The organism is Bacillus sp. FSL W8-0116 (genome assembly GCF_038003825.1).
Taxonomy (GTDB): domain Bacteria; phylum Bacillota; class Bacilli; order Bacillales; family DSM-4216; genus Bacillus_O; species Bacillus_O smithii.
In genome coordinates this window covers 2129387-3052132 of sequence record NZ_JBBOPY010000001.1, presented here as the reverse complement: position 1 = coordinate 3052132, position 922746 = coordinate 2129387, and the positions used below count along the sequence as shown (strand labels likewise).

814 protein-coding genes, 34 tRNA genes, 9 rRNA genes, 1 other RNA gene, 31 pseudogenes, 3 CRISPR repeat arrays, 8 riboswitches and 8 other annotated features (1 of these 908 running past the window's edge) are annotated in these 922746 nt (G+C 41.4%); of the genes and pseudogenes, 223 read left to right on the top strand and 666 right to left on the bottom strand.

Translation table 11 applies throughout. The features are described from left to right. The 8 genes from N1I86_RS14570 to N1I86_RS14535 form a co-directional block, all read right to left on the bottom strand. Positions 1-1182, bottom strand: the 5' portion of a protein-coding gene (locus N1I86_RS14570; RefSeq protein ID WP_341096900.1) for a cytochrome c biogenesis protein ResB. Its footprint begins 447 nt before the window's first position; the window shows 1182 of its 1629 coding nt (coding positions 1-1182); its start codon is at positions 1180-1182; its stop codon lies beyond the left edge, outside the window. A gap of 18 nt (positions 1183-1200) precedes the next feature. After that, complete coding sequence (gene resA, locus N1I86_RS14565) at positions 1201-1734, bottom strand: thiol-disulfide oxidoreductase ResA (RefSeq protein ID WP_003355205.1); 534 nt, start codon at positions 1732-1734, stop codon at positions 1201-1203. Positions 1735-2007: 273 nt separating this feature from the next. Next, a complete protein-coding gene (locus tag N1I86_RS14560; protein ID WP_327802851.1) occupies positions 2008-2733 on the bottom strand; it encodes a pseudouridine synthase in 726 nt (241 codons plus the stop codon). A 629-nt stretch (positions 2734-3362) separates the two neighbouring features. After that, complete coding sequence (locus N1I86_RS14555) at positions 3363-3896, bottom strand: spore maturation protein (RefSeq protein ID WP_341096897.1); 534 nt, start codon at positions 3894-3896, stop codon at positions 3363-3365. 1 nt (position 3897) lies between these two features. Next, complete coding sequence (locus tag N1I86_RS14550; RefSeq protein ID WP_003355209.1) at positions 3898-4488, bottom strand: nucleoside recognition domain-containing protein; 591 nt, start codon at positions 4486-4488, stop codon at positions 3898-3900. Beyond that, the gene (locus N1I86_RS14545; RefSeq protein WP_341096894.1) at positions 4481-5623 is read right to left on the bottom strand and encodes a D-alanyl-D-alanine carboxypeptidase family protein; all 1143 of its coding nucleotides are present in this window, start codon (positions 5621-5623) and stop codon (positions 4481-4483) included. Before N1I86_RS14545 ends, N1I86_RS14550 begins: the two co-directional genes overlap by 8 nt. A 276-nt stretch (positions 5624-5899) precedes the next feature. Next, on the bottom strand, positions 5900-6490 hold the full coding sequence (gene scpB, locus N1I86_RS14540) for an SMC-Scp complex subunit ScpB (protein ID WP_327802853.1): 591 nt from the start codon (positions 6488-6490) through the stop codon (positions 5900-5902). Between the two features lie 3 nt (positions 6491-6493). Continuing rightward, positions 6494-7285, bottom strand: coding sequence for a segregation/condensation protein A (locus tag N1I86_RS14535; RefSeq protein WP_003355212.1), 792 nt, complete (start codon positions 7283-7285; stop codon positions 6494-6496). 144 nt (positions 7286-7429) lie between these two features. Between N1I86_RS14535 and N1I86_RS14530 the strand changes: the two genes are divergently transcribed. Further along, on the top strand, positions 7430-7972 hold the full coding sequence (locus N1I86_RS14530; protein ID WP_270583123.1) for a DUF309 domain-containing protein: 543 nt from the start codon (positions 7430-7432) through the stop codon (positions 7970-7972). 120 nt (positions 7973-8092) lie between these two features. On the opposite strand, the gene N1I86_RS14525 is transcribed toward N1I86_RS14530, so the two are convergent. From N1I86_RS14525 to N1I86_RS14450, 16 genes are all read right to left on the bottom strand, one after another. Further along, on the bottom strand, positions 8093-8461 hold the full coding sequence (locus N1I86_RS14525; protein WP_048623612.1) for a GNAT family N-acetyltransferase: 369 nt from the start codon (positions 8459-8461) through the stop codon (positions 8093-8095). Between the two features lie 201 nt (positions 8462-8662). Next, on the bottom strand, positions 8663-9985 hold the full coding sequence (gene lysA, locus N1I86_RS14520) for a diaminopimelate decarboxylase (RefSeq protein ID WP_270583124.1): 1323 nt from the start codon (positions 9983-9985) through the stop codon (positions 8663-8665). Positions 9986-10243: 258 nt separating this feature from the next. Further along, a complete protein-coding gene (locus N1I86_RS14515; RefSeq protein ID WP_003355217.1) occupies positions 10244-11731 on the bottom strand; it encodes a spore germination protein in 1488 nt (495 codons plus the stop codon). 51 nt (positions 11732-11782) lie between these two features. After that, a complete protein-coding gene (locus N1I86_RS14510) occupies positions 11783-12202 on the bottom strand; it encodes a stage V sporulation protein AB (RefSeq protein WP_003355218.1) in 420 nt (139 codons plus the stop codon). Next, positions 12195-12815, bottom strand: coding sequence for a stage V sporulation protein AA (locus N1I86_RS14505; protein WP_040341908.1), 621 nt, complete (start codon positions 12813-12815; stop codon positions 12195-12197). The genes N1I86_RS14510 and N1I86_RS14505 overlap by 8 nt, the downstream gene beginning before the upstream one ends. 186 nt (positions 12816-13001) lie before the next feature. Next, positions 13002-13766, bottom strand: coding sequence for an RNA polymerase sporulation sigma factor SigF (gene sigF / locus N1I86_RS14500; RefSeq protein ID WP_003355220.1), 765 nt, complete (start codon positions 13764-13766; stop codon positions 13002-13004). 12 nt (positions 13767-13778) lie between these two features. Then, on the bottom strand, positions 13779-14219 hold the full coding sequence (spoIIAB, locus tag N1I86_RS14495; protein ID WP_341096891.1) for an anti-sigma F factor: 441 nt from the start codon (positions 14217-14219) through the stop codon (positions 13779-13781). A gap of 1 nt (position 14220) precedes the next feature. Continuing rightward, complete coding sequence (gene spoIIAA / locus N1I86_RS14490; protein WP_003355223.1) at positions 14221-14571, bottom strand: anti-sigma F factor antagonist; 351 nt, start codon at positions 14569-14571, stop codon at positions 14221-14223. Positions 14572-14711: 140 nt separating this feature from the next. Next, on the bottom strand, positions 14712-15893 hold the full coding sequence (locus tag N1I86_RS14485) for a D-alanyl-D-alanine carboxypeptidase family protein (protein ID WP_003355224.1): 1182 nt from the start codon (positions 15891-15893) through the stop codon (positions 14712-14714). 180 nt (positions 15894-16073) lie between these two features. Beyond that, positions 16074-17378 carry a pyrimidine-nucleoside phosphorylase gene (locus N1I86_RS14480; RefSeq protein ID WP_003355225.1) on the bottom strand — a complete coding sequence of 435 codons (1305 nt, stop codon included), beginning with the start codon at positions 17376-17378 and terminating at the stop codon, positions 16074-16076. Between the two features lie 133 nt (positions 17379-17511). Next, a complete protein-coding gene (deoB, locus tag N1I86_RS14475) occupies positions 17512-18717 on the bottom strand; it encodes a phosphopentomutase (RefSeq protein WP_050807392.1) in 1206 nt (401 codons plus the stop codon). A 233-nt stretch (positions 18718-18950) separates the two neighbouring features. Continuing rightward, positions 18951-19844, bottom strand: coding sequence for a site-specific tyrosine recombinase XerD (xerD, locus tag N1I86_RS14470; RefSeq protein ID WP_003355227.1), 894 nt, complete (start codon positions 19842-19844; stop codon positions 18951-18953). Positions 19845-19850: 6 nt separating this feature from the next. Next, positions 19851-20069: a YqzK family protein gene (locus tag N1I86_RS14465; protein ID WP_003355229.1), complete on the bottom strand. Its 219-nt coding sequence runs from the start codon at positions 20067-20069 to the stop codon at positions 19851-19853. 142 nt (positions 20070-20211) lie between these two features. Beyond that, a complete protein-coding gene (gene fur / locus N1I86_RS14460; RefSeq protein ID WP_003355230.1) occupies positions 20212-20688 on the bottom strand; it encodes a ferric iron uptake transcriptional regulator in 477 nt (158 codons plus the stop codon). A 111-nt stretch (positions 20689-20799) separates the two neighbouring features. Next, on the bottom strand, positions 20800-21435 hold the full coding sequence (spoIIM, locus tag N1I86_RS14455) for a stage II sporulation protein M (protein ID WP_003355231.1): 636 nt from the start codon (positions 21433-21435) through the stop codon (positions 20800-20802). 210 nt (positions 21436-21645) lie between these two features. Next, the gene (locus N1I86_RS14450; RefSeq protein WP_003355232.1) at positions 21646-22197 is read right to left on the bottom strand and encodes an NUDIX hydrolase; all 552 of its coding nucleotides are present in this window, start codon (positions 22195-22197) and stop codon (positions 21646-21648) included. Between the two features lie 242 nt (positions 22198-22439). Here N1I86_RS14450 and mciZ point away from each other — a divergent pair, with 242 nt between their 5' ends. Further along, a complete protein-coding gene (gene mciZ / locus N1I86_RS14445; RefSeq protein ID WP_003355233.1) occupies positions 22440-22565 on the top strand; it encodes a Z-ring formation inhibitor MciZ in 126 nt (41 codons plus the stop codon). A gap of 64 nt (positions 22566-22629) precedes the next feature. Further along, a complete protein-coding gene (locus tag N1I86_RS14440; RefSeq protein ID WP_341096888.1) occupies positions 22630-23541 on the top strand; it encodes an aldo/keto reductase in 912 nt (303 codons plus the stop codon). 179 nt (positions 23542-23720) lie between these two features. Here the strand turns inward: N1I86_RS14440 and N1I86_RS14435 are convergent, their stop codons facing one another. Then, positions 23721-23960 (bottom strand): YqkE family protein, encoded by a 240-nt coding sequence (locus N1I86_RS14435; RefSeq protein ID WP_003355235.1) that lies wholly within the window; start codon positions 23958-23960, stop codon positions 23721-23723. 161 nt (positions 23961-24121) lie between these two features. Here N1I86_RS14435 and N1I86_RS14430 point away from each other — a divergent pair, with 161 nt between their 5' ends. Continuing rightward, a complete protein-coding gene (locus tag N1I86_RS14430) occupies positions 24122-25036 on the top strand; it encodes an alpha/beta hydrolase (protein WP_270583132.1) in 915 nt (304 codons plus the stop codon). A 35-nt stretch (positions 25037-25071) separates the two neighbouring features. Here the strand turns inward: N1I86_RS14430 and N1I86_RS14425 are convergent, their stop codons facing one another. From N1I86_RS14425 to N1I86_RS14415, 3 genes are all read right to left on the bottom strand, one after another. Beyond that, positions 25072-25401 (bottom strand): iron-sulfur cluster biosynthesis family protein, encoded by a 330-nt coding sequence (locus N1I86_RS14425; RefSeq protein WP_003355237.1) that lies wholly within the window; start codon positions 25399-25401, stop codon positions 25072-25074. A gap of 147 nt (positions 25402-25548) precedes the next feature. Continuing rightward, positions 25549-25872, bottom strand: coding sequence for a YolD-like family protein (locus tag N1I86_RS14420; protein ID WP_341096884.1), 324 nt, complete (start codon positions 25870-25872; stop codon positions 25549-25551). Positions 25873-25887: 15 nt separating this feature from the next. Then, positions 25888-27144 (bottom strand): Y-family DNA polymerase, encoded by a 1257-nt coding sequence (locus N1I86_RS14415; RefSeq protein ID WP_327802861.1) that lies wholly within the window; start codon positions 27142-27144, stop codon positions 25888-25890. A 183-nt stretch (positions 27145-27327) separates the two neighbouring features. Between N1I86_RS14415 and N1I86_RS14410 the strand changes: the two genes are divergently transcribed. Further along, positions 27328-27504: a YqzH family protein gene (locus N1I86_RS14410; protein WP_003355241.1), complete on the top strand. Its 177-nt coding sequence runs from the start codon at positions 27328-27330 to the stop codon at positions 27502-27504. A gap of 100 nt (positions 27505-27604) precedes the next feature. Here the strand turns inward: N1I86_RS14410 and N1I86_RS14405 are convergent, their stop codons facing one another. Further along, entirely contained in the window at positions 27605-28399 is a 795-nt protein-coding gene (locus tag N1I86_RS14405) for an SDR family NAD(P)-dependent oxidoreductase (protein WP_003355242.1), read from the bottom strand. Between the two features lie 258 nt (positions 28400-28657). Then, positions 28658-28870, top strand: a binding site (T-box leader). 62 nt (positions 28871-28932) lie between these two features. On the opposite strand from N1I86_RS14405, the gene proC reads away from it, so the two are divergent. Then, positions 28933-29802, top strand: coding sequence for a pyrroline-5-carboxylate reductase (gene proC / locus N1I86_RS14400; protein WP_341096883.1), 870 nt, complete (start codon positions 28933-28935; stop codon positions 29800-29802). Between the two features lie 186 nt (positions 29803-29988). Further along, entirely contained in the window at positions 29989-31005 is a 1017-nt protein-coding gene (gene namA, locus N1I86_RS14395; protein ID WP_341096881.1) for an NADPH dehydrogenase NamA, read from the top strand. Between the two features lie 198 nt (positions 31006-31203). Here namA and N1I86_RS14390 read toward each other — a convergent pair whose 3' ends face one another. The 3 genes from N1I86_RS14390 to rnz form a co-directional block, all read right to left on the bottom strand. Continuing rightward, positions 31204-32535: an IS4 family transposase gene (locus tag N1I86_RS14390; protein WP_003354357.1), complete on the bottom strand. Its 1332-nt coding sequence runs from the start codon at positions 32533-32535 to the stop codon at positions 31204-31206. Between the two features lie 153 nt (positions 32536-32688). Further along, the gene (gene ltrA, locus N1I86_RS14385) at positions 32689-33951 is read right to left on the bottom strand and encodes a group II intron reverse transcriptase/maturase (protein ID WP_341096878.1); all 1263 of its coding nucleotides are present in this window, start codon (positions 33949-33951) and stop codon (positions 32689-32691) included. A 569-nt stretch (positions 33952-34520) separates the two neighbouring features. After that, the gene (rnz, locus tag N1I86_RS14380) at positions 34521-35459 is read right to left on the bottom strand and encodes a ribonuclease Z (RefSeq protein ID WP_040341756.1); all 939 of its coding nucleotides are present in this window, start codon (positions 35457-35459) and stop codon (positions 34521-34523) included. A gap of 331 nt (positions 35460-35790) precedes the next feature. Here rnz and zwf point away from each other — a divergent pair, with 331 nt between their 5' ends. From zwf to pdxK, 4 genes are all read left to right on the top strand, one after another. Then, positions 35791-37293: a glucose-6-phosphate dehydrogenase gene (gene zwf, locus N1I86_RS14375; protein WP_003355246.1), complete on the top strand. Its 1503-nt coding sequence runs from the start codon at positions 35791-35793 to the stop codon at positions 37291-37293. 183 nt (positions 37294-37476) lie between these two features. Further along, positions 37477-38094 carry a cyclase family protein gene (locus tag N1I86_RS14370; protein ID WP_003355248.1) on the top strand — a complete coding sequence of 206 codons (618 nt, stop codon included), beginning with the start codon at positions 37477-37479 and terminating at the stop codon, positions 38092-38094. Between the two features lie 310 nt (positions 38095-38404). Continuing rightward, complete coding sequence (locus N1I86_RS14365) at positions 38405-38833, top strand: YueI family protein (protein WP_340395935.1); 429 nt, start codon at positions 38405-38407, stop codon at positions 38831-38833. 163 nt (positions 38834-38996) lie between these two features. Continuing rightward, positions 38997-39818 (top strand): pyridoxine/pyridoxal/pyridoxamine kinase, encoded by an 822-nt coding sequence (gene pdxK, locus N1I86_RS14360; RefSeq protein WP_003355250.1) that lies wholly within the window; start codon positions 38997-38999, stop codon positions 39816-39818. A 281-nt stretch (positions 39819-40099) separates the two neighbouring features. Here pdxK and N1I86_RS14355 read toward each other — a convergent pair whose 3' ends face one another. The 3 genes and pseudogenes from N1I86_RS14355 to N1I86_RS14345 form a co-directional block, all read right to left on the bottom strand. Continuing rightward, a complete protein-coding gene (locus tag N1I86_RS14355; protein ID WP_341096875.1) occupies positions 40100-40969 on the bottom strand; it encodes a Cof-type HAD-IIB family hydrolase in 870 nt (289 codons plus the stop codon). Between the two features lie 401 nt (positions 40970-41370). Next, the gene (locus N1I86_RS14350; protein ID WP_341096873.1) at positions 41371-42444 is read right to left on the bottom strand and encodes a DUF871 domain-containing protein; all 1074 of its coding nucleotides are present in this window, start codon (positions 42442-42444) and stop codon (positions 41371-41373) included. 150 nt (positions 42445-42594) lie between these two features. After that, positions 42595-43635, bottom strand: a pseudogene (locus tag N1I86_RS14345) (PTS transporter subunit EIIC); the annotation flags it as partial. A 95-nt stretch (positions 43636-43730) separates the two neighbouring features. On the opposite strand from N1I86_RS14345, the gene N1I86_RS14340 reads away from it, so the two are divergent. Continuing rightward, positions 43731-44774, top strand: coding sequence for an IS30 family transposase (locus N1I86_RS14340; RefSeq protein ID WP_048622401.1), 1044 nt, complete (start codon positions 43731-43733; stop codon positions 44772-44774). A 186-nt stretch (positions 44775-44960) separates the two neighbouring features. Here the strand turns inward: N1I86_RS14340 and N1I86_RS14335 are convergent, their stop codons facing one another. From N1I86_RS14335 to N1I86_RS14290, 10 genes and pseudogenes are all read right to left on the bottom strand, one after another. After that, on the bottom strand, positions 44961-45254 hold the full coding sequence (locus N1I86_RS14335) for a hypothetical protein (RefSeq protein ID WP_341096871.1): 294 nt from the start codon (positions 45252-45254) through the stop codon (positions 44961-44963). Position 45255: 1 nt separating this feature from the next. Then, positions 45256-45354 carry a PTS transporter subunit EIIB gene (locus N1I86_RS14330; RefSeq protein ID WP_341096868.1) on the bottom strand — a complete coding sequence of 33 codons (99 nt, stop codon included), beginning with the start codon at positions 45352-45354 and terminating at the stop codon, positions 45256-45258. Between the two features lie 20 nt (positions 45355-45374). After that, the gene (gene murQ, locus N1I86_RS14325) at positions 45375-46259 is read right to left on the bottom strand and encodes an N-acetylmuramic acid 6-phosphate etherase (protein WP_003355254.1); all 885 of its coding nucleotides are present in this window, start codon (positions 46257-46259) and stop codon (positions 45375-45377) included. A 152-nt stretch (positions 46260-46411) separates the two neighbouring features. Beyond that, positions 46412-47260, bottom strand: coding sequence for a MurR/RpiR family transcriptional regulator (locus N1I86_RS14320; protein WP_003355255.1), 849 nt, complete (start codon positions 47258-47260; stop codon positions 46412-46414). Positions 47261-47294: 34 nt separating this feature from the next. After that, positions 47295-47426, bottom strand: a complete 132-nt coding sequence (locus N1I86_RS14315; protein ID WP_003355257.1) for a hypothetical protein — start codon at positions 47424-47426, stop codon at positions 47295-47297. Then, a pseudogene (locus N1I86_RS14310) lies at positions 47427-47804 on the bottom strand (ATP-binding cassette domain-containing protein); the annotation flags it as partial. 803 nt (positions 47805-48607) lie between these two features. Further along, positions 48608-48991, bottom strand: coding sequence for a hypothetical protein (locus N1I86_RS14305; protein WP_341096865.1), 384 nt, complete (start codon positions 48989-48991; stop codon positions 48608-48610). 81 nt (positions 48992-49072) lie between these two features. After that, the gene (locus tag N1I86_RS14300; RefSeq protein ID WP_341096863.1) at positions 49073-50254 is read right to left on the bottom strand and encodes an IS701 family transposase; all 1182 of its coding nucleotides are present in this window, start codon (positions 50252-50254) and stop codon (positions 49073-49075) included. A gap of 204 nt (positions 50255-50458) precedes the next feature. After that, on the bottom strand, positions 50459-51124 hold the full coding sequence (locus tag N1I86_RS14295; protein WP_341096859.1) for an ATP-binding cassette domain-containing protein: 666 nt from the start codon (positions 51122-51124) through the stop codon (positions 50459-50461). A 103-nt stretch (positions 51125-51227) separates the two neighbouring features. Next, the gene (locus N1I86_RS14290) at positions 51228-51665 is read right to left on the bottom strand and encodes a hypothetical protein (protein ID WP_341096857.1); all 438 of its coding nucleotides are present in this window, start codon (positions 51663-51665) and stop codon (positions 51228-51230) included. Positions 51666-51794: 129 nt separating this feature from the next. Here N1I86_RS14290 and tnpA (N1I86_RS14285) point away from each other — a divergent pair, with 129 nt between their 5' ends. The 3 genes from tnpA (N1I86_RS14285) (at position 51795) to tnpC (N1I86_RS14275) (ending at position 54104) form a co-directional block, all read left to right on the top strand. Then, positions 51795-52115: an IS66 family insertion sequence element accessory protein TnpA gene (tnpA, locus tag N1I86_RS14285; RefSeq protein ID WP_003352856.1), complete on the top strand. Its 321-nt coding sequence runs from the start codon at positions 51795-51797 to the stop codon at positions 52113-52115. Next, a complete protein-coding gene (tnpB, locus tag N1I86_RS14280; RefSeq protein ID WP_003352857.1) occupies positions 52109-52465 on the top strand; it encodes an IS66 family insertion sequence element accessory protein TnpB in 357 nt (118 codons plus the stop codon). The genes tnpA (N1I86_RS14285) and tnpB (N1I86_RS14280) overlap by 7 nt, the downstream gene beginning before the upstream one ends. A 61-nt stretch (positions 52466-52526) precedes the next feature. Next, entirely contained in the window at positions 52527-54104 is a 1578-nt protein-coding gene (tnpC, locus tag N1I86_RS14275) for an IS66 family transposase (RefSeq protein WP_341095296.1), read from the top strand. Between the two features lie 186 nt (positions 54105-54290). Here the strand turns inward: tnpC (N1I86_RS14275) and N1I86_RS14270 are convergent, their stop codons facing one another. Then, positions 54291-55457, bottom strand: a complete 1167-nt coding sequence (locus N1I86_RS14270; RefSeq protein ID WP_341095220.1) for an IS256 family transposase — start codon at positions 55455-55457, stop codon at positions 54291-54293. Between the two features lie 363 nt (positions 55458-55820). Between N1I86_RS14270 and N1I86_RS14265 the strand changes: the two genes are divergently transcribed. The 3 genes from N1I86_RS14265 (at position 55821) to N1I86_RS14255 (ending at position 57768) form a co-directional block, all read left to right on the top strand. Then, positions 55821-55949, top strand: a complete 129-nt coding sequence (locus N1I86_RS14265; protein WP_341096854.1) for a hypothetical protein — start codon at positions 55821-55823, stop codon at positions 55947-55949. Positions 55950-55991: 42 nt separating this feature from the next. Further along, positions 55992-56375, top strand: coding sequence for a hypothetical protein (locus tag N1I86_RS14260; protein WP_341096852.1), 384 nt, complete (start codon positions 55992-55994; stop codon positions 56373-56375). Between the two features lie 577 nt (positions 56376-56952). Further along, positions 56953-57768, top strand: coding sequence for a hypothetical protein (locus N1I86_RS14255; protein ID WP_341096848.1), 816 nt, complete (start codon positions 56953-56955; stop codon positions 57766-57768). A gap of 14 nt (positions 57769-57782) precedes the next feature. Here the strand turns inward: N1I86_RS14255 and N1I86_RS14250 are convergent. Next, positions 57783-58828, bottom strand: a protein-coding gene (locus tag N1I86_RS14250; RefSeq protein WP_076611651.1) for an IS630-like element ISBs2 family transposase whose coding sequence is annotated in 2 segments (ribosomal slippage) — positions 57783-58322 and positions 58325-58828 — 1044 coding nt in all. Because the reading frame shifts where the segments join, the coding sequence is not laid out codon by codon here. 183 nt (positions 58829-59011) lie between these two features. On the opposite strand from N1I86_RS14250, the gene N1I86_RS14245 reads away from it, so the two are divergent. Together N1I86_RS14245 and N1I86_RS14240 are read left to right on the top strand one after the other, a co-directional pair. Further along, complete coding sequence (locus N1I86_RS14245; RefSeq protein WP_341096846.1) at positions 59012-60223, top strand: sensor histidine kinase; 1212 nt, start codon at positions 59012-59014, stop codon at positions 60221-60223. Beyond that, positions 60150-60749, top strand: coding sequence for a response regulator transcription factor (locus N1I86_RS14240; protein ID WP_341096844.1), 600 nt, complete (start codon positions 60150-60152; stop codon positions 60747-60749). The genes N1I86_RS14245 and N1I86_RS14240 overlap by 74 nt, the downstream gene beginning before the upstream one ends. 477 nt (positions 60750-61226) lie before the next feature. On the opposite strand, the gene gndA is transcribed toward N1I86_RS14240, so the two are convergent. Both gndA and N1I86_RS14230 read right to left on the bottom strand, forming a co-directional pair. After that, positions 61227-62639: an NADP-dependent phosphogluconate dehydrogenase gene (gene gndA / locus N1I86_RS14235; protein ID WP_341097373.1), complete on the bottom strand. Its 1413-nt coding sequence runs from the start codon at positions 62637-62639 to the stop codon at positions 61227-61229. Positions 62640-62881: 242 nt separating this feature from the next. Further along, entirely contained in the window at positions 62882-64072 is a 1191-nt protein-coding gene (locus N1I86_RS14230; protein ID WP_003355260.1) for a DNA polymerase IV, read from the bottom strand. A gap of 413 nt (positions 64073-64485) precedes the next feature. Between N1I86_RS14230 and N1I86_RS14225 the strand changes: the two genes are divergently transcribed. After that, a complete protein-coding gene (locus N1I86_RS14225; RefSeq protein ID WP_341096842.1) occupies positions 64486-65673 on the top strand; it encodes a CaiB/BaiF CoA transferase family protein in 1188 nt (395 codons plus the stop codon). Between the two features lie 15 nt (positions 65674-65688). Next, positions 65689-66897 carry an acyl-CoA dehydrogenase family protein gene (locus N1I86_RS14220; RefSeq protein WP_341096840.1) on the top strand — a complete coding sequence of 403 codons (1209 nt, stop codon included), beginning with the start codon at positions 65689-65691 and terminating at the stop codon, positions 66895-66897. Positions 66898-67170: 273 nt separating this feature from the next. Here N1I86_RS14220 and N1I86_RS14215 read toward each other — a convergent pair whose 3' ends face one another. From N1I86_RS14215 to N1I86_RS14205, 3 genes are all read right to left on the bottom strand, one after another. Next, positions 67171-67641 carry a chemotaxis protein CheW gene (locus N1I86_RS14215; RefSeq protein WP_341096839.1) on the bottom strand — a complete coding sequence of 157 codons (471 nt, stop codon included), beginning with the start codon at positions 67639-67641 and terminating at the stop codon, positions 67171-67173. Between the two features lie 63 nt (positions 67642-67704). After that, a complete protein-coding gene (locus N1I86_RS14210; protein ID WP_341096838.1) occupies positions 67705-68829 on the bottom strand; it encodes a tripeptidase T in 1125 nt (374 codons plus the stop codon). A gap of 435 nt (positions 68830-69264) precedes the next feature. Continuing rightward, on the bottom strand, positions 69265-70308 hold the full coding sequence (locus tag N1I86_RS14205; RefSeq protein ID WP_048622401.1) for an IS30 family transposase: 1044 nt from the start codon (positions 70306-70308) through the stop codon (positions 69265-69267). Positions 70309-70532: 224 nt separating this feature from the next. Between N1I86_RS14205 and prli42 the strand changes: the two genes are divergently transcribed. Beyond that, on the top strand, positions 70533-70628 hold the full coding sequence (gene prli42, locus N1I86_RS14200; protein ID WP_003355267.1) for a stressosome-associated protein Prli42: 96 nt from the start codon (positions 70533-70535) through the stop codon (positions 70626-70628). A gap of 56 nt (positions 70629-70684) precedes the next feature. On the opposite strand, the gene N1I86_RS14195 is transcribed toward prli42, so the two are convergent. From N1I86_RS14195 to N1I86_RS14185, 3 genes are all read right to left on the bottom strand, one after another. After that, positions 70685-71185: a L,D-transpeptidase gene (locus N1I86_RS14195; RefSeq protein ID WP_371836614.1), complete on the bottom strand. Its 501-nt coding sequence runs from the start codon at positions 71183-71185 to the stop codon at positions 70685-70687. A 129-nt stretch (positions 71186-71314) separates the two neighbouring features. Continuing rightward, positions 71315-72307, bottom strand: a complete 993-nt coding sequence (locus N1I86_RS14190; RefSeq protein ID WP_341097371.1) for an aromatic acid exporter family protein — start codon at positions 72305-72307, stop codon at positions 71315-71317. Between the two features lie 289 nt (positions 72308-72596). Beyond that, entirely contained in the window at positions 72597-73034 is a 438-nt protein-coding gene (locus tag N1I86_RS14185) for a BrxA/BrxB family bacilliredoxin (RefSeq protein WP_341096836.1), read from the bottom strand. Positions 73035-73627: 593 nt separating this feature from the next. Here N1I86_RS14185 and N1I86_RS14180 point away from each other — a divergent pair. Continuing rightward, a complete protein-coding gene (locus tag N1I86_RS14180; protein WP_341096834.1) occupies positions 73628-74488 on the top strand; it encodes a DUF1002 domain-containing protein in 861 nt (286 codons plus the stop codon). 155 nt (positions 74489-74643) lie between these two features. Here N1I86_RS14180 and N1I86_RS14175 read toward each other — a convergent pair whose 3' ends face one another. The 6 genes and pseudogenes from N1I86_RS14175 to N1I86_RS14150 all read right to left on the bottom strand — a co-directional run. After that, positions 74644-75927 (bottom strand): dihydrolipoamide acetyltransferase family protein, encoded by a 1284-nt coding sequence (locus N1I86_RS14175; RefSeq protein WP_003355272.1) that lies wholly within the window; start codon positions 75925-75927, stop codon positions 74644-74646. Between the two features lie 133 nt (positions 75928-76060). Continuing rightward, positions 76061-77044: an alpha-ketoacid dehydrogenase subunit beta gene (locus N1I86_RS14170; RefSeq protein ID WP_003355273.1), complete on the bottom strand. Its 984-nt coding sequence runs from the start codon at positions 77042-77044 to the stop codon at positions 76061-76063. A gap of 12 nt (positions 77045-77056) precedes the next feature. Then, entirely contained in the window at positions 77057-78055 is a 999-nt protein-coding gene (locus N1I86_RS14165; RefSeq protein WP_003355275.1) for a thiamine pyrophosphate-dependent dehydrogenase E1 component subunit alpha, read from the bottom strand. A gap of 26 nt (positions 78056-78081) precedes the next feature. Further along, on the bottom strand, positions 78082-79506 hold the full coding sequence (gene lpdA, locus N1I86_RS14160; protein WP_003355277.1) for a dihydrolipoyl dehydrogenase: 1425 nt from the start codon (positions 79504-79506) through the stop codon (positions 78082-78084). A 125-nt stretch (positions 79507-79631) separates the two neighbouring features. Next, positions 79632-80729 carry a branched-chain amino acid dehydrogenase gene (bcd, locus tag N1I86_RS14155; protein WP_341096831.1) on the bottom strand — a complete coding sequence of 366 codons (1098 nt, stop codon included), beginning with the start codon at positions 80727-80729 and terminating at the stop codon, positions 79632-79634. A gap of 387 nt (positions 80730-81116) precedes the next feature. Continuing rightward, a pseudogene (locus N1I86_RS14150) lies at positions 81117-81239 on the bottom strand (helix-turn-helix domain-containing protein); the annotation flags it as partial. Positions 81240-81430: 191 nt separating this feature from the next. On the opposite strand from N1I86_RS14150, the gene N1I86_RS14145 reads away from it, so the two are divergent. After that, positions 81431-82798, top strand: coding sequence for an ISLre2 family transposase (locus N1I86_RS14145; RefSeq protein WP_341096828.1), 1368 nt, complete (start codon positions 81431-81433; stop codon positions 82796-82798). A gap of 106 nt (positions 82799-82904) precedes the next feature. Here N1I86_RS14145 and N1I86_RS14140 read toward each other — a convergent pair whose 3' ends face one another. Then, positions 82905-84848 (bottom strand): sigma 54-interacting transcriptional regulator, encoded by a 1944-nt coding sequence (locus tag N1I86_RS14140; protein WP_445662282.1) that lies wholly within the window; start codon positions 84846-84848, stop codon positions 82905-82907. Positions 84849-85008: 160 nt separating this feature from the next. On the opposite strand from N1I86_RS14140, the gene N1I86_RS14135 reads away from it, so the two are divergent. Beyond that, complete coding sequence (locus N1I86_RS14135) at positions 85009-85245, top strand: DUF2627 domain-containing protein (RefSeq protein ID WP_003355280.1); 237 nt, start codon at positions 85009-85011, stop codon at positions 85243-85245. 183 nt (positions 85246-85428) lie between these two features. On the opposite strand, the gene N1I86_RS14130 is transcribed toward N1I86_RS14135, so the two are convergent. From N1I86_RS14130 to N1I86_RS14000, 27 genes are all read right to left on the bottom strand, one after another. Next, positions 85429-86172 carry a glycerophosphodiester phosphodiesterase gene (locus N1I86_RS14130; RefSeq protein WP_003355281.1) on the bottom strand — a complete coding sequence of 248 codons (744 nt, stop codon included), beginning with the start codon at positions 86170-86172 and terminating at the stop codon, positions 85429-85431. 177 nt (positions 86173-86349) lie between these two features. Then, a complete protein-coding gene (gene spo0A / locus N1I86_RS14125) occupies positions 86350-87138 on the bottom strand; it encodes a sporulation transcription factor Spo0A (RefSeq protein WP_003355282.1) in 789 nt (262 codons plus the stop codon). Positions 87139-87316: 178 nt separating this feature from the next. After that, entirely contained in the window at positions 87317-88606 is a 1290-nt protein-coding gene (gene spoIVB / locus N1I86_RS14120) for a SpoIVB peptidase (protein WP_341096823.1), read from the bottom strand. A 108-nt stretch (positions 88607-88714) separates the two neighbouring features. Then, complete coding sequence (gene recN / locus N1I86_RS14115) at positions 88715-90406, bottom strand: DNA repair protein RecN (RefSeq protein WP_341096821.1); 1692 nt, start codon at positions 90404-90406, stop codon at positions 88715-88717. A gap of 22 nt (positions 90407-90428) precedes the next feature. Beyond that, positions 90429-90878 (bottom strand): transcriptional regulator AhrC/ArgR, encoded by a 450-nt coding sequence (ahrC, locus tag N1I86_RS14110; protein ID WP_341096820.1) that lies wholly within the window; start codon positions 90876-90878, stop codon positions 90429-90431. 284 nt (positions 90879-91162) lie between these two features. After that, positions 91163-92011: a TlyA family RNA methyltransferase gene (locus tag N1I86_RS14105; protein WP_003355287.1), complete on the bottom strand. Its 849-nt coding sequence runs from the start codon at positions 92009-92011 to the stop codon at positions 91163-91165. A 2-nt stretch (positions 92012-92013) separates the two neighbouring features. Continuing rightward, entirely contained in the window at positions 92014-93906 is a 1893-nt protein-coding gene (gene dxs / locus N1I86_RS14100; protein WP_341097370.1) for a 1-deoxy-D-xylulose-5-phosphate synthase, read from the bottom strand. Positions 93907-94484: 578 nt separating this feature from the next. Further along, a complete protein-coding gene (locus N1I86_RS14095; RefSeq protein WP_341096818.1) occupies positions 94485-95372 on the bottom strand; it encodes a polyprenyl synthetase family protein in 888 nt (295 codons plus the stop codon). 3 nt (positions 95373-95375) lie between these two features. Further along, on the bottom strand, positions 95376-95606 hold the full coding sequence (gene xseB, locus N1I86_RS14090; RefSeq protein ID WP_003355290.1) for an exodeoxyribonuclease VII small subunit: 231 nt from the start codon (positions 95604-95606) through the stop codon (positions 95376-95378). Next, positions 95596-96951, bottom strand: coding sequence for an exodeoxyribonuclease VII large subunit (xseA, locus tag N1I86_RS14085; protein WP_341096817.1), 1356 nt, complete (start codon positions 96949-96951; stop codon positions 95596-95598). The genes xseB and xseA overlap by 11 nt, the downstream gene beginning before the upstream one ends. 115 nt (positions 96952-97066) lie before the next feature. Beyond that, positions 97067-97933 (bottom strand): bifunctional methylenetetrahydrofolate dehydrogenase/methenyltetrahydrofolate cyclohydrolase FolD, encoded by an 867-nt coding sequence (folD, locus tag N1I86_RS14080; protein ID WP_341096816.1) that lies wholly within the window; start codon positions 97931-97933, stop codon positions 97067-97069. A 13-nt stretch (positions 97934-97946) separates the two neighbouring features. Continuing rightward, entirely contained in the window at positions 97947-98342 is a 396-nt protein-coding gene (nusB, locus tag N1I86_RS14075; RefSeq protein WP_003355294.1) for a transcription antitermination factor NusB, read from the bottom strand. Positions 98343-98563: 221 nt separating this feature from the next. Next, positions 98564-98974 (bottom strand): Asp23/Gls24 family envelope stress response protein, encoded by a 411-nt coding sequence (locus N1I86_RS14070; protein WP_003355295.1) that lies wholly within the window; start codon positions 98972-98974, stop codon positions 98564-98566. A gap of 20 nt (positions 98975-98994) precedes the next feature. Further along, on the bottom strand, positions 98995-100347 hold the full coding sequence (gene accC, locus N1I86_RS14065) for an acetyl-CoA carboxylase biotin carboxylase subunit (RefSeq protein WP_003355296.1): 1353 nt from the start codon (positions 100345-100347) through the stop codon (positions 98995-98997). A 12-nt stretch (positions 100348-100359) separates the two neighbouring features. Further along, positions 100360-100869 (bottom strand): acetyl-CoA carboxylase biotin carboxyl carrier protein, encoded by a 510-nt coding sequence (accB, locus tag N1I86_RS14060; RefSeq protein ID WP_340395950.1) that lies wholly within the window; start codon positions 100867-100869, stop codon positions 100360-100362. Between the two features lie 495 nt (positions 100870-101364). Beyond that, positions 101365-101925 (bottom strand): SpoIIIAH-like family protein, encoded by a 561-nt coding sequence (locus tag N1I86_RS14055; protein WP_048623662.1) that lies wholly within the window; start codon positions 101923-101925, stop codon positions 101365-101367. Between the two features lie 17 nt (positions 101926-101942). Then, positions 101943-102587, bottom strand: a complete 645-nt coding sequence (spoIIIAG, locus tag N1I86_RS14050) for a stage III sporulation protein AG (protein ID WP_003355299.1) — start codon at positions 102585-102587, stop codon at positions 101943-101945. Then, the gene (spoIIIAF, locus tag N1I86_RS14045; RefSeq protein WP_341096813.1) at positions 102571-103188 is read right to left on the bottom strand and encodes a stage III sporulation protein AF; all 618 of its coding nucleotides are present in this window, start codon (positions 103186-103188) and stop codon (positions 102571-102573) included. Before spoIIIAF ends, spoIIIAG begins: the two co-directional genes overlap by 17 nt. Before the next feature lie 9 nt (positions 103189-103197). Beyond that, a complete protein-coding gene (spoIIIAE, locus tag N1I86_RS14040; protein ID WP_341096811.1) occupies positions 103198-104391 on the bottom strand; it encodes a stage III sporulation protein AE in 1194 nt (397 codons plus the stop codon). Between the two features lie 132 nt (positions 104392-104523). Further along, the gene (spoIIIAD, locus tag N1I86_RS14035) at positions 104524-104907 is read right to left on the bottom strand and encodes a stage III sporulation protein AD (RefSeq protein WP_040341766.1); all 384 of its coding nucleotides are present in this window, start codon (positions 104905-104907) and stop codon (positions 104524-104526) included. A gap of 26 nt (positions 104908-104933) precedes the next feature. After that, complete coding sequence (spoIIIAC, locus tag N1I86_RS14030; protein WP_003355303.1) at positions 104934-105137, bottom strand: stage III sporulation protein AC; 204 nt, start codon at positions 105135-105137, stop codon at positions 104934-104936. Positions 105138-105155: 18 nt separating this feature from the next. Further along, complete coding sequence (gene spoIIIAB, locus N1I86_RS14025; protein WP_003355305.1) at positions 105156-105668, bottom strand: stage III sporulation protein SpoIIIAB; 513 nt, start codon at positions 105666-105668, stop codon at positions 105156-105158. After that, positions 105665-106594: a stage III sporulation protein AA gene (gene spoIIIAA, locus N1I86_RS14020; RefSeq protein ID WP_341096810.1), complete on the bottom strand. Its 930-nt coding sequence runs from the start codon at positions 106592-106594 to the stop codon at positions 105665-105667. The genes spoIIIAB and spoIIIAA overlap by 4 nt, the downstream gene beginning before the upstream one ends. 163 nt (positions 106595-106757) lie before the next feature. Next, positions 106758-107315, bottom strand: coding sequence for an elongation factor P (gene efp, locus N1I86_RS14015; RefSeq protein ID WP_003355307.1), 558 nt, complete (start codon positions 107313-107315; stop codon positions 106758-106760). Between the two features lie 20 nt (positions 107316-107335). Continuing rightward, positions 107336-108397: a M24 family metallopeptidase gene (locus N1I86_RS14010; RefSeq protein WP_327803935.1), complete on the bottom strand. Its 1062-nt coding sequence runs from the start codon at positions 108395-108397 to the stop codon at positions 107336-107338. Then, a complete protein-coding gene (gene aroQ / locus N1I86_RS14005) occupies positions 108397-108843 on the bottom strand; it encodes a type II 3-dehydroquinate dehydratase (RefSeq protein WP_003355309.1) in 447 nt (148 codons plus the stop codon). The genes N1I86_RS14010 and aroQ overlap by 1 nt, the downstream gene beginning before the upstream one ends. Before the next feature lie 141 nt (positions 108844-108984). Next, positions 108985-109560, bottom strand: a complete 576-nt coding sequence (locus N1I86_RS14000) for a YqhR family membrane protein (RefSeq protein WP_003355310.1) — start codon at positions 109558-109560, stop codon at positions 108985-108987. A 357-nt stretch (positions 109561-109917) separates the two neighbouring features. Between N1I86_RS14000 and N1I86_RS13995 the strand changes: the two genes are divergently transcribed. Both N1I86_RS13995 and N1I86_RS13990 read left to right on the top strand, forming a co-directional pair. Then, positions 109918-110814: a DUF1385 domain-containing protein gene (locus tag N1I86_RS13995; protein ID WP_341097367.1), complete on the top strand. Its 897-nt coding sequence runs from the start codon at positions 109918-109920 to the stop codon at positions 110812-110814. Positions 110815-110872: 58 nt separating this feature from the next. Further along, positions 110873-111211, top strand: a complete 339-nt coding sequence (locus tag N1I86_RS13990; RefSeq protein ID WP_003355312.1) for an SA1362 family protein — start codon at positions 110873-110875, stop codon at positions 111209-111211. 17 nt (positions 111212-111228) lie between these two features. Here N1I86_RS13990 and N1I86_RS13985 read toward each other — a convergent pair whose 3' ends face one another. The 3 genes from N1I86_RS13985 to N1I86_RS13975 all read right to left on the bottom strand — a co-directional run bounded on the left by N1I86_RS13985 (position 111229) and on the right by N1I86_RS13975 (position 116006). Then, positions 111229-112107: a patatin-like phospholipase family protein gene (locus N1I86_RS13985; RefSeq protein WP_003355314.1), complete on the bottom strand. Its 879-nt coding sequence runs from the start codon at positions 112105-112107 to the stop codon at positions 111229-111231. A 150-nt stretch (positions 112108-112257) separates the two neighbouring features. After that, entirely contained in the window at positions 112258-114822 is a 2565-nt protein-coding gene (locus N1I86_RS13980) for a vitamin B12-dependent ribonucleotide reductase (protein WP_003355315.1), read from the bottom strand. Positions 114823-115166: 344 nt separating this feature from the next. Then, a complete protein-coding gene (locus N1I86_RS13975) occupies positions 115167-116006 on the bottom strand; it encodes a lipoate--protein ligase family protein (protein ID WP_341096805.1) in 840 nt (279 codons plus the stop codon). 156 nt (positions 116007-116162) lie between these two features. Here N1I86_RS13975 and N1I86_RS13970 point away from each other — a divergent pair. Further along, positions 116163-117208, top strand: a protein-coding gene (locus N1I86_RS13970) for an IS630-like element ISBs2 family transposase (RefSeq protein ID WP_076611651.1) whose coding sequence is annotated in 2 segments (ribosomal slippage) — positions 116163-116666 and positions 116669-117208 — 1044 coding nt in all. Because the reading frame shifts where the segments join, the coding sequence is not laid out codon by codon here. A gap of 104 nt (positions 117209-117312) precedes the next feature. Continuing rightward, positions 117313-117696 carry a rhodanese-like domain-containing protein gene (locus N1I86_RS13965; RefSeq protein WP_390895380.1) on the top strand — a complete coding sequence of 128 codons (384 nt, stop codon included), beginning with the start codon at positions 117313-117315 and terminating at the stop codon, positions 117694-117696. A gap of 259 nt (positions 117697-117955) precedes the next feature. Here the strand turns inward: N1I86_RS13965 and gcvPB are convergent, their stop codons facing one another. Genes gcvPB through gcvT form a run of 3 tightly spaced genes read right to left on the bottom strand, consistent with a single transcriptional unit; the run spans position 117956 to position 121874 of the window. Beyond that, positions 117956-119416 (bottom strand): aminomethyl-transferring glycine dehydrogenase subunit GcvPB, encoded by a 1461-nt coding sequence (gcvPB, locus tag N1I86_RS13960; RefSeq protein WP_003355318.1) that lies wholly within the window; start codon positions 119414-119416, stop codon positions 117956-117958. Then, positions 119416-120756, bottom strand: a complete 1341-nt coding sequence (gcvPA, locus tag N1I86_RS13955; RefSeq protein ID WP_003355319.1) for an aminomethyl-transferring glycine dehydrogenase subunit GcvPA — start codon at positions 120754-120756, stop codon at positions 119416-119418. Before gcvPA ends, gcvPB begins: the two co-directional genes overlap by 1 nt. A 20-nt stretch (positions 120757-120776) precedes the next feature. After that, positions 120777-121874, bottom strand: a complete 1098-nt coding sequence (gcvT, locus tag N1I86_RS13950) for a glycine cleavage system aminomethyltransferase GcvT (protein ID WP_003355320.1) — start codon at positions 121872-121874, stop codon at positions 120777-120779. 63 nt (positions 121875-121937) lie between these two features. Next, a riboswitch (glycine riboswitch) is annotated at positions 121938-122010 on the bottom strand. 3 nt (positions 122011-122013) lie between these two features. Then, positions 122014-122102: riboswitch (glycine riboswitch) on the bottom strand. Between the two features lie 172 nt (positions 122103-122274). Here gcvT and N1I86_RS13945 point away from each other — a divergent pair. Beyond that, on the top strand, positions 122275-123975 hold the full coding sequence (locus N1I86_RS13945) for a DEAD/DEAH box helicase (protein WP_341096801.1): 1701 nt from the start codon (positions 122275-122277) through the stop codon (positions 123973-123975). Beyond that, positions 123944-124729: a YqhG family protein gene (locus N1I86_RS13940; protein WP_341096798.1), complete on the top strand. Its 786-nt coding sequence runs from the start codon at positions 123944-123946 to the stop codon at positions 124727-124729. The genes N1I86_RS13945 and N1I86_RS13940 overlap by 32 nt, the downstream gene beginning before the upstream one ends. Before the next feature lie 66 nt (positions 124730-124795). Here the strand turns inward: N1I86_RS13940 and N1I86_RS16790 are convergent, their stop codons facing one another. The 10 genes from N1I86_RS16790 to N1I86_RS13895 all read right to left on the bottom strand — a co-directional run bounded on the left by N1I86_RS16790 (position 124796) and on the right by N1I86_RS13895 (position 131223). Beyond that, entirely contained in the window at positions 124796-124972 is a 177-nt protein-coding gene (locus N1I86_RS16790; protein WP_082142312.1) for a YqzE family protein, read from the bottom strand. Between the two features lie 46 nt (positions 124973-125018). Then, positions 125019-125519 (bottom strand): shikimate kinase, encoded by a 501-nt coding sequence (locus N1I86_RS13935; protein WP_341096796.1) that lies wholly within the window; start codon positions 125517-125519, stop codon positions 125019-125021. 14 nt (positions 125520-125533) lie between these two features. After that, on the bottom strand, positions 125534-125902 hold the full coding sequence (comGG, locus tag N1I86_RS13930; protein ID WP_341096794.1) for a competence type IV pilus minor pilin ComGG: 369 nt from the start codon (positions 125900-125902) through the stop codon (positions 125534-125536). Further along, a complete protein-coding gene (comGF, locus tag N1I86_RS13925) occupies positions 125895-126323 on the bottom strand; it encodes a competence type IV pilus minor pilin ComGF (protein ID WP_341096793.1) in 429 nt (142 codons plus the stop codon). Before comGF ends, comGG begins: the two co-directional genes overlap by 8 nt. Positions 126324-126333: 10 nt before the next feature. Then, positions 126334-126648, bottom strand: coding sequence for a prepilin-type N-terminal cleavage/methylation domain-containing protein (locus N1I86_RS13920; protein WP_003355328.1), 315 nt, complete (start codon positions 126646-126648; stop codon positions 126334-126336). Between the two features lie 40 nt (positions 126649-126688). After that, entirely contained in the window at positions 126689-127126 is a 438-nt protein-coding gene (gene comGD, locus N1I86_RS13915; RefSeq protein ID WP_341096791.1) for a competence type IV pilus minor pilin ComGD, read from the bottom strand. A 2-nt stretch (positions 127127-127128) separates the two neighbouring features. Next, complete coding sequence (comGC, locus tag N1I86_RS13910) at positions 127129-127443, bottom strand: competence type IV pilus major pilin ComGC (protein ID WP_003355330.1); 315 nt, start codon at positions 127441-127443, stop codon at positions 127129-127131. 18 nt (positions 127444-127461) lie between these two features. Further along, positions 127462-128514 carry a competence type IV pilus assembly protein ComGB gene (comGB, locus tag N1I86_RS13905; RefSeq protein WP_341096789.1) on the bottom strand — a complete coding sequence of 351 codons (1053 nt, stop codon included), beginning with the start codon at positions 128512-128514 and terminating at the stop codon, positions 127462-127464. Continuing rightward, positions 128462-129541, bottom strand: coding sequence for a competence type IV pilus ATPase ComGA (gene comGA / locus N1I86_RS13900; RefSeq protein ID WP_341097365.1), 1080 nt, complete (start codon positions 129539-129541; stop codon positions 128462-128464). The genes comGB and comGA overlap by 53 nt, the downstream gene beginning before the upstream one ends. Positions 129542-129648: 107 nt before the next feature. Beyond that, complete coding sequence (locus tag N1I86_RS13895) at positions 129649-131223, bottom strand: bifunctional metallophosphatase/5'-nucleotidase (protein ID WP_341096787.1); 1575 nt, start codon at positions 131221-131223, stop codon at positions 129649-129651. Between the two features lie 438 nt (positions 131224-131661). On the opposite strand from N1I86_RS13895, the gene N1I86_RS13890 reads away from it, so the two are divergent. Both N1I86_RS13890 and N1I86_RS13885 read left to right on the top strand, forming a co-directional pair. After that, positions 131662-131907, top strand: coding sequence for a hypothetical protein (locus tag N1I86_RS13890; protein WP_003355334.1), 246 nt, complete (start codon positions 131662-131664; stop codon positions 131905-131907). 154 nt (positions 131908-132061) lie between these two features. Beyond that, on the top strand, positions 132062-132304 hold the full coding sequence (locus tag N1I86_RS13885; RefSeq protein ID WP_003355335.1) for a DUF2626 domain-containing protein: 243 nt from the start codon (positions 132062-132064) through the stop codon (positions 132302-132304). Positions 132305-132456: 152 nt separating this feature from the next. On the opposite strand, the gene N1I86_RS13880 is transcribed toward N1I86_RS13885, so the two are convergent. After that, positions 132457-133677 carry a nitrate/nitrite transporter gene (locus N1I86_RS13880; protein ID WP_341096783.1) on the bottom strand — a complete coding sequence of 407 codons (1221 nt, stop codon included), beginning with the start codon at positions 133675-133677 and terminating at the stop codon, positions 132457-132459. A 68-nt stretch (positions 133678-133745) separates the two neighbouring features. Further along, complete coding sequence (gene nasC / locus N1I86_RS13875; protein WP_341096781.1) at positions 133746-135887, bottom strand: assimilatory nitrate reductase catalytic subunit NasC; 2142 nt, start codon at positions 135885-135887, stop codon at positions 133746-133748. 127 nt (positions 135888-136014) lie between these two features. Here nasC and N1I86_RS13870 point away from each other — a divergent pair, with 127 nt between their 5' ends. After that, positions 136015-137184: an IS256 family transposase gene (locus tag N1I86_RS13870; RefSeq protein ID WP_341095507.1), complete on the top strand. Its 1170-nt coding sequence runs from the start codon at positions 136015-136017 to the stop codon at positions 137182-137184. Positions 137185-137294: 110 nt separating this feature from the next. On the opposite strand, the gene nirD is transcribed toward N1I86_RS13870, so the two are convergent. From nirD to N1I86_RS13855, 3 genes are all read right to left on the bottom strand, one after another. Then, positions 137295-137651, bottom strand: coding sequence for a nitrite reductase small subunit NirD (nirD, locus tag N1I86_RS13865; RefSeq protein WP_341096779.1), 357 nt, complete (start codon positions 137649-137651; stop codon positions 137295-137297). 14 nt (positions 137652-137665) lie between these two features. Further along, the gene (gene nirB / locus N1I86_RS13860; protein WP_341096777.1) at positions 137666-140092 is read right to left on the bottom strand and encodes a nitrite reductase large subunit NirB; all 2427 of its coding nucleotides are present in this window, start codon (positions 140090-140092) and stop codon (positions 137666-137668) included. Positions 140093-140599: 507 nt separating this feature from the next. After that, positions 140600-141235 (bottom strand): MBL fold metallo-hydrolase, encoded by a 636-nt coding sequence (locus N1I86_RS13855; RefSeq protein WP_327796980.1) that lies wholly within the window; start codon positions 141233-141235, stop codon positions 140600-140602. 186 nt (positions 141236-141421) lie between these two features. On the opposite strand from N1I86_RS13855, the gene N1I86_RS13850 reads away from it, so the two are divergent. Then, on the top strand, positions 141422-141592 hold the full coding sequence (locus N1I86_RS13850) for a DUF2759 domain-containing protein (RefSeq protein ID WP_048623684.1): 171 nt from the start codon (positions 141422-141424) through the stop codon (positions 141590-141592). A gap of 131 nt (positions 141593-141723) precedes the next feature. Here the strand turns inward: N1I86_RS13850 and N1I86_RS13845 are convergent, their stop codons facing one another. The 4 genes from N1I86_RS13845 to N1I86_RS13830 form a co-directional block, all read right to left on the bottom strand. After that, positions 141724-142911 carry a M14 family metallopeptidase gene (locus N1I86_RS13845; RefSeq protein ID WP_003355343.1) on the bottom strand — a complete coding sequence of 396 codons (1188 nt, stop codon included), beginning with the start codon at positions 142909-142911 and terminating at the stop codon, positions 141724-141726. A 290-nt stretch (positions 142912-143201) separates the two neighbouring features. Beyond that, entirely contained in the window at positions 143202-145058 is a 1857-nt protein-coding gene (locus tag N1I86_RS13840) for an LTA synthase family protein (RefSeq protein ID WP_341096774.1), read from the bottom strand. A 147-nt stretch (positions 145059-145205) separates the two neighbouring features. Beyond that, positions 145206-146192 (bottom strand): ROK family glucokinase, encoded by a 987-nt coding sequence (locus tag N1I86_RS13835; protein ID WP_341096773.1) that lies wholly within the window; start codon positions 146190-146192, stop codon positions 145206-145208. Next, the gene (locus N1I86_RS13830; protein ID WP_048623687.1) at positions 146189-146404 is read right to left on the bottom strand and encodes a YqgQ family protein; all 216 of its coding nucleotides are present in this window, start codon (positions 146402-146404) and stop codon (positions 146189-146191) included. The genes N1I86_RS13835 and N1I86_RS13830 overlap by 4 nt, the downstream gene beginning before the upstream one ends. Before the next feature lie 225 nt (positions 146405-146629). On the opposite strand from N1I86_RS13830, the gene N1I86_RS13825 reads away from it, so the two are divergent. After that, positions 146630-147508 carry an IS982-like element ISGsp1 family transposase gene (locus N1I86_RS13825; protein WP_004439648.1) on the top strand — a complete coding sequence of 293 codons (879 nt, stop codon included), beginning with the start codon at positions 146630-146632 and terminating at the stop codon, positions 147506-147508. Between the two features lie 198 nt (positions 147509-147706). After that, positions 147707-148579: a hypothetical protein gene (locus N1I86_RS13820; RefSeq protein WP_003355348.1), complete on the top strand. Its 873-nt coding sequence runs from the start codon at positions 147707-147709 to the stop codon at positions 148577-148579. A 60-nt stretch (positions 148580-148639) separates the two neighbouring features. On the opposite strand, the gene N1I86_RS13815 is transcribed toward N1I86_RS13820, so the two are convergent. The 8 genes from N1I86_RS13815 to N1I86_RS13780 all read right to left on the bottom strand — a co-directional run bounded on the left by N1I86_RS13815 (position 148640) and on the right by N1I86_RS13780 (position 154597). Then, positions 148640-149833 (bottom strand): rhomboid family intramembrane serine protease, encoded by a 1194-nt coding sequence (locus N1I86_RS13815; protein ID WP_341096770.1) that lies wholly within the window; start codon positions 149831-149833, stop codon positions 148640-148642. Positions 149834-149942: 109 nt separating this feature from the next. Then, positions 149943-150137, bottom strand: a complete 195-nt coding sequence (locus N1I86_RS13810) for a hypothetical protein (protein ID WP_003355350.1) — start codon at positions 150135-150137, stop codon at positions 149943-149945. A 219-nt stretch (positions 150138-150356) separates the two neighbouring features. Then, positions 150357-151136, bottom strand: a complete 780-nt coding sequence (locus N1I86_RS13805) for a DUF92 domain-containing protein (RefSeq protein ID WP_341096768.1) — start codon at positions 151134-151136, stop codon at positions 150357-150359. Beyond that, the gene (locus N1I86_RS13800; protein WP_081473110.1) at positions 151123-151692 is read right to left on the bottom strand and encodes a 5-formyltetrahydrofolate cyclo-ligase; all 570 of its coding nucleotides are present in this window, start codon (positions 151690-151692) and stop codon (positions 151123-151125) included. Before N1I86_RS13800 ends, N1I86_RS13805 begins: the two co-directional genes overlap by 14 nt. Before the next feature lie 122 nt (positions 151693-151814). Further along, positions 151815-151964 (bottom strand): 50S ribosomal protein L33, encoded by a 150-nt coding sequence (rpmG, locus tag N1I86_RS13795; RefSeq protein WP_003355353.1) that lies wholly within the window; start codon positions 151962-151964, stop codon positions 151815-151817. A 49-nt stretch (positions 151965-152013) separates the two neighbouring features. Then, complete coding sequence (locus N1I86_RS13790) at positions 152014-152610, bottom strand: hypothetical protein (protein WP_003355354.1); 597 nt, start codon at positions 152608-152610, stop codon at positions 152014-152016. A 57-nt stretch (positions 152611-152667) separates the two neighbouring features. Beyond that, entirely contained in the window at positions 152668-153816 is a 1149-nt protein-coding gene (locus N1I86_RS13785; RefSeq protein ID WP_341097363.1) for a glycosyltransferase family 4 protein, read from the bottom strand. A gap of 322 nt (positions 153817-154138) precedes the next feature. Beyond that, entirely contained in the window at positions 154139-154597 is a 459-nt protein-coding gene (locus N1I86_RS13780) for a DUF4912 domain-containing protein (protein WP_003355358.1), read from the bottom strand. Positions 154598-155033: 436 nt separating this feature from the next. On the opposite strand from N1I86_RS13780, the gene N1I86_RS13775 reads away from it, so the two are divergent. Further along, positions 155034-155408 carry a helix-turn-helix domain-containing protein gene (locus N1I86_RS13775; RefSeq protein WP_003355360.1) on the top strand — a complete coding sequence of 125 codons (375 nt, stop codon included), beginning with the start codon at positions 155034-155036 and terminating at the stop codon, positions 155406-155408. Between the two features lie 91 nt (positions 155409-155499). Beyond that, positions 155500-155988 carry an endolytic transglycosylase MltG gene (locus N1I86_RS13770; RefSeq protein ID WP_341096766.1) on the top strand — a complete coding sequence of 163 codons (489 nt, stop codon included), beginning with the start codon at positions 155500-155502 and terminating at the stop codon, positions 155986-155988. 801 nt (positions 155989-156789) lie between these two features. Here the strand turns inward: N1I86_RS13770 and N1I86_RS13765 are convergent. From N1I86_RS13765 to N1I86_RS13745, 5 genes are all read right to left on the bottom strand, one after another. Further along, positions 156790-158940: a peptidoglycan D,D-transpeptidase FtsI family protein gene (locus tag N1I86_RS13765; RefSeq protein WP_341097362.1), complete on the bottom strand. Its 2151-nt coding sequence runs from the start codon at positions 158938-158940 to the stop codon at positions 156790-156792. A gap of 353 nt (positions 158941-159293) precedes the next feature. Beyond that, on the bottom strand, positions 159294-160508 hold the full coding sequence (locus tag N1I86_RS13760; RefSeq protein WP_003355364.1) for an MFS transporter: 1215 nt from the start codon (positions 160506-160508) through the stop codon (positions 159294-159296). Positions 160509-160603: 95 nt separating this feature from the next. Continuing rightward, complete coding sequence (sodA, locus tag N1I86_RS13755) at positions 160604-161212, bottom strand: superoxide dismutase SodA (RefSeq protein ID WP_003355365.1); 609 nt, start codon at positions 161210-161212, stop codon at positions 160604-160606. Between the two features lie 345 nt (positions 161213-161557). Continuing rightward, positions 161558-161631: transfer RNA gene (locus N1I86_RS13750), tRNA-Ile, on the bottom strand. A gap of 52 nt (positions 161632-161683) precedes the next feature. Next, positions 161684-162166 carry a DUF456 domain-containing protein gene (locus N1I86_RS13745; protein ID WP_341096763.1) on the bottom strand — a complete coding sequence of 161 codons (483 nt, stop codon included), beginning with the start codon at positions 162164-162166 and terminating at the stop codon, positions 161684-161686. Between the two features lie 282 nt (positions 162167-162448). Here N1I86_RS13745 and N1I86_RS13740 point away from each other — a divergent pair, with 282 nt between their 5' ends. Next, on the top strand, positions 162449-162772 hold the full coding sequence (locus tag N1I86_RS13740) for a hypothetical protein (RefSeq protein ID WP_327796970.1): 324 nt from the start codon (positions 162449-162451) through the stop codon (positions 162770-162772). Positions 162773-162877: 105 nt separating this feature from the next. Continuing rightward, positions 162878-163972, top strand: a complete 1095-nt coding sequence (gene ispG, locus N1I86_RS13735; protein ID WP_390895381.1) for a flavodoxin-dependent (E)-4-hydroxy-3-methylbut-2-enyl-diphosphate synthase — start codon at positions 162878-162880, stop codon at positions 163970-163972. A 42-nt stretch (positions 163973-164014) separates the two neighbouring features. Here ispG and N1I86_RS13730 read toward each other — a convergent pair whose 3' ends face one another. Continuing rightward, the gene (locus N1I86_RS13730) at positions 164015-164401 is read right to left on the bottom strand and encodes a DUF4190 domain-containing protein (RefSeq protein WP_003355370.1); all 387 of its coding nucleotides are present in this window, start codon (positions 164399-164401) and stop codon (positions 164015-164017) included. A gap of 252 nt (positions 164402-164653) precedes the next feature. On the opposite strand from N1I86_RS13730, the gene N1I86_RS13725 reads away from it, so the two are divergent. Then, complete coding sequence (locus N1I86_RS13725; RefSeq protein ID WP_003355371.1) at positions 164654-165217, top strand: 5' nucleotidase, NT5C type; 564 nt, start codon at positions 164654-164656, stop codon at positions 165215-165217. A 54-nt stretch (positions 165218-165271) separates the two neighbouring features. On the opposite strand, the gene N1I86_RS13720 is transcribed toward N1I86_RS13725, so the two are convergent. Then, a complete protein-coding gene (locus N1I86_RS13720; RefSeq protein WP_003355372.1) occupies positions 165272-165694 on the bottom strand; it encodes a Fur family transcriptional regulator in 423 nt (140 codons plus the stop codon). Between the two features lie 310 nt (positions 165695-166004). Here N1I86_RS13720 and N1I86_RS13715 point away from each other — a divergent pair, with 310 nt between their 5' ends. Further along, the gene (locus N1I86_RS13715) at positions 166005-166265 is read left to right on the top strand and encodes a DUF2624 domain-containing protein (protein WP_003355373.1); all 261 of its coding nucleotides are present in this window, start codon (positions 166005-166007) and stop codon (positions 166263-166265) included. Between the two features lie 112 nt (positions 166266-166377). Here N1I86_RS13715 and N1I86_RS13710 read toward each other — a convergent pair whose 3' ends face one another. Next, positions 166378-167271, bottom strand: coding sequence for a deoxyribonuclease IV (locus N1I86_RS13710; protein WP_003355374.1), 894 nt, complete (start codon positions 167269-167271; stop codon positions 166378-166380). 86 nt (positions 167272-167357) lie between these two features. After that, on the bottom strand, positions 167358-168668 hold the full coding sequence (locus N1I86_RS13705; RefSeq protein WP_270584034.1) for a DEAD/DEAH box helicase: 1311 nt from the start codon (positions 168666-168668) through the stop codon (positions 167358-167360). A gap of 408 nt (positions 168669-169076) precedes the next feature. On the opposite strand from N1I86_RS13705, the gene vrrA reads away from it, so the two are divergent. Together vrrA and N1I86_RS13695 are read left to right on the top strand one after the other, a co-directional pair. Beyond that, the gene (vrrA, locus tag N1I86_RS13700) at positions 169077-169694 is read left to right on the top strand and encodes a VrrA/YqfQ family protein (protein WP_341096756.1); all 618 of its coding nucleotides are present in this window, start codon (positions 169077-169079) and stop codon (positions 169692-169694) included. Positions 169695-169818: 124 nt separating this feature from the next. Next, positions 169819-170778: a 4-hydroxy-3-methylbut-2-enyl diphosphate reductase gene (locus N1I86_RS13695; protein WP_003355377.1), complete on the top strand. Its 960-nt coding sequence runs from the start codon at positions 169819-169821 to the stop codon at positions 170776-170778. Between the two features lie 75 nt (positions 170779-170853). Here N1I86_RS13695 and N1I86_RS13690 read toward each other — a convergent pair whose 3' ends face one another. The 25 genes from N1I86_RS13690 to rpsU all read right to left on the bottom strand — a co-directional run bounded on the left by N1I86_RS13690 (position 170854) and on the right by rpsU (position 194754). Beyond that, positions 170854-171972: a Nif3-like dinuclear metal center hexameric protein gene (locus tag N1I86_RS13690; RefSeq protein ID WP_327796967.1), complete on the bottom strand. Its 1119-nt coding sequence runs from the start codon at positions 171970-171972 to the stop codon at positions 170854-170856. Continuing rightward, entirely contained in the window at positions 171969-172676 is a 708-nt protein-coding gene (locus N1I86_RS13685; protein WP_341096752.1) for a tRNA (adenine(22)-N(1))-methyltransferase, read from the bottom strand. Before N1I86_RS13685 ends, N1I86_RS13690 begins: the two co-directional genes overlap by 4 nt. Positions 172677-172776: 100 nt before the next feature. Then, complete coding sequence (cccA, locus tag N1I86_RS13680; RefSeq protein ID WP_048623700.1) at positions 172777-173145, bottom strand: cytochrome c550; 369 nt, start codon at positions 173143-173145, stop codon at positions 172777-172779. 190 nt (positions 173146-173335) lie between these two features. Next, complete coding sequence (locus N1I86_RS13675) at positions 173336-173869, bottom strand: hypothetical protein (RefSeq protein WP_270584040.1); 534 nt, start codon at positions 173867-173869, stop codon at positions 173336-173338. A 127-nt stretch (positions 173870-173996) separates the two neighbouring features. Beyond that, entirely contained in the window at positions 173997-175130 is a 1134-nt protein-coding gene (gene rpoD / locus N1I86_RS13670) for an RNA polymerase sigma factor RpoD (protein ID WP_003355382.1), read from the bottom strand. Then, on the bottom strand, positions 175123-176976 hold the full coding sequence (gene dnaG / locus N1I86_RS13665; protein ID WP_341096749.1) for a DNA primase: 1854 nt from the start codon (positions 176974-176976) through the stop codon (positions 175123-175125). The genes rpoD and dnaG overlap by 8 nt, the downstream gene beginning before the upstream one ends. A 40-nt stretch (positions 176977-177016) precedes the next feature. Next, positions 177017-177481: a DUF188 domain-containing protein gene (locus N1I86_RS13660; RefSeq protein ID WP_147542817.1), complete on the bottom strand. Its 465-nt coding sequence runs from the start codon at positions 177479-177481 to the stop codon at positions 177017-177019. 462 nt (positions 177482-177943) lie between these two features. Then, the gene (locus tag N1I86_RS13655; RefSeq protein ID WP_341096746.1) at positions 177944-178747 is read right to left on the bottom strand and encodes a pyruvate, water dikinase regulatory protein; all 804 of its coding nucleotides are present in this window, start codon (positions 178745-178747) and stop codon (positions 177944-177946) included. A gap of 31 nt (positions 178748-178778) precedes the next feature. Then, positions 178779-179411, bottom strand: coding sequence for a helix-turn-helix transcriptional regulator (locus N1I86_RS13650; RefSeq protein WP_169799141.1), 633 nt, complete (start codon positions 179409-179411; stop codon positions 178779-178781). A gap of 178 nt (positions 179412-179589) precedes the next feature. Next, complete coding sequence (glyS, locus tag N1I86_RS13645; protein WP_003355387.1) at positions 179590-181662, bottom strand: glycine--tRNA ligase subunit beta; 2073 nt, start codon at positions 181660-181662, stop codon at positions 179590-179592. Continuing rightward, positions 181655-182545 (bottom strand): glycine--tRNA ligase subunit alpha, encoded by an 891-nt coding sequence (glyQ, locus tag N1I86_RS13640; protein ID WP_003355389.1) that lies wholly within the window; start codon positions 182543-182545, stop codon positions 181655-181657. Before glyQ ends, glyS begins: the two co-directional genes overlap by 8 nt. Before the next feature lie 393 nt (positions 182546-182938). After that, a complete protein-coding gene (gene recO / locus N1I86_RS13635) occupies positions 182939-183715 on the bottom strand; it encodes a DNA repair protein RecO (RefSeq protein ID WP_341096743.1) in 777 nt (258 codons plus the stop codon). A 37-nt stretch (positions 183716-183752) separates the two neighbouring features. Next, entirely contained in the window at positions 183753-183896 is a 144-nt protein-coding gene (locus N1I86_RS13630) for a YqzL family protein (RefSeq protein ID WP_003355391.1), read from the bottom strand. Between the two features lie 118 nt (positions 183897-184014). Continuing rightward, positions 184015-184929: a GTPase Era gene (gene era, locus N1I86_RS13625; RefSeq protein ID WP_003355392.1), complete on the bottom strand. Its 915-nt coding sequence runs from the start codon at positions 184927-184929 to the stop codon at positions 184015-184017. Between the two features lie 444 nt (positions 184930-185373). Next, positions 185374-185772, bottom strand: coding sequence for a diacylglycerol kinase family protein (locus N1I86_RS13620; protein WP_003355393.1), 399 nt, complete (start codon positions 185770-185772; stop codon positions 185374-185376). Then, positions 185750-186220, bottom strand: coding sequence for an rRNA maturation RNase YbeY (gene ybeY, locus N1I86_RS13615; protein ID WP_341029990.1), 471 nt, complete (start codon positions 186218-186220; stop codon positions 185750-185752). Before ybeY ends, N1I86_RS13620 begins: the two co-directional genes overlap by 23 nt. Continuing rightward, positions 186217-188343: an HD family phosphohydrolase gene (locus N1I86_RS13610; RefSeq protein WP_341096741.1), complete on the bottom strand. Its 2127-nt coding sequence runs from the start codon at positions 188341-188343 to the stop codon at positions 186217-186219. The genes ybeY and N1I86_RS13610 overlap by 4 nt, the downstream gene beginning before the upstream one ends. 877 nt (positions 188344-189220) lie before the next feature. Further along, a complete protein-coding gene (locus N1I86_RS13605) occupies positions 189221-190183 on the bottom strand; it encodes a PhoH family protein (protein WP_003355397.1) in 963 nt (320 codons plus the stop codon). After that, positions 190134-191378: a sporulation protein YqfD gene (gene yqfD / locus N1I86_RS13600; RefSeq protein ID WP_341096738.1), complete on the bottom strand. Its 1245-nt coding sequence runs from the start codon at positions 191376-191378 to the stop codon at positions 190134-190136. The genes N1I86_RS13605 and yqfD overlap by 50 nt, the downstream gene beginning before the upstream one ends. Positions 191379-191388: 10 nt before the next feature. Beyond that, entirely contained in the window at positions 191389-191673 is a 285-nt protein-coding gene (gene yqfC / locus N1I86_RS13595; protein ID WP_003355399.1) for a sporulation protein YqfC, read from the bottom strand. Positions 191674-191743: 70 nt separating this feature from the next. Beyond that, on the bottom strand, positions 191744-192097 hold the full coding sequence (locus N1I86_RS13590; protein ID WP_003355400.1) for a hypothetical protein: 354 nt from the start codon (positions 192095-192097) through the stop codon (positions 191744-191746). A gap of 20 nt (positions 192098-192117) precedes the next feature. Further along, positions 192118-193116, bottom strand: coding sequence for a flotillin-like protein FloA (gene floA, locus N1I86_RS13585; protein ID WP_003355402.1), 999 nt, complete (start codon positions 193114-193116; stop codon positions 192118-192120). An 18-nt stretch (positions 193117-193134) separates the two neighbouring features. Next, complete coding sequence (locus N1I86_RS13580; RefSeq protein WP_003355403.1) at positions 193135-193809, bottom strand: NfeD family protein; 675 nt, start codon at positions 193807-193809, stop codon at positions 193135-193137. Between the two features lie 309 nt (positions 193810-194118). After that, positions 194119-194565 carry a GatB/YqeY domain-containing protein gene (locus N1I86_RS13575; RefSeq protein WP_341096734.1) on the bottom strand — a complete coding sequence of 149 codons (447 nt, stop codon included), beginning with the start codon at positions 194563-194565 and terminating at the stop codon, positions 194119-194121. A gap of 15 nt (positions 194566-194580) precedes the next feature. After that, complete coding sequence (gene rpsU, locus N1I86_RS13570) at positions 194581-194754, bottom strand: 30S ribosomal protein S21 (protein ID WP_003355405.1); 174 nt, start codon at positions 194752-194754, stop codon at positions 194581-194583. Positions 194755-195134: 380 nt separating this feature from the next. On the opposite strand from rpsU, the gene N1I86_RS13565 reads away from it, so the two are divergent. Next, positions 195135-196103 carry a DMT family transporter gene (locus N1I86_RS13565; RefSeq protein WP_048623714.1) on the top strand — a complete coding sequence of 323 codons (969 nt, stop codon included), beginning with the start codon at positions 195135-195137 and terminating at the stop codon, positions 196101-196103. 68 nt (positions 196104-196171) lie between these two features. Here the strand turns inward: N1I86_RS13565 and mtaB are convergent, their stop codons facing one another. The 11 genes from mtaB to gpr all read right to left on the bottom strand — a co-directional run bounded on the left by mtaB (position 196172) and on the right by gpr (position 210202). After that, complete coding sequence (gene mtaB, locus N1I86_RS13560; protein WP_003355410.1) at positions 196172-197530, bottom strand: tRNA (N(6)-L-threonylcarbamoyladenosine(37)-C(2))-methylthiotransferase MtaB; 1359 nt, start codon at positions 197528-197530, stop codon at positions 196172-196174. Positions 197531-197535: 5 nt separating this feature from the next. Further along, complete coding sequence (locus N1I86_RS13555) at positions 197536-198294, bottom strand: 16S rRNA (uracil(1498)-N(3))-methyltransferase (protein ID WP_270583171.1); 759 nt, start codon at positions 198292-198294, stop codon at positions 197536-197538. A gap of 18 nt (positions 198295-198312) precedes the next feature. Beyond that, the gene (gene prmA / locus N1I86_RS13550) at positions 198313-199251 is read right to left on the bottom strand and encodes a 50S ribosomal protein L11 methyltransferase (protein ID WP_003355413.1); all 939 of its coding nucleotides are present in this window, start codon (positions 199249-199251) and stop codon (positions 198313-198315) included. Between the two features lie 23 nt (positions 199252-199274). Further along, on the bottom strand, positions 199275-200405 hold the full coding sequence (gene dnaJ / locus N1I86_RS13545) for a molecular chaperone DnaJ (RefSeq protein ID WP_003355414.1): 1131 nt from the start codon (positions 200403-200405) through the stop codon (positions 199275-199277). A gap of 170 nt (positions 200406-200575) precedes the next feature. After that, positions 200576-202402, bottom strand: a complete 1827-nt coding sequence (gene dnaK, locus N1I86_RS13540; RefSeq protein WP_341096731.1) for a molecular chaperone DnaK — start codon at positions 202400-202402, stop codon at positions 200576-200578. Positions 202403-202441: 39 nt separating this feature from the next. Beyond that, entirely contained in the window at positions 202442-203056 is a 615-nt protein-coding gene (gene grpE / locus N1I86_RS13535) for a nucleotide exchange factor GrpE (RefSeq protein ID WP_040341957.1), read from the bottom strand. Positions 203057-203192: 136 nt separating this feature from the next. Next, entirely contained in the window at positions 203193-204221 is a 1029-nt protein-coding gene (gene hrcA / locus N1I86_RS13530; RefSeq protein ID WP_003355417.1) for a heat-inducible transcriptional repressor HrcA, read from the bottom strand. 86 nt (positions 204222-204307) lie between these two features. After that, a complete protein-coding gene (hemW, locus tag N1I86_RS13525) occupies positions 204308-205444 on the bottom strand; it encodes a radical SAM family heme chaperone HemW (RefSeq protein WP_003355418.1) in 1137 nt (378 codons plus the stop codon). A 178-nt stretch (positions 205445-205622) separates the two neighbouring features. Beyond that, positions 205623-207449 carry a translation elongation factor 4 gene (gene lepA, locus N1I86_RS13520; RefSeq protein ID WP_003355420.1) on the bottom strand — a complete coding sequence of 609 codons (1827 nt, stop codon included), beginning with the start codon at positions 207447-207449 and terminating at the stop codon, positions 205623-205625. 324 nt (positions 207450-207773) lie between these two features. Next, positions 207774-208964 carry a stage II sporulation protein P gene (gene spoIIP, locus N1I86_RS13515; RefSeq protein ID WP_003355421.1) on the bottom strand — a complete coding sequence of 397 codons (1191 nt, stop codon included), beginning with the start codon at positions 208962-208964 and terminating at the stop codon, positions 207774-207776. A gap of 128 nt (positions 208965-209092) precedes the next feature. Next, a complete protein-coding gene (gene gpr, locus N1I86_RS13510; protein ID WP_040341962.1) occupies positions 209093-210202 on the bottom strand; it encodes a GPR endopeptidase in 1110 nt (369 codons plus the stop codon). Between the two features lie 252 nt (positions 210203-210454). On the opposite strand from gpr, the gene rpsT reads away from it, so the two are divergent. Beyond that, the gene (gene rpsT / locus N1I86_RS13505; RefSeq protein ID WP_003355423.1) at positions 210455-210715 is read left to right on the top strand and encodes a 30S ribosomal protein S20; all 261 of its coding nucleotides are present in this window, start codon (positions 210455-210457) and stop codon (positions 210713-210715) included. Positions 210716-210862: 147 nt separating this feature from the next. Here rpsT and holA read toward each other — a convergent pair whose 3' ends face one another. Beyond that, positions 210863-211885 carry a DNA polymerase III subunit delta gene (gene holA, locus N1I86_RS13500; protein WP_341096726.1) on the bottom strand — a complete coding sequence of 341 codons (1023 nt, stop codon included), beginning with the start codon at positions 211883-211885 and terminating at the stop codon, positions 210863-210865. Positions 211886-212188: 303 nt separating this feature from the next. Between holA and N1I86_RS13495 the strand changes: the two genes are divergently transcribed. Then, entirely contained in the window at positions 212189-212320 is a 132-nt protein-coding gene (locus N1I86_RS13495) for a YqzM family protein (RefSeq protein WP_003355426.1), read from the top strand. 55 nt (positions 212321-212375) lie between these two features. On the opposite strand, the gene N1I86_RS13490 is transcribed toward N1I86_RS13495, so the two are convergent. The 3 genes from N1I86_RS13490 to N1I86_RS13480 form a co-directional block, all read right to left on the bottom strand. Next, a complete protein-coding gene (locus N1I86_RS13490; RefSeq protein WP_341096724.1) occupies positions 212376-214673 on the bottom strand; it encodes a DNA internalization-related competence protein ComEC/Rec2 in 2298 nt (765 codons plus the stop codon). A 17-nt stretch (positions 214674-214690) separates the two neighbouring features. Further along, the gene (locus tag N1I86_RS13485) at positions 214691-215221 is read right to left on the bottom strand and encodes a ComE operon protein 2 (protein WP_040341964.1); all 531 of its coding nucleotides are present in this window, start codon (positions 215219-215221) and stop codon (positions 214691-214693) included. 127 nt (positions 215222-215348) lie between these two features. Further along, positions 215349-215996 (bottom strand): helix-hairpin-helix domain-containing protein, encoded by a 648-nt coding sequence (locus tag N1I86_RS13480; protein WP_327804012.1) that lies wholly within the window; start codon positions 215994-215996, stop codon positions 215349-215351. A gap of 83 nt (positions 215997-216079) precedes the next feature. Between N1I86_RS13480 and comER the strand changes: the two genes are divergently transcribed. Beyond that, a complete protein-coding gene (comER, locus tag N1I86_RS13475; RefSeq protein WP_327796949.1) occupies positions 216080-216901 on the top strand; it encodes a late competence protein ComER in 822 nt (273 codons plus the stop codon). A gap of 119 nt (positions 216902-217020) precedes the next feature. Here comER and N1I86_RS13470 read toward each other — a convergent pair whose 3' ends face one another. From N1I86_RS13470 to N1I86_RS13430, 9 genes are all read right to left on the bottom strand, one after another. Next, positions 217021-217773 (bottom strand): class I SAM-dependent DNA methyltransferase, encoded by a 753-nt coding sequence (locus tag N1I86_RS13470; protein ID WP_341096722.1) that lies wholly within the window; start codon positions 217771-217773, stop codon positions 217021-217023. After that, a complete protein-coding gene (gene rsfS, locus N1I86_RS13465) occupies positions 217770-218126 on the bottom strand; it encodes a ribosome silencing factor (protein WP_003355432.1) in 357 nt (118 codons plus the stop codon). The genes N1I86_RS13470 and rsfS overlap by 4 nt, the downstream gene beginning before the upstream one ends. Then, positions 218119-218694 carry a bis(5'-nucleosyl)-tetraphosphatase (symmetrical) YqeK gene (yqeK, locus tag N1I86_RS13460; protein ID WP_003355433.1) on the bottom strand — a complete coding sequence of 192 codons (576 nt, stop codon included), beginning with the start codon at positions 218692-218694 and terminating at the stop codon, positions 218119-218121. The genes rsfS and yqeK overlap by 8 nt, the downstream gene beginning before the upstream one ends. Beyond that, positions 218684-219256 carry a nicotinate-nucleotide adenylyltransferase gene (locus N1I86_RS13455; RefSeq protein WP_003355434.1) on the bottom strand — a complete coding sequence of 191 codons (573 nt, stop codon included), beginning with the start codon at positions 219254-219256 and terminating at the stop codon, positions 218684-218686. The genes yqeK and N1I86_RS13455 overlap by 11 nt, the downstream gene beginning before the upstream one ends. Then, positions 219253-219546 (bottom strand): ribosome assembly RNA-binding protein YhbY, encoded by a 294-nt coding sequence (gene yhbY / locus N1I86_RS13450; RefSeq protein ID WP_003355436.1) that lies wholly within the window; start codon positions 219544-219546, stop codon positions 219253-219255. The genes N1I86_RS13455 and yhbY overlap by 4 nt, the downstream gene beginning before the upstream one ends. Next, positions 219533-220381, bottom strand: coding sequence for a shikimate dehydrogenase (aroE, locus tag N1I86_RS13445; protein WP_003355437.1), 849 nt, complete (start codon positions 220379-220381; stop codon positions 219533-219535). The genes yhbY and aroE overlap by 14 nt, the downstream gene beginning before the upstream one ends. An 11-nt stretch (positions 220382-220392) precedes the next feature. After that, positions 220393-221499 (bottom strand): ribosome biogenesis GTPase YqeH, encoded by a 1107-nt coding sequence (gene yqeH / locus N1I86_RS13440; RefSeq protein ID WP_003355438.1) that lies wholly within the window; start codon positions 221497-221499, stop codon positions 220393-220395. After that, entirely contained in the window at positions 221496-222017 is a 522-nt protein-coding gene (locus N1I86_RS13435) for a YqeG family HAD IIIA-type phosphatase (protein WP_003355439.1), read from the bottom strand. The genes yqeH and N1I86_RS13435 overlap by 4 nt, the downstream gene beginning before the upstream one ends. A 146-nt stretch (positions 222018-222163) precedes the next feature. After that, entirely contained in the window at positions 222164-222559 is a 396-nt protein-coding gene (locus N1I86_RS13430; RefSeq protein WP_003355440.1) for a hypothetical protein, read from the bottom strand. A 195-nt stretch (positions 222560-222754) separates the two neighbouring features. On the opposite strand from N1I86_RS13430, the gene N1I86_RS13425 reads away from it, so the two are divergent. Next, on the top strand, positions 222755-222880 hold the full coding sequence (locus tag N1I86_RS13425; protein ID WP_003355441.1) for a sporulation histidine kinase inhibitor Sda: 126 nt from the start codon (positions 222755-222757) through the stop codon (positions 222878-222880). A 656-nt stretch (positions 222881-223536) separates the two neighbouring features. Next, positions 223537-224250: an RNA polymerase sporulation sigma factor SigK gene (gene sigK, locus N1I86_RS13420; protein ID WP_003355443.1), complete on the top strand. Its 714-nt coding sequence runs from the start codon at positions 223537-223539 to the stop codon at positions 224248-224250. Between the two features lie 322 nt (positions 224251-224572). On the opposite strand, the gene N1I86_RS13415 is transcribed toward sigK, so the two are convergent. The 23 genes from N1I86_RS13415 to N1I86_RS13305 form a co-directional block, all read right to left on the bottom strand. After that, complete coding sequence (locus tag N1I86_RS13415) at positions 224573-224767, bottom strand: YrhC family protein (protein ID WP_327823964.1); 195 nt, start codon at positions 224765-224767, stop codon at positions 224573-224575. A gap of 259 nt (positions 224768-225026) precedes the next feature. Then, complete coding sequence (mtnN, locus tag N1I86_RS13410) at positions 225027-225722, bottom strand: 5'-methylthioadenosine/S-adenosylhomocysteine nucleosidase (protein ID WP_048623728.1); 696 nt, start codon at positions 225720-225722, stop codon at positions 225027-225029. 26 nt (positions 225723-225748) lie between these two features. After that, positions 225749-226378: a YrrS family protein gene (locus N1I86_RS13405; RefSeq protein ID WP_003355446.1), complete on the bottom strand. Its 630-nt coding sequence runs from the start codon at positions 226376-226378 to the stop codon at positions 225749-225751. A 399-nt stretch (positions 226379-226777) separates the two neighbouring features. Beyond that, complete coding sequence (greA, locus tag N1I86_RS13400) at positions 226778-227254, bottom strand: transcription elongation factor GreA (protein WP_003355448.1); 477 nt, start codon at positions 227252-227254, stop codon at positions 226778-226780. A gap of 101 nt (positions 227255-227355) precedes the next feature. After that, positions 227356-227991: a uridine kinase gene (udk, locus tag N1I86_RS13395; protein WP_270583165.1), complete on the bottom strand. Its 636-nt coding sequence runs from the start codon at positions 227989-227991 to the stop codon at positions 227356-227358. Between the two features lie 4 nt (positions 227992-227995). Then, positions 227996-229273, bottom strand: a complete 1278-nt coding sequence (locus N1I86_RS13390; RefSeq protein ID WP_003355450.1) for a peptidase U32 family protein — start codon at positions 229271-229273, stop codon at positions 227996-227998. 99 nt (positions 229274-229372) lie between these two features. Then, positions 229373-230305, bottom strand: coding sequence for a peptidase U32 family protein (locus tag N1I86_RS13385; RefSeq protein ID WP_341096716.1), 933 nt, complete (start codon positions 230303-230305; stop codon positions 229373-229375). After that, a complete protein-coding gene (locus tag N1I86_RS13380; RefSeq protein ID WP_270583164.1) occupies positions 230295-230948 on the bottom strand; it encodes an O-methyltransferase in 654 nt (217 codons plus the stop codon). The genes N1I86_RS13385 and N1I86_RS13380 overlap by 11 nt, the downstream gene beginning before the upstream one ends. Positions 230949-231154: 206 nt before the next feature. Continuing rightward, positions 231155-232264 (bottom strand): endolytic transglycosylase MltG, encoded by a 1110-nt coding sequence (mltG, locus tag N1I86_RS13375; protein ID WP_270583163.1) that lies wholly within the window; start codon positions 232262-232264, stop codon positions 231155-231157. Between the two features lie 122 nt (positions 232265-232386). Continuing rightward, on the bottom strand, positions 232387-232695 hold the full coding sequence (locus N1I86_RS13370; protein ID WP_003355456.1) for a DUF1292 domain-containing protein: 309 nt from the start codon (positions 232693-232695) through the stop codon (positions 232387-232389). A 49-nt stretch (positions 232696-232744) separates the two neighbouring features. Further along, positions 232745-233161 (bottom strand): Holliday junction resolvase RuvX, encoded by a 417-nt coding sequence (gene ruvX / locus N1I86_RS13365; RefSeq protein WP_003355457.1) that lies wholly within the window; start codon positions 233159-233161, stop codon positions 232745-232747. A 4-nt stretch (positions 233162-233165) separates the two neighbouring features. Beyond that, positions 233166-233429 carry an IreB family regulatory phosphoprotein gene (locus N1I86_RS13360; RefSeq protein WP_003355459.1) on the bottom strand — a complete coding sequence of 88 codons (264 nt, stop codon included), beginning with the start codon at positions 233427-233429 and terminating at the stop codon, positions 233166-233168. A gap of 62 nt (positions 233430-233491) precedes the next feature. Then, positions 233492-236134 carry an alanine--tRNA ligase gene (gene alaS / locus N1I86_RS13355; RefSeq protein WP_341096714.1) on the bottom strand — a complete coding sequence of 881 codons (2643 nt, stop codon included), beginning with the start codon at positions 236132-236134 and terminating at the stop codon, positions 233492-233494. Positions 236135-236644: 510 nt separating this feature from the next. Further along, a complete protein-coding gene (locus tag N1I86_RS13350; RefSeq protein ID WP_341096712.1) occupies positions 236645-237715 on the bottom strand; it encodes an AI-2E family transporter in 1071 nt (356 codons plus the stop codon). A gap of 218 nt (positions 237716-237933) precedes the next feature. Beyond that, positions 237934-238065: a YrzQ family protein gene (locus tag N1I86_RS13345; protein ID WP_003355462.1), complete on the bottom strand. Its 132-nt coding sequence runs from the start codon at positions 238063-238065 to the stop codon at positions 237934-237936. A 15-nt stretch (positions 238066-238080) separates the two neighbouring features. Beyond that, the gene (locus tag N1I86_RS13340; protein WP_003355463.1) at positions 238081-238269 is read right to left on the bottom strand and encodes a hypothetical protein; all 189 of its coding nucleotides are present in this window, start codon (positions 238267-238269) and stop codon (positions 238081-238083) included. Continuing rightward, positions 238241-238753, bottom strand: coding sequence for a PRC-barrel domain-containing protein (locus tag N1I86_RS13335; protein WP_003355464.1), 513 nt, complete (start codon positions 238751-238753; stop codon positions 238241-238243). The genes N1I86_RS13340 and N1I86_RS13335 overlap by 29 nt, the downstream gene beginning before the upstream one ends. Positions 238754-238794: 41 nt before the next feature. Beyond that, on the bottom strand, positions 238795-241197 hold the full coding sequence (gene recD2, locus N1I86_RS13330) for an SF1B family DNA helicase RecD2 (protein WP_003355465.1): 2403 nt from the start codon (positions 241195-241197) through the stop codon (positions 238795-238797). A 156-nt stretch (positions 241198-241353) separates the two neighbouring features. Continuing rightward, positions 241354-242007 carry a tetratricopeptide repeat protein gene (locus N1I86_RS13325; protein ID WP_003355467.1) on the bottom strand — a complete coding sequence of 218 codons (654 nt, stop codon included), beginning with the start codon at positions 242005-242007 and terminating at the stop codon, positions 241354-241356. Between the two features lie 219 nt (positions 242008-242226). Continuing rightward, positions 242227-243342, bottom strand: a complete 1116-nt coding sequence (gene mnmA, locus N1I86_RS13320; RefSeq protein WP_327796934.1) for a tRNA 2-thiouridine(34) synthase MnmA — start codon at positions 243340-243342, stop codon at positions 242227-242229. A gap of 18 nt (positions 243343-243360) precedes the next feature. Beyond that, a complete protein-coding gene (locus N1I86_RS13315) occupies positions 243361-244506 on the bottom strand; it encodes a cysteine desulfurase family protein (protein ID WP_003355469.1) in 1146 nt (381 codons plus the stop codon). A 16-nt stretch (positions 244507-244522) separates the two neighbouring features. Further along, positions 244523-244942, bottom strand: a complete 420-nt coding sequence (gene cymR, locus N1I86_RS13310) for a cysteine metabolism transcriptional regulator CymR (RefSeq protein ID WP_003355470.1) — start codon at positions 244940-244942, stop codon at positions 244523-244525. Then, the gene (locus N1I86_RS13305; protein WP_003355471.1) at positions 244926-245600 is read right to left on the bottom strand and encodes a YczE/YyaS/YitT family protein; all 675 of its coding nucleotides are present in this window, start codon (positions 245598-245600) and stop codon (positions 244926-244928) included. The genes cymR and N1I86_RS13305 overlap by 17 nt, the downstream gene beginning before the upstream one ends. A 189-nt stretch (positions 245601-245789) precedes the next feature. Here N1I86_RS13305 and N1I86_RS13300 point away from each other — a divergent pair, with 189 nt between their 5' ends. The 3 genes from N1I86_RS13300 to N1I86_RS13290 all read left to right on the top strand — a co-directional run bounded on the left by N1I86_RS13300 (position 245790) and on the right by N1I86_RS13290 (position 251014). Continuing rightward, the gene (locus tag N1I86_RS13300) at positions 245790-247073 is read left to right on the top strand and encodes a replication-associated recombination protein A (RefSeq protein WP_341096708.1); all 1284 of its coding nucleotides are present in this window, start codon (positions 245790-245792) and stop codon (positions 247071-247073) included. Between the two features lie 309 nt (positions 247074-247382). Beyond that, positions 247383-248639 carry a cation:dicarboxylate symporter family transporter gene (locus N1I86_RS13295; protein ID WP_003355473.1) on the top strand — a complete coding sequence of 419 codons (1257 nt, stop codon included), beginning with the start codon at positions 247383-247385 and terminating at the stop codon, positions 248637-248639. 1178 nt (positions 248640-249817) lie between these two features. After that, complete coding sequence (locus N1I86_RS13290; protein ID WP_048623741.1) at positions 249818-251014, top strand: MFS transporter; 1197 nt, start codon at positions 249818-249820, stop codon at positions 251012-251014. Between the two features lie 251 nt (positions 251015-251265). On the opposite strand, the gene N1I86_RS13285 is transcribed toward N1I86_RS13290, so the two are convergent. The 5 genes from N1I86_RS13285 to N1I86_RS13265 all read right to left on the bottom strand — a co-directional run bounded on the left by N1I86_RS13285 (position 251266) and on the right by N1I86_RS13265 (position 256217). Beyond that, a complete protein-coding gene (locus tag N1I86_RS13285) occupies positions 251266-252030 on the bottom strand; it encodes a tRNA threonylcarbamoyladenosine dehydratase (protein WP_003355475.1) in 765 nt (254 codons plus the stop codon). Between the two features lie 238 nt (positions 252031-252268). Continuing rightward, positions 252269-252464, bottom strand: a non-coding RNA gene (gene ssrS / locus N1I86_RS13280) — 6S RNA. A 62-nt stretch (positions 252465-252526) separates the two neighbouring features. Continuing rightward, a complete protein-coding gene (aspS, locus tag N1I86_RS13275) occupies positions 252527-254302 on the bottom strand; it encodes an aspartate--tRNA ligase (RefSeq protein WP_003355476.1) in 1776 nt (591 codons plus the stop codon). Positions 254303-254406: 104 nt separating this feature from the next. Further along, a complete protein-coding gene (gene hisS / locus N1I86_RS13270; RefSeq protein WP_341097357.1) occupies positions 254407-255672 on the bottom strand; it encodes a histidine--tRNA ligase in 1266 nt (421 codons plus the stop codon). 97 nt (positions 255673-255769) lie between these two features. Further along, positions 255770-255988: a binding site (T-box leader), on the bottom strand. Between the two features lie 55 nt (positions 255989-256043). Further along, positions 256044-256217 (bottom strand): hypothetical protein, encoded by a 174-nt coding sequence (locus tag N1I86_RS13265; protein WP_040341976.1) that lies wholly within the window; start codon positions 256215-256217, stop codon positions 256044-256046. Between the two features lie 173 nt (positions 256218-256390). On the opposite strand from N1I86_RS13265, the gene N1I86_RS13260 reads away from it, so the two are divergent. Next, positions 256391-257647, top strand: coding sequence for an N-acetylmuramoyl-L-alanine amidase (locus N1I86_RS13260; protein WP_341096701.1), 1257 nt, complete (start codon positions 256391-256393; stop codon positions 257645-257647). 35 nt (positions 257648-257682) lie between these two features. Here the strand turns inward: N1I86_RS13260 and dtd are convergent, their stop codons facing one another. The 6 genes from dtd to N1I86_RS13230 form a co-directional block, all read right to left on the bottom strand. Further along, positions 257683-258123 carry a D-aminoacyl-tRNA deacylase gene (gene dtd / locus N1I86_RS13255; protein WP_003355480.1) on the bottom strand — a complete coding sequence of 147 codons (441 nt, stop codon included), beginning with the start codon at positions 258121-258123 and terminating at the stop codon, positions 257683-257685. 11 nt (positions 258124-258134) lie between these two features. Continuing rightward, entirely contained in the window at positions 258135-260327 is a 2193-nt protein-coding gene (locus N1I86_RS13250) for a RelA/SpoT family protein (protein ID WP_270584286.1), read from the bottom strand. Between the two features lie 463 nt (positions 260328-260790). Further along, a complete protein-coding gene (locus N1I86_RS13245; protein WP_003355482.1) occupies positions 260791-261306 on the bottom strand; it encodes an adenine phosphoribosyltransferase in 516 nt (171 codons plus the stop codon). After that, entirely contained in the window at positions 261297-263666 is a 2370-nt protein-coding gene (gene recJ / locus N1I86_RS13240; protein ID WP_341096699.1) for a single-stranded-DNA-specific exonuclease RecJ, read from the bottom strand. The genes N1I86_RS13245 and recJ overlap by 10 nt, the downstream gene beginning before the upstream one ends. Positions 263667-263803: 137 nt before the next feature. Continuing rightward, positions 263804-266068 carry a protein translocase subunit SecDF gene (secDF, locus tag N1I86_RS13235; protein ID WP_341096697.1) on the bottom strand — a complete coding sequence of 755 codons (2265 nt, stop codon included), beginning with the start codon at positions 266066-266068 and terminating at the stop codon, positions 263804-263806. A 117-nt stretch (positions 266069-266185) separates the two neighbouring features. Further along, on the bottom strand, positions 266186-266503 hold the full coding sequence (locus N1I86_RS13230) for a post-transcriptional regulator (protein WP_341096696.1): 318 nt from the start codon (positions 266501-266503) through the stop codon (positions 266186-266188). A gap of 109 nt (positions 266504-266612) precedes the next feature. On the opposite strand from N1I86_RS13230, the gene spoVB reads away from it, so the two are divergent. Together spoVB and N1I86_RS13220 are read left to right on the top strand one after the other, a co-directional pair. Continuing rightward, positions 266613-268157 (top strand): stage V sporulation protein B, encoded by a 1545-nt coding sequence (gene spoVB / locus N1I86_RS13225; protein WP_341096694.1) that lies wholly within the window; start codon positions 266613-266615, stop codon positions 268155-268157. A 457-nt stretch (positions 268158-268614) separates the two neighbouring features. Next, positions 268615-268998 carry a TIGR04086 family membrane protein gene (locus N1I86_RS13220; RefSeq protein ID WP_048623749.1) on the top strand — a complete coding sequence of 128 codons (384 nt, stop codon included), beginning with the start codon at positions 268615-268617 and terminating at the stop codon, positions 268996-268998. An 81-nt stretch (positions 268999-269079) separates the two neighbouring features. On the opposite strand, the gene yajC is transcribed toward N1I86_RS13220, so the two are convergent. The 7 genes from yajC to N1I86_RS13185 form a co-directional block, all read right to left on the bottom strand. Beyond that, a complete protein-coding gene (gene yajC, locus N1I86_RS13215; protein ID WP_341096691.1) occupies positions 269080-269370 on the bottom strand; it encodes a preprotein translocase subunit YajC in 291 nt (96 codons plus the stop codon). A 64-nt stretch (positions 269371-269434) separates the two neighbouring features. Then, positions 269435-270574 (bottom strand): tRNA guanosine(34) transglycosylase Tgt, encoded by a 1140-nt coding sequence (gene tgt, locus N1I86_RS13210; RefSeq protein WP_341096690.1) that lies wholly within the window; start codon positions 270572-270574, stop codon positions 269435-269437. A 48-nt stretch (positions 270575-270622) separates the two neighbouring features. Further along, positions 270623-271651, bottom strand: coding sequence for a tRNA preQ1(34) S-adenosylmethionine ribosyltransferase-isomerase QueA (gene queA, locus N1I86_RS13205; protein WP_270583112.1), 1029 nt, complete (start codon positions 271649-271651; stop codon positions 270623-270625). Between the two features lie 172 nt (positions 271652-271823). Next, positions 271824-272036, bottom strand: coding sequence for a DUF2905 domain-containing protein (locus N1I86_RS13200; RefSeq protein WP_341096688.1), 213 nt, complete (start codon positions 272034-272036; stop codon positions 271824-271826). Beyond that, the gene (gene ruvB / locus N1I86_RS13195) at positions 272033-273034 is read right to left on the bottom strand and encodes a Holliday junction branch migration DNA helicase RuvB (RefSeq protein ID WP_270583111.1); all 1002 of its coding nucleotides are present in this window, start codon (positions 273032-273034) and stop codon (positions 272033-272035) included. The genes N1I86_RS13200 and ruvB overlap by 4 nt, the downstream gene beginning before the upstream one ends. Before the next feature lie 147 nt (positions 273035-273181). Then, positions 273182-273793, bottom strand: a complete 612-nt coding sequence (ruvA, locus tag N1I86_RS13190) for a Holliday junction branch migration protein RuvA (RefSeq protein WP_341096684.1) — start codon at positions 273791-273793, stop codon at positions 273182-273184. A 420-nt stretch (positions 273794-274213) separates the two neighbouring features. Continuing rightward, positions 274214-275602 (bottom strand): MFS transporter, encoded by a 1389-nt coding sequence (locus N1I86_RS13185; protein WP_174521033.1) that lies wholly within the window; start codon positions 275600-275602, stop codon positions 274214-274216. 424 nt (positions 275603-276026) lie between these two features. Here N1I86_RS13185 and N1I86_RS13180 point away from each other — a divergent pair, with 424 nt between their 5' ends. After that, positions 276027-277274, top strand: coding sequence for an MGDG synthase family glycosyltransferase (locus N1I86_RS13180; protein ID WP_003355497.1), 1248 nt, complete (start codon positions 276027-276029; stop codon positions 277272-277274). 384 nt (positions 277275-277658) lie between these two features. Here the strand turns inward: N1I86_RS13180 and N1I86_RS13175 are convergent, their stop codons facing one another. After that, the gene (locus N1I86_RS13175) at positions 277659-278231 is read right to left on the bottom strand and encodes a BofC C-terminal domain-containing protein (protein WP_341096681.1); all 573 of its coding nucleotides are present in this window, start codon (positions 278229-278231) and stop codon (positions 277659-277661) included. A 277-nt stretch (positions 278232-278508) separates the two neighbouring features. Between N1I86_RS13175 and mprF the strand changes: the two genes are divergently transcribed. Then, a complete protein-coding gene (gene mprF / locus N1I86_RS13170) occupies positions 278509-281073 on the top strand; it encodes a bifunctional lysylphosphatidylglycerol flippase/synthetase MprF (protein WP_341096679.1) in 2565 nt (854 codons plus the stop codon). Between the two features lie 144 nt (positions 281074-281217). Here mprF and N1I86_RS13165 read toward each other — a convergent pair whose 3' ends face one another. The 7 genes from N1I86_RS13165 to nadB all read right to left on the bottom strand — a co-directional run bounded on the left by N1I86_RS13165 (position 281218) and on the right by nadB (position 289118). Continuing rightward, positions 281218-281946, bottom strand: a complete 729-nt coding sequence (locus N1I86_RS13165; protein ID WP_048623754.1) for a YebC/PmpR family DNA-binding transcriptional regulator — start codon at positions 281944-281946, stop codon at positions 281218-281220. Positions 281947-282360: 414 nt separating this feature from the next. Beyond that, positions 282361-283092, bottom strand: a complete 732-nt coding sequence (locus N1I86_RS13160; protein WP_341096675.1) for a YhcN/YlaJ family sporulation lipoprotein — start codon at positions 283090-283092, stop codon at positions 282361-282363. Between the two features lie 107 nt (positions 283093-283199). Then, positions 283200-284165 carry a hypothetical protein gene (locus N1I86_RS13155; protein ID WP_341096673.1) on the bottom strand — a complete coding sequence of 322 codons (966 nt, stop codon included), beginning with the start codon at positions 284163-284165 and terminating at the stop codon, positions 283200-283202. Then, positions 284149-285447, bottom strand: a complete 1299-nt coding sequence (safA, locus tag N1I86_RS13150; RefSeq protein ID WP_341096670.1) for a SafA/ExsA family spore coat assembly protein — start codon at positions 285445-285447, stop codon at positions 284149-284151. The genes N1I86_RS13155 and safA overlap by 17 nt, the downstream gene beginning before the upstream one ends. Positions 285448-285589: 142 nt before the next feature. Then, entirely contained in the window at positions 285590-286693 is a 1104-nt protein-coding gene (gene nadA, locus N1I86_RS13145) for a quinolinate synthase NadA (protein WP_341096668.1), read from the bottom strand. A gap of 15 nt (positions 286694-286708) precedes the next feature. Then, positions 286709-287554 carry a carboxylating nicotinate-nucleotide diphosphorylase gene (gene nadC, locus N1I86_RS13140; RefSeq protein ID WP_341096666.1) on the bottom strand — a complete coding sequence of 282 codons (846 nt, stop codon included), beginning with the start codon at positions 287552-287554 and terminating at the stop codon, positions 286709-286711. Further along, positions 287523-289118, bottom strand: coding sequence for an L-aspartate oxidase (nadB, locus tag N1I86_RS13135; RefSeq protein WP_341096664.1), 1596 nt, complete (start codon positions 289116-289118; stop codon positions 287523-287525). Before nadB ends, nadC begins: the two co-directional genes overlap by 32 nt. A 179-nt stretch (positions 289119-289297) precedes the next feature. On the opposite strand from nadB, the gene N1I86_RS13130 reads away from it, so the two are divergent. Then, the gene (locus N1I86_RS13130) at positions 289298-290461 is read left to right on the top strand and encodes an IscS subfamily cysteine desulfurase (protein ID WP_341096661.1); all 1164 of its coding nucleotides are present in this window, start codon (positions 289298-289300) and stop codon (positions 290459-290461) included. 27 nt (positions 290462-290488) lie between these two features. Beyond that, a complete protein-coding gene (locus tag N1I86_RS13125) occupies positions 290489-291028 on the top strand; it encodes a transcription repressor NadR (protein WP_003355510.1) in 540 nt (179 codons plus the stop codon). Positions 291029-291149: 121 nt separating this feature from the next. Here N1I86_RS13125 and pheA read toward each other — a convergent pair whose 3' ends face one another. The 20 genes from pheA to N1I86_RS13025 all read right to left on the bottom strand — a co-directional run bounded on the left by pheA (position 291150) and on the right by N1I86_RS13025 (position 313032). Beyond that, complete coding sequence (gene pheA, locus N1I86_RS13120; protein ID WP_003355511.1) at positions 291150-291995, bottom strand: prephenate dehydratase; 846 nt, start codon at positions 291993-291995, stop codon at positions 291150-291152. Between the two features lie 250 nt (positions 291996-292245). Beyond that, positions 292246-292701, bottom strand: coding sequence for an ACT domain-containing protein (locus N1I86_RS13115; protein ID WP_040341819.1), 456 nt, complete (start codon positions 292699-292701; stop codon positions 292246-292248). A 104-nt stretch (positions 292702-292805) separates the two neighbouring features. Continuing rightward, entirely contained in the window at positions 292806-294095 is a 1290-nt protein-coding gene (obgE, locus tag N1I86_RS13110; RefSeq protein WP_341096659.1) for a GTPase ObgE, read from the bottom strand. Positions 294096-294409: 314 nt separating this feature from the next. Continuing rightward, entirely contained in the window at positions 294410-294961 is a 552-nt protein-coding gene (locus N1I86_RS13105) for a Spo0B C-terminal domain-containing protein (protein WP_270583097.1), read from the bottom strand. 238 nt (positions 294962-295199) lie between these two features. Next, the gene (rpmA, locus tag N1I86_RS13100; protein ID WP_003355517.1) at positions 295200-295490 is read right to left on the bottom strand and encodes a 50S ribosomal protein L27; all 291 of its coding nucleotides are present in this window, start codon (positions 295488-295490) and stop codon (positions 295200-295202) included. Continuing rightward, positions 295483-295839 (bottom strand): ribosomal-processing cysteine protease Prp, encoded by a 357-nt coding sequence (locus N1I86_RS13095; protein WP_341096657.1) that lies wholly within the window; start codon positions 295837-295839, stop codon positions 295483-295485. The genes rpmA and N1I86_RS13095 overlap by 8 nt, the downstream gene beginning before the upstream one ends. A gap of 11 nt (positions 295840-295850) precedes the next feature. After that, positions 295851-296159, bottom strand: coding sequence for a 50S ribosomal protein L21 (gene rplU, locus N1I86_RS13090; protein WP_341096655.1), 309 nt, complete (start codon positions 296157-296159; stop codon positions 295851-295853). Positions 296160-296172: 13 nt separating this feature from the next. Beyond that, positions 296173-296251: a sequence feature (ribosomal protein L21 leader region), on the bottom strand. A gap of 47 nt (positions 296252-296298) precedes the next feature. Further along, the gene (locus N1I86_RS13085) at positions 296299-297762 is read right to left on the bottom strand and encodes an Rne/Rng family ribonuclease (protein WP_048623765.1); all 1464 of its coding nucleotides are present in this window, start codon (positions 297760-297762) and stop codon (positions 296299-296301) included. A gap of 256 nt (positions 297763-298018) precedes the next feature. Next, positions 298019-298885, bottom strand: a complete 867-nt coding sequence (locus N1I86_RS13080) for a M50 family metallopeptidase (protein WP_341096653.1) — start codon at positions 298883-298885, stop codon at positions 298019-298021. Continuing rightward, positions 298878-299648, bottom strand: coding sequence for a M23 family metallopeptidase (locus N1I86_RS13075; protein ID WP_003355522.1), 771 nt, complete (start codon positions 299646-299648; stop codon positions 298878-298880). Before N1I86_RS13075 ends, N1I86_RS13080 begins: the two co-directional genes overlap by 8 nt. Positions 299649-299819: 171 nt before the next feature. Next, positions 299820-300629, bottom strand: a complete 810-nt coding sequence (gene minD / locus N1I86_RS13070; protein ID WP_003355523.1) for a septum site-determining protein MinD — start codon at positions 300627-300629, stop codon at positions 299820-299822. A gap of 1 nt (position 300630) precedes the next feature. Then, on the bottom strand, positions 300631-301308 hold the full coding sequence (gene minC / locus N1I86_RS13065) for a septum site-determining protein MinC (RefSeq protein WP_003355524.1): 678 nt from the start codon (positions 301306-301308) through the stop codon (positions 300631-300633). Positions 301309-301506: 198 nt separating this feature from the next. Further along, positions 301507-302025 carry a rod shape-determining protein MreD gene (mreD, locus tag N1I86_RS13060; protein ID WP_003355526.1) on the bottom strand — a complete coding sequence of 173 codons (519 nt, stop codon included), beginning with the start codon at positions 302023-302025 and terminating at the stop codon, positions 301507-301509. Next, entirely contained in the window at positions 302022-302924 is a 903-nt protein-coding gene (mreC, locus tag N1I86_RS13055) for a rod shape-determining protein MreC (protein ID WP_341096651.1), read from the bottom strand. The genes mreD and mreC overlap by 4 nt, the downstream gene beginning before the upstream one ends. A gap of 209 nt (positions 302925-303133) precedes the next feature. Next, positions 303134-304147, bottom strand: coding sequence for a rod shape-determining protein (locus N1I86_RS13050; protein ID WP_003355528.1), 1014 nt, complete (start codon positions 304145-304147; stop codon positions 303134-303136). 380 nt (positions 304148-304527) lie between these two features. Continuing rightward, positions 304528-305217, bottom strand: a complete 690-nt coding sequence (gene radC / locus N1I86_RS13045) for a RadC family protein (protein WP_341096648.1) — start codon at positions 305215-305217, stop codon at positions 304528-304530. 378 nt (positions 305218-305595) lie between these two features. Next, the gene (locus N1I86_RS13040) at positions 305596-306168 is read right to left on the bottom strand and encodes a Maf family protein (RefSeq protein ID WP_341096646.1); all 573 of its coding nucleotides are present in this window, start codon (positions 306166-306168) and stop codon (positions 305596-305598) included. A 787-nt stretch (positions 306169-306955) separates the two neighbouring features. Then, positions 306956-307957 carry an SPOR domain-containing protein gene (locus N1I86_RS13035; RefSeq protein WP_341096644.1) on the bottom strand — a complete coding sequence of 334 codons (1002 nt, stop codon included), beginning with the start codon at positions 307955-307957 and terminating at the stop codon, positions 306956-306958. A gap of 992 nt (positions 307958-308949) precedes the next feature. Beyond that, positions 308950-310242: a bifunctional folylpolyglutamate synthase/dihydrofolate synthase gene (locus N1I86_RS13030; RefSeq protein WP_003355533.1), complete on the bottom strand. Its 1293-nt coding sequence runs from the start codon at positions 310240-310242 to the stop codon at positions 308950-308952. 165 nt (positions 310243-310407) lie between these two features. Then, positions 310408-313032, bottom strand: a complete 2625-nt coding sequence (locus N1I86_RS13025; protein ID WP_445662281.1) for a valine--tRNA ligase — start codon at positions 313030-313032, stop codon at positions 310408-310410. A 64-nt stretch (positions 313033-313096) separates the two neighbouring features. Beyond that, positions 313097-313317, bottom strand: a binding site (T-box leader). Positions 313318-313603: 286 nt separating this feature from the next. Between N1I86_RS13025 and N1I86_RS13020 the strand changes: the two are divergent. From N1I86_RS13020 to N1I86_RS13000, 5 genes and pseudogenes are all read left to right on the top strand, one after another. After that, positions 313604-314806: pseudogene (locus tag N1I86_RS13020) on the top strand (transposase). A 302-nt stretch (positions 314807-315108) separates the two neighbouring features. After that, positions 315109-316035 (top strand): annotated as a pseudogene (locus N1I86_RS13015) (cation:dicarboxylate symporter family transporter); the annotation flags it as partial. A gap of 70 nt (positions 316036-316105) precedes the next feature. Continuing rightward, positions 316106-317151 (top strand): IS630-like element ISBs2 family transposase gene (locus tag N1I86_RS13010; protein ID WP_076611651.1). Its coding sequence is split into 2 segments (ribosomal slippage): positions 316106-316609 and positions 316612-317151, totalling 1044 coding nucleotides; the frame shifts between segments, so codons are not numbered across the junction. Between the two features lie 16 nt (positions 317152-317167). Continuing rightward, positions 317168-317542 (top strand): annotated as a pseudogene (locus N1I86_RS13005) (cation:dicarboxylate symporter family transporter); the annotation flags it as partial. 175 nt (positions 317543-317717) lie between these two features. Continuing rightward, the gene (locus N1I86_RS13000) at positions 317718-317909 is read left to right on the top strand and encodes a hypothetical protein (protein ID WP_040341825.1); all 192 of its coding nucleotides are present in this window, start codon (positions 317718-317720) and stop codon (positions 317907-317909) included. A 153-nt stretch (positions 317910-318062) separates the two neighbouring features. Here the strand turns inward: N1I86_RS13000 and ysxE are convergent, their stop codons facing one another. The 9 genes from ysxE to hemA form a co-directional block, all read right to left on the bottom strand. After that, the gene (ysxE, locus tag N1I86_RS12995; protein WP_341096639.1) at positions 318063-319079 is read right to left on the bottom strand and encodes a spore coat protein YsxE; all 1017 of its coding nucleotides are present in this window, start codon (positions 319077-319079) and stop codon (positions 318063-318065) included. A 49-nt stretch (positions 319080-319128) separates the two neighbouring features. After that, positions 319129-320295 (bottom strand): stage VI sporulation protein D, encoded by a 1167-nt coding sequence (gene spoVID / locus N1I86_RS12990; RefSeq protein WP_341030044.1) that lies wholly within the window; start codon positions 320293-320295, stop codon positions 319129-319131. A 227-nt stretch (positions 320296-320522) separates the two neighbouring features. After that, positions 320523-320840, bottom strand: coding sequence for a helix-turn-helix domain-containing protein (locus N1I86_RS12985; protein ID WP_341097356.1), 318 nt, complete (start codon positions 320838-320840; stop codon positions 320523-320525). 259 nt (positions 320841-321099) lie between these two features. Next, entirely contained in the window at positions 321100-322389 is a 1290-nt protein-coding gene (hemL, locus tag N1I86_RS12980) for a glutamate-1-semialdehyde 2,1-aminomutase (RefSeq protein WP_341096637.1), read from the bottom strand. A 21-nt stretch (positions 322390-322410) separates the two neighbouring features. Continuing rightward, positions 322411-323397, bottom strand: coding sequence for a porphobilinogen synthase (hemB, locus tag N1I86_RS12975; protein ID WP_003355541.1), 987 nt, complete (start codon positions 323395-323397; stop codon positions 322411-322413). A 1-nt stretch (position 323398) separates the two neighbouring features. Then, positions 323399-324190, bottom strand: a complete 792-nt coding sequence (locus N1I86_RS12970; RefSeq protein WP_341096635.1) for a uroporphyrinogen-III synthase — start codon at positions 324188-324190, stop codon at positions 323399-323401. Positions 324191-324195: 5 nt separating this feature from the next. Next, positions 324196-325116 (bottom strand): hydroxymethylbilane synthase, encoded by a 921-nt coding sequence (gene hemC, locus N1I86_RS12965; RefSeq protein WP_270583088.1) that lies wholly within the window; start codon positions 325114-325116, stop codon positions 324196-324198. Between the two features lie 15 nt (positions 325117-325131). Beyond that, positions 325132-325968 carry a cytochrome c biogenesis protein CcsA gene (gene ccsA / locus N1I86_RS12960; protein ID WP_003355544.1) on the bottom strand — a complete coding sequence of 279 codons (837 nt, stop codon included), beginning with the start codon at positions 325966-325968 and terminating at the stop codon, positions 325132-325134. Between the two features lie 11 nt (positions 325969-325979). Beyond that, entirely contained in the window at positions 325980-327320 is a 1341-nt protein-coding gene (hemA, locus tag N1I86_RS12955) for a glutamyl-tRNA reductase (RefSeq protein ID WP_048623781.1), read from the bottom strand. Positions 327321-327567: 247 nt separating this feature from the next. On the opposite strand from hemA, the gene N1I86_RS12950 reads away from it, so the two are divergent. Continuing rightward, positions 327568-328053: a LiaI-LiaF-like domain-containing protein gene (locus N1I86_RS12950; RefSeq protein WP_003355546.1), complete on the top strand. Its 486-nt coding sequence runs from the start codon at positions 327568-327570 to the stop codon at positions 328051-328053. 97 nt (positions 328054-328150) lie between these two features. Here the strand turns inward: N1I86_RS12950 and yihA are convergent, their stop codons facing one another. The 6 genes from yihA to N1I86_RS12920 form a co-directional block, all read right to left on the bottom strand. Next, complete coding sequence (yihA, locus tag N1I86_RS12945; protein ID WP_003355547.1) at positions 328151-328735, bottom strand: ribosome biogenesis GTP-binding protein YihA/YsxC; 585 nt, start codon at positions 328733-328735, stop codon at positions 328151-328153. Further along, complete coding sequence (lon, locus tag N1I86_RS12940) at positions 328732-331056, bottom strand: endopeptidase La (RefSeq protein ID WP_003355549.1); 2325 nt, start codon at positions 331054-331056, stop codon at positions 328732-328734. The genes yihA and lon overlap by 4 nt, the downstream gene beginning before the upstream one ends. Before the next feature lie 345 nt (positions 331057-331401). Next, complete coding sequence (gene lonB / locus N1I86_RS12935) at positions 331402-333063, bottom strand: ATP-dependent protease LonB (protein WP_003355550.1); 1662 nt, start codon at positions 333061-333063, stop codon at positions 331402-331404. A gap of 215 nt (positions 333064-333278) precedes the next feature. Continuing rightward, positions 333279-334550, bottom strand: coding sequence for an ATP-dependent protease ATP-binding subunit ClpX (clpX, locus tag N1I86_RS12930; protein WP_003355551.1), 1272 nt, complete (start codon positions 334548-334550; stop codon positions 333279-333281). A gap of 262 nt (positions 334551-334812) precedes the next feature. Continuing rightward, the gene (tig, locus tag N1I86_RS12925; RefSeq protein WP_341096631.1) at positions 334813-336099 is read right to left on the bottom strand and encodes a trigger factor; all 1287 of its coding nucleotides are present in this window, start codon (positions 336097-336099) and stop codon (positions 334813-334815) included. A 154-nt stretch (positions 336100-336253) separates the two neighbouring features. After that, entirely contained in the window at positions 336254-337279 is a 1026-nt protein-coding gene (locus tag N1I86_RS12920; protein ID WP_003355553.1) for a tetratricopeptide repeat protein, read from the bottom strand. A gap of 545 nt (positions 337280-337824) precedes the next feature. Between N1I86_RS12920 and N1I86_RS12915 the strand changes: the two genes are divergently transcribed. After that, positions 337825-338460: a manganese efflux pump MntP gene (locus tag N1I86_RS12915; protein ID WP_341096629.1), complete on the top strand. Its 636-nt coding sequence runs from the start codon at positions 337825-337827 to the stop codon at positions 338458-338460. Between the two features lie 235 nt (positions 338461-338695). On the opposite strand, the gene N1I86_RS12910 is transcribed toward N1I86_RS12915, so the two are convergent. From N1I86_RS12910 to racE, 6 genes are all read right to left on the bottom strand, one after another. After that, positions 338696-338769, bottom strand: a tRNA-Arg gene (locus tag N1I86_RS12910). Between the two features lie 213 nt (positions 338770-338982). Next, entirely contained in the window at positions 338983-339471 is a 489-nt protein-coding gene (locus tag N1I86_RS12905) for a metallophosphoesterase (RefSeq protein WP_048623786.1), read from the bottom strand. Further along, positions 339468-340076 carry an XTP/dITP diphosphatase gene (locus tag N1I86_RS12900; RefSeq protein WP_341097353.1) on the bottom strand — a complete coding sequence of 203 codons (609 nt, stop codon included), beginning with the start codon at positions 340074-340076 and terminating at the stop codon, positions 339468-339470. Before N1I86_RS12900 ends, N1I86_RS12905 begins: the two co-directional genes overlap by 4 nt. Next, positions 340076-340846, bottom strand: coding sequence for a ribonuclease PH (rph, locus tag N1I86_RS12895; RefSeq protein ID WP_040341994.1), 771 nt, complete (start codon positions 340844-340846; stop codon positions 340076-340078). Before rph ends, N1I86_RS12900 begins: the two co-directional genes overlap by 1 nt. Positions 340847-341042: 196 nt before the next feature. Further along, positions 341043-342110 carry a GerMN domain-containing protein gene (locus N1I86_RS12890; protein ID WP_341096626.1) on the bottom strand — a complete coding sequence of 356 codons (1068 nt, stop codon included), beginning with the start codon at positions 342108-342110 and terminating at the stop codon, positions 341043-341045. 84 nt (positions 342111-342194) lie between these two features. Continuing rightward, positions 342195-343010, bottom strand: a complete 816-nt coding sequence (gene racE / locus N1I86_RS12885; RefSeq protein WP_040341997.1) for a glutamate racemase — start codon at positions 343008-343010, stop codon at positions 342195-342197. Positions 343011-344193: 1183 nt separating this feature from the next. On the opposite strand from racE, the gene ltrA (N1I86_RS12880) reads away from it, so the two are divergent. Next, the gene (ltrA, locus tag N1I86_RS12880; RefSeq protein ID WP_341095173.1) at positions 344194-345456 is read left to right on the top strand and encodes a group II intron reverse transcriptase/maturase; all 1263 of its coding nucleotides are present in this window, start codon (positions 344194-344196) and stop codon (positions 345454-345456) included. A gap of 209 nt (positions 345457-345665) precedes the next feature. Here ltrA (N1I86_RS12880) and N1I86_RS12875 read toward each other — a convergent pair whose 3' ends face one another. From N1I86_RS12875 to N1I86_RS12840, 8 genes are all read right to left on the bottom strand, one after another. Then, entirely contained in the window at positions 345666-346997 is a 1332-nt protein-coding gene (locus N1I86_RS12875; RefSeq protein WP_003354357.1) for an IS4 family transposase, read from the bottom strand. Positions 346998-347161: 164 nt separating this feature from the next. After that, positions 347162-347830 carry a hypothetical protein gene (locus N1I86_RS12870; RefSeq protein WP_341096622.1) on the bottom strand — a complete coding sequence of 223 codons (669 nt, stop codon included), beginning with the start codon at positions 347828-347830 and terminating at the stop codon, positions 347162-347164. After that, complete coding sequence (locus N1I86_RS12865; protein WP_341096620.1) at positions 347799-348161, bottom strand: PadR family transcriptional regulator; 363 nt, start codon at positions 348159-348161, stop codon at positions 347799-347801. The genes N1I86_RS12870 and N1I86_RS12865 overlap by 32 nt, the downstream gene beginning before the upstream one ends. 370 nt (positions 348162-348531) lie before the next feature. Beyond that, complete coding sequence (locus N1I86_RS12860) at positions 348532-349602, bottom strand: hypothetical protein (protein ID WP_341096619.1); 1071 nt, start codon at positions 349600-349602, stop codon at positions 348532-348534. Between the two features lie 1519 nt (positions 349603-351121). Further along, a complete protein-coding gene (locus N1I86_RS12855) occupies positions 351122-351346 on the bottom strand; it encodes a helix-turn-helix domain-containing protein (RefSeq protein ID WP_003355567.1) in 225 nt (74 codons plus the stop codon). Between the two features lie 523 nt (positions 351347-351869). Continuing rightward, positions 351870-352634, bottom strand: coding sequence for a succinate dehydrogenase iron-sulfur subunit (sdhB, locus tag N1I86_RS12850; protein WP_003355568.1), 765 nt, complete (start codon positions 352632-352634; stop codon positions 351870-351872). Between the two features lie 26 nt (positions 352635-352660). Further along, positions 352661-354412 carry a succinate dehydrogenase flavoprotein subunit gene (gene sdhA / locus N1I86_RS12845; RefSeq protein ID WP_003355569.1) on the bottom strand — a complete coding sequence of 584 codons (1752 nt, stop codon included), beginning with the start codon at positions 354410-354412 and terminating at the stop codon, positions 352661-352663. Between the two features lie 51 nt (positions 354413-354463). Further along, positions 354464-355072 carry a succinate dehydrogenase cytochrome b558 subunit gene (locus N1I86_RS12840; RefSeq protein ID WP_003355571.1) on the bottom strand — a complete coding sequence of 203 codons (609 nt, stop codon included), beginning with the start codon at positions 355070-355072 and terminating at the stop codon, positions 354464-354466. Positions 355073-355412: 340 nt separating this feature from the next. Between N1I86_RS12840 and N1I86_RS12835 the strand changes: the two genes are divergently transcribed. Next, on the top strand, positions 355413-355838 hold the full coding sequence (locus N1I86_RS12835; RefSeq protein WP_003355572.1) for a YslB family protein: 426 nt from the start codon (positions 355413-355415) through the stop codon (positions 355836-355838). A 151-nt stretch (positions 355839-355989) separates the two neighbouring features. Here N1I86_RS12835 and N1I86_RS12830 read toward each other — a convergent pair whose 3' ends face one another. The 13 genes from N1I86_RS12830 to zapA form a co-directional block, all read right to left on the bottom strand. Further along, positions 355990-357225 carry an aspartate kinase gene (locus N1I86_RS12830; RefSeq protein ID WP_003355573.1) on the bottom strand — a complete coding sequence of 412 codons (1236 nt, stop codon included), beginning with the start codon at positions 357223-357225 and terminating at the stop codon, positions 355990-355992. Positions 357226-357326: 101 nt separating this feature from the next. Continuing rightward, positions 357327-357506: riboswitch (Lysine riboswitch) on the bottom strand. 69 nt (positions 357507-357575) lie between these two features. Continuing rightward, complete coding sequence (uvrC, locus tag N1I86_RS12825; protein ID WP_327805422.1) at positions 357576-359345, bottom strand: excinuclease ABC subunit UvrC; 1770 nt, start codon at positions 359343-359345, stop codon at positions 357576-357578. A gap of 133 nt (positions 359346-359478) precedes the next feature. Beyond that, positions 359479-359649, bottom strand: a complete 171-nt coding sequence (locus tag N1I86_RS12820; RefSeq protein ID WP_270583740.1) for a hypothetical protein — start codon at positions 359647-359649, stop codon at positions 359479-359481. 297 nt (positions 359650-359946) lie between these two features. Further along, on the bottom strand, positions 359947-360261 hold the full coding sequence (trxA, locus tag N1I86_RS12815) for a thioredoxin (RefSeq protein WP_003355576.1): 315 nt from the start codon (positions 360259-360261) through the stop codon (positions 359947-359949). Between the two features lie 213 nt (positions 360262-360474). After that, a complete protein-coding gene (locus N1I86_RS12810) occupies positions 360475-361455 on the bottom strand; it encodes an electron transfer flavoprotein subunit alpha/FixB family protein (protein ID WP_048623794.1) in 981 nt (326 codons plus the stop codon). A gap of 32 nt (positions 361456-361487) precedes the next feature. After that, positions 361488-362261: an electron transfer flavoprotein subunit beta/FixA family protein gene (locus N1I86_RS12805; RefSeq protein WP_048623795.1), complete on the bottom strand. Its 774-nt coding sequence runs from the start codon at positions 362259-362261 to the stop codon at positions 361488-361490. A 68-nt stretch (positions 362262-362329) separates the two neighbouring features. Further along, the gene (locus N1I86_RS12800; RefSeq protein WP_003355580.1) at positions 362330-363103 is read right to left on the bottom strand and encodes an enoyl-CoA hydratase; all 774 of its coding nucleotides are present in this window, start codon (positions 363101-363103) and stop codon (positions 362330-362332) included. A 30-nt stretch (positions 363104-363133) separates the two neighbouring features. Further along, a complete protein-coding gene (locus tag N1I86_RS12795) occupies positions 363134-363721 on the bottom strand; it encodes a TetR/AcrR family transcriptional regulator (RefSeq protein ID WP_341096617.1) in 588 nt (195 codons plus the stop codon). Between the two features lie 113 nt (positions 363722-363834). After that, entirely contained in the window at positions 363835-365532 is a 1698-nt protein-coding gene (locus N1I86_RS12790; RefSeq protein WP_341096616.1) for a long-chain-fatty-acid--CoA ligase, read from the bottom strand. A gap of 287 nt (positions 365533-365819) precedes the next feature. Further along, a complete protein-coding gene (locus tag N1I86_RS12785) occupies positions 365820-368174 on the bottom strand; it encodes an endonuclease MutS2 (protein WP_341096614.1) in 2355 nt (784 codons plus the stop codon). A 112-nt stretch (positions 368175-368286) separates the two neighbouring features. Then, positions 368287-370002 carry a DNA polymerase/3'-5' exonuclease PolX gene (polX, locus tag N1I86_RS12780; protein ID WP_270583734.1) on the bottom strand — a complete coding sequence of 572 codons (1716 nt, stop codon included), beginning with the start codon at positions 370000-370002 and terminating at the stop codon, positions 368287-368289. A 151-nt stretch (positions 370003-370153) separates the two neighbouring features. Further along, positions 370154-370705 (bottom strand): CvpA family protein, encoded by a 552-nt coding sequence (locus N1I86_RS12775; protein ID WP_341096611.1) that lies wholly within the window; start codon positions 370703-370705, stop codon positions 370154-370156. Then, positions 370698-370970: a cell division protein ZapA gene (zapA, locus tag N1I86_RS12770; protein ID WP_003355586.1), complete on the bottom strand. Its 273-nt coding sequence runs from the start codon at positions 370968-370970 to the stop codon at positions 370698-370700. Before zapA ends, N1I86_RS12775 begins: the two co-directional genes overlap by 8 nt. Positions 370971-371054: 84 nt before the next feature. Between zapA and rnhC the strand changes: the two genes are divergently transcribed. Next, positions 371055-371978, top strand: coding sequence for a ribonuclease HIII (gene rnhC, locus N1I86_RS12765; protein ID WP_341096609.1), 924 nt, complete (start codon positions 371055-371057; stop codon positions 371976-371978). 852 nt (positions 371979-372830) lie between these two features. Here the strand turns inward: rnhC and pheT are convergent. The 3 genes from pheT to N1I86_RS12750 form a co-directional block, all read right to left on the bottom strand. Further along, on the bottom strand, positions 372831-375245 hold the full coding sequence (pheT, locus tag N1I86_RS12760) for a phenylalanine--tRNA ligase subunit beta (protein WP_341096607.1): 2415 nt from the start codon (positions 375243-375245) through the stop codon (positions 372831-372833). A 99-nt stretch (positions 375246-375344) separates the two neighbouring features. Beyond that, positions 375345-376385, bottom strand: a complete 1041-nt coding sequence (gene pheS, locus N1I86_RS12755) for a phenylalanine--tRNA ligase subunit alpha (protein WP_003355591.1) — start codon at positions 376383-376385, stop codon at positions 375345-375347. 53 nt (positions 376386-376438) lie between these two features. Next, positions 376439-376679 (bottom strand) — a binding site (T-box leader). 133 nt (positions 376680-376812) lie between these two features. After that, entirely contained in the window at positions 376813-377583 is a 771-nt protein-coding gene (locus tag N1I86_RS12750; RefSeq protein WP_341096606.1) for a TrmH family RNA methyltransferase, read from the bottom strand. Between the two features lie 260 nt (positions 377584-377843). Here N1I86_RS12750 and sspI point away from each other — a divergent pair, with 260 nt between their 5' ends. Then, complete coding sequence (gene sspI, locus N1I86_RS12745) at positions 377844-378050, top strand: small acid-soluble spore protein SspI (RefSeq protein WP_003355593.1); 207 nt, start codon at positions 377844-377846, stop codon at positions 378048-378050. 262 nt (positions 378051-378312) lie between these two features. Here sspI and N1I86_RS12740 read toward each other — a convergent pair whose 3' ends face one another. The 21 genes from N1I86_RS12740 to N1I86_RS12640 all read right to left on the bottom strand — a co-directional run bounded on the left by N1I86_RS12740 (position 378313) and on the right by N1I86_RS12640 (position 401618). Beyond that, positions 378313-379398 (bottom strand): M42 family metallopeptidase, encoded by a 1086-nt coding sequence (locus N1I86_RS12740; protein WP_003355594.1) that lies wholly within the window; start codon positions 379396-379398, stop codon positions 378313-378315. Between the two features lie 74 nt (positions 379399-379472). Continuing rightward, a complete protein-coding gene (locus tag N1I86_RS12735; RefSeq protein ID WP_003355595.1) occupies positions 379473-379964 on the bottom strand; it encodes a dUTP diphosphatase in 492 nt (163 codons plus the stop codon). 853 nt (positions 379965-380817) lie between these two features. Next, complete coding sequence (rplT, locus tag N1I86_RS12730; protein WP_003355596.1) at positions 380818-381177, bottom strand: 50S ribosomal protein L20; 360 nt, start codon at positions 381175-381177, stop codon at positions 380818-380820. 31 nt (positions 381178-381208) lie between these two features. Beyond that, a complete protein-coding gene (gene rpmI, locus N1I86_RS12725; protein WP_003355597.1) occupies positions 381209-381409 on the bottom strand; it encodes a 50S ribosomal protein L35 in 201 nt (66 codons plus the stop codon). Between the two features lie 23 nt (positions 381410-381432). Further along, on the bottom strand, positions 381433-381951 hold the full coding sequence (gene infC / locus N1I86_RS12720; RefSeq protein ID WP_169799153.1) for a translation initiation factor IF-3: 519 nt from the start codon (positions 381949-381951) through the stop codon (positions 381433-381435). Positions 381952-382024: 73 nt separating this feature from the next. Next, positions 382025-382164: a sequence feature (ribosomal protein L20 leader region), on the bottom strand. A 195-nt stretch (positions 382165-382359) separates the two neighbouring features. Next, a complete protein-coding gene (gene thrS, locus N1I86_RS12715; RefSeq protein ID WP_341096605.1) occupies positions 382360-384303 on the bottom strand; it encodes a threonine--tRNA ligase in 1944 nt (647 codons plus the stop codon). A 542-nt stretch (positions 384304-384845) separates the two neighbouring features. Continuing rightward, complete coding sequence (locus N1I86_RS12710; RefSeq protein ID WP_327824341.1) at positions 384846-385706, bottom strand: putative sporulation protein YtxC; 861 nt, start codon at positions 385704-385706, stop codon at positions 384846-384848. A gap of 298 nt (positions 385707-386004) precedes the next feature. After that, positions 386005-386937: a primosomal protein DnaI gene (gene dnaI, locus N1I86_RS12705; RefSeq protein ID WP_003355602.1), complete on the bottom strand. Its 933-nt coding sequence runs from the start codon at positions 386935-386937 to the stop codon at positions 386005-386007. After that, positions 386934-388343, bottom strand: a complete 1410-nt coding sequence (locus N1I86_RS12700) for a replication initiation and membrane attachment family protein (RefSeq protein WP_048623809.1) — start codon at positions 388341-388343, stop codon at positions 386934-386936. Before N1I86_RS12700 ends, dnaI begins: the two co-directional genes overlap by 4 nt. Positions 388344-388486: 143 nt before the next feature. Next, the gene (nrdR, locus tag N1I86_RS12695) at positions 388487-388945 is read right to left on the bottom strand and encodes a transcriptional regulator NrdR (RefSeq protein WP_003355604.1); all 459 of its coding nucleotides are present in this window, start codon (positions 388943-388945) and stop codon (positions 388487-388489) included. Between the two features lie 149 nt (positions 388946-389094). After that, complete coding sequence (gene speD / locus N1I86_RS12690; RefSeq protein ID WP_003355605.1) at positions 389095-389475, bottom strand: adenosylmethionine decarboxylase; 381 nt, start codon at positions 389473-389475, stop codon at positions 389095-389097. Positions 389476-389983: 508 nt separating this feature from the next. Further along, on the bottom strand, positions 389984-391015 hold the full coding sequence (locus tag N1I86_RS12685; RefSeq protein ID WP_040342004.1) for a glyceraldehyde-3-phosphate dehydrogenase: 1032 nt from the start codon (positions 391013-391015) through the stop codon (positions 389984-389986). A 185-nt stretch (positions 391016-391200) separates the two neighbouring features. Beyond that, complete coding sequence (coaE, locus tag N1I86_RS12680; RefSeq protein WP_003355608.1) at positions 391201-391803, bottom strand: dephospho-CoA kinase; 603 nt, start codon at positions 391801-391803, stop codon at positions 391201-391203. 53 nt (positions 391804-391856) lie between these two features. Beyond that, complete coding sequence (gene ytaF, locus N1I86_RS12675) at positions 391857-392561, bottom strand: sporulation membrane protein YtaF (protein ID WP_327805446.1); 705 nt, start codon at positions 392559-392561, stop codon at positions 391857-391859. 23 nt (positions 392562-392584) lie between these two features. After that, the gene (gene mutM / locus N1I86_RS12670; RefSeq protein ID WP_341096604.1) at positions 392585-393403 is read right to left on the bottom strand and encodes a DNA-formamidopyrimidine glycosylase; all 819 of its coding nucleotides are present in this window, start codon (positions 393401-393403) and stop codon (positions 392585-392587) included. Positions 393404-393424: 21 nt separating this feature from the next. Continuing rightward, entirely contained in the window at positions 393425-396055 is a 2631-nt protein-coding gene (polA, locus tag N1I86_RS12665; RefSeq protein ID WP_341096603.1) for a DNA polymerase I, read from the bottom strand. A gap of 327 nt (positions 396056-396382) precedes the next feature. Next, a complete protein-coding gene (locus N1I86_RS12660) occupies positions 396383-397099 on the bottom strand; it encodes a response regulator transcription factor (RefSeq protein ID WP_445662280.1) in 717 nt (238 codons plus the stop codon). Between the two features lie 192 nt (positions 397100-397291). Continuing rightward, positions 397292-398230, bottom strand: coding sequence for a malate dehydrogenase (gene mdh / locus N1I86_RS12655; protein WP_341096599.1), 939 nt, complete (start codon positions 398228-398230; stop codon positions 397292-397294). An 85-nt stretch (positions 398231-398315) separates the two neighbouring features. Continuing rightward, positions 398316-399587, bottom strand: coding sequence for an NADP-dependent isocitrate dehydrogenase (gene icd / locus N1I86_RS12650; RefSeq protein ID WP_003355614.1), 1272 nt, complete (start codon positions 399585-399587; stop codon positions 398316-398318). Between the two features lie 182 nt (positions 399588-399769). Beyond that, positions 399770-400885 carry a citrate synthase gene (citZ, locus tag N1I86_RS12645; protein ID WP_341096597.1) on the bottom strand — a complete coding sequence of 372 codons (1116 nt, stop codon included), beginning with the start codon at positions 400883-400885 and terminating at the stop codon, positions 399770-399772. Between the two features lie 271 nt (positions 400886-401156). Further along, positions 401157-401618 carry a DUF441 domain-containing protein gene (locus tag N1I86_RS12640; protein ID WP_341096594.1) on the bottom strand — a complete coding sequence of 154 codons (462 nt, stop codon included), beginning with the start codon at positions 401616-401618 and terminating at the stop codon, positions 401157-401159. Positions 401619-401870: 252 nt separating this feature from the next. Between N1I86_RS12640 and ytvI the strand changes: the two genes are divergently transcribed. Next, positions 401871-403004: a sporulation integral membrane protein YtvI gene (ytvI, locus tag N1I86_RS12635; RefSeq protein WP_341096592.1), complete on the top strand. Its 1134-nt coding sequence runs from the start codon at positions 401871-401873 to the stop codon at positions 403002-403004. Between the two features lie 269 nt (positions 403005-403273). Here ytvI and pyk read toward each other — a convergent pair whose 3' ends face one another. The 7 genes from pyk to dnaE all read right to left on the bottom strand — a co-directional run bounded on the left by pyk (position 403274) and on the right by dnaE (position 414086). Beyond that, positions 403274-405034: a pyruvate kinase gene (pyk, locus tag N1I86_RS12630; protein ID WP_003355619.1), complete on the bottom strand. Its 1761-nt coding sequence runs from the start codon at positions 405032-405034 to the stop codon at positions 403274-403276. 24 nt (positions 405035-405058) lie between these two features. After that, entirely contained in the window at positions 405059-406018 is a 960-nt protein-coding gene (pfkA, locus tag N1I86_RS12625; RefSeq protein ID WP_048623819.1) for a 6-phosphofructokinase, read from the bottom strand. A gap of 495 nt (positions 406019-406513) precedes the next feature. Continuing rightward, the gene (accA, locus tag N1I86_RS12620) at positions 406514-407494 is read right to left on the bottom strand and encodes an acetyl-CoA carboxylase carboxyl transferase subunit alpha (protein WP_341096589.1); all 981 of its coding nucleotides are present in this window, start codon (positions 407492-407494) and stop codon (positions 406514-406516) included. Further along, positions 407488-408357, bottom strand: a complete 870-nt coding sequence (gene accD / locus N1I86_RS12615) for an acetyl-CoA carboxylase, carboxyltransferase subunit beta (RefSeq protein ID WP_003355622.1) — start codon at positions 408355-408357, stop codon at positions 407488-407490. The genes accA and accD overlap by 7 nt, the downstream gene beginning before the upstream one ends. Before the next feature lie 83 nt (positions 408358-408440). Continuing rightward, positions 408441-409085: a FadR/GntR family transcriptional regulator gene (locus N1I86_RS12610; protein ID WP_003355623.1), complete on the bottom strand. Its 645-nt coding sequence runs from the start codon at positions 409083-409085 to the stop codon at positions 408441-408443. Then, positions 409082-410320, bottom strand: coding sequence for an NAD(P)-dependent malic enzyme (locus N1I86_RS12605; protein ID WP_048623820.1), 1239 nt, complete (start codon positions 410318-410320; stop codon positions 409082-409084). The genes N1I86_RS12610 and N1I86_RS12605 overlap by 4 nt, the downstream gene beginning before the upstream one ends. A gap of 349 nt (positions 410321-410669) precedes the next feature. Beyond that, entirely contained in the window at positions 410670-414086 is a 3417-nt protein-coding gene (dnaE, locus tag N1I86_RS12600; protein WP_341097351.1) for a DNA polymerase III subunit alpha, read from the bottom strand. Positions 414087-414256: 170 nt separating this feature from the next. On the opposite strand from dnaE, the gene N1I86_RS12595 reads away from it, so the two are divergent. Both N1I86_RS12595 and ytrI read left to right on the top strand, forming a co-directional pair. Then, positions 414257-414586 (top strand): YtrH family sporulation protein, encoded by a 330-nt coding sequence (locus N1I86_RS12595; protein WP_003355629.1) that lies wholly within the window; start codon positions 414257-414259, stop codon positions 414584-414586. 3 nt (positions 414587-414589) lie between these two features. Then, on the top strand, positions 414590-415096 hold the full coding sequence (gene ytrI / locus N1I86_RS12590) for a sporulation membrane protein YtrI (RefSeq protein WP_003355630.1): 507 nt from the start codon (positions 414590-414592) through the stop codon (positions 415094-415096). Positions 415097-415127: 31 nt separating this feature from the next. Here the strand turns inward: ytrI and N1I86_RS12585 are convergent, their stop codons facing one another. Then, entirely contained in the window at positions 415128-416063 is a 936-nt protein-coding gene (locus N1I86_RS12585; protein ID WP_048624511.1) for a DHH family phosphoesterase, read from the bottom strand. A 92-nt stretch (positions 416064-416155) separates the two neighbouring features. On the opposite strand from N1I86_RS12585, the gene N1I86_RS12580 reads away from it, so the two are divergent. After that, complete coding sequence (locus N1I86_RS12580) at positions 416156-416464, top strand: YtpI family protein (protein WP_003355632.1); 309 nt, start codon at positions 416156-416158, stop codon at positions 416462-416464. Positions 416465-416502: 38 nt separating this feature from the next. Here N1I86_RS12580 and N1I86_RS12575 read toward each other — a convergent pair whose 3' ends face one another. Both N1I86_RS12575 and N1I86_RS12570 read right to left on the bottom strand, forming a co-directional pair. Further along, positions 416503-417819, bottom strand: a complete 1317-nt coding sequence (locus N1I86_RS12575; protein ID WP_040341853.1) for a DRTGG domain-containing protein — start codon at positions 417817-417819, stop codon at positions 416503-416505. Between the two features lie 158 nt (positions 417820-417977). Continuing rightward, positions 417978-418658 (bottom strand): metal-dependent hydrolase, encoded by a 681-nt coding sequence (locus N1I86_RS12570; RefSeq protein ID WP_003355634.1) that lies wholly within the window; start codon positions 418656-418658, stop codon positions 417978-417980. Between the two features lie 226 nt (positions 418659-418884). On the opposite strand from N1I86_RS12570, the gene N1I86_RS12565 reads away from it, so the two are divergent. Next, on the top strand, positions 418885-419982 hold the full coding sequence (locus tag N1I86_RS12565) for a M24 family metallopeptidase (protein ID WP_341096587.1): 1098 nt from the start codon (positions 418885-418887) through the stop codon (positions 419980-419982). A gap of 1060 nt (positions 419983-421042) precedes the next feature. Beyond that, positions 421043-421489: a universal stress protein gene (locus N1I86_RS12560; RefSeq protein ID WP_003355638.1), complete on the top strand. Its 447-nt coding sequence runs from the start codon at positions 421043-421045 to the stop codon at positions 421487-421489. Positions 421490-421602: 113 nt separating this feature from the next. Here N1I86_RS12560 and argH read toward each other — a convergent pair whose 3' ends face one another. Both argH and N1I86_RS12550 read right to left on the bottom strand, forming a co-directional pair. Then, a complete protein-coding gene (gene argH, locus N1I86_RS12555) occupies positions 421603-423018 on the bottom strand; it encodes an argininosuccinate lyase (protein WP_341096586.1) in 1416 nt (471 codons plus the stop codon). Next, on the bottom strand, positions 423015-424226 hold the full coding sequence (locus N1I86_RS12550; RefSeq protein WP_341096585.1) for an argininosuccinate synthase: 1212 nt from the start codon (positions 424224-424226) through the stop codon (positions 423015-423017). The genes argH and N1I86_RS12550 overlap by 4 nt, the downstream gene beginning before the upstream one ends. A 237-nt stretch (positions 424227-424463) precedes the next feature. On the opposite strand from N1I86_RS12550, the gene N1I86_RS12545 reads away from it, so the two are divergent. Continuing rightward, entirely contained in the window at positions 424464-425507 is a 1044-nt protein-coding gene (locus N1I86_RS12545; protein ID WP_048622401.1) for an IS30 family transposase, read from the top strand. A 774-nt stretch (positions 425508-426281) separates the two neighbouring features. On the opposite strand, the gene N1I86_RS12540 is transcribed toward N1I86_RS12545, so the two are convergent. The 10 genes from N1I86_RS12540 to N1I86_RS12495 form a co-directional block, all read right to left on the bottom strand. Beyond that, positions 426282-426788: a MogA/MoaB family molybdenum cofactor biosynthesis protein gene (locus N1I86_RS12540; RefSeq protein ID WP_003355641.1), complete on the bottom strand. Its 507-nt coding sequence runs from the start codon at positions 426786-426788 to the stop codon at positions 426282-426284. Next, positions 426785-427630 carry an EcsC family protein gene (locus tag N1I86_RS12535; RefSeq protein WP_341097349.1) on the bottom strand — a complete coding sequence of 282 codons (846 nt, stop codon included), beginning with the start codon at positions 427628-427630 and terminating at the stop codon, positions 426785-426787. The genes N1I86_RS12540 and N1I86_RS12535 overlap by 4 nt, the downstream gene beginning before the upstream one ends. Before the next feature lie 369 nt (positions 427631-427999). Beyond that, positions 428000-428980 (bottom strand): class I SAM-dependent methyltransferase, encoded by a 981-nt coding sequence (locus tag N1I86_RS12530; RefSeq protein WP_341097347.1) that lies wholly within the window; start codon positions 428978-428980, stop codon positions 428000-428002. Positions 428981-429282: 302 nt separating this feature from the next. Beyond that, positions 429283-429783, bottom strand: coding sequence for a thiol peroxidase (tpx, locus tag N1I86_RS12525; protein WP_048623825.1), 501 nt, complete (start codon positions 429781-429783; stop codon positions 429283-429285). Between the two features lie 197 nt (positions 429784-429980). Next, complete coding sequence (gene ytfJ / locus N1I86_RS12520) at positions 429981-430463, bottom strand: GerW family sporulation protein (RefSeq protein ID WP_003355647.1); 483 nt, start codon at positions 430461-430463, stop codon at positions 429981-429983. 17 nt (positions 430464-430480) lie between these two features. Next, positions 430481-431176 carry a DUF2953 domain-containing protein gene (locus N1I86_RS12515; RefSeq protein WP_003355648.1) on the bottom strand — a complete coding sequence of 232 codons (696 nt, stop codon included), beginning with the start codon at positions 431174-431176 and terminating at the stop codon, positions 430481-430483. 59 nt (positions 431177-431235) lie between these two features. After that, entirely contained in the window at positions 431236-431781 is a 546-nt protein-coding gene (locus tag N1I86_RS12510) for an RDD family protein (protein ID WP_003355649.1), read from the bottom strand. Then, complete coding sequence (sppA, locus tag N1I86_RS12505) at positions 431778-432794, bottom strand: signal peptide peptidase SppA (RefSeq protein WP_341096580.1); 1017 nt, start codon at positions 432792-432794, stop codon at positions 431778-431780. Before sppA ends, N1I86_RS12510 begins: the two co-directional genes overlap by 4 nt. Before the next feature lie 533 nt (positions 432795-433327). Beyond that, on the bottom strand, positions 433328-434701 hold the full coding sequence (locus tag N1I86_RS12500; RefSeq protein ID WP_339195758.1) for an IS1380-like element ISGsp2 family transposase: 1374 nt from the start codon (positions 434699-434701) through the stop codon (positions 433328-433330). A 118-nt stretch (positions 434702-434819) separates the two neighbouring features. Further along, entirely contained in the window at positions 434820-436187 is a 1368-nt protein-coding gene (locus N1I86_RS12495) for an ISLre2 family transposase (protein WP_003355652.1), read from the bottom strand. Between the two features lie 246 nt (positions 436188-436433). Between N1I86_RS12495 and N1I86_RS12490 the strand changes: the two genes are divergently transcribed. After that, the gene (locus tag N1I86_RS12490) at positions 436434-437630 is read left to right on the top strand and encodes an MFS transporter (RefSeq protein WP_341096578.1); all 1197 of its coding nucleotides are present in this window, start codon (positions 436434-436436) and stop codon (positions 437628-437630) included. A 374-nt stretch (positions 437631-438004) separates the two neighbouring features. After that, positions 438005-439050 (top strand): IS630-like element ISBs2 family transposase gene (locus tag N1I86_RS12485; protein ID WP_076611651.1). Its coding sequence is split into 2 segments (ribosomal slippage): positions 438005-438508 and positions 438511-439050, totalling 1044 coding nucleotides; the frame shifts between segments, so codons are not numbered across the junction. A 14-nt stretch (positions 439051-439064) separates the two neighbouring features. Here N1I86_RS12485 and N1I86_RS12480 read toward each other — a convergent pair. From N1I86_RS12480 to N1I86_RS12445, 8 genes and pseudogenes are all read right to left on the bottom strand, one after another. Then, on the bottom strand, positions 439065-440714 hold the full coding sequence (locus tag N1I86_RS12480) for an IS1182 family transposase (RefSeq protein ID WP_341096575.1): 1650 nt from the start codon (positions 440712-440714) through the stop codon (positions 439065-439067). Between the two features lie 161 nt (positions 440715-440875). Further along, positions 440876-441751 (bottom strand): EamA family transporter RarD, encoded by an 876-nt coding sequence (gene rarD / locus N1I86_RS12475; RefSeq protein ID WP_341096574.1) that lies wholly within the window; start codon positions 441749-441751, stop codon positions 440876-440878. A 152-nt stretch (positions 441752-441903) separates the two neighbouring features. Beyond that, complete coding sequence (locus tag N1I86_RS12470) at positions 441904-443235, bottom strand: IS4 family transposase (RefSeq protein WP_003354357.1); 1332 nt, start codon at positions 443233-443235, stop codon at positions 441904-441906. A gap of 288 nt (positions 443236-443523) precedes the next feature. Next, positions 443524-444105, bottom strand: a complete 582-nt coding sequence (locus N1I86_RS12465) for an amidohydrolase family protein (RefSeq protein ID WP_341097345.1) — start codon at positions 444103-444105, stop codon at positions 443524-443526. Positions 444106-444286: 181 nt separating this feature from the next. Then, the gene (locus N1I86_RS12460; RefSeq protein ID WP_003353565.1) at positions 444287-445465 is read right to left on the bottom strand and encodes an RNA-guided endonuclease InsQ/TnpB family protein; all 1179 of its coding nucleotides are present in this window, start codon (positions 445463-445465) and stop codon (positions 444287-444289) included. Beyond that, positions 445428-446078: an IS607 family transposase gene (locus tag N1I86_RS12455; protein WP_003353566.1), complete on the bottom strand. Its 651-nt coding sequence runs from the start codon at positions 446076-446078 to the stop codon at positions 445428-445430. The genes N1I86_RS12460 and N1I86_RS12455 overlap by 38 nt, the downstream gene beginning before the upstream one ends. Before the next feature lie 77 nt (positions 446079-446155). Further along, positions 446156-446965 (bottom strand): amidohydrolase, encoded by an 810-nt coding sequence (locus tag N1I86_RS12450; RefSeq protein ID WP_341096572.1) that lies wholly within the window; start codon positions 446963-446965, stop codon positions 446156-446158. A gap of 66 nt (positions 446966-447031) precedes the next feature. Continuing rightward, positions 447032-447691: pseudogene (locus N1I86_RS12445) on the bottom strand (AMP-binding enzyme); the annotation flags it as partial. A 97-nt stretch (positions 447692-447788) separates the two neighbouring features. Here N1I86_RS12445 and N1I86_RS12440 point away from each other — a divergent pair. Beyond that, complete coding sequence (locus N1I86_RS12440) at positions 447789-449162, top strand: IS1380 family transposase (protein WP_341097263.1); 1374 nt, start codon at positions 447789-447791, stop codon at positions 449160-449162. Between the two features lie 208 nt (positions 449163-449370). Here the strand turns inward: N1I86_RS12440 and N1I86_RS12435 are convergent. The 5 genes and pseudogenes from N1I86_RS12435 to ezrA all read right to left on the bottom strand — a co-directional run. After that, positions 449371-450300: pseudogene (locus N1I86_RS12435) on the bottom strand (AMP-binding protein); the annotation flags it as partial. 1034 nt (positions 450301-451334) lie between these two features. After that, positions 451335-451538: an alpha/beta-type small acid-soluble spore protein gene (locus tag N1I86_RS12430; RefSeq protein WP_003355662.1), complete on the bottom strand. Its 204-nt coding sequence runs from the start codon at positions 451536-451538 to the stop codon at positions 451335-451337. Positions 451539-451612: 74 nt separating this feature from the next. Then, the gene (thiI, locus tag N1I86_RS12425; protein ID WP_003355663.1) at positions 451613-452815 is read right to left on the bottom strand and encodes a tRNA uracil 4-sulfurtransferase ThiI; all 1203 of its coding nucleotides are present in this window, start codon (positions 452813-452815) and stop codon (positions 451613-451615) included. 2 nt (positions 452816-452817) lie between these two features. Then, positions 452818-453960: a cysteine desulfurase family protein gene (locus N1I86_RS12420; RefSeq protein WP_003355664.1), complete on the bottom strand. Its 1143-nt coding sequence runs from the start codon at positions 453958-453960 to the stop codon at positions 452818-452820. A 212-nt stretch (positions 453961-454172) separates the two neighbouring features. Continuing rightward, on the bottom strand, positions 454173-455870 hold the full coding sequence (ezrA, locus tag N1I86_RS12415) for a septation ring formation regulator EzrA (RefSeq protein ID WP_341096568.1): 1698 nt from the start codon (positions 455868-455870) through the stop codon (positions 454173-454175). A gap of 652 nt (positions 455871-456522) precedes the next feature. On the opposite strand from ezrA, the gene hisJ reads away from it, so the two are divergent. Continuing rightward, positions 456523-457350 (top strand): histidinol-phosphatase HisJ, encoded by an 828-nt coding sequence (hisJ, locus tag N1I86_RS12410; RefSeq protein ID WP_003355666.1) that lies wholly within the window; start codon positions 456523-456525, stop codon positions 457348-457350. Here hisJ and refZ read toward each other — a convergent pair. After that, positions 457343-457990, bottom strand: coding sequence for a forespore capture DNA-binding protein RefZ (refZ, locus tag N1I86_RS12405; RefSeq protein WP_003355667.1), 648 nt, complete (start codon positions 457988-457990; stop codon positions 457343-457345). The genes hisJ and refZ overlap by 8 nt on opposite strands. Before the next feature lie 312 nt (positions 457991-458302). Here refZ and N1I86_RS12400 point away from each other — a divergent pair, with 312 nt between their 5' ends. After that, positions 458303-458788, top strand: a complete 486-nt coding sequence (locus N1I86_RS12400) for a GAF domain-containing protein (protein ID WP_003355668.1) — start codon at positions 458303-458305, stop codon at positions 458786-458788. 72 nt (positions 458789-458860) lie between these two features. On the opposite strand, the gene N1I86_RS12395 is transcribed toward N1I86_RS12400, so the two are convergent. Further along, positions 458861-460531 carry a sensor domain-containing diguanylate cyclase gene (locus N1I86_RS12395; protein WP_341096564.1) on the bottom strand — a complete coding sequence of 557 codons (1671 nt, stop codon included), beginning with the start codon at positions 460529-460531 and terminating at the stop codon, positions 458861-458863. Positions 460532-460660: 129 nt separating this feature from the next. On the opposite strand from N1I86_RS12395, the gene N1I86_RS12390 reads away from it, so the two are divergent. Further along, a protein-coding gene (locus tag N1I86_RS12390; protein ID WP_076611651.1) for an IS630-like element ISBs2 family transposase occupies positions 460661-461706 on the top strand; the annotation gives its coding sequence in 2 pieces (ribosomal slippage) (positions 460661-461164 and positions 461167-461706; 1044 coding nt in all). 1109 nt (positions 461707-462815) lie between these two features. Beyond that, the gene (rpsD, locus tag N1I86_RS12385) at positions 462816-463418 is read left to right on the top strand and encodes a 30S ribosomal protein S4 (protein ID WP_003355671.1); all 603 of its coding nucleotides are present in this window, start codon (positions 462816-462818) and stop codon (positions 463416-463418) included. A gap of 176 nt (positions 463419-463594) precedes the next feature. Here rpsD and tyrS read toward each other — a convergent pair whose 3' ends face one another. Further along, positions 463595-464851 (bottom strand): tyrosine--tRNA ligase, encoded by a 1257-nt coding sequence (gene tyrS, locus N1I86_RS12380; protein ID WP_341096562.1) that lies wholly within the window; start codon positions 464849-464851, stop codon positions 463595-463597. A gap of 59 nt (positions 464852-464910) precedes the next feature. Continuing rightward, positions 464911-465121: a binding site (T-box leader), on the bottom strand. A 301-nt stretch (positions 465122-465422) separates the two neighbouring features. Continuing rightward, entirely contained in the window at positions 465423-467141 is a 1719-nt protein-coding gene (acsA, locus tag N1I86_RS12375; RefSeq protein WP_341096560.1) for an acetate--CoA ligase, read from the bottom strand. A 258-nt stretch (positions 467142-467399) separates the two neighbouring features. Between acsA and N1I86_RS12370 the strand changes: the two genes are divergently transcribed. The 3 genes from N1I86_RS12370 to N1I86_RS12360 are packed head-to-tail and all read left to right on the top strand — an operon-like array spanning position 467400 to position 469867. Then, complete coding sequence (locus tag N1I86_RS12370) at positions 467400-468032, top strand: GNAT family N-acetyltransferase (RefSeq protein WP_003355674.1); 633 nt, start codon at positions 467400-467402, stop codon at positions 468030-468032. A 33-nt stretch (positions 468033-468065) separates the two neighbouring features. Next, complete coding sequence (locus N1I86_RS12365; RefSeq protein ID WP_341097343.1) at positions 468066-468713, top strand: acetoin utilization AcuB family protein; 648 nt, start codon at positions 468066-468068, stop codon at positions 468711-468713. Beyond that, the gene (locus N1I86_RS12360) at positions 468710-469867 is read left to right on the top strand and encodes an acetoin utilization protein AcuC (protein WP_040342026.1); all 1158 of its coding nucleotides are present in this window, start codon (positions 468710-468712) and stop codon (positions 469865-469867) included. The genes N1I86_RS12365 and N1I86_RS12360 overlap by 4 nt, the downstream gene beginning before the upstream one ends. A 268-nt stretch (positions 469868-470135) precedes the next feature. Here N1I86_RS12360 and ccpA read toward each other — a convergent pair whose 3' ends face one another. The 13 genes and pseudogenes from ccpA to N1I86_RS12295 all read right to left on the bottom strand — a co-directional run bounded on the left by ccpA (position 470136) and on the right by N1I86_RS12295 (position 484551). Continuing rightward, positions 470136-471134 (bottom strand): catabolite control protein A, encoded by a 999-nt coding sequence (ccpA, locus tag N1I86_RS12355; RefSeq protein ID WP_003355677.1) that lies wholly within the window; start codon positions 471132-471134, stop codon positions 470136-470138. Between the two features lie 445 nt (positions 471135-471579). After that, positions 471580-472656: a bifunctional 3-deoxy-7-phosphoheptulonate synthase/chorismate mutase gene (locus N1I86_RS12350; protein WP_003355680.1), complete on the bottom strand. Its 1077-nt coding sequence runs from the start codon at positions 472654-472656 to the stop codon at positions 471580-471582. A 410-nt stretch (positions 472657-473066) separates the two neighbouring features. After that, positions 473067-473381: a bacillithiol system redox-active protein YtxJ gene (gene ytxJ, locus N1I86_RS12345; RefSeq protein ID WP_003355682.1), complete on the bottom strand. Its 315-nt coding sequence runs from the start codon at positions 473379-473381 to the stop codon at positions 473067-473069. Positions 473382-473553: 172 nt separating this feature from the next. Beyond that, entirely contained in the window at positions 473554-474033 is a 480-nt protein-coding gene (locus N1I86_RS12340; RefSeq protein WP_003355683.1) for a YtxH domain-containing protein, read from the bottom strand. A 43-nt stretch (positions 474034-474076) separates the two neighbouring features. Continuing rightward, the gene (locus N1I86_RS12335; RefSeq protein ID WP_003355684.1) at positions 474077-474559 is read right to left on the bottom strand and encodes a DUF948 domain-containing protein; all 483 of its coding nucleotides are present in this window, start codon (positions 474557-474559) and stop codon (positions 474077-474079) included. Positions 474560-475321: 762 nt separating this feature from the next. Then, positions 475322-476113 (bottom strand): annotated as a pseudogene (gene fadH, locus N1I86_RS12330) (2,4-dienoyl-CoA reductase). 206 nt (positions 476114-476319) lie between these two features. Continuing rightward, positions 476320-477633 carry a UDP-N-acetylmuramate--L-alanine ligase gene (gene murC, locus N1I86_RS12325; RefSeq protein ID WP_341096553.1) on the bottom strand — a complete coding sequence of 438 codons (1314 nt, stop codon included), beginning with the start codon at positions 477631-477633 and terminating at the stop codon, positions 476320-476322. 260 nt (positions 477634-477893) lie between these two features. Continuing rightward, positions 477894-480353, bottom strand: coding sequence for a DNA translocase FtsK (locus tag N1I86_RS12320; RefSeq protein WP_341096552.1), 2460 nt, complete (start codon positions 480351-480353; stop codon positions 477894-477896). Positions 480354-480765: 412 nt separating this feature from the next. Then, a complete protein-coding gene (ytpR, locus tag N1I86_RS12315) occupies positions 480766-481371 on the bottom strand; it encodes a YtpR family tRNA-binding protein (protein ID WP_003355688.1) in 606 nt (201 codons plus the stop codon). 17 nt (positions 481372-481388) lie between these two features. Then, positions 481389-482183, bottom strand: coding sequence for a DUF1444 domain-containing protein (locus N1I86_RS12310; protein ID WP_003355689.1), 795 nt, complete (start codon positions 482181-482183; stop codon positions 481389-481391). Positions 482184-482209: 26 nt separating this feature from the next. Then, a complete protein-coding gene (locus N1I86_RS12305; RefSeq protein ID WP_003355690.1) occupies positions 482210-482527 on the bottom strand; it encodes a thioredoxin family protein in 318 nt (105 codons plus the stop codon). A 314-nt stretch (positions 482528-482841) separates the two neighbouring features. Beyond that, on the bottom strand, positions 482842-483363 hold the full coding sequence (locus N1I86_RS12300) for a DUF84 family protein (RefSeq protein WP_003355692.1): 522 nt from the start codon (positions 483361-483363) through the stop codon (positions 482842-482844). Between the two features lie 120 nt (positions 483364-483483). Further along, on the bottom strand, positions 483484-484551 hold the full coding sequence (locus N1I86_RS12295) for a M42 family metallopeptidase (protein WP_048623850.1): 1068 nt from the start codon (positions 484549-484551) through the stop codon (positions 483484-483486). 155 nt (positions 484552-484706) lie between these two features. On the opposite strand from N1I86_RS12295, the gene N1I86_RS12290 reads away from it, so the two are divergent. Then, on the top strand, positions 484707-485021 hold the full coding sequence (locus tag N1I86_RS12290; RefSeq protein WP_040342037.1) for a PepSY domain-containing protein: 315 nt from the start codon (positions 484707-484709) through the stop codon (positions 485019-485021). A gap of 143 nt (positions 485022-485164) precedes the next feature. Here N1I86_RS12290 and trmB read toward each other — a convergent pair whose 3' ends face one another. Then, positions 485165-485836: a tRNA (guanosine(46)-N7)-methyltransferase TrmB gene (gene trmB / locus N1I86_RS12285; RefSeq protein ID WP_003355695.1), complete on the bottom strand. Its 672-nt coding sequence runs from the start codon at positions 485834-485836 to the stop codon at positions 485165-485167. A gap of 111 nt (positions 485837-485947) precedes the next feature. On the opposite strand from trmB, the gene N1I86_RS12280 reads away from it, so the two are divergent. Beyond that, the gene (locus tag N1I86_RS12280) at positions 485948-486226 is read left to right on the top strand and encodes a YtzH-like family protein (protein ID WP_003355696.1); all 279 of its coding nucleotides are present in this window, start codon (positions 485948-485950) and stop codon (positions 486224-486226) included. Positions 486227-486231: 5 nt separating this feature from the next. On the opposite strand, the gene N1I86_RS12275 is transcribed toward N1I86_RS12280, so the two are convergent. The 6 genes from N1I86_RS12275 to thpR all read right to left on the bottom strand — a co-directional run bounded on the left by N1I86_RS12275 (position 486232) and on the right by thpR (position 493224). Next, complete coding sequence (locus N1I86_RS12275) at positions 486232-487005, bottom strand: phosphotransferase family protein (protein WP_040342038.1); 774 nt, start codon at positions 487003-487005, stop codon at positions 486232-486234. 602 nt (positions 487006-487607) lie between these two features. Next, a complete protein-coding gene (pulA, locus tag N1I86_RS12270) occupies positions 487608-488873 on the bottom strand; it encodes a type I pullulanase (RefSeq protein WP_341096546.1) in 1266 nt (421 codons plus the stop codon). A gap of 145 nt (positions 488874-489018) precedes the next feature. Continuing rightward, positions 489019-490350, bottom strand: a complete 1332-nt coding sequence (locus tag N1I86_RS12265) for an IS4 family transposase (protein WP_341094487.1) — start codon at positions 490348-490350, stop codon at positions 489019-489021. 69 nt (positions 490351-490419) lie between these two features. After that, complete coding sequence (locus N1I86_RS12260; protein WP_341096544.1) at positions 490420-491334, bottom strand: hypothetical protein; 915 nt, start codon at positions 491332-491334, stop codon at positions 490420-490422. A gap of 314 nt (positions 491335-491648) precedes the next feature. Then, positions 491649-492644: a hypothetical protein gene (locus N1I86_RS12255; RefSeq protein ID WP_003355699.1), complete on the bottom strand. Its 996-nt coding sequence runs from the start codon at positions 492642-492644 to the stop codon at positions 491649-491651. Then, positions 492628-493224, bottom strand: coding sequence for an RNA 2',3'-cyclic phosphodiesterase (thpR, locus tag N1I86_RS12250; protein WP_003355700.1), 597 nt, complete (start codon positions 493222-493224; stop codon positions 492628-492630). Before thpR ends, N1I86_RS12255 begins: the two co-directional genes overlap by 17 nt. Positions 493225-493402: 178 nt before the next feature. Here thpR and cysK point away from each other — a divergent pair, with 178 nt between their 5' ends. Next, positions 493403-494332, top strand: coding sequence for a cysteine synthase A (gene cysK / locus N1I86_RS12245; RefSeq protein ID WP_341096538.1), 930 nt, complete (start codon positions 493403-493405; stop codon positions 494330-494332). A gap of 230 nt (positions 494333-494562) precedes the next feature. Here the strand turns inward: cysK and dat are convergent, their stop codons facing one another. Then, positions 494563-495423, bottom strand: coding sequence for a D-amino-acid transaminase (dat, locus tag N1I86_RS12240; protein ID WP_341096536.1), 861 nt, complete (start codon positions 495421-495423; stop codon positions 494563-494565). A gap of 69 nt (positions 495424-495492) precedes the next feature. Then, on the bottom strand, positions 495493-496908 hold the full coding sequence (gene pepV, locus N1I86_RS12235; protein WP_341096534.1) for a dipeptidase PepV: 1416 nt from the start codon (positions 496906-496908) through the stop codon (positions 495493-495495). A 324-nt stretch (positions 496909-497232) separates the two neighbouring features. Between pepV and N1I86_RS12230 the strand changes: the two genes are divergently transcribed. Next, on the top strand, positions 497233-497451 hold the full coding sequence (locus N1I86_RS12230) for a DeoR family transcriptional regulator (RefSeq protein ID WP_003355705.1): 219 nt from the start codon (positions 497233-497235) through the stop codon (positions 497449-497451). Between the two features lie 50 nt (positions 497452-497501). Here N1I86_RS12230 and N1I86_RS12225 read toward each other — a convergent pair whose 3' ends face one another. Beyond that, entirely contained in the window at positions 497502-498239 is a 738-nt protein-coding gene (locus N1I86_RS12225; protein ID WP_270583282.1) for a pseudouridine synthase, read from the bottom strand. A gap of 52 nt (positions 498240-498291) precedes the next feature. Continuing rightward, positions 498292-499917 (bottom strand): putative polysaccharide biosynthesis protein, encoded by a 1626-nt coding sequence (locus N1I86_RS12220; RefSeq protein WP_003355708.1) that lies wholly within the window; start codon positions 499915-499917, stop codon positions 498292-498294. Positions 499918-500046: 129 nt separating this feature from the next. Here N1I86_RS12220 and N1I86_RS12215 point away from each other — a divergent pair, with 129 nt between their 5' ends. Beyond that, positions 500047-501312, top strand: coding sequence for a BaiN/RdsA family NAD(P)/FAD-dependent oxidoreductase (locus N1I86_RS12215; protein WP_341096532.1), 1266 nt, complete (start codon positions 500047-500049; stop codon positions 501310-501312). A gap of 109 nt (positions 501313-501421) precedes the next feature. On the opposite strand, the gene N1I86_RS12210 is transcribed toward N1I86_RS12215, so the two are convergent. Then, positions 501422-501613, bottom strand: a complete 192-nt coding sequence (locus tag N1I86_RS12210; protein ID WP_040341861.1) for a sporulation protein Cse60 — start codon at positions 501611-501613, stop codon at positions 501422-501424. 505 nt (positions 501614-502118) lie between these two features. Here N1I86_RS12210 and N1I86_RS12205 point away from each other — a divergent pair. The 3 genes from N1I86_RS12205 to N1I86_RS12195 all read left to right on the top strand — a co-directional run bounded on the left by N1I86_RS12205 (position 502119) and on the right by N1I86_RS12195 (position 506012). Further along, positions 502119-502715: a chromate transporter gene (locus tag N1I86_RS12205; RefSeq protein ID WP_003355714.1), complete on the top strand. Its 597-nt coding sequence runs from the start codon at positions 502119-502121 to the stop codon at positions 502713-502715. Further along, on the top strand, positions 502712-503254 hold the full coding sequence (locus N1I86_RS12200; protein ID WP_003355715.1) for a chromate transporter: 543 nt from the start codon (positions 502712-502714) through the stop codon (positions 503252-503254). Before N1I86_RS12205 ends, N1I86_RS12200 begins: the two co-directional genes overlap by 4 nt. Positions 503255-503816: 562 nt before the next feature. After that, a complete protein-coding gene (locus N1I86_RS12195) occupies positions 503817-506012 on the top strand; it encodes a methyl-accepting chemotaxis protein (protein ID WP_341096530.1) in 2196 nt (731 codons plus the stop codon). A gap of 696 nt (positions 506013-506708) precedes the next feature. On the opposite strand, the gene N1I86_RS12190 is transcribed toward N1I86_RS12195, so the two are convergent. The 4 genes from N1I86_RS12190 to leuS all read right to left on the bottom strand — a co-directional run bounded on the left by N1I86_RS12190 (position 506709) and on the right by leuS (position 513354). Continuing rightward, a complete protein-coding gene (locus N1I86_RS12190) occupies positions 506709-508136 on the bottom strand; it encodes an NAD-dependent succinate-semialdehyde dehydrogenase (protein WP_003355717.1) in 1428 nt (475 codons plus the stop codon). 748 nt (positions 508137-508884) lie between these two features. Continuing rightward, entirely contained in the window at positions 508885-510168 is a 1284-nt protein-coding gene (locus tag N1I86_RS12185; RefSeq protein ID WP_270584767.1) for an IS110 family transposase, read from the bottom strand. A gap of 303 nt (positions 510169-510471) precedes the next feature. Next, on the bottom strand, positions 510472-510786 hold the full coding sequence (locus N1I86_RS12180) for a rhodanese-like domain-containing protein (RefSeq protein WP_003355718.1): 315 nt from the start codon (positions 510784-510786) through the stop codon (positions 510472-510474). 156 nt (positions 510787-510942) lie between these two features. Continuing rightward, on the bottom strand, positions 510943-513354 hold the full coding sequence (gene leuS / locus N1I86_RS12175; protein ID WP_270584611.1) for a leucine--tRNA ligase: 2412 nt from the start codon (positions 513352-513354) through the stop codon (positions 510943-510945). Between the two features lie 78 nt (positions 513355-513432). Further along, positions 513433-513650 (bottom strand) — a binding site (T-box leader). 298 nt (positions 513651-513948) lie between these two features. Between leuS and N1I86_RS12170 the strand changes: the two genes are divergently transcribed. After that, positions 513949-515322, top strand: a complete 1374-nt coding sequence (locus N1I86_RS12170) for an IS1380-like element ISGsp2 family transposase (RefSeq protein ID WP_339195758.1) — start codon at positions 513949-513951, stop codon at positions 515320-515322. Between the two features lie 296 nt (positions 515323-515618). Here the strand turns inward: N1I86_RS12170 and N1I86_RS12165 are convergent, their stop codons facing one another. From N1I86_RS12165 to N1I86_RS12155, 3 genes are all read right to left on the bottom strand, one after another. Beyond that, complete coding sequence (locus N1I86_RS12165) at positions 515619-516008, bottom strand: hypothetical protein (protein WP_341096526.1); 390 nt, start codon at positions 516006-516008, stop codon at positions 515619-515621. A 290-nt stretch (positions 516009-516298) separates the two neighbouring features. Further along, a complete protein-coding gene (locus N1I86_RS12160) occupies positions 516299-516451 on the bottom strand; it encodes a hypothetical protein (RefSeq protein ID WP_003353826.1) in 153 nt (50 codons plus the stop codon). Between the two features lie 12 nt (positions 516452-516463). Then, positions 516464-516733 (bottom strand): YtzC family protein, encoded by a 270-nt coding sequence (locus N1I86_RS12155; RefSeq protein WP_341096523.1) that lies wholly within the window; start codon positions 516731-516733, stop codon positions 516464-516466. Between the two features lie 242 nt (positions 516734-516975). On the opposite strand from N1I86_RS12155, the gene N1I86_RS12150 reads away from it, so the two are divergent. Both N1I86_RS12150 and N1I86_RS12145 read left to right on the top strand, forming a co-directional pair. Continuing rightward, positions 516976-517938: a TIGR01212 family radical SAM protein gene (locus N1I86_RS12150; protein ID WP_040341210.1), complete on the top strand. Its 963-nt coding sequence runs from the start codon at positions 516976-516978 to the stop codon at positions 517936-517938. A 19-nt stretch (positions 517939-517957) separates the two neighbouring features. Beyond that, complete coding sequence (locus tag N1I86_RS12145; RefSeq protein WP_003353829.1) at positions 517958-518533, top strand: tRNA (mnm(5)s(2)U34)-methyltransferase; 576 nt, start codon at positions 517958-517960, stop codon at positions 518531-518533. Between the two features lie 80 nt (positions 518534-518613). Here the strand turns inward: N1I86_RS12145 and N1I86_RS12140 are convergent, their stop codons facing one another. The 3 genes from N1I86_RS12140 to N1I86_RS12130 all read right to left on the bottom strand — a co-directional run bounded on the left by N1I86_RS12140 (position 518614) and on the right by N1I86_RS12130 (position 521692). Beyond that, positions 518614-519618, bottom strand: a complete 1005-nt coding sequence (locus tag N1I86_RS12140) for an LLM class flavin-dependent oxidoreductase (RefSeq protein ID WP_341030079.1) — start codon at positions 519616-519618, stop codon at positions 518614-518616. A 179-nt stretch (positions 519619-519797) separates the two neighbouring features. After that, positions 519798-520868: a tetraprenyl-beta-curcumene synthase family protein gene (locus N1I86_RS12135; protein WP_003353831.1), complete on the bottom strand. Its 1071-nt coding sequence runs from the start codon at positions 520866-520868 to the stop codon at positions 519798-519800. A 14-nt stretch (positions 520869-520882) separates the two neighbouring features. Beyond that, positions 520883-521692, bottom strand: coding sequence for an alpha/beta fold hydrolase (locus N1I86_RS12130; protein ID WP_003353833.1), 810 nt, complete (start codon positions 521690-521692; stop codon positions 520883-520885). A gap of 300 nt (positions 521693-521992) precedes the next feature. Here N1I86_RS12130 and N1I86_RS12125 point away from each other — a divergent pair, with 300 nt between their 5' ends. Both N1I86_RS12125 and N1I86_RS12120 read left to right on the top strand, forming a co-directional pair. Beyond that, positions 521993-522514 carry a gamma carbonic anhydrase gene (locus N1I86_RS12125; RefSeq protein ID WP_003353834.1) on the top strand — a complete coding sequence of 174 codons (522 nt, stop codon included), beginning with the start codon at positions 521993-521995 and terminating at the stop codon, positions 522512-522514. 129 nt (positions 522515-522643) lie between these two features. Next, positions 522644-523483: a C39 family peptidase gene (locus tag N1I86_RS12120; RefSeq protein ID WP_341096519.1), complete on the top strand. Its 840-nt coding sequence runs from the start codon at positions 522644-522646 to the stop codon at positions 523481-523483. A gap of 14 nt (positions 523484-523497) precedes the next feature. On the opposite strand, the gene asnB is transcribed toward N1I86_RS12120, so the two are convergent. From asnB to N1I86_RS12105, 3 genes are all read right to left on the bottom strand, one after another. Continuing rightward, positions 523498-525387, bottom strand: coding sequence for an asparagine synthase (glutamine-hydrolyzing) (gene asnB, locus N1I86_RS12115; RefSeq protein WP_048623868.1), 1890 nt, complete (start codon positions 525385-525387; stop codon positions 523498-523500). Between the two features lie 363 nt (positions 525388-525750). Then, complete coding sequence (gene metK / locus N1I86_RS12110) at positions 525751-526953, bottom strand: methionine adenosyltransferase (protein ID WP_003353837.1); 1203 nt, start codon at positions 526951-526953, stop codon at positions 525751-525753. 287 nt (positions 526954-527240) lie between these two features. Continuing rightward, a riboswitch (SAM riboswitch) is annotated at positions 527241-527422 on the bottom strand. Between the two features lie 227 nt (positions 527423-527649). Continuing rightward, positions 527650-528762, bottom strand: a complete 1113-nt coding sequence (locus N1I86_RS12105) for an RNA-guided endonuclease TnpB family protein (RefSeq protein ID WP_003353982.1) — start codon at positions 528760-528762, stop codon at positions 527650-527652. An 87-nt stretch (positions 528763-528849) separates the two neighbouring features. Between N1I86_RS12105 and N1I86_RS12100 the strand changes: the two genes are divergently transcribed. Beyond that, positions 528850-528990, top strand: a complete 141-nt coding sequence (locus N1I86_RS12100; RefSeq protein ID WP_003352379.1) for a ribbon-helix-helix protein, CopG family — start codon at positions 528850-528852, stop codon at positions 528988-528990. 321 nt (positions 528991-529311) lie between these two features. Then, positions 529312-530895, top strand: coding sequence for a phosphoenolpyruvate carboxykinase (ATP) (gene pckA, locus N1I86_RS12095; protein ID WP_341096516.1), 1584 nt, complete (start codon positions 529312-529314; stop codon positions 530893-530895). 305 nt (positions 530896-531200) lie between these two features. Here the strand turns inward: pckA and N1I86_RS12090 are convergent, their stop codons facing one another. After that, on the bottom strand, positions 531201-532313 hold the full coding sequence (locus tag N1I86_RS12090; RefSeq protein ID WP_003353982.1) for an RNA-guided endonuclease TnpB family protein: 1113 nt from the start codon (positions 532311-532313) through the stop codon (positions 531201-531203). Between the two features lie 87 nt (positions 532314-532400). Here N1I86_RS12090 and N1I86_RS12085 point away from each other — a divergent pair, with 87 nt between their 5' ends. Then, positions 532401-532541 (top strand): ribbon-helix-helix protein, CopG family, encoded by a 141-nt coding sequence (locus N1I86_RS12085; protein WP_003352379.1) that lies wholly within the window; start codon positions 532401-532403, stop codon positions 532539-532541. 313 nt (positions 532542-532854) lie between these two features. Next, the gene (locus N1I86_RS12080; RefSeq protein ID WP_004439648.1) at positions 532855-533733 is read left to right on the top strand and encodes an IS982-like element ISGsp1 family transposase; all 879 of its coding nucleotides are present in this window, start codon (positions 532855-532857) and stop codon (positions 533731-533733) included. A 634-nt stretch (positions 533734-534367) separates the two neighbouring features. Here the strand turns inward: N1I86_RS12080 and N1I86_RS12075 are convergent. Continuing rightward, positions 534368-534610, bottom strand: coding sequence for a DUF2584 domain-containing protein (locus tag N1I86_RS12075; protein WP_003352726.1), 243 nt, complete (start codon positions 534608-534610; stop codon positions 534368-534370). 45 nt (positions 534611-534655) lie between these two features. Beyond that, entirely contained in the window at positions 534656-535381 is a 726-nt protein-coding gene (locus N1I86_RS12070) for an alpha/beta hydrolase family protein (RefSeq protein WP_081473002.1), read from the bottom strand. 332 nt (positions 535382-535713) lie between these two features. Here N1I86_RS12070 and N1I86_RS12065 point away from each other — a divergent pair, with 332 nt between their 5' ends. Genes N1I86_RS12065 through N1I86_RS12055 form a run of 3 tightly spaced genes read left to right on the top strand, consistent with a single transcriptional unit; the run spans position 535714 to position 538304 of the window. After that, on the top strand, positions 535714-536724 hold the full coding sequence (locus N1I86_RS12065; protein WP_003352724.1) for an ABC transporter substrate-binding protein: 1011 nt from the start codon (positions 535714-535716) through the stop codon (positions 536722-536724). Positions 536725-536737: 13 nt separating this feature from the next. Next, positions 536738-537508: an ABC transporter ATP-binding protein gene (locus N1I86_RS12060; RefSeq protein ID WP_340397592.1), complete on the top strand. Its 771-nt coding sequence runs from the start codon at positions 536738-536740 to the stop codon at positions 537506-537508. Continuing rightward, the gene (locus tag N1I86_RS12055; protein WP_040340875.1) at positions 537501-538304 is read left to right on the top strand and encodes an ABC transporter permease; all 804 of its coding nucleotides are present in this window, start codon (positions 537501-537503) and stop codon (positions 538302-538304) included. Before N1I86_RS12060 ends, N1I86_RS12055 begins: the two co-directional genes overlap by 8 nt. On the opposite strand, the gene ytkD is transcribed toward N1I86_RS12055, so the two are convergent. The 3 genes from ytkD to N1I86_RS12040 form a co-directional block, all read right to left on the bottom strand. Next, positions 538301-538783, bottom strand: a complete 483-nt coding sequence (gene ytkD / locus N1I86_RS12050) for an RNA deprotection pyrophosphohydrolase (RefSeq protein ID WP_327803782.1) — start codon at positions 538781-538783, stop codon at positions 538301-538303. The two genes, N1I86_RS12055 and ytkD, sit on opposite strands and share 4 nt — an antisense overlap. Before the next feature lie 77 nt (positions 538784-538860). Continuing rightward, the gene (locus N1I86_RS12045; RefSeq protein ID WP_003352719.1) at positions 538861-539205 is read right to left on the bottom strand and encodes a hypothetical protein; all 345 of its coding nucleotides are present in this window, start codon (positions 539203-539205) and stop codon (positions 538861-538863) included. A 395-nt stretch (positions 539206-539600) separates the two neighbouring features. Beyond that, positions 539601-540203, bottom strand: coding sequence for a YitT family protein (locus N1I86_RS12040; protein WP_270584358.1), 603 nt, complete (start codon positions 540201-540203; stop codon positions 539601-539603). 174 nt (positions 540204-540377) lie between these two features. Here N1I86_RS12040 and N1I86_RS12035 point away from each other — a divergent pair, with 174 nt between their 5' ends. Continuing rightward, positions 540378-540623, top strand: a complete 246-nt coding sequence (locus tag N1I86_RS12035) for a DUF6154 family protein (RefSeq protein ID WP_003352715.1) — start codon at positions 540378-540380, stop codon at positions 540621-540623. Between the two features lie 115 nt (positions 540624-540738). Here the strand turns inward: N1I86_RS12035 and N1I86_RS12030 are convergent, their stop codons facing one another. Beyond that, positions 540739-541863 carry a zinc-dependent alcohol dehydrogenase family protein gene (locus N1I86_RS12030; RefSeq protein WP_003352714.1) on the bottom strand — a complete coding sequence of 375 codons (1125 nt, stop codon included), beginning with the start codon at positions 541861-541863 and terminating at the stop codon, positions 540739-540741. Between the two features lie 17 nt (positions 541864-541880). Further along, positions 541881-542729 (bottom strand): AhlS family quorum-quenching N-acyl homoserine lactonase, encoded by an 849-nt coding sequence (gene ahlS / locus N1I86_RS12025; protein ID WP_327797757.1) that lies wholly within the window; start codon positions 542727-542729, stop codon positions 541881-541883. Positions 542730-543193: 464 nt separating this feature from the next. On the opposite strand from ahlS, the gene N1I86_RS12020 reads away from it, so the two are divergent. Further along, positions 543194-544066, top strand: coding sequence for an EamA family transporter (locus N1I86_RS12020; protein WP_341096511.1), 873 nt, complete (start codon positions 543194-543196; stop codon positions 544064-544066). A gap of 234 nt (positions 544067-544300) precedes the next feature. Here the strand turns inward: N1I86_RS12020 and N1I86_RS12015 are convergent, their stop codons facing one another. Together N1I86_RS12015 and N1I86_RS12010 are read right to left on the bottom strand one after the other, a co-directional pair. Continuing rightward, positions 544301-545482 (bottom strand): IS701 family transposase, encoded by a 1182-nt coding sequence (locus N1I86_RS12015; protein ID WP_003353085.1) that lies wholly within the window; start codon positions 545480-545482, stop codon positions 544301-544303. A 1375-nt stretch (positions 545483-546857) separates the two neighbouring features. After that, positions 546858-547298, bottom strand: coding sequence for a Dps family protein (locus N1I86_RS12010; protein ID WP_003352707.1), 441 nt, complete (start codon positions 547296-547298; stop codon positions 546858-546860). Between the two features lie 126 nt (positions 547299-547424). On the opposite strand from N1I86_RS12010, the gene yidD reads away from it, so the two are divergent. Continuing rightward, a complete protein-coding gene (yidD, locus tag N1I86_RS12005; RefSeq protein WP_003352706.1) occupies positions 547425-547667 on the top strand; it encodes a membrane protein insertion efficiency factor YidD in 243 nt (80 codons plus the stop codon). 152 nt (positions 547668-547819) lie between these two features. Here yidD and N1I86_RS12000 read toward each other — a convergent pair whose 3' ends face one another. From N1I86_RS12000 to N1I86_RS11980, 5 genes are all read right to left on the bottom strand, one after another. Then, positions 547820-549325 carry an o-succinylbenzoate--CoA ligase gene (locus tag N1I86_RS12000; protein WP_003352705.1) on the bottom strand — a complete coding sequence of 502 codons (1506 nt, stop codon included), beginning with the start codon at positions 549323-549325 and terminating at the stop codon, positions 547820-547822. Between the two features lie 76 nt (positions 549326-549401). Beyond that, positions 549402-550220, bottom strand: a complete 819-nt coding sequence (gene menB / locus N1I86_RS11995) for a 1,4-dihydroxy-2-naphthoyl-CoA synthase (RefSeq protein ID WP_270583969.1) — start codon at positions 550218-550220, stop codon at positions 549402-549404. Between the two features lie 14 nt (positions 550221-550234). Then, a complete protein-coding gene (gene menH, locus N1I86_RS11990; protein WP_341096507.1) occupies positions 550235-551044 on the bottom strand; it encodes a 2-succinyl-6-hydroxy-2,4-cyclohexadiene-1-carboxylate synthase in 810 nt (269 codons plus the stop codon). Further along, positions 551041-552786 (bottom strand): 2-succinyl-5-enolpyruvyl-6-hydroxy-3-cyclohexene-1-carboxylic-acid synthase, encoded by a 1746-nt coding sequence (menD, locus tag N1I86_RS11985; RefSeq protein WP_341096504.1) that lies wholly within the window; start codon positions 552784-552786, stop codon positions 551041-551043. The genes menH and menD overlap by 4 nt, the downstream gene beginning before the upstream one ends. Beyond that, positions 552779-554191, bottom strand: a complete 1413-nt coding sequence (locus N1I86_RS11980) for an isochorismate synthase (protein ID WP_341096502.1) — start codon at positions 554189-554191, stop codon at positions 552779-552781. Before N1I86_RS11980 ends, menD begins: the two co-directional genes overlap by 8 nt. Positions 554192-554594: 403 nt before the next feature. Between N1I86_RS11980 and N1I86_RS11975 the strand changes: the two genes are divergently transcribed. Beyond that, positions 554595-555518, top strand: coding sequence for a 1,4-dihydroxy-2-naphthoate polyprenyltransferase (locus N1I86_RS11975; RefSeq protein ID WP_341096500.1), 924 nt, complete (start codon positions 554595-554597; stop codon positions 555516-555518). Between the two features lie 242 nt (positions 555519-555760). On the opposite strand, the gene N1I86_RS11970 is transcribed toward N1I86_RS11975, so the two are convergent. The 28 genes from N1I86_RS11970 to N1I86_RS11835 all read right to left on the bottom strand — a co-directional run bounded on the left by N1I86_RS11970 (position 555761) and on the right by N1I86_RS11835 (position 570987). Continuing rightward, entirely contained in the window at positions 555761-558166 is a 2406-nt protein-coding gene (locus tag N1I86_RS11970) for a glycogen/starch/alpha-glucan phosphorylase (RefSeq protein WP_341096497.1), read from the bottom strand. Beyond that, on the bottom strand, positions 558153-559604 hold the full coding sequence (gene glgA, locus N1I86_RS11965; RefSeq protein WP_341096494.1) for a glycogen synthase GlgA: 1452 nt from the start codon (positions 559602-559604) through the stop codon (positions 558153-558155). Before glgA ends, N1I86_RS11970 begins: the two co-directional genes overlap by 14 nt. After that, positions 559601-560629 carry a sugar phosphate nucleotidyltransferase gene (locus tag N1I86_RS11960; protein ID WP_341096493.1) on the bottom strand — a complete coding sequence of 343 codons (1029 nt, stop codon included), beginning with the start codon at positions 560627-560629 and terminating at the stop codon, positions 559601-559603. Before N1I86_RS11960 ends, glgA begins: the two co-directional genes overlap by 4 nt. 44 nt (positions 560630-560673) lie before the next feature. Further along, positions 560674-561747: a glucose-1-phosphate adenylyltransferase gene (locus N1I86_RS11955; RefSeq protein ID WP_003352695.1), complete on the bottom strand. Its 1074-nt coding sequence runs from the start codon at positions 561745-561747 to the stop codon at positions 560674-560676. Beyond that, the gene (glgB, locus tag N1I86_RS11950; RefSeq protein WP_003352694.1) at positions 561689-563689 is read right to left on the bottom strand and encodes a 1,4-alpha-glucan branching protein GlgB; all 2001 of its coding nucleotides are present in this window, start codon (positions 563687-563689) and stop codon (positions 561689-561691) included. Before glgB ends, N1I86_RS11955 begins: the two co-directional genes overlap by 59 nt. Positions 563690-564038: 349 nt before the next feature. Further along, a tRNA-Glu gene (locus N1I86_RS11945) sits at positions 564039-564110 on the bottom strand. Between the two features lie 13 nt (positions 564111-564123). Next, a tRNA-Ser gene (locus tag N1I86_RS11940) sits at positions 564124-564216 on the bottom strand. An 11-nt stretch (positions 564217-564227) separates the two neighbouring features. Then, positions 564228-564302: transfer RNA gene (locus tag N1I86_RS11935), tRNA-Asn, on the bottom strand. A 6-nt stretch (positions 564303-564308) separates the two neighbouring features. Beyond that, positions 564309-564382: transfer RNA gene (locus N1I86_RS11930), tRNA-Ile, on the bottom strand. A 13-nt stretch (positions 564383-564395) separates the two neighbouring features. Then, positions 564396-564469: transfer RNA gene (locus tag N1I86_RS11925), tRNA-Gly, on the bottom strand. A gap of 11 nt (positions 564470-564480) precedes the next feature. Continuing rightward, a tRNA-His gene (locus N1I86_RS11920) sits at positions 564481-564556 on the bottom strand. 33 nt (positions 564557-564589) lie between these two features. Further along, a tRNA-Phe gene (locus N1I86_RS11915) sits at positions 564590-564665 on the bottom strand. Positions 564666-564696: 31 nt separating this feature from the next. Continuing rightward, positions 564697-564770, bottom strand: a tRNA-Met gene (locus N1I86_RS11910). A 20-nt stretch (positions 564771-564790) separates the two neighbouring features. Next, positions 564791-564883 (bottom strand) — tRNA-Ser (locus tag N1I86_RS11905). Positions 564884-564892: 9 nt separating this feature from the next. Further along, a tRNA-Ile gene (locus tag N1I86_RS11900) sits at positions 564893-564969 on the bottom strand. Between the two features lie 6 nt (positions 564970-564975). Beyond that, positions 564976-565049: transfer RNA gene (locus N1I86_RS11895), tRNA-Met, on the bottom strand. 22 nt (positions 565050-565071) lie between these two features. Then, a tRNA-Ala gene (locus N1I86_RS11890) sits at positions 565072-565147 on the bottom strand. A 16-nt stretch (positions 565148-565163) separates the two neighbouring features. Further along, positions 565164-565237: transfer RNA gene (locus N1I86_RS11885), tRNA-Pro, on the bottom strand. 2 nt (positions 565238-565239) lie between these two features. Beyond that, positions 565240-565316: transfer RNA gene (locus N1I86_RS11880), tRNA-Arg, on the bottom strand. 7 nt (positions 565317-565323) lie between these two features. Then, positions 565324-565409, bottom strand: a tRNA-Leu gene (locus N1I86_RS11875). A 7-nt stretch (positions 565410-565416) separates the two neighbouring features. Continuing rightward, positions 565417-565491 (bottom strand) — tRNA-Gly (locus tag N1I86_RS11870). A 9-nt stretch (positions 565492-565500) separates the two neighbouring features. Further along, positions 565501-565582: transfer RNA gene (locus N1I86_RS11865), tRNA-Leu, on the bottom strand. A 6-nt stretch (positions 565583-565588) separates the two neighbouring features. After that, positions 565589-565661, bottom strand: a tRNA-Lys gene (locus tag N1I86_RS11860). A gap of 129 nt (positions 565662-565790) precedes the next feature. Continuing rightward, a tRNA-Thr gene (locus N1I86_RS11855) sits at positions 565791-565866 on the bottom strand. A 10-nt stretch (positions 565867-565876) separates the two neighbouring features. Then, positions 565877-565952 (bottom strand) — tRNA-Val (locus N1I86_RS11850). Positions 565953-565958: 6 nt separating this feature from the next. After that, a 5S ribosomal RNA gene (rrf, locus tag N1I86_RS11845) occupies positions 565959-566074 on the bottom strand. Between the two features lie 165 nt (positions 566075-566239). Beyond that, a 23S ribosomal RNA gene (locus tag N1I86_RS11840) occupies positions 566240-569172 on the bottom strand. Positions 569173-569432: 260 nt separating this feature from the next. Then, positions 569433-570987: ribosomal RNA gene (locus tag N1I86_RS11835) — 16S ribosomal RNA — on the bottom strand. Together the 16S, 23S and 5S rRNA genes with 20 tRNA genes alongside form the textbook arrangement of a ribosomal RNA operon. 850 nt (positions 570988-571837) lie before the next feature. Between N1I86_RS11835 and N1I86_RS11830 the strand changes: the two genes are divergently transcribed. The 3 genes from N1I86_RS11830 to N1I86_RS11820 all read left to right on the top strand — a co-directional run bounded on the left by N1I86_RS11830 (position 571838) and on the right by N1I86_RS11820 (position 574268). Continuing rightward, a complete protein-coding gene (locus N1I86_RS11830; RefSeq protein WP_040341395.1) occupies positions 571838-572524 on the top strand; it encodes an MgtC/SapB family protein in 687 nt (228 codons plus the stop codon). 149 nt (positions 572525-572673) lie between these two features. Further along, positions 572674-572746 (top strand) — tRNA-Ala (locus N1I86_RS11825). 535 nt (positions 572747-573281) lie between these two features. Beyond that, a complete protein-coding gene (locus N1I86_RS11820) occupies positions 573282-574268 on the top strand; it encodes a potassium channel family protein (RefSeq protein WP_341096490.1) in 987 nt (328 codons plus the stop codon). Here the strand turns inward: N1I86_RS11820 and N1I86_RS11815 are convergent. The 3 genes from N1I86_RS11815 to N1I86_RS11805 form a co-directional block, all read right to left on the bottom strand. Then, entirely contained in the window at positions 574265-574669 is a 405-nt protein-coding gene (locus tag N1I86_RS11815; protein ID WP_341096488.1) for a YugN-like family protein, read from the bottom strand. The genes N1I86_RS11820 and N1I86_RS11815 overlap by 4 nt on opposite strands. 484 nt (positions 574670-575153) lie before the next feature. Continuing rightward, complete coding sequence (locus N1I86_RS11810; RefSeq protein WP_341096486.1) at positions 575154-576344, bottom strand: MFS transporter; 1191 nt, start codon at positions 576342-576344, stop codon at positions 575154-575156. A gap of 303 nt (positions 576345-576647) precedes the next feature. Continuing rightward, positions 576648-578747, bottom strand: a complete 2100-nt coding sequence (locus tag N1I86_RS11805) for a glycosyltransferase family 39 protein (RefSeq protein WP_445662266.1) — start codon at positions 578745-578747, stop codon at positions 576648-576650. A 947-nt stretch (positions 578748-579694) separates the two neighbouring features. Here N1I86_RS11805 and N1I86_RS11800 point away from each other — a divergent pair. Further along, positions 579695-580864: an IS256 family transposase gene (locus N1I86_RS11800; RefSeq protein ID WP_341095899.1), complete on the top strand. Its 1170-nt coding sequence runs from the start codon at positions 579695-579697 to the stop codon at positions 580862-580864. An 805-nt stretch (positions 580865-581669) separates the two neighbouring features. Here the strand turns inward: N1I86_RS11800 and N1I86_RS11795 are convergent. Both N1I86_RS11795 and N1I86_RS11790 read right to left on the bottom strand, forming a co-directional pair. Then, positions 581670-583019, bottom strand: coding sequence for a glucose-6-phosphate isomerase (locus tag N1I86_RS11795; RefSeq protein WP_003354294.1), 1350 nt, complete (start codon positions 583017-583019; stop codon positions 581670-581672). 212 nt (positions 583020-583231) lie between these two features. Then, positions 583232-584395 carry an iron-containing alcohol dehydrogenase gene (locus tag N1I86_RS11790; RefSeq protein WP_003354295.1) on the bottom strand — a complete coding sequence of 388 codons (1164 nt, stop codon included), beginning with the start codon at positions 584393-584395 and terminating at the stop codon, positions 583232-583234. Between the two features lie 184 nt (positions 584396-584579). On the opposite strand from N1I86_RS11790, the gene N1I86_RS11785 reads away from it, so the two are divergent. Then, complete coding sequence (locus tag N1I86_RS11785; RefSeq protein ID WP_003354296.1) at positions 584580-584813, top strand: DUF378 domain-containing protein; 234 nt, start codon at positions 584580-584582, stop codon at positions 584811-584813. A gap of 269 nt (positions 584814-585082) precedes the next feature. Here N1I86_RS11785 and N1I86_RS11780 read toward each other — a convergent pair whose 3' ends face one another. From N1I86_RS11780 to N1I86_RS11760, 5 genes are all read right to left on the bottom strand, one after another. Beyond that, a complete protein-coding gene (locus N1I86_RS11780) occupies positions 585083-586327 on the bottom strand; it encodes a Glu/Leu/Phe/Val family dehydrogenase (RefSeq protein WP_003354297.1) in 1245 nt (414 codons plus the stop codon). A 304-nt stretch (positions 586328-586631) separates the two neighbouring features. Next, positions 586632-588176 carry an L-glutamate gamma-semialdehyde dehydrogenase gene (pruA, locus tag N1I86_RS11775; protein ID WP_003354298.1) on the bottom strand — a complete coding sequence of 515 codons (1545 nt, stop codon included), beginning with the start codon at positions 588174-588176 and terminating at the stop codon, positions 586632-586634. Positions 588177-588348: 172 nt separating this feature from the next. Then, positions 588349-588732, bottom strand: coding sequence for a S1 domain-containing post-transcriptional regulator GSP13 (gene yugI / locus N1I86_RS11770; protein WP_003354299.1), 384 nt, complete (start codon positions 588730-588732; stop codon positions 588349-588351). Between the two features lie 381 nt (positions 588733-589113). Next, a complete protein-coding gene (locus N1I86_RS11765; RefSeq protein WP_003354300.1) occupies positions 589114-590280 on the bottom strand; it encodes an aminotransferase in 1167 nt (388 codons plus the stop codon). Further along, positions 590277-590777 carry an Lrp/AsnC family transcriptional regulator gene (locus N1I86_RS11760; RefSeq protein ID WP_341096481.1) on the bottom strand — a complete coding sequence of 167 codons (501 nt, stop codon included), beginning with the start codon at positions 590775-590777 and terminating at the stop codon, positions 590277-590279. The genes N1I86_RS11765 and N1I86_RS11760 overlap by 4 nt, the downstream gene beginning before the upstream one ends. A 128-nt stretch (positions 590778-590905) precedes the next feature. On the opposite strand from N1I86_RS11760, the gene N1I86_RS11755 reads away from it, so the two are divergent. Continuing rightward, positions 590906-591763 carry an alpha/beta fold hydrolase gene (locus N1I86_RS11755; protein ID WP_003354303.1) on the top strand — a complete coding sequence of 286 codons (858 nt, stop codon included), beginning with the start codon at positions 590906-590908 and terminating at the stop codon, positions 591761-591763. Here the strand turns inward: N1I86_RS11755 and N1I86_RS11750 are convergent. Further along, positions 591723-591998: a DUF1871 family protein gene (locus tag N1I86_RS11750; RefSeq protein ID WP_341096476.1), complete on the bottom strand. Its 276-nt coding sequence runs from the start codon at positions 591996-591998 to the stop codon at positions 591723-591725. The genes N1I86_RS11755 and N1I86_RS11750 overlap by 41 nt on opposite strands. A gap of 82 nt (positions 591999-592080) precedes the next feature. On the opposite strand from N1I86_RS11750, the gene N1I86_RS11745 reads away from it, so the two are divergent. Continuing rightward, positions 592081-593253, top strand: a complete 1173-nt coding sequence (locus N1I86_RS11745; protein WP_341096474.1) for a MalY/PatB family protein — start codon at positions 592081-592083, stop codon at positions 593251-593253. Between the two features lie 104 nt (positions 593254-593357). On the opposite strand, the gene N1I86_RS11740 is transcribed toward N1I86_RS11745, so the two are convergent. After that, the gene (locus tag N1I86_RS11740) at positions 593358-593561 is read right to left on the bottom strand and encodes a hypothetical protein (RefSeq protein WP_003354307.1); all 204 of its coding nucleotides are present in this window, start codon (positions 593559-593561) and stop codon (positions 593358-593360) included. Positions 593562-593780: 219 nt separating this feature from the next. Further along, a complete protein-coding gene (locus N1I86_RS11735; protein ID WP_341096472.1) occupies positions 593781-594371 on the bottom strand; it encodes a peptidylprolyl isomerase in 591 nt (196 codons plus the stop codon). 162 nt (positions 594372-594533) lie between these two features. On the opposite strand from N1I86_RS11735, the gene N1I86_RS11730 reads away from it, so the two are divergent. Beyond that, complete coding sequence (locus N1I86_RS11730) at positions 594534-594932, top strand: kinase-associated lipoprotein B (protein WP_341096470.1); 399 nt, start codon at positions 594534-594536, stop codon at positions 594930-594932. Between the two features lie 63 nt (positions 594933-594995). On the opposite strand, the gene N1I86_RS11725 is transcribed toward N1I86_RS11730, so the two are convergent. The 8 genes from N1I86_RS11725 to N1I86_RS11690 all read right to left on the bottom strand — a co-directional run bounded on the left by N1I86_RS11725 (position 594996) and on the right by N1I86_RS11690 (position 603244). Further along, complete coding sequence (locus N1I86_RS11725; protein WP_341096469.1) at positions 594996-595943, bottom strand: hypothetical protein; 948 nt, start codon at positions 595941-595943, stop codon at positions 594996-594998. Between the two features lie 2 nt (positions 595944-595945). Continuing rightward, positions 595946-596578 carry a hypothetical protein gene (locus N1I86_RS11720; RefSeq protein ID WP_048623903.1) on the bottom strand — a complete coding sequence of 211 codons (633 nt, stop codon included), beginning with the start codon at positions 596576-596578 and terminating at the stop codon, positions 595946-595948. Positions 596579-596596: 18 nt separating this feature from the next. Then, positions 596597-597583, bottom strand: a complete 987-nt coding sequence (gene pilM, locus N1I86_RS11715; protein WP_341096468.1) for a type IV pilus biogenesis protein PilM — start codon at positions 597581-597583, stop codon at positions 596597-596599. Between the two features lie 12 nt (positions 597584-597595). Next, complete coding sequence (locus N1I86_RS11710; RefSeq protein WP_341096466.1) at positions 597596-598354, bottom strand: prepilin peptidase; 759 nt, start codon at positions 598352-598354, stop codon at positions 597596-597598. A 235-nt stretch (positions 598355-598589) separates the two neighbouring features. Beyond that, positions 598590-599030 (bottom strand): competence type IV pilus major pilin ComGC, encoded by a 441-nt coding sequence (locus N1I86_RS11705; protein WP_341096464.1) that lies wholly within the window; start codon positions 599028-599030, stop codon positions 598590-598592. Between the two features lie 119 nt (positions 599031-599149). Further along, positions 599150-599232: riboswitch (cyclic di-GMP riboswitch) on the bottom strand. A 104-nt stretch (positions 599233-599336) separates the two neighbouring features. After that, positions 599337-600542: a type II secretion system F family protein gene (locus tag N1I86_RS11700; protein WP_341096462.1), complete on the bottom strand. Its 1206-nt coding sequence runs from the start codon at positions 600540-600542 to the stop codon at positions 599337-599339. Next, positions 600542-601582, bottom strand: a complete 1041-nt coding sequence (locus tag N1I86_RS11695; RefSeq protein ID WP_341096459.1) for a type IV pilus twitching motility protein PilT — start codon at positions 601580-601582, stop codon at positions 600542-600544. Before N1I86_RS11695 ends, N1I86_RS11700 begins: the two co-directional genes overlap by 1 nt. Positions 601583-601615: 33 nt before the next feature. Beyond that, positions 601616-603244 (bottom strand): GspE/PulE family protein, encoded by a 1629-nt coding sequence (locus N1I86_RS11690; RefSeq protein WP_341096457.1) that lies wholly within the window; start codon positions 603242-603244, stop codon positions 601616-601618. Positions 603245-603344: 100 nt separating this feature from the next. Here N1I86_RS11690 and N1I86_RS11685 point away from each other — a divergent pair, with 100 nt between their 5' ends. Genes N1I86_RS11685 through N1I86_RS11675 form a run of 3 tightly spaced genes read left to right on the top strand, consistent with a single transcriptional unit; the run spans position 603345 to position 605419 of the window. Next, positions 603345-603758 carry a type IV pilus modification PilV family protein gene (locus tag N1I86_RS11685; protein ID WP_341096455.1) on the top strand — a complete coding sequence of 138 codons (414 nt, stop codon included), beginning with the start codon at positions 603345-603347 and terminating at the stop codon, positions 603756-603758. Then, positions 603755-604201 (top strand): PilW family protein, encoded by a 447-nt coding sequence (locus tag N1I86_RS11680; protein WP_341096453.1) that lies wholly within the window; start codon positions 603755-603757, stop codon positions 604199-604201. Before N1I86_RS11685 ends, N1I86_RS11680 begins: the two co-directional genes overlap by 4 nt. A gap of 12 nt (positions 604202-604213) precedes the next feature. Further along, positions 604214-605419 (top strand): hypothetical protein, encoded by a 1206-nt coding sequence (locus tag N1I86_RS11675; protein WP_341096451.1) that lies wholly within the window; start codon positions 604214-604216, stop codon positions 605417-605419. A 59-nt stretch (positions 605420-605478) separates the two neighbouring features. Here N1I86_RS11675 and N1I86_RS11670 read toward each other — a convergent pair whose 3' ends face one another. From N1I86_RS11670 to N1I86_RS11660, 3 genes are all read right to left on the bottom strand, one after another. Beyond that, on the bottom strand, positions 605479-606852 hold the full coding sequence (locus N1I86_RS11670) for a hypothetical protein (protein ID WP_341096449.1): 1374 nt from the start codon (positions 606850-606852) through the stop codon (positions 605479-605481). Next, on the bottom strand, positions 606849-607442 hold the full coding sequence (locus tag N1I86_RS11665) for a hypothetical protein (protein ID WP_341096447.1): 594 nt from the start codon (positions 607440-607442) through the stop codon (positions 606849-606851). The genes N1I86_RS11670 and N1I86_RS11665 overlap by 4 nt, the downstream gene beginning before the upstream one ends. A gap of 296 nt (positions 607443-607738) precedes the next feature. Continuing rightward, entirely contained in the window at positions 607739-608617 is an 879-nt protein-coding gene (locus tag N1I86_RS11660) for an IS982-like element ISGsp1 family transposase (protein WP_004439648.1), read from the bottom strand. A gap of 445 nt (positions 608618-609062) precedes the next feature. On the opposite strand from N1I86_RS11660, the pseudogene N1I86_RS11650 reads away from it, so the two are divergent. Next, a pseudogene (locus N1I86_RS11650) lies at positions 609063-610909 on the top strand (transglycosylase domain-containing protein). A 117-nt stretch (positions 610910-611026) separates the two neighbouring features. Here the strand turns inward: N1I86_RS11650 and N1I86_RS11645 are convergent. From N1I86_RS11645 to N1I86_RS11635, 3 genes and pseudogenes are all read right to left on the bottom strand, one after another. Next, on the bottom strand, positions 611027-611587 hold the full coding sequence (locus tag N1I86_RS11645; RefSeq protein ID WP_003354329.1) for a YufK family protein: 561 nt from the start codon (positions 611585-611587) through the stop codon (positions 611027-611029). A gap of 245 nt (positions 611588-611832) precedes the next feature. Continuing rightward, entirely contained in the window at positions 611833-612222 is a 390-nt protein-coding gene (locus tag N1I86_RS11640; protein WP_003354330.1) for a hotdog fold thioesterase, read from the bottom strand. A 255-nt stretch (positions 612223-612477) separates the two neighbouring features. Then, positions 612478-613563 (bottom strand): annotated as a pseudogene (locus tag N1I86_RS11635) (RNA-guided endonuclease InsQ/TnpB family protein); the annotation flags it as partial. A gap of 116 nt (positions 613564-613679) precedes the next feature. Here N1I86_RS11635 and N1I86_RS11630 point away from each other — a divergent pair. Then, positions 613680-614558, top strand: a complete 879-nt coding sequence (locus tag N1I86_RS11630; RefSeq protein ID WP_004439648.1) for an IS982-like element ISGsp1 family transposase — start codon at positions 613680-613682, stop codon at positions 614556-614558. Positions 614559-614630: 72 nt separating this feature from the next. On the opposite strand, the gene N1I86_RS11625 is transcribed toward N1I86_RS11630, so the two are convergent. Continuing rightward, entirely contained in the window at positions 614631-615281 is a 651-nt protein-coding gene (locus N1I86_RS11625) for an IS607 family transposase (protein WP_003353566.1), read from the bottom strand. Positions 615282-615537: 256 nt separating this feature from the next. On the opposite strand from N1I86_RS11625, the gene N1I86_RS11620 reads away from it, so the two are divergent. Then, positions 615538-615768 carry a hypothetical protein gene (locus tag N1I86_RS11620; protein ID WP_341096438.1) on the top strand — a complete coding sequence of 77 codons (231 nt, stop codon included), beginning with the start codon at positions 615538-615540 and terminating at the stop codon, positions 615766-615768. A 154-nt stretch (positions 615769-615922) separates the two neighbouring features. Here N1I86_RS11620 and N1I86_RS11615 read toward each other — a convergent pair whose 3' ends face one another. The 3 genes from N1I86_RS11615 to N1I86_RS11605 form a co-directional block, all read right to left on the bottom strand. Continuing rightward, positions 615923-616072, bottom strand: a complete 150-nt coding sequence (locus N1I86_RS11615) for a hypothetical protein (protein WP_003353567.1) — start codon at positions 616070-616072, stop codon at positions 615923-615925. Between the two features lie 119 nt (positions 616073-616191). Beyond that, the gene (locus N1I86_RS11610; protein WP_341096436.1) at positions 616192-617691 is read right to left on the bottom strand and encodes a leucyl aminopeptidase; all 1500 of its coding nucleotides are present in this window, start codon (positions 617689-617691) and stop codon (positions 616192-616194) included. A 196-nt stretch (positions 617692-617887) separates the two neighbouring features. Beyond that, a complete protein-coding gene (locus N1I86_RS11605) occupies positions 617888-618586 on the bottom strand; it encodes a 3D domain-containing protein (protein WP_003353569.1) in 699 nt (232 codons plus the stop codon). Positions 618587-618886: 300 nt separating this feature from the next. Between N1I86_RS11605 and N1I86_RS11600 the strand changes: the two genes are divergently transcribed. Next, a complete protein-coding gene (locus N1I86_RS11600) occupies positions 618887-619339 on the top strand; it encodes an OsmC family protein (RefSeq protein WP_270584447.1) in 453 nt (150 codons plus the stop codon). An 82-nt stretch (positions 619340-619421) separates the two neighbouring features. On the opposite strand, the gene N1I86_RS11595 is transcribed toward N1I86_RS11600, so the two are convergent. Beyond that, on the bottom strand, positions 619422-619739 hold the full coding sequence (locus N1I86_RS11595) for a YuiB family protein (RefSeq protein WP_341096434.1): 318 nt from the start codon (positions 619737-619739) through the stop codon (positions 619422-619424). A gap of 451 nt (positions 619740-620190) precedes the next feature. On the opposite strand from N1I86_RS11595, the pseudogene N1I86_RS11590 reads away from it, so the two are divergent. Continuing rightward, positions 620191-620607, top strand: a pseudogene (locus N1I86_RS11590) (IS110 family transposase); the annotation flags it as partial. A 127-nt stretch (positions 620608-620734) separates the two neighbouring features. Here the strand turns inward: N1I86_RS11590 and N1I86_RS11585 are convergent. Beyond that, complete coding sequence (locus tag N1I86_RS11585) at positions 620735-621958, bottom strand: NAD(P)/FAD-dependent oxidoreductase (RefSeq protein WP_341096432.1); 1224 nt, start codon at positions 621956-621958, stop codon at positions 620735-620737. A gap of 424 nt (positions 621959-622382) precedes the next feature. Between N1I86_RS11585 and N1I86_RS11580 the strand changes: the two genes are divergently transcribed. Beyond that, positions 622383-623354 carry an NAD(P)/FAD-dependent oxidoreductase gene (locus N1I86_RS11580; RefSeq protein ID WP_412677369.1) on the top strand — a complete coding sequence of 324 codons (972 nt, stop codon included), beginning with the start codon at positions 622383-622385 and terminating at the stop codon, positions 623352-623354. Positions 623355-623361: 7 nt separating this feature from the next. On the opposite strand, the gene N1I86_RS11575 is transcribed toward N1I86_RS11580, so the two are convergent. The 3 genes from N1I86_RS11575 to erpA all read right to left on the bottom strand — a co-directional run bounded on the left by N1I86_RS11575 (position 623362) and on the right by erpA (position 625742). Beyond that, a complete protein-coding gene (locus N1I86_RS11575) occupies positions 623362-623523 on the bottom strand; it encodes a hypothetical protein (protein WP_341096430.1) in 162 nt (53 codons plus the stop codon). A 158-nt stretch (positions 623524-623681) separates the two neighbouring features. After that, positions 623682-625007 (bottom strand): L-dopachrome tautomerase-related protein, encoded by a 1326-nt coding sequence (locus tag N1I86_RS11570; protein ID WP_341096428.1) that lies wholly within the window; start codon positions 625005-625007, stop codon positions 623682-623684. Between the two features lie 372 nt (positions 625008-625379). Then, complete coding sequence (gene erpA, locus N1I86_RS11565; protein ID WP_003352460.1) at positions 625380-625742, bottom strand: iron-sulfur cluster insertion protein ErpA; 363 nt, start codon at positions 625740-625742, stop codon at positions 625380-625382. Positions 625743-626080: 338 nt separating this feature from the next. Between erpA and N1I86_RS11560 the strand changes: the two genes are divergently transcribed. Continuing rightward, positions 626081-626764 carry a DUF2225 domain-containing protein gene (locus N1I86_RS11560; RefSeq protein ID WP_341096426.1) on the top strand — a complete coding sequence of 228 codons (684 nt, stop codon included), beginning with the start codon at positions 626081-626083 and terminating at the stop codon, positions 626762-626764. A gap of 132 nt (positions 626765-626896) precedes the next feature. On the opposite strand, the gene N1I86_RS11555 is transcribed toward N1I86_RS11560, so the two are convergent. Further along, a complete protein-coding gene (locus N1I86_RS11555; RefSeq protein ID WP_003352462.1) occupies positions 626897-627133 on the bottom strand; it encodes a YuzB family protein in 237 nt (78 codons plus the stop codon). Between the two features lie 223 nt (positions 627134-627356). Between N1I86_RS11555 and N1I86_RS11550 the strand changes: the two genes are divergently transcribed. Then, the gene (locus N1I86_RS11550; RefSeq protein ID WP_341096424.1) at positions 627357-628421 is read left to right on the top strand and encodes an NAD(P)/FAD-dependent oxidoreductase; all 1065 of its coding nucleotides are present in this window, start codon (positions 627357-627359) and stop codon (positions 628419-628421) included. A gap of 182 nt (positions 628422-628603) precedes the next feature. Here N1I86_RS11550 and N1I86_RS11545 read toward each other — a convergent pair. Then, positions 628604-628927: pseudogene (locus tag N1I86_RS11545) on the bottom strand (YuzD family protein). Between the two features lie 133 nt (positions 628928-629060). Here N1I86_RS11545 and N1I86_RS11540 point away from each other — a divergent pair. Further along, entirely contained in the window at positions 629061-629297 is a 237-nt protein-coding gene (locus N1I86_RS11540; RefSeq protein WP_003352465.1) for a NifU family protein, read from the top strand. Between the two features lie 252 nt (positions 629298-629549). Here the strand turns inward: N1I86_RS11540 and yutH are convergent, their stop codons facing one another. Then, a complete protein-coding gene (yutH, locus tag N1I86_RS11535; RefSeq protein ID WP_048623922.1) occupies positions 629550-630557 on the bottom strand; it encodes a spore coat putative kinase YutH in 1008 nt (335 codons plus the stop codon). Between the two features lie 369 nt (positions 630558-630926). Here yutH and N1I86_RS11530 point away from each other — a divergent pair, with 369 nt between their 5' ends. Further along, a complete protein-coding gene (locus tag N1I86_RS11530; protein ID WP_040340817.1) occupies positions 630927-631442 on the top strand; it encodes a phosphatidylglycerophosphatase A family protein in 516 nt (171 codons plus the stop codon). 74 nt (positions 631443-631516) lie between these two features. Here the strand turns inward: N1I86_RS11530 and N1I86_RS11525 are convergent, their stop codons facing one another. Continuing rightward, positions 631517-632281 (bottom strand): TIGR01457 family HAD-type hydrolase, encoded by a 765-nt coding sequence (locus N1I86_RS11525; protein WP_040340840.1) that lies wholly within the window; start codon positions 632279-632281, stop codon positions 631517-631519. A gap of 63 nt (positions 632282-632344) precedes the next feature. Continuing rightward, a complete protein-coding gene (gene hepT / locus N1I86_RS11520; RefSeq protein ID WP_003352469.1) occupies positions 632345-632785 on the bottom strand; it encodes a type VII toxin-antitoxin system HepT family RNase toxin in 441 nt (146 codons plus the stop codon). Positions 632786-632890: 105 nt separating this feature from the next. On the opposite strand from hepT, the gene N1I86_RS11515 reads away from it, so the two are divergent. Together N1I86_RS11515 and N1I86_RS11510 are read left to right on the top strand one after the other, a co-directional pair. Further along, positions 632891-633154 (top strand): DUF3055 domain-containing protein, encoded by a 264-nt coding sequence (locus tag N1I86_RS11515; RefSeq protein WP_003352470.1) that lies wholly within the window; start codon positions 632891-632893, stop codon positions 633152-633154. Positions 633155-633214: 60 nt separating this feature from the next. After that, positions 633215-633550 (top strand): cytosolic protein, encoded by a 336-nt coding sequence (locus N1I86_RS11510; protein ID WP_341096422.1) that lies wholly within the window; start codon positions 633215-633217, stop codon positions 633548-633550. Positions 633551-633953: 403 nt separating this feature from the next. Here N1I86_RS11510 and N1I86_RS11505 read toward each other — a convergent pair whose 3' ends face one another. Beyond that, positions 633954-634229: a YutD family protein gene (locus tag N1I86_RS11505; RefSeq protein WP_003352472.1), complete on the bottom strand. Its 276-nt coding sequence runs from the start codon at positions 634227-634229 to the stop codon at positions 633954-633956. Between the two features lie 137 nt (positions 634230-634366). Here N1I86_RS11505 and N1I86_RS11500 point away from each other — a divergent pair, with 137 nt between their 5' ends. Then, positions 634367-635053, top strand: a complete 687-nt coding sequence (locus N1I86_RS11500; protein ID WP_341096420.1) for a YhcN/YlaJ family sporulation lipoprotein — start codon at positions 634367-634369, stop codon at positions 635051-635053. A gap of 277 nt (positions 635054-635330) precedes the next feature. On the opposite strand, the gene lipA is transcribed toward N1I86_RS11500, so the two are convergent. After that, entirely contained in the window at positions 635331-636281 is a 951-nt protein-coding gene (gene lipA, locus N1I86_RS11495) for a lipoyl synthase (RefSeq protein ID WP_390895361.1), read from the bottom strand. Between the two features lie 186 nt (positions 636282-636467). Here lipA and N1I86_RS11490 point away from each other — a divergent pair, with 186 nt between their 5' ends. Next, on the top strand, positions 636468-637460 hold the full coding sequence (locus N1I86_RS11490; RefSeq protein ID WP_341097336.1) for a M23 family metallopeptidase: 993 nt from the start codon (positions 636468-636470) through the stop codon (positions 637458-637460). A gap of 115 nt (positions 637461-637575) precedes the next feature. Here N1I86_RS11490 and yunB read toward each other — a convergent pair whose 3' ends face one another. The 23 genes from yunB to N1I86_RS11370 all read right to left on the bottom strand — a co-directional run bounded on the left by yunB (position 637576) and on the right by N1I86_RS11370 (position 661156). Then, complete coding sequence (gene yunB / locus N1I86_RS11485) at positions 637576-638289, bottom strand: sporulation protein YunB (RefSeq protein WP_341096419.1); 714 nt, start codon at positions 638287-638289, stop codon at positions 637576-637578. Between the two features lie 337 nt (positions 638290-638626). Beyond that, a complete protein-coding gene (locus N1I86_RS11480; RefSeq protein WP_341096417.1) occupies positions 638627-639997 on the bottom strand; it encodes a bifunctional metallophosphatase/5'-nucleotidase in 1371 nt (456 codons plus the stop codon). Positions 639998-640328: 331 nt separating this feature from the next. Next, positions 640329-641174: a DUF72 domain-containing protein gene (locus N1I86_RS11475; protein ID WP_341096414.1), complete on the bottom strand. Its 846-nt coding sequence runs from the start codon at positions 641172-641174 to the stop codon at positions 640329-640331. Between the two features lie 479 nt (positions 641175-641653). Continuing rightward, a complete protein-coding gene (locus N1I86_RS11470; RefSeq protein ID WP_341096413.1) occupies positions 641654-641950 on the bottom strand; it encodes an EamA family transporter in 297 nt (98 codons plus the stop codon). Beyond that, on the bottom strand, positions 641950-642258 hold the full coding sequence (locus N1I86_RS11465; RefSeq protein ID WP_341096411.1) for a fatty acid desaturase: 309 nt from the start codon (positions 642256-642258) through the stop codon (positions 641950-641952). The genes N1I86_RS11470 and N1I86_RS11465 overlap by 1 nt, the downstream gene beginning before the upstream one ends. Before the next feature lie 805 nt (positions 642259-643063). After that, on the bottom strand, positions 643064-644461 hold the full coding sequence (gene sufB / locus N1I86_RS11455) for a Fe-S cluster assembly protein SufB (RefSeq protein ID WP_003352483.1): 1398 nt from the start codon (positions 644459-644461) through the stop codon (positions 643064-643066). Positions 644462-644577: 116 nt separating this feature from the next. Then, positions 644578-645018 (bottom strand): Fe-S cluster assembly sulfur transfer protein SufU, encoded by a 441-nt coding sequence (gene sufU / locus N1I86_RS11450; protein ID WP_003352484.1) that lies wholly within the window; start codon positions 645016-645018, stop codon positions 644578-644580. Next, on the bottom strand, positions 645008-646237 hold the full coding sequence (locus N1I86_RS11445) for a cysteine desulfurase (protein WP_341096409.1): 1230 nt from the start codon (positions 646235-646237) through the stop codon (positions 645008-645010). The genes sufU and N1I86_RS11445 overlap by 11 nt, the downstream gene beginning before the upstream one ends. 1 nt (position 646238) lies before the next feature. Then, the gene (gene sufD / locus N1I86_RS11440; protein ID WP_048623933.1) at positions 646239-647543 is read right to left on the bottom strand and encodes a Fe-S cluster assembly protein SufD; all 1305 of its coding nucleotides are present in this window, start codon (positions 647541-647543) and stop codon (positions 646239-646241) included. Between the two features lie 17 nt (positions 647544-647560). After that, entirely contained in the window at positions 647561-648346 is a 786-nt protein-coding gene (gene sufC, locus N1I86_RS11435) for a Fe-S cluster assembly ATPase SufC (protein WP_003352487.1), read from the bottom strand. 247 nt (positions 648347-648593) lie between these two features. Beyond that, positions 648594-648776 (bottom strand): hypothetical protein, encoded by a 183-nt coding sequence (locus N1I86_RS11430; protein WP_040340819.1) that lies wholly within the window; start codon positions 648774-648776, stop codon positions 648594-648596. 309 nt (positions 648777-649085) lie between these two features. Continuing rightward, positions 649086-649922 carry a MetQ/NlpA family ABC transporter substrate-binding protein gene (locus N1I86_RS11425; RefSeq protein ID WP_341096404.1) on the bottom strand — a complete coding sequence of 279 codons (837 nt, stop codon included), beginning with the start codon at positions 649920-649922 and terminating at the stop codon, positions 649086-649088. 14 nt (positions 649923-649936) lie between these two features. Then, a complete protein-coding gene (locus N1I86_RS11420; protein WP_003352491.1) occupies positions 649937-650605 on the bottom strand; it encodes a methionine ABC transporter permease in 669 nt (222 codons plus the stop codon). Beyond that, the gene (locus N1I86_RS11415; RefSeq protein ID WP_341097334.1) at positions 650598-651623 is read right to left on the bottom strand and encodes a methionine ABC transporter ATP-binding protein; all 1026 of its coding nucleotides are present in this window, start codon (positions 651621-651623) and stop codon (positions 650598-650600) included. Before N1I86_RS11415 ends, N1I86_RS11420 begins: the two co-directional genes overlap by 8 nt. Before the next feature lie 92 nt (positions 651624-651715). Next, positions 651716-651825, bottom strand: a riboswitch (SAM riboswitch). Positions 651826-651920: 95 nt separating this feature from the next. Beyond that, positions 651921-652280: a hypothetical protein gene (locus tag N1I86_RS11410; RefSeq protein ID WP_003352493.1), complete on the bottom strand. Its 360-nt coding sequence runs from the start codon at positions 652278-652280 to the stop codon at positions 651921-651923. A gap of 324 nt (positions 652281-652604) precedes the next feature. Next, on the bottom strand, positions 652605-652928 hold the full coding sequence (locus N1I86_RS11405; RefSeq protein WP_048623936.1) for a thioredoxin domain-containing protein: 324 nt from the start codon (positions 652926-652928) through the stop codon (positions 652605-652607). After that, on the bottom strand, positions 652912-653277 hold the full coding sequence (locus tag N1I86_RS11400; RefSeq protein WP_003352495.1) for a toprim domain-containing protein: 366 nt from the start codon (positions 653275-653277) through the stop codon (positions 652912-652914). Before N1I86_RS11400 ends, N1I86_RS11405 begins: the two co-directional genes overlap by 17 nt. 122 nt (positions 653278-653399) lie before the next feature. Further along, positions 653400-653783, bottom strand: coding sequence for a glycine cleavage system protein GcvH (gene gcvH / locus N1I86_RS11395; RefSeq protein WP_003352496.1), 384 nt, complete (start codon positions 653781-653783; stop codon positions 653400-653402). A gap of 74 nt (positions 653784-653857) precedes the next feature. Further along, on the bottom strand, positions 653858-654220 hold the full coding sequence (locus tag N1I86_RS11390; RefSeq protein ID WP_341096401.1) for an arsenate reductase family protein: 363 nt from the start codon (positions 654218-654220) through the stop codon (positions 653858-653860). A 150-nt stretch (positions 654221-654370) separates the two neighbouring features. Continuing rightward, on the bottom strand, positions 654371-656158 hold the full coding sequence (locus N1I86_RS11385; protein WP_341096399.1) for an acyl-CoA dehydrogenase family protein: 1788 nt from the start codon (positions 656156-656158) through the stop codon (positions 654371-654373). A 108-nt stretch (positions 656159-656266) separates the two neighbouring features. Beyond that, entirely contained in the window at positions 656267-657445 is a 1179-nt protein-coding gene (locus tag N1I86_RS11380) for an acetyl-CoA C-acetyltransferase (RefSeq protein ID WP_003352500.1), read from the bottom strand. Between the two features lie 76 nt (positions 657446-657521). Next, a complete protein-coding gene (locus tag N1I86_RS11375) occupies positions 657522-659906 on the bottom strand; it encodes a 3-hydroxyacyl-CoA dehydrogenase/enoyl-CoA hydratase family protein (RefSeq protein ID WP_341096396.1) in 2385 nt (794 codons plus the stop codon). A gap of 332 nt (positions 659907-660238) precedes the next feature. Further along, positions 660239-661156 carry a proline dehydrogenase gene (locus N1I86_RS11370; protein WP_341096394.1) on the bottom strand — a complete coding sequence of 306 codons (918 nt, stop codon included), beginning with the start codon at positions 661154-661156 and terminating at the stop codon, positions 660239-660241. A 195-nt stretch (positions 661157-661351) separates the two neighbouring features. Here N1I86_RS11370 and N1I86_RS11365 point away from each other — a divergent pair, with 195 nt between their 5' ends. Both N1I86_RS11365 and N1I86_RS11360 read left to right on the top strand, forming a co-directional pair. Beyond that, entirely contained in the window at positions 661352-661606 is a 255-nt protein-coding gene (locus N1I86_RS11365; RefSeq protein WP_003352503.1) for a hypothetical protein, read from the top strand. A gap of 17 nt (positions 661607-661623) precedes the next feature. After that, the gene (locus tag N1I86_RS11360) at positions 661624-661968 is read left to right on the top strand and encodes a spore coat protein (RefSeq protein ID WP_147542741.1); all 345 of its coding nucleotides are present in this window, start codon (positions 661624-661626) and stop codon (positions 661966-661968) included. A gap of 78 nt (positions 661969-662046) precedes the next feature. Here the strand turns inward: N1I86_RS11360 and N1I86_RS11355 are convergent, their stop codons facing one another. From N1I86_RS11355 to N1I86_RS11335, 5 genes are all read right to left on the bottom strand, one after another. Further along, a complete protein-coding gene (locus N1I86_RS11355; protein WP_341096392.1) occupies positions 662047-662766 on the bottom strand; it encodes a LutC/YkgG family protein in 720 nt (239 codons plus the stop codon). Continuing rightward, complete coding sequence (locus N1I86_RS11350) at positions 662763-664187, bottom strand: LutB/LldF family L-lactate oxidation iron-sulfur protein (RefSeq protein ID WP_341096390.1); 1425 nt, start codon at positions 664185-664187, stop codon at positions 662763-662765. The genes N1I86_RS11355 and N1I86_RS11350 overlap by 4 nt, the downstream gene beginning before the upstream one ends. 20 nt (positions 664188-664207) lie before the next feature. After that, entirely contained in the window at positions 664208-664927 is a 720-nt protein-coding gene (locus N1I86_RS11345; protein WP_003352507.1) for a (Fe-S)-binding protein, read from the bottom strand. Between the two features lie 144 nt (positions 664928-665071). Next, complete coding sequence (locus tag N1I86_RS11340; RefSeq protein WP_004439648.1) at positions 665072-665950, bottom strand: IS982-like element ISGsp1 family transposase; 879 nt, start codon at positions 665948-665950, stop codon at positions 665072-665074. A gap of 378 nt (positions 665951-666328) precedes the next feature. Next, positions 666329-667063: a FadR/GntR family transcriptional regulator gene (locus N1I86_RS11335; RefSeq protein WP_048623943.1), complete on the bottom strand. Its 735-nt coding sequence runs from the start codon at positions 667061-667063 to the stop codon at positions 666329-666331. 133 nt (positions 667064-667196) lie between these two features. Here N1I86_RS11335 and N1I86_RS11330 point away from each other — a divergent pair, with 133 nt between their 5' ends. Next, a complete protein-coding gene (locus tag N1I86_RS11330) occupies positions 667197-668414 on the top strand; it encodes an MFS transporter (protein WP_341096388.1) in 1218 nt (405 codons plus the stop codon). A gap of 61 nt (positions 668415-668475) precedes the next feature. Here the strand turns inward: N1I86_RS11330 and rodA are convergent, their stop codons facing one another. The 13 genes and pseudogenes from rodA to N1I86_RS11265 form a co-directional block, all read right to left on the bottom strand. After that, positions 668476-669645: a rod shape-determining protein RodA gene (gene rodA, locus N1I86_RS11325; protein WP_341096384.1), complete on the bottom strand. Its 1170-nt coding sequence runs from the start codon at positions 669643-669645 to the stop codon at positions 668476-668478. Between the two features lie 1404 nt (positions 669646-671049). Continuing rightward, on the bottom strand, positions 671050-671676 hold the full coding sequence (locus N1I86_RS11320) for a nitroreductase family protein (RefSeq protein ID WP_003352513.1): 627 nt from the start codon (positions 671674-671676) through the stop codon (positions 671050-671052). Positions 671677-671902: 226 nt separating this feature from the next. Further along, positions 671903-672526, bottom strand: coding sequence for a sterol desaturase family protein (locus N1I86_RS11315; RefSeq protein ID WP_341096383.1), 624 nt, complete (start codon positions 672524-672526; stop codon positions 671903-671905). Positions 672527-672742: 216 nt separating this feature from the next. After that, positions 672743-673207, bottom strand: a complete 465-nt coding sequence (locus N1I86_RS11310; protein WP_341096382.1) for a hypothetical protein — start codon at positions 673205-673207, stop codon at positions 672743-672745. Positions 673208-673611: 404 nt separating this feature from the next. Continuing rightward, positions 673612-675153: an acyl-CoA carboxylase subunit beta gene (locus N1I86_RS11305; protein ID WP_003352517.1), complete on the bottom strand. Its 1542-nt coding sequence runs from the start codon at positions 675151-675153 to the stop codon at positions 673612-673614. 14 nt (positions 675154-675167) lie between these two features. Further along, positions 675168-675944: an enoyl-CoA hydratase gene (locus tag N1I86_RS11300; RefSeq protein ID WP_003352518.1), complete on the bottom strand. Its 777-nt coding sequence runs from the start codon at positions 675942-675944 to the stop codon at positions 675168-675170. A gap of 7 nt (positions 675945-675951) precedes the next feature. Next, positions 675952-676866 (bottom strand): hydroxymethylglutaryl-CoA lyase, encoded by a 915-nt coding sequence (locus tag N1I86_RS11295; protein WP_003352519.1) that lies wholly within the window; start codon positions 676864-676866, stop codon positions 675952-675954. Positions 676867-676873: 7 nt separating this feature from the next. Beyond that, positions 676874-677086, bottom strand: a complete 213-nt coding sequence (locus tag N1I86_RS11290; protein WP_341096381.1) for an acetyl-CoA carboxylase biotin carboxyl carrier protein subunit — start codon at positions 677084-677086, stop codon at positions 676874-676876. A gap of 218 nt (positions 677087-677304) precedes the next feature. Continuing rightward, entirely contained in the window at positions 677305-678672 is a 1368-nt protein-coding gene (locus N1I86_RS11285; protein WP_341096380.1) for an acetyl-CoA carboxylase biotin carboxylase subunit, read from the bottom strand. Between the two features lies 1 nt (position 678673). Beyond that, a pseudogene (locus tag N1I86_RS11280) lies at positions 678674-680331 on the bottom strand (AMP-binding protein). Between the two features lie 21 nt (positions 680332-680352). Next, positions 680353-681495 (bottom strand): acyl-CoA dehydrogenase, encoded by a 1143-nt coding sequence (locus N1I86_RS11275; RefSeq protein ID WP_341096379.1) that lies wholly within the window; start codon positions 681493-681495, stop codon positions 680353-680355. 99 nt (positions 681496-681594) lie between these two features. Beyond that, a complete protein-coding gene (locus N1I86_RS11270; RefSeq protein WP_003352525.1) occupies positions 681595-682233 on the bottom strand; it encodes a TetR/AcrR family transcriptional regulator in 639 nt (212 codons plus the stop codon). Between the two features lie 152 nt (positions 682234-682385). Further along, positions 682386-683264 carry a CvfB family protein gene (locus tag N1I86_RS11265; protein ID WP_327805501.1) on the bottom strand — a complete coding sequence of 293 codons (879 nt, stop codon included), beginning with the start codon at positions 683262-683264 and terminating at the stop codon, positions 682386-682388. Between the two features lie 354 nt (positions 683265-683618). Here N1I86_RS11265 and N1I86_RS11260 point away from each other — a divergent pair, with 354 nt between their 5' ends. Then, positions 683619-685034, top strand: coding sequence for a LysM peptidoglycan-binding domain-containing protein (locus N1I86_RS11260; RefSeq protein ID WP_003352531.1), 1416 nt, complete (start codon positions 683619-683621; stop codon positions 685032-685034). 199 nt (positions 685035-685233) lie between these two features. Continuing rightward, positions 685234-686279, top strand: a protein-coding gene (locus N1I86_RS11255; protein ID WP_076611651.1) for an IS630-like element ISBs2 family transposase whose coding sequence is annotated in 2 segments (ribosomal slippage) — positions 685234-685737 and positions 685740-686279 — 1044 coding nt in all. Because the reading frame shifts where the segments join, the coding sequence is not laid out codon by codon here. Positions 686280-686293: 14 nt separating this feature from the next. Here N1I86_RS11255 and N1I86_RS11250 read toward each other — a convergent pair. The 9 genes from N1I86_RS11250 to N1I86_RS11210 form a co-directional block, all read right to left on the bottom strand. Next, positions 686294-687037, bottom strand: a complete 744-nt coding sequence (locus N1I86_RS11250; RefSeq protein WP_341096364.1) for a BglG family transcription antiterminator — start codon at positions 687035-687037, stop codon at positions 686294-686296. 209 nt (positions 687038-687246) lie between these two features. Further along, complete coding sequence (locus tag N1I86_RS11245) at positions 687247-688065, bottom strand: ABC transporter substrate-binding protein (RefSeq protein WP_040340821.1); 819 nt, start codon at positions 688063-688065, stop codon at positions 687247-687249. Positions 688066-688217: 152 nt separating this feature from the next. Then, positions 688218-689240, bottom strand: coding sequence for an AI-2E family transporter (locus tag N1I86_RS11240; RefSeq protein WP_003352547.1), 1023 nt, complete (start codon positions 689238-689240; stop codon positions 688218-688220). Positions 689241-689716: 476 nt separating this feature from the next. Continuing rightward, positions 689717-691090, bottom strand: a complete 1374-nt coding sequence (locus N1I86_RS11235) for an IS1380-like element ISGsp2 family transposase (protein ID WP_044899598.1) — start codon at positions 691088-691090, stop codon at positions 689717-689719. Positions 691091-691410: 320 nt separating this feature from the next. Further along, complete coding sequence (locus tag N1I86_RS11230; protein WP_327797077.1) at positions 691411-692229, bottom strand: alpha/beta hydrolase family protein; 819 nt, start codon at positions 692227-692229, stop codon at positions 691411-691413. Between the two features lie 804 nt (positions 692230-693033). Beyond that, positions 693034-693579, bottom strand: a complete 546-nt coding sequence (lepB, locus tag N1I86_RS11225) for a signal peptidase I (RefSeq protein ID WP_341096362.1) — start codon at positions 693577-693579, stop codon at positions 693034-693036. 165 nt (positions 693580-693744) lie between these two features. Continuing rightward, positions 693745-694467 carry an amino acid ABC transporter ATP-binding protein gene (locus N1I86_RS11220; RefSeq protein ID WP_048623966.1) on the bottom strand — a complete coding sequence of 241 codons (723 nt, stop codon included), beginning with the start codon at positions 694465-694467 and terminating at the stop codon, positions 693745-693747. Next, positions 694464-695120 (bottom strand): amino acid ABC transporter permease, encoded by a 657-nt coding sequence (locus N1I86_RS11215; protein ID WP_341096361.1) that lies wholly within the window; start codon positions 695118-695120, stop codon positions 694464-694466. Before N1I86_RS11215 ends, N1I86_RS11220 begins: the two co-directional genes overlap by 4 nt. Before the next feature lie 101 nt (positions 695121-695221). Beyond that, a complete protein-coding gene (locus N1I86_RS11210) occupies positions 695222-696037 on the bottom strand; it encodes a basic amino acid ABC transporter substrate-binding protein (RefSeq protein WP_341096360.1) in 816 nt (271 codons plus the stop codon). A 507-nt stretch (positions 696038-696544) separates the two neighbouring features. On the opposite strand from N1I86_RS11210, the gene N1I86_RS11205 reads away from it, so the two are divergent. Next, positions 696545-697423 carry an IS982 family transposase gene (locus N1I86_RS11205; protein ID WP_341096359.1) on the top strand — a complete coding sequence of 293 codons (879 nt, stop codon included), beginning with the start codon at positions 696545-696547 and terminating at the stop codon, positions 697421-697423. Between the two features lie 75 nt (positions 697424-697498). Here the strand turns inward: N1I86_RS11205 and ggt are convergent, their stop codons facing one another. The 3 genes from ggt to N1I86_RS11190 all read right to left on the bottom strand — a co-directional run bounded on the left by ggt (position 697499) and on the right by N1I86_RS11190 (position 700309). Then, a complete protein-coding gene (gene ggt, locus N1I86_RS11200) occupies positions 697499-699079 on the bottom strand; it encodes a gamma-glutamyltransferase (protein ID WP_341096358.1) in 1581 nt (526 codons plus the stop codon). Continuing rightward, complete coding sequence (locus N1I86_RS11195) at positions 699076-699612, bottom strand: MFS transporter (protein WP_341096357.1); 537 nt, start codon at positions 699610-699612, stop codon at positions 699076-699078. The genes ggt and N1I86_RS11195 overlap by 4 nt, the downstream gene beginning before the upstream one ends. A gap of 79 nt (positions 699613-699691) precedes the next feature. Continuing rightward, the gene (locus N1I86_RS11190; RefSeq protein WP_341096356.1) at positions 699692-700309 is read right to left on the bottom strand and encodes an MFS transporter; all 618 of its coding nucleotides are present in this window, start codon (positions 700307-700309) and stop codon (positions 699692-699694) included. 220 nt (positions 700310-700529) lie between these two features. Between N1I86_RS11190 and N1I86_RS11185 the strand changes: the two genes are divergently transcribed. The 4 genes and pseudogenes from N1I86_RS11185 (at position 700530) to ade (ending at position 704157) form a co-directional block, all read left to right on the top strand. Then, positions 700530-701006, top strand: a complete 477-nt coding sequence (locus N1I86_RS11185; protein ID WP_003352556.1) for an Lrp/AsnC family transcriptional regulator — start codon at positions 700530-700532, stop codon at positions 701004-701006. Between the two features lie 18 nt (positions 701007-701024). Beyond that, a pseudogene (locus N1I86_RS11180) lies at positions 701025-701599 on the top strand (chromate transporter). Further along, entirely contained in the window at positions 701596-702135 is a 540-nt protein-coding gene (locus N1I86_RS11175) for a chromate transporter (protein ID WP_341096345.1), read from the top strand. Before N1I86_RS11180 ends, N1I86_RS11175 begins: the two are co-directional and overlap by 4 nt. Positions 702136-702263: 128 nt before the next feature. Continuing rightward, a riboswitch (purine riboswitch) is annotated at positions 702264-702365 on the top strand. A 49-nt stretch (positions 702366-702414) separates the two neighbouring features. Beyond that, a complete protein-coding gene (ade, locus tag N1I86_RS11170; RefSeq protein ID WP_341096342.1) occupies positions 702415-704157 on the top strand; it encodes an adenine deaminase in 1743 nt (580 codons plus the stop codon). 271 nt (positions 704158-704428) lie between these two features. Here ade and N1I86_RS11165 read toward each other — a convergent pair whose 3' ends face one another. From N1I86_RS11165 to N1I86_RS11155, 3 genes and pseudogenes are all read right to left on the bottom strand, one after another. Continuing rightward, positions 704429-704614: a helix-turn-helix domain-containing protein gene (locus tag N1I86_RS11165; RefSeq protein WP_157727937.1), complete on the bottom strand. Its 186-nt coding sequence runs from the start codon at positions 704612-704614 to the stop codon at positions 704429-704431. Positions 704615-704851: 237 nt separating this feature from the next. Next, positions 704852-705052, bottom strand: a pseudogene (locus N1I86_RS11160) (ISLre2 family transposase); the annotation flags it as partial. Between the two features lie 280 nt (positions 705053-705332). Further along, positions 705333-706583 carry an IS4 family transposase gene (locus N1I86_RS11155; RefSeq protein WP_094244900.1) on the bottom strand — a complete coding sequence of 417 codons (1251 nt, stop codon included), beginning with the start codon at positions 706581-706583 and terminating at the stop codon, positions 705333-705335. Between the two features lie 161 nt (positions 706584-706744). Here N1I86_RS11155 and N1I86_RS11150 point away from each other — a divergent pair. The 4 genes and pseudogenes from N1I86_RS11150 to N1I86_RS11135 all read left to right on the top strand — a co-directional run bounded on the left by N1I86_RS11150 (position 706745) and on the right by N1I86_RS11135 (position 710479). Continuing rightward, a protein-coding gene (locus N1I86_RS11150) for an IS630-like element ISBs2 family transposase (RefSeq protein WP_076611651.1) occupies positions 706745-707790 on the top strand; the annotation gives its coding sequence in 2 pieces (ribosomal slippage) (positions 706745-707248 and positions 707251-707790; 1044 coding nt in all). Between the two features lie 121 nt (positions 707791-707911). After that, the gene (locus N1I86_RS11145) at positions 707912-708955 is read left to right on the top strand and encodes an IS30 family transposase (RefSeq protein WP_048622401.1); all 1044 of its coding nucleotides are present in this window, start codon (positions 707912-707914) and stop codon (positions 708953-708955) included. Between the two features lie 282 nt (positions 708956-709237). After that, positions 709238-709702, top strand: a pseudogene (locus tag N1I86_RS11140) (transposase); the annotation flags it as partial. Between the two features lie 249 nt (positions 709703-709951). Then, positions 709952-710479, top strand: a complete 528-nt coding sequence (locus tag N1I86_RS11135; RefSeq protein ID WP_341096340.1) for a sigma-70 family RNA polymerase sigma factor — start codon at positions 709952-709954, stop codon at positions 710477-710479. A 142-nt stretch (positions 710480-710621) separates the two neighbouring features. On the opposite strand, the gene N1I86_RS11130 is transcribed toward N1I86_RS11135, so the two are convergent. Beyond that, positions 710622-711035: a FixH family protein gene (locus tag N1I86_RS11130; RefSeq protein WP_328203997.1), complete on the bottom strand. Its 414-nt coding sequence runs from the start codon at positions 711033-711035 to the stop codon at positions 710622-710624. A 483-nt stretch (positions 711036-711518) separates the two neighbouring features. Next, positions 711519-712071: direct repeats of the CRISPR family, unit length 29 nt; unit sequence CTTTATATCCCACTACGTTCAGATAAAAC. 102 nt (positions 712072-712173) lie between these two features. Between N1I86_RS11130 and tnpA (N1I86_RS11125) the strand changes: the two genes are divergently transcribed. From tnpA (N1I86_RS11125) to tnpC (N1I86_RS11115), 3 genes are all read left to right on the top strand, one after another. After that, a complete protein-coding gene (gene tnpA, locus N1I86_RS11125) occupies positions 712174-712494 on the top strand; it encodes an IS66 family insertion sequence element accessory protein TnpA (protein WP_003352856.1) in 321 nt (106 codons plus the stop codon). Beyond that, positions 712488-712844 (top strand): IS66 family insertion sequence element accessory protein TnpB, encoded by a 357-nt coding sequence (gene tnpB, locus N1I86_RS11120; protein WP_003352857.1) that lies wholly within the window; start codon positions 712488-712490, stop codon positions 712842-712844. The genes tnpA (N1I86_RS11125) and tnpB (N1I86_RS11120) overlap by 7 nt, the downstream gene beginning before the upstream one ends. A 61-nt stretch (positions 712845-712905) precedes the next feature. After that, positions 712906-714483, top strand: coding sequence for an IS66 family transposase (gene tnpC, locus N1I86_RS11115; RefSeq protein ID WP_341095296.1), 1578 nt, complete (start codon positions 712906-712908; stop codon positions 714481-714483). A gap of 73 nt (positions 714484-714556) precedes the next feature. After that, positions 714557-715705: direct repeats of the CRISPR family, unit length 29 nt; unit sequence CTTTATATCCCACTACGTTCAGATAAAAC. Positions 715706-715762: 57 nt separating this feature from the next. Here tnpC (N1I86_RS11115) and tnpC (N1I86_RS11110) read toward each other — a convergent pair. The 11 genes and pseudogenes from tnpC (N1I86_RS11110) to cas6 form a co-directional block, all read right to left on the bottom strand. Continuing rightward, positions 715763-717340, bottom strand: a complete 1578-nt coding sequence (gene tnpC / locus N1I86_RS11110; RefSeq protein WP_341095296.1) for an IS66 family transposase — start codon at positions 717338-717340, stop codon at positions 715763-715765. A gap of 61 nt (positions 717341-717401) precedes the next feature. Further along, positions 717402-717758 (bottom strand): IS66 family insertion sequence element accessory protein TnpB, encoded by a 357-nt coding sequence (tnpB, locus tag N1I86_RS11105; RefSeq protein ID WP_003352857.1) that lies wholly within the window; start codon positions 717756-717758, stop codon positions 717402-717404. Further along, a complete protein-coding gene (gene tnpA, locus N1I86_RS11100) occupies positions 717752-718072 on the bottom strand; it encodes an IS66 family insertion sequence element accessory protein TnpA (protein WP_003352856.1) in 321 nt (106 codons plus the stop codon). Before tnpA (N1I86_RS11100) ends, tnpB (N1I86_RS11105) begins: the two co-directional genes overlap by 7 nt. A gap of 120 nt (positions 718073-718192) precedes the next feature. Then, positions 718193-719649: direct repeats of the CRISPR family, unit length 29 nt; unit sequence CTTTATATCCCACTACGTTCAGATAAAAC. 312 nt (positions 719650-719961) lie between these two features. After that, positions 719962-720225 carry a CRISPR-associated endonuclease Cas2 gene (gene cas2 / locus N1I86_RS11095; RefSeq protein WP_003352573.1) on the bottom strand — a complete coding sequence of 88 codons (264 nt, stop codon included), beginning with the start codon at positions 720223-720225 and terminating at the stop codon, positions 719962-719964. A gap of 2 nt (positions 720226-720227) precedes the next feature. Further along, positions 720228-721186, bottom strand: a pseudogene (cas1b, locus tag N1I86_RS11090) (type I-B CRISPR-associated endonuclease Cas1b). Further along, positions 721179-721700 (bottom strand): CRISPR-associated protein Cas4, encoded by a 522-nt coding sequence (cas4, locus tag N1I86_RS11085; protein WP_341096338.1) that lies wholly within the window; start codon positions 721698-721700, stop codon positions 721179-721181. The pseudogene cas1b and the gene cas4 overlap by 8 nt, the downstream one beginning before the upstream one ends. A 19-nt stretch (positions 721701-721719) precedes the next feature. After that, a complete protein-coding gene (gene cas3 / locus N1I86_RS11080; RefSeq protein ID WP_341096336.1) occupies positions 721720-723945 on the bottom strand; it encodes a CRISPR-associated helicase Cas3' in 2226 nt (741 codons plus the stop codon). A 59-nt stretch (positions 723946-724004) separates the two neighbouring features. Beyond that, a complete protein-coding gene (gene cas5b, locus N1I86_RS11075; RefSeq protein ID WP_003352579.1) occupies positions 724005-724697 on the bottom strand; it encodes a type I-B CRISPR-associated protein Cas5b in 693 nt (230 codons plus the stop codon). Beyond that, a complete protein-coding gene (gene cas7i / locus N1I86_RS11070) occupies positions 724697-725590 on the bottom strand; it encodes a type I-B CRISPR-associated protein Cas7/Cst2/DevR (protein WP_341096331.1) in 894 nt (297 codons plus the stop codon). The genes cas5b and cas7i overlap by 1 nt, the downstream gene beginning before the upstream one ends. Continuing rightward, a complete protein-coding gene (locus tag N1I86_RS11065) occupies positions 725583-727379 on the bottom strand; it encodes a hypothetical protein (RefSeq protein ID WP_341096328.1) in 1797 nt (598 codons plus the stop codon). Before N1I86_RS11065 ends, cas7i begins: the two co-directional genes overlap by 8 nt. Before the next feature lie 2 nt (positions 727380-727381). After that, the gene (gene cas6 / locus N1I86_RS11060; RefSeq protein ID WP_341096327.1) at positions 727382-728098 is read right to left on the bottom strand and encodes a CRISPR-associated endoribonuclease Cas6; all 717 of its coding nucleotides are present in this window, start codon (positions 728096-728098) and stop codon (positions 727382-727384) included. A gap of 770 nt (positions 728099-728868) precedes the next feature. Here cas6 and N1I86_RS11055 point away from each other — a divergent pair. Further along, on the top strand, positions 728869-730050 hold the full coding sequence (locus tag N1I86_RS11055; RefSeq protein WP_341094502.1) for an IS701 family transposase: 1182 nt from the start codon (positions 728869-728871) through the stop codon (positions 730048-730050). A 565-nt stretch (positions 730051-730615) separates the two neighbouring features. On the opposite strand, the gene N1I86_RS11050 is transcribed toward N1I86_RS11055, so the two are convergent. The 10 genes from N1I86_RS11050 to N1I86_RS11005 all read right to left on the bottom strand — a co-directional run bounded on the left by N1I86_RS11050 (position 730616) and on the right by N1I86_RS11005 (position 745979). Continuing rightward, complete coding sequence (locus N1I86_RS11050; RefSeq protein ID WP_341096325.1) at positions 730616-731992, bottom strand: putrescine aminotransferase; 1377 nt, start codon at positions 731990-731992, stop codon at positions 730616-730618. 30 nt (positions 731993-732022) lie between these two features. Next, complete coding sequence (locus N1I86_RS11045) at positions 732023-733495, bottom strand: aldehyde dehydrogenase family protein (protein WP_341096323.1); 1473 nt, start codon at positions 733493-733495, stop codon at positions 732023-732025. A 191-nt stretch (positions 733496-733686) separates the two neighbouring features. Further along, positions 733687-735033 carry an APC family permease gene (locus tag N1I86_RS11040; protein WP_048623978.1) on the bottom strand — a complete coding sequence of 449 codons (1347 nt, stop codon included), beginning with the start codon at positions 735031-735033 and terminating at the stop codon, positions 733687-733689. A 405-nt stretch (positions 735034-735438) separates the two neighbouring features. Beyond that, positions 735439-736383: an agmatinase gene (gene speB, locus N1I86_RS11035; RefSeq protein ID WP_341096321.1), complete on the bottom strand. Its 945-nt coding sequence runs from the start codon at positions 736381-736383 to the stop codon at positions 735439-735441. Positions 736384-736721: 338 nt separating this feature from the next. Beyond that, positions 736722-738860, bottom strand: coding sequence for a sigma 54-interacting transcriptional regulator (locus N1I86_RS11030; protein ID WP_341096319.1), 2139 nt, complete (start codon positions 738858-738860; stop codon positions 736722-736724). 269 nt (positions 738861-739129) lie between these two features. Then, complete coding sequence (locus N1I86_RS11025) at positions 739130-740284, bottom strand: IS256 family transposase (protein ID WP_341096317.1); 1155 nt, start codon at positions 740282-740284, stop codon at positions 739130-739132. 847 nt (positions 740285-741131) lie between these two features. Beyond that, positions 741132-741365, bottom strand: a complete 234-nt coding sequence (locus N1I86_RS11020; RefSeq protein WP_445662265.1) for an aldo/keto reductase — start codon at positions 741363-741365, stop codon at positions 741132-741134. 84 nt (positions 741366-741449) lie between these two features. Continuing rightward, positions 741450-741896 carry an aminoacyl-tRNA deacylase gene (locus tag N1I86_RS11015; protein ID WP_327797096.1) on the bottom strand — a complete coding sequence of 149 codons (447 nt, stop codon included), beginning with the start codon at positions 741894-741896 and terminating at the stop codon, positions 741450-741452. A gap of 135 nt (positions 741897-742031) precedes the next feature. Continuing rightward, entirely contained in the window at positions 742032-742910 is an 879-nt protein-coding gene (locus N1I86_RS11010) for an IS982-like element ISGsp1 family transposase (protein ID WP_004439648.1), read from the bottom strand. A gap of 693 nt (positions 742911-743603) precedes the next feature. Beyond that, entirely contained in the window at positions 743604-745979 is a 2376-nt protein-coding gene (locus N1I86_RS11005; RefSeq protein ID WP_341096314.1) for a glycoside hydrolase family 31 protein, read from the bottom strand. Positions 745980-746203: 224 nt separating this feature from the next. Between N1I86_RS11005 and N1I86_RS11000 the strand changes: the two genes are divergently transcribed. The 3 genes from N1I86_RS11000 to N1I86_RS10990 all read left to right on the top strand — a co-directional run bounded on the left by N1I86_RS11000 (position 746204) and on the right by N1I86_RS10990 (position 747595). After that, positions 746204-746650: a C40 family peptidase gene (locus N1I86_RS11000; protein WP_341096312.1), complete on the top strand. Its 447-nt coding sequence runs from the start codon at positions 746204-746206 to the stop codon at positions 746648-746650. A 261-nt stretch (positions 746651-746911) separates the two neighbouring features. Then, the gene (locus tag N1I86_RS10995) at positions 746912-747079 is read left to right on the top strand and encodes a hypothetical protein (protein WP_341096310.1); all 168 of its coding nucleotides are present in this window, start codon (positions 746912-746914) and stop codon (positions 747077-747079) included. Positions 747080-747490: 411 nt separating this feature from the next. Beyond that, positions 747491-747595: a YjcZ family sporulation protein gene (locus N1I86_RS10990; RefSeq protein ID WP_082142338.1), complete on the top strand. Its 105-nt coding sequence runs from the start codon at positions 747491-747493 to the stop codon at positions 747593-747595. 40 nt (positions 747596-747635) lie between these two features. On the opposite strand, the gene N1I86_RS10985 is transcribed toward N1I86_RS10990, so the two are convergent. The 5 genes from N1I86_RS10985 to N1I86_RS10965 form a co-directional block, all read right to left on the bottom strand. Continuing rightward, positions 747636-748295 (bottom strand): uracil-DNA glycosylase, encoded by a 660-nt coding sequence (locus N1I86_RS10985; RefSeq protein ID WP_341096308.1) that lies wholly within the window; start codon positions 748293-748295, stop codon positions 747636-747638. Between the two features lie 444 nt (positions 748296-748739). Beyond that, positions 748740-749024: a DUF5316 family protein gene (locus N1I86_RS10980; RefSeq protein WP_341096306.1), complete on the bottom strand. Its 285-nt coding sequence runs from the start codon at positions 749022-749024 to the stop codon at positions 748740-748742. Positions 749025-749171: 147 nt separating this feature from the next. Then, a 5S ribosomal RNA gene (rrf, locus tag N1I86_RS10975) occupies positions 749172-749287 on the bottom strand. A 165-nt stretch (positions 749288-749452) separates the two neighbouring features. Further along, positions 749453-752385 (bottom strand): 23S ribosomal RNA (locus N1I86_RS10970). A gap of 259 nt (positions 752386-752644) precedes the next feature. Then, positions 752645-754199, bottom strand: a 16S ribosomal RNA gene (locus N1I86_RS10965). A gap of 791 nt (positions 754200-754990) precedes the next feature. On the opposite strand from N1I86_RS10965, the gene N1I86_RS10960 reads away from it, so the two are divergent. Then, the gene (locus N1I86_RS10960; RefSeq protein WP_341096304.1) at positions 754991-756244 is read left to right on the top strand and encodes a methyl-accepting chemotaxis protein; all 1254 of its coding nucleotides are present in this window, start codon (positions 754991-754993) and stop codon (positions 756242-756244) included. A gap of 531 nt (positions 756245-756775) precedes the next feature. On the opposite strand, the gene N1I86_RS10955 is transcribed toward N1I86_RS10960, so the two are convergent. Next, positions 756776-757420: a spore coat protein gene (locus N1I86_RS10955; protein ID WP_341096303.1), complete on the bottom strand. Its 645-nt coding sequence runs from the start codon at positions 757418-757420 to the stop codon at positions 756776-756778. A gap of 417 nt (positions 757421-757837) precedes the next feature. Next, positions 757838-759121, bottom strand: coding sequence for an IS110 family transposase (locus tag N1I86_RS10950; RefSeq protein ID WP_270584767.1), 1284 nt, complete (start codon positions 759119-759121; stop codon positions 757838-757840). Positions 759122-759555: 434 nt separating this feature from the next. Here N1I86_RS10950 and N1I86_RS10945 point away from each other — a divergent pair, with 434 nt between their 5' ends. Further along, entirely contained in the window at positions 759556-760944 is a 1389-nt protein-coding gene (locus N1I86_RS10945) for a hypothetical protein (RefSeq protein WP_341096301.1), read from the top strand. Positions 760945-761363: 419 nt separating this feature from the next. Here the strand turns inward: N1I86_RS10945 and N1I86_RS10940 are convergent, their stop codons facing one another. Beyond that, entirely contained in the window at positions 761364-762002 is a 639-nt protein-coding gene (locus tag N1I86_RS10940) for a class D sortase (protein WP_003352599.1), read from the bottom strand. Beyond that, a complete protein-coding gene (locus N1I86_RS10935; RefSeq protein WP_048623998.1) occupies positions 761999-763021 on the bottom strand; it encodes a processed acidic surface protein in 1023 nt (340 codons plus the stop codon). Before N1I86_RS10935 ends, N1I86_RS10940 begins: the two co-directional genes overlap by 4 nt. Before the next feature lie 524 nt (positions 763022-763545). Between N1I86_RS10935 and N1I86_RS10930 the strand changes: the two genes are divergently transcribed. The 5 genes from N1I86_RS10930 (at position 763546) to N1I86_RS10910 (ending at position 767640) form a co-directional block, all read left to right on the top strand. Beyond that, positions 763546-764091 (top strand): RNA polymerase sigma factor, encoded by a 546-nt coding sequence (locus N1I86_RS10930; RefSeq protein ID WP_048623999.1) that lies wholly within the window; start codon positions 763546-763548, stop codon positions 764089-764091. Next, positions 764084-764590 (top strand): anti-sigma factor family protein, encoded by a 507-nt coding sequence (locus N1I86_RS10925; protein ID WP_341096298.1) that lies wholly within the window; start codon positions 764084-764086, stop codon positions 764588-764590. The genes N1I86_RS10930 and N1I86_RS10925 overlap by 8 nt, the downstream gene beginning before the upstream one ends. Before the next feature lie 13 nt (positions 764591-764603). Further along, positions 764604-765455 (top strand): hypothetical protein, encoded by an 852-nt coding sequence (locus N1I86_RS10920; protein WP_341096296.1) that lies wholly within the window; start codon positions 764604-764606, stop codon positions 765453-765455. A 113-nt stretch (positions 765456-765568) separates the two neighbouring features. After that, positions 765569-766807, top strand: coding sequence for an MGDG synthase family glycosyltransferase (locus tag N1I86_RS10915; protein ID WP_341096295.1), 1239 nt, complete (start codon positions 765569-765571; stop codon positions 766805-766807). Positions 766808-766893: 86 nt separating this feature from the next. Continuing rightward, positions 766894-767640 (top strand): polysaccharide deacetylase family protein, encoded by a 747-nt coding sequence (locus N1I86_RS10910; RefSeq protein ID WP_050807324.1) that lies wholly within the window; start codon positions 766894-766896, stop codon positions 767638-767640. Positions 767641-767682: 42 nt separating this feature from the next. Here the strand turns inward: N1I86_RS10910 and N1I86_RS10905 are convergent, their stop codons facing one another. From N1I86_RS10905 to N1I86_RS10895, 3 genes are all read right to left on the bottom strand, one after another. Beyond that, positions 767683-768990 carry a VTT domain-containing protein gene (locus N1I86_RS10905; RefSeq protein ID WP_341096291.1) on the bottom strand — a complete coding sequence of 436 codons (1308 nt, stop codon included), beginning with the start codon at positions 768988-768990 and terminating at the stop codon, positions 767683-767685. A gap of 198 nt (positions 768991-769188) precedes the next feature. Then, entirely contained in the window at positions 769189-769776 is a 588-nt protein-coding gene (locus N1I86_RS10900; protein ID WP_341097328.1) for a DNA-3-methyladenine glycosylase, read from the bottom strand. A gap of 347 nt (positions 769777-770123) precedes the next feature. Then, positions 770124-770348 carry an AbrB/MazE/SpoVT family DNA-binding domain-containing protein gene (locus N1I86_RS10895; protein WP_328202796.1) on the bottom strand — a complete coding sequence of 75 codons (225 nt, stop codon included), beginning with the start codon at positions 770346-770348 and terminating at the stop codon, positions 770124-770126. Between the two features lie 547 nt (positions 770349-770895). Between N1I86_RS10895 and N1I86_RS10890 the strand changes: the two genes are divergently transcribed. Further along, positions 770896-771054 carry a hypothetical protein gene (locus tag N1I86_RS10890; protein ID WP_003352615.1) on the top strand — a complete coding sequence of 53 codons (159 nt, stop codon included), beginning with the start codon at positions 770896-770898 and terminating at the stop codon, positions 771052-771054. Positions 771055-771064: 10 nt separating this feature from the next. Continuing rightward, entirely contained in the window at positions 771065-771367 is a 303-nt protein-coding gene (locus N1I86_RS10885; protein WP_341096289.1) for a hypothetical protein, read from the top strand. Positions 771368-771394: 27 nt separating this feature from the next. On the opposite strand, the gene N1I86_RS10880 is transcribed toward N1I86_RS10885, so the two are convergent. The 4 genes from N1I86_RS10880 to efeO form a co-directional block, all read right to left on the bottom strand. Beyond that, positions 771395-771467, bottom strand: a tRNA-Lys gene (locus tag N1I86_RS10880). A gap of 170 nt (positions 771468-771637) precedes the next feature. Then, entirely contained in the window at positions 771638-773389 is a 1752-nt protein-coding gene (locus N1I86_RS10875; protein WP_341096288.1) for an FTR1 family protein, read from the bottom strand. Positions 773390-773419: 30 nt separating this feature from the next. Further along, positions 773420-774727 (bottom strand): iron uptake transporter deferrochelatase/peroxidase subunit, encoded by a 1308-nt coding sequence (gene efeB / locus N1I86_RS10870; protein WP_327796509.1) that lies wholly within the window; start codon positions 774725-774727, stop codon positions 773420-773422. Next, entirely contained in the window at positions 774727-775581 is an 855-nt protein-coding gene (gene efeO, locus N1I86_RS10865; RefSeq protein ID WP_341096286.1) for an iron uptake system protein EfeO, read from the bottom strand. Before efeO ends, efeB begins: the two co-directional genes overlap by 1 nt. Positions 775582-775810: 229 nt before the next feature. Between efeO and N1I86_RS10860 the strand changes: the two genes are divergently transcribed. After that, positions 775811-776398: a nitroreductase family protein gene (locus tag N1I86_RS10860; RefSeq protein ID WP_003352623.1), complete on the top strand. Its 588-nt coding sequence runs from the start codon at positions 775811-775813 to the stop codon at positions 776396-776398. Between the two features lie 752 nt (positions 776399-777150). On the opposite strand, the gene N1I86_RS10855 is transcribed toward N1I86_RS10860, so the two are convergent. From N1I86_RS10855 to N1I86_RS10845, 3 genes and pseudogenes are all read right to left on the bottom strand, one after another. Further along, positions 777151-777870, bottom strand: a complete 720-nt coding sequence (locus N1I86_RS10855) for a YebC/PmpR family DNA-binding transcriptional regulator (RefSeq protein ID WP_048624009.1) — start codon at positions 777868-777870, stop codon at positions 777151-777153. A 467-nt stretch (positions 777871-778337) separates the two neighbouring features. Further along, positions 778338-778976: pseudogene (locus N1I86_RS10850) on the bottom strand (RNA-guided endonuclease InsQ/TnpB family protein); the annotation flags it as partial. A gap of 20 nt (positions 778977-778996) precedes the next feature. Next, positions 778997-780042, bottom strand: a protein-coding gene (locus tag N1I86_RS10845) for an IS630-like element ISBs2 family transposase (RefSeq protein WP_076611651.1) whose coding sequence is annotated in 2 segments (ribosomal slippage) — positions 778997-779536 and positions 779539-780042 — 1044 coding nt in all. Because the reading frame shifts where the segments join, the coding sequence is not laid out codon by codon here. 43 nt (positions 780043-780085) lie between these two features. Between N1I86_RS10845 and N1I86_RS10840 the strand changes: the two genes are divergently transcribed. After that, a complete protein-coding gene (locus N1I86_RS10840) occupies positions 780086-780496 on the top strand; it encodes a MarR family winged helix-turn-helix transcriptional regulator (protein WP_341096283.1) in 411 nt (136 codons plus the stop codon). Positions 780497-780548: 52 nt separating this feature from the next. On the opposite strand, the gene N1I86_RS10835 is transcribed toward N1I86_RS10840, so the two are convergent. Then, positions 780549-781652 carry an ABC transporter ATP-binding protein gene (locus N1I86_RS10835; protein ID WP_341096281.1) on the bottom strand — a complete coding sequence of 368 codons (1104 nt, stop codon included), beginning with the start codon at positions 781650-781652 and terminating at the stop codon, positions 780549-780551. A gap of 113 nt (positions 781653-781765) precedes the next feature. Here N1I86_RS10835 and N1I86_RS10830 point away from each other — a divergent pair, with 113 nt between their 5' ends. From N1I86_RS10830 to N1I86_RS10815, 4 genes and pseudogenes are all read left to right on the top strand, one after another. Further along, on the top strand, positions 781766-782020 hold the full coding sequence (locus N1I86_RS10830; protein WP_341096279.1) for an alpha/beta-type small acid-soluble spore protein: 255 nt from the start codon (positions 781766-781768) through the stop codon (positions 782018-782020). Positions 782021-782163: 143 nt separating this feature from the next. Beyond that, on the top strand, positions 782164-782940 hold the full coding sequence (locus tag N1I86_RS10825; RefSeq protein ID WP_341096277.1) for an arginase family protein: 777 nt from the start codon (positions 782164-782166) through the stop codon (positions 782938-782940). Positions 782941-783243: 303 nt separating this feature from the next. Next, on the top strand, positions 783244-783924 hold the full coding sequence (locus N1I86_RS10820) for a 3-oxoacyl-ACP reductase (protein ID WP_341096275.1): 681 nt from the start codon (positions 783244-783246) through the stop codon (positions 783922-783924). A gap of 321 nt (positions 783925-784245) precedes the next feature. Next, positions 784246-785214 (top strand): annotated as a pseudogene (locus N1I86_RS10815) (bile acid:sodium symporter family protein). 276 nt (positions 785215-785490) lie between these two features. Here the strand turns inward: N1I86_RS10815 and N1I86_RS10810 are convergent. The 4 genes and pseudogenes from N1I86_RS10810 to N1I86_RS16780 all read right to left on the bottom strand — a co-directional run. Beyond that, positions 785491-785739: a hypothetical protein gene (locus N1I86_RS10810; RefSeq protein ID WP_328202833.1), complete on the bottom strand. Its 249-nt coding sequence runs from the start codon at positions 785737-785739 to the stop codon at positions 785491-785493. A 2026-nt stretch (positions 785740-787765) separates the two neighbouring features. After that, positions 787766-788050 (bottom strand): hypothetical protein, encoded by a 285-nt coding sequence (locus N1I86_RS10805; protein WP_341096272.1) that lies wholly within the window; start codon positions 788048-788050, stop codon positions 787766-787768. Between the two features lie 252 nt (positions 788051-788302). Then, positions 788303-788605 (bottom strand): annotated as a pseudogene (locus tag N1I86_RS16785) (flagellin); the annotation flags it as partial. Positions 788606-789247: 642 nt separating this feature from the next. Continuing rightward, positions 789248-789607: pseudogene (locus N1I86_RS16780) on the bottom strand (flagellin N-terminal helical domain-containing protein); the annotation flags it as partial. A gap of 179 nt (positions 789608-789786) precedes the next feature. Here N1I86_RS16780 and N1I86_RS10795 point away from each other — a divergent pair. Further along, positions 789787-789975, top strand: a complete 189-nt coding sequence (locus N1I86_RS10795; protein ID WP_341096267.1) for a YjfB family protein — start codon at positions 789787-789789, stop codon at positions 789973-789975. Between the two features lie 177 nt (positions 789976-790152). Then, positions 790153-791610, top strand: coding sequence for an MFS transporter (locus N1I86_RS10790; protein WP_341096266.1), 1458 nt, complete (start codon positions 790153-790155; stop codon positions 791608-791610). 142 nt (positions 791611-791752) lie between these two features. Here the strand turns inward: N1I86_RS10790 and N1I86_RS10785 are convergent, their stop codons facing one another. Both N1I86_RS10785 and N1I86_RS10780 read right to left on the bottom strand, forming a co-directional pair. Then, a complete protein-coding gene (locus N1I86_RS10785) occupies positions 791753-792097 on the bottom strand; it encodes a hypothetical protein (protein WP_341096264.1) in 345 nt (114 codons plus the stop codon). A 78-nt stretch (positions 792098-792175) separates the two neighbouring features. After that, on the bottom strand, positions 792176-792571 hold the full coding sequence (locus N1I86_RS10780; RefSeq protein ID WP_341096262.1) for a hypothetical protein: 396 nt from the start codon (positions 792569-792571) through the stop codon (positions 792176-792178). A gap of 593 nt (positions 792572-793164) precedes the next feature. Here N1I86_RS10780 and N1I86_RS10775 point away from each other — a divergent pair. From N1I86_RS10775 to N1I86_RS10750, 6 genes are all read left to right on the top strand, one after another. Continuing rightward, complete coding sequence (locus N1I86_RS10775) at positions 793165-793479, top strand: DUF948 domain-containing protein (RefSeq protein WP_341096260.1); 315 nt, start codon at positions 793165-793167, stop codon at positions 793477-793479. Positions 793480-793707: 228 nt separating this feature from the next. Beyond that, complete coding sequence (locus N1I86_RS10770; protein WP_341096259.1) at positions 793708-795102, top strand: amino acid permease; 1395 nt, start codon at positions 793708-793710, stop codon at positions 795100-795102. Positions 795103-795546: 444 nt separating this feature from the next. Continuing rightward, positions 795547-795696: riboswitch (cyclic di-AMP (ydaO/yuaA leader) on the top strand. 118 nt (positions 795697-795814) lie between these two features. Then, entirely contained in the window at positions 795815-797638 is a 1824-nt protein-coding gene (locus N1I86_RS10765) for an APC family permease (protein WP_003352659.1), read from the top strand. Between the two features lie 297 nt (positions 797639-797935). Next, positions 797936-798340, top strand: coding sequence for an anti-sigma regulatory factor (locus tag N1I86_RS10760; protein WP_003352660.1), 405 nt, complete (start codon positions 797936-797938; stop codon positions 798338-798340). Next, on the top strand, positions 798315-799511 hold the full coding sequence (locus N1I86_RS10755; protein ID WP_341096256.1) for a HAMP domain-containing sensor histidine kinase: 1197 nt from the start codon (positions 798315-798317) through the stop codon (positions 799509-799511). Before N1I86_RS10760 ends, N1I86_RS10755 begins: the two co-directional genes overlap by 26 nt. Positions 799512-799566: 55 nt before the next feature. Further along, positions 799567-800223 (top strand): STAS domain-containing protein, encoded by a 657-nt coding sequence (locus N1I86_RS10750; RefSeq protein WP_341096254.1) that lies wholly within the window; start codon positions 799567-799569, stop codon positions 800221-800223. Positions 800224-800303: 80 nt separating this feature from the next. Here the strand turns inward: N1I86_RS10750 and N1I86_RS10745 are convergent, their stop codons facing one another. From N1I86_RS10745 to N1I86_RS10735, 3 genes are all read right to left on the bottom strand, one after another. Continuing rightward, positions 800304-801722, bottom strand: a complete 1419-nt coding sequence (locus N1I86_RS10745; RefSeq protein WP_328201215.1) for an amino acid permease — start codon at positions 801720-801722, stop codon at positions 800304-800306. 487 nt (positions 801723-802209) lie between these two features. Beyond that, positions 802210-803388 carry an RNA-guided endonuclease InsQ/TnpB family protein gene (locus N1I86_RS10740; RefSeq protein ID WP_003353565.1) on the bottom strand — a complete coding sequence of 393 codons (1179 nt, stop codon included), beginning with the start codon at positions 803386-803388 and terminating at the stop codon, positions 802210-802212. Then, a complete protein-coding gene (locus tag N1I86_RS10735) occupies positions 803351-804001 on the bottom strand; it encodes an IS607 family transposase (protein ID WP_341095540.1) in 651 nt (216 codons plus the stop codon). Before N1I86_RS10735 ends, N1I86_RS10740 begins: the two co-directional genes overlap by 38 nt. 386 nt (positions 804002-804387) lie before the next feature. Here N1I86_RS10735 and N1I86_RS10730 point away from each other — a divergent pair, with 386 nt between their 5' ends. The 3 genes from N1I86_RS10730 (at position 804388) to N1I86_RS10720 (ending at position 807426) form a co-directional block, all read left to right on the top strand. Continuing rightward, positions 804388-805266 carry an IS982-like element ISGsp1 family transposase gene (locus tag N1I86_RS10730; protein ID WP_004439648.1) on the top strand — a complete coding sequence of 293 codons (879 nt, stop codon included), beginning with the start codon at positions 804388-804390 and terminating at the stop codon, positions 805264-805266. A gap of 135 nt (positions 805267-805401) precedes the next feature. Beyond that, positions 805402-806040, top strand: a complete 639-nt coding sequence (locus tag N1I86_RS10725; protein WP_341096251.1) for a YigZ family protein — start codon at positions 805402-805404, stop codon at positions 806038-806040. Between the two features lie 408 nt (positions 806041-806448). After that, positions 806449-807426, top strand: a complete 978-nt coding sequence (locus N1I86_RS10720; RefSeq protein WP_341096249.1) for an LCP family protein — start codon at positions 806449-806451, stop codon at positions 807424-807426. A gap of 460 nt (positions 807427-807886) precedes the next feature. Here the strand turns inward: N1I86_RS10720 and N1I86_RS10715 are convergent, their stop codons facing one another. Continuing rightward, entirely contained in the window at positions 807887-808930 is a 1044-nt protein-coding gene (locus N1I86_RS10715; RefSeq protein WP_004439633.1) for a glycosyltransferase family 4 protein, read from the bottom strand. A gap of 351 nt (positions 808931-809281) precedes the next feature. Between N1I86_RS10715 and secA2 the strand changes: the two genes are divergently transcribed. The 3 genes from secA2 to tagU all read left to right on the top strand — a co-directional run bounded on the left by secA2 (position 809282) and on the right by tagU (position 814470). Beyond that, positions 809282-811633 carry an accessory Sec system translocase SecA2 gene (gene secA2, locus N1I86_RS10710; RefSeq protein WP_340396758.1) on the top strand — a complete coding sequence of 784 codons (2352 nt, stop codon included), beginning with the start codon at positions 809282-809284 and terminating at the stop codon, positions 811631-811633. Between the two features lie 6 nt (positions 811634-811639). Beyond that, entirely contained in the window at positions 811640-812542 is a 903-nt protein-coding gene (locus N1I86_RS10705; protein WP_270583246.1) for an accessory Sec system S-layer assembly protein, read from the top strand. Positions 812543-813531: 989 nt separating this feature from the next. After that, positions 813532-814470 carry a polyisoprenyl-teichoic acid--peptidoglycan teichoic acid transferase TagU gene (gene tagU, locus N1I86_RS10700; protein ID WP_048622545.1) on the top strand — a complete coding sequence of 313 codons (939 nt, stop codon included), beginning with the start codon at positions 813532-813534 and terminating at the stop codon, positions 814468-814470. Positions 814471-814768: 298 nt separating this feature from the next. Here tagU and N1I86_RS10695 read toward each other — a convergent pair whose 3' ends face one another. The 4 genes from N1I86_RS10695 to N1I86_RS10680 all read right to left on the bottom strand — a co-directional run bounded on the left by N1I86_RS10695 (position 814769) and on the right by N1I86_RS10680 (position 820324). Continuing rightward, positions 814769-815794, bottom strand: coding sequence for a C40 family peptidase (locus tag N1I86_RS10695; RefSeq protein ID WP_341096246.1), 1026 nt, complete (start codon positions 815792-815794; stop codon positions 814769-814771). 286 nt (positions 815795-816080) lie between these two features. Then, positions 816081-817126 (bottom strand): IS630-like element ISBs2 family transposase gene (locus tag N1I86_RS10690; RefSeq protein ID WP_076611651.1). Its coding sequence is split into 2 segments (ribosomal slippage): positions 816081-816620 and positions 816623-817126, totalling 1044 coding nucleotides; the frame shifts between segments, so codons are not numbered across the junction. 341 nt (positions 817127-817467) lie between these two features. After that, a complete protein-coding gene (locus N1I86_RS10685) occupies positions 817468-819456 on the bottom strand; it encodes a penicillin-binding transpeptidase domain-containing protein (RefSeq protein ID WP_341096245.1) in 1989 nt (662 codons plus the stop codon). 370 nt (positions 819457-819826) lie between these two features. Continuing rightward, entirely contained in the window at positions 819827-820324 is a 498-nt protein-coding gene (locus N1I86_RS10680; protein ID WP_004439609.1) for a hypothetical protein, read from the bottom strand. Positions 820325-820545: 221 nt separating this feature from the next. Here N1I86_RS10680 and N1I86_RS10675 point away from each other — a divergent pair, with 221 nt between their 5' ends. Beyond that, a complete protein-coding gene (locus N1I86_RS10675; protein WP_004439606.1) occupies positions 820546-820956 on the top strand; it encodes a helix-turn-helix domain-containing protein in 411 nt (136 codons plus the stop codon). 123 nt (positions 820957-821079) lie between these two features. Continuing rightward, on the top strand, positions 821080-822234 hold the full coding sequence (locus N1I86_RS10670; RefSeq protein WP_004439603.1) for an MFS transporter: 1155 nt from the start codon (positions 821080-821082) through the stop codon (positions 822232-822234). 417 nt (positions 822235-822651) lie between these two features. Here the strand turns inward: N1I86_RS10670 and N1I86_RS10665 are convergent, their stop codons facing one another. The 3 genes and pseudogenes from N1I86_RS10665 to N1I86_RS10655 all read right to left on the bottom strand — a co-directional run bounded on the left by N1I86_RS10665 (position 822652) and on the right by N1I86_RS10655 (position 826461). Further along, positions 822652-823596, bottom strand: coding sequence for a LysM peptidoglycan-binding domain-containing protein (locus tag N1I86_RS10665; RefSeq protein WP_341096240.1), 945 nt, complete (start codon positions 823594-823596; stop codon positions 822652-822654). Positions 823597-823901: 305 nt separating this feature from the next. Continuing rightward, a pseudogene (gene ltrA / locus N1I86_RS10660) lies at positions 823902-825165 on the bottom strand (group II intron reverse transcriptase/maturase). A gap of 732 nt (positions 825166-825897) precedes the next feature. Beyond that, positions 825898-826461: a 3D domain-containing protein gene (locus tag N1I86_RS10655; RefSeq protein ID WP_270584538.1), complete on the bottom strand. Its 564-nt coding sequence runs from the start codon at positions 826459-826461 to the stop codon at positions 825898-825900. Positions 826462-826713: 252 nt separating this feature from the next. Between N1I86_RS10655 and N1I86_RS10650 the strand changes: the two genes are divergently transcribed. The 5 genes from N1I86_RS10650 to N1I86_RS10630 all read left to right on the top strand — a co-directional run bounded on the left by N1I86_RS10650 (position 826714) and on the right by N1I86_RS10630 (position 833101). Continuing rightward, positions 826714-827373, top strand: a complete 660-nt coding sequence (locus N1I86_RS10650) for a hypothetical protein (RefSeq protein WP_004439591.1) — start codon at positions 826714-826716, stop codon at positions 827371-827373. A 17-nt stretch (positions 827374-827390) separates the two neighbouring features. Continuing rightward, on the top strand, positions 827391-828596 hold the full coding sequence (locus N1I86_RS10645) for an efflux RND transporter periplasmic adaptor subunit (protein WP_270584537.1): 1206 nt from the start codon (positions 827391-827393) through the stop codon (positions 828594-828596). A gap of 225 nt (positions 828597-828821) precedes the next feature. After that, complete coding sequence (locus tag N1I86_RS10640; protein ID WP_341096234.1) at positions 828822-830708, top strand: OPT family oligopeptide transporter; 1887 nt, start codon at positions 828822-828824, stop codon at positions 830706-830708. Positions 830709-830734: 26 nt separating this feature from the next. After that, positions 830735-831040: a PqqD family peptide modification chaperone gene (locus tag N1I86_RS10635; protein WP_234395479.1), complete on the top strand. Its 306-nt coding sequence runs from the start codon at positions 830735-830737 to the stop codon at positions 831038-831040. Positions 831041-831961: 921 nt separating this feature from the next. Next, positions 831962-833101: an IS110 family transposase gene (locus N1I86_RS10630; RefSeq protein ID WP_341097190.1), complete on the top strand. Its 1140-nt coding sequence runs from the start codon at positions 831962-831964 to the stop codon at positions 833099-833101. 330 nt (positions 833102-833431) lie between these two features. Here the strand turns inward: N1I86_RS10630 and N1I86_RS10625 are convergent, their stop codons facing one another. The 5 genes from N1I86_RS10625 to N1I86_RS10605 all read right to left on the bottom strand — a co-directional run bounded on the left by N1I86_RS10625 (position 833432) and on the right by N1I86_RS10605 (position 839813). Then, complete coding sequence (locus tag N1I86_RS10625; RefSeq protein ID WP_341096230.1) at positions 833432-834607, bottom strand: phosphoglycerate dehydrogenase; 1176 nt, start codon at positions 834605-834607, stop codon at positions 833432-833434. Next, positions 834594-835703 (bottom strand): 3-phosphoserine/phosphohydroxythreonine transaminase, encoded by a 1110-nt coding sequence (gene serC / locus N1I86_RS10620; protein ID WP_004439567.1) that lies wholly within the window; start codon positions 835701-835703, stop codon positions 834594-834596. Before serC ends, N1I86_RS10625 begins: the two co-directional genes overlap by 14 nt. 427 nt (positions 835704-836130) lie before the next feature. Then, on the bottom strand, positions 836131-836268 hold the full coding sequence (locus N1I86_RS10615; protein ID WP_004439564.1) for a hypothetical protein: 138 nt from the start codon (positions 836266-836268) through the stop codon (positions 836131-836133). Positions 836269-836732: 464 nt separating this feature from the next. Continuing rightward, on the bottom strand, positions 836733-838142 hold the full coding sequence (locus tag N1I86_RS10610) for a putative bifunctional diguanylate cyclase/phosphodiesterase (protein ID WP_341096228.1): 1410 nt from the start codon (positions 838140-838142) through the stop codon (positions 836733-836735). A 1092-nt stretch (positions 838143-839234) separates the two neighbouring features. After that, complete coding sequence (locus tag N1I86_RS10605; protein WP_341096226.1) at positions 839235-839813, bottom strand: hypothetical protein; 579 nt, start codon at positions 839811-839813, stop codon at positions 839235-839237. Positions 839814-840031: 218 nt separating this feature from the next. Here N1I86_RS10605 and uraA point away from each other — a divergent pair, with 218 nt between their 5' ends. Continuing rightward, positions 840032-841300: a uracil permease gene (gene uraA / locus N1I86_RS10600; protein ID WP_004439556.1), complete on the top strand. Its 1269-nt coding sequence runs from the start codon at positions 840032-840034 to the stop codon at positions 841298-841300. A 598-nt stretch (positions 841301-841898) separates the two neighbouring features. Then, positions 841899-842060 (top strand): hypothetical protein, encoded by a 162-nt coding sequence (locus N1I86_RS10595; RefSeq protein ID WP_155814572.1) that lies wholly within the window; start codon positions 841899-841901, stop codon positions 842058-842060. Positions 842061-842233: 173 nt separating this feature from the next. Here N1I86_RS10595 and N1I86_RS10590 read toward each other — a convergent pair whose 3' ends face one another. Beyond that, the gene (locus N1I86_RS10590) at positions 842234-842989 is read right to left on the bottom strand and encodes a sulfite exporter TauE/SafE family protein (RefSeq protein WP_004439552.1); all 756 of its coding nucleotides are present in this window, start codon (positions 842987-842989) and stop codon (positions 842234-842236) included. A gap of 285 nt (positions 842990-843274) precedes the next feature. Between N1I86_RS10590 and N1I86_RS10585 the strand changes: the two genes are divergently transcribed. Continuing rightward, positions 843275-844552, top strand: a complete 1278-nt coding sequence (locus tag N1I86_RS10585; protein WP_341096224.1) for a D-alanyl-D-alanine carboxypeptidase family protein — start codon at positions 843275-843277, stop codon at positions 844550-844552. Here N1I86_RS10585 and N1I86_RS10580 read toward each other — a convergent pair. Beyond that, complete coding sequence (locus tag N1I86_RS10580; RefSeq protein ID WP_003353982.1) at positions 844521-845633, bottom strand: RNA-guided endonuclease TnpB family protein; 1113 nt, start codon at positions 845631-845633, stop codon at positions 844521-844523. The two genes, N1I86_RS10585 and N1I86_RS10580, sit on opposite strands and share 32 nt — an antisense overlap. Positions 845634-845720: 87 nt before the next feature. On the opposite strand from N1I86_RS10580, the gene N1I86_RS10575 reads away from it, so the two are divergent. After that, complete coding sequence (locus N1I86_RS10575) at positions 845721-845861, top strand: ribbon-helix-helix protein, CopG family (protein WP_003352379.1); 141 nt, start codon at positions 845721-845723, stop codon at positions 845859-845861. A gap of 74 nt (positions 845862-845935) precedes the next feature. Then, a complete protein-coding gene (locus N1I86_RS10570) occupies positions 845936-846130 on the top strand; it encodes a hypothetical protein (protein ID WP_003353099.1) in 195 nt (64 codons plus the stop codon). A gap of 832 nt (positions 846131-846962) precedes the next feature. Here N1I86_RS10570 and N1I86_RS10565 read toward each other — a convergent pair. The 9 genes from N1I86_RS10565 to N1I86_RS10525 all read right to left on the bottom strand — a co-directional run bounded on the left by N1I86_RS10565 (position 846963) and on the right by N1I86_RS10525 (position 855801). Next, positions 846963-847050, bottom strand: a tRNA-Ser gene (locus N1I86_RS10565). 225 nt (positions 847051-847275) lie between these two features. Further along, a complete protein-coding gene (locus tag N1I86_RS10560) occupies positions 847276-848949 on the bottom strand; it encodes a glycerol-3-phosphate dehydrogenase/oxidase (RefSeq protein ID WP_341096220.1) in 1674 nt (557 codons plus the stop codon). Between the two features lie 143 nt (positions 848950-849092). Beyond that, positions 849093-850586 carry a glycerol kinase GlpK gene (gene glpK / locus N1I86_RS10555; protein WP_341096218.1) on the bottom strand — a complete coding sequence of 498 codons (1494 nt, stop codon included), beginning with the start codon at positions 850584-850586 and terminating at the stop codon, positions 849093-849095. Then, entirely contained in the window at positions 850586-851416 is an 831-nt protein-coding gene (locus N1I86_RS10550; RefSeq protein ID WP_341096216.1) for an MIP/aquaporin family protein, read from the bottom strand. Before N1I86_RS10550 ends, glpK begins: the two co-directional genes overlap by 1 nt. Positions 851417-851653: 237 nt before the next feature. Further along, a complete protein-coding gene (locus tag N1I86_RS10545; protein WP_003353108.1) occupies positions 851654-852208 on the bottom strand; it encodes a glycerol-3-phosphate responsive antiterminator in 555 nt (184 codons plus the stop codon). 139 nt (positions 852209-852347) lie between these two features. Next, positions 852348-853067, bottom strand: coding sequence for an ABC transporter ATP-binding protein (locus N1I86_RS10540; RefSeq protein ID WP_341096213.1), 720 nt, complete (start codon positions 853065-853067; stop codon positions 852348-852350). After that, positions 853067-853879 carry an ABC transporter permease gene (locus N1I86_RS10535; RefSeq protein WP_341096211.1) on the bottom strand — a complete coding sequence of 271 codons (813 nt, stop codon included), beginning with the start codon at positions 853877-853879 and terminating at the stop codon, positions 853067-853069. Before N1I86_RS10535 ends, N1I86_RS10540 begins: the two co-directional genes overlap by 1 nt. Positions 853880-854041: 162 nt before the next feature. Further along, positions 854042-854524: a nitrous oxide reductase accessory protein NosL gene (locus N1I86_RS10530; RefSeq protein WP_445662264.1), complete on the bottom strand. Its 483-nt coding sequence runs from the start codon at positions 854522-854524 to the stop codon at positions 854042-854044. After that, positions 854521-855801, bottom strand: a complete 1281-nt coding sequence (locus N1I86_RS10525; protein WP_341096208.1) for a right-handed parallel beta-helix repeat-containing protein — start codon at positions 855799-855801, stop codon at positions 854521-854523. Before N1I86_RS10525 ends, N1I86_RS10530 begins: the two co-directional genes overlap by 4 nt. An 871-nt stretch (positions 855802-856672) precedes the next feature. Between N1I86_RS10525 and N1I86_RS10520 the strand changes: the two genes are divergently transcribed. Further along, positions 856673-857503, top strand: coding sequence for a formate/nitrite transporter family protein (locus tag N1I86_RS10520; RefSeq protein WP_341096206.1), 831 nt, complete (start codon positions 856673-856675; stop codon positions 857501-857503). A 712-nt stretch (positions 857504-858215) separates the two neighbouring features. Here the strand turns inward: N1I86_RS10520 and N1I86_RS10515 are convergent. Continuing rightward, a complete protein-coding gene (locus N1I86_RS10515; protein ID WP_004439648.1) occupies positions 858216-859094 on the bottom strand; it encodes an IS982-like element ISGsp1 family transposase in 879 nt (292 codons plus the stop codon). A gap of 35 nt (positions 859095-859129) precedes the next feature. Continuing rightward, the gene (locus N1I86_RS10510) at positions 859130-859345 is read right to left on the bottom strand and encodes a hypothetical protein (protein ID WP_341096202.1); all 216 of its coding nucleotides are present in this window, start codon (positions 859343-859345) and stop codon (positions 859130-859132) included. 302 nt (positions 859346-859647) lie between these two features. Here N1I86_RS10510 and N1I86_RS10505 point away from each other — a divergent pair, with 302 nt between their 5' ends. After that, positions 859648-859818: a hypothetical protein gene (locus tag N1I86_RS10505; protein WP_341096200.1), complete on the top strand. Its 171-nt coding sequence runs from the start codon at positions 859648-859650 to the stop codon at positions 859816-859818. On the opposite strand, the gene N1I86_RS16775 is transcribed toward N1I86_RS10505, so the two are convergent. Further along, positions 859743-859904, bottom strand: coding sequence for a YolD-like family protein (locus tag N1I86_RS16775; protein WP_445662279.1), 162 nt, complete (start codon positions 859902-859904; stop codon positions 859743-859745). The two genes, N1I86_RS10505 and N1I86_RS16775, sit on opposite strands and share 76 nt — an antisense overlap. A 208-nt stretch (positions 859905-860112) precedes the next feature. Between N1I86_RS16775 and N1I86_RS10500 the strand changes: the two genes are divergently transcribed. Further along, positions 860113-861158, top strand: a protein-coding gene (locus N1I86_RS10500; protein WP_076611651.1) for an IS630-like element ISBs2 family transposase whose coding sequence is annotated in 2 segments (ribosomal slippage) — positions 860113-860616 and positions 860619-861158 — 1044 coding nt in all. Because the reading frame shifts where the segments join, the coding sequence is not laid out codon by codon here. Between the two features lie 435 nt (positions 861159-861593). Here N1I86_RS10500 and N1I86_RS10495 read toward each other — a convergent pair. Next, positions 861594-862487: a S8 family peptidase gene (locus N1I86_RS10495; protein ID WP_341096198.1), complete on the bottom strand. Its 894-nt coding sequence runs from the start codon at positions 862485-862487 to the stop codon at positions 861594-861596. Between the two features lie 167 nt (positions 862488-862654). Next, complete coding sequence (locus tag N1I86_RS10490) at positions 862655-863203, bottom strand: hypothetical protein (RefSeq protein WP_244878030.1); 549 nt, start codon at positions 863201-863203, stop codon at positions 862655-862657. Between the two features lie 87 nt (positions 863204-863290). Here N1I86_RS10490 and N1I86_RS10485 point away from each other — a divergent pair, with 87 nt between their 5' ends. Beyond that, the gene (locus N1I86_RS10485) at positions 863291-863794 is read left to right on the top strand and encodes a hypothetical protein (protein WP_048622509.1); all 504 of its coding nucleotides are present in this window, start codon (positions 863291-863293) and stop codon (positions 863792-863794) included. Between the two features lie 221 nt (positions 863795-864015). Here the strand turns inward: N1I86_RS10485 and N1I86_RS10480 are convergent, their stop codons facing one another. Continuing rightward, positions 864016-865059, bottom strand: coding sequence for an IS30 family transposase (locus tag N1I86_RS10480; RefSeq protein WP_048622401.1), 1044 nt, complete (start codon positions 865057-865059; stop codon positions 864016-864018). Between the two features lie 607 nt (positions 865060-865666). Further along, a pseudogene (locus N1I86_RS10475) lies at positions 865667-865988 on the bottom strand (PBSX family phage terminase large subunit); the annotation flags it as partial. Positions 865989-866055: 67 nt separating this feature from the next. Here N1I86_RS10475 and N1I86_RS10470 point away from each other — a divergent pair. Continuing rightward, a protein-coding gene (locus N1I86_RS10470) for an IS630-like element ISBs2 family transposase (RefSeq protein ID WP_076611651.1) occupies positions 866056-867101 on the top strand; the annotation gives its coding sequence in 2 pieces (ribosomal slippage) (positions 866056-866559 and positions 866562-867101; 1044 coding nt in all). Positions 867102-867116: 15 nt separating this feature from the next. On the opposite strand, the pseudogene N1I86_RS16770 reads toward N1I86_RS10470, so the two are convergent. Continuing rightward, positions 867117-867238: pseudogene (locus N1I86_RS16770) on the bottom strand (PBSX family phage terminase large subunit); the annotation flags it as partial. Between the two features lie 63 nt (positions 867239-867301). Here N1I86_RS16770 and N1I86_RS10465 point away from each other — a divergent pair. Then, positions 867302-867529: pseudogene (locus tag N1I86_RS10465) on the top strand (tyrosine-type recombinase/integrase); the annotation flags it as partial. 118 nt (positions 867530-867647) lie between these two features. Here N1I86_RS10465 and N1I86_RS10460 read toward each other — a convergent pair. Continuing rightward, a tRNA-Thr gene (locus tag N1I86_RS10460) sits at positions 867648-867720 on the bottom strand. A gap of 318 nt (positions 867721-868038) precedes the next feature. Between N1I86_RS10460 and N1I86_RS10455 the strand changes: the two are divergent. Further along, positions 868039-868587: pseudogene (locus tag N1I86_RS10455) on the top strand (transglutaminase-like domain-containing protein); the annotation flags it as partial. Between the two features lie 155 nt (positions 868588-868742). On the opposite strand, the gene N1I86_RS10450 reads toward N1I86_RS10455, so the two are convergent. The 10 genes from N1I86_RS10450 to N1I86_RS10405 all read right to left on the bottom strand — a co-directional run bounded on the left by N1I86_RS10450 (position 868743) and on the right by N1I86_RS10405 (position 875877). Further along, a complete protein-coding gene (locus tag N1I86_RS10450) occupies positions 868743-869912 on the bottom strand; it encodes an IS256 family transposase (RefSeq protein ID WP_341096195.1) in 1170 nt (389 codons plus the stop codon). 93 nt (positions 869913-870005) lie between these two features. After that, positions 870006-870971, bottom strand: a complete 966-nt coding sequence (locus N1I86_RS10445) for a hypothetical protein (protein WP_341096193.1) — start codon at positions 870969-870971, stop codon at positions 870006-870008. Between the two features lie 562 nt (positions 870972-871533). Next, the gene (locus N1I86_RS10440) at positions 871534-871725 is read right to left on the bottom strand and encodes a hypothetical protein (protein ID WP_341096191.1); all 192 of its coding nucleotides are present in this window, start codon (positions 871723-871725) and stop codon (positions 871534-871536) included. A gap of 26 nt (positions 871726-871751) precedes the next feature. Continuing rightward, the gene (locus N1I86_RS10435) at positions 871752-872165 is read right to left on the bottom strand and encodes a hypothetical protein (RefSeq protein ID WP_341096189.1); all 414 of its coding nucleotides are present in this window, start codon (positions 872163-872165) and stop codon (positions 871752-871754) included. A gap of 58 nt (positions 872166-872223) precedes the next feature. After that, on the bottom strand, positions 872224-872499 hold the full coding sequence (locus N1I86_RS10430) for a hypothetical protein (RefSeq protein WP_341096187.1): 276 nt from the start codon (positions 872497-872499) through the stop codon (positions 872224-872226). A gap of 68 nt (positions 872500-872567) precedes the next feature. After that, complete coding sequence (locus N1I86_RS10425) at positions 872568-872882, bottom strand: hypothetical protein (RefSeq protein ID WP_341096185.1); 315 nt, start codon at positions 872880-872882, stop codon at positions 872568-872570. A gap of 28 nt (positions 872883-872910) precedes the next feature. Beyond that, a complete protein-coding gene (locus N1I86_RS10420) occupies positions 872911-873729 on the bottom strand; it encodes a recombinase family protein (protein ID WP_341096183.1) in 819 nt (272 codons plus the stop codon). Between the two features lie 551 nt (positions 873730-874280). Then, positions 874281-874454, bottom strand: a complete 174-nt coding sequence (locus tag N1I86_RS10415; protein WP_341096181.1) for a hypothetical protein — start codon at positions 874452-874454, stop codon at positions 874281-874283. A gap of 826 nt (positions 874455-875280) precedes the next feature. Further along, a complete protein-coding gene (locus tag N1I86_RS10410; protein WP_099686787.1) occupies positions 875281-875484 on the bottom strand; it encodes a hypothetical protein in 204 nt (67 codons plus the stop codon). A gap of 24 nt (positions 875485-875508) precedes the next feature. After that, on the bottom strand, positions 875509-875877 hold the full coding sequence (locus N1I86_RS10405; RefSeq protein ID WP_234449446.1) for a hypothetical protein: 369 nt from the start codon (positions 875875-875877) through the stop codon (positions 875509-875511). An 853-nt stretch (positions 875878-876730) separates the two neighbouring features. On the opposite strand from N1I86_RS10405, the gene N1I86_RS10400 reads away from it, so the two are divergent. After that, positions 876731-877776, top strand: a protein-coding gene (locus N1I86_RS10400; protein ID WP_076611651.1) for an IS630-like element ISBs2 family transposase whose coding sequence is annotated in 2 segments (ribosomal slippage) — positions 876731-877234 and positions 877237-877776 — 1044 coding nt in all. Because the reading frame shifts where the segments join, the coding sequence is not laid out codon by codon here. Between the two features lie 505 nt (positions 877777-878281). Here the strand turns inward: N1I86_RS10400 and N1I86_RS10395 are convergent. Continuing rightward, the gene (locus N1I86_RS10395) at positions 878282-878458 is read right to left on the bottom strand and encodes an antitoxin VbhA family protein (RefSeq protein ID WP_328202414.1); all 177 of its coding nucleotides are present in this window, start codon (positions 878456-878458) and stop codon (positions 878282-878284) included. A 65-nt stretch (positions 878459-878523) separates the two neighbouring features. Between N1I86_RS10395 and N1I86_RS10390 the strand changes: the two are divergent. Beyond that, positions 878524-878664: pseudogene (locus tag N1I86_RS10390) on the top strand (site-specific integrase); the annotation flags it as partial. A 137-nt stretch (positions 878665-878801) separates the two neighbouring features. Here N1I86_RS10390 and N1I86_RS10385 read toward each other — a convergent pair. After that, positions 878802-879197, bottom strand: a pseudogene (locus N1I86_RS10385) (tyrosine-type recombinase/integrase); the annotation flags it as partial. A 532-nt stretch (positions 879198-879729) separates the two neighbouring features. On the opposite strand from N1I86_RS10385, the gene N1I86_RS10380 reads away from it, so the two are divergent. Together N1I86_RS10380 and N1I86_RS10375 are read left to right on the top strand one after the other, a co-directional pair. Beyond that, complete coding sequence (locus N1I86_RS10380) at positions 879730-880269, top strand: hypothetical protein (protein ID WP_341096172.1); 540 nt, start codon at positions 879730-879732, stop codon at positions 880267-880269. Beyond that, positions 880266-880610 (top strand): hypothetical protein, encoded by a 345-nt coding sequence (locus tag N1I86_RS10375; protein ID WP_341096170.1) that lies wholly within the window; start codon positions 880266-880268, stop codon positions 880608-880610. Before N1I86_RS10380 ends, N1I86_RS10375 begins: the two co-directional genes overlap by 4 nt. Before the next feature lie 833 nt (positions 880611-881443). Here the strand turns inward: N1I86_RS10375 and N1I86_RS10370 are convergent. Together N1I86_RS10370 and N1I86_RS10365 are read right to left on the bottom strand one after the other, a co-directional pair. Continuing rightward, a complete protein-coding gene (locus tag N1I86_RS10370) occupies positions 881444-881998 on the bottom strand; it encodes a hypothetical protein (protein ID WP_341096168.1) in 555 nt (184 codons plus the stop codon). Between the two features lie 22 nt (positions 881999-882020). Continuing rightward, complete coding sequence (locus N1I86_RS10365) at positions 882021-882569, bottom strand: hypothetical protein (protein WP_341096166.1); 549 nt, start codon at positions 882567-882569, stop codon at positions 882021-882023. 101 nt (positions 882570-882670) lie between these two features. On the opposite strand from N1I86_RS10365, the gene N1I86_RS10360 reads away from it, so the two are divergent. Beyond that, complete coding sequence (locus N1I86_RS10360) at positions 882671-882850, top strand: hypothetical protein (RefSeq protein ID WP_341096164.1); 180 nt, start codon at positions 882671-882673, stop codon at positions 882848-882850. 11 nt (positions 882851-882861) lie between these two features. Here the strand turns inward: N1I86_RS10360 and N1I86_RS10355 are convergent. The 3 genes and pseudogenes from N1I86_RS10355 to N1I86_RS10345 form a co-directional block, all read right to left on the bottom strand. Next, positions 882862-882981: pseudogene (locus tag N1I86_RS10355) on the bottom strand (protein rep); the annotation flags it as partial. Between the two features lie 169 nt (positions 882982-883150). Next, positions 883151-883777, bottom strand: a complete 627-nt coding sequence (locus N1I86_RS10350; protein WP_341096162.1) for a hypothetical protein — start codon at positions 883775-883777, stop codon at positions 883151-883153. A gap of 75 nt (positions 883778-883852) precedes the next feature. Beyond that, positions 883853-884110 (bottom strand): hypothetical protein, encoded by a 258-nt coding sequence (locus tag N1I86_RS10345; RefSeq protein ID WP_341096160.1) that lies wholly within the window; start codon positions 884108-884110, stop codon positions 883853-883855. A 205-nt stretch (positions 884111-884315) separates the two neighbouring features. Between N1I86_RS10345 and N1I86_RS16765 the strand changes: the two genes are divergently transcribed. After that, positions 884316-884702, top strand: a complete 387-nt coding sequence (locus tag N1I86_RS16765; RefSeq protein WP_445662263.1) for a type II toxin-antitoxin system PemK/MazF family toxin — start codon at positions 884316-884318, stop codon at positions 884700-884702. Between the two features lie 471 nt (positions 884703-885173). Here N1I86_RS16765 and N1I86_RS10335 read toward each other — a convergent pair whose 3' ends face one another. The 3 genes from N1I86_RS10335 to N1I86_RS10325 form a co-directional block, all read right to left on the bottom strand. Next, the gene (locus N1I86_RS10335; RefSeq protein WP_341096155.1) at positions 885174-885632 is read right to left on the bottom strand and encodes a hypothetical protein; all 459 of its coding nucleotides are present in this window, start codon (positions 885630-885632) and stop codon (positions 885174-885176) included. Positions 885633-885986: 354 nt separating this feature from the next. Beyond that, complete coding sequence (locus tag N1I86_RS10330) at positions 885987-887156, bottom strand: IS256 family transposase (RefSeq protein ID WP_341095899.1); 1170 nt, start codon at positions 887154-887156, stop codon at positions 885987-885989. Between the two features lie 304 nt (positions 887157-887460). Beyond that, a complete protein-coding gene (locus tag N1I86_RS10325; protein ID WP_003353149.1) occupies positions 887461-888450 on the bottom strand; it encodes an NADPH:quinone oxidoreductase family protein in 990 nt (329 codons plus the stop codon). Positions 888451-888866: 416 nt separating this feature from the next. On the opposite strand from N1I86_RS10325, the gene N1I86_RS10320 reads away from it, so the two are divergent. Further along, complete coding sequence (locus tag N1I86_RS10320; RefSeq protein ID WP_341096153.1) at positions 888867-889769, top strand: aldo/keto reductase; 903 nt, start codon at positions 888867-888869, stop codon at positions 889767-889769. Between the two features lie 109 nt (positions 889770-889878). On the opposite strand, the gene N1I86_RS10315 is transcribed toward N1I86_RS10320, so the two are convergent. From N1I86_RS10315 to gnd, 4 genes are all read right to left on the bottom strand, one after another. Then, entirely contained in the window at positions 889879-891027 is a 1149-nt protein-coding gene (locus tag N1I86_RS10315) for a thiolase family protein (RefSeq protein WP_341096150.1), read from the bottom strand. Next, positions 891012-892478: an AMP-binding protein gene (locus N1I86_RS10310; RefSeq protein ID WP_341096148.1), complete on the bottom strand. Its 1467-nt coding sequence runs from the start codon at positions 892476-892478 to the stop codon at positions 891012-891014. Before N1I86_RS10310 ends, N1I86_RS10315 begins: the two co-directional genes overlap by 16 nt. Before the next feature lie 7 nt (positions 892479-892485). Next, positions 892486-893040 carry a biotin transporter BioY gene (locus N1I86_RS10305; RefSeq protein ID WP_003353153.1) on the bottom strand — a complete coding sequence of 185 codons (555 nt, stop codon included), beginning with the start codon at positions 893038-893040 and terminating at the stop codon, positions 892486-892488. 332 nt (positions 893041-893372) lie between these two features. After that, complete coding sequence (gene gnd, locus N1I86_RS10300; RefSeq protein ID WP_003353154.1) at positions 893373-894266, bottom strand: phosphogluconate dehydrogenase (NAD(+)-dependent, decarboxylating); 894 nt, start codon at positions 894264-894266, stop codon at positions 893373-893375. A gap of 416 nt (positions 894267-894682) precedes the next feature. On the opposite strand from gnd, the gene N1I86_RS10295 reads away from it, so the two are divergent. Further along, positions 894683-895531 (top strand): MurR/RpiR family transcriptional regulator, encoded by an 849-nt coding sequence (locus tag N1I86_RS10295; RefSeq protein WP_003353155.1) that lies wholly within the window; start codon positions 894683-894685, stop codon positions 895529-895531. A 67-nt stretch (positions 895532-895598) separates the two neighbouring features. Here N1I86_RS10295 and N1I86_RS10290 read toward each other — a convergent pair whose 3' ends face one another. Then, positions 895599-896255: a DUF975 family protein gene (locus tag N1I86_RS10290; RefSeq protein ID WP_003353156.1), complete on the bottom strand. Its 657-nt coding sequence runs from the start codon at positions 896253-896255 to the stop codon at positions 895599-895601. A 290-nt stretch (positions 896256-896545) separates the two neighbouring features. On the opposite strand from N1I86_RS10290, the gene N1I86_RS10285 reads away from it, so the two are divergent. After that, complete coding sequence (locus N1I86_RS10285; protein ID WP_003353157.1) at positions 896546-897082, top strand: YceI family protein; 537 nt, start codon at positions 896546-896548, stop codon at positions 897080-897082. A 218-nt stretch (positions 897083-897300) separates the two neighbouring features. On the opposite strand, the gene N1I86_RS10280 is transcribed toward N1I86_RS10285, so the two are convergent. Further along, on the bottom strand, positions 897301-898059 hold the full coding sequence (locus N1I86_RS10280; RefSeq protein WP_341097323.1) for a lipid II flippase Amj family protein: 759 nt from the start codon (positions 898057-898059) through the stop codon (positions 897301-897303). Positions 898060-898147: 88 nt separating this feature from the next. Here N1I86_RS10280 and N1I86_RS10275 point away from each other — a divergent pair. Further along, a protein-coding gene (locus tag N1I86_RS10275; RefSeq protein ID WP_076611651.1) for an IS630-like element ISBs2 family transposase occupies positions 898148-899193 on the top strand; the annotation gives its coding sequence in 2 pieces (ribosomal slippage) (positions 898148-898651 and positions 898654-899193; 1044 coding nt in all). Between the two features lie 1013 nt (positions 899194-900206). On the opposite strand, the gene N1I86_RS10270 is transcribed toward N1I86_RS10275, so the two are convergent. From N1I86_RS10270 to N1I86_RS10240, 7 genes are all read right to left on the bottom strand, one after another. Continuing rightward, a complete protein-coding gene (locus N1I86_RS10270) occupies positions 900207-900914 on the bottom strand; it encodes an ABC transporter ATP-binding protein (RefSeq protein WP_003353163.1) in 708 nt (235 codons plus the stop codon). Beyond that, a complete protein-coding gene (locus N1I86_RS10265; RefSeq protein WP_048622497.1) occupies positions 900915-901694 on the bottom strand; it encodes an ABC transporter ATP-binding protein in 780 nt (259 codons plus the stop codon). It lies immediately after the preceding gene. Next, positions 901669-902640: a branched-chain amino acid ABC transporter permease gene (locus N1I86_RS10260; protein ID WP_341096143.1), complete on the bottom strand. Its 972-nt coding sequence runs from the start codon at positions 902638-902640 to the stop codon at positions 901669-901671. Before N1I86_RS10260 ends, N1I86_RS10265 begins: the two co-directional genes overlap by 26 nt. A 9-nt stretch (positions 902641-902649) precedes the next feature. Further along, positions 902650-903528, bottom strand: coding sequence for a branched-chain amino acid ABC transporter permease (locus N1I86_RS10255; protein WP_048622495.1), 879 nt, complete (start codon positions 903526-903528; stop codon positions 902650-902652). Positions 903529-903751: 223 nt separating this feature from the next. After that, positions 903752-904921 carry an IS256 family transposase gene (locus tag N1I86_RS10250; RefSeq protein WP_341095507.1) on the bottom strand — a complete coding sequence of 390 codons (1170 nt, stop codon included), beginning with the start codon at positions 904919-904921 and terminating at the stop codon, positions 903752-903754. A gap of 131 nt (positions 904922-905052) precedes the next feature. Then, on the bottom strand, positions 905053-906228 hold the full coding sequence (locus N1I86_RS10245) for an ABC transporter substrate-binding protein (protein ID WP_341096141.1): 1176 nt from the start codon (positions 906226-906228) through the stop codon (positions 905053-905055). Between the two features lie 877 nt (positions 906229-907105). Further along, a complete protein-coding gene (locus N1I86_RS10240) occupies positions 907106-907900 on the bottom strand; it encodes an HAD family hydrolase (RefSeq protein WP_341096139.1) in 795 nt (264 codons plus the stop codon). Positions 907901-908193: 293 nt separating this feature from the next. Here N1I86_RS10240 and N1I86_RS10235 point away from each other — a divergent pair, with 293 nt between their 5' ends. The 3 genes from N1I86_RS10235 to N1I86_RS16760 all read left to right on the top strand — a co-directional run bounded on the left by N1I86_RS10235 (position 908194) and on the right by N1I86_RS16760 (position 909889). After that, positions 908194-909375, top strand: coding sequence for an IS701 family transposase (locus N1I86_RS10235; protein ID WP_003353085.1), 1182 nt, complete (start codon positions 908194-908196; stop codon positions 909373-909375). Positions 909376-909644: 269 nt separating this feature from the next. Beyond that, complete coding sequence (locus N1I86_RS10230; RefSeq protein WP_341027862.1) at positions 909645-909845, top strand: hypothetical protein; 201 nt, start codon at positions 909645-909647, stop codon at positions 909843-909845. Continuing rightward, a complete protein-coding gene (locus tag N1I86_RS16760) occupies positions 909806-909889 on the top strand; it encodes a barstar family protein (protein ID WP_081473021.1) in 84 nt (27 codons plus the stop codon). The genes N1I86_RS10230 and N1I86_RS16760 overlap by 40 nt, the downstream gene beginning before the upstream one ends. Positions 909890-910219: 330 nt before the next feature. On the opposite strand, the gene rrf (N1I86_RS10225) is transcribed toward N1I86_RS16760, so the two are convergent. From rrf (N1I86_RS10225) to N1I86_RS10215, 3 genes are all read right to left on the bottom strand, one after another. After that, positions 910220-910335: ribosomal RNA gene (gene rrf / locus N1I86_RS10225) — 5S ribosomal RNA — on the bottom strand. 76 nt (positions 910336-910411) lie between these two features. Continuing rightward, a 23S ribosomal RNA gene (locus N1I86_RS10220) occupies positions 910412-913344 on the bottom strand. Between the two features lie 259 nt (positions 913345-913603). Then, positions 913604-915158 (bottom strand): 16S ribosomal RNA (locus N1I86_RS10215). A 285-nt stretch (positions 915159-915443) separates the two neighbouring features. On the opposite strand from N1I86_RS10215, the gene N1I86_RS10210 reads away from it, so the two are divergent. After that, positions 915444-916487 carry an IS30 family transposase gene (locus N1I86_RS10210; RefSeq protein WP_048622401.1) on the top strand — a complete coding sequence of 348 codons (1044 nt, stop codon included), beginning with the start codon at positions 915444-915446 and terminating at the stop codon, positions 916485-916487. A 347-nt stretch (positions 916488-916834) separates the two neighbouring features. Here N1I86_RS10210 and N1I86_RS10205 read toward each other — a convergent pair. The 12 genes and pseudogenes from N1I86_RS10205 to N1I86_RS10150 all read right to left on the bottom strand — a co-directional run. Continuing rightward, positions 916835-916910: transfer RNA gene (locus N1I86_RS10205), tRNA-Asp, on the bottom strand. A 91-nt stretch (positions 916911-917001) separates the two neighbouring features. Further along, positions 917002-917078: transfer RNA gene (locus N1I86_RS10200), tRNA-Arg, on the bottom strand. Between the two features lie 76 nt (positions 917079-917154). After that, positions 917155-917226 (bottom strand) — tRNA-Gly (locus N1I86_RS10195). A 68-nt stretch (positions 917227-917294) separates the two neighbouring features. After that, positions 917295-917370: transfer RNA gene (locus N1I86_RS10190), tRNA-Val, on the bottom strand. 8 nt (positions 917371-917378) lie between these two features. Then, a tRNA-Glu gene (locus N1I86_RS10185) sits at positions 917379-917450 on the bottom strand. Positions 917451-917461: 11 nt separating this feature from the next. Beyond that, a tRNA-Ser gene (locus tag N1I86_RS10180) sits at positions 917462-917553 on the bottom strand. Positions 917554-917641: 88 nt separating this feature from the next. Continuing rightward, positions 917642-917715 (bottom strand) — tRNA-Ile (locus tag N1I86_RS10175). 11 nt (positions 917716-917726) lie between these two features. Then, a tRNA-Gly gene (locus tag N1I86_RS10170) sits at positions 917727-917800 on the bottom strand. A 380-nt stretch (positions 917801-918180) separates the two neighbouring features. Further along, entirely contained in the window at positions 918181-918975 is a 795-nt protein-coding gene (locus N1I86_RS10165) for a DUF817 domain-containing protein (RefSeq protein WP_341096137.1), read from the bottom strand. Positions 918976-919082: 107 nt separating this feature from the next. Beyond that, positions 919083-919304: a helix-turn-helix domain-containing protein gene (locus N1I86_RS10160; protein WP_003354823.1), complete on the bottom strand. Its 222-nt coding sequence runs from the start codon at positions 919302-919304 to the stop codon at positions 919083-919085. A gap of 10 nt (positions 919305-919314) precedes the next feature. Continuing rightward, entirely contained in the window at positions 919315-919797 is a 483-nt protein-coding gene (locus tag N1I86_RS10155) for a DUF2975 domain-containing protein (protein WP_048622490.1), read from the bottom strand. Between the two features lie 686 nt (positions 919798-920483). Continuing rightward, positions 920484-921392: pseudogene (locus tag N1I86_RS10150) on the bottom strand ((Fe-S)-binding protein); the annotation flags it as partial. 107 nt (positions 921393-921499) lie between these two features. Between N1I86_RS10150 and N1I86_RS10145 the strand changes: the two are divergent. Next, the gene (locus tag N1I86_RS10145; protein WP_341094381.1) at positions 921500-922669 is read left to right on the top strand and encodes an IS256 family transposase; all 1170 of its coding nucleotides are present in this window, start codon (positions 921500-921502) and stop codon (positions 922667-922669) included. The last annotated feature ends 77 nt before the right edge of the window (positions 922670-922746 follow it).

Sequence of the window (922746 nt, the reverse complement as noted above, 5' to 3'; positions counted from 1 at the left end):
AAAATCAGGATAATAACCCATTAATTTTACTTTATAGCCATGTCCTAACGAATACGTTTCTTTAGGTTGAAAAAGATCCACTTTTACCGTTCCGAACTCTTTGCCTGTTTTTTTGTCCGTTAAAGTGAACACCATCGCTTTTGGTTCGCCCAGTTTAAAGGAAGATTGGTAAATCGCGTAATGATCCAATTTGATTGGATGGTTGACACGGATGGCTCCTTCCTTTATCTTTTTTAATTTCGGTGGCGCTCCCGGCAGCCCTTGATTTTCATTTTTATAAAGAACTACATTGGATTGATAGTTTTTAGCGATGTTTCCAACGCGATCAATTGCTTGGTTAAAAACTTCCGGATCTTTCTTTTTGCTGTATTCCTGCAAAATAAATTTTTTATTTTGAACATAATATTTTCCGTTTGTCCCCGGAACCTCCAAGGTTTCCCCTTCCCTTATCCAAAGAAGCTTGTCTACATACATGCCGTCAACCGAACGCAACATAGCTCCAAATAAGAAAATGATCAAACCGATATGATTCACATAAGGTCCCCAGCGGGAAAAGCGTCCTTTTTCCGCCAACAGGGCTTCATCATCCATTCGGATACGGTAATGTTTTTTTTCCAGCTTTTTCTTGATTTTTTCGATGTCTTCATGAAAGTGATGGGCGGAACTTTGAGCAAACAAACGTTGCTTCTTCATAAAGGACTCATGTCGAACCACCCTTTGATTTCTTAAAGCGCGGTACAACGGGATGACCCTGTCAAGACTACAGATGACAAGTGAAACTCCGATTAAAGCAATGAGCGTTATATACCAGACAGAGTTGTAAAGATCGTAAAAACCAAGCTTATAATAAATTTCCCCCAACGTTCCATAGACTTGTTTGTAATAATCTCCCGGGTCCACATTTTGAGGAATATACATTTTTTGAGGAAAAATCGTCCCGATGGCACTGGCAATCAACGTGACAATAATGAGGATAACTCCTACTTTAACAGAAGAAAAAAAGTTCCATATTTTATCAATGATCGTTTTATGATAAGTTTGGGAACGTCGAGCGCTTCCTTCGTAGCGCATATTATAAAGTTTGCTTTGTTTCGCTTCTTCCGTAAGTGCTCTCCCGCACGCTTCACAAAGAATAGTGCCATGAGGATTTACGTGGCCGCATTCACATTTCACCTTTTCCATAGTATTTCTCCTCTAACATTATGGTTTAATTTCCGCCAATTTTTCTCGCACTTGTTCCTCATTTTGAAGCCCGCCGATGATGACTTCTTTCACTCTTCCTTTTGAATCAATCAGAAAAGTAGTCGGCAAAGGATCGACTCCGTACGCTCTCAGCACCTCCTTATTGCCATCAATCATGATTGGAAATGTGAGATGGTATTGTTCGGCAAATTTTTTTACTACTAAATCAGGTTCACCGACATTGACAGCGAGGATTTCTACTCCTTTGCTTTTATACTCCTTTCCTACTTTTTCCAAATCCGGCATTTCTTTTTTGCATGGCTCGCACCATGTCCCCCAAAAATTAAGAAAAACTCCTTTTCCTTTGTAATCAGAAAGCTTATGTTCTTTCCCATGCAAATCTTTCAAGACAAAATCAGGGGCTTGATCCCCCTTTTGAACGGACCCTTTCTCATCTCTTGTTAAATTGGCATAAAGTGTATAGCCAACTGCAGCGGCTAAGATGAGGAGAATGATCGTCCGTACCAAAAGGCGTCTTTTCTTTTTATCCACATCAGCACCTCCATCTGATGAAACGATTTCTTCTTCATAGAAGAAAATGCTTCCGTCACATCGTTCATTCAGTATGTACAACAAAGGAAGCGGCCGTTGTCAAAGCAGTGCCTTAAGGCAGTCCGGCCGGATGCGCCGTATTTTTTGAATAATGGTAAAAGTTTGATCTTTTTCAAAAATGAGACAATCATAGAATTTACATTCATTATACCATTTATTCCTTTATTGAATAGGAGAATGAAGCTTCGCGAATTTTATATTTTGAAAACCTCTTCATTCTCCTCTCAGCGCCAGTTCTCTCAGCTGCTTCACTTCATGAGGAGATAATTCACGAAACTCTCCGGCATTTAAACCTTGCAGCGTCAAAAAAGCAAAACGTTCTCTTCTTAATTTCAATACAGGATAGCCAATTTTTTCAAACATTCGTCTAACTTGCCTATTTCTTCCCTCATGAATCGTGATTTCAACAATGGCGGTATTCTTTTTGCGGTCGCCACTTAAGAATTTGACTTTAGCGGGTGCCGTCATCCCGTCTTCCAATTCCACCCCTTTTTCCAACTGCTTTAAGGCTGGACGAGGAGGAATGCCTTTCAGTTTGGCAATATAAGTCTTTTCAATTTTATAGCGAGGATGCATGAGCAGATTGGCGAATTCTCCGTCATTCGTCAACAGCAACAAACCTGAAGTATCATAATCAAGACGTCCAATTGGATAAATTCTCTTGTCCACATGAGGAAAGAAATCGATCACCGTTTTCCGTCCTTTATCATCTCGAACCGAAGAAATCACACCTCTAGGTTTGTACAGCAGAAAATACACTTTTTCTTCCCTTTCAACAGGAATGCCTTCTACTTCAATCTTATCGCTGTCTGAAACTTTCGTACCAAGTTCCGTAACTACTTCTCCATTTACTTTTACTTTTCCTTCTACTATCAGCTGCTCGGCTTTTCTTCTTGAAGCAATTCCTGCCTGAGCAATCACCTTTTGCAATCTTTCCATTTCCATCACCTCTACTGATTTCCTTAGTTGACATTCCTTACTGCATTATCACATATCGTTCTAAAAAAGCAAAGATGAATGTCATGAACGCAAAACGGGACGCTGTCTAACTGTTTTTCGTCGATCTTTCGATGGACGGGTCATGCATTGAAATTTCAGTGGCAACATAAAAAAACGGGACTGCCCCAATAGTCAGTAAAATGACTAAGAGGTGCCCCCTTTTTTCATGTGAAGCTTTCTATCAAACATATTTGTGAACGAGAAAATCACTCGCTTTTCGTGTCTTGATCCGTGACACGCCTCGCACGTCCCTCGCTGCTAGGGATCTCGCCCGCTTCGCAATCATCACAGTAAAATGTTATCCGAGACAAATAAAAAAATCGCCATTTCCATGTATGCGGATGAAAGAAGTTCATATGAAAAACGGCAGCTGATACCAGGTTGCAATGTTTAGATCGGACCTTGAAACCCGTTCCTTAAAGATCAACGGACACCGGTTGCTTCACCTCGCATTTGGAAAAACGGAAATCGTCCTGTCCGCCTAAGCCAAATCCAGATATTAGCGGATGCGGGTTACGGAGAAAAACCAACTATTTATACACTTTTCGAAAAATCATATAAACCGGAGATCAGGAACCAAAAACGAGAGTCACCACGATGACAGCAACTATAAATCCCGCCAAATCTGCCAAAAGTCCGACTTTTAAGGCATCCCCCATTTTTTTTACCCCAACGGCTCCAAAATAAACAGTCAAAACGTACATCGTTGTATCCGTGCTTCCTTGAATTACCGAAGCCAATCGGCCAATATACGAATCAGGGCCGTGAGTCGAAATCAAATCGGTCATCATTCCAAGCGCCGCATTGCCGGAAATTGGTCTAATTAAGGCAAGAGGAATGATTTCAGGTGGAATCCCTGCTTTTAACAATAAGGGTTTTATGCAGCCAACCAAAGATTCCAGAGCGCCGGATGCCCGAAAAATGCCTATCGACACCATCATCCCCACTAAATAAGGAATAATGGAAAAAGCCATTTGAATCCCTTCTTTCCCACCTTCCACGAACGTTTCATACGTCGGTACTTTTTTCATTGTTCCGTACAGTAATATAAAACCTATAATAAAAGGAATGAGCCATAAGGATATGGCGGATATCCACTGCATATTATTTCACTCCGTTTTTCCTTCGATAATAAAAATACCGGTCAATTAAAATGCCAAAAATAGCGGAAAATACAGTGGAAACCAATGTTGGACCAACAATTTCAGTCGGCGAGGAAGAATGGTAAGTGATACGGACCGCGATTACCGTCGTAGGAATCAAGGTAATGCTCGATGTATTAATAGCCAAAAATGTAATCATCGAGCGGCTGGCTGTCTCCTTTCCGCCATTCAACTTTTTCAACTGCTCCATCGCTTTTATTCCAAGGGGTGTTGCTGCATTCCCAAGTCCGAATAAATTGGCCATCATATTGGATACAATATATCCTAATGCAGGATGGTCGGGAGGCACTTCGGGAAAAAGCCGCCTCACGAGCGGGCGAAAGGCTTTGGACATTTTATCAAGCAAACCGGATTCTTGGGCGATTCTCATCATGCCGAGCCAAAATACTAATACACTGATCAATCCAATGCACAACGTGACTGCTTGGCCGGCTGTTTCGAAGATGGCTTCATTCACTTTATCCATATTTCCATTCACCATCGCAAATAGCAAGCCAACGATCGTCATTCCCACCCATATATAGTTAACCATTTGTTTTCACACCCATCTGCATCGCAAACAAGTCTTTCCAGTACTGTATCCAACCTTTTTTCTCTGTTTTAACAGGTTCAAAATAAATCGGAATGGACCGAACTTGACGATGATCAAAATAGACAACAGCTCGACCTACTAATGAAGGCACATTTCGGCCTTTCTTCCAAGCCTTTTTAGGCTTTAGCAATTCATAATTTACTTCTACTTTTTTTTCTTCTTTTTTGGTGAGAGGCAGTACCACTTCTTTCTTTGTGTAAACTCGTCCTTTATAAAAAGAATTTTTTACTTCGTCAATTTTTCCTTTTGGCAAAACTACTTTTGGATCGTAACGATCAAATGCATAGTCAAACATTTTTATATGATCATCCCAATCATTTGGATCATCCAAAGTGACGGCAATTAAATCAAAGTCTCCTTTTTGGGCAGTAGATACAAGCGTCCTTTTCGCTTTTTTGGTATATCCTGTTTTTCCACCCGTACTATATGGATATTTTTCCGTCAACAGTTTGTTTTTATTTTTCCAGACCCTGTCCCAATCCCCCCTGGGGTCAGGCACTTTGTACACTTTTGTACCTGCAATTTTCCGATAGGTTTTATTTTGCATTGCATATTTCGTTAACAGCGCCATATCGTAAGCCGTAGAAAAATGATCATCCGAATCATCAAGACCGTGTGGATTCGAAAAATGAGTGTTTTTCATGCCGATCTCTTTCGCTTTTTGATTCATGAGAAAAACGAATCCTTCTACGCTTCCCCCCACGTGTTCCGCAATCGCAACAGCTGCGTCATTTCCTGATCTAAGCATTAATCCATAAACAAGGTCTTTCAGTTTTATTTTTTCTCCTGGTTGTAAATATAGGGAAGAGCCTTCTGTATGAACGGCACGCTCAGACACTTTGACTGTATCATTTAATTTTCCGGATTCAATTGCCACGATGGCCGTCATGATTTTCGTAATACTGGCAATCCGCTTAATCTCGTGGGGGTCTTTCTCATATAATATACGGCCGCTGTTTTGATCCATCAAAACGGCGCTTTTAGCGCTGATCGATAGTTTCGCCTCTACCGGCTTGGACCATAAAGGAACAAGCAGCAAAAGGGAGAAACATATGTAAACCATACTCCTTTTCATTTCCGCCCTCTCCTTCTGTTGTTTGTACAAGTCTATGCAGAAGAAATCGGCATATGATGAAAAGTTGTCGCATTCTTCATTGCACACACGGGAAAAAATCGAGTAGAGAGAGGGAATTCCGGCAGCTGTTTTTTCATTGGAATCATTTACGGCAATGTTTCTATATTCTTTCACTCCTCATAAACAAATAAAAAAGGCAAAAGTGATTTCATTTTAAAATCACTTTTGCCCTTGCAAAAAATGTTTTGATTTTCAATTTACTATATCGTAAAGGAATTATTCTTCAATTTGTAATGTTTCCTGGAATTTTTCAAAAAATAAATCCGCATCCTGCTGATATTCCTCTTCCTCAGGCTGACGGAGCGGTGGCAATTCGTTTAAATCTTTCAGTCCGAAGTAGTCGAGAAACTCATTCGTAGTGCCGTACAAAATCGGTCTTCCCGGGCTTTCTTTTCTTCCGACTTCTTTTATCAATCCTTTCGATATGAGCGTCTGAATAGGACGCTCCGTTTGGACGCCGCGAATCTCCTCAATCTCTACTTTCGTTATGGGTTGTTTATAAGCGACGATGGCCAGCGTTTCCAGCGCCGCTTGCGACAATGACTGAGGCCGCGCCGTTTCAACCATCTTTTTTAAATAAGGAGCATTTTCTTTTTTAGTAGCAAGCTGGAACGTATGGGCCCACTCGATGATCTGTAATCCTCGTTGTTCATTGTTTTCATATTCTTGCTTTAGATCATTGACAATGTCCATGGCTTCGTATTCTTCAATTTCCAATACATCCGCGATTTGCTTTAACGTCAATCCTTCGTCTCCGGCAGCAAAAAGCAAACTCTCTAAGATGCTTTTCCAATGAATCAATTCCAATCGTTATGCTCCTCCTTTCACTGCCAAGAAAATTTCCGAAAAATTTTCATCCTGTTCCGCCACTATTTGGTTTCTTTTCATCAACTCCAAGATAGCCAAAAACGTCACGACGATCACTTCTTTGCCGGTATCAGAGAATAATTCGGAAAATTTTTGCCGTTTTCCGGTTGAGCGCAGCGTCTTTAAAATTTCATCCATTTTTTCTTCAATCGGAATTTCTTCTCTGGCAATTTTGGCCGAAAGTGGCCGTTTCAGTTTTTTCCTCCGCAGCATTTTGTGATAAGCGGCGATCATATCATATACGGTGACCTGTAAATCTTTCAGCGGAGCCTCCTCTTTGGCATAGGACGATAAGTCTGCCGGAGGTTTCGTGAAGATTTGTCCTCTTTCTGCTTCCTTTTCTTTTAACAGCTTGGCTGCCTCTTTAAATTGTTTATATTCTATCAACTTTGTCACTAGTTCTTCTCGAGGATCTTCCGGTTCCCAATCCTCAATGTCTTCGACGATTTCTTCTTCTTGCTTTGGAAGCAGCATTTTACTCTTTATCGCTAACAGCGTTGCCGCCATGACTAAATATTCGCTGGCTACATCGAGCTCGAGCTCTTTCATCGTATGAATATACAGCATATATTGCTCTGTAATTTCCGCCATTGGAATGTCATAAATATCGATTTCCAGATGCTGGATTAAATGAAGAAGCAAATCTAAAGGCCCTTCAAACCCTTCAACTTTTACATTAATCTGCATATTATCACCAATTCTAAAAAGCAGAAGATATTTCTTCTTTAAGATCATGAGATTGGTACATGCTCCATACCAACATTAATAGTATAGTGGATCCCCTGCTTGTTCTCCAAGTTTTATTTTCATTATACTTTTTCCATCATTCATGTTAAGCTATATTTGAATTGCGAAAAATCAATCTGAGGTGTACCCGAATTGACCTATCCCGTTTCTTACTTATTGTATTTAGCCCATTTTCATCTGGATCATGATTACTTTGAATGTCATGAAATATTAGAAGAATATTGGAAAAATGAAACACAACAAAAACGCGACTCCGTTTGGGTCTTGCTGATTCAAATTGCCGTTTCCTGCTATCACCATCGCCGTGGAAATTTCAAGGGGGCCGGTAAATTGCTGTCGAAGGTCCAAACACAGCTGAAAAAAAATCGAAAAGAACTCTTTCAGCTCGGAATCGATCCGGACCGTCTTTCACATTTACTTTTATCCCGTTATCAAGACATTCTGAATCAGAAAGAGTTTCGGCCGTTTGCTCTCCCATTGAACAATCCCAACGTGAAAAATCAGTATATGCAATTAGCCCGACAATTTTCTATTTCCAACTGGAGTGACATCCGCAATAGAAAGTACATTGTCAACCGACATTCGCTGCGCGATCGTTCCAGTATCATTGAGAACCGTCTGAAGTCACTGGAAAAGCGGCATAATTCCGGTGCCGCCGCATGGAAAAAATGCTGAACTTCGTTCAAGATCTTTTTTAATCTTTTCAAACTTCTTAAAAATCCGCCATAACGATTTCGGGCGGCAGGCGTAAAAAAAGAGTGCCCAATCTTTGGAACACTCTTTTACCACATTTGATTAAGCATCATCTTCATTTAACTCGCAATTATCGAAGAACGCAGCTGTATACTCGTTTGGTTTCAGCTGCTTATCACTGTGAAGTTCTTTGAGAGCTTTCAGCATCGCTTTTCCGATTCCTTCTTGACGATAGGAAGGATTGACACAAATATGTTGAATTTCAGCAATATTTCCTTCTTTTAGTTGAATTCCAACGACTCCGACAATATCTTCTTTATCTTCTTTTTTCCATAAATACAGCTGCCATTGATCATCAGTTTCGTATGTTTTCATGGTTTGCTGTAGCTTTTTAACGTCCTTTTCATTAGGCATGAACGATAACAAGCCCATTGCAATTTTTTCAAAAGACTTTTTATAACGAATAAGCATTCTTAATCCCTCTTAAGTTCGTGTATTTCCGCTACACTCTTTCCATTCATCCAATGACATAGCTGTAACTATATTACTAAAATTTATCGAAGGAATCAACTTATGGTTGCGAAATGGAAATATATGCCTGAACGAATCCGTCGTCTAGCCAAAATAGGCGTAAGATGCTTCTTCCCGTTCTCCACCTCTTCTATCCTTTCATTACGCGTTTTCAACGGAGACCGTAAGCGGTAAGTCCAATTTCACCAAATCCTCATAGCTTTCCCTTTTGATCACAAGACGCGCTTCGCCGTTTTCGACAAATATCACAGCCGGCCGTGGAATTCGATTATAATTATTGGCCATGGAATAACCATATGCTCCCGTACAAAAAACGGCTAAAATGTCTTTATGGTTCGGTTTTGGAACAGGCAAGTCCCATATCAGCATGTCGCCAGACTCGCAGCATTTTCCCGCAACGGATACCGTTTCTTCTACAGGATCATTCATCCGATTGGCAATGACAGCCTCATATTTGGCATCGTAAAGAGCCGGCCGAATATTATCTGACATTCCCCCATCAATGGCCATATATTTCCTCACTTCAGGAATATCCTTCATTGAACCGATTGTATACAATGTCATTCCGGCATCTCCCACAAGAGAACGCCCCGGCTCAATCCAAATTTCCGGCATTGTTAAATGAAGGAGCTCCGTTTGCTGTTTCACTTCATGGATAATTTCTTCCACATAGCGGGACGGTTCAAGCGGATCATCCTCGCTCGTATATCTTATGCCGAACCCACCGCCTAAATTAAGAACTTCAGGCTGAAACTGATACTTTTCTTTCCATTCCGCCATCTTGGTCAACAATTTTTTGGCCGCCAGCTTAAACCCAGTCGTTTCGAAAATTTGAGAACCGATGTGGCAATGAAGACCAAGAACATTTAAATAAGGTGAGCGAAGGGCCATTTTCAGCGCATCCTCGCTTTGTCCGCTGTTTAAATCAAACCCAAATTTGGAATCTTCCTGCCCTGTTAAAATATAGTCATGAGTATGAGCTTCCACTCCAGGCGTCACGCGCAGCAAAACATTTACTTGTTTGTCTTTCTTTTTGCATAATTGCTGCAAGAGTTCAAGTTCATAAAAATTATCAACGACAATGCACCCGATCTCGTAATCAAGCGCCATTTCCAACTCTTCTTCGCTTTTGTTATTGCCATGAAAATGAATTTTTTCACGTGGAAAATCTGCCTTAATAGCCGTGTACAGCTCACCGGCAGAAACAACGTCAAGCGATAGTCCTTCCTGATCTGCCAACTGAAGCATGGCTATGGAAGAAAATGCCTTGCTGGCGTACGCAACCTGAGCCTTAACCCCCAACCGTTCAAATGTATTTTTAAATCCGCGCGCCCTGTTTCGGATCATGGCAACATCATATACATACAGCGGTGTACCGTATGTTTTCGCCAATTCTACCACATCTGCGCCGCCAAATACTAAATGCCCTTTCTCATTAATGGCAGCTGAAGCATGTTCTACCATTTTTATCCCTCATTCCGTCATCCGATTTCTGATATAATCACCGCAAGATTCTGATAAATCTATTGATGAAAACAATCGACAGCCGAACACTGTCGATTGATCTCGTTTCATAAAAAAGATAAATGTAATATAACATATATTTGAAATCAGCTCAACTTCAAGATTACCACTTTGTTCCTCTGTCCTATTTATTACTTGTTTTCAGCCTATTCAAAACAGAGTAAATCAATATGGCAGGGAAGTTTTAACTGATTTCGATCATGATGATTTGGTCGGCTGTTTGTATCGATCTTGCGGGTGAACAATGCTCGGACGAATTTTTTCTCCCGGAACCGGACGTCTTACCAACACATTTAACAACGCTTTTGGATTAAAAGGGATAAACGGCCATAAATAAGGTGTATTTAATGAACGAATACTGGCCAGATAGATGAGAAAAACGGTGCTACCGATGACAAATCCCGGAACTTTAAAAAGGACTACCATAATGAGAAGAAACATTCTTGCCAACGTATTGGCAATGCTTAATTCATAGCTGGGAGTCGTAAAGGTCCCGATGGCTGCGACGGATACATATAAAATGACTTCCGGAACAAATAGTCCAACTTCCACTGCAATTTCACCGATCATCACGGCTGCAATCAGCCCCATAGCCGTTGATAACGGCGTCGGTGTATGAATGGCCGCTATTCTGAATAATTCGATTCCCATGTCTGCTAAAAAGAGCTGAACCACTACAGGAATATGCGACTTTTTGTGGGGGCCTATATAATCGATTTGATCCGGAAGCAAGGATGGATCTTTCACACATAAATACCAAAGAGGCAACAGAAAGATGGAAATAAAAATGCCGATAAAGCGCGTCCATCGTACAAATGTCCCTACGGCTGCTGCCTCCCGGTATTCCTCGGCATGCTGGACATGATGGAAAAACGTTGCAGGAGTTAAAATAACGCTTGGCGATGTATCCACAATAATCATCACATGCCCTTCCAATAAATGGGCGGAAGCGATATCGGCTCTTTCTGTATAACGAACGAGTGGATATGGGGTATAGCCTTGCTTCAGCAAAAATTCTTCTACTATTTTATCGGCCATGGGCAAGCCGTCGATATTAATGTTTTCAAGCTCTTGCCTGATCACGTTGACTAAGTCGGGATTAGCCACATCTTTAATATATCCAATGGCTACATCCGTTTTGGAACGCTCCCCTATTTTCAATAACTCGAACCGCAATCGTTCATCACGGATTCTCCTTCTTGTTAATGCCGTATTCATAATGATATTTTCCACATAGCCATCACGGGAGCCTCGCACAACTTTTTCGGTGTCCGGCTCTTCCGGCTGTCTGCCTGGATAATGCCGAACATCGACAATAAAGGCCTCTTCTTCCCCTTCCACTAAAATGGCTACAAGCCCGGATAGTACTTGATCCACCATTTCATCAATCGTTTTCACTTTCTGAACCGATTGATTGACAATTCGGTTTTCCACGATTTCTTTTACTCGAATGGTATTTCTTTCTGTATCGTTGAGACGAGTCAAAAACATCAAAATACCTGTAATAAAGGAAGTATCGCATAGACCGTTCACATAATATAGATGAACGTTTTTTCTGATGATTTTTAGTTTCCGAACACCGAGATCAAAGCTAGTGCCCAATCCCACCCTTTCTTTCATCATTTCTTCAAGATGAGAAAGGTCTTTAGGAATGGTGGTTTTCGTATTGAGATCTTGCTTTCCCATTGTTAAACGCTCCCTTCCAATGTATCAACAAAACAAACATATTTTTTATCGCTATAGCCGGGCAAAATACATCCAATGAAACAGCGATCCGGCCACTTTTCCTATCACGATCGCCATTAATAGCCATACGATTTGATCATCAACGCCTATTCTTTTCGCTAAAATCGGCAACACGTTCGTGACTTCTGTCAGCGCAGCCGCAAGCATTCCAATAAAAATCCCGTACATAAGCCCAATTGGAATCAAAAACGCCGGAAAAAAAGAATATGTCACTTTCCATAAACTGATCAAACATCCGAACAATGCTCCAAGCACGATCGCCCATTCATAATAGCTAATCTTGTTGACGGTTTTCGTCAGCTGAGTAAGACGCGGCACAATTCCCAGCACACTTAGAAAAGCGACGAATCCTCCTCCGACAGATAAGCCACCAGCAAGCCCGACAAAGGCTGCTATCGCCTCTTTAATCATCTTTCAGTTCCTTCATGCTTTCTTTGTTTTCATGTACAATCATGTATTGGTCTAAATCTTGCTGGTAATTGAACATTTCGACTTCCAAAGGGCTCGGTTCTTCGTTAATCCGTTTTTGAAAGACATGATTGAAGAATAAAATCATTCCCACACCTAAACCAAGCGAGTACGGAATTTGGAAAATCAGCGGATTTTGATCCTCTTTTCCCGTGATAATTCGATACAGCTCCCTATGAACTTTTCCCATGCTCACATCTTCATGAAAGTTCATAATGGTAAAAGCCGCTCCGATAAATAACAGCAGCCAGACGCTGATAAACAAGAGCGGGGAAGCTTTCTTTTTCTTATAAATCACTTCTACAATCGTCTGAGCCGGCCCGATGGTCTGAACATCTGCCTGTGGAAATACTTTCAAAACTTGATCAATTACCTTGATGACATCGATAATAATAAAATTTTTATCCTCTTTTCTAATCTGATAAATGGGCAAGTTTTGCAAAGTGTTCAAATACGGTTCTGGAGCAATAATTTGAGCAAGATCTTTTAATAATAGTTTTTGCAACTCGGGACATTGTAGCTTGTTTCTCATCCGAATGTAGATTGTTTTTTCCATAGTTTTACCACTTCCTGAGCGATCAGTTTGTTTCTGTTCATAGTATGGGCCGTTTTGGTTATTTTTTTCAATCCAATAACTGTCAGTCATCCTAAACATATGGTATCCATCCATTGGCAAAAGCCCATGGAATTTGATGCAAGATAGGAAATCAACCATTTTGAACAAAAAAAAGCACATGAATCGTTATGATTGATTCATGTGCGTTCTCATTTGAATTAAAATCTTTTTCTCAAGCCTTGACACTTGCACTTGAGATATTCCCAGCCTTTCAGCCACTTCAGATTGCGTCTGATCTTTATAATAGCGCAAATAGACAATCAGCCTTTCCCGTTCATCCAATTCACGGATCGCCTCTTTTAGCGCCATTTTATCAAACCATTGCTCATCATTTTGATCGGCGATTTGATCCAGCAAGGTAATAGGATCACCGTCATTTTCATACACTGTTTCATGAATAGAGGTAGGCATTTTGCTAGCTTCTTGCGCCATAATGATTTCTTCCGGCGAAAGATCTAAATGCGCTGCCAATTCGTTGATTGTAGGAGCCCGCCCCAAACGTTTCGTTAATTCATCCTTTGCTTTGCGTACTCTGTTTCCCATTTCTTTCAAGGAACGGCTCACTTTTACTGTACCGTCATCTCTTATAAACCTTTGTATTTCCCCGATGATCATGGGGACCGCATAAGTCGAAAACTTCACATCGTATGTCAAATCAAATTTATCTACAGATTTTAATAATCCGATACAGCCAATTTGAAACAAATCATCCGGTTCATATCCCCTGTTTAAAAAACGCTGTACAACAGACCAGACTAGCCGCATATTTTTTTGGACAAGGAGCTCTCTTGCCTCTTGATTGCCTTGCTGGCTCTTTTGGATCAAATCTTTCACTTCATGATCTTTTAAGATGGATGGTTTACCTTTATCCTTTTTCAATTCCACGTCCATAGGCACGACTCCTTAGTTACACAATGCTTTACTGTTGGCGATGTGTTTGGTCAATCGAATCGTGGTGCCTTTTCCAGGTTGTGAGATCACTTCGACTTCATCCATAAAATTTTCCATAATCGTAAAGCCCATGCCTGAGCGTTCCAATTCAGGCTTTGTTGTAAACAAAGGTTGGCGAGCTTCTTCGATATTGGCTATCCCAATCCCTTCGTCCCGTATGACCATGTCGACGACGCCATCTTCAATGGCGACAGAAATATAGATGATTCCTGCAGGATTGTTTTCATATCCATGAATGATGGCATTCGTCACAGCTTCTGACACGACCGTTTTGATTTCCGTCAATTCATCCATCGTCGGATCCAGCTGTGCAATAAAAGCAGCCACCGTCACTCGAGCAAATGATTCATTTTCGCTAATAGCACTAAATCGCAAACTCATTTCATTTCGCATTCTACGCTACCCCCAATCTTACCAAAGCGCCTGTCTCTGATTGTTCCAATCGAATGATTTTGAACAGTCCCGACATTTCAAACAGCCGCTTGACAGATGGAGATATGGCGCAAACGACCATCTCACCATGTTTTTGCTGAATTTGCTTATATCTGCCTAGTATGACACCGAGTCCGGAGCTGTCCATAAAGGACAAATGCTCCAAATTCAAAACGATATGACGAATATCGTATGCTTCGATGGTTTCTGACGCCTGTTTTCTCAATGATTCAGCCGTGTGATGGTCCAATTCGCCACTTAATCGAATGCAGAGCACATCCGTTTTCACTTCCATATCAATCGCAAGACTCACAGCGTTTTCCTCCTTTAATCCTTTGCTAGTGAGTCAATTCGACTTATGAATCATGGAATCCTTCTCCATGACAAAAATAGTATCTATTCGCCAGAACCAGTGGATTTTATACAAAAACCTCCATCTTCTAAATCAGAGTTTTATTCCTCCGCCTTTGTAAATAAGTTAAACGCTTTCTTGTAATATTGCCACCAGCCGGCTTTTGCTACATTCTCTTCGCTGATCAACGGCGTTTTAGACAAAATTTTTCCATCTTTTTTCAAAACGAGTTCACCAATTTTGTCGCCTTTATGAACAGGTGCCTTTATATCTTTTTTCAGGTGTATATCCCTCTGCAGCTTATTCAACGCCTCGCCTTTTTTAATAAGAACCGAGACGCTTTCAGCCGTTTTGGCATCAATTTTGGATTTTTTACCTTTGGAAATTTTGACTTGCCCCAACGTTTCTCCCTGTCCGTAAATCGGGGAAGTTTCATAGCGCGCAAAAGCATAATCCAGCATTTTGGAAATTTGTGTATTTCTTGACTTTGGAGTAGGTGCTCCAAATACGACTGCGATGACGCGCATATTATTTTTTTTCGCTGTAGCAGTTAAACAATATTTCGCATCGTTCGTAAAACCGGTTTTCAAACCATCTACTCCCGGATAATGTTTGACTAGCTTATTCGTATTGACGAGCCAAAATTTTTTATCGGTGTTTTCACGGAGATAGGATTCATAAAGCCCCGTATATTTTGTAATTTGTGGGTACTTTAACAGCTCTTTTGCCATCAAAGCCATATCGTAAGCAGAACTGTAATGGCCTTTTGCCGGAAGCCCAGTCGGATTTTGAAACTTGGTATCTTTCAATCCCAACTCCTTGGCTTTTTTGTTCATCATTTTCACAAATTCTTCTTCGCTCCCCGCAATATGCTCTGCCATTGCAATAGAGGCATCATTTGCAGATCCCACCGCGATGGCCTTTAGCATTTCTTTCACCGTCATCTCTTCACCAGGCTCCAAGAAGACTTGTGACCCCCCCATGGAAGCCGCTTTTTCGCTTGCTCTTACTTTATCATTCCAATGAAGGCGCCCTTCTTGTATAGCTTCCATAATGAGAATCATCGTCATAATTTTGGTCATAGATGCCGGAGGAAGCCGTTCATGGCTGTTTTTGTCATAAAGAACCGCTCCTGTATCTCTTTCAATTAAAACAGCGGATTTCGCTTCATCAGCAAGTTCCGATTTTGATCCATCCTTTTGCTTTTCTTCTGCAAAAGCAAGTGATGACATAGATGATATCCATAGGAACAAAGCCGCGAAGACGATCAAGAATCGTTTCATTTTTCTACCCTCCATTTGTTTTGTAAGCTATCTAAACCCATCTTTTCCAGTTTCATAAAATTTATGCAAAGTTTTCCTGAAATAAATAAAAAGAAAAGACCGACCTCTCCGCATCCCAGACAGATCTGTCTATTGAGGAATTGGGAGAAGCCAGCCTCATAAAAGCGATGCTAGCCGTTTTTATTTTGAAATGACTTCGTATATTAACGTCGGTGCCGTCACTTTTTCTTTGGAAATCTTGATGCTTTCATATAACTTTTCTTTTACATCTTCAACATCTTCGCGATTGCTGTATATGGTGACGATCGATTCGCCTTTTTTGACTTCGTCGCCGATTTTTTTCTTCAGTACAAGACCCACTGCCAGATCGATTGTCGATTCTTTTGTGGCTCTTCCTGCCCCCAGCCACATTGCTGCCGTTCCAATGCTGTCCGCTTCCATCTCTGCTATATAACCGTCTTCCTTAGCAGGCAAGTCGATTTGGTACTTTGCCTGCGGCAGTTTATTCGGTTGATCCACTACAGAAGCATCGCCTCCTTGGGCAGCCAAGAAAGTTCTGAACGTTTGCAATGCTGATCCATTTTGAATGGACGTAAGCAGTTTCTCACGCGCTTCTTCCAGCGTATTTGCTTGTTCTGCCAGCAAGACCATGTAACTGCCTAAAGTTAAACAAAGTTCGGTTAAATCTTTCGGTCCTTCCCCTTTTAATGTATCCATCGCCTCTTTTACTTCCAATGCGTTGCCGATCGCATAGCCAAGGGGCTGACTCATATCCGAAATGATGGCCATCGTCTTACGTCCAACTTGATTGCCGATGCGAACCATCGCTTCCGCAAGCTGACGCGCCTCTTCCCTTGTTTTCATAAAGGCACCCGCCCCGGTTTTGACATCCAGTACAATGGCATCGGCACCTGCGGCGATTTTTTTGCTCATAATGGAACTGGCTATCAGCGGGATACTGTCTACCGTAGCCGTTACATCTCGGAGAGCATATAATTTTTTATCTGCAGGCGTTAAGTTCCCGCTTTGCCCAATAACAGCCAATTTATTTCGGTTTACGAGTTCTATAAATTCTTGATTGTCAATTTCTACGTGAAAACCTGGTACAGACTCTAGTTTATCAATGGTGCCGCCGGTGTGGCCCAAACCGCGCCCGCTCATTTTAGCAACCGGTACGCCAACCGAAGCCACAAGCGGTCCAAGTACAAGCGTCGTCGTATCGCCCACTCCTCCAGTAGAGTGTTTATCGACCTTGATTCCGTGAATCGCCGATAAATCGATTTGATCACCGGAACGCACCATCGCCATCGTCAAATCTGCACGCTCTCTTTCTGTCATTCCCTGAAAAAATATGGCCATTAACAACGAGCTTACTTGATAATCCGGAATTTCTCCTTTTGTGTAGCCGTTAATAAAAAATTGAATTTCTTCTGTAGAAAGCTCATTTCCGTTTCTCTTTTTTTCAATAATATCTACCATTCTCATCTGTTCTCACCGCTTTTGAACGATTTCAATGTTATTTTATACTTCGTTCCATCCATCGCTTTTTCATGCTTTTCCTGATGAAATTGCCGTACAATACCCTTTCATGAGGGCAGAACCATTTGATCCTGTTCATTCATTTTAAATAGGGTAAAAAGCTTTCCCCATGCTCCGGCATACGGACTTGGAAATTATCCGCCACAGTTGCCCCGACGTCTGCGAACGTTTTTCTGATCGGCAGCTCGTTTCCTCCATGAAAACGTTTGGAGTAAACGAGCAATGGCACAAATTCGCGTGTATGATCCGTTCCGTGGTGAATTGGATCATTGCCGTGGTCCGCCGTGATAATCAACAAGTCTTCATCCGTCATTTTGTCGAATACTTCAGGCAATCTGGCATCAAATTCTTCAAGTGCTTTCCCGTATCCGATCGGATCCCTGCGATGACCGTATAAAGCATCAAAGTCTACCAAGTTGATAAAACTCAAACCGGTAAAATCTTGATCAAAGACCGAAATGAATTTATCCATTCCATCCATATTGGATTTGGTCCGAATGGCTTCGGTCACCCCTTCGCCATTATAAATATCAGAAATTTTCCCAATCGCGATGACATCGAAGCCGCTGTCTTTCAATTCATTCATAACAGTACGGCCAAATGGCTTTAACGCATAGTCATGGCGATTGGACGTTCTAGTAAAATGGCCCGGTTCACCGATGAATGGGCGTGCAATCACCCGTCCCACTTTATATTTTTCATCTAACGTCAACTCTCGGGCAATTTCGCAAATTTTATATAACTCATCCAACGGTACAATCTCTTCATGGGCGGCAATTTGTAAAACCGGATCTGCAGACGTATAAACAATCAAAGCCCCGGTTTCCATATGTTCTTTTCCCAGTTCTTCTATAATGGCCGTACCGCTAGCCGGTTTGTTTCCAATCACTTTCCGACCTGTTTTTTCTTCCAATTGGCGAATTAATTCCTCGGGAAATCCATTCGGAAATACCTTAAAAGGCTTGTCAACTCGGAGCCCCATGATTTCCCAATGCCCTGTCATCGTATCTTTTCCTTTTGATGCTTCTTGCATCTTTGTATAATAAGCCAGCGGTTTTTCTGCTATTGGAATTCCTTTTAACGGTCTTATATTACTTAAGCCCAACTTCGCCATATTCGGCATGTTCAAGCCATTCATACGCTCTGCGATGTGTCCAAGCGTATCTGCGCCTTTATCGTTAAATTTTTCAGCATCGGGAGCTTCCCCTATTCCTACAGAATCCATCACGATTAAATGAACACGTTTATATGTACCTTTTTCCACCTGTACAACCTCCTTATCCATCGATGTCATGACTTGATCGCAAACCGGTCGATCAGGTTTCCACCCGCTTTAATCAATCGATTTCGGATCAAGAGCCCCCTTTTTAAAACGATTTCATTTCTTTATCCAGCAGTTTCTTCCTCATTTTCATAAAGACCGGCTTCCTCGGTTTCTCTTCATTGCCACCAAGTCTACTTACATTTTAACCTATGCCCGTTTTCAAAAACAACTTGTAATGGAGGTTGACCGGTTATTTACGCTCTCGGATGGAATTTGGAATACACTTCCCGCAAACGCGTTTTGGTGACATGGGTATAGATTTGAGTAGTGGAAATATCCGCATGCCCCAGCATTTCCTGTACAGCTCTTAAATCGGCTCCGTTTTCCAGCAAATGAGTGGCAAAAGAGTGCCTTAGCGTATGGGGGGTTAATTCTTTTTCAATATTCGCTTTTTTGGCCAGACCTTTTAATATTTTCCAAAACCCTTGCCTTGTCAGCCTGTTTCCATGATGATTCAAAAATAAGGCATCTGTCCGATATTTTTTTGATTGCATATTTGGACGGCCGTATTGCAAATATTGATCCAGTACATGAAGAGCCGTTTTTCCGACCGGAATAATTCTTTCTTTATTTCCCTTTCCGATGCAGCGCAAAAATCCCATTGTGAGATGAAGGTCGTCTAAATTCAAGTTTACCAGCTCGCTCACGCGTATCCCGGTAGCATAAAGCAGCTCCAGCATGGCCGCGTCTCTCAATCCCGAGGGCTTAGATCTATCCGGAGCCTCTAGAAGCGCCTCCACTTCTGACAATGTCAGCACTTTCGGCAGGGAACGTTCAAGATGAGGGGATTCTATATGAACAGAAGGATCTTGATCCGCCATTTTTTCTCTTAACAAAAATTGGTGAAAGGAGCGAAGAGAAGCAACATGCCTTGCCAATGTTTTGGCGGATTTCCCTTCTTTTCTCAAGTGGTTAAGAAATTGAATGATATGAATTCTAGTGATCTGATTCACATCGGTGATTTGCTCCACCGTTTGCAAGTAATGCAAATAGCTTTTCAAATCCCGTTCATAAGAAACGATTGTGTTTTTGGCCAATCCTTTTTCCACAATTAAAAAGTGAAGAAAATCTTGTAAATAGTCATTCACAGCCCATTACTCCCCATCATGATAAAAAAGTAGCAATCGATCTTGCCAATGAACATGATTGTCTTCCACGGATTGAAAAACTTTGACCGCGGAACCTTTTGGCTTTTCGTATCGATGATTCGTTTGATACTCTTGACTTATCCATATAATACCATAGTAAAAGAAAATCGTGCATCCTGTAAAAAGTAGAAACACTTTAATTGTCTGCCAAATCGTTCGAAACATTCACATGCCTCCCGGACCATAGCTTGTCTCGCCAAAAAACAAATCGTTTTTATTACAGGCTATGACGATTTTATGGAGGTTTATACATCATTCTTGAAATTTTATGGAGAAAATAAAAAAACCTTCCAAATAATGAAGGTTTTTAGTTGGCATGCTGTTTTTCACGATTTTCTTTTTCCGCTTTTTCTTGGCAACGATGGCAAATGCCGTGAAAAGTAAGCCTATGGTCTTTAATCTTAAATTTCCAGCGTTTTTCAACGATCGCTTCTACTTCTTCCAGTAAATCTTCTTGGATTTCATCCACTGCTCCACATTCAATACAGACAAGGTGATGATGGAAATGGGCTGCCCCTTCTTGCCGAAGATCGTATCGGGAGACGCCATCGCCAAAATTGATTTTGTCTACCACTTTTAATTCCGTTAAAAGTTCCAGCGTTCGGTAAACAGTCGCAAGCCCTATTTCTGGTGATTTCTCTTTCACTAGGAGGTAAACATCTTCAGCGCTTAAATGGTCGGCTTCATTTTCCAATAGCACCCGAACCGTCGCTTCCCGCTGAGGTGTTAGTTTATAACTTGCGGAATGTAATTGTTTTTTGATTCGTTCAATTCGGCTTTCCATTTATGTTTTCCCTCCCTAGCCGATGTCCTTCTTATTATAACAAAAAGGGAGGAATAAGCAAAATAAAATCATTTTCATTTGATAGCAAAAGATATTCTTTTTTAAGAATCATTATTTTAATACCATTTTCATTAAGCTAGGCGATAAGTAAGCTTCGATGCTTGCCGCGATGGTCACGATCCCAACCGCAATGATAAAATAGATCACATATCGCGAAAACATCGGCAAAATAGGAAAATGCCCTGACTGATGGACGAAGATTTTTTTGATCAATTGCAAAGAAAACGCGACAGCTGATGCCGCTATTAAAATAAAAGCGGGTATGATAAACAAATTTTGAGGAAGCACCGCCGCAATACTAACTAAGAATCCCTTCCAGCCCATCTGATTCACTAAGAAACCGACGGAAAAGCCGACGACAATTCCTTTCATAAACAAGAATATAAAAATCAACGGCAAGCCGATAATGGAAATGCCAAGCACCCATATAAGCCCTAAATATTTTAAATTATGCCAAAAACTTTGCTGAAAAAGGTCTTCGCTCGCAGCGATATTTCCTTTGGAAACTTGTCCAAAAAACCGCTGCAAATAATAAAACAAATCTTCTTTTTGGACGTACGAAAGGCTGTTGACAATCACCGCGCCAAATACGATCCCCATCAGAAAAAGCGTCATGATAAACAAATAAATTGAGGAATTGGCTTGTACATGTTGAACGATAGAATGGGACGTGGTCTTTTTCTGCATATGTTTTCCTCCTAAATTTAGTTACTACACTGTATGCTGTCCCATTCTGTTTTATACCCAAAAAGCGTCCTGAGTCATCAGAAGCTAAAAAACGTCCGACAACGTCCATATCTTTAAGAAAAAGTTTAAAAAGAAGCTCACCTAACTTTCGGCCAGCTTCTCGATGGTGTTTGCTTTTTTATTATTTCTTATGGAAGATTCGCGATAGGTTCAGAGACGATTGCCTTTTTTTAATTTCAAATACTGTATCGCATAAACCGTTTTCGCATCTGCTATTTTGTTTTCTTTTATATATTGTTCTGCTTCCTCCAAAGTCATTTCCATCAATTCCACAAATTCATCTTCATCAGCGGCTTTGGCATTCTCTTTTTTGCTTAATCCTTCTGCCAAATACAGATGAACGATTTCATTTGCAAATCCCGGTGACGTGTAGAATGAAATAATATGGGTTAATTTTTCGCATACATAGCCGGTCTCTTCTTCCAATTCTCGGTGAGCAGTTTGTTCCGGGTCTTCCCCCGGTTCCAGTTTTCCCGCCGGAATTTCCACGAGCGTCCGTTCCAACGGCTTTCGGTATTGTTCCACCATCACAATCTTTCCATCTTTTGTAATAGGAAGGATGGCTACGGCTCCGGGATGCTTGACAATTTCCCGCTTCGATCGTTTTCCATCCGGCAGTTCCACTTCGTCTACTTGAACTTTAATAATCTTTCCTTCAAAAATGGGTTCCGTTGACAATGTTTTTTCTTCCAAACGCGACATTTTCACCACTCCTCTTTTCATGGACCCCTTTGTTCTATTCTGCTTTTCCCATCATAAAGTGTACCATAAAGCGATTACCGATCTGTGGTGTTTTCTTGATATCGGCTAAAAATCGGAAACTTTCCAAAATGACATCACTATGGAAACAAACACATTTCTCTAAATAAACAAAAACGGTGTGGAGGATTTGGCTGCTGCTGTTCCACATTTTGCGGAAATAAGCGGTACCGGGAGGATAGAAAATGAGAGTGTACATAGGAGAAGAAAGACTCATACTGACAGGAAAAGCGCGGGAAATTTGCTTTATGCTAAAACAATACGCCAAACATCATATATGGGTAACAGAATTGCTGAAAAAGCGACTCTAAAAAGAACATTGTCTTCTCTTTTCTCGATTCGATATTATAAAAGAAAAAGGTGGTGTTATATACCATGGAAAAAAGACAGCTGGGCCGTTCCGCTCTTATGGTCAGCAAATTAGGGCTGGGATGCATGTCTTTAGGCACCGATGCAAAACAAGCAAGAACGATTATAGAAGCAGCTCTTGATGAAGGAGTCAATTATTTTGACACGGCCGATTTATATGATTACGGCGAAAACGAAAAAATAGTCGGACAAACGTTAAAAAGTGTGCGAGATCAAGTGATCATCGCAACAAAAGTGGGAAACCGCTGGAATGATAAAAAAGACGGCTGGCATTGGGACCCTAGCAAATCTTATATCAAAGAAGCAGTGAAAGACAGCCTTCGCCGTTTAGGCACCGATTATATCGACCTTTATCAATTGCACGGAGGAACGATCGACGATCCGATAGAAGAGACCATTGAAGCTTTTGAGGAGCTGAAAGCAGAAGGAATCATCCGGTATTACGGCCTTTCCTCCATCCGTCCGAATGTGATTCGCGCATACGCCAAACACTCTGACATTGTCAGCGTCATGATGCAATACAATCTTTTAGACCGGAGACCGGAAGAAGAAGCTCTTCCGCTTCTGCACGAACATCAAATCAGCGTCGTCACGCGCGGCCCTGTTGCCAAAGGACTGCTGAGCACACGCTGGCGCGAAAAAGCAGATGACTCCGGATACTTAAATTATTCCTATCCGGAATTGAAAAACCTCCTATCGTCAATCGAAGACTATTTTCAAAACACTCGGACTCTAACGGAGGTTGCTCTTCAATTCAACTTATCCCATCCCGCAGTGGCTGCTGTCGTTGTCGGAGCCAGCTCTGTTGAACAACTGAAAGAAAATGTTCGGGCTGTTAATCGTCCGCCGCTTTCTGAAGAAGAATACTCTTTCTTAAAGAAGATGACCAAAACTGACCTGTACGAACAGCACCGCTAAACCTCAAGGGGAGGCGTGGAAGATTTTTGCGCGGCCTCTCTTTAATCCCTTTCAATATCCTGATTTGATTCATGTTATGTACTTTTCAGCAAGAAAGGAAGCAACGGCCAATCTCGCAGATTCCCGCTTCCTTTCCGTTGAGGAATGATCGGCCTGCCAGCCGTGTGCAGGCAGGAATTTTATTTAAAATTCTTCCAATCTAATCGGCTTTCATTCAGCAATTCTTCAAAACTTTTATTTTTTTCTCTTCTTTTTCTTTCTTCGCGCTTTTTTTCTGCTTCTGCTTTTTTCTTCATTTCTTCCTGCTTTTCAAGTTCTTTTTGCGTCATCTTTAGCTGCTTTAATATTTCTTCATTGAGAGCGTCTTTTAATGTTAGCTGGGATTCTTGATCGACTTTCTTTTCCTTTGCCTTTCTCATGACGAACTTCCTTTCTTCTGTTCTTTCTTTCATCATACCGAATTCGGCTTTCAAACAAAAGATTTTCACTTTGCTATATCGATTTTCTTTCCCCGACAGCATCACTTCCGGCAGTGCAGGGAATCTGCTATACTTAGTTCAACCTTAGGGAGGGATGAAAAATGAAGAAATGGAAATCGGGATTAACTGCTTGTTTGGCTGCGGCTGCAGGTGTTGGATATTATTTTTCCAATCGCCTTTTATACATAAAGAAAAAGGATGATCCGTTCATTTTAAAACGGGAAATGGATGCAAAACAGTTTCACCCTGAGGAATTTAACCGGCTGCCAAAAGAAGAGTTTTGGATTTCGTCGCCATTTGGTTATTCGTTAAAAGCAGTCTTGATCCGCCCGTATCCTCATAAAAAATTTATGATCTTTTGCCACGGTGTGACAGAAAATAAAATCAGTTCAATCAAATATTTGAATTTATTTTTAAAACTGGGTTTCAACGGCGTGATTTACGACCACCGCCGCCATGGAGAATCGGGCGGCAAAACGACTAGCTATGGATTTTATGAAAAGCATGATTTAAAAGCCGTAGTAGACGAGCTGATCAAACGGGAAGGCGACGGCGTCTTTTTCGGGATCCACGGCGAATCGATGGGCGCCGCGACCGCGCTTTTATACGCAGGCGAGATTGAAGACCGCGCCGATTTTTATATCGCTGACTGCCCTTTCTCTGATTTTCGCAAACAAATCGCCCGCCAAATGAAACAAGAATTAGGATTTGCCCCTAAGCCGCTTGTTCAACTTGCGGAATGGTCGGTATTATGGCGGGATGGTTTTTCTTTAAAATCGATTTCTCCCCTTGCCGCGGTCAGTGCTATTCACCATCCGGTTTTATTTATCCATAGCGAAGAAGACGATTATATTCTTCCGGATATGTCAAAAGAATTATATGAACGGAAAAAAGGGCCTAAAAAATTGTATTTGGCTAAAAAAGGAGCCCACGCCCGTTCCTATCTCGAAAATCCGGAAGAATATGAAAATGTGGTTCGGGAGTTTTTGCACGATACTGTCGGCCTCCCGCTTTAACTCTTTCATCTTGACTGCAAGGCCCTCTTTTCCCGTTAATCTCGACCTGTCTTATCCACTAACGTCATCCAACCATTTAAAATCTCGTTCGCACTTTTTAATTGAAATGTGCCGTTTGGATTCCAATCAAGCGTTAAGCAATCATCAAAAAAGAGTTTTTTGGATTTTTCCACTAAAATAGGATATTTATTGGTTTCGACTACTTCATCTTCTTGATTCTTGGAATCGACCAGCCATAAAACGGGCACACCGTCGACAGAGCAGCCGCATCCTTCTGTGTCATAATGCAATTTGATGTAACTGGATGGTGTTTTCATTTTTTGTTTTAAAGCTTCTGCAGCTTTTTCCGTTATGGTGATGTTCATCGTTTTTTCCCCTTTCTTTCAAGTGGAGGCGTGCTCCCGTTTCGGATCCATTCAACCTCCGCTTTCAACTCATTTGCAAAATGATCTTTCACGAAAATCCATAACCGTTTTCTGCTGAAAGAGCATTTGGATGGAGGACTTCTCTTATCAGTATATATCAATAATCGTATTGAGTGGGATAGAGTGAACTTTTCCGGTGTGATCTGCCAAATGAAGGGTTTGTTCCTGTTCGTTGCAGGAATGGATTATACCGGTTATTTGTTGATAGCGGCGGTGGAAGTAATAGGTGATCGTAACAGTATGATGAAATTCCATCGCTTCAAGCAGCGCCTCGTTTAAAAATTCAAGCTGCTGCTCATCCAGTTCTTTCTGCGGTTCCGCTTGATCTTCTTTTACCCATTGGCGCAGCATTCCCACATGTTCAGGAAGCATCATGGATGTCCATTTTATATTTCCTCTGTCCTTGATCATGACAACCCCTTCTTTCTATATTTTGTGTCCGCCCATTAATCGAGCGCGCCTTCTTGATGTTCCTGCTTCGGTATAAGAAACGGCCCTAAGCAAAATATGGGATCCGTATTTCCGACGCAAGCGGTCGACGACATAGCCCAGCTGTTTTTGTCGCCAACGATTTGGTTCAAATAAACTTAATTGTAATTCGCCGTCATCGGACAAATGAGAGAGTGAAACAGAAATTTGCCTTACGGTCTGGCCGTTGTAATGTTCGCGGAATAATGCCAAGCACGTTTCGTACAGTTCCATTGTGGAATTCGTCGGCTCTTCCCTCGTCCGGGAACGGGCAAAGCCTCCTCCGTTTTCTTTATGGCTAAACCCAATGCTAAGACTGATCGTTTTTCCGACTTTTTTATGTTCCCTTGCTCTTCTGGCTACTTCTTCACACATCTCCAACAATACGTGTTGAATGTCTTCTTCTCTTGTATAATCTTTCAGCAAAATTTGACTGTTTCCGAAACTTTTCTGATTTTCAGAAACAAGAGCGCCAATATGGGACAAATCAATTCCCCAAGCATGGTAGTAAAGCTGAACTCCCATGATGCCAAATTTGGCTTTCAGTACATCTAATGGGTAGTTCGCCAGCTGTCCGACCGTAAAGATGCCCATGCGATTGAGCGTTTTCTCCAGTCGTTTTCCGATTCCCCACATACTGCTCAAAGGAGAAACCGGCCACAATTTTTCGGGAACATCCTCATATGTCCATCTGGCAATTCCCGTTTTTTTCGCTTCCAAATCCAAAGCCAGCTTTGACAAAAGCATATTGGAGCCGATTCCAATCGCAGCAGGCAATTGAAACTCCCTTTCAAGATCATCCTTTATTTTTCTGGCGATCGTCTCGCTGTCTCCCCACAAATGAAAAGCTCCATCCACTTTTACAAAACTTTCGTCCACGCTATACGTTTGAATCGATTCTTTCGGAACGTATCGATTAAAGACTTTCGTAATTTCCGTTGAAATGCGTAAATACGTTTCCATATTCGGCTCAACCAGCACAATCCTCGGATCATCCGGAATTTCAAACAACCTGGAACCGGTGCGGATGCCAAATTCTTTTTTCAGTTTTGGAGAAGCGGCCAGAACGAGGCTTCCCTTCCTTTCTTTATCGCTAATGACCGCCAAGTAGCACTCCAGCGGATTCAAGCCGTGCATGACAGCCGCACAGCTGGCATAGAAGCTTTTAATATCGATACAAAGAATATTTTCCTTTGGAAGCGCCAAATCATTCACTCGCTTTTGCCACCCCTTTGTTAGCGAACGTTTGTTCTAATATATTCTTTATTCTAGGGGAATATACGTTCTGCATCAATTTATTTTCAATGGAAAACCACTTAATAATTGCCAAAATCGGTTTATAATAATCAAAGGGATTGATCTCCGCCGGATACGGGGATTAAGGCAGGTGATAGATAGATGGAAAAGATGATTATCCTTATGATTCAAAAAAAACTGCAGCAATATAAAAGTCCGGAATTGACCGATAAGGAACTGAAAGATCTTGCAAAAGAAGTGATGATCAGGCAGAAATCCGAGAAAGGAGAACTGCATGAAATCACGGAAGATGTGGTTTACGAATATATAACCAAGTAAAAGCGATCCTCCCCTAATTCAAGAGGCTTTCAACCGCAATCCGCTTCTAATATTTTCAAAAAGAAAAAGGCAGCCCTTTCTAGAGCAGCCTTTGAAGAAACTATTTTTTAAAAAATGCGTTTTTGCCAACCTTTTCTACAAGCCGAGGAAACAGCGTATAAAAAACGCTTCCGGCGTTCATCCATCTTGGAAGATTAATTTCGCGGGTATTCGTGAGCATGGCAGCCACCACTTTTTCGGCCACTTTTTCCGGCTTCAACATAAAGCGTTGGATATTTTGCACATAAGTGCCGGAACGATCAGCAATTTCAAAAAAGTTGGTCGCAATCGGCCCGGGGTTAACCGTTGTCACAAAGACGCCGTATGTAGAAAGCTCCATTCGCAAACTGTTGGAAAACCCTAGAACGGCATGTTTTGTCGCCGCGTAAATGCTCGATTTGGGCGTTGCGATTTTCCCGGCCTGAGAGGCGATATTGACAATGTGGCCGGAACGATTTTTTTGCATATGCTCAATCACCATCTGTGTACAGGAAATTAATCCGAGCACATTGACGGCAAACATCCTTTCGATGTCTCCCCATTTGGCAAGATGGGCTTCTTCAAAAATCCCGAAACCAGCATTATTGACTAAAACATCTATCTTTCCGGCCTCTGCAAAAATAGCCGAAAAAACCGCTTCAACATTTTCCCGTTCAGAGACGTCCAAAGAATGGATCCACACTTTATTGGAATAGCGGGATTCAAGAAAAGACTTCAGTTCCTCCAGCTTTTCTACCCGACGAGCAAGCAGCACAAGATTAGCCCCGCTTTCTGCCGCTTTGATCGCCATCTGTTCGCCGATCCCGCTTGAAGCGCCGGTTATCACCACGTTTTTTCCGTGAATCCGCGGATTCATAAAATACTTCACCTCCATAAGGAAATATGGCAGGATTGCTACCCATCATCATACCATTTTTCCGCTCAATAAAACACAAAATGTTTAGAATGTCTAAGGGCGTTGGAAACAACTTTTCATACATAATCATTGGCTGGGAACCGTGGCAAAAGTGCTGTTTTCTTCATTCAAAAGCGCTTCTAATCGTCAGTTTTTTCCGAAAATAACCCTTGACAATGAGGTCTTTTTTTTGCATAATTTTGTAATAATCGTGTGAAGCAAAAAGCAATGAATAAGGCCAGTAAATAGAAAATGATGTAAGAGAGTGAAGCTCCTGGGCTGCGAAGCTTCATCATCCTCTTTTCTATTGAACCTACCTTATGAGCTGTCAAGATACTTGACCGTTTATCCCGCGTTAACGGAAACGAGCGTGCAAATGATTCCATTTGCAAATAAAGGTGGTACCACGGAAGATTCCCTTTCGTCCTTTTAAAGGATGAAAGGTTTTTTTATTTGAAATAGAAAAAGGCAAAAAATATTCCCATCATCTGCTCTTGACTAAAAACGTTCTAAAGGAGGAAAACAACATGAAAGTCGTCTTTATCGGCGCCGGTTCTATGGCAGAAGCCATCATTGCCGGCGGACTCAGCCAAAAGGCACTGACAAAAGAAGAAGTAATTGTGACAAATCGATCCAACCAAAAACGTTTGCAAGAATTAGAGGAAAAGTACGGCATTTCCTCTTGTGGCCGGGACCGCCTTGACGAAGCTTTACGGGAAGCCGATGTCGTCATCTTGGCTATGAAACCAAAAGACGCCAAAGAGGCGCTGGAAGCGATCAAGCCTCACGTTCCTTCCACTGTACTTGTTATTTCCGTGCTTGCCGGTGTATCCATCTCTTTTATTGAGGAAACGTTGGAAATTCCTTGCGCCGTCGTCCGCGCAATGCCTAATACTTCAGCCGCAATCGGGCAATCAGCAACTGGAATCGTATTGAACCGCCATGTAACGGAGCAGCAGCAAAAATACACCTTGAATCTTTTCTCAGCCATTGGCTTAACGGCCATCGTAGAAGAAGATCAGATTGATGCCGTAACCGGTTTATCAGGAAGCGGCCCTGCTTATATTTATTATCTGGTAGAAGCGATGGAAAAAGCAGCCGCTGAAATCGGCTTGGATGAAGATACCGCCAAACCGTTGATCATCCAAACTTTATTAGGAGCAGCGAAAATGCTTTCGACAACCGGACAAAAAGCAGAAGATTTGCGCAAAGCAGTGACCAGTCCCGGCGGCACCACTGAAGCCGGCCTGCGCGTCTTAGAAGAAAGACAAATGAGAGAAGCTGTGATCGATTGCATCAAAGCCGCGACTGCTCAATCCAAAAAACTGGGACTTCCTTTTCTAAAACAAATATCCAACCGGTAAAGTCACTGCTGCCTTTCATTCTTGCAATACTGAGGATGTTTTCTCTTAAAGGGCTGATCCGTCAAAAAAGGATTACGCCCTTTTCTTTTAGGCTTATTGGATTATGTCGATCGGGAAAATCAGATTATTTATAATCAATGAAAAAAATTGTTATAATGAAAAGTGCGTCAAAAAGGAGGAGATAAAATGGCGGTAAAACTTTTTGAACCGTATACGGTGAAAAATGTAACCTTCAAAAACCGGATTGTCATGTCACCGATGTGCATGTATTCGGCTGAAAATCAACAAGGTTTTTTGGAAGACTGGCATTATGTCCATTACACAACTCGGGCAGTCGGCCAAGTCGGATTAATCATAGTAGAATCGACTGCCGTGTTGCCGGAAGGAAGAATTTCTCCTAAAGATTTGGGCATATGGAGCGACGACCATATTGAAGGCTTTGCCAAACTTGTTTCCATGGTCCAAAAACATGGAGCCAAAATCGGCATTCAATTAGGGCACGCGGGCAGAAAAGCCGATTTGGAAGGCGATATTTATGGGCCGTCAGCGATTGCCTTTAACGAAACATCCAAAACGCCGAAAGAAATGACAAAAGAAGATATACAAAAAACGATTCGCGCCTTTCAAGAAGGAGCAAGACGGGCCAAAGAAGCCGGTTTTGACGTAATTGAAATCCATGCGGCGCACGGATACTTAATCAACCAATTTCTTTCCCCGCTGTCCAACAAGCGGACGGACGAATATGGTGGTTCAGCGGAAAACCGCTTGCGTTTTCTAATAGAAACGATCAAAGCGGTGAAAGAAGTCTGGGATGGTCCTTTGTTTGTAAGGGTATCGGCTAACGACTACCACGAAAAAGGATTAACCCCTGACGACTACGTGGAAATTGCTAAACAATTAAAAGAACAAGGCGTGGACTTAATCGATGTCAGCTCTGGAGCAGTCGTTCCGGCCAAAATCCATGCTTATCCGGGCTATCAAGTGCCATTTGCGGAAAAAATTAAACACGGAGCCGGAATACCGGTTGGAACAGTAGGCTTGATTACTTCCAGCATTCAAGCCGAAGAAATCTTGCAAAATGATCGCGCCGATCTCGTTTTCCTCGCACGCGAATTGCTTCGCGAGCCTTATTGGCCACGCAAAGCCGCAAAAGAATTAAATGCTGCAATCGAAACACCGGTTCAATACAGCCGAGGCTGGTAAAAAGATCTCATCCTCTTTTATCCAATCGAGTAGGAGGGGGTGATTAACCCCATACCCGTCAAGTTAGCGGTATAAAATTTTTTAGGATGATACGCATGTTCGAAAAATCAATCAAAGGATGAAGAGAAAACCAAATGCTGGGCATGCCAAATAACCCTCAAGAAGAGGGTTATTTGGCATTTATATCCATGACCCACACTACCATATCCCCAATTTCTTTAAAAGATCCGATACCGTTTCCTCTCCTTTCCTTCGGTCTTTCCTCGCGTGTTTCCTTAACAGAGACAGGAGAGATGGAAGGGCGGTTTCCATCGCTTGGGGATGCAAAAGAAACCGATGCCAATACGATTGGAGGATATTAAGCGCTTTCCATTCACTGATCTCGATTCCCTCCCGTTGATGCCAATACCTTCGGGCTTGGAACAGAAGAGTCTGCGTGACTAAAATGGCAATCAATGTCCCATATAAGTGGCATTCGAATCGTTCCTTCTTCATCTTTTTGACACGGTCAAGATCAAATAAGGATTTCCAGCCCTTAAATAACAGCTCCACTTGCCAGCGCAGCGAATACAGCTCATAAACTTGTTGCGCATCAAACGATTCTTGTGGTAAATTGGTCAGTAAGATGTGATATTTCTTTTGTTCAAGGGTTTGGCGTGACAGCGCCTTCCCTTTCTTTTTTTCCTTTTTCCGCACGTACGCCAGCCGTTTTTCCCATTCTTCCGCCGTGAGACGGCGAAAAATCAGACGCGGAACATACAGGCGTTGGTGTCCGATATACACGTGTTCCACTTCCACGGCTTCCCCCTCGCCCAATCGATTTCCTATCGATTCCCAATCCCATTCGTGCCACTCCCCGTCCTGCTTGATATAGACTTTGATATCGGAACGCAACCGGGTAATATAATAAGCACCTCGAGCATCAATCTCCGCCAGCGTGGCGAGTGAAAAAAACCCCAGATCCCGAATGCAAAGGTCATTCGGTAAAATCGTGTGCTGGGTATGATAAGCAAAACGGGCATCGGAATCATTGGCCTGTTGGACGCACAGCTGAAGACAGGTTCCCGATAACAGCTCATACTCAAATTGGATTTTGGCGCCAGATGAAACCGAACCTTGATAGTCCTCACCATAGTCGGTCGGAAGTAAAAAACTGGTAGAGTCTAAGATCCGCAGACGGGTGAAACAAGCGCGATACGTTTCGGTGATGGAAGAGAGTGCCGGACGTTGATGCATCAGGAGAGTAAAAAAGACCTCTTTTAAAAACGCCACGGCACGAGGCGTAAACCGCTGATTCAGTCCTTCATTCGAGAGAGAGCAATCATGCCAGAGCGCCAAATCGGCACACAACCGCTGAAGCGACTGACAGGCGAGCGATCCGTCTCCCCAAGCACATAGCGTCAGAAAGGCTTCCGCTGTTAATGAACGCTGCCGCTGAATGAATCCGACTTTCCGTGCCAGACGAGTCAGTTCTTCATAGGAGAAGAGTTGACGAATCGTTTTTATCCATGCCTTCATCTTTTTTGCCATCAAAAAATAATCCTTTCCAACGATGATTTTCGTTAGAAAGGATACCATGTTTTTGGCGCTGAAAAAAGATCAAATTCTTAACTTGATGGCTATGGTGATTAACCCCCGTCCTCTCACACCACCGTACGTACGGTTCCGTATACGGCGGTTCAATCAAGATAAATGACGCAAGAATTCATAACGTTTCTGTAGACTTTTAAGCCCTTGGTTACTCCAATAGGAGTTTCCAAGGCTTCTGTGTAATATGGGACTTTTTGAGATTCGCCAATAACCTTTACGACTGTTCCCCCATTCATAAGCTTTCCATTCAGGAACTCCTAGTTTTATGAGGTTGCGTATCCTGGTCTTTGAGGTCTTCCAGTTTTTCCATAAACACATCCGGAGTCTTCGTCGAATCCAGCCATCCAAATCTTCAAAGATACTCTTTGTGTCTGCTAATGCAAAATATCCACACCATCCAAGTAGATATTGGTTAAGTTTCTTAATCCAATATTCCATTGGGTATGGTATTTTTCTTGACGTGATTTCTCGCACCTTTTTCTTCATTCGTTTTAGACTTTGCTTGGCAATCCGAACTTTTGGCTCTTTTGAAGGTGTAAAACTAAATCCTAGAAACTTTCGTTTCCATGGTCGGTCAACCGCAGATTTCTTCTCGTTGACTTTTAGACGAAGTTTTCCCTCAATAAATCGTTTGACACTAGCCATGGTTCTTTCACCAGCCCGTTTTGACTTCACGTAAATATTACAGTCATCGGCATAACGAACAAATTTATGCCCTCTTTTCTCTAATTCTTTGTCTAGTTCATCTAGTACAATATTCGAAAGTAAAGGGCTTAGGGGGCCACCTTGCGGCGTCCCTTCTTCTGTCCTAGATACCACACCATTAATCATGACACCAGCTTGTAGATATTTGCGGATTAGCTTCAATAGTGGCTTTTCTTTAATAGTCTTGGCTAATGTACTCATCAGCCTGTCATGATTCACTCGATCGAAGAACTTTTCTAAATCCATGTCTACTACCCATCTATAACCATCTCTGATATAGCCTTTTGCTTTCCTAACTGCGTCATGAGCACTTCGATTTGAACGAAACCCATAACTATGTTCGGAGAACATAGGGTCATATATCCTCGATAATACTTGGGCAATTGCTTGTTGAATCAAACGGTCTGTTACGGTTGGAATACCTAGTAACCGAACACCGCCATCAGGTTTCGGGATTTCGACTCTTCGAACAGGCATTGGTTCATAGGTACCCTTGAGAATTGCTTCTTTAATGGATATCCAGTTTTCGACTATGTGCTGACGTAGGTTTTGTACGGGCATCATATCTACTCCATGGCTACCTTTGTTCTTTTCTACTCTTTGTAAAGCTAAAAGCATATTCTCCCGTGACAGGATTTGATTCAAAAGCATTGTTATTCTTCCTTCCGTGAATAGCTTATCTTCTTATGCCAGTGGTCACTCCACCCTCCAAGAGGTCCCCCACGGGATTCACCGTTTCCTTCCTCAAGTGAGGTACTACGTTTTCTGTGTTCAACATGACACACTGAATGCAAAGGGCTATTCTCTCTTAATTGTTCAGTCCTTCCGAATTGTTCTAGACCAATTCGTACTATGACCTCTGCTGACTTCTGATGGCTCAGCTACTTATCACTAAGTAGGTTATGAAGGCTACTTCACGTATCCATCAGACCTCCCCGGGTAAGAGTGTAATCTTTCCTTCCATCCATCTGCTTCATTTACTCTGTATCACCTTCGGCAGAAAGGGCTTTGTTTTGTTGTGCAAACTCACCCAGTGATACCTAGCCTCCTATGAAGTTCGTGTTCCTCAGATCGGAAGTTTGCCGCCCGCTTCCTTCAGATTCCGCGTCACCACGGACACCCTTGCGTTAAGCTAACTGCTACTTCTGCCTTCGCAGCTCGGGACTTTCACCCTATAGATTACACCCATGCCGGGCGCACACAAAAAAGGAAGGCCAACATTAGCCTTCCTTTTTTGTGATGTCTTCGATTTTGACTTCCATAAAATCATGAACCAATACAGTCGGCTGAAAAATCGATTCCGCTTCTTTCTGCAAGTGATCCCATTCCTCCACAGGATAACGGGAGCTGACATGATTTAAGCACAACGCTTTTGCATTCGCTTTTTTAGCAATTTCAGCTGCTTGAGCCGTGGTCGAATGAAAATATTCATACGCCATCTCTGCACTTTCAGCGGAAAATGTGCCTTCATGAACAAGCATATCCGCATCCTTAGCCAGATCTACAGCAGCTTGGCAAGGACGGGTATCGCCAAGAATGGCGACGACCTTTCCTTTCTTGGAAGGTCCGACAAATTCTTTTCCGTCGATGACGCGGCCGTCTTCGAGCACAACTGTTTCGCCATTTTTTATTTTTTTATAAAGAGGCCCCGGCATAATTCCCATTTCTTTTAATTTATCTACAAGCAAAACACCGGGTTTATCCTTTTCTGTAATCCGATACCCGTACGATGGAATCCCGTGTTCCAAAAGCCGTGTTTCCACGATCATTTGCTCATCTTCAAAAACAATTCCCTCTTCAATTTCTTCAATGATGAGCGGATAGCGCAGCCTCGTTTCGCTGACCTCCAAGCTGACGCGCAAGAAATCGGCAATACCCTTAGGTCCGTATACCGTCAAAGGAGTCTCCCCTGCCTGAAACGAACGGCTTCCCAAAAGCCCCGGAAGACCGAAAATATGATCACCGTGCAAGTGGGTAATAAAAATTTTTTCAATTTTTCTCGGTTTTAACGATGTGCGAAGAATCTGATGCTGTGTTCCTTCTCCACAATCGAACAACCACACCGTTCCTCGTTCAGCGAGGAGTTTTAAAGCCAAGGCACTGACGTTTCTTGCTTTGGCCGGTACACCCGCTCCTGTTCCTAAAAACAACAATTCCAAACAACTCACACCCTTTTAACAAACTACCTGTTTTCCGTTCTTCCATTCTGTCATAAATGCACGTCTTTTTCCAACAAAACATGAATTTTGCCATCTAAAACAACGTCATCCATCTCCTTTTTCACGGCAATCCTTGCGCATAATAGTTGCCTAAAGGCGTCAGAACGTCTAAAATTAAATACCTGTATAGGATAAAATGTTCATGCTTTGGAAATAGAAAAGAGGTGTTTGGTTTTAGCCTGTTTGGCGAAAACTAACAGTGCATAGAACATCCTTTAAACAGCAGCAAACTTTTGTTACATAAAAGATGTAAAAAGTGAGGTCATATACAGTGAAACAATCAGAATCTCCAGCAACTTTAATTATGATTTTCGGTGCAACAGGGGATTTAGCGAAGAGAAAGCTGTTTCCTTCTCTTTACCATCTATTTCGAAAAAAGAAATTATCAGAGCGATTTGCCGTCATTGGCGTAGCCAGAAGAGAATGGTCAAAAGAAACCTTCCAATCCCATGTAAAAGACTCCGTTATTGCTTCAATCGGAAAAGTGGACAATATCGATGAGTTTATTTCCCATTTTTATTATCAGCCTCATGATGTGTCAGACTCAGAGTCGTATGTTGCTTTGAAAAAGTTGGCACAAACATTGGATGAACAATACAACCTTGAAGGGAACCGGATCTTTTATCTGGCAATGGCTCCGGAATTTTTTGGAACGATCGCCGAACATTTGAAAAAAGACGGATTGACAGACACAAATGGATTCACCCGTCTCGTCATCGAAAAACCTTTTGGCCATGATTTAGAATCAGCCATCGAATTGAATAAACGAATTCGAACGGCCTTTTCCGAATCTGAGATCTATCGGATTGACCACTATTTAGGAAAAGTCATGGTGCAAAATATCGAAGCGATCCGCTTTGCTAATGCCCTTTTTGAACCATTATGGAACAACCGCTACATTTCAAACATCCAAGTGACTTCCAGCGAAACGCTGGGAGTAGAAGAACGGGGACGGTATTACGAAAACAGCGGTGCACTGCGCGATATGTTCCAAAACCATATGCTGCAAATGGTGGCACTGCTTGCCATGGAACCACCGATTAAATTGACAACAGATGAAATCCGCAGCGAAAAAGTAAAAGTTTTGCGCGCGCTTCGTCCAATAAAAGGAGATCAAGTGCACGAGTACTTCGTCCGCGGCCAATACGGAAAAGGAGTCATTAACGGCAAAGAAGTGGTCGCTTATCGGGAAGAACCGAACGTCGATCCTCATTCCAATACTGAAACGTTTGTAGCCGGGAAAGTCATGATAGACAATTTCCGCTGGGCCGGCGTACCTTTTTACATTCGAACAGGTAAAAGGATGGCTACGAAATCAACGAAAATTGTCGTCCAATTTAAAGATGTCCCGATGAATCTTTATTACAAAATGGATCAACCGTTATCCCCTAATCTGCTTGTGATCCATATTCAGCCTGAGGAAGGAATCACCCTTCATTTAAACACAAAACAAAGCGGTCAAAGTACAGGCATGATTCCAATCAAACTAAGCTTTGGAAATAACAGTTTTGACGCCATCAACACGCCTGAAGCCTACGAAAAGCTTTTATACGATGCCATTCGGGGAGATGCGACCAACTTTACCCACTGGGATGAAGTTTCCCTCTCATGGCGTTTTGTCGATGAAATTTCTGAAGTATGGGCCAACACTTCCGCCCATTTCCCTAATTATGAAGCCGGTTCTATGGGACCGAAAGAAGCTGACCACCTGCTTGAAAAAGACGGATTCTTCTGGTGGCCTATTGATCGGCTTGATGTAGACAATTGTCAATAAAAATCCAATCATCAGCGGTCATATTCTCTCCGCTGATGATTGCCGCCATGCCTATCATTGGATACACGTACTGCCACCGTTCACTGCCATCCAATACTTAGGCATTTTACGTCAAAGACTCTTTCAAGCGGGAATCCGAACGACTTAAGCCGAACCGTGCAAAAGGAAAAGGAGGTTACAAAATTGAAAATTATTGACATAACTGCTCCAATTTATGAAGGAATGCCGGTTTATAAAAATAAGCCGGAAAAACAGCCATCGATTACTACTCAAACAAATGGCCATGTAACGGAGTCACGAATTTGCATGGACGTACATACCGGTACACATGTCGATGCTCCGCTCCATATGATGAACGACGGAAAAACGATTGAAACGATCTCGATCGAAAAACTTGTTCGTCCTTGCAAAGTGATCGATTTGACACATGTCCATGAAAAAATTACGAAATCCGATGTAGAAAATGTGGATATTCAAAAAGACGACTTTATTTTATTGAAAACGAAAAACTCGTTTGATAAAGAATTTAATTTTGATTTCATTTATCTTGCTGAAGATGCAGCCCGCTACTTGGCGGAAATCGGAATCGCCGGAGTCGGCATCGATTCCTTAGGCATAGAACGTGCTCAGCCGGAGCACCCCACTCATCGTGCTCTGATGGACAAAGACATCGTGGTCATCGAAGGACTTCAATTGGCGGACGTGGAAGAAGGATCCTATTTTATGATTGCGGCTCCTTTAAATATTCAAGGAACGGATGCCTCTCCAGCCCGAGTTCTTTTGCTGGATAATTGGAAATAAAGAAATGAGATGAAAAAGAGCAGCTTGTGCGCTTCACAGGCTGTTCTTTTTTTGGTAATCATGTTTCGTCATCCCCATTTCGCCTGGAACTTCCTGCCTATCTATCCGTTTAGATTCATCGAGGTTTTGCCTTCATCGTTGCCAAATTTCTTTTATTGATGAAAATGGACTCTTTTCATGATCCATTATCTTTAGGAAAAAACGGACATTTTGACCGATATTTGAACCTTTTTCAGCCATCCCGAATAGGTGTAACTAAACCAGCCAACATAATATAGGCTTGAAAATATTAGTTTAGGAGGCGGTTCCGGTGGTTGGAAAAAAGATCGATGACGTGTTAAAAGAAGGATTATACGGAAAAAAAGAATTGAAACCTGAAGAGCGAAAACGATTTTTAGGAACGTTTCGAGAACGCGTGGAAGGTGCCTTGACGATTAGCCAAGTACAAGAGCCGGACATCTATCCGGAAGTGAAAGAATGGATCCGAAAACCCGGCGTCCGCCTGCTTTTAAACGGAAAAATAGACTATTCTCATATTAGCAAATATATCAGACTGGCCAACGACCAAAACATTTCTTATACCATCATCCAAAATCATGTGGCGGAAACAGATATCGGCCTGGTAGTCGCTCATAAACACGCGGTCGACAAAGAGATGATTTGGGCATCCAAAAAGAAGCCAGCCTCTACAGAACAAAAAAAGAAAAAGAATGGATTATTTTCTAAAATCTTTAAATAAAAATGATTCAATAATGAAATCCTGCTTAACATTGGAGATTCTTTTTTCCTATATGCCTTCATAAACAAAAAAGTATCTCATATTTGTCTTTTCTAATCGAAAAATATATTCTAAAGATAGACTAGTCCTATTCATAATCGTTGCTATGAAGGAGATGTGGGTTATGAGTTTAAAGAAAACCTTTACGCTTGCTGGTTCGGATTCCAGTGGTGGAGCCGGTCTTCAAGCTGATTTGAAAACATTCCAAGAGCTGGGCGTCTATGGAATGACAGCCATTACTTCCATTGTTGCCATGGATCCAAAAAACAACTGGCATCATAACGTTTTTCCGGTGGATGTAAAAACGGTTGAACCGCAATTAGAAACCATTCTTTCCGTCGGGATTGACGCCATGAAAACGGGTATGCTCGGATCTGTCGACATTATTGAACTCGCCGCCCGTAAAATTGATGAATATCATTTAGATAAAGTCGTGATTGATCCGGTGATGGTATGTAAAGGAGAAGATGAAGTTCTTCAACCTGAAAATACAGACGCGATGCGCGAATTATTGCTGCCGCGTGCAACGATTGTCACTCCAAACCTTTTTGAAGCATGGCAATTAGCACAAACCGGCCCTATTAAAACGATTGAGGATATGAAAAAAGCGGCTGTGAAAATCCATGAATTAGGGGCCAAAAATGTCGTGATCAAAGGCGGAAAACAGCTGCAGCACGAAAAAGCCGTTGACTTATTCTACGATGGTCAAAACTTCCGTGTATTTGAATCGGAAAAAATTGATACTACTTATAATCACGGTGCAGGCTGTACTTTTGCCGCCGCCATCACAGCTCAACTAGCAAAAGGCAGCTCAGTGGAAGAAGCCGTCCGTTTTGCAAAAGATTTTGTTCATGCAGCAATTGAACACGGCTTTAAATTGAATCAGTATGTTGGCCCGGTTATGCACGGTGCTTATACCCGATTTGTTTCTAAAGCAACCGTATGAAATGCTAAACCAGCACATAGAAATGCATGATGAAAAAGGCATGTTATAACCCTGCATGCCTTTTTTTCATTTCCTAGGATGTTTGTTTTTATCTTTGATTTTAGCCGCTGGATGATGTCAGCAATCAGGTAGGTGTGCATTGAATAATCGGATCAACAAACGGCTACATAAAAATGTTTTCAGCCATAAGATTGGAAATACAATCACGCCAATACAAAGGATCAGCCATCTTCCATAAAGCCTCTTTTTCCATGGATGAAAGATATCTGGTCCATTCTTGGTTATTTACAGATTTCTAAAATCTTATGTATCGCTTTGGCTACGCCATCTTCATCGTTTTTACTTGTCTCATACGGACAAAGATTTTTCACTGCTTGTACCGCGTTTCCCATCGCAATCGGAAAACCGACTCTTTCTAACATCGAAAGGTCATTCAAATTATCTCCCACCGCCATCGTATGTTGTAAAGAAATTCCTTTTTCTTTCACAAAGCGTTCCAAGGCAATACCTTTTTGTGCAGAGATATGGTTGATTTCAATGTTGCGAAACCCTGACGACGTCACGTGAATATCGTTCAATTCATACTCCAGCTTACGGCTGAGTTCTTCAAACAGCGACTCTTTTTTATCGAATGCCAATATTTTAAAAAAACGAATGGAAGGATCATTGAAAATTTCTTTTGAGTCGTATACGTTTTGGATATGTCGAATATCACCACGATTTTTAAGATGTTTACGAATTTCTTCTTCTGAAACTTCGGGATTAGCCGATTGGAAAATATCCACCAACATTTCGATGCTTGTTTCATAGTTCTCTGTAAAAATGCCTTTATTGGTAAAAAATTCATAATAAAGCCCGAATTTTTCAAGATAATCCGCCACTTGAGAGGCAGTTTTGGCGCTAATGACAGATCTATGAGTAATTTCACCTGCTTCATTTCTTACTTCCGCACCGTTTAACCCAATCACTGTACAACGGATCCCTGCTTCGTCTAAAACCTCTTTTGCTTCTTGATAAGAACGCCCCGTTGCAATCACAAATTCGACTCCTTGCTCTTGAGCTAATTGAATCGCGTCACGATTTGCCGGACTAATTTGTTGTTTGGAGTTTAATAAGGTCCCGTCCATATCAGATGCAATGCATCGAATCATGAGGTCCACACCTTTCTTCACCTATATTCGTTTTTTTCACACTGTGCCTCCATCTTCTTTTTTCCTTTGTTCATGAATTTCCTTTCTAATTTTTTCTTACCAGCAGCTCCCAATGCATAAAAAAATGTTTAAATAAACGGGAACCATTCAATTAACATTTCTTCATCATATGTACTCGATTTTTCTTTCCGATATGCCTTTCGAATCGGCCATTTTTTGAATCACCTTCTTGGACGATGAAAAGAATTTAACGCTGTTGTAAGGGGGCGATTGAGTGATTCGAGGTTCAAATCAAGCGATCAATTGGTTTCCTTGCACTTTCTATATTAAAAAAGAATTATTAAGGGCCTTTTACGAAATTATAAAATACTTATAAATTTCATTCACGCAAAAAAAATTGTCTATTCGATGTCCATCCATTTGATCTTAAACTTTGTTCCGCCTTTTATAAATGGCAAAAGGGGCAAATCCTCATCGATGACCTTTCCGATTACATTTACTTTCTCATCTGCCGTCAAATCGTGTTTTACGATTTGAATCTCTCCTCGATAACGTCCATACAGAAGATTATCTACTGTAATGGACCCTTTTTTTCGCTCGATTGTATGGATAGGCTCCAATAATGGTTTACCAACTAACCCATTTTCGCGTGATTCTTGAGAACGGATCACATCTCTTGCTGCATCTACTCGATTCGTTTGCACTACAGAAATGTCTTTTTGAAGAATATCACTTTGAACAAAGGGTTTCGCTCGCAGCAAAAAAATATTTTGATTGAATGTAGAAAACTGTTCCAATGCTTTCTCGCTGATCCGAACATCACCGATCAAGATTTTATCAACGCTCTCATTTATTTTTAAATCGAGAAACGCTAAAAAAGGTGAAGAATAGCGATGATCTTCCAATGTCGGCAATCCTGAATACAAAGGGCCTCTCTTTTCCTCATCTCCGGGAATAAAGGCTGCAACAAGAATTCCTTCCTTTTGCAGCCAGTCATTTTGCAGTGAAAAATCCTTTCTATCCAATCCCGTTTCAGGTCGAGGATAATAATTATGCCATGCTTCCGTATTTTCAATGCATAGCCCTAACGACTTTAAGCGTATCATCCCCTCCTTTGTTAACGTGCTTGCATTTAAAGCAATCTTCATTTTACGAGATAATTCAACGATGATCTCTTCACTGATTCCGTAATCGATGCGCAAACCCGTTAATCCCCAAGACGTAAGCCTGTCTATTGATTCCCATGTGCAGCCTAAACGCTTGAGCGATTTCGGAGATATATCCACCGTTAATTCCATCCCATATTTTTTAGCCAATTCCCCCAGCTCTTTTAAACGTTTTACAGAAAGATCCGGATTTTCTTCAGGAATCTGCAAAGAAGTAAAGATCGAAGTAAAGCCCGCTGATTTCATTTTGGCAATATATCCTTCATGACGAGAGATTGAATCTGATAAGTAAATCGATATTCCACGCATCACTATTGCTCCTTTTCAAATCTTATTAATAAAAAAGAAAAGTGTCAGACATCGATCTATATAGGTTGCCATTCTTATAGAAAAATCCTATATACAAGATGGATTGACTGTCAGACACTTCTCTCTCCATTAAACAAAAATATATTTCTATTATTTTATGTTTTCCGACATTTCTTCTTTATAACCAAATAGGTAAGTGAAAATAAAGCCACATGCATAAGCGATCACAATGCCTATTAGATAATAAAAATATTTATTATCAACAATAAGTGGTGTAAGGGACAAACCTGATACTCCTATAGCAGAAGCAGCTGTTTTCATAAAAGCTTGAAAGGCCCCGCCAACCGCTGCCCCTAAACAAGCTGTAACAAACGGTCTTCCCAACGGCAAAGTAACTCCATACAATAACGGTTCCCCTATTCCAAGAAAGCCTGCAGGTAATCCCCCTTTAATAATACTTCTTAATTTTTTATTTTTAGTTTTGACAAATATGGCAATCGCAGCACCAACTTGACCGGCGCCTGCCATTGCTAAAACAGGCAATAACGGCGTGCTCCCTGTAGCATGAATTAATTCAAGATGAATAGGCGTTAATCCTTGATGCAATCCAAGCATGACAAGCGGCAAGAAGAATCCGGCTAATATCGCACCCGCTATAACGCCACCGACATCTAAAATGGCTTTGATTCCGGTCGTAATGCCATCGGCCACGACTCCTGCAACAGGTTGTATCGCATAAAGACTTAAAATACTAACGATCAATACCGTAATCAGCGGAGTAAAAATAATATCAATTGAATTCGGCATGATCTTTCTGATTTGTTTTTCTACAACCGTCATCAACCAAGCAGCAAAAATGACTCCGAATAAACCGCCTCGCCCAGGGATAAGAGCATCTCCATAAATATGAATTTCAGCAAGACCCGGATTAAACAACAGCATGCCGGCAATGGCTCCAAGAACCGGAGTGCCATTAAACTCCTTTGCTGTATTCCAACCTACTAAAACAGCTAAATACGTAAAAATACAACTACCAACTAGCAATAAAATTTGCATCCAAGTCGTCTTGTCATCTACACCAACATTTTTTGCAAAGTTCGCTGCTCCATTGATAATCCCTGAAGCTACAAGACCAGGGATTAAAGGTATAAAAATATTCCCTATTTTCCTCAAGAAATTTTGGCTAGTTGTATAATCAAATGCAACAAGCATAAAAAATGAAAAACCATAGATAAACCACGTATGATTAAGTCGACTAAAACAATATCGATACGGAGGATTTATCTATGGCAATTACTAATTCTACCATAGGAGCTCGGCATTTCAAACACTTAACGGCTTATGACCGTGGGAAAATTGCGGCCTTACACGCTGCTGGTAAGACTCAACAGGAGATTGCAGATTATGTTGGTTGTCACAAAAGCACCATCTCCCGTGAGTTAAGAAGAGGTACAGTGCCACAAAGAAAAAGCAACGGGAAAATTGTTCATGTCTATTTTCCAGACACAGGTCAACTTCTCTATGAGAGAAACAGGAAAGCCTGTGGCCGCAAGCTAAAACTAGACGATGCCATCGAGTTTATTAAGTATGCCGAAACTCAGATCCTTGATAAGAAATGGTCTCCTGATGCGGTATGTGGGAGAGCCAAACGTGATGGGAAATTCAAAGACAAAATGGTTTGCACCAAGACCCTTTATAACTATATTGATCTAGGACTTATAGGCGTTAAAAACATTGACCTACCTATGAAAATTACCCTGAACACCAAGAAAAAACGTAACCGGAAGAATAAGAAGATCTTAGGACGCAGTATCGATGAGCGACCAATTGAAGTCAATGAACGCCAAGAGTTTGGTCACTGGGAAATTGATACGGTTATAGGCAAGAAGACTAAAGATCAGGCCTTATTGACTCTTACTGAGCGCAAAACCCGTAAAGAAATAATTTTGAGAGTGACAGCCAAGGATAGTCTATCCGTTTCAGAAGTCATATCTCAGTTGAAAGTGTCTTATGGTAATCGGTTCTCTAAAGTGTTTAAAACCATTACGGCTGATAACGGTTCTGAATTTGCTGACCTCGGCCTTAGTGTTGAAAAAGATCTAACAGAGGTTTATTTTACACACCCTTACACATCCTGTGAACGAGGAACCAACGAGCGTCATAATGGCCTTATTAGGCGCTTCATACCAAAGGGGAGACCCATTTCCTCTGTGGCAGACGAAACCATTACCTATGTTGAAAATTGGTGTAACCATCTTCCAAGGAAGATCCTCAATTATCGTACACCTGAGGAGTGTTTCCAAATAGAGTTAGCTGGCTTAGCTTCTTAACCTTAAGCCAGCTAACCCAAAGGGTTGGTTTTTAGCAACTTGACAAAGAGCCTCTGCGGGCATGGCTACCAGCCATGAAGCCAGGTATACGGTACTGGCTGGGCCAACCAGGCTACCATGCCCACCACTCCACGTCAAGTCGCGCAGAGTGTCCCGATTCTACTTAATCATGGGTTATCTGGTCTTTCAATACTTGTTGCATTTAATATTGCAATTTAAGCTCAAGAAATTTTTAAAAGGCGTCTGATTTTTCGATTTTATATTGGCTTTTTTAAGTGCCGCTCTTTCCTCAAAAGTCAATTCATCTGGCTCCGCCGTTTCTTCCCCTATTTTAATCCCTGTCGAACGGCTAATGGCATCGGCTACTTTATTAACGGTTCCCGGACCTACAATAATTTGTAAAGTGCCGTCATCCACGACCCCCATGACACCTTCTATTTGCCGTAATGCCTCTATATCCGCTTTTTCTTCGTTTTTCAATTCAAGACGTACTCGTCATACAGTGTGCCAATTTGCGGATATTCTCTTTACCGCCCGTGTATTGGAGAATCTTCTTTGCAATCTGTTCTTCTTTTGTCATACTTCTCCCTCCAAGCCGATCTAAAGTGCTTTGCGAATAAACCCTTTTGCCTTCTCCAGTTTTTTTATGGCTTCCTCATATGAACATTTAAGTAAAATCATAATAATGGCTGCTTTTACATGATGATTGGCTTTTTCAAAATATTGGCTGGCTGTTTCATAATCAACATCCGTCGCTTCCATAATGATTCGCTTTGATCTTTCTACTAGCTTCTGATTCGTCGGTTGTACGTCTACCATTAAATTTTGATAGGTTTTCCCTATTCCGATCATGGAAGCTGTTGAAATCATATTCAGTACGAGCTTTTGCGCGGTTCCTGCTTTTAGTCTTGTAGAACCCGTTAACACCTCCGGTCCTGTTTCGACTTCAATAGCCACATCAGCCAACTGACTAATCTCTGCCTGTTTATTGCAGCTAATGCTCACCGTATTCGCTTTTTGTTCTTTTGCATATGACAGCGCTCCTTTTACATAGGGCGTTCTTCCACTCGCAGCTAATCCGATGACCGTATCGTTTTCATTTAAGAAAATCGATTTCAAATCATCTTTTCCTAAAGATTCGTTATCCTCAGCTCCTTCCACCGCTTTAGTAAGCGCTTCCAAACCTCCTGCTAAAATACCTGTTACCATGTTTTTAGGTGCACTAAATGTAGGCATACACTCTACTGCATCGAGAACCCCTAATCTGCCGCTTGTACCAGCCCCTACATAAATAAGTCGGCCTCCATTTTGAAAAGATCGGATCACCAACTGAACAGCTTTTTCAATCAAAGGAATTTGCGTTGCAACTGCTTGCGGAACCGTTTGGTCTTCTCGGTTCATCACCTCCAATATTTCTCTTGTTGACATTAAATCTAAGTCCATCGTGCTGGCATTTCTTTGTTCTGTTGTCAATTTTTCAAGCATCTAATCATCCTTTTTAAAACTTATTTTTTGATTTAATTGTATATGACTGAAACAAAATGTCAATAATTTGATTTTTATTTTTGAAATTTTGTTTCATTTGTCAGAAATTAAAAAACATCCTTCGTTTCCAAGGATGTTTTTTGGATTCAAAGTTATCTACGCAATTTCACTGCTTCATTTCTTGCCTCATAGTATCGATCCACTACTTTCTCTCCAATTCGATTAAACACACTGACATACAGGGCATCCACAATATCAAGTTGTGCCATCCTTGAAGAAATGGTTCCTATCCGAAAATCTTGTTCGACAACCGGTGTACAAAGCCGAATATCTGCTTTCTTATAAAGAGGAGATTTATCCATATTGGTTATAGCGATCACTGTTGCGCCTTTTTTTTTGGCAAATTGAGCTAATTCAAGGACATCCTTCGTTTTCCCCGACATACTGATCGCCACAAAAACATCCCGTTCATCTAAATAAGGAATAAGAGAAAGCAAGTAGTGAAAATCATGAGCCATGATCGATTGAAATCCCAGTTTTGTAAATTTGTACTGAGCATCAAAAGCAGCCGTTGCTGAGCCGCCGACACCGTAAAAAACGAGTTTTCTTGCCTTTTGTATCACATCTACTGCTTTGTCTAATTCTCTCCGATCCAACGATGTCAGTACGGATTCAATCGCTAACTTGTTCACATACGTCACTTTTTGAAATAAATCATAAGGTAAATCTTTTTTCTGTAAAATGGAGAAATCAGAAATATTCGTTTCAGATAATGTTAAATGTTTGACTAGCTCCATCTTAAACGTTTTAAAACTCGTCATACCAATGGATTTGCAAAACCTCACTACACTTGATTCACTGACTCCCGTTTTCTCCGATAAATCTTTCGTCGTCATATGCGGAACCAATTCAGGATGCTCTAAAATATATTCACCTATTTTCCGCTCTGCATCCGTAAGTTTATGCCATTCTTTCTTAATTCTCTCGAGTAACGAATTCACATGATTTCCCCCATTATGCAGCTACTTTGTTTCACTATAAAATGAAATTGGAAAAGGAGTCAACTAATAAAGGAATCGCAAGTATCGTTTCTACCTCATCCGCTTGTTGACCTCTTTCACCACAAATATTTTCCTCATAGAACACTGCGGTCTGAAAAAATATCATTTATGATTTCTCCGAGCTAGTCTGTAGTTGTTGTTCGGCAAGTTCTCTGTAGAGCGGATGGGTTTGCAGCAATTCTCTATGTGTGCCGATCCCGGTGATAACCCCTTTCTCTAATACAACCATTTGGTCTGCGTCGATAACCGTTGAGAGACGATGAGCAATAACAATGGTTGTTCTTCCCTCCATCAGCCGCTGCAAGGCCTTTTGAACAAGAACTTCCGATGAACTGTCTAAGTTTGAGGTCGCTTCATCCAGAAGAAGGATTTTAGGATTGCGTATAAGAGCGCGGGCAATGGCGATTCTCTGCCGCTGTCCACCTGATAATTTGATTCCCCGTTCCCCCACTTCAGTCCAATATCCTTTTGGAAGCCGATCGATAATGTTCTTTTTTTGCTTTTTTCGATCACATCTAAACCCTTGCCGAGTATGAAGACACCACCACATTCAGTATAGAGCCAAGAATACTTAAATCATAATCAATCCCCATCTAGAAACCTAGGTGGGGATTATTTGACGCTTACTGTTATAGAGGCTCTCTTTTATTTCTTGCAGGAAGGAACCTAACAATTCGATATAATACCGACATGTATGATTATTACACAATGATGCCACATCGATTTTTGTGTATGGCCAGATTCATAGGCAAACAGCTTTGTTTGTAGGCTATGGTGCAGAAAGACTCAGACAGCCAATCACTATGAATTACAGGTCGAGTAACATATATTAAACAACAAATTTACTTTGTTTTTTAGCGATAAGGTAGGAGATTATTGAACTTAGAATAAGAAATACAATTAAAGAGATTAGCGCCAAGTGGGTGGGCATTTGAATCGGTTCAAACAGCTTAAAACTACTATGGAAATCAAATACTTCGTGACCCAAGATTGAAACCATGTTTCTTAAGTCAAATTTAGTTAGTACTGGTACTATGAAGTTATAGACTAAGAAAATTATTGTTGGAGCGATAAATCCTTTAAACAATATGCCTAGATAGAACCCTAGTGTTGAGAAGAAAAAGCAAATAAATAAGCTTAATAAAACCTGTAATACAACATTGTTATCCTCTGGCAAGCTACTTAATTGAAATTCTTCTACAGGAATTTTCTGTGAAATATGATTGTATAGAATAGTACCTACAATATAGTTTAGAATTAAAACAACAGCAATAATACACGTTGAGATCATATAAATAGATAGCTGTTTTGATAAGAGAATTTGATTCCAGTTTTTTTTACAGCTTTTACTTTTATGGTTTTATACTTGGTATCATAAGTTGCGATATAAATACCATAAACGGTAAAGATAAATGGGAAGAACAAAAATGTTAACCACTCTAATGTATGAGTAACAATTCGTTCTGGTTGCATGTTATTGAGAGATAAAGCTACATTATCATAATCAAATCGTAGGATGTTAGAGACAACTTCAGCTTTTCCTTCATTACCTGTTTCAGATTTCTCAATATCAACAGGAGTATTTAATGCTTCATTTATATCAATCCCTAATTCTTTATATTCTTTAATAGTACGCAAGAATAAATCATAATTTTCTTTTGTATTGGACATTTGAATAAATAAATTAAATACTGTAGTTGAGCAATTTTAATTACAATAATTACCATGTAAAAGAGACAAACAGGGTACCCCTTATGCCACGTGGAGCTGTTTTTTCACGGCATCAATGGGAATATTTTGTTTCGCTGCACGGTAAATGAACTCCACGAGGCTATGTCCTTTTCTCTTGCGCAGAAGATCGAGCCCATCAGAAAAATCGCTGTTCGACTCGAACATGCTGTACACGTAAGCAAGCTGCACCAAGATCCAGTAGCGTTTCACCGCCCGACGTCCGCGAACGCGGTATCCATCGAGTTTCAGCTGGTCTTTCGCTTGACGGAAAAAACATTCGATCGACCAACGCTGGGCATAGTAGCGCAAGATCTCTTCATCGCTTAGATCCCGGTCGGTGCTCAAGACGCAGTGAAGATGTTCCGATGTCATCGGCTGATCGGCTTTCCAAGCGAGCAGCACCACGGCATCATCGAGACCTTTGAGAGAGCCTTCGTAGCGATAAACCCGATAACGCTCTTCTCCCACCGTGACGAGGTGAGTGTCTTTCGGTTCGATGTAGCGGGCAAACTCCCTCACCTGAACCGCAATGCCTTTTGGATAAAGAAGCCGATTGGCCTTGAGCATTGCGATTACGTGGAATCCCTTTTTCAGACAAGCTTCCACGAGCGTTTGCGATGGATACCAAGAGTCCATCAGCACATAAACAGGACGGTGTACATCCAAAGAAGAAAGCATCTCGATCGCGAGTTCCCCCTTGCTTTTCCCAGCCGCCTTGTCGTAGAGGCGGAACGCAAAGGGAAAAGCCTGGGTCATCGTATGAACCATGAGCCAAACGAGAGAATGTCCCCAGATCGACTTTTTCTCTGTGTGAGAATAGTGCCAATCACACCCTTGAATGGCGTGCGTTGCCTGTGACGAAGGCTTGGTTTTTTGGCAAATCGTATCATCGATCGAAACAAAAAGGGGTTGATTCTCCTGTTTGGCGATGCGTTCGACACGACGAAGCATCCACTGTTGAAGTTTGCGAAGCAGCGTCTCTTCATCCCAAGGGCTTTTCGTGAAAAAATGGCTGAGTGTCGTGCGGTGGTTCGGATGAAAGCTCCAATGATGAAGATCGGTCAATGTTCCCGCAAATCCTTTGGTGGTCAGCGCATCCACGATATGAACGAGATGCTTCATGACAGGTTTTGAAAAATAAAGTGCCAACCCCAACATCGTGAAAAACTTGTGGATTCCTTGATGATGTGCTAATCTATTCATGAGACATGAACCTCCTTGTGAATAGTTTTGGTGACACATCTATTCTAATCAAGGAATCGGGTTCATGTCTCTTTTTTTGTTTGGTTGTAAATTTATGTTAGCGAATTTGCTCATCTACAGTTAAATAAAGAAAATGATAAGATTGCCAAAAATAAAATCAAAATTATATACGAGAAGTATTGATATTTTAACTCGATATTTAGACTATTTAATATACTTTTTATATGCTTCAACCAGATCACCCCCACTTTCTTTAAAATTATTTAATTTTGTTAATTTTGATTGTTTTAGTATAAATAACTCATCGATAATAGGAGCATAGAAATCGAATTGGTGACCTGTCGTTATAATTGTCATGTTCTTTGACCATTCTTTAAGGGTTGTTTTTAGAAACTGCATTGAATCATAATCTAATCCATTCGAAACTTCATCCATTAGAAGGTATTTTGGTTGAGAGAGAGTAGCTATAATTAAACTAAGCTTTTTTCTTTGGCCGTACGAATACTTCTTCACCTTGTTTTTTAAAATATCATGACTTAAGTATGCATTGGCTACTTCTCTAATTTGCTCTTTTTGAATGCGATTTGTTAGCAGTAGTTCAATATTTTTGTAACCATTTAGATTGAGATAAAATGGAGAATCATCATAAACAACATGAATATCATTACGGACTTCGTCAATAGTTTTTCCATCATAAAGAATTTTACCGCTATACTCTTCTAGCTCTAATAAGCATTTTAACAAAGTGGTCTTGCCTGCTCCATTTTCTCCCATAATAAAGGCAATTTTATTTGGGGGTATTTGTACATTTATCTTATCTAAAACAGTTTTGTTTCGATAAGTCTTAGTCAAGTTAATAATATCTATCATAACTTTTCTCCTTTCTTCAAATAGTCAAATTGCGTGTTAATATATGTATAACCATCGGTCATCTTAAATAGACGACCGATGGATTTCTTGATTAAATCAATGATTAGTTAACAGAGTACGACCCGTTTCCACGTACCGAGATGTAATCGGTATAATCCTTCGAATAAAGAGTAACGTCTCCCCAAGGTGTTACTGTTCCTGCAGAGATTGTCTTTTTCGCACGGTATTTATGAAGCGGGGAAGAAGAGTAATACTTTGTAATTCCTTTCACTCTTACTAAGTTAGGGAAAATCCAGCCGGAGTCTTGCCATCCTGAGCTAGAGGAAATACTTGATCCATTGTAGAACCATTCTACATAGTCTTTAGACCAAGCTAATACGCTACCACGTGAATAAGTTATACGTTTAGAATATTTTGTTGCCATTGTTTGAAATTCACCTTTTTTAGAAGGTGCAGTACTAACTTCAACTCTTCCTTGATCGGCAGCCTCTAGTACTTTTGCTTTGTCTACAGTTAAATCAGTACTTGTAGCTGCTGACACCCCTGTAATTGAACTAACAGAGACAACTATGGATAACGTTAAAGCGTAAGCGTCAAATCTTGGACACCTTCTTGATGTGCTAATTTCATGAGATAATCTCCTCAAGATGAAATTGAAGGAGGTTTTTTTATGCCTAAGAATCCTGAATTACGAAAGGTTTGGGAACAACGAATCGCTGACTATCGTAAAAGCGGTCAAACTCAAGTAAACTGGTGCAAGGAAAATCAATGGAGTATTCACCAGTTTAAATACTGGTTAAGAAAAATTGAAAATCCAATAAAAAATCAAGGAAAGTCTACAAAATGGGCATCCGTTACCCTAGAAGATCATTCACAAACAGTTGAAAATTCATTACGGATTGAAATTAGTGGGATTTCAATTGAAGTAAAACCTGGTTTCGATCCGGCCTTTCTTTCAGAAGTGGTTAGGACGTTGAAATCAACATGTTAGTTGGTACAAGAGCTGAACGAGTTTACTTGGCAAAAGGAAGTACTGATTTGAGAAAATCCATTGATGGATTAGCTGCTTTGGTGAAAGAGGGATTTGATTTAGATCCCTTTTCATCAAGCTATTTTGTGTTCTGTAATCGAAAGCGAGATAAATTAAAAATTCTTCACTGGGACTATAATGGTTTTTGGCTTTATTATCGTCGATTGGAAAAAGGAAAATTTCAATGGCCAAATGAAAATGACACTGGAACGATACAAATTAGTTATCGGCAATTACGCTGGTTATTGGATGGTCTTGCAATGGAGCAAAAGAAAGCACACCCAGAAGTAAAGGCTAGAACAGTTATATGAATTTTTTACTTTTAACAAAAACCTTGGAGGAAAATAGCTAAAACCGTCGAATTATTACTACATGATGAAAAATTTAAAGAATCCTACCCAAAACCCATTTGAATTAATTGAAAAACTTCAACAGCAAATCGTTGAATTGACGGCGAAATTACGATGGTATGAAGAACAGTATCGTCTTAGTCAAAAACGAAAATTTGGCTCTTCAAGCGAAAAAACAAATCCTAATCAATTAGAACTACCTTTATTCAATGAAGCAGAGGTAGAGTCTAATGTAAAAGCCGAAGAGCCAACTGTTGAAACAATTACATATCGTCGTAAAAAGAAACGTGGTCAACGTCAAGCTACGTTTGAAAACCTGCCTATGGAAACGATTGAATATCGTTTACCCGAAGAAGAGCAGGTCTGTTCGTGTTGCGGTGAAAAAACACACGAAATGAGCACAGAAGTACGACAAGAATTAGTGATTATTCCGGCTCAAGTCAAAGTTTTAAAACACGTTCGATATGTCTATGGATGCCGTCATTGTGAGCGTAATGAAATAGAGACACCAATCGTTACAGCACCTGCCCCAAAATCTGTGTATCCAAAAAGTTTAGCTTCACCGTCAAGCATGGCATATATTATGAATCAAAAATATGTAGAGGGGCTACCTCTATATCGCCAAGAACAACAGTTCAAACGATTAGGTGTGATCTTATCCAGGCAAACCATGGCCAATTGGATGCTTTATGGTGCCGAAAAATGGCTTGCGCCAATTTATCAACGAATGAAAGAGCATCTCCTCTCTAAAGACATTCTACATGCGGATGAAACAACTGTTCAGGTTTTACATGAACCTGGAAGGTCAAGTACATCGAAATCTTACATGTGGCTTTATCGGACTGGAAGAGAGGATCCACCACTTGTCCTTTATGACTATCAGGAAACTAGAGCAGGAGAACATGCCAAAGAATTCCTAAAAGGGTTTAAAGGATACCTGCATGTCGATGGATATGCAGGATACCATAAGGTATCCGGCGTAACATTAGTTGGATGTTGGGCTCATGCCCGCAGAAAGTTCGATGAGGCTTTAAACGTACTTCCTGAATCCAAACGTCATTCAGCAGTCACAGCTCGGGAAGGACTCAATTTCTGTAATCAGCTATTTGCCATCGAGCGTGATTTGAAAGAATGTACACCAGAAGAACGATATAAAAAACGACTTAAACACAGCCAACCATTGTTGGAGGCTTTTTCAGCATGGCTAAAAACAGAGAAAAGCAATGTTTTACCAAAGAGTCTATTAGGTCAAGCCATTACATACTGCCTCAACCAATGGGAAAAACTCGTGGCATTTTTAGAGGATGGACGTTTAGAAATCGATAATAATCGAAGTGAACGATCCATTAAACCATTTGTGATCGGTAGGAAGAACTGGATTTTTAGCAATACTCCGAAAGGAGCTAAGGCCAGCTCAATCATTTACAGTATTGTGGAGACAGCAAAAGAGAATAAATTAAATCCATTTTATTATCTTCGCTACTTATTTGAAAAGCTTCCCAATATGGATATAAGCAATATGGATGAGCTTGATCAACTACTTCCTTGGTCCAAAACAATTCCTTTGAATTGTCGGGTTTTTAATAACTTATCACAATAATAGTATTTAATCCCTATCATTAAAAGGGTACCGTCAAGAATTTTGTGTTATGTAAGATAGATAGGGTATCTCTGAAATGGATTTGGAATGGATAGGGGTTCGATTTCCTCCACACAGGAGACTGAATATTCAGTCTCCTGTGTGGAAAGGGAGAATCCCTTTATTTTGTTCGTTTACAATATTTGGTTAGTTATAACGTTTTTCAAACATTTGTTGAAGGGTTTCATAGGCTTCAGCAAATCCTCGTAATTTTCGTCCTGCCCATTTCTCATTAAAATCTTGGATGGTCAAATACACGACTTTTTCAGCGGCTTCTAAACTACTCAAACTGTTCATCGGCTTTAGACGTTTCCGAATCTCTTTGATCGTTCGTTCAATGGCATTGGTCGTGTAAATCACACTTCGAATACTGCTTGGATAATCCATAAATGTAAGGAGGACATCCAACTCATTGGCCCAAGATTGAACTTCTCTCGGATACTTGTTCGACCATTTCGACTCAAACTGTTGAAACATCTGTAACGCAATCTCCTTATTCGGTGCGCGATAAATCAGTTTGAGATCCTCTGCCACTTCAAATTGATCTTTTTTCCGAACACGATTTAGGGTGTTGCGGACTTTGTGAACGACACAGCGCTGCACATCGGCTTTCGGATACACCGCCTTAAAGGCTTCCTCCAGCCCCGGTAGTCCATCGAATACGCCCAGAAGCACTTCCTTGACGCCTCTTTTGTAGAGCTGTTGGAGAATCTCCCGCCATCCATAGGCGCTTTCTTGTCCTCCCACGAAGAAATCCAGAATTTCTCGATACCCTTCTTCATTCACTCCTAACACCACATAAATGACTTCTTTCTCTACCGTATCGCGGCGAAGTTTCACGTACAAGCCGTCCAAATATAAGACAGAATAACGTTTGGATAGTGGACGATGGTGCCATTTCTCGATGTCTTCCTTCACTACATCGGTCATACGGCTGATCGTTGCAGGAGAATAGGCATTGCCTAAAATTCGTTCAATAAACTTGCCAATTTCACGCGTACTCATGCCACTTTGATACATCCTGATGATGGCTTCCTCGAGCCAGCCCGTATGGCGTTGGTAAGGGGCAAACAGCTGCGTTTGAAATTCCCCGTTTCGGTCTCTTGGAACAGAAAGTCCTTCGATACGACCATACTGCGTGTCTAGGTTTCGATGGTAATAGCCGTTTCTTCTATTCGACGTTCCCTCTTGTTCCATTTCGAGGAAAGTCTGGATTTCTTCCTTCATGATCAGCTCTAATTTTTCCTTTACAAACTCACGAATAACGTTTTCCAGTTGATTCATCCAATCTATATTCGATATACTTTTAGACATAGGTAGGGTACTCCTTTCTCTAAGATTTTTGCCAAATCAGAGAATACCCTACCTTTTTCTTTTGGTCTAACTAAATGCTTGACACAAAATTTTATACATCATCATTAAAAGGTGGGGATTATTTTACGCTTACGTTAAAGCAGTAACTAATTTTTTCATACTCTTTTCCTCCTATTTATCCAAATTTATTCAATATGAAGTCGATCGACTTTCAAACTGAATATATCAAAAATCTACTAAAAAAAAAAATCCGTATTTTCCGCAAATTTGATTGTGGAAAATACCAATTTTTCAGAAAATGATGGCAGAAGTTGTAATATAGTGTAAAATTTTATTGAGAAATATGGGATGGAGGCAGGTATCATGAATCAAAATTTATGGAATATTTTTCAGGTTATACTAGGAAAAGAGTCCCTTGGAACGGCGGAACTTGCGTTAGCAAGGAAGAGTTTAAGTACAGAAGTCTTCTCAGCATTGGTAGAGTATCTGTAAGATGGATTGAAGTCGAAAGGAAATCCGTGTGTGTAAGGTGAAATGAATATTGTCAGAAGAAGCGCAATAAAGACTTTTTTTCAAAATCACTTGTCCACTAATTGCATGTTAGAACAAGAGATCATTCAATATATTTTCCATATGCTGCTCCGCAAAGGAAAAATATTTAATAATGATGAAACTTATTATTCATGGGGAGAGTTTTATGCATACGTATCCTCATTCCATTTTGATAAGGATACGTGCACACAATCTGTTATTACTCACGCTGCTGCTATTGAACTTCTTGTTTTAGCGACAGACATTTTTGATGACATTTCCGATCATGATCAAAGTGATGAGATCATAAGCCATTTTATCTATAGGCGAAACGGTCACCATTGCCAATACGCTTATGATGGAAGCATTTCGACTCATTCTTCATAATTCTAAGTCAGATGTGTATGAAAAATTCGCTATGATCATCCATGAGTTAGTTGCAAAACGCTTGTATGGACAGTGGAGAGATTTAAATTTTGTCATTTCTGAACATGTTCTGACAGAAGAAGAGTATTTTTCATCTCATCAAACAAAAGGCTGCGTCCTTAGTAAAACTAGTTTGTGAACTCAGCGATATACAAAACCAAAACATATGGGGGCCCATTGCAACGAACATCGGCATTGCCGGCAACTGAAAAATGATGCAAAAGATATTCTTTCCGATCATAAGAGTGATTTAATAAACAAAAAGGCCACTCTTCCAGTCATTAAATCTATTGAGTTTAGTCTCAAAAAGATAATGGGTGGCTGCTAAAGAAACTTCATCAACTGAAAGCAAATGATCGTAACTCACTATTAATGAAGGAGATTAAAAACTATATACGTAAAATCGGAGCAATCGACTACTGTTTCATTCTCTCAAAAGTCTATATGAATAAAGCGTTGGATCAGATTGCTGCCTATTATCCTGAAAAACAAATTCAAGTAAATCGTTTAAAAAATTATCTAGAAAGCTAGGGATTATATGAACAAAAAAATTTTTCCTTTTTTCATGCTGCTCATTTCCGTCTTCATTATTTGTTATACTCTATTAAAAATGTACAATGAACATTTTTCTTTTCAGCATTATTTCACGATGTTCATTGGAATAATATTTTTGTTCATTGGCATCTATAGCTATCTGCAAAAACCAAACTCGATCGTTGTTCAACATTTTTTTACGTTAATGTTTATCATCGGACTAGCTATTGCTCTGTCAACACCTTCCAGTTGGAATATAAAACCGGCAAAAGAATTGGAAGTGATCACCGCTTCGTTTGCTCCTTACGTCCTTATGAAATTTTTTGAGCATTTTCCTTCATCTACAAAACCAACATTTTTTCGCCAAGTTCGTATGATCATATTATTTATTGCCATTTTCGCAACGCTCATTTATTTCTTAATAGGTATTAGTCACCATGTCATCGTCAGCACGATCGTTCGACCATGCATTGTCGCGAACATGGTTCTATCGTTACTAACTTGTATTGTCCTATTTTATTTACATCTTCAATCCAATTCCGATAAAATAAAAAATCAAATGTATCTTATAATCGCTGGCCTGATTCTATCGTTTGCTCCTGTTATCATTCTTAGCTTAATTCCAGATGTATTTTTTTCTTTTTCGGGTGTTCCTTTTCATTATAGTCTTAGCAGCATCATCGTCTTTCCTATGACACTGTCATATCTATTAACAAAGCAAGAAGTCGTTGATTTTCGAGAAATCTTCCGAAAAATTAGTTTCCAATTATTGGCGGTGATTTTAAGTTTAGTTGTATTTAACCTATTATTATCTATATAAGTTGAATTAAAGATTTACAACTGAACACACAAACGATCGATCGTTTGTTCTGGTTTCTGGTTGATTCGCTGAATAAAGGCTTGGACATTCTTTCTAATTTCTTGCACACTCGAATAGAACACGTTGTAAATCACGTCTGATTTCAGCCATTTCCATAGCCCTTCAATCAAGTTCAATTGCGGACTGTATGGTGGCAAAAAGACGAGCTCTAACCGATCTTCGTGTTCTTTTAAAAATGGCTGAATGAGTTTGGCATGGTGAATTCGAGCGTTATCTAAAATCATCACTATTTTGCCTGTGGGATAGCGTTCTAACACAAGTTGAAGAAATCGAAGAAATGTTTCCGCGTCATAGCATTCTTCTTCGATGCAAAACACTTCCCCTGTTTCGTAGTTCAACGTGCCAATCAGCTTCAGCCCTTGATGTTTTCCAAACGTCGGAATGATTCGTTGTTTTCCTTTGACAAACCATGTTTTTTGAATCGCTTGGTAATCACGAATCATCGACTCATCTTGAAAGAGGACATGGGCGATGTTCCCATCTACCAGTTTTTTTTTACTTCAGGGAAGGTGATTTCGACGAATTCTTTTTGTTTCTCTTCATCGGCATTGGCTAGTGTATAGGTCGGTTTCGTATAGCTTAGCCCTAACCGATGCAGAATGTCACTTGTTCCGCGAAGCGTGTATGTTGGCCCCCACTTTTGTTGAATGAGTTCAGCGATTATCGCAAGCGTCCAATTATATTTTGCTTCGAATCCCACATCTACGGGGAGCTGATGTTCAATGATCAAAGCCAGCTCTTTTTCCTGCTCAGGGGTCAATCGACGTGGGGCGCCAGGTGAGTATTTCATCTCCAGTCCATCAAGACCGCGCTGGGCGTAGGCATGAATATAGTTATAAATAGTTTTCTTGGATCGACCAATAATCGTTGCGATTTCTCCTTTGGTATATCCCTGCAAATGAAGATAAATCGCTTGGTAGCGTTCATATGCTCGTTTACTTTTTGCTTCTTTCATGGCAGTGGACAACTTTTCGATCTCGTCTTTGTGATTTGGCATCATATTTTCTCTCCGTTCCCCTATTTTCTCTTTGTATTTATTCGCCGTGGAACGGGAGAAAACCTTTATTTCAATTTATATATGTTTTACAATATCAACTTAAAATCAGCTATTTTAATGAACACCCTACTAGTATACACCTTTGTTGTTTATGACCTGATCCACAAAGAGTTAGAACCTTTAAAAATGAAAAAATGGGATCTTAAGAATCAAGAAATACAAAAAGAAAAACTGTTCATCCTTCAACAATTGCTAAACGGGAAGCATTTGGAATATTGCGCAAAGCTCATTTCTGCTCTAATACACAAAACAATCGATATTAGCGGAGTATGCATGATATGGAAAAACGATAACATCCCTATAGTGCTTCATAAAACAGGAGTTTTTCTCCAATTCAACGATACGGAACTACTCACTTACATCCATCAAAGTTGTCATCCTGAAAAAATGAATATCAATGAAAAAAAATTCTTTTTCTATCCTATGAATATGGAGGGTGTAACAAGCGGATGGATCATCATAGGAGAAAAAACAAACGCAACGGTTTTTGAAAAAGAAGAAATAAAACTCATAGAAAAAATTCGAACCGACGCGACAGAATTATTTGCCAGCTCGAAATCGTTACAGCTAATCGAAAAACAGCTAAAGGAAATAATGAAAGAATCCCTCACTTACGAACTATTTCATTTGCTCCTAATTAATGAACAAGAAGAGGAAAAGAAGAAGCTATCTCTTTTTCTCCACGATGAGGTGCTGCAGCATTTAATCCTACTTTTCAATAAACTTGAATTACTAAGCAAAAATAAAGAAATAAAGAAAGAAGCTTTCAAAGACATTAAAGAGTCGCTTCGGAGCTGTATTTTTGAGATAAGAGAAATGTGCCAAGAGTTGTATCCGGTTATCGTAGAAGATTTAGGATTGAAGCAAAGTCTCTATTCATTAAAAAGAAAATGCCAAACGAACTATAATGTGATTATTGAAATTGATTATATTACGAATCTGAAAGTCATTCCTACCTTTCTCTCTATTCAAGTATTTCGAATGATCAAAGAATTGATTTACAACGCTATAAAGCATTCTTCATCAAAAAAGATTTTCGTTTCCGTCGAAGAAACGAACAATTTCCTAAACATAAAAGTAAAAGATCATGGTATTGGGTTCAAAGTACCGAATCGTATATCAGAGTTATCACAAAACAATCATTTAGGATTGATTACAATTCAAAAACGAGTCAATCAGTTAAAAGGCACATTTGACATACAATCTGAACAAGCATTTGGAACATGCGTTTCAATTACTCTGCCAATTAATGAGGATGGGACAAATGAAAGTGAAAGTATTATTAGTAGACGACCATTTATTAGTGATGCTCGGGATTCAACAATTGTTAGAAAATGAAACTGATTTAGAGGTTGTAAATACGATTTGTCATCTCACCGACTTAGAGAAGGAAATAATCGAGCACAACCCTGATATCATTGTCATGGATATAAGAATGAAAAACGATAACGGAATTGAATGGACGAAAAAAATTACTGAAAAATATCCAACATGTAAAGTTGTTATTTTATCAGGGTATGACTATGACGAATACATTCACGCTGCTTACGAAGCTGGAGCTTATGCGTTTGTTACAAAAGAAAAATCCGTCTTTGAATTGGCCAATGCGATTAGGCAAAGCCATTTAGGAATCAAATCTTTTCCGATTGACCGATTATCCAATTATAACACTCCTCTCACAAAAATAGAATTAAAAATTCTCCAAATCATTTCCGAGGATAGGACAAACGCAGAAATTAGCGAACTGTTAGCTATCAGCAGAAGAACAGTCGAACACCACGTATCTTCCATTCTTCGAAAACTTGATGTCGACTCGCGGGTAGGAGCGGTCGTCAAAGCGATAAAACTTGGGCTATTGGAATAACCGATAGAAATTTCGACATCTGAATAAAGAAACGGCACGGGAAAATTCAAACGGTCCAGCAAATATCCGAGGAAAGTCCGATAGATGGAATGGGTTGTTTATCTTCCTTACCTTTATGGATTTTTCAAAACAGGATTTGAAGTATATTTTTACAGCCAACCCCATCAAAAAATAGATGATGAAAGAAACCAATCCCTCATCTCTTCTAAATCCATATAAGATTCTTATTTTTGACGGAACTGATCACCGTCACCAATCTTGTTTCAGTTCGACGAATCTTCCGTTTATACGGGCTTTACTAGCGGTAACACAGCGATAAAACAAACTCAAACATTGAAAAGCAACCGTAAACGTAGTTCGTCTTCACTAGGAATCTCTTATATTTTGAAGAGAATAAAAAATCCCCTCATAGCAAACAGATTTTTCTGCTATGAGGGGACTCTCTTCATATATGAAAACAAAGTTTCTTTTTCAAAATTACTTGCTTATCCATTCTGTATGGAAAATGCCTTCTTTGTCCACTCTTTCATAAGTGTGAGCGCCGAAGTAGTCTCTTTGCGCCTGAATTAAGTTGGCAGGCAATGTTTCTGTCCGATAGCTGTCATAGTAAGACAAAGCAGCAGAAAAAGCAGGAACAGGGATTCCTTGAAGGACAGCCAACGAAACGACTTCACGCAAAGAAGACTGATATTTTTCGACGATCTCTTTGAAATAAGGATCTAATAGCAAATTCGTTAAGTTTGGATCTCGATCATATGCTTCTTTAATTTTTTGCAAAAATTGCGCGCGAATGATGCAGCCGCCACGGAAAATCATGGCGATGTCACCGTAGCGAAGGTTCCAATTGTATTCTTCCGAAGCTGCTCTCATTTGTGCAAATCCTTGGGCGTAAGAACAGATTTTGCTCATATAAAGCGCTCTGCGGATCGATTCGATCAGTTTGCTGCGATCCCCTTCGAATCCTTTTGTTTCCGGCCCTTTTAAAAGCTTGCTTGCTTTTACTCTTTCCTCTTTCAACGCAGAAATAAAGCGGGCAAAAACCGACTCGGTAATAAGCGGGAGCGGAATTCCCAAGTCGAGCGCGCTCTGACTGGTCCATTTTCCTGTTCCTTTTTGACCCGCTTTGTCCAAAATCACATCTACCAGCGGTTTTCCGGTTTCTTCATCTTTTTTCGTAAAAATGTCAGCAGTAATTTCAATCAAATAGCTGTCCAGCTCACCTTTATTCCATTCGGCAAAAACTTGATGCAGTTCATCAGCATTTAAACCAAGCAAATTCTTCAGTAAAAAGTATGCTTCTGAAATCAGCTGCATATCGCCGTATTCGATGCCATTATGAACCATTTTCACATAATGGCCGGCACCGTCTGGACCAATATATGTACAACATGGATCGCCATTCACTTTAGCCGAAATATCCTTTAAAATGGGCGAAACAAGATCATATGCTTCTTTTTGTCCACCGGGCATAATGGAAGGACCGGTCAATGCTCCTTCTTCTCCTCCGGATACCCCAGTGCCGATAAAATGAATGCCTAATTCACTCAACTCTTTATTGCGGCGCTGTGTATCTTTGAAGAAAGTGTTTCCTCCATCAATCAAAATATCGCCCGGTTCGAGATGCGGTTTTAATTGTTCAATCGTTGCATCCGTCGGAGCTCCAGCTTTGACCATCAACAAAATTTTCCGCGGTTTTTCCAAGGAATCAATAAATTCTTCAATACTATATGTTCCGACAATATTTTTTCCTTTTGCTTCTTCTAATAAGGCATCTGTTTTTTCTCTTGAACGATTATAAACCGAAACAGAGTACCCTTTGCTTTCAATATTGAGTGCTAAATTTTTCCCCATAACAGCTAATCCGATTACACCAATTTGTTGTTTTGCCATCATTTCTTACGCCCCTTCTGCACTATATTTAAAGCTGTTATCGCTATTTTACTGTATCAATTTTCGACGTAGGTTGCAAATGATTGAATCAGACCATTGTCTTTCCTATATAACGGAAAAACGTTCAAATAGAGACCATGATTTCTGCTGACAATATTTCCCGATGGTGAAAGAATCGCCTTTCTCACTATTCATTCCAAATCGGGATGTTTTAAAAAAGAAAAACGCCACTTTTTCATTTGTTAAGAACGCGGGAACCCTTTTTGAATGATTTGGCTGCCAAATTTTTCTTTCAGTTTTTCCATCGTTTCCAACAGAGGCTCTATTTTGGCTTCTTTTTGGTACGTAAATAAATCCAGCTGCTTGTAAGCCTCTTCTTTTTCCACTAAATCTTGTGCTGTGATGCCAAGCAAACGAACAGGGGTGCCATTCCAATGTTCTAAAACCAACGCCCGAGAAATCCGCTGAATGTCTCCCACTGAATCCGTCGGACTGTCCAATTTCTTGCTTCTCGTGATCGTATGTCTGTTTCGAAAGCGAATCATAACCGAAAGATGGGTCGTGAGCAGTCCCCGCTCCTTAAGACGAGATGAGACTTTTTCAGCCAGCTTGTGAGTCACCTCGGACAATTCCTCTTCACTTTCCGCATCTTGAGGCAAAGTCATTGAATTTCCAATGCTTTTGCGCTCATTCACTGACTCCGGATCCACTTTTCGATCATCTCGACCATTTGCCCGCTCGCGAAGACGCACCCCGATGATGCCTAGAAGAGATCTCAGCTGGATATCGTTCGCTTTTGCCAAATCGCCAATCGTCTGAATGCCAATCGTTCGTAATTTCGCAGCCGTCTTCTCCCCCACTCCGTGCATCTCCTCAACAGGAAGCGGCCATAATCGAACAGGCACATCTCTTTTGCGCAATATTGTGATGCCCATCGGCTTTTTCATATTGGAAGCCATTTTCGCTAAAAATTTATTGGGAGCAATCCCTATGCTGGAAGGCAAGTCCAATTCGTTTTGAAGTCTTTTTTGGATGTCTTCGGCGATTTCAATCGGCGTTCCCCATTCATAGCTTTCTGTAATATCCATATACCCTTCATCGATGGAAACAGGCTCTACCAGATGAGTGTATTCACGCAAAATGTTAAATATCGCCTGAGATAAGGTCCGATACCGATCAAAATTCGGCGGTTTCACAATCAGTTCCGGGCAGCGTTTTTTCGCTTCCCATATTGGCATAGTCGTTTTTACTCCGAACTTTCTAGCTTCATAGCTGCATGTGACGACAATCCCTTTTCGTTGCTTAGGATCACCTGCAATCGCTAATGGTTTACCCTTTAAGGATGGATCGTAGGCCATTTCAACCGAAGCATAGAAGCTATTCATATCGACATGTAAAATCACTCGACCGTTTTTAGGGTAATACCGCTTCACCTCCGTCCACCTCCATTCATTCTGTAATTTATTATACCAATTGTCAGCTTGAAGAAAACAATGGAGCGCTCCTCCGATGAATGAAAGCAACTAAAAGATTTCCTTCCTTCTCCTGCTTACCATCAAGGGATTTTCCTTTCCTTTTCAACATATCCCCTACTATTTTTTTACTATTCAGAATAATATAAAGTAGAAAAGTACAAAAAAGAACGGGATAATCGTTTACCGCCTATACTTGTTCATCTCAGCTTACCGCCATGGTATGGCAGTTTGAAGCAAAAAACTTTTCATTTTTTCAACCTTGATTGTCCGTACGATCCAGGCACATAAGAGCCCGTTTCTTTCGCTCCGCAGTTTATTAGCCGGAAAGAAGCCGGCTTTTTCATTTATAACGTATGAAAGGAGTGATAACGATGGTTGGCGCGTTAGACGGTGTAAAAGTTCTCGACTTGACAAGAGTGCTTGCAGGACCATTATGTACAATGATTTTAGGCGATTTAGGCGCGGAAGTGATTAAAATAGAAGCCCCCGGCGGAAGCGATGAAACAAGAAAATGGGGGCCTCCGTTTCAAAACGGTGTAAGCGCATACTATTTATGCGCCAATCGAAATAAAAAAAGCCTAACTGTCAATTTAAAAGATCCAAGAGGAAAAAAGATCATTTATCAACTAGTGGAAAAAAGCGATGTTGTCATTCATAACTTTAAAACAGGCACAATGGACCGGCTCGGTTTGGGATATGAGGAGTTGTCCCGATGCAATCCGAAACTTATCTACTGCTCCATTACCGGATTTGGCGAGACAGGTCCTTATAAAGATCTGCCAGGATATGATTTTATCATTCAAGGAATGAGTGGGCTTATGTCAATTACCGGTGACGAACATACGCCTCCCTTCAAAACCGGAGTAGCCATTACGGATATTTTAACCGGGCTGTACGCCTGTATTGGCATTCAAGCAGCATTGTTAGAAAAGGACCGTTCAGGTAGGGGGCAAAAGATCGATCTTTCTTTATATGACTGTGCTGTCAGCTCACTAGTCAACGTTGCCAGCAATTATCTCATGACTAAAAAGGTGCCGCCCAAAATGGGAAACCGCCATCCTAATATCGTACCTTATCAAACATTTCGCACAGCTGATGGAGAAATGGTCATTGCGGTAGGGAACGATCGGCAGTTTCAAGATTTATGCAGCGTGTTGGAAATGCGGGAACTTCCCAGCGATCCGCGTTTTTCCACCAACCCGGAGCGGGTGAAGCACCGAACAGAGCTTATCCCAATTTTAGAGAAACGGTTTCAAATGAAATCAACCGCCTACTGGATGGAAGCTTGTCAACTGAAAAAAATACCGTGCGGACCTATTCAAAAATTGGATGAAATGGTTTGTGACCCTCAGCTGACAGTACGAGAAATGTTTCTTTCCATGAAACATCCAACAGCAGGGACTATTCAAGTCGTTGGCAGTCCTTTAAAACTTTCGAAAACACCCGTAAAACAAAATCAATATCCTCCTTTGCCCGGGGAACACAACGAACTCATTTTGAGCCATTTAGGCTATTCTGATGCAGAGATTGAAGATTTGAAAACGAATCAAATTATTTAAAGGAGCGATGAGCCCATGAACTTTGAATTTTCGGAAGAGCAACAACTATTAAGAAAAACCGTGCGCCAGTTCGTGGATAAAGAGATCATGCCGTATATCGGCGAATGGGATGCAAACCATCATTTTGAAACAAACATCATTAAAAAATTGGCTGAACTCGGCTTGATGGGTGTCTGTATTCCCGAACAGTATGGTGGAAGCGGAATGGATTACAACTCGCTTGCGATTGCGTGCGAAGAACTAGAAAGAGGAGATACAGCATTTCGGACAGCTGTGTCGGTCCATACCGGACTGAATAGCCTGACTCTTCTTCAATGGGGCAACGAATATCAAAAACAAACTTATCTTGTTCCTCAAGCGAAAGGAGAAAAAATCGGCGCCTTTGGATTAACTGAGCCAGGGGCAGGATCTGATGTAGCCGCTTTAGGCACGACAGCGACTCGAGACGGCGACGACTATATTTTAAACGGACAAAAAACTTGGATTTCCTTGTGCGACGTGGCGGATCATTTTCTTGTATTCGCCTATACGGACAAAAGCAAAAAACATAAAGGGATTTCCGCCTTTATTGTTGAACGGACCATGCCCGGATTTTCTTCCAAAGCGATTAAAGGAAAATTGGGAATTCGAGCCGGAAATACGGGAGAACTGTTTTTTGACAACATCCGGGTTCCAAAAGAAAACTTGCTTGGCGAAGAAGGTGAAGGATTTAAAATCGCTATGTCGGCTCTTGACAACGGTCGATTTACTGTCGCAGCCGGAGCCTGCGGCCTCATCATGGCCTGCCTGGAAGCAAGCGTCAAATATTGCCACGAACGCAAGACATTTGGAAAAGAAATCGGCCGCCATCAGCTCGTTCAACAAATGATCGCCAATATGGAAGCAGGACTGCAAATAAGTCGGCTTCTTGTCTATCGAGCCGGCGAATTGAAAAACAAAGGCCGACGCAATACACGCGAAACCTCCTTAGCCAAATGGCAAGCCTGTGATTTTGCCAACAAAGCGGCGGATGACGCGGTGCAAATTCATGGCGCATACGGATATTCCAATGAATATCCCGTGGAACGATATTTAAGAAATTCCAAAGCACCGGTTATTTACGAAGGAACGAGGGAGATTCATACGATCATGCAAGCAGAATACGCTCTCGGCTACCGACAGGATAAACCGCTCCATAAAATGCTCCCCGCATGGCCGTTCACAGAGGATTCCGTTTCAAGCTGAATGAATAAAGATTCACCTATTCTTTCAAGAGCTTGTAAAGCCATGCATTTACTCGCCTATCGCGATAAACAAAATGGAAATCGTAGCTTCGCAACCAAATTTTATGAGCCAATCCTAAGAAGGGAACTTTTAGCTCCCTTCTTCTATCAAATGACAAAATAAACAGCTATTCCTTATATTCAATTTTTTCTGTTATAACAAGTGGCCTGCAGGAATCTGCTATATTATGATCAGCGATAAAACGGTTGGATATAACAACAGGAAATTCAACCGTCAGGCATTTTGCATCGTTTTCATATATTCTTGTATGTCTTGAATGCCTTCTAGCGATTCCACCAGAATTTTAGGATCAATGATGGTCACTAAGCGTTTCTCCATGTTTGCCACTGCTGAAAAATAACGGGTTCCCTCGTAAGCCATTAGGCCGATCTGTTTTTGGAGTTCAATCGGAATGTCAATGATTTCTTTCGCCTCTTTTACTAATATTCCGAAAAGGAATGATTCTACTTGAAGAACAATCAGACGGCTTTCAGACAAATTTTCGATAAATTGAGAATATAGAACTTGCTCAAAATCAATGACCGGAATCAATTCACCACGATTTTTGACAATTCCCCTTAAATAAGCAGGCAAATGAGGAATGGGATTAATATGATCCAATTTTTCAATCGAAACGACATATTGAATCGGAACGGCATATTCTTCCTTGCCTGATTGAAAAACAACCATTTTTGTTTCTTCCATTTCTTATGCCCCCTTTTGAAAACGGTCGAAAAGAGAGCCGGAGAGCTCTCTTTTCAAAAGAAATTACGATGGATTCGCTACTTCTTCCACAATAGCCACTGTCATTTCTGCCAATTTCACTAGTTCTTCAATAGGCATTTTTTCATTCACTGTATGAATATCCTCATATCCTACAGCTAAATTGACAGTAGGAATCCCTAATCCGGCAATCACGTTCGCGTCGCTTCCGCCGCCGCTTTGCAGCAATTCAGAAGGTCGGCCCACTTTCGCCGCTGCTTTTTTCGCAATTTCCACCACTTTATCTCCTTCGCCAAATTTAAAACCAGGGTACATAACCTGCACATCAATTTCTGCCCGTCCTCCCATTTCTTGGGCGGCACTTTCAAAAGCTTCTTTCATTTTGGCTACTTGTTGTTCCATTTTTTCAGGAACTAACGATCTTGCTTCCGCCAAAATATCGACACGGTCACATACGATATTCGTTGCTTGCCCGCCTTCAAATCGGCCGATATTGGCAGTGGTTTCTTCGTCGATTCGTCCTAACGGCATTCTTGCGATAGCTTTTGAGGCGATCGTGATGGCGGAAACCCCTTTCTCAGGAGCCACACCTGCATGAGCCGTTTTTCCAAGAATCACCGCTTTGATTTTTGCTTGTGTTGGAGCTGCTACGACAATATTTCCCACTTTCCCATCGCTGTCGAGAGCATACCCATATCTCGCTTTAATAAGCGATGGATCAAGCTCTTTGGCTCCCACTAAGCCGGATTCTTCCCCCACTGTTATGATAAATTGAATCGTCCCATGAGAAATGTTCTGTTCTTTGATCATTCTGATTGCTTCAAACATGACCGCCAATCCGGCTTTATCATCAGCACCTAAAATCGTCGTTCCGTCCGTGACGACGTAACCGTCTTTAATGGAAGGTTTCACCCCTTTTCCGGGAACGACGGTATCCATATGTGAAGTAAAATAAATAGGATCCACGCCTTCTTTATTTCCCGGTAAAGTACAAATCAAGTTTCCGGCGCCATGCCCTGTTTTTTCTTTCGCATTATCTTCATAGACATCCAAGCCTAATTCTGTAAATTTTTGTTTTAAAACTTTAGAAATCTCGCTTTCGTTTTTGGTTTCCGAGTCAATTTGTACAAGTTCCAAAAATTCATTGACTAATCTTTCTTTATTCACCATAGCAAAAATTACCTCCAATTTATGTACTCACTATTCAGTATACTCCTTTGAAAAAAAGTCTACAAACGAAAGGTAGATTCTGAGTCATATGGCTTTATTTTTCGAATAATATCAATTTTCTTGAATTTTTAGGGTATGGCGGCATAAAAAGTCAATGGCAAAAGGGGCGACAACGTTCAAGTATTTTTTCATTCCAATATTCGATATAATTTTTACTTAAATTGCAATATTAAATGCAACAAGTATTGAAAGACCAGATAACCCATGATTAAGTAGAATCGGGACACTCTGCGCGACTTGACGTGGAGTGGTGGGCATGGTAGCCTGGTTGGCCCAGCCAGTACCGTATACCTGGCTTCATGGCTGGTAGCCATGCCCGCAGAGGCTCTTTGTCAAGTTGCTAAAAACCAACCCTTTGGGTTAGCTGGCTTAAGGTTAAGAAGCTAAGCCAGCTAACTCTATTTGGAAACACTCCTCAGGTGTACGATAATTGAGGATCTTCCTTGGAAGATGGTTACACCAATTTTCAACATAGGTAATGGTTTCGTCTGCCACAGAGGAAATGGGTCTCCCCTTTGGTATGAAGCGCCTAATAAGGCCATTATGACGCTCGTTGGTTCCTCGTTCACAGGATGTGTAAGGGTGTGTAAAATAAACCTCTGTTAGATCTTTTTCAACACTAAGGCCGAGGTCAGCAAATTCAGAACCGTTATCAGCCGTAATGGTTTTAAACACTTTAGAGAACCGATTACCATAAGACACTTTCAACTGAGATATGACTTCTGAAACGGATAGACTATCCTTGGCTGTCACTCTCAAAATTATTTCTTTACGGGTTTTGCGCTCAGTAAGAGTCAATAAGGCCTGATCTTTAGTCTTCTTGCCTATAACCGTATCAATTTCCCAGTGACCAAACTCTTGGCGTTCATTGACTTCAATTGGTCGCTCATCGATACTGCGTCCTAAGATCTTCTTATTCTTCCGGTTACGTTTTTTCTTGGTGTTCAGGGTAATTTTCATAGGTAGGTCAATGTTTTTAACGCCTATAAGTCCTAGATCAATATAGTTATAAAGGGTCTTGGTGCAAACCATTTTGTCTTTGAATTTCCCATCACGTTTGGCTCTCCCACATACCGCATCAGGAGACCATTTCTTATCAAGGATCTGAGTTTCGGCATACTTAATAAACTCGATGGCATCGTCTAGTTTTAGCTTGCGGCCACAGGCTTTCCTGTTTCTCTCATAGAGAAGTTGACCTGTGTCTGGAAAATAGACATGAACAATTTTCCCGTTGCTTTTTCTTTGTGGCACTGTACCTCTTCTTAACTCACGGGAGATGGTGCTTTTGTGACAACCAACATAATCTGCAATCTCCTGTTGAGTCTTACCAGCAGCGTGTAAGGCCGCAATTTTCCCACGGTCATAAGCCGTTAAGTGTTTGAAATGCCGAGCTCCTATGGTAGAATTAGTAATTGCCATAGATAAATCCTCCGTATCGATATTGTTTTAGTCGACTTAATCATACGTGGTTTATCTATGGTTTTTCATTTTTTATGCTTGTTGCATTTGATTATACAACTAGCCGATATAATTTTTAAAAACTCTTTTTTCAAAAAATCTTACCCATCCCTCTATAGGATCATGTTGATGACAACTGGAAAAATCGATAATATAAAGACAGCGGAATTGAAGGAGAGGAGATCATGAGAAATAAGAAATTCCAAAAAGTCGTTGTCTATATCATGTTATTGGCAATGATTGCCACAACGGTCCTCGCCGGGCTTACAATGTTTTTGTAAAAACGAAAAAAAGCAATCAGCTGGAAAGCCGATTGCTTTTCATTTTGGTTATTTTCCTAATGAATGGCACCGTACTGCCTGGCTATCTGGTCTAACGATTGTGTGGATGTGACCACCTTGATTTTCGTTCCAATGGGAACATTTTCATACAATCTTTCAATCGCCTGATTGTTCATACGAATGCAGCCGTTGGAAATATAGTGCCCGATGGAAGATGGATTATTAGTTCCGTGGACACCATAGATCCGGCCGCCGGTATTTTTGGCATTAAATCCGATCCACCTCGTTCCAAGCGGGTTATTTGGATGCCCGCCGGGAATATTTTTCTTCCGATAGAAAGGATTTTTCGCTTTGACCGTTACAGTGAACAGCCCTTCCGGTGTCAGTTCATTCGTTTTTCCAGTGGCCACTTTTTCCCTCATTTGCAGCTTGCCATGGTTATAAAATGCTAATTCATTTGTTTTTTTATTGATGACAATAAGAGGAGAGCCTTGTGCAAAGGTCGAATTCGGAAACAAAAAAGCGAATATGAATAGAATTAACCAAAGTTTTTTCAACTTGATCACCACTTTTCTTTCCCGCTTCACCGACCGTTAGATGCTTGAATGGAAAAACAGTCGGAAAACGGAAAATCAAATGTTGTTAAAACACCCCAGCGCAATCTTTGCTTGCCGGGATGGGTTTATTTAAGAGTATGTTGCGGATTTTTGGCTGTTTTTATTCGCCTTTCGTTTTAAACCCTTAAACGAACTTTTGATGATCAAGTATTGTTCCATTTCTCGGACAAATTGAAAAAGAGCCGCTCTTGTTTCAAATTCCTCCCTTGTTTTAGGCAACTCCATTCTTTCAAATTCCACCTTCAAATCGTATAGTTTTTTCAAATAAAAATGAGCTGTATTTCCAGGATGAATATTGTCTTTTAACTCTTCCAAAAAATCGGCAACCATGTGGGATTGTTTTGTTTGGTAGGAGACAAACGTTAAAATCGGCAACAATCGTTCGAGTATTTCAAATTGTTTTTCACGAATGACAAAATAGTGATAAAATAAGTTTTCTTCTCTTGTTGGATGATTTTCTGCATCTTTTAAAGCGAGTGATTTTGCTTCTTTCAACAGACGCGCCGTTTCCGTTATTTCTTTTCCATCCCAATCATTTTTATGACTGCGTAAATACGAAATCACTTCCTCAAAAATCCTCCGGAAGTTCTTTTCAATTTCTTCCTGGTAGCGATACAACGTTTCATCTGCACTGGGCATATAAAGGTTCATCAATAAAGCAATGCCGATGCCGACAACAATGAGGCACAGCTCATTCAACAACAAAGAAAGGGTGACATGACCGGCTGAATAAATGTGAAGAATAATGACACTGCTTGTAACAATGCCTTCTGTTACTTTTAACTTTACGGTTGTTGGAATAAAAAACAATAGCATGAGACCAATCACAACTGGATGAAAAGCAATTCCTTCAAAGAAACAAGCAGAAAAAATCATCGCCAGCACACAAGCGAAAAAACGCGTCCATGCTGCCTCAAATGATTTCACTTTCGTATTTTTGATACATAATATTGTAATGATCCCGGCAGAGACAAAATTATGCAAGTGAAGCCATTGCGAAATCATGATCGCCAATGTTGTACCTACCGCTGTTTTGATCGTTCGATAACCGATTCGAAACATATCCATAACCTCAAATCCATTATTTTCTCCTCTAGTATGCTCAACCCTTTCTTTGTTTTCAAGCAAGATCACACTTTGGACCGGATAATCAATAAAAAAGCTGGATCACAAGGAGCCTCAAAAGCCTTTTCAAATGCAGAATAAAAAAATCTCCCATTTGAAAGGGCTGACCTTGTTGAGCCAGCATGAAAGTGGATCTATCGGACATGGATTTTTCTGTTCCATCCTTGGCACGTTTTTCGTTTAAACGTTGTGATCGCAGAACGAAATCGCTGCCATCTTACAGTTCTTACACTTCGTCGCAATATTGATCAAAAGCCGCTTGCAATTTTTGAACAACTTCCAAAGGCTCATGTCCTTCAATCTCATGTCGTTCAATCATGGCAACCAGTTTCCCATCTTTTAAAAGTGCAAAAGATGGAGAAGAAGGTGGATAGCCGGTAAAATAACTGCGAGCTTTCGCTGTTGCTTCTTTATCCTGTCCGGCAAAAACTGTAACAAGCTGATCCGGACGTTTATCGTAGTGGATCGCATAAGCGGCAGCAGGACGTGCAATTCCCCCGGCACAGCCGCAAACCGAATTCACCATCACAAGAGTCGTGCCTTTTTTCTGCAACGCTTCATCCACTTCTTCCGGAGTTCTAAGTTCTCTATAACCAGCGTCGACAATTTCTTTACGAGACTGATTCACGACATCATTCATAAAAATGTTAAAATTCATGCTCATGGAACGTTCCTCCTTTCCGTATCATGTACCTATCATAAAGGAATTTACCTTTATTTTCAAATTTTTTATGGTATGATAAAAGGTTTATCCATCAAAAATTAGGGTAAAATCATGGTACAACGAGATCCATACCCTAAACTCCCTATCATCAGGGCGTCGATCTACGGCGCTCCTTTTTTAGCCGGCAAAGTTTTTTCTGATCTTCATTGGGCCAATGTGTAAGTCTTTGGCATCTTCTTTTCGAAAAAAGACGATCGTTTTTCCATTCATGAATATACGCATACAAATACCTGCTTATTTCATTATAGAAATCATTTCCTGCAAAGGACGAAAGTAACAACTTGAAATACGGATCACAGAAAAAGTTGTAGAACCATTTGTATTTCGATTAAAATAAAGAATTAGAAAAGTCCTTTTCCCTCGCTGATCCGATTAAAAGCGAAAGGTGAGAGAAAGGACGATGCCGGCGGAATGCGGGTTGATCAAATCTGTCAAAATCAACCTTCCGCCATGAACATTCAGCGACTGCTTTAGCGTAGCTGAAGTCTCATTGTATTCCAAAACGAAAGGTAAATTGTACAGGAGAGGATTTTATGAAAAAATTATTTTTGTTGCTTGCCATCTTTACATTGGGTTTCACCATGTCTGTGCAGGCTGACAGCATTACGGGCGAAACAACCGTTACTCTCGGAGCGGATTTAACCCCTCAGCAAAAAGAACAAGTTTTAAATGAAATGGGCGTTTCCGGTGATGTCAATACGATCACGGTTACGAACGCCGAAGAACATAAATATTTGGGAAACTATATTCCCAATTCGCAAATTGGTACGAAAGCCATTTCTTCCAGCAAAATTACCACTAAAGAAAGTGGATATGGCCTGAAAGTGCAAACCAATCATATCACGTGGGTATCGAAAGAAATGTACATGAACGCGTTGACAACGGCCGGTGTAAAAGATGCCGATATTTATATCACGGCACCTTTTGACGTATCCGGAACGGCTGCGCTTACCGGAATCATTAAAGCTTATGAATCCACAACGGGCAAACAAATTCCGGAAGCACAAAAGCAAGTGGCCAACCAAGAAATGGTGACAACCGCCAAACTGGCCGATGATATCGGGAAAAACGATGCCACACAATTAATCGAAAAAATCAAAGAAGAAATCGCTAAACAACATCCTCAAACAAAAGAAGATATTCAAGTGATCGTCAATAACGTTGCCAATGAATTAAATATTTCCTTGACACCGGATCAAAAGGATCAGCTTGTCTCTTTGTTTGACAAAATGAAAAACTTAAACATCAACTGGAATGCAGTCAATTCTCAAATTGAAAAAGCAAAAGAGAAATGGAATGAATTTAAAAATTCGGACGAAGGAAAAAACTTCCTCCAATCGATCATCGACTTTTTGCAATCGATCGTTAACTCCATTACAAGCCTTTTTAAATAATCTCTAAAAAGGCCGACCCATTATGAAAGGGCTGATTCCTCCTTATCGTGGATAGGAGGAACCAGCCCTGTTTTTTGAGTCTGGCCTTTTACTTGATAGAAATCATTTTTTGATTAAAATCTTGAAAGATAAAGGTATTTGATTCGAGATAATGATCAATGAATCTGTGTATTCTCTTTCGAAATATTTTCGAGAATTTGTTTCACCCTTTGCAAAAAACGCCCGGCAATAAGCCCATCCAGTATTCGATGATCGATAGAGAGGCAAAGATTGACCATATCGCGAACCGCAATCATTCCGTTATCCATTACCATGAGTCTCTTGACGATCGATTCCACCTGCAAAATGGCGGCTTGCGGATAATTGATAATTCCCATGGATTGCACAGAACCAAAGGAACCTGTGTTATTAACGGTAAACGTGCCCCCTTCCACATCTTCTTGCTTTAAGCTGCCGTTACGGGCCTTCACGGCCAATTCATGAATCTCCCTTGCGATGCCCTTGATCGTTTTTTCATCTGCATGCTTTATGACAGGTACATACAGCGCATCATCCGTCGCTACAGCGATCGAAATGTTAATATCTTTTTTCTGAATGATTTTATCCCCTGCCCATATCGAATTCATTTGCGGATATTCTTTCAAGGCTTGAGCTGTTGCTTTTACAAAAAAGGCAAAATACGTTAAATTAAAACCTTCCCTCTCTTTAAATTCTTCTTTAATGGAATCGCGGTACTGAACAAGATTGGTAACGTCGACTTCCATCATGGTCCAAGCATGAGGGATTTCTTGTTTGCTTCGAACCATATGTTGGGCAATGGCTTTGCGCACTCCTGTCACCGCTATTTCCAAATCACCGTGAGCACCGGACAAATGCAAGTGCTTTTTCATGTCGTTCTTTTCAGGATCATTCAATGGTCGTTCTTCCACAGCATCCGAATGAACAGTTGCAGGTAGTTCCCCAGAAGTTTTCGAATGATGATGCGATTCAATCCATTTCCATACATCTTTTCTGGTAATACGCCCCCCTTTTCCGGTGCCTTGAACTTTTGACAAATCAATCCCATACTCTTGTGAAAGCTTTAATACAGCCGGAGAGAAACGGGTCTTTGCCTCCGAAACCACCGCCTTTTGTTTCATTGTCATTCCGGCTGCCGGCACTTCTTGCTCTGTTGTTTCTTTCTGTGTCGAACCTTCTTCTCCTGTCTCAATGACACAGATCACTTTCCCCACTTCGAGCGTTTCACCTTCATCGGCAGCAAGTTCAACGACTGTGCCGGTAAAAGAAGAAGGGACTTCAGCGTTTACTTTATCGGTTAAAACTTCCGCAATCGGATCGTATTTTTTGACATGATCACCCGGTTTTACTAGCCACCGGCTAATGGTTCCTTCCGTCACACTTTCGCCTAGCTTCGGCATCGTCATTTTTTCCCGTGCCATCGTAACCACTCCTTGTATCTTCATTGCTCCTTAAACCATGCGACTCACTCAAAATAGACGTGTAATAGACTCCAAAAAGAGAAGATTTGCATTATGTCGGCACTTCCGAAAAAGGGTTCTAAAGAAAGTGCGGTTAAAACTCAGCTAAATCTCTTATGGCGTTTTCCACTTTTTCAGGAGTTACCATAAAGAATTTTTCCATGGTAGGGGCATAAGGCATTGCCGGAATATCAGGTCCTGCGAGCCGCTTAATAGGAGCGTCAAGATCAAATAAACAATGCTCTGCAATGATGGCCGATACTTCACTCATGATGCTTCCTTCTTTCGTATCTTCTGTAACAAGCAGCACTTTTCCTGTTTTTTTGGCTGCTTCTATAATCGCTTCTTTATCAAGAGGATAAACAGTTCGTAAATCCAATATATACGTTTCGATTCCATCCTTCGCGAGTCTTTCTGCGGCCTGAAGAGCGAAATGAACACATAAACCGTACGTTATAACGGTCACATCATCTCCTTCTCGTTTTACATCCGCTTTTCCGATTGGAAGCACATAATCCTCTTCAGGCACTTCTCCTTTGATCAGCCGATAGGCCCGCTTATGTTCAAAAAATAAAACGGGATCATCGTCGCGAACAGCCGCTTTCAACAGACCTTTCACATCATAAGGAGTGGAAGGCATCACAATTTTTAAACCCGGCTGGTTGGCAAAAACGGCTTCCATCGATTGAGAATGGTAAAGAGCGCCATGAACTCCTCCACCGTATGGAGCTCTTATCACAAGCGGACAATTCCAATCATTGTTCGAGCGATAGCGAATCTTAGCCGCTTCCGAAATAATTTGGTTGACAGCGGGCAAAATAAAATCAGCAAATTGCATTTCGGCAATGGGCCGCATCCCATAAAGGGCCGCTCCAATTCCTACACCGGCTATCGCCGATTCAGCCAACGGGGTATCGATTACTCGTTCTCCCCCAAATTGTTCAAATAATCCTTGGGTCGCTTTGAATACTCCGCCCTTTTTGCCGACATCTTCTCCAAGCACGAATACACGAGGATCTCGTTCCATCTCCTCGCGTATCGCCATGGTCACAGCCTCAATATAGGAAATGACAGGCATGTTGAATCCCCCTTACAATGATTCCTTATAGACATATTTCAGTGCGTCTTCCGGCAAAGCATATGGTGCTTGCTCCGCATACTCCGTTGCTTCATTCACGATCTCCATTACTTCGTTATGGATTTCCTTTTCAAGCTGGTCATCCATGACACCTGCTTCTTTTAAATAAGCGCCAAAAACGATAATCGGATCTTTTGTTTTCGCTTCCGCCACCTCATCCGGAGAACGATAGCTGCGGTCATCGTCATCTGAAGAATGCGGCGTCAACCGATAGGTCAATGCTTCAATTAAGGTCGGACCTTCTCCTTTGCGGGCACGGTCCGCAGCTTCTTTTACCACCTTGTAAACTTCGAGCGGATCCATGCCGTTCACCGTATAGCCCGGCATTCCATAACCAACGGCTCGATCGGACACTCTTTCGCAGGCAAGCTGTTTTTCTAGCGGAACAGAAATCGCATATTGATTATTTTCGCACATAAAAATAACAGGAAGCTTATGAACGCCCGCAAAATTAGCCGCTTCATGAAAGTCGCCTTGATTGGATGAACCTTCGCCGAACGTTGCTAACGCCACTAAATCTTTTTTCTCCATTTTTCCCGCCAGTGCAATGCCCACTGCATGAGGCACTTGCGTGGTGACCGGAGAGGATCCGGTGACAATGTGCAGCTTCTTTTGGCTGAAATGCCCCGGCATTTGTCGGCCCCCTGAATTTGGATCTTCCGCTTTCGCAAAACCCGAAAGCATTAAATCTTTCGCCGTCATTCCAAAGGACAGTACAATCCCTACACCTCTGTAATAAGGGAGTACATAATCTTTTTTTGCATCAAGCGCAAAGGCTGCTCCCACTTGGGCTGCTTCATGTCCTTGGCAAGAAACGACAAACGGAATCTTTCCTGAACGATTCAGAAGCCACATACGTTCATCTATCTTACGAGCCATAAGCATCGTTTTATACATCTCTAAAACTCTATCGTCGCTGAGGCCCAATTCCTTATGTCGGTTTTGAACCATTTGAAACCCTCCATTCCTTCTCTTCATCACAGATGTATCGCCTTTCCATCAACGGAAAAGGCCGCCTCTCCCAACGCTTCACTCAAAGTCGGATGTGGATGAATGGCATGAGCCACTTCCCAAGAAGCAGCATCTAAAAAGCGCGCCAATCCGGCTTCGGATATCATATCGGTCACATGCGGTCCAATCATATGAACTCCTAATACGTCATCCGTGTCCCGATCGACAATCAACTTGACAAATCCATCGGACTGTCCGTAAACAAGCGCTTTTCCAACAGCTCGGAACGGAAATTTTCCAATTTTCAAATTCAGTCCTTTTTCCTTTGCTTCTTGTTCCGTCCAGCCAACACTGGCGATTTCAGGGGATGAATAAATGCATTTCGGAACAAGCGAATAGTCAAGCGGTTCAGGATTCAAGCCTGCAATATGCTCGACTGCAATCATTCCTTCACGGGAAGCCACGTGAGCCAATTGCAATCCTCCAATGACGTCCCCAATCGCATAAATATGGCGTTCTTTTGTTTGAAAATAATCGTTGACTTGAATGACTCCCTGATTCACTTGAATATCGGTGTTTTCCAAACCGATATCTTCAATGTTCGCTTGACGACCAACGCAAACCAGAATTTTTTCAGCTGAATACGCCAGTCGTTCCCCGTTTACTTCTACTTGGACCGTAGCCGTTGTCTTTTCTTTTTGAACCGTATCCGTGAGAATTTTGGCATTTGTTACAATTCGGATTCCTTTTTTCTTCAGCCTTATTTCCAATTCTCTTGAAATATCGTGATCTTCAGATGGAAGAAGACGGTTGGCATATTCGATGATCGTGACATCCGATCCAAAGTCCTTTAGCATCGAGGCCCATTCTATCCCGATCGCCCCTCCACCAACAATCAAAACGGAGGACGGAACATTGGATAACTCCAATGCTTCGTTGGAAGACAAAATAAAGTCCCCATCGATTTCCAAACCATTCAACGTCTTTGGCCGTGAACCAGTAGCGATGATGACATGTTTAGGAATCAAAATCTCGTTTTCATTCCCATCGTTCATTTCAACGGAAATCGTCCCGGCAACCGGAGCAAAAATGGAAGGGCCTAAAATCCGTCCGACCCCATGATACAGATCAATTTTTCCTTTTTTCATTAACTGTTGAACACCACGATGCAGCTGATCCACAATCCGTTGCTTTCGTATTTGTACTTTTTGAAAATCGAGTTTAATTTCTTTGGCAATTATGCCATATTCTTCACCGTTTTTTGTTTGCGCAAAAACTTCCGCGCTTCTCAAAAGGGATTTGCTTGGAATACATCCTTTGTGAAGGCAAGTGCCTCCAAGTTTTTCTTTTTCGACAACCGCGGTCTTCAATCCAAGTTGGGAAGCCCGTATGGCTGCTACGTATCCACCCGTCCCTCCTCCTAAAATCACGATGTCATATTCTTTTGCCATCAGGAAATCCTCCTTATCAAAACCAAATTGGCCGCTGATTCACGTTTTATCGAAAGGATCGATTTTTTCCGCTATGGAATATGGTTGTTAAAAATTCTGCCCATATGGCTGCCTTTTTAAATCTCTTAGCGACGGCGATTGAGTATATGTTTGCTGTTGGTTAAAAATTGGCTCCGAGAATGGCGGATTTTTTCAATTCTTTCTTCTGCCATACGGTCGGCCGCTATATAAGTCGGAATCCCGTCTCTTTTAGAAATTTCGAATACCTTTTCTATGTTTTGATAAATTTGTTCTACTTTTTTTAATGCGCGTTCGCGGTTGTAGCCGTAAAGTTCATCGGCAACATTGATTACTCCACCGGCATTAATCACATAATCCGGAGCATAAACAATGCCCATTTCATATAACATATCCCCGTGTTTCGCCTCTTTTAGTTGATTATTGGCAGAACCAGCGATGACTTTCGCTTTCAATTGCGGAATGGTTTCATCGTTCAGAATGGCACCAAGGGCGCAAGGCGAAAAGATGTCCGCTTCTACAGAATAGATGTCATTCGGATCAACCGCTTCCGCCCCAAACTCTTGAACAATGCGTTGAACCGGTTCTTTATGAATATCCGTTACAATCAAACGCGCCCGTTCTTCATGGAGATATTTGCATAAATGATAAGCAACATTTCCTGCCCCTTGCACCGCTATGGTTAATCCCTCTAATGAGTCTGATCCAAATGCTTCTTTTGCCGCTGCCTTCATTCCGACATAACAGCCGTACGCTGTAACGGGAGAGGGGTTTCCTGAAGACCCGAAAGCAGGTGAAATGCCGGTGACAAAATCGGTCTCTTCGTAAATGATATCCATATCCGCTACCGTTGTGCCGACATCTTCCGCGGTAATGTAACGCCCGTTTAAACCTTGAATAAATCGTCCGAGCGCTCGAAACATTTCTTCATTTTTATCTTTATGAGGATCGCCAATAATGACGGTTTTTCCTCCGCCCAAATTCAATCCTGCTGCCGCATTTTTATACGTCATGCCTCTCGCCAATCGAAGGGCGTCTTCGATTGCCGCTTCTTCCGATTCATAAGTCCACATTCTCGTTCCGCCGAGGGCAGGTCCCAACGTCGTGTCATGTATGGCAATAATAGCTTTTAGACCTGAATTTTGATCTTGGCAAAACAATAGCTGCTCGTAATCGTATTTTTCCATATAGCGAAATATTTCCATTCTCTATTCCTCCCTCATGATGCTGAATCCATTATAAGCTAAAGGACAAAAACATACTACTTGTCGTCTTTGTCGTCCCTACATGGGAATGCAGGATTTCCTGACTATCATTCCATTGCTCGTATGCGCATAAACAATAGTGATCGAGAATAAGATCCGACAAAGGATATCGTACGAATCACCGAAATCGTAGCATCGCTCATGGTTAATTCCATTTTTTACTGTCTGAATGAGCGCAAAAAAGAAAGACGATTCCTGCTCTATTTTCTAACTTTCTTCATTCATTGTCATGCAAAATGGATGCCAATAAGAAAAAATCGTTTTTCCAGTCGTCCTTTCCCCTTGATTTTGCCGTTTCTTGCAAAAGTGTCATCATTTGCATGCAAATTATTGCAGTTTGTACTTTGCCATTTTGTAATATAAATTACGAATGGAAATTCCTAACCTTTTCGCAGCTTCGGTTTTGTTTCCTCCCGTCTGAATAAGCGTTTCTTGAATAATGTTTTTTTGTGTGAGTAAAATGTTTGTGGGAGAAATTCTTAGAATTCCCCGATAAGGGGTTGGGAACGTATGTTCTCAACCCCCTCATCGGGGCCACCAAGCAAAGCGCGGTAGGATCCCAAGCAGGAAACATGAAAAAAGGACTCTCTCCCTGGTAAGATGATCATTGTTCACACTATCAAACAGGAGGAGAGAGTCCCATGAATATTCAACAACATCTTACCACAAATTCGTTGACATGGAAAGAGATCGAACTTGATTTGTTTCGAGCCTTGCAAAACGCCTTCGCCGAGCTGTTTACGGCTCTGTTGGAGGACATCGACCGACAATTGGCGGAAACCCGGGACAAGCGCCGGTACCACTTGAAAGACAAACGACGCACCACGATTCAAACCTTGTTTGGCGAAGTTACCTTTGAGCGAAACTACTATTTAGACCGAGAACAAAACCGTTACACGTTTTTGCTTGATTCCTTTTTAGCGTTTGATGGATCGCAGTCAATCAGCCCTTGTCTAGAAGAAACGGCGATGGGATTGGCTGTGGAGTGCTCTTCCTATCGCAAAGCGGCTCGTACGCTTGCCCAGATGGTCGGGTATCCGGTGATGAGCCATGAGGCGATCCGCCAGTTGGTGCTCGAAGCTGAAGCTCCGCTGCACTGCCCGGTCAACCAGCGATATGGACGGGTGCTGTTTGTGGAGGCCGATGGACTGTTTGTTTCTCGCCAAGGGAAGGGAAAACGGGCCAAGGAAGACAAGATCCTAACCGTTCACGAAGGGTGGAAGCGCAACGGCTCACGGATCGAATTTGTCAATCAGCGCCATTACGTCCATGAGGGCAAGGGGGAGGTGTGGGAAGGCTTCGAGGAATTTTTGATAAATGAATATGCCTATGATCCGTGTCGGGATCTTCTTGTCATCAACGGGGACGGCGCTCCATGGATTACCGCGTGCCGGGAGTATTTCAAAGGACGGGTCTGCTTCCAATTGGATCGATTCCACGTGGCGCGTGAGTTGCGCCAATGCCTCTCGGGCCATCCACGGTGGCAGGCGATTCGGCAAAAGCTGGCGAAGCAGGATGAAGAGAAGCTGCTTGTGGAACTGAACAGCGCCCTCGGCACGCTGGGGGACGAAGCGAAAGAACAACAGCTGGCTGCCTTGATCCACCGGATCGAATCGATGCCGGGATGCATCCGTGATTACCGGGAATGGCTGAAGGAGCAAGGAGTGGACACAACGGGCATGTATCCGATGGGGAGGGCTGAAAGCGTGATGAGCCAGCTGGCGTATCGGGTGAAATACCGCCGCAGTTGGACAGACAAGGGACTCAGGGCGTTTTTCAAGGCAATGATTGCCCGGATGGATGGGATTCGTCTTTTCGGACATCGTTTAGGAGAAGAATCGTCGCATCCGGCGGAGGAAACGGCATCTACCAAACAGACGATCGTGAACAAGGCGAAACAACGCATCCGCCGTCTTCTTCCAGAGGTAACGCGGAATAACGTGCCATATTTACAGCAATCGTCCGGGACTCCGATCTATCATGCCCTGTCTGAATTCAAGGGATGGTAAAAAAAGGTATACATATTCGTCTGTCATGGCAAGGGATGAGAGTCCGAAAGCGCTTACGGATGAAATTCAAAAAAATGGTTCGCTAACCTATGACTTACATCTATTTTCAGCGAACCAAAAAAATTCCCACAAAGTCTTGACTGACTCTGTTTTTTTCATATTCATCCATCAAAGAAGATAGTGTTGTCCCTTCTTTTAAGCCATGAATCGGGGATTCAAGAGGATATTCTTTTGGCTGGGATTGCAAAAAGAATAAATGATCGACATCCATCATCGTCTCATGATAATTCATAAAAATCACAGCTCTTCCCAATACGTTTTCTAGTTCTCTTACATTCCCTGGCCAGTCATAATCCATTAACTTTTTCATTGCTTCCGAGGAAATTCTTTCCACATTTCGTCCGTAATCTTGGTTGATTTTTGCCAGCAAGTATCGGCAAAGCAATGGAATATCCGTCTTCCTTCGGCGCAAAGGAGGGATTTGAATGGGCATTCGATTTAAACGATAATATAAATCTTCCCTGAATGTTCCTTCCGCAATGCCTTTTTCTAAAGAAACGTTTGTCGCGGCAATCACCCGAACATTAATATGAATAGGTTTTGTGCCGCCTACACGAACAATTTCTTGTTCTTGAAGAACTCTCAATAATTTGGCTTGTGTATTCGGGCTTAATTCTCCAACTTCATCCAGAAAAATGCTGCCGTTATTTGCTTCTTCAAACAGTCCAATCTTGCCCCCTCTTTTCGCACCGGAAAAAGCCCCTTCTTCGTAGCCAAATAATTCACTTTCCAACAACGTATCCGATATCGCAGCGCAATTCACGCGGACAAATTTATTGTAGCGGCGATCACTGGCATTATGTATGGCGTGGGCAAACAATTCCTTTCCTGTGCCCGACTCCCCTCTTAATAGTACGGTAGCAGGGGTATTCGCACCTAGCTTGGCTTGTTCAATCGCGTATTTGATTTCTTCTGATTCACCCACTATGTCTTCAAACGTATATTTCGCTTCCAACGTACGAATAATTTGTCTAGCCCGATTCAATTCTTGAGTCAACGCCTGTATTTCTGAAACATCATGGATCACACCGACGCTTCCTTTCAGGGTGCCATTGACAATAATAGGCGCTACATTCACCACCACTTCTTTCCGTTTCGGACCAACCTTCATTTTCACTCCTCGAACCGGTTTTCGTTTCTCCAATACCTCCATATGGACGCTTTCCCCTTCGGATATGTCCGCATTGGCTGGTTTTCCGATCACCTGTTCTTCCGTTAAACCCGTGATTCTTGTATAGGCAGGATTGATTAAAATGCCTCTTCCTTTTTCATCCACTACGGAAATGGCATCGTCGCTTGAATGGATAATCGCTTCGAGCATGGTTTGAACTTCTTTTAAATTGGTGATCTCTTCGGCGAGGTTCAGTACTTCCGTAATATCCCGAAAGACGGCAAACGCTCCCATGATATTTTGATTTTCGTCCATCATCGGTATTCGCGTCGTAATAATTTTCAAGCCGTTCGCCAATACTTGTTCTTGATTGACTTCCGCTTTTTTTGTCCTTAATATACGAGGAAGCCGGCTTGTGGGGATGATTTGCCGTACGGGAGTGCCTATCGCTTGTTCTTTTTTGATTCCGATGATTCGTTCCGCGCTTTTGTTATAGAGAATAATTTTTTCGCGAAGATCAATTCCGACCATTCCTTCATCTGTGGAATCAAAAATGACATTATGCTTATTTTGTTCATTTTTCAGCTGGAGAATGAGCGATTCTTTTTCTTGCAACAGACGAGCCATCATATGGGCGATATTGCCGGGAATCAAGACCGTTTGCTTTCCGCACACTTCTTTCATCTCTTGAAATACCTTTTCATCCCCTGTCACTTCGACAGTCATTCCGATTTCATCTGTTAAAAGCGGCTTCCAATCGGATTCTGTCCGTATCCCCATCTTTCTGGCCAATTTCATACCCGGAGCATTCTCATGGATATCGACAATGGCCGCTATTTGAAACAGCGCTGTTTCCTGAAGAAATTTTAAGATCGTCATTCCGCCTCTTCCTGCACCGACAATTAACACCTTTTGCAATGTTGCTTCACCACGCTTTGAGAGGTTTTTTCATCTTTTACATTTTAATGGAAAATATCCGCTTGACAATTTCGAAAAGTTGGATACTATTTGGTCATACGGACAAAAAGGGGAGAAAGTCATGGCTCGTATTTTTGCGCTATTAATATTGGTCATTCCCGCGCTTCTTGCGGGTCTGGGAATAAAGTGGATGAGAGATACGGTATTCGGTATTCTACACCCGCCCTTTCTTTCTTTATGGCTGCAATTTCTTATCGGCTTTTTACTGTTTGGAGCCGGGCTTTCGTTTGTAGGGGGTTTTGTTTTTTACCGCGACCGTAAAAGAAACAAAGTACAAAAACGATTCCAAAAAAGATAAAAAGAATGGATTCATGAATGACCATCATACTCTTCGTGTTCGCAAAATGGATTTTGCTTGAAAAGATTGTCCACAAACAAGATTATCGGCTTCAAGGGAATGTTTCCCTCGAAGCCGTTTCATTTAACTGATCTAATCCATTTCCATTGAGTAAAACAAAATATCCACATTGTCGTTCCTTTTTTATGATGAAAACGATTGGCCATCACTTTGCCGCAGCCGGAGTGCTTTCTTCGGTTCGTCCGTGATAATGGCGTCACACCCCATCGCAAAAAGGCGTTTCATGTCTTTCTCACGGTTAACGGTATAAGGACGTACTTTAATTCCATTTTGACGGGACATTTGAACGATTTCTTCCGTTAATGTCTGATAATGGGGATGAATGGCTCTTGCATGTAATCCTTTCGCATAGACCCACGGTAAATATATCCCGTAGGAATACAAAAGGGCCGTTTCCACATCGGGCGCCAGCCGATAACAATGAACGATCGAGTAATGATTAAAAGAAGAAAGAATCACTCGTTTTTCAAATCCATAGCGGCGAATGAATGCAATGACTTTTTCCTCTAAATGGAATTGCTGAAATTCGTGGCTTTTTATTTCTACATTGCAAATCAAATGATTTCCGGCCAACCAGTCAAACACTTCTTTTAACGTTGGAATTCGCACTTTTTCATTCTGTTTTTTAAAAATATAGTGTGCGTTCAATTGCTGCAGTTCGCTCAACGTGTAATCTTTTACATACCCTTTTCCATTGGTGGTACGATCCACCTTTTCATCATGAATAACCACTACTTCGCCGTCTTTTGTCAATTGCACATCTAATTCGATTCCATCAGCACCGCATTTTTCGGCTTCTTGAAAAGCCGACATTGTATTTTCCGGCTCAATGCTGGAAAACCCTCTATGGGCAAATATGAGAGTCACGAACCACTCATCCCCTTTATCCATTTTTCCTTTGAAACAAAAAAGAACATTCTTTCAGAGGCTTACCATTTGACCAAAAAAGAATGTTCATACATAAAAATGAAAGAAGTCTTTAACCGCCGCGTAAAAATGGATCAGACGTTGCCACGATCGTTAAAATGATCGTCCAAACGATATTTAAGAAGCTTTATGCTCAAGTCTCAGCTTATCAGCTACCATCGCGATAAACTCACTGTTCGTAGGTTTTGCTTTCGACATGCTCACCGTATAACCAAATAAAGAAGAAATGGATTCAATATTTCCGCGGCTCCAAGCAACTTCGATGGCATGACGGATCGCCCGCTCCACTCGGCTTGCGGTCGTATTGTATTTCTTAGCGATATCCGGATACAGGATTTTGGTAATGGATCCCAGCAGTTCAATGTCGTTGTACACCATTGCGATAGCTTCGCGCAAATATAAATAGCCTTTAATATGAGCCGGCACACCAATTTCATGAATAATGCTCGTAATGCTTGCATCTAAATTTTTCGGCTTTTGCTCGGAGGCCATTCGGGAAAAATGAGTGGATTTTTTTAGAATCGATGGTGCTGATCCGCTTACTTGACGAATATGGCTGATCAAATTTTCCATATCAAAAGGCTTTAAAATAAAATAAGAAGCTCCTAATTCAACAGCTTTTTTCGTCACATCTTCTTGTCCAAAAGCTGTTAGCATAATGACATTCGGCGTTTTCTCCAAAGGATTCTCTCTGATACTTTCCAGTACAGCCAATCCATCAAAATGAGGCATGATAATATCCAATATTAACACATCGGGAGCCGTTCTTGGGAGCATTTCCAAGCAATCATGTCCATTGTAAGCAACCCCCGCTACTTCCATATCTTCTTGAGAAGAAATAGCGTCTACCAACAAATTCACCAATTCGCGATTATCGTCAACAACAGCCACTTTTATTTTTTTCACTACAGGTTTCCTCCTCAATCCTGATTTCTCTCTTTTATATTTCTCATTATATTCATTCTCTGAATTATTTTTTCGACAAATCCAAAAAAAATCCTTTAAGTTTTCAAATTTTTAATGAAGATTTTAGCAGTTTTCGTTTTCGGAAAGAAAAAACCAGGTGGATTGCTCCATCTGGTTTTTAACTTGCTGCTTTTTTATTTTTATTTCCGTAAATATCGATCCCCGCTTCATGCAACATCCATTCAATGTGAACGCCATAGCCGGAAGTTGGATCGTTGACAAAAACATGGGTTACGGCACCCACGATTTTTCCATCTTGTATAATGGGGCTCCCGCTCATCCCTTGAACAATTCCACCTGTTTTATCGAGTAGTCTCGGGTCGGTTATTTTGATCACCATTCCTTTGGTAGCGGGATATTTTTGCGGAATCGTGCTGACAATTTCAATATCGTAAGATTCGACTTTTTCACCATTTAAAACCGTCAATATTTTAGCCGGTCCTTCTTTTACTTGATAAGATAAAGCCACTGGCATCGGCTTGTTTAATACTCCATTCGAGATATTTTGATTTAATTTGCCGAAAATGCCAAACGAGCTGTTTTTGCGAATATCACCGATCGTTTGGCGATCTTCTGAAAACTGGGCTAACTTTTCTCCAGGATCGCCATGACGTCCTTTTTCAATAGAAGTCACGGTCGATCGTACAATATTGCCATCATGAACAAGGATCGGTTTTTTTGTATCCATATCGGAAATGACATGACCCAAAGCGCCATATTTTTTTGTTTTTGGATCATAAAAGGTCATCGTACCGATTCCTGCTGCTGAATCTCGGATATAAAGCCCCAGTTTGTAGGTATTTTCGTTTTTGTCTTTTAGTGGAAGAAGTTTTGTTTTGATTTTTTGGTTATCTCTTATCACTATGACTTCCAGCGGCTTTTTTTCAATGCCGGCATGCTTTATTAATCGAGAAATATCGCTTAATTTTTCTACGGGGTGACCATTGATTTCCGTTATAATGTCACCGACTCGAATGCCGGCTTCCTCACCAGGTGATTTTTTCCCAGATGCAGAATCTACCAAGTGATGACCTACGACGAGGACGCCTAGCGAATTTAATTTTACCCCTATCGATTGGCCGCCGGGTATGATTTTAATGTTTTTGACTACTCGTATATCCACTTTTTTCATTGGAAATCCTGCATATTCCAGCAATACTTCTTCTTTTCCTATATCCTTTCCTTTTATAGAAAACGCACTTTTTCGATTATGAACATCAACATGGTCCTTTGAAGAAGCAAATGCACTCACTGCTTGAGATTTGCCGAAAGAAATTTGTTCTCCTTCTGGCAAAGATATCGATTTTGGTATGGACATGTATTTTTCAACAGGCTGACACACCAAAGCCATGATCAAAGAAACAAGGAGAATTCCACCAATTATTTTCCTTAGACGATCCAAACTCATCTTTTCACTCTCCTCGCTTCTTATTAGGCTACACTTTTAATTTGACCTTTCCGGAATGGATTTATAACTGTGTAAACAGCAAAAAGCTATCCAATTTAGGATAGCTTTTCAAACTTGTTTAATGGATTTGGCCAAGTCAAGCAGTTCCTTTGCATGCTGCTTCGTCAAAGTGGTCATTTCTACTCCCGAAATCATCCGGCCGATCTCTTTTACTTTTTCTTCATATTCCAACGGTTTGACAGACGTTCTAGTCCGTCCTTCGTCGGTCTCTTTGGAAATATATAAATGAGTGTCCGCCATGGCCGCGACCTGCGGCAGATGAGAAATGCACAGAACTTGGGATTGAACAGATACTTGATAAATTTTTTCGCCAATCGCCTGTGCGACGCGGCCGCTAACCCCTGTATCCACTTCATCAAATATGATGGAAGTAACCCCTTGGTGGCTGGAGAAAATCGTTTTCAACGCCAGCATAATCCGCGACAATTCTCCTCCAGAAGCCACTTTTGCTAAAGGTTTCAAGGGTTCGCCCGGATTGGTAGAAATATAAAATTCCACTTGATCGATCCCGTCTTTATGGAATGTGTCTTCTTCCACAGGTAGGAATCGAATTTCAAATACAGTCTTGTCCATATAAAGCTGTTTTAATTCGTGGTGAATCGCTTCAGTCAGTGTTTCTGCCCATTTTTTGCGCAAATTGCTCAAATTTTTCGCTTCCAATAACAGATCTTGTTTGATGGACGCTAATTTTTTTTCCAAATCCTCGAGCCTGGTTTCTTTATGGGTTAAAGTTTCGATCTCTTCTTCTATTTTGGCCCCGTACTCCAAAATCTCTTCAATGCTTTGTCCGTATTTTCTTTTCAGAAGATTGATTTCATTCAATCGGGCTTCAATTTCATTTAATCTGTTAGGATCAAATTCGATCGTATCCATTTCTCCGCTGATTTGCCTTGCAGCGTCTTCCAGCATATAATAAGCATTTGACACATTTTTATAAACGGGTTCGTATTCACTATCCAGTTCAGCAGCTGTCTCTAAATAGCTCATGACAAGGCTGACCCAATCGAGTCCTTTTCCTTCCCCTTGCAGGCCATCGTAGCTTGTCGTAATGGCTTCATATAACTTTTCATAATTGGAAAGTTTTCGTTTTTCATTCAGCAGCTTTTCATCTTCATTCAGCTGCAAGTCAGCGCTTTGAATTTCATTCAGTTGGAATTGAATGAGATCGAGTCGATGAGCCATCTCTTGTTCATTCTCGCTTAATTGGCTAATTCTTTGTTTCGTTTTTACGTATTGCTCATACAGCTCTTGATAGCTCATCTTGGCTTTCTCCAATTCTTTGCCTGCAAATTCGTCCAGCAATTGCAAATGGAGAGCGGGATTTAACAGTTCTTGATGCTCATGCTGACCATGAATATCGACGAGGGAGGCGCCAATCTCCCTCAAAATGGATATCGTGACCAGCTTCCCATTAATTCGGCAGACACTTTTTCCAGAAGTCGAAATCTCACGGCGAAGGACAATCATTCCATCTTCAATGTCGATTCCCAATTCCTCTGCTTTTTGATAACAAGGATGATTGGGATTATCCAGCAAAAACAACCCTTCAATTTCTGCCTTTTTTTCTCCGTGCCGGACAAATTCAGCAGAACCTCTTCCGCCTATCAACAGCGAGATGGCATCAATAATAATCGATTTACCGGCCCCGGTTTCACCGGTTAAAACCGTCAATCCTTTATCGAGGGAGAGGGAAAGTTCATCGATAATGGCAAAATTGTGGATGGATAGTTCTTGCAGCAATTACATCCCTCCAAACCTGTTATTACAACATTTCCAGAAATCGTTTTTTCAACAACTCTGTATGTTCCGGTTCTCTGCAAATAATTAAGCAAGTGTCGTCGCCGCAGATGGTTCCCATAATTTCTTCCCAATCTAAATTATCAAGCAGAGCTCCTACAGCATGAGCATTGCCGGGGAGCGTTTTCAACACCACAAAATGCCCTGCGGAATCAATGCTGACAAAAGCGTCAAGCAAAGCTCTTTTCAATTTTTGCAACGGATTAAAACGCTGATCAGCCGGAAGACTGTATTTGTATCTGCCATCCGGCAATGGCACTTTGACAAGGTGCAATTCTTTTATATCTCTGGAAACAGTCGCCTGTGTAACATTAAATCCTGCTTTTCGCAAATATTCAACAAGCTCGTCTTGAGTCTCAATATCATGATGTGCAATAAATTCGCGAATTTTAATATGGCGTTGTCCTTTATTCATGTATAACACCCCATAAACTTTGTATAAACATGCTTGTTTATACATTTATCATATATTAAATAAACGAGGAAGTATAGTCATAGTTCTTCGCCCGGGCATCCGGATCTGCCGCGTTCTTTTCTAAAGGCCGATGCCGAGAATCTGTATTGTAGTATCTCCTATTGTGTAAAACAAATATGCGAAAACAAAAAGAAAAACGGCCTACCATTAAAGAGCCGCCATTACACTGAAAAGGAGACCCGGCCGCCTCCCGGAAGCAAGGCAATTCCGTCCGTCTCCTGTTTTTAAGATGGATCTTTCGATTTTTTGAACTGCTCGTGAGCTTCTTTTACGATCGATTCAATCGAAAAAGGATATTTTTGATCCTCTTGCTCGATCGATCGGCTCTCTCCCGGCCAAAAAAGATGGAGCAAAAATTCAATATTTCCGTCTCCTCCTGTAATGGGAGAGTACGATAAATTTTTGACTATATATCCTTCTTTGGCAGCAAAATCGATTGTTTGTTCGATTACTTCTTGATGAACGCGAGGATCACGAACGATTCCTTTTTTTCCTACTTGTTCCCTTCCCGCTTCAAACTGCGGTTTAATTAAGGCAATGCAATCACTGGAAGGCACCAGCACTTTTTTCAACACCGGAAAAATCAATCGCAATGAGATAAATGAAACATCAATGGTAGCAAAATTAGGCAAGCCTTTTGTAAAATTTTCCGGCTGTACATAGCGAAAATTAGTACGTTCCATGACCACTACGCGTTCATCTTTTCTCAATTTCCATGCTAATTGATTATATCCGACGTCCAATGCATACGACATTTTTGCTCCGTTTTGAAGAGCACAATCCGTAAATCCTCCGGTAGAAGCCCCGATATCCAATAAAATTTTTCCTTTTATATCCACATCAAATTCTTTTAATGCTTTTTCTAGCTTTAAACCTCCACGGCTAACATATGGCAACGGATTTCCCTTTATTTCTAAAGGAATGTCCTCCGGAACCTTGTCTCCCGGTTTTTCAAGCCTAGTCTCGTTGGAGAAAACGGTTCCCGCCATGATTGCTCTTTTTGCTTTTTCTCTTGTCTCTATTAATCCTCTTTCCACAAGTAGCACATCTAGTCGCTGTTTTTTTACTTTCATAATCAAGCCCTTTTCTTTTTTTCTGGAATGATGGAATGAAGAATCTTCACTGCATGTTCAAAAGTAAGATCCATTTCTTCCAGCAACTTGTTGACACTGCCATGTTCAATAAAACGGTCCGGTATTCCCATGCGTTCAATGACGGTATGGTGGAAACCACGGTCGTGGGCAAATTCCATCACCGCGCTTCCAAATCCCCCTTGAAGAACCGCTTCTTCGATCGTGAGAATAGGGATGTTTTCCTTTAAAATCGAGAGCAGCATCTCTTCATCAAGCGGCTTAATAAAGCGGGCATTGATCACTTTGACAGACTGCCCCTGCTTCTCCAATTCTTTCGCTGCCTCCAATGCCATAGGAATGGTCGTGCCAAAAGTAAGAATAGCCGCATCTTTGCCCTCTTTCAACACTTCCCATGTTCCAATCGGAATGGCTGTAAATTCCTCGTCCATTGGTACGCCTAGCCCGTTTCCGCGGGGGAATCTCATCGCAATGGGCCCATCATCATATTGCAACGCGGTATACACCATGTTTTGGCCTTCATTTTCGTCCTTTGGCATCATTAAAACAAGATTAGGCAAGCTCCTTAAAAAGGCAATATCAAAGACTCCTTGATGCGTTTCCCCGTCTGCACCCACAAGTCCGGCGCGGTCAATACCAATGAACACATTCAAATTAGGACGGCATATATCATGAACTACCTGGTCATATGCTCTTTGCAAAAAGGTGGAATATATAGCTAAATAAGGTTTCATGCCTTGTGTAGCTAAACCGGCGGCCATAGTGGCTGCATGCTGCTCTGCAATTCCAACATCAAACATCCGATCCGGAAATTCTTCGGCAAACCCAAGCAATTTCGATCCGACCGGCATTGCCGGAGTAATCGCCACAATTCGTTTGTCCGTTCTGGCCAATTTTCGGACGGTTTCACTGATCACTGCACTCCAAGCCGGAGGAGCATCTACCGGTTTGATGATATCCCCTGTTTCAATCTTATATGTTCCGGTTCCATGCCATGTTCCTTTTCTGTCCGACTCGGCAGGCTGGTACCCTTTCCCTTTTTTCGTAATGACGTGAAGAAGCACAGGTCCCTTTGTTTTTTTGGCATACTGAATATTTTCAATCAATTCATGAAAATCGTGGCCGTTAATCGGACCAAAATATTTGAACCCGAGTTCTTCAAAAAAAACGCCATTGACAACCAAATATTTCAAGCTGTCTTTTAACCTCTCAGCCGTTTGGGCAATCTTTCCCCCTACAGCCGGGATTTTTTTCAATAATTGTTCTAATTCGTCCTTCACTCGATTATATTTCCCCGCTGTTCGCAATCTGCCCAACATACTGTGAAGAGCGCCTACATTTGGAGCGATCGACATTTCATTGTCATTTAAGACGACGATCATGTCTTTTTTTTCGTGACCAATATGATTCAGCGCCTCTAATGCCATTCCTCCTGTTAACGCTCCGTCTCCAATAACGGGTACAATGTAAGACGATTCATTTTTTAAATCTCTGGCAATGGCCATTCCCATCGCTGCAGATAACGAAGTGGAACTATGGCCCGTTTCCCAAACATCATGTTCACTTTCAGAATGCTTTGGAAAACCAGAGAGGCCTTTATATTGGCGAAGCGTATCAAATTGATCAGCGCGCCCCGTCAAAATTTTATGGACATAAGACTGGTGGCCGACGTCCCATAGAATTTTGTCCTGTGGACTTTGAAAACAACGATGGAGCGCAATGGTTAACTCCACTACCCCAAGATTGGGTCCGATATGCCCGCCTGTTTTAGAAAGTTTTTCGATTAGAAATTGACGTATATCAGCACTTAATGCTTCTAATTCTTGTATGCTTAAATTTCGTAAAAAAGAAGGGTCTTTTATTGATAATAGATCCAATAGGATCACTCGCTTTCATTCTGTTCAGATTTCAATGATTCTGCTTAACAAGATTAAGACCGCTTCCCAAACATTGGAAGAAGCCATTTGTTTAGGAGCATCTGCCTCAAAAACTCAATGCAATAATCTCAATACATCGAACGGAAAGCACAAGAACGGTGGAAAAAAACGCTCACACCTTTATGACAGCAGCTCTTTTCTTCGACCGCTTAAACGCCCGCATCATCCCGATATTCAAATCGGGCATTTCAGCTGCCGTCTTTTCCTAAAGCCTCCGTCCGCAAAGCCTTATCCGCTTTTTTCGTGTATGAGAGATTTCATTTTTCGGCAGTGCCTTTATTGATATGACTGGAACCTGAGCTGTCGAACAGCATCTCGATAATGCTAATGTCACTTTGTATTTGATCATATCACAAAACGAATGACCCCACAAACCATTTTGAGAGATAGTGCACTCCTTTATCCGGAGACTCGAATCTCCATTGAAAAACAATGTAGACTAACCGGATATACCCGATTGGTTCGACTCATCATCAGAGAAGGATGCAAACACTCCCGATGATGGAAATTTCACGTCATTAGCTGTCCCTGGTGGCAATCATTAGGGCAATATCTTTTAAAAGAGCTGTCTCAATGTCTAAACGGTTCAACTCTTCTATCGCTTGATGGACATGTTCTTTTAATTTTTCTCTCGCCCCTCTAACGGTTAATAAAGCCGGATACGTATTTTTGTGATTCGCTATATCACTTCCGACTCTTTTTCCGAGTTTTTCTTCTGAGCCGACTATGTCCAATATATCATCTTGAATTTGAAACGCAATTCCGATGTGGTAGGCATATTTTTCGAAAACAGCCAATTCCGCTTCCGTTGCCCCGCCGATCAAAGCCCCGGCTCTTACGCTAAAGGCAATCAATCGCCCGGTTTTATTTCTATGAACGGCTTCTAGTTCCTCTAAAGTGAGAGCTTTTTTTTCACCTTCCATATCTGCGACTTGTCCCGCTACCATTCCTTCTGGTCCGGCCGCTTTAGCTAATTGCTCTATGATAGCCACTTTTTCTTTTTCTGACAAGTCAGGTGATTGAGCGATAATTTGAAAAGCGTACGTTAAGAGCGCATCTCCTGCCAAAATAGCGTTTGCCTCTCCGTAAACTTTATGGTTCGTCGGTTTTCCCCGGCGCAAATCGTCATCATCCATACTTGGCAAGTCGTCATGGATTAAAGAATAAGTATGAATCATTTCGAGAGCGGCTGCTGCATCCATTCCCCTTTCAGGGTCTTTCCCAAAACTGTTAATAGCAGCAAATAAAAGAACCGGACGTATTCTTTTTCCGCCCGCCTGTAAAGAATAATCCATCGCTTCTTTTAAAACGGGAGGAGAGTCCAAAGAGGAAATATAAAATCTTAATTTCTGTTCTATTTTTTGTTTGTATTCTTTCATAAAATCGGCCAACGTAGATTGGGACAATGTCTACTCCTCCTCTTGAATGCGAAATTCTCTTTCGCCTTCTTCAGTCATGAGCTTTGCTACCTGTTCTTCCGCATCTTGCAATTTATCATGGCAAAGCTTAGAAAGTTCCATACCTTTTTTATAGATTGAAATCGCTTCTTCCAATGGAACATTTCCTTCTTCCAGCTTTCTCACAATGTCCTCCAATTGTTCCATCGCTTGTTCAAATGATAGTTCCTGCTCAATTGCCATTATGATCCCTCCTTACTTCCGTTACTCGGCAATCCAATTGACCGTCTGAAAGACGGATTTGAATATTGTCTCCTCGATCCACTTGTTCGGTGCTTTTGATGACCGTTTGATCTTCCGAAAACACAACGCCATAACCTCTTTCCATAATTTTCATAGGATTGAGGGTGCTAAAAACCGATAAAGTATTTCCCAGCTTTTTCTTATGCTCATTCAAATAGCGAACCATTTGTTTGTGAAGCTCAAGCTGCTGATGTTCTACATTTTCTGAAGCTAGTTGAATTCGTTTTCCCGGATGATGTTTGAATAGTTGTTTGCTCAAATAAGAATAATAATCTTGCAAACGATGAAACTGAAATCTCTGTTCCCTTATTAATTTTTCCGTCAGCCTGTCCACTTTCTCCATTTTCTGAACGTATATCGATGCCGGATTGCGCAAAACATAGGAATCCTTCAGCGCTTCATAACGTTTTCGTTCTCTATTTACCTTTTCTGAAACGGCCCGAATCAAGCGCATTTTTTTCGTCAACACTTTCTCCAATACGTCCTCTATTTGCGGTACGGCCAATTCAGCGGCTCCCGTTGGCGTCGGCGCTCTCATATCGGCAACGAAATCCGCGATGGTGAAATCCGTTTCATGTCCGACGGCGGATATAACCGGGATACGGGAATGGTGAATGGCTCTGGCCACCACTTCTTCATTGAATGCCCATAACTCCTCGATCGATCCACCGCCACGGCCAACGATCAGAACATCAATCTCTTCATTGCGATTCGCTTCAGCAATGGCTTTCGCCACAGAACTAGCGGCATTTTCTCCTTGAACAAGCGCCGGATAAACATATACTTTAGTGATGGGAAATCGTCTTTTAATGGTCGTTATAATATCACGAATGGCGGCTCCCGTCGGAGAAGTAACGACTCCAACAGCCGCAGGAAATGACGGGATTTTTTTCTTTATTTCCTGACGAAAGAGGCCTTCTTTTTCCAATTTTTCTTTCAATTGTTCAAAGGCCAGAAACAATTCGCCAATCCCGTCCGGCTGCATTTCCTTGACATAAATTTGATACTGGCCGCTCGCTTCATATACCGTGATTTCCCCTTTAACTAACACTTGCATGCCATTTTCAGGTTGAAATTTTAATCGTCTATTCATCGTGGAAAACATCACGGCCAAAATTCTCGCCTGGTCGTCCTTTAACGTAAAATACATATGTCCGCTCGTATGCTGTTTGAAATTGGAAATTTCACCTTTTACCATGACGTTTCGAAGGTACGGATCCGCATCGAATTTTCTTTTGAGATATTTCGTTAATGCCTTCACCGTTAAATACGCTGGCTGATTCATAAAAAATCACCTTTTCGTCTTTTTCCCGGCTACGGCTGCCGGAATGTCATAAGAAAAGCTGCATTCCACGCCAATCGCTGGAAGGCAGCCTTCTTTTTTATTATTGTACTATGAATCAATTGGAAATGCGATCTTTTACCATTCTTTTGGCTGATTGAACCGTATTGTAAAGCAACATCGTAATCGTCATCGGTCCAACTCCACCAGGCACAGGAGTAATGAAGCTTGCTTTTTCTCGAACGGATTCAAAGTCAACGTCCCCGCAAAGCTTTCCGTTTTCGTCGCGGTTCATACCGACATCAACGATGACAGCCCCTTCTTTCACATCTTCTGCTTTTAAAAATTTCGCTTTTCCAACTGCCGCTATGATGATATCGGCTTGTTTCGTATGATACGAAAGATCTTCTGTTTTAGAATGACAATAAGTGACAGTCGCATTACGCTGAAGTAATAAAAGTCCGGCAGGCTTTCCAACAATGTTGCTCCGCCCAATGACAACTGCCCGTTTTCCTTGCAAATCGATCTGTTCCCTTTCCAGCAGTTTCATAATGCCATATGGGGTACACGGCAAAAACCCTTCTTTTCTTATTACCATTTTCCCAACGTTCACCGGATGAAACCCATCGACATCTTTTTCTGGAGAAATCGTGTCAATGACTTTTGATTCGGAAATGTGACCAGGAAGCGGCAGCTGAACAAGAATGCCATGAATTCGCTTATCCTCATTCAATTCGCGGATTTTATCGAGCAGCTCGGCTTCCGAAATGGCAGCAGGGTATTTATAAATTTCCGAATGAATGCCTACTTCCTTACAGCCTTTTTCTTTATTCCTTACATACGTATGGGATGCGGGATCATCTCCGACCAGTATCACGGCAAGACCCGGAACAACACCTTGCGCTTTTACTTCATCCACTTCTTTTTTTATTTCTTCACGAATTTCCTTTGCCGCCGCTTTCCCATCAATTAGTTTGCCTGCCAATGCTTTTCGCCTCCTATTTATTCTCTAGCGACTTTTTAATTCTTGATAAAACACCGTTAATAAATTTTCCTGAACGTTCGTCTCCAAATCGTTTGCCGATTTCTACTGCCTCATTGATTGCCACATTGGCGGGAACATCTTCCCGATATTTCATTTCGTAGACAGCCAATCTTAAAATATTGCGGTCGACTTTTGCCAAGCGGTCAAATGACCAATTTTCCAAATGCTGTTTAATGCAGTCATCTATTTCATCCAGATGTTCATATGTACCGAGTACACATTGATGCACATAACTGTCGTCCACTTCTTCAGGGACTACATTTCGGATAGCTTCCGCTGGATTTGCACCGCTTACATCGATCTGATATAACGCTTGCAGACTTTTTTCGCGCGCTTCTCTTCTGTTCATTCGTGTTCTCCTTCTTTTTATGTATTTCTTGCTGGTATTATATCAAGACAATCAAAAATGAGAAAAGAAGTTCCGATCAATTAAGCAACCATTTGCATAACGGCACGTACAAAAAGAGGCCGACCCAAAAAGACCCGCCCCTCCTTATCATTCAGGAGTTGTTGTCTTTATCCAGACAAAGATGAGGAGGGACATGATCCTCGGCATGGGGTCAGCTATTTTTACACTTCTTGTTCAATTTCGCCGTCATTCGTTTTCGTTTCAAATTGTACTCCTACAATATGGACATTTACTTCATCAGCCTCAAGCGATGTCATATTGAGCAGCGCCTGGCGAATACTGTCTTGAACTTTTTGAGCTACAGACGGGATGGAGATGCCAAAATGGACGACACAATAGACGTCCACCTTCATGCTTTCGTCTGTCAACTCTACTTTTACACCTTTCCCATGATTTTTCCGTCCTAAACGTTCCGCTACACCCGACGCAAAACTTCCGCGCATTTGAGCAACGCCCTCTACTTCAGAAGCGGCAATTCCGGCAATCACTTCAATGACTTCAGGCGCAATCTCTATTTTCCCCAGCTCATTTTCATCATTGTTCATTTCCAACAGTTGGTTATTTTCAACCATTTTCTGCACCTCCGGGCATATTATGTGTTCATCACATCATACATCTCAAGAAACTTTGTATTAAAGTCTCCTTCCACGAACTTTTCATGCGCTAATAATTTCAAATGAAACGGAATGGTTGTATGAACACCATCAATGACAAACTCGCTTAAAGCACGTTTCATCCGGGCGATCGCTTCTTCACGAGTATCGCCGTAAGCAATTAATTTGGCGATCATAGAATCGTAATAAGGAGGAATCATATAGCCTGGATACGCAGCGGAATCCACACGAACTCCAAGCCCTCCCGGCGGCAAATACATTTGGATTCTGCCCGGGGAAGGCATGAAATTTTTCTCAGGATTCTCTGCATTGATACGGCATTCAATCGCCCATCCATGAAAAGTCACGTCTTCTTGTTTAAGGGAAAGTTGTTCTCCAGAAGCGATACGAATTTGTTCTTTCACAAGATCAACGCCAGTAACCAGTTCTGTTACAGGATGCTCCACTTGAATCCGGGTATTCATTTCCATGAAATAAAATTGGCGATTACGATAATCATAAATAAATTCTATCGTACCGGCTCCTGTATAATCAACCGCCTTTGCCGCTTTCACGGCTGCTTCTCCCATTTCTTTTCGAATTTCACCGTCTAAAGCAGGCGATGGAGATTCTTCCAACAATTTTTGCAGACGTCTTTGAATCGAACAATCCCGTTCACCTAAATGAATGACGTTGCCGTATTGATCTGCCAAAATTTGGATTTCTACATGTCGGAAATCTTCAATGTATTTTTCGATGTATACACCGGGGTTGCCAAAAGCAGTAGCCGCTTCTTGTTGAGTAATATTGATTCCTTTTTCCAAATCCTGTGGATTTCTGGCGACGCGAATGCCTTTTCCGCCACCGCCTGCAGTTGCTTTTATAATCACAGGATAGCCAATTTCCTCAGCCAGTGATAGGGCTTCATCGATGTTTTTGATAATCCCATGAGATCCCGGAACGATTGGAACACCGGCTTTTTTCATCGTTTCTCTCGCTACATCTTTCGTTCCCATTTTAGAAATGGCTTCCGGTGAAGGCCCAACAAACGTGATATTGCATTCACGGCATAATTCTGCGAAATCGGCGTTTTCCGACAAAAATCCATATCCAGGGTGAATCGCATCACAGTTAGTCAAGGTGGCTACGCTGATGATATTCGTCATGTTCAAATAGCTTTCTTTTGATGTCTTCGGACCAACGCAATAAGCTTCATCCGCAAGCTGGACATGGAGCGCTTCTTTATCTGCTTCCGAATAAATGGCGACAGTCTCTATACCTAATTCCCGACAAGCACGAATAATTCGGACCGCTATTTCCCCACGGTTCGCAACCAGTAGTTTTTTTATCATGCCGATCTCTCCTTATTCTGTTTTCACTAGAAACAACGGTTGCCCATATTCCACCAATTGTCCGTCTTTTACTAGCACTTCCACAATTTCTCCGTCTACTTCTGCCTCTATTTCATTAAATAACTTCATTGCTTCTATAATGCAAACCACTGTATTTTTCTGTACTTTTGATCCTACTTTTACGTAAGGATCAGCGTCTGGAGACGGAGATTGATAAAACGTTCCGACCATTGGAGATGTAATTTTATGTAATGCTGAGTCCGTATTGGATGTTTCTGTTTTCTCTTGTGCCGTCTCTGTCGAAGCTTTTTCCAAAGCCGCCTGTTCTTTTGGCGCCGCTACTTGGCCGGCAACAGGCTGCAGAGATGCTGCAGGTTGAACAGAAACAGGCTCTTGCTGTACATATGTAACACCGGCACGCTTTTTCATTTGGATTTTAGCGCCGTCTTCTTCGTATACAAACTCGTCAATGCTTGATTGATCGACAAGCTTAATTAGCTCCCTAATTTCTTGGACTTTCATTTTTAGCACCCTTTCTTAAATAATGACTAAATAATAAGCCTAATTAATAACATCATACGATAAGAATTTGTGAAAAGACAAGAACAGCTTTATTCATGTTTCCATGAATATTCCTATTTTAGCCGTTTTCCATGCAATAATAAAGATCTGGATTCTTTTTCTTCCTCTCGGACTTTTTCAGTTTTCGCCAAAACAAATGACAATCCTGCTTTTCGAAAAAGAAAAAATTCATATACTTTTTTTCGTAAGACGATCAAGTCCCACTCTTTGAAAACCAAATACGTTAAAAATCATTCAGCCCACAAATAAAACCTTGTCTCAAAATGAATGACAAGGCTCCATTCCTAACACGGAATATTCAGAAAACATTTGTTGTTTGAATCCCTTTTGACTTCAATGAGATTTCTTCTTCATTCCTCGCTTTGAGGACTTTTTCATACAATATCACTGATTTATCGTCCGCCGTTTTCCATTCCTATAGACTGTTCTTATATGCTATTTAGAAGGCTGGAATTCCACGGCAATTGGCAAATATTGATTATCCATTTCTTTTTCAACAAGGTGAATGATCTCGTTCGCATCTTTAGCGGAATGTTCATTCGATTTTACTGTAATTAATATTTGCTTTCCGTCATCGCGAACCAGCGCATCTTTATATCCTTTCGATTTGATCAGCGTTTCAAGAACATTTTCTTTTGTTGCCATTTCCGTCAGCTTTTCCATCTCGTCATAAGCCTTGTTTTTTTCTTCAGGAGACAAATCAGAGGAAGCTAATTTGTTGGTCAGCTCTTCCCGCAATTTGCTGCGTTCATCTTGAATTTCCAGACGCAGAGCTTCGAAAGCTTCATCCCCCGCAGATTTCGTAATGACTTCCACATTATGGTTTTTGGCCGATTTATCTTTTGCCGATTCATCCGCTGCTGGATTGGTTTGTTTTTGTTCTGCCAATTCGCCGCCGTTTTTCGGCTGTTCGGGAGAAGTAATGTAATATACCGATAGCACCACAACTAGGCTAAGCATGGTTAATAGCCATACAGTCTGTTTTTTTAAAAGCATTTTTCAGAATCCTCCTTCTATTTTTTAGGCATTACGGCCACTCTGTAGCTAGGAACATCCAATACCCTCGTAACCGCTTCAATAATCCATTTTTTGACTTCAATGTTTTCTGCTCCTTCCGCTACAACTAGAACCCCGCGTATTTTCGGTTTCATCGTTTCTACGACGAGCGGTTCATCCGTTTCACCTTTTTGGACCATCACCACGTTTTCTTCTTTTGTTTCATCTTGAATGGTTCTTTTCCCTCCTTGTTTATCCTTTTCTTCCGTTGTTTGCTTTTGGGTTTTCGTGTTTTTTTCCAATACTTTTTTTTCTGTTGCTTCTACATTTACGACAACCGTGACATTATTGACGCCCAGCATTTCATCAAGTGCTTCTTTTAGTTGATTTTCATACTGAGTTTCGTAATCTTGGATGTTTTTCGGCTTTGTTTTCTTATCTGTCGCAAAGGTTTCCACATCTTTTTGCGAAGGGGGCTGCACAGTTGTCGTAACTGCCTGATTTTTCTTGTTCCACATATCACTTGCGGCCATCAAGGCGGCTCCAATAACGGCGGCGACCACCAAAAACAGTAATTTGTTCTTTTTCTTATCGTTCTTCCCATCGCCTAGTTTTAGCGGGAGCCATTTTTTATCAGAACTGTTTTTAGAATCCATGCCCATCCGTCCCCTCTTCATCCAGTACCACGATTTTTTCCGGATCCTCTCCCCACTGTTTGGCTAAAAAAGCAGCGATTTTTTTCTCTTCTTCATGCGGCTTTGAACTTCGAGAATCGTGAATGTCGATATTGACCTCTTGAACAGATTCTGTCATTCCGTCTTTTGCGTCTTTTAAAACCACCTTGATTTTATTTATATCCTCCTGCTTATACCCATGTTGATCTTTCATTTCCACTTGAATATCCACAATTTCTTTTTTGTACTTCTTCATCAGCTCCTTTTCCACCGAATGTTTTAATTGGACAGCCATCTGTTTTAAAATATATTCACGCTGAGACGCTTGTATTTCATTTTTCTTTTGATTCAATTGATTTTCTGTTTCCCAGGTTTCTCCGCCGCTCGTTTTGATCGCCGAAACGATTTCTTGCTGGAATTGGCCGGAAAACACCGAGAGCAGCGGCGTTAACAGGACAACGATTAAAATAAGTCCAACGATGATTTTCAAATATTTTTGATAAGTCGAAGAGGGAAGCAGCATTTCGATGGTGACAGCAAATAATAGCAAAAGAATGATGTTGGCAATCCATTTCGAAAAAAAATCCATGTCAACCTCCTAGCGCATCATCATCGTGATATTTCCGGCTGTCACAATTATCGTAATACAGAGAAAAAACATGATGGAAACAATCGCCAAAGCGGCAAAGACATAAAGAATGCTTTTGCTCATAATATCTAAGCAAGTTATGACGGGGCCTGCTCCAATCGGCTGCAGAACAGCGGCGGCCACCTTATAGATCAAGGCGATGAGCAAAATTTTTACTGCTGGAAAAGCGGCAATAATGAGTATGATCGCCATACCGGCTATACCGACCGTATTTTTTAACAACACGGATGCGCTGATGACGGTATCGGCCGTTTCTGTGAGCATCCGTCCGATAACAGGGACAAAATTACCTGTTACAAATTTCGCGGTCCTCACAGCCAGGCCATCCGTCACAGCGGTGGCGGTCCCTTGAACGGAAACGACTCCCAGAAAAACGGCCATCAAAATCCCTAAAAGACCGATGCTCCAATTTCTTAATAAGGAGGCAAGCTGAGTGGCTTTATACTCTTTAGAAAACAAACTGACCATGCTGACTACGACAGATAGAAAAAGCAGGGGAAACACAATGTTTTGAATAAACAGCCCGCTCGTATTCATTAAAAAGATCATAACGGGATGGAAAAAGGCAGCGGAAACAGCTCCCCCCGATGCAGCAATAAGCGCAAGAAGCAAAGGAATAAAAGCCAATGAAAAATGAGTCATCCGTTCAATCGATTCTTTTGAATATTGAATGGCAATGTGAAAACTATTCAATGCAATGACAATCAGCACCATAAAAACAACGGCATACGCCACTTTACTGACGGTCCCCTGCTCAAAAGCATTTTGAAGCGATTGCAGAAGGGCGCATAAAACAGTGAGCACAATCAACGATCCCAAAAGTTTTCCACTCTTTAACACTTCTTGAATAGAAAATTTGACTATGGCTGAAAACCATGCTTGGATGGAAAACTGCTTTTCGCCTTTTAAATAATCCATAAGGGATCCTGTTTGAGATTCAGGAAGATATCCGCCATATTCATTGACTACTTCTTTCCAATATTGCATCAGCTCATCTACCCCTAGGTTTTCCAGCTGGGTTTGCACCATTTCCTTTTGGGAAGGGTGTTCATGAGAATCCGAAGAACCTTCCGCATGGACAACAGTTCCAGAAAAGGCAAAAGAATAGAGAGCGAAGACGAAAAGCATTGAATAGACACGCAATCTTTTTCACCATCCTAAAAGGGCTCTGTCCTACTTTCCTCGACCGGAACAAAAGTCCCAGATAACGCATTCAGGTTAAAAGTCGGATGACGTTTTTCCTCTTGAGTAATGGTCGACGATGAATATTGATTTTTATTTTGCCGGAATTAAAGAAATAATCGTCTCGAGCAGGACTGATAAAATAGGAACAGCCATGGCCAATATCAAGATTTTTCCTGCTAATTCCACCTTTGATGCCAGAGACGAAAGTCCCGCATCCTTTGATATTTGAGAAGCCAGTTCGGCAATATAGGCGATCCCGATGATTTTCAAAATCGTCTCCACATACACCATGTTGATGTCTGTTTTGGAAGCAATTTCACGAATCATTTGAATAATGGATTGAATTTGATCGATTAAAAACAAAAAAATTCCAACACTGACAAATAGAACAAGCAATACAGCAAAATTGGGCTTTTGTTCTTTTAAGAGGAGAGTTAAAAATACTGTAATAAGCGCGATCCCCACAATTTTGATTATGTCAATCTTCCTCTCCCCCTTTTCTACTGAAACAAAAATACAGATTTGATTTTTTCAAACAAGTCCCCAACGATGGTGGCAACAACAAACAAAATATAGATAAATCCAAATAATGTAACCCACTGGGCATACTCTTTTTTTCCTACTTGGTCCAAAATCGTATGCAAGAAGGCGACAACGAGTCCGACACCGGCGATTTTAAAAATAATATCCACATCTATCCCCATGTACGATTCCCCCTGGTTTTAGAAAAGCAAAAGGACCAAAAGCAGCCCTACTAATATGCTTAAACTTTTGTACATTTTTTCGTATTTTTTTTGATTTTCCCGCGCTTCTTCCTCTTCTCTTTGCAAATGGGCAAGGGTCAGAAGAATGTGCTTCTGCTGGGTCAGAAGGTCATGTTTGCCTAACGATCCGCCAAATTGTTCTATAATTTCATATTCCGGCCGCTTAAAGGCTGCCTTATTTCTGATAAAATGGAGACTGTTTTTCCATGCTTCATCGACTGAAATTTCTGTCGATAAAATCGTTTCTGCAAAAGTAAGGAACAACTGGGAGACAGGGAATCCGAACTGATGACCGATTTTTCTCGCTGCTTCATGCAAAGGGGTATGCCCGTACATAATTTCCGCCTCCAACGACTGCAGCGCCGCGATCATCATTTTCAATTGCTTCGTCCGATCGGCTAATTGTTTTGCTTGTTCGAATCCGAACCAGCAAGCGGACCCCAGAATCAAGATGGCACCAATCCATTTCATCCTTTTTCCACCCTCATTTGGCGGGACAGCCGTTGCCCTTTTTCTCCTCTAATGACGGAAATAGTACCGGGACCTTTTTCTCGTGTCAGTTCCACATACCTTTCGATTAATTGCCGATTGACAATATCAGCAAGAAGAGGGCGTTTTTGAATCTCTTCAAGAGAATCTCCGTGTGTCGTCATGACAAGCTTTACCCCTGCATTGACCGCTTCCAGCACAGCCATTCGATCCTCTTCCCGCCCGATTTCATCTACTACTAAAACATCCGGACTCATCGAACGAATCATCATCATCATGCCTTCCGCTTTTGGACATGCATCCAACACATCCACTCTTGGTCCAAAGGAAAGCTGAGGAATCCCAAACATACAGCCGGCGATTTCGGAACGTTCATCGACAATTCCTACTTTTAAGGATGGAATATTCAATTGGTCACAACCGGTCGAAACGACTCTGGCGATATCACGGAGAAGAGTCGTTTTTCCTGTCTGGGGAGCCCCGATAATCATCGTATGTTTCCATCCTTTTTCAAATAAAAAAGGGATAAGAGGACGTGAAATCCCTATGATCTCCCGGGCAATTCTTATATTAAAAGAGGACAAATGGCGCAATCCCTTGACTTGTCCATTTTCAAGGATGACTTTTCCCGCCAGCCCCACTCGATGCCCTCCTTCGATGGTAATGTACCCCCGTTTCAATTCTTCTTCCAGCGTATAAAAAGAATGGTGGCTTATTTTACTCATAAACGTTTCCCCGTCCTCTTTCGTGACAACATGAGAAAGAAACAGGGGGCGTCCCATGACAGCGATCTCAAGCGGACGACCAATTCTCATACGGATCTCTTCCACTTTCATCCAATAATTGTCGGGCAGTCGCTTCATTTCATCCGCAATTGTCTTTGGCAAATAATCAAAAATTTCTTCCACATTCATTCCTCCTAGTACAAGCCCCCTCTACTACAAATATATTTTCGATCGAAGGAAGTATGACTTCATTTCGCCCAAATCCAAAAGCAGGAAAAAAAGAAGCCAGATCAAAACCCATAAAAGGATCTTGATCTGGCTTCCTTCAACTTAAAATGTAGTATGATTACGCTCTTGAAACGTATGAGCCGTCTGATGTGTTAATAACGAGTTTGTCGCCTTCATTTACAAAGAACGGAACTTGTACGACAAGCCCTGTTTCAAGCGTTGCTGGTTTTGTACCGCCTGATGCTGTATCTCCTTTAACTCCTGGTTCCGTTTCCACGACCGTCAATTCCACTGTATTCGGAAGTTCCACACCGATTGTTTCTCCTTGATACATCATAATGAAAACTTCCATATTTTCTTTTAAGAATTTTAATTCGTACTCGATTTGGGAGCTGCTTAATTCGATTTGTTCGTATGTTTCATTATCCATGAAAACGTGTTGATCGCCGTTTGCATACAAGTATTGCATTTTTCGATTATCAATTTGTGCTCTTTCTACTTTTTCGCCGGCGCGAAACGTTTTTTCTTGAATGGCGCCTGTGCGCAAGTTGCGCAGCTTCGAACGAACGAATGCCGCTCCTTTACCCGGTTTCACGTGCTGGAAATCCAGTACGCGCCAAATTTCTCCATCAACTTCAATCGTCAAACCTGTTCGAAAATCATTTACTGAAATCATGTATGGCTTCCTCCTGTAATTTACAAAATAATCAATTCTTTTGTTGAATGCGTGATCGTTTCATTGCCGCTGCTTGTGATAATCGTATCGTCTTCAATGCGTACTCCGCCAAGGCCGGGAACATAGATCCCCGGTTCAACCGTTACAACCATTCCCGGCTGCAGCACAATATCCGAACGCATAGACAATAAAGGCTTTTCATGAACTTCCAATCCAATTCCATGACCAAGAGAATGGCCAAATCGATCGCCGAAACCTTTTTCTGCTATGTAGTTTCTTGCAATCGCGTCTGCTTCTTTCCCGGTCATTCCCGGTTTTATTTTTTCCACCGCCAACAATTGAGCCTCGAGAACAATTTGATAAATGTTTTTCAAATCGTCGGAAGGCTCTCCAACGGCAACCGTGCGAGTGATATCGGACACATATCCTTTGTAAAGGGCTCCATAGTCAAGAGTGACTAAGTCCCCTTTTTCGATGATTTTATCGCTGGCCACTCCGTGTGGCAAAGCGGATCTTTTTCCTGAAGCAACGATCGTATCAAACGAAGAAGAAGTTGCCCCGCACTTTCTCATAAAGAACTCGAGTTCATTGGCGACTTCAAGCTCAGTGATTCCCGGTTTGATAAAGTCCAAAATATGTTTAAACGCAGCATCGGCAATATCGGCAGCTTCCTTTAATATCTTAATCTCTGATTCGCTCTTAATCAAGCGCAAGTTTTCGATGATATCACCGACAGGAACTAGCTCGCCTTTAAAAGCTTTCTGATAGTCTTGATAATTGGAAAAGGTTAAGTGATCTTTTTCAAAGCCTAATTTTTGAATGCCTAGCTTTTCAGCCTGTTTCGCCACTTCTTCATGAATGGGAACGGCATGTTGGACAATTTCATATCCTTTTGCCTGATTCCCTGCTTGTTCCACGTAGCGAAAATCGGTAATAAATAAAGCTTTTTCCTCAGAAATAAGCGCTACTCCGCTCGTTCCGGTGAAATTTGTCATATAGCGTCGATTAAAGGGGCTTGTCACTAGCATCCCATCAATACCGGCTTGAGCAAATTGTTCACGAAGTCTTTTGATTTTTTCCATTAAGATTCTCTCCCCTGTATGTACTGAATAATGGCTTGAAGCGCCAACTCATAACCCAGTGCCCCCAATCCGACAATTTGACCAATGGCTTCGGGAGCGATGACAGAATGGTGTCGAAAGGATTCACGTCGATGTATGTTTGACAAATGAACTTCTATCACCGGGACTTGAACGGAAGCTATTGCATCTCTTAGCGCATAGCTGTAATGCGTAAAAGCCCCTGGATTGAAAATGACGCCTTCTATCCCTTCGTCTTCTGCTTGATGAATGCGGTCAATCAGGGCCCCTTCATAGTTAGATTGGAAACAAACCACCTCTGCTCCAAACTCTTTTCCTTTTTCCCGAACTCTTTTCTCGATGGAATCCAATGTTTCGGTTCCATAAATCGCCGGTTCTCGTTTTCCTAAACGATTTAAGTTCGGGCCGTTTAATAAAAGTATATGCACAGCGACCACCTTATTGAAAAAGATTTCTTTAAAACATTTTATCACAAATATCCCATATCTTTCATTAGCCTTCTCGGAAAGACCGTACTTTTCCGTTGGGGGAGAGCGTATAATAAACAGGAAGCTTTTAACTATGACCTATTATTGATTTTCTTGTTTTTGAAGCTTTTTATAATATTGACCATATACTTCTCCATATTGATAAGAAATGGAAAATCCGACAAATAAGCCATAAAGCGAATAGAGACAAAGACTTGTCACATAAGTATGAAAAGAAATGTGTTTCCAATGTTTTATGCCGGGAAAAATTGGGTTGAAAATAAATATGACAACCAAAAACAAGGCAATCCCATACCCTACTCCCATCCACATAGATTTTACTTTTTTGAAACAAAGATAGTAGATAAAGGCCGCAAGGATCGAAACGATTCCATAAGCGAACAATGTCATGAAAAAACCAATCCATGTTTCCCGCCATTTCCCTACAGTAAACGGTTCCAGCAAAACGTTCGGTTCAATCGTGGTAAAATGAAACCAGTAGGCAAAATAAGCCACAAAACTCCATAACAATCCTCCAAAAAAGCCTGTAACGGCCACATATGCAAACATTGACATCGTTTGCTGACTGTGTTCTGATTGATTCTTTCCGTTTTCATTTCCGTCCATGTTGCCCACCTCCATCTGACGGTTCTTGACGTGAACATATCGCTTCATCATAAAGATTCTCTCCTGACTTGCATCTGACATATTCCCTTTGATATTTTGTGAAAAATGACCAAAATGAATTCGCTAACCTATCTGTAAGTCGTTGGAAGGATTATTTATCATCGTGAAGTTCCTAAACACGCATGATTCAAGACCAAAGCTATTTCCTCCTTCACCACGAAGCCTCTTCTATTGAAGTCCTCTTTTAATATGCCCTATCTAAAAAAACTTTTTCGTCCTTTCGTGCAGACCTTTCCTTATTCAGAAAAGAAAGTTAAAATAGGGATAATAAAAGTTTACGATGAGCGAGGGATTCCATTGAAACAAACAAAGCCTTTATATGGAGGCCAAGCCGTAATCGAAGGAGTGATGTTTGGGGGTAGACACTTTACGGTCACCGCTGTCAGGAAAAAAGACGGTGAAATGGAGTTTTACCGCCTTTCTCGAGAACAAAAACCGATCTTTCAAAAAATCAAACACATCCCATTGCTGCGGGGGATTGCGGCCATCATCATCGCAACCACCACCGGCTCAAAACATCTTCAATTTTCTTCCGATCTGTATGAATCCAATTGGGAAAAAGACATGGATGATGAAGCTCCAAAAAAAGAAACAAAAAAATGGACGATGGCCTTAAATGCAGCGATCGTCGGTATTCTGTCTTTTCTGTTTGCCAAATTTGTCTTCACCCTTGTGCCCGTGTTTTTGGCAGAATTCACCCGTCCCATTTTTCCCGGAGATTTGACTCAAATTTTCATAGAAGGTATGTTTAAACTTCTACTGCTTCTAGCATATATTCATTTTATTTCGTTGACTCCCCTTGTAAAAAAAGTGTTGCAATATCACGGAGCAGAGCATAAAGTGATCAATGCCTTTGAAAATGGTCTCGATTTAACCGTTGAAAATGTTCAATCTCAGTCGCGCTTGCATTATCGCTGCGGCAGCAGTTTTCTTCTTTTTACCGTCATTGTCGGAATATTTGTATATATGTTTGTTCCGGTTCACCCTCTTTGGCTGAGAGTAGTAAACCGGATTGCTCTGATACCTGTTGTGCTGAGTCTGTCTTTTGAAATGCTACAGATCACCAACAAACTGCGAACAGTGCCGATATTAAAATATTTAGGCTATTCTGGCTTATGGCTTCAATTGCTGACGACAAAAGAACCGAGTGATGATCAAGTAGAAGTGGCCATCGCTTCCTTTAACGAACTACTCCGTTTGGAAATGATGGAAGAAAAAAGATTAAAAGAACAGAAAATTGTCTAAACTATTAATAGATCATCCATCGACAATGAATTTCATGCCTGGCAGGGAGGTGGGTTTCTTGAAGATTCGCACTTTCGTTTTCTTTTTAATCACGGGTCTTGCCGCCATCGGGTTATTGTCTTTCTTTGCAGGCTCTCCTAATGCACTGGGAAAGCGAATCCTGTTTTTAATCTTTGTTGCAAGTATTCTGTATATTGTCTACAGAATGGGAATCAAAAAGCCGGTACGCAAAGACCAGCAAGCATTTTTAAGAGCAGCTAAAAAATCCAAGAAAAGAATCAGGAAACGTCAATCATCCCGACTTTCTACCCAAAAAAGAAAACCGATTAGCAGAAGAAACGACGTCCATCTGACCGTCATCGAAGGAAAAAAAGGGAAAAAGAAAAAACGAGCTTAACCCTTGGCTCGCTTCCATTAACCATAGCTCCAGTTTTTTAAAAACCGCCGAGTTTGTTCGCGTCCTAATTCCACAAGGACGCGTTTTTCATTATCATTTAATTCAAACTCCGTCAAACTAATTCCATTCGTTTTAATAAATACAATATTTTTCTCCAGTTTACGGGATATATAACGGGCATCGTGAGCATCTTTCATCGTTTTAAAAAGGGCGCTAAACAACTCAATGGCATTATGAATGTTTTTTTCCTGAATATCGGAATCTCGCGGAACCAGCTTAATGCCGATCACCGGACGTTTTCTACCCTCCTGGCCGAAAATCCACATGGGAAAGTTGCTCAAAATGCCACCATCCGCGATCAACGCTGTTCCCTTAGCTGTTTTAAGCTTTGCCGGCTGAAAAAAATAAGGGAGCGAACAGCTCATGCGAATCGCTCGAGCGACGGAAAAATTCTCAGGCGAAATGCCGTAGGGCTGAAGATCATCCGGCAAAACGATTAACTGGCCGTTTGTCAAATCGGAAGCGACGACTCTCAGTGTCTCGGGAGGTAAATCAGCAAATGTCCGAACACCTTTTTGCGCCAATTTTTCGCTTAACCATGCTTCTAATGAATCTCCTTTATAAATTCCTAATTTCCAATAGACTTTTAGCCAATTTAAAAATGCCGGAAAGTATCGTGGAGAATCGTCCAACAAATCCTTCAAGTCCACTTCATCTATTAATTGGTAAATTTCGCTGCTTCTATAACCGGCCGCTATAAAACCGGCAATGATCGAACCGGCGCTTGTACCCGCAAGCCTGATAAATTGATATCCTTTCTCTTCCAGTTCTTGATAAGCGCCAATTAACGCAAAACCTCTTATTCCCCCTCCGGAAAAAACCCCATCGATTTTCATACGGCCCCTCCTTCGATGCAAACTTTCTTTTATATGTTTAAGAATGAGGCACGACAATTAGAACTTCCGGATACAAAAAACGAGGCTGACTCTAAATGCGAATCAGCCTCTTAGAAAGAGATTTCTCTGAAAAACAGCAGAAATTTTATTTTATAGTCCACATTTTAATTGTGCACCGCAGTTTGTACAAGTATTGCAGCCGCCGATTTCTTCAATCGTCCCTTTGCGGCAGATAGGGCATGTATCGCCGACTTCGTTGCCTATTTTCACAGATGTTGAACGAACATCTTGAATCGTATCTAGTATGACGACATGTTGTTCCGATTTTTCCGCATCATTCACAATCGGCTCTTCCTCTGGATGGTTTTCTTCTGCTTTTAACGTTAATACTTGTGAATCACGGCTTCCGTCAACATAAACGGTTCCGCCTTTTGCCCCGCCTTTATAGAGACGCTCGTACACTTTCTGCACTTGTTCAACCGTATAACCGCGAGGAGCGTTGACCGTTTTGGAAATCGAGCTGTCTACCCAGCGTTGAATCACACATTGTACATCGGCATGAGCTTCCGGAGATAGATCCATCGCCGTTACAAACCAGTGCGGCAGATGATCCGGATCAGCTTCTGGATGTTGATCCAAATATTCTTGTACGATATCCGCTTTTACCTCGATAAATTTTCCTAACCGGCCGCTGCGGTAGTAAGTAAAGGAGAAATACGGTTCCAATCCCGTGGATACGCCCACCATCGTTCCTGTGGATCCAGTCGGCGCCACCGTTAATAAATGAGAATTGCGAATTCCGTATTTCAAAATATCTTGACGGATATCTTCCGGCATTTTTTTCATATAACCGGATTGAATAAAGGACTCGCGAAGCTTATTCGTTTCTTCTTCCGTTTCTCCGACCAAATATGGGAAGCTTCCTTTTTCTTTCGCCAATTCAATCGATGTTCTGTAAGCCGTCGTTGCAATCGTTTCAAATACCCGGTCAACCAGCTTGTTGCCTTCTTCCGAACCGTACTCTTTCTCGCAGTAGATCAGCAAATCCGCCAGGCCCATCACGCCTAAACCGATACGACGTTCGCCGAGGGCTTGTTTTCGGTTCTCTTCCAGGAAGTAAGGAGTGGCATCGATGACATTGTCTTGCATGCGAACGCCCACTTCCACCGTCTGTTTTAATTTTTCAAAATCAACCGTCTTGTTTTCTTTATCCACCATTTCGGCAAGGTTGACTGCTGCCAAGTTGCACACAGAATACGGAGCCAGCGGCTGTTCACCACACGGATTGGTTGCCACTATTTTTTGTCCGTAGCTTACCGCGTTCGTCATTTCATTAGCATTGTCAATAAAGAAAATGCCCGGCTCTGCAGAGTATGTAGCACAAATGTTGATTAAGTTCCATAATTCACGTGCACGAATTTTACGGTATGTTTTCACTTTGTGGCCCATTTTCTCCCATTCGCGCACATCTCCGACTTTGTGCCATTCGTTATTGTAAATTTCCATTTCTTTTTCATCGTAAGATTCCACAGCCGGAAAACGGAGTTCATATTCTTCATCTTTTTCGACTGCTTCCATAAATTCCTTCGTTAAGCAGACCGAAATATTCGCTCCCGTCAAAAAGTCCGGATTATGGACAGAATATACTCCACCAGTACGAAGCTTTTCTTCGGCTTCTTGAATAATTTTTTCGCCAAAACCGCCTTGTCCCGGAATGTTTTTATAATTGAGAATCCCTTGATACATCGCTTTTTCCAGTTCAGTAAGCGGTGTGAATTTCAGTTTGTCGCTCGCAGCCTTTTTAATTTGTTCGTCGTTTGAATTTTCAATTAAGAAACGCAAAATACGCGGATTTTGCATTTTGGATATAATAAATTCCACAATATCAGGATGCCAGTCTGCCAGCATAATCATTTGAGCTCCACGTCTTGAACCGCCTTGTTCCACCAGGTGGGTTAATTTAGCAATATCATCCAGCCAAGAAACGGATCCTGATGATTTTCCATTTACCCCTCTTGCCAATGCATGACGAGGACGAAGCGTTGATCCGTTCGTTCCGACCCCACCGCCTCGCGACATAATTTCCATTACTTGTTTGCGATGTTCGGAGATGCCTTCACGGGAGTCCTTTACAAACGGCATCACATAGCAGTTGAAATAAGTAACATCCTTTCCGGATCCCGCTCCGTACAGCACACGTCCAGCCGGAACAAAATTCAAACTGACGAGCTCGCGATAAAATTTTTCAAACCATTCTTTTCTTTTTTCTTCCGTTTTTTCAACGGAGGCTAGGCCTGTTGCGTTTCTCTTTGCGATTTGTTCATAATAGACTTCCAGAGGTTTTTCAATGACGTTGAGCGGCCGACGAACGATACCTGTTTCCAATTCTTTCGGATCGTCAATGGCACTTCGGTATTCCTCTTCAATCCATACATCTGCCTTTTTGACTTCCCAATCAATCCCGACGATATACCCTAATCCGCGGGCCGGAAATTTTGGATCCTCTTTCACCGTTAAAACGACAAAATCCCCTTCTGCCAAAGTAATTTTCTCTGTATCTTTAAACGAATATCGATCGATCATCACCAGCCGGGATACACCTTTAAAGGTGATTTTCATGTCATCCGTAATGGGATGAACTTGAGGGAAAAGCTGTATATCCTTGTTTAACCGTTCCTTGTTAATCGTCATGTTTTTATTCAACGCAACAGACATATCGACAACTCCTTTTCTAGCTTTAAACGTTTCTTCATTTGGACAAACCCAAGCCATATATTATACTCACAAAAACGAACCGCACAATATATTGTGCCATTATCCCTTTCACTATTACTATATATTGATTTATATTCGCTTTTTTGTCAAGCGAAAAAAAAAGATGGTTTCATTGGGAGAATAGAGATATTTAGGGGAAAACGACCATAATTGCCGAAAAATGATCATTTCTGAAACTTGCAGAATGGAAGGCAACATGTATCACCACTGCCCTCCAGCAAAAAGAAGGCACGGCAACGAAAAAAGAGAAAAAGCGGATGCGGTCTCCGCTTTCTCCCCAGTAGCTAACGTCTGAAATTCCATTCATCCGATTCGTATTTTTCTTTGGCTAATTTTTCCACAAACGCCTTTTCCTGTTCGGACAGCTCGTATGGTTCCAATTGGATATTTAAGCCATCTTCAAATCCTTTTTTAAAAGCTTCCTTTGCCATTTCAATGGTAACAGGATTTGCACTGATTTCATTAATGGCCACCGCTTTGTTTTTGAACGATTTCATCATCCGTTCTTTTACTCTTTCACTCGGATAGCGAAACAAACTGAAAAGTTTCTCTTCGTCCAAATCAAGCAAAATGGAACCGTGCTGCAGAATGACTCCTTTTTGCCTTGTTTGAGCACTTCCTGCCACTTTCCGTCCTTCCACTACTAGTTCATACCAACTTGGGGCATCAAAACAAACAGAAGAACGCGGATCCTTTAATTTGTTTTTTTCTTCTTCCGTATGGGGGATGGCAAAATAAGCGTCTAAACCAAGGTATTGGAACCCTTTAAGGATTCCTTCGGAAATCACCCTGTAAGCTTCCGTTACGGTTTTCGGCATGCGCGGATGCTCTTCCGTTACAATGACACTGTATGTAAGTTCATGTTCATGCAAAACGCCTCTTCCGCCTGTGGGGCGACGTACAAATCCTAAGCCGTGTTTTTTAACAGCTTCCAGATCGATTTCTTTTTCCGCTTTTTGGAAATAACCGATCGATAATGTCGGTGGATTCCAGCCGTAAAAGCGGATCACAGGAGGAATGTCTCCTTTGCTGTGCCAATCCAAAAGAGCTTCATCAAGGGCCATATTGAAAGAAGGCGAACATTTACCGGAATCAATAAATTTCCACACTTCTTTTTTTTCCATTCCATTCACCCTCTTTAACTTGAAAATTTCCTTCTCTAGTCTATCAAACGATCCGGGAAAACACAAAGAAAGAATTCTGTATAAATTAAAATAAAGGTTTTCTCCCGTTCCACGGCGAATAAATACAAAGAGAAAATAGGGGAACGGAGAGAAAATATGATGCCAAATCACAAAGACGAGATCGAAAAGTTGTCCACTGCCATGAAAGAAGCAAAAAGTAAACGAGCATATGAACGCTACCAAGCGATTTATCTTCATTTGCAGGGATATACCAAAGGAGAAATCGCAACGATTATTGGTCGATCCAAGAAAACTATTTATAACTATATTCATGCCTACGCCCAGCGCGGTCTTGATGGACTGGAGATGAAATACTCACCTGGCGCCCCACGTCGATTGACCCCTGAGCAGGAAAAAGAGCTGGCTTTGATCATTGAACATCAGCTCCCCGTAGATGTGGGATTCGAAGCAAAATATAATTGGACGCTTGCGATAATCGCTGAACTCATTCAACAAAAGTGGGGGCCAACATACACGCTTCGCGGAACAAGTGACATTCTGCATCGGTTAGGGCTAAGCTATACGAAACCGACCTATACACTAGCCAATGCCGATGAAGAGAAACAAAAAGAATTCGTCGAAATCACCTTCCCTGAAGTAAAAAAAAACTGGTAGATGGGAACATCGCCCATGTCCTCTTTCAAGATGAGTCGATGATTCGTGATTACCAAGCGATTCAAAAAACATGGTTTGTCAAAGGAAAACAACGAATCATTCCGACGTTTGGAAAACATCAAGGGCTGAAGCTGATTGGCACGTTGAACTACGAAACAGGGGAAGTGTTTTGCATCGAAGAAGAATGCTATGACGCGGAAACATTTCTTCGATTTCTTCAACTTGTGTTAGAACGCTATCCCACAGGCAAAATAGTGATGATTTTAGATAACGCTCGAATTCACCATGCCAAACTCATTCAGCCATTTTTAAAAGAACACGAAGATCGGTTAGAGCTCGTCTTTTTGCCACCATACAGTCCGCAATTGAACTTGATTGAAGGGCTATGGAAATGGCTGAAATCAGACGTGATTTACAACGTGTTCTATTCGAGTGTGCAAGAAATTAGAAAGAATGTCCAAGCCTTTATTCAGCGAATCAACCAGAAACCAGAACAAACGATCGATCGTTTGTGTGTTCAGTTGTAAATCTTTAATTCAACTTATATGCATAAAAAATCATAGAAAAGATTTTGATTAAAAGAACAGTGATGACTATAATAAATATTAGTGCATCTTAAGGGAAAGGAGCTATAAACTTGCTGTATACGCTAGCCACGATTATCGTAGTTGTTCTTATTTATTTTCTCTTCGTGTATTTTACACAAAAAAGAGTTGTCAAAACATTAAAAGAAGATGAATTTAAAGCCGGCTACAGAAAAGCGCAACTGATCGACGTCAGGGAACCGAATGAATTTGAAGCCGGTCACATCCTGGGAGCCCGCAACATTCCTCTCACACAAATCAAAATGAGAATGAAGGAAATCCGTCCGGACAAACCGGTGTATCTTTATTGTCAAAGCGGTTTAAGAAGCGGACGAGCTGCACAATATTTATACCGGCACGGTTACCGTCAGCTTTATCAGTTAGAAGGCGGCTTCAAAAAATGGACGGGGAAAATCAAAACCGGAAAATAACGAAATTTCGTCATTTTAAACGAACATCATGAAATGACTGGACGGGAAAAGGGAGTTCGCAGCAAATAGGCCGAATATTCCTTTTTCTTGAACCAGTCTCTTTTTTTCTGCAAACGATCGGACTTATTTATGTTCAACCATTTGGTCGTTTTCCATGGTTTCGTTCTTTTTTCTGTCCATTCGTCGCTTGTAGGCCGTCTTCCTGATTTCCATCCTTCCTTGATAAGGAAGGATGGAAATGCGAAAACTCCATCAACCGTTATGATCGTTTAAATCGCAAAATCGGCTTTCGGGCAGCGGCCGTTTCATCCAAGCGGCGGATCACAGTGGTATGAGGAGCTTCTTGGACGATTTCCGGCTGTTCTTCCGCTTCTTTCGCAATTTGAATCATCGCTTCAATAAAAGAGTCCAGCGTTTCCTTCGATTCCGTTTCCGTCGGTTCGATCATCAGACATTCTTCCACATTGAGCGGAAAATAAATGGTCGGGGGATGAAAGCCAAAATCCAGCAGCCGTTTCGCAATGTCCAATGTCCGAACGCCCAATTTTTTCTGGCGTTTTCCGCTTAGCACAAATTCATGTTTACAATGCCGGTCATATGGCAGTTCGTAATATGGAGCCAGCTTTCTCATCATATAGTTGGCATTAATGACGGCATTTTCGCTGACCGCTTTTAAACCGTCCGGCCCCATGGAACGAATATACGTATAAGCGCGAACAAGAATACCGAAATTGCCGTAATACGGTTTCACTCTGCCGATAGAATGTGGGCGGTCCTCATCCCAAACAAAGATCCCATCTTTTTTTGTTAATACGGGCTTCGGCAAATAAGGGATTAATTCCTTTTTCACACCGACAGGTCCAGAACCGGGGCCGCCTCCCCCATGCGGTCCTGTGAAAGTTTTGTGAAGATTCAAATGGACTACATCAAAGCCCATATCACCCGGACGCGCCTTTGAAAGAACGGCATTTAAATTAGCGCCGTCATAATAAAGCTTTCCTCCGACTTGATGGATGATTTCAGCGATTTCAAGAATATTCTCCTCAAAGAGCCCTAACGTATTCGGATTCGTCAGCATTAAGGCCGCTGTATCTTCCCCCGCTACTCTCCGTAGATCTTCCAAATCGACAAGACCTTGTTCGTTCGATTTTACCGTAATGGTATCAAATCCGGCAATGGTCGCCGATGCGGGATTGGTACCGTGAGCGGAATCAGGGATGATCACTTTCGTCCGTTTGTCATCGCCTCGCGCTTCGTGATAGGCGCGAATCATCATAAGACCTGTCCATTCGCCGTGTGCTCCGGCAGCCGGCTGCAAAGTCACTTCATCCATTCCTGTTATTTCTTTTAAATGTTCCTGGAGATCGTACATCAACTCCAGTGAACCTTGAACGGTTTCTTCGTCCTGCAGCGGATGAATATGACGAAAGCCTTCCAAACGGGCGACATCTTCATTTATTTTGGGATTATATTTCATCGTACAGGAACCGAGCGGATAAAACCCGGAATCAACACCGTGGTTCCGTTTGGAAAGAGCCGTGTAGTGACGCATAATTTCCAACTCAGATACTTCCGGCAAATCCGGCTCTTCCTGTCTTATATATTGCGTTGGAAGAATATCCGCCACGTCAACCTTAGGGACATCCAGCTCCGGCAAACTGTATCCGATGCGGCCAGACTTGGAAATTTCAAAAATAAGAGGCTGATCCGTTTTGTTCATCATAATCCCCCCAATTCTTTGACCAATAAATCAATTTCTTCTTTTGTGCGAAGTTCCGTTACCGCAATCAGCATATGATTTTGAAGCATTGGATCCATTTTTCCTAAATCGTACCCGCCGATTATCTTTTTTTGAAAAAGCCGCTTATTTACGTCCTTCACCGGTTTATTTAAACGAATGACAAATTCATTGAAAGAGGGTCCGTCAAAAGCGACGATGGCGCCATTTTTCTGAAGCTGTTTTTTCGCATAATAAGCTTTTTGCACGTTTTGTTCCGCCATTTCTCTTAATCCTTTTTTGCCAAGAGCCGTCATCGCTACGCTAGCTGCTAAAGCGTTTAAAGCTTGGTTGGAACAAATATTGGATGTCGCTTTATCGCGGCGGATATGCTGTTCCCGTGCTTGGAGAGTTAATACAAATCCTCTTTTGCCATCTTCATCTACCGTTTGCCCCACTAACCTTCCGGGGATTTTTCGCATCAATTTTTCTGTGACGGCAAAATAGCCGCAATGCGGTCCCCCAAATGCTGCAGGAATTCCGAAGGGCTGGCAGTCGCCGACCACAATGTCTGCTCCGAATTTTCCAGGTGGTTCTAAAACCCCAAGAGCAAGCGGATTGGCGGAAACAACAAACATCGCCTTTTCGGAATGAGCGATATCCGCCAGTTCAGCGAGCGGTTCGACTCTGCCCAAAAAATTCGGATACTGAACAATGACCGCCGCAGTATTCGAATCGATTTGATTGGCTAACTCTAGTACGTCCGTCGTACCTTGAGTCGCCGCGATTTCCACCACTTCAAGCCGGCGTCCTTTCGCATACGTTTTCAGAACTTCTTTTGATTCCGAATGAACGGCGGAAGAAATCAGTACTTTATTGCGTCTCGTTTGGGCAGCGGAAAGCAGCGCCGCCTCAGCAAGAGCCGTCGCCCCGTCATACATCGAAGAGTTGGCTACATCCATTCCTGTTAATTCACAGATCATTGTTTGAAATTCGAATATGGCCTGCAATTCCCCTTGAGAAATTTCCGGCTGATAAGGTGTATAGGCGGTATAAAATTCAGAGCGTGAAAGAACATGATCGACAATCGCGGGAATGTAATGATCGTACACACCCGCTCCTAAGAAGGATATATACTCTTTTGTGTTCGCATTTCTACGGGAAAGCTGGGTCAATTCCTTTTTCAACGTCGATTCCGGTGACGCTTTTTTTATATTGTACTCTCCTTGGAATCGCACTTTTTCCGGTATATCACGAAAAAGTTCCTCCACCGACTCCACACCAATGGCTTTCAGCATTTCTTGTTGATCCGTTTCTGTCATAGGCAAATAACGATGCTTCATTCCATTCTCCTCCCCCTTCTCTATTTCGAACGCTTATAAAAAGGTGTCTCAACTACCTTGGCCGCCAGCTTTTGTTGGCGAATTTCCACTTGAACCTCGCTGCCAAGATAGGCAAATTCACTCTTTAGAAGAGCAAGCCCGATATTTTTCTTTAATGTCGGCGATTGCGTGCCGGATGTGATATATCCTATTGGCTGATCATCCGAAAAAACAGGATATCCATTTCGAGGGATTCCTCTATCGATCATTTCCAAACCGACTATTTTTCGTTGTGTCCCTCTTTCTTTTTGAATGTTTAACGCTTCTTTTCCGATAAACTCGTCTTTATGGAGTTTTACAACAAACCCGATGCCGGCCTCAATCGGAGTGATATCAGCCGACAGCTCCTGACCATACAACGGCAAGCAAGCTTCAAATCGGAGCGTATCTCTTGCGCCTAATCCACAAGGAAGCACCTTTTCTTCTTTTCCTGCCTCTAAAAGATGATTCCAAATATCAGGGGAATCGCTGGCGCGGCAATAAATTTCAAACCCGTCTTCTCCCGTATATCCTGTCCGGGAAACCAGCGCCTTTGAACCTTGGATATCCACATTCGTTTGAAACGTAAAAGCTTTTAGCTTAGAAAGATCGATATCCACTAATTTTTGTAAAACTTTTTCCGCCAACGGTCCTTGAATCGCCAGCTGTCCCCAATGCTCCGATTCATTTTCGACCATTACGTCTCCTTCCAGATGGCCCTTCAGCCATTGAAAATCACTTTCCGTATTGGCAGCATTGACAACCAGCAAATATTCTTTTTCATCCAGCTTGTAAATCAGAAGATCATCTACTGTCCCGCCGTTCTCGTAACACATGGCTGTATACATGGCCCTGCCTGATTTTAAACGGGAAACATCGTTCGTTACCATTTTTTGAAGAAACTTTTCGCTGTCATCCCCTTTTACGACAATTTCCCCCATATGGGATACATCGAATAATCCGGCTCTTTCCCTTACCGCACTATGTTCTTCCTTTATACTTGTAAACTGCACAGGCATCTCCCATCCGCCAAAATCAATCGTTTTAGCCCCATATTCTTTGTACAAGTGGAAAAGGGCCGTCCTTTTTAAACGTTCCATATCTCTCCCCCTATTTCATAGATAGTAACAGAAAAAGACAGAGAACTCCCGTTTAGTTGAGTTCTCTGTCCTTAAACCTGAAAGTTTCCAAAAATGTTGTCTTCTTTGGTGGCTCCAAATGGAACACTCTCCAGAGGTGCGTCCAACAGGAGTTCTTTTGCCTGAGAGATTCGCACTTTTGCTTGCTCCTTCGGCGCTGCATAAAGCAGTCTCTCCCCCTGTTTTCATTCGCCGATATTTAATTGAAATTTGGGCATACTAGGAAAATCAAAACAGAAATGATCCCTAGCACACTTGTCGGACTAGTTTTGGAATAAAAAACTTTCAAAACTTTCTTTGGTTTTATCCTACCATTAAGGAGGCCATTCCAGCAATCTTTTTTTGAAAGGAGATGACTTATATGGAATTAAAAATTCTATTTGATGAACGATGGTCGCAAGAATTCGCATCCAAACTCGAACAGGACGGTCCATGGGGACATTGGGATTTATTTCAATTAGCCGTTGAAATGGAAAAAGATATGATTATTCCTGATTTTACAGGCTTGGTCGCTCCTAAATTTTTGCCTCATCTTACCCCTCTTCCTCATCAACTTGAGGCAGCGCAACAAGTAATTGAAGAAATGAACGGAAAAGCTATATTGGCAGATGAAGTGGGTCTGGGGAAAACGATTGAGGCCGGTCTGGTTTTAAAAGAGTATATGATTCGAGGTCTCGCCAAAAAAGTGCTTATTCTCGTTCCCGCTTCACTCGTATCGCAGTGGACACATGAATTGAACACCAAATTTCTGATTCCGGCCGTTGCTCAAAAAAAAAGTTATGTATGGGAACAGTGCGATGTCGTTGTGACCTCCATTGATACGGCCAAACGCGATCCGCATCGATCGATCATTTACGAACAAAACTATGATTTCGTCATTATCGATGAAGCCCATAAACTTAAAAATCCCAAGACCAAAAACTATGAATTTGTACAAAACTTAAAGAAAAAATTTTGCCTGCTGCTAACGGCAACCCCCGTTCAAAATCGAATCGATGAACTCTTTCATCTCGTATCTTTGTTGAAACCGGGACATTTAGGGAATGAAAGCGTCTTTTTCGAGCGCTTTAAAAAAGATAAACGTTCTGTACAGAACAGCGTGCATTTACGAGAATTGGTGAAAAAGGTCATGATCCGAAACAGAAGAAAAGATACAGGGATAGAATGGACAAAACGTAAGGTGCAAACGATCTTGATTGAGTTTTCTGATTCAGAAAGAAAGCTGTACGATCAGCTGTCCACCATAAAAGAAGAATACGACCACTTTGTGCAAAGCGCCATTTCCATATTGACGCTTCAAAGAGAAGCTTGCAGCAGCAGAGAAGCGGTCTTTTTCACAATCAAAAACATGCTGGAGAAAAATGAAGGCCTCTCTCCTTATTTCGCAGAAAAAATGAATGAGCTGCTTCAAGCTGTCAACGAAGTCCAATCGAATGCCAAAGCAGAGAAAGCACTTGAACTCATACAAAACATCAATGACAAAGTCATTATTTTTACGGAATACAGAGCCACTCAAATGTATCTTCAATGGTTTTTAAAACAGCACGGTATCACCTCTGTTCCTTTCCGGGGCGGGTTTAAAAGGGGCAAAAAAGATTGGATGAAAGAATTATTTCAAAACCACGCTCAAGTATTGATCGCCACGGAAGCAGGCGGGGAAGGAATCAACTTGCAATTTTGCCATCACATTATAAATTTTGATTTGCCATGGAATCCGATGCGTTTGGAACAGCGGATCGGCCGGGTTCATCGGCTGGGACAGACCAAAGATGTCCATATTTATAATTTTGCCATTAAAGGAACGGTCGAAGAGCATATTTTAAAATTGCTATACGAAAAAATTCGTTTGTTTGAACAAGTTGTCGGTGAGTTAGATGAAATTTTGACTCATTTTGAAGCGGGAAATCTAGAAGAATTATTCGCTGACATCTTCCTCCATTCCAAATCCGAAGGGGAAATGAAAATAAAAATGGACAATTTATCATCTATGATTCAATGGGCCCAAACGATGGGAAAAGAGGAGTGGAAGCATGGAAAACAAGCAAATTCATCAATATCTTGAACGTTTTTTCACAGCAAATAAATGCCCGATATTAGAAAACAAAAAAGGATTCCTCCATGTTCAATTAACGAAAGAAATGGATAAAGAATTAATGAATCGGCCTTTTTATTGGCATTATATTGAAAAAACCGGCGGTGCCCCTAATCCAATGAAATTGGCGCTTATTACGGATCAAAACGAAGCGCCGAATGAAAAGGGAGAAATCATTCATTACGGTTCCCCCCGACTGCATCAAATTTTTCAATGTACGAAAAAATTAGCTGGATTTATTCGCTTATATGAACAATCTGAAGAGAAACCAAACGGCCATATTCCCCTTCATCCATGGGTTTGCTTAAATGTAAAAATTTCTTATCAGGCAGACCGAAAAAAGGAGATCTTTGGATCGTACGGAATCAATTTAATTTATGGCCAAATACAAGAACATTTTTTCGACTATGTCAAAACATTGTCCATGACACCGAAAATCCCGGATTTCTCATTCACCCTAACCCCTATGATCAGTCCTGTGAGCGGAATCCATCGGATTAGAAGATTTATTGAGCAAAAAATATCGACAGAGAGCCATGAATGGGCTGCTCGAGCTATTGAGAGATGGGAAGAGGATTTAGCGCTGCTCGATCATTTTTATGAAGAAACAGAAGAAAAACCGGATGCTTATCAGATTGAAAAAGAAGCGCTTCGCGAACAATACGAACCGCGCATTAACATTGATATCATTAACGGAGGAATATTTTATTTAAGGCAGCGCTGACAGGTTGTTTCTTGTAAAGAAAAACAATCAAGCCGGTCCCCTTACCGGAAACCAGCTTTCATTTTTCTATTTCCTTTTTAATATAGAAAGGAGTTCGTATGGAATCTGCCCAAACCATCGGTATAGAAACGGAGGGCGATATTGCTTTTTGGTTCGGCGCCGTTCAGTTCTTTTTGATGGAGGCTGGTTCAAGTAAGCAACGAAAGTTTTGACGATATCTTTCACCAAATCATTCGCCGTCATTCAAAACACCTGCCTTTTCCCTTTTGGCTTCATTTTGCCCAATACATCAACCATTTAAACGACGGATAATTTCATCGACCGTTTCTTCCACCGTTTTATCGGTGGTATCAATCGTTATCGTCGCGCTCTCCAGATAGAGAGGCAGGCGTTTTTTGTACAATGACTCCACTTCATCTTTTTTTCGATGATAAACTAGAGGACGTGTATGATCTCCTTCCAGCCTTTCCCACAAAGAAGAAAAATCGCATTGAAGAAAAATGACATCACCGGTTTTTTTCATCCATTCCCGGTTTTCATTCGTTAAAATAATGCCGCCCCCTGTCGTTATAATGCCGCTTTTCTCTGTTATTTCTTTGAGCAGAGCGGTTTCCATTTTTCGAAACTCTTGTTCTCCGTATAATTCAAATATTTGGGATATACTTTTACCGTATTTTCTTTCTATCATTTGGTCCGTATCGTAAACGGGCTTGTTAAGGCGAGCACCTAATGCTTGGCCGATGGTTGTTTTCCCTGCTCCCATAAACCCGATGAGAAATACCGGTTTCATCTTTATCTTCCCCTTTAATTCAACGCTTTCTCTATTTTTCCGTTATTTTTATTATATAGGAAGCTGGATGTAAAACTAGCCCCATTTCCTTTGATCGTGGTCAATTGCAAAATCACATATTGCGGATCCTCGTACGGCTTAGTCGTATATTCGACTTTCCCTGCAGAATATGGATACGTCTTTGGACCGCTCTCGATATCCGGGGCGTTGGCTAAAATTTTCTTTAAAGCAAGTGTTTCCATCACCTTTGTCTCATAATAATTGCCCAATTCCTTCGATGTTTGATAGCGGGACAAATAAATACCGGTGTCCCATACAACGGCTGCCTGTAAGATGATGAAAAACACAAGCACATACGGATAAACAGCTCCTTTTTCATTCATCATTCTCCTCCCCTTTTTTTACAGCGAGCGCCGATAGCGGGAAAAATCGCGCCTCTCTCCTCTCGCCATCCGTAAATTGAACGTCGAGTCTCAGACACCCTTCTTTCCAATAAAAACGAGCATTATCCACATTTTGAAGCATCACTTCATGTCCCGTTTGATTCACTCTTCTTCGCAAAACCGTTTGATATTTTTCAATCAATACCGTCCCTTCGGCGTTTGAAAAGGTCAGTCGCGATTCATCTGGTTTCCATTGAGAAGAGGATTGCAATTCTCGACGCAATTGAATAAGGAAAAGATCCCATTCTTCTTTATTTCCTTGTTGAATCGTTCGGTCAAACTCATACAAAGATTGATAAAAAAAAGGAAACAGCGAGGCAACCCCTAAAAAGACAGTAAAAGCAAGTAATGTTTCAATCATGGTAAAACCGTTACTGTTCTTCCAGACACCTTTTCGTTTCGCTCGTTTGTACACAAGCAAATTGTTTACTTTTTTCGTTTTCTCCCCAATAGAGCTGATAATCGGTATTCCCCTCCTTTCTTTGGGCATTCCCGTTCTTTTGGACGAAATGTTCCTGCAACTCTTCGTACAAAAGCCGCATCCCTGTCCCTTCTTTCGAACCATTTTCCAGCTTGATTGCCATGTGAAACATCAGTGGAAACAACCATTGTGCCAATAATACGACGATGGTTAAAGACAATAAACTTTCTAACAAAGTAAAACCTTTTTCATTCTTCGATACCATGCTTTCTCCTTTTTCAATCCCATATCTTTATTTTGAATGTTTATATCGACTCTTCCTTTACATTGATTCTTCCTTTTCCTATATAGAAGGTGAACTGAATGATTTGATGGTCAAATTTAATCGCAATGGTGCCAAACTGATTTGTATTTCCGGTGGGAAGAAACGTAATACTGTCCATCCCGCCCCTTAAAAACTCAAATCCTTCCGGAACTTTTCGGGTAAACAATATTTCTTGCGAAGAGAGAGACGCAACGTATTTTTCCGAGGAATAAAAACGTAAAAATACAGATTTTTGGTGAGACAATGCGTACATCTGCGCTCTTTCCATATCCGCTCGCAGCTGAGTGATAAACATTTGTTTGTCTAAGTGTTTCTGCATCTTTGGATACGGAATCACTGTGATCAACAGCATAGCGGAAATCATCATCAAAACGAGCAAGGCTTCCAACAACGTATATCCGCGCGAATTCCACTTCAAACCTAACTTCCTCTCTTTACAATCACTTCGCCATTAGAACCGATGTCTATCTTATCTCCATTCGGACAAGAAGTTTCTCCTTGCCGTAAATAGCCTCCGCTTACTAAATCATCCACGGATGATGGCAATGTTTGATGATCCATCCGATACGATTGAACTTGTCCTTCAACCATGTGCTGAAACGCCTCACAGCCTTTGTTATGAATGCTGCTGCTTTGCTTGACCACATTTGGAATCGTGATAAACAGCAAGATCGAAATGATCAGCAAAACGATCATCATCTCGATCAGTGTAAAGCCATCTTGTTTTTTGAACATTGTTTCTCCTCCTTGTCTTTATATGGACTCAATCATTTGAAAAACGGGAAGCATCACAGAAAGATAAATCGAAATGACAGACAGTCCGACAATGATAAAAATGGCAGGCTGCAAAATCGCTAAGGCTTTCCGAATCTTTTTTTCCAGTTGTTGTTCGCAAAAATGACTGAAATACTTTAATTCTTGCTCCAAATGACCACATTTTTCCCCGTGCCGGATCATGGCTGCCAGATGAGAATCAAAGAAAGGAAGATCTTTCACCACATCCGCAAAGGAGCTGCCTTGCTTCAGCTCTTGATTAATTTCATTTGCAATATAGGCAAAAAAAGGATAAACCGTCTGTTTATGAAAAATTTGGAGAATCTCATTAACAGCAAAACCGGTGGAAAGCAATTGGGAAAATTCTTTGGAAAATATTTGAGTGAAATAAAGGGTAAAATAATCGCGGACAAATGGGAGTTTTAATAGAAGTTTTCCTTTTCTCCCCGGGGATTGTTTAGAATAATAAGCTAGAAACAGGAAAACGGCTGTCACTCCAACAATGGTTATAAAAAATATGAGTGAAGGAGCGGTTTGAAGAAATAGCATAAAAAAGCGGGCGCTTCCGCTTGCGGTGAAACCAATGGAGGAATAAAGAACTTTAAACCGCGGCAAAATCCATTGATCCAAAAAGAAGAGTATGATCAAGAGAAGGAAAAGGAGAAAAGCCGGGTACTGAAGCAATTTCAACATCTTTTCCTTCGTTTTGTTTCCTTTTCTCAGTTGGTTTCCGGCATATAGTAAAGTATCCGCAAGCTTTCCATGCCTTTCAGCAAAATACACCTGCAAACAAACCATAGAAGAAAACTCTAATTGCTGAAGGATTTGTGAAAGCGGGGCTCCGTTCTTCAACTGCGAAGTTGCCATTTGCAGAGTGCTCTGATCGCGCTTATACAGATTCATAAACAGAAATTCCAACGAATCTCCAATGTTGAATCCTTCATTCAACATTTCTCCAAGCCTGTAGATAAAATCACCTTCATATCTTTTTCGGTGTTTCCTCTTCCAAAACCCAGCGATCCAATTCATCATTCGCAAGAAATCCAAGACCAATCCCCTTTCGTATGAGTTGTTTCAGCGTTGGATAAGTGTATCGTCCTTCCTTTCCAATGGCTTCCTTTAAAACTTCTTGCAGTACTGCACCGCTGATGATTTCATAAATGGTCGCGCGCTTTTGACGAAACTGACTAGGACAATAGGGAGAACAAGATTCCCCGCATAAAGGGCATAAAAGCCGTACAAGCCTTTGAGCCGAAACCGCCACAAGCGTCTGTTGAATATCATGCCATTCAATTCCAAATTCAAGCAACCGATAAATAGCTCCTTTGGCATCCTTTGTATGCATCGTGGTCAAAACTAAATGACCGGTTAACGCCGCTCTCATAGTGATGCGGGCGGTTTCTTCATCACGTATTTCTCCGACAATGACAATATCGGGATCATGGCGGAGAATAGCCTTAAGCCCCGCTGAATAGGTCAGACCCGCTTTCTCGTTCACTTGAAGTTGGAGCCAGCCGTCATTCTGGCGCTCCACAGGGTCCTCCAACGTAATCACTTTCTGATTAAAATGACGAGTACTATGGGAAACAAGAGAATAGAGTGTAGTGGTTTTGCCGCTGCCGGTTGGACCGGTGAAAATCATTAGACCGTGGGAATAACGGAGAAGAGCTAAAAGCTTTTTTACGGAGTTTGGAAAGAGAGACAGACGATAAACATCCATGAAGGATTTTTGCGGTGAAAGCCGAATGGCCAAACTTTCTCTCTGAAGCACGCTCGGAAGAGTGGAAACGCGGAGAGCGATTTTTCCTTTCTTCGTTTCTAATAGAAGGGACCCGCTCTGAGGCTTTCTTTTTTCGCTGATATCCATCGAGGCCATATATTTGAATTGGGAAATCAGCCGTTCTCCTTCCTTGACTGTCAGCTTCAGAAAAGGCGTCAACAATCCGTGAGTGCGTAATTGAACTTGATATCCATGTGTTTTGGGCTCAAAATGAATATCTGTCGCAAACAAGGAAAGCGCGTCTTCCACTAGTTGTTCCACATTTCTTTCATAGGACAAAAACGTTCGCACCACCTTTCTTATCCCGCTTTCCTTTTTTCTATTCGACTATTTCCGCAAAAATCCTTCAAAAATATTTAAAATTTTTCGATGTTTTTTGTCCATCACTAATAAACCACTTTCCAGTTTTCATCGACGACTGCCTCAATGACTTTGTGTTTTAAAAAATAATTGGCAATTAACTCGGGGACATCGATCGGAATCTCCTTCACAACGGGCTGGTTTTTATACATCCAATAGTCACCGCCTCCGCCAGCGCGATAATGATTCATCACGACATCTACTTGTTGGTCTGCACGAAGCGGCTGACCCTTATAATTCAAGTGGGTCACACGTTGTCCGACAGGTTTGCGAACATCAATGATATACTCGATGCCTTCCCACATATCGTAGTTATAATGCTGAGGCTTGGGCGTCGTAAATTCATCGCTTACCCGTATCGAACCGTCGGCAAGCTGTTCAAAATAACTCGCTGATTTTTCCAACGCGTCTTTTATGACCTTACCCTTCACCCGCAATACAACCAATGTGTTCGGATAAATGTAGTTGGCGACCACACTGCGCATCGTCACAATGGATGAGAATCCCGGAGATTGATTATCAAACAAAGCCGTGTTGGAGATATCTACGCCGGCGGCATCCATTTGAACATGATTAATAAATTCAATGAGAGGGTGATCTTTTAATCGAATTTCCATTGGATCAGAAACGGTCATATCCCCTTGAATATACCCAATCGGTTGATCAAGCCATTTTTGAACAGCTTGTTCATAGGGTTCTGCCAATCTTATCACTTCTTGATCTGGCTCCACCCCGTTCACGGAAAGAAGTTCTGAATGTTTGCCTTTTATGCGGCATCCATCGTCTGTCTTCTCCATTTCCACCGTTACTTTTCCAAGAGCAATCCCATTACATCCCGGTTGAAGAATCGTTACGCCATTAATGTTTTTTCCAGCGAGCTTGCGATGCTGATGACCCGTGAGAAGCACATCGATGCCCGGAACTTCCATACATATTTGATACGCTTGATTTTCGCCGGTAAACGTTTCGGTTGCCTCACCTGTGTCAAGATCACGTTCAAATCCGCCATGATAAGCCACCACGACAAGATCAGCCTTTTCCTGTTCTTTCAAAAAGCGGACCCACTTCTTGGCCGTCTCTGCCGCATCATCAAAGCGAAGCCCCTTGATATGTTCTTTCTTTTCCCAGTTAGGTATGTATGGTGTCGTTACTCCTAGAATGCCTATTCGAATTCCTTGAGAAACGGTTTTTATGATATAAGGTTTGCCGAAATAAGGTTTTTCAGTTTCTTTGTCTATGATATTTGCAGAAAGCCATGGATAGGCAGATTCATCTACAGCCTTGTTCAAAAATTCCAATCCGTAATTGAACTCATGATTGCCGATGACTCCGGCATCATACTCTAATTGATTTAAAATTTTGATCATTGGGTTAGGTTCATGACTTTGAAAACGTGCATGATGGTAAGTCAGAGGGGTTCCTTGAATGACGTCTCCGCCATCGATTAACACAGCATCAGGATTTTTTCCCCTTTCTTTTTTTATCAGGGCAGCCACTTTCGCCAACCCTTTCTCTGCCATTTCGTTAGTCCCGTAGTTGATCGGCAATATGTTTCCATGTAGATCGCTTGTTTCCAATATGACTATCTCCACTGTTTGCATATTAAAACCCTTTCTCTTATAGTCAGAAATTTCATTTTCTTCAGTATATCAAACCTTTTTTCACAGTGGGAATATCTTCATGACAATTTAAGCACAGTTTGAAAAGATTCAGTGGTATGACCTGACATTGTCAGAAAGAAAACAAATTTTTCTTCATATGTATTCCCATATTGGATACATGCCTATCCAAGATACAAACTTTGATATTGCTCGATGATACAACGAAAAATTTGCAACGCAATATAAAAATCAAATGAGTTTAAGAGGGCACACACTTTAGCGATCTTTTCCTGTCCAGCGACAACACGTGTCATCTCAGTCGATATTTATAAAAGAAAAAGACGAATGTAAAAAGATGTCGAATGTATTTCCAACATCTTTTTTATTTCGTAAAATAACATAACATTATATTTTGCATCAAAGGGGGGAAGGATATTTTTGTATAAAAACTTTTCAATAGGTCTTTGGATCATTGCTTTTTTAATGATCATTTTTTCTGAAAATCCAAATGGATATCTTTTTATTACTTTATGGCTAATAGGTGCTTTTATAGGGTACGTCGGAAAGCGTAAGGATAAAAAAAGCCTTGTATTGAACCATATCGCCATGTGGGGCAACTTATTGACTGTGATCATTTATATTTTATGGGTAATTGTTGTTGGTGTTATTTGGAATTCTCCGTAATGCCAGTTAAAGAAAACAATGGCACTCATGTATGAAAAGAATAATGTAACCCCACGAAATTTGACATATTTGGTAATGAAAGCGTTATTTACATTTGGATGCCCTTTCCATTATAATGTTTTTAATAATGAGAGGGCCAAAGGAGGGATGCATTGTGGATCGAATGTTTCGTGTACTTGGTTTTTGGACCGCCATCTTTACAATCATGTTTTATTTGGGAGACATGAAAATCACCGCGCTCATTTTCTTGGCACAGACAGGTTTTTTTTATCTATTGGGCTATTTGAAACTGTCAGAACGTATGTATATGTATGTCTTTGGAGCTTATTTGACGATTTTCTTTGCAGGCTTCACGTATTGGACGAACTTCATGATGCCATTAGGCGGCGGACAGTAATACACGCACCATACGATCAAGACATGGCTACGCTATCCTAAGCTTTCGACCGGTCTAACATTTAATTCTGCACTCCTTAGATACACACCTTAAAAACAACGAAAAGCTCTCGCTGCCTTTGAGGCAGCAAGAGCTTTCAATCGAAGAAACAACTATTTGGGAATGGTGGCTGTTTTGATTTGTTCATCATTTTGGCGGCGATTACGTGCACTTTCTTTTTGGAGTTTTGCAACTAAATAAACGGCTGTTAAAATCGTTGCGGAAATGAGCCAAAATCCGTACGTATAAGAGTTGGTCCATTGTTTAAACATCCCTAGAATATTAGGCAAGAAGAATCCCCCTAATCCACCAGCCGCACCAACGATTCCTGTCACTAATCCCACTTCTTTCATAAAATACTCGGAAATCGCTTGAAAGACGGCTCCATTGGCTGCGCCTAAAAATAGGAATGTCAAAAGCAATAAAGGAAGCGAAACAGACAGCGGGGGAAGAATACCGACCAAAAAGAGGGCAGCGAAAGTCCCGATGAATAACCAAAAAATCAATGAAAGCCCGCTATACCTGTCTCCTAAATATCCGCCAATCGGCCGAGCGCAACTCCCAGCTAACACGATGAACGTGACAAAATCACCTGCTGTTACTTTATCCACTCCGTATTGATCCAAGAAAAATATAGATAAATAACTAGTCAATCCAACAAATCCACCAAAAGAAAGGCTGTAAAAAAAACTGAATAGCCATGTTTCCTTCCTTTTGAACACGCGTTGATACTCAACGATTTTGGTTGGCCTGACAGCCGTTGGGCAGTCCTTCGCAAACAAACAGAAAATGACCAATACGATGAAAAGCGGGATAAGGGCCAAACCAAAGACTGCATTCCAACCATACGCTTCTGCCAATCTTGGACCAAATAAAGTCGCCAACACCGTACCGCTATTTCCTGCTCCAGCAATGCCCATGGCTAGCCCCCTATATTCCTTTGGATACCATCGGCTTGCTAACGGAAGGGCAACCGCAAAACTTGCGCCGGCAATCCCTAATAAAAAACCTAATGCATAAATTTCATTCAAGCCATCTGCCAGTAACCACCCCCAAAACAAGGGAACCATCGTTAAAATCATTCCGATGATACCTATTTTCTTTCCTCCCCAACGGTCAGCCAGAAGCCCCATCGGAATACGGAGCAAAGCGCCGCCCAACACGGGTATGGCGACCATCATACCCTTTTCAGCGGAAGTCAACCCCAAGTGTTCTGCTATAAATGTGCCTGTAGACCCTAAGATCACCCAAATCATAAAACTAATGTCAAAGTACAAAAATGACGAAACTAACGTAGGTACATGACCAATTTTAAAAAAATGTTTGACGGTCATTTTCGTTCCCCCTTTGAAAACCTTTTTCCCAACCCGTAAAATGCCACCATTCTTGCCATTAGACCTTTTTATACACTTTTTTCCAAATTTACCATTGGGCGAATCTTGACAGCACAAACTTTAAAACCGGGCATTTTGCAAACAGGATCAAGATCATCCGTTGTAATTTGATTAATATTTTGCTTTCGGCCCCAATGAATAGGCACAAATACTGTATCTTCGCGAATTTTTAAGGAATATTTGCTGCGCGCTACAGCCGAGCCCCTTGCTGATTCTATTTTTACTAAAACATTCGGTTCAATTTTATATTTTTTTGCTGTCTTTGGATGTATTTCAATAAATGATTCCGTATAGCGGGCTGCCAAAGCCGGACTTCTCCGTGTCTGCACCCCCGTTAAATAATGCGGAAGCACTCTTCCGGTTGTTAAATAGAGCGGGTAGTTTTCAGATATGGATTCCTTTGGATATTTGTTTTCGATAGCCATCAGTCTTGCTTTTCCATCCGGATGGGCGAATGCTTGTTCAAACAGTCTTCCCGTTCCTGGATGACCGATGGAAGGACAAGGCCAGTATACTCTTTCTCTCCGGAGGCGGTCATACGTAATTCCGTAATAATCGGCTTTTCCTCCTTTACTCGCCAGCCGCAGCTCTTCAAAAATTTCTTCCGGTGAAGAAAAGGAAAAATAGGTTCCTTTCCCTAAGACTTTGGCTATTTCACAAAGAATTTGCCAATCATGTTTGACTTCATTGGGAAGTTCTTTTTTTGCTGGCCGCCATGTAACTCTCCCTTCAAAATTGGTCATCGTCCCCTCGTCTTCCAAATAGCCAGAAGATGGCAACACTAAATCAGCCAACTGCGCTGTCTCTGATAGAAAGGTGTCTACCACAATAAGACATTGTAAGGATTTCAATGCTTTCTCAACGAATAAGGCGTTGGGATTAGACATGACAGGATTTGAACCCATCACAAATAGTCCCAAAATTTCTTTTTTGGCTATTTTTTGCATCATCTCGAAGGCGGATACCCCTTTTCCCGGCAAATCCTTTTCATCTATTCCCCATACTTTCGCTATATATTTTCGATGTTCAGGATGAACAATCGAACGATATCCGGGAAGTTGATCTGCTTTTTGCCCATGTTCCCGTCCTCCTTGGCCATTTGCTTGTCCGGTAATGGCTCCAAATCCACATCCAAATTTGCCAATTTTTCCAGTCACCAGGACGAGATTAATAAAATTTCTTACAGTCAAATATCCGTTTGTTTGCTGTTCAACTCCTCGAGCGGTAAAAATCATTCCTGTTGGCGCTGTCGCATATTGTCTAGCTGCCAATCGTATCTTTTCTGCCGGAATATCTGTTAACGCCTCGATTTCCTCCAATTGAATATGGTTCATATGGGCTTTCAGTTCTGCAAATCCTTCCGTTTTCTGATCGACAAAAACTTGATCCACATATCCTTCCTCAAAAATGACTTTTAAAAATCCGTTTGCTAATGCTGCATCTGTTCCTGGTTTCACTTTTAGGTGCAAATCGGCCAACTTACTCGTGGCTGTTTCCCTCGGATCAATCACTATGATAAAAGCTCCGTTTTGTTTCGCTTGATGAAAATACGGCCAGATGGTCGGCTGACACTCGGCTATATTGGTTCCCGCCAAAATGATGCAGCTAGTATAGGGGATTTCCGTGATCTTGTTTGTAAGTCCACGATCCATTCCAAACGCATCATTCATGGCGGACGCTGCTGCGGACATGCAAAAGCGACCGTTGTAATCAATGTATTTTGTCTTTAAGGCCACACGGGCGAATTTACCGAGCAAATAAGCTTCCTCATTGGTCAGTGATCCGCTCCCGTAAACTCCAATAGAGTCACAGCCATTCCCTTTCTGAATATTGAAAAAATTTTCTTTAATGAACTCCAACGCTTCTTTCCAACTGACACGGACAAATTTTCCATCCGCTTTTAAAAGCGGATACTGCAGACGCTCCGGATGGTAAGCATGCTGATGCGCATTTAACCCTTTGATACAAAGACGTCCATTGGAGGTCGAGTTTTGGGTCGGCGCCACTTTATACGTTTTTCTTTCGCCTTCGGTCTTCTCCAAAATCTGCATTGTACATTGAACGCTGCAAAACGGGCACTGTGAATGCAACAAATTGGCTGAAGAATCCTGTTCTTCAAAACGCAAACCATTTCCTAATACTTTCGTCATTGAGACTCACCTAATTCGTCGATGATGTATAAAAGTTTGTGTAAAGCATTTTGCTAGAACAAAAGAAAAAAGGTAGGGTATTCTCTGATTGGACGAAAAACATTCCAGAGAAAGGAGAACCCTACCTATGTCTAAAAGAAGTATACCGAATGTCGACTGGGCAAATCAACTGGAAAGTGTCATTCGTCAGTTTGTAAAGGAAAAATTAGAACTGATCATGCGGGAAGAAATCAAGAATTTCCTCGAAATAGAGCAGGCCGGAACATCGAATATGAGAAACGGCTACTATCAACGAAATCTAGATACGCAATATGGCCGGATTGAAGGTCTTTTGGTCCCTAGAGACCGAAACGGAGAATTTCAAACCCAATTGTTCGCTCCTTACCAACGCCATACGGGCTGGCTCGAGGAAGCCATCATCAAGATGTATCAAAGTGGTATGAGTACGCGTGAAATTGGCAAGTTTATTGAACGAATTTTAGGCAAGGCCTATTCTCCTTCAACGATCAGTCGTATGACCGATATCGTGAAAGAAGACATTGAGAAATGGCACAAACGTCCCCTGCACAAACGTTATTCTGTCTTATATTTAGACGGCTTGTATGTAAAACTTCGTCGCGATACCGTGGAGAAAGAAGTGGTTTATGTGGTGTTAGGGGTGAACGAAGAAGGATATCGCGAAATTCTTGATTTCTTTGTGGGAGGACAAGAAAGCGCCTATGTATGGCAGGAAATTCTTCAACACCTCTACCAAAGAGGCGTACAGGAAGTGCTTCTGGGCGTATTTGATGGCCTTCCGGGGCTAGAGGAAGCCTTTAAGGCTGTTTATCCGAAAGCCGATGTGCAGCGCTGTGTCGTTCACAAAGTCCGCAACACCCTAAATCGTGTTCGGAAAAAAGACCAATTCGAAGTGGCCGAGGATCTCAAGCTGATTTATCGTGCGCCGAATAAGGAGATGGCGTTACAAATGTTTCAACAGTTTGAGTCGAAATGGTCCAGCAAATATCCAAGAGAAGTTCAATCTTGGGCCAATGAGTTGGATGTCCTCCTTACATTTATGGATTATCCAAGCAGTATTCGAAGTGTGATTTACACGACCAATGCCATTGAACGAACGATCAAAGAGATTCGGAAACGTCTAAAGCCGATGAACAGTTTGAGTAGTTTAGAAGCCGCTGAAAAAATCGTGTATTTGACGATTCAAGATTTTAACGAGAAATGGGCAGGAAGAAAGTTACGAGGATTTGCCGAAGCGCATGAAGCTCTTCAACGAATGTTTGAAGAACGTTATTGTTAACCAAATATTGTAAATAAACAAAATAAGGGGATTCTCCCTTTCCACACAAGAGACTGAATATTCAGTCTCTTGTGTGGAGAAAATCAGTCCCCTATCAATTCAAATCCATTTCAGAGAAACCCTACCCCATTTACATTACACAAAATTCTTGACGGTACCAATTCGTCAAACTGTATATATATCGTTCCGTTTTCGATCTCGACTGGAAACGTTTTGACACATCCTTGATCAGGAGCTTGCACAATTCCATCCTTGACGGATATTTTCCAATCATGGTAAGGACAATAGACAAATTCTTCACAAAGTATGCCTTGTGAGAGATCCCCACCTTTATGCGGACAACGATTCTCTATCGCATATACACGGCCATCTGTTGTACGGAACAACGCGATCTTCGTATTTTGAATGGCAACGGTCTTTCCCAGTCTCTCCGGAACATGGCGAACAGATCCTATTTTAATTCGCATATTTTCATCTCCTCCTAATGATTTGCCGGAATTTTGGTCGTTATGTTTCCAAATAATTGACTCTGTATTCCTTTATTCTCCACAATTTCTTTCCACGGATCTGTCGTTGCAGCTAATGTCTCCTCAAGGCGCTGAAGCAGTTGTTTTCGAAAATCAACATCAAAGATCGCTTCACGAATTTTCTCAATCCCTAGACGTTCAACCCATTTAGATGTTCTTTCTAAATAACGAGCGGTCTCACGATAATATTGAAGAATGGCACTTGACATTTCGATCACTTCTTCCTCGGTTTCCACCGTACAAAACAAATCACCCGATCGCAAATGAGTTCCGCCGTTTCCACCTACGTAAATTTCCCAGCCGCCATCAACGCCGACTATGCCGATATCTTTTATACCGGATTCCGCACAATTGCGCGGACAAGCCGACACAGACATTTTTACTTTATGAGGAGTCGAGAGGCGCTCGAGTTTCTTTTCTAATCGGATCCCGAGCTGGATGGAATCTTGAGTTCCAAAACGGCAAAATTGTTTGCCGACACATGTTTTTACTGTGCGGAGCGCTTTTGCATACGCGTATCCAGATGGCATATCCAGCTCTTCCCATATTTTAGGCAGATTTTCTTTTTCAATCCCCAATAAATCAATTCGTTGCCCCCCTGTTAATTTGATCAAGGGAACATTGTATTTTTCCGCCACATCCGCTATTTTCCTTAATTGTTCCGCCGTCGTTACACCCCCATAAATTCTCGGAACCACTGAATAAGTACCATCCGCTTGAATGTTCGCATGCAAACGCTCATTTACGAAGCGTGAATCCTTTTCGTCGTAGTGTACGGTAGGATAAAGCATTCCTAAATAATAGTTCAAGGCCGGACGGCATTTGGAGCAGCCTTCTTTATTTTTCCATCCCAATTCATCCATAACTTCCTTAACGCTTCTTAGCTGCTTTCTTTTGATTTCAGCGATCACTTCATCACGGCTTAATGTTGTACATCCACAAACCGTTTCTTTCAACGTGCTTTTATCGAATTTTTCTCCCAGCGTATATTCTAAAAGTTCTTCTACCAAGCCTTTGCAGCCGCCGCACGAACGAGAAGCATTTGTACAATTCTTTACTTGTTCAACTGTCGTTAAGCCCTGCTCCACAATCGCTTTGCAAATCGTTCCTTTTGACACCCCATTGCAGCCGCAAACAATCTCATCATCCCTCATAACCGAGGCGGTGTTTTCATTGAGAGCTCCTGATTCAGAAGACCATAGCGATAATTGAAACGTTTCCGGAACCGTCTCCTCTTTTCTAATCCATTCCATCAGTTTTCGGCTTTCATTCGTGTCACCGACTAATATAGCTCCTACTATTCTCTTGTCGCGAATAACTACTTTTTTGTAAATTCCTCGATACTCATCATATATTTTCATTGACTTGGTATTGTCAGAATCGGCAATGATCCCTGCGGAAAATACATCAACTCCTGAAACTTTCAATTGAGTCGATAAGACGGATCCATTGTATCCTTTCCCTTTTTGATGACAAATTGTCTCAGCCAAAACTTTTCCTTGTTCATAAAGAGGCGCCACCAAACCGTAAACAACACCGCGGTGCTCAGCGCATTCTCCTACCGCATAAATATTAGGAATATTGGTTCGCAAGTAATCGTCGACTAGAATGCCGCGGTTGACATGCAAACCGCATTTTTTAGCCAATTCTATATTAGGCTGAATTCCAACTGCCATGACCACCAAATCTGTCTCTAATTCCATTCCATCGCTGAAGCGGATTCCGTTCACCCTCTCCAAACCCATAATTTCAACCGTATTTTTTTCTAAAAGGAAATTCATCCCTTGATCCTCTAATTGCTGCTGCAGCAATCGGGATGCAGCCGGGTCCAACTGGCGATCCATTAGGTGTTTTCCAATATGAACAACATCCACCTTCATCCCTAAATTCAGCAAACCTCTAGCGGCTTCTAATCCAAGCAATCCTCCACCGATCACAACGGCCCTTTTATAGCTTTTCGCACTTTCGATCATCTTTTCACAATCTTGAATATCGCGGAACCCCATCACCCCCTCTTTTTCTGCTCCAGGTATAGGAAGAATAATAGGTTTTGAACCTGTCGCAATAATCAATTGATCATACTCCGTTTCTCTTCCTTTGTTTGTCATGACAATATGCCGATCCGGATCTATCGCTGTGACTTCTTCTCCTGAATTCAAACAAATTTGGTGCTTCTCATACCAATCCCAATCGTTAAGGGTAATATCGTCTAAACTTGTTTTCCCTTGCAGCACGGATGACAATAATATTCGATTATAATTCGGATAAGGTTCCTTTCCAAATATCGTAATATCAAATGCGTTTTCATCAATCTTTAAAATTTCCTCTATACAGCGAACACCGGCCATACCATTTCCGATTAATACCAATTTTTTCTTCATAAAACGCCCCCCAATTTCGACAAGATGACTTTTTCCATGTCCAAAAAAACAAAAACATCGAAGAAGAACGCTCTTCCAAACGATCCATTTTCAACGACAGTTCACCTATATAACATATATTTGTTATATTTATTATAAATAATATTCATAAAATTATCAATATTGTGTTAATAAAAATAACACAGAAAAGAATAAGATCTTCTTTTTCATAAATGTATGTAAGATATAATAACACAAAATGAACCAATGGAAGCCATTCAACGGTGTAAGACATCAATCAAAATGGGGGCAATTGAAAATCTAAATCGAGTTCTAACATACTGCCGCTGGAACGGATCCTCTTTTAAACTATTGACACAATAAAAATCTTGATTTATCGTAAAAAGAAATCCCCTCCCATTGCGAAAAGAACATCCCACAAAAACCCTTCTCGGACCTGAGAAGGGTTTTTCGCTTTTATTGAATATTTGTTCGTTCAACTGGCATCATAGTAAGTGACTGATGGGATCAAAATCCATTTAAAAAAGGATTCATATCCATTTCGTTTTCGATGGAGGTTTCCGGACCGTGTCCAGGTAATACAACGGTTTCTTCAGGAAGAGTGAGGAGACGTTCATGAATGCTTTTCAAAAGATCTTCATGGTTTCCGCCGGGGAGGTCTGTCCGACCAATACTGCCATTGAACAGCGTATCTCCACAAAAAACAGCTTCCAATTCCTGCGAATAATAAGATAGGCTTCCCGGTGAGTGGCCGGGGGTTTCCAAAAGCTGAAAATGAAAAGATCCAAGCGTCAGTTCTTTTTCCACCGTTAAAATCACATCAGCCGGCTTTACTCGAACGGCTTTATCTCTTAAAAAAAGCTGAGAGCCGTTCAATGTCGGATCCAAAAGCCATTTAGCTTCATTCTCATGGACATATACAGGAATCCGATACGTTTCTCTTACTTGATCAACCGCGCCAATATGATCAAAATGAGCATGCGTCAATAATATTGCCAGCGGCTTCAACTCGTGTTGATCAATCCACCGGCACAGCTTATCCCCTTCATCGCCGGGATCGAAAATGATACAATCTTTGTCATCGTTCCATAAAATATAGCAATTCGTTTGCAGAGGTCCAAGCGGCATTCTGCTCCATTTCATTCGTTTCTCCTCCTTTTCGCTTTTCCATTAGTAATCGTATCACAAATAAAGAGAGTCATCCCTGTGACAAAACATTTTATTTCAACTCGACAAAGAGATGAAAACACTATAAAATGATGGTAAAATACAATTTGCTTCCTGGTTTTGAAAGATATACCATATATAAACAGGAAAGGAGATTCAATCATGGGTCTGGTCATTATCTTCTCTCTTATTACCTTGCTTGCGTTATTCGGAACTGTGAGCGCTCTCAAAAACAAAAACATTCTGGGAATTGTGTTTGGGCTGGCGACTTTAGGCGTATTTGGCTGGTTTACGGTTATGACGGTTCTTCACAGCGGTTATCCCGGGGTATAAAAGTGGACCTCGCTGTTGTTAAGCGAGGTTTTTTGTTCTTTTTCTTTTTTACTTTCTCCGGATACAAGCGACAGATAATCAAAACGCCTGTTCAAAATGATGCAATCGATGCACTGTCCCATAATCTCCTATCATCCAAGCAGTGCACACAACAATATTCCTGATACGTCTCGATAAATTTCCTTCCATTGCGAAAGAGGCAACGGGTTCAAACCTTTACCCAGTTCGATCGTAAATCCTGATTTTCCAAATTCTTGAATAAACCAATCTTTAAATCCGGCATGACTATCCACGTACCTCACCGACTTATAGCCGCTCATTCTGGAAAACCATTTGGCCAAAACTTCCGCTTCTTTCGGTTCTTTTCCTTCATACCCCCAATAAATCTCTTTGCCTTGAGTATGCAAAGCAATCACTCTGTCAAACTTTTCATTTTTCGCCAGTTCAGCCATCGCTGCAGCTTCCGGTTCTGTCAATGGCTGTTTTCCGGGATAGTCCCGCGGCGCAGGAGATTTTGGCTTTTTGCGTTTTTTTTCAATCTCCCAATTTGCCGGAAACTGATTGTTCAAATCCACCCCTTGAATATTCGCTTTCCATTTCGAAAATTCCTTGCTCCCCCCATTCCATTTCATCAATTGTTCACGCTTGGATTCCGGGGGCCCATTTAATACTAAATCGACGCCATCCGGGTTCACCATCGGTACAACGGACAATGTAATATGCGGGTAGAGAGAATAAGCTTGAATTCCGTGGAAAAAACAGTGGTTGGTCAAAGACAACAAGAAATGTTTGAAAAAAGTGATCAACACAACCGTTGTGATCCATTCATTCGCGTGAAAAGAACCGTTCATATGAATTTTTTTATTTCCTTTTCCAATCTTTAGTTCCCATATCGGTTTTTGATCCACGCTTTCTCCGATTTTTTGAACACGAACAAACGGATAAATAGCCGCAATCCTGTTGATTTCCTCTTCTAATCGTTTGGAGTCATACGGTTGATCCAAGGATGTTTCCAAGTTTAGCACTCGTTTCGGCAAGAAAATTTCATTTCCCGGAAGTAAATGCTGGGGGTCCATGTCGGGGTTGACTGTTTGCAAAGCAGTAGGAGACAAACATCTTTCGATTGCCATTTTCCAAAATGTATCTCCTTTTTTCATACGATAACGTTTTGCCACAAACCCCGGAATCTTTACTTTTTCCCCGATTTTCAAGCATTGAGGGTCCATACCGGGATTGGAATCAGCGATCAGCTGTTCAGGAATGCTGAATAATCGGCTGTAGCGGAAAAACGTATCCCCTTTTCGCACCGTTATATCCATAATGGCATTCTCCCTTCGAATCGCCTCTTATCACATGTATGAACCGCTTCATTTGGTTATGCCGGAAAGAAAAAAGATCGGCTTTTGGGGCTAACGGCTGTTCTTTGTCGGGAAAAAATCATCTTTTTTATAAATACGTGTGCAAATTTCAAGACATCGAATGAAAGAAGAAGGATATGGCAAAAATTCGTTGAAAAAGTCAAACAGAGATTTGATGGAAAATGAAAAAAGCTACTGAACTGGATAACCAATCGTATGGCTCATGTTTTCAATCGGGCCAATTTTGATTTCTATTTGTCCTTATAAAAACGCAGCAAATCGCCATAAATAATCCGATCGGAATAACTTAACTCCGTTTGTGCTGTTTTGCTGAATCGACTACAAACTTGGCGGTCCAATAATTTGCCGCTTTCTTGCTCGTAGCATTGATTTCGAGTATAGACATAATGATCGGTCACCAAGCTCCCATCCCTAAAAGCAACGAAATCCGGGTGATCGCGCGACAAAAGATCATGACCGAATTGAATGTCGTGTTTTGTTTCGATCCCAAGCAAATGTAAAATGGTCGGGCGCAAATCGATTTGACCCGCCACTTCATGAATGGTCATTCCTTTTTTCATTCCTGGGATATGGATAATGCATGGCACTTTTTGCAGTTTAACCGCTTCTAATGGAGTAATTTCCCTCCCTAAATATTGGCTCATCGCCTCATTGTGGTTTTGAGAAATTCCGTAGTGGTCCCCGTACAGAACAATGATCGAACGATCGTACAAACCGTTCTTTTTCAATTTTTCCAAAAAACGTTCCACCGCTTCATCCGTATATCGAGCCGTAACAAAATAGCGGTTGACGATCCCATCATTAGATGTGAATTCACTAATCTTCTGATCTTCAGGACTGTAATAAAACGGATGGTGGTTCGTTAACGTAATCAACTTTGCATAAAAAGGGTTGGGTAATTCTTCCAAAAACTTCGCGGACTGATCAAAAAAAGGAATGTCTTTCAACCCCCAATTGATGACATTTTCCGGCGTTATATGGTAATCGTCGGCACTGTAAAAACGATCATATCCAAGCGCCGGATACATGATATCCCGATTCCAGAAAGATTTATTATTGGCATGCATGGCAGCTGTATAATATCCTGAATTTTTCAACTTTTTCGCCATTGAGTAGTATGTATTCCCTGAATTCGTAAAGAAGACAGCTCCTCTGCCTAAAGGGTACAATGAATTTTCCAGCAAAAATTCAGAATCAGATGTTTTCCCTTGACCCGTTTGATGATAAAAGTTGTCAAAATACAGACTATTTTTGATCAAGCGATTTAAAAACGGAGTAATCTCCTGTCCGTTGACTTTATGGTTTATGACAAAGTTTTGCATCGATTCCATGGAAATGACGATGACGTTTTTTCCTTGTGCAATGCCGAACCATTTGTCACTTGGCTTGGCATAATTCGCATGGATATAATTTTCAATATCAGACAATTCACTGCTGTCTGCTAACGCGCGTTGGGCAGAAGATTTTGACTGAAGCAAAATATCATAAATGTCGTAATAGTAAATTCCGATGTTTTTTACAAGCGCTTCTCGATCAAATGTTCTCGTCAACAGCTGCGGCCTTTCCGTCTCTGCCAAGCCTAAATTTAGACACAACAGAGACGCCGCTACATAAAAATAGGCACGGCGCGAGATAGTAGAAAACGGTTGAAAAGAGATAAAGGAAGGCTTCCTTTTTACGATGAGAAACAGCAAAAGAACGTCTGTAAAAAAGAAGAAGTCGTACCATTGAAATTCTTCCCATGCGCTATTGCCTAAATCTCCAAAATTATTGGTTTGAAATAACAACGGCAATGTAAGGTAATCGTTAAAAAAGCGATAAAAGACAACGTTTGCATATAAGAGCAAAGACAAAATCAAACTGATCGCCACGACATAAGTCATTTGATTTTCGGTTTTTTTCCAAAATTGCCCCAACCCTAAAACAAACAAAAGAAAGCTAAGGGGATTCATCCATAAAATCCAGTTTTGCAGAGTATTTTCTGTATCAATATGAAAATTTGCCAGATAAACGATAAACGTCTTTATCCATAAGAGCAAAACGGCCGCCCATGTCAGCGGAAGCTTCCTTTCGACCAGCCATTTCATGTTCTTCACCCCTTGCTTGATCAAAAGCCAAAAATGCGATACAACTCTACCAACAGCGGAACATCCCTCAACAGATAGAGCAAGATATTCAAGTTTTCTTCAAAATGATTTTTCCATCCGCTGACCGGAAAGACCGTTTCACAGTGCCTATTGTTCACGGCTGAATTCTTTCTTCACAAGCCAGCCTGCCCCGATTACACCGGCGCTATTCCCAAGTGATGCACGTTCAATCTTTGTGGATTCGCCGACAGGCGGGAATGCATACTGTTTAAAATATTTTCGGACAGGGTCCAAAAGAGTGCTTCCGGCATTGGATACACCACCGCCTACCACAATATAGTCCGGATTTAAACTATTGCCTATATTGGCGAGTGCAAAGCCCAAATAGAAGGCAACTCGATCCACGATACGTTTTGCCAAATCATCGCCGCCATCAGCCGCTTCAAATACATCTTTTGCACTTATATCTTGATTGGCATTAAATTTTTCTTTTAAAATGGAACCGCTATCCACTCGCTCTAGCTCCACTTTGGCTAATCGAACGATGCCTGTCGCTGAAGCCACGGTTTCCAAGCATCCTTTTTTTCCGCAATTGCATGAAAATCCGTCTTCGATTTCCACGACGATATGACCAATTTCTCCGGCGGCACCTTTTGCTCCCCGAACAATATCTCCATTGGCAATGACTCCACCGCCAACCCCTGTGCCTAGAGTGACACAAACAAGATTTGCAGCTCCGTTGCCTGCTCCTTTCCACATTTCCCCCAGAGCAGCACAGTTGGCATCATTTTCAACCACAACAGGCAAACCCGTTTCTTTTTCCAATTCTTGTTTTAGCGGATAATCGTCTTCCCAACCCAGGTTGACGGTTTTATAAATTCGTCCGGTAGAATAATCAATCGGACCGGGTGCGCCGAGTCCAATCCCTAAGAGCCTGTCTTTCGTTTCCTTTTTAGCCTGAAGTGTTTCAAAAATCGATTTCGCGATATCCGGAACAATGTTTCGACCTTTAGACGATCGATCCGTTGGGATTGACCAATGATCTAAAATCTCCCCATCCATATTCAAAAAAGCCAGTTTAACCGATGTTCCTCCTAAGTCAACGGCTGCAATCCATTTTTCTTTCGCCATCATCCGCCTAAACCCTCTCTTTTCTCTTTTTCTTTTTGAATTTCATGACGAAGCAGCAAAATGGCGGATTGAAAGTCTTTTGTATCCACTAGCTGCGATTTATACAGTTCCTTTAACTCCATTTCCATCAATTCCAAATCCGCCAGTCTGTCCCCGATATATATAATGGTGCCAAATTGTTTTAAAAGCTGTTGAACATCATAAATCGTTTTCAAAATTCCCCACCAGCTTTCCTTACGACAACTTTATTCCAAGAATAGTATAGGGGACGATTCCAAAAAGAACAAGAAAAACCGTACAGGGACGACTGTAACCGAAGGAAAACATTAGTATCAACCCGTGGTGCTAGATAAAACTCAGACAAGCATAAAAATAGCCCTTGCTGGCGGATCTCCAGTAGAATGAAAGTGTCACCCAACATTCGAAAGGAGAGATCCCCCATGCAAGAGCACTTTCATTTTACTACAGATCCAGCCAAACTTCAAAAACAATATGCCGCTATTTTCTGTTTTGTTTCTGCCCAACTGTCGTTGATTCAAATGTATCTTCATCGCCGCAACCGTCACTTGGTCAAGCAAGAAGACGAAGTGGTCATGGCGGTTCACCTTTTGGGGAAGCTGCTGGGCTTTTCTTCCGAACGAGCCTGGCATCGTTTTGTCACGGGAAATTTGTTCACAAACGGCTCGTTTCTTGAACGCTCCCGATACAACCGCCGCTGCCGGGCGCTTGGTTTCGCCATCAAATGGATCCGTCATGAGCTGGCGAAACGTGGCCAACACCATGCTTATGCGGTCGTCGACAGCTTGCCTCTTCCGTTGTGCCATCCCGCAAGAATGCAGCGCGTCAAGCGGTTTCGAGGGATCGCGGATATGGGGTATTGTGCTTCCAAAAAGCAATGGTACTACGGTTTCAAGCTGCATCTTCAAGTGACCAATCAAGGGCTGGCCATGGGCTATGTCGTGACGGAAGCGTCCTGCCACGACGTCAAAGCCGCTGAAACGGTGATGACTCAAATCCCTCATCCCTACAACTTTGGGGACAAAGGGTACATCAGCCACGCTCTTCGAGAAAAGCTGTACGAAGAACACCAAGCCGCGTTCTGGACACCGTCTCGACACAATCAAAAGCACGGCCCATCCAAGGCATGGGAAGAATGGATCAGGAAAAAACGCAAAGTCATCGAGACGGTGTTTTCGATTCTCGTAGACCAATACCGGATCACCGACATTCGAGCGAATTCCATGGCCGGGTTTGAAGTGGCACTCGATGGCATCTTGTTGGCTTATTCCTTGGTCACACTAGGGCTGGTTGAGCGCTGACACTCAACTAGCACCACGGGTTAGTATCAGTTTTTCCCAAATTTCCATCTGCCATGTACCAATCATACCCTCCACGACCTAAATAATGATTGGAACAACCGTTGTTTATGTGCGAGACTCGTAAATATGAAAAGAGAGACATAAAAAAGAAGAATGATCATACATTGTAATGGACAAACAGGAAAGAAGGTATCCGAAGTGATAAAAAAAAGAACATATCTGGGATTGGCCGCCATCCTATGTTCTGTCATTATTTTTTTCATCATTCGCAACATGAATCAAACAGAAGAAAGCATTATGTATTTTCCTCTCCATCCCACTGCAGATTTTCCTTCTGCCTATACGAAGCTTCAATTCAAAACAGGACATGCCAATCAAGCTTACAAAGTTTCCTGGGAAATTCAGTCCTTTCTTTCCCAAAAGGCCTATTTGCGTCAAGATATCAGCCTATTATTTGTTAACGGACGATTGCGCGGAACTTTAAACAAATGGAAAGAACAAACGCAAAAAATCACGGTCCGCGATGATTACATCGGAAACGGATCCGCCTTCCTACAAGCTATTTCTTTTCACTATGCTGAACTGCATCAGAACCAGAGTGAGATCAAAAGCGCCCAAGAAATGTCTTCGGATCAATTGTTTGTCATTGATGCCGCCAAAACCCCGTTACTTTCTTTTCGGACGCCTGGAAACCCAATCGAAATCAAATGGTCCAAAACTTTAACCGAACATACCAATAAACAATTGGAGAAGATCGCCTCCAGAGCCTATCAAAAATACCATCTACAGCCGAATGCTTTTATCCAAATTCCGTTAACGGACTTAGCCGCCTACAGTCATATGAAACTTCCTAACTTGTCTTTGCCTCAATCGAAGACGATTATCGGCCGTTTATGGGAAGGGCTTTACAAAAATTATTTTCTTGGAATAAAAAAAGAAAATGGCACTATCGAGGATCCTATCGATAGCACCATTCCGCTTATTCTTCTCTCTAAAACAGGAAATGTCCTTTACGTCGTTTTTGAAACGAAAGATGGAGAGATCGTCGCATTAAAACAAATCATCCCTTAATCTTTTATAGTTCCTTTGCCTATCGCTGATATTGGGTTTAACCGGCATGATAAACCAAATTTAAGCTATCCGAAAAAATCCACCATGATATCCTGTCCATAAAAGAAAAACGGTCAGCAGGAAAGAAAGGAGGAAAAACGTCGCCTGAAGGCTCCAGTTGCGTTGACTCGGAACATAGGAAACACCGGCAGCTAAAAATCCGCCGATTAATCCGCCAATATGTCCCGAATTATCTATTCCGGGCACAGTAAACCCGAAAATTAAATTGATGATTATGACCACAATCACGTTCATCCCTATTGTCCGAAAAAACAAACTGCGGTTTACAAATCCGAAAAATAAAAGAGCTCCGAAACAACCAAATATAGCACCGCTCGCCCCTGCGGACAGATTGGGAGTAAAGACAAAACTGGCAACCGAACCGAGAAAACCGGAAAACAAATAAATCCATAAAAACCGCCATCTTCCGAATATTTTCTCGACCATGGTTCCAAGATAGTACAATGCCATCGTATTCATCAGCAAATGTAGAACGCCGATATGAAGAAAAATCGGGGTAAAAAAGCGCCACCACTCCCCATCGAGAATAAGCGGGTTGAACTTAGCGCCAAATCGAATCAACGTATCCGTATTCGTACTCCCGCCGTTTATCTCCAGCAAGAGAAACACGGCGACTTGAACAGCGATAAAAAGGTAGGTGAAAAAAGGGTTGCCATACTCAAGTAAATTTCGATCCTTTTCTTCTTTTTGAACAGCTCCAGTCAAAACAAGCTGTTCAAGGGATTGAACTTCGCTTTCCTCATAAGCATCACGAAAATGCCAGTGTCGAGCTCCATTTTGAAACAGCGTATTCAACTGATCAAATGCTTCTTCTTCATGACCTTGAGCGAACAATATTGGGGTGACGTTTGTTTGAGAAGTCTCGAGCGGAGTATAAGGTGCTTTCAGCAAATGTTCATAATCATCGACCGGTGGGTATTTGGATACATACATACTGACAACATTGAGCCTTCTTCTCATGAAACGCTTGCGGATCTTCTCCCCGTTTGCTGCCGTCAGCTGAATGTCCCTTTGCAGCCAATTGCTCCAGTCAAGTTCATGGCGAAGCAACCGGACAACTGGAGCTCGTTTTATTGCCGTATTTTCCAACCACAACTCCCGGCGGTCATCGGATATTGCCATGAGCCGATAATCTTGTTCCATCAACAAAAAATAAGCAAGGCGCCAAAAAATATAGTCTTCGCGAAAACTCATGAAATCACATTCCTTTGAGCCACTGCGCAAAAAGAGCGCATCTATTATGACTCTACTATAGCGAAGTCACAATCCAATTGTAAAGAATTTTGAAGGATCCATTTTCCATTCATTTATAGCTCGTAACAGGAGTCAGTACACGCATGATTCTGTTTTGGACGCCTGGAATGCGCATGAATAGTTGGACGGCAACCCTTCTAAGAATCATGCTTCCCAGCGCAAGATTGACCAGCCGATAACGGTAGCGGTATATAACAACGGCCAGTACTCCGAAGCCGATCCATTTTGTCCAGTTTGTTCTCATATTCATCCCTCCTAGGATTAATTTGCGATACATTGGTCGCAATTATTCCGATTGAAGGAATGATTTCCTCATATAAAGAAAAACAAATTGGCCGGCGCCATTTCGTGAGCTTATGAATGGAGCAAATTTCAAAAGCCGGTAACAACTTTTCTTCAGCACGCGCTCATTCAAGATTTCAAGGGATAAAATCTCTTAGTGGCAAAGACAAAAAGGAATCATTTAGATCATCATCCATGCCAACAAGCCGCCCAATAAGCTTGAAAGAAAGTTGACGGTTTCATTGTTAAACACAGGATGCCCTTTCTTAAGGATGGTGTTCTTCCCGCAATGAAAACGTTTTTTAGTATGAACCCCGCAATTCGGACATTCATATTCGCTCTGGAAATAAGCACCCAAAAACGTATCGATTACATTTCCGAAAAAGCCTGCTGCGGCGAAACCGATCACGCTTAAAAGGGAGGGCAAATATAGTAAGTATGCAATGACAGCAATCCACGCCGCGCCACCGACAGCCCCCGCTGTTCCCACTAAAGACACCGCACCAGACACACCTTTTTCGACTTGTTTCCATGTTTTTACGGAAATCGGTTTCTTTTTACCGACAATCCCGATTTCTGAAGCCCATGTATCAGCATTGGCCGCAGCAATGGCAGCGATAAAGGCCCAAAGCCATTGTATGTCTCTTTCGAAATGGTAAATGATTAGAAAAAGGACAGCCGGTCCCCCGTTAGCCAATACTTGCTGCCAATCTCGCCTGGATCCTTTCGCCAAACGTTCTTCCGATGGCTCTTTCACTTTCGATTTCCACTTAGACAAGAGGATTGAAGAGAAAAAGAAAGCACCCAGCACGACGAGCCCTTTCCAATCGGCAGCCCAATAAATCGTCAAACCCGTAATAATGGCCGCGATACCACCTGAAACAGATAAGGCATTTCCATAAACGCCCGCCAAACTAACGAGAACAATCACAGTCATCACGAAACAATCAAATGCTGTCACATTCAATGATCCTTTCTTCCGTGATGATTTTTTGAACAGGAATGTCATGAGATTCCACAGGCAGCTGCGAAACGATTTGACTAGAGAAGGCCAGCGACGCCGTTTGCTTTTTATATAGTTTTAAAAATCGATCATAGTAGCCGCCGCCGAAGCCTAATCGATAGCCATTATTCATAAAAGCAAGGCCCGGTACAAGGAGAAGATCGATATCTGCCGGATCCATTTTTTCCGTTCGTTCCGGATTCGGTTCAAATAACCCGTAATAAACAGTTTCCAACTCCAGAAAAGAAGTTAATGTATGAAACTGGAGCCTTTTTTCATCGGGAAGACATTTAGGAACGGCCACTGTCTTTTTTTGATTCCATGCTTCACGGATCACCTGCCATGTATCCACTTCCGGAGCGATGGAAACCGTTACACCGACGACAGCAGCCTCCTGCCACTCTTTTGTTGAAAACAATGACTTAGAAATACGATAAGAATATTGCTCATATTCTTGTTTAGAAAGAGATGACAACGTATTTTTCATCTTCTTTCTCCATTCCTTCTTGTCCAAAACATCCTCCTCCTTTTAACCGTCTTCGTTCTTCTAATACCTGTCTCTATTAATTATATTAAAAAAACGGAAACAGCCGCAGTCGACATGCACAAAAAAAACAGCAGGGAACAGCCTGCTGTTTACTTTGTTTCGCGGTGCAAAGTAACGCGTTTTTCTCTTGGGCAATATTTTTTAAGCTCAAGACGATCAGCATTGTTACGCTTATTTTTCGTAGAAATATAATTACGATCACCGCATTCCGTACATGCTAAAGTGATGTTTACGCGCATTTTTTTCCCTCCAAACCTCAAAGCAAGTCTCGTTTTCCATACGACTTTTCTATAATATCATCTTTTTTTTCGAAATGCTAGTCTGTTTTTCCCGCAGATCCTTCTTGGAATATTGATTTTCCTCATATTCCTGTTCAAACAGCAAGATGGTTCCTCTGCCCGATTCTCCTTCACAAAGGTGAAAGCGAAAGGACAAGATGACAGCATGCCGCCCGAAAACAAATGGATGATAATGAACGGTTCCGTATGGAAGCTCTTCAAACCACTTCATAAATGTTTTTCGTTCATTGACCGGGTAAACGCTTTTCAGCACCGTTCCATTCGTTGCTTCGGCCGATAACATACATCTCTTTTTCTGTTCAAAACTCCAAACCGTTCCGTCTATGGGCGAAAGATAGCCGATTGTTTGGGATTTTTCAGCCATTGGCGACGTCGCCAATACAAAGATGATTTGAATCTCATTATTTTTCGGAGATTTGCTTTCTATGCGAAAATCAAGCTTTTTTCCGTCATAACCGTTATTTTCTTCGATTTCAAAGAAAATGTCGTTATCTATGTTCGAAAATTTCCGACTATTCACCAAACAATAGCAATGAAAATGAGTGCTACCCATGTCATTTTTTACGAGTCGCTGCTTTTTTTTCATCTCTTCACACCCTATTCTTTATTGTTTTATAAAACGGTCCCCTCGTCTTCGATTCTATTAAACGATCCATATGGACTCATATAGCTTTTTCGTTTTCTTTGCGGCTTCTTCCCAGCTGTATAAGTGTTTTGCCGTATGATAGCCTTGCCGCGCCAGTTTATCTATCATACTTGGATGATTCAATACAGAGACGATTTCTTTCGTTAAACTTTCGGGATTTCCTGCTTCGAAAAGAATCCCGGAATGCTGGTGCTTGATAAACGTCTCGAGTCCTCCGGTGTTGGCGGACACGACCAATTTCTTGGCGGCCATTGCTTCCAAGGCAGCGATGCCAAACGGTTCATAAAGGCTGGGAAAAATCGTAAGCGTACAATGGTTTAATAACGCAATGCGCTCTTCTTCCGTTACATATCCGACAAAATAAACGTTATCTTCCAAACCGCGTTCTTTTACCTGTTGGCGAAATCGTTCCAACAATGGTCCCTTTCCGGCAATGATAAAACAAAGATCAGCCGAGTTCATCATCATCGGCGCCGCTTCGATGATAGTCTGAAATCCTTTTTCCCATACCATTCTTCCAATTGAAAAGAAATACGTCTTGTCTTTCAGCCATTGAAAGCGTCCACTCAAACACGAAGAGGACCATTCTTTATCTTTTTCTGTATCGATGCCGTTGGCAATAACGGATAACGGCGGGTGGTGAGTCAAGATTTGTTGAACTTCTTTTTTCATTGGTGCGCTGCAGACAATCAAGCGGTCGCTCTGCAACATCAATTCGCATTCCTTTTCATGAATGATTCGCTGTATATCGGACATCCTGTTTCCGCTTCGACCATATTCAGTGGAATGAACCGTTGTGATAAGAGGAAGACCAAAAATTCGTTTGCACGAAAGCGCTGCGCCTGCTACCAGCCAATCATGGGCATGGATGAGATGTATTTCATGATGGGCGAGAATGTCTCCTGCCTTGCGAATCATACAACTATTTAAATCGGCGACCCACTTCAGAAATTGGGGTTCATTTGGATGAAGGGGACCTGATCGGTAAATATGGATGCCGTTTTTTCGTTCATATACGGGCATTCCCTCGCTTTCAGCAGTGATGAGATGAATCTCAACACCTTCGTCTGAAAGCGCCGATGACAACCCCTCCACATGTCTCGCAAGCCCTCCTGCCAAATGCGGAGGAAACTCCCATGAAAACATCAAAACAGCAAGTCGGCAAGAGTTGGTCACAGCTGCAAAACTCCCGGCAAGAAAATGGGCGAAACATTTTTCCAAAAATAACAAAGGACAAAGATTAGAAATTCATTCCCTTCCCGTTTTTCCCTTCTCATCATAAATTCGTATCTCCTTCATATACTTTCGTGAAAGCTTTTGTTTTCCGGATGTCGATTCTTCTGCTCTGTTTATTTCGAGGACCATTTTTCCGATGAATCGGGAAGATTAAGGAGGTTATTCGCAGAGCCCTTTTTTGTATTGCAATAAAAGCTTCCCTTATTTTGTCAATAAAGCAAAAGCACCTCCATTATTCATAATAAGAATAGGTGCTTATATGTCCGCGCCATTTAGGTCGTTGTCTATCCTCGCTGATCACCCCATCTGAAAGTTTTTCAGCCCCTGTTTCGGCACTAGGACAATGAATTTCATTAGAACGAAGAAGAGGAAAAAATTCATGGGTAATGGTCCAAAACCCCAATTCAAAAATGTAAGAATGTCCTGATTGCAATCCTTTTATGATCCAATAATGATGATCTTTCGCTATTTTAAATGTTTGGGCACTACAAGCATTATTGCCATCGAAACAAATACCCGTTATGTCATACAGCCGCAAATCCCAAATATGTTCGTTAGCTGGTTTTTGATAAAATTCCATCACGGCCGCAACAAATCGCTCATCTATGATCCATGAGCATAGCGCTTTTTGAAACGGAAGAAGAGCCGCCGATAATTCATTCACAAATGGCTTCCAAGTTGTTTGCACCATTTCATCTGCCCTCTCTTGCTTCTTTTTGGTCCTCCGTTGCCATTTCTCGCATTCAGTATATTTTTCGTTATCTTCATGGTATCACCCCTGCCGCTTTTCCACAATAAACGCATTTTGTCAAAATTTGCCGCACCGCTTGTTATCCATTCTGATCGACTGATTTTTTCAAAATAAATTAAGAAAACTCTTTTCTCTGCATAGACCCACCACTTATGGATCATGACGATTCTTTGCACAGGCCCCTTTGCTCTCATCTACCATTCCCTATCGACTCTTTCCCTTTATACACAGATTAAGAGTCCACCAATGTGTTTTCAGGCACCTTTTTTAAATTTCCCTTCGTTTATTAGATACTCTTATTCTACAATGATGTATGGAAGAATTTTGCGGAATATGCTATAACTAACAGTATCTATATCGATTTGGGGTGAAAAGTATGTATGGGTTTATCTTGGGATTATTAGCCGCATCGCTCCTTTTATTCATTCTATCTTTTTTCATGAAAAGTCGTTTCAAAACGATGGAACAGCAGCTAGAAGAAATATCGCTTCAATTCCTTCAAGAAAATTACCAGGTGAAAAAGAAGCTGAAAGTTTTGGAAGAGGAACTTTTAATGGGAGATCCCTATTCCGAAGAGAAAAATTCCCGTCAAAAAGTGAACGAAATCATTCGCAATCAAGTGATATCCTTATATTTCCAAGGAAAGAGCATGGATCAAATCGCCAAACAATCTTCCCTTTCTCTCAGCCAAGTCAAACAAATTTTAAAACCTTATCAAAGCAATGAATATAAGAAGGACATGATTTTTTGATGACGGGATGCAAAGAATCCGGATGATTGGAAACGGATTCTGAAAATAAAAAATCGAAAACCCGCAAGACAATAAAAAGCGAGGAATGGAAATGAGCAGAGAAACAGTACGTGCATTCGCTTTTGGATTGCTTTCAGCAGCATTGGCCTTATTTTTATTTGTACAGTTTTTCCATCAACCTGAAGCCAGTATGAGCACTCAAGAGATGATACACGCATTGAAAAAACAGGGGTACACGGTTTCTTCCCCGAAAGAGTCAAGTAATCAGCCGATAAATCGAAAATCATATAGCTCGAAGCGCGAAAAACTGCAGGTGGATACATCTCGCAAGACGAAGAATGAGTCATCTAAAGAAACGACCAATGCCAATCGTTCGTTCCGGTTAACGATATCGCCTGGAACGACGCCAGATCAAATCGCCCAACGTTTGGAACAAGAAAAAATCATCAATAGCGCCAGTCAATTTAGTGAGTACATGAACCAAAACGGCTTTTCCAAAAAACTGCAAATCGGTACGTATTCATTAAACTCGCAAATGACGATGAAGGATATTGCCAACACCATTACAAAGTCAAAATAATCGATTTTAGCCATCCAGTGTTTTTCCGATTTCGATATGATAGACCATATTGTACATAAGAGAAGCTAAGAAAAGAACTTCTCTCACGCAATCCCATTATGGTTTTGATAATCGAGTAGGAGGGAGCGATTAACTCCCGTCCTCTCACACCACCGTACGTACGGTTCCGTATACGGCGGTTCAATTAAGATCATTGACGCAAGTCTTTATAACTTCCGTGAATAGCTGTTCTCTTTATGCCAGTGGTCACTCCACCCTCCAAGAGGTCTCCCACGGGATTCACCGCTTCCTCCCTCAAGTGAGGTACTACGTTTTCTGTGTTCATCATGACTCACTGAATACCAAGGGCTATTCTCTCTTCATTGTTCGGTCCTTCTTAGTTGTTCTAGACCAACTAATACTATGACCTCTGCTGACTTCTGACGGTTCAGCTACTTATCACTAAGTAGGTTATGAAGAGTACTTCACATATCCGCCAGACCTCCCCGGGTAAGTACATGCACTTTCACACCATCTATCCGCCTCATTTACTCGATATGACCTTCGACAGAAAGAGCTTTGTTTTGTTATGCAAACTCACTCCATCATACCTAGCCTTATATGAGGTTCGTGTTCCTCGGTCCGGTGTTTTGCCTCCAGCTTCCTTCAGATTCCGCGTCACCACGGACACCCTTGCTCTTGGCTAACCTCTACTTCTGTCTTCGGGGTTCGGGACTTACACCCTATAGTTCATGTACATGCCGGGCGCACATAAAAAGGCCGAGACGAACATCTCAACTGTTCGTTTCGGCCCTTTTTCGATTATCCTTGGCTATTATCTGAATCGGAGCTTTTGCTCTTCGACTTATCGTTGGATTGGTTGTCCTGTTTTGGCATTTCGTCCACGACGACGTCGGATGTTTGTTTTTGTGCACGTTCTTTCTTTAGTTCGAAATATTTGTCCAAAATTCGACGACCAATACGATAGTTGATTTGCGAGCTTCCGTTTCCTTCATAGACCCACGGCACAACGACGGCAAACGCAACTTCCGGATTGTCATAAGGAGCATAACCAACAAGCGTCAAATTCCAAACCATCGGCAGCTGTTGACCTCTTTTCAAAAATTCTTCGCTTTTTGGTCCGTCATATACCCCTTCTGCCGTCCCTGTTTTCCCGGCCGGTTTGTAAGGCGCATCATAAAAAGCGCTGTAAGCCGTTCCCTGCGGATCCTGCATGACTTCTCTAAAGCCCTCTTGTACATGTTGAATCCAAGAGGCTTTAGCATCGATTCTGTTCAGCACCTTTGGTTCAACCGTTGTGATGACCGGACCAATCTTTTTGGAATCTGATACTGGTTCGCGAATTTCTTTTACGATGTGCGGCTCCATTCGATAGCCGCCGTTGGCAATGGTTGAAACATATTGTGCCATTTGCAGAGGCGTATACGTATCAAATTGCCCGATCGCAAGGTCCAAAAGCAAACCAGGACGACCTGGATCGATCTTTCCTTTATAGCCGACTTGTTCATTCGGCAAATCGATACCCGTAGGCACACCTAAGCCAAATTGAGCGTAATGGCTTCTCATGACATTAAAAGCATTCATATCAATCTGAAGGCTTTGATTCGGACGATAGGTTCCTTTTCCGATGGCAATGGCCGTTTTAAACATATAAACGTTTGAAGACCGCTTAAGAGCATATAAATCATTAATGGACATGGCGCCGGTGCGGTTAAACCATGAGCTCTTAGGGGGGGTTCCTCTAAATTTTAAAGGTTCATCCACGAGATATTGTCCCGGATGAATCGCACCAGTCATATACCCTGTTAATAATGTGGCCCCTTTGACAGCTGACCCCATAGCATAGGAAGTCGTCATATTGCCAAGGGAAAAATCCACAAGTTCAGGTTTACCGGTTTTTTTGTCGATTTCGTATTTTTTTCCGGCCATGGCCAAAATTTCACCGGTATGCGGATCCATCATAGTGACAAAAGCTCGATCCAAATACCGTCTTCCCGGAATTTCTCTTGACAGTTCTTGGGAAATGATCTCATCCACCGCTTTTTGCAAATCCATATCGATTGTCAGAACAAGATCATCTCCCCGCTTCCCTTTGCTGACAACTTGGGAGTCAAGGATGTTGCCGTCTTTGTCTGTTATATTTTTAATTTTTGTTTTTTGTCCGCGCAAAACGTCTTCATACTGATATTCTATGTAGCTTTTGCCAACACGGTCATTACGGCTGTAATCTTTTGATAAATAATAATCAAGCATATCTTGAGGAAGCCCCTCATTAGAAGACGAAATTTTCCCTAGCACCGACTTTAACGTTTCCCCGTAAGCGTAGGAACGGTCCCAGTCAACGGTTGTATCCACACCAGGAAGAGAATCGAGATTCTCGTTAACCAAAGCATATTCCTTCGGTGTCACTCCGTTGTTTTTCACAATCTGCGGCGTCATCGCATATCCAGAATTAAATTTACTATAAATCGCCAATACCTCTAAGTCATGTTTTGTCAAGGAAGCTAAATCCTTTTTGGTGACTCTCTTCAGCTGCAATTGATATAATTGATCGTCAGACAATTGATTGTCTTTATATTTTTTCCATTCTTCTTTCGTAATCTTCTGTTTCGCCTCTTTCGGATGAGTCATGATCCAATAATCTTTTTTATCTCTTTCGGTGACTTTATCCGTATCCATGTGAATCAAAGTAGCCAATTTTTTGGCCGTTTTCAGCATTTCTTTAGGACCGGCGTTTTTCGATCTTGTATACGTAATGGCGTATTTGGAGCGGTTTTCCACCACCGGTTGACCATTTCGATCATAGATGATGCCGCGAGGGACGCTTGTATTGGCCGTCACATTCTCCGTGCGTTCAATCTTCCTTTCGTAGTCCTCCCCTTGAACGATTTGTACAACCCCTAACCTAAAAATTAAAATAGAAAACAACACAAAGACAATAAAAAACAACATGTTCACCCGAAACGGTACATGCGTTCTTTTTGCTCTCTTTGCTTTTTTCAATGGGAACAATCCTCTCTTTACAATAACTCTTTTCTCTTTATCATTTTAAACAAAACCAAGCCATTTTTCTATAAAAAAAAGCATGTAAAATGATAGATGATTTTCTTTTAAAACATGGAAAAATCGAATATTAAAACGGAATACGCCCATTTTGGTGAGTACATCTACATCTATTTATATTATGTATGGTGTATTATAAATCAAGATATCGTAATTGGATCAGATCCCTCCTTTTCATGGACTTATTTATTGTATTTTCCATGATGAAAATGGAAGGATCCGTCCTTAAGTACGAGCACTGACTATTCGATGCGAATGTTTCGAATACAAAAATAAATCAGCGTATGACCAGCTCCAACGATTAACAACAAGATCGGAATGCTTTTTTGTTCAGGAAAAAAATGAATGGCGAATATAAAGCATAAAACCGAAAAAATACGGCCGGCATTGTTAAACAATTCTCTCACCACAATATACTCGACCCGCATTTCACTTGCTTTCCAAGAACGGCCGATCACATCATAAGTAATCGAAATATACGGAACAAGTAGAAAGGGATACGCGATGGCAATCATGCTTGCATAAATCAAAAGTTTCGGGAACGTGGGATGAAACACAATCAAAAAAAGGGACAAGTATAGGACCACACCTGCAGCCAGTATCACTGGCTTCCGAAATTCCTGTTTGATCAGACGCGAAGCTAAAGAATAACCAATAAAAGAAATTCCTGAGTTCACCAACCCATAGGTACCTAACGAAAATTCACTTCCCGTCGAAATAAAGACGAAAACGGAAATAACAAATACGAACACGCCTTCCCGCAAACCTTGGAAAAAATGAGCAATCGTAATTCGGTTCCAATTCTGATTCGTTTTCCTCTCCTTCCATATCCTTTTCAAAAAATATTGACCATGCGCCGGCCTTCTTTTCAGCATAAGACTTAAAAGAACAGCGATCGTAAATAAACCGAGCGACACGGCAAAGATAATGGAATACCCGACAAACGACTCAAACCGTGAAATAACGGATCCGGCTAAAACGGGACCGACCATCCCCCCGGCTGAACTTAACGTTCCGAGAAATCCGTTAAAAAAATCACGGGTTTCTGGTTCCGTAATCTCAAACGTTAAGACATTGTACGCCAGCCAATAAAAACCATATCCCACTCCCAGCAAAGCGCCGAGAATAGCTAAAAATTCATGGGCCCGTTCGCCAAAAAAAAGGACAGATAAATAAAAAAGGGCCAAGAAACTGACTCCCATACGCAAAACCATGATTCGATCGACTTTTTTGGCCCATTTCCCGGCGAGAATAAACGTTAATGGCTGAAAGATGACCACCATTAAATTATAAATCGCCAAATCCATAAACTTTCCGGACTGTTTCCATAAATAAATGTTTACAAATGTGTTGGAAAGCGCCACGCTTAAAGAATAGCATCCGCCGATCGTTAATAAAATCAGCAATTCTTTTGTTAATTCTACATCTCCAAACCATTTTTTGTATTGTTTGTTCATAAAAAACTCCCCTTTGTCTCTCTCCTATCTTTTGAAACAAAGGGGGCTCTTATACAAGAAAAGGCGAATCCCTTTGAAAGGATTCGCCTTTGTCATTATTTTGCAGCGCTGTAGCGTTTTGCTACTTCATCCCAATTGACTACATTCCAGAATGCTTGGATATAGTCTGGACGACGGTTTTGATAATTCAAATAATAAGCATGTTCCCAAACGTCTAATCCTAAAATAGGAGTTTTACCTTCCATTAATGGAGAATCTTGGTTTGGTGTGCTCGTTACTTCTAATTCACCGTTGTTCACTACGAGCCAAGCCCAGCCGGAACCAAAACGGTTTGCTGCTGCAGCAGAAAATTCTTCTTTAAATTTCTCAAAGCTTCCAAATTTTTGGTTGATAGCATCTGCCAATTCGCCTGAAGGAGCACCGCCGCCGTTTGGAGAAAGAATCGTCCAGAAAAGAGAATGGTTAGCATGTCCACCGCCGTTATTGCGAACAGCCGTACGTACATTTTCTGGAACGGCATCTAGGTTAGAAATCACTTCTTCAACAGATTTGCTGAGAAGTTCATCATTTCCTTTCAACGCATCGTTTAATTTTGTCACGTAAGTGTTATGGTGTTTCGTATGATGAATTTCCATTGTTTTCGCGTCAATGTGTGGTTCTAAAGCGTCATAAGCATAAGGCAATTTTGGAAGTTCAAAAGCCATGATTAATTCCTCCCTATGTAATCCATTTTTAAATTTTGAAACATGTGATTCAACCGTTTCCAATTATTACATTACCAAAGATAGTGTGGACTTTCAATTTTTTTGCTTTTGTTTGCATAAAATTTGTGTTGGCCATTACCCATAAAAATATGACAAGCACTTGCCAAAATGGAATGTACCCGCCCCCTATTTGTCCTTTTTCCTTTTCATCTAAAGCTGGATTGTTTTGTTGAAATTCTTTCTTCGCGAAAGGGCCAATGATAGGATTCCCAATACTCGCCTGAATTAAAACTGCGATTTTTTTGACAAAAAAACCGCAACGAACTTGCGGCTAAACAAAGTCTATGGACCCTGCAGGACTCGAACCTGCGACCGGACGGTTATGAGCCGTCTGCTCTAACCAGCTGAGCTAAGGGTCCTCCTCATTTCACTCCACAATATAACACCCTGATGATCGATCTGTCAATGACATCAATGAATCTGCCAGAAGAAATACACGATCATGGCGATCTGAATGATACCTTTTGTCAATACGGACGCAAAAAAGGCCACAACAGAACCAAGAGCAATTCTCACCGCTTGAGAAAAAGAAGTCCGATGAAATACCCATTCTCCAATCAACGCGCCAAGAAACGGTCCGATCACGATACCGAAAACCGGAATGACAAAAGGCCCGAGAATAAGCCCAATTGTGCTTCCCCAAATTCCTGCTTTGGAACCGCCAACCTTTTGGACCCCGAAGTAATTGACCATATAATCTGAAAGAAACAGCAAAACGACCAAAATCCCTTGAACCGTCCAAAATACCCAGCTAAACGGTTCAAATGAAAAAAACAGTCCATACAGCAAGAAAGCGCCCATCAAAAATAGCACTCCTGGTACGACCGGATAAATGAGTCCGATAAAGGCAATGATGATGCAAATCCATATAAGGATCCAAAAAAGAATCGACAAAAAAGTCTCCTCCCTTTTTTTGCTTTCGACCATTCTCATTTGAGGTCTTTACAGAAAGTTTTATGCCCCCAATAAAACATACATGAGAGAAAGATCATCATGCTTTATTTATTGTAGCGGAAAACGACGATACTTCAAAACCTTTTCACCGATCAACAAAAAAAACACGCACATTTTAAAGAGAAAACATAAAGAAAATATTCGTGGTTTCAGAAAAACATTCTTTCTATCCCTTCATAAAAAGAACAAAGCGGTCATAAGGTATACTACGGAGGGACAAATATGAAAAGATTAGGAATGTTACTCGCTCTTGTTGTCGTCATTATAGCCATAGGATATGATCTAAAAATTGGAACTCTTCCGTCAAACCAACCAAAAACCAGCCCATTTTCATTATCAGCACCTGCCGCCCATTCATCCATTCCTTATAAGGAAATCAAAATCCACTCGGGAGATACGGTTCTGTCGGTCGCTGAACGAATTCAACAGGGAACTTTGCCGGTATCGATTGACGAAGTCATCCATGACTTCGAAACATTAAACAACGGTCTGAAACCGGAGGACATTATGGTTGGAAGAACGTATAAATTCCCCGTATATGAGTGAACTTAAGTTTATTTATTGCTATTTCAACAAAGACTGGTACAATTATTTAATGAAAAGAGCTTATTAATTTAATGATATCAAAAGGAGAGAATCCACTTGGGTGAAATTATACATCGTTCAAAAACGCGGCCGGTAAAAGTGGGAAATTTAACGATTGGCGGTAGCAATGAATTGATTATTCAAAGCATGACCACCACGAAAACGCATGATGTAGAAGCGACAGTACGGCAAATTCATCAATTGGAAGAAGCCGGCTGCCAAATTGTTCGTGTTGCATGTCCGGATGAACGAGCAGCAAATGCGATCCCCGAGATAAAGAAAAGAATCCATATCCCATTAGTAGCGGATATTCATTTTGACTATAGATTAGCTTTAAAAGCCATTGAAGGCGGAGCAGACAAGATTCGGATTAATCCCGGCAATATCGGGAAACGGGAAAAAGTAGAAGCGGTTGTCAAAGCAGCCAAAGAAAGAGGGATCCCGATCCGAATCGGCGTCAACGCAGGAAGTCTTGAGAAAAAAATTCTTGAAAAGTACGGATATCCGACCGCTGATGGAATGGTGGAAAGTGCACTGCACCATATTCGCATTTTAGAAGACCTCGACTTTCACGATATCATCGTGTCTTTAAAAGCTTCTGATGTCAATTTAGCGATCGAAGCATATGAAAAGGCTGCAAGAACTTTTGATTATCCGCTTCACCTAGGAATTACGGAATCCGGAACACTTTTTGCCGGCACCGTCAAAAGCGCAGCTGGATTAGGAGCCATTCTTAGCAAAGGCATCGGAAACACCTTGCGTGTTTCTTTAAGCGCCGATCCTGTTGAAGAAGTAAAGGTTGCCCGGGAATTATTAAAAGTATTTGGTCTTTCTTCCAATGCGGCGACATTAATTTCCTGCCCGACATGCGGCCGAATTGAAATTGATTTAATCAGCATTGCAAACGAAATCGAGGAATATATCCAAAAAATTAAAGCCCCGATTAAAGTGGCCGTTCTTGGATGCGCCGTCAATGGTCCTGGTGAAGCAAGAGAAGCAGATATAGGCATCGCGGGAGCACGCGGTGAAGGACTGCTGTTCCGAAAAGGAAAAATCGTGCGAAAAGTACCTGAAGAAACAATGGTTGAAGAGTTGAAAAAAGAAATCGATGCCATTGCAGAAGAATATTATCAAAAACAAAAGCAAGAACAAAATGCATAAAAAGAGGCCGGCTTAAGCCAGCCTCTTTTTTTCTGTAAAATGCTAAAAGAACGGAAGGACAAAAAGTCCCATCACGACTGCAACAGCTCCAATGCCGATCGCCCATATTCCAAGCGACTCCGCCCCTCTTCTTCTGGCCATGAAACCGACGATGATGCCGGCAACGCCAAATAAAATAGGCATGGTAAACAGAGAAATAATGGAAAGCACCAGCGCGGCGATGCCGATATAACTTCCGGAGTTTTCCTCATCGCCATCCCGTTCACGTTCACGAACTGTATGATCCTCTCGATCATCTATTACAGGTGCGGCAATTTCTGCAGCCGTTTCCTCTTTATGATCCGTGTTTTTATATTCGTTTTCTTCTGTACCTTGTTTTTCTTCGTCCAATGCAATCCCCCGCTTTTCATACGGAATATGGATGCTCATTTGAGGTTCCATGTTACAGGAACATTTATAATATTACCGAACAGGCATCTCATTACTTCCGTGAATGGTTGGTGCTTTTGGTAAAAAACTTGAAGGAAAGACATTTTAATCAACATCACCTTTCCTGCCCATTCGGTTTGAAAAACCTTTTGTATCTTATAAAAATAAAGTATGATACACTTTTATTTGCAACGGATTACCGTGAAAGCGACCAACAGAAAAAAGCAGGATGAATCAAAGGAGCAGAGAGAAATGAAACAAAAACGGTTTGGCATAGATATCGATGGTACAGTAACATCCCCTGACAGTTTAATTCCTTTTATCAACCAAGACTTCCAATTAAACATCACTTTAAAAGATATTACAAAATATGATTTAACAGAAGCATTAAATATCCCGGAAGACATTTTTAACAAATGGTACACGGAAAAGGAACCGCTCATATATAAACTTTCCCCGATTGCAGAAGGAGCAAAAGAAGTATTAACAGAATGGAAAAAACGTTTTCAGCTGTTCTTTATCAGCGCAAGAGGCGATCATGTGTTCGATATTACAAAAAAATGGTTTGAAGAGAACGACATCCTCTATGATCACATTGAATTGATCGGAACTCACCACAAAATTGAAGCCGCCAAAAAACATGAAGTGGATATATTTTTTGAGGATAAGCATGACAATGCTGTTTCAATCCATAAAGAATTGGATATTCCAGTTATTTTGTTCAATACCCCTTACAACCAGGAGCCAGTCCCTAAAGGAGTGATGCGGGTCGACTCATGGAAAGAAGCAAATGATATTGTAAAACGATTATTTTAACAGTGAGTACGTACAAACCCATCAAAAAAACGGCGAAGAATAAGGGGAAAATCCTTATTTTTCGCCGTTTCTGCATTCTGGACATGTTCCATACACTTCAAATTTATGATCTGCGATTTCATATCCGTCCAAATTTTCTTGAATCGAATTCATCGGGCAAATATGAATTTCCTTTGTTTTTCCGCAAGATAGACAAATAAAATGGTGATGATGCTCCATGGCAGAACAAGAAAACCGAAACAATTTTTCTCCGTTTAGTTCCGTATCTTCTAATATTCCGATTTTGACAAATAAAGCCAAGTTCCGGTAAATCGTGTCAAAGCTGACGCCCGGATAACGTCCTTTCATCATCTCCAGCACTTCTTTGGCCGATAAATACTTATCGTGCTTGGCAAATAATGCAAGCAAATCCTCCCTTTTATCCGTATGTTTAAATCCTTTTTCTTTCAAAATCGAAATGGCTTCTGCTACTTCCATACATTGCACCCCCACTGTGTCATTTTCCGTATGCTGCCGAGCTCATGGACAAAATAAATAACCGTTCTAATACCAGAAAAAACTATGAATATTTTCAAACCTATATGCTTAACGAATTTTATTTGATTTTAATCATCGCTTTCAGGGCGATTTTATTCTCATTTTTCAGAATGATTCCGATTTATAGATAAGTGAAGTATACATGAAAAACGCCAATAAGTAAACGAAAATGAAAATTCTCCGTTCCATTCCCTTTTTATAGACACAATTTTCAAGTTGACGCATATAGTGAATCAGGGAGTGATGGGCGTTGAAATTTATTCAAACGATGATCAATCATAAAATCAGCACCATGACGGGAACAGAACTTTATAAATGGGGAAAACAGTTCAAAATTTCGATCACGAAAGAACAAGCAGATGCGATTGCGGCGCATTTGCGCGGAAAAAAAATCGACTTGTTTGATGATAAGCAGCGGACTCAGCTAATCAAGGAAATCGCTAAAATCATCGGACCGAAAAAAGCAAAAGAAATCAATGAGCTGTTTATATTGTTTATGAACTCAGAATGACGGTGATGAAAACAGCAAAGATAAAGGCGAAAAACTCCTGGCCCTTTTCCTTGCCTTTATATTCCCCGCTTGCGGCTTATCGAAAAGGGCTTTGGAGTTCTCTGTTCTCTAATCAGCTTTCTGCAATTTTTTGCAGAAGATTCTCATCGAACTTTTGGCTACGGATCATTTCGATTTCAAATTTATACGGTGGTTTTTTGTTTTTCTTATCTTCCCCTACATACGGCGTTTCCAAAATTTTTGGCACATCTTCTAATTGTGGATGATAAATTATATAATGAAGAGCTTTGAAGCCTATATGACCAAAGCCAATATTTTCATGGCGGTCTTTACGGGACCCTCTTTCATTTTTGCTGTCGTTCACATGCAGCACCTTTAAACGATCAATGCCGATGATTCGGTCAAATTCCTCAAGCACTCCATCGAAATCTTCGACAATCGGATATCCTGCATCGTGTGTATGACACGTATCAAAGCATACGGAAAGCTTGTCATTATGAACCACACCATCGATGATCATCGCCAATTCTTCAAATGTCCTTCCGCATTCCGAACCTTTTCCAGCCATCGTCTCCAACGCAATTTGTACATTTTGCTCACGAGTCAATACTTCGTTTAGGCCTTCAATAATTTTTTTAATGCCGACTTCCGGTCCTTCTCCGACATGGGCGCCGGGATGGAGAACAATTTGTTTAGCTCCGATCGCTTCTGTTCTTTCAATTTCGCTGCGCAAAAAATCAACACCTAATTGAAACGTATCCGGGTTTTTGGCATTACCGATATTAATAATATAAGGTGCATGGACGATGATTTCCGTAATTCCATGTTCCTCCATATGCTTGCGGCCCGCTTCTATATTTAAATCTTCTATTTTCTTGCGTCTCGTATTTTGCGGTGCACCGGTATAAATCATAAACGTGTTCGCCCCATAGGAAACAGCTTCCTCGCTCGCCGCTAGAAGCATTTTTTTCCCGCTCATTGAAACATGAGACCCTATTTTCAACATCCGTTTCAGCTCCCTTTTCCTTATCCTTTAAATGCAGCGGTTCACCAATGGTGTTGCTGCTTTCGTGTCTGTATCAAACAAAAGGTTTATTTCTTTTTCGCTTTCAATCGTTTTTCTCTTCGCTTTAATTTTTCTATTTCCTGTCTGATTTTTTTCTTATAACCCGGCTTCACTTTTTTAGGCTTGCGTACGAGGGCTTTCGCTTTTAATTCTGTTTCATCTGCCATCTTCTCCCGGTTTTTCCTTCTGTTCCGATCCGGAATTTCTATAATGGCGTCCTTTTGAATATCACGATGCAAGAAGCGAATTCCTCTTTTCTCCAAACGATTTAAAATATCTTCATCGCTCGGGGTATAAATTGAAGCACATATTCCTGAAAAGCCCGCCCGACCGGTCCGTCCTGAACGGTGAATATAAAAATCGAGATCTTGCGGCAATTCGTAATTTATTACATGGCTGACTCCCTCAATATCAATACCCCTAGCCGCCAAATCTGTGGCCACTATATATTGAAACTCAAGGGCGCGGATTTGTTTCATCATTTTCTTTCTTTCGCGGGGAGTTAAATCGCCATGAATTCTTCCCGTTTTTAATCCTTTTGCTGCTAACGCATCTGCCACTTCATCTGCCATTTGTTTCGTATTGGTAAAAACCAAAGCCAGATAGGGGTTAAAGGCAATCAGCAGCTGATAAAGCAAGTCGATTTTTTCCCGACTTTTCAGAGGGACTAGAATATGTTCGATTGTCTCTGCCGACGCTTTTTTAGGCTGTACTTGAACGTATTCCGGGTTTTCCATATATTTTTTTATAAAAGGCTTTAATTTTTCCGGAATGGTTGCAGAAAAAACAAGCATTTGCAAATCTTTGTCCATTCGGCTGGCAATTTGGTCCACTTCCACTATAAACCCCATGTCCAACATTAAATCCGCTTCATCCACCACAAGAATTTGAGCTTTATAAACGGATAAAGCCTGCTCTGTAATCAAATCACGAATCCTTCCAGGTGTACCAACCACAAGATGCGGCTGTTTTTTTAACTTTTCCATATCTTTTTGTTTATCCGTTCCGCCTATTAGGCAACGGGCGGTGATCGTCTTCTCAGAAAACTTCGTAATCGATACTATCTCTTGGTGAATTTGACTGGCCAATTCTCTCGTCGGAGCCGTTATGACAGCTTGCACCTCTTGTTTTTCTGGATCAATTTTTTCCAAAATCGGCAGCAAATAGGAGTGCGTTTTCCCCGTCCCCGTTTGCGACTGGCCGACCGCACTCTCCCCTTTCAAGATCAAAGGGATCATTTTTTCCTGTATTTCTGTAGGTTGATAAAATCCTAATTCTTCAATTGCTTTATTAAGAAAAGGCTGAAATCCAAATTTCTTAAATTGATGGTTGATCATTTAAGCCACTCCTTGAAGGTCATTTCCATTGCCACATTATATAATAATCAATCCAATAAATCATCTTTTCTTTCTATTTTTCGGATTATAAACTCCTCATTTTTCTCTCCGCCCTCATCTTTTCTGTATGATTGAGTCAAAATTCGATTTTCATCGCTTCTTCTTTAACCAAAAACCTTTTCCCGCTTTTCAGCCTGTTTATGTGCCTTCGCTTTTTTTCTTTTATCAAGAGGTTGATGCCAAGAGTTCATACTTCATTTCTTTTACCAATCCGTTTTCGCCGTAACTGTTTGAGAAATGTCAACTTGTTCTTCATTGGAAAAGAGCTCGCTGACAAGATGTTTCACTTTATATCTTCCTTGCATATTCTATAAAAGAGTGTAATCGTATCAGAAAGGAGGAACGTACATGCCCCCTAGACAAATGCCCCCTGTACAAAGAGGTTTCAATCTTTTTCGCGGACCGCAGCCAACGCAGCCTTTTCAATCTTTTTCACCTTTTGCCAGATCTCCTGTGAGCAGACCTGCCCGCGGCGGGGGATTATTGTCGCGACTTTTGAATCGATCGGGACGAATGGGCAACACCGCTTTTCCCGGGATGACCGGTTTCGAACGCCCCGCTTCCTTGATCGGCCAGTCCCCTGTCCAAAATCTTGCTTCCCCCGGAACACTGAATAAATTTTTAGCAAATACTCAGCAAGTTTTAAATACTGCTCAGCAAATCGGGCCTATGATCCAGCAATACGGGCCTATGGTGAGAAATTTGCCGGCTATGTGGAGGCTTTACAAAGGATTTAAAAATGCTACCGCCGAAGAAGATGCAGACGCAGACGCAGATACAGAATCCGATTCACCGGATGAAGACAGTCATGAAGAGGAAGAAAACACCGAAAAAAAGGACAGCGCAAAAAAAGCATCCAGCTCTTCTCATCAGACAAAAATATCACGCATCCAAAAAAGCAAAAAAGCATCGTCCGCCAAAGCGGAGAAAAGAAGCGGCGAATCCGTTCCTAAACTCTATATTTAACAAGGCTATTCTTATTTTACAATAACGGACCCAAACAATCTTTCTTTGTCTTCTTTTGTATCCTCCTATATAATAAAAATCGTAAGGACCCGAATTCTATTATTGTACAGGGGGATTTTAGCGCATGGAAGTCATTAAAATATCACCTCGCGGTTATTGCTACGGCGTTGTAGATGCCATGGTCATCGCCCGCAATGCCGCTTTAGATAAAACCCTTCCCCGCCCCATTCATATTTTAGGCATGATTGTTCATAATCAGCATGTCACAGAGGCGTTTGAAAAAGAAGGGATCATTACATTAGACGGAAAAAACCGCAAAGAAATTTTGAAAAAAGTCGATAAAGGAACGGTTATTTTTACCGCCCATGGCGTCTCGCCGGAAGTCAGAAAGCTGGCCAAAGAAAAAGGACTGGTGACAATTGACGCTACCTGTCCGGATGTCACAAAGACCCATGAATTAATCCGCGAAAAAAAAGAACAAGGATATGATGTCATCTATATCGGCAAAAAAGGGCATCCCGAGCCGGAAGGAGCAGTTGGGGTGGCGCCCGACATTGTACATTTGGTGGAAACTCCGGAAGATGTTGAGAATTTGTCCATCCAAAATGATAAAGTGATCGTGACCAACCAAACGACCATGAGCCAATGGGATGTCGCTCACATTATGGACAAAGTGAAAGAAAAATATCCACAAGCGGAAACTCATAAAGAAATATGCCTTGCCACTCAAGTGCGCCAAGAAGCGGTTGCTGAACAAGCAAAAGAAGCGGATGTCTTGATTGTGGTTGGAGATCCTAAGAGCAACAATTCCAACCGTCTAGCCCAAGTGTCTGAAGAAATTGCAGGAACAAAAGCTTACCGCGTTTCCGATATTACCGAGATTGAAATCGATTGGATTAAAGACGTGAAAAAAGTGGCTGTTACCGCAGGAGCTTCCACACCGACGCCGATCGTAAGGGAAGTGATTGAATTTTTGGAAGCCTTTGATCCAAATGACGAAACGACTTGGGTCCGCGAAAAGAAAGTTCCGCTTGAAAAGATCTTGCCTAAAATTAAACATCCAAAAAAACCGGCAAAAGGCTGATCCACAGCCTTTGCCGGTTTTTTATTCCCCACAAAATGAGGCATCGTCAACAGTAGAGATCAAATCATAAGCAAATTATAAAAACCGAAACGGATCCGTATTGACTTTTGAAGGAATAAACTCTACGTCCGCCCCTTTTTCGTCCGAAATGGCGGATAATATTTTGGCCACCCCTGTTTTCATTACTTTTTCCACATTATGTCCCGGGTCGACTATATTTAAACCAGCCATCATGGCATCATGGGCGGTATGATAATACATGTCTCCCGTCACATATACATCGGCGCCTTTAAACACAGCCGATTGATAATATTTATTGCCGTCGCCGCCAAGAACAGCCACTTTTCTCACTCTGCTCTTTAAATCTCCTACGACTCTCACACCTTCTACTTCCAACTGGGATTTCACAAAACGGGCAAATTCTTCGAGCGTCATTTCTTGCTTTAGTTTGCCAATTCTCCCCAGCCCAAGAATTTCTCCTTTATTTTCCAGAGGGTAAAGATCATACGCCACTTCTTCATATGGATGTGCTTTCAGCATCGCTGTCAAAATCTTTTTCTCCAACCGTTTTGGATAAATCGTTTCAATTCTTACTTCCTGTACTTCTTCCAGTTTTCCTCTTTCGCCAATATAGGGATTAGCATGACTCCCTGGAAGAAATCTTCCTGTTCCCGTTACCGAAAAAGAACAATGACTGTACTCGCCAATAAAACCGGCACCGGCATCTCCTATTGCTTTTCGGACTTCTTCTGCATGGTCGACAGGTACATAAACAGCTAGTTTATTCAATTGCTCTTCGATGGTCGGGACGAGCACTTCCGTGTCTTCCAGCTGCAAACATTCAGCCAATAAATCATTGACGCCACCGGGAGCAATGTCAAGATTGGTATGAGCGGCATAGACGGCAATGTCGTTTTTGATTAATTTTTCCATTATTCTTCCACTCGGTTCGTCCGTCCGTATCGCTTTTAATGGACGGAAAATGGGCGGATGATGAGCAATAATTAATTGAACGTTTTGCTCAATGGCTTCATCGACTACTTCCTCTAACACATCCAGAGCAATCAGCACCCGTTTCACTGGCTGATTCAGTCTTCCCACTTGTAAACCAATTTTATCGCCTTCCATCGCGTAAGATTTAGGAGCAAAGCGTTCAAACCACTGGATCACTTCATGTCCATTGACTGTTTTCATAATCCCAGCGCCTCCTTTACCAAATTCCTTTTTTTCATGAGTTCGGTACGTTTTTCCACTGTCTTATCCGCTGATTCTGCTTTATTTAATTGGTTAAGAATATTTCCCCACTTTTCATATTCATGCTTCCATTTTTGATAAAAAGCGTCGTTTTTCTTTTTTAATAAGATCGGTCCCATTAAAATGCCGGCTTCCAACTGATCATAAGGGCGATACGGGTCCCCTTTTTCGGCGACGATAATTTCATATATTTTTGCATCTTCTTCCAGAATTTGTTCGTCGACGATTTCCCAGCCGTTTTTTAAAAGCCATTCTCGAACTTGTCCAGATCCGACGTTCGGCTGAAGAATAAGCCGGCTTACTCCCGGGAGCTTTTCTTTTCCCGCTTCTAAAATGGAGGCGATTAAACTGCCACCCATTCCGGCAATGACGATGCAATCAACTTCTCCTTTTGCTATTACTTCCAGTCCGTCTCCTTTACGGACGTCAATTAAATGTTCCAGTTCGGACGATTGCACTTGCTTCTTCGCCGATTGAAAAGGACCTTCTGCAATCTCCCCGGCGACAGCCGCTTTTGCCAATCCTTTCTTTACAGCGTAGCAAGGCAAATAAGCGTGGTCAGGGCCGATATCAGCCACTGTTGAATGTTTCGGTATGTATTCTGCCACAGTTTCCAGACGTTTCGATAATTGATGGATATTCATGTTTTCACCACTTAACCATTTTTCTTTCCTCATCTATTTTAAACGGAATGCTGCCACAAAAAAAGCTCTTTGCGTCGATCAGCAAAGAACTTTGATACCATTATTTTAATTTCATCAGCCAGTCTGCCATTTGGTCAGCATGGTCAGCGGACACAAGTCCTGAAGGCATAGCGCCTTTTCCGTTCTGAATGATGTTTTTGATTTGATCTTTGGATAATTTCTTGCCAACCCCTTTTAAGGATGGCCCTACGCCGCCTTCATAATTTTGCCCGTGGCAGCCCGCACATGTTTGTTTAAAGAAACCTTCGGGGTCAAAAGTCTCAGCTGTCTGTTCCGTTTTTTCGCCGCCGCCCTTTTTTTCTTTGGCAGCCTGTTCGCTGTCATTTAGACCTTTTAATGATAAGAAAAACACCAGGCCGATTCCAAATACCATAATCAGCAAAAACGGAATAATTGGATTTCGATTCATGCTATTCCCTCCTTTATGTATGCGATTTCAATCTTCACAGTACAAACACCTTCTATTTTACTTCAAAAACCGGATGAGGAAAAGTCCTTGATTGTTAATTTTTTCCCGTTTTTCCGTTTTCAGAAAAAAGAATTCGACTTATATTTTATCATTTCTCGTCAACAAATATTCATCCGAAGCCTCCCTCTCCTCAAGAATGAAACAGGATGAAAACAAAGGTTATGAATATTCCCGCAATCCCCGAAACAGTAAAATATAGTAATTTTTTGGTTTTTCCAACCGCTATCCATAAAAGGCAATTCATCAAAATAATCAAATACAGGCTGATAGAATTTCCCGACAAAAACTTATCATGGATTTTGATTGTGAAAAATAAAAAAATGAGCGCTGCAGATAGAAATATGAACTGCACAAAAAATCCTTTTCGTCCATAGTAGATACCCGCTCCTATCAATAAAACGACAAAAATTGTCAAAATCGCCATTTGCATTATGAAAGGCATTTCAGTAAAATAAAGGACAAATAATGAAATTGGAAGGAACAGCAACAATATGGCTTGCAGAATTCGATATGATCGATGGAACCGTGGCAAATGAGCGGCTGAGTTTAGTTCTTCTCCTTCACTGTATAGTGTTAGTAAATAATCGCAATATTTTTCAGGCAGCATCTTATTTTGCTTCCAAAATAAGATTTCTTTGATAATGATTTGCTTTCGCTTATCCATGTTCAACCCACTTCCCATTGCAATTATAGGCACTGATTTTCAATGCCGTTCAGATTCACAATGATTCGTTTTCTTCGACAAAAAAAAGTTTACTTCAAAAGAAGTAAACTTTAAAGGCAAAATGAAATTATTCTAAAAAGTCTTTTAATCTTTTGCTGCGGCTTGGATGGCGAAGTTTGCGCAATGCTTTCGCTTCAATTTGGCGAATACGTTCTCTGGTAACGCCAAACACTTTCCCGACTTCTTCCAAAGTACGAGTTCTGCCGTCATCCAGACCAAAGCGCAGGCGCAAGACATTTTCTTCACGGTCCGTTAAAGTATCGAGAACATCTTCAAGCTGTTCTTTCAATAACTCATAAGCTGCGTGCTCCGACGGTGAAGTGGCTTCATGATCTTCGATGAAATCGCCTAAATGAGAATCGTCTTCTTCCCCGATCGGTGTTTCAAGCGAAACTGGCTCTTGGGCAATTTTTAAGATTTCTCGTACCTTTTCAGGAGATAAATCCATTTCTTCTCCGATTTCTTCCGGAGTCGGTTCGCGGCCTAAATCTTGAAGCAATTGCCGCTGAACTCGAATCAGCTTGTTGATCGTTTCAACCATATGAACCGGAATCCGAATGGTTCTTGCTTGGTCTGCAATGGCGCGAGTAATCGCTTGACGAATCCACCATGTTGCATAGGTGCTGAATTTGTATCCTTTTCGGTAATCAAATTTTTCAACGGCTTTAATCAGCCCCATGTTACCTTCTTGGATTAAGTCAAGGAACAGCATGCCTCTCCCAACATACCGCTTCGCAATGCTTACAACAAGACGCAAATTCGCTTCTGCCAAACGGCGTTTTGCTTCTTCATCCCCTTGTTCAATACGTTTTGCCAGCTCAATTTCTTCTTCAGCGGAGAGAAGATCAACACGCCCAATTTCTTTTAAATACATACGAACAGGGTCATTAATTTTAACTCCAGGCGGAACACTTAAATCGTTTAAATCAAATTCTTCTTCCTCTTCTTTTGAGAGCTCATGAATATCAGGATCCTCTTCATGATCGCTATCTTCATTGACGATTTCTATTCCCTGTTCGTTCAAGTATTCATAAAAATCATCCATTTGTTCGGAATCAAGATCAAAATTCGATAGTTTATCGGCTATATAATCGTATGAAAGCTCACCGCGTTTCTTTCCTTTTTCCACTATTTGATTTTTTACTTTATCTAGTGTTAATTCAGGCTCAACTTCTTTGGAACGTGTTGACTTTTCAGCCATTAGTTTCCCTCCTTCCAACATCCTTGAAACTGCCTTTCCTTTTCAACATCTTTCTTAATTGCATAACTTCCATGGCTATGGCTGCCGCTTTTTTATAATCATGTTGTTGTTCTGCTCTTTTGCTTTCTTCCATCTTCGCCTTTATTTTTAACATTTTTTGGTGATTTAACACTTCATTTATATAATCATTTATTTCTTCATCCGAGACATCCATGTTGACATTCATCATTTCTATTTCCGTCACCGTTTTTCTTAAATTCGGATCCGGCAGAAAATTGATGAAAGCACTGGCATCAGGGTGCTTTCCCTCTTCGTAATAACCTAATAAATAAGTGAAAATTGCTTGATGCTCATCCAGATTGAAAGTCTCCCCTGCCAGTTTTTCGTGGATTTGATACGCTAATTCAGGATCTTGCAGCATATAAGCAATCAAGCGGCGTTCTGCCGTTATATAGGCAGGGTATATTTTTCCGGTTGAAGGCTTTTCGGAAATTCTCCCTGCCCAATTCGGTCGCGATGGCGGCAAATTCCGTTTTTCTGCATAATATATTTGACGCTGCTGCCATTTTAACGCGTCCAATGAGATCGAAAATTCTTCCGCCAGCTGTCTCATATAATAATCGCGCTCCACCGCCTTTGAAAGCTTTGTAATTTCTTTCAATATTTCATCGATATACTGAAGTTTCTCATCTTCTTTTTGAAGATTTTTACCCCTTTTATAATACTGCATTTTAAAAGCCATATACGTCATGCTGGCCTCTATAACATCCAGACGGAATTTGTCTCCGCCGTATGTTTGAATGTAATCGTCGGGGTCCAAGTCGTCGGGAATGACGGAAACTTTCACACGGCAGCCAGCCTCTTCAAGAAGATTCCCGGCCCGAAATGCTGCTTCAACTCCGGCAGAGTCTCCATCATAACATATTAACACTTCATCGGTTAGACGGCGAATAATATGCACATGATCTTCCGTCAAAGATGTGCCCATCGTTGAAACACCGTTGTCAATCCCGGCTCGGTCCGCTGCTATACAGTCCGCAAATCCTTCAAATAGAATCAACTGGCGTTTTTTTCGAATCGAGTTTCTTGAGCGGTTCAAGTTGTAAAGGAGTCGGCTCTTATGAAATATGGGAGTTTCCGGACTGTTCAAATATTTCGGCTGCAGATCCCTCAAACTTCTTCCGGAAAACGCCACGACCCTTCCTTTCGAATCATGCAAAGGGAACATAATTCGATCGCGAAATCGGTCATAGTAGTCTCCTTTTCCTTCGTGGCGGATAACAAGCCCCGCTTTTTCCATCAATGAAATCGGAAACCCTCTTCTTTTTAAAAAAAGCGTAGCGACGTTCCACCCCGTTGGAGACCAGCCAATTTGGAATTTTTCTATTTGATCTTTTGTGAAGCCTCTCGAGAATAAATATTCCAGTGCATTTTGGCCTTCTTTTGTATTTATCAGCAAATGATGGTAGAATTTAGCTAGAAGCTCATGAGCAGACATCATGAGTTCATGGTCCTTCGGCAACGCTTGAACGGGTTCGGCTGTTATGTCCACATTCAGCTTGATCCCGGCTCTTTCCGCTAATTGGACAGCCGCTTCTTGAAAAGAAATATTTTCGATTTCCATCAGAAAGGTAAAAACATTTCCCCCTGCTCCACAGCCGAAGCAGTGATAAATCTGTTTATCAGGGGAAACCGAAAAAGATGGGGTTTTTTCGCCATGAAACGGACAAAGACCAAAATAATTTTTCCCTTGTTTGCTTAATTGAACATAGTCATGAATAACATCGACAATATTCACCGAATGTTTAATTCTGTCAAGCGTTTCCTCAGGGATTTTTCCTGCCATAAAAGATCACCAGCTTATTACATTCGCGAAAGTGTCGAATTTATCCTTCATACTTCGACAAAAATCTCCGTACTTTTTTTAAAAATTGCTTCCTGTCAGCGTCTGTAAAAGGCCTTGCCCCTTTTTCAAAACGTCCTGACCGGCGTGCCTTTGCCTGGAGATGCCGTATGTCCAAAATGTAAGCCATCTCACTCTCGCTGTATTGATTCCCCCGCGGCGAAAAAGCATACCCTCCTTTTGAGGTGGCCAAACTTGCTAATCCAATATCTTGTGTAATCAACAGATCTCCTTTTTGCAAATGGTTGACTATGAACAGATCCACAGCTTGAAAATGGGAGTCGACATATTTCCATATGCCTCCAATTTCTTCAGACGGCTGGTGTTTGTACGATGCCACAAAGAACACATTCAAATCATATTCATTTGCCAACGAAATAATTTCCTTTTTTACAGGGCAGGAATCTGCATCGACAAAAATATTCATCGTTCTTTTCTTCTTTGTCATAAATTAATTATTCTACACCATATGGTGGATTCCTTCTTTTTCACAGCAAGTTTCCTGTCAAAAAGAAGTGTAGCCAGGTTTGTCGAATTTTCTCACGGCTTTCTCGCCAGCATTCATCAAGTGACGATTCACTCTTATTCTCCACCGTTCCGACCTATGACGATTAATGAATCATCATCCTTTTCTCTTTCTTTCTCTGGTGTAGGTTTACGGGCTGTTCAAACAGATAGCAATTTGGCCGCTGGGTATCCATTGCCCCGGTCTTTGACATATCACCATAAATAGTTTATTCGTAATGAGGCCAGTCTAAACCTTGAATAGATATTTTTATCACAATTTTTTATTATAATACAAACTTTTTTATTTGGCTATTTTTTATTTCATTTAGCAAGACATTAGAAGGATCGTCAAAGCTAATTCTTTTTCAAAAGGAAAGAAGCACACAATCATGTGATTATGCGCTTATTTTTTTCGAATTTTTTCTATGATAATATTGGCCGTTTCTTCCACCGCTTTATTCGTTACATCTATGACTTCACAACCAATTTTTTTGACGATGGAATCAAAATACTCTAATTCTTTATTGATTCTGTCCAACTGTGCATAGCTGGCTTGATCATCCAACCCTAAAGTAATCAGCCGTTCCCTCCGAATTTGATTCAATTTTTGCGGTCCAATTTTTAAACCAAAGCATTTTTCTTTCGGTACTTTGAACAGCTCTTCAGGCGGATCCACTTCTGGTACAATCGGAACATTGGCTACTTTATAACGTTTGTGCGCCAAATATTGGGACAGAGGAGTTTTGGAAGTTCTGGAAACACCGACCAACACTATATCAGCTTTCATTAATCCTCGTGGATCTCGTCCATCGTCATATTTGACAGCAAACTCGATTGCTTCCACCTTTTTAAAATATTCATCGTCCAGTCGGCGGACAAGTCCCGGTTCGTACAGCGGCTTTTTCTGAAACATATTCTCCAACTCATCAATGATGGGACCTATAACATCAAAGGATTGTATGTTTTCCTTCTTGGCTCGCTCCTGCAAATATCGGCGCATTTCAGGCTTTACTAACGTATAGACAATCATTCCGTTATCCATTTTGGCTAAAGAAATAACTTCCTCAATATGAGAAATTTCCTCTACGTATGGAAAGCGTTTGAGGACCATATATGAACCGTCAAACTGGCTGAGGGCAGCTTTTGTGACCAGTTCCGCGGTCTCGCCAACAGAGTCGGAAACAACGTAGATAATTGGATCACTCATTCATCATCACTGTCCTCTCTCTTTCTCGGCATTAATCTTCATTCGCTAAAGCGACAAACGCTTTCGCAATATTCGTTTTTGTGATTCGACCAATCACCTCGAAGCCCGTTCCTTTTTCTTTTACTACAGGCATTGCGTCAATCTGTTTTTCGATTAAATTTTGGGCGACATCGATCAAAAGATCATCTTTATAGCACATCGTAATATTGGGCATTCTCGTCATGATAATGTTTACCGGTAGGCTATTGAGATCTTGTTTCCCTATACTTGCTCTCAATAAATCTTTTCGCGAAAGCACCCCTACCAACAAAGAATCGTCATCCACTACAAATAAAGTGCCGACATCCTCTAAAAACATCGTGCAAATGGCGTCATAAACCGATACGTTTTTATGCACAACGACGGGTATCGATTGATAGTCTTTTACATAAATTTTTTTTAAATTTTCCGTCAGCAGCTGCGCGCCCGTTTTTCCAGTATAAAAATATCCTACCCGAGGTCTTGCGTCAAGGAAGCCGGCCATTGTTAATATAGCTAAATCCGGACGCAATGTCGCCCGGGTTAAATTTAATTTTTCAGCGATATGTTCTCCTGTAATAGGTCCATTATTTTTCACGATTTGCAATATTTGTTCCTGACGCTTTGTAAGTTCTATGATCCTCACCACCCAACACAATTAAAAGTGTTATACTCATACAAAAATATTATATACTATTTGAAATAAACGAGGAAGAGCCCGCCTTCGTTCGACAGGCTCTCACATCTTGATATAATATGGGTCGGAACAGTCAAACTTACGCAAAAACAACTTACAACGGAAACCATCTTTTCCATCTGAAAGTTCATTTTATCACTAACAAATTCACGTTGGCAAACTCTAGAATGTAGCGGGAAAGCTCCTTCATTTGCGCCAACCGATTGTTTCTGATCTCTTCATCGTCGGTCATGACCATAGTTTCATCAAAATAGCGTTCAATCGCAGGACGCAAACTTTCAAGCAGTTGGAAACGCTCTTCAGCAGAAATATCTTGTTTCCATTCTTTTTTCAAGTTCACATAACGTTCATATAGTTCTTTTTCACTTTCGTTCGCAAATAGATTTTCACGAATTTCTTTGTCCTCAGTTGCTTTTTTCGTAATATTAAGGACTCGGCTTAGTGCTTCCGCCACTTCCTTGAATGAAGGTTGACCGATTCGTTTCATCAGAACTTCCGCTTTTGCTTCCACCTCTGCCAAAGAATGAATGGAAACATCTAACAAAGCCTCAATAACGTCATAGCGCACTTCTTTTTCTTCTAAAATGTGCTTCATTCGTTGTTTAAAGAAGTCCAATACAGCCGTATAGATTTCTGCTGTTTCCTTTTGGCCAATTCCAGCGCTTAACACGATATCAATGCTGTCCTTTAACAAAGCTTCCAGCGAAAGATTCCATTTATGCTTCAACATGGTCTGTACAATGCCAGTCGCCTGTCTTCTAAGAGCATATGGGTCTTGAGAGCCGGTTGGGATAATGTCCACAGCAAAACAAGAGATAATCGTATCTAATTTGTCGGCCACGCCTACGATGGCGCCTACAAGTGAATTCGCAGGTTCATCTTCCGAATTCCGTGGTTGGTAATGTTCATTAATCGCTCTTGCCACTTCAGGATTTTCTCCTTGAAGAAGCGCATATTTTTCTCCCATGATCCCTTGCAATTCCGGAAACTCGTATACCATATGCGTGACTAAATCAAACTTGCATATTTCAGCAGCACGGTCTGCTTTCTGCGCTGTTTCTTCTTCTACACGCAGTCTCTCTGCAAGATAAGACGACAATTTTCGTATCCTGGCTACTTTTTCTGCCAATGTCCCAATTTTCTCGTGATATACGATGGACGAAAGTTTTTCCAGCGCTTCAGAAATTATCAGCTTTTGATCTTCTTTATAGAAGAAATCAGCATCAGCTAAACGCGCTTTCAACACTTTTTCGTTCCCTTTAGCCACCGTTTCAAGAGACCGATCGTTTCCGTTTCGGACCGTCACAAAATGAGGAAGAAGCTTTCCGTCGGCAGTTTTTACAGGAAAATAGCGCTGATGCTCCTTCATGGAAGTAATTAACACTTCCTCTGGCAGATTTAAAAATTCTTCCTGAAAAGAGCCGAATAAAGCGGTAGGGTATTCCACAATGTTATTTATTTCTTCCAATAATTCTTCGTCAATCGGGATGACCCAGCCATGCTTTTCTTCTAAATTCTTCAACTGGCTGCGGATTAACTGTTTTCTCTCATCGGGGTTCGGAATGACATATTCCGCTTTTAGCTTCGTTTCATATTCAGCAGGAGAATCCAATTGAATTTTCCCGCCAAGAAAACGGTGTCCATAACTGAATCGATTCGTTTCTACATCCGTAATCGCAAATGGAATCACTTCGCTTCCAAATAAGACAACGAGCCATTTGATAGGACGTACATACCGCAAATCGTAATCGGCCCAGCGCATATATTTCCCAAAGCTCATACCCTCAATCAACTCTTTTAATTTGGGAAGCAATTGAACCGTTGGCTGGCCTTTCAAAAATTTCTTCACAAAAGCGTATTCAATCCCTTTGACCTCTTTGAAATAAATGTCGTCAACAGTAGCTGAATGGCTTTTTGAAAACCCGATTGCTGCTTTTGTCCATTCACCCGCTTCATTTAACGCCGCTTTTTTAGCTGGGCCTCGAGCTTCTTCATGAACATCTGCCTGGGATTCCGCCACATCTTTCACAAGAACAGCTAATCGGCGAGGAGTGGAAAATAGGGAAACCGTTCCATAATCAATGTTTTCTTTTTGAAAAAATTCCTCTACTTTTTTTCCAAGCTGATTCATGGACTCGGTCACAAAACGGGCCGGCATCTCTTCCAATCCAATCTCAAGCAAAAGGTCCCTTTTAGTCATGCGCTTTCTCCCCTTTCCCTTTTAAAATAGGAAATCCCAATTTTTCTCTTTCTTCGTAGAATGTTTTGGCTACTTGCCTTGCCAAATTTCTCATCCGAGCGATATAAGCCGTTCGTTCAGTCACTGAAATGGAGCCCCGCGCATCGAGAATATTAAATACGTGGGAGCATTTTAAAATGTAGTCATAGGCAGGATGAACCAATCCTTCCTCCATTTGGCGCTTCGCTTCTTTTTCATACGTATTAAACAAGTTAAACAACATGTCAGGATCCGATGTTTCAAATGTATATTTGGAGTGTTCATATTCAGGCTGATAGAAAATATCCTTTACAGTAAATCCATTTGTCCACTCCAAATCAAAAACATTTTCCTTTTCTTGTATGTAGGAAGCCAATCGTTCAATTCCATACGTAATTTCCACGGACACAGGCTTGCATTCCAGTCCGCCTACTTGTTGAAAATAAGTAAATTGCGTGATTTCCATCCCGTCTAGCCATACTTCCCAACCGAGGCCTGCACAGCCGAGAGACGGGTTTTCCCAGTTATCTTCTACAAAGCGAATATCATGATCAAGCGGATCAATTCCAAGAGCACGCAAAGAATCCAAATAGATTTCTTGAATATTGGATGGCGAAGGTTTCATAATCACTTGAAATTGATGGTGCTGGTACAGTCGATTGGGGTTTTCCCCATAACGGCCATCTGCCGGCCGTCGGCTTGGTTCCACATAAGCAACATTCCAAGGTTCCGGTCCAATTGCCCGTAAAAACGTATACGGGCTCATCGTCCCTGCCCCTTTTTCTACATCATAAGCCTGCATGAGAATGCAGCCATGATCCGACCAATGCTTCTGCAACGTAAGAATCATTTCTTGTATATTCATTTCGTACACCTCCATATGATCCAATTGCTAAAAAAACAAGTCTTGCTAAAGACATTCTTCGTTTTTCCACGCATGGAGTCCAAAACAAAAACTCCCGCCACTATGCAGTAAATCTGCATAGGGACGAGAGTTACACCCGCGGTTCCACCCTATTTGCCTCCGCTTTCTTAGCGTCTGGCCACTTTTAAAAATATTTGCTCCGGACTGCCGTTCCCTGATGCCCTATGTCCGGCTTCCACCATCCCGGATTCGCTGAGATAGAACGTAATCAGGTACTCCTTTCCTTCTTCGCAAAATATGAAATTTACATTTCAACTAACCGTGGACTCTAATAATACCCCAGATTGAATAGCTATTCCTCATATTCAAAAATAATCGATCCCACCACGTTTGTCAATCTCCTTCTTTCGAAGATGGACCAAGCATGCTTTGCATTTTTTCGATCTCCTCGAGAAATTTTCGAGATTTCAAAAACAAACCCGAATATTCGTCATAATACATGGAAAGGACAGTACGCAGTTCTTTTTTTGTTTGAGGTTTCACTGATATACTTCCAAGACGCCGAAGATCAATATAATAAAAAAGGCGCAGCAATTTTACAGTGGCTTGAGAAACGGGAAGCAAATAAGGATCTAATTCAAAACAGCGATGACAAAGAAGACCGTTTTCTCTAATCGAGAAGGCAAAACGCCCTTCTTTGCTGCCGCAGTTCACACATTGATTCAACTCCGGACGAAGGCCGATCACCTGCAGCATTTTCATTTCAAAAATATTGGTCAATATAGCTGCATCATAGCCTTCATCTATGTAATCCAATGTTTGGTAAAAAAGCTCATACAAATACGGGTTGACTTTACTTTCTTCTGTTCCTTTATCCAGCAGTTCAGCCAAATACGAAGAATAAGCAGTTTTAAACAAGTCTTCCCTTATTTCTTTGAAAGAATGAATAGATTCTCCTTGTTGCAGAGTTCCTAATCCTCTTGATTGCTGAAACAAAAACTGCCCGCAAAAGAGCAGCTGGGTAATGGCGGAGAGGCGGCTATTCGGTTTTCTAGCCCCTCTCGCCATTAAAGCCATTTTTCCAAATTCTCTTGTAAACAATGTGATGATTTTATTTGATTCGCCATACGGAGTCGATCGTATGACAATTCCTTCACACTTTTGAAACACGTTGAAGGCCATCCTTTCATTGCACCAACGGGCCTTTTCAAGACAAAGGAAATTCGGCTTCTGCTAGTTCTTCCTCTTCTTCCAAGCGAGCAGATTGGCTTTCTTTTTCCAACTCTTTGTACAAGAGATACGTATCAATATTACCCGTTTTCGAAAACAGCTTCCAGGTAAAATCCAACATCATAACCCCGCCTTTCTTTGATTGAAACTAGCAAAAATGTTGTGATAATATTTTCCCCCGCCTATACCCGATTTATTAGGTGCAATTTTTTCAAGTACCTTGACAAAAACTCAAGATCTTAATATTCGTCTTCTCGAAAACCATATTCACGTAGAGCAGATATTTTATCACGCCAATCTTTTTGAACCTTTACCCATAATTCTAAAAAGACCTTGGAACCGAGAAGATTTTCAATGTCCATTCGAGCTCGTTTTCCTACTTCCTTCAGCATTCTCCCTTGTTTACCGATAATAATGCCTTTTTGGGAATCTCGTTCTACGATAATCGTGGCCATGATATGCACAAGATCCTTCTCTTCCTCGCGTTCCATTTTGTCAATCAGAACCGCAATCGAATGCGGAACCTCTTCTCTTGTCAAATGCAGAACTTTTTCCCGGATCAATTCCGAGACGATAAAACGTTCCGGATGGTCAGTCACTTGATCCGCCGGATAATATTGAGGACCTTCCGGCAAATATTCTTTAATGGCCGAAAGCAAGCGATCAACATTATTTCCATTAAGCGCGGAAATCGGAAATATTTCCTGGAAAGGATAAAGTTCTTTGTACTGTTCAATCATAGGAAAAAGCTCATCAGGATGTATTTGATCAATTTTATTTAATACTAAAAAAACGGGTGTTTGGATATCTTTGAGCATTTCGATGATATATTGTTCTCCCCGGCCGAGCCCTTCCGTCACATTCACCATAAATAAAATCAAATCTACTTCCTTAAGGGCGTTTACAGCCGTTTTTACCATAAAGTCGCCAAGTTTGTGCTTTGGCTTATGGATGCCGGGAGTGTCGATAAAAATCATTTGGGCATCGTCCGTTGTATAAACTCCCTGAATTCGGTTTCTTGTTGTTTGCGGTTTATCGCTCATAATAGCAATTTTTTGACCGATCACCCTGTTCAGAAAGGTTGATTTACCGACATTCGGTCTACCAATAATGGAAATAAATCCTGATTTATAATCTGCATTAATTGTCGCCATAGTTTTCGAACATCCTCCACTGTTGTAAGATTCTTAGTATGATGATTTTGAGCAAATCCTTTGTGAAACCAAAGACTTTCATTTGTAAGCGCTTTAAAAAGCCAAATCCCCAACTGAATTGAATCACTATCTATATTTTACACCATTTTTTTCTCCATATGGAGAGAGAGAAGTGAAAATTTCAGAAAAATTCGTCATTATTGCCTCGTTGATTCAAAAAACCATTTAATTCCACAAGGCTGTTTTTCATTGGCTTACGCTCTCATTTTAACCGACAAATGGCATGATTTCAAATTGGGTAAGTTAAAACTTGGTGTTTTCTCCCCATAACCATCATTTTCAACCAAATGCGTCGTATTTCATGGGAATTCCGTTTCGCTTCCTCGGAACTCCCCACAAATCGCATGATTTGAAAAAGAGCCGCCTTTAGGGCGACTCTTCCATTCATACAAAAAGTCGAAACCATTTCGGTAAAAAGATGATCATGCCGATCACAACAGCAAAAATAGCGTAGACGAGCACCGCCCCCGCCGCTAAATCTTTTGCCTCTTTTGCCAGCGGATGGTAGTCTTGTGTCGCTAAATCCACTATTTTTTCTATGGCGGTATTCACCATTTCCAGCGCGAACATTCCTGCGAATAAAAGTAAGAGGATCATCCACTCCCATTTTGAGAGTTGAAAAGCGAAACCGGCCGCCGTAGTTAAGAATGCCGCCATAACGTGAATTTTAAAGTTCGCTTCTTTCCATGCCGTACCTATTCCGCCAAAAGCGAACGAAAAGGACCGTTTTAATCGATGGACGCTGAAAACGTTCCGATCTTTATCTTTTGAGTCCATATTCATTTAAAATTTCCCTTTGCCGTGAAAACATGATTTTTTCTTCTTCCTCTGTCATGTGGTCATATCCGAGAAGATGAAGAAATCCATGCACCGCTAAAAATCCGAGTTCACGCTGAAAAGAATGGCCATAATCATGAGCCTGTTCACGTGCTTTAGGAACAGAGATAATAATATCCCCTAAAACTCTAGGCATATCTTCACCAATGATTTCCACTTCCTCCTCGTCAGTCTCTTCAAGAGCAAAGGAAATCACATCTGTCGGTTGATCTTTATGGCGATAATCCCTGTTAATTTCTTGGATGCGCTGATTATCGACAAAGGTTACAGACACTTCGCTTTCCTCCTGAATCCCTTCTTTTTCAGACGCAAATTGCAGCAGTTGCTCCACTAATTCCAAATCTTCTTGCTTTAATTCATTCGTTTCATCGATTAAATCAATCATTAAACTCATGTTGCTTCCTCCGTCTGTTTTTTCATTTCCGGATATTCGATCCGCGAGTGAAAAATACCATTTAATGCATCACAAATCGTTTGTTTGACAATTTCCAGTTCTTTTAAAGTAATATCACATTCACTAAACTGCCCGTCCCGCAAACGGTCTTGAATAATATTATGGACGAGGCTTTTTATTTGTTCAACAGTTGGCTGTTTCATCGATCGGACAGCCGCTTCCACACTATCGGCAATGCTGACGATGGCAATTTCTTTTGTCTGCGGCTTAGGACCCGGATATCGAAAATCTTCTTCATTCACTTCGTGGTTTTTTTCAATCGCTTTATAATAAAAATATTTTACCAAAGTGGTCCCATGATGCTGCTCAGCAAAATCCACAATTTCCTTCGGCAGCTTTTCTTTTCGCAGCATAGCCGCTCCGTCCACCACATGATCGATGATCATTTGTTTACTGACCTCAGGAGACAGATGTTGATGGGGATTTTCATGATCCATTTGGTTTTCAATAAAAAATTTTGGTCTTTTTGTTTTGCCGATATCATGGTAATAACATCCCACCCTTGCAAGCAACCCATTCGCCCCGATCGCTTCACATGCCGCTTCTGAAAGGTTGGCCACCATGATGCTATGGTGGTAAGTACCCGGCGTTTCCATTAAAATCTTTTTCAATAAAGGATGGTTCGGATTCGATAATTCAATCAGCTTCATCGTCGACAAAACGCCAAATCCATTTTCAATCATCGGCAATAAGCCTAGCGTCAGCACGGCAGACGCTATCCCGGATATAAAAGCAAACAAGGCAAAAAACAAATATTCCTTTCCAGAATACGATCCATTGCCGATTAATTTCAAAAATAAGATGACGAGCACATTGACAATGGACACATAAACTCCCGCCTGTAAAATATTCAAGCGGCGGCGATGCTTCAATAAAAACAAACTTCCCGTTAAACCGCTGAATAATAGATAAATAGCCATTTCGACATGAATGGTTTCACTCGTTCCATTATGAAACATAATGCTCCCGCAAGCCGCCAAAAGAATGGCGACGATTGCTGCTGTCCGCTCATTGATTAAAATGGTAATGAGCATGGAAGAAAGCGCTCCCGGATACAAGAAGCTCAACTGAGCATAGTCGTTATTTCCAATCCAGGCAATGATTTTCATTAACAAAAAAGAAAAAGTAAAAATCATGCCCACTAAAAGCAGATAGCTCTTTTTCTTTTCTGAAGGCAAAGAAGCGGTATGAAAAGAATAAATGAGCAAAAAAACGACAACCAAAACAAAAATAAGGAGTCCAAAAACAGGTTTATAAGAACGTTGGTGATTGATAAGACCCAGCAGTTTTAATTGCCGATAAATGTCCCTGTCAATTAAGTGACCTTCTTGGACGATAACTTGTCCTTGTAAAATCCTTACCGGTTCCACTTCTTCTTGGGCCTGTTCTTTCCGCTCGGAGGTCAACCGGCTGTCATACTCTTCAGTTGGCACGATGGCATAACGTCCAATTTCAACCGCAGCCCGTTTTAAATCTGGGGCCAATGGATTTTTTTCAATCGCTTGTTCGACTTGGTTTTGAAAATCAGTCAAATGTTCCTTGCGAATCCGCTGCTGCAACGTAAACTCCACATTGTCCACAATCGCATTCCGTGTTTTTTCTAGTTCTTCTTGATCGGCGGACAACAGCGTTAAAAAAACATCATCGCTAATCGATTTCGTCACATCTTCTGTCACATTTTTCGTCAGTTTATCTTTCAGTTCGGCTAATGGCGCCCGTTCTTCCTTTTGACTTTCTTTTTTTACTTCTTGTATAAAATCAAATATGGAATTCACGAGAGAAACCCGATTGAGAGCAGTATCTTGATTATAGACATAGGCATCTTCCACTTCTTCAGCTGCCTTTTTTCGTTCCTCTTCCGTTTTTTCTTTATCAACGATCGTTTTCGGTGAACGGATTGTTTTATCCGCAACGGAAAACAATTCTACATCATACGTTTCGGGTTTTACATTCATATAAAGGACGACAAACAAAATAATTGTGAGGAGTGTATACATGAGCGCAGCCAACATCGAATAGCTGACAGCAGAGCGTATACGGGTTATCCACTTTTGTACAATCATCGTACATATCCCCCGATCAAGCATCAGGATCTTTTACGGACATCGTGTGATGACTCCTTTAAACGGCGATATCCGACACGTCCATCCACTACTCACCTGATATCAGTAGAATCCAACAATGAAAGCGATGATAGCTTTGTATCAATGAATTTTTAAAAAACCGTCATTCATCTGAAGCAAGGAAACGTTAACAGACGGAACATGGATCGAGTAGGAGGGAGCGATTAACTCCCGTCCTCTCACACCACCGTACGTACGGTTCCGTATACGGCGGTTCAATTAAGATCATTGACGCAAGTCTTTATAACTTCCGTGAATAGCTGTTCTCTTTATGCCAGTGGTCACTCCACCCTCCAAGAGGTCTCCCACGGGATTCACCGCTTCCTCCCTCAAGTGAGGTACTACGTTTTCTGTGTTCATCATGACTCACTGAATACCAAGGGCTATTCTCTCTTAATTGTTCGGTCCTTCTTAGTTGTTCTAGACCAACTAATACTATGACCTCTGCTGACTTCTGACGGTTCAGCTACTTATCACTAAGTTGGTTATGAAGAGTACTTCACCTATCCGCCAGACCTCCCCGGGTAAGTACATGCACTTTCACACCATCTATCCGCCTCATTTACTCGATATGACCTTCGACAGAAAGAGCTTTGTTTTGTTATGCAAACTCACTCAATCATACCTAGCCTTATATGAGGTTCGTGTTCCTCGGTCCGGTGTTTTGCCTCCAGCTTCCTTCAGATTCCGCGTCACCACGGACACCCTTGCTCTTGGCTAACCTCTACTTCTGTCTTCGGGGTTCGGGACTTACACCCTATAGTTCATGTACATGCCGGGCGCACATAAAGAATAAGCCCGGGTGTCGCCACCGGACTTATTCATCGAAACGATCATAGGCCTCAATAATTTTAGAAACTAATGGATGCCTTACAACATCCGTTTGTTCTAAGTATATAAAACCAATCCCCGGTACATCCCGCAAAATATGTTCAGCACTAATAAGTCCGGAATGGACCCCTTTCGGGAGATCTATCTGAGTTCTGTCGCCAGTGATGACCATTTTCGATCCGAATCCAAGCCGGGTCAAAAACATTTTCATTTGGGCACGAGTGGTATTTTGAGCCTCATCCAATATAATAAAAGCATCATCCAATGTTCGGCCCCGCATATAGGCAAGCGGAGCAATTTCAATCGTTCCTCTCTCAATCAAGCGCTGCGTATGTTCAACGCCTAATACATCATGAAGCGCATCGTAGAGAGGCCGCAGATAGGGATCTACTTTTTCTTTTAAATCCCCGGGCAAGAATCCTAGGCTTTCCCCTGCTTCAACGGCAGGTCTTGTTAAAATGATGCGTTTTACGAATCCATTTTTGAGTGCATGCACCGCCATCACGACCGCTAAAAACGTTTTCCCCGTTCCCGCAGGTCCTATCCCAAATACAAGGTCATGTTGTCGAATGGCTGAAACATAATGCTGCTGGCCAATTGTCTTGACGCGAATGGATTTTCCTTTCGCATTTTTCGCAATTTCTTTGTCATACAATCCATCGAAGTAATCGATTGTCCCTTGTTTCGCCATTTGTACAGCGTACACAACATCTCTTTGGCTGATGTGGATCCCTTTCCTCATCACATTCAACAGCTGTTTTAAAATGTTGTGTACAATCTCGACTTCTTGTTCTTTCCCTGAAATAAGAATCGTTTCACCTCTTGTAATGAGAGAAACTTGAAATTCTTCTTCCAGCGTTTTTAAATTGCTGTCTGATATGCCGAACAAAGCTACTGCCTCATTCGGATCTTCCAGGATGATTTCCAGATTTTTGGTTTTTTCTGTCATTCGCTTTATCTCCTTGAATGATTGGTTGTCCTTTTGCAATATCTTCAATCACTTGGAAATATACTGTTATCCTAACTTTACCATTCTCTATTCTTCGATGCAAAATTTTTTCGCCCGTAATTTGTGCATCCGACTGAAGATGCTTTCTCAAATCCTTTCTTGCTAATTGATTCGCCTCTTGAACCGCCTGATTCACCGTATATCGGCGTTCCACGATTTTATATTCACGTTTGATCGACTGGCCCCATTCAACTGGAAGTTCCCAACGGAAAAACTTGATAGGATGGCTGCTTTCTTCCAAGGCCGTCAATTTAAATGTTTCCTTCTTCCACCATCCCCAGACAGGAATAGAAAACTTTCCTATTTTCAAAAAATAGCTTCTATTTTCCTTGCCGGTAAAAACTTGAAACGTCGTCTCAAGCGGCAGTTCAACGGATGATTTGTACCACGTTTCTCCCCAAACCTTTCCCTTGGAAGCCACGCTTTTTAGATGTTCTTCGTTGCCAACCCAACCGGAAACAAGCAATTGCCCTTTTTGAACAAACTGATTTCGCTTCACTACAGGCTGTCCTTTCTCAACAAACATTTTAACAATGACAGCTTTCTTTTTCGCTACTAAATTTTGCGGTCCTGTTGTCTTTTTTTCCTTTGGCTCGGTTTTTTCGACTACTTGAAAATGATAGGTTGTCCCGTTTAAATGTACACCAACCCATGTAATTCCTTCCACCCGACTTGTTAACTGACGTTGAATCGAATCGACGTCATCTATGAAAAATTGCAGTTTTCCTTTTTGAATGCCCATGCTTTTTAATTCTTTCCGAATGGCATGTTCCATTTCCGGACTGGCACCCGATATTTCGATCCCCCATACCATATTGGAAAGCACCACCAATATAATGAGAAACGAGAGCACCCCCGCCAACAAGCCGCTGTTTTTCATAAGCTTCTTTCCTATAAACGGACCGCCGCTTCCTTCGAGAAACGTGATTTTTCCTTCGAAATGACGGGCAATTTTACGAAATTCGGAAAGATCCTCCAATTGAATATAGAATATCACCGATTTCGTCCCGGTTTTTTTGGCATTCCAGACAGAAAGGTTGGACCTTACCAAATGATTAAGGAATCGTTCCGTCCCTTGGCCCTCCGCTTTGACCAATACTTTTCCTTTCAAAAACATCGTCCACTGGTTTTTCATCACTATCCCCCTACTGTTCCAAATACAAAACTTGGTCCACTCTACCTTCCAGCAAAATTTCTTCCGGCAAAATGGTTTTAATGACAAACGAACTTCCTTTTATTAATAACTGTCCTTGTTTCAGCAACAGCCTAACTTCTTTATCAGAAAAAGATAGCAACCCCCGATGGTTTTCCACGTATATATGGATTTGTCCGATCATCGTAATTCTTGGAAGGTCCATCATGACATCTTCAGGTAGGTCAAGTGTTTTAGCAAACCAGTTTTTTACTTGTTGCCGCCACTTTTTTGCCATAAAAAAAGAACCTCCTCTCATTTCATATGTATGAAATAAAAGGAAGTTTCAGCACTTCTTTTGATCCTGCCTAGGAAAAATAATTCCTTTTCGCTCTTGGAGGACCAAGAACTTCAGCTAAAATGATCCCCTTAACCAATTCCTTTTCTTGAATGGTCATGGCAGACTGTTCTTCCGCAGCCTCTTTGATTTCAAACGCTGCCCGGGCTTGATGATCTTCTCGTTCATTTCGTTTTGAATGTCGAATGAAATTCGGTTCAAGATCCTTCGTAGCCTTTGCCGACAAAGGATGCGTTTTTTCCGCCGTTCTTTCCTTTTTAATGCGATTGATGGAACGTTTTTGCTGGGGTTTCGCTTTTCTCATGAACATGTTATATAGATAGCTTCCAACAATGATAATCAAAAGTCCGATCATGGTTTCCATCGCGATTCTCCTTTCATCTTCTACCCTTTTCGTGTATCATTCTCTTTTGAATCCCCAGTCAGTTTGCCGATCGATTCTCTCATCCCTGTATCAGCCACGATATTGCGAAGATTGAAATAATCCAAAACGCCTAGATTTCCTTTTCTAAGAGCCTCTGCAGTAGCCAACGGCACTTCTGCTTCTGCCTCTACAACTTTCGCTCTCATTTCTTGAACTTTAGCTTTCATTTCTTGTTCGGTCGCCACAGCAATGGCACGACGTTCCTCCGCTTTAGCCTGAGCAATTTGTTTATCTGCTTCCGCCTGTTCTGTTTGCAGTTCGGCCCCTATATTTTTTCCAACGTCCACATCGGCAATATCGATCGAAAGAATTTCAAATGCAGTTCCAGAATCAAGCCCCTTCGCAAGTACTGTCTGCGAAATCATATCCGGGTTTTCTAATATTTTTTTATGGTCATCAGCTGAACCGATCGTCGAAACAATTCCTTCCCCGACACGGGCAATAACCGTTTCTTCCCCCGCTCCCCCGACAAGGCGGTCAATATTGGCTCTTACCGTAATTCGAGCTTTCGCTTTGACTTCTATCCCGTTCATCGCTACACCAGCAATAAAAGGAGTTTCAATGACTTTTGGATTGACGCTCATTTGCACTGCCTGCAAGACGTCACGGCCGGCAAGATCAATCGCAGCGGCGCGTTCGAAGGAAAGTTCGATATTCGCCCGGTGCGCTGCGATCAAAGCGTTGACGACACGATCGACATTCCCGCCTGCTAAATAATGGCTTTCCAACTGGTTGGTTGTTACGTTTAAGCCGGCTTTCGACGCTTTAATTAACGGATTGATGACACGGCTTGGAATCACCCTTCTAAGCCTCATCCCAATCAATGTGAAAATGCTGACTCTGACTCCGGCCGCCAATGCCGAAATCCAAAGCATAACCGGAACAATGGTCAAAAGTATGGCTAATAAAATAAGTCCAATCACAATCAGGATAAGAACAAACATCATTCCTGGATCCATTCCTATTCCTCCTGCCTTTTATTGTTTTACTTCTCTTACAATAATACGAACGCCTTCCACTTTTACTACCTGAATTTTTTTATCTTTCGCAATATAATTTCCTTCCGTAATCGCATCGATTCGTTCCTCATCTATCAGAATAGTCCCGGATGGACGAAGAGGAGTAACCGAAACACCTGTTTTTCCGATCAAATCATATCGATTCACATGGGAAACATAGCCTTTTTCTGAATCTGTGGAATCGGTCAGGACCATCCTTTGAAAAAGCTTCATTTTTTGGTGAAACACTCTTCTCATGACGATCATCCCCGTCACGGCAACCCCGATGGCGATCAACAGTGAAATCCCCATCCATAATCGATTATCTCCAACCGTCAAAATGCTTACGATCATGGCGGAAAGCCCTAATATTCCGGCTATTCCGCCCGGTAAAAATAATTCAGCGGTTAAAAGAACAACACCCACTAAAAAGAATGCAACGGCTTCATACCCGGCCGTACCAGCAGTAATATGTGCCCAGAAAAAAAACGCAAGAGCCAATATACCTATAATTCCGACAATTCCAAATCTAGGAGTAAAAAGTTCCATGACGAATGCCAAACTGGCAATGCTCAATAAAATGGTCACCATGGCTGGATGGGTCAGAATACGGCTCCACTTCACTGCAAAGCTTTCATGAACTTCATTTGTCATTCCTTTCTCCTTTTCAAACGCCAAAACACTCTTCTCTCCGGGAAACGATTTCCCTTGCTGAAGAGTGGATTCCGATTGATTGGCACACACTTCTACAGGCAGCAACAGTAAACAAAGTACGAATAAAAATGATATTCTCGCGATCGCTTACACCTCCACCATTCCCGTTATCTTATTTACGCCTAATACCGAAAAAAGTTTCGAATGATTTTTCATTTATATATGAAAATAGATCAGAAAAAGGAGGTTAAACGCTCAAAATTCGCCCACAAAAAAAGAGAGGCGATCGTCTTCGCCTCTCTTTTTTATTTACGATAAATGTTTCTGAACTAGCTTATTGACAAGAGAGCCATCTGCCTTCCCCTTTACTTTTGGCATTATGGCGCTCATTACTTTTCCAAAATCAGCTTTTGAAGAAGCATTCACTTCAGCAATTGTTTCCGTAACAATTTGCTCAAGTTCATCTTCTGTTAATGGTTTAGGCATATATTCACTCACGTAAGTCAGTTCAGTTTGAATTTTCTCAACAAGATCTTCACGACCTGCATTCTGAAATTCTTGGAGGGAGTCTTTCCGTTGTTTTACTTCGCGAGAAAGGACTGTCAACTCTTCGTCTTCTGCCAACTCACTTTTTCCAAGCTTGATCGCTTCGTTTTGAAGAGCAGCTTTCAGCATGCGAATGACAGAAAGCTTTTCTTTTTCCCTATTCTTCATCGCTTGTTTCATGTCGTGATTTAAACGTTCGAGAAGACTCAATGACTACACCCTCTCTTAATACTTGCGTTTTCTGGCCGCTTCAGACTTTTTCTTGCGTCTTACGCTTGGCTTTTCATAAAATTCGCGTTTTCTGTACTCTTGTAAAGTACCTGTTTTAGATACTTGACGTTTAAAACGACGAAGAGCATCTTCAAGCGATTCATTTTTGCGAACAATCGTTTTTGACATCTCTCTTCCCCTCCCTCCGAACACAGTACGATTACATATTGGTTTATGACCATAACATGTACTATGACATTATAATATATGCTTGTCTTTAGGTCAACAATTCTCTCCTCATGAGGAAATGGATGCCTTAGACAAAATGTTTCTACAGCCACCACTCCATGGCTGGAGAAACAGAATTGAATGATTCCAATCTCTTTTTTCTAAAAAATTGGTTACATAGACAAACTGCACGGAGTAAAATAATCTTCGAGTAGTTTGTTGCGTTCAATTTATCCAAATGGTTCAAAATGGATCAAATTTAGACCATAAGTTTTTTCAGCGGATAAAACCGAAACATTTTATAAGAATATTCACTCTTTTCCGAAAGGAGGACGATGGGTATGCGTCCGATTCTGTTAGGGGTTTTAGCCGCTTTCTTTTTTGCGTTTACATTCCTATTCAATCGGATGATGGATTTAGAAGGCGGAAGCTGGATATGGAGCGCTTCTTTGCGCTATTTTTTTATGGTTCCTCCCATGATGGTGATCGTTGCTTTCCGCAAGGGTCTTAAAACTCTTTGGCAAGAAATGAAAAAAAAGCCTTATGAATGGCTGTTATGGAGTACGGTTGGCTTTGGCCTATTTTATGCGCCTTTGTGTTTTGCCGCTGCCTATGGTCCTGGTTGGCTGATTGCCGCTACTTGGCAAATAACCATCATTTCGGGTTCACTTCTTGCACCGTTTTTTTACGAAACCGTCCAAACCGCACGAGGCCCCCTCAAGCTGCGAGGACACATTCCCACCCGTGGTCTGGCCATGTCTAGCTTCATTCTGTTAGGGGTGGCTTTTATACAATTCGAACACGCTGCTCGAATTTCAGCTGCCGACGCTGTGCTGTGCATCTTCCCCGTTATGTTGGCTTCCTTTGCTTATCCGCTCGGGAATCGGAAAATGATGGCGGCCGTTTCTCATCGCTTAGACGCTTATCAACGTGTACTTGGCATGACGATCGCAAGCCTTCCTTTTTGGATCGTCCTTTCGTTGTACGGAGCAGCTGTGATCGGACCCCCCAGCCTCGGACAGATCATTCAAACTGGTTGGGTGGCTATATTTTCCGGAGTGATCGCAACCGTTATGTTTTTTGCGGCTACTGATATGGTAAAAGGAAACATGCAAAAATTGTGCGCTGTGGAAGCAACCCAGTCATCGGAAGTGTTGTTCGCCATAATCGGTGAAATGATCGTATTATCCGCTCCTCTTCCTTCTCCCCTGTCTTGGCTGGGAATCAGTTTTGTCGTTATCGGCATGCTTTTGCACAGTTTCTTGTCGCGTCCCAAAAAAGAACAGAACAATGAGACGATCCATGTATAACAAAGGCAGGATACGACGGAACTTGTATAAAAGCAAAAGAGAATGCCTCTAGTGCATTCTCCTTTCTTTTACGCTAAACGCGCAGCTTTTCCAGCGGGAACATCGTCATCAAGGACGCGGACAAACTGTGCTTCGTTGTATGGATAGCCGGCTTTTGTAATCTTCACTTTGACAAGCTTTCCTACCATGTCTTCTGAAGCAGGGAACACTACCTTTAAGTAATTATCGGTATATCCTTCGTACAGCCCGCTTTCTGGGTCTTCTTTATAACGTTCTTCCGGTATCACTTCCAGCACTTCCCCTTCGAACTGAGAAGCGTACTCTTTTGCCAATTGATCGGAAAGCGTAATGAGACGGTGAACCCGTTCATTTTTGACTTCTTCGTCAATTTGATTTTCCATTCTGGCTGCCGGTGTTCCCGTTCTTTTAGAATACGGGAATACGTGGAGCTCTGCGAATTTATGTTCTTTTACAAAGTTATAGGTTTCCATAAATTCTTCTTCTGTTTCTCCCGGAAAGCCCACAATCACATCGGACGTGACAGCTAATCCCGGAAGCGCTTCGCGCAGTCGATTTAACCGTTCCGCAAAAAACTCCATCGTATATTTGCGGCGCATTCTTTTCAACACAGTGTTAGAACCCGATTGCAACGGAATATGTAAGTGACGAACGACGATGTTGGAGCGGTCGATTACATCAATTACTTCATCCGTGAGCTGGCTCGCTTCAATAGAAGAAATACGAAGGCGCTTCAGCCCATGAACTTGTTCTTCTATGTCTCTTAATAGCATAGCCAGATTGTAATCTTTCATATCAGTCCCATATCCGCCTGTATGAATTCCGGTAAGAACAATTTCTTTGTAGCCGGCATCGACAAGCTGTTGCGCTTGGCGAATGACTTCTTTCGGATCGCGTGAACGCATAAGTCCCCTAGCCCATGGAATAATGCAGAATGTGCAAAAATTATTGCAGCCTTCTTGAATTTTTAAAGAAGCTCTTGTGCGATCCGTAAAGGCCGGAACGTCCATTTCTTCAAACACTCGGTTTTTCATAATGTTTTTGACAGCGTTGATTGGCTGCCGTTCCTTTTGATACTTCTCAACAAAATCAAGAATTTTCGTCCGATCTTGAGTGCCGATGACAATATCGACTCCCGGAATTTCCAAAACTTCCGCAGGCGATGTTTGCGCATAGCAACCCGTGACACAAATAACAGCGTCAGGATTTTTTCGAACAGCACGCCGGATGACTTGACGGCTTTTTTTATCGCCTGTATTGGTCACCGTGCAAGTATTAATCACATAAATATCCGAAATAGAATCAAAATCAACCCGTTCATAGCCTGCACCTTTAAACAGCTGCCAAATGGCCTCTGTTTCATAGTGGTTTACTTTACATCCTAATGTATGGAATGCCACTGTCGGCATGTAAATCACCTCATTAATTCAAAATGATAGGAAATCGCGGATAAAGCATAAAGAGGAGCCGTTTCCGTCCGTAATATTCTTGGCCCTAAGCCGCACGGAATAAACCCTTTTTCAGACAATAAGGAAGCTTCTTCTTGGGAAAAGCCTCCTTCCGGCCCAAATGCGATCAACAGGGTGTCTTTTTGCTTTACATTTTTCAACGTTTCATAAAATTGCCGATGCTCTCCTTCTTTTGCCGCTTCTTCATAGGCAAATAATTTCCAAGTATAGCGGTCAGCCATTTCACATAACTTTTCAATCGAAACGGGCTCGTATATTTCCGGAATGACGGTTCGCTGAGATTGTTCCGCCGCTTCTTTCGCAATTTTTTCCCAGCGGACTACTTTTTTGTGCATCTTCTTTTCATCCCATTTTACGATGGAGCGCTCTGCCATAAAAGGCAAAAAAGAAGAAGCTCCAAGTTCCGTTCCTTTTTGAATGATCAGCTCTAGTTTATCTCCTTTTGGCAATCCGCTGGCCACCGTCACTTGGATCGGCAACTCCTTTTCATCACGGATCCATTTTACTACCGTGGCCCGGGCACAGTCGCTAGAAATTTCGTCCAAAATCGCCAACGCCGTTTGGTTTTGGCGATCAGAAAAAACAGCATAAAAATGGTCTCCGGCTTTCATTCTCATAACCCGCGACAAATGATGAAAATCTTCGCCTTTTATTCTAAATGACTGATCATCCTTTATTGGTTCGTGAATAAAGTAGCGCTGCACGCTGTCACCATCCAATCTCTACATTCGTTTGGCGATGATCGCCACCCAGTCTTCCATCAACATTGTTTCTTCTATCTTAAATCCGCATTTTGTAAGGACCTCTATCACTTCTTGACGTTTTTTCTGAATAATGCCGGAAGTAATAAAATATCCCCCTGGTTTGACAACCTTTGCAGCATCCTCCGCAAATCTTACAATCACTTCCGCCAATATGTTGGCTACGACAACGTCAGCTTGTTCGGAGACCCCATCCAATAAATTATTTTGCTGCACTGTTACGACGTCTTGGACTTTATTTAATTTCGTATTTAACCTTGCGGCCCGAACGGCCACCTCATCTAAATCGAAGGCCATCACTTTTTCGGCTCCCAATAAGGCAGCACCGATGCTCAATACCCCGGAACCAGTACCGACATCGATCACTCTATCCCCCGGTTTGACGATCTTCTCCAACGCCTGCAAGCACATAACCGTCGTTGGATGGGTGCCGGTTCCAAACGCCATTCCCGGATCTAATTCAATGATCAGTTCATCGGTCGAAACAGGCTTGTATTCCTCCCATGTCGGTACAATCGTGAATTTCTCGGATACTTTGACAGGATTGTAATATTTTTTCCAAGCCGTCGCCCATTCTTCTTCATGCACTTCGCTGATCGTAACCTTATTTTCTCCGATATCAATGTCGAATAAGACAAGATTGTTGATTGCTTGCTTGATCTCTTCTACCGTTTCGCCAAGGAAACTGTTAATGGGAAGATAGGCTTTAATAATAACCCCTTCTTCAGGATAATCATCAGGATTTAGTTGATAAATTTCCCCGAATTGATCTTCCCTTTCTTTCGTCAACTCATAAGGATCTTCAATCACAACACCGCTTGCCCCAGCTTCGTGCAAAATGTTTGAAATAGGTTCAATTGCTTCGTTTGTTGTATGGATACTGATTTCCGACCATTTCATGTTTTGCTTTGCTCCGTTTCTTATTAATCGCGTTTAATTGCCCTTTTCACCTTATCAAACAATGATTCGTGTTGTTCATCTGGAATGGAACCGCCAATCTCCGCAAATTCACGCAATAATTGTTTTTGTTTTTCGGTGAGCTTCGTTGGCGTTACGACTTTCACAATGATATGCTGGTCTCCGACTCCATAGCCGTGCACATTCGGAGCCCCTTTTCCGCGCAGGCGGAATTTTGTTCCTGTTTGTGTACCGGCAGGAATTTTCAATTTCACCTTGCCATGAAGGGTAGGGACTTCTATCTCGTCTCCCAATGCCGCTTGGGCGAAGGTAAGTGGCATTTCACAATAAATATCGTCTCCGTCCCGCTCGAAAAACTCATGAGGCTTTACATGGAATACAATGTACAAATCTCCAGGAGGACCCCCGTTAACCCCAGGTTCTCCTTGACCGGCCACACGCAGTTGTTGTCCATCGTCGATTCCAGCCGGTATTTTAATATGAATGCGACGTCTTTTTCTCACTTTACCGGTTCCGCCGCAAGTCGAACATTTTTCTCGAATGATTTGACCAGTGCCATCACAATGCGTACATACCCGTCGGTTGACAATGCGTCCAAATGGCGTATTTTGCTCCGTGCTGATTTGCCCGGTTCCGTGGCAATGTGGACAAGTTTCCGGTTTCGTTCCCGGCTTTGCTCCGGAACCGCCGCAAGTATCGCATGTTTCTTCCTTTGGAATTTGAATATCGGTTTCTTTTCCAAAAACGGCCTCTTCAAACGAAATGCTCATGGAATATTGCAGATCGGCTCCTGCTCTTGGAGCATTCGGATTTCTTCTTCTTGAACCGCCCCCGCCAAAAAATGTATTGAAAATGTCTTCAAAGCCGCCAAAACCATCAAAACCGCTGAATCCTCCGCCAAAGCCTTGATTTTGACTTGGATCCTCATGTCCAAATTGGTCATAGCGGGCGCGTTTTTGATCATCGCTTAAAACTTCATATGCCTCTTTCACTTCTTTAAACTTTTCTTCGGCGCCAGGTTCTTTATTGATATCCGGGTGGTATTTCTTTGAAAGTTTTCGATATGCTCTTTTAATTTCATCTTTTGAAGCGTTTTTACTCACGCCTAAAACTTCATAATAATCTCTTTTACTCATACCTAGAACACTCCCGCATCTCACATAAAGAATATTTTATCATTGAATCCAGCCGTTATGCAATGAAATCGTTAGCTGCGGTGAAAGGAAATGTTTGATGCCAATGAAGAAAAAAGCCAAAGCCATGAAGAACACCTGACTTTGACTTTTTTCTTTTCCTCAAACGGCCATTATTTCTTGTCGTCGTTCATTTCTTCGAATTCCGCATCCACTACATTGTCATCTTTTTTCTTGCTGTCATTTCCTTGTTGAGATTGTGCTTGTTGGGCTGCATTTTCATAAAGTTTGATGGAGAGGTTTTGAACGATTTCTTGAAGAGCCTCTTTCTTTTGGCGAATTTCTTCCAAATTATTTTTTTCAATGGCGGCTTTCAAGGCATCTCTAGCTTCTTCCGCTTTTTTCACTTCGCCGGCATCCACTTTTCCTTCCAGCTCTTTCAAAGTCTTGTCAACCGTAAAGACGAGCTGGTCAGCTTCGTTGCGAAGTTCTGCTTCTTCTTTGCGTTTTCTATCAGCTTCCGCATTTTCCTCTGCTTCTTTGATCATGCGTTGAATTTCTTCTTCGGACAATCCAGAGGACGATTTAATCGTAATTTTTTGCTCTTTTCCAGTTCCTAAATCTTTCGCACTAACGTTAACGATACCGTTTTTGTCGATATCGAAAGTCACTTCAATTTGCGGTACTCCTCTTGGAGCAGGTGGAATATCCGTTAATTGGAAACGGCCAAGTGTTTTGTTATCCGCTGCCATCGGGCGTTCTCCTTGAAGAACGTGAATATCCACAGCCGTTTGGTTATCAGCTGCAGTGGAGAAAATTTGCGACTTCGATGTCGGAATCGTGGTATTGCGTTCGATCAATTTCGTGAACACGCCGCCCATCGTTTCAATTCCGAGTGAAAGCGGAGTAACGTCCAGCAATACAACGTCTCTCACATCGCCTGTCAAAACTCCTCCTTGAATAGCAGCACCCATGGCCACTACTTCATCCGGATTGACCCCTTTATGCGGTTCTTTTCCAATTTCTTTGCGAATGGCTTCTTGAACCGCCGGTATACGAGTAGATCCCCCGACAAGTATAACTTTGTCGATATCAGCAGGAGTTAAACCGGCATCTTGAAGTGCTTGACGCGTCGGTCCCATTGTACGTTCTACCAGGTGCGCAGAGAGTTCGTCAAATTTAGCACGCGTCAAGGTCATTTCCAAATGAAGAGGTCCTGATTCTCCTGCTGTAATGAACGGCAAAGAGATTTGTGTCGTCGTTACACCAGAAAGATCTTTTTTCGCTTTTTCGGCAGCATCTTTTAAACGTTGCATAGCCATTTTGTCTTTTGACAAATCAATTCCGTTTTCTTTTTTGAATTCTTCCACTAAGTAGTCAATAATCACTTGGTCAAAATCATCGCCGCCAAGATGGTTATCTCCGGCAGTAGCGCGCACTTCAAACACGCCGTCGCCCAATTCAAGAATGGAGACGTCAAACGTTCCTCCACCAAGGTCGTATACTAAAATTGTTTGATCATCTTCCATTTTGTCTAATCCATAAGCAAGAGCAGCCGCAGTTGGTTCGTTGATGATCCGTTCGACTTCCAAACCGGCAATTTTACCGGCATCTTTTGTGGCTTGACGTTGTGCGTCATTAAAATAAGCAGGTACAGTAATAACCGCTTTTTCTACTTTTTCTCCCAAATAGTCTTCTGCATAGGATTTTAAGTATTGTAAAATCATTGCAGAAATTTCTTGTGGAGTATATTGTTTCCCTTCAATTTCCACTTTATAGTCCGTTCCCATATGACGTTTAATGGAAATAATGGTATTCGGGTTGGTAATGGCTTGACGTTTTGCCACTTCCCCTACTTGTCTTTCCCCATTTTTAAAGGCTACAACCGAAGGAGTTGTACGGTTTCCTTCCGGATTGGGAATTACTTTCGGTTCACCGCCTTCAAGAACGGCAACACAAGAGTTTGTAGTTCCTAAATCAATCCCAATGATCTTGCTCATGTCTCATACCTCCTAACTTGTTATGTAAAACTTTCCGTCCTATTGATTTACTTTCACCATCGCAGGACGTATCACACGGTCTTTTAATTTATAGCCTTTTTGAAGTTCTTCCACTACGATGTTAGGACCAACCGTTTCATCGTTAGCCACCATGACGGCTTGATGAATATTTGGATCAAACTCTTTTCCAGCCGCTTCAATTTCTTCAAGTCCTTCTTTTTTTAAGGCTTCCAAAACACCATTGTAAACCATCTTCATTCCTTGAAGAAGAGATTTGGCTTGTTCATCAGAGACCGTTACTTGCAATGCTCGTTCAAAATTGTCCAGAACGGGAAGAAGGTCAGAGATTAAGCTTTGGGCTCGATATTTTTCGCTGGCTTGCTTTTCGATATTCACACGCCGGCGATAATTTTCAAAGTCCGCCAACAATCGCAAATAACGATTCTCTGCTTCCTCCAGTTTAGTCTCCAATTCTTTAATTTTTTGTTTTTGCTTTTCGATATCTGTTTGATTTTCTTCTTGAACATTATCCCCATTTTCTGGAGATTCTTCCGATTGTTCAGCTACTTGTTCAGAAAGTTCCGGTTTATTCTCAGTTTCAGACTGAAGTTCTTCGTTTTCTTTCTCTTTTAATTCTTGCTCTGTCTTATCCATCGATTGTTTTTTTTCTTCTGTCAATGGATTCACCTCCTTAAAATGGCGGAAAGTGGAAAGACAAAGAAAAAGAGAGCAGCCAGCCTAAAAGCCGGTTACCGCCCGCTATCAACACTCCTCAATATTTCCACCATGTTTAATTTTGATACAATTTTGTCAATACATTACTCAAACTATCGCTAAAAAACTGGAGCAGACTGATGACTCTTGAATACTCCATACGAGTCGGACCTAAAACGGCAATGGTTCCCACATGTTTATCTCCTATAGAATAGGAAGCCGTGATGAGACTGCAATCTTTCATGGCCAAATTTTTGTTTTCTCTTCCAATTTTCACTTGAATGCCAATTGGAATTTGGTTCAACAAACGGGCAATGCCTTTCTCTTGTTCAATCATATCCAGTAATAACCGAATTTTCTCGATATCATGAAATTCAGGCTGATTCAACATATTGGTCTTCCCGCCGAAAAATAATTTTTCATCGGCTGGAAGTTCTACCGCCCTCACCAGCGAGCGAAGAATATCGTCATAATTAGATATATGCTGGCGAAGCAGCGTTGCCACTTCTTTATATATGTGATCCTGCAAATTGTCAAGCGGAACGCCAAATAATCGTTCATTTAAAATATTGACCATTTTTTCTATATCGCCTGAACTGATCGTTTTCGGGAGAGTAAAGGTCCGATTTTCCACATGTCCGGTATCCGTCACAATGATGGCAACCGCCGTTTCCTTATTTAAAGGGACAATTTGGATTCTTTTTAATTTGTTCTCTTTTAATCTTGGCCCCAGCGCAATCGCTGTATAATTGGTCAGCTCTGATAAAATTTTCGCCGACTTTTGTACGATCCTCTCCATTTCATAAATCCTTTCAGCGAAGATGGAGCGAATCGTCATAATATCTTGTTTATTGAGTTTCTCCGGATGAAGGAGATGATCAACGTAGTAGCGATACCCTTTTTCAGACGGAATTCTCCCTGATGAAGTATGCGTTTTTTCAAGAAATCCCAATTCTTCCAAATCAGCCATTTCATTGCGAATGGTGGCCGAACTAAAATGGATTTCGCTTTTTTTGGATAAACTGCGCGAGCCGACAGGTTGTGCAGATCGAATAAAGTCATCAATAATTGCTTGCAGAATCAGCAATTGGCGATCTGTTAACACCTTACATCACCTCTGTTAGCACTCTCTTCTATCGAGTGCTAAATCTATTAAATAACTTATCAAAAGGGGACTCCTCTGTCAATCATTTAACTAATGCCAAGAAAAGCTTGGAACACTTCATTTCCCAAAAACCTTCCTTTTTTCGTGAGACGGATAAAATCTCCTTGTACTTCCACTAGTCCTTTGTTTTCCATTTCTTTCGCAGGAGATGAGAAAATCTCCATAAGCTCTATCCCAAATTTATGCTGAAAGCGAGTCATTGACACTCCTTCTGTTTTTCGCAATCCTAAAAACATTTCTTCTTCCATCTTTTCTTCTTGGCTGAGACTGATTTCTTCCATAACAGGAAACTGGCCGTTTTCCACCTGCCCCATATATTTTTTCAGCGGCCCGTAATTAGCTCGTCTCTTCCCATTCACATACGAATGTGCCCCAGCGCCAAACCCATAATATTCGCCATTATTCCAGTAAACAAGATTATGCTTGCTTTCATAGCCCTTTTTAGCAAAATTGCTGATTTCGTATTGATGAATTCCATGCCGTTCCATTTCATCCATCAGCAGATCATACATTTCCGCTTCCAAATCCTCGGATGAAAGCGGCAGTCTCCCTTTTTTCATTAAATTGTAATAAACCGTTTTCGGTTCAATGATTAAAGAATACGCTGAATAATGAGGAAGATCGAGTTGAAGCGCTTTTTCCAGCGACAACTGAAAATCCTCTTTCTTTTGTCCGGGAAGGGCATACATTAGATCAATACTGATATTTTCAAATCCTGCTTTGATTGCCATATCCACTGTTTTCACGACGTCTTTACCCGTATGAGTCCGGCCGATTCTTTTCAGCAATTCATCATCAAATGATTGAACTCCTAAACTCAGTCGGTTTACGCCATAATGGTGTAGAATGGCCAATTTTTCTTTTGTTAAGTCATCCGGATTGGCTTCAAAGGTAAATTCTCCTTTTTGGAAAGGAAGAATGTCGCGGATCGTTTTGCAAAGTTCTTCCAGCTGGTCAGCTTCCAGCGCGGTGGGAGTCCCCCCTCCGACAAAGATCGTTTTCAGCTCTCGGGTGGGAAATGCTTCAAGAGTGATCCTCATCTCTTCTTTTAACGCTTTCAAATAGCGTTTAACCGGCTGGCCTTTCAAAAAGAACTTATTAAAATCGCAATAATAACAAATTTGTTTACAAAACGGTATATGGATATAGGCAGACTCGATCATGAAGTCTTCACCCCTTTCCTATTAAAAAGATCCTTATACACAGTCAGCAAAGTCCTTTACACGAAGTTGATCTATAAATGGGTCCAAGGAAAAAAACGAGAAAGGGAAAGCGGAACTTCGCCTTCCCATTCGATCGTTCGTTTTCTATTTACAAAGAAACTTGATGATACAGTCGTTGTCATTTAGAGTCATCCATTTTTAGTACTGCCATGAAGGCTTCTTGCGGTACTTCAACGGACCCTACTTGCTTCATCCGTTTCTTTCCTTCTTTTTGTTTTTCCAGCAGTTTTCGTTTCCGGGAAACGTCTCCTCCGTAACACTTCGACAATACATTTTTCCGCATTGCTTTGATCGTGGATCTGGCAATAATTTTGCTCCCGATCGCGGCTTGCACCGGAACTTCAAATTGTTGTCTAGGGATTAAGTCTTTCAGCTTTTCTACAATCACTTTTCCTCTCTCATAAGCAAAATCGCGATGGACAATAAAGCTTAAGGCATCGACTTTCTCCCCATTCAGCAAAATATCCATTTTCACTAATTTCGACGGTTTGTATCCAATAAGTTCATAATCAAAAGAAGCGTACCCTTTTGTACTGGACTTTAGCTGATCAAAAAAGTCATACACAATTTCAGAAAGCGGAATTTCATATATAACATTGACGCGAGTGTCATCAAGATATTGCATATCGATAAACTGACCACGCTTTGCTTGCGCCAATTCCATGACAGCACCGACATAATCATTTGGGACCATCATGCTGGCTCGAACATAAGGTTCTTCGATCCGATCGATCTTCTGAGGATCCGGCATATTGGTCGGATTATCTACTTGAACTTCTTTCCCATCCGTCGTATGAACTTTATAAATAACGCTTGGCGCCGTCGTAATTAAATCAATTTTAAATTCACGCTCAATCCGCTCTTGAATAATCTCCATATGCAAAAGTCCTAAGAAACCGCAGCGGAAACCGAAACCGAGCGCTTGTGACGTTTCCGGTTCAAATTGCAAAGCAGAATCGTTCAATTGTAATTTTTCAAGCGCTTCGCGAAGATCATTAAATTTAGCAGAGTCGATAGGGTACATTCCGCAATAAACCATCGGATTTAATTTCCGGTAGCCGGGAAGCGGTTCAGAAGCCGGGTTGACTGCCGAAGTAATGGTATCGCCGACTCTTGTATCACCGACATTTTTGATGGAGGCCGTTAAATAGCCGACATCTCCAACCATTAATTCATCCCGAGTGACAGGCTTAGGAGTTAAAACGCCCACTTCCGTAACCTCAAACTCTTTTCCCGTTGCCATCATTTTAATTTTGTCCCCGACTTTGACCGATCCATCCACTACACGAATATAGGCGATAACCCCTTTATACGGATCATATAAAGAATCGAAAATGAGCGCTTTCAAAGGGGCGTCAGGATCCCCTTCCGGAGGCGGAACCATTTCCACAATCTGCTCCAGTATCTCGTCGATTCCGATACCTGCTTTCGCTGATGCCAGCACGGCTTCCGAAGCATCTAATCCAATGACGTCCTCGATTTCTTGGCGCACTCTTTCCGGATCAGCGGCCGGCAAATCAATTTTATTGATGACTGGGATAATTTCCAAATCATTATCAATGGCTAAATAGACATTGGCAAGCGTCTGAGCTTCAATGCCTTGGGCAGCATCCACGACGAGAATGGCTCCTTCGCAAGCTGCCAAGCTTCTCGAAACTTCATACGTAAAATCGACATGCCCAGGCGTGTCGATTAAATGAAAGATATAGTCTTCTCCGTCTTTCGCTTTATACTTCAATTGAACAGCATTCAGCTTGATCGTAATGCCGCGTTCTCTTTCTAAATCCATCGTATCCAGCAGCTGATCTTTCATCTCCCGTTCCGATAGGGCGTTTGTTTTTTCAAGAATGCGATCAGCAAGCGTGGATTTCCCATGATCAATATGGGCGATAATGGAAAAATTGCGAATATGCTTCTGTCTGTTCAGTTTTTCTTCCCGCTTCATACTCATTCACTCCTGTTTATCGGCACACGTACACTATTGTCGATTATAGCAGTCAGATTGCCAATATTCAATGAAAACCTTTCTTATCAAAAACGGTCTTCTTCTCTTCCACAATCCGTACACATATTTGGCTGTTCAATCGGATTTATCCGATTTTAGCTGATGTGGCTAGTTCGGATCACTCATGTGTTTCGAGATATTCACGGCGGTTATCCCTCTCTTAGTGGAAGAAGTATCTTTTTTCCTGCTTGAAAGAACGTTTTTACATAAAGAAGAGGGCGTCATAGCACCCTCTTCTTTTAAAAGCAGTGGATCATATGAATTCTACTGTTTTGAACGCTGAGTTTCGCCGGACTGATTCACTTTTTCTGCTTGCCAATAATAATCGCTGAAGGCATCGGCAAAGGCTTCACATGCTCTAGTGATTTCATCCATTGTATTATCCACTCCTCCCACCTCGATTAAAAATGCTTTGTCCGACAAATCTTGGTTGAATTTTCCGTTTGTGTTTTTGCCTTGCTTGACGATAACCCCTCTTGATAACCCAGGATATTTTTTTTCTAATCGTTTATGAAGCTCCGTGGCAAGGGCAGCATTTTTTTCATAATTCGGATGTTCAGCTCCGATAATAAAAGCGATTTTCGCATAGCTCTTTCCATGAATTCGAGTGGTGGTTGCATTTTTCCGCTGAGAATCACGGTGAATATCGATAAAATACTGTAAATCTCGATGACGTTTCATGGCCGAAGCGACAACTTGCCTTGATTCTTGGTAAGCCAATCCGTAGTCCCATCCACGTTTATTGAGTAAATCGACGATATCCGTCTTATCCACATAAGTGCCAATTCCCTTCTCTTCAAGCTTGCTTTTTAAAATTTCTCCCACTTTTGTGACATTTAGTTTTGAATTTTGCGCAGCATCCGGATCATTCACCCCGTTCAAATATGGCAAGTATGATTCATGGGTGTGGGTAAAATAAAGATATACGGTTTGTTTTTCGTTAGTCGACAGAGGAGGATTCTGTTTCTTTTCGGTCTCGAGATCCTTCGTGTTTTTCAAAGGCGCCTCCTTCTCTTTGCTTAATACTTCTTTTGGCGGTTCCGACTCAATCGGAAGGTTCGTATAGTTTGTCCCCTTTCCGGCTACGAGGATATAACCATCATAAATGGAAAATCCGGGGATTTCCCTGCCTAATAAACTTCGCTGATCTTTCATTTTAATATTCGTCGCAAATTGAAATAATACTTCATTCAGCGAAGGAACGCGGATATCTTTTGGTTCCTCTTTTAAAAACAACTTATTCTCCATCGTAAATAGATGATATAGGACCGCTCCCGATATATTTTTTGTCGCCTTATTCACAGAATTGGAGGATAGCCGATATTCATTTTGAAACGTTGTTAAAATCCCCACCAAAGAAAAAACGGATAAAAGAGCGGCAAAAAAAGTAAAAGCTGCTTTTACGATAGTCGCAATGTCGATAGACAGGATATAGTGGGAGTTTGTTTTTTTCATCGTTCCACCCTTTCGTTTCAGTCTAGTAATATATCTATGACTTTCATAGAAAAGGTAGAACTTCTCTTTCCCGTTTTGGCAAAATCGTGATGCTATCGATGATTTTGCCCCAAAAAAAGCAGCCGGTTTCAGCGAGTGTAGAAACCGGCGTTATGCTGTCCAATAGCACTATGAAGAGCAGCGTTCAGACCATTAGCAATAATATTGGCAGTATCCTGAATAAACACGTCCACTTCTTTTGGCGTCACCATTAAATTGTGGCCAAGTGGAGCCAGAACTTCATGAATGAGCTTTCTTTTTTCTTCTTCACTTAAAGTGCCAATCAGCCCTAAAAACATTTTTCGCGGTTCCTCATCGGGAAGATCTTCCTCTGTTAATTTTTTCTTCTTCCCGAACAGAAAGCCGGCAGATGCAAGTGCTTTAGAAGGCCGGTCTCCTTCTTTCATTTCTCGTCCGAAATGCTTAAGCATAAAATCAATCGTTTCGCTCGTAATCGACACTGCATCCAAAACAGTCGGCACTCCAATGGCAATAACCGGCACTCCTAAGGTTTGCTTGCTCAATTCTTTCCGTTTGTTTCCGACACCTGAACCGGGTTGGATGCCTGTATCCGATATTTGAATAGTAGCGTTAACACGTTCAATAGATCTTGAGGCCAGAGCATCAATCGCAATAATAAAATCAGGTTTTGATTTTTCAACCACTCCGTAAATAATGTCGCTCGTCTCAAGCCCCGTCAGACCCATGACTCCTGGAGCAAGAGCACTCACTTCCCGATACCCTTCTTCTACCGCTTCAGGCTGGAATTGAAATAAGTGCCTTGTCACTAGCACATTCTCACAAACGATCGGTCCTAACGAGTCGGGGGTGACATTCCAATTTCCAAGGCCGACTATTAAACAGCTGGCATCTTTAGAAATATGATTTTTTTGCAAAAACTGCGAGAATTCGTTGGCAAAAACGGCGGTTACTTCTTTTTGCAGTTCCGTGTTTTGCTCCCGAATTCCTTGAGCTTCAATCGTTAAATAATGACCGGCTTTCTTCCCGATTTTTTTCTCGCCTTCCTCTGTAATTTCCACATAGGAAATGTGGACGCCATTTTTGTCCCGCTCTTGAACAATGACTCCCTTAAGTTCTGATTTTTCTTTATCCTTCTCCTCAATCATTTCTTTCGCTTCTATCGCCAAATCCGTTCGAACGGCATATACGCTATAATCGATGTTTTTTTCTTTTTCCACTATGATCAGCCCTTTCCGAAACCACCTGTTTTGATTATTTTTCCCATTAGACAAAGCTTCATTCCTTCGATATTACAAACGAACAGATGTTTTCCGTTATTGGCAAATCGGCTTGGCTTAAAGTTCGCTTTATCAATTCCAGTATTGCAATATCGGCATTCGTTTGATAGAATAACTTTTGTTCTTATTGTTTAAGAAAAGTGAAAGTCGAGTATCTATAAAAATCTCGATCGCTCACAGGAGGTGACAGAGATGCCAAATATTAAGTCTGCAATTAAACGTGTAAAAACAAATGAAGAACACAGAGCGAGAAACGCACAATTTAAATCTTCTATGCGTACAGCGATCAAAAAATTCGAAGCAGCGGCTGTAAACAATGCCGATAATGCTCAAGAACTTCTCCAAAATGCGGTGAAGCTCGTCGACAAAGCAGCGGCTAAAGGCATTATTCATAAAAATACGGCAAGCCGTACTAAATCCCGCTTAATGAAAAAATTATCTGTCAACGCATAAATAAAAAAGGATGTCAAACGGACATCCTTTTTTATTTTGCACTTTTTATCCATGAAGGTGACTTAATTTCCCCCACAGACAAAATTCCAGTTTTTCAAACCCCGACAAAAGATAGTCGATGGTCCATTCTCGACAGAGGAACACTGCTTATTTTTGATTCCTTCCAAAAAATTTTAATAAAAATAGCTCAATGACCATCTTTTTATCCATCACGCTTGTTTTCATCGCATAGTCGCATTCTGCCAGCAGATGGATGATCCGCGCCAAATCTTCTTCTGTAAATTTCTGTGCCTTTTCAAGAGCCAGCTTTACACGAAAAGGATGCACCTTCAAAATGGCAGCTATTTTTTGCTGTCCATAACCCTTCCTTGCCAGCTCTTTTACTTGGTAAATAAGCCGAAATTGGCTTGCAATGATAGATAATAATTTGATGGGTTCTTCATTTTGTTTTAACAAATCATAATAAATTTCAAATGCTTCTTCGATCTTGCCGTTCACTATTTTATCCACTAAAGAAAAAACATTTTGTTCGAGCGATTTTGCCGTTAACCGTTCCACCATTCCTGCATCGATAACACTTGTTTCTGTGGCATACATGGCAAGTTTGTCAATCTCGCTGGCCAAAATCATTAAATTCATTCCTGCAAGAGTCATCAGTTGTTGGACAGCAGCATCATCCATTTCTTTGTTTTTGGCTTTTGCGCGTTCTTTTATCCAGATCATGGTTTCTTTCTCATTCAGTTTTTTCGCCTCAAACGTTTCAGCCTTTTCCTTTAATCGCTTTGTGATTTTTTTACGTTCATCCAATTTTTCATAAGGCGCGGCAAAAACGACGATGGAATAAGGCGCCGGTTTTTCAATGTAATCCAACAGCCTTTTTAGGTTATGCTCCACTTTTTCTTTCGACTTCTCCGCCTTTAAAAAAACGGGATTATGTAGCACCACTAAACGCCTTTCCCCTAAAAACGGAAGCGTTTCGGCGTCTTCAATCGCCAACTCGACCGGTGTTTCTTCCAAATCGTACGAGGAAAAATTAAAATCCATTTCTTTTTCGTTTAACGCATATTGAAGCAACTTTTGCTTTAATTCACTCATAAAAAACGTTTCTGGTCCATATACTAAGTAAAGCGGAGAAAATTGTCTTTTCTCAATTTTTTCCCATACATTCATCAGCGTCTATACTCTCCAATTGCTTTTTTATTCATCCATTACAGATCTATCATAAAAAAGCAATTCCTTTTTGACAAGAGGAACATCTTTTACCCGTTGATGCACCCCTTGCCAAATCTATATAAACGCTGGCAAAAAAGTCCCGGGAACTTTTGTTGGCCAGCGGTAAACCTCGCTGTTTATATTGTCGCCATACAAGATCAAAATATAGGTGTCAACTCTTGTCATAGAAGGAAATTGTTCGAGGAGCTATAGATTTTTTTGTATAGATCGAATATACTGAAAAAAATAGGAGGGGATAGGATGAACGAATTCGAAAAAGATGTCCAGTCAAAGCGCAATGACGCCGTAGATTCTGGTGTAGGTTTTGGGGTTTCGTTTCTTTTCTTCACCATTATCTTTCTGATAGGAGTAACGATTAAAGCGATTGGGTAAGTGGATGAAAAGTTCGTCATAAAGGGACGAACTTCTTTTTTTGAACTACTATATGCTATGGAAAATGAGTCTGGAACGTTCCTTTTTCCTTGTAAAATTTGTAGGTGATCTGCCCATTGAGATCTGTGCGAAACACATTGATATGTTGCTCCTCCAACAAACGGATCACCTCCGGATGAGGATGTCCGTAACGATTTTTCACTCCGACTGAAATCACTGCGATTTTCGGGTTCACAGCCTCTAGAAATTTTGGGGATGTAGATGTCTTGCTCCCATGATGCCCGACCTTTAATATATCCGCTTTTAAATTCCATTGCTGGACAAGCTCAGCCTCCCCCTCCTTCTCCAAATCTCCTGTAAACAGCCATCTTAATCCGCCTATCTTGGCATACAGCACTAGAGAATCATTATTTCCTTCATAAAATGAATCGTCAGGAGAAAGAAACAAAAAGGCAAAGTTGCCTGTGTTCCATCCTTGCCCCTCTATCCCTTCAGTAACTTTGATTTGTTTTTGGAAAGCAAGCCGAATTATTCTTTTCATGATGGCGTCTTTTTCAGATCCCGGAGTAATGATGATTTCCCGGATATGGACAGCAGGAATGATTTCTGTCGCCGCTCCGACATGGTCATAATCGCCGTGAGTCAAAATCAGTTTATCAATTTCCGTAATTCCTTTGCTTTTCAAATAAGGTACTAAAATATCCCTCCCAACGGAAAATTCCCTGCTTTTTTCTTGCCATTTGTCTCTTTGAAAGGGAAGATGTCCGCCAGTATCGATTAAATAGTTGCCTTTATGAAACGGGAGATGGATGAAAATAGAGTCCCCCTGACCGACATCGATAAAAGTAACTTCTCCATAAGGGCTCATACGCAAGCACATAAGATGGACGACCAATACTGCAGCTAATAAAAGACTTGCCTTTATCATGGAATGATATTTTTCCCACAAAAAAAAGAAGAAGAAAACAGCCCCCATGTACAAAAAAAGAAAGAACTCATTAGGCTTTCCAGTGACAATAGTGGCAAATGGCAGGTTTCCGCAATCTTCAGCAAACTGATTGATTTTGCCGAACAACCATGAAAATGTTTGGACGGGTGGCGGCAATCCTCCAGCAACTTTGAGAAACAAAAAACTGAAAAGAGAAAGCGGCATCATCAAAAAAGAATAAAATGGAACAAAGAATAAATTGGCCGCAAGGGATATAATGGAAATTTCATAGAAATGATAAAGTAGAAGCGGAATACTGGACGCTTGGGAGATCAACGTAATGGCAAATGACTTTCCCAAAGCACTTTTCAATCGGGAAATCAACGGGGAGGAAAGCAAAAGAGAAACGCTCACCATATAGCTCAGCTGTAAACCGATGTGGTACAGCAAAAAAGGATCGTATAAGATGACCAACATAAAACTGGCTCCGATGGCATCTAATGAAGTCCATCCCCTTTTGGTTAGAGAGGCAAGGAGGAGAAAACTCGTCATCAGTACAGATCTTACAACAGGAGGAGATCCTCCGGTCATCACCGCATAAAGAGGCAATAAAAACAGCAGAATCCACGCTGAGGTTTCTCTTGTCACCCCTAGTCGGATCAAAAGATAAAAAAAGGCGCCTGCTATCAATTGGACATGGAGACCGGAAACGGCAAGCAAATGAATAATCCCCAATTTTTGATAAGCTGTTATCAATTCTTCATCTGCTTTGCTTTGATCACCAAATAGAAGGGCTGCCGCTACAGCTTTCATTTCTTGCGGAAATTGATCCATGACTAATTGGATGCCCTGTGCACGCACCTTTTGAAGTCGATCCAAAAACGTCGGTTTTGTGTAGTAGCAATCGTCTAAACGAATGTTGCCGATCGGTTCGATGATCCAATAAATTTGATGATCCGATAAATAGGTTTTATAATCAAAGCTGTTCTCGTTTCTGCTTGTGGATGGCTCCAGTAATTTTCCGGAAAACGAACAAACGAGGGGAGAAACCAATTTTTGCTGGAGAAGCTGTTTTTCTTCTGGAGAATGAAGAGTGTATCGCAATTCGAGCTTTTCTCCATCTTGAGAAATAACACGGGCCTTCAGCTGATCGCCGTCGAAGGTCATATCTTGTAGAAAAGAAACCGTCCAATTCGATTCCGTACCAACATATAAACTATGATGATGACTTGAGCGAATGAAGGTGGCCAAATAAAAAAACACAGACACCGCTAACAGGGAAATGACTACTGTTTTAGGAAGCTTGAATAAAAGAAACAAGCAAATCATCAAAAGAAAAAGACGGACGCTGCCTAAAGAACGAGGCAGTGCCCAAATGCTGCCGAAAAGAGAAAAAACAGCGAAATAGAGAATGTTTCCTTTCATTCCCCACCCCCAATATATTAGCCAAATAAGTCCGTGACCTGCGCTTTTAACTGTTGCAAAGTTTCAGCATCTTCTCCGGATAATTCCAATTTGTCCATCAATGTTTGTACAAGTTTTTTCTTTTCCTCGTTTTTGCGATCAATGATCGGCCATTCAAAGGGAATGTGTTCTACTTTTACCCCCGCTTTTTCAAATAATTCAAGGCTGAAAGGATGGTTGTGATAGCCATTCGCATAATATACGGAGGAAATTCCCGCTTGAATAATGGATTTTGTACACTGCACGCACGGAAAATGAGTGACGTAAATTTCCGCATTTTTCGTTGGCACTCCAAATTTGGCGCATTGCAAAATAGCATTCATTTCAGCGTGAATCGTCCGGATGCAATGTCCTTCTTCCATATAGCAACCGACATCCACACAATGTTCCCCACCAGCAATGGATCCATTGTATCCACCCGCAATAATTCTTTTTTCCCGAACAATAGTAGCTCCAACCGCCAATCTCGTACATGTACTTCTTAGTGACAATAAATGGCTTTGAGCCATAAAATATTGATGCCAAGTGATTCTTGTGCTCACAGCGATGCTCTCCTTTAAATCGACATATTTTTCTGAAGCGTTGCTTTTCTTTCTAGTTTATAGGCAACGAAAAGTTGACGTCAATAATACCGCCTTATTTCACTGTTACTTTATCTTTTAATTTTTCAAAAGTTTTGTCTCCGATTCCAGAAATGTTTTTTAAATCTTCGACCTTTTGAAAGGCTCCGTTTGTTTCCCTATACTCAATAATAGATTGTGCTCTTGTTTCACCGATGCCGGGTAAATTTTGCAATTCCTCCGCCGTTGCCGTATTAATATTCACAAGCTGCTCTCCTTGGCCATTTCCACTAATAACGGGATTAGCGGAAGGAATACTTTGAGAAAGCGTTGTCGATTCTTTTTCCCCGACTTTCGGGATGTACACAACCATTTCATCTTGTAGTTTCTGTGCTAAATTTACTTTTGTTTGATCGGCTTCTTTCCGAAAGCCCCCTGCTTTTTGAACGATATCATAAATCCTGTCATTGGTCGTTGCTTCATAAATTCCCGGTCTCATGACTGCTCCTTTTACATCAATCACCACCGATTGTGGTTTTGCCGCTCCCTCTTCTTTCTCCTCTACAGCTTTTTCAGTCATATTCTCTTTTGTTTCTTCCTTTGGCATCACAATAGACGGTTGGTCCGTTTTCTCCTTATGGCCGGTTTGGTAAAAAAATAAGAGAAGAATCCCAATAGAGGCCGCAATCAAGGCGGGGATACGATATCGCTGCAGCAGTTCCATTTTTGTTCCTCTTCACCTCAAGTCATATTATTTTTTTCAACGCATACATTGTAGGAGAAATGTCATTTAAGGAGGGGCCTCATTTGAAGACAGGAATTATCGGTACGGGAAATATGGGAACCATTCTAGTCGAATCGTTCATCGAATCAAAAGCCCTAGTCCCTTCGGATGTATATATACACAATCGCACTCCTGAGAAATCACTTAAACTTAAATCCCAATACCCTGGATTAAACGTAGCGGCTAATAACCGTGAAGTCATTGAAAAAAGCGACATCATTTTTCTATGTGTCAAACCAAAAGAAATCTATTCGCTTATTGCCGAACACCAGTCGGTTTTTTTAAAAGAAAAATGCGTCGTTTCGATCACTAGCCCCATTACCACGGCCCAATTGGAGTCGCTTCTGCCCTGTTCGTGTATAAGAGCGATCCCCAGCATCACGAACCGGGCTTTGGCAGGTGCTGTATTAGTAACATTTGGAGAAAATTGCCAAGAGGAGTGGAAAAATCAATTTTTACACTTAATTAAGGCCATTTCTCATCCGGTTGAAATAGATGATCGTTGGACAAGGGCCGCTTCGGATATCGTCAGCTGCGGGCCGGCTTTTTTCAGTTATATGACCCGCAAGTTTATTCAAGCTGCGGTGAACGAAACGGGCATCAGTCAAAAAACAGCGGAAAATCTTGCTTCTGAAATGCTAATCGGAATGGGAGAACTATTGAAAAAGAAGATTTATACACTGCAAAGCTTGGAAGAAAAAGTTTGTGTCAAAGGCGGTATAACCGGAGAAGGCATTGCTATTTTGGAGCAAGAAATCGGAGATATGTTTGAGAAGCTGTTTGCCAAAACTCACGCGAAATTTGCAGAAGATATTGCGGAGATCAATCAGCAGTTCGGAGCTTAATATAATGAATTCTTCTTCTACAGATCAATATCCTTCCGCTTTCAAAAATTTTTTTAAAAAAGGGGCGCACTCTTTTTTGAGTGACTGCCCCTTTTCCATATAGTTGGTTGGCCTATTGTTTACGAACTTAGCTTTTTACATACGAAAAAAATTCGTTCTGATTGTTCTAGTGGCGGATCATCCGTAAAATCCGCACTAATTTGAAGCACTTGAAAACCGCATTGTTCCAGCCATTTTTGATATTCCGCAATCGGGAAAGTACGCTGAACATGAAATTCGTCAAAACGCTCATATAAGCCGTTTTCTTGCTGCCGCACGAAAAAAGTTAGTTCGTGTTCGACGCTGTTCTCCTGCTCACCGGGAAAACAATTCCAAATATAGGATGCATCCTCATCATTAAAAGCATACGTATGATGAAGAAAAACATGGTTCATCTTATATAAGGAATGGACGTCAAACATAAAAAGCCCTTCGTCTTCCAAATGTTGATATATTCTTTCAAACGTACGGAGGACATCTTCCTCTTTTAATAAGTAGTTCAGTGAATCACAGAACATCACTATTCCGTCAAACCGCCCTAACCCTTCTAATTCTCGCATATCTTGCTGAAACAGCGAAACATGAAAGCCGTGCTCGCTTATTTTTTGTTGAGCAACGATCAGCATGGTCTCAGACAAGTCAACGCCTGTTGTTTTCCAGCCTTTTTCTGCTAGCCTTACCGTTAACTCTCCTGTGCCGCATGCCAAGTCCAGTATACGAGCCCCTCCGTTCCCATGTTTTTTCATATGCCTGTCCAAAAATGCAATCCAGGCATCATAAGGAGCATCTTCCATCAAATCGTCGTATATAAGAGCAAAACGTTCGTACGTCATTTTAGAATCTCACTTTGAACGTCAACCGTCGGCGCATCTCCCCACAAACGCTCTAGGTTGTAGTAACTTCGCTCATCGCGGTGGAAAACATGGACAACGACGTCGCCAAGATCAAGAAGAATCCAACGTGCTTCATCGAACCCTTCCATTCTCTTGACAAACAAGCCTTTTTCTTCTACTTTTTCTTTTATTTCTCTGGCAATGGCCTGAACTTGCTTATCTGAGCCGCCATGGCAAATGACAAAATAATCAGCGATAAGGGAAATCCCCTTCATATTTAAAACGACGATATTTTCGGCTTTTTTATCATCCGCTGCCTTAACGGCGGTAAACAAGAGATCATGACTACTCATTTACTTCCCTCCACTTTTTCACTAGGTGATTGTACGTATCAACCGTATCAGGAAAAACAGGTTGGTTTTTTTTCAAAAGAAACACGATGGTATTTTTTAATGCCTGAATAAGGGCTTCATCTAAGTTTCGTTCCGCCATTTCCCGTACTTCATCCACCCCCGGAAACTGTCTGCCCGGTTCGATGTAGTCAGCTAAATAAATGACTTTATCAAGCACCGTCATATCCGGTCTGCCAGACGTATGGTAGCGAATGGCATCCAAAACTTCTTCGTCTTCAATGCCTGCTTCTGTTTTCACTAAGTACGCTCCGACCGGTGCATGCCATAATTCAGCATTAAATTGCAGAAGCTTAGGGTCCATTGCTTGTTCAATGATAATTTGTTTCATTTCTTCTTTAGGCCGGAATTTAGCATAATCGTGAAAAATAGCCGCCAATTCCGCTTTCTTCTCATCCGCTCCGTATTTCGCAGCCAGCTTGATGGCTGTCTCCATGACGCCCAATGTGTGCTGGAAGCGATGTTCCGTCAATTGTTCTTTCACAATCTTTAACGCTTTCTCACGTTTCATACAATCGATTCTCCTTTATATAGGCAATCACACTATCCGGCAATAAATATTTCACTGTTTCGTTCTTGGCTATTTTTTTTCGAATCAACGAAGATGACAGCTGAATTTCAGGAACGTCCACGATTAGAACAGGATAAGGAGTATCCACGCTGTAGTTGGGGCGCTTAACGCCAACAAATTGGACCAACTTGCACAACTCTTCAATGCGATACCATTTAGGCAAATATTCAATCATATCTCCGCCGATGATAAAGTAAAATTCCGTATCAGGCTCTCTTTCTTTCAATAGAACCATCGTATCGTACGTGTACGATTTTCCCATCCTCAAAAGTTCAATTTCTTCAATGGTGAATTTTGGATGATCGGCAATCGCCAACGACACCATGGCCAGTCGATCTTCCACACTTACGCTGTCCATTTTTTGTTTGTGCGGCGGCTCATAATTCGGCATAAATCGAACTTCATTCAGACCAAGTGCACAAAGCACTTCATTCGCAATAATCAAATGACCGATATGGGGAGGATTAAAAGTACCGCCCAGTATGCCTACTCTTTTCTTCATTTTGGCAGAACGATCTGTTTGTTATTAGAGGATTCTTTGTACAAAATAATGGTATTACCGATCAATTGCACGAGTTCTGCGTTTGTCCCCTTCACCAACTGTTCGGCCACTTCCGATTTATCCTCTTCGCAGTTTTGCAAGACGCTCACTTTTAATAGTTCACGCGCCTCCAACGCATCATTGATCTGTTTCACCATATTTTCATTCACGCCGCCTTTTCCCACTTGAAAAATCGGATTCAAATGATGAGCCTGCGATCGCAAAAAACGTTTTTGTTTACCTGTTAACATGATACCCTCCTAGTTGTTCGAGCACAATTTTCTCCATTCTGTTTGCATCAGGAGACACACCCGTCCATTTTTCAAAGGCGGACACACCTTGATAGACAAACATTTTGATTCCATTTTGGGTGATAGCCCCCTGTTTTTTGGCTTCCGCCAGAAATTTTGTTTCAAGTGGATTATAAATAATGTCCGATACAAATGTTCCTTTCTTTAACAAAGAAAGCGACAACGGCATTTCATCTGTTTTTGGACTCATCCCGATCGATGTCGTTTGAATGACAATCGAATAGTTTCCCATTCTTTGCTCAGCTTCGGAAATCGAAAGAACGTTTGTTTTTGTTTCAAACGGGCACTGTTCAGCAAGACGAGCCGCTTTTTCCATCGTTCTATTCGCAATATCAATCAATCGTACATGTTCAGATGCCAGTGTATAATAGATGGCTCTCGCTGCTCCCCCGGCACCGATGATTAAAATATGATCAAGATGAAGATCTCTGCCCAGTGTTTCTTTCAATCCTCTGACAAATCCATCGCCATCTGTATTATAACCGATCCAGCGATCGTTTTTGCGAACAACAGTATTCACAGCTCCAATCGCTTCCGCCAGAGGATCAAGCTCATCCAATAGCGGAATAATCGCCGTTTTATGCGGAATTGTTACGTTGAATCCTTCCACACCAATGGCTTTCATGCCTTCCACAGCCTTTTTCAGATCATTTGGCTTGACATGGAAAGGATGATAATAAGCCGGTATTCCCAACCTGCTAAAAGCATCGTTATGCATGGCCGGCGACATCGAATGAGCGATAGGATCGCCGATCACTCCATACAGTTTCATCATTTTCCCCACCATTATATTAAAGATTTTCGAATCAATACACTGACTCCTTTTGGCACGTAAGCCGCTACCACTGCACCCGGTTCATGAACCGTTACCCAACCAAGTCCTGAAAAGACAATGTCCGTTTTGGCATCTGTTATTTTGAATTCGTGGCGGATAAGCGGCGGAAAATCATCCAGCTGTTCTTCCCTTGGAGGAACGAGCATTTCACCGACATGCTTTTCATATAACGAGTCGGCTTTTTCCAATTTTGTACGATGAATTTGCAGTTCGTTCGGCATGTAGCAAACAAGCGAGCGACGACCGCCCTTCAGATAATCAAGACGGGACAAACCCCCGAAAAACAACGTTTGTTTTTCATTCAGCTGATATACTTTCGGTTTAATTTCTTTTTTGGGCATGATGATTTTCAAATCACGTTTATCTACGAAATGCGCCATTTGATGGTGGTTTATAATCCCCGGCGTGTCAATTAAAGCACTTCCGTCCTCCAACGGAATTTCGATCTTATCGAGTGTGGTCCCGGGAAAATGGGATGTGGTGATCAGTTCGCCCGACTCACCGCTTTCTTTCAAAATACGGTTGATAAAAGTGGATTTTCCTACGTTGGTGCATCCCACCACGTACACATCTTTTCCCGCGCGGTAGTGTTCGATCATTTCCATTGCTTCCCTTATAAAATGTCCTTTAGAGGCGCTCACCAAAATAACATCAATAGGTCTGAGCCCCAGTTTCTCCGCTTCTTTTTTCATCCAGTTTATTAATCGTTCCCGTTTCAACGATTTCGGAAGCAAATCCTCTTTATTTCCGATCAGCAAAACAGGATTATTTCCGACAAAACGAGGCAGACCAGGCAGCCAACTTCCATTGAAATCAAAGATGTCCACAATTTTTACAATGAGACTCTTAGTCTCGCCAAGCGTATGTAAAATTTTCAAAAAATCATCATCCGTCAACGAAACATCTTGAATTTCATTATAATGTTTCAAGCGAAAGCATCGTTGGCATACCACTTGTTCTTTTTGCAATGCAGAAGGTGGCGTATAGCCTACTTTTTCCGGATCTTCTGTCTGTATTTTCACTCCGCATCCTGTACAATAAATTTCTTGTTCGCTCACCTTTCATCCTCCCATTGTATTAACCCTTTCTTTTTACACACATTCATAATTCTTCTTTCAATCGTTCTATTGATTCTCGTCCAAAATCCGTCTGTTTGAGCAACCGGCACGACTAAAATGGTATAAAATCCGCCGCGGTTTCCGCCTAAAATGTCTGTCAGAAGCTGGTCTCCAATCACAACGGTTTCCTCTTTGCTTATATTCATCCTTTTCAGCGCTTTGCGAAAAGCCTTGCCCATCGGCTTTCTTGCTTTATGAATAAAAGGTATATTCAACGGTTCAGCGAATGCTTTTACACGATCTTCATTATTATTCGAAACGATGGTCACTTGAATACCGTGTTTTTTCATTCTATTAAACCACTCTTCAAGCTCAGGAGTCGCGCTCGGTCGATTCCATTCTACCAACGTATTGTCCAGATCGGTAATAATCCCCTTTATGCCTCTTTTTTTCAAGGTAGCTGGATCAATGTCGAAAATGCTTTTGACTTGTTCATTCGGCAAAAATGCTTTAATCAATTAAGTTCACCTCAATTATGATGTAGATGTCGATATTATCATACATAAATTTCTTCATAGTTTCAAAATAAATTCGTATCTATTATCTGTGCCAACTCGGTCGGAGCTGTCCCAAAAGGCAGTAAAATGACCTGGGGACCCCTTTTTTATCGAGAATTGTTGATGATCGCAAAATTCACTTGCTTTCTGCGGGCGATCCGCGAGCTTTCCCGCAGGAGTCTCGCCCACTTCGCAATCATCACTGTAAAATTTAACTTAGACAATGCAAAAATCGTCTTTTTCATTATCATGTAAGCGCCAAGCCGACACTCCGCCTGCTTCCAAAAAAGAAGGTCCGAAGATAGAGTTTTAAAATGCCAACCGACCATTGAAACTTGATTCTTTATAAGGAAGATCGAATTTTGCCGAACGGCTTGCTTTTTCCATTTCATACATGATTGAAGATGAAAAGAGACTTTGATTTTCAATAAAATATGACCGTTTCGTCGGAAAAACTTTTCGACAAATTCCCTGCATCCCCCATTGTGGATAACTTTATTCACATTTTCCTTCCAGTAAAATAACCCATTATTTCTTTTATGAACAGGTTAACCACAGCTTATCCACTTATCGATGTGGACAATAGAACGCTTGTTCTATTTAGAAAAATCTGCTAAAGTAAAGATACAACTTGAATAACCTACCATGATATGCAGAACGGTTCACAAGTAGAACGTTTCATTGGAGGTGAAAGATGTATGAGACTATTATCAGATGAGCTTTTAATTGAAACCTATTATAAGGCAATTGAACTCAAGTTAAGTCCTGAATTTATTCGCCTCATTGAAACAGAAATGGATCGTCGAGCTTTGAATCGAACGTAAAGGTTTCCTCTTAATCCCATTCTTTTTTCTGCCCGTGCCAAAACACCGGGCTTTTTTTTTGTTTCTAAAACTCTAATCAAAAATGGCCATTTATGAGCTGAATCATGAATAACACCTTGCCGAAAGGTAATGAATAAAATAAGCAGAAAAAGAAGAAAGAAGGTCTCAAAAGATGAAGGTGATTCAAATTTGCCAAACGTGCAACGGAAAAGGAACCATTCCGAAATTCTATATTTTCAAAGCACATTGTCCAGATTGTGGAGGGAAAGGAAGAATGCCGTGCACCAGTCATGAACAGCGCAAACAGCATCTGCCGCCGCTCTCATGATTTCCTCTTCCTTAAAGGTGCTATTTCTCCCTCTCGTCTTAACATAATGGCTATCGCTTTCATTGAACGCGTAAGGTCTCGAAAAAAAATGTCTGTGACCAATCAAGTGCACTTTCGCTAACGTTTTCCGAAAAAGAATATTTTATCCGATTGTTTAGACTTCGACGATTTTTCCACCGTAAGAAACGAATGCACCATCCCGGATGGATGAACATCCAATCTGCTGAGAAATTTCATTAAATCGGATGGAGAAAAAACAGGACGTGCAATGATGTTCCCCCATGTGCATATGAATAGAGAATAGGCACACCTTTTGAGGGGGGATGTTATGTTTGGAGTATTTTCAGCCTTTTCGTATTTTTTTAAAGAACTTCTCTTTCTCGTCTCCTATGTAAAAAACAACGCGTTTCCCCAGCCTCTGTCCCCAAATGAAGAAAAAATCTATTTAAAACGGATGGCAGAAGGCGACGAAGAAGCACGAAATTTATTAATCGAGCACAATTTGCGCCTTGTCGCCCACATTGTCAAGAAGTTCGAAAATACAGGAGAAGACCCGGAAGATTTGATTTCTATCGGGACCATAGGGCTCATTAAAGCAATTGAAAGTTATTCAGAAGGAAAAGGAACAAAGCTGGCCACATATGCAGCCCGCTGTATAGAAAATGAGATTTTAATGCATTTAAGAGCATTAAAAAAGACGAAAAAAGACGTTTCTCTTCACGATCCAATCGGGCAAGATAAAGAAGGAAACGAAATATCGCTCATTGACATTTTAAAATCCGAATCTGAAGATGTGATTGATACAATTCAATTAAACATGGAACTGGAAAAAGTAATGAAATATTTACGGGTACTTGATGAAAGAGAAAAAGAAGTGATCATCGGCAGGTTTGGATTGAATATGCAGGAAGAAAAAACACAACGGGAAATTGCCAAAGAACTCGGCATTTCACGCAGCTATGTTTCTCGAATTGAAAAGCGCGCACTTATGAAAATGTTTCATGAGTTTTATCGAGAAGAAAAAGAAAAAGATGGAGCCTGACTAAGGTAAAAAGGAAGAGCCAGGACACCTTAAAGGTATCTCGGCTCTTCCTTTTTAGGCACTATTCGGCTCCAACCTCGAGCGCAATCACGATACCGATAGTCGTCGCAAGAAGCAATCCAAGAATCATTAATGCCATCGAACCACCCCTTCTTACATCTTACACTAAGAGTGCCACAAATATCATATCATTTTTTGTAAAAAGATGGATGGTATTACATATATTGAAAATAGGGAAAATACCAGCACAATATCCGTTCTCTTCCAATTTCTTCAGTCATCTTCTTCGTACTCAGTCAATTGAACATGATATTTCTGAGCTTTATAGAAAAAAAAGAGCAGACCCTATGATCAAAACCATTGTACCTGCCATCAGCATATTGGTCTGGATCTCTGTTTTCCCTTCAACCGGCAAAACCACACCTAAATAAAGAAAAACACTTAGCGCCGTCAAAGTACATCCAAACCTTTTGAAATCTACTATTTTCTCTTTTATTTTTTTGCATTGATTTTCCATTCGACCTATACCTCCATACTAAAGCTTGAACGTACAATCGTTATTCTTGGTTGTCTTCACTTCCATAAAAAACATGAACCAAAAACAGCTTTAAGGCACATTCGAGAAATAGCGGGGCAGCCGGATTCGTGTCTTTGAAGGCCGTTCTAAAAGATGGGTTCAAACCCTTTCTTCTACTTTAGCACAGAGGAAGTGATCATGAATTAGTAACTTAAATACAGGTCTGGAAAATCATCTTAAAAATAATGATAGTAGCAATCTATTTTAAAGATTCTACCATTTTAACCACTAGTTCAGCGGAATTTCGAGCCGCTTTTTCTAAATACTGATCAAAACTGATATTCGACTCCTTGCCGGCAATATCGGAAAGAGAACGAATGATGACAAAAGGTGTACCAAATTGATAGCATACTTGTGCAATAGCTGCAGCTTCCATTTCAACTGCCTGCAAATCATTCCATTTATGACGGATCGATTCGACGCGATCCGGATCGCTCATAAAAGAATCTCCCGTCGTGATCAGCCCTTTGACAACTTGAACCCCAGTCAATGTTTCTGCAGATCGAGCTGCCGTTTCAATTAAACGTTTATCCGCCAAATACGCGGCAGGCATCTGCGGCACCTGTCCATATTCATATCCAAATACGGTGGCATCAACATCATGATGGCGTACTTCTGTTGAGATCACAATATCTCCTACTTGCAATTCAGGGTTCAATCCTCCTGCCGAACCGGTATTAATCACCACATCCGGCTGATAGTGATAAAGCAACACAGCTGTTGACATAGCGGCGTTCACTTTTCCGATGCCCGATTTAAGCAAGACGACATCTGCCCCTTTTAGCTTGCCGGATGTATATTCGCTGTTCGCTATTTTGTCAGTACTGCTAGATTCGATTTGATTGCGTAAAATCGCCACTTCTTCTTCCATGGCGCCAATGATTGCGATTTTCACCCTTTTTCCTCCTATTCCAACTTGGGTTAGCCTTTATCGTTATGCATCAATTTTTCCACCTGAACAGGCTTCCATCCTTTCCCATCTACCCATTCTATATATACCCGATACGCATCATCTTTACGGCCTTTCGGAGAAACCGTTCCAATGGCCTTATCAGGTCCTTGGCCGCTTATAAACCATACAGTCATGCTGTCTTCGGGAATGCCGGTAGCATAAGAAAGCGCCTTCACCTTTTCTTTCCAGTCGACGGAATTCGTATCAAAAGAAGACACATGTTCTCCGCTTTGCTGAGTGGCGACCGGCTCCCAGTTGGGATCCTTGATCGTCTCCTCGACATTGGGACCGCCGCCTTGTTCAACAATCACTTTTTCTTTTTTCTCTTCCTTTTTCTTCTCTTTTTTCTCCTTCTTCGTATGCTTTTCCTGTTTAGATTCCTGCTTGTCCTTATTATTCACGCTCGCTGTTTCATGCTGGGAAGTTTTCGGCTCATCGCTTGTTTTTTTCGATGTTTCATCATCATTTCCGCCGGAAAAAATAGAAAAAGCTACTAGAATAATTAAAATAATAACCACAACAATCGCCGTATTTAAAATGCGATTCGTTTTCTTTCGTTTCAATCGCTTCTCTGAACGAGACGGATATTGATCATTCATGGAAAAACCTTCTCCTCTCTTAGGGGATTATTCATCATTCTATCATGTTTGCTGATAAAGTGAAACTTCCTCTAGGGCCAACTACCCCTTCCCATTCTTGATCTCCATTGGTACACACTGACGGATGTGCAAGAAACCATCCCTTGCAACATGATGAAATGTACCATATATCCCGTCCGTTGAAAAGTGACTTTCTATTCGTTTTTAACCAAATTCGAAGTCGCTCTTGTACATTATTCTACTATGATGATCCAATTTTTAAAAAAGATTATGTAAATAGCCGAGATCTTCCATATTGTTTTATGAGCCGAAACGCAAAAAGCAACAAAACAAGGGAGAATTCAACTTGAGCTTCATGCATAAAAGGCTGAACGCTTTCGCATTCAGCCCTCCTTTTTCTTATTTTACTGCAACAATTCTTACAGACATTTCCCCGCCCGGTGTTTGCACGGTCACTTCATCGCCTACTTTGCAGCCCAATAAGCTTTTCGCTATAGGTGAATCATTGGAAATTCTGCCTTCAAAAGGATCAGCTTCTGCACTTCCTACAATGGTATAGCTTTCTTCTTCTCCTTCTGGAAGTTCCACAAAGGTAACCGTTTTTCCAAGCGTTACTGTATCCGGATTGTATTCATCATCTTCAATAATTTTCGCATTGCGGATCATCGTTTCAATCGTGTTAATCCGTCCTTCAACAAATGCTTGCTCTTCCTTTGCAGAATCATACTCTGAGTTTTCGGAAAGGTCACCAAAACTGCGGGCAATTTTAATTCTTTCAACTACCTCTTTCCGTTTCACCGTTTTTAAGTATTCAAGTTCTTGTTCCAGTTTTAATTTTCCTTCCCGTGTCATTGGATATTCTTTCTCCGTAGACATGTCCCTTCACTCCTTTTTAAGCTGTCCATCTCTAATTGAAAAAACAACTAGCAATGTTTCGCTTTTCTATTCATATCTATTGTATTTTTTTAAACATGTTATTACAAAATTGATTTTTGTTCAAGAATCGTTTGAATTTTAGTAACCATTAAATCGATGGCTACATGGTTCTGACCGCCCTCCGGAATAATAATATCCGCATACCGTTTCGTTGGTTCGATAAATTGATTATGCATTGGACGAACCACTTGAATATATTGTTCGACTACGGATTCTAAAGTTCGACCGCGCTCTTTTATGTCTCGTGTCAAGCGTCTTATGAAGCGCAAGTCTGGATCGGTATCCACAAAGAGCTTAATATCCATTAAATTGCGAAGCCTTTCATCTTCCAGTACTAATATGCCTTCTAATATAATGACATTTTTCGGTTCTACATGGATCGTTTCGTTAGATCGAGTATGGATGGTATAATCGTAAACCGGTTTCTCGATCGGTTCATAATTAAGCAATTTTTTTAAGTGCTCAATCAATAGGTCATTGTCAAAAGCCAAAGGGTGGTCGTAATTCGTTTTTAATCGTTCTTCAAAAGGCACATCGCTTTGGTCTTTATAATAGGAATCTTGCTCCAATACCAAAATGGAGTGTCCTTTAAAATTATTATATATTGCTTTTGTAACGCTCGTTTTTCCGGAGCCGGAACCGCCGGAAACCCCGATGATCACTGGCTTTTTATCCATCTAGCTATTTTGTCTCCTTTCGCATCATGTTGTATGGATAAAGCGGGCGATCCACCTTAAATCGTACAATCTGCAAAGGATGGCGCGCAGCGTCGATTTCGTTTCCTTCCTCATCCCAAATCGTTCCAATGGTTTGGGTGAAATTTTCGATTTCAGGGCCGAAAAATTCCACTTCGTCTCCCGGACGGAAATGGTTGCGTTGCTGCAATGTCACCATTTGGGTATCCGGATTGTAAGCCAATACCAGCCCCGCGAAATCGAAAGCTGTTTTTTTGCTGTGTGTGCCAAATAATTGTTCTTCATAACCCGGTACTCCCCCTTCAAAAAAGGCAGGAGCCGTTTCACGATTGGCACATTTTTCAAGTTCATCCAGCCATTCTTGTTTCATCGTAAAATGATCCGGGTCCGCGCAGTAAGAATCAATCACTTGCCGATATACACTGACAACAGTCGCAATATAATGAATGGACTTCATTCGGCCTTCTATTTTCAAACTATCAATCCCGAGTTCAATCATTTTCGGAATCGATTCGACTAATTTCAAATCTTTGGCACTCATCGCAAACGGAGCATCTTTTTCAGTAAATAAAGGCTTTTCCTTGTCTCCGTTTAATTGATAGAGGTCGTAATCCCAACGGCAGGACTGGCAGCATCCTCCACGGTTGGAATCGCGTGCTGTCATATAATTACTTAAAACGCATCTTCCTGAATAAGCGATGCACATAGCGCCATGGATGAACGCTTCAATTTCAATATCGACTTTTTGTTTGATTTCTTTAATTTCCTCCGCGCTTGTTTCACGCGCAAGCACAACACGCTCGAGTCCTTGCTCCTTCCAAAATTGGGCAGCTTTCCAATTCGTTAAAGACTGCTGCGTGCTCAAATGTCGTTCCAGTTTAGGAGCAACGCGTCCAGCCGCGTCAATGATTAACGGATCAGCGACGATAATTCCAGCTACCCCTGCATCTTCCAAAGCTTTTAAATACTCTTCTAGTCCGTCCATATTTTCGTTATGAGCATAAATATTGGTTGTGACATAAATTTTAGCGCCGTATTTCTTCGCAAATTCCACCCCTTCTTTTATTTCTTCAAGGGTAAAGTTATCGGCATTGGAGCGCAATCCATATTCCTGCCCTCCGAGAAAGACAGCATCGGCGCCGTAATGGACAGCAATTTTCAACTTTTCCAAATTGCCGGCAGGCGCCAGCAACTCTGGTTTTTTGACGATCACTCGTTTTCCGTCAACAATTTGTGAAATGTTATCTTTCAATATCGTAGACATTCCGATGCCTCCTTTTAAAATATAGACAAAGACTTAAACATCCGCTCCACTCAATCTCCATTGGGCTGTATTCAACTTGGCATTCCCTACAATCCCTAATTAATAAACCGTTTCCTTAAAGAAAAAGCCCGTATCCAATGGACGATGCTTCGGCTGGATGGCCACTATTTGTTCATATAACTGATCTTTCACTTCTTCATAGGCATCCGGATCTTCTGCACATAAATCGATTGCTTTGCGATACAGTTTTGTCACCTCGATGATATAGTCCGGTTCTTTTAGTACGCCGTCGATTTTGAAGCTATCGATTCCTGCTTCTACCATTTCGGTGAGTTCATCGATCATGCAAACATCGTTTGGACTCATAATATGAGTACCGTTTTCATCTTCAAAAATCGGGTATTTATTGTCCCGTTCTTTATCATAAAGGTACATATTTTTGTCTTGGTTTTTATTCTTTATTTCCAACATTTTTCCTTGATATTCAAAGTAATTCTCAAGCAAAGCACGCTTCGATTGGAACATGCAAGTCATACCATGTATTTGAACTTCGATCTCCACTTCGGCATGTTCTTTTGTTTCAATGACGGCATCCATGCTTAATTCACGAGCCAAAACGGCACGCTTTGATCCAAGGCGCCCCCAGTAATTGCAAGTATACCAATTGGTTCCCGTAGTCTCCGTACTCCAATGCAATTTCATATTTGGTGCTATTTCCCGGATTGTCATCAACACCGCAGGATCGCCAAAAACGATCGCATCGCATTTTACGTCCTTTAAAAACAGAATATAATCTTTTAATTCTTCGACTTTTTCATTATGAAAGATGGCATTCATTGCCACATATACTTTTTTCCCTCGCGAATGTGCAAGTTCAACTGCTTTTTTCACGTCATCGCGAGAAAATTCGCCGGCCAGTCTGAGCCCATATCGCTGCTCCCCTATCATAAATGCATCTGCTCCAGCATCGCACAAAGGCAAAATATCTTGAACACTGGTAGGAGTAACGAGTAACTCTGGTTTATTTACCATCTTTTTCACCTCGATAAATACTGATTGCCAGCCCGTCGCCAACAGGAATGATCATCGTCGAAAAGGACGAATGATTCACCAACCATTGATTATATTGACGGATTTTGGATGCTAATTGGCGAATTCGCTTCTTTGCTATATCCGTTTCAGCTACATGTCCTTTAAAGAGCACATTATCAGTATACACAACACCGTTTTCCGCTAAATACGGTGTGTACATTTCAAAGAACTTTTGATACTGACCTTTTGCTGCATCGATAAAAATGGCATCATAAGGCCCCATCTCGCCTGCTTCCGCTGCCACTTCCAATGCATCGCCCAAAATCACGGAAATGCGGTTCTCTAAACCTGCCCGACGAATAAATTGAATCGCTTGATTGTAGCGGCTTTCATCACGTTCAATCGTGACAATTTCAGACCCGCTGATGGCTTGTGCGATTCGAATCGCTGAATATCCAATCGCCGTGCCGATTTCGAGAATTTTTTTAGGCTTTTGGATTCTCATAAATTGCAGCATCGTTTCGATGCCGGCCGATTCCATAATAGGAACATGTTCTTCTTTCGCCAATTGTTCCATCTCCTGAATGAAAAGCGTTTTTTCAGGAAGGAGCGACTGCCAGTATTGTGCTATCTTTTCTTCCATCTTTCTTCCCCATTCCTGCTAAATGAATTGAAAAGAAGCGAAAATCGATTGACAAGAAAAAGCAGAAAGCCCGAAAGCTTTCCACTCGTCTTTCATTTCGTCTTCTAAAAAGCCTTTTCCCCCGACCGTTGATGCCGAGGAGTACAATTGGCGGAAGTTTAACTTTGTCTAGTTTACCATACTTTTATCATAAATGCTAATAGCTCTTATTTCTTTTCAGCATCGTAGTAATTGGTAATAAATTTTTGTTTTAATCGATTGTGTTCTTCCAACGTTTTAGCATAATAAACATCCCCGCTAGGCGCCGCAAGAAAATACAGGTAATCCGTTTGTTCCGGATTTAAAGCTGCTTCTAAAGAAGATATTCCGGAATTTGAGATGGGACCAGGGGGCAATCCTTTATATTTATACGTATTGTATGGCGAATTCACTTTTAAGTCTTTATATACGACACGACTTTTATGCTTGTTGAGTGCATAAAGCACAGTCGGATCTGTTTGCAGCGGCATTTTTTTGGCCAGCCGGTTATAGAAAACGCTGGAGATTTTACGTCTATCCGCTTTCTTTGTCGCTTCTTCTTCAATAAGAGAAGCCATTGTAAGCAATTGATGAGGGGTCAAATGTTTGACCTTCATGGCTTTTTGATATTGAGATAGGACGCGATCTGTTTTGGCGATCATATCTTCAATGATCGTATCCAGCGGAGTTTTCGGATCATAATAAGCGTAAACAGCCGGGTACAGATACCCTTCTAATGGATATTTTACTTTTGGATTCAAAATTTCCTTTGTCAGCAAATCCGGATATTTTTTGATCAATTGCTGAATAAAAGCACGGTCGTTTAAACGATTCCAGACGGTATTGTAATCATAAGGCGAATGTTTGCTAATCGTTTTGGCAATCTCGCGCAATTGACGTCCCTCTGGTATCGTGAATACGATTTTGGCAAATTCATAAGAATTTCCCTTCTGCAAATCACGTATGATATCATCAAGAGACATGGAGGGCGCAAAATAATAGGTTCCAGCTTGGAATCCTGTTTTTCCCTTCCATTGTATGTAATATTTAAAGGCTTGTTGATTGCGGATAATACCTTTTTTTTCTAGGATTTCTCCGATTTTTGCGGCGCTTGACCCTTGGGGGATGGTCACTTTGACCGGTGTGCGATTTCCCTTATCTACTGGCTGCAGCGACTGGTAGATATAAAAAAAGACCACTGCTGCCAAGGCAACAATGACAGCAAATAGTGATAAAAAAAAGTTTCTTTTTCTTTTTTTTCTTCTATAGTCAGTTAAATCCCAATGAAACTTCGACATTCTCTTTCCCCTTCCGACATAAAACGGGATCAATCGATCATTTTTTCCATCCATCATTATACTACAGAACGTGGAAAAGGGCCGTTCTAAATTTTAGAACGGCCTGAAAAATTCTCCAATGATTATTTTTCGTGTTCGTGTTCATGATTATGTTCGTGCTCTTCTTCTTGATCGAGAAACGTATTCAGCATTTCTTCAATAAGATCCCATTCTTCTTCGGTTTCTACCGGTTCGAGATCACCGGAATTTCCTTCACTGGGATGAAAAGAAGCGGCAAAAATTTCAATTTCTTCATCATCGGTTGTTTCCGCCGGATAATAGAGCACATAAGATTTGTCAAATTGCTCGGAATCAAATGTAAAAAGCACTTCACATAAAATCTCATTTCCTTCTTCATCTACCACAGTAATATGTTGATCTCCGTGTTCCATCTTTTCACCTCATTATTTATTGAACGGCAGCCGCATTGTTTTCCAACAGTTATTTCAAACTATCCAAATAACCTTGTAGAATCATGACAGCAGCCATTTTGTCAATGACTTTTTTTCTTTTTTTGCGGCTCACGTCCGCCTCTAACAGAACTCTTTCGGCAGCCATCGTACTCAGCCTTTCATCCCAGAGCACAACGGGAAGAGAAAACTCTTTTTCTAGTTTTTTCGCATACGCTTGAGAAGCTTCTCCTCTCGGGCCGATCGTGTTATTCATGTTTTTGGGCAACCCGACCACAATCTTATCGACTTGATAATCTTCGATTAGTTCTTTTAAACGGTCGAAACCTAAATCGCCTTTCTCTTCATCCACCTTGATGGTTTCAATCCCTTGGGCTGTCCAGCCTAATTCGTCGCTTATCGCAACGCCGACTGTTTTGGAGCCCACGTCTAACCCCATAGTTCTCATATGATTATTCCTCTCGCTGCTTCAAATACGTCTTCACCAATTCTTCAATAATTTCGTCCCGTTCCAATTTTCGAATCAAGTTCCTGGCATCTTTATGCCGGGGAATATAAGCTGGGTCTCCTGAAAGCAAATAGCCAACAATTTGATTAATGGGATTGTATCCCTTTTCTTGAAGAGCGTCATAAACTTGGAAAAGAATTTCTTTCACGTCATGATCAAAAGGCTCATCTGAAAAATGGAATTTCATTGTCTGATCAAAAGAGCTCATTCCCTCGCACCTCGTTTCGGCTTCACGCCTTCAGTCCATTTACCCATATTGTACACTATCTTTTATTCAATGGAAACGGATTTCACCCACTCTTCGACAAAAGCGAGCGCTTCTTCCGTTTTTTCCGGATGTTTCCCGCCGGCCTGAGCCATATCCGGGCGGCCTCCTCCGCCCCCGCCGCAAACAGCGGCCACTTCTTTTACAAGTTTTCCTGCATGGAATCCTTTCGCCACAAGGTCTTTCGTCACGCCAGCGATAAAATTCACTTTTTCTTTTTGAACGGAACCTAAAACGATGATTCCTGACGGCAATTTTTGCTTTAATTCATCTGCCATGCTTCGCAATTGATTCATATCCGACGCATCGACTTTCGCCGACAGCACATTGATTCCATCAACTTGTTTCACTTGATTGATAAGACTGCCCGCTTCTATATTGGACAATTTTGCAGCAAGTGATTCATTTTCACGCTGCAATTCTTTCATTTCTGCTTGAATACTGTCAATTTTCGTCAAAATGTCTTTTGGATGCGTCTTTAATTTTTCAGACGCTTCTTTTAATAACGCCACTTGGCTGTTTAACAGCTGGTATGCTCCTTCACCTGTGACAGCTTCAATCCGGCGGGTTCCAGCGCCGATCCCCGTCTCGGAAACAATTTTAAACAACCCGATAACTGACGTGTTCGGCACATGGCAGCCACCGCACAGCTCCAAGCTGTAATCTCCGATGGAGACAACGCGGACAATATCGCCGTACTTTTCGCCGAATAAAGCCATCGCACCTTGTGCTTTTGCTTCCTCCAGTCCTTTATATTCAATTCCGACCGGAAGGCTTTTCCAAATTTTTTCGTTCACAATCGCTTCAACTTTTTCCAATTCTTCTGGACTCACTTGACCGAAATGGGAGAAGTCAAAACGCAGCCGTTCAGGTTCTACCAGCGAACCTGCTTGGTTAACGTGATTTCCAAGTACATCTTTCAACGCCTGATGCAAAAGGTGAGTAGCTGTATGGTTTCGAGTCACGTTTGCACGGGCCGTTTTATCAACTTGCGCGTGAACCAATTGTCCTTGTTCGAGAATCCCTTCATCAATGACGGCGTTATGAAGGTGCTGTCCATTTGGCGCTTTTTGTACATCTTGAATGGTGACCTTCACATGATCAGCTACAAGTACTCCTTTATCTGCGATTTGACCGCCGCTTTCTGCATAAAAAGGAGTCCGATTGAGGATGAATTGGACGGTGTCGCCTGCACTGGCTTTTGAAACTATTTCTCCGTTTTTCAAAATCACTTCTACCACTGCGTCTGTTTCCAGCTGATCATATCCGATAAATTCGCTTTTCGTTGTAATGGATTGCAGAAGAACGTTCTGAGTTTGCATGGAATCGACGTCTTGACGTGCTGAACGGGCTCGTTCCCGCTGACGTTCCATTTCTTTTTCAAATCCTTCATAGTCGATTTTCAAGCCTTCTTCTTCTGCATACTCTTCCGTTAACTCCACCGGGAATCCGTACGTATCATATAGGCGGAAGACATCTTCGCCGCTAATCGTTTTGTGATTTTGTACTTTTGCCTTACGGATCACCGATTCGAGAATAGAAAGACCTTCATGCAGTGTTTCATGGAATCGTTCTTCTTCATTTTTCACGACTTTTTGAATAAAGGCAGCTTTATCGTTTACTTCCGGATAGTAGTCAATCATAATGTTTCCCACAACTGGGACAAGTTCATACATGAAAGGACGATTTATATGGATCTTTTTCGCATAGCGGACAGCTCTGCGCAGCAATCGTCTAAGAACATAGCCTCTTCCTTCGTTGGAAGGCAATGCACCGTCTCCAATGGCAAAAGTGACCGTACGAATATGATCGGCAATCACTTTAAATGCAACATCTTTTTCCGGATCTTTTCCGTAAGTTTCTCCTGAAATTTTTTCAGTAGCTCTTATAATAGGCAAAAACAAATCGGTATCGAAGTTCGTTTCCGCTTCTTGAACAACGGAAGCCATTCGCTCAAGACCCATACCGGTATCAATATTTTTCTTTGGAAGCGGTGTATAAGTGCCATCCGGATTATGATTGAATTGGGAAAATACTAAATTCCATATTTCCAGGTAGCGGTCGTTTTCACCGCCAGGATACAGTTCAGGATCATTAGGGTCGTCTCCATATTGCGGACCGCGGTCATAAAAAATTTCCGAGTTGGGACCGCTTGGCCCTTCGCCTATATCCCAGAAGTTGCCTTCCAAACGAATAATCCTCTCCTCAGGAATCCCAATTTTCTTGTTCCAAATTTCATAGGCTTCCTGATCTTCGGGATGGATGGTAACGGAAAGCTTTTCTTTCTCGAAACCCATCCATTTTGGATCGGTCAAAAATTCCCATGCCCATGCAATGGCTTCTTCTTTGAAATAATCTCCAATAGAAAAGTTTCCAAGCATTTCGAAAAACGTATGGTGGCGAGCCGTTTTCCCCACATTTTCAATGTCATTAGTGCGAATAGATTTTTGAGCATTTGTAATTCGCGGATTTTCCGGTACCACCCTGCCATCGAAATATTTTTTTAAAGTGGCCACACCGCTGTTGATCCACAACAAAGATGGATCATTATTTGGAATGAGTGATGCGCTCGGTTCAATTTGATGGCCTTTTTCTTTAAAAAAGTCCAAAAACATTTGGCGTATTTGGGCGCCAGTTAATTTTTTCATGATATAACCTCCTACATAAACAATTCTGTATGTACAATGAAAAACTAGAGTTATGGATAAAATCGTTTTGCAAGCAAAACGCATGAAAAGAGTCCGGCTAACTGACCAATTGTGGCGCTCTAAAATAAAAAAAGCCCTCCTTCCCGGACAGGGACGAAGGGCTCTTCGCGGTACCACCCTGATTATGGATCCATCGATTCACACAATCCATCTCTTTGGCGCCTTAACGCGGCGTACTACGGCAGTTTTTGCCTGCACTCCGGATTAGCCTTCTGTTATCCTTCATCTGGAATTTCTTTCAGCCCGGGGAAATTCCTCTCTTCCGTGTAATCACATTACACTCAGATGGTCTATAACATACTCGATCCTTCTTTGTTTTATACCCATTTGAAATTGTTTTTAAAGGAAATGGCCTTATCGATCAATCTTGTTAATTCGTTAATTTGTTCATACAATTTGGATTCACTTGTCTATGTCGCATTATAGAAAGTTATTCAATATTTGTCAATGTTATTTATGGGGCTTCCATAAATGCGTTTTTGCATGCACCATTGCCACTTTTACAACGGCCAGAAACGGCACGGCGAAAATTAATCCGGCAATTCCTCCGACTTCTCCGCCGATGATAAGGGCAGCCATGATAAATAAAGGGTGCATGTTTAAGCTTTTGCCGACAATAAACGGGGACAATACATTTCCTTCTAAAAACTGCAGAACCAAAATGATGATGATCACGTAGACGGCCATTTTATTTGAAATGACCACCGCAATGATAACGGCCGGCACCGCACCGATAATAGGCCCAAAATAAGGAATGATGTCGGTAACAGCTATAATGATTCCAAGCAATACAGGATATTTCATATGAATCATCCAAAAAAGGAAAGCAGCAACCGTTCCGAGCAGCACACAGACTAGAATCTGTCCTCTTATATACCCACCAAGCGATTCATCCAAATCTTTCAGAAAATAAAGCCCTTTTCTCCGCCACTTTTTCGGCGTTAAATACCAAATCACCTTTTTAACATCATGAAAATCTTTTAACAAATAAAAAGAAACAAAGGGAACAACGGCAAACAGCAAAAGAAAATTCAGCATTTTCGTCAACCAACCGATAAACAAAGCCAAAAGATTGGTAAGCCAAGTTTCAAAAGCATGAATTCTCGCTTGAATCTGATCTTGAAGGCCATCCGGCCAAGTGGAAGTTTTTCTTTCGAGGTGAAACATCCAATGTTGATATTGAGATACTAACACGGGAGCGTTCTCAGACAACTCGTTCAGCTGCTCGATAATGACAGGAATACCTTTGTAAATGGAATAACCCACTCCCCCGAAAAAGAGGAGATAAATCAGGAAAATAGACAGTCCGCGAGGCAGGCCCGCTTGATAAAGTTTCTCCACCCACGGATGAAGCAAATAGGTAATAAAAGCCCCTAAGAAAAATGGAAAAAGCCCGGTGAAGATGACTTTTAAAAAAGGCAGCCATACCGGTTTTAAGAGAACAAGCAAATAAAGTGTCACAAAGACCAATAATAAAAAACCCAATTGGTACATCCATTTTATGTATCTTTTAGGATCCATCATCTCATCCCCAACATAGCAAACCATCTACTATTAGGTTGCGAGTGGGATGCTGACTTTATTCGAAGAATCTTTTTCCTAAATCATCCAGCCTGCTGTACTTTTCAACCAAGATTGGTTGGTTTCAAATCGTGACTTGAAGTTTTGAGGGCTTCAGACTGAATGTTCAAGGAAGATGGAAAGAGAAAGAGATGCAGCGGACTGCATCTCTTTTCTCGCTAAAATAATTTTCTCACCTGTTTTCTGAGTTTCCGTATTTGCCGTTGATTAAGCATGGAGGAACGGCCGGCCCAAGCAGAAGCAGCCACACCGGCTCCAAATCCCAGCAATGAAATCATGGCTTTGTTCATGAAACAAACACTCCTTCAGCTTAGTCGTCGTTGTTTCTCATCGAACAAATCGTCTAAAGAAGTTAAAGAACCATCTTCCTCCACTTGATGAGTGTAAATCATTTGATTGGATACGGTTAACTCAATAAAACAATTCCAGCAATAGTACTGGTTGATCCCTATTTTGCCGATATCTTTACTCTGGCAATTTGGACAAATAAGCATGAAAGCCACCTCGCACACGTTCTGGCGTGACGATAACGGCATCTTTTCCGATCGCAGGGGGTGTATTCGTGCGGATAATTTTGCTGCCTTCCAATAGATCCGAAAAGAAACCATCCGTCAACTCATACCCTACGATCATGCCCAAATTTTCCAGAAAATATACATCTTTCAACCGGCCAAGGATTTCTCCATTTTTATCAAAAAAAGGCGTTCCTTCGATCGATTGTTTATGAAAAAACGTAAAAATTTTATCTGAACAAAATGGAATCAACCGTTCCTTTTTCGTCATGATGCAGTCGACCCCAAAGCATTCTACCGAATCAATCGGCAGCTGCTTTTTCACAGAAAAAAGGGAGACCGTCTTAACTAACAGCGACTTTACCTCGCCTTTTTCCGATATACAAAGATCGCAAACCTCCCCAAGGCGGCTGCCTGTACAGACATCGAAAACAGGCAGCCTGTTTAAGGAAGAAAATGTTCGCAAAAAGTGTCCCACCTTTCCCGAACTATTTATTATTGTGGGACTTACTCCATAAAATCATAAGGGGTAACGTTTTCCATTCCTATCATAGGATTGATTTGCATCCACTCTTCTTCACTCACCGGATAGGAAATGGAATTTTCCTCCTTGCTGTCAGCATCTTTATTAGCCAACGCTTCTGACAGTTTTTGGCGAAGAGTTGTTTTTCTCAACAAACTATCGTTACGTTCAACGCCCCAACGAAATGCTTCTTCTTCGCCGCATAAAATTAAAAATTTTTTGCTTCTCGTCACGGCAGTATATAATAAATTTTTTCGCAGCATGCGATAATAGCTTTTCACAACAGGCAAAATCACGATAGGAAATTCGCTTCCTTGTGATTTGTGGATGGAACAGCAATAAGCATGAGTGATCTGATTCAATTCTTGGCGTGTATAGGTGACTTCATTTCCTTCAAAAGAAACAAGGACCATGTCTTGTTTTTCCGTGTTTTCTTTCGCGTAAAAAATGGAAATGACCTCACCGATATCGCCGTTAAATACATTTTTTTCCGGTTTGTTGACAAGCTGAAGCACTTTATCTCCAATACGGTAGACTGTATCCCCGAAAGCCAATTCTTTTCGAGATTGATCATGATTTGGATTTAAAATTTCCTGCAGCATTTTATTTAAACGGTCAATCCCGGCAGGCCCTTTATACATCGGAGCCAAAACTTGAATATCTTTTGCCGTAAATCCTTTGTTGCGAGCATTTTCCACCACTTGCTCAACAACGCTGGCAATTTGTTGTGTGGAACATTTAATAAACGAGCGATCTTTTTTTTGAACAGCTAGGTCAGCAGGCAGTTTTCCCTTTTTGATTTCATGAGCTAATTCAATGATGGAAGATCCGTTTTCTTGCCGATAAATATCCGTAAGCTGTACAGTCGGTATCGTTTTCGAGTCCAGCAAGTCTTTTAACACTTGTCCCGGGCCGACAGATGGCAGCTGATCTTCGTCCCCTACCAGCACGACTTGAACTTCCTCCGGCAGCGCATTAAAAAATTGATAAGCCAGCCATGTATCCACCATGGACATTTCATCAATGATCACTAATTTTCCGTTAATGGTCCGGTCTTGTTCAAAATCGATTCCGGCTTGTCCGTTCCAGCCAAGCAATCGGTGGATCGTTGCTGCCGGCAGGCCCGTTGATTCCGCCATCCTTTTTGCAGCTCTTCCCGTAGGCGCTCCTAAGACGATTGGAAAAGGGTCGTCTTTACTATAATCTTTCGGATCCAAAGATAGACCGTGCAGCTCTGCGTATAATTCGACAATTCCTTTGATTACTGTGGTTTTTCCCGTTCCGGGGCCGCCCGTCAGCAGTAGCATCGGCGATAATAAAGCCGTTTGGATCGCTTTTTTCTGAGAGGAAGCATACTGTACGCCAATTCTTTCTTCTAATTTTCCCAAGGCTAATAAAAATTCTGATTCAGGAAATTGTTCCTCGTATTGATCTTGGGCTAAGATTCGCTGAATATTGGAAACAATCCCTTTTTCAGCGAAATAGAGAGACGGAATATAAATTCTGTCCTCTTCTTCAATCAGCTTCTTCTCTTTTTTCAATTGATGAAGCTGTTCGGATATGTCAGTCTCAGCGATTGGAGTGCTGCTGTTTTTATCCAAGAGAGCTTTTCCTTTTGAAAGCAAGTCCTTTTGATCCAAATAGACATGACCTTCTTGCAGACATTCCGATTCCAGCGTATACAAACAGGCTGCTTTCAAACGTTCTGGGTGTGTCTCATCCATTCCAAGCTGTTTTCCTAATTCATCAGCGCGCGAAAATCCGATCCCTTCCACGTCCTCCACAAGCTGATAAGGATTTTTTTGGATAATATCCAACGTTTGTTCTTTATAGGTCTGGTAAATTTTCATGGACATTTGCGGACCGAATCCGTATTGATTTAAGGCGACCATGATTTGTTCGAGCCCTTCATTTTCCTTTAAAACATCGTAAAGAGCTTTCGCTTTTTCTGAGGATAGATTCGGAACACCATCAAGCACGGAAGGGGATTTCAATATTTTGGAAATGGCATCTTCGCCTAAGTGATCGACAATTCTTTCCGCCGTTTTTCGCCCGATTCCCTTGAACAATTCGCTCGATAAATATTTGATCACTCCTTGCCTTGTCTGAGGAACTTCTTTTTGAAAATGTTTGCATTGAAATTGAATTCCAAATTTTGGATGCTCTTGAAAAAAGCCATAAAAGGTGTATGTTTCATGTTCGTGTACTTGCGGAAAATAACCAGTAATGACCGCTTCTTTTTCTTCATATTGGTCATTTGTTTCTTCCACTTTTACCCTTATGACGGTATAAAGATTTTGTTCATTGCGAAAGATGGTCGCGATATGGCGGCCTTTCACATATGTTTCCTGTTCTGCAAACAGGCCGATATTGTGCTGCCCTTCCATCATTGAACCTCCTTGCTTCGGCTCCAAATCCCACAGCTCATGTTTGATGATTCCCTTCATCTCGAAATTGGAAAGAAAACGGGAAACTCTCCTTAAAGGACGATTCGTTCCACCAACCAGCGATCGGAAAAAGTTTCACAGAAGATGAAAATTTCATTAGATTTTTTCCAGCATCTTTAAACCGTAGCCGGCAAGAAGATGATCTTCTTGCAGTTCAAGCGCTTTTTGAAACATTTTTTTAGCTTGCTCCCGGTCCTCTCGATAACCGGCATAAGCAACTCCTAAATTATAATAAGCGTCGGCATGATTAGGATTGAGCTGAATGACTTTTTCAAACTGTCGAATCGCTTCTTCATAAACGTTTAGCTTTGCCAAAGAAAGTCCGTATTGAAAAAGAGCTTCGCTGTCGTTCGGATTCAATTCAACTGCCCGTTGTAGATAAGGCAAAGCGAGTTTGTTTTGTTCCAGTTGGACAAAACACATCCCGGCCATAAAATAGCTGTCTTCATCTTGCATTCCTTTTTGAATCGCTTTTTCAAAACAGCCGACCGCATCCTCAAAACGATTTTCATTATAATAAAGGCTGCCGAGTGCATAATAAGCAGCGGCCGCATTGCCGTCCACCTCAATGGCTTTTTGAAAAAAATTTTCCGCTTTGCTCATCTCGCCCACAGAAACTAGAACGTTTCCAAAATTAATATAGGCAGCGGGATCTTGCGGATTCTCTTCGATATGTTCTGTAAACATCTTCAATGCTTCTTCGACTTTTCCAGCTTGCAAATATTCAATTCCTTTTGCATTTTTGTCCATCATGACACCTCTGATTTGTTCTAATAGGAAGTATATCATATTTGGAGATCCCATTTTCATTTACAAAAAGAAAGGGTTAGACCTTCCGACACAATATATAATAAGTTTATATATCGTGCAGCCCGATTAGGTCAAACCCTGATAAATCGACTGATTCTAGATGATCACTTGAAAACGGCGGTAAATCTTTGGTTTATTTTGAAGCGATTTGGATTCCTATTACCCGACATACGACAAACGATTGCCGTTTTTAAACACTTGGTCAATGGTTCCGCCGCCCAAACATTCCTCACCGTTGTAAAAAACAACCGCTTGTCCCGGGGTCACAGCTCGTACGGGTTCGTCAAACACGACGCTGGCGCGACCGTTCGAAAGCAATTGGACTGTTACCTTCGTATCTGGTTGACGATAGCGGAATTTAGCCGTACAGGTAAATTGCTGCGGTTTTTCGCGATCCGATACCCAGCCGACGTTTGTCGCAATAATCGAATCTGAGTATAGGGCATCATTGTGGAAGCCTTGTCCTACATATAGAACATTGCGTTTCACATCTTTTCCTACGACAAACCACGGTTCACCTGAACCACCAATTCCAAGGCCATGGCGTTGTCCGATGGTATAATACATTAATCCATCATGTTCTCCCATCACTTTTCCATCCAGCGTTTCCATTTTACCGGGCTGAGCGGGCAAATACTGGCTTAAAAACTCTTTAAAATTCCGCTCCCCAATAAAGCAGATTCCGGTGCTGTCTTTTTTCTTCGCTGTAGCAAGCCCTGCTTCCTGTGCGATTTCCCTTACTTGCTTTTTCTCTAAATGTCCGATGGGAAACATTACCTTTTCGAGCTGGAATTGCTGCAATTGATTGAGGAAATACGTTTGATCTTTATTCGAATCTTTTCCTCGCAAAAGTTTTACTTCTCCGCCCCGTTCTTCAACTTGAGCGTAATGTCCGGTGGCCACATAGTCCGCACCAAGATTCATGGCATGATCCAAAAAGGCCTTAAATTTAATTTCTTTATTGCACATGACATCCGGATTAGGAGTGCGGCCCGCCTTGTATTCATCCAAAAAATACGTAAAAACTTTATCCCAATATTGTTTTTCAAAATTTACCGCATAATAAGGAATGCCGATTTGGTTGCAAACGCGAACGACATCATTATAGTCCTCCGTGGCTGTACAAACGCCATTTTCATCTGTGTCATCCCAATTCTTCATAAAAATGCCAATTACATCATACCCTTGCTCCTTTAGCAAAAGAGCGGCTACAGATGAATCTACTCCGCCGGACATGCCGACGACGACACGGGTATCTTTCGGTGATTTTTTCATTCTGCTTGTCCACTTCCCTCACTGCTTTGTCAATCGTTTTACTATCTTTGAAATAATAGCCGCCGCTTGAAGAATTTGATCTTCTGTATTATTAATGCCGAAGCTAAATCGGATGGAGTTGGTCAAACGGTCAGATTGGCTTCCGAACATAGCTCGGAGAACATGAGAAGGATCCACAGACCCAGCTGTGCATGCAGATCCACTGGAAGCTGCTATCCCTTCTAAATCCAAGTTCACAAGCATCGCTTCCACATTCGTGCCAGGAAAACTCAAGTTTACTACATGCGGAAGAGACTGTTCAAGCGTTCCGTTGATTGAAAACTCGACTCCTTCTTTTTTCAGCGTTTCGATGAGCAATTGCTTCAATTTATGGTAAAAAGCATATTTTTCCGGCTTTGTCTTTTGGGAAATTTCCACGGCTTTAGCAAAAGCAGCAATCGATGCGACATTTTCCGTTCCTGCCCGCCGTTTTCTTTCCTGTTCCCCACCGTGAACCGTTGGAATTAAGCGAACACCGTCCCTAACATACAGGAATCCTACTCCTTTCGGTCCATTAATTTTATGACTGGAGACAGACAATAAATCGATATGAAGGTCTTGCACATCGATGTCTGCCAATCCGTATGCTTGAACTGCATCCGTATGAAAAACAGCTTGATGATTCGTTAACAACTCTCCAACTTCCCGGATCGGCTGCAGCGTGCCAACTTCATTGTTGGCGAACATGATCGAAACAAGGATCGTATCGTCCCGCAAAGCCTTCTTCAACTCTTCCACAGAAATACGGCCGGTTTCATCCACCGGTAAATAAGTAACTTCAAATCCTTCTTTCTCCAAAAATTCACATGTATGCAAAACAGCATGATGTTCAACGGCTGTCGTGATGATATGTTTGCCTTTATCCGCCATGCCTCTGGCCACACCAATTAACGCCAGATTATCCGCTTCAGTCCCACCGCTTGTAAAAATAATTTCATCAAAGTTGGCATGAATGCTTTTCGCGATGAATTCCCTAGCTTGATCCACTACTTGACGAGCGTCGCGGCCAAAGTAATGGATGCTGGACGGGTTTCCATAATGATTTTGCATGGTTTCGGTTAAGACTTGGATCACTTTCGGGTGAACAGGACTTGTTGCTGCATGATCCAGATAAATGCGTTCCATTTTGAGAAATTCCTCCTTAAATGTAAAACATATAGGCATCCGATTCGCCTCGATCGGTATAATTCGCTAAGTCCTCCAATGTTGTGCTCTCAAGAACGTCCTTCACAGCATCTCGAATGCGCATCCATAACTCTCGTTTTGGAGGATCTTCATCTTCGATTCCTTCCACCGGGCTAATCGGACCTTCCAATACACGGATAATATCACCGGCTGTAATTTTGGAAGGGTCTCTGGCAAGTACATAACCTCCGTATGCTCCGCGGATGCTTTTGACCAAACCGGCATTTCTTAGTGGAGCGACTAGCTGCTCTAAGTAATGCTCAGATAAGTCATGCGTCTTTGCAATGGAGCGCAAGGGGGTCGGTCCCTCTCCGTATTTCTTGGCTAACTCAATCATAATCGTCAAGCCGTATCGGCCTTTAGTGGAAATTTTCATATTTTGCACCTCTATTCAATTCATTTTTTGATTTTTGCATTTTATGGATAAAGTAATCAGTGATTTTTTGACATTGTGGAAGTGTTATGCCTACAATCGTACCCATGAACAGACTAAATAAAATGGTTCCGACATGTACAGGTCCTCCCAAAAGAAAGCCCATTATGAGAACGATTACTTCCATTCCCCTTCGAACGTGGGAAACTTTCCATCCCGTTTTCGAAGTAACGGCAATCATTAAACTATCTCGAGGTCCGGCTCCAATTTGGGCAGAAATGTAAATACCCATTCCGTATCCATTGATGATGATGCCGAGCAGAAACATGCACAGCTTTCCTAAAAAACTATGGGGTGTTACGATAAAAGGCAGACTTAAATACATATCCATGAATATGCCGACAAGAAGCATATTTAAATAAGCGCCAAATTGAGGCCACTCTTTCATCAGTAAAGCAGATAAAGCTAAAACAGCCAACCCTACAAGTATTGACCAAGTCCCAACCGTTAACCCTAGTTTATAATATAATCCTACATGCATCGTGTCCCAAGGTGTTGCTCCGAGATCCGATCGAATCATGAACACAAGGCCGAGAGACATGACAAGCAAACCAGCCATAAAAACGACTAATCGAAAGATGATATTCCCCTTTGTTTTCACATAAACACCCCTTTAGATCCCCCGCGTAGAACAAATAAAGATTAGCTTTTGTCATTATAGCATACAATCTGAGCGAATACAGTTGAACTTGCCTTTTCCTATGGTAAGTTATTGTCAAAGATGTTTAAAAGACAAAAGACATTTTAAAAACGGGAAACCGATATAACTATAGATCTGGAGAGATGAAGTATGAGTACAAAACCGTTAGCATTTCGAATGAGACCGAGAACTATTGATGAAATTGCCGGACAAGAACACTTAGTCGGAGAAGGAAAAATCATTAGAAGAATGGTCGAAGCAAAACAGCTTTCATCTATGATTCTTTACGGGCCGCCCGGAATAGGCAAAACTTCCATTGCTTCCGCGATTGCCGGCAGTACTCAATATGCTTTTCGACAACTGAATGCAGTCACAAATAATAAGAAAGATATGGAAATTGTCGCTGAGGAAGCGAAAATGTCCGGAAAAGTGATTCTGCTTTTAGACGAAGTACATCGTCTGGATAAAGGGAAGCAAGACTTTCTTCTTCCTTATCTTGAAAATGGCAGCATTACATTAATCGGAGCTACAACCAACAATCCATACTTTTCGATTAATCCGGCTATTCGCAGCCGCTGTCAAATATTCGAATTAAAGCCGTTAACCTCGGATCAGATTCTCTCATTGTTGAAAAGAGCTCTTCATGATGAAAAACGAGGACTCGGAAAATGGAACATTCAAATCGACGAAGACGCGTTGCTCCATTTCGCGCATGGATCAAACGGAGATGCCCGCAGTTCTTTAAACGCGCTCGAATTGGCTGTCTTATCTACAAAAGAGGATGAAACCGGTACGATCCACATTAATCTTGAAATAGCAGAGGAATGTCTGCAAAAGAAAAGTTTTGTTCATGATAAAGATGGAGATGCCCATTACGACGTGCTCAGCGCTTTCCAAAAGTCCATTCGAGGAAGCGACGTAAATGCCGCACTTCATTACTTAGGAAGGCTGATTGAAGCTGGCGACCTTCCCAGCATTTCAAGAAGGCTTCTTGTCATCGCTTACGAAGATATCGGCCTTGCCAATCCTCAAGCTGGAGTTCGAACATTGGCCGCCGTCCAAACAGCAGAGAAAATAGGCTTTCCGGAGGCGAGAATTCCGTTGGCAGCAGCCGTTATCGAACTTTGTTTGTCTCCAAAATCCAATTCTGCCATCATGGCCATTGATTCGGCTTTAGCGGACATTCGAAAAGGGAAAAGCGGAGATGTTCCAGACCATTTAAAAGATGCCCATTACAAGGGAGCCAAAGCGTTAGGAAGAGGAATCAGTTATAAATATCCGCACGACTATGAAAGCGGCTGGGTAAAACAACAATACTTGCCAGACACATTAAAAGATGCCGTCTATTATCACCCAAAAACAACCGGGAAATTCGAAAAGGCACTGGCATCCGTTTACGAAAATATTTCCAAACTTCAAAACGATCATTCTTAAAACCAAATAAAACGATGTCAGGATCACTCGAACGGCAGATTCCCCTTATATTCATGATTGACATAAAGGTACGGCTTGTCATACCGCTATTTTTCAAACGCAACTGACGAGGAGCAATTTGCCGGTGATGATCTCTTCATCACCAATTTTTATTAAATGGAGCGATTTCTAAAAATAAAAAATAAAAAGAAAATAAAAAGTAGACTATTTTCTTTACAAAAATCTTGACTCTTTTCAAAAAAATAAATTAAAATGATATTCGTCGCATTTTATGTTATTTTGTCGAATAGAGAGAAAGGAGTGGTTTTTTTGAAAAAAATTGGGTTAGCTTGGCAAATATTTATTGGGCTAATCTTAGGAATTATCGTCGGGGTTATTTTTTATGGCAATTCCTCCGTTCAAGGATTCCTACAACCTATCGGCGATATATTCATAAGACTCATTAAAATGATTGTAATCCCGATTGTTGTTTCCAGCCTCATCGTCGGAGTTGCTGGTATTGGCGACATCAAACAATTGGGAAAATTAGGCGGTATTACACTGCTTTACTTTGAAATCATTACCACCATCGCAATCATTTTAGGGCTGTTGGTAGGTAATGTCGTGAAACCAGGTGTTGGCGTAGACATACACTCTCTTCATAAAGGTGATATCTCAAGTTACTTAAGCACCACAGAACAAGCAACCTCTCACTCATTTGCAGATACCATTGTCAACATCGTCCCTGACAATTTATTTAAAGCATTGGCGAACGGCGATATGTTAGCCATTATCTTTTTCTCCGTTATGTTCGGGCTCGGAGTTGCCGCGATCGGAGAAAAAGGAAAACCTGTACTGAAATTTTTCCAAGCAACTGCCGATGCCATGTTTAATGTGACAAACATGGTCATGAGGTTTGCACCGTTTGGCGTTTTTGCCCTTATCGGCATTACCGTATCGAAGTTTGGAGTAAGTTCTTTAATTCCGCTAAGTAAACTTGTATTAACAGTTTACGGAACCATGATTTTATTTATTCTGGTCGTTTTAGGATTAGTTGCCAAACTATTTGGCATTAATATCTTTCATATCTTTAAAATCCTAAAAAACGAGTTAATCCTTGCTTATTCCACTTCCAGTTCAGAAACCGTTCTGCCAAAATTAATGGAGAAAATGGAACGATTCGGATGTGCAAAAGGGATTACCACTTTTGTCATTCCTACCGGTTATTCCTTCAACTTGGACGGCTCCACTCTTTATCAATCAATAGCCGCCATTTTTATCGCCCAGATGTACGGCATTCATCTTTCAATTGCTGAACAAATTTCCCTAGTGTTAGTTCTTATGGTCACTTCCAAAGGAATTGCGGGGGTTCCTGGTGTTTCATTCGTTGTGTTGCTTGCGACACTGAGCACCACCCATTTACCAGTGGAAGGATTGGCTTTTATAGCTGGAATTGATCGAATTATGGACATGGCACGTACAGTTGTCAATGTTATCGGAAATTCACTTGCTTCTATTATCGTTTCCAAATTGGTTGGACAATACGATGCTGAAAAAGGAAAAGAATATTTGAAAGAAGTCTCGTAAAAGAAATCGAGTAGGAGGGAGCGATTAACTCCCGTCCTCTCACACCACCGTACGTACGGTTCCGTATACGGCGGTTCAATTAAGATCATTGACGCAAGTCTTTATAACTTCCGTGAATAGCTGTTCTCTTTATGCCAGTGGTCACTCCACCCTCCAAGAGGTCTCCCACGGGATTCACCGCTTCCTCCCTCAAGTGAGGTACTACGTTTTCTGTGTTCATCATGACTCACTGAATACCAAGGGCTATTCTCTCTTAATTGTTCGGTCCTTCTTAGTTGTTCTAGACCAACTAATACTATGACCTCTGCTGACTTCTGACGGTTCAGCTACTTATCACTAAGTAGGTTATGAAGAGTACTTCACCTATCCGCCAGACCTCCCCGGGTAAGTACATGCACTTTCACACCATCTATCCGCCTCATTTACTCGATATGACCTTCGACAGAAAGAGCTTTGTTTTGTTATGCAAACTCACTCCATCATACCTAGCCTTATATGAGGTTCGTGTTCCTCGGTCCGGTGTTTTGCCTCCAGCTTCCTTCAGATTCCGCGTCACCACGGACACCCTTGCTCTTGGCTAACCTCTACTTCTGTCTTCGGGGTTCGGGACTTACACCCTATAGTTCATGTACATGCCGGGCGCACATAAAAAGCTTGTCCGTATTTAGTGGACAAGCTTTTTTCATCTCTTTTCAAGAAGCGTGTTGATCTGTATTTCACAGCTTTCCACTGATTCAGAAAGTTTTTCCGTTACCTCTTTTCTTCGGCATGACCCTCTAGCCCTTCATTTTGAACTGTTCGATAAAAATTCAACATTGACTTCTTAGAAAATAAGATGCATGCAACGGAATGTTCATCCGCACTTAGTCCCCTCGTACGGACAACCCAAGCAACGAATAAAATGCCTTTCGTTAATTGTTGACCACTCGTCATATTTTCCCAACCAAAATTAGAATGGTCCCAATGGCTATAATCCAAAGAACAACGTCCATATTACATACATAATGAATGATCCTATCCTTTCCTTGATCTCCTTATATTTTCTTTGACAATAAAATTGATAAATCCTTGCAGGATGATTCAAAAAATACGAAAAGGATTGTTCCAATGAGCCTTTATCTGTATAATTAGTTGTAAATACATTTGTTTACATATGTAATTACAGGAGGAAATCTTCAATGAATGACGCATTAAAACAAAACACTCGCAAGCTCCTAGGTATAGCCGGTTTCGCTTGGCTGTTTGACGCCATGGATGTCGGAATGCTGTCGTTTATCCAAGCTGCCCTGCAAAAAGATTGGAATTTGTCGGTCAAGGAAATGGGATGGATTGGAAGCGTTAACTCCATCGGTATGGCAGCAGGCGCCTTTTTATTTGGTTTGCTGGCTGACAGAATCGGAAGAAAGCCGGTCTTTCTGATCACGTTGCTTCTCTTTACGATCGGGAGCGGATTATCGGCGTTCACAAGCACTCTTGTCTTATTTCTATTCTTCCGATTTTTTATCGGAATGGGCTTAGGGGGCGAACTTCCCGTTGCATCAACACTTGTATCGGAAAGCGTACCGGCCAAAGATCGTGGCAGAATCATTGTCCTTTTGGAAAGTTTCTGGGCAGGCGGCTGGTTGCTTGCTGCTGTCGTCTCCTATTTTATTATTCCAGAATACGGTTGGAGAATGGCATTATTATTAGGAGCCATTCCGGCACTGTACGCCCTGTATTTACGCTGGAATTTACCCGATTCAGCCCGTTTTCAATCGGTAAAAACAAAACGTTCTTTCATTCTAAACATAAAAGAAGTATGGTCTCGTCCGCATATTCGAAAAACGATCATGCTATGGATCGTCTGGTTTTGCGTCGTGTTCTCTTATTACGGCATGTTCCTTTGGCTCCCAAGCATTATGGTCATGAAAGGATTCAGCCTAATTAAAAGTTTCGGCTATGTGCTGATTATGACTCTTGCACAGCTTCCCGGCTATTTCACTGCTGCCTGGCTGATTGACAGAATCGGCCGTAAATGGGTCTTAATAATCTTTTTGCTGGGTACTTCCATCAGCGCATGGCTTTTTGGAAATGCGGAAACTTTGCCGTTGTTGATTACTTATGGAATTTTACTATCTTTCTTTAACTTAGGCGCTTGGGGAGCACTTTATGCTTATTCACCGGAACAATACCCGACGGCTATCCGCGGTACAGGGGTTGGAATGGCCACTTCTTTCGGACGAATAGGAGGCATCCTCGGTCCGCTTTTGATCGGTTTTCTTGGCAGCGAGACTTCTATCTCCGCCATCTTCTCTATTTTTTGTGCGGCGATTATCATCAGCGTTGTCAGCATCGCCCTATTAGGAACGGAAACAAAAGCGAAAGATCTGGCTTAATGCCGAAAATGCAGCTGATTAGATGAGGGAAAACTTCGATCCATCAATGTACCAAAAAAAGAGCGATGATCATTGGAAAGAACATCATCGTTCTATTACGGCAGCCTAAATGATGAACGATGACGTCGTTTCTTGACACCTTTACCAGCATGTCAAACGGGCGTCATTCTCTTTGCCTTTATTTTCATGGATTACTGCTCAAAAAAGAAATGCTTGCCTTAAAAATAAAAAGCCGCCTGTACCGGCGGCTTTTACCCGTTTTGCACCCGTGCTATTTCTATTCCTTCTAGCAGCTTTCGAACCACGTATGAGGCCATAATCAGGCCGCATACAGATGGAACAAACGCATTCGAAGATGGGGGCATTTTCGCTTTTCGAATACTTGCTTCGTCGTTGCCGACCACTTTGCGGACGTCTTCGCGGATCACGATGGGGCTTTCATCGGAAAACACAACAGGGACCCCTTTTTTGATCCCCTCTTTGCGCAATCGGGTACGAACCACTTTCGCAATCGGGTCAGTGTGCGTTTGGGATATATCGGCAATCCGAAATCGGGTTGGATCCATCTTATTAGCGGCTCCCATGCTAGAAATGATGGGAATATCTCGTTTCAAACATTCTTTCATTAAATGAATCTTATAAGTAATGGTATCGGATGCGTCAATGACGAAATCAGGGCGATAGCCAAAGAATTGCTCATACGTTTCTTCCGTATAAAACATTTTTAAGGCGATGACTTCACAATCAGGATTTATATCCGCGATTCTTTCTTTCATCACATCCACCTTTGCTTTTCCGATCGTGGACAGCAAAGCGGGAATTTGCCGGTTCACATTCGTTATATCCACTACATCTTTATCCACCATTACAATACGTCCAATTCCGGAACGTGCCAACGCTTCAACAGCAAAGGAACCGACTCCTCCAACGCCTAGTACAGCAACCGTGCTGTTTGCTAATTTTTCCAGCCCTTCTTTTCCAATCGCTAATTCATTTCTCGAAAATTGGTGAAGCATATTCTCACTCCTATTATGTAATCAGCCGTTGCCTAAGCTCGACAGTTTTTCGCCAAAAACTATCTTACCGCATCTAATAGAAAGGATTCAATAGACGTTTTTATGGAGGAAGGTCGAATGACCTGCCTAATAAGAAAACCTTTTCATTCAATACGCAAAAACAACCGCTGCATGCAGCGGTTGTTCATCAAAGCAAAATGGTTTATTCGGGCTATTTAAAGTCTACGGAAACAAAAGTACGAGTCCCAATCGTGCCGTTGTCAAAGATCTATACGTTTTGAACCCGCTCTCGGCAGGTGGGTGCCCTGTTTTAAGCTTTGCAAGTCCTCCATCCAGAGAAAGAGGCATTTGCGCTACTTAAAAACTCCAGGCTCCCGTAAATCTAAGTGTTCGGTCAAAACAGAATAGGTTACTAACGTACACATCAGGACTCGTAATCGTTACTGATATATTAACATAGCCTTCTTGATTTATCAACATTCAATACACATAATCTTTACCCATTTTTTTCAACAGACAGTCTCAAATGCAACTCTTCCAGTTGGCTTTGACTAACTTCCCCCGGTGCATCCGTCAACAAGCAGCTTGCACTGGCCGTCTTCGGAAAGGCAATCGTATCGCGCAGATTAGACCGGCCAGCCAGAAGCATGACGATCCGATCCAGTCCTAATGCGATTCCTCCATGCGGCGGAGTTCCATATTCAAACGCTTCAAGCAGGAAGCCGAATTGTTCCTCTGCTTCTTCTTTTGTAAAACTTAGCGCTTTAAACATTCTCTCCTGTATATCTTTCTCAAAAATCCGCAGTGAACCTCCGCCCAGTTCATAACCGTTTAGAACGATATCATATGCTTGGGCCCGTACTTTTTCAGGCTCGCTTTCAAGGTACGGCAAATCCTCTCTGAAAGGCATCGTAAACGGATGGTGGGCAGCGTAAAATCTTCCGTCTTCTTCGTCATACTCAAGGAGCGGCCAATCGGTTACCCATAAGAAATTAAATTGATTGTCATCGATCAGACCTAGTTCTTTTCCAAGTTTAAGACGAAGAGCACCGAGAGCATCGGCCACAATTGAGTTTTTATCTGCGACGAAAAGAAGCAGATCGCCGCTCTCTGCTTCCGCCGTTTTCTTCAGCTGATCTTGTTCTTCTTCGCTGAAAAATTTGGCGATCGGTCCTTTTAATTCTCCATCTTCTACTTTTAGCCATGCGAGACCTTTAGCACCGTAACGCGCTGCAAATTCTGCCAGCTGATCGATATCTTTTCGGGAATACTGGCCTGCAGCTCCTTTGGCGTTAATTAACTTTACTTGCCCCCCTTGAGCTACGGCATTGGCAAATACTTTAAAACTTGAATTTTTAACAATTTCAGAGACATCGATCAGTTCCATGCCAAAGCGGGTATCCGGTTTGTCGGAACCATAGCGGCTCATTGCTTCTGCATAAGTCATTCGCGGAAATGGTTCGGTGATTTCCAGTCCTTTGACTTCTTTCATTAATCGTTTCAACATTCGTTCAGTCAAGTCCATAATATCTTCTTGACTTAAAAAGCTTGCTTCGATATCGATTTGAGTAAATTCCGGTTGGCGGTCAGCGCGCAAATCTTCATCTCGAAAACAGCGAGCAATTTGATAATAGCGATCAAATCCCGACACCATTAACAACTGTTTAAAAATTTGGGGAGATTGCGGAAGTGCGTAAAATTCTCCCGGATGCACTCGGCTCGGTACTAAATAATCGCGTGCTCCTTCCGGGGTGCTTTTTGTCAAAATCGGCGTTTCTACCTCGATAAATCCTTCTTCATCAAGAAAACTGCGAACCGATTTTGTAATGTTGTGACGCATTTGAAACGTTTCAAACATCGTATTTCTACGCAAATCCAAGTAACGGTATTTCAAGCGCACATCTTCCGAAACTTCGGTCCGGTCTTCAATCGTAAACGGCGGATTTTTGGCTGCGCTTAAAATCGTCACTTCATTCGCCTGAATTTCAATGGTCCCAGTTTTAATATTGGGGTTGATCGTTTCACGACTGCGCGCCACCACTCTTCCTTTTATGTCAAGAACATACTCGTTCCGAACTTTATCTGCTGTTTCATAAGCTTCTTTTGATGTTTCCGGGCTGAATACCACTTGGACAATTCCCGTCCGGTCACGCAGATCCACAAAAACCAAGCCGCCTAAATCTCTTCTTCTTTGCACCCATCCTTTTAAAACGACCTCTTCACCAATGTGCTGGTCTGTAATTTCTCCACAATAATGAGTTCTTCCAAACAATCTTTTCTCCTCCTCAATTGATAGACATAGATGAAATGGTTCATTGATCTTGGCATTTACCCCTCTGTTTTGCAGAGGGGTCGATATACAGATTGATTCGTACTTTATATTTCTTTTAATTCAGAAACAAGCCGGTCAATAGGAACTTCTCTTTGCTCACCTGTTTCCATCTGTTTTAGGACGACCACCTGTTTCTTTAATTCGTCTTCACCTAAAATCGCCGCAAAGCGAGCGCCTAACCGGTCCGCCTGTTTCAACTGAGCTTTCATTTTTCGATCTTGGTAGTCTTTATCGGCCCGAATTCCGGCATGGCGAAGCTCTTGCAACAGCTTGACGGAATAATCTTTTGCTTCCTCTCCAAGAGAAACAAGAAAACAATCGAGACCTCGTTCTACAGGCAATTCGACTTTTTCCGCTTCAAGTGCCTGCAAAAGCCGTTCGATGCTGAATGCAAAGCCAATTCCCGGCATTTCCGGACCTCCCAAGTCTTGGACAAGTCCGTTATATCGTCCGCCGCCGCATAAAGTCGTAATGGCACCGAATCCTTCAGCATTGCTCATAACTTCAAAAGCGGTGTGATGGTAGTAATCCAATCCGCGGACAAGCGTAGGATCTACAATAAATTCAATTCCAAGTTCCTTTAAATAAAATTGAACTTTATCAAAAAACTTTCTGGAAGGTTCTGTTAAATAATCCAATATCGATGGAGCCGTCTTCATCAATTCATGGTCGCGATCTTTTTTGCAGTCTAAAATCCTCAGCGGATTCTTGTCCAGCCGATTTTGACAATCAGCACAAAATTCACCGATCCGAGGCTTGAAATGCTGAATAAGAGCTTCCCGATGAGCAAGTCGACTTTCTTTATCGCCCAACGAATTTATGACAAGTTGAATATTTTTTAGACCTAACTTTTTGAAAATAGTCATGACAATTGAAATGACTTCAGCGTCTATAGCCGGATCCTCGCTTCCAATCGCTTCAACCCCAAACTGGACAAATTGGCGAAAACGTCCGGCCTGAGGACGTTCGTAGCGAAACATCGGCCCTGTGTAAAACAGCTTAACAGGCTGATTAGGATCTCCGTACATTTTATTTTCCACATAAGAACGGACGACAGAAGCGGTTCCTTCCGGTCTAAGCGTAAGACTGCGTCCGCCCCTGTCTTCAAACGTGTACATTTCTTTTTGCACAATATCCGTTGTATCTCCGACCCCCCGCTGAAAAAGCTCAGTGTGTTCAAAAATCGGAGTACGAATTTCAGAATAATTATAGATCCGACAAACCTCTTTGGCCGTTTGCTCAATCCACTGCCATTTTTCTACAGTTCCCGGAAGGATATCCTGAGTGCCTCTTGGAATTTGTATCATGATTACTCCTCCTTCGTACCTAACCACTATGTACATGAATTCTTACGGATGAACCCATCGGCTAATAAAAAACTCTCGCCCCTTGCTTGCGCTTGCCAAAACAAGGGACGAGAGTAGATTCCCGTGGTACCACCCTAATTGGAGCGAAAATTGCTCCCACTTTGTCCGTTAACGCCATCTGCGTTCCCTCCTACTAAAAGTTCAGAGGGAAACCTAAGGAGTGTTTTTCGTTAAACAGCCATGCAGAAACGCTTTCAGCCCAAGGCATTTCCTCTCTTTGCATGCGTTTTTAACTACTCTTCTCCCTCATTGGTTTTATCTATATGTGTTTGATAGAATTCGCACATGCCAATGTCCTTAGTATAAGGAATTTCTCAAGAACGTTCAAGCCTCTTTTTTATCCGCTTGATTTCGTTCAGAGAGACACCGAATTCAGAAGCAAGCTCCCATAAATTCGCTTCTTCTCTATCTATTCGATCATGGAAACGGATGCCAAATAAAGGCTTGTTTTCACTTGAGACCATTGTTTGTTTATCGTTTGCCCGCATGATGATACCTGCCTTTCGTAAAATCTGATCCATCCGCAAAGAGATTGTTTCTATTATTTCCTTTTTCCTAATTTTTCATAAAAAAACAGGATTTTTTTTGAAAAAGAAGAATTGAAACAGTGAGTTCCTTTCAAAAGACGGATCAGAATCAAAACAGACATGGATGGTGAGTGATGGGTACGCGTTTTTTGACGTTGTTTCTTTTGTCGCTTTTGATTGTTTTGCTTCAGACTAGCTTGGCTTACGCAAACAGCATCACCGTAAACACCGATGTCGTCAATGTTCGGGAAGGCCCCGGCTATTCTTTTGGAATCATCGGCAACGTGAAAAACAACGAAACCTATTCTGTGCTGGAATCACAAAACGGCTGGTACAAAATTGAATTAAAGAATGGAACAAAAGGATGGATCGCCGGCTACTTAACTACGTTGGATCAAAAACAGAGCGATTTCAGCCGACAAGGGATCATCATAGCAGACCACGTCAATGTTCGAAACATTCCTTCAGAGCAAGGAGATATTGTCGGAAAGTTGAATAGCGGAGATTCAGTGAAGGCCGAACAAACGAAAAATGAATGGGTGCAAATCGAATACCAAAACCAAACAGCTTGGGTAAATCAACAATTTATTCGCCTCAATGATCAAAAAGAAAACGTTTTGAACAATAGGATGGCCGTCGTTCTTTACAACAATACCAATATTCGAACTGAACCATCTACCGATTCCGCTGTTACGGCAAAAGCAAATGCGGGTGATCGTTATCCGATCAACAAAGAGGTTGGAAATTGGTATGAAATTGATTTATCGAAAGGGCAGACAGGGTATATAGCCAGCTGGGTAGTCGCTGTTCATCAAGCCAATGTTTCTTCCCAATCAGCACTGGATCTAAGCGTTCTAAAAGGAAAAACCATCGTCCTTGATCCGGGGCATGGAGGAAAAGACCGAGGAACAAAAGGAGCAAGCGGCACTATGGAAAAAATTTTAACGTTGGAAACAGCAGAACGTTTATACGAAAAATTGGAACGGGCTGGGGCGCATGTTTTTTTAACAAGAGAGGATGATTCCTATATTCCGCTGGCTTCGAGAGTGGCCATGTCCCAAATTTTAGGAGCCGATGCCTTCATAAGCATCCACTTTGACAGCAACCACAATCAAAATATTCGGGGCTTTACCACTTATTACTATCATCCTTATCAACAGAGGCTGGCTCAAGCGGTGGAAATGCAAGTAAAAAAAGCAAGTCCGCTTTTTTCTCTCGGCGTTAAAAAAGGCGATTTTTACGTACTAAGAGAAAACAGTCAACCTTCTGTTTTGCTTGAACTTGGTTTTTTAAGCAATCCACAGGAAGAGCAAACCGTTATCACCCTTCCCTATCAAGAGCAGGCAACAACCGGCATTTACAACGGTCTCATTTCTTATTTTTCACAATAAAAAGGCGGCCAGTCGGCCATCCTCTTAAAATCACGTTATTTACTTTCCAATATTAAGGTGACCGGCCCATCGTTGACTAATTTGACGTCCATCATCGCTCCAAATCGGCCGGTTTCCACGTGCACGCCTTTTTCGCGCAATAATTCATTAAAACGATCATATAAAGGCTCTGCATGGCTCGGTTTAGCGGCGTTCATAAAATTGGGACGCCGTCCTTTTCTCGTATCGCCATATAAAGTAAATTGCGATATGGAAAGAATTTCTCCATTTACATCAAGGATAGATAAGTTCATTTTTCCCTTATCGTCTTCGAATACTCTTAGCCCGGCAATTTTTTCCGCTAAATAAGCGGCGTCTTCTTCTGTATCTTCATGAGTGATTCCAACTAGAAGGACAAAACCGGATGAAATTTGTCCGACCGTTTTTCCGTCCACTTCGACGGAAGCTTCTTTGCTTCTTTGCAGTACGACTCTCATTTTCCACACCCTTAATTCATAATTCTTCTTACCGCATAAATGTCTGGTATTTGCTTAATTCGTTCCACCACTTTATGCAAGTGGCTGACGTTGCGTATGAAAATCGACATGTGTATTCTAGCTACTTTATTGCGATCGGATCGGCCGGTAACCGCTGAAATATTGGTTTTTGTTTCATTGACCACTTGGAGAACTTCATTTAATAAACCGCGGCGGTCATAACCCGATATTTCGATTTCTACGTTGTATTCTTTATGATTTTCCGGATTGCTTTCCCATTCGACCGGAATTAAACGATCTTTCGTCTCTTCAGTATGGATATTAGGACAATCCGCACGATGAACGGAAATACCGCGTCCTTTCGTAATATAGCCGACGATGTCATCTCCAGGAACCGGATTGCAGCATCTTGAAAGGCGGAGCAGCAAATTATCGATTCCTTTTACTCGAACACCGACATTCGTTTTACTAGTAGTCGGGAATGTTTTCAGCTCTTTGATCGCCGATTCTTGAACACTGATTTCTTCATCTCTCTGTTTTCTCAATTTTTCCGTCAATCTGTTGGCGATTTGGGCAGCGGTAATGCCATTATAGCCGACAGCTGCGTACATATCTTCTTCCGATGAGAAATTGAATTTTTCAGCTACTTTTTTAATATTTTCCGGCGTCATTACTTCTTTTAAATCAAAATCCATATTGCGGATTTCTTTTTCTACAAGCTCCCGACCTTTTTCAATGTTTTCTTCTTTCCGTTGTTTCTTGTAAAACTGTTTAATTTTATTTTTCGCTTGGGACGTTTGGGCCAATTTAATCCAGTCTTGACTTGGACCGTAAGAATGCTTGGACGTCAATATTTCCACGATGTCCCCAGTTTTCAGCTTGTAATCAAGAGTCACCATTTTTCCATTGACTTTTGCACCGATCGTTTTGTTGCCGATTTCCGAGTGGATTCGATAGGCAAAATCGATCGGAACAGAGCCGGACGGAAGCTCGATGACATCTCCTTTTGGAGTAAATACAAATACCATATCGGAAAATAAGTCAATTTTCAGAGATTCCATAAATTCTTCCGCATTGGCCGATTCTTTTTGAAACTCAAGAATTTCACGGAACCAAGAAAGTTTCTTTTCAAAAGAAGAGTTTTCATCAAGCGTTTTTCCTTCTTTATATGCCCAGTGGGCAGCAACCCCATATTCAGCGATGCGATGCATATCAAAAGTCCTGATTTGAACTTCCAAAGGATCGCCTTTCGGACCGATGACAGTCGTATGCAGCGATTGGTACATATTAGGCTTCGGCATAGCAATATAATCTTTGAAACGCCCCGGCATCGGTTTCCAGCATGTATGAATAATTCCAAGCACCGCGTAACAATCTTTAATGCTGTTGACTAAAATTCTTACAGCCAATAAGTCGTATATTTCATTGAATTGTTTGTTTTTTATGACCATTTTCCGGTAAATGCTGTAAATATGTTTAGGGCGGCCTGATATTTCCGCTTCAATCGAGACTTCTTTCAGCCGCTCCCTCACTTCTTCAACGACCTCTTCCAAGTATTCTTCGCGCTCAGCCCGCTTTCTCTTCATCAGATTGACAATTCGATAATATTGCTGCGGGTTTAAATAGCGAAGTGCGGTATCTTCCAACTCCCACTTGATTTTAGAAATTCCCAGCCGGTGAGCAAGCGGGGCGAAAATTTCCAGCGTTTCATTGGCGATTCTGCGTTGTTTTTCAGCCGGCAAATGTTTCAACGTACGCATATTATGCAGACGATCAGCAAGCTTAATCAAAATCACTCGAATATCTTGAGCCATAGCCAAAAACATTTTCCGGTGATTTTCCGCTTGCTGTTCTTCATGAGACTTATATTTAATCTTGCCAAGCTTCGTGACTCCATCCACAAGCATGGCAATTTCTTCATTAAATTCCCTCTTTAAATCGTCGAGGGTCATTTCCGTATCTTCCACGACATCATGCAAAAAACCCGCTGCCACTGTTGCAGGATCCATTTCCAAATCCGCTAAAATGCCTGCAACCTGCACCGGATGCATAATATAAGGTTCCCCGGATTTCCGGTATTGATGTTTGTGTGCTTCTTCTGCCACACGATAGGCCTTATATACTAAAGCTACATGCTCTTCATTTAAATATTGTTTCACCCGATCGATTACTTGTTCGGCGGTTAATACCTGATCTTTCGCCATATAAATACTCACCTTTGTAATTTTAAAAATATTTGGGTATTGAGTTTTAAAAATAACTTTATTTTTCTATTATCTTTAAAAAAAGAATAGATGTAAAGTCATCTATTCAAATTTATTGAAAAGAATGTTGAATTTTGTCGATTAATCTTTATTACAGCCCTTTTCGCCATTATCTCCTGCCAATCTGAGCCGCCATTTTCTCTGCCTTGCCCGCTGGACAATGAAAAGGATTCATCTTTCGTTATCGTTCGACCTTTTTAAGAAGACCAAAAAGCCCTTATAAAAAGGGCTTTTCATCCATTTTTTCGTCTTCGGCTAGTAACATTATTGTACCGCTTAAAACAAAATTGTCCAAGCGTTTTCCATCAAAAATGAGCGTTTCTCTACATTTGATCGAGTCGCATCAGCAAAAACACTCGAAAAAAGAGTGCCATACCTTAAAACTCTCATAAAAGAGAGTCGTTTATTCGTATTTCATTAACGCCAGAATATCGTACCCGTCCAGCTTCTTGCGTCCTTCCAGATAGGCCAATTCGATTAAAAAGGCAATGCCAACAACGATACCGCCGAGTTGTTCCACCAGTTTAATCGTTGCTTCGATTGTTCCTCCGGTTGCCAATAAGTCATCGATAATCAATACTCTTTGCCCCGGTTTAATGGCATCTTTATGGATGGTTAACACATCTTTTCCATATTCAAGGCCATATTCCACTTTTACCGTTTCTCGAGGAAGCTTACCTTCTTTTCTTACAGGCGCAAATCCAACTCCAAGAGCATAAGCAACAGGACAGCCTACAATGAACCCACGCGCTTCAGGTCCTACGACTATATCTACTTTTTTCTTTTCTGCATAGGCTACGATTTGATCAGTCGCAAATTTAAACGCTTCGCCATTATCCATGAGCGGCGTGATATCTTTAAATTGCACTCCAGGCTGAGGCCAGTCAGGCACGACAGCAATATACTTTTTCAAATCCATGTTTTAGTTTCCTCCTCATGATTTTGAGACAAATAAAAATATTGATTAAACCAATCTCTCAATTGTTCGTAGTTTGAATATAACAGTTCGTTCTCGATTTGATATTGCTCCTGTTTTTCGCGGTAAGCTTTGGATTCACTTAAATCTCGCTTAGCCGGCGCTTCATTTAATGAAATAAGGCCATCTTCTATTGTAACAAATCCGAGTTCTAAAAACACTCTGGACATGAACTCAATCGTTTCTTTCGACCATCCCCGGTATTTAGCCAAATCGCCGCTGTATCGTTTTAAATCAAAAGTTTTCTGTTTGAGAAGAAAAGCATAATACCATTTAAAATGCTCCCTTGTGGGCACTGTACTGAAATAATGCTGCTTTTCTTGATAAAAATGGGCATAAATTCTGTTCGGACTCTTATGAGAAAGCAAGATTTCCATATATTCTTTTTTTGGAGGCAAATCCATAAAAACGATATTTCGGCCGGAAATATCGAGATTAGCGGCTGTTTCCAAATTAGAAACGACGACAAGATCTTTTTCAAGAGGTTGAAGTCGAAGTCGGGCTATCGTGTCTTCATGAAAGACAATCAAAATCCTGTCATCCGGAACAAGATCCATCCACTTATCGAGTTGCCGCATTCCCCTGACATCGAACAACTGCCATTCTTTTACTTGAATATCCTGCAGGACGATCTGCGGCTTTTTGATATGATTCCATTCGTTGATGCCAAGTTCTCCGATAACCGAAACCTTCGATTGAGGAGCTATGTGATCAGCCATTTCTCCCATGCCGAAACCGATAGCGTCCAAAGAGGCGTCACCACTGGCGAGCTGCATTTTCAAATGAGATTGATCTGCACCGATTTTCCGCATGTTGCGAAAAGCCAGATCCCCCAGTAAAAACGTTGGCTTCGGATTTTCCGTACCAAAAGGGGCAAGCAGCTGAAGTTCTTCAATCATTGACAGCTCGGCATCCTCCAGGTTTATGGCCATATCCACTTCCGTTTGTGGTATAAAATCTTCCTCATTCAGCTGTTCTCGAGCCAATTCGATCATTCGGCTGCGCAATCGATCTACGTCTTCGATTTTCATCGTCATTCCTGCTGCCATCGTATGCCCGCCAAAATGGGGCAATAGATCGCGGCACTCCGATAAGCTATCAAACAAATTAAATCCTTGAATGCTGCGGGCAGATCCTTTTGCAAGCCCGCTTTCCCGATCAAAGCTTAAAATAATAACGGGTCGATAGTATTTTTCAACAAGCCGAGAAGCAGCTATCCCGATAACGCCGGGATTCCAACCTTCTTTCCCAATCACAAGGACGGGATTCCGGTCTGGCGGATAGGAAGTTTCAACGATTTCCACTGCTTCTTTCGTCATCTCATTTACCATTTGCTGCCGATCTGCATTCATCCGATTAATCTCTTCCGCAATGGAAAGAGCCGTTTCTTGATCTTCCGCAAGAAGCAAGTCAACGGCGGGATACGCAGAATCCAATCTTCCGGCGGCATTCAGTCTAGGGGCTATCATATAACCAATAGTATCTTCATTGATCTCTTCTAAGGATACGCCGTTTAATCGACAAATCGCTTGAATGCCCAAACGACTTGTCTGCTGCAGTTTTTTTAAGCCTGCTTTTACAAGAGAACGGTTTTCTCCCAAAAGCGGCACTAAATCAGCAACTGTCCCGATGGCGGCTAAATCTAATAGATTCTCCGGCAGCTCGCCATATAAAGCGTGTGCCGTCTTGAATGCCACTCCTACACCTGCCAAATAAGGAAACGGATAATTTCCTTCCGGATGCTTGGGATGAATAACGGCAAATGCTTCGGGAATGACAGGACCAGGTTCATGATGGTCCGTTATAATGACATCCATTCCCAATTCCTTTGCCAGAGCCACTTCTTTCACAGCCGCTATCCCCGTATCTACGGTAATGATCAAATGAATATCGCGCGATTTTGCCAATCGAAAAGCATTTTCATTAGGTCCGTATCCTTCGGTAAATCGATTCGGTATGTAATAATCAACATTCGCTCCTAAATCTTGTAGAGCGGTAACCATAACCGATGTACTTGTCACACCATCGGCGTCATAATCTCCATATACCAAAATGTTTTCTTCGTTTTTAATGGCCTCTTTTATGCGACGAACTGCCTTATCCATATCTTTTAAGAGAAATGGATCGTGAAAGCTTTCTCCTTTATCAAATAAAAAACACCGTGCCGATTCTACCTCGGTAATACCACGGTTCACTAACAGTTCGGCCAAAAGAGGGCTGATATCCAGTTCATTTGACAATGTTCGAACAGTCTCATCCGAGAGATGTTTCCGAACAATCCATCGGGTTTTTGGTTTTAACATACGTTCACCCCTCAACTCATCCTATTATACAAAACTCATATTCTGCTTTCAATGACGGATTCACCCCCCACAGTTCGATGCCATGAAAAAAGCCGCAGGATGATCCTGCAGCTTTTAAAAGATGTTATTTATTTCATTTATACTTGCGGTTCGTCGCTCCATTTGCGTTTTTCTTTATACGTTTTTAAGGAACCTTTCTTCTTCAATTCTCTTTTTTTCATCACCAACCATAATTGAGCGGCAATAAACAAGGAAGAGTAGGTTCCGAAAATCAATCCGATGAAAAGAGCAATGGAGAAATTGCGAATCGATTCGCTTCCGAAAAGAAGCAGCGCCACAACAGTAATCAACACGGTTAAAACCGTATTCACCGAACGGGTCAACGTTTGCCGCAAGCTGCGGTTTACAATATCAGCCAATTCATCATACGATTTAATGCGGCGGCGTTTTTTCAGATTTTCCCTAATCCGGTCAAACGTGACGATCGTATCATTTAAGGAATAACCGACGATTGTCAACACGGCGGCGACAAATGTAAGATCTACTTCCAGTCTCGTTAAACTAAAGACGGATACAATCACAAATACGTCATGCAGCAAGGCCGCAATGGAAGAAATCCCCATGTAAATTTCGAAGCGAAATGCAAGATAGATAACGATCCCTATGGAAGCGATGATCAAAGCGTAAATCGCATTTTTCACCAGCTCTTTTCCGACAATAGGAGATACGCTGCTCACATTCGGCTCGTTTCCAAACTTCTTGTGGAAATGTTCTTTTACTTGGGCAATTTCTTTTTTGGTCAACGCTTCTTTAAATCTTGCTGTCCCGATATTTTTCTTATCGCCGGATATCAAAATTCGATCTGCTTTCAGATGGACAGCCTTCAGCTCATTCGCTACTTTTTCCTCCGTCAATGGCTGATTCGCCATAATTTCCAATCTCGTTCCACTCGTAAAATCAATACCCAAGTTCAACCTGTAGATTCCCAACACGATCATACCGGCAATGATCAAAATCAATGAAAAAGCAAAAAACTTACGGTGATGCTTGACAAAATCAAAACGGTCAAATTTCGTACTCAAATCTAATGTATCTACGTTTTCTTTTATATCGTGGATATCTTTTTTGCGAACTCCAAACCATCCTGGACGGTTTTTGACCAGTCCGCTTTGAACAATTAATCCAAGCAAAACTCTCGATAACCAGACAGCGGTGATAAAGCTGACGATGATGCTGACAATTAAACTGGTCGCAAAACCTTTGACAGAGCTTGTCCCGAAGAAAAAGAGAACGGCAGCCGCCAAAAGAGTCGTAATATTGGCGTCAATTATGGTCAATAAAGAGTTTTTATTACCGGCTTGAAAGGCAGACCGAATGCTTTTTCCAACCCTTATCTCTTCCTTCACCCGTTCAGCCGAGATGATGTTGGCATCGACCGCCATTCCAACCCCAAGGATCAGAGCCGCTATTCCCGGAAGGGTCAACACGGCGTGCATCCAATCGAATATCAAAAGTACTAAATAAATATAGATGGAAAGGGCAATCACAGCGATGATACCTGGCAACCGATAGTAAAAAATCATAAATAAGTAAACGACTGCAATCCCGATGATTCCGGCAAGAACGGTATCATGCAACGCTTGTTCACCGAATTGGGCGCCGACCGATGTCGAGTAAACTTCCTTCAGCTTCACCGGCAATGCGCCTGCATTTAACAAAGAAGCAAGGTTTTGGGCTTCTTTAGTGGTGAAGTTGCCCTCGATCGTCACTTGATCCGTGTCTAACACTTCGTTTACGTTAGGCGCGGATATAAATTTCGGATGTTTTTTCTGAATTTCTTTTTTAAAGGAATCTTTTCCTTCTTCAAAATCAAGCCAAATGACAAGCTGGTTATTGGGAGCCATGCTAACAATTTTTTGAGTGACCTTTTTAAATTTATTCCGGTCCTTTAATTTAAGCACAACATTCGGCTTGCCATCCTGCGAAAATGATTGCTTCGCTCCTCCGGAGACAAGATCCGAACCATCAAGCATCACATGGTCATTGACATCGCGAAACGTCAAGTTGGCTTGAGTCGATAGCATTTCACGAGCCTGATTTTGATCCTCCACCCCTGCCAGCTGGACGCGGATGCGATGACCATTCTCAATCTGAATACTTGGTTCGCTTACCCCGAGAACATTAATCCGCTTATCAAGGGCTTCGGCTGTATCCGCTACTACTTTATCCGTAATTTTTTGTCCTTTTTTCGCTGGTTCGACTTTATACAGAACTTCAAAACCGCCCTGCAAATCAAGGCCCAGCCTGATATGATTCAAAATATTTTTAGTTGTTGCCCCCGCCAAGCTTCCGATTAGAATCACAATCAAAAAAAAGGCAACAATACGGCTCCGCTTTACCATTCCAATTAAAGCCTCCTTAAATATGTACTGCGAAGATACAAAAAAATTCTGGCGAATAAGGCACCAGAATCGCTCAACGTATTTATTATGAAGCAGAAAAAAGAAGCTGTCAATTTATCATCGTTCTTTTTGTGGATGAAAAAGGTATTGGATTTCTTCTCGATTTTGATCTGTCAACAAAGGAGAGGTACGATACGCTTCCACCGTTGCATAATTCATAAAATCTCCAGGTTTCAGTGCAATAATATCGCTTACTAATTGATAGATCCGCACATCTTGTTGGGCATTCTTCCATTTTTTCTTGATGAAATAATTCCATAATGAATCCAGTTGAACCGAATCATAGCCTAATAGCCGAAATTCTTCCACCTTGCTGACAAGAGCTGGTGTTAATCGATGATAAAACCGCTGATATGGGTGATGATTTTTTTTCATGTTCATCCCGCCTTTTCCGATAAATGAACATCTTGTCATGCTTTGTCCATTTGTTTGCATATATATCATTGTAAAAGATAACGGTACAGTTGAGAAGGCAGGGAGGAAAATGTCGAAGTTTCTTAGAGGAACACTCATATTATTAATAGCGACCTTTGTAACCAGAATTTTAGGGTTCATCAATAGAATTGTGATCGCTCGGTCCATCGGCGAAGAGGGAGTCGGATTATACATGATGGCCTACCCGACTTTTATACTAGCTGTTACATTGACGCAAATGGGGCTTCCTGTGGCTATCTCCAAGAGTGTGGCGGAAGCTGAAGCAAGAGGCGATTTTCGAAGAATTAAGAAAATTCTTGTCGTCTCACTTGGAGTCACGATTTCTCTTTCGCTCATCTTTACACCGGGATTGCTGTTATGTGCGCCTTTTATCTCCAAAACTTTGTTTACAGATGAACGGACTTTCTATCCGCTTCTGGCCATCGCTCCCGTTATCCCTGTCGTTGCCGTCTCCTCGGTATTAAGGGGCTATTTTCAAGGTAGGCAAAATATGAAACCATCCGCAATATCACAAGTATTGGAGCAGGCGATTAGGATCGCTCTCATCGCCGTTATGACAAAAGCCTTCCTACCATACGGCGTTGAGTTTGCGGCCGCAGGAGCGATGATCGCCTCCGTGCTCGGCGAACTTGGATCCCTGTTATATCTGTTTACCATGTTTAAAATGAAAAAGAGATTCCGCGTGCGAAACCACTTTTTGAAAACCATTTTTTCAGGGGGAGATGTTTTTAAAGAATTAATGGTTGTGGGAATACCGACGATGGGCAGTAGACTGATCGGCTCCTTGTCGTGGTTTTTAGAACCGATTGTCGTTTCCCGCAGTCTGGCCATCGCTGGAATCGCCTCCGGTGTGGCCACGCAGCAATACGGGATGTTAACGGGCTTTGCGTTGCCGCTATTACTGCTGCCTTCTTTTATTACCACTTCTTTATCTACTTCATTAGTACCGGCGATCAGCGAGGCCAATGCCCATAAAAACTATCGGCTTTTGGAATACCAAGTTCAAGAAGCTTTGCGATTTTGTCTAGTCACCGGAGGACTGGCTGTCATTATTCTTTATTTGTATGCCGAACCATTGATGCAGCTAATGTATGGATCAAATAAAGGGGCAGTGTTTATTCAATTGATGGCTCCTTTCTTTCTTTTCCAGTATTATCAAGGACCTCTTCAGGCGGTTCTGCAGGCGCTGAATCTTGCGGATGCAGCGATGATCAACAGCTTTATCGGCTCTTTTGTAAAATTGGCCGTTATTTTCGTACTCGCCTCCCAGCCTTCATTCGGCATTTACGGAGCGGCACTTGGGATTGTGACGGGAACCATGTTAGTGACGTTGCTTCATCTAATGACAGCCGTTAAAAAATTATCTTTAACGATTTATGTAAGAGATTATCTTCATTTTATATTTGTCGTCGTGGTTGTCATTATATTCTCCAAACTGACAGATCAATATGTACTCACCACGGAAAGTCCATTCATTCGTTTTTTGGCGGGAGCCACTTTCACTTCCGTCCTTTACATCATCATTTCCGGTGCAGCTGGCCTTATTAAAAAAAGAGATTTGCTGAAAATTCCCATTATAAAAAAATGGATATAATTTCACTCAAACTGGCTTTCATGCAAAAAATGATGAACGAAGCAAGGTTCCATTCGGTTCACTTAAAAAGAGGGAAATCAGTCCTTTTCAACCTTGCTCTTCCTTCTTCATAAAGGCCATGCTTAAGCAAAAACCGCAAATTGTCCGCCTAACGATGAAAACAAAAGCCGTTTGACTCATTTTTTTCGTTCTCGTCCATTGATTAAGATCGTTGACTCTCTTCATCGGTTCTTAGCGGAGAGGATTTCTTATCAAAATAAAATGGATTATCCAGGAATTCACCAAACTCTCTCTTCTTGTCGCTCACCTTTTTTAGTATGTGTGAACAATGGTCAAAGAATGACGGAATAACTCGGGAGCCTAGCTTCCATTAACTTTTGCTTCTAACCTGACAATGAAGCGCATATGCTTGTACTGGGAAAAATTGAAATTTTCAGGCGGGAGGAGAAGCCATTTTATGCAAAGGCAAATTAGTGCAGTGTTATACGGAGTCATCGCGATCCTGATCATGGCCATAGCCAGCAGCCTTATTTTTGCTACGATTTTACGGTTATCGCAATTAACGGAACATTCCATTCAATTATTGGTCACCATTATATCTTTTTTCAGTTTATTTATCGGGGGGTACATCACAGGGGGAAAAGGAAAAGAAAAAGGACTGCTTCTCGGAGCATTTACAGGAATCATTTATAGTTCCATTATTTTTCTATATCAGTTTCTCGGATACGACTCCATCTTTTCTTTAAAGCAACTCATCTTTCATCTTTGCTATATCGCCACCGCCATGCTCGGAAGCGTCTTGGGCGTTAATCTTTCCGGCGGGAAAACGAAAGAGTCTTAGCAAGTTTCTGGTCTCTGTTTTGCTCTTTAATCTATCCATAAAAAAGAAGCAATTCGAATGACCAAATTGCTTCTTTTTTTATTACGAGTTTGAGTTCGTCGATGAACTTTTGGCTTTTTCAATCACATCACGGACCGCTGACCGGTCGTATGTCAAACGGCTGCCATCTCCGCATCGAATGACAATCGTATTTTCATCCAGCGAATCGACGATGCCATGAAGACCGCCAATCGTAACGATCTTATCTCCTTTTTCCAAGCTGTTCTGCATATTCATGACTTGCTTTTGCCGTTTTTGCTGAGGACGGATAACCAAGAAGTAAAACAGAACGAACATGATTATTAAAGGCAAAAATGTTCCTAAACTACCCAATCCATTCACCCCTTTCTAAGTACAATAAACAATCAAAGCTTGAGGTTCAAGCTTACGTTCCTTTTTAAAAGTTTTTGGCATCAGGACGATTAAAACCGTACTGTTCAAAAAACTCTTCTCTAAAATCACCAAGCCGGTCTTCCCGGATAGCTTGTCTGATTTTCCCCATTAATTTTAACAGAAAATAAAGATTGTGGTAAGTCGTCAACCTAATTCCCAATGTTTCATTCGTATGAATTAAATGACGGATATACGCCCTCGAATAGTTTCTGCACGTATAGCAATCACATTTTTCATCAATCGGTCGAAAATCGCGAGCGTATTTTGCATTTTTCACCACAAGCCGACCTTGGCTCGTCATCAGCGTACCGTTTCTGGCAATTCGCGTTGGAAGTACACAATCGAACATATCAATTCCCCGAATGGCGCCGTCAATTAAAGAATCCGGCGACCCTACTCCCATTAAATAGCGCGGTTTATCAGCCGGCAAAAGCGGCGTCGTGAATTCCAGCATTTCATTCATGACCTCTTTCGGTTCTCCCACCGACAGTCCACCGATCGCATAGCCCGGAAAATCAAGAGACACTAAATCATTGGCACTTTGCCGACGAAGTTCTTTATACTCTCCCCCTTGCACAATCCCAAACAACCCTTGGTCTTCCGGTCTTTTATGAGCTTTCAGGCAGCGCTCAGCCCATCGCGAAGTCCTTTCTATCGACTTTTTCATATAATCGAACTCAGCCGGATAAGGAGGGCATTCATCAAATGCCATCATAATGTCTGATCCAAGAGCGTTTTGAATTTCCATCGCTTTTTCAGGAGATAAAAACAGTTTTTCCCCATTTAAATGATTGCGGAAATACACGCCTTCTTCCTCAATGCGACGAAGTTTGCTCAAGCTGAATACTTGAAAACCGCCAGAATCGGTTAAAATCGCTCCATCCCAATTCATAAAGGAATGAAGGCCGCCCGCTTCTTGGATAATATCATGGCCGGGCCTTAACCAAAGATGATACGTATTGCTTAAAATAATCTTAGCCCCCATCTCTTTTAATTCTTCCGGGGACATGGTTTTCACTGTCGCTAACGTTCCAACGGGCATAAACATGGGCGTTTCAAAACTTCCATGCGGCGTCGTCACTCTACCAAGCCTTGCACCCGTCTGCTTACAAGTTTTCAATAATTCATACTTGATGGCTGGCAATGTTCCATGCTCCTTCCTCTTTTGATGCTAACTTTTTGCCAAATCAATTTATTTAATAAACATCGCGTCTCCAAAACTAAAGAAACGATATTTTTCCCGCACGGCGGTTTCATAGGCATTCAGGATGTTTTCTCTCCCTGCCAAGGCGCTCACAAGCATAATCAGCGTCGATTTAGGAAGATGGAAATTCGTAATCAACCCGTCGATCGCGCGAAATTGAAATCCCGGATAAATAAAAATATCCGTCCAGCCGCTAGCGGGAACAATTTTTCCGTCGTGATCCCTGGCAATTGTTTCGAGCGTTCTAGTTGAAGTAGTTCCAACACTATAAATTTTTCCGCCTTCTCTACGAACTTTTTCAATTAAATCCGCCGTTTCTTTAGACACTTGATAGAACTCGGCATGCATATCATGATCTTCCACCCTATCTACCGACACAGGACGGAACGTTCCAAGTCCTACATGCAGAGTAAGAAAAGCTAGATGAACTCCTGCAGATTCAATCTCCTTAAGAAGTTCCTCCGTAAAATGAAGTCCAGCTGTCGGTGCGGCAGCCGACCCGCGTTCTTTTGCGTACACGGTTTGATAACGGTCTTGATCTTCAAGCTTTTCTTTTATATAAGGGGGCAACGGCATTTCTCCAAGCTGATCAAGAATTTCGTAAAAAATGCCGTCATAATGAAATTCGATCACTCTGCCGCCATGATCGAGCTCCCCAACGCACTCCGCTGTCAATTGACCATCTCCGAAAATGATTTGGCTTCCTTCTTTTAACCTTTTGGCCGGCTTCGCCAACGTTTCCCAGCGATCTCCCTCCAATTGTTTTAAAAGCAGAATTTCTATATGAGCACCCGTATCCTTCTTTACTCCATACAATCGAGCCGGAAGAACTTTTGAATCATTCAATACTAAACAATCACCGGGATTCAGATGGTGCAATAAATTTTTGAAAATATCATGCTTGATTTCACCCGTTTCCTTATCCAACACCATCAGCCGGCTTTCTGAACGATTTTTTAAAGGAGTTTGGGCTATTAATTCTTCTGGTAATTCAAAGTCAAAATCTTCTACATTCATTCGATGTCACCTTTTCAATTCAATCTTTTCTAAGCAGAAAAATTCTTGTTTCTAAACGTTTCCCATCCTATATGCAGGATTGAAGAACATCTTTTGCCAAATTGAGGCAGTCCGCCTGCGATTGGCAAAATGATTGAGTATTCCTAACGACCATAAGCTTTGAATGAAGATGCTACGGCCGGTTAAAACGCGACAAAAAATAGAAGATCGCGGACAACAGGACGCTTAACAGTATGGACGTAGCAATGGGAAAATAGAAGGTCATATTCCCTTTTTTTATGAGAATATCTCCCGGCAGTCTCCCAATTTTGATAAACTGCATGAGAAAACCGACCAAAAAGACAATGCCTCCAACAATCATCAATGTTTTTCCTAAATCGCTCATTCTTTAGGAACCTCCATTTGAAAGTGATGATAAACAAGTTCCGTAACCATTCTTCCCCTAGGCGTCCGTTGTAAAAAACCTATTTGCAGTAAATACGGCTCATATACATCTTCTATTGTACCCGGTTCTTCGCCGATGCTTGCCGCAATTGTATCCAAACCGACAGGGCCGCCGCGAAATTTTTCAATGATGGTTAAAAGCAGCTTATGGTCAATGTGATCCAGCCCCATTTGATCCACCTGCAGCAACTCAAGCGCCTCAGCGGCAATATCGTACGTAATCAATCCATTTCCGCGAACTTGTGCATAGTCGCGAACTCGCTTTAGCAGGCGATTCGCTATTCGCGGCGTCCCCCGCGAGCGTCTGGCGATTTCCATCGCCCCTCTCTCTTCAATTTCCGTATGGAAAATATCGGCGGTCCGCAAAACGATTTCTTTCAACTGCTCTTGATTATAATATTCAAGCCGGCTTAAGACCCCAAATCGATCCCGCAAAGGAGCTGAAAGCGATCCAGCTCTCGTCGTCGCTCCGATAAGCGTAAAAGGAGGTACATCAAGCCGGACAGAACGAGAACTTGAACCTTTGCCGATGACGATATCTAAGCAAAAATCTTCCATGGCAGGATAAAGCACCTCTTCAATGGCCCTTGGAAGACGATGAATTTCATCAATAAACAAAACATCTCCGGGCTCAAGCGATGTCAAAATAGCCGCCAAATCACCCGGACGCTCAATCGCCGGTCCTGAAGTCGACCGCAGACGGACACCCATTTCATTAGCGATTACTTGAGCCAGCGTAGTTTTTCCCAATCCCGGCGGGCCATACAAAAGCACATGATCCAAAGTTTCCTGTCTCATTCGAGCGGCTTCAATAAAAATTTCCAAATTTCTCTTTACTTTGTCTTGACCAATATACTGCTTCAGCGTTTGCGGGCGCAGACTCGGTTCCATTGCAGCTTCTTGCCAATCTGCTTCACCCGACACAATCCTTTCCTCCACCGTTCATCTCCTCCCTCCTTATATCCCATATTAACGGGCAATACGTCCCTTCCCCTTCCTTGGGACTGCAGCACAGAAGACACCCTTTTTAAGGGAAGGCTTCCCCATATGCCCGATTGCTTCCATCCCACGGCTGGAAGTGTCACTCTATATTTTCAACAGTACTTGTAAAGCTTTCTTTATATATTCATCCGTTGAAAGGGCTTTTCCTTTCAACACATGAGCCGCTTTTTGAATTTCGTTGCGGGAATACCCAAGCGCCTCCAACGCAAGAGCGGCTTCCTCCCATTCAGGAGAAAATTCAGCAGGAGATTCAGGTGATGAGGAGGAAAATAAATTAGGAAAGTAATCGGGAACGACATCTTGGAATTTGCCTTTTAAGTCTAAAATCATTTGTCTTGCCGTTTTCTTGCCAACGCCAGGAAATTTCGTCAAAAATTTTTCATCCTCGTTTTCAATGGCGGCGATCACTTGTTGAGGGGCTCCCGAAGCCAAAATGGCCAAAGCTCCTTTTGGACCGATACCTGAGACATTTAATAATTTTTGAAATAACTTTTTTTCTTCGACTGACTCAAAACCGTACAAAGCAAGCAAATCTTCCCGTACATGCATGTGTATGTACACTTTTTTCTCGCGTCCCAGCTCTTTTGAAAACACAAATGGATTCGGCATCATGATTTGATAGCCTATTCCTTGATGATTGACGACGATATATTCAGGACTTACATATTCAATAACACCTTTAATATATTCAAACAAACCAACTCTCTCCTTTTATGCTAACCATGATTGTACCACATCTTGATTTGTGAAGCGAAAAAAAAAACGGGAGAGAATGAATGGGACTGTCAGGAACAAAAAAGAAAAGAAGCGCAGCATTCGCTCCTATCCTTCTATGTTGTCAAAACGGCCGAAACAAGGCCGTGCAACTTTTATAACAGCCGTTGCGGCAACTAATCGGCAATGATGGAAGCCGAAGTAGATTTCATCCTTCATCTCCTTTAAAAAAACATCTGTTCTTATTCTAACAGAAAAATAGAAAACAAAAAACAGACCAATCGAAAACGAAACCAAGAAACCGACGGAATTTATTTTTTTAAAAGAAAAGCGGCGATCCTGCTTTCGCCATACGGAACCCTTATCTTTCCGTATCATTTGCCGACTTTAGACAATGCAGCGCTACGATCTTTCTTTCAAGATTTTTTTCACTCGTTTGATGTCAGATACATTTTGATTGGCCATTAAAATATAACTGAATGCAGACGGAACAAGGAACAGCTGCAGCAGTGACAACGTGATCATATAGCTATATGGTTCATGATAAGAAGTGGAAACGATGCCAAGCACAATTCCAACTCCTACGTTACCGACAGTTCTGCCTAAACTATTGAAAAGATTAGCGACGCTAAATGCTGTTCCCCTGTGCTCAGGAAGATTCACATCTGTTATCAGCGCCAGCCAGTTTGGCGTGTTGGCAGATTGAGCAGCAGATGCCAAAAGCGATAAAGCAAACAATAAAGCAATCCATGGATTTGTGAATATTTGTGTGATTAAACCGCCTAAAACCGATAAAGCATTATGATCATTCGGCAATGACAGATGATCCAACGGAATGAAAAACATGAGTATATAAAGAGGCATCGTCAGAAATACGAAAACAGCCGTTAATAAAGCTCTTCCTTTAAACGTTTTCTTTTGCAACTGATCACCAAGATGGCCGAAATAAGCGGAAGTCATCCCGCCGATTTGAAAAATCGCATAAAGATAACCTGATGCAATCATGGCTGTTTCCAAACTGTACCCTTGCTGCTGAATTTTATAAATATATAAAGTCGGAATCCAAATGAGGCTACCCGTTGCAATATTCATAAAAAATGCCTGCAAAAACAAAAACACGTTGCTGCCTTTTAGAAGAATAGCGGGAAGATGCTTGGCCTCTATTATGTAGTTGTAAGATTGTCCATTTCTCATCAAATCTTTCAACTCAGGATCTGACTGGCCTCTGGACGGTTCTTCTACAAAAACGTAAAGAATAATGAGAAAAAAACCGATCAACCCAACGATTTCAAAAGGCCATCTCCAACTCGTATTAATGGCCGTTAAAGAAGCCATCAGAGACCCTAAAATACCGCCTAAGCCTTGTGCCATGCCCCAAAGGCTTAACACCATCCCCCGCTTTTGATAGGGGATATAATCCGTTAAAACACTGAAACCAATAGAAGCAATACAGCCTAAACCGATTCCTGTTATGATTTGAAACAGTAAAAGCTGCCCGTAACTTTGGCTAAAGGCCGTTAAAAATACAGATATGACCCAAATAAAGGTCCCAATCATAATCAGTCTCTTACGTTTATATTTTCCGGAAAGATACCCCCAATAAACGGAGGAAACCGCTGTAACTAAAATGTTAACAGCTGAAACAACTCCTAATTTCGCAACTTCCACATGTAAATCTTTTGCTATATAGCGAAACAGCGGAGGAAATAATCCAATGATGATATTGTCAAATGCCGCAAGGGCAATAAAAACAAAGATCGTATAGATGATTCTCCATTTCGTACGTTTCAAATATAATGAAAGCTCCTTTGTCTAAAAATTTGATGATATGGTTTGCTTTAAGATCGTCAACACGAATTGGATTTCTATAATACAAGATTTCTTATGCAGCAAGATGCGGCAGCTGTTGTCAACATGCATTTCCTTTCAGATTCGTCCAGCCAATGGAAGTGCAGTTTGCAAAAAAACTTCTTTGGCATTTCATCAATATGATATTATATCTACAGATCATTTCAAACAAAAGATCATGACTAAGGTTCATCCTGCTTTTTTATTGGTTAAACAGGGATGAATGCAAGACAGCCGTCTATTTTTTCTTTACATACTATTTGGAGCAAGAACATATTTCTATTTTGGAAGTCTTTTTTAGTGAAAACACAGAAAGAACTCCATTTTTATTTTTGAGTAGTACAATACTACCTTCAGGAATTCAAAAGTGTTTTCTTTTTTTTGCTTGATCAAAATGGAAGAAAATTTTAGTATTCTCCCTATCATTTATTGGTATGATTATATTATACAATGTGAAGAAAGGCTTGGTAAAATGGGCGTAAAAGTGCTGATCATTTCCTCTGATCATACAGGTCATGGGCATAAAAGCATTACAGAATCTTTATGCGAAAAAATTGGAAGGGACCATGACATCAACATACACGTTGTGGATGGCTTTTCGCTTGGCGGACAAACTCTGCTGTCGATCGGCAAACTATATGGACCGATCACGAGAAAAGCCGAAAATTTATGGAAGATGGTATATAACATATCAGCTGATAACCCAACGTTAATCAACTATTTTATAGAAGGATTAATCAAAAATAACTTTCTGCATTTGTTGGATGAAGTAAAACCCGATTTGATTTTGTCGGTGCACCCTAATTTTAACGGCTCGATTTTAAATATTTTAGAGAAACAAAATATTAAAATCCCATTCATTACACTGATAGCTGATCTTGTCAACATTAGCCCGTTATGGGCAGATATTCGAGCTGATTATATCATCAGCCCGACCGTGGAAGCGGCGGATAAGTGTATGGAATACGGCATTCCAGCGGAGAATATAAAAATTTTAGGATTTCCGGTTCGTTCCAGGTTTTTCAGAAACAACACCAATAGAAAGGTCCGTTATCAAAAAGGCGCCCCTTTAAAATGCTTGATTATGAGCGGCGGCGAAGGTGTAGGCAATATGAAGAAGATTGCGGAAATTTTGCTCGATCATTTTGATTGCACCGTCAAAATTGTGGCAGGGAGAAATGCGAAGCTGAAAGCAAAGTTAGAGCAATCCCTTTTTCCACAATATGGAGATAAAGTAGAGATTTACGGTTTCACGAAAAATATCCATGAACTGATGTTTGCCTCTGATATCGTCTTTACAAGAGGGAGTCCGAACGTCATGTTTGAAGCCATTGCTTCCAATACACCGATGATTATAACCGGTGCGTTGCCCGGCCAAGAAGAGGACAACCCCTACTTTGCCGAAAAATCAAATTTGGGAGTAGTGTGCAATAAGACGGACGATATCAAACAGACAATGACCGAATTGCTTAAAAATAATGGAGAAAAACTCAATCATATTATCGATAGTCAAAGAAAATTCATCAATCCGCATGCAGCAGAAGATATATTACAATTTGTTTTAGAAGTGAAAGATCAGCAAATGGAAGTTGCAGCCGGTCTTTCTTTTAAATAAACTTCAACCGGACATCGGTCTAACGGATCGCTAGTTGAAAGAACGATCTTTTTAGGGGACCGCTGTCACCTGCCTACCAATATATTTGACAAACAAATCACTACGAGAAACGAATCCTTGTTATATCGGGTTCGTTTCTAATCTTTTTCAGAAAGTCATTTGAATCTGAATAGTCCAATTCCCTTTGACAGCAAGATGACGATATCTTCAGCACTCTCCTTTTCACGGCTTTTTTGCCGCGAGCTCTATATAAGTAAAAATAAAAAGGCCTTTTCTCGGTGTTAAGTCGAGGAAAGGTCGTTTATTTTCTTGAAAACGACTGTGATTGAATACTGTATCCAAAAGCTTGGATTGAAGTGAACAAAGGTCAAAATTATCCTGCTTTTATTTTTCGATGGAGTACGGCTTAAACGTTTCAATCACTTTCGTATATTTTTCTTTTGTCTTAATGGGAATTCCGTGTTGTAATTCTTTTTGAACGCCGCTTTCAAGTTTATGGACATCAATTTGAAAAAAAGATTGAATGATTTGGGCGTTTTTTCCTTCCGGTTTTCCCTTGAAAATGGATAAAACCCCTTTGTCCGTAATGCCAAAATATCCGTTAGCTTTTAATAAAGGAGATATATCGTTTATTTTTTTTTGAAACACAGCTTCTGTATCATCCATTTCTACTAATTTCCAGTTTTTATAACGTTCAAGTATATCCCCAATGGAAATGAACGGCTCTGTCCGGATTTCTTCGCTGACCTCTCCATCCAAATAAATTCTGTCTAAAATCACGGTCATCGTTTTTTCAGAAACATTGGGCGACACGACAACTGCAGTACTTATTGGCTTTTCTTCACTCTCGGCCGATTTTTTGCTCGTATCCGTTTTGGCTTCATCGTGGAAAATCGTAAGGAAGAACGCTCCTGCTACCAATAACAGCATAAAACTGATTCTTGTAAACAGCGTCATGTAAACACCACCTAAATGTAATGAACTCTTGTTGATAGTTTGTTCCAAAAAGGAGAAATATAATCATAATCGAAAGAGCAAATATAGTCCTTTCAACGGACGACTATCCCTTGTTTTCTCTCATTTTGCCAAGGATACGACCTCTTGACAGCGGAAGAAAAAAATTCTATCTTTGGCTTACTTATTATAGAATGAAGGAAGGAAAAAGCGTCCGTCGCCGCTGACGCAGCGAAACGAACTGACGGACGGACTATGCGGAGCAAAGGAGAAGATCATATTGCAACAATTCCTTACATTCAAAAGGCTACGCAGTTCAGCAAAATTTTTCTTTTCATTAGCCATCATTGTATTTGTCTTTTTTCAAGGAAAAAGAGAACTTTCCAACATCTCCATTAGCGATTCCATCCGCTTATTAAAAAGTCTTTCATCCTACCAAGTGACGGTAGTTGTATTATTAGGCTTGCTCGCGGTCAGTACGATGTTTCTTTATGATTTCTTTCTTCTTCGTTTTTTGAACTTGAATATTCGTACGGGAAAAATATTCCGCATCTCTTGGATTGCCAATACGCTTAACGGAATTTTGGGCTTTGGCGGCATCATCGGCGCGGGATTAAGAATGATGTTGTATAAGCAGCATACGAAAGAAGAATCTAAGCTGTTGAGGGGAATTGCTTGGATGGCGACAGGCACCCTTGCCGGCTTGTCGTTTTATTGTCTATTCGTGCTCTTGAACTTTTTTCATGCCAAACCTCTGCTTGCCAGCAAAAAGTGGCTCGACATCGTAGTAGTCGTCATCGCGCTCTATTTGCCCGCCTTTTTTCTTCTGTCTCGCATCAAAGGGAAAGACGCTACTTCTTTCACTTTATCGGTACAATATATGGTCGCTTCTATTATCGAATGGCTGTCAGCGGCCATTGTCGCCTTTTTTTCGTTGCGGGTTTTGGGGATCCATGTACCGTTTGGAACAGCTTGCGGCATTTTCTTCACTTCAGCTGCTGCCGGATTAATCAGTATGATTCCCGGAGGCTTAGGCGCTTTTGATGTTATTTATTTAATCGGTTTTCAAGAATTGGGCTATCAAGAAGAAACGATTGTATCCGCTCTGTTATTGTATCGTACTGTTTATTACTTTTTGCCTTTTCTTCTAGGGCTTATCTTTACCATTTACGAATTCAGCGGCAACGTATTGAAAAAGCCGGAAATGAAACCGATTCTTGGACCGGCGATTGATACTTCGAGCGTCGTCTTGTCCTTGCAAAAAAGCTGGGTGCAAAAAATTCCGTATTTGTCTTTTTCCATTTTGGTGTTTTTGAGCGGAGTCTACTTATTTTTATATGGAATTGAGCCTTATCATTTTGATCATTCAATCGCCGGCAAAGATTATACTCGTTATATCAAATTATTGTTTGACGCCTTTCTGGTCGCTCTTTCCATCACTTTGATATTAAGTGTCAAAGGGGTTTATTTAGGGACGAAGAGAGCTCGCCACTTTGTTTTCAACAGCTTTGTTCTGGCGCTTCTTTTTGTTCTCTTAACAGCGGGAACCGTTTTAGAGGTTATTTGGCTGATTGGCATGATCTTGCTTTTTGGCTACTCGAAGAAAAAGTTCGACCGCATCCGCCGTCCTGTAACGGGGGTCCGGAAACTGGTTCTTGTCGGCTTGTTTATGTTGTTTTATTGGATCTACTTTATTACGTTAAACAGTCTTCCTGATTATGCATATGAACTAGGAATGACCGTACAAAAAAATGATGTCGAATTGACATTTGGAATGAGCACCGCTATCTTCCTCATTCTGAATATCATTTTTTATTACACTTTTGAATCCAAGCACAACGAAAAATTCGAAATGGAAGTTTCCGATGAGAAGCTTTTGGAATTGCTTCATCATTATGGGGGAAATTATTTAAGCCATTTGGCGTTTTTAGGGGACAAATCCTTTTTCTTGTCCAAAGATGGAAATGCCTTTATTCAATTTTCGATCATTCGCGATAAAGTAGTGGTGCTTGGCGATCCGGTGGGAAACGAAGACTCGTTTTATTCATTGTTGAATGATCTTTATAAAAAAGCGGATCGTTTCGGTTATCATATCATTTTTTATCAAGTCCAATCTAAATACATGCCGATGTACCATGACTTTGGCAACTCTTTCTTTAAACTGGGAGAGGAAGCGATCGTCGATTTAACTTCATTTTCCTTGAGAGGAAAGCGAAAGGCAGGACTTCGATCCACCAAAAACAGATTAAAAAGAGAAAATATACGCTTTCGGATGGTGGAACCACCATTTACAGACGAATTTTTCCATAATATTGAAGAAGTCTCTAATCAATGGCTCGGTAAGAAAAAAGAAAAAGGATTTTCTTTAGGTTATTTTGATCGAGACTATCTCTCGCTTGCCCCCGTCGCGGTATTGGAAACGGAAGAAGGAAAGATCTTGGCCTTTGCCAGCTTAATGCCGACTTACCAGAAAGGAATTATTTCCATCGACTTAATGCGATATGTACCCGATGCTCCTCCCGGCATTATGGACGGTCTATTGATTGCCATGATTGAATGGGCACAAGAACACGGCTATACCACATTCAACTTAGGTATGACGCCGCTTTCCAATGTCGGCCAAACCGAAACTGCTTTTTGGCCGGAACGGATTGCTTCCCATATGTTTCATCATATTCAATATATTTACCATTTCGCCGGACTGCGAAAATTCAAAGAAAAATATGATCCAAACTGGGAGCCAAGATATATGGCTTACCGAAAATACCGTTTCTTGCCTTTCTCGATGATCGATGTCGCAAGACTCATCAATCGCGGGAAACCGAAACCATCATCTTCTAAATGATACAGCAAAAAAGGACATGCCGGCATTCTACGTGTTTATCGCAGATTGCCAACATGTCCTTTTTTTATCATGAACGCTCACGTAAAAAGCTTTTATATAAAATCGAAAAACGAGGCCTTGCTCCAAATGGATGGATGAAACTTATTAAGCTTCTTGATAGTTATGATAAATTTCTTGCACATCATCGTTGTCTTCGAGCATGTCGAGCAATTTTTCCATTTTGGCTGATTGCTCATCATCAAGCACCGTATAAGTTTGCGGAACCATCGTGATTTCAGCGGTTGCAAAAGTAAATCCCGCTTTTTCCAAGTTTTCTTTCACTTCCATAAAGTTCTCCGGATCCGTATAAATTTCAAAAGCTTCCTCGCTCGTTTCCATTTCTTCCGCTCCGGCTTCAATAGCTTGCAGAAGCATATCATCTTCGTCGAGATTCAAATCTTCTCTTTCAATGACCAAATAGCCTTTGCGGTCAAACAAATAGGAAACACAGCCTGTTTCCCCAAGATTTCCTCCATTTTTCGAAAAAGCCATCCGCACATTTGATGCCGTGCGGTTTTTGTTGTCAGTCAAGCACGTGACCATGATGGCAACACCGCCGGGGCCATATCCTTCATACACAATTTCCTCGTAATTTTCTCCATTTTGATTGCCGCGAGCTTTTTCAATGGCTCGTTTTATATTGTCATTTGGCATGTTTGCCGCTTTCGCCTTTTCAACGACAAGCCGTAAAGCAGGGTTAGCGTCAGGATCAGGAAGCCCTCTTTTAGCGGCTACGTAGATTTCTTTCGCCAGCTTTTGAAACACTTTCCCTTTTTTCGCATCCTGCGCATTTTTTCTCCGTTGGATATTTTTCCATTTAGAATGACCTGCCATCCTAAATACCCCTCTCAAATCTGTTTTTCCGACAATAATATAGCACATTTTATTTCCTTTTGGTAAGTTCCTGGGGATTACGCACCGTTCAGGCGAACACGAGCTCCCTATCAGACCAATTGTTCTTCCTCTTCCTCGCTTTTACTGTTTATTCCTCCCAACGCCGAATGATAATGGATGTGCCGGTCGCCTCTTTGATTTCTACGGAATAATAGAAAAAGCGCTGTTTGGCATTAACTAAGTGAAATTGTAGATGACCGCGGTGGGCGAGAATCAGTGGAAAAAGCGGACCAGGCGAGGCTCGAGAGAGGGAAGGCACATTGAAAGCGAGTGAATTTCACGATAGAAAGCTTTACTTAAAAAAAGGGGCACCCCTGTGTCATTTTACTGACTTTCGGGATATCCCTTTTTTCTTTATCTTTCCTGATGGCGTAAAGTTCGCACCATTTCTTTTAAATCAAGCTCTATTTGATCTTTTGGTCCGCCATCTCTTAGTTCATTATCAATATTGCGAACGCGGCCGAAATTGCCTATACCCGTAACAACAGTGCATCGGCGCCCGTTTACATACGGTTGGACTGCTTTTTTGACGCTTGATTTGACTTTTTCTTTATCCGATCCGTTTTCGGTTATGACCGCAATGATCACATCTTTGTTATAAACGATGGCTCTTGCATCTTGAACATGATTGACTTTTGCCGCTTCAGCCGCCAGTCTCTCTGCCAGTTTCCCTTCATAGGCTTGATAATATGAATTTTTGGTCTGAGGCAATTGAGTTTGCAAATGTCCATGATAGTTTGCATCTTTACGACTGAATTGATTATCTCTGGCCCAAAAGTTTTTATCATCTTTCGCAAGCGGAACGGTCGGGTTGGGAGGATTTCCGTTTTCATCACGCACTTGCAAATATCTTCTTTTATGTTCACGAATGGCCTGACCTTCTCTGCCGACAGAGTGGTCATACAGTTCTGTCATCGGGCCATCATGCCGGTCATTCGTATCGCCGCCATGCCCTTCGTTGGAAAAAACACCCTTTGGATGATAATTGGGCCGGTCGCCTCCATAAGCGTCTTCTCCTCCTGAACAAGCGGCAAGACTCAAAACCATCACTCCCGAAACGAGAGATTGGTAAATTTTTTTCACCATTATCCCCTCTTTTGCCACATAGTGAGCTCGACAATCAGCTCATTTTATAGTGTGCGGGGCTTTAAAAAAACTATACGGTAAAGGGAATGGATTCGAAAAACGATACGTCATTTGAACATTTTAGCGAATATTTTGTTAAAAAAGGCCGTTCGTTCGTCCATTTCCTTGACGGTTATTTGATATAAATACGGTAAATGACCGTTTCGAGGACGTTTGAAAAAACGGTTCCATTCTCTAAAGATATCGCTTGGAAACAGCAAATGAGCAAGAAAAAATGGATCATCTTGATATTTGTCCAAAAAGGGGTGTTTCCAAAGAAGGGATTCATCCCAATGAAGAATGGGCAAAACTCTCATGGCAAATTGAATGTAATCATATGTTTTCGGAGCAATGGCAATCAGGTCGAAATCCGTAATAAACAAGCGATTAGAGCGATCTTTGATAAAATTATGATGGGCGACGTCTCCGTGAATGATCGCCATTTCATCTTGTATCGTGAATTTCGATATTGCCTCTATCGCTCGTTCCCCCATCCATAAATACTTTTTGATCGCGTTCAAAGATAAATACCATTCCAGTTTCTTTCTATTGGCCTCAAATTCATAGTGCCTCTCTTTCCATTTTTTTGTTTGATCAAACTGCGAAATAACAGACAAAAAAGAGGAATAAAATGTCTCTGTGCAAGCGTGGAATTCATTTAAAACAGAAAGAGCTTGAATTCTTTCTTCTTCTCTTTTATAGGAAAAAGGGGGAATGGATGATTCGATCCATCGGAAAACGCCATAAAATCGTTTTTGAAAGGAGATGACTTCTTCCGTTTGCATAGGATGAGGCTCTGCTGTTTTTAAAAAATGAACGCTATGAAGCGAACGAATAAGTGCTTGTTGTTGTTTCCATTTTGTTTCTGAAGAAAATTCCTTCAGAAACCATGGTCCTGACGGCAAAAAAATTTTCCATTTTCCTTCTTTTATAGGCGTATAGGACAGCACGGGTTCTTTCAACACATTTTGAACAGATAAAAGGAGACGATGACTAAAATCGTCCCCACTACATACATCATTGATCATCATCATGACTCTCATCATCCGTTCTAGAGGTCCTAAAATCCGAATTTTGATCAGACGCCGGCGGATATCCCTGTTCCCCGTAAGGAGCCGCCGGTCCTGAACTGGGCTGGCCATAAAAACCGTATGGTGCCTGCGGATACAGGGGCTGATAAGGCGCCGGCTGAACCGGCATGAAAGTCCCTCCTGGATAAGACGGGATTTGTTGTCCGCTTTGATCTTGGCAATGGCAATCATTTGACCATTTACCCTCCGTCGGTCCTGCCTGTTGATAAGGCATTGGTTGATTTGTCATTGGTTGGTTTGGCATCTGATTTGGCATCGGTTGGTTTGGCATCTGATTTGGCATCGGTTGGTTTGGCATCTGATTTGGCATCGGTTGATTTGGCATCGGCGGATAGACTGCACCAGGATAAGAAGCACCATAATAAAGATCATATCCAGTTCCCGGTGCCACTGGGGAAATCGGAACATAATTCGGCTGGTTCCCGTAAGCACCCGGAGGATACATTCCTGGAGCCTGACTTTCCGTAAAAGGCAGCAGCGCTGAGGAGGACTCTTCCATTGGTTCATTCATCCCCGCTCCGGGAAGTCCGTACGGATAGGAAGGCTGGTGAAAAACCGGATTCGCGGCAGGCTGCACAACCGGGACGGGATGCGACCACTGCGTTTGATACGGATAAACCGGGACGGGAGCGGGATAACAATTCGTATAGTATGGACTTACATATGGAAAGTTCCCGGCACATTCAAATTGGGCGATTTGATGATGATGAGACGATGATTCCTTTTCTTCCGTGAATTCCACTGACTCCTCCAGTCCGGGAAATATATTGGGCGGCACCTTATGAATTTCTTTTTGCGTTTGTTGACTAATTTGTTTGTTCATTTGCTCCATTGTCACGTCAAAATGCTGATTGATTTCTATATCCGGAACGATTGGCTGCGGCATTATGGGGGCGACATGTTTGGGCTTTTCTTTCGGGACTTCTTTTTTGGTGACTTGGCTGGGCGTTTCTGCGGTTGGAATAGTAGGAGGTTTCGATTCTTTAAATGGATGTTCGTATTTTTTTATTTCTTTTCCATGATGTCCATGGTGGCCATGATGATGGCTGGGCCCTTTTTTTACGTTTCCCCCTGTTCCGGGTATTTTAATTTTCATGCCAGGCATAATCATTTCCGGATTGGAGAGCTGAGAATTTATCTTTTTTAATTCTTCAAAAGACACGCCGTATTTTTTTGCGATCGTCCACAGCGTATCACCTTTTTGCACTATATGGATCTTCAACATTTTTCCCTCCTTAGGTGTAAGTCCATATATTGTATGCCTCAGATCCCAAAATGCGATTGAACTTACACAAAAATTTATGTTTTTTTCCCAAAAAATATGCCTTTCCTGCTCGGAAAGACATGATAGGCGGCTATTTTTGGAATCATGCAAGTGCAAGCATTCGTTCAAGCGCAAGTTTGGCTTCGACCGCTACTTGTTCAGGCACTTTGATGAAATTGACGGAATCTCCTTTGTAAATGGATTCCAATGACCAAAGCAAATGGGGAAGATCAATACGGTTCATCGTCATACACGGACAAAAATTCGGGTTAAGGGAAATAATATGTTTATCCGGATGTTGTTTGATCAGACGACTGACGAGATTCATTTCTGTTCCAATCGCCCAAGATGTTCCCGGCGCCGCTTTTTCAATTGTTTGGATAATGTAGTTCGTGGAACCACTGCTATCCGAAGCCTCCACGACTTCCCGACGACATTCCGGATGTACGATAATATTGATGTTCGGATATTTATTCCGTACTTCCCGGACATTATGGATAGTAAAATTTTCATGTACAGAACAATGCCCTTTCCATAAAATCACTTTAATCTCATTCACATCCCCATCGTAGATCAATTCGTCTTTCAACGGGTCCCAAAGAGCCATTTGTTGAAGATCGACACCTAAATCATAAGCGGTATTTCGTCCAAGATGTTGGTCCGGGAGAAACAGAATTCGTTCTTTTTGCGAGAATCCCCATTTCAATATTTTATGGGCATTGGAAGAAGTAACCGTGGCTCCGCCGTTTCTGCCAACAAATGCTTTGATCTCCGCCGTGGAATTCACATATGTTAATGGCAAAACGGTGTCGCCAAACCAATTCGCCAGCTTGTTCCATGCCCTCTCTGTTTGATGGATATCCGCCATATCCGCCATCGAGCAGCCGGCTTTCCTATCGGGCAATATCACTTTTTGATCAGGCGCGGTCAAAATATCAGCCGTCTCCGCCATAAAATGAACACCGCAAAAGACGATGTATTCCGCCTTTTTATTATCAGCGGAAATCCTCGCAAGCTTAAAAGAATCTCCAACGGCATCCGCAAATTGAATCACTTCATCCCTTTGATAATGATGCCCGGGAATAAACAATCGTTCTCCTAAACGAGTTTTCAATTCTCGGACTCTTTCTTCCATCTCTTGAATGGTCATCTTGTTATAATGCTCCGGAATCACCGTTGTTTGTTGAAGTGCCTGCAACAAATTCATCATCCAATCCCCCTTTTAAGATATAAAATTTGGCTGCACCTTTGCGCTGATATCGAGCACTTGGTAAGAGTGGGTCAAAAAGCCAAGCGAAATCCATTGTACACCCGTTTTGGCATACGCTCTCAAATTCGACAAAGTAATGCCTCCTGAAGCTTCTGTACGAATATGATTCGGCACATAAATGATCCAATCGCGTATTTGTTCCGGAGTGCAATTATCAAACATAATAACATCGGCACCGGCTTCTACCGCTTCCAGCAGCTGTTCTTTCGTTTCAATTTCCACTTCTACTTTCGTCGTGTGCCCAGCAAACTGTTTTGCCCTTTTCACCGCAGACAAAATACTCCCTGCAAATGCAATATGATTGTCTTTTAACATAATGGCATCAAAAAGTCCTTTGCGATGGTTATAGCCCCCGCCTACTCGAACGGCATATTTTTCAAGCATCCTTAGACCGGGAGTTGTTTTTCTTGTATCGCAAATATTCGCCCCCGTCCCTTTAACGATTTCAACTGCCTTAGCCGTTACTGTGGCAATCCCGGACATCCTTTGAATCAAATTTAAGATCACCCTTTCGCCTTGGAGAAGGCCGCGCATCGCACCCTTGATTTCAGCTATGAGTTCTCCTTTTTCCACAACATCGCCATCTTTCCGATATACGGTTACCTCCGAAGTGGGATCGATCAGACGAAAACCTGTCTTAATGACATCACTGCCACAAAAAACGCCGTCCGCCTTTGACAAAAAGTAAAAAGAGCCGCGATCATCAGCCGTAAAAATGGCTTCTGCACTTATATCCCCGTCCCCAATATCTTCGATAAAAAAATCTTTAAGCATGGATTCCAGTTTGATGCGATTCATAAGACTCTCTCCTCCATGTTATTTTCGTTTGTTCATGGATAATGCGCCGATCTTTCCAAAAAAGGTCTTCATTTGGAAAATCGCTTCGTATGTGGGCACCGCGACTCTCTTTCCGAATCAATGCCGACTTCGTCATGATAAAACTATTGATAAACATAAAAATCGTTTGAATTTGTTCGATTGATAGCCTTTCCAAAGATTGTTCCATCAAAGATTCCAACAACTGAACCGGCAGCCAATTCAATTGTCTGTTAAGTCCGGCTTCATCTCGGATGACGCCTACATTTTCGATCATGTTCCATTTCAACTGTTCTGAATCGAGATTTGGCATTTCGTCTTCTTTCGCTTTCAACGGATAGTCATAAAGAACGGATCGTATCAACGAAACGTGAGATTCATGGTTGATAAACTCAGCTGTTCTTTTCCCAAACACAAGCCCTTCTAAAAGAGAATTACTAGCCAGCCTATTGGCTCCATGGACCCCGCTGGATGCTGTTTCCCCGATCGCATATAATCCATTGACCGAAGTTCGTCCAAAGGAATCGATGACGATTCCGCCCATTAAAAAGTGGCTTCCGGGCACTACCGGGATTTTTCCTTCCTTAAGATCCACACCCTGCTCGCGGCATAATTGAGAAATGCTCGGGAACTTTTCTTCAAAATGAGATATTCCGCTTATATCTAAAAAAACGTCCTGCTGTTCTGCTCTTCTTTTGTAAATCTCATAGGCGACAATATGTCTCGGAGCCAAATCTTTTTGCGGATGAACTCCTTCCATGATCCGCCTTCCTTTACTGTCCAGTAAAATAGCTCCGGCTCCTCTTACCGCTTCTGAAATTAAACATTTTGTTTCTCCATCTACGTATAACAATGTTGGGTGGAACTGAACAAATTCCATATCAGCCACTGCCGCTCCAGCTCGGTAAGCCATCGCCACTCCATCTCCAATCATTCGCGGATGATTGGATGTATACGGATAAAGTGCGCCTGCTCCCCCAGTTGCCAGAACAATATGACGGCCAAAATAGCGATGAACAGAACCGTCAACTGATTTTGCCGCTACGCCGATACATCGGCTTCGATCATTTGTAAGCAGTAGTTCAAAAACCAGCTCATTCTCCACTATTTCAACATTTGGCGGTAACCGATCCAATAAAAATTCAATTAAATAACGACCTGTTGCATCCCCGCCGCAATGAACAATTCGGCGGCGACTATGGGCTCCTTCAAGTCCTAATGCCACCTCTCCCGTTTCATTCCGGTCGACAGGAAGACCGCTTTTGATTAACTCTTTCACCACTTCAGAACCTTCCCGCACGAGACCATCCACTACTTTAGTAGATTGGTGGTACCTTCCGGCAACTAACGTATCCTGAACATGCAAATCCAATCGATCCGTCTCGGAAACAACCGCAGCAATCCCTCCCTGTGCCTTGTAAGAGTTGCTGTCTCGGATTTTGCTTTTTGTCATGATCACTACATGAAATTGCGGATGAAGATAGCGAGCAAGCTGAAGAGCCGCCACCCCTCCCCCGATAATCACTACATCCGCTTCTTTCTCCATTCTTTATCTCTCCTTTTTGTCTCTACGCGCCTGTAACATTTTCCTCTATATACTCCCCCGAAGATTTTTGTTTGAATTTTTACAGATGTCTTGACACATATATTTACACAAAATTAAACTATTGACAAGCATTTTTTGAAATCGATCGTTTTTTGACAGAATCGAAAGGAGTGGGAAAAATGAAATATTTTGACTGTGCGGCCACTGTTCCAATGGACGAAGAAGCTCTTTCTGCCTATGTAGAAATCAGCAAAATGTATTTTGGAAACAGCGAAAGCCTCCATAACATCGGGATCAGCGCCCGGGACGTGTTGGAGAACGGCCGCTCCATTCTTGCCGAACAAATGGGTGTAGAACCTAAAGGACTTTTTTTTACTTCAGGAGGAACAGAAAGCAATTTGCTTGCCATCATATCACTAGCCAGAAAAGCGCGGGAAATCGGCAAAGGAAACCATATCATCACGGCAGAAAGTGAACATGCTTCTGTCCTTTCCGCCGTTCACTTTTTGGAAAAAGAGGGATTTCAAATAACCAAACTGAAAATGGAAAAAAACGGTCAAATATCGACTGAACAAGTCCTTAAAAATCTTCGTCCTGACACGATATTGATTTCCATCCAACACGTGAATCAAGAAATCGGAACACTTCAACCTATACAGGAAATCAGCAGGATTATCGATCGAAAAAAAGTGTTATTTCACACAGATTGCGTCCAATCTTTTGGAAAAGTCGATATACAAGAAATCATTCCTTATGTGGACAGTATCTCCGTCGCTTCTCACAAAATCGGCGGACCGAAAGGAGTCGGAGCCGTCTATATTCGCCCAGACTGCTCCTATGAACCGGTCTTTCCGCTTCTTTCGCAAGAAGACGGATTCCGTGGCGGAACGATCAACGTACCCGGAATTGCCGCCTTCGCGGTAGCTGCTGCCAAAACAGATCCTCCATCTTACTGGAAAGAATGCTCAAGAAAGCGTAAACTTTTTCGTTCAGCCTTGCCAGACTTCCCATACACCATTTATGAGGCGGAACAAAGCGTCCAGCTTCCATCCATTATCGGAATGACCATGGACGGAATAGAAGGACAGCTTGTCATGCTCGAATGCAACCGGCTTGGCTTTGCCATTTCCACCGGCAGTGCGTGTTCAGAAGGAAAAGGAGAAGGAGCCAAAACGATTACCGCCATGAGAGAACCTGATGCTTCTGCTAAACAGTTTTTCCGAATATCCTTCAGCGATCAAACGCCTGATTTTGATATCATAGAGCTGGCAAAAACACTTTATGAAATCTCTCGCCGGTTTTCTCCGGGTTCGCTAGCTCAAAGAACTATGATACAATCGTAGTAGAAAAAAGTAATTGGAGGGATTTTGTTGTCTTCCGGCAGAAAAATTTTAGGGGAAGAGCGAAGAACGCTTATTTTGCAGTATTTGAAACAATCGTCTGATCCGATCACTGGAAGCGAACTAGCGAAAAAAACCAACGTTAGCCGTCAAGTGATTGTTAACGATATTACTATTTTAAAAGCAAGAAATGAACCGATTATTGCCACAAGCCAGGGATATCTGTATTTACCTCAGTCAGGCAATGATGGCATTTTTGAGCGGACGATCGCCTGTTATCATACTCCGGATGAAGCGGAAGCGGAGCTTAATTTGCTTGTGGACCACGGCCTTACCGTAAAAGATGTGAAAATTGAACACCCTGTATACGGTGATTTAACTGCGTCCATAATGGTATCCAATCGCAAAGAGGTCGAACAGTTTATGGCCAGAATTCGCGAAACGAACGCTGCCTTTTTGTCGGAGTTGACCGATGGTGTCCATCTCCATACTGTCAGTGCCAAGGATTCCCGCACACTTGACGCAGCGGAAAAAGCCCTGAAAAAAGCAGGATTTCTCTTAGACGAATAGTTTGACGCCTCGGAGCACCCGCAAAGGTTTTATTGAATTTCCTGGCTTAATCGCTATTTTCATTTCATTTATGAAAAAAGGGCATCAAAAGCCTTTTTGGCTGGATGCCCGTTTTCCATATTTAAATTTGATACGATAAATAGCTTCCAAGAACTTTGACTGTACAACCTAGCGCTTCCATCTCAGCAAAGGCGTTGGGAAGCAAAATGTCGTCCATCCTTTGATTAATATCGATAATGAAAAAATAGTTTCCCAGTCCGGTCTTGACCGGCCTGGATTCAATCTTGCTCAAGTTGATTTTTCGCCAAGCAAGCGCTGATAACACTTGATGAAGCGCCCCCGCTTGATCCGATGGCAATGTGACCATAATCGTCGTCTTCTCCACACCAGACTCATAAGGTAATTCCAGCTTTTGTTCTTCTTTGGACAGCACAATAAATTTGGTATGGTTGAAATCATAATCGTGAATATTTTCCTTCACGATGGTTAAGCCGTATTTTTCGGCGGATAATGAATTCCCAATCGCAGCGGTGAGCTCTTCCGGATGTTCACTTACGTAACGTGCAGCGGCAGCGGTCGATGCTGCTTCTTCACATGGCACTTTCTCAAAATATGTATGTAAAAACTTATAGCATTGGGCAATGGCATGAGGATGAGACATCACTTTTTCGATGTTCTTCCAACGCTCTGCATTTTGAGGATGCATTAATAAATGCTGCCGAATGGGGGCAATCAACTCTGCAATAATTTTTAAATCGACTTCCTGGGTTAAATAATCAATGGTTAAATTCACGGTTCCTTCCAATGTATTCTCCAGCGGTACTACTGCCAAATCCGCTTTTCCTTCCATAACCTCATCCATACACTCCGGAATGGTCATGCATGCTTTTTTTTCCGCTTTTGGAAAAGCAGAACAAACGGCTAAATCGGTAAATGTCGCCGCAGGTCCTAAATAAGATATCTTCATTTGATTTCTCTCTCCCTCTGTCAAGAAAATTATGAAAAATGGAGTGACACTCCCATCGGTGTTTCACGGATGATTAATGGAGCTATTTAGGCATCAGAGGCAACTGCCCCTCCATGCGGGAACACGAATGGTTAGTGGAACCAATCGGGCATTTAGAGGCAGTTAGACCTTTTCCCCTTCTCTTTTTTCTCCTGCACATCTCCTAAAAAGGGCTTACTGTCCCTTAATGTGGGAAAAATATACCTAATTTTTATGCACCCGAACCTAGCACTTCCACTTTTTCGACAAATTCCAGTTTTTTTAGCTTGGTAAGCAAGTCATCCAAGTCCGTTGACATATTGGTCACGTCAAGCGAAAGAGTGACATTCGCCCGGCCTTGAATGGGAATCGTCTGGTGGATGGTCAGCACATTGCAATGGAAACGAGCCGCTACCTCGAGCAATTGTGACAGCGTCCCTGAACGATCCTCCAAATAAAAAAACAACGTAATGATCTTCTCTTTTACAACCGTATGGAAAGGGAATACGGTATCCCTGTATTTATAAAAGGCGCTCCGGCTTAAATCAACTTTGTTTACAGCATCTTGGACCGAATCGGCTTTTCCGCGTTCCAAAAGTTCTTTCACTTCCAACGTTTTTTTCATGGCTTCCGGCAGGACATCCTCACGAACTAAGTAAAATTTTTGATTCAGATCCTTTTTTCGCAATGCATTTTCCCCCAATTGCGATAAAATAAAACTTTTGGCAGTGCTAGTGGAAAAGAATCTTCGGCCGAACATAGCTTAACGAATAGTCCGGCCCGACTCCATCATTATTCGATAAATTCAAATTCGTAATCCAATAAACGGACAGTATCCCCGTCTTTCGCTCCTTTTGCTCTGAGAGCCTCATCGACTCCGAGGCTTCTCATTTGTCTAGCAAAGCGTCGGATGGATTCATCACGGGTAAAGTCTGTCATTTTAAACAGCTTTTCAATTTTTGCCCCACTCAGAACAAAGGCGCCATCAGGATCTCTTGTAATGGTAAACTCCTCTTCAGGCCGTTCGTATTTATACACGACTCGGTGAACGCCTTGTTTTTCTTCGGCATCATGAAGAGGAAATTCAGGTGTTTCTTCCAGCTTATCCGCAATCGCAAACAATAGCTCCCGTATTCCTTCTCTCGTTGCAGCTGAAATAGGAAAAACAGGATAGTCTTCTTGAAGTTTTTCTTTAAACCGTTTTAAATTTTCATGTGCTTCTGGAATATCCATTTTATTAGCCACAATAATTTGTGGTCTTTCAGTTAACCGTAAGTTATATTCTTTTAGCTCATTGTTGATCGTTACATAATCCTCATATGGATCTCGACCTTCTGACGCCGACATATCGATCACATGGACAATCACACGCGTTCGCTCAATATGACGCAAAAATTGGTGTCCTAATCCGACCCCTTGATGGGCGCCTTCAATCAGCCCGGGCAAGTCAGCCATCACAAAACTGCGGCCGTCTTCTGTTTCTACCACGCCAAGGTTAGGAACGATCGTCGTAAAGTGGTAGTCGGCAATTTTAGGCCTTGCGCGTGACACTACAGATAGCAGCGTAGATTTTCCTACACTTGGAAAACCGACAAGACCAACATCGGCAAGGAGCTTTAATTCAAGAACGACATATCGTTCTTCTCCCGGTTCGCCTTTCTCGCAAATTTCCGGAGCCGGATTTGCGGGAGTGGCAAAACGGGTATTTCCTCTTCCTCCTCTTCCTCCTTTAGCTACCACTACACGCTGGCCGTGTTCCGTTAAATCGGCAATGACTTCTTTTGTATCATCATCGATCACAACCGTTCCCGGCGGTACTTTGACCACCATATCCTCCGCATTTTTTCCATGCTGATTTTTACTCATTCCGTTTTCTCCGCGCGGTGCTTTAAAATGGCGCTGATAGCGGAAATCCATCAACGTTCTCAGTCCTTCGTCGACTTCCAACACAACATCGGCTCCTTTGCCGCCGTCTCCCCCGGCAGGGCCGCCTTTAGGCACATATTTTTCACGTCGGAACGCTACCATGCCATTTCCGCCGTCTCCGCCTTTAACATAGATTTTGACTTGATCGACAAACATAGAAAACCTCCATTTACTTCCAATAAAGTCTATTGAAGATCGTTTTATCCTAAATGGTACCATACAAGTTTTTTATCTTATACGAGTGTAAAGATCGCTTATCAAAAAAACGAAGAATAGATGGTCTTCTTTGACAAAGTTTATCTTTATTAAAAGGTTGCCGCTCTTTTTTTGAAGAGCGCTGCAAATTTTTTTAACACGAGGAGAGCTGGGGACTGCTCACCTAAGCATCCAGAATCCATTTATTTCTTCATCATCATTGGACTTCTTTCAAAAACAGAATAGTCATGTCCTGTGCCAGCCACACTTGATGATTATCTTTCCATAGGGGAAAAACAAACTTGAAATTGCAAGTTCTCATCTGTTGATTCGATGAATTCCACCTCTGTTTCGAAAAGCGATTTGACGGATTGTTCAATCCATCTTTCCAGTTCATGGCTGTCTTTTATTATCCCACTTAAGTCAAAAAAGAAACAATGCGCCTTACCTCTTTCTTGAATAGAAAGAAATAAATGATTCTCTCCTCTAGGATCCACCCTCTTTTCGATTTCTTGGCACAAAGAGCACATCCATTTTGTTATGAGCTGATCGTTTAACGAAACGTTGCGATAATCATCCAAAATCTCGTATTCTAGCGTCAGTTGTCGAGACCGCCAATTGTAAGTCATGATCCATTCAGCCAAACATGGCAAATTTAAATTGGTCAGCCTTGTTTCCTGACGGCTATTTAAAATAATTTCGTCAATGACACGTTTTGCATTTTCTGTATGTCCTAAATCAAGATTGCCCTTGATTAACTGGATGCGATTCATCCAATCATGCCGCACGTATTTTAAAACTTCCAGCAGCGTCCAGTCATTATTCATTCTTTTACTCCTATTTTGTCATATAGTAACCATCCCACACTCAATGGTTTTCCCATTCTTCTTCATTATGAAGTATAACAGAAAAGATTGAAATGAGATACAGAGGATTGCTTATTAAAAAGCAGCTGCATGCAACCAATGAGCGACCAAACGCTTTTTACCGCTTCCGATGTTCCTTAAAACAAAAAAAGAGGGCGCCCAAAAGTTTCCCTTTGGGCACCCCTAACAAGAAAAAGGATTATGCTTCTTTCGCAACAGGATAAACGCTAACTTTCTTTTTGTCACGACCGAATCGTTCAAAACGAACAACGCCGTCAATTTTAGCATATAGCGTGTCGTCTCCGCCACGGCCAACATTTTCGCCAGGATAGACTTTCGTACCGCGTTGGCGATAAAGAATAGAACCGCCTGTTACAAATTGTCCATCCGCACGTTTAGCGCCCAAGCGTTTTGCGATAGAGTCGCGGCCGTTTTTAGTAGACCCAACCCCTTTTTTCGATGCAAAAAACTGAAGATCTAATTTAAGCATTCTTTCCACCTCCTACAGTTTTAAATACGATCTTGATAAAATCTCCGTACTGCTGTTCAATCGTTTGCAAGGACACCACCATGGCTTCCAAAAGAAGCTGAACTTTTTCCAATTCTTTTCCCGTCGCCGTTTCAGGGATAACGCAACGGAGGAAACCTCCGCCGCCTTTTTGTTCAATCTCCGGTTCCACATTTGTCAACACCATGATGGAATTAATGGACCCGAATGACACAGCTGATGCCCCAGCGCAAACGATATCTTGGCCATATTCAGCAAAATCGGCGTGTCCGTCCATTGTAAATGAACGAATTTTGCCGGAACGATCTTTTTCGATCACGACATTTATCATCTTATATCGCCTTACACGTTGATTTTTTCAATCACGACTTTTGTGTAAGGTTGACGATGACCTTGTTTGCGGCGATAATTTTTCTTTGGTTTATATTTAAAAACAACGATTTTTTTGCCGCGGCCATGTTTTTCCACTTTGCCAGTGACCGTTGCACCTTCTACAAGTGGAGTACCTACTTTTACATCTTCGCCGCCTACGAATAAAACTTTGTCAAAAGTCACAGTTTCTCCTTCAGCAGCATCCACTTTTTCGATATAAACAGTTTGACCTTCTTCCACTTTCAACTGTTTTCCGCCAGTTTCAATAATAGCGTACATTTACTGCACCTCCTTAATAACTAAGACTCGCCAATGGCAGGTGTTTCGCAAAGCGAAAACTTAAAACCTGTTATGAGCGGTTGTAGCACGGGTGCTACAATAATAACATTGAGATTTTACCATCTTTTATAAAAGAGTGTCAACCTTTTTTCGGTCTTTCTCCTAGCAATTTCATTTCTTCCTCTGTTCCCAGTCGGCTGATTTCTCCAAAAGGATGTGGCCGATTGACAATCCTATAGAATATTTTTTTCTTTAGAAGATTCTCTAAATGAAAATGATCGCCATTTTGTTCGCCGGCAAATGCTTTTTTGACATCCTCCGTTACATCAAGCAAAACAGCTTCTTGATCCTGTCTCGCATATTCGAAAAGAGCTCTCTCCATTTGAAAAGCAGTCGTTGCTGCGCTTAAAACTCTTCCTTTCCCCATACAAACAGGGCAAGGCTCCGTCAACGTTTCCAGCAGGGAGTTTTTCGTTTTCTTTCTTGTCAGCTGGAGTAATCCGAGAGAAGTAAATTCGTACACGTTCACGCTTTTCGGATCCTTTGCTGTTTCTTCCTCCAGCACTGCCCGGATTTGTTCTCTATCTTTGTCCGAGTCCATATTAATAAAATCGATTAAAATGATGCCGCTTATATCACGCAATCGAATCTGCCTTGGAATTTCCCTTGCTGCTTCGATATTTGAGAGAAAAGCAGTATGACGAAAATCGCTTTTCCCCGTATATTTCCCCGAATTTACATCAATAACTGTCATCGCTTCCGTTTTTTCAATAATGACATATCCGCCGCTTGGAAGCCAGACAATTTGTTTTAATGCCTTTTGTATCTCCGCATCAAGGTCAAAAGTGGAAAAAAGATCTTGCGGATGATGATGAAGCTCACAACGCCAATGTTGACTGGAGAAACGGGCATCGCTAGTAATCAACTTTTGAAAAGCAGGATCGTCCACAATCAGCGACCCGCTCTTTAATCTGATCATTTGAGCGATCGCTTCTTCCTTAAACGGATCTCTTTGAAATAATAAAGAAGGGGCTTTTTTATTCGGTATTTGGGACAATACCTTTCTATGCATTTCCCGCAACGCCACCCATTCCTTTTCAATTTCTGTTTTTTCACCAGCGGCAACAGAAGTTCTTAAAATGACGCCTTCCTGCTCTTTTTTCATTTGTTGTGCCCATTGTTTCCAGTTTTCTCGTTCTTCTTGACCCATTTTTCTTGAAACGGCGATATGATTTCCTGCCGGTATATAGACTAAATACATCCCGGGCCATTCTATGAGGGCCGTCAACTCAGGACCTTTATGATCAGTGGCGTCTTTTTTTACTTGAACCGCTATCTTTTCCCCTTCGAACACTAATTGTGAAATCGGCAATTGGCGGGAATCAGGAATTTGATCTTTAGGCAAATAACCGTTTTTTCCGATTCCGATATCGACAAAACAAGCGTTCATGCCCGGCTCAATTTTTTGGATAACCCCATAATAAATATTTCCGACAATGGATTGATGCGAAGGCTGAAAAATATGAAATTGATCCGCTTTTCCGTCGCGGAGAACTGCCATGCGCTTTTCCCGGCCTTTTGCACTTACGATAATTTGATTCATCATTCCACCCTTTTCAACATATCCACATTAAAACAAAAAAACTTTTTGTCGCTGGAAGATAAAAAAATAGGTGCAAATGTCTCAAATCTATCTGTAAGAAACATTCCACCTTCCTTGATATCTCAGCAAAAATCTGAACATAACCGATTGGTCACATCCATATTCGATCCATGTACGTCTGTCAAAAAAAGATTTATCATGTAAATGGAAAAACAGCACCTCGTCCACTATACTTTACTCATTTCGTCAGCACCCGTCAATAATAATAAAGAAGGTCGCCAATTTTCACCGTTGTTTGTTTTTCAGAAAAATAGGCGTGTAACACTTCATTTTCATCTAATTTTCCTTTTTCTTCTCCATTTTCCATCACAATGATCGGATGTTTGACTCCCCGTTGAAACTGCATTAATACAGTCGATAAAGCCGTATCGCTCGATACAGTGATCGGTTTAAGCTGATGTATCCCCCTTCGATTTCCGTAATAACGTTCAAGCAAAAAGCGCATCATCACATAATGACGTTGTTTCCATTCTTGCCAAAGCGAAACATATAAGAATGAGAGAACAATCCAAAGATGGAGTTGAAACGGAGCCCATATCAAAACCATTGCATGCAGGCAAACGAGCAAAAAAAAGGAACCAACGACTGTCCACTGCATAGCGCTCAAAAAAGTTTTGACTCTTGACAGTATGAGCAAGATTAATTTTCCGCCATCCAGCGGCCAAATCGGCAATAAATTAAAACAAAGAATCATCCAATTGTACATAAGAAAATCATCATAAAATACTTTCGGAACTATATGAAAAGAATACAACAGTGCGGCTAATCCCATCATCCATACATGTTGAATCGGACCAGCGATGACGACCAGCAATTCTTCATGCAAAGGTCGATTTCCGTGTTCATCCATTTCCGCCACTCCGCCGAACGGGAGCAACGATACTTTTCTGATTCTCCACGAAAAAAACAGGGCTGTGAAAAGGTGCCCCATTTCATGGATGGCAATAATACATAACACCATGATTAAATCGAAAAAGTATCCAGTGGCAACGCTAATTCCGATCACCAGCCAAAGAAGAGGATGAATATGAATTTTTGAAAAAAAAGTGACGGCTTTATTCAAATTTGATCACCTTGTTTGGATCGATGTAATGATCGTCTTGTTTGATTGCAAAATAAAATTCACCAGAAGTTCCGTCTGCCCGGTCTTTCGCCTTTCCGATTGCTTCCCCCGCTTGAACGCGTTGATAGGGCTCCACAGAAATGGATTGCAATTGCCCATACCAAGATTCGGATTGATCAGGATGCTGAATGACTACTGTATTCCCCGTTTCGGCTTCTTTCCCGGCAAAGATGACAAGCCCACCTTTCATCGCATCTACTACTTCCCCTTTTCCTGTCTTCACCATGACTCCTTTTCCATTCGCTTGAAATGTTTCCACCACTTTTCCGGACGCCGGAACGGCCAAATCCTTTTTTGGTTTGTCCACTGTGACTGTTTTTTCTTTCTGCGGCCATATGGCCAAGGGCTTCCCAAACTGTTTTTCATACCAGTTGGCAATGGAGGCAAACTGAATGTCCGTTTCCATTGCTTGGCGTATCCACTTTTGACTGTCGACCATCACAGGTGATTGGCTTTTAAATACAATCGCGGTCCCCAAAACAAGCGCTCCCGAAGCCAATATTTTAAAGAGAAACCATTCCTTTTTCACGAAAGGCCTGTACTCATCATTTGGAGCTTCGTAATCAATGGCTTGGTGATCAAATTCCATTTCTTCTCCAAATGCCATATTGATAGGCTGAAAGGCGCGCTGATTGGCTTGACGTCGTTTTTCCCTGTTTCGTTTCGCAATTCTTTTCTTAATTTCCTTTTTTCGATCCTTCATCTCTCATCCCTCTTTGCTCCGTTTATGTTCCATCTTATGACTTGTCCAGAGAGAGTATGACTATTGCCCATCATTTCAAAGAAAGGAGAGACAAAAAAAAATCGGCCTCTTCTTTGGTCAGAATATCCCAAAGCAAAGCCGAATCGTTTCCTGAAAATGTTCTTTCAAAATTTATTTGCTCCGAATGCCAAAAAACTTTTTAATTCGCGAAAAAACTCCTTCTTTTTCTGTTTCAAGCGGTTGAAGAGGGATGGATTCACCGAGGATTCGCCGGGCAATATTCCGAAAAGCAATAGACGCCCGATTATTCGGATCATGTGCAATCGGTTCCCCTGCATTCGAAGATTTAATCACTTCATCGTCATCTACCACGATTCCGAGCAAATCAATGGACAAATGGGTTGTAATTTCATCGACATCCAACATTTCACCATTTTCCACCATATGGCTGCGAATGCGATTGATCACAAGCTTAGGTGGCTCAATATGACTTTCTTTTTCCAAAAGACCAATGATCCGATCAGCATCCCGTACCGCCGATTTTTCGGGAGTGGTAACCACTATGGCCTTATCCGCTCCTGCCACTGCATTTCGATAGCCTTGCTCAATGCCTGCAGGACAATCGATTAAGATATAATCAAAATCCTGTTTCAATTCTTCAACCAGCTTTTTTATTTGTTCCGGAGAAACAGCCGACTTGTCGCTCGTTTGCGCAGCTGGAAGCAGAAAAAGCAGATCATTAAACCGCTTGTCTTTCACGAGAGCCTGATGAATTTTACAACGCCCTTCTGCAACATCCACCAAATCGTAAATAATTCTATTTTCCAATCCCAATACCACGTCTAAATTTCGTAGTCCAATATCCGTATCTACTAAACATACTTTTTTATCTAATAGAGCAAGAGCTGTCCCTAAATTGGCAGAAGTGGTTGTTTTTCCGACTCCGCCTTTTCCAGATGTTATGACGATCGCCTCACCCACTTTATTGTCCCCCTTTAAATCTCGTAATATTTGGTCTAAGATGTTTTAAAACTTGCAAACGATCGACGACAATTTGGTTGGATTCATTTATGTAGGCACACTCCATTTCATGACTCTCATCTTCGCTATATTCATCAGGAGCTCTATTTAAACAGTTGCTAATCCTTAACTGTGTTGGAACCATTTTTGAAGCGACAATAACCGCTTCATCATTGCCATAGCATCCGGCGTGAGCAATCCCTTTTAAGGATCCCATAATAAAAATATTGCCGCCCGCCATCACCATACCGCCAGGATTGACGTCTCCAACCAACAGCAAATCACCCGGAACTTCGATCACTTGACCTGAACGAACAATGCTGGCGATGGTGATAATTTCGCTTTCTTGTTTCCATCGCATAGCCTCCTCTATTGAGACTACATTCATGGAAACATCTTCTACAATTAAATTCTTTTTTGAACCGATCAACTCTTTAATTTGATTAATTTGTTGGTCTGTCAAATAACGATTGCCTGTTTGGATTTTCACGGAGATAAGCGGTGAATCGTCGTCTTGATGATCCAACAATATTTTTTCCTGCAATTCTTCAAGCAGTTCTTCATAGGAACAACGATCATTTAAATGAAGGGTCAATCCGTCCTTTGTTCCTTTCATCACAACATTTTGGCTTTTCTTCATGGCGCACTATTCACCTCTGTCGTCCAATAATTCGACATCCATTCGGTGTTTTCCTTTTTTATAGTCATGTTCCGATTATGTGAATTCCATATAAAAGAGAACGATTCGTTTCGCATTCTTTGTTGCGTTGGTTCCAACGTGCTTTTTGATACAGGGCTTTACTATATCGTCCATTCCCACTAAAAATGAAACATTGCTTTACGCATCCAAAATCTCTCGCCTCAAACGAGTGAACACATTTTTTAACAGTCCTCCGAATACTAGATAAAAAGCAAGATTCAGAATAAGAGTCGCCCATAGCCGATCAGACAAAAATTGTCCAAATGTAAGATCCGTGCGCTGGATTAATAAATTTAAAGCATAAAGTATGGATTCTAAAACGGAAAGATCGATCACCACAACCAAAGCAACGATCAAAAAATCACTTTGCAAGACCTTCATCAATTTGGATGTAATATAAACAATAAACGGGAAAACAAACATATAGACACCTAACATTTCGGTATAGAACACATCAAATAGCAGACCAAATATAAATCCATATTTTATGGCTGTGGATCGATTGTAAAAAATCGTCATTAAAATAAGAGCCACCGCAAAAAAACGGGGAGCTAATATCCACCTGCCATCCAGCACAGATTCCGGGGTCCAGTTAAAAAACACATTTTCACTCAGGAAACATGCAACCATAATAAGAGGAAGAAGAAACTGTTTCACATTTCCCCCTCCCCATCAACTGTGCTTTGCTGCTGTTGTGAATTATCTGAAGCCATACTCGCGGTTCTCATTTTCCGTTTGACAACCATCACGTGTTCAAGATCATACATATCTGCCGCCGGTTTGATATAAGCTGTTTGCGTCAGACCGAATTGGTCCGGCACCAATTTTTTCACTTTGCCAATTAAAAGCCCTTTCGGGAAAACACCGCCAAGTCCAGAAGTGATGACGCTATCTCCTTTTTTAATTTTCACATTGAACGGGATATCCTTTAACAGCAAATATCCTTTATCTTGATCGTAACCTTCAATGAGGCCGTAAACGTTTTTCTTCGATTGAATCACCGCTGAAATTCTGTTTTTTGGATCTTGCGCACTCAACAATTCAACCGAAGCCGTAAACTTTGCCGCACTTTTTACTTTGCCGATCAATCCATTCGCCGTTTGAACCGCCATACCGGGTTTTACCCCTGCCGCTTTTCCTTTATCGATCGTGACAAGATCAAACCACCGGTCCGGATTACGCGCAATGACCGTTGCTTGTATAACGCTATAATCTGACAGGCTTTCTTGTTTTTTCAAGACTGCCCGCAACTCTTGATTATCTTTTTTCAATCGGTTAACTTCACTTTCAATTTGCCCCAATTGTGCTAAATGGGCTTTTAACTTTTCATTCTCTTGATATGTATTTTTTAAATTCTGAATATCTTCAAAAAAATTCGTTATAGCGCCAGCAGGCTTTGAAACAACGGATTGTCCTAAACCAACAATATCTTTTACAAATTGTTCCGGCCAAGAGATATTTGCTTTATTGCGCAGGGAATATCCGATCAATGCCACGAGAACGATAATGCTGACAAGAAGAACTATAAGACGTTTATTCGAAAAAAACTGTGGCATGAAGTACACCTCTATTTTATCCTTTTTTCATCAACGGATGAAATCAAAAGTCATCAGCAGATAGGCTTCCCAATCGGCAAAAAAACAGGGGCAGCTGGTTTCAAGAATGAGAAAACTTTTTTATTTACTGTGCGCCAGCCGCCTCTTTTGCCGCTTGCCGCCCCATTTTCACGGGCGGAAGGGAATCCTATTTGCGATAAAAATCAATCTTATCTTGCTTTATTTTTGAACATATGAATATGATCGAGCGCTTTACCCGTTCCAACGGCTACACAATCAAGAGGATTTTCGGCAATGATCACAGGCATATTCGTTTCTTGGCTAATCACTTTGTCTAAATTGCGAAGCAGAGCTCCTCCCCCAGTCAATACAATTCCTCTATCCATAATATCAGCAGCCAGTTCCGGAGGAGTCTTTTCCAACGTGCTTTTCACGGTATCCACAATAGCATAGACGGTATCTTTTAAGGCAGTGGCAATTTCCTTCGCGGAAATTTCAATCGTTTTTGGCAATCCTGTTAACAGGTCTCGGCCGCGAATATCCATTTTTTCGACTTCCGCTTCACCATCTGCCGATCCGATTTCCATTTTAACAATTTCCGCTGTTCTATCTCCAATTAATAAATTATACTGCTTACGAATGTACGCAATGATCGCTTCATCCATTTCATCACCTGCCACTCTTAATGACTGGCTCGTCACGATGCCGCCCAAGGAAATAATCGCTACTTCAGTCGTTCCTCCGCCAATATCCACAACCATGCTTCCCGTCGGCTCCCATACCGGCAAATTAGCGCCTATAGCCGCTGCAAACGGTTCTTCAATGGTATAGGCATCCCTTGCACCCGCTTGACGAGTGGCATCGATCACGGCTCTTTCTTCCACTGCCGTAATCCCCGAAGGAACGCATACCATCACATATGGTTTTCGCGTAAAAAAGCCTTTATTCTTAGTTGCTTGAGAAATGTAATACTTCATCATGGTAGCTGTCGTTTCGTAATCCGCGATGACTCCGTCTTTCATCGGACGAGTAGCCACCACATTTCCAGGAGTCCGTCCGATCATATTTTTAGCATCATTTCCCACTGCCACAATTTGTTTTGTATCTGTCTGAATGGCGACCACGGAAGGCTCCCGTACGACAATTCCTTTTCCTTTTGCATAAACAAGTGTATTGGCCGTTCCCAAATCGATTCCTAAGTCTCTTGCTCCAATTCCAAACATTGTTGTATCTCCCTTTCTAACTGATACGAAATAGCAATTGAAAATGTGATCTCTGCAAAAGCCATCCATTAGGTAAGCACGTTTTTTTGCTGCCTAATAGGATTTCCCGCTTTAAAAAAGACTGTTAAAGAAGCGAACCAGTTCGAATGCTTGAATTGCCTTTTTGTGGTTCTCATTCCAACTGATGCCCCTTTAGTGCCACAACTTGATAAACTGTCGTTTCTCCCACAGCGGCAATGTGAGCAGAAAAAACCAAGGCAAGGCTTTCAAAACGCGCCTAACCCTCTAGATTCTGATGGCCCTATTCTCCATTGGAATTCGAAAAAACTTGTAAAAATCATAAATCATATTATAGCGTAACCCCCAGAAAAATCATAGCATTATAAGTAGCCTTTTTCTTTTAAACTAATGTATTTTTGGTCGCCGATAATGAGATGATCGAGAACTTCAATTCCGATGATTTTTCCACACTCAGCTAAACGTTTGGTCACCTCAATATCTTCTCGGCTAGGCGTCGGATCACCGGATGGGTGGTTGTGAAAGCAAATAATGGAGGCAGCGGAGCGGCGAAGCGCTTCTTTAAACACTTCCCTAGGATGAACAATTGAAGCATTCAAACTACCGATAAAAATGGTTTGTTTGTGGAGAACTTGATTTTTGGTGTTAAGGAAGAGGCACACGAAATGTTCTTGTGTTAAAAACCGCATTTCTTGCATGACATAATTTGCACCGTCTTCGGGAGAGCGGATAACATACCGTTTGTCTAATGAAAGACTGTGGATACGTCTGCCCAGTTCCAGCGCCGCCATGATTTGAACAGCTTTCGCCCGACCAATTCCTTTAATAGAGGTAATTTCTTCTAAAGTAGCATCTTTTAACATTCGTAATCCTTCGAACTGATTTAATAGCCGATTTGCCAGCTGCAAGACGGACTCTTCTTTTGTCCCCGACTGAAGAAGAATGGCGATCAATTCATGGTTGGACAAGCTGTGCGCTCCTTTTAATATCAGTCGTTCCCGCGGCCGATCTTCACGTGGAACGTTATGGATCCTAAGCGATTCTTTTGACAAATTTGATCCTCCTTGTATCAATATTGGTTTATCATCTGTTCTCCGCTCACTCATGAAAACGGAGTCAAAAAAGGAATTGTGCTTTGGTTCGCCGGACTTTTCTATTTGTAAAATGAGGAGGAAAGAATAGAACGGTATCGTGATCATTCCCGTTATATCAGAGGTTCTAATAAAGGGATTCCAATACGATGCCTTCATTTCCTTGGTAAAAGATCGGGCAAGCCATGACAAGGAAAATTTCAGGGGTGTCTTTTCTTTTTGGAAGATTCGCATAGAAATAAACTTGCGTGTAATAGCGGTTCCTGACAAGCCAATCCGTTTTTACAACAGCTCCAATGCCACTTTCTTAGATGAAAGGCTCTGTCTTCCTCTTTCATCTCATGAAACAAATGGCCGATATCCCATTTCTTTTAATGTCCAGAATACCCTTGCTATTGGCAGTCCTACCACCGAAAAAAAGTCGCCATGAATTTCTTTGACGAATATTGACCCCAGACCTTGGATTCCGTATGCACCCGCTTTATCAAACGATTCCCCGCTGTTGAGATAGTCATCTATTACATCATCAGGCAATGTCCAAAAGGTAACATCCGTCCGTTCATAGAAAACGCGTTGCTCCCCATGTACAATGGCTGTTCCGGTATAAACGGAGTGGGTTTGTCCAGACAGCATCTTCAACATGTTCTTAGCTTCCTCACGGCTTTTCGGTTTTCCTAAAATTTGATTGTGAATAGACACCATTGTATCAGCCCCAATAACAAAAGCTTCCGGTGCATGAGATGCCACTGCTTTTGCTTTTTGGAGGGCAAGAGACATTACCGCTTCATCAGGGGGAGCTTCTGGTGAGATCTTCTCTTCTACATGGCTGATTTCAACTGTAAAGGGGATATTCAGTCTTTGAAGAAGTGCTTTTCTGCGTGGAGAACTAGAAGCCAAAATCAATTTTTGCATACCTTCACGTTCCTTTCATGTCAGGGAGATACACGTCTATTTTACCAATATTCACCTTATAGTACAAATCCTTCAATCCTTTCACCATTCATCTTTTACTTTAAATTTTGACGATTTAAGTAGGACCAATCCTTTGTTTTTTGTAAACATAGGAAACTGTTTTGTCATTCTTTCATTTAAAAAATTTACAGGGTATAAAAACAAAAAATTCAGACAATTCTAAGAGGGTTCGGGTGTAGTTAGTTTGTCAACTCCTTAAATTCTACTTTGTTCATCCTTCACTCAGTCCGATTTACCGTTGACAAACAGCAAGCAAAAGTTTTCTTTACCTGTAAAACTAAGGTCGTGATAATAAGTATTAAAGCAAAAATTTAGGGATTCCTTTATTTTAGGAATCCCTAGAAAAAAACAATGCTAGTTATGTTTTAAATTCTTTTTGCCACTAAGTAATTGAGTAAACTTGACTACCCCAAACATTGCCATTGCAAAAAACAATACTGATACTACGCTTGAAACGATCATTCCAGTACCTCCCTTATTTTATGGAAGTACAACGTTTTCCTTTAATTGTTGCTCTTAACCAGCCGTTTCAACCACCAAAATCCCTAATTGGAGTCCCGACGTAAAATACAATGTTCCTTGTTTAGAGTTATCTACTTTTAGTTTACTTGATTTTACTCACCGTTTAAGCGACAGAACAACAAAAACCAGATCCTTATCGAAGCGAATTCAATACTGCATCCAACTGACTTTCCGTTTTGACGGACGCCCTGCAAAGAATCAAAAACTACTTTGCAGAGGAATAGGCGCCGATAAATTTCAACAGTTGTTCTTGGGCATCAATGCCTTTTTGTCGATCCGCTTGCTTGCTCAAATGAACGATATCCTTTCCAGCCTCTAATAGTGATTTTTGCATGGTTTTTAAAGCAGTTGTTTTAGGAGTTTGTTTTTCTACTTTTTGCAAATTAGATTGAATGATGTCTCGATTGGCTAAATCGGCTCCTTTGTTCAGAACAATATTGGCACTCTCCGCCGAAAGCAGCTGAAACAAAGAAACGTATTGCTCCACCAGGCCAGTGTCGCTTTTAGCAGCTTGGATCTTTCTTTCCGGTATCGTAAAAGTTTTCGCATAAACATCCACTTTTTTTTCTTTCCAAAGACTGCCTAACTTCTTTGCATCTTCAATCGATCCAGCCGTACCCAATAGAAGAACGTATTGTCCATCCTGCATGAACGTTTCGGCAGGGACCCCTTTATCTTTCACTTTTTTCAGCACCTCTTGCGCTGCTTCTTCTTTGCTGAAAATACCTCCCTGAACAATCGACGCCGAAAGTTCTGGAAGTACAAGCGTTTCCTCCTTATTGCTTTTTGCCGGCACAGTTCCTTGCTGGGAAGAGCGGACCTGCTTAACCGGTGTTCCCGCATCCGCATTCGTGACAACTTTAACAATCACAAAGCCAAGCATGATGCCGACAATCATAGCGCTGACTATGGATAACGCAAGCGATGCAGCCTGTTTTCCTCCCACTGATCTTTTTCCGCTTTTTTTCTTTCCTTTAGAGGTTGAAACATATTCTATTTTATGAAAGCCTTGATCCTCTTCCATTTTTTGAACTTCTTCTTCTGGAAGGACCCACGCAAAAGATTCATTTTCTTCGCCACTGTTTTTTTCAATCGCCGCAGCAGTCTCCTTTTGACTGGTATTCCAACGATGAGTGATTGAGTTCTTCTTTTCCGATTCTTTCCCATCTAGTACAATTTTGATCGTGCGATTTTTTTGCTCGTCCAATTTGCCTGCCCTCCCCGTGCATTCTTATTGCCTTATCCTAGCACACTCAATCAAAAAAAGAACAAGAGTTTTGTCGTCTTTTAAAGGCAGTTTGTCGTCAAATTTTTTCACTGCTTTTCTATTTTCGCAAGGCATGCATGAGAAAACGGTCGTAAATTTTCTAAAATATTCGCTTGCCCACTCGAAATGTCCCTTATTTTCCGCCAAAAATGTTAAGATCACGAATCATTCTCTCAAGATCATTACAAAACTTTATTTCAATAGCAAGCAAAAATTTTTTCTTATGTATAGTTGATGAAGTCTCTAAGTTATGGCATCGCCATTGACTTATAAACGTTATTTTGAAGGGTAGTTGTTGCATCACGGGAAGGCCGCATATGTAGATTCCCTTGCTATCATCAAAATGGATTTATTGACTCGTTATGACGACAAATCTTTAATCAAGAAAATACGTGTCGAATGGTAGAATAATCGTTGGATAAAAAAGCTATCAAAAAATAGTTTCTCCTTCGCCCGGACAGTCGATTTTTATATGAGAATAACAATTTTGATTCAACAACAAGAAAACTATTTCGAGCAAAAAAAGAAGACCCGCTACGAGTCTTCCTGATCGTTTTTCCTGCAAAGGGCAGTAAGACCTCTTCTCAATAAAGCTAACTGTCCCTGATGCCGATTGGTTCCACTAACCATTCATGTTCCATGAATGGAAGTGTCACTTTATCCCGCATGAAGGGGCAGTAAGATCCTTCCTCTCCAGAACATATAGGACTAATAGAGCTCCAATTGGAGGACAACTGTCCCTGATGCCGATTGGTTTCACTAACCATTCGTGTTCCACGAATGGAAGTGTCACCTTATCCCGCATGAAGGGGCAGTAAGATCCTTCCTCTCCAGAACATATAGGACTAATAGAGCTCCAATTGGAGGACAACTGCCCCTAATGCCCGATTGGTTCCACTAACCATTCATGTTCCATGAATGGAAGTGTCACTTTATTTGTTTTTTTGGAATGCTTTTTTCACTTCTGAAAGAAAATACAGCGAGCCTGTAATCATGAGTATTTCGTTTTCTTGAAGAGAGGCTGTTTTTTCCTTCAAGAAAGACGGCCACCCTTCTCCAATATACGTTCCGTTGCAGTCCGAAAATTCTTCTTGTCCGGCTGCTTTTGGAAAATCAAATGTGGCAAAAACAAGTTCATCCGCGATTTCTTCAAGCGATCGCACCATGTCGTCTATTTTTTTCGTTTTCAGCGCCGCAAAAAGAATCGTGCGTTTATATTCCGAATAACGCTGCTTTATCGTTTCGGTAAGTGCCTTGATCCCATCAGGATTATGAGCGCCGTCCATCATGACTAAAGGCTTCTCGGACAAAACTTCCATTCTTCCTGGCCAAAACGCATTTTTTAATCCGTCGCGAATATGCTCCTCTTCAATTAAGAAAGAAAAGAACGTTTTCAAGTAGGAAGCCGCCATTAATGCAAGAGCAGCATTTTCGACTTGATGGACTCCTTTTAATCCGACAATTAAATCTTCCCAGCTTCCTAAAACGGATGAGAGGTTGATCTTTTCACCCTCCGGAACAGAAGCAACATGTTCGACCGAGAACTCTTTCCCCAATCGATAAAGGCTGGAACGGCCTTTTTTGCTTTTATTTTGAATGACAGCAAGAGCATCCTCTTGATGAACCGCCGTGATCACAGGGATTCCGTTTTTAATGATTCCTGCCTTTTCAAATGCAATTTTTTCAACAGTATCCCCCAAATACTCCATATGGTCCATTCCAATATTCGTAATCACCGTCAATATCGGAATAATCACGTTGGTGGAATCAAATCGTCCTCCCATTCCCACCTCAAAAATGACTAAAGGAACCGGGCGGATTTTGGCAAAATAATAGATAGCCATCGCCGTAATGACTTCAAATTCTGATGGACCACCCCATTCTGTATTTTCCAGTTCTTCCGCCAATGGTTTAATCACATTGGTCAGCTGGACAATCTCTTCATTGCTAATGGGTTTACCGTTCACGCTGATTCGTTCGTTAAATTGTTCGATATATGGGGAAGTAAAAGTTCCGACATGATAGCCCGCTTCTTGCAGAATGGAGCGGATCATTTCAACCGTTGACCCTTTGCCATTTGTCCCTCCGACATGTACGGCTTTCAAGCGGCGCTCCGGATGATCAAGCTTCTCCATCATCCATTCCATTCTCTTTAAACCCGGTTTGATTCCAAGCTTCAATCTTCCATGAATCCATTCTAACGCTTCTTCGTATGTATGAATCATTTTTCAATCCCCCCTTTATTACAATACTACTTGAGAAAAACGATTTCAAAAAAGAATACAAAAAAAGACTGGAAGCAAGGAGGAATACTTGCTTTGCAGAAGCAAATCCATCCCTCCTCATTTTCCAGTCCTTTTTCTTTTACGGAAAGCACATTCTGCTGGCTATTATAAATTTTGTAATTCGTTAATTCTTTCTTCGACAGCTTTTCGTTTTTCGAGATAGTCTTTTTCTTTTTGACGCTCTTCCTCAACCACTTTTTGAGGCGCCTTTTTCACGAAGTTTTCATTGCTGAGTTTTTTCTGTACTCTTTCCACTTCTTTATTCCATTTTTCCCATTCTTTTTTCAATCGGGCAATCTCTTCTTCTAAGTTGATTAAGCCTTCAAGCGGCAAGAAAATTTCCGCTCCCGTTACAACCGCCGTCATCGCTTTTTCCGGAGCCTCTATGTCCGTTGCAATCGTCAACGTTTCTGGATTGCAGAAGCGTTCAAGATACACACGGTTTCTTTCCAGAACAGACAAAATATGTTCATCTTTTGCTTGTACCACCATTTTAATCGGCTTGCTAAGAGGCGTATTCACTTCCGCGCGGATATTGCGGACAGAACGAATGATTTCCACTAGAAGCTTCATTTCATCAGCGGCTTCTGGATCAGAAAGTTCAGGACGAACCACCGGCCAGCTCGCAACGGTAATCGATTCTCCTTTATGCGGAAGATTTTGCCATATTTCCTCGGTAATAAACGGCATGAACGGATGCAGCAACCGCATCGTTTGATCCAATACGTACGCCAAAACGGAACGAGTCGTTTTCTTGGACGCTTCATCATCGCCATAAAGAGGCAATTTGGCCATTTCGATATACCAGTCGCAGAAGTCATCCCAAATAAAATTATATAATACTCGGCCGACTTCCCCGAATTCATAGCGTTCAGCAAGATTTGTCACAAGCTCGATGGTTTCATTCAAGCGGGTTAAAATCCATTTGTCCGCCACTGATTTCTCTCCGGTTAAATCAATTTCTTCATACGTGAGCCCGTTCATATTCATCATGGCAAATCGGGAAGCGTTCCAAATTTTATTGGCAAAATTCCAGACAGACTCAATTTTTTCAATACTGAAACGCAAATCTTGTCCCGGAGAACTTCCCGTTGCAAGGAAATAGCGGAGTGAATCAGCTCCGTATTGATCGATGACATCCATCGGGTCTACCCCGTTTCCAAGTGATTTGCTCATTTTTCGACCTTCCGCATCACGGACAAGTCCATGAATAAGAACGTCCTTAAACGGCCGTTTTCCAGTGAATTCCAAACCTTGGAAAATCATTCTTGAGACCCAGAAGAAAATGATATCATATCCAGTGACAAGAGCATCAGTCGGATAATAGCGTTTGTAATCCGATGCTTCTGTATCCGGCCAACCCATAGTGGAAAATGGCCAAAGCGCCGAGCTGAACCATGTATCAAGAACGTCCGGATCCTGCTCCCAATTCTCAATATCTTTAGGCGGTTCCATATCAACGTAAATTTCACCGGTTTCTTTATGATACCAAGCTGGAATTCGATGACCCCACCATAGCTGACGGGAAATGCACCAATCGCGGATGTTTTCCATCCAATGCAAATACGTTTTTTCAAATCGTTCGGGTACAAAGTGAACTTTGTCTTTTCCTTTTTGCCATTCAATAGCCGCTTTGGCCAACGGTTCCATTTTCACGAACCATTGTGTTGATAAAAATGGTTCAACAACCGCACCGCTTCGTTCAGAATGCCCAACTGAATGCATGTGTTCTTCAATTTTGAAAAGAACACCTTGTTCCTTTAGATCTTTAACAATCTGCTTACGGCATTCAAAACGGTCCATTCCTTGATATTGAAGGGCATTCTCATTCATGGTGCCGTCTTCGTTCATGACTAATATCCGTTCCAAATTATGGCGGTTGCCCACTTCAAAGTCATTCGGATCGTGCGCCGGCGTAATTTTTACGGCTCCGGAGCCAAATTCCATATCGACATATTCATCGCCGATAATCGGGATTTCCCGGCCAACGATCGGCAAAATCACCGTTTTGCCAATAAGATGCTTATACCGTTCATCATTCGGATGAACAGCTACCGCCGTATCACCCAGCATCGTTTCCGGACGGGTAGTCGCCACTTCAATATAGCCAGAACCGTCTTTGAGCGGATATTTCATATGGTAGAAAGCGCCTTTTACTTCTTTATAGACGACTTCAATATCGGACAAAGCTGTTTTCGTCACAGGGTCCCAGTTGATGATGTACTCCCCGCGATAAATGAGACCTTTGCGGTAAAGAGAAACGAACACTTTTCTAACCGCTTTTGAAAGTCCTTCATCGAGAGTAAAACGTTCACGGCTATAGTCCAGGCCAAGACCGAGTTTAGCCCATTGTTTACGAATAAAATCGGCATACTCTTTTTTCCATTTCCAAACTTCCTCTAAAAACTTTTCCCGACCTAGATCGTAGCGGGACTTTCCTTCTTCCCGAAGTTTTTGCTCCACTTTTGCCTGCGTAGCAATTCCTGCATGGTCCATGCCCGGAAGCCAAAGGACATCGTAACCTTGCATGCGTTTCATACGCGTTAAAATGTCTTGCAAAGTAGTATCCCAAGCATGCCCCAAATGAAGCTTTCCGGTCACATTGGGCGGCGGGATCACAATCGTATAAGGTTGTTTTTCTGGATCATCTTTTGCTTCAAAAAATTTACCGTTTACCCACCATTCGTATCTTCCCGCTTCTACAGCGCGCGGGTCATACTTTGGCGGCATCTTCACATCGTGATTCTCCACATCGTTTCCTCCTTTTCAATTCAAAATAAAAAACTCCTATCGCCAAAAGGACGAAAGGAGTTGTCTTCGTGGTACCACCTTTTTTCCGGATCGAAATCCGGCACTCTTTCGGATAACGGGTTTTCCCGGCTTCGGCTACTAAATCGTTTCACAGAAGCAGCTCAAGGGCGACCTTCCGATGAATCCGCTCAGGAATCTTTCAGCCATGGATTCCCTCTCTAAAAGAGCGGTGATCACCGTACTCCTCCCTTTCCAAGCCATTAATCGATACTATATTATCATTCAGCTTTTATCTTTTTTCGTTGTCGTAAATAGCAGCATCCTTCTGTTTCAACCATTATATTAGCGAATTTGCTACCAGTTCGTCAATGATTATCGCCATTTTTCCTATTTTTTAGACAATGCTGTTGTCTTTTTCGATATGAGCATTTTGCATATTTTTTGACCCAAGAGCCATAAGGATTTCAAAGACACAAAAAAGGACTTCACCCCTAAAATGTAGAATTTTTGAAGTGACGAAAGCACAAAAATTCAAAAGGAGGAAGTCACTTTGTATATTCTACAAGAAAGCCTATTTTCCTTTGAAGAACTGCAAAAATTAGAGTCAAAAGAGAAATTACCTATCTTTTTTAGCTCGCTTGATTTACGCCCTTATGCTAAACAGTTGAGAAGTTCTTCACCCCGAGGGGCTGACGGTCATTCCAGAGAAGGGATTCTAAGGGCTCTCATCGCTGCCCCACTCGAAGGCATCGACACCTTTACCGCCCTTCATCATCGATTGGATAAAGACCTTCGTTTCCGTTATCAATGCGGTTTATCGATTGATCGCCCCGCACCGTCTATCTCCACTCTCAGCCGGGTTTTTGCGGCACTTACCAAAAAAAAGCTGGCTGAAAAGATCTTCCTTGACTTGGTACAGTTAGCTCAGGAGGAAGGAATAATTGACGGCAGCCACCAGGCCATCGACAGTGCCGCCATTGATGCCTATGAAAAGAAACAGCCCAAAAAGCGTAGTGAACAAACGGGTAATGCCAATTGGGGCGCAAAATATGATTCCTTCGGCAATAAAATTACCTGGTTTGGCTATAAGATGCATCTTTCAGTCGATACCGCAAGCGAACTGCCAATGGCCATAAAAGTAACCCCTGCCCATGTGAACGATGGAGAAGTCGCACCAGAATGAATAGAGCAAGTGGCAGAGCGTACCAAATCCAAAATTGAATTTCTGATCATGGATGGCGGATATGACCAACTAAAAAACTATGAATCAGCCAAAAACATTGGAGCGCAAGCCATTATCCCGCTCAATTTGCGCAACGAAAAAGAGCCTCCTGAAGGGATTTCTTCCAATGGAACTCCGCGTTGTTCCATGGGTTATGAAATGACTTATTGGGGAGCTGATAAGGACCAGCTCAAGTTCAGATGTCCTCACGCAACCGGCAAAGTGGATTGCCCATTAGGAATGGCAGCCTGTTCATCTTCCAACTATGGAATGGTGGTAAAAGTCGACATCAAAAAGGATGTGCGCCGATATTCCAATCCGCACCGTGATACAAAACGTTGGAAAGAGCTTTACAACGAGAGGACAAGTGTAGAACGCTGTAATTCAAGAATGAAAAGCTACCTTACGGCGAACTCCCTACATGTATGGGGAATTGAAAAAGTAAAGACCCATATTTACCTGAACGCTATTGTATTACTTGTTTCAGCGCTAGCGATGGCAAAGGAAAATAAAGGGAAGAAAGCCGCTTAAAAAAATTCAATGTGAAAAATTCTGTAGGTATGCCCGAAAACAAGATTATTGTAATATTTTGTAAAATAACATGCTGGTAGCTATTTGTCGAGTGCTTTATTTTTTATACTTTTATCCAAAAAATCTAATTTTGCAAAATGCTCATATAAAAATTAAAACGGAAGTTGAGAAGTTTAAACTATTTTTCGAATATTTCGTTTCGATAAAAATTTGCAAAAAATATTATTATATAGTAATGACGAATGTTCAAACCTGTTATATAATAGATTTTGAAAGCGATCACGAAAAGGGGGAACACTAAAGTGAGGATCAACTTCAATAATTTAACCGTAAGGGTTATTATTGGAATTTTATTAGGAATCATTGTCGGTATCCTATTTCCAGAATTTGCATCAAAGCTAAAAATTTTAGCTGATTGGTTCATTAAATTAATTAAAATGTTGATAGCGCCTATTATCTTCTTGACCGTTGTCACAGGAATCGGCGGCATGGGAGATATGAAAAAAGTCGGACGGATCGGCGGAAAGGCCCTTATTTATTTTGAAGTCGTCAGCACTATAGCATTAGCGATCGGCATGATCGTCGTCAATATCGTCCAACCAGGCAAAGGCTTTGATTTATCCGGTGCTAAACACGAAGATATTTCCCAGTATGTATCACAAGCAAAAGAATCAGGGCACGGTTTTATTGATTTTATTTCCAGCATCATTCCGGACAGCGTTGTAGGAGCGTTGGCTAAAGGCGATTTACTTCCTATTTTATTTTTTGCTGTCTTATTTGGACTCGCAGCAGCGTCCTTGGGAGAAAAAGCATCACCTGTCATCAAATTGTTTGAACAATTAACAGATATTTTCTTTAAAATTGTCAATATGATTATGAAATTTTCTCCGATTGCGGCATTTGGAGCCATGGCCTACACCATCGGACAATTCGGAGTCGGATCCCTTGTCAACCTCGGAAAACTGATGGGTTCCATCTACTTAACTATGTTCCTATTTGTTTTTATTATTCTCGGATTGATAGCCAAATTGTTTAAATTTAATATTTTGAAATTTATCGCTTATATTAAAGAAGAACTGCTGCTCGTTTTAGGTACGTCTTCTTCTGAATCCGCTTTACCGACTTTAATGAAAAAATTGGAAAACTTCGGCTGTTCTAAATCCGTTGTGGGTCTTGTCGTTCCAACCGGCTACTCCTTTAATTTGGATGGAACAGCCATCTATATAAATTAAAATAAAGGTTTTCTCCCGTTCCACGGCGAATAAATACAAAGAGAAAATAGGGGAACGGAGAGAAAATATGATGCCAAATCACAAAGACGAGATCGAAAAGTTGTCCACTGCCATGAAAGAAGCAAAAAGTAAACGAGCATATGAACGCTACCAAGCGATTTATCTTCATTTGCAGGGATATACCAAAGGAGAAATCGCAACGATTATTGGTCGATCCAAGAAAACTATTTATAACTATATTCATGCCTACGCCCAGCGCGGTCTTGATGGACTGGAGATGAAATACTCACCTGGCGCCCCACGTCGATTGACCCCTGAGCAGGAAAAAGAGCTGGCTTTGATCATTGAACATCAGCTCCCCGTAGATGTGGGATTCGAAGCAAAATATAATTGGACGCTTGCGATAATCGCTGAACTCATTCAACAAAAGTGGGGGCCAACATACACGCTTCGCGGAACAAGTGACATTCTGCATCGGTTAGGGCTAAGCTATACGAAACCGACCTATACACTAGCCAATGCCGATGAAGAGAAACAAAAAGAATTCGTCGAAATCACCTTCCCTGAAGTAAAAAAAAACTGGTAGATGGGAACATCGCCCATGTCCTCTTTCAAGATGAGTCGATGATTCGTGATTACCAAGCGATTCAAAAAACATGGTTTGTCAAAGGAAAACAACGAATCATTCCGACGTTTGGAAAACATCAAGGGCTGAAGCTGATTGGCACGTTGAACTACGAAACAGGGGAAGTGTTTTGCATCGAAGAAGAATGCTATGACGCGGAAACATTTCTTCGATTTCTTCAACTTGTGTTAGAACGCTATCCCACAGGCAAAATAGTGATGATTTTAGATAACGCTCGAATTCACCATGCCAAACTCATTCAGCCATTTTTAAAAGAACACGAAGATCGGTTAGAGCTCGTCTTTTTGCCACCATACAGTCCGCAATTGAACTTGATTGAAGGGCTATGGAAATGGCTGAAATCAGACGTGATTTACAACGTGTTCTATTCGAGTGTGCAAGAAATTAGAAAGAATGTCCAAGCCTTTATTCAGCGAATCAACCAGAAACCAGAACAAACGATCGATCGTTTGTGTGTTCAGTTGTAAATCTTTAATTCAACTTATATATCTATCGATGGCTGCGATGTTTATTGCCCAGGCTTACGGGGTTCATTTAACCGTCGGACATCAAATTATGCTGCTTGCTCTTTTGATGTTGACCTCAAAAGGAGCGGCTGGTGTGACCGGTTCAGGCTTTATTACGCTCGCAGCGACGCTTTCAGCTTTTCCGATGATACCCGTTGAAGGAATCGCATTGTTAATCGGCGTCGATCGATTTATGTCAGAAGCGCGCGCCATTACAAATATCATTGGAAATGCAGTTGCAACGGTTGTCATATCCAAAACAGAAAAAGAATTTGATCGCTTCTCCACTCATCCTGTAGTAAGTACGGAAAAACATTGGGGGACGAATTCAGAACAGTCTATAACCAAATAAAACAAAAAGCTGGCATAAAAGTTCAATCTTTCTGCAACAGGGAGCATATCGGTTCTAACAAGAATCATAAGTGCTCGTAGAAAGAGTGTTGAACTTTAAGCCGGCTTTTTTTGTTTCCTCACCAATTATCCCGATTGACATAGGATATAGTACACTACTCAGGAAGGTGTCCAGTATGCGAAAAAAGTATAATCCTCTCCTCTTGCCGCCATGGCTCCAAGTCGTAAGAGCAGTTGCTCGGCAATTAATCATTCCCTTTACCATTTTCCAAGCGATTCGGACGATTTTTTTGCCGACCACTTTTGATGTTATTTTACTCTCAATATTTGTCCTTCTTGCCATTGCCTTATATTGGGAATGGATTTAGAGTCTTCATTTCTAAAAGAAGGCTGCTATGCCCATTCCAACGAAAAGCGGGGAGCCGTTGTTAAAGACTTCCATCCTCACATGAAACAAAACGAAAAAAGTTCCTTCCAAACAACCGCAGCAAAGCTCACCGTTTCATGCCACTTTACATTTTTTATGAAGAATTGCCTCCCTGTTTTTCTTTTTTTGCTTGTTCATTCTCCAATATCCGCATGACGATATATTCTACATTTCGAAGCTGCCAATAGTCATGTTGAAGAGTGCGGACAAACTGTTTTTCATCCTTATTCACATCGGTTTCCGAATACTTTTCCAGAGTCGATAAAATTTGTCCGGGATAAGATAAATAACTAAGAAATAACGACATTTCATCTTCTTTCAACGGAAAATAGGCAAAATAAGTCATAATCCATTCCAAACATTCGTCGTGCTTTGTTGGATATGTTTTTAGGGTCCGGGATAAGAACGGAAGAAGATCCCGAATCGGAAGGGCCGTTTGTGAACGTTCAAAGTTGGAGAAATAACCTAGTCCGTCTTCATTATAAAGAAAATGTTCCGGCGACAGTTTTCCGTGTATGATCACCGTACGCACCGTTTTATTTTCTTTTGACGCTTCATACCACTCTTCCAACTTTTCTTTTGAGAATTGAAGAGCTTGCAAAATTTGAATATAGTACAAACTGGATAACAGTTGAAAAGGCGACATATAAATTTCTTGTTCACAGCTTGTGATCCATTGTTCTAAAAATTCTTCCTGTTTCTCCCACTCTGCTTTCATTCTATCAAAGTGCTGCTTTCTTTCCTCCTGATCCACCGGTATTTCCCGTGTGGACAAAGTGTGGAGTCTTGCGAGCTCACGGAACATTTGCTGATGGCGTTGGCTTCTCCCTTCCTTTTCATTGCCGGTTAGCCAGGGCATTAAATAATAAAGATGATGGCCATGAAGAACCCCGTAGCGTCCATCCAATGTCGGATAAACCGGAACGAGGCGATGATAGCCTTTTTGAAACAGAAGTTGAAGCGAGCGGATAAATTCCATCCCCTCGTTTGCTGGAATTCTTTTGACGGCGAACACTCCTTTATCGGTATGGACCTTCGCCACTTTCCCAAAAAGCTCATAGAAGGTCAGAGATAATCCATAGTTTTGAAGTATCGCTTGCATATCCTCCATACCTTCACCTGCTTTAAAAGAAGCGAGCAGGAATGAACCTGCTCGACGTCTAATGTTTTGCCGTTTTGGATTCCGGAATATACAGAACTTGACCACCGGAGACACTTTGTGTCGTTTCTAACTGATTTTCCTTTATAATTTGTTGAACGCTTACTTCATACCGCTCCGCAATTTGGTCAATCGTTTCACCATTTTGGACAATGCAAACTTTTAATTTTGCAGGCTTCTCTTCATCCTTCCTGGCAAAAAATTCTTTGAGCGATATGGATTCATAATGCTTTTTCTTTTTGAAAATCTTTTGTTTAGGCTTTTCCTCTTCTTGTTCTTTCGAATCCTCTTCTTCCGTCGATTCGTTTTCCTCCGCTTCACTTTGATGAGACGTTTCACCTTTGTGTTCGGCTGCATTTTCAATGAATATGTTTTCTTCTTCCGAATCAAAAAATGCTGGTTCTTTTTCGAAATACCCTTCCTTTCGATCAGCTTGCTCTTTACGTGGCGCCTCTCCTGATTGATTTTTCAGTTCTTTCCATTCTTCCTCTTCCGAAAACCTTTCTCCTATAGAAGCTTCTTCTTCCTCCTCTGGAAAGTTTTCTGTTTTTTCCTTTCTTTTTGCTTCAGCATAAAACGTTCCTTCTTCTTCCTCTAGTTCTGCATCTTGTTCCGAAAAAAGCGGGTAAATTCTTTCCTGTTCGTTCTTTTCCTCTTCTAATATTTCTTGATGCCGTTCTCGAGGAAACACCTCCACTTCTTCTATTTCTTCTTCCAATGAGAACGTCTCGTTATCCGTCTGTCTTGCGGCTGTACCGTCAATCGTTAAATCCACTGTCAGCTTTAAGCAAGATTTTTCCGGTATTTCATAATCGAACGTTTCAATGCTTACTTCAATATCTTCCAATGAATGCACCCTGCTTTTTGGAATCGATATATCAATGGGGAAGCCGTGGAAAAACTCCATCCCTCCTTCGTCGTCCACCCTCACTTCTTGAACATACTTCCCATTGGTTAACTGATCTTCCTCTTCGATTGCTTCTTCTACGGAAAGATATTCACCCGACAGCCTTAACTGCCCTCGAATGACAACGAAATGTTCTTGTTCTTCAACTACAATCTCGGGATCCAAAGAAATGGATATCAATTCCTCTACTTCCTGTCCCTTTCGAAACCAAAGCGTTTCTTCCAAAGAAAAGCGCAAACTTGATTGATCATTCTGTACCAAACGGATTCCTCCTTTCCAAGTTCAAACTGTTTTATAAAAGAACTTACTATCAGCAAAAATCCGGTATCCTTTGATTCTGCTCAAGTACGTCATCGAAGTTTTCCATCCAGTAGCCGATTTTTCATCAGCCCTAAAACAAAGACCCGCTGCTCTCAAGATTCGCTTTATTTTCAATCTATGCTCAAGTTTTCTGGAATATGTTTATTTGCGTAATAATTGATTCTTTATCAAAGAAGGAAATAAACTGCCCCAAACCTCCTTTGAAAAGCTCGTAACTTTTTTAGAAATTCATTCTCCATTTTTAAGATTCTATTTTCTTCTTCTACGGAAATAGGTTTGGTTCTGGGTCTGCCTTTCAGAGGTGATCGTGATATTCCACGACGTTCTTTAAGACCCTCTACACCAAATTCCCTATAATTTTTCACCCAACGACGTATATAGGAGTGATCGAATAAACCAAGTTCCTTAGCAATAGCTGTGTATGCCATTTCACCTTCCAAATACTTATTTACAGCGAATAGTTTGAACTCAACTGAATAATTTATGAATTTTTATCCCTTTTTAGCCAAAATAAATCCCTCCTATGCAAACAGTATAGGTTTTTTTCCAACTGTCTACACAAGAGGGATAATATCAGAATGATATCATCTCGTCGGGTTTTCTTGTTTTTAAAAGGGGGCTTTTAGGCCACCCCATAATAATTTTTATTTGAAACAATCTTAACTTGCATCCTTTAACGAGCATTTGAACCATTTTGCGGTTCATTTAGCAAAGCTTGATTGTCGCTCTCTCTGCTCAAGCGCTTTATCCTCTAATCTTTTTGAACGCTTTTTCAGCAGCAGCAATCGTTTTTTCAATGTCTTCGTCCGTATGGGCAGCCGATAGGAAAATTCCTTCAAATTGAGAAGGAGGCAGAAAGATCCCTTCATTGGCCATTTCCCGATAGTAGCTGGCGAACAGCTCTAAATCAGATGTTCTCGCTGTTTCATAGTTGATCACCTTTTCGTTCGTAAAGAACAAACCAATCATCGAACCGGCACGATTGATAGTATGCGGGATTTCGTATTTTTCAGCCGCTGCGTGAATGCCTTCTTCCAGCCGGTCTGCTTTACGGACAAATTCTTTGTAAAGATCAGGAGTAAGCTGACGAAGGGTTTCATATCCTGCTGTCATCGCAAGAGGATTTCCGGAAAGTGTTCCGGCTTGGTAAATCGGGCCGCTCGGTGCTACTTTCTCCATGATGTCCGCTCGTCCACCGAAAGCGCCAACAGGCAGTCCGCCTCCAATGACTTTTCCTAAACAAGTGAGATCCGGTGTTATTCCGAAATATCCTTGAGCACAATGGTAATCGACCCGGAAACCTGTCATCACTTCATCAAAAATCAAAAGCGATCCGTATTCCTTCGTCACTTTCCGCAGCCCTTCCAAAAATCCTGGAACCGGCGGAACAACGCCCATGTTCCCTGCCACCGGTTCCACGATCACGCAAGCGATGTCTTCACCGTATTTTTCAAAAGCTTGCTTAACAGCTTCCAGATCGTTATACGGGACAGCAATCGTATTTTCAGCTATTCCTTTAGGCACTCCCGGACTGTCAGGAAGCCCGAGAGTAGCCACTCCTGAACCCGCTTTGATCAGCAAAGAATCGCCGTGTCCATGGTACGATCCTTCAAATTTTACAATTTTATTTCGTCCCGTATATCCCCTTGCCAGCCGCAGCGCGCTCATCGTGGCTTCCGTACCGGAAGACACCATCCGAACGATCTCTATAGATGGAACTCGTTCTTGAACGAGTTCTGCCAATTTATTTTCCATAATCGTAGGCGCACCAAAGCTCGTTCCATTTTCGGCCGTTTTCTTAATGGCTTCAATCACTTGATCGTTTGCATGTCCTAAAATAAGCGGACCCCAAGAAAGAACATAATCAATATATTCATTTCCATCAATGTCATAGATTTTGGAGCCTTTTCCCCGCTCCATGAAGATCGGATCCATATTAACCGATCTAAAAGCACGGACCGGACTGTTGACTCCACCGGGCATGAGTTTAACGGCATCTTTATAAGCTTGTTTGGACTTTTCGTAAGAACGCATGTTTATCCCCCATTTTCTTAATTACAAAACAGAATCTTCTTGAAGGTAACGGCAGACATCTTTTGCAAAATAAGTAATGATGAGATCGGCACCTGCACGTTTCATGCTCGTTAATTTTTCCATTACAATGGCTTTTTCATCGATCCATCCGTTTTGTGCGGCCGCTTTGACCATCGAATACTCACCGCTGACATTATAAGCGACAATCGGCACATTAAAGCTGTTACGGACGTCTCTAACAATATCCAAATAAGACATCGCAGGCTTTACAATTAAAAAGTCTGCGCCTTCTTCAATATCTGACTCCGCTTCCCGAAGCGCTTCACGACGATTGGCCGGATCCATTTGATAAGTTTTGCGGTCGCCAAACTGCGGAGTAGAATCGGCAGCATCGCGAAAAGGTCCGTAGAAACTGGAGGAATATTTCACCGCATAAGACATAATCGGCACATATTCAAATCCTGATTCATCCAGACCTTTGCGGATAGCCGCCACAAATCCATCCATCATATTGGAAGGAGCGATAATGTCCGCCCCTGCTTTTGCTTGGCTTATGGCTGTTTTGGCCAATAAATCAAGAGACGGATCATTTAATATTTGACTGCCTTCTACAACGCCGCAATGGCCGTGGCTTGTGTATTCGCATAAACAAGTGTCCGCCACTACGACGATGTCCGGGTAATGGCTTTTAATATAGCGAATCGCTTCCTGAACGATGCCATGGTCATGGTAGGCCCCTGATCCCACTTCGTCTTTTTCTTTCGGTACACCAAAAACGATCACCGATTTAATCCCTAATTCCACAATTTCATCCATTTCTTCTTTTAGACGATCGATGGAATATTGGTAAACACCCGGCATCGATTTCACTTCGTTTTTTATATTGACTCCTTCAACCGCAAAGATTGGATAAATTAAGTCTTCTTTTCGAACGAAATTTTCACGCACTAAAGCACGCATATTCGACGATTGACGAAGACGGCGATGACGTTTAAATTGCAGTTCCATATTATGTTTCCTCCTTTTGGTAAAAAGCGCAAATTTCTGCCAGCAAGGCATCCATCGTATACTCACCTGGACAAATATGCACAGGAAGACGGTATTGCCTAAGCTCTTTACTGGTGACCGGACCAATGCTGGCAAACAAAATCCGTGTTAAGTGTCGTTTTAATTGATGCTCTTCTACTACTCTCATAAAATGGCGAACGGTCGATGGACTTGTAAAACATGCAACATCCAAAATATCGTGATTCAACAATGAAACGAGCTTCTCTTCCGATTCTTTTGGGAAAATCGTTTCATAGACTATCCATTCTTCCGCAGACGCACCAGTTGACCGCAACGCTCTTGCGATAGATTCTTTGGATAAATTTCCTTTTGGTATGAGCGCGCGTTCCGCACGAAAACGTCCGTTTTGAATGCAGCGGACAAACTCATCTGCCGTATACCGGTCGGGAACAAAATCCGCATGAAAGCCATGTTTATTTAAAGCTTGTTCTGTTTTTGCCCCTACCACGGCAAATTTGGCTAATAGGCTTTTTTGCGGGTTAACGTCTCTTTCCGACAGAATTTGAAAAAAGAAATCCACACCGTTTTTGCTTGTGAAAATCACCCAGTCAAACATCTCGAGCCTTTGCAAAAATTCTTCTTCCCTTTGATCGTGAACAGGTTGAAACGCGATTAACGGTACAACATGGGGAGTACCGCCAAGCTGTTCAATTTCGGCAGCAAAACCAGTTGCTTGCTTTTGGCCGCGGGTAATCAAAATTTGCTTTCCGGCTAATGGAAGACTCCCTCCCATAAAGCTCACTCCCTAGCAAGCTGATCAATCAGCTGTTTGGCTCCCATTCGAATCATGCGACGAGCGACTTCTTCCCCCACTTGTTCGGGATTTCCTCCTACCGCCATTTCTTTGTAAACGGTTTTCCCATCTGGTGAGGCAACAAGTGCAGTCAATACTACTTCTTCTCCTTTTACATGAGCGTAGCCGGCAATCGGCACTTGGCATCCGCCGTCCATTTTTTGAAGAAAAGCTCGTTCAGCAGCGACTGATTGTGCGGTATCTATGCTGTTTAATCCTTGGAGAAGGGACAAAAGCTCTTCATCGTCTTTCCGGCATTCAACGGCTAGCGCCCCTTGTCCAACAGCCGGGAGGCAAATATCCGGATCTAAAAATTGTGTCACGACATCTTTTGTCCAGCCCATGCGCGACAAGCCGGCAGCGGCCAAAACAATCGCATCATAGTCGTCGGTTTCCAGTTTTTTCAGACGTGTGTCAATATTTCCGCGGATCCATTGAATTTTCACATCCGGTCTGTGCGCCAAGATTTGAGCTCCGCGCCGCAAACTGCTTGTCCCAATTTTCGCCCCAGCCGGCAATTGGTCCAGCGTGAGCCCGTCTTTAGAAATCAAGACATCACGGTGATCTTCCCGTTCAGGAATACAGCCGATCGTAAGCCCTTCCGGCAAATATGCAGGCATATCTTTCATGCTATGTACGGCCATGTCAATTTCTTTGTTCAGCATGGCCTGCTCGATCTCTTTGACAAACAATCCTTTCCCGCCCACTTTGGATAAGGTAACGTCAAGAATCTTATCGCCTTTTGTCACGATCTCTTTTATTTCGAATTCATAGGAAGGATTTAGCCTTTTTAATTGTTGAATGACCCATTTGGTTTGTGTCAGCGCCAATTTGCTTCTACGCGACCCTACGATAATTTTTCTCATAACGGCCTCCTTCAATCACATATACCAAAAATGAAATGCCGATAAGCGGCTGACTAAAAAGAAGTTGATAAGTACAATGAGAAACGCAGCTGTATTGAATAAAGCGAGCGCTTTTCCCTGCTTGTTTTTCCGAACTTTAAAGTAAAGGAACATGCTGTAAACAATCAATAAAATAAAAGAACTGATAATTTTTGGATCATACCATTCCACATTAGGGAGTTTTGTGAATTTCCATTGCAGCCCTAAAATCAACGACAATAGAAGCATTGGCACGCCAATTGCATTTAATATATAGGACAGCTGCTCAAGCTTCGTCAAATCGCCAATCCGCCACAACCACTGACTCCACTTTTTTTCTTTCAAAAGCCGATACTCCAGCAAATATAACAACGAAAAAATAAAGGACAGCGAAAAAGCCCCGTAAGAAAGCAGCGCCATTATAATATGAATCAGCAAAAGCTCAGAGACTAATCTTTCTGCCATAGCGTCCGATTGCATTTGCATAGGCGCAAATGTATGAATCGCCATAATGGCAAATCCAAGTATATTGGTAAAAAACACCAAAAAATCCATTCGTAAAAACCGATTGATCAATAATGAAAATGTGATCAACACCCATGCATAAAAATAAAGCCCTTCAAAAATGGTCAGGACCGGAAACCTTCCTGTCTTGAACATATAAAGAAACAAAAAAATTGTTTGAAGCACCCAAACAATCGCTAAAGTCCAGAAGGCGAACGAATTCGCCTTCCGATTTCGATGAAGAAAATCAATGAAGTAGAGCAAAATACTGACCGCATACAGTAGAATCATCAGTTCATGCAATCTTGTCATACCGTGTACAAAAGCCATAAATGAACCCCTTACACTTGATAAGAAGAAGCCACGATGGCCCCTGTTTTTACGTCTTCCGCTTTCTGCTGATTTTCTGCTATCACTTGTTCCTCAATATTAAAGATTTTTGTAAAAAACTCCAATTTCTCTTTAGCGCCCTTTTGTCCTGCCAATTCTTTCGCTTGCAGGATTGGATCTTTTAACAACTGGTTAATAATGCTTTTTGTATGTTTATTAATAATCTTCCGTTCACGGTCGGTCAAATCGGGTAGCTTTCTATCCAAGCTTTTCATCGTTTCTGCTTGTATGGCAAGCGCCTTTTTCCGAAGCGCCGCAATAACAGGCACCACACCAAGCATATTCAGCCACTCATGAAATTCCGAAATTTCTTCTTCTATCATGATCATGATTTTTTCAGCTGCTTTTTTCCGCTCTGCCATATTCGCTTCTACAATGCCTTCCAAATCATCAATATCATACAAAAAGACATTTTCAAGCTCATGAATTTCCGGATCGATATCCCGCGGAACCGCTATATCGACCATGAAGAGAGGCCGTCCTTTTCTCAAATTAACGACTCCGGACATCATATCCTTCGAAATAACAAAGTCATTTGATCCGGTTGAACTGATGAGGATATCCGCTTCTAAAAGAGCACATTGCAATTCCCGCAGTTCTTTCGCCGTCCCCGAAAATCGCTCCGCTAACGAGGCAGCTTTTTCGAACGTACGGTTGATGACCGTTACTTTCGTTGCTCCGCTTCCTTGCAGATTTTTAAGGGCCAATTCCCCCATCTTTCCCGCACCGAGAATTAATACATGTTTGCCGTTTAAGTTTCCAAATATTTTTTTCGCCAGTTCCACGGCGGCATAACTGACGGAAACGGCATTCGCTCCAATTTCTGTTTTAGAATGAGCTTTTTTAGCCAATGTAACCGCTTGTTTAAATAATTGATTAAAAATCGTTCCAGTCGCTTCAGAACGCTGCGCTTGCAGAAAACTATCGCGTACCTGTCCGAGAATCTGCGTTTCCCCGACAATCATAGAATCTAAACCGCACGTTACTTTAAAAAGATGTTCAACCGCGTCCGCTTCTTCATAAACAAAGAGAAACGGCGCGAATTCATCCATTTCGATATGAAACCATTCGGAAAGGAATTCCTTTATATAATAGCGTCCAGTATGAATTTGATCTACGACCGCATAAATCTCCGTCCGGTTGCAAGTAGAAAGAATGACGCTTTCCAGAATGCTTTTTTTGTTTTTCAGCGTGCGAAGCGCTTCATCCAGATCATTTGCGTCAAAAGTAAGCCGTTCTCTTATTTCGACTGGGGCCGTTTTATAGTGAAGTCCTGCTACTATGATATGCATGGCCGACAGTGACACCCCCAAAAATCAATACTATTTTTATTATACCATGTTCAAAAATTACTGAATCAAAAAATTATGAACATATGGTAACATAGATATTAGTTTTACCCTTAAAATGGCTAAATGGAATGACATCCATTTTTATAATAATTATCATATTATATTTATTTTTAATTCCAAGTTTACAATACCAAACTATCCCGAAAGAATCAAATCATTGACCTTTTCGAAAGGAATGGATTTACGAATGAAACAACAGCGTTTTTTCCCAGGGATCATTTTAATGGGATTTGGAGCTTATTTTTATCTGCAAAAATCCAATATCCTATTATTTGATGGCTTTTTTACTTGGCCGACCATTCTCTTAATTGTTGGATTGGCTTTTCTTTTTCAAGCTTATGGCGGACAAGACTATCAGTTTATTCTGCCTGGCGTTATTTTGACAGGTTTTGGCATCCATTTTCATCTTGTTCGTCAGTTTCCAAATTGGCCTGATCAGATCGGAATTTTTGTTTTGATCATCGCCATCGGTTTCTTTCTTCAATCTCAAAAAACAAAAGAGGGCTTCCTATACAGTATGTTATTTTTCATTCTTGCCCTGTTGTCGCTCTTTTATCAAAATGTCATTGCTTGGCTTGGATTGCTGAGGAGCGGGCAAGAAGATTTATGGCATTTTTGGCCAATACTGCTCATTCTAGTAGGAGCTTACTTATTATTTGTAAAACGAAAATAAGGAGGCAATGCATGCCTCCTTATTGACATTTTGAAACCTTTAAACAGAAACAGTAGCAATGCTAAAATCGCAAGACGCCGCTCATAACGACTCCGAATTAACGCAAATAGGCTTCAAGAAGATTCCAAGTCTTATCTTTTCCTTCTCCGGTCTCCGAAGAAAAAATGATGATTTCATCAGCCGGATCGAATTTCAATGTCTGTTTGACCTGCTTCACATGTTTCTGCCATTTTCCTCTTGGAATTTTGTCCGCCTTTGTGGCAATGACCATGCATGGGATATCATAGTATTTTAAAAAATCGTACATCATGACATCATCATTTGTCGGTGGGTGGCGCAAATCCACTAAAAGCAACACCAATTTCAATTGTTTTCTCGTCGTCAAATAAGTTTCAATCATTTGCCCCCATGCTTCTCTCTCTTTTTTGGAAACCCTTGCATATCCGTAGCCCGGAACATCCACAAAATAAAGCTTGTTTTCGATTCGATAAAAATTAAGCGTTTGTGTTTTTCCCGGATTGGATGATGTTCTGGCTAAACTTTTGCGATTGACCATTTTGTTAATAAAAGAGGATTTCCCCACATTTGAACGACCCGCAAGCGCAAATTCCGGAAGATCCTCTTTCGGATATTGTTCGGGCTTGACAGCACTGATCACTAATTCGGCTTCATGAACGTTCATTGGTTATCACCCGCCAACGCCGTTTTTAGCACTTCATCCATTTGAGAAACAAGCACAAAATGCAAATCTTTCCGAATGCTTGTCGGAATATCATCCAAATCTTTTTCGTTTTCTTGAGGAACGATAATCGTTTTTAATCCCGCTCTATGAGCTCCCAACGATTTTTCTTTCAGTCCGCCAATCGGGAGTACTCTGCCACGAAGCGTTATTTCTCCCGTCATTCCCACTTCTTTATGAACGGGGCGATTCGTCAATGCAGAAACAAGAGCAGTTGCCATCGTAATTCCTGCCGAAGGTCCGTCTTTTGGAACGGCGCCTTCCGGTACGTGTATGTGAATATCATATTTTTCATGGAAATCTTCTTCAATGCCCAGTTCTTTCGCATTGGAGCGGACATAGCTAAAAGCAGCTTGGGCCGACTCTTTCATCACATCTCCTAGTTTTCCTGTTAAAACTAGCTTTCCTTTTCCCGGCGCCAAAGAAACCTCGATTTGCAGTGTATCGCCACCAACAGGGGTGTAGGCTAGTCCGTTGGCTACGCCAATCTGATCCACTTTTTCCGCTGATCCATAACGGAATATCTTTTTCCCTAAAAATTCTTCCAGATTATTTTCTGTCACGATCACACGCCTTTTCTCTCCGGCTACAATCATTTTTGCCGTTTTCCGGCATATGGCCGCCAACTGACGTTCAAGTCCGCGAACACCCGCTTCTCTTGTATAATAGCGAACGATGTCTTGAATGGCATCGTTTCGAATTTGCAGCTGTCCCTTCTTCAATCCGTTTTCTTTCAATTGTTTAGGAAGAAGATGGTCTTTTGCAATATGAATCTTTTCCAATTCCGTATAACCAGGAATGCTGATAATTTCCATACGGTCTCTCAATGGTCCTGGAATCGTTGATAAATCATTCGCTGTCGCAATAAACATGACGTTCGACAAATCATATGGTTCTTCAATAAAATGATCGCTGAATGCATGATTTTGTTCCGGATCGAGTACTTCGAGCATGGCCGCGGATGGATCGCCGCGAAAATCGCTCGACATCTTGTCAATTTCATCCAGCAGAAATACCGGATTGATTGTCCCCGCTTTTTGCATCCCTCTTATAATTCGTCCCGGCATGGCCCCCACATAAGTTCGGCGATGCCCGCGAATTTCAGATTCATCCCGTACACCGCCTAAGGAGACGCGGACAAATTTACGATTAAGCGACTCTGCGATGGAACGAGCGAGACTTGTTTTTCCTACACCCGGCGGTCCTACAAGGCATAATATCGGCCCCTTAACGGATCGCGTCAGTTTTCGGACAGCTAAGTATTCTAAAACCCGTTCTTTTACTTTTTCTAAGCCGTAATGATCCCTGTTTAATATACGTTCGGCCTTTTTTATGTTTAAGTCATCTTTGGTTGCTTTGGACCAAGGAATCGTAATCAGCCATTCTAGATAATTTCTGATCACTGCGCTTTCCGCCGAACTGGTCGGAATGCTTTCATAGCGGCCGAGTTCTTTCATGGCTGTTTCTTTTACATGTTCAGGCATTCCGGCATCTTCAATTCGTTTCGTAAGCTCTTCGACTTCTCCGGTTTTCCCTTCTTTGTCGCCCAACTCTTTTTGAATAGCTTTCATTTGTTCCCGCAAATAATATTCTTTTTGGGTGCGTTCCATAGATTGCTTTACGCGCTGTCCGATTTTTTTCTCAAGATTTAATATTTCTTTTTCGTTATGGAGAATGTCGATTAATTTTTGCAGCCGTTCCTTGATCGCCACTGTTTCCAATATTTCTTGTTTTTGATGGATTTTAATCGGCAAATGGGAAGCGATTATATCAGCAAGCCTTCCCGGTTCTTCAATGTCCGAAACGGTCGTGAACGTTTCAGCGGTAATTTTTTTCGACATCTTTATGTACTGTTCAAAAGTATCCAGCAGCGTTCGCATCAAAGCTTGTGTTTCGATATCTTTCATTTTTTCTTCTTCAAAGGTTTCAACGACGACGTGAAAATACTTTTCTTCATGATAAAACTCTTTAATTCTGCCCCGTCGAAGACCTTCCACAAGCACGCGGATCGTTCCGTTCGGAAGCTTTAACATTTGCTTGACTTTTGTCAACGTTCCTATCCTATATAAGTCCTCTTCAGAGGGATTATCTATGTTCATATCTTTTTGGGTCGTTAAAAAAATCAAATGATTATCCATCAAGGCACGCTCCAGCGCTTCAATCGAACGCTCGCGGCCAACATCCAAATGCAAAACCATTGTAGGATAAACCAATAATCCTCTTAACGGAAGGAGGGGGATGGAATAGACCGTTTGTTCACTCATATTGGCACCTCCGTAATCTCTATGTTACTTTCGTATGATCTTTGTACAATTCTAACTTATTTATAAACACCTGTCCATTTGGAATTCTTCTAATCAAATGCAGCTGAATCAGAAAAATCCAATGGAACCCTTTGGAGGTCTTGAAACTGAATGATGCTTTTCTATGATCGCTTGCCGAAAACGGATGTTTCTTTCTTCATGCAAGCAGACTTCCCCGCTCCATTTATAGAAATTCAAACAAAAAGAACACAGATCCTGCCATTACATCATCACATAGTACGGATATTCGATTGTATTCCAAAAGCTAAGCCGTTTTCAGAAGGCCATACGAACGACCTAACAAATTCAGAGCATTTCCTGGTTATTATGCCAATGCGTAATCGTTCCTTCTGCATCTGCTTTCTTTTCAATCGCCTGTTCAATGACTTCGCGAATATGTTCCACAGGAATAATCGTAATACCATCGAATTCTTTGATGATTTCCTGCATGTTCGCTTTCGGAATAAGCACTTTCTCGACACCCGCCAGTTTGGCAGCCCTTATTTTCGGCATAACGCCTCCAATTGGCTTTACTGTCCCGTGGACGCTGATCTCTCCAGTCATAGCAATCTTATGAGAAACGGGCATCTTGTAAATAGCGGAATAAACACCGGTGGCTATGGCAATTCCTGCGGACGGTCCATCCACCGGAATTCCGCCTGGAAAATTCACATGAATGTCATATTGATGGCAAGGCACACCCATTGATCGTAAAACCGTGAGTACAGTTTCAATCGAGCCTCTTGCCATGCTTTTTCGCCGTATGGATTTTCCTTGGCCGCCTATACTTTCTTCTTCGACAATGCCAGTAATCGTCAGCGTCCCTTTTTTGTCTGCCGGGATGACAGCCACTTCAATTTCCAACAAAGCTCCGCTGTTCGATCCCATTACAGCCAAACCATTCACAATGCCGACTGCAGAATGATCTTTAATTTTCTGTTCATAACGGGGCGTCATTTGGCTAGACTGCACGATCCATTGGATATCCTTATCCTTAATGGCTCTCCTGCCTTCCGTTATCGCCAAGCCGGCTGCAATTTGAACAATGTTAACGGCTTCACGGCCGTTTCGTGCATAAGAGCTCAAAATTTTCAATCCACTGTCGCTCATGCTCATTTTGACCTTTTCTGCAGCTTTTTTGGCTACTTGGATGATCTCATCTTGTTCTAATCCTCGAAAAAACACTTCCATACAGCGAGAACGAATCGCCGGCGGTATTTCCTCAGGCGTTCTGGTTGTCGCTCCGATTAATCGAAAGTCCGCAGGCAAGCCATTTTTAAAAATATCATGGATATGGGCAGGAATTTGTGTATTCTCTTCATTATAATAGGCGCTTTCCAAAAAAACTTTCCTGTCCTCCAACACTTTTAACAATTTATTCATTTGAATAGGATGCAACTCACCGATTTCATCTATAAAAAGGACGCCGCCGTGAGCGTTGGTTACAGCTCCTTGTTTCGGTTGGGGAATGCCTGCTTGTCCCATGGCTCCGGCTCCTTGATAAATGGGATCATGCACAGACCCTATAAGCGGATCAGCTATTCCCCGTTCATCAAACCGGGCAGTAGTCGCATCCATCTCCACAAATACGGCCGTTGGAGAAAATGGCGTTTTCGGATTTTTTTTCGCTTCTTCCAACACCAAACGGGCCGCCGCTGTTTTTCCGACCCCGGGAGGACCATAAATAATGACATGTTGAGGATTGGGACCGCATATCGCTGCCTTTAAAGCTTTTATACCATCTTCTTGTCCGATGATATCAGAAAAAGAAGTAGGCCTGACTCTTTCCGACAAAGGCTCCGTTAAGGAAATCGACCGCATTTTCCGAAGCTGTTCCATTTCCTTTCTTGATTCACGGTCAATGGATATTTTTTGGGTGCGTTGATTTTTCAACAAATTCCAAAAATACAGCCCTATGACGACACCAAAAAACATTTGAATCATTAATGCAATACCTGTCCAATTCATACTATATCCCCCTCCTGATTAACCATCGATATACGGCTAGTATCTCCTGGACACGAGGGGAATAAACATAAATCAAAAGCGCCTGGCGCCGACCATTTTCACCGTTTTCACGGTTCAATCGTCGAACAGATAACAGGTTTGATCAAGTGAAGCGGGGAAGCTTATCTTTTTCTCATAAATAGAGGAAAAAGGAGCCGAACATATCGGCTCCTTCGTCATGCAGACGTTTTTCGTTCTTCTGTTTCTTGAATAATTCTTCCGTCCGTCCCGATTAACTTTGGCATGCTGTTATTTAAAACGGTATCTTTTGTTATGATACACTTTGAAATATCTTCTCTTGAAGGCAAATCGAACATTACATCCAGCATAATGCTTTCGATGATGGAACGCAATCCACGTGCACCCGTTTTTCTTTCGATTGCTTTTTTTGCGATTTCAACAAGTGCTTCTTGTTCAAATTCTAATTCAACATGATCAAGTTCCATCATTTTTTGATATTGTTTGACGAGCGCATTTTTCGGCTTCGTCAAAATTTGAATTAACGCTTCTTCGTCAAGAGGTTCCAGACTTGCGATAACCGGTAAACGGCCGATGAATTCAGGAATTAATCCGAACTTCAGCAAATCTTCCGGAACCACTTTGGAAAGCAGATCTTTTTCTTCGATTTCTCCTTTCGTCGGATCCGATCCGAAACCGATCACTTTTTGACCGAGACGGCGTTTGATAATTTGTTCAATGCCGTCAAAGGCCCCGCCGCAAATAAACAAAATATTGGTCGTATCAATTTGGATAAATTCTTGATGAGGATGTTTTCTTCCTCCTTGAGGCGGAACACTTGCCACTGTTCCTTCCAAAATCTTTAATAAAGCCTGTTGAACTCCTTCACCGGAAACATCCCTGGTGATGGACGGATTTTCCGATTTTCTGGCGACTTTATCGATCTCATCAATATAAATAATTCCTTTTTCCGCTTTTTCTACATCATAGTCGGCGGCTTGAATCAGTTTCAAAAGAATATTTTCTACATCTTCTCCGACATACCCTGCTTCCGTAAGAGAAGTCGCATCGGCAATCGCAAAAGGAACATTTAAGATGCGCGCTAATGTTTGCGCTAACAAAGTCTTGCCGCTCCCAGTAGGACCGATTAAACAAATATTACTCTTTGCCAGTTCTACATCGTCGACTTTACTGTTGGAGTTGATCCGCTTATAGTGGTTATAGACAGCAACAGCCAAAGATTTCTTCGCTTGGTCTTGCCCAATGACGTATTCATCGAGAATTTCACGGATTTCACGCGGCTTCGGCACATCCTTAAACTCTACTTCTTCCTCGGTTCCCAATTCTTCTTCCACAATTTCCGTACACAATTCGATGCATTCATCACATATATAAACACCCGGTCCGGCGACCAGCTTACGGACCTGGTCTTGTGTTTTGCCACAGAAAGAACATTTCAATTGTCCTTTCTCATCACTGAATTTAAACAATTTACTTCACCCCTCAATTCTTCTTAAACCAATTATTGCCGAGTCTTCGCTTTGCCACGTTCCGTTGTTTCAAAGCCCTCAAAGAGTTATGTACAGCATTTTAACACATTTTACACAAGACACGAAATAAAAAGCTTAGTGTTATATATAATGTGCAATATGCCGAGCTCATTACCAAAATATTTTAAAAATATTTTATGTATTGGTGTATAAAACAAGGCACGTATAACCCGCGCCTTGTTTTTATACCGTTTTACTACTATTATGCAACAACTTTTGCATTTTCTACAAGAAATTCAACTGCTTTATTGATTCTTAAATCTGCTTTTAAATTTTCCAGATCGCCGAGTGCTTTCTTAATGTCTTCTACTGATAGGTTAAATTGATCAGCCATTCTTTGCAATTCTTTTTCTACATCTTCTTCGCTGGCTTCGATATTTTCTGCTTTCGCAATGGCTTCAAGCGTCAAGCTTGTCCGAACACGAGTTTCAGCATTTTCTTTCATTTGATTGCGAAGATCTTCTTCCGTTTGACCGGAGAATTGATAATACAATTCAAGGTTCATTCCTTGAGCGGAAAGTTTTTGAGAAAACTCTTGCATCATCCGGTCAATTTCATTTTCGATCATGACTTCAGGAATATCGATTTCTGCATTGGCTGTTGCTTTTTCAACCACTGCATCTTGCAATGCATGTTCCGCTTCATGTTCTTTTTGATGTTTCAAACGATCTTTTATTTTTGCTTTCAAATCTTCCAACGTTTCTACTTCTTCATCCACATCTTTTGCAAATTCATCATCAAGCTCAGGTAATACTTTCGCTTTTACTTCATGAACTTTCACTTTAAACACGGCAGGTTTTCCAGCAAGCTCTTCAGCATGGTATTCTTCAGGGAATGTGACTTCCACATCTTTTTCATCCCCTGCTTTCGTTCCGATTAATTGATCTTCAAAGCCAGGAATGAAAGAGCCGGAACCTAGTTCAAGCGAATAATTTTCCGCTTTACCGCCTTCAAACGGCTCGCCGTCAACAAACCCTTCGAAATCAATAACAACCGTATCTCCTTCTTCTGCTTTGCCGTCTTCTTTTACAACAAGTTCAGCATAGCGTTCTTGCAATGCTTTTAATTCATTTTCAACATCTTCATCTGTTACTTCTGTATCTACTTTTTCCACTTCTAAGTTTTTATACTCGCCGAGTTTTACTTCCGGTTTAACTGTAACAGTTGCTTTAAAAATTAACTCTTTTCCTTTTTCCAGTTGTTCGATGTCGATTTCCGGACGATCAACTGGTTCAATTCCGGATTCTTCCACCGCTTTTGCATAAGCTTCCGGCAAGATATAATCGAGCGCGTCTTGGTAAAGCGATTCTACTCCGAATCGTTTTTCAAACAGAGGACGCGGTATTTTTCCTTTGCGGAAACCAGGGACATTAATCGTTTTGACGACTTTTTTGAAAGCATAGTCCAATCCCTCATTCACTTTGTCGGCATCCACCGTTACAGTAAGGACACCTTGGTTTCCTTCTAGTTTTTCCCATTTCACTGACATACAATTCCCTCCACAACAAATCTATAAGTTGATAGTTGAAAAATGAATCATTTATCAATTTCGTACTTTTAGTGTACAAAAAGAAAGCCAAGCAGAAAAGTACATATTATAACCATTACATTATAACATACGAACTAAGTCTTTCAATAAAAAGCTAAGAGACGGGAGCAGAAAATTCATCTAACTCTTTCAAATAAGCCATGCATTTTTCTCGACCAGCATCGTCATGAGAGAAGAGCTGCGGACACAAAATTTCAGCTTCTTCCGCTTCCCCGTAATATTCACAGGCCAATTGGAGCGTACAGGCAGCCCAAGTGTCCACGCTGCACTCAGGTTCGAATGGATAAAGAAGAAAAAAGTGGCGATTCACCAATTCTGTTAATTGGGAAAACAATACGGGATTAGATTGAGAAACGGCTTCCCCTAATTTGGCTAAAACTTGTTTGTAATAGGACATTTGAAAAACTTCTTCCAACTGATTTGGAATCAATCTTTTTGAAAAATGAAGCTTTCGAACGGAAATTTCTTTATCCACTCCCTTCTCCCTCATTATATTGAGGAGAAGAGTTTTCAAAAATGGATGGGAATGTGCATCACCGATGATATCAATCAACTCGTCTAGATACGGAGCAATATTTCGTTGAACTAGTTCCGCCGCTTTTAACGTTTGCTGCTCAATTGATTCATCTTCGTAAAACAATTTAGGTGCACGGTCAGAATCAGACTGATAGTCGTTTTCCTCTGACGTAGAAGCCATTTTCCGGCTTATTTGCAGAAGTTTCTCAAAATGATCTTTTTTATCGGAAGGAATTTGGTTTTCCTCACAGAGAGCAGATAGCGTAATGTAAGCTCGCTGATATTCCTTCATTTGAAAGAGAATTGATATGTATAAATCCATTACATCGTAATAATCGCCGTTTCCCAATTGAAGCATTTCTTCGCACAATTCTTTCGCCTCATCATATTGACCACATTCATAAAAGGCAAGCAACAAGGCCATTTGAATCTCATCGTCACCGGGATCCTCAGAAAAATGCAAAGCCTTTATAAGAAAATCAGAAGCTTCTTCATAATTTTTTTCCTGCAAAGCTTGGATTCCCTTTTCAACCAATCTTTCCCGTGTACCAGGCAATACAACAACATTATCAAATCTTTGGAGATTTTTCTTTCTTCTGCCCATTCTTATATGAACCGCCTTTTTCAAATGGAGTTGCCATAAGTTTAGCACGGAAACGCAGAAAAAACAAAAGAAATCGTTTTCAAGATCACTATGGCAAGTTTTCCCCAGCACATTCGACTAAAGCTGACTTTATCAACAAAAACTTAATGACTTCCATGATCATCCATCCAGCATCTCGCTCTCATATTTATCATACTTTCCTTGTGAATCGGCCACTTTCTTTCGCGTTGTTCATGCCGATATGATTTTACTTTGAATGTGCCCGACCTTGTTTTTCTTAATGCCTGCCAGCTGCACTTTTCTTTCGGATATGATTTTATATAAATTCATAATATTTTATCAAAACGAAAAATGGCGTGAAGTCAACAGTGTTTGTCCAACGCCAATCAAAAGTCTAATTTTACCTATGACATTAATGACCCTCTATGTTTGTCCTATATCATTTCATCTTTTCATCATAGGATAAGACTAGCCTTTAAAACGATATGTGTTCATATGCCTATACTTACGGAGATATGACATTTCGAAAAGAGAGGGATCATAATTTGGATTGGTTCACACTTTTTATAATTATCAATCTCATTGGAATCAGTTCTAATTTGGATAACACGACTGTAGGAATAGCGTATGGTCTAAAAAAAATTCGATTTCCTTTTTGGATTAACTTCATTGTCAATTTGATTGGATTTGTCACTGCATTAGTTGGTGTATATTTAGGATCATTTATTTCTAGATATATTTCTTCGGAGGAGGCTGCGTGGGTTTCATTCAGTGTCTTATGCAGCATTGGTCTATTTATTGTTTATAGTGAATACGGTCATCAATTGATTTTCGGTAAAAAACAACATATAAAGATTCAAAATCTTGGAATCCGTCAAGGCATCTTTCTCGGATTCACTCTTTCCTTTTCAAATATTATCACTGGTTTCGGGGCGGCCATTTCCAATCATTTATTTATCTGGCCCACAGTAATCAGCATCACCATATGGGGAATTATCACGATTTGGCTTGGTAATAAAATCGGAAAGGGAACGATCTCCAAACTATTAGGTAAATACTATCTCTTGTTTCCGGGCTTCTTTTTATCTTGGTGGCATTTTATCAAATTTTGTAATCATGCCGCATCACTTCACTTCCGATTTTGCTCTAATCAATCATTCAAACACTCCAGCCGAAGTTAAATCTTTGTTTCCTTTTATTTTGGTCGCTTCTTTATTATCCGCTGTTTTCCCGGCATACAAAAAACGCCTTGCCATTGTGTGTAGCCTCCTTTAACGGCTACCGTCGAACGATACGTTACATATCGTCCAACGTTCACTAGGCAAGACGTTCATCGTCTCGGCAGCATTTAGCGTTATTTTAACGCTTATGTAAACGCCACAATACCGCGTCAATACTGCGTTTATACAATGTTAGCGTCCCAGGAGAGATTCGAACTCCCGACCGACGGCTTAGAAGGCCGCTGCTCTATCCAGCTGAGCTACTGGGACATTTTTTCAATTTCATCAAGGACATTTTTAATTATATTAACATCCAAAATAAATGTCAATCATTTTTTTGTACAAACCGAAAAAATTTTTCCCCGTTTTTATAAAAAGTTGAAAAAAGTTGAAAAAGAACATTCGATTATTTTTTCAGATAAAGAAGAACAAAAGGCAAAACCATTGCCCGTTTGTTCTTCTCTATGTATTAAATGCAGCTTGTCAATCCGTTAACAGCTGATGTTGTTCGTTATAAAAATAAACAACCGAATCGTCTCCATCCAATTCCACGATTGCATAGGTTCTTTCTTTTCTACCTCGCGGCAAGAGAATGCTCCCCGGATTCAAAAACAACGTTTCGCCTATTTTTTCCGCTACCGCTTGATGAGAATGACCGAAAAACACAAAATCAGCTTTGTTTGCTTTTGCTTTCTGTTTCAGTTTCGAGAAAGACGCTTTGACATCGTAGCGATGTCCATGTGTCATAAATATTCTCTTACCCTTTATCTCTTCCACGATATCATAAGGATAGCGATCATCCATATCGCAATTTCCTCTAACCACAATATAGCCTTTCATTACTTCACTGTCTGCCGGAAGTTCAGAATCACCACAATGAAACATGGCATCCATCTCTTGCTCGTAGCGTGCTTTTAAATCTTTTAAAATTTCCGTGTCCCCATGACTGTCACTTACAACTAGAAGCTTCATAGTACTCTTTCCCTTTCCAATTGTTCCAATATCGTTCTCATTTTTGCCAACGCTTTAGCGCGGTGGCTGATTTTGTTTTTTTCATTTGGAAGCAATTCCGCCATCGTACGCTCATAACCTTGGACAAAGAAAATAGGGTCATATCCGAACCCATTTGCCCCTTTTTTCTCAAAGGTGATGAATCCTTCACATGTCCCGTTCACTGTTATGGTTTCTCGTCCCGGAATTGCAAGAGCCAGAGCACAATAAAAACGAGCTGTCCGTTTCGAAAGAGGAACTCCTTCCAATTCCCTTAACACCTTTTGTATATTGGCTTCATCATCTTTTTCAGGACCTGCGTATCTGGCCGAATACACGCCCGGCCGGCCGTTTAACGCGTCAATCACCAAACCTGAATCATCTGCCATAACCATGGCTTTTGTCTCTTTCATGACCGATTCCGCTTTGATGATCGCATTTTCTTCAAATGTCGCACCCGTTTCCTCGATTTCCGGGAATTCAGGAAGATCAAGAAGCGTTTTTACCTGAATCTGAAACGGTTGAAACATTTGCTCAAATTCAAGTGCTTTCCCCTTATTTTTCGTGGCGATCACAACTTCTCGCATCATCGATTTGCTTCTCCACCTTTTGACATATTTCTTTCTATCTTCACTGCTATTTCGCTTAGCGCTTGCTTTTGAATGTCGATCAATTCTTGCAACCCTTTTTCTGCCAATGACAATAATTCTTGAAGCTGCGAATGGGAAAATGTGGACTCTTCTCCTGTTCCTTGAATTTCTACAAAATCTCCGGATCCAGTCATGACCACATTCATATCCACCATTGCTTCACTATCTTCTTTATAATTTAAATCTAATACTGCTCCCTCTCCATGTAAAATGCCTACGCTAGTAGCAGCCAGAAAATTGGTTACCGGAAAAGTCGACATTTCTTTTTGAATAGATAATTGATGCAACGCCATTGCCATCGCTACAAAGGCGCCGGTAATCGAAGCGGTGCGTGTTCCGCCATCTGCTTGTATGACATCGCAATCGATCCATACCGTTCTTTCGCCAATGGATTCCAAATCGACAACCGCCCGAAGAGCTCTCCCAATTAATCGTTGAATTTCCATTGTTCTTCCTGATACTTTTCCCTTGGAAGATTCTCTTATATTTCTTTGCTCAGTTGCCCGTGGCAGCATGGAATATTCCGCTGTAATCCATCCTTTACCGGACCCTCTCATAAAAGGGGGAACACGGTCTTCGATACTAGCGGTGCAAATAACCCGTGTATCTCCAACGGTGATAAGCACGGAGCCTTCCGGATGTTTTAAAAAATCCGTATCGATCTTAACCGCTCTTAATTCATTTTTTTGTCTTCCATCTACTCGCACCATAGATCCTCCTTTTAAGCTGCAGCTCCTGTCCCACGGCAAAATCCCCGCAAGGCCGAAACTTCCACCATTACCGTGAGAACGATTTTTTATTGACTCTTCAGTCGCTTCGCTTTTTCGATATGTCCAATAAAAATGAGGTGGCATTTGCCAACCTCTGTTTTGATCTATTATATAATATACCAAAAAAATTTTTTTAGAAACTACCGGTGTTGACATGCTCGGGCCTTGAAACGGTTTCGCTGATGGGTTTTCCTTTGTCGTCTACTAAGTTTGTCTTGCCATCCACTTCAACGGTTACACTTTTAATCCCTTTCTGTTCTGTCAAAGAAAGCACAAGAGGATTTAACGTATTTTTGGAGATCATTTTTTCCTCGAAACTACCTAAAATCGATTTATTAAAATTTAATGTGACTTTTCCATCCTTTACCACCGGAGCACTAATCAGTTTCACATCCGGCATAAATTCGCTTACCAGTTCAGACGAAGGGCTTGGTCCTTTGATGAGCTCATTGACGACCGCCGTAACATTATCTTTATTATTGTTGCTCACTCTTTTTGTGACGGGGACGTAATAATAATTCTCTCCGTCTTGAGCTAAATAATAAACGGTGATCGGTCTTGTATTCGTGATGTCGATCACGTTTTCAACATCCCAATTAATTCCGATGTTTCTGGATAATCCATTGGGATCAATCGCTGTCCCATCCACTGGCATTTCTTTTAATGGCTGGCCGTCCACTCTCAGTTCGACTTTTTTCACCGCGTCAAACTGCGTCAACGTCCAAGTAATAGCCTGTAAAATTTTCTTTTCGTCTTCCGCTTTGTACTCTTTAAATTCAGGAGAAAAGTCCGCGATGGCCTTTCCATCTTTAATTTGAACGCTTCGTACTTCCGTGCCGGCCGGCAGCACCGCTCTGAACCCGTTCGGAAGCATATTTGACACCGGCCCGTCGTCTACTAGATATTCAAGCGCTTCTTTGGCGATGCTTTGCGTTTTGGGAAGCGGCAGCGTCTGCGATACTACATAACCGTTTTTATCTATCAGATACAAATCTGTCATCATTACGTCTTCTTTTTTCATGTCCTGAGCAGATTGATGTTGCAATTCTTTTAAGGACCCGTCCTCTTTTAAATAAGTTACTTTTTGCGGTGGATCAATGTTCTCTTTCTTTTCATTGCTGCCGAGCAATCCGCATCCTGTCAAATAAATAGACGATAAAATGACAGCCGCCGCGACGAGAGTTTTCTTTTTGACCATCATGAAACCTCCTCACACAGTTTGTACTACATGTATACGAGCTGGTGAGGAAAATTAGACCGTTTTCCAAAAGAAATTCGCCGCAGTTTAAAAAACGAGTTCATTTTCATCTAAACGAATCGTAGAAACATCTATCGTTGGATCTTGGAGCCAATCGGAAGCGATCTTATAAAACAGCTCTTTAGATCCGGTTGTAAAGAATCGATTAGGGAGACAAGATTTCTCCATGTTTAAAAGTTCTTTATAATGCAATATGGCGCTCACTTCTCTTGCTGTTTCTTCTCCTGAACTAATCACCGCAACATTTTCGCCCATGAATGACGAAATAATGGGTTCAAGAAGCGGATAATGAGTGCAGCCTAATATCAACGTATCCAATTGTTTATCTTTGAGCGGCAGCAATGTTTCCGCTACAATTTTTTTGGCCATGGCACTATGATATTCCCCGCTTTCTACCAAAGGAACAAACTTAGGACATGCAAGCGGAAAGATCTTTACATTTTTATTGATAGAATGAAGAGCTTTTTCATACGCACGGCTTTTAATAGTGCCGAGCGTACCTAGAACCCCAATACGAAAATGTTTTGACATTTTAATAGCCGCTCTCGCTCCGGGATGAATGACTCCAATAACCGGAATGTCGAGTGCTTCTCTAATCTCGTCGAGAACAGCAGCCGTTGCTGTATTGCAAGCGATCACGAGCATCTTGATATCATAACGAAGCAAATAGCGGGTCATTTCCCAAGTAAATTGTTTGACCTCTTCCACGGGTCTAGGCCCATAAGGACATCTGGCTGTGTCACCAATATAATATATCGTTTCATGAGGGAGCTGCCTCATGATCTCAATAGCAACTGTAAGACCCCCAACTCCGGAATCTATTACACCTATTGGCCTGTTTATCAACGTATCTCGCCTCATTCTTTTGTATTTTCTGGTTGCATCTTTCTGATCATGTCATCCGTTTTAGATGATCACTCTCTAAATATGCGATAAAAACCATTGCTGCTGAAACACTTTTTTCATTTTTTCTCCCTTAAACGGCACGAACGGATCTTCCGCAATATTTTCTTATTGGCAAATTGGCAGCGCCGTTTTACAAACGTTTCGTTCGTTTTTTCAATTTCTGAAAAGAAATGCTTCAAAACTCAAAGACTATATCCTTTATCTCCATGAGCCATTGAGAATGCCTCTTTGTTCTATTTCTTTATGTATATATGAAAATTTTCATTCCTAAACCGACATTCTTTTCGCTCTAAAAGTTTCCTAGTTTATTCATTTCTTAACGAACTCTATGAGAAAAGAAGCTTCAGCAGTCTATCAAACATTTTCTCGTTTTTTACTTTGTTTTTCAAGAGTGAAGATCCGCCTATTTTTTCACGGAACAATGCGGGAATATCCTTATTTTTCAAAAAACAACAGACAAGAAACTCACTCTTATGGTTAAAAGCCATCCCGGTTTCTTTCAGATGTGTACAACTTTCTTCCTTTTTTAATCACTCATCCGTTTCTCAATCGTCGAGGGACTTCCTTTTGTGTGCGCCCGGCATGGGTGTAATCTATAGGGTGAAAGTCCCGAGCTGCGAAGGCAGAAGTAGCAGTTAGCTTAACGCAAGGGTGTCCGTGGTGACGCGGAATCTGAAGGAAGCGGGCGGCAAACTTCCGATCTGAGGAACACGAACTTCATAGGAGGCTAGGTATCACTGGGTGAGTTTGCACAACAAAACAAAGCCCTTTCTGCCGAAGGTGATACAGAGTAAATGAAGCAGATGGATGGAAGGAAAGATTACACTCTTACCCGGGGAGGTCTGATGGATACGTGAAGTAGCCTTCATAACCTACTTAGTGATAAGTAGCTGAGCCATCAGAAGTCAGCAGAGGTCATAGTACGAATTGGTCTAGAACAATTCGGAAGGACTGAACAATTAAGAGAGAATAGCCCTTTGCATTCAGTGTGTCATGTTGAACACAGAAAACGTAGTACCTCACTTGAGGAAGGAAACGGTGAATCCCGTGGGGGACCTCTTGGAGGGTGGAGTGACCACTGGCATAAGAAGATAAGCTATTCACGGAAGGAAGAATAACAATGCTTTTGAATCAAATCCTGTCACGGGAGAATATGCTTTTAGCTTTACAAAGAGTAGAAAAGAACAAAGGTAGCCATGGAGTAGATATGATGCCCGTACAAAACCTACGTCAGCACATAGTCGAAAACTGGATATCCATTAAAGAAGCAATTCTCAAGGGTACCTATGAACCAATGCCTGTTCGAAGAGTCGAAATCCCGAAACCTGATGGCGGTGTTCGGTTACTAGGTATTCCAACCGTAACAGACCGTTTGATTCAACAAGCAATGGCCCAAGTATTATCGAGGATATATGACCCTATGTTCTCCGAACATAGTTATGGGTTTCGTTCAAATCGAAGTGCTCATGACGCAGTTAGGAAAGCAAAAGGCTATATCAGAGATGGTTATAGATGGGTAGTAGACATGGATTTAGAAAAGTTCTTCGATCGAGTGAATCATGACAGGCTGATGAGTACATTAGCCAAGACTATTAAAGAAAAGCCACTATTGAAGCTAATCCGCAAATATCTACAAGCTGGTGTCATGATTAATGGTGTGGTATCTAGGACAGAAGAAGGGACGCCGCAAGGTGGCCCCCTAAGCCCTTTACTTTCGAATATTGTACTAGATGAACTAGACAAAGAATTAGAGAAAAGAGGGCATAAATTTGTTCGTTATGCCGATGACTGTAATATTTACGTGAAGTCAAAACGGGCTGGTGAAAGAACCATGGCTAGTGTCAAACGATTTATTGAGGGAAAACTTCGTCTAAAAGTCAACGAGAAGAAATCTGCGGTTGACCGACCATGGAAACGAAAGTTTCTAGGATTTAGTTTTACACCTTCAAAAGAGCCAAAAGTTCGGATTGCCAAGCAAAGTCTAAAACGAATGAAGAAAAAGGTGCGAGAAATCACGTCAAGAAAAATACCATACCCAATGGAATATTGGATTAAGAAACTTAACCAATATCTACTTGGATGGTATGGATATTTTGCATTAGCAGACACAAAGAGTATCTTTGAAGATTTGGATGGCTGGATTCGACGAAGACTCCGGATGTGTTTATGGAAAAACTGGAAGACCTCAAAGACCAGGATACGCAACCTCATAAAACTAGGAGTTCCTGAATGGAAAGCTTATGAATGGGGGAACAGTCGCAAAGGTTATTGGCGAATCTCAAAAAGTCCCATATTACACAGAACCCTTGGAAACTCCTATTGGAGTAACCAAGGGCTTAAAAGTCTACAGAAACGTTATGAATTCTTGCGTCATTTATCTTGATTGAACCGCCGTATACGGAACCGTACGTACGGTGGTGTGAGAGGACGGGGGTTAATCACCCCATACCCGTCAAGTTAGCGGTATAAAATTTTTTAGGATGATACGCATGTTCGAAAAATCAATCAAAGGATGAAGAGAAAACCAAATGCTGGGCATGCCAAATAACCCTCAAGAAGAGGGTTATTTGGCATTTATATCCATGACCCACACTACCATATCCCCAATTTCTTTAAAAGATCCGATACCGTTTCCTCTCCTTTCCTTCGGTCTTTCCTCGCGTGTTTCCTTAACAGAGACAGGAGAGATGGAAGGGCGGTTTCCATCGCTTGGGGATGCAAAAGAAACCGATGCCAATACGATTGGAGGATATTAAGCGCTTTCCATTCACTGATCTCGATTCCCTCCCGTTGATGCCAATACCTTCGGGCTTGGAACAGAAGAGTCTGCGTGACTAAAATGGCAATCAATGTCCCATATAAGTGGCATTCGAATCGTTCCTTCTTCATCTTTTTGACACGGTCAAGATCAAATAAGGATTTCCAGCCCTTAAATAACAGCTCCACTTGCCAGCGCAGCGAATACAGCTCATAAACTTGTTGCGCATCAAACGATTCTTGTGGTAAATTGGTCAGTAAGATGTGATATTTCTTTTGTTCAAGGGTTTGGCGTGACAGCGCCTTCCCTTTCTTTTTTTCCTTTTTCCGCACGTACGCCAGCCGTTTTTCCCATTCTTCCGCCGTGAGACGGCGAAAAATCAGACGCGGAACATACAGGCGTTGGTGTCCGATATACACGTGTTCCACTTCCACGGCTTCCCCCTCGCCCAATCGATTTCCTATCGATTCCCAATCCCATTCGTGCCACTCCCCGTCCTGCTTGATATAGACTTTGATATCGGAACGCAACCGGGTAATATAATAAGCACCTCGAGCATCAATCTCCGCCAGCGTGGCGAGTGAAAAAAACCCCAGATCCCGAATGCAAAGGTCATTCGGTAAAATCGTGTGCTGGGTATGATAAGCAAAACGGGCATCGGAATCATTGGCCTGTTGGACGCACAGCTGAAGACAGGTTCCCGATAACAGCTCATACTCAAATTGGATTTTGGCGCCAGATGAAACCGAACCTTGATAGTCCTCACCATAGTCGGTCGGAAGTAAAAAACTGGTAGAGTCTAAGATCCGCAGACGGGTGAAACAAGCGCGATACGTTTCGGTGATGGAAGAGAGTGCCGGACGTTGATGCATCAGGAGAGTAAAAAAGACCTCTTTTAAAAACGCCACGGCACGAGGCGTAAACCGCTGATTCAGTCCTTCATTCGAGAGAGAGCAATCATGCCAGAGCGCCAAATCGGCACACAACCGCTGAAGCGACTGACAGGCGAGCGATCCGTCTCCCCAAGCACATAGCGTCAGAAAGGCTTCCGCTGTTAATGAACGCTGCCGCTGAATGAATCCGACTTTCCGTGCCAGACGAGTCAGTTCTTCATAGGAGAAGAGTTGACGAATCGTTTTTATCCATGCCTTCATCTTTTTTGCCATCAAAAAATAATCCTTTCCAACGATGATTTTCGTTAGAAAGGATACCATGTTTTTGGCGCTGAAAAAAGATCAAATTCTTAACTTGATGGCTATGGTTAATCACCCCCTCCTACTCGATTAAAAGCGTCTTTACATGACCTTTTTGCTTATTAGAAAAACAGCTGTCAAAATATATCCACATGCTTAAACACAACTTTATGGATCATCCAAAGCAAAAGGCCGATCAGCAAACTAGCCCATGCAGGTATTGGAATGACAGGCAGAATATCTTTTAAGAAAAAATAGATGACGAGCGGTAAAAAATAGGCGATCGTAATAGGAAAAACATATCCTAATAATACGCGGACGCTAAATTTCTTAAACGTGGATTCCCTCAGAAACAATAAAATAATGTCGATGACAAGACACATAAAAATAGGTGTAAAGAAATAATCAACAGAAAACCCTTTTACCGGAGGCAGATCGGTAAATTGGTTTAACAAAGGATAAATGATCAATCGGGAAATGCCGTCTATGAAAAAAACAATATACAAGCCGATCCCAAAGATGAAGGCAAAACGACTGAACTTGAAATACGATTGTTTGCCCATTGTTTGCACGACTTCTTTGCAATAGGATTCCGGATTTTTGCCAAATACGTCTTCCGCCGACCGCCCTTCTTCTTGGGCGATCAGCAAATGGTCCAGCATTTCCAGCAGCAGTTCCTCCGTCTTTTTTTCCGGAATGGAACTGAGCCGCAAATAAACAAGCATGTTTTCATAATACTTCCTGTTTTCCTCGTTCAACTGCTTCCGTCGTTCATTATTTACTTGGATCATCTCTTCTGCTGTCATGGTTCTCACTCCTTTGATTCAAAATATGATCGACCGCAACCTTCAGGTCCATCCAATTTTCTTTAAATTCTTCCAACTGTTGTCGCCCTGAATCGGTCAACCGGTAATATTTTCGTTTTGGACCGTTCGGAGAATCTTTCAGAGTTCCAGAAATAAGATTCTCTTTTTGCATGCGCAGAAGCACCGGATAAATGCTTCCTTCACTCACAAACGTCAATCCATACTCGACCAGCTTCATGCTTAATTCATACCCATAAATTTCTTCACGGGCAATCACCGCCAAAATACATCCTTCTAAAACTCCTTTCAGCAATTGACTTTTTAATGACAAAGATCATTCACCACACATTCCTCTATCTTGCCAAAACTTAGGAAGATCAAAACCATGATCAAACACGGTATCTTGTTAAACAAGTTACTCAGCCAAAAAAAGATACTGACTTGCAAAACAAGGTAGTAACTTGAGTATACCAACACAAACGTAAGAAATCAAGATTCATTTTTATTAAATTGGAAAAATTTGTAATCACATGGTTGAATAGTCGCTTTCATATAAAAGTAATTGGTATTCCAACAGACAAACTGATTATCACATGCATATTTATTCTAAACTACTTTAAATAAAAAAAGCCGGCATCCCACTAAGATTTATTCCTTGTGGGGTACCGGCTTTTATCTTGTAGAAAGAGAAAAAAGAAAGGCTATTTTACTTGTTTTTTGACTTCCATCCAGTCTTTTCCTAATATATGGTGGTTTCCGTTTGTTAGACGAATCCATTCTTCGACAAATGGTTTGCCTTTAGCTAGTTGTTTAGCGGCATCTGCGTTATGAACAATATCTCCTTTTTGATAGGTGCCGCTTTGAGGCATGGATGATTTCACAAAATGCCTTGTGTCTCCTTCCATCCAAAAATATCGTTCATTATTGTACTGCCTGACGATCGGGATCACAGGATGGATGGGAAAGTAATCATCCGATCGAAACAGCCTGTCTTCCATATAAAAATTATCCGCTTTGATACTCGCTTTGTTTTCGATTGTAGAGGTTCCGTAAAATTTTCGTAAACGCGGGGATCCGATAACGTTATTTTTTCTTTCACGAAAACCGTCCATGACGATGTTGGCGTTATTTCCCACGGAAAGAATGGAGTAATTCGGCGCTTTCTTTTCATCGAATCGGCTGTAGACAAGAGATGTGTTTCGGATAGTGGTTTTCGAATCTCCGTCTATATAGAAAAAAGAACCATAGTTTTCACTCGGTTCGTATCCTTCAAAGTGAATGCTGTCGAGATCGATGTTGCTTCCGCTTAGAATGATCCCCTTGCCGTATAAACCATGTTCGATATTCAACTGCATAATAATCCCATCATCAAATCCTTTTAGTACCATACCGTATTTCGCTTGCAGTTTTGTTTTTTTGTTGTAGTCATTCCAATTCACCGCATATATATTCGATATGACATTTCCTGTATTTCCCCTGCTTGCCAAATACATGGCGGAGTGACGAAAACGAGTAATACGGATATCACGAATAGAGGAAGAATAGAGATGAACTTTGCTGTTTTCACGAAGATAGATGCCGCTAGTATTGCTTTCAATATACAATCGTTCCAGAACCGCTCCGTCTCGTAATCCAGTTTTTAAGTAGATTCCGGTGCCATTGGGAACTTTCTCTTTAGAAGAAGGAAGGGAAGAATGACCGATGTATAAATCAGATATGTATGGAACGCCACCTGTGATGAGCACAGGCTGAGTGGTGTCCGTTTGAACCAATTTAGATTTGCCTCTTCCCTCACCAATCAGGCGCATATTCTCTTGTTCAATCGGCCTATTTATGAGGTATGTACCCGGAGGGATTCTCGTTTCATGGCCATCCATCAATGATTGCTGAATCGCACAAAAATCAACCTCTAAATTTTTCCAATCTACATTAGGTCAAATAGTTTATATATTTTGAATGCTTCTTAAAAGATGGAGAATGGATAAAATTTCTATCTAATTACCTATGCTTTTATTACTTTTTTGGCCAGGAAAATGGAAAAAAAATACTGTTAAAAAATTGTTAAATATTTGTGTATTTTGTTGAAAATTGGTTATTTAAATGAACAACAGGTCTCAAATTTAACCAAAAAGCCTTACTTTGCAGGAGTTTCTTTCATAAGAGTTATAAATACCCATTTTCACTTTCTATAGGAATATAATGATTTCGATTTCTTATGATATTTCTCGTAATTTTTCTCTTGTTTACGAAAAAGCTTTTGACTAAAAATGAATTAACATTTTACGTTTTAATCCGATAAAACACAGATCAAATTGAAGTTTTCTGAATACCAAAGACGATCCTGTTATTTCTGCTTTTACTAATTTGTTTCCATTCATCACAATATCGGGGATTGTAAAACATAGCCAAATCTTATTGAAATTATAAAAGCAACTGCGCAAAAACAAGAGATTGCCCCAAAAAGAAATTTCACCCTTTCGAAGCAATCTCTTCATTCTATTTAGGAGACTATATATTCTTTTTAAACAAATCGAGCTGAATGGTTAGACTGATAGCCGCTTACAATTTTGCCATCCACCATCTCAAGCCACAGATCGATTGAAAACGTGATTTGAACATGTGTTTTCCGATCTACGTCACAAATTTCTCCTTCAGTTGTCCCCTTCGCTCTATCCTTTTTCCAACCATTCCTCCGTTGTAAGATGGGCTTTTCCTTCAAAAAAATGCACACCTAAACAAAAAGATAGGACTGGAAGTGTTAAAAAATTCCACATAGGCCAGTCCATTGTTCCTCTTCGAAAAAACAGCTGCCATCAGATGCACGGCAAATGAATTCTAAAAGGCTACAGCATCTGAAAGAACTGATTTACTTGAATGCTCCATTCTGTTCACCGGCTCTCAACATCTTTCTAACAAATGTTGATAAAAGGTTCATTTATATTATCCTTATCAACGAAAAGCAGCTGCAAGTCCTTTGGTGCTTGGATTAAAGCATTGATGTCTAATAAAGATCCAAGATTCATAAAAAGGTATTTGCTAATATTTGGCCTTGTTTGAAATCATTCATCCATGGTAAACTCAAAAACTTATTGAATAAAACAGCTTCAAAAACTGCGCATCCAATAATCGTTGGTTGTACAGTGTTAAAATCGTTGAGATCAAACAGATAGATGAAATCACAATGATCAACATATCTGTTAATGATCCGAAAAATCACCTATAGTCGTACGTTAACGTATTCAAGTATGGACAGACAGACAACCGGCATGCCCATTGACACGCCGGTCGCCGCTATAGTTTTAATTCACCCATACGTAGGAGTTCGACTACTGCTTGAGAACGACCTTTGACACCTAATTTTTGCATGGCATTCGAAATATGGTTCCGGACAGTTTTCTCGCTGATGAATAGTTCTTTGGCGATTTCTTTTGTTGTTTTATCTTGAACCAATAGCTCGAAAACTTCTTTTTCTCTTTTGGTCAGCAATGGTTTATGTGAAAATTCGCGATCCTTCAACTATAATTACCCTCCTTGCCTTCGCCAGCTTTAAAACAAAAGGGATGGGTCTAGCGTCGTCATGATATCATATGAAAAATCCAACATATCAGTGACTTCACAAAGGCAAGGGTTGCGAAATAGGCGAAAAATAGTTTCTTCTCCTAAGACATTCGCTTCAGTCTTTCATCATCGTTCTTTTTAAGAACAGCATGATCGATCACTGTCCGACAAAAATAATATAATCCCCCACCTGACCATTTTTCTTTCATTGTATTCTTATATGCTCATACTGCGTTTTTGTGATTCACTTCTAAAATGTGGATTCCATGTAAGGCATTGTTTAGCTCAAGTGATTAAATATGGTATAAAATCCTTTCCGAAAAATTCTCATCATCAAAAGAAAAGGGCATTCTCATCTCACCATATAAAATTCACATATGAATCTGACTAACTGTCGCTCATTAAGGCAATATGATCTATTCTGGACTTTAGGTCTGTAAAAAAAGCCTCCAACACTTGGTTGAAGGCTTTTGGAAGGATATTACACCATATAATCGCTTCCGAAGAATTTTTTAAAGGAATGGATGGTCGTTTCTCTATTTAGCGCCGCAATGGAAGTTGTAAGCGGGATGCCTTTCGGGCATGCTTGTACACAGTTTTGCGCATTTCCGCAGTTTGCAAGACCGCCATCCCCCATGATAGCATCAAGACGTTCGTCTTTGTGCATAGCACCTGTTGGATGCGCGTTGAATAACCGCACTTGAGATAGCGGGGCAGGTCCCATAAAGTTTGAATGGCTGTTTACATTTGGGCACGCCTCCAAGCATACACCGCAAGTCATACATTTGGATAGTTCATAAGCCCATTGACGTTTTTTCTCCGGCATCCGCGGACCAGGTCCTAGATCCCAAGTTCCATCAATCGGAATCCACGCTTTTACTTTTTTCAACGAATCAAACATACGGCTGCGATCGATTTGCAAATCGCGAATAACCGGAAATGTTTTCATCGGCGCAAGACGAACGGGTTGTTCCAATTTGTCGATCAAAGCAGCACATGCTTGACGCGGTTTTCCATTGATCACCATCGAACAAGCTCCGCATACTTCTTCCAGACAGTTCATATCCCAAGCAACCGGAGTTGTTTTTTCCCCTTTAGCATTGACCGGATTGCGGCGAATTTCCATCAAGCAGGAAATTACATTCAAATTGGGACGGTAAGGGATTTCAAACTCTTCTTCATAAGGGGCTGAGTCCGGATTGTCTTGACGAGTTACAATTAAGCGGATCGTTTTCTTTTCACTCATCACTATGTCGCCTCTTTCTCAATAGATTAGTGTTTTTTCGTGTAGTCGCGAACACGCGGTTTAATCAAAGAAATGTCTACATCTTCATAGTGGAAAGCTGGAGCACTGTCTTCTCCTGTAAATTTCGCCATTGTTGTTTTCAGCCATTCCTCGTCGTTACGATCAGGGAATTCTGGTTTATAATGAGCACCGCGGCTTTCATTGCGGTTATATGCTCCAATCGTAATCACTCGTGCAAGATGAAGCATGTTCTTCAATTGGCGCGTAAAGCTGGCCCCTTGGTTGCTCCACTTAGCTGTATCGTTAATGTTAATGTTTTTCCAACGTTCCATCAGTTCGACAATTTTTTCATCCGTTTTGAGCAATTTATCGTTGTAACGAACAACTGTAACGTTTGCCGTCATCCATTCACCGAGTTCTTTATGGAGAACGTAAGCATTTTCCGTTCCGTCCATCTTCATAATTTGATTCCATTTTTCTTCTTCTTGTTTTCTGTAGCGGTCAAATACAGTAGAAGAAATAGCATCAGAGCTTTTTTCCAATCCGTTGATGTATTTTACGGCATTTGGTCCGGCCACCATTCCACCGTAAATGGCGGATAGTAAAGAATTGGCTCCTAAGCGGTTCGCTCCGTGTTGTGAGTAATCGCATTCTCCTGCTGCAAATACCCCCGGAATATTCGTTTGTTGTTCATAGTCCACCCATAGTCCACCCATTGAATAGTGAACGGCCGGGAATACTTTCATTGGAACTTTATGTGGATCTTCTCCCATGAATTTTTCGTAGATTTCGATAATACCACCCAGTTTTACATCCAGTTCATGCGGGTCTTTGTGGGAAAGATCGAGGTATACCATGTTTTCCCCATTGATTCCTAGTTTCAAATCAACACAGACGTGGAAAATTTCACGTGTCGCTATATCACGCGGAACAAGGTTTCCATAAGCCGGATATTTTTCTTCAAGGAAATACCACGGTTTTCCATCTTTATATGTCCATACACGTCCGCCTTCACCACGAGCCGATTCGCTCATTAGACGAAGTTTATCATCGCCCGGTATGGCGGTCGGGTGGATTTGTATAAATTCACCGTTCGCATAATATGCGCCTTGTTGATAAACGATTGATGCAGCAGAACCAGTGTTGATCATGGAGTTCGTCGATTTCCCAAAAATAATTCCCGGTCCCCCGGAAGCCATAATAACGGCATCAGCAGGGAATGATTGAATTTCCATCGTCGTCAAGTTTTGTGCAACGATGCCTCGGCAAATTCCTTCATCATCCAAGACAAGGCCAAGAAATTCCCATCCTTCATATTTCGTTACCAATCCCGCCACTTCATGTCGACGAACTTGTTCATCAAGAGCGTATAATAGTTGTTGTCCCGTTGTAGCACCGGCATAAGCTGTGCGGTGATGTTGAGTTCCTCCGAAACGGCGGAAATCAAGCAATCCTTCCGGTGTCCGGTTAAACATAACGCCCATGCGGTCAAACAGCGAGATAATTCCAGGCGCCGCTTCACACATTGCTTTTACAGGAGGCTGATTGGCTAAAAAGTCTCCTCCGTAAATCGTGTCATCAAAATGAATCCATGGCGAATCTCCTTCACCTTTTGTATTGACAGCTCCGTTAATGCCACCTTGAGCACAAACAGAGTGAGAACGCTTTACCGGAACTAATGAAAATATATCCACCGGAGTTCCTAACTCCGCTATTTTCACTGTTGCCATTAAGCCGGCTAAGCCGCCTCCAACTACGATGATCTTTCCTTTACTCATGGACACTCACTCCTTTTTTACCTAATGATGTACATCATCCATCTGCCTATCTCATACAAAAGCGAACAAAGCAGAAAGGCCGACATACGAAAGCAATACGAATACCAACAGTGAAACATACGTGAAAACGCGTTGAGAACGAGGCGTCACAATGATTCCCCAACTTACGCAGAAAGACCATAAGCCGTTCGAAAAATGGAAAATGGCCGATACAACCCCTACTATGTAAAAAGCTAGCATATATGGATTTGATAGAATATTAGCTACCATATCATAGTTAACTTCTTCCCCCATGGCTGCTTGAACGCGTGTTTCCCAAACGTGCCATACAACAAAGATGAGCGTGAAAATTCCTGTTAAACGCTGCAAGAAAAACATCCAATTTCGGAAATAACCGAAATTTCCCAAATTATTTTTCGCCGTAAACGCAATATATAAGCCGTAAATTGCGTGATATAAGAGCGGCAAAAAGATTAACACGATCTCTAATAAATAAAGCAACGGCAAGCTTTCCATAAACTTCGCCGCACGGTTAAAAGATTCCGCTCCCCTAGTGGCAAAATGGTTCACAATCAAGTGTTCAGTCAGGAATAATCCTATCGGAATTACACCTAGTAAAGAATGAAGCCTTCGATTAAAAAATTCACGATTTCCTGCCATACGGTACCCCCCTTGGTTATGAGCCGCCAATCAACATTTCTACAAAAAGAAATGTTTTCTGGCAACTGCCATCATTTTGTAACAATTATTTGACAAGTTCATTGTAACCCCATCACTGGAAAGCGTCAAGAAAACGTCTACATATTTTTCTATATTAATAAAATGACCAATTATAAAAAAAGTCGATCAATTCAACAGAATGTATTTTAGCAGAATATAAATATTTTTCAGCTTAGAGACAAATATTCCACACCTATAAAAAATCGATCGTGGAATGAAAAAAAGTTTTTTCATCTCCATCAGTCTTGTATATAATGGATACAGAAAGTAGGGATTTCAAATGGAGAATCATAAAGACATTATTCCACAAGAGCCGCAATCTGTTTCGATGTTCGCCTATGAGCTGTACCGGGATATTTTGTTACCGGAAATATTCGGCAAAGACACGGCGGACATTTTCTATTGGGCAGGAAAACAGCTTGCAAGAAAATTTCCTCTTCTATCTATAGATGAAATCTGCTCTTTTTTTGAAGAAGCTTGCTGGGGAACGCTCCAGGTGATAAAAGAAGAAAAAAAAGAGTTGCTGTTTGAATTATCAGGTCCTATTGTATTACGAAAATTTGACATATATTCTGAACCATTTTTTTCGTTGGAAGCAGGTTTTTTAGCGGAACAAATTCAAACGCAGAAAAACGTGACTGCCGAAGCGATAGAAGAGGTACATAAACGTTCCAAAAAAGTCCGTCTTCTCGTGAAATGGGAATAACGGCATCTTTTCTCGTCTATTTGCATTAAAATGGTTGTCTTAGAAACTATGGTTTCGAGAATCTGCTTTCCCCAGCTTCTTTCTTTTTTCTACATAAGCCAAAAAGACGGATGGGCAATAAAACATCCGTCTTTTAATCATTTGACAACGATCAGATCGTCGCTTTTGTTTTTTGTTGAGCCAGCCCAAAACCATCATGAAGGACTTGAGCGGCTTTTTCCATATCTTTTTGATCTATGACTGTAGACACCTTAATCTCCGAAGTGCTGACCATTTTGACAGAGATATGGTTTTCAGCCAAAATGGCAAACATTTCAGCGGCAACTCCTGGGTTGGAAATCATTCCGGATCCTACAATCGATACTTTTGCCAGTCCTTCCTCATATGTAATCGAATCAAATCCAAGCTTTTCTTTATTTCGTTCCAATACATGGATGGTGTCATGCAAATCATCCGTTTTGATAGAGAACGACACACTGCCAGTTTGATCATGGATGCGGCTTTGAATAATAATATCGACGTTGATGCCATGATCCGCCAGAACGCCGAAAATGGAGGATAAGCTGTTGATTTCATCCTTTAAGCCTTCTACGGTAATTCTCGTAATGTCATCTTCAAATGCTACGCCTCTTACCACCAAATTCTGTTCCATCGATATTTCCTCCTCAATGATCGTTCCATTTTCCCTTTCCATGCTCGATCTTACAACAAGCGGGATGCTGTAATTTTTTGCAAATTCAACCGCGCGTGGATGCAAAACACCTGCTCCTAAATTGGCTAACTCCAACATTTCATCATAAGAAATGGAAGAAAGTTTTCTCGCCCCTTTGATATATCTTGGATCTGAGGTGAACACGCCAGTCACATCGGTATAAATGTCGCAGCGTTCCGCTTTCAACGCCGCCGCCAGCGCCACCGCCGTTGTATCCGATCCTCCTCGCCCGAGAGTCGTAATTTCACCGTCTTCTGTGACGCCTTGAAAACCGGCTACGACCACTATCTTTCCTTCTTCAAGCAAACTACTCAGCTTTTTTGTTTCAATATTGAGTATACGCGCATTCCCGTGAAGTTTTTCCGTCTGAATGCCGGCTTGCCATCCAGTGAATGAAATGGCCTCAAACCCTTTTTTGATCAAAGCGGTTGTCAAGAGCGAAATCGTCACCTGTTCTCCAGTCGACAGCAACATATCCATTTCCCTTTTGGGAGGATGATCATCGATGGCCTTAGCGAGTTGGACAAGCTGGTCGGTCGTTTTCCCCATTGCGGAAACGACGACCACCACATCATTTCCTCTCTTTTTTTCTTCGATTACACGATTGGCCACATTGAAAATTCTGTCTATATCACCGACAGATGTTCCTCCAAATTTTTGAACAATAAGTCCCAACAAAGATCCCCTGCCTTTTCATTGATTCACTTCTAAAACGCAAACAGGCAATGAGAACCAAATCTCATTGCCTGTGAAGATGTAATAAGAAAATACATCAAGCGTGAGATAGCTCTCCAAGACGATTCCATCTTGACAGTTCTGCATTTCTTAAACACAGAACCAGCAGAAAAAGGAATGAGCCTTTCACTGCTTCGGCGGCCGTCCCCTTTCCAAACTTTTCATGGAAGCTCATTCTTCTCCAAGCTTGTACTCTTGAACTCCGCGCCTCTATCATCACTTTTACGTATGAAAGTGATTTTATTTAATTTTAGGACATTATAGCATAATGGGATTTTTATGACAACGCGCTATTTCAACTTTTCCTTAATGTTGCGGGCGATCTTTTCGGGAATACCTATTTTCGTAAACTCTTCTAATTCTGCTTCTTTCATTCTTTTTAATGATCCGAAATGTTTTAGCAGAAGTTTTTTCCTTTTCGGTCCGACTCCCTCAATATCATCAAGTGCGGATCGAAAAGCGGTTTTTCCCCTCAGCTGCCGATGAAAGGTAATGGCAAAACGATGCACTTCATCCTGAATTCTTTGCAGCAAATAAAACTCTTGACTGTTCCGCTTTAATGGGACAATCTGCAGAGGATCGCCAAATAATAACTCTGATGTGCGGTGTTTTTCATCTTTGGCAAGCCCTGCAACCGGAATCGACAAATTGAGTTCATTTTCCAATACATCTTTTGCGGCTTCGACTTGCCCTTTTCCACCATCGATCAAAATTAAATCGGGAAGCGGCAATTGTTCCTTTAATACCCTTGTATATCGTCTTCGAACCACTTCTCTCATCGATTCATAATCGTCCGGACCTTGAACGGATTTAATCTTATATTTGCGATACTCCTTCTTTTCAGGTTTTCCATCGATAAAAACAACCATGGCGGAAACAGGATCCGTGCCTTGAATATTCGAATTATCAAATGCTTCAATTCGCAATGGGGTGGATATTCCCATCGCTGCCCCTAGTTTTTCAACCGCTTTGATCGTTCTTTCTTCGTCTCTTTCGATAAGCGAGAATTTTTCTTGAAGAGCGATCGCCGCATTTTTTACCGCCATCTTAACTAATTCTTTTTTTTGCCCTTTTTTCGGCTGAATCATTTTGACTTGGATCAGTTGTTCCGCCAACTCGATGTCCACGTTTTCAGGCAGCAAAATTTCTTTCGGCTTTATATGATGGGCTTTGGAATAAAATTGTCCGAGAAAGGTTAAAAATTCTTCCTCATCTTCATTGTAAATGGGGAACATCGAAACATCTCTTTCGATCAGCTTCCCCTGTCTGACAAAAAAGACTTGAACACACATCCAACCTTTGTCAACGGCATAACCGAATACATCACGGTCCGTAAAGTCGTTCGTTGTTATTTTTTGTTTTTCCATCGTCGCCTCGATATGGGCAATTTGATCCCGATATTCTTTTGCTCGTTCAAATTCGAGATTTTCCGCCGCTTCAGACATCTTTTTCATCAATTCATCTTTAATCTCTTGATAGCCGCCATTTAAGAAACGGGTAATTTCCTCCGTCATTTTTTTGTACGTTTCTTCCGGGACATGATTGACACAAGGAGCTAAACATTGGCCTAAATGATAATATAAGCAGACTCGATCGGGAAGAGTGGAACATTTTCGCAAAGGGTATAGCCTATCGAGCAGCTTTTTCGTATCATTCGCCGCTCCCACATTCGGATAGGGTCCGAAATATTTGCCTTTATCTTTTTTTACCTTTCTTGTTGTAATCAGGCGAGGATGCCGTTCCGCTGTCAATTTTATATAAGGATAGCTTTTGTCATCCTTGAGCATGACATTATATTTCGGATCATGCTTCTTTATTAAATTCATTTCCAATATTAACGCTTCAATGTTAGAAGAGGTTACAATATATTCAAAGTCTTCAATCTCGTTGACCAGCCGCTGGGTTTTCCCGTCATGAGACCCGGTGAAATAAGAACGAACCCGATTTTTCAACACTTTTGCTTTTCCGACGTAAATGATCGTTCCATGACGGTCTTTCATTAAATAGCAGCCAGGCTGGTCGGGAAGAAGAGCTAATTTATGCTTGATTATATCGTTCATGATCGCCACCTCCTGGACCACCTGGTGAACCAATTTCACTTTCATCTGTTTGTAGTGAGAGCTTCTTTAAAGACTCGTATATTTTAGCTGAACGATTGCCTATATACAAGAACCATTTTATGTTTTCCCATGTTCAAAAACGTTCATGTTCATACATTGGATCGCTGACACCATTTTCGTTTCTTCTGTATTGATTCGTTTCACCGTGAAAATGGGAGACTTCTCGCAAACGAATGGAGAAAACAATCACGCACCCGCTTTTTTCTTGCTTTGGCTGTTTTGGCATGCATACTCGGCGATTCACCCGCCATTCTTCTCATTTTAAGAAGGCTACCCTTTCCAAATGAAACGGGTCACCCTATTTCATTTGGAAAAAGTAAAACAGCCATTTTCAAGAAAACGGTTGTCATCGTCCTGTTGAGACACTCGTTAATATTCCTTTCATTGAAAAAAGTTAAGTCTTTTCCATTTCATAAAAAACCAAAATCATGCTGATCCAAAATAAAAAGGCAAGCCCTCAACTCAATAACATTGAGATGCTTACCTTCGATTTTACCGCATTCCTCGAAATGACGGAGAATTATGAGTGCGGCAACATTCATTAAGCGTGTTTATTAATGAGTTCAGTTAACGCTTCTTTCGGTTGATATCCGATGACTTTATCCACTATTTCTCCATCTTTAAACAAGAATAAAGTCGGGATACTCATAACACCGAATTTTCTGGCCGTTTCTTGGTTTTCATCCACGTCCAGTTTCACGATCTTTAATTTATCATTCATTTCTGCATCAATTTCTTCCAAAACTGGAGCAATCATTTTACAAGGTCCGCACCACGGAGCCCAAAAATCGGCTAAAACAAGACCGCTGCTTGTTTCAGAATCAAATGTTTGATCAGTAGCTTTAACAATAGCCATTATTACCAATCCTCCTTATTTCCTTTCAGGTACTAGGGACAGTATACCATCCTTTAAATTGGAATGCTAATTTTTTGTTTGCAATTTGCATTTTCCCCGATCTACTTGAATTCTATTCTTTATCTCTATTACAAAAGCAGCGGTCAAACGTTTTTAATCAAACATCCAATCAAAAAACGGCCTCGACAAATCCATGGCCGTTTTTTGATTGGCTTACGAAGAAGCTATCTTTAATTTTTTGAATTCTTCTGTCAATATCGGCACTACTTGGAATAAGTCTCCAACGATTCCGTAGTCGGCTACGCTAAAAATATTTGCTTCCGGATCTTTATTAATGGCTACAATCACTTTTGAGTTGGACATCCCGGCCAAATGCTGAATGGCTCCCGATATGCCGCAAGCAATATAAAGATCAGGCGTAACCACTTTTCCCGTTTGTCCAATTTGCATAGAGTAGTCGCAATATCCCGCATCACACGCTCCTCGAGAAGCTCCCACCGCACCGCCAAGGACATCCGCCAGTTCTTTCAGCACTTTAAAGCCCTCTGCGCTTTTTACGCCGCGTCCCCCGGAAACAATCACTTTAGCTTCCGTTAAATCTACTCCTTCGCTCGCTTTCCGCACCACTTCTTTTACCACGGTGCGTATGTCTTTAATATCGGCTTGAACAGATGTGACTTCGCCGGTCCGGGATTCATCTTTTTCAAGAGGTATAATATTATTCGGGCGGACTGTAGCAAAAACGATTCCATCCGTGACTATTTTCTTTTCAAACGCTTTTCCCGAATATATCGGGCGAGTAAAGACGATGTTTCCCCCTGCAATTTCGACCGCCGTCGCGTCGGAAATCAGCCCTGTATTCAGTTTGCTGGCGATCTTAGGGGACAAATCTTTCCCCAGTGCCGTATGGCCAAAAACAATGCCATCTGGCTTTTCTGATTCGACCACTGCCAAAAAAGCTTGAGCATATCCATCTGGTGTATATTGTTTTAATTGTTCATTCTCAACCACAACAACTCGATCCGCTCCGTAATGGATGAGCTGTTCCCCTAAGTTTTTTATCGAATCACCTATGATGACGCCAACTACTTCTCCGCCTTCCGCTATTGTTTTACCCGCAGACAAAGCTTCAAACGAAATGTTTCTGAGTGCTCCTTCACGAACTTCTCCTAATACCAACACTTTTCGTGCCATATTCGACCCTCCTGTTTCTTGTTCCCTTTCCATTACACTACTTTTGCTTCCGTATGCAGCAATTGAACCAGCTCTTTTACTTGATCACTTAAATCGCCTTCCAATATTTTTCCTGTTTCTTTTTTTGGAGGCAGAAACACTTCAATCGTTTTCGTTTTTGGTTCAACATCCTCTTCTTCAAGATCCAAATCATCCAGTTCTAATTCATCAAGCGGCTTTTTCTTCGCTTTCATGATTCCGGGAAGCGACGGATAACGAGGTTCGTTTAATCCTTGCTGTGCCGTTACGAGCAACGGCAGGGAAGTTTCAATGACTTCCGAATCCCCTTCCACATCACGGATCAATTTTGCTTGCGTCCCCTTTATTTCAATCTCAGTGATCGTTGTCACATATGGAATGCCTAATAGTTCTGCTACACGCGGCCCCACTTGCCCGCTGCCGCCGTCTATCGCCACATTCCCCGCTAAAATCACATCCGCCTCTTTATCTTTTAAAAATTCAGCCAAAATTTTCGCCGTTGTAAATTGGTCCCCGTCTTCTAAATCGTCTTCAACATTGATTAAAACCGCTTTGTCAGCTCCCATCGCAAGAGCAGTGCGCAGTTGTTTTTCACTTTCTTCGCCTCCGACGGTTACAACAGTCACTTCTCCGCCGTGAGCATCACGGATTTGAATAGCTTCTTCAACGGCGTATTCATCATATGGATTGATGATGAATTCCGCACCCTCTTCATCAATGGATCCATTGGTAATCGTGATTTTTTCTTCCGTGTCAAACGTTCTTTTTAACAACACAAAGATGTTCATTCGTCTCCCTCCTATATCATAATATTCATACTTTTAATACTGTTCAGATAATTAAATGGACAAAATGTCTACTCTCCTTTAAAAACAGGAGCTCGTTTTTCGATAAAAGCTTTTATCCCCTCTTGCCCATCTTTCGATTCAAAAACTTTGCCGAACCATTCAGCTTCTTTCTCCATCCCTTTTTGAAAATCGCCTTGCTTGGAATAATTTAATAGTTCAATAGCCGCTTTCAGTGAAAGCGGACTCTTCTTCGCAATTTTTGCTGCTAATTCCCGTGCCCGCGGTAGAAGTTCTTCCTCCTTGCAAACATCGTTGGCAAGCCCCCATTGAACCGCTTCACTTCCCGAAATCGGTTCACTTGTAAAAAGCATCTCGGCTGCCTTTCCGGTACCGACATAACGAGGCAGTCGCTGGGAGCCGGCAAAACCAGGGACTAACCCAAGGCTAAGCTCCGGTAAACCTAATTTGCTATTTTCCGTCACAAGGCGAATGTGGCAGCTCATGGCTAATTCCAAACCTCCGCCCAATGCCGCTCCATGAATAGCGGCAATTACAGGTTTGGAGAAATGTTCAATGCGATTAAACACTTGCTGCCCATGAGAAGCGAGAGAAGAAAATTTTTTGCCATCTTTGACAGTTGCAAATTCCTTAATATCCGCTCCCGCGGAAAAAAATCTCCCTTTTCCGTAAATAAGTACCACTCGGACATTCTGCTCGTTCTCCAATTCATCCAAGAGCAAATCCAATTCTGAAATGACCTCATTCGCTAAAGCGTTTGCAGGCGGGCGATCCAAAATCACTTCCGCCACATTTCCTTGTCGTTGCCATGAAAGATATTCCATTTCCTTACCATCCCCTTATACAACGGAAAATCATTTTTCTCCTAAAAACCCCTTTAATAACAGTTTGGCTACAGTTGGTGCGAGAGCCACAAGGTCATATTTTTGTTTGTTCATGACCCATGTTGTAGCGATTTCATCGATCGTCCCAAACAGTATTTGACGAGCTAGGCGAGTATCAAGATCAGGAGCAAATTCCCCGCTTTCCACTCCTTCGCGAAGAATTTGCTCTATAAAATCTAAATATTCTTTCAACACATTATTGATGCGTCGGCGTAATTCTTGATTGGACTGCCTTAGTTCCAGCTGCGTTACTACTGCCAATTTCGGGTTTTGAGAAAGAATTCGAAAATGATTTTCTATCATCATGAATATTTTCTCTGCAGCCGTTTGTTTCCCTGCTATGACTTCTTTAATTTTTTCGATGAAATTCGCCATTTTTTCTTGAAACAATGAAATTAAAATGTCTTCTTTATTTTTAAAATACAAGTAAATGGTGCCGTCGGCTATTCCCGCCTGCTTGGCGATCTTTGAAACTTGTGTTTGATGATAGCCGTTTTCGGCAATCGTAATCACGGCCGCGTCAATGATTTGATGGTATTTCGGTTTGTTTCTTCTCAAGACAATCCCCTTTCAAACTACACATCATCATTTATGAATGATCATTCATTCATAAATGAATCTTATCTTTTTTCTCCCATACTGTCAATAGAAAGGTTCATCATTATTTTTTCTTATTCAGCTTCTTTTTCGTTTTTGCCTAAATTTTCTTTTTCTTCTTCTGTAAGAGCACGCCGCAATATTTTTCCCATTGCGGTTTTCGGCAATTCTTCCCGAAACTCGTAAATTCGTGGTACTTTGTAGGCTGCCAAACGTTTTCGGACAAAAGCATCCAACTCTTTTTCCGTTGCAACCGCGCCTTTTTTCAGTACAACATAGGCCTTGACAGTTTCCCCACGGTAAGGATCCGGAACCCCGGCTACGACAGCTTCCTGAACCGCTTCATGTTCGTACAGAACTTCTTCCACCTCGCGAGGATAAATATTATAACCTCCTGCAATAATGATATCTTTCTTGCGGTCGACGATGTAAAAAAATCCTTCTTCGTCCATGTAACCGATATCCCCTGTCAAAAGCCAGCCGTTTCGCAAAACGGCCGCTGTCTCCTCGGGACGATTCCAGTACCCTTTCATCACTTGCGGCCCCTTTACAGCCAACTCGCCAATTTCATGAGGGGGAAGCGGATCTCCGGTTTCCAGCGATAAAATAGCTGCATCTGTATCCGGCCAAGGGAGCCCTATGCTTCCTTCCGCCTTTCTGCCCCACAGTAAATTGGCATGGGTAACAGGAGAAGATTCGCTTAATCCGTAACCTTCCACTAATTTTCCGCCTGTCACTTCTTCAAATTTTTTCTGGACTTCTAACGGCAATGGAGCCGATCCGCTAATACAGCATTTAATGGAGGAAAGATCATATTTGCTGATATCAGGATGGTTGAGCAAACCAATGTACATCGTTGGCGCACCGGGAAACAAAGTGGGACGTTCTTTTTCAATCGTCTTTAGTGTCGTTTTGACATTAAATTTCGGCAATATAATCATTTTATAAGCTTGCATAACGGATAAAATCATGACAGCCGTCATTCCATAAACATGGAAAAATGGGAGCAGCGCCAATACCGATTCTTCCCCTTTGCGGCACTTGTACAGCCAAGCGTCAATCATGGAAGCGTTTGCAACAAGGTTTTTATGAGTCAGCATGACCCCTTTTGGGAATCCCGTTGTTCCCCCCGTGTACTGCAAAAGAGCAAGATCTTCTTCAAAATCGAAATCTTCATCGATTTCATTCGCCGTTTCGTTTTTCAAAACCACATCAAATAAATGAATGTTCCCTCTATGATGCACTTTTACCAATATTCCTGTTTGTTTTTTTTGCATTTGAGAATAGATAGTATTTTTAGGAAAGGGTAAATAATCTTTGATAGCTGTGACAATGACATGTTCAATGTCCGTCTTGTCCATGATCTTCGCCACTCGAGGGTAAAGAACATCCAGCGTAAAAATCACTTTTGCACCTGAATCCTCCATTTGGTATGCCAGTTCTCTTTCCATATAGAGCGGATTTGTCTGTACGACGACGCCACCAGCGTATAGTACACCGAAGTATCCGATCACGCTTTGGGGACAATTAGGAAGCATGATCGCCACTCTGTCTCCTTTTTGCACGCCAATTTTGCGCAAATATCCCGCTAACTTTAAAGCAGATTCATACACTTCTAGAAAGGTCATTTTCTTCCCCATAAACTGGATGGCCGTGTTCCCGGCATATTCTTCGGCTGCTCGAGTTAAATAGGATTGAATCGGAATAGGCTCATATGAAAGTGTAGCAGGAATTTCCTCTGGATAATGTTTAAGCCATGGTTTATCCGTCATCGAACTCCCCCTTCGATATTTTTGGAAAATTTAAAATATTATATACAAATTATACAATATATTTATCCTATTCACAATCAAAGAAAAAAGATCGAACCTCCCTCCAAAATCGAAAGAGGTTCGACCTTTTTAAGCAAAAAAGACTAAATATATGATTCCAAGAATAAAAAATGCTCCGCAGCAAACAAGCAGCACTTTGGCCAATTTTTCCATTGTTTCATCTCCCCAATACGTTGTGGAGCTTGTTTAAAGAGAAGGAAAAAGGTGAAGACTTGCCAATATGGATTTTACTTCAGTTCAACCACTGTGACGCCGCTGCCGCCTTCCCCCGCTTCTCCGAGACGGATGCTTTTCACTGATCGATGACGCTTCAACAGCTCTTGTACTCCTTTTCTTAAAGCCCCTGTTCCTTTCCCGTGAATAATGGAAACACGCGGATATCCGGCCAATACGGCATCGTCAATGTATTTTTCTACTTTTATCAAAGCATCTTCATAGCGTTCCCCGCGCAAATCCAGTTCTAAGCCCACATGATAATCTTTTCCCTTTACGGTAGCCAACGGTTTCGGATCGACCTTTTTTTGCGAAGGAATGTATTCAAGATCCGATTCATTGACATTCATTTTTAAAATGCCGACTTGAACGAGCCATTCGTTCCCGTCGACTTTTTCGAGTATCGTTCCTTTTTGACCGAAGGACAACACTTTTACTTCATCTCCCGGCATAAAGGAACGGCTCCTTTTCGCTTTTGGTTGCGGTGTTTTTTTGTCTATCTCCGGCATGGCATCAGACAACCGCTTTCTCGCTTCGATCAATTCATGCTCTTTTACTTCTGCATTCTTTTCCAAGCGCAGTTTTCTTAAATGGCGAATGATTTCTTCCGCTTCTTCTTTCGCCTTTTCGACAATTTTGGAGGCTTCTCTTTCAGCGCGGCTGTACATTTCTTCTTTTTTCTCATAAAACTCTTGCATCTGGTTTTGCAAATCTTTTAAAAGCTTTTCAGCCGATTTTAAATAATCTCTTGCCTCTTGTTCTTCTTTTTCGGCTAATTTTCTGCTTCTCTCTAAAGAAGCAATCATATTTTCTACTTCGTTTGTATCGGCACCCGTATATTGTCTTGCCCGTTCAATGATCTTATGATTTAATCCTAAACGCTCGGAAATTTCAAAAGCGTTGCTGCGTCCGGGAACGCCGATGAGCAAACGATAAGTTGGGCTTAATGTTTCCACATTAAACTCAACACTGGCATTGATGACTCCGTCTCGGTTGTATCCATAGGCTTTCAATTCAGGATAGTGGGTGGTTGCCACTACCCTGGCCCCTACTTCAAGCACTTCATCCAAGATCGAAATGGCAAGAGCCGCTCCTTCCTGTGGATCAGTCCCTGCTCCGAGTTCATCAAACAGCACCAAGCTCTCCCCCGTCACTTCCTTTAAAATGTCTACAATATTCACCATATGGGAAGAAAATGTACTTAAGCTCTGTTCAATGGATTGTTCATCCCCGATATCGGCAAATACGGAATGAAAAACGGCCATTTCCGAACCTTCCTGAGCCGGTATTTGCAGACCGGATTGTGCCATTAACGTTAAAAGACCGATGGTTTTCAGCGTAACGGTTTTTCCTCCGGTATTCGGTCCGGTAATGACGATCGCTGTATAATCTTTCCCCAGTTCAATATCGTTGGGTACAGCTTCCTCTATCGGCAGCAAGGGATGACGCGCTTGATGAATCCTTATATATCCTTCTCGATTCATCAACGGTTTAGAGGCTTTCATGCTCTTGGCCAATTTCGCTTTGGCAAAAATAAAATCCAAATCACCCATCACTTGAACAATGACCAGCAGTTCATCGGCATTTTCCTGTACTTTCGCCGACAACTCTCTTAAAATTTTTTCGATTTCTTCCTGTTCTTTCAGCTTCAATTGCTTTAATTGGTTATTTAATTGAACAATCGATTCCGGTTCAATAAAGAGAGTTTGTCCTGAAGATGACTGATCATGGACAATCCCGCCATAGTGGTGGCGATATTCTTGTTTCACCGGGATGACGTAGCGATCATTCCGAATCGTAACGATGGCATCCGAAAGCATTTTCTGCGCATTTTTGGATCGAATCATGCTTTCCAGACGTTCGCGAATTCTTCCTTCATGAATCCTGATTTGACTACGGACCTCTCTTAATGTCGAACTGGCAGAATCCAAGATCTCTCCGTTTTCATCGACAGCGCGTTTAATGTCATGCTCCAGCTCCGTCAACACAGGGATCTGTTCTGTTTGTTCTGATAAAATCGGTAACTGTTCCCCGTTTTCAACCAGTTCGGCGATAAACTTTTTCATCATCCGTCCTGAGTATATCGTTCCAGCAATTTGAATCAATTCTTCGCCATTGAGCAATCCCCCGATTTTGGCTCTTTTCACGTGTGGACGGATATTATGCAGCCCATCTAAAGGAGCATGTCCTGCTACTCGTAAAACGGTTGCCGCTTCATCCGTTTCCTCCTGCCAATGAACCACTTCAGAAAAATCAGCAGAAGGAAAGAGAGCGTCGATTTTTTCAATTCCCAATGAAGAAGAGGCGTGCTGTTCCAATTGTTGCTTAATTTTATCAAATTCTAACGTTGCCAATACTTTCTTATTCAATGAGCAATCTCTCCCATCAAGCATCATTCGATTTGTATAAAGCTATGCTGAAAAAGGTTGATGGATCTCATACCATAAGTATTCTCCAAAATGAACCATCCAAATGACCATATTAAGGGATCTGTAAAAACCGTTTCATCTGTTTTGCATCCAATGTATTCAATATATTTTTCCGTTTGATCCAGCCCTTTCTTGCCGCTTTCACTCCGATTTCCATAAACCTCAATTGATCAACGGCATGGGCATCCGTGTTGATAAAAAATTTTACACCTGCTTCTTGAGCTTTTCGCAAATGATCCGCAGATAAATCCAAACGGTGCGGATTGGCATTCAATTCTAAGGCCGTATTCGTTTCTTTCGCCCATTCAATCAATAAATCGATGTCAACATCATAGCCTTGTCTTCTGCCAATCAGCCGGCCAGTCGGATGAGCAATTAATCGGACATACGGATTTTCCAAAGCCGTCCGCAGCCTTTTCATAATAGTAGAACGGGATTGGGAAAAATGCGAATGAATGGATGCAATGACGAAATCCAGCTGCGATAATAATTCATCGTCGAAATCTAGCGTTCCATCGGGTAAAATATCCATTTCAATACCGGAAAAAATTTCAATATCCGAATATTTTTCGTTTAATTTTTTGATTTCTTCTATTTGTCTCTTGAGCCGATCAGGCGTTAAACCGTTTGCCACTTTTAAATATTGGGAATGGTCGGTAATGGCCATATATTGATACCCTTTTTTTCTGCACGCTTCCACCATTTCCTCCAAGGAATAAGCCCCGTCCGACCACGTAGTGTGCATATGCATATCGCCTTTTAAATCTTCCATTCTCACTAGATCCAAGCTTTCACGATAATGGTCGACTTCGGTTCCGTCCTCTCGAATTTCAGGAGGAATCCAAGGCAAGCCAAAATGGCGGTAGAAGTCCTCTTCTGTAGAAAAGGTCACAATTTCTCCTGTTTCCTTGTTTTCGATGCCATATTCGCTAATTCGTTCTCCTCGTTGTTTGGCAAGCTGTCTCATCCGAACGTTGTGATCTTTTGAACCTGTAAAGTGATGAAGCGCCGTGGCAAATTGTTCCGGTTCCACAATTCGGAAATCAACCGAAACACCATATGAATCCTCAAGCACAACCGACACTTTCGTTTTTCCGGCTGCTGTTACTTCTTTGATTCCCGGAAGATGGATCAGCGCATCCGCAACCTTTTGTGGATCAGCCGCAGCGATGATAAAATCCAAATCTTTCACCATTTCCCGTAACCTGCGAATGCTTCCGGCACGGGCAAACTGTAGGATTCCATCGATGTTTGCAAGGTTCTTCTCGATATGTTCGCACAGTTCAAGCATATGCCAGATGGGTAGTCGTTCCGGTCGATCGCCAACTTGCTTTATGGCTGCTAAAATTTTTTCTTCCGTTTTTTTCCCGAATCCAGGGAGATTTTGCACCTCCCCTTTTTCACAGGCGGCCTTAAGTTCCTCCGCATTCGTAATCCCAAGCTCTTGATAAAGTTTGGAAATTTTTTTGCCTCCAAGACCCGGAATCTGCAAAAGAGGAATTAAACCTTTCGGCACTTCCTGCTGCAATTGTTCTAAAACAGAGGAGGTTCCCGTTTCTATAAATTCCTCGATGACACTGGAAGTAGCCTTTCCAATGCCGGGGATCGATGTAAAGTCTTTTATCTCATTTAAACCGCGTTCATCTTTTTCAAGGGCGGCCGCGGCCTTTCGAAAAGCGGACACTTTAAAGGAATTTTCCCCTTTCAGCTCCATATGGATCGCAATATTTTCCAGAAGCCGAACAACGCTTTTTTTATTGTTGATCATCCATTATCACCCGCAATTTGGAAAAAATCGATAAAGATTTCATCTATCGGCTGTACATATCATGCCATTATGTCTATTGAAAACTTAGTATTCTTCCTATATACTATCAGAAACACAGGAAATGAAAAACTTCTCCTATTCAGAGAAGTTTTTACAACGTTGTTGGGTTGAATGCAATCAGCTGTTTCACATAGTCCGAAACAATCGGCGTATGGTTGATCATCGCTCCGGCAATGACAGATTGCTGCAGCTGAGCTTGAATACTGTCAACCGGGAGGAATGTGCCTAGAACGATGAGCACAAGCAAAACAACATATATTTCTAAAAAACCGAGGATTCCCCCGCCGATCATGTTGAACTGACGAATAACGGGCAGATTGGCCACAATGCTGAGCATGGAAGCTAAAAAGGAAAGAGCTATTTTGACAGCAACAAAAATAATCACAAAAGCAATGGCTCCATAAAATAATTTATCCACATTGACAGCATGGGCAAAAAAGAGAAGGCCGCTGCTGCCGTTTTCATCCAATGAAGGAGCAGGAAATAATCCGGAAAGCCTTGCTGCTACAGCATCATGCGCAGCATAAGCCGCGATTAGAGCGAGAATCGAACTGGTCATATGGAAAAGCTGGCTAATCAAACCTCGTTTTAAGCCGATCACAATACCGCTGATGAGAAAAAGCGCCAGAAGCAAATCAAGCATTGTCATCACCCTTTAACTTATTGAATTTTTCTTCCAAACGGAGATATTCTTCTTGGAGTTTTACATAATCATGTATGGCATTAACGGCTGTTAAAACCGCTAATTTACTAGTGTCAAGGGAAGGATTCTTAGAGTTGATTTCACGCATTTTTTCATCGACCAGCTCTGCGACATGCCGAATATGACTGGCTGATTCCTCGCCAACAATGACGTACTGCTGTCCATATATGTCAACGGTAATTCGGTTTTTTTTTCTTTCAGACAATGTAGAATGCCTCCATTCTAAAAGAATCCTAACCTTTATATTAACATCAACATTCATCATTTGAAAAGAAAAAGGAGAATTATGTTGTCGAATATAGTACTGAAAGTATCTCATTCTGTTCTTTCGTCCATGAAAACACATTATGCGGACGATTTAACCGCGAAACTGCCGACTGGTGCTGTTTTTTGTGCTAAACGAAACGGATGCACAATCACCGCTTACAAAAGCGGAAAAGTCCTTTTTCAAGGAAACAGCGCCGAGCAAGAATCCAAAAAGTGGGAACAAGACTCTCTTCCATCTGAAAAAAAGTCATCCATGAGCAAAGGTTCTGTCTTGCCTTCCGGTTTTTCATCGCTTTCCGTTGTCGGCAGTGATGAAGTCGGTACAGGGGACTATTTTGGCCCGATCACTGTTGTTGCGGCCTTTGTCCGAAAAGATAAGATCCTTGATCTAAAACATTTAGGTGTGCAAGATTCGAAACAGCTCAGCGATCAGCGTATTATCGATATCGCAAAACAATTGGTCCACACCATTCCATACAGTTTATTGGTGCTGCATAACGAAAAATATAATGAGCTTCAGAAAAACGGAATGTCCCAAGGCAAAATGAAAGCTCTTCTTCACAATCGCGCCCTTTTAAATGTATTGCACAAAATTTCTCCTGAAAAACCGGACGCCATACTGGTCGATCAATTTGCGGAAGAACCTCTTTACTTCCGATATTTAGAAAAAGAAAAAGAGATTTGCAAGGAAAACGTCTATTTTCAAACGAAAGGTGAAAGCGTCCATATTGCTGTGGCTGCCGCTTCCATTCTCGCCCGCTTTGCATTTTTAAGAGAAATGGAAAAATTATCTAAGAAAGCTGGCTTCACCCTTCCAAAAGGCGCCGGTTCCATCGTCGATGAAGCAGCCGCTCGACTCATCGCCGAAAAAGGCGAAGAAAGCTTGAATTATTTTGCCAAAAGGCATTTTGCGAATACGGAAAAGGCTATGCGGTTGATAAAATAAGCGAAACTTCTGTCACCGATAAGAGAATATCCGCTAACAGAAGTTCGCTTTTTTATTTTTCAGGCTGTTGTTTTTCTCGGCGGTGAAATCTTAACTCCTCCGCTTTCAATGTATGATTTTACGCTAACCAAGAGAAAATCCTTCCTTAATCGAGTAGGAGGGAGCGATTAACTCCCGTCCTCTCACACCACCGTACGTACGGTTCCGTATACGGCGGTTCAATTAAGATCATTGACGCAAGTCTTTATAACTTCCGTGAATAGCTGTTCTCTTTATGCCAGTGGTCACTCCACCCTCCAAGAGGTCTCCCACGGGATTCACCGCTTCCTCCCTCAAGTGAGGTACTACGTTTTCTGTGTTCATCATGACTCACTGAATACCAAGGGCTATTCTCTCTTAATTGTTCGGTCCTTCTTAGTTGTTCTAGACCAACTAATACTATGACCTCTGCTGACTTCTGACGGTTCAGCTACTTATCACTAAGTAGGTTATGAAGAGTACTTCACCTATCCGCCAGACCTCCCCGGGTAAGTACATGCACTTTCACACCATCTATCCGCCTCATTTACTCGATATGACCTTCGACAGAAAGAGCTTTGTTTTGTTATGCAAACTCACTCCATCATACCTAGCCTTATATGAGGTTCGTGTTCCTCGGACCGGTGTTTTGCCTCCAGCTTCCTTCAGATTCCGCGTCACCACGGACACCCTTGCTCTTGGCTAACCTCTACTTCTGTCTTCGGGGTTCGGGACTTACACCCTATAGTTCATGTACATGCCGGGCGCACATAAAAGCAGACTCAACATCCAAAGAAACGGTGATGTTGAGTCTGTTTTCATGTAATGATCCTCTTAACTTCTTAATTCTGCTCCTGTTTTTTCTTTTACGGCAGCAAGCACCTTTTCATGGACGTTCATGACTTCTTCATCTGTTAACGTTTTATCCGGATCATAGTATTTAAGAGAAAAAGCGATCGACTTCTTGCCTGGTTGTAAATGTTCCCCTTCATATAAGTCAAAAATGCGGACTTCCTTAAGCAGCTTTCCACCTGCTTGCCAAATGATTTGTTGCAATTTTCCAGCTTCCGTGTCTTTGTCCACCACCAAGGCAATATCGCGTATAATCGAAGGGAAGCGAGGGATCGAATCGTATTGCAGTTCCAGCGCTTGTTCATTTAACAAGATGCTCGCTTTTAATTCAAAAACATACGTTTCTTTTAAGTCTAATTGTTTTTGCTTTTGAGGATGCACTTGACCAATAAAACCTAATCTTTTGCCATTTAAAAAGATTTCAGCAGTCCGTCCCGGATGCATATCAGGGAGTTCTGCTTTTTTCCATTCAATGGCATCGCCAAGGCCAAGTTTTGCGAACAGCCCTTCTAATATTCCTTTTAAAACAAAAAAGTCTGCCAGTTTTTGTTCTCCTTGCCACTCGTTCGCTTCCCACACACCGGTAATGGCTCCGGCAATATGTTCATCTTCCTGCGGCAGTTCTTGGCCGATTTGTTTCAGAAAAACCGACCCGATCTCATATAACCCGATTGAATCATTTTGGCGTGCGACGTTATAGGATACTGCTTCCAACAAATGAGGAACCAAGCTTTGGCGAAGAATACTTCTTTCCTCGCTCATAGGCATGGCGATTTCGACCGGTTCCGTTTTATCCAGTACAAATTGATGAACCATATCCCGACTGGTCAAAGAATAAGTGATGGCCTGATACAGCCCCGCTCCTTCCAGAAACTTGCGCACGACGCGACGCTTCTGTTGATAAGGGGTTAAACCTCCCGGAGAGGCAGCTCCTACCGGCAGCGTTTTTGGCAATTCGTCATATCCATATAAACGAGCTACTTCTTCGATTAAATCTTCTTCAATCGTAATGTCCCCTCTTCGAGTCGGAACGGTGACAGTGAACAAGTCGTCGCTAGTTTCGACAGTGAAACGGAGTCTCCGGAAAATATCGACAACATCTTGACTCGAAAGATTGGTTCCCAAAACACGGTTGATTTTGGAAAGCGATATCGTTATTTTTTTCGGTTCTGCCTCTAAATCTCCGGCGACAACCGTTTCTCGCAGCACTTCCGCACCAGCATATTTTTCCAGAAGTTCAACAGCTCTTTCCGCCGCAGCTTTGACCCTGTTTGGATCGACACCTTTTTCGTAGCGGGCGCTCGCTTCACTGCGCAAGCTGTGATCCTTAGATGCCTTTCGAATGGTTGTTCCGTTGAAGTAAGCAGATTCGATTAAGACGGTTGTCGTATCCTGCTGAACTTCGGAATTCGCTCCCCCCATCACTCCAGCCAATGCTACGGGTTTGGAACCGTTCGTGATCACGAGATGTTCCGTCGTCAAAGTACGTTTTACATCATCTAATGTCACGATTTCTTCTCCATCATAAGCGCGTCTTACCAGAATTTCTTTAGAACCAAGGCGATCGTAGTCAAACGCATGGAGAGGCTGTCCGTATTCCAGCATGATATAGTTCGTAATATCTACCACATTGTTGTGTGGACGAATACCAGCTGCCATAAGCCTTGCCTGCATCCATAACGGAGAAGGGCCTATTTTTACGTTTTTAACCACTTTGGCGACATAGAACGGATTATCTTCTTTTGCTTCCACTGTCACTTTTATGTAATCACTGGCTTTTTCTGTACTTTCATGGTAAACGGGATGAGGCAGTTTCACATCACGATCCAAAATGGCCGCCACTTCGTAAGCGACACCGAGCATGCTTAAGCAGTCGGAGCGGTTCGGCGTTAATCCTAGCTCGATGATACAATCGTCCAAGTTCAACGCTGTGATCGCATCCGCCCCCACTTCAGCATCATCCGGAAACACAAAGATCCCTTCGGCAAATTCTTTTGGCACCAATTTTCCTTCAATACCGAGTTCTTGTAGAGAACAAATCATGCCGTTCGATTCTTCGCCGCGCAGTTTGGCCTTTTTAATTTTTATGCCTCCCGGAAGGCGAGCACCTGGTTTGGCTACTGCCACTTTTTGGCCTGCAGCTACATTCGGTGCACCGCAAATAATTTGAACCGGTTCTCCTTCACCGATATCTACCAAACATTTGTTCAATTTGTCGGCAGCCGGGTGTTTTTCGCATTTTAATACATGGCCGATCACTACATTTTTAATATGTTCTCCCGGTATTTCCACGCTTTCTACCTCAATGCCGGATCGGGTTATTTTTTCCGCCAGATCCTTCTCGGAAATTCCCGAAAGATCCACATAATCTTGAAGCCATTTCAGTGAAACCAACATATTCAGAAAACCTCCTTTTCTCAATGAACCATGTTGCCTTTTTAAAGGCAATCGTTATCCGTTTATGTACAAGTGCTTTTAAAGAAACAGCACCTTGCGTTAAGATTCGTGGATGGAAAATTGTTTTAAAAAGCGAATATCGTTCGTATAGAAATGACGAATATCATCTATTCCGTATTTAAGCATAGCAATTCTTTCCGGACCCATCCCGAAAGCAAAGCCCGTATATTTTTTCGAATCGAAACCGGCCATTTCCAACACATTCGGGTGAACCATACCGGCTCCTAATATTTCAATCCATCCAGTGCCTTTACATACGCTGCATCCTTTGCCATGGCAAATTTTACAGGAAATATCCATTTCCACAGAAGGTTCGGTAAACGGGAAAAAGCTCGGACGCAAACGAATTTCCCGATCCTCGCCGAAAAACCGTTTAGCAAACACTTCAAGCGTTCCTTTTAAATCACTCATGCGTATGTTTTCATCGACCACAAGACCTTCAATTTGAGTAAATTGATGAGAATGAGTCGCATCGTCGTTATCGCGGCGGTAAACTTTTCCTGGACAAATAATTTTAACCGGGCCTTTTCCTTTGTGTTTTTCCATTGTCCGTGCTTGAATAGGGGAAGTATGCGTGCGAAGCAAAATTTCCTCCGTTATATAAAACGAATCCTGCATATCGCGGGCTGGGTGATCCTTCGGCAAATTAAGCGCTTCAAAGTTATAGTAGTCTGTTTCCACTTCTTGTCCTTCCGCTACTTGATACCCCATGCTGATAAACAAATCTTCTATTTCTTCTATTATTTTGGTCAATGGATGGGCATTGCCGTTTTTGACAGGACGTCCCGGCAATGTAACATCGATCGCTTCTTCTTTTAATTGCTTTTCTATGGCCGCTTCTTCCAGCTGTTTTTGCTTTTTCTCGATTTGCTCGGCAATTTCAGCCCTCACTTGGTTGGCCAAAGCCCCGATTTTTGGACGTTCTTCTGCAGACAGCTTCCCCATTCCACGCAAAACCTCTGTAATGGGGCCTTTTTTGCCTAAATAGCTGACACGAATGTCATTTAATTCTTTTAAGTCTTGAGCGCTTGCCACTTTTGACAACGCTTCTTGAGCCAATTCTTTTAACTTCTGCTCCACTGTCATGCTCCTCCTTTTACATTATTTTTCCAAACGAAAACCTCGCCCCAAAGGAAAGGGACGAGGTTGGATCGCGGTACCACCCTTTTTAGCATGCCGAACCGTTCGCGGCATACTCTCTTCATACAAATAACGGCTATTGAACCGGGGCGTCTTTACATTTCCTCGGAAATGGTCCAAACGCCGACTCGAGAGGTGAACTTCGTTTGCTCTTCACATAAAAATGCTTTCAGTCACGGCATTTTCTCCCTGAATGGAAGGAAGCAAACTACTTTTCTCTGTCATTGTCTTTAACCCTATTTAAATTTGATTCGTTTCATTAGAATGAAGTCCTTTAAAAGGATTCGTCTCTCAAAAAAGCGTTATTATTCCGCCATTAAGCTAAATTCGTATTATAGATATCATTATAGCAATTTCATTGGCGATTTCAAACCCCTTTTGTCGAATCCTGAAAGTGATACAGCAAAATGCCGGCTGCAACTGCTACGTTCAGCGATTCGCTTTTTCCGTAAATCGGTACATATACATTGTGATCGGTTAATGATAATAACTCTTGCGAAACGCCGCTGCCTTCGTTGCCGACCAATACAGCAAATCCTTTAGAAGGATGGATATCCCGATAATTTTCGGCATTTTGCAAAGCCGTTCCATAAACAGATACACCCTTTTTTTGAATCAAGCTGATCGCTTCTTCTAAAGGTGACTGTACGATGTCGACATGAAAATGGCTTCCTTGGGCAGCTCTTAATACCTTCGGATTATAGGGATCGGCGCTTCCTTTTCCTAGTACGACCACATCGATCCCCGCCGCGTCCGCTGTCCGTATCATCGTCCCGATATTTCCGGGATCTTGAACACGGTCAATCAGCAAAAAGGTCGTACCTTGTTCAAGAGCGTTTTTTGAATCCCGTTTTTTGCAAACGGCAAAAATCCCTTGCGTCGTTTCCGTCTCAGCCAGAGATTTCGCCACTTCTGCTGTCACAATCGTGATCGGAATACCGTCCATATTCCATTTTGCAGGCAAAACAATGTTTTCCTCCATAATGATTTCTTCTATCTCATTTTTATAGGAAAGTGCCTCTTCAACTAAATGGAATCCTTCCATCATATATCGCCCGGTTTTATCTCGTTCTTTTCTCGTCGCTAGCTTCCTCCACTGCTTGACTTGTGGATTTTTAACGGATTGGATCACTTTCACTTTTTTCTCACCTTTCGACCATAGAATTCAATTACATCATTATAGCATAATGTCCGCGACGCCGCGCATGATCCACGATCAGCTAGATATGATTTTTGCCAATCAACCGCTTTGAAAAGAGAGGATTCCTTCTTTTCCTATAATCAAATGAAAAGGAACTCCTTTCAAATGGCCTTTTGGCAGAATGATTTATTTTTTTACATAGCCTAAGCAATGAAGGGGAAAATAGACATGAAAGTATGTGAAAGGAGAGGAAATGCATGAATTTGGATTTGCGAAAGGCCATCCTTCATAATGTTTCCGGCAATACGCCTGAACAGTTGGAAGATACCATCGTGGATGCCATTCAAAGCGGAGAGGAAAAAATGCTCCCCGGACTCGGTGTACTATTTGAAGTCATTTGGAAAAACGCCAGTGAAAAAGAAAAGCAGATGATGCTCGATACTTTATCCGCGGGACTGAAATAAAACAAAGCTTGAATAAAAAAACTTTACGGGATTTTCCTTACGGCTCATGATCGCCAATCATTCCCAGAGATCCATCTCACTATATTATTCGCTCATTTTCATTGGAACTTAAACATTCTTCTTTCGTGTTCATACTTGGCTTCCAATTGAATCTGAAACGTCTTATCCTTTCATCGCTTATTTCATGATGAAAACAGCCACCTTTCTAGCAGAAAGGTGGCTGTTTTGCCATTTATCCGATCATTTTCTGTCAAATCAAAGATTAATCAAATGTGATTTTATTGACAGCCTCGCGGTCGAGACGAAGAATCACTTCTCCAATCAACTTCACAGCATTTTCATAATCATCTCGATGCAGAAGCGCGGCATGGGAATGAATATAACGGGTCGCGATCGTAACCGATAACGTCGGTACTCCTTGTCCGGTCAGATGAATCGATCCGGAATCGGTGCCGCCGCCGGCAATGGCATCAAATTGATAAGGGATATTTAATTCATCTGCTACATTGGTGACAAAATCGCGCAATCCTTTATGGGAGACCATGGAAGCATCGTATAAAATGATTTGCGGTCCTTTTCCCATTTTGCTTTGTGCTTCTTTTTCCGAAACGCCCGGAGTGTCTCCGGCAATGCCGACATCAACACCGAAAGCAATATCGGGCTGGATTTTTTGAGCGGCTGTTTTCGCACCGCGCAAACCTACTTCTTCTTGTACCGTACCTACTCCATACACGATATTTTCATGTTTTTTATCTTTTAAATATTTTAGCACTCCTATGGCAATGGCAAGGCCGATGCGATTATCCCAAGCTTTGGCAAGAAGCATTTTTTCATTGTTCATCACGGTGAATTCAAAATAAGGAACCACCATATCTCCGGGGCGAACCCCCCACTCCATTGCTTCTTCGCGGCTTGAGGCGCCAATATCAATAAACATGTCTTTGATTTCGACCGGTTTTTTCCTCGCTTCCGGCGATAAAATATGCGGCGGTTTGGACCCGATAATGCCGGTAATGTCGCCTTTATTTGTCACTACCGTCACCCGTTGGGCAAGCATGACTTGGGACCACCAGCCACCGACTGTTTGAAAGCGCAAAAAACCTTTCTCGTCAATTTGCGTCACCATAAAACCGACTTCATCTAAGTGGCCGGCAACCATAATTTTAGGGCCTTTCTCGTTTCCCACTTTTTTCGCAATTAAGCTTCCGAGATGATCAGTGGTGATTTCATCCGATAATGGCTCTATGTATTTTCTCATGACTTCGCGTACTTCCCGTTCATTTCCCGGGATCCCTTTCGCGTCAGTCAGCTCTTTTAGCATAATTAACGTTTCATCCAATTTCGGCATGGGACGCCCTCCTTTTTCATAAGCTTTATTCTTTAAATTATATAGAAAAATGGAAAACAATACAAAACTTTTACCTAATATCCTTCGCGCTGCCTTTTATAATTTACTTCATTTTTCTCAATGTATGCACGTTCTATATCTTCTGTTGAAAAGCCTAACATGTTTGCCAACAGAACGTATTCCTCCCACGCTTTTTCATAAGAAGACAATGTTTTTTCCTTTTTCAGATGATGGAAAGCTTCGTAAACTGCCAGAAATTGGTCCGTTAAATCATTGGAAGTAGAAGTGGGATCCTTGATTTGTGTAAAAGAATCAAACTTGAGCTCCAAGCCGATCGATAGCAGAAAATGAATCCCGTCTACATATTCTTCCAAAATGATCTCTTTTTCACTCGGCCCTTTTTTGCTCCAAAATTTAAAACATCTCGTCTCATTTGCAAGCTCTCCCAATTCGACTAAAAGGGCAAGCAGTTTGTGGCTGAGCAAGTTTTCATTCGCGACATGATTTTCTTGTTCAATGTATTCGTCCAGAGCTCTTTGCATGTCATATAATTTTGACAGGTTCATCGTCTGACCCCTTTCTTTTTCTCTTCTTCGCCATTATATCAAAGAAGTGAGTATGACAGCATTTTCGTTTCCAAGAGGAAAGATTGTCTTCTATCCATAGAACAAACGAAAAAGGCTTCATTAAGGGCAACATTCGACATTTTGTCGGTAAAAACAATAACAATCGAGTAGGAGGGAGCGATTAACTCCCGTCCTCTCACACCACCGTACGTACGGTTCCGTATACGGCGGTTCAATTAAGATCATTGACGCAAGTCTTTATAACTTCCGTGAATAGCTGTTCTCTTTATGCCAGTGGTCACTCCACCCTCCAAGAGGTCTCCCACGGGATTCACCGCTTCCTCCCTCAAGTGAGGTACTACGTTTTCTGTGTTCATCATGACTCACTGAATACCAAGGGCTATTCTCTCTTCATTGTTCGGTCCTTCTTAGTTGTTCTAGACCAACTAATACTATGACCTCTGCTGACTTCTGACGGTTCAGCTACTTATCACTAAGTAGGTTATGAAGAGTACTTCACATATCCGCCAGACCTCCCCGGGTAAGTACATGCACTTTCACACCATCTATCCGCCTCATTTACTCGATATGACCTTCGACAGAAAGAGCTTTGTTTTGTTATGCAAACTCACTCCATCATACCTAGCCTTATATGAGGTTCGTGTTCCTCGGACCGGTGTTTTGCCTCCAGCTTCCTTCAGATTCCGCGTCACCACGGACACCCTTGCTCTTGGCTAACCTCTACTTCTGTCTTCGGGGTTCGGGACTTACACCCTATAGTTCATGTACATGCCGAGCGCACATAAACAAAACACCCATTCTTTTTTCAGAATGGGTGTTGAATGTTTTTTTCTTATTTTTGAAGTTGTGCTTTAGCAGTATCCGCTAATTGAGCAAATGCTTTTTCATCGTTTACTGCAAGGTCAGCTAGCATTTTGCGGTTTACTTCAATGCCGGCAAGTTTTAAGCCATGCATTAAACGGCTGTAAGAAAGTCCGTTCAATCTTGCAGCAGCGTTGATACGCGTAATCCATAGCTTACGGAAGTCGCGTTTTCTTTGACGACGATCCCGGTAAGCATACATATAGGATTTCATTACTTGTTGATTAGCAACTTTATATAAAGTGTGCTTTGCACCATAATAACCTTTTGCCAGTTTTAGAATTTTTTTGCGACGTTTGCGAGTTACTGTACCGCCTTTTACGCGTGCCATATTATTTCCCTCCTAAAAATTCTTGTCAATCTTATTTAAGGTTGTCAAGCATATGACGAATCCGTTTAAAATCTCCGCTTGATACAAGAGCAGATTTGCGAAGTTTCCGTTTTTGTTTCGTAGATTTATTTGCAAATAAGTGGCTAGTGTAAGCATGAGAACGTTTTAATTTCCCAGAACCAGTCTTTTTGAAACGCTTTGCAGCGCCGCGGTGAGTTTTCATTTTTGGCATTGTGAATTCCTCCTATCAAGTTGTTACTTTTCAGATTTTGGCGCCAGAACAATAAACATGCTTCTGCCGTCCATTTTCGGCTTAGTTTCGACTGTCGCCACATCATCGCAGGCTTCAGCAAAACGATCAAGCACCTTTTGTCCCAGCTCTTTATGCGTGATGGCGCGCCCTTTAAAACGAATGGACGCTTTCACTTTATCGCCCTTTTCTAAAAACTTGCGGGCATTGCGAAGCTTCGTATTAAAATCATGTTCTTCAATCGTCGGGCTTAGGCGCACTTCCTTGACGTTGATAACCTTTTGTTTCTTGCGGGCTTCTTTCTCTTTTTTCTGCTGCTCAAATTTGTACTTGCCGTAATCCATAATTCGGGCAACAGGCGGTTTGGCATTAGGGGCAACCAAGACTAAGTCGAGATTGGCGCGGGCCGCAATTTCCAAAGCTTCATTTTTTGATTTAATGCCCAATTGCTCGCCGTTTTGGTCGATGAGACGGACTTCACGAGAACGAATGCCCTCGTTTACGATCATGTCTTTGCTAATAATGAGCCACCTCCAAAAATTTTTCAGGGAATACACCTTGCAAAAACAAGCTACAGAAAGGGCTTAGGAGTCGGGAAAGCATAAAAAAATGCGGGTATACAGAAAACCCGCATAAAAATGGATCAAGCCATATGATTTCGATTGACTCCGTTTAACCTGCCAACAGCTTATAGGCGTCAGTTCAGGTGAGAAGCGGGCTTGCTTCTGCTTGTTCTTCACGTGTATTCTATTCCATTGTCGCTCCAAAATATATCATATCTTTAAATATTGGTCAAATTATTTACAAATCAATCACGAACTCCATAATAACAAAGACCTTTCACAAAAGCAAGCTTTTTTCAAACAAACAAGAAAAAACGCTCAACTAGAGCTTATGTCGAAGCGGAGGATGCTCCGCTTCGTTTGATGCCATTATTTAGCTGAACGTCGGCTAACCTCTTCTTTAATCATTTGAACGAATTGCTCAAACGGGATGGTTTCAGATTGTTTTTCACCGTATTTGCGGACGTTAACGGTTTTGTTTTCGATTTCTTGATCGCCGACTACGAGCATATACGGAATTTTATGGACTTGCGCTTCCCGAATTTTATAGCCTACTTTTTCATCACGGTCGTCTATTTCCGCACGAATTCCTTCTGCCCGAAGTTTTTCTTGAACGGTTTTAGCATATTCAAAATGCGCATCAGCCGCAACCGGAATCACTTTTACTTGGACAGGTGCGAGCCAAGTTGGGAATGCCCCTTTGTATTCTTCTATTAAAAAGGCGACAAAGCGCTCCATCGTTGAAACGACGCCGCGGTGGATGACAACAGGTCGATGCGGCTTGCCGTCTTCCCCGACATATGTTAAATCAAAGCGTTCCGGCAGCAAGAAATCGAGCTGAACAGTAGAAAGAGTTTCATCTTTGCCTAGTGCGGTTCGAACTTGGACATCCAATTTCGGACCATAGAAAGCAGCTTCTCCTTCTGCTTCATAATAATCCAGACCAAGCTCATCCATTGCTTCCTTCAGCATGCCTTGGGCTTTTTCCCACATTTCGTCATCATCATAATATTTTTCTGTATCCTCAGGGTCGCGGTACGACAGCCGGAAAGAATACTCATTCAGGCCGAAATCTTTATAAACTTCAAGAATGAGGCGAACGACACGTTTAAATTCATCTTTAATTTGATCAGGACGGACGAAAATATGAGCGTCATTCAATGTCATTCCGCGCACGCGCTGTAAACCGCTCAGCGCACCTGAAAGTTCATAGCGATGCATCGTTCCAAGTTCCGCAATCCGGATCGGCAACTCTCGATAACTGTGAATGCCGTTTTTGAAAATCATCATATGATGAGGACAGTTCATCGGACGAAGGACTAACTCTTCATTGTCCATTTTCATGACAGGAAACATATTTTCTTGATAATGATCCAAGTGGCCGCTTGTTTTATAAAGATCCACACTACCTAACACAGGAGTGTATACATGCTGGTAGCCCAGACTTTCTTCCTTGTCTACAATATAGCGCTCTATTACGCGTCGGATCGTCGCACCGTTAGGAAGCCATAACGGTAAGCCTTGTCCCACTTTTTGCGAATTCATAAACAGATCCAATTCTTTGCCTAGTTTGCGGTGATCGCGCTCTTTCGCTTCTTCCAACATTTGAAGATGATGTTCCAAATCTTCTTTTTTGAAAAAGGCGGTTCCATAAATCCGCTGCAGCATTTTATTGTTGCTGTCACCGCGCCAGTACGCTCCGGCAATGCTTAAGAGTTTAAATTCTTTGATTTTCCCGGTGGAAGGAACATGGACACCGCGACACAGGTCAAAAAATTCCCCTTGTTCATAAGTGGTAACCGTTTCTCCTTCCGGAATGGCATCAATTAACTCTAATTTATACTCATCGCCAATTTCTTCATAAATTCGTTTCGCTTCTTCCCGTGTGACTTCTTTGCGGACAATCTCCAAGTTTTCTTTCACAATTTTCTTCATTTCTTTTTCAATTTTTGGCAAGTCTTCAGGAGTCAGCGGCTCTTCCAAATCGACATCGTAATAGAATCCGTCTTCGATAACAGGGCCAACGCCTAATTTCACATTTTTATATAGTCGTTTAATCGCTTGCGCCATTAAGTGTGCTGTGCTATGGCGAAGAATATCCAGCGCTTCCTTCTGATCAGGAGTAATGATTTCAATAGCACCGCTCGTTTTGATCGGTGTACGCAAATCCAAATGCTTCCCGTTCAGCTTGCCGGCGATGGCTTTCTTTTTGAGTCCAGGGCTGATGGAAGCGGCGATCTCTTCCGTTGTAATTCCTTCTGGAAACTCCTTTACAGCCCCATCAGGAAATGTAATTTTCAACATGTTTGACATTTGTCCATTCACTCCTTATTCCCATGATATTTTTTTACTAGGATGATTCCATGTACCGTATTCATTCTCGTTCATACGGGACGAATGAACGGAGAACATCGGCTTGCTCCTACATTCATTATCCGCGATTTGACTTTTATCCATATCAAGCCGGTGAAAAACGTTCGTCATCAGACTCAAGCACCAAAAGATTTTTTTGGCCAACAAAAAACCCCGTCCCTCTCATGAGGGGCGAGGTTGTTCATCGCGGTTCCACCCTGCTTTCCCGAATTTTTGCCATATGACCGCAAAAATTCGGCTCCAGATCAGATAACGGCTGCGGCCGTCAAGCCAATACTGAGCAATCTTATTGCCGTTCCTGGCTGCGGTTTAAAGGCGGTAAGCATTCCATTCGTGTTGGAAAAGTTTCAGCCTCGCTTTTCCTCTCTGATAAACCGTAATAGAACGCTCATGTCCTTATCATTACCTTGTGCAGTATGTTCTTGTATGTACAATATTATAGGGGTTTTTCCCGACAAACTCAAGATCTGGATGTTAAATTATTAATTGGCGGCATCTTTTGATCCAATCTTCCATTGCTCTTCCCAAAATTGACGAGCAGGAAGCAAGGTCACTCTCTCTTCAAAGATATTTTGAATCGTTCTGGAAAGCCCTGATTCCCCTTCATCCGTATACAGTCGAATGTGGCCGGGAGCAAGCGATAATAACGGCACCAATGTAAAGCAATCTACCGTCAGCGGACGGTTCACTAATAACCGTTTATCCAAAACTCTTAATAAATCATCTTGATGGAGCCTTTGAAAGCGTTCATCGTAAAAGATCGGTTCGTTTTCGTGTAAATACACTCTTAACATGGGGATTTGCTGTTCTTTCTTCCGCAAAAATTCTCGTTGCATATGAATGAATACTTGATATTCCTGCTCCATTTTAAATTCATCAATAGCCAGTTCCACGTATTTGCCCACTCGATCCCAAAACGGTTTAAGCCGAAATTTAGCGAATCCATCAAAATGAACATGGGACTCATTCTCCGGCAAAGAAAGAAAAGAATCCCGCAAGAACGGTACTTCAGGAAACTCTTCCAGCAGTTGGATCAGTTCCTTTCTTTCACCGGAAAACATCTCGCAAATAATCTCCAGAATTCGTTGGCTTTCTTCTTTATCCTTGTACCAATAAGACGTTTCTAATAATTGTTTTGCCCATTGGATTCGTTTCCATTCCAACATAAATTCTATAAACACCGTACAAATCGAACTCGAATTCCATGTCTTTTGCGGATGGCGAACGAAATACGGAGCGGTTGAAAATCGCTTTTGCTGCAGCTCAACTTTCACATGATTCTTTTTCGAGAACTCGCTCCATTTGAAAGCATCAAGCTGGTTGGAAAATAAAATTTCAATCAAGATGGCCCCCCCTTGTCCGTAAACTTTATATTTCATATATATGGGGGACCCAATGGTTTTAGAATAGACTTTCTTGCTTTGATGTTAGTACCAAATAGACAGAGCTTTGTTCTGGACATTCATTCCTTTCATAAGCATATCTAGCGAGGGGTATAGTTCATTTAGAAAAAAAGAAACCACAAGAAGGAAAGCTCCTTTGCAGCTTGTGGCTTTAAGAAGATGATTATTTGAGAGAGGAAACAAAGCTTTGCATCGTTTCTTTTAAAGAGAGATGCCTACGCTTGTCAAAAAATCGTACCTACCTTTCTCTTCTATTAGGACCATCCAATTTTACAGCGATGGTCAAAAATTTGATTCGTTCCATAATTCTGGCGGCCTTCAACTTCTCTTCTTCTCCTCTTTGCGAATGAGAAAAATGAAACTCCAGTTCATCATAATCAAAATTGGAGCTGAAAAAAGTAGGCAGTCTTTCCAAGCTGCGGTATTGAAGAATGGGGCCCAGAATATCATCTCGCATCCAGCTGGACACGGATTCTGCACCGACATCGTCCAGCATAAGGACCGGTGTTTTTTTAATCATATCGAGTTTTTCATTGATGGAATGGTCGTTTAATGACTGCTTCATTTCTCTTACAAACTCAGGGAAATAAACAATATACGAGGGAACACCGACATTTGCCAACTCGTTGGCGATTGCTCCTAACAAATAAGATTTTCCAACGCCAAAATGCCCGTACAAATATAAACCCCTCTGTTGCTTTTGAGTATGATAGCCCGCAACAAATTCTTCGGCATATTTGAGCGCTTTAATTCTCCCAGGAGTATTGAAATCGAACGTCTCAAATGAAGCCTTCAACACTTCTTTCGGAACATAGATGCTTTGAATCAATTTTTCTGTTTTCCGCTGCTCATCAAAGATGATTTTTCTTTGGCAGCGTCTGTATTCGATATCAATACTGCCCTTTCGCATGACCAGCACAGGTTCATACCCCTGCATCATGTTTCTGCATTGGCTTAAATCGGGGCAGCCTTGACAACCTTTACTTTGGGTTATATATTCATATAATTTTCCTAAACTTTTATCCAAAACTTCCGAGTCCACTTCGTCTCGATGCTTTTCCAAAAAGTCGGAAACATCCGGATTTCCCAAGATATCCTTGCGCACCGCCTGGTATCTTTTGTGAAAATCGGGCGAACTAAGCCGTTTTAGCGAATCTTGGATACGTTTCATTTATGTTCACCTCCCGCCGTTTTTCTTTTCTTTAATTTTTCTTCCAACTTCCGTTTTTCCGCCTCAAAGTCAAAATCTTCGTCCTCTTCCTTCGAGGCTGATTTTTTCGATTCGTATTCTTGAAACCAATCAGGCAGCTTTTCGATACGGACGGGCTTTTTTTTCATTTGGTTCGTTTGGTTCGTTGTCTTTTTCTGATTCGCCCACTCCAAATATTGGCGATGTTCTTTTTTGGCCAATTCCAACGCTTCTTTTACCGTCTTTATCTTCTTTCGTGCCCAATGTGCGGCCACTTTCTCCAAGTAAGCCTTTGACAATTTCATATCTGTTTTTAACAATACGTATTGGATCAAAACATTAACGACACCCGGCGAGAGCTTTTGCTGGAACATAATCTCTTCAATCGCCTGCAAATCAGCTTTAGAAGGCATACTTCCCGATATGTCAATCAACAGCTGTCGTGGAGAAGTCGTTTCCAAGTATACAATCAGTTCATCTTCAGGGCTGTCTCCTTTTGTTTGGCTTCGCAATACGGGAGGCTGCACTAAATCCACTAGTTCCGGAAGTTCAGGATTTACCTTTAACTGGTACCAATCTCTGGCTGATTTTCGTAATTGATCAATATCCACCTCATCGTTCTCATCCAATGCGCTTAAAAGAATATTCTTCATTTCCAATTCATTGATGCCATATAGATGGGATAACTTCAAAATCGTTTCTTTCACTTGCGGAGTAAGCGTTTGTTTCGGCACCATGACACTTTTCAATCCGCTTTCCAAAAGCTGAAAATCGAATTGTTCGTCATTCAGTGTAAGTCCGGGATTTTCCGGTCTTTTTAAAAATTCTTCCCCCGTTTCAGATTGGCTATCGGAAAGTGCTTCCGAATCCATAACGGCAGACGGCGAAGAAGAGAACACCTCCGGCCATGATCTTGTCACTTCTTTATAAGATTCATGTTCAATCGTTTCATTTGAAAAAAATTTCTTCAATCGCAAAAATTGAGAACGGCCAATTTTGCGATATAAAAAGACGTTCAGCATCCCATCTTGAAAAAACTGTTCCGGCGTCAGCGGCGGCAATAACTCATAAATATAGCTTCGGGAGTCTCCCATTTCTTTTACATATGTTTTTAACAATCCGATTCCTTCTAATTTTAATCGTTCATGATAAATCGTTTTTAAATTCATATTTAAAAAATTCATCAACCCATAATGATTGGAAGTTTTGGACCAAAGCCGATTTTCCTCTGCTTGGGCCCAAAGCGTCATATATAAACTAAAACAAGCAGAGCCGATTAACGGTTGATACAGAAAGGTAAGAATTTTTCGATCGGTGTCATGAAGGATTCCGCTTAATTTGACCGAATACTCATCCACTGGTTGCAATTCATTCCAAAACGGTTTCATTTTAATCGAACCTTTCTAAACTCATTCATGTTTACGTACAGGAATTATGCGTATCTGGGGTCTCTTTTAGCTGCAGGCCGAAACGGAATGTATGAACGAGGCTAGAAGAAAAAAAGCCAGAGATTTGTTCAAACTCCAGCTTTTTATTTTTCTTTTTTGATCAGTTCTTTCAATTCTTCTAAAAATACATTTATATCCTTGAATTGGCGATAAACGGAAGCAAAGCGGACATATGAGACTTCATCCACTTTCGCCAAACGATCCATCACCATTTCACCGATTTTCTCTGAATGAACTTCTGATACACCTTCATTTCGGATTTCTTTTTCGATATCGAGCGTGATCTGTTCCAGCTGCTCAAGAGAGACCGGACGCTTCTCGCAAGCTTTAATGAGACCGCGTAATATTTTTTCTCGGCTGAATTCTTCCCGAGTATTTTCTTTTTTGATCACGATCAGCGGCAGCTCTTCCACACGTTCAAACGTGGTAAATCGATAGGAACAGCTTTCGCATTCGCGCCTTCTGCGTATCGATCTTCCTTCATCGACCGGCCTTGAATCCACCACGCGGGTGCCGTTGTGCTGACATGCTGGACATCTCATAAAATCACTCCGTCTCATCTCAATATTCCCGCATTCTACCTAGAATGATTATATAATAATGGAGTTTTTGAACGCAATTTTTCTTTCAAAAGAAGCGACATTGCCAGAGATAAGTAAAAGGGTGCATGATTGCCATGCACCCTTGAATTTTACAATGCTTTTATATTTTGAGACTTCACTTGTACCGGGCCCATCCCTCTCGGCAATTCAATGGTTTCACGAGTCTGGGCACCTAATGCTTCAGCTATATAATCAGCAGCAATATTCGGATTCAAATCGCCGCATGTATAAACGTCAATGCTTGCATATCCGTGCTCTGGGAAGCTATGAATCGTTAAATGTGATTCTGATATAATCACTACCCCGCTTACGCCTTGAGGAGCAAATTTGTGAAATGCTACCTCTCTGATTTCTGCACCAGATTTCAATGCGGCTTCCACGAAGATTTTTTCAATTTGTTCCACATCGTTCAATTTTTCAAATTCACAGCCCCAAAGTTCAGAAATGACATGACGACCCATTGTTTCCATTGATCGTTTCCCCCTTTTACAAAATTTTTTTCGATCAAAAGAATATTTTTAAAAGTTTTATAACTACCACGGGGGAAAGTTAGTCCGAAGAGGTCCTAACCCTTTAAGTAGTTATGATTCCATTATAAGAAGTTCACGAATCATAGTATACTTGGTTTAATATCTTTTTGCAATAATGTTTTTGTCGAATGCAGGCAAAAATCGTTTGTACCGTTAAGAAGGACCAACCCGGTTAAATAAAAAGGCTCCATATGGCATGATTTTCAGTCTCAATGGATAGAACCTTTCGCTGGATTAAGCAAAAAACGAACTCATCCATATCATAATAAAGCTAAACGTATCCCATAAAAAAAGAGGCTGACTTTATAGGTCGCCCCTCTCCTAAGCACAAAGAGGGAGCCTGGCCCAGTCAACCCCTGTAAAACAACAGTTTCTAGCTGGAAAACATATGCGAAGCTATGGTGCATCTTGTTAAACACGAAAACTAGCTTTTTTCAGTTTTTACGTTTCAACCAATTTTCATTTCAGCTTTTTTTTCCATTTCTTGCGCGACAAAAGTGGCCAACTCCACTACACGGCAGGAATAACCCCATTCATTGTCATACCAAGCCAACACTTTTGCCTTTTTTCCGCCGATGACGATCGTGGATAATCCATCGATTATGGCAGAACGTGAATCGGTATTAAAATCGATGGAAACAAGCGGTTCGGTAGTGAATCCAAGTTTTCCTTTTAAAGGACCTTGGCTGGCGGCAATAAACGCTTGATTAATTTCATCGGCCGTAACTTCCCGTCGCAAATCCACCACTAAATCCACTAAAGACACGTTCGGAGTCGGCACGCGCAGCGCCATCCCATGCAGTTTTCCTTTCAATTGCGGCAGCACAAGCGCCAGCGCTTTAGCCGCCCCTGTAGTGGTCGGTATGATGGACTGGCCGCAGCTGCGGGCTCTTCGCAAATCTTTGTGAGGATTATCAATATTTTTCTGATCATTTGTATAAGCATGAACGGTTGTCATCAACCCATTTTCGATGCCGAATTCTTCATCCAGCACTTTCGCTACCGGCGCCAGACAGTTGGTGGTACAAGAAGCATTGGAAATAATATGATGCTTTTCTATGTTTAAATCGCTTTCATTCACGCCCATGACAATCGTAACATCCTCATTTTTGCCGGGCGCCGTCAAAATGACTTTTTTCGCTCCGGCCTCAAGGTGAAGAGACGCTTTTTCACGGGAATTAAATTTGCCAGTTGCTTCAATCACGATATCTATTTGAAGATCTCCCCAAGGAAGCTCTGCTGGATTTCGGTTGTTTAATAATTGAATTTTTTTGTTGTTGACAATAATGGCGTTGTCTTCTGCTTCGACCTCTCCTTCAAACTTTCCATGATTGGAGTCATATTTAATGAGATGAGCTAAAGTAGCAGCAGGGTAGCTTGCATTAATGGCTACAATATCTAATTTTTCTTCTAAAATGGCTCTTCGTAAAAACATCCTTCCTATGCGGCCAAAGCCATTGATTGCTATTCTCGCCTTCATCATTCCGGCTCCTCCTATATGTTATACTTTTAAGGGAATTAACTAAAATTAGTATAACATATTTCATTTTTAATGGAATGATTATTTTGCATATTTTTTTGACCATCCCTTTTTATACCATCACAAAAGTTCACCATGCTATCCATAAAACAAAAAGGCTGTCCAATCTTCAGACAGCCTTTTGTTTACGGGCGGAGGGCCCATATTTCGATGATATGTTCCAACTGTTTTTTTGTTTCGGTAATGGTCCCATTGTTATTGATCACTGCATCCGCTTTACTGGCTTTTTCTTCAAGAGGCATTTGTGCCGAGATTCGAATCTCGGCAGCCTCTTTATCTAAACCGTTTCGTTTCATCAGTCGTTGAAGCTGTATGTTTTCATCTACATAGACCACGATGGTTTTATCCACCATCCATGTCAGTCCGCTTTCAAAAAGAAGCGGAATATCTAAAAAAATCGTTTGCTTTCCATTCCGAATGGCCTGCTCTTTTTCCAAAAGCATCTGTTTTCGAACAGCCGGATGTACAATAGCGTTCAGTTGAAGTCTTTTCTGCTCGTCGCGAAATACAAGGTCGCCAAGCTTAGGTCGGTTAATTTCCCCATTCTCCAACAGAATGTCTTTTCCAAATGTCTCCACTATTTTTTTATAAGCCTCTTCTCCAGGTTGAACGACAATCCTTGCGGCAACGTCGGCATCAATCACTGTAAAGCCCTTTTCTTTCAAAAGACTTGATACCGTGCTTTTTCCACTGGCGATGCCGCCGGTTAAACCGATGATGGCAGCCATTTGCGTCCCCCCTTTTCCATTCTTGTCATCGTATAAAAGATACTAGGTCTCTTTTAACCAATTTTCCAAAATCCAATTAACATTAACAGCAATCCGGGGAGATACGTTAATCTTTGCACCCATTGCCTTTTGGAAAATACGGACCCCATCTTCAGCCCGGCAGAAACAAATATTAGACTCATAATGGCAACGGATGCGGATAATAAAACGGGAGAATAGCCAAGCATGGCCGCTCCCAATCCGGCTCCGAAAGCATCAAGGGATAAAGCAATTCCAAGCATGACCGCTTCCAGGCCCGTAATCGTTCCCGATCGATCAAAATCCGCTTTTGTCGGCGTCTTTAAAATACTAATCACTAAACCGACGGACTTTAATTCCAACTTAAAAATCGTCTTTTCATGCGGAAGCTCTTCTTCATCTTTTTGATGGCTGCGAAAAAGCGGAAAAAGCGCCCATGCTCCCAAACCGATCAAAATAATGCCGCCAATCAGCGATGCCAAATGCGGGGACAATAACTGGCCGAATAAGCGGCCGATCATCATTGCCAGCAGCAAAGCCACACCTGAACAGCAAGAAAGAATCACGACAGACTTCAAAGGGAGTTTCATTTGTTTGATGCCGTAGGCAAGTCCCGTACTGAAATTATCAAGACTAACCGCAAACGCAAGTAAGAGTAAAGAAAAGAATGATCCCATTTGTGCAATCTCCTTCCTATCTGCCTGAAAATAATATATGGAAGGAGCTCGCCCATTGTTCATTCGTTTTCAAACGGCCGGCAATGTCAATGCTGACAGTTTGAGCAAAAATGTGTGCCGCGGCCAGCGACTTTTATTTTTTCGATAGGACGCCCACAGATCCGGCAAGGCTCCCCGTTTCTCGCATACACAAACAGTTGCAGCTGGTACGTCCCTTTCTTCCCTTGTGAATTCACATACGAGCGGACCGTGCTTCCGCCTTTGTCTATGGCCTCTTTCAACGTAGTGATGATCTCCGCTCTTAGCTTTTCTATTTCCTTATCATTCAAATCCTGTGCTTTCCGCTCCGGATGAATCCCGGAACGAAACAACACTTCATCGACATAAATATTGCCGAGTCCAACCACTACTTTTTGATCCAGCAGAACAGCTTTAATCAATCTGCTGGTTTTTTTCAGTTGTTCTTTCAAAAATCCGAATGTGAATGCATCAGAAAAAGGCTCCGGACCTAAGTGAGATAAAGGAGGAGCAAAAAATTCTTCTCCCTTTGGAAACAAATGAAACGTTCCAAATTTCCGTACATCTCTGTACAACAGATGCGTACCGTCAGTAAAGTGGAACACTAAATGGGTATGAGGATCCGGCTCTATCTTTTCTTCCACACGATAGCGACCTTCCATCCGCAAATGCGATACAACAGAATAATCATCAAAATGGAAAATCAAGAATTTCCCTCGTCTGGATATATCATGGATCGTCTGTCCGTTCAACGTTTTTCGAAAAGTGTCTGCGTCTGTATTTTGAATCATTTTCGGCCAACGGATCGTCACGTCTTTTATCGTTTTCCTCGTGGTTAAAGGAAGCAATGTTCGCCGAACGATTTCTACTTCCGGCATTTCAGGCAAAACCTATCACCTCCAAACCGCCTATTTAGCATCATACCAAGTGGGGCCATAGGCATAATCCACTTTTAGCGGAACTTTCAATTCAACCGCATGTTCCATTACATCTGGTACGATTTTTTTCATCGTTTCTATCTCATCGGGAGGAACTTCAAAAATCAATTCATCATGCACTTGAAGAAGCATTCTCGATTTAAGCTGTTCTTTCTTCAATCGTTCTGCCATATCTATCATTGCTTTTTTAATAATATCAGCAGCGCTTCCTTGTATTGGCGTATTCATGGCCGTCCGCTCTGCAAAGCTGCGTACATTGAAATTTCGGCTTGTAATTTCCGGCAAATATCGTCTTCTATGAAGCAATGTGGTTACATAACCTTTTCGTTTTGCTTCTCTAACAATCTCATCCATATATTCTTTTACATCCGGATAAGAAGCAAAATAACGTTCAATAAACTGACCGGCTTCCTTTCTCGTAATCCCTAAATTTTGTGAGAGTCCATAATCGCTGATTCCATAGACAATCCCAAAATTAACGGCTTTCGCCTGTCTCCTCATATTGGATGTCACTTCTTCTTTTTGTACATGAAAAACATCCATTGCCGTTTTGGTGTGGATATCCATATCCTCTCGGAAGGCTTCAATAAGCTTTTGATCACCGGATATATGAGCGAGAACCCGCAATTCGATTTGTGAATAATCCGCTGAAAAGATGACCCAATCTTTTTCAGACGGGACAAAAGCTTGGCGGATTTTCCTTCCTTCTTCGAGTCTGATCGGGATGTTTTGCAAATTAGGATCTGCGGAACTCAGTCTGCCTGTCTGTGTAAGAGCTTGATTAAAGCGAGTATGCACTTTATGAGTATTTTGGTGAACTACTTTCAACAGCCCATCTATATAAGTGGATTGCAATTTTCCTAGCTGGCGGTACTCCAAAACGTAGCGAACGATTTCATGACTGCTTTCCAATTTTTCCAATACATCGGCGGATGTGGAATAACCTGTTTTCGTTTTCTTTATCACCGGCAGCCCCATTTTTTCAAATAAAATATGCCCTAATTGTTTAGGAGAGTTAATGTTAAACTCTTGTCCGGCCAATTCATAGATTTCCTTTTCGATTTCCTGAAGCCTGTTGTGAAGTTCGTCACCCATTTCTGTCAATCGATCCACGTCCACCTTTACGCCTGTCCATTCCATATCGGCCAAAATCAAAGCAAGCGGCATTTCTAAATCGTAAAAAAGAGAGAGCTGATCATTTTCTTTCAGAACATCTCGACATGTTTCCGCCAATTTAGTAAGCCCCACCGCTTTTCTTGCAATATGCTCCTCATAAATTTCTCTGTCCGGGAGCTTTAATTTCGCCCCTTTTCCGTAGATCGCTTCGTCGGATTGCACTTCATTAAAACCATGAAGCTTAGCTACATCGGCAAAATCGGAAGGGGATTCAGACGGGTTAATCAAATAAGAAGCTAGCAGTAAATCAAATTCAATCCCTTTCAGCTCAATTCCATGCCTCCGCAAGGCAATGACCGTACGCTTAGCATCAAACACCGTTTTCTTTTTCGTTTCGTCTTCAGCCCATTTTTTAAAAACAGGAGATTTTAAAGTTGATTCTGTCGGCAAATAAAAAATTCCTTTTTCATTTTGAACAGCCATACCGACAATGTCGCTAATGAAATAATTTTCACCAATCATCTCTAAATAAAAAGAATTTTCCTGTTCGAATAAATCCTCCGTGATTTCTTCGACAGTTTGATACTCCAATTTTTCTAATGGCTGCACTTCTGTTTCCTGAGTTTGATCTATTTTCTCCAGCAGAGACTGGAATCCAAGTTCCTTATAAATACTCTGAACTTTTTCCCAGTCCGGTCCTTGATACTCAAGTTCGTCAACCGTAATCCCTAAAGGAGCATCTCTTTTAATGGTTGCTAGTTCTTTGCTCATTAAAGCTTGTTGTTTATGTTCTTGAAGCCGTTCTTTTAGCTTTTTTCCGCTGATTTCATCAATAGAATCGACTACCTTTTCAACGGTTTCAAATTCTTTTAACAGTTTAATCGCCGTTTTTTCGCCGATTCCAGGGACTCCAGGAATATTATCCGAAGAGTCTCCCATCAAACCTTTCATGTCGATAATTTGTTGAGGGGTAAGACCGTATTTTTCTTTTACATGTTCCGGAGTGTATTCTTCAATATCGGTAATTCCCTTTCGACAGAGACAAACCGTTGTTTTCTCCGAAGCCAATTGGGTCAAATCTTTGTCTCCGCTGTAAATTTTGATTTCAAAATCTTTTTTCTCCGCTTCTAATGAAAGGGTACCAATGATATCATCCGCTTCATAATTTTCCAGTTCAAATTGCGGAATGTGAAAAGACTTTAATAAATCGCGGATAAACGGAAATTGCTCCGACAGTTCCGGAGGCGTTTTTTGCCTGCCGCCTTTATATTCCTTGAATGTTTCATGTCGAAAAGTCGTTTTGCCGGCATCAAATGCCACCAACATATGGGTTGGCTTTTCTTCCTCTAATATTTTGTTCAGCATCATCGTAAAGCCGTAAATCGCATTGGTGTGAATACCTTTTTCATTATTTAATAACGGAAGGGCGAAAAAAGCACGGTATGCAATGTTGTTTCCATCTATCAAAATCAGTTTCTTCTTCACTAGGCAACCTCCCTTTGTCTTCTCCTACTTGTTATTCTACCATGCAAAGAACCGAAAAGAAAAAAGCGGTTTTCCACCCGCTTTTTCTTTATGGAGGCCCCTTCGATCATGAAAATGCGCCATTTCTCACTAATCGGGTACCAAGGACGTTCCACCATTTAACAAATCTATTTTATATGACAAAAGCTTGTTTTCGAATTGGATTCAATGAGCTGATTTCAAGCGGAGAGATCTATCAGAGGGCGATAAGCGGCCGTCCATCCTTTTTACGATCTTTATGACTTTTATTAATGAAATCCGGATAGCAGCTTTTGTTAAACCAATTGTTTATTTTGGCTCTTCAAATTTATAGCCGATTCCTCTGATGGTCTTAATATATTGGGGTTTTTTCGTATTATTTTCGATTTTTTCACGCAAATGGCTAATATGAACATCTACAATTCGCGTATCGCCGGCAAAATCATAATTCCAAACCGCATTTAGAAGCTGGTCTCTTGATAAAACTCGGCCTTTGTTTTTAATTAAATATAGGAGCAGTTCAAATTCTTTTGGCGTCAATTCCAAAAGTTGATCTTTATAATAAGCCTCGTACAGATGTTGATAAATGGTCACATCGCCGACTTGCAGAAAATCAGGCTCTTGCGACTGTTCACTTTGTGGTTCCGTAAGAAACTGCTGTCTTCTTAAGATCGCTTTCACCCTGGCCATCAATTCACGAGGGCTGAATGGCTTCGTCATATAATCATCAGCACCAAGTTCCAATCCAAGAACTTTATCCACTTCTTCATCTTTGGCGGTCAACATCAAAATGGGGGTCATGATTTTTTGCTGTCGAAGCTGTTTGCAAACCTCCATGCCATCCAATTTTGGAAGCATCCAATCCAATATAATCAAATCCGGTTTCTCATTGAATACTTTTTGCAGAGCCTCTTCACCGTCATACGCAGAACTTGTTTGGAACCCCGCTTGCTCTAAATTATATTGGATCAATGTAACGATAGATGATTCATCATCGACAATCAAAATGTTTTTTTTTTCATGGATATGAATCCCGCCCTCTTTTCATTTTTGCTTCTTCTCTTCCATTATATTAGTTATCGTTCGCTGTCAAAAGCTCTTTTCACGATTATTTGCAAGAGATAAAGGGATTGATTGAAAAAAGAAAAAAGAAAAGCTCTATGAGAACGATTCGGTAAACGATCGCGCTTCATAAAACTTTTCCTAACGAATGAAAGTTTATACTAAAGAAGCCATGACGTTGCGTACGGAATCTGCCGATTTAGCTAGTGCAGCTTTTTCTTCTTCCGTCAGCTCCAATTCGATCACTTTTTCAATTCCGTTTGCGCCAAGAATGGTCGGAACTCCAAGATAGATTCCTTCAAATCCGTATTCACCCTCTAAATAGGCAATGGCCGGAAGAATGCGGCGTTGGTCTTTCACGATGGCTTCCACCATTTCTACCAAAGAGGCTGCAGGTGCGTAATAAGCAGACCCATTGCCAAGGAGATTGACAATTTCACCGCCGCCTTTGCGAGTGCGTTCCACAATGGCATCTAAGCGATCTTTCGGAATTAACGTTTCAAGCGGAATTCCCCCGGCATAAGAGTAGCGCACAAGCGGAACCATATCGTCGCCATGCCCGCCCAGAACAAAACCAGTGACATCTTTTACGGAAACATTCAATTCCTGCGCGACAAAAGTACGGAAACGAGCAGTATCGAGCACCCCTGATTGACCAATGACACGGTTTTTAGGGAATCCGGATTCTTTAAAAACCGTATATGTCATGGCATCGACAGGATTTGTCAGCACAATGATGTAGCAGTTTGGAGAATATTTCACCACTTCTTTCGTAACGACTTTCATTATCTTTTGGTTTGTTTGTACAAGATCATCGCGGCTCATACCAGGCTTACGGGCAATTCCAGCTGTGATGACCACAACGTCTGAATCTTTTGTTTCTTCGTAATTGGAAGTACCCGTAATATTGGCATCGAACCCTTGGACAGGACTAGCTTCCAGCATATCTAAAGCTTTCCCTTTTGTAGGATTTTCCATGTTGGGAATATCGACCAAAACGACATCTCCAAGTTCTTTTTGAGCAAGTAAAAACGCTGTAGTTGCTCCCGTAAAACCGCCACCGATTACAGAGATTTTTTTACGCTTCAACGCCAAGAGAAGTTCCTCCTTATTATGGATTTATATAAAGAAGCAGGCTCTCAACGATTTAAGAGCCCGACTTCTATCCGACAAATGGACATTATTCCATATTCGCAATTAATTGTGACCCAAATTCGGATGTTTTGACTTCTTTAGCCCCTTCCATCAAGCGCGCAAAATCATATGTGACCACTTTGGAAGCAATGGTCTTTTCCATCGATTTGACAATTAAGTTGGCCGCTTCATTCCAACCTAAATGTTCAAGCATTAATACGCCGGACAAAATAACGGATGATGGATTCACCTTGTCCAAATTAGCATATTTTGGAGCCGTACCATGTGTTGCTTCAAAAATAGCATGTCCAGTTTCATAGTTAATATTAGCCCCTGGAGCAATACCGATTCCGCCTACTTGAGCAGCAAGAGCATCAGAAATGTAGTCTCCATTTAAATTCATAGTGGCCACTACATCAAATTCACGCGGACGTGTTAAAATTTGTTGCAAGAAAATATCCGCAATCGCATCTTTTACAATAATCTTTCCGGCTGCTTCTGCCTCTTGTTGAGCTTTATTGGCAGCTTCTGTTCCTTGTTCTTCTTTGATGCGGTCATATTGAGCCCATGTGAATACTTTATCGCCGAATTCTTCTTCCGCCAATTCGTATCCCCAATTTTTGAAGGCACCTTCTGTAAACTTCATAATATTTCCTTTATGTACTAATGTAACAGATTTTCTGCCTTCTTTAATTGCATAGTTAATAGCCGCTCTTATAAGACGCTTAGATCCTTCTTCCGAAACCGGTTTAATGCCGATTCCAGAAGTTTCTGGGAAGCGGATTTTTTTGACGCCCATTTCATTTTGAAGAAAATCAATGACTTTTTTCACTTCAGGAGTGCCTTTTTGATATTCAATTCCAGCGTAAATATCTTCCGTATTTTCACGGAAAATGACCATATCAGTATCTTGCGGGCGTTTTACCGGTGAAGGTACTCCTTCAAAATAACGTACTGGACGCAGGCACACAAAAAGATCGAGTTCTTGTCGTAAAGCAACATTTAAAGAACGAATTCCACCGCCTACCGGAGTTGTTAAAGGCCCTTTAATCGCAATGAGATATTCTCGGATGACATCCAATGTTTCTTGCGGAAGCCATTCACCTGTTTTTTTGAAAGCTTTTTCGCCGGCATATACTTCTTTCCAAACGATTTTTCTTTCGCCTTTATAGGCTTTTTCCACCGCCGCATCTAAAACGCGTGAAGCTGCTCTCCAAATATCAGGGCCTGTTCCATCCCCTTCAATAAATGGAATAATCGGATTATTAGGTACTTTTAAAACTCCGTTCTGTACTGTGATTTTTTCCCCTTGTGACATGCTCTTATACCTCCAATTTCAGAATCAAAGGTTAGAAGCCATCTGCATCTAACCTTTGTGCAACTATTCTTATTACACCAATAATTCGCGCATTTGTAAACAATAGATTCACGAACTTGCTTTTTCCAAGCAAGCGCTACCAATCGTTCAACGAACGACATTAAACCACTTATAGCCTGTTATCAACGATCTTCCAGCGGAACATACACTTGTTTGGAAGGACCGATGTATTCAGCCCGCGGACGAATTAAACGGTTGTTGTCATACTGTTCTAAAATATGGGCAATCCATCCTGAAACACGGCTGACGGCAAAGATTGGCGTGAAAAGATCATGATCAATTCCCAAGCTGTGGTAAACAGATGCAGAATAGAAATCGACATTCGGCGGCAAACCTTTTTCAGACGTCACAATTTCTTCAATTCGAGTAGAGATTTCAAACCACTTTGGTTCTCCTCTGAGAGCTGTTAATTTTCGAGACATTTCTTTTAAATGTTTTGCACGAGGGTCGCCTTTGCGGTATACTCTGTGACCAAATCCCATTATCTTTTCTTTGTTGGCCAGTTTTTTCCGAATATATGGTTCCACGTTTTCAACGGAATCGATTTCCGTCAACATTTTCATTACTTGCTCGTTTGCACCACCATGAAGAGGTCCTTTTAAAGCACCGATCGCTGAGGTAATACCAGAATAAATATCTGACAAGGTGGCTACACATACACGCGCAGTAAAAGTAGAAGCATTCAATTCATGGTCGGCATGTAAAACCAATGCTTTATTAAATGCTTCTTCTTCAATACTTTCCGGTTCTTTTCCGTTCAGCATATAAAGAAAATTCGCTGCAAAGCTTAAATTTTTGTTTGGCGCAATTGGTTCAAGCCCTTTACGAATGCGGGCAAATGTTGTGACCAATGCAGGCATTTTTGCTTGCAGACGGATTGCTTTTCGATAATTCGCTTCCTCGCTCATATCGTCAGCTTCTTCGTCATACAATCCTAAAAAAGATACTGCAGTGCGAAGCGCAGCCATGGGATGAACTTTATCAATTGGATACATTTTAAAATGGTCAATAATTTTTTGAGGAATTTCGTAGTTATCAGAAAGCTGATTTTTTAATTCGTCTAATTCCGTTTTTGTCGGCAAACGGCGATGCCACAGCAGATATATCACTTCTTCGAACGAAGCATTTTCCGCTAAGTCATCAATGCTATAACCCACATATGTAAGGGTATCATCAATAATAGAACTTACAGAAGTAGAAGCGGCAACTACTCCTTCCAGACCACGAGTTGCAGTCATACCCATCTCTCCTTTGTCTTAAATTTCCCCATTACCCACTTTTTTCGCAAATAATGAATAAATAGTAAAAAAATTTCTTATTTGCTCGCTCAACTAGCGGACAAATTCCTTTATATTCAATCCATACTAAAGGATGCGCTTACACGTCTTATTATAACTAATTATCTGACTTTTGTGAACCAAAAGCGTTTAAAATTAAAAAAATTATTTTTTTAGAAAAATGACTTTCTTTATTAAGCTTTCTTTATTAATAATAGTCGGATATTTTTTTCTAATGAAAAAAACTAAAGATTCTCATTGCCGTATAAGCTATTCCCGCCCCAATAAGAGGACCGACAGCCACTCCTTTAAAGAGAGCAATCGCCAAAACCGTCCCCAACACAAGTGACGTCGTGATATGAGGAGATTCGGACAGTAAAGATACCCCATGCTTTCCTAAAATGGCAACGATAATACCGGAAATTAACGCAATCCATGCATAAGGAGATTTTAAGGATTCCGTTAAATCTTTGAAACCGATCTCGCCTGTTGCAATAGGCACCAGGACAGCCACTGTAATGATGGTCACTCCCCAATTGATCCCTTTTGAGTGGATCAATGAAAAAATTTTATCATCCGTACCGATGACTTTTAAAACTAATAATACAGCTATCGCCACCATTAAAGATTGGTTTTTGGAAATAAAACCGATCGCTAATAGCAGCAGTAAAAATAAAAAAGGTTGTTGTGACATCATGATGCATTCCTTTCTTTAAGATTTAATTCAGGATAAGAATATCATTTTCCATGCCCATATGGAATGAATGGTATTCTGCCATCCTCTCTTTGATTAAAAAATCGACTGTTATTCATCCGAATCATGCAAAGGGGCCTTTATGGATTCTAACACGCTATAAAAAAAGATAACACTTTTATTCTCACGGGGTAACTGCTACAATACAAATAGATTGCAAGATCTTATTTGGTATAAGGAGAGAAAAGTCGATTGAATCCTGAAAAGCTATATCGTGTTTTGCGCTTTTTTATTGTGGTTGGAGCTGTTTTGCTGTTGTTGTACGCGCTCTTTATCGTGTCAAAAGTAACTTATCCGTTCATTATTGCGCTGGCGATCGCTTTTTTGATTAACCCACTCGTGAATGTCCTCGAAAAGCGCCTGAAGTTTCCGAGACCCGTTGCGGTAATTGCCTCAATCCTTATTATTTTTGCTATTTTTATCGGCATCATTTCCTTGCTGATAACAGAAATTGTAGCGGGCGCGAATTATTTGGCAAACGTAGTCCCGGGACATGTGGAAACGATTGTCAAGTACACGGAAAATTTTATTGCCGGCCAAATCATCCCGTTATATGATCAAGCTTCAAAACTGTTCAAAAATTTGGGCGCCAACCAACAAGAAACCATTTTGAACAATATTCAAAATGTCGGCCAAAAAATTGCTACAAGTGCTGGAGAGTTTTTAAAAAATTTCTTCTTAAAGCTTCCTGATCTAATTTCTTGGATTCCTAATGCAGCTACTGTTCTAATCTTTTCATTGCTAGCCACTTTTTTTATCAGCAAAGATTGGGACAGACTAAAAGATCGATTTGAAAAATATATGCCCAAAAAGGCACGTTCAAGCAGCGAGCGGGTATTTGTGGACCTCAAAAAAGCACTTTTTGGTTTTGTCCGTGCCCAACTCACACTCATTTCGATGACGGCCGTGATCGTGTTAATTGGATTGCTTATTTTGAGGGTTAAATACGCCATCACGATTGCATTAGTCACAGGACTCGTGGATCTTATGCCATACCTTGGAACGGGAGTCGTTTTTGTCCCGTGGATTATTTATGAATTTATTTCCGGGGAAGTTTCGCTCGGAATCGGTCTTTCGGTTCTTTATATAATCGTCATTGTGCAGCGACAATTCATGGAACCAAAAGTTCTTTCTTCCAGCATTGGCTTGGATCCTTTAGCCACATTGATCGCCTTATTTGTCGGCTTCAAAGTCGTCGGATTTCTTGGCCTCATATTAGGGCCGGTCGTTCTTGTCATCATCAAGACCCTCCACCAAGCCAATGTATTTCAAGATTTATGGAACTATATCATCAAAGGAAGCTCCACAGACAAAAATGTCAGCTGATAAAGCTGACATTTTTTTATGATAGGACGGATCGTTCCATCTTTTCTTCTATTCACAAAAGACGATTCTTAACATTTTCCCGCTAAAAACGAAATGAAAACTTGAACGTAATTCACCAAGAGCGAAGCGTCACCAGATAAAAGAAAAATTCATTGGTTTTTTTAAAGACTCCAATCGAAAAAATTTCTGCATCACGTTGATCTTTGACTTTAACCCATGACCATATAATAAGAAGAGAAGAAGCTGGGAAACCAGCTTCTTCTTATTCGTTAAAGCACGCTGGCACGTCCGTTATAAACCACACCGCAGGCAGCATCGACGGTGACTTCCTGTCCTTCTTTTAAATTTTTCATGGCATCTTCTACTCCCACTATAACAGGAATCCCTAAATTCAATCCTACAACAGCCCCGTGGCTGGTTATTCCGCCTTCTTCCGTTATAAGTGCCGCACATTTTTCAATAGCTGGAACCATGTCTTTATCCGTTCCTATTGTGACTAAAATGGAATTCTCTTGCACTTTTTCTAATGCTTCTTTTGCATTTTTGGCGATGACTACTTTCCCTACAGCTGATTTTCTTCCAATTCCTTGCCCTTTTACAAGGATATCTCCCACAACGTGGATTTTCATTAAATTGGTCGTACCGGATTCACCTACAGGAACCCCAGCCGTAATCACAACCAAGTCTCCTTGTTTGATCATGCCGGAATCTAATCCTGCTAGAACGGCCAACTCCAACATTTCATCAGTGGATTCAGCTGCTTTACTTTTTTGCGGATAAACTCCCCACACAAGGGCAAGACTGCGGCAAACTTGCTCACTAGAAGTAACCGCAATAATCGGTGCTTTCGTTCTGTAGCGTGAAATCATTTTGGCTGTATGGCCGCTTACGGTTGGTGCGATAATCGCATGAACATCTAAATTAAGAGCCGTATAGGCAACGGACTGTCCAATGGCATTGGTCATATTATGTCCTGTGTTCTTGCTTCTTTCGGTCAAGATCGCAGGATAGTTCAGAGCTTTTTCCGCCCGTGAAGCAATTCGGTGCATCGTTTGTACGGCCTCAAGCGGATACGCTCCCGCTGCGGTTTCTCCTGACAACATGATCGCATCGGTACCATCAAAGATGGCATTGGCCACGTCACTAGCTTCCGCACGGGTAGGACGCGGATTTCTTTGCATGGAATCCAGCATCTGTGTCGCAGTAATAACCGGTTTCCCCATCTCGTTGCATTTTTTGATCAGTTCTTTTTGGACAAGCGGAACTTCTTCAGCTGGAATTTCCACTCCCAAATCGCCTCTTGCCACCATTAACCCATCGGATACTTCCAAGATTTCATCGATGTTTTCAACGCCCTCTTGGTTTTCGATTTTAGGAATGATTTGAATATGTGTCGCATTATGTTCCTCAAGAATTTGTCGGATTTCCAAGACATCGGACGCTCTTCTTACAAAGGAAGCAGCAATGAAATCAATCCCTTGCTGGATTCCAAAAATGATATCTTTTGCATCCTTTTCGGTAATACCAGGCAAATTAACCGAAACGCCAGGAACATTTACTCCTTTTTTATTCTTAAGAATACCGCTGTTTAATACTTTCGTATGAATTTCTCCGTTTTCTTTGTCGATAGAAACAACTTCCAATCCTATCAAACCGTCATCCAGCAAGATTCTCGATCCTATTTCTACATCATCGATTAAGTTTGGATAAGTAACCGAAAATTTTTCTGCCGTTCCAGTTACTTCTTTCATTGAAACAATGACATTTGTGCCTTTTTTCAGTTCGACAGCACCGTTCTCCATATTATGCGTGCGAATTTCCGGTCCTTTTGTATCCAGCAAAATGCCTACCGTTTTGCCGGTTTGTTTAGCAGCCTCACGAATATTTCGAATCCGAACAGCATGTTCTTCATGATCTCCATGAGAGAAATTTAATCGAGCGACGTTCATTCCTGCTTCCATTAATTTTGCCAACATTTCTACGCTTTCGCTTGCTGGCCCAATCGTACATACAATTTTCGTTTTTCTCACGGTTTGCCACCCCATATCCACAAATTAAATAGAAAGTTCTTTTGAAAGCTTGTACATGTTTAGATCCAATTGATGCTTTCTGCCAAGTGCTTCTATAATGTCATAATCGACAAGTTGATTTTTTTCAATACCGACAGCTCGTCCGCCTTTTCCTTCGATCAACAATTCCACTGCTCTGGCTCCTAGGCGGCTTGCCAACACACGGTCTGTAGCTGTCGGCGATCCTCCACGCTGAATGTGCCCAAGCACGGAAACCCTAACTTCTATATCACATTCTTTTTGGATCAATTTCGCAAACTCTGTCCCGCTCATAACACCTTCCGCTACAACGATAATACTATGCTTTTTGTCGCGTTTTTGACCGTTCTTTAACCGTTCGATGATTTCGTCCATATTGAAAGGTTCTTCCGGAATCACAATCGTTTCAGCTCCGCCGGCCAATCCAGCCCACAACGCTAAATCACCGGCATCTCTTCCCATTACTTCAATAATAAAGGTTCTTTCATGGGAACTTGCCGTATCTCTGATTTTGTCAATAGCATCAATCACTGTATTGAGAGCCGTGTCAAAACCGATCGTAAATTCCGTTCCCGGGATATCATTGTCAATCGTTCCCGGAACTCCGATGCATGGAAAACCAAGTTCCGTTAAAGCTTTTGCCCCGCGATAAGAACCGTCTCCGCCAATCACAACCAAACCGTCGATCCCATGTTTTCTTAACTGTTCCACCCCTTTTTTCTGACCTTCCGGGGTTTTAAATTCCGGGCAGCGTGCTGATCGTAAAATCGTTCCTCCGCGATGAACAATATCACCAACAGAACCTAATTCAAGTTTTTCAATATGTCCGTTAATTAAACCAGTATAGCCTTGATAAATCCCAAAAACTTCTAAATTATGAAAAATTCCCTTCCTTACGACCGCCCGAATCGCGGCATTCATTCCCGGAGCATCGCCCCCGCTTGTTAAAACGCCGATTCTTTTCATCATCATCACCTCTACAAAGTAATTTGCACTGCCACTCATTTTATTCTGTTTTCTAAAGTCCAAGTGTAGAAATCCTGTTTCCTCATGCGGGCAATCCTCTATTTTTGATCGAGGTCTACAGCATTTCTACAGTTCTGCTAGCAATATCCCTCTTTAAAATACCACGAAGGAAAGGTGTTCACAATATACCTAACAATCCTTTCAAAAAGACAAAATTGTCAGTGAACTGGAAGCGTTTTTTATTCTCTCCGACAAACAAAATCATTTCAATTTATTTCCTAATAAAGGACTTAAGATACATAATGAGAAAAAATTACCATACCATCGAATGTTTATTCTTTCCAATTTCAGAAACAATTCCAAACGCTGATCTGATCATACCTGCAAAAATCGAGCGGCCAATCATAGAAAGGTTCATGCTCAGGAGGATGACGCCAAAAGGAAAATCCGAGGATGGATGTATATGAAAAAACGCGCTCCGTTAAGAGAAGCGCGTTATTTATGAGTTCCTATATATTCGTTTAAAACGGTGTATTCACCAATAGCTCTATATTTTTCGTAGCGCTGATTCACCAATTCTTCCTCGCTCAACGAAATGAGCTGTTTTAAAGAACGTTTCAGCGTTTCGTCAATAAATTCGGCTTGTTTTTTAGGATCGCGATGCGCGCCGCCGCGCACTTCTTTAATCACATCATCAATAACTCCCAATTCTTTCAAATCTGGAGCCGTAATTTTCATCGTTTCGGCTGCCAATTTTGCTTTTAAAGCATCCTTCCATAAAAGAGCTGCTGCTCCTTCAGGCGAGATGACAGAATACGTAGAGTTCTCAAGCATAAATAAATGATTGCCGATCCCTAAAGCTAGAGCACCCCCGCTTCCGCCTTCACCGATCACGATGCAGACAATCGGCACTCTTAATCCGGCCATTTCAAACAAATTTCTGGCTATCGCTTCGCTTTGTCCGCGTTCCTCTGCCGCTTTACCCGGATAAGCTCCTTTTGTATCAATAAAACAAATGATGGGACGGTGAAATTTTTCCGCTTGCTTCATAAGACGAAGAGCCTTTCGGTATCCTTCCGGATGAGGCATGCCAAAATTCCGACGGATGTTTTCTTTCGTATCTTTTCCGCGTTGGTGTCCAATTACCGTAACCGGCAGACCGTAATATTTGGCCACTCCGCCGACAATGGCTTCATCCTCCCCAAAAAGGCGGTCTCCATGAAGCTCGATAAAATCTGTAAATAAATGTTCAATATAATCAAGGGTAGTTGGCCGTTGCGGGTGTCTGGCCATTTGCACACGATCCCAAGGTTTTAAATTGTCATAAATATGCTTTTCCAATTTTTCCAGCCGATTCTCCAACGTTTCAATTTCATCTGATAAATCCACATCCGATTTGGCCGTGAATTCTTTCAATTCCGCGATTTTCTCCCGTAGTTCAATAATCGGCTTTTCAAATTCAAGACTGTTTACCACGCCAGCTCACCCCTTGGCTGATGAATATCTAAAAGGACAGTTAATTTATCCTTCAGTTCATTTCTTGGAATGACGTCATCCAGTTGTCCATGTTTCAACAAAAACTCCGCTGTTTGAAAATCTTCCGGAAGCTCTTCCCGAATGGTTTGCTCGATGATTCGGCGCCCGGCAAATCCAATCAGCGCACCAGGTTCCGCAAAATTGTAATCTCCTAAGGAAGCGAAACTAGCAGAAACCCCTCCGGTCGTTGGGTGGGTCATCACGGAAATGAAAAGCCCACCGTTGTCACTGAATCGCTTCAAGGCAGCACTCGTCTTCGCCATTTGCATAAGAGATACTATACCTTCTTGCATTCGTGCACCGCCAGAAGCAGTGAAGATGATAAACGGAATCCCTAAACGATCAGCTTCCTCTACCGTTCTGACGATTTTTTCCCCGACAACGGATCCCATGCTTCCCATGCGAAATTTAGCATCCATTACCGCAATGGCAGTCTTATATCCGTTTATTTCTCCAATACCCGTCACAACAGCCTCATTTAATTTTGATTTTTGACGGTCTTTTTCAATTTTTTCCAGGTAATGAGGAAAGTTCAAAGGATTTTCTGTCATAAGTTCGGCATTGATTTCTGTAAAAGTTCCCTCATCTATCAACGACTCAATCCGTTCATAAGCAGACATTTGATGATGATATCCGCAATGAAGGCATATATGGAGATTTTTTTTCAACTCTTTCGTATACATAATTTTCTTGCACTGGGGGCATTTTGTCATAATTCCTTCCGGTACGTCATGCTTCGGTGCATCAGAAGGAACGGTGACATATTTTCGCTTCTTTGGCTTATTAAAGAAATCTTTAATCAAGGTGAATCCTCCCTTGTTAGGCTTCGCTTCTAAAGATTGTCTCCACTTTACACAAATTTTTTTAAAAAATACGCAAAAGTTTGTCACCTTCCATTCGACAACTTTTGAATTTCTTGATAAACACGATAGCAAGCAAAGAAATCTTGTTTTTCCATTGCTTCTAAAAGCTTTAAATAATAGGGTTTGTATTTTTCAATTGTCCAATGTTGATTTTGAATGGAAGTTGCATAGTCTGAGACAATCAGCCAAATCTTTTTTAATAAATGATTTTCTCCTAAATCCAAAATAAAAGAAAAAAAGTCATATTCCGACCATTCTTCCTTTTCAAGACTTTCCCGAGCCTTTTTTATCTTTTCATGGAGAGATCGATGTTGAAGAGCCAATGACAGCCCTCCGACTTCCATGATTTCTTTTGCTTTCACGACATCGTCTTGTATCTTTGGATCTTGCAATATAAACATGCCAAGAAGTTCAACAAGACGATGGTCATGGAAATGACGCAAAAAAGTTCCCTCTCCCCTTCTTGTTTCAATCAATCCCAGAAGTTCGAGGGCTCTCAGCGCTTCCCGGACGGAGGAACGCCCAACGTCCAGGTGTTCCGACAATTCCCGTTCAGATGGAATTTTGTCTCCGGGAAGCAGCCCATCTTTTTCAATCATCTTTCTAATTTCTTGTACGATTTCCACAAACTTGGATTTTGGAAGAGCGTCTTTCACAGCTCGTTTCACTCACCTTTTCCAATAGCCGCCAATCTCATGGTCCGTTCATATACTTCTTCAGGATCTACCTTTCTTCTTGCCACTCCTGTTTCCATCGCCGCTTTGGCGACCGCCGCCGCTACCCGCGGTGCAACTCTCGGATCAAAAGGGCCGGGGATACAATAGCTTGTATCAAGTTCTTCATCTGAAATGAGACTCGCAATGGCTTCCACCGCTGCTTGTTTCATCTTTTCATTAATATGAGTAGCTCGCACATCCAACGCTCCCCGAAAAATACCCGGGAAAGCCAACACATTATTCACTTGGTTTGGAAAATCGGATCGGCCTGTCCCGACAACCATCGCTCCGGCCTCTTTCGCTTCATCCGGCATAATTTCCGGAACAGGATTCGCCATCGCAAAAATAATCGGTTGATCGTTCATGGAACGAACCATTTCTTTTGTCAGTGCACCGGCAACGGAAACTCCTATAAATACATCAGCGCCTTTTATCACATCTGCCAAGCTTCCCTTTTTGTGCTCGCGGTTGGTGTACTTGGCTACCTCTTCTTTTACCTTATTCATGCCTTCCGGACGGCCTTCATAGATGGCTCCTTTGGAATCGCACATGATAATGTCCCTTACACCATAATGATACAAAAGTTTAATAATAGCAATTCCAGCAGCTCCCGCACCGTTTGCCACTACTTTAATCTCTGTCATTTTTTTATTGACAATTTTAAGGGCATTCAGCAAGCCGGCAACGGTCACGATCGCCGTTCCATGTTGATCATCATGAAATACCGGAATATTGGTCTCTTTTTTCAGTCGTTCTTCAATGATAAAACAATTCGGGGCCGCAATATCTTCTAAATTAACGCCCCCAAATGTTGGCTCCAATAGCTTCACTGTCTCGACAATTTTTTCCACATCATTCGTATTTAAACAAATTGGAAAAGCATCAACGCCGGCAAAACTTTTAAACAGCACTGCTTTTCCTTCCATTACGGGAAGAGCCGCCTCCGGACCAATATTTCCCAATCCAAGAACCGCCGTTCCATCGGAAACGACGGCTACTGTGTTCCCTTTCATTGTGTAATCATAAACCGTTTCCGGCTTTTCGTAGATCTCTTTACACGGCTCAGCCACTCCAGGAGAATAGGCAAGACTTAAGTCTTTTTGATTCATGACTTGAACTTTTGCCACGGTTTCCAATTTTCCTTGATTCAACTTATGCATGTGCAAAGCTTCTTCTCTTAATGACAAAATATTCACTCCTTCATCCGTACTACGCCGGCATTCCATCGATTGGAGAAAAAGGGTTCGTCATTTGTATTCTCTCGGCTGTTGAACCTTTGTTGAACCGTCTCCTTCTTTTCCGCCTGGCCGTGACTTCTTTTCCGAAGCGCCATCTCCATTCTGGCAAGGCCAGCTATAAACGATGGCGCTATCGTCTGTATTGTCTAACCTTTTGTTCCATGATCTGTCCTAAACAACGAACTAGCTCTCTTATTCTTTGAACCAATGTTGTGATTCTCAAATGCATGATTTTTTGTGGTCAGACCAATTTTCAATGTCTATTTACCACTATACCATAAGTCAGTTGGTTGGAAAACTATATTCTTTTTAATACAACGTTTTCGCTTCCCAATACCGTTTTAAGCTCCGCTATGCAAGCTTCTGTCGGATTGACCCAGCGGTCCTTTAGAAGCTGAATCGTCCGATGCTCATCCTCATAATGAACCCATACTGCCGTTTCCCCTTTGTATTTTTTTAAAATGCGATACACAGCTTGAAGCGTTTCTTTCTCTTTTTTTTCTTTCGTAATTTTTAAGTAAAGGCGCTGATTCATTCTAGCGGCCAGTTCTTCTGCTTCTTCTATTCCGTATACGTTTGAGACAATAAATTGTCCATTTCCGTTTTTTTCTTCATTTGTCCCTTCCATTAAGACAACGGTCCCTTTTTCACATAATCCGAAAAATTTACGGTAGATTTCAGGAAACAAAACGGCTTCCATTTCTCCGCTTACATCCGAAATGCTCAAAAAGGCCATTTTTTCTCCTTTTTTCGTTCGAATCACTCGAAATTCATGAATATAGACACCGATGATCATTTTTTTCCTTTGGCTTTTCAAATAAGCGATATCAACGACTCCAAGCTTTTGAAACAATGACTTATGCACAGAGACCGGATGGCTGGATAAATACAGGCCAAGCACTTCTTTTTCATATTTCAGGCGCATATCATCCGGCATTGGTTCCACTTCTGTATATTTAGGTTTTGGAAAAAAACTCTCATCTGCAAACAATTCGAAATGGCCGTTTTCATCTGGATCAGGTCTCATAAATTCCGCATGGTCTATCGCTGCATCCACACTTGCAAGCAATGTCGCGCGGTCTTTTCCAAAATCATCAAATGCCCCTGCTAAAATAAGAGATTCTATCGTCCTGCGATTCACAGCCTGCGGTGAAACACGCAGACAAAAATCAAACAAATCTTCAAACATCTTTTCCTTGCGGGCTCTTAAAATTTCCTTAACGGCGGCCGCCCCCACTCCTTTAATCGCAGCAAGACCGAAGCGAATTCCTTCTTTTTCGGCTTTGAAAAAAAATTGACTGCTCTGAATCGAAGGCCTCAAAATATGAATTCCCATTTCTTTTGCTTCTCTCACATATTGGGCTATTTTTTTTTCGCTCCCAATCACCGATGTCAAAAGGGCGGCCATAAAGTACAACGGATAATGCGCTTTTAAATAAGCGAGCTGATAAGCGATCTTGCTGTAGGCGACTGCATGGCTGCGATTAAAACCATAATTGGCAAATCGCACAATTAAATCGTAAATTTGATCGGCCGTTTCCTTGCTGTAGCCGTTTCGAACTGCGCCCTCAATAAAATGTTTTCTTTCTTCCGCCAATACTTCTTTTTTCTTTTTCCCGACAGCTCGACGCAGCAAATCGGCTTCTCCTAAAGAAAATCCCGCCATTTTGGAAGCGATTTGCATAATTTGCTCTTGATAAATGAGAACGCCATATGTTTGTTTTAAAATTCCTTCCAAGTCGGGGTGGGGATACTCGATTTTTTTCAACCCGTGCTTCCGTTCAATATAAAGAGGGATATTTTCCATTGGTCCCGGACGATACAAAGCATTAACGGCCACAATATCTTCAAAATCGCTCGGCTTCAGCCGCATGAGCACTTTGCGCATCCCCTCCGATTCCAATTGAAAAACACCCGTTGTTTGTCCTTTGCCAAGCAGTTCAAACGTTTTGCGATCATTGAGCGGAATCTCGCTGAGCTCCATTTTCTCACCTGACGAGTATTGAATCGACTCTAAAATTCTTTCTAAAATCGTTAAATTACGGAGCCCGAGAAAATCAATTTTCAAAAGGCCTAATTCTTCTAAAATATCCATTGTAAATTGTGTCATATACATTTCATCATGACCTTGTTGAATGGGGATCAATTCCACAAGCGGCTGTTCCGTGATCACCACGCCGGCTGCATGGGTGGACGCATGCCGCGGCAGCCCTTCAAGTTTCAATGCCGTTTCAAAAATTTGTTTATGCACCGGATCACTTTCTACCCATGTTCTTAACATCGAAGAATCCTTGTAAGCATCCAATAAAGTCAGGCCGAGGCGAGACGGTAGCATTTTGGAAATTCGATCCAATTCTTTCGTTTGAAATCCGAACACTCTTGCAATATCCCTTATAACCGCTTTCGCCGACAATGTTCCGAATGTGATGATTTGAGCGACATGAATGTTTCCATATTTCTTGGCGACATACCGTATGACCTCATCCCTTCGATGATCCGGAAAATCAAGATCAATATCCGGCATTGTCACCCTTTCCGGATTTAAAAACCTTTCAAATAATAACCCGTATTTTAATGGATCAATATCCGTTATTTCCAACAAATAAGCCACCAGCGAGCCAGCTGCAGACCCCCGTCCAGGCCCCGTCAAAATAGCTTGTGATCTTGCAAACTTCATAAAATCCCAGACAATCAAAAAATAATCGTTAAATCCCATTTTATCGATCACCGCTAATTCATAGGAGAGCCGTTCCAAATAATGAGGATCTTCTTTCTTGCCTATTTTTTCAAGACCTTGCATACACAGCCGGTAAAGAACCTCTTTGGCATTTTCATTGTCCGGAAGCGGATATTTAGGAAGCAGCTGCTGGTGAAAATGAATTTCAACCGTACATTGCTCCACAATCTTCAGCGTATTTTCCAGTGCATCAGGATATCCGGAAAAGCGCTTATACATTTCGGCAGGCGGCTTTAAATCATATTCATCAGTGGCAAGCGTCTTCCGATTTTCATCTGCCAGTTTGGCCCCGTCTCGTATCGCCAACAAACATTCATGAGAAAAAGAATCGCCTTTATCCAAATATTGGACATCGTGAGTGACGATACAGGGGATCCCCATTTCTTTGCTTAAAGCCGTCAAACCGGCGCGAATTTCTTCTTCCTGGGAGAGCAAATGATCTTGAAGCGAAAAATAAAAGCTTTCCTGTTCGAAAATGTTCTTGAAAACGTGGGCGACTTGGCCCGCTTTTTCAAGTTCTCCGTTCAGAATGAGCTGTTCAATTTCCCCTTCCATCCCCGGAGTAAAAGCGAAAAGCCCTTTTGAATAAGCTTGTAGCCACTTGATAGGAAGTCCTTGCGGTGACTTTGTTTGGATCAAGCTGGAAATCTTCAGCAAATTTTGATAGCCGGTATTATGTTTTGCGAGAAGGACAAGCGGAAACGATCGTCCTTGTCCAATAGGAGATTGGATGTCAGCCGTCAAACCGATAATCGGTTTAATTCCGTTTGCTTTGCATGCTTTATAAAATGGAACGGCTGCGTACATGACGTTATGGTCCGTCAATGCCAGCGCTTTTAGTCCTAATTTTTTACCGTACTCCGCTAATTTGTCAGGCATAATGGTGCTTGATAACAAACTGTAACCCGTTTTAATTTGCAAATGGGCAAACAACAGCTTGTCCCTCCTTTCTGACCTGTTTCCCGCTTCTTTTTCCATCCTCAATGCGTACCTCTAAGAATGGATATTGCCTTACAGCTTATTATATAGGGAAAATTCCATACGAACAATTGTACGGATGAAAAGGAAACCATCGATGTTTTACATACATGAATCGGTATGTCCATATACATAATGTAGCAAACTTTTAATAGCGGGAGAGGATAAACGTGAATGAAGCATTTTTCCCGGAATTTTTCAAATGTTTTTTTATTGCTCTTGGTGTTCTATTAGGGGGATCCTTGATTGGCGGTTTTGCGTCCTTTATAACTGGTAAACCACCCATGACGGAAATCTATAATATTTCCAACAATGTCCGTATATGGGCGATCATCGCTGCGATCGGCGGAACATTTGACACTTTGTACAGCTTTGAAAAAGGCTTTTTGCAAGGTGAAACAAAAGAACTCATCCGTCAATTTCTTTTGATTTTGTCCGCAATGGGCGGGGCTCAGACCGGCGCTGCCATTATCCAATGGTTGACCCAGGAGCATATTTAAACGATGAGAATTCCGCCTCTTTATCACAAAAAGAATTGGCAAATATTTATTGCAGGAACCGCCATTGGAGCATGCGTCGGCTGGCTTGTTTTTTTGTACATGTTCGGCTCTCTTCAAGAAAAACAAACGAATACGATTGAAAGGCAAAAAGAAGAGATCAGCGATTTGAACGATCACCTTTCCATTTGGCAGGAAGAGTTTAAGAAGCTGAACAAGAAAAATCAAGAAATGCTAACCGTACAAAACATTGATGTAGAAATCATAAATTTCGAAAAATATGGAATCAAAGATTCACATAGTCAATTTGAAGCGGAAGAGCTAATCAAAAAAGATTTGGACGCCTTATTAGCCAAAAACTTAGAAACCGTTTTCGCCAATAAGCAAATCATTAAGGAGCTTATCGAAAACAAGATGTTAAAAATTCAAAATAAAAGATTTCATCTAAAAGTAAAAGAAGTGTATTTTTACACGACCGTTGAAATCTACTTGGAATTGGAACTGGCCAAATAAGAATCGGCGCCTTTTAAGCGCCGATTTATGCTTATTTTCTGCACAGTTCATCCAAATCTTCAATCACTTGTTCCACATCGTCCCATGAATAAACGGAAGCTCCCGCAGCCAGCGGATGGCCGCCACCTTTGTACTTTTTCGCCAATCCATTGATAACGGGGCCCTTCGAACGCAATCGCACTCTGATTTGATCTCCCTCTTCAATAAAGAAAGCCCACGCTTTGATTCCCTTTACGTCTCCCAAAACACTCACCAGTTGTGAAGCTTCGGAAACGCTGACTTGGAATTGCTCCAAGAGATCTTTTTTAATGATGACACTGCCGGCGCCGCTCGGACGGAGTTCAAAGTTTTGCAAGATAAATCCTTTTAATTTTAATAAGTTGAAATCCATTTCATACAACTGTGTATAAAGCAAGCTGCGGTTAAATCCATATTGAATCAACTCGGCAGCGTATCGAAACGTTTTTTCCGTCGTGCTTGGATAAAGGAATCTACCCGTATCTCCGACAATGCCGGCATAAATAAGTCGAGCGGCATCGTTGGTCATCTTTAATCCTTCGTCTTTGCATTCCAAGTAAAATTCGTAGATCATTTCACTGACCGAACTGGCCGATGTGTCCACCCAAAGCAAATCGCCATAAGGATCTTCATTAGGATGATGGTCGATTTTAATGATAAAATCTCCGAGTTGATAACGTTCATCACTGATTCTTTCACGATTGGCCGTGTCGCAAACGATGACAAGCGCTCCGTTATAAACTTGATCTTCAATTTGATCCATGCGGTTTAAAAAGTGCAAAGAAGGATCTTCTTGTCCGACCGTATAGATATGTTTATCCGTAAAGGAAGCGCGCAAAATTTCCGCTAATCCTCCTTGAGATCCGTATGCATCGGGATCGGGGCGAATATGCCGGTGGATAATAATGGTTTCGTACTGTTTGATTTTTTCTAGTATCTCTTTTTTCATCATAAATTCCCTTCTTTATTCACGATATTTCCTTTTTTTTCCGTTCATAATTCGATACAATGGAATGAGAATGTACTAGTGGAGGAATGCAAATGCCCGTTTTTGTTTTTTTCATTGTTTTATCGCTGGCTTTTTATCTTTTCTATAAAATTCAGTACGTAAGAAGCAACCGTCCAATGGAAAGAAAATGGCTCTCCGCAAAATCAAGCATGATGCTGGGTCTTTTTGTAGGTTTGTTCGGCATCAACACGTTTTTCGTTCAGCAATCGACAGTGGCCTACGCGATAGCGACGATCTTTATAGTTCTTGGATTTTCCAGCGTATGGGCCGGCTTCAAAGCTTACCGTCATTTTACCCCGTATGTCAAACAAGAAGCAGCAGAATGGGACAAATCCTCTTGAAATTTCTTTCGACAGCTGCTCGTTTTGGCGGACAGCTGTCATCTATCGATCATTTGAACCATCAACAGAGCTTTTCCGACCAGTTTGTTCTCATTGAATACTTCAATATCAATTTTCCCAAATTTTCTTCCAGCCTCTAATACTTTCGGATGGATTTCGATCATGCTTTCTAATTGGACAGGCTTAAAGTAGTAAATCGTCATATTTTCCACAACGTGATCGCCTTTTTTTTGCGCTTTTAATGCCCGATTGGCTGCTTCCGTCACTAATGTTGTAAAAACTCCATAGGAGATAGTACCCAGCTGGTTTGTCATTTGGGGGGTGACCTCAAATTTATACACGTTCGACTGTTCTTGATTGGAAGTGGAAATATCGAATTGCTTCGTAATCAGATCATCAATCGTTTCCCCTACTTGAGGTTGGCGCGAATTCATCTGCAGGGCCTTCAATACATCTTGTCTGCTGATAATCCCTTGCAGCTTATTCTGATCATCGACGACCGGCAATACTTCGATTCCCTCCCAAATCATCATATGGGCAGCCGAAGCGACACTCGTCCGTTGGCTTACGGTCAAAGGCTTTTTCGTCATGACTTTTTCAATCGATACATCCGATTCATATCCCATAATATCTTTCGTTGTGACAATGCCTACCACTTTCAATTGTTGATCCACAACAGGAAACCGTCCGTGGCCTGTTTTCTTATTCTTTTCATGATAGTCGCCAACGGTGTCGGATAACGTTAAGTACGCTGTTTTTTCAACGGGAGTCAAAGTATCTCCAACTAAAATAATTTCCTTTTTGATCAGCTGGTCGTAAATAGCACGGTTGATCATGGTAGCCACCGTAAATGTATCGTAACTGGTCGATATAATCGGCAGTTCTAATTCATCAGCTAATTTTTTCACATGGTCTTCTGTGTCAAATCCTCCGGTAATCAGTACGCCTGCCCCCGCCCGCAGCGCCAATTCATGAGCTTGGGTGCGATTGCCGACAATCAACAGATTGCCCGCTCCCGTATACCGCATCATGGCATCCAGCTTCATCGCTCCGATTACAAATTTGTTCAACGTTTTATACAACCCGGCACGACCGCCCAGCACTTGACCGTCAATAATATTGACTACTTCCGCATAGGTAAGTTTCTCGATATTTTCTTTCTTCTTTTTCTCGATGCGAATGGTTCCTACCCTTTCAATGGCGCTGACGAATCCTTTCGTTTCCGCATCTTTAATAGCCCGATAAGCCGTTCCTTCGCTTACATTTAACGCTTTGGCAATTTGTCTTACAGAAATCTTTTCACCTATAGGAAGTCCTTCTATATACTCTAAAATCTGCTCATGTTTGGTCGCCAAGTTTTTCACCTTTCCCTTTCATCATCTATTCCCATTATAAAGTGAAAAACAGAGCGATTCAATTAGCATGGAGACCGTTAAGAAAACCATCTAAAAAGAGCTGAACCGAAACAAGGTAGGCATTTCCCTTGATCAGCCAGCTCCTTACTATCATTTGATTACAGCTCGATGCTGTCACCCGGCTCCAGAATTTTGCCGTTTTGATCTTCCAGCAATTCAATAAAGCGGGCGGGGTCTTGTTTAATAACCGGGAACGTGTTGTAATGAATCGGTACGACAGTCTTAGCTCCCAAAAATTTAGCTGCAATCGCCGCATCTTCCGGTCCCATCGTAAAGTTATCTCCAATGGGCAAAAACGCAATATCGATCGGATGTCTTTCGCCGATCAGTTTCAAATCAGAAAATAACCCGGTGTCTCCCGCATGGAAAATCGTTTTTCCTTCAGCCATGACCAGTACGCCTGCCGGCATCCCCATATAAAGGATCTGTCCATCTTTTGTTTCAAACCCGGTTCCGTGAAACGCTTGTGTGAATTTGACTTTTCCAAAATCAAATTCATAAGCTCCCCCAATGCTCATGCCATGGGTGTTCAGTCCTTGCTTTCCTAAATAAACAGCCAGTTCATTAATGGCAATCACTTGTGAATGATTTCTTTTGGCAATCTCAACCGTATCTCCTACATGATCCGAATGACCATGCGTTAAAATAATCGCATCCGCTTTTACCTCGTCAGCCTTCAAATCCGTTAATTCGTTTCCGGTGATAAATGGATCAATCAGAATCGTCTTTCCATTTGTTTCAATTTTAACGATAGAGTGGCCGTGGTAAGAAATTTTCATATTTCAATCTCCTTTCTTACACTATTTATATTTCTCATTTTTGCATATTTCGTTGGCAACGTCCAAAAATCCTGCCTTATAAGATTTCTTTTTGAGATTCCATCATTTACTGTATTGTCAAAATTGCCCAAATTTTATCAAAAAACACTCTGCCTACATCTTTGTTTACTTTCCTATATTTTGCTGTTACGCTTATATTTAAGGAATCAATGAGGGGGATATAACCATGAACAGCCGATTGAGAAATTTGATAGATTGGATGAAAGAAACAGAGACTGACTTTTCTTTCATTACATTGCCTGATAATGTTTTTTATTTTACGAATTATAGAAGCGATCCTCACGAACGTGTTTTAGCCGTTGGCGTTTTTCAACGGGAGGAACCTTTTTTGATTTGTCCGCAGATGGAAGCGAAAGAAGCGAAAAAGGCCGGCTGGGAGCATGAAATCATCGGCTACAGCGACATTGTGAATCCGTGGGAAGAAATCGAAAAAGCCGTCAAGTCACGGCTCAATTCCGTACGAAAAATCGCGCTGGAAAAGGAACATTTAAATATTAGCCGATATGAACAACTGGCTTCCCGATTCTCTGATGCGTCCTTTACTGGATTGGATGATACATTAAACCAACTGCGAATGATCAAAGATGTGGAAGAAATACAGCTGATGAGAAAAGCGGCAGAATATGCTGATTACGCTGTTCAAGTGGGAGTTTCAGAGTTAAAAGAGGGAAAAACCGAGCTTGAGATCATCGCCGCGATTGAATATGAACTCAAGAAAAAAGGAATTTCGGAAATGTCATTCGCTACGATGGTCTTAACAGGAAAAAATGCTTCATCCCCGCATGGAACTCCTGGAGCGTCTAAAGTGAAAAAAGGCGATTTAGTATTGTTTGACTTAGGTGTTGTTTATAAAGGATATTGCTCAGACATTACACGAACCGTCGCCTACGGGGACATAACAGATGAACAAGAAACCATTTACCAAACGGTTTTAACAGCCCAGCAAACGGCAGTCCGCGCTGTCAAACCGGGCGTTCCATTGAAAGAACTGGATTTGACAGCGAGAAATATCATTTCACAAGCTGGATACGGAGAATATTTTTCCCATCGCCTCGGTCACGGATTAGGAATCAGCGTCCACGAATATCCGTATGTGACGGAGACAAACGATTTAGCCTTAAAAAAAGGCATGGTCTTCACGATTGAACCTGGCATTTATGTCCAAGAAAAAGCCGGTGTCCGAATCGAAGATGATGTTGTCGTGACTGACAAAGGTGTGGAAGTGCTGACGAAATATCCGAAAGAATTGCAAATTATTAAGTAAATAGGGAAAGCGGAATAAAAGCAATACATTCGGGGATTAGAGTGACAAAGTCTTTCTCTTAACAGACTGGCTGCAGTCGCACGAGAGCCGGCTTTGCGCTTCCCCTGAGATTCCGCGATGTCGCCTCCATCCTGTAAATCGAGTAGGAGGGAGCGATTAACTCCCGTCCTCTCACACCACCGTACGTACGGTTCCGTATACGGCGGTTCAATTAAGATCATTGACGCAAGTCTTTATAACTTCCGTGAATAGCTGTTCTCTTTATGCCAGTGGTCACTCCACCCTCCAAGAGGTCTCCCACGGGATTCACCGCTTCCTCCCTCAAGTGAGGTACTACGTTTTCTGTGTTCATCATGACTCACTCAATACCAAGGGCTATTCTCTCTTCATTGTTCGGTCCTTCTTAGTTGTTCTAGACCAACTAATACTATGACCTCTGCTGACTTCTGACGGTTCAGCTACTTATCACTAAGTAGGTTATGAAGAGCACTTCACATATCCGCCAGACCTCCCCGGGTAAGTACATGCACTTTCACACCATCTATCCGCCTCATTTACTCGATATGACCTTCGACAGAAAGAGCTTTGTTTTGTTATGCAAACTCACTCCATCATACCTAGCCTTATATGAGGTTCGTGTTCCTCGGACCGGTGTTTTGCCTCCAGCTTCCTTCAGATTCCGCGTCACCACGGACACCCTTGCTCTTGGCTAACCTCTACTTCTGTCTTCGGGGTTCGGGACTTACACCCTATAGTTCATGTACATGCCGGGCGCACATATAAGAACTTGTCCGTTTTATAGACAAGTTCTTTTTCACTAAGAAAAAAGACTGATAAAAAGGATTTTTCAATAATAACTCTTCTGTAGCGGCCTGCTCTTCCACTTTATGAGAAATTCGTTTTAGGCTCCCCTGACTTTCGACCTTGCCAAAAAAGATTTTCAAATGTACATTTTCTCCTTTTTCACACATATGATAATGATATTGCTACATTTTTCGAAAAATTTCCACACATATATACTCCTATTTGTTTTACAATGAAGAAAAAGGAGGTATAAGAAATGGATACCCAATATAAACATATTCTGGTAGCAGTCGACGGTTCTCAAGAGGCGGAATGGGCCTTTAAAAAATCCATCGAAATCGCCAAGCGCAATGAAGCCACCATCTACTTGGTTCATGTCATCGACACCCGAGTATTTGCAGGCGTTGAAGCCTATGACTACACTATCACCGCACAAGCTGAAAAATACGGACAGGAGCTTCTGGAAGACTACAAAAAGAAAGCCGAAAAAGCGGGTGTAAAAAATATCGTTACGTTTTTAGAACACGGTTCTCCTAAAGCGGTCATTCCCAGAGATGTCGCTAAAAAAGTCGAAGCGGACTTGATTATTTGTGGAGCCACAGGTATGAATGCTGTTGAACGATTCTTGATTGGAAGCGTTTCTGAACATATCGCACGATCAGCCCGATGCGACGTTTTAATTGTCCGCACAAACAAATCATAATCAGTAAAATTTTTCAAAGATTTGCTTGACCGATATCTGCGCTAAAAAAGCATGCTTAAAGCATGCTTTTTTAGCGCAGTCACCGTATTCAGCCTTTAGTAGAAATGAAGCCTTTACACCGGGAGATCCATTTGTCTTTTATCATTAGATAACGGTTGTGAAAGAAGCTCTTTCGCATATTGTATTTGCTGCTTCACTTGTTCAAACCCGGTCCCGCCTAAAGAATTCCTTCTTTTGACTGCCTGGTAGGGTGAGAGAATTTGATAAATATCCTCCTCAATGACCGGAGAGGCTGCCTTCAAATCTTCCAATGTCAAATCGGCCAAATAACATTTCTTTTGGATACAATGGAGAACTAGTTTTCCGACAATTTCATGCGCCTCTCGAAAAGGGATTCCTTTTGCCGCCAAATAATCGGCGAGTTCCGTTGCATTCGAAAAATCATGATGGACAGATTCCGTCAGTTTTGATTCATTCACCTTCATCGTCCGTACCATTCCGTTAAAGATTTTCAATGAACCCATAACCGTATGGACAACGTCAAACATTCCTTCCTTATCTTCCTGCATATCTTTGTTATAAGCTAACGGCAATCCTTTTAATACCGTCAACAAAGAAATTAAATGCCCGTAGACTCTGCCTGTTTTACCACGAATCAATTCAGCCATATCCGGATTTTTCTTTTGAGGCATGATGCTGCTGCCGGTTGAAAACGCATCATCCAATTCAATGAATTGAAACTCTTGGCTTGACCATAAAATAAGCTCTTCTGCAAATCGTGAAAGATGCATCATCAAAATAGAGGAATCATTTAAAAATTCGATGATAAAATCGCGATCGCTGACTGCATCCAAGCTGTTTTGATAAACACCGGAAAATCCCAACAAGGCGGCCGAATATTCCCGATCAATAGGAAAGGTGGTCCCGGCAAGCGCCCCGGCCCCCAACGGAGAAACGTCAATACGTTTTAACGATTCTTGATATCGTTTTTTGTCCCGCTCAAGCATCCAAAAATAAGCCATCAAATGGTGAGCAAAAGAAATCGGCTGCGCCCTCTGTAAATGTGTGTACCCGGGCGCCATTGTTTCCACATGCCTCTCCGCTTTTTCAATAATCGTTTCTTGGAAAGAAGAAATCAATTGGATAATCAACTGAACTTGTTTTTTTAAATAAAGATGCATATCGGTGGCCACTTGGTCATTTCGGCTCCGCCCAGTATGAAGTTTTCCACCAACAGGTCCGATTTCTTCGATCAGCATTTTTTCTAAATTTAAATGGATATCTTCTTCGGAAATCGAAAAGGTGAGTTCGTCTCTTTCCGCTTTTTCTTTTAAGCGGAGCAACCCTTCTTTCATCTTAGCCGTCTCTTCTTGGGAAAGGATGCCGCACTTTCCGAGCATGGTGACATGTGCAAGGCTTCCTTCTATGTCTTCAAGAACGAGCTCTTGGTCGAACGAAATGGATGCGCCAAATTCGTCTACCCATTCTTCTGCTGATTTTTGGAAGCGCCCGCCCCATAATTTTTTCATGCTTGAACCTTCTCCTTTTCTTGATGAACCATCGCATTCACTTTCGTCGGCAAGCCGAACAATTTAATGAAGCCGACTGCTGCTTGATGATCAAATTCGTCTTCAACCGTATACGTTGCCAGTTTTTCGTTGTAAAGAGAATAATTTGATTTTCTTCCTTCTACAATGGCATGGCCTTTAAACAGTTTGACACGGACAGTGCCGGTGACAAATTTTTGCGTTTCTTGCAAAAAGGCCTTTAATGCGTCTTTAATGGGGGAAAACCATAAGCCTTCATAAATGACTTCCGTTAGTTTCTTTTCAATAACAGGTTTAAAATGAGCCAATTCTTTTACAAGCGTTAAATCTTCCAATTCTTTATGGGCTAAAATTAATGTCATCGCGCCTGGGCATTCATACACTTCTCTTGATTTGATTCCGACAAGTCGGTTTTCAACGTGATCAATACGACCCACTCCATGCTTTCCTGCGATTTTGTTTAATTCCAAAATCAGTTCCGAAAGCGGGTAACGCTTGCCGTTTAAAGCTACAGGCACTCCCTTTTCAAAATCGATTTCTATGATTTCCGGAGTATCCGGCGTAAACTCAATACTTGTGGTCAATTCATATGCTTCTTCCGGCGGAGCAGCCCAAGGATCTTCCAATATCCCGCATTCATTGCTTCTTCCCCATAAGTTCTTGTCAATGGAAAAAGGACTGTCTAAATCAACCGGAATAGGAATTCCTTTTTGTTTGGCATATTCAATTTCTTCTTCACGCGACCAGCTCCATTCACGGACAGGAGCCAACACTTCAAGATCCGGATTTAAAGCGTTGATCGAAAGTTCAAAGCGAACTTGGTCATTCCCTTTGCCCGTGCAGCCATGCGCCACCGCCACGGCGCCTTCTTTTCCAGCTATTTCCACCAATTTTTTGGAAATGAGCGGTCTTGACAGAGCTGAAACCAGCGGATATTTTCCTTCATAAAGAGCATGAGCTTGTAAAGCCAACAGAGCGTATTCATTAGCAAACTCTTCTTTTACATCGAGGACATAGCTTTCCACCGCTCCGACTTTCAACGCTTTTTCTTGAATAAATTTTAAATCTTTTCCTTCCCCTACATCAAGGCAGCAGGCAACAACATCATACCCTTGATCTTTCAGCCATTGGATGGCCACCGATGTATCTAAACCGCCCGAATAAGCGAGCACAACTTTTTTACCCATCATGGATCCCCCTTTTGGTCGCATAAATATTCATCAATAGTTATTTTTATTCCTTTTTTTATATGTCTATAAGAATATCATTTTCCGTTTCTTCTTTCAAGAGCCATTGAATAAAAATTTTCTAATTTTATTTTTGGCTAGTTGTATAATCAAATGCAACAAGCATAAAAAATGAAAAACCATAGATAAACCACGTATGATTAAGTCGACTAAAACAATATCGATACGGAGGATTTATCTATGGCAATTACTAATTCTACCATAGGAGCTCGGCATTTCAAACACTTAACGGCTTATGACCGTGGGAAAATTGCGGCCTTACACGCTGCTGGTAAGACTCAACAGGAGATTGCAGATTATGTTGGTTGTCACAAAAGCACCATCTCCCGTGAGTTAAGAAGAGGTACAGTGCCACAAAGAAAAAGCAACGGGAAAATTGTTCATGTCTATTTTCCAGACACAGGTCAACTTCTCTATGAGAGAAACAGGAAAGCCTGTGGCCGCAAGCTAAAACTAGACGATGCCATCGAGTTTATTAAGTATGCCGAAACTCAGATCCTTGATAAGAAATGGTCTCCTGATGCGGTATGTGGGAGAGCCAAACGTGATGGGAAATTCAAAGACAAAATGGTTTGCACCAAGACCCTTTATAACTATATTGATCTAGGACTTATAGGCGTTAAAAACATTGACCTACCTATGAAAATTACCCTGAACACCAAGAAAAAACGTAACCGGAAGAATAAGAAGATCTTAGGACGCAGTATCGATGAGCGACCAATTGAAGTCAATGAACGCCAAGAGTTTGGTCACTGGGAAATTGATACGGTTATAGGCAAGAAGACTAAAGATCAGGCCTTATTGACTCTTACTGAGCGCAAAACCCGTAAAGAAATAATTTTGAGAGTGACAGCCAAGGATAGTCTATCCGTTTCAGAAGTCATATCTCAGTTGAAAGTGTCTTATGGTAATCGGTTCTCTAAAGTGTTTAAAACCATTACGGCTGATAACGGTTCTGAATTTGCTGACCTCGGCCTTAGTGTTGAAAAAGATCTAACAGAGGTTTATTTTACACACCCTTACACATCCTGTGAACGAGGAACCAACGAGCGTCATAATGGCCTTATTAGGCGCTTCATACCAAAGGGGAGACCCATTTCCTCTGTGGCAGACGAAACCATTACCTATGTTGAAAATTGGTGTAACCATCTTCCAAGGAAGATCCTCAATTATCGTACACCTGAGGAGTGTTTCCAAATAGAGTTAGCTGGCTTAGCTTCTTAACCTTAAGCCAGCTAACCCAAAGGGTTGGTTTTTAGCAACTTGACAAAGAGCCTCTGCGGGCATGGCTACCAGCCATGAAGCCAGGTATACGGTACTGGCTGGGCCAACCAGGCTACCATGCCCACCACTCCACGTCAAGTCGCGCAGAGTGTCCCGATTCTACTTAATCATGGGTTATCTGGTCTTTCAATACTTGTTGCATTTAATATTGCAATTTAAGTAATTTTATTTTTTATTCAATACTTTTTCAAACAATGCTTTGTTTTAGCGAACACTGGCTGTATACAATAAATATCTTATTGAAAAGAAGGAAGAACGTTCGGGATTGAAAAAATATTTTCGCGACCAAATGGAGGTGTATAAGAATACGAGCATATTGAAAACAAAAAAGGGATTGTTTCAAAATGACATAGGTGCTTTCCGCGGGCGATCCGCAAACCTCCTCGCTCGTCTCTCGCTGCGGGGTCCGCCTGGCTCCCTTTTACCGCAGGAGTCCCGCCGGTTTCAAGATCATCACCTAAAATTTCACGTAGTCCGGTGCAAAAAATCGTCCTTTCATTATTATGTAATCGCCAAGCTGACATTGAATGAAGTGATTTTTTCAAGTCACTTTTCAGCTACTTTGATTAAATACAACCTGGGATCGGCTAAGGCAACGATCGAATTCGGGTCAATTGCCATCGCCCATAACTTTTGAAACAAAGAAACCTCGACAAGATAAATTATTTTATCTCGTCGAGGTTTCTTGTTTAAAAGGAGCTTTTAGGACAGCCCCTACTTGCGAATTTCATTTACAATATGGCGAATTTCAGGTAAGATCAATTTTTCCATCGCCAGCTTCACTGCCCCGGTCGATCCAGGCATAGAGAAAATAGCAACACCGCCGGATACACCTGCTGCTGCTCTCGATAAAATAGCCGCAGAACCGATGTCCTCTGTGTAGCTAAGCATTCGAAACAATTCTCCAAAACCTGCCAATTCCTTTTCAAATAGCGGCTTAACGGTTTCAATTGTTACGTCTCTCTTTGAAATACCGGTACCTCCATTTAAAAGAATACAATCCGCTATTTTTTTGCGAATAATTTCCGTTACAAGACGGCGAATGGATAGACTGTCATCTTTGACAATTTCATATTGAACCACTTCATGATGATGTTCCAACAATAGTTTTTGAATAAGCGCTCCGCTTTTGTCGTTTTCTTGAGTCCGAGTATCGCTGACGGTAATGACCGCAGCCTTCACATGTTGAGGCCCTCCCTTTTTGTGGTCTGACGCACTCATTTCATATCTCCTTTCTTATCCAGCAACAAGCGGTATTGGTAGTACTTCTCTGCATACTCCGTTACTTTTTTTGTGAATTGATAATTGAAATTGGCACCGATAGCCATCCGGATGAGAGGAAATTTGTCATTTTGCTTCTTTTTAAACATGTTGATGGCCATCAGCTTCATCAGCTGTTTCACGATTTCATTCAACCACAGGGGGTCCGCAAGTTGTTCAGAATCATCGTAAAAATAAACATCTTGTTTGTTTTCCAGATCTTCCAATAATTTTTTCCATCCGTAAATTTGAACCTGTTTCGGCAACACTGCTGCATGGAAGACTTTTAAGGAGATCATCGTTTCATAAGGAGATTGAACATCGAATCCGTAAGTCATAGCCGTTAGTTGAACAGCCCGAACATTAATGGCAATAAGAATGGGAAAATCGGAAACGGCCGACAAAAAGCCGCCTTTTCCGGTCATTCCTCCTTGAATAAACGAATACAAACGGTGCCGAGCCGAATGTTGTCTGTTTAAATAATGGAGCTGATCAATCGTCAATTTCCGCAAATCCGGAATATCCACGACGGAATCATCAAAAGCGCGAGCTGAAACGAGGATTCTTTCCCGAGCTTCTTCTTGAATTTGTGATCCTTGAAGCAGCGATTGAACTTGAAACATCCATTGATCCAGTTTGGTTAAAAACGCTTCCTGCCACTCCTCAGGAAAAGAGGCAAAGGTACGTTCAAGCCATTTTATGTACGTTGTTTGGAGGTCATTTCCTTCATATTCCAATAATGTTTGTTCCCATTTCAGAATTTCTTCCCAAACGGCTTCGTCTCGCTTGGTCCAATTCATCATTATTCGCACAGGGGACTCCAACTTTATGCATCCAAGAAGATGATGAAAGAAAAACATGTCCAAAACGAAATGATTTTCATTCATCATCTTTTTTCCCTAGACACATGGACAATGTAAACCACCGTATACCGTCCGGCGATGGTATACCCCATTGTCCCAACACTCGCTGGCCTTTGAACCCCTATGCTCCCTCCTTTCGAATTTGTATAGGAGCGCTAAATGCTGATGTTGGCCTTAAACAGGCAAATGTCAGTCTTGAAACAAAACATGGTAAAAGTTTGATCTCAACATGATTCTATTGCAGCCAATAAGGGGGATTTGAACGGCATCGCTTCTGCAAGCCCTCTCCATCTGAACGAAGTCAGCTTATTATTGACCGCGTTTTTTCTCTAAAAACCAGCTTTCAATTTTCGCGATCATTCCTTCCATCGCTTTTTTATTGGTCAAAGATGGCAAGTCTGCTAATAACACTTGTTCAGGTGCTTTTACATCTTTGCTTTTCTTCTGCAAAATCAAAATGCTTTTGGCCGCATTTTTATTTTTAAAAATGGAAAGAGGGAGCTGTATCACTGCCTGTATATATACTTCATCTTTCAAAAAGCCTCTCAATTGATCAGCCTGAGGCGATTCAAAAAGAAAATTTGGAATCAAAAAAAATAAAAATCCGGCGGGTTTTGTATAGCGGATGCTTTGCTCGATAAAAAGATGGTGAGCATAGGAATGGCCTTCCTTCGCTTTTAACCGATAATTTTGGGCTTGATCGTCATTTGGATAATAGCCAACAGGCAAATCGCACACCACTGCATCTGCCAAATCAACAAAGAGTGGTTCCAAAGCGTCCTGATTATAAAATTGAATCGGATGCTTTAACAGATTGGCCCCTGCATAGGCAAGCTTTATTAATAAATCATCTACATCAATTCCGGTTGCATGGATGTTTTGATCAGATTGCTGATTCAAGATGGTCGTCAGCAAATTTCCGGTTCCGACCGCAGGATCCAAAAGACTGTATTGATCGTAGTCTGCCATAAATTTTTGCATGAGATAACTGACAAACAAACCAATGGAGTCCGGCGTCATTTGGTGATTTGGCTGAACGTTTTTCTTCATTCCTTTTAGGATGGCCAGTTGATAAGCTTTTCGAATATGTTCTTTTGACATCGAATCTAATGAAATACGATCGTATTGCGTTTGAAGCTCCTTTTTTGTCTTTTCGCTGATTTCTTCTTGCAACACCATACCTTGAAACAAGTTGTCGGCACTTTCCGCAAGAGCTTCCAGATAGGTGCAAGAAAGAGCCTTTTGCAGCATGCCCGTTGTTTGATCTAAAACATAGAATAACGATTCCATGGAAGATGTTGTATTGGTACTCACCGACATACCTCCTTTATCTCTCATTAAAATACAGAGCCCATTCAATAAAAAACCGAACAGAGATCGCATCCCTATTCGGCATGTTTTTTCCGTTTCTTCCTGATTAGCGTCCGTAAAAGCTGCATTCCGTTTCGGACGATCGGCAAAATTTCAACTGTTTGCTCACAAAAGCATGATACCTTTTCAAAGGCCGTCATGTCGTTTTGTTTTTTATGCAATAAACATTGTATGATGAACGTCCTATTGCGGAGATACTCTTTCGCTAAAGACGTTAGCCATTATTTTGCTTCCTTAGCAGCCTGAATGGCAGCTTCGTAATCAGGATGATTGGTTCCTTCGCTCACATATTCAACATAGGTAATTTTATCATTACTGTCAACCACAAAGACAGCCCGTGCTAAGAGACGAAGTTCTTTCATCACGACTCCATAGGCATTGCCGAAGGAAAGGTCGCGGTGGTCAGAAAGCGTAATCACATCTTCCAATCCACTTGAAGCACACCAACGTTTTTGGGCAAATGGCAGATCCGCTGATATCGTTAAAACTTTCACTCCATCCAATTTGGCTGCTTCTTCATTAAAACGGCGGGTTTGAGCATCGCATACTCCCGTATCCAAAGATGGAACAGAGCTTAAAATCCGCACGCTTCCTTTATAGTCGGATAATTTGACTTCTGACAAATCATTGGCTAGTACCGTAAAGTCCGGCGCTTGATCTCCTACTTTTACTTCATTTCCTAAAAGAGTAACGGGATTTCCCTTAAATGTAATTTTCGCCATATCTTTTCCTCCTATTTAAGGTCTACAACTTCATCATAAAGAAATTCGGCAAAGAAATGCAAATTTCCTGTTTTTTATCCCCTATTTTTCGAACAGGGCTGCCTTATATAGGAAGATGGATTTCATTCATTTTTTAAGATGAGGCAGGCCTCATCACAAAAAAGGCAGCTTCCACGTAGAAAGCTCCCCTTTGTTCCTTAAATATTAAAGTCCAAATTTTGTGATTGATGTCCATTATTTTGACCGTTGTTTTGACTATTCGTTTGGCTGTTGTTTTGGTTTGCGCTTCCCCCATCTTTGTTTTTAAACATCCCTTGGATTTTCTCCATTGCATTAGGCGCTACATCCAAAATTCGCTCCATTAAATGGGTGTTTTCATCTACATGAAGCATCTTATAGCCTTGGGAGTTGACGATTAAAAAAGCGATGGGTGTGATGGAAACACCGCCGCCGCTTCCCCCTCCAAAAGGAAGGCTCTCTTCTTGGCTGTTTTGCTCATTTTGATCCAGTTTGAATTCACTTCCTCCTGCCGCAAAACCAAATCCAACTTTTGAAACTGTCAATATGACACTGCCGTCCGGTGTTTCAACAGGATCTCCGATAATGGTATTCACGTCAATCATTTCTTTTAAATTTTCCATAGCTGTTGTCATTAAACCTTTAATCGGATGTTCCGACATGGGAATCCAACCTCCTGTTAGATAGAATGATGTTTATTGTTTGCGAAAGAAGACTCACGTTCTGATAGTTTTCCCTTCCAAAAACGGACTATTTTCAATCCGGCAATAATAGCATATCCTATTCGAAAATGAAGCATACACTCAAGTCGTGTCTTTGTGTAAGGAGATTGAAAAGTAGGAACAACATTTAATCTCGGTATCGTCTTTAATCGTATCCACTTACTCAATAAACCGATGAATTCACCTTTGGCTGCCCATAGTGTTCCCGTTAATATGCCGGTCCATGCAGCGTTTTTTACACCAACAGCCGTTTCCCACACCAATGAATCAACTGATATATGACGGCAAAAGTGTTTCACAATCTCCTGGAGATCCTTTACTTTTTTTAAAAATTCTCTTCCCTTATGTATCATTTGTACCAGTTCTTCAGGAGTCAAGTTGTTTCGGGAGTGGTACTTCGTCCTTTTTTGATTTTTAGAAGAGACGTTGGTTTCATATTGTAAATTCCATTCATTATTTTCGGGGTTTTTTACCAACTTTAAAAACGGCACTTTAATCGTATATCTTATAAGGCCAAACCAAATCTTGAATTGGATCTGAACGTAGTCATTTTCTTTCTCATGGCAAAAAACGATGTTGATATGAAGCACCGTTGCCGAAATAACGATGATCAATACGATGATCGAGATCAGTATTGTCATGACAATTGCCATACTGCAGCCCCCTTGCCTTTCCACCATTATCGACAAAACCCCAAAAAAATAAACCTGCTTTATGAAGCAGGTTTTAAAGCTTCCACCGTTTTCTCATGAATAACGGCTGTATCAGCGAAATAATCGTGCAATCCTTGTTTTTTCGGCATAAAAGCGACCATTAAATACAGAATGACAATAGTGGTTACAATAAAGCGCCCGATCAATTCCCGAAACAAAACAACAGTCCAAGTTAAACGTTCTTCTGTCAGCGGGACGACTTTTAAGCCAAATACCATTTTTCCAACCGTTTGTCCGGTGAATTTCGTGAATAGAAGAAAATAGCCGTAAAAGAGAACGGCACTCGCCACATGGATGGGGGCAAACAGTTCATGGGCAAAAACGGGTAGATCAAGCCAGCGGAAAACCGGCAAAATCAATATCCGTTTAAGACTTCCAATCACGATTAAGTCAAGTAAATACGCCCAAAAACGCATCCAAAAGCCAGCATAGTGAGGGCCGTACAAAAAAGACTTTGCGCCCTCATGATATCCGTCATCCGCCTCTTTTTTCGTTTCAGCTGCTATTGGCTTTTCTAATTCAGGATCATGCCTTGATTCATTCATAACGATCCCTCCTCAGAATATAAATACATGAGCCGCGGAGACTGTGAGTGAGTCAAAAGATTGATCAGCACGTTCCATTCGCCGTCCTTTTGAAACATTTTTTGCGCGCTGGCTGCAAAAAGGGAAGAAAGCCCGCTGTTCGTTTCATAACGAAATACTTTGGCACCGCTCAAATGTTTATCTTTTTTCAATTGTTTGATTGTATCATCCAAATAACCGAATTCATCAATTAAGTGAAGCTGCTTCGCCTGCCTGCCATCGTACACACGACCGTCAGCGATTTTTCTGACTTGTTCTTCCGGAATATGCCGCCCCTCTGAAATCACTTTTACAAATTGTTGATAAGAGTTGTTAATCATCGTTTGCAAAATTTGTTTCTCTTTCTCTGTCATCGGGCGGGTAGAACTGCCGATATCCTTGAAAGGACCGCTTTTAACAGTCACAAAATCCACACCGAACTTTTGCGCTAATTTGGAGTAATTCACAGTGTTCATAATCACTCCTAAAGAGCCCGTTAAAGTTTCAGGACTGGCAAAAATTTTATCTCCGGCAGTTGAAATATAATAGCCACCTGAAGCCGCCGTCGGGCCCATAGAAACATAAATCGGTTTTTTTGCCTTTTGCTTAATCTCCATTAATTTATCATGGATTTCTGCACTTTCGGCCACCCCGCCGCCTGGGGAATTGACTCTCAGTATAATCGCTTTGATGCTCTTATCATGCTCCACTTTATCAAGCATTTTCATAAAATTTTCGTGGTTGTATCCCATCTCAAAAAATGAGGCAGTCGAACCCGTATCTTGAATCACACCATTTACTTCCAAAACCGCAATTTTCTTCAATGTGTTTCCTTTCTCGATGACATCTTCATTGAAATTTCCATCTTGGTTTGTCAGTCCTTCAAAAAGTTTTTCAACGTCTGCAGTCAGCGTGATGCTGGCTAAATTGACAATGACAGAAACTGCGAACAATATAGCCGCAATAGCCAAAGCTATTATTCTTTTCCTATTCATCCATCCTGTCCTCCAATTCTAAAATAAAGAAATTCCATTCCTGTCAATTATTGTAGCAAACCACTTGAACCTACCAAAAGCCTTTTTTGCTTTTTCGCCCCATACAGCCTTTCGTCCATTTCACTGAATTTGCCAACACATAAATCTGAGTTTACGGATTTTATGAAGCTTTTATGCATCGTTTCATTTAAAATGAGTCAGTCAAGACTTTGTGGGAATTTTTTTGGTTCGCTGAAAATAGATGTAAGTCATAGGTTAGCGAACCATTTTTTTGAATTTCATCCGTAAGCGCTTTCGGACTCTCATCCCTTGCCATGACAGACGACCTGAATCCGTGATGAATTGAAATCGACTTTGATTTTGTTGTAATTTTGATGGATTGATAATCCATAAAACCCTTTTTATGCTTATGACCTATGTCATCTCCTATTTCCGAAAATGGAACAAATCTCTTTTTTAGGTATACGAACCAAAAAAATAGACAAAAAAGCACAGGGAGTGACGTTGGACATCAGTGCCCGAACATTCGTTCGTTATCTTACCTCTCTCCATTTCTGATAGACGTTCAGTAGGGGCTCGCTATAGCCACTCCTTCGCGTCAGTTTCATCCAGATCTGTCGTGATCGACGGACGAGTCGCCCTGCCATCGTGATCACCGTCTGAATAATCGTCTTGATGCGGCGGCGTTTCACTTTGTGGTGCAACGGATGTCTCGGATCGCTTAATAGATCTTGTCCAATCAGACGAAGAAGATTGTAAACGAAGGCTCCCATGACCAACACGAGCGCATTCGTTTTCATCTTCCCAGATGGAAGCCGCTCTAAATCTAAGTCGCTCTTCAGTTCGCTATGAAACTGTTCGCATGTCGCATGGTCATGATACAACGCGAGCACATCGCTCATTCGAACATGCTCGTATCCTTTGAGCCGCACCCAATAGCTTTCCACTTCATAATCAGGAACGAGCATCAGCTGTCCATTGCGTTCCATCGTCCGTTCCGTCACTTGGGTGACTTGAACGTACGTATACGTGTTTCCATCGATCGCTGCCTTCTGTGGAAGGCATAGCTCATAGGTTTGTACTCCTTCGCTTTGTCCATCATCGACACGTTTGCCCTTTTGCGAAGCGATCTGGAACCAAAGCGCTTTCGATTCTCGGCGTAAGTTTCGCTTGATGACAAAGTCCACGTCTTCCTTTAGGCATACGTGCACATTCGCTTCTGCATCGTTTCCTGCATCCATGCGAACAAGCAGACGAGATGAAGTCAGTTGACGAGCTCGACGGATAGCGGTGACTAAAAACGAGGGCATGTTGTCTTGCACATGTTGTTTCCCTGGACGCAACTCGGCATGAACGAGATACCCTTCCTTCCCTGCATACGCAAACAACGGTGTAAAACCGTCAAATCCTTTATACGTTCGACTGACTCCTTCTTTTTTCGTATCGGAGTTGTCAAATGGGGAACCATCTATATCAAGGGGAAGCCATGTCGTCTTTCCTTTGGTCCAACAAGGGGACAAAGTGGCATGTCGTTGAATCAACAGACGTATGGACTCCTCCCAAAGAATCGTTTCGGTCATCGGAAGACAAGCGAGCTGATCGAGTCGTTGTCGCAAGGTTGGAGAGGAAGGCACGTGCTGAATCCCCATCGATGCCGAAAAGATATCGTCCTGACGATACGCTTCGATATGATCGAAATCCGTTTTTCCTGTGGCAAGCAAGCCAATCATCGAGCGAATGACATCGCTATGGGAAATGTGCACTTCTCGACGAACCGTTGGAAGCCGAAGTGCGTTTACCCGTTTATCCAGTTTCGTTCGATGGAGTAAGTAGCCAACGAGAGCAAGCCCAGCACTTGGGGTAATCGCTTCATCTGTCAATACAAACCGAATCGGGAAATCTTTCATCACATCACCTACTTGATGAAGAATCGTCAACGTCGTTTTTCCTTATCGTATCAACGGTTTGCGACCATTGTAAAGATGTTTTGTCACGGATTCAGGAGACGAATATGTATACCTTTTTTTACCATCCCTTGAATTCAGACAGGGCATGATAGATCGGAGTCCCGGACGATTGCTGTAAATATGGCACGTTATTCCGCGTTACCTCTGGAAGAAGACGGCGGATGCGTTGTTTCGCCTTGTTCACGATCGTCTGTTTGGTAGATGCCGTTTCCTCCGCCGGATGCGACGATTCTTCTCCTAAACGATGTCCGAAAAGACGAATCCCATCCATCCGGGCAATCATTGCCTTGAAAAACGCCCTGAGTCCCTTGTCTGTCCAACTGCGGCGGTATTTCACCCGATACGCCAGCTGGCTCATCACGCTTTCAGCCCTCCCCATCGGATACATGCCCGTTGTGTCCACTCCTTGCTCCTTCAGCCATTCCCGGTAATCACGGATGCATCCCGGCATCGATTCGATCCGGTGGATCAAGGCAGCCAGCTGTTGTTCTTTCGCTTCGTCCCCCAGCGTGCCGAGGGCGCTGTTCAGTTCCACAAGCAGCTTCTCTTCATCCTGCTTCGCCAGCTTTTGCCGAATCGCCTGCCACCGTGGATGGCCCGAGAGGCATTGGCGCAACTCACGCGCCACGTGGAATCGATCCAATTGGAAGCAGACCCGTCCTTTGAAATACTCCCGGCACGCGGTAATCCATGGAGCGCCGTCCCCGTTGATGACAAGAAGATCCCGACACGGATCATAGGCATATTCGTTCATCAAAAATTCCTCGAAGCCTTCCCACACCTCCCCCTTGCCTTCATGGACGTAATGGCGCTGATTCACGAATTCGATCCGTGAGCCGTTGCGCTTCCATCCTTCGTGAACGGTCAGGATTTTGTCTTCCTTGGCCCGTTTTCCCTTCCCTTGGAGAGAGACAAACAGTCCATCGGCCTCCACAAACAGCACCCGTCCATATCGCTGGTCAACCGGGCAGTGCAGCGGAACTTCAGCCTCGAGCACCAACTGGCGGATCGTCTCATGGCTCATCACCGGATACCCGACCATCTGGGCAAGCGTATGAGCCGCTTTGCGATAGGAAGAGCACTCCACAGCCAATCCCATCGCCGTTTCTTCTAGACAAGGGCTGATTGACTGCGATCCATCAAACGCTAAAAAGGAATCAAGCAAAAACGTGTAACGGTTTTGTTCTCGGTCTAAATAGTAGTTTCGCTCAAAGGTAACTTCGCCAAACAAGGTTTGAATCGTGGTGCGTCGTTTGTCTTTCAAGTGGTACCGGCGCTTGTCCCGGGTTTCCGCCAATTGTCGGTCGATGTCCTCCAACAGAGCCGTAAACAGCTCGGTGAAGGCGTTTTGCAAGGCTCGAAACAAATCAAGTTCGATCTCTTTCCATGTCAACGAATTTGTGGTAAGATGTTGTTGAATATTCATGGGACTCTCTCCTCCTGTTTGATGGTGTGAACAATGATCATCTTACCAGGGAGAGAGTCCTTTTTTCATGTTTCCTGCTTGGGATCCTACCGCGCTTTGCTTGGTGGCCCCGATGAGGGGATTGAGAACATACGTTCCCAACCCCCTCATCGGGGAATTCTAAGAATTTCTCCCACAAACATTTTACTCACACCATTTAAAATAGTACACATCAGGGAATAATTAGAATAGAAAGAAGGAATCACAATGGATCATCAGTCCTCAAAATTGTGGACAAAACAATTTATCGTCATCTTATTAATGGCATTTCTCTTTTTTATTTGCCTCCAAATGCTGACAGCAGGCTATCCCGCCTTCATTTCGGATATTAAACATAACCCTGCACAAGGAGGCTTGATGACCACTGCCTTTATGGCAGCGGCGATTGTAACACGCCCGTTTATCGGAATACTGATGCATAAACTGAATGTGAAGCGGATGGCGATTTTTTCGCTCATCTTCGTCCTGTTGGCGATCGCATTAAGCTATAAATTGGAATCCGTTCCGATCCTTCTCCTGTTAAGAGTTTTTCATGGCATCGGTTTTGGAATCATCACAACTCTGTTGTCCACCATGGCAACCAATATTATTCCGAATCATCGTCTTGGAGAAGGGATTGGCTACTACGGGCTTTCCACCAGCCTAGGAACAAGTTTGGGGCCTATGCTGGCATTGTCATTGATGGCAGCCTTCTCATTTCATGTTCTTATCCTTTTATCTGTGTTGTTTACAGCCATTATTCTCATTCTCAGCTTTTCAATCAAAAGCTCTTCAAAGACGGACGGCAAACCGACAAATAGCCAAGCACAGTCACTTATTCAATATGCTTTCGACAAACAAGCCTTTTTGCCTTGTTTATTAATTGTTTGTTACTTTATTTCTCTTGGCGGTGTCGTGAGTTTCATGAATGAATTAGGAAAAGAAGCGAATCTGGGTGGAACGGTTTCTCTTTTCTTTCTGACCAATGCCATCGTTATGACTGTGATACGTCCCATTTCGGGCCGCCTGTATGATCATTTTGGACATAAAGTACTTATTTATCCTGCCGCCATGGCAGGCATTATCGGTCTAATGTTATTATATTTCACTTATAATACGGCGACCTTATTAATGGCAGGTTTCTTTTACGGCCTTGGATATGGAGTTATTCAACCTTCCCTCCAAGCACTGGCTGTGAGCAGAGTGGCGCAAGACAAAAAAGGGACTGCCAACGCCATGTTCTTCTCTTCCATGGATCTTGGTATAGCGATTGGCTCCTCCGGATTAGGGGTTGTGGCCAACTCAACCGGATACCACACCATGTATGCATATAGTGTTCTTCCTATACTTTTGTTAATCATGATTTATACATTGACTTTTGTCATAAACAAACATAAGGATAAAACCATCAAAAAAGCTTCCTGAACGATACAGCCAATTTCACAAACGTCCGTTAATGAAAAGGATTGGCCAAGAGTCGCCAATCCCTTTTGCGTGATCACTTTTCCAAGAAGAAAAAATTGAATAGAACAAGAGTTGGAATCTTTTCGGTCCATCCTCCTGACTGATCATACCTTCTCATGATGTTCCTTTGTTCCGTTCTTTTTAAAAAAGTTCTTTCGACATAGTCGAAAGAACTTTTGGATTTTATACGAAAATGTAGACTTCCCTATTTAGTACTTAGATGAATGTCTAAAGAGGCTGGGACAAAACTAGCTTCTATATAAATTGAAATAAAGGTTTTCTCCCATTCCACGGCGAATAAATACAAAGAGAAAATAGGGGAACGGAGAGAAAATATGATGCCAAATCACAAAGACGAGATCGAAAAGTTGTCCACTGCCATGAAAGAAGCAAAAAGTAAACGAGCATATGAACGCTACCAAGCGATTTATCTTCATTTGCAGGGATATACCAAAGGAGAAATCGCAACGATTATTGGTCGATCCAAGAAAACTATTTATAACTATATTCATGCCTACGCCCAGCGCGGTCTTGATGGACTGGAGATGAAATACTCACCTGGCGCCCCACGTCGATTGACCCCTGAGCAGGAAAAAGAGCTGGCTTTGATCATTGAACATCAGCTCCCCGTAGATGTGGGATTCGAAGCAAAATATAATTGGACGCTTGCGATAATCGCTGAACTCATTCAACAAAAGTGGGGGCCAACATACACGCTTCGCGGAACAAGTGACATTCTGCATCGGTTAGGGCTAAGCTATACGAAACCGACCTATACACTAGCCAATGCCGATGAAGAGAAACAAAAAGAATTCGTCGAAATCACCTTCCCTGAAGTAAAAAAAAACTGGTAGATGGGAACATCGCCCATGTCCTCTTTCAAGATGAGTCGATGATTCGTGATTACCAAGCGATTCAAAAAACATGGTTTGTCAAAGGAAAACAACGAATCATTCCGACGTTTGGAAAACATCAAGGGCTGAAGCTGATTGGCACGTTGAACTACGAAACAGGGGAAGTGTTTTGCATCGAAGAAGAATGCTATGACGCGGAAACATTTCTTCGATTTCTTCAACTTGTGTTAGAACGCTATCCCACAGGCAAAATAGTGATGATTTTAGATAACGCTCGAATTCACCATGCCAAACTCATTCAGCCATTTTTAAAAGAACACGAAGATCGGTTAGAGCTCGTCTTTTTGCCACCATACAGTCCGCAATTGAACTTGATTGAAGGGCTATGGAAATGGCTGAAATCAGACGTGATTTACAACGTGTTCTATTCGAGTGTGCAAGAAATTAGAAAGAATGTCCAAGCCTTTATTCAGCGAATCAACCAGAAACCAGAACAAACGATCGATCGTTTGTGTGTTCAGTTGTAAATCTTTAATTCAACTTATATAGATAGGAAAAAGGAGAATTTGAGCCAACTCAAATTCTCCTTTTTCCATTTATCCCCATTATTTTTGGTTAGTTGATCTTTGTTGGCCGTGTATTTTCGTAAATTCACGGCCATTAAGGCAATGCCCATTTCATTTTCCACTTTCGATTTTCCTCGAACGGAAAATCGAGTGAAACGCAAATTAGCCTTCAAGAATCCAAAAACTGGTTCTACGTCTATTTTACGTTGATGGAAAATAGAACCAGCTTTTTCTTCTGAAAGCTTCGCTCTTACATATTCTTTTTGTTGTTCCCATTTTTCATTCACCATGACCTTTCGGTGATTGCCTTCCTTTGCTTTTGTACATGATGAACGAAATGGACATCCTGAACAGTTTTCACATTCATAGATTTTCAATTCTCGTTTGAAACCGGTCTTATCTGTACGTACAGAACGATAACGGAAGGTTACTCGCTGCTGATTTGGACAAATGTAGGTATCACTTTCTTCGTCGTACATCCAATTGTCTGGATGAAATGGATTTTGTTTATATTTCTTCTTTTGTTCTTTCTCATACATGGTATATGGAATGAGTGCCTCACATTTTCGATTCGAAAGGATGTCTTCATAGTTTTGTTCACTACCATAACCAGCATCTGCGACAATATACTTTGGCAACGGAAAATAATCCTTTTCTATCTTATTCAAGAACGGAATTAATGTGCGTGTATCAGTAGGATTTGGAAAGATGCTATAAGCTAGTGCGTATTGACCTTCTGTTGCGATTTGTACATTGTATCCAGCTTTCAATTGACCGTTTTTCATATAGTCGTCTTTCATTCGCATGAACGTTGCATCTTGATCTGTTTTGGAATAACTGTTCCGTTCCCCCAAGATGTCCAAGTCTTTTTGGTATTTTTGTTTTCGTAGAATGAAGTCTATTAATTGTTTGTACGCTTGTTTTGGATATTTTCGTTCGCTTCTTAATGCTTTTCGTTCTGTGGCATCGGGCGATGTTTCTATCTTTTGGTCATATTCCTTAATGACTTCATCGACTTGTTGCACCATTTGAGCGAGTTCTTCAACGGACAGTTCTCCCTCATTTTCCCGCTCCATTTCAGGGATGATTTCTTTTTCTAATAGTTCGTTGTATAACTGATTGGACTTTTCAATTAAGTTTTGGTTGTATTTTTCAATGGATTTCTTCCATACGAAAGTAAATTTATTGGCATTCGCTTCAATCTTCGTACCATCGATAAAAATGGCTTCTTGATCGATTAACTTTTCTTCCACCAGTTGGCAACGGAATTGGACAAAACATTGACGAATTAATTCTTTTACTTCCGGATGCACACGAAAACGATTGATCGTCCGATAACTTGGTTCATATCCTTGTGCCAACCACATCATTCGTATACTGTCCTTTAATAGCGCTTCAATTTTTCGACCTGAAAAGACAGACTGCGAATAGGCACACAAAATAATTTTTAGCATCATGCGTGGATGATAAGCAGGACAACCTGTATTTCGAAGAAACGGCTGGAAGGCTTCATCTGGAATACTTTCAACTAAATGGTGAATGTGGAAGGCAATATCATTTTCTTGTAATTTTATTTCTAAATCTAGAGGCAAAACTAATTGATTCATGTTATAATATTTAAACATAAGGACCCTTCTTTCTGTTAGTTTTGGTGGTAACTTAATTTTAACAGAAGAGGTCCTTATTTTTTATTGAAAAATGAAGAACAGCCCATGAAATTTCATTCCAAAATTTCATGGGCTGTTTCCATTTTAGAGGGGGTTTTGTCCCAGCCTCCATTAATTTTCTAGTTTTCAACAGGAATCTCACTTTTTCTTTTTGGATTCTTTCCATTTCTATGAAAAAAGCGAATTTGTGATAATGAAAATACACAAAGCGCCGCCCATATGAATGTAAAGGAAATGAATTTGATCGTCGAAAATGGTTCATGATAAATAAAAATCCCTATCAACAGAGACATGGTGGGCGTAACGTATTGCAAAAATCCAATCATATATAAAGGAATCCGCTGAGCACCTTTGGCAAAATACAAAAGAGGAACTGCCGTGACAATTCCACCGCCAATAAGCAAAAGATCGGTCGCCACACTTTGGTGGAATAGCATCAATTCACCATTGCTATTTAAATACAGTAAAAATAGCAGCGAAAATGGAGTAATCAACAGCGTTTCAAGCGTTAACCCCGTTGCGGATTCGACTTTGACTACTTTTTTGGCCAAACCATACAATCCAAAGGTGACAGCCAACCCAAGGGCCACCCATGGAAATTTTTCATACGAAATCGTAAGGATTAAAACGCCAGTAAGCGCCAAAAGAAAAGATACTACTTGAGCTTTTGACAGTTTTTCTTTTAATATCAAAACGCCTAACAGTACGCTCACAAGCGGGTTAATGTAGTACCCTAAACTTGTTTCAATGATATGATTTTGATTGACGGCCCAAATGTATAAAAACCAATTGGCACTGATCAGCAAGGATGCGAAAAATAATGTCAGCCCCATTTTTGGCTGTTGAATAAGCTGCCGGAACGTTTGACGAAACAACGACCATTTCTTTGTGACCAATAGAAAACCAAGCATAAATAGAAAAGACCAAAAAATCCGGTTCGCTAAAATTTCATAAGCGGGAACTTGCTTCAGCAATTTCCAATAAAGAGGGAACAATCCCCATACCCGTCAAGTTAGCGGTATAAAATTTTTTAGGATGATACGCATGTTCGAAAAATCAATCAAAGGATGAAGAGAAAACCAAATGCTGGGCATGCCAAATAACCCTCAAGAAGAGGGTTATTTGGCAATTATATCCATGACCCACACTACCATATCCCCAATTTCTTTAAAAGATCCGATACCGTTTCCTCTCCTTTCCTTCGGTCTTTCCTCGCGTGTTTCCTTAACAGAGACAGGAGAGATGGAAGGGCGGTTTCCATCGCTTGGGGATGCAAAAGAAACCGATGCCAATACGATTGGAGGATATTAAGCGCTTTCCATTCACTGATCTCGATTCCCTCCCGTTGATGCCAATACCTTCGGGCTTGGAACAGAAGAGTCTGCGTGACTAAAATGGCAATCAATGTCCCATATAAGTGGCATTCGAATCGTTCCTTCTTCATCTTTTTGACACGGTCAAGATCAAATAAGGATTTCCAGCCCTTAAATAACAGCTCCACTTGCCAGCGCAGCGAATACAGCTCATAAACTTGTTGCGCATCAAACGATTCTTGTGGTAAATTGGTCAGTAAGATGTGATATTTCTTTTGTTCAAGGGTTTGGCGTGACAGCGCCTTCCCTTTCTTTTTTTCCTTTTTCCGCACGTACGCCAGCCGTTTTTCCCATTCTTCCGCCGTGAGACGGCGAAAAATCAGACGCGGAACATACAGGCGTTGGTGTCCGATATACACGTGTTCCACTTCCACGGCTTCCCCCTCGCCCAATCGATTTCCTATCGATTCCCAATCCCATTCGTGCCACTCCCCGTCCTGCTTGATATAGACTTTGATATCGGAACGCAACCGGGTAATATAATAAGCACCTCGAGCATCAATCTCCGCCAGCGTGGCGAGTGAAAAAAACCCCAGATCCCGAATGCAAAGGTCATTCGGTAAAATCGTGTGCTGGGTATGATAAGCAAAACGGGCATCGGAATCATTGGCCTGTTGGACGCACAGCTGAAGACAGGTTCCCGATAACAGCTCATACTCAAATTGGATTTTGGCGCCAGATGAAACCGAACCTTGATAGTCCTCACCATAGTCGGTCGGAAGTAAAAAACTGGTAGAGTCTAAGATCCGCAGACGGGTGAAACAAGCGCGATACGTTTCGGTGATGGAAGAGAGTGCCGGACGTTGATGCATCAGGAGAGTAAAAAAGACCTCTTTTAAAAACGCCACGGCACGAGGCGTAAACCGCTGATTCAGTCCTTCATTCGAGAGAGAGCAATCATGCCAGAGCGCCAAATCGGCACACAACCGCTGAAGCGACTGACAGGCGAGCGATCCGTCTCCCCAAGCACATAGCGTCAGAAAGGCTTCCGCTGTTAATGAACGCTGCCGCTGAATGAATCCGACTTTCCGTGCCAGACGAGTCAGTTCTTCATAGGAGAAGAGTTGACGAATCGTTTTTATCCATGCCTTCATCTTTTTTGCCATCAAAAAATAATCCTTTCCAACGATGATTTTCGTTAGAAAGGATACCATGTTTTTGGCGCTGAAAAAAGATCAAATTCTTAACTTGATGGCTATGGGAACAATCCCCATAGCAAGTACGAAAGCCCTGCGTATACAATACCCAATTTCTCGTCTTTTTTCATCCCTGTCTCCCTCTTTTGTCCAATGATTATATCGATGTTTATTTTCCCAACTGATAAATTTCCTAACAAGACTTGGGCGAATCAGTTGATTTTCACTAAAAAGCCGTTCACCCGTTTGAATATAGGTCTAGTAAGCAGTATAAACGATCTCATCGTCTATCACCGTCATTACTGCTTTCGTTTTTGAAATCTCCTCTTGAGAAATATGGAATACATCACGATCCACAATGGTAAAATCAGCTTTGTATCCTCTTTGTATCTTGCCCCGATCGTGTTCGTGATGACAAGCAAAAGCACTTCCTTTTGTGTAAAGCGAGATCGCTTCATAGACAGTTAGATTCTCATCCGTACGGCCATCGGCTCTTTCTACGACAGCGCCAATGTGCTTAAAAGGATTTACGTCTTCAATAGGAGCATCCGAGCCGCCGGCACAATGTATCCCTTCTGTTAAGATCGTTTTCCACGGAGATACGTACTGCTGCAGACATTCCGGCAAACGTCCTGTATAGGAAACATCGGAACGAATAAAACCAGGCTGAATATCGAGTATAAGATGGTTTTGTTGTTTTAGTCTTGCGATTAAATCATGTCGCAAAATGTTTGCATGAATAATCCTGTCTCTTTTTCCTTTCGCCGACGGATATTGTTCCACTACATCCAATACCCGCTCCACAGCTAAGTCGCCAATGGCATGAACAGCAACCGGCAGCCGTTACAGAAAACTTATAAAAAGTTATAATTTCCTACAACTTTTATGTTTCATTACTTCTTCATCGTGTCTGCTTTCACGTCTATCTATTAAACAGATCGCTACTTGCATTTGGTGTAACACTCCAAAGTCGTAAATTCCCGACTAACGAATCGGTACATGTCTGCATTAACTTGCATTGTTAAGATGCAGATTCTAAAACATTTTCACCATATTTTTTAAGATTTATAGACGCTTGATAATCTCGATCAACAATATTTCCACATTCGCATTCAAAAGTTCTATCGGATAACTTCAAGTCTTTTTTAACTTTTCCGCAACAAGAACACAACTTAGAACTTGGAAACCATCTATCCGCCAAAATGAAGCGAATATTATTCCAATTTGACTTGTATTCAATTTGTCTTCTAAATTCATGGAAACACTGTTGTTGAACAGATTCAGCTAAATGTTTATTTTTCATCATACCTTTTACATTCAAATCTTCTAAAACAATAAACATTGGTTTTCTGTTTACGATTTCAGAAGTGATTTGATGTATGTAGTTATGACGAATATTCGTTAGTCTTCGTGAAACTTTTAAAAGTTGCTTTTCACTTTTTATAATGTTGTTGGTTTTCCTGTAACGGTTTCCCTCCCTTCCTTTTTCATATTTTCTTGAAATTTTACGTTGCAACCTGCGCTTTTTCTTTTCTAATTGCCTAATTCTTTTTGTTTTATTAATATTTCCATAAACTTTACCATCAGAACAAACAGCTAAATCTTTTATTCCTAAGTCAATACCTATCCCTTCTGTTTTTGAAGGAGAATAATCACTATCTGTTTCTATTCCAACAGATACCCACCAATTCAAACCATCAAATGTAAATCGAGGATTCATATACTTAACATTTTCACCAAATGGAATACGTCCTTTTTCTGCTAATCGAATCCAATTTATCTTTTGTTTATTCGACTTTTTACTTGAAGCAAATCCCTCTACTTTAACATGTGTTTTTGTGAATTTGATTTTCACATTATCCTGATAAAAACTAGGTATAGATTTCTTTTTCCTTTTAAATTTTGGATATTTTGATAGTCCTTTAAAAAATCGTTTGTAAGCATCACAAGCATCTTTAATAGCTTGTTTCGTTACATTATTACTTACATTATTCAGCCAATTAAATTCATCAAGCTTTTTCATTTGAGTAAACTGTTTTCTCAAAGTTGAATCATTGATGAATTTACCACCATTTTGATAATTTTCTTGTTGCTTTGCAATTGTCCAATTATAAGCAAATCTAGCTGTATTCGCATATAGAAATAATTTAGTTTTTTGCTTATTATTTGGTTTCAACATCCCTTTTATTGACTTTATCATTTAGCAATTCCTCATTTTCCTCAATTAATTCATCTACTAACTTTCTAGTTTTATTAGCACGTTTTCCTTGTAATCTACAACTAAATACTGTAACAATCTGTATTAAATCTTCTACAAGTTCTTGTTCATCTGTTTTTTCAGTGCTATCTAAAACTTCAATCTCACACCCATTAAGGTTTGCCATATACTCAACCAATTCAAAACCAAATCTAAGAAGCCTATCTTTATGGAATACTACTATTTTATCTACTTCTTTGTTATTTATCATTTTGATTAGTTGACGCAAACCTTTTTTCTTGTAATTAATCCCACTACCAATGTCTTGAATGATTTCATATTCAACATTTAACGATTCTAAATATTTTTTCATATTTTCAACTTGTCTTTGCAAATCATCTTTTTGTTTATTAGAAGAAACTCTGCAATAACCAACCACTTTTTGACTAGTTTCTTTAATACCAAGTACCTCTTTAAGTTGATCGTGAGAATAATATCTATAGCCGTTTGAGCCAGTATGATGTGGTTTTAATTTTCCACTTTTGTCCCAATTTCTTAAAGTTTGTGGCGTTCGATTGATTAATTTGGAAAATTCATGAATGCTATAATATCTCATGCTATATTCCTCCTTAAATTAAATATAGCATGAAAAAATTAAAGTAAATAAAAATTTTATAACTTTTTATAAGTTATTTAAAACTGTTTAAGCCTCCATTCACCTATAACTTCATGATGCACTAATAAATGGGTCCGGAATTTCCGGTTGCTTCGATGAATCACGTGCTCAAAAGCGCGATACGTCCGCCAAAAATCTCCATAATAATTCAAGTCTTCCGTGTGGGCTCCTGTCAATCCATTCTCCCAACAATGTTGAATCCCTGTTTCCAAAATTTTCTTCATTTCGTCATTTGTATACTCGGGAAGCGTCTTAAACATTCTGTCAATGGCGCGATCTTTTAAGATTCCTGTTAATCGTCCGTCCTCATCCCGTTCGATTTTCCCACCTTCAGGATCAACAGATGTTTCATCAATCCCCGCTTTCTTTAAAGCTGGGGTATTCGCTACAACCGTGTGTCGGCACACCCTTTTTAAAAGAATTGGAATCGTGTCTGAAATTTGATCAAGATCGTCTTTTGTCAATATTTCGCCCGTCGACCAGCGACTTTCATCCCATCCTTCACCGATCAGCCATTCGACTTCTTTTAGAGAAGAAATTTTTTCTTTGACAGCAGCTAAAACGTCTCTCTTGGATTTCATCTCGGTGAAATCAAGTCGATCGAGTTTTTCTCCCAGACCCAGCAAATGCATATGGCTATCGACAAATCCCGGAAACATTACGGCACCATCCAGTGAAATGGTGCGGTCAAAAGGGGCATGACACAACTCCGCTTCCTTCTTTGAACCGGCAAATAAGATCGTGCCATTTTCTGTCACAACTGCTTCACATGTTTCGTTTTCTTTATTCATCGTATAAATCTTTCCATTATGCCAAAGGGTTTTCATATCGGATTCCTTCCTTTTGAACAAAATGGAAAACAGGCAGCTTGTGCCGCCTGTTTTTCTTCAAGCTTAGCTCAATGCTTGCAGCTCTTTGTTTCTTAACTCCACCCGTCTGATCTTGCCTGAAGCCGTTTTAGGCAGTTCATCTACAAATTCAATTTTTCTCGGATATTTGTATGGAGCCGTCACTTTTTTCACGTGTTCTTGCAACCGGGGAATTAAGTTAGGATCGTTTTTGTCCACTCCTTCTTTTAAGATGACAAAAGCTTTTACTACATTCCCTCTTACCTCGTCAGGACTCGCCACAACAGCGCATTCTTTGACATACGGATGCTTAACGAGAGCATCTTCCACTTCAAACGGGCCAATGGTATAGCCGGAACTGATAATAATGTCATCGCCTCGACCCTCGAACCAAAAATATCCATCCTCGTCTTTTTTGGCTCTGTCCCCGGTAATATAGTACTCTCCTCGAAACTGCTTAGCCGTTCTTTCCGGATCTTTATAATATTGTTTAAACAAAGCCGGAGTTGACACATGGACGGCAATATCGCCTACTACGCCAGGTGGACAAGGATTCCCGTCGTCATCAATAATTTCCACGTGGTTTCCAGGCGTTGGTTTTCCCATGGATCCCGGACGAATCTCCATGTCCTTCGTCACACCGACGAGAAGAGTGCTCTCCGTTTGTCCATAACCATCGCGGACATAAATTCCAAATTGTTTTTTACCTGAATCCGTGACAAAACATCTTTACAATGGTCGCAAACCGTTGATACGATAAGGAAAAACGACGTTGACGATTCTTCATCAAGTAGGTGATGTGATGAAAGATTTCCCGATTCGGTTTGTATTGACAGATGAAGCGATTACCCCAAGTGCTGGGCTTGCTCTCGTTGGCTACTTACTCCATCGAACGAAACTGGATAAACGGGTAAACGCACTTCGGCTTCCAACGGTTCGTCGAGAAGTGCACATTTCCCATAGCGATGTCATTCGCTCGATGATTGGCTTGCTTGCCACAGGAAAAACGGATTTCGATCATATCGAAGCGTATCGTCAGGACGATATCTTTTCGGCATCGATGGGGATTCAGCACGTGCCTTCCTCTCCAACCTTGCGACAACGACTCGATCAGCTCGCTTGTCTTCCGATGACCGAAACGATTCTTTGGGAGGAGTCCATACGTCTGTTGATTCAACGACATGCCACTTTGTCCCCTTGTTGGACCAAAGGAAAGACGACATGGCTTCCCCTTGATATAGATGGTTCCCCATTTGACAACTCCGATACGAAAAAAGAAGGAGTCAGTCGAACGTATAAAGGATTTGACGGTTTTACACCGTTGTTTGCGTATGCAGGGAAGGAAGGGTATCTCGTTCATGCCGAGTTGCGTCCAGGGAAACAACATGTGCAAGACAACATGCCCTCGTTTTTAGTCACCGCTATCCGTCGAGCTCGTCAACTGACTTCATCTCGTCTGCTTGTTCGCATGGATGCAGGAAACGATGCAGAAGCGAATGTGCACGTATGCCTAAAGGAAGACGTGGACTTTGTCATCAAGCGAAACTTACGCCGAGAATCGAAAGCGCTTTGGTTCCAGATCGCTTCGCAAAAGGGCAAACGTGTCGATGATGGACAAAGCGAAGGAGTACAAACCTATGAGCTATGCCTTCCACAGAAGGCAGCGATCGATGGAAACACGTATACGTACGTTCAAGTCACCCAAGTGACGGAACGGACGATGGAACGCAATGGACAGCTGATGCTCGTTCCTGATTATGAAGTGGAAAGCTATTGGGTGCGGCTCAAAGGATACGAGCATGTTCGAATGAGCGATGTGCTCGCGTTGTATCATGACCATGCGACATGCGAACAGTTTCATAGCGAACTGAAGAGCGACTTAGATTTAGAGCGGCTTCCATCTGGGAAGATGAAAACGAATGCGCTCGTGTTGGTCATGGGAGCCTTCGTTTACAATCTTCTTCGTCTGATTGGACAAGATCTATTAAGCGATCCGAGACATCCGTTGCACCACAAAGTGAAACGCCGCCGCATCAAGACGATTATTCAGACGGTGATCACGATGGCAGGGCGACTCGTCCGTCGATCACGACAGACCTGGATGAAACTGACGCGAAGGAGTGGCTATAGCGAGCCCCTACTGAACGTCTATCAGAAATGGAGAGAGGTAAGATAACGAACGAATGTTCGGGCACTGATGTCCAACGTCACTCCCTGTGCTTTTTTGTCTATTTTTTTGGTTCGTATACCTAAAAAAGAGATTTGTTCCATTTTCGGAAATAGAGATGACATAGGTCATAAGCATAAAAAGGGTTTTATGGATTATCAATCCATCAAAATTACAACAAAATCAAAGTCGATTTCAATTCATCACGGATTCAGGTTTTAAAGATATCAATGACTTTTCTGTTCAAAGGCTCTCCTGCAGAAACAGCACTGTGCAGATGATCCAGACGATAATCGCCCAAATTGTCGACTTTCGCCATTAATCGATACTCAGTCGGTGTACAACATAGCACATTGACTTTATATTTTTCCAAAAGATGTAAAAATTTCTTCGGATTGAATCGGCCATTATAGACAAGTCCTGTTGCTCCTGACCCAAGAACGGACAAAAATGGGCTCCAAATCCACTTTTGCCAGCCTGGTCCAGCTGTAGCCCATACGATATCGTCTTTTCCAATGCACAGCCAATTAGGAGCCGCCGTTTTTAAATGCGCATAGCCCCATCCATGAGTATGAACAACCCCTTTAGGATTTCCGGTCGTTCCCGAAGTATAAGGCAAAAAGGCCATATCATCACTTCGTGTATCGGCCATTTCCAATGAATCAGACTGTTTTTCCGCTTCTTCTTCTAAAGACAGCCATCCTTCGCGTTTTCCGCCAAATACAAACGGCAGCAATTTTCCCTCTATAAACTTCTCTGTTTTTTCAAATTCCCCGACAAGGGAATGATAAGAAACAACGGCTTTTACATCTCCATGTTCAATACGATAGTTCAAATCTTTCGTTCTTAGCATTTCCGAACAAGGAACCACGACTAATCCCGTCTTTAGAGCAGCTGTATAAATTTCATAAGCTTCAATTAAGCGCGGGGTCATGACTAAAATAATGTCCCCTTTTTTCAAGCCTCGACTCAAAAAGGCATTTCCAATTCGATTGGCGTTTTGAATCAATTGTCTATATGTAATTTCTCTTGTATCTCCATTTTCATTTTCCCATTTGATCGCCACTTTTTTTGGATCGGAAGCATATTTTTCGAATTCCATTACGATATTGTATTTTTCTGGCGCCAACAAATCTTCTCTTTTCATCCAGAGATCCCTCCTTAATCTTGCTAGCTACTCCCGGCTTTCGCCTTTTTAGGAGCGGGGCATAATCATGAGGCCTTTCGCCAGAAGTATTTGGCAGGCTCGCATTCGCCTCGCTTTTTCATGAAGAGCTCCTTTCACGATAAACACTTACGTATAAAAAAAGACCCTTCTAAAGTACCTATCACTGCTTGTCTTTTCACATAGATCCATTATATCAAAATGATCCACACAATTTGAATCAAATTTTCGATCGGGTATTGTAAACTGACTGCAAAGTTACGAATCGAGTAGGAGGGGGGGGATTAACCGTGATTAACCCCCGTCCTCTCACACCACCGTACGTACGGTTCCGTATACGGCGGTTCAATCAAGATAAATGACGCAAGTCTTTATAACTTCCGTGAATAGCTGTTCTCTTTATGCCAGTGGTCACTCCACCCTCCAAGAGGTCCCCCACGGGATTCACCGTTTCCTTCCTCAAGTGAGGTACTACGTTTTCTGTGTTCAACATGACACACTGAATGCAAAGGGCTATTCTCTCTTAATTGTTCAGTCCTTCCGAATTGTTCTAGACCAATTCGTACTATGACCTCTGCTGACTTCTGATGGCTCAGCTACTTATCACTAAGTAGGTTATGAAGGCTACTTCACGTATCCATCAGACCTCCCCGGGTAAGAGTGTAATCTTTCCTTCCATCCATCTGCTTCATTTACTCTGTATCACCTTCGGCAGAAAGGGCTTTGTTTTGTTGTGCAAACTCACCCAGTGATACCTAGCCTCATATGAAGTTCGTGTTCCTCAGATCGGAAGTTTGCCGCCCGCTTCCTTCAGATTCCGCGTCACCACGGACACCCTTGCGTTAAGCTAACTGCTACTTCTGCCTTCGCAGCTCGGGACTTTCACCCTATAGATTACACCCATGCCGGGCGCACACAGAAAGAAGCAAGGGTTTCCCCTTGCTTCTAAAGTTTGACGCTTCCATTTATTTATGGTTCTTATTGAAAAAATCATTTTATCGAAGGAAATAGTATCTTTATCTTGATAAACCGTTTAACTGCTGTTCTGCCATTTGGATTAATCGTTTTGTCATTTCTCCACCGACAGAACCGTTGGCGCGTGCTGTTGCATCCGGCCCAAGCTGCACACCAAATTCTTGCGCGATTTCTGCCTTCATTTGTTCAAGAGCATTTTCTACACCGGGAACTAAAAGCTGGTTAGACCGATTATTTCTAGCCATCCATTTTCACCTCCCTGTATTCATTAAAATGTGCATAATCGGTCCGCTTTATTCCCGATGCAGTTCACAATACGTCAAAATAGGTCTTGAAACTCTTTCGATTCAAACTCTTCGCTGATCAAGAGCGTTTCTGTTTTTTCAACCGCTTCTCTTACATAAGGTTCAAAATCAAAAAAGCTTTCGTAGTGTTCCACCCTTTCCAATTTTGGTTTCGTCTTTGGAGAAGGCGGTGTAAAAATAGTGCAACAATCTTCATAAGGAAGAATGGATATATCATGCGTTCCAATTTTTCGAGAGATTTCAATAATTTCCAGTTTATCCATGGCAATGAGCGGTCTTAGAACGGGTGTACTGGTCACATCATTGATGGCCAGCATACTTTCCATTGTTTGACTGGCTACTTGTCCCAAGCTTTCCCCAGTGACAAGTGCAAGTCCGCCGTTTTTCTTCCGGATTTCATCCGCAATGGTTAACATAAATCTTCTTGTCGAAGTCATCGTGTAATTAGCCGGAACCGTCTCATGGATTTTTTGCTGGATTTCTGTAAACGGAACAATATGAAGTTTAATGGTTCCACCAAAGGATGTTAATTTTTTCGCCAAATCAATGACTTTTTGCTTAGCTCGTTCGCTTGTGTAAGGAGGACTAAAAAAGTGAACAGCCTCTATCTCTACTCCCCGTTTCATCATCATGTAACCTGCAACAGGGCTGTCAATTCCCCCCGACAACAGCAACATTGCTTTTCCGCTTACACCGGCCGGAAGTCCTCCAGCTCCTTTGACCCACTCGCAGGATAAAAATACGCCCTCTTTTCGAACCTCTACTAAAAGTTCAATATCAGGATGCTTCACGTCGACCTTAATTCCGTCTATGTTTTTTAAAATGTGAGCCCCCAAAACAGAGTTCATTTCCTGGGAATCGATTTCAAACGTCTTATCCGAACGTCTTGCATTAATTTTAAACGTATTCCCAGGCGAAAAATTGGCTTTAACGAGCGTAAGCGCTGCTTCTTTGACTTTTTCGATGTTCTTCTCCGTCCGTACTACCGGGCTAAACGATTGAATTCCGAAAACATTCGATAGTTTTTCTTTGATTCTTTCATAGGAAGCCCCATTTAGAAGAAGATACATGCGGTCTCTTCCTGCCTGAATTTGGATATTTCCTTCATTTTTCATGATATCTTTTATATTTTTTTTCAGTTTCGTCACAAAAACATTTCGGTTTCTGCCTTTTGTCGACAGCTCCCCGTATCGAATTAACACGCGATCGTAAATCATGGTCATCTCCTCTTTGTTTTCGTAATCGTAGGCAATAATTCTTTTAACGTCGTGATAAATTCTTTTGCCTCTTCCATTGTGTTTTCATACGATAAACTGATGCGAACGCTGAAATCTGCCTCTTTTTCCGGTACTCCCATAGCCAGTAATGTACGGCTCGGCTGATTTTGCCGCGAAGAACAAGCACTTGTAGTCGACAGAAAGATCCCTTTTGATTCCAGCGCATGAACGAGCACTTCGCCTCGAACACCGGATATGGCAAAATTAATGATATGAGGCGCCCCGGAATCCGGAGAATAAATCGTGACGTCTTCTATAGAGCGCAAACTCTTGAATAAATAACGGCGAATATTTTCCATTTCTTTCAAAGCCGTCTTTTGCTTTTCCATGGTCATTCGCAAAGCTTTTGCCATGGCAACAATCCCACCGGTGTTTTCAGTTCCGCTTCGCACATTTTTTTCTTGGCTTCCTCCTGAAAATAGCGGCGAAATTCGAATGCCTTCTTTTATATAAAGAATGCCGGTTCCTTTTAAACCGTGGAATTTGTGTGCGGAAATAGAACAGAAATCAATGATTCCGTCAGACAGAGGCAAAGGAATTTTCCCCGCTCCTTGAACATGGTCAACATGGAAGAAAATTTTCGGGAAATTTTTCAATAGTTTTCCAATTTCTTCGACCGGTTGTATAGACCCAATTTCATTGTTGACATGCATAACGGAAACGAGAATGGTTTCCGGCCGAATCGCTTTTTCCACATCTTCCACTCGAACCATTCCTTTTTTATCCACAGGCAAATAAGTGACTTCAAAGCCAAGATCCTCCAACTGCCTGCATGCATTGTGCACGGAAGGATGCTCAATCGAAGTCGTGATAATATGGTTTCCTCGATGGCGGTATTGCAACGCAGTCCCCTTAATCGCCAAATTATTCGATTCTGTTCCGCCGGAAGTGAAAAACACTTCACTTGGTTTGCAACGAAGCAAAGAAGCAATCTGCTTTCTCGCTTCAGTCAATAATTTTTCCGCTTGTCCTCCAAAAGAATGGAGGGAAGACGGATTCGCATAAAAATTCTCATTTATTTTTAAAAATGACTCCATTACTTCCTTATATGGTTTTGTGGTGGCACTGTTATCGAAGTAAATCATAATTCACACCTTCTCTGTGAATGATTTCTCACACTCAAATACTAATAATAACATAGCCTGAAGTAGGGAACAATCAGAAAGAAAGCAGCTTATCATTCTAAAAAACCGAAAAAAAGAAAGCAGACGATTCAAAGTAAGATTCGAACTCTTCCCCACAATCTAAGCCTGTTCTTAAATGGGGAGGCCAAATCCATTTGAATCAGCCGCTTTCTTTAGTCTTTACCATCCATATTCAATAGATCCGATAGTTTTTTCAAAAATCGAGGATCCACTTTTTCCACTGCAGCTGCAGCTTGCTCAAGCGCCTCGCTGAATTCATAATTTCTAAAAGCTTTTTCCGCTTCAATCAGTTTTTCTCGAACGTTCGGATATTGGCTCCGATAACGATTACCATACTGGATGACTTTTTCCGCCAAAAACACCTGTTCAATCAATTCATCTGTTTTTTGATTGAGAACTTCCACCGCTTCCACAGCCAGTTCCAGCTTGTCTTGAACTTGGTTCATGTTCAACGGCTTCATTTGAAGGCACTGAATGACCTCATTGATTCGTTCTGATGCATCCTCCATCAATGATTTATAGGAATCCGGCAAGCCGGGCACATTGCTTTTCGCCACTTTACGATGGGATTCGTGAATCATTCTTCTCAATTCTTCCAATTTATCTCTAGCGGCTAATTCATCTTTTCGCAAGTTCCCTAAAAACTCCGCAAATCTCTCCTGCTCCTCTTGAAGCGATTCAATGCTTTTTCGAATCTCCATTAAATCATCGTTTAACAGCGAATAAGCAGACTGTTTGGCAAATATTTTACTGGACACAATTTCATACCGTTTCTCCAACAGAGACAATTCTTTATCTAATTTCTTTGGCACATCAATTTGTTCGTCTACTAAATGATAACTTTCTTGAACAAGTTGGGTTTCTTCTTTCAGTTTTCTATTGTTTTTTTTCAGTTTTTGCAGCAGCTCAAATGTTTGGTTGTTGTTTTGGATTATGTCATGCTTTGCTTTCACTTCTTTTTCCAACAATTCGTACAGAAGGTCAATATTTTCCCTTGTCTCGTTCAGCGAATCTTCTACTTCTTGAACTTCGGTTTTCGCGATTAAATCTTTATAAAGATCCAGCTCTTTCCGGATTCTCGCAATTTCTTTATCAAGCTGCAAATGATTAAGAATATACCCTTGCTTTTCCATTTCTTTATATCCTTCCTCAAGCTCATCCAGCTGGGAAGGAAGCAAGCTTGTGCATTCCGGTATCAGCACCGGTATGCGCTCCATCTTATGCAGCAAATCCGCCATTTCTTCTTTCAGATTCAATACAAGCTCTCTTGCTTCCAAATAGTTCCCCTCAGCGGTCAGTTCTTCAAATTGATCGAATTGAGAGGACAGACTATCAAGCTTTATTTCCAATATAGGTGCGGTTTTTCCGTATGTATGACGATGAGCAAGCAGTCTTTTTCGAGCGGAACGATATTTTTCTTTTATCTCTTCCATATCTCTGCGGTTCTTTTCTTCACTGCCTACTAGTTCATTCAGCTCTTGCAATAAATTATCAATTTTCTCCTCTGCACTGTCCAAACTTTCTTCAATTTGTCTCATGATTTCTTGTGCTTTTCGAAAACGGTATTTGTCAATGCAACTCTCGGCATCTATCAGCTTTTCATCGATTGCCGGCAACTCCGTCGTAATGATTTCATCCCATGTTTGGCGCCACCGTTCAAATAATTCTTCCGTTTGTCCAGTCATATTTAATTTTTTTACTTTTTTCAATTCATCCGCTACAGGTCGATTCATAATTTCGATTTTGCGTTTGTCCAATTGATCTACAACTTGATACTTTTTTCTTTTCATTAAGAAACCTATTGTGACCATTATGATGATCAATAAGAATGTGCCGATGACGAACTCCATCGTAAGCCCCCTGTTCCACATATGCCGTACTTTCTCTAAATAAACCCCGCTTTATTGTCCATAATTTCCCGCCTGTAAAAGAGGGGGACGGACTAATCCAGTTGTGGCTCCCAGGTGCTCGAGGTCAACCCCCATCTTGTTGTGGTGGTTGAAACACCGCCACCTCGCAAGCTGTCTTGTGCTTGTCGCACCTTCAGTCGCCTCACTTTTTTATTAATCCTTCTGCGGCTTAAGCCTCTGTTACAAAATCCCTTCCGGCTCTCTGCCTTCCGCCAAATCCCGCCGTGAGATATTTTGATTCAAAGGCAAACGCTGCTCTTATATGATATATAACTTATCCTTGTCCCTTCACCCAACAAGGATCCGTTACGGACAGTTCATCGTTTTATCTAAAAATATCTTAATGTAAATATGATACCATGTGAATGATCTTTTTTGACAAATAAATTCTAATTTTTTACCAGGAATCTCAAAAATTTGATACACTTTTATTCATACGGAAGAAATATCACTCTATCGAGGATCCGGATTGAGCTTATCTCATTTTTCAAAATGAACTTTATCGATCAATTGTCATAAAGGTTTCGTTTCTAATCTTTATTTTAGCTTATTTCCATCATAAATTCGAGCATCGAAAGGAGAAATACTATTTATGAGGGTCGATGGTCATATTCACACTCCTTATTGCCCGCACGGAACCAATGATTCTTTCGAGTCGTACATAGAAACAGCCATTTCTCTTGGCTTTGAAAAAATAACCTTTACCGAACACGCCCCGCTTCCTGACGGATTTATTGATACGACTCCGACGAAAGACAGCGGTATGGATCCCGGCCAAATCGATGATTACATAGAAGAAGTTTCCGAATGGAAAAAGAAATATAAAGGGATTATTGATATCCAAATTGGACTGGAAGTGGATTACATCGAGGGGTACGAGCAAAAAACAAAAGAATTTTTGAATCGATACGGGCCGCTTTTGGATGATGCCATTTTATCCGTCCACTTCCTAAAAAAAGGGAATGAGTGGTACTGCCTTGACTACAGCGCTGAGCTCTTTGGAAAGATCGTTGATGTTTTCGGCTCCGTTGAAAAGACATATGAATGCTATTACGAGACGGTATTAAAATCCATAGCGGCAGATCTTGGCCCATATCGCCCGGCAAGAATCGGCCATGTCACGCTTGTTCGCAAATTTCAAAACAAATTTCCTTGCCGAAAATCTTTTGACCATATGATTGAATCGATTTTATCGGCTGTAAAGAAAAATAGCTTTTCCTTAGATTACAACGGTGCAGGCGTCCACAAACCGGATTGTCTGGAACCATACCCGTCGAATGACATCGCTTTGAAAGCAGCTGAAATGGGCATCCCTCTTATTTATGGATCAGACGCCCATCAAACAAAGGATCTTGGCCAAGGCAGAAAAAAGATGATCTTTTCTCTTCTTGAGGACGGCTCCGGCAAAACAGTCAAATAATTTTTCTGTCAAAATGACGCGTTTCTTGCAAGGAGCATAACGTTGAGTCGATCCAACGCTCGATCATGATCATGTATTTTTCAACAAAATATTTTTCTTGAGGGAATGTGTGCCAAACCTCCCGCAAATATTGACTTTGTAAAAACGGCATCGTCAGCAGCGATTTTAATTGAATGATCACTAAACTTTCCGGCAGATTGGCGAAAATTCCCTCTTTGATTCCTTGTTCCAGAATCAAATGAAAAAGATATTTTTCCTTCACTAAATAGGATGCAATAATTTCACGTGAGATTTGGGAGTCAATAGACACTTCCCTCCAGACAAAACGAGTCAATAAATGATTTTCTCTTTGAAACGAAAGTATGCTTTTCAAGCCTTGTTTTAAACATTCATCCGGGGGCGCCATTTCAAGTAAAAATACTTTTTCTTCCAGACAAGACAAATAGCCTTCAAAAAATTGGGTTAAACACGCTTCCAATAATCCTTGTTTTCCTTTAAAATAATAGGAGATATTCGCTGGGTTTACTTTCGCTTTTTTGGCTATGTCCCTTACCCCGGTTCCGTCATAGCCTTTTGTATTAAAAAGAACAATGGCTGCGTCCATAATTAATTCTTTCGTTTCCTTTAATGTTGCGTTCATTTTCTTCCCTCTTCTCTCCTTAATTGATCGCGATGTTTAGGACAAAACAAAAACTGGGATTTTTGATTTCATTGATCGATCAGAATTTTCTGTTTTTTGACTGTTTGCCTTTCCCGTTTGAGAAATCGGGGATTCTCTTTGTTGCAAGGATGCGAATGACGGTGACGTGCCCATTGATTATGTCTGCAACCTATCAAAGCTGTAAAACTTATTCTTTATCAAATTTCGGATTCATACGTAAAAATCCTTTATAATTTTATCGACATTTTCTTTCAGAATCGACGTGAATTTTCAGAGAGAGGGGTGATCATGATGTTTCAAGCAGAAACGTACAAAGGCTCTAAAGAAGAGCAGTATCAACTCGTCATCAAACAATTGAAAGCCTTGATGGAGTCCGAAACGAACAGAATCGCCAATTTAAGCAATGCTTCCGCTTTATTAAATCAATTTCTTAAAGAAATAAATTGGGTCGGTTTTTATTTATATGAACAAGAAAAAAATGAACTTGTCCTCGGACCGTTTCAAGGACTGCCGGCCTGCGTCCGCATCCCACTCGGAAAAGGAGTTTGCGGAACAGCCGCAGCAGAACGAAAAACCATCCGCGTAGAAGATGTCCATCAATTTCCCGGCCATATCGCCTGTGATGCCGCTTCCCAATCGGAAATAGTCGTTCCGATGATTAAAGCGGGACAGTTAATCGGTGTTCTCGATATCGACAGTCCGATTATCAATCGTTTTGATGAGATCGATCAAAGCATGTTGGAACAATTTGTTCATGCTTTAGTGGAATTTTTATAAGAAAGGCTTGTTTGCTTTCAAAAAAAGAGGCGGATTCTAAATTTTATTTGGAATCCGCCTCATCCCGACTTGTTATGAAAAAGGCATTTTGCTGTCGTTTTCACTATGATAACTAATGGTCATTTTGTTTTTGCCGGTTGCTTTCGAAACGTACAGTGCTTGGTCGGCTTTTTTAAACAACGATTCTACGTCTTCTCCACTTCCTTTGTACCATCGAGACATTCCGCAAGAAACCGTCACTTTCGGATTCGTCTTTTCTTCCACTTCTACTACTATCCTTTGTGAAAGTTTCTCTGCTTCATTCACAGTCAAATGAGGAAAATAGATAGACAGCTCCTCTCCGCCCCATCTTGCAGCTATTCCTTTTTGACCGGAGACAGATTGAATAATTTTGGCCACTTGAACGATGACCTCATCCCCTACTTGATGTCCGTACGTGTCATTGATTTTTTTAAAATCATCAATATCGATCAGAAGAAAGCTCCCTTGTTCGTCGTTCTGCAGCGACTCGCTCATCTTTGACTCCAAATAGTTTCGGGAATATAAATTCGTTAAATAATCGGTAATCACAAGACGTTCAAGTTCCTCTCTTAAAAGAGAATTGGTCAAAGCCAATGTGGAATGATAAATCAAGGACTGCAGCAATTTATACATATCAAACGTAAATCCATAGGCGCTGTCTTTCAATACAATGCAAAATCCTTTTAGCATGTCGCTTTCAAACATGGGAACAGCCATTAATGAACGATATGGAAATTTTCTATCCGTTATTTTTCTGGCTATGTCCCCAATAAATATCGAATCTTTTTCTTCTTCCATTCTCTTTCCTACATACGATATGTACATTTTTCCCGATTCATCCAAAAAAATCGGGGAGCTTCCTTCCAATACTTTATAGCCATCTTTTTCTATAAAAATGAATCCGCAAGCAGAAGCTCCAAAGGAGGAAAGGATTTTGGACTGCAAAAACAATATAGTATCGGAAAAGCGCAAATTGGAATTCAGCTGCCGCGATGTTTCGTTGATAAGCTGCAAATCGGCAATAAATCGTCTCGATTGCTGATAAAGCTTGGCATTTTCCAAAGCGCTTCCACCTGTTTCCACAAGCAGCCGAATAAACTCAATTCTTTCGTTGTTCAATTGAAAAGGTGGACAATCGACTTTTAAAAGTCCGTACACCCCTTGCTTTCCTTTTATAGGGACATATAAAACACTTTTGTTTGCTTGCGTTAAGTGCTCCACTTTTACTTCGCCGCTTACATACGCTTCCATCGCCATAGAGCGAGTATTTTCTATTTCAAATAAATAGACGGGCAATTCTATGTCATTTTTATCAATCGTAAGATTTAACGAATAAAAATAATGAGGAAAAACACGTTTGAGGGTGTCCACCATTTCGTTTAATACACATTCAATATTCATTGAAGAATGAAATCTTTTTGTTGCTTGAAACAATTCTTTATAGAATCTGTCCTCTTTTGAGACGGAAGCGACAAAGGCATAATGCTGAAAAAAGCGATTACTTTCTTCCGTAAATTCTTTTAAAAACCTTTCGGTGATTTTTTCTTCCAAAGGAGTTTTTACAAATAAACAGCCATAGACTTCATGTTTACAAAGAAACTGGACGCCAAACGAATATTCGGAATAGCAACGACTGACATCCAGGATATCCCGTTGTACCCATCGTTTTTTTTCAAATAGACGCTCTATTTCTTCCTGCTGTTCATTTGAAACGGTTTGCATCAAATTCCTGTCCAAAAAATAGAATTTTTCTGACTTTAAAATGTCCGAAATATATAAATTGAAATAAAGGTTTTCTCCCGTTCCACGGCGAATAAATACAAAGAGAAAATAGGGGAACGGAGAGAAAATATGATGCCAAATCACAAAGACGAGATCGAAAAGTTGTCCACTGCCATGAAAGAAGCAAAAAGTAAACGAGCATATGAACGCTACCAAGCGATTTATCTTCATTTGCAGGGATATACCAAAGGAGAAATCGCAACGATTATTGGTCGATCCAAGAAAACTATTTATAACTATATTCATGCCTACGCCCAGCGCGGTCTTGATGGACTGGAGATGAAATACTCACCTGGCGCCCCACGTCGATTGACCCCTGAGCAGGAAAAAGAGCTGGCTTTGATCATTGAACATCAGCTCCCCGTAGATGTGGGATTCGAAGCAAAATATAATTGGACGCTTGCGATAATCGCTGAACTCATTCAACAAAAGTGGGGGCCAACATACACGCTTCGCGGAACAAGTGACATTCTGCATCGGTTAGGGCTAAGCTATACGAAACCGACCTATACACTAGCCAATGCCGATGAAGAGAAACAAAAAGAATTCGTCGAAATCACCTTCCCTGAAGTAAAAAAAAACTGGTAGATGGGAACATCGCCCATGTCCTCTTTCAAGATGAGTCGATGATTCGTGATTACCAAGCGATTCAAAAAACATGGTTTGTCAAAGGAAAACAACGAATCATTCCGACGTTTGGAAAACATCAAGGGCTGAAGCTGATTGGCACGTTGAACTACGAAACAGGGGAAGTGTTTTGCATCGAAGAAGAATGCTATGACGCGGAAACATTTCTTCGATTTCTTCAACTTGTGTTAGAACGCTATCCCACAGGCAAAATAGTGATGATTTTAGATAACGCTCGAATTCACCATGCCAAACTCATTCAGCCATTTTTAAAAGAACACGAAGATCGGTTAGAGCTCGTCTTTTTGCCACCATACAGTCCGCAATTGAACTTGATTGAAGGGCTATGGAAATGGCTGAAATCAGACGTGATTTACAACGTGTTCTATTCGAGTGTGCAAGAAATTAGAAAGAATGTCCAAGCCTTTATTCAGCGAATCAACCAGAAACCAGAACAAACGATCGATCGTTTGTGTGTTCAGTTGTAAATCTTTAATTCAACTTATATAGTTTTCAGCCACTTTTGCCGAACATCTTGTTCATCCGGGTTCACGACAAGCTCATATAATGCCGCTTTATACAAAGCCATCATATTTTTCAAAAAGATTTCGTCCATCCTTTAATCACCTGAGTTTTCCATCCAATTGATTTTGCGACTGTTGCAAAGCTCCACACAGCTCCGCAAGCTTAAAAGGAAGGATTTCCTGTTTCCATTTCATTCATATCGCGTCAACAAACGCAAAGGTTTGGAACTCGTACCTTCCAACTATAAAATTTTCCTCATTTAGATCCATGTCAATCATACAAAACGATTTTTAATTAAATATTTTTTCGGAATGTTACATAAATTTAATCACCTTGCATTATTTTCAAATCAATCCTTTATAGTATAGCATAGAAAAAAAGATTATTATATATATTATTCAAACTTTTTCCATTGTCCTGATTTATTATTTTTTTACTACCTTAATTCCATAAATATGAAAAAAGAAATGACTATTTCACTAATAAATAAGTTTTATCTTCCTCTCGAATTTTAATTAAGACAATAAAAATAGTTAGTCGGGGATGCAAAAACAGAAAAGAGAAACAGGAGGAATAAAAAATTCATTGATCAGATTCAAGCAAGCAGTTTGGCAGTCTTTCTCATTTTCATATTAGAAACACTCATTTCAGCACACCTGTTTATGAAATCATTGTTTCGATTTCAAGGATACTCCAAGTTCATTTCGCAGGCTGATCCTATCCTTTTGAAGCAAACTTTTGATGATTCCGTTTCAATGCCTTATTCTGAAATCAGTGCTCCCACTTTCTTTTCGCTATCCAATCAACTTTCACCTTTTTCTTAAAACGCCCTTGACTCACACAACAAGACGACATATAATGAGTTTTGTGTAAAATAAAGTAAGCAGCCTTTGTGAACACATTTTTGCGTTCATTTTGTTCCTCACATCCAATGAGAATAAATCTTGGATGAGGTGCATCGCGTAACCCTTAGCTGCTGGGGCGATGGTGCATGAAAACAAAATGGCCAAAATTGCTGTCTCACGCCTGTTTTTTATTTTACAACAAAATAAAATAAAGGAGGAGTTTTTCCATGGCTCGTTATACTGGTCCTACATGGAAAATTTCCCGTCGCCTTGGCATTTCCTTAAGCGGAACGGGGAAAGAATTAGAAAAACGCCCATATGCTCCTGGACAACATGGTCCAAACCAACGTAGAAAACTTTCCGAATATGGTCTTCAATTGCAAGAAAAACAAAAATTACGCCATATGTACGGAGTAAATGAACGTCAATTCCGTAATCTGTTCGTAAAAGCTGGCAAAATGAAAGGGGTTCACGGTGAAAACTTCATGATTTTGCTTGAATCCCGTCTTGACAATCTTGTTTATCGTCTCGGTTTAGCGCGTACTCGCCGCCAAGCTCGTCAGCTTGTTAACCACGGTCATATTCTTGTAGATGGAAGCCGCGTAGATATTCCATCTTACCAAGTTCGCCCGGGTCAAACCATCGGTGTTCGCGAAAAATCTCGCAACCTTGACATCATTAAAGAATCCGTGGAAGCTAACAACTACGTTCCTGAATATTTAACTTTTGATGCTGATAAATTAGAAGGAACTTATACTCGTCTTCCAGAACGTTCTGAGCTTCCTGCTGAAATTAACGAATCTCTTATCGTTGAGTTCTACTCTCGTTAATCAATTTAAAAAGAGCCTGTTTAGGCTCTTTTTTCATTTCTTCGCTCGTCGGTTCCCCATTTTTTTCGATTCCGCAATGAAAGAATCTCTTCTATTTTGAGGAAAAAAGCTTTTAACATCCGTATTTATATAACAGAAACAGCGTCCCATGACTTTTTAGGACGCTGTTTTTATTCTTAGTATTTAATTAAAAAGTATTTCTTTTTCCCTCTGCGGACAATCGTAAACTGGCCCTCAATCCGGTCAGTTTCCGTTAATTGATAGCTTGTATCCGTGACTCTTTCTCCGTTGATATAGATGGCTCCATTTTGAATATCTTCGCGAGCCTGGCGTTTCGATGGAGAAATTTTTGCTTGGACTAATAAATCAACCAAACCCAGTTCTTGAGTTTCCTTCACTTCATAGGAAGGGACATCTTTAAATCCTTGTTTAATCTCTTCTGCTGATAATTGTTTAATATCTCCGCTGAATAACGATTCTGAAATGCGAATCGCTTGATTGAGCGCCTCTTGGCCATGAATAAGGCGGGTCATTTCTTCCGCAAGCGCTTTTTGAGCTTTGCGCAAATGCGGCTCTTTTTTCAATGATCGTTCCAAATCCTCAATTTCTTCTTTTGTCAGGAACGTAAAGTATTTTAAGTATTTCACTACATCTTCATCCGCTGTGTTAATCCAAAATTGATAGAATTCATAAGGAGAGGTCTTTTCCGGATCCAGCCAAACAGCACCGTTTTCTGTTTTCCCGAATTTTGTGCCATCTGCTTTCGTCACAAGCGGGATCGTTAAACCATACGCTTTTGCTCCGTCATGAATCTTTCGAATTAATTCCAATCCGGTTGTAATGTTGCCCCATTGGTCGCTTCCGCCGATTTGTAATTTACATTGATACTCATCGAACAAATGCAAAAAGTCGATCCCTTGCAAAATCGTGTAGCTGAACTCTGTAAACGAAATACCGGTTTCTAGGCGGGAAGCGATCGTATCTTTTGCCAGCATGTAATTGATGCCGATGTATTTTCCATAATCACGCAAGAACGTAATGACGTTCATCGTACTTGTCCAGTCATAATTATTGACGAGCACCGCTCCGTTGGATCCATCAAAATCAAAAATTTTCTCTAATTGTTTTTTCAACCCTTTTACATTTTCTTGAACCGTTTCAATCGTTTGAAGTTTGCGTTCTTCTTTTTTCCCGCTTGGATCGCCAATCATCCCCGTTGCTCCACCGATCAGCACAATCGGTCGGTGCCCGTGCTGTTGAAAACGACGAAGTGTCAAAAACGGAAGCAAATGTCCAATATGCAGACTGTCAGCCGTTGGATCCACTCCGCAATATAGCGAAATCTTTTCGTTTTCAAGAAGCTCCTTAATATCCTGTTCATCTGTTTGTTGGTAAATGATCCCTCTCCACTGTAATTCTTCCAGTAAATTCACCGTTGTTCCTCCTTTGATCAAGAAATTTTTTCCAAACGCAAAAAAGTCCCTGCTAAAAAAGCAGGGACGCTGTTCGCGCGGTACCACCCAAATTGAGAATTGCTTCTCCACTCATTGATTGCTAACGGTTTAGACCGTTTGCCGCTACTCTCCTTTTCACGGCAAAAGCTCCGGGAGGTAATTCGTTCAACTGCATGTATCGGTTTGCACCATCCACCGACTCTCTGAAAGCAAAGACAGCGAACTACTGATTCCCTTCACGGCTTTTCCACGATTCATTTGTCATTCTACATTCGTTCATATATGAATTTTTATCACAGTTATATGGGATTGTCAATGCGACGTAAAAATTTAGGCAAAGTCATTTGCCATTCAAGGCCGTTTGTTGGACACTTGGATCGAAGAAATCTCGGCATTAGCTATGACAACGATCTTAATGTCAATCATTCTCTTATGAGCAAAAGCAAAAAACAGGGCTGACTAAGCCAACTGTCAGCCCTCTTCACAAAAGGAAGGAAAAGACCTCTTCACTTCGTTTTGTACATGCAGACAATGAAACAACGATTTCGAACTAGTCTTCCATTGTGGATAAGTCGCCAGTCGGCAAGTCTAGTTCCCAAGCTTTTAAGACGCGGCGCATAATTTTTCCGCTTCGTGTTTTCGGTAGTTTGTCGCGGAATTCAATTTCCCTCGGAGCGGCATGGGCCGCCAAGCCTTTCTTAATAAATTGGCGAATGTCTTCCTTCAGTTCATCCGAAGGTTCATATCCTTCCCTTAACGCAACAAACGCTTTAATAATTTCCCCGCGGACAGGGTCCGGCTTCCCGATGACCCCCGCTTCAGCAACTGCGGGATGCTCTACCAATTTGCTTTCTACCTCAAAAGGTCCCACTCGTTCACCCGATGTCATAATCACATCATCCACACGTCCCTGGAACCAAAAATATCCATCTTCATCCTTATATGCGGAATCCCCCGATACGTACCAATCTCCGGCTAAAAAGTAAGATTCATATTTCTCTTTATTTTTCCAAATCGTATACATCATGGAAGGCCAACCTTTTTTGATGGCCAAATTCCCCATCCGATTAGGAGGGAGTTCGTTTCCTCTGTCATCCACAATGGCGGCTTTCACGCCGGGAAGCGGTTTGCCCATGGATCCTGGTTTAATCTCCATGCATGGATAATTGCAAATCATAATGGCTCCTGTTTCCGTCATCCACCACGTATCATGGATGCGAACATCAAAAACTTTCTTTCCCCATCGCACCACTTCAGGATTCAACGGTTCACCAACGCTCAATATATGGCGGAGCGAACTTAAATCAAACTGTTTCACGAGTTCATCTCCTGCTCCCATGAGCATGCGAAAAGCAGTTGGAGCACTGTACCAAACGGTAATCTCGAACTCTTCAATCGTCTTATACCAATGTTCAGGATTAAAACGTCCGCCCACAATCACGTTGGATGCTCCCATTAACCAAGGTCCGAATATGCCATAAGACGTCCCCGTTACCCAGCCCGGATCCGCTGTGCACCAATAAACATCGTCTTCTTTCAAATCGAGCACCCACTTGGCTGTTTGATAATGCTGGATCATCGCATTATGAACATGAAGGACACCTTTTGGCTTTCCCGTAGACCCTGAAGTATAATGAAGGATCAAACCATCGTTTCGATCGACCCACTCGATATCAAACCGTTTGCTGGCGTTTTTCAGTTTGGCCAAAAAGTCGATATGTGTCTCATCTTCTTGAATATCTTTCCCAACCAGAAAAATCTTTTTCAAAGCGGGAAGATCTTGTTTGGGCACCCTGTGCAGAAGTTCCGTTGTAGTGATCAGCACCTTTGCCTCACTATCTTGAAGCCGGTCTCTTACTGCCCCTTCCATAAAGGCCTCAAATAATGGACCGACGATGGCACCGGTCTTGATTGTCCCTAAAAGGGCAAAATACAGTTCAGGCGAACGGGGCATGAAAATAAACACCCTGTCTCCTTTTTGAACATCTCCATACTCCTTCAAAACATTTGCTGCCCGATTTGTCCATTCTTTCATTTCTTTAAACGTATATTTTTCATTTCTTTCAGCGTCTTTATAATAGAGAGCCACTTTATTTTTGCGAAAAGTCTCAACATGACGGTCAATGGCTTCATAAGCCAAATTGACTTTTCCCGTTTCGTACCAAGAAAAATATTTTTCAGCTTCTTTCCAATCAAACGACTGATAAGTTTCCTCGTAATCTTTTAAATTGAAATCCCCTTTGACGACTGGTAACGCTTCCAACCTCATTTGACCGATTCCCCCTTTCAATAATGACAATTTTATTATACTATATTTATTATTTTTTCTCAATTTTTTAAAAATTTCATATGTTACATGATTCTGTCATCCCATCATTTCTCTCTTTACATCATGATCTTTCCATCTTAACTTGATTATACCATTTTTGTCAAAAGAACAAAAACAATCTGAAAAGTTTGTAAAAATGGTTTGCCGGTATAGTGCTTATATAAGATAATGAAAGTAAGATTTCAAGGTGGTGACCAGATGGAACATAAAAAAACGTATCATTCTCTTAAAATGGAAACTCCGAAAGGAGAACTTATCATTGAAGGTCCAATTTCCTCAAACACGCTGGCAAACTTAGAGTTTCATAAAGATCTTGTCGCTTTTCGCCAGCCTTCAAAGCAGCATAAAGCGCTGATCGAAATTGCCGATCTCCCCGAAGGAAGAATTATCATCGCTCGGGAACATCAAACCATTGTCGGTTATGTAACCTTTCTATATCCTGATCCTCTTGAACGATGGTCAGAAGGAAACATGGAAGATCTTATTGAATTAGGAGCCATTGAAGTGATTCCCGAATATCGGGGATTCGGAGTAGGAAAGAATCTTTTGCGGGTCTCCATGATGGATGATGCCATGGAAGACTATATTATTATAACGACGGAATATTATTGGCATTGGGACTTAAAAGGCACCGGTTTAAATGTTTGGGAATATCGAAAAGTGATGGAAAAAATGATGAATGCCGGCGGTCTTGTTTGGTATGCAACCGATGATCCGGAAATCAGTTCTCACCCTGCCAACTGTTTGATGGCAAGGATAGGAAAAAGAGTCAGCCCCCAATCCATTGAGAAATTCGATCAGCTTCGTTTCATGAACCGATTTATGTATTAAAGTTTGTGTCAAAGGATAAGGAGGCAAATGATGATGATCGTAGAAGAAATTATGAATAAGGAAATCTATACCCTTCCCCCTGATGCTTCAATTCGAGATGCACTTCAATTGTTAAAATCTAAAAAAATCCGCCATATTCCGGTTGTGGATGAAAAACAACATTTAGTCGGTCTTGTAACAGAGCGGGATTTAAAAAATATCACATCTTCCATTTTTCAAAAAGAAATAAGGGAAGAAATTCTGAAAAAACCCCTTCATTCCTTTATGATAAAAAAAGTTGTAACAGGTCATCCACTAGACTTTGTAGAAGAAGTTGCTTATCTTTTCTACGACAATCAAATTGGCTGTTTGCCCATTGTCCAAGACGGCAAACTTGTGGGAATCCTTTCTGAAACAGAAGTCCTCCATACATTCGTGGAATTGACGGGAGCCAATCAGCCGGGGTCCCAAATTGAAGTAAAAGTCCCTGATAAAACAGGCATTCTGTACGAAGTGGTGACCGTGATTCATAAACAGAAGGCCAATGTTTTGAGTGTTCTTGTATATCCCGACAAAAAGGATGAACGATATAAAATTCTTGTTTTTCGCGTTCAAACGATGAATCCTCTCGAACTCATTCATGCATTAAAGAAGGAAGGGCATACGGTTTTATGGCCAAATATGCCCGGGATTTCCATATGAAAAAAAAGGCCGTATTTATTTATTCAGACGATCTATTAACTTATAAATTCCATAATCAGCATCCGTTCAATCAATTTAGAATCACTTTGACAATAGATTTATTGCAAAGCATTGACGCCTTAAAAGAAGAACATATCATTCCGCCGCGGATCGCCACCGAAAAAGAGCTTACCCTCATCCACGATCCCTCTTATATTCAAGCGGTAAAAAAAGCCGGAGAAGGACAACTATCCCCGGATATTGCCGAAGGATATGGGCTCGGCACGGAGGATACGCCCATTTTTAAAGGCATGCATGAAGCAAGCGCTCTGTTGGTAGGAGGAACATTAACAGCCGTTGATTGGGTCATGACCGACAAAGCCGAACATGCCGTTCACTTAGGTGGAGGGCTGCATCATGGATTTCGCGGAAAAGCTTCCGGTTTTTGCATCTACAATGATAGTTCTGTCGCTATCCAGTATTTGCTGGAAAAATATCATGCCAGGGTTTTGTATGTAGACACCGATGCTCATCATGGCGACGGTGTGCAATGGTCTTTTTATGATGATCCAAATGTTTGTACGTTGTCCATCCATGAAACGGGAAGGTATTTATTCCCGGGCACCGGAAATATCAACGAGAGGGGAAACGGAAAAGGATACGGCTATTCCTTCAACATCCCTTTGGATGCTTTCACTGAAGATGAATCTTGGCTCCATGCGTATGAAACAGCCATTTGGGAAGTCGCGGCCTATTTTAAACCGGATGTGATTTTGACACAAAACGGTGCGGATGCCCACTATTATGATCCTTTGACCCACTTATCGACTACCATGAAAATTTATGAACGCATTCCTAAAATGGCCCACGCCATTGCCCATCAATATTGCGACGGCCGCTGGATTGCCGTAGGGGGTGGGGGATATGATATTTGGAGAGTCGTTCCCCGGGCATGGTCCCGAATTTGGCTGGAGATGACCGACAATAATCATTTTAACGGTCCTTTACCAGAAAAATGGATATCGAAGTGGTCGAAAAAATCGCCTGTTCCATTGCCTGCTGCTTGGGAAGACCCTGAAGGAATCTACAAACCCATTCCCCGTAAACAGGAAATTACGGAAAAAAACCGCCTAACCGTAGAAAAAGCACTTTACCCGCTGCGTCATGAACATTAAACGAAACCGTCAGTTGATAAAAAATATTATTCGAATTTTCATTTTTTTAAACAAGAACCAATCAAAAACACCTATCCGACCGGCTGAACAGGTGCTATGTTTCTTCTTATGAGCATTAGATCACTATTTTATTTGTCTCTTGTGAATGGAGTTGAATATGGTCCCTGCTTTCCTCTTGATTGAAAGAAGCAAGGGGAAATTATATTCCTAAATGCAATAGGTCCAACAATAACCAGCGACGGAGATCGTGGCTGGTTATTGTTGGACCTTATTTTGTAGAATTCCGTTTTTCAATTCGGTGTGGCAGTATAACAATATGGTCTTTCACTTCCTCTTTGTTCATATATTTTGTCAGCAGACGCATAGCAACAGCTCCTATGTCATAAAGCGGCTGTACGACAGCTGTTAATTTCGGTCGAACCATCACCGATAGCTTTGTACTTTCGAAACTAACGATTTCCAGATCATCCGGAATATGAACACCGTCATCTTGCGCTCCATGAATAACGCCTAATGCCATTTCATCGTTGCTGACAAAAATAGCGGTCGGCTTTTCTGCATTTTCCCGAAATTTTCCCCAAGCTTCCATTCCGGAGTCATATGTGTAGTCCCCTTCAAATAGCCATTCTTCTTTCCAAGAAATACCGGCATCTTTCAAAGCCTCTTTATAACCTTCGAATATAAATTCCTTGCTGATGGTGTTGTTGAAAGGTGCAGCCACAAAACCGATACGTTTATGCCCTTTTTTCGTCAGCATTTCAACGGCTTCATAAGCGGCCCGTTTATAGTCGATATTAACAGAAGGGATTTGATTGGATTGTTCAACGGATCCCGCCAGAACGATCGGTACAGACGAACGTTCAAATTCCTTTACATGTTCTTCTGTGATGGTCCCACTCATAAACACGATCCCATCCACTTGTTTGCCAAGCATCGTGTTTAAAAGACGAATCTCTTTCTCTTTATTTTGATCGGAATTGCTCAAAATAATGTTGTAATTATACATAGTAGCAATATCTTCAATTCCTCGGGCCAGTTCCGCATAAAAAATATGGGAAATGTCGGGAATGATCACACCGACTGTTGTCGTTTTTTTGCTGGCCAGCCCTCTAGCTACCGCATTCGGACGATAGCCCAATCTTTCGATCACTTCCAACACTTTTTTTCTTGTCGTTGGTTTCACGTTGGGATTTCCGTTCACCACCCTTGAAACCGTCGCCATGGAAACATTCGCTTCTCTTGCTACATCATATATCGTAACAGTCACTGCATTTCCCACTCCTTCATACTTTTCCTCTTATTTCTATTATATTAAAACCTAGGAAATAAAAAGCTTTTCTTGTAAAAAACTTTGTGAAATTGTTTACGAACTGGTCTCGTTCTCCTATAATACCTTAAATTCCTCTCATTATGCAATGAAAAGTAAAGCGATTTTTCCGCAAAGTCCATTCAAGAAACTCTTATCGCTATAGTTGAATGCATGATCCCGACAATCATCCAGCCTTTCCTCTCTATTGTTTTGTAATATCTCCATTTCATCTTCATTATAGCCTTTTCTTTTCTCCCTTTCTTATTATTTTTCCAAAAACGACATATTCTAATAAAAAAGTCTGATTCAACATGGTATGTCCTACCAGTTGAATCAGACTGCTGTACGCTTATTCTAGTCTAAGTGCCATCGTTTTCCTCTGCGAATAAGAAAGGTCTACTTTCTATGCTTTGACAGGAACGGCTTTTAAAATTTCATTGTAAAATTCGTCGAATTGTTTTAAATCCATTTGTTGAGCGGAATCAGACAACGCCACTGCCGGATCTGGATGAACTTCCGCCATCACACCGTCTGCTCCAATGGCTAAAGCTGCTTTTGCAGCCGGAAGCAAGAGGTCGCGCCGGCCCGTAGAATGAGTTACGTCTACAAAGACTGGCAAGTGCGTTTCTTGTTTTAATATTGGCACTGCCGTAATATCTAACGTATTGCGAGTCGCTCTTTCATAAGTGCGAATTCCGCGTTCACAGAGTATAATTTGTTCGTTTCCTCTTGACATTATATATTCTGCTGCATACATGAACTCTTGCAAAGTAGCGGAAAGCCCGCGTTTTAGTAGAACCGGTTTTTTCACAGAGCCTGCCGCTTTCAAAAGTTCAAAGTTTTGCATATTGCGGGCTCCGATTTGAATGACGTCCACGTAATCTAGCGCCATTTCAATATGAGCCGGATTGACGATTTCTGTGACGACTGCCAGTTGAAATTCGTCTGCGATTTGCTTTAATATTTTTAATCCATCTAACCCAAGTCCTTGGAAATCATATGGAGAAGTGCGTGGTTTAAACGCGCCTCCACGAATAAGCTTTAATCCTTTGTTCTTTATGGATTGAGCCACTTCCGCTACTTGCTCATACGATTCAACGGCACATGGACCGAATACAAACGTCGGCTGACCCGCGCCTACTAATTCACCGTTAATTTCAATAACCGTATCTTCCGGTTTTTTCTTGCGTGAAACAAGCAAAGCTTTCCGATGATCATCTTCCTGCAGTTCCAAGCTCGCTTTAAAAATTTCTTTAAAAATATGCTCGATAGTAGAGTTTTCAAACGGTCCGTCATTTCGCTCAATAATCGTGTTCAACATTTTTCTTTCGCGAACCGGATCGTATTTGTTCACCCCTTGCGGCAATTTCGCACGTCCAATTTCTTGAACAATTTTGGCACGTTCATTAATCAATTCGAGCAATTGTAAATTAATTTCATCCACTCTTTGTCTTAATTGTTCGAGCTCTTGATTTCCCACGACCTTCAATCCCTTCTCAATTTGCTGAATATTTTTTAGTTTATGATGACACCTAGCAAAAGTGAATTCCCAGCCCTTCACTGGTATAAGTTTTATCACCGGCGATAATTTAGTGATAATTATAAATCATATATTTTAAATTGTCACGAAAAATTTGCTTCAACAATTAAACGCTTTTAAGCGATAAAGTATTCTGTATAAAAACTGGATAATACGCCTTTATCCTTTATTGAAAAACTTTTAACCGTTAGAGATAAACTACGATTAGCGGCAGCTCTCTTACGGTCCAAAACGAAGCTGGACATCCCCGCTGCTAACGACAAAATGCCGGATTTATTTATGAATATTATGAAAATAATGGCCAGCATGCTCATGACCGCAGCAAAAACAGACTGGAAATTCCACTGAATCTAAATTTTTGCCAATGTGTCAGCCGTGATTTGGTAGTGAGAATCATACCATACCGGACGCTGATTAATGAAAAGGAAGGCTTGTGGCGACTCGTGTTGGATTCCAAATTTTCGAGCGATGTAATTGGATAGCTCCCGGGATTCTTGGACAGCTAAAAAATACCCCTTTTCTCTTGGATGTTCGCGCAAAAATCGGTCCATTTCTCGATAAGCATGAGCACTTATGGGACACGTCAGACTATGCTTTAAAAAGAACACGCGTGGTTCCCTTGTCAGCAATTGTTCAAACTGTTCAATGGTTTCTATTTTATTCATAATCATCACCTTTGCAATCATTATTGGAAGGCAGCCAGCCTTTTTATACAAAGAAAGCCGATCACATGAATTTTAAATACCGTCATCACTTGATAGACTCATATAACAAAAAACTAGTTTGACAAAAAAAGAGGGTGAAAACATCATACCATTTCACCGCTCCCACATCAAATTAATCGTTTTTATTAACCGATTTTTCAGTTTTTTCAAACGCCTGTTTCGTTTCTTCCAGTTTTTTGCTTACTTCGTCTAAAGTTTGGCCATTTTGTGATTGAAATCGTTGGCTCACTTTATCCGCCATCTGAATCGTTTTTTCTTTCGCATTCAATGTGATCGTTTGAATTTTGCCTGCCATTTCACCGGATTTTGATTGCACCGTTTTGGATAAATGTTCCGCCTTATCTTTTGTAGCTGAAGCTAATTCACTGCTTTTTTCTTTTGCTGAACATGTCCATTGTATTCCTTTTTCTTTGGCTAATTCTACCCAACTAGACGCTTTTTCTTTAAAAACGTCTGCTTGTCCAGTTAAATTCCTTCTTAATTCTCTTCCGGATTTGGGGGCGAGAATCAAGGCGGCTGCAGCTCCAATGACTCCTCCGACAAATGCACCGGCTAAAAATCCACATGAGTTTCTTTTTTCTTTATTTTCCACATTCCTCACTCCTTTTCATATTGTAAGATGGAAAAAGCAGGAATTAATTTCTAGCCCTCTCTATCGAACCGCGGCTTTCAGATACGGTGTTATTCTGTGTTTGGGCAGCCGGCGACTCTTCTTTACGCTTCCATTTATCCAATACTTGTTTGACGACTTGACTCCATTGGACCGCCTGTGAAATTTTATTCTGATTCTTTTCTAATTGCGACCCTACCGTCGTTGTGATTTTTTTCAAAGATTGATTGAACGTCTCAATCGAACTGCCAATGCCTTTCACTGCGTAAACGACCGAATTCAGTTCTTTCGTTTTTTCCCCAATATTCTCAGCCAACTCATTCGTTTTATGTAAAAGTTCAGCCGTTTCTTGGGTGACTCCTTTCAACTGGTTTTCCAAGCCGTCCAACATTTTTGATACACTGTTTAAAGTACTGTCAACCGACCTTAATGTTCTGGAAACACTAAGAGCTAAAATAAGAAATGCAACAGCGATCACCGCCACACTTACGTACAAAATGACAATCACTTTAAACACCTCCTCAACTTATTCTTCATTGAATTTCGGCGAAAAAAATGAAACTTCTAAAATATTCTTCTTTTTCGCGAACCCTCCATAAATTTTACTATTTCTTTTAGGGAGGCGTCAATTTCATCATCAAGATTCTCTATAATCAGAGGACAATCCCATTTTGGATTCTACGAGACTATAGATTCTCGCCTTATCCAATGAATAAATCGAGGAGTTTTTCCAATGTTGCATCCACCTATATCAAGCTGCAGCGTAAGTGTGGCCGGAACTTGTAACAGATTATTACGAAACCGATGTTTTTAAACAAACGGACTCATCGTTTTTTAGAAGAATGAAGAAAAATCTACAGATGGCAACAAAAGGGATATGCACTGGAGAAACATGCAAGTCCATATCATACTGCATTTCGAAGAGGATATTTGCCACATCATTCAATGAAACATGCAAAATAGAAGTTTTCAAAACGGAAAACGATTTCTTTTTATGTTTGAATGGGCTTCAATTCCATTACTGACAAGAATAAAAACGCATCTTTTAGCGAGAAATAAATGTTCAAAATCCCTTTTTAAAAAGCGCCGGTTTTCTTCGGCAGCCATACTACAAACAATTCTCCTATCAGCGGTCGAAAAACGGTGTGATAGAATTTCAATTTACATGGTCTATAATAGAGTACCGGCCAACCCCTGCGTGGGGAAGTCCCTTGCTTTTTCTTGTCAAAATTCTTACGAAAGTCTTCTTGCTTTTCTAAAAACATTCAAGCTAATTTGACTCGTCAAATAAAAACACCGGCTGCTTCAACCACTGCCCCCCGTCTAAAGATATGCATTCTCCATTTAAATAAGAAGCTTTGTCTGAAACCATAAAAGCAGCCAAAGCAGCGATTTCTTCCGGCGTTCCTAATCGTTTCAACGGCACGCTGTCGATAACCTTTCTTTCCGTCTCCTCAGAATCCAACAGCTTGTCTGCTCCTCCTGTTCGTTCAATAGGACCGGGAGCTATGGCATTTACCCGAATGCCGTATTTGGTGCCCCACTCTACCGCAAGCGTTCTAGTGAGCGAGAGAACCCCGGCCTTCGCCGCAGCGGAATGAACCACCCCTGGGCCTGCCTGCCAAGCGTAATTCGCAACCATATTCAGAACATTACCTTTGCTGTTCGTTTCGATCCAATATTTTCCTACCGCTCTTGTACAATAAAAGGTTCCATTTAAGACAATATCCACCACCGCTTTCCAGCCATTGACGGATAATTTTTCTGCCGGACAAATGAAATTTCCTGCGGCATTGTTCACTAAAACATCAATTCTTCCAAACTTTTGATCCGTTTCTCGGACCATTTTATCTACATCATCCGGATTTCTGACATCCATGGCAATCGTCAATATCTCACTATTTCCCTGTGATTCTATCTCTTTTTTTGCCTGCTCCAGCCTTTCAACATTTCTTCCTGTAATAACGACTTTCGCTCCTTCTTAAAAAAAATGTTTCGCCATATATTTTCCCATCCCATTTGATCCGCCTGTTATGATCACAACACGATCTTTCAACTCTATCCCCCCTTGTTTAAATAGAAAGAATAATCAGATAATTTTTATTTTACCATACTTTAAAATGAACTGAAAGGCCGATCATCTAAAAAAAGAGCAGACTTAAAGCCTGCCACCTCCTAACGCCATCCCAGCGTGGAGAAAAGGCCGGGCTCTAAGTCAGCTCTAAAACATTCAGACTTCCTAATCGATGACTATCATGACATCATTGTCTATTTTTTCAAAGTGTTGCTTAGCAGCTTTTCATAGGCAAGCTGGAATTTTTGAATATCTCCCGCTCCCATAAAGATGAGAACCGCATTTTCATGCTTTAAGAGCGGAGACGTGTCTTCTTCTTCAATAATTTGCGCTCCTGAAATCCGCTCTTGAAGATCTTTTACAGACAGTTTGCCATGGTTTTCACGCGCTGAACCGAAAATTTCGCATAAATAAACAGAATCAGCTTCATTAAGGCTTTGAGCAAAATCATTTAAGAAGGCCTGAGTTCTTGAAAACGTATGAGGCTGAAAAATGGCCACAATTTCCCGATCAGGATATTTTTGACGTGCAGCATGAATCGTTGCCTTGATTTCCGTTGGATGGTGTGCATAGTCATCAATAATGATTTGCGTTCCCATTTTTTTCTCGGTGAATCTTCTTTTGACCCCTTCAAAAGTAAGAAGCCGTTCTTTGACGATTTCCGTATCAATATTTTCATATTGGCAAACAGCTATTACTCCGAGAGCATTTAAAACGTTATGGTCGCCAAACAAGGGAATTTCAAAAGAGCCATAAAACGTATTTCTAACAAATACATCAAATGTCGTACCATTTTTTGTATGCTTAATATTTCGAGCTTGGAAGTCGTTCTCTTCGCCAAAGCCATAATACACAGCGGGAACTTTCGCTTGAATTTTTTGTAACAGTTCATCATCACCGTAAGCAAAAATGGCTTTATTCACTTGCATCGCCATTTGCTGGAAGGCAGAAAAAACATCATCGATATTCGCAAAATAATCAGGATGGTCAAAATCGATATTGGTCATAATGGCGTAGTCGGGATAATAGGATAAGAAATGGCGCCGATACTCACAAGCTTCAAAAACAAAATATTCGGCGTCCTTAACGCCTTTCCCAGTACCATCACCGATTAAATAAGAAGTAGGTTTTGCCCCGCCAATGACATGCGCCATTAACCCTGTCGTCGATGTTTTCCCGTGAGCGCCTGCCACAGCAATGCTTGTAAACTTGCGGGCAAATTCCCCTAAAAATTTATGGTAACGGATTACCGGCAATCCAAGTTTTAACGCTTCTTGAATTTCTTCATGTGTGTCAGGAAATGCATTTCCTGCTATAACCGTTAAACCAGGTTTAATGTTGTCTTTACTGAAGGGATAAATCGGAATTCCGGCATCTTCCAGAGCTTTTTGAGTAAAAAAGTATTTTTCAATGTCAGAACCCTGCACCTTATAGCCCTTATCGAACAAAATTTGGGCGAGGGCGCTCATCCCCGATCCTTTAATTCCTACAAAGTGATATGTTGTCATAACAGACCCTCCAACAATCGTCTATCAATAAGCATTATATGTAATTTTGGTTCCCTTTGCTCAAAATGGATAATGAGCTTTTCATATTGAAACATTATAGCACTTTTTCAGGCTCGTGACTATTAATAGGATTTTTCCTTTTTTCTTGTCTTTGTTTCAATCCATTTTCACGACCTTAATTTTCAAAAAGAATGTTTCATGGCTCATTCAAGATTTAAAATCATCGCAAATGAGCCGCTTTTTTATTTTGAAAGCACGCATTAGAATTGGCTGGATTCCTTTAAATCCTCAAAATCTTCTTCCGTGATTAAAACGTCTCTGGGCTTGCCGGGTTTTTGTTCCGAAATGATTCCTTGTTCTTCCATCATTTCAATCAACCGAGCCGCGCGATTATAACCGATCCGAAAATGTCTTTGCAATAAAGAAGCGGAAGCACCGCCATGGCGAACGACAAACTCACAGGCCGGCTTAAACAAGTCATCTTCATCTTGCAGAAAGTTGGCTTTTTGAACAAGTTCTTCTTGAACAAACAAGTAATCGGATTCCCACTGTTCCTTCACGAAGGAAACCACTCTTTCGATTTCCCCATCAGAAACAAAGCTGCCTTGAAGCCGCACCGTCTTTGACGTTCCGTTGTCCAAAAATAACATATCGCCTTTTCCTAACAATTTTTCAGCTCCCCCGGCATCCAAAATCGTTCGTGAATCCGCTTGAGAGGAAACGGAAAAGGCAATTCTGGTAGGAATATTGGCTTTAATTAACCCGGTGATCACATCGACGGACGGCCGCTGAGTCGCTACCAATAAGTGGATGCCGCATGCCCGCGCTTTTTGGGCAATTCGGCAAATCGCTTCCTCGACATCAGCGGGAGACATCATCATTAAATCAGCCAATTCATCAATCACAATGACGATATAAGGCATACGCTTTTCTTTTGCTTCCAACGCTTTTTGATTGAACCGTTCAATATTTCGAACACCAGCATGAGCAAATAATTCATACCGCCTTTCCATTTCATCCACCGCCCATTTTAACGCCTGGGTAGCTGCTTTTACATCCGTAATAACCGGGCTGACCAAATGTCCAATGCCGTTGTACGGCGCGAGTTCAACCATTTTCGGATCAATCAATAGCAGTTTCAATTCTTCAGGAGTCGTTTTATACAAAAGGCTGATCAATATGGAATTGATGCAGACGCTTTTTCCAGAGCCGGTTGCGCCGGCGATCAATCCATGGGGCATTTTCTTTAAATCAGCCACAACCGCTTGGCCGGAAATATCCAGTCCCATCGCAATCGTGAGAGGAGATTGGCTGTTTTGGAATGAAGGGCTCATAATAATTTCGCTTAAGTATACGGGGCGGCTTTCTTTATTCGGAACCTCAATTCCGATTGTATGTTTTCCCGGGATAGGCGCCTCTATCCGAATATCTTTGGCCGCCAAGCTCAACTTAATATCATCCGACAAGTTCGTAATTTTATTCACTTTCACCCCTGGTTCAGGCTGTACTTCAAATCTGGTGACAGACGGTCCTTCCGTGACATTCACCACCTTAGCGCGTACACGGAAGTTTTTCAGCGTATCGTTTAATAATTGAATTTGCTGTTGTATCCATGCTTCATTCGTTTTTTTTTCAGCCGGCGGAGTCAAAAAACGGATATCGGGCAGCTGATGGTCGGTTTCTTTTTCGATGTTCTCCTCCGCTTGTCCCTTTTCCACTTTATGGATATGAGGAGCCATGTCCGGCTGTTTCCGATTGTTCGCGATATTTTTCTTCTCTAAATTCCGTTTGTCCTGCTTAAGCATTAGCACATTAAAGGGGAGATGCGGGCGTGATTTATTCGATTTGTCTGCGTCTGCCCTTTCAGAAACAGTTTCCGATCGCTGTTCTTGATTCGAATCCTCACTAATGTCCAATTCCCGAACAACAGATTTCTGTTCCTCGACTGGTTCCATTTTTCTTACATTTTCATATTCTTCTGTTACCGCTTCTTCTACCGTAGGAAAATCGTTTTCTTGTGATGATTGTTTTGTTGATAATGGGGAGTCTTCCAAATGAGAAAATTCATTGGAAGCCGCTTCGTCTTTCAGATGATTCTCTTCAAGGATTACCTGTTCTTTTTCTGCCGCCACCTGTTCTTTTCCAGAAGGTTCGGCCTGTTTTTCTTCGTTTTTAAACGGAACAGCCAAAGTCTGATTTCGTTCTTTCTGCTCTTCAAAATTCTCATTCTTTCTTTTTAGCGTCTCTGTGTGACCTGACACTTCTCCTTCCACAAAAGAATTTTTCAACTCGTACTCTACAACTTCGCTTTGGCTTGCTTCTGACGGACGTTTATACCCGTAAATAGGAGACGGAATATTCGTTGGTCGAAAAGGACGGTTGCCTTTCCGTTCGCTCGACACATGATAAGAAGCACTCTTTAAGTTTTCCGTTGTTGGTTTTGGTTCCGGTTTGATCGGCTCATTCCTCCGATGCCGGTTATGTCGTTCAAGCGTTTTTCTTTCTGTTTTTTCCGACGCAGTAGGCAAAGATAGGGGTTTTTGCGGATAATGGTAAGCGATTCTCGTTTTCAATTCCCGCACCGGCTTTGTTGGATTTTTTTTCAGATTGTCTGTTCGTTCCTTTGGTACCTGCCGCGGTACATGCGGAGAATCGCTCTCTTCAATTTCTACTACTTCTTCATCTATAAAAAGTTTCATAAATCGTTTCAGCCAGCTCAAAGTTTACCACTCTTTCTTTATTTAAGAATCATTTCTATTTTAACAGTTAAATAGAAAAATTCGAGAGGAAAATAGGCTGAAAATGCAAGAACAACAAATATTCTTAATCCTCTTTTCATCGATGAAGGCTTTGGGCTTTTCTCCCTAAGGGAATGGCAAACCAGCCAGAACAGACTCCACTTAGATCTTTCTATACTGAAAATCTCGGAAAATCATTTTTGCAGAAATACCATCCAATCTTTACTCGCTGCTCACTTTTCAACCGATCCCTTCAATATCCACAACAAGAAATCCATTGAAACGAATAAAGGGTCCGATCCTTCTACAACCATTAATAGGATACAATCATCTTCCTATAAAGGTTGAAAGAACCAAACCCTTGTTCACATCTTTATTCACCGGCCATTATCCATTAAAAGGAAAACGGCTGACCGACTTCATATTCATCTGATAAAACTAAAATTCCTTTTTCTTTAGGAGCATTCGGCAGCTCAAGCTCGCGAGCCGAACAGATCATGCCTTTCGAAGGAACTCCTCGCAGCTCCGCATCTTTTATAACCATTCCGCTTGGCATGACAGCGCCGATCTTGGCTACAACCACTTTTTGGCCCGCCTCCACATTAGGCGCTCCGCATACAATCTGCAATGTTTCATTTCCTACGTCGACTTGGCAGATGCTCAATTTATCTGCATTAGGATGCTTTTCCTTTTCTTTCACATATCCTACCACAAATTTAGGAGAAAAATCTCCTTCTAACGTTTCATCAAAACCGCACTCCTGCAAAATCCGGTTGATTTTGCCGAGAAGGTCTTCGTTCATGTCGACGGGGCCATCACCCTCAATTTCCAGGAATTTGGATATATGAAAAATATTATAACCAGCCGTTTCATTGGTTGGTTCATGATAAATTCTGGCCGCTTCTTTTCGCACGTCTACGGCAATTTCCTCTTGCGGAAAATCTTTGATCGATATTAGTAGAGTATCCCCTACACCTTTTCGATTATAAAATACGTTCACTTACGATCTTCCTCCCTTCATTTTCTTTTGTTTTTGGCTAAAATAAAAATCGGTTCCAGCTTGCCATTTTCATACAAAAATGACAAAGCCGTAATCGGTATCCGTCCGTTGGCAAAAAAGCTCATCGTCATATTAGCCAATATGTCATATCCGGTTTCATTGCGGATATCCCCGATGATCAGCACGTCTGCATGAGGCACGGAGACAGTCATCACACCTTCGACTTTCTCCTCCATCTCAGAAAGCCATTTTTCGTTTAAAATTCGGCTTGAATCATAACCGTCATTTGTATTTAAAAAATAAAAAACATTATCCGCTACCTCATCTTTTTTAACGGAAGTAGAAAGGGAGCGGGCGTTGAATTTCGCCGTCTCTCTCACTCTTCTGGCATCCCAGTTTTCCTTTTCCAACAGTTCCTTATCAATCAACCGATAAGTAGTCCCCATATCAAGGGCATAATATATTCTTGTTTCGGCCGTGTGATCATCATACAAAAAAGGTACGCCTTCTTTCGCTTCCTTTGGAAAAGATGTGGAGCGAATAACCGGATAAATGTACTTTTCTCTTTCCGATAAGCTTGGTTCTTTTCCCATGACAGCCAGCGCTTCATTGACATAGTAAACAACCTCATCGATTGCTTTCTCTTTCATTGTTTCCCATCTGCCTAGAATGGGAGGGAGTGAAACATTGACCCCTTTTCTCGTTTCCTTGTCCTCGATTCGTAAAACATCTTTTTCCCGATCAAATGTAAAAAGGCGGTTTTCTGATTTTAATCGTTTTTCCAATTCCTTTCGCAGCGCTTTACTGTCCAATGAATTTTCCTCCTGTCCAAAGGAACTTATTTTTGGAGGCTGTCAATAAACTGATCCACTTCTTCTTTTGTTTTACGGTCTCTGCTGACAAACCTTCCAAGCTCTTTTCCGTCTTCATAAGCAATAAAACTAGGAATTCCAAAAACGTCTAATTGTTGGCAAAGGTCGATATATTCATCCCGGTCAATATGGACAAACGTATAATCCGGGTGCTCTGCTTCAATTTGAGGAAGAAAAGGTTCCAAAAAGCGGCAATCTCCGCACCATTCTGCTGAAAAAAGAAAAATGTGTTTCCCGTTATTTTTAAGTTCTTCAAATTGTTCTATTGATTTTAATTCTTGCATCGTTTATTCCTCCTGACCATTCTCATTTAATAAATATTGGAAATCGAATCCTTTAAAAACACACAGAGAAAGATACATCCCAATCTATCATAAGATTATCATAAACTGCCCAGTAAAATGAAGAATAGCGCTCACCATGCCGCAAAAAACTTCATTCGTTTTTTAAAGCCACCGAGCGCTTTGTTCTGATCGACAAGCAAAGATCTCTTTTGCTTGAAATTCGAAAACCTGCCAAGAGTTACCCAAAAAACAAAAATTTATTTCAACAAACAAACCGGGGGCTTCAATGGCTATATCCTTATAAGAATAAGATCTTACCTTTCATTCTTTCGGTACAGCCATTGTCCGAGGAGCAGCTTCATCACATGGAAAAACATGTCTTTTCTTGTGACAAGCCCGTTAGTAAAGATGCCTACAGCTCCTTCTTTTTCACGGATTTGTTTTCTGCGGCAAAATTCATCCATCACCGGTCCCAACTCTTCCCCCGCTCTTAATCTTTCGGCAATCTCTTTCGGCAAGAGAATCCGGGCTCCTCCGGCAACAATAGGCTCTTTTTCTTTTTCCGCCAGAGCTCCCCAGTTACAAAGCAAAAGACCATGCGGCGTTTCCGTTACGCCGCCTTCCAAACCGATTCCGACATCAGCATTTTCCGCCAACAGCGATCTTTCCGCTCGTTGAATGGCCCCTCTTATTGTTTCCTCATCCGAAAAAGGCTGATTGCTTACACCCGATTCGACGTCAACCGATAGCACTTCGGCACTCAGTCGTATAAATTGAATTCCTTCTTTCACGGCAGCGATTTTTGCTGCATTTTTTGACCCCACGGCTATTTTCATGGATAGCACTCCCTCTGTCTCAATCAAACCACTTTCTCTATAAATGAAAAACCTTTCCGTTCCGGCTGTCACATCTTTTAGAAAAATCCATTCATGGATGGAATGTCTTCCAATATTCCATTACCCGTTATTCCGAATGGCCTCAACCGTTGATTGATCACATGAACGAACTAGCTTAATCAATAATTCTTTGGCAGCTTGGTAATCATCTACATGAATCATCGAGGCGTGCGTATGAATATAGCGGGAACAAATCCCGATCACCGCACTAGGGACGCCTTCATTGGACAAATGCACTCTTCCGGCATCCGTCCCTCCTTGTGAAACAAAAAACTGATAAGGAATTTGATTCGATTCTGCCGTATCGAGAACAAATTCTCTCATTCCTCTATGAGTTACCATCGTCCGGTCATAAATACGAATCAAAGCCCCTTGCCCCAATTGACCAAATTGATTTTTATCTCCGGACATATCATTGGCGGGACTTGCATCCAACGCAAAGAAAATATCCGGCTTAATCATATTGGCAGCTGTCTGCGCACCTCGAAGGCCGACTTCTTCTTGAACAGTCGCTCCAGAATAAAGCGTATTAGGAAGCGTTTCATCTTTTACTTCCTTCAACAATTCGATGGCAAGCCCACATCCATAGCGATTATCCCAAGCTTTTGCTAAAATTTTCTTTTGATTAGCCAATGGAGTAAACGGACAAATCGGCACGGCAAACTGCCCCGGTTTAATGCCAATCCGTTCCGCATCTTCGCGGTCGTCCGCTCCAATATCAATGAGCATATTTTTTATTTCCATCGGTTTTTTCCGCTGTTCTTCACTTAACAAATGGGGAGGAATGGATCCAATCACACCGATTACCGGTCCGTTCTCCGTTATAATTTGTACACGCTGCGCTAACAGAACTTGATTCCACCAGCCTCCCAGCGGCTGAAATCGGAGCATTCCGTTATCCGTAATCGAAGTAATCATAAATCCTACTTCATCCATATGACCAGCTACCATCACGACAGGTCCGTTTCCTTTTTTGACCCCAAAAATACTCCCTAGCCGATCTTGCACTACTTCATCAGCGTATTGAGAAAGCTGTTCCTTCATAAATGCACGTACAGCATGTTCATTTCCGGAAGCTCCCGGAAGTTCAGTTAATTGTCGAAACAATTCCAACGTTTCTTGATTCATGAGATCATGCTCCTTTTCGTTGTTGCAAAACTATGTACATTGTTATTTTACAAAACTTTGAAACCCTTTTCCAATTGAGCTCCCCTGCTTATGGCGAATTTTTCAAATTCATGTATACTGAAAATAGTAACTTTTTTGGGGGTGTGCTCATGAGAATTGGGTGGAAGTCTTTTACATTAGGTGCAGTCGCCGGTGCAGCAGGCGCGTTGTTTGCCCAAAAAGCGGTAACGTCCTCGCCTACCGTTGCAGCTGAAAAAGTCCTTGCCCGCGTCAAGGAAGCTTTTAACAAAGAAGGAATCATTGAAGGGTCATGGATTCAAATGAAACCGGAGCAATATCAAAAACTTGGAATTGACACAACTGTTTATAAAGGCGGAATTTCCAGAAGACGGGATGGCGAATTGGAGCAATATGAATTTATCGCCGATGCCAGCACCGGAACCATTATGGACGTCTATCGCCTTTCCTAATCGCTCGCCAACGGGTTCGGTCCGATCGTTCCCGTTGGCACTGACAAAGCGACGCTTTTCCCACTTCAAAAACAGACAGTTGATTAGCGAAAAAAATCATCTCTTTTTTTCGTTTTTTATAATTGTTGATTAAGACCCCTTTTTTAAAGCAAAACTTCATTCTCCTCTGCCTTTTTTGGCGGAAACTGCACTTCACAGCGATAAATTCTATTTCCTTTTTGCGAAAATTTTTCTTCATATTCGGTCATGACATTTTCTTGATAATCGCTGTTGTGAAGATCAAGACTCACATCCTTTAAAATAAGACCGTACTGCGAGAAGCTGACAAGCGAGTATTCAAACAATCCTTGATTATCCGTTTTCATGTGGATCTCGCCGCCCTCCGCCAAAATTTCGTCATAGGCTTTCAGAAAATTTTTGTAAGTCAATCGCCGTTTTTCATGTCGTTTCTTTGGCCAAGGATCTGAGAAGTTCAAGTAAATTCTTTCGATTTCTCCATTGGCAAAAAAATCGGTTAAATGACCGGCGTTCACATTCAACAGCTTTACATTCGGCAATTCTGCCTCTATGACTTTGTCAAGCGCAGATACAATCACGCTTTCTTGCAGTTCAATTCCAATAAAATTGACATCAGGATGCAATCGAGCCATCCCCACAATAAACTGTCCTTTTCCTGTGCCAATTTCCAAATGGATCGCCTGATCATTTCCGAACATTTCCCGCCATTTTCCTTTTTGCTTTTCAGGTTCAGGAATCACATATTGTGGATATTGCCGAATTTTTTCTTTAGCCCAAGGTTTGTTTCGTAAACGCATTAAAAATCCCCCACTGTCTATTCGTTCATAATCTTCATGCATAAAAAAAAAGAATTCCCGACACTAAAATAAGAGAATTCCTTATATGATGCGAAAGAAAGGATGAGTGCCATGCCTTTAACATGGAAGGATCAAGCACAATTATTAAGAGATATTTTAAGCGACCATCAACTGGATTGTTGCGGAACCGTCTCGGAATGCGAACAGCTCGAAAGACTGGCAAAATCGTTGATGGCCAATGCAAACGTTGATCAAGGTGTCAAATCAACATTACAGGAAATTTATCAATACAGCCAAGATGGTCAATATACACAACACTTGGATGAGCACATCCAAGCCCATCAAAACCACTTATCTCAATGGGTCAGCGATATAGACCAATTGTCTTAACACGATCATAAGATGTTATGGAGAAAGGTAAGCCAGCGGTTCATTTCATGAAAACGGCTTTTATCTTTATGCCATTGAATAGATAATATGGTTTGCATCACCACATACCATTTCATCCGCAATTGAAGGTGAGTAGTCAGTTCCATTCCGTACAACCTAAGCCACTCTTCCCAATCATTTCCAGGGATATAACAATATAGAAGCATGCCCAAATCAATGGCCGGATCGCCTATAAGAGGGCGGTCCCAGTCAATCAAATACAAACGATTGCCCTCGGAAAGCAGCCAGTTGTTATGGTTGACATCTCCGTGGCAAACGGCATAATCATCATAGCGAATGAACTTGACCTTTTTTTGCAGAAACTCAATGGCTTTTTGAATGGTAGGATGCTGCAGCAAATTCAAGTCAATTCCATCTTGGACTTCCAGCAACAGCTTTTCCGGCTGAACCGGGCGCTTTTCAAGTCGCTCCAGCATTGTCAAAAGCGGTTTAGATGTATGAATTTTTTTCAGTAATTTCGTCACCCTTCTGTCCACCATCTCATCAGGAGACAGCTCTCTGCCGTTCAGCCAATGCTGGGCGGTAATCACATCCCCGCTTTCTAACCTTTTCGTCCACACAAGTTTGGGAACGATTCCCTCAGCTGACAAAGCAGCAAGAAAAGGCGAAGAATTTCGCTTTAAAAAAAGCCTCTGTTCTTCATGCTTGGCAAAAAAAGCTTCGCCGGTAAGTCCTCCGGCGGGGATAATCTCCCATTCTTGATCAAACAAATGTTCCAATTTATTTAATTTTATTTTGGCAGCTTTGTCCATACGCTCTTTTCCCGATTGATTATCCATCTTATTGCGCAATCCGATTCTCCTATATTTTTAAGCTTTCCGTCCGATCGATCCAAACGGGCAAGCTACCACTGAATGAAATCATTCCAAGTAAAACGATCATACTCTATTCCATTCAGCTTTCCTTCAATTCAACATCCGCTTTTCAATTGAAACTACTTTTTAAATTTTATCTTCTTTCGAGTGTTTTCGTCAAGATGCCGTCCAAAACGACTTCAGCACAATGCGAAGGCAATGGTCCGACCAATGACCAATGGACTTCGCTTGAAAAAGCAGAGGGTCCCCTTTTCTTATCACAAGCAAAATAGGGGTTCGATTTTAAAGGACAATTGCCTCAAAATGACCGTTATGTCCAACTAACCATCAACAGTCCCCACTGACGGAAGTTTCGCTTTCCTCGTGTTGAAAGGATCTAAACTCATCATTTAAAAAATAAAAACAAGTTCGCGAAAAAAAGACTTGCCGCTTTCTAAATTATTCTGTCCCGTTCGTCCAACAAACAAAATCCATAGCATGAACAGAGACGATAAAAAAGATTCCTGCTATTGAACACATACATAGCAGCTAATAGGAGAAAGGACAAGCGTCTTTTCCACTTCTCGGATTGGTTGAATGCCTGCACGGTTCTCATCCGCAATCACTTTCCAAGCAGACTCGCCGGGAAGAGCCATTTCTCCAGACAATTCATTCGGATAAAACACGACGAGAATCTTATTCCAAGGTCCCTTGCCGCCCACGTCGTCCATTAAAACTGATACGATTCCCTTCCTTACTGTCCATTTTTTCAAATGCTTTCGGATCTCCTCAGCAGTTTGCAAGCGGAAAGCTCCATGATTTTTCCGAATTTCAATCAAACCTTTTATATAATCAACGGCGTCTTTATAATTCTCCTTCCTGCTCCAATCCAGCCAGTTGATTTCATCTTCGCTGTTATAGCTGTTTCCAACCCCTTTTTTTGTCCGAAAAAACTCTTGGCCGCTGTGAAGAAAAGGAATCCCCTGGGAAAGCAAAACCATAGCAGTAGCTAAAAGGTGGCGGCGACGGTTTTCCTCCTCTTGGTTTGGAAAACAAGCCATTAACTTATCCCACAAAGTATGATTATCATGGCATTCCACAAAATTTACAGATTGCAGCGGCTCTGTAAATATTCCCGTTCTGCCTTCTAAAGGGATGCTTGCGCACACCGCATGGAAAGCTTTTTCATACATATCCAGCTTTCCAAGAGCAAATCCTTTGTCCGAAAGATGAAATACGCCCCCCTTTATGGAGTCTCGGAAAAAATCATTAAACTGGCCAATTTCGGGAAGTATATGCTGATTATGAAGCGCAGCTTTATGCTGGCGGGCGAGCGGAGTCGGCAAGTCCCATCCTTCCCCGATGATAAGACAGTCCGGCTTGTAAGAGCGAGCCACTTTTACTACTTCTTTCATCGTTTCTACATCGAGAATACCCATTAAATCAAAACGAAACCCGTCAACATTATATTCTTTCAACCAAAATTCAATGGAATCCAGAATAAATTTTCGGGCCATCAGACGTTCAGAAGCAAAGTCATTTCCAACTCCGGTGCCATTGGACGGCCGCCCGTTTTCATCAAAACGAAAATAATACCCCGGAACAAGTTGTTCGAAAGCGGAGCTCTCCCGTTCATACAAATGGTTGTAAACAACATCCATTATGACTCGCATTCCTTCAGAGTGTACGGCTTCAATCATTTCCTTTAACTCAAGAATCCGATTGTAAGGGTTTTGAGGCTCACTTGCATAAGATCCTTCAGGTACGTTATAAAATAGAGGGTTATACCCCATACCCGTCAAGTTAGCGGTATAAAATTTTTTAGGATGATACGCATGTTCGAAAAATCAATCAAAGGATGAAGAGAAAACCAAATGCTGGGCATGCCAAATAACCCTCAAGAAGAGGGTTATTTGGCAATTATATCCATGACCCACACTACCATATCCCCAATTTCTTTAAAAGATCCGATACCGTTTCCTCTCCTTTCCTTCGGTCTTTCCTCGCGTGTTTCCTTAACAGAGACAGGAGAGATGGAAGGGCGGTTTCCATCGCTTGGGGATGCAAAAGAAACCGATGCCAATACGATTGGAGGATATTAAGCGCTTTCCATTCACTGATCTCGATTCCCTCCCGTTGATGCCAATACCTTCGGGCTTGGAACAGAAGAGTCTGCGTGACTAAAATGGCAATCAATGTCCCATATAAGTGGCATTCGAATCGTTCCTTCTTCATCTTTTTGACACGGTCAAGATCAAATAAGGATTTCCAGCCCTTAAATAACAGCTCCACTTGCCAGCGCAGCGAATACAGCTCATAAACTTGTTGCGCATCAAACGATTCTTGTGGTAAATTGGTCAGTAAGATGTGATATTTCTTTTGTTCAAGGGTTTGGCGTGACAGCGCCTTCCCTTTCTTTTTTTCCTTTTTCCGCACGTACGCCAGCCGTTTTTCCCATTCTTCCGCCGTGAGACGGCGAAAAATCAGACGCGGAACATACAGGCGTTGGTGTCCGATATACACGTGTTCCACTTCCACGGCTTCCCCCTCGCCCAATCGATTTCCTATCGATTCCCAATCCCATTCGTGCCACTCCCCGTCCTGCTTGATATAGACTTTGATATCGGAACGCAACCGGGTAATATAATAAGCACCTCGAGCATCAATCTCCGCCAGCGTGGCGAGTGAAAAAAACCCCAGATCCCGAATGCAAAGGTCATTCGGTAAAATCGTGTGCTGGGTATGATAAGCAAAACGGGCATCGGAATCATTGGCCTGTTGGACGCACAGCTGAAGACAGGTTCCCGATAACAGCTCATACTCAAATTGGATTTTGGCGCCAGATGAAACCGAACCTTGATAGTCCTCACCATAGTCGGTCGGAAGTAAAAAACTGGTAGAGTCTAAGATCCGCAGACGGGTGAAACAAGCGCGATACGTTTCGGTGATGGAAGAGAGTGCCGGACGTTGATGCATCAGGAGAGTAAAAAAGACCTCTTTTAAAAACGCCACGGCACGAGGCGTAAACCGCTGATTCAGTCCTTCATTCGAGAGAGAGCAATCATGCCAGAGCGCCAAATCGGCACACAACCGCTGAAGCGACTGACAGGCGAGCGATCCGTCTCCCCAAGCACATAGCGTCAGAAAGGCTTCCGCTGTTAATGAACGCTGCCGCTGAATGAATCCGACTTTCCGTGCCAGACGAGTCAGTTCTTCATAGGAGAAGAGTTGACGAATCGTTTTTATCCATGCCTTCATCTTTTTTTCCATCAAAAAATAATCCTTTCCAACGATGATTTTCGTTAGAAAGGATACCATGTTTTTGGCGCTGAAAAAAGATCAAATTCTTAACTTGATGGCTATGGGGTTATACCCCCAATTGTATGATTCTTCCGGTTTTTCGTCAGAAACGCCGTAAAAATCGTGAAAAGGAAGAAATTCGATATGGGTGATTCCTAAATTTTTGATATAAGATAAACCCGTTATTCCTCCCGTCTTTCCTCTCGTATTTTTTTCCGCAACTCCTAAATATTTTCCCTTGTTCTTTACTCCGCTGTCAGGATGAATGGTGAGATCTCTAATCGATGTTTCATATAGGATTGCATTGACGGGCGATCCAAAAGACGGAGGAGAAACTCTTTTAACATTGGTTTTGCCGAGATCGACGACGCAGCTGTACTCGCTGTTCAGACTGACTGCTTTTGCATATGGATCAGCCGCTTTTCTCCATTCTCCATTTATAAAAACTTCGTAATAATAGCAAGATTGTTCCCAATCGCCTTTCACGACAGCAGAAAAAACTCCTCGTTCTTCCCGAATGAGCGAAAACGTTTCCCAATTGATTGCCCCTCTTCTTTTTACATGGACTTTCGCCTCTATCGCTGCCGGCGACCATATTTTAAAAACGGTCCTTTCCTTTGTATAATGAGCTCCCAAATCTTTTCCCTCATAAAAAAACATTTGGTCGAACTCTTTCGTACGAATAACTTTGCCGACAAGTAATAACGTTTCTTGCCCTCTTTCATCCAAAATATAATGACTTTTCCCGAAAACCGGAACCACCGGAGATTCGCAACGATATGTTCTGCCGTATTCTGAATCCAGTTTCTCCAATATGTTCAAGTCAATTATGGCATCTTCCGTTTTTAGTCGAAAAGAAGACGATTCTCCTTGAAAGTAATCGTATGAAAGAAAAATAGTGAAGACATCCAACTCATCTTGGTAGGCATGAAACGATTGATTTTTAGGAAGCATACATCCTTCTTTCCTTTCCACTGTTTCAGTCCTTGCTCCCGCTTAACGGATCATTAGCCAAGGAGACGGTGCCGCCCATTCATTTATAAAAATTCTTTTTGTCATCCGAGCACTCTGAAAGTGGAAATGTTTTTATCATCATTTTCTTTACTGACTTGTCAACAGAAACCTATACAACGCTGAAAAATTACAGCCGGATGATGAAATTGATCCGATTATACAGCTAAAAGAATCCAGCTTTTGCCCCCTCTGATCGAATTTTATCTAACGGTCAGGCAGTTGGTGATAAATGAAAAGCACAGCTTTTGTGCTTTTCAAAGTGTTCTATCTTCTGCTTCATCTCCGATTTCAATTTCATGATCTGGCCATTCCGCCTCATCGTCCCACTCCGGCCTATTGATGCTGTTGGTTTCCGCAAATTCCAAAACGGTTTTGGCTGCTTTTAACTGTGTCATTTTTAACGGGGAACGGAACTCTCTCATCGATTCAAACCATTTCGGATAGCTTTTTTTATCGAAAATGTGGAGATCAAAAGGAGGAGATGGATAATCAATGTAGCCGTTTCGCGATATGACCGCTTTTTTCACCGGAAAATCTACATTGTACGTACGAAATAACTTAGACACAATGACACCCATTCTTTGCAAAGAAAGAACCGGACTTAACACTTTTTTCTCTTTTTTTCCTATTTTTTTGATCCAGAATCGATCCGATGATCCAAAATAAACAGCCCGGTTTTCCTCCTCCAAAAAAGTAAGACACCATAGTTCAGTGGGCGTCAACAGGAGAACATCCAATTCGACCGGCGCCTTTTTCAAAGCCAATATCGGCTTATACATGACGAGAAACGTATCTGGAAATCTTTGCAGAAAATATTTTAAGCGTTCATCATAAAAATATTTGTAATCAATATATGATGTTTCTGTTAAAGTGGAACTTGCCCACTTGATTTGAAATTCAAACAGCTGATCGAGAAAAAATTGTTTTAACTCCAATTCGTTCATATTCGAAAGATCCATTTGAAAAAAGGGAGACTCTTTCTTTTCATTTTCCCCTTCATCCATCGAAAAATCCCTTTTTCGAAACATATTTTTCAATTTATGGAACATATTTGTTTTTTCCTTGTTCTCATCTTCATAAAAAAGGGATTCCTCTTGCGCCCACCCCTCATGCTCTTGTTTTTGCATTTCGCTCCAATTCACAAACTTGTCCCACTGTTGTTTTTTTAATCGGATAAATTGGGATGGGTAACGGTACACATCTTGTTGATATCGAGACACATAATCTTGGAGCTTAATTAACTGAGCCATTTCCTTTCGATTCCTTTCCTTCCTTATTTTCAAAATAAAACCGGACAATTTCTTCATACATGGGCGAACGGTCTAAATGGGTCTGATACAACACCACTGAATCTGCTTGAAAAACATGGGAAGGTGGTTTGGCGTACAAAAAACCGGATGCATCTGTATCTGTAAACGAAATATCCCCATTCCATTTTTTCGCCAGCGTAATATGAGGGCGGAATGGTTTAGAATCCAATTGAAAACCTGCCTCTTTCGCAGCTTGGAATACTTGTTTTTGAATATCGAAGAGGCGGTTGTTCTGTTTGGTTCCTGCCCAAAAAATTCGGGGAGATTCTTTACGGCCGAATGTTCCGATAGAGTCAATCTGCACGGAAAAAGGCGGCGTTTTTTCGACGATCCGTTTTACCGTATCCACCGCTTTTTGTAACGGCTTTGGATCTGCATCGCCTAAAAAAGCGAACGTAATATGATAATCGTTCGGGTGCACCCAACGTTTGAACGGCAATGAAAATTGGCGCCGCCAAGAATACAAATATTCTTTTGTTTCATCAGGCAGCCTTAAAGCAAAAAAATAATGAGTTTTCACTTCCACCACTCCTATGATTGGCCCTCCAGCACATGATGTCTAAAAAGCGAGCCACTATCCCAAAATAATAATTACATTGTATCAAAAAATGGGAAAAAGTATAAAATCTGCAAAAGTTGATTAGACCTCTAAGAATAGGTATGATGAATAATGAAGATAAGAAAGGAAGGCGTAAACAATGAAGATCGTTCAAAACATAGCTGATCTAATCGGCGATACACCTTTGGTAAAACTAAACCGTCTTAATCCCAAAAACGGGGCCGATATTTACTTAAAGCTGGAATATTTCAATCCGAGCAAAAGTGTAAAAGACCGCGCCGCGTATAATATGATTGTGGAAGCAGAAAAAGCGGGACTGTTGAAAAAAGGATCCACCATTATTGAACCAACGAGCGGCAATACCGGCATTGGTCTAGCGATGAATGCAGCGGCTAGAGGATATCGCGCCATTATCGTGATGCCGGATACCATGACAAAAGAGCGCATTAACTTATTAAAAGCATACGGCGCCGAAGTCGTTCTGACTCCAGGAAATGAAAAAATGCCCGGAGCCATCAAAAAGGCGAAAGAATTGGCTGCGGAAATACCAAATAGCTTTATCCCCATGCAATTTGAAAATCCCGCCAACCCGGATGCCCATCGCCGCACTACCGCTATCGAAATCGTTGAGGCCATGAAAGAACTCGGAAAAGAGTTGACAGCTTTTGTAGCGACATCCGGTACTGGAGGAACGATTACCGGAACCGGTGAAGTACTGAAGGAACACTATCCCAATCTCAAAGTCCATGTTGCCGAACCTTATGGATCGCCGGTATTATCGGGCGGAAAACCAGGAAAACATAAACTTGTAGGGACAAGTCCAGGATTTATTCCTGCCACCTTGAATACGGAAGTATATGATCAAATCCATTTAGTAAAAGATGAAGAAGCGTATGAAATGACTCGCAAGTTGGCCAAAGAAGAAGGTATTCTTGTCGGCCCTTCATCCGGTGCTGCTTGCTTTACTGCCATCAAAGTAGCAAGCGAGCTTTCAAAAGATGACGTCGTTGTTTGTATGACAGCTGATACAGGCGAACGTTATTTATCAAGCGATCTTTTCCGATATTAATCATTCGTGTCTGTCCACCAGCAGTATTCCTTACTCCCCAAGGAATATGCTGGACCCATCAAAAATAACGGAAAAACCACGTTTTTGCCGAACCTTTTGGTGGGGTATTTTTCTATCTATATTTTTGCCCGGAATCCGCAAGGGGTCACATTCATAAAAAAAGCCAAAGCCTTCTATCCCTTCTGAAAAGCTTTGGCTAAACCACTATTCTTTCTTTTCCTGTTCAATCTCTATCCTTCAGTAATTTTACTTAAAGCTTCGATTTCTTTTTCTAACAACTCCTGTATTTTTAACGTAACCGCACCTGGTTTTCCATCAGCCACCGGCTTCTCGTTTACTTCCACAACAGGAAGAACTTCGGACGTTGTGGAAGTAAGAAATACTTCATCTGCTTGCAGCAGTTCTTGTTTCGTAAACGGCTTCTCGTCCACTTGAATGCTGTTTGCTTGGCATAACGAAATGACTACCTGCCTAGTAATTCCGTTTAAAATCAAGTTGTTTGCCGGATGTGTTTGCACAACTCCGTTTTTCACAATGAAAATATTGGAAGAGGCGCCTTCCGTTACAGTTTCTCCACGATGCAACACCGCTTCATAGCACCCCTCGGAAGCCGCTTTTTGCTTTGCCAGTAAATTTCCCAGCAAATTTAAACTTTTAATATCGCATCGCAGCCAGCGAATATCTTCCACAAACAGCGCTTTCACGCCATATTTTCTTTCCTTGTCAGGCCTTTCGAATGATTTAGTATATGCCACCACGACAGGTAAAACGCTTGAATCAGGAAAAGCGTGAGCTCTAGGAGACGCACCGCGTGTCAATTGTAAATACACGCTTCCTCCATCCAACTCATTTTTGTCAATTAATTCTTCAAGCAAGGCTTTCCATTCATCATTTGTATAAGGATTTTGAAGGAAAATTTTTTCCGCACTTGATTGAAGGCGAGACAGATGCTGATCGACAGCAAACATTTTACCATGATAAACCCTGATGACTTCATAGATTCCATCGCCAAATTGATAGCCGCGGTCTTCAATATCCACTTTGGCTTCTTTTCTCGGCAAAAACTCCCCATTTAACAGTACCCATTCCATCGGTATCTCCCCCATTCCCTCTTCATTGAAAACTCAATCAAATCAATCCATTGTCCACAGCTTTTTCTATTATCTCGTTAATTCATATATGGCTTGAGCATAAATCGCGGTTGCTTTCCATAAATCTTCTAAAAACATATACTCATCTTTTTGATGGGCGACGTCCGGTCTTCCTGGAAAAAGAGCTCCAAAAGCAACCCCCGTATCAAGCGACCGTGCGTACGTTCCTCCGCCAATGGCCAAAAGTTCCGCTTTTTCACCGGTTTGCTGTTCATATACATTCGCCAACGTTTGAATAAACGGATGGTCTTTGTCTACATGATGAGGTTTGCTGTCAGAGAAATTTTCAATGGCCAATCCCTTATCACGAAGAATGTTTTTTAGCTGATCTATACGATCTTTAAGAGGAAAGGTGACAGGATAACGCATACTGATCCCTATTTTTCCTCCACGATTCCGGTCAAAAGAAAGAATGCCAGCATTCAACGATAATTTGCCTGTTATATCATCTTCATAAGCGAGGCCTAATGAATCTCCTGTGAAATCTTGATGAAAATAATGAGAAACAAATTGGAAAAAATCTTTTTCGTATTTTGGCAGATCTAGACGAGATAAGAAATCACATAAATACAAACCCGCATTTTTTCCTTTTTCAGGCTCCGAGCCATGCACGGATATTCCTTCCATTTCCAGGACCAGATCGCCTCTGTCCATGAAATACTTGCCCTGCAAACCGTTTTCGCTCAAATAATCGGAAAACTGCTGCAAAATTTTTGTTTCCCCATGATGAATCATCAAAACCGCTTTTGCGTGATCAGGGACCATATTATACCGTCTTCCCGATTGAAAGGAGAGCACTTCTACCTCGCTTTCAGCCGCATCCTTCTCTTTTGCCGCTTGCACGATATCAAAATCAGCAATTCCTTTTTCTGCATAAATTATAGGAAAATCCGCGTCGGGAGCAAATCCAAAAGTCGGCATTTCCTCGACCTGAAAATAATGGTCGACACAGCGCCAATCGCTCTCTTCATCCGTTCCGATAATCATTCGAACCCGTTTGTTAATCGGCACTCCAAGATCCTTAACAATTTTCATCGCATAATAAGCCGCCATCGTCGGACCTTTGTCATCGATGGAGCCACGCCCAAATATTTTTCCGTCTTTGATTTCCCCGCCGAACGGCTCTACAGACCAGCCGTCTCCTTCAGGAACAACATCTACGTGACAAAGGATTCCTAAAAGCTCATCCCCTTGGCCAAATTCAATATGACCTGCCACATTTCCGACATTGCGGCTGCTGAATCCATCTCTTTCTCCCAATTTCAGCATAAAATTAAGCGCTTCTTTTACTCCTTTTCCTAACGGAGCGTCACTCGTCGCATGGCTTTCATCCAAAACGCTTTTTATTTGAATCAATGATTGCAAATCGCGAATCAATTCCTCTTTTCTTTTTTCGACTTCTTCGTTCCAACGAATTTCAGCCATATTTTGTTCTCCTTTAACTCTTTACTTTCTTCTTTTATTTTACTCTTCCCGGCCTGCAAAAAAACATTTCGCCATTGAAAAAACCTTTAATCAAAAACTGCTATTTTATGACAATGGGATAAATTATCCACATTTGGGGCAAAATTTCAGTAAATTCAAGTTTTTTTAATAGTAAAATATCATCTAAAGGGGTATAATGTAATTATCAGACATCTTAAATTTCTTTGCAAAGGAGTTGTCTGAAACGAAAATCGTTACATAAAAATATACCACATAAGTCGTCCGTTGTTATTGCCTCTGGAAAAAAGAAGAGGGAGTGGTTTTTTGAAACCTTCAACCAATCGGATGTTGACTAGGATTAAGTCCGTTTACATGTTCATTAAAGAAAATGGAACTGTCACTACGCAACAGATTGTCGATGAGTTTGGCATCACTCCTCGCACTATCCAACGCGACTTAAATGTGTTAGTTTACAATGATTTAGTTCAAAGCCCTAGCAGGGGCAAATGGACAACAACCTCTAAGAAAGTGAAAATATCCTAATGCGAAAAAAGCGATTCCCGCTTAATCGGACGGGAAATCGCTTTTCTTTTTTATCTTTCGCTGTTTTTTCGCATCAGGACGTACTGCTGCAAGGAAGCGATTTCCTCTTGCCGCAATTCCCGATACTCTCCTAGTTTCAGTTCTTCATCCAATGTGAGTGGCCCCATTTTAAGACGCTTCAAATAGATGACTCGTTTTCCGACGGCTTCAAACATTCTTTTGACTTGATGAAATTTCCCTTCAGTAATCGTTAACTCAATATGAGAACGAATCCCGCTTTGAAGAATGTTCAATTGAGCCGGCTTCGTTACATATCCGTCATCCAGTTCGACGCCTTTTGAAAAAACGTTTCGGTCATTTTCCGTCACTTCTCCTGCAATTACAGCAAAATAGGTTTTCGGAACATGCTTTTTAGGGGACAAAAGCAGGTGAGCCAACTGACCATCATTGGTCAACAGCAATAGGCCCTCTGTATCTTTATCAAGCCTTCCAACCGGAAACGGCTGAAACACCTGATCTTTTGGATCCAGCAAATCTACAACTGTTTCCTCATATAAATCTTCTGTGGCGGAAATAACACCGGCTGGTTTATTCATCATAAAATAGACAAATTCTTTGTAATGAACGATTTCCCCCAAAACTTCTACCTTGTCCGTTTGTGGTTGAACATGCGTTTTCCCATCTTTGACCGGTGCCCCATTCACGAGCACCGCCCCTTTTTTCAACAGACTTTTCACTTCTTTTCTGCTTCCATAGCCGAGATTGGCCAGCATGCGATCAATTCTCATCATGAACCTCCTTGAAGATGGGAACCACAAGCAGCTAAAAGCAAAAGGATCATCATAATCCCCTAGATATTCTCAATTTTTTCCCGAGAAGCGTCGCTTTCTTGCCGAACATTTTCCCTATTAATTTAGTGCGGTAACTTAAATAAAAATAGACGGAAGCCCCTACCAAAGCACATATTCCGATTATGATCAATGCTTGAAGCTTGCTTGCCGGGTTCAAGAAATGCGCAAGAAGATGATAGGCGACGATCACGCAAATCGACATGATCAAATTAAACAGAAGGATTAATACCGTCCGACGAAAAACCACTCGATAAGAATAGGACGTAAATGCTTTAATCACCACAAGATTGATGATAATGGAAACCATGTAACCGATCGCCGTCGCATAGATAGCTCCTTCTGTTTGAAACATTTTAATCAAAGGAATGTTCAAACTAAGTTTTAAAAGAATTCCCACAAGTAAGCTGAAGACGGTAAAGCGTTGTTCGTTAATTCCTTGCAAAATTCCTGCCGTTACTTGGAAAAGCGCAAACAAAATCGCCACAGGGGCATATGTCTGCAAAATTTCCGTGCCAAGAGTGCTATGTTCATAAAAGACTGTGTAAAACGGCTCTGCCAGCAGAGATATGCCGAGAGAAGCCGGGACCGTCAAGTATAACAGCACTTGGAACGTCTGATTTAATTGATCGTTTACCCGTTTCATATTTCCTGAAACAAAGGATTCTGTCACTAACGGTACAAGCGTCATGGCAAAAGAAGTAGCAAGCGAAACCGGAATAATGACCAATTTCTGTGAGCTGAAATTTAAAATACCGAAAGCAGGAACAGCCGCTTTGGCTTGTCCAATAGCGGTCATCGCTCGGTTAAACGTCACCATATCCACCAGCTGATACAGTGAAGTGGCGATGCCGACAAAAACAAATGGAATCGCGGAAACAAAAATTTCTTTATACATATCAAAGAGAGAAACGTTCACTTCTCCCCTGTCCTGCTTCAGTAGTTCGTTCAAATGTCGTTTTCGTTTCCAATAATACCAAAACAGCACCAGAAGGCCGGCAACCGCCCCGATAAAGGCTGCAAAAGTGGCGACGCTGATTGCGGAAACAATCGTGCCATGCAGAACATGCAAAACGACATAAGCCCCGATCAATAAAAATAAAATACGTGCTATCTGTTCTACGACTTGCGAAACAGCGGACGGTCCCATGGATTGGTGGCCTTGGAAAAAGCCGCGCATGATACTCATAAACGGGACGATAATCAAAGCGAAACTAACCGCCCGAATAACGGTAGCCACGTCTTCCACCGAATAAGTTTGATCTTTATTAGTAATGACAAGTTTTGCAAAAAATGGCGCAAATTCATACATGGCGAGAAAAGACAAGAAACCCGTGATCGTCATTAATACGAGTCCTGATCTAAAAAGTCTTCGCCCTACCGAATATTCTTCAAGTGCATTATATTTGGAAATAAATTTTGATACCGCCAGCGGTACACCAGCTGTGGCAATGCTGATAAAAATCATGTAAGGAACGTAGCCATACTGATAAAGCGAAGCGGCATCTTCCCCACCGATAATGGCATAAAAGGGAATCACATAAAAGAGGCCAATAAATTTTGAGATAAACGTACCTAGTGTTAAAATAAAAGTTCCTCTTATTAATTTTGAAGCCATAACATCCCTTCCTGATCATAGAAATGTTGAAATGCACTAAGACATAGTTTACAACTTTACATAGTTTCTGACAAACTTTTTCATAGTCTTTTTAGTGTCGAAAAAGATGTTAAAGCAGGTGGTAACAATATGTATGATGTCATTGTGATTGGAGGCGGTCCTGCCGGTCTAATGGCGGCCATCGCAGCCGGCGAAAAGAAGGCAAACGTTCTTTTAGTAGATAAAGGAAACAAACTCGGCCGCAAACTGGCCATCTCCGGCGGTGGACGCTGTAATGTAACGAATCGGCGGCCGATCGAGGACGTGATCCGGCATATACCAGGAAACGGCCGATTTTTGTACAGTGCCTTTTCGATTTTTAATAACGAGGATATTATTACATTCTTTGAGCAGTTAGGAGTCCAATTGAAAGAAGAAGATCACGGGCGTATGTTCCCCGTTTCGGATAACGCTCAATCGGTCGTCAACGCCTTATTGCGCCGTTTAAATGAATTGAAAGTCGAAATTCGAACGAACTCCCCTGTCAAAGATATTCTGTTTGAAACAGATAAACACACCATTGTCTTGGCCGACGGATCGACCATTGACGGTCGTGCCATCGTGATCGCAACCGGCGGTAAATCAGTGCCTCATACCGGGTCAACCGGCGACGGCTATCCTTGGGCGAAAAAAGCCGGCCACACCATTACCGAACTATACCCGACGGAAGTTCCTGTTACGAGCGACGAACCCTTTATTCAAGAAAAAAGGTTACAGGGCCTTTCACTAAAAGACATCGCTTTAAGCGTCCTCAATCCAAAAGGAAAAAAAATCATTACTCATCAAATGGACATGATTTTTACTCATTTTGGCATTTCCGGACCCGCCGTCTTGCGCTGCAGTCAGTTTGTCGTCAAAGCGATGAAAAAATGGAATTTGGATAAAGTGACGATGCACCTAGATTCTCTTCCTAACTTTCACGAGGAAGAACTGTTTCAAAAAGTGAATCAAGAAGTGAAAAACAATCCGAAAAAATCGGTCAAGAACACTCTAAAAGGCCTGCTGCCCGAAAGATATTTGCTGTTTTTGCTGAAAAAAGCTGAGATTGACGAAAATACGCCTTGCAGCACTCTTCCAATAGATCGAATCAGGAATTTCGTCCATCTGTGCAAACATTCTACTTTTCAGGTAAACGGCACGCTCCCACTCGAAAAAGCGTTTGTCACAGGCGGCGGCGTCTCCGTAAAAGAAATCGAGCCAAAAACGATGGAATCCAAAAAAAGACCGGGCTTGTTTTTCTGCGGTGAAATCATGGACATCCATGGATATACGGGAGGATACAATATCACCTCTGCTCTTGTAACAGGGCGGCTTGCCGGCCTGAACGCCGCAAAATATCGGACAACACAAAATTAATAGAAGTTGCGTTTCAACCTAAAACGCCGTTTGCATAGACGGCGTTTTCTTTCATTCTTTGCTTTTAAAAAGCCGAAAAGTTTCATCGACCCATTCAGCCGTTTTCTTATCATCGTTTTTCTTTCCGGTAAACCACCATCGCGCTGAAACAATAAATTTGCTCTTCTTCCTCTTCCGGCATCGCTGCAATATGGTACTTTATGTCCACAATATTTGGTTCATCCACCGTTTTTAAAAATGCGTTTATTTCTTCTTCCAAGTCTTTTTCATGCTCATAATCAAACACTTTGACTTGAATCATCATTGTTACTCCTTTCATTTCCTTTTTTAATTATCTTTTCCAATTTTTCGAAAATTTAATCACATTCTAGATTTTTGCAAGGAAAAAGCATACAATTTGGAGGACGGCAGCTCCTTCCCGACCACGGCTCATCAACGGTTTTTTGAAGTGATTGAGGTACGTCCGGAAACGTCCGTCGATCTTTCCTTGGAAAAATCCCCTCACACTCCCCTTCGATGAATGGAGTGCTAAGTGAGAGGTCTTGACATGGGCCTAAAGGGAGCCGGGGAATGTTTATCGTTTTGCTGTTTTAACGGCCGTTTATCTTTGAAAACGGGCAAAGCAGTTTTAAAGTCAAACATAATGAAATTTTGTTTTAAGAGAACATTAGGATCATTTATTTTTCATCCTATAATCATATATTCCATGAAAGAGACGGAAATCAGAATATTTACGACTTGTTGCCTTGGTCTCGGATAAACGTATAAACGAAGAAGAGACAGCAGTAAAAGGAGGAGAAAGGGTATTGAACAACTCTTGGAAGCTCTATTGGCAGTTATCCATAGCGATGATTCGGACCGGAATTCTCGGATACGGAGGAGGTCCATCCGTTATCCCTCTGATTCGATACGAGGCCGTCACAAGATATCGATGGATGGAAGATGATGAATTCGGAGAAACGTTAGCGATCGCAAACGCTTTGCCGGGACCGATTGCCACGAAAATGGCCGCCTACATTGGCTATAAACTAAAAGGAAACGTTGGAGCGGTTCTCGCCGTCATAACCCATATACTTCCTAGTTGCATTGCCATGATTGCTTTATTGTCTGTCGTCTCCGTGCTAAGCACTTCAAAAGTAGTGGCCGGGATGATCGCAGGAGTAGCGCCTGTGGTCGCTGTCATGCTCGGGGTCATGGCTTATGAATTTGCGAAAAAAACGATCGATGGATTAGGAAAAGTGATGGGCATCGCTATGTTTCTTTTAGCCTTTCTGCTTTTAGAAACGGTCCATATTCATCCAGCCATCGTGATCATTCTCTTTTTAGCCTATGGAAGCATCCATTTTCGGACGGCTGCCAAATGGAAAAAAGAACATAAAAACAAGGAGAGCGAAAAAGCATGACTGTTTGGATTCAACTGATGATCGGATTTTTTTTGGCAAACGCCCTTGGATATGGCGGCGGCCCTTCGTCTATTCCTTTAATGTATGAAGAAATCGTGTCCCATTACCATTGGTTAAATAATCAAGAGTTTTCCAATATGCTTGCCCTTGGAAATGCCCTTCCCGGCCCTATTGCTACCAAAATTGCCGCCTTTGTAGGGTTTGATGCAGGCGGATGGGTAGGCATGCTCGTCGCTTTAGGAGCAACTGTCATACCATCTGCTGCGGCGCTCATCTTTTTGTTAAGAGTACTTGAAAAACACCGGCATTCACTCGTCGTCAAAGGAATGACTCTCTTAGTACAGCCGGTCATTGCCATTATGATGGTAGTCCTTACTTGGCAAATGGGAAAAAGCTCGATCTCTTCCATCGGAATTTGGCATTCTCTCGGCATTGCGGCCGTTTCCTTTTGGGCGATGGAAAAACTCAAACTCCACCCTGCTCTCGTCATCGTAGCTGCCTTCGCTTATGGCGGCATTGTCCTTCAACATAGTATGTAAAAGATGAGAAACAAAATCGTTTCCCATCTTCCCGCCGACGTTTTCTTCTAATTTTTGGATTCCCCCAAAAACGCAGTGCCCATTTTCATTTTTTATGGGCTCTGCAAAGTTCTTTTATGATGTCGATCCCCTTAATGATCCTCATGCCTTAAATATTCGAAAGAAAAATAATGAAAGGTTTATTGTTTCTTTGAAAAAACGATCTGTTACGTTGAAGAGAAAGATTGAAAAGCGATTTTACGATGGCATCATACCGCTTCCTTTCTTTGTCAACGATAATACTACTTGTCATCGGCTTCTTGATAAAAACTTTCACTATGCCCCCTTTTTCAGTCATCCGTTAAACACACTTGACAGTCTGAATTTCGTTGAAAAATCGGAATTTCTTCGGAAATATAATGGTTTTAACCAATCTGGAACAATGAATGACATTTTAAAAAAGATTTGAAAATAACGATTAATCAGAATATAATATTAACATAATATGTTAGATATTCTGACATAATTTTTGGTTAGTCCATTGCGCTTCTTTTACAGCCGTTTTTTGAAGGAGGTAAAAAAATTGGGGTTATTTGAGGGTTTGGGAGTTCGAGAAGGAGTTTCACTGTGGTGGTCCTACCAATTAAATCGCAAAAGCACGGGAACCATTGAAGAAATTTTCGAAGACATCGCCAAAACGAGGGTCGAATTATTAACAGAATGGGCCAATGAACAGTGGAGTTTTTTAGAAAACATGACTGCTGAGTTTGAACGCATTTTGCCTTCTGAGATTGATCTGTATTTGAAAAAAATGTTGACAAAAAGCCGGTATTTTACAGAACTTTTTCTGTTGGATACAGAAAACAGAGTGACTAGTACGACTTTTCCTAACCATAAGAATGATTTTAATCATCACTCTTTCCAAAAAGGGATCGACTATGTCCTTCAAACGAAGGAACGTCTTTTATACGGTCCGTATTTGGATCCCACGACTCTGGAGATTGGGCCAAGGACATCCCAATTTCACGATGAAGTGACGTTATTATTCTTGCAGCCCGTCATCTTGCAAGAGGATCTGCATTCCATCTTGGCAGGACGCGTTCCCAATGATGTAGTCGGAGACCTCATTCAGCGGGAGGCTGGTCACGTTTATCCTGATTCCGGTGACAATTATATTTTTTTAGTAAAATCTTATTTTGATCCATCGCTTCCCCAAGGAATTGCTTTATCACGCAGCCGTTTCGAAGACCGTACCTTTACTTTCGGCGAAAATTTAAAAGACGGGGTCCATACGAAAGACGGAGGATTGGTTAAAATCAAGAACCATACAGAATTTGAAATTCGTTTTACCGATCCAGCCACAAAAGAATTACATCCCGGTGTTCAAAATACGATTCGAAATGGGGAAAATCTTTTTGTTCATTTCCCGGGATATCCTGACTACCGTCATATCCCCGTCATAGGGAAGGGTGTGACGTTTCAGCTGCCGGGATCTCTGGATGTGTGGGGAATGATGTGTGAGGCTGATTTAGAAGAGGTGTACCGTACCCGCTCCATTAGCTGGCGATTAGGCATACGTTTTGCTTTTTACATTTTCATCGGCGTTCTTCTCAACCAATGTATATCATTTTTCGGATTTTCGCCTTCCTGGTATGATTTGCTCCTCAATGGATTATACGGCATTTTAGCCACTTATTTGTTTTATAAAAGAGGGTTGGTGCCTATTGCTTCTCGATTAAAGCAATTAACCAATATGATGCGAAAAATTGCGGAAGGCGGCGGAGACTTAACTACCCGCTTAGATACAAGGCTTCTGATCAATGATGAAATTGGATCATTGGGACGTTGGGTCAACAATATGATAGACAGTCAGGATGAATTGATAGGAAAAGTGAAATACGCCGCATTGGACGTGGAACAAACCAATCAATTTCTGCGGGAAAAAACCGTTCTGGTTGAAAACGATTCTTTTTCGGTGATCAAGCAAATGGACGGAATGTTCGCGGCCATTCAACAGCAATTAAATGAGGTTCATGAAGCCAGAGGACAGGTGGAACAAATTCATCAAACTTTACAAGGACTGGAGCGATTATCCCAAGAACAATTGATACAAGCTCAAACCCAAGTGCAAGGCATTGATCAAAAAATGAATGATATCGTGGAAAAAGTACATAATGCCCTGAATTTAACAGATCGCTTTATGGAACTGTCCAATAATATTGGACGTATTGTCGAAACGATCAATCACATTGCCAAGCAGACCAATCTGTTGGCTCTCAACGCAGGGATTGAATCCGTAAGAGCTGGAGAATACGGACGAGGTTTTACCGTAGTGGCCAATGAAATTCGCAAGCTGGCAGACCAAACGACCGTTGCGACAGAAGAAATCAGCAAAACTTTAGAAAAAATTAAAGAAAGTTCTGTTCTCGTTCAAAATGCGATTCAAGACAGCAGCCAAGAAGTCAAAAAAGGAGCAGACTTTATTCACAATGTACAAGAAGTGTTGGAATCCATGTCACAAGCTGCCGCTTCCCATGAAGCCACAGAACAAATGAAGCAGATTATCAAGAACATTGCCGTCATTAATGAGCGAAATGCCCATACCGTCGAAAGCGTTGACGAATCGACCAAAAAAATGGTGAACTTAATCCAAGATGCACGATTCGCTTCTGAACAAAGTTCACTAGTCGTGTCTACCCTCAGAAGTTTAGTCGACAAATTCAACTTAACAGCAGAACAAACTGTCAAAAACAACGGAATCGATCATTCTCCTTCATGAACGAAATCGAGTAGGAGGGAGCGATTAACTCCCGTCCTCTCACACCACCGTACGTACGGTTCCGTATACGGCGGTTCAATTAAGATAATTGACGCAAGTCTTTATAACTTCTGTGAATAGCTGTTCTCTTTATGCCAGTGGTCACTCCACCCTCCAAGAGGTCTCCCACGGGATTCACCGCTTCCTCCCTCAAGTGAGGTACTACGTTTTCTGTGTTCATCATGACTCACTCAATACCAAGGGCTATTCTCTCTTAATTGTTCGGTCCTTCTTAGTTGTTCTAGACCAACTAATACTATGACCTCTGCTGACTTCTGACGGTTCAGCTACTTATCACTAAGTAGGTTATGAAGAGTACTTCACATATCCGCCAGACCTCCCCGGGTAAGTACATGCACTTTCACACCATCTATCCGCCTCATTTACTCGATATGACCTTCGACAGAAAGAGCTTTGTTTTGTTATGCAAACTCACTCCATCATACCTAGCCTTATATGAGGTTCGTGTTCCTCGGACCGGTGTTTTGCCTCCAGCTTCCTTCAGATTCCGCGTCACCACGGACACCCTTGCTCTTGGCTAACCTCTACTTCTGTCTTCGGGGTTCGGGACTTACACCCTATAGTTCATGTACATGCCGGGCGCACATAAAAAAGCCTTCCATCGCCAAGTGGAAGGCTTTTTTATGATTGCGAAAATCAGAAAGCAATCGATACAAATTTGGTTTCCAAAAATTCTTCCATACCGTGGTGGCCGCCTTCACGTCCGAGACCGCTTTGCTTAAAGCCGCCAAAAGGAGCTTGGGCAACAGACGGAAGACCGTCATTTAAGCCAACGATGCCATACTCAAGTTGTTCCGTTATTTGAATGGCTTTGCTGATGTTTTCTGTAAAGACGTAAGCTGCTAAGCCGTAAGGAGTGTCATTTGCTCTTTGGATGACTTCCTCAATATTTTGGAACGTGGTGATAGGAGCGAGCGGACCAAATGTTTCTTCATTCATACAAAGCATTTCATCCGTGACATTTGTGATCACTGTCGGTTCAAAGAAGAATCCTTTGTACTGATCCGCTTTTTTGCCGCCGATGACCACTTTCCCGCCTTTTTCCACCGCATCTTCAATATGTCTTTCTACTTTTTTCACAGCGTTTTCATCAATCAGCGGGCCAATTTCGACTCCTTGATCCAATCCATTGCCCATTTTTAATTGTTGAACAGCCTCTGCCATTTTTTGAGTAAAAGATTCCACAATCTTTTCATGAACATAAATTCGGTTGGCGCATACGCACGTTTGTCCGGCATTTCTAAATTTGGAGGCAATAGCTCCCGCAACCGCCTTCTCGATATTCGCGTCGTCCAATACAATAAAAGGAGCTTGACCGCCTAATTCAAGCGATACTTTTTTCACCGTATCAGCCGCACCACGCATCAAAATCTTTCCAACTTCCGTCGAACCCGTGAAAGTGATTTTTCTAACCCGCTCATCCGCCAGCCATGTTTCGCCAATTTCTTGCGGATTTCCTGTAATAATATTCAGAACGCCTTTCGGTATGCCTGCTTTTTCGGCTAATTCTGCTAATTTAAACGCTGTAAGAGGTGTCTGCTCAGCGGGCTTAACGACAACAGTACAGCCTGCCGCCAATGCCGGAGCCACTTTTCTTGTAATCATAGCAGCCGGAAAATTCCAAGGCGTGATGGCTGCCACAACCCCAACCGGCTGTTTTAGCACTAAAATTCGTTTATTTTCGTGAGAAGCTGGAATCGTCTCCCCGTAAATACGTTTTCCTTCTTCCGCATACCAAGAAATGAAACTGTTTGCATAATTTACTTCCCCGATGGCTTCTTTTAACGGCTTCCCTTGTTCTCTAGTCATGATCTCGCCAATTTCTTCTTTATGTTCATCAATTAATTGATGCCATTTATACAACAAAGCGCTTCTTTCGCCTGCTGTTTTTTTGGACCATGACAAAAAAGCATTATATGCGGCGTCCACTGCCTTCTTCGCTTCCTCTTTCCCGCCATTTGGCACGGCCGCAATCACTTCTCCATTTGCCGGGTTGATCACATCAAATGTAGGCAATTCCGTTCCGGTCCATTCCCCGTCGATAAACATGGGTGCAACCTTCATCCTTGATTCCTCCTATCCCTATCATTCCGATTTTTGCAAGCGGCTTCAAATTAGTCGCATCGAAATCATGACATCCATCATTTCAGGTAATCCATGTATTCCATATTCATTTCTTTTAGATTTTTTCGAAAATTAAAAGAAAAAAATTTTCATTCATAAACAACCATTGTGTCAAGCAAAACAAAGTTCCTTCATTCATCGGTCCCTGTCTTAACAGTCTTGATGAACGTTTTACAGAAGATATTCCTGCTGTATCTTAGAGGAGGTATGGTTTCAAAAGAAAATTCACCGTAAACATGTAAAAACAAAAATCTTCATAACTGCCGAATTTCTTTACCACCTCCCTCAATAAAGTTTATTTTTCTCCCGAATACTCGCTTTTTCTCAAAATTTCATAGACACTTAATAGAATACACACCTCATTTAATGGATATATGTTGAATTTTTTTAAATAATTTACATGGTAGGGGGCATCCTATCAACCAAATTGTATTTATTTGGTAAAAATAAGGTATAACCGTGCTTCATCATCTCCACATCACTCACGGTCGCTAACCCTCCCACATCTCTCCGGATTGAATTCCATACATTCCTTCGTCCTGCGTATCCATGAGGTGGAGGTTGGATATGCTCCTTTGCTGGGTCACATGCCCGTATGGAATAAATAAGCTCCAACTCTGCACTATTGGTGTTTGTCATTTGAGATAATTACGGTATTCTGAAATGATTTCATGAACTTAATAAAGCCTTAAGCTGCCTGTAATGAATCGATTTGAGGCAAACCTCTCAATAACTTTGAACCATCAAATTCACACTGTTTTTGACCAATGACAAATAAGACACGTAGTAATTTACAACACAAGGCAATCAGTGACTGCTGTTTCTTCAAAGGTCGATCAGGACGCTTTGTGTAGTATTGATGCAGGGCTTTAAACGTTGGATTATGGGCAACGAGTGGACGAATGGCCAAGTATAAAGCTCTTCGCAATCGACTTCGTCCTCGTTTTGTGATCTTGGTTTGCCCCTTAAACTTCCCGGAACTATGTTCACGTAATGACAGCCCTGCCAGATTTACTAATTGCTGGGGATGACTATACTTTGTTATATCCCCGACCTCAGCGAAGAATAGCGCGACTGTTGTAGGACCTAAGCCTTGAATATTGATCATTTCCTTCGCTCCAGGTATCGTTACTACAAGTGCTTCCAGATCCTTATCTAACTGTCCTAATTGCTCTTTGTATAGCTCATATTGATCGAGTAAATAATCCAATTCACGTTTAGCAAACTTGATACCAATTTGGATACCAATGCTCTTTTTCGCTGCTTCTATTAACTTTGTAGCTCGTTTGATTCCTACACCACGGTTTACTTCTTGTTTCCATTTCGCAAGAACTTCTTCTGATGTCATTTCTTTAATCTGAGAGGGGAATGGAAAGTTTCTTAATGTACAAAGAGCTGCCTTTCCTTCCCAGTCTTTAAATACATCGAAAAACTCCGGAAAGTAACGCTGGATGTGATTTTGAATACGACCTTCTGTGATCATAAGCTGCTGGATGAGCTGATCTCTTAATTTGACGCCTTCTCTTAGCTCTGCATAGATGCCATCTAAGAGATTTGGTACGGAGTATCGCCCATCTTTAATCAGCTGTGCAATCACACGTGCATCTTTCGTATCGTTTTTAGTTGGAGAGTTATCATCCAGCTCTTTAGTTTTTTTGACATGCATAGGATTGACCAAGACAAAGTCATAACCTTTAGCAGTCAAGAAATAGGCTAGACTCAGCCAGAAATGACCGGTCGGCTCAACACCAAAAATGACATGTGTTTTTTGGTGTTCCTTTTGATGCCTCGAAACCCAATCAAGCAGTTTTTGATAGCCATGTATGCGATTTTCAAAGATCAGTCTTTTTCCAAATTCGATTCCTCGATCATCCTGAGCTCGAGCGACGTGTTTGTCTTTGGCGATATCAATGCCTACAATTAATGTTGATGGTGTAATTTGCGAGATTTTACGATTTTGCGTATAATTCATCTTGAGTCCTCCTTGGTAATTATTAATTCGGGGTCAATGCATTGACACCCTGTACTATACCAAGAGGGCTCTTTTTGTTTCAAACCTCAAATTTCTTCATTACAGGAATAGCTCCTTTAATCTTCTCTTTTTATCATAACACTGTAAGTTTCCATTTGGTGATTTTTTGTACTGAGAGGCGGTATAAAACAGATTCAATCTGCTGCTTCCTGTGAACGGAAATCCGATTGCTTTCATTATAACGTAGAGGCTGCCGACTTTATCGACAGCCAAAACATCTGAAACATTCATATTGTGATCTTACTATTTTTTTCGTTGAACTTTTCCTGTCCATTCCAACATGCCGCCAATCATATTGCGGACTTTGTATCCTTGCTCTTGCAAGTAATGGCAAACATTTTCGCTGCGACGTCCGGATCGGCATATAAAAATATATTCCTTTTGTTTGTCCAGCTGATCAAGAGAATTTGGAATTTCTCCCATTGGGATGTGTTTGGCTTCGGGTATCATTCCTTCTTGTACTTCTTCTTCTTCACGAACGTCAATTAAATTGAGTTTTTCGCCCTTTTCCAGCTTTTCTTTCAATTCCTCCGGTGTAATGATTGGAATTTCTTGCATCCTGCCATCTCCTTCTGAATCAATATAATGATCTGTTGCAATGGTTTAGAGAACGGAGTTTCTGCTCAAATTTTGGACAGTCGACGTTCTTTTTCGCACTATTCATTTGTCCTCGCCATAATGCCGTGAGTTAAGCGGACGGGGACACAACACCGGTTAATTGGCTACGATATTCACCAATTTACCCGGCACCGTAATCACTTTTCGAATCGTTTTTCCGGACAACTGCTCTTGAATCTTTTCATCGGCGAGAACGAGTTTTTCCATTTCCTCTTTGCTCGCATCCTTGGCGATGGTCCGTTTCGCGCGTACCTTGCCATTGATTTGAATGACAATTTCCACTTCGTCATCCACTAGCTTTGATTCATCGTAAGTAGGCCATGGTTCGTACGCAATAGTGTCACTGTGCCCCAATTTTTCCCACAGTTCTTCCGCAATATGAGGGGTGATCGGAGACAACAGTTTTACAAAGCCTTCAGCAAATAGTTTTGGCAAATAGTCGGCTTTATACGCTTCGTTGACAAACACCATTAATTGCGAGATCGCCGTATTAAAATGGAGCTGTTCATAATCCTCCGTCACTTTCTTAACCGTTTGATGATACACTTTTTCAAGCGCATTTCCTTCTTCTTTGATCTTGCTGCTCAGCTGACCGTTTTCATCCACAAACAGTCTCCAAACACGGTCAAGGAAACGACGCGCCCCGTCAAGTCCGGTTGTACTCCATGAAATGGAGGCATCTAAAGGTCCCATAAACATTTCATAAAGACGCAACGTATCAGCGCCATGACTTTCAACGATTTCATCCGGATTGACGACATTCCCGCGCGATTTGCTCATTTTTTCATTATTTTCACCAAGAATCATTCCTTGGTTATATAACTTTTGGAACGGTTCTTTCGTCGGCACTACTCCGATATCGTATAAGAATTTATGCCAGAAACGAGCATAAAGAAGATGGAGAACTGCGTGCTCCGCTCCGCCGATATAAATGTCAACAGGAAGCCATTCCTTTAATTTTTCAGGATCAGCCAATGCTTTTGGATTATGCGGATCTATATATCTTAAAAAGTACCAGCAGCTTCCGGCCCATTGAGGCATTGTGTTCGTTTCTCTGCGTCCTTTTTTGCCGGTTTTCGGATCCACTACATTAACCCATTCTTCGATATTGGCCAATGGTGATTCCCCTGTTCCGCTCGGTTTAACTTCTTTTGTTTTTGGAAGCATAAGCGGCAATTCCTCTTCCGGAACCGGAGTCATCGTTCCGTCTTCCCAATGGATGATCGGAATAGGTTCTCCCCAATAACGTTGGCGGCTGAACAGCCAGTCGCGCAGACGGTATGTTACTTTTTTGGAGCCGACCCCTTTTTCTTCCAGCCATTCGATCATTTTGGCAATGGCTTCTTCTTTATTTAATCCGTTCAAGAAATCGGAATTGACATGCACACCATCGCCAGTATAGGCTTCTTTGTTCACATCTCCGCCGGCGACTACTTCTTTAATAGGCAGTCCAAATTTTTTAGCAAACTCGAAGTCCCTTTCGTCGTGGGCAGGAACGGCCATAATCGCTCCTGTTCCGTAGCTCATCAGTACATAATCGGCAATCCAAATCGGCATCTTTTCATTTGTAACAGGGTTGATCGCATAAGCGCCAGTAAATACACCCGTTTTTTCTTTTGCCAAATCGGTACGTTCCAAATCGCTTTTGGATTGAATTTGTTCTAAATAGCGTTCAACCGCTGCTTTTTGTTCCGCTGTCGTAATTTTTTCCACTAACGGATGCTCAGGAGCCAAAACAGTATAAGTGGCTCCAAACAAAGTATCCGGTCTTGTTGTGAAAACAGTGAATGTTTCATCATGGCCATCGACTTGGAAACGAACTTCTGCCCCTTCTGAGCGGCCGATCCAGTTTCTTTGCATCTCTTTAATGCTTTCAGGCCAATCCAATTCTTCCAAATCTTCCAAAAGTCGATCAGCATAAGCTGTAATTTTTAATACCCATTGTTTCATCGGGCGGCGAATAACCGGATAACCACCACGTTCACTTTTGCCATCAATGACTTCTTCGTTGGCCAGAACAGTGCCAAGAGCCGGGCACCAGTTGACCGGAACTTCATCTATGTAAGCAAGACCTTTTTCATACAATTTTAAAAAGATCCATTGCGTCCATTTATAATATTCGGGATCGGTAGTATTAATCTCTCTATCCCAATCGTATGAAAATCCTAATGATTTGATTTGACGTTTAAAATTGGCAATGTTTTTTTCCGTGAATTCCGCAGGATCGTTGCCGGTATCAAGGGCATACTGTTCCGCCGGCAATCCAAATGCATCCCACCCCATCGGATGGAGAACATTATACCCTTGCATCCTCTTCATTCGGGCAAGAATATCGGTTGCTGTATATCCTTCCGGGTGACCGACATGAAGTCCGGCGCCGGATGGGTATGGAAACATGTCTAATGCATAAAATTTTGGCTTGTCCGGATCTTCCGTCGTTCGGAATGTCTTATGTTCTTCCCAGTATTTTTGCCATTTTGATTCGATTTTTTTATGGTCAAAACTCATGTAACTGATTTCCTCCTTTGCTTTCATCGATATTGGTATATCAAAACAGGGAAAATAGAAAAAAACTCCCGTCCCCCAGTTTGGGACGAGAGATGCTTTCGCTCCCGCGGTACCACCCACATTAGTGCACAAGGCACTCAGCTCGATTCCTTAACGTGGAAGGACGGCAAACGCTACTCATCTTTCACGTCTGCAACTCTAAGGCGAGTTCATGGCAGACCCGGTTGACTTGCACCCTCCGTCAACTCTCTAGATCGGGAGTTTATGCCACTACTGCTCCTTATCATCGTTTTTTACCCATCATTTTATTATAAGATTATTTTAGACAAATTTAAACAAACTTTCAAGTCTGTTTCAAAGAAGGGCATGGAATCAAACAGCTATGTAGCTACATGGTTATTGCTCCAGAACCAATAAAACGAATTGGTTTGATATCTTTTTCATAAACTAAAGAATTCAGAGAAACTATATCCGGATAAATACAATAATTTCTAACTTCCTGAATCCGTGACAAAACATCTTTACAATGGTCGCAAACCGTTGATACGATAAGGAAAAACGACGTTGACGATTCTTCATCAAGTAGGTGATGTGATGAAAGATTTCCCGATTCGGTTTGTATTGACAGATGAAGCGATTACCCCAAGTGCTGGGCTTGCTCTCGTTGGCTACTTACTCCATCGAACGAAACTGGATAAACGGGTAAACGCACTTCGGCTTCCAACGGTTCGTCGAGAAGTGCACATTTCCCATAGCGATGTCATTCGCTCGATGATTGGCTTGCTTGCCACAGGAAAAACGGATTTCGATCATATCGAAGCGTATCGTCAGGACGATATCTTTTCGGCATCGATGGGGATTCAGCACGTGCCTTCCTCTCCAACCTTGCGACAACGACTCGATCAGCTCGCTTGTCTTCCGATGACCGAAACGATTCTTTGGGAGGAGTCCATACGTCTGTTGATTCAACGACATGCCACTTTGTCCCCTTGTTGGACCAAAGGAAAGACGACATGGCTTCCCCTTGATATAGATGGTTCCCCATTTGACAACTCCGATACGAAAAAAGAAGGAGTCAGTCGAACGTATAAAGGATTTGACGGTTTTACACCGTTGTTTGCGTATGCAGGGAAGGAAGGGTATCTCGTTCATGCCGAGTTGCGTCCAGGGAAACAACATGTGCAAGACAACATGCCCTCGTTTTTAGTCACCGCTATCCGTCGAGCTCGTCAACTGACTTCATCTCGTCTGCTTGTTCGCATGGATGCAGGAAACGATGCAGAAGCGAATGTGCACGTATGCCTAAAGGAAGACGTGGACTTTGTCATCAAGCGAAACTTACGCCGAGAATCGAAAGCGCTTTGGTTCCAGATCGCTTCGCAAAAGGGCAAACGTGTCGATGATGGACAAAGCGAAGGAGTACAAACCTATGAGCTATGCCTTCCACAGAAGGCAGCGATCGATGGAAACACGTATACGTACGTTCAAGTCACCCAAGTGACGGAACGGACGATGGAACGCAATGGACAGCTGATGCTCGTTCCTGATTATGAAGTGGAAAGCTATTGGGTGCGGCTCAAAGGATACGAGCATGTTCGAATGAGCGATGTGCTCGCGTTGTATCATGACCATGCGACATGCGAACAGTTTCATAGCGAACTGAAGAGCGACTTAGATTTAGAGCGGCTTCCATCTGGGAAGATGAAAACGAATGCGCTCGTGTTGGTCATGGGAGCCTTCGTTTACAATCTTCTTCGTCTGATTGGACAAGATCTATTAAGCGATCCGAGACATCCGTTGCACCACAAAGTGAAACGCCGCCGCATCAAGACGATTATTCAGACGGTGATCACGATGGCAGGGCGACTCGTCCGTCGATCACGACAGATCTGGATGAAACTGACGCGAAGGAGTGGCTATAGCGAGCCCCTACTGAACGTCTATCAGAAATGGAGAGAGGTAAGATAACGAACGAATGTTCGGGCACTGATGTCCAACGTCACTCCCTGTGCTTTTTTGTCTATTTTTTTGGTTCGTATACCTAAAAAAGAGATTTGTTCCATTTTCGGAAATAGGAGATGACATAGGTCATAAGCATAAAAAGGGTTTTATGGATTATCAATCCATCAAAATTACAACAAAATCAAAGTCGATTTCAATTCATCACGGATTCAGGTAACTTATTAACTAGACAGTTACTGGTAAATAACCGGCTATCAGCAGCTACATAACTGTTATACATTTTCGTTTTCTCATGATTTTTATCAATTCGTTCCGTAACAGGAAACGATAACATTCGATGTGTTGACTGCCTTTATCAATACTCGATATTTAGTTGAGGAGCTTTTTGTCTTAGTGGTGATTTTATAAGGTGTATTCCAGTAGGTTAAGTGATAACCATAGCCAGTCGTAAATTTCCAATATCCGCCATCCAGGTATTGAAGATAAACATATACGTCTCCAGTGGTGTTTTTCACATTCACTTCATGCACGATGTTAGGATAAGAAGTCGTACAAGGACTACTGCCTGCATAAGAACCGGCAGAAAGGGTATTGTTAAAAGTTGTAGTAGCTGCAAATGTTTCAGACACAGAAGCAAATACTAATATAAGCGCAAAAATTGGAACAAGAATGAAAAATAGCCATCTCTTCATTACTCCTTGAGACAACTTCAAATTCATTTTTTATCTTCTCCCTTCATTAATAATGGTTAAAACCAACAGTACACACTCTTAAGTTAGAATGCTTTTATTTTATTCTGAATTTTCAGTCTATAAAACAAACCAATTCCCCAATAATGAAGTACGAAAATCTTAAGCCTAACTTTACTGCGACTAATGTCTCAATCATTCAAAAGCCATCATCTCATTTGTCTCATAAACAACAGAAGCAGTCCCAAAAAAGGACTTAAACTCTGTCCTTTTTGAGACTGCTTCCAATAAACTTACGATTTTGATTTCACAGGTTGGCTGTTGCGGGCATTCTGTTTTTTTGTTTTTTCGATTGTGCTGTATTCATTCGCTATTTCATAATGCTCCGGATTCGTTCCATTTTTGGTTTTTTGCTCGGGATTTTGTCGTTTGGATCTTTTTTTCACATCAGTTCCCCCCTAACGATCGTGGTTAAGCAAAATCATTTTGTTTTGCATATCTTGTATCTGCAGCCTTTTACGGTAAAGCTGTTCCCTTTGTTGCGGATTGGCACTGTTATAAAGCTGCAGCCATTCATTGTAAATATTCTCCAGTTCTTGCATGGCTTCACGATATTCGACATCATGATAATGCCCCTGCAAAGCCCCTTCCTGATATTGCTCTTGGGCTTTTAAAATTACATTTTCGCAAGTCTGAAGAAAATGATCGATGGAGTCTCTCGTAGCCATGATTTTGCCTCCTTGACAAATTGAAGCGGCTTTCATCCGCCTCTTAAATAGTTTTTTCCACATTTCATCCTTTATAGTTGGTAAAGTTCGGTTGACATGTTTTTTAAAAAATCGTGATTTTTCAATCTTCTCAGCCAACTACATTCCCTTTTAAAAATGGAATCTTTATTTACTTTTACGTGGCATTCTTGTTCTATTGGAATGTATTCGCTCTTCATGATAAAATTTGTACGTTAGGAGGAATGCAAATGGAAAACCCTTTTCCATACAGCAACAATGACAAACGTTATCACACCTGGAATTATCACTTACGTCAGGTGTTTGGCCATAAAGTATTTAAAGTTGCCTTAGACGGCGGTTTTGATTGTCCAAATCGGGACGGCACCGTCGCATACGGCGGCTGTACATTTTGCAGTGCGGCTGGTTCCGGAGATTTTGCAGGCGACCGCGCCGACGATTTGGAAACACAGTTTCATAAAATAAAGGCAAAAATGCATCAGAAATGGAAAGATGCAAAATACATGGCTTATTTTCAAGCGTTTACCAACACTCACGCACCCGTAGAAGTATTAAGGGAAAAATATGAAACGGTCTTAAAACAAGAAGGAGTAGTAGGATTGTCGATTGCCACACGTCCGGACTGCCTTCCCGACGATGTAGTGGACTATTTGGCAGAGTTGAATGAAAGAACTTATTTATGGGTCGAGCTAGGATTGCAAACCGTCCATGAAAAAACCGCTCAATTGATTAATCGTGCGCATGATTTTGACTGTTATGTAGAAGGAGTAGAAAAACTTCGCCGACACGGTATCAGAGTTTGTTCCCACATTATTAATGGTTTACCATTGGAAACATATGACATGATGATGGAAACCGCTGAAGCTGTCGCCAAATTGGACGTTCAAGGGATTAAAATCCATCTTCTTCATTTGTTAAAAGGAACACCGATGGTCAAACAATATGAAAAGGGAATGTTGAAATTTCTATCCTTTGATGAATACGTTCAACTAGTGTGCGATCAATTAGAAATTCTGCCCCCTGAAATGATCATTCACCGTATTACCGGCGACGGTCCGATCGATTTGATGGTCGGTCCGATGTGGAGCGTCAACAAATGGGAAGTTTTAAACGCCATTGACGATGAACTGAAGCGCCGAAACAGCTGGCAAGGAAAATTTTTCAAAAAAGCCAAAGTCCATTCATGATGAACAGCAGGTGAATTCAATGATATTAGAAGGAATTTTGCCTTATGCGCGGACGCTTTTGGAAAAAGCAGTAACGCCAGGGGATGCTGTCGTAGATGCCACCATGGGCAACGGGCATGATACGGTATTCCTTGCCAATTTAGTAGGGGAAAAGGGGAAAGTATTTGCTTTTGATGTCCAAACAGAAGCGTTGAAAAAAACAAAAGAACGTTTGGAGCAGCATCAACTGACTGATCGAGTCGTCCTCTATCATAGAGGACATGAAGAACTAATCCGAACGATTCCCGAAAAGTTTCACGGAAAAATTACCGCGGCGATTTTCAATCTCGGATATTTACCCGGAAGCGACAAATCGATCGTCACCAAACCGGAAACGACTAAAGAAGCGGTCGAACAATTGCTCGAAATCATGGCTCCTGGAGGCGTCATTGTGTTGGTTGTCTATCACGGCCATGAAGAAGGAAAAAGAGAAAAAGACGAACTTTGTTCTTTTGTCCGCAGCATTGATCAATCCATCGCTCATGTGCTGCTTTACCAATTTATCAATCAAATTAACGATCCGCCGTTTATTATTGCTTTTGAAAAAAGGAAATGACATTCTTGGCGAGATTGAAAGAGAAAAAAGGCAACTGGGTGATAAACCAGTTGCCTTTTCTTTTTCATTCAGATTGGCTTTTACTTAAGCACTTCTTCCGCAATCAGTTCATAAGAGCGCAAACGGTCTTCAAAGCTGTAAGTGATGGACACCAACACAATTTCTTCTGTTTCATATAATTCACTTAAGCGCAAGAGTTGATCGTGGACCTGTTTCGGATCACCGATAATCATCCGTTTTCGATTCTCCTGAACGATCTTTCGTTCCAATGAATCGTACGAATATTGAGCGGCTTTTTCCGGGCTTAGAGTTCCGTTCAGCGGCGTTCCCCGTTCCAGCATAAGTAAAGTTAAGTCTAAACTTGAAGCAATTCGTTCCGCCTCTTCTTCTGTTTCTCCGCAAATGGCAAAAACCGCTACCATATTTTTAGGCTCGCTTAAATACTTGGACGGTCGGAACTGACGGCGATACTCTTTTGTAAACTCCGGACCTCCCTCCCCATTGATAAACTGGGCAAATGTATAGGGCAGTCCTTTTTGAGCAGCCAGTTCTGCGCTGGAAAGGCTGGAACCGAGCATCCAAACTTCAGGAACAGTCTGTGTAACAGGAGAAGCTTTCAATCCGTAATACGGATGACTTTCGTCCAGCGAATCGTATAGATAGGTGAGCAGTTCATCAATTTGTTCCGAATAACGGTCAACTTTGCGGTACTGGCCGTTGTTTAACGCCAGCGTGGCTCTCGGCATTCCACCGGGGGCACGTCCTATTCCTAAATCGATTCGTTTCGGATTCAGCGCTTCTAAAACACGAAAATTTTCCGCCACTTTAAACGGACTATAATGAGTGAGCATTACCCCGCCGGAACCTAGCCGGATTTTTTTCGTTTTGGCTGCCAGATAGGATATCAACACTTCCGGTGAAGATCCTGCTAAAGTGGTTGAATCATGGTGTTCAGAAACCCAAAAACGCTCATATCCCAATTTTTCTACATGCTGAGCCAATTTCACTGTATTGGAGAGTGCTTCTTCCGCCGTCATTCCTTCTGAAATGGGCGACTGATCTAAAACACTTAATTTTAAAGCCACTTCTTTACATCCCCTTATTGAAAACTTTGGTTTGATTGTTTCATTATTCACTATGAGCGGCTAAATGTCTAATAAATTGCTCTTCCTTAACGTCACCAATACTTTCGGAAACATTCCATGAATGAACGAACGGATGAAAAACGGCTCTTTTTGTATGTTTCTGTCCAAACAGAAAAAGGTTATTTGGACACATGCTGACGAAATTTTCGATACATTCTGCCGTTATAATAGAAAAAGTAGCTGGTCGAACCTCCAAAACGGATAATTTTCTTCGCTAAAGACTGAACATCCTTTTGTTGGTTGACTTTATCCTCCGATAAATAAATGCCAAGGAGCCCCCTGTTGATCAATTGATGAAATTTGGCATGAGGCAAATGTTTCGTGCTGCTATCCGCTTTTTGAATAAAATATTGAAAGCGGGACAAAAGCTCTTCTTGACTGTCATAATAAAAGCAAAAATTTAAATCTCCGCCTTTTCGGTCCTCTTCCTGATCAATAAAATAATCCAATAAAATGTGAAGACCTTGGATATACGGAAAATAGGCTTCTCGAATCATGGACGCATATTCCGGCTTGAAATCGTCTCTAAATGCATAAGAAACTAAGCAAAAAATGCCCAAAGTGGAACCTGAACAAGCCGAAAACTCAAACCATTCCATCTTCGGAAGCTGATCTTTATAACGAGAAAACCATTTTTTTAATCGTTCTTCTCTTTCTTCCACACAAACATGCTTATGTATTTGGAGATCGCAATAATATCGGCAAAGTTCAAGCAAGTAGGAAGATATAGCCGGATAATGATTGATTTTTTGCAAAACTGACTGGCATGTGCCGACTAATTCCCGTAAATAGCCGCCATCTTCCTGCTCGTTTCGAAATCGGTAATAAGGGCGAAAAGGAGCTCCTACCGTTAACGCATCTATCATCGATTCGTGAAGGGCAGCAAAATCTTTTGGATCAAGAGAAGTGCTCCGGTCGCATAAATTGTCCAAGTAATCGCTGATCGTCTGGTAAGCGACAATAAACTTTACAGCTTCTCCGATATGTTCGCCGGACAGCAGCGCTAAAATCGAACCGCCTTCACAATGAAACGTTTTATGTTCGATACTGGCAAGTGCTTGTTTTTTCAATTCTTGATCAGGTATCGAGTTCGCCTTTTTTTTCCATTTGTTTAATTCTTTGTGAACAGTTGGAAATACTTTACGATAAGCCTGCCCCATTAATGAAAATGGATGGGTGGGGATGGTCAATATTCTCACCTCTTTTAATCAACCACATAGCCAATGGAACGCAAGCAATTTTCGACAAAACTCTTCGTATATGCGAAAACCTCTTCTCTTTCCGGCTCATTAAAAATTTCATGGTACAGTTTCGGCCACTCTTTGAAATGCATCTCTGAAAGAGACAATTGCTGAAACCACTTTTTCACTTCAGACTTATCTACAATTTTATCATCTCCTGCTTGCATGACCAAAAATGGAATATCAGGCATTTTCGAAACATCTGTGAACGCAAGCTTTACAGCCTGTATCATTTCCCTGTACCAGCGGACTGACACCTTTGTCACGTACAACGTATCGTTTAAATCAATTTCCTGTACTTCTTTATTCCTCGTCGCCATTTCAATGGATAATCCCGTTGTAAATTTAACGGAAGGGACCAGGGAATTTAAACCATAGGAAAGAACATCAAGAATTTTTGGCGGCGTGTGCAGAAGCCCTAAACAAGGCGAAGACAAGATCACCCCAGCCAGTTTGACTCGCTCTTCCTGCAATAGACGGATGGCAACAAGCCCTCCTAAACTATGTCCAAGCAAGAATATAGGCAAATCAAATTGGTAGGCAGCCTGTAACCACTCTTTCACTGCCGATATGTATTCATCAAAACGCTCAATATGGCCGCGCTTAGACCTGGATGTCGTTCCTTGCCCGGGCAAATCGCCCATTACTACATGAAAACCGGAATTTCTCCACATTTCAATGAGCCATCCATATCTGCCATGATGTTCAAAAGCGCCGTGAATCATGACAATGACGCCCTTTCCTTGTCCATCCTCGGGATCCCATTTCCACATGTTGATCAACCTCGCTTTTTTACAGATCTAGAGGTCCCTTTTGCCTCCGTTTCTTGTTCCTTTCATGCTCTCTAAACGGCTTCGTTGATAAATACCGACACTTCGCTTATAGAATCCAATTTTTTAAACAGTGTCGACTCTTATCCATTACGGCCACTTGCTGAGATAGATTTTCTCCAACGTTCACATCATGTAGCAAAAATACAGATTTGGCAAGGAAGATACCCACCACATTATACAAATCTTCTAAAATTCGATAGAATAAGGTAGAAGGAGCAATGAAAGGAGCCAAGAACGGTCATGATCTATCCTTATCACGAAAAAACGCCGAAGATCGCTGATTCTGCCTTTATCGCTGATTATGTCACCATTACGGGAGATGTTGAAATTGGCGAAGAATCCAGCGTTTGGTTCAACACCGTCATCAGAGGAGACGTTGCACCAACGATCATCGGTAAAAAAGTCAATATTCAAGACAACTCCGTACTTCATCAAAGTCCAAATAATCCATTAATATTGGAAGATGAAGTGACAATCGGCCATCAAGTGATTTTGCACAGTTGCATCATTCGTAAAAAGGCTCTTATCGGTATGGGTTCTATTATACTCGACCGCGCCGAAATTGGAGAAGGGGCTTTTATCGGAGCCGGCAGCCTTGTACCGCCGGGAAAAGTCATCCCTCCACACTCAATGGCTTTCGGACGGCCAGCCAAAGTCATCCGTCCCATAAATGAACATGATAAAAGCGAAATGGAACGAATTGTCCGGGAGTATGCCGAAAAAGCTCAGTATTATAAGCAGCTGCAAAATCAAAAGGATTAGTAGTATGTCCAAAAACCATTATCCCATTCCTGCCATCCACTTTCCAAGCAGGATCATGCGCCGGTATTGATTCAAACATCCATTTTGTTTTCCATCCGGTGCTCTCAAAAATGTTTTAGGTGGTGCTGAATGAATTTTACTTTCATGATTTTATTCTTTTTTCTCATTAGTTTAGGAATCCTTCTTCTTTTTATCATAAGATATTTCCGCGACAAATGGAAACCGACCGTTTTAATAGTGTTGCTTTTTTTCTTGTTTCTTTCAGTCTTTTTCCGGGATGAAATCAAATATTCGATTCCGTTCCAAAAATCGCTTATAGCATTTCATCATTGGACTCATTATTCTACAGCCAAAGTAAAAGAGAGTGTTTTGCTTGATTCCCCTCTCATTCCTCAATTGCCGGAACTGCCACGGGGATGCGAAGTGACAAGCTTAGCCATGCTCCTTCAATCAGCAGGCGTCTCCGTCGATAAAATGGAACTGGCCAAAGAAGTGAAAAAGAACCCTGCCACTTATCTAGTGGAGAATGGACTTATTTTTTTCGGCGACCCTGACAACGGATTTGTCGGCGATATGTATACGCTTTCTAAACCCGGCCTGGGAGTTTATCATAAGCCCATTTTGGAACTGGCCAATAAATATTTGCCAGAAGGCAAGAAGGCATTAGATTTGACAGGAGCGGATTTTGAAGAATTAAAAGTCCATCTTTCCGACGGCCGCCCAGTTTGGGTTATCATCAATACCACTTACAATAAGCTGCCGGACAGCGCGTTTCAAACTTGGCATACGGAGAGCGGAAAAATAAAAATTACCTATAAAGAACACTCGGTATTAGTCACCGGCTATGACGATCAGTATGTGTATTTTAACGATCCACTAACCAATGTAAAAAATCAAAAAGCACCCATTGACTCCTTTGAAAAAGCATGGGTGCAAATGGGGAGACAGGCCATTACCTATCTCCCCTAGTTTTTTACCCATTATTACACAAGCTGCATTTCCCGTTGTTTTTGTGTTTGAAATTCATATTTGCCTTCTACATATACAGCATGCCAAATCATAAAAATAAGAACGGTCCAAATTTTACGGCTGTTATCTTTTTTTCCTTGGCAATGTTCTTCCAGTAAATCTAATACATATTGCTTGTTAATAAGATGCCCCGTTTCGCTTTCTTTAATAATGGTTACAGCCCAATCATGCATTTCTGCTTTCAGCCAATGGCGAATTGGCACCGGGAATCCCAGTTTCTTTCTATTTAATACATGATCAGGGACAATTCCTTCCGCAGCTTTTCGAAGGATGTATTTGGTCGTGCCATGAGCGGTTTTATAGCGCGTTGGAATTTTGGACGCCACTTCAAATACTTCTTTATCAAGGAATGGAACGCGCAATTCCAAAGAATGGGCCATTGTCATTTTATCTGCCTTTAACAAAATGTCACCGCGCAGCCATGTATGAATATCAATATACTGCATGCGATCGACATCGTCATAACCGACTGTTTCTGCATAAAATGGCTTTGTAATGTTGGTATATTCAAGGCCGTCGCGATATTGTCGCAATAGTTTCCGTTTTTCCTCTTCTCCAAACATCTTCGCATTACCGATGTACCGTTCTTCCATCGGCGTAACGCCGCGTTCAATAAAGCTTTTTCCTTTCACACCATCAGGCAAAATGGAAGCCAACAATCGAAGCAATTTTTTCCCAACTTCCGGTATGTTTTGAAAAACAGCCAATGATTGCGGTTCACGATAAATATTATAGCCGCCGAAAAGTTCATCTGCTCCTTCTCCTGATAATACGACTGTTACATGTTTTCTTGCTTCGCGAGCCACGAAGTACAACGGAACACAAGCCGGATCGGCCAGCGGATCATCCATATGCCAAATAATCTTCGGCAGTTCTTTCATATATTCTTCCGGTGTGATCACGTAGCTAATATTTTCCACACCCAATTTTTCCGCTGTTTCTTTAGCCACATCAATTTCACTATATCCATCGCGTTCAAATCCGACAGAGAATGTTTTAATCTTTGGATGGTATTGCTTGGCAATCGCAGCAACAAAAGAAGAATCAATTCCCCCTGAAAGGAAGGATCCAACAGGCACATCGCTTCTCATGTGTACTTTTACAGAATCAAGAAGCGCCTCACGCACCATTTTCACATATTCGTCTTCTTCGCGGTAAATCGGTTGGAAAGCGGCTTTCCAATAACGGCGAATCGTCATGTTTTCGCCGACTTTTTTAATAAAATAGTGGCCAGGTTCCAATTTTTGAATTTCCGCATGCAATGTATCAGGTTCCGGAACGTATTGATACGTAAAATAATGTTGAGCGGCATTCGCATTTAAGCTGCTTTCTTCACTGGCAAGCAAAATGCTCTTCTTTTCGGAAGCAAAAAAAGTACGTCCTCCTTCTTCTTTATAAAAAAACGGTTTAATGCCGAACGGATCTCTTGCACCGAACAACACTTGTTCTTCTTTATCCCAGATCACAAAAGCGAACATACCGCGAAGCTTTTCTACAGCTTTTTCTTTTAGGCGGCTGTACAAAGCGACGATGGTTTCTGTGTCAGACGAAGTAGCAAATTCAACGCCTTCTTTTAAAAGTTCTTCTCGTAATTCCACATAATTGTAGATCTCGCCATTAAAAATAATCCAATATCGTTCATTTTCAAATGACAGCGGTTGGTTTCCGTTTTCAAGGTCAATAATACTTAAACGTCGAAATCCTAATTGAACGTGTTCATCTTGATAAAATCCATCATGATCAGGACCACGGTGATAAATGATATCGTTCATTAATTTAAATTGTTCTTCCGTTAATTTCGGATAATCTTTATGATCATAAACGCAACCGATAAAGCCGCACATGACTATCACCTTTCTGTAATTTAAGTTCACATTACTAGTTTAACGAAATTGTGAATCTTGGCAAGGAATTTATTTCATGAATAATTTCCATTTCATTCCGGAAGTCCAAAATAAAATCACTTCCAATACATCAACAGGAAAAGCGTCCAAGGTCAAAAGTCGAATTTTTTATCAGTCCTTTTCTAGTTGTAGGAGAGTTTGCCTATTGGAATGTTGTATAAGTATCCCCTTTTTCACGATGATTCATCAATTGTACCATTTATTCTCCACTATAGATGGCCACAATACTTGGATTCATTAAAAAATCTTCACGTTCAAATGAAAAAGGAGCTACAGCTAAAAGTGTAACTCCTGTACATTTGTCTATTGATTTAATGCTTGTTCGCGAAGCGTTTGGGCTTTATCTGTTTTTTCCCAAGGAAGGTCCAAATCGGTGCGTCCGAAATGGCCGTATGCAGCTGTTTGTTTGTAGATTGGGCGACGCAGATCAAGCATTTTGATAATTCCAGCTGGACGCAGGTCGAAGTTCTTTCTCACGACGTCTACCAATACATCTTCCGATACAGCTCCAGTTCCGAATGTATCGATGGAAATCGATACCGGCTGAGCTACCCCAATCGCATAAGCAAGCTGTACTTCACACTTTTCTGCCAGTCCAGCTGCCACAATATTTTTAGCTACATAGCGGGCAGCATAGGCTGCAGATCGGTCTACTTTCGTCGGATCTTTCCCAGAAAAAGCTCCTCCACCATGTCTTGCGTAGCCGCCGTAAGTGTCTACGATAATTTTCCGTCCCGTTAATCCGGCGTCACCTTGAGGTCCTCCAATAACAAAACGGCCGGTCGGATTGATGAAATATTTCGTTTCATTATCGATCAATTCTTTTGGAACAATTGGGTCAATAACATGTTCTTTAATGTCGCGCTGAATTTGCTCTAACGTGATTTCCGGATGATGTTGGGCCGAAATGACAATCGTATCGATGCGCACAGGCTTGTCGTTTTCATCATATTCAACCGTTACTTGAGTTTTTCCGTCCGGACGCAAGTAAGGAATAATCTCTTCTTTGCGCACTTTTGTCAACCGGCGGGATAAAGAATGGGCTAAAGAAATAGGAAGCGGCATTAATTCTTCCGTTTCATTGCAGGCAAATCCGAACATCAAACCTTGGTCGCCCGCGCCAATCGCTTCAATTTCTTCATCCGTCATCGATCCTTCTCTTGCTTCCAAGGCGCGGTCCACCCCTTGAGCAATGTCGGGAGATTGTTCATCGATAGACGTCAAGACACCGCAAGTATCTGCGTCAAATCCGTATTTCGCCCGGGTATAGCCAATATCCCGCACCGTTTGGCGTACAATTTTGGGAATATCCACATAAGAAGACGTCGTAATTTCTCCAGAAACCAGCACAAGCCCAGTTGTTACTGAAGTTTCAGCAGCTACCCTTGCGTTCGGGTCTTTTTCGAGAATAGCATCGAGAATGGCATCAGAAATTTGGTCGCAAATTTTATCCGGATGCCCTTCGGTGACAGACTCTGAAGTGAAAAGACGGCGTTTTTTTGACATCAAAGTTCCTCCTATCGCAGTTTCGATCAATTCCATTTCCTTCTTTTAACCCGCCAGTTAAGGTCTTGACAACAGAGAAAGTAAGCCTTATCTTTTTGGGGTCAAAACATTTGAAAATGGATGTTCGCTTTATTTTTAAACGGTACTCGTTTCCTTTCGTAGTATGGTATGATTGCCCGTTTCCAAAGGACCGGCAATCTCAATGGTCCAGCGCCAAACTCAATCAAAAAGAAAAACCTTTCCCAAAAGAATGCAGAGGAAAGGTTTTTGGTTACATGCGCCTTTCACTCTTATCGTTCAAGGTATTTACACCTTGCATCAGGTTAGCACCTTTCTCACAAGCCCCTCGCGTCGCCGGTACGACATAAGAAGCATGTCCTTTTACCTGACGGCTTCAAAATCATCGCTTGTCGTTGAGAAGGTTGCCGGGTTTCATCGGGCCTGTCCCTCCGCCAACTCAGGATAAGAGTATCCGTTCAATGTTAAACTATAACGTAGAAACCAAACGGGTGTCAACAAATTTTTGTCTTTCCGTTGACGCAATGTTTTCTTCCTGAAATAGAAATAAATTCTATTGTGAACTACCCTCCACTTATCAACCTTACGGTTCGATTGAAGTGGGGGCTTCTCGGGTAATCCCGTCTAATGACAGAAAATTGACCGAGCTAACCCTCTCGTTCCGAAAGTTATTATTCTTTATGCTAATAAGCGTAATCCCTCATTTTTGATATTGATTGCTGAATTGTGATCGCGATCTAATACAAAGCCGCAAGAACATTTATATACACGTTCAGATAATGGCATTTCTTTTTCCTTGCCGCAACATGAACACTTCTTAGTGGAGGGAAACCACTTATCAATTTTCACAAGTTGTTTCCCCTGTTCTTTTAGCTTATACGCTAAGAAAGTAGTGAACATCCCCCAGCCGTTATCATGAACGCTTTTTCCAAAGTTGAGGGCTTGAGACATGCCTTTCATGTCTAAGTCCTCAATAATCACAGCGTCATAGTTTGTTGCTAATTCTTTTGACTTATGATGAAGAAAGTTTCTGCGCTGATTCGCTGTCTTTTCATGTAGCTTAGCCACTTTCAGGTGTTGTTTTTCCCATCTTGCAGAACCTTTCTTTCTTCGAGAAAGAATTCGTTGTGCTTTTGCTAATTTATCTAAGGCTTGCCGATAGTAACGTGGGTAATTGGCTTTCTTACCCTGTTCACTCTCGACATATAGACCATCCATAGCAAAATCCAAACCAACAACTTTCTGTATTTTAACTGGACGAATATCTTTCTCATATTCTGTCAAAATTGAAATGTAGTATTTGCCTGTCTTTGTTTTAGAAATAGTGCAAGATTTGATTTTATAATCAGCAGGTATCTCTCTATGCTGTTTCATTTTTATTGGCTTTTTGATTTTTGGCAGTTTGATATGACCATTTTCTAGCTTAATATTTCCGTTGACCATATTAGTTGTATAGGATTGTTTTGCTTTACGATTTTTGAACTTTGGAAAATCCGCATTTCCTTCAAAGAAATTCTTATAAGCAGTCTGTAAGTTCATTTGTGCATTTGCCAAAGCTAAAGAATCCACTTCTTTTAGGAATGGAAATTCACTTTTATATTTTGCAGGGGTCGGAAACTTTTGCTTTTTAAGCAATTCTTTATCATCCTTGAACTTTTCATACGTTTCTTTGCGTTCAGCTAACATCTTATTGTAGACAAAGCGAACACAACCAAATGTCTTAGCTAATAATGCGGATTGTTCTTTGTTTGGTAACAAACGAAACTTGAAAGCTTTGTTTTGCTTGGCCATATCAATTCACCTCACTTTGTGCGGAAAAATTTCGTATATATTGATTATACCGTAAAAAATCCGTACAATCAATATGAGGTGATAATCATGAGAGAAGAGAAAGAACGTGTAGAAATTCGTATGCCTAAGACGATATTAGAAAAATTGGAGCAATATCAAAAAGAAAATGGGATTCCAACTAGAACAGCCGCAATCTTAGAATTGTTGAGAAAGGGATTGGAAAAATAACTTTGGCTAAAGCCAACCGAAATTCATCTCCCACCTACTCATTGGTGCTATTCACACCTTCACATTCCTAAAGGATGGGAGACTTCTTTCGGAAAGACGTTAAAACCTGAACCAAAAAACTCTGAATCATATCCTGTTTCTCCCTTTTTTCTTCCTTTTATATAGTATAGAATAGGCATGCCAATTAAGGAAAAGATGAAAAAAAATAGACAAAAATTTACGATAAATAGTATAGACTAATCGAATAAAAGTGTTATACTATTTCTTAAGTAAACTCGAAAATAACATCTAAAAATAAAAACAAAAGGATGGTTATTATTTATGAATTCTGTCATTTCGAATGAAATTTTGGAATTAGTTAAGGGATCCAATGTCCATGTTCAATTATCTGTCCCACAACTGGTTGAAAAAGTCCTTTCCAGAAAAGAAGGCGTATTAACTGCTTCCGGCGCCGTTCGCGCTCAAACCGGAAAATATACCGGGAGATCACCAAAAGACAAATACATTGTAAAAGAGCCATCAACCAAAGACAAAATAGACTGGGGACCGGTGAACCAGCCGATTTCTCCAGAAGTTTTTGATAAATTATACCATAAAGTCATTCGTTACTTAAAAGAACAAGAAGAAATTTTCGTATTTAAAGGATTCGCCGGCGCCGATCCATCTCATCGCCTTCCGATTCAAGTAATCAATGAATACGCATGGCATAATCTTTTTGCCCATCAGCTTTTTATCCGTCCGACGGAAGAAGAATTAGCGGGTCATCAGGCGGAATTTACCATTCTTTCGGCCCCTAATTTTAAAGCTGATCCTGAAGTTGACGGAACGAGATCAGAAACTTTTATCATTATCTCTTTTGAACGCAAAGTCATATTGATTGGCGGGACTGAATACGCCGGAGAAATGAAGAAATCCATTTTTTCGATCATGAATTATCTCTTGCCGGAATCCGGCGTCTTATCGATGCACTGCTCGGCCAATGTCGGTTTTGAAGGAGACGTTGCTCTGTTCTTCGGGCTTTCCGGAACGGGAAAAACCACTTTATCCACAGACCCGAACCGCCGTTTAATAGGAGATGACGAGCACGGATGGTCATCTACAGGAGTCTTTAATATGGAGGGCGGCTGCTACGCAAAATGCATTGGGCTTTCCGAAGAAAAGGAACCGCAAATTTATCATGCGATCCGCTTTGGGTCCGTTCTTGAAAATGTAGTATTGGATGAAAATACTCGGATTCCGGATTATAACGACTCTTCCTTGACAGAAAATACTCGTGCCGCCTATCCAATTGACGCGATCGATAATATTGTCGTTCCTAGTATTGCAGGTCATCCAAACACGATTATCTTTTTGACCGCAGACGCTTTCGGTGTTCTGCCCCCTATCAGCAAATTGACAAAAGAACAGGCCATGTACCATTTTCTAAGCGGATACACATCCAAATTATCCGGTACGGAAAGGGGCGTTACCTCGCCTGAAGCAACATTCTCCACATGCTTTGGAGCGCCATTCTTGCCTCTTCCGGCTACACGATACGCTGAAATGCTCGGTGAAAAAATCGATGAACATAATGTGCAAGTCTATTTGGTCAATACCGGATGGACAGGCGGAGAATACGGCGTCGGATCCCGAATGAAACTATCCTATACACGTGCAATGGTTCAAGCCGCTTTAGAAGGCGAATTAGCTAATACCGAAACTCAGAAAGACGAAATTTTCGGTCTGGAGATCCCTCTTCATGTTCCGGGAGTGCCGGACGAAGTATTGCTGCCGAAAAAAACATGGCAGGATGAAAAAGCATATGAAGAAAAAGCACTGGAATTGGCGGCCCGCTTCCGTGAAAACTTTAAGAAATTTACCGATGTACCCGCAGAAATTGAAAAATTGGGTGGACCTATTCAATAAAGTTCTGCCGTTTGAAAGATATCCAATAATACCGAGATCCAACGTCAAACATCCCCTTCCCCCGCAAGAATTTTCTTGCGGAAGAAGGGGATAGTTGCTTTTATGATCATTTTGGTCCATTTTTCCTTTCAAAATGCCCCATCACCAACACGGTTCATGCACTTCGTAGATCAGTTGGAAGATGTGTGAACTACCCTCCACTTATCAACCTTACGGTTTGATTGAAGTGGGGGCTTCTCGGGTAATCCCGTCTAATGACAGAAAATTGACCGAGCTAACCCTCTCGTTCCGAAAGTTATTATTCTTTATGCTAATAAGCGTAATCCCTCATTTTTGATATTGATTGCTGAATTGTGATCGCGATCTAATACAAAGCCGCAAGAACATTTATATACACGTTCAGATAATGGCATTTCTTTTTCCTTGCCGCAACATGAACACTTCTTAGTGGAGGGAAACCACTTATCAATTTTCACAAGTTGTTTCCCCTGTTCTTTTAGCTTATACGCTAAGAAAGTAGTGAACATCCCCCAGCCGTTATCATGAACGCTTTTTCCAAAGTTGAGGGCTTGAGACATGCCTTTCATGTCTAAGTCCTCAATAATCACAGCGTCATAGTTTGTTGCTAATTCTTTTGACTTATGATGAAGAAAGTTTCTGCGCTGATTCGCTGTCTTTTCATGTAGCTTAGCCACTTTCAGGTGTTGTTTTTCCCATCTTGCAGAACCTTTCTTTCTTCGAGAAAGAATTCGTTGTGCTTTTGCTAATTTATCTAAGGCTTGCCGATAGTAACGTGGGTAATTGGCTTTCTTACCCTGTTCACTCTCGACATATAGACCATCCATAGCAAAATCCAAACCAACAACTTTCTGTATTTTAACTGGACGAATATCTTTCTCATATTCTGTCAAAATTGAAATGTAGTATTTGCCTGTCTTTGTTTTAGAAATAGTGCAAGATTTGATTTTATAATCAGCAGGTATCTCTCTATGCTGTTTCATTTTTATTGGCTTTTTGATTTTTGGCAGTTTGATATGACCATTTTCTAGCTTAATATTTCCGTTGACCATATTAGTTGTATAGGATTGTTTTGCTTTACGATTTTTGAACTTTGGAAAATCCGCATTTCCTTCAAAGAAATTCTTATAAGCAGTCTGTAAGTTCATTTGTGCATTTGCCAAAGCTAAAGAATCCACTTCTTTTAGGAATGGAAATTCACTTTTATATTTTGCAGGGGTCGGAAACTTTTGCTTTTTAAGCAATTCTTTATCATCCTTGAACTTTTCATACGTTTCTTTGCGTTCAGCTAACATCTTATTGTAGACAAAGCGAACACAACCAAATGTCTTAGCTAATAATGCGGATTGTTCTTTGTTTGGTAACAAACGAAACTTGAAAGCTTTGTTTTGCTTGGCCATATCAATTCACCTCACTTTGTGCGGAAAAATTTCGTATATATTGATTATACCGTAAAAAATCCGTACAATCAATATGAGGTGATAATCATGAGAGAAGAGAAAGAACGTGTAGAAATTCGTATGCCTAAGACGATATTAGAAAAATTGGAGCAATATCAAAAAGAAAATGGGATTCCAACTAGAACAGCCGCAATCTTAGAATTGTTGAGAAAGGGATTGGAAAAATAACTTTGGCTAAAGCCAACCGAAATTCATCTCCCACCTACTCATTGGTGCGATTCGCACCTTCACATTCCTAGAGGATGGGAGACTTCTTTCGGAAAGACGTTAAAAAATGATTAGAAATCGAGTAGGAGGGAGCGATTAACTCCCGTCCTCTCACACCACCGTACGTACGGTTCCGTATACGGCGGTTCAATTAAGATCATTGACGCAAACCCGTGGTGCTATATAAAACTCAGACAAGCATAAAAATAGCCCTTGCTGGCGGATCTCCAGTAGAATGAAAGTGTCACCCAACATTCGAAAGGAGAGATCCCCCATGCAAGAGCACTTTCATTTTACTACAGATCCAGCCAAACTTCAAAAACAATATGCCGCTATTTTCTGTTTTGTTTCTGCCCAACTGTCGTTGATTCAAATGTATCTTCATCGCCGCAACCGTCACTTGGTCAAGCAAGAAGACGAAGTGGTCATGGCGGTTCACCTTTTGGGGAAGCTGCTGGGCTTTTCTTCCGAACGAGCCTGGCATCGTTTTGTCACGGGAAATTTGTTCACAAACGGCTCGTTTCTTGAACGCTCCCGATACAACCGCCGCTGCCGGGCGCTTGGTTTCGCCATCAAATGGATCCGTCATGAGCTGGCGAAACGTGGCCAACACCATGCTTATGCGGTCGTCGACAGCTTGCCTCTTCCGTTGTGCCATCCCGCAAGAATGCAGCGCGTCAAGCGGTTTCGAGGGATCGCGGATATGGGGTATTGTGCTTCCAAAAAGCAATGGTACTACGGTTTCAAGCTGCATCTTCAAGTGACCAATCAAGGGCTGGCCATGGGCTATGTCGTGACGGAAGCGTCCTGCCACGACGTCAAAGCCGCTGAAACGGTGATGACTCAAATCCCTCATCCCTACAACTTTGGGGACAAAGGGTACATCAGCCACGCTCTTCGAGAAAAGCTGTACGAAGAACACCAAGCCGCGTTCTGGACACCGTCTCGACACAATCAAAAGCACGGCCCATCCAAGGCATGGGAAGAATGGATCAGGAAAAAACGCAAAGTCATCGAGACGGTGTTTTCGATTCTCGTAGACCAATACCGGATCACCGACATTCGAGCGAATTCCATGGCCGGGTTTGAAGTGGCACTCGATGGCATCTTGTTGGCTTATTCCTTGGTCACACTAGGGCTGGTTGAGCGCTGACACTCAACTAGCACCACGGGTTTGACGCAAGTCTTTATAACTTCCGTGAATAGCTGTTCTCTTTATGCCAGTGGTCACTCCACCCTCCAAGAGGTCTCCCACGGGATTCACCGCTTCCTCCCTCAAGTGAGGTACTACGTTTTCTGTGTTCATCATGACTCACTGAATACCAAGGGCTATTCTCTCTTAATTGTTCGGTCCTTCTTAGTTGTTCTAGACCAACTAATACTATGACCTCTGCTGACTTCTGACGGTTCAGCTACTTATCACTAAGTAGGTTATGAAGACCGCCAGACCTCCCCGGGTAAGTACATGCACTTTCACACCATCTATCTCATTTACTCGATATGACCTTCGACAGAAAGAGCTTTGTTTTGTTATGCAAACTCACTCCATCATACCTAGCCTTATATGAGGTTCGTGTTCCTCGGACCGGTGTTTTGCCTCCAGCTTCCTTCAGATTCCGCGTCACCACGGACACCCTTGCTCTTGGCTAACCTCTACTTCTGTCTTCGGGGTTCGGGACTTACACCCTATAGTTCATGTACATGCCGGGCGCACATAAAAAATAAGGGTGCTGTTGCGCAACCCCTTATTTTCTGCCTTTGAAAAGGTGAACAGTCTATTGATTTTTTCAGTTTGTGGAGTTTAAAGCAATAAGCCTGTATGTGATGAGAGTTTCCTGATTTTCCCATACTACTTTTTCAATCACAGCGGTACCTGAAATATCGCCATCCAACGTTTTTTTGACAGGAACAGGTACATGCAGCGGATAAAGACGATACCCTTTTTTTCTTAACTGAAATAGATTTCCTCCCACTCTTTCCTCATTTCCTTTTGTCACAATCATTGTATTCAGTTCCAGCGGCATTCCCATCGTTTATGCCCTCCCAATGAAAATATCGTTCTCTCCCTTATCCTATCACGACAGGACCTGATTTTTCATCCATTGACAAGAGGATGTCACCATTTTGCGGTTCATTGCGGGCGGAAAATAATGAGTGAAGTTCGGAAAATACCAAGTAGTCACACGTTTTCCCAATTCTTTCAGTCTTTTTTCCAAGCGGTAAGCGTGTTCAATTGATACATTTTGATCTTTTCCCCCGTGTATGATCAACACCGGACAACAAAGATTTTCTAAATGATAGATAGGTGTTCTCCACTTATATTCTTCTGGCACTTTTTTCGGACTTCCGCCGATCACCCTTTTCATCATCCTTCTTAAGTCCTTCCGCTCTTCATAAGTTAATTCCATATCTGTTACCCCGCCCCATGAAACGACCGAAGCAGCATCCCGTTTTTCAATCGCTGTCAGCAGTGCCATAACACCGCCGCGGGAAAAGCCGAAAATATGAATTCGGTCAGGATCCACCTTCGGATTTCTTTTTAACAATTCAAAACCGGAAAAAGCATCTTCACGATCTTTTCCCGCGAAATCTTCATTTCCTTCTCCTCCCTGATTCCCCCTGTAAAAAGGCGCAAATACAACAAATCCTTCTGAAGCAAATTGTGCGATTCGGGCCGGTCGAACCATACCGACGCTTTTGATCCCGCCCCGCAAGTATAATAATCCATCATACAGACCTTCTTTTTTCGGCACCGCAAGCAACCCTTTCACCCTTAAACCGCTTGACCAATAGGTAATCATAAAAAGATTCACATTTGGACTAGGAGAAGGAAAAACATATCGTTCGATGATCTGACCATCTTGCACGTTACCACCACCTTTCCCGTTCTCTTGCTTGCAGCCGTTTTTTGTTCAACTCCAAGAATTTGTTTCCACGATCCTATGTACTTTGTACTAAAACTGATAAATTACTGTTTTTTAGAAATTGAGGCAAAAAAACGGCACATCCTATTCGTTCATTTTACAGCTTTTCCTGTAACGCGTTTCAAAATGGACGTTCACACATTTTTTGCCGTCATCATAAAATAGGATGAATCAAACGTACTATAAAATGACTAAAGGAGGCATTGTCCATGTCGAGTACGTTTAAAATGTCGTTTTCCATTCTCTTTGCTGCCGTGTTAATCATTGGGTTAAGTGCTTGCCAATCGAATGAAACAACTCAAAAAACAGAAAAAATAAGAGTTGCAGAAGTGACACGATCGGTTTTCTATGCCCCCCAATACGTTGCGCTCGCCAAAGGCTTTTTTAAAAAAGAAGGATTGGACGTACAGTTAAAAACCACTTGGGGCGGCGACAAAACGATGACCGCTCTGTTGTCGGGCGGTACAGATATCGGGCTTGTAGGCTCGGAAACATCGATTTATGTCTACACTCGCGGCTCTAAAAATCCAGTTATTAATTTTGCTCAATTGACCCAAACAGACGGAACGTTCCTCATTTCCAGGAAGAAGATAGATCACTTTACATGGAGCCAATTAAAAGACTCCCGTTTTCTCGGGCAACGTAAAGGCGGTATGCCGCAAATGGTCGGAGAATACGTGTTAAAGAAAAACGGAATTGACCCGCATAAAGATCTCCATCTGATACAAAATATCGACTATGCCAACATCCCGAACGCATTCGCTTCCGGCACCGGAGACTTCGTACAATTATTTGAACCTCAAGCCTCCATTTTTGAAAAAGAAGGAAAAGGATACATCGTCGCTTCGTTCGGAAAAGAATCAGGCCATGTTCCGTATACTTCTTACATGGCGACAAAAAGCTATATGGAATCTCACCAATCTGCTGTTTCTAAATTTACCCGTGCCATCTACCAAGCTCAGCAATGGGTCGCTGACCATAACTCGAAAGAAATTGCGCAAGTCATCCACCCCTATTTTAAAGATACGGATACCGATATGCTCGCGAAAGCGATTGATCGGTATAAAAATCAAGGAACTTATGCAACTGATCCAATACTCGATCCAAAAGAATGGAATCATTTGCAATCGATCATGAAGGAAGCCGGTGAACTTCCTAAGCAAGTAGATTACAAAACTCTTGTAAACACTTCATTTGCCGAGAAAGCCATAAAAGATTAAGGAGGGGCTATTCTTGAGTTTCGTCGAAATCGATCATGTCTCTCATACTTACTTTACCCCCGAAGCAGCTTTCGAAGCTGTCCATAATATTCAAATGACCGTGGAGGAAGGCGAATTTATTTCTTTATTAGGGCCGAGCGGTTGCGGGAAAACGACCCTCCTATCGCTCATCGCAGGACTGATGACCCCGACGTATGGAACGATTTATGTGGACGGACAACATCCAAAAAATTTAAAAAATACCATCGGTTATATGCTTCAGCAAGATTACTTATTTCCTTGGAAAACCATTGAACAAAACGTTCTGCTCGGCTTAAAAGTAATGAAACAATTAAACGAAACGAGTAAAGCAAACGCCCTATCCCTTTTGGAGCAAATGGGATTAAAAAACGTTCGCAATCAAACACCCCGGCAGCTGTCGGGGGGAATGCGACAAAGAGTGGCACTAGTCCGAACATTGGCAGTCAATCCGAAACTGCTGTTATTAGATGAACCTTTTTCTGCCTTAGATTATCAAACAAAACTGAAGCTTGAGGATTTAGTTTTCCAAACGCTAAAGTCTTTTCAAAAAACGGCTATTTTAGTGACACACGATATTGGCGAAGCGATTTGTATGAGCGACAGGATCTATCTATTTTCCAAAGGTCCCGGACGAATCCATAAAGTCTTTGAAGTGCCGGATGAACTGAGATCCCTTTCTCCGCTCGAAGCAAGAAACCATTTATCCTTTACACCGTTTTTCCAAGAAATATGGAAGGAGTTGGAAAGCCTTGAAAATGGATGATCGCATTTCCTCGCTGCATCAGAACTATAAATTAAAAATCAAAAAGGAAAAACGGTTCATCACCATATGCCAGATCCTAATATTTCTTGCCTTTTTCACGATCTGGGAAGTCGCCAGCCGCCGGGAATGGGTGGATCCGCTGATCTTCAGCTCTCCCTCTAAAATTTGGCATTTGCTTCTCGATAAAATCAGCGATGCTTCCTTGTTTCACCATATGGTCGTTACTTTAACAGAAACAGCGGCGGGATTTATCATCGGGACTTTAGCCGGCACGATACTTGCCACTATTTTGTGGTGGTCTCCTTTTCTTTCCAAGATTTTGGATCCTTACCTCGTTGTGTTAAACGCGCTGCCTAAAGTAGCTCTTGGCCCGATTCTCATCGTCGCGTTAGGCCCTGGTTTTACTTCCATCATCACGATGGGAGCAGTGGTTTCCGTCATCATCACCACCATCGTTGTATATACGTCCTTTCGGGAAGTGGATCCAAACTACTTGAAAGTATTGCAGACGTTCGGAGGCACCCGGAAACAAATCTTTCAAGAAGCTGTTTTTCCATCCAGCCTCCCCGCGATCATCTCTACTTTGAAAGTAAACGTCGGTCTATCATGGGTAGGCGTGATTGTCGGAGAATATCTTGTTTCCAACGAAGGACTCGGTTATTTAATCATTTACGGGTTCCAAGTATTTGACTTTACGCTTGTACTCATGTCGTTATTGATCATTGCCGTATTGGCAGCCATTATGTATCAAGCAGTAGCCGTGTTGGAAAAATTAACGGCCAAGAATCGAAACTAAAAAGAAATGCCCTGCGATTGTTTCAAATAACGCAGCGTTTGCTGCACCACATCGTCTTTCATCAAAAAGCTGAATTTACTTGAGTTCAAATACCGATTCAAGTCCCCTTTTATTAAGACCGGGCCGTCTGTTTCCAAATAATCCTTTTTAGGAACCAACGAATCAATCATGCCGTAGCATATCGCTTTTACAAAAGGCTTTATAGGATCTTTGACCAAATATTCACCCAAATAGAGCAAATGGTTGTTCAACAGGCCGCCTGTTTCTTCCCAAACTTCCCTTTTGGCGGCCTCTTGCACCGTTTCTCCTTCTTCGATTTTTCCACCCGGAAATTCCAATCCCCTTTTCGGATGATTGGTCAAAAGCCAGCTATCGTCGTATCGGCATATAACAAGAACATGCTTTGGAGGGATGGTAAAAGCATTTTGAGAAAAACAAAGCTGCACTTCATATCCGTTTTGATCGTAAAACTTCTTCATTTTTTGGTCACACTCGATTTTCTTGGTTTTACCGATATTATACCGTGGAATGAATCGTTTCGCATTCCTTCTATTCGTTACAAATCCCCTTTTTCTTCCCAATAGCTGCCATCCAAAATCCCTATTTGTTCGATATGATTTTTGGCCTCATCATCGCCCAATTGATAAATCATTTCATAGATTTTGCGAAGATTTCGGTCATAGGCATCATTTTCCCGATCGTAATGGTATTGAACATACGGGGCGTGGCTGCGGAAAAAATTTTGCCATTCTACCGAATAATTCGATTCAAATATTTCGCGCAAGCGAGTTATTTCTTCGTCTGTGGCAAAAATCCGATAATTCCACGGGGAATCCTGAGATGTTGTGAGAATCTCCCCATTCCCAACATGTACATAGTAAGTTTTTTTCTCACCGGCCAAATGATATCCTCCTCTTTTTTTGTTGTTTTTACTTTTTTCAACTTTCTTTAAAAATATACAAGCACTTCATGTTGTCGTGCTCATAAGATCTTGTTGTAAAAAAGAAATGACTAGAATAAACGGGGATCTTTTATGAGCGAGTCCCTACCTCAACTGTACGGTTGATTCAACAAGCGGGGAACATTCTTTTATTCTTCAATGAAAGAAATAAGGGGATTAAGGAGGAGCAATGAACAAATATTAGAAGGTTAAGAAATTTTTTTCAAGGCTTTTCTAGCCGTCTAATTCAAAGTAAATCAAAAAAGTCATGCAACGAAAAAGCAATTTTTATACAGATGCACTTTTGGCTATAGCTTTTACAATGAGTAATTGAGAAAGCCATCATTTTTACTCTTTCATCTTATATAGGTAACGGATTTAAACGAAGTCAAGATACCAGCCATTGCAGCTACACTAGCTACCGTTATTAAGGAGTATAGAAGTATTTTGTCTCCTAGTATCCATAAACCGAAAAGAATAATCAATGAATCAATTAGAATGAGAAGATAACCAACATTAATCGAAGTGGATTTTGAAATTAAAAAAACAAGAAGATCAATTCCACCCGGAGAGGCATTATATCTGAGCATGATCCCTACTCCCATCCCAATTGTTAGCCCTCCCAGTAGAGCACTTGCTATAACAGGAAAATGAACTATTCCATTTAATGGAAATAACAGATCGATCATTATGGAGGTGATCATCAATCCATATAGACTATGTAAAAAATAAGAAAGGTCATACTTTAATGCCATCAAATAAATGGGAACATTTAAACATACCATCGTCATCCCCATCTTAAATCCCCATAAATATTTCACTAATAAACTAATGCCAAAGATTCCACCATTTATGATGTGGGATGGAATAATAAATGTATTAATTCCTATCCCGATCATCGTACTTCCCAACCCAATCATCAGCAATTTTTTGATCACACTCTTCACCCATGCTCTCAACTTTTTATTACTACCTATATGAGAAACTTGTCTATTCTATGCACTGTTTAAAGTGGCTCTTGACACATAGAAGACTTCTCTTTGAAAAAGATTAAATCGAATGTCAAACGGAAAAAATGGAGAATAATATTTACATGAAAAGTTTTGGAATCTGAAGTAAAGGAGGCTTTCCATATGAAATTAGTCGATGAATTATATGAACTGTATCGAGGGCGCTTGCAAGGAACGGAAGAAGATTTGGATATGATTACGTTATCCGTTTTAGAACATTTGTCTCGAAAAGAACTGCTGGATATCATCCACGATTTGCCCGATCCAGAACTGGAATATTTTTTTCGATTATATTTATTTGAAGAATTAAAGGAAAAATTTGCTCAGGAAGATGAACAGCTGTTAAAAGGAAAGCACAATTTCCACTAATTGGTTACATAAGCCATGACTTTACGGGCCGTAAAAAAAGCACATGATGACGCCCGGTAAAAAATCGCAAGACGTCATCATGTGTTTTCAATGGTGACCGATTGCAAATTCCCTATTATGGAAGGACAACCAGCCTGTTGACTTCACCATTGCTTAAGCGGTCAAATCCTTCATTGATTTGCTCCAAAGGAATAGTGCCGCTAAGAAGTTTATCAATCGGCAGTTTCCCTTGTTTATACATATCAATAAATCTTGGAATATCTCTGGAAGGAACGCAGCTTCCGACATAAGAACCTTTCATCGTTCTTTCCTCTGCCGTTAAAGTCACTTGCGTGAATGAAAACTTGTGCGAAGGGTGAGGAAGACCGGTTGTAATCGTCATTCCACCTCTTCTGGTAATTTTATAAGCCGTATCCATGGCCGGCACCGCTCCTGCCGTTTCAAACGCATAATCAACCCCTCCGTCAGTAGCGGCCTTCACGTTTTCTACTACATGCTCATCTCCTGCATTGAAAACATCCGTCGCACCAAGCTGTTTGGCGAATTCCAGCTTTTCTTGATTCAGATCAATGGCGACGATCTTTCTCGCACCAGATGCCACCGCGCCTAAAAGGGCGCTCAAACCGACTCCGCCCAACCCGACAATCGCCACGGTGCTTCCCATCTGAACTTTTGCAGTATTCACTACCGCCCCGACTCCGGTCATCACCGCACATCCGAATAATGCCAATCGTTCAAACGGTACATCCTTATCCACTTTTACAACCGAATTTCTGGCAACCACTACATATTCAGAAAAAGCCGAAACGCCGAGATGGTGATGAATATCTGAACCGTTTTCATGCAGTCTTCTTTCACCGCTCAATAGAGTACCTTGATTATTTGTTTCGGCTCCTTTTTCGCATAAAGCCGGCCGACCTTCCTGACAGGGCAGACAATGTCCGCAACTAGGAACAAAGACACAAACTACATGATCACCTTCTTGCAAATCGTCTACCCCTTCTCCGACTTTTTCTACAATTCCTGCTGCTTCATGTCCCAGTGCCATTGGTGTAGGCCGCGGTCTGTCGCCGTTAATCACAGATAAGTCTGAGTGGCATAATCCAGCCGCTTTGATTCTGACCAGGATTTCTCCCCTTTTCGGCGGATCCAGCTCCAATTCTCTTATTTTCAAAGGCTGGCTTTCTGCATATGGACGTGATAATCCCAACTCATACAATACGGCTGATTTTGTCTTCATTTTGCTAGTACATCTCCCTATTCATAATATCCTTCAGTAGACTTAATAAATGATTGAAATTGTTGGCTGTCGTGGCCAAACCATACTTGAGAATTGGTTTCTTTCGCCAATCGTTTGATTTTTTCCACTGCTTTTACATAACCTAAAGAATCATAAATAATTCCCGGAACTTTGATGGGAGGGCCATAATTTTCAGCTGAATAGACAGCATCGGAAGCTAAAATAATTCCTCCCGTACCCGGCAGTTGAACATGCAGACCTAACATCCCCCAAGCATGGCCGCTGCCAAAGTTCAAAAGCGTCACATCTTCCGCCAATTTAAGCTGGTCCTCATTTCTGCCGATGGTCTTCCACTGCAGATGGTTTTTGATCCAAGCATCAATATCAGCCCAAATATAGGCGCCGCCTTTTTGATGCTCAGCATAACATCTTAAAGCACCGTTCAATTCATCTTCATGAACGATAATCGTCGCATTTGTAAACATTTCCAAGCAGCCGGCATGGTCCAAATGCAAATGAGAAGCTACAACGTATCGGATATCTTCAGGACGCACTTTCAACTGTTCCAGCCGGTTATGTAAATAGCATTCTTCGCTCGCTTCCCAAGGAAAGGTCTTTTGGGTCATTTCTTCCCAGCGCCCTTTCACTCCCATTGAGTTCGGATTGCAAGCGGTATCAAACAAAATTTTTCCTTCCGGATGATCGATCAGTACGGTATAAATCGGAAACTCAATAAATTCCGCAGGCTGGTTGGGATGATCTACAGTAGCCGGATTATGCATGGCAACCATAAAGTTTTTATCCATTTTCATTCGGCCATTATCCAGCACATATAGCTTAGAATGCGCTTTCACAAAATTCGTCATCACAGCACCTCCATCTTTCCGTATTTACTGACGGCTCTTTCATTTTCCCAACGAATCCAATACATTCTATAATCCTCTAAATTTCAGAAATCCTTTCCCTTATCCTTTTATCACCCCTTGATTAGGATCACTAAAACCGTCCGTCATTTTTTTCCTCCAACAGATGCAAATCAAATCACTCTTTTATTTTACTTCTATTCAATTCGATCTATTGTTTTATTTCATTATAGCATAAATTATCTAAAAATTAAATATAAAGCGAAATTTCCGTTTTATTAAGGCGTACGGTTTAATACCTGCTCCATAACGACGTCTTCTTTTCTTGGAAATAAAAAAGTAGTATGTTAAAATCTAAACGCTTTATAATATTATATATTTTCTGAATAATATATAATAAAGAAAAAAGGTTAGATACCATCCCCCCCTTGACCATGGTGTTTCTTTTTACAGGAGGAGAATTTCTTATGACAAATGGGAGGTCTGCTTTTCTTGTTTTTCTAGCTGCAATATTATGGGGGACAACGGGAACAGCTCAAACTTTTGCACCTGATAGCGCCACCCCTGTTGTTATCGGAGCTGTCCGGTTAGCCATCGGCGGTCCCGCGTTGCTCATCTCCGCTTTTTTGAAAAGGAAATTAAATCATCAAGGGTGGTCGGTTATCCCCGTTATCATGGCTGCATTATGTATCGCTGCCTATCAACCGCTTTTTTTCTCCGCAGTGAAATTAACAGGAGTCGCAATAGGAACTGTTACGGCAATCGGAAGCGCCCCGATTTTGGCAGGCATCCTTGAATGGATTGTGAAGAGGAAAATTCCTGAACGAAACTGGTGGCTTGCGACGTTTTTAGCAATGATGGGCTGTCTATTGCTTATTCGGAATGATCATGAAATGAATGCCGCGCCGTTAGGCATCATTATGGCAATTGGTGCGGGATTATCATTTGCGGCATATACGTTGATCACGAAACATTTGCTCGAAAAGCACACACCCGAGGCAGCAGTTGGAGTTGTGTTTACTTTAAGTTCGATTTTCTTAACCCCCTTTTTATTTGTATACAATCTCAAATGGCTATTAGATCTTCATGGGATAGCAGTTGCTTTATATCTCGGACTTTTTGCCACTGCGCTTTCTTATATGTTTTTTGCGAAAGGACTGATGGGGATCCACGCCTCAACAGCGGTTACCCTTTCTTTGGCTGAACCGCTCACTGCTGCATTACTTGGTGTTTTCATAGTTGGTGAGACGCTGGCTCCCATTGCATGGACAGGAGTTCTTTTGTTATTCATCGGGTTAGGATTATTGTCCTTTAAACCCGGAAAGCAAAAAAGAAGATAGTTTGACCCATCGATCATACCCGTTATTTCATAACATGATCGCTTTCAATAAGATCGGAAAGAGCATATTAAAGGAAGTTATCATCATGTTAATAATTATCTTTCCGAATTTCCAAGCTGAAGAATTACCTGTATTCCCCGACGTTTTACCAGATGTAAAACTAATTTATTACTGTAGATGAGCATTTTTATTAACAATGATTACCATACGAAAAAGAGACAAACGGGGTACCCCTTATGCCACGTGGAGCTGTTTTTTCACGGCATCAATGGGAATATTTTGTTTTGCTGCACGATAAATGAACTCCACGAGGCTATGTCCTTTTCTCTTGCGCAGGAGATCGAGCCCATCCGAAACATCACTGTTCGACTCGAACATGCTGTACACATACGCAAGTTGCACCAAGATCCAATACCGTTTCACCGCCCGACGCCCGCGAACGCGGTATCCATCGAGTTTCAGCTGGTCTTTCGCTTGACGGAAAAAACATTCGATCGACCAACGCTCGGCATAGTAGCACAAGATGTCTTCATCGCTTAGCTCGCGATCGGTGCTCAAGACGCAATGAAGATGTTTCGGTGTCATCGGCTGATCGGCTTTCCATGCGAGCAGCACCACGGCATCCTTGAGACCGTTCAGAGCACCTTCGTAGCGATACACCCGATAACGCTCTTTTCCCACCGTGACGAGGCGGGTATCCCGTGGCTCCATAGATTTGGCAAATTCCTTTGCTTGAATGGCCGTCCCTTTTGGATAGAGAATCCGATTCGTCTTGAGCATCGCGATGACGTGGAACCCTTTTTTCAAGCAGGCTCCCACGAGGGTTTTCGATGGATACCAAGAGTCCATGAGCACATAAACGGGTCGACTCACATCCAACGAAGAAAGCATCTCGATCGCGAGTTCCCCTTTGCTTTTCCCCGCCGTCTTGTCGTAGAGGCGAAAGGCAAAAGGAAACGCTTGGGTCATCGTATGAACCATGAGCCAAACGAGAGAATGTCCCCAGATCGACTTTTTCTCTGCGTGAGAATAGTGCCAATCACACCCTTGAATGGCGTGTGTTGCCCGTGACGAGGGCTTCGTTTTTTGGCAAATCGTATCATCGATCGAAACAAAAATGGGTTGATTCTCTCGTTTCGAGCTGCGTTCGACACGATGAAGCACCCACTGCTGGAGTTTGCGAAGCAACGTCTCTTCTTCCCATGGGCTTTTCGTGAAAAAATGGCTGAGTGTCGTGCGATGGTTCGGATGAAAACTCCCGTGATGTAGATCGGTCAGTGTTCCCGAAAAGCCCTTTGTAATCATCGCATCCACGATATGAACGAGATGCTTCATGACAGGTTTTGAGAAATAAAGTGCCAACCCCAACATCGTCAAAAACTTGTGGATTCCTAGGTGATGTGCTAATCTATTCATGAGACATGAACCCCCTTGTGAGTAGTTGTGGCACATCTATTCTAACCAAGGAATCGGGTTCATGTCTTCTTTTTTGTTTGGTTGTAAATTTATGTTAGCGAATTTGCTCATCTACAGTTTATTATCAAAACGTATGTTTTTAGGAAATAGGGGGCAACACAAATGGAAACCAATAATCGAAACTGTTTAAGATGCCAAGAAGAGATGACTAGGGTGGTCTGTAATCCCCGGCGGTGGCGGGGGAGTATTGCTAATTGAAAAGATGAAGTCAGGATTCTTTAAAGGAAAAACGTCAAGCGTTAACGCATTTGTATGCACTCAATGTGGGTATGTAGAACTTGTTGCTGAAAATCCAGCAATTTTCAAAGAAAAATAAGTTTTATGAATTTCTAATCGAGTAGGAGGGAGCGATGAACTCCCGTCCTCTCACACCACCGTACGTACGGTTCCGTATACGGCGGTTCAATTAAGATCATTGACGCAAGTCTTTATAACTTCCGTGAATAGCTGTTCTCTTTATGCCAGTGGTCACTCCACCCTCCAAGAGGTCTCCCACGGGATTCACCGCTTCCTCCCTCAAGTGAGGTACTACGTTTTCTGTGTTCATCATGACTCACTGAATACCAAGGGCTATTCTCTCTTAATTGTTCGGTCCTTCTTAGTTGTTCTAGACCAACTAATACTATGACCTCTGCTGACTTCTGACGGTTCAGCTACTTATCACTAAGTAGGTTATGAAGAGTACTTCACATATCCGCCAGACCTCCCCGGGTAAGTACATGCACTTTCACACCATCTATCCGCCTCATTTACTCGATATGACCTTCGACAGAAAGAGCTTTGTTTTGTTATGCAAACTCACTCCATCATACCTAGCCTTATATGAGGTTCGTGTTCCTCGGTCCGGTGTTTTGCCTCCAGCTTCCTTCAGATTCCGCGTCACCACGGACACCCTTGCTCTTGGCTAACCTCTACTTCTGTCTTCGGGGTTCGGGACTTACACCCTATAGTTCATGTACATGCCGGGCGCACATAGATAAATGGACCTCATCCATCTAAGGTCCATTATTTTGCAAAAACAGCAAACATTGAACAGAGCCATTTAAAAAAAGAAATGAGAGTGTTACGCGAATAAAAAATAGTAAACACTCGGAAAGGTTGCTTTTTCATTTAAACACCAACATGCTCTGAATGATGTTTGAGCCTTCATTCGGATATTTCCGGAAGTTCATTTTTGAAAGTGTGAATCTCCCAGTTCATTGGCTCAATGTATTGACTTGTATTGTACTCTTTATACACTCCATAGTGTTTTTATGATGATTGCATGAATAAAAAAGGGTGTCCCTCATTCAAATTTAGGACACCCTCACACTACTTATTTGCCAAGAAAAGAATTCAACATCCAAACATATTTTTCTAATTTTTGGTGAATGGAAAGCAGCATATCTCCCGTCGTGTCATCGCCCACTTCTGCGGCCAAGTCCATTCCTTCTTTTAATTCTTTTATTAAGATCGAGAAATCGTTTACGGTCGCCTGCACCATTTCTTCAGCGGTTTCCGTTCCTTCGGCTTCCTTCACACTAGCTACTTCCAAGCTTTCTTTCAACGTAGCGATCGGCTGACCGCCTAATGCCAGCAGTCGTTCTGCCAATTCATCAATATTTTCGCTTGCTTCATTATAAAATTCTTCAAATTTTTCATGAAGGACAAAAAATTGTGAACCTTTTACATACCAATGGAAGTTATGTAATTTTGTGTAAAGCACTGTCCAATTGGCTACTTGCTTATTGACGATTTCCAATAATTTTTCCGACATTTTTATCACCCTCCACATTTATGTTGTTCCCATTTCCATTTTAAACTAAACATGGAACCTTGTCATTTTTTGTACCTCGATCTGGAATCATGATAAAATAAACCTACTGCTAGGGAGAGGTGTATCATGGGAAAAAAGTTTGCCATATTCTTTATCCGAATTTACCAACAAGCGATATCTCCATTAAAACCTCCTTCTTGCCGATTTTATCCAACCTGCTCTCAGTACGGTTTAGAAGCGATAGAGCGTTTTGGCGTCCTGAAAGGCGGAATGTTAACATTAAGACGAATCAGCAAATGCCATCCTTTCCATCCCGGCGGCTATGATCCCGTACCCGAAAAATGGCCGAAAAAAAAGAATGATGATTAAAAAAGAAATTCGTTCGTTAAAAAAGCGCCCATCTAAATTCCGAATCGTTACAAATCGCTTCCGACTTTATATGTAAGTAAGAGGCACTGACATTTACCTTAAAGGAAAACGTCAATCCATAAAAAAGAGGCTGCCGCTTTGGCAAGCCTTTTTTATTCATCCGAGTTTTGGGCATTCTTTTTCATCATTTCCCGGTACAGCTGTTTTAATTCCCTTCTTAACAATTTGTTGGACGCATTTCGCGGCAATGCCGGCACGGTAAAAAAGCGCCTTGGAATTTTATATTTTGCCAAATGCATTCGGCAATAATCCAATAATTCCTCTTCTGGAGCGTGCTTTTTCACGACGAGAAACGCAACCGGCACTTGGCCCCAGTTTGCATCATTTACCCCAATGACTCCGGCTTCAACAACATCCGGATGTCCCGTTAGAACCGATTCGATTTCTGCCGGATATATGTTCTCTCCACCGGAAATAATCAAATCTGAACGCCGATCCAACACATACAGAAAACCCTCTTCATCCAGATAGCCGATATCCCCCGTGAACAGCCAACCATCTTGGAATCGCTCGCGATTTGCGTCTTCCCTTTTCAAATAACCTTTCGTCACATTTGGTCCTTTTACGACAATTTCACCGGCTTTCAGAGGAGGCAGCACTTTCCCATCTTCCATAATGCGAATTTGTGCTGGAAAAAGCGGCTTTCCGGCTGATCCAAGCTTGCTCAAACTATATTCAGGCGGAAGCGTTACGATTTGCGAGGAAGTTTCGGTCATTCCGTATGTTTGAAATACGGGAATTCCTTTTTCAGCACATTGTTCCAAAATCGATTTTGGCGCCGGGCCTCCGCCGAGAAGCATGCAGCGAAAACGTGATGAATAAGATTTATTTCCAAGATTATTCAGTAAACGCTGCAACATCACCGTCACAACGGAAATAATCGTTCCTTCACCGTTGATCAGCTTATTGTTGATGTCTTCTTCATCAAATCGTTCATATAGCCGAACAGTCATTCCGTATATGATGCTGCGCATTAATATGGAATAGCCGCTGATGTGGAAAAGAGGGACAGCACAAATCCATAGATCATCTTCTTTTAACCCTAAATTCAACGCAGAACCGGCTGCACTCCAAAAATGATTATCGTATGATTGCAAAACTCCTTTTGGATTGCCGGTCGTACCTGAAGTGTACATAATGGAACATATATGATCCATCTTCCACTCTTCAGCAATAAATGTAAGACGCGGCTCTCTTTCCTTCAGTTCATCTATGCTTGCTTTTTCCAAATTCCCGTTTTGATTTTGTACGCGATCCGCTGTATCTTTAAATTCATCATCGTAAATCAGGAGCTTGGCCTCTGAATCCGTAATCTGCCATGAGATTTCTGATTCTGTTAATCTTGTATTGATCATGACCGCCACTGCGCCTAACTGCTGTAAAGCATAAATAATAAAAATCGATTCCGGTTTGTTTTTGACTAACAAGGCTACCGCATCCCCCGAACTGATGGAGTAGGATGCAATTTTTTCCGCGAATTTCAGCGCTTTTTCGAAAACGTCTTGAAACGTATAAGACTGATCATGAAAAAGAACGGCAGGACGGTCAGGAGTTAATGATGCCCGCTGTTTTAAAAAATTGGGTAATACTGCGGCCACACGAAAACCTCCTTTCTATGATTCAAAAAAGCTTGATGGAATTCCATCAAGCTTTCTTCGTGATTCTTGTACGATATCAAGGGAAACGCGGGAATTGTCCAAAATTTGGTTTACGTTTTTCTTTAAAGGCATCGCGTCCTTCTTTTGCTTCATCGGTTGTATAATAAAGCAACGTTGCGTCGCCGGCCAATTGCTGAATTCCGGCTAAGCCATCGGTATCAGCATTGAACGCCGCTTTTAAGAAACGAATGGCCGTCGGACTTTTTTCTAAAATTTCTTCCGCCCATTTCACCGTTTCTTCTTCTAATTTCTCAAGTGGAACAACTGTATTGACAAGCCCCATTTCCAATGCTTCCTGAGCGTTGTATTGACGGCAGAGATACCAGATTTCTCTCGCTTTTTTATGACCGACAAGACGAGCCAAATAGCCAGCTCCGTATCCACCGTCAAAGCTTCCCACTTTCGGTCCGGTTTGTCCGAAGATCGCGTTGTCAGCCGCAATCGTTAAATCGCAAACGACATGAAGGACATGACCGCCGCCAATGGCATATCCGGCTACCATCGCAATAACCGGTTTCGGAATCACGCGAATCAAACGCTGCAAATCCAATACATTTAAGCGCGGAATATTATCTTCTCCTACATAGCCGCCATGTCCGCGGACTTTTTGGTCACCGCCGGAGCAAAACGCTTTGTCTCCCGCACCTGTTAAAATGATGACTCCAATATTAGAATCATCGCGAGCATACGAAAAAGCATCAATCAGTTCCATGACCGTTTTCGGCCGAAAAGCATTTCTGACTTCCGGGCGGTTAATCGTAATTTTGGCAATGTGGTTATAAGTTTCATAAATAATATCTTCGTATTCGCGTTCCTTTACCCAAGGAAACCCCATTTTCATTCTCCTCCTTATGTAGAACTAATAAACTCATTCACTATTGTACCAAACTTTTGACTATCTTCGACATGAATTGCATGCCCAGCGCCTTCGACTTCTTCCCAACGTCCATTCGGCAGCATTTTTTTCATTTCTTGGGCAATTTTTTTAAATTTCACATCCAGTGAACCGGTGATCAACAGCACCGGCATGTCCAGACGATCTAATTGGCTCCACCAAGACGGCTGTGCGCCAGTACCCATCCCTATAAGAGAATTGGCCAGTCCTAAAGGATGTTGGCGAAGTCTTTGTTCGCGGATTTTTTTTCTGATCTCGATCGGCAATTGAGACTGAGAAGCAAACAAAGGGATCTTTTCCCACTCATCTACAAATGCCTGAATACCAGCTTGCAAAATTTTTTCTGCCAATGCATGATCTCGTTTTCTGCGCGCAGACCTTTCCGTTTCAGTTTTCAAACCGGGAGAAGAACTCTCCAAAATCAACCGTTTGACTCTTTTCGGATATAATACCGCCATCGTCAAGGCTAGCCGCCCTCCCATGGAATAGCCGATCACATTGATTTTCTGGATACTCAGACGGCTCAATAGTTCGATCACGTCACCAGCAATCTTTTCGATCGCATATTCTTCGCTGTTTTCCGGATGTGCGCTGTTGCCATGGCCGAGAATATCGATGGAAATGCATTGATAATCTTTTTGCAGCTTTGCCACTATTTCATCCCATGTTGTATGGTCGCCGGTAAATCCATGAAGAAATAAAAGCGGCTCCCCTTTTCCAGCGAATGTGAAATAATACGTTCGGCCATTGACCGTCATATTCATTTTCTCTCACCTAGCAGCATAGAAGTTATTTCCCGGGAAACATTCTTCCACAATTGTCGATGGACCATGACATTTTTTTCCCGATTGGTCGGTACTTCAATAATGGATAATCCTTCATGGGAAACCGCTTTTTGTACAGACTCTTGAAATTCATCCCAGCTTGATATTTTTTGATAGTCGCCTCCGTACATTTCAGCAGCAAGCGAATAATCCAGATCGATGGGAGTGCCAAAAAGTTCTTCAAAATGTTTTGGATGCTCTGCCTGGGGCAAATAAGAAAAAATGCCGCCGCCGTTGTTGTTGACGATGATGATATTCACATTCAATCGATGCAGTTTAGCTGCGAGCAGCCCGTTCATATCGTGAAAGAGCGAAAGATCGCCGATGACTAAAAACAATGGCTGCCTAAATACGCTCGCCCCCATGGCAGTGGAAACAACCCCGTCAATGCCATTGGCTCCCCTGTTCGCCATAATTTCAATCTGTTTAGAATTCTTAAAGAAGAAGGAATCTACATCTCTAATCGGCATGCTGTTGCCTACGAAGAGAGTGGCTCCTTCAGGCAATGCATGATGAAGCTGATAAAACAGTTTCCCTTCATCTAAAAACTCGACATCATTTACGGTGCGCATCCATTCTTTTGTTTTCTCGTTGACGGCTATCCATTTTTCAATCCACTGGGAATGATGGTTTCTTCGTACTTTTTCAGATAATTTTCGGCAAAAAGATGTTTCCTCACAGGCAATCATTCGTGTGGCAGAATAAGATGGGTCACGCCAAAGACCTCCGCCATCGACCACCCATTGCTCAGCATCGCGGTTTTCTTGCAAAAAGAAAGTCAACGCTTTGGAGACCGGCATGGCACCAAAACGAATGATCACATCTGCAGCAAGCAGACGGCGGACGTTTTGATCCCTCAAAAAAGAATCATAACTGTCTATAATTTCTTTTGACAAAAAAGGGCCGCTTCTCAACTGTGAGAGCGGGTCCGCCAAAACGGGAAAACCTAACGCTTTCGAAAGCTTCACGACTTGTTCGGAAAAACCGGTGGAATCAAGCGCTCCACAAACGATAATCCCGCGCTCATACTGAACCAGTTCATGCGCAAGGCCTTCCAGTTCCTCCTCTGGAAGTTCACGCGCAACATTTTGAAGCTGAACAGTCCGTCCAGTTTGTGTGATGGATTCGTAAGCATGCTTATAATCAGGGATAAGCGGTTCACGAAACGGAAAATTCAAATGAACCGGGCCCATCGGTACTTGAGAAGCTATATAAACGCTTCGAGCCGCATTCGAACGCGCGTAGCGAAGCATCGTATCCCCCGTCTCCGGAAGCGCCATATCGACAAACCATTTCACATGGCGACCGTAAAGATGATTTTGATCGATCGCTTGCGGAGCCCCTACTTCCCTTAGTTCATGCGGTCGATCAGCGGTAAGAACAATCAAGGGGACGCGTGCATAATTTGCCTCGATCACAGCCGGATAATAGTTGGCTGCAGCGGTTCCGGATGTACAGAGCAACGCGATCGGTTTCCGCAAAGCTTTTGCCATGCCCAAAGCAAAAAAACCGGCTGACCGCTCATCGATGTGAAGATACAAATGCAGGTCAGGATGTTCTGCCATCAACATGGCCATCGGAGTTGATCGCGACCCCGGACTGACGACAACATGGCGAACTCCTGCTTTCGTCAATTCATCAATGAAATGGGATAAATACAATGTCAATGATTCATTATTCATGGATGTCTCCTCCTATAGCCCGGAGCATTGGCCGAAACTTAATGCTTGTTTCTATATATTCGCTCTCCGCTTCTGAATCAGCTACAATTCCGCATCCTGCGTATAGATAAGCTTGAGCGTCATGAAAAAGACCAGAACGGATGGCCACTGCAAATTCTCCGTTTCCGTCGCCATCTATCCAGCCGATAGGTCCGCCATAAAGACCTCTGTCTATTTCTTCCAATTGACGAATCTTTTCTATCCCTTCTTGCTGAGGCAGACCGCCTAACGCAGGAGTAGGATGCAATCTTTCAACAAACTGCAGCACCGACATGTTTCGACGGGCTTTTCCGACAACAGGCGTAAAAAGATGCTGTATATCACTCAATTTCAGCAGCTCCGGCTGTTCTGGAATTTGAACGTTTTCACACAAACTGTTGATGACGCTGCCAATCATATCGACAACCAACTGATGTTCTTTTCGATTTTTACGATCTCCCATTAATTCTTGTCCAAGCTTTTGGTCCTCTTTTAAATCTTTGCCGCGCCGGATCGAACCAGCCAAGCATGTGGAAAGCACATTTTCATGCCACTTTTGGACCAATCTTTCTGGAGACGCGCCTAAAAAACAACGATTCATCGTTTCCAGCGCAAAGAGGAAGCTTTCATGCTGCTCCTCCCATAAACGTTTTAATACAGCTTCCAGAAAAGGTCTTTCTTGAAACTGTACGGTTAACATTCTGGCTAATACCACTTTTTTTAGTGTTTCATTACAGTGAATTTGTTTAACCGCTTTATGGACTGCTTGCTTCCATTCGTTGCTGCCGTGCTCAGCCACATTTACGATGGCCGTCATTCTTTCCGGGACTTCTTTCGCGTTTCTAATGACCTTTTCTTTTTGGCTGATCCATTTTTCAAGAAAATCGTCTTCTTCATGGGCTGTATGAATCACGTTGGAAGTCAAATATGTACGGTCTTTTTTTATCGTTACCATAAACGACGGAAGAACAAAATAGGCAGAAGAAAACGGAGCCCATTTTTCCTCTTTTATCGTGCCGGGGTCAAAAGAAAAACCACCGAATAAAAGGGGGCCGGTGCCCATAACCTCTTTATGGGCGTTTTCGATCACCGCTTCTTTCAATAAATGATTCCATTTATCCTCTATTTCTTTATATCTTTCCTTAATTCCCTTTTCGCTCCTTAAAACAGCTGCATTCCCCACACCAACTATAATCGTGTCGCTTTCGGAGTCTTTCCAAAAAAAGCGTTCACCTGAATAAACGGAATCATTGCCATAATAAAAAGCGAGGGGATCTATAAAATCCATTTCTTCTGTTATACTGAAAAGCATGGCTTGATTCTTCCTTTTTCTGTTTTCCAATTTGCTCATCAATTGAACAGGAAGATGATGACTTTTAATAGACAATGAAACAGCCTCCACTTCAACTATACTTTATTCGACTCTCGCGTTTAAACTTCTTTAAAGATACACCTCTGTCGTTTTTAAAGTCAACGTAACACTTTTTTCACAATTCCATTTCTATTATATCTTAACCTTGCCAAAGATTAATCAAATACGCTTGCCCACAATAAAATAAGCTAAAGAAAAAGTTGGCATTCGCATTACGACGAAAGTCAGAAGGATCCAGCAGAGATTTTAATCGGCTGTTTCTTTTCCCGCGCATTCCTTAGGCTGTCATTATCCCCCCTCCCGTTCATCAATCGGTAAAAAAAGATTGACACCTTTTGTTTCATTTTCTATAGTGATGGTGGGAGAATAGGATGTTTTATAGGCTATTTTTACTAGAAATATAAGGAGAGATCCATCAATGGAAATGCATACAACTCCTGCTATACAGCCGGAGAAAGGATGGCGTGTTTGGTGGCGTCTTACTCGTCCACACACCCTGACAGCCGGCTTTGTTCCTGTTTTAATAGGGACCGCGCTCGCATATCAATATACATCGATACATTTTGGTTTATTTTTTGCCATGCTGTTGGCTAGTTTGCTGATCCAAACGGCTACCAATATGTTTAATGAATATTTCGATTATGTGCGCGGCTTGGACACAGAGCATTCAGTCGGAATCGGTGGAGCCATCGTACGAAACGGCATTAAACCGAAGACTGTTTTATCTCTAGCTTTTGCCCTGTGCGGAATATCTGTACTGCTCGGCGTCTATATTTGCATGCAATCAAGCTGGTGGATTGCGGTTATCGGAACGCTTGGAATGATTGCCGGATACCTCTATACGGGCGGACCGAAACCGATTGCTTATACCCCGTTTGGCGAACTGACATCAGGCTTGTTCATGGGACTTATCATTATTTTAATATCCTTTTACATTCAAACGGAATTCATCACCACTACAAGTGTTCTGATCTCGATTCCCATTTCTATTTTGATCGGCTCCATCTTATTGGCGAATAATATTCGAGATTTGGATGGCGACAAAGAAAACGGCAGAAAAACATTAGCCATATTGCTCGGTCGAGAAAATGCGATCCGTTTCCTGCAAGGGATGTTTATCGTTTCGTATGCTTGGGTAACAGCCCTCGTCCTATTTCAAATCGCCTCTCCATGGCTATTGATCGTCTTTTTAAGTGTACCAAAAGCCGTCAAAGCCGTTAAAGGATTTATCGGAAAAACGAAACCGATCCAAATGATGCCTGCCATGAAAGCCACCGCACAAACGAATACGATCTTTGGATTTTTGTTATCAATCGGGCTTTTTATCAGTTACTTCTTATAACCTGTCCCTATAATGAGGACAGGTTTTTTCTTTGTACAAAAATAGATGTATGGATGATGAATATTAGTCGCCCGCAAGGATGGAAAGGGGTTTTTAAAATCAACGAGGGGATGGATCCAAGAAGTGAATGGATGAATGCCAGTTGGCGGGAGCCGGGGAAAACAAGCTTTTATTCTTGATAAAAAGGCGCCCGCCGAACATAGGCTTATTCAAACTAAAAGTTCCATTGGCGAAAAGTCGGATTAGTCTCGATTTCCATATTTTCCAATCTTCCAAATCTCTTTGGCATATTCTTGAACGGTCCTGTCACTAGAAAAATATCCCGACTGCGCGATGTTTTGAACCATCATTCGCAACCAACGCTCTTGTTCTTTTTCATAGAGATATCCTGCTTTTTCTTGAATCGCCACATAAGGAGAAAAGTCTTTTAACACAAAATACTGATCATTTCCTTCAAGCAAAGAATCATAAATCACTTCGAACTGTTCGGAATCAGGCAATAGACCATCAACCAGCCGATCTACCGCCCGCCTGATACGCTTGTCATGATGGTAATATTCACGGGAATAATAGCCGCCATCTTTTTCAAACTTCATCACTTCTTCCGATGTCAAACCAAAAATCAAAATGGATTCCGAACCGACCCGCTCCAACATTTCAATATTAGCCCCATCCAGCGTCCCGACCGTAATGGCCCCGTTCATCATAAATTTCATATTTCCAGTGCCTGAAGCTTCTTTGCTGGCTGTAGAAATTTGTTCACTTATATCGGCTGCAGGAATAATTTCTTCTGCAAGCGAAACGCGGTAATTTTCGAGAAATATCACTTTGATGAATCGATTGACAATAGGATCGTTATTCACGATTTCAGCTAAAGAATGGATCAGCTTAATAATTCGTTTCGCATAATAGTAACCCGGAGATGCTTTCGCGCCAAAAATAAAAGTTCGCGGATAAATAGAAAAAGTGGAATCTTCTCGGATGCGGTTATACAAATAAAGAATATGAAGAATATTCAGCAGCTGTCTTTTATAGGCATGAAGACGTTTCACTTGGACATCAAAAATAGAATGGGTGTCGACTTTGATCCCATTTTGTTTCCAAATTCTTTCAGCCAATATTTCTTTGCGGGCCGCTTTTACTTTCTTCAATTGTTCTAAAAACAGCCAATCGTCCTCGTATTGTTTCAATAAGCTCAATTTTTCCGGTTCTCTGATCCAGCTGTTTCCAATCGATTCCGTTATTAAGTGGGATAACTCCGGATTCGCTTTTAACAGCCATGTCCGATGAGTCACTCCATTCGTTTTATTGTTAAACTTTTCCGGCTGGAATTCATAAAACCGTTTCATTTCCCTTTTTTTCAAAATTTCTGTGTGAAGTTTGGCCACTCCATTTACACTATAGCTTCCGGAAATCGCCAAATGAGCCATTCGGACTTCGCCGTATGAAATAATGGCCATCTTCTCAATCCGTTCCCAATCTCCCGGATATTTTTCCCAAAGCTGTTGACAAAAACGTTCATTTATTTCTTGAACAATCATATAAATTCGCGGCAGCAGCGGCTGAAAAAGACGGACAGGCCAACGTTCAAGAGCTTCTGACAACGTAGTATGATTCGTATAACAAAAAGTATGGGACGTAATATGCCATGCTTCATCCCATCCTAATCCTAGTTTGTCCATTAAAATCCTCATCAGTTCAGGAATCGCCAAAGCTGGATGGGTATCGTTAATATGTATGGCCGTATAGCGATGAAAATCCCGAATCTGTTTATGCTGGGAAAGATAATTTTTTACAATCGATTGAATGCTCGCCGAAACGAGAAAGTATTGCTGCTTCAAACGCAATATTTTTCCTTCATCATGAGCATCATCGGGATAAAGAAATTCTGAAATCGCCTCTGTATCTTTCTTATACTTCATCACATCTTTATTAGGCATATATCGAGACGGTTCAGCGCTCCACAGCCTTAAAGTATTTACGGTTTTTCGTTTATAGCCAATAACGGGAATATCGTATGGTACAGCTGATACATATTCAGCATCCAATTGATGGAATGTCAACCTTCCATTATCATTCTCCGTTTCTACTCTTCCCCAAAAGGGAACTTCCATCGTTAAATCGGCTTTTCTCACTTCCCAGACATGCCCATGCTTCAACCATTGCTCCGGCAGTTCAACTTGATAGCCATTGACCATTTTTTGTTCAAAAAGGCCGTATTTATAGCGAATGCCAAGCCCATGTCCAGGTAAATCAAGCGTTGCAAGCGAATCAAGAAAGCAGGCGGCCAGCCTCCCAAGACCGCCGTTCCCCAGAGCTGTATCCATTTCTATTTCTTCCAACTCGGAAAGTTGAATCCCCAGCTCTGAAAGTCCCTCTTTTACGAGGTCATAAATCCCGGCATTTAATAAATTTTGTCCAAGAAGCTTTCCAAGAAGAAATTCAATGGACAAATAGTACACCTGTTTTTGACGATGAGAACGATAATGTTCATTCGTTCGAATCCAATTCAGGCTAATATACTCCCGCACCATGTTTCCCAATGTTTGAAATTGATCCGAAGGTGTTGTTTCCGCAAAACTTTTTCCAGACGTTCTTTCAACTCGGTTTAAAAATGCTTCCTTAAACTCTGCTTTAGTAGAAAACATGGCTTTCCCTCCCAGCTAGCAAATCGGCATACATTTCATTATATTGATAAGCAGAATGAGACCAGCTGTTATCAGCAGCTAACGCCTGTCTAACCATTTCATACCGAATGTCAGGCTGACGATAAAAAGACAGTGCTCTCCGAATGGTATACAGCATATCATGTGCATTGAAATTTCGAAACGAAAACCCGTTCCCTTCTTTCGTGATTTCATTATAAGATTGAACCGTATCGTTGAGCCCGCCTGTTTCCCTTACTATTGGAAGAGTACCGTATTTCATCGCGATCATTTGCCCTAATCCGCACGGTTCAAATTTCGACGGCATTAAAAATAGGTCCGCCCCCGCATAAATCCGATGGGCCATTTCCTCGTTAAATTCCAAAATGGCTTTAACTTTTTTTGGATAAAGGTTTTCCGTTTCGGCAAAAAATCGTTCGAATTCTGCTTCTCCCGTACCCAGTACAATCAATTGGACATTCTCTTGCATGATCTCATGAAAAACACATTTGACCAGATCCAGCCCTTTCTGTTTTGTCAACCTCGAAATAATCGCTATAACAGGAATATGTTCCTCCACGTTTAAATGAAGCTGTTCTTGAAGGCGCTTTTTATTTTCTTTTTTTCCACTTAGATCTTCTTCCGAATAAGGTTCGATATACGGGTCATGACGAGGATCATAAATCGATTCATCTATTCCGTTCAGTATGCCCGTTATCTGTTCTTTTCGACTATTTAATACTCCGTGAAGCTTTTCTCCAAAATAAGGGGTTAGAATTTCATCCCGATAAGTCGGACTAACCGTTGTGATCCAATCAGCAGATACAAGGCCCGCTTTCAGGAAATTAATGTTGCCGAAAAATTCGGTTAATGAAGGGTGATAATGCTCCTCTTTCAACCCGAGCAAATCAGTGAGCACGGTTTTAGGGAAAATTCCTTGGAATTGAAGATTATGAATGGTCATGACGGTTCGGATCAATTCATATCCGTGTCGATGTTGATGCTCCATCCGTAACATAAACGGAATCATTCCGGCATGCCAATCATGACAATGAAGAATTTCCGGGTAAAAATTCAGGGAGGCCAAACTGTCCAAAACCGCTCTTGTAAAAAAAGAAAATCGTTCCCCGTCATCGAAATAGCCATACAGGCCCTCTCTTTTAAAATAATATTCATTATCGATAAAATAATAAATGACTCCATCATATTCTAACCGTTCCACTCCGCAATATTGATTTCTCCATCCGACCGAAACCGTCAATTCCGCCTCTTTTGTCATTTGCGATTTCCAACGACCATCTATATTGCCGTATTTGGGAAGAATGACGCGAACATCATTGCCGAACCTTTTCAATTCTTTTGGCAATGATCCCGCCACATCTGCCAATCCTCCTGACTTGATAAAAGGCACACATTCCGATACAACAAATAATATTTTCAAGACTTCATCAACTCTCCTTGTTTTGCGCCTTTTGGCAAGACAATCGGGAACCCATTCCGAGCTTCCAAAGATACACCGTTCTTAATTTGCCCATTTTTATCGACAATGACTCCATTCAAATGACAATCCTTGCCGATTTGGGATTTTTGCATAATAATGCTGTTTTTTATGACCGTACCTTTTTCTATCTTGACGCCTCGAAAAATCACACTGTTTTCGACCGTTCCCTCAATGACACAGCCATTGGCAATAATCGAATTTTTGACAATAGCCGATTTCGTATATTTTGTCGGCGGCTCATCTTTCACTTTTGTAAAGATCGGCTGGCCGTCCTTAAACAATGCTGACCAATTGTCTCGTTCCAACACATCCATGCTCGCTTGATAGTATGAAGCAATCGAAGTAATTTTTTTCACAAATCCTTCATATTCGTACAGGCATATTGTCAAACGACTATTTTGATCTTCCACCACATCCTGCATGCATCGATATCCTGTTATTTTCCTTGTTTGTATCAATTGAACTAACAATGACTTCTTCACAAGGTACATATCCATAGATTGTCCATGGTGGGAAATCATCATAATATCACAATTTTCATTTATAAATCGATTTAAGATCGGTTCAAAGTTCATGTTAAAAACCGTAAAGCAATTGCTGATTAATGCATATTGTTGCTGGCTTCGGTCAAAATAATCCATGTGATGGGCAAAATGACTAAACGATCCAATCCCCTCTTCCATAACTTCTAAACCTGGTGATGGAAAGAAAAAGAGCCCATCTCTTTTACGGTTTAAATCCCATTCCTTTCCCGATCCTAAATGATCCATTAAGGAACGGAACTGAAATCGCGGAAAAATGGCCACACTCTCGATTCCCGAATTCACCATATTGGAAAGAATAAAATCGATCAAGCGATAGCGCCCCGCGAACGGAACGGCTGCTAAACAACGATGGGTTAGCAGTTCCTCCATAGAATCAAAATAAGTGGTTGCATCGATGACACCAAGCAAAGAAGCTTTCAATCGATCCCCTCCCTATTTATTATTCTCTATTTTCATTTTTAAATTTAAGCAATCCATTGCTGTAGATTATCTTGTGTAATCAATGGAATTTCCATGAAATCATAACCGCGGATTTCCGTATGTTCCGGCAAATCACAAGTAACAATGGCCCGTTCAATCGTGCAATATTTTCCTATCTTCGTGTTGGGCAAAATGACAGAATCTTTTATATAGGACTCTTCGTCGACGACTACTCCTTGGAATAAAACCGAATGATGAATATATCCATCCACGACGCACCCTTCATTCACTAATGAGTCCTGTATAACGGCATGTTCGCCAATCGATTGCGGAGGCTGGTTTGGATTTACAGAGTAAATTCTCCATGATTGATCAAAAATGTTTAATCCACATTCTTCTTCCAGCAAATCCATGTTCGCTTCCCATAAGCTTTGAACCGTACCAACATCTTTCCAATACCCCGAAAATGGATAGGCGTAAAGACGTCTCCGCTTGCGTAAAAGAGTCGGAATAATATCTTTTCCAAAATCATGGCTTGACAAAGGATCTTGATTATCTTTATCTAAACAATCTTGCAACAAATCCCAATTAAAAATATAAATTCCCATAGATGCCAAATTGCTTTTTGGAATCTTAGGTTTTTCTTCGAATTCGGTTATTTCCATTTTTTCATTTGTATTCATAATTCCAAACCGGCTTGCTTCTTTCAATGGCACTTCGATTACGGAGATCGTCGCCTCTGCACCCTTTTCAATATGAAACTCGAGCATTTTGCAGTAATCCATTTTATAAATATGGTCTCCTGACAAAATCAATACATATTCCGGATCATATTGCCGCAAATAATTAAGATTTTGATAAACGGCACTAGCTGTTCCCGAATACCATTTCATCGTCGATGATTCACTGTACGGGGGCAAAACCGTCACTCCTCCGTTTTTGCGGTCAAGATCCCAGGCGCTTCCGATGCCGATATAAGAGTTTAAGACTAACGGCTGATATTGGGTAAGCACCCCCACCGTATTAATTCCCGAGTTCGAGCAATTGCTCAAAGTAAAATCAATGATCCGATACTTTCCGCCGAACGGAACGGCCGGTTTTGCCAGTTGTTTGGTCAATGCGGACAGCCTGGTCCCCTGACCTCCCGCTAGCACTAGAGCAACACATTTTTCTTTTGCCATCGATTGATTCCTTCCTTTCAAGCGTTTCCGGTTTTAAATAAAGAACTGCAAAAGGTGGTATGATTAATTCTATGTACGCGGATTTGCCATGATACATCCCTTTTTTCGCCGATAATGGCCTATGATTCACCCTTCCTGAGCCGCCAAACTCGTCACTATCGCTGTTCAAAATCTCTTTATAGGTTCCCAAAAAGGGCACTCCTACCTTATATTTCTCGTACGCAAACTCTCTGAAATTGCAAATCACGATAAGTGGATTCCCATCTTTGTCTTTCCGTATAAATGAAAAGATGCTTTGGCTGTAATTATGAACATCAATCCATTCAAATCCTTCAGAGGAATGATCTAGTTGAAAAAGAGGAGTCTCTTTTTTATATAAGGAGAGCAGTGTTTTCGAGAAATGTTGGAATTTCGCATGAAGCTCATATTGACTCAAATGCCAATCTAACTGTTCCCGATCTTTCCATTCGGAAAATGGGGCCAGCTCAGTGCCCATAAACAACAGTTTTTTCCCGGGATGAGCCGCCATATACCCTATTAACAGGCGAAGCTGGGCAAACTTTTGCCAATAGTCTCCGGGCATTTTATCCAACAGTGATTTCTTGCCGTGCACAACTTCATCATGGGAGAAAGGCAAAATGAAATTTTCAGAAAAAGCGTAAATCAAAGAAAAACTAATAAGAGAATGATAATGAGAACGTTCCTCAAATCCTAATTCCATGTAGGTAAGAACATCATTCATCCATCCCATATTCCATTTGTAATTAAATCCAAGACCACCGCAATAAACAGGAGAAGTAACAAGAGGAAAGTCCGTAGAATCTTCTGCAATCATCAGCGTATTTTCATCATACTGAAAGACCGATTCATTCAGCTTTTTCAAAAATTCAATTCCAAAAGAATTCAACTGATTTTCATGGCGGTTTGGCCAATAGAGAAGGTTTGCAACGGCATCGATCCTAAAACCATCTATATGATAAATATCTAGCCAAAATAACGCATTGGAAATTAAAAAACTGTGAACTTCCTTTTTAGCTAAGTCGAAATTAGCTGTTCCCCATACATAATTTTCCCGATCCCATTCATGTTCGTATTCATATAAAAAACTCCCGTCAAATTTTGACAGACCATGAGCGTCCTTGCAAAAATGACCTGGAACCCAATCCAAAATAACCCCTAAACCGTGTTGATGGCAGCAATCCACAAAATACATAAAATCATGCGGGGTTCCGTATCGGCTTGTCACTGCATAGTAGCCCGTTGTTTGATATCCCCAAGATAGATCAAATGGATGCTCGGTTATCGGCATTATTTCAATATGAGTAAATCCTTGTTCTTTTACATACGGAATTAAAGTTTCCGCCAATTCCTTGTAAGAATAAAAATCACCGTTTTCTTTCTTTCGCCACGTTCCAAGGTGAACCTCATATATGAACATGGGCTCGTCATATAATCTCTTTTTTTCTTTTTCCAACAGCCATGATTCATCATGCCACTTATAGTCGTTCAACGAATAAATAATCCCTGCGGTTCTCGGACGCTTTTCCGTATAAAAAGCATATGGATCGGTTTTCAAAAAACGTTCTCCGTCCCGGGTCGTTATTTCATATTTATATAGCTCTCCTTCCAAATTTCCGTTCACCGACAGGAACCATATACCATCCGGACCAGTACGCTCCAAACGGTATCCCTCACCATTCCATCCATTAAAAGTACCCATCAGCCTTACTTCCACCGCATTTGGGGCCCAAATACAAAATTCTGTCGTTTCCTTACCATGGCGTTTTCGGATGTGTGCACCAAAAAGACCGTAACAATGAAAATGTTTTCCTTCATGAAATAAATAATGATCCATATCCGTAGGGGCAGATGCAGACATAAAAGTATCCCCTCCTCCAATTAGTGTCATGATTAAATTCTGCTGTTAGAGAGAGAACTCCTTTTATAACTTTTCACTGTTTTCTGACAAAATCCAAACCATTTCACCACGGGAAAATGTTGTCTAGCATGTAAGGGCTTCTAATGATACAGTCGTCAAAGAGGGAAAGACTTCATTTTAACAGTACATCTTATAGTCTTTATATCTTCCATATGGGAATATTTATATGCTTAACAGATATATGGAGGTTCAAACTCATATGAACATAAAAAAACCGCAGTGGCTTTAACACTGCGGCTAAAAACGAATAGGACAAAAAAATCGGCAGCATGCTGCCGATTTTTCAGAGTGACCCGTACGGGATTCGAACCCGTGTTACCGCCGTGAAAGGGCGGTGTCTTAACCACTTGACCAACGGGCCATATTCATATAAATGGTGGAGAAGGCGGGATTCGAACCCGCGCGCCGCATATTTGCGACCTAACGGTTTAGCAAACCGTCCTCTTCAGCCACTTGAGTACTTCTCCTTATACAAAAATGGCTCCGCAGGTAGGATTCGAACCTACGACCGATCGGTTAACAGCCGATTGCTCTACCACTGAGCTACTGCGGAACAAAATGGGCCTGAATGGACTTGAACCATCGACCTCACGCTTATCAGGCGTGCGCTCTAACCAGCTGAGCTACAGGCCCATGCTGAATGAATTGGAGCGGGTGATGGGAATCGAACCCACGACATCAGCTTGGAAGGCTGAGGTTTTACCACTAAACTACACCCGCGAACACTGCAATGGGGCGACTAGTGGGAATCGAACCCACGAATGTCGGAGCCACAATCCGATGCGTTAACCACTTCGCCATAGCCGCCATAAACATTACATGAGAATCAATGGGCAAAAATGGTGGCTCGGGACGGAATCGAACCGCCGACACAAGGATTTTCAGTCCTTTGCTCTACCGACTGAGCTACCGAGCCAAAATATTTAAATTCTAAGAAGGAAAAGCAATTGCGGGGGCAGGATTTGAACCTGCGACCTTCGGGTTATGAGCCCGACGAGCTACCGGACTGCTCCACCCCGCGACGATAATCATCATTCAGAATGGCGGAGGAGGAGGGATTCGAACCCCCGCGCGGTGTAACCCGCCTGTCGGTTTTCAAGACCGATCCCTTCAGCCAGACTTGGGTACTCCTCCACGAATGAATGGTGGACCTTGTAGGATTCGAACCTACGACCGGACGGTTATGAGCCGTCTGCTCTAACCAGCTGAGCTAAAGGTCCTTTAAATGGCGGTGGAGGGGATCGAACCCCCGACCTCACGGGTATGAACCGTACGCTCTAGCCAGCTGAGCTACACCGCCATATGTCATATAAACTTGTAATTGGTGGAGCCTAGCGGGATCGAACCGCTGACCTCCTGCGTGCAAAGCAGGCGCTCTCCCAGCTGAGCTAAGGCCCCATTACTTTTATTTCAATCGGGAAGACAGGATTCGAACCTGCGACCCCATGGTCCCAAACCATGTGCTCTACCAAGCTGAGCTACTTCCCGTATGGCGCGCCCAAGAGGAGTCGAACCCCTAACCTTCTGATCCGTAGTCAGACGCTCTATCCAATTGAGCTATGGGCGCAAACGAGTGCCGAGGGCCGGACTCGAACCGGCACGGTGGTCACCCACCGCAGGATTTTAAGTCCTGTGCGTCTGCCAATTCCGCCACCCCGGCATGATAATGGAGCGGAAGACGGGACTCGAACCCGCGACCCCCACCTTGGCAAGGTGGTGTTCTACCACTGAACTACTTCCGCATTTACATGTGCGGGTGAAGGGACTCGAACCCCCACGCCTTGCGGCGCCAGACCCTGATTCTGGTGCGTCTGCCAATTCCGCCACACCCGCACAAAGTGAGCCATGGAGGATTCGAACCTCCGACCCTCTGATTAAAAGTCAGATGCTCTACCGACTGAGCTAATGGCTCATAACAAATTTGAATGGTCAATTGCTGTATTTAGGAATCTGGATCATCTGATTGGGTGGTAAACCCGACACGTTTCTCAAAGATAATATGTTTATTATTTTCCGATTGATCTAGCGATCCAAATCAAAATGGTGCCGGCTGTAGGACTTGAACCCACAACCTACTGATTACAAGTCAGTTGCTCTACCAATTGAGCTAAGCCGGCTCGTTATGTATGGTGGAGGTTGACGGGATCGAACCGCCGACCCCTTGCTTGTAAGGCAAGTGCTCTCCCAGCTGAGCTAAACCTCCATCATCGCCTGGCAGCGTCCTACTCTCGCAAGGGGAATCCCCTCACTACCATCGGCGCTGAAGAGCTTAACTTCCGTGTTCGGGATGGGAACGGGTGTGACCTCTTCGCCATCGCCACCAGACTAGTTACTCTAGTTTGTCGTAAGACAAATATTATTATAACAAATTATTTTTAATTTTCAAGAATAAATTTTTCTTCTTTAACGATTCTTTATGTAGTAAAACCTTTATATGTACTCCTTTACAACTAGATAGAAGAAGCAGTTTCACCGATCTCGCTCTTTCATTTGGTTAAGTCCTCGATCGATTAGTATCCGTCAGCTCCACGTGTCACCACGCTTCCACCTCGGACCTATCTACCTGATCATCTTTCAGGGATCTTACTTTCCGAAGAAATGGGAAATCTCATCTTGAGGGGGGCTTCATGCTTAGATGCTTTCAGCACTTATCCCTTCCGCACATAGCTACCCAGCGATGCCTCTGGCGAGACAACTGGTACACCAGCGGTGCGTCCATCCCGGTCCTCTCGTACTAAGGACAGCTCCTCTCAAATTTCCTGCGCCCGCGACGGATAGGGACCGAACTGTCTCACGACGTTCTGAACCCAGCTCGCGTACCGCTTTAATGGGCGAACAGCCCAACCCTTGGGACCGACTACAGCCCCAGGATGCGATGAGCCGACATCGAGGTGCCAAACCTCCCCGTCGATGTGGACTCTTGGGGGAGATAAGCCTGTTATCCCCGGGGTAGCTTTTATCCGTTGAGCGATGGCCCTTCCATACGGAACCACCGGATCACTAAGCCCGACTTTCGTCCCTGCTCGACTTGTAGGTCTCGCAGTCAAGCTCCCTTCTGCCTTTGCACTCTGCGAATGATTTCCAACCATTCTGAGGGAACCTTTGGGCGCCTCCGTTACCTTTTAGGAGGCGACCGCCCCAGTCAAACTGCCCACCTGACACTGTCTCCCACCCCGATCAGGGGTGCGGGTTAGAATTTCAGTACAGCCAGGGTAGTATCCCACCGGCGCCTCCACCGAAGCTGGCGCTCCGGCTTCCAAGGCTCCTACCTATCCTGTACAAGCTGTACCAAAATTCAATATCAGGCTGCAGTAAAGCTCCACGGGGTCTTTCCGTCCTGTCGCGGGTAACCTGCATCTTCACAGGTACTATAATTTCACCGAGTCTCTCGTTGAGACAGTGCCCAGATCGTTACGCCTTTCGTGCGGGTCAGAACTTACCTGACAAGGAATTTCGCTACCTTAGGACCGTTATAGTTACGGCCGCCGTTTACTGGGGCTTCGGTTCGCACCTTCAAGCAAAGCTTTAAGCGCTCCCCTTAACCTTCCAGCACCGGGCAGGCGTCAGCCCCTATACTTCGCCTTACGGCTTCGCAGAGACCTGTGTTTTTGCTAAACAGTCGCCTGGGCCTATTCACTGCGGCTTCTCGGGGCTATGCACCCCAAAAAGCACCCCTTCTCCCGAAGTTACGGGGTCATTTTGCCGAGTTCCTTAACGAGAGTTCTCTCGCACACCTTAGGATTCTCTCCTCGCCTACCTGTGTCGGTTTGCGGTACGGGCACCTTTTTCCTCGCTAGAGGCTTTTCTTGGCAGTGTGGAATCAGGAACTTCGGTACTATATTTCCCTCGCCGTCACAGCTTGAGGTGAGTGGCAACGGGATTTGCCTCGCTGCCCCTCTCACTGCTTGGACGCACATCCAACCGTGCGCTTACCCTATCCTCCTGCGTCCCCCCATCGCTCAAACGGAAAAGAGGTGGTACAGGAATATCAACCTGTTGTCCATCGCCTACGCCTGTCGGCCTCGGCTTAGGTCCCGACTAACCCTGAGAGGACGAGCCTTCCTCAGGAAACCTTAGGCATTCGGTGGAAGGGATTCTCACCCTTCTTTCGCTACTCATACCGGCATTCTCACTTCTAAGCGCTCCACCAGTCCTTCCGGTCTGGCTTCTCTGCCCTTAGAACGCTCTCCTACCGCGGACACCCGAAGGTGTCCACCCGCAGCTTCGGTGATACGTTTAGCCCCGGTACATTTTCGGCGCAGAATCACTCGACCAGTGAGCTATTACGCACTCTTTAAATGGTGGCTGCTTCTAAGCCAACATCCTGGTTGTCTAAGCAATTCCACATCCTTTTCCACTTAACGTATACTTTGGGACCTTAGCTGGCGGTCTGGGCTGTTTCCCTTTTGACCACGGATCTTATCACTCGCAGTCTGACTCCCAAGGATAAGTCGCTGGCATTCGGAGTTTGTCTGAATTCGGTAACCCGATGAGGGCCCCTAGTCCAAACAGTGCTCTACCTCCAAGACTCTTCCCTTGAGGCTAGCCCTAAAGCTATTTCGGAGAGAACCAGCTATCTCCAAGTTCGATTGGAATTTCACCCCTACCCACACCTCATCCCCGCACTTTTCAACGTGCGTGGGTTCGGGCCTCCAGTAAGTGTTACCTCACCTTCACCCTGGACATGGGTAGATCACCTGGTTTCGGGTCTGCGACCCCATACTCATGCGCCCTGTTCAGACTCGCTTTCGCTGCGGCTCCGTCTTTTCGACTTAACCTCGCATGAGATCGCAACTCGCCGGTTCATTCTACAAAAGGCACGCCATCACCCGTAAACGGGCTCTGACTACTTGTAGGCACACGGTTTCAGGTTCTCTTTCACTCCCCTCCCGGGGTGCTTTTCACCTTTCCCTCACGGTACTGGTTCACTATCGGTCACTAGGGAGTATTTAGCCTTGGGAGATGGTCCTCCCAGCTTCCGACGGGATTCCTCGTGTCCCGCCGTACTCAGGATCCACCAGGGAGGGAACGAAGTTTCGACTACAGGGTTGTTACCTTCTCTGACGGGCCTTTCCAGACCTCTTCGTCTACCTCGTTCCTTTGTGACTCCACCATTGGTGTCCTACAACCCCAGAAGGCAAGCCTTCTGGTTTGGGCTGTTCCCGTTTCGCTCGCCGCTACTCAGGGAATCGCTGTTGCTTTCTCTTCCTCCGGGTACTTAGATGTTTCAGTTCCCCGGGTTGCCTTCCTTACCCTATGGATTCAGGCAAGGATGCTGCCCCATTACGGGCAGCGGGTTTCCCCATTCGGAAATCTCCGGATCAACGCTTACGTACAGCTCCCCGGAGCTTTTCGGAGTTAGTCCCGTCCTTCATCGGCTCCTAGTGCCAAGGCATCCACCGTGCGCCCTTTCTAACTTAACCATGTTGGTTTTATCCTAGATGGCGATACTCGGTTTATGCTGCTTCTTTTTTCTATCTAGTTTTCAAGGAACAAGTGCGAAGGATGAAATCCTTCAAAACTGAACAAAACGAAAGCGTACAATTGATATCTGTCCAGCTCCGGCTCCTAGGTGCTCGAGGTCACAATCCATCTTGCTGCGGTGGTTGAAATACTACCTCCTCGCAAGCTGTCTTGTGCTTGTCGCACCTGAACAGTCGCCTCTGCTTTTCTTCTTCCTTAGAAAGGAGGTGATCCAGCCGCACCTTCCGATACGGCTACCTTGTTACGACTTCACCCCAATCATCTGCCCCACCTTCGGCGGCTGGCTCCCGTAAGGGTTACCTCACCGACTTCGGGTGTTGCAAACTCTCGTGGTGTGACGGGCGGTGTGTACAAGGCCCGGGAACGTATTCACCGCGGCATGCTGATCCGCGATTACTAGCGATTCCGGCTTCATGCAGGCGAGTTGCAGCCTGCAATCCGAACTGAGAATGGTTTTTTGGGATTGGCTCCACCTCGCGGTTTCGCGACCCTTTGTACCATCCATTGTAGCACGTGTGTAGCCCAGGTCATAAGGGGCATGATGATTTGACGTCATCCCCACCTTCCTCCGGTTTGTCACCGGCAGTCACCTTAGAGTGCCCAACTGAATGCTGGCAACTAAGGTCAAGGGTTGCGCTCGTTGCGGGACTTAACCCAACATCTCACGACACGAGCTGACGACAACCATGCACCACCTGTCACTCCGTCCCCCGAAGGGGAACCCTCTATCTCTAGAGGTAGCGAAGGATGTCAAGACCTGGTAAGGTTCTTCGCGTTGCTTCGAATTAAACCACATGCTCCACCGCTTGTGCGGGCCCCCGTCAATTCCTTTGAGTTTCAGCCTTGCGGCCGTACTCCCCAGGCGGAGTGCTTAATGCGTTAGCTGCAGCACTAAAGGGTGGAAGCCCTCTAACACTTAGCACTCATCGTTTACGGCGTGGACTACCAGGGTATCTAATCCTGTTCGCTCCCCACGCTTTCGCGCCTCAGCGTCAGTTACAGACCAGAGAGCCGCCTTCGCCACTGGTGTTCCTCCACATCTCTACGCATTTCACCGCTACACGTGGAATTCCGCTCTCCTCTTCTGCACTCAAGTCTCCCAGTTTCCAATGACCCTCCACGGTTGAGCCGTGGGCTTTCACATCAGACTTAAGAGACCGCCTGCGCGCGCTTTACGCCCAATAATTCCGGACAACGCTTGCCACCTACGTATTACCGCGGCTGCTGGCACGTAGTTAGCCGTGGCTTTCTGGTCAGGTACCGTCAAGGTACCGCCCTGTTCGAACGGTACTTGTTCTTCCCTGACAACAGAGCTTTACGATCCGAAGACCTTCTTCGCTCACGCGGCGTTGCTCCGTCAGACTTTCGTCCATTGCGGAAGATTCCCTACTGCTGCCTCCCGTAGGAGTCTGGGCCGTGTCTCAGTCCCAGTGTGGCCGATCACCCTCTCAGGTCGGCTACGCATCGTCGCCTTGGTGAGCCGTTACCTCACCAACTAGCTAATGCGCCGCGGGCCCATCTGCAAGCGGCAGCTTGCGCCGCCTTTCAACCTTCCTTCATGCGAAGGAAGGTATTATCCGGTATTAGCCCCGGTTTCCCGGAGTTATCCCCGTCTTGCAGGCAGGTTGCCCACGTGTTACTCACCCGTCCGCCGCTAACTTTCAAAAAGCAAGCTTCTTGAAAGTTCGCTCGACTTGCATGTATTAGGCACGCCGCCAGCGTTCGTCCTGAGCCAGGATCAAACTCTCCAAAAAGAAATTTGACTTGGCTTGTTTCGATTGAAACATTGGTTTACGCTTCGTTTTGTTCAGTTTTCAAGGATCTATCAAAAGCGACTTTTCTATTATATCACAAACTCAAATCAACATCAAGTTTTTCATCCGTATCTAACGGACGATTAATAATATATCATGAAAAAAGTCCCTTGGCAACCACTTTTTTAAAAAATTTTTTCTTCATTGTTCTTCATTGTTCTAAAGTCAAAAAAGAATACAATATTGCATTACTTTTTGGCGTTAAATAATTAGGTTAGGCGAATAAATGATGCATTTTAACTTTTATAGGTCATTTTCATTTTATCGTAAAAATGTTTTTATTCACTCAGTCCATTTGGTACATAATCTCCTTTTAACTAGAAAAAAATTATCTACATAGGAACAACCATCGTAAAATAGCCGTTCAAAACGAAATGTGTACTCATAATATGATGACTCTCCAAATACGAAAGAACATCTATCAACTGTCTCTACTTTAGGAGGACTGGAAGGCTGTATTGAATAGGAATTTGTGATTTGTAAAATTCCATGTCATAAACGTCAGATTGTAAACATAACTTATCAGAATAATAGTGTTCAAATTAGCCTTTGCCCCTTCTAGGTTATGACGGAAACGGAAAATGAAGCTTTTGAGCAAAAACAGGAAACAATCCTTCCTTCATTTCTAAATCAAAATGCTTGACGCCGATAAGAGCTTCATTTTATTTTATAAAGATACTTACTTAATTTCATAATAAATTAAAATTAAAATTGCTTAAAGAATCCAAAAAAGAATTGAAAATACCAATGATCCAAATTTCGATAAGGAGGGATGAGGAGAATGGATTGGATGGACTTTCATATATTAGTGAAACTTGTCATTTCAGCAGTATTAGGACTAATCATTGGTTTGGAACGGGAATTAAAAAGAAAACCGGTCGGATTGAAAACTAGTTTGGTTATATCGATCGTCAGCTGCTTGTTGACGATCGTTTCAAGTGAGTCTGCTTATGTATTTCCCGCAAATCATGATGTGAATATCACGATGGATCCTCTCCGTCTTGCAGCCCAAATTGTTTCAGGGATTGGTTTTTTAGGAGCGGGCGTCATTTTGCGCAGAGGCAATGACAGTATATCAGGTTTGACAACTGCTGCGATTATCTGGGGTGCGGCCGGGATTGGAATTGCAGTCGGAGCCGGATTTTACGTTGAAGCGATTGCTGGCGTTGTTTTACTGATCATCAGCGTAGAAATAATTCCCCTTATTTTTCTTGTGATTGGGCCTAAAAAATTGCGTGAAAAAGAAGTATTGCTCAAAATGACCATTAAAAATAAAGAACAGATTCAAGAAGTGATTGATATTATTCAAAAAGATAAAATTACAATCGACAATATTCATATTAAAGACCTGAAAGACGGAAATACTCATCTCCTAGAACTAAATGTGTCCGTAGATTTCCGGAGAAGGATTACTCATCTGTACTACTCTGTTTCTGAAATTCCCGGAGTGGAAAACGTGGAAATCGAAAGTCTTTAGTTTTTTTAGACGCTTATATTGTTGTGTAACAAAGACCTCTTCGCCATCAATGCAACAATGGAAAGAATAAAAAAATATAAAAAACCTCTTGTCTTTTTAAAACAAAATAATTATAATGTAATTGTTCGTTTTAAGAATTACAAAAAAACGGGGCATTAGCTCAGCTGGGAGAGCGTCGTGCTGGCAGCGCGAAGGTCAGGGGTTCGAGCCCCCTATGCTCCATCATAAAAACGTGAATTCAGTGCGGTTAGACCATATGGCAACCGCACTGTTTTTTTTTGTACATTTCATTTGCAAACAAAATGCAAATCTTTATTATGCTAAAATGTGTTAAATGCTAGTTTGAGTTCTATACTTTTGTTGAACAAACACTCTTTGAATGCTGTTTGTTTTGATCTACTGATAGAAAAAAACAACAGAGACTTAAAAAAATTCAAGTTACTTCAACTTCGCTTCTGCTTAAGATCCCCTGTTCTCCATATATGCTGGGTAAATGAATGCAAAAAGGCCTTGCTTAAAAAGGAAGGCGTTTTTATTTTAATCAAATAACGAATTTTCCTCTGTCATAAGACAATAAATCAAGAATTTTTGTTCAATAAAAAGCGATCTTATCCATATGGAGAAGTTTCGTTTATTGTTTTAGTTTACCGAAGTTCAAACAAAACATGCTCCGACTTGAGAGTCTTTGTTCTCTAGTTATGCAATGCCGACAAAACGGACATACTGATAGACAGAAAATAAAGGAGCTGGATGCGGAATGGTTTTTTACCGGATTTTTCTGCGCTGGCCGCTTGTGGGCCGTGTATTAGCCATCTCTGTAGCCATTATCGTGGCAGCCGGAGTCGTCATTCACTTCCTAGAACCGGTCACATTTCCTACTATATTTGAAGGAATCTGGTGGGCTGTGATCACCGCCTCCACGGTTGGCTACGGAGATTACGTTCCCACAACATTAGAAGGGCGGCTAATTGGATTGATTTTAATTTTTGCCGGCGCCGGATTTTTAACGACCTATTTCGCCTCATTAGCAGCAACTGCGGTCACTCGTCAAAATGCCTATATAGATGGCAAAGAAACATTTAAGGAAGACCGCCATATCGTCATTATCGGCTGGAATGAACGATCGCGTGCGTTTATTCATCGTTGGTCTCTCTTAAAAAATTCCAAGTCCATCTTGTTGATCGATGAGTCTTTGCACCAAAATCCATTTTCAGATGGCAGAGTGCACTTTATTAAAGGAGTTCCTTATCAAGACGACACCTTGCAAAAAGGAAATGTAAAGCAAGCCGATCTCGTTTTGATTACAGCAGATCAGGATAAAAACGAACGTCAAGCGGATATGGCCACCATCTTAACGATTATCGCTGTAAAAGGAATGAATCCAAACGTCTATTGTTTAGCAGAAATTTTAACGGCAGAACAAGTAGAAAATGCTAAAAGAGCCGGTGCAGATGAATTGATTCATACGAATCAGCTTGCAAGTTTCGCTATGTTGAACAGCTTGCTTTGCCACGGAATGTCTGACGCCGTAATGGATCTATTAGATCATGTGAATGGAAGTCATTTCAAAACGATCGTAATGGAAGACGAGTGGGATGGGTTGACCTTTCGACAGTTAAGCAATGTGCTCATCCAAAAACGAATGCTTCTGCTCGGAGTGAAGCGAGAAGAAGATGTAATCATCAACCCCCCACCTGAATTAACAATGAAAAAAAGTTTTCAGCTGATCATTATATCCGATTAGTCTATCAACAAAGACTCGATGTCACGCACAAGCTGTCTTCCAAACTGGATATACTCTTCCGGAAATTCAGCATCTTTCTCTTGCGGTTCCGAAAATTGATTAAAAGAGGCTGCCAAATTTCCGGAGGAAGCATAATCGTCCAAGCCGCGCTGATATACATGATTCATTAAAAACGGCCTCCCTAGTTTCACAGTTACACCTGCTGAATCCAATTGGCCGTCTACAGCCGTAAATGGGATGCGTAAAAATTGATAACCTTCATCATCGCTGATTTTATAATCGAACGATCCATGATCAAAATCCCAATTCCCGCCAATTTGAAACCCTTTTGGTTTTAATGATTGTTCCAGATTATATAAAGAATAATGCCGCCCCTCTATTTTCGAAGGTATTTGAATCATTGCAATTCCCTCCTTTCTTTTTAGTATTTACAGCTTATCTTAAAGAATCCGTCATTTTGTTTTTACCGCTATGCTTCTTCATTATGTATGGTTTTGTTCTTTTTAGCTTGCCAGTTGCGGCAGTGTTTCATGTTTTTGGAATAAAATAAGCGGCTTTATGATCTTTATTCTTACACAGTCTTGGAGTTTTGATCTCGATGGAAAGTTTGTGAGTGGTCCATTTTCGCACAACATGCCACTTATAACTTGAAGCATCTTTAGTTTTCAATTTAGGAGATCAAGAAAGAGGAGAATCAATCATAGCTGCAGGGAAAACCAAGAATTTGGGGAAGAGACAAGGTTTTCAGCTGCTGTAAAAGTATTACCCATAATCGACAAATCAGCAGTTCCATGACTTTGGAAGAAGCTGATGATGAATATGCTTTTTGGAGACTGCACAAACAAAAAACGAATGTTTGCGCCATCTCCATCTTTTGGTATGAAACTAGCTGTTTTTCATTTCGGTAACAGGAACTTCCAGACTTTTGTTTCGCAATATCAATACCATGTTTACCAACAAAAACGCCATAGTGACATAAAATATAAGCTTTATGTTATAAGCCGCAGCAATCGAACTTCCTAACAAAGGCCCCAGCAAATTTCCAAGAAACCGTGCGGAAGAATTGATTCCAAACGCCGTTCCTTGGAGATTGGCGGGGGCTAATTTCTTGACCAAAACGTTTAACGAAGGGATCATTCCTCCGGTAAACAGTCCTAGAAAAAAGCGTCCAATAAGCAAAAGAGTGATATTTTTAGCTAACACTTGCGGCAAGAAAGCCAAGGCAGACATCGTGAGGGAAATGATTAAAATTTTTCGCTGCCCAATTTTATCTCCTATTCTCCCTAAAATAGGGGAGCCAATCAGATTGGCGATGCCAGTAACTGCACTGACGAGTCCGACTATAAAGGCCAAATGTCTTCCGTGATATAGTGTTTTTGTGTATAGTGTGATGATGGGCTGAATGCTCATCATGGCCAATTGTGTAATTGTGGCCGCAATAAAGACAGGGAGAAGCGGTTTTAACGATTTCCAATTCTTTTTTTGTTTTGATGCCTTTTCTTTCTTAACCGTTGCTGTCTCTTTTATAAAGATCATGACCACCAGCCCGGCTAATAAAATAAGGCTTCCTGTGAGAAAAAATACTCCTTCAAATCCAACCAGCTCAGACAATATTCCGCCAATCAACGGGCCGATCAGCGTACCGACAATTTGACCCGTTTGCAACGTTCCGAGCGCCTTTCCCGAGTCTTTGTCCGGCGTCACAGAAGCCAGCAATGAAATGGACATCGAAATAAAACCGGAAAATAAACCATTGATTAGTCGCAAACCAAGCAATTGCCAAGGACTTGTCACAATCCCCATTAAAGTGGTCACAATCCCCATCCCGACGGAAGAACGTAGCAGCATCACTTTCCGTCCATATTTATCGGCCAAAGAACCCCATAATGGTTGAAATAAAAAAGAAGTGATAAATTGAGCTGAGAAAATCCATCCTGTCCAATGTTCCACATTTTGGATATGATGAACTCCCAGTTTCTCAATATATAACGGTAAAAACGGTATGATAAGACTCATGCCGGCAGCTTGTAAAAAATTAGCCGGCCATAAAACCCATAAAGTACGTTTCCAGTACATGAAATATCACCTACCCGTTCAGAATAATAAACTACTTGTTTTTAAGAATCCACTAAACAGGTAGTCTCCAATTTACTTTATCTAAAAAAGTATAGATTTTTAGTAGATGAGTTTCCTTCTATCATGCTATGCAAAGACAAAATAAAACATTTCATTGCAAGGGTTTGCTATTCGTTATTTCATACCCAATATAAAGTATTTTGAAACTCGGCAGTCTGGAATGCTGTAATTGTTTTGTACGACAAGCTGTTATCCATTTTTTCCTTATGATAAAGTTAGGGGAGAGACTCACTCCCCCCTCTTTTATCCTTTATACACGTAAAGTTTCATATTTTGATCTCGGCGAAAATGTTGATTGTTGTCAGAGTTCTTTGCCGATTCCCACTCACTGCTTGGAACTTCTTTGCAATTCTTTTCAATCCACTCGTTGATTTTCTGATCGCGTCCCATTCCCATGCCGGAAGAAATCAGGAAATATTTCACTTCACCCGCTTTTGCCATCTTTTCAAGCTTCTGAGGCGTCAAAACAGGATCACTTCCTAAAAATCCTCCCATCGCCATCACAGCATAATTGGTTTTCAACATGAATGGAGCGGCGGTTGTCGCACTATCAACAGCTAACATAAATTTTTCCCCATGATAGTGTTTTTCTAAATAATTCAGGAGTTTTGTATTCACTTCTTCTTCCATCATTCCGCCTCTTTGTCTAAAATCTGTTTGGCCACTCGGCCTTCCGACACTTTGTCCGGTATGGAACATCCCGGCTGGTGCTTCACCCGGTTGTGCAGAGTTCCTTTTTTCATCCATCATCGGGCCAAATGATTGACTCGTAGGTCCTGCAACTGGAATTGTGCTGTTTCCCCCATGTAAAACGGTCGTAAGTCCCCAATAAAACGGAAGGATCAGCACGGCAAGCATTCCCGCAACAGACAGGAAGTAAGCAGCTTTTTCTCGATTTTGCATGATCGTCAAGAACACGAATAAAATAACTCCAACTATCGCAGTAAAAGCCATCCATGTTTCCGATACAGCTTCTCTATTTTGGAATAAGATCAATGTTTCAAAGAAAGCGGTAGCTAGAATAGCCGCAGGCAAAAGCCAACTTGGCCATCCTTGCTTCTTCTTGTAGAAATCCCATAAAATTATCCAGCCCATTCCGACTAACCCCGCAATGGCAGGACCCATCATACTTAAATAATACTGATGGCAAAATCCCGCGATGCTGAAAAAGATCATCATCGGTATAAGCCATGCCAGCCAAAAGATCGCAAATTTATGCTGCATCGTAAATTCTCTCGTTTTCCGATACGATACAATTAATCCAATAACCGAAAAGAGGACGAATGGCAACAGCCAACTAATTTGACCGGCTAATTCTTTCGAGAAGAGTCGGGTTACACCGGGATTTCCGGTTCCAAACATTCCCCTTCCCATTCCTCCATTCCCCATCAAGTGTTTACCGCCATCTTGGCCAAAGGAGGGAGGAAATTCTCCATTTCCCGGTGTTCTATTCCCATAGGGCATTCCTTGTGGAGAACTCCCGTTTCCGTTTTCAAACTGCTTTTGATTTTGCTCCATGTTCGGCATTCCTTTGAAAGCTCTGCCATTACCATGGTCCATTCCTGTTAAACGTGAGATCCCATTATAGCCTAAAGCCAGTTCAAGTACAGAGTTTGTCTGGCTGCTTCCGATGTAAGGGCGCTTATCTTTCGGCACCATGTCCACAATCGTCGCCCATGAAAGGGATACGACAAGGAGCACAACGGTTGCCGCAATCAACTGTACCATTCGTTTCGTCCATTTTGATTTCGCCGCGATAAAATAAAAAAGATAAAACGACGGTAATACCATATAAGCTTGCAGCATTTTAATGTTAAAACCAATTCCGACGAGAAAAAAACTCAATAATAACCAGCGAATTTTTTGTTTTTCCACTGCTTTCATTAAAGACCATGTGGCCACTAAGAGCGTCATAATGAGAATACTGTCTACATTATTTGTACGTACAACGGCTACAAAGATGGGTGTGCATGCCAATACTAAGCTGGACAGTAAAGCTGCTTTTCGTCCAAATTGAGGTTTGATAATGACATACATGAGCCATACGGATATTACCCCTGCAAGTGCTTCCGGCAACAGAACACTAAAGTCGCTTAATCCAAAGAGATACGCACTAAGCGCTTGGATCCACAACGCAACGGGAGGCTTATCCACGGTAATAAATCCCGCAGGATCGAAGGATGCATAGAAAAACGTATGGAAGCTTGTCAACATACTTTTAACAGCCACCGTATAATATGTATTGGATCCGGCATCCTTTAACCGATAAAAATTAAGAAAAATCGAGAGAAGGAGAATTCCTAACAATAAAAAGTCGATTCTTCCTTTTAATTTCATTCTCATAATTATTTTTCGCTCCTTTTTTAAAGTAGAGAATCCCGCTCTCAAATAATAAAATTCTTACAATGAATACATTTTCGGAGAATCTTTATAAAGCCCGCTTATGCCCCAGTTCGACCCTTATTTGAAACCGTGTTGATCATATAAAATTTTCCTTAATTTTTTCTTAACGAATGTTTGATGAAACGAAGGAGGAGAAAATAAAAAAAGCTTTTATTGTTTGTGAAGAAACAAGAAATTGGAGGAAAAATCAAAAAAGCAATAAGCGGAATTTTCATTTTCGAATTTCTTGACAAAAGTTTGATAAGGTATATCCCGATAGAAAGCGACAATAAAAAAGCTCCTTGACTTAGGTTTATCCTAAGAAGGAGCTACATTAGCAAACTGACACTGAAATGTGACCACCGTTTTTTATGATAGAAAGCACTTCGTTTTAGATATAAAAGAAAATGATTGCGTCAGAAAGACATATACTTTTCCAATCGAAAGGCCAACTAAAATTCCTGCCCCTACAAGCGTCAATACTTTTAAATCCAATTTTGCTGCTAAGATTCTCTTCTACCACTCCCGCGATTAATCCCGCTGTATAGTCAGCAGAAGGAAAACCAGGTTGTTAAAGGTCCGGTCCAGCCACCGAAGAAAAAACCGACAATATCGCCAATGGCAGACATGAAACTTTTATAAACAACACTTACTCTCTCTCCATTTCAAAGAAAATAAAAAAGCCCTATTTTCGACTTCTCCATGCGTTCGTGTCAATTCCTTAAACTCTCCCGCGTTCGTTCCTCACTCAGTCCGATTTACAGTTGACACTTCTCTATATAAAAGACCCTTATTTTATATCTGATGATGTATAAAATTTTGTGTAAAGCATTTTGCTAGAACAAAAGAAAAAAGGTAGGGTATTCTCTGATTGGACCAAAAATCTTAGAGAAAGGAGTACCCTACCTATGTCTAAAAGAAGTATACCGAATGTCGACTGGGCAAATCAACTGGAAAGTGTCATTCGTCAGTTTGTAAAGGAAAAATTAGAACTGATCATGCGGGAAGAAATCAAGAATTTCCTCGAAATAGAGCAGGCCGGAACATCGAATATGAGAAACGGCTACTATCAACGAAATCTAGATACGCAATATGGCCGGATTGAAGGTCTTTTGGTCCCTAGAGACCGAAACGGAGAATTTCAAACCCAATTGTTCGCTCCTTACCAACGCCATACGGGCTGGCTCGAGGAAGCCATCATCAAGATGTATCAAAGTGGTATGAGTACGCGTGAAATTGGCAAGTTTATTGAACGAATTTTAGGCAAGGCCTATTCTCCTTCAACGATCAGTCGTATGACCGATATCGTGAAAGAAGACATTGAGAAATGGCACAAACGTCCCCTGCACAAACGTTATTCTGTCTTATATTTAGACGGCTTGTATGTAAAACTTCGTCGCGATACCGTGGAGAAAGAAGTGGTTTATGTGGTGTTAGGGGTGAACGAAGAAGGATATCGCGAAATTCTTGATTTCTTTGTGGGAGGACAAGAAAGCGCCTATGTATGGCAGGAAATTCTTCAACACCTCTACCAAAGAGGCGTCAAGGAAGTGCTTCTTGGTGTCTTCGATGGCCTTCCGGGGCTGGAGGAAGCCTTTAAGGCGGTGTATCCGAAAGCCGATGTGCAGCGCTGTGTCGTGCACAAAGTCCGCAACACCCTAAATCGTGTTCGGAAAAAAGACCAATTCGAAGTGGCCGAGGATCTCAAGCTGATTTATCGTGCGCCGAATAAGGAGATGGCGTTACAAATGTTTCAACAGTTTGAGTCGAAATGGTCCAGCAAATATCCAAGAGAAGTTCAATCTTGGGCCAATGAGTTGGATGTCCTCCTTACATTTATGGATTATCCAAGCAGTATTCGAAGTGTGATTTACACGACCAATGCCATTGAACGAACGATCAAAGAGATTCGTAAACGTCTAAGACCGATGAACAGTTTGAGTAGTTTAGAAGCCGCTGAAAAAATCGTGTATTTGACGATTCAAGATTTTAACGAGAAATGGGCAGGAAGAAAGTTACGAGGATTTGCCGAAGCGCATGAAGCTCTTCAACGAATGTTTGAAGAACGTTATTGTTAACCAAATATTGTAAATAAACAAAATAAGGGGATTCTCCCTTTCCACACAAGAGACTGAATATTCAGTCTCTTGTGTGGAGAAAATCAGTCCCCTATCAATTCAAATCCATTTCAGAGAAACCCTACCCCATTTACATTACACAAAATTCTTGACGGTACCTTATATCTCATTTAAGCTTAGAAATTGATTGTTCATTCTCCGGTATTGCTGATTAATACTTTTTCTGTTTAAATAAAAGTAATAATCTACCGAATGAATTTTAATATACCCTAAAATATTCCATCTTCTTAATATTAAAATTTTTTAAAAAATAAAAGGGAGAGAAAAAAAATAATATGAAGACTAAAAAGCAAAATATATTGGATCTAGTTATGTATTCTGGATTTTTAATTTTCTTTATTTATTGGTTTATAAAGGATGATATGCCATCCACTTATTTATGGATATTAATTATTGTGTATGCTTCAATAATTGCTTTTAAACTAAAAACAATTTTCACCTCAAAAAAATAAACTAAAGATGTGTAGCTCACAAAGCAGATTCCTTACCTTCTTTTACGAATTGTTCAATGCGCTTTTTTAATGGCCCATTTGCGATCATTCTTGTTTCAACTTATTCACCAACTTGAACAACAAACAAATCCGGCACGATTTGGGGCACGAAAGCACCCCCATCACGGCGGATACGTAAAACACGAAAAATAAAAAAATAAAAAAAGAATCGAAAAAAAGATTTTCGGAGTACATGTCAAACTATTTTTGTACTCCGAAAATCTGCTCTTTTCTCGATTCTTCGAAAAACGTCGTTATTTCAATCGTTTTTCAAGTTCCGCTTTCTTCTCTTCATAGCCTGGTTTGCCGAGAAGGGCAAACATGTTGACTTTATAAGCTTCCACTCCCGGTTGGTCAAACGGATTGACTCCGAGCAGGTAGCCGCTCATGGCACAGGCTTTTTCAAAGAAGTACACTAAATATCCGAACGTATACTCATCCATTTTTGGAATGCGAACGATTAAATTCGGAACACCGCCGTCTGTGTGAGCGAGCATCGTGCCTTCAAACGCTTTATTGTTCACAAAATCAACCGTTTTGCCGGCAAGATAGTTCAAGCCGTCAAGATCGTTTTCTTCCGCTTCGATGGTCACTTCATGGCGCGGATTTTCGACTTTAATGACCGTTTCAAAAAGATCACGGCGTCCTTCTTGAATATATTGCCCTAATGAATGAAGATCAGTAGAAAAGTTTGCAGAAGAAGGATAAATGCCTTTTTGGTCTTTTCCTTCGCTTTCTCCGAATAATTGTTTCCACCATTCCGCAAAGTATTGCAGTCCCGGTTCATAATTGATGAGCAATTCGGTCGTTTTTCCTTTATTGTATAAAATATTTCTCACTGCTGCATATTGGTAAGCCAAATTGTTTTCCAACTCGGAATGGCCGAAATCTTCACGAGCTTGAGCAGCACCTTTCATCATCGCTTCAATATCCGCTCCGCTTACCGCAATCGGCAAAAGTCCTACTGCCGTCAATACAGAATAGCGGCCGCCGACATCGTCCGGAATCACAAAGGTCTCGTACCCTTCTTCATCGGCCACAGTTTTCAACGCGCCTTTTGCTTTATCGGTAGTAGCATAAATTCTTTTGCGCGCTTCTTCTTTTCCGTATTTTTCCTCCAACAACTTACGGAAAATTCGGAAGGCAATGGCAGGCTCAGTCGTCGTTCCCGATTTAGAAATCACATTAATGGAGAAATCCTTGCCTTCGAGAAAATCCATGACATCCTTCATATAAGTGGAGCTAATATTGTTGCCGGTAAAAATAATTTGCGGCGTTTTTCTTTTTTCGCTTGGAAGAGCGTTATAAAAACTGTGATTGAGCATTTCAATGGCAGCTCTTGCGCCTAAATAAGAACCGCCGATTCCAATCACAAGCAGCACATCGGAATCTTGTTGTATCTTTGCCGCCGCTTTTTGGATGCGAGCAAACTCTTCTTTGTCATAGTCAACAGGCAGGTCGATCCATCCAGTAAAATCACTGCCTTGTCCCGTTTTCTCATGAAGAGCATGGTGAAATACTTTTACAGCGTCTTGCAAATAGCGAATTTCATGTTCTCCAAAAAAAGTTAAGGCTTTTGAGTAATCGAATTGAATATGTGTCATATTGCAGCCTCCGTAGGAAATATTTTCAACTTAACTTTATCGAATGAAAAAAAAATAATCAAGCTGTAGCCTTAAGAAGGAAACGATTACAAATTTGACATTATTTCAAACTCCTATAATCAGTTATTATATGGTTCAATATCCATTTTTTATAATGAAATCAGCAGGGGCTGTTCTATACAGCCCCTGCCAAAAAAGATTTTAAATGCCCTTTATAAAGAAGCTTTTAAAATCGAAAGCACATCGTCGCGATTGAGAGCATGGAAATTGCCAAATTCCCCACGGAACATGGCCTTATCTGCAATCTCTTCCAAGCGTGAATCGTCAATGTCGTAATCAGCCAAACGAGATGGAGCGCCAAGCGAACTCCAAAATTCCCGCAGTTTTTGGATTCCTTCTAATCCTGCTTCTTCCGGCGTTTTTCCTGTTGGATCCACGTCGAAGACACGGACCGCTAATTGTTGAAAACGTTCCGGACGAACATGCAAGTTATGTTTCATCCAGTTTGGGAAAAGAATCGCCAGCCCACCGGCATGTGGAATATCATATACGGCTGAAACTGCATGTTCAATATTATGAGTAGCCCAATCGCCGCGGTAGCCCATTTGCAGCATGCCGTTTAAAGCGATCGTTCCGGCAAACATAATCGTTTCGCGCAGCTGGTAATTTTCCAAATCTTCGATAAGCTTAGGAGCTGTTTCTATTATGGTTTTTAAAGCCCCTTCACACATCCGGTCTTGAAGAGGAGTATCTTTGGCATCGTGAAAATATTGTTCAAAAATATGAGTCATCATATCGACAATCCCATAAACGGTTTGATCTTTCGGTACGGTAAACGTATGGGTCGGGTCGCAAATAGAGAATTTCGGAAATACGAGCGGGCTTTTCCAGCTCACTTTTTCTTTCGTTTCCCAATTGGTGATGACGGATCCTGCGTTCATTTCTGATCCAGTCGCTGCATGAGTCAACACCGTTCCAAAAGGCAATGCCGACTCGACTTCCACTTTTTTCATGACAATATCCCATGGATCTCCATCAAACTTTGCTGCTGCCGCAATGGCTTTCGTGCAGTCAATAACGCTTCCGCCGCCAACTGCTAATATAAAATCAATTCCTTCTCTTTTGCATATATCTGCTCCTTTTCTAACGGTTGAAATCCGCGGATTCGGCTCCACACCGGAAAGCTCATGCACTTGGACATCGATTTCTTTCAACAAAGAAAGCACGCGGTCATAAAGGCCGTTTCTTTTAATGCTTCCTCCCCCGTAAACAAGAAGGACATTTTTTCCGTATTTCGGAACTTCCGTTTTCAGCTCCTCCAGTTGTCCCTTCCCGAAAATCCACTTCGTCGGATTATAAAAAGTAAAATTATCCATACCGCACTCTCCTTTCTATCCAACTATGTTATTATGTAACATTTTCTATATATTTTTCAAAACATCCACCTTTTTAAAGTAGTGGAAGTTTTGAAATGAAAAATTTACCGGGTGGCGAAAAGAATAGGACGTCTTCTTCTGCTGCAAACTATAATAAAGAATCGTAAAAAAGGAGGTTTGTCTTATGAGTGCTCTTCAAAGAGTGGCGCTTATCTTTACTATATTAGGAGCCATCAATTGGGGATTAATTGGCTTTTTTCAGTATGATCTAGTAGCCGCCATTTTCGGTGGACAAGATTCGGCTCTTTCACGAATCATTTACGGCATTATAGGCATCGCCGGATTAATCAATCTCGGTCTGTTGTTTAAGCCGAACGAATCACTTGAACACGATCCTGAACCCAACACGGCTGATTAAACATTTTTGGTCTTGAAGACGAAAGAAATTTTCGACAAAAGCGAAAGGCATCGCTGGGACAGACATAAAAACAAAAAGGCGGCTGAATCATACGACATTATCATCATTTGAAGCGAACAGCCGCTAACGTCTCCTGCCAAAGTTATTTCGCTGCTCCTTTCTCAAACTGAATTCCTTTCTCCGCACAAAAAAGAAGAAGGCGCTCGTCCTTCTTCTTTTTATATTTCTTCCTTTTACATCGGTTTAAAAAATCTGACTCATCTATTTACTTATACCCAGCCTCTAAATTTAGCCGCTTCCGCTGTACGGCGGACTCCAATCATATAAGCAGCCAAGCGCATATCAATATTTCTGGATTGGGCGGTATCGTATACCGTGTTAAAAGCTTTCACTAATTTCTCTTTTAATCGCTCATTTACTTCTTCTTCTGTCCAATAATATCCTTGGTTATTTTGCGTCCATTCAAAATAAGAAACCGTTACGCCGCCGGCGCTGGCCAGCACGTCCGGAACAAGAAGGACGCCGCGATTCGTTAAAATTTTTGTCGCCTCCATCGTCGTAGGTCCGTTAGCCGCTTCTACCACAATGGATGCCTTAATATTATGTGCATTTTCTGAGGTAATTTGATTTTCTACTGCTGCCGGCACTAAAATGTCACATTCCAATTCCAGAAGCTCTTTATTCATGATTGTATTTTCAAATAATGTTGTGACGGTGCCAAAACTGTCACGGCGATCCAGCAAGTAATCGATATCAAGGCCATCCGGATCATACAGAGCCCCGTAAGCGTCTGAAATTCCGACAATTTTAGCTCCTTCATCATACAAGAATTTGGCCAAGAAGCTTCCCGCATTGCCAAAACCTTGGATAATGACTTTCGCTCCTTTTATATCAATGCCTCGCTTCTTCGCCGCTTCTTTAATGCAAATGGTCACACCTTGAGCGGTGGCTTTTTCCCGTCCTTGCGATCCCCCTAATACAAGAGGTTTGCCTGTAATAAAACCAGGGGAATCAAATTCGCGCAGTCGGCTGTATTCATCCATCATCCAGGCCATAATTTGAGAATTTGTGTACACATCAGGCGCCGGAATGTCTTTTGTCGGTCCTACCAATTGGCTGATCGCTCGGACATAGCCGCGGCTTAATCGTTCGATTTCTCCCATCGACATCTGTCTCGGATCGCAGACAATCCCGCCTTTTCCGCCGCCATATGGAAGATTCACGATGCCTGATTTGATCGTCATCCACATAGATAGCGCTTTCACTTCATCTTCAGTGACATCCGGATGAAAGCGAACTCCTCCTTTTGTCGGGCCGGTTGCATCGTTATGCTGTGCTCGGTAGCCGGTAAATACTTTTGTGGTTCCATCATCCATGCGGACCGGTATCCGAACCGTCAGCATACGCATTGGTTCTTTCAACAGTTCATACATTTCTTCATTATATCCCAATCGGACAAGAGCCTCTTTGATTACACTTTGAGTAGAAGTAAATAGATTTAAATTTTCCGTCATAAATTTCGCCTCTTTACACCTTTTTCATCTTTACTATTATAATAACATTTTGATGATTCGTTCAACCGCCCTTTGAAAAGTTCTTTTCATTACGGATCAGAAACATCAAGACGAATAACGGTTTTATCATGTTTTTTCAAAAAAAATTTCTCATCCTTTCCAGTCATTCCATTACTTTCAGAGATTTCGTTCGACGTCTTTTATCTCTCATTTATTATTGTAATCATTGCGAAATTCAAAATTCTCTATAAAAAAGTATGATTAACGAATTCTTCCGCTGATGGCGACAAAACCATTTTTTCACTCAAAACGCTTCCGACACTGTTTTGGCTTGCATATGAAGAAGCAAATAATCCGGCCCTCCCGCTTTTGAATCAGTACCTGACAAATTAAATCCCCCAAAAGGCTGGTATCCTACGATCGCGCCTGTACACCCTCTGTTGAAATATAAGTTCCCTACATGAAAATCTTCGCGCGCTTTTTCCAAGTTTCGTCGATCATTGGAAATAACGGCCCCGGTTAATCCATATTCCGTATTATTCGCAATTTCCAGCGCATGTTCAAAATTTTTCGCCTTCGCAAACGCAACAACCGGACCAAAAATTTCTTCCTGCATAATCCGAGCATCCGGTTCCACGTCCGCTATAATGGTCGGCTCTATATAATATCCTGTTGAATCGTCTCCTGTGCCCCCAATAATGATGTTTCCTTCTGTTTTGCCGATTTCGATATATCTCATAATTTTTTGAAAAGAAGAGGGATCAATAACCGGCCCCATTTTGGTTTCAAAACAAGCGGGGTCGCCGATTTTCCATGTTTTCGCCAAGTTGGCTGCCCGATGAAGAACTTCGTCATATACCTCTTCCAATACAACAGCCCGTGAACAGGCAGAACATTTTTGCCCGGAAAAACCAAAAGCGGAAGCGACGATGGATTGAGCAGCCAACTCCAAATCGGCTTCCTTATCCACCACGATCGTATCCTTTCCACCCATTTCTGCTATGACTCGTTTTAGCCAAATTTGGTCGGTTTGTTTCTTTGCCGCTCTTTCATAAATTCGAAGTCCAACATCACGAGAACCGGTAAATGAAATAAACCTCGTTTTCGGATGATCGACTAAAAAATCGCCTATTTCCGAACCGCTTCCCGGAACAAATTGAAGCACACCGTCAGGCAAACCGGCTTCTTTCAACACTTCCACCAATCTTGCCGCCACCACAGGCGTTGTGGAAGCCGGTTTCAACAATACTGTATTTCCTGTTACAAGTGCAGCAACCGTCGTCCCCGCGGTTATGGCCAACGGAAAGTTCCACGGAGAGATCACCACTCCCACTCCGAGCGGTATATAATGATATCGATTGCGTTCTCCTTCTCTGCTTAGGACAGGAGCGCCATCTTTTATTTTCAGCATTTGTCGTCCATAATACTCCATAAAGTCAATGGCTTCCGCCGTATCAGCATCCGCTTCTATCCACGATTTCCCGGCTTCTTTCACCATGAGAGCCGAGAATTCATGCTTTCGGCTGCGGATGATGGCCGCTGCTTTAAACAAAATGTCCGCACGCATTTCAGGTTTCGTTTTCCGCCAAGATTCAAACGCTTCTGCAGCTGCTTGAATCGCTTTTTCCGCCAATTCTTGATTGGCTTTGGAAACGAAGCCGATCACTTCTGTTTTGTTCGCAGGATTCCGGGAAATGATTTTCTCTTTCGTTGTGATGAATTTGCCATCGATCACAAGCGGATACTCTTGCCCCAAATGTTGATTTGTCCTCTTTAAAGCTTCTTGAAACGCTTCCCGATTGTTCTCATTCGTAAAATCTGTCAACGGTTCATGTTGATAAGCTATCATCTTTTTCCCTCCTGAACATGAAATTGGAATCAGCGGAACACGATAAAACAGGCAATCATCCATGAAGTTCAGATAAAAATCATCTTTTTGTTTGGAAATCAGCTTATTACATGATATTGAAAAAGGCTTTTTTTCATGCAAAAATAAAACCGAACGGCTTTGCCGTTCGATTTTATTTTTTTTGATACGTATTGCTTTTTTCGGATTGAGCAATCCATTCTTTCAGTTTCTCTTTTAAAGTATTAAATCCGGTGGAAGAATCGTCCAATTTAATATTTCCGTATCGTCGAGACATTTTCCGATCCGTTTTGGTGGATTCCATTTCACGCATGGAAAGGCTGATTTTTCCATCTTCTTCATCAATCGCAACAATTTTAGCTTGAACCTCGTCCCCAACTTTTAAATAGTCTTCAATGTTTCTGACATATCCATGTGTAATTTCCGAAATATGGATGAGTCCTTGCGTTTCCTCATCTAAGGCGACAAACGCCCCATATGGTTGAATCCCGGTGACTTTTCCGGTTACTATGGCACCAACTTCATATTTTGCAGACATGCAAACACTCCTATAAAATTTTTTCTCCTATTTACGCATTGATCAATTATAGCATAATCATACTTCCACCGCAAAAACGATTGTAAACTTCATCCATATTCAACTGAATAAATTTCGATCGTCTATAAGCATTCCATGTTTATGGCGGTCAAAACATTACTTGCCTAATCATCATCAAGAGACATCTTATTTATCCATCATCCAAAATTTTTAGGAAAAATAAGAATAAATTTTCACATCATTGGACATCCTTAAAATGCAGCAAAGCTTTCTAATAGTATTCCCCCTACCCTTATTATCAGGACGAGTGGATCGTCCTCTTTTTTTGCCAAAAATGAAAGGCTGATTTCCCGGTAAAGGAATTCAGCCTTTGGATCATATCTAAAGGGAAGCCAGAAAACGTTTCATTCTTTTAATCGCTTCTTGAAGCTGTTCGATCGATGAAGCATAAGAACAACGAATATATCCTTCTCCGCCTTTGCCGAATACATGTCCGGGAACAACGGCCACTTTTTCCGAAAGCAAAAGCTGTTCAGCGAATTGCTCCGATGAAAGCCCCGTTCCCTTAATAGACGGAAAAGCATAAAAAGCACCGCCCGGCATATGGCAATCCAATCCTAGTTCATTTAAAGATTCGACAAAGAAGTTTCGTCTTCTTCTATAATCGTTTTTCATTTCTTCCACATACTCCATTCCGTTTTGCAAAGCCTCAATCGCAGCATATTGCGCAGGAGTGGAAGCACACATCATGGTGTATTGATGCACTTTCAACATCGCTTTGGAAATTTCTTTTGGAGCGCATGTAAATCCAAGTCTCCAGCCCGTCATGGCAAATCCCTTCGAAAATCCGTTTATTAATATCGTCCGCTCCTTCATCCCTTCCAAGCTTGCAAAAGAGGTATGCGGAATATCGTAAGCCAGCTCAGCATAGATTTCATCCGCAATCACCAATAAGTCATATTTTTTTACGATATCACAAATGGCGATCAAGTCTTCCCGTGCCAGCTGTGTTCCGGTCGGGTTATTCGGAGAACAGATCAACAACGCTTTCGTTTTAGGTGTAATGGCCCGTTCCAATTCTTCCGGCTGAAGTTTAAAATCATTTTGCGCCAATGTGCCTATGGAAACGACATTGCCGCCGGCCAGCTGAACGAGGGGTCCGTAAGAAACGAAGCATGGCTCTACTACCGCGATTTCGTCTCCAGGGTCAATAATCGTTCGAAGGGCAATATCCAGCGCTTCGCTTCCCCCTGATGTCACGATAATTTCTTGTTCCGGATCATATTCTGCTTGAAACCGTTCTCGCATATAATCGGCAATCGCCCTTCTTAGTTCGATTAAACCTGCATTGGCCGTATAGGAAGTATATCCTCTTTCCAGCGAGGAGATGGCCGCTTCCCTAACGGACCAAGAGGTAACAAAGTCCGGCTCTCCCACTCCTAGTGAAACGACGCCTTCCATATTGGCCGCCAGATCAAAAAACTTTCGAATCCCAGACGGAGGAATTTTATCCACTGATTTGGCTATATAGCTTTTCATTGTATTCATGGTGACACCACAATTCTTCTATCATCATTGTTTTGGTCATAAATAATTCCGTCATGCTTATATTTTTTCAGTTGGAAATGTGTAGTAGTCGAAACGACCGAATCCAACGTGGACAGTTTTTCCGAAACAAAGCGGGAAATTTCATTCATCGAACGGCCTTCCACCGTCACGGACAAATCGTAAGCGCCGCTCATTAAATAAACGGATTTCACTTCTTTAAACCGATAAATGCGCTCAGCCACGGCATCGAAACCTACTCCCAGTTTTGGCGTGACTTTCACATCTATCATGGCGGTGACTCCATGATAGCTATCTACTTTCGACCAATTTACTAAAGTTGTATAATGGACGATAATATTTTCTTTTTCTAATTTTTGAATCACGTCTTGAACTTCCTCGACAGATAATTGTGTCATTTTTGCTATGTTCTCGAGACTCGTTCTGGCATCCTTTTCCATGATCGCCAATATCTCCAGTTCTTTCTCGTTGAGCTCCATGATTCTCCCCCATTTTTGAAATATTAAGACTACTTTATTATAACAAATTTAGGAGAAAATAAAGAAGAGAGTTCCATTTAATCAAGAAAAGTTTCTCACGGATTTCCATCAACTAGGGGGAACCAACATTGTTCAATCAAAAAGAAAGAGTTTCAATCAAAATAGACGATTCTTGCTTATATTACCGCTATATTCCAAATAGTGCAGCCAAATACACGCTCGTCTTTTTGCACGGCTTTCTTTCTTCCTCTTTTAGTTTTCGCAAACTGATTCCTTTATTAAAAACAGATTATGCACTTCTTTTGATTGACTGGCCGCCGTTTGGAAAAAGCAAAAAATCAAAGGCATTTCTTTACTCGTACGAAAATATTGCCGCCTCCATTCTCCGGCTGCTTCGTTCTTTCCAATTCGAATCCGTCGTGCTCGTGGGTCATTCCATGGGAGGACAGTTGATTTTGAATATGCTGAAACAAAAGCCGGATGCGGCGGAAAAAATCATACTCATCAATGGCTCTGCTTATATTCCGAGGTTCAAACAATCTCTGATTTTGGCCAGTTATCTGCCATTTGCCCATCGATTGGTAAAACGCTTGCTGGAAAAAACGGGGGTGGAGGGAAATTTGCGGTCAGCTGTCTATGAACATGAAAAAATTAATCAAGAAATGGTGGCAGGCTATATGGAACCATTTCTTTCTGAGGATATTTTCCACGGACTGATCCGATTTCTGCGCCATAGGGAAGGCGATCTTTCTTCCGTAGAAATTCAAAACATACAAACCCCTTCTCTTTTAATTCACGGGGAATTTGACAAGATCGTTCCTTTCCATATCGGCAAACGGTTAGCTCAAGATTTGCCGAACAGTCGTCTCGTTATGATCGAAAAAGCCGGACATCTTTTACCGGAAGAAAATCCGGAAGAGATCTGCCGGCACTTGAACGAATTTGTCAGCGTTGAAAAGGGAGATCGCACGAAGAATTTTCTTTGACGGCTAACAAAGCGCTTGCTATTGGTTCAATTTCTTCACGCGGAAGAAGTTCTTCAAATGAAAGTTCAAAGATGGCACGAATTTTTCGCACAAGAGATTCAAGGTTATCCGTTTCATGAACCGCTTGGATAATATCCGCCATTTCCGTATCATATTGACCTGCTCCAATGCGGAATGGATCCCAGCCCATTAAAATATCTGCCAGCTGCAGATTCGTTTTAGCGATTGGATTCAAGTTGCATCACCTTTTGTTTTACCATTTTTGCTTCTTATTTTACCATGGAGTAGAGAAATCAAACACTAGGAGGAAATATGGAATGGTGCAATTTGACGAAATCATCGGCCGAAAAGGAACTTCCTCAGTAAAATGGGACCAAATCAAAACGATATTCGGAACCGAAGAAGCGTTGCCTATGTGGGTAGCAGACATGGACTTCCGCGCCCCGCAAGAAGTGATCGAGGCTCTGAAGAAAAAAATCGAACATGGCGTTTTTGGTTATACGACCATGCCGTACTCTGCCATCGAAGCTGTTTGCCAATGGATAGAGAAGCGTCATCATTTTCCCGTTCAAAGAGAATGGCTGCTTTTCAGCCCGGGCGTAGTTCCTTCCATCAGTTTAGCCATTCAAGCGTTGACGGAGGAAGGTGACGAAGTGCTAGTGCAGCCGCCCATTTACCCGCCGTTTTTCAACATGGTAAAAGCAAATAACCGCAAAGTGGCCTATTGCCCGCTTGTCTTAAAGGGCAATCAATACGAGATCAACTTTGATGCGTTTGAACAGTTGTTAAAAACTAGAAATATTCGATTGTTTTTGCTGTGCAGTCCACACAATCCCGGCGGAAGGGTATGGACAAAAGAAGAATTAACCAAAATAGCGGATCTCTGTCAAACTTATCAAGTATGGATCGTCTCTGACGAAATCCATAGTGATTTGACGGCACTCCCAAACAAACATATCCCCATCGCTTCCATAAAAGAAGAATACCGCGAATTTGTCATTACTTGCATCGCGCCAAGCAAGACTTTCAATTTAGCAGGACTTCAAGCTTCCTGTATCATTGTGCCAAACCCAAAAATTCGGAATCAATTATCCCGCGTTCAAAAACGTCAAGGCTTTTTCCAGCTGAATATGATGGGAATGGCAGCGATGGAAGCTGCTTATCGTTACGGGGAAAAGTGGTTGGATGAAGCCATTTCCTATATTCGTGGAAACGTGGAGCTTGTGAAGCAGTTTATTGAAAAAGAAATTCCATCATTAAAAGTAATGGAACCGCAAGGCGGATATCTGATTTGGATTGATTGCCGAGAAACCGGCTTAACGGATCAAGAAATAAAAGAGCGGCTTTTATTCAAAGGAAAACTCGCTTTAGAGTCCGGCCCTAAATACGGACCAGGCGGAGAAGGGTTTGTCCGTATGAATGTCGGCTGCCCGCGCTCCTTAGTCGAGGAAGGTTTGAAGCGAATGAAAGCTGCGTTTTCGAAAGACTAATTCACTTCATGCAGCACGTTGCCGTAAATGGACAAAAGCGCCGGTCATCTGAACCGGCGCCCAATGGTTTGGATACATAAATTCGCCAATTTAAAATAATGAGCTTATTTCCTTAAATGGCGTCTCTGTTTATTAATTTGCTCTTCTAATTCCCTTGTTTTTTCCTCTTCTTTTTTGGAGATTTTTTTAATCAACAGGAAGGCGATCACTGCCAAAATAAAAAAAATGGTCATAGATATAGCCGCCGGAATATACTCCGATTTATCTTCCGGAAAATACAAAAACAAACCTAATATGAAAGCGATCAAAACAAAACAGCCCCCTTAATAGTAATGAGCCCCCTATTTCTCTTCACCATTCCAACTTCTATCCCCTTCGTCCATTCTCGATTCAAATACGAGAAAACAGCAGCCACATCAAACATTTTGTTCCCAAAATTCTGATTTCTTACATTCTACCTTTAAATCATCATGTTCGAAATCCATCGTTCCTCCGCCGGATTGAAGCATCCCGCGGAGGACTTTCATTTATTCGGCCACCAATATCGTTTCAATAATCACATCTTCCAAAGGACGATCTTGTTGATCTGTTTCCACGTTGGCGATTTCATCTACAACGTCCATTCCTTCCAACACTTGTCCAAAGACAGTGTGGCGGAAGTCAAGCCAAGGCGTTCCACCTTTCTCCATATAAACGTCAATAATTTCTTTCGGATACCCGGCTTTTTCCATTTGTTCCCGAAAACCAGGATCGATGTTTTGATTTTGGACAATAAAAAACTGGCTTCCATTTGTGTTTGGCCCCGCATTGGCCATCGAGAGCGCTCCTCGAATGTTAAACAAATTCGGCGAGAATTCATCTTCAAATGGCTTTCCGTAAATGCTCTCTCCACCTGTTCCATTTCCTTTCGGATCGCCGCCTTGAATCATAAAATCGCGAATCACACGATGAAAAATTAATCCGTTGTAATAGCCGTTTTTGCTGTGAGTAATAAAATTTTCCACAGTTTTCGGCGTGTATTCCGGAAACAGCTTGATTTTAATGCTGCCTTTATTGGTCTTCATTTCAACAACGATCTCATTTTCTGCTACTTGATTGGTTAATTGCGGAAATGTCATAAATTTTCTCCTTCCGTTTTATTATCTCTCTTACTTTACCTTATTGCGGATGAAATTTCCACATCGCAACTTCGGCTGGAGCTTCCCGACTAAAAAGTTCTTTTCCCGTTCCATTCTTTTTGTGTTATGTTTATGAAAAAGACTTTTCAGGAGGAACGAATCATGGATATAGGAGATGTGGTAACCGCCATTTACAAAACAGGAAAATATATCGGAACAATTACGGACGAACGACCGGAACATTATACCGTGCAAATATTAGCGGTAGAAAAGCACCCGCTGCAAGGAGACCTTCATCATCCGAAACAAGGAAATGTAAGCTTTTTCCACGAACGCAAAGCGCTGGCTTTCAAAGAACAAGCCAATATTCCTAAAAAAATGGTGAAACCTTTTACCGGAAAAGTGCCGAATTACACGGAATCATTGGTGAAATCCTTTATCGTTTATAAACAGGAACTGGAACAAAACCCGGAAAATGAATATGCCCAAAAAAGCCTCCAATGTTTATCATCCATACAAAAAGAATACGAATTCATGTACTCGATTTCCTTCCCAAATTAATCATCCAGTACAAAAATTCGTATTTTCTCTACACATCAAACCTTCGCTTCTCCATGTTTGCCATCATGGAGACTGATGGATCTTTTCATTTGATTGATTAGGAGAGTTTTTACTCGTCGAAGGTTGATCGGCATTTGTTGTTTGGCTTTGATTGTTTTCTGACGTTTGCGTATGATCAGCAGTACCATTGTTGTTCTGATTGTTTTCCGTCGATTGATTGGTCGGCGCCACCGGTACTAATGGATTGCTTTTCCCTGAAGGATCCGGAGTCGAGATACTTGGCGGCGTTAGTTTTAACTTTTTGGCAATCGTTGAATCATAATAAACGGAAATCGTCATATTAACCGTTAAGGCATTCGCTTCATTCTCTGTGGAAACAGGTTCGTTGTTTCCTACAAATTGGATCGATTCCACTCGATTGACACGATCCATTTGCTCCAATTTTTTTAAAAACTGATAAATCTCAGGATACGTTGACGCTTGTACGACTAAATTGACTTTTTCTTGTTTTACCCCCGACGGCAATGAAGTTTTGGCCGTTTTGGATGGTTTCGTATCGTTATTTTGTGCAGTTGTACTCGTCGTTTCACCCGTATTGAAACTAGTCGCATTGGAGTTTGAGTTTGTTCCAGTCATTTGATCCATTTGATCCGCTTGATTCGTACCATCACCGGCATCGGTTGATGAGTCAGAGTCTTCCGCAAGAGCGTATTGAATAATGGTACAGCCTGATGATGCTTCAGCCTTTTGCAAATCCAAAATAAATTGGTCGACAGAATCGTTCCAAGGAAGCGCTGTCTGCCATTGATAGACCTTTTTCAAATCGTCTGCTGATAATTGTTTTTCAGATTGAACCTTTTCCGATGAATCATTGACATGAGCCATTTGCGAAGAAAGGGCAGCAATCTGTTTTTTGGCAGGGACGATTGCTTTCCAATAATAAAAAATGTCTAAAAAACAGAAAAGGATCACAAGAATTAACGGGATCAACATTTTCACTCGTTTGCTCATGCCTACTCATCCTTTTCTGTATCGATCTTTAATTTACTCGTTTCAAGCTGTAAAACATACTCCGCTTGATAGCGCGGCAACGTTGTTGGATCAATAGCGGTGTTGTCTGTTGCATTATCGGTTGTATAACCGTTCACGCTGCCGGTTGTATCATTTGTTTGAGGCGGAACGCCAAAACTCTTTAACGTCGCTTTCTTGATCCATGATATTTCATTGAGTCGTTTCAAATAATAAGCAATCTCGCTTTTTGTATCAAATTGAACGATCATATCCGCTTCTTGATCATCTGTCAGTGAAAATAGCAACAAATATCCTCTTTCCGGCAGCTTTTCCGTGAGTTCTTTCAATATTTTCGTCGTTTCAATGGGTTGATTTTGCGCCCATTTCACAGCCGTTTCGTATTGATGGAAGGACTCGACTTCAGGATTTTGATGGTTCGCTTTCATTTTCGCAGCTTGCAGCTTTGTGGCAAAATCCACTTTCTCTTGCAGCTCGGCTTCTTGTTTTTGCAATGAATGGCCATAGATGAGAAGAAAAACAAGCAAAAAAATAAAAAGAACGAGCAAGATAAAAAGGCCAATCAAGAGATAAGAAGGTTTTTTCTTTTTTTCAATGAAATTGATTTCTACTAACATATACTCACCTTCTGATGCTCATTCTGCAGGGTGGAGGGCTAGTCCAATACAGTCAGAAAAAGCAGGCGGAATATTGATATTTTCTTTATTTTGAAATAACGGCACAGTCAATGCATCATCGATCTCCATTTCAATTTGCTCTTGCAAAACTTCGGAAATGGTTTGTAAATAAGGATGGTCCCCCGCTACGACAATTTTATTCAATCGCTTTTCCCCTTGCATGATGGTGAATTCGTAAAAGTTTTGCAATCGGCTTATTTCCTGAACGATCGTGCGAATATATTCACCGAGCAAATCTTCAATTCCTTCCGGCATATAATATTCATAATCCATATGTGAGCGGTTGATATACGCTTCTCTATTTGCAGGCAAGTTTACATAGTGAACATAAATCGGCTGATGTTGTTCAAAAATCGATACTTGAATATACGAATAATGGATTTGCAGCAATAAAATACGGTCATCCGGACGAACCCGATTCAAATGGTAATACAGACGATACAACGATAAAAGCGATAAATCCATAACTCTCGGCTTTAATTTTAGTTTTTCCAATAAACCGACATACTGGTTCACAATCGCCTCCCGCGCTGCAATCATCAATGCTTCTCGGCCATTTTCACTCTCATCTTGCCATTCTACCGTTTCAATAATCGGATCTTCAAAAGGAAGCGGAATGGAATCATTGGCCGCCATATAAAGATATCCTTTCAATTCATCACTCGGAACATCTTCAGGAATGGCAACTTTTCGCAAAAAAGTGTGGCCATCCGGAATACAAAGAAATGTAGGCAGCTTTTTGGCGCCATATTCACTTAATTGTTCCTCAATCATTAAAAGCAAGCTATCTTCATCCTCAATCATTCCACCCGATATCAATCCGTCAGGCAACGCTTTTTGATTGAATGAGAGAATGGTATTTTTTTTTGTCACCAGTAAACGCAAATAATCATCCGTTATGATCATTTGTAATTTCTTTCGTTTGCCATATGTATAGGACTTCATTTCCTGATCTCCTTAACTCCACATGGTTTTTATGTAGAAATCCATCATATCTTGTCCATAAAAAAAGGCAAGAATGGCACCAGCAGCAATAAACGGGCCAAAAGGAACCGGTTTCCCTTTTTTAAATTTCCCTTTCAATAGGAGAACCAATCCAAATAAGGATCCGAATAAGCAAGCTAGAAAAAAAGATAATAGAGTCTTTTCCAATCCTAAAATCAAACCAATGACAAAGTACAGCTTAATATCTCCTCCGCCCATTGCCCCATTCGTCACAACCGCGATGAGAAAAAGAAGCCCAAATCCAATCGCAGCACCCGCCCATGAACTCCACCACGGTACGGTTGGCGAAAGGAATCGAATGACAATAAAAAGAATCATAAACGGCAGCAAAATCTTATCAGGAATCACCATATAGGCTAAATCCGCAACGGTAATGATCACAAGCAAGGATGAAAACAAACAAGCAATGACTAGCTCCATGCTCCATCCAAATTGATAAAAGGAAAAAGCAAATAGCACACCCGTGATGGCTTCAAAAATGGGATAGATCCATGAGATTTTTCTTTTGCACGACCGACACTTGCCCTTAAGAAAGAAAAATGAAAACAAAGGGATATTTTCAAACCAGCGCAGTTTATGATGGCAATGAGGACAATGTGAGCTTGGAAAAATGATCGATTCATGGTTTGGCACGCGAAGCCCCACAACATTAAAAAACGAACCGAACACAAGACCTATTACGGCAAAATAAACAGTCCAAAAAGCATTCATTCTCGATCCTCTCATTCCTTGTGATAGCAAATACTCACTTAAGTGAAAAAACGCCATGATCATTGCTAAAACGATCATCACTTAAGAGAGAGATACCGTTTTCTCCACATTGTGTCATAGAATAGGAATCATCAATTCAGGAAGGCAAGTGAAAATAAGGATCAGGTCTGGATATGATCCAGACCCCAGACCTAGAAATTGTCATTCCTTATTAACTAGAAATTGTCATTCCTTATTAATCGGATGTGAATTTGCCCGAGTTGATCTCACTTTCAGTTCCTGTAAAAGTACCTTTACTAGTTACTAATCGAACGGAGTATCCTGTATTATCCTTTTTTACATAACTACCACTAGCATAGGCTTGCGATTTATTATATGGATCTTTTGGAATCGCATCTAAATAGCCGGCATCCACTAACTCTTGAAGAGTGGCGCCATTTGCACTTTTTATTTTCAACGATACTGTACTGTTTTCATCATCCGCAATGGCCAATTTAGCAGCATTAATAATTAACAAGGCATTAGATCGATTTGAATCGTCTCTGCTGTTATTGATGATTTTCCCGACGCTTGGTACAGCCACCGCTGCGATAATGGCAAGAATGACAACAACAGCTAATAATTCAATCAGCGTCATACCTTTTTGATTCTTAATGACATTTTGTAACTTTTTCATAGCACTCCCTCTTTCCTAATAATTCTTCTTTTTCTGAATGAAAAACTAGAAACTTGAGCCATCATTTCGTGTTCAAACGATCGCCCCAACTCCTCTCAAATACCATTTTTATTAGGAAAATCGAAAATGGGAGGTTGCACTACTCGCTCCAAGTCATTCAAGTGCCCAAATACAAATGACTCTTCATCACTCCAAATTCTACAACTCTATTATACGTTTTTTAGGTAGAAAGTCACTAAACTTTTTTAAGATAAAAGTATGAATTTTCTTTTAATCGGATCTCTATGAAGAACTCTATCAACTCCTCTAAAAGCCTTGATAAATACGAAAAATAGGTACGTAAATGGATAAAATGATGACGCCAACTGCGACTGCCAAAAAAACGATGAGCATTGGCTCGATTAAGGTTTTCACTTGTTCGGTTGCTTGTTCAACTTCAGACTCATAAAAATCCGCCACTTTTTCCAGCATATATTCTAATGTCCCGGAGCTTTCCCCTAAAATAATCATTCTTGTAACAAAAGGCGGAAAAGCCCAATGTCCAATCATCGGCTCAGCCATTGATTTTCCTTCTTCCAATGATTCTTTCGATTTGTTGAGCACATTGACGATGACTTGATTGTCCACTATACGTTCAACAATGGTTAATGAATCAAGAATCGGGACTGAAGCGGAAAACAATGAACTTAATGTTCTCGCCATCCGAGCAAGCGCCGATTTTTGAATAATTTTGCCGAATACGGGAATTTTAAGTTTCATATAATCAAGCAAATAATTGCCTCTCGGTGAACGCATCCATAGCCAGAATAAAAGCGAGCACGCCATCACAATCAATACAATAAGCCAACCGTAAGACGTTAAAACGTGACTGATCATAAGCATCAATCTAGTTATCAACGGCAGATTGGCACCAAGAGAAGCAAACATTTCTTCAAACATGGGCACAACATAAATAAACATAAAAAAGACTACCATAATAGCAACGAAAAGAATCACCAGCGGATACACCATGGCCGATTTCACTTTTTGCCTGATTTCGTATTGTTTTTCGAAATAAGTCGCCAGCCGGTCCAAAATTTCATCCAACTGTCCGCCGACTTCTCCGGCTTTTACCATATTTATATAAATGGACGGGAAAATATTCGGAAATTTTCGGGCAGCCTCAGAATAAGCGATCCCCGAACGAATTTCTTCTTCGACTTCGACAAGCGTATCTTTCAACAGACGATTATCTGTTTGTTCGGATAATATTTTCGTCGCTTCCACAACGCTGATTCCGGCTTTTATGAGCGTTGCAAATTGCCGAATATAAATCACTAAATCTTTGTATTTCACCTTTTTGGGGAGAATGTTGACTTCACGGTAAAGCAGACCGGTCATCTCTTCCAGTGCGGCAACGGCAATGCCCTTTTCTTTCAACTTTTGCACCGCTTTGCTGCGAGTATCTGCTTTTACCGTTCCTTTCACTTTTTCCCCTTTGCGATTACGGCCGCTGTACTGAAAAACTGCCATCAATAACCACCATCTGTCATATAAGGTTTGGCATCTTCCAATGAAATGAGATTTTGATTCAGCAAAGATTGAACAGACATTTGCATCGTCTGCATGCCGATATGTCTGCTTGTCTGCATTACACTTCTTATCTGATGAACTTTCTCATTGCGAATTAAATTACGTACAGCCGGATTATTAATTAAAATTTCAAAGGCGGCAATTCTTCCATTGCTTTTTTGATTTCGAAATAAGCGCTGAGAAATAATGGCTTTCAGCTCTGAAGCCAGTTGAATTCTCACTTGTCCTTGTTGGCCCGGCGGAAAAACGTCAATGATTCGATCGATCGTCGTCGGCGCATCGGTCGTATGCAACGTGGCCAATACTAAATGGCCCGTTTCAGCTGCGGTGATCGCAGTCGAAATCGTTTCAAGATCGCGCATTTCTCCTACCAATATCACATCGGGATCTTGGCGGAGACAAGCTCGCAATGCGTTGGCAAAAGATCCGGTATCAAAGCCGACCTCTCTTTGATTAATCATGCATGTCCCGTGTTTATGCAAATATTCGATCGGATCTTCCAACGTGATAATATGTTTTTTGACCGTACGGTTCATCTCATCAATCATGGCCGCCAAAGTAGTCGATTTACCGCTTCCGGTTGGACCGGTCACCAGTACCAGTCCTTGAGGCAATAAGGCAAAATCGCGAAACACAGCCGGAAGTCTCAGCTCTTCAAATGTCGGAATGTCTCTGGGAATGACGCGAACGGCTAAACCGACACAGGAACGTTGATGGTAAGCGTTGACACGAAAACGGGATACCCCCGGAATTCCATAAGAAAAATCCAACTCTCCTTGTTTTTTAAACTTTTCCCACATCGAATCCGGAATAATCGCTTTGGCCATATTTTCCGTATCCTCCGGTTTGAGAGTTGTCGCACCGTGTTTTTTGAGTTCGCCGTTGATTCTCATAACAGGCGGAACCCCAACGGTTAAATGAATATCGGAAGCACCTAGCTCGAAAGCAGATCTTAATAAATTTTCCAGTTGTTGTTTCAAGTTCCTTCCCCTTTCCTGCCATGTTGCTTTTCATCAGCTCATGGTTGCTTGCAAAACTTCACGAACAGTCGTCAGACCTGATTTCGCTTTTAACAGACCGTCATCCAGCAAGAAGAGCATCCCTTTTTTCAAGCAAGCTTTCTCCACTTCTTGCATGCTCTTTTGGTTATAAAGCAATTGTCTAATCTCGTCATCTAAGATGAACAATTCGTGAATAGCCAGCCGACCCTTATAGCCCGTTTGGCGACAATGGATGCAGCCTTTGCCGTAAAAAAGCTTGTCAATTTGAAGTCCGCGCTTTTGAAAGAGCTCTTTTTCCATTTCACTAGGTTCATAAGCTTCGCGGCAATCCGGACAAATTTTACGGACAAGTCTTTGGGATAAAACTCCTTGTAAAGCGGAGACGACTAAATAGGATTCCACACCCATATCATTCAGACGCGGGATGGTGGCGATGGAACTGTTCGTGTGCATCGTGCTGAAAACAAGATGTCCCGTTAACGCAGAACGTATAGCAATTTCGACCGTCTCTTTATCCCGCATTTCCCCCACCATGATAATATTCGGATCCTGCCTTAAAATCGCGCGCAATCCTGTTGAAAAATCAAGACCGATCGATGGATTGACCTGCACTTGATTAATGCCTTCCAATTCGTACTCAACCGGATCTTCGATCGTGACAATGTTCACTTCTTCCGTGTTTAAGTGGTTTAAAGCCGCATATAATGTCGATGTTTTTCCTGAACCGGTCGGTCCCGTAATAATCACAAGTCCAGACGGTTTTTCAATCAACTTTTGAAATCGTTGCAAGTTGACTTTATTAAAGCCGACCTCTGAAATATCTTTTCGAATATTTTGCAAATCCAGTAAACGAATCACCACTTTTTCTCCATAAATGGTTGGCAAAATGGAAATGCGCATATCGATCGTTTTGTACTTAGAGAGTTTCATTCTTCCGTCTTGCGGCAGTCGGTTCTCCGTAATGTCCATATTGCCCAATATTTTCACCCTTGCGATTAAGGCAGAATGAACGGATTTGGATAAAATCCTTTCCGTCCTTAATAGGCCATCGATCCTGAAACGAACGATCAATTTCGATTCTTGCACATCGATATGAATATCGCTCGCTTTTAATTGAATGCCTGCTTCCAGAATGTCATTGACTAAAGCAACGACGGACTCCTCCGCTGCCTCTGATACATTGGTGCTCGCCGCAGCGGTTTCATTCAACTGATCCTTTCCATTGTAATATTTATAAATCGATGAAATAATATCTTCTCTCGTGGCAATCACGGGTCGAATTTGCAGTCCAGTGGACAGCGTTAAATCATCAATCGTGTAAAAGTCTAATGGATCATACATCGCCACTGTCAGTTCACGGTCTTTTTTCTCAATTGGAAAGACTAAATTTTTCAAAGCAAATTCTTTTGGAATGAATTTCAAAAGAGTGGTATCAATGGGGATGGACGGCAATTTTACGTGCGGAATCCCCAGCTGGAACTCCAATACTTCGATTAATTGCTGTTCGTTTAAATAGCCTAAACTAACGAGTACATCGCCCAATTTTTGTCTACTTTTCTTCTTTTTGAGTGCTTCTTGTAATTGTTCTTCTGTAATAACTCCCGCTTCCAATAATAAATCGCCCAGTCGTTTTCGTTCCATTTCAAAACCCTACTTTCAAACAATTATAGTAGTTTTTTCCCATTCATTATAAAATAGAATGAGAACTTTTAATACCATATTGCGAAAAGGAATGTGGCAAATGTTTCAATGTCGACAAAACGATGAACAAGGATTTACTTTAATTGAGGTGCTGGCGGCAACGACATTATTATTAATTATTTTTACTTGCCTGTTTGGCGTTTACGTTCAATCTACTGCCTATAATACGTCAAATCGTGAAAAATTACAGGCCATTCATCTAGCCAAAAAAGCTGTTTCTACATTGCGTTCCAATCAAGCAACAGTTCCAAAAAATGCGAAAGAAGGGGATGAAGTGGATATCAGCGCCTACAATCTCAATCAATCTCCCTTTGAAGTCAAGGCAACCGTGATGAAAAGAACGGCAGAGGCCGATCAAGCGCAGTTGCTTCCCGTTCAAATCTCTGTTATCGAAACAAACAGCCAAAAAATCCTTGCGAAAACATTTGTTTATTTGAAAGAGGCATCGTCATGAAAAGAAAACAATGGAATGATCAAAAAGGGGTCACATTAATTGAATTGTTGGCAGCCATTACGCTGAGCAGCATCGTGATTGCGATTGCTTTCGCAGCATTGTTTTCAGCCATAAACATTTATAAAAACAATATGGCGCAAGCGAGGCTTCAACAAGAGGCCAATATCATTTTATCCAACTTAAATCAACTGAGCGAAAAACAAGATGAAATGACGATTAGTCTTAGCAGCGATAGCCAAAAATTAACCATTGCAGCGAACGATCACACATACACATACGATCAAAATCATTATGAAATCACCATAAATTCTAATGAACTTCAGCCAGGAGGTTCCATCACTTTGCAAACAGCAGCACCGATTCCTATTCTTTTGCATGTCCAAGATCGAAATCATTCCAATCAACAAGTGAAAGTGGAAACAACGCTTGAACGTATTCATTAGGAGGGCCCACCTTTGATTAAGAAAAACGATGGTCAAGTGCTCATCATTGTCTTGCTCGTTCTTACATTAACGATGATCTTTGTGATCACTCTTTTTCCGTTTATCATTCAATCAGCGAAACAAGCCACTCTATCTGAAGAAAATATGCAAACAAAACATGCAGCTGAAATGGGGATGACATTATTTGAAAAGATGTTTGACCAAATCATGGATAAAAAAGAGTTTCATTCAACAGATGAGCTTCAAAATGAAGTACAAAATAGCACACCAACGAATCCAATTTCTCTTAATGACCACGTCGCCTATCAACTCAATGTCCATACAGCCACTGTTAAGAAGAATAACGATAGCGTCATCACGATAACCGTTGATAGCTACGGCCTTTATGACGGTAAACAAAAAAAAGATTTGCAAAAGACTTATACTGTCACTTTTCGTTCCAACGACAATTCAGGATCCAAAAAAATTTTTACGAATATAAGCGATTTTGACGTACTGAAAGATCCGAGTTTTTTGAATTTCGGCAACGAGAGCTTTAGAATTAATTATAATATCAACTTACAATCTCATTATATAGGAAATTATAACTTCCCATTTTACAGCTTTTTGTTAAGAAATATTGATGTATCTCATGATGCAATATTTCAAAATGATCTTTATATACCTCTAAATTTGAAGTTGAAAATGAGGAATAGCGCATTGTTTAATGACGATGTTTTATTATTTACAGGAAATTTACAGATTGGAAACGCTATGTATGCTCAAAATGAGATAAACGCTTCCCTGAATTCAAGCGTAACCGTTGGGGGAAATGCAAGCGTGAACGAATTATACGCATCCAATTCTAGGTTATTATTTTCCTCAAACTTATATGTAAAATATCTTCAACTATTTTGGTATTCAAAAATGGAAGTAGATGGAAGCATGTATTTGTCAAGTGCAACAATTGGTCCTGGCTCTACTCTGACTGTGAATGGCAACCTATATTCTGATAGGTTTTTAACGGTCTCAGACTGGCCGTTCGGCGGAAAAGTTTGTGTACATGGAAAAGCAGAAAATATCAGGACAAACGCTGACGTCAATTACAATAAAAGTAGTTGCGACAATCAACCAGAAGGGACAATCTATGTTCTAAACCAACCAGTAGACTCTCAAAATGATGGCAGTAGCGATAATAAAATTGTGACGGTTGAAGAAGGAGATGTCATCTATAAATAATGAAAAACCATCCATTAGACTGTTCATCGTCCAAATGGATGGTTTTTTGGCCTCTTCTTTTATTGATTATGATTGGCTGAATTGACATTGCTCTTATTCGTATTTTGTGAAGAAGATGGATTCTGTGTATATGATCTGTTATTGGGTGAACTGCTATTATTATCGGTTTGAAATTGGTTATTCGATGTATTCCCTGTTGATGTATTTTGTGAAGTATTGTCGGTTCCGTTGTATGACGAATGTCCTGTTGTACCATTCTCTGTGCTAGATGTGCTATCTGTCGTTGTTGTACTTTCCGGTTGTTCCAAGTTTTTCACGACGATTTTTGGGGTCGGCAAATAAAAATCTTTGGATACAAGAGATTCATAGAATACCATATGATCCAATGCCACTTCTTTATAAAGTTCCACCGAATACCCGAATTTGCCATTTCGATTGACCGCTTTTTCTGCTAACGGGCGGTATTGTATGATTTTTCTCGGTGCATACGCTTTTACGTTTTTCTTCACCAATTTGTAAGTAAAAGGATCGGTTGGGCCGATTAAACTGAGCTTCAATACGTGATTCGATATTTTCTCACTTTTGATGACAAACGCTGTATGATTGGGATTATAAATTTTTAAATCAGCTTTGGAACCGTCCACCCTTGCCTCATAACCTAATTCTATCCCCTCTGGCAAATTATCACTAATATGTCTTTCAACGATTTGTAAATTCGTTGGCAGCGCTAATTGATAGATGGCAGAAGCACAATGGATGAAAAAGGAAACGTCTCTATTGTCCAGATTTTGGATGTAATCATTCAATGAAAAGATTTTCTTTGGTTTAAGCGTCATGGTGGAGTTGGTCGCCATCCAGTCCTCTATGTCAGCTGGATCATTGACGACGATCCTTTTTGAGGCGATGATTTCCGGTTTATTATGGGACGTTTTCAAATACTGAACTAAATCTTCTGTTTGCTGTGAAGAATCTAGACGACTAGCTTTTTCCTTCAATAGCTGCTTCAACTTCTCTAAATCCACTAAATTGACTAATTCAGGGTTTTCCAATCGATTGAATAAAATCGTTTTAAGGGGTTGTTCATCCACTTCTGTATACAATACATTTCTTGCACCATCTAGACTGGCATCAAGAGAGGCATGGATCTTAAAATGTACAACACTCATCGGAATGGGAATCGTTTTATTAAAAAAAGAAAACGTTACTTGCGATTTTTTTTGCCAATCCAACACTTTTTCTGTTATTTTCGATTCTGCTTCTTCTTTATTCAAAGAGGCGATATTCATTGGACCAATATAAGTACCTTCTGAAAAAACAGGCTCTTTTTTTGAAAAGGAAGAAACCGCCAAAGTAGTGATTTTGGAAAGAGCCATTAGAACAACGGTCGAAATTAGTAAAATAGCGAAAAATCGAACCATGTTTGTTCTGTTCATGACGGATCACCTTTTTCATCCGTTTTATTTGTGCGCCGAGCCAGTATGTCTTCAAATGAAGACTCATTTTGTTGCGAGGGATTTGCTTCCTCTTCAAATGCTTCAAACCGTTTTTGATACATTTCTTGCATGCTTTCATCCTCATTTAAAGCCGTAATCGTTGAAACATCATATTCCGTTTCCATTGGGGGAGCCGTTATTTCATCACGTAAAAAATTTGGACGACCTTCTTCAAATCCAGCATTTGGTTGGATAGGTATGTCTATATTTTCTGCCATCGCTGCTTTTTCTCTCAAATCATCGTAGTCAAACTTTGGCTCTAAATTTTCAGCCTGATTCATTCCTGGATTGTCTTCAAACCACTGTTCTCTTGGGTACAAGAGAATGGTTAAGCATAAAATAAATAAGAGTGTGATCGCCGCGGCGATTCCATACGGAAAAATCATGAACGCTACCTTGGCAATCAAGAAACAAAAAATACTTGCTATCACCATATAACGTTTATGGCGTTTACTCATGGATAAAGGAATCATATAAAACAAACAAGAAAATACGATGACCGGAATGACTAAAGAAAGAATTGTCTTCATAATGCCTCCAAAAAATCAAATTCAGTTCTTTCCTCCCGCATCTATTATACTAATAAATAACATCGATTCTGTGAAAAAATTTTTATTTTTTTGAATGTCAATGAATGGGATTCTAATAGCTGTTTACGTAAAATAGGCAAATTTCCTTGAAGAAGGTGCCCGTTTTCTTTTATTAGTGGATCTACTCACTTTGTCTATCCTTACAGCGAGTTTATATTCGTGAGACGAAATCTGTGATTGCTTCTTAGCACTTATTAGAAGCAGGGATTATTACTACCCGTGGTGCTAGTTGAGTGTCAGCGCTCAACCAGCCCTAGTGTGACCAAGGAATAAGCCAACAAGATGCCATCGAGTGCCACTTCAAACCCGGCCATGGAATTCGCTCGAATGTCGGTGATCCGGTATTGGTCTACGAGAATCGAAAACACCGTCTCGATGACTTTGCGTTTTTTCCTGATCCATTCTTCCCATGCCTTGGATGGGCCGTGCTTTTGATTGTGTCGAGACGGTGTCCAGAACGCGGCTTGGTGTTCTTCGTACAGCTTTTCTCGAAGAGCGTGGCTGATGTACCCTTTGTCCCCAAAGTTGTAGGGATGAGGGATTTGAGTCATCACCGTTTCAGCGGCTTTGACGTCGTGGCAGGACGCTTCCGTCACGACATAGCCCATGGCCAGCCCTTGATTGGTCACTTGAAGATGCAGCTTGAAACCGTAGTACCATTGCTTTTTGGAAGCACAATACCCCATATCCGCGATCCCTCGAAACCGCTTGACGCGCTGCATTCTTGCGGGATGGCACAACGGAAGAGGCAAGCTGTCGACGACCGCATAAGCATGGTGTTGGCCACGTTTCGCCAGCTCATGACGGATCCATTTGATGGCGAAACCAAGCGCCCGGCAGCGGCGGTTGTATCGGGAGCGTTCAAGAAACGAGCCGTTTGTGAACAAATTTCCCGTGACAAAACGATGCCAGGCTCGTTCGGAAGAAAAGCCCAGCAGCTTCCCCAAAAGGTGAACCGCCATGACCACTTCGTCTTCTTGCTTGACCAAGTGACGGTTGCGGCGATGAAGATACATTTGAATCAACGACAGTTGGGCAGAAACAAAACAGAAAATAGCGGCATATTGTTTTTGAAGTTTGGCTGGATCTGTAGTAAAATGAAAGTGCTCTTGCATGGGGGATCTCTCCTTTCGAATGTTGGGTGACACTTTCATTCTACTGGAGATCCGCCAGCAAGGGCTATTTTTATGCTTGTCTGAGTTTTATCTAGCACCACGGGTTATTACTATATTTGGATAAAAAGGAATTTTTCCTTCTCATTCCATTCCTATATTAGAAAAAGGGGCTTTTTCAAAAAGCACTGTTCTCCCTTCTTCCAATTGCCCTGATCGTACAACACTTTCCTGCATTATTTAAGCTATTATATCAGGATGCTCGTCATTCAAAAAACCGTTGTCTTTTTAAAATGGAAGAATAAAAGATTTCAAAAAGGAATCCTATTAGAAGGCAAAAATTCTTCCTGCTACTTTATTCTTAGCTTTCTTTCTATTATCATTGGTGGAGTAAAGAACATTGACATTTTACTCGAAAAAGTACGAATGAAAAGGCGGGTCTGCATTGATGAAAACCATTTTTGGCTACTTCTTCACTGCCGTTCTGATGGCGCTTGCGATTTACTTTTTTTATTTTGCCAATCAGGAAGCGCAGCATGTCGAAAGTTTTGACAAAGTTGTAGAAAAGAAGATTCCGATACATTCGGTGGATCTTTCTCAAGAAAGCAAATTTTTGGACCAGAACGGCCGTAGTTTCTGGAAATTCGCAATCCTTATCGAATTGTCGTGAGCAACAAAGACATTCCCGATTTCATGAAGGAATTATTTTTGCAGTCTGAGGACCGGCAATTTTACGAACATGGCGGCATAGACGCTTTCGCCGTATTGAGGGCGATGATCGTCAATTCTCATTCTCATCAAATCGAGCAAGGCGGAAGCACCATCACCCAGCAGCTGGCCCGAAACTTATACTTGAATTACAACAAAACGTTTAGTCGAAAATTATCCGAAGTGTTTTATGCCTATGAACTGGAAAAAAAATTAACGAAAGATCAAATTCTCAATCTTTATTTAAATACCATTTATTTTCAAAACGGAGTATACGGGGTGGAAGCCGCTTCCCAGTTTTACTTTCAAAAAAGCGTAAAGGATTTAACGAAAGCACAGATGGCTTTTCTGGCGGCGATACCTAATAATCCAAGCTTATATAATCCTCTTACTCACTTTGCGAATACGAAAAAACGACAGGAACGATTGATTGATTTAATGAAGAAAAACGGCTTTCTTACAGCTGAAGAAGCTGAAGCAGCCAAAAAAGAACCCATTACATTAAAATTGAAAAAGCGAATAGATGAATTTCCCAATTATTCCACTTATGTTCAAGAAGAATTGAAAGAACTGATTGCGGAAAAAGAAGGGTATAAAGAAAAACTGGCCAATGCAAATCCTAAGGAAAAAGAACAAATCGAAAAACAGTTGGAAAACCGCTTAAATAAAGTGCTATCATCCGGAATTATGATTTATACCTCTTTAAATCCAATCATACAGCAAAAAGCGGAACACGCTGTTTCTTCCGTTTTGTCTTATACCAATGTGGAAGGTGCTGCTGCGGTCATCGACAATCAACATCGAAACATAATCGCATTAGTGGGAGGAAAAGATTTTCACCATACGGATTTCAACCGGGCATACCTTGCTTACCGGCAGCCGGGATCATCGATTAAACCGCTGCTCGACTACGGGCCGTATATCGATCGTTTCCATGTTTCTTTATCCAGTCTTGTCAATGCCAACAACGTCTGCATCGGCAATTACTGTCCGACAAACTACAGCAAAAAAGAATATGGATACGTCACTCTGAAAAAAGCGTTTGCGAATTCGTATAATACTCCTGCCGTCCGGATTTTCATGCAAACCGGGATCAAAAACTCTTTTTCCTATTTGAACAAATTTGGTTTTGAAAAAGTATCAGAAAGGGACGAGAATCCGTCAGCAGCCATCGGAGGCTTTACTTACGGGATGACTCCGCTGGAAATGACATCCGCCTACACCTCATTTATTGATGGCAGCTATAAAAAGCCTAGAGCCATCCAAAAGGTGACGGATTTAAAAGGACACGTTTTATATCAGTGGAAAGATGAACCTGTCAAAATTTGGTCGTCGGATACCGTATATAAAGTCCGGGAATTAATGGCAGAAGTCGTAAAAAACGGTACTGGTAAAAAAGCGAAAATCGCCCGCTCTTATGTGGGAGGGAAAACCGGAACGACCAACAATTACCACGACTTCTGGTTTGTCGGGCTGACGGATCAATATACAGCAGGTGTCTGGGTAGGAAGGGATACACCGTCAAGCATCGAATCATTGGAACATTACGGGCCACAGCTGCTCATTTGGCGGAAGATCATGCAATAATCCAATATTCTTCGTTTTTGAAACAGAAAAATCATTGAAGCAAAAAAGGTCAGCTCCTCCGTCACCCGAATGGGATCGGAAGGAACTGACCTTTTTTCGTCATTTCTCATTTTTGATTTAAATAGGCAATCCGGCCATCGCAGTGTTATAGATTTTCAGAATCATATAGAGCAGAGCGGACGTAATAAAGCCCCAAACGACAATTTGGAAGCAAATAAAACCGACGAGTTTAAACGATGTTGTCAACGAAGGGCTGATTTTATAAACAAAATAAATAAAATAGATTAAAACGGTTAAAAGAAATATGGTGATAATCCCAATGATGGATGCATAACTGCACAACGAAACCAACCCGCCGGCCAAAAAAATAAGTGAACCATTTCGGACGTTTTTTAAAATGTCTCCGTCTGTATCCGTGGAAAAAAAGAGCAAAGAAAGTTCATTGATGGTTTCAGCGACTACTTTTAAAGCCGACAGCACCATGAAAAACACTGCGATCAGTCCAATCATGACAGCCAGCTTCAATTCTGTTTCCGAAATGATTCCCAGCATTCCTTGATAAATGCCAATCTGTTTCAAAAAATTGATGATGGTATCTTCCACATAAATCGCCAGTGACAAGCTGAATAATAAAATGGTCAAAAAAGGAAAATAACCTGTTAAATAAGTATTTTTCATGATCAGTCGCTCCTGTTTTTCTCGAATCAACTTTCATTATGCAAGAGCCTTTCTACATTTACAAGAGCTTTATAGAAAAACATTGATTTTTCGTTTATTTATAGAATGGCAGTCAAAATATCCCTTTTCTCCATTTTCAATCGTCCAAAAATCTTTTCTCCATCTCCCAACTGCCTGCCATTCTTGAGAGTTTCTAAAAAGCCCTGTACAATAAACGGTCTACGTTTACTTTGCTTTCTTATGTATCATCGTTTATTGACAATGGCAACCGTACATCTCGATAAACAAATAAGACGGTCGTTTTCGTCGACGATCCGGATCTCCCAAACACATGTTGACCTTCCAATATGTACTGCTTCTGCACGGGCTGTCACCATTCCCTCTGTTTTAGAACGGATATGATTAGCGTTTATTTCAAGTCCAAAGCAGATTTGTGTTTCCGGATCAATGAGTTGTGCTGTTCCTAAGCTTGCAGCGGTTTCAGCCAATGCAACGGAAGCCCCTCCATGAAGAAATCCCATTGGCTGCCGAGTGCGGTCATCTACAGGCATGGTCATGACCACTTTCCCTTTTTTCATTTCGATTATTTTCATGCCAAGACTGGCTATCAACCCTTGTTCATAATTTCCTTCCATTAACTATCCCCCGTTTTTTATTTTTTAGAAAATACGTTGTTTTTTAAATATTTTCTCTTATTTTATCATAATCACCGTTACAGAAAACTTATAAAAAGTTATAATTTCCTACAACTTTTATGTTTCATTACTTCTTCATCGTGTCTGCTTTCACGTCTATCTATTAAACAGATCGCTACTTGCATTTGGTGTAACACTCCAAAGTCGTAAATTCCCGACTAACGAATCGGTACATGTCTGCATTAACTTGCATTGTTAAGATGCAGATTCTAAAACATTTTCACCATATTTTTTAAGATTTATAGACGCTTGATAATCTCGATCAACAATATTTCCACATTCGCATTCAAAAGTTCTATCGGATAACTTCAAGTCTTTTTTAACTTTTCCGCAACAAGAACACAACTTAGAACTTGGAAACCATCTATCCGCCAAAATGAAGCGAATATTATTCCAATTTGACTTGTATTCAATTTGTCTTCTAAATTCATGGAAACACTGTTGTTGAACAGATTCAGCTAAATGTTTATTTTTCATCATACCTTTTACATTCAAATCTTCTAAAACAATAAACATTGGTTTTCTGTTTACGATTTCAGAAGTGATTTGATGTATGTAGTTATGACGAATATTCGTTAGTCTTCGTGAAACTTTTAAAAGTTGCTTTTCACTTTTTATAATGTTGTTGGTTTTCCTGTAACGGTTTCCCTCCCTTCCTTTTTCATATTTTCTTGAAATTTTACGTTGCAACCTGCGCTTTTTCTTTTCTAATTGCCTAATTCTTTTTGTTTTATTAATATTTCCATAAACTTTACCATCAGAACAAACAGCTAAATCTTTTATTCCTAAGTCAATACCTATCCCTTCTGTTTTTGAAGGAGAATAATCACTATCTGTTTCTATTCCAACAGATACCCACCAATTCAAACCATCAAATGTAAATCGAGGATTCATATACTTAACATTTTCACCAAATGGAATACGTCCTTTTTCTGCTAATCGAATCCAATTTATCTTTTGTTTATTCGACTTTTTACTTGAAGCAAATCCCTCTACTTTAACATGTGTTTTTGTGAATTTGATTTTCACATTATCCTGATAAAAACTAGGTATAGATTTCTTTTTCCTTTTAAATTTTGGATATTTTGATAGTCCTTTAAAAAATCGTTTGTAAGCATCACAAGCATCTTTAATAGCTTGTTTCGTTACATTATTACTTACATTATTCAGCCAATTAAATTCATCAAGATTTTTCATTTGAGTAAACTGTTTTCTCAAAGTTGAATCATTGATGAATTTACCACCATTTTGATAATTTTCTTGTTGCTTTGCAATTGTCCAATTATAAGCAAACCCGTGGTGCTAGATAAAACTCAGACAAGCATAAAAATAGCCCTTGCTGGCGGATCTCCAGTAGAATGAAAGTGTCACCCAACATTCGAAAGGAGAGATCCCCCATGCAAGAGCACTTTCATTTTACTACAGATCCAGCCAAACTTCAAAAACAATATGCCGCTATTTTCTGTTTTGTTTCTGCCCAACTGTCGTTGATTCAAATGTATCTTCATCGCCGCAACCGTCACTTGGTCAAGCAAGAAGACGAAGTGGTCATGGCGGTTCACCTTTTGGGGAAGCTGCTGGGCTTTTCTTCCGAACGAGCCTGGCATCGTTTTGTCACGGGAAATTTGTTCACAAACGGCTCGTTTCTTGAACGCTCCCGATACAACCGCCGCTGCCGGGCGCTTGGTTTCGCCATCAAATGGATCCGTCATGAGCTGGCGAAACGTGGCCAACACCATGCTTATGCGGTCGTCGACAGCTTGCCTCTTCCGTTGTGCCATCCCGCAAGAATGCAGCGCGTCAAGCGGTTTCGAGGGATCGCGGATATGGGGTATTGTGCTTCCAAAAAGCAATGGTACTACGGTTTCAAGCTGCATCTTCAAGTGACCAATCAAGGGCTGGCCATGGGCTATGTCGTGACGGAAGCGTCCTGCCACGACGTCAAAGCCGCTGAAACGGTGATGACTCAAATCCCTCATCCCTACAACTTTGGGGACAAAGGGTACATCAGCCACGCTCTTCGAGAAAAGCTGTACGAAGAACACCAAGCCGCGTTCTGGACACCGTCTCGACACAATCAAAAGCACGGCCCATCCAAGGCATGGGAAGAATGGATCAGGAAAAAACGCAAAGTCATCGAGACGGTGTTTTCGATTCTCGTAGACCAATACCGGATCACCGACATTCGAGCGAATTCCATGGCCGGGTTTGAAGTGGCACTCGATGGCATCTTGTTGGCTTATTCCTTGGTCACACTAGGGCTGGTTGAGCGCTGACACTCAACTAGCACCACGGGTTAAGCAAATCTAGCTGTATTCGCATATAGAAATAATCTAGTTTTTTGCTTATTATTTGGTTTCAACATCCCTTTTATTGACTTTATCATTTAGCAACTCCTCATTTTCCTCAATTAATTCATCTACTAACTTTCTAGTTTTATTAGCACGTTTTCCTTGTAATCTACAACTAAATACTGTAACAATCTGTATTAAATCTTCTACAAGTTCTTGTTCATCTGTTTTTTCAGTGCTATCTAAAACTTCAATCTCACACCCATTAAGGTTTGCCATATACTCAACCAATTCAAAACCAAATCTAAGAAGCCTATCTTTATGGAATACTACTATTTTATCTACTTCTTTGTTATTTATCATTTTGATTAGTTGACGCAAACCTTTTTTCTTGTAATTAATCCCACTACCAATGTCTTGAATGATTTCATATTCAACATTTAACGATTCTAAATATTTTTTCATATTTTCAACTTGTCTTTGCAAATCATCTTTTTGTTTATTAGAAGAAACTCTGCAATAACCAACCACTTTTTGACTAGTTTCTTTAATACCAAGTACCTCTTTAAGTTGATCGTGAGAATAATATCTATAGCCGTTTGAGCCAGTATGATGTGGTTTTAATTTTCCACTTTTGTCCCAATTTCTTAAAGTTTGTGGCGTTCGATTGATTAATTTGGAAAATTCATGAATGCTATAATATCTCATGCTATATTCCTCCTTAAATTAAATATAGCATGAAAAAATTATAAAGTAAATAAAAATTTTATAACTTTTTATAAGTTATTTAAAACTGTTTAAGCCTCCTTTCCCGCCTCATAACGATCCAAATTCTATTCCTTATGGCCCAAATCATCCAACATACATTTCTCCCGACAACCGACAATTTCCAGTCGTCCAGATCAACCAGTTCACTCAATCCGCCAGAAAATCATTGGAACTGCTAAGAGACGCACAACTGTTTTTGAATACGGTCTCCACGAACGGTGCCTTTGCAAGAGAGCTGATGGACGCCGCTCAACGTTCGCAAACAACGAAAGTGATACAAATGATTCAATCGATTGGAATTAGAATTCGGCCGGAAATTTATTTTAATCCGGATGGGCTTTTAGTTCGCTTTACCCGCATGGATGAAGATCAAAAAAAAAGAATGCTGCCGATTACTGTTGGAACTTCGTTGGAAGAAATAATATAGGTTTTTGACTTTTCACTGCATTTTTTTGATAGAGAACCTGCTTAGTATGCAAGAGAATAGCCATCCCTTTCAAAAAGGCTGTTGATAACTAGGAAGCCGATCCATGTTTCATAGAGCGGCTTCCTTTGCTCCATTCATCAGCCTCTTTCCTTGTTTAAAAATACGGATATGGATAAAACGGACGCGGACCGTAAAAAGGATATGGCGGTCTAAACAATGATGCTGCTATCGCCGTTCCTAGCAAGCCGCCCAACAGTCCACCGATAAACGGTTCCCCCGGAAAAAAGCGATGCGGATAATACATATAGGGTAACCTCCTTTTCCTATGCTACCCTATCCTTATGCAAAGACGGAAATCTTTGTATAGGCCCGCCAAAAATTTAGCTTTAAAAAGCAGCGGTACGAAAATCAAACGCCGTATCCTTACTCTTTATCAAATCGATCGACAAATAAAGCAAGCGTTCTCGTCATGACGCCCGTTGCACCTGCAGGCCCCAAGTCGTAGTCCTTATCGGTATCAGCCGTTCCGGCAATATCCAAATGCACCCAAGGAGCTCCTTCCACGAATTCTCCAATAAAAGCAGCTCCCATGATCGCATGGCCTTCTCTGCCGGGAGAATTATTTAAATCGGCTATTCGGCTATTTCGAACCCGTTTTTTATCTTCTTCCGTATAAGGCAGCCGCCAAATATATTCTCCAGCTTCAAAAGAAGCCTCTAAAATTTGTTCAAAAAGCCATTCATCATTGGTGACCGCTCCTGTTTTATCTGTCCCGAGCGCAACGATTACTCCGCCTGTCAATGTGGCCACATCGACTAAATATTCGGCGCCATGATGTTTCGCATAAGTGACGGCATCCGCCAATACTAAACGCCCTTCAGCATCCGTATTCAATACTTCGATCGTTTTTCCATTCATGGATGTTATCACATCATCAGGCCGAAATGCCGACGCGCTCACGACATTGTCTGTAGCCGGAATGACTGCCACCACATTTTGTTTAGGTTTCCATTCGGCGATCGCCTCCATTGCCCCAAGTACAGCTGCAGCCCCCGCCATATCGGTTTTCATGCCGACAAGTCCGTTTTTCGTTTTGAGCGAGTAGCCGCCCGAATCATATGTAATGCCTTTTCCGATGAGCCCGATGACATCTTCCCACTTTTCTTTTCCTTTAAATTTTAGCGTAATCATTTTTGGTTCTTCTTTGGAACCTTGATTGACGGCCAAAAAAGCGCCCATTCCCAGTTTTTCGATTTCGCTTTTCCCAAGAATCTCTACTTCCAATCCATATTTTTCTGCCAATTGGCTTGCGTACGTAGCAAGATAGGACGGAGTCAGCAAGTTGCTTGGCATATTGACGAGCGTACGAGCGGAATTCGTCGCTTTTCCAAGTATGTATCCTGCTTTGGCTGCTTGTTCGATTTCTCCGATCGTATGGCTGCTGTAAACAGTCATTTCCTCAATCCGCGGTTCCGGCAGATTGGTTTTTTGCTTATAATCACGGAATTCATATGTAGAAAGCGGAACCGCTTCGCCTAATGCCGCTGCTGCTTGAACGGCATCCCATTTATCCGTTATAAACGTATCAAGCGCAATGGCGGCCTTTTGAACCGGCGTATTTTTTATATATTTGGCGGCTTTTCCAAAAGCCATTTTTAATTTCTGAATCGTGAGTTCTTTTTCTTTTCCCAAACCGACAAATAAGATTCTTTTGGCAGGCACAAAACCAAATGTATGGATCAGTTGCACGCTTTTATATTTGGCGGAAAGATCCCCGGTCTTTACAAGTTCCGTCAACTGACCTTGAAACGCCTCATCCAATTCGCCGAGAACTCCTTCAAACTTAAGGGGTTTATCCAACAAACCGACGATCAAGCAAGGCAATTCTATTTGAAACGGATTTTCATGACTAAATTGAAACATCTTTTAACACCTCCAACACCATTATAACCCTGGCAGAAAATAAACCACCAGTAATGATCATGGATATTTGGAGTTGTTCACTTCCAACTGCTATTTACTGGAAAAAAAGAACAAGACAAAAGGATCAACCCCTCCATCCCGCTCTTTCTGTACAAGCTCAATATGGAAAGATGATCCTATTTGACTCTCGAAATTTTTATTCATTGCGGGTTTTTATATATTGCTGCCGGTATACTTGCAAAGCTTTATTTTGGTTTAAAGAAGCCAGCGTTTCTTCTGTCAAAGTTCCTTTTCCCATTTTGACAATATAAACGGCCAGTTTTTTCTTTCCCCACTCTTTATAAACATCATCAACTGTCTCGTAATATAGGTCAATCCGATTTCCTTTGATTGCGCTCCCGGTATCCGCTACCACTCCATAGCCATATCCGGGAATGAACAAAATCGTTCCAATCGGAAAGATCGTTGTATCAGCGGCAATAGTCGAATAAAGATCTCTTTTTACCTTGACGCCTGAATATGTAATACCATAACTGGGATGGCTGGGAGACTTCCCCGTTGATTCTTTTCCGGCTGTATAACCTGTCGCAATCACCGTTTTTTGGGGGTATTTCGACCAATCAACATCTTGTTCCAATATACGGGGCTGCTTCTCTCTCTCCGGTTGGGCATTCGCTTGCACAGGTTTCATAAGCAGCTGATCGATCCTTTTTTCGGATAATCCTTCAAGCTTTCGCTCACTCGTTTCCATCTTTGATAAAATCGTATGTTTAAGAGCCCAATTTCCAATCATAGCCGCATCTACTCCGGAAATCGTTTCAAAAGTGGCCATAAGTGCGATTAAAAATAAGATGGTCATAAAAACTCTTTTGGACGTCCGTTTTATTAGTCCCATCCTTTCACTCCCCTCACCCTATTGGTCTCCAAATGATGGCCACATTATTCAAAAATGGAGAAAAAACTTGGTAAAGGTTGGAGTGAACAAAAAAGGCTTCGTGAAGAAAATCCATGATGAGAATGAGAAGAACCCGTTTTATACAAATCACCCATGATGAGATGACCTAAAAAGAAAAAAGCCGGCTTTTCTTCGATTAGTCCATCAGTGCCTTATTAGAAGCTTTTGCGAAGGCATTCCCTCATTTTTTTGTTTCAAATTGTGCTACAATAATGCCAAAAATGATCTGGAGGCATGTATATGTCGGAACATCACTTTCGTTTAAAAGCAAACTGGCCCGGCCTGCGAAATGATGTTGGGGAAATAAAAGCTGGGAATTTACGGACAAAGGTTTCGATTCCGGCGGAAATGGACGGCCCAGGCGTCGGGACAAATCCGGATGAAATGCTTTTAGGGGCGGCAGCCACTTGTTATATCATTACATTGGCCGCCATGTTGGAACGAAGCAGGCTGGAGAAGAAACAGTTAACGTTGGAATCAGAAGGGATCGTTGAAGTAACCAATGGCGTATTGACTTATAAAAAAATCATCCATCGTCCGAAAATAGTCCTTCATCGTGATGCAACCGCCAAAGAAATCAGCCGAGCACAACGTCTTGCTGAAAGAGCAGAATCGTCCTGCATGATTTCACGAGCCGTCAAAGGAAATGTGGAGATAGAACTGGAAATAGACATTCAAGTTGCTTCCGAATAACCGTGAACATAAAACTTTTAACGATTTTGGAGCCAAAAAGAGACTGAATCCAAAAGAGTGATTTCCTTTTGGATTCAGCCCTTCAAAACATTCGATATCCTTTTTTTCTTAATTCCTTTATGACAATTCCCGATAAAACGGCCCCGGCTAAGCCGCTTAACAAAATCAACATATCGGCCGGTTTCAGTCCTACCAATCTTTCTCCTAACGTAGTGAAAGCCTCTCTAGTATGCGTTATATAAGAAAGCGTACTAATCCCATCTACAATGATCAACACAACGAGAGGATATAAAATCGACATGATCCATGTCTTTCGAAGCCGCATATTTAAAATAAATCCGATTCCGAAAAAAAGCACAAAAAACAGCAGCATCGATATAAATAAAACAGCAATATGCACTAGGAAACACCCCACAGGACTAAAAAGTATACTGAATATTCTTATATACGCCAATCTTCCCGATTATTCCTCTATTCCAATCTCATTATTCTCTCATTTTTTCAGCCCCTTTTGATTTCTGGAAGTGTTCCCCACTTTTAAAAGGATAAATGCGAACGAGTAGTCCTTGCTGTTGATTTTTGTTTCAACGATCACACAAAACATTCATGATCGTCTCTCTCCCAACCCGTGCATGAAAATAGTTCCTTCCCGTCCATATTGGTAAAGACACAAACAGTTCATAATACGTGGCTTTTTTTGGTGGTTCGACCCTGAACACAAAACTGTTTGAGTGAATTTGGTGTTCAACCCTTTGTTAGCTCTTTCCAAATGGAAGGATGACTACGTACAGAAAAATGCTTATTTTCAAATTCACTCACTGTTTGTGATCCTATCTTTATGGAGTGATTGGATGGAAGTATTTATTGAAAGATGTGCAGGATTGGATGTTCATTCAGAAACCATAGTGGCTTGTGTTCTGATTGGTTCAAAGGATGATGAACTAATTAAGGAAACAGAAACCTTTCCGACTTTGACCAAAGATTTATTCCGGTTGTTACAATGGCTCGAAGACCATGATGTGACCCACATTGCGATGGAAAGTACGGGAGTCTACTGGAAACCCGTGTTCAATATCTTAGAGGACTTCTTCGATATAACCCTGGCGAACGCCCAGAGGATTAAAAACGTACCTGGAAGGAAGACGGATGTTTCTGACGCTGAATGGATTGCAAAATTATTGCGCCATGGATTAATTGAAAAGAGTTTTGTCCCTCCGGTAGATATTCGGGAGCTGCGTGATTTAACAAGGCTGAGAAAGAAATGGATTTTCACAGAAAATTATTTTCACAGAAAAAAACAGAACGGCTTATTACGCCGTTCTGTCGTTGTAATAACCTTTTTATTTGTTGTACAATCAGCCGTTTTGTTATCTGTAAAAGGCTTAGCTGACTGTCTTAGAAAAATTTGAACTTTCCTTTTTTCAGTACCAAGGACAAACCGCCAATCATAAACAAAGCACGGTTGTCAATCACTTTTTTCATAAAGGAAGCTTTTGTACCTTTCAGCTTTCTGCCGAACACAATTCCGATTGCGTCGTCATCGCCAAGAGAACATACCGTTCCTTTATTATCAAATACAAATTTTTGAGTTTCTTGTCCTTTTAATAAGGCTACGATATTTTTCGCACACACCACACCTTGCTGCATGGCAATTTGGGCAGTCGGCGGATATGGACGATTCGTTTCTTCATTAATGACAAGCGAACAGTCTCCTACAATAAACACATTATTGTAGCCAGGAGCTCGCAAATCTTCTTCTACTTTTACACGGGCACGATTGTTTTCAAAACCGGCTTTTTCAATGACAGAGTTTCCTCTAACTCCCGCAGCCCAAATGACAGTTCCTGCCTTAATTTCTTCGGTTTCATTTTCGCCTTTCGCTACGATAATACCGTCAGGAGTCGCTTCTTTAATGGCCGTGCCGATTCGAAATTCAACGCCTTTCTTTTGCAGCTGTTCCATTGCATATTGAACAAGTTCCGGATCAAATCCAGGAAGAACAGTTGGCGCTGCTTCTACGCAGATGATACGCACTTTTTGGAAATCAACGTCGTATTCGCGGCAAAGTTCAGGAACACGATTGGTCAATTCCCCTAAAAATTCGATGCCAGTAAATCCGGCACCGCCGACAACGATCGTTAAACGTTCTTCTTTTTTATCTTTTTCAGTGTTGTAAGTAGCAAATTGAGTTTCGATATGCTCGCGGATACGTCGGGCAGCATTTACGCTCGTGATCGCAAAAGCATACTCTTTCAACCCTTTAATTCCAAATGTTTCTGATTCAGGTCCTAAAGCGACAACGAGATAATCGTAGTCCAACTCCCCGTTATTAAGAACTACTTTATTTTCGTTTGGTTTAATGTTTTCAACAGTAGCTTGAACAAATTTGACTTTGCTGCGGTTAATTACGTTGCTGATCGCATAGCGTACCCGGTCGTGATGAAGGGTTCCAGCAGAGGCTTCGTGAAGCCAAGTCGTTTCATAGTGATAGTCATGTTTGTTCACTAAAACAATTTCCGCTTCGTTTTGGCTTAACATCTTTTGGAGGCGCGTTACAGTCATCAATCCACCATAACCCGCGCCAAGTACAACGATTTTTGGCTTAGTCACTGTTATCACTTCCACCTTTTTCTTTTAGTATGAGTGAATTCGAAAAAGTTTATTTCCTTTTTGCAATTAAAAATATCACATGTGATATTTTTCACGAATGAGGGCATACAACGACTTTTCCGAAATTTGTCATAAAATCTTAACATTATTCCCTTATAAATAATATTCCTTTTACATATACTTTTCAACCCATTTCCTACAATTAAAAGGAAGTTTTCAAAATTATATCCCTTATAAAGAAAATAATGAATTTTGGTATTTTTTGAAATGTTTTTCTCTTGTTGTATTGAAAAATGGAAACACTGAATTGGAGTATGATAAAATGGTGTTTAATAAAACTTCCATTGGTCAATAAAGCGATGAATGCAAGGCTATCTGCTAGTATATGGAAATGGGGGAGATTGTTTTGAAAGAAGACTCAAACATATACGATATGACGATTATCGGCGGTGGACCTACCGGCTTGTTTGCAGCTTTTTACGGAGGGTTAAGACAAGCGTCCGTAAAATTAATTGAGAGCTTACCCCAACTTGGCGGCCAGCTGGCTACTCTTTATCCGGAAAAATACATTTACGATGTTGCCGGCTTTCCCAAAATTAAAGCACGCGATTTAGTTGAACAACTCAAAGAACAATTATCGCTGTTTAAGCCCACCATTTGCTTGGAACAAACGGTCACTGATCTTCAAAAATTGGATGACGGAACATTTCGATTAACGACAGATAAAGAAATACACTATACAAAATCTGTTATTATCACTGCCGGGATTGGAGCATTCCAACCTCGAAAACTGGAGCTTGAAGAAGCGGAGCAGTATGAAGGAAATCACCTTCATTACTTCGTAAACGATCTGGATACATTTAAAGGAAAAAATGTAGCGATATGCGGCGGGGGAGATTCAGCGGTCGATTGGGCATTGATGCTGGAACCAATCGCTAAAAAAGTAACGATCATTCACCGCCGAGATAAGTTCCGCGCCCACGAACACAGCGTTGAACAACTGAAAGCTTCTACCGTGGAGATCAAAACGCCGTTCGTTCCGTCGAAAATACTCGGAGACGGACGTACAATCCATGGACTTGTTCTTAATGAAGTACGCGGAGAACGGGAAGAAACGATTGAAGTGGATGAATTGATCGTCAACTATGGATTTGTTTCTTCACTTGGTCCTATCAAAGATTGGGGAATCGAAATCGCTAAAAACTCCATTGTTGTCAATTCCAAAATGGAAACCAATATTCCCGGAGTTTATGCGGCCGGAGACGTTTGTACATATGAAGGAAAAGTAAATTTGATCGCAAGCGGATTCGGCGAAGCCCCTACGGCCGTCAGCAATGCAAAAGCTTTTATTGATCCAAAGTCCCGCGTTCAGCCAATGCACAGTACGTCTTTATTTGAACAATAAAAAGCTTTCAAGGATGTTCAACCGGAACAGTTCCATATTGGACCGGCTCGTCAAAACAAGAACGAACGACTTCTTCATCGTGCAGATAGCTCATAAACATATACAATCCGCCGATATATCCTTTGCCCAAAATCGCTGAAAGACGGTTCGTTTTTGATTTTAAAGCCATGGAACAGGCGCCGGGGAATCAGTACTCTAAAATAGCAGGAAATAGTTTCGTCCAAAACCAAAAGGCATGCCGTGAATGATGCATGCCTTTTGGTTTTGCCGCAATTTCTAGTCATGGAATGAAAATCCGGCTTATTGGATGACTGTAAAAAAGTTATTTTATGCATATAAGTACGACTTTACATTTTTGCCTACAAAAGCTTTCCAAACGATGAGATTATATGGATTACTCCAATCGATTTCGTCTTGATTTCGTTCAAACATCTGATGAAGACGGTTGCTGTTAAAAATAATGGACCCCTTTTGATCAAATGCTACCCCGTCTACCCACAGCATCCGATCATCAGAGACGAAGCGATGGAATCGATTGTTCTTAGGAGAATAGACTCCGATTCCTTTCCCTTCCAGCATCGTATAAAAAACATTTCCTCTGTTGTCTGCGTGCATCCCGTCGGTGGTCGTCCCTTTGCTTCCAATCGCTTTAACCGCTCGACTGATTTCATCTAAGGGTGTTTGAAAGTTTCTCAAAAGCGCTGTATCGATCGCATATAAATTTCGACCTGTAACCGGGCAATAATACAAAGTGGAACGATCTGCGGACAACGCAATACCATCGCTCCCTATTTTAATCGGTCTGTCTTTAAAGACCGGTTTCGAGTCAATCTCAAAAACAAATCCCGGAAAATCTTGTGTGCTGTAATGACGGTCAAGCACACGTCTGAAAGTTTTGTTCCTCATATTGTATACGATGATTCCACCGACAACGGGATGGTCGGGCCAACCATTTCCGGAATCGGTGATGTAGACAAAACCATGTTTATTGTCTACAACCAAATCATTTAAAAAGGAAGTTCGATACGAAGCAATCTCATTCGGTATTTTGATCGAATCAATCAATTGATTCGTATTTAAATCCCATATAACCAATTTTTGCGAACCTTCCCGCGAAGGGGCATAGGCGATTTTCCCTTGATCTAACAGCCACATCCGGTTGTTTTCATCAATTTCATATCCCAGGACAGATTGCAGCACTCCAGGGCTGCCCGCCTTATTCCATTCCCAGCTTGGAAAAGCTTCTAACAGCGGTTTGCCGTTTTTTATTACAATGCGATTCATAGTAGAAGGGATGCCTTCTGCCCAGCGGGGAACAGATACATAATAGTTGCCTTGCTGATCAACCTTAATACCGGCAGGCATGGCATGTCTCCAATATTGATTTGCCTCAAATTCCTGCTTCATCCTTAAATTTGGAAAATGCCAATCCAAATGGTTCCAATGGAAGAGGATTTGATAGCGACCGATTTTCCCTTTCTCGTCTTGAAAAAAATACCGCGCCCAATAAGGATCTCGTTGGTACGGATGTGGATGTTGATAAGCATGTTGCAGATAAGGATACATTGGATAAGGGGAGAGCTGCGAGGAATAATACTGTCGCTCATTATTTCTTGGACAGTCACCGGTCCCGTTGTATTTGGAATCCTGCATGTCATCCAACCTCCTCTTAAGGTTTCTCGTGGTCATTCCCTTTGATCAATATATGTCTGCTGTTCAAAAAGGCATGGGCTCAAGCCGGGCGTCATCATCAGAATAGTAAGGTGGTGGCATAGTTGCATCCAAGACAAGAGGGAAAAAGAAATAGCCGATTCCAAAGATAAAAGATATCTGTGTTTTAACATCAAAAAAACGACCTCCTTCAACGATTTAACATAAACCGTTAAAAGAGGTCGTAATTAACAACCCTAAATCGCAAATTTTGGGGTTGTTTTTATTCAAAAATACAAGCACAGACTGCGGATTTTTTACTGGAATTAACAACCCTTACCGATTATGTTGCCGTTTCAAAACGTGCCGGAAGACTTAGCACTCTTCCGGCGTTCCAACGTTTTGCGCCGTACGGAATGATGAACCGCAACCGCATGTGGCAATAGCGTTTGGATTATCGATTGTGAATCCGCCGCCCATTAACGATTGTTTATAATCAATTTTGGTTCCTTGCAAGATCGGTGCGCTTGCTTTATCCACTAATACTTGAATGCCATGTTGTTCAAATTGGATATCGTCTTCACTCGCTTCATGGTCGAATCCCATTCCGTAAGATAATCCGCTGCAGCCGCCGCCTCTGACAGCCACGCGCAAAAAAGCGCCTTCTTCTTCATTTTCTTTCATCATATCTTTTATTTGAAAAGCTGCAGCTTCCGTAAGGCTAATGACTCCCTCCATCTTAAAAACCTCCTTTTGTATTGAATTTCTATTCTTTTCGGAGTACAAACCGTCCCGATTAAAAACAGCGGATTCCGATGTTATTTGTAGTATAATCCGTTTTTCTTTTTTCCTCAATAGATCCGTTTGAAAACACACGAATAAGTCCCTGAATGATTTGACAATAAAATCCGTTTATGGGGTCATCTTTTCATTTTCCATTCAGATAATACATTCTCATAATAAAAAAGGCCTATTTAAATTTTTTTACAACGAATAAAGACCTATTTTAAAAATTTTTGTATAATGAAAAAGACCTATCAAATAAAATAATAAAACATCTCAGGAAGTGAACAAATTTGGCGGAAATCACACCATTTTACGAAAAAACTGAAGAATGCCCTCTTTGCAAAAAAATTTTCACCACCACTAAAATACGTTCCCGCTTTATAAAAGTGGCTTCTTATGATACAGATTTTTCCCCTGTCTATCAAGATTCTGAAATCAACTCGATCATTTACTTTGTAAACGTGTGCCCCCATTGCGGCTATTCTTACACAGAGGAATTTTCCCGATATTTCCCCCCGGCCGTTTTAAATGAAATCAAAGAGAAAGTTTGCTCGCGCTGGGTGTACCAGGACTACGGCAAACACCGCAGCATAAAAGATGGGATTAACAGCTACAAACTAGCTTATTATTGCGCCACCTTAAAGCATGAAAAAAATATCACAATGGGCGGGCTGGCATTGCGTACGGCTTGGTTATACCGTCTCTTGAAAATTCAAGAAGAAGAAAATCGTTTTTTAGAAATGGCCGTCAAACAATACGAAGATTCCTATTCAAAAGGAGACTTTTCACGAACAAAAATGTCTGAAATAAAACTTTTATATTTGATCGGGGAATTAAAAAGACGGCTGGGACACTACAAAGAAGCGACCTTTTATTTTTCCAAAGTAATCGAACGGCAAAAATTCGCTACAGAACCAAAGATTTTGGAAATGGCAAAAAATCAGTGGCAAATGATCAGACAAACAATGGAATAGAAAGGCGGCAAAGCCCGGTTCTTCTGTCAAAATTTGTTTTCTAAACAGCCTCTATATTCTATTTGTACGATGATTTTTGCCGTTTTCTCTCGCCCTTTTTCACACCAATCCTCCCATCTTTAGCTCTCTCTTTTAAAACATCGGGTTTTCTTCGATATGTTTATATATATTCTTCACCAACTCTTCCGGAGAGTCCCCTCTTACAGGATCGCCGTTGACAAGGGCGAAAAGGGATTCTCCACAAAGAGTGCAATAATTAAGACAGCCATATTCGACAATGTCCAGATTAGGATCTTCTTCCAATATTTCAAGCGCTTTTTGCGCACCGCTTGCTAAATTGCTGACGCAGAATTCAATAATTGGATTCATATCATCACCCCAGGATTGATTGTACTATTGTTCCGCCGGTCAGAAAAGAAATGTATCTTGCCAATAGACATATGATGGAAACCCCTTAATAAGCTGTTGTGAAAAACATGAACTTTCGTTATACTCTTGTATGGGGTATTTTTATAGATAATTTTTCTTATTGCATTTTTCATATTGAAAGGGTTTTAAAACTGACTTAGCAGAACAAAAGGGGAAATTTTTTATGAGAAACTTGGTTTTACTTGGCGGAGGATATGGGAATATGCGAATATTGCTCCGGCTGTTGCCAAATCTTCCGGAGGATGTCGCCGTTACACTTGTGGACAAGGTTCCCTACCATTGTTTAAAGACTGAATATTATGCCTTGGCAGCCGGAACAATTTCCGACCAGCATGTACGGGTTCCCTTTCCTACTCATCCACAGCTTTCGCATGTTTTTGCAGAAATTACTGAAATCGATTTGGAGAACAAAACCATCCATTTGAAAGAACAAGATCCGATTATGTACGATGAGCTGGTAATAGGTTTGGGGTGCGAAGACAAATATCATGGAGTTCCGGGGGCGGCTGAGTACACACATAGTATTCAGTCGATTGAAAAAGCGAGAAATACATATCAGTGCTTAAACAATATGCCCGCTGGTTCAACCGTCGGCATCGTGGGAGCAGGTCTAAGCGGAATTGAACTGGCAAGCGAACTTCGAGAAAGCCGTCCTGATTTAAAAGTGAAATTATTTGATCGAGGACCAAGAATTTTATCCACTTTTCCTGAACGATTGAGCAACTATGTACAAAATTGGTTTACGGAACACGGAGTAGAAGTGATCAATGGCGCCAATGTGACGAAAGTGGAGCCAAATACATTATACAACCATGATGAAAAAATTGCTTGTGATGCGATTGTCTGGACTGCCGGCATTCAAGCAAACAGACTGGTCAGGCAATTGGATGTGGAAAAAGATGCTTCCGGCCGTGTGAAGTTAACCCAATACCACAATATTCCGAACAATGAACATGTTTATGTAGTAGGCGATTGTGCAAGCCTTCCTTATGCACCGAGCGCCCAATTGGCGGAAGAACAAGCAGAGCAAATTGTTCAAGTCTTATTGAAACGCTGGAAAAATGAACCCCTTCCGGAAAAAATGCCTGAAATTAAGCTGAAAGGAATTTTGGGATCTTTAGGAAAAAAAGAAGGATTTGGTTTCTTGGCAGAACGTGCCATTACCGGCCGCGTCGCCCGTTTCTTAAAGTCCGGGGTTCTATGGCTGTACAAATATCACAACGGTTAATCGAAACAATCCCGGCTAACAGACGAACGGCCGGGAAAACCAGACTTTTCAAAATCAAAAGTTTGTCTTGTAAAGGCCGTCCCTCCGTAACTGCAGCAATGAAAATATTCGGGCATCTTTTAATACGAAGGAGGTTCCCGGCCCCTTAAGTGGATCGGCTTTCTTTCAGCTCATTCATTGTTTTATGGAGCTTTGTATCCGTATTTTTCCATTTCTTCGCAAATGACTTTTAATCGCGGATTTCCTTCCCCGACCATTTTTCCTTCAACTAACACCACAGGATAAAAAAGATCTTCCTCAATCACTCAGGATGCGAAGCTTTTTTTCTCCTTGTCTTCAGGTGGATCATAAATATCCACATACGTCATCTTGAAAGGCTGATGTGGAAACTTTCTTTCCAAAGCTGCCGTCAACCACTCAAACGTATCTTTCGATGAAGGCAAATGAACACAGCTTGCACAAATCTGTTCTGCACCATATACGACAATTTCAATCGGCTTCTGCACCGCTCTCCCCCCACCCAAACCTTTGTCCGTTTCTCATCTTCATTTTATCCAAAATCTTTCAAAAACGAAACAAAGACGATAGATTTTTTTCATGATAGTCATTATAATAAACGTAGGAAAGGAGTCGATACAAATGTCCGATCAGGCAATGAAAGAACAAGTGCAAGAAGTGTTGGATAAATTGCGTCCGTTTTTACTTCGCGACGGCGGCGACTGTCAATTGATGGACGTTGAAGATGGAATCGTAAAGCTTCGGTTATTGGGCGCCTGCGGCAGTTGTCCAAGCTCGACTATTACATTAAAAGCAGGTATCGAACGTGCTTTGTTGGAAGAAGTCCCCGGAATCGTGGAAGTCGAACAAGTATTTTAAAAACTATGGAATTTGAAGCTGATCAGGAGAAAGATGATCCCTTGACTAAGCAGAACAAGACATAAAAAACGCTTGTCCTTATCCATATGTCCGAAGGGAGAAATTCTTTTCCTTGAATCAGCTTTTTTTTGAATTGCAGTCTTGATTGATTTCAACACCATTGTTTTCACAAAAGCAAAAATAATACGCAGAGTAAAAAGACCAACTTTCACATTCCGGAAGTTGGTCTTTTTTAGGCATAGTGTTTTTTCGTTACCGTAAGAGCCACGGCACCACCGGAATTTGAATTCTTTTTACAGGCACTTCCGCCAGCTGATAAAACGAAGCCAAAAAATGTTCGTATTCTTTGGTATCTCGGATATATCGTGTTAATTGTTCTTCCAGTTCCTTTTTTCTTTGGGGAGAAGGCGTCATAAAATAATCTTCTACACATTCAAAAAAGTGAAGCGGAAACATGAGCCTTGCAAAAATCAATCTCCAGGAAAACACCGTCAGCGGCTGAATCGATTGATACCCCTTTATAAATTGTTTAATCTCCGCCTTATATCTCGTTTGTTGATGCCAAAATTGATATCGAATCCACTCGGAAATATCCCTTGCCGCATGATCAAAAACCCAATCAAAAGGATTTTTGATGATATCCGTTTTTCCCCAAGTATCCGGTCGAAAACGTTCATGGCATATGGTCCCCGCATCAGATTCCATTGGATCTTCATCCAACTCTGTATCGGCTACATACTGAATGGCATTTTCCGCCATTCCCATATAATACGGGAAAATATCCACGAATAAAATGTCAAACGGGTCGCTTGGAGATTGTTGAAGCAATCGGTGATAAAAGCCTTCAAGCTGCTCCAGCCTCTTTTCCCATAAAAACCGCCAAGTACCCATTCGATTCGTTTGAACCATCTTTTCTTGGATAAAACGGCCTCTGTAATGAAATTTGGCTAGCTTTCTGCCCATGTTGCTGTAGCTTCTCCCTTTTTTAACGGGATTACGCAAAACAATGAAGTCCTGCCCTTCCACCGTTTCTAAAAATTTTCCGTTTTTGGACAAACAAAAAGAAGATACTCCTCTTTCACCGAACTTTTGAAGATGCAGAGACATTTGGCGAAATTCGATGAGCATTTCTTGTGTCAATTTCGTAGCATTTATAATAGTATATAGATAACCCTTTGCTTTATATCGGATGGGTTGGTTAGAATAGAGGGCTTCTGTCTGGATGCCGTAATACTGCTCTAACAATTGAGAGTAATCCATTTCCATCCTCCTTTAGCCACTGGCCCGTTTCGTTCCTTTCCGTGCCAAAAGCTTTCATGTTTCACCTGTGTAAATAAACCACAAAAAATTTTGAAAGCATGCAGTTTGAACATACTAGTAATATATATGTATCTGGCTCCCATAATTGCGTCTATTGATTGAATTTATGATCCCGCTTTTCATCTGGCAAATCAATGAAAACGGGCTTTCAAGATTGATTTCTTTCGTCTTCTTACAAAAGATGAATAAACCGATCGAATTCTTTATATTCCATCTTTTTTAATGGAGTATATTAAAATAGAAACAGCAACCTCGTAAGACAAAGAATATACTTTCCAAATATTACAGAAAAAAGGTGATGGTATGACAATGAAAAAAAGAGATGCATTAAACATGACAGAAAAAATGGCGCGCGAATGGCTGACAAAACGAGGAGTAACGATTGAGGATATCGCAAAACTGGTATTGTTTTTACAAAAAAAATACCATCCCAATTTGCAGCTGGAAGAATGCATTCAAAATGTAGAGGCAGTTCTCGGAAAGCGTGAAGTTCAAAACGCCATATTAACAGGCATACAATTAGATGTTCTGGCAGAGCAAGGCAAGCTCGAAGAACCATTACAATCGATTATTCAAACAGATGAAGGACTATATGGAGTCGATGAAATATTAGCTTTTTCCATCGTAAACGTATACGGTTCGATAGGATTTACAAACTATGGCTATATCGACAAAATCAAACCGGGTATTTTAGAATATTTAAACGATAAGTCTTCCGGAAAAGTAAACACATTTTTAGACGACATTGTCGGCGCCATTGCTGCGGCGGCTTCAAGCCGACTTGCCCACCGAGCCGGCAATAGCGATGAAACAATTGATTCATGAAAGGTAGTGTAAAAAACGGACAGCCGGGCTTCCCTTCCCATTGTACGTCCGAAGGAGAACCCGGCTGTTTGTTTTCATACTTCCCACTCGCTAAGAGAATCAACAGTATAGGTCGGTTTTACTTCATAACGCTCCAAATGCTCTTTTAAAGTAACTCCAGTATGGACGAGGAGCGTATCCAAACCGGCATTAATACCTGCACGAATATCTGTATCATAATTGTCTCCCACCATTATGGTCTCTTCTTTGGAAGTTCCTAATGCTTCAAGAGCTTGTTCCATAATGATCGGTGACGGCTTCCCGATAAAAATAGGTTCCGTTTGAGTCGACACAGAAATAACGGATGTCAGTGCACCGTTGCCCGGAAGAAAACCCCTCTCCGTTACAAGGGCAATATCGCTGTTAGTGGAAATAAACGTTGCCCCGTTGCGGACGCCAAGGCAGGCAAGAGTCAATTTTTCGTAGTTGATCGATCTATCTATTCCGATCACGACGAAATCAGGATTCTCGTCTACAAACCGAAATCCTTTTTCCTTCAATGCCTCTCGGAGTCCTTCTTCCCCAATCACATAAACAGAAGCACCTGGTTTTTTCTCATACATAAAATTGGCAGTCGCCATCGCTGTCGTATAGACTTGCTCCTTGGTGGCCGGAATATCAAAATCCCTCAATTTTGCTGCCACCTGTTCCGGTGTTCTAGACGAATTATTGGTTACAAACAAATAAGGAATATTTTTTTTCTTCAATCGATGAACGAATTCACCGGCGGCTTCGATTTTTTCCGTTCCTTTATACACCGTTCCATCCAAGTCTATTAAATAACCCTTATATGCTTTCATATGAACTCCTTCCAAATCGTCAGTCATATTCATAAAAAAACGCTCCCATAAAGAAAGCGCTGATCATAGATTTTTAAAAGCAGAAACCGGACCCAATTCATTGTTCAGATACGAACGAACTTTGATTGGAAATTGTTTTAATAATTCAAGATTTTTTTTGAATACTTGGTCCACTTTCTGATGATCAATGGTGGTATATTCCTGAACAAGCATTTTTCGGAGGCTGATGATCTCTTTTAAAGAGGCAGCCAATTCTTCTGTTATCACTTTTTCATCCAATAATATATCCACAATATCGTCATAACTTCCCGGATCTCTCATAATAAATCCATCGATAATATCATTTCCGGTATCAATGACCGCTTCAATGATCGAATGCGCCACACGCTCTAAAGCGGCCTTTTCTATACCTGTCTTCCAGTCAGTCTGTGTTTCCAATAAGCTTAAACGAACTTCCAAATACGTCAGCCTGTCTTCGACTTTGTTTCGATCCACAAAGTACACGGTACAACACCTGCCCTTATCTCTTCTCAGCCACTTTCATTGTACCATACTTCGCTGTCTCATGGTAAAATCAAAATACTGAGTTGAAGGGGAGGAATCTGGTTAATGGAACGCTTTTTTTTATATGACGAAACAGAAAAAACAAACATACGCTATATCAGTTTTATGGGAGAAAATCAGCGATTTGATCTAGCGATTATTCAAACAGATAAATACTACGGAAAAAAACTGGTGCTGGATTTGCTCGGAAACCGCTTTGCCATTATCGGTACGGATGATTTGGAAGAGCCCGGATATTTAGAAGAAGTGTACCGTCTTAGTGAAGCAGATGCTCAAGAACTCCGTGAACTTTTATATGAAATGATTTAAGCGAATGATCACCCCGATTTCGTCCATACTAACCGTATAGACAAATACGGAGGTGCTGCCATGTCTCGTCGAGTTGGAAAAGTGGACAAAGAAGATCAAGCCTATTCAGATTTTTCTGTTGTCGAAACCATGAAAAATTTCCTAATACCTGAAGAAGTGCCGGAAGGACCTTATGGATCTCCAAGAGGGCAAGATACCCCTGTTGAAAATAAATCGACCCCTTGGGAAGAAGGCCAACGGCATCACAGTGCATTCAATTATGAATTTAAATCGCTTCACGAAGGGCTTCCAAGGCAATATCCCGACGCCCACCTTCCTCATGATGACCCTGATCGCACTGAAGAACCGCCATACACTACAAACCGCAACGTCGACCCTTTAGATCCTGAGGGATAAGGTTCCACTAACCATCTAAGGTCACTGGGGGTTAGTGGAACCAATCGGGCTTTTAGGGGCAGTTCCCTGTTCTCGGACTGCTCTTGTCTCTCTTCCCTTGAAGTGGGGGCTACAGTCCCTTAATTCGGGATAAGGTTCAGCTACCCGGTTGAACCAATCGGACATTCATAGGCAGTTGAACCCTTCTTGGACTTTTTTTGAGAAGGAGACTTACTGCCTTTCATGCGGGACAAAATAAAACTTCCATCCGTGGTACACGGATGGATCGTTGAAAATTATCATCCAGGAGGATAAAAGAAAATTCCCGCTAAAAAGGGCAGTCTTTTTCACAGGATCACTTTTCCTCTAAAAAAGCCATTTGAAAAGTACAGCCGATTAGCAAAAAAGGACGGCAGCAACCGTTTTATTTTTTTACTTTTTTCAAGACAAAATAAGCGCATCCAAAATTGCAGTATTCATATAAATATTCTTTCAAAGTGCTAATTTTCGTATCAAAAGTTGCCTTTTGGTTTTGATCATCAAAGAAGCCTTTCAGCCGCAGCTGGCCATATCCCCAATCACCGACAATATAATCATACTTGCCTAATATCTCACTATAGCGATGGCGAAAAGCCTCTTCTTGAAAGCCGTTTTTGTAATCCTCTATTACTTCATAGCAATGATTATTGACGCAAATCATGCTTTTCACCTCATTCTGAAACCTTTCCTCACTGTCAAAAAATTTATTTGTTCCATTATAACATAACGAATCCCCCACAAATTACTAAAGGGGATTTAAAAAAAGATGGATATCCTATGCCCAGGGGGGATAAAAAGATGAAAAAAAACATCTTGGCAGGATGCTTATTAAGTTTGGCGGTTTTGTCCGGCTGCAATAATGAAGCCGCTGATCGCGATCGTTCGGGAATTTACGACCGGAACGGAAATACACTCAATGTCAATAACGATCAAGATCTTTTTGATAAAAATCGAAAACCATACAATATCATGACAGATGACCGTGATGAGGCATTTGGCTATGTACGTCATCAAAAAAGCCCGATTCAAGGAAAAACCATTTCTTATCGGGACATGTACACTATGGACAGAGAGCAGGTGGCTGATACGATCAGCCGACTAAGCGTCGGACTTCCGGACGTAAAAGACTGCGCCACGCTTGTAACAGACGAGGAAGTGCTCGTAGCCTACGACCGTCGTCAAAACGCCCGTACTTCCCGTTTTGAGACGGCAGATCAAGTGAAAAGAACGGCCATGAGCGTAGTCCCTCGCTGGTACCATGTTTATGTCACGGACGATCCAAATTTGAGAAGAGACGTTGAAAACCTTGCCTCCATGGATGCCAATACAAGAAATTCTGAAACAAACATCAATCGGACCATCAACCTCATGTTGGATCGTTCACCGCAAGGGCGTTCCATAGTAGACGGGGAAAATCCGAATGGCGAACGCATTCACGACCCGCTCGAAGATGATAATCATGCACAAAAAAGAAAGAATCAATAATCGCGAAATTCAGGTTTTGCGGCTCCATTCTCTTTGCAACAGGACATTCGCACGGATCCTGTCTAGCGGGAATCATTTTTCCAAAAAACGGCAAAATCCGTTGAAAGCGGATGAAAGGAAAAACTTCCATACAGCTATTTTTGTTTTTCTCACTCGCTCTGGTTTGGACGGCTATATGCCCCCTGACACCTTATTTCAACATGTTTTATTTAGCGGAAAAAGTGAGTTCAGCAAACAATGCTGAACTCACTTTTTCTATTCGTCATCATTTCAAACTTTAGGCGTTTTGCGCTTCAATCCGATCCATAATTTCTTTTGCTTTAGAAGCTAAGTTGACTTGTTCATCCGCATGATAGGAAGAGCGAACAAGCGGTCCCGCTTCACAGTGGCTGAAACCTTTGCTTAAAGCAATTTCTTTTAATTCCGCAAATTCATCCGGATGATAGTACTTTTGAACAGGCAAATGCTTTTTCGTCGGCTGCAAGTATTGGCCGATCGTCATAATATCCACATGATTGGCCCTGAGATCATCCATCGTTTCGATAATTTCTTCTTTTGTTTCTCCAAGTCCGATCATAATGCTCGACTTTGTCGGAATATCAGGCTGCATTTCTTTGGCACGGCGCAAAAACTCCAATGACCGTTCATAAGTGGCCCGCGCCCGCACTCTTGGTGTCAGTCGTTTCACCGTTTCCACATTATGATTTAAAATATCCGGACGGGAATCCATTAAAATTTTCAAATTTTCTTCCACTCCGCCCAAATCAGAAGGCAGAACTTCTACAGTTGTAAACGGATTTTTTCTGCGAATGGCGCGTACTGTTTCCGCCATTACGGCAGCTCCTCCATCTTTTAAATCATCTCTAGCCACCATCGTCACAACCACATGTTTTAAGTTCATTTGTTGAACGGAATCAGCTACCCGTTCCGGTTCTTTCCAGTCAAGTTCCGATGGCAAACCAGTCTTGACTGCACAGAACCGGCAAGCCCGCGTACATACTTCCCCTAAAATCATGAATGTTGCCGTTCTTCTCACTCCCCAACATTCATGGATATTGGGACAGCGCGCTTCTTCACAGACCGTATGAAGGCTTTTCTCTCTCATCATTTTCTTTAAGCCTTTGTAATTTTCGTTTGTATTTAGTTTTATTTTTAACCAATCGGGTTTTCTTAAATATTCCTCCGTTTTGCTCATTTTTAACATCTCCATTTCTTTAGTAGCTTTCAAAGAGCCGAAAACAATGGCAATGTAATAAACTTCTCTCTTTGTTGCCACTTTACCATAGTTTTCAGTGTAAACACAAGCATTCAGAATTCATGATTGCCAATATTTTAACTCATAAAGAATCCTTTTTCTTCAAATAGTATAGTTATCGATTATTTTATTTGAAAGGGAGGCTTTCATTTGAAAAAAATGGTTTTCCTGCTATTATTGCTGATCCTCTTCCCTTCTTATTCCTTGGCGGCAGAGAATCAGACAATGAAGGAAAAGCAGATTTTCAAACAACGGATAGAGTTATATAAAAAAATGCAAGCTGCAACGAACATTCCTTGGTATTACTATGCAGGGCTGGACCAATATGAACGAAACTTACGCCTCTTCCGAAAAGACTTGCCTAAGCCTAAAGGAGCTATTTCGATTTGGATCCCCCCCGAAAAATGGTCTGGTTTGGCAAACCCGAATCGTGAAGACACCAATCCGAAAACGATCGCCTTTTTTAACGGCTACGGGGTGGATGGAAATGGTGATGGAAAGGCGGACAGAAATAACGATGAAGATTTGTTGGCGGCAATCGGCCAGCATTTTCTGAAGTACGGAACCGATGAAGATAATATCCGTATCGCATTATGGACTTATTATAAAAGAGATAAAGCGGTAAGCATCATTATGGAACAGGCTAAAATCTACAAAGTTTTCAATCGTCTTGATCTTTATGACAGAGCGTTCCCGATTCCATTAAATTACAATTATTCATATAAAAGTACTTGGGGAGACAGAAGAGGATGGGGCGGCCGCCGTATACATGAAGGAACCGATATTTTCGCTGATTACGGTGTTCCTGTCCGTTCTACCTGCTACGGCATTGTCGAGATGAAAGGATGGAATCGATACGGCGGATGGAGAATCGGCATTCGCGATGTCAATAATACGTACCATTATTTTGCCCATTTAAGCGGTTTTTCCAAAAATCTAAAAGTTGGGAAAGTCGTAAAACCCGGCACGGTCATTGGCGGAGTCGGCAGCACTGGATACGGTCCGCCGGGAACGGCAGGAAAATTCCCACCTCATCTTCATTACGGTATGTATAAAGATACGGGCACGACCGATTATTCTTTCGATCCGTATCCTCACTTAAAACAATGGGAACGAATGGAACGATTAGAACGTAAAAAGAATAACTCTTAACAGTTGCCCCTTCTTCAAAAATCCCGTTCAAAAAAGCTTCCTTAAAATATGCGCACCATAAAAAGAAATCAGGGCGTTCCCGATTCCTTAATACAAACGGGAGCGCCCAGGTTTTTTATTTCGCCGGAATTTCAACAGAAGAATGGCCATTTCCGCCAAAAAATTGAGGCACGTCTCCTTGAATAATTCCCATTGCCACCGGAATATCCTGTTCCACTTTGGTTGTTTTGGTCGAAAAAGGAATAATGATTTGCACATTAACTTGAACATGGATGGCCACTTCTACATAAGCATTGTTTATGCCATAAGGTCTTACCGTCGATTTGACATCAGAACGAACATCGCCGACCGCATGAAAACGGACAGGGACATTCGGGCCCAAATTGCCGAGAATGGCGTTATTCGTTGCCTGGCCTAACGGAACGGAAAATACGATCCCTTCCAGTTTTTTGGATTGCTGAGGATCTAATTTGACATCCGCATAGTCCAACGGTTCGAGTTTCCCTTTTTCCGCTTCCCGCAAATTGTTTTGAACTTGATTCGTTACCTCTCCCAAAATCCGATTAATAATTTCCGTATTCAGCCTAGTCGTAGAAGACTTGCTTTGATCGCGATTCGGAACGGTTTCGATAATGTCGTTAATATCCATGACGTTGGCCACTTTTTGATTAATAGCATTATTAATGACCATGGAAGCAATTTTTTTCGTTTCTGATTCCGCATAGCTCATTAAAGTAGGCTTAATCCCTGCATTAATCAGCCATAAGCTTAATGCAGTAAAGCAGGCAAAAAGAATGAACGTGATGACAAAAACATACCGTAAAGGCAAAGGTCCTCTCCGGGGTTTGTACTTTCGCAATGCAGGCAAAAAAATCCCCCCTTACAAGCTATATGTATGCTCGTAAAGGGGGAATTCATTAATCATTTTTATTTTGCACCTTCACATGTAAATGCGCTTTCTTGCCCCGAATGCATTTAAGAGCCAAGCGTCGTGAAACCTATTCTTGCTCACTTTCACACGGCTAAAACACTGGATATCCTTAATGAATCGCTTTCCTATTTGAAATCGGTCTATTGGGCATAAGAGGTGAGAGCCAATCAAATGGGCAATGCCAGCAACCGCACTGTCCGTCTATCAATTCCAAATATCTTCGATAATATTGTACTTATCCAAATACACGCACTAATTTCCATTCCATCAGATCACGCAAAAATTCCGGCATATAATATTGCTTTTCTTGAGCACGAACTAATTCCGGGAAAAAAGCGCCGTATGTAAACAGATCCGGTACGGCTAGACGATATTGTTTGTCCAAGTTCAACTCTTGTCCATTTATTTTAACGGAACCGTTGTCTCTGTCGATATCAATCCGATCATATACAAATTCACCCCATATTTTCCCCCTGAATCCAAATCCTTTTACCTGCATCTGAGGCCATTTTTCATCCAAAGTTTGATCGATGATCTTTTTCAGTACTCCTCCGTTGAGGGTAATGGCACAAGGATTAATCGGATGAGGCAATAGTTGATGAAGATCAAACTTTGTAATCGTTCCTTTTCGAAGCGGGCGAAGAAGAAGACCGGCATTTATAATGGCGCAATCAGCATCGCACCATTCTCTTAAGCCTTCGCACAGCCATTCCGCTAACGGTGATGCTTTAAACCAATCAATCGAGAGCTCGCGATCTAATTTTACGACAGGCTGGCTTAACAAACGCTTTCCCTCGCTTTGATAACGGGCCGTTTCTTCTTCCTCGCCAATAGCAGGCTTCAATTCATGGACATCATAAAGCAGCGCTTTTTTCTCTATCCCTTTCTTCGATGCAGGTTCGATCTCCGCTACAATATGTCCGACGTAATTCCCGAATTTTCCGGCCGCTGCTAATAGTGTATCGTTGACCCATTTCCCTTGATGGTAAATATGATGGGTATGAGCTCCCATCACTATATCTACCTCTTCCATTTCCTGTGCAATTTTATCATCTTCATGCATGCCTAAATGGGAAAGAACGACTACTAAATCTGTTTCTTGCGCCAAATATTCCACCTGCGCTTTTAATTCATCAAGAGGCAGCGTTATTTTCCATCCGAGAAGATGATAAGATTCAGGTAAATAGGCAGTGACGCCCGTAACGCCTACTTTCCAGCCGTTTTTCAGCTTATAAATATGATAAGGACGACACCAAGTGGGTCTCTTTCCATTTTCATCATATAAATTGGCGCAAATGACGGGGAATGCGGCCTCCTCATATAAATGATTCAATCCTTCTTTAGGCAACGTCATCCCTTCATTATTCCCGATCGTTGCCCCATCATATCCCGCTTTATTTAACAGCTTGACATTGCCTTTTCCTAGAGTAGCCTCTGTATAAGGATGGGAACGATCAATATGGTCCCCGATATCAAAAATCAGCACGCTTTCCCCCGCTTCTTCATGCCATTTTTTTCTTTCCTGCAGAAAACGGCGGATTCGCGGCCAATTTTCAAAATGGCTGTGAAAATCATTTGTGTGGTAAATATGAATCGTTTCGCTCACCGTCTTACCTGATGACTAAAAAAACTGAAATGCCAACCGCAAGGATACGAAACATAACATCGCCGACCTTTTCGGCATATTCACCGGCCGTCAGGCGGCATGTGAGTCCAGAAACAGGAAAACTTTGTTTCCTTTCCGTTCATGATGCGATCATGACATTATACATTGGCAGCCACCAGGTTTCCACCTCCTTTCCTGAAACGGTCGCCTGTCGGATATGTGGAAGGAGTAAGAAAACTCTATCATTATTCACTTTTTCTTAAAGTGATTTTTTTCAATACTTCCATCTTACACATTTCTGACAGCTTGGTCCAAAAATCTAATTCTGGTGTTAAAATAAATTTAATTGCCTAGGTGCCAGTCCTTCATATTCTAACCCTAATAAATCCATCATTTGTTTGGCATTATCAGCTGCATCCCCGCCGGAATTGTTATTAAAAACGACATAGATTTCTTTGCTTTGCTTCTCTAAATCGAGTAAATTTTCTTTCCATGAAAGCAATTCTTCTTTATTATAACGATATAAATATCGAACCTCTCGCCAATTGCCTTGATTGGGCTTTCGCCAGCCATGGATATTCCGACCGTGAAAACGGACAAGCGTCTTTTGAGGGTCCGTTGCTTCGATAACAGCCGGTATGGAACCACTGCCCGCTTGTGGTTCGTCGCAAACGCTATGAATCCATCCTTCTCGTCGCATAAAATCTAACGTCTTATCTTTCCATGCTTTCGAAAACCATGATTGGTGGCGAAATTCAAGAGCCGTTGGAACATCCTTCATCCACTCTTTGCAATATCTTAAATAATCGACATTCTTCTTTTGGCAATCAAACCACGGTGGAAATTGAAAAAGAACCATGGCTAATTTTCCGGCTTGTTGATAAGGCTGTATAGAATCCAAAAAAGCTGCAAACATTTCCTTTTTAGACGAAAAAGGCAGCTTTCCACGTTCATGTCCGGTCATTCCTTGATAGGCTTTTACGATAAACTGAAACTTTTCAGGCGTGTCTTGCACCCATTTTTCCGCATTTTTTAAAGGTTGAATGGCATAAAACGAAGCGTCGACTTCGACAATCGGAAAATGCGCCGCATATTCTTTTAGCTTATCACGTGGGGAAATTCCTTCAGGATAAAGAGAATGATGATCTCCCCAGCCTGTTACCCCGATCCAAATCACATTTTATACCTCGCTATCTTCAAGTATAGTGTGTTTTTTCTGTATAACCCTTTTGAACGAAATAAAACCAGACAAAAAGAAAAGGCCGAACTTCCTCAGACATAATAATGGAAGAAAATTTTTCCATTCATTATGCTCATAAGGAATCTGGCCCGGATGACGAACCTGATGAACAGGTCTTAACCGATGGATCCTTCCATTTCGATTATAACAGAACGAAAACTAAACTTGAAAGTGCATAAAATGGTTTCGCAAAGTGGAATTTTTGAGCAATGTTGGTATCAAAAGTAGTATCACAATTTTTATTTTTGGTGGGCAATCAATGGGCAAGTCCATCATTTTTATGGGAACAATACATCGGGAAAGTGCGTTTAGGATGTCAGATGTCAAAAACAAAAAAGGAAGATCATTGAAAAATGATATTTGATTTGAGCAATATTTTTTGCTCTCCGCTTCTTTAGCTCCTGTTTGCAAAGTTCTCATCCGCTCACTTTATACGCTGTCGTTTCAAAAAAATACAAAACAAAGATTCCCAGGAATGAACACAACAAAATATGCTTTATTTTACTTTTCAAACGAATGATATTAGTCCGGAGTGTTTTATTGCCTAACGCCAGTATGGAAATAAAAACAAAAGCTATCAAACATTTATAAAAAGAAACTCCCGCTGGTGTCAGGTTACTTTGAAAGGATCCCTTACTAAAAATTCCAACTGTTCCATTCAAGATGGCTGCAGATAACGCAAAGACGGCTCCCATTATATATGTTTTTTTCATTAAGCATTATTCACCTTCTGTTTTAATATTGGAAGTTTATGATTCTTGAGTAAATCTTGAATTAACGGAGGGTTGGTATTAGCCGAGAAGAAAACCCCTCTCATTTGTAAATTCCATTCTCGATACGTTTCATCCACCATCATGATTTTGTGAGCTTTCCCAATATTCCAATAAGGAATGCTAGCCTGTAAATGATGTGTTAAATGATAATTTTCCGCATGAATACTAAGGAAGAACGCTTCTATCCAATGGCTGAATCGATTACGGGTCATGTATATACTTTTTTTATTCGTTAGAACTAACGGCACAAAAGTGTAAAATCCTCTTTTTTGGTAATTTTTTGTATCCACTGCCCTGACATTGACAACACTTTCAAATCTCACCCGCTTCACGTTTTCAAGGCCTTTGATGTGGATTTCCTTGTGAACTGGATCTAGATTCGTGAAAGGAACCAGTTACCTGTTCCGTAATTTACTCATATCACACTTTGAATATGACAAGAAAATATAATTCTATCGCGTAGTGAACCTTTCCACCCAAAATCCTGTGTCTGATATGGGTTTAGGTTTGGGCATTTGCAACATTCCAACATGCTCTGGCAGCACCATTTCTATGTCCATTGTTATGCCCCACTCTATATCTTGATCGGAATAAGTGATACGTTGAAGAAACGTTCAATGTCAACAAAAGAAGAATCAAGGTAAGGCGTTCGTTCTTTATCCAAAAAATTTATTGGAGATATCTTAGAAGAAAAAAGAATCCGCAGAAAATACTACGGATTCCATGAGGGCTATTTTGTATTCAACGGTATCGCCTCATAATCACTTATTCAAATGATCACAAAAAGTTTCAAGAAGTCTCCCTGAGTTGCAGATTCCGGTTTTCGGCATAGTCGTGCTTCATATAGTAGAAGCCAGGATAATATTAAATATGTATCCGAACGGCTTGGCCATGCAAGTATAAAAACAACCGCTGATACTTATCTGCACATCACGAAGAAAATTGAAGATGATGCGCTAGAATTGTATCAGCGGTGTAACAAAGGGTTATAAAATGTGGGTGGATTGTGGGTGTTTCGTTATTATTTATTTATAAATCGTTGATATATCAACGTTATCCGATGCTTCCTTCCATTTCAAATTTGATTAATCGGTTCATTTCTACCGCGTATTCCATTGGAAGTTCCTTCGTAAACGGTTCGATAAAGCCCATTACGATCATTTCTGTAGCTTCTTCTTCGGAAATTCCGCGGCTCATCAAATAAAATAATTGTTCTTCCGACACTTTGGATACTTTTGCCTCATGTTCAAGCGAAATATTGTCATTTAAAATTTCGTTTGCCGGGATGGTATCCGATGTCGATTGATTATCCATAATCAGCGTATCGCATTCAATATTAGAGCGAGCTCCGTCCGCTTTCCGTCCAAAATGAACAAGACCGCGATAGTTTACTTTACCGCCATGTTTAGAAATGGATTTAGACACGATAGTGGAAGAAGTGTTTGGAGCAAGGTGAATCATTTTCGCTCCGGCATCTTGTACTTGCCCTTTGCCGGCGATTGCGATGGAAAGGGTCATTCCTCGAGCCCCTTCTCCTTTCAGAATAACAGCCGGATATTTCATCGTTAATTTGGATCCGATGTTGCCGTCAATCCATTCCATCGTGGCATTTTCTTCACACACGGCGCGTTTTGTAACCAAATTATAAACGTTGTTTGCCCAGTTTTGAATGGTCGTATAGCGGCAATAAGCACCTTTTTTCACGAAAATTTCTACCACTGCACTATGAAGCGAATTCGTTGTATAGACCGGTGCTGTACAGCCTTCTACATAATGAACGCTTGCTCCTTCATCCACAATGATGAGCGTCCGTTCAAATTGTCCCATATTTTCAGAATTGATGCGGAAGTAAGCTTGAAGGGGAGTATCCACTTTTACACCCGGCGGAACATAAATGAATGATCCCCCCGACCACACTGCAGAGTTTAACGCAGCAAACTTATTGTCTGAAGGCGGGACAACTTTTGCAAAATGCTCACGGAATATATCTTCGTTTTCTTTTAAAGCAGAATCGGTATCTTTAAAGATAATCCCAAGTTTTTCTAAATCTTGTTTCATATTATGGTAAACAACTTCTGATTCGTATTGAGCAGAAACTCCGGCAAGATATTTTTGCTCTGCTTCCGGAATTCCCAATTTATCAAACGTTTTCTTGATTTCCTCCGGCACTTCATCCCAAGAACGACCTTGATGCTCCGTTGGTTTTACGTAATACGTAATTTCATCAAAGTCTAGTGCAGAAAGATCGCCTCCCCATTGCGGCATAGGCTTCGCATAAAATTGTTCCAAGGATTTCAGCCGAAATTCCAGCATCCATTGTGGTTCTTCTTTCATTCGAGAGATTTCTTCCACAACTTCCCGAGTCAATCCGCGTTGTGTACGGAAAATCGAGATGTCTTTATCCCTAAAGCCGTATTTATAATCACCGATTTCCGGCATTTTTTTTGCCATATTCATTTCCCTCCTTTGGAGATTATGCTCCATCAAAAACTTTCTTTTTCAACCTCCCCTTCTTACAGGAAGAGGTTGAACCCAAACACTAAATGATGATTGCATTTTCAAAAGGTTTAATGAGCTACTTGATCTTTTAAACCTTTTTCCATGGCCTTCCAAGCTAATGTAGCGCATTTAATGCGGGCCGGAAATTTAGAAACGCCTTGAAGTGCTTCCACGTCGCCAAGATCTAGATCATCAGGATAATCTTTTCCCTGCATCATGTCAGAAAAAATCTTAGACAGCTTTAAAGCAGTCTCGATATTTTTCCCCTTAATCGTTTCGGTCATCATGGAAGCGGAAGCCATTGAAATGGAACAGCCTTCTCCTTCGAATTTAGCATCTGTCACTTTACCGTCTTCTACATTCATGGTCAAATGAATGCGATCCCCGCAAGTCGGATTATTCATATCGATCGTCAAGTTCCCGTTTTCTAAACTGCCTTTGTTTCTTGGATTCTTATAATGATCCATGATCACGTTTCGATACAACTGGTCTAAATTATTAAAAGACATTGTTGAAATACTCCTTTGTTTTCAAGATACCCGAAACAAAGCGGTCAATATCCTCTTCCGTATTGTATAAATAGAAGCTGGCTCTTGCTGTTGCCGAAACATCGAGCCATTTCATCAACGGCTGCGCGCAGTGATGTCCGGCGCGAATGGCAATTCCTTCCGCATCCAGCACTGTCGCTACATCGTGCGGATGGACGCCTTTTATATTAAAAGTCACTAATCCTGCTCGTTTCATCGGATCTTTCGGACCGTAAACTTCGATTCCTTCCACTTCACTCAATTTGTCCAATGCATATGCAGCAAGATGATGCTCATGTTTTAAAATCTCATCCAAGCCAACTTCTTCAAGAAACTCAATAGCCTTGCCTAAACCGATAGCTCCGGCGATAATCGGAGTTCCTCCTTCGAATTTCCAAGGAAGCTCTTTCCATGTCGAATCATACAAACCGACAAAATCGATCATCTCGCCGCCAAACTCTACCGGTTCCATCTTTTTCAGAAGCTCTTTCTTACCATAAAGAACACCGATTCCGGTAGGACCACACATTTTATGTCCGGAAAAAGAGAGAAAATCGCAATCGAGATCTTGAACGTCTACTTTCATATGAGGAACGCCTTGCGCACCGTCCACCGCCAAGACAGCTCCATTTTCATGAGCAATGTTCGCTATTTCTTTGATCGGATTGATCGTTCCAAGTACATTGGAAACAAGGGTGACAGCCACAATTTTCGTCTTCGGGGTAACGGTTTCCCTTACTTTTTCAAGCGTAATAGTGCCATCTTCTTCCAACGGAATGTATTTCAATTCCGCTTTCTTTCTTTTGGCAAGCTGCTGCCATGGAATTAAATTGCTGTGATGTTCCATATAGGTAATGACGATTTCATCGCCTTCTTTCACATTTTCCTCGCCATAGCTTGCCGCAAGCAAATTAATGGAAGCTGTTGTTCCTCTTGTAAACACTACTTCTTCCACTGATTTGGCGTGGATAAACTTGCGAACTTTTTCCCTTGCCCCTTCATAAGCGTCGGTTGCTTTCGTGCCGAGCGTATGAACACCTCTGTGGACATTCGAATTATAGCCTTTGTAATATTGTTCGATTGCTTCAATGACGGATAACGGCTTTTGCGAAGTAGCTGCGTTGTCTAAATAAACTAAAGGATGGCCATTGACTTCTTGATTCAATATCGGAAAATAGTTTCGAATATCATTTACATTCATTTTACCGAACTTTCCTTTCAATGACTTGAATAAGCTGTTCTTTTACCCCTTCAATCGGCAATTGGTTGACAACCGGAGCCAGGAAGCCGTGTATGATCAATCGTTCAGCTTCTTTTCGCGGAATTCCGCGGCTCATTAAATAATAAAGCTGAATCGGATCCATACGACCGACCGAAGCAGCGTGACCGGCCATTACATCGTCTTCATCAATCAACAAAATAGGATTGGCATCCCCGCGGGCATTTTTGCTTAACATCAGCACTCTGGATTCTTGTTCAGCATCCGATTTGGAAGCGCCATGCTCGATTTTACCGACGCCGTTAAAGATCGAAGTCGCTTCATCTTTCACAACACCGTGCTTTAAAATAAATCCTTGCGTATTCTTTCCAAAGTGTACAACCTTTGTCGTAAAGTTTTGCACTTGCTTGCCTCGGCCTACGGTTACGGTTTTGGTATCTCCATAAGAACCGTCGCCTTCCAAATAAGTTGTATTTTCAGAAACCGTATTGCCGTTATTCATAAGCCCGAGAGCCCATTCAATCCGTGCATCTCTTCCGGCCGTGCCTCGGCGATTGACATACGACGTCACGCCGCTGGCAAGGGTGTCTACAGCCCCGTAAGTTACTTTTGCACCTGCTTCAGCAACGACTTCTGTCACGATATTCGCAATTCCTTCCGGTACTTCTACAGTGGAAATATAATTTTCCACATAGGTGACGGAACTGTTTTCATCTGCAACAATTAACACATGGTTAAACAAAGGAACTTGGTTGTCGTCTTGAAGGAAAACGGCTTGAATAGGATCCTTCAACTCCACGTTTTTGGGGATATAAAGGAATACTCCGCCGTTTAACAAAGCTGCATGCAGAGACGTTAATTTATTTTCGTCTGCTTTCACATGTTTCATAAAATATTTTTGCACTAAATCCCCATGTTCTCTTAACGCTGTCAAAATGTCGGTAAAAATGACGCCTTTTTCTTTCAGTTCATCCGTTAACTGCAGATAAGCCGGAGTCTGGTTTCGTTGAATATACAGATTTTTCTCGGTTTCCAAACGAATCAATGCTTTTGCGTCTTCAGGCAACTGTTCAAGAGATTCAAATGTATCGCTTTTTACATAGTGCGTTTGAAATGACGTAAAGTTCCATTTATCTATTTTCGTTTTGTCCGCCTTTGGCAACGGAAGGGTTTCAGCCTTCTCTAATGATTCGATTCGAAGAGCTGCAAACCATTCCGGCTCGCCGTTTTCTTTTGAAAACGACTGGATATACTCCCGATTGACTGGTAATTTTGTTTCCACCGTCATGTTCATCCTCCTAACTGTTACGCTTCTTGACCGACTGTTTCGTCTTCAATGCCCAGTTCTTTTTTGATCCAATCATAGCCGTTTTCTTCAAGCTGTTTAGCCAATTCAGGTCCGCCGGATTTTACGATCCGTCCTTGCATCATGACATGAACATAATCAGGAGTAATATAATTCAACAAACGTTGATAGTGCGTAATCATAATGCATCCAAAATCGCTGCTGCGCATGGAGTTAATTCCTTTGGCAACGACTTTCAAAGCATCGATATCAAGTCCTGAGTCGATTTCATCCAAAATGGCGAATTTCGGTTGAATCATCATTAATTGAAGTATTTCATTGCGTTTTTTCTCACCGCCGGAAAAACCTTCGTTTAAATAGCGTTGCGCCATATTTGGATCCATTTCCAAAAACTCCATTTTTTCATCCATTTGGCGAATGAATTTCATCAACGAAATTTCATTGCCTTCACCACGGCGAGCGTTAATGGCGGAACGCAAAAAGTCCGCATTCGTTACCCCGCTGATTTCACTTGGATATTGCATCGCCAAGAACAATCCGGCACGAGCCCGTTCATCGACTTCCATTTCAAGAACATCTTGTCCGTCAAGCGTAATGCTGCCTTTTGTTACTTCGTATTTTGGATGTCCCATAATCGCGGATGATAAAGTTGATTTACCTGTTCCGTTCGGTCCCATGATTGCGTGGAACTCTCCAGTTTTTACTTCAAGATTCACTCCTTTTAAAATCTCTTTTCCCTCTATCTCAACGTGTAAATCTTTAATTGTTAGAGTTGAACCTGCCATCTTTTCTACCTCCGTCAATATCGATATATGCTGAATACCCATTTCATTCTCAATTTATTATCATTACAATCTTATAACAAATGAAAACTAATATCAACTTTTCCAATAGTTCTTTTCCGTATTTTTTTGAATAATTTCGACTTAAGTTATAAAATTCACAATCGTTTTCTATGCAGAACGGTGGTGGTAGTCGATATTCACTATTTTAACGCAATTTATTATTGAAAAGAACAAACCAGCGTGGGGCTCACACTGGTTTTCCCAAATGATAAAGCTTTCGACAGTACAGCTTTCCGTTCATTTCAACGACAATTTGTTTGGATTGGCAATGATCCTTTTCTCTTTGCTTTTCCACTTTCATCCTCACTTCATGATTGCTCCCGTAAACTTTATACCCTACACCATGAGCACAGTACATGGCCTTTTCCATGCTCTCCGTATATTGAAGTGTTAAAGAACAAATAACGAACCAGTCCTCTCTAAGTTTAAAGTTCTTCTCAACCAACGACAGAATCAAATAATAAACCCATATGAAAGAGTCATGTTCGTTATGAATGTTCTTATCGGCCGTCTATAGTTATTTAACCTCTCTTCACCATTTTAAACCTTCATTGAAACATCCAAACTTATTCTTTCCTTGAGCGATTGGGACTATGCGAATAATACAAGTAGGCCAAGAGGACGCTGTGAAATAAAAAGCTCCTCCACAATAAAGGAGGAGCGATACATCTTTCTTTTCTTATTTGTTGACAGGCACTACAGCGCCGCCCCATTTTTTCAAGATAAAGTCTTGAATTTCTTTAGAATGAAGGACGTCGACAAGAGCTTTAATTTTCGCTTTCTTTTCATCGCCTTTGCGGACAGCTATGATATTAACATACGGAGAATCTTTGTCTTCCAAAGCAATCGCATCTTTTAACGGATTTAATCCCGCGTCAAGAGCATAGTTGGAATTGATTAACACAGCATCGCCTTCGCCGTTTTTATATACTTGTGGAAGCATGGACGCTTCAACATCGTATTTAAATTTGAAATGCTTTGGATTTTCAGCAATATCTTGAACCGTTGCTTCTTCTTTATTCACGCCTTTTTTCAGCTTAATCAAGCCTTTTTTCTCAAGCATCGTTAAAATCCGACCGTGGTCAGCTACAGAGCTGGACATAATGATTTCAGCACCTTTCGGCAGCTGATCTAAGCTTTTATATTTTTTCGAATATAAGCCGATTGGTTCAATATGGATGCCGCCGGCGTTGGCAAACTTATAGCCGTTTTCTTTGATTTGTTGTTTGAAATAAGGAATGTGCTGGAAGTAGTTCGCATCCAATTTTCCTTCAGCCAATGCTTTGTTAGGCATAATATAATCTTGGAATTTGACAATTTTTAAATTATAGCCTTTCTTTTTCAAGATAGGTTTTGCTTTTTCCAAAATGACAGCATGTGGAACATTAGATGCTCCCACAATAATGGTTTTGTCATTGGATCCTTTTGTTTCTTTTGGTTCGTTGGAAGATTTTCCGCATGCAGCAAGACTCAATACAAATACAGATGCAATAATGGCTATAAAGAACTTTTTCACCAAATTTTCCCCCTTTATCTTTTATCTATTTTTGAAGTGATAAAATCACCAATAAACTGAATAACAAACACAATAATCAACACAATGATCGTAGCCACTAAGGTCACGTCGTTATGGTTGCGTTGGAACCCATCCAAATAAGCAAGATTTCCAAGACCACCCGCACCGATTACTCCGGCCATTGCCGTGTAACTGACAAGCGAGATCGCTGTCACTGTGATGCCTGAGACCAAAGCGGGAAGCGATTCAGGAATAAGCACTTTCCAAATAATCGTGCTTGTTTTGGCCCCCATCGCTTTAGCCGCTTCAATAACTCCTTTGTCAATTTCCCGAAGCCCGATTTCCACCATCCGTGCATAGAATGGGCCTGCGCCAATAATCAGCGCCGGAAAGGCGGCATTCGCACCGATTATCGTGCCGACAAGCGCTTTTGTAAAAGGAATGAGCAGCACGATGAGAATGATGAAAGGAATCGAACGGAAAATATTCACAACTGCGGCAACGATGGAATATATAAATTTATTTTCCCATAAGTTCCCTTTCGATGTTAAAAAAAGCAAAAGTCCAAGGATTAAACCAAGAATAAAGGTGGCAACTACCGATACTCCCGTCATGTATAGGGTTTCCTCTGTTGCCTGCCACATCATTGCCCAATCCACATTTGGAAACCATTTTTCAAGCATGGGTAATGACCTCCGACTCTACTTGTTGTGTTTGTAAATAAGCGATCACTTTTTGTACGTCTTGTTCCGATCCTTGAATCTGGATAAACAGTGTGCCATATGCACCATTTTGAGTTTGGGACACTTTCCCCTGAACAATATTTACCTCAACCGGAAAATCTCTGATTAAGTTGGCTATGATCGGCTGTTCAGCGGAATCGCCAATAAAGGTAAGTTTGACAATTTTACCGTCCTTATAGCGTTTGAGAAGATGAGCAATCGTTTCCTTCGATTCTTCCGGTTCGGTAACTTGTTGAACAAAACGCTTCGTTACCGGCTGTTTTGGATTTTTAAACACTTCCAGCACCGGACCGATTTCAACGATTTGCCCATTTTCCATAACTGCCACGCGATGGCAAATTTTTCTGATTACATGCATTTCATGTGTAATTAACACGATCGTCAAACCGAGCCGTTTATTAATATCGACAAGTAGATCAAGGATCGAATCGGTCGTCTGTGGATCCAATGCAGAAGTGGCTTCGTCGCAAAGCAATACTTTCGGTTCGTTGGCGAGAGCTCTGGCAATGCCTACTCTTTGTTTTTGGCCGCCGCTTAATTGAGAAGGATAGCTGTCTTCTCTTCCTTCGAGTCCTACTAATTGAATCAGTTCATCTACACGTTTCATTCGTTTTTCTTTCGGCACTCCGGCGATTTCCAGCGGGAAAGCAATATTTTCCCGTACTGTGCGCGACCATAATAGATTAAAATGTTGAAAGATCATGCCGATTTCTTGGCGTGCTTTTCGTAAAGAAGCGCCTTGAATTTTCGAAATTTCTTGCCCTGCAACCGTCACTTGGCCTTCTGTCGGAATTTCCAAACCGTTCAGCATGCGGATCAGAGTGCTTTTTCCGGCTCCACTGTAGCCAATAATACCGAAAATTTCTCCCTCTTGAATCTGCAAATCTATATTATTAACGGCTGTCACATTTCCGTTTTTTGTACGAAAAACTTTCTCCACCCGCGATAAAGAGATCAGTTCGCTCATTGATTCATTCACCTGCTTTCTTTTTTGAAATGAAAAAAACCTTTCCGCCAATGAGCAGAAAGGTTACGTATTCTTCGTCCTTTCTCTCATCTCTCAAAGCAAACTGCTTTGTGTGAATTGGCACCATGTCAACTGAACGATTGACGGTTGCCGGGTTTCATTGGGCACATCCCTCCACCTCTCTTGATAAGAGCAAGTGTTTATGAAATTGTTCGGAAATTGGTTTCTCGAAAATTATACATTTTCATGCGAATAATGTCAAATAAAATTGATAGAAATATGTTACTTTCATCCTAATCTACCTAATACGACGGTTTCTTCCCGTTCCTTACATAACCACAAAATAGCTTCCAGCTGCAGCTGCAAACGAAAGGATCCAAATATGCTCACGTCTTTTCTTTTGACAGCTGTTAACAATCTTTCTTCCCCCAACAAAATATTTCGAAAAATCTCGTCCGTCCCGCAAAGATGTAAGTGCGGGCTTGAAATCGTTCCTTTTTTCCAATCCATTTGGCTTTTGGACAAAGAAAACATCCATGTTTCATCGTTTGAATCAAAAAGAACGGTCAGTGGATTAGAAGGAAGAATCGGGAAAAGATGTTTTCGTTCGAAACATTCCCTTTGAATCCTTGCGAATAACTTGTCCATCTTCTCATCCCTTCACCTGAATGTTTACTGTACATAGTTCCATTTTTCAGGTGAATTCCCTTTAAAAAGGATTCGACAGATAAAGAAAAACCCTTTGACAAATTCCACCCATTTCTTCACATTCGACCGCTCTTTTTCAAATAAAAGGACGTTTCTTGAATTATTCCCCAAGAAATATGTCATTTTTGCAAGTTGGCGAAACACGAAAGCCAATCATTGGCTAAAATCATTTTTCACTTGGAAACGCTGCCTGAATGGAATTGCTGAATGACAAAAATGGACATCCACAAAATAACAGCGGGATAAAGGCCCATAAGGATGCCTTTACCCCGCTTGATATTGAGATAATTTTTCATATAGAAAAGGTACAGAATGAAAGGCATAAATTTTGTCTTTTAATTCTTTTTTATCAAAAATCATCAGGCAAGGAACGCTTTCAATTTCATATTGATGAGCAAAATCCTCATGATAATTGATATCCGCTTTGGCAAAAGTGCAATCAGGAAAAAGCTTTTCAATCACATCCACCATTTTTCCTGCCACCGCGCATGTTCCGCATAAAGGAGTATAAAAATATAATACCGTTTTGCCTGTTTCGGAAATTTGTTCATGGAGAGGTTGTTGTGTCCAATCAGATACCACTTTCATCATCCTTTTCAATATACTTCGTATCGATGTCGATACCGGCGCTAAGTAAAATGGCGGCTAGATACCGAAAAGGGGTATTTTCGACCTCCGTAAAAGCTCGATCAACATAAAGATGCCTGGCTTCGGGAAATTCTCGTTTAAACATCTTTCTCAGCTTTTCCCCGGCGGTATCAGCATCCACCAGAATATACACATCGCGGCCATAAAGTCGATCGACAAGATCATCCATTTTGCTGAGGCCGATGGTTCCATTCGTGCAAATAATCTCTACCGGCTCCTTAATAATCGCTTGAATTTTTCTCTTATCCGACGTTCCTTCCACAATAATCACTTTATCCGTCCCATTCATCTTTATCCATCCTTGCCTGATTTCTTTCTTCATTCATTGTCCCATGTTTGCGATCCATTTCAAAGCAAAAAGCCTCTACTTAAACATAGAAAAAACCCCCAGGGAGCACCCAGGGGGCCATACTAGTCTTCGCTAGTCATTTCATCGTATTGTTCAGCCGTCAACAGTTGATCTACTTGGCTGATATCGCTAGGTTCCACCACGATCATCCAAGCTTTTTCATAAGGGGATTCGTTCACATACTCCGGATTGTCGTTCAATTCTTCATTGACTTCCACTATTTTCCCGCTGATAGGAGCATAGAGCTCAGAAACGGTTTTAACGGATTCCACACTGCCAAACGGTTCGTCTGCTTTAATTTCCGTTCCTACTTCAGGCAGTTCAACAAATACAATATCTCCTAATTCCGATTGAGCGAATTCCGTAATCCCGATGCGCACTTTGTCTCCTTCTACTTTTACCCATTCGTGTTCTTCCGAGTATCTCAGTTCTTTCGGCGAACTCATGAAAATCCCTCCACTCTCAATATTTTCATAATTTACATTAACTTATTTCCATTGCTAAAAGCAAGAAAACACCCTTATCTATTCAGCCATATTTTCTCAAATTCATCTTCATGAAACCCAACTGTGACACGCGTACCATCCGTCACGATCGGGCGTTTGATTAACATGCCGTCGGAAGCAAGCAATTCAAGAAGTTCATCTTCCGAAGCCGTTTTCAAACGGTCTTTAACTCCTAGTTCTCTGTACTTTCTCCCACTCATATTAAAAAATTTTTTTAATTCCAATCCGCTCTTGCGCCAAAGCGTTTCCAGCTCCTCTTTCGATGGAGGGTTATCGACAATATGTATCTCTTGAAAATCAATTTGATGATCTTCAAGCCATTTCTTTGCTTTTCGGCATGTTGCACATTTCGGATACCAATAAAATGTTACGTTCATGTGATCACCTTTTATAAAAGATTCTGCTGCTTTAGCGAGTTTTCCCTTTTTTAGTTCGACAAATACAGTAAAATTCCTCTTTATTTTAAAATAATCTCGAGAGAAAACAAAGAGGCCGACATCGTTGTCCGCCTCATCCATTTCTATTTCTTACACAATATATCGTTCTGACTCGATCAGCTTGGCCGCTGCTTCGCGTTTTTTCGCAATGATGTTGACAGGCGTATGACGCGTAAGTTTTCGGAGGGCCGAAAGCGTCACGCGCAGCGCATCGCCTTCTTGTACTGCCGCAACAGTTTCCTTCGCATCTTGTTCGATTTGAGCAAACGCTTCTTGGCAAAAAATTTCTGTGTAAAGCAGCTTTTGCTTGTTCTTTTCAAGGCTGGTTCTGTCCAATGCCTTTTGAGTTCTCAAAATCGATGATTCCATTACATAAATATTGGCGGCTATGTCCGCAATATTCGCCAAGATTTCTTGTTCGTTCGCAAGCTCTTTGCCAAATGTTTGCACAGCAAGCCCGGATACAAGCAACGCAGCTTTTCTCGCATTTCTTAATAAATATCGTTCACGCGCGAGCGGTTCTGATCCCGGATCTTCCGGCGCCAGCACGATCAGCTCTTTTTGCAGGTCTTGCGCTTTTTGAAGCAAAGGCAATTCGCCTTTCAACGCTTTTCTTAAAAACGTATTCGGCACTAGTAAACGATTGATTTCGTTTGTCCCTTCAAAAATACGGTTAATGCGGGAATCACGGTAAGCTCTAGAAATTTCGTATTCTTCCATAAAACCGTAGCCGCCGTGCAGCTGCAATCCTTCATCTACCACGTAATCGAGCACTTCCGAACCAAAAAATTTTCCAATCGAGCACTCGATGGCATATTCCGAAATCGAAGCAGCAATCGCTTTTCCGTCTTTTGCTTCTTCTTCCGACAGCTCGCCCATCGCTTTGTCAAATAACCCGACAGTGCGGTAAATGGAACTTTCATTCGCATAAATTTTGGAAGCCATAGTGGCAAGCTTTTCTTGCGTCAAACGAAATTGTGAGATCGGTGTATTGAATTGCCGGCGTTGGTTTACATACGGAATGGTGATCTCCAGTACGCGTTTTGAAGAACCGACAGTGCCGACGCCTAATTTATACCGGCCGATATTCAATATATTAAAGGCAATTTTGTGTCCTTTGCCGGCTTCCCCAAGCAAATTTTCCACCGGAACTTCCGCGTCTTGAAGGATCAGCGTCCTGGTGGATGAACTTTTAATCCCCATCTTGTTTTCTTCCGGTCCTGTCGAAACGCCCGGAAAATCACGCTCCACGATAAAAGCCGAGAAATGTTCTCCGTCAATTTTGGCATAAACGACAAAGACATCGGCAAATCCGGAGTTGGTAATCCATTGTTTCTCCCCGTTTAAAATATAGTGCGTACCTGCTTCGTTTAACTTGGCAGTCGTTTTCGCACCTAATGCATCCGAACCGGAGGAAGGCTCTGTTAGTGCGTAAGCAGCGATTTTCTCACCGGTTGCCAATTCCGGCAAGTACTTTTGTTTTTGTTCTTCATTTCCGAATAATACGATGGGCAAAGATCCAATGCCGACATGAGCTCCGTGAGTAATAGAAAATCCGCCGGCACCTGCCATTTTTTCCGTGATCAAAGCAGAGCTGATTTTGTCCAGCCCTAAACCGCCATATTCTTCCGGAACATCGGCACTTAATAAGCCTAACTCGCCCGCTTTTCTCATTAATTGGACTGAACGGTCAAATTCATGCTTTTCCAAGTAGTCCAGTTGAGGCAGCACTTCATTGGTTACATAGTCTTCCGTTGTTTTGGCAATCATTTTTTGTTCTTCCGTGAAATCTTCCGGTGTAAATACTTGACTTGCTTCTATTTCATCTGTTAAAAAACTGCCGCCTTTTATAATGGCACGATCTGTTTGGTTTGACATCTTTCTTCCTCCTATCCATTTTTCATTTGGCGAAGCTGTTTCGATTTTGTTCATTCTCATAACATATCCTGCTAGTCTTTCCATTCTTTTTCGTGATCACTCATTCTATCAATCTATCAATTCAAAAACTCCGGCAGCACCCATGCCCCCGCCGATGCACATCGTAACGACGCCAAATTGGACGTTCCGGCGCTTCATTTCGTGCAGGAGAGTAAGGGTAAGTTTGGCTCCTGTGCAACCGAGCGGATGGCCCAGAGCAATTGCACCTCCATTGACGTTCACTTTTTCTTCATCAAGGTTGAGTTCGCGTATAACTTGAATCGATTGGGAAGCAAAGGCTTCATTCAATTCAAACAGCCCTATATCCGATACTTCCAGTCCTGCCAATTTCAATGCTTTCGGAACCGCAACGACAGGGCCGATCCCCATAATTTCCGGAGGTACACCACCTACTGCGAACGAACGAAACTTCGCCATCGGTTTCAGACCGAGTGATTCCGCTTTTTCGCGATCCATCACCATAACCGCCGCTGCTCCGTCGCTCGTTTGCGAAGCATTTCCGGCCGTTACCGTGCCATTGGCCGAAAAGGCAGGACGCAATTGGGCGAGTACTTCCATGTTGGTATTCGGGCGAACTCCTTCATCTTTCGTTAAAGTGACTGTTTTTTCCACCAGCCGATGGTCCGGTCCAACTGAACGGACTGTCGCTTCTACCGGCACGATTTCATCATCAAATTTCCCTGAAGCAATCGCTTTGGCGGCACGCTGATGGCTTCTAACGGCAAATGCATCCTGATCTTCGCGAGTGACGCCAAATTTTTTCGCTACTTGTTCAGCGGTATGCCCCATGCTCATGTAATATTCCGGCGCCGTTTCGGCTAATTTTGCATTCGGTCTGACCACATGCCCCATCATCGGCACCATGCTCATCGATTCAGTTCCTCCGGCGATGATCGTATCCGCATGACCAACCATAATTTTTTCGGCCGCAAAAGCAATGGCTTGTAAACCGGACGAACAAAAGCGATTGATCGTGATTGCCGGAACGGTGTGCGGAAGGCCGGCAAGAGCTCCAATATTCCTAGCCACATTTTGTCCTTGCTCTGCTTCCGGCATGGCACAGCCGATAATTAAATCATCGATGTTCCCTTCGTAATTGCCTGCTCTTTTTAACGTTTCTTTCACTACCAGCGCACCTAGATCATCCGGGCGCACCGTTGCCAATGTTCCTTTTTTGGCTTTCCCCACTGGCGTACGCGCCCCGGCAACGATGACCGCTTCTCGCATAAAACTACCTCCTTCAACATTGTTTTTTCACTCTCTTGTTCTAGCGGACTAGCAAAAAGATTCGCCTCCAAAAATGTCAGTTGCGCAGCGGTTTGCCGTTTACAAGCATGTGCTGCATGCGCTGCTGGGATTTCGGCTCAGCAATCAGGCTCAAGAAAGCCTCTCTTTCTAAGTCAAGCAAATACTGTTCATCTACTTCCGTTCCGTATGGCAGTTTTCCTCCGGCGATGACATACGCCAGCTTTTTGGCGATGTGGCGATCATATTGGGAAATATATCCTGATTCAAACATCGATTGAGCCGCCAAGAGCAACATCGCATACCCGGTTTCTCCTACAACGGGCACTTTTTTCCTGGTCGGCGGACGATATCCTTGTTCATAAAGGGAAAGCACCACTTGTTTTGCATCGTACAATTGATGATCACGATTGACGCTGATCCCGTCCGCATTCGATAAGAAGTTGTTTTCGCGGGCTTCTTCACCGGAAGAAGACACTTTCGCCATCGCAATGGTTTCAAAAACTTTATTGGCGATTTTTTGCAAATCAAAATCGACACCGCTTGGCAAATTGGATAAATGTTTCCAATATAATTCCTTTGTTCCGCCGCCTCCCGGAATTAAGCCGACCCCAACTTCTACAAGCCCCATATACGTTTCAGCGGCAGCTTGAATACGCGCCGCCGGCAAACAAACTTCCGCGCCGCCGCCCAATGTCATTCCAAAAGGAGCCGCTACTACCGGCTTGCTGCTGTATTTAATTTTTAGTGTCGCTTGCTGGAATTGACGAATGATAAAATCGAGTTCAAACAGATTGTCGTCTTGTGCTTCCATCAGCATCATGGCAAGATTGGCTCCCACGCAGAAGTTTTTCCCTTGATTTCCGATCACAAGTCCTTTATAGTTTTTTTCCACTTCATCAATCGAATAATAGATCATTTCCACAATGTCCGGACCAATCGCATTGTTTGGCGAATGAAATTCAAGCAATGCCACTTCGTCGCCCAAATCAATCAGACTTGCACCGTTGTTGGATTTGATGACTTTTCCTTGTTTTTTTAAGCTTTTCAAATCGATCACTTTCGGATGCACTGAAACCTTTTCGTAGCGGCCGTTATGATAGAAATATCGTTCTCCTTGTTCCTCTTTATAAAAAGTTTTATTGCCTGAGGCGATCATGTCTTTTACCCATGAGGGAACGTCCATTCCTTCCGATACCATTTTTTGAACCGACGTTTCCGTTCCGATCGCATCCCACGTTTCAAATGGCCCGTATTCCCAGCCAAATCCCCATTTCATAGCATTGTCGATCGCCACGATCGTATCAGCGATTTCGCCTAGCAGTTTGGCAGAATAGATTAACGTAGAAGCAAGCACGTTCCATAGAAAAGTTCCGGCCTGATCATCCGCATAAATAAGCGCTTTCATTTTTTCTGCTGTTCCTTTTAATTGCTTCGCTTTTTCTACCGTAGGTGTTTTTAAAGACTTTCTCGGTCCATATTGCAACGTTTCCAGATTGAGTTCGAGTATTTCTTTTCCTTTTTTGACAAAAAAACCTTGCCCGGTTTTAGCGCCAAGTTTTCCTTTTTTCAGCATTTCATTCATAAAATCAGGCACTTCAAATGCGTCTTTTTCTTTTCCTTCGACTTTTTCATACACATTGTTGGCCACATGCACAAATGTATCGAGCCCCACTACATCGAGCGTACGGAAAGTAGCACTTTTGGGGCGGCCGATTAACGGTCCGGTGATCGAGTCGACTTCTCCAACCGATAAACCTGCTTTTTTCATTTCATGAACAGCTACGAGCAGTCCGTAAGTGCCAATGCGGTTCGCAATAAAATTGGGCGTGTCTTTGGCTACTACCACCCCTTTTCCTAATGTTTCTTCTCCGAATTGCTTTATAAATTGCACAATTTCAGGATCGGTATCTTTTGTCGGAATCACTTCCAACAGCTTCAAATAACGAGGGGGGTTAAAGAAATGAGTTCCTAAAAAATGCTTTTTAAAATCGGCGGAACGGCCTTCTGCCATAGCTTCGATAGAAATGCCGGAAGTATTGGAACTGACAATGCTTCCATGTTTACGATATTGATCAATTTTTTCTAATACTTGCTTTTTTACGTCCAGTCTTTCCACCACAACTTCGATAATCCAGTCGCATTCAGAGAGTCTTTCTAAATCATCCTCCAAATTTCCTGCTTCAATGAGATTTAAGCTGTTCTTAGAAGTGAGCGGGGAGGGCTTTTGTTTTAAAAGCTTTTTTAAAGCGTCGCTTGCAAAGCGGTTGCGGACTTTCTTATCTGCAAGGGTCAATCCTTTTACTTTTTCTTCTTCTGTCAGTTCGTGAGGAACAATATCTAATAATAATGTAGACAGCCCAATATTGGCTAAATGGGCAGCAATTCCTGATCCCATAACTCCGGATCCTAGTACAGCCGCCTTTTTGATTTGTAATACCAAAACTATTTCCCCCTTCACTTTTTGAATGAATGGTCATTCATTTTTCTATTTCCACTATATATGAATATTCTAAATTTTTCAATAAATAATTAGCACAAAATAGATGAATTTTTTACTTGTTTAAGTGGACGATCATTTGTTTCATATTATTCATTTCTTTTCGATTTTACTTTTAAAAAAAGGAATGAAAATAGTCTGCGGAAATAAAATAAATTTTGAATACTGCGAAAGGACTCACTTGCTCTGTTCATTAAGGCAAATGATTGCGTGAATAACTACGGCGGCCGTTATCGAGATTCTGCTAAAAGAACAAAGCCAATCCCGTTTTTCCATTATTTTTTGACCATTCCTTTGAGAACAAAACCAACATTGGCGGGACGTTCCGCCAGTCGACGCATGAAATATCCGTACCAATCCGATCCATACGGTACATATACACGCATTTTATATCCCTCTTCAACCAATTCAAGCTGCTTTTCCGGTCTGATGCCGTACAACATTTGAAATTCAAATTGTTCATTTGAAATCTTGTATTCTTTTACAAGCTTTTTCGTGTAGTCAATCATAGCATCATCATGAGTGGCAACAGCTGTATAAAATCCGTTCAGCAAAAGCTTCTTCACCAGTTTTTTATAATTTTCATCCACATCTGTTTTCTTTGGAAACGCTACAGAAGCCGGTTCTTTGTATGCCCCTTTTACCAGTCGAAGATGAGGGGAGAAAGATGCAAGATCGTCAATGTCTTTTTCGGATCGATATAGATACGCTTGGATGACGGTCCCTAATTGTGGATACTCTGTTTTTAACTGTTTATAGACAGAAAGAGTTTTTTCACAGCGTGAAAAGTCTTCCATATCAATGGTCACAAATACAAACCGTTCTTTTGCCGCCTCCAAAATGCGGCGCATATTGCTCATTACCGTTTGTTCAGATATGTCGCTTCCTAACGACGTCAGTTTTAATGAAATCTCGGCATCTAATGATTCTTTCCCTATGGCCTCAATCGTACGAATGGCTTGATTCGCCATTTCTGCTGCTTCTTTTTCATTTTCCACAAACTCACCCAAATAATCGACTGTAACGCTTAAACCTTTTTGATTTAAATCTTGAATTACTTTGACTGCCTGATGGAGTGTTTCCCCGGCGACAAATCGGGATGCACCGAATTTCAAGCCATATTTTTGGGCAATCTTTGTGAATGAACGATTTCTTGAAAGAAATAAAAAGAAATTTCGCATCATTTTCTCCATCGTATTCCCCCTTTTCTCGTAAATCTTCAGCTACTGAAGGAAAACACGGACGTTTCAAAGTGAGGGCAGTTCCACGATCGCCTTTAGACTTTCGTCTTTTCATTTCCTGTTTTTAAAAATATATTCAAAAAACGCTCTGATTTGCATAATTTTACTGGAGAAAGACAAGCTAAGAGGGAAAAAGGAGGGAACCAAATGCAGCAACCATATTCCAATAATCCGCAATCTTTCATGTCTTCGCCGCCGGTGATGACGACAAAAGATCTCTCTTACGTGAATGATATGCTTTCATGGAATTTATTAGCCATGAAAAAGGCGCATTTCGCCGCCCAAAATTGCCAAGACCCGGAAATCAAATCTGCTTTAGATTCATACGGTCAAATGCATCAGCGTCATTATCAAACTATTTTGTCGCATTTGCAATCACCTAATAACGGGATGCAGCAATGATGGAAAGGGGAAACAAGATGGAAATGCAAAATCAACAGCAAAAAATCCAAAATCCAAAAATACAGGTGCCGGAAACCCCGCAAATGAACGATCGCGATTTTATTCAAGATATGCTGGCAACCGAAAAGTACATGACTACTTCGTATGCTGTTGCATTGAACGAAATTTCGATTGATCCGCTCCGTCGCGATTTGCAAAACATTCTTACAGAAACACAAAATGCTCAAAGAGATATATTTTTAAAAATGTTTCAAAAAGGCTGGTATTCATTAGAGGCCGCCGACCAACAAAAAATCCAGCAATCTTATCAGCAGCATCAAAGCTACTCCAGCCAATTTCCGTACAACAATCCATCTCAATAAAAAGAGGCCTAAAGAAAGAGCCTGACCTCTTCCTCTGAATAAATACCATTTGGAGAGGAGAGGACAGGCTCTAATGCTTTACCGGTCGCTGATGAAAATATACGTAGCCTTCACTGGTCCGTGGACTCCATAAACCGTGCTTAACTCGATATCGGCAGAGTTGCTCGGACCGGTAATAAATTGAATGCAAGAAGGAATGGCTTCACCTTTTTTGATTTTTTCACGGATGATTTGAGCGGCCTGTGTCATTCTTGGGACAAGAGTGCTTTGCGGGATCAAAGCAATAAAGTGTTTCGGCAGCAATGTCATGGACCGTCCTTTGTTCTTTCCCGTAAACAATACGACCGTCCCGGATTCCGCCAGCGTGATATCGCTAAAGACGATCGACACATTGGCTTTCTCGCTTAAACGGATGTTTTCTCCCCCTAGATCATCATTCCAAACATGGACCAATATCTGTTCATGCGGCCATTCTTTTTCTACCAAGTCGGTGAGGCCGTATTCGGCATAGCGCTCATCTTTCCAAACGGATACGGGCCCTCCTCCGTATGATCGAACAGCTGTTTTGACTTGTTCAGCAAGATGATCTGCCGTTGTTTCCATAAATTGAACATGGATATTCGAACATTGACTGGCCAAAACCGAAACAAGCTCATCTCGGGTAGCTGTTTTCAGCACTTCATATTGTGGCGTATGCTTGTAAGACGGACGATGCACCCCCTTCGTTATCGGATTTCGCCCCAATTTTTCAGCTATATTTTCCAAAAACGAGGTTCGATTTTGAATCATTCCCGTCATGATTGCTTCCCACCTTCCCGATTTTTAAACCAATCTCGGAAACGTTCTTTCTCAGGAGCCGGAAATTCACGTATTTTCGTCCATGCCTTTAACGGTCCGGGCCCTTTGGAAATACGCGCGTTTTTTATGAACGGTTTCAAAGCAGAATGAGCCGCTCTCGATCCCAAACCATACAACATATCGGAGGAAGCTCCCAGCCCGAAGGCTTTCATCATGATTTTTTCCGAAAAAGGCGCTTTCCCTTCTCTTTCCACAATGACTTGCCGATGTTTCAGAAGCAGCTCATGCAAAGGAATTTTCACGGGGCATGCTTCTGTACAAGCTCCGCACAGCGAGGAAGCATAGGGAAGTTCTTTATATTCCTCATATCCGCCCAATAGCGGGGAAAGAACGGCGCCAATCGGTCCGGGATAGATGGAGCCGTAAGAATGTCCACCGATATGTCGATACACCGGACATACATTGATACAAGCAGCGCAGCGAATGCACTGAAGCACCGGCTGAAATTCCGTTCCTAAAATATCCGATCGACCATTATCCACGATGACAAGATGAAATTCCTCCGGTCCATCCGCTTCACCTTCTTCTCTCGGACCCGTAATGGCCGTCACATAGCTGGTTAGCTTATGTCCAACGGCACTTCGGCAAAGCAGACTTACAAGAACTTCCATTTCCTCGAAAGTTGGAACAATTCGTTCCATTCCCATCACGGCAATATGAGTTTTGGGAATAGACATGACAAGGTCAGCGTTTCCTTCATTCGTCACGAGGGTAATCGAACCCGTTTCGGCAATCGCAAAATTGCATCCGGTAATCCCTACATCGGCTGTTAAAAACTCGTTTCGAAGATGTTTTCTTACAAAAGCGGTGATTTCCTCAGGCTTTTCCGTATTGGAATAATGAAGCTTTTCTTTGAATACTTCCCGAATTTGATTCTTATTTTTATGAAGAGCCGGAGCGACGATATGGGATGGGTGATCTTCGTCCACTTGCAAAATGTACTCGCCGAGATCCGTCTCTATCACTTCGCAGCCCGCTTCTTCCAAATATGAATTTAAATTAATTTCTTCCGTGACCATCGACTTGGATTTCACCACTTTTTTAGCCTTTTTCTTCTGAACCACTTCTTTTACGTATTGAGAAGCTTCTTCCGACGTTCGGGCAAAAAAGACATGACCGCCTCTTTTCGCTACATTTTCGCTTAATTCATAAAGATAATAATCTAAATGATTTAATACATGCTGACGAATTTCCTCTCCTAAAGAACGCCATTCTTCCCAATTTCCAAGTTGTTCCGCTTCATCCAGACGTTTTATGCGAAGCCGTTCTTGAGCGCCACGAACCGCGCCGCGCATAAACTCATTATTCAGTTCCTCATGAACACGTTCTTTAAAGTCTCCCACTCCAATTTTGATCGACAAGATTTCTCCCCTCTTTTCTTTTACCCTCTATGGTTTAAGACTTCCGCAATATGCATGACTCGAATCGGTTTTCCTTGACGTTCCATACGTCCCCCGATATTCATCAAACAACCGCAATCAGCGCTGATCAAATAATCCGCACCCGTGCTTTCCACATTTGAAACTTTTTCATCGACCATTTGCTCGGAGATCGGTCCCATCTTGACTGAAAACGTTCCACCAAATCCGCAGCACAAATGAGCGCCCGGCAACGGTGTAAATTCCAGTCCTTTCACGTTACGCAATAACTTTATCGGCGCTTCCTTCACCCCCAAAAGACGGGTCATATGACAGGAAGTATGATAAGTGGCTTTCCCTTCCATTTTCGCTCCCACATCTTCGACACCAAGAACTTCGACAATAAATTGTGTCAATTCGTATGTTTTATCGGCCAATTCTCTTGCCTTTGGCTCCCATATTGGATCGTCCTTAAAAATATGAGGATATTCCTTAAACATAAAAGCGCATGAACCAGACGGAGCGACAACATACTCTGAATGTTCAAACGTCTTAATCATATGTTTCATGGCATCCTTCGTTTCTTCAACATACCCGCTGTTGTATGAGGGCTGGCCGCAGCAAATCTGACTTTCCGGAAAATCAACTTCACATCCTAAATGTTCCAGCAATTCTACCGTTGCTTTTCCTACATTCGTCTTAAACAGATCGACCAGACAAGTAACAAATAAACTGACTTTCAATGGTTCCACCTTCTTTTTCTATCGCTTCTTTAAAGAACTGGTCATCTGATGACCTTATGATATATAGTATATCATACTATAATTATGTCAAAATCAGTACAATATTCAAAAAAATTTTTAATTACCCGTGGTGCTAGTTGAGTGTCAGCGCTCAACCAGCCCTAGTGTGACCAAGGAATAAGCCAACAAGATGCCATCGAGTGCCACTTCAAACCCGGCCATGGAATTCGCTCGAATGTCGGTGATCCGGTATTGGTCTACGAGAATCGAAAACACCGTCTCGATGACTTTGCGTTTTTTCCTGATCCATTCTTCCCATGCCTTGGATGGGCCGTGCTTTTGATTGTGTCGAGACGGTGTCCAGAACGCGGCTTGGTGTTCTTCGTACAGCTTTTCTCGAAGAGCGTGGCTGATGTACCCTTTGTCCCCAAAGTTGTAGGGATGAGGGATTTGAGTCATCACCGTTTCAGCGGCTTTGACGTCGTGGCAGGACGCTTCCGTCACGACATAGCCCATGGCCAGCCCTTGATTGGTCACTTGAAGATGCAGCTTGAAACCGTAGTACCATTGCTTTTTGGAAGCACAATACCCCATATCCGCGATCCCTCGAAACCGCTTGACGCGCTGCATTCTTGCGGGATGGCACAACGGAAGAGGCAAGCTGTCGACGACCGCATAAGCATGGTGTTGGCCACGTTTCGCCAGCTCATGACGGATCCATTTGATGGCGAAACCAAGCGCCCGGCAGCGGCGGTTGTATCGGGAGCGTTCAAGAAACGAGCCGTTTGTGAACAAATTTCCCGTGACAAAACGATGCCAGGCTCGTTCGGAAGAAAAGCCCAGCAGCTTCCCCAAAAGGTGAACCGCCATGACCACTTCGTCTTCTTGCTTGACCAAGTGACGGTTGCGGCGATGAAGATACATTTGAATCAACGACAGTTGGGCAGAAACAAAACAGAAAATAGCGGCATATTGTTTTTGAAGTTTGGCTGGATCTGTAGTAAAATGAAAGTGCTCTTGCATGGGGGATCTCTCCTTTCGAATGTTGGGTGACACTTTCATTCTACTGGAGATCCGCCAGCAAGGGCTATTTTTATGCTTGTCTGAGTTTTATCTAGCACCACGGGTTTTTAATTCTTTCAAGGACAATCCATAAGATCAAAATTGAGTCGGGGCAAGAAAAATGATAAGAGTTGTCTTATAAAGGGGCTTTTTATGGCTTTCATGGCCAAAATATATGTATAATGATGACTCCACAAGCACGCCATGGAAGATGACAGGTAGTTCATTTCCCGCTGCTGCTTTCTAATCAAAGCCCGATACTACCTTTTATCTTCCATGTCAATGCCCTATCATCACAAACTTATAACAATATTTTTATATGTAAAAGGCTTGCCCTTTTCACATTTCGTTTTTCTTCTTCTCATCAGCAAAGGCTTCCATCAAGACTTGCTCTACACCTTCTAAATGCTTTAGCATCGCTTTTCGTGCGGCTTCCTTATCACGTTCGACAATAGCCTGATAGATTCTTTCATGTTCCTCGTTTAATTTCTCCATTGTAGCGTCCTCAGAATAAAGGAGCAACCGGCGAGTCTCTTTCATCGCTTCTGCCATTAAGTCGGAAACATGGTGCATTAATCGAACAAGCAAATGATTTTGCGTAGCTTTAGCAATGGCCATATGAAAGTCTAAATCCGCCTTTTCACCCAATTCCTCATTCCCCACCGCTTTTTTCATTTCGGCTAAGGTCTCGCCAATTTGGCGCAAATCGCTGTCTGTCCGCTTAACAGCGGCGGCGGCGACTATTCCGGTTTCCAAAATTTTTCTCATTTCCAGCAATTGCTCAATCTGTTCATCACTCATTAAATACGCTTGCGAAAGAGGGTACATAATGCCATCCGGATTGAATTCTTTCACAAACGTGCCCTCTCCCTGCCTCATTTCTACGACACCCATTGCGCGCAGAGAAGTAAGCGCCTCGCGAATGGCGGAGCGCCCCACTTGAAAGTTTTCGGCTAATGCCTGAACCGATTGTAATTTATCACCCGGTTTTAACTCACCGTTGCGGATCATTTCTAAAAGGACATTCGCCACTTCTTCATATATTTTTTTCGGCTTTATTTTTTTAAACTCCAAAATTGTTTCCTCCCGTTGTATCTTTGCTATTTTCATTATATTATCTTTTTCCAATCAAAGTGGAAAATTTGAGTTACAATAATAGAGAAACCTGGAACAGATTGGTGTTCCAAATGCAAAGGGTGTAAAAACAATGGAATATATCGAAAAGGGGAGCAAATTATATTCAAAAACGATTCTCTCCCTGTTTTTAGGAAGTTTTGTTACATTCGCCGTGATGTATAGCGTCCAACCGTTGATCTCCACTTTTTCAAAAGAATTTGATGTAAGTCCGGCTCGAGCAAGTCTGTCTCTTTCCCTTACAACCGGCTTGTTGGCTGTTTCGATGATTCTCGTTTCCGCCTTATCCGATGCAGTCGGAAGAAAAAAAATCATGGTGGCCTCTTTGCTGTTTTCTTCCATTTGTGCAGCCGTCACAGCTTTCAGTCAAAATTTTTGGTTTTTATTAACGGCAAGAGCGATTATGGGCATTGCCTTAGCGGGATTTCCAAGCATTGCGATGACCTATATCAATGAAGAATTCCACCCTAAAAACCTAGGCACTGCAATGGGGATGTACGTAAGCGGAACATCCATCGGCGGTATGGTTTCCCGCGTGGTCGTAGATGCTCTGACGGATTGGTTTTCTTGGCATGTTGCTTTAAGCGCCATCGCCTTCCTGTCTCTTCTTGTCAGTGCTTGGTTTTGGAAGTCCCTTCCGGATTCCCGTCATTTTCATGCTCAAAAAGCCAGTTTAAGAAAGCTGTTTTCCTCTCTTGACCAAAGTTTAAGAGACCCCGGACTGCTTTGTCTTTACAGTCTGGGCTTCCTGTTAATGGGAAGTTTTGTTACATTATATAACTATATCGACTATCCGTTAATGGGTGAACCTTACCATTTGAGCCAAACGATTGTCGGACTTATTTTTTTCATATACTTGGTAGGGACATTCAGTTCTACATTTATGGGACGAATGGCCGATCGGTTTGGCAAGCCAAAAGCTCTTGTCGCAAGCATTGCCATTATGCTTCTCGGGGGAATTGTGACGATCAACAGTATACTGGTGGTTAAGCTCGTGGGCGTGGCCTTGTTTACATTTGGATTTTTTGGCGGACATTCGATCGCGAGCGGATGGGTTGGCCAAAGAGTTCTAAACTTTAAAGCTCAAGCATCGTCTTTATATTTGTTGTTTTATTATACTGGCTCAAGCATCGTCGGTACAACGGGCGGCACATTTTGGAGCCGATTCGGATGGATCGGGGTGATCGGGTTAATTGCTTCACTGCTCGTCCTCTCGCTCATTATTGCGGAAATTCTTCCGTTATTGAAAATAAAAAGAAAACTGGACACGACTCATCACAAAGGATACTAGGACGACGAAAAAAGGCGTTTTCCAAGATTCGAAGACCTTGGAAAACGCCTTTTTTCAAAATCTAATAGGAAGAAAACATAAATCTTCTTTCATGGTAATACACAGAAAAAACCAGACCTATCGCCAGCATATTTCCCATTAACGAACTTCCTCCATAACTAATAAATGGAAGAGGGATCCCTGTTATTGGAAGAAGCCCGACAGTCATTCCAATGTTTTGGAACACATGGAAAGTAATCATGGAAATAATGCCGGCGCACATATAAGAATAAAACGGATTTTTCGTTTGAAGCGCTATTTTCGTCAAATGGTAAACGAGCAAGAAAAACAAGCTGATGACTACACTAGCGCCCAGAAACCCGAATTCTTCGCCAATAATACTGAATATAAAATCAGTGTGACTTTCAGGCAAATAAATATCCCGCTGGCCGAAACCCTTTCCCAATGTTTGTCCTGAGCCGATGGCCAACAGGGAACGGGTTAGATGATATCCGGACGAACTTTGATAATTGTAAGGATCCAACCAAGAATAGATCCGCCCAAACTGGTACTGTTTAACTCCCAAATATTTTTCCAATATTTTCGGATGCCACAGCACCATATAGAAAATACCAACGATCAATACAGCAGCTGAACCGAATAAAGGAACTAAGATTTTCCACGTAATTCCTGAGACAAAAATCATTCCAAGCAGGATCGCAATTAACACGAGCGATGTTCCCAAATCGGGCTGCTGCATCACAAGAAAAAGCGGCAGCAAGGTAGCCAACCCCATCTTGATCAAGAGCCAAAAATCCGATTCGATTGTTTTTACGGGATTTTTTTGATGGTGCTCAACCATGATTCTAGACAACACAAGAATCAAAAACACTTTTTCAAATTCGGACGGCTGCAACGAACCCATGGCAGGAACTTTGTACCAGCTTTTTGCCCCATTGATGACGGGAGCGATGCTGGCAGGCGCCACGATTAAAAAAGCCAACAGCAATATTCCTAAACCATAAGTAAACCATGAAAGCTTCATCCATTGATCGGCATCGACGCGGATTACTAACGCAATGATGCCAATCCCGACACCATACCACATGATTTGTTTGACAACGAAATTTTCTTTATATTGACCAGTTGACTGCGCACTGTAAATCGCAACTAAACTAGTGATCAACAACAACAGCAAAATGAATACAAGACCATAATCAATACGGCTTTGCGATTGATTTTGAGAAGTCATCCATGTCTCCTCTTCCCATAGAAAATTACAATATACCTCTAACATTATACCTTTTCAAGTAAATTTCACAATAGAAAAATGTTTCAAATCCAACAGTTTTGAAGATAAACAACGAAAGTCTCTCTCCATAATGACAACATGAGTAATAAAAAGCATTTTAAAAACAATGTTTCAGCTATTTTTAAACTTATACAAAATCATGATCCGGATGGTGATTGCATCCATTTCTTTTTGATTTCATTTCAAGTTTGTTGCATGTCCGATTTCCCGCTTTTTATGATAGCACATAACGTGAATTTGCTGAACTATGACTAAGTGACTTCTTTTTGAGAAAGAAAAATGATCATGAAATTATGGGATCACGGCCTATAAATTATGCTCTTTTTCCAAAATAAGCCGAAATTTCGAATGTACTTTCATTTGAAATGGATATAAATATTCAAAACAGGGATGACAATCATGATGAGGATGCCAAATGCTTGAGGTATAAACGCTCTCTAGAGGTCTAAAGCTTTGCCATGACTGTTTCGCCGATTTTCATAGTTTAGAAAAGAGACTACATGTCCTTTCAAGCGGAATAAAAAGAAATTTCCACCTGTGGGACCTTTGAGCCCACTGATCGTTAGATGAACAAAGAAGGCGATTAGGGAGTGCTCCTTCATTTAAGAACAGTTGCTGTCCTGCTTGTCTTGAAGAAGAGAACTGACTGTCCTTGATGGGGAATCGAGTAGGAGGGAGCGATTAACTCCCGTCCTCTCACACCACCGTACGTACGGTTCCGTATACGGCGGTTCAATTAAGATAATTGACGCAAGTCTTTATAACTTCCGTGAATAGCTGTTCTCTTTATGCCAGTGGTCACTCCACCCTCCAAGAGGTCTCCCACGGGATTCACCGCTTCCTCCCTCAAGTGAGGTACTACGTTTTCTGTGTTCATCATGACTCACTGAATACCAAGGGCTATTCTCTCTTCATTGTTCGGTCCTTCTTAGTTGTTCTAGACCAACTAATACTATGACCTCTGCTGACTTCTGACGGTTCAGCTACTTATCACTAAGTAGGTTATGAAGAGTACTTCACCTATCCGCCAGACCTCCCCGGGTAAGTACATGCACTTTCACACCATCTATCCGCCTCATTTACTCGATATGACCTTCGACAGAAAGAGCTTTGTTTTGTTATGCAAACTCACTCCATCATACCTAGCCTTATATGAGGTTCGTGTTCCTCGGACCGGTGTTTTGCCTCCAGCTTCCTTCAGATTCCGCGTCACCACGGACACCCTTGCTCTTGGCTAATCTCTACTTCTATCTTCGGGGTTCGGGACTTACACCCTATAGTTCATGTACATGCCGGGCGCACATAAAAAGTCTTCCCCCGTTATTCTGTCGGGGGGGAAGACTTTTATAAGAATCGAACGATATCTTCAACAGGAATTCTTGTTGTTTTGTAAGCAGGCGCAGCCGCTTTTCCTAAGGCAATTAACACCGTTGGAACGAAGCGATCGGAAATGTTAAATCTTTCAACGAATTGTTTTTTATTAAAACCGCCCATCGGAACCGTGTCATAGCCACGAGCCTTCGCAATCAGCATGATTTGCATGGAAACAAGGCCGGCGTCAAATGAAGCTATATTTTTCCGGTCTTCCGCAGACAGAGATGGATAAAGTTTGTTAATGTTTTCGATCATGAGTCTCATTCTCTCTTCATCCATATAACCTGCTTCATAGTTGCTTCGATACACTTTTTCGGCGTTTTTATACATTTCCGTATCGCCTAAAACCGCAATGACGGCTGAGCATGTTTCTACTTGTTCTTGGTTATTGGCGATGGCGCGGAGCTCTTTTTTCGTTTCTTGATCTTGAATAACAAGAAAGCGCCATGGTTGAAGATTACTGGACGAAGGGGCCAAAGTGGCTTCCTTTAAAATTTCTTCAATTTCTTCCTTCGCAATTTTATAATTAGGATCATATTTTCTGACGGAATGGCGTTCTTTTATAACGGTAGATAAATCTGTAGAATGACTTGCCATATTTCTTCCCTCCATGATCAAATTACTTACTTTAAGTAAGCACTGTTAAAAGTTTATCTTTCATAATAGATCACGTCAAGAAGGAGATTTTATGATCATTAAAAAAGGAAAAAGGAGCCAACTAAATAGTCAGCCCCTGGTTATTTCAAATCATAGCGTCTCCGAACAGAAAAGACCTTTCGATGCCATGAAAAATGATCATGGTGAAAGCTTGTTTCCGAAGAAATTATTTTATAACGGTTGCTCGGCTGCGGCTCATTCGTCGTGAAGATTGTTTTTGGGCCTGTTTCTTCGGGTTGCGGTACGTTCCCAACAGCAAATCCATCAGCGGATTCGTTAGGCCAAACCAATATTTTTTGTTAATGGTGTGATGCTGCAAGTGATAGACTTTCAGCCGCTTGCCGATAGGGGTGAAAGGCTCAATGGGACGATGAGCGGAAAAATGCCTCCATTGATGATAAAGCAGCGTTCCCGAAACGCCCGTGACAAATGCGATGGAAAATGTGATATCCCGCATGATCAATTGAGCGGCGAGAACCAGAAGCAAAAGTATTGGAAGAGTCAGCCAAGCAGGCAGCAAAATCCCTTTTAGCTCGCTCGGATGTTGATGATGATGATCATGCCAGTCTTTTACAGGTTGTAAAAATTTTATTTTTTTCGGCAAAGACCCATGAAAAAGAAAACGATGAATAACATATTCCATAATACCGAAAAATATGATTCCAATTAAAAAAATAAATAAAAGAGGCCAGCGAATATAAAAGACCGATAAACTCAATCCGAGAAATAAGAATAAGCCTAAACCAATCATTTCCGTTGTATTCCAAAATTCACGGACATACTTGAACATATTTGGTCGTCCCCCCTCCTTTATTTTTTTGTCAATAACTTGCTTTTTTCTATATATAATATTCAATGAATTGATGAGTGATGTCTATTATAGACTCTTTTCTTCCATCGATTCAGAGTCCAAAAAATGAATCGCTCCATTTGGTGTTTCAACGCGGCCACGATTCTGTTTCATTTTCTTAAATCTAGACGTATTTTTTCCAAAGAAAAACATTCATCACTTGTTTGAATTTGAATCAGTTCCCCAAGTATTGTATGATTTTGCTTCTTTTGGAATCGGTTTAAAGCGGAAATACCATAACCCATTTTTTTGACTTATGTTCACTGGTTGAGTGAAAACAGGGACGGGCAGTGGAATATGCTGCTCATTGGGAATAACTCTTCGCTTTTTTACAAAGTAGACAGGTTCTTTCTTCTTTTTCCATAAGGCGGTTTTTGTCTTTATCAGTAAATTTTGATGGTCCATCCACATTGGAAACTCATGTTGATCCAGACAGGGGAGTTCCAGTTCCAGAACAAGGAAATCGTTCCATTGATAAAGATTATAGTTCATTTTCTCTTCTTTATCTGAATACCCATCTTCTCGACCAGGTTTTCTCGAATGAAACACGGATTTCCAAAAAGAATCATTCTGGACCTTGTGCGCGAAATCCAGCCGTTTTTTCCATTTTTCCATCTTCATTCTCATCTCCCCTTAAAAACAAAATGCCTTTTATTCATTTTCTGCCATGATCGGCTTCCGTCTCCTATCATCACAAATTCATGAAAACACCATTGATTATCACACCATAACGGTAAACAGCCGTCTGCCTTTCCCAAATCCTTTTCGCTCGTTGATTTATCTTATTCAAAAAAGCGCCCAATGTTCATGTTCATAAAACATATGCTCAAATTGCTTTTCCAACTGTATGGAGGCCTTTCCCTCGTACAAAAAGTTCAGAAGAGCAATGGACGTTATCAAAAACTGTACGCACAAAAATAGCAGGGCCAGGTTAGTCCCCGCTTGTCAGTTTTGAAAATACGTTTTATCTAATAATATTTCGTCTGTGTACGGCTTTTTTTATCATCTGTCTTCGTCCTTTTGGATCAGACAGGGTAAACCGGGTGTTTCCGCTCAGAAAAAACTAGATATTTAGACATATAGACATCCAGACGTCGGGATAATTCTTCACGGAGTCGATTTGGCTCCACAATATCGTCCACGACTAACTCAGATGCCAACCGGTATATATCAATATCTTTTCGATATTCTTCACGCTTTGCTTCCACAAATGCCGTTCTTTCTTCCGATTCCATCGCTTCTATTTTATTGGCGTACACCGCGTTGACAGCGGCTTCCGGCCCCATCACCGCAATTTGGGCAGTCGGCAAAGCTAAACAACAGTCCGGTTCAAAAGCGGGACCTGCCATGGCATACAGGCCGGCTCCGTATGCTTTGCGGACAATCACGGTCATTTTTGGAACCGTTGCTTCGCTCATTGCCGCGATCATTTTGGCGCCGTGGCGAATAATCCCCGCTTTTTCTACATTCGTTCCAATCATGAAACCGGGAACGTCCGCCAAGAATAAAAGCGGAATATGGAAGGCGTCGCACAAATGAATGAACTTAGCGGCTTTGTCGGCAGAATCATGAAACAACACGCCGCCTTTTACACGCGGTTGATTAGCAATAATACCAATCGGCTGCCCTTCTAAACGAGCAAGACCCGTAATAAGTTCAGCCGCAAATCTTTTTTTGATTTCACAAAAAGAATCTTCATCCACAATGCGGTCAATAAGCTGATACATATCAAAAGGAGCGTTCTGGTTTTTTGGAATGATGTCTTCGATTGACTGATCAAAAGATTTGGGAGATTTTTTTTCGGCTCGTTTCGGCTTTTGCGTGTAATTGTCCGGAAAGTATGTTAAATATCGACGGGAAAACTCGATGGCTTCCTCTTCGTTTTTTACGAGCACATCACCGCAGCCCGAAACACTGCAATGCATTTTGGCTCCGCCCATTTGTTCAAGCGTCACTTTTTCGCCGATCACCATTTCCGCCATCCGCGGCGATCCTAAATACATGGAGGCATTTCCATCCACCATCACGACAATATCGCAAAAAGCGGGAATATAAGCGCCGCCAGCAGCCGAAGGGCCAAATAACAGACAGATTTGCGGAATTTTCCCTGAAAGTTTTACTTGATTGTAGAAGATTCTTCCCGCTCCTCTCCTTCCGGGAAACATCTCTATTTGGTCGGTAATTCGGGCTCCTGCGGAATCAACCAAATAAATGAGCGGACAGCGAAGCTTTTCTGCCGTTTCCTGAATTCGAATGATTTTTTCCACTGTTCTTTTGCCCCATGAACCAGCTTTCACAGTGGAATCATTGGCCATTACGCAAACAGTGCGTCCATGAATTTTTCCAATCGCCGTCACGACTCCGTCCGCCGGAAGGTCACCGGCAAGACAATTGGCAAATAGCCCGTCCTCCGCTATTATATCTTCGTCGAACAGAAGCTTGAGGCGGTCACGGACAAATAATTTCCCTTTCGCTTTATTTTTCTGATGGTATGTTTCATTCCCACCTTTTAGCACACCCTCTTTTATCTCATGATAGTTGGTAAGAGCTGCTTTTATTTCCGACATTTAGGGACCCTCCTTTATCTTCCCGTGTATCGGGGTTGTCTTTTTTCCTGAAACGCTTTGAGTCCTTCTATTCGGTCAGAACTATTTAAAAGAGCGTTATAAGCCAATTCTTCTATTTTTAAGCCTGTCATGATGTCCGTTTCCATCCCTTTGTTAACGGCTATTTTGGCTTGCCGCAAAGAAAGCGGAGCGTTTTCCACAAATTCTTTTGCCAGTTCAAAAGCCTTCTCCAGCACTCGTTCCGCTTCTACCGCGTATTCCACCAGTCCAAGTGTTTCGGCTTCTGCCCCTGAAATTTTACGAGCCGCAAAGATTAATTCTTTTGCTCTTCCTTTCCCGATTAATCTTGGAAGACGCTGAGTGCCTCCCGCACCGGGGATAATACCGAGAGAAGTCTCGGTCAATCCTAGTTTGGCATCTTGAGCAGCAATTCGAATATCGCATGCCAGCGCCAATTCCAAACCTCCTCCCATCGCAGCACCATTGATGGCGGCAATCGTCGGCTGAGGAACATTTTCCACTTCGTTGATGATGGAACGTATCTGTTGTACCGCCTGTTTCACTTCTTCTTCATCCATCCCTTTTCTTTCTTTCAAATCAGCGCCGGCACAGAAAAACGGACCGCTTCCCGTAATAATGACCGTTTGAATATCGTTCTGTCCTTTTATTGTTTGCAGCAGCTGTTTTAATTCACTGAGCAGCTGTTTTGACAAAGCATTAGCTGCTTCCGGGCGGTTTAAAATAATGATCGTTATCTTCTCCCTATGTTCCCATCGAACCATTTCATCCATCGCTTTTTCACTCCTTCCTCGTCCGTCTTGCCAACTCCATTTGTTTGCTTGACAACGGCTTTTCCAATTTTTCTTCTATAAAATGCGCCGCTTGAAGCAGACGATTCCGATCAATTCCCGTCTCAATCCCCATCCCCGTAAGCATGTAAAGCAAATCTTCCGTTGCGACATTTCCGGTAGCTCCTTCGGCATACGGACATCCCCCCAGCCCTCCGAGTGAACTGTCAAAAGTGGTTATCCCCATTTGCAAAGAAATGAGAACATTGGCTAACGCAGTCCCGCGAGTATCATGAAAATGCATCGCAAACTGATCCGCTTTATAAGATTTCAAAAGTTCTGAAAGCAAAGCTTCTACTTGCGACGGTACGCCAACGCCAATCGTATCGCCGAGAGAAATTTCATCCACACCCATTTCAAGAAGCCGATCTACCACCCTTTTGACTTGAGAAACCGGAATCTCCCCTTCATACGGACAAGCAATCACTGTGGATACGTATCCGCGCACCGTTTTTCCGGCAGATTTGGCTTCTGCCACGACTTCTTCTAAAACCGGAAAAGTTTCAGATATGGATTTGTTTATATTTTTTTGATTATGCGTTTCACTGGCTGACATAAACAGACAGACTTCGCCCACGTCCGCTTTCAACGCTCTTTCCAATCCTCTCAAGTTCGGAACAAGCGCTGCATACTTGACTCCTTCTTTTCTATGGATCTTGGAAAATACCTCTTCGGCATCGGCGAGCTGCGGAATCCATTTCGGGTTGACGAAAGAACTCACTTCAATCGAAACAAGCCCCGCCTCAGACAGCCGATTGATCCATTCCGCTTTGACATCGGAAGAAAGAATTTTATCTTCATTTTGGAGACCATCCCGGGGGCCAACTTCTTTAATGTGTACTTTCTTGGGCCATTTCAAAAACATCCCCTCCCTACTCCATTTCGATCAAATCGTCCCCTTCGTTGACAAAATCCCCCTCTTGAACATAAATGGCTTTTACGATTCCCTCTTCTTCTGAAGAAATGGGAATTTCCATTTTCATTGATTCGAGAATGATCACATCTTGACCTGATGTAATTTTCTCCCCCTCTGATACCAGTATTTTCCACACACTTCCGGCCATGCTCGCTTGAATGGCACTCATATTTTCATCCCCCTGACATCCTATTTCTCGTATTCTGCCAACAAATTATTGCCTCCTTTTCCATCATTTCTCGTCGTTACCCAATTTTCTATAGCAAACAGGAAAGGCGGCCTTTATCTTTATAGAAAATTCAGATATTTTTTCGTATACATCTTACTGATGGTCATAATGAAAAACTATGAAGGCAAGGTATGATTCTCCTTTTTCAATCAGCTCCCTTATGACGTTTTCGGCTGCTTGGTGCTTTCTTGCAAATAATGACGATTCACAAACTGCGTTGTCGTGTCTCCGGCTAAAAACCGCTCATGGGACACCGTTTTTAAAAGCATTGGGATATTGGTTTTAATCCCTTCAATTTGATAGTGTTTCAGAGCCTCGATCAACCGATTGCACGCTTCTTGACGGTCTTTTCCCCAGGCAATCAATTTGCCGATCATCGGATCGTAAAATGGAGTGATCACCGTCCCTTTTTCGATGGCCGTTTCATGCCGAATGCCCTCCCCTTCCGGCAATCGCAGAAAAGTGATTTTGCCTGGCGATGGATAAAATGTATTCGGATCTTCCGCATAAATTCTTACTTCAATCGCATGGCCGTCTCTTTTGATATCTTCTTGGGAAAATTCCAACCTTTCTCCGGCTGCTATTTTGATTTGGTGCTCAACAAGATCCAGTCCGGTGATTTCTTCTGTGACAGGATGTTCCACTTGAAGTCTTGTGTTCATTTCCAAAAAGTAAAAATTTTGATTTTTATCGACTAAACATTCCATCGTACCCGCATTGGTATAGCCGATTTTCCGAACCGCTTGCAGCGCCGACGCCAACATTTTTTTCCGAGTAGATTCGCTAATAAATGGAGACGGGGCTTCTTCCACCACTTTTTGATTTCGTCTTTGAATGGAACATTCCCGTTCCCAAAGCGCTACAGCATTTCCAAATGAATCGGCTAACACTTGCACCTCGATATGATGCGAGTCTTCAATATACTTTTCTACATACATCGTCCCGTCCCCAAAAAATGATTCCGCTCGTTTTTTATTGCCGGCAAATGCTTTTCGAAGCTCTTCTTCAGAACGAATCACTTGCATGCCAATCCCTCCACCGCCTGCAGAAGCCTTTAACATAAGGGGATAGCCGATTTCTTTTGCAGCCAATACAGCTTCCTCTTCATTCCGGAGGGGAATATCGATTCCTTCTATAATTGGCATTCCGGCTTGTTTCATTGTTTTTCTCGCTTCAATTTTGCTTCCCATCGCTTTAATGATATCGGAACCGGGACCAATAAAAACAAATCCTTCATCGTGGCACACCCTCGAAAATTCGCTATTTTCAGATAACAATCCGTATCCCGGATGAATCGCTTCCGCTCCGGACTCCTTGGCGACACGGATGATAGCATCCATATTTAAATAGCTTTGATTGACAGGAGGCTTTCCAATGCAGAACGCTTCATCGGCCTCATGAACATGCAGTGAATCCTTGTCCGCTTCCGAATAGACGGCGACTGTTTCAATCCCCATCTTTTTGCAAGTACGAATGACTCGTCTAGCAATTTCCCCCCGATTGGCGATTAAAATTTTGGAAAACATCTTATCTCCCCTTTATATCCTCTAAATACCTTTCCCGAAGTTTAAATTTTTGAATTTTTCCCGAAGCAGTCATCGGATATTCATCTGTAAAGAAAACGTATTTTGGAACTTTGTGCCGTGATATCTTTCCTTTGCAGAACGCTCGTATTTCCTCGGCATCGGCTGTTTCTCCTTCTTTCAAAATAATCCATGCGCCTACTTCTTCCCCGAATTTCTCATCCGGCACTCCCACTACTTGCACATCTAAAATTTTCGGGTGTTGATAAAGAAATTCCTCGATTTCTCTTGGATAAATATTTTCCCCGCCGCGGATAATCATATCTTTTAGGCGACCGGTAATCCGTACATAGCCATTTTCATCCATTACCGCCAAATCGCCTGTATGGAGCCAGTGATCTTCATCTATTACTTCTTTTGTTGCCTCCGGATTTTTATAATAGCCTTTCATCACATGATAGCCTCTTGTACAGAGTTCCCCTTGTGTGTTCGGCGGCAGCACGCGGTTGCTGCCTGGTTCCACAATTTTTACTTCGACATGAGGCAATGCTTTTCCTACTGTTTCCACCCGCAACGAAACCGGGTCGTCCGTGCGGCTTTGAGTGATGACAGGCGAAGATTCCGTCTGTCCGTAGCATATGGTAATATCCTTCATCCCCATTTTTTCCATGACTGCCTTCATCACTTCCATCGGGCAATTAGAACCCGCCATCACACCCGTCCTTAAAGTCGTTAAATTGTATTTTGAGAAGTTCGGGTGATTCAATTCTGAAATAAACATCGTCGGAACGCCATGAAGGGCTGTGCATTTTTCTTTTTCTACCGTTTGCAGGACAGCCTCAGGGTCAAATTCCTGAACCGGAACCATCGTCGCTCCGACACTTACAGAGGCAAGTGTACCGATCACGCAGCCGAAGCAATGGAAAAAAGGAACAGGAATGCATAAACGGTCATCTTTCGTAAGCTTCATGCATTCAGCGATATTGCGGGCGTTGTTGACGAGATTATAATGAGTCAACATAACCCCTTTCGGAAATCCGGTCGTTCCCGAAGTGTATTGCATATTAATGACGTCATCAGGATGAAGAGATCGAGACCGTGCTTTCAGTTCTTGATCACTGATTCTTTTCCCCTTTTCTATCAATTGAGACCAATTGTACATTCCACTATATGGTTTTTCGCTTAAAACAATCACATTTTTTAAGAGCGGCAGTCTTTTCGATTGCAGTTCTCCAGGCTGGGAATGGCGAAGCTCAGGGCATATTTCATAAATCGTATCCACATAAGAAATTCCCCTGTATCCTTCTATTAAGATTAAAGTCTTGGCATCGGATTGCTTCAGCAAGTATTCCAGTTCCATGGTTCGATAATTCGTATTAACCGTAACTAAAACGCCGCCCATTTTCCCGGTGGCGAACTGGAGCGCAACCCATTCTGGGGTATTGGTGGTCCAGACAGCCAAATGATCTCCCTTTTCCACCCCTAGCGCCATTAAGCCTTTCGCGACCAAATTGCACTCTTCGTTCAATTCACTGTAGGTCCATCTAAGATTGCGGTCGGCATATACTAATGCCTCGTGATCCGGAAAATCTCGTGATCCGGAAAATCATGCACCTTTTCCTCCAACAACTGCCCAACCGTTTTACGTAGTAATTCGGCCATTTTCTCCTCCTAAAAATGGTTTTAGCAACCAAGTTGACGCGCGATGACGAGCCTTTGGATTTCGGATGTTCCTTCGCCGATTTCCATTAATTTTATATCGCGCAAGTGTCTCTCTACATCATATTCACGCATATACCCATATCCTCCATGAATTTGAATCGCTTGATTGCAAACGCGAAAACCGGTTTCGGAGGCAAACAATTTGGCGATTGCCGCTTCTTTTGAGAACGGTTTTCCTTGATCCTTCAGCCATGCCGCTTTATAAACTTGGTTGCGAGCGAGTTCAATCTCCATTGCCATATCCGCTAATTTAAATTGAATAGCCTGGAATTTTGAAATGGGTTGACCAAACTGATATCGTTCTTTAGCATAACGAAGAGCTTTTTCAAACGCTGCTTGTGCAATGCCGACAGAAAGAGCCGCAATGGATATTCGACCTCCGTCCAGTGTATAAAGAAATTGGCTGAATCCTTTTTCTGGATCGCCGAGCAAATTCTCTTTCGGCACACGCACGTTGTCGAGTACAATTTGACAAGTATTAGACGCTCTTACTCCCATTTTTTCATAGTCACAAGAGATTTGAACACCTGGCGTATTCGTAGGCACAATGATGGCTGAAACAATCGACCGGCCGTTATCCCGTCTGCCAGTGACAGCGGTTACAATAACTTGTCTAGCAAATCCCGCATTCGTAATCCAGCACTTTTCTCCATTAATAACATATTCATTTCCGTCTAAAATCGCTGTGGTTCTCGTGCCCCCGGCATCGGACCCGGCATTAGGTTCTGTCAGACCGAAAGAGCCCAGTGTTTCCCCTTTTGCCATTGGAACGAGCCATTGTTTCTTCTGTTCCTCCGTACCAAAATAATAGATGGGACTAGCACCAAGGCTGATAGCGGCGGCATAACTGAGACCTGTCCCCCCACACGCTTTGCCGATTTCCTCTACAGCAATACAGTAGGAAATCGTATCCCCTCCCGATCCCCCATATTTTTCCGGAAACGGAATACCAAGCAGGCCAAGTTCGCCCATTTCTTTAAACGTTTCATATGGAAATTCCGCTTTTTGATCAAGTTCTCTAGCATAAGGTTTGATTTCCTTTTCAGCAAAATCACTGACCATTTCACGGATCATTTGCTGTTCTTTTGTCAACTCAAAATTCATGAAAATTCCCCCTTTTTAATAACCGACTAGTCGGTCTATATTCGTGTGAACCAACTGATCGAGGTCGCCCTTTTTATTTGCCATTTTAGCACCATTCATTCACCGCTTTACCGGCTGATTTCGAAGCAGATGCTCTTGTGCTTCCGGATCTTTCATGCCTTTTTCCGTTAAAAGGGCATGAAAAATTAAATCAACGTAGATTTTTCCAATGTCTTCAATGGAAAGCGGCCCTTCTTCATGAAACCATTTATACAACCAGTTCACCATTCCGATGACCGCCATGACGGTGATTTCAGCAGGGACTTCTGAACGAAAATCACCGGATTCTTGCCCTTCCCGAACAATTTGCAAAATGATATTTTTATATTGTTTGCGCTTCCGATTGATGTTGATCTCAAATTCTCCTTTAAGATAGGTGCTTTCTTGGTAAAAAACAGTGATGTGGGGTTTATACATTCCAAATACTTTCGTAAACGATTGAATGATGGCACACATTCTGGAAACGGGCGTCGTATATCGATCATATGCTTCTTGCGCTTTTTCAATGACATAAGAAATAAAAATATCATGAATGTGAAAAAGCAATTCATCTTTCGATTTAAAGTTGTGATAAAAACCGCCTTTGGATGTGCCGCATTGTTCTACAATCCGATCAACTGTCACCCCGTGGTAGCCTTCTTTTTCAAAAAGAATCAGCGCTGTATCGATAATCTTTTCTTTCAATGATTTTTTTCCCATAAAACTGATTACCATCCTTTATTTGACATACTACCGTACGATGCGCTCTCTGTAAACAGAATAATCAGAATATTCAGTTTTTGTTACAAAAAAAGACCGTTGGCTTCTTTATGAAGCTGTCCGGTCTTTTATCAAAGTCATCTGCAGAACCATTACGATTGATCCCTTGTTTCAGAACCCTTTAAATAGGTCCATCCTTCTTCTTGATAAATTTTTCCCTCTTTCATCAGTCGGCCCATTGCTCGTTTAAAAGCCCCTTTGCTCATACGGAAGCGAGCTTGGATATCTTCGGGGTGGCTTTTGTCGCTATAAGGCATCGAGCCGCCACGCGTTTGCAAATAAGCCAATATGGCAGCGGCGTCTTCTTCAATCGCTTCGTGAGTTCTTTTCAGAAGGGAGAGATTGACCGATCCGTCTGGTTTCACATCGATAATTCTGGCGTGGACCGTTTCGCCGAGGCCGGGTTCTTCCATCCTCTGTGATTCGTGAATAAATCCGCGGTACCCTTCCTCTGTCAAAACAAAGGTTCCTGACTTTAACGTACGATATACGACGCCGGTTACATCTTTATTGAAATCCTTCGCCGATGCTTCTACAAATAAATTCTTCATCACTTCTTCCGTTGCCAGTTTGGCATAAAGAAGCCCGTTCCGGTCCGTTTTCAAGGTGCAATAGAGACGTCCTCCTTTTTTCGGCCACACGTTCATGAGCGGTGGAAGGTCTCCTTTCGCGATCAAAATATCTTTATGAATGCCAATAGAAATAAATACGCCCAGTTCACGATGGACATCCGCCACTTCAGCCCAGCCGTAGCGACCGATTTGAATCTCCGGGATGATCATAGTGGCCGCTAATCTTCCTTGTCGATCTTGAAAGATAAATACGTCAACTTGTTCATCAGGACGAAAACCGTCCGTTATGCCGCTTTTATGTAAAAGCACTCTATCTTTCCCATTCGTTAAAAACCAGCCGTATGGCATCTCTTTATCCGGTTTTAACGTTACCACCGTTCCTGCTTGCAGAGCAGCCATTCCATCATTTCCTTTCCTAGAAGATCTTATTTTTCTATTTTTTTCAATGAGCCGAAAAATCCTCGCTATAATGATGTTTTCCAATAGACCTTGCTTAAGGGTACCAAAAAAAGAACTGGACCGCAAAGGAATTCAGCTGATCACAAAAAAAACGCCTCTATAAATTCAAATCATTCTTCTGATTTTCACACGAAAGGTCATACATATGACCAGCCCCTTCCTGAATATAATGGGGTATCAAACGTATATTTTACCGGACAGTCCTTTTCAAATCTGCTTTTCAGAATAAAGTAAAGAAAGTGTTTTCCGTCTCAGGTAAAAACGGAATTTATCCAAGTATAGGAGCTGAGCATATTGCACATTCATGTCATTCAGCGCGGTGAAACCTTATTCACCCTCGCACGTCGATACGGAGTTTCCGTAGAAGATATTTCACTTGCCAATCAATTGGCGAATCCAAATCAGCTTGTGATCGGGCAAGCGCTAGTTATTCACAGCCCCGGACGGGAATATGTAGTAAAACAGGGAGATCAGCTCCGGCAAATCGCTGACAGGTTCGGCATTTCTGAACAGGCGCTTGCAGATTACAATCAAATTGCCAATCCGGCGCTTATTTTTCCCGGGGAAATTTTGTTTTTTCCCTACTCGATCTACACCGTTCGTCCAGGAGATAATCTTAGTAGAATCGCTGCACGCTTTGGAGTCACTGTACAACAGCTTCTTTCAGCCAACTCCCTTTCAAATCCGAATGTGCTTTCACCAGGTCAACGACTCATCGTTCCAGCCGCGAGAAGGCCCGTCATTGAAGTGAACGCCTATTCCGCTAGTACAGACGAAAGCAGCCGGCAAGAGGTGTTGAGGCTTGGAAAATATTTTACGTATTTAAGCCCCTTCAGCCATTCCATACGCGAAGATGGAACCCTTTCACCATTAAACGACGATAGACTCCTTCAGGCAGCAACAGCCAATCGAACAGAGACTTTGCTGGTGGTGACCAATTTTGTGAACGGCAGTTTCAACTCGGACAGAGCCGCTGCCATTTTGCGAAATCCCTCTCTGCAAGAAACATTGATCACCAATATTTTATCGGCAGTACGTTCCAAAGGATACAGAGGGGTCAATTTTGATTTTGAATATATCTATCCTCAAGATAGAGAAAATTATAATGCATTTTTGCGGAGGGTCGTAAGCCGGCTCAGGCCATTAGGGATATCGGTATCCACGGCTCTCGCCCCTAAAGAAAGAGAAAACCAGCCCGGTTTATTATATGAAGCACATGATTACCGGGCTCACGGTGAAATCGTCGATTTTGTCATCTTAATGACGTACGAGTGGGGATGGGCCGGGGGAAGACCATGGGCCATCGCACCGATCAATAAAATCAAACAAGTTTTAGATTACGCCGTTACCGCCATTCCTAGAAAAAAAATTATGATGGGTGCACCGTTATACGGCCGCGATTGGAGAATTCCATGGATGGAAGGGACCATTGCACGCACCATCAGTCCGCAGGAAGCCATTCAGTTGGCCGTTCGCTATCGAACAAGCATTGAATATAGCGAGGCATACCAGGCCCCGTTCTTTCATTACACCGATGAAACCGGCCAGCGGCATGAAGTATGGTTTGAAGATGCCCGCAGCATGCAGGCAAAAATGGATATCATTAAACAATACGGATTGCGCGGAATCAGTTATTGGGCTCTTGGCAACCCGTTTCCGCAAAACTGGGCCATTCAAAGCCGCAACTTTCAACCAAGAAAAAGAATGTAAAAAAGCCGGTCCTCGGCATTACAGAGGACCGGCTTTCCATGAGTTATGTCTAAAAATGTGCCATCTATATCCATGATTCCACTATTTTCATCCGTTAGCCATGTTTCGCAGTTTTCATGCTATATAAATTGAAATAAAGGTTTTCTCCCGTTCCACGGCGAATAAATACAAAGAGAAAATAGGGGAACGGAGAGAAAATATGATGCCAAATCACAAAGACGAGATCGAAAAGTTGTCCACTGCCATGAAAGAAGCAAAAAGTAAACGAGCATATGAACGCTACCAAGCGATTTATCTTCATTTGCAGGGATATACCAAAGGAGAAATCGCAACGATTATTGGTCGATCCAAGAAAACTATTTATAACTATATTCATGCCTACGCCCAGCGCGGTCTTGATGGACTGGAGATGAAATACTCACCTGGCGCCCCACGTCGATTGACCCCTGAGCAGGAAAAAGAGCTGGCTTTGATCATTGAACATCAGCTCCCCGTAGATGTGGGATTCGAAGCAAAATATAATTGGACGCTTGCGATAATCGCTGAACTCATTCAACAAAAGTGGGGGCCAACATACACGCTTCGCGGAACAAGTGACATTCTGCATCGGTTAGGGCTAAGCTATACGAAACCGACCTATACACTAGCCAATGCCGATGAAGAGAAACAAAAAGAATTCGTCGAAATCACCTTCCCTGAAGTAAAAAAAAACTGGTAGATGGGAACATCGCCCATGTCCTCTTTCAAGATGAGTCGATGATTCGTGATTACCAAGCGATTCAAAAAACATGGTTTGTCAAAGGAAAACAACGAATCATTCCGACGTTTGGAAAACATCAAGGGCTGAAGCTGATTGGCACGTTGAACTACGAAACAGGGGAAGTGTTTTGCATCGAAGAAGAATGCTATGACGCGGAAACATTTCTTCGATTTCTTCAACTTGTGTTAGAACGCTATCCCACAGGCAAAATAGTGATGATTTTAGATAACGCTCGAATTCACCATGCCAAACTCATTCAGCCATTTTTAAAAGAACACGAAGATCGGTTAGAGCTCGTCTTTTTGCCACCATACAGTCCGCAATTGAACTTGATTGAAGGGCTATGGAAATGGCTGAAATCAGACGTGATTTACAACGTGTTCTATTCGAGTGTGCAAGAAATTAGAAAGAATGTCCAAGCCTTTATTCAGCGAATCAACCAGAAACCAGAACAAACGATCGATCGTTTGTGTGTTCAGTTGTAAATCTTTAATTCAACTTATATAGAACGGAGAATGTCTTTTTCAACCGGATCCATTTCCACAAAATACCCTTGCTTGATTCTTTTCGAAAAAAGATAAACACGCAAACTTAAGGTTTGAACATCTTCATCCGTAAAGTGAAGATTTAATATGCTTTCGCTTTCGGAAATCATTTTGTAAATCAAATTTAAATGTTCAGTTGTAATTTCTTGTAAAACGGGAAAGAATCCATTCATCCATTCTTTATTGCCACTTAGCTGGGACAAGAAGTAAACAAGGGCATTTCGCAAATCCAGTTCTTTCCCAAAGAGGATATACCCTTTCTTTCTAGTGGAAACGATTTGTACATGAAACTTTTTGCATTCTTCTTTCAACCCTTTGATATCTTCTATTACCGTATTCCGACTGACATCCACCATCTTCAATAAATCAGCTAGAAAGATGGGACGCTCCTTCATCAGAAGCAAAACCATCATTTTGGCTTTTCGTTCTTTCGGCGAATATTCATAATGCCGATAGACAAAGGGCATTTTCTTCGGAATCTCTCGTTTTGATTTTTCTTCCAAGTAGAAACCTTGAGAACGAACGTATTGAACGGAAGGAAGTTTTTGTTTTTTCAACCAATAATTGATCTTTTTCATATCATAGTAAACTGTTCGCTTTGAAACATTTAAACTTTCCGTTAATTCTTGAACGGTGACAAAAGAAGGAGATCGAACCAATTTCGTTAGCACGGCCATGGAGCGGTGGTCAAGCGTCATGATTCCTCCCTCCAGATTTTTGTAATCGCTTTCTAATATGTGTAAAACAAGATTTTTTTCTATTTGTTTTCAACATATTACAGAAAAATAGAAAAAACAGTCCAAATATAGTATCGTTTTTTGTGCAAAATTGGACGAATCGAAGGGCTCTTTAAATCATAAGAAAATCCAAAAAAACTGGACCATTTTTAGTCCAGCTCTAAAATGCATTATTGCTGTTTAATCCATTTTTTCTTGATTCGATCATACTCTCCGCTTTCCTTCAGTTCTTTTAGGAAAGAATTGATGTATTTCGTGAATTTCTCATCGCCTTTTCGAACGGCAATTCCGTATGGCTCATTCGTAAATGTTCCGCCAACCACTTCATAGTTAGGATCTTGCGCCGCCATGCCATAAAGGATCGAATTATCCGTTGTCAAGGCATCCCCTTTTCCCGATTTTAATGCGGTAAACGCTTCGGCGTAATTTTCAAATTCCAACACTTGCGCATCTGGAGCTTTAGCTTTCACATTATCTCCGGACGTTGCTCCTTTTACGGCCAATACTTTCGTTCCTTTTTTCAAATCTTTTACACTTTTAATCGGACTGCCCTTTTTCACAAGCAGAGATTGTCCCGCATCAAAATACACATCGGAAAAATTGACTTGTTTCTTGCGTTCATCCGTAATCGTCATCGTCGCAATAATGGCATCAATTTGGCCGTTTTGCAGCATCGGAATTCGCGTTTTGGACGTTACTTCTACAAGCTTGACTTTCTTCTCATCACCGAAAATTTTCTTGGCAAGCGCTTTGGCAATATCGACATCAAAGCCTTCTACTTTACCGGTTTTCGGATCCTTATAGCCGAATAAATACGTATCATATTTAACGCCGACCACTAATTCCCCCCGCTTTTTAATCTTATCCAATGTGCTTTTTTCTGTTGTGTCCGTTTCTTTCGATTTGCCGCAACCGGCGAATAAAGCCGCTGCCAGTATAAATACCAGCCCCATCAGCAGCCATTTCTTTTTGTGCTTCACATCTCCCATCTCCTTTTCCACAGGTTCTATAGCTGGTCCATTCTGCTTTTCCATACCAATCTATGAAGAAGGAGGAGAGATTATGCCGAACTTGGAAAGCACATATAATAGTCGTCTGCAAAAAAAGCCTGCATCTTTTTTTGAGATGCAGGCTTTCCATTTTATTCTTTTTCTTTGTTGTCGGATGAATCGGTGACTTCTAAAACATCCAGTAAAAACACAAAAATCGGAATCCCTAAGATCAAACCCCAAACACCGAAAAATTGTTCTGAAAAAATGAGGACCATAAATGTGTAAAAAACAGGCAAATTCGTTTTAGAAGACATGAGTTTCGGGTTCAGCAAATAGGCTTCAACCGCATGAACCACAGCGATCATAATCAATACATACAATACTTTTATATACCCGCCGATGCTGTATGCGATAATGGAAAGCGGAATAAGCGAAATAATCATTCCGGCAACCGGTATAAAGCCGAGAAAAAGAATCATGATTGCTAAGCCAAACAATTGGGGAAACCCCATAATCCAAAGTCCGGCGATCGACAAAATCGTATTGACGATCGCAATAACGACTTGGGCCTCAATCACCTTGCCAAACGTTCTTACAAACTTCCGGCCGAAAAACTCAATTTCGTCATAAAACATGGACAATTTGCTGTGCTTAAATTTACGGGTAAATCGAATAAGCCGCTCTTTTTCCAGCAAAAAAAACAGACTTAAAATAATGGCAAGCAAAACTTGAAGTACGATTTTGCTGATATCCGTAAAATACTTCAGCAAGAAGGTAACGCCTTGCTGCAAATAACTGGATATTTGCTTTTCTTTTAAGAAGTCCACCAAATAATTCAAGATGACATTATGCTGCGGCCGCGTGTAAAACTCAGTGATTTGTTTCACTAACTGGGTAATTTCCGTAACAATCACCGGCAAATACCTGACAATTCCATACAAAAGCAAACCAACCACAATGGTATATAAAAGGATGACGGTGATTTTTCGATTGATTCGAATGAATCCGGATACCATTTTTTCCAATCGATCCATCAAAAAGGTAAAAATAAATGTAAGTAAAATAACATTCATCATGCTTCTTACGATATAGAGAAAAAAGACAATAATGGCCAGAATCACAATTCTTCGCCATGTTTTCGAATTGGCAAATCGTTTCACGTAGTCTTCCATCGACTCATTCTTTTCCCCCTTTTTAGGTCTCTTAAGTTGCTATTAAATCGTAAAGGGAAAATGGGGCAAGCCGCTTGTCCACTGTTCAATAAACAACGCCACGCCGATGGATTCCTAAACAGCGTCCCGTTTTCCTTTCATCTTTTTATAACATAATATGGGCTTTCGATTGTCCATTTTCCTTACTTTTCAAAAAGAATGCAAACAGCAATCTATTGCTCAAAGGAACCATACGATTATTTTAACATACCTTCCAGCCTGTTATAATGCCTGAATCCGTGATGAATTGAAATCGACTTTGATTTTGTTGTAATTTTGATGGATTGATAATCCATAAAACCCTTTTTATGCTTATGACCTATGTCATCTCTATTTCCGAAAATGGAACAAATCTCTTTTTTAGGTATACGAACCAAAAAAATAGACAAAAAAGCACAGGGAGTGACGTTGGACATTAGTGTCCGAACATTCGTTCGTTATCTTGCCTCTCTCCATTTCTGATAGACGTTCAGTAGGGGCTCGCTATAGCCACTCCTTCGCGTCAGTTTCATCCAGATCTGTCGTGATCGACGGACGAGTCGCCCTGCCATCGTGATCACCGTCTGAATAATCGTCTTGATGCGGCGGCGTTTCACTTTGTGGTGCAACGGATGTCTCGGATCGCTTAATAGATCTTGTCCAATCAGACGAAGAAGATTGTAAACGAAGGCTCCCATGACCAACACGAGCGCATTCGTTTTCATCTTCCCAGATGGAAGCCGCTCTAAATCTAAGTCGCTCTTCAGTTCGCTATGAAACTGTTCGCATGTCGCATGGTCATGATACAACGCGAGCACATCGCTCATTCGAACATGCTCGTATCCTTTGAGCCGCACCCAATAGCTTTCCACTTCATAATCAGGAACGAGCATCAGCTGTCCATTGCGTTCCATCGTCCGTTCCGTCACTTGGGTGACTTGAACGTACGTATACGTGTTTCCATCGATCGCTGCCTTCTGTGGAAGGCATAGCTCATAGGTTTGTACTCCTTCGCTTTGTCCATCATCGACACGTTTGCCCTTTTGCGAAGCGATCTGGAACCAAAGCGCTTTCGATTCTCGGCGTAAGTTTCGCTTGATGACAAAGTCCACGTCTTCCTTTAGGCATACGTGCACATTCGCTTCTGCATCGTTTCCTGCATCCATGCGAACAAGCAGACGAGATGAAGTCAGTTGACGAGCTCGACGGATAGCGGTGACTAAAAACGAGGGCATGTTGTCTTGCACATGTTGTTTCCCTGGACGCAACTCGGCATGAACGAGATACCCTTCCTTCCCTGCATACGCAAACAACGGTGTAAAACCGTCAAATCCTTTATACGTTCGACTGACTCCTTCTTTTTTCGTATCGGAGTTGTCAAATGGGGAACCATCTATATCAAGGGGAAGCCATGTCGTCTTTCCTTTGGTCCAACAAGGGGACAAAGTGGCATGTCGTTGAATCAACAGACGTATGGACTCCTCCCAAAGAATCGTTTCGGTCATCGGAAGACAAGCGAGCTGATCGAGTCGTTGTCGCAAGGTTGGAGAGGAAGGCACGTGCTGAATCCCCATCGATGCCGAAAAGATATCGTCCTGACGATACGCTTCGATATGATCGAAATCCGTTTTTCCTGTGGCAAGCAAGCCAATCATCGAGCGAATGACATCGCTATGGGAAATGTGCACTTCTCGACGAACCGTTGGAAGCCGAAGTGCGTTTACCCGTTTATCCAGTTTCGTTCGATGGAGTAAGTAGCCAACGAGAGCAAGCCCAGCACTTGGGGTAATCGCTTCATCTGTCAATACAAACCGAATCGGGAAATCTTTCATCACATCACCTACTTGATGAAGAATCGTCAACGTCGTTTTTCCTTATCGTATCAACGGTTTGCGACCATTGTAAAGATGTTTTGTCACGGATTCAGGATAATGAGAAAAATTACGATTTTTTCCTTTTTAAAAAAATAAAACAGGCCAGCTCTCCCTATTAGAACCAGCCCATCCAAATCCGTCAATCGTCATCTTTTTAATAATGCAATCATATGAACATAAATCTTTCACAACAGGAGCCATCCCGAGAGGCCAACCACTTCTTTTCTCTTCGGAAAGGTGAATGTTAAAGTCAAACCCATTTTTGGATTCATTAGCTGTCAGACGACTTTTTTTCTCGTCTCCCTTTTCAATACAGCGGCAAGCCAACGTCTTGTTTCCGAAAACAGATCTCTTTGGCCGACACAGGAAGAAAAAGTATGATTTGCCCCGGCAATAAGCCGTTTTTCGCATGTTCCCTTTTCTCTTGTTTGAAATACGGAATCGTAGCGCAAACAATATTCGGCAGAAATGTCTTCATCATTCGTTCCATGAAGAATGATCACATCTCCTTGAAATCGGGAAGCTTCCTTGAGGGGATGGTACAATGACAATGAACGAAAGAAGCGGGAGGTCAACTGATAGCCCATATAATCAATAAACGCTTTTTGTTTCAGTTTTTCCACTTCTTTTTCGCCGACAATGGCGACAATATCTTTATACGGTTGACCTACAGGAGCCCAGAGGATTAATTTTTTCACTCTTGAATCATTGGCGGCAATCCATGATGCAACTGCCCCGCCTAGACTATGCCCAAGAAGGACCAATTGATCGGCGTCCACTCCGTTTAATTGCAACCCAAAATCAATCACATGATTCGTTTGATCGATGAAATCATCCAAGCCTGTCTGTCCATAGTCTCCGTCGCTTTCGCCGCATCCCGCATAATCGAACCGGATCACCACATACCGGTCTTCCGCCAATTCTTGTGCCGCTTTGTAAAACAACCGATTTACTCCTACCCTGCTTCCAATAAAACCATGACAGATCACGACTAAAGGATAGCGTGCATTTTTTTCCTGATCGGTCCACTCTGCAGGATAGTGAATCGTCGCAGCCAAATGATGGCCTTTCCATTGAATTCTTACGTGTTTTTGCATCCCAAGGCACCTCCTAAATTTTTAATTCTTATAATTCCTATTAAAATAATATGTTTTATTTGTATAGAAAAACCTCTTCTTCAAAAGAAAAGGTGCGGTCTTACCAAAAAAACAACCATATTTATACATTTTCGGCTCGTTCAATTGGCATCAAGAAAATGGCAGTGATAAACCGTCAAACACAACTAGTCTTCTTTCAGCTTGAATGGCGGATTCGCCTATTCTCTTCTAGAATAAACGGCTTCTTTTACATTGTCAACGATCCTGAGAATTTTCTTTTCCAAAACATTGACCCGGTCCGGATTGGATGTATCTTTCTCACTATTACAAGAATCCTCGTCATTTTCTCCCTGTACCAGTCAAAAAAAGGTACGGGACCTCACATTTTCGATTGATCTGCGGCCCTCTTCGTGTTTGCATGCACTTTCTTAGTAAGTTGGAAGAAGAGGGAATTAGAACATTTCCTTTCATAAACATTCAAGAAGAATGAAATGGAAAAGAGATCTTCGGAGGCATTTTTCAAGAAAATGAACGGAGCAAGGCGTAAAATGGCTATTTCAATAAAATCCAATAGGAATAGACTATTCCGTTTCATGTTTGTTAATCAAACTTTGTCTGAAAAAGCGATGGAATGGGTTATCACCGTTCAATGACCTTTAGCACACGAAAGCCGGCAGTACAGAGACAAACGGCGAAAACCCTTTAGCAGCTGCTGTAAACAATATAAAGTTCCAGGATTCATTGCAACGATTGGACTTACCTCCGGACTCAAAGTAAAAACTCCAAGAAGATTCGATTTTCAACTTAATGCATCACGCCGATTTTTTGGAGAGGCCAAGCACGAAAAACGGCCGAACCAATAATATCCTTTTCGTCGATAAATCCAAATCTTCTGCTGTCATTGCTTCTTAAACGATTGTCGCCTAGAACAAATACCTTGCCATCGGGTACCTTTTCTTTTCCTGTGATTTCTTTTAGTGTGAAATCTCCGGTAAAACGGTTCAAATAGGAATATTGCTTTTTCAGCTTATTTAAGTATGGCTCTTTATACGCTACTCCGTTTATATACAGAACATCATTTTTCATTTCTATTGTATCGCCCGGCAGTCCGATCACGCGCTTAACATATACCTCATTAGAATTCGGCGCATGGAACACCACAATGTCAAATCTCTTTATATTTTTCATCTTGTTTACAATCAACTTATTTCCTTCTTCCAAAGTAGGAGACATCGATTCTCCTTTTACTATATAAGGAGAAAAAAGAAACGTATGAATGATAAACGAAATGATTAGCGCAAACAAGATCGACTTTATCCAAGAAAGCCATTCCGATTTTGGATTTGACATTTCATTCTCCCTTATCCATATAATTTTTCTTCCTGTACATTTTCATCATAGAGGACAGATTGCAAAAAGTAAATACAGAATTTTCACCCAACACCGTCAAGAACAAACTTCAAGAATCGACCTTTCACGCCGGCATGAAAAAAAAGAAACAGCTGTCTGCTGCTTCTACAATACTTTGCTTAAAAACGATTTTGTCCTTTCATGTTGCGGATGATCGAACAATTCTTGCGGAGTATTTTCTTCCACAATATAGCCTCCATCCATAAACACAACCCTGTCCCCTACTTCACGAGCGAATCCCATTTCGTGGGTAACGACCACCATGGTCATTCCCTCTTGAGCAAGCTGTTTCATCACTTCCAACACTTCCCCGACCATTTCCGGATCCAAAGCTGATGTCGGTTCATCAAACAGCATGACTTTCGGTTCCATCGCAAGAGCTCTGGCAATCGCAACACGCTGTTTTTGCCCTCCGGACAACGAATGAGGATATACGTGCGCTTTATCGGAAAGACCTACTTTCTCAAGCAGCTCCATCGCTTTTTTTTCTGCTTTCTCTTTGCTCCATTTTCTTACTATGATAGGAGATAAGGTAATATTCTCCAGAACGGTTTTATGCGGAAACAAATTAAATTGTTGAAACACCATGCCTACTTCGGTGCGAACTTTGTTAATATCCGTTTTCTTATCTGCCAAGTCCATGCCATCAATAATCACATGTCCTCCAGAAATGGTTTCCAACATGTTCAAGCATCTCAAAAAGGTGGATTTTCCCGAACCGGAAGGACCGATCACCACTACCACTTCTTTCGGATGGATGTCAATCGAAATATCTTTCAATACTTCTATATCGCCATAGGATTTTTTGAGTCCTTTTACCGAGATCATTCTTTTTCCAACCTTCTCTCTATATAATTTAGCAAGTATGTTAACGAAAGAGTGAGAATTAAGTAGATGACTGCCACTGTAATATACGGCTCCCAAACACGGTAATATTGCCCTTGAGCAGCCCGTCCCCAATACATTAATTCCGGTGCGGCAATAATGGCAGCTAAAGAAGAATCCTTCAATAACGTGATAAATTCGTTTCCAAGCGGCGGAATCATTCGTTTAAACGCTTGCGGCAAAATGATGTGCCACATCGCTTGAACATGCGTCATTCCTAATGAACGAGCCGCTTCCATTTGCCCTTTATCGATCGATTGAATACCGGCCCGAAAAATCTCCGCAACGTATGCGGACGAATTTAAAGATAAAGCCACAATCCCTGAGACAATCGGATTGACAGGAGACATAAAGAGTGGCATGACCCCGAAATGAATCAGCAAAATTTGCAAAAACAATGGAGTTCCTCTGTAAAAGTTAATGTGCCAAATAAAAGGAAGCCGCACCCATTTGTTGGACGCCATTTTTCCAAGTCCAATCAACAGCCCGAGAATCAGGCCGATCAGCACGGCAATCAAGGACATTCCGATCGTTAATAATGTACCTTTTGCAAAATACGGCAAATATTCTCGGATGATATCAAACTGAAAATCCATCATTCTTCTCCTTTTCTTCCCGTGTTTTCATAAAGCAAAAATCGGCTGCGCCCAAAATGAGGCGGCAGCCTTGTTCTTTTGCCACATTCGCATGCTGAAAGTTATGGTTTCGCTTTTTTTAGAACTTCCATATCCGGCTCTTTTCCAAACCATTTTTTATAAAGTTTTTCATAGGTGCCGTTTTTCATCACTTTGTCAAGCGCTTGATCAAATTTCGGCGTCAACTCGCTGCCTTTAGGAAATGCGATGCCGTAAAATTCGGATTCAAAGTTTTTGCGGTCCGTAATGACCTTTAAATTCTCTTTTGGATGGTTTTTTATATATTCATTGGCGACGACATTATCGATGACCACTGCATCTACTTCTTTATTTTTCAAAGCCATAAAGGCTACCGTTACATCCTCGTATTTTTTCACATTCTGACTGTTTTTCCCTAATATTTTTTCAGCAGCATCTTGTCCAGTCGTTCCGTTTTGAACGCCCACTTTTTTTCCTTTTAAGTCCAAAGCATTTTTAACATTGCTTCCTTTTTTCACCACAATGACATTGGCTGCTTCAAAATACGGGCGGGAGAAATCATACGTCTTTTTACGGTCATCATTGATCGTAATGCCGGAAATAGCCAGATCGGATTGTTTGTTTTCCAAATTGGCCAACATGGAATCCCAGCCTTCATGCTGAACATCGACTTGATATCCGGCTTCTTTCGCCACCGCATGGATCAAATCGATATCAAATCCGGTCACTTTCCCTTTCTCCATATATTCAAATGGAGCAAAAGCGGCATTTGTTCCTACCTTTAGCGTTTTGATCTTTCCATCAGAATCGCTTTTCCCTTGGTTCGATCCGCATGCCGCCAGCAAAAACACGAAGCAAACCGCTAGAAACAGCGAAAACTTAGCTCCTACTTTATTCATAATTATGCAAACTCCTTTATTTTTATTTGTTGTCAAGTTACTAAAATAATAAACCGAAACCCGCATTTTTTCAACGTTTTTTTTCTATTATTTTATTATACAGTATTTTCAAAACGTAATGATTATAAATCAGCGCCTTCAATCCTACGTATTATATTTTATCGCGGAGACGTTCGTTCTCCCCCCTTTAAGGCGTCTTATTCCGGAAAATTCCGATTTTTCCTTTCCTTCTATTTACACCATGCCATATTGACTATAAATAAACTATATATAGTATGGTTTTTGGTGAGAAACTACTATATATTGTTCTTGATTAAACTAATTGAAAAGGTAAAGAAATAAGTTTCTATACTTAAAAGGATTATCGATTTTGTTTTATTGATTATTTAGAACATAGTTTTAAATAACCCGTGGTGCTAGATAAAATCTCAAGACATAAAAACAGCCCTTGCATGAGGATCTCCTTTAAAATGAAAGTGCGAAAAAACATCCAAAAGGAGAAGTCCCATGCAAGAGCACTTTCATTTTACAATAGACCAAGCAAAAATTCAAAAGCAATATGCCGCGATCTTATTCTTTGTATCAGAACAATTGCCTTGTATCCAGATGTATTTACAACGTCGAAATTGTCATTTGTTGAAGCAAGAGGATGAGGTCATCATCGCCATTCACATTCTTGGAAAATTGCTGGGGTTTACTTCGGAACGGGCTTGGCATCGATTTGTCATTGGAAACCTGTTCACAAAGGAAATGTTCCCAGAGCGCTCTCGATACAACCGTCGATGCCGGTCGTTGCGTTGGGCGATCAAATGGATTCGTCACCAACTCGCCAAACGTGGACAACATCACGCTTATGCGGTGGTGGATAGTTTACCCATTGAACTCTGCCACCACGCACGAATGTATCGCGTCAAACGATTTCAAGGAATCTCAGATATTGGGTATTGTGCATCCAAAAAGATGGCTTACTATGGATTTAAGCTTCATCTTCAGATTACCGACCAAGCGCTTCCGATGGAATATGTCCTGACCGAAGCATCCTGCCACGACCGGACAGCTGCGGAAACCGTGATGGCCCAACTTCCTCATCCGTATACACTTGGCGACAAAGGATATGTGAGCCAAGCCTTGCAAAAGAAACTATACGATGAATACAAAATCGCTTTTTGGACGCCTGCTCGGAAAAATCAACGAGTTGCGCAATCAAAAAAATGGAAACAATGGATGAAGCAAAAACGCAAAATCGTCGAAACTGCGTTCTCGGTTTTAGTGGATTCATTTCGGATTACGGAAATTCGTGCCAATTCGGTTTCTGGATTTGAAACAGCGCTTGATGGCATTTTATTGGCCCATTCTCTCGTTGTTCTTGGGCTAGTGGAGCGTTGACGCTCAACTAGCACCACGGGTATTTAAATATGAAACAACGGATAGCATAAATCCCCGCTTTTTATGAATTCGCCGTTACCAACCGATTGCCGCACCGTCTCCTCTTGGATCAACCCCGCCATGTAAAAAGCCTTGTTCATCCACTAATATGGCATTGGCATGTCCCATTATTTTATCAATCTCATCAACAACTTTTACAAGATGGCCCGCTTTGATCATCGATTCGATCACGTCTTGCGGGATGCGGCCTTCCATCTTCAATTCTTCTGTCTCTTCTCCCCATGTTCTTCCCCACACGAACCTTGGCTCATGTATTGCCTTTGCAGGGCTCATTTGATAATCAATCATTCTTGTAATGATCGCAGTTTGTGTTTGCGGCTGCCCTTCTCCTCCTTGTGTTCCGTATAAAATATACGGTTTTTCATCTTTAAAAGCCATTGCTGGCATCAATGTGTGGAACGTTCTTTTTCTCGGCGCCAAACAATTGACATGCGACCGATCAAGAGAAAAGAACGATCCTCTGTTTTGCATCAAAATCCCCGTGTCACCGGCCACTACACATGAACCAAATTCAAAATAAAGACTTTGTATAAAGGAAACCGCATTTCCCTCTTCATCCACGACAGCTGCATGAGCAGTGTCGTTCTCAACAGGCTGCGTCTTTACTTCGCTTGCTTTTGTCAGACTGATCGAATCGGCCAGCTCTTTCGCATATGTTTTGCTTAACAGTTTATGAAGCGGAATTGCGTAGAAGTCAGGGTTTGTCAATACTTGGTTGCGATCTTGAAAACTTTTTTTCAACGATTCTGATAATAGATGATAATATTCAAAAGAACCGTGCGGAATGACTTTAAAATCAAAGTTTTCTAAAATATTTAACGCCATTATCCCGACAAAGCCTTGTGAATTGGGCGGAACTTGATATATTGTATAACCGCGGTATGTTCCGCTCAGCGGTTCGACCCAATCTCCTTGATGATCCGCAAAATCATCTTCTATTAAAAGCCCCCCTTTTTCTTGAAGGCTCGATACAATGCGTTTTGTTAACCCGCCTTTGTAAAAATAATCTCTTCCCTTTTCTGCCAATTCTTTCAAAGTATTTGCCAGTTGTTTCTGGATAAATTTTTCATTCAGGTTCGGACCCCGATGATCAGGCAGGAAAATTGATGATGTTTCCGGAAACTCGCGCAGAATATGAACATTTTTTCTTGTGTTGACATATTGGTCTTTGGAAAAAGGAAATCCGTTTTCCGCATATTCGATAGCTGGCTCTAAAACTTCCGCCAATGAAAGCCTTCCGTATTCCTTCAAGATGGCATCCCAGCTATCAACCATCCCTGGAACGGTTATGACACTTTGAATGCCGCGAAAAGGAATGGCGGACAAACCTTCGTATTTTTCAAGCGTGGCGTTATAGCCGGAACGGCCGCTGCCGTTATACGCACGAACTTTTTGATCCTTCCTGCTGTAAAACAGCCAAAAAGAATCTCCCCCGATCCCTGTCATGTGCGGATAAACGACCGCTAAGCAGGCGCTGACCGCTACCGCTGCATCGAAAGCATTTCCCCCTTTTTGCAGTATGCGGCAGCCAGCTGCCGATGCCAAATAATGCGGACTGACAACCATATTTTTGGTTCCGATCATTGATTGGCTCATATTGCTTGTTCCTCCCTCGGTTTATTGTTTTGAACGAAATCGGACATGCGATTTGAACTTTCAGTAAACAGAAATAAGACTGCACCGATGATTAGCAAAACACCTGACAAATAAAAACCGATTTCAAGCTTCCCGGTTATATCGGCAAAATAGCCTGTAATATAAGGGGCAAAAATGGAAGAAAGCATTCCGCTGAAATTGAAAAAACCATACACTTTTGAGTACATGGAAGACGGCGTAATTTCAGCCATATAAGATATTAATACGGGATCGAGTGCCAGTTTTCCTAGCAGCCCGTAAAAAACTAATCCTGCTATCAGCAACGAATAATTTTCCGCATAAGGGATGACAAATTGGCAAACAGCTCCAGCAACAGCTAAAAAAATGATCAACGGCTTTTTATTTTTTACTTTATCTGAAACATAGCCGAAGAAAATAGCCCCCGGAATCGAAGCCCACGGCACCAAAGAAGAAATGATCCCTGTTTGCGAACCGTCTACCCTTTTACCGTCTGCAAATAATAAGGCAACCAAGTAAGCATTCCGAAAAATCCATATAAAGAACAGAAGATGAGAATGTAGACGAAAAGATGATTTTTTGTAAACAGCCGTTTTAAGCTTTGGCCATCTTGAACATTGGAAACTTCTTGTTTTTTTCATGGCCGGATTGATCGCGAACACACAATCCTATCAAGATGGCAACAAGAATCGTTGGAATCGCAAATAGATAAAATGTAAATTGCCATCCTTTGTTTAAGGTGTACGTGAAGTAGCTTGCAGCAATAAAACCAAGAGAAATGCCGAAAGCCATTCCGCTGTTGATCACTGCCGAAACAAGGCCTCTGTATTTTTTAGGGATAATGTTGGAAGAAATTCCGTATTGCGAACTGTAATAGGTTCCTTCTCCAATATCCGTTAAAGCACGCATCAACAAAAACATAGCAAAAGAAGATGCCAATCCGCTCAAAAAAGTGGTAATGCCAAATAATGTGTAGCCAATTACTAAAACTTTCACCCTTCCAAAACGATCAGCCAAAAAACCGGTTGGAATTTGCATGACCGCATATGTAATGAAAAACACAGTGGACATTAAACCTAATTGAGCATTGTTTAAATTCCATTGCTCACCTATTTCTCCCATCACTGGCGACAAAATATTCCGGTCTGCATACATAAATACCCATCCTAGAAAAAATAAGAAAATAACGATAGCTGGATGTGTGCGTTTCATTTTCTTCACCTCTGGCAAGCTTTTTTAAAAAATTTGATTCCATTATAGAAAGCTGCCGAGGAAAGATCCTTGAATTTGTTAAATTTTTTCACAAAGTTTTTTTGTTTCGTAAATAAAAAATATTTTTTTATTTTTTATAGAAATAATAAAATATATTTTGTATACCAAAAGAAAGTTTTGTTTCTTAATAATTAACAAAACGAAATCAAAGGTGGTTTTTATGGCATTTGAATACAACATTCCGAATTTAGACATTGATGACATTGATAAGCGGATATTGGAGATGCTGCACGAAAACAGCCGGATATCGTATACGGATTTAGGAAAAGAAATTGGTTTGTCTCGGGTTGCTGTTCAAGCGAGAATAAACAACTTAATCGAGAAAGGAATTATCGAAAAATTCACGACGGTGATCAATCCAACCAAAATCGGCATGCATGTTTCCGTCTTTTTTAATGTCGAAGTAGAACCGCAGTATTTGGAGGAAGTGGCACAAAAATTGGCGGAGGAACATGCTGTTACAAGCTTGTATCATATGACCGGGCCAAGCAAGCTGCACATGCATGGAATCTTTAAAAATAATCAAGAAATGGAAAAATTTTTAACTAAAAAATTATATCCTATGCGCGGCGTCGTCAGTGTTGACTGTCAAATTCTCATTAAACGATACAAGAGCCGCATGGGAATGAAATTATAATGGATGAGGGAGAGGAACATGCAAACATCTTATAAAAATCTTATCATGGCCATGGTGAGAACCGGAATTTTTGGATTCGGAGGCGGTCCTTCCGTCATTCCGTTATTCCGTTATTCCGTTATGAGGCCGTTTCCAGATACCATTGGGTAAAAGATGAAGAATTTGCTGAAATATTGGTCATTGCCAATACCTTGCCCGGACCGATCGCGACAAAAATGGCCGCTTACTTAGGATATAAACAAAAAGGGGCATTAGGCGCTTTTATTTGCGTTGCGGCACATATTTTGCCTACTTGTTTAGCCATGATTTTATTGTTCAAAATGGTCACTGCTTTAAGCGGTTCACCTGTGATCAACGGTATGATTGCTGTTGTTATGCCGGTGATTGCCGCCATGCTCGGGCAGATGGCTTACGAATTTTCTTCAAAGGCCATTAAAGGATTGGGAAAATGGCTGGGCGTCCTCTTGATGATTGTCTCGTTTTGTCTGCTGCAGGTGATTTCGATTCATCCTGCCATTGTGATTCTGCTGTTTTTAACATACGGAGCTTCCCATTTAAAACGGAAGCGCCAAAGCAAGGAGATGTCGGCATGAAAATTTGGATCAGTTTATTCATCGGGTTCTTTTTGGCCAACATCCTCGGTTATGGAGGAGGACCCGCTTCCATTCCGCTCATGTATGAGGAAATTGTCAATCATTACAAATGGCTGACAAATGCTGAATTTTCCAATATGCTCGCACTGGGAAATGCTTTGCCGGGGCCAATTGCAACGAAGATTGCGGCATACGTCGGTTTTGATGTTTACGGCTGGTGGGGGGCTTTCATCGCCTTGTTTGCAACTGTATTTCCATCAGCTTTCGCTTTGATTCTGTTGTTAAAACTGATTCAGCGCCACCGGGAATCTTTAGTTGTGAAAGGAATGACCTTGCTTGTCCAGCCTGTTATTGCGGTCATGATGCTGCTTTTAACTTGGGAAATGATGAAAGACTCCGCCCATTCGCTCGGGATAATCCAATCACTTATCATTGCTGCTGTATCGTTCTTTGCATTAGAAAAATGGAAAGTGCATCCCGCCATTCTTATTATGTTATCCTTTGTTTATGGAGGAGTTATTCTGCCCAATTTTTAAAATCGGTCTGTTTGGAGCACCAGAGAAACTGTGATTCTCAGCTTTTCGCAATACCTGAGAAAATTTTTCTGTCAAGAAATGCGCCAACTATCTTGCTTTGTTTCAATTAGAGTCGTATAATCTCTTTTTAAAAATACGAATGATTTTCTCGTATAAGTTTGGAAATACGGTCCAAACGTTTCTACCAAACTACCGTAAATAGTTTGACTACGAGAGACGATACACAACTCTCCCTGTCAAACTCAACGCGCGAATTTACTACAGAAGGGAAAAGTGAGAATGGACAAAAACATGTTAAAGAAAAGAATCCAAGTGGCTAGCAAACAAATTCCGGCAGACATTGTGATTAAAAACGGAAAAATTGCCGATGTTTTCAATTTAGAAATTTTGCATGGAGACATCGCCATTGCGGACGGAGTGATTGCTGGAATCGGAGAATATGATGGGGTAAACATCATTGATGCCGAGAATAAATTCATCGTTCCAGGTTTCATCGACTCTCATGTCCATATTGAATCTTCGATGGTGACACCGAAGGAGTTCTCCAAAGCAGTTCTGCCCCACGGTGTGACAACCGTTATTATAGATCCGCATGAAATTGCGAATGTCGCCGGGACGAAAGGTATATCTTTTATGCTGGAGGATTCAGAAGGCTTAGATTTAGATGTGTATTGCATGCTGCCTTCCTGCGTTCCGGCGACTTCGTTTGAAAATGCCGGCGCTGTGTTAAATGATGATGAACTTGCACCTTTTTACAAGCATCCTCGGGTGCTCGGGCTTGCGGAAGTGATGGATTTCCCAGGTGTTCAAAATTTAGATGACCGCATCATTGACAAGCTTTTAACGGCATCAGCATATAAGATCGACGGACACGGCGCAGGTCTTGGCATTGAAGGAGTCAATGTTTACAGAGCGGCCGGCATTCAAACAGATCACGAATGTGGGACAAAAGAGCAAGCAAAAGACCGCCTTGCTCGCGGAATGTACGTCATGATCCGTCAAGGATCTGCTGCAAAAAATTTGCCAGAACTAATCGGCGTGGTCAATGAAAAAAATAGCCACCGCTGTCTATTTTGTACGGATGACAAGCATTTAGATGACTTAATTGCCGAGGGAAGCATTGACTACAATATTCGTCTTGCCGTCGAGCATGGACTTGATCCTCTCATAGCGATTCAAATGGCGACGATTAATGCCGCCCAATGTTTCGGACTATCGCAAAAAGGAGCGATCGCACCTGGATATAGAGCAGATCTTGTCATAGTAGATAACTTCAAAGCTTTTACGATTGAAAAAGTTTTGAAAGCCGGAAAAGTGATAGCGGAAAACGGTCAATATATAGGATCTATAGATCAACCAAAATCTTCCGTTTTATCAAGAAATTCTGTCAATCTAAACATAAACGAGGTTACAAAAGAACGGTTGGCCATTCACGTAAAAAATAATCAAAAAGCGCATGTAATAGAAATTATTCCGAATCAAATTGAAACGGTTAAAAGAATGATGGAAGTTCCGAGCGACGGTGTTTGCTTCATCCCTTCCATTGAAAAAGATTTGGCAAAACTGGCTGTACTCGAACGCCATAAAAATACTGGAAACATTGGCCTTGCCATTGTAAAAGGATTAGGCTTAATCGGCGGTGCAGTCGCCACAACCGTCGCCCACGATTCCCATAATGTGATCGTTGCCGGCACAAACGATGAGGATATGATCTGCTCCATTCAAGAGATAAAGAGAATCGGCGGTGGGCTAGTAGTTGTGAATGATGGAAAAACGCTCGCCTCTTTGCCGCTTGTGATCGGCGGATTGATGTCAGATCAAGCATATCCAATCGTCGCCCATCAACTCGATGAATTGAACAGCAGCTTGCACAAAGTGAGCAAACATCGGCATTTCAATCTCTTCCTCACGCTCTCTTTTTTAAGTTTGCCTGTCATTCCAGAGCTCAAAATTACAGATTTAGGATTATTTGACGTCACAACGTTTCAGCACATAGAAGTTGCAACCGAGCACGGCGTTTAAATATCGTGTAAAAAATGATTGTATGGGCTGCAAAACACATAAAAAAAGAAAACTCCGGCAAGGGAGATTGGCTCATCTGCCGGAGTTTCATTTGCCTTTTTTCGCTTAGAGTTTAAATTCTTTAAGCCTGCTAAAGCTTTCCAATACATGTCAGAAATGATTCATTCATAAATTCGCAGGAGATGTTTTTTTACACGCTTGCCCGATAGCTTAACCGTTTTTTCCGCCGGACTTTATCCCGTTCCAAAATCCTTTGCTCGATCAATAGAATTCACCTTTTTGCCAGTTCGCTCCGGTCAAAATCAAACAAATTATACAGCTTGTATGCCATCATGAGCTCAAAGCGCATATATGCATGATTTAAATCAACATTGAGTATTTCTTCAACACGTTCAATGCGATATTCAAGTGTACTGCGGTGTATAAATAATTCTTTCGAAGCTTCGCGGTAAATCAAAAGGATTTGTGCAGCGCTTCGGTCATGCTCATACGATTAAATTCGGCAGGTTGTTTTCCTTCAATATTGTCAATTGATATTTTGAATGGGAGTCAGTCAAGACTTTGTGGGAACTTTTTTGGTTCGCTAAAAAACAGGTGTAAGTCATAGGTTAGCGAACCATTTTTTTGAATTTCATCCGTAAGCGCTTTCGGACTCTCATCCCTTGCCATGACAGACGAATATGTATACCTTTTTTTACCATCCCTTGAATTCAGACAGGGCATGATAGATCGGAGTCCCGGACGATTGCTGTAAATATGGCACGTTATTCCGCGTTACCTCTGGAAGAAGACGGCGGATGCGTTGTTTCGCCTTGTTCACGATCGTCTGTTTGGTAGATGCCGTTTCCTCCGCCGGATGCGACGATTCTTCTCCTAAACGATGTCCGAAAAGACGATGATGTATAAAATTTTGTGTCAAGCATTTAGTTAGACCAAAAGAAAAAGGTAGGGTATTCTCTGATTTGGCAAAAATCTTAGAGAAAGGAGTACCCTACCTATGTCTAAAAGTATATCGAATCAGTAGCGTTGCATAAAAAAATTTAATGTTTGTCAAGCTCAACAAAAATTCCAGTTATTTCATGTAACTGAATATTCAGACATACAATCTTTCTAAGCAAGCTTAAAAGGACAATGACGTCTTAATCGGCAGTCCATTTCCACAATTTGGTAATATATTACAGAAACATTGGATCATAAACTAAATCGTCTAGGTGTTCCACCTCCCCTTCTTCAAATTGGTACACGATGGTTTCAAAATCTTTTTCCCAATGGTATTTTTTCCGACCGTTGGACGTTCGAATTGGCTTTTTAAAAAGGGAGCGAACAAAACAGTCAAAACCTTTAAAAAGCAGATTCTGTAAAGTTCGCTTGATCTCTAATAAAGGACCATCGTGATTCACTTTTAATTGGAGCATGGCCTGTAAGCAATAGGTGATTAGGGCGATCCAAATTTGATTGTAAACGGCATTTTGACTTTTTCCATAAAATCTTTTTATCTTAAGGTGCTGTTTCATCCATTTAAAGAAGGTCTCTATCTTCCAGCGATATCGGTATAAATCTGCAATCTCTTCCGCAGAAAGATCAAAGCAATTGGTTATGATGATCACGGGATTCCCTTCGCTGTCGACCGTTTCGATCAATCGGAGAGGATGAGTCATTTTGGTATGATTACGGTCATTTCCTAAAATGACAATCTGATCCCTATAAATCAAACGTTCTGGATTGGGAATCCGTTCCGATAAAACTTCAATCTCTGCGTTCTTTTTAAGCCGGGTAATGAATCGCACCCCTTCTCGGCATAAGCGGTCGAACTGTTTGTAATCGACATACCCTCGATCAAACAAGTAAATCGCATTTGGATCGATTTCAATGAGTTCGTCCATCTGTGTGCGATCGGCATGTTTCGCGGGTAAGATAATCCCTTGATCCGGAACAGTGATATCCTTCGTTACAACAACCTTTAAATGGAGTCGAACACCAGCCTTTGTCTTACGAAAAGTTGCCCATGGATATTGGCTCAAACTCATGCTCATCGTGGTAGAATCAATGACCAGAAGACGACCAATGTTTCGGATGATCGGGGCATTTTTCATTTGCCCTTGGATCTTTAAGACCAGATATTTAAATACTTTTTCAAACAGTTGAGGGGATAATTGGCCTAATTTGCGAGAAAGTTGCGAAGTACTAATTGCATCAAATTCCAGATATGTCTGCAACTCTTCCTTGTCTTTCAAATGTTTGGCCAATTTTGTTAAGCTTTCCAATTCATTTAACTGAGCGATGATACAAAGTTGTAAAAACTTATACACCGTTAATTTTTTAATGTATTTGTCAACGTCAATCACATTAATTAGTTTTGAAAAAGTTATTGGATCGATCTCTTTAAATAGTTCATTTATTGTGGATTCTGTGGTATTCTTATCCATAATGGTTTCTCCTTATTCTTAGGATTTGGATAGGACTGCCAATCCTAATTATAAGGAGTTTTTTTATATCCAAAAAGATGGCTATATAAATTGAAATAAAGGTTTTCTCCCGTTCCACGGCGAATAAATACAAAGAGAAAATAGGGGAACGGAGAGAAAATATGATGCCAAATCACAAAGACGAGATCGAAAAGTTGTCCACTGCCATGAAAGAAGCAAAAAGTAAACGAGCATATGAACGCTACCAAGCGATTTATCTTCATTTGCAGGGATATACCAAAGGAGAAATCGCAACGATTATTGGTCGATCCAAGAAAACTATTTATAACTATATTCATGCCTACGCCCAGCGCGGTCTTGATGGACTGGAGATGAAATACTCACCTGGCGCCCCACGTCGATTGACCCCTGAGCAGGAAAAAGAGCTGGCTTTGATCATTGAACATCAGCTCCCCGTAGATGTGGGATTCGAAGCAAAATATAATTGGACGCTTGCGATAATCGCTGAACTCATTCAACAAAAGTGGGGGCCAACATACACGCTTCGCGGAACAAGTGACATTCTGCATCGGTTAGGGCTAAGCTATACGAAACCGACCTATACACTAGCCAATGCCGATGAAGAGAAACAAAAAGAATTCGTCGAAATCACCTTCCCTGAAGTAAAAAAAAACTGGTAGATGGGAACATCGCCCATGTCCTCTTTCAAGATGAGTCGATGATTCGTGATTACCAAGCGATTCAAAAAACATGGTTTGTCAAAGGAAAACAACGAATCATTCCGACGTTTGGAAAACATCAAGGGCTGAAGCTGATTGGCACGTTGAACTACGAAACAGGGGAAGTGTTTTGCATCGAAGAAGAATGCTATGACGCGGAAACATTTCTTCGATTTCTTCAACTTGTGTTAGAACGCTATCCCACAGGCAAAATAGTGATGATTTTAGATAACGCTCGAATTCACCATGCCAAACTCATTCAGCCATTTTTAAAAGAACACGAAGATCGGTTAGAGCTCGTCTTTTTGCCACCATACAGTCCGCAATTGAACTTGATTGAAGGGCTATGGAAATGGCTGAAATCAGACGTGATTTACAACGTGTTCTATTCGAGTGTGCAAGAAATTAGAAAGAATGTCCAAGCCTTTATTCAGCGAATCAACCAGAAACCAGAACAAACGATCGATCGTTTGTGTGTTCAGTTGTAAATCTTTAATTCAACTTATATAGTTGTATAATCAAATGCAACAAGCATAAAAAATGAAAAACCATAGATAAACCACGTATGATTAAGTCGACTAAAACAATATCGATACGGAGGATTTATCTATGGCAATTACTAATTCTACCATAGGAGCTCGGCATTTCAAACACTTAACGGCTTATGACCGTGGGAAAATTGCGGCCTTACACGCTGCTGGTAAGACTCAACAGGAGATTGCAGATTATGTTGGTTGTCACAAAAGCACCATCTCCCGTGAGTTAAGAAGAGGTACAGTGCCACAAAGAAAAAGCAACGGGAAAATTGTTCATGTCTATTTTCCAGACACAGGTCAACTTCTCTATGAGAGAAACAGGAAAGCCTGTGGCCGCAAGCTAAAACTAGACGATGCCATCGAGTTTATTAAGTATGCCGAAACTCAGATCCTTGATAAGAAATGGTCTCCTGATGCGGTATGTGGGAGAGCCAAACGTGATGGGAAATTCAAAGACAAAATGGTTTGCACCAAGACCCTTTATAACTATATTGATCTAGGACTTATAGGCGTTAAAAACATTGACCTACCTATGAAAATTACCCTGAACACCAAGAAAAAACGTAACCGGAAGAATAAGAAGATCTTAGGACGCAGTATCGATGAGCGACCAATTGAAGTCAATGAACGCCAAGAGTTTGGTCACTGGGAAATTGATACGGTTATAGGCAAGAAGACTAAAGATCAGGCCTTATTGACTCTTACTGAGCGCAAAACCCGTAAAGAAATAATTTTGAGAGTGACAGCCAAGGATAGTCTATCCGTTTCAGAAGTCATATCTCAGTTGAAAGTGTCTTATGGTAATCGGTTCTCTAAAGTGTTTAAAACCATTACGGCTGATAACGGTTCTGAATTTGCTGACCTCGGCCTTAGTGTTGAAAAAGATCTAACAGAGGTTTATTTTACACACCCTTACACATCCTGTGAACGAGGAACCAACGAGCGTCATAATGGCCTTATTAGGCGCTTCATACCAAAGGGGAGACCCATTTCCTCTGTGGCAGACGAAACCATTACCTATGTTGAAAATTGGTGTAACCATCTTCCAAGGAAGATCCTCAATTATCGTACACCTGAGGAGTGTTTCCAAATAGAGTTAGCTGGCTTAGCTTCTTAACCTTAAGCCAGCTAACCCAAAGGGTTGGTTTTTAGCAACTTGACAAAGAGCCTCTGCGGGCATGGCTACCAGCCATGAAGCCAGGTATACGGTACTGGCTGGGCCAACCAGGCTACCATGCCCACCACTCCACGTCAAGTCGCGCAGAGTGTCCCGATTCTACTTAATCATGGGTTATCTGGTCTTTCAATACTTGTTGCATTTAATATTGCAATTTAAGTATCCAAAAAGATGAAATTTAACATAAAATTGGGCTTGACAAATTAAAATTAACTTAATGCAATGCTACTGATATCGAATATAGATTGGATGAATCAACTGGAAAACGTTATTCGTGAGTTTGTAAAGGAAAAATTAGAGCTGATCATGAAGGAAGAAATCCAGACTTTCCTCGAAATGGAACAAGAGGGAACGTCGAATAGAAGAAACGGCTACTATCAGCGAAACCTAGATACGTAGTATGGTCGTATCGAAGGCCTTTCTGTTCCAAGAGACCGAAACGGGGAATTTCAAACGCAGTTGTTCACCCCTTATCAACGCCATACCGGCTGGCTCGAGGAAGCCGTCATCAAGATGTATCAAAGTGGGATGAGTACGCGTGAAATTGGCAAGTTTATCGAACGAATTTTAGGAAATGCCTACTCACCAACAACGATTAGTCATATCACGGATGTGGTAAAGGAAGACATTGCGAAATGGCACACACGTCCTCTACAAAAGCGATATTCGGTCTTATATTTGGATGGGTTTTCTCTATAATGGCATGTTCAGCACAAAAAGAAAAGGACTATTGAATGAAAAACAAAAACGATTAAATGAGCCCAAAAACTATTTATTTTTGCTCATTTCAAAAGAATAACGTATGAAAAAATGGATTTTCACTTTATCATTTTCCTATTTTTTCATTTTTATCCTTTCGTAAAAGAGCCAAGTTCCCGATAAGGTGAAAGCACCCGGGAATATTTGAAAAGCGCGCTTTTCAGAAAGGAAAGGAAAATGGAATCGTTTGAGCAGTTGGCTGAAAAATATTCACCCATGATTCACGCCATTATAAACAAACTGCACATTTATAAAAATAAACAGGAGTTTTATCAAGTCGGATTGATTGCCCTTTGGGAGGCGCAAAGAAATTTCCAGCCTGAAAAAGGAGCTTTTGCCAGTTACGCTTATTCATTCATTAAAGGAAGAATGCTGACCGAACTTTCCAATGCCAGAAAGTGGGAAGAAGCGACATCTACTTTACTAGAGGAAACAAATGCCGGATTTTCGGAATTTCCCGCAAATGATGAACCATTTGAAAAAGAAATCCTGCTATCGTATTGTAAAACACTCACGTCTAAACAAAAATTTTGGGTCATCGCTACTTTTTGCGAGGGGTTGACAACAAAAGAAATCGCTCATAAAGCAAGTGTATCCGAAAGCGCGGTGAAAAAATGGAAGAAAGGTGCGTTGGAAAAACTAAAACAACAATTTAATCCCGAAACGAAAACGGAAATAAAGAATAGTAGAGGAAATCGATTTTAATAGTAAAGAACCAATCTATAGAAGGAAGTAGAATCGTGATCCTGCCGGACGAATCAGCTTTTTGGGTTGACCAAAACTCCATGGAACAGGGATTGCAGGCGACTGTCGCATGGAAAAAGCCGGCTTTTTAGGCCGGCCTTTTTTATTGTGGTTGTCCTACCCAAAATTCTTTCTGCGGCATATTGTGCATCCCTCTTGCCGTCACATGGGACACAACATAATACGCTCCTTTTTCGGCAAATCTTGTCTGGACCGAATATATCCCGTCTTTCTCATGTTTGCCCGTTAACATTTTGTGATTGGCTTGTCCTTTTTTCCAAATTTCAAACTTTACTTCATCCGCGTCATCCACCTTCTCTCGCCCTTGCGTCACCACCGCTTCCACTTTCACTTCTTGATTAGGCTGAATCGCCTTCGGCAAACGAATGGACACATCGAGAGGAATGGGAGTGCTGCTTGCTTCGCTCTTCTCCGTTTTTTCCTTGCCATTTCCCGAACATGCCGTGGCAACCAGCCCAAACGCAACTATAAAAATAAGAAGAAGCCGTTTTCTCATCTTATCCAATCCTTTCTCTTCCAAGCGGATGTTTTTATCGCTGGTAAACGAATCGGAAAATTCAGAACAAAAGAACGATAAGACACTTCCGCTTGTTGTTCCTTTAATCTTTCTCTAGTTATTGATTAAGAAAAAATTCCATTTCATTGCATCCACTAAATATTCGCTGTGAAATCTTTGAAAGGGATTTCCTTTTGGAACAAATTTTAGGGAAATTTTTCCACTTTGTCAAGAAAAGGGAATATCTTCCTTATTATTAAGCAAAAATCATAGCCTCTATCCCATAACAATCATCGTTTCATAGCTTTTTCTTTAAAATGGTGAAACTCTTAATCGCCAAAAAGTGCGACGACATATGCAATAAACCAACGTAATCAACAACCTAAAACTTCAAAAGAAATACAGCTTTTGAAACTCTTTCTTTCCTACTATATATTCGATAAAACTCGCTTCATCCCTGCCGCAATACGTGAATGCGGTATTCTCCTTATCCCTCTACGTTCAGATAAAACAACCTTTTATGAATTGGTTAAATAAAATTTATTCTATCTTTATATCCCTCTGCGTTCAGATAAAACGAATTAATTTTTCTTTAATCTTGTACTGATTTTCCGCCTTTATATCCCACTACGTTCAGATAAAACTTTATTTCCCCCTTTTGTTTTGTTTTGTATTGTGAAAACTTTATATCCCACTACGTTCAGATAAAACGACCAACGCTTTCACAACGTCATCGATTCCGTTTACTTTATATCCCACTACGTTCAGATAAAACGCAAGCAGATGCCACATTTTCAGACGGAATCGAAGCACTTTATATCCCACTACGTTCAGATAAAACAATATTAAGCTGTTGCACAGCGTTCATGATGTCCCACTTTATATCCCACTACGTTCAGATAAAACGCTAAAACACACGGACACATATGTCGATTATTTGAACTTTATATCCCACTACGTTCAGATAAAACGCAGCTGTTTTGATTGATGAGGATGCCGTTTTGAAACTTTATATCCCACTACGTTCAGATAAAACATATGTGGGCGTTGGTGTGTAAGCGTCAAATCTTGGACACCTTCTTGATGTGCTAATTTCATGAGATAATCTCCTCAAGATGAAATTGAAGGAGGTTTTTTTATGCCTAAGAATCCTGAATTACGAAAGGTTTGGGAACAACGAATCGCTGACTATCGTAAAAGCGGTCAAACTCAAGTAAACTGGTGCAAGGAAAATCAATGGAGTATTCACCAGTTTAAATACTGGTTAAGAAAAATTGAAAATCCAATAAAAAATCAAGGAAAGTCTACAAAATGGGCATCCGTTACCCTAGAAGATCATTCACAAACAGTTGAAAATTCATTACGGATTGAAATTAGTGGGATTTCAATTGAAGTAAAACCTGGTTTCGATCCGGCCTTTCTTTCAGAAGTGGTTAGGACGTTGAAATCAACATGTTAGTTGGTACAAGAGCTGAACGAGTTTACTTGGCAAAAGGAAGTACTGATTTGAGAAAATCCATTGATGGATTAGCTGCTTTGGTGAAAGAGGGATTTGATTTAGATCCCTTTTCATCAAGCTATTTTGTGTTCTGTAATCGAAAGCGAGATAAATTAAAAATTCTTCACTGGGACTATAATGGTTTTTGGCTTTATTATCGTCGATTGGAAAAAGGAAAATTTCAATGGCCAAATGAAAATGACACTGGAACGATACAAATTAGTTATCGGCAATTACGCTGGTTATTGGATGGTCTTGCAATGGAGCAAAAGAAAGCACACCCAGAAGTAAAGGCTAGAACAGTTATATGAATTTTTTACTTTTAACAAAAACCTTGGAGGAAAATAGCTAAAACCGTCGAATTATTACTACATGATGAAAAATTTAAAGAATCCTACCCAAAACCCATTTGAATTAATTGAAAAACTTCAACAGCAAATCGTTGAATTGACGGCGAAATTACGATGGTATGAAGAACAGTATCGTCTTAGTCAAAAACGAAAATTTGGCTCTTCAAGCGAAAAAACAAATCCTAATCAATTAGAACTACCTTTATTCAATGAAGCAGAGGTAGAGTCTAATGTAAAAGCCGAAGAGCCAACTGTTGAAACAATTACATATCGTCGTAAAAAGAAACGTGGTCAACGTCAAGCTACGTTTGAAAACCTGCCTATGGAAACGATTGAATATCGTTTACCCGAAGAAGAGCAGGTCTGTTCGTGTTGCGGTGAAAAAACACACGAAATGAGCACAGAAGTACGACAAGAATTAGTGATTATTCCGGCTCAAGTCAAAGTTTTAAAACACGTTCGATATGTCTATGGATGCCGTCATTGTGAGCGTAATGAAATAGAGACACCAATCGTTACAGCACCTGCCCCAAAATCTGTGTATCCAAAAAGTTTAGCTTCACCGTCAAGCATGGCATATATTATGAATCAAAAATATGTAGAGGGGCTACCTCTATATCGCCAAGAACAACAGTTCAAACGATTAGGTGTGATCTTATCCAGGCAAACCATGGCCAATTGGATGCTTTATGGTGCCGAAAAATGGCTTGCGCCAATTTATCAACGAATGAAAGAGCATCTCCTCTCTAAAGACATTCTACATGCGGATGAAACAACTGTTCAGGTTTTACATGAACCTGGAAGGTCAAGTACATCGAAATCTTACATGTGGCTTTATCGGACTGGAAGAGAGGATCCACCACTTGTCCTTTATGACTATCAGGAAACTAGAGCAGGAGAACATGCCAAAGAATTCCTAAAAGGGTTTAAAGGATACCTGCATGTCGATGGATATGCAGGATACCATAAGGTATCCGGCGTAACATTAGTTGGATGTTGGGCTCATGCCCGCAGAAAGTTCGATGAGGCTTTAAACGTACTTCCTGAATCCAAACGTCATTCAGCAGTCACAGCTCGGGAAGGACTCAATTTCTGTAATCAGCTATTTGCCATCGAGCGTGATTTGAAAGAATGTACACCAGAAGAACGATATAAAAAACGACTTAAACACAGCCAACCATTGTTGGAGGCTTTTTCAGCATGGCTAAAAACAGAGAAAAGCAATGTTTTACCAAAGAGTCTATTAGGTCAAGCCATTACATACTGCCTCAACCAATGGGAAAAACTCGTGGCATTTTTAGAGGATGGACGTTTAGAAATCGATAATAATCGAAGTGAACGATCCATTAAACCATTTGTGATCGGTAGGAAGAACTGGATTTTTAGCAATACTCCGAAAGGAGCTAAGGCCAGCTCAATCATTTACAGTATTGTGGAGACAGCAAAAGAGAATAAATTAAATCCATTTTATTATCTTCGCTACTTATTTGAAAAGCTTCCCAATATGGATATAAGCAATATGGATGAGCTTGATCAACTACTTCCTTGGTCCAAAACAATTCCTTTGAATTGTCGGGTTTTTAATAACTTATCACAATAATAGTATTTAATCCCTATCATTAAAAGGTGGGGATTATTTTACGCTTACGTTGGTGTTGGGTTTAGTCTTGTCACTTTATATCCCACTACGTTCAGATAAAACGGCAAAGGAAATGTCACCCAATGGATTCGTGCTGCAACTTTATATCCCACTACGTTCAGATAAAACGCAACGCAATCGGCTGCGGAAAAAGCATTTGAGCGTCTTTATATCCCACTACGTTCAGATAAAACTCACACATTATTCCTCCCTTTCCTCTATTTTCTTACCAACTTTATATCCCACTACGTTCAGATAAAACGAATCGTTTTCCGGGCATCCAAGCGCTATATAGAGGTCATTCTTTATATCCCACTACGTTCAGATAAAACAAGTTAACTAAACGAATTGCAACGCTAGCCCTTACGTCTTTATATCCCACTACGTTCAGATAAAACGCGTTTATTGATTTTAGCTTTTAATGCTGTTTTTCCTTTATATCCCACTACGTTCAGATAAAACTTCATGATTATTTACTCTCTTTCTCACTTTAGAACGCTCCTTTATATCCCACTACGTTCAGATAAAACTATTTTTATCGCTTTTATTATGTATTAGTAGTAAGCTTTATATCCCACTACGTTCAGATAAAACGGAAAACTAAAAACAGATAAACGATTTAAACCAACTTTATATCCCACTACGTTCAGATAAAACAAGACGCACGCCTATACTTCCAAATATTTGACGACACCTTTATATCCCACTACGTTCAGATAAAACCTTTACCCGCCAATGCCATTCAATATCAATTTTTACACTTTATATCCCACTACGTTCAGATAAAACGTAGTTTCTTATCTTCCGTAATAAACACACCTTCTCTTTATATCCCACTACGTTCAGATAAAACAAGGGAGGAATTGGAGCATGACTAAAAAAGAAACGTACTTTATATCCCACTACGTTCAGATAAAACTAAGGCGGGCAGCCGACGGTAGGGAACCCCCCACTTCGCTTTATATCCCACTACGTTCAGATAAAACACATTCCAAGATGAAAACGGTGAGGAATACAAAATTTTCTTTATATCCCACTACGTTCAGATAAAACGGATAATAAACCTTGTTTAGTGGCTACGACTTATTACTTTATATCCCACTACGTTCAGATAAAACGTACCCGAAAAGACGATTGGAAAAATCTTAACAGATCTTTATATCCCACTACGTTCAGATAAAACGGGAATAAGGTAAGCGTAAAATAATCCCCACCTTTTAATGATAGGGATTAAATACTATTATTGTGATAAGTTATTAAAAACCCGACAATTCAAAGGAATTGTTTTGGACCAAGGAAGTAGTTGATCAAGCTCATCCATATTGCTTATATCCATATTGGGAAGCTTTTCAAATAAGTAGCGAAGATAATAAAATGGATTTAATTTATTCTCTTTTGCTGTCTCCACAATACTGTAAATGATTGAGCTGGCCTTAGCTCCTTTCGGAGTATTGCTAAAAATCCAGTTCTTCCTACCGATCACAAATGGTTTAATGGATCGTTCACTTCGATTATTATCGATTTCTAAACGTCCATCCTCTAAAAATGCCACGAGTTTTTCCCATTGGTTGAGGCAGTATGTAATGGCTTGACCTAATAGACTCTTTGGTAAAACATTGCTTTTCTCTGTTTTTAGCCATGCTGAAAAAGCCTCCAACAATGGTTGGCTGTGTTTAAGTCGTTTTTTATATCGTTCTTCTGGTGTACATTCTTTCAAATCACGCTCGATGGCAAATAGCTGATTACAGAAATTGAGTCCTTCCCGAGCTGTGACTGCTGAATGACGTTTGGATTCAGGAAGTACGTTTAAAGCCTCATCGAACTTTCTGCGGGCATGAGCCCAACATCCAACTAATGTTACGCCGGATACCTTATGGTATCCTGCATATCCATCGACATGCAGGTATCCTTTAAACCCTTTTAGGAATTCTTTGGCATGTTCTCCTGCTCTAGTTTCCTGATAGTCATAAAGGACAAGTGGTGGATCCTCTCTTCCAGTCCGATAAAGCCACATGTAAGATTTCGATGTACTTGACCTTCCAGGTTCATGTAAAACCTGAACAGTTGTTTCATCCGCATGTAGAATGTCTTTAGAGAGGAGATGCTCTTTCATTCGTTGATAAATTGGCGCAAGCCATTTTTCGGCACCATAAAGCATCCAATTGGCCATGGTTTGCCTGGATAAGATCACACCTAATCGTTTGAACTGTTGTTCTTGGCGATATAGAGGTAGCCCCTCTACATATTTTTGATTCATAATATATGCCATGCTTGACGGTGAAGCTAAACTTTTTGGATACACAGATTTTGGGGCAGGTGCTGTAACGATTGGTGTCTCTATTTCATTACGCTCACAATGACGGCATCCATAGACATATCGAACGTGTTTTAAAACTTTGACTTGAGCCGGAATAATCACTAATTCTTGTCGTACTTCTGTGCTCATTTCGTGTGTTTTTTCACCGCAACACGAACAGACCTGCTCTTCTTCGGGTAAACGATATTCAATCGTTTCCATAGGCAGGTTTTCAAACGTAGCTTGACGTTGACCACGTTTCTTTTTACGACGATATGTAATTGTTTCAACAGTTGGCTCTTCGGCTTTTACATTAGACTCTACCTCTGCTTCATTGAATAAAGGTAGTTCTAATTGATTAGGATTTGTTTTTTCGCTTGAAGAGCCAAATTTTCGTTTTTGACTAAGACGATACTGTTCTTCATACCATCGTAATTTCGCCGTCAATTCAACGATTTGCTGTTGAAGTTTTTCAATTAATTCAAATGGGTTTTGGGTAGGATTCTTTAAATTTTTCATCATGTAGTAATAATTCGACGGTTTTAGCTATTTTCCTCCAAGGTTTTTGTTAAAAGTAAAAAATTCATATAACTGTTCTAGCCTTTACTTCTGGGTGTGCTTTCTTTTGCTCCATTGCAAGACCATCCAATAACCAGCGTAATTGCCGATAACTAATTTGTATCGTTCCAGTGTCATTTTCATTTGGCCATTGAAATTTTCCTTTTTCCAATCGACGATAATAAAGCCAAAAACCATTATAGTCCCAGTGAAGAATTTTTAATTTATCTCGCTTTCGATTACAGAACACAAAATAGCTTGATGAAAAGGGATCTAAATCAAATCCCTCTTTCACCAAAGCAGCTAATCCATCAATGGATTTTCTCAAATCAGTACTTCCTTTTGCCAAGTAAACTCGTTCAGCTCTTGTACCAACTAACATGTTGATTTCAACGTCCTAACCACTTCTGAAAGAAAGGCCGGATCGAAACCAGGTTTTACTTCAATTGAAATCCCACTAATTTCAATCCGTAATGAATTTTCAACTGTTTGTGAATGATCTTCTAGGGTAACGGATGCCCATTTTGTAGACTTTCCTTGATTTTTTATTGGATTTTCAATTTTTCTTAACCAGTATTTAAACTGGTGAATACTCCATTGATTTTCCTTGCACCAGTTTACTTGAGTTTGACCGCTTTTACGATAGTCAGCGATTCGTTGTTCCCAAACCTTTCGTAATTCAGGATTCTTAGGCATAAAAAAACCTCCTTCAATTTCATCTTGAGGAGATTATCTCATGAAATTAGCACATCAAGAAGGTGTCCAAGATTTGACGCTTACGGAATAAGGTCACGGCCGAAAATGTGGAAACCGTTTCTTTATATCCCACTACGTTCAGATAAAACTTATGACGCAGAAAAAAACGTAGTCTTTTTGCGTCTTTATATCCCACTACGTTCAGATAAAACGGTAAAAGAGTATTTTGTAGAAGCACTCCGTATAGCTCTTTATATCCCACTACGTTCAGATAAAACCACCGTATGGCGTAACTGTCGAGTTTCCCGACACCTTTATATCCCACTACGTTCAGATAAAACTACCGTCTCCATCCGTCCGAACCTGCCCAGCGCATACCTTTATATCCCACTACGTTCAGATAAAACCCGCCGCCACAGGTTCATTAGGTTCACCTGTGATCCTTTATATCCCACTACGTTCAGATAAAACCGTGTAGGAATCGGCCGCTTTTTTATCGTTGAACACTTTATATCCCACTACGTTCAGATAAAACCGTGTAGGAATCGGCCGCTTTTTTATCGTTGAACACTTTATATCCCACTACGTTCAGATAAAACGGTAAAGCCCGGCGGATACATTGCGTTTGTGCTACCGACTTTATATCCCACTACGTTCAGATAAAACGCTTCGGTTGCATAAAAAGCTAGTCGAGATAAAGCGCGCTTTATATCCCACTACGTTCAGATAAAACTCTGCATAGTCGCTGTAATCTTTAAATGATTGAACTTTATATCCCACTACGTTCAGATAAAACAAAATGTCAGTTCGCCAAAAGATGTTGTCGAGCTTTTCTTTATATCCCACTACGTTCAGATAAAACTTCTTTTAATGATTATCTTTTACAATTATTGCTACTTTATATCCCACTACGTTCAGATAAAACCCAAGCCTCCCCCCAACCCGCTAACGCTTACCACACTTTATATCCCACTACGTTCAGATAAAACATGACGCGATCGTCAACCGTGCGGTCTCGGTCCCAGCTTTATATCCCACTACGTTCAGATAAAACTGTGTCACACTGGTATATCCTTTTCCTTGCATATTTCCTTTATATCCCACTACGTTCAGATAAAACAATATCACGAGATTTGACATTGCAATAGATGATTTTCGCTTTATATCCCACTACGTTCAGATAAAACGATGTCTGGAGGTTTTGATTATTCTCAAATTTTTAGCTTTATATCCCACTACGTTCAGATAAAACTAGGGCTCGATTTTGATGATTTTTTAGACTCCGATGTCTTTATATCCCACTACGTTCAGATAAAACACTGTTCGCGAATACACCGTTTAATGAGGTGCCGCTTTATATCCCACTACGTTCAGATAAAACTACAACGCCCGGCCAGCAAGCAGCGTGATTCGTTCGTCTTTATATCCCACTACGTTCAGATAAAACCTTTTCAGTTTGAGGCCCTTCAATTCGTCATTTTTACTTTATATCCCACTACGTTCAGATAAAACGGAAGATGTAAAAGCGGATGTAGAAATGTTGATAAACTTTATATCCCACTACGTTCAGATAAAACCCTACAATTTGGCACTCAAAAAATCCTTATTTATCAAGGACTAGGGATACTTCAATGTTTCGACGAACATATTAGTTTTGCAGCAAATCGGTAGTTGTGTTTTTCACTAGATCTTTAAAAGCTATCAAAATCCTTAAGCAGCAAGAGATTAGGGTGATTTTTAAAAACGAGATTCGCTGCAAAACATCAATTGAAGAGATCAGAAACATTTTTTATAAAGTTTTAAAATTCTTTGTGGATCCTACTGTCACTTTTTTTAAATTTAAGACGACTCCACATTTCATGGATTGTATTTATTACATTGAATCGCTTTTATAAAAATAAATCTAAAGGATTCTTCTCTTGACCATAAACCACTTTCTTAATATTTCTTGGGTTATTCACTTGATATAAGTAAATGGAATCTTCCTTTTTGTTAATAATCTGATTCAATTCAAACATACATTTCGTTAATTTTCCAGTTGAAATTTCCCCTTCAAACACAGAATTTTGTGTCCAGTCTAGATACTCACGAAGTTTTTTGCACACTTTTCCAACTCGTTTTTTGTCAACATCATAAGTAATAATCACAAACACCCTTACCACCACGCTTTTAAAGGTTTATACTTTTCATCATCTATGACATGCTTCACTAACTTATAGCATTCTAATCGAATTAAGTAACGGTAAGAAGTACTTCGTTTAAGGGTTCTGTGCTTAACCGTTTGTTTTAAACGTTCTTCCCATGCCATAATAAACTTCTTTTTCCCTTCTTCATTAAGATGGCATATTTCTCCTTCCAAATAATCAAAATGCTTTTTCGTCAGCTGTTTTTTGTTTATAAGCGAGAATATAATTGGGTCTACAATAAGCGGTTTGAAAATTTCAGCAATATCTAAACTTAAAGAAAATCGTTTTGTAGATGGTTCGTGCAAATAACTTATAGTAGGATTCAATGGCGTTTTATAAATTTCACTAAGTACAGTGAAATAAGAGCATTAATAGGATCCCTAGGAGGATTTTTTTCCCGTTTTTCTAGTACAAAATCTTGCTTAAAAATATGATTAAAGGCTTGATAGTATATATGTCGAATTTGTCCTTCTCTTCCCATTAATTCCTGAATGGTTGTTGCCTTTGACAACTGATCGTATAAAACTTCAATGTCCTGAATGTACTCCATCGTCTGTGCTTTATAATTTCTTAAATTTCGCAGCATATGATGAACAGCCCCATGCAAAAATTGATAAGCAATATATAATCTTTTATACTTATCTAAGTAATGCTCGCTTTGTTTGACAATGACATATCCTGATTCCTTTCTTTCTCTCGGATAATATGTTCCAGCAAAAAAATCATAGTAATTATAAAATTGCAGTAAAATTCCATACTGACTTAAATATGTTAATAATTTACTATTTAAATCAATTTCGCCAAACAAATGTATCGTTCTAATTTTCTCAATGGGTAGAGGAATCTGATTTCCTTTCTCGTCTTCAAAGTAAACCGTATTGTTTTTTCTTTTTAATCTACCATTTGAAAAAACATAATGATCACGCATCATCTTCGTCCACCTCCTTTGCATAACAAAAACCATAATAGGCACAAGACTTGCAATAAGGAACATTTATCACAGCTGGCGGAGATGGTTTATTGATAATTTGATAGATTTCGGCAATCGCCTTTTTCATTTTTTTCTCCATTTCTTTTGTTAAAATGACTTCCACTGTTTTCTTCTCCTTTGTATAACTGATTAAGCCTTTTTTCACAACTCCTCTTAATGAAAGCTGGTATAAATAAAAGAGCATTTGCAGCTTATCTGATTCCATCATCTTGCTGGAAAGCTTGATTTCTCTGATATATTCGCCATCTATTGCATCAATTTTAAAAGCATTGTCTATTAAAAGTTCCTTTTTTTCTAGGCGAGGATAAGCGGTTTCATGAAGCACACTGCCTTGCAATACTCGTTCAGATTCATCTTCCATTCCAATTCCTTTTTTGTATAACCACAATTTTCGTTTACATAAACGATAATAAGCAAGATCAACTCCACCCACCGATGCCGTTTGCTGCATTTATTTTCATGCCACCTTTCTACAGAAAAATCGATTCCGATTGGAGGACTAAACCCTTCTCAGGATTATAATCACAGTGAATATAATATAATCCCTTTAGTCCTTCCAGCTCTGTTAATCCGACTTTTTCTGCCCGGAACTTGTTCACTCCTACACTGTATGCTTCAATTTTATTTCGATATCTTCTTTTGTCTTGTGAAGTTTGAGCATTCTGCCATTCATCCAGTTTTTCTTGAAATTCTTCTTGTTTTGCAAACGAAATAGGAATGGCCTGCACTTGATGGATATCCCGCAATAACTCCTGAGCTTTTCCTTTTTTGAAATCAGGATCATAATGAGGTCGATTCTTTAATTCTTCTAATGTTTGATCAAATTCTTTTTTAAAACTACTATTCTTCAAATTTTTCTCATCATAAAGATCTCGTATCATTTTTTGCTTTGTTGACTCCAATAACAAACCGCCTGGATGTTCTTTCAGCAATGCGAGGCTTCGATCATAAATATCACGATGATACACACCACCCGATTTATTTTTACTTATTCCGGAGACATCCTCTGTAAAAACATGAATATTAGCTTTATCAACAGGTTTTAACCCTTTACGATTGCACCGTCCGTAACGTTGAAATTGACTATCTAGTGTGGACATTTCTGTATACAGTAAATCAAAGTCAACATCAAGACTGGCTTCAACAAGTTGAGTTGTAACCCAAATTCCACATTCATTGCTTGTTGTAAAGTCCATGATTTGTTTCTCCAGTCGGGCGCGATCCATTTTAGTAAAACGGGAATGCAGTAACCAAACGGATGTATCCCTTTTTGACAATTGATCATAAACTTCACAAGCCCGATCTACGGTATTGCAAATGACGAGAATCTGCTTTGAAAAATGATTGTTGGCGATTTCCTCCAAAACAGAATCTTCTAATATCGATTGGTCTCTTACCAATACATTATGTCTTTTAACTGAATCGTTAATAAATTCTTTATATATAAGAGGCAGATTTGATGATGAAAGTTCTCTTTGAAGTGCTTTAAAATAAAAATCTGGAAGAGTCGCTGTCATAATCATAAAAGAGCCCCCGATTTTATCAATCATGGTCATGGCTCTAATCAGAACAGCAGCAATTTTAGGATCATAAGCTTGAAGCTCATCAATAATGACTTTTGATGTAGCCATTGTGGCATATTCTTTTTCAAAACCAAGATAATAAAAAGGAAACTTTAATATTTGATCGATCGTTGAGATTACGAGCTTATTCGCATATTCTTTTGACTGGCTATGTACTTTTTCTAATATTTTGTCGTTTCCTTCTACTTGATCATAAAGATAATCGAGGCTCGTGGAATGAAGTAGGCCTGTTGCTTCTTCTCCCAGATCGACATCTTTTTTAGTAAAAGCTATATTATCTTCTCTCGTGATCCGATTATACATAGCGTTAATGCTCACACGTAGAGGAAGAGTAAAAAAACCTTTCTTTTTTCCCAACCACAGTAAACCTGCTTCTGTTTTTCCCATACCTGTCTGAGCAACAACCGCTAAATGATAATCTTGATGAGACTCGGTAAATACTTGAAGAGGGTTTTTATTTACTTTTAATCGCTCACGGAAGTATCTGGTTACATGGTCTCCTACATCCATTTCGGATGCCAGTTCAATGGGAACGTGGGCTGAAGCCGCATGATCAAGACGATGCAAAAAACCTTTTAAAAGTATGTACCGATAGTACATTTCGTCGGAAGGAAGAAATCTACGCTCAATTTTACTAATTTTAGATCTTCGGATTTTTCCATCGATGGGCAAACCAAATTGTTTTTCAATCTCCTCTTTTAACGGCAAAATGTTTTGCTCATAATTGGCTATGATTTGTTGTTTATCCGGTAGAATTCCCCGTTCATGATGATAAGCTACAATTTGAGCTAACAGTTTGGTTTCCTCTTTATCCAAGCCTAATTCCTGAAAAGGAATCGCCATAACAGATAGCAAATTATGCGGGATATTGTACGAACTAGCCTCTGATAAAAGGGATTTTCCTATCACCTTTCGGATTTTATTCTGAAAAACCGCATCTACTTTTCCGATATCATGGTATCTTACCGCCCATTCAAGCAGCTCCCAATCTCGTTCCGATAACAATGGAATTGAAGATTGGTATAATTTCTTAAAATCTTTTAAACGTATCAGTAGCTCATTGGTATGTTCTTGAATCGTTTCCACTGGAGAAGATTTTGCATAAAAAATCATCCAATTCCTCCTATTTATAGAGGAAAGCGATGAAAACTTTCCTCTATCACAAGATTTTTTCAAGGGAAAAAAACCAAATCCCCATATGGATCCAGCGACAAAGAGTCAAACTCTCCAATAGGTTCCCCGGCCAGCATATATCCAACAGGAATTTTATTCCATACTCTTACACCTTGAATAATGCGGTACGTCCAATTTAGCTTATACGGAAAGTAAGTTTCATCTGTTATCATTTTCATTGGCACATAAGCATTGTATTTTAAAACAGGTTCATCCTCGCAATCGCTTAATTCAACCATTTCACAACGATCGATTCGAACTAAATCTTCCCATCTTCCCAGACTTAAATGAGTGGTAGTGGTTTTTAAGTTTCGCTCAAGATCCAACAGGACATCCTCATCAGCCTGTACATGAATAAGCAGTTCAACATCATAGAGCATATGCATATAGATCGGCATTGTCGTCACATCTACCAAAATAGGTTCGTATCCTAGACCATCAAAAGTTAGAGCAAATTCCTTCGTTTGATCCTTCTTAAAAAAGTAATGAGTTTGATAATCAGTGACCAACGTATCATATTTTCCTTGGATGCTGATTTTCATTGGGATGAGAGAATTTGCTTTTAACACCGCATGAAGCATCCCTTTGACAGTTGAATAAGGAGGAAGAGGATACGTTTCCGACACTTTGAAAGCAAACGGCTTCTTATAACAAGCTGTTTGCTGATACAGTTTTAAACGAAGTGCCTTCATTATTGATTCACTCCATAGTAGGATCGAACCTCATTTTTCAGCTCCGTAAAAAAGTCTTCTATTGATCCTGCCTTTCTGTTTAATACACTGTCAAACTCTGCTTCATTTCCAAATACGCCTGAGACATATCCAATATAGGTTTGATCTCGAATGGATTGGCCGACAAAAGTTGTTTCTAATACATCCTTTAATCCTTTAACATTCAGTATCCAATGATGAGCTTTGTTCTCTAGCTTGATCCTCCCCAAAAAAAATGGGTTAGCAACCGGATACAAGCCGCCTATGATAAAAAGAGGAGCTAAGCTTTCTTGGCGGCCACGGATATTGCGATTTAATAATTTTATAATTTCAAGTAACTGTTCTACACGGGTGTACCGGATTTCTTTACTCAACTCTATATCTCCATCGATCCCCACTTTATCTAAATCAATGGTCATTGTATAGGAGTAGAGACTTTCATGTTGTTCAATATTGGCGAGATTCGGAGTTTCATCAATCCGCTCGGCAAGCCCCATATTATTGAGAAATTCCATATCACTACGGTATGGTTCGAGGGAAACGGCATGGGAAAGCCGTGCAACGGCCGGACGTTTTTGAGATGATTTTCCTGTCTTTAAATAACCGAAAAAGTCCATTTCCACGGAATCAGCAATGGTCACATCCTCGCGAAATTGCAATGTACCTTTTGTCTTATCGACCGTTTGGAGATTCCAACCAAACCACTCATTTCCAAGACGGACAATATCGTAACGAATGCTTTGCCTTGAAGCAAAAGTTAGCACATCTCCATTTCCCCTGTGAATCTTCTTTAATTCTGAAATGTTGGCAATTCCTTCGCCATAATTTAAAGAATTTCCTTGAAATACGACTGTAAAAGATAATGCCTTACCCATTTGTTACATCTCCTTCAATTTTGATTTGTTCTTGTCCAATTAGACCGGCAATAAATGCACTTGATATCGTTTCAAAGTCCAATCCCTCTTCTTTAAACGAGTCCACAAAAATAGAAGGTACATCAAGTCCCGCAGCCATATGTATACGGAAAATCGTGTCCATAAATCCACTTTTATTCCCCGCTTTTGCCGCATTCAGCAAACGATAAGCAATTCCATCTATCTTTTTCTTGCCGCTGGCTCGATAAGGCTCTCCCTGTTCAGCCATACGGTCTTTCATTAATTCATTTCGCAAATCGCACCCGCGATAATAAACATAAGATATCGTTTTATCATAATTCTTCATATCTTCCACTCCTTTCTTCGCTTGAAGAATTCGTTTTCGTTCACGTGTTGCAAAAAGGGCTCCTTTTGCATGATAAGGATTCTTAATCGCCACACGCAAATAGTCAAAAATAATTTCTTTCGGATCAATTCCTTTCAATATGGCTCTAAAAAATGCATCCTTAAATTCACGGTAATAAAGTAATTCCAACGATTTTCCATAATTCGCAATATATTGAGTAAGATAGGCCGGCATATGATAATAATCAAGTAAAGTTTTTTTTATTTTTGTATCATTACTTGAATAAAACTCAAGAAAAAAATAAGAACTTTTTATTTTCTTCGCTTTATCAATTGATTCTTGCAAAAGTCCAACAATTGCTTCCTCAAAACTGGAACCTTCTCCTCGAAGCTTTTGGTAAGTAAGATTTTCTTTAATCACTTCCGCAAAATGTTTTTGCGAAAGAATCATTCCCGCGTAGCGAAGAGTTTCACTCGCTTGTTCATTTCCTAATCTTCTTGAATAGAACGCCATCCCAAAAGGAGCCATAAACATGACTAATCGAGCCACAGCACTTATGGGAACCGGGAGTTTTTTATCAAAATTCCAGTTGAAATTAACAGCATTGTCCTTTGAAAAAGCAAGAGGTAAAAAAATCTTTTCTTCATAAGATTGAGTCGCAATTAATCCTTCTATAAAAGAACAAGGTAACATTTCATTATGAAGATAGTCCATAACTTGTTCTTTATCTGTAAACTTCTTGATTGGCTTTAACAAATTTTTAAAAGGTTTATAGTTTTTATGTTCTTCAAGAAAAGCAACAATCTCTTCAATGCGGGTCGCTGAATCAAGTTTTTCAGCGAACATCAACTCTAGTTTTGCTGGTTGAATAAAATCTGCTTCAATTTTTCGAATATGCTCTTCTGTGCTTTTAGAAAAAAAACTTTTCTGAAGAATGGACGTTTGTCCATAAAAAGGGATTAAAATCATTGATTTTACATAATTTAACGTTAGCTTTTCATTAATAAACGGAGTAGAAGCAATGTCGCCATATTCTTCTATGCATTCTTTAATGAAGGAAGCTTCCTCGGGCTTTTTTATTTCTTTTAGCTTTTCCAATAATTCTTTTAATCTCTGGCATTCCTCTGTTTCAGAAAAATATTTTTTCACTTTTTTATATTGTTCGTTTAGAATTTTTCGAACTTCCGCTGCGAATTCTTTTGTCCGTTCCGGTTGTTTTTTGGCTTGATTGGAATACCACATCATTTTTCTGACATCACGTTTTACAACACTAAACTGATCAATCAAACCTCTGATAAATTTTTCTGCAAGAGTATCAAGAATTTTATCATTTAACTGAACACCGGTGGAAGTTCGCGGTAACTCTTCTTCCGAGTAGAGCTTAGCCAAACCTATACATCCGGCAGCCATCGGCCACTGTTCCCCGTCAATGTGAATTTGCATTGTTACACCTTCTCACATTCATATTCCACTAAACCAAAATAAGTAGTTCTTTTACCAATACCCAACTGATAAAGTAATTGCAAGTCTTGAGGATTTCCTTCCAACATAAATAGACCTCGATAAGTAGTGAAATATAGATAAACATTTTTATCTATATGTCGATTTCTTTCTTTAATCACCATTTTCCTCATTTGTATCGGGGTAAAATGAAGAGGTTCATAAAGATCTCTGCCCGTAAATTGTTGAATTTGTAAATTTGCATAATAATTCAGTTCTTGTTCATAGCCAGGGTCCGTTGGAGCCAGCGGCTTTCCATTTTTATCTTCAACTAAAATAGGGGAGCACGTCCGAAATACTACCTTGCGACTTATAATGGTAGGCTCCTTTAGCAATTGAAAGTTTGATTGACGCCACACTTCACCATTCACCGAATATTCCTTTAATTTTCGAAGACCGTTAAAAGCATGAACGGCAAACTCCATATCAGGACTGCTGATGGTGATGGTGATTCGATCAAGGGTAATCGTGGTGTCATCCAATGTAAAATTGTGCAAATATGTAGAAAACGAAAATGGTTTTATCCTCTTTTCGAACTGCAAAAAAAGCTTGTTGTAATAGGGCTTATTTACCGTGCGCACGGCTTCTTTGATTAAACTGTACACCCTCATTCGGTAAGCTTTTTCAAGTTTGTTGACTTGATAGCTGACAGAAAATCGCATATGACACCTCCATTTTTTACTATTTCAAACTTTTAAATAAAAATTAGCACTTTGTACCTAGTATTTCAATCCTTTATTCCCAATATTTGAATTTATTTTTTATATAAAAATAACTCTTTTGTGAAACATCGGTACATAAATCCTATAGGAATTTTGAAACGATAATATAAACTAAATGTCAATATCATTTCAATCAAAGAATTGATTGGAATGTATACCGATCCATTTGGTGAACTTATTATGGTGAAAAAATATGTTCTGTCACACGTGACCCGTACGCAGAATCACGCGTTGTTTCCGTTCTTTCCACCGTTCACTTTGAAACAGCAAAAAAGACGGAGAAAGTGTTCCCTTCTCCGTCTTTTTCATGATCGGTTTATTTGCTGTTGGAAATGATCGCACCATTAGTCTTTATGACATTTTGATACCAGTAAAAACTTTTCTTTTTGATGCGGCGTAAATCTTTTAAATTTTTCATTGAAGCTATATAACGTTCATTTGATATTGTGTTAAGATCTATGAAAAGCTGTATAATGAGTCGTCGATTGTTTAAAGTGTATCTATTAGAATTTAATTTTCCGTTAATTAGAAATAGAATTTAAAAGAATATCTAAGTGTTATTTTATCTTTAAAAGATATAAATAATATAACTGTAGATGAGCAAATTCGCTAACATAAATTTACAACCAAACAAAAAAAGAGACATGAACCCGATTCCTTGATTAGAATAGATGTGTCACCAAAACTATTCACAAGGAGGTTCATGTCTCATGAATAGATTAGCACATCATCAAGGAATCCACAAGTTTTTCACGATGTTGGGGTTGGCACTTTATTTTTCAAAACCTGTCATGAAGCATCTCGTTCATATCGTGGATGCGCTGACCACCAAAGGATTTGCGGGAACATTGACCGATCTTCATCATTGGAGCTTTCATCCGAACCACCGCACGACACTCAGCCATTTTTTCACGAAAAGCCCTTGGGATGAAGAGACGCTGCTTCGCAAACTTCAACAGTGGATGCTTCGTCGTGTCGAACGCATCGCCAAACAGGAGAATCAACCCCTTTTTGTTTCGATCGATGATACGATTTGCCAAAAAACCACGCCTTCGTCACAGGCAACGCACGCCATTCAAGGGTGTGATTGGCACTATTCTCACACAGAGAAAAAGTCGATCTGGGGACATTCTCTCGTTTGGCTCATGGTTCATACGATGACCCAGGCTTTTCCCTTTGCGTTCCGCCTCTACGACAAGGCGGCTGGGAAAAGCAAGGGGGAACTCGCGATCGAGATGCTTTCTTCTTTGGATGTACACCGTCCTGTTTATGTGCTGATGGACTCTTGGTATCCATCGCAAACGCTCGTGGAAGCTTGTCTGAAAAAGGGATTCCACGTAATCGCAATGCTCAAGGCCAATCGGCTTCTTTATCCAAAAGGCATTGCGGTTCAGGTGAGGGAGTTTGCCCGCTACATCGAACCGAAAGACACTCACCTCGTCACGGTGGGAGAAGAGCGTTATCGGGTTTATCGCTACGAAGGCTCTCTCAAAGGTCTCGATGATGCCGTGGTGCTGCTCGCTTGGAAAGCCGATCAGCCGATGACATCGGAACATCTTCACTGCGTCTTGAGCACCGACCGGGATCTAAGCGATGAAGAGATCTTGCGCTACTATGCCCAGCGTTGGTCGATCGAATGTTTTTTCCGTCAAGCGAAAGACCAGCTGAAACTCGATGGATACCGCGTTCGCGGACGTCGGGCGGTGAAACGCTACTGGATCTTGGTGCAGCTTGCTTACGTGTACAGCATGTTCGAGTCGAACAGCGATTTTTCTGATGGGCTCGATCTTCTGCGCAAGAGAAAAGGACATAGCCTCGTGGAGTTCATTTACCGTGCAGCGAAACAAAATATTCCCATTGATACCGTGAAAAAACAGCTCCACGTGGCATAAGGGGTACCCTGTTTGTCTCTTTTACATGGTAATTATTGTAATTAAAATTGCTCAACTACAGTAATATAAATTACTTTCTTTTAGGATATCATTAGACAAAAAATACAAATAAAAAAGATCCAATTTTTATAATATTAAATACAATAAACGCTTCAATCCCCCATTTGAAGCGTTTTTTATTTGTTTTAAGGATTTATGGTACCGTCAAGAATTTTGTGTAAGAGAGTATTCTAGATACGCTTTTAAATCTTGGAGGAGGTGTTTAGTTGTCTAATATAAGACTGAATATTCAGTCTTATATTAGACAGCCTAGTCTCCCTAGACTCTGTTCCTCATGAACAACATTGGGTCTTTCGGTATCTTTCTTCAAACATATCTTGAAGTGCCCTGTTTGCCGTAGAAAACCCTCTAAGTTTTCTAGTGAACCATTTTTCCGAAGAGACAAAAAATAAGTCTCATTTTTCTTAAACGGATTATTTTAAAGCTTCACGTATACCGCCATAAAGCAGCATATAATCCATAAAATAATTTCATTATGAGAAAAGAACTTTCTTTCTTGCTTTCTTTACTTAACTTTTACATTAGGCAATACTTCTTTAAAGACTCTAATAACTTCATTTACTTCTTCATAGCTGATCGTTAAAGGAGGCTCTATACGAATGGTTTTGGAATTCACAAGGGTTCCGGCCACAAGAATGCCTTTGTCGAACATTGCTTTAGACACTTCATATCCGACTTCGTCTTTATGGAATTCAATACCGATCATTAATCCGATTCCACGAATTTCAAGAACTTTATCTTCATGACCTTTCGCCGCATCTTTTAGACCTTGCAAGAAATACTTACCGACTTCGGCTGCGCGTTCAGGTAATTTTTCTTCCAACAAAATATCTATGGTCGCGATGGCCGCCACACATGCAAGCGGATTCCCGCCAAATGTAGTTGTATGCATAAACGGATTTGGAAACCAGCTTTTGAATACTTTTTCTTTAGCCACAACTGCTCCTGCCGGCATAACCCCGCCGCCAAAAGCTTTTGCAAGGCAAAGAATGTCCGGTACAACATCATATAATTCAGCAGCAAACATTTTCCCGGTGCGTCCCATTCCTGTTTGTACTTCATCGAAAATGAGCAATGCACCGTATTGATCACATAGTTCTCTTACTTGTTTTAAGTAGCCTTCAGGAGGAAGAATGATCCCTCCTTCCCCTTGAATCGGTTCTAAAATGACGGCTGCTACGTCTTCTCCTACTAAGTGACAAGTTTCAAATGTTTTTCTCATCATGTCAATATCGCCAAACGGCACATGACGGAATCCCGGGATTAATGGTAAAAATGGCTTTCGAAACACGCCTTTGGCGGTACCTGACAATGAACCAAGACTCTTTCCATGGAACGCCCGCGTTGTTGATATAAAAGTCGAGCGCTCATTATACATTTTTGCAAGTTTTAACGCAGCCTCTACACTTTCTGTTCCGCTGTTTGTAAAAAATGAGTATTTTAAGTCTCCGGGCGTTATGTCAGCTAAGATTTTCGCAAGCACCGCGCGAAGCGGATCAAGTAAATCCTGACTGTGAAGAGCTTGACGCTTTAGTTGATCGGTAACCGCTTTGATCACTTTCGGATTTCGGTGTCCAACATTGTAAATCCCAAATCCTCCTAAACAATCAATATATTTCTTCCCGTTTACATCTTTAAAACAGTTTCCTTCATCCGTCCATTCAACGGCCGCAAACTGTCCACCTTGTGTAACCGTTTTGCGGTATTCCAGAAATCCCGGATTAACATGTTCACGAAAGTTATCTACTGTTTGTTTTGTAATCCACTTGGCTTCTTCGCCCGTCACCTCGTCTTTTTCGATAAGCTCCAGTACTTTTTTAATGTATTCCCTTACAGGCACTTCTTTCTGCAATGTTTGATTGTTTTCGATTTCTAGACTCATATTATCTCCCCTTTTTAGGTTTTGTTTTACTTATTTAGAAAACCAGCCAATGGGTTCAACTTGTAAATTAATGTTGATTTGTTTAATTTCCTGGAATTCTTCCAGTCCGTATGTCCCGAGTCCACGTCCGATTCCACTTTGTTTATAGCCGCCCCACGGAGCTTCATTATAAGTGGGGTGATACGTATTGATCCACGTAATGCCTGCTCGGAGCTTTTTAATAACCCGTAATGCTTTTGCACCGTCAACGGTGAACACCCCTCCTGCAAGTCCGTAATCTGTATGGTTTGCAAGTTGAATCGCTTCTCGCTCGTCTTTGAATTTTTGAATAACAACAACCGGGCCGAAAATTTCTTCCTGTACGATCCGCATATCGGGTTTTACATCGATAAATACGGTTGGCTCAACAAAAAACCCTTTATTTAAACCATTCTTTGTGATACGGTTTCCGCCACAAACGAGACGAGCCCCTTCTTTTTTTCCAATCTCGATATATTTCAGAACTTTTTCCATATGTTCTTGGCTGACAAGCGGTCCCATTTCAGAAGCAGGATCATCCCCGGGACCCACGTTGATTTGTTTTGCTCGTTCGACAAATCTTTCAACAAATTTTTCATAAATGCTTTCCTCAACTAATATGCGTGAACCTGCAGAACATACTTGCCCTGCTCCGGAATAAATTCCAAATAAGGCATAATCAACCGCCGTTTCAAAATCCGCATCTGCAAAAATAATGTTTGGCGATTTTCCGCCTAATTCCAGAGAGATTTTCTTCACATTTCCGGCTGCTGCCTTCATGATGTGTTTCCCGGTTTTCGTGCCGCCCGTGAAGGACACAAGGTCGACATCATGACTTTCTGCAATTTCGTTGCCAACGACAGGGCCTGCCCCCAACACCAAGTTGGCAACGCCTTTAGGCAGCTCAATTTCCTCCAAGATTTCAAACAACTTTGTTGGAGTTACGGGTGTCACTTCAGACGGTTTGAAAACGATCGTATTGCCCGCCGCTAATGCCGGAGCGATTTTCCAAACACTCATTAAGAGAGGATAATTCCATGGAACAATCAAACCGCATACACCGATCGGCTCACGTACAACCATCGCTTGCACTGGGTCTGCCACATGATACGTTTGTCCGTCCGGCTTAGTGATCAACCCTGCATAGTAACGGAAGCAAGCTGCTGCATCCCCCACGTCAAAACGTGCTTCTCGAAGCGTTTTACCATTGTCCGTTGTTTCAAGATGGACAAGCTCATCGGAATACTCATTAATTTTATCCGCGATCTTAAATAAATAGGATGCTCGTTCAGATGCAGGCATTTCAGACCAAATGCCGCTTTCAAAAGTTTCTTTCGCCACCTTGATTGCTTCTTTAGTGTCTTCCACTGTCCCTTCGGCTGCCTCGGCAAAAATTTCACCATTTGCCGGATTTATGATTTTTCTCTTTTGCTTATTCCGCGAATCTCTCCACTCTCCATTGATATACATTTTTAAATCAAGCATCATCATTCCTCCTCGTCTTAAATGTATGCAAAACTTATGCCAACAATAGCCAGACGACCGTTATACGTGTAAAAGAGTATTTCAATTAAATACAATTCATGAAATTATGCAATTTTGCATAGGATTAGCAACGTGTGCATACTTTCGCAGGCCCAACCATAAAACAGATACCGGGTACTTGGTATCTGTCGTCACATTTGCAATTCGTCCATTTCCATTTGAGGTGGTGCTGAACGGAAAAATTTTGTGATGTATAGTAGATAGCAGAATCCAATGGCGGCCCAAACCAGACCCATAATGAACGAACTTGATTCTAAATTAACCCATAAGACGGCAACCGACGCTGCTCCTATCAAGGGTGAAACAAGATAAGTCATAAAACCTTTAAGTGTGTTATGTTTCTTTTCACGGATAACAAAATGACTGATCACACTTAAGTTAACGAACGTAAAAGCGATTAATGCTCCAAAATTAATAAGAGAAGTCGCTGTCACCAAGTCAAAGAAAATAGCTGACAAGGAAATAATTCCCACTAATACAACGTTAAAAGCAGGTGTTTTCCAACGCGGATGGATATATCCAAACCATTTAGACGGAAACACATTGTCTCTGCCCATTACATACAAAAGACGGGAAACGCTGGCGTGCGAGGCGAGGCCTGAGGCAAGGGTATTGACAAATGTTATGACTAAAAAAACAGACTGAAAGAGTTTTCCGCCGACATATAGAGCAATTTCCGGCAACGCTTGTCCGGGATGTTTGAACCGTGAAATATCAGGAAAAAACAATTGGATAAAGAACGATGTTGTTATAAATATGATCCCTCCGATCAAAGCAGTAAGGAAGATGGCACGCGGGATCGTTTTGGAGGCATTTTGTGTTTCTTCCGAAAGTGTTGTCACCGCGTCAAATCCTAAAAATGAAAAACAAAGGACAGTCGCTCCTTCTACCAATGCTGTGAATTTCATATCTTCAGTAAAAAATGGCTGTATGGCTAATACTTTTCCAGCACCTTCCCCTTGATGAAGCCCTTTGATCACCAATATGATAAATACGATCATGATCGCAATTTGAATCATTACTAATATCGTATTGAAATTAGCCAGCACATTTACACTCCGTAAGTTAAGAAAAGTTACAATTCCAACAAAACCGACAACCAAAATCCAAGACGGTACCTCAGGAAACAGAGCGGAAAGGTAAATCTTGGCCAATAATGCGTTCACCATCGGCAAGAATAGGTAGTCGAGCAAGGAAGACCATCCGACAAGAAAACCAATATGAGGACTAATCGTTTTTTGTGTATACGTATAAGCTGACCCTGCTTGGGGAAAAACTTTCACCAGCTTTCCGTAGCTCGCCGCTGTAAATAACATTACAGCCAAAGCTACTATATATGCCGTGGGGACATGTCCGTCCGTTATACCGGATACGATACCAAATGTATCAAATACAACCATTGGGGTCATATACGCCAACCCCATCATTACAACTTGCCACAACTTTAAAGTACGCTTTAACCGTGCATCATTCTCCATGTATCATTCCTCCCTTATTGTTTTCAAAATAAATGGCTAGCGACAATGTTTCGATACAAACAACCTGTTAATAAAGAATACTTTTTATTCTGAAAATTCCGATTACATAAGATATCATGCAATATTCGTTCCAACAATTAAAAATTCATTCATTGCTCCATACTGCCTTACGTGAAAAAGATCTGAAAAAATGAATAGCTTTTTTTGATTCCAATCATTTATTTCTGCATACTTTATTCAGCTTGTAATACTTAATCAAATGAACATAAAAAAACGGAGTACCTTACTACCCCGTTTTACACCGACCATTTATAATGCGGATTATTGTTTAAGGATGTTTAAGGAATTGTATGGATTCATCTGGAATAGGAGGAAGAAAACCGTTCCTGCACTTCTTTTTTGATGTTAATTTTGAGCCTTGCGTTTTTCTTTTAAAGCTACAATACTTGCAAAATCATGTACAAGCGTTGCTGCTAAAAGTGCAGTGATTTGGGTTGGATCGTACGCAGGAATTAATTCTACGAGATCAAATCCTACATAGTTAAAATCTGTAAGTGAACGAACGATTTCAAGGGTTTCACGGCTGCTAAAACCACCTACTTCGAGTGTCCCCGTTCCCGGCGCAAACGAAGGATCAACAAAGTCAATATCAAAGCTTAAAAAACAAGGAGTATCCCCGATTGTCTCTTTCATCTCTTGAACGAGATCGTTTACACCGCGTTTAACCAACTCCTGGGTTGTAATCACGTTGTATCCAAGTTCAAGGCTGGCACCTATGTCTCCTGGATGATTCAGTGTGCCGCGAATGCCAATTTGAAATACTTTATCCGGTATTAGTAGTCCCTCTTCATGTGCACGCATAAACGGCGAGCCATGCCAATATTTCTCTTCATAATACGTATCCCATGTATCTGTATGAGAATCAAAATGTATCAAGGCAACAGGTCCATGTATTTTAGCCGCTCCACGCAAATTTGCGAGAGTAATGGAATGATCTCCTCCCAATCCAATCGGAACGATTCCCTTTTTCATAAGATCTAATACGGTATTTTCCATGAGTTCATAACTTTTATGAATATTTTGTTGAATCACCGGTACATCACCAATATCAATGCCGTTCGTATCTTCGAAAGGATATACTTTATGGATGGGATGGTAAGGAAACAATGTCATGGATGCTTGGCGAATTGCCTGAGGAGCAAACCTTGCTCCAACACGGAAGGATGCAGCCGTATCAAACGGCATTCCTAAAATAGCGAGCTTCGCATTCTCACGATAAGCGGGTAACCGCATAAACGAGCCCGTCGAGCAAAACTCAGGTTTTACATCCGGTGTAAGTGGATATTGCATCTGTTTTCATTCCTCCATTAATTGTAGTTATACCAAAATTTATGCAATTTCCATGCCAAGCATTGAGATTCCTAATTTCATATGAAACTTACTTGTATGATGCGGACCTTTTTATCAAAGTTAACTGCCCAATACTTGTGAAAAATTTTTGATTTCATACTACGGACATATGCATTTCTATCGCAGAAATGTTTTTGAATGAAAAAGTTATGCAAAAATGCATAACTTCACAACACTTGCATGATTTTTTGCTTCTTTCGCTTAAAAAGCTGCTGTTCAATCATAAGTTAATTACTTTTTTAAAATGAACAACTTGTCGTAACGTTCTTTTTGGAAAATCAATACCATGCTATACTTTCGTTTTTCACTTTCTTTTTGTTAAGAAATTTCTGATATTTACGGCTAACGGAAGATTGACTGATGCCAAGCGCTTTGGCAGCTCTCGTCGTCGTTTTATATTGTTTCATTGCCAATAATATTAGCTGTTCTTCAACATAATCCAGAGCCTCTTGAAGCGGGAGAACCTTAGAAATGATCAGCTTTGATTTGTTGAACTCATTGCCAAGCGATAAAAACTTGCTGACAAATTGAGCATTGATCGTTTCGTCATCGGCGGAAACAACCAACCGTTCAATCATATTTTGTAATTCCCGTATATTTCCGGGCCATGAATACGCTTCTAACAAATTTAGCGCATCAGGTGTCAAATGATAGTTTTTATGATATCTTTCATTTAATTGCTGCAAAAAGTGAAATGCCAGTAACGGGATGTCTTCAGGTCTTTCACGCAGCGGAGGTACGTGAATCGGAATGACATTTAAACGGTAAAACAAATCCTCTCGAAACGTCCCTTCTTCAACCATTTTTTCCAACCGCTTATTCGTAGCTGCGACAATTTGCACATTGATTTTGATCGGAGCAGTGCTTCCAACCGGGACGACCTCTTGCTCCTGAAGAACTCTCAATAATTTCACTTGCAGGTGCATCGGCAGTTCACCGATTTCATCTAAAAACAAGATTCCTCCATCGGCTTGTACAAAATACCCTTTTTTGCCATTTTTATCGGCCCCTGTAAATGATCCTTTTGTATATCCAAATAATTCGCTTTCAAGCAAGTTTTCAGGGATTGCACCGCAATTCAGTTTTAAAAATGGCTTGTCCGAACGGCTTCCTAACTGATGAATCGCCTGCGCAATGACTTCTTTTCCTACTCCTGACTCTCCGTATATCAACACGGTCGATGAAAAATGAGCGACCTTTTTTACATGGTTCATAATTTTTTCCATTTTCGGACTGCAATAAATCAATTTTTTGAAAAATCGATCTTTGCTTTTGATGCTGTCCAATTCTCGTTTGTATTGGTCTGATATTTTTTTCATCTCGCGTAATTCTGATTTAAGTCTAGTGGTTTCCGTAATATCCCTTGAAGCAATGATAATCCTGGAAATTTCCCCGTCATCATTGAAAACCGGGTTGCCAACCGCAAGTATTTTCTTTCCGTTCTTTGTCTCTTGAACAACCGATACTTTTTTCTTTTGTTCCATTACAAGCCTGGTTACCGACGGGCTGAACAAACCTGTATTTTCCAACTCCAATAGACTTTTACCTAAAAGTTCTTTTAGATCCACATTCCAAAATTCCGAAATGACATTATCGCTGTAGCGAATGAGTTCTCCTTTATGATTGACAACAAGTATCTCGTCATAAATGGTGGACAAAATGGCATTTAAATCTTTATTCAAATTTTTGATGTCTTCAATTTCCATGGCCATTTCCTCAACCATCGGCAAATCTTGAACAATAATGACCATTCCGTCTACTTCATTGTTAAAATGAATAATCGGACTGTAGTCAACCAGCACGCTCATCTCCTCTGAAATGTGCAACTGGTTTAACACAGTTTCACCTGTAGCAAAAACGTTTTCGATATGTTTTCCGTTGAAAATATTCTCAGCTGGTACATTGAGCACTTTATCCGGAGTTGCCCGAATCATCTTTAATGCCGACTCATTATAATTGACGATTCTTTTTTCACGATCAACAATAAATATCCCTCTTGGAATGGATGTCAAGATGACCTTTAGCAAATCAACGTTTTTCGTTTCTTGTTTAAATAATTCCGCTAAAACATCTTCTCTTCTGATATAGCCGATCGGTTCACCTTTGTCGTTTTGTACAAGCGCGATGGATTCGCCGATAATTTGGAAGAGTACGGGCAGTGAAATGGTTTGACTCAATTTGCACACACTGGTTAGCAAGACGGCACGAGATAGCATGGCATCTGTTGTGATGACCTCATTATGTCCCCCGTCCAACAAAAAGTCGTTAACATATATATAAGCAAATAATTGATTCTTCTTTTTTAGAAAAAGGAACGGTTCTTGACAGTTTCTAATGATGTCGAACCAATCTTCTACATGATTATCGATTGAAACGGAAACGATAGGTTTAATCTTTTTGTCAGAAAGCGAGAACATGTCGCTCATCCCCTCTTGAACATTCTAAAATGATGGTGTCCTCTATTGGCTAAGCAGTTTTATTAATTAGAATGTCAGTTTTATAACTCCACTATTTTATTACTTATTTAGGTACCGTCAAGAATTTTGTGTAATGTAAATGGGGTAGGGTTTCTCTGAAATGGATTTGAATTGATAGGGGACTGATTTTCTCCACACAAGAGACTGAATATTCAGTCTCTTGTGTGGAAAGGGAGAATCCCCTTATTTTGTTTATTTACAATATTTGGTTAACAATAACGTTCTTCAAACATTCGTTGAAGAGCTTCATGCGCTTCGGCAAATCCTCGTAACTTTCTTCCTGCCCATTTCTCGTTAAAATCTTGAATCGTCAAATACACGATTTTTTCAGCGGCTTCTAAACTACTCAAACTGTTCATCGGCTTTAGACGTTTCCGAATCTCTTTGATCGTTCGTTCAATGGCATTGGTCGTGTAAATCACACTTCGAATACTGCTTGGATAATCCATAAATGTAAGGAGGACATCCAACTCATTGGCCCAAGATTGAACTTCTCTTGGATATTTGCTGGACCATTTCGACTCAAACTGTTGAAACATTTGTAACGCCATCTCCTTATTCGGCGCACGATAAATCAGCTTGAGATCCTCGGCCACTTCGAATTGGTCTTTTTTCCGAACACGATTTAGGGTGTTGCGGACTTTGTGCACGACACAGCGCTGCACATCGGCTTTCGGATACACCGCCTTAAAGGCTTCCTCCAGCCCCGGAAGGCCATCGAAGACGCCAAGAAGCACTTCCTTGACGCCTCTTTGGTAGAGGTGTTGAAGAATTTCCTGCCATACATAGGCGCTTTCTTGTCCTCCCACAAAGAAATCAAGAATTTCGCGATATCCTTCTTCGTTCACCCCTAACACCACATAAACCACTTCTTTCTCCACGGTATCGCGACGAAGTTTTACATACAAGCCGTCTAAATATAAGACAGAATAACGTTTGTGCCATTTCTCAATGTCTTCTTTCACGATATCGGTCATACGACTGATCGTTGAAGGAGAATAGGCCTTGCCTAAAATTCGTTCAATAAACTTGCCAATTTCACGCGTACTCATACCACTTTGATACATCTTGATGATGGCTTCCTCGAGCCAGCCCGTATGGCGTTGGTAAGGAGCGAACAATTGGGTTTGAAATTCTCCGTTTCGGTCTCTAGGGACCAAAAGACCTTCAATCCGGCCATATTGCGTATCTAGATTTCGTTGATAGTAGCCGTTTCTCATATTCGATGTTCCGGCCTGCTCTATTTCGAGGAAATTCTTGATTTCTTCCCGCATGATCAGTTCTAATTTTTCCTTTACAAACTGACGAATGACACTTTCCAGTTGATTTGCCCAGTCGACATTCGGTATACTTCTTTTAGACATAGGTAGGGTACTCCTTTCTCTAAGATTTTTGGTCCAATCAGAGAATACCCTACCTTTTTTCTTTTGATCTAGTAAAATGCTTTACACAAAATTTTATACATCATCCTTATTTACACCATGAGAATATACGGAAAACCTTCACTGAATTATTTTCTTAATTTTCTAAACTTAAATTCATTTTAATTTGTTTGCGTTTAATTAGTCAATCTTTTGTGTTATATTATATTACACAAAAAAACCGATCAAACGTTAAGATCTGTTAAAAAGCGATTTATCTTGGCAAAAAGATTTCTATTCAGACATATTTTCTGACAAACAAAATAAGAATAATCATTTTTCTTTATCTATAATGTCAATTTATATACCATTATGACACCTATAATGAACAGAAAGAAGACAAGCCTGAAATCCATAATGGTACAAAAATCTGATTTTTGTTTTTGGTTTATGGGAACGATCGGTAATGCGGAAAGAAGTAAACATGCAGCCTTGATAAGAAAAACGGAAAGGGTGTTTTATAAATTATCTCTCCATGATGAATTTAGCGAAAATATTCTATGGTAATTGAATGATCGAGAAGCGAATCCTTCCAAGAATCACACGGAAGGCGTTCTTTATCAAATAAATAATGAGGAGGTACGAACAGGGGTGAAATAGGCAGCCGGAGGTGAACCGGTCATGAATGGGCCTTTTAATGAATTAAGGAGAGAATAAAATCTCCTTATCTTTTATGCTACAACTTTTCGACAATCTAAAAGAATGGCGTCTTCGTTATCCGGTACAAATAACAAACCTCAGAGTTTGCCTTCTGTACTGAACATACATTGAAACAAAACGGTTGCTCGCCTCATCCAATGTGATCCTTATGCAAGAATCTCTTCAATTTTTCAATGACTTCATCAGAAAGTTGAACATCCACAGCTTTTACGTTTTCCTCTACTTGCTCTGGTTTGCTTGCTTCAATTAATGCGTTCGCCACGTTCGATTGACGTAAAACCCAAGCAAAAGCTAATTGTGAAAGTTGTTTCAATTCCTTATATGAAAGATCTAAACTAATTGTAGCTGGTATTCTCCCTACCATGTATGTGATGTTTCAATTCCTTATAGGTAAGATCTAACCCCCAAAAATATTGCGTTGAAACCGGGTGATTTACTTAAACTAAATTTAATCCAATAAAGCAACAACTTGATTCAGCTTTTCCAAAGCGTTTGGAGTAATTTTCAGTGTCGAAGTTGGTTCTCCTGTTCCGCCATAAATAAATGGGTAACGAAAAATATTTCTATCTAAAATACAAGGCATTGAAAGGCCTACTAAAGGAACACTGCCAACAGTGTATCCAGTTATTTGCTTGATTTCTTTTGGTTTTGCCAATTTTAGTTGATTACATCCCAGAATTTCTGAGACTTCTTCTAAATTTACACGCCGACGACCTCCAGAAATAATCATCGCAAAATAACCTTTTTCAGACTTAAGAATCAATGTTGGTGCTGTTTGACCTATTTCAATTCCAAAATATGCAGCGCCTTCCTGTGCTGTACGGATTGGATTTTCGTGATACATAATTTCAAATTGAACTTCATTTTCTTGCAAAAAAGTTATTAAATTTTCCAATCGTGGATGCCCCCCTTTCAGGTGTTCCTAAAATCCAATCAATCATAAGAGACTTTCCAATACCTTACTTCAAATACTAATCCCAATTTCCCTATACAAATTAAGAAACAACAAACCCGTGGTGCTAGTTGAGTGTCAGCGCTCAACCAGCCCTAGTGTGACCAAGGAATAAGCCAACAAGATGCCATCGAGTGCCACTTCAAACCCGGCCATGGAATTCGCTCGAATGTCGGTGATCCGGTATTGGTCTACGAGAATCGAAAACACCGTCTCGATGACTTTGCGTTTTTTCCTGATCCATTCTTCCCATGCCTTGGATGGGCCGTGCTTTTGATTGTGTCGAGACGGTGTCCAGAACGCGGCTTGGTGTTCTTCGTACAGCTTTTCTCGAAGAGCGTGGCTGATGTACCCTTTGTCCCCAAAGTTGTAGGGATGAGGGATTTGAGTCATCACCGTTTCAGCGGCTTTGACGTCGTGGCAGGACGCTTCCGTCACGACATAGCCCATGGCCAGCCCTTGATTGGTCACTTGAAGATGCAGCTTGAAACCGTAGTACCATTGCTTTTTGGAAGCACAATACCCCATATCCGCGATCCCTCGAAACCGCTTGACGCGCTGCATTCTTGCGGGATGGCACAACGGAAGAGGCAAGCTGTCGACGACCGCATAAGCATGGTGTTGGCCACGTTTCGCCAGCTCATGACGGATCCATTTGATGGCGAAACCAAGCGCCCGGCAGCGGCGGTTGTATCGGGAGCGTTCAAGAAACGAGCCGTTTGTGAACAAATTTCCCGTGACAAAACGATGCCAGGCTCGTTCGGAAGAAAAGCCCAGCAGCTTCCCCAAAAGGTGAACCGCCATGACCACTTCGTCTTCTTGCTTGACCAAGTGACGGTTGCGGCGATGAAGATACATTTGAATCAACGACAGTTGGGCAGAAACAAAACAGAAAATAGCGGCATATTGTTTTTGAAGTTTGGCTGGATCTGTAGTAAAATGAAAGTGCTCTTGCATGGGGGATCTCTCCTTTCGAATGTTGGGTGACACTTTCATTCTACTGGAGATCCGCCAGCAAGGGCTATTTTTATGCTTGTCTGAGTTTTATATAGCACCACGGGTAAACAACAAGAAAATAATCAACATATAAATTATGCGTTTCTATTCCCCATAGTTAAAATAAAAACGAATCAAACATATCTGTAATTTCCCCGAATCCTCGAAGTTTCCAATTCCTTATAGGTAAGATCAAAACGAAGCTGATCGTGTCTGCAATCCAGATAGCTATATTAAGTTTCAATTCCTCATAGGTAAGATTAAAACGTTTTTTCACCCATTAAATGTTTTTGAATTTTATAATTTCAATTCCTCATAGGTAAGATCAAAACCCCAAAAAACTTTGTGGTTGAGCCAATTTTAACAAATTGGTTTTGGGTTGTAAATGATTTCCTTTAAATGAACAAAAAGTGAAAAAACCAATGTATTCTTTGTTTTTTCACTTTTTTCTCTTGTTTTCTCTATCATTCAGTTTGTCGTCGATCCCCCGGGTTTTGAACAGCACTGAGGGTCGACGACAATGGAATTTTGATTTCCTCCCTTTTTCTTTCTCGTATTGATCCCATATCCGTGCCCAACTGGTCCATTTTTAGTGCCACCCGGCTTGGTTCAATGTTGTAAACAAGAAATGTATGGCAAGAACACACCTCTCTGCTATGAAGAAAACGGGACATTAACCGTCGCTGCTCCATTCTCGTTGACAATGGATTTGTCTTCCACTTTCTTTCCGCTCACCCAAATCTCTATTGATTCATCCGCTCCGTGGATTTTCAAAGTGAAGTTCTTCCAATGCGGCTTGTATCCTCCGTGAACCTCTTCCCAATCCACTTTGACGCTTTTTCCCTCTTTTTGCACACGAATGCTTTCTTCCCAATACTTCCCCTCTCGATACTGAAATGTTTCGCCGTCGTCTTCATAGATCGTTCCCATAAAAGGATCGGAATGAAGATAAATGTTTACCGTCAGCGTATCTGTTTTCTCGTAAGCTGATTTTTTTCCTTCTTCTTCCGGAATGATCGATCCTGCTTTCACAAACAGCGGCAAAGTAGCAAGGTCCGCTTCCACCATTATATAAGTTCCGCCTTCGTATGTTTTGTTTGTCCAGTAGTCGTACCAAATCCCTTTTGGCAAATATACCACTCGATGATACGTGCTTGGAAGAGTGATCGGGGCGACCAAAAGATGTTCTCCGACTAAAAACTGATCGAATAAATTGAACACATTCGGATCATCCGGATATTCCATTACCAATGGGCGCATCACCGGTACACCAGTCAAGTGAGCGTCGCGGAAAAGTGTGTAAAAGTAGGGAAGCAGGCGATAACGAAGCTGAATATAGGTTTTCACGATCGATTCAATTTCTTCGCCGAAAGCCCAAGGTTCTTGACGGACGGTATCAATATTGCTGTGGTTGCGGAAAAAAGGCATAAAGGCGCCGAGCCGCGTCCAGTGGGCTAACAGCTCTCCCGTTGCATCATGAGCAAAACCGCCGACATCCGAACCGGTCAAAGCTATCCCGGACATGCCAAGATTTAAGCACATCGGCATCGTCATTTGCAGATGCTCCCAAAAACTTCGATTATCCCCTGTCCAAACGGCCGCATATCGTTGGATCCCCGAAAAACCGGCACGTGTAAGGACAAATGGGCGTTTGCCGTTTAACTGATTTTTCAATCCATTATACGTAGCTTCTCCCATAAATAAACCGTAGACGTTATGGAGTTCACGATGAGTTTTCGGGTTTCCGTCATTTTCATGGATGACTTTTAAGTCCATCGTCTTTGTTTCGTTGAAAACGGCCGGTTCGTTCATATCGTTCCAAATTCCTTCTATACCGAGATCTGTGTAAAATGTTTGTTTTTTTCCCCACCACTTTCGCACTTTTTCTTGAGAAAAATCAGGAAATGCACTTTTTCCCGGCCACACATCGCCGAAACAAACATCCCCTTCCATATATTTACAAAATCGATCAAGGCGGATGCCTTCTTGGTATATCGGATATTCCGGATCTTCTTTCACCCCCGGGTCTACGATCGGCACAACTTGGATACCCGCTTTTTTCAAATCTTGAACCAGCTTTCTTGGGTTCGGAAAGCGCCTTTTGTCAAATGTGAATACGCGGTATTCGTCCATGTAATGAATATCCAAATAGATTGCGTCAAGCGGAATTTCTTTTTCCTTAAAGGTTTTGACGAGATCACGAACTTCCGCTTCCGTTTTATAGCTGTAACGCGATTGATGGTAGCCAATCGCCCATTTGGGGGGTAGTTCCATTCGTCCGGTCAAAGTGGTGTACTGGTCGAGCACATCTTTCGGGCTTGGTCCGGCCAGCAAGTAATAATCCAGTTCCCCGCCTTCTGCCCAAAAAGAATACTCGCTGCGGTTTGATTTCATATCAAAGACGGTTTTGAACGTATTATCGAAAAAAAGGCCATGCGCCTTTCCGTTGCGGATGGTCATAAAATAAGGAATCGACTGGTACATCGCATCAATTTCCGGATTGTGGGGGGCAAAAACATCCGTGTTCCACATCGTCATTTTTTCGCCGCGTTTATCCAAAAAACTTGTTTTTTCCCCAAAGCCGTAAAAATGATCGTTTTCTGCCATCTCTTTAAAACAAATGACCTCTCCTTTTACACCAAAGGCCATTCCTCGCCTGCCTTCCTTTAATAAAAAGCGGGAGTCGGAGCCATAAAAATGGATCCGTAAAGGATGGGGATGGACGGTAACAATTAGTTTACTGCTTCTTATAGTCACAATGCCTTCTCTTTCTTCCGCTTCCCATGACACCTTTTCCGGTGATTTCACGACCGCAAAACTTTGTTCCATTGTCGGTTCCTTCTGGGGATTCATCACTACTCGAGCGATATCGTCACGATAAAAACGGATGTTGACAAAGCCGTTTTCACAATGAAATCGGACCGTTTCTCCGTCAGAGAACCATTTTTTCATCTTTCCAATATCGACAAATTCCTGCTTTTTGTCGTTTTTTTCATTTTCGGGATGAATTGCAAAGCTGGAATCTTCCATTTCCCATCCTCCTTCGACAACCTTCATGACTGTATAAAGATGATTTCTTTGTACTTTTATGATGAAAAAACCTTTTTATTCCTTTATTTTCCTCTTTTTATTGTTTTTCTTCCGTAATATAGCTGTAACGAAAAATAAACTAATCTGTAAATGGTTACAGCCTATTTTCTTGTTACAATGTCATCAAGAAAGAAAAAACGACAATATTTGACGGGGAGAAATCTATGAGGAAATACGCTATAATTTCAGTGGTATTTGCATTGATGTTGTCTGTTGGAAGTCTGTTTTCGGTAAAAGAAGCGGATGCTGCTTATTCGCCAACTGCCGTAGTGAGCATTGCCAAAAAATACATAGGTGTTCCTTACAAATATGGAGGCACGACACCAAGTGGATTCGATTGTTCGGGATTTATTTATTATACGCATAAGCGGGTCGGAAAAATTCTTCCTCGCACAGTGGCTCAATTGTACAAAAAGGGAAAATTTGTTTCTAAATCAAGTTTACGTCCAGGAGATCTAATCTTTTTCACTACTTATAAAAAAGGTCCTTCTCATGTTGCCCTTTATATCGGAAAACAACAATTCATTCATTCTGCCTCCAAAGGTGTGCGGATTGATCGATTAAGCAATCCTTATTGGAAGAAAGCTTATATCGCGGCAAAAAGATATTAATTTATCAAGCGGTCTTACCGCTTTTTCTTTTGTCTTTTTTCGTTGGTGAGATGAGAATTATTTTCCGCAAAAACACGCTTTTCCAAAATTTTTCCGAATTTAAGGATGACAGCCAGGCAATCCCATTTAAAACGACTGAATACGTTCGAAATGAACATTTATTAACTTTTGAATGGAATTGAACCACCTCTCCCATACTCCGCATAATGTAGTTTGAATCGGGAATAATTTTGGTAAACCTTCTGAAAAGAGGTGAACCAATTGACGGATAAACGCTATACCGTTGCCGGTACCGATATTGAAGAAGTCAAAAGACTTAACGCTCAATCCGGCCTTACTTATAACGAGGCCAAACAGCTGTTAGCCGAAAAGATGAACCAATTGTCGACAGCCGATCAAAAGAACAAACTCTCTCATGAGAAAAAATAAACCTTCACTATATCTTATCTTCATTAAAAAACATCTTCCCATTTCATTTTTGCCGGAAAACAGCAAGCAATGAGCTTGTCGGCTTTATGTCTCCTCCACTTCCTTTTCCTCTCTGCAAGCGAGAAAGATAATCGCCTGCTTGACGGACAAATATTCCCTAATGAAAAAAAACAAAGATTTTTAAAAAAAAGGAAACACTTGTAAATTGAAAGTCATTAGCATGCTTTGCTAATGGCTTTTTTGAAGCAAAATTCCTTACCTAAGCAAGAATTCCAATTCAAAGACAATGATGGGCTCAGCTCGCTAAATCATATTTCATATGACTAAGTTTTTTTAATTGGCTATCTTGTCCAAACACAGTGACAAGCTATTTCATAAATTATACTAACCAATCTGTTGGGGGGTGAAAGTATGTCTGGCTATGGAGCAAGCGGTTTTGCTTTGATTGTCGTGCTGTTCATCTTGTTGATTATCGTAGGCGCCTCTTTTGTAGGTGGCGGATACGGAGGCTATTAGATCACCTTTTCATAAAAGGGAGGATTCTCATCCTCCCCTTTTACATAGCACCGTTTAAACGAATCCCTTCTTCTTTTATATAATTTTTCAATTGATCTAAGTCCTCATAAATCTCCTGAAGCAAACGTCGATTATAAAAAACGGCAGCGGGATGGTACAGCGGAAAAATCTTATATTTACGATCTGTCCATACCATTTCGCTGCTATCCAACCTTTTTAATTTTTGCACCGGCGTGATCATCATTTTGCCATGAATCTTTTCCAGGTTTCCTTTCATCCCCGTTACTCTTTCCAACGCAATTTTCCCCAACGTAACAATAATTTTTGGCTGAATGGAACAAATGTTATAATCCAATAAAGGAGCATGAGCCAAAATTTCCTTTTGAGTCGGCGTCCTGTTATATTTCTTTTCAATTATTTGTCCATCTTTCTCTTTCTTCACGACCTTATAAGGGCGGCTTCTAACAGCACTGGTAATAAATACATCTTCACGTGAAATCCCCAAGTAATCTAAAAACTCGGATAATTGTTTTCCCGCTCGGCCGCTGAAAGGGATTCCGTTATGGATTTCCGTTTCCCCCGGAGCTTCCCCAACGAGCACAATCTCCGCCTTCTCCGGCCCCTGGCCATAAACAAAACCTTCACAAGGATATTTTTCGATTCTTTTTTGGCACTCTTTCACCAGCGATTCAGGATACATTCCTTGCTCCCCTTTCATGAACCGATGAATCGATTTCTGAATCTATACACAGATGCTTGTATCAATATTCCTTTTTAAGGCATTGAACTTGTTACTGATTCAATAAGCAGCGAAAGAATTCCCAGAAATATCGTTATTGAAGTTGATATCAAATGAACCTTTTTTAATATTTCGAACGATTTTTCACGAGAATTTATCGATGAATAGAATCGGTGAACGATTATTCCTAAAATAATAGAGGCACTCCAAACGATCAACCCGTCATATGTTACAAGTTTTCTCCAATCCATTATCCAAAAGTAGAAAACAGTCGATTGGATTATTACTAAAAATACCGTGGATAGAATCAATAAAATTCTTTTCAACATTGATTCTCCTATCGTTTTCCATAATCTCCCTCTGAGAAGTGTCCACTAACAAAAGAAAAAGAGTGACACAAAAATTTCAGTGTAAAGAGTAAGAAAGAAAAAATCCGATGATGCTTGGAAGAGCTATAAGGATGATATTTTTAGAAGTGTCTATTCTCCAGTTTCTATCTTCCTTTGTTTCGGTTGCTGCGTTAGCACGAATTCTATCTCCACTTACTCCCAATCCGGATAGTACTACGGCTAATACGATCAAAAGGATAGAAACAATAAAAAAGATTCGGCTTACATTTAAATTGCTTACAGCACCTGCTATCCAAATGATAAAACTCACAATGATTCCTGTAATAAATGACTTAAGCATATGTTCACCCTCCAATAATTTCCGTTCTTTATGAAGCAAGAACATCGTTTAATGGAAAAGACATCCATCTCTTTTACCATCATCTTACCATGAAATCAGAGTAAAAAGAAAAGGAGAATAGCATATAAGCTATTCTCCTTTTCTTTTGCCTGGCAGCGTCCTACTCTCGCAAGGGGAATCCCCTCACTACCATCGGCGCTGAAGAGCTTAACTTCCGTGTTCGGGATGGGAACGGGTGTGACCTCTTCGCCATCGCCACCAGACTAGTTACTCTAGTTTGTCGTAAGATAAATATTATTATAACAAATTATTTTTAATTTTCAAGAATAAATTTTTCTTCTTTAACGATTCTTTATGTAGTAAAACCTTTATATGTACTCCTTTACAACTAGATAGAAGAAGCAGTTTCACCGATTTCGCGCTTTCTTTTGGTTAAGTCCTCGATCGATTAGTATCCGTCAGCTCCACGTGTCACCACGCTTCCACCTCGGACCTATCTACCTGATCATCTTTCAGGGATCTTACTTTCCGAAGAAATGGGAAATCTCATCTTGAGGGGGGCTTCATGCTTAGATGCTTTCAGCACTTATCCCTTCCGCACATAGCTACCCAGCGATGCCTCTGGCGAGACAACTGGTACACCAGCGGTGCGTCCATCCCGGTCCTCTCGTACTAAGGACAGCTCCTCTCAAATTTCCTGCGCCCGCGACGGATAGGGACCGAACTGTCTCACGACGTTCTGAACCCAGCTCGCGTACCGCTTTAATGGGCGAACAGCCCAACCCTTGGGACCGACTACAGCCCCAGGATGCGATGAGCCGACATCGAGGTGCCAAACCTCCCCGTCGATGTGGACTCTTGGGGGAGATAAGCCTGTTATCCCCGGGGTAGCTTTTATCCGTTGAGCGATGGCCCTTCCATACGGAACCACCGGATCACTAAGCCCGACTTTCGTCCCTGCTCGACTTGTAGGTCTCGCAGTCAAGCTCCCTTCTGCCTTTGCACTCTGCGAATGATTTCCAACCATTCTGAGGGAACCTTTGGGCGCCTCCGTTACCTTTTAGGAGGCGACCGCCCCAGTCAAACTGCCCACCTGACACTGTCTCCCACCCCGATCAGGGGTGCGGGTTAGAATTTCAGTACAGCCAGGGTAGTATCCCACCGGCGCCTCCACCGAAGCTGGCGCTCCGGTTTCTAAGGCTCCTACCTATCCTGTACAAGCTGTACCAAAATTCAATATCAGGCTGCAGTAAAGCTCCACGGGGTCTTTCCGTCCTGTCGCGGGTAACCTGCATCTTCACAGGTACTATAATTTCACCGAGTCTCTCGTTGAGACAGTGCCCAGATCGTTACGCCTTTCGTGCGGGTCAGAACTTACCTGACAAGGAATTTCGCTACCTTAGGACCGTTATAGTTACGGCCGCCGTTTACTGGGGCTTCGGTTCGCACCTTCAAGCAAAGCTTTAAGCGCTCCCCTTAACCTTCCAGCACCGGGCAGGCGTCAGCCCCTATACTTCGCCTTACGGCTTCGCAGAGACCTGTGTTTTTGCTAAACAGTCGCCTGGGCCTATTCACTGCGGCTTCTCGGGGCTATGCACCCCAAAAAGCACCCCTTCTCCCGAAGTTACGGGGTCATTTTGCCGAGTTCCTTAACGAGAGTTCTCTCGCACACCTTAGGATTCTCTCCTCGCCTACCTGTGTCGGTTTGCGGTACGGGCACCTTTTTCCTCGCTAGAGGCTTTTCTTGGCAGTGTGGAATCAGGAACTTCGGTACTATATTTCCCTCGCCGTCACAGCTTGAGGTGAGTGGCAACGGGATTTGCCTCGCTGCCCCTCTCACTGCTTGGACGCACATCCAACCGTGCGCTTACCCTATCCTCCTGCGTCCCCCCATCGCTCAAACGGAAAAGAGGTGGTACAGGAATATCAACCTGTTGTCCATCGCCTACGCCTGTCGGCCTCGGCTTAGGTCCCGACTAACCCTGAGAGGACGAGCCTTCCTCAGGAAACCTTAGGCATTCGGTGGAAGGGATTCTCACCCTTCTTTCGCTACTCATACCGGCATTCTCACTTCTAAGCGCTCCACCAGTCCTTCCGGTCTGGCTTCTCTGCCCTTAGAACGCTCTCCTACCGCGGACACCCGAAGGTGTCCACCCGCAGCTTCGGTGATACGTTTAGCCCCGGTACATTTTCGGCGCAGAATCACTCGACCAGTGAGCTATTACGCACTCTTTAAATGGTGGCTGCTTCTAAGCCAACATCCTGGTTGTCTAAGCAATTCCACATCCTTTTCCACTTAACGTATACTTTGGGACCTTAGCTGGCGGTCTGGGCTGTTTCCCTTTTGACCACGGATCTTATCACTCGCAGTCTGACTCCCAAGGATAAGTCGCTGGCATTCGGAGTTTGTCTGAATTCGGTAACCCGATGAGGGCCCCTAGTCCAAACAGTGCTCTACCTCCAAGACTCTTTCCTTGAGGCTAGCCCTAAAGCTATTTCGGAGAGAACCAGCTATCTCCAAGTTCGATTGGAATTTCACCCCTACCCACACCTCATCCCCGCACTTTTCAACGTGCGTGGGTTCGGGCCTCCAGTAAGTGTTACCTCACCTTCACCCTGGACATGGGTAGATCACCTGGTTTCGGGTCTGCGACCCCATACTCATGCGCCCTGTTCAGACTCGCTTTCGCTGCGGCTCCGTCTTTTCGACTTAACCTCGCATGAGATCGCAACTCGCCGGTTCATTCTACAAAAGGCACGCCATCACCCGTAAACGGGCTCTGACTACTTGTAGGCACACGGTTTCAGGTTCTCTTTCACTCCCCTCCCGGGGTGCTTTTCACCTTTCCCTCACGGTACTGGTTCACTATCGGTCACTAGGGAGTATTTAGCCTTGGGAGATGGTCCTCCCAGCTTCCGACGGGATTCCTCGTGTCCCGCCGTACTCAGGATCCACCAGGGAGGGAACGAAGTTTCGACTACAGGGTTGTTACCTTCTCTGACGGGCCTTTCCAGACCTCTTCGTCTACCTCGTTCCTTTGTGACTCCACCATTGGTGTCCTACAACCCCAGAAGGCAAGCCTTCTGGTTTGGGCTGTTCCCGTTTCGCTCGCCGCTACTCAGGGAATCGCTGTTGCTTTCTCTTCCTCCGGGTACTTAGATGTTTCAGTTCCCCGGGTTGCCTTCCTTACCCTATGGATTCAGGCAAGGATGCTGCCCCATTACGGGCAGCGGGTTTCCCCATTCGGAAATCTCCGGATCAACGCTTACGTACAGCTCCCCGGAGCTTTTCGGAGTTAGTCCCGTCCTTCATCGGCTCCTAGTGCCAAGGCATCCACCGTGCGCCCTTTCTAACTTAACCATGTTGGTTTTATCCTAGATGGCGATACTCGGTTTATGCTGCTTCTTTCTTCTATCTAGTTTTCAAGGAACAACTTGGAAGGATGAAATCCTTCAAAACTGAACAAAACGAAAGCGCTCCTTCATATCTGTCCAGCTCCGGCTCCTAGGTGCTCGAGGTCACAATCCATCTTGCTGCGGTGGTTGAAATACTACCTCCTCGCAAGCTGTCTTGTGCTTGTCGCACCTGAACAGTCGCCTCTGCTTTTCTTCTTCCTTAGAAAGGAGGTGATCCAGCCGCACCTTCCGATACGGCTACCTTGTTACGACTTCACCCCAATCATCTGCCCCACCTTCGGCGGCTGGCTCCCGTAAGGGTTACCTCACCGACTTCGGGTGTTGCAAACTCTCGTGGTGTGACGGGCGGTGTGTACAAGGCCCGGGAACGTATTCACCGCGGCATGCTGATCCGCGATTACTAGCGATTCCGGCTTCATGCAGGCGAGTTGCAGCCTGCAATCCGAACTGAGAATGGTTTTTTGGGATTGGCTCCACCTCGCGGTTTCGCGACCCTTTGTACCATCCATTGTAGCACGTGTGTAGCCCAGGTCATAAGGGGCATGATGATTTGACGTCATCCCCACCTTCCTCCGGTTTGTCACCGGCAGTCACCTTAGAGTGCCCAACTGAATGCTGGCAACTAAGGTCAAGGGTTGCGCTCGTTGCGGGACTTAACCCAACATCTCACGACACGAGCTGACGACAACCATGCACCACCTGTCACTCCGTCCCCCGAAGGGGAACCCTCTATCTCTAGAGGTAGCGAAGGATGTCAAGACCTGGTAAGGTTCTTCGCGTTGCTTCGAATTAAACCACATGCTCCACCGCTTGTGCGGGCCCCCGTCAATTCCTTTGAGTTTCAGCCTTGCGGCCGTACTCCCCAGGCGGAGTGCTTAATGCGTTAGCTGCAGCACTAAAGGGTGGAAGCCCTCTAACACTTAGCACTCATCGTTTACGGCGTGGACTACCAGGGTATCTAATCCTGTTCGCTCCCCACGCTTTCGCGCCTCAGCGTCAGTTACAGACCAGAGAGCCGCCTTCGCCACTGGTGTTCCTCCACATCTCTACGCATTTCACCGCTACACGTGGAATTCCGCTCTCCTCTTCTGCACTCAAGTCTCCCAGTTTCCAATGACCCTCCACGGTTGAGCCGTGGGCTTTCACATCAGACTTAAGAGACCGCCTGCGCGCGCTTTACGCCCAATAATTCCGGACAACGCTTGCCACCTACGTATTACCGCGGCTGCTGGCACGTAGTTAGCCGTGGCTTTCTGGTCAGGTACCGTCAAGGTACCGCCCTGTTCGAACGGTACTTGTTCTTCCCTGACAACAGAGCTTTACGATCCGAAGACCTTCTTCGCTCACGCGGCGTTGCTCCGTCAGACTTTCGTCCATTGCGGAAGATTCCCTACTGCTGCCTCCCGTAGGAGTCTGGGCCGTGTCTCAGTCCCAGTGTGGCCGATCACCCTCTCAGGTCGGCTACGCATCGTCGCCTTGGTGAGCCGTTACCTCACCAACTAGCTAATGCGCCGCGGGCCCATCTGCAAGCGGCAGCTTGCGCCGCCTTTCAACCTTCCTTCATGCGAAGGAAGATATTATCCGGTATTAGCCCCGGTTTCCCGGAGTTATCCCCGTCTTGCAGGCAGGTTGCCCACGTGTTACTCACCCGTCCGCCGCTAACTTTCAAAAAGCAAGCTTCTTGAAAGTCCGCTCGACTTGCATGTATTAGGCACGCCGCCAGCGTTCGTCCTGAGCCAGGATCAAACTCTCCAAAAAGAAATTTGACTTGGCTTGTTTCTATCGAAACATTGGTTTACGCTTCGTTTTGTTCAGTTTTCAAGGATCATCATAACGAATTATATTTTATTACAATAATACTAATTTGTCAACATCTGTAGAACCATGTTTATTTAAGTCTACCATGGAGCGTCACTCACCAAGCGACGTATTACATAATATCACCCGATTTAAATAAAGTCAATATCTTTATTTAACTTTTTTTATTGCTTGCTACCGGGAATCATATTGCTGCCACTGCGCAACGATATTTACATTTAACTGTCATTAAAAAGTTTTAAATAAATTAAGTAACCACGACCGCAATTCCATTCGTTTAAAAACGGAAAATGAAACGATTTCCTCATATTCTTATTTTATGAATCTTTGACTATATGGGTGCAAGTCCACCGCACTTCTTTTAAAAACAAATGAAGCATCCATCTCTCCTTTTTTATTCCATGCCATCATGTCATTCGGCGGCTAGTAACGAAAAAGGCTATATCTTTCACAAAAAAATGCCTTTCAATCATTCAACATAATTTTTTTCCGCCGTTTGAGAAATTCTAAAATCAAACCGTATTCTAAAATTTTTCGTCATAATTTGCATTTTCTACTATAAACGGAGTAAGAAATAGCCATAAAAACCTCCTGATTGTAACAGTTCAGAAAAAGCTTTTTTTATAATTTTCTCCAGTTGTTTTATTCTGAAAATTTTGTCTTATATTTTATCGTTTTGATATAATGAAAATAGTAAAAATAGGTAAAAAGAAATATGAGGAGGGACCGATTTGTTTAAAAGCTTCCGATCCTTTTTTGTTTTTTCTGTTTTTTTATTAGTCTTTATGACAATGGGACTGACCATTTTTCTCTTCACAACCTTTTCCGTCACAACGGCTATGATTCTTTGCTTATGTTGGGGACTACTGATTTCTTATTTTTTTCTTTCCTATACTTCGAAACATGTTCAACAGCCGCTGCGGGAGTTCGATGTAACGATCCGTTCCGTCACAGATAAAGTCGATTTATCTAAAAGATCCGGGTATCGCTCTCAAAATGAAATGGGGATCGTTTCACATGGATTGAACAAAATGTTGAAAGGTCTTCGAAATATTTTATTGGATGTAAAAGAGTATGCCGTACGGTTTTCTGATGAGTCGGACGAAATCGCTAAAGCGAGCCATATGTTGGCCGGAAATGCTGACACCCTTTCCTCCGTTATTGAAGAGTTGTCAAACGGAATTACCGATCAAGCCAACCGAGCCGATATCTCAAAAACGACAATGGAAAAAATGGTGAAAGACATAAAAGAGGTTGAACAAGGGTCTAATTATTTAAACGAAGTGGTCAACACGGCCGATCATCGTGTCTACGAAGGAAGAGAAAAAGTCAAGCAAGTCAATGCCACGATCATGGAAAGCGTCAAAATGGCTGAATCTTTGAACGAAGCCACTTCCCAGCTGAAACAAGCATCCTCCAAGGCAAACAACATTCTGCAATTAATTGGCAACATCGCCAATCAAACTAATTTATTAGCATTAAATGCGGCCATTGAAGCAGCCAGAGCCGGAGATCAAGGAAAGGGATTTGCCGTTGTCGCCGAAAAAATTCGTTCTTTGTCAGAAGAAACTTCCAAATCCGTTGAACAAGTAAACGAAATGCTGAAACAGATACAACATTATGTCCATACTTCCGCTTTAGAATCCAAAGCGATACACGAAGTAACCAATCAACAAGAACAATTATCCAAACAACTTGACAACGCCTTTCAAAATATCTCTGATATCATGCACACTGTATCAGAAGAAACGAAAAAAATGACGGATGCCAGCCACGATACGCTGAAAGGAATCGAAAAAGTTTTTTCAGAGATGGAAGCGGTATCATATACTGCCGCTTCATTAGCTTCCGGTTCACAACAAGCCGCCGCTTCCATTCAAGAACAATCAGCGACGACAAAAGAAGTGGCAAACAGGATCAAAGAAGTGGCGGATCTCGCTGTAGAGTTAAGACATCTGTCAGAACGATGGAAAGGTTTAAAGTGACTATGTCTCCTGAAATTGATCTTTCCCTGCCGGCATCTCGATAGCCATCCATTCACCGAAAATCGAGTTAGAGGAGAGGAAAAAGCCCGGAAAAAGCCCCCCCTCCTCTCACGCCGTCATATGTACTGCCCGGCTATTATATTAATCGATGGCCTTTTTCACTATCCTTTTTGCATTTTCAAAATGAATAATCAAGGTTTTTTATGTAAAATCAACGATACAAATGCTCCTTTCATCCAAAAATCCCTTGATCATGCAACAGTTAAAATTCCATGTATTAGACAGCTGTATACAACATTGAGCCATAATATTCGGAGCCCCTTAGCAGGAAGCTCCAATCGAAATTTGAACGAAATCAACGCGAAACGTGCGAGACTACTCTAGGAAAAACAAGCCAGGTGAGACTTCAGGCATGAAACGGGCGAGGAGGATCACGGATCACCCGCGGAAGGCAAATGAATTCCGCGATCCAACAACGCCCGACAGAAATCTTGACATGAAAGGATGCCACTCTTTTGGGACTATTTCTTTTTAGTGTGTTTGGTTATAGCCTGTCACTTGATTTTGCGGAAGGTTTGTTTGTAGCGGCGCAAAGCGATTGACAGTTGTCTCCGTCGTTTGTCTATCAAATTGAGGTACTTGATAATAACCGCGTTTATTTTGATACAAGAAAATTTCATACGCCATTTCCAAATAGTTTGGAACATTGTCAGCCAATATTCGTCTTAAAACCGGATTGACCGTTTCGGATGCCGCTATCGTGTGAAGAAAGGCAGCCGATTTCATCATTTGCAGCATTTGAGTAGAAATTTTTTGGTCATTGATTTCCGTTACGGATTGCGCTGCTTTAGCCGGATTGGAAGGCTTTATCCCATAAACGGTGCTATGATCTTGTTTCATCATATATGTCTGCGTTGGATGGGACGGTTTATTCCCCGTTTTCAAAGCTTCTACTGTAATGTTGTAGCTATCGGACACAAATTGATACTGACGGTTCATCATGTCCACTAATTCCGGATCTTTTGCCAATTGGCGCAATATCATATATTGGTCGAGAAGGATGATCGTGTTGGACAGCAATTCATGAATTTCAAACAACTCATGACCACCGTGATACATTTGTCCAGGTATATTTTGCATAGAAGGAGCGTTGTTTTGATGGATTGGCTGTTCCATTAAAATTCCCTCCCTCAATAAAGTTTATTTTTCTCCCGAATACTCGCTTTTTCTCAAAATTTCATAGACACTTAATAGAATACACACCTCATTTAATGGATATATGTTGAATTTTTTTAAATAATTTACATGGTAGGGGGCATCCTATCAACCAAATTGTATTTATTTGGTAAAAATAAGGTATAACCGTGCTTCATCATCTCCACATCACTCACGGTCGCTAACCCTCCCACATCTCTCCGGATTGAATTCCATACATTCCTTCGTCCTGCGTATCCATGAGGTGGAGGTTGGATATGCTCCTTTGCTGGGTCACATGCCCGTATGGAATAAATAAGCTCCAACTCTGCACTATTGGTGTTTGTCATTTGAGATAATTACGGTATTCTGAAATGATTTCATGAACTTAATAAAGCCTTAAGCTGCCTGTAATGAATCGATTTGAGGCAAACCTCTCAATAACTTTGAACCATCAAATTCACACTGTTTTTGACCAATGACAAATAAGACACGTAGTAATTTACAACACAAGGCAATCAGTGACTGCTGTTTCTTCAAAGGTCGATCAGGACGCTTTGTGTAGTATTGATGCAGGGCTTTAAACGTTGGATTATGGGCAACGAGTGGACGAATGGCCAAGTATAAAGCTCTTCGCAATCGACTTCGTCCTCGTTTTGTGATCTTGGTTTGCCCCTTAAACTTCCCGGAACTATGTTCACGTAATGACAGCCCTGCCAGATTTACTAATTGCTGGGGATGACTATACTTTGTTATATCCCCGACCTCAGCGAAGAATAGCGCGACTGTTGTAGGACCTAAGCCTTGAATATTGATCATTTCCTTCGCTCCAGGTATCGTTACTACAAGTGCTTCCAGATCCTTATCTAACTGTCCTAATTGCTCTTTGTATAGCTCATATTGATCGAGTAAATAATCCAATTCACGTTTAGCAAACTTGATACCAATTTGGATACCAATGCTCTTTTTCGCTGCTTCTATTAACTTTGTAGCTCGTTTGATTCCTACACCACGGTTTACTTCTTGTTTCCATTTCGCAAGAACTTCTTCTGATGTCATTTCTTTAATCTGAGAGGGGAATGGAAAGTTTCTTAATGTACAAAGAGCTGCCTTTCCTTCCCAGTCTTTAAATACATCGAAAAACTCCGGAAAGTAACGCTGGATGTGATTTTGAATACGACCTTCTGTGATCATAAGCTGCTGGATGAGCTGATCTCTTAATTTGACGCCTTCTCTTAGCTCTGCATAGATGCCATCTAAGAGATTTGGTACGGAGTATCGCCCATCTTTAATCAGCTGTGCAATCACACGTGCATCTTTCGTATCGTTTTTAGTTGGAGAGTTATCATCCAGCTCTTTAGTTTTTTTGACATGCATAGGATTGACCAAGACAAAGTCATAACCTTTAGCAGTCAAGAAATAGGCTAGACTCAGCCAGAAATGACCGGTCGGCTCAACACCAAAAATGACATGTGTTTTTTGGTGTTCCTTTTGATGCCTCGAAACCCAATCAAGCAGTTTTTGATAGCCATGTATGCGATTTTCAAAGATCAGTCTTTTTCCAAATTCGATTCCTCGATCATCCTGAGCTCGAGCGACGTGTTTGTCTTTGGCGATATCAATGCCTACAATTAATGTTGATGGTGTAATTTGCGAGATTTTACGATTTTGCGTATAATTCATCTTGAGTCCTCCTTGGTAATTATTAATTCGGGGTCAATGCATTGACACCCTGTACTATACCAAGAGGGCTCTTTTTGTTTCAAACCTCAAATTTCTTCATTACAGGAATAGCTCCTTTCAAGATTGGGCGGCATAACCTTGTTTAGAATGCGATGAAATTTGAAGGGTTATTCGTTTTGAATTTTCCGCGAGTGCTCGGAAAAACAACGATTAGACGATGAATTCCTGACAATCAAACCGTCATAAGGAATCTTCCGGTTGTGCTTGAAAATATCATTTTAGGCGTACAAAATGTCACAAAGGGGAATGGGAGTAAACAGACATGCGGCAATACCAAACGATTTAGAGACTGTGCTCGAGTTTGTGTTGCAATCATGGTACAATAAAATCAAATAAGAAAATAAAAAGTATTTTCACTATTGGAGGGGTAAAGAATGACAGAAAATTATACGCTAACCGTTCTCGATCATCATAAAGCGAACAAGTTGGATATAAAAAGAATGGCCGTGTACCATATGTTTAAGTTGATCGAGGCGTCGGATTCCAAAAAACAGACTTTCTTTCTGATTTACTTTAAAAACCGATTGCTTGCTGCTATAAAACCTTTGCGTTTCAACAATCATTCCCAATTGTACAAAGCCTTTCAAAACGGAATCGTATTTCAGGCCCCTCATCCTTTTATAGACACCCTCATTCACCAAAATCGCCCTTCTGCGATTCAAAGTTTCCAACATCTTCTGAAACAATGGCAACATCAATATTCTTCTCTCGAAATTGCCCACATTCTCCCTTTATTCGACTCCATTCTTGAAAAAGAGACGATTATCAAGCTGGTTCGAGACATTTTTTATGAATACCGGCGAAACGGCAAATACTTTCTTGCCTATCGAGTCATACGCCTGTTAAAACAGTATGCTCCGGAAAATCCATGGGTAGAACAAATAGCCAACGATCTTGATTTCCGAAAATACGACGACATTTATCAAAACGATGATGCCTTATGGGAAAAAGATAAGCTTATGGCTGAACAACTCTTTTTTGAGCGTACCGCCTATGATGAAAAAGCCTATGCAAAGCTTCAATCCGAGTTTCTCGAACAAAATCGGTTGATCGATGCAGCGGCTTTATCCATCCATCGCCTGTTGCATTCCCGCGCACCGGAGCAAGATTATGAATCATTGCGCACGACACTCTCGACCTTTTTAACCGACCAAGATACAGCCCTCGTTTTGCTCCAGCTTCATCAACAAGGTGCAGCATTTCCGGCCCTTGAGTATGATCTATTTGATCTGCTTCTCAAGCTTCATTGGTATGAACGTGCGGTCAACTTTCTTTTTGATCAGCACTCCCCGATTACGGAATATCAATCTCAACAATTTGCCTCTATCTTGGCTGATCCCGCCATTCAAATGGATGAAATTCAGTTGGAAAAAATTAATACCCTTCCTGTCAACAAACAGAACGCAGGGACAATAGAAAAAACGATCCGATTGATCATTCCTCTTCTGCTGAAAAAACACGATTTGAACTATGTAAAAAAATGGCTTCAGCCTTTTGAAGAAAAGCATATCCCTTTGCCTTCAGCAGCCAAAATCAATCGCATGCTGGCCATCCAAGACGACCCTGATCAACAGTTTCTGCTTGGCGAACTGTATTATGAATTTCAACAGCCCAAGAAAGCAATCGACTGCTTCAGCTGGGAAATGGAGCTTCACCCGAACGATCCGAAACCTGTTCAGTGGCTGGCCAAAATATATAGTCATTTAGGAATGACGGAAGAAGCAAAAGCCTATCAATACATGTACTCCACCATGAAAAAATAAACATTGTATAGCTTCTTTATTAGCGAGATTGCATATATGAGTCTTAAAGCTGCATGAAAAAATAAACATTGTATAGGTTCTTCCCGTTCCTTTTATCGTTTTCAAAAGCCGTTGGCCAATCATCATCATTCGATGATTTAGACATCTCTTTTCGTTCCAAACAAGTAAAGGGCCACGCACGACGCTCTTCAATCATCGGATGCCGTAGTCATCAGTCTATCCATAAACATTTTTCCATGAATCAAACCAATAAAGAAGACGGACTGATCGTCCGTCTCCAAATATCAATAAAATAATGCCATTTGAATGGGTTGTTGCATATTTTTTCGGGAATTTTAAAAATGCATCATCTTTTTCTGCGGAGCAAGTCATTATGATGAAAGATCCTGTCTCCATTTGGAAAAAGTAGAACAGGCTTCTTATCCCGCTTTCTTCTCTTGATGAATTCTTCTTTCCTTTAATTTTTCAGAGATTAATGCAGCCACCAGCACATAACGTTTCGGTGCGCTGCCAATATAGTGGAATGGATAGCATGTCGTCAGCGTCAATGTCGCCCGCGGCTTCGGAACGATAACTGTACGATCGTTTTTTGGAACGATGCGAACTTTGTAGACTTTATAAGTAAACGTTCCCGCAGATGTTTCAGCAATCAACAAATCATTTTCCCTAACCTTTCCCAATTTTCGAAATACCGTATCCCGATGACCGCTCAACACACAATTATCCTTTTCCCCCGGCAATACACTTTCGGCAAAATGACCGACACCTTTCGCCAGTTCATCCTCATTTGTCCCTTCGTAAATCGGCATACTAGCATGGAGCTTCGGAATAAAGAGTTCGCCAAACTTTTCACCCTGTTTTGGCCGGGCTGCATAGAACGGTTCTTCTTTTAGAGGCTGTACAGCTTGTTTTGCGTCGACCTGAACAGCCTTTTCATTTTCGTATTTTTCAGAAAAGAAAAGAGATTTCAAACTATTCCCGGTTAGGTAAAGGCCACCGATCAGGAAAGCAACAGCGGCGATAAAAATCAGTCCATTTTTTTGTAAAAAAAGATTCATGAATGGTTCACGCGCCATTTGCGCAGTAATACGGCACCAATCAACAATGCGAAAATTCCGGCGAGTAGCTGTTCCATATAATGGCCGGCCGTTTTCGGCATCAGTCCGCCTTTAACAGTATGTTTGATCAGATGCGCTTTCGGCTGCCCTTTTGCGGCGCTGCCATTTATGGCTTTATTCACCGTATTTTCAATCACATCCGAGCCAAACAGATCAGCCGTAAAAATCATATCTGCCAAAAATTCTCCATGATCATTATAAAGTTCAATGAGCAAATTGCTTCCATTCGTTTTTTCCAACGTAATCAATTGCTTCCAGGACAGCGGGGTTTTCCGGCCGTTTTTCTCTAAGTAAAAACGGGCATCCATATGAAAAAGACTCAAGAAGTCGTGAAAAATATCTGCAAGTTCAGTAAGTTGAGCGTCCGTTAGATCAGAGGCGCTATCGAATTCCCCAATCGCTTCCATCCGACGATTCAATTCTTCCAATGATGGCAGCAACTGTTGCTCGTCTAAGTTTAAAGACTTCAAATGATCGATCAGCCGTTGTGTCTCCTCTTTAGTCAATCCAAACGGGGAAAGGGCATCGGCAATCGAATCGACATCCAGCCAATTTTCTTTGTTTTCCGGCATAAGCGCATAAAACGAAACGGTGTCTTCCAACGGGTTCATAAATTTATAAACATCGCGGATATCTTGGCCTTTTTCCAGTTCGCCGTATTCCACAAGCATTTGCTCCAATTCATCTTCAGAAGAAAAACCATATCTTGTCAATAAATCTTGCAAATCATGATCGTTAATCGGATTTCCAAGAACTTGTCTTACCTCTTCCACCGAATCAAATGAATCTAAATCTTCGCCATAAAATTTTTCCAATTGACTATTGACTACTTCTTTCGACATTCCTATTTTTTGAAGATATTGAGTCAGTTCTTTCTCTGGCGGTGCAGCAAGCTCAAGCGAAGGATTTACAGACAAAACAATAGCGGCAGACATAATGACGGCAGCAACTTTTTTCAATAAAATCCCCCCTAAAATATTATGATCCCACTAAATATAAAAGAAAACGACAAGAATAAATAGAATTGTAAATTTTCAGGAAATATGATAAAATACTTTCCATTTTCACCATGATCCGACAAATTCCTTATGGAAAAATCAGCTTTGAAAGCATAGAAAAGGTTCTATACAATTATTTATTTGCCTTCTTTCCTCAAAAAAGTATTTCACGTCGTCATTACCTAAGAATGCTGAAAATGATTTTCGGTAAAAATGAACCTATCTTATTTGAACGGCGTCTTTTGTAAAGAACAGAAACGGACGATCGATTTTTGAGAAAAAAGACGAAACAGTCCATATTATAAGGGAAATTTGAGTGATTTCCACCCGATTTTCCCCGATCTTCCGCATCTGAATTCCGGCACCGGCAAATGGATCCTTAAATCTCCATATAAGAAGGCGTCCCATTATTTTAGCAAGAAATGTCGTTCCGATCTATCAACCATAGAAGGCTCGAGCTTTTCTTCACAGGGGGTTGAAAAAAGGTGGATCAAGAACTCACCAATTTAATACAAAAGGCCAGGAGCGGGGATTTGGAGGCGTTCTCTACACTGGTTTCCAAATATAAAGGCCAAGTATTCCGCCATGCTTTTTCGATCGTGAATGACCGAATGGAAGCGGAAGATATCGCTCAGGAAGCTTTTGTAAAAGCTTACTCATCGCTATCCAAACTGGATAATGACTTTGCCTTTGTTTCTTGGCTGACAAGAATCGTGACGAATATTTGTTACGACAAATTAAAAAAAAGAAAAAAAATACAAAAATTGCAGCTGCAAAGCAAGGATCGAGCCGAACACATGAGTATGACCTCATCTATCGATCGGACACAATTGAAGCTTGAAATTCAGGAAGCGATGCAAAAATTATCCCCGGACCAGCGCACCATACTTTCGCTGCGCGACATCCAAGGATATTCGTACGACGAAATTTCCAAAATGTTAAGCATTCCCCTTGGTACAGTGAAATCCCGTATCCATTCGGCCAGAATCGCGTTGAAAAAAGAAATTTTCGGAGGCGAGCACAATGAATGACCATGTTCATGAACTCCTGTCAGCGTTTATTGATGGAGAATTAAACGAAGAGGAAAGAAAAAAAGTAGCAGACCATGTAGCAGAATGCCGTCAATGCAGCACTGAGCTAAAAGAATTTCAATGGCTGATAGAAGAACTGTTTGCCGTTTATCATTTCATCGAAATACCGAATGTTCAATTTGAACACTCTGTTGTCCGGAAAATAAAACAAATCTCCTCGCCGTATCGCCCAATGAATCGATATGTTCGTTGGACTATGAGTTTCATCGCCCTACTGATGGCTGCCTTCATTCTCTCGACAATGGGGAACGTGTTTTATGTAGGAATTACACTGGCCACTTCCTTTGTGCATATCGGATTAAGCGTGACTCATGCACTGGCCTCGGTTCTTTCGTCCATTCCATTGCTCTTTCTCGCTTGTGTTATCATTTCCATGGTTATTTTAGGAACATCGATTTGGGCCATTCAGTTTTTGCTCAGGGTAAAAAGTCTAGAATAGGGAGATGTAGAACATGAAAGGGTTTAACATTTTGAGTGCCTTTCTTTCCATCATGGTTTTGACTTTGCTGATCGTTCACCCTGCTCTGGCAGCAGATAAACTTATAATAGACAAAAAAGAGGTCATCGTTCCCGAAAAAGAAAAAGTGGAAAATGTGGTTGTACTTGGAAATGACGCCGAGATCAGCGGACATGTCAAAGTCGGAGTCATCGTCGTGAACGGTGACCTTACGATGAACAAAACAGCCGTTGTAGGCGGTCCTGTCATTGTGATCGGCGGTCATGTTCATCAAGAAAAAGGGGCTCGTATCTCCGAGCATCTCATCACCGTTAATCTAAACGATCCTATGCAAAACAGCTTTATCTTCGGCGGATTTCTTTATTTATTCACTTGGGGCATACGGCTTGCTTTTAGTATTATATTAGTGATTGGCACCGTACTGTTAGGAATCATTCTGAAACGCAGAACATTCAGTCACGAAGAACTTTTAATGAAAAGACCCGGTAAAACGTTGATCATCGGATTTATGGCAAGCTTAGCGCTGACAACGTTATGCACGCTTCTGGCTCTCACCATTATTGGCATACCGGTTGCCTTGTTGGTATTTGTCGCAAGCGCTCTTTCCTTTTTTATCGGATTGCTTGTATTCAGCAAAGAATTGGGCAAACAATTGAAATTCATGGATGGCAAACCTGAATGGCTGAAATTGCTCTTCGGTTCAACGCTGGCAGTCTCTATGATTAATTTTCCTGTCGTTGGAAGTGTCTGTCTGCTCTTGCTCATATGGTTTTCATTGGGCATTGCCATGACATGGCTTTTTTCAAAACCGCTCTTTGAAAGGAAAAAAAGCAAAAACTCTGATTAATTCATAAAAGGTTTTTGTTTTTTCTTCCTCAGCCCGCTTTTTTCTGACATGAACTTTTTATGGACAGCCTCAGTCTTTTTCTATTGATCACAAAGATTATTGGGGGAAGAAAAATGTCAAAAGTGACGAAAAACAAAATCCTTATTCTTTCAGGTACGTTCGGACAAGGACACCTCCAAGCTGCCAAGGCTCTGGAAGAAGCCGTTCAGCTATGTTTTCCAAATGTCCAACCTGTTGTTTTTGATTTTATTGCATGGGCTCATCCTCATATGTATCCAATTAGCAATTATCTTTACATAAAAGGATTGAAAGTCTTTCCTCAACTATATGGATTTTTTTATCAAAAAACCCATCCAAAAAGCGTATTTTCAACAAGAATACAGTCGTTGTTTTTCGTTGGACTAAGAAAGATGCTCCAATTGCTGGAGAAAGAGAAACCCGCGGTCGTCGTCAGCACCCATCCATTTGTGTCCGGAATACTTTCTAAACTGAAAGAATATGGATTAACGAATATCCCTTTTGTGACCGTGATTACAGATCATACGGATCACAGTTGTTGGATTCACCCTTTTACGGATCTTTACATAGTAGGTTCCAATGAAGGGAAAAAGAGATTGCTCAGACGAAATGTCCCGGAAGAGAAAATTGCCAGTACGGGAATCCCCATTCAGACAAAGTTTCTTTTTCCTTATAAACGCGATGAATTTATTGTCAAGCACGGACTAGATGCCGAGCTTCCTACCGTTTTGATTATGGGAGGCGGAGATGGCCTTTTTGGCAAAGGTTTTCTCAATTTGCCGACGCTTGAATCCATCCCGGAAACTCTGCAATTGATTATTTTGTGCGGACGCAATCAGAAATTAAAACAAAAGTTGGAAGTAGAACTAAAACAGTCTAAACATCGGATTCATTTATTCAGTTATGTAGAATATGTCCATGAACTGATGGCAGTTTCGGACATCATTATCACAAAACCGGGAGGAGTGACCACGTCAGAAGCTTTGGCCATGGAGCTGCCTATGATTCTCTATCATCCTCTGCCCGGTCAAGAACAAGAAAACGCTCGTTATTTAACAAAATCCGGAGCAGCCATTCTGTCTGAAAATCCCGATGACTTAATCTATCAAATTTCCAATTTGATAAAAAATAAGCCGCTCCTGCTGAAGATGAAAAAGAACTCTGAAAAAATCCAAAAAAAAGCCGCTGCATTCGATGCGGTGTTGGCCATTTATCAACTAATGGCCATGACAAGCCACCCTACTTACATCGTGGCAAATGGACTCCAATTGAAAAAACGGAAATCAGCACGTTTTTTTAAAAAAAGAACGTCTATCCTCCACATCAACGGCTGAACCGTTATAATAGGATAAAGATAGGGAGATTCCTGTGTCATCTATGAATCTTCCTAGGCCTTGTAGAGAAGAAAGGATTTTGATTTATGGAGAAAATCATGATCTGCTTTTTTGTCTTTTTATGTTTTTATATGTTTATTCCTTATCTATTATCCTTTTGGTTCGGTGTTGGAGCATTTCGAAAAGGGAACGGTGAAAGCCAAGTCGCTTTCACTTTCGACGATGGCCCCGATCCCGTGTACACAGCACAACTGCTTGATCTTTTAAAGAAATATGGGGTCAAAGCCACCTTTTTTGTCGTCGGATCGAAAGCGAAAAAATACCCTAAACTCATCTTACGAATGCACAAAGAGGGTCATTTGATCGGAATTCATAATTACGTCCATCGATCCAATTGGCTGATGACTCCTTGGTCCGTTGTCCGCAACTTGCGGGACTCCGCGGCCATTGTTCAAAATATCACCGGCGTTCGGCCGTCTTATTACCGTCCGCCTTGGGGTCTGATGAATCTCTTTGATTTTTTTCTGCACAAAGAGTTTCGCATTATTTTATGGTCTGTTATGGCAGGCGATTGGCGCAATAAAGGAACGAGCTTAATTATACAGAATAAGCTTCTGAAAAGGATTAAGCCCGGGGACGTCGTTTTGCTGCATGATTGCGGAGACACGCCGGGCGCCCATATTGACGCTCCCTACTATATGTTAAAAGCATTAAAAGAAGTTTTGAAAGAGTTGAGGCAGCGTAACATTCAATTTGTCCGTTTAGATGAAATGATCGATAAACGTCCTATAAAAGTCCTCCCAAAACGCTCCCAACATCATCGAAAAAGATAAAAATTTTCTGGAAAACGGGCGGGAAGTTTCTTCTTCGCCCGTTTATTCCGTTTTCTCCAAATGACCTCGTTTGGAAGCTTTGATCATATTTAAGAGCCTGGAAATTTCGATCATCAAAATGATCAAGCTTACCCAAACTCCTCCAAACGTATAGCCCGCCACTAAATCACTTGGATTTTCCGACCCTAAATAAATGCTGCTGACTGAGATCAGTGCAAATATCAGCATTTCTAATACAACAATCAAAACATTTCCCATTTTTCTTTGACTATGCCGAAGCACGATGTACAGAAAAAAGATGTAAAGCACAACCCATAAAAAACTTAATTCGCTCGGGAAAGATTGGCTGAACATGTTTGCAGCCGCAATATAGCTGAACAAAATATGGAGGCCTTTGCTTAAAATAAGAGCTCCCAATATGCAAATGACATAATATTGGAATTCCAACCATTTGTTTTTTCCTTTGAAGAAAATCCATATAATCGTTAAAAAACCCACAAACAAAAGAGAGTTTCGCGACAATAAGGAATACATAGAATCGATCGGCTGCTTCCAGCGTGGATCCACTATATACGAAACGACAGCCTTCGTGATGGTATTAAATTGTCCAAATTCATTTTCGATAAAATCTTGAATCATCCCTACCATCAGACTGAACATAGCGATAAACACAATGGCCATCCCGAAAATCAGCAGCTTCATGCCAAGGAAGCTGTGAAATCGTTTAAACATGGCTTCAAATAACAAAATCAAGTTTTCTCGAATCTTGCGGATGTTTACTTTAATGTACAAGTATATAGCATACACAAGACCAATTACGACGCAGCCAATGATCATATATAATTTGGCCTCTTGATGAAATTGCTCCCATTTTGGGCCGAAAATTTTTCCCAAAAAAATGAACGTCCCAACCCACAAGAACACACCGATATACGCAAAAACAACAAAAGATCGAAAAGGCAAGCGGGTGATTCCCGAAAATAAACTAGTCACATGACGAACGCCGGGAATAAAAAAAGAAAATAACAATAATCTTCTTCCGTATTTTTGATTCCATCTTGAAATTCTTTCTATTTTCTCCGGTCCTAAATGAAACTTGCTTCCATATTTATAGAAAAAAGGGGCTCCCAATTTAAATCCAATCCAATAGGAAATCGTGACTCCTACAATTCCCCCCAAGCCCCCAAAAAAGACAGCGAGAGCAAAATGGACTTTTCCTTGATAAGCAAGAAAACCGACATAGCTCATAAGAATTTCGTTCGGGACAGGAACAATGATCAGCTCCAGCATTAACGAAAAGAAAAGGACGATGTATCCATATTGATCGATTAAATGGATCAATAAGTGCAACTTTGAACTCCTCCTGATTTTGAAGCATTCTATCGTAAAAGACTTTCCATGATTTCCAAAAGTTCAGCTTCATTTAAAATCAAATGATCGGATAGATACTATCTATAGATCGCCCCCTCTCCATCACATCGATTTTTTTCTTACCATCATCCCTGCGTCAAACACTTCTTCTGTCATCGTTTTTGGTGGAATTTTGATCTATTTCGAAACAAATCGGTTTCCACTTACCCAGAATCGCCATGGGTAGTCTTTTGCTTCTCCCGTATTTTCGATGCCGATTCTCTTTCCTTGTGAAATTGCCTCAGGTACAAATCCTTTTGCTATAAACAAGGGAGGTTTTTGAAGAGGACGGCCATAGTCTGCCATTGTAATCCCTAAAGCCTTCGTCAATTTGCCGGGACCGTTTGTCAGCTGGCGCACGTCCTTAATCTTGCTTCTTCTTTGAAACATCAAATCGATGCCGTCATAAGGTTCAAGAGCACGAACCAGCACCGCTTCCGGCTGTTCTTTGCCGCCGCTTACAACATTAAACAAACAATGGGTATGCATCACGTATGTATAAGCCAACCCGGGTTCATGAAACATAATCTCCGTCCGTTTTGTCCTTCTGTTGCCATAGCTGTGGGCTGCGCGGTCGGTCGGACCCATATATGCTTCCGTCTCTACAATAAAGCCAGAGGCTATTCCCTCTTCCGTTTCTTTTACAAGCAAACAGCCAAGCAAGGCTTTTGCCAATTCAAGGGTCGGCTTCTGGAAAAATTCTATCGGCAATGGTTGATACTTCATATGCCCTTCCATTTCTTTTTCCTCCACTTTGTTGTTATTCCAAGCTTCATGATGATACTATCGAAATTCGCTTTTCTTTTCATTACAAAGAAAAAACCTAAAAAAAGCAAGGCACCTGCCTTTAAAACGCCTTGCTTCAGAATGTAGACAAAAAGGCATCCGAATGGGCATAACCGGACGCCTTTTTGTCTACACTCTCTGAGGCCGCATCAAACTTAATCAGTCTTCAATACAGCCGAGGATAATTTTTTAAACAAAAAGTATTTACAATGTTATAACTATGTAATAACATATAACTAGAGAATAGAGTCTGCCCGCCCCCTATTCTCATGAATTCGTACAGGTTTCTACTTCCTTGTTATGTCAAAATATTTTTCCACAACGTCTATCACTCGTGATTCAAAATCACTATTGATAGGCGTTATTTTATGGTTTCTTAGTACGATCTCACCTTTGTCTTTTCGCAACTCGACTTCAACGGTGTCGCCCTCATTTAATTGTATTTCTTTCAGCATATCTGCAGGCAAATTGACACCTAATGAGTTGCCTATCCTTCTGATTTTTCTTTCCATTCAATCACCACCAGCCTTTATTATAGCAATTTCGCCCGCTTAATATGCCAGAGACCATAATCATGCACAATTCCTCTGAAATTATTAAAGGGACTATCATCAGCCCCTTCGAAAATAGCAGCTAAAACATTTTGGGAATTTGATATTGAATCCTCTTTTTTATTGCCATCACAAACGTCCGAAAGAGGGTAGAATTCATAAAAGAAAGGGGATCCGTTCCCCTTTAATGCAAAAAATATTAAGAAAATACACATAACAATAATAGATCTGTTATATTGTGAGTAGGGAAAACGGAAATAAAAGAACTAAAAGTTAAGAGAAAATGATTGCAACGATCCATTTCAATGTTACCAAATCGGAACTTTAAGAAAGAGAGCATATACCAGAATGGTGAAAAAATGACTATTCTTATTGGGAAAAAGTTGTTTTTGATAAAAATTTTCCTTGTATTTTGAAACTGCTGCTGATAAAAAGGGATTTTTAAGGGGTCTGATAGGGACATGAAACATTAAGGACAATTAAAAATTGCAATAGGATGGTGAATAGGATGAATAAAAACACTTTAAGCCAAATTTCATTTGTATTGTCCGGCATTTCAGTTCTTATATTCGGAATTATCAAAAGACAAGGGCTGACAGCATGGGGGCTTTTTGTTTTGTTCTTTGTTATAGCGATTTTGCTTCGAAACTATGACAAAAAACGATGAGCAATAAAAAATGACCAGAAATCAAAGCATTATCCTTCCAGAGTATAGACAAAAGGCATCTGAATGGACATATTCGGATGTCTTTTGTCATTTTCATGCTTTTAAAGATGGCGGTCAGACCACGCCAAAAAGTCTATTTTATGCTATTACCGGACTTTTCGATGATCGGCAAGCCACCTTCTTCACATTCATCGCAGCAAAAGTATCTTTGCCAGCATTTCATCCATCTCTATTTTTTAATGACACACAAAAAAGCTATCGGCAAATCCCGGTTTCGGATTTGCCGACAAACGAAAAAGCAAGGCGCCTTTAAAACGCCTTGCTTTTTTGGACTTTATAATGGGGCATGCAGGGTTCGAACCTGCGACCTGCTGATTAAGAGTCAGCCGCTCTCCCAACTAAGCTAATGCCCCGTCTTCTTAAGAATATCTATTATACTACCATAATTTACTTTATAAATCAAGCCTTTACGGATGAAAGTTTTACCTCAAAAAATCCGGGGAGCGCGAATGTTCCGATATGGATTGAATCGACATCAAGAGAAGGCGACCGGTGATTCATACGGAACGCTCCCCTTATTAGGTTAAGCCGCCTTCTCACTTTTACGGTTTGATTTCTCTACCCAGTAAGCCGCTCCTGCAATGAGGACAACCAGCACAATCTGCGGAAGGATCGTTTCCATTGTCGGATAAAAACCGATCCATTCAATATTAGGCAAAGATGCCAAAGTATGCGCCGGAAGCAACTTGGCAACTTGCAAGGCATGGACGCTTACTCCGAGAATTTTAAACGATAAAAAGTAAATCAGCACAGTAGCAACCAAGAAAAACGGTCGAACCGGGATTTTGACGCTGAAATGAATAATCAAAAACCCAACGATGAACAAGATGACCAACGCTATTCCGATTCCTGCCAGCAATCGGCCGACACTCATCGAAGGAGCCATCCCAACATAAAAAATGATGGTTTCTGCTCCTTCTCTAAAAATAGCCAGAAAGCTGATCAACGACATCGTCCAAAGACGGCCGCCTTCAAGCGCTTGATTCATTTGCTGCTGAATATATTGATTCCATTGACGAACATTGGACTTATTATGCAGCCATGCCCCTACCGTTAACATCATGACAACAGCCGCGATTCCGGCAAACCCTTCGATATACTCACGGCTGGAAGCACCTGTCATTTTGGAAAAGGCCAAACTTAACACAACCGCAAACAATACACTGGCGAGAATACCGGTACCGGCCCCTCCCCATATCCATTTTTGTTTTTCCGCCTGATTCGTTTTTTTCAAAAAGGCGACAAGAGCCGCAATCACAAGCAATGCTTCCATGCCTTCACGCAGCAAAATCAAAGCGGCGTCCCAAATGCTGTAGCTTGTTTGTTTCATTAGAGACTCGAGGCGGGAATGTAAGTCATTGATGATGGCTTCTGCCTTATGGATATCACCGCTGTTGGAGCTTAAAATACTGACTGCCGCCGGTACTTTCGTCTCCATGTCATTGTACAATGCAGCGTCCCGAGTTTGAACTTCCCCTTCCACCATCGGCCAAATCGTTAAAACCTCATTTAAGGAGGAAACGGCCTTTGATTTATCATCCTTTTGGATCGCTTGGACACTATCCTCTAATAGTCGGTTTAAATCGGAAAGAGTATACTCTTTTGAGTTCGTTTTGGCGGACGCCTTTCCGGATAAAAAGTCATCAACCGATTGTTTCAATGACTGAAGGCTGTCTGATGCCTTTTTTTGATCAACTGGCTCTTGGGTAAGAGCAATACGCAAAAAGGACATATTTTTTTCGATTTCTCCATAAGAGGCAACACTTTGTTGTCGAACAACCATTTCCGCCTCTCGATTCCATACGGTCTCAAATTGGCGATATTGATTATAGGCTTGTTCCCATTTTTTACTTTCAATCAAAGTTTTCATTTGTTCCATCATCGGCTGCAGTTGACGGACTTTATCTTTTTCTTCCTCTTTATTACCTTTTGATTGCTGTTCTTCCAAAAGAATCAGCTGGCTTGATAAAGCGGAGAGAGCATGACGGAGATCCCCTGCATTTTTTTCGTGTAAAGCTTTTTTCGCCTTTTCCAGTTCTTGGTTGATCCGCTTTACCTGTTTGCCGCTTGGTTTTTGAAGCGTATTCCATTCTTGCTCAAATTGCTGGATATCCTTTTGAATGACATCCCAGTCAGCTGATGATTGCGTATGCGTTAACGCATCACCGATAGGAACATACAATTCATCATACCCTTTCTCGGCATAAGCAGGAGAAATCTTTAGAAAACAAACCAATATGCCGATCACGACGATGATGATGTGAGATCGTTTCAAAATATCATCTCCTCATTTCCAAACGAGACTCTATTCAAACAGAGACTCTCCGATATAGCCGCCTTTTTTTACACCGGGGAAGCAGGCAAAAATGGCGCTTCCGCGATGGGTAATATATTCGTTTAATTTGTCGTTTTGAGAAAGCCTGGATTGAATGGGAATAAATTGCCGGCTAGGCTTGCGTTGGTAGCACATAAAGAGCAAGCCTGCGTCCAAACTTCCGGTTTTTGGATCCATCCCGTCGGCATAAGAATACGAACGACGCAAAATTTTTTCCGTTCCGTCATGATGCGCCAGCCGAACATGTGAATCGACCGGAATGTAATATTGACCATCCGGCCGTTTTTTCTTTAAATCAAGAGGATCGAATTCATCTTTTTGACCAAGCGGAGCCCCGCTTGCTTTATGACGGCCAAAAGTCTCTTCCTGGTCGCGCAAACTGGACCTGTCCCATACTTCAATATGCATTTGAATTCTTCTGACGACTAAATAAGATCCGTTGATTAGCCAATTAGGCCCGTCTCCCGGCTGAACCCATACATACCGATTCATTTCTTTTGCATTGTGCACATCCGGATTGACCGTTCCATCTTTAAATCCAAATAAATTCCGCGGCGTATCTTTTTTGGAAGAAGCCGCTTGCTTGGAACGCTGAAATCCGGCTTGCGCCCAGCGGATCGTCGCTTTGCCGCGGGCGATTCTGACCAAATTTCGAACCGCATGGAAGGCCACTTGGGCGTCGTCTGCGCATGCCTGAATGCATAAATCTCCTCCGCACCATTTCTCATCCAACGCATCGAGAGGAAACTTCGGCAGTTCTTTTAATTCTCCGGGTTGCTTACGCTTTAAGCCAAAGCGATCCTTTCCATCTTTTACAAAAAGCGTGGGCCCCACACCAAAGGTAATCGTTAAATTAGAAGGCGAAAGCTCCGCTGCTTCTCCTGTATCTTTAGGGGGCAAAAAGTCGTTGCCGGAATTCTCTCCGACCGGCTTTCCGGCCGTCATCAAAGCGGCGGCTTTCGTCCAATCTTGAAAGAGTTGGATTAATTCTGATCGGCTCTCAGCTGTTACATCCATTGCAGCAAAGTACACATGATTTTGCATTGGTGTCGCAATTCCTGCTTGATGGGCACCATAAAAAGGAACGGTTTCGTCCTCTTTATCTTCTTCGGCCGCTTCCGGGAATAAGTTCGTCATCGTGAGCAGACTTCCGGCGCCGCTAGCCCCAAGCGCAAGGCCAATTCCTCCGGCTCCCGCTATTTTCAGCATATCTCTGCGGGAAATCTGCTTAGACAAAAAAGTTGGTTCTTCCGGTTGTTTCTTCGATTGTTCCGTCATTATGATTCCTCCACAACAATGCCCATTTTGGAAAGAGGCTCTGCCAGTGCATCAATCGCTTGGCTTAATTCTTTTACCTCTGCGGACGTTAACTCAGTGTATGGAACATATCCGTCGCCTTTTTTATGCTGATTGAGCAATTGGTTGACTTGATCAAAATGACTTCCGATTTCATCCGAAAGCTTCTTGTCTTTTTTCTCTAAAGCAGGCTTCAGCAACTCATAAATTTTTTCAGCTCCTTGGACATTTGCGGCAAAATCGTATAAATCAGTACGGGAATAGCGATCTTCTTCCCCCGTTACTTTCGATGTCGACACTTCATTCAATAAATCAACCGCACCGGTAATTAATATGTCCGGCGTCACTTTGACCGTTTCTACTTTGGCACGCAGCAATTTTACATCTTTCAACAATTGGTCTGCATATTGCTCATAGCCAACTGTCGTGTTCTCTTTCCACAAACCTTTTTCAATTCGATGGAATCCCCGCCATTCCGATGCCGGAACATCTCCTTCACGGGCGTCAATTTCAGGATCGAGGTCTCCAAATACTTCTGCAATCGGTTCTGACCGCTCATAATGCATCCGAGCCAGCGGATAAATTTGTTTTGCCTTTTCTATGTCACCGCTTTTGACAGCGTTTGTAAATTGTTCCGTGTCTTTTACAAGTTCATCTATTTCTCCAATGGCATAGCCACGATACTCTTTTGTGACTTGCGCCAATTCTTTTGACTGCTGCGTTGAAGCACTTTTGTCCGTCTTCTTAGGCTCAGAGTCTGTTTTAGAAGATTGAGAACAGCCGAATAACAGGCTGGATGATAACAATGTCACGAATGCAGCTTTCCAAATTTTCACTTTTCTTTTTCCTCCTCTATAGATGAATATGTATTCTATCAATCGAATAAAATATCAAACCGTTACAAATGTATTATATATAATAATGAGAATCATTTTCAATACTATTTTCATTCATTTTTCACAAAAATCCAACGAAAAAGAGAAAAAACCAATTATTTGTCTGAAAAATAAAACTGTTTTACAATAGAATTAGATTCATATAATCGACATGGTAGGAGGGGTTCCTATGGGGAAAACGGAAGTCGTACGTCAGCCGGAATACGAAATTGATTCTGTATTTTTAGAGCGCTGGTCTCCACGTTCATTTTTAGAAAAAGAGGTGCCGGAAGATATCCTGCTTAGCCTGTTTGAAGCGGCACGATGGGCGCCGTCTGCTTTCAACCTTCAACCATGGCGCTTTATTCTGGCTCGGACTAAAGAAGACCGTGAAAAATTCATGACGTTCATCGGTGAATTTAACCAAACTTGGTGCAAAAAAGCTCCCGCATTCGCTTTGATTATCTCTCAATTGACTAGTGAAAGGGGCAATATCGGTTCTCACGCTTTCGACGCAGGCGCCGCTTGGGGTTATTTATCCTTGGAAGCAACGAGAAAAGGCTTGATTACGCATCCGATGACAGGAATTGATTTTGACAAAGCTCGTGAAGTATTGAATATTCCGGAAGACTATGCGATCGATGCTCTTATCGCCATTGGCTATCAAGGAGAAAAGGAAGCTTTGCCACCACACTTGCAAGAAAGAGAAGTGCCATCCACTCGCCGGCCTGTGAAAGAATCCATCTTTGAAGGCAGCTTTGGCGAACCGCTTAAATAAGCAGTGGTGTACCTCTTATCTTTCACACATCGTACATATCTGTTACGTTTCTTTGATCGTTTTTATTGTTTTTTCTGGCGTTTTCGTTTTAATCGAATACGCCAAGAGCTAAGCGGTCGAGTATAGGTTCGATCGTTTTATCGTGTGATTACAAGCTATTTTGAATGAATATTGAACGATTTTTTCTCGCAAAAAAACGGTGCCCCGGAAGTCAGTTAGATAACCCGGGGCACCCTTTTTAATGTAAATCTTTTTATAGTATGATCGCGAATTTCATTCGCTTTCTGCGAGCGAACCGCAGCCTTCTCGCTCGTCCCTCGCTGCTAGGTATCGCCTAGTCTTGCTTTTCCCGCAGGAGTCTCGCCCATTTTGAGATCGTCACATTAAAATGCACCTAATGGTAGCCGTTTTGGCCATTAGCTGAACCGGATGTTTTCCCTTTCGGCTTTTGCTTGCTGTTTTGTTTCGTTCCGCCGTCTTTTTTCTTAGCCAACGAACTCCCTCCTTCGCATATAGGTAACATGCATTCCTTAATATGTGCAAAAAACGGAAGAAAATTTATCCCTTATTTACAAGAAAAGAGCGTTGATTACATCCTGCTGAGAACACTCGCCCTTTATGCCTCGATTGGTCTACTCTCCATCCTTCGAGAAAAAATCCTATTTATTCCCTTTAGTACATTTTTAAAGCATAAAAAAACCCAGCAACCTTTGTTGTTGCTGGATCGTTCTTTTTGGGCAAATACTCGGAAGTTATTCCCCTAAATCCACATTGTGGTACACTTGCTGAACATCTTCTAAATCTTCTAATGCGTCAATCATTTTTTCAAATTTTGCTTGATCTTCTTCTGAAAGGGTGACGTAATTTTGTGGAATCATCGTTAATTCCGCCACTTTAAAATCCGTTATTCCCACATTCTTGAATGCTTCTTGAACGGCATGAAATTGATCAGGGTCAGCATATACGATAACCGTGTCATCTTCTTCAAATACGTCCCGTACGTCCACATCTGCTTCTAATAATAATTCCAGCACTTCATCCGCTGTTTTCCCTTCGACTCCAATAACCGCCGTGGCATCAAACATATAAGCTACGGACCCGCTCACACCTAAATTACCGCCATTCTTTCCAAACGCTGCACGCACTTCTGACGCCGTACGATTCACATTATTCGTAAGTGCGTCCACAATCACCATCGATCCATTTGGTCCGAATCCTTCATAACGAAGTTCATCGTAGTTTTCATCGGAACCGCCCTTCGCTTTTTCAATCGCACGTTCAATAATCGCTTTAGGCACATTATACGTTTTCGCACGTTCCAGTACCACTTTTAACGCACGGTTGGCTTCCGGATCCGGTTCTCCTTGCCGGGCCGCTACATAAATTTCACGTCCAAATTTCGCATAAATACGACTCATATTTGCATCTTTCGCAGCTTTTTTATCTTTTATATTATTCCATTTACGTCCCATGAAGTTCCACTCTCTTTCCGACACAAAATGATTCACAACACTTTTAAAACATCCATTCAAGGTGTGGAGACGGAATTTTTCATAAAACCACTAAATCATATATGAAGATGACGCACTTATCTGCTTTTGAATTATACACCAATTGCATAGGTGGTTTCGAGTGTTGTTTCATACGTTTCAAGAAAAAGATACAATATCTTCTATTCCGCCTGATTTTTCCTTATTCCAGGATGAAACATGAAGGAATGCCGTTTTTGCTGCTTTTCACGCAAAATTTACTATCATTTTCCGATTCAGAAAAATATGGATAAGTTTTTTTATCCTTTACGGAAACGATCCTTTTGCTAGTGAACTACCCTCCACTTATCAACCTTACGGTTTGATTGAAGTGGGGGCTTCTCGGGTAATCCCGTCTAATGACAGAAAATTGACCGAGCTAACCCTCTCGTTCCGAAAGTTATTATTCTTTATGCTAATAAGCGTAATCCCTCATTTTTGATATTGATTGCTGAATTGTGATCGCGATCTAATACAAAGCCGCAAGAACATTTATATACACGTTCAGATAATGGCATTTCTTTTTCCTTGCCGCAACATGAACACTTCTTAGTGGAGGGAAACCACTTATCAATTTTCACAAGTTGTTTCCCCTGTTCTTTTAGCTTATACGCTAAGAAAGTAGTGAACATCCCCCAGCCGTTATCATGAACGCTTTTTCCAAAGTTGAGGGCTTGAGACATGCCTTTCATGTCTAAGTCCTCAATAATCACAGCGTCATAGTTTGTTGCTAATTCTTTTGACTTATGATGAAGAAAGTTTCTGCGCTGATTCGCTGTCTTTTCATGTAGCTTAGCCACTTTCAGGTGTTGTTTTTCCCATCTTGCAGAACCTTTCTTTCTTCGAGAAAGAATTCGTTGTGCTTTTGCTAATTTATCTAAGGCTTGCCGATAGTAACGTGGGTAATTGGCTTTCTTACCCTGTTCACTCTCGACATATAGACCATCCATAGCAAAATCCAAACCAACAACTTTCTGTATTTTAACTGGACGAATATCTTTCTCATATTCTGTCAAAATTGAAATGTAGTATTTGCCTGTCTTTGTTTTATATAAGTTGAATTAAAGATTTACAACTGAACACACAAACGATCGATCGTTTGTTCTGGTTTCTGGTTGATTCGCTGAATAAAGGCTTGGACATTCTTTCTAATTTCTTGCACACTCGAATAGAACACGTTGTAAATCACGTCTGATTTCAGCCATTTCCATAGCCCTTCAATCAAGTTCAATTGCGGACTGTATGGTGGCAAAAAGACGAGCTCTAACCGATCTTCGTGTTCTTTTAAAAATGGCTGAATGAGTTTGGCATGGTGAATTCGAGCGTTATCTAAAATCATCACTATTTTGCCTGTGGGATAGCGTTCTAACACAAGTTGAAGAAATCGAAGAAATGTTTCCGCGTCATAGCATTCTTCTTCGATGCAAAACACTTCCCCTGTTTCGTAGTTCAACGTGCCAATCAGCTTCAGCCCTTGATGTTTTCCAAACGTCGGAATGATTCGTTGTTTTCCTTTGACAAACCATGTTTTTTGAATCGCTTGGTAATCACGAATCATCGACTCATCTTGAAAGAGGACATGGGCGATGTTCCCATCTACCAGTTTTTTTTTACTTCAGGGAAGGTGATTTCGACGAATTCTTTTTGTTTCTCTTCATCGGCATTGGCTAGTGTATAGGTCGGTTTCGTATAGCTTAGCCCTAACCGATGCAGAATGTCACTTGTTCCGCGAAGCGTGTATGTTGGCCCCCACTTTTGTTGAATGAGTTCAGCGATTATCGCAAGCGTCCAATTATATTTTGCTTCGAATCCCACATCTACGGGGAGCTGATGTTCAATGATCAAAGCCAGCTCTTTTTCCTGCTCAGGGGTCAATCGACGTGGGGCGCCAGGTGAGTATTTCATCTCCAGTCCATCAAGACCGCGCTGGGCGTAGGCATGAATATAGTTATAAATAGTTTTCTTGGATCGACCAATAATCGTTGCGATTTCTCCTTTGGTATATCCCTGCAAATGAAGATAAATCGCTTGGTAGCGTTCATATGCTCGTTTACTTTTTGCTTCTTTCATGGCAGTGGACAACTTTTCGATCTCGTCTTTGTGATTTGGCATCATATTTTCTCTCCGTTCCCCTATTTTCTCTTTGTATTTATTCGCCGTGGAACGGGAGAAAACCTTTATTTTAATTTATATAGAAAAAAAAATGCAGCCATTCGGGATTACCGGGCCCCAGTATCATATCATGAAAATGTTGAAGCGCGAAGGTCCTGCCCGAGCGACTCAATTAGCGGACATGATGAATGTGAAACCAAGCGCCATTACTGTGATCATTGATCGATTAATTGAACGCGGGCTTGTCGAAAGGTGCCACTCCGACACAGATCGACGAGTAGTCATGATGCAATTGACGAAAGCCGGCGAAGAGCTGGTGGAAACTGTCAGTGTATCTTTCAGTCAACTGATGGGCACCTTTTTTTCTCATTTTTCCAACGCGGAATTGATGACCTTTTACCAATTATATAAAAAGCTTGATCAAGTCATCGACGAGGTTTTGTCCGAAGAAAAATGATCCCTTTTTGAAAGCAGGATAGATCAACGTCGAACAAAAAGTCGGTTCCTGCTTAGGAGCCGGCTTTATCAATCCGCCATTTCGTTTTCACATCAAAAAAGCAGGATTTTTCCAATTGAAAACGAAACGCCGCCTGTTCTCCCGCTTTCCATCCTTTATCGGAAGGCACTTTGGCTAAACATGGTTGACCTCCGACGAGAAAAGACAAGATGGTTTCGGCGCCCATAAACTCGACTAATTGAATTTTCGCCGTCACGGTTGCAGAATCTGTCATCCCCTCAGAAACCGTGATAATGTGCTCCGGGCGAATGCCTAGAAGGACCGTTTGCCGATCATACCCGCGTGCTTTCAGAAACGATGCTTTCTGTTCCGGCAGCTTAAAAAGCAGGTCACCGATCTGAAAGAAACCATTTTCCAACCTTCCAACGAAAAAATTCATCGCGGGGGAACCGATAAATTCGCCGACAAATTGATTAGCCGGATTTTCATACACTTCTTGCGGTGTTCCCACCTGCTGAATTTCCCCCTCTTTCATAACAACCAACCTTGTACCCAACGTCATGGCTTCTACCTGATCATGCGTTACATAAATAGAAGTCGTTTTTAATTGTTGATGAAGCTTTTTAATTTCATTTCGCATTTGAACCCGGAGCATCGCATCTAAATTGGATAGCGGCTCATCGAATAAAAACGCCTGCGGATGACGAACGATGGCCCTTCCCAGCGCTACTCGCTGCCGCTCGCCTCCCGACAACTCCCTCGGCTTCCGATCCAGTTTTCCTTTTAACCCCAGCACATCTGCCGCCCATCGCACCCGCTTATCGATCTCTGATTTAGGAAGTTTTTGCAGCTTCAAACTGAAAGCCATATTTCCGTAAACGGTCATATGGGGGTACAAAGCGTAATGTTGAAACACCATGGCCAAGTCACGGTCTTTCGGTGGAATGTTGTTGATTAATTTTCCGTCTAAATATAAATTCCCTTTTGTAATCTCTTCAAGCCCCGCAGCCATTCGCAGCACCGTTGATTTTCCGCTTCCAGACGGACCTACTATCACGAGAAACTCTTGATCTGAAATATGTAATGAAAAATCCCTTACCGCCTTTATGCCGCCGTGATACACTTTAGAAACGTGTTCAAACCGGATGTCAGCCATCCATCATTTCCCCTTCCCGAACGCCTTTCTCCCTTCAAGTATAAACTTTCCCATTTATGAAGCCAAAATTTTTTCGAATCGGACACACTATCAACGAAAGGAGGAATGCGATCATGGCAAGAAACAACAGACCTCTTGTACCCGGTGCCAGAAAAGCGCTCGACCAGCTGAAAGCGAATATCGCCGGCACTTCTCGTCCCCAAGATGCCAAATTTGAAGCTGCAAAAGAAGCGGGCGTTCCGTTAAAAAAAGGGTATAACGGCGATCTGACATCTGAACAAGCCGGAAAAATCGGAGGAAAGATCGGCGGAAATATGGTGAAAAAATTGATTCAATTGGCAGAAGAAAACTTAACGAAAAGAAAATAAGCACGTGGTCTCCTCCAAGCCCCCTTATAAAGGAGGAGTCCTTTTTTCATTCGCTGTGTGTTTTGTGCTATAGTAATAGAATAGAAAACCGAATGTCGCTTCATTCTCAAAACCTATGATTCAACCAAAGGGAGATGAAAACAATGGGTTTAGTGAATAAGGGTATGACGGTTTTACATTTTGATGAAACATACAAACTGCAGTCAAAACTTCAGCTTTTTCCTCACGAAAACATTGACTTCTACGATCTCCAACACGTGAACTTATACTGCGAACAAGATTCTTTAACCAAAATTGAACAACGTCTTGCCGAAAGACGGAAAAAAGGGATGACGCTGATCGGAAGCGGAAACTACCATTATGTCACATCCTCTTTGTTAAAAGAAATCAAAGAGCCCTTTACGCTTGTCTTATTCGATCACCATCCTGACATCGGCCGTTCCGACGAATCAGACACATTGCTTTCTTGCGGATCATGGGTATCCTATGCCCTAAAGAACATTCCCATGCTGAAAAAAGCCGTGATCATTGGACCAACCTCTCTTAAGAATCAGGATTCTTCTTTGCCTAACGTGACCATTTTTCCATACAACAGCCACAGAGTTTCTTCCAAGATGATTCTTTCCAACATACCAACAAACACCGTTTATATCAGCATCGATAAAGATGTGCTCAAGAAAACAGACGCCATCACCAACTGGGATCAAGGACAAATGTCTCTCGCTTCATTGCTCCATTATATAGAGGAACTGCTGCAATATAAAAACGTATACGGAATGGACATTTGCGGAGAAGCGAAATTCTCGCCCGATCAGTATTTCGATCCAAACTTTCAAGACGCCCTTCGCAAAAACGAATCCGCTAATATCAAAATTTTGCAAACTTTTTTTGAAGGAGCTTCCCATCTAAAAGGAGCATAACGAGACCGTCCTTGTTTTCACAGTTGTCAGATTCCTCATTTATTAGCTGATTCAGCCAAAGTGTTATTTGCCACTTTCAACGGAAGTACTGAAATGGTCGTATGAAGAAGACTTCAAATATTGAAACGGATCCAGTTTGCACCGCAGAGGGAAGCAAATCTTCGTTCATGCACTGCTTTCCTTTTTCGGGAAAGCAGTTTTTATTTTGCTTGAACGGCAATCCTGCCATACAAATTGAAAAGATCCATAATGATGAATGAAGGAACCCCTTCAAAAATTTTTTGCCAAGAGGAAGAAGAACAAATGAAGATCAAAGAGCAGCTCGTATTAGTAACCGGCGGAAGCAGAGGTCTTGGAGCGGCAATAGTCCGTTCTTTTGTCCGAGAAGGAGCACAAGTCATCATCAATTATTACCAAAGCAAAGAAAAAGCTGAAAAATTGGCGGAAGAACTCGGACCTCGTACATTGGCGCTGCAAGGAGACGTCCGCAGCAAAGAAGATATGGAAAACCTGTTTCGAAAAGCAGAAGAGCATTTCGGAAAATCGGTCACGACCATTATTCATAATGCCCTAATTGATTTTCAATTTGATTCCGATAACAAAAAAGACGCCTTTACGATTGAATGGGAAGATGTTCAAAAGCAGCTGGAAGGCAGCGTACGTGGAGCGCTGAACATCATTCAAGCCGGTTTAGAAAAAATGAAAGCCTCCAAATTCGGCCGAATCATCACCATCGGAACCAATCTTTTTCAAAATCCCGTCGTTTCCTATCATGACTATACAACAGCCAAGGCGGCATTGCTTGCTTTGACAAGAAACATGGCACAGGAATTAGGCCCATATAACATCACCATCAATATGGTGAGCGGCGGATTGCTTAAGACAACCGATGCCAGCCGAGCCACTTCGGATGAAGTATTTAAACTAATTGAAGCATCCGGCATCACCATCGCCCCCGTGGAAAGCAAAAAAATCTCCGGATAATCTTGATTGGCTTTTCATAAGACTATAACCACCTCACAGGTCGGCTTAACAAGCCGGCCTTTTTTGTTTATTGCTTCTTCCAACCAATCTCATCTTCATTTCGTACCTATCTCTTCCATTATCTCTGAACTTCTTAAGCTTCAAAAGCACTCTTTTTTCCCCACAAGGATACAATAAGGATATAGTCGTTGAACCGTTATCGTCATGGCCAAAAAGAAGAACAGGAAGTATCTAAACTTTTTTCTTTTCGGTCTTTTCGATAAAATGGAAATATCCGTTTTCATAAAGAAACAGATATTTTGGATGACAGAGGCGAAAATCATGTTACAACAGTTCAATGCACAACTGGAAAAAAGAATGCCGATTATCACGCCGGTCAGCGTGATCCTTGGCGTATTATTCGCCCATTCTTTGCATTCCTTTGCTTTTTTAGTTCCGTGGCTTTTTGCGTTTATGACCTTTGCCGGCAGCTTAAGTTCGAATTTTCGATCGTTTAAAGAGGCCGTTTTGCACCCGCTGCCCATTTTTCTGACGATGGCCATCCTCCATATTCTAATGCCGCTTGGAGCGTGGGCTTTTGGCCATCTTGCTTTTCACGGCGATCTTTACACGATCACGGGGCTCACTTTGGCTATGGCCATTCCGACCGGCATCACAAGCTTTATATGAGTTTCCATTTATAAAGGAAATATTCCTCTTACTCTTTCGGTGATTTTGATCGACACGTTCCTCTCGCCGTTTATCGTTCCTTATACGGTTTCCTTCTTCATCGGAGCCAAAGTGGAAATAAACACGATGGATATAATGAGCGGGCTGATCGGAATGATCGTCATTCCGTCGCTGATCGGCATGCTGGTTAACCAAATTTCAAAAGGAAAAGCCAAGGAAGTGCTTGCCCCTCGCTTGGCCCCGTTTTCGAGAATCTTTTTAGGAATCGTCGTCTTAATCAACAGCTCAGTGATTGCTCCGTATTTGCGCCATATCGATTGGAAACTGGTCGAAATTGCGGCGGCTGTATTTTTGATCGCTTTTAGCGGCTATTACCTGTCCTTTATTATCGGCCGGATATTCAAACAGAAAAAAGACACAGTGGTCGCGATCACATTCCTTGGAGGCATGCGCAACATCAGCGCAGGTGCGGTCGTCGCAGTTTATTACTTCCCGGCCAAAGCCGCCGTTCCCGTTGTGATCGGCATGCTCTTCCAGCAAATCCTCGCCTCCACATACGGACACATCGTGGACCACTATTATCGAAAACAAGCTAAAGCTTCGGAAAAGAGGGTGTCTTAGTAGCGTTAGAGGATGGCAAAATCAATTAAAAGTAGATCGTATGATATCAATTTTTAAAATTGCAGCTAATTCCAGAAATGAAGTAGTTTATATGAAAAACGTGTTAGAAGAGGAGCTCGTAAATGAAGCCGAATTTACAAACCGAAGGGATAATCATTTCTGAAAGCTTTCATAATAAGAGGAATAAAACATAAATGAACGTGCCAATTGTTGAGGGCTTCTTTTGAATGAAGTCCTCATATTGATTCATGTCGTCAAAACGTTCATACCGCAACTTCATCTGTTGAATCCTCTAAATACAGATGGTTGTCTTAGTTCAATAAAAAGCTCATCATTCTTTGTGTGATAAACAATGGTATTTTTATTTGATTTTAATAATTCCTTCGTTGCTTCTTGTAAATCCTTGATTGGACGAATCAACGCGACATCATCGACAATCTTTTTATTTCCGACTACATGGGCATCTAAAACTGACAATAAAACGTATTGATCAGGATAAATTTCACGTACTTCTTGCCATTTCACTTTCCCCGCCCCCATGTGCAAAATTTAGATTCGTTAAATTTATTGTATTTCCTTAAAAATTTATATTCAAGAAACTTTATGAGTCATGACGATGTGATACGTTCCTAGAAACGATTTACTCTAAAATGAAACAATATTCGTTATTACCAACTTTATGGAACAGTACCACAACTAATCGAGTAGGAGGGAGCGATTAACTCCCGTCCTCTCACACCACCGTACGTACGGTTCCGTATACGGCGGTTCAATTAAGATAATTGACGCAAGTCTTTATAACTTCCGTGAATAGCTGTTCTCTTTATGCCAGTGGTCACTCCACCCTCCAAGAGGTCTCCCACGGGATTCACCGCTTCCTCCCTCAAGTGAGGTACTACGTTTTCTGTGTTCATCATGACTCACTGAATACCAAGGGCTATTCTCTCTTCATTGTTCGGTCCTTCTTAGTTGTTCTAGACCAACTAATACTATGACCTCTGCTGACTTCTGACGGTTCAGCTACTTATCACTAAGTAGGTTATGAAGAGTACTTCACCTATCCGCCAGACCTCCCCGGGTAAGTACATGCACTTTCACACCATCTATCCGCCTCATTTACTCGATATGACCTTCGACAGAAAGAGCTTTGTTTTGTTATGCAAACTCACTCCATCATACCTAGCCTTATATGAGGTTCGTGTTCCTCGGTCCGGTGTTTTGCCTCCAGCTTCCTTCAGATTCCGCGTCACCACGGACACCCTTGCGTTAAGCTAACTGCTACTTCTGCCTTCTTAGCTCGGGACTTTCACCCTATAGATTACACCCATGCCGGGCGCACATAAAAAACAATAATCATAATGATTATTGTGACACATAGAAACCAATTAAAAATTACTTTTCTTCTCCCTTTTGCATCATAAAAAATAAATCTAGGTGTGGATTTCTCTTGTTTCATTTTTGGGAAAATACTCCTTTATTTGGTCTTGGTACCAACATAAAATATATGAAAAGGGGATCGCTTCCAGCTTCACTTTTCTCCTTTTTTGTTCCATTCATTTGCATGGTACATCATATAACACTTCGATCCATTTCTAAAACGGACCAAAGTTAGAAATTATTTATAATCAACATGACAATTCTCTTTTCCCTTCTCAAATACTTTCGACCTAAAAGAATGGATTCTTCAAACTCCTCTTCCATCCTCTGCTAATGATTACATTCATTCAATAATAAAAAAAGTGATGCTAAAGCCACTAAAATGGCAAATGGAACTCTATCGAAACAAACCAGATGAACTCGATGAATGTGCTATTAAATAAGATAATCCGCTATTTGCCAATCTACGGGAGATTTAGTAGGTGGCCGGGGAGGAACTTAGTAATAGAAATGATGACATACAGGTAGCTGTGATTATAAATCTTGGTTCAGCATTGTGCATTACAAAGCCCTGATTAACGATTTAGACAGCAGGGATTTATTCATTTTCCTAAAAACGGAAGAAAAGAAAGTGGAATAAATGACAAAAAAATCGGTTAAGAAAAGAGGCTGTGGGACATCGGTCTCAGTATGAACGTAATATCCTAGTGAATCATATAGCAATTCTATTATTCACACAGAGAACGAAACTACAATTGCAAGGAAGGACAAAAGAAGAAACAAGGAGTAGTCTATGCCAAACAGAGACTGGTAAATATTGTGTATCGAATTATGAAGGAGTAAAGACCTTATGCGTAGCCAAATAGCTGAACTAGAAAGCACATGATGAAAAAGAGATAAAGCTGGACTGCATCTAGTATCTCTTTATCCACCTTACGACCTATCTAATAAATCGTGATGACTTAGTACAATCAGAATTAAAAATTTAGAAGAAAGTACATAAGTTGAACTCTAAGATGATTTGTCTTAGCGTTTTTAATCTTAGTTTCTTAAACCTCAAGATATTAATTTTCTTACAAAATTTTGGGCTTAATAGTCATCCAAAGTATTAACTAAGCTCTCATCTTTCGAGGTTTAAGTACTTGACTTCATCCTAATCTTATTTTTTCGCCAATCAAAATATAATCAAAATATAATCACCATTACGGTTACATTGTAATTTACCCTCACCTATCAACCAAATACATTTATCTGTTTCAAAAATAAAAGTGGTTCTATCACCTTCATTCAATGCAAAATCTTTAATCTTTCCTAAGTTAACTTCCCAATAACCTTCATATTCCTCAGTATTATCCAATAGCTTCATACCTGAACAACTTAATTTTATATATTTACCGTAACTATTTCGGTATTCTATATTTATAATATTATAATTTTTCAATATATTCATCCCTTTCATATTTGTATTACCTTTTGCTTGAGTTCATATTCTTTCCACTTCTTCAGAACTCAGAATTACTTGACTTACTTTGTATTTCCCTCTGTTGATACATTCAGCACTCTTAAGTGTAGTTTCAGTATCAAAACCACTATCGACTAAACTACTGCCACGTTTACTACAGAAAAAATGACAAGGATCATTATTCCATCCCCTTATCAAGGATAAAAAGAGACTCTAGCGAAACTAGAGTCCCTTTCATGTAATCTAAAATTAACGAAGAAGTTGCAATACTCCTTGCGGTTGTTGATTCGCTTGAGCCAACATAGCTTGAGCAGCTTGAGCAAGAATAGAAGCTTTTGTTTGTTCCATCATTTCTTTTGCCATATTTACGTCACGGATACGCGATTCAGCAGCTGTTAAATTTTCGGAAGATGTGCTTAGGTTGTTAATTGTATGTTCTAAGCGGTTTTGGTAAGCACCAAGTTTAGAGCGTTCAGCCGACACTTTTTCAATGGCATTATTAATAGTAGTAATAGCTGCATTGGCTGCTTCTTGACTTGAAATGTCAACACCTTTTACTTCGAAAGTAGTATCAGAATTAACAGCAGTTCCCAAAGTAAATAAAATATTACCCGCCGCATCTTTAAATGTTTTACCATCAGTAGAAGTTGCTACTACTTGTCCACTAGAATTTTTGAGTTCTTTTGTTGTTGAATTGTAAGAATATGTTCCAGCTTCGAGACCATTGTTAGTAGCGGCAGCAGTACCAGTGGCCTTGGAGTTATCTATTTTTACGGTACCACTTGTAACTGCATCAGCAAAAGTACATACATCATCCTTAGAACCAGCAGCAGTAAAAGTTTTTCCATCTGTGCTAGATGCTACTGCTAGACCATTACTATCGATCAATTCATATTTACCTGTAGTGTCGTTTTTCTTAACTGTATATGTTCCATTAGCTATTTTTTGTGTTTTATTTGCGTTACTATTTTGTGTTCCATCGTTATCATTTTGTGTTTTATTTGCGTTACCACTTAGTGTAGCAGTAGCAGTATAAGTAACATCGCCTGCTACTCCAAGTGTGAAACCTCTCATATCAGAAATTTGTAAGCTTAAATTTTGACTTTCATTAGCACCAATTTGGAAAGTACCTTTAAAAGATCCATTTAAAAGCTTTTGTGTATTAAATTCGGTTGTATTTCCTATCCGACTTAGTTCTTGTGACAACTGATCAACTTCTTTTTGAAGTTCTGCACGGTCTGATGCAGTGTTCGTATCGTTAGCCGCTTGAACCGCCAATTCGCGCATACGTTGAAGGATATCATGTGTTTCATTTAAAGCACCTTCAGCTGTTTGAATTAGTGAAATTGCGTCTTGCGAGTTGCGAGATGCTTGGTCTAAGCCGCGAATTTGAGCGCGCATTTTTTCGGAGATTGCAAGCCCTGCTGCGTCGTCTCCGGCACGGTTAATGCGAAGACCGGAAGATAGTTTTTCCATCGATTTTGATTGGGCATTAGAGGCAGCATTTAATCGGTTTAACGTATTTAACGCTGCGATATTGTGGTTGATAATCATGTTCTTTTCCTCCTTGAATGGGTTTTGCTTCACATCCGTGTGAATGTGAGGATAATAGGTCGGCCGCCCTATTTCCTCGCTCGTGTTTAATATCGGCGCCGGGAAAGATTGTTTAATAGTTTTAAAAAAATTTTTTCGTCTTTATGCTAAAATGAGCTAAATTGGTTAAAAGGAGCTTTATGGATATTGCCGCGTTATCGGTTGGATTGCATCAAATCCAGCTGCAGCAAAACATCGGAATTGCGCTAACGAAAAAAGCGATGGATACGGCGCAAATTCAAAGCCAAGAAATGATCAACATGATTCAGCAATCAGCCGTTCCCGCTCCCCATCCGACATCCGGTCAAAAGATTGATGTAAGGATTTAACTTAAAAAATCCGACAGCCGAGCTGCCGGATTTTTTAATATCATCTTTTCTGTATCTTCTATGCCCATCAGTTGATATTTCCTTTCCATTTGTGATATTTTTACATAAAATTAAGGACGATTTTTTCATAAAAATGCTTGATTCCGTTTTTCATTCTCAGGTGGAGAGGGTTTTTATATGGAAGAAAACAGACACGGCAGTCCGGCAGCAGGGCAAGCGGCTTCGTCGAAAAGACGCTGGTGGATTTTGGCGACGGTGTCGATCGGGACGTTTATGGCCACGCTGGATGGCAGCATCGCCAATGTGGCGCTGCCGTCGATTGCCCGCGACACTCATACGTCCATGGGAGATGTGCAGTGGGTGTTAAACGCGTATCTGCTGACGATTTGCGCCCTTTTGCCCGTTGTGGGGAAAATTTCCGACATGGTGGGACGTACGCGGATTTATAATGACGGGTTTTTGATCTTTACGCTGGGGTCGTTATGGTGCGGACTTTCTCATTCGCTTACAGGATTGATACTGGCCCGAATCGTTCAAGCGATCGGTGCGGCCTGTATGATGGCGAACAACCAAGCGATTGTATCGGTGACATTCGCAAGCGGCGACCGCGGCCGGGCAATGGGGATTACAGGAGCGATGGTGTCGATCGGATCGCTGACGGGTCCGGGGATCGGCGGGATTTTAATCGGCCATTTTGGCTGGCCGGCGATCTTTTTCGTGAACATTCCCATTGGGATCATCGGCTTTATTGCCGGCTGGTTTATTTTGCCCCGCTCAAAAAGAAACAGCCATCAAGAACCTTTCGATTATACGGGCTCGGTTTTGTTTATGATCGGAATGGTCGCCTTCTTGTACACGGCCTCTAAAGGCGAAGAATGGGGCTGGGGGTCCAACAGAACGCTTTCGCTCGGTCTTCTGGCAATCATTTTCTTATTTGCGTTTTTCATTTGGGAACGAAAAACGCGCTTTCCGATGATTGACTTTTCTCTGTACCGGATTCGCGCGTTCCGTATCGGCAATATCACGGCGTTATTGTCGTTTGTTGCTCTTTTCTGCTCGAACGTGATGATGCCGTTTTACTTGCAAAACATACTCGGATTCTCTCCGGAAAAAACCGGTTATGCGATGATGGTGTACCCGATGGTGATGGCGGTTGTCGCTCCGTTTGCGGGCTGGCTTTCCGATAAAATCGGGTCGTCGTATTTAACGACCGGGGGATTGCTTCTGAATGCGATTGGATTCGCACTTTTAAATACGTTGTCGATGAAAGAAAGCATGTGGGTCGTGGCTCTGCACTTAGCGATTTTCGGGCTTGGCCACGGTTTCTTCCAGTCGCCGAACAATTCCAGCGTGATGGGTGCCGTTCCGCGTCCGCAGCTGGGAACGGCTGGAGGGCTGAATGCGCTTGTCCGCAATGTCGGAATGGTTTTAGGCGTTTCGTTCTCCGTCACTTTGCTGACGTTCCGCATGAATCAGCTGAGCGGCCATTCAGGGCAAGTTTCCGCTCACGAAAGCGACGCTGCTTTGATGATGCAAGCACTTCATACCGTTTTCTGGACGGCGTTTGCGATTTGCTTAGTTGGCGTTATGCTTTCCTCTTTGCGCCTGAAAAAACAACCCCAGTCTTCTGATTAAAACCGTCCTTCTCCGACATTCACACACGTTTGTCGGAGAGGCTTTTAATTGGCTGGATTATTGCCGTCGAATGTGAATAAAGAAAGATAGGGGCAACGTCTAAAATGGAAAAATGGCCGACCGGTACATTCTCATTCCCGTTCTAATACCGGAGCGAGACGACTGATTTGCTGACGGTGATATGCTCCAACGGATACCCTCTGCTCCGCAAATAATATTCCACGCCGTTTTTGGCAATATCGATATTATTTTTAGGACCGATGGTGACATGCCTCACCGGCAGCTTTTCTTTCAATTCAATCGAAATATAAGGAATAATGATGCCGTTAGCCGAACGAAACAAGACTTTGCCGTCGCCGGTATTTGCTTTTCTTCTGCGTGTAAAGGCAATGCGGTATTCTTCTTCGTTTTTGAAAGCTTCATGTTTGAAAAAAATCGAACAGGATGTAATGATTTCCGTAAAATATGTCGGCAGTTTGGCAACCATTTCATCATCGTTGAACTGCCTGCGGTGCTGCAGGAGGAATTCAAACGATCGGATCAAAGAATGAAGGAGAGTCTGTTCCTACTTTTCTTTTTCGTACAGAACATTTCCATAAACAACGCTGAATTCTTGTCCCATGTTTTCCGAAAGGCGGTTGATTTCCGCCAACAATTTATCGTAAGAAAAGCCGATATTGTAGCCGTCACCCCCCGAGTAGTTGTACCAGAGGGTTAACGAATCTTGATTGGGAGTCAAAGACAAAACGTACACTTCCAAATGATCCAAATGAATCTCATGCAAAAATTTAGAAAGAGCCCATCTCATTTTTCCCACAAATCGATTCCGGCATTTCAAAAGTTCCACGTCATTTCCGTACTTTTGGTTGATGTGTTGTTCAAATAATTCAAGCACATGGCGGGCAATATGATGAATGTAGACCAACTCGCCCGAATCGTTTAAGAAATTTCCTTTGGACATCCAGATGCTTCTGTTGTCGATCATTCCCATGAAACTGTCCAAATTGGTGTAGTGGTAGAGAATATCATGGGGACGTTCCGTTTGCCCTATGGCACTTCCCCGTACTTCCAAAACAGCGATTGCAGCTGCTGCATGAATGAGTCTTGTTCTGCCATCCCATCACTCCCCGATCATATTCACGATGTCCATGTTTCATTTATTTCAACCACTTCTTCTCTTCTTTTTCCCAAAATTCTGAAAAACAAACCTGCGTTCCGATCGCGCCGCACCTCCAACATATGGCATCCACTAAAGCGAAAAAGCCGAATTCCCTTTCCGCTTGAAAAAGAATCCGGCCTTACGTTTTTTACTATTCTTATGATGGATTGTCCGTACTTATCCCTTTTTTTTTTCCGTTCGTTTATTTAGGACGGTTTCCGGAAAAAATCAATGGCGGCTGTAATGGTTGAAAATCCATTCTTTCCATAAGAATATAACGAATCCCATTAGCCTAAGCGTAACAGAATTTCATGTGGATCTTTCCTCATTCGCCAAAATCCGATACACTTTTTATAAATGCAGTGGACGCAGAGAAAGAAGGAGGAAACAAATTCATGATTTTCATTTTATATGCAAGCCTTATTCTTTTTATCGGAGTTCTGATCTTTTTGGACCGTGTTGCCGTTAAAACATACCGCTCCGCCCGGCCGAAAGTCGAACATATTCAAGGGACGATCAAACGTATGCAAGAGCAAACCGATCTTATCAAAACGGAAGCCATCAAACTTTCTGAATATCAGCGTCAAATGCTGGAAAAGATCGAAGACACCAGGAATTCATTGGAAACTGCTGCAACAGCGGCGAAGCAAACACCGGAAATGGTGAAAGAATTCTTTAGCGCTCTCTACACTCAAAGAAAAAAGAATTAAGCTGACCAAATTCATCTTATACAATTGATAATCTCTCTGCTTTTCGGATGTCGATCCACGCGGCATCCTTTTTTAAATAAAATAATTTTTTATTAAATTTTTCTTTTTTTATTTTTCAAACGCTTTCACTAATGCTTCCATCTTGACTTCGACATCGTACGACATTATACTCAAAAAGTAGTAATATTGAGATTTCTGAAAATTCAACTATTTTTATAGGAGGACATCATGAGTACACTATTTCGAAAAAAATCGATCGATGAGATGCTTATGCAGAGCCGGAAGAAAGAGTTGAAGCGATCGCTTGGATTGCTGGACTTGATCTTTCTTGGCGTCGGTTGTGTAATTGGGACAGGCATTTTTGTAGTAACGGGAGTTGTAGCAGCTCAAAGTGCAGGTCCCGCTATTATCCTTTCCTTTATCCTTGCCGGAATTGCCTGCGCGTTGGCTGCCTTTTGCTATGCAGAATTTTCATCAGCTGTGCCGATTTCCGGAAGTGTTTATACGTACACATACGCGACACTTGGCGAAATTTTCGCCTTTTTGATCGGCTGGGACTTAATGTTGGAGTACGTTCTGGCCATTTCAGCAGTCGCAACAGGTTGGTCGGCTTATTTTCAATCGCTTATTGAGGGATTTGGTATAAAAATACCCGCCATTCTTTCTTCAGCTCCCGGATCAGGGCATGGCGGAGTAGTAAATTTACCGGCAATTCTGATTATTTTGTTAATTACTGCTTTAGTCAGTAAAGGAGTAAAAGAAAGCACTCGTTTCAACAATATTATGGTGCTTGTGAAGCTTGCCGTGATCCTCGCTTTTATCGTTGCGGGCGCTGGCTATGTGAAGCCGGATAATTGGACACCGTTTATGCCATTCGGTTTTAGCGGAGTCGTTACGAGTGCAGCGACGGTTTTCTTTGCCTATATCGGTTTTGATGTGATTGCCACTGCTTCCGAGGAAGTGAAACGTCCGCAGCGGGATATGCCTATTGGAATTATCGCTTCCTTAGCCATTTGTACGATCTTATATATTGGTGTTTCTCTTGTTCTAACGGGAATGATCCCTTACACAAAACTGAATGTCGCCGACCCGGTCGCCTTTGCTCTTAAATTTGTCGGTCAAGACCGGTTGGCCGGGATTATATCTGTAGGCGCCGTTGCCGGAATCACTACTGTTCTGCTCGCTTTGATTTACGCACAAGTCCGGCTTTCTTATGCGATGAGCCGTGACGGTCTGCTTCCAAAAGTGCTTGGCCGTGTTCACCCAACTTACAAAACGCCGTTTGTCAACACTTGGATCACAGGAATTATCGCTGCCTTTATTGCAGGATTCGTGGATTTAACTACTCTTGCTCATCTTGTCAATATGGGAACGCTCGCAGCCTTTTCGCTCATTTCCATTTCGATTATCGTATTACGGAAAAAATATCCTGACTTAAAACCTTCATTCAGCGTTCCATTTGTTCCTGTGCTTCCGGCTATCAGTGCTCTGATCTGTATTTACTTGTCACTTAGCTTGCCAAAAGTCACTTGGATTTCTTTTCTCATTTGGCTGGCGTTCGGAACGCTCGTTTACTTTATCTACGCCAGAAAGCATAGCCATTTATCCAGCCCTCGACAATAATGATGTATGTGTTCTGTTGCACTAGTGCTTATGCTTATCCTTGTCCAACAGATTCTTCCAATCAAGAAGATTGTGTGGTTCTTTCTTTGATTCCTTCTTCAAGGTGAGCCAAATTTTCTCAATGGAATACGGAACTTTTTTCAATCAAATAGAAGACGCCTTATCAAAGCAGCTGAGACTCGCTTCCGGAAAAGAATGGCCCCTTCAAACTTTCTTGCAATGTATGGAAAAACGGTCCGTTTTTTCTATACTGTAAAGTTTGGAGAGGCTATTTTTTACATTAGGGCAGGTAGTACTTAAGAAAAGGCGAATACGAAAGATAATCCATTTTGTAAGCGCTTTAATAATGATAAATGATTGTTTTTCTTCATTTTTTTCCCTTTACATTCTCACTCTTCCAGGATTAAGATATGAACATTCTAAAAATAATAAAGTTAATCCAAGCATCTTTTATCGCTTAATTCATGATGATGAAGCGGGGGAAACCAATCGCGGCCTTATAGGCTGCATGGGGTGAATCCTAATATTTAGGAGGGGTGACTCTTTCCACCCTAATCCGACAGCTAACCTCGTAGGCGTTTGAAAAGAGGAGATGTCTCTTTGCCTATGCTCTTTAGTGCCGCAGAGTCATTTTCCCCTCTGCGGTTTTTGTTTGCGCAAAATGAAATCTCCACTTTCACCAATATTTTGAAGCAAGAGGTGCAGAACCATTATGTATACGACATTAAAACGATTGCTGATAGGAAAGCCGCTGAAAACCAATGCTCTAAGCGAGCATAAATTAAGCAAAAGGAAAGCGCTGGCTATTTTGTCATCCGATGCTTTATCTTCCGTTGCATACGGACCTGAACAGGTGCTGATCGTCTTAGCTACTGTCGGAGCCGCGGCTTACTGGTACTCCATTCCAATCGCAGTGGGGATTTTGATACTGCTCATAGCGCTCATCCTCTCCTATCGGCAAATTATTTACGCCTACCCCCACGGTGGTGGAGCGTATATCGTATCTCGAAATAACTTGGGCGAAACAACCGGTCTCGTCGCCGGCGGATCGCTCTTGGTCGACTATATTTTAACCGTTGCCGTCAGCATTTCCGCAGGGACGGACGCCATCACTTCGGCATTTCCTTCCCTGCACGCCCACAGCGTTCTGATTTCTATTCTTCTTGTGCTCTTTATTACTATTTTAAATTTGCGTGGGCTGTCAGAGTCAGCAACCGTGTTATCTTATCCGGTCTATTTGTTCGTATTGGCATTATTCATTTTAATTGCGGTCGGAATTCAGAAAGTCGCCACCGGCCAAATCCCAGCTACTGCCCATGAACCGATGGGACATTGGGTGGATGGCGTCAGCATGTTTTTATTGTTAAAAGCTTTTACATCCGGATGCTCTGCGTTGACAGGCGTCGAAGCCGTTTCGAACGCGATTCCGAATTTTAAAGATCCCGCAGAAAAAAATGCGGCCCGCACGCTTATGATGATGGGCGTTTTGCTCGGAATTTTGTTTTCCGGCATTACCTTTTTAGCTTATTGGTACGGTATCAGTCCGAAAGCGGACGAAACCGTCGTTTCTCAAATTGCGGATGAAACATTCGGCCGAACGCCGTTGTATTACTTTGTACAAGGAACGACCGCCTTAATTCTCGTGTTGGCAGCGAATACCGGTTTTTCTGCTTTTCCTCTTCTCGCGGTCAACTTGGCGACAGATAAATATTTGCCGCGTATGTTTACCATTCGTGGCGACCGACTTGGATATTCAAATGGCATTTTGTTTTTAAGCATTGCTTCCATGATTCTGATTATCGCGTTTAAAGGAAAAACGGAAAACTTAATTCCTTTATATGCGGTTGGCGTTTTCATTCCTTTCACCCTCTCTCAAACCGGGATGATTGTGAAATGGATTCGGGAAAAACCAAAAGGATGGCAATGGAAGCTTGTGACTAACTTTGTCGGAGCGTTTATAACCTTTACGGTCGTTCTGACGTTGTTCATTACAAAATTTACTCATGTTTGGGCTGTTTTCGTCTTTTTGCCTGTAATCATTACCATGTTTTATAAAATTAAGCATCATTATATCAACGTGGGAGAACAATTGCGGATCAACCCTGATGAACAAACTCCGCCTATTGCGGGCAATGTCGTCATCGTTCCGGTCGCCGGAATCACGAAAGTAGTGGAAAACTCATTAAAATATGCCCAATCGATCGGCGATTATGTCATTGCTGTCTATGTGGCGTTCGACCGCGAAAGCGAAGAAGCCATGCAAGAAAAATGGAAAGAATGGCAGCCTGATGTGCGGCTTTTAACCTTTGTGTCTCAATATCGAAGTTTGGTTCATCCGATAGGAAGGCTCGTTGATTTTATCGAAGACAAAGCAGAAGATCACAATTATCAAGTAACCGTTTTGATACCGCAGTTTTTGCCGCGCAAAAGATGGCACCATATTTTGCATAACCAGTCGAGTTTGCTGCTTAGAGCCTATTTGCTTCGTACAAAAAACGTTGTCGTCTCCACTGTTCCTTACCATTTCAAGAAATAGCCAAAAGCCCCTAAACTTCGAAAGGGGCTTTTTCTTTTTGGAATCGAACTACAGCTTCCTCCTGCCTCCATTCTTCTAGCTATCACTTATAAAGCAAAATTAAAACCATCTATAGAGCGTCTACACATTTAAACAGCACGATCATGATTTTATTTTTTGATTTTTTCAAAAAAAATACTAGATAAAACCAGTTATTTTGATAGAATTAATCTTGATCTGTAGTTTCCAATAAGCGGCAGTGAGGGTATCCGCTTACACTCTGATCGACTACCAGTAAGAGCAAAGGACGAAGAAAATGTGTACAGAGTAGCGATTGATGATGAAAGAGATGTGTATATGGCCAGTTCCATCGGAAAAAAAGTGGCGGAAGAATTTGGACTGGACAAAATTCAACAAACCAAGCTGGTCGTTTCGATCATGGAATTGGCACGTAATATTATCTATTACGCGGCAAAAGGGGAAATTTTTATTATTCCCGTTCCCAATTACGGAATTGAAATTGTGGCAATCGACCAAGGGCCGGGAATCAAAGAGATTGAGAAAGTTCTGAAAAGTGAGATACGTTCCAAAAAAGGGCTCGGCCTCGGTTTATCCGGAGTACAGCGGTTAATGGATGAATTTGAAATCACCAGTAAAGAAAACATAGGAACGAGAATCCGCGCCGTGAAGTGGTTAAATGAAAGGCAGGGGAACCATCATTAATAAACAATTGAAACATGAAGAAGTACACTATGGTTTGATTCTGCTTAAGCCGGACGGCCAAATTGAATATATGAACGACAAGGCACAGAAATTAACAGGACATAACAGCCAGTCCGAACCGAAAAATATTTTTCAGTGCTTTTCCCATCCAGAGATCAGCAAAAAGCTGCACGATTGCATAGGCGGGACTTGCGAACAATTTGTCGCTCATGTTCACTCCAGACCTCATCTTTTTTTGTTCCATAAAGGCATTGGTCATCCGCCCTCAAGTCATTATTTGTATATCTTCAGCCTTGATCAGCTGAAGAATGTAGAAAATCACCATAATTGGAATGAGAGCTTATTAACTTCCATCGGTGAGATGACAGCCGGCATCGCTCATGAAGTAAGAAACCCTTTAACAGCTGTAAAAGGGTTTTTGCAATTATTGGATCAATCCTATAAACCAGAGTATATCGAAATTGCTCAAAGCGAGCTGGAACGGGCGATTACCATTTTAAATGAGCTCATGAGCGTTTCCAAACCGGAATTTGATCAAGAAAAACGAACCACGTTTTCCATCGCCGCTGAAATTGAATCGATTTTGCTTCTGTTTCAAAACCAGCTTTATAACATTAAAGTCGTCAAAAAGTTGGAACATCCAAGCGCCGTCATTACGGGGAGAAAGGGCCAAATCAAAAAAGCGCTTTTCAACATTGTGAAAAATGCGATCGAAGCGATGCCCAAAGGTGGAATCTTGACGATTGAACAGTATGAAGATCATGAAGGAGTCCATATCAGAATTGCGGATACCGGCGTCGGCATCCCGAAGGATAAATTACGAATGCTCGGCACCCCTTTCTTCAGTTTAAAGGAAGACGGAACGGGAATGGGAGTGGCGCAAGTGTTTTCAGCCATGCAAAACAATAATGCATTCGTTCAAGTAGAAAGCGAAGAAGGAAAAGGAACTGCTTTTTGTTTGCACTTTCCAAAAGGCATCCGGCATTTAGATCCATTCTCCAGGAGGGATATTATGGCGAAAACAATTTCTTTAGAAAATGAGTTAACTGAATTTTTAATTCAAAACATCGATCAATATGCGAAACAATGGGTTCAATATTTACAAGAACATAAAAGCTATTATAATCACTTTCACGTAAGCAGCGACGCAGAAGCAGTTCAATCATTGTAAGCGTTTTATAAGCCTTGTCGTAAGAAGCATTCCGGAAATTAAAGCGGAAGAAATCATGGACTGGTCGAAAGAGCTTGGTACATCAAGGGCCAAAACCGATTTTCCCATTCATCTGGCTTGGGAATTTTTCCAATCTTCCCGGAGCATGATTTGGGAGGCCATTCATTCCTTTTATCAACAAACCGGCACCGGTCTGGTCATCGATGAGTTTTTTTCACTCGAACGGAAAGTCAATAATATTATTGATATGATGATTAACTCCTACACAGCTTATTATGTTCAATATAAAGACGAATTGCTGAAAAGCCAGCGCGAGACCGTCGATGAGTTGTCCGTGCCCGTTATACCTATCACCGATAAAATATGCATTCTTCCGATTGTGGGCACTGTCGATACATATCGAGCGAAAAAAATTCGCGAGAAGACTCTTTTTAAAGTGAAAGAGTTTAAAGCGCGCAAATTAATTATTGACGTCTCCGGAGTTCCCTTCGTTGACACCGCTGTCGTCAACCATCTTTTTAAAATTGTGAGAGGGATTAAACTGTTGGGATGTTCCACCATCTTAACCGGAATCAGTCCGGAGATCGCCGATACGATGATCGAACTCGGCATCGAAATCGGAGAAGAGCTGGAAACCCGCTCCGACCTTCAGCAGGCACTCCAAGAAATCGGCTTTGACCACGCTTCTAACCATATGAAAACAAAAAGATAAATGAAAATTGGAATCGCACTAAAAAGAATGACCGCCTGTTGACGGTCATTCTTTTCTCCTATACGGCTTTCATGACAATGTTATAACCGGCTTTCTGCTTCTTTGTTGATCGGCTGCGGATTTCTCATAATGAACGGATACAGCAGCAATCCGACCACAAATAGACCGATGCCTAGCAAGAAAGTTCTCATATCAGCCGTTCCTGTTTTAATGACCCAAATGGAGTACACCAATGCGAGAACGGTAATCACGCCGTCTGTTCTCCGTGCTCCTTGCGCTAAGCCATAAGTTTCTCCGGTAATCACCAACTTTAATTGATAGACGGCAGACACAAGATACGGAATCAAATAGGCCAACGTCGCCACTACAATGACAAAATTATAGGCTCGGTTCACCGTATGGGATATGGTCGAAAACAAGAAAATCTGCGTCATCAAATTGGTGAGGGTTAAAGAGTTTCTTGGACTTCCCTTTCCATTGGTTTTGGCGAAAAAAGCAGGGAATAGTCCCGTTTTTGCCGCTTGATAAGGCACTTCGGAACTGACGACAATCCAGCCTACAGTCGATCCAAACAAAGAAATTAACGCTAAAATTGCCATAATATAAGTACCGCCGCTTCCAATCACTTGTCCTAAAGCATCGACAAGCGGTTTTTGCGATTCTCTCAGTTCATCTTGAGAGAGAGCCCCCATCGTCAGCAGTGTAATCCCGATATAAATCAGCATCGAAATCAATAATCCTAAAAGGGTTGCTTTCTTAACATCTCCTTGCGACTTTGCCCGGTTGGAAAGCATTACGGCCGATTCGATGCCGATAAAAGCCCACAACGCGGAAATAGCTGCACCATTGATTTGTCCGCCCAAAGACACTGCCTTTCCGGTCGAATCCACAAAATGTTTGGCATTTCCCAAGTTGCTTTGATCAAAAGCAAAAATAGTCAAAACGACAAATAAGGTAAATCCAAGCACTTTCGCAACAGTCGCCGTTAAATTGATTTTCCCGGCACCGTCAAAGCTGCGAGTCAGAATCCATTGAATTCCCCACAGCATCACCGTACACACTAAAAAAGTGATCAGTTTGCCCACTTCCAATTGAAACGATCCGGCTGACCATAAAAGTTTTTTGCTTTGCATGATCGGGAAAAAGGTAGTTAAATAACCGGCAAAAGAAATGATGACCGAAGCGGTCGCAGCCCAGTTGGCTGCCCAATATCCCCACGCCATGCTGTAGCCGGCAACCCGTCCGGCATTAGGCGAAGAAAACATCGCTTGCGCGTAGCTTTGCGGCCCCGCTTTCAGCTCCGGTTTTCGAATAGACAAATTTCCAAATACGAGCGCAATCATAAAAACCCCCAGCCCGGTTGCTATCCAGGCGAGAGTGGCCCCCCACGGACTGGACACTTGGGCCAAATTAGTTGGAAGCATAAAAACGCCGCCTCCTACCATATTTCCAACAACAAACATGGTTAAAATCCATAATCCCCATTTTTTATTGTTCATTCTGCTCACCTTTCTGATTCATTATCTCAAAACCAATCCTTCTTCCTTTATTGAGAAAAAACGATCATTTTCATCGGGATCTTGATTTGACTTTACTATTTTACAACAAATTCTTTAGTTTAGTAAAGTGGTAGAATGATAAAGAGAGAGGAAATGTATCCCACCGTTCAAAAGTCCTCGATATATTCTTGAAAACAGGCATAAAAAAATGGGGCCGACTGAAAAGCCATAGTTATGGCTCTTTACAGTCAGTCCCTGATATTCGAAAACTTAGGTGCATTGAACTCCTAAGCGTAAATGAAACATCCGTTACAGAAAACTTATAAAAAGTTATAATTTCCTACAACTTTTATGTTTCATTACTTCTTCATCGTGTCTGCTTTCACGTCTATCTATTAAACAGATCGCTACTTGCATTTGGTGTAACACTCCAAAGTCGTAAATTCCCGACTAACGAATCGGTACATGTCTGCATTAACTTGCATTGTTAAGATGCAGATTCTAAAACATTTTCACCATATTTTTTAAGATTTATAGACGCTTGATAATCTCGATCAACAATATTTCCACATTCGCATTCAAAAGTTCTATCGGATAACTTCAAGTCTTTTTTAACTTTTCCGCAACAAGAACACAACTTAGAACTTGGAAACCATCTATCCGCCAAAATGAAGCGAATATTATTCCAATTTGACTTGTATTCAATTTGTCTTCTAAATTCATGGAAACACTGTTGTTGAACAGATTCAGCTAAATGTTTATTTTTCATCATACCTTTTACATTCAAATCTTCTAAAACAATAAACATTGGTTTTCTGTTTACGATTTCAGAAGTGATTTGATGTATGTAGTTATGACGAATATTCGTTAGTCTTCGTGAAACTTTTAAAAGTTGCTTTTCACTTTTTATAATGTTGTTGGTTTTCCTGTAACGGTTTCCCTCCCTTCCTTTTTCATATTTTCTTGAAATTTTACGTTGCAACCTGCGCTTTTTCTTTTCTAATTGCCTAATTCTTTTTGTTTTATTAATATTTCCATAAACTTTACCATCAGAACAAACAGCTAAATCTTTTATTCCTAAGTCAATACCTATCCCTTCTGTTTTTGAAGGAGAATAATCACTATCTGTTTCTATTCCAACAGATACCCACCAATTCAAACCATCAAATGTAAATCGAGGATTCATATACTTAACATTTTCACCAAATGGAATACGTCCTTTTTCTGCTAATCGAATCCAATTTATCTTTTGTTTATTCGACTTTTTACTTGAAGCAAATCCCTCTACTTTAACATGTGTTTTTGTGAATTTGATTTTCACATTATCCTGATAAAAACTAGGTATAGATTTCTTTTTCCTTTTAAATTTTGGATATTTTGATAGTCCTTTAAAAAATCGTTTGTAAGCATCACAAGCATCTTTAATAGCTTGTTTCGTTACATTATTACTTACATTATTCAGCCAATTAAATTCATCAAGCTTTTTCATTTGAGTAAACTGTTTTCTCAAAGTTGAATCATTGATGAATTTACCACCATTTTGATAATTTTCTTGTTGCTTTGCAATTGTCCAATTATAAGCAAATCTAGCTGTATTCGCATATAGAAATAATTTAGTTTTTTGCTTATTATTTGGTTTCAACATCCCTTTTATTGACTTTATCATTTAGCAACTCCTCATTTTCCTCAATTAATTCATCTACTAACTTTCTAGTTTTATTAGCACGTTTTCCTTGTAATCTACAACTAAATACTGTAACAATCTGTATTAAATCTTCTACAAGTTCTTGTTCATCTGTTTTTTCATTGCTATCTAAAACTTCAATCTCACACCCATTAAGGTTTGCCATATACTCAACCAATTCAAAACCAAATCTAAGAAGCCTATCTTTATGGAATACTACTATTTTATCTACTTCTTTGTTATTTATCATTTTGATTAGTTGACGCAAACCTTTTTTCTTGTAATTAATCCCACTACCAATGTCTTGAATGATTTCATATTCAACATTTAACGATTCTAAATATTTTTTCATATTTTCAACTTGTCTTTGCAAATCATCTTTTTGTTTATTAGAAGAAACTCTGCAATAACCAACCACTTTTTGACTAGTTTCTTTAATACCAAGTACCTCTTTAAGTTGATCGTGAGAATAATATCTATAGCCGTTTGAGCCAGTATGATGTGGTTTTAATTTTCCACTTTTGTCCCAATTTCTTAAAGTTTGTGGCGTTCGATTGATTAATTTGGAAAATTCATGAATGCTATAATATCTCATGCTATATTCCTCCTTAAATTAAATATAGCATGAAAAAATTAAAGTAAATAAAAATTTTATAACTTTTTATAAGTTATTTAAAACTGTTTAAGCCTTCCTCGTGGTTACTGATTTTAAAAACAAATGATATTTGTTCATCTGCAACCTTTGAACTGCTGAATAAAAAGTAAGCAAAATCTCCTGGTAAAAATACAATCACTTTTACAGACAATTCCATTATATCATGTCATATTTTGCATAGGATTAAAGTTTGGTTACCAATAGATTAAATGTTTTTTCTAACCCGTGGTGCTAGATAAAACTCAGACAAGCATAAAAATAGCCCTTGCTGGCGGATCTCCAGTAGAATGAAAGTGTCACCCAACATTCGAAAGGAGAGATCCCCCATGCAAGAGCACTTTCATTTTACTACAGATCCAGCCAAACTTCAAAAACAATATGCCGCTATTTTCTGTTTTGTTTCTGCCCAACTGTCGTTGATTCAAATGTATCTTCATCGCCGCAACCGTCACTTGGTCAAGCAAGAAGACGAAGTGGTCATGGCGGTTCACCTTTTGGGGAAGCTGCTGGGCTTTTCTTCCGAACGAGCCTGGCATCGTTTTGTCACGGGAAATTTGTTCACAAACGGCTCGTTTCTTGAACGCTCCCGATACAACCGCCGCTGCCGGGCGCTTGGTTTCGCCATCAAATGGATCCGTCATGAGCTGGCGAAACGTGGCCAACACCATGCTTATGCGGTCGTCGACAGCTTGCCTCTTCCGTTGTGCCATCCCGCAAGAATGCAGCGCGTCAAGCGGTTTCGAGGGATCGCGGATATGGGGTATTGTGCTTCCAAAAAGCAATGGTACTACGGTTTCAAGCTGCATCTTCAAGTGACCAATCAAGGGCTGGCCATGGGCTATGTCGTGACGGAAGCGTCCTGCCACGACGTCAAAGCCGCTGAAACGGTGATGACTCAAATCCCTCATCCCTACAACTTTGGGGACAAAGGGTACATCAGCCACGCTCTTCGAGAAAAGCTGTACGAAGAACACCAAGCCGCGTTCTGGACACCGTCTCGACACAATCAAAAGCACGGCCCATCCAAGGCATGGGAAGAATGGATCAGGAAAAAACGCAAAGTCATCGAGACGGTGTTTTCGATTCTCGTAGACCAATACCGGATCACCGACATTCGAGCGAATTCCATGGCCGGGTTTGAAGTGGCACTCGATGGCATCTTGTTGGCTTATTCCTTGGTCACACTAGGGCTGGTTGAGCGCTGACACTCAACTAGCACCACGGGTTTTTTCTATATTTGTATTTCAGAGGCTTTTCGTTTGCACAAAGAAGATTTTTCTATATCATAAGGATGTCGGTACCCGTTTATTTTGAAAATGAAACATGATGGAGTGAGAGCTTTGCTTCCTAATTACTATACAGTAAAAGGATATGGAGAACACGAAATTGTTATACAAAAGTCACGGTTTATCGCCCACGTCAATCGAGCGGAAACAGAAGAAGAGGCAATAAATTTTATCGCGGAAATCAAAAAAAAGCATTGGAACGCCACTCACAATTGCTCTTGCTACATGATCGGCGAGCATGATCAGATTCAAAAAGCAAATGATGACGGTGAGCCGAGTGGTACCGCAGGTGTTCCGATGCTGGAAGTGCTTAAAAAACGAAATTTAAAAGATACAGTCGTAGTGGTTACCAGATACTTCGGAGGAATCAAGCTAGGGGCCGGTGGATTAATTCGTGCCTACAGCAAATCAGTCTCCGAGGGGCTTAACCATACCGGTATTGTCGAACGAAGATTGACGAGGGTCATGCATACTACATTGGATTACCACCTTCTCGGAAAAGTAGAAAATGAGTTAAGGTCTTCAGTTTATGATATAAAAGATATTCATTACTTGGACCGAGTCACCATTGAAACATTTGTCGAAGAAGGAGATAAAGAAACGTTCAAAAAGTGGATGACTGAGCTGACGAATGGACAGGCAGCCATTACGGAAGGCGATATGTTTTATTTAGAAAAGGATATCGAAATGTAACAAAGCTGAAGCTCTTTACATTCAGTTTAAAAACTTTCTCCAGAAACTCAGCTTAAACATGCCAATCATGAACTTCCAGGTGCCCGGTCTGTACGTCAAATTCTTCATCAAAGAAAATCCCTGTTTCCTTTTTTAACACCGGTAAAAGTCCTATTTCATTTAATCTTATTTATGAGCTTCCGACCATGCCGCTTGTTTTTCCGATCTGTATGGAGAGGTTTCCTTCAAAAAGGAGACCTATTTTTTCTGCAGAATTTTTGAAAATAAACAAAGTCTATTAAGCGATTTCCATAAAATAATTTACGAACAATGCTTCTTCATAGTAAAATGGAGTTTAGAAGACTTGTTGAAATTTGAAAAAATTTGTTGATTTCGCTTTATTTCATTATTCGCAAAAGGAGCAATGGTATGGCTGAACAGAGACAGCAGATCAGAGAACGGAGAAACCGGAGAAAACGACGAAGAAGAATCATGTTCTTTCTACTACTCCCCTTCATTCTAGTGGCATCTACAGCAGCAGGTTATGGAGCCTATTTATATAAAAAAGCAGAAACGGTTTTTACCGATTCTTATGACCCAGCTGTTGAAAAATCTGATTTGAGAGATAAAGCTGTGGATCCTAGCAAGGACAATATCAGCATTTTATTTATAGGAGTGGATGACAGAAGTCCCGATTTCAAACAAAAGACAAGATCAGATGCTCTGATTCTCGCAACACTAAATAGAAAGAATCATAGTGTAAAACTGTTAAGCATCCCTCGTGATTCTTATGTGTATATTCCCATTATTGGAGAAAAGCAAAAAATTACCCATGCTCATGCCTATGGAGGAACTCAGGCAACTATCGATACAGTAGAACACTTGCTTGATGTTCCGGTAGACTTTTATGTCAAAATGAATTTCAAAGGTTTTGTGGATGTGGTAAATGCTCTAGGCGGAGTGAAAGTAAAAGTACCGTATGAATTCACTGAAAAAAATTCAACCGACTCAGAACCCGTCCATTTAACGCCCGGAGTTCATAATCTCAGCGGAGAAGAAGCCTTGGCGTTGGCCCGAACAAGAAAACATGACAACGATATTATGCGCGGCGAACGTCAGCAGATGATTTTAGAGGCGATTGTCAAAAAAGCCAAATCCGTCAATGCAGTCACTAAGTATCCGGACGTAATTGAAGCAGTCGGACAAAATATGAAAACAAACCTTTCGTTCTCTCAGATGAAGTCGCTCGTTAGCTTCGGTACATCCGGCGACTTAAAAATAGACCATTTAACCTTAAAGGGAACGGACGGTCATGATCCGAATAACGGTGCTTATATTTATAAGCTAGATGATGTTGAACTGGAAGTGACAAAACGAATTTTAAAACGTCAATTAGGTATTAACTAAAAAAGACTGTCGTGAAGGCCCTCAATGGAGCCTTTTGCGACAGTCTTTTTTATCCCATTTCTTATCTGTTTTCAGATCCCATTTCTAGCCATTAACTTAACATTGCAATTATAATGACCGTCAGAAAGAAAAATGGAATTTCCTTAATATAAAAGGAAGCAACCACCGTTCCTTCTCCTTTTTCCTAAGGTTGATCAATCCCCATTATGGGAAGATCAGCTTACGACTCGTATTATGCATCTCATACAAAATCGTACAAAAACAACGTATGATATCGGTAAAATTCACCGCGACCACGCTACGCTCTGCCGCGCTTTTTATACTTCGCAAAGCCAAAGCCAAGCTACTTGATTACACCGATATCAAGAGTATTTCTAACCCATTTATTGATAAAAAAAGGTGCCCCAAAAGCTTGCTTTCAGGACACCCTTTTCTTTTTCCGCTTCTAAGCGAAATTGGATTATCTGCTTTTTCTCATGACTAATCTCAACAACGGCTGGTAATCGGATCCGACTAAGCCAACACTTTCGACGAAAAGTTCAATTCCTATAATCAAAATAGCGCCAAACAGAAGAGCCCCCCATATGGTAGCCATTGAAAAAATAATGGCTGCCAGTCCAAACATGGCTGAAATGGCATAGATGATCAGCACCGTTTGTTTGTGGGTGTATCCCATTCGCAACAAACAATGATGCAAATGAGATTTATCAGGCGCTGAGAGTGGCTTCTTATGGATAAAACGGCGAATAATCGCAAAAAACGTATCGGAAATTGGCACCCCGAGAATAATAACAGGGATGACAAATGAAAGAACTGTTACATTCTTAAATCCAAGCAGCGACACAACGGACATCATATATCCTAAAAAGAGAGCTCCTGTATCTCCCATAAAAATCTTGGCAGGATGAAAATTGTAAATCAGAAAACCTAATGTACTGCCAAGCAAAATGAGTGCAATACTCATGACATATGCGTCGCCTTTAAGAAAAGCCATAAAGCTAATGGTAATTAAAGCGATCGAAGAAACCCCGGCAGCCAGTCCATCTAATCCGTCGATTAAATTAATGGCGTTGGTCACACCGACGATCCATAAAATGGTTAGCGGAACGCTTAACAATCCAAATTCCAATTGGCCTCCGAAAGGCAAATTAATAAATTCCACATGCACCCCGCCGATCACGACCACGACAATGGCTGCCAGCAGCTGACCAGCTAGTTTAAGTTTTGGCGAAAGCTCAAACTTGTCATCCAGTAATCCTGTAAGGACAATAATAAAGCTGCCAATTATAATCGGCCAGTTATAAGGATCTTGCGGACGTAAAACCAAAAGTCCAATAAGAAAACTTAAAAAAATCGCCAAACCACCCATACGGGGCATTATTTTCTGATGCACTTTTCTGTAATTAGGCTTGTCAACAGCTCCGATAGCGATCGCCAGCTTCTTCGCCAAAGGAGTCAGCAGAAGCGAAGCGATAAAACATAGTACAAAGGTAAGGTAAACCATGCCGTACCTCCTCTTTCTTAGCATGCCCAAAAAAGCAACTAAAGTTCATTGCAAAATTTGTTATTGCATTCAAAAAAATCGGTATTCTATCTCTCATTTGGAAAATTTCTTCTGCAAAGAATTTCCACCACTTCAATTTCAATATTATAAAACGGATTGGTCATAATATCTATATCAAATTCTTTAAAAATTCATTTCATGCTATTTTTCTTTTATTCTCGACCTTTATTTTACATCTTGTTCTCGACCTTTATTTTACATCTTGTACTGTTTATAGTAAAAAAGCATTGGTTCTGGTAAGATATTAATATAATAGAAGATTAGGATTTTTCTTCAAGGAGCGTACCTAATATGATCTCACTTATCAAAAATATGGTCGATGCGAACGAAAGAAGATTGAAAAAATATTATAAATTAGTTGAGAAAATCAACGAGATAGAACCAGAGTTTGAAAAACTTTCAGACCAAGAATTACAGCAAAAAACCATTTGGTTTAAACAACAGCTGCAAAACGGAAAAACGATTGATGATATTAAAGTCGAAGCCTTTGCGACAGTCAGAGAAGCAGCCAAAAGGATTCTCGGCATGCGCCATTACGATGTCCAGTTGATCGGCGGCCTTGTATTGACCGAAGGCAATATTGCTGAAATGGCTACCGGTGAAGGAAAAACATTGGTAGCCTCCCTTCCCAGCTATTTACGAGCTTTGGAAGGAAAAGGTGTCCATGTCATTACCGTCAATGAATATTTAGCAAAGCGCGATCGCGAAATCATTGGCCCTATCCATGAATTCCTTGGATTAACAGTGGGATTAAATTTACCGCTTATGGAGCAAAGCGAAAAAAAACAGGCCTATCTTGCCGATATCACTTACGGCGTCGGAACAGAATTTGGTTTTGACTATCTGCGTGACAATATGGCTACCCGGGCTGAAGATCGAGTCCAACGCCCTTATCATTTTGCCATTATCGACGAAGTGGACAGTATATTAATCGATGAAGCAAAAACACCGCTCATTATCGCGGGTAAAGTAAGGGCAAGTTCTGAATTGCATTATATTGCAGCTCAATTGGCAAAAAAATTCAAAAACGAAGAGGATTATTCCTTCGATATGGAAACAAAAGCGGTCAGCTTAACCGATCAAGGAATTGAGAAAGTGGAAAATGCCTTCGGTATCGATAATCTGTACGACTTGGAACATCAAATACTGTACCATTATGTCATCCAAGCCGTACGTGCCCATGTCATGTTTAAACGCGACGTAGATTACATTGTGAAAGACGGCAAAATTTTTCTCGTGGATAGTTTTACAGGCCGCATCATGGAAGGAAGAACGCTGAGCGACGGACTTCATCAAGCTATCGAGGCTAAGGAAGGGCTGGAAATTACAGAAGAAAACAAAACTCAAGCGTCCATTACCATCCAAAACTATTTTCGTATGTACCCGTATTTATCGGGGATGACCGGAACGGCAAAAACGGAAGAACAAGAATTCCTTCGAGTGTACAATATGGAAGTCATTCAAATTCCCACCAACAAACCAAAACAACGCATCGATTTGCCGGACCGGATTTATAAAACGATACACGATAAATACACCGCTGTAGCGAAAGAAGTAAAAAAGCGCCATGAAAAAGGACAGCCGGTTTTAATCGGGACTACTTCCATTCTTCAGTCGGAAAAACTGGCGAAGTATTTGGACCAAGAGCATTTAGACTATGAACTGTTGAACGCTAAAAGCGCTGATCAAGAGGCAGCGCTGATTGCCAAAGCCGGACAACGAGGACAGATTACGATCGCCACCAATATGGCTGGACGCGGGACAGATATTATTTTGGAAGAGGGAGTCGCCCAGCTTGGGGGCCTTCATGTCATCGGAACAGAGCGGCATGAAAGCAGAAGAATTGATAATCAGCTAAAAGGGCGCGCCGGCCGCCAAGGTGATCCCGGTTCCACCCAGTTTTTTATTTCATTAGAAGATGACATGTTCCAGCGCTTCGCCTCCAAAGAAATGGAAAAATTATCCAAAAAAATCGAAACCGATTCTACCGGCTTAGTGCTAAATAAAAAAATGGACGAGTTTGTCAACAAAATTCAGCGAATAGTGGAAGGCTCAAACTTTTCTGTGCGTGAATACAATTTAAAACTGGACGATGTCATTAACATGCAGCGAAATGTCATTTACGGACTAAGAAATAAAATTATTGATGAAAGCGATCTGTTGAAACTATATTTTGAAATGATTGATTCGGCTGTAAAAGAACAAATACAACGACTTTGTCCGGAGACAGAAACACCGGATAATTGGCGTCTGAATCAATTGCTTTCGACGATTCAATCGTTCATTCCCGGTGAGACTGTCAACTTGCCGGAAGGATTGGAAGATCTGAAGGATGTGGAAGAAGCCGTCTTCCCTGCCGTTGCTTCTTACAAAAAACGAATTGAACAATTAAATTTTGCAGAATGGGCCAGTTATATAAAAGAAATTATGCTTTCTGTCATTGACCGACATTGGATCGATCATATGGAAAGCATGACGCGTCTGAAAGAGGGAATCGGATTAAGATCGTATCAACAAGAAGATCCTATGAGGCTTTACCAAAAAGAAGGATATGAAATCTTTTTAGAAACGTACCATGAAATTGAAAAAGAGATCTCTGTCAGAATCGCCGCTTTTTTAAAAGAGATGCAAACAAAGGAGTAGCTGATCATGTTTCCATTATTTCGAAAAAAAAAGAAAGAAGATATCCAATTAGAAGGCTTGACTAATACCATCGACTCCGCTGAATTAGTCGACTCTCCACAACAAGGAGATCAAGATTCAGAAGTGAAAACCGAACTTTCCATCCACCCGTTATGGAATGTTTCAAAAGAACAATACTATGTATTTCGTTTTTTAAATAATGAGCTGCCAACACTGAAGCCCAATCAACTTTCTCTGTCCGGCATTCAATGGGAAGAAACACCCGAAGGGCTTTCGGTGACCGCCTTTATTCGTAATTCATTAAAAAAGCCGATCCAATTGGAAGAAGTTCCCCTTATTCTATTAGATGAAAATCGGGAAGTTATGGCTAAACACACCTTTAACCTTCATGATGCAGGAGAAATCCCGGCCGAAAGCAGCCGACCGTGGACTTTTGTTTTCCCTAAAGAGTCTTTGTTGAAAGATCATCTGCAAAAAGAAGGCTGGACACTCGCCTTCGATTTAAGCACAAAACAACATCAACTCGATTTAGAACCTTCTTGGGAACAAAGTTTGCCTGACGAAGAAAAGAAAAAGCTTCAACAGCTCGTTAGCCAATTGGAGCCTCCAAAGAAAAATGAACTCAATTTTATGGGATTAGAAGCCAAAATGCTGCAATCGGGAGATTTGGCCGTGACTCTCTTGATCCGAAACGGCTACGAAAAAGCGATTCAAATACAACAACTTCCGCTGAGAATTATCGATGCGAACGATGCCATTGCGGCTGAAGGGCAATTCAATATCGGTCAATTGGAAATCAAGCCAAATACAACAAAACCGTGGACCTTTATTTTTCCGAAAAACAATATAAAAAAATCTGCTCCTGACTTGTCTTCTTGGAAGGCTGTTGTAATCCAAAAACAGGACTAGCCGATATTGTGAAACTTCCATCAGAAGGGGGTTTTTCTTCCCCTTCTGATGGTTAGTTGAACCAATCGGGCCTTTAGGGGCAGTTAGTCCTCAAGGGTTCTTCTTCCCCGCCAATCCTATGAAAGGGATTTACTGCCCCTTAATGCGGGATACAGTGAAACTTCCATCAGAAGGGGGTTTTTCTTCCCCTTCTGATGGTTAGTTGAACCAATCGGGCCTTTAGGGGCAGTTAGACCCTACAAGTTTATTTCTTCCCTGCCAATCCTGAGAAGGGGATTTACTGCCCCTTAATGCGGGATACAGTGAAACTTCCATTAGGGGGGATTCTTCCCGATTCTTCCCTCCTCCAGCTTTAAACCATAACCTTAAGTTTGGACTTATCTCCTCTTTTATAGCTGAATGAACCTAAGACTTTCCATTTAATCAGGAAATAAATCTGTCCGACTTCATCACCATTTCCAGTTCATTTCGTTAAAACGAAAAATCCTTTTTGGGAGTCATTGGCTTTCCCCGTTCCCCTTTTCTTATTCTCTGTTCTCAAACATCCTATTCAACCTCAACGGGTACGGTCATTTTCCTTATGGATCCATAGTACAGATATTACAGACTTTTTAAAGGGAAAGAAAAAGGCACCTGCATGTGTATACATGCAGGTGCCTTTTCGGCCATCACCAACCGTCGCCTCATTCTCTCTCGAACATTACAAAACGGAAAACATTACTCTTTTATTGTACCACAACCTTTTACTTTGACAAGAAATATTTTCATCTAATGCCTCAATTTACCTACATAGAATAACATTTCATTTGTTTTTTCCGCCATGGCACATTCTTTTCACAGTATTCGCAGCTCCTTCAAAATCACTTGAATTTTTGAACCAGCCCATGCTCTAAAAAGTAAAAATCATGACCATTTCTATTGTTCTTTCAGTAATATTTGATATTCTTGTAGATAGAGAAGAAACTAGAAGGAAAGGGATTTAAGAGAATATGAGAAGCGATAGACATAAACATAAAAAAAAGAAAAGACGCGGTTTAAAAATTTTACTTACCGTTTTAGCCATTCTTTTAGCGGGTGCCGGTGTGTACGCGTACTCCATCTACCATTCTGTGAACAAAGCGGTAGAAAGCATGCATGCACCGATTGCTCATGATCAAGCTAATAAACGTACACATCCGGTGTCGCTGGATAACAAAGATCCGTTTAGCGTTCTGTTATTAGGTGTAGACGAGCGGCAAAACGATACAGGGCGTTCCGATACGATGATTTTAGCCGCCGTCAATCCGAAAAAGCAGTCTGTTCAACTTTTAAGCATTCCACGAGACACGCGAACAGAAATTGTCGGAAAAGGAACGGAAGATAAAATCAATCATGCCTATGCTTTTGGCGGTGTACCGATGTCGATTGCAACAGTGGAAAAATTTTTGGATATCCCGATCGACTATTACATTAAAGTCAATATGGAAGGATTTAAAGATATTGTCGATGCAGTGGACGGAGTAACGGTACAAAACGATTTGGATTTTACTTATGAAGGAGAACATTTTCCGAAAGGTACATTGCATTTAAACGGCGAACAAGCTTTAAAATATTCTCGCATGCGTTATGATGATCCTCGCGGAGACTTTGGAAGGCAGCTTCGTCAAAGACAAATCCTTGAAGGAATTCTCGCAAAAGGGATTGATTTCTCTTCCTTATGGAAATATGGTGATATTTTAAACGCATTACAAAAAAATGTAAAAACCAATTTAACAATGGATGATATGATGAAAATCCAAAAAAATTACAAAGCAGCCCGAAATCATATTCAGCAAAACGAAATAAAAGGAGAAGGTACCAAAATAAACGGTGTATACTACTATATCGTTTCCGATTCAGAAAAACAGCGCCTTTCCCAAATATTTAAAGACCAATTAAACCTAAATTAATGGATTGGAATCCATCATTCCCATCAAAGAACCACTCACTATTAAAGACCCCTAGCAGGAAACATCCGTCCGATGCACAACATTTCCTGTTAGGGGTCTCTCGTATTCTACACAATCATAGATTCAAAACTTCCTTGATTTGGACCACTTTCTTTTATAGATCATTTTGTCCATACATTTTTCCATAGTCCTGAATCGCGACTTCATTAAAAAGCCTGACCCATTCACCTAAAGGGCAGGATCCAATTCATGGAACTCCCTTCTACACAAAGTTTTAAAGGGTCAGGCTTATTCCTAATTAATAAAATCTCTTGAAGCTGTCGAAGTGGCTTTGATAATAGGAATTGCTCAAGCTGCTGATTTGAACTTGGTCTCCTCCGGCATGAATAAATTGATTGTTTCCAATGTAGATTCCCATATGAGAGACGCCTTGTTTGTATGTATTATCGAAAAAGACAAGATCACCAGGTTGTGGGTTGGAGACATAGTAGGAACGGCTGTAGTATCCTTCCGCACTGATTCGTGGGATGCTTTTTCCGACTTTGTTAAATACATAGTAGACAAACCCGCTGCAATCAAATCCTACCGATGGAGAAGAACCTCCGAAAACATACGGGACGCCAATATATTTTTTTGCTTCCGCAACCACTGCGGTATTGACGTTGCTTCCAGTTTGCTCTATGGAACTGCTATTTGCCGCGCCGCTAGGAATGATAAGTTTTTGGCCAACGTAAATGTTGTCAGAAGAAAGGTGATTGGCTGATTTTATTGCTGAAACGCTTGTACCATATTTAGAAGCTATTTTGGTTAGTGTGTCGCCTTTAACAACGGTATAGGTTTTAGAACCTGAAGAGGAATTGGAGTTGGTTGTTCCGGAAGATTGAGCCCCCGAGCTTGAACTAGCTGCAGCAGAAGCTTTCACTTTTAAAACCTGTCCTGGATAAATTGTATCAGAACTCAAACCGTTCCAGCTTTTCAAATTTTGGACGGTAGTCCCATAAGCTCTTGCAATTTGGGAAAGTGTATCTCCAGATTTCACGGTGTATGTAGCGGTGCCAGAGGACGTGCTGGACGAGCTGGTGCTGAGAGATTGCGTTGAACTCTTCCCGTCATCAATTTTTAAAACTTGAGAAACGTAAATCGTATTTGTAGACAAATGGTTTAAGTTTTTAATAGAATCAATCGTTGTATTATATTTTTTTGAAATGCTGTATAATGTATCTCCGGATCGAACTTGATAATTGATAATAGCTGCTTCGCTCTTTGAAGCAAATCCTGCTGAGATAATCGCAGCTGTGGACAAAGTAAATAATGCTTTTCTCATTTTGTGCCTCCCTAATTGAATATTCACGTTTAATATCGGTTTTTTCGGTGTCATATTAACAGATTAATAGTTGAAAATTTTTTAATTCTGTGTAAAATTGTAGAATAAAATGATCTACACTTCTGTTTCGATATGTTTTCGTCATTTCCTTTTGGAAATTTCATACATTTCGTCGAATATTCTTAACAACACACAGCAATATACTATCATAGAGCGACAAAAATCAAAAGGTAAAAAGGACATATTTATCCAAATCTACTAAAAATATATAAGTTGAATTAAAGATTTACAACTGAACACACAAACGATCGATCGTTTGTTCTGGTTTCTGGTTGATTCGCTGAATAAAGGCTTGGACATTCTTTCTAATTTCTTGCACACTCGAATAGAACACGTTGTAAATCACGTCTGATTTCAGCCATTTCCATAGCCCTTCAATCAAGTTCAATTGCGGACTGTATGGTGGCAAAAAGACGAGCTCTAACCGATCTTCGTGTTCTTTTAAAAATGGCTGAATGAGTTTGGCATGGTGAATTCGAGCGTTATCTAAAATCATCACTATTTTGCCTGTGGGATAGCGTTCTAACACAAGTTGAAGAAATCGAAGAAATGTTTCCGCGTCATAGCATTCTTCTTCGATGCAAAACACTTCCCCTGTTTCGTAGTTCAACGTGCCAATCAGCTTCAGCCCTTGATGTTTTCCAAACGTCGGAATGATTCGTTGTTTTCCTTTGACAAACCATGTTTTTTGAATCGCTTGGTAATCACGAATCATCGACTCATCTTGAAAGAGGACATGGGCGATGTTCCCATCTACCAGTTTTTTTTTACTTCAGGGAAGGTGATTTCGACGAATTCTTTTTGTTTCTCTTCATCGGCATTGGCTAGTGTATAGGTCGGTTTCGTATAGCTTAGCCCTAACCGATGCAGAATGTCACTTGTTCCGCGAAGCGTGTATGTTGGCCCCCACTTTTGTTGAATGAGTTCAGCGATTATCGCAAGCGTCCAATTATATTTTGCTTCGAATCCCACATCTACGGGGAGCTGATGTTCAATGATCAAAGCCAGCTCTTTTTCCTGCTCAGGGGTCAATCGACGTGGGGCGCCAGGTGAGTATTTCATCTCCAGTCCATCAAGACCGCGCTGGGCGTAGGCATGAATATAGTTATAAATAGTTTTCTTGGATCGACCAATAATCGTTGCGATTTCTCCTTTGGTATATCCCTGCAAATGAAGATAAATCGCTTGGTAGCGTTCATATGCTCGTTTACTTTTTGCTTCTTTCATGGCAGTGGACAACTTTTCGATCTCGTCTTTGTGATTTGGCATCATATTTTCTCTCCGTTCCCCTATTTTCTCTTTGTATTTATTCGCCGTGGAACGGGAGAAAACCTTTATTTCAATTTATATAGATCATATTTTTGTATAATATTGGTAATTATTATTACTTTTTTTCTGTATGATCAACATAAATTGGAGAATATGTTATCTTATGGCGTTCACGTAATGCTAATTTCGTGTCGCTAAAGGGATCTCTTTGTCAGTCTATAGTATGTAGTAAAACACACTTTTTAAGGCTTTATATCTACTGTTGTTCCTTCTTAAAAGGATGGTATGCAAAATGATATTCCTAAAAAAGAGGCGGTTTCTTTTGAAACTGCCCCTTTTTTTCTTTATAGAGGGTTCATTTGTTCCCATTGAAGAAAGATATTTTTGGATAATTGAACAACAGAACTGCTGCCGCCTCTGGAATTGACTCCTTCCATTAAAATGGCGAGAACCATATTCGGCTTGTTTTGGTCATAGGCAACGAAAATACCATTCTCTTTTCCCGATTGTCCAAAATTGGATTTTAATTCAGCCGTTCCGGTCTTTCCTGCCAGTTTTAAAGACGGATGATTCGCTTTTTTTGCCGTTCCTTTTTCTACGATAAGCCTCAGATCCTTCTGCAGAATTTTTGCATCTTCTTGAGAGATCAAGTCTTTTTTCCATACTTGCGGTTTTTCATCGCTATACAAAATCGGCTTCATCATTGTGCCTTGATTGACAATGCCTCCGTACATGGAAGCCAAATGAAGCATGCTGACTAACAATTCACCTTGGCCGTATCCGGAGTCGCTTAATAGCCTTTCCTTGTCAAAATGGCCACTGTTCGATATCTGCGAAGAGCGGATAGGAAAAGCAAACGGCAACTTGGTTTCAAATCCAAAATTCTTCAACCCATTTTCCATATCTTGCTTTCCAATTTCTAAAGCCGTTTGGGCGAAATAAATGTTGTCCGAATAAACGAGGGCACTTTCCAGATTTATCGGCTTCCCCGGGTCTGTCACTCGAGTCACGTGATAATTTCCCCATGAAGCATCTTTTTGCCATTTGAGCCCTTTAATATTGCGCGCTTTAAACGGATCCAGCTTTCCTGTTTTCAGCCCAATCGCCGCTGTAATCGGCTTGATGGAGGAACCGGGAGCATAAGTAGCTGCAAACCGATTCAAAAAAGGCTTGGCCGGATCATTTTGCATCTGTTGATAACGGCTCTCAGACAATCCTGAAATAAATTCATTTGGATCAAAGGCCGGCGAACTTACAAGGGCAAGAACCTTCCCGGTTTTAGGATCAATAGCCGCAGCGGTCCCCGGTTGTCCATTCATTTGGTTGTATATGATTTTTTGCAATTCGGCGTCTATCGTCAATTTCACGGATTTGCCGTTCTTTGCTTTCGTTTCGGCGAGAACAACCTGATTGCCATCCGATTTTTCAATCACTATTTTTTGGCCGTTTGTCGCTCGCAGTTTGTCTTCAAGCAGCTCCTCCAAGCCACGCTTTCCTATCCAATCGCCTTCCTTATATCCTTTTTGCTTTTGCTTTGCTAATTCCTCCTTTGTGATGGTACCAACATACCCGGTTAAATGGGCCAAAGCTTGATGATAAGGATATTCTCGAATAAGCTTCTCATTAGCCAGCACGCCCGGAATACTCAACAATTGATTGATATTTCCATCATCATACAAAACATCTTTTAGCGGCACAAAATAATCGGGTTTCACCCAACTTTGGCTTAACTGTTGATCGATGTAATGGACAGAAACCCCAAGCAAATGAGCAAGCTTACTTTTTTTTCCGGCATCATGACCAAATTGTTTAGGAATGATCCCTACCTCATAACCTTTAGAATTAATGGCTAAGGCATTGCCATTTCGGTCAAATATTTCGCCGCGTTTTCCCTCGACGGTTTCAAGCCGGACTTTGTCTCCTTTTCCAAGCTCAGGGAAAATATAGGTTGTATTCCAATCGACGTACCAATTCTTTTTTCCTTCTTTTTCTTCCAGTTTCAAATGGACATTCTTTTTAAAATGAATCGGACCGGCAGCAGTATCCATTTTTACGTCAATCGGCAGTTCTGCCCGGTCAGCATCTTTCCAATCCTTTTCTTTTGCTGATAACACAGTCACTTTTAAATGCTTCACGTCTAGATCCCTATAAATCGTTTTATACCGATCTGCGTAATCCTCTATTTTATATTTTTTTTGAGAGGAAGACGTTAAATAATCATGGTACATTTGGCTGAATTTCTGATCATTCCATAGCTTGACATAATCAGCTAACCGTTCTTCCGGACTCGGTGTTTTCTCGCATGCAGCCATGGAAAGAACGAATAACAGCACAAAAAAACGGGCGTCAGATTTCGAAAGCGTTTCAATTTAATCCCCCTTTCATCCCATTTCATTATATCAAAATCTGGAACTAGGAAAAAAAGCGAGGCGTCTTTCAGCCTCGCTTTAAATTAAATATTCGTGTTCAAAGACAATGGTGTCATGATCGGGTGAATATCTGCTTTCGTCTAAAAAAATGAATGATTGATTTTTTCTTCATGCGCTTAATCATCCCTTTTCGTGACTCATTATGTACATCATACGAAACATCTTGTCTGTTTGGCAGCAACAAAAGGAATGATACAGTTGGATAGACGAATAAATCCATGCTGGTGTTTCGAACTGAATGGGAAAGTCATTTGAAGAAATTTGTTGTTTCTTTTTAAATTTTTGCATCGTTCCGGGTTATCAAATTTAAAGATAAATAAATAGAACTTGATAAACGGTGAGGTTCTTTCTGAGAAGCACGGCGCTGGAATTTGGTTTTTCTTTGAAGGCAATGCTTTTGGTGAGGAAGATACGCGATAAAATAGAAAACTTCTCCAATTTTCAACAAAAAACTGGTTAATACCTTTTCTACTACTCTTTCCGGTACCCACTGTTCGTTTAAGTTTGATAGTTTGATGAGCCTTTTATTTAAATAAATCTCCATTTTGAATGTCCACTCATCCAGCCCCCATCCCACTGTTAACAGAAAGGAATCGTACCCTTCGTGAAGAGGCAATTCAACATAATTCGTGTTACGGATTCGATAAAAAAATTTCTTAGAAGAGTAAATATTGGTGATGACATCGTAAAAACCACATATAGACAATAACTGAACGCAATCCCTATTTTTCTTTTTTCCATTGAAAATAAGAAAAGATTGCTCCTTTTCCACTCGATCTCGCCCCCTCCCATTTAAAATATTTGAGCAATAAGTCCTTTGTGATAGATATATTTTCCTTTATTCCCATCATATAGGAAAAACATGTCGAAGCAGCTCGTTATTCTTTAATGGAATGTATTTTATAATTTCAATCCGGAAACTATTTGTTCTTTTTACAGAAAAATCGCTATCTTAATAATCAATCATGGTAAAACTTTCATAGGTGGGTCTTTATGCATTTTCACGAAAAATTAAAGAAATATAGAGAAGAAATTTTACAACTTCCCCAAAAGGAAGTAGCCTTTCGTTTAAAGCTTTCGCAATCCGCTTTGTCCAAGTATGAAAATGGTCGAGCTCAAATTACCGCGGACATGCTGAAAGATTTTAAAGCCGCTTACGAAATCCCTTCTGATCTTTTCGCAGAAATGCTTTTTGAATCCTCAGACTTATACTCTTCCACTACTCCAGAAGTTTTGCGGGAAAAATTAAAAGAAGCAGAACTTCAGCGCGTAGAAAAAATGGTAGAAGAATACCCGGAGATCAAAAAAATGATTACCAACCTTTCTTACTTGCCAAAGGCAGAATCCAGAAAAAAAGTTAAAGTACTTTTCAGAATTTTTGAGGCGATTAAAGATTTAAAGTAAGAGCCTTTAAAAAAGACGGTTTGTCCGTCTTTTTTTGCAATTCGGAAACATTCTCGATTTCATGACAGTCTTTTTCTTTTTCGATATAATTTTTTCAGAGTATGCTAGGAAGGTTGGATTCTTTTGAAACCACAAACTTGGTTGTCGATTAATTTTTTCTTGTTCTTTTTTACTTGGGGAGTATTTACTCCTTATTGGAATACTTGGCTGATTAATGAAAAAGGGCTTTCTATTCAAGCCGCCGGTACGATCATTGCGGTCGGATTATTGATTCGCGCATTTAGTACATTTTTTGTATTCCCATTTTTAAGCAAGAAAATGGCGATCGGTCATGAAATGAAAATGATTTCCTTGCTTTCCGCACTAATCCTTTTATTATTTTTGCCGGTCCACTCTTTCCGATGGATTTTGGTGGTCATGATTTTATTCAGTTTTGTCTATCCCATGATGTTGGCAATTTCCGAAAGCCTAGGATCGATCATGATGAAGACAGATCAAATTCAATACGGAATCAGCCGATCTTTCGGCTCCATCGGCTATGCGACCGCACTAGTAGCCGTCGGAGCAATTTTGTCTTTTTACAGTGAGAGTTCTATTTTTTGGACCATGTTTGCCAGTTGTTGTCTTATGACCATTGCGGCTCATGTCCAAACGCCGAAATCGCTTATGGCCAAGCACCAAGAACAGTCGGTTTCCTATCGTCCTCTGTTTCAATCCAAACGGTTTATGGCGGCGATGGTAGTGTGTATCCTCATTCAAGGAGCCCACGCCTCTTACTATAATTACGGATTTATTTATTTACAAAAATTGAATGCCGGAGATTTTTGGAGTGGCATGATTTTAAACTTGGCCGTCCTTGCTGAAACATTGTTCTTTATGACGGCGGATCGCATTTTTCAAAAAGTCTCCACTTCTCGCATGTTTGCCATTTCCGCGGCGGCTTCGATCGTACGCTGGGGGCTCGTCTATCTTGTACCAACAGTATGGATGTTTATTTTCACCCAGTTTCTGCATTCTCTTACATTTGCACTTGCCCATTACGCATTTATACGCCTTCTTAATGAGGAATTAGACAATCGACTCATTCCGGCGGCTCAAGGCATCTATGCCTCTCTAGCTATGGGGCTAAGCATCAGCGTCTTCACTTTTCTGGGAAGCTATCTCTACTCCAAGTCGGCTGGGTTGGCGTTTGCCGGAATGGCAGCAGCGGTCATACCTTCTCTCTTTATCGCACTGATGATGAACCGAAAATTCGAAACGCATCCCGTGAAAGAATAAAACATTTATTGTGAAATCAATAAAGTATTAAGCCCCCGGCTCGATCTTACATTTCCAATGGAATTTTGAAAGCAGCCTTTTATTTGAAGTTTCGTTTTTCATCTAAAAGGCTGCTTTTACAGGTTCTGTTTCGATCAAAAGGATTCCATAAAAAAAACTCGTCCTTTTGCCACTCTCAATAGCTAGCCAACCTAAACCTTGTGGCTATCCATTGAGAATCCAAAAAGGACGAGTATTCTCATTCATTTATCCATATACAAACAGCATGACTGGTCTTTTTCATTCTGCTTCAAAATCTACTCTTTTACTACAATAGAACACATATGCCAACAGGAAAATCAATTCATCTATCAAGGGTGTCATCTCAAATGATTTCGAAGGAGGGCATGGTTCCTCTCCTCCAATTTAGGTTCCTTATTATTTAAGTACTTTTACTGTTACCGTTCTAACTCCCCAATTACGAGCTTGTTGATCATTTGGAACGAAAACGTCGATTCTGTTTCCGTTAATGCTTCCACCAGTGTCCCCGGCAATCGCTTCACCATATCCTTCAACATATACTTTTGTTCCTAATGGAATGACGCTCGGATCAACCGCAATGACTTTCGCATTCGGATTGGCTTTTAAGTTCATTCCCGTTGCTGTTACACCGGAGCAACCACCGCAATTAGCTGTATAAGCTGTGGCCGTCATAGTAAAGGTTTCTCCTTGAGCAGCATTGTCTGGTTGTGTATTAGACTGCTGTGCCGGCTGAGATTGAACTTCCTGAGCTGATTGTTGAGATTTTTGTACCGGTTGTTGAGCATTTTGTGCCGGCTGTTCAGATTGCTGTATAGACTGGCTTGGTTGTGCCGTTGTATTTTGCTGTTGAACAGCTGCTGTTGTCGCTTTTGTTTCAGTTTGACCGGTTTGATTAGCTTGTTGATTTTGAACAGGTTGCTGTGCAGCCTGACTTTGAACAGGTTGTTGTACCGATTTATTCTCAACAGATTGCTGAACTGCTTTTGAACCGTTTAATACAATGCGATCTCCCGGGAAAATAAGATCAGAGTTTAATTGATTGATTGATTTTAAAGTTTGGACAGACATACCGTAAGCTTTGGCAATTTTGCTTAATGTATCTCCTTTTTGAACTGTATAATACTCAGGTATATCCGAAGTAGTTAGGACTTGATTTGGGAAGATTAAATCAGAGGAAAGGTGATTCATTTCCTTTAACTTATCTACAGTAGTATGATGTTCACGTGCAATCTTCCATAATGTGTCTCCTCGCTCCACCTTGTACGAAGCAGCAGATGCATCGGCAACAAAAGCACCTGATAACATCGTTGTGGCTGCTAGAGCAATTACAGATTTTTTCACGTAATTAACCTCCTTTATTCACTGACGACGTTCATTTTAACATGAAAAACAGCACTGTGATTTTAAAAACCGATTACGTTTCCTTGCCATTATGTTACGCAATCATTTCACTTCCCCTTTTTCCCCTTTCTTTGTAACATTCATGTAATGATTATGGATTGATATAACTTAGATGGAAAAAGAAGCAATTGGTAATACATGGTCATTCCAAACAGATTAGTAGATGAAATGCCTTTTCTACTTGATGAAAATCGAGTACCTCCGTCCTCTCACACCACCGTACGTACCGTTCGGTATACGGCGGTTCAATCAAATAAATGACGCTTTTCGCCATATTTACTGTACAGGCTTTTCAGCCCTTGGCTACTCCAATAAGAGTTGCCAAGGGTTTTGTGTAATATGGGACTTTTAGAGATTCTCCAATATGATTTCCTCGAATTTCCCCATTCATATGCTTTATATGGTTGAACTCCGAGTTGTATAAGTTTCTTTATTTTCGTTTTCGGCTTCTTCCACTGTTTCCAGATAATCATTCGGAGCCTTCTTCTTATCCATTTATCAAGATTCTTAAAGACAGTAGGAGTGTCAGCTAGTGAAAAGTATCCACACCATCCCATTAGGTACTGGTTTAGTCTTTTGATTCTTTCTTCCATTGAGATAGAGTGAGAACGGCAGGTTAGTTTCCTGATTCTATGTTTCATCTTCCGAATGCTCTTCCGAGCGATTCTTATCTTTGGTTCTTTATGATAAGTAAAACTGAAACCTAGATAATCCCTTTTCCAAGGGCGGTCTAATGCCGTCTTTTCCCTGTTGACCTTGAGTGCTAGACCCTTCTCTATGAAGTTTGTCATGTTCTCCATTACTCTCTTTCCGGCTTTCCTACTCTTGACAAAGATATTACAATCATCTGCGTATCTTACAAATCGCAGATTTCTTCTCTCGAGTTCTTTGTCTAAGGGGTCCAGCATTATGTTGGATAAAAGTGGACTTAATGGACCCCTTGGGGAGTCCTTCGAGATTGGAAGTGATTAGCCCGTTTTCCATAATGCCTGCCTTCAAGAATTCTCGGATTAGATAAAGGATTCTTCCATCTCTGATTTTCTTACCGATTAAATGCATGAGTTTATCATGATTTACATAGTCAAAGAATTTTTCTAAATCCATGTCAATGACCCAACGATAACCATCTTTGATATAGGATCTCGCTTTCCGCACCGCCTGGTGCGCTTGTTTATTGCGGCGGAATCCAAAGCTATTCTCTGAGAATCCTGGATCAAATATGGGTGTTAATGCTTGGTTTAAAGCCTGTTGAATGAAACGGTCTATCACAGTAGGGATACCTAGTTTCCGTTTACCGCCGTTCGGTTTCGGGATTTCGACTCGTCGGACTGGTTGCGGTTTGTAGGTTCCCTCCAGTAGAGACGTGCGGATTTCATGCCAATGTTCCATCATGTACGGTCGTAATTCGGATACACTCATTCCGTCCACACCATGACTTCCTTTGTTTCGTTCCACTCGGTGAAGTGCCTCTAGTAAGTTTTCACGTGATAAAACCTGTTCCATTCTCATAAATAGGACTCCTTGCGTGTGTTTTCTATTCTCTTCCATAGACCTAATATAAGCTCCACCCTCTTGAAGTCCCTCGTGTGATTCACCACTACTCTCTTCAAGTAAGTCCGTTTCGGATTGTCTGTGTCATTGCTCCATTAGAATGTCCGAGTAGAAAACCCTCTTTGATTGTTCCGTCCTTCCAAATAAGGAGCGACCTTATTTGTACTATGACGTCTGCTGACTTCTGACGGTTCAGCCATCCATCGCTAGATGGGTTACCAACTCAGTTTGCGTGTCCGTCAGACCTCCCTGGGTAAGAGTACAGTCTTTCTCTCCATCTATCTGCTTCATTTACTCTGTAACATCTTCGGCAGTATGGACTTTATCTTGTTATGCAGACTCATCCAATGTTACCTAGCCTTCTATGAAGTTCGTGTTCCGAGAGACCCTAAGTTTGCCGCTCGCTTCCTTCGGATTCCGTATCACCACGGACACCCTTGCGTTAAGCTAACCACTACTACTGCCTTCGTGGCTCAGGACTTTCACCCTATAGACTGCACCCATGTCAGGCGCACATAAAAACGTCTGGAATTTTGTTGCTTCCAGACGTTTGAAATTCGATTTTTAATAGGTTTTCTCTGCTGCGTTCACTCCCGTGGGCAGGAGTTCGCCCAACAATTTAGCTCATTTCGTGAGAAGCCAAGATTTCACACGAAATGAGCTAACACGATCAAGATAAACGGAGAAAATTTATTGTAAGATCGTCACCTTCGTTGTCCTTACTCCCCAATTACGTGCACTTTGAAGGGATGGAACAAACACGTCGATCCTATTTCCTTTAATAGCAGATCCTTTATCGGCTGCGATTGCTTGGCCGTATCCTTCCACATATACTTTTGAACCGAGCGGAATAACTTTAGGATCCACTGCAATCACTTTCGCGTTCGGATTTATTTTCAAGTTGATTCCCAACGCTGTAACGCCGGAACATCCTTTGCAAGATGCTGTATAAGCAGTGGCCTTAACGACGATCACTTTCTTTCCCGCAGTAGAGTTTACGGCGGATGTTGTAGACGTATTCTTGGCTGTTGCGGTCGAACTAGATTGAATGATTAATTTCGTTCCTGCAGTAATGTTGTTAGATGTTAGATGGTTCCATTTTTTTATATTATCGACAGTCGTTTTATAAGCATTGGCAATCTTCCATAATGTATCTCCCTTTTTGACAGTATATGTCGTGCTTGCCGCATTCGAGGAATGAGCAAAGCTGAAACATACTACTGCAGTAAAGAGAGCGGCAATTGCTTTCTTCACACCATAACCTCCTTTTCTATTAACGAGTATCATTCTATCATGACTAAACTACTAGTGATTTTACAGTTCATTATCTTTTTATTACGTAAATGTTTCATTTTCTTAACATGATAGAATAATTGGTTATAATAGTAGAAAGAGGAGGCAGTCACACACAGAGATTATGGTATATTCGTCTGGTATGTGTCTTGCCGTTTCTATATAATAAATAATTGCTGTTATTTATAACCTGTTATGGAGGATGTTGCAACTATGTATCAAGTAAAGCTTTGGAAGGGAGTTTTTAAGACTCGGAATGTGCTTTATGAGCTGGAACAAGCTGAAACCATCCGAGGGTTAAGCAGTCGAATCATCATCTTGCTGGTGATTAGCGTCATTCTATCGGCTGTAAGCAGCTGCCTTGGCATTGGAAGTGAAGACCTTTCGCATCGATTAGCGGATTGGACCGCAAATGAATTGGCTGCAAGAAAAGTCTTTTTTGTTTTAGGAAGCGTATTTTGGGGCATCCTCTTTGTTTTGTTAGTGTTAGTCGTTCCGTCATTGTTATTTTGGGGCTTAATGGAAGTAGACTTCCGCAAAGCACTTGTCTTGCAGCTTTTTGTTCTAACCATTCTGATAGGAGAAAGGGTTATTCTTTTGCCATTTGAGTTTCTATACGGATTGAAATGGTACTATTCTCCTTTCGCATTAGGAACGGCGATTCGCTATTTGACCGATCATTCGATCCTTATTCGCTTTTTTGGAAGCATCTCTCTTTTCCAAATTTGGACATTAGTCCTGCAATATCGATTCTTAAAAAGAATGACGGATCATAAACCGCTTTATATTGCGGCTGTGATCGCAGGATTATCTATTGTCTTTTGGGCCTTTACCGCTTTCTTCACTTCCATACATATCGAGAAACTTATTTAAGATAGGAGGGCAGAATCGTGCGAAAAACAACGAGAAATATGATCATCGCCGTTTTGTGTGCTTGTTTAATAGCAGGCAATCTTTACTTGATTTTTAAAAAAGATAGCAAAATCGAGAAAACGCAGTGGATAGACAAATGGGCGCGGGTTAAAATCGGCAATCTGGCTGAAACATTCCATACATCGGGCGTTATTACACCACAAGAGGAATATCCGGTCTATTTCGATCCTTCCATGGGGCAATTCAGCAAGTTTTTAGTAGAAAAAGGGGATAAAGTTTCTCCCGGGACGGAACTCTTTCAATATTCGCCGGCTGAAATAGAAGAAGAACGAGCAAAATGGCTGGCAGAAAAAGAGCAGGCACAAAGAGAAATAGATCTGGTCACGGAGGAAGTGCAAAAGTTACAAAACATACAATCTTCTCTAAAAAGCTCTGATCAAACGCCAAGCGCTGCTGAGGTGACAGTTAAAAGTCAAATATTAGAACAGCAAGCGGAAATCGGCAAATTACAAGAAGAAGTGAAAAAGTATGATACTCTTCTCCGCGAACTTGATCAAAGAAAACAACAACTTACTGTAAAAAGTCCTTATGCAGGCTATGTAGAAAAAATCGACGATCGATTAAACAACCCAATCATAACGATCCGCTCCTTGAAACCGGCCGTCCAAGGGGTATTGAACGAAAAGCAGCGCAAAAAGGTAACAGAAGGATTAAAAGTCAAAGTTTCTGTTGATACAAAGAAAAAACAATATACAGGAAAAATCATAAAAGTAGACTCTTATCCGGAAAATGAACCTTCTGTACATAAAAATAGCTATTATCCTTTTAAAGCCCAATTGTTCAATGTAAAAGATTCAAACGAACCTCTTCTACCCGGTTCAAAAGCAAACATTACCATCATAACGAAAGAATCTTTAAGTACGTTAATGGTGCCATCATCCAGCGTTTTTCAAGATCATAAGAAAAACTACGTACTCGTTCTCAACCGAGAAGGAATCGTAGAAAAACGTGAAATAACGAAGGGGATTCATGTCGGACAAAAACAAGAAATCATTCGAGGTGTAAAACAAGGAGAAGCGGTCCTTCCACATCCAAAGGATATTCAGAAAGTCAACTCTCCTTTTATTACACCGCTTAAATTCTCTGATACAGATAAAAAAGCGATTCAGAACGTACGCAAAAAAGATATGCTCCTGTATTTTATGTTAGGTGTACTTTCCTAAAATAATGATGAATGGTTGGCCAAGTCAAAACATGTTATATAGAATGAAAGAAATCTATTTTTCTATATAACATGTTGACGGCCGACTTTCCTGTTATGAATGGAAATGATCATGTCGAGACGCTTGTCTTGATTGAAAGAAGAAAAAAGAGTATAATTATTGTCCGTTTTAGGTTAAAACCCGTTTTAATTTTTTAACAAAATTTAATATTCAGGGGGTTTGTCTATGTCTGAAAAAAACGGAAAAAAATTCGTCCCCTACGTTCCGGCGTCAAAGTCGCTGCCTGAGCTTACTGTCACAGCGATTATATTAGGAATTGTTTTATCCATTTTATTCGGAGCCGCGAACGCTTATCTAGGTTTAAAAGTTGGATTGACAGTATCAGCTTCCATCCCTGCAGCTGTCATTTCTATGGGAATTTTGCGCGGAATTTTCAGAAAAGATTCTATTTTAGAGAATAATATCGTGCAAACCATGACAACTGCCGGTGAAGCGCTTGGGGCGGGCGCCGTTTTCACCATTCCGGCACTCTTTTTATGGGATATCCCCATCAGTCAGTCTATGCTGATTTTCATTGTTCTAACCGGGGGCTTTTTAGGCGTTTTTATGATGGTTCCACTGCGCCGTATGTTAATTGTCAAAGAACACGAAACATTGCCTTATCCTGAAGGAACAGCCTGTGCCGAAGTGTTAATCACAGGTGAAAAAGGCGGATCGAATGCCATCATGGTTGCGTCCGGTCTTTTGATCGGCGGTTTTATGAAAGCTTTGGGAGACGGCTTTAAACTGTTTAAAACAGAAATTGAAACCGGCATATATAAATTTAAAAATGCGGTAGTGGGAGCCGATGTTTATCCAGCTCTGCTCGGTGTTGGGTATATTATTGGTCCTCGTATTTCCGGTCAAATGTTGGCGGGAGGATTGCTTGCTTGGATTGTCATCATTCCTCTCATCGGATTTTTCGGTGCAGGTAGCACCCATGCCATTTTCCCATCGACAGAACCGATTAAACATTTGGATGCGTGGGGAATTTGGGACAACTACATCCGCTATATTGGTGCAGGTGCGGTTGCAGCCGGCGGGATTATTACATTGGCCAAATCAATCCCGACATTATATCAAACCGCGGCTGCCACATTTAAAAATCTTTCCAATGGATCGAATGGCCAAGCGTCCTTAGACAGAACCGATCGGGACATGCCGATGAAATACGTAATTTTAGGTGCACTCGTTCTCATCGTTATCATTGCTCTTGACCCGTTTGTGAAGGTAGGAATTCTCGGAGCGCTCGCTATCGCCGTTTTTGGCTTCTTATTTGTAACTGTCGCTTCCAGAATAGTCGGAATCGTTGGAAGTTCTTCTTCTCCGGTTTCTGGAATGACGATCGCCACACTGCTCATCGTCACGCTTATTTTTAAACTGACAGGTTATCACGGAAAAGAAGGAATGGTTGCAGCCCTTACTGTCGCTGCCATTGTTTGTACGGCACTTGCCGTAGCAGGTGATATTTCCCAAGATTTAAAAACCGGTTATCTTGTCGGAGGAACACCGTGGAAACAACAAGTTGCCATGATGATCGGTGTCTTGGCTTCCGGTCTTGTAATGGGCTTCATCCTTGTGATGCTGCATAAAGCCTATACGATGGGATCAGCTGCTCTGCCTGCTCCGAAAGCTATGTTGATGAAAATATTAGTAGAAGGAATTATGGGTGGAAACTTGCCTTGGGAACTGATATTAATCGGTGCTTCTATTTCAATCGTAATTGAATTTTTAGGATTGAATTCCCTTGTCGTCGCTGTCGGTATTTATTTGCCTGTTCACACAAGCGTTCCGATTATGGCAGGAGGAATCGTCCGCTGGCTTGTAGAAGTACTTTCAAAATCAAAAGAAGAAAAAGAAAAACGCAGCGAAAAAGGAGTTCTTTTTGCATCCGGTCTGATTGCGGGAGAATCTCTCGTCGGCGTGATCATCGCTATTTTAATTTGGCTGAAAGTGCCGGTTCCTGAAAATGTAGCAACCGAAAACCAATGGCTGCCTCTTCTTTTATTTATCATCATATGCGTGATGTTATACATGGCTTCTACCAGCAAAAAAGGGCTGGCTAAAAAATGATCCGGCGGAAGAAAAATCTCTTGGAAATGGTGCCGGTACTGAAAGACAATCTAAAGATCGACCATGAAAATCAGCGTTTAATCGTTCCACGTACTAATCTGATCGAACGATTTTCCGTCAGATTTTTAAAGCAGCCGTCAGAAAGAAAAATCCAATTGGATGACTTAGGGTTCTTTGTCATCCGACATATAGACGGGAAAAGCACAGTTTTAGAGCTTGCGAATGTCGTAGAAACAAAGCTGGGGGACAAAGCCTCCCCCGTTCTGGAACGCTTAGTCACGTTCCTGTCCATCTTGGAATCCTATGACTGGCTCAAATGGAAAGAAAAATAGTATCCATATTATGTGAATGCGAAGGCATTCTCCTTTATTTTGATCAGTAAATCGAGTAGGAGGGAGCGATTAACTCCCGTCCTCTCACACCACCGTACGTACGGTTCCGTATACGGCAGTTCAATTAAGATCATTGACGCAAGTCTTTATAACTTCCGTGAATAGCTGTTCTCTTTATGCCAGTGGTCACTCCACCCTCCAAGAGGTCTCCCACGGGATTCACCGCTTCCTCCCTCAAGTGAGGTACTACGTTTTCTGTGTTCATCATGACTCACTGAATACCAAGGGCTATTCTCTCTTCATTGTTCGGTCCTTCTTAGTTGTTCTAGACCAACTAATACTATGACCTCTGCTGACTTCTGACGGTTCAGCTACTTATCACTAAGTAGGTTATGAAGAGTACTTCACCTATCCGCCAGACCTCCCCGGGTAAGTACATGCACTTTCACACCATCTATCCGCCTCATTTACTCGATATGACCTTCGACAGAAAGAGCTTTGTTTTGTTATGCAAACTCACTCCATCATACCTAGCCTTATATGAGGTTCGTGTTCCTCGGACCGGTGTTTTGCCTCCAGCTTCCTTCAGATTCCGCGTCACCACGGACACCCTTGCTCTTGGCTAACCTCTACTTCTGTAGTTCATGTACATGCCGGGCGCACATACAAAACATTCATGATCGTCTCTCTCCCAACCCGTGCATGAAAATAGTTCCTTCCCGTCCATATTGGTAAAGACACAAACAGTTCATAATACGTGGCTTTTTTTGGTGGTTCGACCCTGAACACAAAACTGTTTGAGTGAATTTGGTGTTCAACCCTTTGTTAGCTCTTTCCAAATGGAAGGATGACTACGTACAGAAAAATGCTTATTTTCAAATTCACTCACTGTTTGTGATCCTATCTTTATGGAGTGATTGGATGGAAGTATTTATTGAAAGATGTGCAGGATTGGATGTTCATTCAGAAACCATAGTGGCTTGTGTTCTGATTGGTTCAAAGGATGATGAACTAATTAAGGAAACAGAAACCTTTCCAACTTTGACCAAAGATTTATTCCGGTTGTTACAATGGCTCGAAGACCATGATGTGACCCACATTGCGATGGAAAGTACGGGAGTCTACTGGAAACCCGTGTTCAATATCTTAGAGGACTTCTTCGATATAACCCTGGCGAACGCCCAGAGGATTAAAAACGTACCTGGAAGGAAGACGGATGTTTCTGACGCTGAATGGATTGCAAAATTATTGCGCCATGGATTAATTGAAAAGAGTTTTGTCCCTCCGGTAGATATTCGGGAGCTGCGTGATTTAACAAGGCTGAGAAAGAAATGGATTGGCCACGTAACTTCTGAGAAGAACAGGATTCAGAAAGTATTGGAAGCCTCAAATGTTAAATTAAGTACGGTCATTTCAGATGTGTTTGGGGTTTCAGGAAGAAAGCTGCTCAATCGCCTCATCGAAAAAGGATATGTAGATGTAAAGGATGTTGAAGAAAGAATTCATGGGAAAATGGCTTCGAAAAAGCAGAGGATTGCGGATTCCTTATTTGGAACAATAAACGAGCATCAGCTTTTTCTGATTCGTCAGTCCTGGCAGCACATTGAATATTTGGAATCCCTCATCACCGAAATTGAACAAAGAATTGATGTTTTATTACAGAAATATCAGGAAGAACTTCAATTACTTCTAACGATACCCGGCATTAAGAAAGACACAGCAGCCGTCATTATCGCCGAAATGGGTGTAGATATGAGTCAGTTTCCAACATCACAACATTTAGCATCATGGGCGGGAGTGTGTCCAGGGAACAAAGAAAGTGCAGGAAAACGGTATAGTACAAGGACGGTAAAAGGGAATCCACCTATCAAATCCGCCATGTGCGAGGCGGCTTGGGCAGTGTCAAGATGCCGAAACAGATGGTTAGCAGCAAAATATTGGTCATTGGCAGCACGAAGAGGAAAGAAAAAAGCACTCGTTGCCACATCGCATCGAATGCTTCGGATCATTTACTCCATGCTTATCAACAAGGAGGCTTTTAAAGAAAAGCAAATTAACTAGTATAACCAAAGTCAAAAAGATCTATACAAAGTTACCTCCCACAGGTAGCTCTGCTTTCTTATTGACTTTTTTCGGTCTTTGTTTAGGTTTGCCTGCTTCCGCCCGTAATATACGAGGAAACCTAGGAAATTATTTTCACAGAAAAAAGTTCACGGAATCCATATGTTCCGTGAACTTTTTTTGCTAATAAACCTCGAAAGATTAAAAGAAAGAATACTAGAATAACAGTTTGAGCCTGAAACTCCCTATCCATCGATCGTGACGTCGCCTGCCTATAAGTCCTCTGTTTCAGGTTATTTTTTATTTTCTAAAATCTTTTAAACTGGCAGATCAAATGGACCGAACAGCCACAACCCCCTTGATTTCTTTTATTCTTGCTTCTACACTTGGCAGAACATCGCCATTCACTTTATTGTCAATATCAATCAACGTATAAGCCCACTCGCCTTTGCTTCGATTCAGCATATCGGCAATGTTGAGATGGCTTTCTGCTAAAATGGAAGTCATCTGTCCCACCATATTTGGAATATTTTGATGGATCACCGTAATCCGTTTTCTGCCGACATAAGGGAGCTCTACATTGGCGAAATTAACAGAATTTTTAATATTCCCTGTTTCTAAATAATCTTTTAACTGTTTGGCGGCCATGATGGCGCAATTTTCTTCCGATTCTTTCGTGGAAGCTCCGAGATGCGGGACTGCAATGACGTTCTTCATGCCTAATATGCGGTCATTTGGAAAATCCGTTATATACTTAGCCACAATCCCTTTTTCAATCGCCTCATTCAAATCATGTTCGTTTACTAGTTCTCCACGAGAAAAATTCAAAATCCGTACCCCTGGCTTCATTTGGCTAAATGCTTCTCGATTGAACATTTCTCTCGTTTGATCCGTAAGCGGCACATGAACGGTAATATAGTCACATGCGGAAAAAATTTGTTCAATGTTCATAGCCCTTTGGACGTTTCTGGACAAGTTCCAAGCCGTATCGACGGAAATAAATGGATCAAATCCAATGACTTCCATATCCAGTTCGAGGGCATCGTTAGCCACCAGGGCCCCTATGGCACCCAAGCCAATAATCCCTAATTTTTTCCCTTTAATCTCTGTTCCGACAAACTCTTTTTTACCTGCTTCCACCAAGGAAGGAACTTGATCACCTTGCCCCCGAAGCGTTTTCGCCCATTCCACGCCATCAAATAAGTTCCTTGAGGAAGCAAGCAAAACAGCCAATACCAATTCTTTCACAGAATTTGCATTGGCTCCAGGCGTATTGAAAACCACAATTCCTCGTTCTGAACATGCTTGCACCGGAATGTTGTTCACCCCCGCACCTGCACGCGCGATGGCTTTTACACTCCTCGGAATATCAACATTATGCAAATTAAAGCTACGCAATATAATGCCGTCCGGTTGGTCATCATCATTGTTAATCGTAAAATTCTCTTGACGTAAAATATTTAAACCACTTTCGGCAATGCTGTTGTAAGTTTTAATTGTGTACATTGCTTCTATTCCTCCTAGCTGTTTTTGCCTCAAAGCTTTTCATAAATTCCACCAGCTTTTTTACTCCCTCAATTGGCATTGCATTATATATGCTTGCACGCATTCCTCCGACGGTACGGTGGCCTTTTAATGTTTCCAATCCTTGCGCTTTTGCCTCTTTAATAAACTGAGTGTTCAATTCTTCAGAAGGCAGTGTAAAAGGAATATTCATTAACGAGCGACTTTCTTTTTCCACAGGGGAATGGAATAGCTCGGATTGATCCAAGAATTCGTAAAGCAGCTGGGCTTTTTCTCGATTGATTTTTTCCATCACGGATACCCCGCCCAGTTCTTTCAACCATTCAAAAACAAGTTTTGCTACATAAATACTGAACGTCGGCGGCGTATTATACAACGAACCTTTATCACTGTGGGTCTGATAGTTTAACATGACGGGGCAATTCTCAGGTGCGTTTCCAATGAGATCTTCCCGTATTATGACGACGGTCAAACCGGCAGGGCCAATGTTTTTTTGTGCTCCCGCATAGATCAGACCAAATTTGGACACATCATATTCCTGTGCAAGAATATTGGAAGACATATCCGCAACGAGAGGGATGCTTCCCGTATCCGGAACTGAGAAATAACAAGTTCCTTCAATGGTGTTATTCGTCGTAATATGGACATAATCTGCATCCTCGGAAAACATAGCCGGATCCAAGGATGGAATATAACTGAATTTCTTATCTTCTGAAGAGGCGACAACACGAACTTCGCCGAATTTTTTTGCTTCCGCCATGGCTTTTTTCGACCATGAACCTGTATGTACAAAATCCGCTTTTTTATTTTTCACAAGCAAATTCATGGGGATCATCGCAAACTGCAAAGAAGCGCCCCCTTGCAAAAATAACACTTTGTAATTGTCAGGAATGCTCATTAATTCACGCAGCAAAACTTCTGCTTCCTGAATAATTTCTTCAAATGCACTGGATCGATGACTGAGTTCCATTACAGACATTCCAGTTCCACGATAATTGAGCAATTCTTTTTGGACTTTTTCCAAAACGGGCAACGGCAACATCGACGGACCTGCAGAAAAATTAAAGACTCTCTCCATTCCACTTCTCCTCATTTTACTTGTGATTTCAATTCTGAAAATTTATACTATAATAATATTTAAAAATTATACGCCAAAACACTCCAACTATCAAGATCCACTTGCAAGAAAACTCATTTAGTTGTGCTTTCACAGCAGAAACGGATGTCTATTTTTATAGGAAACTTTCTCCCTCCCATTTCTTCCGTAAAGGCGGCTTTCATCATGCCCAGATTCGGAAGCCATCTGCTTACTTTCGCAATCCAAAACGGACAAATATCGTGTTCCATCTGCCGCCTTGCCAATAGATCGCTCGGCTGCTTTCTTCCCGCACCGAAAAGAATGGAATCTTTTCCAACTTTTTCAGATTAAAAAGAGACCGGTTCCTTTTCTTCCAAACCGGTCTCTTTTTTGCACTCTATTTTTCTATGTAAATACCATGTTTCATTTAAGAGTTATTCGATTCTAATTTCACCATCTGTGTTTTGATCAAGTTTAAAATATTTTCCAAATTGCTATCTTTTTTATATCCTTCTTCATAAGCTGCTTTTAAAATCGATAAAAACATTTGCTGTTCTTTTGTCATATCCCTCCATCCTTTCAACTTAAAATGTTTGTCAATACGTGTCTATCATAGTTTGTTTTTGACTGATTTACAAGAATTTTCTCTGCATTATGAACCTTAACTAAGCATAAAACAGAATGAGAAAGGCAAATCGACAATCTATGCGTAAAAAGCCTGTACTTTTCCCCTTTCGAAGAAAAGATCTTTTTTCGTCCAATTGATCCTTTAAAAAGCAAAAAAAGCCGGCTCATTATAAGTTGACTCCCTTTTGAGCAAGCCCTATGCTTTCATGGATTCGTATTTTTTCCTTTTTTCACTACTATGTTTTTCTATGTCTCTCGATGAACAGCCAAGGAAATGATCTCCGCCTTAAAGTTGAAAATTGAGCTCGTCCAATCTCTCACTCTATGACAACCCATTCTTTCACGAACTACGCTTATGAACGAGCCATCCTCTATAAACCCTGATCGTCGACAAGCCATCTATTATTCATTGTCCGTTGTTTGTTTTGTTTTATTGGCTGACAAGTAACAAACAAAAGAATTCGATGGATTGGATTGAATGTTTTTCCTTTTTTCACTAGAAATCATTTCTCGCGGAATAACCATTTTTTGGATAAACAACTGTCCAATCTCCTTGCCGGGCAGCGACTTACTAAATAAAAATCCTTGAATTTCATCACAACGGCATTGCTGCAAAAACTGCAACTGCGATTTTGTCTCTACTCCTTCTGCCACGACGCGCGTTCCCATTGCATGCGCCATCTCGATCAACGCTTTTATAATGGCTTGATCAATAACGTTCTCCTCTAAATATTGGATAAAAGAACGGTCGATTTTTAATGTATCAATCGGATATTTTCTTAAGCTATTAATGGAGGAATACCCTGTGCCAAAGTCATCTAAAGCAATCCGCACTCCTAAGTTTTGTATTTTTCTCCATTGTTCCAATACCAGGTCATTCAAAAGAAGTAAAGACAACTCCGTTATTTCCATTTCCAGCTGCGAAGGTTCGATTTGGTGGTCCGTCGTTGCTTGCAGGATCGTTTCATATAAACCTTTTTTCAAAAACCGTTTTGCTGATATATTAATAGAGATCGTTGGAACTTCAATGTTTTGGCTTTGCCATTCATGGATTTGTTCGCATACTTTCCTTATCACCCAGTCGCCGATCTCGTTAATTAATCCTCCTTCTTCCGCCAACGGAATAAACTCCGATGGCAGCACGGTCCCCCATTCAGGATGATGCCAACGCAAAAGAGCTTCTGCACCAACAATTTGATTCGTGTTGGCTTCTATACGCGGCTGATATTCGATCGATAAGTATTCGTTTTTTAAAGCTTTGCGCAGCTCTTTTTCTAGATGATACATTTTAAACGTCGATCTTTTCATAGACGAAACATAGATTTGGCAATTATTTTTACCGAACTCTTTTGCCCGGGATAAAGCCACTTCTGCGACTTGAAACAATGTGTCAGGATCTTCACCATCGTTAGGATAAAAACTTAATCCAATGCTGGTAGTGATAAAAACTTCGTATTCTTCCACTTCCATTTTTCTGCCAATAACTTCCATTATTTGCTGCGCTAATTGAACATACGGTTCCCTTTTTTCTCCGTATTTCACTAGAGCAACAAATTCATCTCCGCCGACCCTATAGACCGTCCCATGTTTCCCGATGACTTCTTGCAACCGTTCGGCTATTTTTTCCAACACTTTATCTCCGATCCTGTGGCCTAGTGCATCATTCATTTTTTGAAAGCTATCCAAATCGAAGCAAAAAACAGCAAACATCCCACCGTTGCAATCGATCCATCTATTCAAATCTTCCATGAAAGCATTTCGGTTGCGGAGCCTTGTCAATAGGTCGTGACTGGCCATTTGTTTTATCGACATGTCTTCATAATTTTCTGCAAAAAAATGGACATTTAAACCGTTTTCCTTCCTGGCACGACTTTTTTTGACGAATCTTTTTGCAGTTCTCTTGCTATGAAAAAGATTCCCTCCATTTACTCATTATAGGAAAAAAACATCTAATAATCTACATATTTATACAAATTTTCCCTTTGATTTTCTGTTTCTTCATTGATTTTTTTATTATTTTTATTTTCTCAATATGTAATTCTCCTATTCAGTTCATCCAATTTTCTACAAAATATGGTATGAACTTGCTGCTTTGCATGGAAAAAATGTCAATTTTCCTCTTTTCGAATACGACTGTAAATAGTTGTAATCCAGTCCCAAGACGTTTCTATAAAAAACGGCAGCCAGACAAAAAAATATTATATTAAAATATTATTAATTTTCCGTTAAAATATGGTTAATTATTTTTAAAAGAATGGCACCCACTTTGACGAAACAGCGTGATCCGTGTCATTCTTCTGCCCTTCATACAGCTTATTAAATCATCAAAATCTCCTATCAAAACTATTTTTTCAATACCATCACAAATCCGAGGCTGTCCGACGATTCATAATCGCTCCCGGTGCATCCCTTTATTCATGTAAAGATCGGTATCGGGCATTGCTTTCCGCGGGCGGTCCCGAAGCCTCTTATTTGTCCCCCGCAGTAGGGTCTCGCCCGACTCGCTTTTCCGCAGAAATCTCGTCACTTTCACGATCACAGTAAAATCTTAACTTTGACAAATGAAAAACATCCAATTCTGGTGGGTTGCCGTCACCCATACACGTTCTGAAACAGGGCCTTGTATCCCATTTCCCTTTCAAAATACTTATTTACAGCGAATAGTTTGAACTCAACTGAATAGTTTATGAATTTTGGTCCCTTTTTGCCAAAACAAATCCCTCCTATGCAAAACAGTATGGGTTTTTTTCCAACTGTCTACACAAGAGGGATAATATCAATCTCGGCGGGTTTTCTTATTTACCACGTTCACTGAAGAATCCCGGTATTTTTGTAAATTTCATTCCAGCTTTTTCCCTTGAAATGTCTTTAACATTTGTCCATGTCGATTAATGACTTGCATCCTCAGCTAATCGAAAGCCCTGTTTTATTTCGCTTGCGTTTCTTTTTTTCTCCAAACAACACGGTGGCTAAACTTTCAAAAGGGCGAACCCATTTTTTTGATTTATTTTCCTGCGTTGTCCCTAAGCTCTGAATTAAATGACGGTCTCGTTCTTCAATTTTGATTTCTTCCATTTTTTGCTTGATCCACAATTGTTGCTGTTCTAATTTGCAAATCAGCTCACGATTAATCTCGATGAGTCGATTTTGTCCTTCTTCCAACTGCTGCAAACGTTCATAAACATCTTGACTTTGAACATGAATTTCCCGTTTTGGAGAATCAATCGCTTGATTTTCTTGTTGCTCCCGGCTTTGTTCGGCCGCCATTTGAATCGCTTTTTCAAAGGAAACGTTATTTTTTGTGATCGCTTCAATGATCCGCTGAATGACTGCCACATCTTTCGGATAAAAGACACGTGAATGGTTGATGCCTCGCTCAAAATGATAGCCATTCTCTTCAAGAGCCAAAGCGTATTTGCGAAGTGTGCTCGCCCCGATCCCTAAGCTTTTTGCTACTTCCGAACTAAAATATGCCTGCTCCACACTAGTTCCCTCCCGTTTTTCCTTCTAAATAAGGATATTCAACAAAGCCGTCTAAAAGCCTTTCACTAACTTTGGAGATTCATAAGAAGTTTTGTCAGTGGCACATAAAGGAAATCGACTTCTTTCACATTTGGACAAGGAATTTTTCGAATTTTGTCGTATAATAGTACAAGAAATTTATCTTCACAATTTTTATACAAAAGGAGCTTAATCAATCGATGAAAACATTTGATGTAGATGAGCGGCCGTCTTTTGCAGCTCTAGTTCCGTTGAGTCTGCAGCATCTATTTGCGATGTTCGGCTCAACTGTGTTGGTGCCTATTTTGTTTCATGTCAACCCGGCCACCATTTTGCTGATGAACGGAATCGGCACTTTACTTTATTTATTCATTACGAAAGGCAAGATACCGGCTTTTCTAGGTTCCAGCTTTGCTTTTATTTCACCCGTATTTGTTGTTTTGGGAGAAAAGAGCTATCATGAAGCCCTGGGTGGCTTTATAGCAGTAGGAATTATTTTTATTCTGATCAGCCTTATCATTCATCTGGCCGGAACAAAGTGGATCGATGTCGTCTTTCCGCCGGCAGCGATGGGAGCCATTATTACGGTTATCGGTTTAGAACTGGTTCCTACCGCGGCTGACATGGCGGGGTTGATTAAACCTTTAAGCCATCCACCCGCTCATTGGTCGCCGGACGGAAAAACCATTTTCGTTTCTCTTTTGACGTTAGGAGTGACGATTCTTGGAAACGTAGTGCTCCGAGGCTTTTTGAAAATCATCCCTATTCTGATCGGGATCACGGTTGGCTATATCAGCGCCTTATCCCTTGGAATGGTCGATTTTCAACCGATCAAAGAAGCGAAATGGTTTGCGATCCCTGATTTTTATGCTCCATCATGGGATTGGGCAAGCATCGCCATCATCGTTCCAGCCGCTCTAGTAGTTGTCGCTGAACATATTGGACACCTTGTGGTCACGCAAAATATTGTGGGGAAAGACTTATTGAAAGACCCCGGTCTTGCCCGTTCTATTCTCGGAAACGGAATCTCTACCACTTTATCAGGCTTTGTAGGATCCACGCCCAATACTACTTATGGGGAAAACATTGGTGTATTGGCACTGACGAAAGTGTACTCGACTTGGGTGATCGGAGGAGCTGCCGTTCTGTCCATTCTCCTGTCCTTTTTCGGGAAACTGGCTGCCTTGATTTCGTCCATCCCTACACCCGTTATGGGCGGTATTTCCTTGCTATTGTTTGGAGTAATAGCCGTTTCTGGATTGAGAATGCTGGTCGAATCGCAAATCGATTATTCCAAACCGATCAATATGATCTTGACAGCGGTCGTGCTTGTGATCGGGATCAGCGGAACGACTTTTACATGGGGATCTTTCTCGATAAAAGGCATGGCATTGGCTACAGTCGTGGCCGTTCTACTAAGCTTGCTCTTTAAATTGTTCGAAATCTTGCATATTTCGAACGAAGATTAAAACAATCTAGTATTCAAACAGTGATCCCCCAACCAATCTTTTTGCTTGGCGACAGGCGATATGTAAAATTTTCGGGGCAATGAATGAAAATCGGATAGACGTTATCATCAATGTACACTTCCAAACAAATACATTTCAAAAAGACCCTCGAAAATTAAAAGAAAAGGCGAAAATGAAAAAAGGATGAAAGGGAATATTAATGTTCCTCTCAACCTTTTTTCAGTTTATCTTACAGCATTGAATTTAAGATCACACTCTCTCGCCGCTTCATCTCAAATGCAGGCACTAGCTAAAAAAAGAATCGTTTGTTCATCTCTGACTGATGGACGTGCACGAACTTTAAAGCGATTATCATTTTTTATCAACATTACCCTGATTATAATCATTTTAAAAATTATCACACTTTTAAAAACATCCATACTTTTATTCCAACTATATTTATAGTATATTTAATTCGGAACAGTATTTAATAAAATGGCTTGTTTAAAGTTGCCGAAGGAAAATAAGGTCCTGGCTTCCTTCTTTCGGTTTTCAAACCGTTGGATGAAAATTTTTGAAGCACAGCGTTATTTAACGAGAATTCAAAGGAAAAGGGATGATGAATATGGCCAATTCAAAAGCAAAAAAATGGCTCTTATATGGTGCACTGATTGCTCCAATCGTGTATCCAAAGTTGAAAAATTTTTATGACACCAAAAAACTGAGAAGGCAGTTTCAAGAAGCACAATTTTTGCGGAAATTACAAACAAAAGAAAACTAATGAAAAAACGGACAGAACTTCTTTTGAAGGGAGTCCGTTTTTTCATACACTTTTTCTTCATTTTTCCTATAGAAGGGAACAAACTAAAGTTATAGGCAGAATTCCGGTTCATCCAATAAAAACGCTCTCCGCTTCATGAACCCTTATAAATCCATTAAAAGCAATCTGTGAAACTATTGTATTAACAACAGCAACGCTGCTACGGCCGGCGTTAAAACCATGGCTACTTTTAAAACACTTTTCGGGGCCAAATTGGTAAATTTAGCTCCTACATAAGCCCCCGTCATGGTACCTACCAATACTTCCAACAGCAATATCCAGTCCAAGTATCCAGCCTGTCTATACCCCGTTCCGCCTCCAATCGCTATCGGCAAAATCACCAGCATAGTAGTCCCGACCGATTGGCGGATCGTCAAACCAAGCATCGTCAAGAGACCCAACTGAATAAATGGAGTGGCTCCGATTCCAAATGTTCCTGATAAAATTCCGGCTACTATTCCAAGTATTATCGCCTTTATCATTGTCAGCGGCTGATTCCACTTCACTTCTTTCGTTTTTGTCTCTTCGGCCTTTTTAGACAGAGATAAACGGACTAACAGTAAAATGGAGGATAAAAACAGCATTCCCGCTGTCAGCCAATGAAGATCACCGGCAGGGATAACAGTCGCTATTTTAGATCCGATGTAAGAACCTATCGCGCCAAAAATTCCGACAACCAGTCCGACACCGACAGCTGTATTGCCTTCTCTAAAATGGCTATAAGCTCCTGATAAACTGGTAAACGCCATTGCCGTAAGCGACGTTCCCAGCGCCGTATGTATCGGGATGTTAAATAGAACAGTCAATATAGCAATAATAAAGCCAGACCCCCCTGCTCCTATAAAACCGAGCAAGAGCCCCATGGCAAACATGGTCAAAACAATCGCCAACTTCTGTTTCCTCCTTCTTTCTCCACATTCCCAAAGATCATGTTTCTTATTATGGTATACTAGTTTCATTTTTTTCACAAACTTCCAAGAGCACTCTTCTCTATAAAATGGATTTTTTCTTTTGACTGTTTTTCTTCCCGCAAACCTTCTCTTGCTATTCCTAAATAGCGGCGAATCCTTGCGACAATTGGAAAGCAAAGGGAGCAAGGTGAACAAGTACTTCTATTTTTTTATTCGGCTATACAGAAAACGAGATATAATAAGGGGGAAGGAGTGGGAAGTTTTATGATTCGATATGTACATATGTATTTGGTAGCGATCCTTCTTGTCGCCGGGATCAGTATGTCGTTTCCAAGCGGCCGCCATTCGAAAGCAGAAGCAGCCAGTGACATGAGCGTTCATGCCAAAGCGGCGATTTTAGTGGATGCAAAGTCCGGAAAAATTCTTTTTGGCCAAAATATGGATGAATCGCTGCCGGTCGCTAGCATGTCTAAATTGATGACGCAATATCTCATTTTAGAAAAAATCCAAAAAGGCGATCTCAAATGGGATGATGTCTACCATGCGGATGCCACCGACCAAGACTTGTCCACTAGGCCGGGGCTGGGAAATGTTCCTCTGTATCAAGGGCAATCGTACACCGTGCGTGATTTATATAATGCCATGACGCTGGTGTCGGCCAACGCCGCCAGCCGTGCTCTTGGTCGAATGGCCGGCAAATCGGACAAGCACTTTGTCCAAATGATGAATGACAAAGCCAAACAGCTTGGCTTGAAACATTCGTCTTTTGTGAATACTTCCGGATTAAACAACCAGGATCTTGCTCCTTACCAAGTGAAAGGAACAGCTTCCGATGGCGAAAATAAGATGTCAGCCCGTGATCTCGCTTTATTGGCATACCATTTCATTCATTCTTTCCCGAATGAAATGGATATCGAAAAAAAAGAACTTGATCAGTTTCCTGTTACAGATTCGTACAGCATCCCTCTTCGCAATAAAAATCAATTGCTGCCAAATGGAAAATATCCTTACAAAGGCGCCATCGGTTTGAAAACGGGCATGAATGACGCAGCAGGCTACGGCATCGTAGCATTAGCTAAAAGAGGACAACGCGAATTGATTGCCGTCATCATAGACGCCAAAAATAAAAAAGGAAAACGATCTTCAAAAGCCCGTTACATGCAGGCTCAAAAATTGCTGGACTACGGCTTTACCCATTGGGACTATCAAAAAATTTCACCGGAAAAATTCTTACCAACGAACCAGCAAAAGATCCCCGTAGAAAACGGGACGAAAGAAAAAGCAGCCATTACATCTAAAACAACCGTTACTGAATTGGTTCCTAAAAACAGCCATTCGATCAAAGCCAAGCTGACGCTTATGCCCAAATTTTTAACAGATCAAAAGAAACGTGAACTACCCTCCACTTATCAACCTTACGGTTTGATTGAAGTGGGGGCTTCTCGGGTAATCCCGTCTAATGACAGAAAATTGACCGAGCTAACCCTCTCGTTCCGAAAGTTATTATTCTTTATGCTAATAAGCGTAATCCCTCATTTTTGATATTGATTGCTGAATTGTGATCGCGATCTAATACAAAGCCGCAAGAACATTTATATACACGTTCAGATAATGGCATTTCTTTTTCCTTGCCGCAACATGAACACTTCTTAGTGGAGGGAAACCACTTATCAATTTTCACAAGTTGTTTCCCCTGTTCTTTTAGCTTATACGCTAAGAAAGTAGTGAACATCCCCCAGCCGTTATCATGAACGCTTTTTCCAAAGTTGAGGGCTTGAGACATGCCTTTCATGTCTAAGTCCTCAATAATCACAGCGTCATAGTTTGTTGCTAATTCTTTTGACTTATGATGAAGAAAGTTTCTGCGCTGATTCGCTGTCTTTTCATGTAGCTTAGCCACTTTCAGGTGTTGTTTTTCCCATCTTGCAGAACCTTTCTTTCTTCGAGAAAGAATTCGTTGTGCTTTTGCTAATTTATCTAAGGCTTGCCGATAGTAACGTGGGTAATTGGCTTTCTTACCCTGTTCACTCTCGACATATAGACCATCCATAGCAAAATCCAAACCAACAACTTTCTGTATTTTAACTGGACGAATATCTTTCTCATATTCTGTCAAAATTGAAATGTAGTATTTGCCTGTCTTTGTTTTAGAAATAGTGCAAGATTTGATTTTATAATCAGCAGGTATCTCTCTATGCTGTTTCATTTTTATTGGCTTTTTGATTTTTGGCAGTTTGATATGACCATTTTCTAGCTTAATATTTCCGTTGACCATATTAGTTGTATAGGATTGTTTTGCTTTACGATTTTTGAACTTTGGAAAATCCGCATTTCCTTCAAAGAAATTCTTATAAGCAGTCTGTAAGTTCATTTGTGCATTTGCCAAAGCTAAAGAATCCACTTCTTTTAGGAATGGAAATTCACTTTTATATTTTGCAGGGGTCGGAAACTTTTGCTTTTTAAGCAATTCTTTATCATCCTTGAACTTTTCATACGTTTCTTTGCGTTCAGCTAACATCTTATTGTAGACAAAGCGAACACAACCAAATGTCTTAGCTAATAATGCGGATTGTTCTTTGTTTGGTAACAAACGAAACTTGAAAGCTTTGTTTTGCTTGGCCATATCAATTCACCTCACTTTGTGCGGAAAAATTTCGTATATATTGATTATACCGTAAAAAATCCGTACAATCAATATGAGGTGATAATCATGAGAGAAGAGAAAGAACGTGTAGAAATTCGTATGCCTAAGACGATATTAGAAAAATTGGAGCAATATCAAAAAGAAAATGGGATTCCAACTAGAACAGCCGCAATCTTAGAATTGTTGAGAAAAGGATTGGAAAAATAACTTTGGCTAAAGCCAACCGAAATTCATCTCCCACCTACTCATTGGTGCTATTCGCACCTTCACATTCCTAGAGGATGGGAGACTTCTTTCGGAAAGACGTTAAATCTCCTATTCAAAAAGGGACCGTTATTGGGAAAATTACGTTGCGGGATGGTTCTTACGGATATTTAACGACGAAATTAGAGAAAAAGGCTCAAGTAAAAGCAACGGTAAAAGAAGAAATTCAAAAGGAAAACTGGTTTGCCGCCCTCATGGACGGAATCTTTTAAAGTGATGAATTCCATCGAGTAGGAGGGAGCGATTAACTCCCGTCCTCTCACACCACCGTACGTACAGTTCCGTATACGGCGGTTCAATTAAGATAATTGACGCAAGTCTTTATAACTTCCGTGAATAGCTGTTCTCTTTATGCCAGTGGTCACTCCACCCTCCAAGAGGTCTCCCACGGGATTCACCGCTTCCTCCCTCAAGTGAGGTACTACGTTTTCTGTGTTCATCATGACTCACTGAATACCAAGGGCTATTCTCTCTTCATTGTTCGGTCCTTCTTAGTTGTTCTAGACCAACTAATACTATGACCTCTGCTGACTTCTGACGGTTCAGCTACTTATCACTAAGTAGGTTATGAAGAGTACTTCACCTATCCGCCAGACCTCCCCGGGTAAGTACATGCACTTTCACACCATCTATCCGCCTCATTTACTCGATATGACCTTCGACAGAAAGAGCTTTGTTTTGTTATGCAAACTCACTCCATCATACCTAGCCTTATATGAGGTTCGTGTTCCTCGGACCGGTGTTTTGCCTCCAGCTTCCTTCAGATTCCGCGTCACCACGGACACCCTTGCTCTTGGCTAACCTCTACTTCTGTCTTCGGGGGTCGGGACTTACACCCTATAGTTCATGTACATGCCGGGCGCACATAAAGAAGTCCCTCCTTGACAATGCAGGAGGGACTTCTTTATATGATCTAGTATAAATCGGCGCCACCGCATAGCAGGTGGTTTATTGTTTCGCACGCTATCGCAAGCTCAACTGACTAATGTCATAAATCAAAAAGGTTCCCGGAATCAACCCGAGAACCTCTTGTCAAATGGGTAACGGAGAAGGTGGGATTTGAACCCACGCGACGGTCACCCGTCCTAACGCATTTCGAGTGCGTCCCCTTCAGCCGCTTGGGTACTTCTCCATATGACCTCTTTCATTAGCGCAAAATATATTATATACGAAACAAAGCTATTTTGTACAGCCCTTCAATAAATGACGAAAAATTCTTATTAATCTGTCGAAAAGGCAAAAACTTGTCATTCCACGCAATTAAGGCAGCCCCGACTTATAAGAAGTTGTGTCGGGGCAGGATGAAGCAAATTTCCATTGCCCTTTCTAATCCAAAGATTTCGATTTCAAAATCGATTTAACTGTGTATGTCCGTTGCATCCACCGGTCTTTCCGCATCGGTGATTTCTTTTTCCAATTCTTCCATATAAGATTCTTTCGTTTCTTCATCCCATTGAAAAATTTCTGCCATCGTCGCTACAACTGGTTCTTTCCATTTTTTTGCCCATTTTATATCAAAGAAAACAGAACCAGTCCTTCGAATAAAAAAGTCAACAGGTTTTACAGCCATTTCATAACGGATGGCATACAGGAGCTGAGCGTATATAGCAGCCGGCAGCAGCTTTTCACCGGATGCTTTTTGATATTCACTGGCGATCTTATATAAAATTTCGGCATTGGAACCGTACAGCTGTGCCAGTCTGCGGCCTTCCTCTTCTTTCAAGCCATACTGCGTCGCTTTTTTTGCCATTTGCGCCACGAAAATCGGCCAGTTGTCCGATCCGCCGACATCACCTCCGGAAATCGGCAAATAGCGGGTTTGGCAAGACTTAAACGTTTTTCCTTCTTCTGACGCTAATTCTTTTGCCACAAGATCTACCACGGTTTCCGCCATTTTGCGGTATCCGGTCAATTTTCCACCGGCGATGGTAATCAGGCCGCTGTCTCCTTCCCATACTTCGTCTTTTCGGGAAATTTCCGAAGGGTCTTTCCCTTCCTCGTATATAAGCGGTCTTACTCCTGCCCAGCTGGATTCAATATCTTTTTCGCTTACTTGGACATCCGGAAACATAAAGTGAATAGCGTTCAACAAATATTCCCAGTCTTTTTTAAGCGGTTTGGGATAGCGAGCATCACCGTCATAAAACGTATCGGTTGTACCAACATACGTTTTCCCTGCTCGTGGAATAGCAAACACCATTCGCCCATCAGGGGTGTCGAAGTATACCGCCTGCCTTAGCGGGAATACAGATTGATCGATGACAATATGAACTCCCTTTGTCAAACGCAAATGTTTACCATTCATCGAATGGTCTTTTTTTCGCACTTCATCCACCCACGGCCCGGCGGCATTGACCACTTTTTTGGCACGAATTTCAAAACTTTCTCCTGTAACACAATCTTTTACGCGAGCACCAATCATTTTTTTGCCGCTGTATAAAAACTGTTCCGCTTTGACATAATTCAGCAAGCAAGCGCCGTTCTCCACTGCTTTTTTCGCTACCTCAATGGTGAGCCGGGCGTCGTCCGTGCGATATTCAACATAATATCCACCGCCTTTTAAGCCTTCTTTCTTAATGAGAGGTTCCTTGCGCAAGGTTTCCTCAGCGGAAAGCATCGTCCTTCTTTCCGATTTTTTGACCCCTGCCAAGAAATCATAAACACGCAGCCCAATGCTTGTCGTAAACGCACCGAACGTCCCGCCTTTATGAAAAGGAAGAAGCATCCATTCCGGTGTCGTCACGTGCGGCCCGTTTTCGTAGACGATCGCCCGTTCTTTCCCAACCTCGGCCACCATTTTTATTTCCAATTGTTTTAAATACCGCAAACCGCCGTGCACGAGTTTGGTAGAACGGCTTGATGTTCCTGCTGCGAAATCCTGCATTTCGACCAATGCCGTTTTCATTCCCCTTGCGGCAGCATCCAAAGCAATCCCGCAGCCGGTAATTCCGCCGCCAATCACTAGCAAATCAAATGTATCTGTTTTCATCTTCTCTATCACTTCGTCACGATTTTCTGAGGAAAAAATCATGGACAGCTCCCTCCCCTTACCGAATGTACATAAGCCCATAAAAAAGGAGAGACCAAAAAAACATTACAGCAACCTATAATGCTTCTTGGTCTCTCCTAATCTCTAGACTTATTATTAACTTGTCTTCATTATAGCATACTTTGTTACCATTTAAAAGCCTGTGCCGCTTCAATCGCTTTTTTCCAACCGTTGTACAATGTTTCACGATTCTCTTGAGCCATTGTCGGCGTGAATTGCCGATCCTGTTTCCATTGAGAAGATATTTCTTGGCGATCTTTCCAAAAGCCAACAGCAAGCCCAGCCAGATAAGCAGCTCCTAAGGCTGTTGTTTCATTAATAATCGGCCGTTCGACAGGTACATTAAGGATATCGCTTTGGAACTGCATCAAAAAGTTATTCATGACTGCTCCCCCGTCGACTCTGAGCGTTTTCAGGAAGATTCCCGAATCTGCTTCCATGGAAGTCAGTACATCTTTTGTTTGGTAAGCCAGCGATTCCAGCGTGGCCCGAATAAAATGCTCTTTGGACGTACCTCGTGTCAACCCGAAGACAGCCCCCCGGACATCGCTGTCCCAATAAGGCGTTCCGAGACCCACAAAAGCCGGTACGACATAAACTCCTTCCGTTGATTCCACACGAGTCGCATAACTTTCGCTTTCCGGAGCACTTTTTAACATTCTCAATCCATCCCGAAGCCATTGAATGGCCGAACCGGCTACAAAAATACTGCCTTCCAGCGCATATTCGACTTTATTGTCGATCCCCCAGGCAATGGTCGTCAACAAACCATGTTTCGATTCTACCGCTTTATCGCCTGTATTCATGAGCATAAAACAGCCGGTTCCATAGGTGTTTTTCGCCATCCCTTCTTCAAAGCATGCCTGACCGAACAGCGCTGCCTGCTGGTCCCCGGCAGCCCCGGCAATCGGCACTTCCTCGCCAAAAAAATGATAAGAAACCGTTTTGGCATAAACTTCCGATGACGGCCGGACTTCCGGCAGCATTTCTTTCGGCACGTCCAGAATTTCCAACAGCTCTTCATCCCACTTCAGCTCATGGATGTTGTAAAGCAACGTGCGGGAAGCATTCGAATAGTCCGTCACATGGGCTTTTCCGCCGGATAGTTTCCAAATCAGCCAAGTGTCAATCGTTCCAAACAGCAACTCTCCCTTTTTCGCCCGTTCGCGTGCACCTTCCACATGATCTAATATCCATTTGATTTTTGTTCCGGAAAAATACGGATCAATCAATAATCCCGTTTTTTTATGAAACAGCTCATTATACCCTTTTTCCTTTAATTGTTCGCATATGTCAGCTGTTTGCCTTGACTGCCATACAATAGCATTGTAGATCGGTTTTCCGGTATCCTTCTCCCAAACGACCGTCGTTTCCCGTTGGTTGGTGATCCCAATCCCCGCTACTTGCTTCGCCTCAATCCCTGCTTCAGAGAGTACGGTTGCGATGCAAGCAAGAATAGAACCCCATATTTCATTAGGATTATGCTCTACCCAGCCCGGCTGCGGAAACAGTTGATGGAACTCCCTCTGCGCCGTATGGACAATTTTCCCTTCTTTATCAAATAAAATCGCTCTGGAACTAGTCGTTCCTTGATCTAATGCTAAAATGTACTTTTCCATTAGATTTCCTCCCATTTTTCACTTTTTACTTGGATGCGGTAATTTCTTTTTTTCTCCGCTAAAAAAGAACTGAATAATAGAATCACAGATACGGCCAACATTCCCCATAAAGCCCCTGTTGCTTCCCCTAGAAATACAGCTCGATAGAATAAAGCTCCGACAGAACCTCCCAATATAGGGCCGACAATAGGAATCCAGGCATATCCCCAATTAGAAGAGCCTTTTCCATGGATGGGCAGCAAAAAGTGAGCAAGCCTCGGTCCGAAATCGCGCGCCGGGTTAATGGCATACCCCGTCGTTCCCCCGAGCGATACCCCTATGGCCACAATCAAAAGGCCGACAATCAACGGATTTAATCCATCAGTAAATTTATTAGCTCCGATTGTCAAAATTCCTAGCATCAATACAAAAGTTCCGATAAATTCACTCAATAAATTAGCAAAAATATTGGGAATCGCCGGCCCCGTTGCAAAAATTCCCAGCTTCGCGGCGGGATCTTCCGTCACCTTCCAGTGCGGCAGAAAATGAAGATACACTATACAGGCTCCAATAAAGGCTCCGATGACTTGAGCCAAAATATAGCCTGGCACCTTGGACCACGGAAAATCTCCATTGAAGGCCAAGGCGATGGTGACCGCCGGATTTAAATGGGCACCGCTGAATTTTCCAACCGCATACCCCCCCATTGTGACACCAAGCCCCCAACCAATAGTAATAACAAGCCAACCCGCATTGTGAGCAAATGTTTTCTTCAAATTCACATTGGCGCATACACCGGCTCCAAATATGATCAGGATGGCCGTACCTACTAGTTCGCCAATATATGACATCCCATCATCCCCTTTACATTTTCATTTTAAAAAAATAAAAAACCCACGAAATCACCCATTCATATGAGGATTTTGTGAGTCTCTTCTTCTCCGTCACGATTTATTAACTTAACTCCATCATAACGACGGATGAAAGCGTTGTCAACGTTAATTTGAAATTTTCAATCTACTTTTTATAAAAAATGCGGAATGCCTTTCTTTTCCCGTCTAAGGCATTCCCGGCATTTTTCAGCCGCCCTATATAAATTGTTTCCATAAATCCACATTGGAAGTCGTAATCGCACAAGCCCCTGCTGCTAAAGCCTGTTCCACCTCTTCCGCGGATTCGATCAGCCCACCGGCAAATATTGGCTTTTTTGTTTTTACATGCAGTTCCTTTATAATTTTCGGCACCACACCGGGAAGCACTTCTATGTAATCCGGATTGGTTTTTTCAACTAATTTAACGCTTCTCTCAAGAGCGCTGGAATCGATGATAAAAGCGCGTTGTGTCGCGAAAATCCCTTTTTGCTTTGCTTTCAAAATGACGCTGCCTTTTGTGGAGATGATCCCGTAAGGCTTGGCGTACTGGACGATAAATTCCGTCGCATTTTCATCGCTCGTTAAACCATGTATCAAATCAATATGTAAAAACATCTTTTTGTCGTATCGGCGTGCATACTCATACACGCTTTTTACCATTCCAAGATGAAGGTCAAGAAATACCCCATATTGATACGGCATCTCCAGCATTTTTTCAAAATCCTTCATGGAACGAATCGCCGGTAAAATTTTTTGCCCATGAAATCCCATGCTAAAGCCTCCTACATCCCCTAATTCCAAATTATTCTTTTATGACTCATTTTAACATCACCATTTAGAATATAGAAGAGCTCAAAATCACAGGAAACGCATTTTTTCATAGATGGAAATTTGTTTTTCAAAAAATTTTTCAGCTAACCGTATTAGGGCCGCCTTTCATTTCACGATACATCGTAAGAAGTTTGAATGTAAATTCTTGAACATTATCATGATGATTTTCCAGTTCTTTTACTACCTTACCGCTTTCAAGAAAGATAATCCGATCTCCTAATTCAGCCGCCACATCCATCATATGCGTAGAAAAAATAATAATCGTTCCTTGTTCTTTCAGCTTTTTCATAATTTGAACAAATTGGTTAATCCAATATGGATCCAAACCGTTTGTTGGTTCATCCAACAAGATCACTTTCGCCTCGGGCAACAGCGCTTGGCCAAATAAAAGGCGTTGCCTCATCCCTTTTGATAATTGATTGACTTTAATATTCTTCTTTTCCAACAGCCCAACAATCGAAAACACTTCATCTATTCTGTTTGCTGGAATCTTTCGGAGAGAACCATAAAATGAGAGAAATTCTTTCACTTTCAAGTGGCCTTGTGCAAAAAAATCATCCGGCATATAAGAGATTTGAGACAAATATTCCTTCCGGTTTTTTTCCAAAGATAATTCATTGAATGAAACGGTGCCGCTGGAAGGAATAGAGATTCCAGACAACATATCAATCAGTGTGCTTTTTCCCGCACCGTTGCCGCCACAAAGTACAACGCAATCTCCACTGTCGGCTTCAAAAGACATAGGAGCCAATGCGACATGATGTTTATATTTTTTCGATATGTTTTGGACAACAAACATTATTTTCTTCTCCTCATCGTTAGATTGGTATCAGAAACTACTATACTGATAAACAAAACCACTACAGTGTAATAGAAAAGCACCGCCCATGACAGCCAATGTTCGTAGAAGGACACAAGCGAGTCATATGCTTGGCCGAAAATAGAACCTCCATTTAGCTGAATCACAAAAATGAATCGAATGAGTTCAGCCGGATTCACAAAAAGAAGGCTTTTTAGAACGAGACCAATCAGCTGATAAGGGATGTGGTTTAACACACTAATCAAAGCTGTAGGCCACAGCATGATAAGGAAAAACCAGACAAAAACCGAAATTGACAATGCCTGCCATCGCGTTGAAGTAAAAGAGCCTATGACGATCCCCATCAGGAGGAAAAAAAATATAAGACCCACGGCAAAAAAATAGAGCGCAAGCATCCACTTCATGGAAAAGGGTATTCCGCAAATCAATCCAATCATCAAACTTATCCCATAACTTAAGGTAAAAATCAGCAACTGCGAAGTAAATTGGCCCGCCACTTTTCCAATGACATAAGAAATACTGGAAAGCGGGTAGGTGGATAATAAGCGAAATTGGCCATTTTCCATTTCGTTTGCGATCGAGAACGACCCGTTAATCAGCATAAACAACGGAATGATATAGAGAAGAAGGTTCATGATCGTTCCGGTTATATTGGTATATCCGCTAAAAGCAGGGGACGTCCCTTGAAGCAAAAATAAAAACCCGAGAATCACCACCCACAAAATCACAAAAGAATAATACGTTCGCTGTCTACACGATAACATAAGTTCTGAGCGCCAAATGTTCCACATCGATTCTCACTCCCCTCAGGTGAACATAATCTTTCTTCTTTCATACAAATAGTGTAAAAGACAACCTTTCCGATTGTCTTTTACACTAAAGCCCGTTTTTATTAATGATGAAACCCGTTAAGAAGCCTTTGGCAGGCATGGCCATTTTCGTCATACGTATGATCACATATTGCCTTTCATCTTTTTCATCATATCTTTATTCTTTACCCATTTATGAGAATTCAGGTCATCATAGGATAAGACTGTTCCGTTATGTTTCTTTGCAAACGATTGGGCATCGTTTTTATTTTTAAAAGCAACGACATTGTAAGACATAGGAGTTTTTAAAGATTTCCCATAAACATAGGTAGCCTTTTCAGCTTCGAGCCACTTCTTCGTATTGTAATCACGAACAAATTTCGCCTGAATCTTTTCATCTTTATTTTCGCTTATCCATTTATACATACAGCCAAGATCATCGAATTTCATCGTCTTATTATTGGCCAACACAACCTCTGTCGCGTACTGGTTGTCCATAATCGCCATATTGCAATAAGCACAAGTATCCGTTTTTTCATTAATGGCCACTGGTTCTGCTTTTTTCCCGCAGCCGCTTATGATCAAAAACAAACCTAATAACGCTATCGCATACCATACTTTTTTCATATTGATTTCCTCCCTAATGTAATAAGTGAAAAACTAATCGTTATCATCGCAATGCTAACGATCCATACCCCTATAGGAGAGGTGAAAGTATTCTTGCTTTCGTTCAGTTGGGCTGTCATTAAAGGCGCATGATCTGATAATACTAATTGATCTGGACTTTTCAGCATCTTTTGCAAAAGGATCATTCCTGGAGATTGGAAAAAGATCTGATATTCAGGAACATCCTGTGTTAAAGATAGAAAAAATGGATCTGCTTTATACGGAATCATACTCACGCCGGAATTCCGAATATCCAGCTTCCAAGCACCATCCCAATAGTTTTGATTAACATCATTTTCTTTACTGTTCACTGCTTGAATATCATTCACATTTCCTACAAATGTATTCTTCGTCACAGTATTAGAATGGGCTTTATAAAATTGAATACCGATAAAATTGGATAATGCCGTATTTTGAAATACTTGGTTGTATTCCGATTTTTCCACTTTCATGCCGATTCTATTATGAGAAAAGTCGTTATGAGCCACTTTCGTATAAGTGGTGTCAAACAATTGCAAGCCGTACGAATTCACATTTTGCGCATTGTAAGAAAACGTATTGTTTTCAATAGTACTTTTCGCCGTTTCCATGATCATCGCGCCAATATAGTTTTTCTCTGATTTGTTTTCTTTTATGGTTAAGTTTTTGGAAAACATCAAATGAAAACCGTATCGGGAATTCTCCAATGTATTTCTCAGGAAACGGTTATGATCGCTGTTTTCAATATAAATGGCATCCAGCATACGGGATATAAACGAATCTTGAATGATATTTTTGGAAGATTTCGAAACAATGATCCCGTTTTCCTTGCCACTGCCTTTTATGGTGACACGGGCAATTTTGGAGCGGTGGACATTTTCCATATCGATTCCTAACGACTTCGTATGGACCGTCACTCCTTCTATGAGATGACCGTTCCCCTTTACAGAGATAGCAGGAATTTTGGGGTCCTTTGACAGCTGTTGAACGGTTAACTGTTTCAACTGAATGGTGTTTCCTTTTAAAGAAATGGTCGGACGTTTACCGTTTGATTGAATCACTGTGTTCTTTTGGCCTACAAGGGTAATAGGCTTTGAAATCGTAATAGGTCCTTTGTACGTCTTTCCCTTCAGTTGAATCACATCACCCGGCTTAGCCTGCTGAATCATGGATTGCAAATTTTGTTCCGCATGAACTTTCGAATTCGGAAACAAAAAGCACAACAAAAGGAAAAAAACAACATAAATTCTTGTTTTCATTTCACCATACCCTTAACTTTTCTTATTGACAATTTTATTATACCAACCAAGAATTCAAGAAATTGCAACGGTTGTGGATATTTTGTGAACATAGGTGCAAAGTAATCGTTAATATGTTATTTTGCCCAAATGGGAACCTTACTATACAAGCTCACAAAAGAGCTCCCATTGTTTACTGTCCCAATTTTTTCATTAAAAAATGCGGTTCTTCCTTGTGGAAAACCGCATTATATCGGCACTTAACTCCTGGACCCATATAACCACCTAACCATTTTTGAAACTAACGAGAACAACCAAAAGAAGCATTCATACTTCCGATATGTAGAATACCTTTTTCAATTGTGAACATATTGATCAATTAAAGTCCCAAATACATAATGAAGATTCTAAGTAAAATAATCAAAGACTTCATGACATACCACGGAAACAATCCTAAAATGGCAACAATAGTAAGGAACACAATACCTGACAAATCATCTGTTGCGGGAAGACCGTTTTTATCAAAGGTTACTATGAGTTTTCTCAGAAAATAAGATTCCAGTAATAAAAATGACCACTCCTAAAATAACTGCCATCTTTTATACTCTCCATTCAGGCTGTTTCATATAGCGCTTTTGATCTCCATTATAAAATAGCGGATGTCCCTTTTGCTTGTTATCAAACAAATTTATTGTCTTTATCTATATATTCTATGGAACTATGATTCAACCAATCTTATACGATTTTTTAAGTAAACGATTACAACCGAAAGTATTGACATTTATTTAAACATTTACATCGATATATTGAAAAATTAGATGGGAAAAGCATAAGTTATATATCGTAACGAATGTGAAAAATATCACAAAATAGAATAGGAGAAGTCGGTGAGATGGAAGCAATTCAAAAATGCAAAGACTTGGCTTTAAAAAAAAGAAACATTCTAAATCGTTCCCTTATCCAATATGTCATGCGAGCTGCTTTGGCAGGCGTGTACATTGGATTTGCTCTCATTCTTTGTTTTCGTGTAGGGGAATTTTTTCGTGAAGCGAATTCTCCTGCTACGTATTTAGTAAGCGGCATTTTTTTCGGCATCGCTTTAGTATTAATTGTTTACGGCGAGGCAGAACTATTTACCGGAAATACGATGTTTTTTACAATCAGCACCTTGCATAAAGAAACGACAATCAAAGATGCATTGAGGAACTTGCTCGCCTGTTACAGCGGCAATTTAATAGGTGCTTTGTTTTTTGCTTTTCTTATTTCGCAAGCCGGCGTTTTGGATCATCTCCCTCTAGATCATTTGCTATTTCAAACGGCGGAGAAAAAAATACAAGCCACCACGATGCAGCTCTTCTATAAAGGAATTTTATGTAACTGGCTTGTCTGCTTGGCCATTTTTATTCCGATGCAAATGAAAGACGATATGGGCAAAATATTGTCGATGATTTTGATTGTTTTTATCTTTTTTGCATCTGGATACGAACACTCCATCGCCAATTTCGTCCTCTTTTCACTCGCATTAGCCGTATCACATCCGGATACGATCAACATCGCCGGGGTAGTGCATAACATCATTCCTGTGACATTAGGCAATATTGTCGGCGGTGCTTTATTTATGGGCGCATTGTATACGTATTTGACATCGCAAAAAGAGGATCAAGTTTCAGAAAAAAGACCTATGGTATACTTGTTTAATAAAAGGAAAATGTTGAATAAATAACGATGAAGTTCTTGATTTATTCGAATCCATGATTGACACCACACTGCGCAACTCGATGAAATAATCATGATGTTTATAACAAAATTATCAGTTGTCGCTTAGGTCTACCGATATCAGGACAACCACGAACATGCTATCAAAAGCACCGATCAAAGTTTGGCAGAAAAATTCGAGGCCATTTTAAGAGGGAAAAAAGAGTAAAAATATGATTTCGTCACCAATTGGTCACCAACTTTAATTTAGAAAAGAGAAACGCGGTCTCTCAGTTAATGAGAAACCGCGTTATATCAACATTTTTCTTATGCTGGTGACAGGACTCGAACCTGCGACCCCTTCATTACGAGTTCGGAGTGTTATAATTTAATGCATTTTTATAACTCCAAATAGTTATTATTCTCCCTATTTATAACCATCGTTTTAATATGTACACATCATTTTTTCCATACTGTGTTAGCAATTATGTTTGCATTTTTGTTTGCAACACTGAAGATAAAAAAATACACCTTAATAGGTGCGAAAAATTGATCTGGTCTACAGATACCGAATTGTGACTCATATAAATTAATACTAATTTATTGATTTATTCTTTCTCTCTGATAACTAAATAAAGAATCAGCGCTACGAAAGACACGAGTATAAACGATGTACGATTTTCAAAAGTTAAATATTTATAGAGCAAAACTTATAGATAACCCGTGGTGCTAGTTGAGTGTCAGCGCTCAACCAGCCCTAGTGTGACCAAGGAATAAGCCAACAAGATGCCATCGAGTGCCACTTCAAACCCGGCCATGGAATTCGCTCGAATGTCGGTGATCCGGTATTGGTCTACGAGAATCGAAAACACCGTCTCGATGACTTTGCGTTTTTTCCTGATCCATTCTTCCCATGCCTTGGATGGGCCGTGCTTTTGATTGTGTCGAGACGGTGTCCAGAACGCGGCTTGGTGTTCTTCGTACAGCTTTTCTCGAAGAGCGTGGCTGATGTACCCTTTGTCCCCAAAGTTGTAGGGATGAGGGATTTGAGTCATCACCGTTTCAGCGGCTTTGACGTCGTGGCAGGACGCTTCCGTCACGACATAGCCCATGGCCAGCCCTTGATTGGTCACTTGAAGATGCAGCTTGAAACCGTAGTACCATTGCTTTTTGGAAGCACAATACCCCATATCCGCGATCCCTCGAAACCGCTTGACGCGCTGCATTCTTGCGGGATGGCACAACGGAAGAGGCAAGCTGTCGACGACCGCATAAGCATGGTGTTGGCCACGTTTCGCCAGCTCATGACGGATCCATTTGATGGCGAAACCAAGCGCCCGGCAGCGGCGGTTGTATCGGGAGCGTTCAAGAAACGAGCCGTTTGTGAACAAATTTCCCGTGACAAAACGATGCCAGGCTCGTTCGGAAGAAAAGCCCAGCAGCTTCCCCAAAAGGTGAACCGCCATGACCACTTCGTCTTCTTGCTTGACCAAGTGACGGTTGCGGCGATGAAGATACATTTGAATCAACGACAGTTGGGCAGAAACAAAACAGAAAATAGCGGCATATTGTTTTTGAAGTTTGGCTGGATCTGTAGTAAAATGAAAGTGCTCTTGCATGGGGGATCTCTCCTTTCGAATGTTGGGTGACACTTTCATTCTACTGGAGATCCGCCAGCAAGGGCTATTTTTATGCTTGTCTGAGTTTTATCTAGCACCACGGGTTTATAGATACATACATGCAAAATGGCGATGATTTTGTACAAGGCAGCAAGACAGCCTTTTTCTTTTATACAAAAAATCAGATATCCAATAGACATTAAGACCACTATAATATACAACGGTGAAACTGCAAGCTGTGAGAATTGCATATCTAATCTCCTATATGTGAAAATTTTTTAATTTTGTTATTCTATTCGCATGATGGCTATGATGAGTGACTCTTACAGTCTTCCTCAAAAATTTAGGATTGTTCTAAGAATACTAAGTATTCCAACACCAATACTAATTATTATGCCCAGAACAGGTAAAACTTTAATTAAGTAATAATTAAAAATAGGAGCATTCCTGTAATGAGGAAATTTGAGGTTTGATAAAAAAAAGTCCCCTTGGTATAGTACAGGGTGTCAATGCGCGTTGACCCCGAATTTCAATAAACCAAGGAGGACTCAAAATGAATTATACACAAAATCAAAAAATCTCTCAAATTACACCATCAACTCTCATTGTAGGTATTGATGTAGCTAAAGAAAAGCACGTTGCCCGTTTTCAAGATGACCGAGGCTTCTCCACATTACCCTCATCGTCTTTTATCCTGACTTCCTTTAGAATCGGATCCAGATAATGAATGTGGCCGCTCACTCTTTCCACAAATCCATCATACCAGACGTCAAATTTGACCGGATAATGAAACTTTAAAGCATAATGGATTTTTGATTCAAATTCCTATACATGATACGGATCGAGCATTGGTTTTGGTGTTTTGTAATAGTCTCTATAAGCAAATCTCAACATCTCCATATGCTCCGGAATAAAAAACGAGGTCCATTTCTTGTTACCTATATAAATTGAAATAAAGGTTTTCTCCCGTTCCACGGCGAATAAATACAAAGAGAAAATAGGGGAACGGAGAGAAAATATGATGCCAAATCACAAAGACGAGATCGAAAAGTTGTCCACTGCCATGAAAGAAGCAAAAAGTAAACGAGCATATGAACGCTACCAAGCGATTTATCTTCATTTGCAGGGATATACCAAAGGAGAAATCGCAACGATTATTGGTCGATCCAAGAAAACTATTTATAACTATATTCATGCCTACGCCCAGCGCGGTCTTGATGGACTGGAGATGAAATACTCACCTGGCGCCCCACGTCGATTGACCCCTGAGCAGGAAAAAGAGCTGGCTTTGATCATTGAACATCAGCTCCCCGTAGATGTGGGATTCGAAGCAAAATATAATTGGACGCTTGCGATAATCGCTGAACTCATTCAACAAAAGTGGGGGCCAACATACACGCTTCGCGGAACAAGTGACATTCTGCATCGGTTAGGGCTAAGCTATACGAAACCGACCTATACACTAGCCAATGCCGATGAAGAGAAACAAAAAGAATTCGTCGAAATCACCTTCCCTGAAGTAAAAAAAAACTGGTAGATGGGAACATCGCCCATGTCCTCTTTCAAGATGAGTCGATGATTCGTGATTACCAAGCGATTCAAAAAACATGGTTTGTCAAAGGAAAACAACGAATCATTCCGACGTTTGGAAAACATCAAGGGCTGAAGCTGATTGGCACGTTGAACTACGAAACAGGGGAAGTGTTTTGCATCGAAGAAGAATGCTATGACGCGGAAACATTTCTTCGATTTCTTCAACTTGTGTTAGAACGCTATCCCACAGGCAAAATAGTGATGATTTTAGATAACGCTCGAATTCACCATGCCAAACTCATTCAGCCATTTTTAAAAGAACACGAAGATCGGTTAGAGCTCGTCTTTTTGCCACCATACAGTCCGCAATTGAACTTGATTGAAGGGCTATGGAAATGGCTGAAATCAGACGTGATTTACAACGTGTTCTATTCGAGTGTGCAAGAAATTAGAAAGAATGTCCAAGCCTTTATTCAGCGAATCAACCAGAAACCAGAACAAACGATCGATCGTTTGTGTGTTCAGTTGTAAATCTTTAATTCAACTTATATAAATCATAATATTTCAATTCATCATTTTTAAGCCCCCACCCTTCTTTGTCGAACTGGTCCGATGGAAAGGATGTTGCAACGCTTGAATGTACGGTATTGCTTTTTCCAGTGACAGTAAGCATTTATAGTCATTAAAGTCCTTAATGGTTATGAAGTGTTCAGTAATGACGCCTTGATCATTCATATAGATCATCAGCAAAGGGATTATATTTTCTTTCGCATTGAGCAACAGTCCTTTCATCGAACCGCCTTTACAAGAACATTTGTTCTCCTTCCAGACCAAACATTAGTTCTCGTTCAAGACAGAAAAATAACCTCCTCTCAATAGAGAAGGGGTTTATCTTTAATACAGCAGATGCCTACATAACGGCGTACGTAACGCTATGTCTATTTTTATTAGAAACAGTACTTACTGTTATTTATATTCTAAGATACCATAGCCATACATGTTTTTAGATCCTATATGCTCGGTGTTTTCCTTTAAAGAATTTATGATATCTTTAGAATTCTTAGCACGATTATAATTAGAAATGTATAATGCTATCAGACCTGTTATGTATGCAGCAGAAAACGAAGTTCCATTAAATAAGGAATAATTACCTTTATTATCTGTTGATAATATGTTTTTTCCTGGTGCTGAAAATACAATTTTTCCTATTGATGAAAATTTTGCCTTAGATAAATTTTCATCGATTGATCCTACTGAAATAACGTTTTCATACCTTGCTGGATAATCAGCATTTTTGATGTAATTATTTCCACTTGCAGCAACAATTATTATTCCTGATTTAACGGCTTTATCAATTATATTTTTAAGTTTAGGATTGTCTGTATCCAAACCAAAACTCAAATTCATGATATCAACTTTTTGTTGGATAGCCCAATCAATTCCTTTAATAAGATTATTAAGAGTTCCATCTCCATTTTCATCTAGTATCTTTACAGAATATAGTTTTGCTCCCGAAGCTATACCCTTAATACCAATGTTATTATTTTTTGCGGCAATAATACCGGCAATTGCGGTTCCATGATTAAAATTATCCTCCGCGGATTTTTTTGGATTTATCATATTAATTTCTTTTATTATCTGTCCTTTTAAGTCTTCGTGGTTTTTATTTACTCCACTATCTAAAATGGCTACTTTAACTCCCGTTCCATTATTACCAACATTTGAGTTTATTACTTTGTTATATCCCCAAGTTTGTATTTGATTATAATTTTTTTCTTTTAATATATCTAAGTCTGTAGTTTTCTTTGTTGTATCTTTTAATAGTTTAGTATTACTTTCTATTTCCTTTTGTTTATGCATATTTTGGATATAAAAAATGGATACTACTAAAACTAATAGTGAAGTATATACTAATATGTACTTTTTCCTTTAATCAGGATAATCACCTCTTTAATTTTAATGGAAAATCAAATAATATAAAAAATAATGGCTCAAAAATTAACTTGAGCCATCGGGAACCTTGAACCCTATACTAACCATAAAATGATTTCTGCTAAAGATTCAGCAGTTTTGCCAGGTACTCCGGCAGCTTGTAGAGCTTTAACTAAAGCACCTTTTGTAGCGCTGTTTAGTCTTTCTGTTGCATAAGCAATTTGTCTAGCATAGTGATCAACTAATCTTGCTTTTGATGGAGAAAGTGGTTTAATTGCATATTTTAAAGATTTGCCGCCTACTCTACAAATCCAACCAAATGCTTTAATAGCTTTCAAGGAAGCACCAACAACACCAGAAGCATGTACAGCATCTTCTTGATCTTTTCCAATATAGCTTTTAAATTCTTTTGTAGTAGAAGCATATTGTATAAAGTCTCTAGTATCTTCAACACTAGTTGGTTGCCCTTCAGCGTATATGTAGTCTAAAAGTGACTTCGGCGTTGTTGTATTTTGGTTGCTGTTCACAACAGGAGTATTATCATATTCTTCCGCGAATGTCGCTGTTACGGGTGCTAGACCTGTTATTAGAATTGATAAAGAGGTTGTTAAAACAATTCCTTTAAAAAAACGATTACTTTCCATATAATTCCCTTCCTTTCAAAAATATGGTATTATCGCATGTAAAATGTTACCATATAAAAAAGAAAGGAAAAGGAGAATTTTGAAAAAATGACAAAAAATAGCCGGGAACAATATACTGTATCGGATCATGTTTTTGCTATAACTACTGTAACCTTAATGTGCTTAGTAATTATCTCAATACCATTTCTATGTTTCTATTTTGTATTGTATTGTATCTCTTTAACCCCAGATGTAGATATAAATGCATCGGGTACTTTTTCTTCTTTGAAGATTATTTTTAAGTTTTTTGTTACTACAATTGTTATTACAGGTATTGTAGATGTTATTTTTTCTCAGTTAATTAAAACAAAAAGTGGAGTTATTAATACTCTGTCCGAAGTAGCCCTAATGTTTTTAGTTTTTTATTTATTTGTCATGATATATTGTCGTGTAAATGATGATATCATCATAAAACATAATGGTAACTTGTACGTTGCTTTATTCTTACTAGTTTTGTATTTAACGTTGCATTTAATTTACATAGCATCTAAAAAGCTGTATACAATTATGATTAATCGTATACAAAATAAACACAACAATAAAAATGTTTAATCTTAAATTGCAATATTAAATGCAACAAGTATTGAAAGACCAGATAACCCATGATTAAGTAGAATCGGGACACTCTGCGCGACTTGACGTGGAGTGGTGGGCATGGTAGCCTGGTTGGCCCAGCCAGTACCGTATACCTGGCTTCATGGCTGGTAGCCATGCCCGCAGAGGCTCTTTGTCAAGTTGCTAAAAACCAACCCTTTGGGTTAGCTGGCTTAAGGTTAAGAAGCTAAGCCAGCTAACTCTATTTGGAAACACTCCTCAGGTGTACGATAATTGAGGATCTTCCTTGGAAGATGGTTACACCAATTTTCAACATAGGTAATGGTTTCGTCTGCCACAGAGGAAATGGGTCTCCCCTTTGGTATGAAGCGCCTAATAAGGCCATTATGACGCTCGTTGGTTCCTCGTTCACAGGATGTGTAAGGGTGTGTAAAATAAACCTCTGTTAGATCTTTTTCAACACTAAGGCCGAGGTCAGCAAATTCAGAACCGTTATCAGCCGTAATGGTTTTAAACACTTTAGAGAACCGATTACCATAAGACACTTTCAACTGAGATATGACTTCTGAAACGGATAGACTATCCTTGGCTGTCACTCTCAAAATTATTTCTTTACGGGTTTTGCGCTCAGTAAGAGTCAATAAGGCCTGATCTTTAGTCTTCTTGCCTATAACCGTATCAATTTCCCAGTGACCAAACTCTTGGCGTTCATTGACTTCAATTGGTCGCTCATCGATACTGCGTCCTAAGATCTTCTTATTCTTCCGGTTACGTTTTTTCTTGGTGTTCAGGGTAATTTTCATAGGTAGGTCAATGTTTTTAACGCCTATAAGTCCTAGATCAATATAGTTATAAAGGGTCTTGGTGCAAACCATTTTGTCTTTGAATTTCCCATCACGTTTGGCTCTCCCACATACCGCATCAGGAGACCATTTCTTATCAAGGATCTGAGTTTCGGCATACTTAATAAACTCGATGGCATCGTCTAGTTTTAGCTTGCGGCCACAGGCTTTCCTGTTTCTCTCATAGAGAAGTTGACCTGTGTCTGGAAAATAGACATGAACAATTTTCCCGTTGCTTTTTCTTTGTGGCACTGTACCTCTTCTTAACTCACGGGAGATGGTGCTTTTGTGACAACCAACATAATCTGCAATCTCCTGTTGAGTCTTACCAGCAGCGTGTAAGGCCGCAATTTTCCCACGGTCATAAGCCGTTAAGTGTTTGAAATGCCGAGCTCCTATGGTAGAATTAGTAATTGCCATAGATAAATCCTCCGTATCGATATTGTTTTAGTCGACTTAATCATACGTGGTTTATCTATGGTTTTTCATTTTTTATGCTTGTTGCATTTGATTATACAACTAGCCAAAAATGTTTAATTAAAAATTCCTTTAGTCTAAAAGACAAATGTAATAATCGGGACAATATAATACCATTTTTATTATGTATTATAGAGAGGGCACTAACACTATATTAAAGACAGTGTGTTAGTGCTTAACTGTCTTGCTCGCTTTTTCGCATTAATATTGTCTAATTTACGCTTCTTTCACATATACAACCCATCCGAATTCCTTTTTAATTTTGACTACCATCTGATCGGCATCTTCTTTTTCAGTAGGTTCCAGTCATCAATCGTAAACCATTTTTGTCGACCTCATAAACCGCAATTTTTTCTTTAGCTTTCAACTTTAATGCCGTATTGTGAAGATTAGTTTTATTTTTAAATGTACAAGTCATCAGACGGAATTTACCCAAAACTACACTTGGATTTGTGGTTAATTTACTGTTGCTTAGATTTGTCTTGGCCGGCTTTGTATTGCTTTGTAGTTTCGACAGCAATGTGATTGCTGACGTTTGGTAACCACTCTAAATAGCAATGTCAATCAACAACAGATCATCATCGCTCGGCATTTCATCAATCCAGTAGAAAAGATTCATATTGTAAACCATATCGCCAAGCACGATGACCTCGCCTTTGTACATCCATCGCCAATAGTCGTAGTCGTTTTCTTTGTACTTCTCAATTTTTCGAATCCATAACATAGCCTTTAGCAATCTTCGCTGATTTAATTTTCATCGGGTCATCCACACAGTAGAAATAAAAAGCTGTGTTTGTTCTTTTGTGTCTAATGATTAGAGGAGATTTACCAAAATAGAATTCATTCTCCAATTTCACATGTATATAAATTGAAATAAAGGTTTTCTCCCGTTCCACGGCGAATAAATACAAAGAGAAAATAGGGGAACGGAGAGAAAATATGATGCCAAATCACAAAGACGAGATCGAAAAGTTGTCCACTGCCATGAAAGAAGCAAAAAGTAAACGAGCATATGAACGCTACCAAGCGATTTATCTTCATTTGCAGGGATATACCAAAGGAGAAATCGCAACGATTATTGGTCGATCCAAGAAAACTATTTATAACTATATTCATGCCTACGCCCAGCGCGGTCTTGATGGACTGGAGATGAAATACTCACCTGGCGCCCCACGTCGATTGACCCCTGAGCAGGAAAAAGAGCTGGCTTTGATCATTGAACATCAGCTCCCCGTAGATGTGGGATTCGAAGCAAAATATAATTGGACGCTTGCGATAATCGCTGAACTCATTCAACAAAAGTGGGGGCCAACATACACGCTTCGCGGAACAAGTGACATTCTGCATCGGTTAGGGCTAAGCTATACGAAACCGACCTATACACTAGCCAATGCCGATGAAGAGAAACAAAAAGAATTCGTCGAAATCACCTTCCCTGAAGTAAAAAAAAACTGGTAGATGGGAACATCGCCCATGTCCTCTTTCAAGATGAGTCGATGATTCGTGATTACCAAGCGATTCAAAAAACATGGTTTGTCAAAGGAAAACAACGAATCATTCCGACGTTTGGAAAACATCAAGGGCTGAAGCTGATTGGCACGTTGAACTACGAAACAGGGGAAGTGTTTTGCATCGAAGAAGAATGCTATGACGCGGAAACATTTCTTCGATTTCTTCAACTTGTGTTAGAACGCTATCCCACAGGCAAAATAGTGATGATTTTAGATAACGCTCGAATTCACCATGCCAAACTCATTCAGCCATTTTTAAAAGAACACGAAGATCGGTTAGAGCTCGTCTTTTTGCCACCATACAGTCCGCAATTGAACTTGATTGAAGGGCTATGGAAATGGCTGAAATCAGACGTGATTTACAACGTGTTCTATTCGAGTGTGCAAGAAATTAGAAAGAATGTCCAAGCCTTTATTCAGCGAATCAACCAGAAACCAGAACAAACGATCGATCGTTTGTGTGTTCAGTTGTAAATCTTTAATTCAACTTATATAGATAGCCCATTTAATTTGCTCATAAACTGATGTTGAAAGGTATTTTCCAACTTTCCGCAAGACAACCACATTGCCAAATCAGTCAGCAATTTCAAAGAAATGACCGATGATTTCAAAATCCCTCCCCGGCTGGAGAAAAAGAAAAATTAGGCGATTTTTGGGAAGGCGTTGAATATGATTTTGTATTTTCCAAATTAAATGGACAACCTTACACTCCTATGGCTGCTACAAGATGGTGGAAAAGATTTATTAAAAGAACCGGGTTTCGATTTATTCGATTCCATGATTTACGCCACACATCCGCTACTTTATTAATTAATCGTGGTGTACATGCCAAAATAATTAGTAGTCGTTTAGGTCATGCTGATATTAGGACAACAATGCAGAAAAATTTGAAGCCATTTTAAGAGGAAAAAAAGAGTAAAAATATGATTTCGTCACCAATTGGTCACCAACTTTATTTTAGAAAAGAGAAACGCGGTCTCTCAGTTAATGAGAAACCGCGTTATATCAACATTTTTCTTATGCTGGTGACAGGACTCGAACCTGCGACCCCTTCATTACGAGTGAAGTGCACTACCAGCTGTGCTACACCAGCATGATATGGAATTTACCGCTTTTCGCAACGGCCAATATATAATTTACCTCTATTTGCTCCAAAATTCAAGTAGAAATTGCAGATTTCCATAATTTTTTTTGCATCTGCACAACACCCATCGCCAAAAGCAATCTCCCTTTTGCTGTCAAAGCTGTATATCTCCCTCCAATTCGCAAAAACGACTTCGTGTACCATCTCTGATTTTGAAGACAAAAAGCACAGGTGGGCTATTTGCTCTCCAAAATAAAATTATCATTGTAATTTTGATTGAATATTCGTATAATTATGTAAATTCTCATTAGATAAGAGGTGCTAAAAATGGAGTTAATTCCCGAGTCCGCTCATTTACTGGACTATCTGGAAGAATCAGAAGTGATCGATTTTTCGCATCCTCTCATTCAGAAAAAAAAGGAACGAACTGTTTCATGAGGGACAATCAGATATAGATAAAGCCAAAATTGCCTTTGAATTTGTAAGAGACGAAATTTCTCATTCATGGGATATACAGAGCACAAGAGTTACGTGTAAAGCGTCTGAGGTGCTTAAATATAAAGAAGGAATTTGTTACGCCAAAGCGAATTTATTAGCAGCTTTATTAAGATCGCAACGAATACCAACAGGTTTTTGTTATCAACGGCTTATGATATTTGATACTCCTGACAAGGGTTATTCCCTTCATGCATTGAATCGTGTTTTTCTTCGTTCAATTCATTCAATCGGTGGATTCGTCTAGATGCTCGTGGAAACAAACCAGGAGTGCAAGCAGAATTTTCTATCGATCAAGAAATCTTAGCATTTCCAATCCAAGAAAAGTATGACGAAAAAGATTTCCCCATCATCTATAAGAAACCTATCCAAAAAACGGTACCGTCAAGAATTTTGTGTAATGTAAATGGGGTAGGGTTTCTCTGAAATGGATTTGAATTGATAGGGGACTGATTTTCTCCACACAAGAGACTGAATATTCAGTCTCTTGTGTGGAAAGGGAGAATCCCCTTATTTTGTTTATTTACAATATTTGGTTAACAATAACGTTCTTCAAACATTCGTTGAAGAGCTTCATGCGCTTCGGCAAATCCTCGTAACTTTCTTCCTGCCCATTTCTCGTTAAAATCTTGAATCGTCAAATACACGATTTTTTCAGCGGCTTCTAAACTACTCAAACTGTTCATCGGCTTTAGACGTTTCCGAATCTCTTTGATCGTTCGTTCAATGGCATTGGTCGTGTAAATCACACTTCGAATACTGCTTGGATAATCCATAAATGTAAGGAGGACATCCAACTCATTGGCCCAAGATTGAACTTCTCTTGGATATTTGCTGGACCATTTCGACTCAAACTGTTGAAACATTTGTAACGCCATCTCCTTATTCGGCGCACGATAAATCAGCTTGAGATCCTCGGCCACTTCGAATTGGTCTTTTTTCCGAACACGATTTAGGGTGTTGCGGACTTTGTGCACGACACAGCGCTGCACATCGGCTTTCGGATACACCGCCTTAAAGGCTTCCTCCAGCCCCGGAAGGCCATCGAAGACGCCAAGAAGCACTTCCTTGACGCCTCTTTGGTAGAGGTGTTGAAGAATTTCCTGCCATACATAGGCGCTTTCTTGTCCTCCCACAAAGAAATCAAGAATTTCGCGATATCCTTCTTCGTTCACCCCTAACACCACATAAACCACTTCTTTCTCCACGGTATCGCGACGAAGTTTTACATACAAGCCGTCTAAATATAAGACAGAATAACGTTTGTGCAGGGGACGTTTGTGCCATTTCTCAATGTCTTCTTTCACGATATCGGTCATACGACTGATCGTTGAAGGAGAATAGGCCTTGCCTAAAATTCGTTCAATAAACTTGCCAATTTCACGCGTACTCATACCACTTTGATACATCTTGATGATGGCTTCCTCGAGCCAGCCCGTATGGCGTTGGTAAGGAGCGAACAATTGGGTTTGAAATTCTCCGTTTCGGTCTCTAGGGACCAAAAGACCTTCAATCCGGCCATATTGCGTATCTAGATTTCGTTGATAGTAGCCGTTTCTCATATTCGATGTTCCGGCCTGCTCTATTTCGAGGAAATTCTTGATTTCTTCCCGCATGATCAGTTCTAATTTTTCCTTTACAAACTGACGAATGACACTTTCCAGTTGATTTGCCCAGTCGACATTCGGTATACTTCTTTTAGACATAGGTAGGGTACTCCTTTCTCTAAGATTTTTGGTCCAATCAGAGAATACCCTACCTTTTTTCTTTTGTTCTAGCAAAATGCTTTACACAAACTTTTATACATCATCATTTTTTCTGGACATAAACGCTTTTAGGTTGTAAGCTATTTTCCATTCTTCTGCTTTTTTCTCTGTATATTGTTTAATACCTTTTAACTCATTTTCATTCAGTGGCTTAATGAATCCCTTATTGTACTCTAAAACGTCATTAAAGGCGGCTTCCTCGTTCACCATTAAGCATAATTTATTGTAAAAATACAAGAAGCAAGCAATTTCCCTGTAACCATCAACGACACCATCTTGATTTCTTAAAAATTGAAGTGTTTCAAGATCTTTAATACGGGCTCGAGCCAATGTTTTTAACGTAAACTTACTTTTGACAGTACGTTTTTTCTTAACCGTTAGTTTCTCACGCTTTTCTTTAGTCCACGGAGCCCATTGTTCCAAAAGTGTGCCTAAGTGGTATTTATCACGCTTTCTGATAAATGCCTGAACCTTTTCATTGCTCTTACTGTTAATGCTTCCTGGTAGTCTAAACACTCGGGCAACATCAACTGCACAACTGCTATCAGCACCTAAAGGCTTTAACTGTTCAAAAAGATAATTGTTCATGCGTGACCATGATTTCATGGCACCTTTTGGAGCATGTTTAATCCACCAAATACAATTAATTCCCCTACCTGTAAAAGTAATAACGTTAGGTGTTGGTATTTTCTTTTCAAAATATTCATCTTGCAGTTTTTTCGCTACTTCATGCGGCTTTAAACCGACCTTATAGCAATCTATATCAACGTATAATGCTCTAATATGTCTTACATCTTCACCTTTTCTAGAAGGTCGATAAAAAGAGTTTAGGCTAAAGTATTTATCTGCCCCTACAAAATGTGGGTCATCACTCGGCATTTCCTTAACCTTAGATATATGGAACATTTCTTGATTCCATTCATCGCCTTGTTTTTCAGCCAAGCAAATATACCATTGTGAATCATTGTGGTGTAGTTCAATATAATCTTTTGCCAACATAAAAAGCCCTCCCTTTTTCATGGAGGACAATAAACAGGAAAAAGATGGTGATATTACATCATAATATTTTTCTTTTTACAGTTTAAAACCTGTCTATGACGTGTTATAATAACACTAGCGAAAATTGTATATGTCAATAGACAGGGTTTACCCCTGTTTATTGTCCGGTACAGAGTCACTCTTAAAGTTTGGCGACGGAAAGAGTGACTCTTTTTCTTTTTCGTTCCATTAATCAAAAGTTTATTTGCTATTTATTATACATCTAAGATTGCTAGACTAAAAGTTAGACTTTGACAATCTAAACAGTATTTAGACAAAATTCCCCTTTTATCCTAATGACCAATTCGCATATTCGCAGATTTTTGCCACGAGAATAGGCCGAGAATCGTTTTTAAACCGGCGTGTAATATAAAACCCTTTGAGAATGATAAAACGGCTTAAAAACAAAAACAGGGTTGTGTAGTTTTCCAAACCCTGTCATAAATAAAGAATACGATTTAAGCTATGTTATAGATGGACAAGCCTTAAAAACACGCAATGAAACTTAATTATACGTCAATTGTTAATACCAAAAAAGTAAACCAAAAGATAAATTAAATAAAGAACCAAGTAATGAGATAAAAAAAGTTAGAAAATATACCATGCTTTTTAATCCATACATTGGAACTTCTAATATTCTCAAAGTGATTTCAACGATTAAGACTGAGAATAATAATAATATTGCTAAAGTCGATTTATATTGAATCTTCATCAATTCATCACCCCCTATAACATATGAGTCTACACACTCCATGAGTAACGAGATACAGGGGAATAACTTTTGTTATCACTTCCAATGTTAAGGGGTCTTATTTCAAATTCTACCCTATGAAATATTCCTTGATATTCAACTAATACAAACCATTTTTGAAAAACATTAAACTCTTTTTGAGTAAGTAAGTGGGCAATCTCCAATCCTCCAACAGCATATCTTTGCGTGTTTGAATTGGCTTTTAAAGGTATTTCATAAGATGAGATAGGTTCATCAGGTTCGCTATTAATATACCAATGAAATACAATTTTACTATATTTTTCAATTAAAGACAATTTAACCAATATTTGTACTGAAAAATCATTGGGAAAAAAGATATTTTTTTTATTAATTGGTTTAAAATCCTCTGTTGTATGTTCACAAACAATAATAGATTCGATCATGACTCTAGAACCTCCAATAATAAAAACCTTTGAGAATTCTCAAAGGTTTTTTGATTAATTACTTGGCTTTGCCAAAGAGAGCTACACCTATTCCGTATCTAACGCCTCCCGAAATAGCTCCACCTATGGCACCCGTATGCGATCCAAATACTGCTCCTCCAGCAGTACCTAACTTAACTTTCTTTTTGTTACCGCCACTCAGAACCAATTCAACTGTCCCACCAGTTGCCGCGCCTATAGCTCCTCCTCTGGCAGCACCCTTAGCAATGGATTTTTGAATGAATTTCGGATCATTTGGAAAAGCTTTGTGAACTAACTGAGAAATTTTACCCATATATTTACCCTCCAAATATAGAATCATTATATACAAATATTTGTAAATGTAAATATATTTGTTGTTTTTCATATTTTCAAAAAAATCATCGCTAAACCTCCCAAAATCATAAGAAACGACAATCCTAACAACCAAGCTGAAAGAACAGGTATGGAGAAAATATCTAAAATCTCTAAGAAGATAACAATCATTTTTTTTGTAAAGCTTAAATCCTTTTTTTCTTCCCAACTGTCTTTTAATAAAATAATTCCGAATGGTAACAAAATAATTCCAATTATAATTAAGATAATCCCTAAAGTCATATATTCTCCTCTTTCCTCTTCGTTTTGGGCAAACAGATTGCTAGCAATAGTATACTCAGATGATCCTTCTTGGAAGATCATTTATTTTCTCAAGATCAAATTTCAACGTTTACGCCCCCTTTCGATTGTTCTTTTGTAGTTGAGCCTGTACTTTACCGAAGATAATTTTATTGATTAATGGCTCGTGCTGACCTTCGACGTTCACATCTGAATGCTTTACTTCACCCAAATAAAAACGGTTGGTTAAAATGTGGCGAATTGCCATAGTTGAAAAATCTTTGCCCTGTTGTGTCTTGTATCCTTGTTCTTTCAAATAACGTTGAACTTTTAAAAGTGATTTACACTCTAAATACTTCTTAAAAATTTCTTTGACAATGGGTGCTTTTTCTTCATCAATTACTACAATGGGCTTACCAACTCCTTCATGTTTCCACTTATAACCGATTGGTGCATTACCGCAAGCCTTTACTCCACTTTTGGCTTTTTGTCGTCTGCCTTTCGCCAGCTTCTTATTGATACTTAGACGATCGTATTGGTCGAGCAATTCCATTATGCCATTAATCAAAAAATCGTTAGGGTCTTTGCTATAAATGTTGTAATCCTTTTGCTCAATACTGATAACATGAGCTTTGATCTTTTGTAATTCACGCTTGATTACAACCTTCGCCATGTCTTCCCGCCATAACCGACTAGTATTCATTACTATGACCTTTTTTACTTCACCTTCTGAAAGGGCAGCAAGCATATCTGAAAGCCCATCACGTTCGATTAAAGTTCCACTCACGCCCAGGTCCCGGAAAATCTCAACAAGCTGTAATCCGTTAGCCTTGCAATATTCTTTGATTGCATTTTCTTGAACGTCTTTTCCGTAACCCTTTTCTGCCTGAGTTTCCGTTGAAACGCGAACATAACCAAAAACTTTTTCCATAGCAACGACACCTTCCAATATTTGTTAGCACAAGTATAAGACCCTTTGGCTTTTTCGTAAAGTCCTATGTAGAGCATTTTACTAGACCAAAAGAAAAAAGGTAGGGTATTCTCTTCTTTAAATTCAATTTCAAATACTTTAGTAGCTGAATTGTTTCTTTTTAAGAGCATAAGACGATTTTTTTTATAAATTTAAAAAAGCGCCACTCTCTGACGTTATGTAAGGAGCCTATTGCAGGAAAATTATTCTTAGATTCATAGCAAAAAAAGTGGGACAAACGTGGGATAAGCGTTGTACCCGCCGAACCGCCCAGCTCATCCGTCCGTGGCGACGTTCTTACGCCATATTTAAACACGCAAAAAGACCGTGGGGGCTAGCCCCCACACCCCCAGCCAGCCTCCCACCTCAAAACAAGGGGGAAAGCAAAACCGTATAAGCCTTTATTTTGGCTTCTAAGCGCTTTTAAGGTTTACCCCTTAAAAAAAGGTCTATCAGTCTATAAAAATCGCCATATGGACGAATATAGGGCAAATAAGCCCTATATAGAGGTGTTATACTTCCTTTAATTTTTCAATCAATTCCTGCATGGTCATTTTTCCGGTTAGTACGGCCATTACATTTTTCATATCTTCCTCCGTCATGTCCATGCCTGATAAATATAGGGAATGCCTGGCATATTCTAAGGCTTCTTTCAGGACTTTGGGATCCTTTATGGGATCTTTCATAGGATTTCATCCATCTTTCCAATAATGAGCTCTCTCAGGTACGCAGACAGCTTCATATCGCCTCGATCGTCCTCAATCGCCTGCCAGTATTCTTCAGGAAGAGTGATCGAGACCTTTCTTGTAACGCCTATAGATGGGCGACCTGCATCATTTACAAGTAATGTTTTATAAATCTATGAAAATGCCTATATTAAAAGATTTGCCAAATAAGTTGTTTTAAATCGAGTAGGAGGGAGCGATTAACTCCCGTCCTCTCACACCACCGTACGTACGGTTCCGTATACGGCGGTTCAATTAAGATAATTGACGCAAGTCTTTATAACTTCCGTGAATAGCTGTTCTCTTTATGCCAGTGGTCACTCCACCCTCCAAGAGGTCTCCCACGGGATTCACCGCTTCCTCCCTCAAGTGAGGTACTACGTTTTCTGTGTTCATCATGACTCACTGAATACCAAGGGCTATTCTCTCTTAATTGTTCGGTCCTTCTTAGTTGTTCTAGACCAACTAATACTATGACCTCTGCTGACTTCTGACGGTTCAGCTACTTATCACTAAGTTGGTTATGAAGAGTACTTCACATATCCGCCAGACCTCCCCGGGTAAGTACATGCACTTTCACACCATCTATCCGCCTGAAAAAGCAAGTCTTTTTTTTATTGAAAACCTTACAACCACAAGGCTTTAAGGCATACAAGGGTAACTATTTCGCCGCCGAAATAGTTACCCTTGTATCAAGAAAAGAAAAAACACGATTTTCCGTTCCGGAAAATCGCAAAAAAGTAGAGAGGAAAACGAATCGTTTTCCTCTCTACTTTTTTTTAGTAAATCAATTATATTCAGTGTCTTCATCGTAAGGTAAAATGTCACCTTCCCAATTACAGGAAGCACATTCACATCCCCATCCATTTAAATCAATTACAACTACATTGTTATTACGATCTTTAGTTTCATAACTAGTAAAACTCTTTACATAAAAATCTTCATCAATTAATTTAACTCCACAATTAGGACAAAACAAAGGTTTAGCCATAAAACAATCACCCTTAATATTTTTTTATTCTCTTAACACTTTTCCACTACTCGTTAAAGAAGCAATACGTTCCTTTTTGCCTTTATTATACAACTTCCACGCTGAACCACCATGTGATTTACCCTTATTTTTAGAAATAATCCAACCTGACTTAGGATCTTTGTAATCATTAGTACCTCTAATTTTTTGCGAAAACTTCTTCAAATCAACAACTTCATTAGATTTTTTTAAAGATTTAGGTATCTTTTGAAGTATTCTTAAATAATCCCATTTTGCACAAGTCGGCCTATCTCTTCCCAAACAATCTAAAGCATACGAAGAAGAAGGTTTAACAAATGCAACTGAAGTTAAAACAAGAAAACTAACTAATAAAACTTGTACCATTTTTTTCATCTCAAAACACCTCGCATTGGTTTTTCCTAAATTCTAAGATTGATGGAAATATAATACAAGTATGGTTTTTAAATTCTATATATAGTAAAATTAAACATATATAAAAGGGAATATTTAACTTTGTTAAATCTTAATTTCATTATCTTTTTTTTAGATGATCCGTAAGACAAAAACTCAACCTACCCAACCCTTCCGATCTCGGAAGGACTCCCTCGGCGGTAGCCAGCCCCCAAACGTAAAGTTTGGGAGACAACAAGAGGGTCTTCAGTGTAGCAAGTTCGTCCACTCCTTAATGCTCACTACGTTCCGCTTACCGTTGGACAAACGCCAGATAACCACCTCCACCGTTCACGAGAAAAAACCAAAGTATCAAAAAGTCTTCGTTTACATTCACCACGCCTCCCTATGCCTCGCTAAAATCTGAGAATACATCCCCGCTGCCCTGCATTTTTTCCTCGCCACGCCTCGTTAAATTCCCCTATATCTCGTCAAATTTTAAAAATCTCCTTACGATCTACTAACTAATTATTTTTTGCTCTAACTAAAAAAACCATAAAGAAATCATAGAATGATATAAAAAATACGTCTCAGAACGTTCAGAATTCGTTTTAAACGCTTTATTTTTTTCTAATGAATTCAACTACATAAAATCATTAAAAGCGATTCTGAATCGTTTTAAACGCTTTAAAAACCAAGAAATAAAAAAAGAGCATAAGGAAACCGAATCCCACTTTATAAAAAAAGTGGTGAAATAGGCTGTGCCTATTGGTTTTCTATATAAATTGAAATAAAGGTTTTCTCCCGTTCCACGGCGAATAAATACAAAGAGAAAATAGGGGAACGGAGAGAAAATATGATGCCAAATCACAAAGACGAGATCGAAAAGTTGTCCACTGCCATGAAAGAAGCAAAAAGTAAACGAGCATATGAACGCTACCAAGCGATTTATCTTCATTTGCAGGGATATACCAAAGGAGAAATCGCAACGATTATTGGTCGATCCAAGAAAACTATTTATAACTATATTCATGCCTACGCCCAGCGCGGTCTTGATGGACTGGAGATGAAATACTCACCTGGCGCCCCACGTCGATTGACCCCTGAGCAGGAAAAAGAGCTGGCTTTGATCATTGAACATCAGCTCCCCGTAGATGTGGGATTCGAAGCAAAATATAATTGGACGCTTGCGATAATCGCTGAACTCATTCAACAAAAGTGGGGGCCAACATACACGCTTCGCGGAACAAGTGACATTCTGCATCGGTTAGGGCTAAGCTATACGAAACCGACCTATACACTAGCCAATGCCGATGAAGAGAAACAAAAAGAATTCGTCGAAATCACCTTCCCTGAAGTAAAAAAAAACTGGTAGATGGGAACATCGCCCATGTCCTCTTTCAAGATGAGTCGATGATTCGTGATTACCAAGCGATTCAAAAAACATGGTTTGTCAAAGGAAAACAACGAATCATTCCGACGTTTGGAAAACATCAAGGGCTGAAGCTGATTGGCACGTTGAACTACGAAACAGGGGAAGTGTTTTGCATCGAAGAAGAATGCTATGACGCGGAAACATTTCTTCGATTTCTTCAACTTGTGTTAGAACGCTATCCCACAGGCAAAATAGTGATGATTTTAGATAACGCTCGAATTCACCATGCCAAACTCATTCAGCCATTTTTAAAAGAACACGAAGATCGGTTAGAGCTCGTCTTTTTGCCACCATACAGTCCGCAATTGAACTTGATTGAAGGGCTATGGAAATGGCTGAAATCAGACGTGATTTACAACGTGTTCTATTCGAGTGTGCAAGAAATTAGAAAGAATGTCCAAGCCTTTATTCAGCGAATCAACCAGAAACCAGAACAAACGATCGATCGTTTGTGTGTTCAGTTGTAAATCTTTAATTCAACTTATATAGTTTGTGAATTGTGGGAAGACTTTTTTTCGGTTGTATGCGTTCTGTATGCGTTTTTCGGCTATTTATATGCGTTTTGTATGTGAAAATATGTGTTTTGTATGCGTCTAAAATGACAGCAAAAAAAAGTGGGACAAACGTGGGATAAGCGTGGACCATTTATGGGACTTTAGTGGACTTTTTGTGGGCGAATCGCCTTTTTTATGTACCCATCGTTTTATCAGGCACTGCCTGATCCCACACCTTCGGTGGGGGCAAAAACTCCTTATGCTCTTGCATTTTTCTACCACGCTGAAATATCAGATATTTCAGAATATTTTTATCAATTTCGCGATACAATTGTAATCGTGTATAATACGGATACGATCTTCAAGGGGGGATCGGCTTTAGGCAGAATAATCCACCCGTGGCCTATAAACTCAAGGGTGGATTATTTTTTTGGTTAAAAGACAGTATTGAAACAGAGGTCGAGGGCAGCATACCGATTCACTGTTTCCCTGCCAACCTAATTGCTTTACGTTTAAACTGTTCAAAAGAAATCTCTCCTGCTGCTTTTGCAATGACTAGATCCTCAATTTCTTTCGTTACTTTTAAGCCTTCGATTTCAAGTGAAGCTTTTACAGATGCAAATTTCTTTTGTAACGTCTCCTTTGAATATTTCATGAGTCTTCACTCCCTTCTAACCACTGAGCAAGGTCTCCAAAATTCGTCGACAAAATGAAGCCTCGGGTACTGGGTTTTACAAACAGACAAAAGACGTGGCCAAGCTCCAAGCAATTTTAAATCATAGTCATCCGAGTATCACTTTACGGTACATTGGAATAACGGAAGAAGAAATAGAAAAAGATTTGGAGAGTTTTGTTTTGTGAGGATTTCGGCTCGATTCAGGCTGATTTCGGGCTTACTAGTATAATCATCTATTAAACCATTTGGACATGCTCAAACGTTGAATATGGTTCAAATTTCGCTATTCTATGAGTGGGGTTGAGCAAATCGGTTATAAAAGCGTTTTCCGCATGGTATGGGTACCGATCCCTTCCGTGATCTCAGCCATATCTCCAGCTTTGTTGAGCTGCCTGTACGCCTGAACCGAAATCGGCTTGTCTTCCTTCCGGGAAGAAAACAGCCACTTAGTATCCAGTGTTTTGACGTAGTCCTGGACTTCCTCGTAGATGTTTTCGAAGTGGATCGTCCGGGGCTTTTTCGTTTTTCCTTTCAAAATCACCATTCTTTTTTTCCGGCGTACTTCCTTAGTCTTCAGCTGGAGCAAATCCCCGATCCGCAAGCCCGTGTTAATCCCAATCAGAAATAAAATATAGTCGCGCTGGCTGCAAAACCGTTTCAAGGCCCATTTCATGTCTTCGCAGTGTGTAGATAAATACCAAAGATGAGTTCTGTACATTAAGCATTTGAAACGGTACATTTTCCATATAGACAAACTCTTGTTCATTGCGAACTGGATATTGTAGTAGGTTCGGTAGCCTAATTCATGCCGTCGATAAAACAATATGTGTGTCGTCAAGTAAAAGACGATAAAATACATGAAAAACGATGTACGCTTAGGCCTGTTCAAAACAGAGATGGACTGCGAACTGCGAACGCTTAGTCAGACAAGAATCCCACCACACCGTAAAATTAAAGTATAGACATTATTTTATAATGTTATTAAGGGTGTCCGTGAGATGGAATCTGAAGGAAAGCTGGAGGCAAAATTCCAACCCGAGGAACACGAACATCATCAGACTCTCACAGAGTAAGGCTGATGAACAAGTCAAAGCAAGCTATCGGGAGGTGGAAACGTGAATGGTACGGGGGAGAGGTCGTCTAATCAAATAATGATTAGCCTCCTACTCAACTAGCAAATTTTTATTTTTTGAATAGAAGGAAATTCACTACTGCATATAGAACATTCTAAATAAAGGAGCATTCCTGTAATGAGGAAATTTGGTAAGTTCTTAGTTATTCCAAGTCTAGTGATTGCTTTAATTGTAGCTTTTGTAATTCCTAGTAAAACTTTGGCTGCAGAAAATAATGTAGTAGATACTGATTTACAAGTAAAACAGTTATCTGAACAAGAAATACAACAGTTGGCTTTAGAGTTGAATGCGTTATACGTTAGTGAAAATTTAGGAACAGACTCTGAAAATCCTGTGATAGAAACCAAAGGAATAAAATCAAAAGCAGCACTTAAAGTAGCTGAAATGTTAATAAAATCAGGGAATAAAACAGTTAATATTTTAGAAGACTTGGGGTTATTAGATGCTGCAGCAGCGAAAAGTTTTAAAAAAGTAACAGGTAAAGTAGGAAAATTCGTAGAATCACTTGCAAGTGCTGGAGATGATGCTGCAGCAATGGCTAAAAGCCAATTGCCTAATAAGTTAAAAAGTTGGGGAATTAAAGATAAAGGAACTCAACAAATGATTGCTAATGCTGTGTCATATGCTATTAAAGCAGCAGATTGGATATTCCTATGAGTTTTGTAGATATTCCAAATTCAACCCAAGAAATACGGGGGGATATTCCTATGAGTTTTGTAGATATTCCAAATTCAACCCAAGAAATACGGGGAATTATTTATGATATTTTTGCAACTTACAATATAATATTACTTGATAGAAAACGTGAACCTGTATTAAACAAAATAAGAGAAGAATATAAGTATCTAAAATTACCTGATGTGGATGATGAAGAAATAAAAATAAAGTTATCATCTTTATTTGAAAACGAATGGGGTATTTCGTTAGAAGAAGTTATTAAAGGGTGTAAAAAAGATGGTATATTCTCAGAAATTATTAAGTGCTTAGAAGAAAAATAAAGAGTAAGTGTCAACGGTAAGCGGAGAAAAAAGACGGTCCCTGTAAGGGGGCTGTCTTTTTTTGAGCATTAAGGAGTTGACACGTGCGAATGATTAAAGGGAAAAGCTTATGGTTCGACTGTATTTCAAATGTCAAAACGTTTAAAATGTGAGGGGGATAAAAACGGAAAAAGAACGTATGCAAAATACTGGAATAATTAACATGGAGGTGGAAAAACAACATGACGATAATGAAAAAACGAAATCTATTTATTCTAATAGCTGTATCATTAGGAATTGTTGCAATCCCATTTATCTTTAACTTAATTGCATATAATGTATTGAATTGAATTGTAAAAGAAGGGCTTCTAATTTCTGAAAGTCCTTCTTTTTTTTAGGTAAAGAGTAATTATGAGGAAGTGTCAACGGTAAATCGGACTGAGCGAGGAACGAGCGAGGGAGAATTTAAGGAGTTGACACGAGCGCATGATTTACACCCTCTTGGCATTTGGCATTGTCGAAACTTTTTGTTTCGACCTGACAAAAAGAACTTTACATAGGGACTAAACGCTCACCACAGTCGAAAGTGAGGTTTGCTCAATTCTTGCAAGAGAAATAGGTGTTTTTTATTTTTTAAAGTTTCGTAGGTTTTTAATTAGAACTTTTATCTTTGGGTGTTTTCCGATAAACAGTAAAATAAATAAATGCAAAAAGGAAGAATAATGTTTGAATCACATTTGTTACTATTTTTAATTCCGAATAATCAAAAAAGATATGACCGAGACAATACGAACCTGTTACAACAATCAGAAATTTCAAAAGGGATTTCATTATTTCCATCTCCTGTTATTTGCTTAGAATAGTAAAAATACAATTGCTCTAGCTGTGATTCCTGCTAACCAACTTGACACGCCAATACTTTTCTTTAGTGTGCTTTTTGCACTACTTGAAATTGGAAGTTTGGCTATGTAATTTCTAACTGTTCTATCCCAAGACACTCTTCCAATTTTTTGCAGTTTACTAATCATAGATTTTGCGGCAACTTTTGCAGCAGTTGATTTTACACCTAGAGTAGTAATACCACTATCTTGTTGTGCTTGTTGTGGAAGATTGGATTGGATACCATATTGAATATCTTCTGCCGAAATTCCATGTTTTTGCAATTCAATTTCTAACTCTATGAGCTTTTGAATTTCTTTTTGAGATAGTTTTGTATTCGCTTCTTGGTTTGTTACCGTCTGTGCTTTTGCATTTACTGCAAAAGATGTAGATACAGAAAGTAAAAGTGCTGTTGCAACAGTTACCTGGATAATTTGTTTTTTCATTAAAGTTTCCTCGCTCAGTCCGGTACCGTTGACACTTCCCCATAATTTGCCCTCTCCCGATAGAATTTCTCTCCCTCTTTTCACTTGATCTCCCTCATAGGGAGGACTATTCAAAGCATGATGAATATACACTTCCAAGATTAAATAAATCAATAAGTGCTCTTTTTGCTTCAGGACTAGCTTTCTTTGCAGCTTTACTTACTGCAGCTTTCACAGAATTATATTTGCTTTTCCCCATTCTTCTTGCAGCCTTATAAGCAGGAATCAAAGCTTTAACAAACTTTGTAGCACCTCCAGCCGCTTTTATAGCAGACTTTATTTTTGCTACTTTTGCGATCGGTATAAGGTTAGAAGCAATCGCCAAACCAACTGCGGAAACACAACCTACTACCCCCAAAGTAACAAACTCACCTTTTTGTTGAACTGGTATATTAGAATTTTCTTTCAACCAATCAACTACTGCCTGATCGCCCTCTGCAATAACACTATCAGGCAAAGCCTCAATAGCAGAAAAAACCTCTACTAAATCTTGATACTCTTTATCCATCTCAGGACTAGGACTTACTGCTGTTGCACTTACAGAACCAATAGATGACAATAATAAAACCAACGCCATCACAAATAAAATATTCTTTTTATCCAAAAAAGCTGTCATTCTACCATACTCCTTTTGATTTTTCTAGAATGTATGGTAAAAATATCATGTTATATTAATTGGGGCAATATCCATAAACTTGTTCAATTGGAGGAGATTTCATGAAGACTTTAGAAAAATATAGCTATCTGATTGTGATCATCTGTTTAGCTGCTATCATAGTTACAAATTTTAGCGTCAAAGACGATACTATAAAAAACTCAGTATCAGTCATTGGATTTGTTATTGTTCTTATAACTTTAATCTCATCTGCAATTTATAGAAGAAATCAAAAAGGATAAGGGGATTTCCCTTATCCTTTTTCAATTATGTAATTTTTAATACCAGGATGCCAGTAAGCCATAACCTCAAATGCTCCATTTGCAACCTCGTCGTTTTCCTCGTCAATTCTGACCAAATCGCCGTCCTCCGCACATATTGTTTCACTGTTGCCCTGCAAACCTCGCCACCAAAATAAAACCGAATTTTGCATTTAGCAAAGCATTTATACATATAACGAAAGATAACTCTGCCTGAGAGCCTCACAAAAACACAAATTTTTTAGTTCTTTTGAATGTCGATACACGTTCGTATCGACTTTCTTATTTTTCTTCCCTTTTTTTGGAAAATAAACGTGAAAAAAAACCTTTTTGTATCTCTTTTTCTGCTATGGCGGCTTCGATTCTAGCTTGCCTAAATTCTAAAGCGTGATTCAATGATTCCATGAGTTGTCGATCACGTTTTTCCAATGACTCTTTGATGAATTTTTCTTGTTCTTGAACTCGTTCCGTTAATTGTCTATTGACCTCCTTGAGTTCTTGAAGCTCTTTTACGATATCTTCAATCATGTTGAGTTTATCCAACTGATTCATCAACTTATTGAATCGGTTATCATATTGTACTATATCGCTTGATTCTTGTTGATTTAACTGGATTTTTTTAAGCGTATCGCTTTCCGCTTCATCTCGTATCTTTTGTTTCTGATTGAACACGATCATTTTCGCAATACGTTCCACTGGCATAGCGTTCTTTTTAGATAAATTCTTTACCTCATTGAAAACAAAAACATCGTTTTCTGTATAGATCCTGAATCCATTTTCGTTTTTTATGAATCTATAACCTGCTTTTTCCAATGCTTGTGCGTATTTTCTTACAGTCGATTCCGCTATATCGACCATATTCGCTATATCTTTAGTGCCGTATTCTTTCCCTGCGTTGTCGCTATTCATGACCCATTCACCTCTAGATACATATTTCAACACAGGTCATATCGTATCCTTTAAAACCATGATTACAATCTAGTTTCAACATTTATCCAACTCATCCGCAATCATGAATAATTCTTGTTTTAATTGTTCATTTTTCTCAACTGGAACGAAAATAGTTCTTTCTTCGTCGATGATTAAGTTAATCGGATCATCTCCATCAATTAATCTAGCCATAGAACGTAATCCCTTAGCTTTGTACGCTCCGTCAACTGAATATCCAGCGATACTTCTCATAATAAACCGATCACCATCAAAATAACCGTCTATAATTTCTAAATGATCAATAACAGACATTTAAGAAGATCTCCTTTTTCAATTAATAGACACCTAGAGTATCCAGATCACTTTTATTTTCTTTTGTGGTTTTGTTGCCTTCAAGCCAGTTATAAAAAATAGCATGAGGTGAAGGCTTAATCGTTTGTTGTTTTTGTTGCTGCTGGCGCTTAAGTTCCTCGATTTGGGCTCGTCTATCCTTTACCAACGAGTGTACTGGGCTCATATGGGAGTAAATATAGGCAGTGAAGAGGACAAACATAGACCTGTAGTAGTTGTTAGAAGTGAAAATAATTCACCTATATGTTACGTTGTACCACTAACTACCCAAAGACTAAATGACAAATATTGGTACCATATTGACCTTGATGGGTTTAATAACACCGCTATGGTTGAACATTTTCGTACAATTTCAAAGGACCGTATAGATGCTCCCTTATGGAGAAAAGGAAATATTGCATGTATCACTAAAGAAAATATGAAGGAAATCCAAAAAGAAATCCGCCGTATGTTCGGAAACGAAAAAGGAAATATACCAAGAATAACGAGAGATAATTTAGACGAGATAAAGAAAGAAATCGAAAAAATAACCAAGGAATCGGGAGAAAAATAACCGTAATATGAATAAACGCCTTTTTCAGGAAACTCAATATCAAAAATAAGTTGGTTTTTAATTACTTCCACGCTCAATGCTCGTCCAATTGGTGGAATAGTGTAATCATGAGCCCATAGGAATACAGGATTTTTCTTGTAATTATCTAGTTCCCATCCACTTGCTAAAATAATGTCTCCATCGCGGTCTCTCGCTTCATTTGAGCCGATAAAACGTAAAATCCTATTATCTTCTTGCCCTAATTGCTTAACCCTAAAATCAAGTTTTTTTTTAATTTTCATCTGTGCCTCACCTTTGTTGTCCTTGCTGCCAATCGAGTGCAGAAATTTATTTGATATTGCTGAAATTTCTCTTTATTTTTTTGCCTATACCTTCTTTGATAGGCGTTTACCTTTTCTTTGTTCTTTTCTCGCCATTTCCTCATGTATTCTCTTTGATATTTGCGTTTAGCTTCCAGTAACTTTTGTTCCATCATTCAACCCCCTCAAGCTCTAACAAGCGTTTTTCTGATTGTTCTAGAATAAACTCGGTTTCTGTTATTGACTGCTGTTTATCAGCCAATCTTCTTTGGTACTCTTTTTTAATCTCTTCTAGCTCTTGTTTCTGACGTTCTAAAATACGAGTATCCGACACTAGTTTTCGTTTTAGATCGTTTGCTTCTGCTTGCAAGCTATCCAATTCATTGTGAATCTCAATGCGCTTGTTATCTAGCTCTTTGCCGTCAACATCTCGCAAACGATAGTATCTGCCTTCTAGCTGTGTTGCCTTCATATAATCCCCAACGTCTAGACAAGCGTTTCTTTCTTCCCAAATAGCTTTACATTGCTGGACATTCTCGTTAATTTGCTCGTAAATACGCTCCAATTCCTCCTTTTTTTGTTCAATAAGCCCTTTAGTCTCTTGATTCTTTTCCGTTTGTTTCTTTGCCACTTTTATCACCCCTTATGATTCTTTTAAACTTAAACAAACAAAAAAAGCCATATTCCGTCTCTTGGAATAAGGCTTCTAAGTGTTTGTGTAAGTCCGAATAAGTTTGGCTATGCCTGAGTTGGCAGTAGTATAAGACCATTCAAAAGAAATGTACACTTATTTTTTTTATTTTTTTTACTTACATGCTTTCCATTGGTACCGTCAAGAATTTTGTGTTATGTAAGATAGATAGGATATCTCTGAAATGGATTTGGAATGGATAGGGGTTCGATTTCCTCCACACAGGAGACTGAATATTCAGTCTCCTGTGTGGAAAGGGAGAATCCCCTTATTTTGTTTATTTACAATATTTGGTTAACAATATCGTTCTTCAAACATTCGTTGAAGAGCTTCATGCGCTTCGGCAAATCCTCGTAACTTTCTTCCTGCCCATTTCTCGTTAAAATCTTGAATCGTCAAATACACGATTTTTTCAGCGGCTTCTAAACTACTCAAACTGTTCATCGGTCTTAGACGTTTCCGAATCTCTTTGATCGTTCGTTCAATGGCATTGGTCGTGTAAATCACACTTCGAATACTGCTTGGATAATCCATAAATGTAAGGAGGACATCCAACTCATTGGCCCAAGATTGAACTTCTCTTGGATATTTGCTGGACCATTTCGACTCAAACTGTTGAAACATTTGTAACGCCATCTCCTTATTCGGCGCACGATAAATCAGCTTGAGATCCTCGGCCACTTCGAATTGGTCTTTTTTCCGAACACGATTTAGGGTGTTGCGGACTTTGTGCACGACACAGCGCTGCACATCGGCTTTCGGATACACCGCCTTAAAGGCTTCCTCCAGCCCCGGAAGGCCATCGAAGACGCCAAGAAGCACTTCCTTGACGCCTCTTTGGTAGAGGTGTTGAAGAATTTCCTGCCATACATAGGCGCTTTCTTGTCCTCCCACAAAGAAATCAAGAATTTCGCGATATCCTTCTTCGTTCACCCCTAACACCACATAAACCACTTCTTTCTCCACGGTATCGCGACGAAGTTTTACATACAAGCCGTCTAAATATAAGACAGAATAACGTTTGTGCAGGGGACGTTTGTGCCATTTCTCAATGTCTTCTTTCACGATATCGGTCATACGACTGATCGTTGAAGGAGAATAGGCCTTGCCTAAAATTCGTTCAATAAACTTGCCAATTTCACGCGTACTCATACCACTTTGATACATCTTGATGATGGCTTCCTCGAGCCAGCCCGTATGGCGTTGGTAAGGAGCGAACAATTGGGTTTGAAATTCTCCGTTTCGGTCTCTAGGGACCAAAAGACCTTCAATCCGGCCATATTGCGTATCTAGATTTCGTTGATAGTAGCCGTTTCTCATATTCGATGTTCCGGCCTGCTCTATTTCGAGGAAATTCTTGATTTCTTCCCGCATGATCAGTTCTAATTTTTCCTTTACAAACTGACGAATGACACTTTCCAGTTGATTTGCCCAGTCGACATTCGGTATACTTCTTTTAGACATAGGTAGGGTACTCCTTTCTCTAAGATTTTTGGTCCAATCAGAGAATACCCTACCTTTTTTCTTTTGTTCTAGCAAAATGCTTTACACAAACTTTTATACATCATCCAAAAAACCATTACCGTTTTAGAAAAACACACCAATGCGTTAAACATGTATCAACATTATTTGCCTGAAAACTTATAAAATCCCCAATGCTTATTCATTCATAAGAAAAAGGCAAGCAAACATATTATGCATGATAATATGCACCTACCTTTTTTTGAAAGATTTTTAGATTTTAGGTCTTAAAAAATTTTTCCAACGATTATAACTTTACAATCGTTCTTCCGCGCATTTCGCCTCTTAAGATTTTAGCCAATACATCCGGCAATTCATCGAGCGTAACTTCATGGCTGATCGAATCCAGTAGATGATCCGGTTTCCACTCATCAGCCAACTTCTCCCAGAGATGCAATCTAGTCTCCATTGGGCAGAAGACCGAATCAATGCCAAGCAAGTTTACCCCACGCAAAATGAATGGAAATACGGTAGATTGAAAGTTGGTTCCACCCGTCATTCCGCTTAAAGCAACAGAACCTCCGTATCGAATCGACGCTAATATGTACGGCAAATATTGTCCTCCGACCGGATCGACAGCGGCAGCCCACTGTTGCTTCAACAAGGCGCGTTTTTCAGGCATGACAAATTCTTCTGGAGAAACAAAATCTCTTGCACCCAACTGCTTTAAGTAGTCATGCTCCGCTTTTTTGCGAGTACTTGCCGTTACTTCATAACCAAGTCGGCTCAGTATGGAAATGGCATGGCTTCCAACTCCTCCAGTCGCTCCAGCCACCAATACCCGTCCTTGGCTTGGAGAAAGATGATTTTCCTCTAGTCGATGGACGGAAAGAGCAGCCGTAAAACCAGCCGTGCCTATTGCCATTGCTTCCTTCATGGAAAGACCTTTCGGCAACGGAACAACCCAATCAGCGGGAACACGAGCCACTTCGCTGTATCCGCCAAAATGGGCCACACCTAAGTCATAACCCGTAATTAACACTTCGTCTCCTTCTTTGAAACGATCATTTTTGGATTCAATAACTTTCCCCGCCAGATCGATCCCCGGAACCATAGGATATTTTCTAACCACTGTGCTGTTGTTTATCGATGCCAGCCCATCCTTATAGTTCACGCTGGAATAATAAACTTTTATCGTAACATCGCCTTCTGGAAGATCCTCTTTTGTCAGCTCTTTTATCTTTAGTGAAAAAGCCTCCTCCTGTTTGTCCGCCACTAAGGCACGAAATTTCTCCATGTCGAATCCCCCTTTATTCTAAATTTCCATATCAGAAAATAATTCTCCTTTTGCGTTGCTAATTCCTTCTTTTTTGCGATATTTCATTTCGAAAAAGCACTGCTTTTGACGATGTTCCTTTTATTTTGCCGTTCATGATCCATCCCTTCTAAATCCTAAGACAAGAAGATCATCTATTCATTTAAATACACAAATTCACCGCCAACGTTAAACTAACCACTCCATAATGAATGATAAAGCAAAAGAAAATCACGTGGTTTGTCATGATTTCAAAACTTAGCTATAGCTCAATTATGAATTCCCATTAGCAAAAAAGAAGCATAGTTCATGAATGGTTTGGTAATGACAGGAAATGTTGGAGAGGTTAAGATAAATCTGTATTATCGTTTATCTTATTCACAGAAGGAGAATGATGAATGGAAAGAATAAAATTAGCCAGTGATTTATCATTTTCTCGAATCATCCACGGTTATTGGCGGTTGGCGGATTGGAAAAAGTCAAAAGAAGAAACTCTTTCAATCATTGAATATTGTCTTGAACTAGGCATTACGACCTTTGACCACGCTGATATTTATGGTAGCTACACATGTGAAGCGCTATTCGGAGAAGCATTGGCCCTTAAGCCAAGTTTGCGAGAAAAGATGGAAATTGTCACAAAATGCGGCATTGTCCTTCCCTCGCCAAACCAGCCGGAACATTTATCACATCATTATAACACCAGCAAAAAACATATCATTCGTTCCGTCGATCAGTCATTAAAAAATTTTCAAACTGACTACATTGATGTACTGTTGATCCACCGCCCCGACCCGTTTATGGATCCCGAACAAACTGCCGAAGCCTTTGCCGAATTAAAAAAAGCCGGAAAAGTTCGCTATTTTGGAGTATCCAATTTCAAAGACCACCAATTTGAAATGCTTGAGTCTTATTTAGAAGAAAAATTGATTACCAATCAATTAGAGCTTTCCGCTTATCATTTAGAAAATTTCGAGGACGGTACTTTGAATTTTTGCTTAAAAAAACGGATACCACCTATGGCTTGGTCGCCTTTAGGCGGTGGCGCCATTTTCTCGTCCCAAGAAAAAAAGGCAGTGCGAATGAGAAAAACATTAGCGAAAATTGCCCGGGAAATTCAAGCGGAGAGCATAGACGAAGTTTTGTATGCCTGGCTTTTGAACCACCCGGCCAAGATTATGCCAATCGTGGGGTCCGGAAAAAAAGAACGCATCCAAAAAGCGGTCCGATCTTTAGAGCATACATTAACACACGACCAATGGTTCGAAATACTTCACAGCTCCATGGGACATGAGGTGCCTTAATCCCTTTCCGACCATATAACAACTTTCTAAAATCTAAACCCAGCCTATACCTGCCAAATCCCCTTTTCCCGCTCACGGATACAGTGCGGGAGAAGGGGATGATCAATAGTCATGATCGGAAACGTTGAAACAAAGCCGAAAGTCCAATTCCACCGCCTATCCCTAAAGTGGCAAGGCCCGTTTCTCCAAAATCACGCTTTATTTCATGAAAAAGCCTTGTCACAATAATGGCCCCTGATGCCCCATAAGGATGTCCAATGGCTAAGGCGCCTCCGTGAATATTCACTTTTTCTTCCGGCAACCCCAATTCGCGAATGGAAGCAATCACTTGAGAAGCAAAAGCTTCATTAAATTCAACCAAGTCAATATCCTGTAGGCTGATTCCCGTTCTGTGCAGCAATCTCTTTACCGCTGGAACCGGTCCGATTCCAAGCAGATTCGGATCGACACCTGCTACAGCGCTGTCGATAAACTCCATCACCGGCTCCAGATTCAGTTCGCGACATTTTTCCAAAGACATCACAAGGACGATGGCCGCTCCGTCATTGATCGGACACGCATTTCCCGCTGTCACCGTCCCATCTTCTTGAAAAACGGGCTTTAGTGCTCTCAATAAAGAAAGAGTAAGTCCGGGACGAGGACATTCATCTTGACTCTTATTGTTTATCGGGACAATTTCTTCAGCGAATAATTGATTTTCTTGAGCCTTGACAGCTTTTTGATGGCTTCGTAGTGCATACTCATCCTGTTCTTCTCGGCTCACATGATACACTCGTGCCACATTTTCCGCTGCGATCCCCATTTCCGGATCCCCGATCCAATCTGGAGAAAATCGTGCGCGCGTATAAATTCGCGGTGCGGTCGTCGAATATAAAGAAGCTGGTTTTTCTATTTTCCACGGCGCCAAACTTGTGCTTTCCACTCCACCTGCTAAATAAATATTCCCTGCACCAGCCTGGACAAAACGGCAAGCCGTAATGATGGCTTCCAACCCCGATCCGCACTGACGATCAATGGTCATTCCTGGTATTTCAACAGGCAAACCCGCCGTTAAAGCGGAAAGCCGCGCGATGTTACCCCCAGGTCCCACCACGTTCCCTAAAATCACATCATCTATTTCTGCCGCAGGAACAGGGCATTCCTCCAGCACTGCTTGAATCACTTTCGCTGCCAACACTTCCGGCAGAACATTACGGAAAATTCTGACAATTTTTCCAACAGCACTTCTTTTTGCTGCCACAATCACTGCTCTTGGCATGACAACACCTTCTCCAGCCACTGTTTTAATGTGAAGCGATCTACTTTTCCGCTTTTGGTCAAAGGCCAATGATCCATTTCAACCCATTGTTTTGGGCATTTGTAAGCAGCGAGATGCTGCCTACAAAAACGCTTGATTTCTTCTTCCGATTCTTTTTTTCTCCACTGCACACACGCGACGCCTTTTTCGCCCCAATACTCGTCCTTTATTCCAATGACCACCGCTTCTTCTACCGAAGGATGCTTTTTAATGACATGCTCTACTTCCTCTGGGTAAACTTTCAGCCCTCCGCTTTTAAACATATTTTTGCGTCGCCCGACAATATGAAGGCGCCTTGTGAATCCATTCTTCCCATATCGCCAACAGTGGCCCCAAAATGGGTTAACACTTTTTTCGTTTCGTTCTCGTCTTTTACATAACCGGAAAAATAATAATGGGCTGTCTATGTAGACTTGGCCGATTTCCCCCGGTTCGACATCCCGTCCTGCTTGATCACAAATGCGAATGTGAACACCCGGAAATGGCTTGCTTCCTTTTTCTTTAGCCGGATATTCTTGATAAGCGACAAAGCTTAGCTCCGAAGCTCCATAATATTCAAACAATCTTGCCTGCGGAAAAAACTGCTTTGCCCGCTCCTTTGAATTTTCCTCCCAATAAGCACCGGAAGCCAAAATCCATTTAACACTTTGATGGATGATGGGTTTCCATCGGTATTGAGCCATTATTTTTTCCAGCATCGTCGGGACAACATGCAGCATATCCACACAGCCTTGCTTCAACAGACGACAGACTTTGTCCACATCAAACGACTCAAGCATATAAAAAGTGCTGCCGCCATGAACGGCATGAACAGCGGCAAACAACGCCAAAGAGTGGCATAAAGGCCCCGGAGCCAAAACGCTATGGCCGCTATGAAAACCAAAGGCTGTCTCTCCGGCGGAAAAGCTTTTAAGCCATGAACCATGATTGCGAACATAGCCTTTCGGTTTTCCCGTCGTACCTGAAGTAAATCCCAAATAAAAAAAGTCGTCTTCTGTCGGAGGCTTTGGCAAATTCGAACTGCCGGCAGAATACTGATACAGCTGTTCGACCGGTATTACCAAAGTTTCTTGCCATCCCGGAGGAGAATCATTCTCTGCAATCACCGCATCAGGACAGGCAATACTCATGGCATGACGCAATTCCGTCGTCGTCCATTTTCTATCTAAAGGGACAGCGATCCAACCGAGACGAATAATCGCAAAAAAGGCTTCGAGGAATTCCGGCCTATTTCCTAGCCATAAAGCGACTTTTCGTCTTCTTCCCTCTCCTAATATTTGAAGAAGCTTATCGGATATTCCTTTGATGTGATCCCGGAATTCCCTATAAGTAATCTGTGTGTGTTCAAAACAAACAGCCGGTGTATCTGGCTGCGTTTCTGCATAGTGCGATAATGATTCTCCTATATACATGGCCGGCTCATCCTTCATCCGCAAACCTTTTGAAGGATAAACGCTTTCTCAATTCAATGGCTACTACAGCCGACACGATCGCTTTCGTCAAATCTCCCGGCAAGTAAATCAGAGCTGCTGTCATCGCCGCCAGCCATGGCGTACCGGTAACAACGGATAAATACGTTACTCCGCATAAGTAAACGAAAATCATCCCACCTAAAATATTAAAAAGAAGCAACTTCCACACATTTAGATTATTTCGATAGCGGTCCGCCAAATAACCGATCAAAAACGCCGCAATCGGATAAGACATAATATATCCTCCGCTCGGGCCAAGGAGTACGGACATACCTCCTCTTCCACCTGATAATACCGGAACGCCCATTGCTACTAACAGATCAAATAATAACAAACTCAAACCTCCCAATCTGGGACCAAGGACCGCCCCAGCCAGCATCACTCCAAATGTTTGAGCTGTGATCGGAACTGGCGAAAACGGACTTGGGATTGGCGGTATCAACCCTAGCGCCGCCACCACAGCTGTAAACATCGCCGCTAGCACCATATCTCTTGTTTTCATCTTCATCCTCCTCATGATGTATGATACTAGCATTATAGTAAACAATACTTTTTATGTAAACTGAAAAATAACAAAGTTTACATAAAACAAAACTTGCTCAGCCTGCTATACATTGATAAAAGGCTAGCCATCAAAACCCTATGGAACGCTCCCCCGCCCTCTCTACCTAATGCTTTAATGGCTTTCTTTTTTAATCCCTTTATCAATATCGGTGGACCGTCAATCGATGGAAAAAATCATCCATTAAAAAAGACCGCAACTACATCCTTTCTCAACGAATCACTCATGATCCGCGCTTTTAGGTGTAGTTAACGGTCCTGAAAAAGAATAGTTTAAGATCTTTCTACTGCATGCCCGCCAAATTCATTTCGTAAAGCAGCAACTACTTTTCCAGTAAAGGTATCGTTTTCGAGCGAACGATATCTCATCAATAAGGACAGGGCGATAACCGGTGTGGCCGTTTGTAAATCCAGAGCCGTTTCCACCGTCCATTTTCCTTCACCGGAAGAGTGCATCACGCCTTTGATGCCGTCTAATTTCGCATCTTTCGAGAAGGCGCGTTCGGTTAATTCCATCAGCCAGGAACGAATGACGGACCCATTGTTCCATACTCTCGCGACTTTTTCATAGTCAAAATCAAAGTCGCTTTTCTCCAACACTTCAAATCCTTCTCCAATGGCGGCCATCATCCCGTATTCAATGCCGTTGTGGACCATTTTCAAGAAGTGGCCGCTGCCCGGTTTGCCGGCATATAAATAGCCGTTTTCCACAGCGGTATCCCGGAAAATCGGTTCCACGATGTTCCAAGCTTCGGGATCTCCCCCTACCATATAACAAGCCCCATGGCGAGCTCCTTCCATGCCTCCGGAAGTACCGGCATCCATGAAGCGGATGCCTGCTTCTTTGAACTCGTTGTAGCGGCGAATCGACTCTTTATAGTGGGAATTCCCCGCTTCGATCACAATATCGTCTTTTTCCAAAAGCGGCTTCAGGTCGCTGAGGACGGAATCCACCACACCATGCGGCACCATGATCCAGACAATTCTTGGCTTTTCCAACGAGTCCACCAGTTCTTGTAAGCTGGAAGTTCCTTGAGCGCCATATTTTTGGATTTCTTCCACCGCCTTGGGATTGACGTCATACGCTACCACTTCGTGGCGATGGTCGATTAAGTTTTGGCCTAAATTCAGCCCCATTTTTCCTAAACCGATTAATCCAATTTTCATATTCATTCTCCTATCTTAATAGAAAAAATTTTCTTTTTATCATTATTTTATAATAAAAATTTTTTAATTCAAAGATGGCAATGAAAATATATTTTATTCACAGCTTTTTTCATGTACACTAAAATAAGAAACTTTCGTTCGACAACCCGATAACGTATCCGGGACGAAATAGGATCAAAGAGCAATCGTCAAAAATTTTTCCAACTACGTAAGGCAGGCAACGGAGCTTATCATCATATGGAGACAAGACCTTCGGGAAGTGCAAAACACAAGAAATCAAAACCGTTTAATGGAAGCGTTCACAAGATTATGGTTAACAAAGCCAAAGAACCTGCAGATTCAGCCGATGCACTATGATCATCCCTGCTTTGGATTGCTTGTCTGTTTTAAAAACACGAAAAAGGAGAGAGTGACTTATGGCCACCCGATCTTGCTTGCAAACCATTCGATCTGCTTATTCCAGCTTTAGTCCTAAGGAACAAACGATTGCCGATTACTTTTTGGAAAAACCGCAAGAAGTTATCCACAGCACTATCAACCAAGTAGCTGACGACCTTCAAGTGGCCGAAGCTACGATTTTCCGTTTTTGCAAACGTATAGGTTTTAAAGGGTTTCAAGCAATGAAAATCGCCTTGGCATCTGAAATTGTGACCCCCATTCAAGATATACATGAAAACATATTAGAAGATGATACAAGCGATCAAGTCGCTGAAAAAGTGTTCCAATCCAATATCCGAACATTGCAAGATACTCTGAACATTTTAAACCTTCAACACTTTGGGGAAGCGGTTGAGTATCTCCTGCAGGCAAAAAAAATTTCATTTTACGGCACAGGCGGCTCAGCCATCGTGGCTTTGGATGCTCAGCACAAATTTATGAGAACAGGCATCCCTACAGAGGCATTTATGGATGCCCACTTTCAAATCATGTCCGCCTCCTTGCTGTCCAAACAAGATGTCGCGGTCTTTATCTCTCATTCCGGAATGAATAAAGATTTGCTTGAAATTGTGGATGTTGCTAAAAAAACCGGCTGTAAAACCATTGCCATTACCAGTTTTTCGAAATCGCCGCTCACTCAAAAGGCCGATCTATCCTTGCATACCGTTTCACAAGAAACCGAATATCGTTCAGAAGCTCTCGCTTCGCGCATTGCCCAATTGTCCATCATTGACGCTTTATTTGTCAACGTCATGAAGGAGAGAAAAGAAAAAGCCGCAGGCACGCTTCAAAAAATACGGGAAGCAATCGCTGTGAAAAAAGTGTGAACAACGCTTTTTCTCTTACGAAAAAAACCACCCATTTGTAAATGAGCGGCAGCATGTAATCCTTCGATTATGGTTGGGGAACTTCTTCCTTTTTTTGAGAGATTTCTTCATAAAAACGGGCTAATGAGCTGTAGACGTAAGGAACTAACCAAAGAAACCCGATACCTAAAGTAATCAAACTGAGGATGAACCAGCCAATAAAACTTAATTGCAGCAGAAAGTATCTCCATTTGTATCCGTTCATCATTTTTCTGCTCTCTGTAATGATTTGATTTAATGAATAGTCCGGATGATCTTTCAAAATAAAGTAAGCTTGAGAATAAGCGAAGCTCTTAATAATACCTGGAATGACTAATAATAAAGACCATAAAAACGTGTAAATGGTTATGAGAATGGTCAAGCCGAGCGATTTCCAGTACAACTTGCCGGAGAACAGCTCGAACGTGTTCTTTATTTGAACAGGTTCTTTTCTCACCAATCGTAAAAATACCCAACTGTATCCAACCGTAACCGGTGTTAACAACAATGTGAGGATTTGAGACACAATGGCAGGCCAGTTTTGCTCTTCAGTTGCCCATCGTGTAAAACCGCCGCTTAAAATGACTTCTACTAAATAAGGGACCACTGAATAAACCAAAAAGACGACGATGCTTAAAAGCACTGCAAATCCCCAATGGTTTTTTAGCGCCTGCCGCGCTTCTCTCTTGATGCTCCTTATTTTCATGCTTTTTCATCTCCTCTCCATACAACATATTCAAAAGACATCAAAAATTGTTTAAAAAAAGTTAATGAATAAGTCTATTTTTTCATCCAATGTGTTGATCTTTTTCCTAAACCCTTCTCCCGATACTGTTTCATTTCTCCTTTAAACATCTATCTTACGAGCGCTTGTATGAAAAAACTGTTTAAATTGACAATTGTTACTATCACTCTTACACTTTAATTATCGCATTATATTATTTATTTACACAAACTTACTTTTAGTAATAATATTGGTGAATTGGAGGAATCAAAATGACCATATCCAGGTGGATCGTGGACCCGGCCCATAGTAACATTGATTTTTCTGTCAGACATATGATGATATCGAGAGTAAGGGGCGCATTTAAAAACTTCAATGCTTCCATTGAAGCGGATCCAACCGATTTAACAACGGCAAAGATTCAAGTAGAAATCGATTTAGCCAGCATTGACACTCGCAACAGTGACCGTGATCAACATTTAAAGTCCGCTGATTTCTTTGACATCGAAAAATACCCAACATTGACATTTCGCACTACAAACATTCACAAAAAAGGCGATGGAGAGTATGAAGTAACGGGAGATGTCAATTTTCATGGCGTCACTCGCCCAGAAACATTTACAGTAGTGTTTGAAGGCTTGGCGAAAGATCCTATGAGCGGTAAAGAAAAAGCAGGATTTTCCGCTAATGGCGTGATTAAACGTAGCGACTACAACCTGACTTGGAACGCTCCGCTCGAAACCGGCGGTGTTCTTGTCGGCGATGACGTTAAAGTAGCCATCTACATTGAAGCTGCAAAAGAAGATTAAAAGAAAAGCCCGAATGGGGGCCATACGCCTCCTTCGGGCTTTTACATCATCACGTTAGATCGTGGTTCTTTTCTACTCCTATCTTAGACCTTTATCAGGCCAATAAATAAGGACATTAAGTTTTTTATCAAGAACAAATTTTAAAAAGATAAATAAAAGGACATTACATATTTTATATGGCTAAAATGTAATGTCCTTTTTGTGGAATAACGTCTTCATTAAATCCACTTGGCAAACCAAGCGACATAGTAGGCAGCGGGAATAAACAAAAATTGAGCCACGATTGTGCCTAAAAATTTTGAACTAACCATTGTCAAAGTGTAACTTTTTAAATAAATATAATCAATTTGATTTTTCATTACTCTATCTGCTAATACAGAAGCTTTTGGATCAATAAACAAAGTTAACAAAATGGTCGCTATTCCATTTATAATCCCAGATGATATTAATGCAGCCTGTGCATAATCTTTCGGAACTAACAATGAAGCATATATGGAAGAGAGTACACCAGTTGTAAATATAGCAGAAATAATGATATTTATCACAAAAAGACGTTTAGGTATTGTTTTTAAGGTAATCCCATTTAGGTAGGTAAATCTCGGCAATCTAAAACATTTCAAAACTTTTTTAAAACCTTCTATATTAAAGAACTTAAAAAATAAAGTGATCATCGAACCTCGTTCATTTGACAATTGAACGATCGCTCTTGAGAAGACGTTGATAAATGTCGGAAAAAGAAAAATTCCCAGTAAAACTCCAATTGAAGTTAATCCCATTAAAATTCTATACTGCTCCTCTATAAAATGTAATCTATTTATATCTGGAGCTTCTGCAATAAGTTTTGCTGTTAAAGGTTGTTGAATGGTTGTAGATAATCTTGAAACGACCACTAATGTACTAAACAAAGATATTGCAGTTGCGATTAACTTTACTCTTGCCCCTGAAATCCTCGTTGAATAGGCCAAAGTCTCAATCATTGTGATAACTATATAAATTGAAATAAAGGTTTTCTCCCATTCCACGGCGAATAAATACAAAGAGAAAATAGGGGAACGGAGAGAAAATATGATGCCAAATCACAAAGACGAGATCGAAAAGTTGTCCACTGCCATGAAAGAAGCAAAAAGTAAACGAGCATATGAACGCTACCAAGCGATTTATCTTCATTTGCAGGGATATACCAAAGGAGAAATCGCAACGATTATTGGTCGATCCAAGAAAACTATTTATAACTATATTCATGCCTACGCCCAGCGCGGTCTTGATGGACTGGAGATGAAATACTCACCTGGCGCCCCACGTCGATTGACCCCTGAGCAGGAAAAAGAGCTGGCTTTGATCATTGAACATCAGCTCCCCGTAGATGTGGGATTCGAAGCAAAATATAATTGGACGCTTGCGATAATCGCTGAACTCATTCAACAAAAGTGGGGGCCAACATACACGCTTCGCGGAACAAGTGACATTCTGCATCGGTTAGGGCTAAGCTATACGAAACCGACCTATACACTAGCCAATGCCGATGAAGAGAAACAAAAAGAATTCGTCGAAATCACCTTCCCTGAAGTAAAAAAAAACTGGTAGATGGGAACATCGCCCATGTCCTCTTTCAAGATGAGTCGATGATTCGTGATTACCAAGCGATTCAAAAAACATGGTTTGTCAAAGGAAAACAACGAATCATTCCGACGTTTGGAAAACATCAAGGGCTGAAGCTGATTGGCACGTTGAACTACGAAACAGGGGAAGTGTTTTGCATCGAAGAAGAATGCTATGACGCGGAAACATTTCTTCGATTTCTTCAACTTGTGTTAGAACGCTATCCCACAGGCAAAATAGTGATGATTTTAGATAACGCTCGAATTCACCATGCCAAACTCATTCAGCCATTTTTAAAAGAACACGAAGATCGGTTAGAGCTCGTCTTTTTGCCACCATACAGTCCGCAATTGAACTTGATTGAAGGGCTATGGAAATGGCTGAAATCAGACGTGATTTACAACGTGTTCTATTCGAGTGTGCAAGAAATTAGAAAGAATGTCCAAGCCTTTATTCAGCGAATCAACCAGAAACCAGAACAAACGATCGATCGTTTGTGTGTTCAGTTGTAAATCTTTAATTCAACTTATATAATAAAAATGAAGAGATGATCATTACTTTACTTGTAATTAGTTCCATAAAAATCCCCCTCATAAATAAAATTATTCTAACCGTAAACAATGTTTCATCAACTTACCGACCATATCATTTTGAATTTCTTCATTAGATGAATCGTCTTGTCTGTTTTTTGCTTTAACAAGTTGCAGGGGATTGGCCCTTGCACTCTCATATGGATTCCTCAACCATGGGACAAACTCCATCAAGTCTTCTTAAACGAATCTCCCTGTAATCTGTCTTTTTCTCCCGTAAATACATAAAATATTGCTTTAAAGCATAACGGTTTAGTTTTTACTGTATTACTGCGTTTCCCTGTTGTATTTAAATAGTTCAGATACTCCACGAGGAATCAAAGGAAATCCCACTTCACCACTAATACATTATCTCCTGCTGTTATTCTCTAAAAAAGCCTTACTTATTTACAATCGGTCGAAAGACTTCGCTACGCCTCCCGCTGTGAGCTATGCCCTTTCCTAAAAAACTAATTATTTTAAATTTTCATCCAACATCGATATATCTATTATGTATGAAAAAAGAGGATATATGTCCTTAAACTGAACATAATACCCTCTAGTCATCATAGTATATTTAAAATTTCCGAAGTTCTTTTCGTTTTACGTCCCATAAATCCCTCCATAGTCCGTTTTGCACTTCGACTTTTATTTTCGTTTCTTGTAAAAGAATGCTGATAAAAATATAGATATACCAAGAGCAATAAGTCCGCTTGAATCGAGAAAATTTATTAATGTAGACTTTTCTTTCATATCTTTTATGAATAATAAAAGGCCATACGAAGCAAAAAAAATTCCTGATACAATACTTATTTTTCCAATGAGAGACAAATCTTTCATGAAATACAACACTCCACATTCACCATTTTTTCTATAATATTAGCAGAAACCATTGAAATGATTAAAACACTTCCGCCTTGTTCAGACGGAAGTGTTTTAATCAGAACTTTTGTCCATTATTGCCCTCCTAAATAAGCATGTTTGATTTGATCGCTTTCGTTCAGTTCTTCCGGAGTTCCGGACAGGACGACTTTCCCTGTTTCAATCACGTAAGCTCGATCGGCTACTGACAGAGCCATATTGGCATTTTGCTCCACCAGCAAAATGGTTGTACCAGTTTCATTGATTTCCTGAATAATTCGGAAAATGGTTTTCACTAAAAGAGGCGCTAATCCCATGGAAGGTTCATCCAGCAGCAGCAGTTTTGGACGAGCCATCAATGCTCGGCCCATGGCTAGCATTTGCTGCTCTCCGCCCGATAAAGTTCCCGCCTGCTGCTTCCAACGTTCCTGCAGCCGCGGAAACAGCTGAAAAACTTTTTCGTAATCTTTACGAATCTCATCTTTATCCTTCCTTAAAAAAGCTCCTAATTCCAAATTTTCTTGAACAGACATATTCGCAAAAATTCGACGTCCTTCCGGAACGTGAGAAATCCCCATCTTAACGATTGCTTGAGCCGGTTTTCCCATAATAGATTGATTCTCGTACTCTATTTTTCCTGATTTCGGCTTTAGCAATCCGGAAATCGTTTTTAACAGTGTACTCTTTCCAGCGCCATTCGCTCCTATCAGCGTCACAATTTCGCCTTGATGAATATCCAAAGACACACCCTTTAAAGCATGAATATTTCCATAATAAACATGAATATCTTCTATTTTCAGCATTTACGATACCTCCTCGCCCAGATAGGCTTCAATGACTTTCGGATTGTTTCGAATTTCCTCCGGTGTTCCCTGGGCAATCAGCTGTCCGTGGTCGAGGACGTAAATCCGTTCGCAAACACCCATGACTAAATTCATATCATGTTCAATCAACAAGATCGTCAATTCAAACTGATCGCGGATAAACGCAATCAAATTCATTAAATCATGAGTTTCCTGCGGATTCATTCCGGCTGCCGGCTCATCAAGCAATAAAAGCTTTGGATTCGCTGCGAGAGCTCTCGCAATTTCCAAACGCCGCTGCTGTCCGTATGGCAAGTTTTTTGCCTTTTCGTGTACATAACCTTCCAGTTTGAAAAGCTTTAGAATGTCCAGCGATTTTTCTTCTATTTCCTTTTCATTCTTAAAATGGGAAGGAAGGCGAAAAATGGAGCTGATAATAGAGTTTTTCGCTGAAGAGTGATAAGCCACTTTCACATTGTCAAGAACAGAAAGGTCCTGAAACAGTCGAATGTTTTGGAAAGTGCGGCTGATGCCTTTTCGTGTAATTTTAAAAGGCGCCATTCCATTTAACCGTTCACCGTTAAACAAAAGATTTCCTTCCGTCGGTACATATACGCCGGTTAAAAGGTTAAAAAAAGTAGTTTTGCCGGCTCCGTTTGGTCCGATTAGCCCGACAAGCTCCCCTTTATAAATTTCCATATTGGCCTCGGCCACAGCTTTTAAGCCGCCAAATCGAATTCCGACATTCTCCACTTTAAGCAACGGTTTGTTTGTTGTCATGGTTCGTTCCCCCTTCAGCTGCACGTTTCTTGAAAAATGTCGCCAGTTCTTTTGTCCCCATCAGTCCTTGAGGGCGGAACAACATCATGAGAATCAAAACAAGACTATATATCACCATGCGGGTTTCCGGATAATCTTGAAGAAACGTGGAAATAATCGTCAGCAAGATCGCTGAAATAACCGCTCCAGACATGCTCCCTAATCCACCTAATACAACAAAAATCAAGATATCAAAAGACTTTAAAAATCCGAAGTTAGTCGGCTGAATGATGTAAAAGTTGTGGGAATATAAACCTCCGGCCACCCCGGCAAAAAACGCCCCTATCACAAATGCCACCACTTTATAAAAAGTAGTATTAATCCCCATCGCATCAGCAGCGATTTCATTTTCACGGACGGAAATACATGCTCGTCCATGTCTGGAATTCGTAAAATTGGCTATCACTACAATAGCAATCAGCGTACAGGCAAATACCCATGGCCACGTGGTAAAATGAGAGACTTGCATCCCGCTTGCTCCCCCGACATAATCAATATTCAATAATGCAATCCGCAATATCTCTCCAAATCCCAGTGTGGCAATGGCCAAATAGTCTCCTTTTAAGCGAAGCGTCGGAATCCCGATGATCAATCCTGCCACAGCTGCTGCCACTCCGCCTATCAAAAGGGCTGCCGAAAAAGGCAATTGAAACTTCATCGTCATAATCGCCGATGCATATGCCCCCACCGCTAAAAACCCGGCATGGCCAATCGAAAATTGTCCTGTAATGCCAATAATAAGGTGAAGACTGACCGCCAATATGATATTGATGCTAATTAAAAATAGTGTGTTTAAATAGAAGGAATTAAGAATTTGCCCGTTAATAAGAATTTGAACCATTGCAAATGCCGCGAGCGCCAATATGATGGAAAGCCAAAAGCCTTTTGTATGTCTGATCGTCATCATTTTTTCCTCCTACACTTTTTCTCTTACATTTTTTCCAAACAAGCCGGACGGTCGAAAAATTAACAGCAGAATCAAAACGATAAATGCTGCCCCATCGCGCCATAATGAAAAGCCCATTGCACTGACCAACGATTCAATGACACCGAGAAGTAAACCTCCCACCATGGCTCCCGGAATAATCCCTATACCCCCCAATACGGCCGCGACGAAAGCTTTCAGTCCTGGAATAATCCCCATGAGTGGATCAATTTTGGTATAGTAAATTCCAAAAATAACTCCGGCAGCGCCTGCCAAAGCAGAACCGATGGCAAAAGTGGCCGATATGGTGCGGTCTACGCTGATTCCCATTAATCGTGCAGCTTCCGCATCATAGGAAACGGCCCGCATGGCCTTTCCTACCTTTGTTCGATGTACGATAAACTGAAGAACGATCATTAATACAATGGAGGTGAAAAGGATCAGCAGTGATTGACTATTGATCGTAACCCCGAAAATGTTGATATTTTTTTCAGGAAGAACATTGCTTGGATATGCCTCCGGCTGTGCTCCGCGCAAATAGATCGTGCCGTATTCAATAAACAAAGAAACTCCAATCGCTGTGATCAGCGCGGCAATTCTCGTAGCATTTCTCAATGGCTTATAGGCAATGCGTTCAATGAGTACGCCAAACACTGCGCAAACCGCCATCGCCAACAGCAAAGCCGGGAAAAAACTGAAATGAAACACGGTGACGGAGTAAAATCCGATAAAGGCTCCTACCATAAAAACATCACCATGCGCAAAATTAATCAATTTCACGATTCCATAAACCATGGTATATCCGAGGGCAAGTAAAGCATAGATGCTGCCGAGCGATATTCCGTTTACTAATTGTTGAACGAATTCCATTATGCATGCTCCTCCCATCCTTGTGGCTTAATCCCTTTGAAAATTCAAAATAGGGGGAAAGATTGGTACCGTCAAGAATTTTGTGTAATGTAAATGGGGTAGGGTTTCTCTGAAATGGATTTGAATTGATAGGGGACTGATTTTCTCCACACAAGAGACTGAATATTCAGTCTCTTGTGTGGAAAGGGAGAATCCCCTTATTTTGTTTATTTACAATATTTGGTTAACAATAACGTTCTTCAAACATTCGTTGAAGAGCTTCATGCGCTTCGGCAAATCCTCGTAACTTTCTTCCTGCCCATTTCTCGTTAAAATCTTGAATCGTCAAATACACGATTTTTTCAGCGGCTTCTAAACTACTCAAACTGTTCATCGGCTTTAGACGTTTCCGAATCTCTTTGATCGTTCGTTCAATGGCATTGGTCGTGTAAATCACACTTCGAATACTGCTTGGATAATCCATAAATGTAAGGAGGACATCCAACTCATTGGCCCAAGATTGAACTTCTCTTGGATATTTGCTGGACCATTTCGACTCAAACTGTTGAAACATTTGTAACGCCATCTCCTTATTCGGCGCACGATAAATCAGCTTGAGATCCTCGGCCACTTCGAATTGGTCTTTTTTCCGAACACGATTTAGGGTGTTGCGGACTTTGTGAACGACACAGCGCTGCACATCGGCTTTCGGATAAACAGCCTTAAAGGCTTCCTCTAGCCCCGGAAGGCCATCAAATACGCCCAGAAGCACTTCCTGTACGCCTCTTTGGTAGAGGTGTTGAAGAATTTCCTGCCATACATAGGCGCTTTCTTGTCCTCCCACAAAGAAATCAAGAATTTCGCGATATCCTTCTTCGTTCACCCCTAACACCACATAAACCACTTCTTTCTCCACGGTATCGCGACGAAGTTTTACATACAAGCCGTCTAAATATAAGACAGAATAACGTTTGTGCAGGGGACGTTTGTGCCATTTCTCAATGTCTTCTTTCACGATATCGGTCATACGACTGATCGTTGAAGGAGAATAGGCCTTGCCTAAAATTCGTTCAATAAACTTGCCAATTTCACGCGTACTCATACCACTTTGATACATCTTGATGATGGCTTCCTCGAGCCAGCCCGTATGGCGTTGGTAAGGAGCGAACAATTGGGTTTGAAATTCTCCGTTTCGGTCTCTAGGGACCAAAAGACCTTCAATCCGGCCATATTGCGTATCTAGATTTCGTTGATAGTAGCCGTTTCTCATATTCGATGTTCCGGCCTGCTCTATTTCGAGGAAATTCTTGATTTCTTCCCGCATGATCAGTTCTAATTTTTCCTTTACAAACTGACGAATGACACTTTCCAGTTGATTTGCCCAGTCGACATTCGGTATACTTCTTTTAGACATAGGTAGGGTTCTCCTTTCTCTGGAATGTTTTTCGTCCAATCAGAGAATACCCTACCTTTTTTCTTTTGTTCTAGCAAAATGCTTTACACAAACTTTTATACATCATCGAAAGATTCCCCCTTTCTTCAAGATTATGGATTCACTTTTGTTTTAAATACTTGCTTACCATCCTTATATTCTAAGATAGAGGCGGATTTAATCGGATTATGATCTTTGTCAAAAGTCAAGGTGCCTGACACCAATTCAAGATTCTTTGTGTCTTCCAGTGCTTTTTTGATTTTCTCCGGATCTGTGCTTCCCGCCCTTTTTATTGCATCTGCCAACAGGTAAGCCGTATCATAGCCAAGCGCATTAAAGGCATCTGGAGAATCTCCATTATATTTTGCTTTAAATTCTTTCACAAATTTCTGAATTTTTTGATCCGGATCTCCGGAAGAATAGTGATTCGTAATATAAGTATTATTCAATGCCTTTGGCCCGGAAATTTTCACCAGTTTTGGTGAATCCCAACCGTCTCCGCCCATAATCGGAACGTTTAAACCAATTTCACGAGCCTGTTTTACAATCAGCCCTACTTCTTCATAGTAGCCCGGCAAGTAAATAAACTGTGGATTTTCGCCTTTGATTCTTGTTAATGTAGCATGAAAATCTGTATCTTTTGCTACATACGCTTCTTTTGAAACGATTTTCCCGCCCGTTTTCTTAAAGGATTTTTCAAAAGCACTTGCCAACCCTTTTGCATAATCACTCGAGCTGTCAATGAGAATCGCCGCTTTTTTCACTTTCAGTTGATCGGCTGCAAAATTCGCTGCGACCGTCCCTTGAAATGGGTCGATAAAACAAGTCCGAAACACATAGTCATTCAGCTTTCCACCCTTTACAGTCACTTCCGGATTCGTGGCTGTCGGCGTAATTAAAGGAATCTTGTTATCTTGCGCCACTTGTACTTGTGCAAGCGTATTGGTACTTGTTGCAGAACCTACAAGGACCGCTACTTTATCTTGGCTCACCAGCTTAATGGCGGTGCTCGTAGCTTCAGCCGCATCAGATTTATTATCCGCTTTGATTAATTCAATTTTCTTCCCATCAATTCCTTTTTTATTAATATCATCTAATGCGAGAGCAAATCCCTCAGCAATGGATTGCCCATACGATGCCACATTCCCCGATAGTTCAAGATCGGCGCCCACCTTGATCGTTTTGCCGTTCGATGCACTTCCGCCGGTGGTGCTGCTGGCTCCGCACCCTGCCATGAGTACGGTTGATAATAATAAAGTCAGCGTAATACTAGAAAATTTTTTCTTCATAAAAATTCCCCCATTTTTTATTTCTTTCCCAACAAATGAATGAACGACGCGGACCTCCTTCTTATACTAATAAAATATTACAATTATTTGATATATATTAATATTCTGAAAATATTGTATATTATTCTTTCCTTTTAGTCCAGTCATTCTTTAATATTTTTATTCTTTTTGTATGAATAAAAATACTCATTTACCTACTCGAAATAGATTGATTTCCAAGTGTTCATCTAGTTTTTCTTCTATTATTCGGGAAAATTGTCATCTCTTTTTACCTAGGTCCATCTTAATAAATCATCATGATCACTCGCACAAAAAACTTGCTCGTCATTCTGTACGAATGGTTATTAAAGAGCAATAATTTTCTTAAATATTTATGTCTGTATTTTTCTAGTATAGGGTCAGCCTTGCTTATATTAATAGACTATTAAGCAAAGACGTTCGTGAAATGGAAAACGGAAAAATCTAAGAGAAAGTAGTCCTAAAGGGTCATGCAGTAAATAATGAAACTAGGAGGCGTTGAATTATAAGATGTTCACTCAACGCTCGATTTGCACTCTATAAAAGCAATGGCTATTCAGTCCTCATATTTGAGAAAAACCACTGTCATTCTTTTCACACATAAGAACGATTTTGCCGGTTTTCACAAAATAGATCTACTTAATAAAAACCCTCTAAAGCAGATCTCAGTTAGCAACCACCCATAACAAGCAGGTCACTCTTGTTTTTGCGTCTACTTTAGAGGGAATCTTGTTTTAATGAATAAAATCAGGTCTACATGTTCTGACGGATCAAAACGATGCTATTGTTGCTTTCCGATGAAAAGACATCGATCGATTAAGAATTGCACAAATATCAGCCATAGCAAACGATCATGATCTTATCGAGAAAGAAGAACGGTCGTATCCAAAACGTCTTTCAATCGCTCTGCACGATAGGTCGGTTTTGCTCCCTCCATTTTTTTGCCGTCTCCGTGATCAATCCAGATCGAATCGATTCCGGCGTTATTGGCCCCTAAAATATCAGTACTCACATTATCCCCCACCATAATGGCTTCTTTTGCTGAAATCTCCATTAAGCGGAGAGCATGTTGAAATAAACGAGGATCCGGTTTGCCAAAACCGAAGTTGCCGGAAATCACAATATGTTCAAAGTATGGAATCAAACGCTCCTCCATCGCCAGCTTTTCCAGCTGCAGGGAAGGTGAGCCGTTCGTCAACAGCAGCAACCGAAAACCTCTTGTTTTTAATTGCTCCAAAACTTCATAAGTATCGTCAAACACAAACGATGTAGAACGTCGAACTTCTTGAAACCTTTTTTTCGCCCCTTCCGCCTCCTCTTCCGGAACACCGGAAAGCTGAAGGCCCTCTTTCCACGCTTTCAATTGATAGTCTGAAATAAACATTCCCATCTCCCGAAATTTCCAATGGTGGACATCCGTAAATCTCCCCCATAATCCTTCAAATGGGTTGATGCCAATTTTTTGGGTAAACTCGAAGAATGGATAAGTGGAATATACTTTCCTTGCACAATCACGGACATTCGCTTCCAGTTCAGCAGAATCCAATCCATATTTTTCTGCCAGTTCCCCACATGTCACATCAAACGCACGCTGTATGCTCTTACGATCGTTTAATAAAGTATCATCCAAATCAAAAAAAATAGCTTTTTTCATTCTTTCATAGCTCTCCTTGAACTTTTCTTTGTGCCAAAATCAATAAGTTTTTTCCACCATAACTTACCTCTCGCCAATTGAACCGATGAAAACATTGGTCATATATTTCTTTTTTTCGCCAAAAACTGCTTTATTTCCTACTATATTTTCTGTTTTTTTAAAATTTATTTTATAAACTGTAGATGAGCAAATTCGCTAACATAAATTTACAACCAAACAAAAAAGAAGACATGAACCCGATTCCTTGGTTAGAATAGATGTGCCACAACTACTCACAAGGGGGTTCATGTCTCATGAATAGATTAGCACATCACCTAGGAATCCACAAGTTTTTGACGATGTTGGGGTTGGCACTTTATTTCTCAAAACCTGTCATGAAGCATCTCGTTCATATCGTGGATGCGATGATTACAAAGGGCTTTTCGGGAACACTGACCGATCTACATCACGGGAGTTTTCATCCGAACCATCGCACGACACTCAGCCATTTTTTCACGAAAAGCCCATGGGAAGAAGAGACGTTGCTTCGCAAACTCCAGCAGTGGGTGCTTCATCGTGTCGAACGCAGCTCGAAACGAGAGAATCAACCCATTTTTGTTTCGATCGATGATACGATTTGCCAAAAAACGAAGCCCTCGTCACGGGCAACACACGCCATTCAAGGGTGTGATTGGCACTATTCTCACGCAGAGAAAAAGTCGATCTGGGGACATTCTCTCGTTTGGCTCATGGTTCATACGATGACCCAAGCGTTTCCTTTTGCCTTTCGCCTCTACGACAAGACGGCGGGGAAAAGCAAAGGGGAACTCGCGATCGAGATGCTTTCTTCGTTGGATGTGAGTCGACCCGTTTATGTGCTCATGGACTCTTGGTATCCATCGAAAACCCTCGTGGGAGCCTGCTTGAAAAAAGGGTTCCACGTCATCGCGATGCTCAAGACGAATCGGATTCTCTATCCAAAAGGGACGGCCATTCAAGCAAAGGAATTTGCCAAATCTATGGAGCCACGGGATACCCGCCTCGTCACGGTGGGAAAAGAGCGTTATCGGGTGTATCGCTACGAAGGTGCTCTGAACGGTCTCAAGGATGCCGTGGTGCTGCTCGCATGGAAAGCCGATCAGCCGATGACACCGAAACATCTTCATTGCGTCTTGAGCACCGATCGCGAGCTAAGCGATGAAGACATCTTGTGCTACTATGCCGAGCGTTGGTCGATCGAATGTTTTTTCCGTCAAGCGAAAGACCAGCTGAAACTCGATGGATACCGCGTTCGCGGGCGTCGGGCGGTGAAACGGTATTGGATCTTGGTGCAACTTGCGTATGTGTACAGCATGTTCGAGTCGAACAGTGATGTTTCGGATGGGCTCGATCTCCTGCGCAAGAGAAAAGGACATAGCCTCGTGGAGTTCATTTATCGTGCAGCAAAACAAAATATTCCCATTGATGCCGTGAAAAAACAGCTCCACGTGGCATAAGGGGTACCCCGTTTGTCTCTTTTTCGTATGGTAATCATTGTTAATAAAAATGCTCATCTACAGTTATAAATAAAGACCTCTTAGTACCCGCTGTTTTATAATTAAGTTTGAAAAATGTTGAAGTAAAAAAGAATAGAACATTAAAGGTATAATGGTCTACAAATCGAAAATATCTTGAAAACTGTATGGATTGATCAGATTCTTCGATGGTATGTTTCTTATCATTCATGGGAATTTGGTCAAATTGTAAAATGAAGAGAGGCGCAAACATGGAGTTATGGAAACAACTTCTTTTAAACGGCTGTGTAAAGCTATTTTGGAAAAACGAAATTCTATATCAGTTTATAGCAGATATCTCTCAAGAAGGATTTGAAATTTACATTTTTGATTGTTCAAATTGGAATTCTCGAAACTACCATAAAGATTTGGCATCTGTCCCCACTTTCCAAATGATTATGGTAAAAACTTAAATGCCTTTGACGATTGTTTATCAGATGTGGTTCCGATGGAATAGGTTTTGTTTTAGTATTCAAAAACTATGATATATTCTCCAAAAGAGATCCAAAAGTTGCTTATGACATTTTGGATATCATTCAAAACAATTCTTGGAGATTTCTACTTGAAGACATAAAACTTATTGCTTTCGTGCAATCAAATGATGCCAAAATAGACTTTCCAAATTTGGACGGGATGTCTGCTGAATGGAACAATAAAGAATGGCTGGATCAAAATTGAGGATTATAAGCTTTGTCAATCCATACAGTCTTATTCTGTAAGCTATCAACATAAAAATTTAACAAATGAAAAAGTCCGGGATCCAATTAGATCTCGGACTTTTTCATTCGCCTGGCAGCGTCCTACTCTCGCAAGGGGAATCCCCTCACTACCATCGGCGCTGAAGAGCTTAACTTCCGTGTTCGGGATGGGAACGGGTGTGACCTCTTCGCCATCGCCACCAGACGGTATGTAGTTGTCGGAACGATTGTTCCTTCAAAACTAGATAGAAGAAGCAGTTTCACCGATTTCGCGCTTTCTTTTGGTTAAGTCCTCGATCGATTAGTATCCGTCAGCTCCACGTGTCACCACGCTTCCACCTCGGACCTATCTACCTGATCATCTTTCAGGGATCTTACTTTCCGAAGAAATGGGAAATCTCATCTTGAGGGGGGCTTCATGCTTAGATGCTTTCAGCACTTATCCCTTCCGCACATAGCTACCCAGCGATGCCTCTGGCGAGACAACTGGTACACCAGCGGTGCGTCCATCCCGGTCCTCTCGTACTAAGGACAGCTCCTCTCAAATTTCCTGCGCCCGCGACGGATAGGGACCGAACTGTCTCACGACGTTCTGAACCCAGCTCGCGTACCGCTTTAATGGGCGAACAGCCCAACCCTTGGGACCGACTACAGCCCCAGGATGCGATGAGCCGACATCGAGGTGCCAAACCTCCCCGTCGATGTGGACTCTTGGGGGAGATAAGCCTGTTATCCCCGGGGTAGCTTTTATCCGTTGAGCGATGGCCCTTCCATACGGAACCACCGGATCACTAAGCCCGACTTTCGTCCCTGCTCGACTTGTAGGTCTCGCAGTCAAGCTCCCTTCTGCCTTTGCACTCTGCGAATGATTTCCAACCATTCTGAGGGAACCTTTGGGCGCCTCCGTTACCTTTTAGGAGGCGACCGCCCCAGTCAAACTGCCCACCTGACACTGTCTCCCACCCCGATCAGGGGTGCGGGTTAGAATTTCAGTACAGCCAGGGTAGTATCCCACCGGCGCCTCCACCGAAGCTGGCGCTCCGGCTTCTAAGGCTCCTACCTATCCTGTACAAGCTGTACCAAAATTCAATATCAGGCTGCAGTAAAGCTCCACGGGGTCTTTCCGTCCTGTCGCGGGTAACCTGCATCTTCACAGGTACTATAATTTCACCGAGTCTCTCGTTGAGACAGTGCCCAGATCGTTACGCCTTTCGTGCGGGTCAGAACTTACCTGACAAGGAATTTCGCTACCTTAGGACCGTTATAGTTACGGCCGCCGTTTACTGGGGCTTCGGTTCGCACCTTCAAGCAAAGCTTTAAGCGCTCCCCTTAACCTTCCAGCACCGGGCAGGCGTCAGCCCCTATACTTCGCCTTACGGCTTCGCAGAGACCTGTGTTTTTGCTAAACAGTCGCCTGGGCCTATTCACTGCGGCTTCTCGGGGCTATGCACCCCAAAAAGCACCCCTTCTCCCGAAGTTACGGGGTCATTTTGCCGAGTTCCTTAACGAGAGTTCTCTCGCACACCTTAGGATTCTCTCCTCGCCTACCTGTGTCGGTTTGCGGTACGGGCACCTTTTTCCTCGCTAGAGGCTTTTCTTGGCAGTGTGGAATCAGGAACTTCGGTACTTAATTTCCCTCGCCGTCACAGCTTGAGGTTAGTGGCAACGGGATTTGCCTCGCTGCCCCTCTCACTGCTTGGACGCACATCCAGCAGTGCGCTTACCCTATCCTCCTGCGTCCCCCCATCGCTCAAACGGAAAAGAGGTGGTACAGGAATATCAACCTGTTGTCCATCGCCTACGCCTGTCGGCCTCGGCTTAGGTCCCGACTAACCCTGAGAGGACGAGCCTTCCTCAGGAAACCTTAGGCATTCGGTGGAAGGGATTCTCACCCTTCTTTCGCTACTCATACCGGCATTCTCACTTCTAAGCGCTCCACCAGTCCTTCCGGTCTGGCTTCTCTGCCCTTAGAACGCTCTCCTACCGCGGACACCCGAAGGTGTCCACCCGCAGCTTCGGTGATACGTTTAGCCCCGGTACATTTTCGGCGCAGAATCACTCGACCAGTGAGCTATTACGCACTCTTTAAATGGTGGCTGCTTCTAAGCCAACATCCTGGTTGTCTAAGCAATTCCACATCCTTTTCCACTTAACGTATACTTTGGGACCTTAGCTGGCGGTCTGGGCTGTTTCCCTTTTGACCACGGATCTTATCACTCGCAGTCTGACTCCCAAGGATAAGTCGCTGGCATTCGGAGTTTGTCTGAATTCGGTAACCCGATGAGGGCCCCTAGTCCAAACAGTGCTCTACCTCCAAGACTCTTTCCTTGAGGCTAGCCCTAAAGCTATTTCGGAGAGAACCAGCTATCTCCAAGTTCGATTGGAATTTCACCCCTACCCACACCTCATCCCCGCACTTTTCAACGTGCGTGGGTTCGGGCCTCCAGTAAGTGTTACCTCACCTTCACCCTGGACATGGGTAGATCACCTGGTTTCGGGTCTGCGACCCCATACTCATGCGCCCTGTTCAGACTCGCTTTCGCTGCGGCTCCGTCTTTTCGACTTAACCTCGCATGAGATCGCAACTCGCCGGTTCATTCTACAAAAGGCACGCCATCACCCGTAAACGGGCTCTGACTACTTGTAGGCACACGGTTTCAGGTTCTCTTTCACTCCCCTCCCGGGGTGCTTTTCACCTTTCCCTCACGGTACTGGTTCACTATCGGTCACTAGGGAGTATTTAGCCTTGGGAGATGGTCCTCCCAGCTTCCGACGGGATTCCTCGTGTCCCGCCGTACTCAGGATCCACCAGGGAGGGAACGAAGTTTCGACTACAGGGTTGTTACCTTCTCTGACGGGCCTTTCCAGACCTCTTCGTCTACCTCGTTCCTTTGTGACTCCACCATTGGTGTCCTACAACCCCAGAAGGCAAGCCTTCTGGTTTGGGCTGTTCCCGTTTCGCTCGCCGCTACTCAGGGAATCGCTGTTGCTTTCTCTTCCTCCGGGTACTTAGATGTTTCAGTTCCCCGGGTTGCCTTCCTTACCCTATGGATTCAGGCAAGGATGCTGCCCCATTACGGGCAGCGGGTTTCCCCATTCGGAAATCTCCGGATCAACGCTTACGTACAGCTCCCCGGAGCTTTTCGGAGTTAGTCCCGTCCTTCATCGGCTCCTAGTGCCAAGGCATCCACCGTGCGCCCTTTCTAACTTAACCATGTTGGTTTTATCCTAGATGGCGATACTCGGTTTATGCTGCTTCTTTCTTCTATCTAGTTTTCAAGGAACAACTTGGAAGGATGAAATCCTTCAAAACTGAACAAAACGAAAGCGCTCCTTCATATCTGTCCAGCTCCGGCTCCTAGGTGCTCGAGGTCACAATCCATCTTGCTGCGGTGGTTGAAATACTACCTCCTCGCAAGCTGTCTTGTGCTTGTCGCACCTGAACAGTCGCCTCTGCTTTTCTTCTTCCTTAGAAAGGAGGTGATCCAGCCGCACCTTCCGATACGGCTACCTTGTTACGACTTCACCCCAATCATCTGCCCCACCTTCGGCGGCTGGCTCCCGTAAGGGTTACCTCACCGACTTCGGGTGTTGCAAACTCTCGTGGTGTGACGGGCGGTGTGTACAAGGCCCGGGAACGTATTCACCGCGGCATGCTGATCCGCGATTACTAGCGATTCCGGCTTCATGCAGGCGAGTTGCAGCCTGCAATCCGAACTGAGAATGGTTTTTTGGGATTGGCTCCACCTCGCGGTTTCGCGACCCTTTGTACCATCCATTGTAGCACGTGTGTAGCCCAGGTCATAAGGGGCATGATGATTTGACGTCATCCCCACCTTCCTCCGGTTTGTCACCGGCAGTCACCTTAGAGTGCCCAACTGAATGCTGGCAACTAAGGTCAAGGGTTGCGCTCGTTGCGGGACTTAACCCAACATCTCACGACACGAGCTGACGACAACCATGCACCACCTGTCACTCCGTCCCCCGAAGGGGAACCCTCTATCTCTAGAGGTAGCGAAGGATGTCAAGACCTGGTAAGGTTCTTCGCGTTGCTTCGAATTAAACCACATGCTCCACCGCTTGTGCGGGCCCCCGTCAATTCCTTTGAGTTTCAGCCTTGCGGCCGTACTCCCCAGGCGGAGTGCTTAATGCGTTAGCTGCAGCACTAAAGGGTGGAAGCCCTCTAACACTTAGCACTCATCGTTTACGGCGTGGACTACCAGGGTATCTAATCCTGTTCGCTCCCCACGCTTTCGCGCCTCAGCGTCAGTTACAGACCAGAGAGCCGCCTTCGCCACTGGTGTTCCTCCACATCTCTACGCATTTCACCGCTACACGTGGAATTCCGCTCTCCTCTTCTGCACTCAAGTCTCCCAGTTTCCAATGACCCTCCACGGTTGAGCCGTGGGCTTTCACATCAGACTTAAGAGACCGCCTGCGCGCGCTTTACGCCCAATAATTCCGGACAACGCTTGCCACCTACGTATTACCGCGGCTGCTGGCACGTAGTTAGCCGTGGCTTTCTGGTCAGGTACCGTCAAGGTACCGCCCTGTTCGAACGGTACTTGTTCTTCCCTGACAACAGAGCTTTACGATCCGAAGACCTTCTTCGCTCACGCGGCGTTGCTCCGTCAGACTTTCGTCCATTGCGGAAGATTCCCTACTGCTGCCTCCCGTAGGAGTCTGGGCCGTGTCTCAGTCCCAGTGTGGCCGATCACCCTCTCAGGTCGGCTACGCATCGTCGCCTTGGTGAGCCGTTACCTCACCAACTAGCTAATGCGCCGCGGGCCCATCTGCAAGCGGCAGCTTGCGCCGCCTTTCAACCTTCCTTCATGCGAAGGAAGATATTATCCGGTATTAGCCCCGGTTTCCCGGAGTTATCCCCGTCTTGCAGGCAGGTTGCCCACGTGTTACTCACCCGTCCGCCGCTAACTTTCAAAAAGCAAGCTTCTTGAAAGTCCGCTCGACTTGCATGTATTAGGCACGCCGCCAGCGTTCGTCCTGAGCCAGGATCAAACTCTCCAAAAAGAAATTTGACTTGGCTTGTTTCCATCGAAACATTGGTTTACGCTTCGTTTTGTTCAGTTTTCAAGGATCCAACTTTTGAATCTATCAAAATCGCATTATCAAAAGCGACGTTTTATATTATATTACCTTCTTGCATTTGTGTCAACAACTTTTTTTATTAAAAGTTGTTTTGATCATCTCGGCTAGTTGTATAATCAAATGCAACAAGCATAAAAAATGAAAAACCATAGATAAACCACGTATGATTAAGTCGACTAAAACAATATCGATACGGAGGATTTATCTATGGCAATTACTAATTCTACCATAGGAGCTCGGCATTTCAAACACTTAACGGCTTATGACCGTGGGAAAATTGCGGCCTTACACGCTGCTGGTAAGACTCAACAGGAGATTGCAGATTATGTTGGTTGTCACAAAAGCACCATCTCCCGTGAGTTAAGAAGAGGTACAGTGCCACAAAGAAAAAGCAACGGGAAAATTGTTCATGTCTATTTTCCAGACACAGGTCAACTTCTCTATGAGAGAAACAGGAAAGCCTGTGGCCGCAAGCTAAAACTAGACGATGCCATCGAGTTTATTAAGTATGCCGAAACTCAGATCCTTGATAAGAAATGGTCTCCTGATGCGGTATGTGGGAGAGCCAAACGTGATGGGAAATTCAAAGACAAAATGGTTTGCACCAAGACCCTTTATAACTATATTGATCTAGGACTTATAGGCGTTAAAAACATTGACCTACCTATGAAAATTACCCTGAACACCAAGAAAAAACGTAACCGGAAGAATAAGAAGATCTTAGGACGCAGTATCGATGAGCGACCAATTGAAGTCAATGAACGCCAAGAGTTTGGTCACTGGGAAATTGATACGGTTATAGGCAAGAAGACTAAAGATCAGGCCTTATTGACTCTTACTGAGCGCAAAACCCGTAAAGAAATAATTTTGAGAGTGACAGCCAAGGATAGTCTATCCGTTTCAGAAGTCATATCTCAGTTGAAAGTGTCTTATGGTAATCGGTTCTCTAAAGTGTTTAAAACCATTACGGCTGATAACGGTTCTGAATTTGCTGACCTCGGCCTTAGTGTTGAAAAAGATCTAACAGAGGTTTATTTTACACACCCTTACACATCCTGTGAACGAGGAACCAACGAGCGTCATAATGGCCTTATTAGGCGCTTCATACCAAAGGGGAGACCCATTTCCTCTGTGGCAGACGAAACCATTACCTATGTTGAAAATTGGTGTAACCATCTTCCAAGGAAGATCCTCAATTATCGTACACCTGAGGAGTGTTTCCAAATAGAGTTAGCTGGCTTAGCTTCTTAACCTTAAGCCAGCTAACCCAAAGGGTTGGTTTTTAGCAACTTGACAAAGAGCCTCTGCGGGCATGGCTACCAGCCATGAAGCCAGGTATACGGTACTGGCTGGGCCAACCAGGCTACCATGCCCACCACTCCACGTCAAGTCGCGCAGAGTGTCCCGATTCTACTTAATCATGGGTTATCTGGTCTTTCAATACTTGTTGCATTTAATATTGCAATTTAAGTTTTGATCATCTCTTTTAAGTCAGCTATTTATTTATACACCCAACACAAAAGAAATGCAAGGGGAAAATTTTCTCTGAGAAAAAATGCTTTATCGGTTTTTTCCTTTACCGACCTCTTTTGATTTCATGGCGGTCCCGACGGGAATCGAACCCGCGATCTCCTGCGTGACAGGCAGGCGTGATAACCGCTACACTACGGGACCTTGAAAAAAGTTTTTAAAACCAAAAAGACTTAATATTAAATTTCTGCACATAACGGTTATAGAACGAGCTATTAAAACTGAAAATTTTTCATGGCGCGCCCAAGAGGAGTCGAACCCCTAACCTTCTGATCCGTAGTCAGACGCTCTATCCAATTGAGCTATGGGCGCAAGTATATCGAAAAAAGGCTCAAAGTATGATCATGATCAGTTTCAATTTTTCATTCCCTTACTGAAATAAAAAAAGAGCGGAAGACGGGACTCGAACCCGCGACCCCCACCTTGGCAAGGTGGTGTTCTACCACTGAACTACTTCCGCACGACCTTATAAAAGGCATGAAAACCAAATCCTGATGTCCACTACACTTCAAAAAAGTTACATGGTGATGGTGGAGGTTGACGGGATCGAACCGCCGACCCCTTGCTTGTAAGGCAAGTGCTCTCCCAGCTGAGCTAAACCTCCATTGAGGATGACCCGTACGGGATTCGAACCCGTGTTACCGCCGTGAAAGGGCGGTGTCTTAACCACTTGACCAACGGGCCAAAATATTTCATGGCGGAGAGCAAGGGATTCGAACCCTTGAGACGGCGTTGACCGTCTACACGATTTCCAATCGTGCTCCTTCGACCACTCGGACAGCTCTCCCCACTCTTCACAGACCATTGCTTGTTTATGTCAACTGCCGATTGCGAATCCATTCATTTTACTGCGCATCAGTATACAATATGAAGAATGGGCCTAAATGGACTTGAACCATCGACCTCACGCTTATCAGGCGTGCGCTCTAACCAGCTGAGCTATAGGCCCGAACTATTTTTTGGAGCGGATGATGGGAATCGAACCCACGACAACAGCTTGGAAGGCTGTGGTTTTACCACTAAACTACACCCGCTTTATTAAAATGCTTATCAAAAAGACATGAATTATTATAGTATTGTATTTTATTTTTGTAAATAGTTTTTTTGAAATTCTTTTTCCATAGATATGGTGTAAGATTACAATAAAGTTATTTAATTTTATAACCTCAAACACACAAAACCCCATTCTGATTTAGGACGCTAAAGTTTCAAGTGAATATTTTCACAAAAACCCCTAATAAATGCATTCCGGCAGAATGATCAAGCTATTTTTAGAGAAAAAAGTAACAATTCAACGTTGCTTTTTCCAATTTATCTTATTCGAAATTTTGTACGCTAGGAGAACTTCAACCTAAAAAAGTCGAATTCCTTACTATGCTAAGGTTCCGACTTTTTAAAAAAGGGTTCTTAACAGTTATAAAAATTGACTATTACTAGTTTCTCCTAGTTGAATTTTTCCCTTAGCCTGCTTTAACGTCGCTACTATAAGAAAGCTAACAATCACTAATAAGAGCCATGAACTCACCTTTCCTAGATGAACGAGACTCCATGCATCGGTTTGGTATGGATATTCCCAAGCTCCAAAGAACGTTGCGATATTTTCGGCTATCCATATGAAAAATCCGATGAGCACAAAAGAAAGTGCGAGTGGCATACGGTAACGAGTTCCATCCACCTCGAATGTGACCCATGATTGCCAAAAGACGATAAATACAAGTCCGGATAACCACCAACGAACGTCCATCCAATAATGGTGGGTGAAAAAATTCAAATAAATCGCAGCTGCAAGAGCTACAACTACCAAAAACGGGGGCCACTTCACCAGTTCAACCTTAAGCCTCCTCCACGCCTGGCAAAGATAACTCGCTACACTTGCGTACATAAATCCACTATATAAAGGCACTCCAAAAATTTTGAAATATCCTTCCTCTGGATAAGACCAGGAGCCCATATGTACCTTGAAAATTTCAAGAGCAAGTCCAATAAGGTGGAACAATATGATAACCTTAAGTTCATCCCGTGTTTCAAGCCCAGAACGCACCATCCACCACTGCATCAGAAGACAGATGATGAGCAGCCAGTCATACCGTGGTAGGAAGGGAAGTGGCATGATTTTTGTAAAAGCCAAAGAGGCAAAAATAACGACAGGAAACAAACATGATAGGGCCTGCTCCCAACCAAAACGAACGAGTTGTTTTAGTGCTCTCAATGATTTGTTCCTCCAAAGTTTTTTCTGAATATATGCAAGTCCTGCTTAGTATAGTAGCTAGCTCACCGCCGAATAACTTTCTTTTCCTTTCAATGTTTCCTACTTTATTAATCTTGGATGTCTTCATCACTTCGGTATTCTAAGATATCTCCAGGCTGACATTCTAAAGCCTTACAAATCGCATCTAAAGTTGATAATCGAATCGCTTTTGCCTTTCCATTTTTCAATATAGAAAGATTAGCCATCGTGATTCCAACCCTCTCCGAAAGTTCTGTGACGCTCATTTTCCTTTTAGCCAGCATCACATCAATATTGATGATAATTGCCATATTATTCACCTCAGATCGTTAAATCATTTTCTGATTTTATATCGATGGCTTCTTGTAAAAGCCTTTGAAGAACAGCAGCAAAGACCGCAATAATCGTTGAAGCAAAAATAATGCCCAATCCGATTAGCATGATACCTGGGGCGTCTTCTAATTTCGCAACGATATAGAAGAAGGGCAAACCCGGCACATACGAGATACTGATTATGACCGCACAGTATTTTATATTCTTTAAAGCCTTTACGGATAATTCCGAGAAAGCTTTTTTCTTGTCAATATAACTTAAAAGTTTAAAAGCCTGATACAGAGCGAAGAAAAATGGTATCGCCGATACATACATAACGATTAAAAAGCCATATAGTACATAAGCGTACTCCGAATTATTTTCTGCTGCTTCTTTAGCTAACATAGGCAACCCAAATATACATAAAGCAAGAACTGGAGTTCCGATAATAAAAACAGCTATTTTTAAAAACAATGTTGATCTTTGTTTCATAAAAAGCACCTCACTTATTTATTTTTGAATAAATTTTAATACGTTATTTATCGTTTCGCAATAAAAATTTATTAAATATTGATAAAAATTTGTTGTTAAACTTGAACAAAAACTTGAAGTCGGGAAAACCTTACCATTGATTCTCATATAATTATAGAAGCATCTCTGATTTCACAGAGATGCTTCTTAAAATTAGAATATCAAACACAAAAAACATCAAAAGAAGTATATTGGGCTTATTGTGCAACATCCCGTTAATTATAAGTATTTTCCTTTAAAATAACTGGTACGCTATTCAACTAAACGACTTTTTTATTTTTTAAATGACATTTTTATAATTTAAACAACTTTTTTATTACTCAACAAATGGTCCTTTTCTTTTTCGAAGCGTTTCAGCCTAAAAAAGATTGTTTTGTCAGGAATCAACAGCAAAGATGGCTAGAAAAATATCTATTTTAAAAATCACCAGCCCCTTTCTCCGTGATTTAGAGTGGGACTGGCATTATTCATGAATCGGCTACTTATTTCATGATCATTGATCATTCAAATTTTAAGAATGGCATGAATGATTTGCAAAGAGGAATTGCTCATACCCAATCCTTTTACGATGAGAGCTTCCGACATCTCCTGATTTTTCTGTGACGGCTCCCGCTTTCTCAGGCATTCCATTTCCGCAGCTTGAAATATTAGTATTTTGTCGCCTCTAATAATAAATCCACAATATGAACAGCTTTTACATCCTTTAACTTCTCTCTTTCTATTCCCAGCATCATTTGCATCAAACATCCTGGATTCGCTGTAACGATCGTTGTTGCTTTTGTTTTCTTGATTTTTACCATTTTTTGATCCAAAATTTCCATGGATGTCTTCGGTTCTACGATGTTGTAGATACCGGCAGATCCGCAGCAACTATCTGCGTTTTCCATTTCTTTGAACGTAATTCCTTTAATAGAACGAAGCAATTCTCTGGGAGCCTTGGAAGTTTTCATGACGTTTCTTAAGTGACAAGAATCTTGATAGGTTACTATTTGTTCCGGAAGAGAGAGGCTGTATTTCTTGTGAAAATCCAGTTCATATAAAATTTCCGTAATATCTTTTATCTTAGCCACGAATGCTTTGGCCCGCTCTGACCATTCCGGTTCATCTTTCAACAAATGGTCGTATTCAATCAAGAAAGCTCCGCACCCGCCTGCGTTTGTAATAATGTAATCGACGTCGTGTTTTTCAAATGCCTCAATATTTTGCTTCGCCAGTTCTTTTGCGATTTCTTTCTCTCCGCCATGACCGTGCAGAGCACCACAACATGATTGCGTTTTAGGAATCACAATTTCACATCCGGCTTTTTGCAATAATTGAATCGTAGCATGATTGGTTTCCAGAAACATCGTATCCATTAAACATCCTGAAAAAAAAGCTACAGTCGCCTTTTTCGAACCTGCGGGCGCAAAATGTTCATCCCTATCGATCATTTCTTTTTTCTTAGGAATATCCGGCAGAATTTTTTCCATCTCTCTCAGGTTATCAGGAAATAATTTCATAAATCCTATTTTACGCGCCACTTTTTGAAGACCTGATCTTTGGTAATATCCAACCAAGATGATGTATAAAAGTTTGTGTAAAGCATTTTGCTAGAACAAAAGAAAAAAGGTAGGGTATTCTCTGATTGGACGAAAAACATTCCAGAGAAAGGAGAACCCTACCTATGTCTAAAAGAAGTATACCGAATGTCGACTGGGCAAATCAACTGGAAAGTGTCATTCGTCAGTTTGTAAAGGAAAAATTAGAACTGATCATGCGGGAAGAAATCAAGAATTTCCTCGAAATAGAGCAGGCCGGAACATCGAATATGAGAAACGGCTACTATCAACGAAATCTAGATACGCAATATGGCCGGATTGAAGGTCTTTTGGTCCCTAGAGACCGAAACGGAGAATTTCAAACCCAATTGTTCGCTCCTTACCAACGCCATACGGGCTGGCTCGAGGAAGCCATCATCAAGATGTATCAAAGTGGTATGAGTACGCGTGAAATTGGCAAGTTTATTGAACGAATTTTAGGCAAGGCCTATTCTCCTTCAACGATCAGTCGTATGACCGATATCGTGAAAGAAGACATTGAGAAATGGCACAAACGTCCCCTGCACAAACGTTATTCTGTCTTATATTTAGACGGCTTGTATGTAAAACTTCGTCGCGATACCGTGGAGAAAGAAGTGGTTTATGTGGTGTTAGGGGTGAACGAAGAAGGATATCGCGAAATTCTTGATTTCTTTGTGGGAGGACAAGAAAGCGCCTATGTATGGCAGGAAATTCTTCAACACCTCTACCAAAGAGGCGTACAGGAAGTGCTTCTGGGCGTATTTGATGGCCTTCCGGGGCTAGAGGAAGCCTTTAAGGCTGTTTATCCGAAAGCCGATGTGCAGCGCTGTGTCGTTCACAAAGTCCGCAACACCCTAAATCGTGTTCGGAAAAAAGACCAATTCGAAGTGGCCGAGGATCTCAAGCTGATTTATCGTGCGCCGAATAAGGAGATGGCGTTACAAATGTTTCAACAGTTTGAGTCGAAATGGTCCAGCAAATATCCAAGAGAAGTTCAATCTTGGGCCAATGAGTTGGATGTCCTCCTTACATTTATGGATTATCCAAGCAGTATTCGAAGTGTGATTTACACGACCAATGCCATTGAACGAACGATCAAAGAGATTCGGAAACGTCTAAGACCGATGAACAGTTTGAGTAGTTTAGAAGCCGCTGAAAAAATCGTGTATTTGACGATTCAAGATTTTAACGAGAAATGGGCAGGAAGAAAGTTACGAGGATTTGCCGAAGCGCATGAAGCTCTTCAACGAATGTTTGAAGAACGTTATTGTTAACCAAATATTGTAAATAAACAAAATAAGGGGATTCTCCCTTTCCACACAAGAGACTGAATATTCAGTCTCTTGTGTGG

Bases quoted from the DNA above. Each gene is read 5' to 3' on its own strand.
- N1I86_RS11665 (WP_341096447.1), bottom strand. From the start codon at position 607,442: ATGAAGACAATTCTTTCTTTAGTCATTCCGGTCATCGTATTTTCTTGT.
- obgE (WP_341096659.1), bottom strand. From the start codon at position 294,095: ATGTTTGTCGATCAAGTCAAAATCTATGTTAAAGGCGGAGACGGCGGA.
- N1I86_RS14355 (WP_341096875.1), bottom strand. From the start codon at position 40,969: ATGATTCGATGCATTGCATCTGATATGGACGGGACCTTATTAAACTCC.
- N1I86_RS11660 (WP_004439648.1), bottom strand. From the start codon at position 608,617: ATGCAAGAGCACTTTCATTTTACTACAGATCCAGCCAAACTTCAAAAA.
- sufD (WP_048623933.1), bottom strand. From the start codon at position 647,543: ATGACGGTGGAAACAAAATTACCAGTCAATCGGGAGTATATCCAGTCG.
- xseA (WP_341096817.1), bottom strand. From the start codon at position 96,951: ATGAATCAGCCAGCGTATTTAACGGTGAAGGCATTAACGAAATATCTC.
- N1I86_RS10345 (WP_341096160.1), bottom strand. From the start codon at position 884,110: ATGTCTGTTATTGATCATTTAGAAATTATAGACGGTTATTTTGATGGT.
- N1I86_RS11130 (WP_328203997.1), bottom strand. From the start codon at position 711,035: ATGAGAAAACGGCTTCTTCTTATTTTTATAGTTGCGTTTGGGCTGGTT.
- N1I86_RS14465 (WP_003355229.1), bottom strand. From the start codon at position 20,069: ATGTTTCGAACGATTTGGCAGACAATTAAAGTGTTTCTACTTTTTACA.
- N1I86_RS11065 (WP_341096328.1), bottom strand. From the start codon at position 727,379: ATGCAAATTCACATTGACGGGGAACAGTGGCCGATGGCTGCCGGATGT.
- N1I86_RS11135 (WP_341096340.1), top strand. From the start codon at position 709,952: ATGGAATCGTTTGAGCAGTTGGCTGAAAAATATTCACCCATGATTCAC.
- mreC (WP_341096651.1), bottom strand. From the start codon at position 302,924: ATGCCACAGTTTTTTTCGAATAAACGTCTTATAGTTCTTCTTGTCAGC.
- polX (WP_270583734.1), bottom strand. From the start codon at position 370,002: ATGATCAACAATAAAAAAAGCGTTGTTCGGCTTCTGGAAAATATTGCG.
- spoIIAB (WP_341096891.1), bottom strand. From the start codon at position 14,219: ATGCGAAATGAAATGAGTTTGCGATTTAGTGCTATTAGCGAAAATGAA.
- rpsT (WP_003355423.1), top strand. From the start codon at position 210,455: ATGCCAAATATTAAGTCTGCAATTAAACGTGTAAAAACAAATGAAGAA.
- nadA (WP_341096668.1), bottom strand. From the start codon at position 286,693: ATGAATTTGTTGCAGGCACTTCAACAAACAACGGTGATTCCGGAGCAT.
- nrdR (WP_003355604.1), bottom strand. From the start codon at position 388,945: ATGAGATGTCCAGCATGTCAGCACAACGGCACCCGCGTGGTGGATTCA.
- N1I86_RS10155 (WP_048622490.1), bottom strand. From the start codon at position 919,797: ATGAAACAAAGATCAACATTGTTTTTAAAAATAGCTGTTTTTATTATC.
- N1I86_RS10915 (WP_341096295.1), top strand. From the start codon at position 765,569: ATGTCAAAAGTGACGAAAAACAAAATCCTTATTCTTTCAGGTACGTTC.
- N1I86_RS12255 (WP_003355699.1), bottom strand. From the start codon at position 492,644: ATGGCTCAGTTAATTAAGCTCCAAGATTATGTGTCTCGATATCAACAA.
- serC (WP_004439567.1), bottom strand. From the start codon at position 835,703: ATGGAGAGAGTCTTTAATTTTTCTGCAGGTCCGTCGATGTTGCCGTTG.
- N1I86_RS11175 (WP_341096345.1), top strand. From the start codon at position 701,596: ATGAAAATTTGGATCAGTTTATTCATCGGGTTCTTTTTGGCCAACATC.
- namA (WP_341096881.1), top strand. From the start codon at position 29,989: ATGGCGGTAAAACTTTTTGAACCGTATACGGTGAAAAATGTAACCTTC.
- recJ (WP_341096699.1), bottom strand. From the start codon at position 263,666: ATGTTAAAACCAAAAACCCGATGGATTGTTCGGAAACATCTCTCGGAT.
- nadB (WP_341096664.1), bottom strand. From the start codon at position 289,118: ATGGAGAAAGAAGCGGATGTAGTGATTATCGGGGGAGGGGTGGCGGCT.
- N1I86_RS13760 (WP_003355364.1), bottom strand. From the start codon at position 160,508: ATGAACAAACAATACAAAAAATGGTTTGGAGATGTAGAATTAACAAAA.
- N1I86_RS11690 (WP_341096457.1), bottom strand. From the start codon at position 603,244: ATGGAACGAAAACGACTGGGCGATTTATTATTGGAAGCGGGAGTTATT.
- N1I86_RS12805 (WP_048623795.1), bottom strand. From the start codon at position 362,261: ATGAACATCTTTGTGTTGTTAAAAAGAACGTTTGACACGGAAGAAAAA.
- N1I86_RS14480 (WP_003355225.1), bottom strand. From the start codon at position 17,378: ATGAGAATGGTAGATATTATTGAAAAAAAGAGAAACGGAAATGAGCTT.
- N1I86_RS10835 (WP_341096281.1), bottom strand. From the start codon at position 781,652: ATGGCTGACATCCGGTTTGAACACGTTTCTAAAGTGTATCACGGCGGC.
- N1I86_RS11370 (WP_341096394.1), bottom strand. From the start codon at position 661,156: ATGGAGAAAATGATGCGAAATTTCTTTTTATTTCTTTCAAGAAATCGT.
- N1I86_RS11670 (WP_341096449.1), bottom strand. From the start codon at position 606,852: ATGAACAGAACAAACATGGTTCGATTTTTCGCTATTTTACTAATTTCG.
- N1I86_RS10825 (WP_341096277.1), top strand. From the start codon at position 782,164: ATGGGTTTAGTGAATAAGGGTATGACGGTTTTACATTTTGATGAAACA.
- dnaI (WP_003355602.1), bottom strand. From the start codon at position 386,937: ATGAAACGTATCCAAGATTCGCTAAAACGGCTTAGTTCGCCCGATTTT.
- N1I86_RS10615 (WP_004439564.1), bottom strand. From the start codon at position 836,268: ATGACAAAAGAACAGCAAATGTTTTTATCGATTTTAAAAGCAGCTTAT.
- N1I86_RS11810 (WP_341096486.1), bottom strand. From the start codon at position 576,344: ATGTACTGGAAACGTACTTTATGGGTTTTATGGCCGGCTAATTTTTTA.
- N1I86_RS11735 (WP_341096472.1), bottom strand. From the start codon at position 594,371: ATGACATTTCCGCAATTAACCAATCAAGTAGCAGAAAATGAGATCGTT.
- N1I86_RS14175 (WP_003355272.1), bottom strand. From the start codon at position 75,927: ATGGCACGGGAAAAAATGACGATGCCGAAGCTAGGCGAAAGTGTGACG.
- cas3 (WP_341096336.1), bottom strand. From the start codon at position 723,945: ATGATTTTTTATGCAAAATCTTCTCCAGTGGAAACGATTCAAGAACAT.
- N1I86_RS11315 (WP_341096383.1), bottom strand. From the start codon at position 672,526: ATGTTCAAGTATGTCCGTGAATTTTGGAATACAACGGAAATGATTGGT.
- N1I86_RS12180 (WP_003355718.1), bottom strand. From the start codon at position 510,786: ATGCAAGAAATTCCAATCATTACACCGGAGGAATTGAAAGAAAAGCTG.
- N1I86_RS13415 (WP_327823964.1), bottom strand. From the start codon at position 224,767: ATGGAAAATCAATGCAAAAAAATAAAAGAGAAAATAGTAGATTTCAAA.
- N1I86_RS10585 (WP_341096224.1), top strand. From the start codon at position 843,275: ATGATTCGATATGTACATATGTATTTGGTAGCGATCCTTCTTGTCGCC.
- N1I86_RS13810 (WP_003355350.1), bottom strand. From the start codon at position 150,137: ATGAGAACAAACTGGACAAAATGGATCGGCTTCGGAGTACTGGCCGTT.
- N1I86_RS14515 (WP_003355217.1), bottom strand. From the start codon at position 11,731: ATGGGAAAGCAAGATCTCAATACGAAAACCACCATTCCTAAAGACCTT.
- N1I86_RS10480 (WP_048622401.1), bottom strand. From the start codon at position 865,059: ATGGCAATTACTAATTCTACCATAGGAGCTCGGCATTTCAAACACTTA.
- rplU (WP_341096655.1), bottom strand. From the start codon at position 296,159: ATGTACGCTATTATTGAAACTGGCGGAAAACAGTTGAAAGTGGAAGAA.
- tnpA (WP_003352856.1), bottom strand. From the start codon at position 718,072: ATGCCTAAGAATCCTGAATTACGAAAGGTTTGGGAACAACGAATCGCT.
- N1I86_RS10260 (WP_341096143.1), bottom strand. From the start codon at position 902,640: ATGATGACGATCAGACATACAAAAGGCTTTTGGCTTTCCATCATATTG.
- N1I86_RS11190 (WP_341096356.1), bottom strand. From the start codon at position 700,309: ATGAAACGCACACATCCAGCTATCGTTATTTTCTTATTTTTTCTAGGA.
- N1I86_RS10330 (WP_341095899.1), bottom strand. From the start codon at position 887,156: ATGTCTAAAAGAAGTATACCGAATGTCGACTGGGCAAATCAACTGGAA.
- N1I86_RS11275 (WP_341096379.1), bottom strand. From the start codon at position 681,495: ATGAATTTTGAGTTGACAAAAGAACAGCAAATGATCCGTGAAATGGTC.
- ytfJ (WP_003355647.1), bottom strand. From the start codon at position 430,463: ATGTCGGAACATCCGATTAAAGGTTTAATGACAACAGCTATGGAAAAT.
- N1I86_RS13050 (WP_003355528.1), bottom strand. From the start codon at position 304,147: ATGTTTGGAATTGGAGCAAGAGACTTAGGAATCGATTTGGGAACGGCC.
- N1I86_RS14140 (WP_445662282.1), bottom strand. From the start codon at position 84,848: ATGACGATCTTAAAATTTCTTCAGGAAACAGCGCTGTTTCAAATAGCG.
- hisJ (WP_003355666.1), top strand. From the start codon at position 456,523: ATGAGGGTCGATGGTCATATTCACACTCCTTATTGCCCGCACGGAACC.
- rpsU (WP_003355405.1), bottom strand. From the start codon at position 194,754: ATGTCAAAAACGATTGTTCGCAAAAATGAATCGCTTGAAGATGCTCTT.
- N1I86_RS10505 (WP_341096200.1), top strand. From the start codon at position 859,648: ATGAATTATACACAAAATCAAAAAATCTCTCAAATTACACCATCAACT.
- N1I86_RS10750 (WP_341096254.1), top strand. From the start codon at position 799,567: ATGGACTGGTCGAAAGAGCTTGGTACATCAAGGGCCAAAACCGATTTT.
- N1I86_RS14535 (WP_003355212.1), bottom strand. From the start codon at position 7,285: ATGATCTTAAAGAAGAAATATCTTCTGCTTTTTAGAATTGGTGATAAT.
- mciZ (WP_003355233.1), top strand. From the start codon at position 22,440: ATGAGAGTGTACATAGGAGAAGAAAGACTCATACTGACAGGAAAAGCG.
- N1I86_RS14545 (WP_341096894.1), bottom strand. From the start codon at position 5,623: ATGAAAAGGAGTATGGTTTACATATGTTTCTCCCTTTTGCTGCTTGTT.
- N1I86_RS10830 (WP_341096279.1), top strand. From the start codon at position 781,766: ATGGCAAGAAACAACAGACCTCTTGTACCCGGTGCCAGAAAAGCGCTC.
- yhbY (WP_003355436.1), bottom strand. From the start codon at position 219,546: ATGTTAACAGGTAAACAAAAACGTTTTTTGCGATCGCAGGCTCATCAT.
- N1I86_RS10530 (WP_445662264.1), bottom strand. From the start codon at position 854,524: ATGAAAAAAGTATGGTATGCGATAGCGTTATTAGGTTTGTTTTTGATC.
- N1I86_RS14180 (WP_341096834.1), top strand. From the start codon at position 73,628: ATGAAAAAATTATTTTTGTTGCTTGCCATCTTTACATTGGGTTTCACC.
- N1I86_RS14055 (WP_048623662.1), bottom strand. From the start codon at position 101,925: ATGCTTTTAAAAAAACAGACTGTATGGCTATTAACCATGCTTAGCCTA.
- tig (WP_341096631.1), bottom strand. From the start codon at position 336,099: ATGTCAGTGAAATGGGAAAAACTAGAAGGAAACCAAGGTGTCCTTACT.
- N1I86_RS10740 (WP_003353565.1), bottom strand. From the start codon at position 803,388: ATGATAAAGTCAATAAAAGGGATGTTGAAACCAAATAATAAGCAAAAA.
- spoIIIAC (WP_003355303.1), bottom strand. From the start codon at position 105,137: ATGGGGATAGATGTGGATATTATTTTTAAAATCGCCGGTGTCGGACTC.
- N1I86_RS14410 (WP_003355241.1), top strand. From the start codon at position 27,328: ATGGAAAAGATGATTATCCTTATGATTCAAAAAAAACTGCAGCAATAT.
- N1I86_RS13775 (WP_003355360.1), top strand. From the start codon at position 155,034: ATGTATGGGTTTATCTTGGGATTATTAGCCGCATCGCTCCTTTTATTC.
- N1I86_RS11795 (WP_003354294.1), bottom strand. From the start codon at position 583,019: ATGACACATATTCAATTCGATTACTCAAAAGCCTTAACTTTTTTTGGA.
- N1I86_RS12515 (WP_003355648.1), bottom strand. From the start codon at position 431,176: ATGGCAATTGTCATGACAATACTGATCTCGATCATCGTATTGATCATC.
- N1I86_RS10305 (WP_003353153.1), bottom strand. From the start codon at position 893,040: ATGAAAACAAGAGATATGGTGCTAGCGGCGATGTTTACAGCTGTGGTG.
- N1I86_RS13765 (WP_341097362.1), bottom strand. From the start codon at position 158,940: ATGTTGTTTTTTATTGTCTTTGTGTTGTTTTCTATTTTAATTTTTAGG.
- N1I86_RS10900 (WP_341097328.1), bottom strand. From the start codon at position 769,776: ATGAAGTATCAACCATTGCCGATAGAATTTTTCCAGAAGCCGACCCTT.
- cccA (WP_048623700.1), bottom strand. From the start codon at position 173,145: ATGAATCGAAATCCAATTATTCCGTTTTTGCTGATTATGGTATTTGGA.
- N1I86_RS12790 (WP_341096616.1), bottom strand. From the start codon at position 365,532: ATGACGGATAAACCATGGCTTAAACATTATCCAGAGGAAATTCCTGCT.
- rodA (WP_341096384.1), bottom strand. From the start codon at position 669,645: ATGACTTCTCAAAATCAATCGCAAAGCCGTATTGATTATGGTCTTGTA.
- N1I86_RS12430 (WP_003355662.1), bottom strand. From the start codon at position 451,538: ATGGCTAGAAATAATCGGTCTAACCAGCTTTTAGTTCCCGGTGTAGAA.
- N1I86_RS11010 (WP_004439648.1), bottom strand. From the start codon at position 742,910: ATGCAAGAGCACTTTCATTTTACTACAGATCCAGCCAAACTTCAAAAA.
- N1I86_RS12105 (WP_003353982.1), bottom strand. From the start codon at position 528,762: ATGGCCAAGCAAAACAAAGCTTTCAAGTTTCGTTTGTTACCAAACAAA.
- N1I86_RS11705 (WP_341096464.1), bottom strand. From the start codon at position 599,030: ATGAAAAAGTTACAAAATGTCATTAAGAATCAAAAAGGTATGACGCTG.
- N1I86_RS12580 (WP_003355632.1), top strand. From the start codon at position 416,156: ATGCCCGTTTTTGTTTTTTTCATTGTTTTATCGCTGGCTTTTTATCTT.
- N1I86_RS13250 (WP_270584286.1), bottom strand. From the start codon at position 260,327: ATGGCGAAAGATCAGGTATTAACCGCCGAACAAGTAATCGATCGGGTG.
- N1I86_RS11530 (WP_040340817.1), top strand. From the start codon at position 630,927: ATGAAAAAAAGAGATGCATTAAACATGACAGAAAAAATGGCGCGCGAA.
- N1I86_RS11145 (WP_048622401.1), top strand. From the start codon at position 707,912: ATGGCAATTACTAATTCTACCATAGGAGCTCGGCATTTCAAACACTTA.
- N1I86_RS11700 (WP_341096462.1), bottom strand. From the start codon at position 600,542: ATGGCAGTTTTTCAGTACAGCGGCCGTAATCGCAAAGGGGAAAAAGTG.
- N1I86_RS14010 (WP_327803935.1), bottom strand. From the start codon at position 108,397: ATGGAAAAAATCAAAAGACTTCGTGAACAATTTGCTCAAGCCGGTATT.
- N1I86_RS12685 (WP_040342004.1), bottom strand. From the start codon at position 391,015: ATGAAGGCGAGAATAGCAATCAATGGCTTTGGCCGCATAGGAAGGATG.
- N1I86_RS12565 (WP_341096587.1), top strand. From the start codon at position 418,885: ATGAACAGCCGATTGAGAAATTTGATAGATTGGATGAAAGAAACAGAG.
- lon (WP_003355549.1), bottom strand. From the start codon at position 331,056: ATGAGTGAACAAACGGTCTATTCCATCCCCCTCCTTCCGTTAAGAGGA.
- N1I86_RS11295 (WP_003352519.1), bottom strand. From the start codon at position 676,866: ATGTTTTTGAAATGGCCCAAGAAAGTACACATTAAAGAAGTTGGCCCC.
- N1I86_RS11515 (WP_003352470.1), top strand. From the start codon at position 632,891: ATGGAACGCTTTTTTTTATATGACGAAACAGAAAAAACAAACATACGC.
- N1I86_RS10950 (WP_270584767.1), bottom strand. From the start codon at position 759,121: ATGAATTATACGCAAAATCGTAAAATCTCGCAAATTACACCATCAACA.
- sufC (WP_003352487.1), bottom strand. From the start codon at position 648,346: ATGGCAGGTTCAACTCTAACAATTAAAGATTTACACGTTGAGATAGAG.
- N1I86_RS10770 (WP_341096259.1), top strand. From the start codon at position 793,708: ATGAGTACACTATTTCGAAAAAAATCGATCGATGAGATGCTTATGCAG.
- N1I86_RS12125 (WP_003353834.1), top strand. From the start codon at position 521,993: ATGATCTATCCTTATCACGAAAAAACGCCGAAGATCGCTGATTCTGCC.
- N1I86_RS12840 (WP_003355571.1), bottom strand. From the start codon at position 355,072: ATGGCAGGAAATCGTGAATTTTTTAATCGAAGGCTTCATTCTTTACTA.
- sppA (WP_341096580.1), bottom strand. From the start codon at position 432,794: ATGAATAGGAAAAGAATAATAGCTTTGGCTATTGCGGCTATATTGTTC.
- lpdA (WP_003355277.1), bottom strand. From the start codon at position 79,506: ATGGCAAAAGAATATGACATCGTGATTTTAGGAGGAGGGACGGGTGGA.
- N1I86_RS11710 (WP_341096466.1), bottom strand. From the start codon at position 598,354: ATGAATGCTTTTTGGACTGTTTATTTTGCCGTAATAGGTCTTGTGTTC.
- comGG (WP_341096794.1), bottom strand. From the start codon at position 125,902: ATGAATGAAAAAGGAGCTGTTTATCCGTATGTGCTTGTGTTTTTCATC.
- N1I86_RS11815 (WP_341096488.1), bottom strand. From the start codon at position 574,669: ATGATTCAAATACCTTCGAAAATAGAGGGGCGGCATTATTCTTTATAT.
- N1I86_RS10635 (WP_234395479.1), top strand. From the start codon at position 830,735: ATGGTGCCGGTACTGAAAGACAATCTAAAGATCGACCATGAAAATCAG.
- N1I86_RS13285 (WP_003355475.1), bottom strand. From the start codon at position 252,030: ATGCTTCACCAATTTTCGAGAAATGAATTAGCGATTGGAAAAGAAGGG.
- N1I86_RS10990 (WP_082142338.1), top strand. From the start codon at position 747,491: ATGTCTGGCTATGGAGCAAGCGGTTTTGCTTTGATTGTCGTGCTGTTC.
- erpA (WP_003352460.1), bottom strand. From the start codon at position 625,742: ATGGAGGGAGTCATTAGCCTTACGGAAGCTGCAGCTTTTCAAATAAAA.
- mtaB (WP_003355410.1), bottom strand. From the start codon at position 197,530: ATGCCGACAGTGGCATTCCATACATTAGGATGTAAAGTAAACCACTAT.
- N1I86_RS12260 (WP_341096544.1), bottom strand. From the start codon at position 491,334: ATGCTTCCTAAAAATCAATCGTTTCATGCCTACCAAGATGAGTTGGAT.
- queA (WP_270583112.1), bottom strand. From the start codon at position 271,651: ATGAATGTAGAAGATTTTGACTTTGAATTACCAGAAGAATTAATAGCC.
- N1I86_RS11265 (WP_327805501.1), bottom strand. From the start codon at position 683,264: ATGGCTGCTCTGCAAGCAGGAACGGTGGTAACGTTAAAACCGGATAAA.
- cas5b (WP_003352579.1), bottom strand. From the start codon at position 724,697: ATGAAGGCACTTCGTTTAAAACTGTATCAGCAAACAGCTTGTTATAAG.
- prmA (WP_003355413.1), bottom strand. From the start codon at position 199,251: ATGAAATGGTCGGAAATCAGTATCCATACAACAAACGAAGCAATTGAA.
- N1I86_RS12300 (WP_003355692.1), bottom strand. From the start codon at position 483,363: ATGAAAATAGCCGTGGGGTCAAAAAATGCAGCAAAAATCGCTGCCGTG.
- N1I86_RS13340 (WP_003355463.1), bottom strand. From the start codon at position 238,269: ATGCTTATTTGTCCAAATTGCCAGAGTAAAGATATCGGCAAAATAGGG.
- N1I86_RS11210 (WP_341096360.1), bottom strand. From the start codon at position 696,037: ATGAATAAAGTAGGAGCTAAGTTTTCGCTGTTTCTAGCGGTTTGCTTC.
- N1I86_RS13895 (WP_341096787.1), bottom strand. From the start codon at position 131,223: ATGCAAACAGTGGAGATAGTCATATTGGAAACAAGCGATCTACATGGA.
- N1I86_RS13690 (WP_327796967.1), bottom strand. From the start codon at position 171,972: ATGAAAACAGTCAATGGACATGAAGTGATCCAGTGGTTTGAACGCTTT.
- N1I86_RS10405 (WP_234449446.1), bottom strand. From the start codon at position 875,877: ATGAAAAAAATGGTACAAGTTTTATTAGTTAGTTTTCTTGTTTTAACT.
- N1I86_RS10280 (WP_341097323.1), bottom strand. From the start codon at position 898,059: ATGATTGAGACTTTGGCCTATTCAACGAGGATTTCAGGGGCAAGAGTA.
- speB (WP_341096321.1), bottom strand. From the start codon at position 736,383: ATGCAATATCCACTTACACCGGATGTAAAACCTGAGTTTTGCTCGACG.
- efeB (WP_327796509.1), bottom strand. From the start codon at position 774,727: ATGACGGAACAATCGAAGAAACAACCGGAAGAACCAACTTTTTTGTCT.
- N1I86_RS13785 (WP_341097363.1), bottom strand. From the start codon at position 153,816: ATGTTTTCATGGGAGTTTCCTCCGCATTTGGCAGGAGGGCTTGCGAGA.
- N1I86_RS11020 (WP_445662265.1), bottom strand. From the start codon at position 741,365: ATGGTAGGGAGAATACCAGCTACAATTAGTTTAGATCTTTCATATAAG.
- N1I86_RS12360 (WP_040342026.1), top strand. From the start codon at position 468,710: ATGAAAAAAAAGGCCGTATTTATTTATTCAGACGATCTATTAACTTAT.
- N1I86_RS12155 (WP_341096523.1), bottom strand. From the start codon at position 516,733: ATGGCTACGAGAGACTCCATCGATCATTTTCTTCAGACTTGCGAAAAT.
- N1I86_RS11625 (WP_003353566.1), bottom strand. From the start codon at position 615,281: ATGAGATATTATAGCATTCATGAATTTTCCAAATTAATCAATCGAACG.
- N1I86_RS14170 (WP_003355273.1), bottom strand. From the start codon at position 77,044: ATGCCTGTCATTTCCTATATTGAGGCTGTGACCATGGCGATACGCGAG.
- N1I86_RS11555 (WP_003352462.1), bottom strand. From the start codon at position 627,133: ATGAATCCAATTATTGAATTCTGCGTCAGCAATTTAGCAAGCGGTGCG.
- dnaE (WP_341097351.1), bottom strand. From the start codon at position 414,086: ATGGAAAAAGAAGCGGGAAACAGGTCAGAAAGGAGGGACAAGCTGTTG.
- N1I86_RS13840 (WP_341096774.1), bottom strand. From the start codon at position 145,058: ATGAAATGGCTGGTCGAAAGGAAGCTTCCGCTGACATGGGCGGCCGTT.
- N1I86_RS14205 (WP_048622401.1), bottom strand. From the start codon at position 70,308: ATGGCAATTACTAATTCTACCATAGGAGCTCGGCATTTCAAACACTTA.
- N1I86_RS13940 (WP_341096798.1), top strand. From the start codon at position 123,944: ATGGAAAACAAGCAAATTCATCAATATCTTGAACGTTTTTTCACAGCA.
- N1I86_RS11330 (WP_341096388.1), top strand. From the start codon at position 667,197: ATGGAATATATCGAAAAGGGGAGCAAATTATATTCAAAAACGATTCTC.
- cas6 (WP_341096327.1), bottom strand. From the start codon at position 728,098: ATGCGATTTTCTGTCAGCTATCAAGTCAACAAACTTGAAAAAGCTTAC.
- N1I86_RS11540 (WP_003352465.1), top strand. From the start codon at position 629,061: ATGTCCGATCAGGCAATGAAAGAACAAGTGCAAGAAGTGTTGGATAAA.
- N1I86_RS11025 (WP_341096317.1), bottom strand. From the start codon at position 740,284: ATGTCTAAAAGAAGTATACCGAATGTCGACTGGGCAAATCAACTGGAA.
- N1I86_RS11575 (WP_341096430.1), bottom strand. From the start codon at position 623,523: ATGGCTTTAAAATCAAAAACGAACCGTCTTTCAGCGATTTTGGGCAAA.
- pckA (WP_341096516.1), top strand. From the start codon at position 529,312: ATGAATTCTGTCATTTCGAATGAAATTTTGGAATTAGTTAAGGGATCC.
- pfkA (WP_048623819.1), bottom strand. From the start codon at position 406,018: ATGAAAAGAATCGGCGTTTTAACAAGCGGGGGCGATGCTCCGGGAATG.
- ahrC (WP_341096820.1), bottom strand. From the start codon at position 90,878: ATGAATAAAGGACAACGCCATATTAAAATTCGCGAATTTATTGCACAT.
- N1I86_RS10780 (WP_341096262.1), bottom strand. From the start codon at position 792,571: ATGTCCAAAGGAAATTTCTTAAACGATTCGGGCGAGTTGGTCTACATT.
- greA (WP_003355448.1), bottom strand. From the start codon at position 227,254: ATGTCTACGGAGAAAGAATATCCAATGACACGGGAAGGAAAATTAAAA.
- N1I86_RS10325 (WP_003353149.1), bottom strand. From the start codon at position 888,450: ATGGAGAAATTTCGTGCCTTAGTGGCGGACAAACAGGAGGAGGCTTTT.
- N1I86_RS12835 (WP_003355572.1), top strand. From the start codon at position 355,413: ATGGAGAATCATAAAGACATTATTCCACAAGAGCCGCAATCTGTTTCG.
- speD (WP_003355605.1), bottom strand. From the start codon at position 389,475: ATGGAAACAATGGGTCGTCATGTCATTTCTGAACTTTGGGGCTGTGAA.
- N1I86_RS11780 (WP_003354297.1), bottom strand. From the start codon at position 586,327: ATGACGGAAAATTTAAATCTATTTACTTCTACTCAAAGTGTAATCAAA.
- N1I86_RS11290 (WP_341096381.1), bottom strand. From the start codon at position 677,086: ATGAGTGCCATTCAAGCGAGCATGGCCGGAAGTGTGTGGAAAATACTG.
- N1I86_RS10560 (WP_341096220.1), bottom strand. From the start codon at position 848,949: ATGATTTTTTCCTCAGAAAATCGTGACGAAGTGATAGAGAAGATGAAA.
- N1I86_RS13985 (WP_003355314.1), bottom strand. From the start codon at position 112,107: ATGAAAATCGATGGGGTTTTTTCCGGAGGGGGAATAAGAGGTTTTGCG.
- N1I86_RS11400 (WP_003352495.1), bottom strand. From the start codon at position 653,277: ATGAATGGGACGGATAAAGTGATTATTGTGGAAGGAACGTCGGATAAG.
- N1I86_RS12400 (WP_003355668.1), top strand. From the start codon at position 458,303: ATGTTTCAAGCAGAAACGTACAAAGGCTCTAAAGAAGAGCAGTATCAA.
- tpx (WP_048623825.1), bottom strand. From the start codon at position 429,783: ATGGCGAAAATTACATTTAAGGGAAATCCCGTTACTCTTTTAGGAAAT.
- N1I86_RS13085 (WP_048623765.1), bottom strand. From the start codon at position 297,762: ATGAATCAAATTATCGTAAGTGCAAAAGGCCGGGAAAAGCGCATGGCA.
- N1I86_RS13995 (WP_341097367.1), top strand. From the start codon at position 109,918: ATGTTTGGGGGTAGACACTTTACGGTCACCGCTGTCAGGAAAAAAGAC.
- N1I86_RS12585 (WP_048624511.1), bottom strand. From the start codon at position 416,063: ATGAAAAAAGAGATACTAGAAAAAATCAAACAGTACGAAACCATTATT.
- N1I86_RS13605 (WP_003355397.1), bottom strand. From the start codon at position 190,183: ATGACAGAAAAAACCAAAAATCTGGAAATCATCCTGGAAGATCCGAAT.
- N1I86_RS11445 (WP_341096409.1), bottom strand. From the start codon at position 646,237: ATGAATGTAAATGATATTCGAAACTATTTTCCGATATTGAATCAAGAA.
- rpoD (WP_003355382.1), bottom strand. From the start codon at position 175,130: ATGGCTGAAAAGTCAACACGTTCCAAAGAAGTTGAGCCTGAATTAACA.
- N1I86_RS13780 (WP_003355358.1), bottom strand. From the start codon at position 154,597: ATGGTGCAAACAACTTGGAAGCCATTTGTGAATGAATTATCGGCGGCT.
- N1I86_RS11820 (WP_341096490.1), top strand. From the start codon at position 573,282: ATGGTTTTTTACCGGATTTTTCTGCGCTGGCCGCTTGTGGGCCGTGTA.
- N1I86_RS14440 (WP_341096888.1), top strand. From the start codon at position 22,630: ATGGAAAAAAGACAGCTGGGCCGTTCCGCTCTTATGGTCAGCAAATTA.
- N1I86_RS13935 (WP_341096796.1), bottom strand. From the start codon at position 125,519: ATGAAACCGGTATTTCTCATCGGGTTTATGGGAGCAGGGAAAACAACC.
- N1I86_RS14105 (WP_003355287.1), bottom strand. From the start codon at position 92,011: ATGAAAGTAAAAAAACAGCGACTAGATGTGCTACTTGTGGAAAGAGGA.
- N1I86_RS11220 (WP_048623966.1), bottom strand. From the start codon at position 694,467: ATGATCTCGGTAAAAGGACTCAAAAAATCCTATGGCGATATAGAAGTA.
- gcvPA (WP_003355319.1), bottom strand. From the start codon at position 120,756: ATGAAGCATCGTTATTTGCCTATGACAGAAACGGATCAACAAGAAATG.
- N1I86_RS11305 (WP_003352517.1), bottom strand. From the start codon at position 675,153: ATGTCGGAAATAAAAGCAGCTCTTACCAACTATCATGAGATAAAAGAG.
- N1I86_RS13770 (WP_341096766.1), top strand. From the start codon at position 155,500: ATGAGCAGAGAAACAGTACGTGCATTCGCTTTTGGATTGCTTTCAGCA.
- N1I86_RS13480 (WP_327804012.1), bottom strand. From the start codon at position 215,996: ATGGAACTGCTGCAGCGATATCGTATCCCCGCCTTGATTGCGGCCTCT.
- tnpB (WP_003352857.1), top strand. From the start codon at position 52,109: ATGTTAGTTGGTACAAGAGCTGAACGAGTTTACTTGGCAAAAGGAAGT.
- N1I86_RS10235 (WP_003353085.1), top strand. From the start codon at position 908,194: ATGAATAGATTAGCACATCACCTAGGAATCCACAAGTTTTTGACGATG.
- N1I86_RS10485 (WP_048622509.1), top strand. From the start codon at position 863,291: ATGACAAAAAATAGCCGGGAACAATATACTGTATCGGATCATGTTTTT.
- N1I86_RS10270 (WP_003353163.1), bottom strand. From the start codon at position 900,914: ATGCTGAAAATAGAAGATATTCATGTTTATTATGGAAATATTCATGCT.
- N1I86_RS12085 (WP_003352379.1), top strand. From the start codon at position 532,401: ATGAGAGAAGAGAAAGAACGTGTAGAAATTCGTATGCCTAAGACGATA.
- N1I86_RS12370 (WP_003355674.1), top strand. From the start codon at position 467,400: ATGGAACATAAAAAAACGTATCATTCTCTTAAAATGGAAACTCCGAAA.
- N1I86_RS13040 (WP_341096646.1), bottom strand. From the start codon at position 306,168: ATGCAAAAATTGATTTTGGCTTCTAGTTCTCCACGCAGAAAAGCACTT.
- N1I86_RS12220 (WP_003355708.1), bottom strand. From the start codon at position 499,917: ATGGCTTCAAAATTAATAAGAGGAACTTTTATTTTAACACTAGGTACG.
- N1I86_RS14315 (WP_003355257.1), bottom strand. From the start codon at position 47,426: ATGATATTTTTTCAGACCGCAGTGTTCTATGAGGAAAATATTTGTGGT.
- N1I86_RS11605 (WP_003353569.1), bottom strand. From the start codon at position 618,586: ATGGGACTAATAAAACGGACGTCCAAAAGAGTTTTTATGACCATCTTA.
- rplT (WP_003355596.1), bottom strand. From the start codon at position 381,177: ATGGCACGCGTAAAAGGCGGTACAGTAACTCGCAAACGTCGCAAAAAA.
- N1I86_RS12460 (WP_003353565.1), bottom strand. From the start codon at position 445,465: ATGATAAAGTCAATAAAAGGGATGTTGAAACCAAATAATAAGCAAAAA.
- yugI (WP_003354299.1), bottom strand. From the start codon at position 588,732: ATGTCTGCAAAATATGAAGTTGGTGCCATAGTAACCGGAAAAGTCACC.
- N1I86_RS12440 (WP_341097263.1), top strand. From the start codon at position 447,789: ATGAAAGATTTCCCGATTCGGTTTGTATTGACAGATGAAGCGATTACC.
- hemL (WP_341096637.1), bottom strand. From the start codon at position 322,389: ATGCGTTCTTACGAAAAGTCCAAACAAGCTTATAAAGATGCCGTTAAA.
- spoVB (WP_341096694.1), top strand. From the start codon at position 266,613: ATGTCGAAGTTTCTTAGAGGAACACTCATATTATTAATAGCGACCTTT.
- yqfC (WP_003355399.1), bottom strand. From the start codon at position 191,673: ATGGCAAAAAAGTGGCGGCAACAAGTAAAAAACTGGTTTGCTAAAACA.
- comGF (WP_341096793.1), bottom strand. From the start codon at position 126,323: ATGATTGAAACATTACTTGCTTTTACTGTCTTTTTAGGGGTTGCCTCG.
- N1I86_RS10255 (WP_048622495.1), bottom strand. From the start codon at position 903,528: ATGGAATTCGTTCAACAATTAGTAAACGGAATATCGCTCGGCAGCATC.
- nirD (WP_341096779.1), bottom strand. From the start codon at position 137,651: ATGCGAATTAAAATAGGATCTGTTCGCCATGTTCCGGAGAGACTGGGA.
- N1I86_RS10625 (WP_341096230.1), bottom strand. From the start codon at position 834,607: ATGTACACAATTAAAACTTACAACAGCATTGCCGAAAGTGGTTTAAAT.
- N1I86_RS13265 (WP_040341976.1), bottom strand. From the start codon at position 256,217: ATGCGGGCAAACGATAAACAAACAATGGTCTCAAGTGAAAACAAGCCT.
- nadC (WP_341096666.1), bottom strand. From the start codon at position 287,554: ATGAATCGCATCAAACTGGAATCCATGCTTAAAGATTTTTTTATCGAA.
- N1I86_RS11470 (WP_341096413.1), bottom strand. From the start codon at position 641,950: ATGAAAAAAACATATATAATGGGAGCCGTCTTTGCGTTATCTGCAGCC.
- N1I86_RS11490 (WP_341097336.1), top strand. From the start codon at position 636,468: ATGGTTTTCCTGCTATTATTGCTGATCCTCTTCCCTTCTTATTCCTTG.
- holA (WP_341096726.1), bottom strand. From the start codon at position 211,885: ATGAATGTATGGGAAAAAATTGAGAAAAGACAATTTTCTCCGCTTTAC.
- udk (WP_270583165.1), bottom strand. From the start codon at position 227,991: ATGGATAAAAAGCCAGTGATCATCGGGGTTTCCGGCGGTTCCGGCTCC.
- N1I86_RS12700 (WP_048623809.1), bottom strand. From the start codon at position 388,343: ATGAAACCGTTTTGGAATGAATTGCAACCAGTGGATGAGTATTCGGTC.
- N1I86_RS10735 (WP_341095540.1), bottom strand. From the start codon at position 804,001: ATGAGATATTATAGCATTCATGAATTTTCCAAATTAATCAATCGAACG.
- N1I86_RS10920 (WP_341096296.1), top strand. From the start codon at position 764,604: ATGAAAGGGTTTAACATTTTGAGTGCCTTTCTTTCCATCATGGTTTTG.
- N1I86_RS10375 (WP_341096170.1), top strand. From the start codon at position 880,266: ATGAGTTTTGTAGATATTCCAAATTCAACCCAAGAAATACGGGGGGAT.
- N1I86_RS12870 (WP_341096622.1), bottom strand. From the start codon at position 347,830: ATGACAGCAGAAGAGATGATCCAAGTAAATAATGAACGACGGAAGCAG.
- N1I86_RS11250 (WP_341096364.1), bottom strand. From the start codon at position 687,037: ATGACGCTTGACCACCGCTCCATGGCCGTGCTAACGAAATTGGTTCGA.
- N1I86_RS12510 (WP_003355649.1), bottom strand. From the start codon at position 431,781: ATGAATGAATCAAGGCATGATCCTGAATTAGAAAAGCCAATAGCAGCT.
- N1I86_RS11045 (WP_341096323.1), bottom strand. From the start codon at position 733,495: ATGCTTGATTTAAAAATGTATATCAATGGAGAGTGGAGAGATTCGCGG.
- ruvX (WP_003355457.1), bottom strand. From the start codon at position 233,161: ATGAGAACTATGGGGTTAGACGTGGGCTCCAAAACAGTCGGCGTTGCG.
- N1I86_RS10925 (WP_341096298.1), top strand. From the start codon at position 764,084: ATGAATGACCATGTTCATGAACTCCTGTCAGCGTTTATTGATGGAGAA.
- N1I86_RS10630 (WP_341097190.1), top strand. From the start codon at position 831,962: ATGGAAGTATTTATTGAAAGATGTGCAGGATTGGATGTTCATTCAGAA.
- N1I86_RS11975 (WP_341096500.1), top strand. From the start codon at position 554,595: ATGGAAATGCATACAACTCCTGCTATACAGCCGGAGAAAGGATGGCGT.
- refZ (WP_003355667.1), bottom strand. From the start codon at position 457,990: ATGAACGCAACATTAAAGGAAACGAAAGAATTAATTATGGACGCAGCC.
- trxA (WP_003355576.1), bottom strand. From the start codon at position 360,261: ATGGCTATTGTTAAAGCTACTGATCAAACATTTGATTCTGAAACAAGC.
- N1I86_RS10515 (WP_004439648.1), bottom strand. From the start codon at position 859,094: ATGCAAGAGCACTTTCATTTTACTACAGATCCAGCCAAACTTCAAAAA.
- spoIIM (WP_003355231.1), bottom strand. From the start codon at position 21,435: ATGCAGAAAAAGACCACGTCCCATTCTATCGTTCAACATGTACAAGCC.
- N1I86_RS10640 (WP_341096234.1), top strand. From the start codon at position 828,822: ATGTCTGAAAAAAACGGAAAAAAATTCGTCCCCTACGTTCCGGCGTCA.
- N1I86_RS10895 (WP_328202796.1), bottom strand. From the start codon at position 770,348: ATGGAAAGAAAAATCAGAAGGATAGGCAACTCATTAGGTGTCAATTTG.
- N1I86_RS14255 (WP_341096848.1), top strand. From the start codon at position 56,953: ATGAACAAAAAAATTTTTCCTTTTTTCATGCTGCTCATTTCCGTCTTC.
- N1I86_RS13325 (WP_003355467.1), bottom strand. From the start codon at position 242,007: ATGGACAAAAATGCAAAAGGAATTGAATATTTGCAAGCTGGAAAAGTC.
- N1I86_RS11030 (WP_341096319.1), bottom strand. From the start codon at position 738,860: ATGTTCTCGCTTTCTGACAAAAAGATTAAACCTATCGTTTCCGTTTCA.
- N1I86_RS13155 (WP_341096673.1), bottom strand. From the start codon at position 284,165: ATGATGATGATCAATGATGTATGTAGTGGGGACGATTTTAGTCATCGT.
- N1I86_RS11420 (WP_003352491.1), bottom strand. From the start codon at position 650,605: ATGCTTGAAAAATGGTTTCCAAATGTGGATTGGGCAATGATGTGGCAG.
- N1I86_RS10510 (WP_341096202.1), bottom strand. From the start codon at position 859,345: ATGCAATTCTCACAGCTTGCAGTTTCACCGTTGTATATTATAGTGGTC.
- N1I86_RS13815 (WP_341096770.1), bottom strand. From the start codon at position 149,833: ATGAGTTTTCGCGAAGACTATATTTTTTGGCGCCTTGCTTATTTTTTG.
- prli42 (WP_003355267.1), top strand. From the start codon at position 70,533: ATGAGAAATAAGAAATTCCAAAAAGTCGTTGTCTATATCATGTTATTG.
- N1I86_RS11050 (WP_341096325.1), bottom strand. From the start codon at position 731,992: ATGAGTCTAGAAATCGAAAACAATCAAACATTGCAGAAAGAAGTGCCT.
- yutH (WP_048623922.1), bottom strand. From the start codon at position 630,557: ATGGATTACTCTCAATTGTTAGAGCAGTATTACGGCATCCAGACAGAA.
- N1I86_RS16765 (WP_445662263.1), top strand. From the start codon at position 884,316: ATGGGAGTAAATATAGGCAGTGAAGAGGACAAACATAGACCTGTAGTA.
- N1I86_RS10245 (WP_341096141.1), bottom strand. From the start codon at position 906,228: ATGAAGAAAAAATTTTCTAGTATTACGCTGACTTTATTATTATCAACC.
- N1I86_RS10765 (WP_003352659.1), top strand. From the start codon at position 795,815: ATGTATACGACATTAAAACGATTGCTGATAGGAAAGCCGCTGAAAACC.
- N1I86_RS11645 (WP_003354329.1), bottom strand. From the start codon at position 611,587: ATGAAAAATACTTATTTAACAGGTTATTTTCCTTTTTTGACCATTTTA.
- N1I86_RS12800 (WP_003355580.1), bottom strand. From the start codon at position 363,103: ATGGAATATCTTTCATGGCAACGACAAGGAAATGTGGCGGAAGTGATT.
- N1I86_RS13200 (WP_341096688.1), bottom strand. From the start codon at position 272,036: ATGAGCGATTTAGGAAAAACATTGATGATTGTTGGAGGCATTGTCTTT.
- N1I86_RS10675 (WP_004439606.1), top strand. From the start codon at position 820,546: ATGCATTTTCACGAAAAATTAAAGAAATATAGAGAAGAAATTTTACAA.
- N1I86_RS10720 (WP_341096249.1), top strand. From the start codon at position 806,449: ATGGCTGAACAGAGACAGCAGATCAGAGAACGGAGAAACCGGAGAAAA.
- N1I86_RS14420 (WP_341096884.1), bottom strand. From the start codon at position 25,872: ATGATCAAGGACAGAGGAAATATAAAATGGACATCCATGATGCTTCCT.
- N1I86_RS13300 (WP_341096708.1), top strand. From the start codon at position 245,790: ATGAGTACAAAACCGTTAGCATTTCGAATGAGACCGAGAACTATTGAT.
- N1I86_RS11410 (WP_003352493.1), bottom strand. From the start codon at position 652,280: ATGGACAAGTTATTCGCAAGGATTCAAAGGGAATGTTTCGAACGAAAA.
- N1I86_RS12455 (WP_003353566.1), bottom strand. From the start codon at position 446,078: ATGAGATATTATAGCATTCATGAATTTTCCAAATTAATCAATCGAACG.
- N1I86_RS10855 (WP_048624009.1), bottom strand. From the start codon at position 777,870: ATGGGACGTAAATGGAATAATATAAAAGATAAAAAAGCTGCGAAAGAT.
- N1I86_RS10945 (WP_341096301.1), top strand. From the start codon at position 759,556: ATGACAGAAAATTATACGCTAACCGTTCTCGATCATCATAAAGCGAAC.
- N1I86_RS10705 (WP_270583246.1), top strand. From the start codon at position 811,640: ATGTTTCCATTATTTCGAAAAAAAAAGAAAGAAGATATCCAATTAGAA.
- N1I86_RS11800 (WP_341095899.1), top strand. From the start codon at position 579,695: ATGTCTAAAAGAAGTATACCGAATGTCGACTGGGCAAATCAACTGGAA.
- N1I86_RS10435 (WP_341096189.1), bottom strand. From the start codon at position 872,165: ATGATCGAATCTATTATTGTTTGTGAACATACAACAGAGGATTTTAAA.
- N1I86_RS11600 (WP_270584447.1), top strand. From the start codon at position 618,887: ATGTCGGAACATCACTTTCGTTTAAAAGCAAACTGGCCCGGCCTGCGA.
- N1I86_RS13165 (WP_048623754.1), bottom strand. From the start codon at position 281,946: ATGGCAGGTCATTCTAAATGGAAAAATATCCAACGGAGAAAAAATGCG.
- N1I86_RS10575 (WP_003352379.1), top strand. From the start codon at position 845,721: ATGAGAGAAGAGAAAGAACGTGTAGAAATTCGTATGCCTAAGACGATA.
- N1I86_RS13315 (WP_003355469.1), bottom strand. From the start codon at position 244,506: ATGGAACGCATTTATCTGGATCATGCAGCAACAAGTCCTGTTCACCCG.
- N1I86_RS10860 (WP_003352623.1), top strand. From the start codon at position 775,811: ATGGGGAAAACGGAAGTCGTACGTCAGCCGGAATACGAAATTGATTCT.
- N1I86_RS12490 (WP_341096578.1), top strand. From the start codon at position 436,434: ATGGATCATCAGTCCTCAAAATTGTGGACAAAACAATTTATCGTCATC.
- N1I86_RS12480 (WP_341096575.1), bottom strand. From the start codon at position 440,714: ATGTTTAAATATTATAACATGAATCAATTAGTTTTGCCTCTAGATTTA.
- N1I86_RS14485 (WP_003355224.1), bottom strand. From the start codon at position 15,893: ATGAAACGATTCTTGATCGTCTTCGCGGCTTTGTTCCTATGGATATCA.
- N1I86_RS11055 (WP_341094502.1), top strand. From the start codon at position 728,869: ATGAATAGATTAGCACATCATCAAGGAATCCACAAGTTTTTCACGATG.
- N1I86_RS11230 (WP_327797077.1), bottom strand. From the start codon at position 692,229: ATGCAAAAACACGTAAGAATTCAATGGAAAGGCCATCATTTGGCTGCG.
- N1I86_RS12495 (WP_003355652.1), bottom strand. From the start codon at position 436,187: ATGAATATTCAACAACATCTTACCACAAATTCGTTGACATGGAAAGAG.
- grpE (WP_040341957.1), bottom strand. From the start codon at position 203,056: ATGGATAAGACAGAGCAAGAATTAAAAGAGAAAGAAAACGAAGAACTT.
- N1I86_RS13390 (WP_003355450.1), bottom strand. From the start codon at position 229,273: ATGTCTACGATATTGAAAGATAACATTTCACAAATTGTTGACGGAAAA.
- N1I86_RS11680 (WP_341096453.1), top strand. From the start codon at position 603,755: ATGAAAAGAAAACAATGGAATGATCAAAAAGGGGTCACATTAATTGAA.
- N1I86_RS12540 (WP_003355641.1), bottom strand. From the start codon at position 426,788: ATGAGTGCGTCAGACCACAAAAAGGGAGGGCCTCAACATGTGAAGGCT.
- N1I86_RS13380 (WP_270583164.1), bottom strand. From the start codon at position 230,948: ATGGAAGAAAAGATAGCACAATACTGGCAGTCGCTCCTTCCTGAAAAA.
- cas7i (WP_341096331.1), bottom strand. From the start codon at position 725,590: ATGGGTAAGGCATTATCTTTTACAGTCGTATTTCAAGGAAATTCTTTA.
- glgB (WP_003352694.1), bottom strand. From the start codon at position 563,689: ATGTCTGCATCTGCCCCTACGGATATGGATCATTATTTATTTCATGAA.
- N1I86_RS14165 (WP_003355275.1), bottom strand. From the start codon at position 78,055: ATGGTTCAAAACCGACATAAGGAATTGGGCCTCAGCGACGATAGAGTT.
- N1I86_RS14240 (WP_341096844.1), top strand. From the start codon at position 60,150: ATGAAAGTGAAAGTATTATTAGTAGACGACCATTTATTAGTGATGCTC.
- N1I86_RS13825 (WP_004439648.1), top strand. From the start codon at position 146,630: ATGCAAGAGCACTTTCATTTTACTACAGATCCAGCCAAACTTCAAAAA.
- N1I86_RS10420 (WP_341096183.1), bottom strand. From the start codon at position 873,729: ATGGAAAAAGTTTTTGGTTATGTTCGCGTTTCAACGGAAACTCAGGCA.
- N1I86_RS10295 (WP_003353155.1), top strand. From the start codon at position 894,683: ATGGCCACCCGATCTTGCTTGCAAACCATTCGATCTGCTTATTCCAGC.
- N1I86_RS13030 (WP_003355533.1), bottom strand. From the start codon at position 310,242: ATGATTCATACATACGAAGAAGCGTTAGAATGGATTCATGGAAGATTG.
- N1I86_RS11235 (WP_044899598.1), bottom strand. From the start codon at position 691,090: ATGAAAGATTTCCCGATTCGGTTTGTATTGACAGATGAAGCGATTACC.
- N1I86_RS12015 (WP_003353085.1), bottom strand. From the start codon at position 545,482: ATGAATAGATTAGCACATCACCTAGGAATCCACAAGTTTTTGACGATG.
- rsfS (WP_003355432.1), bottom strand. From the start codon at position 218,126: ATGAGTAGTCATGATCTCTTGTTTACCGCCGTTAAGGCAGCGGATGAT.
- N1I86_RS13590 (WP_003355400.1), bottom strand. From the start codon at position 192,097: ATGGAAACCATGATCGGACTTTTGATTATCATTGTTGGAAGCTATCTA.
- N1I86_RS10525 (WP_341096208.1), bottom strand. From the start codon at position 855,801: ATGAAAACAAGAATTTATGTTGTTTTTTTCCTTTTGTTGTGCTTTTTG.
- N1I86_RS12420 (WP_003355664.1), bottom strand. From the start codon at position 453,960: ATGATTTACTTCGATAACAGTGCCACCACAAAACCATATAAGGAAGTA.
- N1I86_RS16790 (WP_082142312.1), bottom strand. From the start codon at position 124,972: ATGACGGCGAATGATTTGGTGAAAGATATCGTCAAAACTTTCGTTGCT.
- N1I86_RS12120 (WP_341096519.1), top strand. From the start codon at position 522,644: ATGAATTTTACTTTCATGATTTTATTCTTTTTTCTCATTAGTTTAGGA.
- N1I86_RS11570 (WP_341096428.1), bottom strand. From the start codon at position 625,007: ATGCAGGATTCCAAATACAACGGGACCGGTGACTGTCCAAGAAATAAT.
- N1I86_RS12450 (WP_341096572.1), bottom strand. From the start codon at position 446,965: ATGAAAACCCTTTGGCATAATGGAAAGATTTATACGATGAATAAAGAA.
- sspI (WP_003355593.1), top strand. From the start codon at position 377,844: ATGAATTTGGATTTGCGAAAGGCCATCCTTCATAATGTTTCCGGCAAT.
- ahlS (WP_327797757.1), bottom strand. From the start codon at position 542,729: ATGACGAATTTTGTGAAAGCGCATTCTAAGCTATATGTGCTGGATAAT.
- N1I86_RS11615 (WP_003353567.1), bottom strand. From the start codon at position 616,072: ATGTATTATCCGCATCGCTTTTTTCCGGGGGAACCGTTTATCGGTGGA.
- N1I86_RS13095 (WP_341096657.1), bottom strand. From the start codon at position 295,839: ATGATAAATGTCGTGATCGAAAAAGATCGTTCCGGCAAAATTCGTTCA.
- N1I86_RS11205 (WP_341096359.1), top strand. From the start codon at position 696,545: ATGCAAGAGCACTTTCATTTTACAATAGACCAAGCAAAAATTCAAAAG.
- N1I86_RS13655 (WP_341096746.1), bottom strand. From the start codon at position 178,747: ATGAGTGATCCAATTATCTACGTTGTTTCCGACTCTGTTGGCGAGACC.
- murC (WP_341096553.1), bottom strand. From the start codon at position 477,633: ATGACAACATATCACTTTGTAGGAATTAAAGGATCGGGGATGAGCGCC.
- N1I86_RS12735 (WP_003355595.1), bottom strand. From the start codon at position 379,964: ATGAACCTGTCAAAATTATATGACATGCAAAGAGCTCTGGACGAATAC.
- tnpB (WP_003352857.1), bottom strand. From the start codon at position 717,758: ATGTTAGTTGGTACAAGAGCTGAACGAGTTTACTTGGCAAAAGGAAGT.
- ytxJ (WP_003355682.1), bottom strand. From the start codon at position 473,381: ATGAATAAAATAGAAACCATTGAACAGTTTGAACAATTGCTGACAAGG.
- N1I86_RS14260 (WP_341096852.1), top strand. From the start codon at position 55,992: ATGAATATTGTCAGAAGAAGCGCAATAAAGACTTTTTTTCAAAATCAC.
- N1I86_RS14270 (WP_341095220.1), bottom strand. From the start codon at position 55,457: ATGTCTAAAAGTATATCGAATATAGATTGGATGAATCAACTGGAAAAC.
- N1I86_RS10550 (WP_341096216.1), bottom strand. From the start codon at position 851,416: ATGTCATATATTGGCGAACTAGTAGGTACGGCCATCCTGATCATATTT.
- N1I86_RS10595 (WP_155814572.1), top strand. From the start codon at position 841,899: ATGAATATGGCCAATTCAAAAGCAAAAAAATGGCTCTTATATGGTGCA.
- N1I86_RS11310 (WP_341096382.1), bottom strand. From the start codon at position 673,207: ATGAAGATGGAAAAATGGAAAAAACGGCTGGATTTCGCGCACAAGGTC.
- sufB (WP_003352483.1), bottom strand. From the start codon at position 644,461: ATGGCAAAAAAAATGCCGGAAATCGGTGATTATAAATACGGCTTTAGG.
- N1I86_RS11730 (WP_341096470.1), top strand. From the start codon at position 594,534: ATGGATATAGGAGATGTGGTAACCGCCATTTACAAAACAGGAAAATAT.
- N1I86_RS12900 (WP_341097353.1), bottom strand. From the start codon at position 340,076: ATGCGAGAAGTTGTGATCGCCACGAAAAATAAGGGGAAAGCACTTGAA.
- N1I86_RS13630 (WP_003355391.1), bottom strand. From the start codon at position 183,896: ATGTTGGATTTTACCTGGAAGCTGTTTTCGAAAACGGGTAATATTGAT.
- N1I86_RS12165 (WP_341096526.1), bottom strand. From the start codon at position 516,008: ATGAAGAGATGGCTATTTTTCATTCTTGTTCCAATTTTTGCGCTTATA.
- rpmG (WP_003355353.1), bottom strand. From the start codon at position 151,964: ATGCGCGTAAACATCACTTTAGCATGTACGGAATGCGGTGATCGTAAT.
- N1I86_RS12550 (WP_341096585.1), bottom strand. From the start codon at position 424,226: ATGATGGGTAAAAAAGTTGTGCTCGCTTATTCGGGCGGTTTAGATACA.
- N1I86_RS10570 (WP_003353099.1), top strand. From the start codon at position 845,936: ATGGGAGACTTCTTTCGGAAAGACGTTAAATCTCCTATTCAAAAAGGG.
- gndA (WP_341097373.1), bottom strand. From the start codon at position 62,639: ATGGCAAAACAACAAATTGGTGTAATCGGATTAGCTGTTATGGGGAAA.
- dnaK (WP_341096731.1), bottom strand. From the start codon at position 202,402: ATGAGCAAGATCATTGGGATTGATTTAGGAACTACAAACTCTTGTGTT.
- gcvT (WP_003355320.1), bottom strand. From the start codon at position 121,874: ATGGAACGTTTAAAAAGGACGGCCCTTTTCCACTTGTACAAAGAATAT.
- N1I86_RS14300 (WP_341096863.1), bottom strand. From the start codon at position 50,254: ATGAATAGATTAGCACATCATCAAGGAATCCACAAGTTTTTCACGATG.
- cymR (WP_003355470.1), bottom strand. From the start codon at position 244,942: ATGAAAATTTCCACTAAAGGCCGATACGGCTTGACGATTATGATTGAG.
- tnpC (WP_341095296.1), bottom strand. From the start codon at position 717,340: ATGATGAAAAATTTAAAGAATCCTACCCAAAACCCATTTGAATTAATT.
- N1I86_RS11005 (WP_341096314.1), bottom strand. From the start codon at position 745,979: ATGGAAGATTCCAGCTTTGCAATTCATCCCGAAAATGAAAAAAACGAC.
- N1I86_RS14145 (WP_341096828.1), top strand. From the start codon at position 81,431: ATGAATATTCAACAACATCTTACCACAAATTCGTTGACATGGAAAGAG.
- lepA (WP_003355420.1), bottom strand. From the start codon at position 207,449: ATGAAGCGGGAAGAAAAACTGAACAGACAGAAGCATATTCGCAATTTT.
- N1I86_RS12035 (WP_003352715.1), top strand. From the start codon at position 540,378: ATGAAATTAGTCGATGAATTATATGAACTGTATCGAGGGCGCTTGCAA.
- N1I86_RS13220 (WP_048623749.1), top strand. From the start codon at position 268,615: ATGCAAAGGCAAATTAGTGCAGTGTTATACGGAGTCATCGCGATCCTG.
- nusB (WP_003355294.1), bottom strand. From the start codon at position 98,342: ATGAACAGAAGAGAAGCGCGCGAAAAAAGTCTGCAAGCGTTATATCAG.
- N1I86_RS13000 (WP_040341825.1), top strand. From the start codon at position 317,718: ATGCGAAAAAAGTATAATCCTCTCCTCTTGCCGCCATGGCTCCAAGTC.
- nasC (WP_341096781.1), bottom strand. From the start codon at position 135,887: ATGACGAAAGTATTAGGAAATGGTTTGCGTTTTGAAGAACAGGATTCT.
- N1I86_RS13260 (WP_341096701.1), top strand. From the start codon at position 256,391: ATGGGTACGCGTTTTTTGACGTTGTTTCTTTTGTCGCTTTTGATTGTT.
- spoIVB (WP_341096823.1), bottom strand. From the start codon at position 88,606: ATGAGTTTGGATCGTCTAAGGAAAATAATTGGTGGAATTCTCCTTGTT.
- rpmA (WP_003355517.1), bottom strand. From the start codon at position 295,490: ATGCTTAAATTAGATCTTCAGTTTTTTGCATCGAAAAAAGGGGTTGGG.
- pulA (WP_341096546.1), bottom strand. From the start codon at position 488,873: ATGGGGTATAACCCTCTATTTTATAACGTACCTGAAGGATCTTATGCA.
- era (WP_003355392.1), bottom strand. From the start codon at position 184,929: ATGGCGACAATTAATGCAGATTATAAATCAGGATTTATTTCCATTATT.
- N1I86_RS13455 (WP_003355434.1), bottom strand. From the start codon at position 219,256: ATGAAGAAAAGAGTAGGCATACTGGGCGGTACTTTTAATCCTCCCCAT.
- pruA (WP_003354298.1), bottom strand. From the start codon at position 588,176: ATGATAGCTTATCAACATGAACCGTTGACAGATTTTACGAATGAGAAC.
- N1I86_RS14340 (WP_048622401.1), top strand. From the start codon at position 43,731: ATGGCAATTACTAATTCTACCATAGGAGCTCGGCATTTCAAACACTTA.
- N1I86_RS12545 (WP_048622401.1), top strand. From the start codon at position 424,464: ATGGCAATTACTAATTCTACCATAGGAGCTCGGCATTTCAAACACTTA.
- cysK (WP_341096538.1), top strand. From the start codon at position 493,403: ATGAAGATCGTTCAAAACATAGCTGATCTAATCGGCGATACACCTTTG.
- N1I86_RS10940 (WP_003352599.1), bottom strand. From the start codon at position 762,002: ATGAATCTTTTTTTACAAAAAAATGGACTGATTTTTATCGCCGCTGTT.
- N1I86_RS10885 (WP_341096289.1), top strand. From the start codon at position 771,065: ATGACCAGAAATCAAAGCATTATCCTTCCAGAGTATAGACAAAAGGCA.
- hemC (WP_270583088.1), bottom strand. From the start codon at position 325,116: ATGAGAAAAATTATCGTAGGGTCGCGTAGAAGCAAATTGGCGCTGACA.
- ccsA (WP_003355544.1), bottom strand. From the start codon at position 325,968: ATGGCTTTTGTACACGGTATGACAAGATTGCATGAACTGATGATTCTA.
- N1I86_RS11970 (WP_341096497.1), bottom strand. From the start codon at position 558,166: ATGTTTTCTACTAAAGCAGAGTTTAAGGAAGCATTTTTAAACCGAGTT.
- menH (WP_341096507.1), bottom strand. From the start codon at position 551,044: ATGAATATGACGGTCAATGGCCGAACGTATTATTTCACATTCGCTGGA.
- N1I86_RS10795 (WP_341096267.1), top strand. From the start codon at position 789,787: ATGGATATTGCCGCGTTATCGGTTGGATTGCATCAAATCCAGCTGCAG.
- N1I86_RS12100 (WP_003352379.1), top strand. From the start codon at position 528,850: ATGAGAGAAGAGAAAGAACGTGTAGAAATTCGTATGCCTAAGACGATA.
- gnd (WP_003353154.1), bottom strand. From the start codon at position 894,266: ATGAAAATTGGATTAATCGGTTTAGGAAAAATGGGGCTGAATTTAGGC.
- N1I86_RS13855 (WP_327796980.1), bottom strand. From the start codon at position 141,235: ATGAAATGGAGCAGAATGCCGCTTGGACCTCTGCAAACGAATTGCTAT.
- N1I86_RS12905 (WP_048623786.1), bottom strand. From the start codon at position 339,471: ATGAAGCTTCTAGTTGTAAGTGACAGTCATGGGGACACGGAAATTTTA.
- bcd (WP_341096831.1), bottom strand. From the start codon at position 80,729: ATGGAAATATTTCGCTATATGGAAAAATACGATTACGAGCAGCTATTG.
- N1I86_RS11550 (WP_341096424.1), top strand. From the start codon at position 627,357: ATGAGAAACTTGGTTTTACTTGGCGGAGGATATGGGAATATGCGAATA.
- N1I86_RS11500 (WP_341096420.1), top strand. From the start codon at position 634,367: ATGAAAAAAAACATCTTGGCAGGATGCTTATTAAGTTTGGCGGTTTTG.
- N1I86_RS11725 (WP_341096469.1), bottom strand. From the start codon at position 595,943: ATGAGCAAACGAGTGAAAATGTTGATCCCGTTAATTCTTGTGATCCTT.
- N1I86_RS10315 (WP_341096150.1), bottom strand. From the start codon at position 891,027: ATGCCAAGAGCAGTGATTGTGGCAGCAAAAAGAAGTGCTGTTGGAAAA.
- N1I86_RS12215 (WP_341096532.1), top strand. From the start codon at position 500,047: ATGTATGATGTCATTGTGATTGGAGGCGGTCCTGCCGGTCTAATGGCG.
- coaE (WP_003355608.1), bottom strand. From the start codon at position 391,803: ATGGCTGCCATCATCGGTTTAACCGGCGGCATCGCCAGTGGAAAAAGC.
- ade (WP_341096342.1), top strand. From the start codon at position 702,415: ATGGACAAAAACATGTTAAAGAAAAGAATCCAAGTGGCTAGCAAACAA.
- N1I86_RS12075 (WP_003352726.1), bottom strand. From the start codon at position 534,610: ATGGGAATGCCGCTGGAACTGAATACAATGATTGTGACAAAAGGAAAT.
- N1I86_RS13245 (WP_003355482.1), bottom strand. From the start codon at position 261,306: ATGGATTTGAAAAAGTATATTGCTGTCGTGCCTGACTGGCCTCAGCCT.
- N1I86_RS11355 (WP_341096392.1), bottom strand. From the start codon at position 662,766: ATGACGGGAATGATTCAAAATCGAACCTCGTTTTTGGAAAATATAGCT.
- N1I86_RS11155 (WP_094244900.1), bottom strand. From the start codon at position 706,583: ATGGATAAGAATACCACAGAATCCACAATAAATGAACTATTTAAAGAG.
- N1I86_RS10535 (WP_341096211.1), bottom strand. From the start codon at position 853,879: ATGTGGAACATTTGGCGCTCAGAACTTATGTTATCGTGTAGACAGCGA.
- N1I86_RS12560 (WP_003355638.1), top strand. From the start codon at position 421,043: ATGGATACCCAATATAAACATATTCTGGTAGCAGTCGACGGTTCTCAA.
- N1I86_RS11240 (WP_003352547.1), bottom strand. From the start codon at position 689,240: ATGGAAGACTACGTGAAACGATTTGCCAATTCGAAAACATGGCGAAGA.
- N1I86_RS14265 (WP_341096854.1), top strand. From the start codon at position 55,821: ATGAATCAAAATTTATGGAATATTTTTCAGGTTATACTAGGAAAAGAG.
- N1I86_RS13725 (WP_003355371.1), top strand. From the start codon at position 164,654: ATGAAACAAAAACGGTTTGGCATAGATATCGATGGTACAGTAACATCC.
- N1I86_RS11365 (WP_003352503.1), top strand. From the start codon at position 661,352: ATGCAGCAACCATATTCCAATAATCCGCAATCTTTCATGTCTTCGCCG.
- N1I86_RS12775 (WP_341096611.1), bottom strand. From the start codon at position 370,705: ATGCTTGATTTGCTTCTGGCGCTTTTTCTCATCAGCGGTATTGTGATC.
- N1I86_RS11805 (WP_445662266.1), bottom strand. From the start codon at position 578,747: ATGAGAATGAAATTAAAAGGAAGAATCGACTTTTTATTGTTAGGAATT.
- N1I86_RS11360 (WP_147542741.1), top strand. From the start codon at position 661,624: ATGGAAATGCAAAATCAACAGCAAAAAATCCAAAATCCAAAAATACAG.
- ytkD (WP_327803782.1), bottom strand. From the start codon at position 538,783: ATGAAGAAGTTTTACGATCAAAACGGATATGAAGTGCAGCTTTGTTTT.
- yihA (WP_003355547.1), bottom strand. From the start codon at position 328,735: ATGAACGTTCATGAAGCCGAATTAGTGATCAGTGCTGTCAAGCCCGAA.
- N1I86_RS10285 (WP_003353157.1), top strand. From the start codon at position 896,546: ATGACCATATCCAGGTGGATCGTGGACCCGGCCCATAGTAACATTGAT.
- N1I86_RS12570 (WP_003355634.1), bottom strand. From the start codon at position 418,658: ATGAAAATTTCTTACCACGGCCACTCTATCGTTAAAATTGAAACAAAT.
- N1I86_RS11430 (WP_040340819.1), bottom strand. From the start codon at position 648,776: ATGGAAAAGGCCATGTACTGTGCTCATGGTGTAGGGTATAAAGTTTAC.
- N1I86_RS11270 (WP_003352525.1), bottom strand. From the start codon at position 682,233: ATGGGAAAAAAATCATTGAAAGAAAAGATTATCGATACAGCGCTGATT.
- metK (WP_003353837.1), bottom strand. From the start codon at position 526,953: ATGTCAAAAAAACGCCGTCTTTTCACTTCAGAGTCTGTCACCGAAGGG.
- gcvH (WP_003352496.1), bottom strand. From the start codon at position 653,783: ATGAGTTCGCCGAAAGAACTGAGATACTCGGAAGAACACGAATGGGTA.
- N1I86_RS13845 (WP_003355343.1), bottom strand. From the start codon at position 142,911: ATGGATATAACGGTGCGAAAAGGGGATACGTTTTTCCGCTACAGCCGA.
- N1I86_RS13660 (WP_147542817.1), bottom strand. From the start codon at position 177,481: ATGACAAAGAAGAAAAGAACGATGAATATTTTTGTCGATGCAGATTCC.
- tnpB (WP_003352857.1), top strand. From the start codon at position 712,488: ATGTTAGTTGGTACAAGAGCTGAACGAGTTTACTTGGCAAAAGGAAGT.
- N1I86_RS13610 (WP_341096741.1), bottom strand. From the start codon at position 188,343: ATGATTGTACAAAAGTGGATAACCCGTATACGCTCTGCTGTCAGCTAT.
- ytrI (WP_003355630.1), top strand. From the start codon at position 414,590: ATGAGAATTCCGCCTCTTTATCACAAAAAGAATTGGCAAATATTTATT.
- menB (WP_270583969.1), bottom strand. From the start codon at position 550,220: ATGGGGTTTCCTTGGGTAAAGGAACGCGAATACGAAGATATTATTTAT.
- N1I86_RS13980 (WP_003355315.1), bottom strand. From the start codon at position 114,822: ATGTCTGTTGCGTTGAATAAAAACATGACGATTAACAAGGAACGGTTA.
- N1I86_RS13565 (WP_048623714.1), top strand. From the start codon at position 195,135: ATGCGTCCGATTCTGTTAGGGGTTTTAGCCGCTTTCTTTTTTGCGTTT.
- N1I86_RS10820 (WP_341096275.1), top strand. From the start codon at position 783,244: ATGAAGATCAAAGAGCAGCTCGTATTAGTAACCGGCGGAAGCAGAGGT.
- N1I86_RS14190 (WP_341097371.1), bottom strand. From the start codon at position 72,307: ATGTTTCGAATCGGTTATCGAACGATCAAAACAGCGGTAGGTACAACA.
- N1I86_RS11510 (WP_341096422.1), top strand. From the start codon at position 633,215: ATGTCTCGTCGAGTTGGAAAAGTGGACAAAGAAGATCAAGCCTATTCA.
- N1I86_RS14245 (WP_341096846.1), top strand. From the start codon at position 59,012: ATGAAAAAATGGGATCTTAAGAATCAAGAAATACAAAAAGAAAAACTG.
- pilM (WP_341096468.1), bottom strand. From the start codon at position 597,583: ATGAAGTCCTATACATATGGCAAACGAAAGAAATTACAAATGATCATA.
- N1I86_RS14330 (WP_341096868.1), bottom strand. From the start codon at position 45,354: ATGACAAAAGAAGAACAGATTGCAAAGAAGATTCTCCAATACACGGGC.
- spoIIIAF (WP_341096813.1), bottom strand. From the start codon at position 103,188: ATGGATTTTTTTTCGAAATGGATTGCCAACATCATTCTTTTGCTATTA.
- N1I86_RS11380 (WP_003352500.1), bottom strand. From the start codon at position 657,445: ATGCGAGAAGCGGTCATCGTTGCCGGGGCGCGTACGCCAGTGGGGAAA.
- N1I86_RS12280 (WP_003355696.1), top strand. From the start codon at position 485,948: ATGCCTTTAACATGGAAGGATCAAGCACAATTATTAAGAGATATTTTA.
- comGB (WP_341096789.1), bottom strand. From the start codon at position 128,514: ATGATGAATTGGATCGCTGGGTTTTGGAAGAGGAAACACCGAAAAAGA.
- N1I86_RS12365 (WP_341097343.1), top strand. From the start codon at position 468,066: ATGATCGTAGAAGAAATTATGAATAAGGAAATCTATACCCTTCCCCCT.
- N1I86_RS10755 (WP_341096256.1), top strand. From the start codon at position 798,315: ATGAAAGGCAGGGGAACCATCATTAATAAACAATTGAAACATGAAGAA.
- tnpA (WP_003352856.1), top strand. From the start codon at position 712,174: ATGCCTAAGAATCCTGAATTACGAAAGGTTTGGGAACAACGAATCGCT.
- glyS (WP_003355387.1), bottom strand. From the start codon at position 181,662: ATGACTAAAAGGGACCTTTTGCTTGAGATTGGATTGGAAGAGATGCCG.
- N1I86_RS13495 (WP_003355426.1), top strand. From the start codon at position 212,189: ATGAACGAATTCGAAAAAGATGTCCAGTCAAAGCGCAATGACGCCGTA.
- citZ (WP_341096597.1), bottom strand. From the start codon at position 400,885: ATGACTGCAACTCGTGGTCTGGAAGGAGTAGTTGCCGCTTCTACTTCT.
- rpmI (WP_003355597.1), bottom strand. From the start codon at position 381,409: ATGCCAAAAATGAAAACTCACCGCGGCGCTGCAAAGCGTTTCAAAAAG.
- N1I86_RS14215 (WP_341096839.1), bottom strand. From the start codon at position 67,641: ATGGAAGAAACAAAAATGGTTGTTTTTCAATCAGGCAAGGAAGAATAT.
- N1I86_RS11580 (WP_412677369.1), top strand. From the start codon at position 622,383: ATGACGATTATCGGCGGTGGACCTACCGGCTTGTTTGCAGCTTTTTAC.
- N1I86_RS11390 (WP_341096401.1), bottom strand. From the start codon at position 654,220: ATGAACGTAACATTTTATTGGTATCCGAAATGTGCAACATGCCGAAAA.
- N1I86_RS12265 (WP_341094487.1), bottom strand. From the start codon at position 490,350: ATGGAAAAAAAGATGAAGGCATGGATAAAAACGATTCGTCAACTCTTC.
- N1I86_RS13710 (WP_003355374.1), bottom strand. From the start codon at position 167,271: ATGTTGAAAATAGGGTCTCATGTTTCAATGAGCGGGAAAAAAATGCTT.
- N1I86_RS13130 (WP_341096661.1), top strand. From the start codon at position 289,298: ATGAAATATTTTGACTGTGCGGCCACTGTTCCAATGGACGAAGAAGCT.
- N1I86_RS13425 (WP_003355441.1), top strand. From the start codon at position 222,755: ATGAGACTATTATCAGATGAGCTTTTAATTGAAACCTATTATAAGGCA.
- N1I86_RS10785 (WP_341096264.1), bottom strand. From the start codon at position 792,097: ATGGTTGCCAAACTGCCGACATATTTTACGGAAATCATTACATCCTGT.
- N1I86_RS13620 (WP_003355393.1), bottom strand. From the start codon at position 185,772: ATGAATATGGACTCAAAAGATAAAGATCGGAACGTTTTCAGCGTCCAT.
- N1I86_RS13490 (WP_341096724.1), bottom strand. From the start codon at position 214,673: ATGAAAGGAAACATTCTCTATTTCGCTGTTTTTTCTCTTTTCGGCAGC.
- thrS (WP_341096605.1), bottom strand. From the start codon at position 384,303: ATGTCAAACATGTTGAAAATTACATTTCCTGATGGGGCTGTAAAGGAG.
- N1I86_RS11245 (WP_040340821.1), bottom strand. From the start codon at position 688,065: ATGGGAGATGTGAAGCACAAAAAGAAATGGCTGCTGATGGGGCTGGTA.
- N1I86_RS10610 (WP_341096228.1), bottom strand. From the start codon at position 838,142: ATGTCGATAAAACAAATGGCCAGTCACGACCTATTGACAAGGCTCCGC.
- N1I86_RS14070 (WP_003355295.1), bottom strand. From the start codon at position 98,974: ATGGTTGAAAATAACCAACTGTTGGAAATGAACAATGATGAAAATGAG.
- N1I86_RS12530 (WP_341097347.1), bottom strand. From the start codon at position 428,980: ATGGAATCGTTATTCTATGTTTTAGATCAAACAACGGGCATGCTGCAA.
- N1I86_RS10545 (WP_003353108.1), bottom strand. From the start codon at position 852,208: ATGGGATTTCATGGGCAAAAAATTTTACCGGCGATTCGTTCCATGAAG.
- accC (WP_003355296.1), bottom strand. From the start codon at position 100,347: ATGATAAAAAAACTACTGGTTGCGAACCGTGGGGAAATAGCGGTCCGA.
- N1I86_RS13705 (WP_270584034.1), bottom strand. From the start codon at position 168,668: ATGATCAACCATCAATTTAAGAAATTTGGATTTCAGCCTTTTCTTAAT.
- N1I86_RS10250 (WP_341095507.1), bottom strand. From the start codon at position 904,921: ATGTCTAAAAGAAGTATACCGAATGTCGACTGGGCAAATCAACTGGAA.
- icd (WP_003355614.1), bottom strand. From the start codon at position 399,587: ATGTCACAAGGGGAAAAAATCACAGTACAGAACGGAGTTTTAAAAGTA.
- ysxE (WP_341096639.1), bottom strand. From the start codon at position 319,079: ATGGAGGATATGCAAGCGATACTTCAAAACTATGGATTATCTCTGACC.
- N1I86_RS10490 (WP_244878030.1), bottom strand. From the start codon at position 863,203: ATGGAAAGTAATCGTTTTTTTAAAGGAATTGTTTTAACAACCTCTTTA.
- N1I86_RS10350 (WP_341096162.1), bottom strand. From the start codon at position 883,777: ATGAATAGCGACAACGCAGGGAAAGAATACGGCACTAAAGATATAGCG.
- N1I86_RS12920 (WP_003355553.1), bottom strand. From the start codon at position 337,279: ATGGGCAGAAGAAAGAAAAATCTCCAAAGATTTGATAATGTTGTTGTA.
- N1I86_RS13695 (WP_003355377.1), top strand. From the start codon at position 169,819: ATGGAAGTCATTAAAATATCACCTCGCGGTTATTGCTACGGCGTTGTA.
- N1I86_RS14390 (WP_003354357.1), bottom strand. From the start codon at position 32,535: ATGGCAAAAAAGATGAAGGCATGGATAAAAACGATTCGTCAACTCTTC.
- N1I86_RS10910 (WP_050807324.1), top strand. From the start codon at position 766,894: ATGGAGAAAATCATGATCTGCTTTTTTGTCTTTTTATGTTTTTATATG.
- N1I86_RS13385 (WP_341096716.1), bottom strand. From the start codon at position 230,305: ATGGTAAATAAACCAGAGTTACTCGTTACTCCTACCAGTGTTCAAGAT.
- N1I86_RS13835 (WP_341096773.1), bottom strand. From the start codon at position 146,192: ATGATGGCGAAAGAAAAATGGATTGCAGCCGTTGACTTAGGAGGAACA.
- glyQ (WP_003355389.1), bottom strand. From the start codon at position 182,545: ATGAATATACAAGAAATGATTCTTACGTTGCAGAAGCATTGGTCGGAT.
- N1I86_RS10745 (WP_328201215.1), bottom strand. From the start codon at position 801,722: ATGAACAATAAAAAATGGGGATTATGGATTTTAACCATGTTTGTTGTT.
- N1I86_RS12500 (WP_339195758.1), bottom strand. From the start codon at position 434,701: ATGAAAGATTTCCCGATTCGGTTTGTATTGACAGATGAAGCGATTACC.
- tnpC (WP_341095296.1), top strand. From the start codon at position 52,527: ATGATGAAAAATTTAAAGAATCCTACCCAAAACCCATTTGAATTAATT.
- sdhA (WP_003355569.1), bottom strand. From the start codon at position 354,412: ATGAGTAAAGGAAAGATCATCGTAGTTGGAGGCGGCTTAGCCGGCTTA.
- N1I86_RS13485 (WP_040341964.1), bottom strand. From the start codon at position 215,221: ATGGCTCAAAGCCATTTATTGTCACTAAGAAGTACATGTACGAGATTG.
- N1I86_RS14225 (WP_341096842.1), top strand. From the start codon at position 64,486: ATGGTTGGCGCGTTAGACGGTGTAAAAGTTCTCGACTTGACAAGAGTG.
- N1I86_RS10365 (WP_341096166.1), bottom strand. From the start codon at position 882,569: ATGACAGCTTTTTTGGATAAAAAGAATATTTTATTTGTGATGGCGTTG.
- N1I86_RS13740 (WP_327796970.1), top strand. From the start codon at position 162,449: ATGAAAAGATTAGGAATGTTACTCGCTCTTGTTGTCGTCATTATAGCC.
- mltG (WP_270583163.1), bottom strand. From the start codon at position 232,264: ATGTCGAAGTTTCATTGGGATTTAACTGACTATAGAAGAAAAAAAAGA.
- N1I86_RS11300 (WP_003352518.1), bottom strand. From the start codon at position 675,944: ATGGATGAAATGGTTCGATGGGAACATAGGGAGAAGATAACGATCATT.
- recD2 (WP_003355465.1), bottom strand. From the start codon at position 241,197: ATGGAAGGGCAGCACAATATCGGCCTGTTTGCAGAACAGGAAACATAT.
- spoIIP (WP_003355421.1), bottom strand. From the start codon at position 208,964: ATGAAAAAAACAAACTCCCACTATATCCTGTCTATCGACATTGCGACT.
- N1I86_RS10290 (WP_003353156.1), bottom strand. From the start codon at position 896,255: ATGAAAATAAGGAGCATCAAGAGAGAAGCGCGGCAGGCGCTAAAAAAC.
- yidD (WP_003352706.1), top strand. From the start codon at position 547,425: ATGGGAAAAAAGTTTGCCATATTCTTTATCCGAATTTACCAACAAGCG.
- N1I86_RS12130 (WP_003353833.1), bottom strand. From the start codon at position 521,692: ATGTGGAAATGGGATCCCGAGGATGGACAAGGAAAGGGCGTCATTGTC.
- N1I86_RS10360 (WP_341096164.1), top strand. From the start codon at position 882,671: ATGAAGACTTTAGAAAAATATAGCTATCTGATTGTGATCATCTGTTTA.
- dat (WP_341096536.1), bottom strand. From the start codon at position 495,423: ATGGAATGGGTACTGTTAAATGGGGAGTTTTTGCCGAGAAAAGAAGCC.
- N1I86_RS11765 (WP_003354300.1), bottom strand. From the start codon at position 590,280: ATGAATACAATGAAAAGCTATATAGCCAAATCAGTGGATAAAATTCCT.
- comGC (WP_003355330.1), bottom strand. From the start codon at position 127,443: ATGTTCAAAAAACAAGATGGCTTTACACTGATCGAGATGATGATCGTT.
- N1I86_RS11720 (WP_048623903.1), bottom strand. From the start codon at position 596,578: ATGTTAGTAGAAATCAATTTCATTGAAAAAAAGAAAAAACCTTCTTAT.
- N1I86_RS10775 (WP_341096260.1), top strand. From the start codon at position 793,165: ATGATTTTCATTTTATATGCAAGCCTTATTCTTTTTATCGGAGTTCTG.
- N1I86_RS12020 (WP_341096511.1), top strand. From the start codon at position 543,194: ATGACAAATGGGAGGTCTGCTTTTCTTGTTTTTCTAGCTGCAATATTA.
- N1I86_RS12080 (WP_004439648.1), top strand. From the start codon at position 532,855: ATGCAAGAGCACTTTCATTTTACTACAGATCCAGCCAAACTTCAAAAA.
- N1I86_RS10980 (WP_341096306.1), bottom strand. From the start codon at position 749,024: ATGCTTAAGTCATTTATTACAGGAATCATTGTGAGTTTTATCATTTGG.
- N1I86_RS12740 (WP_003355594.1), bottom strand. From the start codon at position 379,398: ATGCCGAAATTGGATGAAACGTTAATTATGCTAAAAGAGCTGACTGAC.
- N1I86_RS12970 (WP_341096635.1), bottom strand. From the start codon at position 324,190: ATGGGAGGGAGTCTTCCATTAGCCGGAAAGCAAATTTTGATTACCCGC.
- lonB (WP_003355550.1), bottom strand. From the start codon at position 333,063: ATGAATTGGACAGGTATTGCATTAATGATTCAAATGTTTTTTGGTGTC.
- N1I86_RS12810 (WP_048623794.1), bottom strand. From the start codon at position 361,455: ATGGCACGAAAAGTGTTGGTATTAGGAGAAGTTCGTGAAGGAGCACTC.
- N1I86_RS11320 (WP_003352513.1), bottom strand. From the start codon at position 671,676: ATGGCAAGTCATTCTACAGATTTATCTACCGTTATAAAAGAACGCCAT.
- N1I86_RS11525 (WP_040340840.1), bottom strand. From the start codon at position 632,281: ATGAAAGCATATAAGGGTTATTTAATAGACTTGGATGGAACGGTGTAT.
- N1I86_RS11745 (WP_341096474.1), top strand. From the start codon at position 592,081: ATGGTGCAATTTGACGAAATCATCGGCCGAAAAGGAACTTCCTCAGTA.
- N1I86_RS10520 (WP_341096206.1), top strand. From the start codon at position 856,673: ATGGAAGCAATTCAAAAATGCAAAGACTTGGCTTTAAAAAAAAGAAAC.
- minC (WP_003355524.1), bottom strand. From the start codon at position 301,308: ATGAAGAAAAGCCAAAATGTTGTGATGAAAGGAACAAAGGACGGATTG.
- N1I86_RS13345 (WP_003355462.1), bottom strand. From the start codon at position 238,065: ATGAACAAAGCCATGATTTCATTGCTGGGATTTGGAGCCGGTGTGGCT.
- pdxK (WP_003355250.1), top strand. From the start codon at position 38,997: ATGAGTTTAAAGAAAACCTTTACGCTTGCTGGTTCGGATTCCAGTGGT.
- N1I86_RS13160 (WP_341096675.1), bottom strand. From the start codon at position 283,092: ATGGTGAAAAAAATTTACCAATCTCTCGTTTCGGGAGTGATGGTTTTG.
- N1I86_RS13290 (WP_048623741.1), top strand. From the start codon at position 249,818: ATGAATGACGCATTAAAACAAAACACTCGCAAGCTCCTAGGTATAGCC.
- N1I86_RS10890 (WP_003352615.1), top strand. From the start codon at position 770,896: ATGAATAAAAACACTTTAAGCCAAATTTCATTTGTATTGTCCGGCATT.
- mnmA (WP_327796934.1), bottom strand. From the start codon at position 243,342: ATGAAAAAATCACCGAAAGATACCCGTGTCGTCGTCGGCATGTCCGGC.
- N1I86_RS10230 (WP_341027862.1), top strand. From the start codon at position 909,645: ATGGAGTTATGGAAACAACTTCTTTTAAACGGCTGTGTAAAGCTATTT.
- N1I86_RS12305 (WP_003355690.1), bottom strand. From the start codon at position 482,527: ATGCAAGAATTAAAATCAATAGAACAATTTGAAGAACTTAAAAATAAC.
- vrrA (WP_341096756.1), top strand. From the start codon at position 169,077: ATGCCCCCTAGACAAATGCCCCCTGTACAAAGAGGTTTCAATCTTTTT.
- N1I86_RS13470 (WP_341096722.1), bottom strand. From the start codon at position 217,773: ATGACGTACGAACGTTTTGCTCTTATATACGACGATTTGATGGAAGAT.
- N1I86_RS10450 (WP_341096195.1), bottom strand. From the start codon at position 869,912: ATGTCTAAAAGAAGTATACCGAATGTCGACTGGGCAAATCAACTGGAA.
- N1I86_RS14350 (WP_341096873.1), bottom strand. From the start codon at position 42,444: ATGCGTGGAATATCGATTTACTTATCAGATTCAATCTCTCGTCATGAA.
- N1I86_RS11000 (WP_341096312.1), top strand. From the start codon at position 746,204: ATGAGGAAATACGCTATAATTTCAGTGGTATTTGCATTGATGTTGTCT.
- N1I86_RS13880 (WP_341096783.1), bottom strand. From the start codon at position 133,677: ATGACCGTCAAACATTTTTTTAAAATTGGTCATGTACCTACGTTAGTT.
- N1I86_RS13870 (WP_341095507.1), top strand. From the start codon at position 136,015: ATGTCTAAAAGAAGTATACCGAATGTCGACTGGGCAAATCAACTGGAA.
- N1I86_RS12225 (WP_270583282.1), bottom strand. From the start codon at position 498,239: ATGAGAATTGATCGCATGCTGGCCAATCTCGGCTATGGAAGCAGAAAA.
- tagU (WP_048622545.1), top strand. From the start codon at position 813,532: ATGAGAAGCGATAGACATAAACATAAAAAAAAGAAAAGACGCGGTTTA.
- aroE (WP_003355437.1), bottom strand. From the start codon at position 220,381: ATGATGAAACTGTATGGAGTGATCGGCGATCCTATCGCTCATTCGATG.
- N1I86_RS12200 (WP_003355715.1), top strand. From the start codon at position 502,712: ATGACTGTTTGGATTCAACTGATGATCGGATTTTTTTTGGCAAACGCC.
- argH (WP_341096586.1), bottom strand. From the start codon at position 423,018: ATGAAAAAATTATGGGGCGGGCGCTTCCAAAAATCAGCAGAAGAATGG.
- N1I86_RS10310 (WP_341096148.1), bottom strand. From the start codon at position 892,478: ATGTATATAGGAGAATCATTATCGCACTATGCAGAAACGCAGCCAGAT.
- N1I86_RS11340 (WP_004439648.1), bottom strand. From the start codon at position 665,950: ATGCAAGAGCACTTTCATTTTACTACAGATCCAGCCAAACTTCAAAAA.
- N1I86_RS10210 (WP_048622401.1), top strand. From the start codon at position 915,444: ATGGCAATTACTAATTCTACCATAGGAGCTCGGCATTTCAAACACTTA.
- secDF (WP_341096697.1), bottom strand. From the start codon at position 266,068: ATGGTAAAGCGGAGCCGTATTGTTGCCTTTTTTTTGATTGTGATTCTA.
- N1I86_RS12185 (WP_270584767.1), bottom strand. From the start codon at position 510,168: ATGAATTATACGCAAAATCGTAAAATCTCGCAAATTACACCATCAACA.
- tnpC (WP_341095296.1), top strand. From the start codon at position 712,906: ATGATGAAAAATTTAAAGAATCCTACCCAAAACCCATTTGAATTAATT.
- N1I86_RS10395 (WP_328202414.1), bottom strand. From the start codon at position 878,458: ATGAAATATTCAAAGGAGACGTTACAAAAGAAATTTGCATCTGTAAAA.
- N1I86_RS12295 (WP_048623850.1), bottom strand. From the start codon at position 484,551: ATGAATCAAGAAACGTTGGAATTGTTTCGACAATTAACTGAACTTCCG.
- N1I86_RS10790 (WP_341096266.1), top strand. From the start codon at position 790,153: ATGGAAGAAAACAGACACGGCAGTCCGGCAGCAGGGCAAGCGGCTTCG.
- hemW (WP_003355418.1), bottom strand. From the start codon at position 205,444: ATGATCGAGTCTGCCTATATCCATATACCGTTTTGTAAACAAATTTGT.
- N1I86_RS12890 (WP_341096626.1), bottom strand. From the start codon at position 342,110: ATGATGGTCAAAAAGAAAACTCTCGTCGCGGCGGCTGTCATTTTATCG.
- N1I86_RS10580 (WP_003353982.1), bottom strand. From the start codon at position 845,633: ATGGCCAAGCAAAACAAAGCTTTCAAGTTTCGTTTGTTACCAAACAAA.
- N1I86_RS14220 (WP_341096840.1), top strand. From the start codon at position 65,689: ATGAACTTTGAATTTTCGGAAGAGCAACAACTATTAAGAAAAACCGTG.
- floA (WP_003355402.1), bottom strand. From the start codon at position 193,116: ATGGATCCAGGAATGATGTTTGTTCTTATCCTGATTGTGATTGGACTT.
- safA (WP_341096670.1), bottom strand. From the start codon at position 285,447: ATGTTGAAGATCCATATAGTGCAAAAAGGTGATACGCTGTGGACGATC.
- N1I86_RS13920 (WP_003355328.1), bottom strand. From the start codon at position 126,648: ATGGTATCGAAGAATGAAAAAGGTTTTACTTTGTTAGAAAGTTTATTG.
- tnpA (WP_003352856.1), top strand. From the start codon at position 51,795: ATGCCTAAGAATCCTGAATTACGAAAGGTTTGGGAACAACGAATCGCT.
- N1I86_RS10650 (WP_004439591.1), top strand. From the start codon at position 826,714: ATGTATCAAGTAAAGCTTTGGAAGGGAGTTTTTAAGACTCGGAATGTG.
- lepB (WP_341096362.1), bottom strand. From the start codon at position 693,579: ATGTCAAATCCAAAATCGGAATGGCTTTCTTGGATAAAGTCGATCTTG.
- N1I86_RS14560 (WP_327802851.1), bottom strand. From the start codon at position 2,733: ATGGAAAGATTGCAAAAGGTGATTGCTCAGGCAGGAATTGCTTCAAGA.
- N1I86_RS13370 (WP_003355456.1), bottom strand. From the start codon at position 232,695: ATGGAACACGGAGATCAACATATTACTGTGGTAGATGAAGAAGGAAAT.
- rpsD (WP_003355671.1), top strand. From the start codon at position 462,816: ATGGCTCGTTATACTGGTCCTACATGGAAAATTTCCCGTCGCCTTGGC.
- N1I86_RS11630 (WP_004439648.1), top strand. From the start codon at position 613,680: ATGCAAGAGCACTTTCATTTTACTACAGATCCAGCCAAACTTCAAAAA.
- fur (WP_003355230.1), bottom strand. From the start codon at position 20,688: ATGGAAAGCCGAATTGAACGAATCAAAAAACAATTACATTCCGCAAGT.
- N1I86_RS12875 (WP_003354357.1), bottom strand. From the start codon at position 346,997: ATGGCAAAAAAGATGAAGGCATGGATAAAAACGATTCGTCAACTCTTC.
- N1I86_RS10985 (WP_341096308.1), bottom strand. From the start codon at position 748,295: ATGTATCCTGAATCGCTGGTGAAAGAGTGCCAAAAAAGAATCGAAAAA.
- N1I86_RS14550 (WP_003355209.1), bottom strand. From the start codon at position 4,488: ATGGTTAACTATATATGGGTGGGAATGACGATCGTTGGCTTGCTATTT.
- N1I86_RS11405 (WP_048623936.1), bottom strand. From the start codon at position 652,928: ATGAAAGTGGTATCTGATTGGACACAACAACCTCTCCATGAACAAATT.
- ybeY (WP_341029990.1), bottom strand. From the start codon at position 186,220: ATGAGTTTAATGATTGATTTAATCGATGAAACGAATGAATTAAAGCAA.
- N1I86_RS12170 (WP_339195758.1), top strand. From the start codon at position 513,949: ATGAAAGATTTCCCGATTCGGTTTGTATTGACAGATGAAGCGATTACC.
- N1I86_RS13975 (WP_341096805.1), bottom strand. From the start codon at position 116,006: ATGGAAAAAAAAGAAGTGTGGAAATTTATTGATTCCGGTAAATGTTCG.
- asnB (WP_048623868.1), bottom strand. From the start codon at position 525,387: ATGTGCGGCTTTATCGGTTGCGTTTATGATCATAAAGATTATCCGAAA.
- N1I86_RS12030 (WP_003352714.1), bottom strand. From the start codon at position 541,863: ATGAAGACAAAATCAGCCGTATTGTATGAGTTGGGATTATCACGTCCA.
- N1I86_RS11790 (WP_003354295.1), bottom strand. From the start codon at position 584,395: ATGGATAATTTTACTTTTTATAATCCGACGAAGTGGATTTTCGGGAAG.
- N1I86_RS10160 (WP_003354823.1), bottom strand. From the start codon at position 919,304: ATGGCAATTATCATCAATATTGATGTGATGCTGGCTAAAAGGAAAATG.
- N1I86_RS12395 (WP_341096564.1), bottom strand. From the start codon at position 460,531: ATGCAAACCGTTTCAAATGAACAGCAGGAAGAAATAGAGCGTCTATTT.
- sodA (WP_003355365.1), bottom strand. From the start codon at position 161,212: ATGGCTTTTGAACTTCCAAAATTGCCTTATGCTTATGACGCTTTAGAA.
- dtd (WP_003355480.1), bottom strand. From the start codon at position 258,123: ATGAGAGTCGTACTGCAAAGAAGCAAAGAAGCTTCCGTCGAAGTGGAC.
- murQ (WP_003355254.1), bottom strand. From the start codon at position 46,259: ATGCTTGAAAAATTGACAACAGAACAAAGAAATGCCAGCACGATGGAC.
- N1I86_RS11505 (WP_003352472.1), bottom strand. From the start codon at position 634,229: ATGATTTGCGTCAATAATCATTGCTATGAAGTAATAGAGGATTACAAA.
- N1I86_RS10145 (WP_341094381.1), top strand. From the start codon at position 921,500: ATGTCTAAAAGAAGTATACCGAATGTCGACTGGGCAAATCAACTGGAA.
- N1I86_RS11830 (WP_040341395.1), top strand. From the start codon at position 571,838: ATGGACTTTCATATATTAGTGAAACTTGTCATTTCAGCAGTATTAGGA.
- N1I86_RS10445 (WP_341096193.1), bottom strand. From the start codon at position 870,971: ATGTTGGCAAAAGATTATATTGAACTACACCACAATGATTCACAATGG.
- N1I86_RS10410 (WP_099686787.1), bottom strand. From the start codon at position 875,484: ATGGCTAAACCTTTGTTTTGTCCTAATTGTGGAGTTAAATTAATTGAT.
- N1I86_RS14185 (WP_341096836.1), bottom strand. From the start codon at position 73,034: ATGAGCATGAATTTTAACATTTTTATGAATGATGTCGTGAATCAGTCT.
- N1I86_RS14505 (WP_040341908.1), bottom strand. From the start codon at position 12,815: ATGGAAAAAACAATCTACATTCGGATGAGAAACAAGCTACAATGTCCC.
- uvrC (WP_327805422.1), bottom strand. From the start codon at position 359,345: ATGAACGATATAATCAAGCATAAATTAGCTCTTCTTCCCGACCAGCCT.
- deoB (WP_050807392.1), bottom strand. From the start codon at position 18,717: ATGGATAAGGAGGTTGTACAGGTGGAAAAAGGTACATATAAACGTGTT.
- hemA (WP_048623781.1), bottom strand. From the start codon at position 327,320: ATGCATATCATAGTAGCAGGACTTCACTATAAAACGGCCCCAGTCGAA.
- N1I86_RS11285 (WP_341096380.1), bottom strand. From the start codon at position 678,672: ATGTTTTCCAAAATTTTAATCGCCAATCGGGGGGAAATTGCTAGACGA.
- N1I86_RS13675 (WP_270584040.1), bottom strand. From the start codon at position 173,869: ATGGATAAGCGAAAGCAAATCATTATCAAAGAAATCTTATTTTGGAAG.
- N1I86_RS12055 (WP_040340875.1), top strand. From the start codon at position 537,501: ATGGATGATCGCATTTCCTCGCTGCATCAGAACTATAAATTAAAAATC.
- spoIIIAG (WP_003355299.1), bottom strand. From the start codon at position 102,587: ATGGGCATGGATTCTAAAAACAGTTCTGATAAAAAATGGCTCCCGCTA.
- N1I86_RS10540 (WP_341096213.1), bottom strand. From the start codon at position 853,067: ATGTTTGTTGTCCAAAACATATCGAAAAAATATAAACATCATGTCGCA.
- N1I86_RS12535 (WP_341097349.1), bottom strand. From the start codon at position 427,630: ATGATGAATTGGACCAAGCGAGACGAAGCCGTTTGGGAAGAAATTCTG.
- N1I86_RS13685 (WP_341096752.1), bottom strand. From the start codon at position 172,676: ATGAATATCCATCAATTATCGAAACGTCTGGAAACTGTGGCAGAATAC.
- N1I86_RS11760 (WP_341096481.1), bottom strand. From the start codon at position 590,777: ATGGAGCTCAACGAGAAAGAACTGGAGATATTGGCGATCATGGAAAAG.
- N1I86_RS14555 (WP_341096897.1), bottom strand. From the start codon at position 3,896: ATGCAGTGGATATCCGCCATATCCTTATGGCTCATTCCTTTTATTATA.
- dnaG (WP_341096749.1), bottom strand. From the start codon at position 176,976: ATGGCAGGAAAAATCCCTGAGGAAACGCTTGACAGAATTAAACATTCG.
- N1I86_RS12070 (WP_081473002.1), bottom strand. From the start codon at position 535,381: ATGATTACCTATTGGTCAAGCGGTTTAAGGGTGAAAGGGTTGCTTGCG.
- N1I86_RS13790 (WP_003355354.1), bottom strand. From the start codon at position 152,610: ATGAAAAAAAAGCAGCGACTCGTAAAAAATGACATGGGTAGCACTCAT.
- N1I86_RS12210 (WP_040341861.1), bottom strand. From the start codon at position 501,613: ATGATTCAAGTCAAAGTGTTTGATTATGAGCATGAAAAAGACTTGGAA.
- secA2 (WP_340396758.1), top strand. From the start codon at position 809,282: ATGATCTCACTTATCAAAAATATGGTCGATGCGAACGAAAGAAGATTG.
- N1I86_RS11640 (WP_003354330.1), bottom strand. From the start codon at position 612,222: ATGGAAGGAAATTATGAACAAGGGTTGATAGCCAGTCTTGGCATGAAA.
- N1I86_RS14295 (WP_341096859.1), bottom strand. From the start codon at position 51,124: ATGATAGATATTATTAACTTGACTAAGACTTATCGAAACAAAACTGTT.
- N1I86_RS10425 (WP_341096185.1), bottom strand. From the start codon at position 872,882: ATGATCTTCCAAGAAGGATCATCTGAGTATACTATTGCTAGCAATCTG.
- spoIIIAB (WP_003355305.1), bottom strand. From the start codon at position 105,668: ATGAAATGGATTGGTGCCATCTTGATTCTGGGGTCCGCTTGCTGGTTC.
- N1I86_RS11215 (WP_341096361.1), bottom strand. From the start codon at position 695,120: ATGGATTTTCAGTTTGATATCATCCGAGAATATTTGCCGTATTTTGCA.
- gcvPB (WP_003355318.1), bottom strand. From the start codon at position 119,416: ATGAACAAAACGGATCAGCCTCTTATTTTTGAAATTTCCAAGTCTGGC.
- N1I86_RS11785 (WP_003354296.1), top strand. From the start codon at position 584,580: ATGAGTGCTCTTCAAAGAGTGGCGCTTATCTTTACTATATTAGGAGCC.
- sufU (WP_003352484.1), bottom strand. From the start codon at position 645,018: ATGTCTTTTAATAATTTAGACCAGTTGTATCGAAACGTGATCATGGAT.
- pepV (WP_341096534.1), bottom strand. From the start codon at position 496,908: ATGGCTGAAATTCGTTGGAACGAAGAAGTCGAAAAAAGAAAAGAGGAA.
- N1I86_RS13405 (WP_003355446.1), bottom strand. From the start codon at position 226,378: ATGAATGATCAATATCCGTCTCGTTCAGAGAAGCGATTGAAACGAAAG.
- N1I86_RS14510 (WP_003355218.1), bottom strand. From the start codon at position 12,202: ATGATTAAAGAGGCGATAGCAGCCTTTGTCGGGCTTGCTGGTGGCTTA.
- N1I86_RS14210 (WP_341096838.1), bottom strand. From the start codon at position 68,829: ATGGTGAATAAAGAAAGATTAGTCAATGAATTTTTGGAACTTGTACAA.
- N1I86_RS13730 (WP_003355370.1), bottom strand. From the start codon at position 164,401: ATGAGCATCCATATTCCGTATGAAAAGCGGGGGATTGCATTGGACGAA.
- thiI (WP_003355663.1), bottom strand. From the start codon at position 452,815: ATGATTTACGATCGCGTGTTAATTCGATACGGGGAGCTGTCGACAAAA.
- sigF (WP_003355220.1), bottom strand. From the start codon at position 13,766: ATGGACGTGGAATTGAAAAAGGATAAAGGTAAACCATCCATCTTAAAA.
- N1I86_RS14425 (WP_003355237.1), bottom strand. From the start codon at position 25,401: ATGAACATCACCATAACGGAAAAAGCTGCAGAAGCTTTAAAACAAAAA.
- glpK (WP_341096218.1), bottom strand. From the start codon at position 850,586: ATGGAAAAGTACATTTTAGCATTAGATCAAGGAACGACTAGTTCCAGA.
- pheT (WP_341096607.1), bottom strand. From the start codon at position 375,245: ATGTTGGTTTCACTGAAATGGCTTCAAGATTATGTGGATCTTTCGGGA.
- ytaF (WP_327805446.1), bottom strand. From the start codon at position 392,561: ATGAACAATGGGCGAGCTCCTTCCATATATTATTTTCAGGCAGATAGG.
- efp (WP_003355307.1), bottom strand. From the start codon at position 107,315: ATGATTTCAGTAAATGATTTTCGAACAGGTTTGACGATTGAAGTTGAT.
- N1I86_RS13720 (WP_003355372.1), bottom strand. From the start codon at position 165,694: ATGGAAGTAGCAGAAGCCATTTCGATTTTGAAAGAAAAAGGATTTAAA.
- N1I86_RS10265 (WP_048622497.1), bottom strand. From the start codon at position 901,694: ATGACAACAAACAAACCGTTGCTTAAAGTGGAGAATGTCGGAATTCGA.
- yqeK (WP_003355433.1), bottom strand. From the start codon at position 218,694: ATGAAACGTGAGAAAGCGTTAAAGATTGTGAAAGAACAATTGACGGAA.
- N1I86_RS11185 (WP_003352556.1), top strand. From the start codon at position 700,530: ATGGCATTTGAATACAACATTCCGAATTTAGACATTGATGACATTGAT.
- N1I86_RS14430 (WP_270583132.1), top strand. From the start codon at position 24,122: ATGAAGAAATGGAAATCGGGATTAACTGCTTGTTTGGCTGCGGCTGCA.
- N1I86_RS12065 (WP_003352724.1), top strand. From the start codon at position 535,714: ATGTCGAGTACGTTTAAAATGTCGTTTTCCATTCTCTTTGCTGCCGTG.
- xseB (WP_003355290.1), bottom strand. From the start codon at position 95,606: ATGGCAATTGAGCAGGAACTATCATTTGAACAAGCGATGGAACAATTG.
- N1I86_RS12190 (WP_003355717.1), bottom strand. From the start codon at position 508,136: ATGAAGGTTGCACCCATGTTTATCGACGGGGAATGGACCGGAACGGAA.
- N1I86_RS13105 (WP_270583097.1), bottom strand. From the start codon at position 294,961: ATGAATAATGACTGGACGCTGCTGGAAGTTTTAAAATACGTGCGGCAT.
- N1I86_RS12010 (WP_003352707.1), bottom strand. From the start codon at position 547,298: ATGTCGGAAAAATTATTGGAAATCGTCAATAAGCAAGTAGCCAATTGG.
- N1I86_RS14405 (WP_003355242.1), bottom strand. From the start codon at position 28,399: ATGAATCCGCGGATTCACGGAAAAAACGTGGTGATAACCGGCGCTTCA.
- N1I86_RS13360 (WP_003355459.1), bottom strand. From the start codon at position 233,429: ATGAGCTCTTTTGATCAGACAATGAAATTCCATTTTTCAGATGAGCCT.
- N1I86_RS10380 (WP_341096172.1), top strand. From the start codon at position 879,730: ATGAGGAAATTTGGTAAGTTCTTAGTTATTCCAAGTCTAGTGATTGCT.
- N1I86_RS10430 (WP_341096187.1), bottom strand. From the start codon at position 872,499: ATGGGTAAAATTTCTCAGTTAGTTCACAAAGCTTTTCCAAATGATCCG.
- N1I86_RS12950 (WP_003355546.1), top strand. From the start codon at position 327,568: ATGAAACAACAGCGTTTTTTCCCAGGGATCATTTTAATGGGATTTGGA.
- N1I86_RS13350 (WP_341096712.1), bottom strand. From the start codon at position 237,715: ATGGATCCTAAAAGATACATAAAATGGATGTACCAATTGGGTTTTTTA.
- N1I86_RS10320 (WP_341096153.1), top strand. From the start codon at position 888,867: ATGGAAAGAATAAAATTAGCCAGTGATTTATCATTTTCTCGAATCATC.
- leuS (WP_270584611.1), bottom strand. From the start codon at position 513,354: ATGAGTTTTGACCATAAAAAAATCGAATCAAAATGGCAAAAATACTGG.
- N1I86_RS14305 (WP_341096865.1), bottom strand. From the start codon at position 48,991: ATGTCCAATACAAAAGAAAATTATGATTTATTCTTGCGTACTATTAAA.
- N1I86_RS14135 (WP_003355280.1), top strand. From the start codon at position 85,009: ATGGCTCGTATTTTTGCGCTATTAATATTGGTCATTCCCGCGCTTCTT.
- N1I86_RS10415 (WP_341096181.1), bottom strand. From the start codon at position 874,454: ATGAAAGATCCCATAAAGGATCCCAAAGTCCTGAAAGAAGCCTTAGAA.
- N1I86_RS12470 (WP_003354357.1), bottom strand. From the start codon at position 443,235: ATGGCAAAAAAGATGAAGGCATGGATAAAAACGATTCGTCAACTCTTC.
- sigK (WP_003355443.1), top strand. From the start codon at position 223,537: ATGTTTGGAGTATTTTCAGCCTTTTCGTATTTTTTTAAAGAACTTCTC.
- N1I86_RS11040 (WP_048623978.1), bottom strand. From the start codon at position 735,033: ATGGAGAATGATGCACGGTTAAAGCGTACTTTAAAGTTGTGGCAAGTT.
- N1I86_RS12640 (WP_341096594.1), bottom strand. From the start codon at position 401,618: ATGTCACAACAACCTTTTTTATTTTTACTGCTGCTATTAGCGATCGGT.
- acsA (WP_341096560.1), bottom strand. From the start codon at position 467,141: ATGAGGTTGGAAGCGTTACCAGTCGTCAAAGGGGATTTCAATTTAAAA.
- sdhB (WP_003355568.1), bottom strand. From the start codon at position 352,634: ATGAGTGAAAAGAAAACGATCCGCTTAATTGTAACTCGTCAAGACAAT.
- pheA (WP_003355511.1), bottom strand. From the start codon at position 291,995: ATGAAGATATCTTATTTAGGACCTGCGGCGACATTTACCGATTTAGCC.
- cas4 (WP_341096338.1), bottom strand. From the start codon at position 721,700: ATGCAGCAAACGGCATCGGTGGGTGGAGTTGATCTTGCTTATTATCGT.
- uraA (WP_004439556.1), top strand. From the start codon at position 840,032: ATGAAAACATTTGATGTAGATGAGCGGCCGTCTTTTGCAGCTCTAGTT.
- N1I86_RS13075 (WP_003355522.1), bottom strand. From the start codon at position 299,648: ATGAAGGATCGAAAAAAGGAAATTAAGAAAAGAATTGCGAAACGAAAC.
- accB (WP_340395950.1), bottom strand. From the start codon at position 100,869: ATGAAAGTCCAAGAAATTAGGGAGCTAATTAAGCTTGTCGATCAATCA.
- menD (WP_341096504.1), bottom strand. From the start codon at position 552,786: ATGAATAATGAATCATTGACATTGTATTTATCCCATTTCATTGATGAA.
- N1I86_RS10695 (WP_341096246.1), bottom strand. From the start codon at position 815,794: ATGAGAAAAGCATTATTTACTTTGTCCACAGCTGCGATTATCTCAGCA.
- N1I86_RS13230 (WP_341096696.1), bottom strand. From the start codon at position 266,503: ATGAAAAAAAATCATCACCCATATCAGCGGTTTTATCATCGATTAACA.
- N1I86_RS13025 (WP_445662281.1), bottom strand. From the start codon at position 313,032: ATGCCGCCAAAGTATGACCCGCGCGCTGTAGAAGCGGGAAGATACGAA.
- N1I86_RS10715 (WP_004439633.1), bottom strand. From the start codon at position 808,930: ATGGTTTACCTTACCTTTGTACTATGTTTTATCGCTTCGCTTCTGCTG.
- dnaJ (WP_003355414.1), bottom strand. From the start codon at position 200,405: ATGAGTAAAAGAGATTATTATGAAGTTTTAGGCGTGAGTAAAAACGCT.
- N1I86_RS11385 (WP_341096399.1), bottom strand. From the start codon at position 656,158: ATGTCAAACCAAACAGATCGTGCCATTATAAAAGGCGGCAGTTTTTTA.
- N1I86_RS12145 (WP_003353829.1), top strand. From the start codon at position 517,958: ATGATATTAGAAGGAATTTTGCCTTATGCGCGGACGCTTTTGGAAAAA.
- N1I86_RS12090 (WP_003353982.1), bottom strand. From the start codon at position 532,313: ATGGCCAAGCAAAACAAAGCTTTCAAGTTTCGTTTGTTACCAAACAAA.
- N1I86_RS14450 (WP_003355232.1), bottom strand. From the start codon at position 22,197: ATGTCGCGTTTGGAAGAAAAAACATTGTCAACGGAACCCATTTTTGAA.
- N1I86_RS13945 (WP_341096801.1), top strand. From the start codon at position 122,275: ATGGAATTAAAAATTCTATTTGATGAACGATGGTCGCAAGAATTCGCA.
- N1I86_RS14435 (WP_003355235.1), bottom strand. From the start codon at position 23,960: ATGAGAAAGGCAAAGGAAAAGAAAGTCGATCAAGAATCCCAGCTAACA.
- ezrA (WP_341096568.1), bottom strand. From the start codon at position 455,870: ATGGAGTTCGTCATCGGCACATTCTTATTGATCATCATAATGGTCACA.
- N1I86_RS14000 (WP_003355310.1), bottom strand. From the start codon at position 109,560: ATGATGAAGCGATATGTTCACGTCAAGAACCGTCAGATGGAGGTGGGC.
- N1I86_RS10805 (WP_341096272.1), bottom strand. From the start codon at position 788,050: ATGAAAGGGATGAATATATTGAAAAATTATAATATTATAAATATAGAA.
- N1I86_RS13580 (WP_003355403.1), bottom strand. From the start codon at position 193,809: ATGACAAATGAAGTTCATGAAAGCTTTGCAGTGAAGTGGAGCCGTATT.
- alaS (WP_341096714.1), bottom strand. From the start codon at position 236,134: ATGAAAAAATTAACTGGCGCCCAAATACGCCAAATGTTTTTGGACTTT.
- N1I86_RS10240 (WP_341096139.1), bottom strand. From the start codon at position 907,900: ATGAAAAAAGCTATTTTTTTTGATTTGGATGATACTTTATTAAACGAT.
- N1I86_RS12150 (WP_040341210.1), top strand. From the start codon at position 516,976: ATGCAAATGGAAAACCCTTTTCCATACAGCAACAATGACAAACGTTAT.
- N1I86_RS13175 (WP_341096681.1), bottom strand. From the start codon at position 278,231: ATGACGCTGTTTACAAGAATCAGTTTTATGCTGTTATTGGTAGCAGGA.
- N1I86_RS14525 (WP_048623612.1), bottom strand. From the start codon at position 8,461: ATGCTTATTCGTTATAAAAAGTCTTTTGAAAAAATTGCAATGGGCTTG.
- N1I86_RS10730 (WP_004439648.1), top strand. From the start codon at position 804,388: ATGCAAGAGCACTTTCATTTTACTACAGATCCAGCCAAACTTCAAAAA.
- trmB (WP_003355695.1), bottom strand. From the start codon at position 485,836: ATGCGTTTACGAAACAAACCTTGGGCTAAAGAAAAAATTCGGCAATAT.
- nirB (WP_341096777.1), bottom strand. From the start codon at position 140,092: ATGAAGAAAAAATTGGTATTAATCGGAAATGGTATGGCCGGTGTTCGC.
- yqfD (WP_341096738.1), bottom strand. From the start codon at position 191,378: ATGAAAAACCAGTGGACGATGTTTTTGAAAGGAAAAGTATTGGTCAAA.
- ltrA (WP_341096878.1), bottom strand. From the start codon at position 33,951: ATGCTTTTGAATCAAATCCTGTCACGGGAGAATATGCTTTTAGCTTTA.
- N1I86_RS10495 (WP_341096198.1), bottom strand. From the start codon at position 862,487: ATGCATAAACAAAAGGAAATAGAAAGTAATACTAAACTATTAAAAGAT.
- N1I86_RS13850 (WP_048623684.1), top strand. From the start codon at position 141,422: ATGGGTCTGGTCATTATCTTCTCTCTTATTACCTTGCTTGCGTTATTC.
- hemB (WP_003355541.1), bottom strand. From the start codon at position 323,397: ATGGAACTGCAATTTAAACGTCATCGCCGTCTTCGTCAATCGTCGAAT.
- N1I86_RS11610 (WP_341096436.1), bottom strand. From the start codon at position 617,691: ATGTTTCAATTTAGTCATGAAAATCCGTTTCAAATAGAATTGCCTTGC.
- lysA (WP_270583124.1), bottom strand. From the start codon at position 9,985: ATGGTAGAACATGCTTCAGCTGCCATTAATGAGAAAGGGCATTTAGTA.
- N1I86_RS10955 (WP_341096303.1), bottom strand. From the start codon at position 757,420: ATGGAACAGCCAATCCATCAAAACAACGCTCCTTCTATGCAAAATATA.
- ggt (WP_341096358.1), bottom strand. From the start codon at position 699,079: ATGAGCCAATCAATGATCGGAACCAAAAATATGGTTGTCAGTCCGCAT.
- ltrA (WP_341095173.1), top strand. From the start codon at position 344,194: ATGCTTTTGAATCAAATCCTGTCACGGGAGAATATGCTTTTAGCTTTA.
- N1I86_RS11685 (WP_341096455.1), top strand. From the start codon at position 603,345: ATGTTTCAATGTCGACAAAACGATGAACAAGGATTTACTTTAATTGAG.